The sequence below is a fragment of the Pseudomonas fluorescens genome (assembly GCF_001708445.1).
Taxonomy (GTDB): Bacteria; Pseudomonadota; Gammaproteobacteria; order Pseudomonadales; family Pseudomonadaceae; genus Aquipseudomonas; species Aquipseudomonas gorinensis.
The window spans coordinates 5261357-6184102 of the sequence record NZ_CP015637.1; the positions used below are offsets into that span (position 1 = coordinate 5261357).

The following is a 922746-nucleotide window of genomic DNA, read 5'->3' on the forward strand; positions in this document are numbered from 1 at the left end:
TAGCTTGAGCTGCAACGCTGCCGCCGTACCCAGCAGGATATTCAAGCCCAGCAGCACGCCGAGCCAGCTCAACAGCAGACGAGTCGGCTTCATGGACGGCTCATTGGCGAGGCGCCGGAATCTGGTCCAGCAATTGCTTGAGCACCTGGTCCACCTCCAGTCCGTCGATATCCAGTTCGGGAGCGATACGAACCCGGTGGCGCAGCACCGCCAAGGCGCAGCCCTTGATGTCGTCCGGGGTGACGAACTCGCCCCCGCGCAGCAGGGCCCGGGCACGGGCACCGCGTACCAGGGCAATGGAGGCGCGCGGACCTGCACCGATGGTCAGCCCCGGCCAACTGCGGGTGGCCCGGGCCAGGCGCACGGCGTAGTCCAGCACTTGCTCGTCCAGCGCCAGCTCACTGGCTATCTGCTGCAACTTCAGTACATCCCCGGCTTGCAGCACGACTCGCAGCGGTTGGACATCCAGCATGTCGGCCCGGGACGAACGCGTGACTTCGCGCACCATGTCCAGTTCCTGCCGGGAGTCGGGATAGTCCATGCGTACCTTGAGCATGAAGCGATCCAGTTCGGCCTCGGGCAGCGGGTAGGTGCCTTCCTGCTCGATGGGGTTCTGGGTCGCCAACACCATGAACGGCTGGCCGATCGGCAAGGCCTCGCCCTCAAGGGTGACTTGGCGTTCCTGCATGGCTTCGAGCAGCGCTGCCTGGGTCTTGGCTGGCGCGCGGTTGATTTCATCGGCCAGCAGCAAGTGGGTAAACAGCGGCCCCTTGCGCAGTTTGAATTGTTCGGTGTGCAGGTCGTACACGGCATGGCCGGTGACATCGCTGGGCATCAGGTCCGGCGTGAACTGGATACGTGCGAAATCGCCGCCAAAGCAACGGGCCAGGGCCCGCACCAGCAAGGTCTTGCCCAGTCCGGGTACGCCTTCAAGCAGCACATGGCCACCGGCGATCAGCGCAGTGAGTACGTCATCGATTACCTGATCCTGGCCGATGACCGCCTTGCGCAGTTCAATGCGCAGGGACTGGGCCTGCTGGCTGGCGAGTTGCAGGGTTTCGCTGGTCAGGGCCGTGGCCGTTGGAAAGTCGCTCATAGGGCATTCCTGAGAGTTTGCAGGCATGCCACCTGACGGCTGAAATCGGCGCTGGAAAGCCGTTTTGCCGAAAGTGGGCCGAGGGCCTGATTGATGACGTGGGAGGGTTGGCGTGTCAGGTGTTCAAGGACCCGCCACTGTTCTTCGGTGTCGAGGTGTTCAAAACCGGGGTGGCGGTGCCGGGCGGCGCGCAGGATATCGCGCTGCAAGGCACGGAGCAGCGTGCCTTGGCCGTTGCGCCGCATGAGGAAATCGGCGCTGGCCTTCAAGTGCTCCTGCAATTGTCGGCGAGCCTTGGGGGCGGGCGCCTGGATCGGCCCCTGGCGCATGCCGGCGTGCCAGAGTGCCAGGATGAGCAGCGCGGCGAGTGCGACCAGGGCCTGGGGGAAATGGCGCAGCAGCAGGGTGAACAGATCGTCCACGTCGCTGTTGAACAGCAAGGTCACGTCAGTGCCCTGGTTCAGGTACCACAGCAGCCAGGCGTTATCGTGCTTGCCGATGTTCGCGTTGTTCCACAGGTCGCTGTCAGTGACCACCGTCACATTGCCTTGCCCGAGGTCGAGTTGCATCAGGTGGCTGGACCTGGCGCTGTTGGCGGAAAACTGCGCGACATGCTTGGGGTCGGTGAGATTGAAGTCGGTATCGAAGCTGAAATAGGCCGGAGCGGTTTCATTGTCGACATAGAGCTTGGTCAGGTCCGGCGTTTTCTTCTTGGGGGCCGGGGAGGGGGCTTCAGGGTCATCGCTCAATGTCTGGTGGATGTGCAGGCGATCGAGCAGCCAGTCACCGCTCTTACCGGTCTCTTCATCCCACAGTGCTTCGGCGACCACCAACAGGTGCCCGCCGGACCTGGCCCACGCCAGCAGTTGATCCACCTGGCGTGGGGTCATGTTGCTGCGCTCACCTAGCAACAACAGGCTGTGGCCCTTGGCTGGCAAGTCGTCAAGCCGATCAAGGCCGTTGGCATGCCCCACCGACAGGCCTTGCTGGCGCAGGAAATGCTCGGCTGCCAGGTAGGGATTGGCCAGCGCCTCCGGCGATGGACCGCGATCCACTACTTGCTCATACGGGATAGCCTTCTGCCACGCGTACAAGCCGCCCGCTCCCAACAGGCATGCCAGCAGCAGCCCCACCCACAATAACGGTTGTTTCATCATGCGGCCCCCGCGTTGAACAGGGCGCGCCAATCTCGGCACAGTTGCTGTTGTGCCAAGGCCGGTGGGAGGCGATGACCATAGGCGAGGTTCTGCCAATGACGGGTCAGATCATCGCTGAAGGCCAGCAGTTGCGGTTGTTGCAACTGATGAATGCGAGCCAGGACCTGGCCCTCGGTGTCTGCGCTTTTCAGCGGCAGGTCGAAGTCGTGCAATAACCGACTGAGCAGGCCGCGATACAGCAGGCCAAGGGCTTCCCGTGGTTGGGTGGCCCAGAGTTGTTCGGCGGTAGCGGCGATATCGTCTGGCAAGGTTTCGGTGGCCAGTTCCAGGCCGAATAATTGCGACGGCACCGGCCTGGTGATTTCAGGCTTGGGTGGCACTTGCCGGCTGACAAACGTGCGCAGCCAATCGCGATAGCGCCAGATCAGCAGGGCCACGCTACCTGCCAGCAAGCTCCATAGCAGCACTTCCAGGGCTTGGGCGACGGGCTTGAAGGTATCGCTGTTGAGATTGTCCAGCAGCGCCTGGAGCCAGGCCGGCAGCTTGCCGTCGCCGTGCTCTTTGTTTTTGACGACGGGTTTATCCTCGCCAAAACGGTAGTGGGTGACGGTTTCCGGGTTCTTGAAGGGGGGCACGTCCAGCAGCGCCTTGATCGATTGGCTGGAGGCCTGGGGCGTCAGTGGCTTGGGTGATATGGCGTTGTCTGCCAGGGCCTGTGGGCTGAACGGCAGCAACATCAGCCCGGCCACCAGCAACAGCAATGGCGCGACACTGCTCAAGCGTTGGCGCAGGCGGCGGAATACCAGCTCCAGGTCCCAGGCCTCCAGCACGGTGCGGCGGTTGAGATAGAGGCTGAAGCCGCAAGCGATGTAGATCGGTTCCCAGAACACCAGGATCAGCGCATAGAAGGCGTTGCCCAGGTGCTCCAGCCATAGCCCTTCTGAATCGCCCGTCAGCGCCAGGCGTTGCCAGTCCCAGGCCAGTTCAAGCTGCTGTGGAATCAATAGATAGAACAGTGCCATGCAGCCAAACCAGAGACCAATCTCCAGATGCACGCCTAGGATGGTCAACCAGCGTGCGGCCCCGGCGTTGTGTTGCTGCAATACACCCAGGCGTTTTTGGCGTGCCGGGCCATCCAGGCCTTCGAGTTGGCTAACCGGCATCACAAAGCTGCGGCTCAGGCTGAACCGCCGCCAAGTCAGGCTGGCCAGCAACTGGCCCTTGAGCAGTCGCGGCCATTGGCGCACCGCCTGCTTGAGGCTGGGCGTCTCGCCAAACAAGGTTTTGGACAGGATATGCAATGGCAGGCGGTCGAAGGCGGGCTTTAACCACCAGAACAGGAATATGGCCGTGGACGGGGATTGCCACAGTAGCGCGGTCAACAGGATGAACACCGGGAGGGTGACGATGGCCCAACTGGCCATTAACAACAGGCGGTGTTCCCGGGCCATTAATACGCCAAGGTCCATGGCTTCCCAGGTCGTACGGGGACGAATCACGACGCTGGCATCACTCAGGCGCATGATGAGTCCGTCCGGCAAGGATCAGGTAGGCGGCCACCAGTAGCCAGAGCCCGGCACCAACCAGGTATTTCACCCAGTGAGCGACCGAGGTAATGGATGACCAGTAGGCTTCGATAAAGGCTGCGATCAGCAGGAAGGCCATGACACCGCAGAGCATCTGCACGCTTTTGTGCGCTGCCAGCCGCAGGGCCTCGCCACGGGTCAACCGGCCGGGAGCGATCAGCGCCCAGCCCAACTGCAAGCCCGCCGCGCCGGCCAGGGCAATGGCGCTGAGTTCGAATGCGCCATGGCCGATGACAAATGACCAGAAAGTCTGGCCATAACCGATTTCAGTGAGGTGCCCGGAGACGGCGCCGATGATCAGGCCGTTGAAAATCAGGAAAAACACGCTGCCCAGCCCGAACAGCAAGCCGGCGGCAAAGGTCTGGAAGGCGATGCCGATGTTATGCATCACGTAGTAGCCGAACATCATCCAGTCTTCACTGGAGGCACGGTCGGCGACGCGGCCCAGGCGACTGGCATCGGGGTCGTACATGCTTTGCATCTCGGCCACCTGCTGGGGGCTGACGATGCTGTAGATCAGCTCGGGGAACAGGTACACCAGCAGCGCGATACCCACCAGGCTGCCGAAAAACAGCAGGCTGGCGATCAATACGAAACGCCATTGTTCACGCACCAGCCGAGGGAAGTCGGCCAGGACGAAACTCAACAGGTTAGCCCCCAACTGGCTGCGATGGCGGTACAACTGTTGGTGGCCGCGCAGTGCCAGCTGTTGCAACGGGTCCACCAGGTAGCTGCTGTAGCCACGCTCCTGGGCCAGGGCGAGATGTTGGCACAAGCGTCGATATTGATGAGGGAAGTCGGCCACATCACCGGCCTTGGCGTTGCCTTGCTCCAACTGCTTCAGTTGCTCGGCGAAGGCTTGCCATTGCGCTTGATGACGACTTTCGAACAGGCTCTGCTTCATGTCGGCCCCAGTAAGCCACGCGCCACGCCATTGAGCTGCTCCACGGCGCGAGCCGGGGATACTTGCAGGGGCGTTGCAAGGATTGAGGCCAGTTCGTGTACCCGCTCAGCCGACAGTTGGCCCTGGCGTTCCGCGAAACCCAGGATCGCACGTTGTTCGCTGAGCTCCAGGGCGAAGGGCAGGCGCAGGGCCGCCGCCGGGGGCACCTGTGGACGAGCCAGGGGGTGTTCACGGTAGATCACCAGCGTGCCGCCGGCCAGGTCGCCCAGTCGTTTGAAATGAGGATGTTGCAGGCAACTGATGGCGCCGAGAAAGTAACCGAAAGGCAGCATGTCGACAAAGCGCAGCAGGTTGCGGATAAGCGAAGCGGACCAGCCAACAGGCGTGCCGTCGTCCTGTACCACGCGCAGGCCCATGACTTGCTTGCCGGGGGAGCAGCCCTGGTTGAGAACTTCAAACAGCACCATGTACCACCAACTGACCAGGAACAGCAGCAGCGAACCCAGGCCTATGCCGATATTGCCGAGCAGGGCCAAAGGCACCAGCAGGATGCCCATGAACAGCCCGCGCACGCCCAGGTCGAAGGCAAAGGCCAGCGCGCGTGGCAGCAGGCCGGCCGGGCGCAAGGGCAGGTCGATGCCCTCCGGGGTCTCGATCTGGTAACGGGTATCCAATGGGGCTGATGGCATCGCGATCCTTGGCAGTGCAGGGCAGTTGGAAGACACGGATGCTAGCAGTGTCGGCGGTGGAAGCAACCATTCAAGGTTTTTCTGGGTGTTTGTACCGTTAAGGTAGCGCTGGCCCCGAACGCCTTGCAGCGCCTAGACTTTGTCGATCTTCAGCACAGGAACAGCCCGTGACCTCCATTTTCTGGTACGACTATGAAACCACCGGCATCAACCCGCGCAGCGATCGCCCCCTTCAGGTAGCGGGTATCCGCACTGACCTCGACCTCAATGAGGTTGGCGCACCGGTCAACCTGTATTGCCGACCCAGTGACGATATCCTGCCTCACCCGGCGGCCTGCGCCATTACCGGCATTACCCCGGGCATCCTGGCGCAAAAGGGCTTGGCCGAAGCCGACTTCATGACTCGGGTGCATGCAGAACTGGCGGCTCCCGGCACCTGTGGCGCTGGTTACAACACCCTGCGCTTTGACGATGAGATGACGCGCTACAGCCTCTATCGCAACTTTTTCGACCCCTATGCGCGTGAATGGCAGGGCGGGAACAGTCGCTGGGATTTGATCGATGTGGTGCGAACCGCCTATGCGCTGCGCCCGGAAGGGATCACCTGGCCCCAGCAGGATGGGCGTGTCACGCTCAAGCTTGAGCGTTTGACCGAGGCCAATGGCATCGAGCATGGCCAGGCCCATGATGCCTTGTCCGATGTGCGCGCCACCATTGCCCTGGCCCGGCTGGTGCGCGAGAAACAGCCCAAGTTGTACGACTGGCTGTTCCAGCTGCGCAGCAAGCAGCGGGTGATGGACCAGGTGCGCCTGCTGCAACCGATGGTGCATATCTCCGGGCGTTTTTCTGCCGAACGCCATTATCTGGGGGTTGTATTGCCCCTGGCTTGGCACCCGCGCAATCGCAATGCGCTGATCGTCTGCGACCTCGGGCTCGACCCGCAGGGCCTGTTGGACGTGGACGCCGAGACCTTGCGCCAACGCCTCTATACTCGCCGTGATGAACTGGCCGAAGGCGAGTTGCCGGTGCCGCTCAAGTTGTTGCATATCAACCGCTGTCCAGTGGTCGCACCGTTGAACGTGCTGCGTGCCCAAGACCGTGCGCGGCTGCAATTGGATATGGACGCTTATCAGGCGCGTGCGCTGCGGCTAACTGACGCACAGGAAGTTTGGCGCGACAAGTTGGCGGCGATTTACGCGGATGAAGAGTTTGCACCGGTGACCGACCCGGAGCAGCAGCTCTACGATGGTTTTATCGGTGATCGTGATCGTCGTTTATGCGAGCAAGTGCGAGCGGCAGAGCCTGCGCAATTAGCGAGCCAGCAGTGGCCATTTGATGATCAGCGTTTGCCGGAATTATTATTCCGCTACCGAGCGCGTAACTTTCCTGACACCTTGAACAGTGAGGAGCAGCAACGCTGGCAATTCTTCTGTCAGCAACGTTTGAGCGATCCACAATGGGGCGCCCCCAATACCCTGGAAGCATTTAATCAGGCGCGCCAGGAGTTGGCTGTTAGTGCTACGCCGTTTCAATGCCAGGTGCTCGATCAATGGCAGGAGTTTGCCAATGCATTAGCGGCGCGCTTGAAGCTGTAGTCAGCTAATTGCAGAATCTGCAGGCAATAAAAAACGCCAGCAAGCTGGCGTTTTTAATGTGTCGCGTATCAGGCGCAAGCCTGGCAAGGCTTAGCCCAGCAGGGTAGCCCAACCTTCAACCACGTCAGCGCCCCACTTGGCTTTCCACTCTTTCAGCGTCTTGTGGTTGCCGCCTTTGGTTTCAATCACTTCGCCGTTGTGTGGGTTTTTGTATTGCTTGACCTTACGAGCACGCTTGGTGCCGGTAGTTTTTACGGCGCCACGTGGTGCTTTAACTTTCGATTCTGGATCCAGCAGCGCAATGATGTCACGCAGGGATTTGGAGTATTCGCCCATCAGGGTGCGCAGTTTGCCTTCGAATTCCAGCTCGGTTTGCAGCTTGTCGTCTTGGGACAGGTTCTTCAAACGGGCTTGCAGTTCTTTGATAGCTTCTTCAGTGGCACGGTATTCGTTGATCAGAGACATGTGGACTACCTTATGTAGAGCGCTGATTGACAGGGATAGTGGCCCAATAATAGTCAGGCAATTTCATCAAGTAAACATTTAAGAATGCATTTATGTGAATTACTTTGAATGTTTGTGGCAAAGCGATGCAATTGAGTTAATTAGTAGAGGGCACGGCTATAGATAATCTCGTTAATTTCCCTCGCAACTGCACGTGCTTGCCCATGCATCTTCATATAGCAGTGCTAAAACCTTACGCTATTAAGGGCTGTGGCCAGGCCGGGCTGTCAGAATAAGCCTCAAGGAATACTGCAGTTTTTCTGCGTAATCGCTAGAATAGCGGCCTTTGCGAAGTTCTGGAGTTCCCCCCTAATGCGCACTTTTCGGCTGGTGATAGCTTGCCCGGACCGGGTTGGCATCGTTGCCAAAGTCAGTAACTTTCTGGCTTCCCACAACGGCTGGATCACCGAGGCGAGCCATCACTCGGACAATCTCAGCGGTTGGTTCTTCATGCGTCACGAAATTCGTGCCGATACGCTGCCCTTTGGTCTTGAAGCTTTTCGTGAGGCCTTTGCGCCGATCGCCGAAGAGTTTTCGATGACCTGGCGCATCACCGACACCGAGCAGAAAAAACGCGTGGTGCTGATGGCCAGCCGCGAATCCCACTGCCTGGCTGACTTGCTGCACCGCTGGCACAGCGATGAACTGGACTGTGAGATTGCCTGTGTGATCTCCAACCATGACGACCTGCGCAGCATGGTCGAGTGGCATGGCATCCCGTACTACCACGTACCGGTCAACCCACAGGACAAGGAGCCCGCGTTCGCCGAGGTCTCCCGCCTGGTCAAGCAGCATGACGCTGATGTGGTGGTACTGGCGCGCTATATGCAGATCCTGCCACCGGACCTGTGCCGCGAATACGCCGGCAAGGTCATCAATATCCACCACAGCTTCCTGCCGTCGTTCGTCGGTGCCAAGCCTTATCACCAGGCTTCCCTGCGTGGTGTGAAGTTGATTGGCGCAACCTGCCACTACGTGACCGAGGAACTGGACGCCGGCCCGATCATTGAGCAGGACGTGGTGCGTGTCAGCCATAGCGACAGCATTGAAGACATGGTGCGTTTCGGCCGCGACGTCGAGAAGATGGTGCTGGCCCGTGGCCTGCGTTATCACTTGGAAGACCGCGTGCTGGTGCACGGCAACAAGACGGTCGTGTTCTGATCATCGTGTTTTGATTGAACAAAGAAGGGCCTGGGCGTTAAATCGTCGCAGGCCCTTTTTATTGATCGGCATAAGAGGACAAGCCCATGACCGACCCGCTCGATAAAGCCACATCCAAGGCGCCCGCTACGTTGGGCGAGGGGTGTCTGAGTCGCTATGACCCGGATGCGCTGGATGCCGAGGATGGTACGGACTTCCCAGGGGCTGCCCAGTTATGGGAGCAGTTGCAGGAGCAACCTGCTTACCCTGAAAAAGACGCTTGAGCAGTGGTTTGCCAACCATCAGCACAAACACCGGCCCACCGGCCAACAAATAGAAGTAATAGGTCACCGCCCGCCAGATCAAAATCGCCGCCGCGGCGGTGGATTTGCCCACCATGGGCGCCAGCAAGGCCGCCGACGTCAGTTCCGCCGCGCCGGCACCGCCCGGTAACAGGCTGAATTGCCCCGCCGTCAAAGACAGCATCTGGATCAGGAAGCTCCAGGCCCACTGCACATCGCCGCCCAGCCCGCGTAGCGCCAGGTACAGCACGCTGTAACGCAATAGCCAATGCAGACTGGTCAGCGCGAACACTGCCACCAGTGTGTGCCAAGGCAGTTTCAGCGTGTCACTGAATGCCGCTAGAAAATGCAGCAGCCGGCGTGCCCAGCGCCGCCGTGTCGTGGCCCGAACCTTTAGGACCTTGAGTGCCAGGCCTATCACGCGAATCAGGCGCCGATGAAATCGCACCATGAGCAGGCAACTGACAACGCCCCCGGTCATCGATACGGCGCTGAGCCCCAGCAACCATTCCAGGCGTGGATTGAGGCTGTGGAACAGCGCGTACAACGCGATCCCCACCAGTGCACAAAGAAAAAACAGCAAGTCGCTCAACTGGTCCATGGCGAATACCGCGCTGCCGTGGGCCGGGCGTATACCGTGGCGTGCCAGCAAGGCCATCAAGGTCAGCGGTCCACCGCTGCCACCGGGTGTGGCGCACATGGCGAACTCAGTCGAGATCACCACCCCAAGGCATTTAAGTCGCCCCAACCGGCTACGGTGCATGCCCAGCAATAAGCGGATGCGCAGGCTGTTGATCAGCCAGCACAGGACAATCATGGCGAACATCAGCAACAGCAGCGGCAAGGGGAATTGCCGAAGGCGCGTTATGGTTTCGCTGCCCCCCAATCCCACGGGAATCACCAGCGCGACCAGCAGGGCGAGCAACAGCCAGATCAATCGGCTCACGGCTGCATCGCCAGCCACGCGGCCTTGGTCAGTGGGGTGCGTCCGGCGTTCAACAGGCGTTGCAGGGTGTCCAGCCAATAACGGCGGGAAAACTCATGGCGCATGTCCACCGGGTGTAACCCCAGGCGAATGACCGGGGCTGTTTGCCAGTGTTGCTCACGTCGGTCGCTGAGGACTTTGGACAAGCCACGGCGCCAGGCGCTGCGCCCGCTCCACACCAGCCCCGGCGCATTGAGCGCGGTGAAGTCGGGCAGGCGATACAGGTGCTGCGGGTCGCTGGTGTAGCTCAGGGGTAATTGGCGTAGTGCCTGGCGAGTGCCCTGGCTCATCAGCCAGGCAGGGGCGACGAAGCCCTGCAGCGGCCAGCCATTGCGTTGGAACACCTCGATGCCATCGGTAATACGCTGCAAGGCCTGGACCTGGGGCAGTTGGTAGAACTCGCCTTCATGGGTATAGACCCGGCGCATGAACCACTCTTTTGGCGAGCGCGGTGGCGGTTGATCGTCGCAATGGTAGTAGCCGTGCAACGTCAGTTCATCGCCCTTGGCGACGCGGGTGTCGAGCAACCGTCGGAAATCAGTGTGGGCGGCCAGGGCGTCACGATGATGAAAGTCCGGCACCACCAGCCAGGTCATCGGCACGGCGCCCAAGGCGTCGACAGCTTCGACGAATGGGCGATAGTCGGTCCAGGTGTGCGGCGCGACATCGTGCAGCACCAGTAAAACCGAGCGCTCAACCATGGGCGAGCATCGGTTTGTGGCGGCCCAGCACCGCGTAGTAATGACCCAGCAGGCTATCGACCACCGTGTCCCAGGCGTAATGCTGTTCGACATGGCGTCGTGCCTGCTCCCCCAGGCGCCGACTATCGGTGCCGAACAACTCGCGCACGGCATCGGCCATCGCTTTGGGGTGGTTGGGCGCGCAGAGCAGGCCGCAGCGCTCGTCGACAATCTCAGTGAACGCACCGGCCGCCACGGCAACGACCGGGATACCGCAGGCCATGGCCTCCAGGATCACCAGGCCGAAGGTTTCCTGGTCTCCGGCATGCAGCAGCGCGTCGGCACTGGCCATCAACCGGGCGACATGGAGGGCGGGGCGGAACCCATCGATCACCGTGACGTTGTCCGGTACGCTGGCCGGCATGCCAGAGCCCACTAACAGTAAGTGGTAGCCATCCCCCAGGCGCTTCATGCACTTGAGCAGCACTGGCAGGTTTTTTTCCTTGGAACCTCGCCCGGCGAAGATCAGCAGGCGGGTGTCTTCATCAATCCCCAGTTCGGCGCGCAAGCCGGGGTCACGCACGGCCGGCGTGAAGGTCTGCAGGTCGACACCCAGCGGCTGCACGAACACATTCCTGACCCCAAGCCCGATGAGCTTGTCGGCCATCACTTGGCTCGGCGCCAATACCCGATCGAAATTGCCGTAGAGCTTGCTGACATACGCCTCGACGTTAGGGGTAAACCAAGGCCCCATGCGGTTGCTCACCAGCAGCGGTAAATCGGAATGGTAGAAGCCGATGACCGGCACATCCAGCTGGCGCCGCGCATCCAGTGCCGCCCAGGCGGTCAGGTAGGGATCGCCAACTTCGATCAGATCGGGCTGTAAGTCATGCAGGACATTTCGCCAGGGCGCGAGCCGAAGGGGGAAGCGATAGCCTTTGCCGAAGGGCAGGGCAGGCGCCGGCACCTTGAAGATCCCATCCTGTTCGCTCAAGTGCGCACCGGGGATCAACAGGCTGTGGCGAATGCCGGGCTTGAGCGCCAGACGCCGATGCTTGGCGTCGAGATAAGTGCGTACGCCACCGCTGGCAGGGGCGTAGAACATGGTTATGTCCGCAATGTGCACGATGAACATCCCTCCTATCCGTTGCTCTCCTAACGTGGACCTGAGGTAAGGATAGATGTTCGATCGAGATTGGGGATGCACGGTGCGATCGAGTTTGAACTGCGTCAGTGTGGGAGCGGGTTCACTCGCGATAGCCGTGGTTCAGTCAATACATCACCGGCTGATACTGCGCTATCGCGAGCGAGAGGGCTGCCTGTCAGATGCGGAAACTACCCACCAGTTGCTTCAGCCGTGCCGCCTGCTGTTCCAGGTCCGAGCACGCGCGCAGGGTTGATTGCAGGTTTTCCACGCCTTCCTGGTTAAGCGTATTGATCTCGGTGATGTCCATGTTGATCGACTCCACGACCGACGTCTGCTCCTCGGTGGCGGTGGCGACGGACTGGTTCATCCCGTCGATCTCACCGATGCGCTGGGTCACGCTGTTCAAGCGTTCGCCGGCCAGGTTGGCGATTTCCACACTGTCGAGGCTGTGGCGCTGGCTTTCGCTCATGGTGCTGACCGAGTCTCGGGCGCCGATTTGCAGCTCCTCGATCATGGTCTGCACCTGCTGCGCCGACTCTTGGGTGCGATGCGCGAGGTTGCGCACCTCATCGGCGACCACCGCAAACCCGCGTCCGGCTTCCCCGGCACGCGCCGCTTCGATGGCGGCGTTGAGTGCCAGCAGGTTGGTTTGCTGGGAAATACTGGTGATTACCTCAAGAATCTGGCCGATATTCACCGTCTTGCTGTTAAGTGCTTCGATATTGCTGCTTGAGGTACTGATCATCGCGGAAAGCTGGGTCATCGCCTTGATGTTGCGATCAACCACCTGTTGACCGTCTTCGGCCAACTGCCGCGCATCGCTGGCCTGGTTGGATGCTTGCGCAGCGTTGCGGGCGATTTCCTGGGCTGCGGCCCCTAGCTCGTTGATGGCGGCGGCAACGCTGTTGGTACGGTTGGCCTGCTCGTCGGAGTTGACCATTGACGAGTTGGAGGCGCTGACCACCCGCAGGGCCACTTCGTTGACGTGCTCGGTGGCCGAGGACACTTCGCAAATCGATGTATGAATGCGTTCCACGAAGCGGTTGAACGCATTCCCCAGGATGCCGAACTCGTCGTGGTTCTGGATGGTCAGCCGGCGGGTCAGGTCACCCTCACCGTCGGCGATGTCCTGCATGGCACGGGTCATCACGTGCAGCGGTTGCATCAAGACGCGAATCAGCATGCCCAGCAGGGCGATGATGATCACCACGGCAATGACGGTAGCGATGACGGCCGAGGTACGGAATTCGCTGAGCATGGCGAAGGATTTGTCTTTATCCACCGAAATACCCAGGTACCAGTTCACCGATGGCAGCCCTTTGATTGGCGTGAAGGTCACGATGTTGTCTTTGCCATTGGCTTGGACCTCACTGAAATCACCGCTGATTTTGGGGGTGTGTGTCGGGTAGACGTCCGCCAGGGTCTTCATCACCAGGTTTTTGTCCGGGTGCACCAACACTTTGCCGTCGGCGCTGACCAGGAACGCATAGCCCATGCCGCCGAAGTTCAAGGCTGCGATGTTGTCCACCAGGGTTTGCAGGCTCAGGTCGCCGCCGACCACGCCGATGCTCTGGCTGCCCTTGGCGCTGGGGGTGGCGATGGAGATGATCAATTGCCCGGTTGCGGCATCGATGTAGGGTTCGGTCAGGGTCGAGCCGTTGCTGTTCTGGGCGCCTTTGTACCAGGGGCGAACGCGCGGGTCGAAGCCGTCCGGCATCTTGGTGTCGGGACGGATGGTGAAGGCGCCTTTGCTGTCGCCCACGTAGGTCGCCATGAATGCAGAGGTCAGGGCTTTCTGTTCCAGCAGGCTGGCAACCACGCTTGGTTCGGGATTGATGGCGATGTTTTGCGCAGCGTTTTCCACCAACGCAATGCGCCCGGTGAGCCAGGTTTGAATGTTGCTGGCGGTGACATCGCCCATTTCATGCAGGTAGTTATTCAGGTCGTCGCGAATCGCGTTGCGTTGCAGGTAGTCGTTGTAGAGGGTAAACAGCGCGAAGGCGGCAATGACGATAAGGGAGGCTGCAAGCAGGATTTTATGGCTGAAACGCAGATTTTTATTCATGGCTTGAAGGGTCCGCTAAGGTCTTTATATCCGAAGCGCGTCCTTGTGGGAGGCGCAAAATGGCAGTGTCAAAAAAGGTGTGATACTTCTTGGCGATAGCTCTGTGGGTCCCTGTAGGAACTATCTGACCTATTTTTAGACTTTGTGGGTCTCACATCTGTCTGTATCGACTGGCGGCACGAAAGATTAACCATAGGTGACGAAATGCCTGATTCCTCGCAGCTCCTTATTGGTGCCGGTCCCGACGACCAGCCCATCGCCCAGGCCATGCGCCTGGCCAACCGCCACGGGTTGATTGCTGGCGCCACCGGCACGGGCAAGACCGTCACGCTGCAACGCCTGGCCGAAGCGTTCAGTGATGCGGGCGTGGCGGTATTTGCCGCCGATATAAAGGGTGACCTCTGTGGCCTGGGCGCTGCGGCGAACCCGCAGGGCAAGGTGGCCGAACGCATCGCCGGCATGCCCTTTCTTCATTACACGAGCAAAGCGTATCCGGTCACGCTGTGGGACATTCATGGCCAGTCTGGTCATCCCTTGCGCACCACTATCAGCGAAATGGGCCCGCTGTTGCTCGGCAGCCTGCTGGAGTTGACGGACAGCCAGCAGTCGGCGCTCTACGCGGCATTCAAGGTGGCAGATCGCGAAGGCCTGTTGCTGCTGGACCTCAAGGACCTCAAGGCGCTGCTCAACCACCTACGCTATCACCCGGAACTGCTGGGGGAAGATGCCGCGCTGATGACCACGGGTTCCAGCCAGGCATTGTTGCGGCGCCTGGCGGTGCTGGAGCAGCAGGGTGCCGAAGCCTTGTTTGGCGAGCCGGCCCTGCAGCTTGAGGATATTTTGCAGCCTGCCAGCGACGGACGCGGACGCATCCATTTGCTGGACGCCAGCCGCCTGGTGCATGACGCGCCGAAGGTCTATGCGACCTTTCTGCTGTGGCTGCTCGCTGAGTTGTTTGAGCAGCTGCCGGAACGCGGCGATGCGGACAAACCACTGCTGGCGCTGTTTTTTGACGAGGCCCACTTATTATTCGCCGACACGCCCAAGGCCTTGCAGGACCGCCTGGAACAAGTGGTTCGATTGATTCGCTCCAAGGGGGTCGGGGTGTATTTCGTCACCCAGTCCCCTGGCGATTTGCCTGATGCGGTGCTGGCGCAACTGGGCCTGCGTATCCAGCATGGGTTGCGTGCGTTCACCACTAAGGAGCAGAAATCCCTGCGAGCGGTGGCGGACGGCTTTCGCCCCAACCCGGCGTTCGATGCCTTGGCGGTCCTGACGGAGTTGGGTACGGGCGAGGCATTGGTGGGCACCTTGCAGGAAAAAGGCACACCGGAAGTCGTCCAGCGCGTGTTGGTCGCACCGCCACAATCGCGGATCGGGCCGCTCAGTGACGGTGAACGTGCCGCCTTGGTCGCCAGTTCGCCGTTGCAAGGCCGTTATGACAAGCCGATTGATCGAGAGTCGGCCTATGAAGTACTGATGGCGCGCAAGGAATTGGGGCCTGCCGAGGCGTCCACGCCTGCAGCCCAGGAGCCGAGCTTTACCGATAAGGCCGGTGCGTTCCTGGGGACCGCGGCGGGCAAGGCGCTCAAGTCCGCCATGCAGCAAGCCGCCAATCAGATGGGACGGCAATTGGTGCGGGGCTTGTTGGGGTCTTTACTGGGGGGGAGCAAGCGCAAATAACGGATCAGGGCTTGGGCTTGGCATGCGCGGCCAGGCGCTCCAGTGCCGCGCGCAAGCCCGGATCGCTGATGCCGTCGGCCGTGGCTTGAATGGTCTCGGCCGCGTTCACCGATAAATTGATTGTGTGCCCGACCGCGCCTTGCTGCACGGTCGGCGGCTGCACCTTGAACTGGATCCGCGTCAGGCTGGCGAACTCATCGAAGGCCATCAATTGCCGTTGCAGGCGTTTTTGCTGATAGCGCAGGCGTGTCGCCCAATGGCCATCTGTGACAATTAGCAGCAGGTTGCCTTCGCGCCAGGAGGCCACATGACAGTGTTCCCGCGCGGCAGGTTGCAGTTGGGTTTCAAGCAGGCGTTGCAAATGGCCCAAGCGTTGCGCATGGCCGAAGATGGCTTTCAACGGTTTGGCTTCGCGAAGCAACACGCTGGGCGCGCGGGCTGTAAGAGGGCGAAATGCCATGATCAGACACCTAAAGTAACAGAGCGGCCATCTTAGCAGAATCCGCCCAGGCACCCCCAGGCAATGCATTGGCGAGGCTTTACCCGTGAAATCAATAGATAACTTCTGGGCTCCATGGGTTGAAGTTCCAGCAAAAGCCCTTATTTTAAACAAGCCCTCTCACAGCACCATGCCAGCATCGGGGAACAACGCCACTTTCCTCACCCACGATTCCGGGTAGAATGCGCGTTCGCATGCGGCCGTGAGGGCTGCTCGGGCCACTCACGGTGCGCCCTCCATCCCTATGTGTGGAAGAACCTGCCGATATGTTTGCGCCTTTGTTAAAGAAACTTTTTGGAAGCAAGAATGAGCGCGAAGTCAAACGCATGCTCAAGACGGTGCAGCTGGTCAATGCCTTCGAAGAGCAGATGGTTGCCCTTTCGGACGAGCAATTGCGCGCCAAGACCGAAGAGTTCAAGGCCCGCATAGCCAAAGGTGAAACCCTCGACAAGCTGCTCCCCGAAGCCTTTGCGGTTGCCCGTGAAGCCGGTAAGCGCGTCATGGGCATGCGCCACTTCGACGTCCAGTTGATCGGCGGCATGACCTTGCATGAAGGCATGATTGCCGAAATGCGTACCGGTGAAGGCAAGACCCTGGTGGCGACCCTGGGTGTTTACCTCAACGCACTGTCCGGCAAGGGCGTGCATGTTGTGACGGTGAACGACTACCTGGCCCGCCGGGACGCCAACTGGATGCGCCCGCTGTATGAATTCCTCGGCCTGACCGTCGGTGTCGTGACGCCGTTCCAACCGCCGGAAGAAAAACGCGCGGCCTACGCTGCCGACATCACCTACGGTACCAACAACGAATTCGGCTTCGACTACCTGCGCGACAACATGGCGTTCAGCATGGAAGAAAAATTCCAGCGTGAACTCAACTTTGCCGTCATCGACGAAGTCGACTCCATCCTCATCGACGAAGCCCGTACCCCGCTGATCATCTCCGGCCAGGCCGAAGACAGCTCGCGCCTGTACACCGAGATCAACAAGTTGATCCCGCGCCTGGAGCAGCACATCGAGGAAGTGGAAGGCGTGGTGACCAAAGAAGGTCACTTCACCATCGACGAGAAGACCCGCCAGGTCGAACTCAACGAAGCCGGCCACCAGTTCGTCGAAGACATGCTGACCCAGATCGGCCTGCTGGCCGAGGGCGAAAGCCTGTACTCGGCACACAACCTGGGCCTGTTGACCCACGTGTATGCTGGCCTGCGCGCCCACAAGCTGTTCCATCGCAACGTCGAATACATCGTCCAGGACGGCCAGGTCGTACTGGTTGACGAACACACCGGCCGTACCATGCCGGGTCGTCGTCTGTCCGAAGGCCTGCACCAGGCCATCGAAGCCAAGGAAATGCTCAACATCCAGGCTGAAAGCCAGACGTTGGCGTCCACGACTTTCCAGAACTACTTCCGTCTGTACAACAAGCTGTCCGGCATGACCGGTACCGCCGACACCGAAGCGTTCGAGTTCCACCAGATCTACGGTCTGTCGGTGGTGGTCATTCCGCCGAACAAGCCATTGGCGCGTAAAGACTTCAACGACCTGGTGTTCCTGACCGCCGAAGAGAAATACGCGGCGATCATCAATGACATCAAGGACGGCATGGCCCAGGGTCGTCCTATCCTGGTGGGTACCGCCACCATCGAGACTTCCGAGCATGTGTCCAACCTGCTCAACAAGGAAGGCATCGAGCACAAGGTCCTCAACGCCAAGTTCCACGAAAAAGAAGCCGAGATCATCGCCCAGGCCGGCCGCCCAGGCGCGCTGACCATCGCCACCAACATGGCCGGTCGTGGTACCGACATCCTGTTGGGCGGCAACTGGGAAGTGGAAGTCGCGTCCCTGGACAACCCGACCCCTGAGCAGATCGCCCAGATCAAGGCCGACTGGCAGAAACGCCACCAGGCGGTGCTGGAGTCCGGTGGCCTGCAGGTGATCGCTTCCGAGCGCCACGAGTCGCGCCGTATCGACAACCAGCTGCGTGGTCGTGCCGGTCGTCAGGGTGACGCCGGTTCCAGCCGTTTCTACCTGTCGCTGGAAGACAGCCTGATGCGTATCTTCGCCTCGGATCGGGTGAAGAACTTCATGAAGGCCCTGGGCATGCAGTCCGGTGAAGCGATCGAGCACCGCATGGTGACCAACGCCATCGAGAAGGCCCAGCGCAAGGTAGAAGGTCGTAACTTCGACATTCGTAAGCAACTGCTCGAGTTCGATGACGTCAACAACGAACAGCGTAAAGTGATCTATCACATGCGTAACACGTTGCTGGCCGCCGACAACATTGGCGAGACCATTGCCGATTTCCGCCAGGACGTGCTCAACGCCACCGTCAGCGCGCACATTCCGCCACAGTCCCTGCCTGAGCAGTGGGATGTTGCCGGTCTGGAAGCTGCGTTGAAGAGCGACTTCGGTGTTGACTTGCCGGTCCAGCAATGGCTCGACGAAGACGACCACCTGTACGAGGAAACCCTGCGCGAGAAGCTCATGACCGAGCTGCTGGCCGCGTACAACGAGAAAGAAGAGCAGGCGAGCGCCGAAGCCCTGCGTACTTTCGAAAAACAAATCGTACTGCGCGTGCTGGATGACCTGTGGAAAGACCACCTGTCGACCATGGACCACCTGCGTCATGGCATCCACCTGCGTGGCTATGCCCAGAAGAACCCTAAGCAGGAGTACAAGCGCGAGTCGTTCACGCTGTTCTCCGAGCTGCTGGATTCGATCAAGCGCGATTCGATTCGCGTGTTGTCCCACGTCCAGGTGCGTCGCGAAGATCCGGTCGAGGAAGAAGCTCGCCTGCGCCAGGAAGCGGAGGCCTTGGCTGCGCGCATGCAATTCCAGCATGACGAAGCGCCAGGTCTCGAGGCTCCTGAGGTGTTGGGCGAGGAGGTCGATGTGGCCCTGGCCCAGACCCCCGTGCGCAACGAGCAGAAGCTGGGCCGTAACGAGCTGTGCTGGTGCGGTTCGGGCAAGAAGTACAAACACTGCCACGGCGAAATCAACTAAGATTTTCGCCTGACGCTGCAACACCCCGCGCCGCGACCGGCATCAGCCGTCGCGGCGTTTTGCCATTAATTCCTACCGTCGAACGCGACGGCACAGACATCACCTATTTTTAAGGAGCGCATTCATGGCTGTTGGTCTTGGTCCTTTGCCCACTTTGCACCCGGTTGCCGGTTTTGAACTCGGTATCGCTTCGGCCGGCATCAAACGCCCGGGGCGCAAGGATGTGGTGGTGATGCGCTGTGCCGAAGGCTCGACCGTCGCTGGTGTGTTCACCCTCAACGCCTTCTGCGCCGCGCCGGTGATCCTGGCCAAGCAGCGCGTGGCCGGCCCGATTCGTTACCTGTTGACCAACACCGGCAATGCCAACGCCGGCACCGGTGAACCTGGCCTGGTCGCCGCCGCCCGCACTTGCGCCAAGCTGGCGCAACTGACCGGCGTGGACGCCAGCCAGGTACTGCCGTACTCCACCGGCGTGATCGGCGAGCCGCTGCCCGTGGAAAAAATCGAAGCGGCCCTGCAAGCCGCGTTGGATGACCTGTCTGTGGATAACTGGGCGGCCGCCGCCACTGGCATCATGACCACCGACACCCTGCCCAAAGGTGCGAGCCGCCAATTCGTGCACGAAGGCGTGACGGTCACCGTGACCGGCATCAGCAAAGGTGCGGGCATGATTCGCCCGAACATGGCCACCATGCTCGGCTACATTGCCACCGACGCCAAAGTTTCCCGCGATGTGCTGCAACGCCTGATCCTGGATGGCGCCAACAAGTCGTTCAACCGCATCACCATTGATGGCGATACCTCCACCAACGATTGCTGCATGCTGATCGCCACTGGCCAAGCCAACCTGCCGCAAATCACCGAAGCCAACGGGCCGCTGTTTACTGCATTGAAGCAGGCGGTGTTCGAAGTGTGCATGGACGTGGCCCAGGCCATCGTGCGTGACGGCGAAGGCGCAACCAAGTTCGTCACGGTTGAAGTCAACGGCGGCGGCAACCACCAGGAATGCCTGGATGTCGGTTATACCGTGGCCCATTCGCCACTGATCAAGACCGCACTGTTCGCCTCCGACCCGAACTGGGGGCGTATCCTCGCCGCCGTCGGTCGTGCCGGCGTGCCGGACCTGGATGTGAGCAAGATCGACGTGTTCCTCGGCGACGTATGCATCGCCAGCGGTGGCGCGCGCGCCGAGACCTACACCGAAGCCCAGGGCTCGGCGGTGATGCAGCAGGAAGAAATCACCATCCGCATCGAACTGGGGCGTGGTAACTGCAGCGAAACCATCTGGACCACCGACCTGTCCCACGAATACGTGAAGATCAATGCGGAATACCGCACCTGAAAACGAACGTTACCTTGTAGGCGCGAGCTTGCTCGCGAAGAACGTCAACGATAACGCGGACATTCTGGATGCACGCGGTGCCTGGGCGTTTTTCGCGAGTAGGCTCGCTCCTGCAAAGGGCAGCTCAAGGCTTGTAAGGGAGACAGTGGCGTGAAACGAGTGCATGTAGCAGCAGCGGTGATCCGCGGCGTCGATGGCAGGATCCTGCTGGCGCGCCGCGCCGATACCCAGCATCAGGGCGGTCTCTGGGAGTTTCCTGGCGGCAAGGTGGAGGCCGGCGAGTCGGTCGCCACCGCGCTGTCCCGCGAGTTGCAGGAAGAGCTGGGTATCCAGGTCACCACGGCGCGGCCACTGATCAAGGTGCAGCATGACTACCCGGACAAGCAGGTGTTGCTGGATGTCTGGGAAGTCTCGGCCTTTACCGGCGAGCCCCATGGTGCTGAAGGGCAGCCGCTGGCGTGGGTGGCCCAACGGGATTTGCTCAACTATGAGTTTCCGGCAGCCAATGCGCCGATCGTTGCCGCCGCACGCTTGCCCGCCGAATACCTGATCACCCCGGGCGAGCTGGAAACCCCGACATTGTTGCGTGGTATCCAGAAAGCCATTGCCGGTGGCGTCAAACTGGTTCAGTTGCGTGCCCCCAACGGTTATGACCCCAAGTACCGTGACCTTGCGGTGGACGCAGTGGGGCTGTGCGCCGGTAAGGCGCAGTTGATGCTCAAGGGGCCGTTTGAATGGCTGGGGGATTTTCCGGCGGCCGGCTGGCACATGACCGCCGCGCAACTGCGCAAATACGCGAGCAAGGGCCGCCCGCTGCCCAAGGATCGTTGGCTGGCGGCTTCCTGCCACAACGCCGAAGAACTGGCGCTGGCGGAAATGATGGACGTGGATTTTGTCACGCTGTCGCCCGTGCAGCCGACCCAGACCCATCCTGATGCCCAACCGTTGGGCTGGGAACTGGCGGCAGAGTTGATCCGTGGGTTCAGCAAACCGGTGTTTCTGTTAGGCGGGGTTGGGCCTGCGCAGCGGGAGCAGGCGTGGGAAGCCGGCGCTCAAGGTGTCGCAGGGATTCGGGCGTTCTGGCCTGAGGTTTGATGGTGCTCTGAAGGGCCCTATCGGGGGCAAGCCCCCTCCCACATTCGACCGAGTTCCAACTTTGGAATGTGATCAACATGTGGGAGGGGGCACCCCCGATGAGGCCCAATCAGTCACCGAATCATCATCAGTGCGGCTTCGCCGCCGCCTGCCACAACACTTCTGCAACACCCTGGCGCTTGGCAATCACCCGCGCCGCCACAAACAGCAAATCCGACAGCCGATTGATATACGCCAACCCCACCCCTTCCAACGGCTCTACAGCATTCAGATGCTGACAGCGCCGCTCGGCACTGCGCGCCAGGCTGCGGCATACATGGGCCTGGGCAATCAGCGCTGAACCACCAGGCAAGATAAAGTTTTCCAGCGGTCCGACTTCCTCGTTCCAGCGATCAATCGCTGCTTCCAGCCGATCAACTTCCGCCGCATTCAGTGCCTTGTACTCCGGCATCGCCAACTCGCCGCCCAGATCGAACAATCGATGCTGGCAAGGCGTAAGCACCTCGATCACGTCCTGTAAGCCTGGATGCTGCCCGCCGAGTGCTTCGAGATACGCCAGCAGCAACCCCAACTGACTGTTCAGCGTATCGACTTCGCCAATGGCTTCCACCCGTGGGTGGTCCTTGGGCACGCGGCGACCGTCGCCGAGGCCGGTTTCACCCTGGTCGCCGGTACGGGTGTAAATCTTCGACAGGCGAAAGCCCATGGTCAGTGCTCCAGTTGGGTAAGTTCAGCGGGGGACAATTGGCTGCCCGCCAGGGGCAGGCGCAAGGTGAAGCAGGTACCTTGGCCCAGGGTGGAGTGCACCTCCATCTGGCCCTTATGGTTGTTGGTGATGATGAAGTACGACACCGACAGCCCAAGCCCGGTGCCCTGGCCGATCTCCTTGGTGGTGAAGAATGGCTCGAACGTGCGTTTGCGCACGTTTTCGCTCATGCCGATACCGTTGTCTTCCACCTGGATTTCGGCCCAGGGCGGATTAAGCCGAGTGCGCAGGATGATGCGTCCGGGCTCGCGATCGTCTTCGCGCAGGTGAATGGCCTGGGCGGCGTTTTTCAGCAGGTTGAGCAACACCTGCTCCAGCTCGTTGGCGGTGCCGGGCACCGGGCCCAGTTGCGGGTCGAATTGGCGGATGATCGCCTGGCCCTTGAAGTCGAAGCCGATGGCGAGGTCGAAGTCATTACCGGCAATTTCCACGGCCTGGTCGATCAGGGCTGGTAGGTCGCAAGGCGCCATTTGCCGATTGCTGCGGCGGCTGAAACTGAGCATATGGGTCACGATCTTCGCCGCCCGCGCGCCGGCTTGCTGGATGCCGTCGAGCAGCTGCGGCACTTCGCGGCTTTGCAGGTAGCGGTTGACCGTGTCCAGGTCGATGCCAACCTGCTCGGCCTGTTCCAGGTTCTTGGGCAGGTCGGGCGACAAGCGGCGGCGGATGTTTTGCACGTTATGCAGGATCGCTCCCAGCGGGTTGTTGATCTCATGGGCCATGCCGGCCGCGAGCCCGCCGACGGAAAGCATTTTTTCCGACTGCACCATCATTTCTTCCAGGGACAGGCGCTGGGTGATGTCATCGATACGGATCACCACGCCGCGCCCGGCACCGCCCGTCAGCGGGTAGAAGGTCAGGGCGTAATGCTTGGGCTCATCGTCCTTGATCCAGGTGACCCGCTCGATGCGTTCCACCGTGTGCTGCTCGACGGTAGCCTTGATTTGCGGCAGGTACGGCTTGAGGGGTTGGAAGGCGAGGTAGATCGGCTGGTTCAAGGCTTCGTCGAGGCGCGTACCGGAAAGCGCGCTGGCTTCCTGGTTCCACTGGGTGACATAGAGCTGCTCATCCAGGGCGATCAGCGCCGACGGCATGGAGTCGATGATACTGTTCAGGTAATTCTGGAAACCGGTGAGTTTTTTCTCGATCTTGCTGCGCACCTGGACTTCCAGTTCCAGCTTGCGGTTGGTGTGGCGCGTCTCCTCGGCCAGGCCCTGGGCCTGGGAATAGGCGGCCTGGGAGTCGTCCCGCGCGCGCTTGAGCTGCTGTTCGCGGGCTTCGATACGCGACAGCATGGTATTGAAGGCCTCGGCCAGGCTGCCGATTTCATCGCGGTTGCCGCGGCCGGCGCGCAGGGCGTAGTTCTCTTCGCGGGTGACCTGGCGGGACAGCTCTTCCAGCTCATGGATGGGGCGCGTGATCAAGCGTTTGATCTGCCGGGCGATGACCAGCCACAGCAGTACGCTGAAAATCAGGATACCCAGGCTGGCGGTCAGCGTACCGGTGTAGAACGCCACCGGCAGCTCACTGCTGGCCACCAGCAGCAAATGCCCGGATGGCTGGCCCGCGCGAGGCAGGGTGATCACCTGGTTGCTGCGGAATTCAGTGACCCGCCAGGCCTCGATATGCCGGTAGCTGTCCGGCAAGTGCAGGCGGTCGCCATGTTGCATCTGCGCCAGGCGGTTGCCTTCGCCGTCGTACAGTGCGGCGGCGCGCAGCGGCGAATAGCTGGTCAGTTCATTGAGCAGAGCGTCGGCCTTGGCTGGAGATTCCAGGGCTTCGGCGGCGAGTGCCGGGTTGGACACCAGCCGACCGATGGCCTGCAAGGCCTGGGGCGCCATGCTTTCCTGGGAAATCCAGTAGGCGGCGCTGATAAAGGTCAGGTTGGCCACCAGCAATACAGTGGTCAGCAGCACCAGTAGGGCGGCCAGCAGCTTTTGCCCCACCGGGAGATTTTCGAGACGCTGGCGCAGTGGCATCAGTTTTCCACAGGTAATAGACAAGTGGGCAGGGTAGCGCGTGCCTCAGTCGCTGGGCAATCCGCGTGCAATCAACTGCTCGACCAGGCGCATCTGCACCTGTTGCAAGTGCGGCAGGACCAATTGATGACGGTTGGCCGCCTGGCACGCATAGCCCAGCAGGTAGCTGATTTCGGTGCGCCGCGCGTTGGCCACGTCCTGGTACATCGAGGAGTAATTGGCGGCCGTGGCCTGGATCACTCGCTCTACCTCACTGTGCAGATCTTGCGCGGCGGCAGGCTGGCCGCAGCATTCGAGCAGCTCGCTCAGTTCGGCGCACAGGGTCGCGACTTCACACTGATGTGCCTGCAGGCCGCCATTTCGGCATTGGTACAGCACCGTCAGCGGGTTGATCGCGCAATTGAGCGCGAGTTTGCGCCACAGGCGGGTGAGGATGTCGGTGCTCCATTCGTGGGGGATGCCCGCAGCTTGCAGGTCATCCAGCCATAGCGGTGGAGTGGGGTGCTGAGCGTCGCCCAGCCAGGTGTAGCCATGCCCGGCGAATACCACGCGCCAGTCGCCGTCGCGAAACGCGCCTTCGGTGCTGGAGGCGAAGATGCAACGCGCCTGGGGCAGTTGCGCCGCGACGGCGTCCTGGCTGCCCAGGCCGTTTTGCAAGAGGATCAGTTCGGCGTCCGGTACCAGTCGATGCTGCAACCGGGCGATGGCACCCTGGGCGTCGTAGGCTTTGCACGCCACCAGCAGACGATGAATCGGCCCGGGGCTGTCAGGTGTTTCGCCGATCACAGGGTAGGTGTGTGCTACGCCTTGCTCCACCAGGGTCAGCCCTGGCCCCGCCTGGTAGCTGGCCAGGCGCGCCTCATCGCGCAGGATCAGCCTCACGGGCACGCCGGCGCGCGTCAGTCGGGTGGCCCAGAGTGTGCCGAGGCTGCCGGCGCCGAGAATGTGCCAAGGGGTCGACATCAGTTTGTGCTCCGTAGGGGCGCCCACGGTGAATGGGGCGAAAGAACCGCTATAATGCCCCGGCATTTTAGCTCGGCGCGCTCCATCTTTACTGAGCCCGCCCTTTATATTGGAGAAATGACATGCCTTCGTTCGACGTGGTATCCGAACTGGACAAACACGAAGTCACCAACGCCGTCGAGAACGCCGTCAAGGAACTGGACCGCCGCTATGACTTGAAAGGCAAGGGCAGCTTCGAATTCAAGGAAAAGGAACTGACTGTCAACTTGACCGCTGAAGCCGATTTCCAGCTGGAAGCGATGATCGAGATCCTCAAGCTGGCCCTGGTCAAGCGCAAGATCGACGTGCAGTGCCTTGAAGTCAAGGACGCCTACGCCTCCGGCAAGCTGATGAAGCAGGAAGCCGTGCTCAAGGAAGGCATCGACAAGGAGCTGGCGAAGAAGATCGTCGCCCATATCAAGGATGCCAAGCTGAAAGTCCAGGCTGCCATCCAGGGTGAGCAGGTACGTGTCACCGGCAAGAAGCGTGACGACCTGCAAGAGGCAATCGCGGCCCTGCGCGCCAAGACATTCGACATGCCGCTGCAGTTCAATAACTTCCGCGACTGATGGCACTTCGGGGAACCTGCGGGCGTTTTCGACGTCCCACGCCCCAGAACCCACGCCTGCACTTGAGCCCTACGGGGCTCATTTGTGTTTCTAGGCCGTCAATAAGCCGCACATCCGCCACACAGGAGAAGCTACATGGATTTAAACGCTGAAATGGATCACTTGATCAAGACGTCGCAGTCGTGGATCCCGATGATCATGGAATACGGCAGCCGGGTGTTGCTGGCGGTGATCACCCTGGCCATTGGCTGGTGGCTGATCAACGTATTGACCCACCGAGTGGGCCGCCTGCTGGCCATGCGTAACGCGGACCTGGCGCTGCAGCACTTCATCACCAGCCTTGCGAACATTGCACTGAAAGTCATGCTGATCGTCAGCGTGGCCTCGATGATCGGCGTGGCAACCACCTCGTTCGTCGCGGCTATCGGTGCGGCTACCCTGGCCATCGGCCTGGCATTGCAAGGCAGCCTGGCCAACTTCGCCGGCGGGGTGCTGATTCTGTTGTTCCGTCCGTTCCGTATCGGCGACTGGATCGAAGCCCAGGGCACCGCCGGTACCGTCGACAGCATCCAGATCTTCCACACCGTGCTGCGCACCGGCGACAACAAGACCGTGATCGTGCCGAACGGCATCCTGTCCAACGGCATCATCACCAACACCAACCGTCAGCCGACCCGCAAGGTGGTGTTCGATGTGGGGGTGGACTATGAAGCCGATCTGCAAAAAGCCCGCGAAGTGCTGCTGGAGCTGGCGAAAGATCCGCGCGTGCTGGCTGACCCTGCGCCTGTTGCCGTGGTGTCGACCCTGGGTGACAGCTCGATCACTGTTTCTCTGCGTTGCTGGACCAATACCCCGGATTATTGGGATGTAGTGTTCATGCTTAATGAACTGTCCCGTGACCGTTTAAAGGCAGCCGGGATTGATATTCCATTTCCGCAGCGAGTTATACGAGTCATGCAAGAGGCTGCGCCGAAGTAAGCGAAAGCGTCATGTTTAACTTGGCCGAAAGGTCAGGTTAAACGTGTCAGCTTAATCTCGTTAGTTAGCTTGCTAGTTATTTATTCGCTGAAGTAAAACTGCAATAAAAAAGCCGCCCCCCTGGCTAGCAGAGGGGCGGCTTTTTTTGTTTAAGGCCGAAGCCTTAAGTCATCGTTGTAATCAAACGCTTAATTACAAGATGTTCAGCGGGTATTGCGCGATCAGACGCAGTTCGTCGATCGACGCCGAACCGTAGTACACGCCGTCAGACGAACGATAGGTCGCTTGACGGACGCGCAGGCTCAGGTCTTTGGCTGGGCCGCTCTGGATCACGTATTTGGCTTCGATGTCGCGTTCCCACTCTTTACCGTTCGAAGTGGTGCCAGTGTTGGCGCCGCTGCCGTTGACGTAACGAGTCATGAAGCTCAGGCCTGGCACGCCGAAGGTGGCCATGTTCAGGTCGTAGCGAGCTTGCCAGGATTTCTCGTCTTCAGCGTTGAAGTCGGAACGGGCGATGGAGTTGGCCAGGAAAATCGTGCCGCCGCCGTCTACGCCGTAACCGTAGTCGCCGTCACCGCTAACTTTCTGGTAGGCGAGGGTAAAGGTGTGAGCGCCGAGGGTATAGGCGCCCTGCAAGCTGTAGGCACGGTTATCCAGCTTGGTGGTGCCGTCTTTTTCTGCGCGTTGCAGGCCGGCGCCGTCGCTTTTGGTGCTGTAGATGTTGAAGTCGACAGCCAGGGACTGATCATCGCTAAGCGCGTGGGTCCAGTTCACGTTGGCGTAGAGTTTCTTCCAGTAGTCTTCCACTTTCGAGTAGTAGAGGCTGGTAGTGAACTCTGGGGTCCAGGAGTACACGCCGCCTACGAAGTTGGCGTCGCGCAGGCCAGTACCGGTACCCGGCTCGGAGCTAGCGATACTGTCCTTGTAGGTGTGGTCCTGGGCAACGATCGAGGTGAAGTGACCGGCTTCCAGTTTCAGGCCCTTGATCTCGTTGCTGGTGAGCGAGATACCTTGTGGCAGTTCTGGCAGGAGGCGGCTGTCATCGGATGCGAATACCGGGGCGGTGGTGTACTGGTCGCCGATTTTCAAGACCGTATCGGAAATACGGAACTTGATGGCTGCGCCACCCTTGGAGTAATCATCCTGCGCACGACCGTCGGAGCCGTTAGGGAACAGGCCGGTACCGGCACGGCCCTTGCCGCTGTCGAGTTTGATGCCCAGCAAACCAATGGCATCGACACCGACACCGATGGTGCCTTGTGTGTAGCCCGAGCTGAACAGACCGTGGAAGCCGAGGCCGGTTTCTTCGCGACGGCTTTGAGTGCCTGGCGCGTTGTTACGGAAGTCACGGCTGAAGTACAGGGTACGAGTCAGGATACTGGCTGTGCTGTCCTCGATAAAGCCCTTGGAATCGTCCTGGGCGGATGCCATTGCGAACTGCGAGGTGCCTGCTGAAACAGCCAGGGCGATCATGCTCCACTTCATCACGCGCATCGTGATTTGCTCCTTTGGTTTAGGAAGAGTACTGCCGTCCCACCTGTATTTTTATCTGGGCGGCTCTTTCTTTTTTGTGTCGGCGTAAAGTTATATCACGCAGACCGTATTGACGATACTTGTCCAACTATCCTTTCAGCTTCTTTACGAGGCTGTCGTAAATTGCTAGCTCCATGTCGCAAATTCACAGTCCGAATGTAACTGGACTGACAACTTCAATGCTGTTTTCAAACCCTTCAATAGTTTGGAGTCTTCCTTGATTCGCATTGAAACGCTGTTGTTCTTTTCGCGAAACACCTGCTTCCGAACGGGTGTCGTTGCCGACGATATGGGTGTGAATGCAACAAGCGCGCCCAAATCGGTAACTGAATGTCATTTTTTCGTGAAAATCGTTACTGCCCTGTAAAAACCGCATAAGCACGGGCTTTTTACGCCCTTTGGTTTGGTCTTGACGGCCGCGCATGACATCAGTGCGGTGGTACAAAAAACCTGTGCCTGCGCAAAACGTTACCGGTTCACCCCGATGAGTGGGTACTTGGCGGATCTCTTTGAGGCACAAGTGGGTCATTTTGGTGCGTTCCGGTGAGGCCCGTTCTAGCGTAGCTCATATATTCGCTTGCTTCGAAAAGGTGCAGGTTTTTTTGTCGGACCGTGCCGACGTTTCCTGCATTCGCCGTGAAGCCGCGAACAATCAACGGTATGCTGGGTACCTGAACTTGACCTGCCGAACGGAGTGCCCGCGGTGTTCGCCTTAGACCAACGCTTGCAACAAGACACACTGGCCCTTGGGGACTTCCCGCTGTGCCGCCTGCTGCTGTCCAATGACTCGAACTACCCATGGTTCATTCTGGTACCACGTATCAACGGTATCAGCGAAGTGTTTCAGCTGGATGTCGCAGATCAACGAATCCTATGGGAAGAAACCACGGCCCTGGCGCAGTTGCTCAACGAAGGCTTGATGGCCGACAAGATGAATATTGGTGCATTGGGCAACGTCGTCAGCCAGTTGCACGTGCATGTGATCGTACGCAGGCGCGATGACGCGGCATGGCCGGCTCCGGTTTGGGGCAAGCATCCGGCGCAGCCGTACACTGAACAACAGGTAGCGGCTATTCGCGCGCGCATGCGTGAGTTGTTGCCTGCCGACTTTATTTTTGCGCAGGACTGAACCATGGATCTGCAAGACCGCGTGACGGACCTGGAAAGCCGCTTGGCCTTCCAGGACGACACCATCGAGACGCTCAACGATATCCTGGTGACCCAGCAGCGCGCGGTTGAACGCCTGCAGCTTCAGATGGCGGCGCTGCTCAAGCGCCAGGAAGAAATGGGCGGCCAGTTCGAAACCTCCGAAGAGGAGGCTCCACCGCCTCACTATTAATTGGCCCACCCTTAATAGTCGCGCATAAAAAACCGCGATCCAGCCTAGCTGGATCGCGGTTTTTTTTTGCAGCGCGGGCTGAAATCAGCGACGTGGCAGGGCAGCGATCACGTCTTCGGCTTGCAGGCCTTTGTCGCGGTTCATGACGGAGAATTCCACACGCTGGCCTTCGACCAGAACGCGATGGCCTTCGCCACGGATGGCCCGGAAGTGGACGAAGATATCGTCGCCCGAATCGCGGGAAATAAAGCCGAAGCCTTTGGACGTGTTGAACCACTTGACGGTCCCGGTATCCCGATTGGTCATGTCGTAGTTTTGCGACGCGGCCGCAGGGGACGAACGGTAGAAGCTGATGGCCAGGTGAAGAACGATGGCGACCAGCGCAATGACCAGGCTGAGCAGGATGGCCGGGTGGCCGCCGACTTCAGGCATGGGTGCCAGGAGGGTGAGGGTTTGGACCACAACAGTCAGCACCAACAGCGCACTGACGAGGTTTTGCAGTTGATGACGCATGCCTTTGTTCCAGTACGGAATCACGGGCGCCAGCGTCAGGTTAAGAAGGCCGAACAAGGCCAGGTACAGAGCGTCATGTTGTTGCAGGTAGGGCAGGCTTTCAGGCTGCAGGCTCGGGATAAAGGACAGCAGCAAAGCTGCAACGCCCGTTAGCAGGTGGACGATTTTCAACATTTTGATTAACTCACGTTAAGACGGATCACAAGGAAGAGCTGACTGGCACGGTTCGCTTCTGAACAATGGGAGGCGTTGAGCACGTGCACGGGTATCAGCCTATGCGCTGGCCGAAGAAAATAACGGCAGCGACACGCTGCCTATTTAACAGCAAAGGCTGTGCCTACTCAAATCAAGCATTTCCAGGCATTGCAAGGGGTGTGGCATTTCTGCGTCAAACGCTTGTCCTAGACGTTTGCAGGCTTTTTTATCGCTATCAGGCAAATCGCCTGTCGGGCGCAAAGCCTTGCTTGTCACAGGCCGGCGCACCCGCGCGGGGCGAATTGCCGCACGTCGCCTGGTGCTGCCGGGCTGCACAAGGTGGGGACTCTTGCTAGAGTGGTCCTGCACCTGATCAATGAATGCTTGTCAATTGAAGGGGATAAACATGGCAATCGATATCGGTATCAGTGAAGAAGATCGTAAATCCATCGTCGATGGGCTTTCGCGACTGCTTTCCGATACCTATGTACTGTACCTGAAGACCCACAATTTCCATTGGAACGTCACGGGCCCCATGTTCCGCACGCTGCACCTGATGTTCGAGGAGCAGTACAACGAGCTGGCGCTGGCGGTGGACTCCATTGCCGAACGTATCCGTGCCCTGGGCTTTCCGGCGCCGGGTGCCTATTCGATCTATGCCCGTCTTTCTTCGATCAAGGAAGAAGAAGGCGTACCGAGCGCAGAAGAGATGATCAAGCAATTGGTTGCGGGCCAGGAAGCGGTCACGCGGACCGCCCGTGGCATTTTCCCGCTGCTCGACAAGGTCAGTGACGAGCCAACGGCCGACTTGTTGACCCAACGCATGCAGGTTCACGAGAAAACCGCGTGGATGCTGCGTTCCCTGCTCGAAAACCAGTAACCATCGACCTCGAGTGGCGTCGCCCCGGCGCCGCTCGCGGGTTTCCCCGCGCTTCCTGGCGTTCTCCTACGATGATCGACTCTCCGTCTTCTGGCTGCCCCTGTCTTCCTGCTGTTTTATAGGCCTATCGCCCAATGGGAGAAACCCATGGGCTGTTGTTTGGCAACGGAGTGTCAGGTGTATGTCACGTGGAGCGGTGAGTGGAGTGATGGAAACGGGTGGTTTTCAGAAGATAAAGGTCGATCCCTTCTCCAGGGGGTTCGATATGGGATTGGCCAGGCCGTTGTCCCGATCGGTCAGGCTCAACGGTTTTTCCACCTGTCTGCGGCTCGAGCAGATCTATTGGAATATCCTCACGGAGATTGCCAGGCTCAATGCCTGTTCGGTCAGTGCATTGCTGTCTTACGTCGATCGGGAAGTGCATTTGCGGTATGGAGGCGTGAAGAACTTCAGTGGACTGGTCAGGGTCGTGTGCGTGGTTCACCTGTTAAAAGGCTGCAGCGCACCGTTGAGTCCTGAGTAATCTTGCGGTTCCGTGGCCAGGCCTGCCCCAGGGCGGGCCTGGCTTCGGGCAGAAAGCCGGCTGCGCTGCCTCGATTTACCAGATATAATCCCGCGCTTTGCTGCGAATGCCGGGGCTTGATCCGTTGGGCAGGCGTAGCGCGTAACGATCTGATCGCCGAGACATCTCCATGCCCATGTACGACTATCAATGTGCTTCCTGTGGTCATCAGTTGGAAGCCATTCAAAAGATCAGCGCAGCGCCGTTGGTCGATTGCCCGGCCTGCCAGGCGCCTGAACTCAAGAAGATGTTGTCCATGCCGGGCTTCCGCCTGAGTGGCAGCGGCTGGTACGAGACCGATTTCAAGACCGGCTCTAAGAAGAATCTGGCCGGCGGCGACAAAGCAGACTGAGTTGAACTCTACGCGCAGGCTCCTGCATTATCCGTCCCCTGCTTAACTGTGCGGTGACGAGGCAGGCCTCCACCGAATTTCGAATTACGAGAAGTGAAACCACTACCATGATGCGCAGCCACTATTGCGGCCAACTGAACGAGACCCTGGATGGTCAGGAAATCACCCTTTGCGGATGGGTTCACCGTCGCCGCGACCACGGCGGGGTGATCTTCCTCGATATCCGTGATCGTGATGGTCTGGCCCAGGTGGTGTTCGACCCGGACCGCGCCGAGAGCTTCGCCGCCGCCGACCGCGTGCGCAGCGAATACGTCGTGAAGATCACCGGCAAGGTACGCCTGCGTCCGGCCGGGGCTGTGAACCCGAACATGGCGTCCGGCGCAATCGAAGTGCTGGGCTACGAGCTGGAAGTGCTGAACGAATCGGAAACCCCGCCGTTCCCGCTTAACGAATACTCCGACGTCGGCGAAGAAACCCGCCTGCGCTACCGCTTCCTGGACCTGCGTCGTCCGGAAATGGCCGAGAAGCTGCGCCTGCGTTCGCGCATGACCACCAGCATCCGTCGCTTCCTGGACGAGAACGGCTTTCTCGACGTCGAAACACCGATCCTCACCCGGGCTACCCCGGAAGGCGCGCGTGACTACCTGGTGCCAAGCCGCACCCACGCCGGCAGCTTCTTCGCCCTGCCGCAATCGCCGCAGTTGTTCAAGCAACTGCTGATGGTGGCCGGCTTTGACCGTTACTACCAGATCGCCAAGTGCTTCCGTGACGAAGACCTGCGCGCCGATCGCCAACCCGAATTCACCCAGATCGACATCGAGACCAGCTTCCTCGATGAAAAAGAGATCATGGGCATCACCGAACAAATGATCCGCAACCTGTTCAAGGAAGTGCTGGACCTGGAATTCGGCGAATTCCCGCACATGACTTTCGAAGAAGCCATGCGCCGCTACGGTTCCGACAAGCCAGACCTGCGTAACCCGCTGGAACTGGTGGACGTGGCCGACCAGCTTAAAGATGTCGATTTCAAGGTGTTCAGCGGCCCGGCCAACGACCCGAAATGCCGCATCGCCGCCCTGCGTGTGCCTGGTGGCGCGAGCATGCCGCGCAAGCAGATCGACGACTACACCAAGTTTGTCGGCATCTACGGTGCCAAGGGCCTGGCGTACATCAAGGTCAACGAGCGCGCCAAGGGAGTTGAAGGCCTGCAGTCGCCTATCGTGAAGAACATCCCGGAAGCCAACCTCAATGTGATCCTGGATCGCGTTGGTGCGGTCGACGGCGACATCGTGTTCTTCGGCGCCGACAAGGCCAAGATCGTCAGTGAAGCCCTTGGCGCGCTGCGGATCAAGCTGGGCCACGACCTCGACCTGCTGACCTGCAAGTGGGCACCGATGTGGGTCGTCGACTTCCCGATGTTCGAAGAGAACGACGACGGCAGCTTCAGCGCCTTGCACCACCCGTTCACTGCGCCGAAGTGCTCTCCTGAAGAGCTGGAAGCCAACCCGGCAGGCGCTCTGTCCCGTGCCTACGACATGGTGCTGAACGGCACCGAGCTGGGTGGCGGTTCGATCCGTATCCATCGCAAAGAGATGCAGCAAGCGGTATTCCGCCTGCTGGGCATCAACGAAGCGGAACAGGAAGAGAAGTTCGGCTTCCTGCTCGACGCCCTGAAATACGGCGCGCCGCCGCACGGTGGCCTGGCCTTCGGCCTGGATCGCCTGGTGATGCTGATGACTGGCGCCCAGTCGATCCGTGAAGTGATCGCGTTCCCGAAAACCCAGAGCGCTGCGGACGTCATGACCCAGGCGCCGGGTGTGGTGGATGCCAAGGCACTGCGCGAGTTGCACATTCGCCTGCGCGAGACGCCGAAGGCTGAGTAAGGCTGCTGCGTGAAAGCGCGATAAGGTTTTACGCGGTCAAAAAGGCGCATCTTCGGATGCGCCTTTGCGTTACAAGGGTTGCATCCCGCCTGGGGCGGGGTTGATAAGGTTTCTAGAGAATTTCGGAGTTGTGTTATGGCTGGCCATTCCAAGTGGGCGAACATCAAGCACCGCAAAGAGCGTCAGGATGCCAAGAAAGGCAAGATCTTCACCAAGTGGATTCGCGAACTGACGGTCGCTGCCCGCCAGGGCGGTGGTGACCCAGGCTCCAACCCGCGTCTGCGCCTGGCGCTGGATAAAGCCCTCGGCGCCAACATGAGCCGCGACATCATCGACCGCGCCGTGGCCCGTGGTGCCGGGGCGGCCGATACCGACGACATGGTCGAGCTTACCTACGAAGGCTACGGCCCGGGTGGCGTGGCGGTGATGGTCGAGTGCATGACCGATAACCGCAACCGTACCGCGGCGGCGGTGCGCCATGCGTTCAGCAAGTGCGGGGGTAACCTCGGCACAGACGGTTCGGTAGCCTACCTGTTCGAGCGCAAGGGGCAGATCTCCTTCGCACCGGGTGTGGATGAAGATGCGCTGATGGAAGCGGCAATGGAGGCGGATGCCGACGACGTGGTGACCAATGAAGACGGCTCCATTGACGTGTTCACCTCGTTCGCCGGGTTCTACGCCGTGCGTAACGCGCTGGAAGCGGCCGGTTTCAAAGGTACCGACGCGGAAATCGTGATGCTGCCAACCACCAGCGCCGAGCTGGACCTGGACGGCGCGCAGAAAGTGCTGAAGATGCTGGATATGCTCGAAGACCTGGATGACGTGCAGAACGTGTATTCGAATGCCGACATCCCTGAATCTGTAGCCGAACAGCTAGGCTGAAGGGCGATGTAGTTTTAAATGTGGGAGGGGGCTTGCCCCCGATAGCGGTGGTTCAGTCGATTGAGAGATAACTGACACACTGCCATCGGGGGCAAGTCCCCTCCCACATTGGGCCTCCCTGTATCAAAAATTGTGTTTACCCGACCTGCAGGCCTTATGACTTTAATCCTAGGTATCGACCCCGGTTCGCGCATTACCGGCTTTGGCGTGGTGCAACACACCCCGCGCGGCTGCGTCTATGTCGCCTCGGGCTGTATTCGTACCGGCGCGGGCGAGTTGGCTGAGCGCTTGCAGATCGTCTATCGCGGCGTGCGTGAAGTGATCCAGACCTACGGGCCAGTGACCATGGGCATCGAAAAGGTGTTCATGGCCAAGAATGCCGACTCGGCCCTCAAGCTCGGCCAGGCCCGTGGCGCTGCCATCGTGGCCGGTGCCGAGGAAGGCATGGAAATCGCCGAATACACCGCGACCCAGGTCAAGCAAGCAGTGGTTGGCACGGGGGCGGCGAATAAAGAGCAGGTGCAGATGATGGTGATGCACATGCTCAAGCTCACCTCAAAACCGCAGATCGATGCCTCCGACGCCCTGGCCATTGCCATTTGCCATGCGCACACGCGCTCCAGCCTGCTACCGCACGGCTTGGGGACGGCACGCAGTCGTGGCGGGCGCCTGCGTCTCTGATAGCATCAGCGCAATCGTTATTTCCGGTCAGGCCTCGATCTGACCCCACGCTTTAAGGATCTGAACCGTGATTGGACGCTTGCGCGGCACCCTGGCTGAGAAACAGCCGCCGCACCTGATTCTGGATGTCAACGGGTTGGGGTATGAGCTGGAAGTGCCCATGACTACCCTGTATCGCCTACCGTCGGTCGGTGAACCCATAACGCTGCACACCCACCTGGTGGTGCGCGAAGACGCGCAACTACTCTATGGTTTCATCGGCAAGCGCGACCGCGACTTCTTCCGCGAGCTGATTCGCCTTAATGGCGTGGGGCCGAAGTTGGCCCTGGCGTTGATGTCGAGCCTGGAAGTGGACGAACTGGTGCGTGCCGTTTCGGCCCAGGACACCTCGGCGTTGACCAAGGTGCCGGGCGTAGGCAAGAAAACCGCCGAGCGCCTGCTGGTGGAGCTCAAGGACCGCTTCAAGGCCTGGGAAGTGGTGCCGAGCATGTTCGCCCTGGTGCCGAACCAGCCGGATATGCCGGCAGGCCAGGTGGCCAGCGCTGAAAGCGATGCCGTCAGCGCGCTGATCTCCCTGGGCTACAAGCCGCAGGAGGCGAGCAAGGCGGTGTCGGCCATCAAGGACAAGAACCTGAGCAGCGAAGACATGATCCGCCGAGCCCTGAAGGGAATGATTTAAGTGATTGAAGCTGATCGTCTGATCGCGGCCACGGGCCCCCGTGACCGCGAAGAAATCCAGGACCGTGCCATCCGGCCCCTGAGCCTGGCCGACTACATCGGCCAGCCTACCGTGCGCGAGCAGATGGAGTTGTTCATCCAGGCCGCGCGCGGGCGCAGCGAGTCCCTGGATCACACCCTGATCTTTGGCCCGCCGGGGCTGGGTAAAACCACCCTGGCCAACATCATTGCCCAGGAAATGGGCGTGTCGATCAAGTCGACTTCCGGCCCGGTGCTGGAGCGTCCTGGCGACCTGGCGGCGCTGCTGACCAATCTTGAACCCCATGACGTATTGTTCATCGACGAAATCCATCGGTTGTCGCCGATTGTCGAGGAAGTGCTGTACCCCGCCATGGAAGACTTCCAGCTCGACATCATGATCGGCGAAGGCCCCGCGGCCCGATCGATCAAGCTCGACCTGCCGCCGTTCACCCTGGTGGGGGCGACCACGCGTGCGGGTATGCTGACCAACCCGCTGCGAGACCGTTTCGGTATCGTTCAACGTCTGGAGTTCTATAGCACCGCAGACCTGGCGACCATCGTCAGCCGTTCGGCCGGCATTCTCGGCCTGCCCCTGGACCCGGAAGGCGCGTTTGAAATCGCCCGTCGGGCCCGGGGCACGCCACGTATTGCCAACCGCCTGCTGCGCCGCGTGCGTGATTTTGCCGAGGTGCGGGCCAAGGGGCATATCACCAAGCCGGTGGCCGACCTGGCCTTGAACCTGCTGGATGTGGACGAGCATGGCTTCGATCACCAGGATCGACGTCTACTCTTGACCATGATCGAGAAGTTCGACGGTGGCCCGGTGGGGGTAGACAGCCTGGCCGCGGCCATCAGTGAAGAGCGCCATACCATTGAAGATGTGCTGGAACCGTACCTGATCCAGCAGGGCTACATCATGCGCACGCCAAGGGGGCGGGTGGTCACGCGCCATGCCTATTTGCACTTCGGGTTAAACATTCCGTCACGATTGGGTGAGATGCCCGTGGTAGACGAATTCCTGGATGCAGTGGACGATTAAAAAGACCACGTGGATCGATTTATTCAAGGTTTGTGCTGTCCTAGTGGCTGGTGTCGTCATTCAGTCACTGGAAATATTCTCGAACGCAAAAAGCGAGAATGAAAAAACAGTTGCTAAGCCGGATTGGCAACCTGAGGAGTAAGCACTAGAGTATGCGCGCGCAAAACGGGGATCAGTCGTTCGCACATCGCTGTCGCGTTTATTACGAGGACACCGATGCCGGCGGTATCGTGTATTACGTCAATTACCTCAAGTTCATGGAGCGGGCTCGAACCGAGCGGCTACGGGAGCTGGGCTTTGCCCAATCCCAGCTGGCAGGGGAGGACCTGTTATTCGTCGTGCATTCCAGCGAGGCTCGCTATCACGCGCCGGCGCGACTGGACGACGAACTGCTGGTCAGCGCTGAAGTAATCGAATTGAACCGTGCCAGCCTGCGATTCAAGCAGCAGGTCAGGCGGGCTACGGATGCAACGCTGCTCTGCGAGGGGCAGTTCCTGGTGGCGTGTGTACGCACCAACAGTTTGAAACCTCGGGCCATTCCCGAAACTCTACGTGCGGCCTTTGCCGCCGTGAGCGGCGCGGGTAAACAATCAAAGCAGGAGATTTAGCGTGGAACCTACCGTCGTCGACCATTCCTCCATGTGGAGCCTGGTCAGTAATGCCAGTGTCGTGGTTCAACTGGTGATGCTGATCCTGGTAGCCGCATCGGTTACCTCTTGGGTCATGATTTTTCAGCGCAGCAACCTGCTGCGTGCCGGTCGACGTGCCCTGGAGAGCTTCGAAGAGCGCTTCTGGTCGGGTATCGACCTGTCCAAGCTCTACCGCCAGGCCGGCAGCAACCCAGATCCGGATTCGGGCGTCGAGCAGATCTTCCGCGCCGGCTTCAAGGAATTCTCCCGTCTGCGCCAGCAGCCAGGCGTTGACCCGGAAGCGGTCATGGAAGGCGTGGCCCGTGCCATGCGCGTGGCCATCTCCCGCGAAGAAGAGAAGCTGGAGCAGAGCCTGCCGTTTCTCGCCACCGTCGGTTCCGTCAGCCCGTACATCGGCCTGTTCGGTACCGTGTGGGGGATCATGAACTCGTTCCGTGGCCTGGCCCAGGCCCAGCAAGCGACCCTGGCCACCGTGGCCCCGGGTATCGCCGAAGCCCTGGTCGCCACCGCGATCGGTCTGTTCGCCGCTATCCCCGCAGTAATTGCCTACAACCGTTTTGCCGCGCGCGGCGAGACCTTGATCAGCCGTTACTACACCTTCGCCGATGAATTCCAGGCGATCCTGCACCGTAAAGTGCACACCAGCGAAGAATAAGCAGGTACTCCCCGATGGCTTTAATCACTCGAGCTCGAACCAAGCGCAAGCCGGTCGCCGAGATGAACGTAGTGCCTTACATCGACGTGATGCTGGTGCTGCTGGTGATCTTCATGGTGACCGCGCCGATGCTCAACCAGGGTGTGAAAGTTGATCTGCCCAAGGTTTCCAGCGAAGCCTTGCCCCAGGACAACAACACCCAGGTGCTGACCATTTCGATCAAGGCTGACAAGACCTACTACTGGAACCTTGGCAGCGAAGTCGATACCCAGAAGCAGCAGGACAAGGCCCTGACCTTGCCGGCGATGACCGACGCAGTGACCAAGATCATTCGCTCCGGCAACGAAGGCGGCAAGCACACCCAAGTCTTCATCCGCGGTGACAAATCGGTCGACTACGGCTCCGTCATGGGCGCCATGGGCGGGCTGCAGAAGGCCGGCGTCGGCAACGTTGGCTTGATTACCGAGGCGCCCTGATGCACCAACAGCGAGAGCCGTCCGCCTCGGAAAGCTACTTCTGGCCTAGCGTCTGGGCAATTGCCCTGCATGTCCTGGTGTTTGGCATGTTGTTCGTCAGCTTTGCCATGACCCCGGACCTGCCGCCAGCCAAGCCGATCGTGCAGGCGACCCTGTATCAGCTGAAATCGAAAAGTCAGGCCACTACCCAGACCAATCAGAAGATTGCGGGTGAGGCCCAGAAGTCGGCTGCGCGCCAGACTGAAGTCGAGCAGATGGAACAGAAGAAGGTCGAGCAGGAAGCGGTGAAGGCTGCTGCGGAACAAAAGAAAGAAGAGGCGGCTCAAAAGGCCGAGGAATCGAAAAAGGCTGACGAAGCGAAGAAGGCCGACGAGGCGAAAAAGGCTGATGAAGCCAAGAAAGCCGAGAAAGCTGCCGAAGCTAAAAAAGCTGAAGAGAAACAATTGGCTGATATAGCCAAGAAAAAATCTGAAGAAGAAGCCAAAAAAGCAGCCGAAGAAGAGGCCAAGAAAAAGGCCGCTGAAGACGCCAAGAAAAAGATTGTCGAGGACGCGAAGAAGAAAGCCGCCGAAGACGCCAAGAAAAAAGCTGAAGCAGACGAGGCGAAGAAGAAAATCGCCGACGACGCGAAGAAGAAAGCTGCTGCCGACGCCAGCAAGAAAAAGGCCCAGGAAGCAGCGCGTAAATCCGCCGAAGACAAAAAGGCCCAGGCCTTGGCAGATTTGCTTTCCGATACGCCTCAGCGTCAGCAAGCATTGGCCGATGAACGTGGTGATGAAGTCGCGGGCAGTTTCGACGACCTGATTCGGGCACGAGCAGCAGAAGGCTGGACACGTCCACCTTCGGCACGCAAAGGCATGACAGTAGTGCTGCAGATCGGCATGTTGCCGGACGGTACGGTGACTTCGGTCAGCGTGGCCAAGTCCAGTGGTGACGGTTCGTTCGACAGTTCGGCGGTTGCCGCGGTCAAGAACATTGGCCGGTTGACCGAGATGCAGGGAATGAAACCAAGCGACTTCGCTCCCTATCGTTCATTCAAGATGACATTCACACCTGAGGATCTAGCCTTGTGAGAAACCTTCTTCGAGGAATGCTTGTCGTTATTTGCTGTATGGCAGGGATAGCGGCGGCGGATGAAAAGAACATCCTGGTCACCAGCGGTAGCGATCGGGCCACCCCGATCGCGGTTGTGCCGTTCGGCTGGCAGGGCGGCAGCGTGCTGCCGGATGACATGGCCCAGATCGTCAGCGACGACCTGCGCAACTCCGGTTACTACGCGCCGATTCCGAAAGGCAACATGATCAGCCAGCCTACCCAGGCCAGCGAAGTCATCTTCCGTGACTGGAAGGCCGTGGGTGCCCAGTACCTGATGGTCGGCAACATCCAGCCTGCCGGCGGTCGCCTGCAGATCCAGTACACATTGTTCAACGTGGCCACCGAGCAGCAGGTATTGACCGGCAGCGTGTCGGGCACCGCTGAACAACTGCGGGATATGGCCCACTACATTTCGGACCAGTCGTTTGAAAAGCTCACCGGTATCAAGGGTGCTTTCTCGACGCGCATGCTCTATGTCACTGCTGAACGTTTCTCTGTAGACAACACTCGCTACACGTTGCAGCGTTCGGACTACGACGGTGCGCGCGCCGTGACCTTGCTGCAGTCCCGGGAGCCGATCCTGTCGCCGCGCTTTGCGCCGGACGGCAAGCGTATTGCCTATGTGTCTTTCGAACAGAAGCGTCCGCGTATCTTCGTCCAGCACATCGATACTGGCCGTCGTGAGCAGATCACCAACTTCGAAGGCCTCAACGGTGCACCTGCCTGGTCGCCGGATGGTTCGCGCCTGGCATTCGTACTGTCCAAGGACGGTAACCCGGATATCTACGTGATGAACATGGCTTCGCGCCAGATCACTCGCGTCACCAGCGGCCCAGGTATCAACACCGAACCGTTCTGGGGTAAAGATGGCTCGACCATCTATTTCACCTCCGACCGCGGTGGCAAGCCACAAATCTACAAATCGAGCATTGGCGGTGGGGGCGCGGAACGCGTGACCTTTATCGGTAACTACAATGCCAATCCGAAGCTTTCGGCTGATGAAAAGACGTTGGTGATGATTCACCGTCAGGATGGTTTCACTAATTTCCGGGTTGCGGCCCAGGATTTGCAGCGCGGAACCGTAAAAATCCTTACAGATACCAACCTTGATGAGTCAGCCACTGTTGCGCCCAACGGCACCATGGTAATCTACGCCACCCGCCAGCAGGGCCGGGGAGTCTTGATGCTCGTGTCCATTAATGGACGCGTAAGGCTCCCGCTTCCTACCGCACAAGGCGAAGTCAGAGAACCATCCTGGTCCCCTTACCTGAACTGACGCGGCGCTACAAAAAGATTTGCTTAACACACTGGGGTTCATTAGGAGTTTCACGATGGAAATGCTGAAGTTTGGTAAGTTTGCTGCTCTGGCTCTGGCTCTGTCCGTAGCCGTTGGTTGCTCGTCTAAAGGCGGCGACAATGCCGGTGAAGGCGCAGCTGTTGATCCAAACGCTGGTTACGGTGCTAACACTGGTGCAGTTGACGGCTCCCTGAGCGAAGAAGCTGCTCTGCGCGCAATCACTACTTTCTACTTCGAATACGACAGTTCGGACCTGAAACCAGAAGCCATGCGCGCTCTGGACGTTCACGCGAAAGACCTGAAAGCTAACGGCGCTCGCGTTGTTCTGGAAGGTAACACTGACGAACGTGGTACTCGTGAGTACAACATGGCTCTGGGCGAGCGTCGTGCGAAAGCCGTTCAGCGCTACCTGGTACTGCAAGGTGTTGCTCCAGGCCAACTGGAACTGGTTTCCTACGGTAAAGAGCGTCCAGTTGCTACTGGCCACGACGAGCAGTCCTGGGCTCAAAACCGTCGCGTCGAACTGCGTAAGTAATTCGTCATGCGAACGTGCCGTCGTGCTCTAACTGTACTGACTCTCAGCCTCGCGCCGCTCTCGGTGTGGGCTGCGGCTCCTGTGGTCGATAGCAACTCTGGCTATAACAATAGCGGAAGTGCTTATCCGCCAGCGGGTTATGGCACGAACGGCGCCTATGCTGGGGGGGCGGCTACGTCAGCCCCCTCGGCACAGGGCGAACTGTTCAACCAGCTGCAACGCATGCAGGATCAATTGTCGCAGCAACAAGGCGCCATTGAGGTTTTGCAGAACCAAGTGAACCAGCTGAAGCAAGAAGGCCTGGAGCGATATCAGGATCTTGACCGACGTATTGGAGCCGGCGTTACACCTGCCGCAACTCCTGATAATTCTTCTACCGGTGGCGCACCCAGTGCCGCCGCCGGTGGTGCAGCAGCAGGGGCCGCGGCCGCCAGCCAAGCCCCTGCCGCAAGCAGCGAACCGGGTGATCCGGCGAAGGAAAAGCTGTATTACGATGCCGCCTTCGATCTGATCAAAGCCAAGGATTTCGACAAGGCCAGCAAGGCTTTCACCGCATTCCTCGGTCGTTACCCAAACAGTCAGTACGCAGGCAATGCCCAGTACTGGTTGGGTGAGGTAAACCTGGCAAAGGGTGATTTGCAGGGGGCAGGCCAGGCATTTGCCAAGGTCAGCCAACTCTACCCTAAGCACGCCAAGGTGCCGGACTCGCTGTACAAACTCGCTGACGTAGAACGCCGCCTGGGTCATACCGACAAGGTCAAAGGCATTCTGCAGCAGGTGGTTGCCCAGTATCCGGGTACTTCCGCTGCCCAGTTGGCCCAGCGCGATCTGCAACGCTTGTAAGCGATGCAGCCCGTTTGGAAGAAACCCGCGCCTGGCGCGGGTTTTTTCGTTAGAATCCACGCCCTTTTATGAAACACGCTTCCTGGGGTTTACGCGTTGGCGGAATTCCTTGAAGTGCCTGACGGAGGCGGACAGCCTGTTTAGCTGTTACGCCCGTGGCGACTATGCAAGACACATTACGCATCACCGAAGTTTTTTACTCGTTACAGGGTGAAACGCGCACCGCTGGCCTGCCCACAGTATTTGTGCGTCTGACCGGCTGCCCATTGCGTTGCCAATACTGTGACAGCGCCTACGCCTTCAGTGGCGGCACCGTGCGCACCCTCGATGACATCCTCGAGCAGGTTGCCAGCTATCGACCGCGCTACGTTTGTGTGACGGGTGGCGAGCCGCTGGCGCAGCCAAATGCCATTCCCCTGCTCAAGCAGCTGTGTGACGCCGGTTACGAAGTGTCCCTGGAGACCAGTGGTGCCCTGGACATTTCCGCGGTAGACCCGCGCGTAAGCCGCGTGGTCGACCTGAAGACCCCAGGCTCCAAAGAGGCGCATCGCAACCTCTACGAGAACATCGATCTGCTGACGGCCAACGACCAGGTCAAGTTCGTGATCTGTTCCCGCGACGACTACGATTGGGCGAGCTCCAAGCTGATCCAGTATGGCCTGGACCGTCGCGCGGGCGAGGTGCTGTTCTCGCCGAGCCACCACGACCTGAACGCACGCGACCTCGCCGACTGGGTGGTGGCTGATAACCTGCCAGTACGCCTGCAATTGCAGCTGCATAAATATCTTTGGAACGACGAGCCAGGACGCTGAAATGACTGAACCTACGATTGCTCAAAAACGCGCTGTCATCCTGTTGTCCGGTGGCCTGGACTCCGCCACCGTGGTCGCCATGGCACAGGCTGAAGGTTACACCTGCTACACCATGAGCTTCGACTACGGCCAGCGCCATCGCGCCGAGCTGAACGCTGCTGCCCGTGTTGCCCGTGAGATGGGCGTGGCCGAGCACAAGGTGATTGGCCTGAACCTCAACGGCATTGGTGGCTCAGCCCTGACCGACAGCAGCATCGATGTGCCGGAAGCGCCGAGTGAAGGTATCCCGGTGACTTACGTGCCAGCACGCAACACCGTATTCCTATCCCTGGCCCTTGGCTGGGCAGAGGTACTGAATGCCCGCGACATCTTTATTGGCGTCAACGCGGTGGATTATTCCGGTTACCCGGATTGCCGCCCGGAGTTCGTCGAGTCGTTCGAGCGCATGGCCAACCTGGCCACCAAAGCCGGTGTCGAAGGGCAGGGCTTTCGCATCCTGGCGCCGCTGCAAAACCTGAGCAAGGCCGATATTGTGAAGGCTGGCGTAGGACTAGGCGTCGATTATTCGCTGACTGTTTCCTGCTACCAGGCAGACGATGACGGCCGTGCTTGCGGGAAATGTGACAGCTGCCGACTGCGTGCTGAGGGCTTCCAAGCGGCCGGAATTACGGACCCAACGCGTTATTTCTGATTTATTTCAAATAAGGTGTTGAATAATCCTTAGAAATCAGTATTATACGCGCCACCACACAGCGGGTCGTTAGCTCAGTTGGTAGAGCAGTTGGCTTTTAACCAATTGGTCGTAGGTTCGAATCCCACACGACCCACCATTTTTGGCGGTTTAGAAAATCCGGAAGGCCCACGCAAGTGAGGATTTCCGGGTTTTTTTTTGTCTTGTGAAAAAGTCGATGTGTCATGCGCCGTCCGTGAGATGCCGAGTCATACGCCCCCATGGAGGAGGCGATTCTCGCCCTCCTGCGGTCGGCTTATGCGGCCCTTGACGAGTTTTTGTAACAGCAAGGCCAGTGTCTCGGTCGCGTACCGCTTCTGACGTTTGTCGCCTGGCCTGAATCAACCCTGTCGGCGTTGAGCGAGATAAAAAAACGGGAAACACCAGCGATGGTGTTTCCCGTTTTTTTACCCGCTTATCACGGCCTCGAGCGCCAGATTAGGCTTTTGAAACCATTCGATATTCTGTAGCCTTGCCCAGCTTCACTTTAACCCGTGCTTGATGAACACCCTCACTTCGTCCGGCGGCGCCCGAAGGGCTCCAGAGCCGGTGGTACACTCGACTTTCGCGCAACTGCGCCTGCAGGTCTTGCGAACATGACGCAAATTTCCGAACGCCTACTGGTTCAAGCCCACCTCGACGCCAAGCAGCCCAAGGTCCTCAGTGCCGATGAAGAGGCTAGCCTGCGTACCGCCATCGCCGCCGAGCTGAAAGCTCAGGACGCGGTGCTGGTCGCTCACTTCTACTGCGACCCGGTGATTCAGGCCCTGGCCGAAGAAACCGGCGGCTGTGTCTCCGATTCCCTGGAAATGGCACGCTTCGGCGCCGCCCACCCGGCCAAGACCGTGCTGGTCGCCGGTGTGCGTTTCATGGGCGAGACCGCCAAAATCCTTACCCCTGAAAAACGCATCCTGATGCCGACCCTGGAAGCCACGTGCTCCCTCGACCTGGGTTGCCCAGTGGATGAGTTTTCGGCGTTCTGCGATCAGCACCCCGAGCGCACCGTGGTGGTGTATGCCAACACCTCGGCGGCGGTCAAGGCGCGGGCGGATTGGGTGGTGACCTCCAGTTGTGCGCTGGAAATCGTCGAAAGCCTGATGGATAACGGCGAGACCATCATCTGGGGCCCGGACAAGCACCTGGGTACCTACATCCAGCGCCAGACCGGAGCCGACATGTTGTTGTGGGACGGTGCCTGCATTGTCCATGAAGAGTTCAAGTCCAAGCAGTTGGAAGATATGAAGGCGCTGTACCCGGACGCCGCGATCCTGGTGCACCCGGAGTCGCCGACGTCGGTGATCGAGTTGGCGGATGCGGTGGGTTCCACCAGCCAGTTGATTGCCGCGGCGCAGCGTCTGCCCAACAAGACCTTCATCGTCGCCACCGACCGCGGCATCTTCTACAAGATGCAGCAGTTGTGCCCGGACAAGGTCTTCGTCGAAGCGCCTACCGCCGGTAACGGCGCGGCATGCCGCAGCTGTGCACACTGCCCGTGGATGGCGATGAATACGCTGGAGCGCACCTTGCAGTGCCTGCGTGAGGGCAGTAACGAGATCTTCGTCGAGCCTTCGGTGATCCCGCAGGCGGTGCGGCCGCTCAAGCGCATGCTGGATTTCACTCAGGCTGCGCGCCTGAAGCTGGCCGGTAACGCCTGAAACGAAGCGAGCTCGGTTAAAAATGTGGGAGGGGGCTTGCCCCCGATGACGGTGTGTCGGTCAATAGAAATATTGAATGTAGAGCCGCTATCGGGGGCAAACCCCTCCCACATTTTGATTTCAGCAGGCAGGGAGTTATTTCTTTTGCTTCGGAATTCTCACCAACTGCGTATCCGAGTAGATGTCATGCCAGCTGCGTTTCTGCTTGTCGAACAACGACCAGATAAACCCCAGCCCCACGCACAACCACGACGCAATCGACACCACAAAGCGTAACAGCGCCTGCCACAGGCTGATCCGCGAGCCGTCGGCGTTCTGTACGCGCACGCCCCACACCTGCATGCCCAGGGTCTGCCCGGAATGGGTCCAGAATTTGGCGAAGAAGCCAAACAGCACAAAGAACAGAATGGTCGACAGCAGCGGGTCGCCGTCCAGCGCACCGGACTCGGTGAGAGTGCGCATTTTCGCTTCGCCCACGAATGCGATCCACACCAGTTTGTAAAGGAAGGCGGTGACGATCAGCAGTGCGGTGCACAACAGGAAGTCATAGAACATCGCTGCCAGGCGACGGCCCAGGCCAACGGCGGGGAACTCGCCTTGGGGGCTCAGCAGGGGTTTTGACATGGCAGGGCTCTCTGGAGAAAAAATGCATTTTACGGGGCAATGCCCCTGCGGCGCCCATAAAAAAGCCCCTGATGGTGACATCAGGGGCTTTTTGTCGCAGGGAAGTATCAGCCTTCGGCGATCACTTCATCAGCTTGCATGCCTTTTTGCCCTTGCACAGCAACGAAAGTCACTTTCTGGCCTTCTTTCAGGCTCTTGAAGCCGTTGCCCTGAATAGCGCGGAAGTGTACGAACAGATCCGGACCGCTTTCTGGAGTGATAAAACCAAACCCTTTTTCGTCGTTAAACCACTTGACGGTACCGCTCTTACGTTCAGACATTTTCTTATTTCCTTGACGCTAAAAATTGATGACAGCCCCTTCGCATGAAAGAGTACTGGGCTGGGTTGCAGGAAAGTAAGAGACGTCGAACGGGTTGTAGCAAGCTTTGGCTACTGCCCAGGTCAGGTTCCAAGCGACCCATGCAAACACAGTGGACAAACTCTACGACAACTAATGCAGAAAAAACAAGCCCTGCCAAAAGCCCAGGTTTTGCTTGGCCTCATGACACTTCGTTGAATAATGTGGAAGCGACTTATTCGATAGAATGGGTCACTTGTTATAGGTTAATTCCTTTAACAAAGACTATCGTTGCTGCACTGTTTTATGGCGGTTGCGTTACAGATTAGTGCACATTAACGCAACCGCGTTACTTATAGGAACAGTCAATCAGCCACGATAGTAACGCTGCGGCACAAATGGCATTTTACTTACACGAAGAGGTACCTTTTTCCCACGCACCAGCGCAGAGACTTGGGTATCCAGCGCGATGAATGCACTGTCCAGGTAACCCATGGCCAGTGGGCCGCCCAGGCTCGGGCCAAAGCCACCGCTGCATACGCTGCCGATCACGGTGCCGTGTTCATCGACGATCTCTGCGCCTTCACGTACGGGGGTGCGTTCCTGGGGCAGCAGACCTACGCGCTTGCGGCTGACGCCGGCCTGCTGCTGGGTGAAGATGCGATCGGCGCCCGGGAAGCCGCCGGCACGTGCACCGTCAGCCCGACGGGCCTTGGAGATCGCCCACAGCAGGCTGGCCTCGATCGGCGTGGTGTCGGTGTTCATGTCATGACCGTACAGGCACAGGCCGGCTTCCAGGCGCAGCGAGTCACGCGCACCCAGGCCGATCGCCTGTACTTCGGTTTCGGCGAGCAGGCTGCGTGCGAGGCTTTCGGCGTTGGCCGCCGGCACCGAGATTTCAAAGCCGTCTTCGCCGGTGTAGCCCGAGCGGCTCACGTAGCAGTCCACGCCCAGCAGGCGCAGGGAGGCGAACTGCATGAAGGTCATCTGCGTGACTTCAGGTGCCAGGCGAGCCAGTACCTTCACCGCAGCCGGGCCTTGCAGGGCCAGCAGGGCGCGTTCTTCGAACAGCGGCTCAATGCTGCATTGGTCGCCGATCCGCGCACGCAGGTGCGCCAGGTCCTGGTCCTTGCAGGCGGCGTTGACCACCAGGAACAGCTCGTCGTTACCCAGGTTGGCGACCATCAGGTCATCGAGGATGCCGCCCTGGTCATTGGTGAACATGGCATAGCGCTGCATGCCCACCGGCAGGTCAATGATGTCGACCGGTACCAGGGTTTCCAGGGCCTTGGCGGCATTGGCGCCGGTGAGGCGGATCTGGCCCATGTGGGACACGTCGAACAACCCGGCCTGTTCACGGGTGTGCAGGTGTTCCTTCATCACGCCCAGTGGGTATTGCACCGGCATGTCATAGCCGGCGAAAGGCACCATGCGCGCGCCCAGCTCGATATGCAGGGCGTGCAATGGGGTTTTCAACAGGGTTTCGGTGGACATATTCAGCTCCTGAAAAACGTACTGGCGCGCAGTTGGGCGTCAGCACTCGATAATGTTGACCGCCAAACCGCCACGGGCGGTTTCCTTGTATTTGCTTTTCATGTCGGCGCCGGTCTGGCGCATGGTGCGGATGACCTTGTCGAGGGACACAAAGTGCTGCCCATCGCCGCGCAGGGCCATGCGCACGGCATTGATCGCCTTGACCGAACCCATGGCATTGCGCTCGATACACGGTACCTGTACCAGGCCGCCAATCGGGTCGCAGGTCAGGCCGAGGTTGTGTTCCATGCCGATCTCGGCGGCGTTTTCCACTTGGGAAACGCTGCCGCCCAACACTTCGCACAGTGCGCCGGCCGCCATGGAGCACGCCACGCCGACTTCGCCCTGGCAGCCAACTTCGGCCCCGGAGATCGACGCGTTTTCCTTGTACAAAATGCCGATGGCGGCGGCGGTGAGCAGGAAGCGCACCACGCCGTCTTCATTCGCGCCCGGGATAAAGCGCATGTAGTAATGCAGCACTGCCGGCACGATCCCGGCAGCACCATTGGTGGGCGCCGTGACCACGCGGCCGCCGTTGGCGTTTTCTTCGTTGACCGCCAGGGCGTACAGGTTGACCCAGTCGAGTACCGACAGCGGGTCGCGCAGGGCCGATTCGGGGTTCTTGCACAGTTGGCGATGCAGGGCAGCGGCGCGGCGCTTGACCTTCAAGCCGCCCGGCAAGATGCCTTCGTTGCGACAACCGGCGCTCACACAGTCCTGCATCACTTGCCAGATCTTCAGCAAGCCGGCGCGGGTTTCTGCTTCAGGGCGCCAGGCACTTTCGTTGGTCAGCATCACCTGGCTGATGGACAGTCCGTAGGTGGCGCAATGGCCAAGCAAGTCCTTGGCGTGCTTGAAGGGGAAGGTCAGGGGGGTGGTGTCTTCGACGATCCGGTCGGCGCCGGCGGCGTCTTCATCCACCACGAACCCGCCGCCGACCGAGTAGTACTCGCGGCTGCGAATCTGGATACCCGCGGCGTCAAAGGCCCTAAAGATCATGCCGTTGGGGTGGTAGGCCAGGGGTTTGCGAATCATTGCCAGGTGTTCTTTCTCGTTGAACGCAATGCTGTGTTCGCCGAGCAGGTTCAAGCGACCGTCGCTGCGCATCTGCGCCAGGCGTGCGGCCACGGTTTCGGTGTTCACGGTGTCCGGGTGTTCGCCTTCCAGGCCCAGCAGCACGGCCTTGTCGCTGCCGTGGCCTTTACCGGTGGCGCCGAGGGAGCCGTAGAGTTCCACCTTGATGCCGGCGGTGGCGCTCAGCAGGTTGTCCCGCTTGAGGCCCTCGACGAATCGAGCGGCCGCGCGCATAGGGCCGACGGTGTGGGAGCTGGAGGGGCCGATGCCAATCTTGAACAGGTCGAACACGCTTAACGACATGAGTTGTTCTCCGGTTTCTTGTTATGTATTGGGTGTACTCGGTCAATGTGGGAGGGGGCTTGCCCCCGATAGCGGTGGGTCAGTAGAAAGTTCTGGTGACTGACACTCTGCCATCGGGGGCAAGCCCCCTCCCACATTTGATTACGCGTAGCTCTCGATCGAAGGGCACGCGCATACGAGGTTGCGATCGCCAAACACGTTGTCGACCCGGCCAACCGGTGGCCAGTATTTGCCTTCGATCAACGAAGCTACCGGGTACACCGCCTGTTCACGGCTGTATGGGTGGCTCCATTCGCCCACCAGTTCCGCCGCGGTGTGCGGGGCGTTTTTCAGTGGGTTGTCGTCCTTGTCCAGGGTGCCGTTTTCCACCGCTCGGATTTCTTCGCGGATGGCGATCATCGCGTCGCAGAAGCGGTCCAGTTCTTCCTTGGATTCACTTTCGGTGGGCTCGATCATCAAGGTGCCGGCGACCGGGAACGACATGGTCGGTGCATGGAAACCGAAGTCGATCAGGCGCTTGGCCACGTCATCCACGCTGATGCCGCTGCTGTCTTTGAGCGGGCGCAAGTCCAGGATGCATTCATGCGCTACCAGGCCGTTGCTGCCGGTGTACAGCACGGGGTAGTGCTCTTCCAGGCGACGGGAGATGTAGTTGGCATTCAGGATCGCCAGTTGCGACGCACGCTTGAGGCCCGCACCGCCCATCATGCTGATGTACATCCAGGTAATCGGCAGGATGCTTGCGCTGCCAAAAGGCGCTGCGCACACCGCGCCTTCCTTGCGCGCCATGGCCGCGTGGCCCGGCAGGAATGGCGTGAGGTGCGATTTGACGCCAATCGGGCCGACGCCCGGGCCGCCACCGCCGTGGGGGATGCAGAAGGTCTTGTGCAGGTTCAGGTGGGACACGTCGCCACCAAACTTGCCCGGTGCGCACAGGCCGACCATGGCGTTCATGTTCGCGCCGTCGATGTACACCTGGCCGCCGTTGTCGTGGATGATCCCGCAGATTTCGCGGATGCCTTCCTCGAACACACCGTGGGTGGACGGGTAGGTGATCATCAGCGCGGCGAGGTGTTCGCGGTGCTCGATGGCCTTGGCACGCAGGTCTTCGATATCCACGTTGCCCCGGGCATCGCAGGCGGTGACGACCACGCGCATACCGGCCATGTTGGCGGTGGCCGGGTTGGTGCCGTGTGCCGACGATGGGATCAGGCAGATGTCGCGACGGGCTTCGCCACGGCTCTGGTGATAGGCGCGAATGGCCAACAGACCGGCGTACTCACCCTGGGAACCGGCGTTCGGTTGCAGGGAGATCGCGTCGTAACCGGTGGCCGCGCAGAGCATGGCTTCCAGGTCAGAGGTCAATTGCAGGTAGCCGGCGCTTTGCTCGGCTGGGGCGAAGGGGTGCAGGGCACCGAATTCAGCCCAGGTCACCGGGATCATTTCGCTGGCGGCGTTGAGCTTCATGGTGCATGAACCCAGCGGGATCATGGTGCGGTCCAGTGCCAGGTCCTTGTCGGCCAGCTTGCGCAGGTAGCGCATCAGCTCGGTTTCCGAGTGATAACGGTTGAATACCGGGTGGCTGAGGATCGGCGACTGGCGCAGCAGCGCGGCGGGCAGGGTGCTGTCGACGCTGGCCGCCAGGGCGGCGAAGTCCGGCAGGGCTTTACCGTCGGCCAATACGCTCCACAGGGTCTCGATATCGGCCTGGGTGGTGGTTTCATCCAGCGACAGGCCCAGTCGCGCAGCGTCCACGACCCGCAGGTTGATGCGTTGGGCGCGGGCTTTGTCGTGCAGCGCGGCGGTGTGAGTGCCGGTGGCCAGTGTCAGCGTGTCGAAGAAGGTGGCTTGTTCAACCTGAAGGCCCAAGGTGGTCAAGCCCTTGGCCAGGATCGCGGTCAGGTGGTGAATGCGCTGGGCGATCTGGGTCAGGCCTTTAGGGCCGTGGTACACGGCGTACATGCTGGCGATGTTGGCCAGCAGCACTTGGGCAGTGCAGATGTTGCTGGTGGCTTTCTCGCGGCGGATATGTTGCTCGCGGGTCTGCATGGCCAGGCGCAGGGCCGGCTTGCCGAAGCGGTCGACCGATACACCGACCAGACGCCCCGGCATATCGCGCTTGAACGCATCCCTGGTGGAGAAGTACGCCGCGTGCGGGCCACCGAAGCCCAGCGGCACGCCGAAGCGTTGCGCGCTGCCAATGGCCACGTCGGCGCCGAACTCACCCGGTGGGGTCAGCAGGGTCAGGGCCAGCAGGTCGGCGGCTACCGCCACCAGCGCATGGGCGGCATGGAAGCGTTCAGCCAGTTCACGGTAGTCGAACACGTCACCGTTGCTGGCCGGGTATTGCAGCAGTGCCCCGAAGAACGGGCTGACGTCGGTCAGTTCGCGCTCATCGCCCACCACCACATCGATGCCCAATGGCTCGGCACGGGTGCGCAGCACATCGAGGGTTTGCGGGTGGCTGTGGATCGAGGCAAAGAAGGCATTGCTGCCTTTGTTCTTGCTCAGGCGCTTGCAGAAGGTCATCGCTTCGGCGGCCGCGGTGGCTTCGTCGAGCAAGGAGGCGTTGGCGATCGGCAGGCCGGTGAGGTCGCTGATCAGGGTCTGGAAGTTCAGCAGCGCTTCCAGGCGGCCTTGGGAGATTTCTGGCTGGTACGGGGTGTAGGCGGTGTACCAGGCCGGGTTTTCCAGGAGGTTGCGCAGGATCGGCGACGGCGTATGGCAGTTGTAGTAGCCCTGGCCGATATAGGTCTTGAACAGTTGGTTCTTGCCTGCGATCGCCTTGATCCTGGCCAGTGCCTCGGCTTCGCTCAGGCCGTCTTCCAGGCCAAGCACGCTGGTGCCCTTGATGCTTTCCGGGATCACGCTGGCGCTCAAGGCTTCCAGGGAGTCAAAACCCAGGCTGGCGAGCATCTGCTGCTCATCGTCCTGGCGCGGGCCGATATGGCGGGCGATGAATTCGTTGGCGGTGCTCAGGTTGATACTCATGGCGCGCTCCTCAGGCTTCGGCGTTGGCTTTGATCAGACGGTCGTACGCGTCCTGATCCAACAGTTTAGCGATAGCCTCGGCATCGGCCGGTTTAAAGCGGAAGAACCAGCCTTCGCCCATCGGGTCTTCGTTGACCAGTTCCGGGCTGCCGTCGAGCTTGTCGTTCACTTCCAGCACTTCACCGTCCAATGGCATGTACACGCCGCTGGCGGCCTTGACCGACTCAACGGTGGACGCTTCGGCGCCCTTGGCGTAGGCCTGCAACTCTGGCAGTTGCACGAAAACCACATCACCCAGCGCGTCCTGCGCGAAAGCGGTGATACCCACGGTGACGCTGCCGTCAGCTTCGGCGCGCAGCCATTCGTGATCTTCAGTGAAACGCAACTCGCTCATGGAAACTCCTCGGGGCCAGATTCGTCTGGTGGACGGGATTGGAATAATGGGGAGTTGCTTAGCAATATTGCGGCCAACGTTATTAAATCTTTAAAAATCAATAAGTTAATAAAATGGGTTATGACGTTATGCGTTTTGCCTGTAGCGATTTCGCTACAGTCCGGCCGTCTAAAAAAAGCCTATGTGGATCAAAGCCTTGCATGGCGCGTAAAAAACAGGGTTGTAGCGATATCGTTCCACTGTAGCGCTTTCAGTACAGTGGATGTCGTTCTCAGACCCTTTTTTGAAACGCGGCCCTGTAGGCGCGAGCTTGCTCGCGACGATCGTCAACGATGACGCAAGCAGCCTGGATGAACGCCGCACCCTTGGGGTTTTCGCCAGCAAGCTTGCGCCTGCAGTGGGCAGAGCCCATCTCAGGGCTTGTTCGGGATGCCGTACTTGCGCAGGCGATGGGCGATAGCGGTGTGGGAGGTTTGCAGGCGGCTCGCCAGTTGACGGGTCGAGGGGTAGCTGGTGTAGAGCTTCTCCAGCAGGTTGCGCTCGAAATCGTCCATAGCTTGTTCCAGGCTGTCGACCTCGCCATCGCTTTGGCGGGCGACCGAGGTGCCGGCGATATCCAGGTCACCAATGTCCACCAGGCTGCTTTCGCAGATGGCAGCTGCGCGGAAGATCACGTTCTGCAACTGCCGCACATTGCCCGGCCAGCGGTTGCCGAGCAGCGCCGGATACGTGCCGGGCGCCAGGCGGCACACCGGTCGCTGGATCTGGGCACAGGCCTGCTGCATGAAGTAGCGCGCCAGCAGCAGGATGTCCTGGCCGCGCTCGCGCAGGGGCGGCACTTCGACGTTGAGCACGTTGAGCCGATAGAACAGGTCTTCGCGAAAAGTCCCCTCGCTGACCATCTTTTCCAGGTCGCGGTGGGTCGCGCTGAGGATGCGCACATTGACCTTCACTTCGCGATCACCGCCGACCCGGCGAAAGCTGCCGTCGTTGAGAAAGCGCAGCAACTTGGCCTGCAGGTACGGCGACATCTCACCGATCTCATCCAGGAACACCGTGCCCTGGTTGGCCAGCTCCATCAGCCCCGGCTTGCCACCGCGCTGGGCGCCGGTAAACGCACCGGGGGCATAGCCGAACAGTTCGCTTTCGGCGAGGTTCTCCGGCAGCGCCGCGCAGTTCAGCGCCAGGAACGGTGCGCTGTACCGCGCACTGATGGCATGGCAGGCACGGGCCACCAGTTCCTTGCCGGTACCGGTTTCGCCCTGGATCAACAGCGGTGCATCCAGTGCGGCCACCCGCTGCGCGCGCGCCTTGAGGGTGCGGATCACCGGGGACTCGCCCAGCAGTGCATCGAAGCCTTCGGCATGGTCGTGGTGCAGCGCAGACAATTGCTCGCCGATGCGGTTGGGCTGATAGAGCGTGAGCAGGGCGCCGGCATCGGTGATCGGGGTGGCATCCAGCAACAGGGTCTGGCCGTTGACGTTGATTTCGCGCAACGGCAAACGAAAGCCCTGTTCCAGCAAGGTGTCCAGCAACGCGGGGTCATTGAACAGCTCGGCAATGCTTTCCCCGGCCGGCTCGCGGCCGTACAGGGCGATCAACGCCGGGTTGGCCAGCAGGATCGTGCCGGCGCTGTCCAGGGCCAGTACCGGGTCGGTCATGGCCGCCAGCAGGGCGTCGAGTTGCAGGTGGCGACGTTGGCCGGGGAGGATGTCGACCACGGTGACCGACTGGACGCCGTGCACGCTGAACAGCGCATCGCGCAACTCTTCAAGGACTTCGGCACTCAGGGTCGGCGCGTCGATGTAGACGTTGGGCGGCACCATTTCCACGGCATCCAGGTTGAGATTGCGCCCACCGAGCAAGGCCAGGACTTCCTGGGTGATGCCGACGCGGTCGATGAAGCTGACGTGGATACGCATGGGGCGCTAACAATTCTGGGGAGCGAGAGGCGGCAAGTATGCCTTGGCGCGGATGGAGATCAAAATATGGGAGGGGGCGTGCGACGATTCAACATGCTCCCGATGGCGGTGTGTCAGTCAGCTGATCCACCGCCATCGGGAGCAAGCCCCCTCCCACATTTTGAGCAGTGTTGTGTCAGTGCAACCGGGTTATTCCAAGTGTTCAGGCTTGATCGGGTCGCCGGATTTCACATCCAGTTGATGCCGTACATCCTCGAACATCTGGTCGTACTGTTTGTGCATCGATCCATTCAACACGGCGATCTTCGGCATGCCGTATTTCTGCGCAATGTTCATCGCATGCCGCGCAAAGTCGAAGGCCTGGTCCTTGGGCAGGAAGAACTCTTCCTTGAGGTCCTTGCCCTGCACCGAGCCGTGCAGCTTGAACAGCATGCCCTTGCCTTCCTTTGGGTCCTGGCTGATTTCGTAGTCAATACACAGGTTGTAGCTGTAGTCCTGGGTATTCAGCGCGTGACGTTCAACGTGCAAGTGACCGGGTTCAAAGGTGGCCATAGGCGTATCTCCTCTACTTCACAGATAGGTGATGCCAGGTGTTGCCGTGCTGATGCGTGTGCCGGCACTGCCCTGGACGATGGCTTCGATGTCGGAGAGTGAACCGATCACTGCGGTTTTGCCAGTCTGGCGGGCGAACTCGCAGGCTGCTTGCACCTTGGGCCCCATGGAGCCGGCGGCGAAACCGAGTCTTTCCATTTCATCCGGGTGGGCCTGGCCGATAGCCTTCTGGGTCGGTTTGCCAAAGTCGATATACGCCGCGTTGACGTCGGTGGCGATCACCAGCAAATCGGCTTCCAGTTGCGATGCCAGCAGCGATGAGCACAGGTCTTTGTCGATGACCGCTTCAATACCCTTGAGCTTGCCGTCTTCGCCATACATCGTTGGAATACCGCCGCCGCCGGCGCAGATCACGATGCTGCCCTTTTCCAGCAGCCATTGGATCGGGCGAATTTCAAAGATGCGTTTCGGCCGCGGGCTGGCCACGACGCGGCGGTATTTATCGCCATCCGGGGCGATCGCCCAGCCTTTTTCAGCGGCCAGTTGCTCGGCTTCGGCCTTGGAGTACACCGGGCCTATGGGCTTGCTGGGGTGCTGGAAGGCCGGGTCGTTGGCGTCTACTTCGACCTGGGTGAGCAGGGTGGCGAAGGGCACTTCGAAGTCCAGCAGGTTGCCCAGTTCCTGTTCGATGATGTAGCCGATCATGCCTTCGGTTTCCGCACCGAGCACGTCCAGCGGGTAGGGCGATACGCTGGTGTAGGCCGCAGCCTGCAACGACAGCAGGCCGACCTGCGGGCCATTGCCGTGGGCGATGACCAGCTCGTTGCCGGGGCGGATCTTGGCGATCTGTTCGGTGGCAATGCGGATATTGGCGCGTTGGTTGTCTGCGGTCATGGGTTCACCACGGCGCAGGAGGGCGTTGCCGCCCAGGGCTACGACGATGCGCATAATGCAATCCTTCTAGAGCTCGTAATCCTTTGTAGGAGCGAGCTTGCTCGCGAAGGAGGTCAACGATAACGCGCCCATCCTGAATGAACGCGGTGCCCTTGAATTTTTCGCGAGCAAGCTCGCTCCTACAGTGGGATCGCAGCAGGGTTTAGATATCCGCGAGTGCCGACACCAGGATCGCCTTGATGGTGTGCATGCGGTTTTCCGCCTGCTCAAAGGCAATGTTGGCCGGCGACTCGAACACTTCTTCAGTCACTTCCACACCATTGGCCAGGTTCGGATAACGCGCGGCGATGTCCTTGCCGACCTTGGTCTCGCTGTTATGGAACGCCGGCAGGCAGTGCATGAACTTCACGCGCGGGTTGCCCGAGGCTTTCATCATCTTGGTGTTGACCTGGTACGGCAGCAGTTGCTCGATACGTTCGTCCCACGCTTCCACCGGCTCACCCATGGAGACCCAGATATCGGTGTGGATAAAGTCCACGCCTTTGACCGCTTCTTTTGGGTCTTCGGTGATGGTGATACGCGCGCCGCTTTCTTCGGCAAAGGCCTGGCACTGCTTGATGAAATCTTCATGGGGCCACAGGGCTTTTGGCGCGCCGATGCGCACGTCCATGCCCAGCTTGGCGCCGATCATCAGCAGCGAATTGCCCATGTTGTAGCGTGCGTCACCCAGGTAGGCGTAGCTGATGTCATGCAGCGGCTTGTCGCTGTGTTCGCGCATGGTCAGGGTGTCGGCAATCATCTGGGTCGGGTGGAATTCAGCGGTCAGGCCGTTGAACACCGGCACGCCGGCAAACTTGGCCAGCTCTTCGACGATTTCCTGCTCGAAGCCACGGTATTCAATGGCATCGAACATGCGGCCGAGCACGCGGGCGGTGTCTTTCATGCTTTCTTTGTGGCCGATCTGCGACGACACCGGGTCGATATAGGTGACGTGAGCGCCCTGGTCGTGGGCTGCCACTTCGAACGCGCAGCGGGTACGGGTCGAGGTTTTTTCAAAGATCAGCGCGATGTTCTTGCCTTGCAGGTGTGGACGCTCGGTGCCGGTGTATTTGGCGCGCTTGAGGTCGCGGGACAGGTCCAGCAGGTAATGCAGTTCGCGGGTGGTGTGGTGCATCAGCGACAGCAGGCTGCGGTTGCGCATATTGAAAGCCATGGTGGATCTCCTTCTGTTCAGGTTATCCCCTGGGCCGACGCCTTATGAGCGGCGGCCAAGGTTTGAAAGTTAGTAGTCGATAGGGTCGCGGATGATCGGGCAGGTCATGCAGTGGCCGCCGCCCCGGCCCCGGCCGAGTTCACCGGCGCTGATGGTGATGACTTCCACGCCGGCCTTGCGCAGCAGGGTGTTGGTGTAGGTATTGCGGTCGTAGCCGATGACCACGCCCGGCTCCACGGCGACCACGTTGTTGCCGTCGTCCCACTGCTCGCGTTCGGCAGCGAAGCTGTTGCCGCCGGTTTCGACGACCCGCAGGGCCTTGAGGTTGAGCGCTGCGGCCACGGTTTCGAGGAAGTTGGTTTTCTCCCGTTGAATATCGATGCCGTGTGGCTTGCTCTCGTCAGGGCGCAGGGTGAAGGGCACGATCTGGCTGACCACTTCGGGGAAGATGGTGACCAGGTCGCGGTCGCAGAAACTGAACACGGTGTCCAAGTGCATCGCCGCGCGGGATTTTGGCAGGCCGGCAACGATCACCCGTTCCACGGCTTTGTTCTTGAACAGGTTGCGCGCCAACTGGCCGATGGCCTGGTGGGATGAGCGCTCGCCCATGCCGATCAACACCACGCCATTGCCAATCGGCATGACGTCGCCACCTTCCAGCGTGGCGGCACCGTGTTCCTGGTCGGGGTCGCCATACCAGATTTGGAAGTCGGCGTTGGTGAACTCGGGGTGGAATTTGTAGATGGCGCTGGCCAGCAGGGTTTCCTGACGTCGCGCCGGCCAGTACATCGGGTTGAGCGTCACGCCGCCGTAGATCCAGCAAGTGGTGTCGCGGGTGAACTGGGTGTTGGGCAGCGGCGGCAGAATGAAGCTGGCGTGGCCGAGGAAGTCGCGGAACATCTCGATGGTTTTGCCACCGAAGCTGCTCGGCAGGTCATCGGCCGACACGCCACCAATCAGGAACTCGGCGATCTTGCGTGGCTCCAGGCTACGCAGCCAGGAACCGACTTCATCGACCAGGCCCAGACCGACGGTGTTGGAGGTGATCTTGCGCTCCAGGATCCAGTCCAGGGCTTCGGGGTTGGCAACGATATCGGTCAGCAGGTTGTGCATTTCCAGCACATCAATGTCCCGCTCGCGCATCTTGGTGACGAAATCGAAATGGTCGCGCTTGGCCTGGGCCACCCACAACACGTCATCGAACAGCAATTCATCACAGTTGTTGGGGGTCAGCCGCTGGTGGGCCAAACCTGGGGAGCACACCATGACTTTACGCAGTTTGCCGGCTTCGGAATGTACGCCGTACTTCACTTTTTCCGTGGTCATTACAGATCCTCCAGTGAGCAACAATTACATAGTCAGGAAGCCGGCGTAGAGCCCATAGGCGGCCACCAGGGCGCCAATGACCACTGCGACGAAAATCAGCTTCTCGACGTTGGTGAAAATCGGTTTGCCCAGTTCATGCTTGGCCTTGGCGAACAGGATCGCGCCAGGGGCATAGAGCAGGGCGGAGAGCAGCAGGTATTTGGTGCCGCCGGCATACAGCAGCCAGACCGCATAGATCAGCGCGATCGCGCCGATGACCAGGTCTTTCCTGCGTTCGCCCGCGGCGTTTTCGTAAGTCTCGCCACGTACCGCCAGCAGCAGCGCATAGGCAGCGGACCACAGGTAAGGCACCAGGATCATCGAGGTGGCGAGGTAGATCAGCGACAGGTAGGTGCTGGCGGAAAACAGCGTGATCACCAGGAATAACTGGACCAGCGCGTTGGTCAGCCACAGGGCGTTGGCCGGCACATGGTTGGCGTTTTCGCGGCGCAAAAACTCCGGCATGGTGTGGTCCTTGGCGGCGGCGAACATGATCTCCGCACACAGCAGCACCCACGACAGCAACGCACCGAGCAGCGAGATAACCAGGCCGACACTGATCAACACGGCGCCCCAGTGGCCCACGACATGCTCCAGCACGGCAGCCATCGATGGGTTCTGCAACTTGGCCAGTTCCGGTTGGGTCATGATCCCGAGGGACAGCACGTTCACCAGCATCAGGAACAGCAGCACGGTGATAAAGCCGATCACGGTGGCCTTGCCCACATCCGAACGTTTTTCGGCACGCGCCGAGAAGATGCTCGCGCCTTCGATGCCGATGAACACCCACACGGTGACCAGCATCATGTTGCGCACCTGGTTCATCACGCTGCCCAGGTCCGGGTTTTTCAGGCCCCAGATGTCAGCGGTGAAGATGTCCAGCTTGAACGCGAACACGGCGATCAACACGAACAGCACCAGCGGCACGATCTTGGCGACGGTGGTCACCAGGTTGACGAACGCCGCCTCCTTGATCCCGCGCAGTACCAGGAAATGCACGGCCCAGAGCAGGACCGAGGCGCCGATCACCGCGGCCGGGGTGTTGCCCTCGCCAAAGATCGGGAAGAAGTAACCGAGGGTGCTGAACAGCAGCACGAAATAGCCGACGTTACCCAGCCAGGCGCTGATCCAGTACCCCCAGGCGGACGAGAACCCCATGTAGTCGCCAAACCCGGCCTTGGCGTAGGCATATACCCCGCCGTCGAGGTCGGGTTTGCGGTTGGCCAACGTCTGAAACACGAAGGCGAGGGTCAACATACCCACGGCCGTGATGACCCAACCAATCAGGACAGCGCCAACATCGGCACTGGCCGCCATGTTTTGCGGCAGGGAGAAGATCCCGCCGCCAATCATTGAACCCACGACAAGTGCAACCAGTGCACCGAGTCGAAGTTTTCCGGCAGATTCAGACATTGCATAACTCCAATGCAGGAGAAGAGAGACCACAGAATAATTCCGTGCGCTAATCAAACAGCTGACTCAGATCACATCATTGGCACATTCCATTGTGAATTAATGACTTAGGCTGAAAAGCCGCGGGCAGCACTTTTCTTCGCAAAGGCGCTTTCCAGAGCGATCTGTGCGGTGTGGTCAATCTTTTAGTGCAATGCGTGGACGTTTGAAGCTAGTCCTTTTTTCTGAATGTGCAAACTTTTCCAAAAGGCGACGATAAGTAGCTTGGAGGCGACAAAGTATTCGTCGTATTTAAATTCTAAATAAGCCTAAACTATGAAAACTGTCATGCCCTTGAGTTATGAGCGTGGCAGTTTTATCGCGGTCTTTAATAAACGCTACACTCGCTGAGTTAATTAGTTGAGTGCACGGTTGTCAGCTCAAACGTTATTGATTCAGGAGTCTGCATGTCTCAACCGGTCCAAAAACTTCGGCTGGGTGCCCTGATTGCCCTGGTGGTGGGGTCGATGGTGGGGGGCGGGATCTTCTCCCTGCCACAGAACATGGCCGCCCGCGCCGAAGTGGGCGCGATATTGATCGGCTGGGGCATCACCGCCGTGGGCATGTTGACCCTGGCGTTCGTGTTCCAGACCCTGGCCAATCGCAAACCGGGATTGGATTCCGGGGTGTATGCCTATGCCAAGGCCGGTTTCGGCGACTATATGGGGTTCTCGTCCGCCTGGGGGTACTGGATCAGTGCGTGGATGGGCAACGTCGGCTACTTCGTGTTGCTGTTCAGCACCCTCGGTTACTTTTTTCCGGTGTTCGGAGAGGGCAACACGCCGGTGGCCATCGGTTGCGCGTCGGTGCTGCTATGGGCTGTGCATTTCCTGGTACTGCGTGGGATCAAGGAGGCAGCGTTCATCAACCAGATCACCACCGTGGCGAAGATCGTGCCGCTGCTGCTGTTTATCGTGATCGCTGCCGTGGCATTCAAGGCGGATATTTTCACCCGTGATATCTGGGGCCTGGGCAATCCGCAATTCGGCAGCGTGGTGGACCAGGTGCGCAACATGATGCTGGTGACGGTGTTCGTGTTTATCGGTATCGAAGGCGCCAGCGTGTATTCGGCGCGGGCGGAGAAACGCTCGGACGTGGGCCGCGCGACCGTGATCGGGTTTCTTGGCGTGCTGGCGCTGCTGGTGCTGGTGAACCTGCTGTCCCTGGGCATCATGAGCCAGCCGGAACTGGCGCAATTGCAGAACCCATCCCTGGCCGGCGTGCTGGAGCATATTGTCGGCCCCTGGGGCGCATTGCTGATCAGCATCGGCATGGCGGTATCGCTGGTGGGCGCGTTGCTGTCGTGGGCGTTGCTCTGTGCGGAAATCCTCTACGCCACTGCCCATGACAAGACCATGCCGGCCTTCCTGAAAAAGGAAAACGCCAACCAGGTGCCGGTCAATGCGCTGTGGCTGACCAATGTGATGATCCAGCTGTTCTTGGTGATTACGTTGTTTTCCCACAGCACCTACACCACCCTGATTTACCTGGCCTCGTCGATGATCCTGGTGCCGTACCTGTGGTCGGCGGCCTACGCGGTGCTACTGAGCGGGCGCGGCGAAACCTATGAAGGCGCCCCGCACCATCGCATCAAGGACCTGCTGATTGGCTTGATCGCTTTGGGCTATGCCGTGTGGCTGCTCTACGCCGGAGGCTTGAAATACCTGCTGCTCTCGGCGTTGCTGTATGCCCCTGGGGTGATTCTGTTCGCGCTGGCCAAGCGCGAGCAGGGCCAGCCCTTGTTCAGCCATGTGGAAAAAGGCATTTTCGGCTGCGTGATCGCCGGTGCGGGGTTGGCGGCGTATGGGCTGTATAGCGGGGTGTTGTCGTTGTGAGGCTGGCGTATCAGCCGCCCGATGACAGGGCGGCCATGGTGGGTTTTCTATCGGCGTGGTATTTGCGGACATCGCTGGGTCGGGGGATTGATAGTGGCTGTGCTGGCCTCATCGGGGGCAAGCCCCCTCCCACAGGTTGACTGAGGCTCGAACGTGGGAGGGGGCTTGCCCGATGGCGATCTTCAAGTCACCACCGAGGCCGGTGTGAACCCAGTTCCCCAGCCGGCAAATCCCACTGCAACGGCGTGCCGCTGATGCTCAGTGGCGCCAGCAAACGGTGGGCCTGACCCCAGGCTGTTTGTTCCACCACCTGACCCTGATCGTCCGGTTCTTCGGCTCGCAACGCCGGCTGCTCTGGCACCTGTCCCGCATCGACCAGCAACTTCGCTGTCCGCGCCAACGATAACCGCGCCGAACCGCCATGGCCCGTGCTCAAGCGCTCGCGCAATGCCTGGATCGCACTGGCCGCCATCAAATACCCGGTGGCATGGTCCAGCGCCTGCAACGGCAGCGGCACTGGTTTATCCGCCTGTTTCCAGGCCATGCCCGCCTCGGCAATGCCGCTGCTCATCTGGACCAGGCTGTCGAAACCGCGACGATTGCGCCATGGGCCGCTCCAGCCGTAGGCGTTGAGGCTCACATCGATCAGGCCGGGCGCGATGGTTTGCAGCTCAACAGCGGTGTAACCCAGTTGCTCCAAGGCATCGGCACGGTAGCCGTGGATCAGGATGTCGGCTTGTTTGAGCAGGTTTTCGAACACCTGCCGGCCTTCGAGGCTTTTCAGGTCGAGGCGTGTACAGCGTTTACCCAGGGTCATTTCCGGCACCACGCCGGGTTCGTTCCATGTGGGGGAGTCGATGCGCAGCACATCGGCGCCCAGGCCCGCGAGAAAACGACTGGCCACGGGGCCCGCGAGGACGCGGGTCAGGTCCAGCACCTTGATCCCGCCAAGCGGGCGCGCTACCGAGCCGAGCCAGGGGTTGGCATGGGGGCTTGCGAAGGTCTGGCGCTGCACCAACTGCTCGGCATTCACCGCCATCCCCTGCGGATGGGTTTGCCAGGCTTGACGGGTGCGCATCTGCGCCGCACAACCGCCAGCCTCGACAATCGCCTGTTCCAGTTCGGCGGCGTTCCACGCGGCGACCTTGCTCGCCATTTCGGTGCGGTCAGCGACCTTGCCCAGTATGCGTTCGGCGGCGGCACGGTGATGGGGCGCGTTGGTGTGCAAGCGAATCCAGCCATCGGCGCTGGCATAGTCGCCGGCCACCGGGTCCCACAGTGGCGGCACTTGCCAGCCCACTGGGCGAATCGAGGAAGAGAACCAGAAGGAGGCCAGGCGTCGGTCCACGCTCACACTGGGCAGGCGCCCGGTCTGTTGCTGGATCAGTTGGGCGACGGCCTGGCCGGCGGCACCGATGCTGGCGCTGGCCAGGTCGGTCACGGCGAAGGTCGAGGGCAGGGCGCCGGCCTCGGTCAGGGGCAGCGGGGTTTGCGGCAGATCGAGTGCGGCTTGGATGGGAGTCAGCAGGTCAGTCATCAAAGGCCCTCCGTAAGAGAAGGGCCACTATAGAAGATCCTCACATCGGTGTGACAACTCCCGGTTCCAGCGGCAGGTCAATGCTGGCGATAAAACCACCGTCGGGGTGATTGGCCAGGATCAGGCTGCCGCCGTGGCGTTCAGCGGCGCGACGGGCAATGGCCAGGCCCAGGCCATGGCCCTGCGCAGTCTGGCCGGGCGCGCGGTAGAACGGTTCGCCCAACTGGCTCAGGTGCTCGGCGTCGACGCCAGGGCCATGGTCACGCACGCTGATCAGAATGCGTTCGCCCTGGTGTTGGGCCTGCAACTCGATGGGCAGTCCCTGTGGGTTGAAGCGCTGGGCATTGCGCAGCAGGTTATCCACCGCGCGTTCGATCATGGTCGGCCAGCCTTTGAGATGCAGGTCGGCGTCGGCCGTCAGTTGCACCACCTGGTCCGGTGCGCTGAGCTGGGCGTCTTTTTGCAGGGTCTTGAGCAGCGGGATAAGGTCGACCTCCTCGGCGCTGGCGTTGTCGGCATCGACCCGGGCCAGCACCAGAATCTCACTGATCAGCGCTTCCAGGCGGTCGCATTCACGCGTCAGGCGCGGCCAGAGCTTTTCCCGTTCCTCAGGGCTGGCACGTTCAGCCAGCGCCAGGGCGATCCGCAAGCGGGCCAGGGGCGAGCGCAGTTCGTGAGACACGTCGCGCAGCAATTGGCGCTGGCTGCCGATCAAGCTTTGCAGGCGTGCGCCCATGCGGTTGAAGTCGGTGGCGAGCACGCCGAATTCATCGCGGCGGTTGGCCAGTTGCGCCAGGCTGTTTTGCTGGTAGGTGGCCTGGCCGAGGTCATGCACCGCACCGCGCAGGCGGCTTAAGGGGCGGGTAATGGACAGTGTCACCAACAGGCTGAAGAGCGTGAGCACCACCAGCGCGATCGCCAGTGCGCTCAACGGCCACAACAGGCTGTTACGGTGCCAGGCATCCAACTCCGGGTGGGGGATGCGGTAGATCAGCAGGTAGGTGTCACCGGTTTTTTCGCTGGTGTACTCGGCGGTCAGGCGCCGCCAGGGCAGGTGGCCGTCCTTGCTGTCGTTCTGCCGGGCCTCGAAGGCGGCGGCGCGTCGCGGGAAGGTGCCGCGCACCACGGGCTCGCCGCTTTCGTTGAGCACTTGCACGTCGATGTGGTACTGGCGCTTGCGCTGTTGCAGCAGGTCTTGGGCGGCGTCCTCGCCCTGGGTTTCGTAGAGTTGGGTCCACTCTTCGGCCAGGTTATTGAGGCCGGGATGGCGGCTGAGAATCCAGGCGTCCTGGTTGAGCATATGCCCAAGCAGGATCGACAGCCCGGCAACCAAGGCGATGGCCAGCCAGAAACTGGCCAGGATGCGCCAGAACAATGAACGCACAGGAAACCCTCAAACAGGAAAAGCCCAGTGGCGTGAGCCACTGGGCTGGGGGAGTGACGCTAACGCATTATTGCGCTTTTTGCGGCTGTTGCGCCTTCCAGGCCTGGAATTCCTTCCACTCGGCACGGCGCTGTTCTTGCTTCTTGACGATTTCGTCGAATTTTTTCTGCTGGTCGGGCTTGAGTACGGCACGGATGTCGGCCTGGGTTTTCTGTCTGCCGGCTGCGATTTCATCCTGCATGGCTTTCTGGTCAGCGGCCGGGAGTTTGTCCAGGTACTTTTTGACCAGGTCTTTGCGAGCGTGCCATTGGTCACCCATCAGCCTGCCGATCTGCTCGCGCTGTTCCTTGCTCAAATCCAACTGGCTGAATGGGCCACCCTTGCCACGCGGGCCGTGTTCACCGCCGTGGCCCGGGCCACCCATCATGTGGCCTTCAGGGCCGCCCATCGGGCCTGGACCTTCGGGCATCGCGGCCATGGCAACGGTCGGCAGGGCGGCGGCGAACATCAGAGCGATTAGGGTCTTGCGCATGGTGATTCTCCTGTCTCTATTCCGGTGAGTCCGGATGTGAGTAGATTACGGAGATCAAGGTCAGCGGCGGTCAGGTGTGGGTAAAGCTTGGGTAAAGAGGGGTTTGTCGCGAACTGACAAAACCCTGTAGGAGCGAGCTTGCTCGCGAAAAACGCAAGATAAGCGCGGGCATTCAGGCCGCCCGTATTATCGTTGACGTTTTTCGCGAGCAAGCTCGCTCCTACAGGGGCGGGGGGGGGTTAGAGGCTGTAGTAGTAACCGCGACTGCGCAGCGCCACGATCCGTGGCCGTCCGTCCGGGTGCGGGCCGATCTTTTTGCGCAGGTTGCTTACGTGCATGTCCAGGCTGCGATCGTAAAGGGTCAGCTTGCGGCCGAGGGCGATCTGCGCCAGTTCCTGCTTATCCAGCGGTTCGCCGGGCTGGCGCAGCAAGGCTTCCAGCAGGCGGCTTTCGGAGACGGTGAGGGTGAATTCCTGTTCATCAATGCTGACCACGCCGCGCACTGGGCTGAAGCACAGGTCGCCCAGTTCAAGCTGGGTCGACACGGCGGCCGGGTGGCTGCGGCGCAATACCGCGCGCAGGCGGGCAGTCAATTCGCGGGGGTCACAGGGCTTGGCCAGGTAATCGTCGGCACCCAGTTCCAGGCCGAGGATACGGTCCAGCGGTTCGCCCCGGGCCGAGAGCATCAACACCGGCAGCTCCGGGTGGTCGTTGCGCAATTGCTTGAGCAGCTCCAGGCCGCTGCCGTCGGGCAGCATCACATCGAGCACCACCGCCGCTGGGGCGCTGTCGGCCAATGCTTTACGGGCGCTCAAGCCGTCGTGGCAGGCGCGTACCTGGAAGCCTTCCTGGCCCAACCAACTGGTCAGCAGCTCACAGAGCTCCTGGTCATCATCTATCAGTAGCAGCTCGCTCATGACTCACTCAATTTAGCCATTGTCGACGACGACGGTGTCCACCGCTGGCGAAGATCCCGCACAGCAAGGCGATCAGCGCGACGGCCCCACCGGTGACGAACCATTGCTGTTGCTCGGTCAGCCATCGGGTCAAGCCGCCACCCTCTGTTTCTTTGAGTTGCTGGACCAGGCGTTGGTTCTCTTGGCGCAAGCGACTCAGTTGAGCGCTTTCGCGGGCCGCATCGGCCGTTTGCAGTTGCTTGCTCAGTTCTTCGCGCAGTCGTTCGCTTTCTTTCAAACGTTGCTGCAATTCGGTGATCTGGCTGCCGGCACTCAAGGACAGGGGCGTAGAACTGCCGGTGTTCGAGGTTTCTTCAGCGTGGGCCGTAGCCCCGATCATTAACACTGCCAACAGACACAACTGACGTAAGCGCATCGGAACTCCTGATTCCACACGAATATTCAGAACGTTGTCGGCAGGTTACCGAGAATAATGAGCAAATAGGAGTGCGCCGAACCGATTAGGTTCGGCGCGACCCGAATCAAGGCAGGACTTGCTTGAACGGTTTGACCACGACGTCGGCGTAGACGCCGGCAGCGACATAGGGGTCGGCCTTGGCCCAGGCCTGGGCGTCGGCCAGGGAAGCGAACTCGGCGACGATCAGGCTGCCGGTGAAACCGGCGTCGCCCGGGTCGTTGCTGTCAACGGCCGGGTGCGGGCCGGCCAGCACGATGCGGCCTTCGGCTTGCAGCACTTTCAGGCGCTCGACATGGGCCGGGCGCACGGACAGGCGTTTTTCCAGCGAGTTGGCAACATCGGTAGCAATGATGGCGTAGAGCATGTCAATCCTCGGTTTTCGGCGTGGTGGGGTCGGTGTCATGCAGGTGACGCGACAGGTAGATGCCCTGACCGACCAGGAACAGCACGGTCATGCCCAGGCTGCCGAACACTTTGAAGTCGACCCAGTAGTCCTGGAAGGTAAAGGCCACGAACAGGTTGGCGGCGCCGCAGAACAGGAAAAACACGATCCAGGCCACGTTCAAGCGGGTCCAGACCGGCTCCGGCAGGGTCAATGCATGGCCCATGATCCGCTTGATCAGCAGGCGATCTCCGATGAAGTGGCTGCCGATGAATGCGAGGGCAAACAGCCAGTTCACCACCGGGGCTTTCCATTTAAGGAAGGTTTCGCTGTGGAAGGCCAGGGTCAGGCTACCGAAGACCAGGCACGCCACCAGGGTCAGCCATTGGCTTTTTTCCAGCTTGCGCTGGGAGATGAAGATGGCGCCGTAGACCACAATGGAGCTGATGATCAGCACCGCGGTGGCGCTGTAGATGCCTCCGACGGTCAGCTCATGGCCGGCGAGATCGATGACCCTGGGGTCGAGTTTGTAAACGATGAAAAACAGCAACAGCGGGATGAAGTCGATGAATTGTTTCACAGTAAGAGCCAGAAGCTGGATGTGGCGGCATAATAACAAACATCCTTGGTAGCGAAAGCGCCAGCTGACTTGAGGTTACACTCCCCCGTGAATGTTGATTTGCACTGCCACAGCACGGCCTCCGACGGCGCCCTGGCGCCCGCGGTACTGGTTGCGCGTGCGTTTGAAAAAGGCGTGCGAGTCCTATCGTTGACCGACCACGACACCCTCGAAGGCCTCGATGAAGCCCGCGAGGCGGCGCATGCCCTGGGCATGCAACTGGTCAACGGCGTGGAATTGTCCTGCACCTGGGGGGGCGCCACCATTCATGTGCTGGGCTATGGCTTCGATCAAAAAGCCCCTGCGCTGGTCGAGGCCATCGCCCAATTGCACGATGGCCGTTGGCTGCGGTCCGAAGAAATAAGTCGCAAGCTCGGCCTTAAAGGCATGGCCAACGCCCTCGACGGCGCCCGGGCCATCCAGCAGGAACTGGGTGACAGCGGCAACGCGCCGGCCCGTCCGCATTTTGCCGACTGGATGGTGCGTGAAGGGTTTGTCAGGGATCGCGCCGAAGCTTTTCGCAAATGGCTGGGCGCCGGCAAGTTGGGCGACGTCAAGCAACACTGGCCAACCCTGGAAGACACCGTCGAGACCCTGCGGGCCTCCGGGGCCTGGGTCAGCCTGGCACATCCCTGGCATTACGATTTCACCCGCAGCAAGCGCCGCAAGCTGATTGGCGACTATATTGGTGCGGGCGGCCACGCGATTGAAGTGGTCAACGGGCATCAACCCGCCGAACAGGTTGGCAGCCTGGCGATTCTTGCCCGCGAATTTGGTCTGCTGGTCAGTGCCGGCAGTGACTTTCATGGCCCAGGCGGCTGGTCCGAGATTGGCGAGTATCGCCCCGTCCCGGAAGACTTGCCGCTCTTGTGGGGGCGATTCAAGCATGACCCCATTACTGCCACCGTCTGAACAGGTAGAACACGTGAGTCAATTCTTCCAGATTCATCCGGAAAATCCCCAGGCGCGCCTGATCAAGCAGGCTGTGGAGATCATCCGCGCCGGCGGCGTGGTGATCTATCCAACGGATTCGTCCTACGCCATTGGTTGCCAGATTGGCGACAAGAACGCGGTCGAGCGTGTCCGGCGCCTGCGGGGCCTGGACAAGAACCACAACTTCGCACTGATTTGCAGCGACCTGTCCCAATTGGGCCTGTTCGCCAAGGTCGACACCGGCACCTTCCGCCTGCTCAAGGCCCACACGCCGGGGCCCTACACCTTTATCCTCAACGCCACCCGCGAAGTGCCGCGCCTGCTGCTGCACCCCAAGAAGCGCACCATCGGCCTGCGCGTGCCGGAACATCCCATTGCCCTGGCCCTGCTGGCCGAGCTGGGTGAGCCGTTGATGAGCGTGTCGTTGATCCTGCCCGGCGAAGCCGAGCCGCTATACGACCCCTACGAAATGCGCCGCCTGTTGGAAAAACACGTCGACCTGATCATTGACGGTGGTTATGGCGGCAACAAAGCCTCCACCGTGATCAACCTGGCCGACGGCGAGCCGGAAGTGGTGCGTGTCGGCTGCGGTGACCCGACTCCGTTTATGGTCGAGGCCTGAATGTCGGCCGTGGAAACCGTCGACAGCCAGGCCGGCGCCCAACAGGAACTGCCGTTCGCCATGGTGTACGGCCAGGCGGTCATGGAAATGCCGCTGGACCTGTACATCCCGCCGGACGCCCTGGAAGTCTTCCTTGACGCCTTCGAAGGCCCGCTGGACTTGCTGCTGTACCTGATCCGCAAGCAGAACATCAACATCCTCGACATTCCGGTGGCGGAAATCACCCGCCAGTACATGGGCTATGTCGAGCTGATGCAGTCGGTGCGCCTGGAGTTGGCCGCCGAGTACCTGGTGATGGCTGCCATGCTCGCCGAGATCAAGTCGCGCATGCTGCTGCCGCGTTCGGAAACCGTCGAGGCTGAAGAAGACGACCCGCGTGCCGAACTGATCCGCCGCTTGCAGGAGTACGAACGCTTCAAGGCCGCCGCCGAAGGCATCGACGGCCTCAGCCGCGTGGGCCGCGATGTGCTGGTGCCCAAGCTCGACGCCCCGGAGGCCCGAGCGCGCAAATTGCTGCCGGACGTGAGCCTGGAAGAGTTACTGATGTCCATGGCCGAGGTGCTGCGCCGTGGCGATATGTTTGAACACCACCAGGTCAGCCGCGAGGCCCTGTCGACCCGCGAGCGCATGAGCGACGTGCTCGAACGCCTCAAGGGCGGTGGCTTCGTGCCGTTTGTCGAGCTGTTCACAGCCGAAGAAGGGCGCCTGGGGGTGGTGGTGACCTTTATGGCGATCCTCGAACTGGTCAAGGAGTCCTTGGTCGAGTTGGTCCAGAATGAGCCTTTTGCGGCTATCCACGTGCGGGCGCGAGCCGAATAAAGAGCTGAATCGATGAATCTGACTGAACCCCGCGAACTGGCCCCGTTGCTGGAGGCCTTTCTCCTGGCCTCGGGTAAGCCGCAATCCCTGGAGCGCCTGTTCGAACTTTTTGAAGAAGCCGAGCGCCCTGAACCCCCGGTCTTCAAAAAGGCGCTGGAGATTTTGCGCAAGTCCTGCGATGGCCGCGCCTTTGAACTGCGCGAAGTGGCGTCGGGTTACCGCCTGCAGATCCGTGAGCAGTTTTCCCCGTGGGTCGGCCGCTTGTGGGAAGAACGCCCGCAGCGCTATTCCCGCGCGATGCTCGAGACCATGGCGCTGATTGCCTATCGCCAGCCGATTACCCGGGGCGAAATCGAAGACGTGCGTGGCGTGGCGGTCAACAGCCATATCGTCAAGACGCTGCTGGAGCGCGAGTGGATTCGCATCGTTGGCTACCGCGATGTGCCCGGCAAGCCGGCGATGTTCGCCACTACCAAGGCATTCCTCGACCACTTCAACCTGAAAAACCTCGACGACTTGCCGCCGCTCGCCGAACTGCGCGAGATGGAAGCCGAGCCGGTGCTCGACTTCGACGACGTGCCGGTTCCGGCCAGCCTGCAGGAACTGGCCGATGCCACCGCCGAGCCGGAGGAGCCAAAGGACGAAACCAGCTTCCACACCCTGTTGCTGGAACTGGACGACATGGAGCAGGGCATCAAGACCGACTTCGACGACTTGTTGCGTGACGGCGCATCCGAACCGGACGCCCAGGTAAACGTCGAAACCGAGCCGGTGGTCGAAGTCGAAATTGAACCTGAACCTGAACCTGAACCTGAAGCAGAGGCCGAGGAAGACATCCTCGGCGTCGCCGAAGCCCGGGAAAAACTCCTGGCCGCCGTCGCCGCCCTCGAACAACCGCCGTTGAGCGATGAAGAAGACGAAGCCCGCGCGCTGGCCGAAGCCATCGAGAACGAGCGACGCCAGCTAGAAGACTGACGCGATCCCCCTGTAGGAGCGAGCTTGCTCGCGAAGATCGTCAACGAAAACGCGGGGAATCTGGGGGGGGGGCGGTGTTCTTGCGTTTTTCGCGAGCAAGCTCGCTCCTACAGGATGTGCACCACCGGTCGGCGGAAAGACCACTGACCAGGCGCTTATCGACTAGTCTCTGATGCGCAACGCGCAGCATGCGCGTATGATTCGCGACCCTTTGCCGACGTATTCGGCCAAAGCCCCGCTTTCAACACTCTTCAGGCCACGCCTGAATCGACCCACCGGGAGGTGCTTAAGATGAACGACAAAGACCAGAACGACAGCCAGGAAATCGGCCCAGCAGGCGAAAAACTGCAAAAGGTGCTGGCACGTATCGGCGTGGGCTCGCGCCGCGACGTCGAAGCCTGGATCACCCAGAAGCGCATCAAGGTCAACGGCGTAGAGGCCACCCTTGGCCAGCGCGTCGACCTGCACGATGCAATCACCATTGATGGCAAGGTCATCAAGCGTGAAGAGGCTGCCGAATCGGTACGCCGCGTCATCATGTACAACAAGCCCGATGGCGAAATCTGCACCCGTGACGACCCGGAAGGCCGTCCGACCGTGTTCGACAAGATGCCAAAGCCCAAAGAAGGCCGCTGGATCAATATCGGCCGTCTCGACATCAACACCACCGGCTTGCTGATGTTCACCACCGACGGTGAACTGGCCAACCGCCTGATGCACCCGTCTTACGAGATGGACCGTGAATACGCAGTGCGTGTACGCGGTGAAGTCGACGACGAGATGATCGAACGCCTCAAGGCTGGCGTGGTACTGGAAGACGGCCCGGCCAAGTTCACCGACATCAAGCAGGCTCCAGGCGGCGAAGGCTTTAACCACTGGTACCACTGCGTGGTGATGGAAGGTCGTAACCGTGAAGTCCGTCGCCTGTGGGAATCCCAGGGCCTGGTGGTCAGCCGCCTGAAGCGCGTGCGTTTTGGCCCGGTGTTCCTCAACTCCGACCTGCCAATGGGCCGCTGGCGCGAAATGAGCCAGTACGAAGTCGACATCCTCAGCGCCGAAGTTGGCCTGACGCCGGTCGCCATGCCGCAGATGAACGCCAAGAGCAAAGACAAGCTCGAGCGTATGCAGCGTAAATCGTCGCGCCCTGTGGCCCGTACCGAGCGCGTTGCGCGCACCCTGCGCCCGGCACTGAACGCACCGGCAACCGGCGGGCGTATTTCCCGTGAGCCGCAGATCGAAGGCGAGCGCCGCCCAACGGCTCCGTCGCGCCAGGAAGGCGAGCGTGCACCACGCGCACCGCGCCCGGCAGGCCGTGGTGAAGCACCTGCTGGTGGTCGCAGTAATCGCGGTGAGGCCGGTCGCGGTGCGCCATCGGATCGTCCGGCCGACAGCGCCAACACCAAACGCCCAGCCAAGCCAGCGCCGAAAAAGCGCCCTGGCCTGAAACTGGTCGCAGACGAGCCGTCGGGCAAGCGCCGTGGCGCTCCGGCGGGTTCTGGTCAGCGTCCGGGGTTTGGTCGCAAGAAGCCGCAGTGATGTAAGCGCTGCACACCAACGCCAACCCTAGGGTTGGCGTTTTTTTTTGCCTTGGAATACAGGCAAAAAATGTGGGAGGGGGCTTGCCCCCGATAGTGGTGTATCAGCTTGCCAATCCGGCGACTGATGCACCGCTATCGGGGGCAAGCCCCCTCCCACATTTGGATCTTCATCCTTTTCAAGGTCGGTGCTCAGAACGCGAACGTGCCGTCAAACACCGGTTTGTCATCCAGGGCCAAGACCCCACTGGCAAAGATCAGATCCAGGTGATGGCTGCCTTTCTGCCCGCCGCCCAAGCCCAGGTGCAAGCCGCAATGACGCTCCTCGAACCCGGCATTGCGGGCGTACAGATCCTTGACCCCCTCATTGGTGCCGATCCCCAGCTCTTCCACCCGGCGGTTGGAGGGGTTGGCATTCAGGTATTTGTTGAAATCCTCCGCGAGCCCCGGCACGTCACTGGCCACGCTGCAGATGGTCGAGTTCTCGATCCACAACTCCAAGGGTGATTGCAGTACACCGTATTTGCGCGCAAAGGGGATGGTGCTGAGGAAGGTCCCCATGAACCGCACTTGGCCATTGATCGCCTCGCTGTGGGTAGCGATCTCGCCGGGGGCCAGGTCGTGGTTGCCGATACCGTTGATATTGGTCCACTTCTTGATGCTGCTCAGCGGCGCTTCCAGGCGCGAGCCGTGTTCGTCGGTAAAGCTCAGCACCGTGGCCTGGGACATGCGCCGGATCAGCGTGGCATTGAGGTCGGCGATACGCTGCGGTTCGACGCTGAAGGTGTCGTAGAAATAGTCGCCGTAATCCTTGAACAGCAGGGATTTCTTCCAGTGTTCAGCCATGACCTCATGCAAGGCGCGAATAAAGTCCGGGCCTTCGGCGCGTGGGTTGGGCAAGGTCGAGGAGTCGTACAGAAACAGGTACAGGTCGCAGGCTTCGATGGCCTGGGCCAGGTGGTGGCTGGGCGCCAGGTCCAGGCGTTGTACCTGGAAGTTAAAACGGGCGGCACTGCCGTGGGTGATGGCCTGGGCAATGGCGTCGTAGCGTTCGGTATGGCCCAGTAACACGGTCGGGCGGCTCAGGCCGATAAGGGCCGGGTGATGCGCGAGGTAGTAGAGAAAGTGTTCGACGGCGCGGGCCTTGTCCATGACGTATGTCCTTCTGTGCCTTGGGTAAGGGGGCAGGTGCCGTGCACAGCACCTGCCGGATGCCTGCCGCGTGTTAGAAAGGCCACATCGCGGTGCCAAAGGGCACAACGGCGTCGGCTTGCATCATTTCAACGGCTGCCTCGTGGGTCGGTGCTTCAAACCAATCGTCAAGTTGCAGTTCGGTTTCCAGGTCTTTTTCCAGTGCTTGCATGGTGTATCTCCTAGAGGATGTTGTTTGAGAACGGCTTGCCAGCGGCTTCGCTGGGCAAGTGAAAGAACCTAGGTGAGAGTGTTTGGTAATGCAAAAAATTTATTGACACGGTTTCATTTGCATTTTTTGTTCTGTTTTTTCAGGGCGTCGATTTATTCAGAAAAAACAGTTGGCTAGCTGACACGACAGGTCAGCAATTTCCTGGCGACAATTTTCTGCTGAATGACGGATAAGCGTGCCTGTAACGCTGGGTTTCCGCGGTGTAACAATAAATTTACGATATTGGCCGGGCATTTCTCAGCCTCGCCAAGCTGTAAGGAATACCTGACAGATTGTCGCGCACGCTCTGCGACGGCCTCCCGAAGCTGTCGAGCGGTGTACAATGCGCCGCGTTTTACTGTGACCCCCTTGCGTAACCACGCAAATGGCCAAGACCTCAGGGTGACTCGCCCTGATCATTCCGCCTGGCCACGAGCCAGTCGGGTTCGATTTCGTCACAGATAAAAACAAACAGGTGACGCATGACCGTTAGAACGACGCTGTACTCCTGGTGCCTGCGCTGGGGTTTGAGCGGTGCTGCTTGAGTCGGTAATTCAAGCCAGCAACGTGCATTCAACATCATCAAACCTTGCGTGAGACCCTTTTCATGAGTGGACCCCATTCTTCTTCAGGCGAGCTGAAACGCGGCCTGAAAAATCGGCATATCCAGTTGATCGCCCTCGGTGGTGCCATCGGTACCGGCCTGTTCCTGGGCTCGGCCGGGGTGCTCAAATCCGCCGGCCCGTCGATGATCCTCGGCTATGCCATCTGCGGCTTTATCGCGTTCATGATCATGCGCCAGCTCGGCGAAATGATTGTCGAAGAGCCGGTCGCCGGTTCTTTCAGCCACTTTGCCCACAAGTACTGGGGCGGTTTCGCCGGCTTCCTGTCGGGCTGGAACTGTTGGATCCTGTACATTCTGGTGGGCATGTCGGAGCTGACGGCTGTCGGTAAGTACGTGCATTACTGGTGGCCGGAGATCCCGACCTGGGTGTCGGCGGCAGCGTTTTTCGTGCTGATCAATTTGATCAACCTGGCCAACGTCAAAGTCTTCGGTGAGGCCGAGTTCTGGTTTGCCATCATCAAGGTGGTGGCCATCGTCGGCATGATCGCCCTGGGCAGTTACTTGCTGGTCAGCGGCAGCGGCGGCCCACAAGCCTCGGTGAGCAACCTGTGGGAACATGGCGGCTTCTTCCCCCATGGTGTCGGCGGGTTGGTGATGGCCATGGCGATTATCATGTTCTCCTTCGGCGGCCTGGAAATGCTCGGCTTCACCGCTGCCGAAGCCGACCAGCCACGCACCGTGATCCCCAAGGCAATCAACCAGGTGATCTACCGCATCCTGATCTTCTACATCGGCGCCCTGGTGGTGCTGTTGTCGCTGACGCCGTGGGACAGCCTGCTGGCGACCCTCAACGCGTCCGGCGATGCCTACAGCGGCAGCCCGTTCGTGCAGGTGTTCTCGATGCTGGGCAGCAACACCGCCGCGCATATCCTCAATTTCGTGGTGCTGACGGCGGCGCTGTCGGTGTACAACAGCGGCACCTACTGCAACAGCCGCATGCTGCTGGGCATGGCCGAGCAGGGCGATGCGCCCAAGGTGTTAGCGAAGATCGACAAGCGCGGCGTGCCAGTGCGTTCGATCCTCGCTTCGGCGGCGGTCACGCTGGTGGCAGTGTTGATGAACTACTTGATCCCGCAACACGCGTTGGAGCTGCTGATGTCCCTGGTGGTGGCCACGCTGGTGATCAACTGGGCGATGATCAGCTTCTCGCACTTCAAGTTCCGCCAGCACATGAACCGCACCGGCCAGGTGCCGCTGTTCAAGGCGTTGTGGTACCCGTATGGCAACTACGTCTGCCTGGCGTTCGTGGTGTTTATCCTGGTGATCATGCTGATGATTCCGGGGATCCAGGTGTCGGTGTACGCGATCCCGGTGTGGGTCGCGTTCATGGCGCTGTGTTACGGGATCAAGAACAAGCGCAGTGCTGAAGCCGCGTTGAGCGCAGCGAGTGCGACACTGAAGTAAACAGGCGCACGTCTAAAGAAAACCCCGCACCCTGTATTCCGCTGTCGGGAACTCAGGGCGCGGGGTTTTTGAATGTTGAAGTCGTCAACTTTTTGAAATCACACCGCTCATGTATTCGTTCAAGTCGCGCAAGTCCTTGACGTTCCAGGCATGCGGCGCGACCTTCACCCCATTCTCGCGCAGCGTTTTTGGGATCAGGTCTCCATTCGGGCGGAGTATGACCGAAGACACAATAACGCCCGGATAAGCCGCCAGCCGTTTTTTGAAGGCCGGGGTTGTAAGGTCAGGTGTGGGCGGGTTGCTTTTCTTGGCCAACGGCCCCGTTGCCTTGAGGTCTGGCCCGTGGCACATGGCGCATCGCTGTGAATAGAGGTTTTTGCCATTGGTATTGTCTGCAAGGGACAGTGGCGTTTGAATGAGTGATAAGGTGCCGAGCAAAATGATCAATAGTATTTTCATGTTCATGCGTCCTTGTTGTTGATGTTGTTGTCCGAGTTGGGCGTGTCCGTTGCCTAAGGTTTTTGATCGATGCTGGTGATATCCAATAATGTGCAGCTACCCGATGCCGAGATCGAGCTGACTGCCATCCGCGCCCAGGGCGCCGGTGGTCAGAACGTCAATAAGGTGTCGAGCGCGGTGCACCTGCGGTTTGATATTCCAGCATCGTCGTTGCCGGATTTCTACAAGGAGCGGTTGCTGGCGCTGCGTGACAGTCGGATCACCAGCGAAGGGGTGCTGGTGCTCAAGGCCCAGCAATATCGGACCCAGGAGCAGAACCGCGCCGATGCGCTGGAGCGCCTGGTGGAGTTGATCCTCAGCGCCACCAAGGTCGAGAAGAAGCGCCGCCCCACCAAGCCCACGCTGGGTTCGAAGAAGCGCCGCCTGGAATCCAAGACCAAACGCGGCAGCATCAAGGCCGGGCGCGGCAAGGTCGATTTCTAGGCGCCGCGCGACTCACGGGCCTTGGGCGCTTGCCGGTACAGGTAGACACTCAGCAGCAACCCTCCCAGGGCGGCAAGGGCGGCGAACAGGAAGATCGAGGCGAAGCCGAAGCCTGCCGCCACGGCCCCGGCCAGCGGGCCGGTAATCCCCAGCGACAAGTCGATAAACAACGAGTAAGCCCCTACCGCCGAACCCCGGCTGGACGCGGGCACCAGGTTGACCGCCTCCACCCCGAGCGCCGGGAACACCAGGGAAAAGCCGAAGCCGCTCAACGCCGCCCCAGCCAGGGCCAGGTGGGCATCCGGCGCCAGCCACAGCAACAACAGGCCAAGGATCTCCACTGACAGGCAGGCGATCGCCACGCGAAAGCCGCCAATCCGGTTGATCAAATTGCCGAACAACAGGCGGGCGCCGATAAAGCTGGCACCGAACAGGCTCAAGGCCCACACCGCGTTATCCCAGTGCTGGGTGGTGTAGTACAGGGTGATAAAGGTGGCGATGGTGCCAAAGCCGATGGAGCCCAGGGCCAGCGCGCAACCGTGGGGCAGGACCCGACCCAGCACGTTCATGAACGGCAGGCGCACCCCGGCCACAATCGGCGCCGCTTCCTTGGGCCAGGCCAGGGCGACGCCGATGACCGCCAGCAGAATGATGCTGACCCCCATGCTCCACAACCCGAGATGACTGACCAGCAGCACCCCCAACGGTGCGCCGACCGCCAGCGCGCCGTAGCTGGCGATGCCGTTCCATGAGATCACCTTGGCGGTATTTGTCGCGCCCACACGGCCAATGCCCCAGCCGATGGCGCCCGAACCGACCAGGCTTTCAGCACTGCCCAAGACCAGGCGGCCGATCAGCAGGCTGCCCAGGCTCAAGGCCGGCAGGCTGGAAAACCAGGCTGCGAGCAACATGAACACGCCGCTCAGGCCGCAGCCCACCAGCCCGATCAATACCGCACGCTTGCTGCCCAGGTTGTCGATGATGCGCCCGGCGTAGGGGCGGCTCAGTAAGGTGGCCAGGTATTGCACGCTGATCACCAGCCCGGCGATCACCGCGCCATAGCCCAGTTCACTGTGGACATAGCCGGGCAATACGGCGAGGGGGATGCCGATGTTCAGGTAGCCGATGAAGGTGAACAACACGATGGAAACAACTTGCAGCGTGACCGCCATGGGGCGCTGGGTATCTGGCATGGGAGAGGTCCACTGTCGCAGCAGGTAAAGATAGGCTGCTAATGATACCGGGGCTTTGGTCCGCGCAGGGCGGTAAAACGCAAAAACCTCAGATCAAAAAGACCTCAGGATCGAGCGGGGGCCAGCAATTGGGTGGTGACCAGGGCGGCCAGCGCATTTTCCTGGGTACCGAAGCGCTTGAGCAAAACGGCTTGTTTGTCTGCGCTGAGGCGGTTCCAGACGTCGACCATCTGCAAGGCCGTATCAAGCACGGCGGTATCGCGGCTGTCGGGAGGGGTATCGGTCATGGTGGGGATCTCGGGCAATTCAGGCAGTGTGGAAAGCGCTCAAAGGTGCGCTTTCCACACGGTCTGGTACGGCGTCAGTCCTGGCTTTTGCTGTCGACTGGTTTTGCTTCTTTGGCCTCAGGCTGCTTCGCGCTGGCCTGCTGCGGGGTTGGCTGCTCAGTTTCGTGCAGGCTTGGGAAGGGGAGATTAGGTATCTCGTGCATCGTCGTCGCTCCTCGCAAGGTCTGTGGTTTTCAATCGCAGGTGATTCCGCGCTCTCAAAAAGCCTTGGCAGGATACAGCACTGTAAATGACAAAAAGACTTTTATATCGACGGATGTGCGAGCCTTGATTTTTTTACGCAAGTGACAAGAGGCCGCACGGCTAGAACGGCACCTTGCCGAGGATCATGTCGCGGTACATCACGAAATCCCCCAGCAGGCTGTAGAACGGGTGCTGGAAGGTCGCCGGCCGATTCTTTTCGAAGAAGAAGTGGCCCACCCAGGCGAAGCCATAGCCGGCGATGGGCACCGCCAGCAACAGGCCCAGGGAGCCCTTGCCCACCGCATACGCCAAAAAGCCAATCACCAGCGTGGTCCCGATGAAGTGCAGGCGCCGGCACGTGCTGTTGGCGTGCTCCGCCAGGTAATAGGGGTAGAACTCGGCAAAGCTGTTGAATCGCTTGATGTTTTCCACGACGGGCGGCCCTTTGATTGTTATGCCGCCCAACAGATGTTCGGCGGGGAGCTTATTTGAGTCTAGAGTGATCAGTGGTAACAGCCAGTGACAATAGATGCCACTTTAGTATCCTTGGCTTCCTGGCTGCTGGTTGAGCCTGCTTTTTTAAGAAGACGCCATGAGCGAACGAACAACTTCTGCAAGCTGGGCGATGGGGATAGTCAAGGCATTGGAAATGGACGGCCTGGATTGCCGTGCCTTGTTCCAGCAACTGGGCCTGGACTACGCCGCCCTCAACGATCCCGATGCGCGTTTTCCGCAAGACTCCATGACGCGGCTCTGGCAGCGCGCGGTTGAGTTATCGGGCAACCCCGCGATCGGCCTGAACATGGGCAAGGTGGTGCGCCCGGCGTCGTTCCATGTGGCCGGCTATGCGCTGATGTCCAGTAACACCCTGGCCGAAGGTTTTATGCGCCTGGTGCGTTACCAGCGCATCATTGCCGAAAGTGCCGACCTGAGTTTCCGCCTTTTACCCGAAGGTTATGCGCTGATCCTCACGGTTCATGGCGATCACCTGCCACCGACCCGGCAAAGCGCCGAAGCGTCGCTGGCCTGTGCATTGGCGTTGTGCGGCTGGCTGACCGGTCGCACCCTGCAACCGCGCAAGGTGCTGTTGCAAGGCGAGCAGCCCGCGAACCTGGCGCCCTACAGGCAAGCGTTCCATGCCCCACTGGAGTTCGATGCGCCCTACGACGCGTTGATCTTCGAGCGCGCCGACATGGACGCGCCGCTGCCCACCGCTAACGAGGCCATGGCGCTGTTGCACGATCGGTTTGCCGGTGAATACCTGGCGCGCTTCTCGGAAAGCCGTGTGACCCACAAGGCTCGGCAGGTACTGTGCCGCCTGTTGCCCCAGGGTGAGCCCAAGCGCGAAGTGGTGGCCCAGACCCTGCACCTGTCCCAGCGCACCTTGCAACGGCGTTTGCAGGAGGAGGGCACCAGTTTCCAGACCTTGCTCGACGACACCCGTCGCGAACTGGCCGAGCAATACCTGGCGCAGCCGAGCATGACCCTGCTGGAAATTGCCTACCTGTTGGGGTTTGCTGACCCGAGCAACTTCTTTCGCGCGTTTCGCCGCTGGTTCGATAGCACGCCCGGCGAGTACCGGGCGCGTCTGTTGGAAACCTCGACGGTCAGTGACGCCAGAACGCAGGAATACACAGAACAAAGACTGTAATGATCTCCAGCCGGCCCAGTAGCATGCCCAGCGACAAAATCCACTTGGCCGCATCCGGCAGGCTGGCGAAGTTGCCGGCCGGGCCGATGGTTTCTCCCAGGCCCGGGCCTACGCCGGACACGGTGCTGGCGGCGCCGGTCAGGGCGGTCATCCAATCCAGGCCCAGCAGCGACAAGGCCAGGGCGATCATGCAGATGGTGATCGCGAAGAAGAACGAGAACGTGAGGATCGAGCGTACGATTTCTTCGTCGAGGCGGTGGCCGTTGTACTTCTGCTTGATCACCGCGCGCGGGTGAATCAGTTGGTTCAAGTTGGCCTTGAGCAGGATATAGGCGACCTGGAAACGGAAGATCTTGATTCCGCCCGCCGTGGACCCCGAGCAGCCGCCGATAAAGCCCAGGTAGAAAAACAGCATCAGTGAGAAGTTGCCCCACAGGCTGTAGTCCCCCAGTGCAAAGCCCGTCGTCGTAACCACCGACGTCACGTTCAGCGCCACATGGCGCAGGGCATCCAGCCAATGCAGGTTGGTGGTCCACCAGTACCAGGTGCCGAGCACCAGCCAGGTCACCAACAACAAGGCGAGCAGCCCCTGCACCTGCTGATCCTTGATCAACGCCCGGCGGTTGCCGCGCAACGTGGCGACATACAGGGTGAACGGCAGGCTGCCGAGGATCATCACCACCACCGCCACCCAGTGCACGGCCGGCTGTTTCCAGTGGGCCAGGGACTCATCGGAGGTGGAAAAACCGCCGGTGGAAATCGCCGACATCGCATGGTTGATCGCATCGAACAAGCCCATCCCGGCCCACCAGAACGCCAGGCTGCCGAGGATGGTGATGCCTACGTATGCCGCCACGATCAGCCGCGCCACCATGTGCGAACGCGGCATGACCTTCTCCGAGCGGTCCGAGGATTCGGTCTGGAACAGGCGCATGCCACCGATGCGCAGCAGCGGCAGGATCGCCACCGCCATGCCGATAAAGCCGATACCGCCGAGCCAGTGCAGCAGCGAGCGCCATACCAGGATGCCCGGCGACATGCTGTCCAGCCCGCTCAGGACCGTGGAACCGGTGGCGGTGATACCGGACATGCTTTCGAAGAAGGAGTCGGTGTAGCTGATGTGTTGGGTCAGCAAAAAGGGCAGCGCGGCGAAGATGCACACCACCACCCAACTGCTGACGGTCAGCAGGTACATGTCTCGGGGCCGCAAGTGCACATGCTCCGGGCGCCCGGGGATTACCAGCACCAGGCCGGCGACAAAGGTGATCAGGCTGGCCCACAGGAACGAGGGCAGGTCTTGGGTGCGCTCGAACAGCACCAGGGTGGCCATGGGCACAACCATGGCGATCGCGAGGGTGATCAGGAAGATGCCGATGATGAAACCGATGATGCGTAGGGTCGGCAACGCCATGAAGTGAACTCGGGTGAAAGGAGAGAGGCGCCATTCTACCTGGGGTGCAGGGCATGTAAACCGGGCCGTCGAGACGATGCAGGTCAACTGTGGGAGGGGGCTTGCCCCCGATAGCGGCCTGTCAGTGAAGGAAGTACCTGCTGACCCACCGCCATCGTGGGCAAGCCCCTCACACATGGGGTCTGTGGTAGAAGAGATAGCGCAAAAAAAGGCGACCCGAAGGTCGCCTCATTCAACACGGCACGGATCAGAACTCGTGATCAGCGTTATCCGGGTTCAGGTCGCTGATGCCCAGCTTGCCTGCAGCGGCTTCGATCGAGCCGGTCTGCTTGACCAGCGCGGCGATGGCGTCACGCACGATCTGGTTGCCCGCGTCGTTACCGGCAGCGATCAACTGGTCGTAATGTTCACCCTTGTTGGCATGATCAACCATGACCTGGATCTTCGCTTCGGTCGCGGCCAGGTCGGCCTTCAGGGCGCTATCGGCCGCCGGATCGACCTTGGCCACCAGCGACGACAGGCTGGCGCCCGTCATCTTGGTGCCGTCGACTCGGGTGTATTCGCCCAGGTAGACGTTGCGGATGCCCTTGGCGTCATAGAAGTGCGAGTTGTGGGTGTTGTCGCTGAAGCAGTCCTGCTCGTCTTCCGGCGAGTTGGCCTCCAGGGAAACCTTCATGCGCTCGCCAGCCAGTTCGCCCAAGGACAGGCTGCCCATGCCGAACAGCATTTTGCGCAGGCCGTCGGTGGCAGGTTCTGCCTCCAGGGTGGCGCGGTAGTTGTCTTCGACGTTGGGTTTCCAGTTGCCGACCATTTCTTCCAGGTCGCTGACCAACAGTTGGGTCACGGCGCGCAGGTAAGTGCGGCGACGCTCGTTGTGGCCGCCCGTGGCGCCGTCGCCCGTCATGTAGTCCGATGCAGGGCGGTTGCCGGCACCTGGGCCGGTGCCGTTCAGGTCTTGGCCCCACAGCAGGAATTCGATGGCGTGGTAGCCGGTGGCGACGTTGGCTTCGGAACCGCCGAGCTCATTGAGGCTGGCGAGTTTTTCCGGGGTGATGTCCTTCACGTCGACCTTGTCTTCGCCCACCTGGATCTCGGTATTGGCAATGATGTTGGCGTTGGCGCCTGGGTTACCCAGGGCGTGTTCGTAGGATTTGTCGGTGTAGTCGATCAGGCCTTCGTCCAGGGGCCAGGCGTTCACTTGGCCTTCCCAGTCGTCGATGATGGTATTGCCGAAGCGGAACACTTCGCTCTGCAGGTACGGTACGCGTGCAGCGACCCAGGCGGCACGGGCGGCTTTCAGGGTCTGGTCGTTCGGATTGGCGAGGAAGGTGTCGATCGCGGTCTGCAGGGTTTTCGCGGTGGATTCGGCGTCGCTGTAGACCGCGAATACCATGTCGGCGTAATGCGCGACCACAGCCTTGGCGGCTGCTTCGTCGACCTGGCCGGCAGGGGTGGCAGCCGCTGGAGCGGTAGTGCTGGCAGCCGGGGTCGGCGCCTGGGGCGCAGCGGCTTTGTCTTTACCTTCGCCGCAACCGGCGAGAGAAATGGCAATGGCCAGCAGACTGGCGGTGGCCAGGGGCATACGAATCATGGCGAACATCCTGCTTCGGTTGTTAATAGGGCGCGCGGGGCCGCGCAAAACTGCAACATAATGCGAAAGATTTGCATTTTGTGTAAAGGCTTAAACGAGGGAAATATTCAGTATTGTTTTATCGGCTCAAAGAATGGCTGCGTTATTGCGCTCGGACTGCTTCAAATAAGCTGCCAATTCCCGCGCTGGCAGCGGTTTGCTGTAGTGATAGCCCTGACCCTCATGGCAGCCTTCGGAGATGATATAGGCCTCTTGCTCCGCGGTTTCCACGCCCTCGGCGATCACCTGCATGCCCAGGCTTTTGCCCAACTGGATGATGGCGCGCACGATGGTTGCATCGTCATCGTCGTCCAGCAGGTCCTGAACGAAGCTCTTGTCGATCTTGATCTTGTCCAGGGGCAGGCTTTTCAGGTAGCTCAAGGATGAATAACCGGTCCCGAAGTCATCGATGGCGATCAGCGCACCGGAACGGCGCAGGCTCAGCAGGTGCTGGGCGGCGGTGCTGATGTCTTCCATCAAGCCGGTCTCGGTCACTTCCAGTTCCAGGCTGCGGGGCGGCAAGCGGTAGATCTGCATGAGGTTATTGACCACTCGCGGCAGCTCGGCGTGGTGCAACTGCACGGTGGACAAGTTGACCGCCATGCGCAGGCCGGTGAAGCCCTGGTCATGCCATTCGCGCAGTTGCCGGCAGGCCTGGTCGAGCACCCATTCGCCAATGGGGATGATGGTGCCGTTCTGTTCCGCCAGCGGGATAAACAAGTCTGGCGGTACCAGGCCATGCTCCGGGTGCTGCCAGCGGATCAATGCCTCGACGCCGACCACACGGTGGTCGCGATAGCTGATCTGTGGCTGGTACACCAGGTGGAACTGGTCGCGGCTCAGGGCGTCGCGCAGGTCTTTTTCCAGTTCGCGGCGACGGCGCATTTCGCTGTCGACGCTGGCGATATAGAACTGGTACCGGTTGCGCGAGCGGCTCTTGGCCAGGGTCATGGTTTGTTCGGCTTTTTGCAGCAGCTTTTCGGTGCTGTCGCCGTCTTCCGGGAACAACGTGATGCCAATGGTGGCGCGCAGGCGGATCAGCTCATGGTCGAGGGCGAATTCCGCTTCCAGGTCATCGAGGATGCTTTGCGCCAGTTCAGCGGCTTCGTACGGCTGGTCGATATCGGCCTGCACCAGGGCAAACTGGTCGCCGCCGAGGCGGGCAAGCGCACCGAGGCGGCCACTGTGGGCGCGCAGGCGGTCGGCCAGGGCGAGCAATAATTTGTCGCCGGCCTGGTAGGTGAACTGCTCGTTGACGCTTTTAAAGTCGTCCAGGCCCACGCACAACACGGCCACGCGGCGTTGTCGGCGGCCGGCGTCGATCAGGATCTTGTCCAGTTGCTCCTGCAGTTTCTGGCGGTTCGGCAGGCCGGTGAGAAAGTCGTATTGGGCCATGCGCAGCAGGCTGGATTCAGCTTCGTGGCGCAGGTGGGTATTGCGTTCGATGGATTCGAGCAACTGATTGGCGGTGTTGATCCACAGCCCCAGTTCGTTGCGTTCGTGGCCCTTGAGCTGAGGGATCTTGTGTTCGCTGGGCCGGTCGGGGTTGATCGACGTCAGGTGCTCGATAATCCGCGACAACGGTTTGGTCAGCAGCCAGTGGTACACCAGGTACAGCACCAGGCCCATGGCCAGGGCGCGCAGCACACCGGAAATGAATATGATCACCGAATTGACAATAAACCCCTGGCCATAGGTGGCTGTGTCGAGGGTGATGCTCAGGTCGCCGTAATATTCGCTGTAGGGGCCTTTGCCGACCAGGGCGGTGGTGAATGTGCGTTCCTGGCCGAGGATCAAGTCGGTCAGCCAGCGGCTGGGGGATTGCTGCATGGCGCGGCTTTTTTCCGCGAGCATGGTTTCGTTGGGATGGCCGATGGAGGCCATGCGCACCGCGTCGTCCTGAAACAGCCCCTCGATCACCTGCATGCCCATCTCGCGGTCCAGGCTATAGACGGCCTGGGTCGAGGGGTCGCGAAACATATCGAGGATGCGCTGGGCATCACTGGCCACGGCCTGGCGTGTCTTGTAGGCATCGAAGACGATCTGCGCGACGCTCAGCGCCACACCCACGATCAATGCCGACAGCAGCACAACCCGTAACAACTTCACCGACAAGCTGTTTTTGAGTTCCAGCTTCAAAGGGTCATTCCTTGTTCCATGCGGGTGGCCTTCAATATGCCATGAGTATTGGCAATCTGGTGAGGGCAGTCAAAGGGACATTAAGAGCAAGAGCCCAATCGACGTTTTGGCTGGATAAACGCGAGAGATGGCAGGTTATCTCATGGCTTGTCTGAAGTGGGCGAGGAGAGGGGCGGGCGCTGCAAGCCCCACTGGGAAAAAAGCGGAGGAGCTGCGCCTTTATTATTCGCAGAGTGTCTTAAAAACTAATCGGACCCTGTGGCTGTTGCTCTTCGCCGCCGATCTTCGCGCCGTCGCCGGCTGTGTCCATCGCTTTATTGGCCATGTCCATTGCGTCTTTTGCCAGATCCATCCCCGTCCCCAGAAGGCCCATTATCATTGAGGTTGCACCTGCTCCCGATATCGGATCCATCGTCATTCCTCACACTTGATTAAGAGGTTCATTCCTCCTATCGCTTGTGTGGCGAATTCTGTTGTTGGGTTCCCGTGCTTATGGCCTGTCTATCCTGCGCCCGTAAATAAAAAAGCCCGGCAATTGCCGGGCTCTTTCTACTGCAAGGGTTGCTTAGGCAGTGAAGGTCTTGCCTTCGAACTGCTCAGCCACGAACTTCCAGTTGACCAGGTTCCAGAACGCTTCCACATACTTTGGACGGGCGTTGCGGTAGTCGATGTAGTAAGCGTGTTCCCAGACGTCGCAGGTCAGCAGCGGGGTGTCGCCGCTGGTCAGCGGGTTGCCGGCGCCGATGGTGCTGGCCAGGGCCAGGGAACCGTCAGCCTTTTTCACCAGCCAGCCCCAACCGGAACCGAAGGTGCCGACGGACGTCTTGGTGAACTCTTCCTTGAACTTGTCGAACGAACCGAACGAAGCGTTGATCGCTTCAGCCAGTGCGCCGGTCGGTTGGCCACCGGCGTTTGGCGCCAGGCAGTTCCAGTAGAAGGTGTGGTTCCAGACCTGAGCGGCGTTGTTGAAGATGCCGCCCGAAGAGGATTTGACGATCTCTTCCAGGGTCTTGCCTTCGAACTCGGTGCCAGGCACCAGGTTGTTCAGGTTCACGACATAGGTGTTGTGGTGCTTGTCGTGGTGATATTCCAAGGTTTCCTTGGAGATGTGCGGCTGCAGGGCATCGTGTGCGTAGGGCAGCGGCGGCAATTCGAAAGCCATGATGATTCTCCTAATCAGGTCAGTTGCGGTGAGCGCAAGGCCGATCACGGGCGGCCAAACAAGCGCCGGGGAGTTTGTACTCTTTGCGGCGCAGGGTCCGGATCATAGCACCGGGGGTACGGCAAAACCACGCAACAACTGTGTGGGATAGAGGTTCCAGAGCGTTTTGGAATATTCGTCATGCAGCAATCAATTGATAAGCGACGCTGAACATCATCGCGGCCACCAGCAGGTCCAGCAGGCGCCATGTTGCCGGGCGTGCCAGCCAGGGTGCCAACCAAGCCGCGCCGAGCGCCAGCGTGGCGAACCACAGGAACGAAGCGCTGGCTGCGCCGGCGACGTAGGCGCCGGGTTCGGTCTGCTGCGCGCCGAGCGAGCCAATCAGCAACACCGTGTCCAGGTATACATGGGGATTGAGCAGCGTCACCGCCAGGGCACTGAGCATGACCGCGCGTAATGAACGCACCTTGAGGTTGCCGCCTTGCTCCAGGCTTTGTCTGGAAAACGCCCGGCGCAACGCCAGGGTGCCGTACCACAGCAGGAACGCCGCCCCGCCCCAGCGGGCAATTGCCAGCAACAGCGGGTTCTGCGCCAACACCGTCGCCAGGCCGAAAACCCCGGCGGCGACCAGAATCGCGTCGCACACCACACACAATGCCGCCACTGGCAGGTGATGTTCACGGCGCAGGCTCTGCGCCAATACAAATGCGTTTTGCGTGCCGATCGCCATGATCAGGCCCAGGGCCACCAACAGGCCATTCAGATAGCTTTGCCACATAGGGTTTACTCCGCGTTCGCCGCCAAATGCCGTAGTACGTCCATGGCGCGTTCGGCATCCGCATGGCCGACAAACAGGTGATCGTGGTAATACCCGGCAATCACGTTGCAACTGATGCCGGCCTTGCCCAACGCGCCGGCGAAGGCGGCGGTCAGGCCCACCGCCTCCAGGGCCGAATGCACATTCAAGGTGATCCAGGCCGCCACATAGTCGAAGGGCAGCCCGGCCAGTTCGGCTTGCTGGCGTTCCAGGATCAGCGTCAGGCCTTGCGGTTCGCGAAAGCTGCCGATCACCTCGCAACCCGCAGGGATACGGTGGTCGGGCAGGGTGCAGAACACATACTCACCCGTGTTCAACTGCGGGCTCATGCTGCGCAGCAGGGTCGCCAGGGCGGTTTCGCCAGCCATGTGAGGTTCCTTTTAAAGAGAGAAGCAATGCTGGCTATTCTCATGGGGCGAGCTGTATAAGAAAAACCAATATTGCTGATCGCTCATTAGAGAAACTGATGTTCGACTATAAATTGCTCTCCGCCCTGGCGGCGGTGGTGGAACAGGCCGGGTTCGAACGCGGCGCACAGGTGCTGGGGCTGTCGCAGTCGGCAATCTCTCAGCGCATCAAATTGCTGGAAGCGCGGGTCGGCCAGCCGGTGCTGGTGCGGGTTACGCCGCCGACACCCACCGATATCGGCCGGCGCCTGCTCAACCATGTGCAGCAGGTGCGGTTGCTGGAGCGTGACCTGCAAAGCCAGGTGCCGGCACTGGACGAAGAGGGCATGCCCGAGCGCCTGCGTATCGCCCTGAATGCCGACAGCCTCGCCACTTGGTGGGCCGAGGCCGTCAGCGAGTTTTGCGCCGAGCAGCATTTGTTGTTGGACCTGGTGGTGGAAGACCAGACCGTTGGCCTCAAACGCATGCGCGCCGGCGAAGTGGCGGCTTGCATTTGTGCCAGCGAACGCCCGGTGGCCGGTGCACGCAGCCTGTTGCTGGGGGCCATGCGCTATCGGGCGTTGGCCAGCCCGGCCTTTATTGCCCGGCATTTCCCGGCAGGCGTGCGTGCCGATGAACTGGCGCGCACGCCCGCCTTGGTGTTCGGCCCTGATGATTTCCTGCAACACCGTTACCTGGCCTCCCTTGGGGTAGAAGGCGGTTTTGAACATCATTTATGCCCATCATCCGAAGGCTTCATTCGCTTGACTGAAGCCGGGCTCGGCTGGGGCCTGGTGCCGGAGTTGCAGGTGCGCGACCAGTTGCAAAAGGGCGTGTTGCTCGAGTTATTGCCAGATAAGCCCATCGATGTACCGTTGTACTGGCATCATTGGCGCAGTGGCGGGCAACTGCTGGGCTTATTGACCGACCATCTGGCTCAGGCCTGTGGTCAATGGTTGGTGCCGTTGGAGTGATGGCAGGCGTCAAGGCAGCAGCGATGAAAAACGAAAGAACACGGGGTAATACATGAAAATTCTGGTCACCGGCGCAAGCGGCTTCATCGGCGGGCGCTTTGCGCGTTTCGCCCTGGAGCAGGGCCTGGACGTGCGGGTCAACGGGCGGCGCGCCGAAGGTGTGGAACACCTGGTACGGCGCGGCGCCGAGTTTATCCAGGGTGATTTGAATGACGCCGACCTGGTGCGCGACTTGTGCCGCGATGTCGAAGCCGTGGTGCATTGCGCCGGCGCTGTCGGGTTGTGGGGGCGTTATCAGGATTTCCATCAAGGCAATGTGCTGGTCACCGAAAACGTGGTCGAAGCCTGCCTCAAGCAACGGGTCAGGCGCCTGGTGCATCTGTCGTCGCCGTCGATCTACTTCGACGGGCGCGATCACCTCGGGCTGACCGAAGAGCAGGTGCCCAAGCGTTTCAAGCATCCCTACGCCGCCACCAAGTACCTCGCCGAGCAGAAGGTGTTCGGCGCCCAGGAGTTCGGCCTCGAAGTGCTGGCCCTGCGCCCGCGTTTTGTCACCGGCGCCGGCGACATGAGCATCTTCCCGCGCCTGCTGAGAATGCAGCGCAAGAACCGCCTGGCCATCGTCGGCGACGGCCTGAACAAGGTCGACTTCACCAGCGTGCACAACCTCAACGAAGCGCTGCTCAGCGGCTTGCTCGCCACCGGTTCGGCGCTGGGCAAGGCCTATAACATCAGCAACGGTACGCCGGTGCCGGTGTGGGATGTGGTGAACTACGTGATGCGCCAGATGGGGATGCCTCAGGTTACCCGTTACCGGTCGTATGGCTTGTCCTACAGCGTAGCGGCGTTGAACGAGGCGTTTTGTGCGATGTGGCCCGGGCGCCCCGAGCCGGCGTTGTCGCGCCTGGGCATGCAGGTGATGAACAAAAATTTCACCCTCGACATCAGCCGGGCCAGGCATTATCTGGACTACGAGCCCAAGGTCAGCCTGTGGGCGGCCCTCGACGAGTTCTGCAGTTGGTGGAAAGCCCAGGACCCTGGCTTGAAGTAAGCTCATAACCAGCAACACATCGGGAACCGAATTCCGGGTTCCGGGTCGATCAGTGCAGCGGGACTGCGGTTTATACTCCCGTCGCTCGGCGTTCCAGGTAGCTCCCTCACCGATTCAAGGTTGATTCATGCGTAACGATGCTAATGACGATTTTGACAATGTTCCAAGCCTGCGGGCCGACATCGGGGATGACGATGATTTCGTGCCGACTCCCGCCACGTCCGTGCGCTCGCGCAGTACCCCCGTGGTCAAGGTCAAGAGCGCCAGCACCGGGCCATTGTGGGCGCTGGTCGGTGCGCTGCTGATCGCCTTTGCCGGCCTGGCCTGGTGGAGCTTCCAGCAGATTTCCCTGATGGGCCAGCAATTGGTCGCCACCCAGGAAAGCTTTGCGCGCATCAGTGAAGAAGCGGCGGGGCGCCTGCAGGATATTTCCGGCAAGGTGGTGGCCAGCGAGGCCAGCGTGAACAACGGCAGCGAAGCGCTGAAACTGCAGATCAAGCAGTTGGAAACCCAGTTGCTGGAGCAGAGCAAGCAGCAAGTGGGCGTGGCCGGCCAGGCCACCGAGTTGGACAAGCGCCTGGCGCAAATGACCGCCAGCACCACCGACCTGTCGACTGCCAACGCCAAGCTGCAAGGCCAGGTGCAGGCCCTGACCGATGCCGTGGCGACCCTCAAGGCGGCGCAGGTCGATGCCGGCAAGCGTGATACCGAGATCAGGGAGCTGGCCGCCGACGTGGCGGCCTTGAAGAAGCAGGGCAACCCAAGCGCCGCCGTCGCCCGGCTGGAACAGGACGTCATGGTCCTCAAGAGCGCCCAGGACAACCAGTCAGCCAATAGCGATGCGCCGACCAACAAAGAGTTCGACGTGTTCCGCATCCAGACCACCCGCAATATCACGACCTTACAGAGCCAGGTGCAAAACCTGAATCAGCGCCTCAATGCGCCGGCGGCTGTCACGCCACTCATCCAGTAACACTCGCTCCTGAGTGTGCCTGTGGCGAGGGCTTGCGTGTGGCGAGCGGGCTTGCCCTAATGCCGTTCAGTTAAGGCTTTTTTGTAGGAGCGAGCTTGCTCGCGAAAAGCTCACAGGCGCCGCGTTCATTCAGGAAACACGCGTTATCGTTGACGTTTTTCGCGAGCAAGAACTAGGCGTCCCCCTCGCTCCTAGGTATCTACACAACTTAGGCTCAACGCTGCCCCCCCGGCAGACAGGGCTGTTGTGGCGAGCGGGCTTGCCCCGCGTTGGGCTGCGAAGCAGCCCCACTAAGATCACCGCGCTGTTTCAGATAGACCGCGGACTGAGGTTTTAGGACTGCTTCGCAGCCCAACGCGGGGCAAGCCCGCTCGCCACAGGGAGAGTTCTCAAGGTCTGAAAGTTGCGTAGATACCCATGCTCATCGCAGGCAAGCCAGCTCCCACAGTTTGAATGTATTCGCAGATCAACAATGTGGGAGCCGGGCTTGCCCGCGATAGGGCCTGTTCAGGCAACAAAAAACCCGCTGACCAAACAGGCCCAGCGGGTTTCTTGTTTTTACAGCCAGCGAATCAAAAATCCGCCAACTGCCACACCTCATACGCCGGTGTTTCATACGGATGGCTGAGCTTCAACGCCGCCACAGCAGCCACGATCGACTCATCGGCCACCACCAGCTCAACCTTCCACTCTTCAACCACTTCAACCTGGCCCACCTGCCCGATAAACGGCTGGCTGCCGTCCAACGCACGGAATTGGCCCTGGCCCAGCACTTGCCAGGCGCAGCTGTCGTAGTCGCCGATGCGCCCGCCACCGGCTGCGAAGACGGCGGTCTTCACCGTCTCCACATGGCTGTCGGGCACAAAGAAGCTGAGCTTGTACACCGCCTTAGTTCACCCACACGCGAGCGTTGCGGAACATGCGCATCCAGGCGCCGTCTTCGTTCCACTCTTCCGGGCGCCACGAGTTCTGCACCGCGCGGAATACACGCTCCGGGTGCGGCATCATGATGGTGACGCGGCCGTCGCGGCTGGTGAGGCCGGTGATCCCGCGCGGCGAGCCGTTCGGGTTGGCCGGGTAGTTTTCGGTGACCTTGCCGTGGTTGTCGACGAAACGCATGGCCACGCAACCGGACAGGTCGGCTTCCAGCAGGGCTTCTTCGCTTTCGAACTCGGCATGGCCTTCACCGTGGGCGATGGCGATCGGCATGCGCGAACCAGCCATGCCTTGCAGGAAGATCGAGTTGGACTCCTGTACCTGCACCATGGCAACACGGGCTTCGAACTGCTCGGAACGGTTACGCACAAAGTGCGGCCAGAACTCGCTGCCCGGGATCAGCTCATGCAGGTTGGACATCATCTGGCAACCGTTGCACACACCCAGCGTGAAGCTGTCGTTGCGCTCGAAGAAGCCTTGGAACGCGTCGCGGGCACGGCTGTTGAACAGAGCCGACTTGGCCCAGCCTTCACCGGCACCCAGGACGTCGCCGTAGGAGAAGCCACCGCAGGCCACCAGGCCCTTGAACTCGTTGAGGTCAACGCGACCGGCGAGGATATCGCTCATGTGCACGTCGATCGCGTTGAAGCCGGCGCGGTCGAACGCGGCCGCCATTTCGACCTGGCCGTTGACGCCCTGCTCACGCAGTACGGCGACTTGTGGACGAATGCCTTTCTTGATGTACGGCGCGGCGATGTCCTGGTTGACGTCGAAGCTGAGCTTGGTGCTCAGGCCCGGATTGTCTTCTTCCAGGATCAGGTCGAACTCCTGCTCGGCGCAGTCGGCGTTGTCGCGCAGGCGCTGGATCTGGTAGCTGGTTTCCGCCCACTGGCGTTGCAGCAGACGGCGCTGGCCTTCGAAAACGGTGTCGCCATTGAAGACAATGTCGATCTGGCCGTTGTTGATCGGCTGGCCGATCACTGCCACGCAATCGCCCAGGCCGGCGGCGCTGAACTGTGCAAGTACGTCCGGGGTCGCGTCCTGGCGCACCTGGATCACGGCGCCCAGCTCTTCGTTGAACAGGATGCCGTTGATTTCAGAAGCATCCTCGGCAACGCTGTCGAGCACCAGGTTCAAGCCGCAGTGACCGGCAAACGCCATCTCTACAACGCTGGTCAGCAGGCCACCGTCGGAACGGTCGTGGTAGGCCAGCAGGTGGCCGTCGGCGTTGAGGCCCTGGATCACGGCGAAGAAGGCCTTGAGGTCTTCGGCATCATCGACGTCCGGCGCATGCTTGCCGAGCTTGCCATGGGTTTGCGCGAGGATCGAGGCGCCCATGCGGTTCTGGCCACGGCCCAGGTCGATCAGGATCAGGTCGGTGGTGCCCTTGTCCATGCGCAGTTGCGGGGTCAGGGTCTGGCGGATGTCGGTGACCGGTGCGAAACCGGTGACGATCAGCGACAGCGGCGAAGTGACGCTCTTGTCGGTGCCGTCTTCGTTCCAACGGGTGGCCATGGACATGGAGTCCTTGCCCACCGGAATGGTGATCCCCAGTTCCGGGCACAGCTCCATGCCGACCGCCTTGACGGTGTCGTACAGGCGCGCGTCTTCACCGGGGTGGCCGGCAGCGGACATCCAGTTGGCCGACAACTTGATGTCGGACAGTTTGCCGATGCGCGACGCCGCGATGTTGGTGAGGGTTTCACCAATGGCCATGCGTCCCGACGCCGGAGCATCCAGCAGGGCCAGCGGCGTGCGCTCGCCCATGGCCATGGCTTCACCGGTGTAGACGTCGAAGCTGGTGGCGGTGACGGCAACGTCAGCCACCGGCACTTGCCATGGGCCGACCATCTGGTCACGGGCCACCAGGCCAGTGATGGTGCGGTCGCCAATGGTGATCAGGAAGCTTTTGCTCGCCACGGCCGGGTGGTGCAGCACGCGTTCGATGCTGTCGGCCAGGTCCAGCGTGCTCGGGTCGAAATCATCGCCCAGCTCGGCTTCACGTACGGCCGAACGGTGCATGCGCGGGGCCTTGCCCAGCAGCACTTCGAGCGGCATGTCCACCGGGCTGTTGCCGAAGTGGCTGTCGGTGACCGTCAGTTGCGGCTCGGCAGTGGCTTCGCCAACCACGGCAAACGGGCAGCGCTCGCGTTCGCAGATGGCCTGGAAGCGCGCAAAGTCTTCAGGGCCGACGGCCAGTACGTAGCGTTCCTGGGACTCGTTGCTCCAGATTTCGTGCGGGGCCATGCCCGGCTCGTCGTTTGGAATGTTGCGCAGTTCGAAACGGCCGCCGCGGTCGCCATCGTTGACCAGTTCCGGGAAGGCGTTGGACAAGCCACCGGCGCCGACGTCGTGGATGAAGCTGATCGGGTTCTTGTCACCCAACTGCCAGCAACGGTCGATGACTTCCTGGCAGCGACGCTCCATCTCTGGGTTTTCGCGCTGTACGGAAGCGAAGTCGAGGTCCGCCGAGCTGGTGCCGGTGGCCATGGAGGAGGCAGCACCGCCCCCCAGGCCGATCAGCATCGCCGGGCCGCCGAGGACGATCAGCTTGGAGCCGACCAGGATCTCGCCTTTCTTGACATGTTCTTCACGGATGTTGCCCATGCCGCCGGCCAACATGATCGGCTTGTGGTAGCCGCGCACTTCATCGCCACGCGGGGTGGTGATGGATTGCTCGAAGGTCCGGAAGTAGCCGGTCAGTGCCGGGCGCCCGAACTCGTTGTTGAACGCGGCGCCGCCCAGCGGGCCTTCGATCATGATGTCCAGCGCGGTAACGATGCGCTCCGGCTTGCCGTATGGCACTTCCCACGGCTGTTCGAAGCCCGGGATCTGCAGGTTGGACACGGTAAAACCGGTGAGGCCGGCCTTTGGCTTGGCGCCACGGCCGGTGGCACCTTCGTCGCGGATCTCGCCGCCGGAACCGGTGGCTGCGCCCGGGAACGGGGCAATCGCGGTCGGGTGGTTGTGAGTCTCGACTTTCATCAGGATGTGCACCGGCTCCTGCACCGCGCCGTACTGGCGGGTCTCGGGGTCCGGGAAGAAACGGCCGGCGACGCTGCCGACGATGACCGAGGCGTTGTCCTTATAAGCCGACAGAACGCCTTCGCTGTGCATCACGTAGGTGTTCTTGATCATGCCGAACAGGCTTTTTTCCTGGCTTTCGCCGTCGATGTCCCAACTGGCGTTGAAGATCTTGTGACGGCAGTGCTCGGAGTTGGCCTGGGCGAACATCATCAGTTCGATGTCGTGCGGGTTGCGCTTCAAGCCGTTGAAAGCGTTGACCAGATAGTCGATCTCGTCTTCGGCCAGGGCCAGGCCCAGTTCGGTGTTGGCCTTCTCGAGGGCGGCGCGACCGCCGCCAAGCACGTCAATCGCGGTCAGCGGCTTGGGCTCGGCGTGGCTGAACAGGCCGGCAGCCTGTTCCAGCTGGCTGACGATGATCTGGGTCATGCGGTCGTGCAGGCTGCTGGCGATAAGCTCGGCTTCGGTCTCGCTGAACTGCCCGGCGACATAGAAGGCAATCCCGCGTTCCAGGCGCTGGATGCTCGTAAGGCCGCAGTTGCGGGCGATATCACTGGCCTTGCTCGACCAGGGCGAGATGGTGCCGAACCGTGGCAGAACCAGGAACAAGCGGCCGGTCGGCTCTTGAACGGGAACGCTTGGGCCGTACTTCAGAAGGCGTGCCAGCACCTGCTGTTCGTCGGCGGTCAAGACGCCGGTAACGTCGGCGAAGTGAGCAAATTCAGCATACAGGCCTGTAACAGCTGGAACCTTCTGGCTCAGTTGCTCAAGGAGTTTGCTGTGGCGAAAGGCAGAAAGGGCAGGAGCGCCGCGCAGGATCAACATCTTCGGGACAGCCTCGGGAAGGGGGTGTGCTTTGAGGCCGTGCATTCTAGCGTAAACCGCCGCCAACGGCACCCGAAACGCTACTGGTGGCTGCTGCCGAACGTCAGTTGGCACCGATTGCACGCTATCCGCGCGCTATCCGTGGCATTCCGCGCAGTTATTTTAACCGTCACAATCACTCGCCAAGCCACGTTTCTGCGGGTTGCAGCACAGTTTTGCCGGCGCTAGCAGACAAGTCCCACGCTGTCGAGATATGGCGCCGTGGGCCGTTTGCGTATACTGCGCAGATGTTCTCCCCTACTGCTTTGCGCCCGCGGTGCGCCAAATGGCTCATCGCAACCGGACTCTTCCTGATGCTCAGCGCCTGTGTTGATAAACCCAGCACGCTCGAGCGAATCAAGGAGGATGGCGTATTGCGGGTGATTACCCGAAACAGCCCGGCCACGTATTTCCAGGACCGCAACGGTGAAACCGGTTTCGAATACGAACTGGTCAAGCGTTTTGCCGACGACCTGGGGGTGAAGCTGGAAATCGAAACCGCTGACAACCTCGACGACCTGTTCGGCCAGCTGGGCAAACCCAACGGCCCGGTCCTGGCCGCCGCCGGCCTGGTCAGCAGCGAGCAGCGCCTGAAGCAGGTACGCTTTTCCCACCCGTACCTGGAAGTGACCCCGCAGATCATCTATCGCAACGGCCAATCGCGCCCCACCAACGCGGCGGACCTGGTGGGCAAGAAGATCATGGTGCTCAAGGGCAGCACCCACGCCGAACAACTGGCGGAGCTGAAAAAACAGAATCCTGCCATCGAATACGAAGAGTCCGACGCCGTTGAAGTAGTCGATCTGTTGCGCATGGTCGACGAAGGCCAGATCGACCTGACCCTGGTGGACTCCAACGAAGTGGCGATGAACCAGGTGTACTTCCCCAACGTGCGCGTGGCGTTCGACCTCGGCGATGCCAGCCACCAGAGCTGGGCCGTGGCCGCCGGCGAAGACAACAGCCTGCTCAACGAGGTCAACAGCTACCTCGACAAGGTCGGCAAGAACGGCACCTTGCAGCGCCTGAAAGATCGCTACTACGGGCACGTCGATGTGCTCGGCTACATGGGCGCCTATACGTTTGCCCAGCACTTGCAGCAGCGCTTGCCCAAGTACGAGAAACACTTCAAGGCCTACGCCAAGGAAGAAAAGGTCGACTGGCGCCTGTTGGCGGCCATCGGCTATCAGGAGTCACTCTGGCAACCGGCGGTCACCTCCAAGACCGGCGTGCGCGGGCTGATGATGCTGACCCAGAACACCGCCCAGGCCATGGGCGTGTCCAACCGCCTGGACGCCAAGCAAAGCATCATGGGCGGCGCCAAGTACCTGGCCAAGATCAAGGATGAGCTTGACGATGATATCGCCGAGCCGGACCGTACCTGGTTTGCCCTGGCCGCTTACAACGTGGGCACCGGGCATCTGGACGACGCGCGCAAGCTGGCGCAGAAGGACGGCCTGAACCCGAACAAGTGGCTGGACGTGAAGAAGATGCTGCCGCGCCTGTCGCAGAAGCAGTGGTACAGCAAGACCCGCTACGGCTATGCCCGTGGCGGCGAGCCGGTGCACTTCGTGGCGAACATCCGGCGCTACTACGACATCCTCACCTGGGTGACTCAGCCACAGCTGGAAGGTAATCAGGTGGTCGAAGGCAACCTGCATGTACCTGGGGTGAACAAGACCAAGCCGCCGGAAGAGAACCCGCAGCTGTAAACCCGATCATCCAGCCCCCCAAGCCCATGTGGGAGGGAGCTTGCTCCCGATGAGGCTCGATCAGCCACAGACAAGCTGACCGCCCCCTGCTACCGGCACTCCCACCGCTCGTTCGCTACTGGCCCTGGAGGCCGGTGAGCAGATGTACCGTGCCTCCCGCCAACACCATCACGCCCGGCACTCCAGCCGCCTTTAACGCCGCCACATCCACCCGCGCCGCGTCCTGCAGTTGCACGCGCACCCGCGTCAACGCCACGCGCTGTTGCGTCTTGAGATTATCCGCACCACCGAGCGCATCCAGCACATCGGCCGACAACAGACTCGGTGTCGACGGCGCTACCGTCTCGGCAATCAAATCCGGGGTCAGGGCTTTCCAGAACGCCCGCTGCAATTTCTCGAACATGCTCAGTGCTCCACGACAGGTGAGGTTTCAACGGTGGCCGCGTGATACAGGCGCAAGGCCTCGCGCACTTGGGCGGCCTCTTCCAGGCCCAGTACCTGGCGGGCGATGATCTGGCAGTCCGCCAGGTCCAGCTCGCGTACGGTGGCCTTGATGGTCGGGATCAGCGGCACACTGACAGACAACTCATCCACCCCCAGCCCGATCAATACCGGCACGGCCAAGGCTTCGGACGCCAACGCCCCGCACACGCCCACCCATTTGCCGTGGGCATGGGCGGCCTTGACGGTGGTCGCGATCAGGCGCAGCACCGCCGGGTGAAAGCTGTCGGCCTGGCCGGCCAGCCGCGGGTGGTCGCGGTCCATGGCCAGGGTGTATTGGGTCAGGTCATTGGTGCCGATCGAAAAGAAATCCACATGGGGCGCAAACACATCCGCCATCAACGCCGCAGACGGCACCTCGATCATGATGCCCAGCTTCGGTAGCTCGGTGAGCCCCAGGGCCAGCGCTTCTTCTTCGAGCATCTTGCGCGCCAGGTGCAACTCGGAGAGCAGGCTGACCATCGGCAGCATGATATGCAGGCGTGCAAAACCGGCACTGGCGAGGATCGCACGGAACTGTTCGCGCAGCAGCTCGGGACGCTCCAGGCACAGGCGGATGCCGCGCAGCCCGAGGAACGGGTTGGTTTCGGCATCCATCGGCACATAAGCCAAGGGTTTGTCGCCACCGACGTCCAAGGTGCGCACCACCAGGTTGCGCTCGGCGCCCAGGGCACGGGCGATGGCCGTGTAGGTAGCCGCTTGTTCGTCAGGGCTCGGCACGCGGTTGCGGTCCAGGTAGAGGAATTCCGAACGCAACAGGCCGACGCCTTCGCCGCCAAGGGTCAGGGATTGCTCCACTTCCTCCAACGAGGCCACGTTGGCGGTGACTTCGACGTGATGACCGTCTCGGGTGGTGGCGGGCAAAGACGCCTGCGCCACATCGCGTTGATGGCGAAGCACCTGCTGCTTGCGGGCGGCTTCCAATTGTTCGATTTCGGCCAGGTCCGGGTCCAAGTGCAGTTCGCCTTTGTCGGCGTCGAGCAACACCTGCTTGCCGTTGGCCAACCCCAGTACCTGGGCCGAAACACCGCAAATGGCCGGCAGGCCAAGGGCGCGGGCGAGGATCGCGACGTGGCTGGTCGCGCCTCCGCCGACGGTGACAAAACCCAGCACTTTGCGTGTATCCAGGCTGGCAGTCTGCGAAGGGGTCAATTGCTCAGCGATCAGGATTGCGCGCTCCGGCAAGTCCCAGGCGTTGTCCTGAATGCCCAGGATCAGTTTCAGCACGCGCTGGCCAACATCCGCCAGATCTGCCGCACGCTCGGCGATCAGCGCATTGCCCAGCCCCTGAAATAGCTTGACGGTCGCCAGCGTGGCACTGTTCCAGGCAAAGGCGGCGCTTTTGCCTTCAGCCAGCAGGCTGTGGGCTTGCTCCAGCAAGGTCGGGTCTTCGAGCAGTTCCTGATGGGCGCGGAAAATCTCTGCCTGGGCGCTGCCGGCGGCCTTATCCCGAAAAGCCTGCAATGCCTCGGTGGCAGCCAGCAGGCCACGCGCCAAAGCGGCACGTTCAGTGGCTTCACCCATACCTTGTTCAGGGATGCTCAGCTCAGGCTCAGTCACTTGAACGACCTGACCAAACGCCGAACCCGGCGATGCGCACACGCCTCGCAGCAAGGTCGCCGAGGGTGGCGTAACGACCGCTTCAGCCACGCTCGCCACCCCCTCGCCACAGCCTTCAGACAACAAGGCCACCAGCGCAGTGATCGCCACTTCGGCATCCTCACCCGCCGCACTCACCTGCAAGGTGTCGCCGTGCACGGTTTGCAACGCCATGATCGCCACCAGCGATTTGGCGTTGGCGCTCTGGGTTTGCTTGTGCAGATAGATGCTTGCGTTGAAACCTTTCGCCGCCTGGGCGAACACCGCCGCCGGGCGGGCGTGCAAACCATTGGCATTGGGCAAGGTCAACGGCTTGGAGAACAGCGCATCGCCCTCCTCTTCGTCCACTGCGTCAACGGCTTCACCTGGGGATAACTGCAACAGCGGTCGGCCGACCTCCACAAGATCGGTTGCCAACACGCTAAACGGCTCGCCACTGACCACCAGCATCAAGGTCAGCAGGCTACGGGCGTTGAGCGCCACGTAGTCGGCATCGAATTCGATCAGCGGTTGCCCGGCCTCCACCCGCTGGCCTTCCTCGACCAATCGGGTAAATCCCTTGCCTGCCAGGTTCACGGTGTCCAGGCCGATGTGCATCAGCACCTGCACGCCATTGTCATCGGTGATGCTGACCGCATGCCCACTGTCCTGGATATTGCTGATCACCCCGGCCAGTGGCGCGCAGAGGGTCTGCGAGGTGGGGTCGATACACAGGCCGTCGCCAATCAGGCGGCTGGAGAATACAGGGTCGGGCACCTTATCCAGCGCCAGCAGCACACCCGACACGGGCGCCAGCAATTCCAGGGGTTGAGTTGCGGTCATGACTTCACCTGCTGTTTTGTTCTGTAGATATCCGTGTGGGCGGGGGCTTGCTCCCGATGACGGTGTACCAGCCAATAAATGCCTATCTGAAACACCGCTATCGGGGGCAAGCCCCCTCCCACATTTAGTCCCTGTGCACCCGAAGGCTCATTTCCACCAGTATTCGACTTGCACGCCGACGTTCGAGCCATGCCGCGCAGTGCCGTAGGCGCCGGTGTCGGACAACGCCGAACCCGCCGCCAGCTCATTCGCCGCACGCTTGGCCGCTTCGTTCCAACTGGCATAGGTGTAATACAAACGCACCTCCGGCCGCGCCCAAAAATCCGGGCCTTTGGGCGACCAGGTCGGGGCGAAGGTGAACTTGCTCAGCTTGCGCGTGCCACCACTGGCATCGACCTGATCATGGCCGAGTTCGGTGACCAGCTTGAACTGCTCGCTGATCGCATAGGCCGGGCGCACGCCGACGGACATCCAGGTCTGGTCCTGGCTGCCGGGACGGATATCTTTCTGGTACACCGCCTCGATCTGCCCGCCGAAACGCGGGGTCACCTGCCAGTCGAAAAACTCGACGGCGCGATAGCTTTTGCTGCTGTTGTCCAAGCGGGTATTGCCGGTGTAACCCAGGCCGGTGCCAGGACCTTCGCCGTACTGCAGGGCGAATTTGTTCTTGCCGCCCAGGAAAGCCTTTTGTACGTGCTGCGCCGTGATCGCCCAACCGCTGTTGGTATCGCGCCCGCCGGCCTTTTCGATGTAGCTCAAGCCCAGCTCCAGCTCGCCACCGGGGTTGGTCTTGAAGCCCGCAATGTTGAAATCGTGACGGGTGGCGTATTCCTTCTGGTACAGGTTGTCCTTGCGCGAAAGGGCGTAGCTGTATTTCAAGTCGCCAATCAGCACGTCCTCGATACCGCCGCCCGTGGCGCTCTGGTTCCAGTAGTAGAAGTCGGAGATATGGATGTCATTACGTTTGTAGTAACGCCGCCCGGCCCACAGCGACCCGCCGTTGAGACTGGGCAGGTTCGACCATTGCGCATACATCTGCGGCATGCGCGCCGAGCCGTTGTTTTCACCCTGGAATTTAAGGGCGCGGTCGTATTGGTTGTACAGGGAGGCCATGGCGTCGACGCTGAGCACCGAACCATCGTCGAGGGTCAGCAGGTCCTGGCGCAATTCCAGTTCGGCGTACTGCTCGCATTCGTTGCCCAAGCGGTATTTGGTTTGCGCGCCCGGCAGTTGGAAACACTGCCGCTTGCCACTGCCGGTTGAAGTGCCCACGCCACTGCGCAGGTAACCGGCAAATTCCAGGGCCTGCGCGCCGAATGGCAGGCTCAGGCACGATGCTACTAGGCCCAGCTTTATTGTTGTTTTCATGAAGCGCTCCGATATTTTTATTATGTTTTTAACGCGTCCCCGCGCTCCCACACGGGGTTTACAACGGGTCTCAGTCCTTGAGGTGCAGCACAAAGGATTCGTAGGGGCGCAGCACGACTGTGCGGGTACGCATCGGGCAATCGGGGTAGTTGCTGATCAGCAGGCGTTGCTCGGTGCCCCCACTGATCACGTTGCCGGGCAGTTGGATCTCGCACGGCTGGCCGTAGAAGTTGTTCAGCACCAGCAACCGCTCGCCATGACCTTCGCGCAGGTATGCCCAGACCTGAAGGTGGTCTTGCAGCAACGGGCGGTAAACGCCCTCCTGAATCAGCGATTCATGGCGACGCAAGGCGATCAGCGCGCGGTAGTGATGCAGCACCGAGTCCGGGTCATCCAGTTGCTGCTCGACATTGATCTGCGCCGCATTGGCCGGGATACCGATCCACGGCTCGCCCGTGCTGAAACCGGCATTCGCCTGGTTGTTCCACTGCATGGGCGTGCGCCCGTTATCGCGGGACTTCTGCATGATCGCCGCCATGCTCGACGCCTCGGACTCCCCCGCATCGCGCTTGAGGCGGAAGATGTTCAGGGTCTCGACATCACGGTAGTGCTCGATCTTGTCGAACCCTGGGTTGGTCATGCCCAGCTCTTCGCCCTGGTACACAAAGGGCGTGCCCTGGAGGAAGTGCAACGCCGTGGCGAGCATCTTGGCCGAGACCACCCGGTGTTCGCCGTCATCACCAAATCGCGAGACCACTCGAGGCTGGTCGTGGTTACACCAGAACAGTGCGTTCCAGCCGCCACCCGCCTGCATGCCGAGTTGCCAGTCAGAGAGAATCTGCTTGAGCTGCAGGAAATCAAAGTCGGCGCGCACCCACTTCTGCAAGTTCGGGTAATCGACTTTCAGGTGATGAAAGTTGAAGGTCATCGACAGCTCTTTGGACTCCGGCCGCGAATAGCGGATGCAGTGTTCCAGGCTGGTGGACGACATCTCGCCGACGTTGATCAGGTCATGGCCCTCGAAGACTTCGCGGTGCATTTCCTGCAGGTATGCATGCACGTTCGGGCCGTCGGTGTAGAAGCGACGGCCATCGCTGTTGTCTTCGGGGAAATCGGCGGGCTTGGAGATCAGGTTGATCACGTCCAGGCGGAAACCGCCCACACCCTTGTCGCGCCAGAAGCGCATCAGCTTGAACACCTCGGCGCGCACCTTGGGGTTGTCCCAGTTGAGGTCGGCCTGGGTGTGATCGAACAGGTGCAGGAAGTACTGGCCGGTTTGCGCTTCGTATTCCCAGGCTGAGCCACCGAACTTGGATTCCCAGTTGTTCGGCTGGTCGCGCCAGATATAGAAGTCACGGTACGGGTTGTCGAGGCTGCTGCGTGCCTGCTGGAACCACTCATGCTCGATGGAGGTGTGATTGACCACGATGTCGAGCATCAGCTTGATGCCGCGCTGGGCCGCTTCGCTGATCAGCAGGTCGCAGTCGGCCATGGTCCCGTAGCTGGGATCGATGGCGTAGTAGTCGCTGATGTCGTAGCCGTTGTCGCGCTGCGGTGAACGCAGGAACGGGGTGATCCACAGGCAGTCGACCCCCAGCCACTTGAGGTAATCGAGTTTATCCACGATACCCAGCAGGTCACCGGTGGCGTTACCCGCGTGGCTGTGGAAGCTTTTGGGGTAGATCTGGTAGATCACCGAGTGTTGCCAGTCTTGCATGGTGGGTTCCTTCAGTAGAATTTTTTGCAGGCCTCTCGGGCCTCATCGGGGGGCAAGCCCGCTCCCACATTCAAAATGCGGAGGGGCTTGCCCCCGATAGCGGTAGATCAGGCAACCCTGTATCCAGGCCGCACGATCTTCATGCTCAATGCGCAGGTCAAAACAAACGGCACGACCATCGCGATGACCATCCCGATCACAAACATCGGAATGGCGCTCGGCACGATCGAGATAAACCCAGGCAGGCCGCCGACCCCGATGGCCGAGGCCTGGACCTTGTTCAACGACAGGAAGATGCTGCCCAGCGCCGAACCCAGCAGCGCGGCATAAAACGGGAATTTGAAGCGCAGGTTCACGCCGAACATCGCGGGCTCTGTAATGCCGAAGTAGGCGGAAACCGCTGAGGTCGAGGCCATGCTTTTGTCCCGCGCATTACGGGTCATGTAGAACACCGCGAGCGCGGCGCTGCCCTGGGCCAGGTTGGACATGACGATCATCGGCCAGATAAAGGTGCCGCCCTGGGTGGAGATCAATTGCAGGTCCACGGCGAGGAACATATGGTGCATGCCGGTGATCACCAGCGGGGCATACAGCAGGCCGAAAATCGCCCCGCCCAGCATCGGCGCCAGGTCAAAGAGGGTGACCACGCCTTCGGTAATCAGGATGCCCAGGTGACGGGTGACCGGGCCAATGATCGCCAGGGCCAGCACACCGGTAACGACGATGGTGGTGATCGGTACGACGAGCAGTTGAATCGCATTCGGCACCCGCGCCCGCAGCCATTTCTCGATGACGCTCATCACATAGGCCGCCATCAGGATAGGCAGGATCTGCCCCTGGTAACCCACTTTCTCGATCTTGAACCAACCGAAAATATCGAAGTACGGCAGGCTCTGGCCATCCAGCCCGGCGACCGCCTTGCCATAGTTCCAGGCGTTGAGCAGGTCCGGGTGAACCAGCATCAGGCCGAGCACGATGCCGAGGATTTCACTGCCGCCAAAGCGCTTGGCCGCCGACCAGCCCACCAGCGCCGGCAAGAACACGAACGAGGTGTTGGCCATCAGGTTGATCAGGCTCCACAGGCCATCCAGGTTCGGATAGGCCTCCAGCAGCGTCTTGCCCTCGATGAACATGCCCTTGGCGCCCATCAGGTTGTTCACGCCCATCAACAGGCCGGCAATGATCAGCGCAGGCAGGATCGGCATGAACACATCGGAGAACACCCGCACCAGGCGCTGCATGGCATTGGTCTTGTCGGCGCCCTTTTTCTTGACGTCGGCGATGGTGGCGGCGGCGAGGCCGGTCTGTTCCCGCAGCGCGGCGTAGACTTTTTCCACTTCGCCGGGGCCGATCACCACCTGGAACAGGCCCCCGGTGAAAAACGAGCCCTTGACGAGGTCAACCTGGTTCAAGGCGCTGCTCTTGACCCGGCTCGGGTCCTTGAGCGCCAGGCGCAGGCGAGTCACGCAGTGGGCAGCTTGCTCAAGGTTGTCGCTGCCCCCGAGGTTCTCGAGAATCTCGCGGGCAATGTTCGAATAGTCGTGGCTCATGCTTGGTTTCCACTTTGATTTTTTTATTTGGGGGCAGTCATTGGCAGCACGCCGAGAGCAAACGTACTCGTACAGACGAGTTAAAGCAACAACTCGTCTGTACGAGTTACATTTTGTTTGTTTTTTTATGGGCTCTACACCGTCACGCGCCACAGATATCCAAGGGCCCAATGGACAAACACCCCCCTTGCCACTAAGGTTCCTGCCTTGAACGCAAACCCGGCACAGAGCCATCCCCATGAGCAAATACAACCAGATCTATACCGATCTGCTTGCCAACATCACCACTGAACGCCTGCAACGTGGCACCCGTCTTCCCTCCGAAACCGAATTGATGGATGCCTACCAGGCCAGCCGTGGCACCGTGCGTCGGGCCATCGAGCAGTTGCAGGAGCGTGGGTTCGCGCAAAAAATCCACGGCAAGGGCACTTTCGTGTTGTCGCCCAACCCCATCGAGTTCCAATTGGGTGGCATCGTCAGCTTCCACGAAACCCACGCCGACCTGGGCGACGACGTACGCACCGAAGTGGTCGAGTTCACCCAGTTCCCACTGGAAGGCTCATTGCAACAACACATCGAAGCCGAACCCGGCACCCTGATCACGCGGATCAAGCGCGTCCGGCGCATCGGCGGCAAACGGGTGATCCTCGACATCAACCACTTTGTCGCCGACCTGATTCCCGGCCTGGACCGCGACATCGCCGAGCAGTCGATCTACGCGTTCATCGAGCAGACGCTGCAGCTGCAGATCAGCTATGCGCAACGCACCATCGAAGCCCTGCCCCGCAGCAAAGACGACCAGGCGCACCTCGACCTCGACGGCCAGAGCCATGTGATCGTGGTGAGTAACCAGACGTTTTTGCAGGATGGGCGCCAGTTCGAGTACACCGAATCGCGGCATACGCTGGATAAGTTTTACTTTTCGGATATTGCCCGACGGTAAACAAATACCAGAAACACAAAACCCCGGACATGGCCGGGGTTTTGTTATTCAGCGCTCACCTGCTGCCGCAGCGTCACTTCCACTCCAATTATGAACTATGAAATAAAATATATAAAAATCATATAGTTATATGATCAAGTACGAATGACGCCTTGAAAAGTGCCATTTCTATCAGGAAGGCCGCTGCAAGCCACCCCACCGTTGATATGATCCTTGACAAGTCCTGAGGTGTGCCGTTGCAAATTACCCGTCGACGACAAATCGGTATGGACAGCAGGGCCTCTGGATCGGCCAAGTCGTTTCCCGAGGCTCGTGGCTACGTGCCAATTTGGGATACGGATGCGGACGACCTGCCGCCTATGCTTAAGTCGAACTCATCGCCCCTGAGGACGACCATAGAGCACTCGCCTTGTCTTCAATGGCGACGAGCGCAGTAAGGATGTGAAATGGATAAGTCGCAGGAAGTTGACGAGGTAACCCGGCTCACAGCGCACGCGCACAGAGTCTTACAGAGTGGTGCGCTCGGTAAATCGCAACAGATCATTCGTCTTTTCGAGTTTCTCCTCGAACGATCACTGACGGCGACCGCAACGAAAGAAATCGAGATTGCACTAGTCGTGTTTGGTAGACCCGCCAGCGTGGATCTCGCGGCTGATGCAACGGTTCGAGTGCATATTCATCGGCTGCGAAAAAAACTCGATGCGGCGCCAGCCGATGAGCGTGGCGAGCGGCTTATCCTTCCGCGTGGCGAATATCGTCTGGTCGTCGCTGTTCCCGATGAGCAAGACAAATACTCCGGCCATGTGCACCGACGTTTCCTTGATTGGCGGTATTTTGCCGTCGCGGCGCTTTTCCTCACGCTCAACGCAATATGCTGGCTCTGGTTGGCAGGGAAATCACCCAGTGATTCACGTATCGAGAGCATTCTCTGGAGTGGTATTACGAAGAATCTGGCTCCGCTATTAATCGTTTCCGGTGATTTTTATGTATTCGGTGAACAGGGCGCTGACGGTTCTATTCTTCGTATGGTCGCTGATTCCACCATCGCTTCCAGCGAGGATCTGAATAACTACAAACAACAGATGCCTGTGCCCGGCCAAAGGTATATCGATATGAATGCCCATCACTTGCCGAGTGGGCTCGCATCAGCCCTGGTTTCGGTGATGCCAATCATGGTCGCAACCAGGCCTGGAAATTCAAGCCTGATCAAGGATGTGACCACATCACGTTTCACCAATGAAATGCTGAGCGATCACGATATTGTCTATGTTGGTTTACTCGACACGCTCGGCGATCTGCAGGAGCCGTTTTTTGATCTTTCCGGGTTTTCGCTGTCGGCCAGCGGCGATACCCTTGTGGATCGAGCGAGCGGGGATAAATTTCAATCTGATTGGGCCGAACCGTCCACTGAAAGAATCATGCGTCGTGACTATGCGTACCTTGCTCGCTTTCCGGGACCAGCAGGAAATCACATCGTCGTCGTTGCCGGCATCATGGATCCCGCACTGATTGAAGCAGCGAAAATTGCATCGGACAGTGCCGAGCTGAGTCGCTTGAAGACCGTGCTAGGGAATAGCGACGCCTTCGAAGCGATGTATGAGGTGCGCACATTTGGTCCGTCGAGTGTATCGGCAGAGTTGCTGATCGCACGCCCACTTGACGTCGGTCAGATGTGGCGTACGAGGCAGGCGTCGCCTCCCAGTGGCAAGGCCATGCCAAGCCCTGGCAAGCCAGACGAGGCAGCTCAATAGAAGCTGAGCGCCAGACTCTTTTACGAACCTGTCCCTATCCCGGACAGGGCTGCCAACCGCACGCGGTTAGCTCCTTCTGGAGCGAAGAGCCAGGCTAAAGGAACCTGAGATGGGGCAAGGCAATATCGCCCGTCGTCTCGTAGCGAAGCCATTGCTCGTTCCGAGACGGGCTGGGCACCGTGCCTACGTGCGTGGCCTGACGTGGGCATCCGCTTCGCCTGGTGCCGACGTCTCCCATCAGGGTGTGCGGGAATGCTTTGCGCAAAAAGCACATGGCCTGCATGGGGTCTCGGCAACGGCGCCTGAACCGGCATGCAGGCACATTTAATCTGCCCTGTTGATTACAACCTGTGTCGCTGGAAATTTCTCAGGGGTAGACCTACGCAATCTCCACGAACATATGCGCCTTGTCGCGCCGGACCTTTTCGAGTTTCACCAGCCAATCGCTTTCAGTATCCCGGTAGCCCAGGGCCAAAAGAACGGAACTGTTCAACCCCTGTTCGGGAAGCTTCAGAAGCGCATTCACTGCCTGGTTGTCGAATCCTTCCATGGGCGTGGCATCTACGCCCAGTTCAGCTGCCGCTACCAACGCGAATCCCAAGGCGATGTAGCACTGTTTGGACGCGTGGAAATACTGCTGCTCCTTGCTCATGCTGCCGAAAGAATCGAGCAGCGATAGCCGGTAATCATCGGTGACACTGGCAGGCAGGTTACGTATTTTGTTGCTGTATTCAAAAAACCCATTGATCCGCTCAGGTGTGTATTCATCCCAGGCAGCAAAAATCAACAAGTGGGACGCTGTGGAAATTTGCTGTTGGTTGGCGCAGATCGGCTGCAATTGCGCCTTCAACTCGCGGTTAGTGATGATTAACACCTTGAAAGGCTGCAGGCCCGAACTGCTGGGGGCCAGGCGTATGGCTTCCAGGATCGGATCAATTTTTTCTTGCGCGACCTTGTCGCCGTTGTAGCTTTTGGTTGCATAGCGCCAATGAAGCGTGTCTTTCAATGCCATGATGATTCCCTTGACGGAATTGAGCCAGCGATTGCCTGGCGTGCTTTACGCTCTAGATACTTGCCCAGTGCTCCGTACCCCTCACGGATTCGGGCTCTGCCCGTCCTTCAAGTGACGCCAGAGGGTTTTGAAAGGATCGATATAGAACCCCCTCAGGGTGTTGTGCGGATTGTTGGCACCATATTCTTCGTCGTTGCATCCCCAACGCCAGCTCTCGCCCTTCTTGGGCAAGTAGAGTGTTCCGAACATCCAGTCCCAGAGCGTCAGTACGACTGCGTTGTTCTTGTCCCAGTGATGGGGCTCCATACTGTGGTGAAGGTTGTGCATGACAGGGGCCAAAACGATCCGGTTCATCCACCCGTAGGAGATCGGCAAATGGACGTGAGAAAACACATCGATAACGAAGAAGCAGATGTAGGCCGTTGTGGTGACGGCAACCACCATGCCTGGGTGGATTTGACTCCCCGTTGCATAAAGCACCACCCCCGTAAAGGCCCCGCCGACCACCGCCGGGATAATATTGAGGCCAAAGAACTCGATGGGGTGCTGGCGGAATAGCGTCCAGGGCGTCAGTGTCTCAGCGGTATGGTGAGGCTTGTGCAGATGCCACATCAGTGCATTGGTATGGCACCAACGATGTATCCAATACCCCACGAAGTCGACACTGAGGAAATAAGTCAGGAACTGAACGGAGACGATCAGCCAGGTTGACGTCATCAAGGGGGCCCGGACGCCGAATTCAGCGGTGAAATAAGCGCCTACATTGTCAGCAATGGCGATGCCATTGACGGCGAAGACGCCAACCAGGGGAAAACCGAGCATCAGCAGGATGATACCGTTCCACATATCCACGCGAGATGAGGGGTTGTCATATTGCTCTTTGGGAAAGGCTGCATTGGTTAGAGAACGGAGGGTCAGGGGGCTCTGCCACTTTTGCGAGATGATGAACATCACCGCGAGGACTGAGACAAACAGAGGAAGGCCCCAGGCCCACAGACTTATTATTTCCAGTGTCGGTTCATAGAACGCGACAATTGAGTCCCAGATCTCATACATCGTCATCGTAAGTACCTCGCCATTTATTCTTTTGTTTTTGTTTTGAGGCCATGGATAGCCTCGCGCTGTCTTTCCGTGCAGGCCCGGTCGGGAGTCTTATTTCAACGGGCTATATGGATACTGCCCATGACAGACTGCCCAAGATAAGTTGGGTAACGGTTAATTAACGGTACGTAACAGGTTATTTTCAGAGAGGTTTTCTCTAAAAACATCATTTGAATCAGACAGATAGTCTTAGGGGCATGCTGACGGAGCCGTTCCCTATTCGCCGAGCGTGTCAGCCGCCCGAGGTCCGTCCAGGCACCCTCTGGTTCGAGGGGCAAGGATTGGGGGCGCCGCCTGATGGATAGAGCGGAGGCTTTCCTATTTCAACACCACCAGAACATATGACTGGAAACCACTGAAGCACACCGCGCGAGTGGTTTTTATCAAAGCCTCGGCTGGTAGCCCGTGGAGAATCTACCGGAAGGTGATATTCGCTTTGGAAAGTACCGGAATAATCATTAAAAGAAGTATCGACCGGACACTTACGCTTATTCGGCGTCAGCTTAATCACGCAAGATGCGTTCGGCGGGCAAGAGACTACAGAATCCGGCAAATGCAACAATCAAGTATTGCCACTTGAAGCGGACGCTATAAAAAGAACATTCGGAGATTAACAGTGTGATCGAGCGGATATTGAAATCCCGCGCCAAGGCGCGGGATTTCGGGGAACGGCATCATCAAGAGCGCGTGGGGATCACTCCCACTCTATTATAAATACTAAGAAAATTACCTTTTATATCAGTATGTTAAAATTAGAAAAACTGAAAATACCATGAGATATGCCATACGCTGCTATTTTGGCGAAAATTTAGCCTCTGCGTCGACAAGCTTCCACTCCACGCCTTGTCCGAACGCGACAGCCATCTGTCGCAAAAAAATAGTCAGCTCAGCCGGGTCGCCGTTCCGGCGCACTTCACTCAGCAGTTCGGCCGCATAGACCGGATCTAAGCGAAATAGATCAGCCATGGCTTCGTCGTGTGGTCGGCTTTTCAACTGGTGCTATCCTCTTTGTTGACTGCGCAGTACAAAGCTATGCGATATATGCCCTAGAGCGCCATGACTACAGATGCTTTTTCCTCCCGGTGATCCGCCACGTAAATGCATACATTTATACGATGACATGCAAAAGGATGGATACTTATAGCCCCTACCTTCTCCATAAAAAAATCGTTAATCATTAGTGCATCGTGATAAATCAGCAAAATCTACTGACAAACTCATTCATACCTACTACTTTTACCGGAAGCGAAAAAGCGGAATAAATATACTTTGCTTTTTTTCTACTATTGCCATCCTCACTAACATAATATGTTGCCTTAGCCGCAAAGATTACATTCAACATATCCCTCACCAGATTAGATGGCTTGTTCTTCTTCTTGATTTTTTCTTTAAAAGCAGGATGAAAGTCTAGTAACTGATAGCCAATATGCAGCTTATCTAAATTTTCCAGATCCTCAATTTTCTTACCACTTATCGACAAAAAACCTTGAACAGCAGCAGGAAATTTGTTCGGATGATCCGCAGCAGCTTCATCTGCTAAAAACTCAAGAAAGGGCAAAACACTTTTATAATACTCTGAATTTTGGTCAAGAACGGTATTACTCTCGCTCTCAAAATCCTTCTTAAGCCTAGAAATCTGCTCCCTTATATTTTTATACCAATCAGGATCGTCCATCGATACAGCTGCACTTTCAATAAATCTCTTAACTACAGAACCATCAAGCACTCCGTCATTTTCTTCAATTAATTTCTTATATGCAGAGTCGCTATGCATCTTATCCGTATCAATTTCAAACGACTCACCTGTCACATCAAAATCCATTGAAGCAGCGGGTTCACTTTTTAAGTATTCAAAATGCTCATGCACATCAGATTTATTTATCACAACATCGTGACCAACAGTAAATGCACCAAATCCTTCTGAAACAAACATAAGGTAATCAAGATCTTCTTTTACCTTCGGATTATCATCTTTATCCGAAACTAATAAATCTCGGAGATGACTTTCGGAGTAAGGAAATTTAAACCTTTTTGACAGCTTATTGAACAACTTCTCAAACTCGAAACCATCATACTTATCGGTTACCACTTGACCCTTCATGTACTTTATTACGTTCCAGTCAAGATAAATATACTTCACTCTATACACCCTAGTGATTGAACAAGCAAATTATAGCAATGAAGCGCCCTATGTTTTTTTCTGCGACAGGGTAGACAGTAACTAGCTAGACTCAGTAACTTCTCGAATAAAAGCCTCACCCAGCTACCGTACCTCTACCTATTGTTATAAGGAGAATATTTAAGATTCTGGCAAAAAACGACATGGTAGATAAATTCGGCCGCAACCCCTGTCCACCATTATAGTCCATTGATATGTACTCTCTGCCTTTGATCCTGTGTAAGCTTATCCCCACAAAACCAAGTCAAAGCATCGCGATGTAAGCGAGAGCCTGCTCTAATGTCTGCGTAAAAATTGTCCACTATAAATACCATGAACGCCCTTAAACTAAGTGCCGATTTAACAGGAATCCTGCATTCCTCGTGGCCTATATGGAGATGCACTTCAGGATGCAACTCGTTGGCATCGTCAGGAGAGTAGTCGAACCTTAAAGGACTTCTGGCCTGAAAGAAACCCGTGTCTCCTTTAGCCATTCGCTCCAAGACCTCATCAATGATGCGTCCGGAATCCATTAGATCGTCTGAGAATTTGACAGGTGAGGGATACCAACAAAGCCGATGGCGAACAATCTCACGTCTGCGCAACCCATAAGAAATTTGAAAAAAAGAACCATCCGTGAGCAACATTGAATACTGTCTATTTTCCACTAACGAGCAGTATTCGCTCAGGGTTGAGAAATCGTTTTCTTTCAGAACATATCCATCGTTACCCCAAGTCACCTCTACCAAACCATTCGATTTTTGATAGGCCTGATGGTTCCTTGAATCGATTATTAACCCGGTTTTTTGCCACTCAAAAATCAGCTGATTAATAGCCCCAATTAACTCTTCAGACTGAATAGGCATGGTGAGTCACTCAAAGATATCACGGAGGTCGTCTGGCAAATCCTCCAAAGCTATTTTCCCTTCCTTCAAAAGACGCTTAATTTTCTTTATCTGTCCAAATCCCTGATAAAGCTCCTGCACCTCATCAGGTGACTTATCCTTGTACGCATTCTCCAGTTCATCCAACTGCTCCCGAGTTGGATATTTAAAATTAAGCATGAAATTATTTGCGTAGACTTGATCAATCTCCTTGACCAGAGACTGCATTGTAGTACCAACACCAGTAATTCTCACCCAAGCCTTAGCTCTAGTAATAGCAGTGAATAGCGAGTTTCGTTTCTTCCCTAGATCGAAACCAGAACAGCAGTATTGCGCATTCATGACGTAAACCATGGGAGCTTCGTTACCCTTGGCCCTATGGATATGCGTTATCGCTATAGAGTCTTCAACGAAAACCACATCCTGACTGCTATTTTTCCCTACAACATGACAATTTAAACTTAAATTCCTCAACTCGTGCATCACATAAGCGGACTCGCTATTCAAAGTATATGCATCAGGGAAAACTATCAAGATGTCGCTAAACTCAAGTTCACCGCTAGTGACATCGCGCTGAATCTGCTGTGCCACCCACTTACCTTGTAACTCTTTAGTATCGAAAGCTTGATATCCTATCGCTGAATCAACATTCATCAAGCTATAAAAATAGTCGGGCGTTCTTGAGGATGAGCGCTGTAGCGACACTGTTTTCCCAAGGGACAACTCCCCAGACACGAGCTCGAAGCCGATGTCTTTCCAAAACCTGGGGTCCGGGAACATGCGTATGGGCCCGCTATCACGATAGATACCCAGTCCTAGAGCCAAAGCGAGGGTGAGTGTCCAAGGAGGGTTCCTGTAACAAATCGGCAGCATAATATCTTGCTGAGGACGACCTGGCTCATTTTCAAGATGCACAAGTGCAACACCCTCAGGGGAGCACCCAAAAAGCTCATCCGCCGGAAGCATGGTGAAGTTGCCTAAATTTTGTAACTCATCATAGGCCCAGATTAATTTTTCAGGACTGCGTACAAATCTATAGACCAATTTAAAGAAAGAAACTGGAAAATCTTGAGCTTCATCTATAAGCAAATAATCATACAAGGGCTCAACTTGAACACCATTGATTGCATCAAGTGCTTCTTGGCAAGCTCCCTCAAAAGCAGTTTCACGGGTATATTTCTGTTTGGCATCCATAAAATTCAATGGTGAAATGCCAATCTGACTACATATCTCTGAGTAAATACCGACTTCTCTAGTACTACCCCAAGCATGACGAATCTTAAGAAAGTTTGGATCCGTATCTTCTTGCTTATGTTCAAAATAAAATTTATCTGTAAGCCTTTCCAATTGCTGGTAAAGAGATCGGCTTTGAAAAGTAACGGCAATAACAAGCTCAGGATTATACGCATGCAAATACGCAGCTTTCATAGCAAGAATAATTGTCTTGCCAGATCCAGCAAGCCCTCTTATCCGCTGGGGTTTATCTGGCGACTCAATTGCGGCTTTCTTCTGCCACCGGTCTAAATTCGCAATCTCTTTTTCAATTCTCTTTATAGTTGAACCTAAAGACCCGTCATCTTTAACCTTTGTTCTTTTTTTAGTAGGCTTAAGAACTGATGTCTTTTGAATCGAAGCATTTACGAGTTTGAATTGCTCGTCAGAAATACCAGCAAACTGCTGGACAGTCGAAACAACAGTATCTGGGGTGCATGAGTCTACACCTTCAAGTATATCCTGCCTAAAAGACAAAACGTTTACTTGGAAGGATAGATCGCGTCTGTTTACCAATCCCTTCTCAGCTAAAAAACGCTTAACCAACCCTCTGTATAAATCGTCTTGATATTCCTCAACAACGACTGGATCATCCTCTGCTGTATTACTCAGATCAAATACCACCACGCCGTGATCTTTTGTCACCATCAGCGCATCAGTAAGCACCGCGTTCTCATTAACTTCAAAAATCGGGTAACCGATATATAGGCTACCCTCAATATCAAGGACTCGGAGGGACTGAACTAACTCATCAACCGCCTGAGGATTTTTCTTTTTGCCGAATACAAAGTCCATTAAGCTTCACTCCAAAAGAACAAAATCCCAGTGATGATCGGTTGCCGCATTCAAAGGCTTGTCAAAACATATAACTTATCCTTTGACTAACCGAAGAGAGGATAGACTGCCTTTAACGCTTGCCCCCCCTCCGCCTTTTAACACATTCAACATTAGGCCAAATGTAAGCTCATTTATTTCTGCTTGAGGTATAGCCAACTGTTGTGCTACATGATTCTTGCTTATTCCCTCATCTCTCAACGCCGAAAAGACTTTTTCAAGGATTACTGATTTTTCGTGAGGTACTGATTCAGGTTCGGAAGTCCGGTATCCCTCCTGAGCAATCTGAATACATAAAGTTCGATATGTCCAGTCAGTAATCAAACCTAATGTATGAAGGCGATAATTCAAAGCCGCCACTGAGACAGACCAGTATTTCTTAAATTTTATAAGGCTTTGAATTGTCGCTGAACGCGGCGCCTTGGCAAGCACGCTGGCTCGCGGCATAAGAAAAGCAGATGCAAAGGCGTTAGCCTCTCTCTCCAAGTCTGGCCCTTGTGGGTGCGCGTGTTGGTGCAAAACTAAATGCCCAAGTTCATGAGCAGCATCAAACCGGCAGCGCTCTGCGGACTTATACGTATTCAAAAACATGAAGGGACGGCCACCACTCCACATTGAAAATGCGTCTACTTCTTTAGCATCAATAGCCAACGAGTAGACCCTTACACCCTTCGACTCTAATAGAACTATCAAATTTCTGATAGAGTTTTGCCCTAATCCCCAATGAGCCCGCAGCATTTCTGCTGCAGCCTCCGGCTCTTGAATTGCTCCTGCTGCCGGGTATTCCTCAATCTCGTGGGACTTACAATCACCCTGATTTAATATTGAAAAATTTCTATCGCTCCCGAGATCTGGAATATCAGGCTCCGGCAAATCAAATCGTGACTCAATCCAGTTATTCAAAAGTAAAGCGATAGCCCCTGCCCCAAGTGCAGAGTCACGCAAAGCAGCCGACATTTTTGAAAGAGAACGGAAACTTGCAATATCTGGAGTCGGGATTTCGGGATCGTCACCAAAGAAAAAACTCTCAGGAAACCCAAGGGCCTCTGCAATTCGATGCAACGTTCCAGACTCAGGCTCCTGACTACCGTTCTCGTAGCCCGACACAGAGCGCTCGGTCACCCCAATTGAAATGGCGAGTTCACGTTTCTTCATTCCCCTCCGCTTCCGAGCAAGGGAAAATCGCATGGCATTAAACATGGTAAGTCAAGAGGCTTTTCTAGTAATGTTGATATTAATATTCATACCATCGGGCTCGATAAAATCATCCAATTGGATGTCGTCATCGAAGGAAATGCTGCTCAGAATGATACGTTCAGCCCAGGATGTAATTTTACCATCTTCCCCAATGTCCCAAGGCTTAGAAAATTCCATACGAATTTCCTTCCTATTGATGTCGGTATGATGCAGCAAAATCCACGTATCATGATTCGAAGGGCCCGTTATAGTTTTTTCAGGTAGAAGTTCAATAAACAAGTCTCCTTGTCGGTTTCCCTCAACAGCCTCAACGGTGTTTTTCCCCTTCTTGGACCTATTAGACGGATGTGAGTGAGCAATACCCGTTGCTTCATCACCTGAAGCTATTGCAATAGCCAGATCAAGAGAATTATTTACCGTCGATTCGTAGTTACCTGCCACATGAGCGATCCAGCCGAAAGGGCGGAGCTGATCACGTAAGCCGGCCACACACCACCCCCACATTTCAAGCCCTGGAAAGATACGAGGATGGTTAGGTGTGAGCCTAGCGCGCTGTAGATGCCCTTGGTTGATGGCCTCTCTAAGTGACGCTTCAGACACTCCAAGCTCTTCAAGACGCGCAGCGACTTCAGAAACTACAACATTCATAGGCATTTTCTCTAGCTCCTGCTAGCTCGACTTCCGGTTATCCTCCCTCATTTGAGGAAGAAAAACAAGAAGCCATCGACAAAGCATACGCATCACGCTCTTAAAAATTCCAGGTACTCGGGCCTCAAGTGAGGGAAGTCTCTGCTGAGTCAACCGCATTAGACGACCTCTGCTAACACACATCGCTGCTGAAGGCCTTCATGGGTTGCGGCTGATTCGAGGTTGGCCTAGGGTGCCGACTTTAGGAGCTCTATGTACCGCCTCCGGAGGTTGCAAGGGCTGTCGATGCTGAACAAGCTCACACGACAAAGTGTTGTGGAGGACCAACCTGATCGGCGACAAAAAACGCAAGCCGCTCTACCCCTTGGACGCTAGCTCTTGAAAGCTCCGTTCGTCAGAAGCTCTTCCACAAAAGCTTTACTGGTTTCCCAAGCTATGCGGTGGCGCTTTTCGCTTTCTCGCATTCGCTTATGCTCCTCTTGGAAAGCATCCATTTTTGCATCAATATCATCTGCGAAATCAGGTCCGCCGACAATTTCGCCAGATGTGATGTGGTGGGAAGTCGAACGCCTCAATGCTAGTGCTAGATTTCTATCGATCGTGAGCGCTGCCGACGCCGGAGAGTACCGAGAGTGACTTTGATCGGAAAACTGATTATCAATATTGCAAGTCGTATAAAGATCCAAGTCAGCCAGACCTACTAAGTTTCCTTTGGGAGTAAGCTTTAAAATTCGAGTAAAGAGGAATTCTTTTTTACTATTAAATCTTGCTATAAACTCCTTATCATTTTGATCGCACTCAATTAGATTTCTTTCAATATACTCAACAAAAAAACGACTAGCCCTTCGCTCATCGAAATACTCTAAGCCTAAAGGGGAATGTAATGCTTCCGCAGCAAACGCTGGTGGCACCAATATAAACCTTGGGTCAGATGAAAGCATTCCTGCAAAACCACGGCCTGCTCGCTGCACAAAACTAAACTGCCAATTTTTTTGTTGATACAACCGTAAAGTATTAGCGATTTTATCTGAATCGTGTTGTATCAGGTTGAGGTAATGCTCGGCGCCTTGATACGTTTCAATTCCATCAAAAAATAGTTTAGAGTCTAATTCCTCCTCGACTAGATACTTTAACTCTTTAAATTTCCGCCAGTGCTCATGACTGCTTGTCAGTTTTCTTTGTCTAAGATATTCATAGAAAACCGTTGGCCTTACCACCAGATCGAAGCGATACGGCAATCTCTTAATAAGCATAAAAGCCAGCAGGATAGAGAGCAGCCCCTCTGAGATAATTCCTTGGCGATAAGACTCTAGCCGCATAATAATATTAGAATCCAGAACCAAGCGATACGGCCCCTCTAATATCACGGAGCTTTCAACTTGATCTAGCAAATGGAATAAGTTCTCGCCCATCTTTTGCTGGCTTTTAGCTTTAAGAAGCTTGCTATGTTTAATAATTTCTTGCAGATCCATGTGAGATTTATTCTCGACTATTCATTTATACAAAAATTTCCGTTTACATATACTAGTCTCTAAAGGCACTCTCGCCGAACTACTAGCACCAGATTTATTTTCACCACTTGCCGAAAAATACCATTTGCAAATACTCATCCTGTAGCTGTCTTTGTTTGCCCCACAGAGCAAGAACTGATTCAACTATTGTTAACTCTCCGTCGCTTCGAAATGCGATGAAGAGCCAAGCATATGACCCCACAATCTATTATTTCCGCTCATACACGATTCGGCTCATTAGATCCCGAACCTGTGCTTGAAGAACTCGGAAATTCACCATCATTTCCTCAACATCTATAGGTTTTGCACCTTGGCCGTTCTTTTCCGCGAGCCAAAGCTTTAGCAACCCGGCAACACGTCCAAGGTCTCCATTGGCCTTGGCTAAATCAGCCACTGCGGTTAAGTCAACGACCGACCGTATGGGAGTGTTCAAGCCAAGGGCGCGAAGATAGCCCGACCGGGACATTCCAGCTTCTTCGGCCTTATCAGCGATAACCGCCTTTTCCTCGTCAGTGACCCAAACCTCGATTGGCTTGCCACGTCGGCGAGCTGGTGCTTTTTCTTTGGTGCCGATTGCCATGGACGCTCCTGTGTTTGCCTTGCTTTTTTCTCTTAGACGCGGCAGCGGCTGTGCGCCTCGCAGAGCAAGATACGTTGAGCCGAAGGCGAATAAGGGGAGGTGTTGGTAGGGTGCGGGCTTGCCCGTACCCGTACAACACACATCTTGCCGTCTGATCTTCCGCAATTCTAGGCAACTTGCCCTCCTTAGGTTCGCCTACTGCCATTTCCGGCTATTTCTGACCTATAATTTCCTTAAATTTCTCTGAGTTGCGTTAAATTTCGCTAAGGATATGAAAAATTTCCTTTAATTTTCTAAAATTTCCTTGAGTTACCTATATCAGGTGCCGAGCACTAATTCGATCACATAAACAGGAGACGCCAAATGACTGACGGGCCGAAAAAGGTGTATCGCGGCGCAGGGCGAGTTGCCTTTCTGGCCAGGCTTGATGACTTTCGTAAGCTGATAGATGCAGGGCATCCGCTACGTGCAATCTATGACGATTACGCCGAACAGCTTGGCATTGGCTACCCGCAATTCACCAAATACGTCGGCAGGTATGTACGAAAGGAAAAAGACGATGGGCACCAAAGGAAAGGCTCTGGGCAATTCACATCGCAAAGCCTCTCATCTGTCCCGACAGGAGTAGTAAGAGGACAGCCGGAACACAGCGCCACACCGCCTCCCAAACCCGGCTCAAAGCGTGCGGGATTCGACCACAACCCGAATAGTGGAAACACTCGGGACGACCTGATCTGACGCTCCACGACATAGCGCGGCTATGTAGCCCCTTTAATTTGGGCGAGGAAATGAGGTAGAACTTTTCAGTCTGTCTAAATTTACCTCATTAAAAAACGGTGAACCCATGGCTCGAAAAACTCTCGCAGAACGTCGTTCTGACGCCCTTTCAGAGCTGGAAACAGCTAAAGCAAGATTGGCGAAATTGGATAATGAGGCGGCTGAAAGAATTGGGAGAATTGCAATCAAATCAGGATTGGTTAATCTTGAAATTACAGACGATCAAATTCGGGAAGAATTCGACAATATAGTAGAAAGGATCAGAAAGGGGGATTGATCATGAAAACCGCTCACCGCATCAGCGCATTGGCCAACCAACTCAACGAACTGCAAGCCTACCTCGGTCAAGCCAGCGGGCGACCTAGTAAAGCTGTTAGAGAAGCCTAACGCATCGCGGCGGAGTTGGCTTCCTCGCTCGAAAACTGGCACCTAGAAACACTACACATCCCTGAAACGGAGCGTGGTCACTATCGGACCCAGAACCCCTATTACTCAGCCTACTAATGCGCTACGCCATTTCATTAAAAAAGCCCACTTCGGTGGGCTTTTTTGGACCGTAAAACCACATCACGCCGAAAGACAGACAGGTCCATGCATAAAGAAAATGCCAGCAAAATCAGGTTGCTGCGAGTCAACCCCACACAACCAACGCCCGCAAGTCATTGATTTCTATGCGGATAGACACTTATCCGCATATTCCAAACCACGCCAAACCTGTCAATAATCAAACCTCGAATCATGACAAACCGAGGTGTTCGGCATGAATACGGAATTGCTGAAATCGCCGATTTCATCGGCTCGGAAATCGAGAATACGTACTGCCCTTGTTTTAGCAATGAAAAGCACAAGTCTCAGTATGGGCTTCTACTTGGCCCCCCCCTCTGCATATGCCATCTACTGCTCAAACTGCTCGACGTTCTATCAACAGATGTTTGAGTACGCCGAGGCAGTCAACACGGCGCTGAACACTGCAGAGCAACTACAGACGCAGATTCAGCAGTATCAGAACATGGTCACCCAGGGCACGGGCTTACCAAGCACCATGTTTGGCAGCATCGCGGCCGATCTTAAAAACGTGGCCAACCTTTACACCCGTTCGCAGTCCCTAGGCCGCCAGATCCAAAATATGGACTCTCAGTTCAACACCGCTTTCCCCGGCTTTCAGTCCTACCTAAATCAAGCCGCGAACTCAGCAGAAGTACCAGCTCGTGAGCGCTATCAGAAGTGGTCGGAACAAGGCAGCGATAACGTAAAGACGGCACTCGAGGCGGCAAACCTCAATACCAGCAAGTTCGAGTCTGAAGACATCCAGCTTGATCGCATGGTGGCCCGTTCGCAGTCAGCCGTAGGCCGCATGCAAGCTATACAGGCGGGCAACGAGATCGCCTCCCAGAACGTGCAGCAACTGCAAAAACTGCGCGATCTGATGGCCACCCAAATCAACATGCAGGGCAACTACATGGCCCAGCAAGGCGACCGAAAGGCCGCTAGCGAAGCGACTGAACAGCAGTTTGAAGCGCGGAAAAACACACGCGGCGGCGTGAGGGAGTACTGAGAATGACTAATTCGAAAAGGCTCATCGCGTTGGTGTGCGCCGGGTCCGCACTGGCCGGTTCCATGGTCACCGTGGTGGTTCAAAGTAACAGCGAATGTACTGCCGTGGCTGAGCAACGACGGCAACAGCGTGACGCTGATGCCTCATTTGAGGCGCGCCCGAACACTCGCGGCGGTGTGAAGGGGTACTAGCTATGGATCGTCGTCTATTGTTGTTCTTCGCCTTGGCCGGTGTGTTCGTGGGCGGAGATGCTGTAGCCGCGACCGACCTTTCCCATGCCGATACATCGATTCAGGGCCTGCTCGACCTCGTTTTGCAACAGTCGCACCAGTGGTCAGGGAAGCTGTATGACTATGCCATCAGACTGCTCTGGCTGCTGGCCTCGATCCAGTTCATCTGGACGTTCATGCCTCTGGTCATGAAGCAAGCCGATTTCGGCGAGATTGTCGGCGAGCTGCTGCGCTTCGTGCTGGTGATCGGTTTCTTCCTTGCAGTCATGAAGTATTCGGTGGAATGGTCGACAGCCATTGTCGATAGCTTCCGCGATGCGGCGGCATCGGCGAGCGGCCTCGGGCGTGCATTAGAACCCGGCGATATGCTGGCAGTTGCGCTGGATTTTGGCCGCACCATGGTGGAGGGCATTTCAGTGTTTTCTCCAGCCAAGGGACTTCTGATCGCTGTATGCGCAATCCTTGTTTTGGCATGCTTCGCCTTCATCGCTGCATTCATGTTTGTCACGCTCGTAGAGTCTTACGTCATCATCAATGCTTCCGTACTGTTCTTCGGCTTTGGCGGTTCGCAATGGACGCGGGATTTTGCAATTGCGCCAATGCGCTTCACCGTTGCGATTGGCGCCAAGCTATTTGTACTAACCCTGATTGTCGGCCTGATCGTACAGTCGGCAAAGCAGTGGTTGGCCGCCTACACCAATGACGAAGCGTCATTGATGACGATGGTCGGTTTGGCCTTAGTGTGCTGTTACCTCACGAAGACAATTCCTGACCTGATCGGTGGCATGATTAGCGGGACGTCAATGGGCGGCGGCTCGGCCATTGGTGGGATGGCTGTGGCCGGTGCTGCCGGGGCGGCGGCTGCGGCGGCCACCATCGCCACAGCCGGGGCGGCGGCTCCTGCTGCTGCCCTCGGTGCTGCCGGTACTGGTAGCGCAGCCGGGGCCGGGGCGGCGGGTGTCGGTGGACTCGGCGGCGGCGGTCTGGCGGGGGCGATTAACTCCAGCTTTGCCGGTGCCAGCTCCGCAGGTGGTGCCGCGTCGTCTATGGGCTCAGCCGCGTCCTCCGGCGTGGGTGCCAGCACCGGCGGCGCAGCGGCCAAGGGTGCCAGTTCCGCAGGCGCGAAGGTCGGCGGCAGCTCTGCCAATCCTCCCGGGCAGGCGTCGGCCGCGCCGTCCTCTCCAAGCAGCGGCGTACAGCAGGTCGCCAAGCAGGCCGGAAAGGCCGCACAGGGGAACGACGACAAAGACCAGCAGAGGACACCAGAAGGGGGAGTTGCAATCTCCGGCAGCGCACTTTCCCAAGCGGCCGACGGTGGCGCAAAGATGATCGGCGTGATGGCCTCGATGGCAGTGCCAGGAATGGAGAATGCGCACGCCTTGTCTCTTGGTGCAGGATCTCCGCCACCAGTTTCCGACGATACCAACTCGACCACTCCAGCCAATGGAGCAGAATCGGCCACGGAAGCTTCACAAGCTGCGCCTAACGTCATCCGTCCGGCCTCGAACACTAACTCTGCTACCGGCCGCCTCGCCTCGCTCAAGGTGCCGGGAATGACCTCGAACGATCAACCGGAGAAATAATCATGATGGGCTTTCTGATGTTCGCTGGATTCGTAGTATTCGCCTTTACGTTCGCCATCGGCATGTGGGCACTCGGCCGGTGGCTACGAAGCAAAGGTTACGGGCCGCAGCTAGATGAGCTGGATCGGCAGTACACGGCGTTGCAGCTTCGAGTAAGCCCGCTGGCCTTGTCGGCTTCCTATCGCCTGTTTGCCGGGGCGCATACCCTGAATCGTTTACCTCTGCTGGGTAGCAAGAGTGGCGCCTATCTGAACCAGCAGGTATTGGCGGCCATTCAAGCTGCGAAAGAAACGGTGAAGCATGAGAAACTGTGACCGATAGCCAGTCCCACGCAACCCCGCCTTAGCGCGGGGCTGGCTTGCCAGACAGCAAGCCTCCTATCGTATACCCAGCTTGGGGCCCAAACACGCCTCCGCCCTGTACCGGGGCTGCGCGAGCCGCGGACAACGCTCAGCGTTGACACACCGTCCTTGCGGCTACTCGTGATATTTCATCACGGGGGCTATTCCCGGTTACGCCGGTCAAAAGCACCGGGGCTTCGCCATTAGTAATACGCACGGACTTGTCTCAGCCCATCGATCTCCGGCAAGTCGCCCCAACGATGCCCTTCGTGGAGAGCGGCAATCGGCCAGACGCGGACTAACTGAACACCTAACTAAATTCAGCCAAAAGCGCGATCCAGGGCTGCTGACTCGATGGAAGGTGGAAAGCGTCAGCCACTGATGGTTCTGTCACTATCGATAGATGATGCGCAGAATACAAAATAGTTTACGAAAGGCGGGGTTTATGATTTTATGGAGGAAGGCGTAAGTAGCCTCCCTGCTGCGATGGGAAATACGAAAAATCTAAGTGAACTTACCCACTTATTTAGCCACTGCAAGCAGCATGCTAATCGAGGCACGTCTCCGATTTGGCTAAAGGAGTGAGCAATGTTTCATCAACACGCAGCGCAATGTATCGATGACCTTAAGGGGCTTGCCCGGATATCCGTCATTGGAGAATACAGTTATTGCCAACGGCTGACCCATCTCAGCAAAGAGTTTGGTTTCAACAACTTTCATCACTTCCGCAAGGTCGTTGAGCATCTATCTGAAGACTTGATTGGCAATATATCTACGACGCTAATGCGCCGATATTGTGAGGTTGCTCAACCAAAGCCAGGCATTGCCTATTTCGAATTCCTATCCGTAAACAACGACACTCGCTTAAGGTTTTATAGTCAATGGGCTGGATGGGACGAATTCGGACAAGAGGTCAGAGTTCCTAGAACATTGAATGGTGAATCGGCCCCGCGCCTTCGCAAATCGCTAAATAAAACAGTGTATATAGTTGAAAATGATCGTCAGCTTATTGCATGGCGTCATCGCTGGCATGGACTGTGTTATATATCCGAAGAGCTCTGCAAAAACCATATGAAGGAAGCATTCGAGAGAAATAAGGCCATTGTAGAAGGTAAGCGCAACGAGGAATTCCCCTTGCTAGATGATTTCAGCGATAACTATGCAACTTGGTATCCCGTTATAGAGTAACTTCAGTTTGGAAAGGGCTCTCAGGAGCTCTTTCCATTCAATTGCCCCATTTTTCGTAGTCGTATTCGACTCGTTGGTTTTTGGCCGAATTCTGCCGGTGACCGGGCACCCAGTGCGCTGGTCAAACTTGATGCAAACAACTGGTTAAGTCGAATGCAAATGACTGGTCAGTGGCAATGCGAAGGCGTGGTCAACTTGATTTCCCGGCATCGGCACCCACTGGCCATCACGTAAGCTTCTGAGCAATTCTGCGGGCACGCTCGACGGACAATCGCTCTTCCTTTTGGTGCCAAACGGCCGTAGGCCGACTGGCAAGGCCTGACCGCGCCTAAGCGCGGGCTGCGCCGCGCAGGACTGAATATCCTGAAGATCCTGCTAACCCCGGGCGGGTGTGGCACGTTTCGGGCGGGTGTGACGCGCTACCGGGCGGGTGTGACACGCCATCGGGCGGGTATGGCACGCTTCAGCTGCTGCAAGCACTGCTTTTCTTGATGCGATCACCATCAAGTACAAGCCCAATTCCCCTTAGATCTTCAGCTTCCTCCTTGAGCCTTCGCCGCGCATTGCGCATGTCCTGACTTGAGGCTTGTCCGGCTACCGCCACGATAACGGTGTCTAGATACCAACCGCCTGTAGGCACTACTTTGTGGCTCAAAACGTGCCGAGCTACCGCTTGGCTTATGCCGTGCTGGAGGCGCGCAATGGGAGCTGGGTCGTAGTAGAGACTCAGATCATGCTCAAGGAGCATTACAAGCGCAATTCCGAGCCGCACCCGCCATAGGTTCCGGGCTCCTCCTGTCAGAGGATCGGGACGTGTCATGGGTGAAGGGATGACGTGGTCAATCAATCCGCCGATGATTGGAAAATCAAATTGCGGCGTTTCAATTGCGATCGTTGCGGCTCGCAGTTCGGCGAGCAGCTTTTCGATCTGTGTGAAGCTGTAGCGGCTATCGGAAAGTGTCTTTCTCACACGCGCGGGATCTACCAGAAGTTCTACGCCACCATCTGAGACAGACCGTCGACGTTCTGCGCAGTACAGAACAGCTTCCAGTATGTCCGCGTGCCTCTGTCCTAGTCTGCCCGTCACGCGGCAGCGCCCAAATGATGTTTCTGCCCAATTACCCTCCCGCAGTCGCGGGCGCTGGCTAGGCTGATAAAGCATCACTCTGGCCTGTGCGATAGAACTGGTGGGGACCACGGCGTTACCACCGCTCATCGTCACTTCCGTTTACGACTTGCAGCGGGCTACCTTTCTTCACTTCCGCCAACTCAACCGGCACAAGAACGCCGCCTTCCTGGCGCTGGTACCATTGGTCGAGCGGGGTGGCGTCGTAGTTCTGCTTGCTAACACCGAAACGAACAAAAAACTTGCGCCTATCGTTGCCAATGGCCTGTCGCTCATAGGTGCGATCACTCAGTCGCTTTGCCTCGTCCTCTGTCATCTTGGCCACGAAGCCGCACCAACGGGCGTTATCGATTAGAGCTGATGCGCCCCGCGCTGCCTGCTGCTGATCGACTTGACCCTCGCGAGCGCTGCCTTTACTGACATGATGAAGGTAAAGCACCGATGCTCCGGTGCTGGCCGCAACGTGCTCAAGCGTGGCGACAAGCCGAGACATGTCGCCGTTGCTGTTCTCGTCACGATCGTGAATCCGGCTAAGTGTATCCAGTACGATCAACCGGGCACCGATGCAGAACTCGGTGATACGGGCAAGATGCCGATCATCCATGACGTTTAGTCGTTTGCCCATGATCGACTCAAGGACGAGGTTCTGCGCGATGGCCTCGCGTGCCTGCTGATTTAAGTGCTGGCCTATGGCATGAATGCGGCGCACCAACGCGACTTCTGGATCTTCTCCGGCGAAATAGACCACTCGACCAGCGCATGAGGGGGCAAGCCCTACAAGATCACCGCCGGCAACGCTGCATGCGACAGCCATCGCCGCTTCCAACGCCCAGAAGCTCTTCCCTGTAGCTCCGGGAGCTACCAATGCTCCCACTGTGCCAGCGAGGAAGCCAGGCCATATGAAGTCCAGTGTGGGCGGTTCGTTCTCGAATGCTGCCCGTAAGTCAATCGCCACAACTCAAGCTCCCATTCCGGGACGCGTGGCCGGGCCGGATTGCCTGCACGTATCAATCCATGTCTCGACCTCTTCCAAATCCCAGACGACCTTCCGGCTGCTAACGGCAATGCGACGAGGGAATTTCCCCTGCTTTTCGAAGTTATAAATCGTCCGCTCACACAAGGGAATCATTGCCAGCAATTGCTTTTTGCTGATGAGCACTTTGCTCGACTTCCTCGATTCTTTTTCCACACCGAACTCCTCGTTTTGTCGCATTTGAGGTTCGATTATTGCCCCATATTTCCAGAGCATTCCACAGATATTTATGGATTTATTCCCTTTAAAATCAGTATCTTACTGTCCTGCAAACGTATAGTTTCGGGACAGAAAAACAACGCGATGTCGTTGTTCTTTCAGGAGTTTTTTTCGTCAAAGACGTCAGGAAAAATGTGTCCCACAAACGGGTAGTTTCCGGACAGAAAAAAAACCACGAATGTGGTTTTTTGATAGAGAAAACTAGATCAGCTCCCGATTACCCCATCACGCAAAACGCAATCAACTCTCTGAACGTGTTCTCTTACGCGTCCATTCGTCAATCATATCCGCCCAATCTTGCAACATCGCCCGACGCTGATCACGGTATTCAGCCTTGTTGTAAACGGCCCGAACGCCCTTCTGCTCGTGCGCAAGGCACTTCTCAATCCAGTCTGAGTTGTAACCCGCCTCATGCAGCAGCGTGCTTGCTGTGCGCCTCAAATCATGCGGGCCGAACTTGCTCAGCGGCTGCCCTTCTTTCTGCGCGAGCCGATAAGTCAGCGTCAGCACCTGATTGATCGTCGCGGTGCTCATTGGCAAATCTGAATCGTACCGGGAGGGAAAGACGTAATCTGAACCACCGGCAAACGTCTTCAACGCAATGAAGAAATCCAAAGCCTGCTGAGATAAGAACACTAAATGAGGGTTGCGGCGCTTCATCCGCTCTTTCGGAATGGTCCACAGAGCTTCGCTGAAATTGATCTCGTTCCAGGTAGCGTTGGTCAATTCGCTTTTGCGAACCATGGTCAGCAACAGCAGCTTAGCGGCGACTCTCACGGATGAGGCGGTGCCGATGCGGTCCAGGTACTGATACATCAACGCGATTTCGTCAGGCCCTAAAGCGCGGTCACGTGGCTCGAATTTAGCGATGCTTGCAGGACGTACCAAATCAGCCGGGTTCTCGACCTTCTGGCCACGCTCAATAGCCCATCGGAACACCTGCATCACAATCTCGCGGGAGTGCACGGCCGTCGCTGGAGCTCCACGCTCCACAATTGCATCAGTCAGCGTTCGCAGATCCTCATGATTGATTTCCACCAATTTTTGATTACCGAATTGCGGCTTGAGCTCGCGCTCGTAAACAGATCTGCGCATGTCCCGAGTTGAGTCAGCCATCTGATACCCACGCAGCCATTTCTCAGCCCATGCATCAAACGTCTCTGCCCCTTTGGTGCGCGCCTTGGCACGGGCTTTCTCTTTGGCAGGTGACTTACCCGCGGAAACCATCTTTTTAGCCTCTCCCAGGCGCTCTCTGGCTTCAGCAAGTGTGATGCCACCCACTCCATAGCGACCGAACGTGATGGTCTCCTGACGGCCGTTGATGGAGTAGTTGTAGCGAAATGAGATGGAACCGGCGGCAGTGACGGCCACGTACAGCCCGTCGCGGTCGTTCACCTTGTAGAGTTTTTCTTTCGGTTTGAGGTTACGCAGCTTGGTATCGGTCAACATGGCAGTTATGGATTCCATGGAAAAAATACCATGCTCAGAAAAGCACTCATGCACCACGGCGAAACCCAATGAAACCGGGCTGATGATGAGATTTGATACCATGCCCTTCCCTACGAGGGCGACATGGTATCGAGCACCGAACATGGCATTTAGCTCAGTCAATGCCCCGTACGATGCCACATAAACACGGTGCTTGGCGATGCACAAAGCTGCCAGAATTTGCCAGACCCAAAAAACCAAAAGCCCGCAATTACGCGGGCCTCAGGCTATTTCTTGCTAGCTCGTTCCGGACGATGCCGGACGCGGGATCATTCCCACTCAATCGTCGCCGGCGGCTTGCTCGACACGTCATACGTCACGCGCGAGATGCCTTCGATCTCATTGATGATACGGCCGCTGACAGTTTCCAGCAGTTCATACGGCAGGTGTGCCCAACGGGCGGTCATGAAGTCGATGGTTTCCACGGCACGCAGGGCCACGACCCATGCGTAACGACGGCCGTCGCCGACCACGCCAACCGATTTCACCGGCTGGAACACCACGAATGCCTGGCTGACCTTGTGGTACCAGTCGGCCTTGCGCAGTTCTTCGATGAAGATGTGGTCGGCGCGACGCAGCAGGTCGGCGTATTCCTTCTTCACTTCACCGAGGATCCGCACGCCCAGGCCCGGGCCTGGGAATGGGTGGCGGTAGACCATGTCGTACGGCAGGCCCAGTTCCAGGCCGAGGCGGCGGACTTCGTCCTTGAACAGTTCACGCAGCGGTTCTACCAGCTTGAGGTTCATTTCCTCAGGCAGGCCACCCACGTTGTGGTGGGACTTGATCACGTGGGCCTTGCCGCTCTTGGCGCCGGCCGATTCGATCACGTCGGGGTAGATGGTGCCCTGGGCGAGGTACTTGATGTTGTCCAGTTTGTTGGACTGGGCATCGAATACGTCGATGAAGGTGCGACCGATGATCTTGCGCTTCTTCTCCGGGTCGGACTCGCCGGCCAGGTTGTTCAAGAATTGATCTTCAGCGTTGGCGCGGATCACCTTGACGCCCATGTTCTCCGCGAACATGGCCATCACTTGCTCACCTTCGTGCAGGCGCAGCAGGCCGTTGTCGACAAACACGCAGGTCAGTTGGTCACCGATGGCCTTGTGCAGCAGCGCGGCAACCACGGAAGAGTCAACGCCGCCGGACAAGCCCAGCAGGACGTTGTCGGTGCCGACCTGGGCGCGCACCTGGGCGATGGCGTCTTCAGCGATTTTCGACGGTGTCCACAGGGCTTCACACTCGCAGATGTCGAGGATGAAGCGCGACAGGATGCGGCCGCCTTGCTTGGTGTGGGTCACTTCCGGGTGGAACTGCACGCCGTAGTAACGACGCTCGTCACTGAACATGCCAGCGATCGGGCAACTTGGGGTGCTCGCCAGGATGTGGAAGTCCTGCGGCATCTTGGTGACCTTGTCACCGTGGCTCATCCATACGTCGAGGCCGAACAGGCCGTCGGCGTCGATGTGGTCTTCAATGCCGTCCAGCAGTCGGCTCTTGCCGACCACGTCGACACGGGCGTAACCGAACTCACGCAACTCGGAACCTTCAACCTTGCCACCCAGTTGCTCGGCCATGGTCTGCATGCCATAGCAGATACCGAACACGGGCACGCCCAGGTCGAATACGGCTTGTGGGCAGCGCGGGCTGTTGGCTTCGTGCACGGACTCGGGGCCACCGGCGAGGATGACGCCTTTCGGTGCGAATTCGCGAATCGCTTCGTCATCCATGTCGAACGGATGCAGCTCACAGTACACACCGATTTCACGCACGCGGCGGGCGATCAGTTGGGTGTACTGGGAACCGAAATCGAGGATCAGGATACGGTGGGCGTGAATGTCGAGGGCCATGAGATCAGTCTCGTCTAATGAATCAGAAACAACTCGGGGCTGAATAAGACAGCCCCGGTTACTTAACTATTTGCTGGAAGCATCAACCTACGCGGTAGTTTGGCGCTTCCTTGGTGATCTGCACGTCGTGGACGTGGGATTCGGCCATGCCGGCACCGGTGATCCGCACGAACTCAGGCTTGGTGCGCATTTCTTCGATGTTGGCGCTACCGGTGTAGCCCATCGAGGAGCGCAGGCCGCCCATCAGTTGATGGATGATGGCGCTCAGGGTGCCCTTGTAGGGAACACGGCCTTCGATGCCTTCCGGTACAAGCTTCTCGGCGCCTGCCGAGGAATCCTGGAAGTAACGATCGGAAGAACCTTGCGCCTGGGACATGGCGCCCAGCGAACCCATGCCACGGTAAGCCTTGTACGAACGGCCCTGGAACAGTTCGATCTCACCTGGCGCTTCTTCGGTACCGGCGAACATCGAGCCCATCATCACGCAGGAAGCACCGGCAACGATGGCCTTGGACAGGTCACCGGAGAAACGGATGCCGCCGTCGGCGATCAATGGAACGCCAGTACCTTCAAGGGCTGCAGCGACGTTGGCGATGGCGCTGATTTGCGGCACGCCCACACCGGCGACGATACGCGTGGTGCAGATCGAGCCAGGGCCGATACCGACCTTGACGGCATCCGCGCCCGCTTCGGCCAGGGCCTTGGCGGCAGCGCCGGTGGCGATGTTGCCGCCGATCACCTGCACTTCAGGGAAGTTCTGCTTGACCCAACGAACGCGGTCGATCACGCCTTTGGAGTGACCGTGGGCAGTGTCGACCACCACCACGTCAACACCGGCCGCAACCAGGGCCGCTACACGGTCGCCGGTGTCTTTACCGGTACCGACCGCAGCGCCAACGCGCAGGCGACCTTGGTCGTCCTTGCTGGCCAGCGGGTAAGCCTTGGCTTTTTCGATGTCGTTGACGGTCATCATGCCTTTGAGGGCGAATTTGTCGTCGACAATCAGCACGCGCTCGATGCGGTGCTTGTGCAGCAGTTCGCGCACATCGTTCTTGTCGGCGCCTTCCTTGACCGTGACCAGACGCTCTTTGGGCGTCATCACTTCGCGGACGGTGACTTCAAGACGGTTCTCGAAACGCACGTCACGGGAGGTGACGATGCCGACCAGGTCGCCATCATGCAGCACCGGAACGCCGGAGATGTTGTGCAGGCGGGTCAGGTCGAACAGGTCGCGCACGGTGGCGTCGGCTTCGATGGTGATTGGATCTTTCACCACACCGGCTTCGTAACGCTTGACCTTGCGCACTTCGGCAGCTTGCTGCTCGATGGTCATGTTCTTGTGGATGATGCCGATGCCGCCTTCCTGAGCCATGGCAATGGCCAGACGGGCTTCGGTGACGGTGTCCATGGCAGCGGAAACCAGGGGAATATTCAGCTCGATGCCACGGGTTAGGCGGGTCTTGAGACTGACTTCGTTAGGAAGTACCTCGGAATAACCGGGCACTAGGAGAATGTCGTCGAATGTCAGAGCTTCTTGGCTGATACGCAGCATCGCGGGGGCTCCCGAGCGGGAAAATGGAAGCGCGCCATTATACTCAGACACCCCCCAGGTCTCAATGTAAAACTCTGACATATTTGGGAATAGTGATAGAAGGGCTACAACTCGACTTTGACCCAACTCATCTTCTGATCCAACCAGTCGGCGAACTCATCAATAAAGCTCTGCTTGAACCCCGCCTCCGCCCAGTTGTTGAAGATGAACCCGAGGTTGGAAAACCCACATTCCTGGAGGAATAAAAAGCCATTGATGTCATCTTCATGCCCACACAACGGACAGGTGAAGTTGTCGGTGTGGCCAGGCATCCAGTCTTCCAGGCTTTCGAAGAGCGCCTCGCCGACTTCCTTGAGGCATTCCGGGCAGCCGGCCTCTTCGAGAAACCCCTTGGCGGGGGTATAGATGCAGCGCTTATAGATGATTTCCAACCCATTGACCGGCTCGTTGAACGGCAGCGCCTCGGGATGCAACACCACCGCGCGGGCGCCGTCGGCCAAGGCATAGGCCATGCGGTTGCCGGTGCGCCCGCAAGTGGTCAGCTCTTCCTTGACGATGTTCTTGCGCACCAGCCAGCGCACGATCGCCCGTGCGCGCGGTTCGTGGACCGGCAAGGTGGAGATTTTCGGGACAAGGATGCTTTGGGAGTTCATGAGAGTCCTGCGGTGTGGCTTCTGGCCTCATCGCGGGCAAGCCCGGCTCCCACATTGGAATGCACTCAACTGTGGGAGCCGGGCTTGCCCGCGATGACGCCCGGGAGGACGGCAGCTTAATCCCTGAAGAAATCAGGTCAAGTACTCAAATACCGTCCGATCAAAGCAATCCCACTGGCCAGCACCAGCCAGGTCACCAACCGCACAAACGCCTCGCGCGACATACGCATCGTCAGCCGACGCCCGCACCACAGCCCCAGGACCATCGCCGGCAGCAGGCACAACGCCAACATCAACAGCGGCAAGTCGGCGTACACCCCAGCAATCAGGAACAGGCTCAGGCGCACCACCGTGCTGCAACTGATCAGCGCACTCTGAGTGGCACGGGCCGCGTCCTTGGGTAAACGACTGTTCAGGTAGATCGCATATAAAAAGCCGCCACTGCCGAACAGCGCGCCAAACAGACCGCCGACCGTGCCCATGGGTATCGACCACCCTGCCGCCAGCTGCGCCGGCCGGGCTTTCACCGCCAGGCTGTAGATCGCGTAGGCGCTGATAAACAGCCCCATCAACAGCAACAACAGATCGGAATGCAGGTTGAGCAGAAACACCACGCCCAGGGTGCAGCCAATCGCCATGCACGGCAGCAGTCGCAATAACTCCGGCTTGTTCACCTCACGTCGCGATTGCAGAAGGTTGCCGAACGCCGCGACAAAATCCAGTAGCACCAGCAACGGAATGATCTTCGACAGTGGCATAAACACAATCAGGATCGGCCCCGCCACCAGTGCCGTACCGAAGCCGGCAATGCCAAACACGATATAGGCCACCGCAGTACCCAGGCCAATCACCAGCCAATCAACGCCGCCAAACGACCACTGACTCATCAGCTCAATCGGGCCCATGGGTTATTCCTTGAAAGAGATGGCTATCACTTTAGCCATCCGCGAGGGTTGCGACTAATATCTTCAAAGCCACTCACCCATCTCGAAAAGGCATGACATGTGATTTCCACTCGCCAACTGCGCTACTTCGTCGAGATCGCCGACAGCGGCAGCTTCAGCGCCGCCGCCGAGCGCCTGTTCATCGCGCAATCGGCCCTGAGCAGGCAGATCAAGGCACTGGAAACCCAGCTGCAAACCCCACTGTTCGAACGCACTGCGCGCCAGCCCAAGCTGACGGCCGCAGGCGAAGCCTTTTACCCACGGGCACGCAACCTGCTGGGCGAACTGCACAAGGCCAGTAACCTGGCGACCCAGGTCGGTAACGGCCAGCTCGGCACCCTGCGCCTGAGCCATTCGAGCACCGTGCCGATGAACGGTGCGCTGTTGCAAAGCCTCAGCACCTGGCTGGAACGCTGCCCTGGCGTGTCGATGGATATCGCCAAACTGTCCTCAGAAGCGCAGCTGGAGGACATCGCCGACGGTCGCCTGGACGTCGGCCTGTTGCGCTTGCCGGTGTTGCGCCAACGTGAAGGGGTGCGCGTCGTGCCTTTATATACCGAGCGATTGCTCCTGGCGGTACCGCCGAATCACCCATTGGCGCGCAATGACAAGGCCGTCGACCTGGCCCAGCTCAAGGATGAGGCGTTTATCTCGATCCCCCACCCCCAGCGCGGCGGCCTGAGTTATCTCTCCGCCGAGCTGTGCATGCGCGCCGGATTTTTCCCCAAGGCCGCGCGGGTGATGTCGCGCAAAACCACGCAGTTGCAGTTGATCCAGGCCGGCTTCGGGATTGCCCTGCTACCAGAGTCCATGCAAGACATCGCCCCGGCCAGTCTGCACTTTTTACCCCTGGCCGACCCGGACTGCCTGAGTACCGTGGCGCTGGCCTGCCCCCAGGCGCCGAGCGCGCTGGTGGAGCAATTCTGTCAAACCTTGCACGAATGCCTATAAACTGCCGCCCATGATTAAAGATCCCTTTGCCCGTCTGGGCCTGGACCGCGAAGTCCTGACTGTCAGCCAACTCAACGGCCGCGCGCGGGTGTTGCTGGAAGACGTGTTCACCAATATCTGGGTCGAAGGCGAAATCTCCAACCTCGCCCGTCCGGCCTCCGGCCATGTGTATTTCACCCTCAAGGACAGCGGCGCCCAGGTGCGTTGCGCATTGTTTCGCAACAATGCCGCACGGGTGCGCCAGGCGTTGAAAGACGGCTTGGCGGTCAAGGTGCGCGGCAAGGTCTCGTTGTTCGAGGGCCGTGGCGATTACCAGTTGATCCTCGACACGGTGGAGCCGGCGGGTGACGGCGCGCTGCGCCTGGCCTTCGATGCCTTGAAGGAGAAACTCAGCGCCGAAGGTCTGTTCAGTGCCGAGCGCAAGGTGCCGCTGCCGGCCCATCCACGGCGCATCGGCATTATCAGCTCGCCCACCGGCGCGGTGATCCGCGACATCATCAGCGTGTTCCGCCGCCGTGCACCGCAGGTGCAATTGACGCTGATCCCCACGGCCGTGCAGGGCCGTGAAGCCATCCCGCAAATTGTGCGGGCATTGAAGCTGGCTGACGCGCGCGGTTTCGACGCGTTGATCCTGGCCCGCGGAGGGGGTTCGCTGGAAGACCTCTGGTGCTTCAACGAAGAGGCCGTGGCGCGGGCGGTTGATGCCTGCGTGACGCCGATCGTCAGCGCCGTCGGCCACGAGACCGACGTCTCCATCAGTGATTTCGTGGCTGACGTCCGCGCGCCCACGCCTTCCGCCGCAGCCGAATTGCTCGCGCCTGACGCCAGCAACCTGGTCCGCCAGGTCGAAAGCCTGCATCGTCGGCTGGTGATGCTGATGCGCAACCGGCTGACCCACGATCGCCTGCGCCTGGAAGGCATGGCCCGTCGCCTGCGCCACCCCGGCGAGCGTCTACGCCAGCAGGCACAGCGCCTGGATGACCTGGACATGCGCCTGCGCCGCGCCTTCGAACGCAGCCTCAATACCCGTCGCGAACGTTTGATCCGCCTGGAAACCCGTCTCGCCGGCCAACACCCTGGCCGCCAATTGGCCCTGCTGCGCCAGCGCCTGGACAGCCTCGCCGAACGCCTGCCCCGCGCCATGCGCGAGGGGCTCAAGGCGCGCCGCCTGCAACTGCAAAGCCAGGTGCAGACGCTGCATGTGGTCAGCCCCCTGGCGACCCTGGGCCGTGGCTACAGCATCCTGCTGGACGAGCGCGGCCAGGCCATCCGCAACGCGGCACAAACCCAAACAGGCCAGCGCCTGACCGCACGCCTCGGTGAAGGCCAATTGCAAGTGCGGGTGGAAGACAACCACCTGACGCCCGTTACCCTTTCGCTTCTGGATTGATCGATGCCACGTCTATTTAGCCTGTTGATGCTGCTGTGCCTCACCGTTAACGCCCAAGCCGACAGCTATATCACCCGAACCCTGAACAAACCGGTGCCGGGCGGGGTTGCCGTGGTCGAACTCGGCCCTTCAGCCACCGTGCCGAAAGCCACGTACCAGGGCAAACCGGTACTGGTCGTGAAGGAGCAGGACAACTGGCTGGCGATTGTCGGCATTCCGCTGACGGTCAAGCCGGGCAATGAACGCATCAGCAGTGGCGGGCGCAACCTGCCGTTTATCGTCGGCTACAAGCAATACCCGGAACAGCGCATTACCTTGAAGAACAAAAGCCAGGTCAACCCCGACCCGGTGCAGCTCAAGCGCATCGAAGCCGAACTCGCCGTGCAACTCAAGGCCTACCGCAGTTTCAGCCCGACCCTGCCGAGCAACCTGGTGCTGGACAAACCGGTGAACGGCCCGCTGTCGAGTAAATTCGGGGTGCGCCGTTTCTTCAATGGTGAAGAGCGCAATCCCCATTCCGGCCTGGACTTTGCCGTACCGGCCGGCACGCCAATCAAGACACCGGCGAACGGCAAGGTGATTCTGGTCGGCAACTACTTCTTCAACGGCAATACCGTGTTCGTCGACCACGGCCAGGGCTTTATCAGCATGTTCTGCCATATGTCGAAGATCGACGTGAAGGTGGGCCAGCAACTGGTACGCGGCGCAGTGGTGGGCAAGGTGGGCTCGACGGGCCGTGCGACCGGGCCGCATATGCATTGGAATGTCAGCCTCAACGATGCCAGGGTCGATCCGGCGATCTTTATCGGCGCCTTCCAGCCCTGAATGGCTCAATTGCGCGCCCGATAATCGGCGCGCAATTAAAAATAGGCCAAGGACAGATTCCAACCATAAAATCTCGTTTCACGCGCCAATAGAAGAACTTCTCTCAATTTTTATCGACTGCTTGCCATCTTTCACCCCTGAGGTTAGGGTTGGGCTTATGAAAACCTCTCACACCCTCATTCAGCTCCGCCAGCACCGCAGCCTGTGCCTCGTCAGCGCACGACTGCCAGGCTGAATCGATCTGCCTCGTCTTTAGCTTTATCCCCAAAAACAGTTCTACGGCAGGCCGCCTTTTCTCGGCCCCTACAACAAAGGATTTCCCGATGAGCATGCTCAAAGACCCGTCTTCGAAGTACCGCGCGTTTCCGACCATCGATATTCCGGACCGCACCTGGCCATCGAAAACCATCACCACCGCGCCGATCTGGTGCAGTTCCGACCTGCGCGATGGCAACCAGTCGCTGATCGAACCGATGGACGCGGTGAAGAAGCTGCGCTTCTGGAAGACCCTGGTCGCTGTCGGCGTGAAGGAAATCGAAGCCTCGTTCCCGGCCGCATCGCAAACCGACTTCGACTTCGTGCGCACCCTGATCGAAGACAACCACATCCCCGAGGACACCACCATCCAGGTGCTGACCCAGGGCCGTGAAGACTTGATCGCACGCACCTTCGAATCCCTGCGCGGCGCCAAGAAAGCCATCGTGCACTTGTACAACGCCACGTCGCCGTCGTTCCGCCGCATCGTGTTCAACCAGGACAAGGACGGCATCAAGGCCATCGCCGTCAACGCAGCCAAGCTGTTCGTCAAATACGCCGCCCAGCAGCCGGAAACCCAGTGGACCTTCGAATACTCCCCGGAGACCTTCAGCGCCACTGAGCTGGAGTTCGCCAAGGAAGTCTGCGATGCCGTGATCGAGGTGTGGAACCCAACGCCCGAGCACAAGATGATCCTCAACCTGCCAGCCACTGTGGAATGCGCCACGCCGAACATCTATGCCGACCAGATCGAGTGGTTCGGTCGCCATATCAACCGTCGTGACAGCGTGATCATCAGCCTGCACACCCACAACGACCGTGGTACCGGCGTCGCCGCCACCGAGCTGGGCCTGATGGCCGGCGCCGACCGCGTCGAAGGCTGCCTGTTTGGCAACGGCGAACGTACCGGTAACGTCGACCTGGTTACCGTGGCACTGAACCTGTACACCCAGGGCGTCAATCCTGAGCTGGACTTCTCCGACATCGACGGCGTGCGCAAAGTCGTCGAAGAGTGCAACCAGATCCAGGTACACCCACGTCACCCGTATGTGGGCGACCTGGTGCATACCGCGTTCTCCGGCTCTCACCAGGATGCAATCCGCAAGGGCTTCGCCCAGCAGAAACCCGACGCATTGTGGGAAGTGCCGTACTTGCCGATCGACCCGGCCGACATCGGCCGCAGCTACGAGGCAGTGATCCGGGTGAACAGCCAGTCGGGCAAAGGCGGCATCGCCTACCTGCTGGAGCAGGAATACGACATCAGCCTGCCACGTCGCATGCAGATCGAATTCAGCCAGGTGGTACAGGCCGAAACCGACCGCGTGGGCCTGGAAATGACCGCACCGCAGATCTACGCCTTGCTGCAGCGCGAATACCTGCAAGCCAACACCCCGTATGCGCTGGTCAGCCATCGCCTGCAGGAAGAGAACGGCAACAGCACCGTGGAAGTGGAAGTCTCGGGCAAAGGCCAGGGCGAAACCAACCTGCGTTGGCAGGGCAAGGGCTACGGCACCCTGGAAGCACTGGTCGCCGCCCTGCCGATCAAGGTGGAGATCATGGACTACAACGAACACGCGATCGGTGCAGGCACCAATGCCAAGGCAGCGGCCTACATTGAATTGCGCGTGAACGGTGAGCGTCCAGTGCATGGCGTGGGCATTGATGAAAACATCACCACCGCCAGCTTCAAGGCCGTGTTCAGCGCGCTGAACCGCTCGTTGAGCCAGCTGGAAGCGAAAGCGGCGTAAACCTTAGCGCCGTAATGAAGAAGGCCCCTGGGTGAGAATCCAGGGGCCTTTTTATTGAGTTTCAGATTGGGGTGGCCTGTCAGGGACTCATCGGGGGCAAGCCCCCTCCCACATTTTGAATGTATTCACAAATCAAAGTGTGGGAGTGGGCTTGCCCCGATAGCGGTCTATCAGACCAACTCAAAGGTATCGGCATCCAGGTTCGCCGGAAACCGCGTGCGGTAAGCCGCCAGTTCAGCTGCATCGAGGCGCACCTGGAACACCCCGTCCGCCTCCCCTGCGCTCAGCAAGGTCTCACCCTGGAAGTCCAGCACCTGGCTGTCGCCGGTATAAGCGAAACCCTTTCCATCCGTACCCACCCGATTCACCGCCGCCACGTAACACAGGTTCTCGATCGCCCGCGCCGGCAACAACCGGTTCCAGTGCAGACGCCGCGCTCCCGGCCAGTTGGCGGTGTACAGCAACAGGTCGGTGTCCTGGGCATCGCGGCTCCATACCGGGAAGCGCAGGTCGTAGCAAATCAACGGACGAACCCGCCACCCCTTCAGCTCGAACTGCACCTGGCGCTCGCCGGGCGTGTAGTGATGGTGTTCGCCGGCCATGCGGAACAAGTGGCGCTTGTCGTAGTGCAACACCTCGCCATCCGGCCGCGCCCATAACAGACGGTTGCGGTGGCTGCCATCGGCGGCCTGGATGATCACGCTGCCAGTGATCACCGCACTGTATTTTGCCGCCTGGGCCTGCATCCAGTGATGGGTGGGGCCGTTTTCCGGCTCGGCGAGGGTTTGTGAGTCCATGGAGAAACCGGTGGTGAACATCTCCGGCAGCACTATCAGGTCGGCGCCCCGTGCCTGTTCCAGCAGCAGATCAAAATGCTCAAGGTTCGCCTGGCGGTCGTGCCAGGCCAGGGTGGTCTGGACCAGGGCGATATTCAGGTTCGGTAATACAGTCAGATCACGCATAGTTTTTCGGCTGCTTGCCGCAGCGTCTCCTCGCGTTTGGCAAAGCACAGGCGCACCAGGCGCTGGCCTTGGGGTGGGTTCTGGTAGAACACCGAGACAGGGATGGTTGCCACGCCGTGTTCGCGGGTCATCCACAGGGACATGGCGACGTCATCCAGGTCAGGACGAATACGGGAGTAATCCACCAGCTGGAAGTAGGTACCGGTGACGCGGGTAAAGCTGAATCGGGACGCTGCCAGCAGGTCGCAGAACAGATCGCGCTTGGCCTGGTAGAACGCTGGCAGTTCGTCGACGTGCTCCGGGTGTTCAGCCATGAAGTCGGCCAGCGCGTATTGCAACGGGGTGACGCCACAAAAATTGACGTATTGATGCACCTTGCGCAGTTCGGCTGTCAGGGCCGGGGGAGCGACCACATAGCCGGTTTTCCAGCCGGTGACGTGGTAGGTCTTGCCAAAGGAGCTGACCACGAAAGCACGCGAGTACAGCTCTTCGTGGGCCAGCACACTGATGTGGGGCACGCCATCGAACACCAGGTGCTCGTAGACCTCATCGCTGACCAGGTAGATATCGCGGTCGCGGATCAGTGCCGCCAACAGGTCCAGCTCGGCACGGCTGATCAGCGCGCCAGTGGGGTTGTGCGGTGTGTTAAGGATGATCATGCGCGTGCGGGGCGACAGCGCAGCCTGGATCTTTTCAAAGTCGAGGGTGAAGTCTTTCAGGTTCAGTTGCACATGCACGCAGCGACCACCGGCCAGCTCGACCGAAGGTTCATAGCTGTCGTAGCACGGGTCGAACACGATGACTTCGTCGCCGCTGCGAATCACGGCCTGGATCGCGCAGAAGATGGCCGCCGTGGCGCCAGGGGTGATGGTCACTTCACTGTCGGCGTTGACCGTGGCGCCATAACTGCGGGCGATTTTGGCCGCCACTTGCTGACGCAGGCCCGGCAGGCCGGTCATGGGTGCGTATTGGTTGTGGCCACTGGCAACGTGTTTGCCCACGGCATCGAGCAAAGCCTGGGGGCCATTGAAATCGGGAAAGCCCTGGGACAGGTTGAGCGCGCCAGTTTCGGCAGCGAGTTGCGACATGGTGGTGAAAATGGTCGTGCCGACATTTGGCAGCTTGCTGTTGATCATCGGAGGCCCCTGCAGGTGAGCCTCAAGTTTTAAGCTGCCAGCCTCATGGGGTCAAGGCTCAAACCTGCGCGCACAAAAAAGGGCTCGTCGAGAGCCCTTTTTTTCGACGACGAAATCAGCGCTTGTCGCGGCGCTTCTTGTCGGCCTTCTTGTGGTGAGTCATCAAACGACGCTTCTTGTTCACCTGACGGTCGGTCAGTGTGTTCTTGTTGCCTTCGTATGGGTTCTCGCCACCCTTGAACTCGATGCGGATCGGCGTACCGACCAGCTTCAAGACACGGCGGTAGGTGTTTTCCAGGTAACGCACGTAGGACTTCGGCACCTTCTCGATCTGGTTACCGTGGATCACGATAATCGGCGGGTTGGCACCACCCAAGTGGGCGTAACGCAATTTGATCCGGCGGTTGTTGACCATCGGCGGCGCGTGCTCGCCAACAGCATCTTCCAGGATCTGGGTCAGGCGGTTGGTTGGCCAACGGGTGACCGCGGACTTGAACGAGTTCTGTACCGAGGCGTAGAGGTTACCCACGCCTGTGCCGTGCAGGGCCGAGATAAAGTGGATATCGGCGAACTCCACGAAGAACAGCCGACGTTGCAGCTCGATCTTGACGAAATCGCGCTCGCTCGGCGTCATGCCGTCCCACTTGTTGATCGCGATCACCAGTGCCCGACCGGCTTCCAGGGCGAAGCCCAGCAGGTTGAGATCGTGATCCACCACGCCTTCGCGGGCGTCCATCACGAAGATCACCACGTTGGCGTCTTTGATCGCCTGCAGGGTTTTCACCACCGAGAACTTTTCGACTTCCTCGTGGATCTTGCCGCGCTTGCGCACACCCGCGGTGTCGATCAGGGTGTACTTCTCGTCATTACGCTCGAACGGGATGTAGATACTGTCGCGGGTGGTGCCAGGCTGGTCGTAGACGATAACCCGGTCTTCACCGAGCATGCGGTTGACCAGGGTCGACTTGCCGACGTTCGGGCGGCCGATGATGGCGATCTTGATACCGTCTTTTTCACTCGGGCCAGGAATGCGCTTGGCTTCCTCACCTTCGGCGACGATCTCTTCTTCGCCCTCTTCTTCCTCGGCGTCATCCTTAGGAAAATCGCGCAGGGCGATTTCCAGCATCTGGGTGATACCGCGACCGTGGGCACCCGCGATCGGGATCGCGTCGCCCAGGCCCATTGGGCTGAATTCGGCGCGGGCCATTTCAGGATCGATGTTGTCGATCTTGTTGGCGACCACGTAGGAACGCTTGTTGCGCTTGCGCAGGTGCTCGCCAATCATCTGGTCGGCAGCGGTGTAGCCCGCACGGGCATCCACCAGGAACAGCACCACATCGGCTTCTTCAATGGCCAGCAGCGACTGCTCGGCCATCTTTTCGTCCATGCCATGCTCGTCACCGGAGATACCACCGGTGTCGACAATAATGTAGGAGCGCCCTTGCCACTTTGCCTCACCGTATTGGCGATCACGGGTCAGACCAGACAAGTCGCCGACGATGGCGTCGCGAGTCCTGGTCAGGCGGTTGAACAAGGTGGACTTGCCGACGTTAGGTCGGCCCACCAGGGCGATTACGGGAACCATGCGGCTCTCCACTTCGTTATTTCAGAAAATACAAAAGCCGCTGCAAGGCAGCGGCTGGTGCTCGGGGCGGCATTTGAAATGCCACATACCCTGCCCGACACCGATTCCTGTAGGAGCGAGCTTGCTCGCGAAAAACCTGAGGACGCCGCGTTTATCCGGAAAAACCGCGTCAGCGTTGACGTCCTTCGCGAGCAAGCTCGCTCCTACAGTAAGCAATGAAGCAGGGCCGCCTGGGGGTAACCCCAAGCATAGTCAAACCTTTACTTGATGGTCAGGGCTTCCAGCTTGCCGCTGTTGCCAAACACATAAAGCATGTTACCCACGACCAGCGGACGGGCACGCAGGCCATCGCTGTCGATACGCTCACGACCTACAAAGCGACCGTCCACCTGGCTCAGCAGGTGCAGGTAACCTTCGAAATCGCCTACCGCTACATAGCTGGAGAACACTTCCGGTGCCGACAGTTGACGGCGAGCCAGGGAGTCATTGCTCCACAGCGCAGTGGTGGAACGCTCGTCGACACTTTCAACAGTACCGGACGCCAGGCTTACGTAGACGCTGCCAAACCCTTGGGCGACACCCGCGTAGCTGGAAGCATCACGCTGCCAGTTGATGCGACCGCTCTGAAGGTCCAGCGCGGCAACGCGGCCCTGGTAAGTGGCGACGTAGAGGGTTTCACCCGACAGCAGCAAGCCGCCGTCGATGTCCACGACGCGATCCAGCTCGGAACGACCTTGCGGGATAGCCACGCGGGTTTCCCACGCAGGTACGCCATTCTGGGTGTCCAGGGCGACCACTTTACCGGTCGACAGGCCTGCAACGGCCAGATTGTTGGTCACAACCGGACCACTGGTACCGCGCAGGGTCAACACCGCAGGGGTGCTGTCATACAACCAGCGCTGTGCGCCGGTGCTGGCGTCGAGGCCAATCACACGGTCGTCCTGGGTTTGCACCACGACGATATCGCCGTTGGTAGCAGGCGGTGCGAGGACTTCACTGGTCACGCGAGCGCGCCATTTCTCTTCACCGGTGCTGGAGTCCAGCGCCACGACTTCGCCCTTGAGCGTGCCGAGCATCACCAGGCCGTAACCCACGCCTACGGCGCCGGACACAGGCAGTTCCAGGTCTTTCTTCCATTTCACGTCGCCGTTCAGGCGATCCATGGAGATCACCACGCCGGTCACGTCAGCCGCCACAATGTTGTCACCGTCGATTGCCGGTACCAACATGTTGTAGGTTTCGCCCTGGCCGTCACCGATGGAGCGGCTCCATTGCTTTTGCAGGACGACTTCTTCCTTGAAGCTGGTCAGCTCGGCCGGAGGCAGTTCTTTTTTACTGTTGCTGCTGCAACCCGCGGCCAGAACGGCCAGAGCCAGCAATGCTGCATGTTTCCAACGGATCACGTCACGCATCCCCTTTGGCCAAGTCGTCGAGCTTGATTTGTAAGCCACCGACCGCCGCTTCATCAGACAGCGCCGCCTTGGCTTTTTGGTACGCAGCATTGGCTTCGTCGGTACGACCCAATTGGACCAACAGGTCCCCCTTGAGCTCTTCGCGAGTGGCTACAAATGCCTTGTCAGCATCGCCGTCGAGCAGTTTGAGTGCTTCGTCGGCCTTGTTCTGTGCCGCCAATACCTGGGCCAGGCGCTGACGTGCGATTTCACCCAGGGTCGGGTTGGTCGGCTTGTCGGCGACGGCCTTCAGTTCAGCGGCTGCATCGTCCAGCTTGCCGGTATCGACCGCGACTTTCGCGACGAACAGGCTGCCGTATTGGGCGTAGGTACTGCCGCCAAATTCGTTCTTCAGCTTGCTTGCCAGGTCAGCCACCTGTGCAGGATCGGGCTTGCCGTCCGGCGTAAGGGTGGTTTCCAGCAATTGCTGATAGAGGATCGAGGCGCCTTGGGATTGGTTGGCCTGATACTTGTGCCAGGCTTGCCAGCCGAACACCACCACTAAAGCCAGCAGGCCACCGGTAACCAGGGGCTTGCCGTTACGCTGCCACCAGTCCTTGAACTCGGCCAACTGCTCATCATCAGTACTCGACACCCCAATACTCCTTAATCGCTAAATTCGGCTGTTCGACAGCTTCAACCCTGCACGACGCAGGTGGCCAAGTGCGCGGCGAGCGCATCGAAGGCAATGTTCTGTTGCTCACCCTGGCCACGCAGGGGTTTGAAACCTATCACTTGCTGGGCCAGTTCGTCATCGCCGAGGATCAGTGCATACAGCGCACCGCTCTTGTCAGCCTTCTTGAACTGGCTCTTGAAGCTGCCCGCGCCGGCATTGACCTGCAGGCGCAGGTTCGGCAGCTGGTCGCGCACTTTTTCGCTCAGGGCCAGGGCAGCCAGTTCGGCGGCCTCGCCGAAGGCGCACAGGTACACGTCCACCTGACGGGAGATTTCTTCCGGGACCTGTTCCAGGGTTTCGAGCAACAGGATCAGGCGCTCGATGCCCATGGCAAACCCCACGCCAGTGGTCGGCTTGCCGCCCATCTGCTCGACCAGGCCGTCGTAACGGCCACCGGCGCACACGGTGCCCTGGGCGCCGAGCTTGTCAGTGACCCACTCGAATACGGTCTTGCTGTAGTAATCGAGGCCGCGTACGAGTTTCGGGTTGATCACGTAGGGGATACCCACCGCGTCCAGGCGAGCCTTGAGGCCCTCGAAGTGCGTACGGGACTCGTCGTCCAGGTAGTCGGCCATTTTTGGCGCGTCGACCAGTACGGCTTGCGTGTCGGCATTCTTGGTATCGAGGACGCGCAGCGGATTGGTCTTCAGACGGCGCTGGCTGTCTTCGTCAAGTTTGTCCAGGTGGGCGGACAGGTACTCGACCAAGGCAACCCGGTAGCGCCCGCGAGATTCGCTGGTGCCCAGGCTGTTGAGCTCAAGCTTGACCGCGTCGCGGATACCCAGCAGGCCCCATAGGCGCCAGGTCAGCACGATCAGCTCGGCGTCGATGTCCGGACCGTCGAGGTTGAACACCTCCAGGCCGATCTGGTGGAACTGGCGATAGCGGCCTTTCTGTGGGCGCTCGTGACGGAACATCGGGCCGATGTACCACAGTTTCTGCGGCTGGCCACCACCGGTAAGGCCATGCTCAAGCACGGCGCGCACGCAGGCTGCGGTCCCTTCCGGACGCAGGGTCAGGGAGTCGCCATTGCGGTCTTCGAAGGTGTACATCTCTTTTTCGACGATGTCGGTCACTTCACCGATAGAGCGCTTGAACAGCTCGGTGAATTCGACGATCGGCATGCGGATCTGCTTGTAACCGTAGTTATCCAGCAGGCGCGCGACAGTGCCTTCGAAATAGCGCCACAGCGGCGTCTGCTCCGGCAGGATGTCGTTCATGCCACGTATGGCTTGCAGAGACTTGCTCACATCAAATCCTTAAATTCGTTCAATCAGCCGCGCGCGATCAGCGCTGCGTCAGCCGCGACCTTTTCGGCCGCTTTCTGGCGGATCAGTCTTTCGAGCTCATCCACCAGATTGTCATTCGTCAACTTCTGCGACGGCTTACCGTCGATATAGATCAGGTTCGGCGTGCCGCCGGTCAAGCCGATATGGGCTTCCTTGGCTTCACCCGGGCCGTTGACCACGCAACCGATTACCGCAACATCCAACGGTACCAGCAGGTCCTCGAGGCGCCCTTCCAGTTCGTTCATGGTTTTCACCACGTCGAAGTTCTGCCGTGAGCAGCTCGGGCAGGCAATGAAGTTGATGCCACGGGAACGCAAATGCAGGGATTTGAGAATGTCGTAACCGACCTTCACTTCCTCTACCGGGTCTGCCGCCAGGGAGATGCGGATAGTATCGCCAATCCCTTCGGCGAGCAGCATACCGAGACCCACCGCAGATTTCACTGTGCCTGAGCGTAAACCGCCGGCTTCGGTGATCCCCAGGTGCAGCGGCTGCACGATTTCCTTGGCCAGCAGGCGGTAGGCTTCTACTGCCATGAAGACGTCGGACGCCTTTACGCTGACCTTGAAGTCCTGGAAATTCAGGCGTTCAAGGTGCTCAACGTGGCGCAGTGCCGACTCAACCAACGCAGCAGGAGTGGGTTCGCCGTATTTCTTTTGCAGGTCTTTTTCGAGGGAACCGGCGTTGACGCCGATACGGATCGGAATCCCGCGGTCACGGGCAGCATCCACCACGGCACGCACGCGGTCTTCACGACCGATGTTGCCCGGGTTGATGCGCAGGCAATCGACACCGAGTTCGGCCACGCGTAGCGCGATCCTGTAGTCGAAGTGGATGTCGGCAACCAACGGCACCTTGACCAATTGCTTGATACGGCCAAAGGCTTCGGCAGCGTCCATGTCCGGCACGGAAACCCGCACGATGTCGACGCCAGCCGCTTCCAGACGATTGATCTGGGCGACGGTAGCTGCGACATCATTGGTGTCGCTGTTGGTCATGCTTTGTACTGCGATGGGGGCATCGCCACCCACCGGCACCGAGCCGACCCAGATCTTGCGCGATACGCGACGTTTGATTGGAGATTCGCCGTGCATGACTATTGTCCCAACTTCAGGCGAGCGGTCTCGCCACTGGTGAACGGCGCCACGTCCACAGGCTGGCCGTTGTAGGCCACTTGCGCGCCACGGGCAAAGCCCAGACGCAGCGTCAAAGGTGGTTTGCCGCCCTGGTCGAGCGTGTCGCCCTTACGCTTCAGACCGCTGAACAGCACTTTGCCATTGCCATCGGTGAGCTGCGTCCAGCAATCAGCAACAAAGGTGATTTGTACGTGCCCGTCACCCGCGATCAACGCAGGTGTGGTGGGCGGCGAAATCGCGGGCGCCGCCGGGGCAGCTGGGGCGGTAGTCGCAGGAGCCTGGGCGGGAACAGCCGGTGCATGGGCCTGGGCAGCAGGCGCTACCGGAGTATGAGCAGGTACGGCCGGGGTACTTGGAACGGCCGGTGTAGCCGGAGCAGGTACTACGGCGGTTGCAGTGCCTGCATCCGGTATCGGTTGCTCGGTGGCGGGCGGCACCTGGGGCGCAGCCTGGCCTTCGACAACAGCCTGGTCTTCCGGCTCGTCGAGCGGGTGAATCTGGGTGGTGCCGTCGGCGCTCTCGACTTCGACGTGCTCCATGCTGTTACTGGCCAGGTCCTTGCCGCGCTGGGAAGTCTGGTCCTGCCACCAGAGGAAGCCACCGCCGATGACGGCGATCAACAGTAACAGGCTGACAATACGCAAGATCGTGTGGGAAACCCGCACCGGCTCTTCGATGCGACCCAGGCCATGGACATTGCTGCCCTGGGAGTCGGTACCGGTGAACTGGTCGAACTCCTGGACCAGGACGGCCTGGTCGATGCCCAGCAATTTGGCATAGGCGCGGATATAGCCGCGGGCAAAGGTATGCCCAGGCAGCTTGTCGAACGCGCCGGCTTCCAGGTTGCCCAGGGACGTGGTGGTCAAATTGAGCTTGAGGGCCACTTCTGCCAGCGACCAACCATTGCTTTCGCGGGCCTGACGCAAGGTCTCGCCTGGGTTTACGCGATTAGCTGCTACAACTTCCGGGTGCGCCGCTTTCATCATTGCTCCGACAGGTATTGCTGATATTCCGGGGTACCGGGATAGAGTCGTTCGAGTTGCTGGCCAAAACGTGCGGCCGTGTCGCGTTCTTCATGAACCGTCGCCAGGCGCACGCCGAGCAATAGACTACGTGCATTTTGCCCGCTGAGCAGGCTAAAACGCTCGTAATAGTCACGTGCCGGCACATAATGCCTGTCTTCGTAGGACAACTCAGCCATTTCGAGCAAGGCTCGTGGCTGGCGACTGTTCAGGTGCAGGGCTTTTTCCAACTGCTGGCGCGCGCTGTCGCGCAGACCGAGGCGCTTGGAGGTCACTCCCAGGTTCTCGAAAACGCGCGAGCGCTCAGGATAGAGGGTATCGGCGCTGGCTTGCTGGAAATAACGAGAAGCCTGGTCATAGCGTTTCTGCTCGAACAGAAAGCTGCCGTAGTTGTTCAGCAGCCGTGGGTCGGCAGGACGGGAGGCCAGGGCCTTGTTGAAATACTGGTCGGCCAGTTCAGGCTCGGCCTGGGCCTGGAACACCAAGGCCAGTGCAGCATTGGCGTCGGCATCGTCGCGGTCCAGCTCAATGGCCTTTCTCAACGGCACCTTGGCTTGCTCGCTCATGCCTTGGCGCAGGTAACCCAGGCCCAACTGAACATAGGCCGCTCGCGCCTCTTCACGGCCCTTGCCGGTTTGCAAAGGGCTGTCATGGCCCGATGAAACACAACCGGCCGCAAGACCGGTAACCAGCAGGAGCAGCGCAAGGCGCAAGGGCATAGAGATCCTCTCTCAGGTTCGATTCGCAGCGCTTTGCGGCATATCGTCGGTGGCACTCAGTTCGCGCACCGCGATATAACGTTCGCTGCGACGGGTGCGATCCAGCACCTGTCCTACCAATTGGCCACAAGCGGCGTCGATGTCTTCACCACGGGTGGTACGTACGGTGACATTGAAGCCCGCCTGGTGCAGTTGATCCTGGAAACGGCGGATGGCGTTGTTGCTCGGCCGCTCGTAGCCAGAATGGGGAAACGGGTTGAACGGAATCAGGTTGATCTTGCACGGGATGTTCTTGAGCAACTCGATCATCTCGACCGCGTGTTCGACCTTGTCGTTGATGTCCTTGAGCAAGGTGTACTCGATGGTCAGCACGCGCTTTTCGCCCAGGGACGACATATAGCGCTGGCAAGATTCGAGCAGCATCTTAAGCGGATACTTCTTGTTGATCGGCACCAATTGGTTACGCAATGCGTCATTCGGTGCGTGCAGCGACAACGCCAGGGAGACGTCGATGTGCTTGGACAGCTCATCGATCATCGGCACCACGCCGGAAGTCGACAGGGTCACACGGCGCTTGGAGATGCCGTAGCCCAGGTCGTCCATCATCAGGTGCATGGCCGCAACCACGTTGTCGAAGTTCAGCAGCGGCTCACCCATGCCCATCATCACCACGTTGGTGATGGCACGGTCGACGGTCGCCGGGACGCTGCCAAAGGATTTGTTGGCAATCCACACCTGGCCAATGACTTCGGCGGCGGTGAGGTTGCTATTGAAGCCTTGCTTGCCGGTGGAGCAGAAACTGCAATCCAGGGCACAGCCTGCCTGGGACGAAACGCACAAGGTGCCGCGTTTGCCCTGGGGAATGTATACGGTCTCGACGCAGCTGCCGGACGCCACGCGCACCACCCATTTACGGGTGCCGTCGCTGGAGATGTCCTCGCTGACAACTTCCGGACCACGGACCTCGGCAATGGCCTTGAGCTTGTCACGCAGGGCCTTGCTGACGTTCGTCATGGCATCGAAATCGTCGACGCCAAAGTGGTGAATCCACTTCATTACCTGACCGGCACGGAAACGCTTCTCCCCGATTGAGTCGAAGAATTTTTCCATTTCCTGTTGAGTCAGACCCAGCAGGTTGGTTTTTACAGTCGATGTAGTCATGGATTCACCTTCACTCTTAAGCCAATGCTTAGCGAGTGGTTACTTCAGTAGCTGCGAAGAAGTACGAGATTTCGCGAGCAGCAGCGGCTTCGGAGTCCGAACCGTGTACAGCGTTGGCGTCGATGGAGTCAGCGAAATCAGCACGGATGGTGCCGGCAGCTGCTTCTTTAGGGTTGGTAGCACCCATCAGTTCGCGGTTCAGAGCGATAGCGTTTTCGCCTTCCAGAACCTGAACAACGACAGGACCGGAGATCATGAAGGCAACCAGGTCGCCGAAGAAGCCACGAGCGCTGTGCTCAGCGTAGAAACCTTCAGCTTCAGCCTTGGACAGTTGCTTGAGTTTCGAAGCTACAACCTTCAGGCCGGCTTTTTCGAAACGAGTGGTGATCTCGCCGATGACGTTTTTTGCAACAGCGTCAGGCTTGATGATGGAGAAAGTACGTTGAACAGCCATGGTGTAACTCCAGAAACGGTAATTTACGAAAAATTAAACCCGCGAATTATACGCGGGTTCTTGGGTATTGCCTAACTGCGTAAGGGAGGCGTCAGTCCTGTTCTTCTTTCCAGGCTGTCTGAATAGCTTCCAAAACCTTTTCGCCACCGCGATCACGCTCATCGTCAAAACCTGGCAAGGCCATGACCATGTCACGCAAAGCAACAAAGTTCAGCGAATAGGGATCCATATCCGGGTTGCCGTCGGCCAACAGGATAGCGATTTCTTGCACATCAACCCATTTAAGACTCATGACACTTCCTTGAATCAGTGCGGCGCTTCGGCCGCATGGTTGAGGGAATATTTCGGGATTTCGACGGTGATGTCTTCCGTTCCGACCTTTGCCTGACAGCTTAGGCGAGAAGTCGCTTCCAGGCCCCAGGCCCGGTCAAGAAAGTCCTCTTCCAACTCGTCCGCTTCTTCCAGAGAGTTGAACCCCTCACGAATGATGCAGTGGCAGGTGGTGCAAGCGCACACTCCACCACAGGCACTTTCGATCTCGATGTGGTTGTCATGGGCAACTTCGAGGATGGACTTGCCGGTCTCAGCCTCAACAACCATACCGTCCGGGCAGTGCTCGGCGTGTGGCAGAAAAATGACCTGCGGCATTGATTATTCCTCGATTTCATTCAGGTTGCGCCCGGCCAGTGCGGCTTTCACCGTCTGATCCATGCGGCGGGCGGCAAAGGCGTCAGTCACCTGCGACAAGCGCTTGGTCTGTTGCTCGATGGCGTAACCATCGTTGCCTTTCATCAGTTCGGCCAGTTCCTGCATCTGCAGGTCGATGACCATGCGCTCTTCGGCATCCAGCAGGCGCTCGCCGTCGGCGTCAAGGGCGCCCTGCACCGCTTCGAGCAGGCGCTGGGCATCCACTTGTTGCTCACGCAGTACGCGCGCGACCTTATCGTCACCGGCGTACTGGAACGAGTCCTTGAGCATCTTGGCGATTTCGCCGTCAGTCAGGCCGTAGGACGGCTTGACCTGGATGCTCGCTTCGACGCCTGACGCCAATTCACGCGCAGCCACGCTGAGCAGGCCGTCGGCGTCGACCTGGAAGGTCACGCGAATCTTCGCGGCACCGGCAACCATGGCCGGGATACCGCGCAATTCGAAGCGCGCCAGTGAGCGACAGTCGCTGATCAGCTCGCGCTCACCTTGCAGCACATGAATCATCATGGCCGTCTGGCCATCTTTATAGGTCGTGAAATCCTGGGCGCGGGCAACAGGGATGGTGGTGTTGCGCGGAATCACCTTCTCCATCAAGCCGCCCATGGTTTCCAGCCCCAGGGACAACGGAATCACGTCGAGCAGCAACAGCTCGCCACCATCGCGCTTATTGCCGGCCAGGGTATCGGCCTGGATCGCCGCACCGATGGCGACCACTTGATCCGGATCGATTTCGGTCAGCGGCTGGCGGCCAAAGGCTTCGGCCACGGCTTCGCGAACACGTGGTACGCGGGTCGAACCGCCGACCATGACCACGGCGACTACGTCTTCCAGCTCGACGCCGGAATCACGCACGGCGCGCCGGCAGGCTTTCAGGCTGCGGGCGACCATCGGCTCGATCAAAGCATCGAAGGCTTCACGGGTCAGTTGGGCCGACCAGCTACCATAGGACACTTCAACCGATGCAGCATCAGTCAGCGCTTCTTTAGCAGCGCAGGCGGTTTGCAGCAGGTTGCGCTGCGCGCCCGGGTCCAGATCGGCGGACAAGCCGGCACTGGTGATGATCCAGCCCGCGATGGCGTGATCGAAGTCATCGCCGCCCAGGGCTGTATCGCCACCCGTGGCCAGTACTTCGAAGACACCGCCAGTCAGGCGCAGGATCGAAATATCAAAGGTGCCGCCGCCCAGGTCGTAAATGGCGACCAGGCCTTCGGCATGCTGGTCCAGGCCATACGCCACAGCGGCTGCCGTCGGCTCGTTGAGCAGGCGCAGCACGTTCAGGCCGGCAAGCTTCGCCGCGTCCTTGGTGGCCTGGCGCTGAGCATCATCGAAATAGGCCGGAACCGTGATCACCGCCCCGACCAGCTCGCCGCCCAAGGTGGTTTCTGCACGCTGGCGCAGCACCTTGAGGATATCGGCCGACACTTCCACCGGGCTCTTCGGGCCCTGGACGGTGTCGATGAACGGCATGTGGGACTCGCCACCGACAAAGCGGTAAGGCAGTTGGTCGCCCAGCTGCTTGACGTCGGACAGACCACGACCCATCAAGCGCTTGACCGACAGTACGGTATTCAGGGGGTCGGTAGACGCCGCCAGCTTGGCCGACTCGCCCACTTCGGTGCGATCGGCGTGATAACGCACAGCGGACGGCAGGATCACCTGGCCATCGGCGTCGGGCAGCGGCTCGGACAGGCCGCTGCGCAAGGCAGCGACCAGGGAATTGGTGGTGCCCAGGTCAATCCCCACCGCCAGGCGACGCTGGTGCGGTTGAGGGCTTTGGCCGGGTTCGGCGATTTGCAGTAGAGCCATGGTAATCAGGTCTTATCTGTCTATCAGGCGTGCATCACGGGCAGCACTGGGTTAATCGTCGAGGCGCTCTTCTAGCTGGCGCACTTCGTAGGAGAGCTTGTCGAGGAACTGCATGCGCCGCATCAGGCGTTCGGCCTGTTCACGTTGCGCCGCATCATTCCAACAGGCTGCGAAGCTTTCGTTGAGCTCATCCTGGGCGGTTTTCAGACGACGCTTGAAGACCGCGACACCCGCTAGATCGGCTTCGTCCTGCAAGTCTTCGAGCTCTTCGCGCCACTGCATCTGCTGCATCAGGAAGTCCGGGTCGTGCACCGTGACTTCCAACGGCAACTCGCCACCATTCATCGCGAGCAGGTAACGCGCGCGCTTGGGGGGACTTTTGAGCGTCTGATAGGCTTCGTTGAGGCTGGCCGATTGCTCCAGCGCCAGGCGCTGCTCACGCTCGGAAGCGTCAGCGAAGCGGTCCGGATGCACCCCACGCGCCAATTCACGGTAGCGCGTGGCAAGCTGCTCGAGGTCCAGCCGAAAGCTCGGCTGCAGCTCGAATAAAGCGAAATGACAAGGAGTGCCCACAAATAGCCTCAGATGTTGAAGCTTTCGCCGCAGCCACATTCACCGCGTACGTTGGGGTTGTTGAACTTGAAGCCTTCGTTCAACCCTTCCTTGACGAAATCGAGTTCGGTGCCGTCCAGATAGGTGAGGCTTTTAGGGTCGATAATCACTTTCTCGCCGTGACTTTCGAACACCTGGTCCTCATCAACCACCTCGTCGACAAACTCCAGCACATAGGCAAGGCCGGAACAGCCCGTGGTGCGCACACCCAGACGAATCCCCTCACCTTTACCGCGCCCATCCAGGGAGCGTCGCACGTGCCGTGCAGCCGCTTCTGTCATGCTGATAGCCATCGTTGACTCCTTACTCGTCGCCAAATGCTTAGATCAAGCCTTTCTTCTGCTTGTAGTCGCGAACGGCCGCCTTAATGGCGTCTTCTGCGAGTACGGAGCAGTGGATTTTCACTGGCGGCAGGGCCAGTTCTTCGGCCAGCTGGGTGTTGCTGATCGTCACAGCCTCATCCAGGGTCTTGCCTTTCATCCATTCGGTCGCCAGGGAGCTGGAGGCGATGGCCGAACCGCAGCCGTAGGTCTTGAACTTGGCGTCTTCGATAACGCCCGCCTCGTTGACCTTGATCTGCAGGCGCATCACATCGCCGCACGCCGGAGCGCCGACCATGCCGGTGCCGACATCTGGGTCTTCCGCGTTCATCTTGCCGACGTTACGCGGGTTTTCGTAGTGGTCGATGACCTTTTCGCTGTAAGCCATGGTACTGAATCCTCACTCATCAGGGCCGCTCTGTAACCCTGTAGAAACGCCTGCGTTTTCCGCCACGTTCCTACAGAGCTGGGGTGGCGGCTTCTATAGTTAGTGTGCCGCCCACTCGATCTTGGAAATGTCGACACCGTCTTTGTACATGTCCCACAGCGGCGACAAAGTGCGCAGCTTATTGACGGCTTCGCAGACTTTCTGCGCCGCGTAGTCGACTTGTTCTTCGGTGGTGAAGCGGCCAAACGTAAAGCGGATCGAGCTGTGCGCCAGTTCGTCGTTGCGGCCCAGGGCACGCAGCACGTAGGACGGCTCAAGGGAGGCCGAGGTGCAGGCCGAACCGGACGAAACCGCCAGATCCTTGAGCGCCATGATCAGCGACTCGCCTTCGACGTAGTTGAAGCTCAAGTTCAGGTTGTGCGGTACACGGGCGGTCATGCTGCCGTTGATGTACAGCTCTTCAAGGTTTTCGACCTGCTTGTAGAAGCGCTCGCTCAGGGCCTTGATGCGCAGGTTCTCGGCAGCCATATCTTCCTTGGCCACACGGAAAGCTTCGCCCATACCAACGATCTGGTGGGTCGCCAGGGTGCCCGAACGCATGCCGCGCTCGTGACCGCCGCCGTGCATGGTGGCTTCGATACGTACGCGGGGCTTACGGCTCACGTAGAGCGCGCCGATGCCTTTAGGGCCGTAGGTCTTGTGGGCCGAGAACGACATCAGGTCGACTTTCAGTTTCGACAGGTCGATGTCGACCTTGCCGGTGGACTGAGCAGCGTCGACGTGCAGCAGGACGCCTTTGGAGCGCGTCAGCTCGCCGATGGCCGCGATGTCGTTGATGGTCCCGATTTCGTTGTTCACGTGGATCACGGAAACCAGGATGGTGTCTTCACGCAGCGCGGCTTCGATCATGGCCGGGGTGACGATACCGTCGGTGGTTGGCTCGAGGTAAGTGACCTCGAAACCTTCACGCTCCAGTTGGCGCATGGTGTCGAGGACAGCCTTGTGCTCAATCTTGGTAGTGATCAGGTGCTTGCCTTTGGTCGCGTAGAAATGCGCCGCGCCCTTGATTGCCAGGTTGTCGGATTCGGTGGCGCCGGAAGTCCAGACGATTTCGCGCGGGTCTGCACCGACCAGGTCAGCGACCTGGCGACGAGCGTTCTCCACCGCTTCCTCGGCTTTCCAGCCGAAAACGTGGGAGCGGGAGGCCGGGTTGCCGAAGTTTCCGTCGACCAGCAGGCATTCGCTCATCTTTTGTGCGACACGCGGATCAACCGGCGTGGTCGCTGAGTAATCAAGGTAAATCGGCAATTTCATGGACTTTCTCCTAAATCAGGCTGGCTGGCGTGCCGTTAGCTCTTCGGCTGTCACTCGACGGCGGACGCTTCAATCTTGTCCAGACGCGGCGCCTTGGTGTTGCAACGGCGCTGGTCCTGACGCTGGGCTACTTCTTGCACCTCACGGCGAGTCACAAGATCAGCCAAGCTGATACCACTCAAAAACTCATGGATCTGCAGGCTCAAGTCACACCACAAGTGATGCGTCAGGCAAGTGTCGCCGGCGTGGCAGTCACCCAGGCCCTGGCATTTGGTCGCATCGACGGATTCGTTGACCGCGTCGATGACCTGGGCCACCTGGATGCCCTGCATCTCGCGGGACAGTTGATAGCCGCCACCTGGCCCACGCACACTGGAAACCAGATTGCTGCGGCGCAATTTGGCGAACAGTTGCTCAAGGTAGGACAGGGAAATGCCTTGGCGCTCGGAGATATCGGCCAGGGACACCGGCCCAGTTTGCGCGTGCAAGGCCAAGTCAAGCATGGCGGTTACCGCGTATCGGCCTTTTGTAGTCAGTCTCATGGACAAGTACCAAGGTGTTTCAGAATGGGAGCAAGTATGCGATTCCCGAGTATTTAAGTCAACTATAAGACCTAGTACTTTAGTCAGGATTACCCGTAAAAAGGGCGCGCGAATCATAGCAGGATGGGGTGGGGACGAACAGCGGGAACAGGACCGGATGGGAATTGCTGGATCAACGGAGATCAAATGTGGGAGGGGGCTTGCCCCGATAGCGGTCTGACAGCTGACGAATGCGTCGACTGACCCACCGTCATCGGGGGCAAGCCCCCTCCCACAGGGGTTTTGTGGTGACGATGAGACTTCAGCCGGCCTTGCTTGCAGCTTCGTCCTTGATCTCGGCGAAGTCCTCTTCGCGCAGCTCGGGCAAGTCTTTCGCACAGTAGCTGCTGCCCAGTTCCTTCAGCGCGCCACACATGCCGTCCAACTTGCCGTCCACCGCTTGCAGGTGGTCAAGCAACTGGCCGATGGCGCGCGCCACCGGGTCGGGCATGTCTTCGCTGACACCGTAGGCATCGAAGCCGATCTTCTCGGCCATGGCCTTGCGCTTGGCTTCCTGCTCATCGCCCACTTCCGGCTTGACGATGATCCGCCCGGGAATACCCACCACGGTGGCGCCGGCCGGCACGGCCTTGGTCACCACGGCGTTGGAACCGACCTTGGCACCAGCCCCTACCGTGAACGGGCCAAGCACCTTGGCGCCCGCGCCCACCACCACGCCGTTCCCCAGCGTCGGGTGGCGCTTACCCTTGTTCCAACTGGTGCCGCCCAAGGTCACTCCCTGGTACAGGGTCACGTCATCACCAATCTCGGCAGTCTCGCCAATCACGATGCCCATACCGTGATCGATAAAGAAGCGACGCCCCACCTTGGCCCCCGGATGGATCTCGATCCCGGTCAACCAGCGACCGAAGTTCGACACCAGCCGCGCCAGCCATTTCCAGCCCATATTCCACAACGCACCGGACAGGCGGTGGATCCAGATAGCGTGCATGCCCGGATAGCAGGTCAGCACTTCAAAGGCATTGCGCGCTGCCGGGTCACGATGGAAAACACTCTGGATATCTTCTCGCAAACGCTCGAACATTTTTAATCCTTCCGCTTAAGAAGCTCGCCACGGGCCGCTTTCTGGGTTTCCGTGAGGATGCCACGCAATATATTCATTTCCGCTCGACTGACCGAGCTGCGCCCGTACAACCGACGCAGGCGCGCCATCAAGTGCCGTGGCTTTTCCGGATCGAGAAATTCGATGGCCACCAGGGTTTGCTCCAGGTGTTCATAGAACCGCTCCAGCTCGTCCATGGTGGCCAGTTCGCCACTTTTGGTCGACGCAACTTCATCCTTCTCGACCTTGCTCGGCTGGCCTTCAGCAGCCAGCCAGGCCATGCGCACCTCGTAACTCAGCACCTGCACCGCTGCCCCGAGGTTCAGCGAGCTGAACTCAGGGTCTGATGGGATGTGCACGTGATAATGACATCGCTGCAGCTCTTCATTGGTCAGGCCGGAGTCTTCGCGACCGAAGACCAGGGCGATTTCAGCGCCACCGGCCGCCTCTTCCACCACTTTGGTCCCGCATTCACGCGGATCCAGCAGTGGCCACGGAATGCGCCGGTCGCGAGCGCTGGTGCCAAGCACCAGATTGCAGCCGACCAGGGCGTCTTCCAAGGTGGCGACGATCTGGGCACTTTCAAGGATGTCATTGGCGCCAGATGCACGAGCATCGGCCTCGTGGTGCGGGAACACGCGTGGTTCGACCAGCACCAGGCGCGTCAGCCCCATGTTTTTCATGGCTCGCGCCACCCCGCCGATATTGCCGGGATGACTGGTATTGACCAGGACGACACGAATGTTTTGCAGCAAGGGAGGCGCTCTCGGACACAGGAAAGGGGAGCAAATCTTACAGAACAGCCTAAGGTTATGCCATGAAAGCTCACGTCGTCCTTCACCTGAAGAAAGTTTCTGCTAGAATGCTCGGCTTTCTTTAACAACCTTAGGTGACACATCCATGCAGCCCATGCTGAATATCGCGCTGCGCGCCGCCCGCAGCGCCAGTGAATTGATCTTCCGCTCCATCGAGCGCCTGGATACCATCAAGGTCGACGAAAAAGACGCCAAGGATTATGTATCCGAGGTGGATCGCGCCGCCGAACAGAAAATCATCGACGCCCTGCGCAAGGCCTACCCGACCCACGGCATCCTCGGTGAAGAAACCGGCCTGCACAAAGGTAGCGGCGAAGGCGAAGACTACCTGTGGATCATCGATCCACTGGATGGCACCACCAACTTCCTGCGCGGCATCCCGCACTTTGCCGTAAGCATCGCGTGCAAATACCGCGGCCGCCTGGAACACGCCGTTGTCCTCGACCCGGTTCGCCAGGAAGAATTCACCGCCAGCCGTGGCCGTGGCGCCCAGCTCAATGGCCGCCGCCTGCGCGTCAGCGGTCGCACCAGCCTGGACGGCGCCCTGCTGGGCACCGGCTTCCCGTTCCGCGATGACCAGATGGACAACCTGGAAAACTACCTGGGCATGTTCCGCGCCCTGGTTGGCCAGACCGCCGGCATCCGCCGCGCCGGTGCAGCCAGCCTGGACCTGGCCTACGTGGCTGCCGGCCGTTTCGATGCGTTCTGGGAATCAGGCCTGTCCGAGTGGGACATGGCTGCAGGCGCCCTGCTGATTCAGGAAGCAGGCGGCCTGGTGAGCGACTTCACCGGCGGCCATGACTTCCTTGAAAAAGGCCACGTCGTTGCCGGCAACACCAAATGCTTCAAGGCGGTCCTGACGGCGATCCAGCCGCACCTGCCAGCCTCGCTGAAGCGCTAAGCGAGCGAGCACAAAAAAGCACCCCTCGGGGTGCTTTTTTTATGCCTGGGATTTGAAGACCAGTAGCAACACACAACAAATATGGGAGGGGGCCCCTCCCATACTTTGAACTGAACCAGGCTTTGGGATTACTGCTGGTTCTGGCCCAGGACGAGACGCCCTTCCTTGTCGACCGGAATTTGGCCGCCTGGATCACGGTCCATACGTACCGAGCCTTCCTTGCCATCCAAGGTGTAACGCACGTCGTACCCGACTACCTTGTCACTGATGTCGTTAACGGTGTTACAGCGCGTTTGCGTGGTGGTGTAGGTATCGCGGTTCTGCATGCCTTCCTGAACCTTGTTACCGGCGTAACCACCACCGACAGCACCGGCCACGGTGGCCAGTTTCTTACCATTACCGCCGCCGATCTGGTTACCCAACAAGCCACCAGCCAGCGCACCGACCACCGTACCGACGATCTGGTGTTGATCCTGCACCGGCTTCTGCCGGGTCACTGCGACGTCCTTGCAGACCTCGCGAGGCGTTTTAATCTGGGTTTTCACCGGCTGCACTGCCAGCACTTGCGCATACTCAGGGCCGCTTTTTACCAGGCTGTAGGTGGCAACAGCACCCCCGGCAGTTACACCGACAGCACCCAATACCGCACCAACCAGTAACGACTTGTTCACGTTGAACCTCCTGACCATCACAAACGGACCGAAAGATCCGCGCTATACCCAGCCTTGGAGCAAAAAAAAAGGCACGAGTTCAATACTCGTGCCTTTTTTGTAACAGCTGATCAACAAACGCCCATCAAGGACGGTCGTCGACCTCCTTGCCAGTGCTGGCCGGAGGGATCAGGTCTTCGCTGTTGAGGTTCAGCCAGATCAGTACCACGTTGGCGATGTAGATCGACGAGTAGGTACCCGCCAGGACGCCAATAAACAATGCCAGGGAGAAGCCCCACAGGTTGTCGCCACCAAAGATCATCAGGGCCGCGATCGCCAGCAAGGTGGAGATCGACGTCGCCATGGTCCGCAGCAGGGTCTGGGTGGTGGAGATGTTGATGTTCTCGATCAGCGTCGCCTTGCGCAGCACCCGGAAGTTCTCACGAACCCGGTCGAATACCACGATGGTGTCGTTGAGCGAGTAACCAATGATCGCCAGCACCGCGGCCAGCACGGTCAGGTCGAAGGTGATCTGGAAGTACGCCAGGATACCCACGGTCACGACCACGTCGTGGATCAGCGACACAATGGCGCCGACGCCGAACTTCCACTGAAAGCGAAAGGCCAGGTAGATCATGATGCCGACCAGCGCCATCAGCATGCCGAGACCGCCCTGGTCGCGAAGCTCTTCACCCACTTGAGGGCCGACGAACTCGACACGCTTGACCGACGCCGGGTTATCGCCGCCGACCTTCTGCAAGGCTTCGGCGACCTGATGACCCAATTGTGGGTCTTCGCCAGGCATACGCACCAGCAGGTCAGTGGTTGCACCAAAGCTCTGCACGATGGCTTCGTGATAGCCGGCCTTGACCAGCTCACTGCGCACCAGGGTAACGTCGGCCGGCTTCTCGTAGGTCAGCTCGATGAGCGTACCGCCGGTGAAGTCCAGACCGTAGTTCAGGCCCTTATGGAACCAGCTGAACAACGCCAGAACGGTAAGGAGCACGGTGACGCCGAACGCAATATTGCGAACGCCCATGAAGTTGATTGTACGTAACATGGCAGCCCCTTAAATCCACAACTTCTTGAAGTCACGCCCGCCAAAGATCAGATTGACCATTGCGCGGGTCACCATGATGGCCGTGAACATCGAGGTAAAGATACCGAGGGACATGGTTACCGCAAAACCTTTGACGGGGCCGGTGCCCATGGCAAAGAGAATCCCGCCGACCAGCAATGTGGTCAGGTTGGAGTCGAGAATCGCGGTAAATGCCCGGCCGAAGCCTTCGTTGATTGCACGCTGAACGGTCATGCCGGCGGCGATCTCTTCACGAATCCGCGAGAAGATCAGCACGTTGGCGTCCACCGCCATACCCATGGTGAGTACGATACCGGCGATACCTGGCAGGGTCAGCGTAGCGCCCAGCAGCGACATCAGGGCCAGCAGCATCACCATGTTGCCCGCCAGGGCCACGGTGGCGATGATGCCGAAGAAGCGGTAGATGGCGATGATGAACAGCGAAACGAACAGCATGCCCCACAAGGCTGCGTCGACGCCCTTGGTGATGTTGTCGGCGCCCAGGCTCGGGCCAATGGTGCGTTCTTCAGCGAAGTACATCGGTGCAGCCAAGCCACCGGCACGCAGCAGCAGGGCCAGCTCCGAGGATTCGCCCTGGCCGTTCAGGCCAGTGATGCGGAATTGAGCACCCAGCGGCGACTGGATGGTCGCCAGGCTGATGATCTTCTTCTCTTCCTTGAAGGTCTGTACCGGCACGTCTTTCTCGACGCCGTTGACCATTTGCTTGGTGTAGGTAGTGATCGGACGTTGCTCGATGAAGATCACCGCCATACTGCGACCGACGTTACTGCGCGTGGCGCGGCTCATCAGTTCGCCGCCGTGGCCATCCAGGCGGATGTTCACTTCAGGGGTACCGTGCTCGCCGAAACCGGCCTTCGCGTCGGTGACCTGGTCACCGGTAATGATCAAGCCACGCTCGATCTGCGCCGGAGGGCGGTTGCCTTCACGGAACTCGAAAGTCTCGGAAGTGGCCTTGGAAGCACCCGGCTCGGCGGCCAGGCGGAATTCCAGGTTGGCGGTTTTACCCAGGATACGCTTGGCTTCTGCGGTGTCCTGCACGCCCGGCAGCTCAACCACAATGCGGTTGGCGCCCTGACGCTGAACGATCGGCTCGGCCACACCCAGCTCGTTGACGCGGTTACGTACCGTGGTCAAGTTCTGCTTGATCGAGTATTCGCGGATTTCCGCCAGCTTGGCCGGGGTCATCGCCAGACGCAGCACCGGTTGACCATTGAGGTCGGCCGGTACGATGTCGAAATCGTTGAAGTTCTTGCGGATCAGCGCACGGGCCTGTTCGCGGGACGCTTCGTCAGAGAAGCCCAGCTGGATGGCACCGTTGAGCTGCGGGAGGCTGCGATAACGCAACTTCTCTTTACGCAGCAGGCTCTTCACGTCGCCTTCGTAGACTTTGAGGCGTGCGTCGAGGGCCTTGTCCATGTCCACCTCCAGCAGGAAGTGCACACCACCGGACAAGTCCAGACCCAGCTTCATCGGGTGCGCGCCAATGCTGCGCAGCCATTTTGGCGTGGTCTGTGCCAGGTTGAGCGCGACAACGTAGTCGTCGCCCATGGCCTTGCGCACAACATCCTTGGCCGGCAATTGGTCTTCTTGCTTGGTCAGGCGCAACAAGCCGCCTTTCGCATCAGCTGCCAACGTTGCCGCCTTGACCTGGATGCCCGCATCGGTGAGCGCCTTGCTCGCGCGTTCCAGGTCAGCCTGATTGACCTTCAGCGAAGTGCTGGCGCCAGAGATCTGGATCGCAGGGTCATCAGGATAGAGATTGGGAGCGGAATAAATAAAACCGATCGCCAGCACCGCCAGGATCAGTACGTATTTCCACAGAGGGTATTTGTTCAGCATCACGCCGCCCGCTTATAACGCGGGGCGCCTTGCGCGCCCCGTCGATTGGTAAAGGTTGTTGCTTAGATCGCTTTGAGCGTGCCTTTAGGCAGCGTGGCGGCGATAGCGCCCTTCTGGAACTTCATTTCTACGGTGTCGGAGACTTCCAGGACCACGAAAGCGTCGGAAACCTTGGTGATCTTGCCGGCGATACCGCCAGTGGTCACGACTTCGTCACCTTTCTGCAAGCTGCCCAGCAGGTTTTTCTGCTCTTTGGCGCGCTTGGCCTGTGGACGCCAGATCATCAGGTAGAAGATGACCAGGAAACCGACCAGGAAAATCCACTCGAAACCACCGCCCATAGGGCCGGCAGCAGCAGGCGCAGCGGCGTCAGCCATGGCGTTAGAGATAAAAAAGCTCATTTAGCACTCCAGTTGCAAATAGTGAATCTTAGGGTCGGAAAACTCAGTCCAAGGGCGGCACAGGGAGCCCGCGCTTGGCATAGAAGGCATCGACGAAGGCGGCCAATGTACCCTGTTGAATAGCCTCGCGCAAACCAGCCATCAGGACTTGGTAGTGACGCAAATTGTGGATGGTATTCAACATGCTACCCAGCATTTCCCCGCACTTGTCCAGATGGTGCAGATAAGCACGGGAGAAGTTCTGGCAGGTGTAGCAGTCACAGGTGGGATCCAGCGGCGATTCATCATGGCGATGGAACGCGTTACGGATCTTCAGCACGCCTGTATCGATGAACAGATGCCCATTGCGGGCATTACGGGTTGGCATCACGCAATCGAACATGTCCACACCGCGGCGCACACCCTCTACGAGATCCTCCGGTTTGCCAACGCCCATAAGGTAACGAGGTTTTTCAGCGGGCATCAGGCCCGGCAGATAATCCAGCACCTTGATCATTTCGTGCTTGGGTTCGCCCACCGACAGGCCGCCAATGGCAAGACCATCAAAGCCGATCTTGTCGAGGCCTTCCAGCGAGCGCTTGCGCAGGCTTTCATGCATGCCGCCCTGGACGATACCGAACAGCGCCGCGGTATTGTCACCGTGGGCGTTTTTCGAGCGCTGGGCCCAACGCAGCGACAGCTCCATGGAAATCCGCGCGACGTCTTCGTCAGCCGGGTACGGCGTGCATTCGTCAAAAATCATCACGATGTCGGAGCCCAGGTCGCGCTGGACCTGCATCGACTCTTCCGGCCCCATGAACACTTTGGCACCGTCCACCGGCGAGGCGAAGGTCACGCCCTCCTCCTTGATCTTGCGCATGGCCCCCAGGCTGAACACTTGGAAACCACCGGAGTCGGTGAGGATCGGGCCTTGCCACTTCATGAAGTCATGCAGGTCGCCGTGCTTCTTGATCACTTCCGTGCCCGGACGCAGCCACAAGTGAAAGGTGTTGCCCAGAATAATCTCGGCGCCGGTGGCGACGATGTCGCGCGGCAGCATGCCTTTGACGGTGCCATAGGTGCCCACGGGCATGAAGGCCGGGGTCTCTACCGTACCGCGCGGGAAAGTCAGGCGACCACGACGGGCTTTGCCGTCGGTGGCGAGCAATTCAAACGACATACGACTCATAGTTGTTCCTCTGGGCCGCGCGGCGCCGGATTACGGGTGATAAACATCGCATCACCGTAGCTGAAAAAACGGTACCCATTGTCGATGGCGGCCTGATAAGCGGCCATGGTCTGCGGATAACCGGCAAATGCCGACACCAGCATCAACAGCGTGGATTCCGGCAAATGGAAGTTGGTCACCAGGGCGTCGACCACGTGAAACGGCCGGCCTGGGTAAATAAAGATATCGGTGTCGCCACTGAACGGCTTGAGTACGCCATCGCGCGCCGCGCTCTCCAGGGAACGCACACTGGTAGTGCCCACTGCAACGACGCGCCCGCCACGCGCCTTGCACGCATTCACCGCGTCCACGACGTCCTGGCTGACCTCCAGCCATTCGCTGTGCATATGGTGGTCTTCGATCTTATCCACACGCACCGGCTGAAACGTGCCGGCCCCCACGTGCAGGGTCACATAGGCGCTCTCGACGCCCTTGGCGGCGATTGCATCCAGCAGCGGCTGGTCGAAATGCAGCCCGGCAGTCGGCGCGGCAACCGCCCCCAGGCGTTGCGAGTACACCGTTTGATAGCGCTCGCGGTCCGAGTCTTCGTCGGGGCGATCTATATAAGGAGGCAACGGCATATGACCGACGCGCTCCAGCAGCGGCAACACTTCCTCGGCAAACTTGAGTTCGAACAACGCATCATGGCGCGCAACCATCTCGGCTTCGCCACCGCCATCGATCAAGATCGTCGAACCCGGCTTGGGCGATTTGCTGGAACGCACATGGGCCAGCACGCGATGGTTGTCCAGCACCCGTTCCACCAGAATTTCCAGCTTGCCGCCGGAGGCTTTCTGGCCAAACAGCCGCGCCGGAATCACCCGGGTATTGTTGAACACCATCAGATCTCCTGGGCGCAAATGCTCAAGCAAATCAGTGAATTGACGGTGTGCGAGGGCACCGCTCACCCCGTCCAGGGTCAGCAGTCGACTGGCGCGACGCTCGGCCAAAGGGTGGCGAGCGATCAGCGAATCAGGGAGCTCAAAAGTAAAGTCAGCAACGCGCATGATGGGGTTCGTCTAGCAGGGCCGGGAAGTCTAGCGGAAATAGTCAAAATTGACCATGAAACGTGATTGACCAACGGTAATCTCATCTCTATACTTCGCCGCCATTGAGCCCTGATGGCGGAATTGGTAGACGCGGCGGATTCAAAATCCGTTTTCGAAAGGAGTGGGAGTTCGAGTCTCCCTCGGGGCACCATCTTAAAAAAAGACCTTGAAATTCAAGGTCTTTTTTTTCGCCTGTCGGAAAGTGACCGGCGCACCAGTGGAGGTAGCGAGACCATGGAATTGTTGCTCGAAGCGATTGCGTTGTTCGCCATCAAACTGGCGCACGAGACCGAGGACGGCAGTCCGGTTTTGCGCGATGACCCGGTGATGGTTGGGCATGACCGCGAGGTGTTTGGGTTGTTGGTGCGGCAGGGGGACTTGCCGGGGATTCAGCTGAAGCTAGATGAGTGCCTGACGCCAGCGCTCGAATCCTTGGGTGGCGCAACGACAGTGATGGGTCGCGAGCTGCAACGGCTGACGTTGGATGTGCGCCAAGCATCGACACTGCACGAACTCAATGCCCCACTCAACGCACTCAAGGATTACCTGAAGGCGATCCTGTAACGTCCGGTTCAGCGACGCCCTTCCACCGCCATCCGCACCGCCAGCCCCATCAGCACCGACCCCATCAGCCAGCGCTGCACCACCTGCCAACCCGGTCGGGTGACGAAAAACACCGCGATGGAGCCGGCCATGGTGGCAATCACTGCGTTGACGCTCACGCTGATGAAAATCTGCGTAAACCCCAGCACCAGAGATTGGGTCAGCACACTGCCATGACCGTTCGGGTCGATGAACTGGGGCAGTAACGACAAATACATCACCGCCACCTTGGGGTTCAGCAGGTTCGTCACCAGGCCCATGGTGAACAGTTTGCGTGGGCTGTCCTTGGGCAAATCCCGCACCTGGAACGGCGATCGCCCACCCGGCCGAATTGCCTGCCAGGCCATATAGGCCAGGTACAACGCACCGCCGAAGCGCAGTGCGTCATAGGCAAATGGCACCGCCATGACCAAGGCCGTGATCCCCAAGGCCGCGCACACCATGTAAACCAGAAAACCCAACGCCACGCCGCCCAGGGAAATCAACCCGGCCGTGCGGCCCTGGCAGATCGAGCGGGAGATGAGGTAAATCATGTTCGGGCCGGGCGTGAGCACCATGCCGAGTGAAATAAGCGCATAGGCCAGCCAGCTGGACAGTTCGGGCATTGTTGGGCTCCTGGGGTGTTATTTTGTCGACGTGAAACATTTGGCCAAGGTTATAGGCTTGGACCCAATGGTAGGGCGTTCAAAATGCGCGCGTTAGATACAGATCCGCGAGCAAAACGGCATACACCACCGCACCACTCACCCAAGGCCAGGCCCATGATCGACTTCAACAACAAAGGCTTTTTCAAACTCAAACAGAACAACGAATACGCCGAACGCGTATCGGCCCTGCTGCTGGACGGCGAAGAAGTGATCGACGCCTACAAAGCCATGCGCGACGGCGTGGTCTTCACCACCAAACGCATCATCGCGGTGAATGTGCAGGGGATTACCGGCAGCAAGAAGGACTTCACCTCACTGCCGTATAAAAACATCGTGGCGTATTCGGTGGAGACGTCCGGGACGTTTGACCTGGATTCGGAGTTGGAGATTTACTTCTCGTCGCTGGGGAAAGTGAAATTCGAGTTCACCGGCAAGACCTCGATCGTTGAAATCTCCCGGCTGATTTCCAAACACCTGTTGACTTGATCACCACACAAAAAAAGACCTTGGCCCCCAAGGTCTATCGCTGCCGAGACGCTATGAGTGACGCGGGCGGCGCTCAAACATCACGCCACTTCCCAGACCTTGATGACCACTTCTCCATTACCGCCATCATCCAGGATGAGCGTTTCGCTCTTATCCCCCCAGAAACTAATCCGCTGGTACCAATACAGCCAGTTGCTCTCCAGGTCTTTCTGCTCACTGGAACAAGAGATGACGACCTGGATTTTCAGCGCTTTTTCAGCCTTGGGTACCCACTTCGCCAACTTCAGCCGGTCATTGAGGATCTTGTCTCTCCATTTGCTTTGGGTCCACGCATGCGCTGTCGCAACCTCAAGGAATACCTGCGTCCCCTCGTTTCCGCAGACGCGCAGATCCCCGAGAAACTTTGATGTGTTGTCCGCAAAAGACTGCTTGTAAGCAGGCTTGGGAAAGGCTTCGTAACCCCGGTCAACAAAAGCAGTAAAAATCTCCCAATTGACCCACTCTTCAAATGAGTAGCCGGTATGTGCAAAGCGGGTGACTTGTTTGGCTTTCGGGGCGAAGTGATCAGAGAGAATCTGGCAAAAGTCCTGCAGGGTCATAAGGTCTTCCTTGGGAGTAGTGATAGAGGGTGCCTCAACAACTGATTTACGCGGCTACCCCACGCATTGCTTTATCGTCATGAGGCTGGAAAACATGAAGAGTCGCCTCAAAGGTAGAAAAATACTCGTCAAGACTCGTCGCGTTTCAGCTGACTTTTCTCACGTACTTCATCGAACATTGCGAGTGTCAGGTTTCCGTTATCGTTAATAGGCTCACTCCCTCGCACAAGGAAGTGAGCCCGTCATGTCAGAACGCGCGTATCCCATCACCGAAGAAGAACAACTCAAGCGGCGCATCCTGAGCCGACAGCCGACGCCAGCACCCTATTTTCCGGCAATCGACATATTCGCCCCTCCCCCAGCGCCAACCTCGGCACCCGCCAAGCCAGCCGGTTGCGTTTTCACCAAACCCTGCAAGCTGCCCGACGGCGTCATTCGCTATGCAAACCCCACCGGCTACGTCCCGCTTGAGCTGATCAAGGACTACGGCCATTTCAGCCTGTTGGGCGGATTCCCCAAAAACCGGTAACACCAAGAAAAAGCGGGGCTGGCTTACGTGAGCGTTGGATAGATGCAAAAAGGAGAAAGCTATTTGAATGGGATTCCAAGAAAGGAGAGCTGGAGGTCTATCGAAACAGTGATTTGGAACACCTCGGCGCATTTGATCCTTATACGGCCGAGCGTCGAGGACCGGCGGACCCGAAACGTCGAATTTACAGATAAAGAGGAACTCGGAAATGGTGATGAAAATCAGATTGCGATGGTACGAAAAGCACAGCAATGACTTGAAGGCAGATGAGTATTCAGCGGATATCGCAGATCCAGACAGTGTTTTTGAAGCATTGGGTTTAGGCGAAGAAACCGCGATATATGCCGACGTATTCAATGTGCTGCCGAGCTGGATAACGATCATTCAGCCGTACTTCCAGCACATCATTGAACCCGACCGCCTCGACTACCAAATTTCCTTCCGCTACCAAGGCGCCTGGCCACCACCACCAACACAACCCAAGAAGGAACCTTGATGCAATGAGACCTACACTGCAAAAGCCCCTCCTCTACCGCTCAGTCAACACCCGAACCCATGGCGTGCGCCACGGAAGTTGCCTTGCCTACCGGTATGAGCGGCACACCAAAAGAGAAAAAAACAAACGATCAAACCGCAGTTCGATGCACAGCCATCAACGACACGGTTTTGATTACACCCCGCTATTCCGCTTTCTCCTATCCAAAGTCGGTCACCCATGGGATCAGGTTTTCAGCGAAGCCAACGCCCGCCTGGATCGTCCGGAGCCGGTGTTCTGGATGGTTGCGCTACACGAAAGTGACAAGCAGGAGTACGTGAGAACGGATGAAAACAGCTACTACAGCGGCTTGTGGGTCGACGAAGATGGCCTACTGCAAAAGGTCAATCCTCAGCTGACGCCCGAGCAAATGACACCATTTTGCGACGGCTACACCCACACCTTCAACGGTGTGGTATTCGCCCAGCCTTCACCACGCAAACGGCGGGCAACGCCCACCGTTCAATCAACTCCGCTTACCCCTCTTTCGCCTCACTCCCCTCCCCCCCAATCAACACCCGATTCGCCGGATCCGTAATATCAAACACCTGCTGCGCACACCCAGAACGGTCAAACTTGAACTGGAACTCCACCAGATACACCTTGGCCTTCTCCGGGCTGAACGTGCTCATCACCGGCCCGCAGCTGTAGTAAGCCCCAGTGCCCTGGCTGCGCGCCGAGCTGGACACGGTAAGTTTCTTGCCAGGATCCGCCTGGATCTCCAATTGTGGAAAACGCTTGAACCCGGCGCTGGCGACAGTCTGGTTGAGCTTGGCGATCCAGTTGAAGACCTTGCCTTCGCCGGTGTCCATCACGGTGCCAAGCGTTTCCGGGCGTTGGTCGGGGTCGCCTTCGCGGCGGATGGCGAATTCGACGGGGTTGGTGCCGCCGCTGGCCTTCATGATGACTTTGGCGTGGTCCGCGTCGACGGCCACGGTTTTCTGACGGAACTGGATACCGTCCTTGAGCAGGCTGGGCGATGAGTCACGTTGGTTCGATTGGCAGGCGCACAGGGCCAGGGCGAGGGAGAGCAGCGCGATTCGCTTCACGGGAGGATGTCCTTATCAGGGTGAAAGACGATGATAACTGGACCGGTGATTAAACAGAATGTTCCGCAGTGGAAAGTCCGCGATGCAGGGCTGCGGCCTGACAGGCTTACCGAGGTGATCCCATCGCGGCCTCGCCGGGGCTCGACAGCTCCCACATTTGATCTTCGTCGCGACTGACATTGCGTTCACACATTTCGCGTCAGCTCTCGTCAAACACCAACCGCGCGCACAACCCGCCTCGCTCACGATTATGCAGCGCCAACCGACAGCCGATCTTGCCGACGATCATCTGCACAATCGCCAGTCCCAGCCCTGCGCCATTGGCGTTGCCCTGGCTGTAAAAGCGCTCGAACAAGCGCCCGATTTGCGCCTCATCAATCCCTGGGCCCTGGTCTTCCACGCTCAAGCAATGGACGCCAATCACCACTTTCACCTCGCCCCCCAGCGGGGAGAAGTTGAGGGCGTTGGTCACCAGGTTCTGCAACGCAATGGCCAGCGCCACGGGGTCGGTCTCGACCCAGCACTCCTCGTTCCCTTCCAGCACCAATTCCACGTCTTTTTCCATGGCCAGCGGGGTCAACTCGGCGAGTTCTTCGCGCACCAACTCGGTCAAGTGCACACGGCTGCGCGTAGGGTTGTTCAGTTGCGGTTCGATGCGCGCCATTGTCAGTAACTGGCTGCCAATGCGCGTCGCACGATCGACCCCATTGACCAGAAAATCCAACGCCTCACGCCGTTGTTCTTCAGTGCCGGCGATTTGGGCGTTTTGCGCATGGATCCGCAGGATCGCCAGCGGTGTGCGCAGCTCATGGGCCGCGTCAGCGATAAAACGGCGTTCGCGTTCGAGCAGCTCGTCGACTTGGACCAACAACCGATTGAGCGCGGTTTGCATGGGCTCCAAGTCGCTGGGCAAGGGCTTGAGGTGCAGCGGCTGCAAGGTGTCGGTGTTGCGCCCGCGAATCTTGCGGGCCATGGCACGCAAGGGCTTGAGGCCCCAGCCGATCACCAGCCAGATCAACAGCGCCAGCAGCGGCACGCCGATCAGGGTCGGCCAGAGGGTGTGGCGCACGATGCGCTGGATCAGGTCCTGGCGAATGTCGTCGCGCTCGCCCACCCAGATCAGCAGGCCCTGTTGCGGGTCGGCGAGGAGGAACGCGCACCAGTCGTTGCCGTTGTCCACAATGTCATGGGCGCCGAGGGTAGCCGGTGGGGCCGCCAGCACGGGCGCCTCGGTGGAACGCACCAGCAACTCGCCATCGGTGCGCCACACCTGGAAGGTCAGGCGGGTTTCATAGGGATGGGCAACGCCCTCCTCACCCACGCGGCTCATGGCCTGGTCAAACGCCTCATATAAGCGGTTCCAGTCCGCTTCGCCGGGGTCGCGTTGGCGCAGGACGCCTTGCAACAAGCGTGCGCTCTGGGCGAGTTGCGCGTCGTAGACTTCTTCGATTTCGTGGTGACTGTCGCGCAGCACCAACCAGCTGATCAGGGCGTCGCCGAGCAGGATCAGTACCAGGACGGGAACGAGGATGCGCGCGCGAACGGAAGTCATGGTTTGAGCACCAGCACATAGCCCACGCCGCGCACGGTGCGAATCAGCTCGGTGGATAACTTCTTGCGCAGGTTATGGATCAATACTTCCAGGGTGTTGCTCTCGACACGGTCCTGCCAGCCATACAACGCGCGCGACAGCCGCTCGCGGGTCACGACTTTGCCGGGGCGCACCATCAGTTGGTGCAGCAGTTGGTATTCCATGGGGGTGACGATGATGTCCTCATCCTGATAGCGCACTTGCTGGGTGGCCGGGTCGAGGCTGATGCCAGCGTGTTCCAGCATCGGTTGCGCACGGCCCTGGCTGCGGCGCAACAAGGCGCGCACACGGGCCTTGAGCTCCTCCACGTCGAACGGCTTGACCAGGTAATCATCGGCACCGGCGTCCAAACCGGCGATGCGCTCGGCGGTGCCGTCGCGGGCAGTGAGGATCAGCACCGGCAGGTCGTGCTGCTCGGCGCGCAGTTGCTGCAACAGATCCAGGCCATCGAGGCGCGGCAGGCCGAGGTCGAGCAGCAACAGATCGAAGCTTTCCGTGCGCAAGGCATGCAAGGCCGCGACGCCATCCTGCAGCCAGTCGAGGGTGTAGCCCTCAGCGCCCAAGGCCACCCGGATCCCCTGGCCGAGGGCACGGTCATCTTCGACAAGCAGCAGGCGCATAACGAATTCTCTGTAGGAAACGGCGGCATCATGCCGGGTTCTGGGCGGGGCTATTTCGGGAAAGATGTTACGACTCGTTGCCAACTAAGCTTGCACTAAGGTTGGTTTTGCACTGTGAAATCTCCCACAACTGCTGAGAGCTTTTCCATGCGCAAAATTCTCCTGCTGTCCCTGGTCATCGCCAGCCCCCTGGCCCTCGCCGGCCCGCAGTGCACCACCGCCGAGCGTTCGCAATGGCAAGACGAAAAGGTCTTCCAGGACAAGCTCAAGGCCGAAGGCTACGAGATCAGCAAGTTCAAGGTCACCGACGGCAACTGCTATGAGATCTATGGCTTCGACAAAGACAAGCGCAAGGTCGAGATCTACCACGACCCGGTCACCGGCAAAGCCGTGAAGACTGAGATCAAGGGCTGATGCCAGGCGAATCCCTGCGCCTGTGGGACCCGCTGGTGAGGCTGTTTCATCTGTCCATCGCCGGGGTCTTCGTTGCCAATTACTTCTTTAACGAAGCAGGTGACGACTGGCATGTCTGGCTGGGCTACTACGCCATGGCCTGGCTGCTGGTTCGAACAGTGTGGGGATTCATCGGGCCGCGCAGTGCGCGTTGGGCAGATTTCTGGCCGACGCCAAAGCGGCTCAATGCCCATGTACGCTCGCTGTTCAATGGCCGGCCGCACCACCGCCTGGGCCATTCGCCGCTGGGTGCGCTGGTGATGCTGCTGATGTTGCTGGCCCTGCTGACTATCGGCATCAGCGGCTTCCTGATGCAGGAAGTCGACGCCTTGTGGGGCGCCGACTGGCCGCTGCAGACCCACGAGACCGCAGCCAATCTACTGCTGGGCTTGGTGAGTGTGCATGTGCTGGCGGCGGTATTCGAAAGCATCCAGGTACGGGACAACCTGCCGTTATCCATGCTCACCGGTCGCAGGAAGCGCCTGCCGGATGAGCGTGCGCAGTAATCCTTTTCCCGACAGGTGCTCTATGCGCTCCGCTCTATTGATTTGCAGCCTGCTCGCGGTGTTTTTCGCCGCCTGGCAGAGCCATCCGCCCCATGTACTGGCACCGTTTGCCGAGGCCAGCCCGAACACCGCCAAAGTTGCGGCGCCCGCGCAGTACAGCAGCCGGTTCGTGTCCTCCCAGCTCACCGACTTTGTGCATTCCTCTTCCGTCACTGCCCTGCCTGGCGGCGACCTGATGGCCGTGTGGTTCGCCGGCTCGCGCGAAGGCGCCGCCGATGTGCAGGTGCGCACCGCACGCTTCGATGCACGCACCGGGGAATGGGGCGCCGAGCAGGTGCTGGCCACCCGGGAAAGCACCCGCGACGGCACCCAGCGTTATATCCGCAAACTGGGCAACCCGGTGATCGCCATGGCGCCGGACAAACGCCTGTGGATGTTTTATGTGTCGGTGTCGGTCGGCGGCTGGGCCACCAGTGCGATCAACGTGATGGTGTCGGACGACCTCGGTGCGAACTGGTCGGCGCCGAGGCAACTGGTGACCTCGCCGTTCTTTAACATCAGCACCCTGGTGCGCGCCGCGCCGGTGTTCCACGCTGACGGCTCCATCGGCCTGCCGGTGTACCACGAGTTCATGGGCAAGTTTGCCGAGTACCTGTACTTGAGCGCCGATGGCGCAGTGATCGATAAATTCCGCATCAGCCGCGGCAAGAACTCCCTGCAACCGACCATCGTGCCGCTGGACGGCAAGCGCGCCATCGCAATGCTGCGCTACGCCGGCGACACCCATCACCGCGTCCTGGCCAGCCGCACCGAAGATGCCGGGCAGACCTGGAGCGAGCCCTATCCGCTGGAGCCGGCCAACCCCAACTCGTCGCTGGCGGCAGTCGGCACGGTGGACGATGGTTTGCTAGTGGCCCTCAATGACCTGCAAGACGGCCGCTTCAAGCTCAGCCTCTACGGCACCGACGCCCAGTTCAGCCAATGGCGCACGGTGGCGCAGTTGGACCAGTCCCCGGACCCGCTCGGCCAACCGTTCTCTCCCGAAGCTTACAAAGCGATCATTGGCGAAGGCTTCCGCGCCTCCAGCGGCGCCAAGCGCCTGCCCTTGGAAGAGCGCTTTCTCAGCAGCCTGGATTACCGCGTATGCAAACCCCGTGGGTGCGATTTCGAGTACGAGTACCCCTATTTCAGCCGCAGCCCGGACGGCATGTACCACCTGGTGTACTCATGGAATAACACCTTCATCAAACATGTCAGCTTCAACGAAGCCTGGCTGGAGGAGCGTCTCTGATGGTTTCTCTGTGGCAAGCCCACTTGAGTTTTGTGCTGCTGGGGTTTGTGGCGCTGTGCGCCCTGCGCGTCACCGCACCTTGGCGACCATGGTTGCTGCCGGTGCTGGTGGCGGTGAGTTTTATCCCAGTCAACGAGCTGCCACTGGCAGCGTATGTACGCAGTTTTACCGATGACTTGGCGATCAGCACGTTGGTGTTGCTGGCGTGGGTGGGGCTGTGTCGATTGGGGGTAGTGCAGCCGCTCAGGCGCCCCCATCAGGTGCAGATGTTGCTGCTGTTTGGCCTGCTGAGCCTGGTGCTGTATCCGGCCACGTTGGGCCTGACCTATGTCGACCCGTACCGTTGGGGCTTCAACCCGCGGCCGATGATCGTACTGGTGGCGGCCACCGCCCTGTTGATGCTGTGGCTGCGTAATACGCTGGCGGTGTGGATGTTGGCGATGGGCACGTTGGCTTTTGCGTTACGGCTCAAGGCGTCGGAAAACTATTGGGATTATCTGGTCGACCCGCTCTTGGCGGGCTACTGCGTGGTCGCTGGACTCATGCAACTAAAACTGTGGGAGGGCGCTTGCTGCCGATGGCGGCGTGTCAGTCAGTACATCCGGCACTGAACGCCCCCCATCGGGAGCAAGCCGCTCCCACATTGGACTTGTGTTGTTTTAAACAGTGGGAAAATAGATGAGTGCGTTGCAATCACGCCGCCTGCGCTATGGCGTGGGCGCGATCGGGTTGATGTTTGTGTTGCTGGCGGCATTGCGGCTGGTGTTTGTGCTGGGTTTTTCCGGCCTGGATTTGAACACCCCGGCGCTGTTGGAAACCCTGGGTATCGGCCTGCGTTTCGACCTGCGCCTGGCGGTATTGATCCTGCTGCCGCTGGCCGTGCTGGCGTGGTTGCCGCGCTGGAACCTCACCACCCTGCCGGCCCTGCGCTGGCTGGCGCGCGGTTATCTGGCCGTCGCACTGGCGGTGGTGGGGCTGGTCTACATCATCGATTTCGGCCACTACGCCTACCTCGGCGTGCGTATCAATGCGACGGTGCTGCGTTACCTGCAAGACGCGCAAATTTCCCAGCAGATGGTGTGGGAAACCTACCCGGTGCTGTGGATAACCGCCTGCTGGCTCGCGGCGGTGGCGCTTTGGGTCTGGGCGTTGGTCCGCCTGGAGCGGTTGACCCTGGATCGAGCGCCCACCGCCATCGGCAAGCCGGCACTGGCGGTGGTGAGTGTGATAGGTGTCGTCGCGGTGCTGCTCGCCCTGCTCGGGCGTGTCGCCCATCTCAACCTGGAAAACCCGGTCCCCCTGCGCTGGAGCGATGCATTCTTTTCCGGCAACAGCCAACTGGCCGCCGTGGGCCTGAACCCGGTGCTGTTTTTGTACGACACACTCAAGGTCGGCCAATCGCAGTTCGATGAAGCCCAGGTCCGCGAGTATTACCCGCAAGTCGCCCAGTACCTGGGCGTGGCCCAGCCCGATGCCCAGTCCCAGAGTTTCATCCGCGAACAAGGCGTGCAACCCTATCGGCTGGGCGGCGAGCAACCGCCCAACGTCATCTTCGTGATGCTCGAATCCCTCGGCACCAGCGCCGTGGGCGCCTACGGCAACCCGCTCAACCCCACGCCGAACCTGGACCAGCTGGCCACACAAAGCTGGTTTTTCAAACACTTCTACGTCCCCGTCACCGGCACTGCCAAAACCGTGTGGGCCAGCATCACCGGTGTGCCGGATGTCACCCGTCAGGAGACGGCCACGCGTAACCCGCTGATCACTCGGCAACACACGCTGATCAATGCGTTCGAGGGGTACCAGAAGTTCTACATGATCGGCGGCAATGCCGGCTGGGCGAACATCAATGCACTGATCCGCCAGAGCATCGACGGCGTGCAGCTGTTTGAAGAAAGCCACTGGCGCTCGCCCCGGGTCGACGTATGGGGCATATCCGACCTGGACCTCTTCAAGGAAGGTGACGCGCTGTTACGTGCCGTGCCCAAGGGCCAACCGTTCTTCGCCTACCTGCAAACCTCGGGTAACCATCGGCCCTTTACGATCCCCAAGTTCAACGACGGCTTCGAGGTCAAACACCTGTCGCTGGAGCAAGTCCAGGCCGCCGGCTCGCGCAGTGTCGAGCAGTACAACGCCGTGCGCCTGCTGGACTACAACATCGGGCGGTTGATGGAGATGGCCAAGGCGGGCGGCTATTACGACAACAGCATTTTTGTGTTCTTCGGCGACCACAACACCCGCATCAGCCAGATCCCGCATATGGCGCCGGCTTTCGAGCAGTTAGGCTTGGAAAGCAATAACGTGCCGCTGCTGATCCACGCGCCCGGCCTGTCACCACGGGTCATCGAAGAGGCCGTCGGCCTGGCGGATCTGCTGCCCACGGTGGCCGGCATGGCGGGCATTCCTTTTCGCAACGGCACACTGGGCAGGGATATCCAGCAACCCGCACCGGAGGGCGAGCGCATGGTGCCGTTGGTGTTGCGCGAAGGCACATTCCCGATCATCGGTGGCGTAACCCAGGACTTCCTGTTGCAGATGCAGCACGACGGCAGTTCCCCCACCCTGCATGACCTGGCATCAGCGACGCCCCGCGACGACGTCGCCAACCAGCACCCCGAGGCCTTTCAACGCCTGCAGGCGCTGACCCGGGGGCTGCATGAGAGTGCGCGGTTGATGCTGTTCAGGAATGTGCGGGAATGATCACTGGGGTTGGAATGTCTCGAGGTAGGCCAGGATATTGTCGATCTTTTCCGGGTCACTGATGCCCCAGAAAATCATGCGCGTGCCGCTCACCACCTTCTTCGGCGCCTCGATATAGGCCGCAAGCTTGTCTCGGGTCCAGACCACGCCGGAGTTCTTCATCGCGTCTGAATACTGGTAGTCGGTGGTGGTGCCGGCGGGGCGGCCGATGATGCCGTTGAGTTCGGGGCCAAACCCACCGCGGGCCCCTTCGCCGATGCTGTGGCAACCGCCGCAGGTCTTGGCGAACAGCTTGCCGCCCGCCTCGGCATTACCGGCGGCATACGCCGAGCCCGTACTGAGGACCAGGGCGAGGGAAAGGAGGGCGTACTTCATGAGTGACTCCACATCGGACGGTACCGGTCATTATGCCTGCTTGTCAGGAACGCATGCCCATCCAGATCACCGCTTCGGTCCAGGCGGTGACCACGGGCGTCAACAGCCTGAACCATGGGTCACTCACGTCAATCTGCGCCGCCGATTGGTCATGGTAGTGGTCATGATGGCTTTGCTGCCGCACAGGCCGGTGATCAGCCCCAGGCAAACAAGCGAACCTGGCCTGCCAGGCTTCGATTGACCATCCATCGCATATAAAACTTCCAATCGAACCTATTCGACCAGCGTCCACTCCACCCTACTGAACCCTGATGGTGGAGTAAGGATCATGGCTCAGCCATCGATTTTGGTATTGGAAGACGACGAGATCATTCGATCGTTGATGGTGGATGTACTGGAGGAATTCGGGGCGCTCGTGACCTCGTTTCCTTCGGCGGATGAAGGCATGATTTTCCTGGAGCGGGCCGATGACCGGGTGGACCTGATTGTCAGCGATATCCAGATGCCTGGCCTGTTGAACGGCTATGACTTGAGCCGCGTGGTGGCGCACCGTTGGCCATCCGTTCCGGTGGTATTGACCTCAGGCAACCGGGCCATGGCTTCGCAATTGGGCGCCAGCGTGAGGTTTTTGCCCAAGCCGTGGAGCACGGAGCACCTGCTCGAATGCGTGCAAACGGCCTTGACCCAACAGGAATCTTCCATGCACTAATAGCGTCGCGACATCACTTGTGCCGAACTTCGGCACCGGCATCGGGGTCATTAATGAGGCAGGGAGCGACTTTTCTGATCCGCTGGTCAGCACATTCGCCTTTCTCGTTCAGTTGACGGCCATCGGTTGTGTAGAATCGCCGCCCATTTCCACGCGTCATTCATGGTCGCAAGACCCACAGTCCGAGCTCACCGAATGCACTCACAGGCCCATGACGTAGATGCGCCCTCCTTACTCGAAGCGCTGCGGGCGGGCACTGCCCTGCTGCATGTCGTCCTCGAAAAGCGTCTGCCATTTTTCTCCGAGCGCCTGGATGCCCACTGGTACGAGCGCCTGCTCCGGGCGTACTACGGGTTTTATCGCCCGATGGAAGCCGCGTTGTACGACAGTGACTTGATCCCCGACGGATTCGACCAGGCCATGCGTGTGAAAACGCCCACCCTGGTCAGCGATCTTCACGCCCTGGGCTTGAGTGACGCTACCATTCATACCCTGCCGCCTTGTACAGACCTGCCCCGCCTCGACACTCCCGCTGCCTGCCTCGGTGCCCTGTACGTACTGGAAGGCGCGACCCTGGGCGGCCAGGTGCTGCGCCGGGAAATGGCTCAGCGCCTGGGCCTGGACGCGGATAACGGCGCTGCGTTTCTCAATGTGTACGGCGCCGAGACCGGTCGGCGCTGGACGGATTTTCTCGACTTTCTAGGCCGCCAGCCATTGGACACGCCCGCCAGACAGCGCGCGGTAGACGCGGCCCGTTCGACATTCAGCTGCTTTGAGCAATGGCTCGACAGCCAGGAGGTACTGCTATGAAACCCGAAGATTTTGAAAAGCTGCTTACCAACTGTGCCAACGAGCCGATCCGTTTTCCGGGGGCGATTCAACCTCACGGCGTGCTACTGACGCTGTCAGAACCTGAGCTGAATATCATCCAGGTCAGCGCCAACGTGGGCACCTTGTTCGGCCACGCACCCGAGACACTGCTGGGCCAACCCTTGCATATGCTGATCGGTGCCGAGCACGGCCAAGCCGTACAGGCCATGGCTGAGCACAACAGCTTTTTCGACGCGCCGCCGCTGCACGTCAGCCTGAACGGCGCAGCGTTCGAAGGCCTGCTGCACCGTCACCAGGGTGTGCTGGTACTGGAGTTCGAACCGCACCTCAAGGATTTCCACCCACGGGCGCTGAATGGTCGCACCAGTGACTTGGGCAAGATGCTGCAACGCCTGCAATCAGCGAAAACCCTGCAAGCGCTGTACGAAATCAGCGTGACTGAAATCCAGGCCATGACCGGCTATGACCGCGTGCTGATCTATCGCTTCGAAGAAGAAGGCCATGGCCAGGTGATCGCCGAAGCATCGGCACCGTCCATGGAACGGTTCAACGGGCTGTTCTTCCCCGCGTCCGATATCCCGGAGCAGGCCCGCGAGCTGTACCGCACCAACTGGCTACGCATCATCCCGAACGCCGCCTACGAGCCGGTGCCACTGCTGCCCAAACTGCGCCCGGACAATGGCGAGCCCCTGGACCTGAGCTTTGCCACTCTGCGCAGCGTGTCGCCGATTCACTGCCAGTACATGCAGAACATGGGCGTGCTGTCGTCCATGAGCATCTCGCTGATGAAGGGTGACACACTCTGGGGCCTGATCAGTTGCGGCAATCGCGAACCGCTGCTGGTGCCCAATGAATTGCGCATCGCCTGCCAGACCATCGGCCAGGTGCTGTCGCTGCAGATCAGTGCCATGGAGGCCCTCGACCTGAGCCGTCAACGCGAAGAAAAAGTCGAAACGCTGGCGCTGCTCGATGCCGCCATGAAAGCCTCTGAGAACACCGTGTTCGATGGCCTGGCCCAGCACGGCCAATGGCTCATGGACCTGACCCTGTCCGGCGGCGTGGCGATCATCGAAGACAAACAACTGCACCGCTACGGTAACTGCCCGGAGCCGGCGCAGATCCGTGCGCTGCATCAGTGGTTGAAGGAAAGCGGCGAGCCGGTATTCGCCAGCCATCACCTGGCCTCGGTCTACCCACCGGCGGCGGCGTTTCAAAAGGTCGCCAGCGGGGTATTGGCCATGAGCCTGCCTAAGCCGGTGGACAACGGTGTGCTGTGGTTCCGCCCGGAAGTGAAAGAAAACATCAACTGGAGCGGCGACCCGAGCAAACCGCTGGACCTGGAAAACTCCGACGCCGGCCTGCGCCTGCGCCCACGCACCTCGTTTGAAATCTGGAAAGTGGAAATGGCCGGCATCTCCACCAAGTGGAGCCATGGCGACCGCTTTGCGGCCAACGACCTGCGCCGCTCCGCACTGGAAAATGACCTGGCGCGACAGGTACTGCGCGAGCAACAGGCGGTGCGGGCCCGTGATGAACTGGTGGCGGTGGTCTCCCACGATCTGCGCAACCCGATGACGGTCATCTCGATGCTCTGCGGCATGATGCAAAAGACGTTCAGCTCCGAAGGCCCCCACACCTCGCGACGAATTTCCTCGGCGATCGACACCATGCAGCAAGCCGCCGCGCGCATGAATGTGCTGCTGGAAGACTTGCTCGACACCTCGAAAATCGAGGCGGGACGCTACGTGGTCAAGCCGGTGGCGCTGGACGTTGGCCAGATGTTCGAGGAGGCCTACTCCCTTCTCGCGCCGCTGGCGCTGGAAAAAGGCATCGACCTGTCCTTCAACGCCGAGCCCGGCCTGCAGATCAATGGCGACCCGGAGCGTCTGTTCCAGGTGCTGTCGAACCTGATCGGCAACGCCATCAAGTTCACCCCGCGCCAGGGCAATATCGGCATCAGCGCCATGAGCAACGGTGAAGAAATTGTGGTCTCGGTACGCGACTCCGGTGATGGCATTGCACCGGAGCAGTTGCCCTATGTGTTCGACCGCTACTGGACCCAGACCGAAAACAATCCCACCGGCAGCGGGCTGGGGCTGTATATCACGCAGGGCATTGTCCAGGCCCACGGAGGAAAAATCGTTGCCGAAAGTGAGGTGGGGCGTGGCAGTGAGTTCCGTTTTACCGTGCCCAAGGTGATTGAAGGCACTCACACCTGATGCTTGAAAATCGGGGCACGGACGGATGTTCTAACCTGCATGACCGAGCCATTGCGCTGCATGGCCATGGCTCGATAACGATCACCGGGTCATGTCTTGACGCAAGGCGTTTATAGGCCAGCCCTTTCCCTCTCTGTAGGTTCGATGTGCGTTGATCACGCTGATTCAACGCCCCGACAGAGCAGAGGTTTTCATGATCGATATCTTTTTTGGCTCTACCGCTAACTACTTCAACCCCCACCGGCAAGTCGACGCCGCGCCTGAACCACAAAGCCGACCGACGCAGCAACAAACGCCGGAGCAGGAATCGACCACTGATACCCACAACCAGGGCACGCCCCGGCGAAACACTCGCTCTGGCAACCTGGAGAGCCTGGGTAACGGTAACGTGCTTTAAGCAGTAAAGAGAGGGGCCACTTTTACCGGCCCCTTTCCTTTGCTCGACATCCCGCCTTGACAAAAAAGCGACATCCGCTGGTTTACCCTTGAGGCCCTTTACCACCGAGCCGCTATTCCTATGCTTCAAGCTGGCACCCTGCCCGCCGTCCTCGCCGGCCCTATGCTGCGACGTCTCGAGCCCCAGCGCCTGGTGATGTGGCTGATGGGCAGCCGTGAACTGGCATTGACCCTCAAGCTGCAGGTTGCCGGGCAGACACTGGCGTTCCCACTGGCTCAAGCGCAATGCCAAGTCGTGCCCGTAGGGCGCCATGCGTTTATCCATTTGATCGACCTCCCACTGGCCGATGCCCTGCCCCAGGATGTGATGATCGGCTACGACCTGCTGGTCGATGGCACCGGCATTGCCGAGTGGGCGCCACACTTGCTGTATGGCAACGCCGACACCCCGGGTTTTGTCCTGCATAGCCGCATTCGCCAATTGGTGCACGGCTCCTGCCGCAAACCGCACCACCCTGCCGACGAAGGCTTGCTCTGCGTCGATCGCCTGCTGGCCAGCGCGCCCACGCCGGCGGAGCGCCCCGCGCTGTTGATGATGAGCGGCGACCAGGTGTACGCCGACGATGTGGCCGGGCCGATGCTGCGGGCGATTCACGCCTTGATCACATGCCTGGGCCTGTTCGATGAATACCTGGAAGGCGCGGTGGTGGACGACAGCGCCAGCCTCTATGGGCATCGCGCGAGCTATTACCACCGAGCGGACCTTTTGCCCGCCCTGGACAGCAACGAGACCCTGCGCGAACGCTTTTTTGGCGGCGTGAAGAAACCGATCTTCACCAGCAGCACTGCCGACAACCACCTGGTGACCTTCGCCGAAGTGATGGCGATGTATTTGCTGGCCTGGTCGCCCACGCCCTGGCGCCTGATCACACCGCAGCCACCGCAACTGAGTGCCGATGAACAGCACCGGTATGCCCGAGAGCAGGTGCAACTCGATCGATTTCGCGATGGCCTGCCGGGTGTGGCACGGGTATTTGCCCATCTGTCCACATTGATGATCTTTGACGATCACGACATCACCGACGACTGGAACCTCAGCGCCCAGTGGGAAGAAACTGCCTATGGCCACCCCTTCTCCAAACGCATCATCGGCAATGCGCTGCTCGCTTACCTGCTGTGCCAGGGCTGGGGTAACCAGCCCGAGGTGTTTGGCGAGCTGGTAGCGCAAACCCAGGCGTTGGCCGCCCAGGCGCGCGGCAACCACCTGGACGCCGCCGCCCAGGATGCGCTACTCGAAGCCCTGCTGAAATTCCAGCAATGGCATTACAGGCTGCCCACCACTCCCGCCCTGGTGGTGCTCGACACCCGCACCCGTCGCTGGCGCAGCGAATTCAACCTCAAACAACCCTCCGGCCTGCTGGACTGGGAGGCCTTGAGCGAACTGCAACAGCAACTGCTGGACCACCCCTCGGCCATCATCGTCTCGCCCGCGCCGATTTTTGGCGTCAAGCTGATCGAGACCGTGCAGAAGGTGTTCAGTTGGTGCGGCCACCCGCTGCTGGTGGATGCCGAAAACTGGATGGCCCATCGCGGCGCCGCCCAAGTCATTCTCAATATTTTCCGTCACTCCCGTACGCCGGGTAACTACGTGATCCTCTCGGGCGACGTGCATTACTCGTTCGTGTACGAAGTGCTGATCCGCCACCGCAACGCCGGCCCGAACATCTGGCAGATCACCAGCAGCGGCATCAAGAACGAATTCCCGCCACGCTTGCTGGAATGGTTCGACCGCCTTAACCGCTGGCTCTACTCCCCTCGTTCCCCCCTCAACGGGTTCACCCGCCGTCGCACCATGCAAGTGGAGCCGCATATCCCGGAACATGCCCAGGCCGGCGAACGTTTATGGAACTCAGCAGGCATCGGCCAGGTGTTTTTCAACGAACAAGGCCAGCCTGAAGCGATCTACCAGCACAACGCCGACGGGAAGCCTCGGACGAGGATGGTGGCGCCCAAATAATGGCCCATAGCCACACCCTGGAGCCGTGCATCCGCCCTATTCAAAGCGTGCAAGGCCCGTTGTACAGTAGCGTCAGCCACGGAGTATCGGTGTCAATATCGCTGGTCCCAAGTGCCAGCCAACGCAGGGAGCGCACAGATGGACGATACACCTGGCAGCAATTCGTTGAGGAATGACTTTTCTGACCTCAACGCCGATATGTTGCATGCCGTCATGGAACTGGTCAGCGATGGCATTTGGGACTGGAACGCCAATACGGGGTTCGTCTACCGCAACCCGGGCTGGTATGAAATGCTCGGCTACCCCCCCCACTCCCTGGAGAACAGCGTGTTCACCTGGGAGAACATCATCCACCCGGACGATTACCCTCGCGTCATGGCAGTGTTTGATGACTACCTCCAGCGTCGGTCCCCCCATTACCAAATCGAGTACCGTTGCCGCAAAAAAGACGGCACTTACCTGTGGATCGAAGACCGTGGCTACATCATTGCGCGCAACCTCGATGACTCGGTAGCGCGGATGGTGGGCTCCCACCGCAATATCCAAACGCGCAAAAGCTCCATCGAGCAGCTCGAACGGCGCAATCAATCCCTTGAGGCCCTGGTGGCCGAGCGCACCCGCGAGCTGTCACGGGTCAATCAGCAACTGCAATTGCAATTGGAGGAAAACCGCTCCCTGGCCGAGCGTGACGCCCTGACCTGCGTCGCAAACCGTTATCGCCTGGAGAAAGTGCTGCTGGAGGAATGCGACCGGGCAGAACGCTTTCGTTTGCCGCTGGCCTTGGTCGCCATGGACATCGATGACTTCAAGCTGATCAATGATCGACACGGCCATGGCGTGGGCGACCAGACCCTCGTGCGGGTGGTGGAAGGGTTGGAAACCTGCATGCGCCAGGGCGATTTGCTGGCGCGCTGGGGCGGCGACGAATTTATCGTGGTACTGCCCAAAAGCCCGCTGGAGGCGGCGAAAGCGTTGGCCGAGCGCATCCGCCAAAGGATCGCGCAACTGCCCGCCGTGGGCGATTTCAACGTCACCCTGAGCCTCGGCGTGGTGGAGCGGCGTACGGGGGAACCGCCGACCGCCCTGATGGCTCGCGCCGACCAGGCGCTGTACCGATCCAAGGCGGCAGGCAAGGATATCGTGTCGGAATAACGCCCGAGGGCAACGAACCGGCTGCTCGGTGTTGAGCACATCGCACCGATCTCTATGTTGCCCGGCAGTATCAAGGGCTTTGCGGCGTTGCCACAAACGACCTTTTGGCAACAGCTCCTTCCGATTTGGAATGACCCGGCGACTTTATTTCGTTTGCCCCAGGGCCGGGCTCACGGCTTAGATAAAAACACGCCCAACATTGCCGAGTCCGAGATTCATGAGCCGCGAAACCATCAGCCAATCGATTTCCGTCGTCCACCCCATCAGCCTCAGCCACGGCAGGAACGCCGAGGTCTGGGACACCACGGGCAAGCGCTATATCGACTTCGTCGGCGGCATCGGCGTGCTCAACCTCGGTCATTGCCATCCGGCGGTGGTAGAGGCCATTCGCGACCAGGCAACGCAACTGACCCACTACGCCTTCAACGCCGCGCCCCATAGGCCCTACATTGAATTGATGGATCGACTGACGGCCTTCATTCCGGTGGACTACCCGGTCAGCGGCATGCTGACCAACAGCGGCGCAGAAGCGGCGGAGAATGCCTTGAAGATCGTCAGGGGCGCCACCGGCCGCAGCGCCGTCATCGCTTTTGACGGCGCCTTCCACGGGCGCACCCTGGCCACCTTGAACCTCAACGGCAAGGTCGCGCCTTACAAGCAAAAGGTCGGTGTCTTGCCCGGCCCGGTGTATCACCTGCCCTACCCCAGCGCCGACAACGGTGTGACTTGCGCCGAAGCACTCAAGGCCATGGACCGTCTGTTCAGCGTGGAAATCGACGTCAACGACGTGGCCTGTTTCATTATCGAACCGGTGCAGGGCGAAGGCGGTTTCCTGGCCCTGGATATCGAGTTCGCCCAGGCCCTTCGGCGTTTTTGCGATGAGAAAAATATCCTGCTGATTGCCGATGAGATCCAGTCCGGCTTCGGTCGCACCGGCCAGCGCTTCGCCTTCTCGCGCCTGGGTATCGAACCGGACCTGATCCTGCTCGGCAAAAGCATCGCCGGCGGCGTGCCGCTGGGGGCAGTGGTCGGGCGCCAGGCGCTGATGGACAACCTGCCCAAGGGCGGCCTCGGCGGCACCTACTCCGGCAACCCGATCGCCTGTGCCGCGGCGCTGGCCACCCTTGAAGTCATGACGGACGCACATTTACAGGTGTGGGGTGCACAGCAGGAAGCCGCGATCATCAGCCGCTATGAGCGCTGGCGCGCGCAGCGCCTGTCACCCTACCTGGGCCGTCTGACCGGCGTCGGTGCGATGCGCGGCATCGAACTGGCGCAAGCCGACGGCACGCCTGCGCCCCAGCAACTGACACAGCTGCTGGGCCTGGCACGCGCCGCCGGCTTACTGCTGATGCCCAGCGGCAAATCGCGACACATCATCCGCCTGCTCGCACCGTTGACCATTGAGCCGGCAGTGCTGGAGGAAGGCCTGGATATCCTCCAGGCCTGCCTCAAGCAACTGGACTAGTCGGGGGCATCCGCCGGATTGCCACCGTTGGGCCAGTCCTTGACCTTGTCCGGGAAGCCCAGACGCGGTTGGCCCGAGCAGTATGCGGCCACGTCCACAGCGGCCTGGTCCGACAACCCGCCCTGCCCGAGCGGGAAGTTCTCATGGAGGCCAATCGGCATAACCACTTTTCAGCCCCTGACAAATCTCCCTGTGGCGAGCGGGCTTGTCCCGCGTTGGGCTGCGAAGCAGCCCCAAAACCACTTGCTCGCGAAAAACGTCAACGATAACGCGTGTTTCCTGAATCAACGCGGCGCCTGTGAGTTTTTCGCGAGCAAGCTCGCTCCTCCAGAGGTCGGGTGTGTGTTAAGGCCCGACCAGGTCTTCCAATTCCTGGGCGCGGGTCTGGGTCATGTCCAGCACACAGCCGGAGCCATTGACCTGGTCAATGGTGCCGCCAGTGGCGCTGCCCGCAAAGGCGCAATTGGCGTCGCGGTATTTGATCCACAGGCGCTGCACGTCCTGCAATTGTTGCTTACGCGCGCCTTCCTGGGCGGCGAGGGCGGTCTTGTAGGCGCGGTTCAGGCGCTCATCCTGCACCTTGGCTTCCTTGGCGTTGCAATTGACCATGTCTGCGGTCGTATTGGCGCTGTCCATGCATTTCTTCAGTGCGGCGTTGTCGGCGGCTGAAGCGCTGCCGCACAGGGCGAGAAGCACGGCGCTGGCGGCGAGTGAGGTGCGAATCATGGTCGGTTCCTGGGCATGAGTGAGTGCGCATTCTATGACTCGATGGCGCTCGGTGAGTTTCCGGCGTTGTCTGATCTTCATGTAAGAACACCCCCCGAATTTTCATGCACTGGCGCTGGGCATGTCCCAATGCGACGGCGCTTATCCCTGCGCGAAAATTACTTTCATAAAAATTGAAAGTCAGTCCCGGTAATGATTTATGAGTTTCACAACCTATTCGACGTGACCCTTTCCGAGGAGTACCGCATGGCCGCATCACCGGGCTTCGGGCTATTGGCATACGCTGCCATCGCCATCATTGCTTTGATCGTGCTGATAGCACGCTACCGACTCAACCCGTTTATCGTCATCACCCTGGTGTCCATCGGCTTGGCACTGATGGCCGGGATGCCGGCGGATACCATCATGGGGTCCTACGAAGCGGGCGTCGGCAAGACCCTGGGGCATATCGCCCTGGTGGTGGCGCTGGGCACCATGCTCGGCAAGATGATGGCCGAGTCCGGCGGTGCCGAGCAGGTGGCGCGTACGCTGATCAACCGGTTCGGCGAGCGCAATGCGCACTGGGCGATGGTGTGCATTGCCTTCCTGGTGGGGCTGCCCTTGTTTTTCGAGGTCGGTTTTGTGTTGCTGGTGCCGATCGCCTTTACCGTGGCGCGGCGCGTCGGGGTGTCGATCCTGATGGTCGGCTTGCCCATGGTGGCCGGCTTGTCGGTGGTGCATGCGCTGGTGCCGCCGCACCCGGCGGCGATGATGGCGGTGCTGGCGTATAACGCATCGGTCGGGCAGACCGTGCTCTATGCGATCCTGATCGGTATCCCGACGGCGATCATCGCCGGCCCGCTGTACGCCAGGTTCATCGTGCCGCGCATCCACTTACCGGCGGAAAACCCGTTGGAACGCCAGTTTATCGACCGCGAACCGCGCACTCGCTTGCCGAGCTTCGCCCTGACCATGGGCACCATCCTGTTGCCGGTGGTGCTGATGATGATCGGCGGCTGGGCCAACCTGCTGTCCACGCCGGGCACTGCGTTCAACCAGTTCCTGTTGTTTATCGGCAACTCGGTGATCGCCCTGTTGGTGGCGACCCTGGTGAGTTTCTGGACCCTGGGCCTGGCGCAGGGCTTCAACCGCGAGTCGATTCTCAAGTTCACCAATGAGTGCCTGGCGCCGACCGCCAGCATCACCTTGCTGGTGGGCGCCGGTGGTGGTTTGAACCGCATCCTGGTGGATGCCGGCGTCACCCATGAGATCCTCGGCCTGGCCAATGCCTTTAACTTGTCGCCGCTGGTGATGGGCTGGTTGTTCGCCGCGCTGATGCGGGTTGCCACGGGCTCGGCCACGGTGGCCATGACCACGGCGTCGGGTGTGGTGGCACCGGTCGCCCTGGGCCTGGGTTATCCACACCCGGAATTGCTGGTGCTGGCCACCGGTGCTGGCTCGGTGATCTTTTCCCACGTCAACGACGGCGGCTTCTGGCTGATCAAGGAATACTTCAATATGACGGTAATCCAGACCTTCAAGACCTGGACCGTGCTGGAGACCCTGATTTCAGTGGTCGCCTTCGGTCTGACGTACGGCCTGTCCTGTATTTTGTAACCCGGAGCCCCCATGGACATCCTCTACCAGATCCGCGCCCGCCAGGCCTCCTTCAGCGCCGGCGAAGGCCGTATCGCCAAGCTGATGCTGGATGACGTGGGCTTCGCTGCATCGGCCAGCCTGGAAGCGTTGTCCCAACGGGCCGAGGTCAGCACCGCGACCCTGTCACGGTTTGCCCGCAGTGTCGGCTGTCGGGACTTGCGCGACCTGCGCTTGCAATTGGCCCAGGCCAGCGGTGTCGGCAGCCGCTTCCTGGACCCGGCGGGCTTGCCGGAACAGTCGGCGTTTCACCGCCAGATCCTCGGCGATATCGAGGCGACGTTGCGCCAGCACTTGTCGGGGTTCAATCAAGCCAGCTTTGTCGATGCGGTCAACCTGCTGGGCAAGGTGCGGATGATCCACGCGTTCGGCATGGGCGGCCCCTCAAGCCTGTGCAGCGAGGAGTTGCAGGTACGGTTGGTACGCCTGGGGTATCCGATTGCCACGTGCCATGACCCGGTGATGATGCGCGTCACGGCGGCAACATTGGGGGCCGAACATGCGCTGATCGTCTGTTCGCTCACTGGCCTGACCCCCGAATTGCTCGACGTGGTGACGCTGGCGCGCAGCTACGACGCGCGCATCATCGCCATCACCCTGGCGGATTCACCGTTGGCGCAGTTGGCCGATGTGTTGCTGCCGCTGCAACCGGCCGAAACCAGCTTCATCTACAAACCCACGGCGGCGCGCTACGGCATGCTGCTGGCCATCGACCTGCTCGCCACCGAGCTGGCACTGGCCATGCCGGACGACAACCAGGAGCGCCTGCGCCGCATCAAGCTGGCCCTGGACGATTACCGCGGCGGCCCTGACAGCCTGCCGCTTGGAGACTGATATGAAGTACGACACGCTGATTCGCCAGGCGTTGATCATCGATGGCAGCAACACCCCTGGCTACGTTGCGGATGTGGGGATGCGCGACGGGCGTATTGCGGCGATTGGCGATTTGTCAGCGGCCCATGGCGAGCATGAATTCGATGCCGCCGGCCGCGTATTGGCGCCGGGCTTTATTGACGTACACACTCACGATGACACGGTGGTGATCCGTCATCCGCAGATGTTGCCCAAGCTGAGCCAGGGGGTGACCACGGTGATCGTCGGTAACTGTGGGATCAGTGCTTCTCCGGTCTGTTTGCGCGGTGATCCGCCGGACCCGATGAACCTGCTGGGCTGCGCTGCGGCGTTTGTTTATCCGCGTTTCAGTGACTATCGCAGCGCCGTTGAAAGCGCTCATCCAGCGGTCAATGTCGCGGCATTGATCGGCCACACGGCGCTGCGCAGTAACCACATGGACGACCTGTATCGCACAGCCACACCGGATGAGATCACCGCCATGCGTGTGCAGCTGCACGAGAGTCTTGAGGCCGGCGCCCTCGGTTTATCCACAGGCCTGGCCTACGCCAGCGCGTTCAATGCCGAGACCGATGAGGTGCTGCAACTGAGTGAAGAACTGACGGCCTACGGTGCGGTATACACCACCCATCTGCGCAGCGAATTCGAACCGGTGCTGGAGGCGATGGACGAGGCTTTTCTGATCGGCCGGCATGCACGGATACCGGTGATTGTTTCCCACCTCAAATGTGCAGGAGCCGGGAACTGGGGACGTAGTCCACAGCTGTTGGCAGCGTTGGAGTCGGCGGCGAAAACCCACCCGGTGGCGTGTGATTGTTATCCCTATGCGGCGAGTTCATCGACCCTGGATCTCAAGCAGGTGACCGATGCGTTCCGTATCACGATTACCTGGTCGACGCCGCACCCTGGCATGGGCGGGCGTGACTTGCAGGACATTGCGGGTGAGTGGGGCGTCTCGCTGATGGACGCGGCGCGGCGCCTGCAACCGGCCGGCGCGGTGTATTACGGCATGGATGAGGCGGATGTGCGGCGGATCCTGGCGCACCCATTGTCGATGGTCGGCTCGGATGGTTTGCCTGAAGATCCGTTCCCGCATCCGCGTTTGTGGGGCGCATTCCCACGGGTGTTGGGACATTTCAGCCGCGATGTCGGCTTGTTCCCGCTGCACACGGCGGTACATAAAATGACCGGGTTGTCGGCGGCGCGATTTGGCTTGTCCGAACGGGGTGAAATACGTGAAGGGCATTGGGCCGACCTGGTGTTGTTCGACCCGCTGCGCATACGCGATGTGGCGGACTTCAAGCAACCGCAACGCGCCGCCGAGGGCATTGACGGTGTGTGGGTCAATGGCGTGTTGAGCTACCGCGAGGGGCAGGCGAATGGTCAGCGACCGGGCCGCTTTTTGGCGCGCAGCGGGGATTTGCGGGGTGGGTTTTCGACTCTATAGTGGGCGCTCTTATACACGGAGCGGTTGCCATGCACTTAGGAAAAGTCATTCCCATCCTGCGGATTTTCGATGAGGCCAAGGCGTTGGAATTCTACGTCGATTTCCTCGGGTTCAAGGTCGACTGGCAGCATCGCTTCGAGGCGAATTTTCCGTTGTACCTGCAGGTGTCATTGGGCGAGTGTGTGCTGCATTTGTCCGAGCATCATGGCGATGCTTCGCCGGGCGCGGCGGTGCGGATTCAGGCGCAAGGGGTGGACGCGTACCAGCAGCAGTTGGTGGGCAAGGGCTACCGGTATGCCAAGCCTGGGGTGGAGCAAACGCCTTGGGGCTCGCGGGAGATGAGCATCAAGGATCCGTTTGGGAATCGGCTGGTGTTTGTTGAGGAAGGCGAGGGCTGAGAGGCAAATCGCAGGTAATAAAAAACCGCCTTGGTAGGCGGTTTTTTTTGCAATCCCAGTTAGTGGCTGGGGTTGCATTCTTACAGGAAGCGCTGACCCGCCCAAGGATACTAATGCCGGTTATCGTATCGCGCAAGGCTTGGCGAGGGTCATTACTTTTTATCTGTCGACTTTATTTCTGTTGAGAGTCGATGGCAAAAATTTGCAATATTTCAGTTGATCTTTCCAGCAGGTTTATCGTCACCTGTCACACCTTTGATCCAGATGTTGATTAGTATCACCCCCGTTCCAAGTATGTCGTTTTGTAGGTGGCTGGGTATGCGCGCGGAATTATGGACCGAACGCCACGGGCTAGTAATCCGTGCCGGATTCATGCGGGAGGAACCAAAGCCCGGCCGCCTCACAGGAAGCGTTGACCCGCATCCAAAGGCTCACGTGTTCCGGTAAGTGTGCTGGAGGTAAGGCCCAACTCACGGAGGGCCGAGTATGTCTAGGTTTGCACGACGTACATGGAACCTCGTAGTGAATGCCGTACGTGTTTATCACGTGTGGACATTCCTGCGGGACAGCTTCGATGACCTGTAAGGTCTGAGAAGTGGAGCCGCTTCGGTTAATACCGAAGCGGCTTTTTGGTTTCTTACACCCGGAAGTGGCTGACCATCTGCTGCAACTGGCTACCCAGGCGCGCCAGTTCCACACTCGACTTGGCCGTTTCTTCGCTCGCGGTGGCGGTCTGTTCCGACACATCACGCACATTGACGATACTACGGCTGATCTCTTCGGCCACGGCGCTTTGCTGTTCGGCGGCGGCGGCGATCTGCTGGTTCATCGACTGGATGTTCGACACCGTCCGGGTGATGTTCTCCAGCGACACACCGGCCTTGCGGGTCAGTTCGACGCTGCTGTCGGTGAGGCTGCGGCTGTTGTTCATCACGTTGGCCACTTGCTGGGTGCCGTTCTGCAAACCGGCCACCAGGCCTTCGATTTCCTCGGTGGATTTCTGTGTGCGCTGGGCCAGGCCACGTACTTCGTCGGCGACCACGGCAAACCCGCGACCGGCTTCACCGGCACGCGCCGCTTCAATCGCCGCGTTGAGGGCCAGCAGGTTGGTTTGCTCGGCCACGGCCTTGATCACGTCCATCACGCTGCCGATTTTGTTGCTCTCTTGTTGCAGGTGCGCCATGGCGTCGGTGGAGCGCGCCACTTCGGCTGCCAGGCGTTCGATCTGGGCGATGGCCTCGGCCACCACTTTGTCGCCTGCACGGGCCTGGCCATCGGCATCGGCTGCGGCCAGGGAGGCTTGTTCGGCGTTGCGTGCAACTTCCTGCACGGTGGCGGTCATTTCGTGCATCGCCGTGGCGACCTGATCGGTCTCGATCTTCTGGCTGTTCACACCGGCACTGGTCTGCTCGGTGACGGCCGATAACTCTTCGGCGGCGCTGGCGATCTGGGTTACGCCGTCGCGAATGCCGCTGATCAGTTCACGCAGGGTCGTGCCCATGCGCTGGATGCCTTGTTGCAATACGCCCAGTTCATCGCGGCGGGTGACCTGGATATTGTGGCTCAGGTCGCCGGAAGCAATGCGTTCCACCACGGCCAAGGTTTCCTGGATCGGGCGGGTGATCTGGCGGGTGATAACCAGGGCGGCGATGATGCCCACCAGCAGGGCGAGCAAGGTGCTGATCAATTGCAGGCTGCGGGCCTGGGCGCTTTCAGCGTCACGACGATCCAGCTGGATGTCGTAGAGCTTGTCGCTGATGGTGACGATATCGGCACCTTGGGTGGTCATTTCAGCGCGTGCCGAGACGATATTGGCATTGGCTGCCTTGTAGTTCTGCACGGCGCTGCGATAGGCACCGAGGGCGCTTTCCAGTGCGCTGAGCGCACTCTGTTGGCTGGTACCGAACGCTGCGCCAAGGCCCTTGAGGCCGCTGATGGCTTTTTCGATTTGTGCCGCTGCGCGGGCTTCGGTATCGGCGTTGACATTACCAGTATAGCCGCGCACTTCGTAGCGGGCCAACTGGAACTCTTGCTTGGCATGGGTCACGGCCTGGAACTGAGTGAAACGTTCCGGGCTTTCGGGCATCTGTTGCACGTTGGTGTCCAGTGCGTCGATCTGTGCGTTAGCTATATCGGCCTTATCGCCCATTACCTGGCGTGCGGCGTTGCCGTTGCGGTAGGCCTCGCGCATCTTGTTCAGGGACTGCTGATATGCCGTGATGATAGCCTTTTGCTCGTTGAGCAGCTTGACGTTCTCCGGGCTCTTGAAGCTGTCCAGGAGCTTTTGCTGCTGGGCGGCGAACGCGTCCAGGCTGGTCTGTACGTTTTGTGCAACGGCTTCATCGCCGTTGGCCAGCATGTATTGCAGGCGCACGATGCGCAGCTTGGTCAGGGAGGCGTTGAGCTGGGTGATATCGCTCATCCAGTTGCTACGGTCGATCAGGCTGCCCAGGCTGGTCCAGCCGGTCAGCGCCAGGATCGAGGTGAGGACAAGCACCAGGCCGAAGCCCAGGCCCAGTTTGAGGTTGACGCTGATGTTACCGAACCAGCTGTTCATCTAATGCTCCGCAAAGTTGATGTCTGTCTGCTGGACGGTGTTGTTGTTTGAGCCAGCCAAGGTGTTCAGGCCATATCGGCGGGGGGGCGGGAAACTGAAACGATTAATTTGCAAACCGACGCGTGGAGCCCGGTATAACCGAGCGCCGGCCCCAGGCAGGCATGACGGCGGCTCTCATCCCGCACTCATTTTCTGTGCTAGTCTGCTGGCCCTTTTAGTTCTGGGTAGTACGGGAAACCAGCTGCCCTACAGCGGAGCCTCTTCATGTCCGAAGTTAATCTGTCCACCGACGAAACCCGCGTCAGCTACGGCATCGGCCGTCAGTTGGGCGACCAACTGCGCGACAACCCACCACCCGGTGTAAGCCTTGACGCGATCCTGGCGGGCCTGACCGACGCGTTCGCCGGCAAGCCAAGCCGTGTTGACCAAGAGCAAATGGCCGCCAGCTTCAAGGTCATCCGCGAAATCATGCAAGCCGAAGCCGCTGCCAAGGCTGAAGCCGCTGCTGGCGCTGGCCTGGCTTTCCTGGCTGAAAACGCCAAGCGTGATGGCATCACCACTCTGGCTTCCGGCCTGCAATTTGAAGTACTGACTGCCGGTGATGGCGCCAAGCCGACCCGTGAAGACCAGGTGCGTACGCACTACCACGGCACCCTGATCGACGGCACTGTGTTCGACAGCTCCTACGAGCGTGGTCAGCCAGCAGAATTCCCGGTTGGCGGCGTGATTGCCGGTTGGACCGAAGCGCTGCAACTGATGAATGCTGGCAGCAAATGGCGCCTGTACGTGCCGAGCGAGCTGGCTTACGGCGCTCAAGGCGTTGGCAGCATCCCGCCGCACAGCGTTCTGGTATTCGACGTCGAGCTGCTCGACGTTCTGTAAGACCTGCTTTTGATTACCTGTAGGAGCCAGCGTGCTCGCGAAACACGTCAACGATGACGCGGGCATCCTGGATGAACGCGTTGCTTGTGCGTTCTTCGCGAGCACACTCGCTCCTACAGGATTTTGCAGGGTTGCTCATGGATGAAACTTGCCATTGAGCTCTGTCGTCGGGCGCAATGCCCGGGCATAGCAGAATAGAAACAGGTTACGCACCACTTCCTTCAGTACACCGGGTTCACTGGAACTCAGGCCATTCACGTCCAGGTCGCCTTGGTCCTGCAGTTCGTTCAACGCTTCCTCCTCCAGCACGGCACAGACTTCTCCGGTTTCCCGATGAAGGATTCGCAGGTAAGGGTGGGGACGGTCCAGCCAGGCATCTATCAAATAAGTCATGGTCGTTCTCCTTGATGGGTTTCAATGAGAATAATTCTTATTCGTGGAATAGCAAGTGCCTATTGGCGGTTTGTGGATTTTTCTGTGTGGGTATTGCGTTCGATCAACGCGGAGGGCGAAACGCCATCCCGCGGCGGGCGCGGGATGGCGGCAACAGGATCAGACTTTGCGAACGAACTCGGACTTGAGTTTCATCGGGCCGATACCGTCGATCTTGCAGTCGATATCGTGGTCGCCGTCGCACAGGCGAATATTCTTGACCTTGGTGCCGACCTTGACCACCAGGGAGGTGCCCTTGACCTTGAGGTCCTTGATCACGGTGATGGTGTCGCCGTCCTGCAGGACGTTGCCCACAGAGTCTTTCTTCACGGTTTCATCGCCGGCCGCTTCGGCCTCGCCTGTGGCGGACCACTCATGGGCGCATTCCGGGCAGATCAGTTGTGCGCCGTCTTCGTAGGTGTATTCGGAATTGCATTTCGGGCAGGGTGGCAACGTGCTCACTAAAGCTCCTTAAAGGTCAGGATGGCTAAAAGTCGCACATTATATAGGGAATTGCAGCGAGGCAGGGCGCGCTCTTGGATGGGGAGTACAAACTAAGTGTGGGAGGGAGCAAGCCTCCTCCCACATTGGCCCGCGTCTGCAGGTGTCAGTGCGTGCGCGCGACCGCAAACTCACTCAGCTCCACCAGGGCGTCCCGGTATTCGCTGGCTGGAAGGGCTTCCAGGCACTTGATCGCACGGGCCACGTAGTCGCGTGCCAGTTGTGCGGTGTATTCCAGCGAGCCCGAGGCTTCCACGGCTGCGCGGATGCTTTCCAGGTCTTCGATCCCGCCTTTCTGGATCGCCTTGCGCACCAGGGCCGCCTGTTCCGGCGTACCTTCGCGCATGGTGTAGATCAGCGGCAAGGTCGGTTTGCCCTCGGCCAGGTCGTCACCGACGTTCTTGCCCAGGGTTTCGGCGTCACCACGGTAGTCGAGCAAGTCGTCCACCAGTTGGAACGCCACGCCCAGGTGGTCGCCAAAGGTACGCAGGGCTTCGGCCTGTTCGGCAGTCGCTTCGCACAGGGCTGCGGCGCTGTGGGTCGAGGCTTCGAAGAGCATCGCGGTCTTGCCGCGAATCACTTCCATGTAGGTTTCTTCGGTGGTGCTGGCGTCGCGAACCTTCGACAGCTGCAGCACTTCGCCTTCGGCGATGATGCGCGTGGCCTGTGAAAGAATCTTCATCACCGGCATCGAACCCAGTTCGACCATCATTTCGAATGAGCGCGAGTACAGGAAGTCGCCGACCAGCACGCTGGGCGCATTGCCCCACATGGCATTGGCAGTTTCACGGCCACGGCGCATGCCGGACATGTCGACCACGTCGTCATGCAGCAGGGTGGCGGTGTGCAGGAATTCGATGGTGGCGGCCAGCAGGCGCAGGTCATCGCCTTCGCGGCCCAGGGCCTTGCCACACAGCAACACTAATAAAGGACGCAGGCGTTTGCCGCCCGCCGACGTAATATAGTCGCCAATTTTGGAGACCAGCGGCACTTTAGAAGTCAGCTGCTGCTTGATGATGCCGTCGACGGCGCTAAAATCGTCCGCGACCGCGCGGTAGAAAGCTTGGGGTTGCATCAGCGACAGTCGCTCCAGAAGGGTTGCGCGGCATGCTAGGACCCTGACCCCCGAGTGTCAAGGCGCGATAGACGGCCACTTGCAAGGCGTCAAAGGCTTGCGTACAATCGCGCACCCTGAACTTCCTGGGCAGCACCTGCCTTACGCAATTGCATTCGGGACGTCCATCCCATGCAGCCATGCCAGCCAATACCTCTTCTTATAAAGCGCTGGGTGAGCAGGATTATCGGAGAAATACCATGTCGTACGCAGTAATTGTTACTGGTGGCAAGCAATACAAGGTCGCCCCAGGTGAATACCTGAAGATCGAAAAACTGGAACTCGCTACCGGCGACTCCGTTACCTTTGATCGCGTTCTGTTGGTCGCCAATGGCGATGACGTGAACATCGGCGCTCCAGTTGTTGCTGGCGCTACCGTTGTGGCTGAAGTGATCTCCCAAGGTCGTCACGATAAAGTCCGCATCATCAAGTTCCGTCGTCGTAAGCACCACATGAAGCGTATGGGCCACCGCCAGTGGTACACCGAGATCAAAATCACCGGTATTCAGGCTTAATTTCAGCCTAATTCCTCACTAGGAGAATTGACTCATGGCACACAAAAAAGCTGGTGGTAGTACCCGTAACGGTCGCGACTCAGAAGCCAAACGCCTTGGCGTGAAGATGTATGGCGGCCAGGTAATCATCCCGGGCAACATCATCGTGCGTCAGCGCGGCACCCAATTCCACGCCGGTTACGGTGTTGGCATGGGTAAAGATCACACTCTCTTCGCTAAAGTCGAAGGCGTGATCAAGTTCGAAGTAAAAGGCGCCTTCGGTCGTCGTTACGTGAGCATTGTCCCGAAGACTGACGTCGTCGCGGCATAATTACGTAGTTGCTGGAAAAGCCCTGTCTCGCGACGGGGCTTTTTCGTTTGTGGGGTGAGTCTCTTGCAAAGCTGTTTGTAATGGGCTCAAGCGCTGGATTTGCGGTCGTTGATTGAGGTCGCTGCGCTCATTTTTGCAAGAGTCTTATGTCTTGGTTTCTTAAGCTCGTCCGTGCGGCGAGAGGCGTTTTGTTATGAAGTTCGTTGATGAAGTTTCCATCCGAGTAAAAGCAGGCGACGGCGGTAACGGTTGCATGAGTTTCCGTCGCGAAAAATTCATCGAAAACGGTGGCCCCAACGGCGGTGACGGCGGTGACGGCGGTTCCATCTACATGATGGCCGACGAAAACCTCAACACCCTGGTGGACTACCGTTACACCCGGCACTTCGATGCCGAGCGTGGCTCCAACGGTGGCAGCACCGATTGCACCGGTAAAAAAGGCGAAGACCTGGTACTGCGCGTACCGGTCGGCACCACGATCATCGACTCCGCCACCCAGGAAGTTATTGGGGACCTGACCAAGGCCGGCCAGAAGCTGATGGTTGTGCAGGGCGGCTGGCACGGTCTGGGTAACACCCGATTCAAGTCCAGTACCAACCGTGCGCCACGCCAGACCACGCCGGGCAAGCCGGGCGAACAGCGTGACCTCAAGCTGGAAATGAAAGTCCTCGCCGACGTGGGCCTGCTGGGCCTGCCAAACGCCGGCAAAAGTACCTTCATCCGCTCGGTCTCTGCCGCCAAGCCGAAAGTCGCCGACTACCCGTTCACCACCTTGGTGCCGAACCTGGGTGTGGTCAGTGTCGATCGTTGGAAAAGCTTCGTGATCGCTGACATCCCCGGCCTGATCGAAGGTGCTTCCGATGGTGCTGGTCTGGGTATTCGCTTCCTCAAGCATTTGTCGCGTACCCGTTTGCTGCTGCACCTCGTCGACATGGCGCCGCTGGATGACACCAGTGCACCGGACGCCGCCGAAGTGATTGTCAGCGAGCTGACCAAGTTCAGCCCGTCCCTGGCTGAGCGGGATCGCTGGCTGGTGCTGAACAAATGCGACCAGATCCTCGAAGAAGAGCACGAGGAGCGCGTCAAGGAAATCGTCGATCGCCTGGAATGGACAGGTCCGGTCTACGTGATCTCGGCCATCGCCAAAGAAGGCACCGAGCGCCTGACCCGCGACATCATGCGCTACCTGGAAGACCGCGCCGACCGCCTGGCGGCCGACCCGGTGTTCAAGGCCGAACTCGCCGAGCTCGACCAGCGCATCGAAGACGAAGCCCGTGCCCAGCTGCAGGCTCTGGATGACCAGCGTGCCCTGCGTCGCAGCGGCGTGAAGTCGGTCCATGACATCGGCGACGATGATTGGGACGAGGAAGACGTGGATGATGAAGACGGTCCGGAAATCATTTACGTGCGCGACTGATCCGTTGCGATAAACTTGAACGCCGCTCCCAGGAGCGGCGTTTTGGTATCTGGGTATACCTGTAGTCACTAATAACGTTATGGGCGGCGCTGGGTCGCGTGCAGCCCTCTATCTAAGGTTGAAGATGATGCGGAGCAAAGTGACAGGTGCGCAGCGCTGGGTCGTAAAGATCGGAAGTGCGCTGTTGACGGCGGATGGCAAGGGGCTCGATCGCGCAGCCATGAGCGTCTGGGTCGAGCAGATGGTGGCCTTGCATGAGGCGGGTGTCGAGTTGGTACTGGTCTCGTCCGGGGCGGTTGCCGCCGGAATGAGCCGCCTCGGCTGGACCGCGCGACCCAGCGCGATGCACGAACTGCAAGCCGCCGCCGCTATCGGCCAGATGGGCCTGGTGCAAGCCTGGGAGTCCAGCTTTGCCGAGCACGGTCGCCATACGGCGCAGATCCTGCTGACCCACGACGACCTGTCAGACCGCAAGCGTTACCTCAACGCCCGCAGTACCTTGCGCGCCCTGGTGGAGCTCAAGGTCATCCCGGTGATCAACGAGAACGACACGGTGGTCACCGACGAAATCCGTTTCGGCGACAACGACACCCTGGCTGCCCTGGTGGCCAACCTGGTGGAAGCCGACTTGCTGGTCATCCTTACCGACCGCGACGGCATGTTCGACGCCGACCCCCGCAACAACCCTGATGCCCAACTGATCTACGAAGCCCGCGCCGATGACCCGGCGCTGGACGCCGTGGCTGGCAGCGTTGGCGGCGCCCTGGGGCGTGGTGGCATGCAGACCAAGCTGCGCGCCGCGCGCCTGGCTGCACGTTCCGGCGCCCATACCATCATCGTCGGTGGGCGCCTGGAACGTGTGCTGGATCGCCTCAAGGCCGGTGAACGCATCGGCACGCTGTTGTCGCCCGAGCGTGGCATGCTGGCGGCGCGCAAGCAGTGGCTGGCCGGGCATCTGCAAACCCGTGGCACCCTGGTGCTGGATGATGGCGCCGTATCGGCACTGTCCCAAGGCAACAAGAGCCTGTTGCCTGTGGGCGTCAAATTGGTGCAGGGCAGCTTCCGCCGCGGCGAGATGGTGGTATGCGTGGCGTCGGACGGACGCGAAATCGCCCGTGGCCTGGCCAATTACAGTGCCCTGGAAGCGCAGAAAATCATTGGGCAGTCGTCTGATGCGATTGTCGGTCTATTGGGTTACATGGCGGAACCGGAACTGGTGCACCGCGACAACCTGATCCTGGTTTAAACGAAAGGAATACACGATGCGCGTGATGAAGGGATTGCTCGGCCTGCTGTTGGCCATGCCATTGCTGGCCTCGGCCGAAGAGATTGGCCAGGTTTCGACGGTGTTCAAATTTGTCGGCCCCAACGACCGGATCGTGGTCGAAGCGTTCGATGACCCCAAGGTCGACGGTGTGACCTGCTACCTGTCGCGCGCCAAGACCGGCGGCGTGAAAGGCGGGCTGGGCTTGGCCGAAGACCGTGCCGAGGCATCGATCGCCTGCCGTCAGGTCGGGCCGATCCGCTTCAAGGGTGAACTCAAGGATGGCGACGAAGTATTCAAGGAACGTACCTCGCTGGTGTTCAAGACCATGCAGGTGGTGCGTTTCCTCGACAAGAAGCGCAATACCCTGGTGTACCTGGTCTACAGCGACCGCCTGATCGAAGGCAGCCCACAGAACGCAGTCACCGCGATACCGATTTTGCCGTGGCCGACCGCTCAGTAGTTCGCAGGCGAGTTTTGTAATCGGCGTCTATGATTGCAGACTTGCGGGTTGTAATCTCGAACAGCCGCAATGCTAAGAACATGGGATATCTGGAGTTCGTCATGAGTGCTTTCCACGATCTGAAACTCAAAGCTTTGGACGGACAAGAGCTGGCGCTGGCGCCCTTCAAGGGGCAAGTTGTGCTGGTGGTCAACGTGGCTTCCAAATGTGGCTTGACCCCGCAATATGCGGCGTTGGAAAACCTCTACCAGCAATACAAGAACCAGGGTTTTACCGTGCTTGGCCTGCCGTGCAACCAGTTTGCAAGCCAGGAACCGGGCACCGAAGAGGAAATCCGCGAGTTCTGCGACCTGAACTACGGCGTGACCTTCCCCCTGGGCAGCAAACTCGATGTAAACGGCCCTGAGCGTCATCAGTTGTACCGTTTGCTGGCGGGCGAGGGGGCCGAGTTTCCAGGGGATATCACTTGGAACTTCGAGAAATTCCTATTGGGCAAGGATGGTCGGGTGCTTGCGCGCTTTTCGCCGCGTACCGCGCCGGAAGATCCGACGGTCGTCCAGGCCATCGAAAAAGCCCTGGCTTGAACAGCACGCTCGCCACAGGTTGGTGACAACCGGCGGGCTTCTACTTTTATCCCTTAATCACCCAGATCAATAGTGCTACTCAGCACTTCGCACTCCTCATATTATCCGCATCATAAACCCCGTCTCCCGTGGAGTGCTCCCATGCCTGTCCAAGCCTTGTTCAAACCGTTCCAGCTCGGTGCACTGCAGCTGTCGACCCGTGTGGTCATGGCGCCGATGACCCGTTCTTTTTCCCCAGGTGGCGTGCCTAACGCCAAGGTCATCGAGTACTACCGCCGCCGTGCCGCCGCAGGCGTGGGCTTGATCATCACCGAAGGCACCGTGGTCGGTCACCTGGCCTCCAACGGCTACCCGAATGTTCCGCATTTCTATGGCGAAGCGGCGCTGGCCGGCTGGAAGAAGGTGGTCGACGCCGTGCACGCCGAAGGCGGCAAGATCGTCCCGCAGTTGTGGCATGTGGGCAGCGTGCGCCGTATCGGTACTGAGCCTGATGCCAGCGTGCCAGCGTATGGCCCGATGGAAAAACTCAAGGATGGCAACGTGGTCGTTCACGGCATGACCACCCAAGACATCAAAGACGTGATCAACGCCTTCGCCCAGGCGGCCAAGGATGCCCAACGCATCGGCATGGACGGCGTGGAAATCCACGGTGCCCACGGCTATCTGGTCGACCAGTTCTTTTGGGAAGGCAGCAACCAGCGTACCGACGAATACGGTGGCAGCCTGGCCAACCGCTCGCGCTTTGCCATCGAGCTGATCCAGGCAACCCGCGCCGCAGTTGGCCCGGACTTTCCGATCATCTTCCGTTTCTCCCAGTGGAAACAGCAGGACTACAGCGCACGTCTGGTGCAAACCCCCGAGGCGCTGGGCGAATTTCTCAAGCCGTTGTCTGACGCCGGCGTGGACATATTCCACTGCTCCACGCGTCGTTTCTGGGAACCTGAATTTGAAGGTTCCGACCTCAACCTCGCCGGCTGGACTCGCCAGCTCACCGGTAAACCGACCATCACGGTCGGCAGTGTCGGTCTGGATGGCGAGTTCCTGCAATTTATGGTCAACACCGACAAGGTTGCGCAACCGGCCAGTCTGGAAAAACTGCTGGAGCGTTTGAACAATGATGAGTTCGATCTGGTCGCCGTGGGCCGCGCTTTGCTGGTGGACCCGGATTGGGCAGTGAAGGTGCGCGAAGGCCGCGAGGGTGACATCCTGCCGTTCAGCCGTGAGGCGTTGATGAGCCTGGTGTAAAAGGCTGGGCGCCCGCTGATTGCCAGCGGGCTCTCTATTATTTGTCGATCATGAATGACCTGCCTCTTTTTTGAGCGCGCTCCATGGGGGGAGTCCCCTCATCTGGTAGGTGTCATGTCGTGCAAGCCATTATTCAAGGGCTAGGCTGGCAGGAGGGCGAACCGACTGACGTCATTCGCCGATCGTTCAACGAACGTAAGGCAGGGTGGGAACAGCAAAAGGTTCTCCGCACACACCGCGTAGCTGGTTCTCGAACTGCTCGATAATTGCCGGCCAGCCCTGGTGACTGGCATGCCGACGGGCATTGAGGCGTGCCCTGCGTAAATGCTCACGATCTTCCAGCAGCCAATTGGCCGCATCGCAGAACGCTTCCTCATCGCCGGGCATCGCCAGCACACCGTTGTAACCATGACGGATGTGCTGGGTCGCGGCCGCTTGGTCGTATGCCACCACCGCGAGCCCGGAGGCCATGGCTTCCAGCACCACATTGCCGAAGGTTTCCGTCAGGCTGGGAAACAGGAACAGATCTCCCGAGGCGTAGTGTCGCGCCAGTTCTTCGCCGCGCCGGGTACCGCAGAATATGGCTTGCGGCAGGTCGTGCTCCAGCAGCGCACGTTGCGGCCCGTCACCGACCACGATCAGTTGCAGGCGACGCTGTGGATAAGTATCGCGCAGGGTATCGAAGCAACGCTTGAGCATGCCCAGATTCTTTTCCTGCGCCAGGCGCCCGACATGCAGCACCGCAATATCGTCATTGCCCAGGCCCCAGCTCTCGCGCAATGCGTTATCGCGCTTGGCCGGGTTGAACAGTTGGCTGTCCACCCCGCGCGACAACATCCCCAGGCGCTCGAAGTGCCGGCGTTCCAGTTCCAGGCGTTGGCTGGCGCTGGGTACCAGGGTCAAGGTCGAGCGGTTATGAAACCAGCGCAGGTAGTGCGTGACCACGCGGCTCAACAGGCTCATGCCGTACTGGTTCGAGTACTGTTGGAAATTGGTGTGAAAGCCGCTGACCACGCTGATCCCCAGGCGACGCGCGGCGCGTAGCGCCGATAACCCGAGCGGACCTTCTGTGGCGATGTACAGCACGTCCGGGCGTTGGCGTGTCCAGCGTCGTAGCAGCTTGTGCATTGACGACTGCCCCCACTGCAGGCCTGGATAGCCAGGCAACGGCCAGCCGCGGCACAGCAACAACTGGTCGTCGCTGGTCCGGCTCTGATCGGTGCCTTGGCGTGGGCGCACCAGCTCGACCTGATGGCCGCGTGCGCGCAAACCGTCACACAGGCGGCCAAGGGTATTGGCCACCCCGTTGATCTCTGGCGGGAAGGTTTCGGTGATCAGGGTGATGTGAAGCGAAGCTGTCGTCATGACCCACAGTGTCGCCGTGGGCCATGTCGTCATTGTGTCATTGAGATGATGGATTTATGACTTGATTGCCTTTGGCGTGGCCATCGCCTCGGCGCCCTGCTCGCGTACCCAGAACAATGTGGCCCCGGCCACTGCCGCCGGCATCATCAACAGGTTGACCACCGGCACCAGCAACACCAGGTAGACGATGCCGCCGAAACTCATGCTCTGCCAGCGTTTCTGGCGCAGCCAGGCGAGCATTTCGTTCCAGCCCAGCTTGTGGTTGTCGGCCGGGTAGTCGATGTACTGGATTGCCATCATCCACACGCCGAACAACAGCCACAGCGGCGCGGCGATCAGGTTCACCACCGGAATGAATGACAGGATAAACAGGCCAATGGCCCGTGGCAGGAAGTAGCCCAGCTTGCGCATTTCCCGGGCCAGTGTGCGAGGGACCATGGCCACCAGTTCGCCCCAACTGAACGGCGGGAAGTCATCGGTGCCGCGCACCACGACCTCGACCTTCTCGGCGAGAAAACCGTTGAACGGTGCCGCGATGATATTGGCGAGCATGGTGAAGGTGAAAAACACCATCAGCACCACCAGCACCACGAACAAGGGCCACAGGATATAGCTGAGGAAACTCAACCAGCCGGGCAGGGTCGGCATCAAGGTGTCGACCCACAGGCTGAACTGATGGCCGGCGAAATAGATCAAGCCGACGAACAGCACCAGGTTGATCGCCAGCGGCAGCAGCACAAACAGGCGCAGGCCAGGGCTGAGGACCAGTTTGAGGCCTTCGCGCAAATATTGCGGACCGGAAAGAGCGGGGGCGGGCATGGAGGACTCCGAACAGGATGACGAACGCGCCGACCTTACCGGCTTTGCCGGCAGGGCGAAAGCGCGGCTGGTATGACGACATCAACGGTAACAAAGGCGTCGATTAATCGGGTCGACAGCATAGAGACCACCTATGAGCTGGATTGTTATTCCGTATTTCCTTAATCTTGCCTCCCTCGATACGCTGCACCCATTATTTTTCAGGGTCTGCGAGTGAAAGCCTTCCCCAAGTGCTTCGTGGTCCCTTTTTTATTCCAGCCGTCTTGTGGTCCGGGCGGTCGATAGGAGTGATTCATGTCTGATACCCGTCATTCGCGAGTGATTATTCTCGGTTCCGGCCCTGCCGGTTACAGTGCTGCTGTCTACGCTGCCCGGGCCAACCTCAAGCCGCTGCTGATCACCGGCATGCAGGCGGGCGGTCAGTTGACCACCACCACTGAAGTCGACAACTGGCCGGGCGATGTCCACGGCCTGACCGGTCCGGTGCTGATGGAGCGTATGAAAGAGCACGCCGAGCGCTTTGAAACCGAGATCGTGTTTGATCACATCAACAGCGTCGACTTCTCGAAAAAGCCGTACAGCCTGACCGGCGACAGCGGCGTCTACACCTGTGATGCGCTGATCATCGCCACCGGCGCCAGCGCCCGCTACCTGGGCCTGCCTTCGGAGGAAGCGTTCATGGGCAAGGGCGTGTCTGCCTGCGCGACCTGCGACGGTTTCTTCTACCGCAACAAGCCGGTCGCCGTGGTCGGTGGTGGCAACACCGCGGTGGAAGAAGCGCTGTACCTGGCCAACATCGCCAGCACCGTGACCCTGGTTCACCGCCGCGAAACCTTCCGCGCCGAGAAGATCCTGATCGACAAACTGCATGCCCGTGTCGCTGAAGGCAAGATCATCCTCAAGCTCAATGCCACCCTGGACGAGGTCCTGGGCGACAACATGGGCGTGACCGGTGCCCGCCTGAAAAACAACGACGGCAGCTTCGACGAACTGAAAGTCGACGGCGTGTTCATCGCCATCGGCCACACCCCGAACACCTCGCTGTTCGAAGGCGTGCTGGACGCCAAGGACGGTTACCTGGTGGTACAGGGCGGCCGTGAGGGCAATGCCACCGCGACCAACATCGAAGGTATCTTCGCTGCCGGTGACGTGGCCGACCACGTCTATCGCCAGGCTATCACCTCGGCCGGCGCCGGCTGCATGGCGGCGCTGGATGCCGAGCGTTACCTCGACGGTTTGGGCAACGCTTCGCTCTAAATCCGTTGAGCAAAAAAACCGGCTGCGAGGCCGGTTTTTTTGTGAGTGCGATTTAAATGTGGGGGGGGCTTGCCCCCGCTAGCAGTCTTTCAGCCAAGTATTCGTTAGCTGAGACACCGCTATCGGGGGCAAGCCCCCTCCCACATGTTGATCGACATCTGACTCAGGATTTGCGGGTCAGTGGCTGGGCGGCGAACTTCACGCCTGCCAACCCATGGGCAATCAACGCCCGAATATTGCCATGGTCGCTGCCCTCGGGCGTCGCCACCACCGAGCGGTAATGCTCGCCGAAGGCCAGCAGTGCTTCCTGATCGCTCAAGCCTTCCAGCAGCGCCAGGCCCAGGGTCTTGCATGAACCTTCGTTCTGCCCGGCGGCGTTTTCCACGGTGCCATTGGTAAAGGCCTGCGGCTGGTAGTCATAACCGGCAGTGACGAACGCCAGGGTATCGGCAAAGGCATGTTCGCCGCTGTTGAGGCTGGCGCGCAGGGTATTCAAATCAGTCATGGTTTTTTCCTTGGGCAAACGCCGCCTGTTGCTCGGCGCTGGCTTCTTTCTGGTATTGGGCTTTCCACTCGGCGTACGGCATGCCGTACACCACTTCGCGGGCGTCATCGAGGCTCAGCTCGATCTGGCGCTCGTCGGCCTCGGCCTTGTACCACTTCGACAGGCAGTTACGGCAGAAACCGGCGAGGTTCATCAGGTCGATGTTCTGCACATCCTTGCGGCTGTCCAGGTGCGCCACCAACCGGCGAAAGGCGGCGGCTTCAAGTTCGAGGCGTTGTTGGTCGTTCATAGGGCTCACGCAGATTCAAGAGGTTAGCGGCTGGCCGCCAGGGTAATCGACACCGACTCGGCAAAGCGCAGCGCATGGGGCTTGTCCACTTCGACTTCGGCGTACAGCACCGATTCGTTGCTCATCACCAGGTCCAGCAGTTCCTGGGTCAGGCGTTCGAGCAAGGCAAAGCGGTTGCCTTCGACATGGGCGATGATCGCCTTGGTGATGGTGCGGTAGTTCAGCGCGTGGTCGATATCGTTGTCACGCACGGCTTCCTGGGCGGCATACAGGATGGTCAGGTTGATCAGCACATCCTGCTTGTTGAGGATTTCGTCCTCGTTGATGCCGATAAAGGTGCGCAGGCACAGGTCCTTGACCCGGATGCGCGCCATGCCTGGTTGAAGTTGTGGCATTGCTACTTGCTCCGTCCAATCAGTTGCAGGAACTCCATGCGCGTGGTGTTCGACTCGCGAAAGGCGCCGAGCATCACCGAGGTGTTCATGGTTGAATTCTGTTTCTCCACGCCGCGCATCATCATGCACATGTGCTTGGCTTCGATCACCACGGCCACGCCGGCGGCCTGGGTCACTTCCTGGATGGCGTCGGCGATCTGCCGCGTGAGGTTTTCCTGGATCTGCAGGCGCCGCGCGAACATGTCGACGATGCGCGCCAGCTTTGACAGGCCCAGCACCTTGCCGGTCGGAATATAGGCCACATGGGCCTTGCCAATGAAGGGCAGCAGGTGGTGCTCGCACAGCGAGTACAACTCGATGTCCTTGAGGATCACCATCTCGTCATTGTCGGAGGCGAACAGCGCGCCGTTGACGATTTCTTCGAGGTTCTGCTCGTAGCCATGACACAGGTACTGCATGGCCTTGGCGGCGCGCTTGGGGGTGTCGAGCAAGCCTTCGCGTTCCGGGTCTTCGCCCAGGCCCTTGAGGATCTCGCGGTAATGGTGGGGCAGGGATAAGGTCATACAACATCCTCACAAACGGCTTACTTGATATGCCGCCCGCCGTTGACGGTCAGGGTGGTACCGGTGACATAGGGGTTGTCCAGCAGGTAACGCACGCTCTGGTAGATCACCTCGGGCCCGGGCTCGATGCCCAGCGCCGACTTGGCGAGGACCTTGGCGCGGTAGGCCGCGTCATCGCCCTCGTTGAACATCACCATCGCCGGGGCGATGCCGTTGACCTTGATCCGCGGCGCAAATTGCGCGGCAAACGAAAGCGTGAGGCTATCGAGCCCGGCCTTGGTGGCGCAGTAGGCGATGTGCTGGCGGCTACCTTTGCGCACGACATCATCGCTGATATGCACGATGTCGGCGGGTGAAGAACGTTGCAGCAAGGGTGAACAATGCAGGTTGATCAGGTACGGCGCAAGCATGTGCACACTGAACATGTCGGTCAAGGCACGGCTTTCGTCGCCAGGGGGTTCTGCAACCCAGGCCGAGGCGTTGTGGATGATGGCCCGCAGGCTATCAGTTTGGCTCTTGAGTTCAGCGATAAAGGCCAGGATGCCGGCCTCGCTGGAGAAATCGGCAAACAGGCCGATCGCACCACGCTCGCGCAGGGCGTGTACACCGGGGCGTTCACTGCGGTAACTGAAAATGACCGGTTGCCCTTCATCCAGCAAGCGCTGGGCGCAATGCAGGCCGACGCGCTGGCCGGCACCGGTGATCAGGATGGGGGCGTTTGGTGCGGTCATGGGAGGCTCGAATCGCTGGCAGGTTGGAACTATACCAGCGACCGGCCGCCCCTGTATTCACGCTGCGGCTTCGGTGGCCTTGCGCGGTGGCGGTGTGGGATGCAACCAGTTCGCCAGCAGGTGTGTCGACAGCGGGATGAACCAGTACACCATCAGCGGCGTAAGGGCCAGGGTGCTGACCAGCACGCGCGGAGCCAGCTCCAGCTCGCTGAGCAGCGGGTTCAGGACGAAATTGAACAGCAGCGACACCGGGAAAAACGCCAGCCAGATCGCTACCGCCTGTTTCCAGCGTGGCGGTCGCGCACCTGCGGCGCCAAACCAACCGTCGATGCCACGCACGCGATGCTCGGACGGGTCGGCAAACAGTTCGCTGCCACGGCCCAACCACGCGCTGCGTGAAGCGGAGAACTCCCAGGCATGCAAGGTGGTTTCATCGGCGAAACGGAAAATGATCTGGAATTCATCGTCATCGGGCGGTGGGGCCAGCACGCCGGAGCCCAGGTAACCGGGGAAATCGGTGGCCAATTGCTCGCCTTCGCGCAGCCAGGCCATCAATTCTTCATAGCGCCCTTTGGCCACGCGGCGCGCAACCATCAGGGTGACGGGTGAGGTAGACATTGTGTATCTCCAATATTCGGGTGTGCGGAACCGGGTAGGTGGCACACAGGCGTAGTCGCGGGGTGTTGCGGCTGCGCAAAAAAACAGGCAAGGATTATTCCCGTTTTACCCAAATACACCAGCGACATTGGTCCGAAAATCGGAGAACTTGAAAAAGACAGGTGTAAAGGCGTTAAATGATCGCCCAGTTAACGTTGGTTTTTTGGTCAAAAATGCCCGTGATTACTGCTCCGCATGATAGTGCTTCGCATCTGGATTCAACGGTTTCCGATAAGCTGTTTCCGATCCGTGAAGTCTCGAGACTGACAGGCATCAATCCGGTCACCTTGCGTGCCTGGGAGCGTCGTTACGGCTTAATCCAGCCCACGCGCACTGAAAGTGGGCATCGCCTCTATTCCAAGGGCGATATAGAGACAGTCCATCGTATTCTCGATTGGATCGAGCGCGGCGTAGCCGTGAGCAAAGTGGGCAAGATTCTCGCTCGCGACGATCAGCAGGCCAAGGCCGTTCGTGCGGAGCGCGATGTCGTCGAAGAGGGCGAATGGCCGCAGTGGCAGGCGCGGCTGGTGCAGGCCATCAGCGACTTTGACGACCGTCAACTGGAACGTTTGTATGGGCAGGTTCTGGCTACCTACCCACTCGACGTGGTGTTCCAGGACATTCTGATGCCTCTGTGGAATGAGCTGTTGCGTCATGAGGGGCGTTTCGGTCAGGCGAGCGAATGGTTGTTCTTCGACAACTTCCTGCGCGTACGTGCCTTGGAGCGCCTGCAATTGGCGTGTGCTTCACCCGTGCCGCGGGTATTGCTGGCGGCCATGGCTGGCGAGTGCCGTAAGTTGGAGTTGCTGGTGGCGGCGCTCTTGATGAGTCGAGATGACCTGGCCGTGAAAGTGCTGGGCATGGGGCAGCCGTTTGACGAGTTGACACTGGTCTGCGAGAAGACTCGCCCACAGGCGCTGATCCTCTTCTCCAATTACTCGCATAACCATGACTTTGCCGGGCGCTTGAACCGCTTGGCGTTGACCCTGGATTGCCCGCTGTTTCTTGCCGGTGCGGCTTCGGATCTTGCCCAGGACAACCTGGCCGGCACGTCCGTTGGCTGTCTTGGCAATGAAGGTCGCCTGATGCGGCGCCGCTTGCAACAGTTTCTCAGCGGCGGGCTGGATACCTGATATCAGGCGTGCATTTGTGGGTGGACCAGGCGGTGCTGGTGCAGGATGAATTGGCGCAGGCGCTCAGTTTCATCCACGTCACCTTGGCTCAGGCGATAGGCAAACAGGCCTCGTGCGGTTTCCCGCTCGAAGGTGCCGCGCAGGGCAATGCGTTCATAGCCCGAGGGGCTGAACCACAGGGAAAAGGTTTTCGGCGGCCTGAGCCGGCCACGAATCTCCACCAACACGCCTTTGAAAGACACCTCATGCACCCAGAGTGCGCTGGGTGTTCCCCTGATGTTTTCCAGTGCTACCGGTGTTTCCAGGGCCAGGCGCCATGGGCGGATCATCGGCCCGTCTTCGAAAATGCTGGGTACGCCCAGGCGCAAATGCACCGCATGAAACTCATCTTCCACCAGGTGCAGGGGAAAGGTGAGTTGCTGGTTATCGAATTGCGCCTGGAGAGTGACGTGGTCGTGAGCGGCCAGTCGCGTGAGCAAGTCGCGAAGCTGCGCACCGCCGTTGACAGTCAGGCTCGACGACGGATCCCGCAGGTTGAGCTGCGGGTTGTGCTGCATGTTCTGGATGAAATCCAGTTCGTCCTGAGTCAGAAGCGTGTCGCGTTGCATCGGTCATGCCCACGGGGGGAAGTATTAAAATGCCATTATCCGCTTTAATGACCGTATTTTCTAAATTTTGTTAGATCCGCTCGTCGCCTTGAGCGCCGCCAGCTCGGCCTTGACGCTGGCCAGTTCGGCTTCCAATTGCGCGACGCGCTGCTGGGCCTTGACCTGGAGGGTCACGTCCTTTTGCACACCGACGAAATACGTCTGCTTGTCGGCCTCGTTGTACACCGTCGACAACGACAGTTCGTTCCAGAAGTGGCTGCCGTCCTTGCGGTAGTTGCGCAGGATTTCGCGGCAGGTACCGCCCTGTTCCAGGGCATCGCGGATGGCTATCAGGGCCGGTTGGTCGCGGTCGCCCGATTGCAGGAAGCGGCAGTCCTGATAGAGGATTTCATCCAGGGTGTAGCCGGTCAGGCGTTCGAATGCCGGGTTGACGTAGATAAGTGGCTTGTCCTTGCCTTCACGCTCCGCGACAACGATGCCGTCGTTGGAAGCGTTGATCACCATTTGCATCAGTCGGGCGTTAATCATTGAGCGGTCCATGGCTTGTGGGTGGAACTGGCAGTTTATGACATGCCTTGAATGTTGCACGGCGTGCGCCGAAAATTTTGCGCCAGCTGCTAATATCCCAGGCTTTCGCTCAACCACAGGATCAGATTGATGAAAGTCGCCATCCTTTCCGGCTCGGTGTACGGCACGGCTGAAGAAGTCGCCCGCCACGCCGCCGGCATCCTCAACGCGGCCGGTTTCGACGCCTGGCACAACCCGCGCGCCACCCTGGCGGACGTGCAGGCATTTGCCCCTGAGGCGTTTCTGGCGGTGACCTCCACCACCGGCATGGGCGAGCTGCCTGACAACCTGCAACCGCTGTACTCGACTATTCGCGACCAGTTGCCCGCTGCCTGGCGTGGCTTACCCGGTGCGGTGATCGGCCTGGGTGACGCCAGCTACGGCGACACCTTCTGTGGTGGCGGCGAGCAAATGCGCGAATTGTTCGCCGAACTGGGCCTGCGTGAGGTGCTGCCGATGTTGCGCCTGGACGCCAGCGAAAGCGTCACCCCCGAAACCGACGCCGAGCCGTGGCTGGCCGAGCTGGTCACTGCACTGCGCGGTTGACCGGGAATTCGCGCAGCAATGCCAGCCAGGCCTGCGCGGCTCTCGAAAGATAGGCGCCCTCGCGCCAGATAAAGGCAATGTCCCAGCGTAGGTAGTCCGGCGCTTTGAGCGTCAGGCGTACCACCCCCGGTCGCACCAGCCCACGGGCGACCACGCTGGGCAACAACACCACTCCTTGGCCAGCGGCGACCAGCGCCGCGAGAAAATCTGCCTGGCCGCTGCGGCCGATTTCCTTCGGGGTAAAACCCAGTTGCCGGCACGCCTGCATCAGTCGGTCGTTGAGCACAAAGCTGCGCTGGTACATCAGGAACGGCGTGTCGGCCAGTTCCTCCAGGCGTACCTGGGCGTTTTCCGCCAGGGGATGATCAATCGGCAGCAACGCGTCCAGCGGTTCATCGCAGAAAGCCTGCCAGGCGAATGCCGGGTCATTGGGCTTCAAGCTACCACCGACTTCCAGTTCACCATTGAGGATCGCCTGCTCGATATTGCGACTGCCGCCCTCCAGCAACTGGATCGTCACGTTCGGATAACGCCGCCGGTACTCGGCAAACAGTCCGGCGAACAGCGTATCGCCGCCCAGCAGCGGCAGGCCCAGGCGCAGTTCGCCACGGGTCAGTTGGTGCATGTCGTCCAGCTCGCTGAGCAGCTCGGTTTGCAGGCGCAGCATCGCTTCGGCACGTTGCAGCACCACCTGGCCGGCGGCGGTCAGGCGGATCTGCGAGCCGATGCGGTCCAGCAGCGGCGTGCCGAGGCTTTGCTCCAATTGCGCGACCTGCTTGCTGACGGCCGACTGGCTGATATGCAGGGTTTTCCCGGCCTGGGTAAAACCACCCCGGTGGATCACTTCGACAAAGCTGCGCAGCTGTTTGAATTCCATGGTTCATGATTCCAGTTTGGAATGGCCGGCAGTCTAACAATTCGCTGTGGGGATGGGGGAAGCTTCTCTAAAATGGAGGCCTGCGAGGATCCAAAGCCCATGAAACGTTTCCGCTTCAAACATTTCAGCCGTTTACTCACCGAACTGGTCGTGCTGCTGGCCATTTACCTGCTGGGCACCCAGTTGGCCGTCTGGCTGGCGTGGCCAGTCCCCGGCGGCGTGGTTGGCCTGGGCCTGTTGCTGGCGACCTTCGCCACGGGCCTGGTCAAGCCGGCAGCCTTGCAATTGGGTGCCGGCGTGTTGATGGCCGAGATGCTGCTGTTCTTTATTCCGGCCTTGATGAGCCTGCTGGACTACGGTGGTCTGCTGCGCAACGAAGGCTGGCGCATCTTGTTGGTCATTGGCCTGAGCACCTTGGCGGTGATGCTGGTCACGGCGTTCACCGTGGAATGGGTGTGCCGTTGGAGGCTGCGCCATGAAGCTTGAACTGATGCCGGTGTTCTGGCTGGCCTTGACCCTGGGCACCTATGTTTTCAGTCGCTGGATTTACCGGCGAACCGGTCGCTACCTGTTGTCGCCGCTGATTCTGGTGCCAGTGCTGCTGCTGGCGGTGGCCGTACCGCTGAAAACCGCCTACGCCGAATACGCGACCGACACCCACTGGCTGATGGCGGTGCTGGGCCCGGTTACCGTGGCGTTCGCCGTGCCGATCTGGCAGCAGCGGCGCTTGCTGGCGCGGCATTGGCCGGCGCTGTTGCTGGGTATGGTCGCGGGCAGCGCGGCGTCGATCGGCACCTCGTTCGGCCTGGCCAAAGCGCTGGCGCTGGACAGCGCCGTGACAATGTCCCTGGTGCCGCGCTCCATCACCACACCGTTTGCCATGCCCGTGTCGTCCGACCTGGGCGGCGTACCGGAACTGACGGCGGTGTTCGTGATGCTCACCGGCGTGTTCGGCGCCATGCTCGGCGGCGTGTTGCTCAAGTGGCTGCCGCTGCGTACACCGCTGGCGCGCGGCGCGTTATTTGGCGTGGGCGCCCATGGTGCGGGCGTCAGCCGGGCCCATGAAGTGGGCGGCGAAGAGGGCTCTGTCGCGGGGCTGGTGATGGTGTTGACAGGGTTGCTCAACCTGTTCGCCGCGCCTTTATTGGCGGCGCTTCTCTGACGCGAATTAAACAAAGGTCAACTATTCTCTGTGCTGACTCGTTCGGTCATCAAGCTGGCTGCCAAGGCAACTACGGCAGCCATGAGGTCTGACTAGACTGGCCCTTCACTCAAGAAAAATAATAAAAAACGTGTCAAGGAGGTCATTGCCGTGAGCCTAGCCCCTGCACCATTGCCACAGAACGTCAAAGACCAGGTCAGTGCCGTCGAATGGCAAACCCGTGTCGACCTGGCCGCCTGCTACCGCCTGGTGGCGATGCATGGTTGGGATGACCTGGTCTTCACCCATATCTCGGCCAAGGTGCCGGGTACCGACGATTTCCTGATCAACCCGTACGGGCTGATGTTCCATGAGATCACTGCTTCGAGCCTGGTCAAGGTCGATCAGGCCGGTAACAAACGGATGGACAGTCCCTACGAGATCAACCCGGCGGGCTACACCATCCACAGCGCGATCCACGAAGTGCGCCATGACGTGGTCTGCGTGCTGCATACCCACACGGCCGCCGGTGTCGCGGTGGCCGCGCAAAAGCAGGGCGTATTGCCAATCAGCCAGCAGTCACTGTTCGTGCTGTCGAGCCTGGCCTATCACGCCTACGAAGGCGTGGCGCTGAACCATGAGGAAAAGGCCCGCTTGCAGGCGGACCTCGGTGAAAACAACTTCCTGATGCTGCACAACCACGGTCTGTTGACGTGTGGCGGCACCATCGCCGATACCTTCCTGATGATGTTCATCTTCCAGCGCGCCTGCGATATCCAGGTGCTGGCGCAAAATGGCGGGGCTGAACTGATTACCATCGCGCCGCAGATCCTTGCCGGTGCCAAGGCAATGGCGGCGGCGGTCACAAAGAGTGCCCAAGGCATGGGAGGCGCGCTGGCCTGGCCGGCGCTGCTGCGCAAACTCGAGCTTCAAGACCCCGGGTATAAAAGTTGATGCCACTCGCCGAGATCCCGCTCAGAGCCTGGCGCAAGCGTGGCCAGGATTTCGTCTTTCGCGGCCGTACACTTCGTTACTGGGTGGCCGGGCAGGGCGAGCCGTTGCTATTGATCCATGGCTTCCCAACCGCCAGTTGGGACTGGCATTACCTGTGGCAGCCCCTGGCCCAGCGTAACCTGGTGATCGCCTGCGACATGCTCGGGTTTGGCGATTCAGCCAAGCCGCTGGACCACACCTATTGCCTGTTGGAACAGGCGGATGTGCAACAGGCGCTGCTCGAGCACCTGGGCGTGCAGCAGCCGGTGCACGTGTTGGCCCATGACTACGGTGACAGCGTCGCCCAGGAGTTGCTGGCGCGGCACTACGAAGGCCGGTTTCAGATGGCCAGTTGTGTGTTTCTCAACGGCGGGTTGTTCCCCGAAACCCATCGCGCGGCGTTGGTACAGAAACTGTTGCTCAGCCCCGTGGGCTGGATGATCGGCCGCGCGTTCGGGCGCAGCGCCTTGTCCGACAGCTTCAACCAGATTTTCGGCCCCGACACCCTCCCCAGCGAAAGCGCCCTCGATGATTTCTGGAGCTTGATCAACTGCAACGACGGCCCGCGCATCCTGCACAAGTTGATCGCCTACATTCCCCAGCGTCGGCGCCTGCGCGAGCGGTGGGTGGAGGCGATGCAGCGCGGCGAGGTGCCGTTGCGCGTGATCGATGGGGAAATCGATCCGATCTCCGGTGCCCACATGGTCGAGCGCTACCAGCAATTGGTGCCCCACGCCGACACGGTATTGTTGGCCAATATCGGCCACTACCCGCAGATCGAGGCGCCGGTACAGGTGCTCAAGCATTATCTGGCCTTTCGCGAGCGGATTGGGCAAGCGGCGCCGCGCAGGGCTTATTCCTGAGAGGCGCTCCTACAGGAAAGCGGGTGATCATCCTGCTGCCTTATCGCGCACCATTCAGCCGTGGCTGTATTTATTGTGACTGCAAGCGCGGTGCCTGACACTCGACCCATTCCCATTGTCCCCATTGGAGTTTGGTATGAGTCAGTCAGTGCAGTTCCAGGATAAGGTCGTGATCGTCACCGGCGCCGGCGGCGGGTTGGGCCGTGCCCATGCACTGCTGTTCGCGCGGCACGGAGCCAGGGTGCTGGTCAACGACCTCGGCGGTTCCACCCAGGGCGAGGGGGCGAACGCATCAGCGGCCGACCGCGTGGTGGCCGAGATTCGCGACGCTGGCGGCATTGCCGAAGCCAACCATGATTCCGTCACCGACGGCGAGAAAATCGTCCAGAACGCCTTGGACGTCTTCGGCCGTGTCGACGTGGTGGTCAATAACGCGGGCATCCTGCGCGACAAAACCTTCCACAAGATGGACGACAGCGACTGGGACCTGGTTTACCGCGTGCATGTCGAAGGCGCCTATAAAGTCACTCGCGCCGCCTGGCCTCATCTGCGTGAGCAAAGCTATGGCCGGGTGATCTTTACGGCGTCCACCTCGGGCATCTACGGCAATTTCGGCCAGTCCAACTACGGCATGGCCAAGCTTGGCCTGTATGGCCTGACCCGTACCCTGGCCCTGGAAGGCCGCAAGAACAACATCCTGGTCAATGCCATTGCGCCCACCGGCGGCACGCGCATGACCGAAGGCTTGATCCCGCCGCAGGTATTCGAGCGCCTCAAGCCGGAACTGGTCAGCCCACTGGTGGTGTACCTGGGCAGCGAGGCATGCCAGGAAACCGCCGGGCTGTTCGAAGTCGGCGGCGGCTGGATCGGCAAGACCCGCTGGGAGCGCAGCCTGGGTGTGGGCTTCGACCCGGAGGCCGGGTTCTCGCCGGACGATGTGGCCGCGCACTGGCAGCAGATCTGTGACTTCGAAGGCGCCGCTCACCCCAAGGACAATATCGAGGCGTTGAAGGAGATGATGGCCAATTTGCAGAAATTCAGCCTTTGATCATTACGTGATCGTTGTTAAATACTACGGGGCGCTGAGGGCGCCCCGTTTTATTGCGGGCATAAAAAAGGCCGCTGCAAAGCAGCGGCCGAAGTAAGACGTTGGATCAAGGAGCGATAAATCAACGTCAGTGAACAGCGGTAACAGATTGAAAACAGGCACCAATCTATCGAAGTCTGGCTTGTCTCCCGGTTGCGGGAGTGGGCTGTTTGCCCTGAAAGCCAGGTAAGAATAGTCGCTTGTAACAAAATGAGTAATCCCGCTTCGTGACAAGGACTGTTACTGAATCAGCAACAGTACCTTCGCGGTGCCCGTCCTGCCGCCAAGCCGCCCATCCATTCCCCTGATAACCCGCCATCCACCCAATCCATGGCCCCGCCCAAACCCCGGCCAGAGCGCCCATTCATCCTTTCGAGCGACAACACGAATACCTCCTTGGTGCGCTTATCGCTCCCGTTGGGCGGCAGTAGGGTGGGGCCTTCTGTCACTCACCGGGGAAGACGCATGACAAAAACAACAATGCGCGCCATCTTCACGCCACAGGCGCTGGCTGCAGCGGTTGCACTGGGCTGCTGCGCCCAGGCACAGGCTGTTTCGTTCAATATTGGCGAGATCGAAGGGCAATTCGATTCCTCACTGTCGGTTGGCGCCAGCTGGGGCATGCGCGATGCCGACAAGAAGCTGGTGGGCGTGGCCAACGGCGGTACCGGCCAGGCGTCGACCGGGGATGACGGACGGTTGAACTTCAAGAAGGGCGAGACCTTCTCGAAAATCTTCAAGGGCATTCATGACCTGGAGCTCAAGTACGGCGACAGCGGTGTGTTCGTGCGCGGCAAGTACTGGTACGACTTCGAGCTGCAGGATGAAGACCGTGAGTTCAAACAGATCAGTAACCACCATCGCGACGAAGGCGCACGTTCTTCCGGCTACGAGCTGCTGGACGCGTTCGTCTATCACAACTATTCCATCGGCGACCTGCCGGGCAACGTGCGCGTGGGCAAGCAGGTGGTCAGCTGGGGTGAGAGCACCTTTATCGGCAACTCCATCAACAGCATCAACCCCATCGACGTCTCGGCCTTCCGCCGCCCCGGTGCGGAGATCAAGGAAGGGCTGATCCCGGTGAACATGCTGTTCGCCTCCCAAAGCCTGACCAACCAATTGACGGTGGAAGGTTTCTACCAGTTGAACTGGGAAAACACCGTGGTGGATAACTGCGGCACCTTCTTTGGCAACGATGTGGTGGCCCACGGCTGCAACAACAACTACACCGTCGGCAGCGCGGCGGCGGCGGGCTTCCAGCCGCTGGCCAATGCGTTCGGGCAAGGCTACCAGGTGACGCAGGAAGGCATCGTGGTGCAACGCGGCAAGGACCGCGATGCCCGGGACAGTGGCCAGTGGGGCGCTGCATTGCGTTGGCTGGGGGACGACACCGAGTACGCGGTGTACTTCATGAACTACCACAGCCGTACGCCGACCGTCGGCACCACCAGTGCAGGGCAGAGCACGCTTACTGCTTTGGGCGGCATGCTGCCTCTGGTGCCGGGCGCGCTGCGTCCTTCGCTGGCTTCAAGCGTGATGCTCGGCCGTGGCCAGTACTACCTCGAATACCCGGAAGACATTCGGCTCTACGGCGCCAGCTTCTCGACCACCTTGCCCACCGGCACCGCCTGGAGTGGTGAGATCAGCTACCGGCCGAATGCACCGGTGCAGTTGAACACCACCGACCTGACCCTGGCCCTGGTCAACCCGGCCGCTCCCGGCACCTCGGTGATCAGTTCCTCGGCGGGTGCAGACAACACCGGTTACCGCCGAAAGCAAGTCACCCAGGCGCAAACCACATTGACGCAGTTCTTCGACCAAGTGATGGGCGCCGATCGCCTGACGCTGGTGGGCGAAGCCGGCGTCACCTACGTGGCGGGCCTGGAAGCCAAGAGCAAGCTGCGTTATGGCCGTGACTCGGTCTACGGCGTCTACGGCTACCAGGGCGATCATGATGGCTTTGTCACCGCGACCTCTTGGGGCTACCGCGCCCGCGCGATCCTTGACTACAGCAACGTGTTCGCCGGGGTCAACCTCAAGCCCAACCTGTCGTGGTCCCACGACGTCAAGGGTTATGGCCCCAACGGCTTGTTCAACGAAGGGGCCAAGGCGGTCAGCATTGGGGTCGATGCCGACTACCGCAACACCTACACCGCCAGCCTGAGCTACACCGACTTTTTCGGTGGCCACTACAACACCCTGACCGACCGCGACTTCCTCGCCCTCAGCGTCGGCGCGAACTTCTGATCACGGTTTGATAAGGACGACTTTATGCGCAAGATGATTCTGCAATGTGGCGTATTGGCCCTCAGTCTGCTGGCCGCCAACGTGATGGCCGCGGTATCGCCCGAGGAAGCCGCCAAGCTCGGCACCACGCTTACCCCCGTCGGCGCGGAAAAAGCCGGTAATGCCGACGGCTCGATCCCGGCCTGGACCGGCGGTATCCCGAAAAACGCCGGTGCCGTGGACAGCAAAGGCTTCCTCGCCGACCCGTTCGCCAACGAAAAACCGCTGTTCGTGATCACCGCCGCGACGGTGGACAAGTACAAGGACAAACTCTCCGATGGCCAGGTGGCGATGTTCAAGCGCTACCCCGAGACTTACAAGATCCCGGTGTACCCCAGCCACCGCACGGTGAACCTGCCGCCGGACATCTACGAGTCGATCAAGCGCAGCGCGCTGAACGTGCATGCGATCAACGACGGCAACGGCCTGGAAAACTTCACCGGTAACCGTTACTACGCCTTCCCGATTCCGAAGAATGGCGTGGAGGTGCTGTGGAACCACATCACCCGTTACCACGGCGGCAACCTGCGACGCATCATCACCCAGGCCACCCCGCAGACCAACGGCAGCTACACGCCAATCCGCTTCGAGGAAGAAGTGGCGGTGCCCCAGGCGATCCCGGATATCGACGCGGCCAAGGCGGCCAACGTACTGAGTTTCTTCAAGCAATCGGTGACGGCGCCGGCGCGGTTGGCGGGCAACGTGCTGCTGGTGCACGAGACCCTCGACCAAGTGAAGGAGCCGCGCCTGGCCTGGATCTACAACGCCGGCCAGCGCCGTGTGCGGCGTGCGCCGCAAGTGTCCTATGACGGTCCGGGCACGGCGTCGGACGGCCTGCGCACCACCGACAACTTCGACATGTTCTCCGGCGCCCCCGACCGCTATGACTGGAAACTGGTGGGCAAGAAAGAGATGTATATCCCCTACAACAGCTACAAGCTCGATTCGCCGACCCTCAAGTACGACGACATCATCAAGGCCGGGCATATCAACCAGGACCTGACCCGCTATGAGCTGCACCGTGTGTGGGAAGTGGTCGGCACCGTCAAGCCGAGCGAGCGGCACATCTATGCCAAGCGCCACATGTACATCGACGAAGACAGCTGGCAGGTGGCGCTGGTGGATCACTACGACGGCCGTGGCCAGTTGTGGCGCGTCGCCGAGGGGCATGCGCAGTTCTACTACGACCATCAGGTGCCGGCGTACACCGTGGAAACCCTGTACGACATCATCGCCGGGCGCTACATCGCCCTGGGCATGAAGAACGAGGAGAAGAGCAGCTTCGTGTTCGGCTTCGCGGCGAAGGCGGCGGATTACACACCGGCGGCCTTGAGGTCTGAAGGCGTGCGCTGATGCCTGTTTGAAATGCAATCCCAATGTGGGAGGGGGCTTGCCCCCGATGGCGGTGTATCAGTCAGCTATCTGTAGCTGACACTCCGCTATCGGGGGCAAACCCCCTCCCACATTGGGTTTTGTGCATGGCTATTAATCAGTGTGCTGAATACTTCTTCAACAACCGCCGCCCACAGGACTAGGGTAGGGATCAAGTTGCATAACAATAAAAACGCAGGATGCAGCAATGACCGCCATGACACGCTGCCTGGACCGTCCTGGATTCATGCCACGGCTGTCCGCCCACCATCTGTTGCGTCCACGCCTGGCCGAGCCGTTGCTGGCGGCGCAGGTTCGGGTCAAGTTGTTGTGTGCGCCGGGTGGCAGTGGCAAGAGCGCGCTGTTCGCCGAGTGCGCGTTGCAGGCGCCGGCGGGGTGCCAGGTTTACTGGATGGCGCTCAATGGTGTCGTGCTCAGCCCCATCGAACTCTGCCAGCGCCTGGCGCAAAACCTTGGCCTGGGGTTTACCGACGAAGCCACGCTACTGCTGGACCTCAGCCGCTGGCAGACGCCCGCGTGGCTGTTCCTGGATGATTTCTGCCGCCTGCCCGCCCCCGAACTGGACGCTTTGCTCGACCGCCTGCTCAGTGCCAGTAGCCCGGCGCTGACCTGGTGGCTGGGCGCGCGGCGGCGTCCGGCGTGCAACTGGCCACGTCTGCTACTCGATGATGAACTGTTGGAATGCAACGGCGCCGAGTTGGGGTTCAACGCCGAGGAGATCCAGCAACTGCTCAGCCAGGCGCCCGGCCAGACGCTCGAGAACGTGCTGCACTTCAGCGCCGGCTGGTGCGCCGGGGTGCGTATCGCGCTGCTGGGCGACGGTCATCCCGACAAGACCTTGCTCGATTACCTGCAACACGAACTGTTCAGCACCTTGCCGGCGGAACTGGCCGAAGCCTGGCGCGTGCTGGCCCATCTGCCGCGCTTCAATGTGAGTTTGTGTGAGCACCTGTTCGGCTTTGGTGATGGCGCGCACTACCTGCGCGAATTGCAGGCCCTCGGCGCGTTTATCCAGCCCTGTGAAGATGCCACCGACTGGCTGCAGGTGTTTGCGCCGCTGGCGCGATTGCTGCGTGATGAGCCCTGGCCGGCCAAGCGCTCCTGGCACCGGCGCGCCTGTCAGTGGTTCAGCGCCCAGAGCGACTGGCAAGCAGCCTTCGAACAGGCGCTGTTGGCCGAAGAGTACGAAGTGGCGGTCAGCCTGTTGCAGCACTTCAGTTTCGAAGACCTGTTCCGCCAACAGAACGCCGTGCTGCTGTTGCGCCTGCATGAGCAGCATGGCGATGAACTGATGCTGTGTTCCGCGCAATTGGTGGGGCTGGTCACGGCGGCGTTGCTGTTTGCCGGGCGTTTCGACCAGGCGGCGTTATGCATCGATCAACTGGCGCGTTTCGCCCCGCAACCCACGGCGGCGGCGCAGCGGCACTTGCTGGCGCGCTGGCAGGCGCAATGGGGTTGGTTGTTGCACCTGGGGGGCGATGCCGAACGCTCCCGCGAGCATTTCCTCGAGGCGCTGCAAGCCTTGCCCGACAGTGCATGGACATCGCGCCTGATGTGCCTGTCGGGGTTGACCCAGCAAGCCTTGCTGCGCGGCGAGCTGGACGTGGCCCAGGCCCTGAATCGCGAAGCGTTGTGCCTGGCCCGCGCCCATGGCTCGTTGTTGCTGGAGGCGCTGTTGGAGCTGGATCACGCCCAGTTGCTGGAACAGCGCGGTGCACCGTACCGGGCGCAGAGCCTGTTGGAGAGCGTGCAGGCAATGTTGCTGCAGCAACACCTCAAGGCTGGGCCGTTGGTGGGGCGCATCGCGTTGCGCCGTGGGCACCTGGCGTTGCGCCAGGGGCAGGACGCGTTGGCGGCCGAGTGCTTCGAGACAGGCTTGACGATGTGCCTGCACAGCCAGGACAAGCGCGTGTTGTACGGCTTCCTCGGCCTGGCGCTGCTGGCGGCCAACCGCGGCGATTACGCCCAGGCCTTTATCCAGCTGCGCGATGCTGAGCGCCTGATGCAACAACGCCAGGTACCGGACACGGTGTATCGCGCGGTGTTGCTATTGGTCAGCGGGCATTTCTGGTTGCAGCAGGGCCGCGCCGAGTTGACGGCGCAAGCGGTGCGCCGTGTGCTGCGCCACTTCCGCGGGCCGAATGCCAAGCAGGCACCGCCGGCCACCCTGGAATTGATCCCGCGCCTGGAATACCTGTTGGTGCTGGCGGAAGTGAAACTGGGCGGTGCCGACCAACCGGTCGCGCGGCTCAATGCATTGCTGGAGACCACCCGACAACGCGGCATGCTGTGCCTGGAAACCGAATTGCAGCTGGTGTTGGGGGAGGTGGCCTGGCAACTCGGTGACGGGGCGTTGGCCCGTCGCTCGTTGCAGGCGGGCCTGGAGCTGGCGGCGCGCTGCCAGGTGCAGCAGGCGATCCGTGAACTGCGTTTGCGTTCGCCCGGCCTGCTCAGTGAACTGGGCCTGGAGCCACAGGCATCTGCGACAAGCGCGACGGACAACCCCCTGAGCCAGCGCGAACTGGAAGTACTGCAACTGATCGCCCTGGGCAATTCCAACCTGGAAATTGCCGATCGGCTGTTTATCTCCCTGCATACCGTCAAGACCCACGCGCGGCGTATCCACAGCAAGCTGGGGGTGGAGCGGCGCACCCAGGCGGTGGCCAAGGCCAAGACGTTGGGCTTGATGGCCTAGGCGCAGAACGCCTGGCGATATTCCCCGGGTGTCGCGCCCAGGGCCTGGCGAAAGCGGTGGGTGAAGTGGCTGGCGCTGGAGAACCCGCACGCCAAGGCAATTTCGCCCAGGGGCAGGCTGGCGCCGCGCAACAGGGTTTGCGCACGGGCCAGGCGGCGTGCCAGCAGGTATTGATGGGGCGGCAAGCCGAAGCTTTGGCGAAACATCCGCGCGAAGTGATATTCCGACAGGGCGCACATCCCGGCCAATTGGCCGAGACTGATCGGGTCTTCCAGGTGGTGCTCGATGTATTCCACCAGGCGTCGGCGCAGGTGGGCCGCCAGGCCGCCCTTCAAGTGCAGCCCATCGCGCACGCCGACCTGGCTGAGCAGGGTGTGGCTGAGCATTTCATGGGCCAGGCTGCTGGTCAGCAGGCGCTCGGCAGGCTCTTGCCAGTTGAGGGCAATCAACTGGTGAAAGCGCCGGGCCTGGCTGGGGTCTTCGAGAAAGGTGCTTTCCCGCAATTGCAATGTGCGCGGTTCGCGGTCAAGCAGGGTGACGCAGCCGAGGGCAAATTGCTCCGGGCTGAAATACACATGGGCCAGGCGAATTTCACCATTGATCACCCAGGCCGACTGGTGCTCAGCCGGCAGGATGCACAACTTGTCCGGCCCACCCTTGGTGCCCGGCTGCTCGCGGCGAAAGGTGCCAGTGCCGCCGCCGATGTAGCAGGACAGTGTGTGATGACTGGGCGCCTGGTAGTCCTGGGCGTCGTGATGGTTGCTCCACAGGGCCGCAGACACGCCGTCACCCAGCTCGGCGCAGGCTTCGAGGCGTGCGTTGGGCGAGCGGTTGAGGGCTTGAAAGACGTGCAGGGATTCCAGTGCTGGCATGGTGTGTACTCTCCGACGCCTTGCATCCTACTCCGCCGGGCTGGCGCTGTGATCACTCGGGCCGACAAAAGCGCAAGATTGTGCAAGTGCCCGTGCGTGGTTGAAGGTGACACTGTGGCTCAACCACCGGAGCCCGCCATGAACCTTTTCCTGTATTTACTCACCGTGCTGATCTGGGGTACCACCTGGATCGCCCTCAAGTGGCAATTGGGCGTTGTCGCGATCCCCGTGTCGATCGTCTATCGCTTCGGCCTGGCGGCGCTGGTGCTGTTTGCCCTGTTGCTGCTCAGCCGTAAGTTGCAGGTGATGAACCGGCGCGGGCACGTGATCTGCCTGGCCCAGGGGCTGTGCCTTTTTTGCGTCAACTTCATGTGTTTCCTGACCGCCAGCCAATGGATCCCCAGCGGGTTGGTGGCGGTGGTGTTTTCCACGGCTACGCTGTGGAACGCCCTGAATGCCCGGGTGTTCTTTGGCCAGCGCGTGGCGCGCAATGTCTTGATGGGCGGTGCCCTTGGCTTGCTGGGGCTGGGCCTGTTGTTCTGGCCGGAACTGGTGGGGCATACCGCCAGCCCACAGACATTGCTTGGCCTGGGCCTGGCACTGCTCGGCACGATGTGTTTCTCGGCCGGCAATATGCTGTCGAGCCTGCAACAGAAGGCCGGGCTCAGGCCGTTGACCACCAATGCCTGGGGCATGTTGTATGGTTCTTTGATGCTGGCGACCTACTGCCTGGTGCGCGGCATTCCGTTCGAAATGGACTGGAGTGCGCGGTATATCGGCGCGTTGTGGTACCTGGTGATCCCAGGGTCGGTGATCGGCTTTACCGCCTATCTCACGTTGGTGGGGCGCATGGGGCCGGAGCGTGCGGCGTATTGCACGGTGTTGTTCCCGGTGGTGGCGCTGAATGTGTCGGCCTTTGCCGAGGGGTATCAGTGGACCTTGCCGGCGTTGGCGGGGTTGGTGCTGGTGATGCTGGGGAATGTGCTGGTGTTCCGTAAGCCCAGGCCTGTGAGCCCTGCCCTCAAGGCGAACGCCGTCTAACAATGTAGGCGGTCCCGCTAACGTGGCGAGCGGGCTTGCCCGAATGCCAGTCAGTTAAGCGTGCGTTGCCTTCTGTAGGAGCGAGCTTGCTCGCGAAAAACGTCAACGATAATGCGTGCTTCCTGAATGAACGCGGCGCCTGTGAGTTCTTCGCGAGCAAGCTCGCTCCTACAAAAAAAGCCTTCACTGACTGGCATTGTGGCAAGCCCGCTCGCCACAGCAGCTTGCTTGCTACACAGTTCGGTCGTTTGATAAAGATATTAATCCTTATTAATCAATAAGTTATTTTGCATTTGATAAACGTTGACCTGGCTATTTTATTCCAAGGCGCTTGGCCATTCGCCCGAGGTTGGCGCGGTCCAGCCCCAGTTCACGGGCGGCGCTGGCCCAATTGTGCTGGTGGCGTTCCAGGCAGGCGTTGATGACTTGACGCTGGTAGTGCTCGGTGGCCTGGCGCAGGTCGCCGCTGACGAGGGGGGCGGCATCGGCTGGCGCTTCGACCTGGGGCGCGCTGACGCCTGGCAAGTCCAGGTCCTGGGCGCTCAGGCTCAAAATCTTCGGACGTTCGCGACAGTTACCCAGGGCCTTCAGCGCGCTGCGCCCGATCAAGTGTTCCAGCTCCCGGACATTGCCCGGCCAGTTATAAGCCAGCAACGCCGCCTGGGCGTCGCTGGTCAGGCGCAAGCTGCCCAGGCCCATGCGTGAGCGGTTCTGCTCCAGGAAGAAGCCGGCCAGCAGCAACACATCACGCCCGCGCTCGCGCAGGGCTGGCACTTGCAGTGGGTACACACTCAGGCGGTGGTAGAAGTCGGCGCGGTAGCGGCCGTTGCGGACCTCTTCAGCCAGGTCGCGGTTGGTGGCGGCGATCAGGCGCACATCCACTTGATGTTCCTTGTCCGAGCCCAGCCGCTGCAACTGGCCGCTTTGCAGCACGCGCAGCAACTTGGCCTGCACGCTCAGCGACAACTCGCCGACTTCATCCAGGAACAAGGTGCCGCCGTTGGCCAGTTCGAACTTGCCCCGGCGCTCGTTCAATGCGCCGGTAAAGGCGCCGCGCACATGGCCGAACAGCTCGCTCTCCACCAGGGTTTCCGGCAGTGCTGCACAGTTGAGGCTGATCAGTGGTTTGTCGGCGCGGGACGATGCCGCGTGGATCGCCTGGGCCACCAGCTCCTTGCCGACCCCGGTTTCGCCGGTGATCAGCACCGTCAGGTCACTGCCGCCCACCAGGTTGATCTCTTCCACCAGGCGCTTGTGGGTCTTGCTCTGACCGATCATTTCCTTGTGCTGCTGGCCGCTGGCCTGGCGGTAGATTTCGGCGCGCTGCTGTTCGTCTTCCACGCGCAGGGCCAGGCGTTCGATGCGCTCGGCAACGTTGACCGTGGCGGCGGCGAGGCTGGCAAAGGCTTGCAGGGCGTCGAGCTCGACCCGCTCGAAGCGCTCCGTGTCGAGGGCGTCCAGGGTCAGCAGGCCCCAAGGGCGATCATCGACAAACAGCGGGCAGCCCATGCAGTCGTGAACTTCGAGGTGCCCGTGCAGGCCGTCCACCAGGCCATCGTAGGGGTCGGGCAATTCGCTGTCGCTGTCGAAACGCGTCGGGCCGGGGCTGCCGAGCAGCACGGCGAAACGCGGGTGTTCGCTGACCTTGAAGCGTCGGCCCAGGGTATCGGCGCTCAAGCCGTCTACCGCCAGCGGTACCAGCGACTCACCGTCCAGGCGCAACAGCGCGGCGGCGTCGCAGGGCAGCAAGGCGCGCATGGCTTGCAGCAGGCGTCGGTAACGCTCGCCTTCGGGGAGTTCGCGGGACAGGTCGGCGACGAGGGGGAGCAGGGTGGTGAGCAGCGATTGCGCAGTCATAATGACTCCTTGTAGTCCTTATGACTATAAGGTGTAGGAGGTCATACTGACTACGTGTAATTTAAGCTATTGAATTTAAACGTTTTATTAGTTGGCACGAATACTGAGTACTCCATGGCAATCAGTAAAGAAGCCCAGGAGGCTCCATGCTTAGTGCCCAAGACCGTGCCATCGTCAAATCTACCGTGCCCTTGCTGGAAAGCGGCGGCGAAGCGCTGATCACCCATTTTTACCGCATGATGCTCTCCGAGTACCCGCAGGTTCGCCCGCTGTTCAACCAGGCCCACCAGGCCAGCGGCGACCAGCCTCGCGCTCTGGCCAACGGCGTATTGATGTACGCGCGGCATATCGACCAGTTGGATCAGTTGGGCGACCTGGTTGCCAAGATCATCAACAAGCACGTGGCTTTGCAGATCCTGCCGGAACACTACCCGATTGTTGGCGCGTGCCTGCTGCGTGCCATTTCCGAAGTACTGGGCAGCGAAATTTCCACCCCTGAGGTCATGAGTGCCTGGGGCGCTGCGTACGGCCAGTTGGCGGATATCCTGATTGGCGCCGAAGCGGCCATTTACGAAGAGAAAGCCCAGGCGCCGGGCGGCTGGCGCGGTGCGCGGCCGTTCAAGCTGGTCAAGCGCGTGGACGAGAGCGCCGAGATCACGTCGTTCTATTTTGCGCCGCTGGACAACGCCCCGATTCTCGCGGCCGCGCCAGGCCAATACATCGGCATGACGTTACACCTGGATGGCGAGGAAGTGCGCCGCAATTACTCCCTGTCGGCCTTGAGCGATGCCGGCCAGTACCGTATCAGCGTCAAGCGCGAAGCCGGTGGCCGGGTGTCCAACTACCTGCACGACCAGTTGCAGGTGGGGGCGACCCTTGACCTGTTCCCGCCATCCGGTGAGTTCACCCTGGCCGCCAGTGATAAACCACTGGTGCTTATCAGTGGCGGGGTGGGCATCACGCCAACGCTGCCCATGCTCGAGGCCGCCCTGGCCACCGAGCGCCCGGTGCACTTTATCCACTGCGCGCGTAACGGCGGGGTGCATGCGTTTCGGGAGTGGGTGGACGCCTTGGCGGTCAAGCACCCGCAGCTCAAGCGCTTCTACTGTTATGACGAGGACGATGGCGTGAGCCCGGCGGCGGACAAGGTCGGCCTGCTCAGCCAGGAGCAACTGGCGGCGTGGTTGCCCGAGCAGCGCGACCTGGATGCCTACTTCCTCGGCCCTAAAGGCTTCATGGCGGCGATCAAGCGCCACCTCAAGGCATTGGGTGTGCCTGAGCAACAAAGCCGCTATGAATTCTTCGGCCCGGCGGCGGCCCTGGAATAACATCTCCAGCGCAACACTGCTCAAGATGTGGGAGGGGGCTTGCCCCCTCCCACATTCAGTTCTCCATTCCTCCCGATTAATCCCCCGTTAACCCCTCTCTGTTTAAACCACTCTCTGTGTGTAAACTTGCGGCCATCAGGCCAACCACAATCAGGCAAAGGGATACGGAGATGAGTGACGAAATGCGTTTGGGCAGGGAGCGGCGCTTTCTGGTGTTGCTGGGCATCATCTGCCTGGCGCTGATCGGCGGCGCGTTATACATGCAAGTGGTGTTGGGCGAGGCGCCTTGCCCGCTGTGTATCCTGCAACGCTACGCCTTGCTGTTGATTGCGATTTTTGCGTTTATCGGCGCGGCGATGCGCACCAAGGGCGCGATCACGCTGTTTGAAGGCCTGGTGGTACTCAGCGCCCTCGGTGGGGTGGCGGCGGCTGGCCATCATGTGTACACCCAATTTTTCCCGCAAGTCAGCTGTGGCGTCGATGTGCTGCAACCGATCGTCGACGACCTGCCCCTGGCCAAGGTCTTCCCCCTGGGCTTCCAGGTCGACGGCTTCTGCAGCACGCCTTACCCGCCGATCCTTGGCTTGTCCCTGGCGCAATGGGCGCTGGTGGCGTTCGTGCTGACGGTAATCCTGGTGCCCCTGGGCATATACCGGAACCGCAAGCGCGCAGCCTGAGCCTATCGACCAAAACGCCCCGGTCCTTTTGAAAGAAGGCCGGGGCGTTTTTGTGTGTAGGGATTTGTGAAAGGACAGTGACGCCGGACAATTTTGACGGCGGGCAGCGTGCGACATGTTGTCACACAGAAGCTGTCGCAGGACATTTCTGACGCGTTGAACCGTCGCATAAATTTGCGTCAGGCGGTCAATTTATGCTGTCAGTTCGTCGTCTGGGCGACCCCGCGAATGTCGCGCCGTCCAAGCCTTTGAGGGCTCTGTGAATGCCTTGTTTTATGGGGACTTGGATGCGATTTGCAGGCCTTTGTGGAGGCGGCGGGGTGTGGCGCTTTGCCCAATAACACGGCAATTTTTGTGGTTTTTGTTGAGAATCTAACGCGATAAGATCGCGAACCTTTGCGATATTGGTGAAGGATTGTTGCTGGAATCAATAAAAATTATTTCTTTATAAGACATGGTTTATACATCGCTAGCTAACTACAATCGCCCGCACTGAATGTCCGGTGCTGTTCAAACTTTGAGCATTGGAGCGGTCGAGGGGCAGATGGATGGCTCTGTGCGACCCCAGGTTCCGGCAGCCTTTCAACTATCCGCACCAAATGGAATTGGTCTGTAACAAGGCCTTTAACCACGAAATCGAATAAGAACTCACCGCAGGTCCGTGACACGTCCGATTAGGGCGCGCGGGCAGGCTCTTATTCAATCGAAGAGAAATGCCAACCCTTGGCAGGGTGAAGTGTTGGCGATCAAAACCCAACTGCATTGCGCAAGCTGCTTTAGAGGTCGTGAGATGAGTAAAAACAGGTACCCCCGATTACTAGGCTTTTTGCCGCTGCTTGGCATGATGTTAATGCTGGGAGGCTGCAAGTGGACCTTGCTCGACCCAAAAGGACAGGTCGGTCTGGATGAACGAAACCTGATCATCACCGCCACCCTGCTGATGCTGCTGGTCGTGGTCCCCGTGATCATCATGACCTTCGCCTTCGCCTGGAAATACCGCGCGTCGAACACCAGCGCCACCTACGCGCCGAAGTGGTCGCACTCCACCAAGATCGAAATCGCGGTGTGGTTGGTCCCGATCCTCATCATCATTGCCCTGGGTTATGTGACCTACAAGTCCACCCATGCGCTGGACCCATACCGTCCGCTGGAATCGGACGCCAAGCCGATCAATATCGAAGTGGTCGCGCTGGATTGGAAGTGGCTGTTCATCTACCCAGACCTGGGTATCGCCACCGTCAACCAGATCCGGTTCCCGGAGCACACCCCGCTGAACTTCAAGATCACCTCCGACGCCGTGATGAACTCGTTCTTCATCCCAGCCCTGGGCGGCCAGATCTACGCGATGGCAGGTATGCAGACCAAGCTGCACCTGATCGCCAACCAGAAAGCTGAAATGGAAGGCATCTCCGCCAACTACAGCGGCGCTGGCTTCACCGGCATGAAATTCAAAGCGATCTCGACGAGCCAGGAAGATTTCGACGCCTGGGTAGCCGAAGTCAAGGCCGCACCTAAACAGCTTGATCAAGCTGAATACGAAGCCCTTGCCAAACCAAGCCAGAACAACCCTGTCGCGCTGTACTCCGCTTACACGCCTGACCTGTTTCAGAAGATCGTCGACAAGTACGAAGGCATGAAACCAGGCAAGCCGGTCAAGCACGAGAAGAAAGAAGTGGCTGCGGTTGAAGGTTCTGACACGGGCTCGCATTCAACTGCTGGGGCAGAGGAGTAAACGATGTTTGGTAAATTAAGTTGGGATGCGGTCCCGTTCCACGAGCCGATTGTGATGATTACCATCGCCATGATCGCGCTGGGTGGTCTGGCACTGTTTGCAGCAATCACTTATTTCAAGAAGTGGACCTACCTGTGGACCGAGTGGCTGACGTCGGTCGACCACAAGAAAATCGGCGTGATGTACATCATCGTTGCCATGGTCATGCTGCTGCGTGGTTTTGCCGACGCCATCATGATGCGTACCCAGTTGGCCATGGCCACCGAGGGTTCGCCTGGCTACCTGCCACCTGAACACTATGACCAGATCTTCACCGCTCACGGTGTGATCATGATCATCTTCATGGCGATGCCATTCTTCACCGGCCTGATGAACCTTGCAGTGCCGCTGCAGATCGGCGCGCGTGACGTTGCCTACCCGTTCCTGAACTCCCTGAGCTTCTGGCTGCTGGTTTCCGGCGTGGTGCTGATCAACGTTTCCCTGGGCGTCGGCGAATTCGCCAAGACCGGTTGGGTTGCGTATCCGCCATTGTCGGGCATTCAGTACAGTCCGGGCGTGGGTGTGGACTACTACATCTGGGCGCTACAGTTATCAGGACTGGGGACGACGCTGACGGGGGTCAACTTCCTGGCCACCGTCCTGAAAATGCGCGCCCCTGGCATGAAACTGATGGACATGCCGATCTTCACCTGGACCTGCACCTGGGCAAACGTATTGATCGTGGCTTCGTTCCCGATCCTGGCCGCTACCATGGCGCTGCTGTCGCTTGACCGTTACCTGGATTTCCACATTTTCACCAATGAACTTGGTGGCAATCCAATGATGTACGTGAACCTGTTCTGGGCATGGGGTCACCCTGAGGTGTACATCCTGATCCTGCCAGCGTTCGGTATCTTCTCCGAAGTGATCTCGACCTTTACCGGCAAGCGCCTGTTCGGTCACCACTCGATGGTCTACGCCTCTGGCGCGATCTCGGTACTGGGCTTCATGGTGTGGCTGCACCACTTCTTCACCATGGGTTCGGGGGCCAGCGTCAACGCCTTCTTCGGCCTGGCGACGATGCTGATTTCCATCCCGACGGGGGTGAAGCTATTCAACTGGCTGTTCACCATCTACCACGGCCGTCTGCGTATCACCAGCCAGGTTCTGTGGACCCTGGGCTTCATGGTGACCTTCGCCATCGGCGGCATGACCGGCGTACTGCTGGCCATCCCGGGTGCTGACTTCGTGTTGCACAACAGCCTGTTCGTGATCGCGCACTTCCACAACGTGATCATCGGCGGTGCGGTATTCGGTTACATCGCTGGCTTCAGCTTCTACTTCCCGAAAGCGTTCGGCTTCAAGCTGCACGAAGGCTGGGGCAAGGCTGCATTCTGGTTCTGGATCTCGGGCTTCTTCGTCGCGTTCATGCCGCTCTATGCACTGGGCTTCATGGGCATGACCCGTCGTCTGAACGCCACCACCAACCCTGAGTGGGTGCCGTACCTGTACGTCGCCATGTTCGGTGCGCTGATGATCGCGGTCGGTATCGCCTGCCAGCTGATCCAGCTGTATGTCAGCGTGCGTGATCGCAAGCAGAACATGTGCGAGTCGGGCGATCCATGGAACGGCCACACCCTGGAATGGTCGACCTCGTCGCCACCACCGTTCTACAACTTCGCTGTGATTCCTACTGCGACCACCATCGATGCGTTCACCGAAGCCAAGGAAGACGGTACTGCGTACCAGCAACCTAAGCACTACGAACCGATCCACATGCCAAGCAACACCGCCACTGGCGTGGTGATGGGCGCGCTGTTGACCGTGTTCGGTTTCGCGATGATCTGGCACATCTGGTGGCTGGCAATCGTGAGCCTGGTGGGCACCATCGGCTACTTCATTGTCCACGCTGCACGTGATGATCAAGGCTACATGGTGCCGGTCGAAACGATCGAGCGCATCGAAGCCGAGCAGCACGCTCGTCTGGTCGCCGAGAAGAAAATCCCGGCCAACCGTGTCGAAACCTCGTTGGAACAGGCTTAAACCATGTCGAACTTAGTGACCAATGCTGGACACGCCCATGTCGATGACCATGGGCACGATGACCATCACCACGACTCGGGGCCAATGACCGTCTTCGGTTTCTGGCTCTACCTGATGACCGACTGCATCTTGTTTGCGTCGATCTTCGCGGTGTACGCGGTACTGGTAAACAACGTAGCGGGTGGCCCGTCGGGCCACGACATCTTCGAACTGCCTTACGTGCTCGGCGAAACCGCCTTGCTGTTGTTCAGTTCGATCACCTACGGCTTCGCCATGTTGGCCTTCTACAAGGGCAACAAGAAGGGCGTACTGAGCTGGTTGGCACTGACCTTCCTGTTCGGCCTGGGCTTCATCGGCATGGAGATCAACGAGTTCCACCTGCTGATCTCCGAAGGCTACGGCCCGCACCGCAGTGGTTTCCTGTCGGCGTTCTTCACGCTGGTAGGCACCCACGGCCTGCACGTTTCGGCTGGCCTGCTGTGGATGGCGGTGATGATGTATCAGGTCAATAAGCACGGCCTGACCAACACCAACAAGACTCGCCTGAGCTGCCTGAGCCTGTTCTGGCACTTCCTGGACGTAGTCTGGATCTGCGTATTCACCGTCGTCTACTTGATGGGGACTCTGTAATGGCTAATGCACACTCCCATGACAGCCATGATGCGAGCCACGGCAGCGTAAAGTCTTACGCTATCGGCTTCATCCTGTCGGTCATCCTGACCCTGATCCCGTTCGGCCTGGTGATGTACCCAACCCTGCCGAAGTCGATCACGTTGATGATCGTCCTGGCGTTCGCGGTCATTCAGGTCCTGGTTCACCTGGTGTACTTCCTGCACCTGGACCGCTCCGAGGCCCAGCGTGAGAACGTGATTGCGTTCGTGTTCGCAGGCCTGGTGATCGTTCTGCTGGTTGGTCTGTCGCTGTGGATCATGTTCAGCATCCACACCTACATGATGGCGAAGTGAGGTAAGACCCGATGTCGCTTAAGCACTTTATCCAAATCACCAAACCGGGGATCATTTTCGGTAACGTGCTTTCTGTGGCAGGCGGTTTCTTCCTGGCCTCCAAGGGACATGTCGATCTGGCCATCTTCCTGGCTGCAATGATCGGTACGTCCCTGGTGGTAGCTTCCGGTTGTGTGTTCAACAACTGCATCGACCGCGACATCGATATCAAGATGGAACGCACCAAGAATCGCGTGCTGGTCCAGGGGCTTATCTCCCTGAAACTGGCACTGATCTTCGCGACCGTCCTGGGTGTTGCCGGCGTGGTGTTGTTGTACAAGGTGGCCAACCCGCTGGCGGCGCTGTTTGCCGTGATCGGCTTCGTCATCTACGTCGGCCTCTACAGCCTGTACCTCAAGCGCAAGTCGGTTCACGGCACGCTGGTGGGCAGTCTGTCGGGGGCGATGCCGCCGGTGATTGGTTATGTAGCTGTGACCAATAGCTTCGACATGGCCGCGCTGGTGCTGCTGGTGATGTTCAGCCTGTGGCAGATGCCGCATTCCTATGCCATCGCGATCTTCCGTTTCAACGACTACCTGGCTGCGTCGATTCCGGTTCTTCCGGTCAAGCGCGGCATCCAGGTGGCCAAGAAACACATCCTGCTCTACATCCTGGCCTTCCTCGTGGCGACCTTGATGTTGACCTTCAGTGGCTACGCCGGCATGAGCTACCTCGCTGTCGCCGCCGCCATGGGCATGTACTGGTTGTACATGGCCTGGACCGGCTACAAGGCGGTGGACGACACCGTCTGGGCACGCAAGCTGTTCGTGTTCTCGATCTTCACCATCACCGCGCTCAGCGTGATGATGTCCCTGGATTTCCAGGTGCCGAGAGAGTTGTTGCTGACCTACGCGCCCTGAGTGGTTCCAAGCAGTGAACAAGCCCCGCCTTCGTGAGAAGCGCGGGGCTTTTTCTTGGGCGCGGGTTAAATCGGCTGGCGGCTTTCTCGTCATACCTCACTGTATGAGCCGTGCGAATCCATTACCCGCGTACAAGGAGTTGTCACCATGGTCAGCGTCAGTCGTCGCTCCCTTCTCGCCCTGGGCGCGGCCCTGCCCTTGTTGGGGCGCCTGGATTGGGCGGTTGCCAGCCCGCCGCCGGCCAAGGCGGACAAGGTGCGGCTCAACTACAACGAAAGCCCCTACGGCCCTTCAGGTGCTGCCCGCGAAGCGATGCGAGAGGCGATTGCCACTGCCGGACGCTATCCCTACAGCCACATGTACGGCCTGGCCGCGCTGTTCGCCCAGCAGCAGGGGATTGCCGAAGAACAGGTCGCGGTGTTTTCCGGCTCCATGGCGGCGCTACGCTATGCCGTCCTGGCGTTTACCGGTGAAACCCGCGGCCTGGTGATGGCCACGCCGTCCTACGAGGTGCCGCGCCAGGCGGCCGAGTCGCGCAAGGCACCGGTGCGCGAGGTGGACCTCAATACCGAGCACGCCCACGACATCCCCGCCATGCTCGCCGCCGATCCCCAGGCCGGTATGCTCTACGTGTGTAATCCCAACAACCCGACCGGCACCATGACCCCGACCGACGCCATCCGCCAGGCGCTGGCGGACAAGCCCAAAGGCAGTGTGTTGGTGGTGGATGAGGCCTACATCGATTTCTCCGACGCCCCCAGCTGCGTGAGTTGGGTCAAGGAACACGACGACCTGCTGGTGTTGCGCACCTTCTCGAAAATCTACGGCATGGCCGGCGCCCGCGTTGGCCTGGCAATCGGTGCCCCGGCGCTGCTGGAGCGCCTCGCGGTGTTCGGCGGCGACAACGTACCGGCAGGCACCGGCTTGCTCGGCGCGCGCGCCAGCCTGGAAGACGTCAAGCTGTTGCCGCAACGCAAGGCGCTCAATGCCCAACTGCGTGAGGAGACCATTACCTGGCTCAAGGCCCGTGGGTTCACTTGCACGGCGTCCCAGAGCAACTGCTTTATGATCGATGTGAAGCAACCGGCCGAGCAGGTGATCGAGAAGCTGGCCGGGCAAGGTGTGCTGATTGGACGGGTGTGGAAGAACTGGCCGCAGTGGGTACGCGTCACGGTGGGGAGCAAGCGCGAGATGGCGCGGTTTCGTGAGGTGTTTGCGGCGCAGATGTCGTCTGTTTAAACAGGCGTACCCTCTTGGCTGACATTTGGGCAGTTCGTCAGAAAGCTGAATTTCGATTTGTAAAACTATAGGCAAGTTGCCTATAGTTTTCCCATGCGTTCTATTTTCTTCGAGACTTCATCGTTTACCGCCACCGTAGGTCATTACCTGACGGATGATGAATATCGATTGCTGCAAAACGAGATGCAGTGGAACCCTTTGGCTGGCGATGTGATGCCCCGTACAGGAGGGTTTCGCAAGCTACGGTGGTCAGATGGCAAGCGTGGTAAAGGAAAGCGTAGTGGCTTACGGGTTATTTACTACTGGCTCACCACTGATGGTCACTTTTGGATGTTTGCTATCTACAACAAAGACGAATTGGAAAATTTGACTGCCGATCAAGAGAAGGCACTTAAAAAGGCCATAGAGGCCGAACTGAAAAAACGAGGTACCCCATGAAAAAGCGCGATCTGTTTGCAGAGTTGATGCAGGGCGTTAGCGACATGACTGCTCACCGAGAAGGCAAAATCACTCTTCGGCAAAGCACTGTGGAGGACAAGCCCGTTCCTGAGGTGTCAGCCCAAGAGATCGTGGCACTGCGGGATAAATTGCATATGTCACAGTCGGTGTTTGCCCGGAGCATACGGACGAGCCCCGGCACGCTGAGAAACTGGGAACAGGACAAATCCAAACCCAATGCTCAGGCCGCACTCCTGATCAGGCTGGTTGAAAAGTTTCCGGATATGGTGGATCGATTGGCGACCGTCTGAATCATCGGCAACAAAAAGCCCCGCATTGGCAACACCGTGCGGGGCTTTTTGGCTTCAGGTTACTGCTGCGCGATGCTGTACCCATCAAACGCTGTCTGCTGCTGCAATGCGGTGATCACGCTCTTGCGGCTCAGCGGCTGTTCGGCGCCGGAGTTATCCACAAAGCTCTCAACCTCCAGTTCGGCCTCATCGCCTTCACCCACAAAGCTGAAGCCCAGGAACTCGAACGCGGCCCGGTCGACATTCAGTTTGGAGCGTGGCGTGCGCAGTGGCAGGGTGACGCTGATGCCGTCCTTGCTGATCACAAACACTTCGGCTTCTTTCTTGGGCCGTGCGGCCTTGCCCTTGCCGGCGCTTGGGTTGCTGATGGCCTGGTGGGACTGGTTCAGCACCTTGAGGGCCAGTCCGTAGACCAGCTCCTGGAACTCCGGGTCGTCCTTAAAGCTGGACAGGATGCGGCTGATCGAGAACTGGCTGCTCAGGTTTTCCAGGGCGGCGTTATCGGCGGCCTCGGCGTCCTTGAGTTGCTTGAGCTGACCCATCAGGTCGTAGGCTTTGTCGTCGTCGAAGGCATCGTGAGCCTGGCGGATCGCCACGCGCAGTTCGCGGATCTGGTCGCTTTCCTTGGAGGTGTGGAACGCGTCCAGCACCATCTCGCTGATGATCTTGGCCGCAGGCAGGTGCTGTGAAAGATTGATGGCGTTTTCGTATTCAGCTTTGGATTGCAAGGCGACTACGGATTCTTCGGCGGATTCTGCGGTGTAGGAATCGGACATTGAAATTTCACTACTTCAGTAAGCGGAACAAAAAAGCGTCGCGCATTTTCAGGGGGGCAGGGGATCAGGTCAAGGCAGGTTCCGGCTGATGGGCAGGTATCTACACAACTTTGACTCAACGCTGAACGTCCGGCAGATAGGGCTGTCGTGGCGAGCGGTGTTGTGGCAAGCGGGCTTGTGGCGAGCGGGCTTGTCCCGCGTTGGGCTGCGTAGCAGCCCCAGTAAAGAAGAACGCGGTGTATCAGACACTCTGTAGAGGCTGGTTTTGGGGCTGCTTCGCAGCCCAACGCGGGACAAGCCCGCTCGCCACAGGGAGATTTGTCAGGGGCTGAAAAGTACGTCAACGATAACGCGTGTCTCCTGAATGAACGCGGCGCCTGTGAGTTTTTCGCGAGCAAGCTCGCTCCTACAAAAGGCGATGTACGCTTAACTGAACGGCATTAGGGCAAGCCCGCTCGCCACAGTAAACCGGCTCGCCACAATGCAAAGCAGTTCACGGTAGAAGTGAATCAAGCAAACACAAAATACTTACGCACCGTCTCGACCACTTCCCACGTGCCCTTCATCCCCGGTTCCACCACAAAGATATCCCCAGCGCGCAAGTGGATCGGCTCCATGCCTTCCGGGGTGATCACGCAGTAGCCCTCTTGGAAGTGGCAGTATTCCCACTTCACGTATTCCACATACCACTTGCCCGGTGTGCAGATCCAGGTGCCCATGATCTTGCTGCCGTCTTCGCTGGTGTAGGCGTTGAGGTTGACGGTGTGCGGGTCACCTTCGAGCTTTTCCCATTTGCAGGCATCCAGGACGGGCAGCGGGTGGGTGTCGCGCAGTACGGTGATGGGCTTGGACATGGATGACTCCGAGGCGGGGAATGGAAAGATGCACCCTAAGGCCTTGGGCGTTGCGTCAGTGGTCTGAACTCGACATCGGGATGCCCAGAAGCGCAGGGAGTCCGATGGTTGAGGCATCGCGAAGTCAGTGTGGAAGGCTTTTTTGTAGGAGCGAGCTTGCTCGCGAAGAACTCACAGACGCCGCGTTCGTTCAGGAAACACGCGTTATCGTTGAGGTTGTTCGCGAGCAAGAACTAGGCGTCCCCCTCGCTCCTACAGGAGGCTATGTACGTTTAACTGACCGGCATTAATCCTTGGTGGCCGCTCCTCTGTGGCCAGGCGATACTTCTGAGCGTAAATAAGCCGTTTCTTCGCAGTAAGTGCGAAATATTTCCGGCTTGGCGCAGGAATTCGCAAGAAAATTCACAGCTGGCCCTCGTATCATTCACCTCAGTACCGACCGAGAGCCTTGAAATGAACCCAATAAAAACGTGGTGGGACATCAGCCCACCCTTGAGTGCGGCGACCCCGACCTGGCCGGGGGATACGCCGTTCCAGGAAGAGCGTGTATGGCAGTTCGGCCCGGAGTGTCCGGTGAATGTCGGGCGCATTACCTTGTCGCCGCACACCGGCGCCCACGTGGATGCCCCGCTGCATTACAGCGCGCAGGGTGCACCGATTGGCGAAGTGTCGTTGGACGTGTACATGGGCCCGTGCCGCGTGTTGCATTGCCTGGAGAGCGGCGCGCTGGTGCAGCCGCATCAACTGGACGGGCGTGTGGATAACTTGCCCGAGCGCGTGTTACTGCGCACTTATCCACAAGCGCCGCTGACCGAGTGGGATTCGAATTTCACCGCCATCGCCCCGCAAACCATCGAGCTGCTCGCCGGCCTGGGTGTGCGCCTGATCGGTATCGACACCCCGTCCCTGGACCCGCAACAGTCCAAGACCATGGATGCTCACAACGCCGTGGCCCGCCATGGCATGGCGATTCTCGAAGGCATCGTGCTCGATGACGTAGCGGAGGGCGACTATGAACTCATCGCGCTGCCCTTGCGGTTTGCCCATCTCGACGCCAGCCCGGTCCGTGCCATTCTCCGCCCGCTCAAGGAGCCCACGCGATGAGCCAATGTCCTTTCTCAGCTGATTACCAACCCCCGGAAGAATGGCATAACGCCGAACTGAATTTTTCCGAGTCCATGAGCTATGGCGACTACCTGGACCTGGGCAAAGTCCTCAGTGCCCAGCACCCGCTGTCGCCAGACCACAACGAAATGCTCTTTATCATCCAGCACCAGACCTCCGAGCTGTGGATGAAACTGATGCTCCACGAACTCAAGGCCGCCCGCGAACACGTGCGCCTGGGCGAGTTGCCGCCAGCGTTCAAGATGCTGGCGCGGGTGTCGCGGATCTTCGATCAACTGGTGCACGCCTGGGCGGTGCTGGCGACGATGACGCCATCGGAGTACAAGGCGATTCGCCCGTTCCTGGGGCAGTCATCAGGGTTCCAGTCGTTCCAGTACCGTGAGATCGAATTCATCCTCGGCAACAAGAGCCCGGCGCTGTTGCGGCCCCATGCCCATCGGCCTGAGTTGTTGCAGGAGTTGCAGGTGGCGATTGCCACGCCGTCGCTGTACGACGAGGCGATCAACCTGATGGCCAAGGCGGGCCTGGCGATTGATCCCCACCGTGCCGAGCGCGACCCGACGGCGGCCACGGTGCATGATGACTCCGTGGAGGCGGCATGGCGTGAGGTCTATCGCGACCCAAGCCGGTACTGGGACCTGTATCAGTTGGCGGAAAAGTTTATCGACCTGGAGGACTCGTTCCGCCAATGGCGCTTCCGGCATGTGACCACGGTGGAGCGGATTATCGGCTTCCAGCCCGGCACCGGTGGCACCGAAGGCGTGGGTTACCTGCGCAAGATGCTCGACACGGTGCTGTTCCCCGAGCTGTGGCGGGTACGCTCCACGCTGTAAACGCAATCAAATGTGGGAGGGGGCAAGCCCCCTCCCACATGGATATTACTGCGCAGCGGCGACCGCTTTCGTCTTACTCACTCGCAACCGGTAGGCCACATAGATAACCCCCACCCACACCGGCATCGCATACACCGACTCCCGAATCCCAGGAATCGCCAGCATCACGCTGATGATCATCAGCATGAACGCCAGGCACAGGTAGTTGCTGAACGGGAACCAGAAGGTCTTGAACGACGGCACCACGCCTTGCTCACCCATGGCTTTGCGGAACTTGATGTGCGTGATGCTGATCAGCGCCCAGTTGATCATCAGCGAGGCAACCACCAGCGCAAACAGCAACTCCAGGGCACTTTTCGGTGCCACGTAGTTGACCACCACGCACAGCATCGTCACCAGCGCCGAAATACCCAGGGCCCGCAACGGTACGCCTTGCTTGTTGAGTTTCATCAGCGACTTGGGTGCATCGCCTTGCTCGGCCAGGCCGAACAGCATGCGGCTGTTGCAGTACACGCCGCTGTTGTACACCGACAGCGCCGCGGTCAGTACCACGAAGTTGAGGATATGCGCGGCGGTGTCGTTCCCGATCAGCGAGAAGATCTGCACAAACGGGCTGCCGCTGTAGGCATCGCCCGACGCGCCGAGGGTTTGCAGCAGTTGATCCCACGGGTACAGCGACAGCAGCACGGTCAGGGCGCCGACGTAGAAAATCAGGATGCGGTACACCACCTGGTTGATCGCCTTCGGGATCACCTTGCGCGGTTCGCTGGCCTCGGCGGCGGTGATGCCCACCAGCTCCAGGCCGCCGAACGAGAACATGATGAACGCCATGGACATCAACAGCCCCATGCCGCCGTTGGGGAAGAACCCGCCGTGGCTCCACAGGTTGCTGATCGAGGCTTGCGGGCCGCCGGTGCCGCTGAACAGCAGGTAGCAGCCGAGCACGATCATGCCGACAATCGCCACCACCTTGATGATCGCGAACCAGAACTCAGCCTCACCGAAGAACTTCACGTTCAGGGTGTTGATCAGGTTCACCGCGACAAAGAACACCAGTGCGCTGACCCAGGTTGGGATCTCTGGCCACCAGAACTGGATGTACTTGCCCACGGCCGTCAGTTCGGCCATGCCCACCAGCACGTACAGCACCCAGTAGTTCCAGCCCGCCAGGAAGCCCGCGTAACCGCCCCAGTATTTGTGCGCGAAGTGGCTGAATGAACCCGCCACCGGTTCTTCAACGATCATCTCGCCCAGCTGGCGCATGATCAGGAACGCGATGAAACCGGCAATTGCGTAGCCCAGGATCATCGACGGCCCCGCCGACTTGAGCACCCCGGCCGAACCGAGGAACAGCCCCGTGCCGATGGCCCCTCCCAAGGCAATCAGCTGAATATGCCGGTTCTTCAGGCCACGCTTGAGGCCTACCGGGTTAACCATGTCATCCGCCATTAACATTCCCTTCTACTTGTTTTTCTCGGGGTTGATTACACGCCGAACCCGCCCCTCAGAAGTGCTGAGGGGTCAGATATTACTCTGCGTGAACTTTTCGTAATACAGCTGAACGCCATCAAGTGCCTGATCCACCAGCCATTGCTGGGCGGATTCGACCATTGGCGGGGGGCCGCACACGTACATATCGGCCGATCTGTCGCGTAATTCGGCCAGGTCGAAATGCTCGGTGAGGTAGCCACGCTTGCCGGACCATGCGGGCGAAGGGTTGCTCAGGACTTCGGTGCAGCGAAAGTGGGCGAGCCTGGAGGCGTAGACCTGGATGCGCGCCGCTTCGCACAAGTCTTCGACGCCGCGTACGCCGTAGTAGACGCCCCCTGTAGGAGCGAGCTTGCTCGCGAAGGTATTTCAGGCGCATCGCTGCGCTGGATGTACCTGTTTCGCGAGCAAGCTCGCTCCTACAAAAGGCATCGTCGGCCTACTTACGCACAACCAGATCCAACACCTCATCCCGATCCTTGATCTTCTGCAACACGATCTCCGAGCGAATATCCATCACCCCCGCCGTGCGGTTCAGGTGGTTCACGATAAAGTCCGAAAAGTGCTTGAGGTTGCGCGCCTGCACCCGTAGCACGTAGTTGCTGGCGCCGGTGATCACGTAGGCGCTGGCCACTTCCGGCCAGCCTTGCACCTTCTTGATAAACGTCTCATGCCAATCCTCCACATCCTGGCGCAAGGAGAGGTGGACGATGGCCTCCAACTCGATCCCCAACTGCTCGGCATTCAGCACCGCGCGATAGCCGCTGATGATGCCTTCGCTCTCCAGCAAGCGCAGGCGGCGCAGGCAGGCGGAGGGTGACAGCGCGACTTTTTCCGCCAGTTCCTGGTTGCTGATACGGCCATCCTGTTGCAGGAAATGCAGGAGGCGCAGGTCGGTGGCGTCGAGAATCATGGTTGGCATAAATCCGCGTATTTTCGGTTTAAATTCGAATTTCCTACAGCTTAATTAGCGTGTTACCCACCACTTTGCACGAAAATTCTCTAAAGCTTCGTTCATTATTTGCAGCATCTTCAGCCTAAAAGCCAGGACAGCCCATGACCCCCCGAAGCCATTGCCAAGCCCTCGACGCCCAGGACCCGCTGGCGCCGCTGCGTCGTCAGTTCGCCTTGCCGGAGGGCGTGATCTATCTCGACGGTAACTCTCTCGGCGCGCGCCCGGTGGCGGCCTTGGCGCGGGCGCAGGCGGTGATTGCCGAAGAGTGGGGCAATGGCCTGATTCGCAGCTGGAACAGCGCCGGCTGGGCGGATTTGTCCCAGCGCCTGGGCAATCGCCTGGCACCGCTGATCGGCGCGCGCGACGGTGAGGTGGTGATCACCGATACCACCTCGATCAACCTGTTCAAGGTGCTCAGCGCCGCGTTGACCGTGCAGCGTCAACGCGCGCCTGCGCGCAAGGTGATCGTCAGCGAGGCGAGCAACTTTCCGACCGACCTGTATATCGCCGAGGGCCTGGCCGAGCTGCTGCAACAGGGCTATTCCCTGCGCCTGGTGAACAGCCCGGACGAATTGCCCCAGGCCATCGACCAAGACGTGGCGGTGGTGATGCTCACCCACGTCAACTACAAGACCGGCTACATGTACGACATGCAGGCGCTGACCGCCCTGAGCCACGAGTGCGGCGCGCTGAGCCTCTGGGACCTGGCCCATTCGGCGGGCGCGGTGCCCATCGACCTGCATCAGGCCGGTGCCGATTATGCGATTGGCTGCACCTACAAATACCTCAACGGCGGCCCGGGCTCCCAGGCATTCGTGTGGGTCAACCCGGCGTTGGTGGATGTGGTGCGGCAGCCGTTGTCGGGCTGGTTCGGACATACCCGGCAGTTCGCCATGGAGTCCACCTATGCGCCGAGTGCTGGCATCGCCCGCTACCTGTGCGGCACCCAGCCGATCACCTCGCTGGCGATGGTGGAGTGTGGGCTGGAGGTTTTCGAACAGACCGATATGGCCAGCCTGCGCAGCAAGTCCCTGGCGTTGACTGACCTGTTTATCGCGTTGGTGGAGGCCCGTTGTGCTGCCCATGAGCTGGTACTGATCACCCCGCGTGAGCACGCCCGGCGTGGCAGTCATGTGAGCTTCGAGCACCCTGAAGGCTATGCGGTGATCCAGGCGTTGATCGCCCGTGGTGTGATCGGTGACTACCGCGAGCCGCGCATCATGCGCTTTGGGTTTACGCCGTTGTACACAAGCTTTACCGAGGTGTGGGATGCCGTGGAAATCCTCGGTGAAATCCTCGACAACCGCACCTGGGACCAACCGCAATTCAAAGTCCGCCACAGCGTCACCTGAAGATAACGCAGATCAAAATGTGGGAGGGGGCTTGCCCCCGATGACGGTGTGTCAGTCACTTGGATGTTTGCTGATCCACCGCTATCGGGGGCAAGCCCCCTCCCACAGGGGATCTGTGACAACAGTTAGACCGTGCAACGCCATCGGCTATGCCGGCCCCAGCGTACGGGTGAGCTACGCCATCGGGACGTTGATCACCTTGCTGCTGATGGGCGCGGTGATGATCACCACCTATTTCACCGAGGCGTTCAAGGTGACGTTGGTATTTGGCGTGCCGTTCCTGCTGATCCTGTCGGCGGTGTATTACGGGTTTTTCCGCAAGGGCAGGGTCAAGGCGTCGAACAGGGCCCTGGCGTAACCTGGCAGGTGGTCGAACGAGCGCGCGCATAACAGCAGTGTTCGACAGGCCCAATCTTCTCGCAACGGTTGGGCCTTGAAGCGCTGCTCCAACGGCCAACGGGCCAGCGCCGCCTGGGGCACGATCCCCAGGCCCGCGCCGCGTGCAACCATGCGCATCACCCCGTCAAAACTCTCGGCGCGGATGCGCGTTTGCAGGCGAAACCCCGCGTGCAACGCCTGTTCTTCCAGGTACACCGCCAGCGCGCTATGGGCGGCCAGGCCCACATAGTCGTAATGCAGGCTGTCGATAAAGGTCACCGTACTTGCTGCCGTCAACGGATGCTCCAGCGGCATGATCAGCACCAGTGGATCGTCGCGAAACGCGAGGGTCTGCAAGCCGTGGGCGTCCACGGCGTCGGAGATGATCCCCAGGTCCGCCGTGCCCTGGCGCAAGGCTTGGGTGATGCGCAGGCTTGGCAGTTCCTGCAGGTCGATATCGAGGTTGGGGTGTTCGCGCAGAAAGTCCGCGAGCAGTTCCGGCAGGTATTCGCTGAGCGCGGTGGTGTTGCACAGCAGGCGCACCTGGCCTTTGACGCCGTTGGCGTATTCCGCGAGGTCCTGTTGCAGGTGCTCGGCCTGTTGCAGCAGCAGGCGGGCGTGACGGGCCAAGGCTTTTCCCGCAGGTGTGGGGGTGACGCCTCGACGCCCACGGTCGAGAAACTCGATGCCCAACGAGGCCTCCATCGCCCGGATGCGCGCGCTGGCGGCGGCCAGGGATAAATGACTGCGGGCCGCGCCGGCGGTGATATTGCCGGTGTCGAGGACGTGCAGGTAGAGGCGCAGGTCGATCAGGTCAAAGTGCATGGCTGATTGCTCGGGTGATGGGGCTGGCCTCATCGGGAGCAAGTCGACGCCTCGCACCGCCCCTCCCTCATTTGAAATGCAGCCCAAGTGTGGGAGGGAGCTTGCTCCCGATGAGGCCTCAGCCTCATGCAAAACAAGAGGCTGCCTCAGTATATGGCGAATTTCCGAGCTTATCGAAAAGTCGCACAATCGGCCTATGAATACCCTCCTCGCGTTTTACCAAAACCTCGGCCCCGCCCTTACCTTGCTGGTGATCGGCACCTTCCTGCTGGCTGGCACCGTCAAGGGCGTGATCGGCCTCGGCCTGCCCACCGTGGCCATGGGCATGCTCGGCCTGGCTATGTTGCCGGCGCAGGCTGCGGCGTTGCTGATCATCCCTTCGACCGTCACCAACCTGTGGCAATTGGCATTCGGCGGGCACCTGAGTGCTTTGCTCAAGCGCCTGTGGCCGATGTTGCTGCTGATTTTCCTCGGTACCGGGCTGGGCACGGTGTGGCTGGGAATGGACGGCGGGCAATGGGTGGTGCGCGCGTTGGGCGCGGCGTTGCTGGCGTATGCACTGAGTGGACTGTTCCTGCCCACGTTCAAGGTCAACGCTCCAACCGAGCGCTGGCTGGGCCCGCTGTGTGGGCTGGTCACCGGCGTGATCACCTCGGCGACCGGCGTGTTCGTGATCCCTGCGGTGCCGTACCTGCAAGCGTTGGGGTTGAATCGCGATCAGTTGGTGCAGGCGTTGGGGCTGTCGTTCAGCGTGTCGACCCTAGCGTTGGCCGCGGGATTGGCCTGGCGTGGCACCTTGGGCGGGGGAGAAGTCAGTGCCTCGTTGCTGGCGCTGGTGCCGGCGCTGCTGGGTATGTGGCTGGGCCAGGTGGTGCGCCAGCGCATCAGTGCGCTGTTGTTCAAGCGCGTGTTTTTTATCGGTATGGCCTTGTTGGGCGGGCATCTGCTGATCAGCGGTTAACAATGATTGAGGTATTCATGATTTCTGGTCAAAAGTATTTTGCTCAGTGGTGGCTTATTCCAAGGGGCCGAGGCCGATAGTCTGCGTCCAGACATTTTCAACCTTCTGGACGCTTCCCATGAAAAAAGTACTCCTGCTCAATGGCGGCAAAAAGTTCGCCCACTCCGATGGCCGCTACAACACCACCCTGCATGACACCGCCTTGGCGGTGTTGGACCGAGGCGGTATCGACGTCAAAGTCACCCATATCGATGCCGGCTACGACGTGGCCGAAGAGGTCGCCAAATTCCTCTGGGCCGACGTGATCATTTACCAGATGCCTGGCTGGTGGATGGGCGCGCCGTGGGTCGTCAAGAAGTACATCGACGAAGTCTTCACCGAAGGCCACGGCAGCCTGTACGCCAGCGATGGTCGCACCCGCTCCGACGCCTCGCAGAAATACGGCAGCGGTGGCCTCATCCAGGGCAAGCAGTACATGCTGTCGCTGACCTGGAACGCCCCGCAGCAAGCCTTTGACGACCCGACTGACTTCTTCGAAGCCAAGGGCGTGGACGCGGTGTACTTCCCGTTCCACAAAGCCAACGAGTTCCTCGGCATGACCGGCCTGCCGACCTTCCTCTGCGTGGACGTGATGAAACGCCCGGCCATCGAGGCCGATGTGGCGCGCTACGAGCAGCATCTGGCGCAGGTGTTCAACCTCCCGGTGTAAGCTGCGCTGAACCGATAATGAGGACCGCCTGTGAAAGCCCGATCCGATGAGCTACAGATCTTCGTCAGCGTGATTGAGTGCGGCTCGATTTCCGCGGCGGCGGAACAGGTCGGGCAGACGCCGTCAGCGGTCAGCCGCACGCTGTCGCGCCTGGAAGCCAAGCTTGAGACCACGCTGATCAACCGCACCACGCGGCGCATGGACCTGACCGAGGAGGGCAAGTACTTCTTCGAGCAGGCCAAGCTGATCCTGGCGCAGATGGACGAGCTGGAGGAGCGCCTGTCGTCCCGCCAGAAAAATCCGGCCGGGCGCCTGCGTATCAACGCCGCCGTGCCGTTCATGCTGCATGGGATCGTGCCGTACATCGCTGAGTTTCGCAGCCTGTACCCGGACATCCAGCTGGAGCTGAACAGCGATGATTTGATCATCGACCTGCTGGAGCAAAGCACCGACATCGCCATTCGCATTGGCGCCCTGGCCGACTCCACCCTGCATGCGCGCTCCCTCGGCTGGTCGCCGCTGCATATCCTCGCCAGCCCCGCCTACCTCAAGCAGCATGGTGCGCCGACGACGGTTGCCGAACTGGCCGACCACACCTTGCTCGGCTTCACCCAGACCGAAACCCTCAACCATTGGCCCCTGCGCCATGTGGAAGGTGACCGCTGGCTGATCCAGCCCGGCATTGCTGCGTCCAGCGGTGAAACCTTGCGGCAGCTGGCGCTGGAAGGACAGGGCATTTGCTGCCTGTCCAACTTCATGACCGTCGACGACATCAATGCCGGGCGCCTGGTGCCGGTGCTGGAGGCGTTCAACAGTGGCTATCGCCAGCCGATCCATGCGGTGTTCTACCGCAATTCGCAGTTGGCCTTACGCATCCAGTGCTTCCTGGACTTCATCCAAGCCAAGCTGGCGCGGTATGCCTGCTGATTCGTGACCGTCACGCAAGAGTGAATTGGGCGCTGCGGGCTTATTCGGCAGGGATGAGTCCGTAACAATGGACCCATCACTTACCCCGTCAGGAGCACTCTCCATGAACGTATTCATTACCGGCGCAGCCGGTTTTATCGGCGGTTCCATCGCCACTGGCCTGGTCAAGGCCGGCCACACGGTTACCGGTCTGGTACGCAGCGCCGGGCAAGCGGCTGAAATGACCGCCCTGGGCATCAACCCGGTGATCGGTACCCTCGATGACGCCGCCGTATTGACCGCGCAGGCGCACAAAGCCGATGCGGTGATCAATGCCGCGAGCAGCGACCACCGTGCCGCGGTGGAAACCCTGCTGGCTGCGCTGAAAGGCTCGAACAAGCCATTCCTGCATACCAGCGGTTCGAGCATTGTGGGCGATGCGTCGGGCGGCAAGGCCAGTGATGTCATCTATTTCGAAGACAACCTGCCGGAGCCGACCGTCGACAAGGCTGCACGCGTGGCCATCGACAACCTGGTCCTGGCGGCTGCCCGCGACGGCGTGAATTCGGCCGTGATCTGCAACACCCTGATCTACGGCCACAGCCTGGGCGTGAAGCGTGACAGCGTGCAATTGCCGCGCTTGCTCAAGCAGGCGCGCAAGAGCGGAGTGGTGCGCCATGTGGGGACGGGGCAAAACATTTGGTCCAACGTGCACATTGAAGACGTGGTGGCGCTGTACCTGCTGGCGCTGAAGAAGAATGTGCCGGGGACGTTCTACTTTGTGGAAAGCGGCGAGGCCTCGTTTATCGACATGACCACCGCGATCGCCCAAGCCCTGAACCTGGGTAAGCCGCAGGATTGGCCACTGGCCGAGGCTGAAGCCGAATGGGGCTATGAAATGGCCAACTATGGCCTGGGCTCCAACAGCCGCGTGCGCGGCAAGCATGCCCGCGAGTTGCTGGGCTGGGCACCGAAGCGCACGTCGGTGGTGGAGTGGATTCGCCACGAGATGGTCTAGGTTTTCTGCGATTCACTGATGGCAAGCGGATTTGTTGTGGCAGCAGGCTTACTGTGGCAAGCAGGCTTGTTGTGGCAGCAGGCTTACTGTGGCAGCAGGCTTGTTGTGGCGAGCGGGCTTGCCCCGCGTTGGGCTGCGCAGCAGCCCCTGTAAGCTACCGCATGCATCCAGACAGAAATGCAGTGAATGGTTTTGGGGCTGCTTCGCAGCCCAACGCGGGGCAAGCCCGCTCGCCACAGTGACAGTGTTGCTCCTTAACTGACTGGCATTGCAACAAGCCCACTTGCCGCAGGGGGTTGCCTGCCTTAAAAATCTGGTCCCGTCGCGCTCAATTCCGTACCATTCCCCGCCTTACTCCCGCAATGCCCTGGTACCTCATGAACCTCACCCGACTGCGCGCCGATGCACTGGCCGGCCTCACCACGTCTTTCGCGTTGCTGCCCGAATGCATCGCCTTTGCCTTGGTGGCTCACCTCAACCCGCTGATGGGACTCTACGGCGCTTTCATCATCTGCACCCTCACCGCGTTGTTCGGCGGCCGGCCGGGCATGGTCTCCGGGGCGGCGGGGTCGATGGCGGTGGTGATCGTCGCGCTGGTGGTGCAACACGGCGTGGAGTATTTGCTGGCGACGGTGTTGTTGGGCGGGCTGATCATGGTTGCGTTCGGCCTGCTACGCCTGGGCAAGCTGGTGCGCATGGTGCCCTACCCGGTGATGTTGGGGTTCGTCAACGGCTTGGCGATCATCATTGCCTTGGCGCAACTGGAGCATTTCAAGAGCGGTGAACGCTGGCTCAGCGGCACGCCGCTGTATGTGATGACCGGCCTGGTGCTGGTGACCATGGCCATCGTCTACCTGCTGCCGCGCGTCACCCGTGCCGTGCCGCCTGCGCTGGTGGCGATTCTTGGCGTGGGCCTGGCGGTGTACCTGCTGGGCTTGCCAACACGCACGCTGGGCGACATGGCCCACATCGCCGGTGGCCTGCCCACCTTCGCGCTGCCGCAGATACCCTGGTCGCTGGACACCCTCGGCATCATCGCGCCTTACGCGTTCCTGATGGCCATGGTCGGCCTGCTGGAAACCCTGCTGACCCTCAACCTTACCGACGAAATCACCGAGACCCGTGGCTACCCGGACCGCGAAAGCGTGGCCCTGGGCGCGGCGAATATGGTCTCGGGCCTGTTCGGCGGCATGGGCGGTTGCGCGATGATCGGGCAAACCGTGATCAACCTCAGTTCCGGCGGGCGCGGGCGTTTCTCCGGCGTGTTTGCCGGGGTAATGATCCTGTTGTTCATTCTGTTTCTGTCACCGCTGATTGAACGCATCCCGCTGGCGGCGCTGGTGGGCGTGATGTTCGTGGTGTCGCAGCAGACCTTTGCCTGGGCGTCGCTGCGGGTGATCAACAAGGTGCCGCTCAATGATGTGCTGGTGATTCTCGCGGTGACCGTGATCACCGTGTTCACCGACCTGGCCACGGCGGTGCTCTGCGGCATTCTGATCGCAGCGCTGAACTTCGCCTGGCAACAGGCGCGGGAGTTGTATGCGGATGAACACCTGGAAAACGACGGCAGCAAGCTCTACCGCCTGCATGGCACGTTGTTCTTTGCCTCGACCACGCCGTTCCTGAACCAGTTCGACCCCGCCAACGACCCGGCGCACGTGACCCTGGATTGCCGCCACCTGAGCGTTGTCGACTACTCGGCGATTGCCGCGCTGATGACCCTGCGCGAGCGCTACAGCAAGGCCGGCAAGCATCTGCGGGTGCTGCATTTGTCCGAGCGCTGCAAGAAGCTGCTCAAGCGTGCCAAGGTTCACCACGATTGATCACACACACCTGTAGGAGCGAGCTTGCTCGCGAAAAACGTCAACGATAACGCGTGTTTCCTGAATCAACGCGGCGCCTGTGAGTTTTTCGCGAGCAAGCGACTGAGCCCTGTAGCGTACAGGACCCGGTCCGCTGTAGCCTAACCAACAGCTGTCCAGCTTTTGGGGCGCACTTCAGAGTGACAGAACCCTAGGGACGGGCTGACACATGGCTATAGGGGTCAAGCCCCTCCCACATTTGGTTTTGCGGTGTACTCGAAGCAGCGTTCGTTTAACTGCCCGGCGTTATCGCCTGCGTCAAGTCATCCACCACCGCCTTGCCCATCTCACACAGGTAATGCGCAGCCCACGCGTATTGCTCACCACGCACATCCATGGCAGCTTCCATCGCGAGTTTTTTGGAGTAGAAGAGCAGGGTGGAGGCGTGCTCCAGCGCTTCGCCGATGGGCATGCCGGAGTTGACGCGGAAAAGCGGTTTTTGGTTTTCGCCGTAGTCGCCGAAGGTGACGACGCCGAGAGTGGTGAGGGAGGAAAGGGGGGGATCGGGGACGATCTTGGACATGGTTTTTCCTTAGGTTAATAAGTAGAAACCGCCACGGCACGTCGCTAAACATGGAGAGGTGGCAGCTGTACGCAGGTTAGCGAACCGGTAACCTAGGGAACCCGGTAGACCCAAAGGTCTCCCGCGCACAGCCGCCATAACACGATAAGGCTGGCAAAAACTGCCGGCCAAAAGAGTTGAGGAAGTCGTACCTACGTTTCTCGGGTCGCTAAACCCAGTCGCTGTTATGCAGCGACCCGAGGAGGCTAGACACTCAAATCCTATGGCGCAATAGGGGGGAGATTCTCTAGGAAACGTCCTGCAATTTAAAGGGAATCGTCGTTGCTGGTCCTTTAATCCGCAAACCTTATCTCCCGCGTCTCCCCATCAACAACCCCTGATCCTGCTCCCTTACTTCCCTGATGTAGTCCCACAACAACGTAATTCGTTTCAACTTCCTCAAGTCTTCCCGGCAATATATCCAGAAATACAACGATGTAAGGGGGCATCCAATGAATACGGGACCCTACAGCGATGACCATCGCCTTAAACGCTCCTCCTGTCACAAGTCTTGTAACAAATATCGCCGTGGCGCTGAGGCCGACTACACGACTTGTGAGGCCCCACCATTACAGGCGCAACGGCATTTACTATATGCGCCTTCGCGAAACCAGCAGCGTCACACCGCACGGTGTTCGTCTTGCTAAAGACCGATAGAAAGGCCGCTATGGACGCTTCACGATGCCTTGCAGAAACGCTCAGGGCATTCCATTCGGATAATCCCGAGGTAACTTGGCATCAACTGAGATCTGGTGTCTCGGTAGGATTGTTAAGGCCAACTTGGGGCCCGCAGACCTTTCCGTTGGCAAAGCCATGGATGAGCGCCACGAGGACCAGAAAGTCGACGCGTTCAGCGAGAGAATCGCCAAAATCAAACCATTTGGGGTCTACAAAGATCGTAAGAAGATCGTAGATGACTATGGAGTTCGGACAGAAGCCGATGGGGAAAAATCTCCCCAAGGCCGCTGATGAGCTGGGCCGTGAGCCTCAGGAGCGTCCACGGAGTCATGAGAGTCAAATCATGTGGCCGACGCCACTATGTCTTTTCAAGTTGGACATCTTGAAACGCATCGGTTTCGCCTGATTGGAAGTCAACCCAATATGGGCTGAGCTGGTTTGTGTTTATGCTGGATATTACACCTTCCGAGCCAGCATGCTCTCCTTTCAGGATTAAAACTCTTTCTCCCTCAACAAAGCGGAGTTCAACTCGAACAGCCATGTCGCGTGCGTGGATCCACATTTTTTCGACCTGTTCGCTCTCTGGTGATAGATGAGGGATCCGTGAGGAAAACACCCATGCTCGACGAAGAGGCTCAATTGCTTCTTTGTATTCTCCAGCACCGATTAATATCTCACCACGCTCTTTGGAATCCCGATAAATTTGCTCGAGTTCACTATCATCAAATGGATAGGAAAAGCCAACCCACTCCGAAGAATTTCCGTTAGGATTGCGTACTTGATACTCAATCCCTCTGTGTGAAAGCGGGGCTTCCGGGGCCGATTCTGATGCGGATAGCTCAAGGTAGTTTCCAAAATAAATATTTGGCTGAATCGAATAGTCTCGCTCGTGACTACCAATTTTTCGAGAGTGTATCGTTATGCCAGGGGCAAAATCAGCGCCATGAAATAATATGCCTGCACGATAACCTCGATGATACTTCTCTATGTAGGGAAGCTTTGACCAAGTGACCTTGTGAAGCTTGGGGGTAGAGCTTCGCAAATTAGAAATACTAAACCCACGTATTGCCACTTCAGCATCATTGTGGAACGGGACCCGCCCCGGCTCCTTAGGCATCATTTGCGTTCGGATAATTTCAAGCCACGAAATATCTTTCATTGCAGCGCTGGTAAGAGCTAACCTCGCTGCTGAAAGTGAGGACTTAGCGTTTTGCAAGTCAGATGTAAGGTCTGCTGCCAACCTCTCGAGATCAGCAACCCTCTCACTCGGCTGCTCTCGTGCTGCTTCAAGCTCTTGCTCAAGTTGGGCCTGAGCAGACTTCAGTATCTCGACCCGCTCAGTTAACTCCGGATCAAGGTGCTCTCTCACCCGATCTTGCAGCTCTGGAGACAATTCCTGTAGTTTCTCAAGAATGATATTTAACTGCGTTTCGTCTACGGAGTTATTTTTTAACCGCTCATAAAGCGCAGGAAAAAAATCATGCAGGTTAACTCCAGAGTATAGCTGCACTCTTGATCGAGCCAGTGCGGGCCCAAAACTTACTAACAGCCTCTCATAGGAAGTCTGTATAACTTCGCTATCTGATTCATAGAAGGCCCACAGGACATCGGGATTACTTTCTGGATCTGTAAGCAACTCGCCGAGGCTGGCCATAAATATATCGTCCCAGCCGCCGCAGCCCATAACTACCAAGGTGCGATTCTGGAGCAGGTTTTTTAACGAGCTCTTCAGGTTGGGGCGTGGTTGGCCAATTTGGTTTGGAGTGTGCAACGTGTCCGTCCCCCACCAGTACCCATGAAGATGAACAATCTGTACCCCAGGCCCATTTGACTGGATGAGTGAACCATCGGCATGCAACATCGTCCGAAAGTAATTACCTCCTGCACCTTGAATGGCGACCTGAATTAGAGGGTCGAAATTCGTCGTGATGACTGTGCGTCCAAGTCGGCCGGACGAATCAGTCAGTAGCATTCCAAGAGCTCTTAACGAATGTCGAACATTCCAACCTGAAACATCTTTATCAAGTGCTTCACATATCTTCAGGTCATCAAGATCTGGCACGGTCTGATGCTTTTTTCTGGCTTTGAATACCGCTCGGCGGATAATTCTATTCGCTGCGTCCTGCCCCCTGAATGCATGAAGTTGTGAAAATGCCAAGCGATATGCTTCACCATATTTTCTTTGGGCTACTAATTCTTGTACAGGACCGAAAGCATCCGGAGAGGAAGCCAGTTCCTCCTCAATCAGAGACACAACGCCATTGACACTTGGAACTCCTGGCTTTCCTTCTTCTTCTGGAATTGTTAGCGCCGAGCCGAAAAAGAACACAACCTCGCGCGATGCATGAATAACCCTCTCAAGCAATACATCCGCTCCGTGAAACTTTAACTCATACGACATCTGCACTCTGCCTTATCAAAATCACGAAGAGGGGTCGACTCACTGATCCATACAATGGACGCTTCAGATTGGACAGATTGTAGCCAAAAATTGCGAGACTCGACCAATGTGGGCTTATGCGTCCTTGCCAGCTTCTAACTCGCCCAAGCCTGGGCGCGCTCCCCATGTAATGCCCCTTCAGCCTGGCCATCTCCCGTTTCTATGTGGGGCCTCTTCCATAGGTCTTCTGGAGGCTGTCCTTAGGACAAGCTTGATCGGGATACGAAACCCTTGATGTAACCCTGTGCGTTTCCTTAGAGAAGGCGTTCTTATGATGCCACCCAAGTCCTTTCCTGGTGTCACAAGTGCTGTCCCAACCTCTGTATCAACCTCGTTGCCAAGCTCTCGCAGATGTCGCTAGGATTCGCCTCCCTTACACCTGTAGTTCTTCAATCCATGAAGTTCATGACCCTGTTTTTGCCCAGTAATAACGGACGATTCAGCTCCGTCACCTCACGGATGTAATCCCACAACAAGGTAATCCGCTTCAACTTGCGCAGATCCTCCCGGCAATACATCCAAAACTGCCGCGTAATCGCAATCTGTTCCCCCAGCACCGGCAGTAAGCGCGGGTCCTGTGCCGCCAGGAAACACGGCAATATCGCCATCGATCGCCCTTGCTGCGCCGCCACGTACTGGGCGATCACGCTGGTACTGCGCAAGCTGGCGCTGGCGCCCGGTACGACGTTTGCCAGGTAGAGCAGCTCTGAGCTGAACGCCAGGTCATCCACATAGCTGATAAACGGATGCTCGGCCAAGTCCGCCGGGCGTTGGATGGGCGGGTGTTGGTCGAGGTATTCCTGGGTCGCGTACAGCTGCAGTTTGTAGTCGCACAACTTGCAGCACACGTACGGCCCATGTTCCGGGCGTTCCAGGGCGATGACGATGTCGGCTTCGCGCTTGGACAGGCTGATGAAGTGGGGCAAGGGCAGGATGTCCACCGAAATCGCCGGATACGTGTCGACGAAGTGGCTCAACTGCGGGGTGACGAAAAAACTGCCGAAGCCTTCGGTGCAGCCCATGCGCACATGGCCGGACAACGCCACGCCGGAGCCGGATACCTGCTCGCAGGCCATGTGCAGGGTACTTTCGATGGACTCGGCGTAGCCCAGCAAACGCTGGCCTTCGGGGGTGAGTACGAAACCGCTGGTCCGGGATTTTTCGAACAGCAGGGTGCCGAGCGACACTTCCAATGAGCTGATGCGTCGCGACACGGTGGTGTAGTCCACCGCCAGGCGCTTGGCGGCGACGCTGGCCTTGCGGGTGCGGGCCACCTCGAGAAAAAACTTCAGGTCATCCCAGTTCAGGGAGCCCAGTGATGTGATGTTTTTTTGCATATTGGACCGGCTTTTATGTGCGTTCTTATTAGAGATTTGCACATCTATACTCCAAAAACAGTCCGAACGCCTCATTACCAAGGCGATTCACGCGCCTTGTCTCTGCATAACTACAAGATTGGAGACCACATGAACGCATCTGCCGATATTTCCGTGCAACAGGTCAAGTTGCTGATCAATGGTGAATGGGTCGAGTCCAAGACCACCCACTGGCAAGACATCGTCAACCCGGCCACCCAGCAAGTGCTGGCCAAAGTCCCGTTTGCCACCGCCGATGAAGTCAACGCAGCCATTGACGCCGCCCATCAAGCGTTCCAAACCTGGAAGCTGACGCCCATCGGCGCGCGCATGCGCATCATGCTCAAGCTGCAAGCCTTGATCCGCGAACATTCCAAGCGCATCGCCGGGGTCCTCAGCGCCGAGCAGGGCAAGACCATTGCCGATGCCGAAGGCGATATTTTCCGTGGCCTGGAAGTGGTGGAGCACGCCTGTTCCATCGGCACCCTGCAAATGGGCGAGTTCGCTGAAAACGTCGCCGGGGGGGTGGACACCTACACCCTGCGCCAACCCATCGGCGTGTGCGCCGGCATTACCCCGTTCAACTTCCCAGCGATGATTCCGCTGTGGATGTTCCCCATGGCCATTGCCTGCGGTAACACCTTCGTCCTCAAGCCTTCCGAGCAAGACCCGCTGTCAACGATGCTGCTGGTGGAACTGGCGCTGGAAGCCGGTGTGCCGGCCGGCGTGCTCAACGTCGTGCACGGTGGCAAGGATGTGGTAGATGCGCTGTGCACCCATAAAGACATCAAGGCGGTGTCCTTCGTCGGCTCGACCGCCGTGGGGACGCATGTGTACGACCTGGCCGGCAAGCACGGCAAGCGCGTGCAGTCGATGATGGGCGCGAAGAACCATGCGGTGGTGCTGCCCGATGCCAACCGCGAACACACCCTCAATGCCCTGGTCGGTGCCGGTTTCGGTGCGGCGGGCCAGCGTTGCATGGCCACTTCGGTGGTGGTGCTGGTGGGTGCGTCCAGGCAGTGGCTGCCAGACCTCAAGGCGCTGGCGCAAAAGCTCAAGGTCAATGCCGGCAGCGAAGCTGGAACCGATGTCGGCCCGGTGATCTCCAAGCGCGCCAAGGCGCGCATCCTGGAACTGATCGAAAGCGGCGTGAAAGAAGGCGCCAAGCTGGAGTTGGATGGCCGCGACATCCAGGTGCCAGGCTTCGAGCAAGGCAACTTTGTCGGCCCGACCCTGTTCTCCGGCGTGACCACCGATATGCAGATCTACACCCAGGAAATCTTCGGCCCGGTGCTGGTGGTGCTGGAAGTCGACACCCTCGATGAAGCCATCGCCCTGGTCAACGCCAACCCGTTCGGCAACGGCACCGGCCTGTTCACCCAGAGCGGTGCGGCGGCGCGTAAATTCCAGAGCGAAATCGATGTGGGCCAGGTCGGTATCAACATCCCGATCCCAGTACCGGTGCCGTTCTTCAGCTTCACCGGTTCCCGTGGCTCCAAACTGGGTGACCTGGGCCCTTACGGCAAGCAAGTGGTGCAGTTCTACACCCAGACCAAAACCGTCACCAGCCGCTGGTTCGACGACGACACGGTCAATGATGGCGTCAACACCACCATCAACCTGCGCTGATTCGGGAGACGACCATGAAGATTGCATTTATCGGCTTGGGCAACATGGGCGCGCCCATGGCCCGCAACCTGATCAAGGCCGGCCATGGGCTGAACCTGTTCGACCTGAACCAGGCGGTACTCAAGGAATTGGCCGAGCTGGGTGGCAGCATCAGCGCTTCACCGCGGGATGCCGCCACCGGCGCCGAGTTGGTGATTACCATGCTGCCGGCCGCCGCCCATGTGCGCAGTGTCTGGCTGGGTGAAGACGGTGTTTTAGCCGGTATCGGCCAAGGCGTGCCGGCGGTGGATTGCAGCACCATCGACCCGCAGACCATCCGCGATGTTGCGGCTGCGGCGGCCAAGCAAGGTGTGGCTGTCGCCGATGCACCGGTCTCCGGTGGCACTGGCGGCGCGCAAGCCGGGACCCTGACCTTCATGGTCGGCGCCAGCGCGGAACTGTTTGCCACCCTGCAACCGGTGCTGGCGCAGATGGGCCGCAACATTGTGCGTTGCGGCGACGTCGGCACCGGCCAGATCGCCAAGATCTGCAACAACCTGCTGCTGGGCATCAGCATGGTCGGCGTCAGCGAAGCCATGGCCCTGGGCGATGCGCTGGGCATCGACACCCAAGTGCTGGCGGGGATCATCAACAGCTCCACCGGCCGCTGCTGGAGTTCCGACACCTACAACCCTTGGCCGGGCGTGATCGAAACGGCGCCGTCATCCCGTGGTTATACCGGTGGTTTTGGTGCCGACCTGATGCTCAAGGACCTCGGCCTGGCCACCGAAGCCGCGCGCCAGGCACACCAGCCGGTGATCCTCGGCGCCGTGGCCCAGCAGTTGTATCAATCGATGAGCCAGCGTGGGGAAGGGGGCAAGGACTTCTCGGCGATCATCAACAGCTACCGCAAACCCAAGTAGTGTGGGCAGCGGGCTGACTGTGGTGAGCCGGCTGACTGTGGCCAGCAGATTGACTGTGGTAAGTAGACTGACTGTGGCGTAGTGAAACGATGCATCGCCGATGGTAGTGTGGGGTTTCCCCATGTGAGAGTAGGTCATCGTCAAGATTAAATTCCGAAACCCCATTTGCGAAAGCAGATGGGGTTTTGTTTTGGGCGGTCGAAAAGCGCAGGCGCAAGCGTGCTCATGCAGGACGATAACGCTGACGCGCACCGTCGGGCACACCGAACCCACTCCAAACCCCCCGCTTCTTGCATCCCGATACCGCCAATATTTGCCCACAGTGCTAAAGTCCCTCCCTCGATTTTTGCTTTTCCCAAGGAAGCCGTTATGCCGGACTCGACGTCCCTCAGCGCTGGATTCATGGTGGTTCACGGCAACCGCCTGGACGAACTGCGCAGCCTGGTGGTCAGTTGGATGCGACGATATCCACTGGCACCCTTGGAAAACGAAATCGCCTTGGTGCAAAGCAATGGCATCGCCCAATGGCTCAAATTAGCCCTGGCTGAAGATCCGGAAGATGACGATATGGGGGGCTGCGGCATCGCGGCGGCCATTGATGTGCAACTGCCGGGTAGCTTCATGTGGCAACTTTATCGGATGGTCCTTGGCCGTGACGAAATTCCGCCCAAGTCCCTGCTCGACAAAGCCCCGCTGACCTGGCGCCTGATGCGCCTGCTCCCGGAGCTCATTGATCAACCGCACTTCGAGCCCCTGCAACGCTTCCTGACTCACGACACGGACCTGCGTAAACGCTACCAACTCGCCGAACGTCTGGCCGACCTGTTCGACCAGTATCAGGTCTACCGTGCTGACTGGCTGGAAGATTGGGTCGCGGGCCGTCATCAGTTACGTAATGGTCGCGGTGAAACCAAACCCCTGAACCCGGCCAACTGCTGGCAAGCCGAATTATGGCGCGCGCTGCTGTTGGATGTCGGGGAGGAGGGCATGGCCCAAAGCCGTGCCGGCGTCCACCAGCGATTTATCGAGCGCATCAATAGCCTGAAACAAGCCCCCCCAGGCCTGCCTTCCCGAGTCATTGTTTTCGGCATTTCATCCTTGCCTGCGCAGGCACTGGAAGCCCTTGCCGGCCTGGCCCGCTTCAGCCAGGTCCTGCTGTGCGTGCATAACCCCTGCCGCCATCATTGGTCTGACATCGTCGCTGACAAAGACTTGCTGCGTAACGAATACAAACGCCAGGCGCGCAAGGCCGGTATGCCGGTGACCATCGACCCGCAGTCCCTGCACCAACATGCCCATCCATTACTGGCCGCATGGGGCAAACAAGGCCGCGACTACATCAGCCTGTTGGACAGTTACGATGATCCCAACAGTTACCGAGCCGCCTTCCGCGATGGCCGAATCGACCTGTTCAGCGAGACCGAGCCCACCACATTGCTCAACCAGCTCCAGGACGACATTCTCGAACTGCGCCCGCTCAATGAAACCCGCGATCTCTGGCCCGCCGTCGACCTGCAGCGCGATACGTCAATCCGCTTCCATATCGCCCATAGTGCCCAGCGCGAAGTGGAAATTCTCCACGACCAACTGCTTCAACGCTTCAGCGCCGATCCCACCCTACGTCCTCGGGACATCATCGTCATGGTCCCCGACGTCGACAGCTATGCGCCGCACATTCGCGCCGTATTCGGCCAGTTGGAACGAAGTGATCCACGCTTCATCCCCTTCACCCTCACCGACCAAGGACAACGCGGCCGCGACCCGTTGTTGATCGCCGTCGAGCATCTGCTCAAGTTGCCAGACAGCCGCTTCCCCGTCAGCGAGATTCTCGACCTGCTCGACGTCCCGGCCCTGCGTGAACGTTTCGCTATCAAAGAACGCGACCTGCCCACGTTGCACCGCTGGATCGAAGGGGCCGGTATCCGTTGGGGACTCAACGCCGAGCAACGCGCCGGCCTGGGTCTACCCCATGAGCTGGAGCAAAACAGTTGGCGCTTCGGCTTGCGCCGCATGCTCCTGGGCTACGCCGTCGGCACCGGCACCGCTTGCGACGGTATCGAACCTTATGACGAAATCGGCGGCCTCGACGCTGCCTTGATTGGCCCACTGGTGGCCTTGCTCGATGCCCTGAGCGATGCCCATCAAGCCTTGTCTCAACCTGCTGCTCCTCAAGCATGGGGCGAGCGTCTACAACGCTTGATGCAACTATTCTTCCTGCCTGGCAGCGAGCACGACGACTACCTGCTGGGCCAGCTCGAACAGCTGCGGGAAACCTGGCTGGAAACCTGTGAGTCCGTGGGCCTGCAGGACGAGTTACCGCTCACTGTCGTTCGTGAGGCATGGCTGGCCGGTCTGGATCAGGGCCGCCTCTCACAGCGCTTTCTCGCCGGAGCTGTCAATTTTTGTACCCTGATGCCCATGCGCGCGATCCCATTCAAGCTCGTCTGCCTGCTCGGTATGAACGACGGTGACTACCCGCGCGCGCAACCGCCATTGGATTTCGACTTGATGGGCAGCGATTATCGCCCTGGCGACCGTTCACGCCGCGAAGATGACCGCTACCTGCTGCTTGAAGCCCTGCTGTCCGCGCGCGACCAGCTCTACATCAGTTGGGTCGGGCGCAGCATCCGCGACAATAGCGATCGCCCTGCATCGGTGTTGATTGGCCAACTGCGCGACCACATCGCCAGTGGCTGGCATAACGCCAATATTGCACAGCCACTTATTGAGGCGATGACCCAGGAACATCCGCTCCAGCCCTTTAGCGCCCGGTATTTTCACGAAGGAGACCCGTTGTTCAGCTACGCCCGTGAGTGGCAGCTGCTGCACGAGGCCGCGGAGGCCACCCCTGACACGGCGGCATTGGCGGCCCATCGGCAGGAAGAGCCCCTGAGCCTGGGCCAACTGCAGGACTTCCTTCGCAACCCGGTCAAACATTTCTTCAGCCAACGGCTGAAAGTTTTTTTCGAAGCCGCCGAAGTCCCGCTGGCCGATGAAGAACCCTTCGTCCTCGACGCACTGCAACGCTACAGTCTGAGCGACAGCCTGCTCAATGCCGCATTAAGCCAGCCCGATCACTTCGACCAGGCCCTCAACGCCCAGGCCCTGCGCCTGCAAGGCAGTGGCCTGCTGCCGATGGTCGGGTTCGGCGAGCGTCTGCGTAACGAACTGATCGAACCTTTGCCTGACTTGTTACGCCGCTACCAACAGCTTCTAGCCCTCTGGCCAACCCCGCACACCGGTGCTGAACCGATCAGTTTCGAGCATCAGGGTATTCAGCTGGAAGGCTGGATCAGCGGCCTGCATCGACGCAGTGATGGCGGGTTGTTAAGCGTCACCACCATCCCCAACAGCATCGGTTCGATCAAGACGCGCAAGTGGCACCGCCTGATTCGCCCATGGGTCAATCACGTGGTCGCCTGCGCCTGCGGTCTGCCATTGAGCACCGGGTTGGTGGCCAGTGATGACACCCTGCTGCTGGCTCCGCTGGAAAAATCCAGCGCCCAGGGCATCCTCGGCGACCTGTTGCTCGCCTGGCATATCGGCATGAGCAAACCCTTGCCCATCGCGGTCAAAACCGCCTTCGCCTGGCTTGGCCAAACCGACCCGGCCAAAGCTCACGCTGCCGCCAGCAAAGCCTACGAAGGTGACGGCCTGACCACCGATGGCGAACGTCGCGAAACCCCGGCACTCACCCGTCAATTCCCCGACTACGCCGCCCTGATGGCCAGCGAAGAATTCGAAGGGTGGTGTGAAACCTTGTATCGGCCCTTGCTCAACGCCCCTTGGCGATCCCTGAACAGCGAGGAGGTCGGCGCATGAGCAGCAAACCCTTGGCCTTGGCATTCCCGCTAAAAGGCAGCCAGTTGATCGAAGCCAGTGCCGGTACCGGCAAGACCTTCACCATCTCCGCCCTGTACCTGCGCCTGGTACTCGGCCACGGTGGTGACGAGTCAGGCTTCGGCCGCGAACTGCTGCCCCCGCAAATCCTCGTTGTGACCTTCACCGACGCCGCCACCAAGGAGCTGCGCGAACGCATCCGTATCCGCCTGGCCGAAGCGGCGCGGTTCTTCCGCGATGAAATCAAACAACCGGATGCGCTGATCGCTGAGCTGCGCGAGCACTATCTGCCCGAACAATGGCCCGCGTGTGCCAATCGCCTGGATATCGCCGCGCAATGGATGGACGAAGCGGCGGTCTCGACCATCCACAGTTGGTGCCAGCGCATGCTGCGCGAACATGCGTTCGACAGTGGCAGCCTGTTCACCCAGACCCTGGAAACCGACCATAGCGACCTGCTCGGCGAAGTGCTGCGCGACTATTGGCGGCTGTTCTGCTACCCGATGCACGACGATGCGCTCAACTGGGTGCGCAACAACTGGGGCGGGCCGGCAGCGCTGATGCCGCGAGTACGTGCGTTGTTCGGCAGCGAGCGGCCCACTGATGAGCATCGTGAGCCCGCCGAACTGATCAACGCCTGCCTGCAAGAGCGTCGAGCAGCCCTTGTTGCGCTTAAAGCGCCCTGGCCACAATGGGCCGCCGAGTTGCGCGACATCTGCCTGCAAGCCGTCGCCGCCAAAGCTGTCGATGGTCGCAAGATGCAAGCCCGCTACTTCGAACCCTGGTTCGAAAAAATCAGCGCCTGGGCCGCGGATGAAACCCTCGAACAACTGGATATCGGCACCGGCTTCACGCGTCTGACCCCCGATGGCATGGCCGAAGCCTGGAAGGGGGATCCGCCGCACCACCCGGGTATCGACGCCATGGTCGGCCTCAAAGCCGCCCTCGATGCGTTGCCAACCCCCGATGCCGCCGTGTTGCAACACGCCGCTGGCTGGGTCGGCAAGCGCTTCGAAGACGAAAAACGCCGCCGTGCCGAAATGGGCTTCGACGACATGCTGATCCGCCTCAATGCCGCCTTGCAATCAGACGGTGGCGAGCGTCTTGCCAGTGTGATCCGCGAGCAGTTTCCGGTCGCCCTGATCGATGAGTTCCAGGACACCGACCCGGTGCAATACAGCATCTTCGACAGCATCTACCGCATCGAAGAAAACCACCTCGACAGTGGCCTGTTCCTGATCGGCGACCCCAAGCAGGCGATCTACGCGTTCCGTGGCGCGGATATCTACACGTACCTGCGCGCCCGCCAATCCACCACTGGTCGTCACCACACCCTGGGCACCAACTTCCGCTCCAGCCATGCGATGGTCGAGGCGGTGAACCATGTGTTCCAGCGCGCCGAAAAAGGCCGCGGCGCGTTCCTGTTCCGCGGGCCGGATGGCGAAAACCCGGTGCCGTTCCAGCCGGTGTTGTCCCAGGGGCGCAAGGAGCAATTGCAGGTCGATGGCCAAACGCTGCCGGCGATGACGCTCTGGCATCTGCCCACCGATCAGCCGATTTCCAATGTGGTTTATCGCCAGCAACTTGCCGCTGCCTGCGCCACACAGATTGTTGAACTGCTCAACGCTGGGCAGCAAGGTCACGCGGGTTTCCTGCAAGAAGACGGCAGCGTTAACGGCGTGCTGCCTTCAGCTATCGCCATTCTGGTGCGCGACGGCAAGGAGGCCCAAGCCGTGCGCGGCGAATTAGCCGCCCGTGGTGTGCGCAGTGTCTACCTGTCCGACAAGGACTCCGTGTTCGCCGCCCAGGAAGCCCATGATCTGTTGGCCTGGCTCAAGGCCTGTGCCGAGCCCGACGTCGAGCGTCCGTTGCGCGCCGCGCTGGCCTGCGTCACCTTGAACCTGTCACTGCCTGAACTGGAACGTCTGAACCAGGACGAGCTGGCGTGGGAAAGCCGCGTCATGCAGTTCCGCGGCTACCGTACGATCTGGCGTACCCAGGGCGTGCTGCCGATGCTGCGGCGCCTGCTCCATGACTTCAAATTGCCGCAAACCCTGATGGCCCGCAGCGATGGCGAGCGAGTACTGACCAACCTGTTGCACCTCAGTGAGTTGCTGCAACAAGCGGCGTCTGAATTGGACGGCGAACAGGCCTTGATCCGTCATCTGGCCGAACACCTGGCGCTCTCCGGCCAAGCAGGTGAAGAACAGATCCTGCGCCTGGAAAGCGATGAGCAACTGGTCAAGGTGGTGACCATCCACAAGTCCAAGGGGCTGGAATACGACCTGGTATTCCTGCCATTTATCTGTTCGGCCAAACCGGTGGATGGCAGTCGCTTGCCGCTGCATTACCACGATGAAAACGGCAAGTCCCAGGTCAGCCTGCGCCCGACGGCCGCGTTGATCGCCCAAGCCGATGACGAGCGCCTGGCCGAAGACCTGCGCTTGTTCTACGTGGCCCTGACCCGGGCCAAACACGCCTGCTGGCTGGGCATTGCCGACCTCAAGCGCGGCAATAGCAGCAGCTCTGTGCTGCACCTTTCGGCGCTGGGTTATTTGCTGGGCGCGGGCGCGTCCCTGGGCGAATCTGCTGGCCTGGCGCGCTGGCTGCTGGATCTGCAGGAAGGCTGCCCCGCCATCCACTACACCCACGTACCCGAAGCGCAAGACAGCGTGTTTCATCCGCCGCGCAACGAAGCCACGCTGCTCCCCCCCTTGTTACCCAAACGCAAGGCGGCGGAAAACTGGTGGATCGCGTCCTACAGCGCCTTGCGCATCGGTGACAGCATGAGCGCCGCCAGCCTCGAAGCGCCGGAAAGCCCACAAGCCCAGAAGCTGTTCGACGACGAACGTCTCGACCCTGATGCACCGCGTGAAGTGGCGGCGTCCGGCGGCGACATTCACCGTTTCCCACGTGGTCCGAATCCAGGGACCTTCCTCCATGGCCTGTTGGAGTGGGCGGGCGAGGAGGGCTTCAACGTGACGTCGGAGGCGATCGAAAAAGCCGTGGGCGCGCGTTGCAATCGACGTAACTGGGAAGGCTGGATCGTCACCCTCAGCGGTTGGCTGAGCCACCTGTTGCAAACAGCGCTGCCGTTGCACAACGACCAGGTCACGCTCAGCGGCCTGCAGCAATACCAGGTCGAAATGGAGTTCTGGTTCGCCAGTCATAAAGTCGACGTGCTCGCCCTCGATAAGCTGGTGTGCCAGTACACCCACAATGGCGTCTCGCGGGTTGCCGCCGAGCCGGTCCTGCTCAATGGCATGTTCAAAGGCTTTATCGACCTGACGTTCGAGCATGACGGCCGCTACTACGTGGCGGATTACAAATCCAACTGGCTCGGCCCCGACGACTCCGCCTACACCCACGCGGCCATGGAGCTGTCGATCCTCGAACATCGGTATGACTTGCAGTATGTACTTTACCTGCTGGCCCTGCACCGCCAGCTCAAGGCGCGCCTGCCGGGCTACGACTACGACCGCCATGTCGGTGGCGCGCTCTACCTGTTCTTGCGCGGCAGTCAGGCCGCCAGCCAGGGGGCGTACTTCACCCGTCCTCCACGGGAGCTGATCGAGGGCCTGGATTTGCTCTTCCAAGGTCAATCGATACCGCCCAAGGCCGAACCCGCCTGGGAACAAGGAGTGTTGCTATGAGCCTGTCGTCGTTACCGCTGGAGGCCTTGGCCCCCCTCAACCGCGCCGCTGACCTGGTGCAACTGCTGGAGCGTTGGGTTGACCGCGGCTGGCTGCGCGCGTTGGACAAAGCCTTTGTCGGTTTCCTGTACGAGCTCGACCCGCACGCCGATCCCCTGGTGTTGCTGGCGGCGGCGCTGACCAGCCACCAACTGGGCCATGGTCACGTGTGCCTGGACCTGTTCGAAACCCTCAAGGCACCGGACTTCGCCCTGTCATTGCCGCCCGAAGGCGACCTGCAAGCCGGCGCCATGTTGCTGCCTTCGCAACTGCTCGACGGCCTGGACGGTGCCCATTGGTGCCATACCCTGGCCGCGAGTCCACTGGTCGCCCTCGCGGTGGATGGCAGCGAGGCAGCACAGAGTCGTCCGTTGGTGCTGTCCGGCAAGCGCCTGTACCTGCGGCGCTACTGGGCCTACGAGCGGCGCATCGATACGGCCCTGCGCCTGCGTCTGGCGACCGCAGAAACCGTCGCCGCCGATTTGCCCCAGCGCTTGAATGGCCTGTTCGACCAACCCGTGCCGGAAGGCATGATCGACTGGCAAAAGCTTGCCTGCGCCCTGGCCACCCGTGGTGCATTCAGCATCGTTACCGGTGGCCCCGGCACTGGCAAGACCACCACCGTGGTGCGTCTGCTGGCCTTGTTGCAGGCGCCGGCCGTGGAAAGCGGCACGCCCCTGCGCATTCGCTTGGCTGCGCCTACCGGCAAGGCGGCCGCACGTTTGACCGAATCGATCAGCCAACAAGTGCTGTCACTGAAAGTGCCTGACAGCGTGCGGGAAAAGATCCCGACCCAGGTCACCACGGTTCACCGCTTGCTCGGCAGTCGACCGGGCACGCGGCATTTCCGTCATCACCAGGGCAACCCGCTGCCGCTTGATGTATTGGTGGTGGACGAGGCCTCGATGATCGACCTGGAAATGATGGCCAACCTGCTCGACGCATTGCCGCCCCATGCGCGCCTGGTGTTGTTGGGCGACAAGGACCAGCTCGCCTCGGTGGAGGCCGGCGCCGTCCTCGGTGACCTGTGCCGCGACGCCGAGGCTGGCTGGTACAGCCCAGAAACCCGCCAATGGTTGCAAGCCGTCAGCGGCGAGGACCTCAGCGCCAGTGGCTTGCAGGAAGACCTCGATGGCGACCATCCCCTGGCCCAGCAAGTGGTGATGCTGCGTTACTCGCGACGCTTTGGCGAAGGCAGCGGTATTGGCCAACTGGCGCGCTGGGTCAACCAGCAAAACGCCGAAGAGGCCCGCCAGCTGTTGGCCGCCCGCAGCCACAACGACCTATTCTGCGTCAGCCTCAAAGGTGAGCACGACCACGCTCTGGAGCGGCTGGTGCTGGACGGGCAGGGCGATGGCGCCGAAGGCTATCGCTATTATCTGAACCTGCTGCAATCGGCGCGCCCGTCCTTCGACACCCCGCGGGAAGATCACGCCTGGACCCACTGGGCGCAGCAACTGCTGCAAGCCTTCGACGCCTTCCAGTTGCTATGTGCCGTGCGTAAAGGCCCCTGGGGAGTGGAGGGGCTGAACCTGCGCATCACCGCCGCCTTGCGCAAAGTGCGGCTGATCGAAGGTGACGAGCAATGGTACGAAGGCCGCCCGGTACTTATGACCCGTAATGACTATGGCCTGGGCCTGATGAACGGCGATATTGGCATTGCCCTGAAACTGCCCGAAAGCGACGGTGGCCCTCAGGTACTGCGTGTCGCCTTCCCACGGAACGATGGCCAGGGCGGTGTGCGTTTTGTACTACCCAGCCGCCTGAACGATGTGGAAACCGTGTATGCCATGACCGTGCACAAATCCCAGGGCTCTGAATTCACTCACACCGCCTTGATCCTGCCCGAGGCACTCAACCCGGTGCTCACCAAAGAGCTGATCTACACCGGCATCACCCGCGCCAAGCGTTGGTTCAGCTTGATCGAACCCCGCGGCGGCGTGTTTGAGGAAGCCGTGCGACGCAAGGTCAAGCGCTTGAGTGGGTTGATGCTGGAACTGGGGCACGAGGCTGAAAAAACTGACTGATAGGTCATGCAATATTTCTGATTCAGACGTTTGAGTTTTCTGAAAAAATAGCCACCCCCGCGAAGGCCCCTCTTCGCGGGATTTTCCGCCGCTGTGCTATCGTTGCGGCATCACCCCGAAAACACCTTAGAGAATCGCTGCATGAACGTGGCCGTCTCGCCCACAGAGCGTCGTTTCAACTGGAGACGCCTGTTACTTGTGGCGCTTCTGTGCGTGCTCGCCCCGCAGGCCTTTGCCCAGGCTCCCAGTCCGGCGGATCAACGCGCCGAGGCGGTCACCCAGGTGGTGCTCGGCATCCTCAGTTACGCACGCTGGCCGGTGGAGCCCGCGCAACTGCGCCTGTGCATCGTCGGGCCGACCCAATACACCGACGACCTGGTCAAGGGCACCACCCAGGCCACCGGCCGTCCGGTAGTGGTGCGGCGGCTGTTGGCCGACCATCCCGATATCGTCAATGCCTGCGACGCCGTGTACATCGGCAAACTCAGCGCCGATGAACGCAGCCAATTGTTTGCCTCGCTCAGCGGCCACCCGGTGCTCAGCATCAGCGAGGGGGGCGACCAGTGCACCGTGGGCAGCCTGTTCTGTTTGCGAGTGGAGGACGAGCAGGTGTCGTTCGAGGTCAACCTCGACTCCGTTGCACGCAGCGGCGTGCGCATTCACCCCAGTGTGCTGCAACTGTCCCGCCGCCGAGCAGCCGCGCCATGACAGCCGTCAAAGTACGCCCGACCCTGCGTTCCGTGATTGGCAGGGGGCACTTGATCCTGGCATTGGTGGCGGTGATCCTGGCCAGTGTGTCGCTGACCCTGCTCGGTGTGCTGGCGCTGCGAGTGTACGCTGAACACAACCTGCATTTGATCGCGCGCTCGATCAACTACACCGTAGAAGCCGCAGTGGTGTTCAACGACAGCGCGGCGGCGACCGAAGCCCTTAGCCTGATCGCGTCCACCGAAGAGGTGGCCCAGGCTGAAGTCTTCAACGCCAACGGCAGGCTGTTGGCGCAATGGGTACGCCCGGAAACAGGGATGTTGTCCAAGGTCGAGCTGCAACTGGCCCACGCCCTGCTTGAACAGCCCATCAGCCAACCCATCATCCACCAGGGGCGAACCGTTGGCAGCATTCACCTGACGGGTCATGGCGGTAGCCTGTTGCGTTTCCTGCTCAGCGGTCTGGCCGGGATTTTGATTTGCACCGTACTGAGCGCTTGGGTCGCCCTGCATTTGGCGCGACGCCTGTTACGGGGCATTACCGGTCCATTGCACAGCCTCGCGGCAGTGGCACACGCCGCCCGTATGGAGCGCGACTTCGACCGCCGCGTACCACCGGCACAAATCGCCGAACTTGACAGTTTGGGCAACGACTTCAACGCCCTGCTCGGCGAGATGGAGGCCTGGCAGTCCCACCTGCAAAGCGAAAACGAAACCCTTGCCCACCAGGCCAACCACGACAGCCTGACCGGCTTGCCCAACCGGGCATTCTTTGAGGGCCGCCTGATTCGTGCGCTGCGCAGTGCGGCCAAGAGCAAGGAGCAGGTGGCAGTGCTTTACCTCGACAGTGACCGCTTCAAAGAGATCAATGACAGCTTTGGGCATGCCGCAGGGGATGCCGTGCTTGTCGCCGTCGCCAAGCGTGTGCGTGCGCAATTGCGTGAGGACGACCTGGTGGCGCGCCTGGGCGGCGATGAGTTCGCTATCCTGCTCTCGCCGCTGCACAAGCTGGAAGACGCCGAGCGCATCGCCGATAAAATCATTGCCAGCATGGACATACCGATCCCGGTACCGGGCAATACCCAGGTCTTGACCTCACTCAGTATCGGCATCGCCATTTATCCCGAGCATGGCGCCACCCCAGGTGCCCTGCTCAACGCCGCCGACGCGGCGATGTACCAGGCCAAGCGCTTGTCCCAGGGCGGCCAGCAAACAGCGGAGCCGGAGCGCCCCGCCGTCAATGTTCATCACAGGAGTTAGTCCCTTGTTCTCGACTGTACGCGTTCTGTTTATCACCTTGTTCGTGGCGCTGCTGGCCCTGAGTGGGTGCCAGACCGCCCCACCCAAAGGGCTGACCCCGGCGCAGATCGCCGTGCTCAAGCAACAAGGCTTCGCACTGACCGACGAAGGCTGGGCGTTTGGCCTGTCTGGCAAAGTCCTGTTTGGCAGCGACGTCGAGAGCCTCAACCCCGCCAGCACTGAGATCGTCCAACGCATCGGCAAGGCCCTGCTGGGCGTCGGCATCGAACGTGTGCGCATCGACGGCCATACCGACGCCTCGGGCAAGGAAACCTACAACCAGCAACTGTCCCTGCGCCGTGCCAAAAGCGTGGCGACCGTGCTGACCGGCGTGGGCATGAAAGAACAAAACATCCAATTGCGCGGCCTGGGCAGCAGCGAGCCGGTGGTGTCCAACGACACGGCGGCGGGACGCACTGAAAATCGTCGGGTGTCGATCGTGGTGATCGCGGATTGAATGGCTTCACCCGCGTTAATCTGAAATGCAATCAACCTGTGGGAGGGGGCTTGCCCCCGATAGCGGAGTGAAGTGCGCCCCAGAAGTTGGACACCCATCCAATTTCTGGGGCGTTTTCATGAGCAAGTACACCACGCAGTTCAAGCTATCTGCCATCACCGCTTTCCTTGAGCGAGGCCGAGGGTTTCGCCGGGTCGCCGCTCAATTTCAAATGGACCCCACCTTGCTTCGTCGTTGGGTCGAGGCTTATCGATTACACGGTGAGGCCAGCTTGAGCAGTACCGGCCAGCGTTACAGTGCCTTGTTCAAGTTCTCTGTTCTACGGTGCATGTGGGATGACTCCCTTTCCTTGCGCCGCGCAGCGGCGCTTTTCAACTTGGGGGATTCCACTCAGGTGGGCAGATGGCAACAGCAGTATTACAGTGGCGGTATTGAAGCCCTGGAGTCAGGGAAAAGAGGACTGAGCACCGCTATGCCTAAACCACCTGCTAAACCACGCAAAACCGCTGCCCCACTCACCAGCCCTGAGCCTGAGCACAAGACGTTACTTGATGAGCTCCAATACCTACGGATGGAGAACGCTTATCTAAAAAAGCTTGGGGAGTTAGGCGAGGCGGTGATGAGGCGGGAGAAAGAACAGAAGAAAAAGCCCGATTAGTCAGTGAGCTTAAGCAACACTTTCCCTTGCGTGACTTGCTCAAGCTAGTGAGCCTTGCGCGAAGTACGTACTACTACCAACTCAAGGCGATGGGCGTTGCGGACCGACTTTCCTCGATCAAAGCTTCTATCCAGACCATCCAAAACGAGCATAAGGGCCGCTTTGGTTACCGTCGGATGACGCTAGAACTACGTAAAGAAAGATCGCTGATCAACGGTAAAACGGTACGACGACTGATGGGGGAGCTGGGTCTGAAATGCACGGTGCGGCCTAAGAAATACAGGTCGTATAAAGGGCCGATGGGCGAAGTGTCGCCCAACACCTTGGCTCGTCAGTTCGAGGCTGAGCAACCGAATCAGAAATGGGTGACGGATGTCACCGAGTTCAAAGTGGCCGGCAAAAAGCTGTACTTGTCCCCAGTTTTGGACTTGTACAACGGAGAAATCGTGGCCTATCAGACGGCAATACGTCCCCAATATGCCTTGGTGGGCGAGATGCTGGAAAAAGCTATTGAAGGCTTACCTGAGGGCGGCAAGCCAATGCTGCATTCAGATCAAGGCTGGCACTATCGATATCCAAAGTACCGGGAGAGGCTAGAAAAAGCAGGGCTGGAGCAAAGCATGTCACGCAAAGGAAACTGCCATGACAACGCCACAATGGAGAGTTTCTTCGGCACGCTGAAGTCAGAGTTCTACTATCGGGAAAGCTTTGAAAGCGTGGAGCAGTTGCAAGCGGGGCTGGATGAGTACATCCATTACTACAACCATAAGCGAATCAAAGTGAAGCTTGGCGGACTGAGCCCTGTAGCGTACAGGACCCGGTCCGCTGTAGCCTAACCAACAGCTGTCCAGCTTTTGGGGCGCACTTCAGTCGAATCTTGCGTAACTCTTTGTTTACCAAGGAGTTTTCCGTTTCGACTGCGCCGGAAGTGGGGCGAATTATAGACTTCCAGAATCTGCCGTCAAGCGTTAATTACGCTTTTGTCGCAGAAGGTGCTTTTTTCGCAATAAGGCGGGGAATTCGACGGGCTACTGGCGGTATCCGCAATACGAGAAGCAACGCGCCAATAGCCGCATAGATAGACCACTCTTTCAGATCGGCCCGTACAATCCACAGCATGTGTAGTAAGCCGAGCCCGAGAATCACGTACACAAGGCGATGCAGCTTCTTCCAACGACTACCTAGCCGGCGTTGACTATAGCGATTCGAAGTAACTGCCAGCATCAGCAGAGAGAGGAACCCCAACGCACCTACAATAATGTAAGGCCGCTTGCGCAACTCCACACCCAACTGCGACCAATCAAGGCCCAGGACAAATACGCAATACGCTGCCAGGTGCAGCACTACATAAGCAAAACACCACAACCCCAGCTGGCGGCGTACGACTATCCATCCCGCCCAACCGCTCAACTTCTGCAACGGCGTCATTGCGAGCGTGATCAGCAGCAGGATCAAGGTCCCTAACCCCAACCGATCAACCAGCACTTTCCCTGGATCCGGCCCCAGAGCAAAGCTCCATGCTTCATATAGCCAGAACAGGGGCCACACCATGATGGACAGGAATACGCCGATGCGCCAAATCGGATAACGCATCAGTAGTTCTTCCGTAAATCGAGGCCGGTATATAAAGAGGCGACCTCATCCGAGTAACCATTGAACATCTGCGTCTCGCGCACATTCGGACTGAACAAGCCACTCGGCAGACGACGCTCCCGCGCTTGCGTCCACCGAGGATGGTCGACTGTAGGGTTCACATTCGCATAGAACCCATATTCGTCTGACGCGATGCTCTGCCACGTGGTCTTGGGCTGCTCGCTCACCAGGCTGATTCGCACAATGGACTTCACGCTCTTGAAACCATATTTCCACGGCACCACCAGACGCAAGGGCGCGCCATTCTGATTGGGCAATTCTCGTCCATACATCCCCACCGCAAGGATCGCCAACGGATTCATTGCCTCATCCAGGCGTAGCCCTTCGACATAGGGCCAGTCGATCAAGGCGAAACTTGAACGCTGCCCCGGCATGCTCTTGGGGTCCTGGAGCGTTTCAAAGCGGATGTACTTGGCCCTGGAGGTTGGCTCAACCTGTTTGAGCAAAGCAGATATAGGAAAGCCAATCCATGGAATGACCATCGACCACGCCTCGACACAGCGCAGACGATAGATACGCTCTTCCAACAGGTAAGGCTTCATGAAGTCTTCCAGGGCATAACGCCCAGGCTTCGCGACCTCGCCATCAATCACAACACTCCAGGGCTCAGTCTTGAGTGACCCCGCATTGGATGCTGGATCCCCCTTATCCGTACCGAACTCATAGAAGTTGTTGTAGTGGGTCGCATCCTTGAACGGGGTGATAGCCTCGTCCTTTACCGTCACCGCCTGCCATTTCGTAGCAGTCAGTTTCTCGGCAAACCAACCTGGAGCCTTACCCGGCTCGACATCGGCATAACGCGCGGGTTCGCCAGCACTCGCCCAACGCGGCAGGCTACTGGCAGCAACACCCGCCAGCGCACCACCGAGCAAGCTGCGGCGGGATAGGTAGAAAGACTCAGGCGTGACATCCGATTCGTGGCAATCGGACGCTTTAGGCAATTTGATTAACATGGCAACTCCGCAGCATTGGAGAACTGATGCACCAATAGACTGCGGAGTATGGGGGAAATTACATTAAGGCAACGTTTTGTCCCGACGCAGATGCAGCAGATACTGAATCGGGCCGGAGGCCGCATAGACAAGGAACGCCAGCAGCAGGATACGCGGCGGATCACTGAAGACGACCGCAAACACCAGCACCACCACCAGAATCGCAACGAAAGGCACCCTCCCCTTCAGGTCGAACTCCTTGAAGCTGTTGTACTTGATGTTACTGACCATCAGCATGCCGGCCGCCGCAACCATCAAGGCCACCAGGAACGACATCTTCGACCCCTGGATACCGTAGTCACTGAACGCCCAGACGATACCCGCCACGACACCGGCAGCAGCAGGGCTGGCCAAGCCAATGAAGTAACGCTTGTCAGCCTTACCGACCTGGGTATTGAAACGCGCCAGACGCAACGCAGCCCCAGCAACATAGATGAAAGCAACCATCCAGCCGACCTTGCCCATATCGCCCAGCGCCCAAGCGAACGCCAGCAACGCCGGAGCGACGCCAAAGGCCACCATGTCCGACAGCGAGTCATACTCGGCACCGAAGGCACTTTGGGTATTGGTCATACGGGCCACGCGCCCATCCAGGCCGTCGAGCACCATGGCCACGAAGATTGCGATGGCGGCAAAACCGAAGTATTTGCTCGCACTTGCGGCATCACCAGCAGCCAGGGCGCTTTGGGCACTCATGGAGTTGATGATGGAATAGAAACCGGCAAACAGGTTCGCCGTGGTGAACAGGTTGGGCAGAAGATAGATGCCACGATGCCGGACCTTGCGGCCTTCAGCGTCATGCCCTTCTTCGACATGCTCATCGATCGGTAGCAGGCTTTCGGCGTCAGAAGCCTGGCTTGGCTCTTCGGGACGTTCGCTCATGGACTTTACCTTGCAACGGTGTGAAAAAATTCGACAAATACTTGCGGCGAGTGTTCGCCCGCAAACGATGCAGCTTTATACCAGAACCAGGCTCCCAAACGAAAAAACGCGGCCTAAGCCGCGTTTTCCCTTGATGCGTACGACTTAGTTCTTGGCTTTGTCGACGATCTTGTTGGCACCGATCCACGGCATCATGGAGCGCAGTTGCTCGCCGATGACTTCAATACCGTGAGCGGCATTGTTACGACGCTTGGCGGTCATCGAAGGGTAGCCGGTGGCACCTTCGCTGATGAACATTTTGGCGTATTCGCCGTCCTGAATACGTTTCAGGGCGTTACGCATAGCCTGACGGGACTCGGCGTTAATCACTTCCGGACCAGTCACGTATTCGCCGTACTCAGCGTTGTTGGAGATCGAGTAGTTCATGTTGGCGATACCGCCTTCGTACATGAGGTCAACGATCAGCTTCAGTTCGTGCAGGCATTCGAAGTAGGCCATTTCCGGCGCGTAGCCAGCTTCAACCAGCGTTTCGAAACCAGCCTTGACCAGCTCAACGGTACCGCCGCACAGAACGGCTTGTTCGCCGAACAGGTCGGTTTCAGTCTCGTCCTTGAAAGTGGTTTCGATGATGCCGGTACGACCGCCACCCACACCAGCAGCGTAGGACAGCGCAACGTTTTTGGCATTGCCCGAGGCGTCCTGGTAGATAGCGATCAGGTCAGGGATACCGCCACCTTTGACGAACTCGGAACGCACAGTGTGACCCGGTGCTTTCGGCGCGATCATGATCACGTCCAGGTCGGCGCGTGGCACGACTTGGTTGTAGTGAATCGCGAAGCCGTGGGAGAAGGCCAGGGTGGCGCCCTTCTTGATGTTCGGCTCGATTTCGTTCTTGTACAGCGCGGACTGGAACTCGTCCGGGGTCAGGATCATGACCAGGTCGGCAGCCGCAACAGCGGAAGCAACGTCGGTCACTTTCAGGCCGTGGGCTTCAGCCTTGGCAACAGTGGCCGAGCCTTTACGCAGGCCAACAGTCACGTCAACGCCGGAATCTTTCAGGTTGCACGCCTGGGCGTGACCTTGGGAACCGTAGCCAATGATGGCGACTTTCTTGCCCTGGATGATCGACAGGTCACAATCTTTATCGTAATAAACTTTCATGAGGTTCCTCTATATATCCAGGCCGTGAGGCCATTCACTAATTTGGGTTAGATGCTGAGTACTTTGTCGCCACGGGCAATCCCGGTGACACCACTGCGTACGGTTTCCAGAATCGAGGCCGTCCCGATCGACTGGATGAAGCTATCCAGTTTGTCGCTCGTACCGGTCAGTTGAACGGTATAAACGCTGGCGCTCACATCGACGATCTGCCCGCGATAAATGTCGGTAGTCCGCTTGATCTCGGCACGTTGAGCACCCGTAGCCTTGACTTTAACCAGCATCAGCTCGCGCTCGATGTGGGCACTTTCCGACAGGTCGACCAGCTTGACCACTTCGATCAGCTTGTTGAGGTTCTTGGTGATCTGCTCGATCACCTCATCGTGGCCAACGGTGGTCAACGTCAGGCGCGACAGGGTCGGGTCCTCGGTCGGCGCCACGGTCAGGCTTTCGATGTTGTAGTTGCGTTGCGAAAACAGACCGACAACACGAGACAGAGCGCCGGGTTCGTTCTCCAGAAGCAGGGAGATAATATGCCGCATGATTAAGTACGCTCCGTCTTGTTCAGCCACATGTCGCGCATAGAGCCGTCTTTGATCTGCATCGGGTAGACGTGCTCACTGGTATCCACCTGAATATCGATGAACACCAGACGATCTTTCATGGCGAACGCCTCTTCCATTTTCGGCTTCAGATCTTTCAAGTCAGTGATGCGCATGCCGACGTGGCCATAGGCTTCAACCAATTTGACAAAATCCGGCAGCGATTCCATGTAGGAATGGGAGTGACGGCTGTTGTAACTCATGTCCTGCCACTGACGAACCATGCCCAGCACGCCGTTGTTCAGGCAGACAATCTTCACCGGAAGACCATACTGCAGGCACGTCGACAGTTCCTGAATGTTCATCTGGATACTGCCTTCACCGGTGACGCACGCGACGTCAGTCTCCGGGAAGCTCAATTTCACACCCATGGCCGCAGGAAAACCAAAGCCCATCGTGCCCAGGCCACCGGAGTTGATCCAACGATTGGGCTTGTCGAACTTGTAGTACTGCGCGGCGAACATCTGGTGCTGGCCCACATCGGAGGTCACAAAGGCGTCGCCCTTGGTCACTTCGCACAGGGTCTCGATCACGGTTTGTGGCTTGATGATGCTACCGTCGCCCTTGTCGTAAGGGAACAAGCCACGATCACCGCGCCATTCGTCGATCTGCTTCCACCAGCTGGCAACCGACTCCTTGTTTGGCGTTTCGCCGATGTCCTTGAGCGCGGCGACCATTTCGGTCAACACGCTCTCTACAGGTCCCACGATCGGCACGTCGGCCTTGATGGTCTTGGAGATGGACGCCGGATCGATGTCGATATGGATGATCTTGGCGTTCGGGCAGAATTTGCTCGCGCCATTGATCACACGGTCATCGAACCGCGCGCCCACGGCCAGGATCACGTCGGCGTGGTGCATGGCAAGGTTGGCGGTGTAGCTGCCGTGCATGCCGAGCATACCGACGAACTGACGGTCCGTTCCCGGGAATGCGCCGAGGCCCATCAGGGTGTTGGTGACCGGCAGGTTAAGCAGCTTGGCCAGTTCGGTCAGCGGTGCAGAACCGCCGCCCAGGATCACGCCACCGCCCGAGTAAAGCACAGGGCGCTTGGCCGCCAGGAGCATTTCTGCCGCCTTGCGAATTTGCCCCGAGTGCCCACGAACAGCCGGGCTGTAGGAGCGCAGCTTGGCTTTCTTGGGGAATACGTATTCGAATTTCTCAGCCGGGTTGGTCATGTCTTTCGGGATATCGACCACCACAGGACCCGGGCGACCGGACTGCGCGAGGTAGAAGGCCTTCTTCATGACTTCCGGGATTTCCGAAGCATGCTTGATCATGAAGCTGTGTTTCACGATCGGCCGGGAGATACCGATCATGTCGGTTTCCTGGAATGCATCGGTACCAACCATGGTGCTAGCGACCTGGCCGGAAATGATCACCATCGGGATGGAGTCCATATAAGCAGTCGCAATGCCGGTAATGGCATTGGTTGCGCCTGGGCCGGATGTGACCAGTACCACGCCGGCTTTACCGGTGGCACGGGCATAACCGTCAGCCATATGGGTCGCAGCCTGTTCGTGGCGGACCAGGATGTGGGTAACAGCCGGCTCCTTGAACAGTGCGTCGTAGACATGCAGCAGAGCACCACCTGGGTACCCGTAGATATAGTCGACGCCTTCGTCACGCAAAAAGCGGACGAGCATCTCACCGCCAGATAAAAGCTCCACGTTGTTCACCTCTAAAACGCCAGAATACCGTCCGTTGAAAACCGACGGGTCTTAATAGGTTTACTTCTCAACAGAGCATGAGCGACGGTGGTCGCCGACTACGTCAGCACTGACTGAGCAAGTATTGGGATCGTCCCAAGTGTTGCGGGCTTTTCCCACCCAGCGCGAGGTAACGCGTTGCGGGTGTAACAGGTCGGCGCGGATGTGCGCCTCATGATCTGCTGAGCGGGCCTGCTTCTGGCAGTCCCGATACAGCGGACTTTGGATTCTTCTGTTTCAGGCCCTTCAAGTCAAGCAATAATTGCGCTTTTTTCCAACTAAGCGCATGAGAACGCAGAAGAAAGGCCTTTGAGGAGGGATAAAACTCGCCTGAATGTCGTCAAGCGGTAGAAATGTGCGCAAGACTGCCGGAAAAGCCGGCAGCCATGCAATTAACGAGCGTCGACGATCAATTGGTCGAACTTTTTCAGCGCATTGCGCAAGCCAAGGCTCTCAAGCGGGCGATCGGCGTAAACCATCTCCGCCATCTCCAGGATCCCTGATGCATTGGGCAATGGCAGATCCTGCTCGAGGATCTGCTTCATGCGCACCAGGAAGATCCATTGCAGCCACTGGTGAAAGTCCAGCGTATCCACCGAAAAGGGCTCGACACTGCTCAGAGCCTCAGCACTGGGGGACTTTTCGTCCCACCATCCCTGCGTGCGCAATTCGCGCTCAATCAGCAATAACTGTTCGGCAATTGCTGGAAAACGCGCATCCATCAGAGGCTGACCTTGGCTTTTTGCCGAGCCTGCGCAGCGCCGGCAGCATCACCTTGTGCGGCACGAGCATCACCGATCAAGGCCCACAGGCTGGCTTGCAGGTCAGGACGACCGTTCGCCAGGGTGAGGCCACGACGGGCGAACTGCTCGGCTTGCGGTGCATCGCCCTGGGCCATGCGTACCTGGGCCAGGCGATACAGCACTTGCGGTTCGCGTGGCGCTACGCGCTGGGCACGCTCGAGGCTCGACGATGCGCCATTCAGGTCGCCACCGGCCTGTTGCTGTTGCGCGGTGGTCAGCAACGCCAGCACCGGGCCATCCAGTTGCTCGTCAGCGGACAGGCCGCCAGCGCTCGAGGACGACGGAATACCGCTTGGCGTCGAAGGCATGTTGTAGGTGCCTTGGTTGATCGGTGCCGTTTGGATCGGCGTGGAATCAATCGGCCCCGACGTACTTGGGCCAGGCGTCCAAGGTTCCGCGCTGATCGGTGCCGCCGTTGCCGCGCCGGCACCTGGCACCATCACCACCACGCCCGAATCCTGTGGGACGGCCTGGGTTGCGGCTTGTACCGGGCGCTTGGTCACGGTCTGACGGAACCCGCCATTGGCCGAGATCCGGTCGTTATTGGAAACGGCCGTGCTCGAGTCCACCACGGGAATGGAACCGCGCTGCACGCTGGAGCAGCCGCCGAGCAAAGCCAGAGCTGTAATAGCTGGAATCCACCACTTGTTCACTTGAAACCCTCTTTGCTTAATTCATCCAGCCCTTGACCCAATCCATCACCGATTCCGCGTCAGCAGGGGCACTGCCACCGCACGCAGCACCGGGTGGTGGTTCGCTGCCGCGAATATACGGCATCTGCACCGCGCCCGGACAGTTGGCATCGGAGCCCTGACCGGTATGCGGATCAATCCAGGCCTGCACGATATTGTCCGGCTGCGGCATATTCAGCGGCAGCGGATCAGCCTTGCGCATGAAACTGGTCCAGACTTGCAGCGCACCGGTCGCACCAGTAAACGGCGTCTTGCCATTATCATCACGCCCCAGCCACACCACGGCCAGCACATCCTGGCCAAAACCGGCGAACCAGCTGTCACGGGAGTCGTTACTGGTACCGGTCTTGCCGGCCAGCGTCAGGTTCGACGGCAGCACTTTATAGACAGAGCTGCCGGTACCTTCACGCATCACACGTTGCATACCGTTCTGGATCAGGTAGATGGAGCCCGCATCGAAACGCTGCTGTATCTGGAATGGATAGCGCTTGAGCGGCTCGCCTTCGGCTGTCAGCACACTGCGAATGCCGCGCATCGGCGTATTGAAACCACCGTTGGCGAGGGTCTGGTACATGGTCGCCACTTCCATCGGCGTCATCGCACCGGCCCCCAGCAGCATCGATGGGAAGGCCGGGAATTCACGGGTAATGCCCAGGCGTGCCAGTGTCTTGAGAACATTCGGCACCCCCACTTCAAGACCCAGCCGCGACGTGGAAATGTTGTAGGAATGCGCCAAGCCCTGGTACAGGAAGATCGTGCCATGGGAGCGGCGATCGAAGTTCTGCGGCGTCCACACCTGGCCATCGGCACCTTTGACAGACAGCGGGTCATCCGACAGCCAACTGGTCAGCGTGTATTTGCTCGGTTTTTCCAACGCCGTCAGGTAGACCGCCGGCTTGACCAGCGAGCCGATGGGGCGCACGGCATCGAGGGCGCGGTTGAAACCAGCGAAACTGGCCTGGCGACTGCCGATCATCGCCTGGACTTCGCCGGTTTCCGGGTTAGTCACGACCATGGCCGCTTCGACTTCGTCGGAGCCTTTACGGCCTGTCAGGCGTTTGAAGGTGTCGTTGACCGACGCTTCGGCCTTCATCTGCAGGATCGGATCGAAACTGGTGAAGATCCGCAGGCCCTCTTCGGTCAAGTCTTCGTCGCGGTAGTCTTCACGCAGTTGACGCTTGACCAGGTCGATAAAGCCAGGGAAGGAGCTGTCGGCCAGCTTGCCGCGAGTGGTCACACCCAGTGGCATTTTCTTCGCTGCAGCGACTTGCTCGGCCGTGGCCACGCCCTGCTGCTCCAATACATCGAGCACCAGGTTGCGGCGTTCGAGCGCACGCTCAGGATTACGACGCGGGTTGTAGTAGGAAGGCCCCTTGACCATCCCCACCAACAACGCAACCTGATGCAGCTTCAGCTCGGAGAGTGGCTGGCCGAAAAAGAACTGGCTGGCCAGACCGAAACCGTGCACCGCGCGCTGGCCATCCTGGCCGACGAATACCTCGTTGAGGTAAGCCTCGAGGATTTCCTGCTTGCTGTAGTGCAGCTCCAGCAGCATCGCCATCATGGCTTCGGTCAGTTTGCGGGTAAGGCTGCGCTCGTTGGTCAGGTAGAAGTTCTTCACCAACTGCTGGGTCAGCGTACTGCCGCCCTGGGTCATTTTGCCGCCGGAGGTGTTGACCCAGATGGCACGGGCAATCGACTTCGGCGAGACGCCCCAGTGGCTGTAGAAATCGCGGTCCTCCACAGCGACCAGGGTTTCCAGCAGGTACGGCGGCACCTGATCAAGCTTGATCAGGATACGATCTTCAAGGTTCTTCGGGTAAATCCCGCCGATCATCAGGGGTTCCAGGCGAACCACCGGCAGTTTGGAACCATTGAGTGACGACAGTTCGGCCACATAGTCGCCGGAAAAACGCACCCGCACCGGCTGGGCTTTTTCCAGGCCCTCATAGAACTGGAAGCCACGGGTATTCAAATCGACAGTATTACCGCTGACGGCTGCCGCGCCAGGCCCGTTACTCACGGGTTCGCGGCGGTAGCCCAAGGCGTCGAGTTCGGTAAGGAAGTCATCCTTGCTCAGCTTCTGGCCGGTGAACAGCTCCAAGGGGCGGGCATACACCTTGGCCGGGATAGTCCAACGCTTGCCGGAGAATTTCTCCTGGACCACAGCGTCGAGATATACCGCGAAGCCGGCGAGCACGACGAGGCCCACAAGGCTGAGCTTGAGCGCCCAGCCCAGCCATGGGCGCAGGCCGCGGGAAGGAGGTTTTTTACGGGAACGGGGAGATCGGGATCGAGTCATGGCGGCGGATTATACGCACTTTATTGATGATCAACATGAGCCGGACAGCGGTTTGCACGACCGTGCGTAGCGGCCATAATGCCTGCCATGAATTTCCCAAGACTCTGAAGGATCGCCCGTGAGCCAGTCCCTGATCACCGCCCTGCAAAACCCGGCCCTATACCCCCATCCAGTCGAAGCGTTTCAAGTCATCGAGACCCACATTTCATGGGTGATACTGACCGGCCCCTACGCCTACAAACTGAAGAAGCCAATGAACTTCGGCTTTCTGGACTTCACCGACCTGAAGGATCGCGGTCATTTCTGCCGGGAAGAGCTGCGCCTCAACCAGCGCCTTACCCAAGATTTGTATCTTGAAGTGTTGCCAATTACCGGCACTGCCGAAGCACCGCAATTGGGCGGTGAAGGCCCGGTGATCGAATACGCGCTGAAAATGCGCCAGTTCCCACAGAGCCAGCTGCTCAGCACCCTGCAAGCCAATGGCGAGTTGACCAGCGCGCACATCGATGAAATGGCCAAGCAAATCGCGCACTTTCATCTCACGGCCCCCAAAGTCCCCCAAGATCACCCGGCCGGCACCCCAGACGAAGTGATGGCGCCCGTACGGCAAAACTTTGAACAGATCCGCCCATTCCTCAGCGACAAGGCCGACCTGGTGCAACTTGAAGCCCTTCAAGCCTGGGCCGAAAGCAGCTTCGAGCGCCTCAAGCCCCTACTTGCACAACGCAAGCTCGATGGTTTCACCCGCGAGTGCCACGGTGATATCCACCTCGGCAACGCCACCTTGATCGATGGCCATGTGGTGATCTTCGACTGCATCGAGTTCAACGAGCCGTTCCGCTTCACCGATGTGTATGCCGACACCGCCTTCCTGGCCATGGACTTGGAAGACCGCGGCCTCAAATCCCTGGCGCGCCGTTTTATCAGCCAGTATCTGGAACTGACCGGCGACTATCGCGGCCTTGAAGTGCTGAACTTCTATAAAGCGTACCGTGCACTGGTACGCGCCAAGGTTTCGCTGTTCAGCATGCCAAGCGAAGCAGACCCGGTGCGCCGCGCCACCACCCTGCGCCAGTACCGCAACTATGCCAACCTGGCAGAAAGCTATAGCACCATTCCCTCACGTTTCCTGGCCATTACCCATGGCGTGTCAGCGGTCGGCAAAAGCCATGTAGCAATGCGCCTGGTGGAAGCGCTGGGCGCCATTCGCCTGCGCTCGGACGTGGAACGCAAGCGCTTGTTTGGCGAGCAACAAGTGGAAAACACCCCACAGGCCGGCATCTATGCCGCCGATGCGAGTGCAAAAACCTACGCGCGCCTGAACGAGATGGCCGATACCATCCTGCGGGCCGGCTTCCCGGTGGTGCTGGATGCCACCTTCTTGAAGCGCGACCAGCGCGACGCCGCGGCCAAGGTCGCCGAAGCGACCGGCGCGCCCTTCCTGATCCTGGACTGCAACGCACCACAAGCCGTCATCACCAGTTGGCTGGCTCAACGTCAGGCCGATAAAAACGACCCTTCCGACGCCACCCTGGCTGTTATCGAAGAACAGCAAGCCCATCGCGACCCACTCACGGCCGAGGAGCTACTCCTGAGCAAGCGCGTCGAAACCAATGAAAGTGGGACACTGGACGCATTGGTAGCGCACATCCGTCAGCGCCTGCCGGGCTTGTAAGAAAAAATTCTTGGCTGCGTCGTCGTCTTCGGCGCGCAACCAGGGAATAGTGGCACTATAATGGCGTCATAAATCCAACAGGTATCGACATCATGAGTCAGCCGAAGCTTCTCGATACACCGCTCTACTCGCTCCTGCATAAAGACGATATCCGAGGCTTCAATCAGGAACGTCCCAAAGACGGCGTTATCGACATGCGTGGTGGCGACTTCCGAGGTTTGGACCTGCGTGACCTGAACGCCGCAGGGGTAGATTTCACCGACGCGTACTTCCGCTCTGCCGACTTGCGCGGCCTGGACTTGCGCGACTGCTCACTGGAGGGCGCCAGCCTGGCCCATGCGCAGATTTCGGGGACCTACTTTCCGCCTGAATTGACTGCCGATGAGATCCTCATGTCGGTCAACTTTGGCACGCGCCTGCGCTACCGCACCAAGTAATCCCCTGCCCCAACCCCGGCTGCGCATACAGCGTGCCGGGGCTTCACGCCTGCCCGCCGTCAAAAACCTCGCCCCATTCTTATAAGCTTTTGCGCCGTTCCTGGCCAAAGAACTACGCTTTTCCTACTGAACGCTACACTCCTTTCAGACTTGCCTGGTCACGATACCCACCGCACCATTCGGCCGTCGCAAGGAGGCTTGATGAACGATGAGCTGCAACACCTTAAAAACCTCGGCAAGACGTCGGCGCAGTGGCTGCATGCGGTGGGTATCCACAGCGCATCCGACTTGCGCCGCCTGGGAGCTGTGGATGCTTATCGAGCGGTACGCACCCGAGGGTTCCGCGCATCCAAAGTATTGCTGTATGCAATCGAAGGGGCATTGATGGATGTGCACTGGAACGACCTCCCTGCCGAGCGCAAGGAAGCGTTGAACCGTCAATTGGACGCTATTTCCACACGCCAGAAAAATTAGACCGGCAAGCCCATACAGTGTCTACAGGCTTTTCGAACGCGTGTTTGAGAAAAGCACGAGAGCCAGCAAAAACAAATGTTGACTCTTAAATGAGAATCGTTATGATTATCACAACTGGTCGCGAGATCAGCCGATAACTGAAAGACCATTGGTTCGGACTCTCAGATTATCTCCTCATCAGGCTAATCACGGTTATTTGACCCGGCTTTTGCCGGGTCTTTTTTTGCCTGCGAAAAGGCGCTGACAACCACCCGGACTTCAACGCGCGATAATCAACGGATGCCCACGCTCCGGGTGGAGCTGCACCAATACATCCAAACCGAATACCGCTTTAAGCGGCTCAGGTCGCATCACCCGTGCCGGCGTGTCCAGTGCATGCGGACGCCCTTGGGACAGCAACAAGATCCGGTCACAGTAACGCGCCGCCAGATTCAGATCATGGAGAATCACCAGCACAGCCGCGCCCCGATCGGCGAATGTCCGTATCGCCTGCAAGGTGGTGTGTTGGTGCAAGGGGTCCAGCATCGACGTCGGCTCATCCAACAACAACGTCTGCCCCTCCTCGCCCGGCCATAATTGCGCCATGACTCGCGCCAAATGCACACGCTGGCGTTCGCCGCCCGACAAGGCCAGGTAGCTGCGGCCGCTCAAATGCCCGACATCCGCGGCCAGCAGCGCTGCCTGGATAATCTCCTCATCACGCACCCGTCCGGTCTGATGGGGCAAGCGCCCCATGCCTACCACCTCTTCGACGCGGAAGGCGAAGTCCAAGGTCGAACTTTGCGGCAATACCGCCAGGCGCTGGGCGCGCTGCGATCCGCTCCAGCCCTTCAGCTCCTGCTGATCCAGCCATACCTTGCCCTGGTCCGGCGGCAGTTCACCACACAACGCCCCCAGCAATGTGCTCTTGCCAGCACCATTAGGCCCCAGCACACCGAGCACCTGACCCGGCAACAGGTCCAGGCTGACGTCCGCCAGCACGATTTTGCGACCACGCCGTATCTGCAGCGCCTCCACCCGCAACATCAGGCGCGCCCTCGCAATAACAGATAAAGAAAGAACGGCGCGCCAATAAACGCCGTCACGATGCCGATCGGCAATTCAGCCGGCGCCAACGCCAAGCGGGCGACCAGATCCGCCAACAGCAGCAGGCTCGCACCTGCCAATATCGAGGCTGGCAACAACACCCGATGATCCGGCCCCGCCAGCAATCGCACCAAGTGCGGCACGACCAGCCCGACAAACCCAATCATTCCCGCTGCCGCCACGGCCGCTCCCACGCCGAGGGCCGTGCAAAACACCAATTCGCGCTTGAGGCGCTCTACATCAACGCCCAAGTGACTGGCTTCGGACTCACCAAGCAGCAGCGCATTCAACGCCTTCGCCCGGCGCGGCAACCACAGCGCCACACCGGCGCTCACCAGCAGCAACGGCCACAGGCGCGAGTAGCTGGCGCCATTGAGACTGCCGAGGTTCCAGAAGGTCAGGGTCCGCAGGGTGGCGTCATCCGCCAGGTAGGTGAACAAACCCACCGCCGAGCTGGCGAGGGCTGTCAGCGCGATGCCGGCGAGCAGCATCGTCGCGACGTTAGTCTGGCCGTTGCGCCGCCCCAGCCGGTAGACCAGCGCCGTGACGCCAAGCCCACCGAGAAATGCACACAGCGATAATAGATAGGGGCCGAACGCGTCCGGCAAACCGCCGAAGAACGAACCACCGACAATGGCGATGGCCGCCCCCAGCGCCGCACCGCTGGAGACCCCGACCAAACCCGGATCCGCCAACGGGTTGCGAAACAAGCCCTGCATCGCCACGCCTGACAATGCCAGCACGCCCCCCACTGCCAGGCCCAGCAACGTCCGCGGCAAGCGAATTTGCCCCAGAATCAACTCCGCCTGCTCCAATCCCTGTGCCTCGATCGGCACGCCTACCAAGCGCAACGCCGCCTTGAGCGTATCCAACAGGGGCAAGCTGACCGGCCCCAGGGCCAATGAAAGCCAGATCGCCAGTGCACACAGCAGCGCCAGCCCGATAAACAGGGCTCGCGGCTTGACCAGGGTGGTCATGGGGCCGGTTTAGCCTGGGATGGATAGAAGCCGGCGGACAACGCCGACAGGCTTTGCGGTAAACGCGGCCCGAGCCCGCCCACCAGCAGCGTCGGGTCCAGCTCAATTACCCGCCCATTCCTGGCCGCCGGGGTGGAAGCCAGTATCGGGTTCTCCTTGAACAGCGCAGCCCGTGCCGCATCGCCGCTGAGGGCGCGATCAGCGAACACCAGCACTTGCGGGCTCAGCCCCGCCAGCGACTCCACGGAAAACGGCTTATAGCCAATATGGGTTGCCAGGTTGCGCCCACCGGCCTGCCGCAGCATCCAATCAGCGGCAGTGTCCTTGCCGGCGATCAACGGCTTGCCACCCGCATTACCGAGCAGCAGCAACACACCCGGCGCCTTTTGCGTGGCCTGCGCCTGGGCAACCCAACTTTTCTGCCGACCAAGGGCCTGCTCGTATCCCACAAACAACTCGCGGCCCTTGGCCTCAGTGCCCAGCAACGTGCCCAGGCGCTCAAGGTTAGCCTTCAAGGCAGGCAAATCCGGTTGCGCCGAGAACATCTCCACCTGCACACCCGCACCGCGAATCTGCGCCAGAACCGGCGGCGGCCCCATCTCTTCAGTGCCCACCAGGATCTGCGGACGCAGGCTGAGAATGCCTTCAGCCGACAATTGCCGCTGATAGCCGATGCTTGGCAATGCCTTGAGGGACGCCGGATGCTGGCTGGTCGTATCGACGCCCACCAACTTCGATTCACCGCCCAGGGCCACGACCCACTCAGACAAGGCCCCACCGGCACTCACCCAGCGCTGGGGCAGTTCAACGGCGCATGCCACGTGATTGACCAGCAGTCCGACAACAAGCGCAATAGCGCTGGCACTCAGTCGCATAACAGGGTTTCCTTCCAAGGGCGCGGCCACTGAGCCACTCATCGATGTGACAGGTCATCTCTGCCAGGCATCGTACTGAGCGCCCAGCCAGTCATCGTGCGAAGCTGGCATTTGATAATTGTTTGCATTTGAACGTCAAGGCACTTAAGGATTGAAATGAAGTTTCTCTGCCCTTCCGACACCCTCGCCCCCAACAGCAGCCTCGGTTTTGATATCGACGGCTGCAAGCTGCTGGCCGTGCGTCGGGACGGCGTTGCCTACTTCTACGTCAACCGCTGCCCCCATCGCGGCATTCCACTGGAATGGCAGCCCGACCATTTCCTCGACGCCAGCGCCAGCCTGATCCAGTGCGCTACCCACGGCGCGCTGTTCCTGATCGAGAGCGGCGAGTGCATCGCCGGCCCCTGCGCCGGTCAAAGCCTCAAGGCTCTGGCCGGTCGAGAGGACGCACAAGGTTTGTGGGTAGAACTCTAGTCGCCAAGCAGCACGTCCAGCCGGCGGTCCACGCAAATTTCCTCGGATGTAACACGTACGCCATACGCCAGCACCTCCACGCCCGCCGCCTTGGCTTCTCGCAGGGCGGCAGCATAGGCGGCGTCGATTTCCGCGGCCGGGCGCACGGCCTCAATGCCCGAGAGATTGACGCAATACAACTGCACCGCGCGTACACCGTCCCGGGCCAAGTAGGCCAACTCCCGCAGGTGTTTCGCGCCACGCTGGGTCACTGCATCGGGAAAAGCCGCAATCGCCGAGCCGTCAAAACCCAGCGTCACGCTTTTGACTTCGACATAGGCCGCGCCATCGGGGTAATCCAGGCGAAAGTCGATACGGCTTTTCTCCTGACCGTAAGGCACCTCACGCTTCAACGCAGTAAAGCCGTTCAGTTCAGTAATTACCCCCGCACGCAGCGCCTCCTCGACCAACTGGTTGGCGCGGGCGGTATTGACGCAGGCCAGGCGGCCCTGTGGCGTTTCGGCGATTTCCCAAGTCCCGGGCAGCTTACGCTTCGGATCATTGGAACGACTGAACCAAACCTGCCCGCCTTCCACCATGCAATTAAGCATCGAACCGGTATTGGGGCAGTGAATGGTGAGCAACTCACCGGTAACGGTTTCGATATCGGTTAGGAAACGTTTGTAACGCCGGATCAACCGAGCTTCTTCGAGGGGAGGATGAAAGCGCATCAGCCTTGCCAACTCTGCAAGCCGCGGGCGATCCGTTCGACAGCTTCCTGTAGTCGATCAAGATTTTGCGTGTAGGCAAAGCGCACATGATGGCTGGCTTTATACCGGCCGAAATCCAGACCGGGCGTAAACGCGACATGCTGGGTTTCCAGGAAATGACGGCAGAACGCGAAGGCATCGCCGCCGAACGCGCTGATATCCGCGTACAAATAGAACGCACCTTCCGGCTCTATCGCAATGCCGAACCCCAACTCACGCAGTGCCGGCAGCAGGAAGTCCCGACGCCGACCGAATTCGGCGCGCCGCGCTTCCAGAATGCTCAGGGTTTGCGGGGTGAAACAAGCCAAGGCAGCGTACTGCGCCATGCTCGGTGCACTGATGTAGAGGTTCTGCGCCAGCTTCTCCAACTCGCCCACCGCATCGGGCGGCGCCACCAGCCACCCCAGGCGCCACCCGGTCATGCCGAAGTACTTCGAAAAACTATTGAGGACGAAGGCATCGTCGTCGACCTCCAGCACGCTGGCGGCATCGGTGCCATAGGTGAGGCCATGGTAGATCTCGTCCACTACCAGGTGGCCGTTACGTGCCTTGATCGCATTCGACAACCCGGACAATTCGTCACGCGTGAGGAGAGTGCCTGTCGGGTTGGCCGGAGACGCGACCAGTGCACCCACGCTGTCCTCGCTCCAGTGCCTGGCCACCAACTCGGCGGTCAATTGATAGCGAACATCGGGGCCCACCGGTACCAACTGCGCCGCGCCCTCGACCAGGCGCAGGAAGTGCCGGTTGCATGGATAGCCGGGGTCTGCCAACAGCCAGTGCTTGCCTGGATCCACCAGCAGACTGCTGGCCAGCAACAATGCGCCGGAGCCACCAGGCGTGATCAGGATTCGCTCGGGATCGACGCTCAAGCCATAGCGTTGCTGGTAGAAGCCACTGATGGCCTGGCGCAGTTCCGGCAGGCCACGGGCGGCGGTGTAGCGGGTCTTGCCACTGGCCAGTGCGGCTTGGCCAGCCTGGATGATCGGTTCGGCAGTGGTGAAGTCCGGCTCGCCGATTTCCAGGTGGATCACATCATGGCCAGCCGCCTGCAACTCGTTGGCTCGCGCCAGCAACGCCATGACATGAAAAGGTTCGATGGCGCGACTGCGCGCACTGTAGGGCTGAGCCATTAGCCTTCCTTAACGTTAAGAACAAAATCAGGATTCTACCGAACCCCCACGCTAAAACATGCTCTATTGCCTGCTCGGCCATTCAAGAAGAGCCCGGCAAGCGCTTGCAGAACGACTAAAATCAATATCCGAGGCGATGCACACCCAACCATGGCGGGCTGCTGCAATTTGCAACCCCTGCGCGATGGGCCTCGACAACCGGGAGTGGCGCACCCTGAATCTATCTGGTAAGTTCGCCCGCTTGCAGCCGCAGGGCCGGCAGGTGTCGGTGACGTTGCAATCCTGCGCAATGGATTAGAAGAGTGAGAGGCGGTCTATTCATGTCCACCCAAGCAAAGCAACAGAGCATCAGCGGCTTCGAACCATACGTAGAGAAGAAAGGTGAAGAGTACATGGGCGAGCCCATGCGCGAGCATTTCACCAAGATCCTTAACAAGTGGAAACAGGACTTGATGCAAGAGGTCGACCGCACCGTCGACCATATGAAGGACGAAGCAGCCAACTTCCCTGATCCGGCCGACCGTGCGAGCCAGGAAGAAGAGTTCGCCCTTGAACTGCGCGCCCGGGATCGTGAGCGCAAGCTGATCAAGAAGATCGACAAGACACTGCAGTTGATCAAGGACGAAGAATACGGCTGGTGCGAATCCTGCGGCGTCGAGATCGGAATTCGCCGCCTGGAAGCTCGTCCAACCGCGGACCTGTGCGTAGACTGCAAGACCTTGGCTGAAATCAAGGAGAAACAGGTCGGCAAGTAATCCCTGCCGAACTGGACGAATGGGGCGTACAAACGCCCCATTTTTGTTTCTGGCGTTTACCGGTTTTCCAGTAGTATCCGGCCCATGACAGCCTCTACCTATATTGGGCGTTTCGCCCCTACGCCCAGCGGCCATTTGCACTTCGGCTCGCTGGTCGCCGCCCTCGCTTCCTACCTCGACGCTCGCGCCAATCACGGCCGTTGGCTGATGCGCATGGAAGACCTCGACCCTCCCCGCGAAGAGCCCGGCGCCCAGGCGGCCATTCTCCAGGCCCTTGAAAGCTATGGTTTCGAGTGGGACGGCGAACTGGTCCGACAAAGCGATCGACATGATGCCTACGCCAAAGTGCTGAACGATCTGTTCAATCATGGCCTGGCCTACGCCTGCACCTGCTCGCGCAAACAACTGGAACCTTACAACGGCATTTACCCTGGCCTCTGCCGCAATGCCGGGCACGACCAGCAAGATGCCGCCATTCGGTTGCGCGTCCCCGAGTTGGAATACCACTTTATCGACCGAGTACAGGGCGAATTCCGACAACATCTGGGCCGCGACGTAGGCGATTTCGTCATCCGCCGCCGCGACGGCCTCTACGCCTATCAGCTGGCGGTTGTCCTCGACGATGCCTGGCAGGGTGTTACCGATATCGTGCGCGGCGCCGACCTGCTGGACTCCACGCCGCGCCAGTTGTACCTGCAAGAGTTGCTGGGCCTGCGCCAGCCGCGCTATCTGCATGTACCGCTGGTCGTCCAGCCGGACGGTAACAAGCTGGGCAAGTCCTACCGTTCCCCGCCATTGACGAAAGACCAGGCCACGCCTTTGCTGTTAAGAGCCTTGCGTGCCCTCGGCCAGCAACCCGGCGACGAACTGCTCCACGCCAGCCCACGGGAGCTGCTGGATTGGGGCATTCAACAGTGGGATGCCTCGCTGATTCCACGCACACTCACGCTGGCAGAATCGCAGTTGCGCTGAAGGCGCTTGCAGCTTGCCAGCCATCCGTTACCATCGCCGCAGTTTTTCAATCAGAGGCCAACATGTACATCTATCGATTGGTCCTGCTGCTGGTCGTCGGGATCTACCTGTTTTCCCCCGCCATCATGGATTGGTGGATCGACGCCACGGGCGCCTGGTATCGGCCTTACCTACTGTGGCTGATCCTGATCGTCGTGACCTTTATCCTGCAGAGCCAAAAAGATGCCGATGAGCTTTAGCCTCACCCAGATGCTGCTGATCAGCGCCGCCTACCTGGCTGCCTTGTTCGCAGTGGCCTGGATCAGTGAGCGCGGAATGATTCCGCGGGCGATCATTCGCCATCCATTGACCTACACCTTGTCCTTGGGCGTCTACGCCAGCGCCTGGGCGTTCTATGGCACCGTGGGCCTGGCCTATCAGTACGGCTATGGCTTCCTCTCCAGCTACCTCGGGGTGTCCGGGGCATTTCTGCTGGCGCCGGTGCTGCTGTACCCGATCCTGAAGATCACCCGCACCTACCAGTTGTCATCCCTGGCCGATCTCTTCGCCTTCCGCTTTCGCAGTACCTGGGCCGGCGCACTGACCACCATTTTCATGCTGATCGGCGTGTTGCCCCTATTGGCCCTGCAGATGCAGGCAGTGGCCGACTCCATCAGCATCCTCACTCGCGAGCCGGTGCAACATCGCGTCGCCCTGGCGTTCTGCGCGTTGATCACACTGTTCACGATTTTCTTCGGCTCACGCCATATCGCCACGCGCGAGAAACACGAAGGCCTGGTATTTGCGATCGCCTTCGAGTCGGTGATCAAGCTGATCGCCATCGGCGGCGTTGGCCTCTACGCGCTCTACGGCGTATTCGACGGCCCGCAACAGCTGGAACTGTGGCTGCTGCAAAACCAGACCGCTCTCGCCGCCCTGCACACGCCCTTGCAGGAAGGCCCGTGGCGCACGCTATTGCTGGTGTTCTTCGCCTCCGCGATCGTGATGCCGCACATGTATCACATGACCTTCACCGAGAACCTCAACCCGCGTTCGCTGGTCAGCGCCAGCTGGGGTTTGCCACTGTTCCTGCTGTTGATGAGCCTGGCCGTGCCGCTGATCCTGTGGGCTGGCCTGAAGCTGGGGGCCACTACCAACCCTGAGTATTTCACCCTCGGTATCGGCATCGCCGCCAACAGCCCGGCCCTGGCGCTGCTGGCCTATGTCGGCGGCTTATCGGCAGCCAGCGGGCTGATCATCGTCACGACGCTGGCACTCTCCGGCATGGCGCTGAACCACCTGGTGCTACCGCTGTACCAGCCCCCCGCAGAAGGCAATATCTACCGCTGGCTGAAATGGACACGCCGCGCACTGATCGTCGCGATCATCATGGCCGGTTACGGTTTCTACCTGCTGCTGGGTGCGGGGCAAGACCTGGCCAATCTCGGCATCGTCGCGTTTGTGGCCACCTTGCAGTTCTTGCCGGGCGTGTTGTCGGTGCTGTACTGGCCGACCGCCAATCGCCGTGGGTTTATCGCCGGGCTGCTGGCGGGGATCCTGGTATGGCTCGTCACCATGCTGCTACCGCTGGTCGGCAACTTGCAGGGTTTCTACATCCCGCTGCTGAACATGATCTACGTGCTGGATGACACCAGTTGGCACATGGCGGCGATTGCCTCGCTGGCCGCCAACGTATTGATGTTCACCCTGATCTCGCTGTTCACCAACGCCAGCCCGGAAGAAACCAGCGCCGCCGAGGCCTGCGCGGTGGACAATGTGCGGCGCCCGCAACGCCGAGAGCTGCATGCGGCTTCGCCCCAGGAGTTCGCCACACAACTGGCCAAACCGCTGGGGGCCAAGGCAGCGCAGAAGGAGGTCGAACAGGCGCTGCGCGATCTTTACCTGCCGTTCGACGAACGGCGCCCCTATGCCTTGCGCCGACTGCGTGATCGCATCGAGGCCAACCTGTCCGGGTTGATGGGGCCCAGCGTATCCCAGGACATGGTGGAAACCTTCCTGCCCTACAAGGCGGGTGGCGAAAACTACGTCACCGAAGACATCCATTTCATCGAGAGCCGGCTGGAGGATTACCACTCACGCCTCACCGGCCTTGCCGCCGAACTCGATGCCCTGCGCCGCTACCACCGCCAGACCCTGCAGGAACTGCCCATGGGCGTCTGCTCCCTGGCCAAGGACCAAGAGATCCTGATGTGGAACAAGGCCATGGAAGAACTCACCGGTATCGCCGCACAACGTGTAGTAGGTTCGCGCCTCAATACCCTGGGTGATCCGTGGAAAGAACTGCTGCAGGGGTTTATCAACCTGCCCGACGAACACCTGCACAAACAGCACCTGGCCCTCGACGGCCAGACCCGCTGGCTCAACCTGCACAAAGCCGCCATCGACGAACCCCTGGCCCCCGGAAATAGTGGCCTGGTGCTGCTGGTGGAAGACTTGACCGACACCCAGATGCTCGAAGACAAGCTGGTGCACTCCGAGCGCCTGGCCAGCATTGGCCGCCTGGCTGCGGGCGTTGCCCATGAAATCGGCAATCCGATTACCGGTATCGCATGCCTCGCGCAGAACCTGCGGGAAGAGCGCGAAGAAGACGGTGAAATCATCGAGATCAGCGGGCAAATCCTCGAACAGACCAAGCGCGTATCGCGCATAGTGCAGTCGCTGATGAGCTTTGCCCATGCCGGCGCCCACCAGAACCAGGACGAGGCGGTGTGCCTGGCCGAAGTGGCGCAGGATGCCATTGGGCTGCTGGCGTTGAACCGGCGTAATTTCGAAGTACAGTTCTTCAATTTGTGCGACCCGGACCACTGGGTCGACGGTGACTCCCAGCGCCTGGCGCAGGTGTTGATCAATCTACTGTCCAACGCCCGCGATGCGTCCCCTCCCCACAGTGCGGTACGCGTCAAGAGCGAGGCTTTCGAGCACACGGTCGACCTGATCGTGGAGGACGAAGGCAGCGGCATTCCACAGAACATCATGGACCGATTGTTCGAACCCTTCTTCACCACCAAGGACCCAGGTGAAGGTACCGGTCTGGGCCTTGCACTGGTCTATTCCATCGTTGAAGAGCATTATGGACAAATCACCATCGACAGCCCGGCTGACACCGAAAGCCAACGCGGCACCCGTATTCGGGTGACCTTGCCGCGTCATGTCGAAGCGACGTCCGCTGTGAACTGAGACCGTCGAGAGAATTGAATCAATGCCGCACATTTTGATCGTCGAAGACGAAACCATTATCCGCTCTGCCTTGCGTCGCCTGCTTGAACGTAATCAGTACCAAGTCAGCGAAGCCGGCTCGGTGCAGGAAGCCCAAGAGCGGTTCAGCATTCCCACGTTCGACCTGATTGTCAGCGACCTGCGCCTGCCCGGCGCGCCCGGTACAGAGCTGATCAAGCTTGGCCAGGGCACCCCGGTGCTGATCATGACCAGCTATGCCAGCCTGCGCTCGGCAGTGGATTCCATGAAAATGGGCGCGGTGGACTACATCGCCAAGCCTTTCGACCATGATGAGATGCTCCAGGCCGTGGCGCGCATCCTGCGTGACCGGCAGTCGGCCAGCAGCGCACCGACCGAACAGCGCCCCACCGGCAAGGCCGGCGGCGGTGCCGACAAGCCAGGCATTGATAACAGCAATGGCGAGATCGGCATCATCGGCTCCTGCCCACCGATGCAGGACCTGTACAGCAAGATCCGCAAAGTGGCGCCTACCGACTCCAATGTATTGATCCAGGGAGAGTCAGGTACCGGTAAGGAACTGGTGGCCCGCGCCCTGCACAACCTCTCCAAGCGCGCCAAGGCACCGATGATTTCGGTGAACTGCGCAGCGATCCCCGAATCGCTGATCGAATCCGAACTGTTCGGCCACGAGAAAGGCGCCTTCACGGGCGCCAGCGCCGGGCGTGCGGGCCTGGTGGAAGCGGCGGACGGCGGCACACTGTTCCTCGACGAAATCGGCGAACTGCCCCTGGAAGCCCAGGCGCGTTTACTGCGCGTGCTACAGGAAGGCGAAATCCGCCGCGTCGGCTCGGTACAGTCGCAGAAGGTCGACGTGCGCCTGATCGCGGCAACCCACCGCGACCTGAAGAGCCTGGCCAAGATCGGCCAGTTCCGCGAAGACTTGTATTACCGCCTGCACGTCATCGCTCTCAAGCTGCCGCCGCTGCGTGAGCGTGGTGCCGACGTCAACGAGATCGCCAATGCGTTCCTGCTACGCCAGAGCGCGCGCATCAACCGTACGGACCTGAAGTTTGCCCCGGACGCCGAGCAAGCGATCCGTCATTACTCGTGGCCGGGCAACGTACGTGAGCTGGAAAATGCGGTTGAGCGTGCAGTGATCCTGTCGGAGAGCCCGGAAATTTCCGCCGAGCTGCTGGGCATCGACATCGAACTGAGCGATCTGGACGATGACGACTTCATTGGCCTGGCCCCGCAACAGGGCGGCGGTGGCAATACCAGCCATGAGCCGACTGAAGATTTGTCACTGGAAGATTACTTCCAGCACTTTGTCCTGGAGCATCAGGACCACATGACCGAGACCGAACTGGCCCGCAAATTGGGCGTAAGCCGCAAGTGCCTGTGGGAACGGCGCCAGCGCCTGGGCATTCCACGGCGCAAGACCGGCGTAGCCAGCGAGAGTTGAGGGTGCGCGCCCACAGGTAACACCCTCAGATGTGAAAAAACTGTTACCGCGGATTTTTTGCGTAACAAAAGCCGGGGCTTACGGTAACGAAGCCCCGGCTTTTTTTTGCCCGCAGAAATCAAAAATCAGCTCAACCCCCCGGTTTTGCTGGTCGGCGCAAAAGTTGGCACGCACCCTGCTATATGCTTAGTACAAAAACAATAACAAGCTTTGTACAAGACAATAAAAATAAGACGAATCGACTCACGCACAATAAAAACAACACGGCGGAGGCGCAGCTAACTGATTCTTTTGGAGAGGCGTTGCATTGGGGCTTGCCCCGCAACCAGGCCGAGAACAACAAAAACTGCCCTAAGGCAGAGCCTGAACTGGTTGGATCGTAGATCAGCAACACAGCGACCAAAGCAATCCGTTTGCTCTTGACTCCCGATTGGGAGTGTCATGAAGGTGAAGCTTCATGGCGAGGGCGATCAACAAAAACAAGAAGCCCGAAATCAATAATAAAAATAGAGCACGCAACTACTTCTGGGGGAGCTTCGGCTCCCCTTGTAGTTTCTGGCATTTGGCATTTTCAAGGCTTATGGCGCAAGGCCTGTAGCTTGTTCCTACACCATCCCCTGACTAAATGCTAGAATCCCCGCCCATCATGCGGTCATTCTTCGTTATGGCCGAACATTCCTTCAAACAGTGCATCCCATGCTGAAGAAGTTGTTCCAGTCATTCCGTTCTCCCTTGCGTCGTACGCAACACAAACGCAGCACGCCTGAAGTGCTCAACAGCAGCCAACATTCGCTGCAACGCGCTCAGTTCAGCCGTTATGCAGTGAACATCGTCGAACGTTTGCAGAACGCCGGCTACCAGGCTTATCTGGTGGGCGGGTGCGTACGCGACATGTTGCTCAACATCACGCCCAAGGATTTCGACGTCGCCACCAGTGCGACGCCAGAGCAAGTGCGCGCCGAGTTTCGCAATGCGCGCATCATCGGCCGCCGTTTCAAGTTGGTGCACATCCACTTTGGTCGCGAAATCATCGAGGTCGCGACCTTCCGTGCAGGCCATCCGCAAAACGATGAAGAGGAGGACACCAATCAGTCTTCCCGCAACGAGAGCGGGCGCATCCTGCGCGACAACGTCTATGGCACCTTGGAAGAAGACGCGCAGCGTCGCGACTTCACCATCAACGCCCTCTATTACGACCCGGTCAGTGAGCGCATTCTTGATTACGCCAACGGCGTACACGACATCCGTAACAACCTGGTCCGCCTGATCGGCGACCCGGTGCAGCGCTACCAGGAGGACCCGGTTCGTATGCTGCGGGCCGTGCGCTTTGCGGCCAAGCTGAACTTCGGTATCGAGCGACACACCGCTGCGCCGATTCGTGAACTGGCCCCCATGCTGCAGGAGATTCCCTCGGCGCGCCTGTTCGAAGAAGTGCTCAAGCTGTTCCTCTCGGGCTACGCCGCCGACACCTTCGAAATGCTCGTCGACCTGCAGTTGTTCGACCCCTTGTTCCCGGCCAGCGCCGAGGCCCTGGAATACAACCCGACGTATACCCACACATTGATCAGCGAAGCGTTGATCAATACCGATCTGCGCATCAAACAGAACAAACCGGTAACCCCGGCGTTCCTGTTTGCTGCCCTGCTGTGGCCGGCCCTGCCAAAACGCGTACTGCGCCTGCAAGAACGTGGCATGCCGCCGATTCCAGCCATGCAGGAAGCCGCTCACGAACTGATCACCGAGCAATGCCAGCGCATCGCTATCCCGAAACGTTTCACCATGCCGATCCGCGAAATCTGGGATATGCAGGAGCGCCTGCCCCGCCGCAGCGGCAAGCGTGCCGACCTGTTGCTGGACAACCCGCGCTTCCGCGCTGGCTACGACTTCCTGCTGCTGCGTGAAAGCGCTGGCGAGCAGACCGACGGCCTGGGCGAATGGTGGACCGACTACCAGGACGCCAATGACAGCGAACGCCGCGAGATGATTCGAGAGCTCGGCAGCAAAGGCGAAGGCGCCAGCGAGGGGCCCAAGAAGCGTCGTCGCAGCGGCACCAAGCGTAAACGCAGCGCCGCCGATGCCTCGGGCGCCACGGGCGAATAAACGTGGAACGCATCTACATCGGCATGGGCAGCAACCTGGCCGCCCCGGATCAGCAATTGCGCAGCGCTATCGAGGCGCTGGCACAATTGCCCGGCACCCGCCTCGTCGGTGTGTCCTCCTTCTATCAAAGTGATTCCCTACTCCCGGGCCAACCGCGCTATACCAACGCGGTTGCGGCCCTGGACAGCAGCCTTGCACCGCTGGACCTGCTTGACGCACTGCAAGCCATCGAGAATGACCAGGGCCGCGAGCGCCTCGAGCGTTGGGGGCCGCGCACGCTTGACCTGGATATCCTGCTGTTTGGTGACCGCCTGATCGACGAACCACGCCTCAAGGTGCCGCACTACCAGATGCACGTGCGCGCGTTTGTGTTGTACCCCTTGGCCGAACTGGCCCCTGCCGACCTGCAACTGCCTGACGGCCAGACACTCAGCAAACTGCTGGCGGCCTGCCCGTTTGTCGGCTTGGAACGCTTACCTTTGTAGGCGCGGGCTTGCTCGCGAAAATCGTCAACGATAACGCGCACGCCCTGATTAAACGTGGTGCCTGCGCGTTCTTCACGAGCACCCTCGCACCTGCAATCGCGTCAGTAACAGCGGTAACATCGCGGTCGTAACAATGCGGTAACACATCCAATTGACTTCCCGTGTCCTCCTCACGACTATAGGCGTCCCGCTGCCGCCAACCCGGCGCTAAAGGGCGCAATCCAGGCCATATAAGCACTGCTTTCAAGACAGTGCGCCTGTATAAACAAAGACTCACGCGCGTTACTCGCTGTTTCCAAGCGCCTGAACGAGGACCCTTTTCATGCCAGACATTACCCTGACCACCTTGCAGAGCCTCAAGCTCAAAGGTGAAAAAATCACCATGCTGACCTGCTATGACGCTACCTTCGCCCACGCCAGCTGCCAGGCAGGTGTCGAAGTGTTATTGGTGGGCGACTCCCTGGGCATGGTTCTTCAAGGGAATGACAGCACCCTGCCCGTTACCACCGATGAGCTCGCCTACCACACCGCCAGCGTCAAGCGCGGTAACGACGGCGCCTTCATCATCGCCGACCTGCCGTTCATGGGTTACGCCACCCTCGAACAGACCTTCCAGAACGCCGGCAAACTGATGCAAGCCGGCGCGCACATGATCAAGGTGGAAGGGGCCGTCTGGCTCGCCGAATCGATCCGCCTGCTGGCTGAACGGGGTGTTCCTGTGTGCGCGCACATGGGCCTGACGCCGCAGTCCGTGAATATCCTGGGTGGCTATAAGGTACAAGGCCGCAATGAGGCCCAGGCGCGCCAGATGCGTGCCGATGCCATCGCCCTGGAGCAGGCTGGCGCCGCAATGATCCTGCTCGAATGCGTTCCCAGTGAGTTGGCGGCGGAAATCACCCACGCCGTTAAAGTCCCGGTGATCGGCATTGGTGCCGGTTCCGCCACCGACGGCCAGGTCCTGGTGCTGCACGACATGCTCGGCCTGTCGATGACTGGCCGTGTGCCGAAGTTCGTGAAGAACTTCATGATTGGCCAGGACAGTATCCACGCCGCTTTGAGCGCCTACGTCGCTGAAGTCAAGGGCGTGACCTTCCCAGGTGCCGAACACGGGTTTTCTGCATGAACACGGTAAAAACCATACGTGAACTGCGGGCCGCCGTGGCCCATGCCCGCAACGCCGGCAAACGCATCGGCTTCGTGCCCACCATGGGCAACCTGCACAGCGGCCACGCCACCCTGGTGGCCAAGGCCGCCCAGCAGGCGGACTTCGTGGTCGCCAGCATCTTCGTCAACCCGCTGCAGTTCGGCGCCGGCGAAGACCTCGACAAGTACCCGCGCACCCTCGCCGCAGACCAGGAAAAGCTCCTGCAAGCCGGCTGCAACCTGCTGTTCGCCCCCACTGTCGAGGAAATGTACCCCGACGGCATGGCCGGCCAGACCCGCGTCAGTGTCCCGCAACTGTCTGAAGGCCTGTGCGGTGCCAGCCGTCCCGGTCACTTTGAAGGAGTGGCCACGGTAGTCAGCAAGCTGTTCAACATGGTCCAGCCGGACATGGCTGTGTTCGGGCAGAAGGACTATCAGCAACTGGCCGTGATCCGCGCCATGGTCCATGACCTGAACATGCCGATCCAGATCATCGGCGAGCCTACCGTCCGCGCCGAAGATGGCCTGGCGCTGTCCTCGCGCAACGGCTACCTCACCGAAGCCCAACGCGCGGTCGCGCCGGTGTTGTACCGCAGCCTCAGCCAGATTGCCGCCGCCATCAAAGGCGGTGACCGCGACTTCGCCAAACTGCGTGCCGAACAGGTCCAGCAGATCGAAGCCGCCGGGTTGCGCCTGGATTACCTCGAAGTGCGCCAAGGCGTGAACCTGCGCCCGGCCACGGCCGAAGATCGCGACGTGGTGATCCTGGTAGCGGCTTATCTGGGGGCCACGCGCCTCATCGATAACCTGCACCTGAACCTCGCCTGACCCCCTCTCGACACCCCGCCTGCGACCCTGCCTGATGTGCCGGTATAAAAAAGTACCGGCCACAGCGCAGACAAAGCCAAGACATATCGACACGCTAGGTTTAATGTAATCGCCCTGCGCTATGGTTAGCGCTGTCCGGCACCCAGCCCTTGATAAAAGACTGGACGTTCCGGGCTTTGAAATGTCCTAAAGGCAGTCCCCGTAATAAAAGGAAACCCGCAGCGATGGCGTACTACCGCACTCCTCATGACGTTACCGCTCTGCCCGCCTGGCAAGCGCTCAATCAACACCGCCAAGCCATGCAGGATTTCAGCATGCGCGAAGCGTTCAATGCCGATCCTCAGCGTTTTTCCCAGTTCACCTTGAGCAGCTGCGGACTTTTCCTCGATTACTCGAAAAACCTGATCACCAGCGAAACCCGCGACCTGCTCGTGGCACTGGCCAAGGAAGTCGACCTCAAGGCCGCCATTGACGCGCTGTACGCTGGCGAGCCGGTCAACTCCTCGGAAGGTCGCCCTGCCCTGCACACGGCACTGCGCCGCCCGGTGGGTGACAAGTTGTCGGTCAACGGTGTGAACATCATGCCGGACGTGCACAAGGTGCTGAACCAGATCACTGACCTGGTTGGCCGCATCCATGACGGCCTATGGCGTGGCTACACCGAGAAGCCGATCACCGACGTGGTGAACATCGGCATCGGCGGCTCCTTCCTCGGCCCGGAGCTGGTCTCCGAGGCACTGTTGTCCTACGCCCATAAAGGCGTGCGCTGCCATTACCTGGCGAACATCGACGGCAGCGAGTTCCATGAGCTGACCATGAAGCTGCGCGCCGAGACCACGTTGTTCATCGTCTCGTCGAAATCGTTCAACACCCTGGAAACCCTGAAGAACGCCCAGGCCGCCCGTGCCTGGTACCTGGCCCAGGGTGGCTCGGAAGCGGAGCTGTACCGCCACTTTATCGCCGTATCAAGCAACAACGCGGCAGCCGTGGCCTTCGGTATCCGCGAAGAAAACATCTTCCCGATGTGGGACTGGGTCGGCGGTCGCTACTCGCTGTGGTCGGCCATCGGCTTGCCAATCGCATTGGCCATCGGCATGTCCAACTTCAAGGAGCTGCTGTCCGGTGCCTACACCATGGACCAGCATTTCCAGAACGCGCCGTTCGAGGCCAACATGCCAGTGCTGCTGGGCTTGCTCGGCGTGTGGTATGGCAACTTCTGGGGTGCGCAGAGCCATGCGATCCTGCCGTACGACCATTACCTGCGCAATATCACCAAACACTTGCAACAGTTGGACATGGAATCCAACGGCAAGAGCGTGCGCCAGGACGGCACGCCCGTGTCCACCGATACCGGCCCCGTCATCTGGGGCGGCGTCGGCTGCAACGGTCAGCACGCCTATCACCAGTTGCTGCACCAAGGGACCCAACTGATCCCGGCCGACTTCATCGTGCCGATCGTCAGCTTCAACCCTGTGTCCGACCACCATCAGTGGCTGTATGCCAACTGCCTGTCCCAGAGCCAGGCGCTGATGCTCGGCAAGACCCGCAGCGAAGCCGAAGCCGAGCTGCGCGACAAGGGCATCCCGGAAGACGACGTGCAGAAGCTGGCCCCGCACAAGGTGATCCCCGGGAACCGTCCGAGCAACACCTTGGTGGTCGAGCGCATTAGCCCCCGTCGCTTGGGCGCGCTGGTGGCGATGTATGAACACAAGGTGTTCGTGCAGAGCGTGATCTGGGGCATCAACGCCTTTGACCAATGGGGCGTTGAGCTGGGCAAGGAGCTGGGCAAAGGCGTCTACAACCGCCTGACCGGTGCCGAAGAAACCAGCGCCGAAGATGCTTCGACCCAGGGCCTGATCAACTATTTCCGCGGTCGTCACCGCGGCTGATACCGGTACGACAGGGTCAACGTCCGTTTGGACGTTGGCCTTGAACCCTCCCCCCACAGGGTGCATCTTTATGACTTGTCGCTAAAACAAGAATAAGGAGCGCTCATGTTCGATATCAGCACCTTTCCCAGCGCCGATGCCGTCCGCCGGGCTGCGCAACTCAGTCAAGAGGACTACCAACGCCTCTATCGCCAATCCATCGAACAGCCAGACACCTTCTGGGCCGAGCAGGCCAAGGCGTTTCTCGACTGGATGAAGCCGTGGCACACGGTCCAGCACTGCGATATCAACACCGGCGCCGCCCAATGGTTTGCCGGCGGCCAACTGAACGTGAGCTATAACTGCATCGACCGTCACTTGGCGCAACGCGCCGAGCAGCCCGCCTTTATCTGGGAAGGCGATGACCCGACCAAGTCCGTCAAGATCACCTACCGTCAACTGCATCAAAACGTCTGCCGCCTGGCCAATGTGCTGAAAAGCCGTGGCGTGAAGAAAGGCGACCGCGTGTGCATCTACATGCCCATGATTCCGGAAGCGGCCTACGCAATGCTGGCCTGTACGCGCATCGGGGCGGTGCATTCGGTGGTGTTTGGTGGTTTCTCGCCGGATGCCCTGCGCGACCGTATTCTCGACGCCGATTGCCGCACGGTCATCACCGCCGATGAAGGCGTGCGCGGCGGCAAGCCCGTGGCACTGAAACAGAATGTCGACAAAGCCCTGGCCAATTGCCCGAATGTCAGCACGGTACTGGTGGTGGAGCGTACCGGGGCTGCCGTGAACTGGAGCGAAGGCCGCGACCTCAAGTACCGGCAGGCCCTGGACACCGCGAGCGATGATTGCCCGCCCGAGCCGATGGACGCCGAGGCCCCGCTGTTTATCCTCTACACCTCCGGCAGCACCGGCAAACCCAAGGGCGTGCTGCACACCACCGGCGGCTACCTGCTGCAAGCGGCAATGACCTTCAAGTACGTGCTCGATTATCGCGATGGCGAGGTGTTCTGGTGCACCGCGGATGTGGGCTGGGTCACCGGTCATAGCTATATCGTGTATGGCCCGTTGGCCAATGGCGCCACCTCGCTGATGTTCGAAGGTGTGCCGAGTTACCCGGACAGCTCGCGCTTCTGGCAGGTGATCGACAAACACCAGGTCAATATCTTCTACACCGCGCCAACCGCGCTGCGCGCCTTGATGCGTGAAGGCCATGGCCCGCTTGAGAATACCTCCCGCGCCAGCCTGCGCCTGTTGGGCAGCGTCGGGGAACCGATCAACCCGGAAGCCTGGGACTGGTACTTCAATGCAGTCGGCGAGCAGCGCTGCCCCATTGTGGATACCTGGTGGCAGACCGAAACCGGCGGCATCATGCTCAGCCCGTTGGTCAGCGCCCAGCGGATCAAACCCGGGTGTGCCACCCAGCCGATGTTTGGCGTACAACCCGTGCTGCTCGATGAACAAGGCAAGGCATTCAGCGGTGCCGGCAGCGGCGTGCTCGCGATCAAGGCCAGTTGGCCGGGGCAGATTCGCAGCGTCTACGGTGACCCACAGCGCATGATCGACACTTATTTCAAACCCTACCCCGGTTATTACTTCACCGGTGATGGCGCACGCCGCGATGAAGACGGTGACTACTGGATCACCGGGCGCATCGACGACGTGATCAACGTCTCCGGCCACCGCATCGGCACAGCCGAAGTAGAAAGCGCGCTGGTGCTGCATGACCAGGTCGCCGAAGCGGCCGTGGTGGGCTACCCACATGACGTCAAAGGCCAAGGTATCTATGCCTTTGTGACCCCGATGAATGGTGTCGAACCCAGCGATGCGCTGAAAAAGCACCTGCTGGACCTGGTCAGCAAAGAAATCGGCAGCTTTGCCAAGCCAGAGCTGATCCAATGGGCGCCTGCCCTGCCGAAAACCCGTTCCGGCAAGATCATGCGGCGGATTCTGCGTAAGATCGCCTGCAATGAACTGGACAGCCTGGGCGATACATCGACCCTGGCCGACCCGAGCGTGGTCGACGGTTTGATCGACAAACGCCTGAACCGCTAGGAAATCCGAGTCGCCATGGAATTTATCCGCAGCCGTATAGAAACCCAGTTGATGAGCCTCACCGGCTTGTCGCTGGGCCAACTGGACCTGGAAAACCCCAAGGGCGATCCCGGCCTGTTCGGCCCGGACTCGGTCAGTTGGCAAGTCCATGGCGACTTCAGCAGCATGCTCATCGGCGGCATCAGCGCCTTGATGCTGCAAGCCCTGCACCCCCTGGCCCTGGCCGGCGTGTGGGACCATTCGAATTTTCGCCAGGACATGCTCGGGCGTTTACGCCGTACTTCGCAATTCATCTCCGGCACCACATTCGGCTCGCGCAAAGACGCCGAGTGGCTGATTGAGAAAGTGCGCACCATTCACCTGCAGGTCGTCGGGCACGCCCCGGACGGACGGCCGTACGCGGCCAGCGATCCGGAGCTGCTGACCTGGGTACACGTAGCGGAAGTCAGCAACTTTCTCGCCGCCCACTTGCGGTATCGCAATCCGCAGCTGTCGGGGCGGGACCAGGATCGCTACTACAGCGAAATCGCCCTGGTGGCCGAACGCCTGGGTGCCCGGCAGGTTCCGCGCTCCCGGCAGGAAGTCTCGGATTATCTGGCACGTGTTCGCCCACAACTGCTGTGCGACGAGCGCAGCCGCGAAGTGCTGCGCCTGCTGCTCAATGCGCCCGCACCCAGCCACCTGGCCAAACCCTTTGGCGCGTTGATGATGCAGGCCGGGATCGACCTGTTGCCGGACTGGGCCAGCGCCATGCTCGAACACCACCAAAGTCCGCTGCAGCGCCAGATGATCCGCGCCGGGGTCAAGCGTAGCGCGCCCTTGTTGCGTTGGGCGATGCGCAATGGTTCGGTCCAACGCGCCCATCGGCGGATGGGGCTGATGTAGCCCGCGGCCCATAGCTGTTAGACTCCGCGCCCTCATTGCCCACAATTACCTAAAGCAAGGCGCGCTCCATGTCTCCCCTGAACCAGGCGCTGCGCGCCGCCCTCGATCGACGCCAGGACCTGATCAACGAACTGCATGCCCAGGGCACCGATTGCTATCGGCTGTTCCATGGTAGCCAGGAAGGCGCCGGCGGCCTGACGATCGACCGCTACGGCCCGCAGTTGCTGGTACAAAGCTTCCACCAGGCGCTGGACACCCACGACCTGCTGGACCTGCACCGGCTGATCAACCAGTACGTGGGCCTGGAATTGCTGCTGGTGTACAACGACCGCTCGCGTGGCAACTCGCGCATCGACCGCGAAGACACGGTATACCGCGCCGAACCTGCGGCGCTGGAAGACCTGGTCGGCCACGAATGGGGCCTCAACTACCGCGTGCGCGGGCGCCATGTCGGGCAGGACCCGCTGCTGTTCCTCGACCTGCGCAACACTCGCGGTTGGGTCAAGGCCCACAGCGCCGGCAAAAGTGTACTGAACCTGTTTGCCTATACGTGTGGGGTCGGCCTGAGTGCCGCCGCCGGTGGCGCACGTGAGGTGTGCAACCTGGACTTTGCCGAAGGTAACCTGGCGGTCGGTCGTGAGAACGGCCTGTTGAATCCGCAATTACCCACCATGGAATTTGTGCAGTCCGATTACTTCCCGGCGATTCGCCAACTGGCCGGCCTGCCGATCGCTCAGCGTCGCGGGCAAAAGCTGCCGAGCTATCCGCGCCTGGAGCAACGTCAATACGACCTGGTGTTACTCGACCCGCCCGCCTGGGCCAAGAGCGCCTTCGGCACCGTCGACCTGCTGCGTGACTACCAGAGCCTGCTCAAGCCGGCATTGCTGGCAACCGCCGACAACGGCGTACTGATCTGCTGTAACAACCTGGCAAAAGTGAGCATGGACGATTGGCGTGACCAGGTACTGCGTTGCGCCGAGAAAGCGGGGCGCCCGGTACGCGACTGGCGCATCATGGCGCCCGGCGCCGATTTTCCTTCGCAAGACCAACAGCCACCGCTGAAGACAATGATCCTGCAGTTATAGGACTTATCTCAAAAGGACTGGCTCTTCGGAACCGAAAACCCGTGCCATACTCCAAGGCACTCCTGTTCGACATAGATGGCGCCGCCCCCATGCCCAAAGGATTGATTCGCGCCGCTGGCGCCTTGTTGACTGCCGTAGCCCTGTACAGCTTGCTGGGCTTTCTGATTTTGCCCGGCATCGCCCTCCGCATAGCCAATCAACAACTGGCCAACTACGCCACGGTGCCAGCCCGCATCGAACGCATCGAGCTCAACCCGTTCAGCCTGGAGCTGACCGTGTGGGGCCTGCAAATCGGCGATCCAGGCAAGGAACAGGTCGGTTTCGAGCGGCTGTATGCCAACCTGCAGCTCGACAGCCTGTGGACCCGCGCCGTGCACTTGGCGGATGTGCAACTCGACAAGCCCAAGACCGAGCTGCTGTTCGACAAATCCGGCCAACTGAACCTCGCGCAACTGTTCAAGTTGCCGCCCAGCGAGCCAACCCCGGCCGATCCCAACGCCAAACCGTTCCCGTTGCGTATCGACAACATCAAGCTGGCCGGCGGCTATTTACATTTCGAAGACCTGCGCCCCAGCGAGCCCATCGAGTTCCTCTATGACAAACTCGACTTCGAGCTGAAAAACCTCAGCACGCTGCCGGAAGACAACGCCGACATGACCCTCGTGGCCGCGGGCCCCCAGGGTGGGCAGATCGACTGGAAAGGCAATTTCAGCCTGGTGCCGATCACCTCCAAAGGCACATTGAAGGTCACCGACGGCAAGATGAAAGCCTGGTGGCCGTATGTGCGGGATGCACTGCCACTGGTGCTTGAGGACGGTGTGCTCAACTTCAGTACCGACTACACATTCAGCCTGGCCAATGAGACTGCGCTGAACCTGAACAACACCGCCGCGAGCATCGCGCCCTTTGCCATCAAGGCACCGGATGGCCGCCCACTGGTACGCCTGGAGCGCCTGGACATCAGCGAAACAACAGTGGACCTGGCCAAGCAGCAAGTGGTGGTCGGCAAGATCCGCAGCAACAAGCTGGAAACCTGGGCCGCCCGCGAAGCCGATGGGCAATTGGACTGGCAAAAACTATTCGCCAGCCAGCCAGGCAAACCGGCCAAGGCACCGGAACCGGCCAGCGCACCGGCCACTGCCGACTCGCCAAAACCTGCACCGGCAGCGCCCAGCAAACCCTGGCAAGTGCTGCTCAAGGATGTGCAACTGCGCAACTACCAGGTGCACCTGGCTGACCGGCAGGCTAAACCGGTCGTCGCGCTGGAGCTGGGGCCGTTGAATGTCGATATGCAGAACTTCGATAGCCTCAACCAAAGCCCCTTCACCCTCAAGATCGACAGCGGCCTGGGCAAACAGGGCAAGATCCAGGCAACCGGCGAGGTCAACCTCAACCCCGTCAGTGCCAAGCTGAAAGTGAATACCCAGGACATCGACCTGCGGGTCGCCCAATCCTATATCAGCCCGTTTATTCGTCTGGAACTGCGTAGCGGCATGCTCGGCAGTAACCTGGATGTGAACCTCAAAAGCACAGACCCACTTAAGCTCCAGGTAACCGGCCGGGCCCAGGTGGACCAGTTGCACACCCTGGACACCCTCAAGACCCGTGACTTCCTCAAGTGGCAACGCCTGGTGCTGGAAGGCCTGAACTACCAGCATGGCGACAGCCTGTCGATCGACAAGGTCAACCTGCAGCAGCCGTATGCACGCTTCATGATCAACGATGACCGCACCACCAACGTGGACGACCTGTTGATTCCCCAGCCAGCCGACAGCGGCGCCAAAGCGGCGGCCAAGCCTGCGGCCAGCCAAGATAAGCCCCTGGGTATCCATATCGGGCAGATTGCGATCAACGACGGCTCGGCCAACTTCGCCGACTTCAGCCTCACGCCCAACTTTGCGACCGCAATACAACAGCTCAACGGGCAGATCGGCACCATCGACAGTCGCCAGGCCAAACCGGCCAACGTCGACATCAAGGGCAAGGTGGACCGCTACGCGCCAGTGACCATCAAAGGCAGCGTGAACCCATTCGACCCCATGGCAGCGCTGGATATCGCCACCAGTTTCAAACGTGTCGAGCTGACCACCCTGACCCCCTACTCGGGCAAGTTCGCCGGTTTCCGAATCCGCAAGGGCCGTCTCAACCTCGACCTGCATTACGTGATCACCAAGGGCCAGTTGAAGGCCGAGAACAAAGTGGTGGTCGAGCAATTGCAGCTGGGTGAAAAGGTCGACAGCGCCGATGCCGTGGATTTGCCGATTCGCCTGGCGATTGCCTTGCTTAAAGACAGCGATGGCAAGATCTCCATCGAACTGCCCATCAGTGGCGACTTGAACAACCCGCAATTCAGCGTGATGCCGATCGTGTGGCAGACCCTGCGTAACCTGGTGGTGCGCGCGGCGAGTGCACCGTTCAAATTCATCGGCGGATTGATTACCGGTGGAGGTTCGGAAGACTTGGGTAACGTGTCGTTCGCCGCCGGCTCGAGTGAATTGAGCAAAGAGGCTGAGGGCGCATTGGACAATCTGGCCAAGGCGCTGAAGGAACGCCCCGCCCTGCGCCTGGAAATCGAAGGCACAGCGGCGGCCAGCAGTGACGGCCCCTTACTGGCCCAGGAGCGACTGGAACGTGAATACCAGTACAACTACTACAAGATGCTGCAGCGTCGCGGCGAGAAGGTTCCAGCCCAGGCCTCCCTGCTGGAGGTTCCGGAAAGCGAGAAAGCCCCGCTGCTCGAAGGTATCTATCGCACTCGCTTGAAACAGCAGCCACCTGCGGAATGGAAAGACCTCAGCCGCGATGAGCGCACGGCAAAGCTGAAGGACGGCTTGATCAAGTTCTGGAGCGGCAGTGATGTATTGCTACGTCAGCTGGGCCAGGACCGGGCCAGCACCATCAAGGATTACCTGGTAGACAAAGGGCAACTGGAAGATGACCGGGTGTACTTCATCGACGCCAATCTGGGCCAGGCCGAGAAAGACGGTCGAGTGATCACACCAATGCATCTGGATGCCGAGTAACCCTCCACAATAGAACAGGCCCCGACACGAATGCCGGGGCCTGTAATGACCACTTCCTTGTGGCCGGTCGCATGAACACGTGAGGTGCATTGAGTGGATAACTGGCTCACTCGTTGCCGCCGCGCCTAGTTCAGGCGATGGGTTGAGCGTTACTCGGCTTTCAAGCCATCAGCCGATACTGCTTTAACGCCTTTGATTTTCTTGGTGATCGCAACAGCAGTGGCTTTCTGCGATTCAGTCACAGCAGTCGTCGAAGACAGGGAAACCACGCCTTTGTTGGTTTCGACTTTGATGTCTGTGCCAGGAATGCCTTTCTCAGTAACCAGGTCAGCCTTCACTTTGGTGGTGATCCAAGTGTCGCTGGTTGCGCCTTTGGCATCAGCGGCTGCGCCCTTGGTTTTGTCGATATTGTCTGCTTTGGTAGCGCCGCCGGCCAACAGGCCATCAGCCGAAACAGCAGTTACGCCTTTGATTTTCTTGGTGATCGCTACAGCAGTCGCTTTCTGAGAGTCAGAGATGGCAACGGTCGACGACAGGGAAACCACACCTTTGTTGGTCTCAACCTTGATGTCCGAACCTGGGATGCCTTTTTCGGTCAGCAGGTCAGCTTTAACTTTGGTGGTGATCCAGGTATCCGAGGTGGACTCCTTGGCCTTAGTCACTTCGCCAGCAGCCAGTGTCATCGGCGCTTGAGACGTTTGAGCGAAAGCAACGTTGGTCATAGCCAGTGTCAAAGCGGTAGCAGTAGCGAGAGCGAACTTCTTCATACGAGTAACTCCTGTTTTATTAAAAGTCTGCAGCGTGTGGACCTTGATGCTGCAGCGTTAACAGGGATATTGCAGGCACTGTGCCAAGTCGAAATTCAGATAAAAACCCTTTAAAAACAATGCATTAACAAATACCCATCTTTTCGGAATCGTGCAACTTGCATGAACCGCGTCGTGCCTGCGTGCAAGTTGCGGTTTTTTGGCTTGGATTAAACAACTGATTTTTCGGGCTTTTTCCGCCGCCATAAAAAAAGGACTCCGAAGAGTCCCTTTTTCAGCGTGAAACCTGCGGGTGATTAAACGCCCGAAGCTTTGGCTGCTGCTACATCTTTGATGGACAGCTTGATACGGCCGCGGTTGTCCACGTCCAGTACCAGCACTTCCACTTCCTGGCCTTCTTTCAGAATGTCGGTCACTTTCTCAACACGAGCGTCGCTCAGCATGGAGATGTGAACCAGACCGTCTTTGCCCGGCAGGATGTTGACGAATGCGCCGAAGTCGACGATGCGTTCAACTTTACCGACATAGATCTTGCCGATCTCGGCTTCCGCGGTGATGCCCAGAACGCGCTGACGCGCGGCCTCTGCAGCCTCCTTGGTTTCGCCGAAGATCTTGATCGAGCCGTCGTCTTCGATGTCGATCGAAGCCTTGGTCTCTTCACAGATCGCACGGATGGTCGCGCCGCCTTTACCGATAACATCACGGATTTTGTCGGTGTCGATTTTCATCGCGATCATGGTCGGAGCGTTTTCCGACAGCTCGGTACGGGACTGACCAATGATCTGGTTCATCTGACCGAGGATGTTCAGGCGCGCTTCCAGGGCTTGGCCCAGGGCGATCTCCATGATCTCTTCGGTGATGCCCTTGATCTTGATGTCCATCTGCAGCGCGGTAACACCTTTAGCGGTACCAGCGACTTTGAAGTCCATGTCGCCCAGGTGGTCTTCGTCACCCAGGATGTCGGTCAGGATGGCGAACTTCTCGCCTTCTTTAACCAGGCCCATGGCGATACCGGCAACCGGTGCCTTCATCGGCACACCAGCGTCCATCAGCGCCAGGGAAGCACCGCAAACGGAAGCCATGGAGCTGGAACCGTTGGACTCGGTGATTTCCGACACCACACGGATGGTGTACGGGAACACGTCAGCAGCAGGCAGCATGGCCTGAACCGAACGGCGGGCCAGACGGCCGTGACCGATTTCGCGACGACCAGCACCGCCCATGCGACCACACTCGCCCACCGAGAACGGAGGGAAGTTGTAGTGCAGCATGAACGGGTCTTTTTTCTCGCCTTCCAGGGTGTCCAGCAGCTGTGCGTCACGGGCAGTACCCAGGGTCGCAACAACCAGCGCTTGGGTTTCACCACGAGTGAACAACGCCGAACCGTGAGTCTTCGGCAGAACGCCGACTTCGATGTTCAGCGGACGCACCGTGCGAGTGTCACGGCCGTCGATACGTGGCTTGCCGTTAACGATGTTCTCGCGAACGGTGCGGTATTCGATTTCACCGAATGCAGCCTTGACGTCGCTGGCGGAAGGCTGGCCTTCTTCGCCGGACAGCTTGGCAACAACCTGATCCTTCAGCTCACCCAGGCGAGCGTAACGGTCGGCCTTGATGGTGATGGTGTAGGCCTGGGAGATCGCTTCGCCGAACTCGGCACGGATAGCGCCCAGCAGTTCGGTGGCTTCCGGGGCAGCAGCCCAGGTCCAGGTTGGCTTGGCAGCTTCAGCGGCCAGTTCTTTAACGGCGTTGATCACGACCTGGAACTCGTCGTGAGCAAACAGTACCGCGCCCAGCATCTGGTCTTCGGTCAGCTCTTTGGCTTCCGATTCAACCATCAACACGGCTTCCGAAGTACCGGCAACGACCATGTCCAGGCTCGAAGCTTTCAGTTGCTCGTAAGTCGGGTTCAGCAGGTAGCCGGTGCTTTCGTGGAAGGCAACGCGGGCAGCGCCGATCGGGCCATCGAAAGGAATACCGGAGATGGCCAGGGCAGCCGAAGTACCGATCATCGCAGCGATGTCCGGATCGGTTTTCTTGCTGGTGGAAACGACGGTGCAGACAACCTGCACTTCGTTCATGAAGCCTTCTGGGAACAGCGGACGGATCGGACGGTCGATCAGTCGGGAAGTCAGGGTTTCTTTCTCGGAAGGACGGCCTTCGCGCTTGAAGAAACCGCCAGGGATCTTACCGGCAGCGTAAGTCTTTTCCTGGTAGTGGACAGACAGAGGGAAGAAACCCTTGCCTGGATCGGCTTGCTTGGCACCTACAACGGTCACCAATACGGTGACGTCGTCGTCAACGGTAACCAGCACTGCGCCGGAAGCTTGACGGGCGATACGGCCTGTCTCGAGGGTAACGGTCGACTGACCGAACTGGAATTTTTTGATAACCGGGTTCACGGTGTCCTACCTTCTTTGTGGCTCTTGGGGAACTTGTCTTCTTACGAAATTCTTGGGCAATGTCGGGAGTCGGCCCAACTGTTGTCCAGGGGTAAAACGTGTATCCAGATAAAACTTGAGGCTGGGAGCCTGCCATGAGCCAGCGGGAATCCCACTGACACACGGCAGACAACCAACCTCTAGCGCAATCGCTGATTAGCGACGCAGACCCAGGCGACCGATCAGAGCCTGATAACGACCCAGATCCTTGCCTTTCAGGTAGTCCAGCAGCTTACGGCGCTGGTTTACCATGCGGATCAGACCACGACGGGAGTGGTGATCTTTACCGTTGGCCTTGAAGTGACCTTGCAGCTTGTTGATGTTGTGGGTCAGCAGTGCAACTTGCACTTCTGGCGAACCAGTGTCACCAACAGCTTGCTGATAGTCAGCTACGATTTGTGCTTTTTCTTGAACGTCGAGAGCCATGAGGCAATCCTTTTTTCAGGAAACTGCCTAAAGGGCAGTTTCAACAGGCCAGGGACAAATCCCTGTATCTAAAAATGAGTGTTGACCGTGCCTGTTAACAGCCACACTCGTTCGGTCATTCTGACCGAATCAGTCGACGCGGCGCGATGCGCCCGTCTTCGCTCACTTCACCGATACCGATAAAGCGACCGTTATGATCCTGTACTCGCACCATGCCAAATTTCGGGGCATCCGGGGCACGTACCGGCTGGCCATTGAGCCAATAGAACGCGCTGTGCTCCGAGAAGTGCAGCAATGGCCAATCAAGCAAACCGCTGTCCGATGGCATCAGGAAGCGATCAACCGCCTCGTTGCCGCCTTCGGCATGCACCGCCTCCAACTCTTCCAGCGTGACCGTTTGGGCCAGGCTGAAAGGTCCGGCCTGTGTGCGTCGCAGTTCTGCAACGTACGCGCCGCAACCGAGCTTCTCACCAATATCTTCCACCAGGGTCCGGATATAGGTGCCTTTGCTGCAGTCCACCGCCAAGCGGGCGGTGTCGCCTTCACAGGCGAGCAATTCCAAGCGCGCAATAGTAACAGAACGCGGTTCGCGCTCCACTACTTCGCCCGCACGTGCCAGCTTGTAAAGAGGCTGCCCATCCCGCTTGAGAGCCGAGTACATCGGCGGTATCTGACTGATTTGCCCGCGAAAAGCGGGTAAAACAGCTTCGATATCAGCACGACCAACGGTCACGTCGCGAACCTGCAGAACATCACCTTCGGCATCGGCCGTGGTAGTGGTCTTGCCCAGTTGCATCAGGGTTTCGTAACCCTTGTCGGAGTCGAGCAGGTATTGCGAGAACTTGGTGGCCTCGCCAAAGCACAACGGCAGCACGCCGGTGGCCAGGGGATCGAGGCTGCCCGTGTGCCCGGCCTTTTCGGCATTGAGCAGCCAGCGGACCTTCTGCAACGCGGCATTGGAGGTAAAGCCAATGGGTTTGTCGAGCAGAATGATGCCACTGACATTGCGACGGATACGTTTAACCTGAGCCACCGCTTACTCCTTGGCGTCTTCAGGTGTGGACGGGTGCTGATTATCTTCAGCCACTGCGCGCTCGATCAGTGCCGACAGGTGCGCACCCCGCACGACGCTTTCGTCGTAGTGGAAGTGCAACTGAGGCACGCTGCGCAGCTTCATCTCACGGGCAAGCTGCATACGCAGGAAGCCGGCGGCAGCGTTGAGCACCTTGATGCTTTGCGCGATTTCTTCGCTGCTGTCCTGGCCCATCACGGTGATGAAGATCTTGGCGTGACCCACGTCACGGCTCACTTCAACGGCAGTGATAGTGACCAGGCCAACGCGCGGGTCTTTGACTTCGCGACGGATCAGTTGAGCCAGCTCGCGCTGCATCTGATCGCCGATACGTTGGGTACGGCTGTATTCTTTTGCCATGTCTTGTTACCTGTTACTGCCACACGGTGAAATCCGTGGGGTCTGAAAGCGGCAAACGCCCGGCCTGACAAAAGCCAGACCGGGCGTTGCGTTTAGAGTCCGGACGCGGCGCGGGGCATTTGCATGCCCACACGCGGCGTGGCCCTTGAAGTGCGCGAGTTAGAGGCTGCGAGCAACCTGAACCTTCTCGAAAACTTCGATCTTGTCGCCAACCTTGACGTCGTTATAGCTCTTGACGCCGATACCGCACTCCATGCCGGCACGTACTTCAGAAGCGTCATCCTTGAAGCGGCGCAGGGATTCCAGCTCGCCTTCGAAGATAACGATGTCTTCACGCAGTACACGGATTGGACGGTTACGGTAAACGGTGCCTTCGATAACCATACAGCCGGCGATCGCGCCAAATTTCGGCGAACGGAACACGTCACGTACTTCGGCAACACCCAGGATATTTTCCCGGACGTCGCTGCCAAGCATGCCGGTAAGGGCTTTCTTGACGTCTTCGATGATGTCGTAGATGACGTTGTAGTAACGCATGTCCAGGCCTTCCTGCTCGACGATCTTGCGAGCGCCAGCATCGGCACGCACGTTGAAGCCGAACAGTACAGCGTTGGAAGCCAGTGCCAGGTTAGCGTCGGACTCGGTGATACCACCAACACCGCCACCAACAACACGCACTTGCACTTCGTCGTTACCCAGGCCGTTCAAGGCGCCGTTCAACGCTTCGAGGGAACCACGAACGTCAGATTTGAGGACGATGTTAAGCGTCTTCTTCTCTTCCTGCCCCATGTTCTCGAAGATGTTTTCCAGCTTGCCGGCGTGAGCACGGGCCAACTTGACTTCGCGGAACTTGCCTTGACGGAACAGAGCCACTTCACGGGCTTTCTTCTCGTCGGCAACCACGCTCATCTCGTCGCCAGCGTCCGGGGTACCGTCCAGGCCGAGAATCTCGACAGGGATGGCCGGACCAGCTTCCTTGATGGACTTGCCGTTCTCGTCAAGCATGGCACGTACACGGCCGTAGTTCGAACCGACCAGCACCATGTCGCCTTGGCGCAGGGTACCGTCTTGAACCAGGACGGTCGCAACCGGGCCACGGCCCTTGTCGAGGCGGGACTCAACCACGACACCGCGGCCAGGAGCCGATGGAGTAGCGGTCAGTTCCAGAACTTCGGCTTGCAACAGAACAGCTTCAAGCAATTCGTCAACGCCAGTACCCATCTTCGCGGAGACCGGTACGAATGGAGTGTCACCACCCCACTCTTCAGAAGTCACGCCGTGAACCGACAATTCGCTACGGATGCGATCGAGATCAGCGCCCGGCTTGTCGATTTTGTTCACTGCCACCACCAACGGTACGCCAGCTGCCTTGGCATGCTGAACGGCTTCGATGGTTTGTGGCATCACGCCGTCGTCCGCTGCGACCACCAGGATCACGATGTCGGTCGCCTTGGCACCACGGGCACGCATCGCGGTAAACGCGGCGTGACCTGGGGTGTCGAGGAACGTCACCATGCCGCGATCGGTTTCAACGTGGTAGGCGCCGATGTGCTGGGTAATACCGCCAGCCTCACCTGCTGCAACCTTGGCACGACGAATGTAGTCGAGCAGGGAAGTTTTACCGTGGTCAACGTGGCCCATTACGGTCACGACTGGTGCACGGGAAACGGCTTCACCTTCAAACTTCAGGGACTCGGCCAGGGAATCTTCCAGGGCTGTGTCGCTGACCAGGGTCACTTTGTGGCCCAGCTCTTCCGCAACCAGTTGGGCAGTTTCCTGGTCCAGTACCTGGTTGATGGTGGCCGGGGTGCCCAGCTTGAACATGAACTTGATGATTTCAGCTGCCTTGACCGACATCTGCTGGGCGAGGTCGCCTACAGTGATGGTCTCGCCGATCTTCACTTCACGCACGACAGGGCCGGTTGGGCTCTGGAAACCGTGGGCGTTGCGTTTTTTCAGCTTGGCCTTGCCGCGACCACCACGACGGAAGCCATCGCTTTCTTCGTCGGTAGTCCGTGGCGCAACGCGTGGCGCAGGCGCTTTCTCTTTGACCGAGGCGCGATGCGGAGCGTTTTTGCGCTCGCCATCACCACCACCACCGCGACGATTGTTATCGTCGGCACGTGGCTTGTCCGGACGACGAGGTTCGTCGCGTTTACGAGCGTCAGCAGCAGGTGCTGGTGCAGCGGCAACCGGAGCGGCCTCACGCACAGCTTCTACAGGCGCAGCAGGGGCCGCGACTGCATCAGTGGCAGCAGGTTGCGCAGCAGCAGGCTGGCGACGCGCTTCTTCTTCGGCGCGACGCTTGGCTTCTTCTTCAGCCTTCTGGCGAGCAGCATTTTCTACTGCACGACGTTCTTCCAGTTCGCGTTTACGCTCGGCTTCGATTTCTTCCGGGCTGCGCTGCACGAAGACTTTCTTCTTGCGCACTTCAACGCTAATGCTCTTGCTACCAGCAACACGCAGGGTGCTGGTGGTTTTGCGCTGCAATGTAATCTTGCGCGGTTCTTCCACTTTCGCCTTGTGGCTGCTCTTCAAGTGAGTCAGCAAAGACTGCTTCTCACTATCGCTCACACCTTCATCGGCGGCGGTGTGCGGCAGACCTGCCTCACGCATCTGCTGCAACAGGCGCTCTACCGGTGTTTTGACCTCATCGGCCAGTTGTTTCACCGTGACTTGCGTCATGCACTTCTCTCCTCAGGCCGCGCCTAATTACTCGAACCAATGGGCTCGGGCGGCCATGATCAACTTGCCGGCACGATCATCGTCAATGCCGTCGATGTCGAGCAGATCGTCAATAGACTGCTCGGCCAGGTCTTCGCGGGTAATTACGCCGCGCACCGCCAGTTCCATCGCCAAATCCTTGTCCATACCCTCAAGCGAGAGCAGGTCTTCGGCCGGATGGGCGTCTGCCAGCTTTTCCTCAGTAGCGATGGCTTTAGTCAACAAACGATCCTTGGCCCGAGCGCGAAGCTCGTTGACGGTGTCTTCGTCAAAGCCGTCGATGTTGAGCATTTCTTCCAACGGTACGTAGGCAATCTCTTCCAGGCTGGTGAAGCCTTCATCTACCAGCACCTGCGCCAGATCTTCGTCGACTTCCAACTCGTCGATAAAGTTGCGCAGGATGTCACCGGTTTCAGCTTGCTGCTTAGCCTGGATGTCCGATTCGGTCATCACGTTCAGGGTCCAGCCGGTCAGTTGGCTGGCCAGACGCACGTTCTGACCACCACGACCAATGGCCTGAGCCAGATTGTCTGCGCCAACGGCGATGTCCATTGCATGGGCATCTTCGTCAACGATAATTGCCGCCACTTCAGCCGGCGACATGGCGTTGATCACGAACTGCGCCGGGTTATCGTCCCACAGGACGATGTCCACACGCTCACCGCCCAATTCGCCCGACACTGCCTGGACGCGCGAACCGCGCATACCAATGCAAGCGCCCTGCGGGTCGATGCGTTTGTCCTTGGAGCGGACCGCGATCTTGGCGCGCGAACCCGGGTCCCGGGACGCAGCCATGACTTCGATCAGGCCTTCGGCGATTTCCGGCACTTCGATACGGAACAGTTCGATCAGCATTTCCGGCGCGGTACGCGACAGGATCAGCTGAGGGCCGCGGTTCTCGGTGCGGATTTCCTTGAGCAGCGCACGCAGACGCACGCCGACACGGAAGGTTTCGCGAGAGATGATGTCTTCACGGGCCAGCAACGCTTCGGCGTTGTTGCCCAGGTCGACGATCACGTTGTCGCGGGTAACTTTTTTCACAGTACCCGAGATGATTTCTCCCAGGCGCTCGCGATAGGCGTCAACGACTTGAGCGCGCTCGGCTTCGCGAACCTTCTGCACGATGACCTGCTTGGCGGTCTGTGCAGCAATACGGCCGAACTCGATCGATTCGATCTTTTCTTCGACAACATCACCCACCTTGGCACCAGGATGCGTTTCAGCAACCTTGCTTGGCCAGGTTTCAATGGCCGGATCATCAAGATCGGCTTCTTCGACGACCGTCCAGCGACGGAAAGTCTCATAGGCACCGGTGTGGCGGTTGATTTCCACACGCAGATCAACTTCGTCTTCAAAACGCTTTTTGGTAGCAGTGGCCAGGGCCAACTCCAGCGCTTCAAAAATCACGTTTGCCGGTACGCCCTTTTCATTGGATACCGACTCAACAACCAGCAGTACTTCTTTGCTCATCGTACGCCTCGCCTTTCGCAAGCCATTGGATCCGCGGGATCCGCGTCTCAGTCAAAACTGGGAATAATGTTGGCCTTGTCGATCATATCGATCGGCAACAGGAACTCATGGTCTTCTACCTGCACCACGACGTCCTGCTCTTCTACACCGCGCAGAAGGCCCTGAAAATTGCGTCGCCCTTCAAAGGGAGATCGCAGCTTGATCTTCACTTGTTCACCGGCAAATTTTGCAAACTGATCAATAGTGAACAGTGGGCGTTCCATGCCTGGCGAGGAAACTTCGAGGGTGTATTCAACGGCGATTGGATCTTCAACATCCAGGACACCGCTGATCTGACGACTGACAATGGCACAATCGTCCACCAGCACGCCGCCCTCTTTATCGATATAAACGCGCAACATTGAGTGGCGACCTTGAGCCGAAAACTCAATACCCCAGCATTCATAGCCTAGGGCCACGACCACCGGGGCCAGCAAGGCCTGCAACTCTTCTAGCTTGCTCGACACCTGAACCCCCTCGTGCATGTATGTGCATGCTGTGCAAAATAAAAAAATGGGCGAAACGCCCATCCTTGAAACGCCGTCGAACAGCGGCGTTGAAAGTGTCCAGCTAACAAAAAGCCCCTTAAAAGGGGCTCCGCTAAAACTGGTTGCGGGGGCCGGATTTGAACCGACGACCTTCGGGTTATGAGCCCGACGAGCTACCAGACTGCTCCACCCCGCGACAAAGCTGGGGCGGAAGTATACGACCGATCCCTTACAGGGTCAATGTAACCTTCCACCTACAAGAAAGCCCGCAACAGCGGGCTCTCCTGATAATTGGTACCGAGAAGGGGACTCGAACCCCTACACCCTATGGGCACAACCACCTCAAGGTTGCGTGTCTACCAATTCCACCACCTCGGCAATACAGCGTTTACAACCCTTCTTACTTCTGCTCTTGAGCTGGAGGTACGTCAGTCGCTGGAGTAGCCGACTTTTGCTCTTGAAGCACCGGGACATCATCAGAAGCCGGTTTTGCTTTTGGCACTTCCAACACTGCTGGGTTTGGGAGACCTACTTGAGTCAGCACATGAGCTTTCTCTTTAGCAAAGTAACCTAACCCCAAGCTGGTTATGAAGAAACCGGCGGCAAGTATAGCAGTAAACTTACTAAGAAAGGTAGAGGAACCTTGGCTTCCGAATACAGTATTTGAAGCACCTGCACCGAAAGACGCACCAGCATCCGCACCTTTACCCTGTTGCAACAAAACCAGGGCAACTACGCCCAGGGCAGCCAACAGATGAAAAACGACTACGACTGTTTCCAGCATTTTTTCAGTTTCCCGCGGCGCGACAAATCGCACCGAACTCATCTGCATTCAGGGAGGCTCCACCAATGAGCCCCCCATCGATATCCGGCATGCCGAACAGTTCGACCGCATTGGCCGCCTTCACGCTGCCGCCGTATAGAAGACGCACACCTTGTGCGACTTCAGAATTCTCTGCCGCCAACTGCGCGCGGATGGCTGCGTGCACATCCTGCGCCTGTTGCGGTGTAGCAGTCAGCCCGGTACCAATGGCCCAGACCGGCTCGTAAGCAATTACTGCCTTTGCAAATGCACCAACACCCAACTCTTCAATGATGCTGCCCAGCTGACGCGAGACAACCTCAAGAGTCTTACCCGACTCGCGCTGCTCAAGGGTCTCCCCTATGCACAACACTGGAATCAGGCCACAAGCCTGTGCTGCCGCGAACTTGCGGTTGAGCGTTCCATCACGCTCACCCATCATCTGACGGCGCTCGGAGTGCCCGACAAGCACGTAGGAACAACCCGCATCGACCAACTGACTTGGTGCAGTTTCACCCGTCAGAGCACCTTGCATGGCTTCCACTGCAGAATTCTGCGCGCCGACCTGAATCGACTTACCTTTCAAGCCATCAACCACTTGGGTGATATGCAGGCAAGGCGGGAAAACCGCAACATCAACACCGCTAGGCAAGGCCAAGTGACGAAGGCCATTGATCAGCTCAGCGACACTGGCGCGGGTACCGTGCATCTTCCAGTTACCAGCTACCATAGTGCGACGCATGCTGTACCTCGTCGGTCAAAGTGGGCGCAGATGTTACCCAACCACATCATCACTGGCAAGCCGAATTCAGGCGCAAACTTCAGTTACCAGTTTTGCCAGGTCTTCGGCGTGCCCCCGAACCTGTGTTTCATCCTCGCCTTCGACCATAACGCGCACCAAAGGCTCCGTACCGGACTTGCGTAGCAATACGCGACCACGTCCCGCCATCGCCAGGGTCACGCGCTCGCAGGCCTCTTTGACAGCAGGGTGCTCGATCGGATTATCGCCACCGGCAAATCGCACATTGAGCAACACTTGCGGACATTTGCGCAGGGCTTGACGCGCCTGGGCAAGACTCTCGTCGCGTCGACGCAATGCCAGCAGCACTTGTAGCGCGGCAATAATGGCGTCGCCCGTAGTCGTGTGCTGGAAGCACACCACGTGCCCCGAGTTCTCGCCACCCACCTGCCAATTACGCTCCTGCAGTTCGGCGATCACATAACGGTCACCCACATTCGCACGAACAAACGGAACCCCCAGCTCGGCCAAGGCCAGCTCAAGCCCGAGATTACTCATCAGCGTGCCAACGACGCCGCCTTGCAGCTTGTTACGCTCATGCAGATCGCGAGCGATGATGAACAGCAGGTCATCGCCATCAACCACGGTACCGGTGTGATCAACCATCAGGACACGATCACCGTCGCCATCAAACGCGATACCCAGGTCGGCATGCTCAGCCAGAACGGCTGCCTGCAGTTGCTCCATATGGGTCGAGCCGCAGTTTTCATTGATGTTCAGCCCGTTAGGCTGAGCCGACAGCACGGTAACCTGCGCACCCAATTCCTTGAATACACTTGGCGCCACCTTGTAGGTCGCACCATGGGCGCAGTCGACAACAATCTTCAACCCCGCAAAATTGGTACTACTTGGCACACTGCTCTTGCAGAATTCGATATAACGGCCAGACGCGTCATTGATTCTCGACACCTTGCCCAGCTTACTGGATTCGACCACCGTCATCGGCGCATCCAGAAGCTCTTCGATCATCAACTCGATCTCGTCAGGCAGCTTGGTGCCCTGCCCCGAGAAAAACTTGATGCCATTATCGTCATGGGGATTGTGCGAAGCACTGATCACGATACCGGCTTCAGCGTGGAAAGTACGCGTCAGGTATGCGATCGCCGGGGTCGGCATCGGCCCCAGCAGCATAACGTCAGCACCGGCAGCGGACAGACCCGCCTCCAGTGCCGATTCAAACATATAACCCGAGATACGGGTGTCCTTGCCCACCAGGATGCGGCATGCGCCCATGCTACGGAAAGCCATACCGGCCGCCCAACCCAGCTTGAGCATGAAATCAGGAGTAATCGGATATTCGCCGACCCGACCACGGATACCGTCGGTGCCAAAGTATTTTTTAGTCATAAGTGCTCCATCATTCTTATTCGGCTGATTCTACAGCGGCGATCATTCGCACCACATCGACGGTCTCGGCGACATCATGCACGCGCAAGATACGCGCGCCCTTGGTTACCGCAAGCGCCGCAAGTGCAAGGCCACCGTACAACCGCTCACCCACCGGACGATTCAAGGCGAGCCCTATCATGCTCTTGCGCGAAACCCCAACCAACAGGGGCCGACCAAGGGCATGCAAAGCTTCCATATGCTTGAACAGGCTTAAATTGTGCTGCAAGGTCTTGGCGAACCCGAACCCGGGATCAAGGATGATCTTCTCAAGCGGGATACCAACAGTGGCGCATTGCGCGATCCGCGCAGCAAGGAACCCACTCACTTCACCCACCAGGTCGTCATAGTGAGGGCAGTCCTGCATGTTGCCGGGCTCACCCAACATATGCATCAGGCACACTGGAAGGCCGGACGCCGCCGCCGCATCCAAGGCACCGTCACGCTGCAGCGAACGCACGTCATTGATGAGTCCCGCACCCAGGCGCGCTGCCTCACGCATCACCGCTGGCGTGGATGTATCAACCGATATGATGACATCCAGTTCACGAGCAATGCGCTCGACAACCGGCGCCACGCGCTCCAGTTCCTCCAACGGAGAAACAAAGCGAGCGCCAGGCCGAGTGGACTCACCACCGACATCAATCAGGGTCGCTCCTGCAGCCACCATCGACTCAGCATGACGCAACGCTGCGTCCAGCTGGCTGAAGCGGCCGCCGTCAGAAAAGGAATCAGGGGTGACATTAAGAATGCCCATGACATGTGTCTGGGCCAAATCAAGAACCCGGTTGCCGCAAGGCAACCGGGTAGAGGACAACGCAAAAGTCATTTCAAACCTTAGTGGTCAGCTGCGGGGCCGCCGATCGGGGTTTCAGGGCGTTCATTCTGCACCACTGGCGGAGTACCCGAGGTACCTGAACCACCTTCCCAATCGCGAGGCTCACGCGGTGTACGGCCAGCCATGATGTCGTCGATCTGATCGGCATCGATGGTTTCGTACTTCATCAGCGCATCAGCCATCGCATCCAATTTGTCGCGATTGTCGGTCAGGATCTGCTTGGCCGTACCGTAGCACTGGTCAATGATGCTGCGCACTTCGGAGTCGATCAGCTTGGCTGTCTCACCAGAGAAGCTGGCGCTCTGACCGCCACCACCACGACCCAGGAATACTTCACCCTCTTCCTCGGCATACATCAACGGACCGAGTTTTTCCGACAACCCCCACTTGGTCACCATGTTCCGTGCAATCTGGCTGGCACGCATGATGTCGTTGGAGGCACCGGTGGTCACCCCGTCGAAGCCCAAGGTCATCTCTTCAGCGATACGACCGCCGTACAGCGAACAGATCTGGCTGATCAGCGCACGCTTGGAGAGGCTGTAGCGATCCTCCTCCGGCAGGAACATGGTGACACCCAGCGCCCGACCACGAGGAATGATCGAAACTTTATAGACAGGGTCATGCTCAGGCACCACACGCCCTACAATGGCGTGGCCAGCTTCGTGATAAGCGGTGTTTTGCTTCTCTTTCTCGGACATGACCATGGATTTGCGCTCAGCGCCCATCATGATCTTGTCTTTCGCCAGCTCGAATTCTTTCATTTCAACGATGCGCTTGCCGGTACGGGCCGCAAACAGCGAAGCCTCGTTTACCAAGTTGGCCAGGTCAGCACCCGAGAAACCTGGGGTACCACGGGCGATCACGGCCGGAGCCACGTCGTCACCCATCGGCACTTTACGCATGTGGACTTTCAGGATCTGTTCGCGACCACGGATATCCGGCAAGCCAACCACCACCTGGCGGTCGAAACGACCTGGACGCAGCAGCGCAGGGTCCAGCACGTCCGGACGGTTGGTCGCGGCGATTACGATGATGCCATCGTTCATCTCGAAACCATCCATCTCAACCAGCAACTGGTTGAGGGTCTGCTCACGCTCATCATGACCGCCGCCCATGCCAGCGCCACGATGACGACCTACGGCATCGATTTCGTCGATGAAAATGATGCACGGTGCGTGCTTCTTGGCCTGCTCGAACATATCGCGAACACGGCTGGCACCGACGCCGACAAACATCTCGACGAAGTCAGAACCGGAAATGGTGAAGAATGGCACTTTGGCTTCACCGGCAATCGCCTTGGCGAGCAAGGTTTTACCGGTACCTGGAGGACCAACCATCAGCACCCCGCGAGGGATACGGCCGCCCAGGCGCTGGAACTTGCCTGGGTCGCGCAGGAACTCTACAAGTTCACCGACTTCTTCCTTGGCTTCGTCGCAACCAGCAACGTCAGCCAGGGTGGTTTTCACCTGGTCTTCGGAGAGCAGGCGCGCCTTGCTCTTGCCGAAGCTCATCGGCCCGCCCTTGCCTCCCGCACCACCTTGCATCTGGCGCATGAAAAACATGAACACGGCGATAATCACCAGGATCGGGAAGCTGGCGACCAGCAACTGGGTCCAGATGCTCTGCTGCTCAGGCTGCTTGCCTTCAACAACCACGTGGTTATCCACCAGGTCGCCGATCAAACCGTTGTCCTGAATTGCCGGACGAATGGTCTTGAAGCTGTCGCCATCGTTGCGTTTGCCGGTGATCACGTAGCCATCAACCGCTACGCGCTCGACCTTGCCATCCTTAACTTGCTGGATGAAGTCGGAATAGTTGAGGGTCTGCGGCTCGTTAGGGCTGGAGAAGTTGTTCATCACCGTCACGAGGACAGCCGCGATGATCAACCACAGGATCAGATTCTTTGCCATATCGTTCAATTAACTACCCTCTGAAGCAAGCTCCGCTACTGGCGCGCGCTTCGCATGATATTCACCGGCCTAACTTACTACATTACCTACAACTCTGGCAGGCGCCGTCTGTAACCCTTTGTGAAACTTTGACTACACAATATTCGTAAAGCTTCGTGACGAAAGCGATATAAAAAAACCTATCGCCCTCCTCGAATTCCTCAAAAACGCTCTTCACTCGCCGCGCCTTCGACACCACGGAAGCCGCGGCACAGCAAGTATTGCTCTCTGGACCTGTCCCGGGAAGAGTCAGGCTTACGCGTCTGCACCTTGTCGAACAACTTGCGGATGTTCTTGTGGTACTCGTCAAAACCTTCTCCCTGGAACACCTTCACCAGGAAATCGCCACCAGGACGCAACACCCGACCCGCCAGATCCAGCGCCAATTCGCAAAGGAACATGGCCCGCGGCATATCAACGGCCGGTAATCCACTCATATTGGGGGCCATGTCGGAAATCACAAGGTCTACCTGCGAATTTCCCACAGCCTCGAGGATCTGGGCGAGCACGGTGTCCTGGGTAAAGTCGCCATGAACGAAGGTCACGTCCGGGATGCTGTCCATTTCGAGGATGTCGGAAGCGATCAGGCGACCTTGACCACCAATCAGACGACTGGTCACCTGGGACCACCCACCAGGGGCCGCACCAAGATCGATAACGCTCATGCCTGGACGAATCAACTTGTCCTTGTCCTGGATCTCCAACAGCTTGTAGCTGGCCCGGGAACGATAGCCATCCTTTTGCGCCTTTTTGACGTAAGGATCGTTGAAATGCTCTTGCAGCCACTTAAGGCTAGTTTTGGAACGGGCCACGGGCCACCTCGAAAATAAAACGGGTCGTGATTAACTGGGCGGTCCCGGACTCGCTCGGGTAAACTGGCCGCCGCTTTTTACAAGATCAGACGCAGGGGTCAGATTATGCCGCTCACTCAAGAGCAGAAGAAACAGTACAAATCCATTGGCCACCATCTGAAACCAGTTTTGATTGTGGCAGACAACGGTTTGACTGAAGGTGTGTTAGCCGAACTTGAACGCGCACTGGGCGATCACGAACTGATCAAGATCAAGGTCAACATCCTTGACCGCGAAGCGCGCCTGGCCGCCATTGCAGAACTGTGCAAGGTGGGCAAGGCGGACCTGGTTCAGGTCATCGGCAAGATGGCGCTGCTGTATCGCAAGAACTTCAGCGTCAACAAGCAACTGTCGAACGTTCATCGCTTCAAATGACAACAAGGGTCACGGGCGCGCCTCGCGCGCCCCGCCACTCCACCCGGGCGCCGGCTGCATGACCAGCACCAGGCCGGAAAACCCTAGCACAAGATAGCTGAATAACTGCCAGCGCAACGCTTCCGGCAGCCATACACGCACCACGCAAAACATCGCGCATGCATACAGCGCCATCAACAGCAGTTGCCCGCGAATATCCCGCCACAAACTCCCCAAGCCTTCGGCCTTGATCAGCACCAGCGCCTGAAGCGTCACGCACGCCGCTGCGAAACTCACCAGCAACGCGCTCAATAATCCATCGATTTCATCGATCAGCAACGGCGCCAGACCAATCAGGCCCAGCGCCGGTACCACGCCAATGTGCAACAACCACAGGCCACCCACCCAAAGCATCTGGGCAAGCTGCCAAAGCATAGCGCCCGCACGAAGCGGGCGCCGCCTTTCAGATATGGCGGACTTCAACAATCTCGTACTCGATCACGCCGCCAGGCGTCTTGACCGCCACCACATCACCCTCTTCCTTGGCAATCAAGGCGCGAGCCAGTGGAGAACCAACGGAGATCTTGCCGAGTTTGAAGTCAGCTTCGTCCTCACCCACGATGTGGTAGACCACGCTTTCGTCAGTCTCGACGTTAGCGATTTCCACTGTTGTGCCGAAAATCACTTTGCCGGTATGCGGGATGGTCGTGACGTCAATGATCACCGCATTCTGCATACGGCCTTCGATGTCACGGATCCGCGCCTCGACCATACCCTGCTGCTCGCGAGCAGCGTGGTATTCGGCGTTTTCCTTCAAGTCACCCAGCTCGCGGGCCGTACCGATGTCCTGGCTCAGCTTTGGACGTACGACCTTGGTCAGATGGGCGTGCTCCTCTTCCAAGGCCTTCGCGCCTTGGACGGTCATTGGGTATTTGGTCATGCCTTCAATCCTGCGTGTAGATCCTGCAAGCGACGCACGGTCTTTTCCGGACCGAACTTGAGCGCTTCGCAGATAGCTTCGCCAGCAGCAATAGTAGTGGTGCAGTAGATCTTATGCTGCAAGGCGTTACGACGAATGGAGTAAGAGTCCGCAATCGACTGGCGACCTTCGGTGGTGTTGATGATCAGGGTGACTTCGTCATTCTTGATCATGTCGACCACGTGCGGACGGCCTTCCGTCACCTTGTTCACGCGACGCACTTTCAGGCCGGCAGCTTCGATCAGCTTGGCGGTCCCGGCGGTGGCCACGATTTCGAACCCCAAGTTGATCAGATCACGGGCCACGCCTGCAACCAGTGGCTTGTCATCATCACGCACGCTGATGAAAGCAGTACCGCCGGTTGGCAACACTTCGCTGGCGCCCATTTGAGCCTTGGCGAAAGCTTCGCCGAAGGTATCGCCCACACCCATCACTTCACCGGTGGACTTCATCTCTGGGCCCAGGATCGGGTCCACGCCAGGGAATTTGGCGAATGGGAACACCGCCTCTTTCACGCTGTAGAAGTTCGGAATGATTTCCTTGGTGAACCCGATTTCCTTCAGGGTCTTACCTGCCATCACACGCGCAGCGATCATGGCCAGGGACACGCCGATGCACTTGGACACAAACGGCACGGTACGCGAGGCACGCGGGTTGACTTCGATGACGTAGATGTCTTCGCCCTGCAGCGCCAACTGTACGTTCATCAGGCCGACCACGCCCAACTCCAGGGCCATTTTCTTGACCTGTTCGCGCATCTCGTCCTGGATGTGCGCTGGCAACGAGTAAGGCGGCAGCGAGCATGCGGAGTCACCGGAGTGAACGCCCGCCTGCTCGATGTGCTGCATGATTGCGCCGATGACCACGTCGGTACCGTCGCAAACAGCATCCACGTCCATCTCGATGGCGCAGTTGAGGAAGTGATCCAGCAGCACCGGGCTGTCGTTGGATACTTTCACCGCATCACGCAGGTAACGCTTGAGTTCTTCTTCTTCGTAGACGATTTCCATCGCACGGCCGCCCAGCACGTAGGAAGGACGCACCACCAGCGGGTAGCCGATCTTGCTGGCTGCACGGATGGCTTCGTCTTCGCTGCGCACAGTGGCGTTTGGCGGCTGACGCAGGTTCAGGCGCTCAACCATTTGCTGGAAGCGCTCGCGGTCTTCTGCACGGTCGATAGCGTCCGGGCTGGTGCCGATGATCGGCACGCCGGCAGCTTCAAGGGCACGTGCCAGTTTCAGCGGGGTTTGGCCGCCGTACTGGACGATCACGCCTTTTGGCTTCTCGACGCGCACGATTTCCAACACGTCTTCCAGGGTCACTGGCTCGAAGTACAGACGATCGGAGGTGTCGTAGTCAGTGGAAACAGTTTCCGGGTTGCAGTTGACCATGATGGTCTCGTACCCGTCTTCGCGCAGGGCGAGAGCGGCGTGTACGCAGCAGTAGTCGAACTCGATACCTTGGCCGATACGGTTTGGACCGCCGCCCAAGATCATGATCTTGTCGCGACCCGACGGCGCCGCTTCGCACTCTTCCTCGTAAGTGGAGTACAGGTAGGCAGTGTCGGTGGAGAACTCGGCCGCGCAGGTGTCAACGCGCTTGTAGACCGGGAAGATTTCCAGTTTGTGGCGGTACGTGCGCAGGTTTTTCTCAGTCACACCCAGCAGCTTGGCCAGGCGCTGGTCGGAGAAGCCCTTGCGCTTGAGGCGGAACATCATGTCGCGATCGATGCTGGCCAGGCCCAGGGTCTTGACCTTCTCTTCTTCCTTGATCAGATCTTCGATCTGCACCAGGAACCACGGGTCGATCATGTTCATGCCGAAGATGTCTTCGACGGTCATGCCGGCGCGGAAGGCGTCAGCGACGTACCAGATACGCTCAGCCCCAGGCACAGTCAGCTCGCGCTTGAGCACACTCATGCTTTCCGGGTTGCTCAGGTCAAGTTTTTCGTCCAGGCCGCAAACACCCACTTCCAGGCCACGAAGGGCTTTCTGCAGGGATTCCTGGAAGGTCCGGCCGATGGCCATGACTTCACCCACCGACTTCATCTGGGTGGTCAGGCGCGCGTCAGCCTTGGCGAATTTCTCGAAGGCAAAACGTGGCAGCTTGGTCACGACGTAGTCGATGGACGGCTCGAAGGACGCCGGGGTCTTGCCGCCGGTGATGTCGTTCGACAGTTCGTCCAGGGTGTAACCCACGGCCAGTTTGGCCGCGACCTTGGCGATGGGGAAACCGGTAGCCTTCGAGGCCAGGGCCGACGAACGGGACACACGCGGGTTCATTTCGATAACGACCATGCGACCGGTGGTCGGGCAGATGCCGAACTGCACGTTAGAACCGCCAGTCTCCACACCGATCTCACGCAGCACCGCCAGGGACGCGTTACGCAGGATCTGGTATTCCTTGTCGGTCAGGGTCTGTGCTGGAGCCACGGTGATCGAGTCACCGGTGTGCACGCCCATCGGGTCGAAGTTTTCGATGGAGCAGACGATGATGCAGTTGTCCTTCTTATCGCGGACAACCTCCATCTCATATTCTTTCCAGCCGATCAGGGATTCGTCGATCAGCAGCTCTTTGGTCGGAGACAGGTCCAGGCCACGGGCGCAGATTTCTTCGAACTCTTCACGGTTGTAAGCGATACCGCCGCCGGTGCCGCCCATGGTGAAGGAAGGACGGATGATGCACGGAAAGCCCAGGGTCTCGAGGACCGCGTTAGCTTCTTCCATGCTGTGAGCGATACCGGAACGTGGGCACGCCAGGCCGATGGACTTCATGGCCTTGTCGAAGCGGGAACGGTCTTCAGCCTTGTCGATAGTGTCGGCATTGGCGCCGATCATCTCTACGCCGAATTTCTCCAGGACGCCTTCGCGCTCCAAGTCCAGGGCGCAGTTCAGGGCGGTCTGGCCGCCCATGGTTGGCAACAGTGCGTCCGGACGCTCTTTCTCGATGATCTTGGCAACGGTCTGCCACTTGATCGGCTCGATGTAGGTGGCGTCGGCCATGGCCGGGTCAGTCATGATAGTGGCTGGGTTGGAGTTCACCAGGATGACGCGGTAGCCCTCCTCGCGCAGCGCCTTACAGGCCTGGGCGCCGGAGTAGTCGAATTCGCAGGCCTGGCCGATTACGATCGGGCCAGCGCCGAGAATCAGGATGCTTTTTATGTCAGTACGTTTTGGCATGGGTTTGTCACTCAAATCCGCAGGTCAGTCGGCAAGCCGTCTTGAACAATCCTTGAAGAGCCTGCGGGGGCCACCGACATTCGGGGCCGCCCGCAAGCCACTCAGTCAGCGTCGCTTGGCCATCTCATTGATGAAACGGTCGAACAGCGGCGCTACGTCGTTCGGGCCCGGGCTCGCTTCAGGGTGGCCCTGGAAGCTGAACGCACTCTTGTCGGTGCGCTCGATGCCTTGCAGGGAGCCGTCGAACAGCGACTTGTGAATCGCGCGGACATTACCCGGCAAAGTCGCTTCGTCCACCGCAAAACCGTGGTTCTGGCTGGTGATCATCACAACGCCAGTATCCAGGTCTTGTACGGGGTGGTTGGCGCCGTGATGGCCATGCCCCATTTTCAAGGTCTTGGCGCCAGAGGCCAGGGCCAGCAGTTGATGCCCCAGGCAGATACCGAACACCGGAATGTCGGTCTCCAGAACGTCCTTGATGGCCTTGATGGCATAGTCGCATGGCTCAGGGTCACCGGGGCCGTTGGACAGGAACACACCATCCGGTTGCAGGGCCAGCACGTCACTGGCCGGGGTTTGCGCCGGCACCACGGTCACGCGGCAACCACGCTCGACCAGCATGCGCAGGATGTTGTACTTGATGCCGTAGTCATAGGCGACCACGTGATACGACAGATCAGCCGCGTCGATGGTCGCGTGGCTGTCGGTCTTCAAGTCCCAGACAGTGGAGCGCCACTCGTACTGTTCCTTGGTGCTGACGACTTTCGCCAGGTCCATGCCCTTGAGGCCAGGGAAACCTTGCGCTGCGGCGATCGCTGCTTCTTCGGAAATATTGTCACCGGCCATGATGCAGCCGTTCTGCGAACCTTTTTCACGCAGGATGCGTGTCAGACGGCGCGTATCGATACCGGCGATCGCCACAACATTGTTGGCTTTCAGGTAATCGGATAGCGACATCGTATTACGCCAGTTGCTCGCAACCAGAGGCAGGTCACGAATCACCAGGCCCGCCGACCAGACACGATCAGACTCGACGTCTTCCGGTGTAGTACCGGTGTTGCCAATGTGCGGATAGGTCAGGGTCACGATCTGTTGGGCGTAGGAAGGATCGGTAAGGATTTCCTGATAGCCGGTCATGGCAGTGTTAAACACTACCTCTCCAACGGTTTGACCGTCGGCTCCAATGGCTTCGCCGCGAAAAATGCTGCCATCAGCAAGGGCGAGTATGGCTGGCTTAGTCAAGAAGACCTCCCGTAAATAAAGCTTGAAAGGGCGATCGCAGGTTGTAAAAAAGCGGAGTGACGTATGGACACGTCACCCCGCTTCTTCACTGAATTATTCTGCGCGCTTTTAGTGGACACACTAAAGCTGTAGCTTACAGAAAAAGGCTTTTTTGGTCCACCGCTAATGAGCCTTAAAGGCAGGAGAATGCGACAGGACGTCGCTTAGCGGGTAAAACGGGGCCTCAGGATAATCCTGAAGCCCCGTTTTAGCTATCGATTAGTGCAGATCCAGCACATCGCGCATGTCGTAAAGCCCCGGCTCGCGACCGTCCAACCAGAGCGCAGCACGTACCGCCCCCTTGGCAAACGTCATGCGACTGGACGCCTTATGCGTGATTTCAAGGCGCTCGCCTTCGGATGCGAACAACACAGTGTGATCGCCAACTACATCACCACCGCGAACGGTAGCGAAGCCGATGGTGTCACGCGCACGCTCGCCGGTATGACCTTCACGGCCATATACCGCCACTTTCGACAGGTCGCGACCTAACGCATCGGCAATAGCCTCCCCCATACGCAACGCGGTGCCCGAGGGCGCATCGATCTTGTGCCGGTGATGGGTCTCGATGATTTCGATATCCGCCTCATCCCCCAGCACGCGCGCTGCGAGATCAAGCAGCTTGAGCGAAAGGTTCACACCCACACTGAAGTTAGCGGCAAACACGATCGGAATATCCTTGCCCGCCGCCACCAGCAACTGCTTCTGCTCCGCACTCAAGCCCGTCGTACCGATCACCATGGCCTTGCCTGCCTTGCGACAGAACGCCAGGTTCTTCAGCATCACGTCCGGCAGGGTGAAGTCGATCAGTACGTCGAACTCATCAGCCACCTGCTCCAGATTGCCGGACAACGACACACCAATGCGCCCCAACGAGGCCAATTCACCCGCATCCGCACCAATCAGCGTGCTGCCAGGGCGAACGATCGCCGCCGTCAACCCGGAGGCCGGCGATCGCTGCTGCACCGCCTCGACCAGCGTCTTGCCCATGCGCCCGGCAGCGCCCATTACGGCTATACGTCGCATACTCAACTCCTTACAGGTCGCCGAAGAAGCGCTTCACGCCATCGAAGAAGCCCGTGGTCTTCGGCGAATGGGAGTCATCACCTTCCAACGAACTGCGAAACTCTTCCAGCAACTCTCGCTGACGACGACCCAGGTTGACCGGAGTTTCCACCGCCACACGGCACATCAAGTCACCGGCACCACCACCACGCACCGGCGCAACGCCCTTGCCACGGATACGGAACTGCTTACCGGTCTGCGTCCCCTCAGGAATCTTGAGCTTGACCCGACCATCCAGCGTCGGAATCTCCAACTCACCGCCCAGGGCTGCATCGACAAAGCTGATCGGCACTTCGCAGAACAGGTGCTTGCCGTCGCGCTGGAAGATCGAGTGCTCGCGCACATTGATCACCACATACAGGTCGCCCGTCGGACCACCCTGCGTCCCCGCCTCGCCTTCGCCCGACAGACGAATGCGATCGCCGGTATCCACGCCTGCAGGCACCTTCACCGACAGCGTCTTGTACTCTTCGACGCGGCCTTCGCCGTGACAGGAGTCGCACGGATCGGAAATGATCTTGCCCTGCCCATGGCAACGCGGGCAGGTCTGCTGCACCGAGAAGAAGCCCTGCTGCATGCGCACCTGACCGATACCGCCACAGGTCGGGCAGGTGATCGGCGAGGAGCCTTTCTTAGCCCCCGAACCGTCGCACGGCTTGCAGTTGACCAGCGTCGGCACGCGGATATTGACGCTGGTGCCGCGCACGGCTTCTTCCAGGTTCAGCTCCAGGGTGTAGCGCAGGTCGCTGCCCCGCTGGGCACCACCCCGCTGGCCACCGCGGCCGCCGCCGAAGAAGTCACTGAACACATCGCCGAAAATATCGGAGAAGTTCTGACCGCCGAAGCCGGCTCCGCCGCCACCCATGCTCGGGTCGACGCCGGCGTGACCATACTGGTCGTAGGCCGCACGCTTGTTGGGATCACACAGGCATTCGTAGGCCTCGTTGGCCTCTTTGAACATTTCTTCGGATTCTTTGTTATCCGGATTACGGTCCGGGTGGTGCTTCATCGCCAGGCGACGGTAAGCCTTTTTCAGGTCCGCCTCGCTGGAGCCACGCTCCACACCCAATACTTCGTAATAGTCACGCTTTGCCATAAGTCTTTGCACTCTTAAGGACGTTCGGCCAGACCCTCCTGAGCCCTGCCAAACTCGTTGAGCCCCAATACAGGCCCGGACCCAACTCACGTCAATTCAACGATCCTGGTCATAACTGCTTTCAGCCAGGGACCCGGCCAAAAACGCGGTGACTGTCGCCCAGGAAGCAGGAGCATTCCCGATCACACCGCCAACATCCGAACGTTGTCGCATGCTGTAAAAATTCGCATACCCCAGACACACCAACGCGGGAGCAAGCTCCCGCGCGGCGACATCCTACCAGTCACCGCTTGATAGCGGTCAACCGGCCAAGCAGATTACTTCTGCTCTTTGACTTCTTCGAACTCGGCATCGACAACGTCGTCGTGCTTGGCTTCAGGCTCTGCGTGTTGCGCAGCGCCTTCAGCTGGCTGGCCTTGCTCGGCGTACATTTTCTGGGCAACTGGCGCGGAAACTTTCGACAGTTCCTCAACCTTGGCTTCAATGGCAGCCTTGTCGTCACCTTTAACGGCGGCTTCCAGGGCAACCACGGCAGCTTCGATCGCAGCCTTCTCTTCGGCAGTTACTTTATCGCCAGCATCAGCGACCATTTTGCGTGTCGAGTGAACCAGGGCATCACCCTGGTTACGCGCAGCGGCCAGCTCTTCGAACTTGCGATCTTCTTCGGAGTTGGCTTCAGCATCGCGAATCATCTGCTGAATTTCTTCCTCGGACAGGCCGGAGTTGGCCTTGATCACGATCGATTGAGTCTTGCCGGTGGCCTTGTCCTTGGCGCCTACGTGCAGAATGCCGTTGGCGTCGATGTCGAAGGTCACTTCGATTTGTGGCACGCCACGTGGTGCTGGTGGAATCTCGGCCAGGTCGAACTTGCCCAGGGACTTGTTCTGCGCAGCCTGCTTACGCTCACCTTGCAACACATGGATGGTCACGGCGCCCTGGTTGTCATCGGCAGTCGAGAACACTTGCGATTTCTTGGTAGGAATCGTGGTGTTTTTCTCGATCAGCGCCGTCATCACGCCACCCATGGTTTCAATACCCAGGGTCAGCGGGCTCACGTCCAGCAGCAGCACGTCTTTCACGTCACCGGCCAATACCGCACCTTGGATCGCAGCACCCATGGCAACCGCTTCGTCCGGGTTCACGTCTTTACGTGCTTCCTTGCCGAAGAACTCGGTAACCAGCTTCTGAACCAGTGGCATACGGGTCTGACCGCCAACCAGGATCACGTCGTTGATCGCGCCAACGTCGATACCAGAGTCTTTCAGCGCGATACGGCAAGGCTCGATGGTGCGCTGAACCAGGTCTTCAACCAGCGCTTCCAGCTTGGCGCGCGAGATCTTCACGTTCAAGTGCTTAGGACCGGTAGCATCTGCAGTAATGTACGGCAGGTTAACGTCGGTCGACTGAGCGGAAGACAGCTCGATCTTGGCTTTCTCAGCGGCTTCTTTCAGGCGCTGCATGGCCAGCGGGTCACCCTTAAGGTTCATGCCGCTTTCTTTCTTGAATTCGTCAACGAGGTAGTCGATCAGACGAATGTCAAAGTCTTCACCACCGAGGAAGGTGTCACCATTGGTGGCCAACACTTCGAACTGGTGCTCGCCGTCAACTTCAGCGATCTCGATAACGGAAACGTCGAAGGTACCGCCACCCAGGTCATAAACGATGACGGTGTGATCGCCCTTGGCCTTATCCATGCCGTAAGCCAGTGCAGCGGCAGTGGGTTCGTTGATGATACGTTTAACGTCCAGGCCCGCGATGCGGCCGGCATCCTTGGTCGCCTGGCGCTGGCTGTCGTTGAAGTAGGCCGGAACGGTGATCACCGCTTCGGTCACGGCTTCACCGAGGTAGTCTTCAGCAGTTTTCTTCATCTTTTTCAAGATTTCAGCCGAGATTTGCGGCGGCGACATTTTCTGGCCGTTTACTTCAACCCAGGCGTCACCGTTATCGGCCTTGGCGATTTTGTAAGGGACCATCTTGATGTCTTTCTGTACGACTTCTTCTTCGAACTTACGACCGATCAGACGCTTCACCGCGTACAGGGTGTTATGCGGATTGGTCACAGCCTGACGTTTGGCCGACTGACCAACGAGGATTTCACCGTCGTTGGCGTAAGCAATGATCGACGGCGTGGTACGCGCGCCTTCGGCGTTTTCGATGACTTTTGCAACGCCGTTTTCCAGCACAGAGACGCAGGAGTTGGTGGTCCCCAGGTCGATACCGATAATTTTGCCCATGATTTACTCTCCCGAAACTTGAATTTGGATGCCGCAGCAGTGGTAGCTAACTGCGGTAGCACTTAATAGCTTGACTTATAGATGGGGGCCTTACAGCAAATTTCAAGCCTGCTCATCAATAGAAGGTGCAACAGGTGCTGGCGCCTTGCTCACCACCACCATTGCCGGGCGCAACAGGCGACCATTGAGCTGGTAACCCTTCTGGAACACTTTCAACACGCTGTTAGGCTCCAGGTCATGGCTTTCCTGCATGGCCATGGCTTGGTGATGCTCGGCGCTGAACGGCTCGCCGCCTTGTGGATCGATAGCTTCCAACTGATAACGCTTCAGGGTGTCCTGGAACATTTTCAGGGTCAGCTCAATCCCTTCGCGCATCGGACGGATGTTTTCGTCATCCGGGTTGGACAACTCCAGCCCACGCTCCAGGCTGTCGATGATCGGCAACAGATCACCGGCGAATTTTTCCAGCGCAAATTTATGAGCCTTCTCCACGTCCTGCTCGGCACGACGGCGGACGTTCTGCAGATCGGCGGCAACACGCAAAGACTGATCCTGCGCAGCGGCCAATTGCTCTTCGAGCACTTGTACACGGGTCGCCAGCTCATCACCGGCCGCCGGATTGGCGTCTGGAGTTTGCGTATCCTGCGTCTGTTCGTCAGCCATAGATTTCTCCTTTCAAAATCATGCGCGAACTCAACTCGCGCTTCTGTTCCGGTATATGGGGCCACAATTTCCAGGTTCAAGGGCGCAAGCCTTACCAAAAGTCTTTCAATTGCTCCAGATCAACTCCTGCACGCTCATTCCCCATCGCACTAAAAAAATCCCACATTCAAGCAAATCGAGCTAAGCGTCAGGATTGTCAGCCCAGAACAAAACACTGTATAAATAACCAGACCTAAAGCCTGGGAGCGGCCGTCATGCTCGTGCACCTGTCCGTACATAACTACGCCATCGTTGAACATCTGGATCTCGAACTGGATCGCGGGATGAGCGTAATCACAGGCGAAACCGGCGCCGGCAAGTCGATCATGCTCGACGCCCTGGGCCTGGCCCTCGGCGACCGTGCCGACAGCGGCGTAGTGCGCCCCGGTGCGGACAAGGCCGACATCCTGGCCACCTTCGACCTGGCGGACATCCCCGAGGCGGAAGCCTGGCTCGCCGAACGCGACCTTAATAATGAAGGTCCCTGCATTTTGCGCCGAGTCATCACGGCCGAAGGGCGCTCCCGCGGCTATATCAACGGCACCCCCTGCCCCCTTGGCGACCTGAAGGCCCTGGGTGAGCTGCTGATCGATATCCACAGCCAGCACGAACACCAATCCTTACTGAAAACCGACACCCATCGCCGCCTGCTCGATGAATACGCCGGTGCCACAGACCTCGCCCGCCAGGTTCTCCTGGCCGCCCAACGCTGGCGCCAGACCCGCCTGGAACTGGAGCGACTCTCCAACTCCGGCGACGAACAACGCGCGCGCCATCAACTGCTCAGCTATCAGCTCGAAGAACTCGAAAGCCTGGGCCTTGGCGAAACCGAGCTGGAACAGCTCGAACAGGAACACAAGAACCTCACCAACGCCGAAACGCTACTGGCTATTTGCAGGCAAGTCGTAGAGCAATGCAGTGAAAGTGATTCGGGCAATGTACTCAACGCGCTGACCGCCAGCCTCAATCGACTATCCAGCGTGAACAATGCGTCCGGCTCGCTGAACGAGGCCACCACCCTGCTGACCAGTGCGCAGATCCAGGTCGAGGAGGCCGTGGGCGAACTCAACCGCTTCCTTGATCACTTCGACGCCGACCCAGCACGCTTGCAGGAAATAGAAGAACGCCTGGACACCATCTACACCCTGGCGCGCAAACATAGAATCCAGCCTACCGAATTGGCGGCCATGCAGCAGAAACTGCTGGATGAAATCGAAACCCTGAACGCGAACGACGAATCCATTGAGCGGCTGGGCGACGAACTCGCCTCCTTCGCTCGCCATTACCAGGAGAAGGCTCGCGAATTGAGCGATCTTCGCCAGCAGGCAGCGACCAGCCTGGCCAGTGCTGTAGAGCAGGAAATCCAGCGCCTCGGCATGCCGGGTGGGCGCTTCAGCATTGAGCTGCACACCAATACCAGCGATGAACTGCAACCCCACGGCCTTGAGCAGGTGGAACTGTTGGTCAGCGCCAACCCTGGACAACCACTCAAAGCGTTGGCAAAAGTGGCCTCGGGGGGTGAGCTTTCGCGGATTAGCCTCGCGATCCAGGTGATTACGGCCCAGACTTCACGCGTCCCGACGCTGGTATTCGATGAGGTGGACGTCGGCATTGGCGGGCCGACCGCCGAAATCGTGGGTCAATTGCTCCGTCGCCTGGGGGATCGCGGCCAGGTGCTGACGGTGACCCACTTGCCGCAAGTGGCCGCCCAAGGGCATCAGCACTTGTTTGTGCATAAAGTGCGAGGCAACGATAAGACCCATACCGCTGTGTCCAAGCTGAACAAGTCAGAGCGAGTGGAAGAAGTGGCGCGCATGCTGGGCGGTATCGACTTGACCAAGGAGTCCTTGGCTCACGCGAAAAAAATGGTCGTGGCTGCGAAAGCCTAAGCCGAACATTTCCTTTCTTAAGACAGCACGAAGGCGACCCTAGGGTCGCCTTCATTCGTTTGCAGAACACGTCTGCGTCGAATTTTACTTTTTCTTACGGATGTACAGCACCAGATTGTGGTCCACCAAATCGAAACCATGCTCTTCGGCGATAGCCTTCTGGAGCTTCTCGATTTCCGGACTGGTGAACTCGATAACCTCATTGGTATCCAGGTCAACCATGTGGTCGTGATGACCACCGTCAGCCAATTCGAACACCGCATGACCGCCGTCGAAATTATGACGAACCACCAGCCCTGCGGCTTCAAACTGGGTCAGCACACGGTAAACCGTGGCCAGGCCAACGTCCTCATTAGACTCCATCAGCGCCTTGTAAACATCTTCGGCACTCATGTGGCGCTGCTCAGCAGAATCGAGCATTTGTAGAATCTTGACTCGTGGCAGAGTCACTTTAAGACCGGCTTTGCGTAGTTCGCTATTTTCAACCATGGTTAGCTTTCTCGCGGATGCTGCTTCGCAGCTTCTCTTAATACGGGTATGATCGGCGTTTACGTTGTCCCAGCCAAGATAGTGGAAGTCGCCCACCGATGCAAAACACCAAGCTCTTGCTAACCAGTTTCACCTTTGTGGGACTGCTCGCACTCGCCGGTTGTTCATTCCCCGGGGTTTACAAAATCGACATCCAGCAGGGCAATGTCGTCACGCAGGACATGATAGACCAGTTACGTCCGGGAATGACCCGACGGCAAGTACGGTTTATCATGGGTAATCCCCTGCTGACTGACACTTTCCATGCCGATCGCTGGGATTATCTATACAGCATCCAGCCTGGTGGCGGTGAACGCCAGCAGGAGCGCGTCAGCGTCATCTTCAATGGCAATGACCAGCTCGTCAGCCTGTCCGGTGACTTCATGCCCGGTGTAAGCCGTGATGAAGCCTTGCTGGGCAAAGACAACGGCACCAACGTGACTGCGCCTGCGCAGGAAAGCGAGAAGCCGAAGTCCGAGGTACCGGCCAAGCCTGGCTCCTTGCTCGACAAGATCCAGAAGGACGTCGACGGCGTGCAAACTGTTCCAGTCCCGACGCCACAGCCTCTGGATACCAGCCCGCAGTAAGTTTGCGGCGCTCAACAAAAAGCCCGGCGTGCCGGGCTTTTTGTTGCCTATCGGTAATCGGCAAGCCTACGCCCCCTGCTTCCTGGCCAGCGCTGCCTTGGCCGCACGCAGCCGGCGCACCTCTTTAGGGTCGGCCAGCAAGGGGCGGTAAATCTCGATACGGTCACCCGGCTGAACGGCGCGCACATCGGCGTCCGCCACGACCTTACCGAATATACCCAATGGGCAACCAGCAAGGTCCAACCCAGGAAACTGCAATCCGATCCCCGACGCCTGGACCGCCGCTCGCAGACTAGTCCCCGCCGGCACCTTCACCGTCAGCAACACCTGGCGATCCACGGCGGCATGCACCACCTCAATCTCAACCATGCAGTTGCTTGGCCCGCTCACAGAACGCGTCCACCAGAGTATTGGCCGCCTGATTGAACAGAGGCCCCAGCGTTGCCCGCACAATGGGGCCAGCGTAATCAAACGACAGATCAAGGCTGATCTTGCAGGCTTTCTCGGTCAGGGCCTTGAATACCCATACACCATGTAATTGGGTGAAGGGCCCCTCCTGCAGGTTCATCTCGATGGATTTTCCCGGAACCAACACATTACGCGTAACAAAGTGCTGACTGAGCCCCCCCTTGGCCACGCCAACACTGGCAACCATGTGCTCGTCACTGCTCTCCTTCACCTCAGCGGTCGAGCACCAGGGCAGGAATTCCGGGTAACGCGCCACGTCGTTGACCAGGTCATAAAGCGCCTGAGCCGGATAAGGCAGCAGGGCCGAACGTTGAATATGCGTCGTCATGTGAGCGTTACTTCCACAGCTGAGCGGCAAACATCGCGAAAGAACAGCCCGATCCGCGAGAGAAAAAAACCAAAGAACTGCCGGCATTGTCCGGGATTCGTCCAACACGCTCAAGCACACAGGTTGACCGTAGCCGACACGCTCGCAACTCCCTATAATGCCGCCCCTATGGCTAAACAAAAGAAACACCCCACAGGGACCATCGCGCAAAATAAAAAGGCGCGACACGATTACTTCATCGAACATCGGTTCGAGGCTGGTCTGGTCCTGGCCGGCTGGGAAGTAAAAAGTCTGCGCGCCAGCAAGCTGCAACTGGTCGACAGTTATGTGCTGCTCAAGGATGGCGAGGCATGGCTGCTGGGCAGTCATATCACCCCGCTGACTACCGCGAGCACTCACGTGATTGCCGACCCGGTACGCACACGCAAGCTGCTGCTCAATGCCCGCGAACTCGACAAGCTGGCTGCCGCCGTACAGCAGAAAGGCTATGCCTGCGTCTGCCTGTCCTGGTACTGGAGCAAGCACCTGGTCAAGTGCGAGATCGCCCTGGGCAAGGGTAAGAAGGAATACGACAAGCGTGACACCGAGCGCGAACGCGATTCCAATCGTGAACTGCATCGCGCCGTGCGCAACAAGGGCAAGGAAGAATAATCCTTGTGACGCCGTAGCTTGGGTGCCCACCCAAGCTACATGCCCTTGCGTCGCTCCGCCCGGGCCATACGCTGAACTTCCTGACGCACTTCCTCCAACACCTCCTGCACATACAGCAGGTGACGGGTTGAGACCTCGCGCGCCTGCTCGGCCCGCCCTTCGATAATCGCCAGGTACAGATCCCGGTGCTGACTGATCAGCATGTCGCGGGTTTCCGTGCGCTGTTGGTACATCCCGCCGATATTGGTGACCACGTTACGCTTGAGCAGATCGAATAAACCGCGAATGGTGTGCAACAAGACTGCATTGTGGCTCGCCTCGGCAATGGCCAGATGGAACCTCGCATCAGCAGCCCCCTCCTCGGCCCGGCTCACTTTATCGTCGCGCGCATAACAATCCTGCAGCGCTTCAAAAGCAGCCGTCAGCCGCTCGCGGTCGACCTCGGTAGCACGTAACGCCGCGTAGTAAGCGCAAGAGGCTTCAAGGGTCTGGCGAAACTCCAGCAGATCACGCTGAGCCTCGGGGTTGTTCTCCAGCAGATGCAGCAGCGGATCGCTGAACGTCGAGCCCAAGGACTCAGCCACATAATTGCCACCACCCTGGCGGCTGACCAACAACCCCTTGGCCGCCAGCTTCTGAATCGCCTCGCGCAGCGACGGGCGCGAAACCCCAAACTGCTCAGCCAAAGCGCGCTCGGCCGGCAAGCGCTCGCCCGACTTGAGCGTGCCCTCAAGGATCATGCCCTCAAGCTGCTCGACAATATCGTCAGACAAACGGCGCTGACGCACCTGATCAAACCCCATAACTCACTCTCCACGATCCCGACCACTCGCCGGGGCCTCTATTCTGGCCTATCGCCGCACTTGCGGCACCTATCAGAGCGCTCTCGATTCATCCGATCAGAGCACCGGCACGCGCCCCTACGACCAAAGTTTCGCAGGCGGCAAATTGACACACCGCTATCCAGGCTTTTACTCTAGCCAACAGCGGCTGTAAATTGGTCTTACCAATTACCCACGCCGACTGAAGTGCCTGACCAACAACAATTAGGGGCCACCCCATATGCAAACCTGGCAACAGCTCTACAGCCCGCTCGGCAGCCTCGGCCTGTCCGCACTGGCAGCCGTCATTCCCATCGTATTCTTCTTCCTGGCCCTGGCCGTGTTCCGCCTCAAAGGCCACGTCGCCGGCAGCATTACCCTGGCGCTGTCGATCCTGGTGGCGATCTTTGCCTTCCAGATGCCGGTGGATATGGCCTTGGCCGCAGCTGGCTACGGCTTCGCCTACGGCCTGTGGCCCATCGCATGGATCATCGTCGCCGCGGTATTCCTCTACAAACTGACCGTCAAGAGCGGTCAGTTCGAAATCATCCGCAGCTCAGTGCTGTCGATCACCGACGACCAACGCCTGCAAGTCCTGCTGATAGGCTTCTGCTTCGGCGCGTTCCTCGAAGGTGCCGCCGGTTTCGGTGCGCCCGTGGCAATTACTGCCGCACTGCTGGTCGGCCTGGGCTTCAACCCACTGTACGCTGCGGGCCTGTGCCTGATTGCCAACACCGCACCCGTAGCCTTCGGCGCACTCGGTATTCCGATTATCGTCGCCGGGCAAGTCACCGGCATCGATGCATTCAAGATCGGCGCCATGACCGGCCGCCAACTGCCGTTGCTGTCCCTGTTCGTGCCGTTCTGGCTGGTATTCATGATGGACGGCCTGCGCGGCGTGCGCGAAACCTGGCCCGCAGCGCTGGTTGCAGGCTTGAGCTTCGCCGTCACCCAGTATTTCACCTCCAACTTCATCGGGCCGGAACTGCCGGACATCACCTCGGCGCTCGCCAGCCTGGTGTCCCTGACCCTGTTCCTGAAGGTCTGGCAGCCCAAGCGTACTGCCGGCGCACAGATTGCCGGCGCCACCTCCAGCGCCGCGGTCACCGCCAGTGCCGGCGGCTTCGGCCTGCCGCGCAGCACAGTCGCCTCGCCGTTTAGCCTGGGCCAGATCTTCAAGGCCTGGTCGCCGTTCCTGATCCTGACCGTGCTGGTAACCATCTGGACCCTCAAGCCCTTCAAGGCGATGTTCGCTGCGGGCGGCTCGATGTACAGCTGGGTGTTCAACTTTGCGATCCCGCACCTGGACCAACTGGTCGTCAAGGTTGCGCCCATCGTAACCAACCCGACAGCCATCCCGGCGGTGTTCAAACTGGACCCGATTTCGGCGACCGGCACGGCGATTTTCTTCTCCGCGCTGATCTCGATGCTGGTACTCAAGATTGACATCAAGACTGGTCTTACCACTTTAAAAGAGACCTTCTACGAACTGCGCTGGCCTATCCTGTCCATCGGCATGGTTCTGGCCTTCGCCTTCGTCACCAACTACTCCGGCATGTCCTCGACCATGGCCCTGGTACTGGCGGGCACGGGTGCGGCCTTCCCCTTCTTCTCGCCATTCCTCGGCTGGCTGGGGGTTTTCCTGACGGGCTCCGACACCTCGTCCAACGCCCTGTTCAGCTCGTTGCAAGCCACCACCGCCCACCAGATCGGCGTCAACGACGTCTTGCTGGTAGCGGCAAACACCAGCGGCGGCGTAACCGGCAAGATGATTTCGCCACAATCGATCGCTGTGGCCTGCGCCGCCACTGGCCTGGTCGGCAAGGAATCCGACCTGTTCCGCTTCACCCTCAAGCACAGCCTGTTCTTCGCCACCATCGTCGGGCTGATCACCTTGGCCCAGGCCTACTGGTTCACCGGCATGCTGGTGCATTGAGACCACACGTAATAGGGTAAAAACCGACGCCGAACAACGATTTCGGCGTCAGCTTTCCACAACCTGTCTGCAGGGTCGTAGAGCAAAGCGACCCTGGCGGACAGATAACCGGGACCACCCGGAGAATGCGCCTGATGAGCGAGCTTTTTTACAACGCTGTGCCGAACGCCACCCGTGTCGCAGCGCCTCTGGCCCCGCCACGTGAATACCCCAGCGTAAAACCACCGAAGGTCTACCTGTTCGGCACCTGCGTGGTGGACTTGTTCTACCCCGAAGCCGGCATGGACGCGATTCACCTGCTGGAGCGCGAAGGGATCCGCGTGGACTATCCGCAAGGGCAAAGTTGCTGCGGGCAGCCGGCCTACACCTCAGGCTACACCGAGCAGGCCCGGCAAGTGGCGCGCGCCCAACTGGCACTGTTCACCGACAATTACCCGGTAGTGGTGCCCTCCGGCTCTTGCGCGGGGATGTTGCGCGAGCACTATGCAGACCTGTTCAAGGATGAGCCTGAAACGCTGCAACACGTGCGGGCCCTGGCCGCGCGGACCTATGAGTTGGCCGAGTTCCTGTTGTTCGTATGCAAGGTGCAACTCAACGACAGCGGCGCCCCCATTAAAGTCGCCCTGCACACCTCATGCTCCGCACGGCGGGAAATGAACACCCACCTCCATGGCCGCGAACTGCTGGGCCAACTGCGCAATGTCGAGCGCGTCGACCACAGCCATGAAAGCGAATGCTGTGGCTTTGGTGGGACGTTCAGCGTGCGTATGCCAGACATTTCCGGTGCGATGGTGGCCGACAAGACCCGGGCCTTGCAGGAGTCCGGCGCCCATCAGGTACTGAGTGCCGATTGCGGGTGCCTGATGAACATCAACGGCGCCCTGGAGAAACAGCACGCGGCCTTGCGCGGTCAACACCTGGCCAGCTTCCTGTGGCAACGCACCGGAGGTGGACGATGAACCCTGCCGCGCTGATTCCGACCGTCGAGGTGTCAGAAGACTTCCGCACCCGCGCCCACCAGGCATTGGGCGACGCGCAACTGCGAAACAACTTTCGCAAGGCAATGGATTCCCTGATGACCAAACGGGCAACGTCCTTCAACGATGCCCACGAACGTGAACACCTGCGCGCCCTCGGCAACGCGGTGCGTGCCCGCGCGCTGTCCAAGTTGCCGGACCTGCTGGAGCAATTGGAAGCCAACCTGACCCGTAACGGCGTCACCGTACACTGGGCGCAGACGACAGCAGAAGCCAACGCGATCGTGCTGTCGATCATTCGCAAGCGCGAAGCCACGCAAGTGATCAAAGGCAAGTCCATGGTCAGCGAAGAAATGGACATGAACCACGTGCTCGCCGCCCAAGGCATCGAATGCCTGGAGTCGGACATGGGTGAGTTCATTGTTCAGCTCGACCATGAGAAACCGTCCCACATCATCATGCCGGCGATCCACAAGAACGCCAGCCAGGTCGCGTCGCTGTTCCACGACAAACTCGGCGTGGAATACACCCAGGATGTCGACCAACTGATTCAGATCGGTCGCCGCGTGCTGCGGGAAAAGTTCTTCGAGGCCGATATCGGCGTCTCGGGCGTCAACTTTGCCGTGGCTGAAACCGGCACATTGCTGTTGGTGGAAAACGAAGGCAATGGCCGCATGTCGACCACGGTGCCCCCGGTGCATATCGCCGTGACGGGCATCGAGAAGGTCGTTGAAAACCTGCGCGACGTGGTGCCGTTGCTATCGCTGCTGACCCGCTCGGCGCTGGGCCAGCCGATCACCACCTACGTCAATATGATCTCCGGCCCGCGCAAGGCCAATGAACTCGACGGCCCGCAAGAAGTGCACCTGGTGCTACTGGATAACGGCCGCAGCCAGGCGTTTGCCGACAGCGAATTGCGCCAGACACTCAACTGCATTCGCTGCGGTGCCTGCATGAATCATTGCCCGGTCTATACCCGAATCGGTGGTCACACCTATGGCGAGGTGTACCCCGGCCCTATCGGAAAAATCATCACGCCGCACATGGTCGGCCTGGCGAAAGTGCCGGATCACCCCAGTGCCTCCTCGCTGTGTGGTGCCTGTGGTGAAGTGTGCCCGGTGAAGATCCCGATTCCGGCATTGCTGCGCCGCCTGCGCGAAGAAAATGTAAAAGCACCGAATAGCCCACACCCCGTGATGCGCGGCCAAGGCAGCAAGTATTCACGCAAAGAACGATTTATCTGGAACACCTGGGCCCTGCTCAATCGCTCACCGAGGCTGTACCGGTTGTTCACCCTGGCCGCGACTCGCCTACGCGCCCTGGCACCGAACAATGTCGGGCCCTGGACGCAAAACCATAGCGCGCCGAAACCCGCCGCCCGTTCGCTGCATGACCTGGCACGCGAGCATCTGGCCAAACAGGGAGAACGTTGATGAGCGCCAAGCAGAATATCCTCGACAAATTGCGCCAAAGCCTGACAGGCACTACACCGGTGCCCGACGATTTTGACGAAGCCCTGGTAACCGAGATCTATACCTACCCGCCCGAGCAGCGCATCGCGCAACTGCGCAAGCTGATGGAAGCGGTGCACACGGAGATCCACCTCACCCACAGCGCCGACTGGCCGGCCTTGCTCGCACAACTGCTGCAAGCACGCGACCTGCCCAGCTTGCTGATTGCGCCAACAACGCCCCACGGGCGCCGCATCACCGAACATTGGGCGAACAATCCACAACTGCCGGTGCTCAAAGCCTACGACCGGCCGGTGGAAGAATGGAAAGCCGAACTGTTTAACGAGACACCGGCCAGCCTGACCACTACCCTCGGAGCGATTGCCGCCACGGGCAGCCTGATTCTTTGGCCGACGCGGGAAGAACCGCGCCTGATGAGCCTGGTACCGCCGGTGCACTTTGCGCTGCTCAAGGCCAGTGAGATTTACGACAACTTTTATCAGGTCCAGCGCCAATTCGCCTGGGCCCAAGGCATGCCCACCAATGCCCTGCTGGTGTCCGGCCCGTCGAAGACCGCCGACATCGAACAAGTACTGGCTTATGGCGCCCACGGTCCGAAAGACCTGGTGGTGCTGATCCTGGAGGACCAATGAGTCTGCCTGCTGCTTTTCTCACTGACGTCGCACAGCTGATCCCGAGCAATCGACGCTTCGACGACCCACTTTCCACCCTGGCATTCGGTACCGATGCCAGTTTTTACCGACTGATCCCACAACTGGTGATCCGCGTGGAGTCGGAAGACGAAGTCGTGGCGCTGCTGCAACTGGCTCAGCGTGATCATGTGCCAGTGACGTTCCGCGCGGCAGGCACCAGCCTCTCCGGGCAGGCCATCAGCGATTCGGTGCTGATCGTACTGGGGGACAACTGGAACGGCCGTGAGATTCGTGGGCAAGGCACGCAAATCCGCCTGCAACCCGGCGTGATTGGCGCCCAAGCCAACGCCTGGCTGGCGCCGTTCGGGCGCAAGATCGGGCCGGATCCGGCGTCGATCAACGCGTGCAAAATCGGCGGCATCGTTGCCAACAATGCCAGCGGCATGTGCTGCGGTACGGCGCAAAACACCTACCACACCCTGGCCGGCATCCGCCTGGTATTGGCGGACGGCAGCCGCCTGGACACTGAAGATCCGGCCAGTGTCGCGACCTTTCGCACACAGCATGGCGCGCTGCTGGAACGCCTGGCGAGCCTCGGTCGAGAGACGCGGGCAAACGCCGAATTGGCTGCAAAGATCCGCCACAAATATCGTCTGAAAAACACCACCGGTTTGTCACTCAACGCCCTGGTGGATTTCGATGAACCGCTGGATATCCTCAGCCATCTCCTGGTGGGCTCCGAAGGCACGCTGGGCTTTATCAGCGCGGTCACCTACGACACCGTGATTGATCATCCGCACAAGGCGTCAGCGCTGATCGTATTCCCGGATGTCGAGACCTGCTGCAACGCCGTAACAGTCCTGAAAACCCAGCCAGTCTCAGCCGTTGAGCTGCTGGATCGACGCAGCATGCGCTCAGTGCAGGACAAACCCGGCATGCCCGCGTTCGTACAGCAGTTGTCGGAAAACGCCTGCGCACTGTTGATTGAATCCCGCGCCGCATCATCCTCTTTGCTCCACGAACAACTGGCGCTGATCATGGCGTCCCTGGCCGCTTTCCCGATGGAAAAACAGGTCGACTTCAGCGAAGACCCAGTGGAAAACGCCCGCCTGTGGGCGATTCGCAAAGACACCTTCCCTGCCGTCGGCGCCGTGCGCAAAACCGGCACCACGGTAATCATCGAAGACGTGACCTTCCCGGTCGAGCAACTGGCCATCGGCGTCAACCGCTTGATCGAGCTGTTCGACAAACATCACTACGACGAAGCCATCCTTTTCGGACACGCCCTGGAAGGCAATCTGCACTTTGTGTTCACCCAAGGCTTCAACAGCGCCGAGGAAGTCACACGCTACCAGGCGTTCATGGATGACGTCGCGCAACTGGTCGCGGTGGAGTTTGGCGGCTCGCTGAAAGCCGAGCATGGTACCGGTCGCAACATGGCACCGTTCGTCGAGCTGGAATGGGGCAGCGACGCCTATCAATTGATGTGGCAACTCAAGCGCCTGCTCGACCCCAATGGCATTCTCAACCCCGACGTGGTGCTCAGCAACGACCCGCAAATCCATCTCAAGCACCTCAAGCCGCTGCCCGCCGCCGACGAGCTTGTGGATAAGTGCATCGAGTGCGGTTTCTGCGAGCCCGTGTGCCCGTCGAAAGGGCTGACCCTGAGCCCGCGCCAACGCATCGTAATCTGGCGTGACATCCAGGCGAAAAAACGCGCCGGCGTCGACACCACCGAATTGGAAACGGCCTACCACTATCAGGGCATCGATACCTGCGCGGCCACCGGCTTATGCGCCCAACGCTGCCCCGTAGGAATCAATACCGGCGACCTGGTGAAAAAGCTTCGCGCCCGCGACGCCGACCATACGAAAACCGCCGAATGGCTCGCCAGCCATTTCGCCACGGCATTACAAGGTGCGCGCTTTACCCTGCACGTCGCAAACGGCGCCCGCATGCTGCTGGGCGCCCCGCGCCTGGCGCGGCTGTCGGCCAAGGTGACTCAACTGTCCAAGGGGCAAATCCCGCAATGGACCAACGCCATGCCGCAGCCGGAAAAAGCCATACGCTTCAGCCCTCCGGTCACGGACGAACGACCACGGGTGGTCTATCTCGCCGCGTGCGTCTCGCGCGCCATGGGCCCTGCGGCTGGGGATAAAGAGCAAATGTCGCTGTATGACAAAACCCGTGGCCTGCTCGAAAAAGCCGGTTATCAAGTCGTGCTCCCCGACAACCAGGACAACCTGTGCTGCGGCCAGCCGTTCGCCTCCAAGGGCTACGCCGAACAGGCCGAACACAAGCGCCAGGAACTGATCGGCGCCCTGCTCCACGCCAGCCGTGGCGGCCTTGACCCGATCTACTGCGACACCAGCCCCTGCACCCTGCGCCTGGTGCAAGACCTGGGCGAAAGCCGCCTGGATCTCTACGACCCCGTGCGTTTTATCCGAACCCACCTGATGGACCGCCTCGACTTCACACCGCAGGAAGCGCCGATCGCGGTACACGTCACCTGCAGCACCCAACACCTGGGAGAAAGCCAGGCACTGATCGACCTGGCGCGACGCTGCTCGAAAAACGTGGTGATCCCGGAAGGCATCCATTGCTGTGGTTTCGCTGGCGACAAAGGCTTTACCACACCGGAACTCAACGCCCATTCCCTGCGAACGCTCAAGGAGGCGGTGCAATACTGCAGCGAAGGTATCTCCACCAGCCGCACCTGCGAGATCGGCCTGAGCCAACATGGCGGCATCGATTACCACGGTTTGGTGTACCTCGTGGACCGGGTCACCCAGGCACGGGCGCATTAATCCGGCAAAAAAACAGAACCCCTGCGCACCGGCGTAGTCATCTGCATAGGCCTCGGCGACCGAGGCTCATCAGTGATGTCGCTGGCAGCCCATGACGGCCAGCAGCGTCGAGCCCTATTTCGCAAGGAGATTCCCTATGAAGCGTTCCGCTCTTGCTGGCTTGTTCATTACTGCTGCGATGCTGGCGTCACCTGTTTTCGCAGCCGGCGAGCCCGACCTGTGCAAGATCAACCTGGACAAAATCAACAACGGCAAAGCGCTGCTAGCCACCGACACCAGTGGCAAAAGCGGCGAGATCGATACCGCCGTGTCCCAGGCCAAGGCAGCCCACGCGGCAGGTGATGACAAAAGATGCATCGAAATCACCTCCAAAGCGTTGCAGGACCTGCAAGACAGCGACAAAGGCGGCAAATAGTCCATCGGATGCTCAAGGCCAACCTTCGGGTTGGCCTTCTGTGACCGTTTGACGTACACTGCACAGGCTTGTCACTCACTAAGAAACAACGAGTTACAAGCACGGGGCCGTTTAGGATTCGACGCCGGTCGCGAAACTTTAGGTGCATGCCGAGTTGGTAACAGAACTCGTAAATCCACTGTTGCAACTTTCTATAGTTGCCAATGACGAAACCTACGGGGAATACGCTCTCGCTGCGTAAGCAGCCTTAGCCCTTCCCTCCTGGTACCTTCGGGTCCAGCAATCATCAGGGGATGTCTGTAAACCCAAAGTGATTGTCATATAGAACAGAATCGCCGTGCAGTACGTTGTGGACGAAGCGGCTAAAACTTACACAACTCGCCCAAAGCACCCTGCCCGTCGGGTCGCTGAGGGTTAACTTAATAGACACGGCTACGCATGTAGTACCGACAGCGGAGTACTGGCGGACGGGGGTTCAAATCCCCCCGGCTCCACCACTTCATCATCTAAAGACGTCCACGGACGTCTTTTTTTGTGCCTGAAATCCAGCGAAATCAAGGGTTTAAGCGCTACTGGGCGCTGGAGAGGTTTTTTGAGTTACAGCCGTTTGGGTATTCCAAATGGTATTCCAAGCCATCCGGTGCTATTTTTTGGAATACCAAAACGGTGTCAGAGGTAGCTCTCATGCCCGCTCCAGCCCTTCGCCTTTCCGACCGCCAGCTCAAGGCAGTCAAGGCAAAAGACAAGGATTACGTCCTCAGCGATGGTGACGGCCTTCAGCTCCGAGTCAGGAGCAATGGCTCGATGCTGTGGAACTTCAACTACCGCGAGCCGGTAACCAAAAATCGTATCAATATGGGGCTGGGCACATACCCAGAGCTCTCGCTGGCGAACGCCAGGAAGAAAGTGGTGGAAGCACGCGAGCTGCTTGCACAAGGCATTGATCCCAAGGTGCAACGCAATGCACAAGACGAAGCCAAACGAGCGGAGACGGAACATACGTTCGAGAACGTGGCCACCGCCTGGTTCGAGCTGAAGAAGGACTCCGTCACGCCGGCGTACGCCGAAGACATTTGGCGATCGCTCACGCTGCATGTATTTCCAGACCTGAAAACAACGCCGCTCTCGAAAATTACCGCACCGATGGTCATCGAACTGCTTCGCCCAATCGAGGCCAAAGGCAGCCTCGAGACAGTGAAGCGATTGAGCCAACGGCTCAACGAGATCATGACCTACGGGGTGAACTCCGGGTTGATTTTCGCTAACCCCCTCAGTGGCATTCGGGCGGTATTCAAGAAACCCAAAAAACAGAACATGGCCGCGCTACGACCCGATGAGCTTTCCGAGCTCATGATCGAAATCGCGAACGCCAGCATCAAGCGGACCACCCGCTGCCTGATCGAATGGCAACTGCACACCATGACCCGTCCTGCCGAAGCGGCTACCACCCAATGGGCAGACATCGACTTCGACAAACGCATCTGGACCATCCCGCCGGAGCGCATGAAAAAGCGTCGTCCACACACCATCCCTCTGACCGAACAGGCACTCGCGTTACTGGAGGCGCTCAAGCCCCACAGTGGCCACAGGGAATACGTGTTCCCGGCAGATAGAAACCCGCGCACCCACGCCAATAGCCAGACCGCCAACATGGCGTTGAAGCGCATGGGCTTCCAGGACCGCTTGGTTAGCCACGGCATGCGCTCCATGGCCAGCACCATCCTGAACGAGCATGGGTGGGATCCGGAGCTCATCGAAGTCGCGCTGGCGCATGTCGACAAGGACGAAGTCCGAAGCGCTTACAACCGGGCGGACTACATCGAGCGCCGGCGTCCGATGATGGCTTGGTGGAGTGAGCACATCCAGAAAGCGGCCACTGGCAACCTGTCGGCATCTGCGATCAATCAAACCAGGGACCACAACGTCGTGCGGATACGGTGAGCACTCACCGGACGCCGCCAGTAACCGAGAGTGACTCCCCAGATGGAGTGATGGTTGATTTGGCGACACCGGCGACACCGGCGACAACCCGCGTAATACCTGGCCTGCAGCGTGGCGACAGAGGTGGCGACTGTCGCCGCTGCAAGCCTCGCCCTTGGCGCTTTCTCGGCCAAGCCCACGCGAGCGGGAAGGCTCCGCATTCCCACTCGCATGGGCTCACATTAAAAACCGACGAACGACCACCCAGCCATGGAAAACCACCGGCCTCCAAGGCCTTCCAGCGCTACCGATGGGCGCAAGAGTCACCCCCAAAATACGGTTGACCGCCAGCAGAACGAGCGCTAAACCAGAACCGTACCAGCGCTGTCCTCGACAGCACCCAGGTAGCCAGAACCTTTGAGGCTACGCCACATCGTGGTGGTTCTCCCCAAGTGCGATTAGCGTCCGGCGGCTCGCACGCTCACAGTGATGTGATGGATGCCTACTTCTACCAGAGTGCCATTGCGGCAACTCATACCCCTTTATAGCTGCCCAGCAGCAACCTATCCGCTTGGCCATTTCCTTGCGCCAACCTGTTGCCCGTCTCTTTGCCCCTAAAGAGACGGGCGCTCCTATCACTGCTGCAGCCCTGCTCGCACGGGCCTTTGCGGTTTTCCCCCTAGTGACAATCGGCGTGACAAACACCGAAAAATCACCAGCAACAGCGATGCCAATGATGGTGCCGCAGCCCATGAAATGGACTGCACCTGACTGACAGTCAGGCATGCCCCAGTCATCACCTCGCTGCCTTCACCCGACTCAGGATCTCGCGGCATTGGTCTCGTCAGCCAGTGCAGCCTCCACCCGCCCACTTCTTCGGAGGTGTTCAGGAGGCCAGGTCATGAGATGCCCAAGCTCCCGGTCGTAAGGAGCCGTCAGTCCCGCGTAAGTGGACAAACCTCACACAGGTCGCAGGGGCCTTGATCCCTGATAACACTCAACAACCGTGGCGGGATAAGTGAGGACAAAGTCGATAACCTCAGGAGAATAGCGATGCAACTGTGCGAAGCATTCGAGCCACCACAACCCTTGCTGGAATACCTGCAGTCGCCACTGCCCTACCCGGTCGAAGCACTCGGGAATCTGTTGGGCCCTGCGGTTGAACGACTGGCCGAAGTGATCGGCGTGCCCTGCGCCATGGCTGCACAATCGGTGCTGGCCAGCGCTGCCCTAGTAAGTCAGGGTCATGCCAATGTCCACCTCGACGGACGAACCTATCCGTTGTCGCTATACCTACTGACGGTGGCGTCCTCGGGTGATCGAAAAAGCGCGGTGGATCACCTGGCACTGAAGGCGGCGCGCGACTGGGAACGACAGCAGTGGACCCTGTATACGGAAAAGCTCATAACCTATCGCGCCGCCAGCAACATCATGACCAAACCCAAAACAACAAAGAAACGCGCGGAGGTGGAAGGCGGTGAGCTATCCGAGCCGGTACCGCCGAGACTGATCATTACCGAGCCCACCATCGAAGCGTTGATCAAAAGCCTGTGCCACGGCTTGCCCAGCATGGGATTGTTCAATGATGAAGGTGGCCAATTCTTGGGCAGCAGCACCATGAGCAAAGAGAACCTGCTTAAGGCGATTACCACCTTGTCGACACTGTGGGATGGCAGCCCGATCGACCGGGCGCGCTCCATGGCTGGAGAAAGCCTGCGCGCCTATGACCGCCGCCTCAGCCTGCATTTGATGCTGCAGCCTTACTTGGCCAACCAGCTACTCAAAGACTCGGTGATCAAAGGCCAAGGCATCCTGGGCCGCTGCCTGATCAGCTGGCCCGAACGTCTGGTCGGTCAGCGCTTGTACAAGGCAGTCGACCTGACGCGAGATGCCAAGGTTCAGCGCTACCAAACGCGCATTACCACCCTACTGGATAAGCCACTGTCGCTGCACAAAGACGGTTCACTTAACCCCGCCAGGCTGGAACTGACGCCCAGCGCTCGCACTGCCTGGATTGATATTCACGACACCATCGAATGCCAGTCTGGCGAGTTCGGTGAACTGGCAGGAGTCCAATCCGTCGCAGGAAAAGCAGCGGCCAATGTGCTGCGCATCGCCGGTGTGCTCGCGGTAATTGAAGATGCGAATGTAGTGAGTGAGGCCCATATTCAACGCGCCTCAACACTGATGGATTACTACCTGGCGGAGATCCAGCGCCTGACCGAACAAGAGCCAATCAACACTTTACGTGAGGAGGCGGATCGACTGCTACGCTGGCTGACGCAAAAAGGCTGGACCCAATTCACCATCCGCGATCTCAATCGCAACGGCCCTCGCTTTGCCCGCAAGAGCAGCCATCACACCGCCACACTGCTCGTCGAGCTGATCACGCATAACTGGCTGAACAGTCGCGATGCCAAAACTTTCGAGGTCCGCCATGTTTCGCCTCAATGACGCGGTGCGCTGCTACCAGGCGCAACATCAATCGCAATCAGAAACACGGTGTGTCGCCGCTTCTGTCGCCACCTTGTCGCCACGCGCCAGGCCAGGAATGACGCGGGTTGTCGCCACTGTCGCCGCTGTCGCCACACCACCTCTTGCCCCTGCCGACATCGCCATACTGATCGAGCAACTGCGTGAAGAAGGAGCACTGCTGGAACACCAGGAGAACGCCCTCCTGATCCGCCCGACACACTGGCAGCAGGTGGACAGGCTCAGCCCCCACTGGAAAGCCCTGCTGCTCTTTTTGCAAACAAACGAAAACGGTGATGACGATGGCACTGGTCGGTCGGCGTGATGGTCGCAACTTTGGCTATGGCCGCCAGCTGAGCTACGCCGGCCCACAAGCGCTAAACGATTTGTTTGCCGGCGGCCACTTCGCCACGGTCAAAGCGCATAGCGATCGCTGGCAAGCGTTCGTGCGTTGGTGTCGATCAGTGGACGGCCCCGGTTACAACGATGCACGTCAGATCGATCGACGGACGCTGCAAGACTACGCCGCGTACCTGCGCCTGCAGATCCAGCAAGGTGAACTCTGCATCGCGACCGCGCAGAACCGCCTAAGCAGCGTCAACCGAACCCTCGCTGCGCTCCGCGGTGATCAGGACGTGAGGATCGCCAGCCCGAGCCAGGCGTTGGGACAGCAGCGCTCGAACGTACGCACCCGCGCGCCGGATGGCCAAGACCGCCAACAAGTGCAGCGAGTGATTGAGGCGCTTGGCGAACAGCACCACGAGCGGGTGGCGGCAATTGTTCTGTTGGCCCGAACAACCGGTATGCGCCTGCGCGAAGCGATCCTGGCTGACCTACCACGACTGCAACGCGAAGCCGAACACTTGGGCCGTATCAACATCCAGGACGGCACCAAAGGCGGCCGCTCAGGGGCATCAGCGCCGCGATGGATCAATGCTAATGAAGAGGTGAAGGTGGCGCTACAGCTCGCCCGAAATGCGTCGCCGCCCCGCAGCCGCAACTTGCTGGCCCGAGGCGAAAGCTACGCCGCATTCCTGCAACAGACCGTACTCCCCGCCCGCGAAGTGCTACATGAACAAGGGCTGAAGGGCTTTCATGAACTGCGAGCGGCCTATGCCTGCGAGCGTTACGAACAGCTCACTGGCCACGCGGCCCCAGTCAATGGTGGCCACTGCTATCGAATTGACCGCGACCTTGATCAACGGGCGCGCCAACAAATCAGCCTTGAGCTCGGGCATAACCGGATTGATGTGGTTTCGGCTTACATTGGAGGTAGAGCGTGACCAAGCCCTTCGATATGGCGCTGTTCCTGAGCGGCGTACTGACCGGCTCGAAGATCACGCAGCAACGCCACCTATGCCAAGCCCGAATCATGCAGGCGGCCATACAACAGCGATGGCAACGCGATAATCCCTGGACCTGGCAGCTCAAGCATGTGCGCTGGTTTTTCACTCAGCACCTGAAGGATCATTCCGACGCCACCCGGTATTACTATCGCCTCACCACCCTATTGATCTGGAAACGATTAGGGAATCACCGAGAAATGCTGATCCAACGCTCGAATAGAGCCCCTTGGAAGCAGCGTCGTTTCTAGGCATGATACTGCATGTGGCCAGCATTACGACATCGAGTGCTGTTAGTTTCCGTTTAGGCGATAGGGATATGGAAGTAGCGATAAGGGTGATGTCTCGCGGACAGGAAATCGACCGCATCATGCGCCCCCTCAGAATGGATGGGGGGCGGCCTGCCGTCACCTACAGAAAATTGCTCTGGCCAGTAGAAGACGGCTGTATCCATATCGAAACCGAACACGATGCGGCCCTCTACCATGTGAGTACGAAGCTTGACGACTGGGTGGAGCTTGTCACGCGCGTACTACCAGAGTCACTCCCAACTCACATCGATGAGTGTGCAGAACTACTTCGTGCCTGCTTCCGGGAAAATCTGCCTCATGGCGTTATACGCGCATCTTCCTCGCTGGTATCTGTTGGCCTAGAGAATGAAGCGCGCGACCTGCTAGTAGATTTCCTGCGCGAAAAGCACGACTCAGAACGCCTGAGCAAGCTGATACAGATGCAGCTGCTTTTCAGCGAAAGATCCAGCACCCCGCTCCCCCCTACGAATACAAATCCATCTGCTGAAAATACAGAGTCTGAGATCGATACAGCCATATCCATCGAAGATGTGAAAACACTGGACTGGGATTGGATACCAGCAGATGAGGCGCAAAAACCAGAAGTAGATGACCAAGTCCTGAGAACACAGGCCGAATGCACCCAAGAAACTATAGGTGCCTACCGCACCATAGAACGTGGCGCAGTGATTTCGGGCCTCGCCGAATCTCTGAGCGAATCAGTATGGGTCGAAGAGCTTCTTCTACCGCCACAAGGTCGCACTTCCTCACTTGGGGAGAACACGCTTTTGGAGCGTACGGCAAAACTCGGAACCATCGCATTGGACCTATTGAGATACTTTGCAGACAACCCGGGGGACCGAGCTGCCCACGCTGAATTGGTACTTGGATACCCTGTCGCGGATATCAACAAACTACTTACGGGCTCCCTAAGCCACTACCTGAAGAGAAGCGGGCCAGGTGGATGGGAATGCCACCCGTGGGCTTTAAGCATTCTAACCGCCCTCGACGAAGCCTTGTGAACGCATCAGAGCGCAGGGATGCTCACTGGCAATCTGCCGCACTACTCAAGAGCCCTCAGGCGCTCAAGCAACGCAAGCAGGGCGGTCTCAGGATGTCTGAGCTCGCACTCCCACAAGACCAGAACGTTCCATCCATCACTCTCCAACCTCTGCAATACCGTCAAGTCTCTTTCAACATTGGATTGAAGCTTGGCCGCCCAGAAATCGACTCGTGTCTTGGGCAAGACAGCATATTTACATCCAGCATGGCGATGCCAAAAACACCCATGTACAAAAATACAGACCCTGAGTCTAGACAGTATAATATCCGGTTTTCCCGGCAGGTCTTTGCGATAAAGTCGGAACCGGTAGCCATGGGCGTGCAGAAAGCGCCTGACTGTCATTTCCGGCTTGGTGCCCTTCCCTTTGATGCCAGCCATCATGCGGGATCTTGTGGCGCGGTCGACGACATCCATTTAGTACTTCCTCAAAACAGCGTGGTTTCATGAGTCGTAGCTATCCCATCCAGGTCGTGGATCTCTTTGCTGGCCCAGGCGGTCTCGGAGAGGGCTTTTCCTCTCACTCCAGCAACAATGCTGAGACCTTCGAGATCAAGGTCTCAGCCGAGATGGAGATCTCGGCTCGCTCCACTCTGCGACTCCGGGCTTTCTACCGGCTGCTGAAAAACAAACAACCCGAGGCCCTAGAGGATTATTACAACTTTTGCGAAACAGCAGATGTAGCGGAGCCCTACACAAACAGAAGTCTTGAGGCCTGGAAGCATGCTGACAACGAGGCGCAGCTGCTGGAGCTGGGTACAGAAGAAGGCAACATCCGGCTCGACAGAATGCTGGAACATCGCCTCGACGAAACCAAACCATGGGTTCTGATCGGCGGCCCACCATGCCAGGCCTACTCAATCGTCGGGCGTGCAAGAAATCGCGGAAAACTGGACTATCGAGCAGAGGACGATCATCGACACTTTCTCTATCGTGAATACCTGAGGATCATTCAAAAGAAAAGACCCGCAGTCTTCGTGATGGAGAACGTGAAAGGGATTCTTTCATCGAAAGTAGCTGGCGAGCAGATGTTTCCACAGATCCTGCGAGACCTCGCTGACCCGGACGCAGCATTGGGAGAAAGCGAAAACGGGCCAAAGTACAGGATCTGTTCGCTGGTAGCCGATGACATCTACGAAAGCGGAGCTGACCCGGACAGCATCGAACCAAGCAACTACATCATTCGGGCCGAGAACTACGGCGTTCCTCAGGCCAGGCATCGAGTGATACTTCTCGGTGTTTCCGAGGAGTATCTAAACGCTCTTGGAGATCACAAGCTATCACCAGCCCAAGGACCATCAATAGACAAGGTCATCGGCTGCCTACCGCCCTTGCGAAGCACTCTTACCAAAGTAAAGGACTCTCCTGATGTCTGGGCAGATACCGTGCGTGAGCATCTGAGGGAGCTGAACCAGGAGTGCCTTCTACAGGTACCCGATACGCCTGAAAGACTAGGTCTAGCCACAAAACTCGGCATTCTCGCCAGCAGCTACGATGGTAGAGACCTGAACTCGGGAGGGTTACGTGTTCTCAAAAAGAGTGCATGGAATGGCGTGACAGGCACCCACCTCGATAGCTGGCTGCAGGATCCTCGGCTCAAGTATTGGCTCAATCATGAAGCACGAGGGCACATGAGCTCCGATCTGCGTAGATACGTTTACGCTACCGCCTTTGCCGAGACATACAAGGACTCGCCCAAAGGCCACCATGACTTCAACCTGCCAGGACTCGAACCAGACCATAAAAACTGGAAGACCGGAAAGTTCAGCGACCGCTTCCGGGTACAGAGATCGGGCATTCCCTCCACGACGATAACCAGCCATATCGCCAAGGACGGTCACTACTTTATTCATTATGATCCCAGACAATGCAGAAGCCTGACTGTCCGCGAGGCCGCCCGACTGCAAACTTTCCCTGACAACTATTTCTTTCTCGGAAACAGAACGCAGCAATTCCATCAAGTGGGCAACGCAGTTCCACCACTTCTGGCTCGACAGATTGCAGATGTTGTAGCGCGCATTATCAGAAACGGAAAAGACACGAGATAGAGTCAATCCAGGCACTACATGCTCGACAGGGAGAGTTCACTTGCCACCGTCATTCAAGAGTCGAAATGCCCCTCCAAAGGCCAGCGCAATGGTCGAGGCACTGCGTGGGCTTGGCTACAACACACAGACAGCACTGGCCGACATTATCGACAACAGTGTAGCGGCAGGTGCGTCGGAAGTCAGAGTCGAACTCATCTGGGCAGAGACAGAGAGCCGAATTACCTGCCTAGACAACGGCACTGGAATGTCAGCAGCCGGGCTTGATCTTGCCATGAGACTGGGCGAGCGAAACCCGCTAGAGGAGCGATCAAAGTCTGATCTTGGTCGTTTTGGCCTTGGACTCAAGACCGCTTCCTTCTCACAGTGTCGCAGGCTGACTGTAGCGACAATCGGCACCGACAACATGCAGTCTCTACGCTGGGACCTCGACTACCTAGCCAATAGCCATGATGGCGGCTGGCACCTTCTAGAGGGCCCCCACCCAGGCTCGGAGAAATGTCTGGAGCCTCTTTCTGATGCAGGCAAAGGAACAATGGTGCTGTGGGAGGAACTAGACAGAATTATTACGCCAGGAAGTACGGTTCAGGACTTTCTTAACCTTGCCGACAAGGTGGAGCAGCATCTCGGAATGGTCTTTCACCGATACCTTGAAGGAAGCAGGCCCCGCCTCAGAGTTCTGCTCAATGGTCAGCCCGTAAGGCCTTGGGATCCCTTTATGACGGACCATCCGGGAAAGCCATACAACCCTCCCGTATTCAAACATCCATCCATCAGAGGTATCGAGGCCGAATGTCATGTCCTACCGCACAAGGACATGCTTTCGCCTGAAGACTTCGAGCGCTTGGGCGGCCCTGATGGCTGGACAGCGCAACAGGGATTCTACGTTTATCGCAACGAACGCCTTCTGGTAGCAGGCAGCTGGCTTGGGCTGGGAACCGGTAGATCTTGGACAAAAGACGAAGCCCATCGCCTGGCCAGAATCCGGATTGATATCCCGAACTCTGCAGATGCCGACTGGAAAATCGATATCAGGAAGTCCACAGCACGGCCCCCCATCTATCTTAGAGACTGGTTGACCAGCTTAGCCGAAGCGACCCGTGCCCGCGCCAGACGAGCTTTTGCCCATAGAGGACGACCAACATTGCTTGGCAACAAGCAGGTTGCTGAAGCATGGAAGGTCGAACGGCTCGCCAGTGGAATGCGATACAGAATAGATAGCGACCACCCTGCAGTAAGAGACGTTCTGGATGAAGCAGGAACATTGCTCCCCCAGATCAAGGCAATGCTGCGAGTTATCGAAGAAACCGTTCCTGTCCAGCGGATATGGATTGATACGGCAGAAAACAAGGATACCCCGTGTACGGGGTTCGAGAAGGCACCATCCAGCGAGGTCAGTGAGATTCTGATGGTCATGTACCGCGGCATGGTCGAGAGGAAGGGATACTCAGCCTCCTCCGCCAAGGAACAACTCCGAGCGACAGAACCCTTCCATGCCTTCCCTTACTTGGTAGATGCTCTGCCTGACAATTTATAAGGAGTCGTAGCGAATGTCCGAGGACAACAAATGGAGTGTGGTCAAAATCGTCCAGGAAATGCTTGCAGACGAACAGGACAAGTCAGCAATTACTCCGACCCTGATTTCGCAAAAGATCGACATGGTGCTGAAGATCATGCCGAACAAGGCAGAAGGGCTCGACCGCACCGCTGTCACTGACGAACTCATTAGGCGATTCAGTATCTGGGTTGGTGATGATTCGTCGCTTGTCGATATGGCCGGGCACATACCCTGGCTTACCAGCGAGCGAAAGAAGGAGTGGCGCTACTGGCGGCGATACAGAGAATGGCAGGAGAAGAAACTGCCATGGAGCGCTATAGAAGCACTCGACAAGACAACCGACAACATCCTCTCGATGCTCGAAGATCCGAAACGCGAAGGCTCATGGGATCGTCGCGGTATGGTGGTTGGTCATGTGCAGTCAGGAAAGACAGGGAACTATACGGGCCTGATCTGCAAGGCAGCCGATGCTGGCTACAAGATAATCATCGTACTGGCAGGCCTTCACAACAACCTGCGTTCCCAAACGCAAATGCGACTGGATGAAGGATTTCTTGGCTACGAGACCAGCCCCATTGAGGGTGAAGGCAACGTTGCAATTGGAGTAGGAAAGATTGATCCTTCACCGGCTCTACGCCCGCAGTACGTAACCAATAGGACAGAGACAGGTGACTTCAATACCAAGTTCGTAAAGAACCTTGGCGTATCGCCTGAACAGAAGCCGTGGCTTTTCGTAGTAAAGAAGAACAAGACAGTCCTACAGCGCCTTTTGAAGTGGATTCACAAACATGTGGCTGAAACGACAGACCCGGAGACTGGCCGCCCACTGGTAACGCATCTCCCCCTTCTGATCGTTGACGACGAGGCGGACCATGCATCAGTGGATACAGGAGAGAAAGTTGTCGACGACAACGGCCAGCCGGACCTTGAACACGAGCCAACGGCAATCAACAGCCTCATTCGCCAAATATTGCACTCCTTTTCAAGGAAGGCCTATATCGGCTACACCGCCACGCCGTTTGCGAACATCTATATCCATGAACAAGGCGAAACCACCAAGGAAGGACCAGACCTGTTCCCGGCAGCATTTATCACCAATCTCTCAGCCCCATCCAGTTACGTAGGTCCATCAAGAGTCTTCGGGCTGGCTAGCGAAAATGGGCGACTCGGTGCGCTCGATCTGGTTCGCCCGGTCACGGACCAATGCTCGGAAGATGGCAAGAGTGGCTGGATGCCTGTTAGTCACAAAAGCAGTCATACGCCCCCAGATATCATGCCGCCCTCACTTATCGAGGCAATACAGGCATTCATCCTTGCATGCACAATTCGACAACTTCGTGGTCAGGGAGCAGAGCACAGCTCCATGCTGGTTCACGTTACCCGCTTCAACCTTGTTCAGCAGCATGTACACGGACAAGTCTACGATTACGTGATGCATTTGAAACAGCGTCTCAGACGACGCATTGATCATCAGGGCGCTCTATCCGAACTGCGTAGCCTGTGGAGCCGTGACTTCCTGTCAACTAGCGACAGCGTTGAAAAGCAAACGTCGGAGTCGCCTCACCGCACAATTACAGACTGGATTGAGATAGAACAGGCTCTACCGGATCTGCTGGAGCAGATCGATGTGCGCATGATCAATGGTACGGCAAAGGATGCATTGGACTATGCCGACAGCGCCACGGGACTAAAAGTCATTGCCATCGGCGGTGACAAACTGGCACGTGGGCTTACGCTTGAGGGACTATGCGTCAGCTACTTTCTCCGCGCCTCCAAGATGTACGACACACTGATGCAAATGGGCCGCTGGTTTGGCTATCGACCAGGCTACCTAGATTTGTGTCGCCTTTACACCACGGAAGATCTTGTCGAATGGTTCGAACACATTGCCGATGCTGCCGAAGAGCTTAGAGCCGAATTCGACTTCATGATGGATAGCGGCCTTACGCCACGCGACTATGGTCTCAAGGTAGTGTCCCATCCCGTGTTGATGGTCACATCACCGCTGAAAATGCGGACGGCAAAAACCCTGCATCTGTCTTTCAGCGGTGACATTGTCGAAACGGTCAGTTTCTTCAAAAACCCTGCAAAGCTCGAACAGAACCTGGGTGCTTTCAACTTCCTTGCCGATAGCTTGGGAATGCCGTCCTTAATCCCTTCTCAGAGCCGAAATGGCCGAAAAGACAACTGGAACGGTGTGAATTGGGTTGATGTTCCGGTGCAGCCGGTAGTCGACTTTCTAAGGTCGTATCAAACGCACCCGGATTCCCGGAAGGTTAGAAGCGATCTACTCGCGAACTTCATAGAGGAAATGAGTCGCATCGGCGAGCTTACCTCTTGGACTGTTGCCGTAATCGGTGGTGGTGTTGCGGAGACGGAGAACGTTGCGGGCTTTCAGATCAAACGCATGAAGCGAAAAAACAAATCTCTGGATACTGACGATAAGTATTCCATTGGCCGCCTGCTGTCACCTCAGGACGAGGCGCTGGATATCGATGAGCCGGCATGGAATGCCGCACTTGAGTTGACGCAGAAAAGCTGGAAACCCGACCCGGGTCGCTCAAGAGGCAGAGAATTGCCTGAGGTTCCAAGCGGCCCCTACATCAGACGTATCCGTGGCCTTGGGGCCGACACCGTAGTCCCCGCCCCCGAAAGAGGGCTGCTGCTGATATCTATTCTCGACCCGGAGCAATCTGACGTTTCAGGCGTTAAAACTCCTATCATTGCATTTGCTATCAGCTTTCCTTCGAGCCATGCGGGGAAATCAGTCCCCTATGTCGTCACAAACCTTCTGTGGGAGCAGCAATATGGCGGCGCTGAGTAGCACCGAAATTCTGGGTACCTGGAGGGCGCTTCCCGGTAACGCATCGATCCCCGGATGGAGATCCATAGATCTCTTTCAGTCAGGCACCTGTCGAGTAAAAGCCGCCAGGCATGCTCCCGGAAATGAAGAGGCCATTCTGATTGGGTTTTCGAGTGCCAAGTTAGCTCCGACCTCACAGCTACCCCAAGGACAGGGATTTCGCATGGAAAGAGCGACTCTTGGCGAGACTGCTGGCGAATATCAATGGCTTGCAGTCGTTCGCCAATCTGCGGGCAATCTTGAACTGTTTGCCACTGTTGTGACGGATGTCTGCGGGCTTATTGACTCATCCGATAGCTACCCTGAAGAGCTGCTGTATCAACGGCTGCTTGGAAGGGTACGCGGATGGCAGGAGTTCATGCGCAGGGGCCGTGAAGGACTTAGCGTCGAGGCCGAACTGGGGCTTGTAGGTGAGATCTGCCTGCTGCGCTACCTTTTTGATGAAGGCGTACCGCTTTTCTCTGCAGTTGATGGATGGAAAGGACCGCTCGACGGCCTGCATGACTTCCAACTGGGGACAGGTGCAATAGAGGTCAAATCAACAATGGCCACGGAAGGCTTTCCAGTAAGGATTGCCTCTTTGGACCAGTTGGACGACTCCCAGTGCCCGCCACTCTTCCTTGCAGCGCTCCGCTTTGGATCGAACGAGTCGGGCATAACGCTTCCCGAGTACGTATCGAATACTCGCCATCTTCTGGAGCCCGATCCTGCAGCGACAAGACTTTTCGAGCAGGCACTCCTTCATGTCGGCTATCTGGACATGCAGGCAGAAACCTACACACGTCGTTTTTCGCTAGGCGAGATCAGGATCCATCTCGTGGATTCGGAATTTCCTAAGCTGACACCTTTCAACATCCCTACACCTATTCGCCGAGCGCAGTATGAACTCGATCTGGCATTGCTTCCGGTCGATAACTGCCCTCTTTCGGATGTGCTTGAGAAACTTGGAGTCATTTGATGGAACTTGTGGACTTTCTGCGAGAAACGCAGGCATCAATCAGAGAAGAAATAGAGAAAGATGTTGCTCCAGGTGCAGCGCCGGTTCCTGCCGAGGCCGTTTTCACCGAGCAGGTAATGACACATATGGCAGATGAAGGCATCACCTTTGAGCCAACGGTCTGTCATTACGAGGCAAAAGTCGGAGGCAGCATCGGCGGGAAAAGCGCGGCCTATAAGGTCAGAATCAGTGGCTACTCGGTGTCCGAAACCACAGACGAAAATGGAAGCCCCGACAGGCTCGATCTTTTTGTCAGTCTCTATAAGGCACTGGACGAAATCGAATCCCTTCCCGACCAAGAAGTAGGCAAGGCGGCAAAAGAAGGCCTGCAGTTCCTCAGGTTCTGCGCAACCGGGCAACTAGCCGGAAAGCTCGATGAAACCAATGATGCCTACGCGCTGGTAACGGAAGTCGAACGTATCTTCAAGACACTCGACAGCATAAGGATCTTCATAATTACTGACGCGCTGGTCAAAACAAGGACCTACGCCCCCCATGATGTCGAAGGCAAGCAGGTCCGACTTGAAGTCATGGATATTCAGCGCTTGTTTAACCATTGGCAACAAGGCCGACCGCGCGATGAACTAATAGTCAATTTTCAGGACCTCTGCGGAACAGCGCTACCAAGCGTATGGGTTCCGGGCTCAGGTGACGACGAGTATGACTATGCTCTGACAGCAGTACCTGGTGAGGCACTACGCTTTCTCTACGAAAAATACGGCCCGCGTATTCTTGAAGCCAACGTACGCTCATTCCTTGGGGTAAACAGCAAAGGAGTGAACAAGGGGATTCGCGACAGTCTGCGGAATAATCCTGACCGTTTCATGGCATACAACAATGGCATCGTTGTTGTGGCCGATGCCGCCAAACTGGACCGCGCTAAAGATGGATCAACGGGCATCCTGTGGCTGCAGGGTATGCAAATAGTTAACGGCGGGCAGACGACTGCCTCCATCTACTTCGCCAAGAAGAAAAATCCTGAGATAGATCTGAGTAACGTACGAGTCCCAGCCAAGATCATCGTGCTGCGAAATGGGCAAGGCGATGACGAAGAGCTGATCTCGAATATTTCTCGCTATGCCAACAGCCAGAATGTCGTCAAGCAGTCAGACCTTTCCGCCAACAAGCCATTCCACCGTGAGTTGGAGAAACTGTCCATGCGCACATATTGTCCGGATGGTGTGGGCCGCTGGTTCTACGAACGATCAGCAGGAAGCTACAAGGTGATGCTGGAAAAGGAGGCGACTACACCTGCTCAAAAGAAAAAACTGCAGGTTGCCATCCCGACATTCCGCAAGATCACCAAGCCTGATCTAGCGAAGTTTCTGCTCACTTGGGAGCAAAAACCTCATGTTGTTGGACTGGGTAGCCAGAAGAATTTTCAGGCATTCATGGATGAGCTAGCCGAACGAGAGGGCGCTGGGGGAAATGTGATCCCGGACCAAGAGCAGTTCAAAGAAATGATTGCAAAGGCAATCCTCTTCAAGTCTGCCCAGAAGATTATCAGACCCTTGTTCCCCGCATTCCAAGGCAACATCACGGTCTACACGGTCTCGGTGCTCGCGCTTAAAATGGGTAATAATTTCAACTTTCAACGTGTCTGGCAGGAGCAAGCCATTTCACTACAGCTGCAAAGACAACTAGCAACTTGGGCGCATGAGGTAAATGAAGCACTTCATCGCGGCGCTGGTGGAAAAATGATCTCCGAATGGGCCAAGAAACAAGAGTGCTGGGGACAGGTAAGCGATACTCGCTATTCTGAATTAGAGAAAAACATCCCAGAGCACTTCATCCCTGAAACTTTAAAGTGAGGAAAACAAACCTGCAATTTGGAAGCAGGTGCAACAGATGACTACGTAGTAGATATAACCCCCCAAAAAAATAGTCTAGAATCGCTGAAATTTTACCTTTTCAAAGACAATTTTATGACAAAAAACCTTGAAATATCTGTAGAACAGCTTTATTAAGCACAGCCCAGACAGCCACCCCAAAGACTTCCGTCAACACGAGTTTAATTTTATAGGGATATTAAATATGGACCTTTCAGCGGAGCAAAATTTAAGAAACCTAGCCGACTCAGAGCTAATACGAATACTAGATTCACTCCCTAAAGATCCAATATCAAAAATGACCTTATTCATAGACATGATGAGGTTTCTAGATTATTTTACCGTATATAAAGACTCGCTACCTAAGGAGCAAATAACTTCAACCTCAGAGTCAGAGCTATATAGACTTGGCTGGGGAATGGCCATAAAGCATTTTTTTGTAGACATCGGAAAGCCGGGAATACCAGTTAGGGAAAGTACTACCGAAACAAGAAAAATTGCAGCTCAAGTATTGTATCGACTAGGGGCGATCGCCTTCCTAAAAAACATTTCAGACTTAAACTGTACCGGACTGATAGATATCCACACCTCCACTGACCAAATAACAGTGACCGCACGAGAAGAGATCACATATCAACTTATGGATGCACTACAGTCCACATACGCATCTCAAATCGATCTAGCGGTAAGAAAAAACACAACCGGCTTCTCGAATGGATGGAAAGTTTTTAGCTTTGATGAAGAACCCGATGAAATAAAGGCTGTTGGTGCATTCTATGGCTTCAATAATTCCAGCCTACACAAAGACAAAAAAATTGAAAATGTAAGAATACTGATGGAACCATTGATATTCCCTCATGACTTGGGACATGGAGTCATGATGGGGTACGGTGCTGACCCTCGAGTCGATAATCATTTCTTCTCTTTAGCCCTTGACTGGATAAGAGAGGCACGAGACCAAGCAGGGCTTCATCCTAGTGTAAAAATCAACGGAATAAGCGCCGTACACATCATAGTCGTCACTGCTGTGATCATAGCACTGCATACTAAACACATTACATTTGCAGATATAGCACTCCATAAAATAAAGGAAATATCAATACCGCAAAGCCTGACCATCTGGACCACGCAAAGTGACCTTATAGATGCAGTTATGGCTCATACAGGCTTCGAGAAAGACCTGACATCTGAAATTCTCGACATAATATCTTTTAAAATATCAGACCTTTCCACATTCAAAAGCGGCAGTTATATTTCACCACTACTACTTGACATGGGTAATGGAATGTTTCTTCGGCCCGTCGCCAGCATACTCAGAAACCCCTTTCATTCAATGATTGAACTACTCACGCAAAGAGACATAAATACAACCAACGCTATCGCGCTCCCTAGAGAAGATTGGCTTAGAAGCTACATTTATTACATGTTCATGGGAAATCGATACAAGCGGGTAACAGGAAACATTAAGTTACGAAATGCAGGACGAACAATTACTGATCTAGACGGCGCTATTTATGATACTGTTTCAGGAAACCTTGCGCTCTTTCAATTGAAGTGGCAGGACTATTTTGTTTTTGATGTTAAAAAGCTTCGAAGCAAGGCAAAAAATCTTGCTTCCGAGATAGATTCGTGGGGGGAGGCTGTAGAATCATGGCTGAAAGATAAAAGTTCAGATGAACTCGTAAAAACGCTGCGACTGAAGCTTCCAGAAGGAAGGTCAATTACCAGAATTTATCTTTTTGGAATTTCTTGGTCGGCCTTCCGTGTTCAAGGGTATGGCTACAGCCGCGAGGCCAGCCATGTAGCCTGTTGTAACCTTCCAATGTTTCGTCGAGTTCGCTACAGCATTGGGAAAAGTATTGATGTATTTGGTGACATCTTTGAACAGCTATTAAAAGAACAGACGCACATAGATGAAAATATAAAAAAAGAGTCCTTAGATCTATATCTACCCGGGATAAAAGTGAGACTCAAAGACCTGTTCTTTAGTTACTGAATCCCCCCCGAATCTTGTCTGCGTGATCTGCTCTTGGTCGATTTCTGCTTGTCGTCATCGGCAGCTGTAGGCAGTTTACTGCCAATCATGGTTATGAAGCGTGCTGTCAGATCGACTGCAAAACGGGTGGTCACGTGGAGTGCTGTATTCCAATTGGTATTCCAATAAAAAAATTAAATCTATATAAATATTATAAATCAATATCTTGCCAGCCGGATTCAAATTACCCCGGCCCACCATTTGATCAACTAAAGACGTCCACGGACGTCTTTTTTGTGCCTGAAATCCAGTAAATACGGGGGTTTCAGGGCTACGGGGGGCTTTCGAAGTTTTTTCGAGTTCCAGGCGGTTTGATATTCCCAACGGTATTCCCAACTCCCCAGCGCAAATGCTGGGAATACCAAAAGGTGTCAAGGACTACCTCTCATGTACGCCCCCTCCGACCGCCGCTCAAGGCAGTCAAACCAAAAGACCAGGACTACGCCCTCACCGATGGCAACGGGCTCCAGCTGCGAGCCAGGGTCAATCGCTCGATGGGCAGACATCGACGTCAACAAACGCATCTGGACCATCCCTGCGGAGAGAATGAAAAAGCATCGTCTGCATACCATCCCGTTGACCGAACATGCACTCTCGCTAGTGGAAACGCCTAAGCCCCTGCCCGCCTATGCCCTTCAAACAAAGCCCCTGGCGCAATTCACTCTTGTACGGGGGCTCTGCGCAAAACCAACATCGCAATGAAAACCGCACCGACGCCCCCCACCGTGATCATCAATCCATGCTCGCTGATGTAGGACACTGTGGCCCCCGTGGCAATGGGCCCCAACACGCTGCCCAAGGTATAGAACATCGCAATGGCCGTCATGGCGGTGGACACTTGATGTTCTCCAACCCGGTCTCCCGCCTCGATCACTGCCAGGGTGTTCATGCCGCCAATGGCGCCTCCCCACAGGAACACGATAATCGTCGCCAACCAAGGAAGCGGCTGGCTGAACGGAATGGCCAGGGTGCCCAACAACAGTATCAAGCCGCAGACTAATTGGCCGACTTTGTACGAACTGCGGTCGGCCATCCAGCCGATCGGCAGTTGCAGGACGGTGCCGCCAATGCCGAACACCGATATCAGCAGGGTGGCGGCGGTCAACAGATAACCGGCCGAGAGGCTGTAGCCTGCCAGGAACGATACGGATGAGGTTTCCGAAAAGCCTGCGATAAACGCGCCACACAACGCCGTGGGGATGACGCTGAACAACTTGCCATGGCGTTTTTCCGCCGGAGTTTGCGGTCGCGTATCGTAGCCCCTGAGGGTAAAGGCCAGCGCACCGGATAACAACACGATCACGGCACAGGCGTAGTAAGGCGCGGCACTCCCGACGCCGAACACAACCAACAGCAGCGGGCCAACCGCAATACCCAGGCCCATCAAGGTCTCATGCACGCCGATCGCCCGGCCGCGCTCGTCTTTCGAGGCGACCGCGACGATCCACGTATCGCAGGCAATCCAGCGCAGGATCAAGCCAATACCGAGCACGAAGTTCAGCAAAAAAATCAGTACCAAATGGGTAGTCAAGGTCATGCCGATCAGCGCAGCAATCGTCAGTGCTGCGCTGAGGATATTCGTCTTGATGAGCCCCAGATGGGCCAGCAAACGCGGAACCCATTTGTAGAGCAACAGGATCGCCAACCATGAGGCACTGACAATCACCCCGATCTTTGCCGGCTCGACGTCTTGCTGTTCCAGCGAAAGCGAGAGCAGCGGAGTGACGGTACCAATCTGCACGATCTGCGACAGGGCCGAGAGGGTGTTTATCTTGGTGAGCGCAAACCAGCGTTGTTTGTCGGTGTACTCAATACTGGCATTTTCCATTCGTGACCGACCTTGGCTAGACAGCGGTAAAGTGTTCGAACTGCCACGGGCAGAGCTCACCTTCGGGCTTGTGGAATAGAGCATTGATGGTGTCCAGAGGCGTCCAGTCGGTCTGGATGCCTTCGAGACTTCCGAGGAAGGGTAGAGCAATTTCCAGCACCCGACGATGGTCCATCTGTTCCGGCTCGACGATTCCGCGGTCGGGGTTTTCGATGGCCCAAATGATGCCTGAGTACACACCGGCTGCCACTTGCAGGCTGGTGGCCGTGTTGAACGGGGCAATCTGCCGTGCCTCGTCGATGCTCAGGATCGAACCGTACCAATAGGCGTTCAGGGCATGGCCCATGAGCAGCACGCCAAGCGCGTCGACACCACCAGGGGCAATCTCATCGTTCAAAATCCGTTTACTGTCCTGGAGTTTCCAACCCCTTCCGACATATTCGTGCACCGACAGCAGTGCATCGTCGCAAGGGTGGTAGGCGTAATGCACCGTTGGCCGGTACAGCAGCACGCTGCCATCCTTAACCGTCAAAAAGTCGGGAAGCGAAATGGCTTCGTTGTGGGTGATCAGCAGACCCGTGCAGGGACCACCGTTGGGAGTCCAGGTTTTCACTGGCACCGAGGCACCGGGGCGCTCGAGGTAGATTGCATTATTTGAACCGAACGGGTGATGGCGAGCGAAGGGTGGCCAGGTTTTCTCATGGGACCCCCAGCCCAGTTCGGCGGGCTGTCCGGCTTCGCTGACGAACCCGTCGACTGACCAGGTGTTGACGAACTCGTCATCTGACTTGATGCGTGACGAGCGTTGAGTGTCGCGTTCAGCGATGTGTATCACCTTTACGTTCAGCGCCATCGCCAGTTCGCCCCAAGCCAAGCGCCCCTCGGCCTCAGGCACAGCCACGCCGAGTTTCGCGGCGAGCTCCAGTAATGCCGCTTTGACGAAATGCGAGACCAGGCCCGGGTTCGCACCGTGAGTCACGACCGCAGTAGGACCCGGCCCGAGCTCATCTCCAAGGGCCAGCAACTGGTCGCGCAACGCGTAATTGGAACGCTGCGAGGTGGTCAGAGTGGGTTCGTTGTACGTGCCCTCCCAGGGTTCGATGCAGGTATCGAGATACAGCGCGCCTTGAGCATGGGCAAACCTAATCAAATCAGCACTGCTCACATTGACCGATAGGTTGACGATGAAATCACCACGCTGGACCACATCGCGCAACACGTGCCCAAGATTCTCGGGCGTCAACGCCACGTCGATAAAACTTACCCCCAGTTCGACGAACGGCTGGTGTTGCTCTATCTGCGGAGCGATGACCACAACCGATGAGAGGTCGAATGTGCGCGCGCGGACCAGCAGCCCGATGGTCGCTTTGGTGATCGAGCCGAAGCCGATAAACACCCATTTTTTGCCGGAAAAACTCGCTTCCTTGCTCATTTCAAATGGCCTCTAGAGTGGACTCGGTTGCGTCCAGGTGTTGGCTGCCAGGGGTGGCGGTCTCGCTGAAATCCGGTAGGCGTCCGGTTGCGAAAAACTGCTCCCATTCGCAAAATATCTTGGGCACGTAAATCAACGGCATATCGTGTCGATACAATGCCTTTACCGACTCTGCAAACGCCGGATCCTGATGATTGGCGAACCAGTATCGATTGTTGTCATGCAAGTAGACTGGACACTTTTCAACGTTAGTCATATTGATGTAATTGCCCAGTGTCCTCTCAGCGATACGCTGCCAACCCTGTAACACCCACTCGTAGAGCTGACCGCGCTCTGCCGAGGTCAACTCGTACACCTCGCGCTTGAACTTCTGCACGCTCATGTCGCGACAGAACATTGAAAAGGCATACACATCAGAGTTGAAGTTGACCGCTGGAATCGGCGCTGACATCAAAGGGTCATAAAGTTCGTCATCCAGATCATCTGATTGCGGACAAAACGCCACCGCATCAAAGTCTTCGAACAACACTTTAACATTGGTAACCGGGCACGTTAGATAGAGCTTTTTGTTTAGAGCGTGGCCCGTAGCCAACGCTTCGGCAGAGAACTCACTGAGCGGACTGAAGAGCGTAGACAGCCGTCGAACTTCTTGAGCCACGCTGTACGTGTTCTGCTCTACGCTGGTGGTCGGGCAGATGATTAGACAAGCTACTGCTTCTCTGGCCTCGAGCGCTCGCACATAAGTCTCAAAGCTAGCCCTGGCCTCTTGCGCGGTTCGAGCAATAGCCAGCATATAGCGATTCTTACTGAACTCTCGTCTACCCGCCGCGCATCCCAAGCAACTGATGAACCAATCTTTTATTTCATCCAAAATTTTCTGATCGTCCATGGATCACCGTCCTGATCGCTTTCCAGGTTTTGTGACAAACAGGTATGAGAACGGCCTTAATCGCTCTGGATTCGGCCTGGTTACGAAGCGATTAGTACAATGCAGACATTCTAAAAACCAATACTTTTAAGAAATAAGGTTATAAAAATCTTTAACACGAAATGGACGGTTTCTGAAAGATCATGTTGCACCGGCTTACGCACGCAACTCGCCAATTATGCATCGGATTCATACTTGCTCTTCGCGTGAGGGATCAATCGTGCTGTTAACTCAAAGTAGTAAAGAGTCACTGGTGCGGAGCCGCTCAGGTAATGATTCAGAAACCATCTCACATGTTTTTCTCGCCGGGACCAGGGAGTCACGCAACCCCAGCGCTCAGGAATTGCCTCGCGCAATTGCTGCATCAGTACCCGGCCTTTTCCAAGGTCGCCACCCTGTGTGGTTCTGCGTACCTGCTGTATATCGCCTACAGCATCATCAAAAGCGTGCTGGCAAAAAAAACCGCCACTCATAGCGTTTGATTTGGGCGCCAGAGCGACCACAAGGCGCAAGCGTCGAGTCACCATGTCGTTTCAACGACGCTTCGCCTTCGCCAGTTCAGCGATCAGAAAATCCCTGAACGCAGAAACCGCCGCCGGTAAATTGCGTCCAGCCATGCTTTGCAGTTCGATGCGCCGTGCCTGCATGCCTTCATCAAGGATCGGCAAGCATTGCAACTGCTTGTCCGCTACCTGTTTGTGCAAGGTCATTTCGCTGGCCAGACTGATGCCTCCCTCTTCACGAACGAAACTGTAGAGCGCGGCAACGTAATTAGTGGTCAAGACCGGATCGAACAACAACCCCTGTACACCGCAACAGATGTCGAACAGTTGCCGTATCGTGGTATCGGCCTTAGGCAACGCAATGGGCCAGGGTTGCAACTCGGCGAGGCTGACTGCTTCACGCCCGGCCAAGGGATGAAAATTGGAGACCACGGCAAAAATCGCCCCGCTCAAGACATGTTCGACCTTGATTTCCTTTTGCGGGGTCAGGCTGAAAGTCATCGCCAGATCGGCTTCACCGGAGCGAACCTTCTCGGTCGCTTCAGCGGGTGCACAGACCTCCAACGTGAAATGAATGCCCTGGTACTCACGCCTGAACGCGCTGATGCTCGTGGGCATGTATTCCAGTGCAAATCCTTCCGAGCAGGCAACATGCACATGACCCCGTTGCAAGCCATGCAGCTCGGTAATTTCCAGCACCACCTGCTCGGCCTCAAGCTGCGACTTGCGTGCATAAACCGCGAGTCGCGCCCCCGCCTCGCTGAGCACCATGCCTCGGGCACGACGCTCAAACAGGCTGGCATCCAGGGCCAACTCAAGCTTGGAAATTTGTCGACTCACCGCTGACGCCGCAACATTCAGCCGCAGTGAGGCCTCGCTGATCGATCCGCATCGCGCGACTTCAAGAAAATAGCGCAGTGCCGTGGACTGCACGCCATACAGCTGCATCGGTGCCCCCAAGGATTGCCTTTTCGGCAAAGGAAGTATCGAAATATTGTGCTTGTGGCATTGATAGCCCTTCCCTACATTCGTGTCCAGACCAAAAAAAACAGTGCCTGACCTTTTCATCCTCCTTTACGCATTTGCGATTCGCTGCCCTTTGATTCAACCACTCTCGCCAACGGAGACGACGGCATGGGCATCAAAGGTTTCGCTTGCAGTATTGCGCTGATGGGCCTTATCAGCAGCTTTCCGGCACATGCCGGCAAAGCCAACGACACCCTGGTTTACGCTTCCGACAGCGAGCCTGAAAACATCAGCCCCTATCACAACGATTTACGCGAAGGCGTGATTCTCGGCCGGCTGATCTGGGACAACCTGATCTACCGCGATCCCAACAGCGGCGAATACAAACCCATGCTGGCCACCAGCTGGAAGCAGGTCGACGACACCACCATCGACTTTGAGCTGCGCAAAGGCGTCAAATTTCACAACGGCGACGCCTTCACCGCCGACGACGTGGTGTTCACCCTCAACTACGTGGTGTCGCCCGAAGCGAAAGTCGTTACCGTGCAAAACGTAGACTGGATCAAGAGCGCCGAAAAAACCGGTGACTACAGTGTCCGCCTGTACTTGAAGAAGCCTTTCCCGCCGGCACTGGAATACCTGTCCAACGCCGTTCCGATGTTCCCCAAGCAATACTTCGAGAAGGTCGGCCTGGCCGAATTCAGTCGCAAGCCAATGGGGACCGGGCCGTATAAAGCCGTGTCGGTGGTGGCCGGCGAAGGCGTGACCATGGAGATCAACAAGGACTACTTCCCGGATAGCCCACAAGGCCAACCACATATCAACCACCTCAAGTTCCGCGTGATCCCGGATGCAGAAACCCGCCTGGCCGAGTTGATGACCGATGGTGTCGACTGGACCTGGCGTGTCACCTCGGACCAGGCGGTCGACCTCAAAGGTATGCCGAACCTGACCGTGACCAGTGGGGAAACCATGCGCATCGGTTTCCTGATTCTTGATGCCCGGGGCACCTCCACCGAAAACTCTCCGATGAAGAACCTCAAGGTGCGTCAGGCCATCAACCATGCGATCAACCGCAATGCGCTGGCCACGCAATTGGTGGGTGGCGAAGCCAAACCCTTGCAGGTTGCCTGTTATCCAGGCCAGTTCGGCTGCGATACCACCGCGGCCACGGTCTACAACTATGACCCGGCCAAGGCCAAGGCGCTGCTCGCCGAAGCCGGTTACCCGAATGGCTTCGAGACAGAAATCTTCGCTTACCGCGACCGTGATTACGTCGAAGCCATCATCGGCAACCTGCGCGCCGTGGGTATTAACGCCAAGCTGCGCTTCCTGAAGTACGCCGCCCTGCGCGATCAGCAGCGTGGCGGCAAGGTGCCGATGTCGTTTCAGGCCTGGGGCTCGTTCTCGATCCTCGACACCTCGGCGTCGGCCGGTACCTGGTTCAAGGGCAATCCGGACGACAACATCAAGGACCCACAAGTCCAGGGCTGGTTGCAGACCGCCGACAATGCCCTCGACCCGCAAGTGCGCAAGGACAACTACCGCAAGGCCTTGCAGCGCATCAGCGAACAGGCCTACTGGGCGCCGCTGTTCAACTACTCGATGAACTACGCCTACACCTCCGAACTCGCGTTCACGCCGTACCCGGATGAGCTGCCGCGTTTCGTTCAGTCCAGTTGGAAGTAACCCGCAACCGAGCGGATTGATCGAGAGGTGCCGTGGCTTGCGGACCAACCCGCAGCACGGACACGTCCTCACACCTGTCATCCATTGGATATGAGGAAACTTGCCATGCTTGGATTCCTTTTGCGCCGCCTGGGCATCGCTATTTGCGTTGCGATTACCGTGTCGGTGATCAGCTTTTCTCTTTTGCATCTGTCCGGCGACCTGGCCACGGCCATTGGCGGGCCGGAAGCCACCAGCGAACAGATCGAACAGATCCGCGTGCAGTACGGCTTGAACAAACCACTACCGACCCAGTACTTCAACTGGCTGGGCGATTTGCTACGCCTGGACCTGGGCAACTCGTTTTTCTTTCAGGAATCGGTCTACAACCTCGTCGCCAGCCGCTTGCCCATTACCCTGGGGTTAGGGGCCATGGCGCTGGGTATCGCCTTGCTGGTAGCGATTCCACTCGGCGTGCTGGCCGCGGTCAAACGCGACACCTGGGTTGACCGACTGGCCTTGAGCATCGCGGTGCTGGGCCAGGCAATGCCAAGTTTCTGGTTTGCGCTGATGTTGATCGTGGTGTTCGCGGTGACGCTCAAGTGGCTGCCGGTGTCCGGCAACTCGACCCTGCTGCACTTCGTCATGCCGGCCATTGCCCTGGGCTACTACGCGACGCCGGCAATCATGCGCCTGACCCGCGCCGGCATGCTTGATGTGCTCAGTTCCGATTACATCCGCACCGCCCGCGCCAAGGGCCTGCGCCCTGCCCGCGTGTTGTTCAAGCACGCACTGCGCAACGCCTTGATTCCGGTGGTCGCGCTGGCGGCGGTGGAGTTCGGCTTCATGCTCGGCGGTTCGGTGGTGATCGAAACCGTGTTCTCCCTGCAGGGCATCGGTCAACTTGCCTGGGACGCCATCGCCCGTGACGACTTTCCGGTGGTACAGGCCGTGGTCCTGCTGATTGCGGTGATCTACATCATCCTCACCTTGCTGGCCGATGTGCTCAACGCACTGCTCGACCCGCGCATTCGCGTGCGCTAGGAGGCTTACATGAACACCTCTACTACCCTCGCGATCAATGACTACCTGCCACCGCCAAGCAGCCTGAGCCGAATACTTGGCAAGAGCTTTCGTCATCGTGGTTTCGCCATCGGCGCGGTGTTGTTGCTGATCATCTTCGCCGGTGCCCTGTTTGCGCCATGGCTGGCACCTTACGACCCTTATGCGCAAGACGTAATGCTGCGCATGAAACCGCCGGTATGGATGGCCCACGGCACCTGGGAATACGTGCTCGGCACCGACAAGCTGGGCCGTGACTACCTGTCGAGGCTGCTCTACGGCGCACGTATTTCGCTGTTCATCGGCATTGCGGCGGCGCTGATTTCCGGCTTTATCGGCACCGTCATGGGGCTGTTGGCGGGCTACTACGGCGGCAAGGTCGATGCGTTGATCAGCTATCTGATCACCACCCGGCTGGCCATGCCGGTCGTGATGGTCGCGCTGGCCTCGGCCTCGCTGATGGGCGGCTCACTGAAAGTGGTGATCGTGCTGCTCGGCTGCCTGTTATGGGATCGCTTCGCGGTGGTGGTCAGGGCCTCGGTGCAACAGATTCGCGATGCTGAATATGTGGCGTCGGCCCAGGCGCTTGGCTGCTCTACCCTGCGCATTCTGGTCAGTGAAATCCTGCCCAATCTGGTCGGCGCGCTGATCGTCGTCGCGACGCTGGAAATGGCGCACGCGATCCTGCTGGAGTCGGCACTCTCGTTCCTCGGGGTCGGCGTGCAGCCGCCGACGCCGTCCTGGGGTTTGATGATCGCTGAAGGCAAACCCTACATGTTCTTTTCCCCATGGGTCATCGCCATTCCCGGCGTTGCCCTGATGATTCTGGTGCTGGGCATCAACCTGGTCGGTGATGGCCTGCGCGATCTGATCCTGCCCGACGGCCGTAACTGATGGACCGCCGTAACTGATAGAGGGTACCGAACATGGCACTACTCCATGTGGAAAACCTGCGCGTGGACATCCCCATGGGCAACAGCCCGACGCCGGATGACATGCTGCATGCCGTGCGCGGCCTGGATTTTGAAGTCGAGCGCGGTGAAATGCTGTGCATCGTCGGCGAATCCGGCTGCGGCAAATCCCTGACCTCGCTGGCGCTGATGGACCTGCTGCCACGCAAGGCAAAACGCACCGCGGCCCGGCTGACGCTGGACGGCATCGACATGCTCGGCCAGAGCGAGCGGCGCATGTGCGACCTGCGCGGTAACCGTCTGGCAATGATCTTCCAGGAGCCGATGACGTCGCTGAACCCGGCCTACAGCATTGGCGATCAGCTCAGCGAAGTGCTGACTCAGCATCGCAAGGTGTCACGCAAGGATGCCCTGGCTCGCGCCGCGCAGATGCTGGAGAAAGTCGGTATCAGCAATGCCACCGAGCGCTTGCGTCAGTATCCGCATCAGCTTTCCGGCGGGCTGCGCCAGCGGGTGATCATCGCCATGGCGTTGATGTGCGAACCGGACCTGATCATCGCTGATGAGCCCACCACGGCACTGGACGTGACCATTCAAGCGCAGATCCTGCGCTTGATCCGCGACATTCAGAAAGAACTCGGCCTGGCGGTGATTTTCATCACCCACGACCTTGGACTGGTAGCACGAATCGCCGATCGGGTCGCCGTGATGTATGCCGGGGAAATCGTCGAAACCGCCCCTGCCCTGCAACTGTTCGAGAACCCGCAGCATCCGTACACCCGGGGTCTGCTGGCCAGTATTCCAATCCCTGGCCGGACCAAACCGGGTGAGGCGCTGGGTTCGATTCCAGGCCTGGTGCCGAGCCTGGTCGGCGAACAGCAAGGGTGTGCGTTCCGCAATCGTTGCGGGCAAGCGATACCGGCCTGCGCGCAAAACATCCCCGAAGTCGAACAGGACGGGCACATGGCGCGTTGCCTGTTCGCCGCACCGGCCCCAGCACCGATTCGCCTTCAGGAGCGTGCAAGGTCATGAAAAAAGACATCGCTTTGGAGCTGTGCGACATCCGCCGCGAGTTTCGGATCAACCAGGGCTTTTTCAAACCCGCCGCGACCCTGAAGGCTGTCGATGGCGTTTCCCTGCGCCTGATGCGTGGCGAGACCCTCGGCCTGGTGGGCGAGTCCGGTTGCGGCAAAAGTACCCTGGCCAAGATGCTGCTCGGTCTGTTGCCGCCTACCAGCGGCGATGTGCTGGTCAATGGCAAACACCTGGCGGCGACGGATCGCAAGGAAATGTCCCGGCACATTCAGCCGATATTCCAGGACCCGTACTCCTCGCTGAACCCACGCAAGACCCTGCGCGAAATCGTGACCCTGCCGCTGATCGTGCATGACATCGGCAGCACCGTCGAGCGGCGCAAGAAGACCGAAGAGATGCTTGATGTGGTCGGCCTGCCCAAACGGGTGATCGACAGCTACCCGAGCCAGCTGTCCGGCGGGCAACGCCAGCGGGTGGCGATTGCACGGGCGCTGATCATGCGCCCTGACGTGTTGATCTGCGACGAACCCACCTCGGCGTTGGACGTTTCGGTGCAGGCGCAGATTCTCAATCTGCTGCAAGACCTCAAGCGCGAATTCGGCCTGACCTATCTGCTGATCAGCCATAACCTGGCGGTCATCGAACACCTCGCCGACCGGGTCGCGGTGATGTATCTGGGGCGCATCGTCGAAGAACGCACGCGCGAAGCGTTGTTCGCCAAACCCGGCCACCCTTATACCCGCGCCTTGCTGGATTCGGTGCTCACGCCCGATCCGCGCCTGGGCATTCCCGACATCGGCCTGCACGGCACCTTCCCCAACCCCATGTCACCGCCGTCCGGCTGCGCCTTCCATCCGCGCTGCCCGAGCTGCTTCGCCCCCTGCAAAACGGCCTATCCGGCCAATGGTCCGCTTACCGGCGGCAACGTGCGTTGCCACCTTCACGACACTTCTGCCCAAACACTGGAGCTTGTCCACTCATGAGTCGTTCACTGGCCATCAGCAACACCACAGAGCAATTCGACAACGGCGATTTTTTCAATCTGCTCGAACGTAGCGTCGCCTTGCACACCGAAAGCCAGGCAGCGGACAGCCAGCCCGAGCTGTATCGCTACCTCAATGACTTCATCACCCCACATGTCGAGGCGATGGGCTTCAGCGTCAAGATCTATGACAACCCGGTGGCAGAGCGCGGCCCCTTCATGATCGCCACGCGCATTGAACATCCGGACCTGCCGACCGTGCTCAGCTACGGCCACGGTGATGTGGTGCGCGGCTATGAGGCGCAGTGGCGTGAAGGCCTGTCGCCGTGGCAAGTCACTGTCGAAGGCGATCGCTGGTACGGCCGCGGCACGGCAGATAACAAAGGCCAGCACTTGATCAACCTGACCGCGCTGGAGCAAACGCTCAAGGCTCGCGACGGCAAGCTGGGTTTCAACGTCAAACTGCTGCTGGAAATGGGCGAAGAAGAAGGCTCGCCGGGCTTGAATGCATTCTGTGCCGCGCACAGTAACGAGCTCGCCGCGGATATCTTCATCGCCTCGGACGGCCCGCGCCTGGCGGCATCACGACCGACGATTTTTCTTGGCTCGCGCGGGGTGTTCAACTTCGAACTGGTGGTCAATTTGCGCGAAGGCGCTCATCACTCTGGCAACTGGGGCGGGTTGCTGGCTAACCCTGGCATCATCCTGGCCAATGCCATCGCAAGCATGGTCGATGAACACGGCCGGGTGAAAGTTGCGGGCCTGATGCCCGAGACACTGCCGGAGCCGGTTCGGCAGGCACTGGCCGATATTAACGTCGGTGGCGGGCCGGGCGATCCGGAAATCGACGCCAACTGGGGTAACCCGGAGCTCTCGCTGAGCGAAAAGGTATTCGGCTGGAACACCCTCGACGTTATCGCCTTCAAGACCGGCAACCCTGACGCTCCCGTGCATGCAATCCCCGGCAAGGCCAACGCCCACTGCCATATCCGCTTCGTGGTGAACAGCGACTACACGACCTTTATCCCGGCTGTGCGCGCCCACCTGGATGCGCATGGCTTCAGCAATGTCGAGGTCAAGCAAAGCCGCATTGATGTGATGCATGCCACTCGGCTGGACCCGCAGAGCCCTTGGGTCAATTGGGCGCTCAGTTCCCTGGCACAAACCACCGGCAAAAAGCCTGCGCTGCTGCCAAACCTCGGTGGCTCGCTGCCCAACGACGTGTTCGCGGACGTGCTCGGCCTGCCAACATTGTGGGTGCCGCACTCGTACCCGGCCTGTTCACAACATGCGCCGAACGAGCACTTGCTGGCACCGGTGGTCAAGGAAAGCCTGCAAATCATGGCGGGTCTGTTCTGGGACCTGGGCAACGACGCAGCCCGCCTGACTCAGGAACATCAGTTACGGGAGCAGGCGCAATGAGCGCCACTCCACAACAGGCCCTGGACTGGCTCGCCGACCAGCGCCAAGCCATGGAAGCACTGCTGCAGCGTATCGTCGACACCGACTCCAACAGCTATGACAAGGCGGGCGTCGACGCCGTGGGCGCGCTGCTCGCGGCTGAACTGGAAGCCGACGGCATCCTGCTCAAGCGCATACCGGTCGATGGTTTTGGCGACGTGATACTCGCCGAAGTGCCAGGCGAACCGGGAAAACCGGTGCTGTTGCTCGGCCATCGCGACACGGTGTTCCCCAAAGGCACCACCACGACGCGCGGCTATAGTCGCGACGCCAACCTCGCCTATGGCCCCGGCGTCGCCGACATGAAAGGCGGCTTGGTGCTCAATTGCTTCGCCCTCATGGCACTCAAGCGCGCCGGCCGGTTGCCCTATCCGGTGCAGGTTCTGTACACCGGTGATGAAGAGATCGGTTCCGGCAGCGCCAGACCCCATATCGAAAACGCCGCCCGTGCCGCCCGCGCCGTACTCAATACCGAACCCGGCCGGGCCAGCGGTAACGTGGTCAACGCACGCAAAGGCGGAGCCACGCTGATCATCGAAGTCAGCGGCCGCGCGGCGCATGCCGGGGTCAACCATGCTGACGGAGCCAGCGCCATCGAAGCCCTGGCACGCAAGATCGTCAAGCTGCATGCCTTGACCGATTACCCGGCAGGCATCACCACTAACGTTGGCCTGATATCCGGTGGCACGTCCAGCAACACCGTCGCGCCCAGCGCCTGCGCCCGGCTGGACGTGCGCTTCATCGAACTCAAGCATTGGGATCAAATCTTCAGCGCAATCCAGGCCATCGTCGCCGAAGAAGAACTGATCGGCACCCGCGCCATCCTCAAGGAAGCGACGACTTTTCTACCGATGGAAGCCCATCACAGCGAACGGCTGCTGCACATCTACCAACAAAAAGCGCGTGCGCTGGGTTTCAGCGTCGAAGGCGAATTCACCGGCGGTTGCGCCGACTCCGGATTCACCGCCAGCCTGGGCATTCCAACCCTGTGTGGCCTCGGGCCGGTGGGTGGCAAGGTTCACACCGATCGTGAATATCTGGAGCTGGACACGCTGGTGCCTCGCGCGCAGGCGTTGGTGGCGACCATTCTGGCGGTCGGCGACAGCGTTTGAGGTCATGGGTTTCTACGCGTCACCGAGGCCAGGGTATCCGACAGGTTCACAGGCAGCTCCCGCCGCTGTCGGGTATCACTTCAAGGTGGCGCGAATGGCTTACTCGGGCGAGGCTTTTCACCTGTTCTACTGCGGCAATGACCGAACGTTCGGCCGCCCCGTCTGAAGCAATCGGGTAGACGCAGGGCTGACCAATGGAAAGGCCGTGCAATAAACGCTCATCCAGTTCACCGAGCACGACAAAACAGCAGTCACCCTTGGCCACTCGTACCTCAGCGAGCTGGCCAGGCACCGTGTTCACAGCATCGACATGGATCAGCGCCACATTGTCAAAACAGCTGAAACCCTGATGGATCAAATCAATATGATTGCTATCAAGCCCGCACGCGATGACCACGATACGTGTGCAATTTGAAGGCTCGCGCATCCACTTCAGGGCATGGGTACGACAATCGGCAGCTTGGCTCATAGGCGTTGCCTTTGTTTGGGGGGATTCAACAAGCGAATGGGTGCGGACACTGGCTAAATCACGCCGCGCGCCTGCAGCACGCTTTTCGCCAGACCGCGGGTCGCCGAAAGCACTTGTTCTACCTGTTGATCCATCGCTGCGGTGGATGAGGCTATCGTTCCCAGTTCGACGACGCGCAACGGGTGACCGTGCACGGACCCCAGCCAGGTCAAGCCAGGAACCGTGCCGACTTCGACATCCAGTAAAAAACTTCCGTGGGAGACGCCGCGCAACAGTTGGCTGGCATGGCACGTGTAGGCTCCAGCAGATTGCTCCGCCCGCAACCAGTCGACCATCAACGCCTCGGATTGCTTGACGGCCAGATAAGCCACCTGGTCCCAGTCATCTATCGCCACGTGCAGCTTGTCGATCATGTATTTGGGCAACGTAGCGCTGGTCACGATGACCACTCCGGCATCCGCCGAAGGTTCCTTGATCCAGACTGCGGATTGCGATATCGCATGCATGGCGGTACTCCCGGCAGTTTGGTAGGAGCAGCTTGCTCCGGTCGGCGATCCGACGATGAGGCCGTGACATTCAATATTGATGCCGACTCACCCACCGCTTCATGAGCAAGCGCCCTCCCACAGGTTATTGGTGTTAATCAGCCGTTGCGGAACAGGAAGCTGTAGGCGTTCAGCGCAGGTGCCCCACCCAGGTGCGCGTAAAGCACTTTCGAGCCTTCGGGGAACTCGCCACGGCGGACCATTTCGATCATCCCGTGCATGGATTTGCCTTCATACACTGGGTCGGTCAACACACCTTCAAGGCTGCCGCACAGGCGAATGGCTTCCAGCGTACCTTCGTTGGGCAAACCATATTCCGGGTAGGCGAAGCGTGTATCGAGCACCACGTCGTCTTCGGTGATCTCACGCCCCAGTTCCACCAGCTCGGCGGTGTGCCGGGCGATACGCAGGATCTGTGCCTTGGTCTTCTCGGGCTTGGCCGAGGCATCAATGCCGATAACGTTCTTCGAACGGCCGTCCGCGGCAAAACCGACGACCATGCCGGCCTGGGTACTGCCGGTCACGGAGCAGACCACGATGTAGTCGAACTTGAACCCCAGTTGTTTTTCCTGTTCCCGCACTTCCTCGGCAAAGCCGACGAACCCAAGCCCGCCGTAGGGATGTTCGGAACAACCCGCCGGTATCGGGAACGGCTTGCCACCCCGTTCCACCACGTCGTTCATGGCCTTCTCCCAACTGGGCCGAATACCGATGTCGAACCCTGCAGCGTCCAGTCGTACGTCAGCCCCCATGATGCGGGACATCTCGATATTGCCGACCCGGTCATACACGGCGTCGGAGTAGTTCACCCAGTTTTCCTGGACCAGCACACACTTCATACCGAGGTGGGCAGCGACAGCGGCGACCTGGCGGGTCTGGTTCGACTGGATCCCGCCGATGGACACCAAGGTGTCGCAGCCCTGTTCGAGCGCCTCGGGAATCAGGTATTCGAGCTTGCGCGTCTTGTTGCCGCCAAAGGCCAGGCCACTGTTGCAGTCTTCACGTTTGGCATACAACTCGACCTTACCGCCCAGGTGTTCGCTGAGGCGTTTCAAGGGCGTGATCGGAGAAGGACCGAAGGTCAGCGGATAACGTTTAAAACGATTCAGGTTCATGACTCTGCTCCTTGTTTATTGGACATCCAAGCGCCAGACCCAAAGGCAAAAAAGGCTGCGTTCCAGGTGCTTTCAGAGGGGCTTCGATGAGTTCAATATTAAGAACAAAGCCAAAAATATGTGTTGCAAGTTTCAATCCATTAAAGAAATATAAATCAACCAATACAACTTAAAACCTATTTTTACTGCGTAAAAATCCATATGAACGCAACAAATACCCACAAGAAACTCGGCACATCCGGCTCGGAGCCGCATCCGCTGGACCGGACCGACCGCGCCATTCTCAAGACCCTGCAGCGAGACGCCTCGATCTCCAATGTGGCACTCGCCGAGAAGGTCAAACTGAGCGCGCCGGCCTGCCTGCGACGAGTCGAACGCCTCAAGCAGGCGGGCCTGATCAAGGGCATTGTCGCGTTGCTGGACAATCAAGCGCTCGATGCAGGGATGGTGGTGTTGATCGGCGTGGTGCTGGACCGCTCGACACCGGAATCCTTCGCAGCTTTCGAAGCTGCGGCGCAAAAGGTGTCCGGCTGCATGGAATGCCATGTGGTGACGGGGGAATTCGACTACTTCATGTTGATACGAACCAAGGACAGCAACAGTTTCAACCGGCTCCACGCGGAGCAACTGCTTTACCTCCCCGGGGTTCGCCAGATTCGCTCGTTCATGGGGTTACGCCAGGTCTTGTCGACAACCCACATCCCCCTTTGAGGCTCAAATCAGCCCGATGCCAGGTTGTATCGACCCGCAAGGGCAGGCATTGATTTCGACAAACGCATTTGGACCCTCCCTCCAGAGCGCATGAAAAAGCATCGCCGTAATAACTACGCCATGGATGTTTGCGGGCGTTGACCTCTGTGGCCCGTGGCGACGACTTAGTTACGCCAACTCCCGCTGTTAAATACCGCCAACACCCGTCCTCATTTCAGAGCAGAAACTCTCGCTGCTGCTGTGCGACGCACCCACGCGAATCGTGCACAAGCAGGTGTTTGTGCACTGTCTTTTCCAACCAAACGGTTGTCCTTTCGAACAAAGCGACGCTATTCCGTTCTGCCTAACTTTGACCTTACGGCATATCCAGCAAACTGCGCCGATGAGGTAGCCCATGCATCTTGAACAACAACAAGTGACCGACGACTTCAGGTTGCTGCATATGCGCGACCTGGCACCTGAAGAGTTCGTTTCGTGGCTGCTCGAGTGGGGGGCATGTGCACTTCGGGCTCGGCAGGCGAGTGCCGCAGGTAAACCTGAGCGTGTGCCTGATCCCAAAATAAAGTGTTCGAATACATCAACTTCCATCAGCAGACAGGGATGTTTCGCGACGCACTACCGGCACGAAGCTGAAAGTAACCTGCACCCACTTCATCACATTCAATAAGCCGCAGCCTGTGACCCGAAAAGTTCGCACAGCTGCCCTATGCAAAGGAACTCCATAATGAAAAAGGTACGTCTGCTGACACTCACCACTGTATTACCGGCACTTCAAGCACAAGCTATCGAAGTGGCTCCTGGAGACTACGAGCAATATCCGGTAGGCGCCACCATCGGCGTCATTTACTACCAACACTCCACGACAGACTCGGCGTATGCAAACGGTCACAAAGTCAGTTCGGACTTCAAACTGACCTCCGACGTCGGCATCCTGCGTTTGCTGCATGTGTACGGGTTGACCGACACCGTCACAATCGATCCGCAATTCCTGCTGCCATTCGGGCACGTTTCCAGCGGCGGAGAGGCTTCAACGCTTGGCAATACGAATGGCGTTGGCGACCTAACGCTGGCAGCCCCGGTCAGGTTAAGACTCAACGACGCCCGTGACACTCTTAGCTTCACACCCTACCTGTTCGTACCCACTGGCAACTACGACAAAGACGATCCGCTGAACATCGGTGAGAACCGCTGGAAATTCGAACTACAAGGCGCTTACGTCAAACACTTCACTCAACAATGGGCCATTGACCTGGTTGGCGGAGCTACCTGGTATGGCGATAACAATGACTATGGCGCCAACGCAGACCGGCTCAAGCAGAAGGTTTCTTACGCTACACAGGTGATGGGGCGCTATATGCCCGATGCCACAACGGCGTTCGCCTTAGGCTTCGGGCATCTCTGGGGCGGGGAAACCCGCGTCGATCAAGTCAACCAGAATAACGAAATCGGAACCACAAACTTCCGTGTGACAGCAACTAAGTTCTTCACCGCTAAAGACCAAATCCAACTGCAGCTGGGCAAGGACCTCTCCGTAGATAACGGGACCAAGGAAGACTTTCGAATGAACTTGCGTTACGCGCACGTTTTTTAAGCGTCTGTCCCTCTAGACCAAATGGTTGGCGTTGCTAACCAAGCGTGTGCCCGACGGCAGACCTAACCTCGATACTTCGTAAGCCCTTGCAACCTTATCAACCGCGCCGAATCCGGCATTGAGCCAACAAGAATCGCCCTCACACGAAACGGAGAAATCGCATCATGACCGATCAGCAACCATCTATTGAACAACAACCCTCCCTCTATACACGTCTTGGTGGTTATGACGTTATTTATCAGTTCGCGGGCGCAGTTTTAAGGAAAACAATGGCACATCCTGTCATTGGCCACATTTGGGCGCATATGTCCGAGTCGACTTTCCAAAAGGAACATATCAACTTTGTCGACTTTCTTTCCCAACACTGGGGGGGCAGCGCCAAATATCGCGGGAGAGACATGGTTACCGCCCATCGTGGCATGGGACTTACCGAGGAGCACTGGCAAGCCACGCTCGATTGTCTGGAGGAGTGCTACAACGACTACGACCTGGCGCCGGAGCTACGCAAGGAGGTCAACGACTTTTTGGTCAAGTTCAAACCCGCCGTGATCGGCAGCCCGTCCTATCGAGACGTGGTTCTCGCTCACCCTGAAATGGACCCGGCCAAGGGCATGAAAAGCGTTGGCGTTATCTGGCCCAAACACGGCAAGTCCGCTGAACAGGAAACCGTCCCCAAGTTGGAACAGTAAGCCTGCTCGGCCACATGAGCATCGATACCCCCTGGGGCGAAGCAGTCCTCCACAACCAAGTGCCGCTCGGTCACTGGCGCCAGCTTAGGACCAGGCCCCGCAGCGGCGAGCCTCTCGAACAGTCAAATGATCAGAAAAAGACGTCCACGGGCGTCTTTTTTTGTGCCTGAAATCCAATAAATACGGGGTTCAGGGCTACTGGGGCTTTTCAGATTTTTTGAGTTCCAGGCTGATGGCCGTGTTGAACGGGGCAATCTGCCGCGCCTCGTCGATGCGTAAGCCACTCGCAGCTCACGAAAGCCTTTCAATCCATTGTCTCGGTGCCCGTACGGCCTAAGACCTGCGCGAGATGGCCGCGCCGTGGCGGATGGAGGACCTGTTCAACCTCACGCTTCGGCTGACTCATCGATTCATCCAGGATAAGCAGGCGATTTTCCGCGAGCGGATCGCTTCTAAAGGCTGGCGCTAGCGCGGACTTTGTTGTGCCTCGCTTAACCCGAGAGGCCGTATAAAATTGTTTTTCTAAATCATTCTCAACAATAAAAATAGCAAGTTAGCCAACTAACTACTTTCAAACACTCGTCCAAATAGACAATCATTCCGCCCCCATCGCTTAAACAGCAAACCCACCCACAATTTTATTTTCACATATATTTTACATTCCCCTACATATGCTAATGTCATTACGACATCAACGCTGTTCAGCCAGGTTCAAGGAGTGTGTATGACCGGCGTATTGGCATCCGTTAACAGCCGCACCCAGCTGGTCGGTCAGAACCGACTTGAACTGCTGCTATTCCGTTTCAACAATCACCAGCTGTATGGGATCAACGTATTTAAAGTCCGGGAAGTTATACGCTGCCCGAAGTTATCATCAATACCAAAGTCTAATAGCAACATTTGTGGCGTCGCCAACATCCGAGGTGTCTGCATTCCTATTCTTGACCTGGCCATGGCCACTGGGTTGCCCGGCGTCGAGGATCAGGAAAGCGCTTTTATAATACTTACGGAGTACAACAACCGCGTTCAGGGTTTTCTGGTCTATGCGGTCGAGCACATCGTCAATTTGAACTGGGAAGACATCCATCCGCCCCCCAAGGGCAGCGGTGAGAACAATTACCTGACTGCCGTTACACGCACGGATGATCGCCTGGTCGAGATCATCGATGTGGAAAAGGTGCTGACAGAAATCTCGCCATCCTCCGAGGAAATCTCCAGCGGCGTGGTGGAACACGAGGTCAGCCAGCGGGCTAAGCACCTGCGGGTGCTGACCGTGGATGACTCGATGGTCGCGCGTAAGCAAGTGACCCGCTGCCTGGAGACCGTGGGCGTCGAGGTGGTGGCCTTGAACGATGGGCGCCAGGCGCTTGATTACCTGCGGGCCATGCTCGACGAGGGGCGCAAGCCGGAGGAGGAGTTCCTGATGATGATCTCCGACATCGAAATGCCAGAGATGGACGGTTACACCCTGACCGCTGAAATCCGCCACGACCCGCGCATGGCCAAGCTGCACATCGTGCTGCACACCTCACTCTCGGGCGGGTTCAACCAGGCGATGGTCAAGAAAGTCGGCGCCGATGACTTCCTCGCCAAGTTCCGCCCCGATGACTTGGCCGGCCGCGTGGTCTCACGAATCAAGGCGGCCACCCCGAACTGACGCTTTACGACAACAACACTCAAGCCAAGGAGGCTGTAGGGAAACGAATAAGAACAAAATGACAGAGGGCTAATCATGTTGAAATGCAATGAGCTCTACCACCTGACCACCGGCAGTGAAGAAAGACCGTTCTGGAAGGACCGCGCGAATGACGCTCAGCCTGATATCCAGTGCGCCATGGGCTGTGGCGCGCAACCTTCCGATCCGGGGCCGCAACCAGACTCAGGCCTGCCGCAAGAAACGCTGACCGCAGCGATTTCGACCACCCCCACCAGCATGAAAGACGAGCTGGCCGCCGCCCAGGAAATCTGTTCTCGGGCCAAGACCGCCGTTGTCGAGATGTTCAGCCACGCCCGCATGGGCCGCTCCCTGGAGCTCGAACAGGTCGGCGCGCTGGTCGACGACATTTCTGCTTCGATCGCACGCCACCCCAATGCCTTTATCAGCCTCGCACGCCTTAAAAGCATCGACGATTACACCTATATGCACTCGGTCGCCGTGTGTGCCCTGATGATTGCCCTGGGTAATCAATTGGCCCTGCCGGCGCCATTGATTCGCCGGGCGGGGCTGGCCGGGCTGCTGCACGACATCGGCAAAATGGCCATCCCGGGCGCCATCCTCAACAAGCCGGGGCGCTTGAGCGGCGACGAATTGCAGCTGGTTCGCACCCATCCGCTGGAAGGTGAGAAAACCCTGGTGGCGACAGCGCAGATGTGCGAAATGGTCGTGGACGTGTGCCTGCATCATCACGAAAAAGTCGACGGCACGGGCTACCCCCATCAACTGGCGGGAGAACAAATCAGTCTTTTTTCTCGAATGGCCGCGGTGTGTGACGTCTATGACGCGATCACCTCGGACCGTTCCTATAACCAGGGTTGGGACCCTGCGGTCGCCATCCAGCAAATGTCGACCTGGGACGGGCATTTCGATGATGAGGTATTCCGGGCATTCCTGAAGTCCGTGGGTATCTACCCCGTCGGTTCTATCGTGCAATTGAAAAGCGGTAGTATTGGCGTCGTCATCGAACAACATGCCGACTCATTATTGACGCCAAAAATAAAGTTATTCTTTCTTCCGGTTTTAAATATTTACATAACCCCCCGAATAATCGACTTGAGTGATCCGGCACAAACCGACCGAATCATTGCGCGCGTGCCCCCGCAGCGCTATGGCTTTAAAAATACCGAGCGTTTATGGCTCGACGATACCGCTCACGAACAGCACTGAACCAATAAGCTGTACCGCATATATCTATGCGTAAGCAGCCCATGATTAAGCGTTAAGCCTTGCGTGCAAAACAACACTCGAATACCGACATCCCATTATGTTGGTAACTACTAGCAAGGGCAGGAAATACCATGAAATTCAACTCATTGCAGACGCGCATATGCTTCACCGCCGGACTCTGCCTGTTTATCTCGTGCGCGAGTCTGGTCTTATATGGGCTTTATTCCTCGAATGCCAACCAGGCCTATGTGGGCACTGAAGTTTCCGCATTGATTGAAAGCGCCACCATCCGTGAAGTGCAAAACCTCGCGGAGTCCCGCGCCAACGTCATTAAGGCAAAGTTGCAGAATGCCTTGAATGCCGCGCGCGCACTGGCTGATGTGCTGGGGGCCAGCAAGGCTGCACAAAGCCCGTTGACGCTGGGCCGGGATCAAATCAATACGATGCTACTGAGCGTGCTCAAGGACAACCCCGACTTCAACGGCACCTATTCGTGCTGGGAACCGGATGCGTTGGACGGCCAGGATCAGGCATTTCGTAACAACGAGGGCGGTAACAACCCGTTGACCGGCCGCTTCACTCCTTATTGGACGCGCAGTTCGGATGGCCACATTGCCGTGCAGCCACTGGTCGAGTATGACTCCGATGCCCGTCATCCCAACGGCGTGCCCAAGGGCGGCTGGTACTCGGGCCCTCGGGATACCCAGAGGGAAAGCGTGCTGGACCCGATCCCCTATGTGGTGCAAGGCAAGAATGTATGGCTGACAACCCTCTCGGTGCCGATCACCGCGAACGGCAAGTTTTACGGGGTGGTGGGCGCTGACTTCGATATCTCGTTCATCCAGAAACTCAGCGAGCAGATGTCCGCCGACCTGTATGGCGGCAACGGCTCCGTATCGATCCTGAGCCATCAAGGGTTGGTGGTGGCTGACAGTAAACGGCCGGAACTGATCGGCCAACCGTTGAAGACGCTGCTGCCCGACACCTGGGACAAGGTGCTGGCCAATGTGCAGAAAGGCCAGGGGGACAGCCGACTCAACCAGGACTCCCAGGAAATCGAAGTGCAGATGCCCATCACCCTGGGCCGCAGCGAAAAACCTTGGGCCATCCTGATCCACTTGCCCAAGGCCGTGGTCATGAGCCAGGCCATAGCCCTGGAAAAGGAACTGCAATCACGCGGCGTCAAGAGCAGCATCTGGCAGGTGTCGGTTGGCGTGGCCATTTCCCTGCTGGCGCTGCTTGCACTGTGGTTTGCCACCGCGAAAATCGTCGGGCCGATTCGTGAAGCCGCCGCCTTGGCGGCCAACATCAGCCTGGGGGACTTCTCGCGTCGTCTGGTGCAAAAATCCGAAGATGAAGTCGGCCAATTGTCCTTTGCCTTGAACGATATGTCGGAAAGCCTGCAACGCCAGGTGCGGGTGGCCGAACGCATCTCCGAAGGAGACCTGGACCTGGAAGTGCGCCTGTCCTCGCCCAACGACACCTTGGGCAAATCCCTGGAGAAAATGGTCGGCAACTTGAACGCCTTGATCTCCCAGGTGCAGGCCAGCGCCACGCAAATCACCGGCAGCTCGGCGCAGGTCACCGAATTGAGCCAGTCACTCTCCGACGGGGCCTCCAACTCGGCGTCATCCATCACCGAAATCAGTGCGGTCATGACCCAAATGGCAGCGCAGACCAGCGACAACGCCGCCAACGCCAAAAAGGCCGATGAGCAATCCCAGGCGTCGCGTGCCGACGCGGGGGAAAGTGACAAGCTGATGAGCGAATTGATTGCAGCCATGGCCGAGATCGACAATTCGGGCAAGGACATCACCGCCATCATCACCACCATCGACAACATCGCCGCCCAGACCAACCTGTTGGCCCTGAACGCTGCGATCGAGGCGGCACGCGCCGGGGAACTGGGCCGCGGTTTCGCCGTGGTCGCCGACGAGGTCAGGAGCCTGGCCGCCCGTAGCGCGGAAGCAGCCCAGCAAACAGCCGCGCTGATTGCCGACTCGTCGACCAAGACCCAGCGCGGCATGGTGATTGCCGGTCGTACCGCCGACTCACTGAGGAACATTGTCAGCGGTACCAGTGCTGTCTCAAGCCTGGTGTCGCTGATCTACCAAGCCTCCAGTGAACAGGCGTCCGGTTTGCAACAGGCCAGTATCGGCCTGGAGCAGATCGATGAAGTCACTCAGCAGAACCAGGTCAACTCCCAGCAATGCGCGGTGGCTGCCAGGAACCTGTCAGAACGGGCCAACTCCATGCAGCAAGGGTTGAGCCGCTTTAAAGTCAAAGCCTCGTAGCACCTGCAACGGCGCCAGGGGGGCACTGTTCCCCTGGCCCGATACAAGAAACTCCGTCCCTATTCATGAAATATTAAGATTTGCCTCCCTATACTCACCGATTGCGCGCCGTTCCCCCGAACGGCCACTGCTCCGGTAGCCCGCCCCATGACGCGTCCCGTTCCTCTGCTACTCCTGCTGGCTGGTCTGTTGTTCTTCTTTGCGCTGGGTAACCATGAATTGCAAGGCTCCACCGAAGCCCGCGTCGCCGGGATCGCCATGGCCATGCATTTGGACAATGATTGGGTGGTGCCCCGGCTGTTTCGCGAGCCCTTCCTGGAAAAACCACCCCTGAGCCTTTGGCTGGACGCCGGGGCGATTCGCCTGTTCGGCGGCACGCCTGGGGCGGTGCGCCTGGCGTCCGCGTTTGCCGGATTGTTCAGCGTGATGCTGCTCTACGGGATGCTGCGCAAGTTCGGGCGGCCGAAAACACTGGCGTTCTGCGCGGCGTTGATCCTGGCGACCATGGCCAGTTACTGGAGCAATGTGCGTGGGGTGGGTGAGGATGCCTTGCTCAGCCTGGGCGTGACCACCGCACTGCTGGCGTTCTACCAGGCGATGCGCCCCGAATCCGAGCGGCCAGGCTCCACAGCCTGGGCTTGGGCGTTGTTTACCGTTGGGATGGCAATCGCCACCCTGAGCAAAGGCGTGCTGGGCCTGGCGATGCCCGGCATTGTGATTTTTGTCTACCTGGCCAGCACCAGCCTGATGGACAAACGCCTGCGCATCGGTGATTGGCTCCGCCCGGCGCTGTTCACCTTGCTGGCATTGGTACCGTTGCTGATCTGGCTGGGCTTCCTGTTCCAGCGCGGCGGCATGCAGGCCGTGGGCGAAGTGCTGTGGACCAACAGCGTCGGGCGGTTCAGCGGCTCGTTCGTCGAAGCCGGGCACTACGAACCCTTCTACTACTACCTGGTGAAACTGCCGGAAGCGTTTTTGCCGTGGAATATCCTGGTGTACCTGGGCCTGTGGCACTTTCGTAAAAGCCTGGTGCGCAACCGTTACCGCCTGTTCTTCAGCGTGTGGCTGGTGGCGCAATTCACGCTGCTGACCCTGGCCTCAAGCAAACGCACGGTTTACCTGATGGCGTTGACGCCGGCCGCCGCGGTGCTGGCGGCGGAATATGCGCGAGTGCTGCTCGAATGGCTGAAGGCTAACAAGCCGGCGCTGTACCAACACCATCGGCGCGTGGTTGGCGGTGCCTTCACGTTGCTCATCGCCTGCTACCTGGGCGCTGCATTCTGGTACGCGCCCAAGGCTGACGAGCGCCAGTCATTCGTGCCGGTGATCAGTCAGATCCAGGCACTGCAAGCCGAGGGTAAAGAGGTGGTGTTGTTCCAGCCCAACGAGCGAATCGACGGGGCGAGTGTGTTCTACCTGCAGGCTTACTTGCCGATCCTGCAAACCGAGCCGCAGCTGCGCAGTTATCTGGCCGCCAAACCCGGCAACGTTGCGTTGCTGGATCGCACCGAGCAACTGAGCGGCAAGGTGACGGTGATCAAGGAGATGGCAATCAATCGCCAGCCTTACTACTTCATCGAGCAGTAAGGCCGGCACGGGACATCAGTGCTTGGTGAGTTTGTCCAGGTAACCCATGGCAAACGCCGAGACCACGAAGGTCATGTGGATGATCACGTACCACATCAGGTGCTGCGGATCGACGTTCTTGGCGTCCATGAAGATGCGCAGCAAGTGGATGGAGGAAATCGCCACGATGGAAGCCGCCACTTTCATCTTCAGCGACGAAGAGTCCATGGTGCCCAACCAGTTGAGCTTTTCCTTGTTGTCATCGATATCCAGCTGCGAGACGAAGTTCTCGTAGCCGGAAATCATCACCATCACCAGCAAGCCGCCGACCAGGGCCATGTCGATCAACGACAGCAGCACCAGGATCAGTTCGGACTCGGCCATCGAGAACACGCTCGGCAGCAGGTGAATCACTTCCTGGAAGAATTTCAGCGCCAGCGCCAGCAACCCCAGGGACAAGCCGAAATAGATCGGCGCCAGCAGCCAACGCGAGGCGTACATAGCATTTTCGATAAAGCGTTCCATTGGTTCTCACACAGCTTGGCTAGAAATGGCGGCGAGTATACCAGCCGCCACCAAGCACCTGTAACCGCGAGAAAACTGACCTGGGCGGCATCTGTAAGAGAATTTTTCTGCTAGTGTCGAGCCCATCAACTCGGCTTCGATGATGTCGGACAGGAAAATTCAAATGATGGATGTGCGATCCCCTTTGGCCCGTTTTGGCCTGTGTGCGGCGTTGCTGATGATCGGCGGCTGCTCACCCAGTGATGAGCAGAAGCAGGCCACCCTCGAAGAGAAAACCGCAAAGTTCGAACAGTCGCTCGACAGTATCCAGGACCCCAAGCTGCGCGACGCCATCGCCGACCTCGGCGGCTCGCTGCTGTTGCTCGAACGGGCGCGCGCCAAGCTCGCCAGCAAGCCCATCGAGACCGAATACGGCGAAGACAGCCTCGCCCTGCTCAAGCACTACCCCACGCCCCAGGCCCTGGTCGACACCTATATCAACGGCTTGTTCGTGCTGCGCAAGACCTCCCACTCCGACTACCTGACCGATCTGCAGCCGATCTTCCCGTTCAATTTCAATACACCGGACCAGTTCCCGTTCCCTCACGGCCTGGAGTGGCAGTCCGTCACCTTGAGCAACAACAAAGTCATCCCGTTCCAGCCGGAATGGTCGGAGACCGATCCCGGCATCCAGTTGAGCCCCAGCAGTTCCAACCTGACCAACCCCGATGACCTGACGGTGACCTACCCGTTCATCGATGGCATCGAGACCGAAAACAAGAGCCAGCCGCAGCCCGTCCGCCTCAAGGGCACGGTGGAAGTGATCGCGCCGGGCAAGGTGTTGACGTTCGATTTGTCGAAGCAGGACGTGGGCCACAAGCGCACTGAAGGCAATATCACCGTCAACCTGATGTTGCTTGAGAAGAACTACGCCGAGATCGAACTGACCAACAGCGAACCGCTGGCGCCACAGGTCGGTGAGGATTCCCCCAACCCCTTGCTGGTGCAAGCACGTGACAGCACCGGGCAATTTCTCACCCGTTCCGGCTCGATCAATGAAAGCAACGCGCAGGTGGCCTTCTACGAGAAACAATTGGCGCAGATGCAAAAGCAGAAGGTCTGGTCGGATGCGTTTGAAAAGCAGCTGACCGAGGAGCAGAAAGCCTTCGAACACAAGCAGAGCAGTCATTACGCCAAGGTGTATTTCAATGGCCTGATCGACAACCTGCAAATCAACGTGCTGGATTTCTCCACCGCCACCGTCACCCGCAAGGACCTCGACCTGCCGGTACTGCGCTTCGACAAGAACAGCCTGCAACAAACCGTACAGGCCCTGCCGATGCCGGTCACCGTGTATGACGACGGCGCCGCCGCCTGGCTCAAGGGCGCGACGATGACCGAGGAGCAACTGAAAAACAGCGTCACCATCAGCCAGTCCGTCGACGACGCCAGCGCCGCGCATATCGTGTTCGATCACCCGTTCACCTTTAATGATGAACTGGTGGGCAACGAGCGCAATAGCAGCGAGTCGCCAGTGACGTTCTTCGCCGCCGATGAGAAAGGCGAACGTGGGGAGCCCATCGAGTTGCCGACCGAAGCGTATGAATTGAACCCGGCGCGCGGCACGCTCACCTACGACCTTAACCTGTTCCCGGAAAACCCGGCCTATGTGGTGGGTTCGATCCCGCTGTTCCTGGCAACGATCGAGAAAGGCGAGATCGACGTGACCAAGCTGCCCAAGGGTCTCTCTCTGAAGGACAACGCGCTGGTTGTCGACCAGAAAGAATTCCCCGCCGACAGCTGGCGTTTCTACGCCAAGGACGCCAGCGGCAATTACCTCAAGGAAATTCTCGGCGTGAGCCACCGCGCCGAGGAATACGGCACGGCGTTGTTCGATGTGCATTACTTCTATGGCCAGCCGACCGCACTGGAAAGCTATCAACGCACTGACCTGAGCACCGTGCAATACGGTTTCGAGGTCAAGCTGGACAAGCCCGAGGGCAAATGACCGAGCTTACAGGGCCAGACACTCCTGGCTGCCATTGAGCTGGCGTAAATGAGCCTGCATATGCAGACACCATATTTGCGGATCTGGCACCAGCTCATAGCCATGCAGGGTGAGGCTATCCACAATCGATTGCAGCATGTTTTCTGCCACGAAGGGCCCATGGAACGGGCCCTGGGACTTGATGGTGGAAGGCTGCTCGCCGGTCATTCCGGCGGCAAATAGCAAGGTCCACATCCCGTTATCCCCCGCGAGAGGGCGAATGGAACATTCAATACGGGTAACCAGGCCCAGGCACTGGCGGGTAAGGCAAAGGTTGCGCGGCATGGCGGCGACCCTCGGTAGATCGGTGTTCAGCCCCGATGACACGGCGAGACTGTCTCTATCCTGCGACTCCTGTGGATATCCCTAAGCTCAGAATAGAAGAAAACCACGACAAACCAAGGTTGTAGGGACCAACGGCGTTGCGCTCTCAGGCGGAGTCAATTTAGTGACGAACCTGCTTAACCCGTGGCGAGCGGGCCTGCTGTGGCAAGCAGGCTTGTTGCGGCGGTTTTTTGTGGAGGCTTTTTGTGGCGAGCGGGCTTGCCCTAATGCCGTTCAGTTAAGGCTTTTTTGTAGGAGCGAGCTTGCTCGCGAAGAACTTACAGGCGCCGCGTTCATTCAGGAAACACGCGTTATCGTTGACGTTTTTCGCGAGCAAGCTCGCTCCTACAGAAGGCGATGTACGCTTAACTGCCCCCCATTTTTGCAATACTGATTAACGGGCGATGTGGTTGGCTTGCTTAAATCTATCCGGCGTCTGTTTGGGGCTTGCCCCAGCGCCACGATGAGAGTCGCGCCTGACGATCCTTAAAAGCCCGTCGGCTTCTGAAGCCGATTTTTATGTCAGGATCTTCGCCAGGCCGGTAGGCCGTTCACGTCATCCGTTGTTCAGCTATCGCAAAACCTGAAGGGTGAATTGTGGTACTGCAACAACCGCAGGGTCAGGCGTTCAAGGCGTCTGGCCCTGCTTCATATTGCGCATGGTGAGCCGCTATCGCCCAAGCGATACGCGCCAGTTTGTTGGCCAGGGCACAGGCCACCACATTCGAGTGTCGTCGGCGCAGCAGCGCTCGCACCCAGTCGGCCAAAGCCCCCTTCTGATGATCCAGCCTCTGCATGTAAACCCTGGAGCATTGCACCAGCAGTTGCCGCAGGTGCTTGTCACCCCGCTTGCTGATCCCCAACAAATTGGCTTTGCCGCCCGTGCTGTACTGTCGCGGCACCAAGCCCACTGAAGCCGCAAAATCGCGACTGCATCGGTATTGCTTGCCATCGCCCATTTCTACAGCCAGAAGGCTGGCGGTGATCGGACCGACACACGGCATGCTAAGCAAACGGCTCCCCAGATCATCGTCGGCCAGCTGGCAAGCCAGTTGTTTGTCCAGTTCCTTGATCTGTTCATCCAGGTAAACGAAGTGATCGTGCAGGCGTTGCAACAGCACTGTCAGCCGCACAGGCAGCTCATGCTCGGCCAAAACAGCTGCCAAACGCTTCATGATGGCTGAGCCTTTGGGCAGGCTGATGCCAAATTCCAGCAGGAAACCGTGCATCTGATTGGCTGTCTTGGTGCGGTCATGCACCAACGACTCGCGCATGCGATGCAGGACAGACAGGGTTTGCTGAGACTCGGTTTTAGGCGTAACGAAGCGCATGGACGGACGGGAAGCCGCCTCGCAAATGGCCTCTGCGTCGATAAAGTCATTTTTGTTGCCCTTGACGAAAGGGCGGACAAACTGCGGTGAAATCAACTTGGTCGTATGCCCCATCGCCGCAAGCTGACGGGCGATGAAGTGAGAGCCGGCACAGGCTTCCGTTACCACGACGCAGCTCGGCAAGTTGCCGAAGAACCGCATCATCTGCGCTCGCGAGAGCTTTTTGCGAAACACCTCGCGGCCCGATTTGTCTTGGCCCAGAAGGTGGAAATTATGTTTGCCGAGATCGATCCCGATCAGCGCTGACTCGCTCATGATGATGGCCTCCAAAAACAAAACACCCTGCGAAAGCGTAGCCCTCGCAGGGTGTGGGGGTGACCATCTCATTAGCCCGCTTGTAGGAGCGAGCTTGCTCGCGAAGAACTCATAGGCACCGCGTGTATCCAGGATGCACGCGTTATCGTTGACGTTTTTCGCGAGCAAGCTCGCTCCTACAGCGGGCTTCTCAGTCAAGCAACTGCAATCAAGCGCTGTACACCGGCAGCTTCTTGCAGATGGCCTTGACCTTCTCACGAACCGCGTCGATCACGGCTTCGTTGTTCAGGTCTGCCAGGATGTCGCAGATCCAGCCCGCCAGTTCCTTGCACTCTGCTTCCTTGAAGCCACGAGTGGTCACAGCCGGGGTGCCGAAGCGCAGGCCGGAGGTGACGAACGGCGAACGTGGATCGTTCGGCACGGAGTTCTTGTTCACGGTGATGAAGGCTTTGCCCAGGGCAGCGTCAGCATCTTTACCGGAAATGTCCTGCTTGATCAGCGACAGCAGGAACAGGTGGTTTTCCGTACCGCCGGATACCACGTCAAAACCGCGTGCGATAAACACGTCGGCCATGGCCTTGGCGTTTTTCACCACTTGTTGCTGGTAGACCTTGAACTCAGGCTGCAGCGCTTCCTTGAAGCAGATGGCCTTGGCGGCGATCACGTGCTCCAGCGGGCCACCCTGGGCGCCTGGGAATACGGCGGAGTTCAGCTTCTTCTCGATCTCGGCGTTGGCGCGTGCCAGGATCAGGCCGCCACGTGGACCGCGCAGGGTCTTGTGGGTGGTGGTGGTGACCACGTCAGCAAAGGGTACCGGGTTCGGGTAGACGCCCGCGGCGACCAGACCGGCCACGTGGGCCATGTCGACGAACAGGTACGCGCCGACTTTGTCAGCGATGGCGCGGAAGCGTGGGAAGTCGAGGATCTGCGAGTAAGCAGAGAAACCGGCGACGATCATTTTTGGCTTGTGCTCGATCGCCAGGCGCTCGACTTCGTCGTAGTCGATCAGGCCGTTGGCATCGATACCGTATTGAACGGCGTTGTACAGCTTGCCGGAGGAGGAAACGCTGGCGCCGTGGGTCAGGTGACCGCCGTGGGCCAGGCTCATGCCCAGGATAGTGTCGCCGCCTTGCAGCAGGGCCAGGTACACGGCGCTGTTGGCTTGGGAGCCGGCGTGTGGCTGGACGTTGGCGTAATCGGCGCCGAACAGTTCTTTGGCACGGTCGATGGCCAGTTGCTCAACCACGTCGACGTACTCGCAGCCACCGTAGTAGCGCTTGCCTGGGTAGCCTTCGGCGTACTTGTTGGTCAGAACCGAACCTTGAGCCTCCATCACCGCAGGGCTGGTGTAGTTTTCCGAAGCGATCAGCTCAATGTGCTCTTCCTGGCGCACGGCTTCTTGCTCCATGGCGGCGAAGAGATCGGCGTCGTACTTGGCAATAGTCAAATCACGGCTGAACATGGCGGTCCTCAAGGATCGGGGGGCAGAAAAGGAGGGCATTCTAACCCAATGGGTTTTAGATGGCATATGAAAGGACATCATGTCGCGGACAAGTGGGATTCACTTAGGGATGAGCGGTGTCATTACCGGCCTCATCGGGGGCAAGCCCCGTCCCACATCTGGAGCGCATTCCCCTGTGGGAGGGGGCTTGCCCCCGATGAGGCCAGTGGCTTCACCACAAAATTTCAGTCGAACATGAACAGCGCGTCGTTGCTGAACTGTGCCTCGAACCGATTCGCCGGCATCGGCCGCCCGAACAGATAACCCTGCACCTCGTCGCAACCGTGCTCGCGCAGGAAGTCCAGCTGCTCATGGGTTTCCACACCCTCGGCGATTACCGCCAGGTTGAGGCTGTGGGCCATGGCGATGATTGCCCGGGCGATTTGCGCATCCTGCTCGCCGGACGGCAGGCCGTCGACGAAGGTGCGGTCGATTTTCAGCACATCGATGGGGAATTGCTTGAGGTAGTTGAGTGACGAATAACCGGTGCCGAAGTCGTCCACCGCAATGCTCAGCCCCAGGTTTTTCAGGCTGTCGAGGATGTGCATGGCTTCGTTGACTTCGCGCATCAGGATACTTTCGGTCAGCTCCAGCTCCAGGCACGCCGGCGGCAGGCCGGTGTCTTTGAGGATGGTGGCGATGCGCGTGCCCAGTTGGCCGTCGGAGAACTGCCGCGCGGAGATGTTCACCGAGACTTTCGGCACGCGCACCTTGTTCTGGTGCCAGGTCTTGAGCTGGCGACAGGCTTCGCTGATCACCCAGTCCCCCACGTCCACTACCAGGCCCAACTCTTCGAGCACCGGAATGAAGTCCCCTGGCGGCACCAGGCCACGGCGCGGGTGGCGCCAACGCAGCAAGGCTTCGGCCCCGGTCAGGCGTTTGCCGTCGCCGCTGAACTGCGGCTGGTAATAGAGCACGAATTCGTTTTGGTCCAGGGCGTGGCGCAGGTCGCTTTCCAGCTCCAGGCGTTCCAGGGCGCTGGCGTTCATGTCGGCCTGGTAGAACTGGAAGTTGTTCTTGCCACGTTCCTTGGCGTGATACATCGCGGTGTCGGCGTTTTTCATCAGCTGGCTCAGCTCGTTGCCGTCCTGGGGGCTGAGGGCGATGCCGATGCTGGCGGTCACAAAGAACTCGCGACCCTCCAGCACAAACGGCTTCACCAGGCTGGCGAGAATCTGTTCGGCGACATGGATGGCGCGGTTCAGTGCCATTTCGCGGCTGACCCGCGGTTGCAGGAGCAAGGTGAACTCGTCGCCGCCCATGCGCGCCACGGTGTCGTCTTCGGCGACGCAGCCAAGCAGGCGGGTGGCCATTTCCTTGAGCATGCGGTCGCCAGCGGCATGGCCCAGGGAGTCGTTGATCGGCTTGAAACGGTCGAGGTCGAGGAACATCAGCACCACCCACGACTTTTGCCGTTCCGCCGACTGCAGCGCGGTGTGCAGGCGGTCCTGGAACAGGGTGCGGTTGGGCAGGTGGGTCAGGGCGTCGTAGTACGCCAGGCGGTGGATGCGTTGTTCGCTGGCCTTGCGCTCGCTGATATCGCTGAAGAAGCACACATAGCTGGCCAGGTCGCCTTCATCGTCGAACACGGCGGTAATGCCCACCCAGGCCGGGTAATGCTCGCCATTACGGCGCTTGAGCCACACCTCGCCTTCCCAGGTGCTGTGCTGGTGCAGTTGCTTGAGCACGTAGCGCAGGTGCGCTTCCTGTTGTTCGTCGACGGTGAGCATGTTCGGCAGTTGATCGAGCACATCCGCCACCTCATAACCGCTGACTCGGCTGAATGCCTCGTTGGCTTGCACGATGTAGCCTGCCGGATCGGTGATCAGGATCGCCGACGTGGAGTGCTCGAAGACCGTGGCCGCCATGCGCAGGTCTTTCTCGGCGCGGCGTTGCTGGCTGATATCACGGCCCACGCCGAGGATGCCCTCGAACGCACCGTGGTCGTCCCACACCAGCACCAGGCGCAGTTCGATGGGCACTTTGCGCCCATCGGCGCGCAGGCAGTCGAACAGGAACAGTTGGGTCTGCACGTCGTCACGCAAGCGGGTCAGCGCCTCGGCGTCGCCCAAGGCACGGCTGACCTGTTCGACCAGGCTATAGATGCCGGCCAGTTGCTGCGGGTTGGCGATGATCGACTGCCAGCCGTTCTTGAACACCCAGTCCACGTCATAGCCCAGTACGGCATTGACCGAGGGGCTGATGTAGTTGAGCGCCAATTGGCTGTCGGTGGAGCAGATCACGTCGCTGATGCTTTCAGCCAGCATGCGGTAGCGCTGTTCGCTGTCACGCAGGGATTCGCTGGCTTCGATCTGGTCGGTGATGTCCTTGGCCACGCCGATGATGCGCGTGACTTGTGCGGATTTGTCACGCGCCAAGGCTTGTTCACGTATATCGAAACGCCGCCATTGGTTATTGCGGTGACGGAAGCGCAGTTGGCATTGCAACTGCGTTGAATAGCCGGCCTGGCGCTGCTGTTGGCGCAAGTCATGGTAATGCTCGGCATCTTCGGGGTTCAGCAGGATTTCCCAGAAGTACTCACCCATTTGCTGCAATTCGGCTTTGTTGTAGCCGAGGGTGTGGCCCAAGTGGTGGTTGCTGAAAATCATGCGCTGGCTGATCACGTCCTGCACATACAGGTGATCCGGCACGGTGCGCACCACGTCCGACCAGAAGCTTTCACGCTCCACCAACGACAATTCGATCAGCTTTCGGCTGGTGATATCACTGATGCTGAGGATCACCGCCTTGAAGTCGTCCTGCTGCTCCGGCAAGCGCATCACCAGCCACAGGTATTGCTCATTGCCTGCGACATCACTGAGCTGGATCTCCAGCTCCAGCTGGTTTTGCTGGGTCAGGACCGCTTCGAGCACCTGGTAACCGATGGCCGTGGCGTTACGCGGGCAGTCGTCAATCAGGCGTTCCCAGGCTTGCTCGCACGAGGTCACGTTCAGCAGGCGCACGGCGACCTGGTTGACCTCGGTGATACGCAGCTCCTTGAGCAGTTGCCGGCGCTCCTCGGGATGGTCGCGCAGCCAGGCGTGCAACTGCTCGCGGGTGTGCACGCTGGCCTTGTCGAAAAACGTGTAGAGGCCCGACAAGTCGAGCACGCACAGGGCCACGCCGGTGCCTTCGAAAATATCCTGGTAGCGCCGCCGGCCCTCATGCACCTGGCGCTGACGACGACGCATGTTCAGCAGCACGATCACCGGCACCAGCGAGAAGGCCAGGCCCAGCAGGCACTTGCCGATAAACGCGGGCAGCAGTTGTTCCAGCACCGCGTTGCGGTCGAACAGGCCACGCAATTGCCAGTCGCTTTTGCTCAGGGGCGTGACCAGCACGCTTTTATTCAACTCATCCGGCGTCAGGGCGCTGGCCCATTGTGTCGGCATGCCGCTGTCGCGACCGACCACGCGGTGGTTCAGGCGGTTCTCGATGACCCACATGGGGCGCTGGCCTTGGCCGTCCTGGCGGGTCAGGTTGACCAGGTAGCTGGGGTCCAGGCGCAGGACCCAGTACATCCTCGAGCCGCCGCTGGGCTGATGCAGCAACAGATAGATGAGGGTGCCGTCGTTGTTGTTGCTCAAATAGTAGGACTGGGCGTGGCTGCGTTGCACCAGTTCCTCCAGCCAGGCGCTGTCCTGGCTATCCGTGGCACTGTCGCTGATCAGTGCACCGCTGGGGGCGAGGAGGGCGATGCTGCGCAATTCCGGCAACGAGCGCTGCAAGGTGCGCATCAGCACCTGTTGCTGTTCGCTGTCACGCGGCGGCTCGACCATGGGCAGCAGGTTCAGGGCGATCTTTGCGCTCAGGGCCATGTTCAGGCTGATCTGTTCAGCCAGGTCGGCACTGTAGTCGATGGTGTATTGCTGCTGGTTTTTCTGGTTTTGCTGCAGTTGGTCGAGCAGTTGCCAGAACAATAGCGCAAGCAGCATGAGGACGAGCGTCGCCAAAGCGCCTTTGAGGGTGCCGTGCAGGGGCGCTCCCGGCGCTATATGAGCGGCGCGCAGAGGAGTGGGCGGCGTGACTTTGGACAAGCTGTGATCCTGCGGTTTGGCTGGACTGGCGCGCGACGTGCACTATAAGCCGGACGCCCGGAGGGCGGCTAGCATGCCTTGAGTTGTGGCAAAGTGCCAGCCCTGCCTGGCTGGACTGGCCAGACGCATTCAGGTAGCTTTGCCGGTTACGCGGGGGCGTTCCAGCCCCAGATATTCAGGCTTTTTCCGCTCGCTGGCATTGATGATAGTCAACGGCCCGCGCGGCGCATGGCCTGGCACGGGCTTCGCCCGCTCAATTCATCAGTCACTGACGCTAGGTTCACCATGGCTCAATACGTCTTCACCATGCATCGGCTGGGCAAAGTTGTCCCTCCGAAGCGGGAAATCCTGAAAAATATTTCGCTGTCCTTTTTCCCCGGCGCCAAGATCGGCGTGCTCGGCCTCAACGGTTCGGGTAAGTCCACCCTGTTGAAAATCATGGCTGGCGTCGACACCGAGTTCGAGGGCGAAGCCCGCCCGATGCCCGACCTGAACATCGGCTACCTGCCGCAAGAGCCGATCCTGGACCCGACCAAGACCGTGCGTGAAGTGGTTGAAGAAGCCGTCAGCGTGATCAAGGACGCCCAGGCTCGCCTGGACGAGGTCTACGCCGCCTACGCCGAACCGGATGCCGACTTCGACAAGCTGGCTGCCGAACAGGCCAAGCTCGAAGCCATCCTGCAGGCCGGCGACGGTCACAATTTGGAGCGCCAGCTGGAAGTCGCCGCCGATGCGCTGCGCCTGCCGGCGTGGGACGCCAAGGTCGAGCACCTGTCCGGCGGTGAAAAACGTCGCGTGGCCCTATGCCGCCTGCTGCTGTCGGCCCCCGACATGCTGCTGCTCGACGAACCGACCAACCACTTGGACGCCGATTCTGTCGCCTGGCTGGAACACTTCCTCCATGACTTCCCCGGCACCGTGGTTGCGATCACGCACGACCGGTACTTCCTGGACAACGTGGCCGGCTGGATCCTCGAGCTCGACCGTGGCGCCGGTATCCCTTACGAGGGCAACTATTCCGGTTGGCTGGAAGCCAAGTCCGACCGTCTGGCCGCCGAATCCAAGCAGCAATCGGCCCACGAAAAAGCCATGAAGGAAGAACTGGAGTGGGTGCGCAAAGGCGCCAAGGCCCGCCAGTCCAAATCCAAGGCCCGTCTGCAACGCTTCGAAGAAATGCAGTCGCAGGAATTCCAGAAGCGCAGCGAAACCAACGAGATCTACATCCCGGCCGGCCCGCGCCTGGGTGACAAGGTCATCGAATTCAAGAACGTTTCCAAAGGCTATGGCGACCGCGTGCTGATCGACAATCTGTCGTTCTCCATGCCAAAAGGCGCGATCGTCGGCGTTATTGGTGGTAACGGTGCGGGTAAATCCACGCTGTTCCGCATGCTGATGGGCAAGGAAACTCCGGATTCGGGCACCATCGAAGTCGGCGAAACCGTGCAACTGGCGTGTGTCGACCAGAGCCGTGAAGACCTGGATGGCAGCAAGACGGTGTTCCAGCAAATCTCCGATGGTTCCGACCAGATCCGCATCGGCAACTATGAAATTCCGTCGCGTACCTATGTTGGCCGTTTCAACTTCAAGGGCGGCGACCAGCAGAAGTTCGTCAAGGACCTGTCCGGTGGTGAGCGCGGTCGCTTGCACCTGGCCCTGACCTTGAAAGAGGGCGGCAACGTGCTGCTGCTCGACGAACCGTCCAACGACCTCGACGTTGAAACCCTGCGTTCCCTGGAAGAAGCCCTGCTGGACTTCCCAGGCGCCGCCATTGTGATCTCTCACGATCGGTGGTTCCTTGACCGCGTCGCGACCCACATCCTGGCGTACGAAGACGACTCGCAAGCAGTGTTCTTCGAAGGCAACTACACCGAGTACGAAGCGGACCGTAAAAAGCGTTTGGGTGAAGCTGCTGCCCAGCCGCACCGTGTACGGCACAAAAAACTGGCCTGATCCGGCTGGTTTGAAAAAAGCGGAGCCCCTCGGGCTCCGCTTTTTTTTTGCGCGTTTTTCCTGACCCACACCGATCAAATGTGGCAGGGGCTTGCCCTGGTGCCAGTCAGTTAAGGCTTTTTTGTAGGAGCGAGGGGGGCGCCTAGTTCTTGCTCGCGAAAACGCACAGGCGCCGCGTTGATTCAGGAAGCACGCGTTATCGTTGACGTTTTTCGCGAGCAAGCTCGCTCCTACCGGCGTTGGGGCGCGGGCCCCAGATAGCTATTTTCCTATTGGTGCATGACCGGGCTTTGAAATCCCTTTTTAAGTGCGAAAAATCCCCGTTTTCGCGGTTTATTTATATCTAATGCACCATTTAAATTCACAAAGGCGACATTTTGCCCTGTCGCGGTGCGACATGAATTGATAAAGTCCGGCTCAATCTCATTCAAAAACAATCAATTTGCCGAGACTTTTCATGATCGAATCCGTCGAATCCTTCCTTGCCCGCCTCAAAAAACGCGACCCCGACCAGCCGGAATTCCACCAGGCGGTAGAAGAAGTCCTGCGCAGCCTGTGGCCGTTTCTCGAAGCCAATCCTCACTACCTGGCTTCGGGCATCCTGGAGCGCATCTGCGAGCCGGAGCGTGCGATTACCTTTCGGGTTTCGTGGGTGGATGATCACGGCAAGGTTCAGGTCAACCGCGGATTCCGCATCCAGATGAACAGCGCCATCGGCCCCTACAAGGGCGGTCTGCGCTTCCACCCGTCGGTAAACCTGGGCGTGCTGAAGTTCCTCGCCTTCGAGCAGACCTTCAAGAATTCCCTGACCTCGTTGCCCATGGGCGGCGGTAAAGGTGGCTCGGACTTCGACCCCAAGGGCAAGAGCGACGCTGAAGTCATGCGTTTCTGCCAGGCGTTCATGAGCGAGCTGTACCGCCATATCGGCGCGGACGTGGACGTTCCGGCTGGCGACATCGGTGTGGGCGCTCGCGAGATTGGTTTCCTGTTCGGCCAGTACAAACGCCTGAGCAACCAGTTCACCTCGGTGCTGACCGGCAAGGGCATGACCTACGGCGGCAGCCTGATCCGCCCTGAAGCCACCGGTTTCGGTTGTGTGTACTTTGCTGAAGAAATGCTCAAGCGCGACGGCCTGCGGGTTGAAGGCAAGCGCGTGGCGGTGTCCGGCTCTGGCAACGTGGCGCAATACGCGGCGCGCAAGGTCATGGACCTGGGCGGCAAGGTGATCTCCCTGTCCGACTCCGAAGGCACCCTGTACGCCGAAAGCGGTTTGACCGAGGAACAATGGTTGGCGCTGCTGGAAGTGAAAAACGTCCAGCGCGGTCGTATCAGTGAACTGGCCGAACGCTTTGGCCTGGAATTCCGCAAAGGCAAAACCCCTTGGGAGCTGGCCTGCGATATCGCGTTGCCTTGTGCCACCCAGAACGAACTCGACGCCGAAGCGGCCCGCACCCTGCTGCGCAACGGCTGCATCTGCGTGGCCGAAGGCGCCAATATGCCGGCGACGTTGGAGGCTGTGGATATCTTTATCGAGGCGGGCATCCTGTTCGCCCCTGGCAAGGCGTCCAATGCCGGTGGCGTCGCGGTGAGTGGCCTGGAAATGTCGCAGAATGCCATGCGCCTGCTATGGACCGCTGGCGAAGTGGACAGCAAGCTGCACAACATCATGCAGTCGATCCACCACGCCTGCGTGCATTACGGTGAGGAGAACGGCCGAGTCAACTACGTGAAGGGTGCAAACATCGCGGGCTTCGTGAAAGTTGCCGACGCGATGCTGGCGCAGGGCATCGTCTAGGCTTCGGGCTCGATAAGCACTACTTCGATCAACTGGTCGCCGACGGGGCGCTGCCACAGTACCTCGTCGCCCACCTGGGCGCCGAGCAAGGCGCGGCCCAGGGGCGAACCCCAGTTGATCAAGCCAGCGTGGGCATCGGCCTGGTCTTCGCCCACCAGCTGGATGCGTTGTTGTTGGTCCTGTTCATTGGCGAAGGTGACCCAGCTGCCGATCTGCACCTTGTCGGTGGAAGTGGCCGGCGCAACCACTTGGGCGCTCTGCACCCGCTGGTTGAAATAACGCAAATCCCTCTCAAGGTCAGCCTGGCGCTGCTTGTCGGCCTGTTCGCCCTTGGCGGATTCGATGCTGTATGCCTGCTGCAACTGCGCGACCTTGGTCTGCAACTGCGCCAACCCTTGCGCGGTGAGGCGGTTGGGTTGCGCGCTGACCTGGCGTTCTACCGGCAGATCGGCCTGGGCGGCTGCGTTGTCTTCGTTTACAAAAGCTCGGCTCATGACGTTCTCCCTCTATGGAGCTTGGGCCATGGTCGCCGCGCTTTAGTTTCGATGGATATCTGAAAACGACCTATTGCGAGCGATAAGCCCTGCCCGCGTCGCGGTCTTTCTCCTGCTGCCAGGCGCGCTCGCGGTCATCCCAGTGATTGTCCTTGTAGTCGCGTAACTCTTCGTTTTCGCGCATGGCCTTGCACTGGCGGAAACCATCTTCCCAGCCTTCTGCATACAGACGGTCTTTCAAATAGCGCGGCACGTTCTTGCGAAATTCCCCGGTGATCACCCCGGCAGCCTGGCGACCGCTGCTGCAACCGTCATCAAAACCATCGGCAAAGGCCGGTGGATACCCCTTGGCCAGCAACTCCTGATGGGTTGATTGGCAACCCGACATCACCACCACTGCACACAGCATCACTGCATACCGCCACATCGCTTGCTCCCTGGCCGTTTCACGGCTGATACGGGAAGTCTAGATAGGGATTTGTCGGGGCGGTGTGAAAGGGCGGTGAGAAATGTGTTGGCGGTAGGGGATGACGTCACCCAAGCGATGGCAACGAGAAGCGCTGCCCGTGTGGCAAGCCCTAATGCCTGTCAGTTAAGAGATAGAACGAGCAAACACTAAGTAACCTGTGGCGAGCGGGCTTGCCCCGCGTTGGGCTGCGCAGCAGCCCCAAAACCTGGCGATTTAATATGCCTGGATAAGCGCGGTGGCCTTATTGGGGCTGCTTCGCAGCCCAACGCGGGGCAAGCCCGCTCGCCACAGTTTCAGTGTTCCGCCTTAACTGACTGGATTAGCTGTGCGGCTCTGCCGCTTTTGTCAGGACCGCATGTTCCGCCAATTCCTGCTGTATAAACGCCGCGATCATCGCGCGATAGACCTGTTCGGTCACCTCGGGATTGGCGTCCACGGTCTGCGCCAGGTCCCGCACCTTGGCGATCACCTGTTCCACCCGCTGCGGGGCCTTGACGCCATCGGTGTCTTTTTTGAAGCGTGCGGCCTGGGAGACGTAGCGGCCGCGCTCGGCCAGCAGGGTGACGATTTGCTGGTCGAGGCGGTCGATGTTGTCGCGGACTTGTTCAAGGGTGGTGCAGGTAACGGCCATGTTGAGTGAACTCCTGATTGTGCGGGCCATGCTAACAAAAAAATCTGGGGGCCAATCCCCTGCCACATTTTTGAGCATCGCCAGGCTTTAATCAGTAGTGATACCACTTCACCTCAAGCATCACTTCATTCACCGGCGTCGATAAGTGGCTGTACTCACGCTGGGCACTCAGGCGCAGGCCGAGGTTGCGTGACAGTTCCCACTGTTGGTTCAAGCTGAGGCTGCGGCGCACTTCGCCATTGGTGAAGAAATCACCCTTGGCTTCCAGGCTCAGGTTGCCCAGCGGGTTTTTCCACAGCACGCCAGTATTGAAGCCGGCAGCGGGGGAGATGGCTTCGCTGAAGTCGTTGTTGTGTTCCACGCGCACGGTGCCAAGGGCAAAGCCGAGCATGTCATCGCTCAGTTGCCAGGTGCCACCGGCGCCACCGTTGACGTGGGCCACGAGGGTTTCGTCGTCGTGTTTGCCCGGTACGCGCTCCAGGCCGCCGGTGACTTGCCATGACCACGGTTGCAGCAACGCGTTGCGAGGCGTCAGCGAGCGGATGGTGGCCAGGTCCAGTTGCTGCAGTTGCCAGTGGTTGCCTTCGTACTGGCGCAGTTTCATTTGCAGGATTTCAATCTGCGCGCCGAGAGGGAAACCTTCTGCGTTGTCGTTGAGGTCGTGGTAGGCCATGCGCAGGCCGTATTCGCCGAAGGTCTTGTCACCCCGGGTACCGATGCCGGCCTGCCAGGTGCGCGACTCATGGCCGTTCTCGGGCAGGCCGGGGCGCTCGACCTTCAGGTCGGGCGCGGGGTTCTGGTTGATCGCGCGCAGCAATTCGAAGCTGCGCTGGGAGCGTTCGGTGTCGCGCTCCAGGCCGTTGGCGCGGTAGCGGCCAAGGCGGTAGGCGGCGTCGATGATCAGGGCCTGGCGTTCGCGGGGCAGGGCTTTGAACGCAGGCTCCTGCAATTGCTTCTGGTCATCGCTGACTTTCAGTACCCATTGCTGTTCATCGCTGTCCAGCGGCTTGGCGCGTTCGAGCAGCTCGCGCTCACGGGACGGCCGGTAGTCGATTTTCTCGACCAGCCCGGCCTCTTTCACCGCCTTGACCGTGTCGGTCGGGATCGCGGTGAGCGGGAACTGTTCAGTCAGGCGCAGGCCGGGTCGGGCCACTTGCAGCAGTTCGAGCAGGCGATAAGAGCAGTTTTCGTCGAAGAAGAAGTAGTCGAACTGGATCTGCTTGAGTTCCCACACGTGTTCGACCATGCGCTTGGTCTCGACTTCAGTGAGGTTCAGGCGGTACTCCCACAGGTCACGGTTTTCCAGGCTGCGGTATTCGGAGAGTTTTTCCTGGTAGGGCACCAGTGCGAACAGGCCTGGGTAGCCGCCCATCAGGCCCTTCCAGGCATAGAGGATGCTGTTGTCCGAGCCTTCGATATAGGCGCCGAAGTTGATCGCGTAGCTGAGCAGGGCGGTGTTGTTGCTTTGTACATCCGCCTGGTCGATGCGCAGCAAGGTGTGGCCGAACATGGAGGACGGGCTGTTGAGGTAGGCCGCCGGGAAGATCATCACCGCGCTGTGGGGGGCGACATCCTTGAACCATTGCTTGAATTCGGTGCAGTCCAGCGCTGGCAGGTCGGTCAGTTGCAACTGATCCTTGAGCCAGCGGGTACGTGCGGGGTAAACGCATTGGGCGTGTTTTTCACCCAGGCTGGCCGGAGCGTACAGCGCTTCAACGGTGGCCTTGAGTTCGGCGTCCGGGTGGTGGGCGCCGTCGGATGCGAGGAAGAATTTCTTGTCGCTGACATAGCTGCGCCAGCCGCTGATCTTGCCGGCTTCGTAATGGCCCAGGGACAACCAGAACGGATCATTGGCCAGTTGCTGCAAACGTTGGTCATCAATGTGCGGGGCCGCGTACAGCGGGGCGCAGGCGAAGAGTGCCATCCAGGCAAAGCGTTTGAGCATAGGGGCAACTTAAGTCGGGAAAAGTAAGACCCAAGGGGGGGGCGGGTCCAAAATTAAAACCCGCGCCTTGGAGGGCGCGGGCAGGTCGAGCTTAAGCCTGGGTAGCGTATTTCGCCAGACGGGCATCACTTTTCAGTACAGCCAGGGTGTTGTTGTGCACGTCGTCAGCGGTGACGTCAGCCTTGCTGAAGATTTGCTGGAAGTGCTCGTGGGTCACGGCCGCGAAGTGTTCGCGATCTTCTGGGGCAACGCCCAGTACCACGGCGTAGGTGGTCAGTGCTTCACCATTGCCCTTGGCCATGTCTTCGGACAGCTCGTTCATCATGCCATTCATGGCAATCCAGGACTTGCCGCCGTAGGTCAGGGCGCTGTTGGTGCTGCAACCGTTGGTGCCCGAGGTCATGCCGAAGGTGGCGTTACCCGAAGTACCGTTGGTGGTGGACGCCAGGAAGTGCGCTGGAGTACCGCGCTGGCCTTCAAACAGCATGTTGCCCCAACCGCAGTTCGGGCCGCCTGGTGCTTCAGCCATTGCATTGAGGGAGACGACGGTGAAGAGAGTACCGAGAAGGATCCGTTTCATAGCTTTTTTCTCTTTGTGTGCAAACCAATGGACAAGGGTTCAGGCACTTCATAGCGCCTTAGGGGCCAGTTATTAGTCCGGCCCGCGCAGTTTGGAGTTTAGGCAGGTTCCAGGGGTTCCGTGATTTTTTATAAAACAATCAGAGTTGTCGCGTTTTTTTTGTAGGACGCATGCCGTGTCCAGGCTTTCACAAAAAGCGCGCCTTGCCAGAGCGCGCAACCGGGAGCCAGAATGCCGTCATCTGCCCCGCCTGATGTAAGGAAGCCCGATGCCTGATCCTGTTGCTGCCAGCCTGCGTCTAGCGCCCGAAGCGCTGACTCGCCCTTTCTCCGCTGAACAGTTCAGCTTCTCGACCACCAATGACTTGGAGCCCTTTCGCGGTGTGCTTGGCCAGGAACGTGCGGTTGAAGCCTTGCAGTTTGGCGTGGCCATGCCACGCCCCGGTTACAACGTGTTTGTCATGGGCGAGCCGGGCACCGGCCGCTTTTCGTTCGTCAAACGCTACCTGAAGGCCGAAGGCAAACGCCTGCAGACCCCGGCAGACTGGGTCTACGTGAACAACTTCGATGAGCCCCGCGAACCGCGTGCGCTGGAACTGCCTGCGGGCGGCGCGGCGGCGTTCATCAGCGATATCAACGGCTTGATCGACAACCTGGTGGCGACCTTCCCGGCGGTCTTTGAGCACCCGACGTACCAGCAGCGCAAAAGCGCGATCGACCGTGCCTTCAACCAGCGCTACGACAAGGCCCTGGACGTGATTGAACGCCTGGCCCTGGAAAAAGACGTGGCGCTGTACCGCGACAGCTCCAACATCGCCTTCACCCCTATGCTCGACGGCAAGGCGCTGGACGAGGCCGAGTTCTCGCAGCTGCCGGAAGTCGATCGCGAGCGTTTCCACACCGATATTTCCGAACTGGAAGAACGCCTCAACGAAGAGTTGGCCAGCCTGCCGCAATGGAAGCGCGAGTCCAACAACCAACTGCGTCAGTTCAACGAAGAAACCATCACCCTGGCCCTCCAGCCGTTGCTGTCGCCGTTGTCGGAAAAGTACGCGGAGAACGCCGCTGTGTGCGGCTACCTGCAAGCCATGCAGGTGTACTTGTTGAAGACCGTGGTCGAGCAATTGGTGGACGACGCCAAGACCGACGCCCAGGCCCGCAAGCTGCTCGAAGAGCAGTACTGCCCGAGCCTGGTGGTGGGGCATCCGGTCAATGGCGGCGCGCCGGTGGTGTTCGAACCGCACCCGACCTACGACAACCTGTTCGGCCGTATCGAATACAGCACCGACCAGGGCGCGCTCTACACCACCTATCGCCAGTTGCGCCCGGGTGCCTTGCATCGGGCCAACGGCGGGTTCCTGATCCTGGAAGCCGAGAAAATGCTCAGCGAGCCGTTTGTGTGGGACGCCCTCAAGCGTTCCCTGCAGTCGCGCAAGTTGAAGATGGAGTCGCCCCTGGGTGAGCTGGGCCGCCTGGCGACCGTGACCCTTAACCCGCAGATGATCCCGTTGCAGGTCAAGGTGATTATCATCGGTTCACGCCAGCTGTACTACGCGTTGCAGGACGCCGATCCGGACTTCCAGGAGATGTTCCGCGTCCTGGTGGATTTCGATGAAGACATCCCGATGGTCGACGAAAGCCTTGAGCAGTTCGCCCAGTTGCTCAAAACCCGTACTTCGGAAGAAGGCATGGCGCCTTTGACGTCGGACGCGGTGGCGCGGCTGGCTACCTACAGTGCTCGGCTGGCGGAGCATCAGGGGCGCTTGTCGGCGCGCATTGGTGACTTGTTCCAGTTGGTGAGCGAGGCGGATTTCATTCGTCACCTGGCGGGTGACGAGATGACTGATGCCGGCCATATCGAACGCGCGCTGAAGGCCAAGGCCACGCGCACCGGGCGGGTGTCGGCGCGGATTCTCGACGACATGCTCGCCGGGGTGATCCTGATCGACACCGCCGGCGCGGCCGTCGGCAAGTGCAACGGGTTGACGGTGCTGGAGGTCGGTGATTCGGCGTTTGGCGTGCCGGCGCGGATTTCCGCCACGGTCTACCCAGGCGGCAGCGGCATTGTCGACATCGAGCGTGAAGTTAACCTCGGCCAGCCGATTCACTCCAAGGGCGTGATGATCCTGACCGGGTACCTGGGCAGCCGTTATGCGCAGGAATTCCCGCTGGCGATTTCCGCGAGTATCGCGCTGGAGCAGTCCTACGGTTACGTGGACGGCGACAGTGCGTCCCTGGGCGAGGCGTGCACCTTGATCTCGGCGCTGTCGAAGACGCCGCTCAAACAGTGCTTTGCCATCACCGGCTCGATCAACCAGTTTGGTGAAGTGCAGGCGGTGGGCGGTGTCAACGAGAAGATCGAAGGTTTCTTCCGCCTGTGTGAGGCACGCGGTTTGACCGGCGAGCAAGGGGCGATCATTCCCCAGGCCAACGTCGCCACGCTGATGCTCGATGAGAAGGTGTTGCAGGCCGTGCGTGCCGGGCAATTCCACATCTACGCGGTGCGTCAGGCGGATGAGGCCTTGAGCCTGCTGGTGGGTGAGCCGGCCGGCGAGCCGGACGCTGAAGGGCAATTCCCCGAGGGCTCGGTGAATGCGCGGGTGGTCGAGCGTTTGCGTGCGATTGCCGAGATGATCAGCGAGGAGGACTTGAAGGAGGCTGAGAAAGAGCTGGCGCAGCATGCACTGGCGGAAGCCAAGCCGACTTAATGGGCTGTTGTGGCGAGTGCCTGATACTCCGCATTCCGATTGATTGGGGCTGCTTCGCAGCCCAACGCGGGGCAAGCCCGCTCGCCACAACAAGCCCGCTTGCCACAGGGGTTCCAGTTTGATGTGCGACAGCACTACGTCGAAGAGGTAGGGGGGCCTCCCACATTATTGAGTGCATTCCAACTCCACTGTTTCAGTGAGGCCGGGATACAGGCAAGATAAAGGCCTGCAAGTCAGCACACAGGATGCTTACCGTGACCGAAGCTTTTGTTGTCGTTCAAACCGCCGAAGAAGCCGTGGACCGGCTGGCGGCTCTGCATGAGCGTGCTACCGGCGCGCTCAACCAAGCCCTCAAGCAATACCTCAAGGACCGCGTCGAACCGGACGCCGAGCAACGTGCCCTGTTTCGCTACCCGGAACTGCGCCTGACCTACCACTGCCACGGCGAAGTCCCACAGACCACCCGGGCGTATGCCAAGGTCCAGTTGCCTGGGACCTACAGCGTGACCGTCACCCATCCCGCCGCCTTCCGTAAGTATTTGCTGGAGCAGCTGGTGCCGTTGATGCACGACTTCACCGTGACGGTCGAAGTCGGCGTCAGCCAACAGAACATCCCGTACCCATACGTGGTGGAGCAGGGCGACGAGCTGGCCGGCTCCGGCGTGACCGCCGCGACCCTGGCCCGTGTGTTCCCCAGCACCGACCTGTCGGCCGCCACCGATGGTATCGCCGACGGCCTCTATGATTGGGAAAACACCGACCCGTTGCCCCTGGCCTTGTTCGACGCGGCCCGCGTGGACTTTTCCTTGCGCCGCCTGGTGCACTACACCGGCAGCGACTGGCGTCATGTGCAGCCGTGGATCCTGCTGACCAACTACCACCGCTACGTTGACCAGTTCATCCTGCATGGCCTGGAGCAATTGCGCAGCGACCCGCGCTTTATCCGCATGGTGCTGCCGGGCAACGTGATCATCGACAAGAGCATGGACCACGGCGAAGCGTCGGCAATTGCCGCAGGCGTGGTCTGGCACCGTTACCAGATGCCGGCCTATCACCTGCAGGCCAGCGACGGCCACGGCGTGACCTTGGTCAACATCGGCGTCGGCCCGTCCAACGCCAAGAACATCACCGACCACTTGGCCGTGCTGCGCCCGCATTGCTGGCTGATGATTGGCCACTGTGGCGGCCTGCGCCAATCCCAGACCATCGGCGACTACGTACTGGCCCACGCTTATATGCGTCGCGACGGGATTCTCGACCGCGTAGTGCCGCCAAACATTCCGATTCCAGCCCTGGCCGAAGTGCAGATGGCCTTGCAGCAGGCGGCGGCCAACGTCACCGGCGAAAAGGGCGAAGAGCTGAAAAAACGCCTGCGCACCGGCACCGTGCTGACCTACGACGACCGCAACTGGGAGCTGCGCTGGGCCCAGGAGCGCCCGCTGATCAACCTGTCCCGCGCCGTGGCCGTGGACATGGAGAGCGGCACCATCGCCGCCCAGGGCTACCGCTTGCGTGTGCCGTACGGCACCTTGCTGTGCGTGTCGGACAAACCCCTGCACAGCGAAATCAAGTTGCCGGGTTCGGCCAATGCGTTCTATGAGCGTGCGGTCAGCCAGCACTTGAAGATCGGCATCGAGGCGGTCGACCTGTTGCGCACCGAACTCAACTCGCTGCACTCGCGCAAACTGCGCAGCTTCGACGAGCCGCCGTTCCGCTAAGCGGTTGGGATGGTCATTTGGCGGTCAGGCCACTAGCATTGTCGGTCCTGACCGTTAGATGTTCCTTCGCCATGTCCCGTCCCAACCGTCCCGATTCGCGTCGCCCTGGCGTGAAACCTCCGTATTCTGCCGCGCGCCGTGTTGCCAAGGCGCCACCGGCCGAGCCGAAGTTGATCCTGTTCAATAAACCCTTCGATGTGCTGACCCAGTTCAGCGACGAAGGCGGGCGGGCGACGCTCAAGGATTTTATCGACATTCCCGGCATCTACCCGGCAGGCCGCCTTGATCGCGACAGCGAAGGCTTGTTGCTGCTGACCAACGATGGCCAGTTGCAGGCGCGAATTGCCGACCCCAAGCACAAGCTGGCGAAGACCTATTGGGTACAGGTGGAAGGCGAACCGACTGAAGAGCTGCTGCAACGTCTGCGTGAGGGTGTCGAACTGAACGACGGCAAGACCTTGCCGGCCCAAGCGCGGCAACTGGACGAGCCCGAGCTGTGGCCGCGTAACCCGCCGGTCCGCTTTCGCAAGAGCGTGCCGACTTACTGGCTGGAGCTGGTCATTCGTGAGGGGCGAAACCGCCAGGTGCGGCGCATGACCGCGGCGGTGGGGCTGCCCACCTTACGCCTGGTGCGTGTGCGCATTGGCGAGTGGTCGATCGATGGCCTGGACCAGGGCCAATGGAAGGAAGTGCCGGCGCGCTTATAAGGCGCCGGACTCGATCAGGCCGATCACCACGCTCTTGATGATGAACGCGGCCACGCCCAGGCCGAGCACGAAAAACAGGATGAACGAGCCAAAGCGCCCGGCCTTGGACTTCTTCGCCAGGTCCCAGACGATAAAGCCCATGAAAATAATCAGGAGGGTGACCAGGCCGGTCATCATCCATTCTTCAAAGAGGGCGGGGTCGATGTTGTTCATGGATTCTTCCGACGGGGGCAGGCGGCAAGTATACGGCAGTGCCACAGGCGCAACATTGACCTGCGTCGGTGCGTCGCAGGCAGACTTCGTGGGTGAAACACAGACCCCATGTAGGAAGGGGCTTGCCCCCGATGGCGGTGGGTCAGTCAGCTAATCTGTGGCTGACACACTGCTATCGGGGGCAAGCCCCCTCCCACAGTTGACCTTCATTGATCTTAAGTACGCAGGTGGGTCAGCGGCAATTCGGTGCTGTTGAGCACCTGGTTGAGCACAAAGCTCGACCGCACGCTGGTCACGCCTTCGATACGGGTGAGGTGGCCCAGCAGCAGTTTCTGATAGTGGTCCATGTCCGGCACCACCACTTTCAATTGATAGTCCGCATCCATCCCGGTGACCAGGCTGCATTCCAATACCTGTGGCAGGGTGCGGATCGCCGCTTCGAAGTTCTCGAAACGCTCAGGGGTGTGGCGATCCATGCCGATCAGCACATACGCCGTGAGGCTCAGGCCCAGCATCTTGCGGTCGAGCAAGGCGACCTGGCGGGCGATGTAGCCGTCATCTTCCAATTGCTTGACCCGGCGTGAGCAGGGCGAAGGCGACAGGCCGATACGCTCGGCCAACTCCTGGTTGGAGATCCTCGCGTCGCGCTGCAATTCCGCCAAAATACTCAGGTCGTATCGGTCAAGCTTGCTCATTGGGTTAGCCTTTGTCGTAACTATTGCGGTGAATTATCCATGAAGGGTTAAAAATTGCGCAAGCACTGTTTATTGACGCAATCTTCGCAATCATCTGTCGGGGCAGCGCGCCTATGATTACCAACAGAATCACCGCCTGGACAACAGTCCACTGCAGCGAGCCCAATCAGGCCCGTTGCGGCCGCCACCCCAGCAGGGTTGAGCCGGCCTCCAGGCTGCACACTGTCCACAAGACGGCGTGAGGTGAGCCAACGTCATAAGCGTTGAGCCAGGACGAAATTCTCAAGGGGTGGCCGACGGGTCGCCCCTTTTTCTTTGTCTGCGAAAATTGTTCTCGTGACTGATAACCTGTCTCAGAACCGGGCGAGGCTTTTCCAGTCTTATCTATGAGGCCGCATGTTCCAGGCCCTTATCCGCAGTGAGGAATAGCATGAAGCGCATCTGGCGTATGGCAGGTGTAGGTTTGCTGATGGTGACCGTCGGCACGCAAGTAATGGCAGAAGACCCGCGTCCCGAAGGCGGTGGCCAGCATGAAAGAGGGCCTGAGGGCGGACGGCAAGGTAATGAACAGCCGCGCCCGCAAAATAACCAACCGCGCCCGCAGAACAATCAACCACGGCCGGAAAACAACCAGCCACGACCGGAAAACAATCAACCCCGTCCACAGAACCAGCATTTTGATCGCGCCGAGCAACAGCAGCACGAGGGTGGGCAGTGGCAAGGTCGCCCACAAGGGGCTGAGCAGCCTCGGCCAGCACCGCAGCCGCAGCCGGCGAATAACCTGCCGATCCAGGGCCGTCCGGACACCGTCCGCCAGACCCAGGAGCCGCGCCAAGACTATTATCAGGACATCCCACGCCGTAACGATGGCAATCCGCACTGGCAGGCCGGCAATGGTCCCGGCCCACGTCCGGGCGGTGGCTTCAATGGTCACCCCAATGACATCCGCTGGCCGGGCCGTCCCGATGGGCACGGCAATGGTTGGGGTCCGGGCCCGCAGTACCGCCCCGGCTACACCGTTGACCGTTTCCCCGACCGCAACTACCGCGTGCCTTACCGTGGCCAGGACTACTTCTTTTCGGGTGGCTACTGGTACCGCCCGCAAGGCCCACGCTACGTCGTGGTGGCGCCGCCGTACGGCATCCGCGTGCATTACCTGCCGGATTACGCGCGGGAAGTGTGGGTGGGCGGCGCGCTGTTCTTCCTCGCCGCGGGTGCCTACTACACCTACGAAACCAGCACCCAGCAGTACGTGGTGGTGGAACCGCCGACCGCCGTGCCCACGCCTCCACCGGCACCGCAGGGTAATGGCTATGACGTGGTGGCTTACCCGGCGAACGGGCAGTCGCCAGCCCAAGTGCAACAGGACGGCTACGACTGTTATCGCTGGGCGGTGCAACAAAGCGGTTTCGATCCGCAAGCCGTTACGTACGCCCCCGACCCGGCGGTGGTGCAGACCTACCGCCAGGCCCAGGGCAACTGCCTGAGCAGTCGCGGCTACCAGGTGCAGTACTAGGCCTTGGCGCCGGTCACCACTTCCAGCGGGTCGGCGTGCACCAGCACTTCGGCGCGCGGGTAGGCCTGGTGAATGGCATCGGCGGCCTGGTCGCTGATGCCATGGGCCACGGTCAGGGTCAACTCCCCCGGTAACTCCAGGTGCAATTGCACAAACCAGTGGTTGCCAGAGATACGTGTGCGCAGGTCGTGGGCGCCCAGCACACCGGGCACGCCACGGGCCAGTTCCAGCATGTGCTGGCTGACATCTGGCGGCAGCTCTTCATCCATCAGCACCGCAAAGCTTTCCCGAGCGATCTGGATCGCGCTCCACAGAATGTAGGCCGCAATGCCCAGGCCGAACCAGGCGTCGACCTGATGAAAGCCGAAGCCGGCCAACACCAACGCAATCAAGATGCTGCCATTGAGCAGCAGGTCCGAGCGGTAGTGCAGCGAGTCGGCACGCACGGCACTGGACCCGGTCTCCCGCACCACGCGGTGTTGCAGGATCAGCAGGGCCACGGTCAGCGCCAGGGACAAAATAATCACCCCGATGCTCAGCCACGGCGCGCCCACCGGTTCGGGATGCTTGATCCGTTCAAATGCCTGCAACGCAATCAGCACCGCACTGCCGGCGATAAACAACGCTTGCGCCATGCCCGCCAGGGACTCCGCCTTGCCGTGGCCGTAACGGTGATCGTCATCGGCCGGGCGCAGGGCGTAGTGCACCGCCAGCAAATTGAGCAGCGAGGTCACCCCATCGAGCAACGAGTCGGTCAAGCCGGCGAGCATGCTCACCGAGCCGCTGAGCCACCAGGCAATAGCCTTGGTGATAATCAGCACACTGGCCACGCCGACGGAGGCGCGGGTGGCCAGGCGCAACAGCCGGGCGTGTTCGGGATTGCTGGTCATAGGTGGGTCAAATCCTTAGGCGGACGGTTGCAGGCCGAGGGCGGCCAACTGCTGCACGCTGCCCTTGAACTGGATCATGCGCGGGTCGTCCAGCGGCAGGGTGCGGCCGGTTTCTTTCTGGATGATGGTTTGCAACTTGGCGTTGTCGACCTTGCCGTCCGCGCCGATGGCTTCGCGCAGTTTTTCCGGGGCAACCTGGGCGGTCTTGCCCGGTTCGAAGTAGATCGCGCCGGTGGCAAAGTCGACGCCGAAGGCGATCAGGCCAGGGATGACGTAGAACAGCAGGCCCACGGCATCGAGTACGGCGATGGTCGGGTCGATCTTGCCGTCGATCTGGCCACGGCGGTCGGGGTAGAAAATCGAGCCGCAGGCCGTCAGTTGGCTCAGCAGGGTGACGGCGAGGACACCGCCGATAACACGGGAAGCGATACGCATGGAAAATCTCCTGTCAGTCACTGTAGGCGCGAGCGTGCTCGCGAAAGACGTTAACGATAACGCGTACTGCGTGAATGTGTGTGGTGCGCTGTGGTTTTTCGCGAGCAAGCTCGCGCCTATAGGAGACCACCACCGGCACCCGGCAGTTCGCCGTTATACTCGCCGCTCTGCTTTGGAGCCAGTATGAATTCGTTGCCGATCGATGATGTTTTACCCGCCCTGCGTGACGCCTTGGCGAATCGCCATGAAGCCGTGCTGGAAGCGCCCCCCGGCGCCGGTAAAACCACCCGCGTGCCCTTGGCCTTATTGAATGAGCCGTGGCTTGCCGGGCAAACCATCCTGATGCTCGAACCTCGGCGCCTCGCGGCCCGTGCCGCGGCCGAACGCCTGGCGAGCGAATTGGGGGAAAAAGTCGGCGAAACGGTCGGCTACCGCATCCGTCTCGACAGTAAGGTCGGCCCCAACACCCGCATTGAAGTCGTCACCGAAGGCATCCTCACCCGCCGCCTGCAGGACGACCCGGCGCTGGACGGCGTGGGTTTGCTGATCTTCGATGAATTCCACGAGCGCAGCCTCGACGCCGACTTGGCGCTGGCCTTGAGCCTGAACGGCCGCGATCTGTTTCGCGACGAGCAGCCGCTGAAAATCCTGCTGATGTCCGCGACCCTCGAAGGCGAGCGCCTGGCCGACTTGTTGGACAACGCCCCCATCCTGCGCAGCGAAGGGCGCATGTTCCCGGTGCAGATGCGCTGGGGGCGGCCGTACCAGGCCGGCGAGTTTATCGAGCCGCGTGTGGTGCAAACCATCCTCGACGCCCTGCATGACGAAACCGGCAGCGTGCTGGTGTTTCTGCCGGGGCAGGCGGAGATTCGCCGGGTCAACCAGCAACTGGCCGACGCCCTGGGGGAGCGCAGTGACGTGCTGCTGTGCCCGCTGCATGGCGAACTCGACCTCAACGCCCAACGCGCGGCCATCGACCCGGCGCCCACGGGCAAGCGCAAAGTGGTGCTGGCCACCAACATCGCCGAGACCAGCCTGACCATCAACGGCGTGCGCGTGGTGATCGACGCCGGGTTGGCGCGGGTCCCACGCTTTGACCCCGGCAGCGGCATGACCCGTCTCGATACCCAGCGCATTTCCCGCGCCAGCGCGACCCAGCGCGCGGGCCGGGCCGGGCGCCTGGAACCGGGCGTGTGCTATCGCTTGTGGTCCGAAGACCAGCACGACGGCCTGGCCGCCTATGGCAGTGCGGAAATCCTCGCGGCCGACCTCGCTGGCCTGGCTCTGCAACTGGCGCGCTGGGGCGTCACGCCCGCGCAGTTGGTTTGGCTGGATGTGCCGCCGTCCGCGGCCTATGCCCAGGCCCAGGACCTGCTGCAACGGCTGGGCGCCTTGAATGACGAAAAGCTGAGCGCCCATGGCCAGAAAATGGCCGAGTTGCCCGCCCATCCACGGATCGCCCATCTGCTGTTGCGCGGTCAGGATTTGGGGTTGGCGGCCACTGCGTGTGACGTCGCCGCGCTGTTAGGCGAGCGCGATATCCTGCGCGGTGGCGGCGCCGATTTGCACAGTCGCCTGGCATTAATGTCTGGCGAAGAACGTGCGCGGGGTACCCAAGGCGGGGTGCAGCGCGCCAAGCAACTGGCTCGGCAATACCGCGGCTATTTACGTGGCCAGGCGACCCAACCGGTGGCCGATCCCGACCACCCACGTTGGCTCGGTGCCTTGCTGGCGCTGGCCTACCCCGACCGCGTCGCCCAACAACGTCGCCCCGGTGGCGCTGAATACCGCCTGGCCAACGGCCGTGCGGCCTTGTTCGCCGAGGCTGACAGCCTGATGAAACAACCCTGGCTGGTGATCGCTGACCTGGGCAGCCGCCAGGGCCAGCGCGAAGAACGCATCTACCTGGCGGCCGACTTTGATCCGGCGCTGTTCGAGACAGTGCTCGCCGAGCAAGTGCGCAACGTTGACCAACTGGACTGGGATGAGCGCGAAGGCGTGTTGCGCGCCGAACGCCAGCGCAAAGTCGGCGAGCTGGTGCTCAGCCGCGAACCCCTGACGGGCCTGGATGAAGCCGCGCGCAACCAGGCGCTGGTCAACCTGGTGCGCCGCAAGGGCCTGGAGCTGTTGCCCTGGACCCCGGAATTGCGTCAATGGCAGGCCCGCGTCCTGTTGCTGCGCCAGCTCGACGCCGGCAAAACCAGCGAATGGCCCGACGTCAGCGACAGCGCCCTGCTGGCCAGCCTGGAGCACTGGCTCATGCCCTACCTGGGCAAAGTCTCGCGCCTGAGCCATTTCGCCAACCTGGATATCTCCAGCTACCTGCACAACCTGTTGCCTTGGCCGCTACCCCAACGCCTGGACGAACTGGCGCCGCAGCATGTGAAAGTGCCGTCGGGCTCATCGGTGCGTTTGGACTACAGCGAACAGCCGCCGATCCTGGCGGTGCGTTTGCAGGAACTGTTCGGGCTGGCGGACACGCCGCGCATCGCCGGTGGCCGGCAGGCGGTGAAGTTGCACCTATTGTCCCCAGCGCGCAGGCCGGTGCAGGTGACCCAGGATCTGGCGAACTTCTGGCGCAGTACCTACGCCGACGTGAAGAAGGATCTGAAGGGGCGCTATCCCAAGCATTACTGGCCGGACGACCCGCTGATAGCCGAGCCGACCGCGCGGATCAAACCCCGAAAGTCGTAATGCCAAAGATCAAAATGTGGGAGGGGGCTTGCCCCCGATAGCGGTGGATCGGTTACAGATGAGCTGACTGACACGCCACCATCGGGGGCAAGTGCGAACCGTCGCACCACCCCCCCACATTGACTATTGCGCGGCCGGCAGCAAGAACCGTGCAATCACCGGCAGATGGTTGGAAATACGCAACGTATCCTCCTGCCGTACCTTGGCCTCCACTCGCTTGATCCGCGAGCTGTAGAACAGGTAATCCAGGGTGCGATCCGGGCCATCGATATTCGGGTCATTGGGAAAATGCGTCAGCCATTTCTCACGATCAATCCCGCTGGATTCGCTGTTGCTTGGGATCATCGGGTACTTATCCCACAGCAAATGCAGCTCACTGTCCGGCGAATACTGGCCGCGCTTGCCGGCGTCCAGGCGCAGGAACTGCCCCAGCGGCAGCAGGTTGAAATCCCCACCAATCAACCACGGCGTGCCACGGCTTTCGAACTTATCCAGCAGCTTCACCGTTGCCTGCACTTGCTCCAGCACGGCTGAACGCCCCGGGGCGTCGCCATCCAGGCGGGTATTGAGTACCGCCAGTTGGCCGCCATCACTCAGCGGCAGGTAGGTCAGCAGCAACGCCGGCTTGGGTTGGAACTGCCGGCTGATGATATTGGCGGGCGGTACCGGCAATTGCAGGCGCTCGGCGTGTTCGATCTGGTAGCGGCTCAATGTCACCAGCTTGCGGCCGACGCTGCCGAAGATATGCAGGTTGGGGATAAAGTCGGCTTTCCAGTCGAAGGCCTGGGCACTGCACGGGTAGAGGTCGACGAGTCGCTCTTGCAGCAGCGCCACCTGGTCCTGGTAGTGGGAGGGTTTGGCGCCTTCGTCAAGTTCCTGCAACAACAGGATGTCGGGTTGCTCGTCGCGGATGACCCGCGCCACTTCGTCGAGGCTGAAAGCCATGTCTTCGACGGTGGGGCGCTCGTCCGGTCCGCTGCCGTCAGCGGTGTCGTACCAGAACACGTAGTTCTTGCCGGCCAGGTATTGCACGTTCCAGGTCATGACCTTGAGCGCCTGCCCCGGCAGCAGGGTCGGCGCACGGGGCGCGACACAGCTTACGGGCAGGATTTCCTTGTCGGCGGGGCGCCAGGTCAGGCTGTAGATCAGGGCCGTCAGCAGGCCCGCAAGGATCAGCAGGCTCAGCAGGGTGATGCGCAATAAACGGGTCATCGGCTCGGCTTATAGCGTTTCAGGGGTGACACGGAGCATATCACCGCGCGTCGGCATCGCCACCGATCAGCATGAATAAACGGAACAGCACCACACTGGTAAACAATTGCAGGAAGCTATGGGCACTGTCGATCAGCAGGCCCAGCAACGGCGCGGGCTCGGGATACGCCGCCACGCTGGCGCCCTTGAGCAGCCACAGTGGCGTCATGACGCACAGCAGGCACACCAGGATTCGCCAGAAATGCCCACGGGTCAGGCGGAAACTTTCCTTCATCGCCTCCAGCGCCGACATACCGCGCAGCACCAGCAGGTACTCGGCAAACGCCAGCACCACCATCAGCCACAGGCCCGGCAGGAAATACAGTGACAGCCCGAGCAAGATCAGCAGGGTGCTCATCGCCGTCAGCAAGGCGAAGCGCGGCCACAGGGTCAGGGCCATGGCCCATACATCCTTGGTGCGCGGCGACTCGCCACGGGTGCGGGCGTCGAGGAACAGGATCAGCGCGCCGGTGTAGAGCGGGTACACCAGTAACCCCACCACCACGCTATAGCCGGGGAAGGCATCCGGGCCGAGCGTGTGGTCGAGTACCTGTTGCAACAGGGCTTCGAGGATCACCAACGGCAGGCACAGTTGGACGATGGCACCCAGGTTGCGCTGGGTAAAACGGAAAGAGTCGCGCAGTACGTCTAACGGATTCATCAGAGTCATCACAGGCCGAAAAAAAGCAGGGGCACACTTTAACCGATAGGTGCCGTAGGCAAGCAAACGTAAACCTTGAGTAAAGATCATTGAAACAACTGGTAACACCCCCATAACTGACATACACCGGCCCGATCATAGGCCGGCCCCTGTTTTTTACCGGCAATCTAACGAGGTCGCCATGAATAGCGAAGAGCAAACCCTGATCGATGGACTGTTTTCACGGTTGCAGCAAGCCGAAACGGACTCAGCCCCCCGCGACGCCCAGGCCGAAGCGCGGATCAAGGAGCACATGACTCGCCAACCGGCCGCCGGGTATTACATGACCCAGTCGATCCTGGTACAGGAACACGCACTCAAGAGTCTCGACGAGCAGAACAAGCAGCAGGCACAGCAGATCCAGCAACTGCAGGATGAGTTGCAGCGCGCCAAGTCCCAGGCCGCGCAGCCGGCCCCGAGCAGCGGTGGCTTCCTGTCGAGCATCTTTGGCGGCGGTTCCCGGGATGCCCAACCGGCCCCGAGCGCCCCGGCGTCTTCGGGCGGCGGCTGGCGTGAACCGGCACGGCCTTCGTTTGGCCAGCCTGCGCCACAACAGAACTACGGCGCACCGCAGCAGAACTATCAGCAGCCTCAACAGCCTGCCGCGCCGATTGGCAGTGGTTTTCTCGGTGGCGCGCTGAAAACCGCCGCAGGCGTGGCCGGTGGTGTGATGTTGGCCGAAGGGATCAGCAGCCTGTTCAACCACAACTCGCAACAGCCGCAAGTCGTGGAAGAAATTATCCGTGAAGAGCCGGCACCGGCCAGCGATAACAGCAACTGGGGCAACGATGACCAGAAGTTCGCCGGCAATGACAGCTGGGGCGGCGGCAACTCCGACAGCTTCGCCGACAACGATTATTCCGACGACGACTCCTCCTTCGGCGACGACGATTCCTTTGTCTGACGCAACCAGACCGGGGTGCTTGAACATCCCGGTCTGATTTTTCCCGGAAACTTTCCTGTGGCTGGCATACTGGCAACCTTTCCGGGCCTTTGGGTCCGGGGTCCAAGTGGCAGTCATGGGGAAGTGCGGTGAAGAAAATTGCAGTGTTCGCCGATGTACAAAACCTCTACTACACCGTGCGCCAGGCGTACGGCTGCCACTTCAACTACGCCGCCTTGTGGGCGGACATCAGCTCTCGCGGGCAGATTGTCGAGGCGTACGCCTATGCCATCGACCGTGGCGACAGCAAACAGCAGCAGTTCCAGCAGATCCTGCGCAACCTCGGCTTTACCGTAAAGCTCAAGCCGTATATCCAGCGCAGCGACGGCTCGGCCAAGGGCGACTGGGACGTGGGCATTACCATCGACATCATGGACGCCGCCGACCACGTCGACGAAATCGTACTGGCCTCCGGCGACGGTGATTTCGACATGCTGCTCGACCGCATCATCCACAAGCACGGCGTCGAAGCCGTGGCCTATGGCGTACCGGGGCTGACGGCCAACTCATTGATACGCGCCGCCAGCCGCTACGTGCCGATCGAAGGCGCGCTGCTACTCAAATAAGCGCTGCGGCTCAATAAATGAATAGTTAGACGGAGTTGGAACAGGTTTGGAACGTATAGCGGTCATCGACTTTGAAACCACTGGCATCACCCCGAGCAGCCACTGCCGGGCCACGGAAATCGCGGTGGTTATCCTCGAGCGCGGGCAGATCGTGGACCGCTACCAGAGCCTGATGAACGCCGGCGTCAGAGTGCCGGGCTTTATCGAACAACTGACCGGCATCAGCAACGCCATGCTGCGCAGTGCCCCGCCGGCCGAGCGGGTGATGAACGAAGTCAACGAGTTCGTCGGTACCACGCCGCTGATGGCGCACAACGCTGCGTTCGACCAGAAGTTCTGGGACTTCGAACTCGGCCTGATCCGCCGCACCCGCCTGCAAAAATTCGCCTGCTCCCTGCTGCTGGCCCGCCGCCTGATGCCGTCTGCGCCCAACCACAAGCTCGGCACCCTCAACGCCTACGCCCAACTGCCCCACACCGGCCAGGCTCACCGAGCGCTGGCGGATGCGGAAATGGCCGCCAACCTCACGGCGCACCTGGCCCAGGAACTGCGGCGCACCCATGGCTTGCGCGAACTGTCCCACGACCTGCTGTGCACCCTGCAGAAAGTGCCGGCGGCGAAGATCAATGAGCATTTGAAGAAGCATCGCGGGTTTTGAGCCAGCCACAACTCCAAGAACACCGAAGTTCCAAGTGTGGGAGGGGGCTTGCCCCCGATGCAGCGGGTCAGCCGGTACATCTGGTGACTGACACTCCGCTATCGGGAGCAAGCCCCCTCCCACAGTTGACCGAGTAGCCCGTACTGCATGCGGTCTATTGTGGGAGCTGGCTTGCCTGCGATGGCGTCGGCAGGGCCTGCCTGCAAGTCAGGGAATAAATGCCATTACCGATGCGGGTGATCCCGAACCGCCTTCCAGCCCTAGTACCCCTATCACTAACGTGGCGCCCTTGGCCGGTAGCCGGTCGAGGTGGGTCAGGCATTCCAGCACAATCCCATTTCCGGCCAATACCGCATGGTTTGTCGCGAAGGCGGTGCTTTGCCCTGGATCAACCCCGTGGGTATCAATGCCAACCCCGGCAATCTGGCGCTGTTCGAGTAAGAACCGAATCGCCGCTTCACCAATCCCAGGGAAGTGTGAGCCTTGCGCGTCCTGTCCAAAAAACGCTATCGGATCGTTCCAGAGGTGTTGCCAGCCGGTGTACATCAGCACCACCGAGCCAGGTTCGATAAGACCGTGTTGACGTTCCCACGCTTCAATATCCTGTGGGCTGATTTCGTAATCTGGATTGCTCCGGGTTTTACCGTGCACATCGATCACTACCGCGGGCCGCACCAAGTCTTCGGGTTGATAACCATCAATTCCCATCCCGCCGGCATAAAAACTGTTCGGCGCATTCATATGGGTGGCGCTATGTTCGCCCAGGCTGAAACGCCTCAGGAAATAGCCGTCCTTATCCAGCGACGCGACGTCTTCAAACACCACGGGGGGATCGCCCGGCCACAGCGGAATACGCCGGCTGATCGGGTGGCTGAGGCTGACGACCTGGCTGTGTTTAACCACCGTTTTTGCCCTCCAACTGCGCCAGCGGCACTCGCCGCTCTATCGCGCTCGACAAAATAATCGAGGTCTTGCTGAACCCGAACTTCGCTATCCGGTTGATCAGGTTCTCCAGCTCCGGCATCGACCCCACCGCCGCTTGCATGATCACGCACGGATCGCCCGTGACGCGGTGGCACTCGGTCAGTTCGGGAATTTCCGCCAGGGCGTCGTAAACCTTCTGGCTGCCATGGTTGGTCAGCCGCAGTTCGATCACACACTGAATCGGCAAACCCACTTTGGACAGGTCTACCTTGGCCTGATAACCGGTGATCACGCCGCTGGCCTCAAGCTTGGCCACGCGTTCGGCCACGGCGGGGGCGGAGAGGTTTACTGTGCGGGCCAGTTGCGCGTAAGAGGCACGGCCGTCTTCGAGCAGGGCGCTGAGGAGCATGCGGTCATATTTGTCCATGAAAAGGCTCCAACGCCAGGTGGCTTTCGAAAGCATGGTTTATAGCCCTCATAACCATGCTTTGAAAAGTGCATGGGCGGTTTAAACAGGTTTTGTAACTTATGTTTAAGCACATGCCTTTTTAGAATAAGCATCTCTTATATCTGCCTTCGAGCCGCCCAATGCCTGGCCCACGTCGCTTTTCCTTACCGTTGATCGCCGCCTTTTTTGCGCTGTATGTGATTTGGGGGTCTACCTACCTGGTGATTCGCATCGGCGTGGACTACTGGCCGCCATTGTTGCTGGCGGGGATTCGGTTCTGCACGGCGGGTGCGCTGATGTATGGCTACCTCAGATGGCGCGGGGTGCCAGCGCCGACATGGCCACAATGGAAGGCCGCCGGGATGATCGGCATTTTGCTGCTCACCTTCGGTAATGGCGGCGTCACGTTGGCCGAACACGCGGGCGTGTCGTCCGGGGTGGCCGCCCTGGCGGTGGCGACCGTGCCGCTGTTCACCTTGCTGTGCGGGTATTTCTGGGGCGCGCGCAATACGCGGCTGGAATGGGCCGGGGTGATCCTTGGGATTGTCGGCATCGCCATGCTCAACATGGGCAGCACCCTGCAATCGAGCCCGGTGGGCGCCGCCTTGTTGCTGTTCGCGGCGGCATCGTGGGCATTCGGGTCGGTGTGGAGTCGGCAGTTGTCGCTGCCCCAGGGCGCCATGGCCAGTGCTGCGGAAATGCTGGTGGCGGGCGTGACCCTGTTGATCGGCAGCGCGCTTTCCGGTGAGCACCTGCAGGCCATGCCGCCACTGGAGGGTTGGCTGGCGTTGGCCTACCTGACGGTGTTCGGCTCGATCATCGCCTTCAACGCCTATATGTACCTGCTCAAGCACGTCCGCCCGGCTGCGGCGACCAGCTATGCCTATGTGAACCCTGCGGTGGCGGTGTTGTTGGGGATTGTGTTCGTCGGCGAGACCATCGGCCTGGAAGAAGCCTTGGCGATGTTGGTGATCATCAGTGCCGTGCTATTGATCAGCCTGCCCCAGTGGCGCAAGCCCAAGCCGGAAATAAGGTAAACTGCCGCGCATTACGCCCTTGCGCTGAATTTTTCCTACGGTAACTACATGACTTTCGCCACCCTTGGCCTGATCGAACCCTTGCTGCGCGCCCTTGAGACGCTTGGCTACCAGACCCCGACGCCGGTGCAGGCGCAAGCCATTCCGGCGGTGCTGGCTGGCCGCGACCTGATGGCGGCGGCCCAGACCGGCACCGGCAAGACTGCCGGTTTCGCCGTGCCGCTGTTGCAACTGCTGACCATGGAAGGACCGAAAGTCGCCGCTAACTCGGTGCGCGCGCTGATCCTGTGCCCGACCCGCGAACTGGCCGAGCAGGTTCACGCCAGCGTTGCCGAATACGCCCAGAACCTGCCGCTCACCACCTACGCGGTGTACGGCGGCGTGAGCATCAACCCGCAGATGATGAAGCTGCGCAAGGGGGTCGACGTGCTGGTCGCCACCCCTGGCCGGCTGATCGACCTGTTCCGCCAGAACGCGCTGAAACTCAATCAGCTGCAAACCCTGGTGCTGGATGAGGCCGACCGTATGCTCGACCTGGGCTTCTCCGAAGAACTGGCGAACATCTACCGCATGCTGCCGAAAAAGCGTCAGACCCTGCTGTTCTCCGCGACCTTCTCCGATGACATCCGCCTGCTCGCCGGGCAGATGCTCAACGACCCGCTGAGCATCGAAGTCAGCCCGCGCAACGTGGCCGCCAACACCGTCAAGCAATGGGTGGTGCCGGTGGACAAGAAGCGCAAGGCGGAGTTGTTTGTGCACCTGATGCGCAAGGGCCGCTGGAAGCAGGTGCTGGTATTCGCCAAGACCCGTAACGGCGTGGATGCGCTGGTGGATAAGTTGCAGGGCCTGGGCATCAATGCCGATGGCATCCACGGCGACAAGCCGCAGGCCACGCGCCAACGTGCGCTGGATCGTTTCAAATCGAGCGATGTGCAGATCCTGGTGGCCACTGATGTGGCGGCCCGCGGCCTGGACATTGAAGACCTGCCGCTGGTGGTCAACTTTGACCTGCCGATCGTGGCCGAGGACTACATCCACCGTATCGGCCGTACCGGTCGCGCGGGCAACACCGGCGAGGCGATTTCCCTGGTGTGCGCCGATGAAGTGAACATGCTGTCGGCCATCGAGATGCTGACCCGCCAGACGTTGACCCGCAAGATGGAGCCGGATTTCGAACCGGAACACCGCGTGCCCGACACCGATGCCAGCGGCCAGGTGGTGAAGAAACCGAAAAAACCGAAGAAGCCCAAGGCGTCAGGTGGTGGCGGTGGTAAGCGCAACCTGGGCAAGTGGGTGGACAGTGGCGAAGTGGCGCCGTCGGAGCCTTCGATCAAGCCGGTGCGTAAAGTGCCGGTGTTCAATACTGGGCCGCGTAAGAAAAAGTGATTTTGCGGTGTGGCTGATGGCCTCATCGGGGGCAAGCCCCCTCCCACATTTTGATGTGTGAATACATTCAAACTGTGGGAGGGGGGCTTGCCCCCGATGGCGGCTTTGAATTCACCACAAATATCAGCGGTTAAGCCACTCCAACATCCCCCGCCCAGCCGCCCTGCCACTGGCAAAACACCCCGTCAGCAAATACCCGCCGGTCGGCGCTTCCCAGTCCAGCATCTCCCCCGCACAAAACACCCCTGGCAATTGCTTGAGCATCAACCGCTCATCCAACGCTTCAAACGGCACACCACCGGCCGTGCTGATGGCTTCATCCATCGGCCGTGTCTTCACCAAGGTCAGCGGCAGCGCCTTGATAGCCGCCGCCAACTGCGCCGGATCATTGAAGTGTTCGGCGGGTGCCAACTCGCGCAACAACGCCGCCTTGACCCCATCCAACCCCAACTGACTGTGCAAGTGCTTGCTCATCGAGCGCGAACCACGTGGCTTGGCCAACGCGGCATGGACCTTGTCCAACGGCTTGCTGGGCAGCAAATCGATATGCACCGTGGCCGAACCTTTCCGGTTGATCGCCTCACGAATCGGCGCCGACAGCGCGTAGATCAAGCTGCCCTCGATACCGCTGGCGGTGACCACGCATTCGCCGAGGCGGGGTTTGTCATCGCCCAGGCCGATGGCGACATTTTTCAACGGTGCGCCGGCGAATTTGCTGACCATCAATGGGCTCCAGGCCGACACCTCGAAGCCGCAGTTGCTCGGTTGCAACCTGGCGCAGGGCACGCCTTTATCTTCCAGCAATTTGAGCCAGGCGCCGTCAGAACCCAAGCGCGACCAGCTGCCGCCGCCCAGCGCCAGCAACACGGCAGCACTGTGGATGGTTTTTTCCCCGTCCGGGCTGTGGATAAGTAAATCCCCCTGCGCATTCCAGCCCTGCCAACGATGCCGGGTGTGGATAACCACACCTTGGTCGCGCAGGCGCTTGAGCCAGGCACGCAACAGCGGGGCGGCTTTCATGTCGGTAGGAAATACGCGGCCGGAGGTACCGACAAACGTCTCGATGCCCAGGCCATGAATCCATTCGCACAGTGCTTCAGCGCCAAATGCCCGCAATAACGGCGCCAGGTGGGGGGCCCGTTCGGCATAGCGCGAGAGGAAAGCCGGGTAGGCTTCGGAATGGGTGATGTTCATGCCGCCCACGCCTGCCAGCAGGAATTTGCGCCCCACCGACGGCATGCCGTCGTACAGGTCGACCCGTACCCCCGCCTGGCTCAAGACTTCAGCGGCCATCAGCCCGGCGGGGCCGCCGCCGATGATGGTGACGTGTTGAGGAGAGGTCTGAGGCATGGGCAGGGCTACGGTCGCTTGAATAGGCCGAGCATTCTACCCGACGACAGCGTGGCTGCCTGATCAAAAAACGTACACTTTCCTACAGGCCATGCGGCTACTCGCTTTCAGCCCCTTACGCTCAAGTTATCCACAGCCCGTTCCACAGGCATTGTGGGTAACGCCCAGGGTTCAATGACAACCTGATGACGTCCACACCCGTTGCGCGCTGTGGTGCAGGATGCCATGACGGCGCGCCAGGGCTGGGCGATCCTTGCTGTAGCCGCCGCCGATCACTCCCATCACCGGGATGTCGCGACCCAGGCAGTGGCGCATCACGCTTTCATCGCGGGCGGCGACGCCTTCGTCGGTCAGCTTGAGGTAACCGAGGGCGTCGTCCTTGTGTACATCGACGCCGGCGTCGTATAGCACCAGGTCCGGCTGGTACAACGGCAAAAGGTAGTTCAGCGCATCGTCCACCACCTTGAGGTACTCGGCATCGCCCATGCCCATGGGCAGCGGGATATCCCAGTCGCTCTGGGCCTTGCGGGCCGGGAAGTTCTTCTCGCAGTGCAGCGACACGGTGATTGCGTCCGGCGTGTCGTGGAGGATGCGCGCGGTGCCGTCGCCCTGGTGCACGTCGCAGTCGAAGATCAGCACGCGGTTGACCCGCCCGCTGGCCAGCAGGTAATGGCTGATCACCGCCAGGTCGTTGAAGATGCAAAAGCCGGCCGGATAATCATAATGGGCGTGATGGGTACCCCCCGCCAGGTGGCAGGCCAGGCCGTGTTCCAGCGCCTGTTCTGCCGCGAGTATCGAGCCGCCGACCGCGCGCACGGTACGCCGGGCCAGCGCTTCGCTCCAGGGCAGGCCGAGTCGCCGTTGGTCTTCTCGGGACAACTTGCCGCTCATGTAGCGTTCGATATACCCAGGTTCATGGGCCAGGCCCAGAATCTCTGGCGGGCACAGTTGCGGGCGCAGCAACTGGCGGTCTTCGGTCAGGCCGCTGGCCACCAGGTGGTCGCGTAACAGGCGGAACTTGTCCATGGGAAAGCGGTGATCCGCGGGGAACTCAGGGCTGTAGTCATCGTGGTAGATCAATGGCAAAGGCATGGGATTTTCTGACGGGAACCTGCGAGGGATCTTAACAGCGCTGTACACTCACGCACATGGCAAGGGGAGGGGACCCGTGGAGCCGATACTGGAATTGGAAAGCGCGCGCCTGGTGCTGCGCCAATGGCGTGACAGCGACCTGCCGGCGTTTGCGCAAATGTGCGCCGACCCGCAGGTGATGCGCTATTTTCCCGGCCTGCTGGACCGCCTGGAAAGCGCCGCGCTGATCGGCCGGATTCGTGGGCACTTCGCTGAATACGGCTTTGGCCTGTGGGCCTTGCAGCGCAAGGACAGTGGCGAATTCATCGGCCTGACCGGGTTGCAGAATGTCAGTTTCGAAGCCGGTTTTACCCCCGCCGTGGAAATCGGCTGGCGCCTGGCCCGCGAGCATTGGGGCCTGGGCTACGCCAGCGAAGCGGCCTGGACGGCGCTGCGCTGTGGTTTCGACCGCTTGCAGCTGGATGAAATCGTCGCGTTCACCACCGAAGCCAATCTGCCATCACAAAAAGTCATGCAGGCCATCGGGATGCATTACGATCCCCAGGCGGATTTCGAACACCCCAAGGTCGCAGCCGATAACACGCTGCGCCATCATGTTTTGTACCGCATCACCCGCGCCCAATGGTTGGACACGCTGCACGGATAAGCAGCCCGGAATGCCCAATAGACCCCCTGTAGGCGCGAGCTTGCTCGCGAAGAACCCAAGAGCGCTGCGGTAGACCAGAAGCGCGGCGTTATCGTTAACCACCTTCGCGAGCAAGCTCGCGCCTACAGGTAGATACCGTTTTGCTCTGAGGAGAGTTTGAATGAGCCAAGTATTGGAAGATCTGGTGGACTTGCTGACCCTGGAACCGATCGAGGAAAACCTCTTTCGCGGCCGCAGCCAGGACCTGGGTTTTCGCCAACTGTTCGGTGGCCAGGTGCTCGGCCAGTCGCTGTCGGCCGCCAGCCAGACCGTAGAAGAAGCGCGCCACGTGCATTCCCTGCACGGTTATTTCCTGCGCCCTGGCGACGCGGCCTTGCCGGTGGTGTATTCGGTGGACCGCGTGCGTGATGGCGGCAGTTTCAGCACGCGTCGGGTCACGGCGATCCAGAAGGGCCACCCGATTTTCACCTGCAGCGCTTCGTTCCAGTACGACGAAGAAGGCTTCGAGCACCAGACCACCATGCCGGTGGTGGTCGGCCCGGAGAACTTGCCGTCGGAGCTGGAGCTGACCAAGCAGCGTGCGCACCTGATCCCGGAACACATGCGCGAAAAGTTGTTGTGCCCCAAACCGATCGAAGTGCGCCCGGTGACCGAAAAAGACCCGTTCAACCCGCAGCCGTCGGACCCGGTCAAGTACGTGTGGTTCCGCGCCGACGGGGCACTCGCCGACGCGCCGGCGCTGCATAAATACCTGCTGGCCTACGCGTCGGACTTCGGCCTGCTGACCACCTCGCTGCTGCCCCATGGCAAGACGGTGTGGCAGAAAGACATGCAGGTCGCCAGCCTTGACCATGCGCTGTGGTTCCACGCCGACCTGCGCGCCGATGACTGGTTGCTCTACGCCATGGACAGCCCATGGGCCGGCAACTCCCGTGGTTTCTCCCGGGGCAGTGTGTACAACCGCGCCGGGCAACTGGTGGCGTCGGTGACCCAGGAAGGCCTGATTCGCCACCGCAAGGACTGGGCATGAGCCTGGCCGACGTTAAGCATTGGGTGTTCGACATGGACGGCACCCTCACGGTGGCCGTGCATGACTTTGCGGCTATTCGCGTGGCCCTGGAGATTCCACCCGAGGATGACATCCTCACCCACCTCGCCGCTTTGCCGGCGGACATCGCCGCGGCCAAACATGCCTGGTTGCTGGAACATGAGCGCGAGCTGGCGCTGGGTTCCGTCGCGGCGGACGGTGCGGTGGAGCTGGTGCGCGAGCTGGCCGGGCGGGGTTATCGCCTGGGGATCCTGACCCGCAATGCGCGGGAGTTGGCGCATATCACCCTGGAGGCTATTGGCCTGGCGGACTGCTTTGCGGTCGAGGATGTGCTGGGACGTGACGATGCGCCGCCCAAGCCGGATCCGGGTGGGTTATTGAAATTGGCGGCGGCGTGGGATGTATCGCCGAGCGAGATGGTGATGGTCGGGGATTACCGCTTCGACCTCGACTGCGGCCGAGCGGCGGGGACCCGAACGGTGTTGGTCAACCTGCTGGAGAACCCCTGGCCCGCGTTGGCGGATTGGCATGCGCAGGATTGTGCGGCATTGCGCCGGATGATCTAGCCCAAGCGACGAATATCAAATGTGGGAGGGGCGGTGCGACGATTCGACTTGCCCCCGATAGCGGTGGATCAGTTACAGATGCTGAGACTGACACACTGCTATCGGGGGCAAGCCCCCTCCCACATGTTGGGCCGATTTCTTCAGTAATTACTGGGCAAACAGTACTTTCTGGCCTTCTGGCGAAGTAAACATCCCATCCCCGTCATGCCCAACCCCCGGCACTTCCACCAGCGTCTGGCTCAACTGCGGATGGCGTTGCTTGAGGTAGTCAAAATAGTTGTGCCCACGAATCAGCCGATACGCGCCCTGGGTCTCGGCTTCGCAGCTTTTATCCAGTGCCGGGTGGTTCGGGTCGGTGTCCTGCTGGCCCAACAGGTAGGTAATGTCGCGTGACACGTAGGCCCGCTCAAGCTGCTCGACGCCTTGGCCTTCAGCATAGGCGGGCAGGTGTTGCATGCCGTATTTCCAGTCGTTGAATCCAGGGCAGTCGGCCACGTTGAATTTCACCGGGCGTTGCGGGCTGAAGTAGGCGTAGGACGACGGGTTAGCCACCACATACCGCAGGCGGATGCCTTCGGTGTGCAGGGCCGGGTGGTCGTGGCCGGTGAGGGCGAAGCGCTGTACCACCTGGCCTCCGCCGGAATGGCCGGCTACCACGATCTCTTTGAGCGCCGGGAACAGTGTGCGGTTGCCCAGGTGCTTGATGATCTGGTCCAAGGCGCCGAAGGAGCTGACAGCGCCCGGCCCCACCGAGGGCTTGCCAGCCATCCAGTCGTTGCCCCTCCAGCGCAGGACCTGATTGTCCAGATGGTTGCGTTTTACGTCTGAATCGTTGAGAAACTGCGGCGCGATCACCAGCGTCGTGGCTCCAACCCCGGCGTGTTCAGCAGCGTCTTCGCCACTTTGCAGGTAGGTCTGCGCATTGCGCAGCCGACCATGCACGATGATCAGGGCTCGGGTGACCTGGGGCAGGGGGCTGGCCCAGTCCTGGCTCAGGCCCAGGCTGAGGTCGCCGGCCGGCAGGTGAAAACGATCGGGACTGACCACCTTGACGCCATGCTCTTTCTCGGCCGCCCAAGTGGTGGTGGAGCAGGTCAGCCATACGCCCAGCAGCAATCCCAATCGGTTATTCATCTAAAGACTCTTGGCCGTAAACGTGTCGCATTGAGTGATCTGGCCCTGGGCGAAGCCGGTCTTGAACCAGCGAACCCGCTGTGCCGAGGTGCCGTGGGTAAACGAGTCCGGCACCACGCGCCCTTGACCCTGTTGCTGCAAACGGTCATCGCCGATGGCGTTGGCCGCATTCAATGCTTCTTCAATATCGCCGGGCTCCAACCAGTTCAGGCGCTTTTGCGCACGGTTGGCCCATACCCCGGCAAAGCAGTCGGCTTGCAGTTCCTGGCGGACCAGCAGGCCGCCGTCGCCTTGCATCTGTCGGCCTTGCTGGCGTGCAGCCTGGATCTTCGCCGAGATGCCGAGCAAGGTCTGCACGTGGTGCCCGACTTCATGGGCAATCACATAGGCCTGGGCGAAATCACCCGCGGCCTGGAAGCGTTGCGACATCTCCCGGAAGAAGTCGAGGTCGAGGTACACCTGCTGGTCGGCCGGGCAATAGAACGGGCCGCTGGCCGAGGTCGCCCCACCGCAGGCGGAATTGACCCGGCCACGGAACAGAATCAATTTCGGGTTCTTGTAGGCCAGGCCGTTTTCCTGGAACACCTGGCCCCAGGTGTCTTCGGTATCGCCCAGTACGGCCCTTACAAAATCGGCTTGCTCGTCATTGGCCGGTGGCGCCTGGCGCGACTGTGTACTCACCGAGGGGGCCTGGTCCATTTGGCCGGTCAACTGGCCAAGGATCTGCAGCGGGTCCTGGCCGGTCAGCCAACCGATGCCGACGATCAGCACAATCGCCGTGAGGCTCAGGCCCTTGCCGCCGCCAAAACGCATGCCCCCACCGCCGCCGCCACTGTCGTCGCGGGCGTCCACCACGTTGTCGCTGCGTCGGCCTTTTTTCCATAGCATGGGAGCAATCCTCTTGATAAACCTGCTGTAGGCGCGAGCTTGCTCGCGAAAAACGCACAAACACCGCGTTTAACCAGATTGCCCGCGTTATCGTTAACGAATTTCGCGAGCAAGCTCGCTCCTACACTAATTTAGTGTCTGATTATGGTCGGTATTAACGGCAATAGCCTTCGCCGGTGGCGACGATCACGCAGTCCTTTTTATCCGCCAGCCATTTCAGCCCGGTCGCTTCGCCATTTCCGGCGCGCAGCAGTTGCGGGCCGTCCGGGCGGGTGAAGGCAATACCGCCGTCGGCCGCTTCCCCTTTAAAGGTGCCGGAGTCGCCAGCGTCAAGGCCGTATTGCATGGTTAGAACGTAGTGGCCTCGGCCGATGCTGTCGTCTTTGGCGATGGTCAGGTTCAAGCCTTCCACCCCGATCCACTTGCCGACCCATTGGTCAGTGGGCGGGGTTTGCGGCACCAGGGTGGCTTGCACCGAGGCCGGGGCAGGTTTGGGGGCGTCCTTGGCTTCCTGGTTGCAAGCGGCGAGCAGCGCAACGGCGCAGAGAAGAAAGAGGGTTTTTTTCATGACGGCAGGGCCTTGGTTAAAAAGTGTGCAACGCGGGAGCGAGCGTGCAGCGTTGGACTCGATTCCCGTGATTTAGTGCGCTGTTCGCACGTTGTTTGGTTATGCTCTTGGGGCAGACTCCCGCCCGGCTGCTAGATTACCGGGTTGAGCGCCACTTCGTTCAGTGCTCAGCGTTCCGCTCGCCAAGCCAGAGAATTCAATGACTGTCAGTACCCCGCTTTCCGGCGTCAACCATCCCTTCAAAGGCATCCTGCTGATTGTGCTGGCGACGTTTCTGTTCTCCAGCCATGACGCCCTGTCCAAATACCTGGCCGGGTTCTACCCGATCGTGATGGTGGTGTGGGCGCGCTACCTGGTGCACACCTTGCTGATGGCCGGGATTTTCCTGCCGCAATCGGGGCTACGCGTGCTGCGCAGTAAACGCCCGGGGATGCAGGTCGTCAGGGCCTTGTGCCTGCTGGGCACCAGCCTGTTTTTCACCTCGGCGTTGCATTTCATCCCATTGGCCGAAGCCACGGCCGTGAACTTCCTCGCGCCGATCCTCGTGACCGCGCTCTCGGTGCCGCTGCTGGGTGAACACGTGACACGCGGCCAATGGCTGGCGGTGGTCTGCGGGTTTGTCGGCGTGCTGGTGATCATCCACCCCGGCGGTGAGTTGTTCACGCCTGCGGTGCTGCTGCCGTTGTGCTCGGCGCTGTTCTTCTGTTTCTACCAACTGCTGACGCGCATTCTCAGCCAATACGACACGCCGACCACCAGCAACTTCTTCGCCGGGCTGTGCAATACCTTGGTGATGAGTGCGATGGTGCCGTTCTTCTGGCAGGTGCCGAGCCTGTGGCACGGCGCGTTGATGCTGGCACTGGGTACCTGCGGGATGACCGCACACTTGATGCTGACCCAGGCGTTCCGCTTTGCGGCACCGGCCTTGCTGGCGCCGTTCGGCTATTGCCAGATCGTCTTCGCGGGGTTGTTGGGGTGGCTGGTGTTCAACCATACCCCCGATATGACCACGGTGGTCGGTATCGGGGTGATCTGCATGAGCGGGTTGGCCGCTGCCTGGCAGCAGCGGCGGCGTTGATTACACGGCGACGGTAGGAATCTTGCGCGGTGCCATGAAGTACATCCAGGTCAGCGCGATGAAGTACATCGCCGGGATCAGGGTGAACAACACGGTGTAGTTGTTGTTGGTCACAGTCAGGATGTGGCCGACGATCTGGGTCATGAACATACCGCCGATGGCCGCGCACATGCCGCCGAAACCGAACACCGTGCTCATCATGTGCTTGGGCGTGTAGTCCATCACCAGGCTCCAGATATTCGCGGTCCAGGCCTGGTGTGCGCCGATGGCCAGGGAGATGGCGAACACCGCGACCCACAGCTGGCTGGAACCGGCCGCCATGATCACGCCGACGATGCAGCAGGCAAACAGCAGCATCGACAGCAGCCGCGCCTTGATCGAGTTCATCCCACGGCCGATCAGGAACGACGACAGAATCCCGCCCCCTACGCTGCCGAAGTCGGCGGTCAGGTAGATGATGATCAGCGGAATGCCCATCTGGGTCACGTTGATGCCCAGGTTGTATTGCTGGTTCAAGAACGGCGGCAGCCAATACAAGTAGAACCAGAACACCGGCGCCGTCAGCGCGTAGGCGAGGGCGAAGGCCCAGGTGCCGCGCATGCGCAGGATACGGCTGAAGGGCACGCGGGGTTGTTCCGGTTCGACTTCCTGTTGCACGTAGTCCAATTCGGATTGCTTGACCGTTGGATGGTCTTCCGGGTTGAAGTACTTCAAGCCCCAGAACAGCAGCCAGATGGCGCCCAGTGCCGACATGCACAGGAACGCCGCCTGCCAGCCCCACACGTGCAGGATCAATGGCAGCAACATTGGCGTCATCATCGCGCCGACGTTGGTGCCGGCGTTGAAGATGCCGGTGGCTACTGCGCGTTCGCCGGCCGGGAACCACAGGCGGGTAGTCTTGACGCAGGCCGGGTAGTTGGCGGCTTCGGTCAGCCCGAGGATAAAGCGGCAGACCATAAAGCCCAGCGCCGAGGTGGCCAGGCCGTGGGCACCGGTGGCCAGGCTCCACAACAGTACCGCGCAGAAGAACACGCGCTTGACGCCGACGCGGTCGATCAGACGGCCTTGCAGCACAAAGCCAATCGCATAACCGACCTGGAACCAGAAGTTGATGTTGGCGTAGTCCATCGCCGTCCAGCTCATCTCTTTGGCCAGGATCGGTTGCATCACGCCAAGGGCGGCGCGGTCGATGTAGTTCAGGGTGGTGGCGAAGAACACCAGGGCCAGCATGCCCCAGCGGGTTTTACCGACGGCCAGTGCGCCGCGGATCTTATCGCCGATACCGGCGTGCGGGGTGGCCGGGCGCGCGGCCAGGACGGAGTTTTGCGAAGGCATGAGGGAGTACCCGTTTTTTTTGAAATTTTTATGGTGTGGTCTGGGTCTTGTTGCGTGATCGATGGTGCGCAGTGGCTAAAAAATCGTCAATTCGCCAACCACCATTGTGTTCGATAATCGCCCTAAAAACTAACCGGTTCGTACATTTCAATTGCTGTGAGCAGTTTAGCAGCCAATAATTTGCCCTAAATAAGACGAGCCTCAAATGCCGGGAGTCGCCCCATGCAACGCTCTATTGCCACTGTTTCCTTGAGCGGAACCCTGCCGGAAAAACTCGAAGCCATCGCGGCTGCCGGGTTTGATGGCGTTGAAATCTTCGAAAACGATCTGCTGTATTACGACGGCAGCCCGCGAGAAGTCAGGCAAATGTGTGCCGACCTGGGCATTGCCATCACCTTGTTTCAGCCGTTTCGTGACTTTGAAGGTTGCCGCCGTGACCGCCTGGCCCGCAACCTGGAGCGCGCCGAACGTAAGTTCGACCTCATGCAGGAACTGGGCACCGACCTGGTGCTGGTGTGCAGCAATGCCTCGGCCGACTGCGTAGGCGATGAACGGATTTTGCTGGATGACCTGAGCCTTCTGGCCGAGCACGCCGGCCGCCGTGGCCTGCGTATCGGTTACGAAGCGCTGGCCTGGGGCAAGCACGTGAACACCTGGCAGCAGGTATGGAACCTGGTGCGCCAGGTCGATCATCCGAGCCTCGGCGTGCTGCTCGACAGCTTCCACACCTTGTCGCTCAAGGGCGACCCCAGCGGCATCGCCGAGATTCCCGGCGACAAGATCTTCTTTGTGCAAATGGCCGACGCGCCGATCCTGGCCATGGATGTGCTGGAGTGGAGCCGCCATTTTCGCTGCTTCCCCGGCCAGGGTGAATTCGACCTGGCGGGTTTTCTGGCACCGATCATCCAGAGCGGCTACACCGGGCCGCTGTCCCTGGAGATTTTCAACGACGGGTTCCGCGCGGCACCGACCCGGGCGAATGCTGCCGATGGCCTGCGCTCGTTGCTGTACCTGGAGGAGAAAACCCGCCAGCGCCTGGCGCGGGAACAACCCGCCGCGCCGGTCGATATCTTGTTCGAAACCCCTGCCGCCAGCGAGTACGACGGTATCGAGTTCCTCGAATTTGCGGTGGATGAAAGCCTCGGCGCCAAGCTGACCCAATGGCTGGAGCGCCTCGGCTTCGTCAAGGCCGGCCAGCACCGCTCCAAGAGCGTCAGCCTGTTGCGCCAGGGCGATATCAACCTGATCCTCAATTGCGAACCCTATTCCTTTGCCCACAACTTCTTCGAGGCCCATGGCCCGTCGTTGTGCGCCACCGCGATTCGGGTCAAGGACAGCGCCAAGGCATTGCAGCGCGCGGTGGCCTACAAGGGTCAACCTTATCGCGGCCTGGTGGGCCCCAATGAGCTGGAACTGGCGGCGGTCCGTGCGCCGGACGGCAGCCTGATCTACCTGGTAGACCCCAGCGAAGGCGGGTTGTACGACACCGATTTCAACCTGCAACCGGTCAGCGCCTCCAGCGGTGGCCTGCTGCGTATCGACCACATGGCCATGGCTTTGCCCGCCGACAGCCTCGACAGCTGGGTGCTGTTCTACAAGAGCCTGCTGGATTTCGAAGCCGATGATGAAGTGGTGTTGCCCGACCCTTACGGCCTGGTGAAAAGCCGCGCGTTGCGCAGCCGCTGCAGCTCGATTCGCCTGCCGCTCAATATCTCCGAGAATCGCAACACCGCCATTTCCCACGCACTGTCGAGCTATCGCGGCTCGGGTGTGCATCACATTGCCTTCGACTGCGCGGATATTTTCGCCGAGGTACGCCGCGCCAAGGAGGCGGGCGTGCCGTTGCTGGATATCCCGCTCAACTACTACGACGACCTGGCGGCGCGCTTCGACTTCGACGATGAGTTCCTCAGCGAGTTGGCGTACTACAACGTGCTGTATGACCGCGATGCCCAGGGCGGTGAGCTGTTTCATGTGTACACCGAGCCGTTCGAAGGGCGGTTCTTCTTCGAAATCATCCAGCGTAAGAACGGCTATGCCGGCTACGGTGCGGCCAACGTGGCGGTGCGCCTGGCGGCGATGGCCAAGTCGCGCAGCGGCGCGGTACGCCAGGCTCGGTTGTAACCGGTGGCCAGGTGCTTCCTTCGGGGAGCGCCTCGGCCCATAATCGCGGCCTGCACAATAAAACCGGCCGTGAGCGCACCATGACCCTGACTCCCGATCTCTCCGCTGTGTCAGATGCACCGCGCAAGAGTCGCAAGAACAATCCGGAAAAGACCCGCGAGAACATTCTCCAGGAAGCCGTTGTCGAGTTTGTTCAGCAGGGTCTGTCCGGCGCTCGCGTGGATGCCATCGCCGAGCGCATCCATACCTCCAAACGCATGATCTATTACTACTTCGGCAGCAAGGAGCAGTTGTACGTCGAGGTGCTGGAGAAGCTCTACGGCGATATCCGCAACACCGAAACCCGCATGAACCTCACCGCCCTGGAACCCCGTGAGGCGATCCGGCGGCTGGTGGAGTTCACCTTTGATCACCATGACCAGAACGTGGATTTCGTGCGCATCGTCAGCATCGAAAATATCCACAATGCCGAGTACGTGAAGCGTTCCGACTCGATCAAGGCGATGAACAGCAACATCCTGGAAGCGCTGGGTGCGACGTTGCGCCGTGGGGCTGAGATGGGGGTGTTCCGGGCCGGGTTGGAGCCGCTGGACGTGCACCTGCTGATCAACTCATTCAGCTTTTACCGGGTGTCCAACCGCCATACGTTCAGTGAGATTTTTCAGATCGACCTGTCGGATGAGGCGGTTAAGCAGCGGCATCGGGACATGATTTGTGATTCGGTGCTGCGTTACCTGCAGGCCTGAAGTCAGCGCAGAAATCGTTGTGGCTTGCCCTAAATGCCGTTCAATTAAGGCTTTTTTTGTAGGAGCGAGGGGGACGCCTAGTTCTTGCTCGCGAAGAACTCACAGGCGCCGCGTTGATTCAGGAAGCACGCGTTATCGTTGAAGTTTTTCGCGAGCAAGCTCGCTCCTACAGGGGTTAGTTCAGTCCACTCATTGAGCCATTCATGCTTTGGAAGTGCGCCAGCATCCGCTGCGCATCCGCCACCTCACCACTGAACAGCTCAAACGCTTTCACCGCCTGAAACACCGCCATATTGCCGCCATCCAGGGTGCGGCAGCCCAAGGCGCGGGCATCACGCAGCAGTTCGGTTTCCAGCGGGAAATACACGATTTCAGCCACCCACAGTTCTGCTCTCAGCAAGGCAGCGGGCACCGGCGTGCCGGGCAGCTTGGCCATGCCCATTGGCGTGGTGTTGACCAAGCCGTCGGCCTCGGCCATGGCGTTTTGCAGGTCACTGCCCACCTGGGCGCGACCGCTGCCAAAATGTTGCGCCAGGTTATCCACAAGGTCCCGGGCGCGGGTGGCGTCCACATCGAACACACTCAATTGCTCGACACCCTCGGCCAGCAACGCGTGCGCCACTGCTGCGCCAGCGCCACCGGCTCCCATCTGCACCACGCGCTGACGCGGCACATCGTTGAGGTTACGGCGAAAGCCCTCGGCAAACCCCAGGCAATCCGTGTTGTGGCCAATACGTTTGCCACCCTTGAACACCACGGTATTGACTGCGCCAATGCCCCGCGCTTCGTCAGACAATTCATCAAGCAGCGGCAGGATCGCTTGCTTGCACGGGTAGGTAATGTTCAAACCGGTGAAGTGCATCCGCTCGGCGGCGTCCAGCAGGTCGGGCAGGGCGTCGAGAGTCAGTTGCAGCGGTTCCAGATCGATCAGTCGGTAGAGGTAGCGCAAGCCCTGGGCATCGCCTTCCTGTTCATGCAGGGCTGGCGTGCGGGAAGCCTGGATACCGGCGCCGATCAGGCCAGCGAGGACGCGCGGTTTCATCGAGCCGCCCCCTTGAGCAACTGGCTGAAATGTTCCAGGGCCAGGTGATAGCCATGGCTGCCGAAACCCGCGAGCACCGCCTTGGCGATGGGCGACACAAAGGAATGATGGCGGAAGGCTTCACGGCCATGCACGTTGGAGAGGTGCACTTCGATCACCGGCACTTCACTGGCCACCAGAGCGTCACGAATCGCCACTGAAGTGTGGGTCCAGGCCGCCGGGTTGATCACGATACCGGCGCAACGGGTGCGGGCGCCGTGGATCCAGTCGAGCAATTCACCTTCGTGGTTGGTCTGGCGAAACTCGATTTTCAACCCCAGTTGCTCGGCGCTGCGACCACACAGGGCGGCCACGTCGGCCAGGGTTTCATGGCCGTAGGTCGCGGGCTCGCGGGTGCCGAGCAGGTTGAGGTTGGGGCCGTTGAGCACCAGCACGATGGGCGGCATAAGGGTCTCTCCACAGTTATTGTTGGTTGTGGAGATAAAATGTACTGAATGGTTAATTTGGTCAATTGGCGGCAGAGGATGTGTTCGATTATCGAACAGTTAATCCGACCCTTCACCTGGCTGGATCAGATTAGATATCAATTGAAAATCATTCTCGACAACGCTTAAGATGCTTGCCTGTTTCCTTAACATTCCAGGGAGTCGGTTTGTCGGACGTGGATCTCAAAGGCCTGTTTCTCAAGCATGCCGATACCTTGCGCGGGTATCTGGCGCGCAAGGTACGGGACCCGCAGTTGGCCGCAGATCTGGTGCAGGAGAGCTTCCTGCGCCTGGCGGAAAAGCCGGCCGGCGAGCGCATCGACAACTCCCAGGGCTATCTCTATCGAACGGCGAGCAATCTGCTGATCGACCATATTCGCCAGGAAGCGCGGCGCAAGACAGACTCCGTGCCCCATGAGGCGTTGGCCGAGATTGAAGATGAAGTGGCCGGGTTGGAGGCTCAGGCAATGGCGCAGCAACAGCGACAGGCATTGAAGCAGGCACTGGCGGAGTTGCCGGAGCGCACCCAGCAGATTTTCCGTCTCAACCGCATCGAAGGCATGACCCACGCTCAGGTCGCGAGGCACCTGGACATCTCTGACAGTTCCGTACAAAAGCACCTGGCCAAAGCGTTGGCCTACGTGATGCAACGCTTGCAGGAAGGCGAGAGGGCGCCATCCGACGAATGAGTTACCGAAATGCGCCACGTCAGACGTCACAGCGTTACATAACGAAAAATTCGAGATTCACACGTGAATAGCCAGGGTCCGCAACAGCACAGCATTACCGAGGCGGCCGCCGAGTGGGCGGTGCGCCTGCACGCCGGTGCCCTGACCGATCAGGAGCAGGCCGAACTGCAGCATTGGATTGCCTGCGACAGCCGTCATGAAGCGGCATTGCGCTTTGCCGAACAGACGTGGGCGGCACTGGGCGACGTGTACAAGGAACCGCCGGTGAGCCGCCAGCGCTCATCAGCGACGACGATGCCCGTGCGCCGGGCCAAACGGCGCAGGTCTTGGCAACGTGCGGCGGCCGTCGCGCTGGTCGTGGTGGTGGCCGGTGTCGGCTGGGGGCGCGGGCCAGAGGTGTTGCTGCGCATGCAAGCGGATTACCTCACCGAGAAAGGCGAGGTGCGCACCGTGCAACTGGCCGATGGCAGCAAGGTCGAGCTGGACTCCGGCAGTGCCATTCGCCTGGATTACGACGGTGTGCAACGCCGTATCCGCCTGCTCCAGGGCTCGGCGATCTTCGACGTGGCGCCGATGGTGGGCGAGGAAACCCGGCCTTTTGTGGTGCAGAGCGCCGGGGGGCAAACCCGGGCGCTGGGCACGCGGTTTGTGGTGGCACGCGAGAGCGACAGCCAGGCGTGGGTCGGCGTGCTGGAGCACAGTGTCGAGGTTTCCCTGCAAGCCATCCCGATAAAAGGCCCGGCCGACAGGGTGGTCAAGGAAGGCCTGGCCGCACGCTACAACCTCCAGGAAGGCATCGTGGCCATGGACCCCTTCGATGTGGAACGCGCCACCAGCTGGCGACGCGGCGTACTGATCTTCGATCGCCAGCCCCTGGCCAAAGTCATCGAGCAACTCAACCTCTACCGCCCCGGGCGTGTGGTGTTGACAGACTCGGCACTGGGCGATCGCGAAGTCAGCGGCGTGTTCCGCCTCGACATGCTCGACACCGCCCTCGGCACCCTCACCCAGGAACTTCAAGTGCAACGCTTTGACCTGGCAGGCCTCAGCCTGATCTATTGATTGCCCTGTAGGAGCCGGTTTGCCGAGCGATGTGCGGTGGTCTTTCTGACGTCATCGCCCGCAAGCCGGCTCCTACACATACCTCGCCTTGAAACCCGCCCTTTAGAAACTTTTGAAAAAGTCTTACTGACTTCCTGCGCGTCGCACGTCTTGCTAGGTGAGAAGCATTCGCATAAACAAAAACGCTCAGCGCAGGGAACAACAGAAATGTCAGCACTCAACAAGGGGCGTATCACCGCAAGCCGGTTAGCCCTGGCCATCCACGTGGGCCTGTTCGCCGCAGTGGCTCCAGTATTCGCCGCTCAGTCTCAGGCGAGTGCTGCGCAACCGGCGGTGCTGATGCTGGATATCCCTGCACAATCCCTGGGCAGTGCGGTGCTGGCGTTCGCCGACCAGGCCGGTCTGCAAGTGCTATTCGACAGCCAGCGCCTGGCGGGTTTGCAAAGCACTACGGTGAAGGGGCAGTACGGCGTGCAGGAAGGCCTGGCGTATTTGCTGGGGAATGCGCCCGTGGAGTATCGCTTCAATGGCGAGCGCCAAGTCACCCTGACCCGCGTAGAGCAGAGCGGCGCCGCTTTGGCGCTGGCGACCACCACAATCACCGGCCTGCACCCCAACGACTGGGTGTATTCATCGCCACGTTCGGTGAGTGTGGTGGGGCGTGAGCAATTGGATCGCAACCCGCCACGGCATGCCGCTGAGATGCTCGAGGAGGCGCCGGGCGTCTACTCGGCGGTCAGCCAGCAAGACCCTGGGCTGTCGGTGAATATTCGCGGTATCCAGGACTACGGCCGGGTCAATATGTCGGTGGACGGCATGCGCCAGAACTACCAGCAAAGTGGTCACCAGCAACGCAATGGCACGCTGTATGTCGACCCGGAATTGCTGTCGGAGGTGGTGATCGAGAAGGGCGCCACTTCCACGATGGGCGGCGCCGGGGTGATCGGCGGGGTGGCCAATTTTCGCACCGTGGAAGCGGCCGACCTGCTCAAGGGCGGTAAGGAAATCGGCGGGCGCATCCGCTTGACCACGGGGCTGGGCGGGCGCAGCAACGGCACGCATTTTATTGGCAGTTCGGCGTTTGCCGTGGGGACGGACGTGTGGGACATGCTGGTGGCCGCCAGTGAGCGTCATCTCGGTGATTACAAACCCGGGACTAAAGGCAGCATCGGTGAACTGCGCACCGGCAGTTCCTTCCTGCCGGCCAGCGAGGATCGGATCAAGAACTCCACCGTCGAGTACACCGGCTCGGTGATGCGCTCGCGCCTGCTCAAGCTCGGTATCAACCTGCCGGTGGATCAGCGTCTGCAACTGAGCTACCTGACCACCGAAGTCGACTACGACGACGTCAACATGATGACCGCCGAAAAAGCCCAGCTATGGGAAAAACTCGGCAGCAGCAACGTCACGGCGCAGAACTTCGCACTGGACTACAGCTACACGCCGGACAACCCGCTGATCGATTTCAAGGCCAAGCTTTACTACGTCGATACCCGCAATGACCAAACCACGCTGACCCGTGGCAGCAGCAAGGGCTACGACGTTACCTATCAGACCAACACCTATGGTTTCCAGGCGCAGAACATCTCGACCTTTGCCTTGAGCGAGCTGTCCGTGATCAAGGCCAACTATGGGCTGGAGTTTTTCTACGACAAGGTGCGGCCGGACTCCAACCAGATGGTGGCCGCCGATTCGGCGGTGACGGCCTCGGCGGCGGAAAGCATCACGCCCAGGGGGGATAGGGCGATGGGCAGCCTGTTCGCGCGCCTGGATTACGACTACGACAACTGGCTGAACCTCAATGCCGGGTTGCGCTACGACCGCTATCGGCTACGCGGCGAAACGGGCTTGAACACGCGCACCTTCATCATCGGCACTACGCGGCAAATCGGCTTGCCCATGACCTATGACGTGGATCGGGAAGAAGGGCATTTTTCGCCCACCTTCGGTCTGTCGGTCAAGCCAGGCGTGGATTGGCTGCAACTGTTCGCCACGTACGGCAAGGGCTGGCGACCGCCGGCAGTCACCGAAAGCCTGGTCAGCGGCCGGCCCCATGGAGGCGGTTCGGAGTCGATTCTTCCTAACCCCTACTTGAAACCCGAGACGTCCACGGCGTGGGAGGTGGGCTTCAATGTGCTCAAGGAAGACCTGCTGTTCGCGGAAGACCGGGCGGGCATGAAGGTGTCCTACTTCAATACCCGCGTCGATGATTTTTCCTACATGGCCCTGGGCGTGCAGCCACCCGGTTATGGCATTGCCAATATCGGCAATGCGGCTTACGTCAACAACCTGGAGACCACGCGTTTTCGCGGCCTCGAATACCAGTTGGATTACGACGCGGGTTTCGCCTACGGCCAGGTCAACTACACGCGCATGCTCGGCAGCAACAAGTTCTGCAGCAAGACTGCGTGGTTGGGGGGCGTTACCAAGACCCAGAAGCGGCCGGGCAACCGCACGCCGGTGGACGCGATGGTGCCGGACGACGCGGCCAATGCCGCCGTGGGCTGCAATGCCATCCTCGGCTCCTCCGAGCACATGCCGATGGATCGCGGCACCGCGACCCTGGGGGCGCGTTTCTTCGAGCGCAAGTTGGATGTGGGGGTTCGCGCCCGTTATAGCGCTGGTTATTACGTGAAAGGCGGCGTCGGCGTGACCACTTCACAGACCGGCGTCTACCCCGCCGACTGGAAGCCTTACACCGTCTATGACCTGTACAGCAGCTACCGCGCTACCGACCAATTGACCTTGCGCCTGGCCATGGAGAACGTCACCGACCGCGCCTACCTGGTGCCCCTGGGCGATGTGCTGGCCTTCACCCTGGGCCGTGGGCGCACCTTGCAGGGCACCGTTGAATATCAGTTCTGACCGATTTTGCCCAGTGACGGGCAAAACCACAGCGGGCACCGGCTTGCTGCGGAGTTACCACCCCATGACTTGGAGTTTTGCATGAGCATTTCTATTTCATACAGCACGAGCTACGCCACGAACACCGTTGCCCAGTACTTGAGCGACTGGTCGGCTTACTTTGGTGACCTGAACCACCGTGAAGGGTCGGTCAAAGAGGGTGTGAACACCGGTGGTTTCAATCCTGGGCCGTTCGACGGCACTCAATATGGCGTATCAAGCACCGTCAGCGATGCAGCGGTAGTGGCCGAGGGCAGCTTGCATTACACCTTGTTCAATCCGCCTTCGCATACGCTCTGGGGTTCGCTCGACGCACTGACCTTTGGCGATACCCTCGCCGGTGGCGCAGCCAGCGGTGGCTACACCATTGCCAGCCAGGAAGTCAGCTTCACCAACCTGGGCCTGTCGAGCCTGCAGTCCGAAGGCCGCGACGGCCAGGTGCACAAAATCGTCTACGGCTTGATGAGTGGCGACAGCTCGGCGCTGGCTTCGGCGATCGACTCCTTGCTCAAGGACATTGACCCAAGCCTGTCGATCAACTCGACGTTCGACCAACTGGCCGCTGCCGGTGTGGCGCATGTGGACTCGGCTTCGGTCGCAGCCTCCGATGTGGCGCTGGTTGGCGTGCAAGACGTGCCCCAGGACTTCGCCCTGGCCGCCTAAGCAAAAAAGCGAATGGAAGATCGCTCTCCCATTCGCCGCGTGACACACCGCCGTCGCCCAAGCCTTCTACTTCTTCAGCGACGGCGGTGCCGAATTCTGCGCAGCGTCGTACAGCCTGTCAACGCAACGACGCTGCCCGCTCAACCCTTTGAGAATCCCCAGATGCGCCACGCCGGCAACGAAACCCTGGCCGCCCTCACGGCTTATAAAAGTGGCTTCTTCAACATCGGCCTGTTCTCGGCGGTGATCAACCTGCTGATGCTGGCCCCGGCGCTATACATGCTGCAGGTGTACGACCGGGTTCTGGCCTCGGGCAACCAGATGACCCTGCTCATGCTGACGCTGATGATCCTCGGCCTGTTCGGCCTGATGGGGGCATTGGAGTGGGTGCGCAGCCAGGTGGTGATCCGCCTCGGCACGCAGATGGACATGCGCCTGAACCAGCGGGTGTACGACGCTGCGTTCGAAGCGCAACTCAAGGGCGGCATCCAGGCGGCCGGCCAGGCACTGCATGACCTGACCACCCTGCGCCAGTTCGCCACCGGGCAGGCGTTGTTCGCGTTCTTCGACGCGCCATGGTTTCCGGTGTACCTGTTAGTGATCTTCCTGTTCCACCCTTGGCTCGGGCTGCTGGCCCTGATTGGCGCAGTGCTGCTGATCGTGCTGGCGTGGGTCAACCATCACGTCAGCCAGGTCCCGATGTCCCTGGCCAGCCAACTGTCCATCAGCGCCAGCCAGCAGGCCACGGCCAACCTGCGCAATGCCGACGCCATCGAAGCCATGGGCATGCTCGCCACCTTGCGTGCGCGTTGGTTCGGCCAGCACCAGGCCTTTCTGGCACAGCAGAACCTGGCGAGTGAAAAGACTGCGACCGTCACCGCCTGGTCCAAGGGTGTGCGCCTGGCGTTGCAGTCGCTGGTGCTGGGCCTGGGTGCGTTACTCGCGGTGCAGGGCGATATCACGCCGGGGATGATGATTGCCGGCTCGATCCTCATGGGCCGCGTGCTCAGCCCGATCGACCAGTTGATCGGTGTGTGGAAACAGTGGGGCTCGGCGCGCCTGGCGTTTGATCGCTTGTCACAGATGCTGGAGGCCAACCCGGCGCGGCCCGAAAGGATGAGCCTGCCGGTGCCCAAAGGCCAACTGAGCGTCGAGCAAATCAGTGCCTGTGCTCCCGGCAGCCGTCGGCCGGCGCTGGCCAACCTTGGGTTTACTCTGGCCGCGGGTGAGGTGCTGGGGGTGATCGGGCCGTCGGGCTGCGGCAAATCCACCCTGGCTCGAATACTGGTAGGTGCCTGGGCGCCCTTGGCCGGCAAGGTGCGGCTGGACGGTGCCGACCTGGCCCTGTGGGACAAACAGCAATTGGGCCCACACATCGGCTACCTGCCGCAAGACATTCAACTGTTCGCCGGCAGCATCGCGGATAACATCGCACGGTTTGTCGAGGTCGACGCGGACAAAGTCCTCGCCGCCGCACAAATGGCCGGCGTCCATGAGTTGATCCTGCAACTGCCCCAGGGCTACGACACGCAGTTGGGGGAGGGCGGCGCCGGGTTGTCCGGCGGCCAGAAACAGCGTGTCGCCCTGGCGCGTGCGCTGTACGGCGTGCCCGCGCTGATCGTGCTGGATGAGCCCAACGCCAACCTCGATGAAGTGGGCGAGCAGGCTCTGCTCCAGGCCATCACCCAGCTCAAGCAACAGCGCCGCACGGTGATCCTGATCACCCACAAGCCCAATCTGCTGACCCTGACTGACCAACTGCTGATCCTCAGGGAAGGCCAGTTGCAGGCCTTCGGCCCAACCGCGCGCGTGTTGGAAGCCCGGCAGAAACCGGCTGCGGCCAAGCCGGTATCGACCATGAGCATGAGTTACCGCCTCGGTGAAGGAAAACAGGCATGAGCCAGAGCAAACCCGTGCTGATCAGTGATGCGCCGAACAATGTGCTGGCGCTGGATGACAAAAAGTATTCGCGCCTGGGCTGGCTGTTGGTGCTCGGTGGCTTTGCCGGGTTCCTCGGCTGGGCAGCGTTGGCGCCACTGGACAAGGGCGTGGCGGTGCCGGGCAAGGTCATGGTCTCGGGCCATCGCAAGACCGTGCAGCACCCGGCCGGGGGCATCGTCGAGCGTATCGAGGTGCGCGACGGTGATGTGGTCAACGCCGGCCAGGTGCTGCTGCGCTTGAAGGAAACCCCGTTGCGCGGGCAGATGCAGTCCCTGCGCAGCCAGTACCTGGCGTCCCTGGCCAGCGAGGCGCGCTTGAGCGCCGAAAGCGAAGGTTTAGCGGTGATCAACTTCGGTCCTGAACTGCTCAACGATCCTGAGGCGGCGGGCACCCTGGACCTGCAACGGCAATTGTTCAAGAGTCGCGCCCAGGCACTGGCCACGGAGCAACAAGGCCTGCGCGAAACCATCGCCGGGGCCGAGGCGCAGTTGCGTGGCACACGGGATTCGCAAGCGAGCAAAGTCCAGCAGCGCGCGGCGTTGAATGAGCAACTGCAAGGCCTGCGCGAGTTGGCTCGTGACGGTTACATCCCGCGCAATCGCCTGCTCGACAGCGAGCGCCTGTATTCACAGATCGACGGCGCCATCGCCGAGGACTACGGCCGTATCGGCCAATTGCAGCGCCAGGTTCTCGAACTGCGCCTGCGCATCCGCCAGCTTGGCGAAGATTTCCAGACAGACCTGCGCGGCCAGTTGGCAGAGACCCGCACCCGCAGCGACGACCTGCGCAATCGGCTGGCCTCGGCCGAGTTCGAACTGGCCAATAGCCTGGTGCGAGCGCCGGTGTCGGGCGTGGTGGTGGGGCTGGACGTGTACACCGAAGGCGGCGTCATCAAGCCCGGCCAGGCGTTGATGGATATCGTGCCTCAGGGCGAGCCCTTGCTGGTTGAAGCGCGGGTCCCGGTGCAGATGGTCGACAAAGTGCACCCGGGCTTGCCGGTGGAATTGATGTTCTCGGCGTTCAACCAATCCACCACGCCACGGGTCGCCGGCGAGGTGACGCTGGTCTCGGCGGACCGCCAGGTCGATGAGCGCACCGACGAGCCGTATTACACGCTGCGTGCCCAGGTCAGTGCGGCGGGCGTGCAGCAACTGGACGGCGTGCAGATCCGCCCAGGCATGCCGGTGGAAACCTTCGTCAAGACTGGTGAGCGCTCAATGCTCAACTACCTGTTCAAACCCCTGATGGATCGCACCCACATGGCCCTGGTGGAAGAATGAAGGCGCTGTTGTTTACCCTGTGTTTCGCGTGTTCCTCGGCGGCCCAGGCCTTGGGTTTGCTGGATGCCTACGACTTGGCCCTGCGCAATGATCCGACCTTTCAGGCAGCCATTCAGGCGCGTGAAGGCGGTGAAGAAAACCGCCTGATCGGCCGAGCGGCGTTGTTGCCGAACTTGTCGTGGAGTTACAACAACTCGCGCAATGAGTCCGAAGTGACGGCGGGTGATGTCACCAGCAACCGTGACTACCGCAGTTATGCGTCGACCCTGACCTTGCAACAACCGCTGCTGGATTATGAAGCCTACGCGCGCTTTCGCCAGGGCACTGCCCAGGCCTTGATGGCCGATGAACGCTTTCGCGGCAAGAGCCAGGAACTGGCGGTGCGGGTTCTCAACGCCTACAGCCAGGCCTTGTTGGCCCAAGAGCGCATCGAGCTGAGCCGTGCGCAGAAACGTGCGTACGCCGAGCGCCTGCAACTCAATGATCGCCTGCTCAAAGGTGGCGAAGGCACGCGCACCGATGTGCTGGAAACCCAGGCACGCCTGAGCCTGGCCCAGGCCGAAGAAATCGAATCCCTGGATGCCCAGGACAGCGCCCTGCGTGAGTTGGAAGCCATCGTCGGCCAACCGCTGCAGATCGAAGAACTGGCGCCGTTGACGCGCCAATTCGAGATCCCGCCGCTGGAACCCAACCGTTTCGAAACCTGGCGCGAACTGGCCATGGCCAACAACCCGGAGCTCCAGTCCCAGCACCATGCCTTGGACGTGGCGTCCTATGAAGTGGAGCGCAAGCGCGCCGGGCACATGCCCAAGGTCAGCCTGTACGCCACCAGCCGCCAGACCAACTCCGACTCGGAAAGCAGCTACAACCAGAAGTACGACACCAACACGGTCGGCATCCAGGTCAGCCTGCCGCTGTTCGCTGGCGGCGGAGTATCGGCCTCTACGCGCCAGGCGGCCAATCAACTGTCCCAGGCCCAATACGAACTGGATGCGCAAACCTCGGCCACGCTGGTGGAGTTGCGTAAGCAGTTCAACCTCAATACCAGCGGCGCGGCCAAAGTGCGTGCTTATGAAATGGCGGTCAGCTCTGCCACTGCGCTGGTTACTGCGACGAAAAAAAGTGTTGCCGGCGGTGAGCGGGTCAACCTCGACGTGCTCGACGCCGAGCAACAACTGTTCACCGCTCGCCGCGACCTGGCGAATGCGCGGCATGCGTATCTGCTGGCGAGGATTCAGTTGAAGTATTACGCGGGGGTGCTGAGCGAGCAGGATTTGCGCGCGTTGGCGCGGTATTTCCAGCCGTCGGCATGAGTAGGGTCTTTGCCAATACACAGGCCCCCGTAGGGGGCGGCTTAGCGGCGAGGGTGGTGGTTCAGTTAACACATGGGCTGACTGATGCACCGTCATCGCTGGCAAGCCAGCTCCTACAGGGAATCTGTGGTGTCTGGCAGATTTATCGCCGGGTCAGCAACACCCCGGACTCCATATGATGGGTCCATGGAAACTGATCAAACATCGCGCACTGTGTAATGCGGTGCGTGTCATGCAGTTGCGCAATGTTCGCCGCCAGCGTCTCCGGGTTGCAGGAGATGTACAGGATGTTCTCGAAACGCCGGGTCAGTTCGCAGGTGTCCGGGTCCATGCCGGCGCGGGGCGGGTCGACGAAGACGCTGCCGAATTCGTAGCTTTTCAGGTCGATGCCCTGCAAGCGACGGAACGGGCGCACTTCGTTCAGCGCTTCGGTGAGTTCTTCGGCGGAGAGGCGCACCAGGGTGACGTTATCCACCGCGTTTTCATCGAGGTTGCTCAACGCGGCATTCACCGAGGTCTTGCTGATCTCGGTAGCCAGCACTTTACGCACGCGGGTAGCCAGCGGCAGGGTGAAGTTGCCGTTGCCGCAATACAGCTCCAGCAAATCATCGGCGCGATCGCCCAGGGCTTCGTACGCCCAATTGAGCATCTTCTGGTTCACCGTGCCGTTGGGCTGGGTGAACGCACCTTCGGGTTGGCGGTAGCTGAACGTGCGGCCGCCGACGTCGAGTTTTTCCACCACGTAGTCATGGCCGATCACATCGCGCTTGCCCTTGGAGCGGCCGATGATGCTCACGTTCAGATCCGCAGCCAGTTGGTTCGCGGCCGTGTGCCAATGCTCGTCCAGCGGGCGGTGATAGCACAGGGTGATCATCGCGTCGCCCGCCAGGGTGGTGAGGAATTCCACCTGGAACAGCTTGTGGCTCAGGGCGGCGCTGGCTTGCCAGGCGGCCTTGAGCTGGGGCATCAGCTGGTTGATGCGCTGGCTGGCGATGGGAAATTCTTCGATCAGGATCGGCGTGCGTTTGTCATCCTGGGAGAACATCGCATAGTGGCGCTCGCCACCCTCGCGCCACAGGCGAAACTCCGCGCGCAGGCGAAAGTGCTGCAGCGGCGAGTCGAAGACCTGCGGCTCGGGGGCGTCGAACGGTGCCAGCAGGTCACGCAAGCGCGTGACCTTGTCTTGCAGTTGAACGGTGTAGCGTGCGGCATCAAAAGTCATGCGTTGAACCAGCCCAGCTTGATCACAAACAGAATCGACAGAATCACCAGTGCCGGGTTCAGCTCACGGTAGCGGCCCGAAAGCAGCTTGATGGCGGTCCAGGCGATGAAACCGAAGGCAATGCCGTTGGCGATGGAGTAAGTGAAGGGCATCGCCAGGGCGGTAATCACCACTGGCGCTGCAACAGTAATGTCTTCCCAGTCGATTTCCGCCAGGCCCGATGTCATCAGCACCGCGACGAACAGCAGCGCCGGTGCGGTGGCGAAGGCCGGAACGCTGGCGGCCAGTGGCGAGAAGAACAGCGCCAGCAGGAACAGGATTGCCACCACGATGGCGGTCAAGCCGGTACGGCCACCGGCACTCACGCCGGCGGCGGATTCGATGTAGCTGGTGGTGGTCGAGGTGCCGAGCAGCGAACCGGCCATCGCCGCGGTGCTGTCGGCGATCAGCGCACGGCCCATTTTCGGCATGTGGCCGTCCTTGCCCATCAGGCCGGCGCGCTTGGCCACGCCGATCAGGGTGCCGGAGTTGTCGAACAGGTCGACGAACAGGAAGGCGAAGATCACGCTGACCAGGCCGATATCCAGCGCGCCCTTGATATCCAGCTGCAGGAAGGTCGGGGCCAGGGACGGTGGCATCGACGTTACGCCGCCAAAGGGCGTGACACCCAGCAGGATGGAGACGACGGTCACCGCCAGGATGCCGATCAGCACCGCGCCGCGCACGGCCAGGGCTTCAAGGGCCACGATCAGCACGAAACCGAGGGTGGCGAGAATCGGTGCCGGTTGTTTCAAGTCGCCCAGGCCCACCATGGTGGCCGGGTTGCTGACCACGATCCCGGCGTTGTGCAGGGCGATCAGCGCCAGGAACAGGCCGATACCGGCGGCAATCGCCGAGCGCAGGGGCAGGGGGATGCTGTTGATGATCCATTCACGGATGCGGAAGATCGACAGCAGGAAGAACAACACCGCCGAAATAAACACCGCACCCAGCGCCACTTGCCAGGTATGGCCCATGTGCAGGACCACGGTGTAGGTGAAGAAGGCGTTGAGGCCCATGCCCGGCGCCAGGGCGATCGGGTAGTTGGCGATCAGGCCCATGACGGTCGAACCGATGGCGGCAGCCAGGCAGGTCGCGACGAAGACGGCGCCCTTGTCCATGCCGGTCTCGCCGAGGATGCTCGGGTTCACGAACAAGATGTAGGCCATGGCCAGGAATGTCGTGATGCCCGCGAGAATCTCGGTGCGCACGTTGGTGTTGTGTGCCTTGAGTTGAAACAGCTTTTCCAGCATGCCTGCTCCCTGTGACGCTATGTTGCGTCGTTATTTGTTGACCTCTAAGTCAAAGCACAAACTGCGCCAAGCGCCTGTGGTTCCAGAGAGGATCGGAAAAAGCGGCGCATCATACCAGCAGCCGAGGCTGTGTGGCGCATGGCCTTGAGGCATACTGCGGCGACGTTCAATAGCGGGTCATCGACAGCATGAAAAAAGCCAACGCGTGGAGTCTAGCCCTGATCACTTGTCTCGGCCTGTGGTTGGGCGCGGCACCGGTGTGGGGCGCGACTGCACCGCCCTTGAGCGAGGTGCGCGTGTTCAAGGTTGAGTCGGCGGGTTGCAGCGAAACCATCCCGGAACGCGCGCAAAGTACGCAGATGTGCACGCATCGTGGGCCTACCAAGGTGTCGGTGATGGAAGTCGGCCTGGGCCACAACCCCATGGGCCGCTTCAATGGTGCCGAGCTGAACGGGCAACGTACGCCCGTGTGCCAGGTCGGCAACATCAGCCAAGCCTGCAACGGGGCAGGCACCCTGATGGGCTACATCTATGTATTTGACCTGAATGTCGAAGCCCAAGGCTGGTTCGAATACAGCAACTCCTCGATCAACGGCCCGCAGAACACCTTGAAGACACAGCTCAATATCCGCTGATCAATCAGCTTGAACGCTCAAAACCCCGGGAAGTCGTACCCCTGAGACGGCGACTTTCCTGAACGCCGCGGATGTCCACCAACCCGTGAGGTGTTTATGAGCGCGACCCCCAATGGCGCGGCGACCCAACCGTTCGTCGCCCACTCGATACGCTTGACCCTGAACGGCCAGGCTCGCCAACTGGACGTGTTGCCCTGGACCACGCTGCTGGACCTGCTGCGCGAACAACTGGACCTGGTCGGCAGCAAAAAAGGCTGCGACCACGGCCAATGCGGCGCCTGCACGGTGTTGCGCGACGGCAAGCGCGTCAACGCCTGCCTGACCCTGGCCGTGATGTGCGACGGCGCCGAGCTGACCACCATCGAGGGCCTGGCCGACGGGGAGCAACTGCACCCGATGCAGCAAGCCTTTATCACCCACGATGCCTTCCAGTGCGGTTACTGCACCCCTGGCCAGATTTGTTCCGCAGTTGGCCTGGCCAATGAAGGCCGCGCCCACGACAGCGCGCAGATCCAGGAGCTGATGAGCGGCAACCTGTGCCGTTGCGGTGCCTATACCAACATCCGCGCAGCCATCGAAGACGCACTGCCGGCCTGCCGTGCCCGGGGAGGTCAGCGATGAATCCCTTCCACTACAGCAAGCCGGCCGATGTGCATGAGGCGGTGCACCTGAGCAGCGCGGCGTCGCGCTTTATTGCCGGTGGTACCAACCTGCTCGACCTGATGAAAGAAAACATCAGCCGGCCCGAGCACCTGATCGATATCACCGGGCTGCCGCTGCACGCGGTTGAAGAAACGGCCGAGGGTGGCGTGCGGATCGGTGCGCTGGTCAGCAATGCCGACCTGGCCTGGCACCCCTTGATCGAGCAGCGCTACCCGCTGCTGTCCCAGGCCATCCTCGCCGGCGCTTCGCCGCAATTGCGCAATATGGCCAGCACCGGCGGCAACCTGTTGCAGCGCACCCGTTGCTACTACTTCTATGACGCCGCCGTGCCCTGCAATAAACGACTGCCCGGCAGCGGTTGCCCGGCGCGCACCGGGTTGAACCGCATCCATGCGATCCTCGGTGCCAGCGAGCAATGCGTGGCCACCCATCCGTCGGACATGTGCGTGGCCCTCGCCGCCCTGGCGGCGCGGGTGCATGTGCAAGGGCGTGGCGGCGCGCGCGTCATCGAGTTTGCCGACTTCCATCGCTTGCCCGGCGATACGCCGCAGCGCGACAACCTGCTGGCCGACGATGAACTGATTACCGCTATCGAGTTGCCCGCCGACCACCTGGCACGCCACAGCCACTACCTGAAAATTCGCGACCGCGCGTCGTACGCCTTTGCCCTGGTCTCCGTCGCTGCGGCCTTGGAACTGGACGGCGATCGTATCGTCGACGCCCGCCTGGCCCTGGGCGGCGTGGCCCATAAACCCTGGCGTGATCGCGCGGTGGAAACCGCGCTGATCGGCCAGGCGGTCAGCCGCGAAACCTTCAGCAACGCTGCCGACGCTTTGCTGCAAGACGCCGAGCCGCTGCAACACAACGGCTTCAAGATCAAACTGGCGCGCCGCGCAATCATTCGCGCACTGAGTGATGCCGCTGTCGCAGGAGAACGCCCATGACGGCTATCGGCAAACCCCTGGACCGTGTCGACGGTCTGCTCAAAGTCACCGGCCAGGCACGATATGCCGGTGAGTTTCCCGAGGACGGCCTGCTTCATGGCAGCGTGGTCTCCAGCACCATCGCCAAAGGGCGCGTCATCAAGATCGATGCGACCAAAGCCCTGGCGCTGCCGGGCGTGGTCAGGGTGCTCGATCACCTCAACCGGCCGACAATCGCCAGCTACGATGACGCCTTCGCCGATGCCGACGCGGCGGATGGCTCGCCGTTTCGCCCGCTGTACAACGACCGCGTGCTCTACAACGGCCAGCCCCTGGCCCTGGTGATCGCCGACAACCTGGAACTGGCGCGGCATGCCGGTTCCCTGGTCGAAATCGAGTACGAAACCGAACCCTTCGACACCGACCTGCTGGCCCGGCAGGAACACGCTTATCCTTCGCCGCAGACCCCGCCCGAGCCGCGCGGCAACTTTCAGGCCCAATGGAGCGCCGCCGCCGTCAGCCTCGACCTGCACTACAGCACTCCCATCGAACACCACAACCCCATGGAGCCCCACGCCAGTACCGTGCTGTATCAGCCGGATGGCACCCTGCATATCCATGACAAGACCCAGGGGCCGCAGAACTGCCAAGCCTATGTGCAAAAAGTGTTCGGCTTGGATAAAAGCCAGGTGCGCATCTTTGCCGCCTTCGTCGGCGGCGCTTTCGGCTCGGGCCTGCGCCCGCAATACCAATTGCCGTTGGCGGTGATGGCGTCCCTGGCGCTCAAGCGTTCGGTACGTGTCACCCTGACCCGGCAACAGATGTTCACCTTCGGTTACCGCCCGCGCACCTTGCAGCGTTTGCAGATGGGCGCCGCGGCCAACGGTCGCCTGCTGGCCCTGGGGCACACCGCGATTGGCCAGACCTCGCGCTTCGAGGACTTCAGCGAGCATGTGGTGGAGTGGAGCGGCATGCTCTACCACTGCGACAACGTCCAACTGACCTACCAATTGGTGCCCCTGGACGTGTTCACCCCCTTGGACATGCGCGCACCGGGCGCTGCCCTCGGCGTGATCGGCCTGGAGTGCGCCATGGACGAACTCGCCTGCGCCTTAGGCATGGACCCGGTGCAACTGCGCTTGATCAATTACGCCGAGCGCAACCAGAACGAAGACAAACCCTGGTCGAGCAAAGCCCTGCGCGAGTGCTACCGCGACGGCGCCGAGCGCTTCGGCTGGCGCGAGCGCAACCCGGAACCGCGCAGCATGCGCGACGGCCGTCAATTGATCGGCTGGGGCATGGCCGGCGGGGTATGGGAAGCCATGCAGATGAAGGCCAGCGCCAAAGCGCGGATCGACGCCGATGGCAAGCTGACCGTGAGCAGTGCCACCACCGATATCGGCACCGGGACTTACACGGTGATGACCCAGATCGCGGCGCAGGCCAGCGGTGTGGCGGTGGAGGATGTGCGTTTTCTGCTCGGCGACTCTTCGTTACCCACCGCGCCATTGCAGGGCGGCTCGTTTACCGTCTCGTCCGTCGGCACCGCCGTGCAGCAGGCCTGCGAAGCGTTGACGAGCAAGTTGCTGAGCATTGCCCGGCAGACTTATCCGGTATTCAAGGAGGCCGAATCCGTACGCTTTGAAGACGGCCAGTTGCACACCGGTGACGTGAGTGTGACGTTGGCGCAGTTGGTCAAGGACAGCGGCGAAGACGCATTGGAGGTGCAGGTCGACAGCGAACCGGATAAAAAACGTGAGGGCTACGCTACCGCCACCCATTCAGCGGTGTTCGTTGAAGTGCGTGTGGATGAGGACCTGGGCACGATCAAGGTCAGCCGTGTCGTCAGCGCGATTGCCGCTGGGCGTGTGGTCAATCCGAAGATGGCGCGCAGCCAGATCCTCGGCGGGGTGGTATGGGGCATCGGCATGGCCCTGCATGAAGAGACCCAGGTCGACCATCAACTGGGGCGCGGCATGAACCACAGCCTGGCGGAGTACCACATCCCGGTGAATGCCGATATTGGCGAGATTGACGTGCTGTTTGTCGAAGAGCACGACGAGATCGTCAACGCCCTCGGGTCCAAGGGCGTGGGCGAGATTGGCATTGTCGGAGTGGCGGCGGCAGTGGCCAATGCGATTTATCACGCCACCGGCAAGCGGGTGCGGGAGTTTCCGATCACCCTGGATAAGGTGCTCTAACGCGGTTCTTTCAAACCCATGGCGATCCAGATGTGGCAGGGGGCTTGCCCCCGGCAGCCATGGGTATCTGCACGACTGTTCAGCCCTTGACAAATCACCCACAACTGCCCTGTCTGTCGGGTGCTCAGTATTGAGCCAACGTTGTGTAGATACCCATGCCCCCTCCCACATGGGTTATGCGGTAGTTTTTTGAGCGGGCTCTTCCACCGGCACATGCATACGGTCGCGATTGGCCAGGGTCGGGAACAGTTTGATCCACACCCCCGTCACCACCAACGTGCCGATACCGCCCATCACCACCGCCGGCACAGTGCCGAACCAGTGGGCGGTAATCCCGGATTCGAACTCGCCCAATTGATTCGAGGCGCCAATAAACAGGCCATTGACCGCACTGACCCGCCCGCGCATTTCATCCGGGGTTTCCAGTTGCACAAAGGAGGCGCGGATCACCATGCTGATCATGTCCGCCGCGCCCAGCACCACCAGCACGGCCAGGGAAAACCAGAACGAAGTGGAGAGGCCGAAGGCAATGGTCGCCACGCCAAACACCCCGACGGCGGTAAACATGACCCGGCCGACCTGTCGGTCCACCGCAAACCGTGCCAACCACAGCGACATCAGCAAGGCACCGACAGCGGGTGCCGAGCGTAGCAGGCCCAGGCCCCAGGCGCCGGTCAGCAGGATGTCCTTGGCAAACACCGGCAGCAACGCAGTGGCGCCGCCGAGCAGCACGGCGAACAGGTCGAGGGAAATCGCGCCGAGGATGTCCGGGCGGCTGCGGATAAAGCGGATGCCGGCGAGCAGCGAATCCAACGTTGCCTTGCCTGTATTGAGCGGGGTCTGGCGGGCGGGCAGGTTGAGGGTCAAGACGCAGGCAATCAGGTACAGCACCACGGTCGGGCCATACACCCACACGCTGCCAAAGGCGTAGAGCAACCCACCGAGGGCCGGCGCGACGATAGTCGCCAGTTGCTGGGCCGATTGTGACGAAGCCACGGCGCGCGGGAACAGCGCGCTGGGCACGATGCTCGGCAGCAGCGCCTGGGTGGTGGGCATCTCGAAGGATCGCGCGGCACCCAGCACGAAGGCGAGGATAAAGATCATCTCGCGGGTTACGTTGCCAGTCAGGCCACCGATGGCCAGGGACAAGGCGATCAGCGCCTGCACGGTCTGGCAGATGGCCGCGACTTTACGCCGCTCATAGCGGTCGGCCACATGCCCCGTGTGCAGCATGAACAGCACGCGTGGGACGAATTCCACCAGGCCGACCAGGCCCAGGTCGAGTACGTTGCCGGTCAGTTGGTAGAGGTTCCAGCCGATGGCCACGGTAAGCATCTGGAAGCCGCTGGCGGTGAAGATCCGCGCCAGCCAGAACGCGATGAAAGGGCGGTGGTGACGTAACAGCAACGCGGGTTCACTGGGCATCGGAAATTCTGGTCAAGGCCGGAGGGAAGGGTGAGATTAGCATCAAGCTGTAACAATTAGTTGCGAGAAGAGGGCTGAGGCAAGCTGTCACGCGGCAAAAGACCACACAGGCCAATCGCGAAAATGGGACTACTCTTTTGACTGTGATTGATCCAGATCAAAGTCATTTCAGAATTTGTTCTGGCGGCCGCAAGGCCAGGATCCCTGCGTGGTTGGTTAAAAAAAGAAACGAATTGAAATTCGCCACACTCCATATCCGTGGGGGCAGTGGATGCGGCCTCCAGCCAGCATTCGGTATTACCTGACAGAGGAAGACTTATGTTCGGTTTGGAGGCGCTAGATCTCGCCCGAATTCAATTTGCGTTCACCATCTCGTTTCACATCCTGTTCCCGGCGATCACCATTGGCCTGGCCAGTTACCTTGCGGTGCTGGAAGGTCTGTGGCTCAAGACCCATAACGACACCTACCGTGACCTCTACCACTTCTGGTCGAAGATCTTTGCCGTCAACTTCGGCATGGGCGTGGTCTCCGGCTTGGTCATGGCCTACCAGTTCGGCACCAACTGGAGCCGCTTCTCGGACTTCGCCGGCTCCGTCACCGGGCCGCTGCTCACGTACGAAGTGCTCACGGCCTTCTTCCTCGAGGCCGGTTTCCTCGGCGTGATGCTGTTCGGCTGGAACAAGGTGGGGCGCAAGCTGCACTTCTTCGCCACGGTAATGGTGGCGGTCGGTACGTTGATCTCCACCTTCTGGATCCTGGCGTCCAACAGCTGGATGCAGACGCCCCAGGGCTTTGAAATCATCGACGGCCGCGTGATTCCCACCGACTGGCTGGCGGTGATCTTCAACCCGTCGTTCCCCTACCGCCTGATGCACATGGCCACGGCCGCGTTTGTCGCCACGGCCTTCTTCGTCGGCTCCTCGGCGGCCTGGCATTTGTTGCGTGGCAAGGACACCCCCGCGATCCGCACCATGTTGTCGATGGCGATGTGGATGGCCCTGATCGTGGCGCCTATCCAGGCGGTGATCGGTGACTTCCACGGCCTCAACACGCTCAAGCATCAGCCGGCGAAAATCGCCGCGATTGAAGGCCACTGGGAAAATATCGGCAATGAGCCGACGCCGTTGATCCTGTTTGGCTGGCCGGACATGAAAGCCGAAAAAACCAAATACGCGGTGGAAATTCCCTACCTGGGCAGCCTGATCCTGACCCACTCCCTGGACAAACAGGTGCCGGCGCTCAAGGAGTTTGCGCCTGAAGACCGCCCCAACTCGACCATTGTGTTCTGGTCGTTCCGGGTCATGGTCGGCCTGGGCTTGCTGATGATCTTCACCGGGCTGTTCAGCCTCTGGCTGCGCCGGGGCGGCAAGATGTACACCTCCAGGCCGTTCCTGTACCTGGCCCTGTGGATGGGCCCGTCCGGCCTGATCGCGATCCTCGCGGGCTGGTTCACCACCGAAATCGGTCGCCAGCCGTGGGTCGTCTACGGGTTGATGCGCACGGCGGATGCGTCCTCCGGGCATAGCCTGGCGCAGATGACCATCACCCTGGTGCTGTTCGTGGTGGTGTACTTCGCGCTGTTCGGCGCAGGCCTGGGCTACATGATGCGCCTGGTACGCAAAGGCCCTGTGACCCACGAAAGCACCGAGCCGACCCACGGTGGCCCTGGCCAGAAACGCACACCGGCCCGTCCATTGTCCGCCGCCGATGATGGCGGCGATGACGACCACGCCCACATCCAGCACAAGGGGAATTGAGATGGGTATTGATCTTCCGCTGATCTGGGCCGTGATCATCATCTTCGGCATCATGATGTACGTGGTCATGGACGGCTTCGACCTGGGCATCGGCATCCTCTTCCCGTTTATTCCGGGCAAGACCGACCGTGACGTGATGATGAACACCGTCGCCCCGGTCTGGGACGGTAACGAAACCTGGCTGGTGCTGGGGGGCGCGGCGTTGTTCGGCGCCTTCCCGCTGGCCTACTCGGTGGTGTTGTCGGCCCTGTACCTGCCGTTGATGCTGATGCTGATCGGGCTGATCTTTCGCGGCGTGGCCTTCGAGTTTCGCTTCAAGGCCAAGGACCACAAGCGTCACCTGTGGGACAAGGCGTTTATCGGCGGCTCACTGGCGGCGACCTTCTTCCAGGGCGTGGCGCTGGGGGCGTTTATCGACGGCATCCCGGTGGTCAATCGCCAATTTGCCGGCGGCTCGCTGGATTGGCTCACGCCGTTCACGATGTTCTGCGGGGTGGCGCTGATCGTGGCCTATGCGTTGCTCGGCTGCACCTGGCTGATCATGAAAACCGAAGGCCCGTTGCAGGAGAAGATGCACAACCTGGCGCAGCCATTGGCCTTTGTGGTGCTGGCGGTGATTGGGATCGTCAGCCTGTGGACGCCGCTGGCGCACCCGGAAATCGCCTCGCGCTGGTTCACCCTGCCGAACCTGTTCTGGTTCCTGCCGGTACCGATCCTGGTGCTGGTGACCATGTACGGGTTGATCCGCGCCGTGGCGCGTAATGCGCACTACACGCCGTTCCTGCTGACGCTGGTGCTGATCTTCCTTGGCTACAGCGGCCTGGGGATCAGCCTGTGGCCCAATATCATCCCGCCCTCGGTATCGATCTGGGATGCGGCTGCACCGCCGCAAAGCCAGGGCTTCATGCTGGTGGGTACGCTGTTCATCATTCCGTTCATCCTGGGCTACACCTTCTGGAGCTACTACGTGTTCCGCGGCAAGGTCACCCACGAAGACGGCTATCACTAGGAGGGTCGTTCCATGTCTGGCAAACCTTCGTTGCACGAGATTGAACAGGCCGAGAAACAGCCGTTGTGGCGGCGCCTGGGGTGGTTGGCGATGATCTGGAGCGCCAGCGTGCTGGCCCTGTTCATCGTGGCCAGCCTGATGCGCATGTTCATGAGCGCGGCCGGCCTGACCACTCACTGACATCCCATCCCGTTGCCTTGCGGCACGGTTTTTTGACCCTGTTCCCTCTTTGGAGGGGCGGGGTCTTTTTTTATTTGCGCGCTTTGAGGATTACGAACTTCGGTGTGGCGGCGACTTGCTCGACGCCTCGGAACAGCCGCGCCAACTTGCTGTGATAGCCCAGATGGCGGTTGCCGACGATATAGAGGGCGCCGCCTGCCACCAAGGCCTCGCGCGCCTGTTGGAACATGCGCCAGGCGAGGAAGTCGCCGACCACCTGTTGCTGGTGGAACGGCGGGTTGCACAGCACCACGTCGAGGGACTCCGGCGCCTGGCCTGCCAGGCCGTCGCCGGCATGGACACTCACCGCGCGCGCGCCGAGGGCCGCTTGCCAATTCTCGGCGGCTGATTGCACGGCCATGTAGGACTCGTCCACCAAGGTGTACTGCGCCTGCGGGTTTTGCAGGGCGCTGGCAATCGCCAATACGCCGTTGCCGCATCCAAGGTCCGCGACGCGCGCGGCGCCCAGGCCCTTGGGCAAGTGGGGCAGGAACGCACGGGTGCCGATGTCCAGTCCTTCGCGGCAGAACACGTTGGCGTGGTTGAGCAGCTCGATGGGCGGTGTTTCCAGGGTATAGCGTGTCGGGTAGGGCGACACCGCTGCCGGGCGGTCTGCCAATGTTGCGATCAGCAAACGTGCCTTTTTTACCGCCAATGAAGCGTGCATCGGTCCGATATAGCGTTCCAGCAATTCACCGGCGGCCCGTGGGAGATGCTTGATCATCGCCCCCGCGACCACTTCGGCGCCCGGGGCCAGTTGGCCTTGCAGGCGAATCAGCTGTTCTTCCAGCAAGGCCAGGGTTTTCGGGACGCGTATCAGCACCCGGTCGAATGGCCCGATGGGCACCTGGCTGGCCGGGACAAAACTCACTGCATCGAACGCCTTGCCGTTGCGCACCAGGTTTTTCTCCAGGCCCTGGGCGGCAAGAAACGAATCACCACTGGACGTCACCTGCACCCGGCCTTCGAGGCTGGCCGCCAGGGCGCCAAAACTGTCGTTGAGTACCAGCACGCGGGTCGTTGCGCCCGGCTGTTGCTCAGCCAAGTGACTGAGCAGGTACTCGTCGGCGGCGTCGAAGGCCTGCAGCGGATCATTGTGTTGCTCTGGCTGGCGGATCAGATCGAGCTGGGCGAATGGACTGTCGAGCAGGGGCATGGCAGGGGAGGCTCTGGGTAATCGATGGGTGTTCGGCAGGGGGCGTGAGGCGCGCTGGTCGAACCGTCTGAGTGAACTGCGAGGCGGCGCCTTGGCGGCGGCATCAACACTCAGAGTTGGTCGTAAATGTTACTTATTTTTTGCAAGGATTACATGCAGCGTTTCCGGGGCGGTTAAAACAGCCCGGCTTTTGATGCCCTCAGTACAGCGGCAATCTTGTTATTGACCCCCAGTTTCTTGAACGTACGGCTGATATGAAAACCCACCGTACGCTCCGACAGGCAGAGGATGCCGGCAATGTCGGCGGCGGTCTTGCCCAGGGCTGACCATCTGAGGACTTCCGTTTCCCGCTCGGTCAATTTGCAGGGCGGGGTAATGCTTGGGTTGTCGGCAAATTTTTGTGCGACAACCGCGTGCATCGCATGGCAGAGCCACAAGACATGGCCGGCCTTTTCATACAGTTCTTCCGGGCTGACTGCGCCCTCGCTGCGTCCCAGGGACAGCATGCTGAACACACCCTGGAAGTCGTGGACCGATTGGGTCCACCCCAGATGCACACCCTGTGACCGGGCCAGTTCCCACAGGCTTGGCACGGCGGTGAAGAGTTTTTCCTCCCTGACAATGGGTAATACGCAATGTTTGCAATGGTTGACGACCGGGTCTACTTCGAAGTAGTGGGCCTGGTCATACTGCAGGTTCCATTCATTCGGATAGTTTTTGAGATGAATCGGTTTGGTTGAGTTTGTCGGTAGTTGAGAACTCATGGTGAAGGAACAGAATTGGAAGCCGAGTTCAAGGGTTCTGTTGATAACCATTTCAAATACGCTGGTGATCTTGTCCTCGCCTTCCAGTTTGGGAATCCGTGTATTTCGCCAGTTAACCATTGGTAACTCTCCATAACGTGTCGGCGGCATGGGTACATCCTGAGCCCCAGTGCTGCACGCAAATGAGTGTAGGACATGATCTACATCAATGTCGGAAATTTCTTTCTTGGTAGGGAGAGGGGAAAGATAGTTTCAGCAGTAATATTAATTTGCCATCAAGCGTTCGATGGAGGTTGCCCCTTCCATTTCACGAGGGCAGTGCACTACCTGTAACACCCAACTAACAAATGGGCCGCGCTTCAATGTAATGGCGCGGTGTTGTGTTATAGCGAAATAATTAGACGAGCAATTAAAGTGCCATTAGCTTTGGTCCCCCAAGGGGCATTCAGGATGTCACTACCGACTGCAGGTGTTTCCGCGCGTGACTTTGAGGGACACTAGGGCACCTGTAGAACGGAGTTCCCCATGACGGCCAGTGCTGAGAAATTTACCCGCCAGACCTTGCTCGACGTGCAATCGCTGACCCCCAGCCTCTTCACCTTGCGGACCACCCGCGACCCCGGCTTTCGGTTTGTCGCCGGCCAGTTCGTGCGCCTGGGGGTCACCAAGGCGGATGGCAGCACCGTATGGCGCGCTTACTCTGTGGTGTCTTCACCGTTCGATGAGCACTTGGATTTTTTCTCGATTGTTGTGCCCGGCGGCGAGTTCACCAGCGAACTGAGTCGCCTGCGTGTGGGCGACACGCTGTTGGTCGAGCGCCAGGCTACGGGGTTCCTCACCCTGAACCGTTTCGTCGATGGCCGCGACCTTTGGCTGCTGGGCACTGGCACCGGGGTGGCGCCGTTCCTGTCGATCCTGCAGGACTTCGAGGTGTGGGAAAAATTCGAGCGCATCATCCTGGTGTACAGCGCGCGGGAAGCCAGGGAGCTGGCCTATCAGTCGCTTATCCAGGGCTTGGGCGAGCGCGAGTACCTGGCTGAATATGCGCACAAACTGACCTACCTGCCGCTCGTCACGCGTGAGCAGCATCCGGGCGCGTTGAATGGGCGTATCACCACCTTGATCGAGAATGGCGAGTTGGAGCGCGCGGCCGGCGTCGAGCTGAGCCCGGAGCATTCGCGCGTGATGATTTGCGGCAACCCCCAGATGATCGACGACACCCGCCAATTGCTCAAACAGCGCGACATGCAATTGAGCCTGTCCCGGCGCCCTGGCCAGGTGGCCGTGGAGAATTACTGGTAACAAAAAAGGCGCCCCTCGAGGCGCCTTTCTGCAAGTCGATGGGGTTACAGCGGCTTGTCGTTCTGTGCCTTGAGCAGATCACGGATCTCACCCAGCAACACTTCTTCCTTGGTTGGCGTCGGTGGCAGGCTCGGCGCCACGGCTTCTTCGCGCTTGAGGCGGTTGATGGCCTTCACACCCATGAAGATCGCAAACGCGACGATCACAAAGTCGATCACGCTCTGAATGAACTTGCCGTACGCCAGCACAACCGCGGGCACGTCACCCTGCGCGGCTTTGAGCGTTATCGCCAGGTCGCCGAAGTCTACGCCACCGATCAACAGACCAATGGGCGGCATCACCACGTCGCCTACGAACGAGGAAACAATTTTGCCGAAGGCGGCGCCGATGATGATACCGACGGCCATGTCGACCACATTACCTTTGACCGCGAAGGCCTTGAACTCACTGATCACGCCCATAGGTTATTCCTTGTTACAGATTAGAAGGGTGCTGCTCAGTGTAAGTCAGTCGTGGAGGGCTTGCCTGACACAACTGTTCACACTCTTGGTTTTTATCGACACATTAAAACGCAAATAGTTTGCAAAGTGCCACCAGTCGCGCGCGAAATACGCGCCATTTCAGTGGCTTACCACATTAATTTCTTAATCGCCCTAGTGGTGTTTTTCTATTTATCTTCTGACTCGCGGGTCACTAGCCTCTGGCAAGCACAACTGAATGTGCGCTAAAAAAACCAGAGGAAACCTCGATGAAGAACCCCATTAAGCGCGGCCCAGGCCTGGCGCGACATGCAGTGGTACTGGCGACCGCCAGCCTGCTTTCCCTTTCTGTGCAAGCCGCCAACCTGACCCGCGATAACGGCGCTGCCGTCGGCGACAACCAGAACTCGCAAACCGCGGGCGCCAATGGCCCAGTGCTGCTGCAAGACGTGCAATTGATCCAGAAGCTGCAGCGTTTCGATCGAGAGCGCATCCCCGAGCGCGTGGTGCATGCCCGTGGCACTGGTGCCCACGGCACGTTTACAGTCACCGACACCCTCAGCGACCTGACCAAGGCCAAGGTCTTTGCGGCAGGCGAAGCCACCCCGGTGTTCGTGCGCTTCTCGGCCGTGGTGCACGGCAACCACTCCCCGGAAACCTTGCGTGACCCGCGCGGTTTCGCCACCAAGTTCTACACCGCTGATGGCAACTGGGACCTGGTGGGCAACAACTTCCCGACGTTCTTTATCCGCGACGCCATCAAGTTCCCCGACATGGTCCACGCCTTCAAGCCGGACCCACGCACTAACCTGGACGATGACTCCCGTCGTTTCGACTTCTTCTCCCATGTTCCCGAGGCCACTCGTACACTCACCGAGTTGTATTCCGACTCCGGTACCCCGGCAAGTTATCGGGAAATGGATGGCAATGGCGTACATGCCTACAAGTTGATTAACGCCAAGGGCGAAGTGCACTACGTCAAGTTCCACTGGAAGAGCCTGCAGGGCATTAAGAACCTCGATCCCAAGCAAGTTACCGAGGTGCAGGGGCGTGACTACAGTCATATGACCAATGACTTGGTTACCCACATCAATAAGGGCGATTTCCCCAAGTGGGACCTGTATGTGCAGGTACTCAAGCCGGAAGAGTTGGCCAAGTTTGATTTCGACCCACTGGACGCCACCAAGATCTGGCCGAATGTGCCCGAGCGTAAAGTCGGGCAGATGGTACTGAACCGCAACCCGGCGAATGTCTTCCAGGAAACCGAGCAAGTCGCCATGGCCCCGGCCAACCTGGTACCGGGTATCGAACCGTCGGAAGACCGCCTGCTGCAAGGCCGGGTGTTCTCGTATGCGGACACGCAAATGTATCGCCTGGGCGCTAATGCGCTGCAATTGCCGATCAACGCCCCACGGGTCACCGTCAACAACGGGAACCAGGACGGCGCGCTGAACTTCGGCAAAACCACCAGCGGCGTGAACTACCAGCCAAGCCGCCTGGAAAACCGTGAAGAGCCGCAAACCGCGCGCTACAGCCAGACGGCACTGTCGGGCAGCACCCAGCAGGCGAAGATCCAGCGTGAGCAGAACTTCAAACAAGCGGGTGACCTGTATCGCTCCTACAGCAAGAAAGAGCGTCAGGACTTGATCGACAACTTCGGCGGCTCCCTGGCCACTACCGATGACGAGAGCAAGCACATCATCCTGTCGTTCCTCTACAAAGCCGACCCGGAATATGGTACCGGCGTGGCCAAGGTCGCCAAGGGTGACCTGGCTCGCGTGAAGGCGCTGGCCGAAAAACTCACCGACTGACGTTGGTTTCGGTCGACGTCCTTGTGGGCGTCGACCTCTGGCAGGAGAGAACCCATGCGTGTTTCTATCGGCTTACTGATGGCCATGCTGGCCTTTTTCGCCCATGCCGAGTCCCCCGACCCGGTCGCGCTCAAGGCACAGCTTCAGGATTACTACTTCGACGCCGCTCGCCGTGGCGACCTCGACATGCTCAACACCTTTATCGACGCCGGTTTCCCCCTCAACACCCAGGACGACAAGGGCTACACCGCGCTGATCCTCGCCGCCTACCACGGCGAGAGCGCCTACGTGGAGCGCTTGCTCGCCGCCGGCGCCGACGCCTGTGTGCAGGACAAGCGCGGCAACACCGCGTTGATGGGGGCGATCTTCAAGGGTGAATTGAAAATCGCCCAGCGCCTGCTGGCCACCGACTGCAACCCCGACCAACGTAACGGCGCCGGGCAGACGGCAGCCATGTACGCCGGCCTGTTCAAACGGATCGAGTTGCTCGACGCACTCAAAGCCAAGGGTGCCGATCTCAACGCCGAAGACCCGGTCGGCAACAGTGCTTCACGGTTGGCCAGCGGTGAAATCCGGACCCCGGCGTCGCGCTGAGCTATCATCGCGGTTTTTCGGTTGGAGGTTCTCGAATGGCAAAGGCCAAGCGCATGTACGGCTGCACGGAGTGCGGCGCGACCTTTCCCAAGTGGGCCGGCCAATGCACCGAGTGCGGTGCGTGGAATACCCTCACGGAAACCATGATCGAAAGTGGCGGCGCCTCGGCCCCTACCGGCCGCGCCGGCTGGACCGGGCAACAGGCGCAGATCAAGACCCTGGCTGAAGTCAGTGTCGAAGAGATTCCGCGTTTCTCCACCGCGTCCGGCGAGCTGGACCGTGTGCTCGGCGGCGGCCTGGTGGATGGTTCGGTGGTGCTGATCGGCGGCGACCCGGGCATCGGCAAGTCGACGATCCTGCTGCAAACCCTGTGCAGCATCGCCAGCCGCATGCCGGCGCTGTACGTCACGGGTGAAGAATCCCAGCAGCAAGTGGCCATGCGCGCCCGTCGTTTGGGCCTGCCCCAGGATCAACTGCGGGTCATGACGGAAACCTGCATCGAAAGCATCATCGCCACGGCCCGCATCGAAAAACCCAAGGTCATGGTGATCGACTCGATCCAGACGATTTTCACCGAACAACTGCAATCGGCGCCGGGTGGCGTGTCCCAGGTGCGCGAAAGTGCGGCGCTGCTGGTGCGTTATGCCAAGCAGAGTGGCACGGCGATCTTCCTGGTTGGCCACGTGACCAAGGAAGGTGCATTGGCCGGGCCACGCGTGCTGGAGCATATGGTCGACACCGTGCTGTATTTCGAAGGTGAATCCGATGGCCGCCTGCGTTTGCTGCGCGCGGTGAAGAACCGCTTTGGCGCGGTGAACGAGCTGGGTGTGTTCGCCATGACCGACCGGGGGCTGAAAGAAGTCTCCAATCCATCGGCGATTTTTCTCACCCGTGCCCAGGAAGAAGTCCCCGGCAGTGTGGTGATGGCGACGTGGGAAGGCACTCGGCCGATGCTGGTGGAAGTCCAGGCGCTGGTGGATGACAGCCATTTGGCCAACCCGCGTCGAGTCACCCTGGGCCTGGATCAGAACCGCCTGGCGATGTTGCTGGCGGTATTGCACCGCCATGGTGGCATTCCGACCCATGACCAGGACGTGTTCCTCAACGTGGTGGGCGGGGTCAAGGTGCTGGAAACCGCATCCGACCTGGCGTTGATGGCGGCGGTGATGTCCAGCCTGCGCAACCGGCCGCTGCCCCATGACTTGCTGGTGTTTGGCGAAGTCGGCCTGTCGGGCGAAGTGCGCCCGGTGCCCAGTGGCCAGGAGCGCCTCAAGGAAGCCGCCAAGCACGGCTTCAAACGCGCGATTGTGCCGAAGGGCAATGCGCCAAAGGAAGCGCCGCCAGGGTTGCAGGTGATCGGGGTAACGCGCCTGGAACAGGCATTGGATGCACTTTTCGAATAACTCAGGGATGGACGCCATGCGACGATCGAATCGCTGGGGCGCGCTCGCCCTGTTTATCGCTTTGGCCGGCTCGTCCGCCATGGCGTGGGCTGAGCTGCCAGCCGGTTATCGGCTGGCGCAGAAGCTGGTGACACCCGACGGCAGTGTGCTGCAGGTGCTGGAAGACCAGCGCATCAGCGCCCAACTGCACAGCGACAGTTGGGGCAATGGGTTGGATGAAGACTCGTTCGACGAGCCTGGCGATTTGGTCGACAGCCCGCTGCGCGAAGCCCAGGTGCGGTTGGTATCAGCCTCTGGCGAGGTGATAGCTCACGAAGACCTCGGCTACCCGTTGGCCCAGGTCGAGAAAGCCCCGCTCAAAGGGCTGCCCGAACCTGTGTATTTTTTGACCATCGATCAGACCGCCCCCATGGGCAGTTACAGCGGGCCTGCCACGCAACTGTTGCTGCCTGACAAACAGCAACTCAAACCGCTGAGTTACCAGGGCACCGACGGCAAAGCCCAGGCGTTGACCCTGGCACAGACGGGCAAGGCTGCGTGGATGATAGCGACGCCAGCCAGTGGCGGCGCGGATGAGCTGCTGCAGGTGTCGTCCTTCATGGATGGCGACGGTGAGGATGACTTTGCCACGCGTTATCAGACTTATCGGTTTGTTGACGGACAGTGGCACGGCGCCTCAAGTCAGAAAAAGGGCTACTGGGACATGGAAAGCGCATTTCCCGCACGTACGGCGTTTCCCTGAGCCATCACACTTCCAGCAACGCGCCCAGCTCCCGCTCAAGTTCTTCCTGGTCGCCCAGGTTCAGCTCGATCAGCCTCCGCAAGTGTTTGATCGAGTCCAGGTCGATGTTTGTGCACACAAATCCCAGTTGGCCTTTTGCTTCGTGGGTCAGTTCTACTTGCATCTTTATATGAGCCTCGGGATCCAGGCGTATGTCGACGGTGAACGGCAGCTTTATATTTCCCTTCCAATCTTCAGGCCGTTGCGCCAACAGGCCCTTTAGCGACAAATCCACCAATTGCACCGGCCATTCATGGCCGTTTTGCTGAAGTTTGGTCTTGGCATCAAAGGCGATCCGGCGAAAACGGCGGCGATCAGACGCTTGCTCGGTCATGGTGAAACCCTCTGTGGATAGAAGGATTGTAGCCGTACGCCATCACTGGGCTGTTTTTTCTGCTTTTTTGCCTTGGGAAGGCTCTAGACCAACGTAGGGGGGTGGCCTTTAAGGCCAGTAGCGCTAAACTCCGGGTGGCTGTCCTTTCTGTCCACCCTGGCTGGAATATAAAAATGAAAAATAATAATAGCCTGCTACGCCACTTACCCTGGCTGGTGCTGGCAATCGTAGGAGCGTGCGCCCTGGGCGTAGTGGCCTTGCGCCGCGGCGAGGCGATAAACGCCTTGTGGATCGTGGTCGCCGCTGTGGCCATTTATCTGGTTGCTTACCGTTACTACAGTCTGTTCATCGCTAACAATGTGATGCAGCTCGATCCTCGGCGGGCCACCCCCGCAGTGGTCAACAACGACGGTCTGGACTATGTGCCGACCAACAAACACATCCTTTTCGGTCACCACTTTGCGGCGATTGCCGGTGCAGGCCCGTTGGTCGGTCCGGTATTGGCGGCGCAAATGGGCTACCTGCCTGGCACCTTGTGGCTGATTGCCGGTGTGGTGCTGGCCGGTGCGGTGCAGGACTTCATGGTCCTGTTCCTGTCCACCCGTCGCAACGGCCGTTCCCTGGGAGATATGGTTCGCGAAGAGATGGGCCGCATTCCCGGGACCATCGCGCTGTTCGGCTGCTTCCTGATCATGATCATCATCCTCGCGGTGCTGGCGCTGATCGTGGTCAAGGCCCTGGCCGAGAGCCCGTGGGGTATCTTCACGGTGATGGCGACCATCCCGATCGCGATGTTCATGGGCATCTACATGCGCTACATCCGCCCGGGCCGCATCGGTGAAATTTCGATCCTCGGCGTGTTGCTGCTGCTGGGTTCGATCTGGCTGGGCGGGCAGATTGCCGCTGACCCGGTCTGGGCCAAGGCCTTCACCTTCACCGGGATCCAGATCACCTGGATGCTGATCGGCTACGGTTTCGTCGCCGCGGTACTGCCGGTGTGGCTGATCCTGGCGCCACGTGACTACCTCTCCACCTTCCTGAAAATCGGCACCATCATCGCCCTGGCGATCGGCATCCTGGTGACCATGCCCGACCTGAAAATGCCCGCGCTGACCCAGTTCATCGATGGCACCGGCCCGGTATGGAAGGGCGGCCTGTTCCCGTTCCTGTTCATCACCATTGCCTGCGGTGCGGTTTCCGGCTTCCACGCGCTGATCTCCTCGGGCACTACGCCCAAGCTGCTTGCCAGTGAAAGCCACGCCCGCTACATCGGTTATGGCGGCATGTTGATGGAGTCGTTCGTGGCCATCATGGCGATGGTTGCCGCTTCGGTGATCGAGCCTGGCGTGTATTTCGCCATGAACAGCCCGGCGGCGATTGTCGGCACCGACGTGGTCACCGTGGCGCAAACCGTCAGCAGCTGGGGCTTTGCAATTACCCCCGAGGCGTTGTCGGCCGTCGCCCATGACATCGGTGAAACCACCATCCTGGCCCGTGCCGGTGGTGCGCCGACTCTCGCGGTGGGGATCGCACAGATCCTGCACAGTGTGCTGCCAGGTGAAAACACCATGGCGTTCTGGTACCACTTTGCGATCCTGTTCGAAGCGCTGTTCATCCTGACTGCTGTCGACGCCGGCACCCGTGCCGGGCGCTTCATGCTGCAAGACTTGCTGGGCTCCTTCGTACCGGCGCTCAAACGCACCGAATCGTGGACCGCCAACCTGATCGCGACTGCCGGTTGCGTGGCCATGTGGGGCTACCTGCTGTACCAAGGCGTGATCGACCCACTGGGCGGGATCAACACCTTGTGGCCGCTGTTTGGTATCTCCAACCAGATGCTGGCGGGTATCGCGCTGATGCTGGCGACCGTTGTGCTGATCAAAATGAAACGCCAACGCTACATCTGGGTGACCATGCTGCCGGCTGTCTGGCTGCTGATCTGCACCACCACCGCAGGCTTCATCAAGCTGTTCGACGCCAACCCGGCGATCGGCTTCCTGTCGCTGGCGAAGAAATACAGCGATGCCCTGGCCAACGGCCAGATCCTGGCCCCGGCCAAGAGCATCGACCAGATGCAACACGTGATCTGGAACGCCTACACCAACGCAACGCTGACGGCGCTGTTCCTGTTCGTGGTGTTCAGCATCCTGTTCTATGCGCTCAAGGTCGGTGTCGCCGCCTGGGGCAACAAAGAACGTACGGATAAAGAAGCCCCGTTCCAGGCTGTACCGGACGCTTGATCGAGGATTGCAGCCATGTTCAATGACATCAGTCGCCTCGGTAAATACCTCGGTCAGGCCGCGCGCCTGATGGTCGGCATGCCCGACTACGACACCTACGTCGAGCATATGCAAACCAAACACCCGGACAAACCGATGATGGACTACAAGGCGTTCTTCCGAGAGCGCCAGGAAGCCCGTTACGGTGGCAAGGGTGGGCCCAAGTGCTGTTGATTTAACGTAACTCTCCTGTGGGAGGGGGCTTGCCCCCGATAGTGGTGCGTCAGTGACAGATAAGTGCCTGACACACTGCTATCGGGGGGGAGCCCCCTCCCACATTTGTTTCAGTGTTCCTTCAAGGAGAATTTTTTGTCCTCTCCCATTCCAGTGACCGTCCTCAGCGGCTTCCTCGGCGCCGGCAAGACCACCTTGCTGCGCCACCTGCTCAAGGCCGAGCACGGCTTGAAAATCGCCGTGATCGAAAATGAATTCAGCGATGCCGGTATCGACACCCAGCTGTTGGGCGAAGAACCGGTGCAAGTCATGACCCTGTCCAACGGCTGCGTGTGCTGCACTATCCACACCGACCTGACCAAGGCCCTCTACCTGCTGCTCGAACGCCTGGACAGCGGCGAGATCGCCTTCGACCGCCTGGTGATCGAGTGCACCGGCCTTGCCGACCCTGCGCCGGTGGCCCAAACCTTTTTCATCGATGAGGAACTGCGCGAGCGCTACATCCTTGACGGCATCATCACCCTCGTCGACGCGGCCCACGCCGAGCACCACCTGACCCAGACCATCGCCCAGGCGCAGATCGGTTTCGCCGACCGCCTGCTGGTGAGCAAGCGTGACCTGGTGGACGACGCCACCTTCGAGGCTCTCAGTGAACGCCTCACACGCATCAACCGCCGCGCGCCGATCCGTGTGGTCGAGCACGGCAAGATTGAGTTAGCCGAACTGCTCGATGTGCGCGGCTTCAACCTTAACGCCGGCATGAGCTTGCGCCCGGTGAGCAAGGCGCCGTCCAGCGACCGTATTTCCAGCCTGGTACTGCGCACTGACCAGCCGCTGGATATCGACCGCCTCAGTGAGTTCATGAACGAACTGCTGGAAGACCATGGCAAGCAACTGCTGCGCTACAAGGGCGTGCTCAACATCGCCGGGGAGGATCGGCGCATGGTGTTCCAGGGCGTGCTCAAGCTCTACGGGTTCGATTGGGACACCGAATGGGCCGAGGGTGAGGCGCGGGAGAGTGTGATTGTGTTTATTGCCGATGAGTTGCCGGAAGACAAAATCCGCGAAGGCTTTAAGCGGGTTTACCAGGCGTAAAAAATCTATGGTCCCCCCATTTTTGCAATACTGATTAACGGGCGATGTGGTTGGCTTGCTTAAATCTATCCGGCGTCTGTTTGGGGCTTGGGCTTGCCCCCTCCCACATTTTGCTGTGTGTCCGGCTTTATTTACCGAGCTTGCGCAACTCATCCGACTCCACCACCCGCACGCCGTCCTGCTCTTCCAGCGCCAGGCGCCACATGGCGCGGGCCAGTTCGCACACTTCAATGCCGTGGTACTTGCCTGGAATCAGGCGTGACAACGGCCCGGCCAATTGCTCGGCCAGGCGCGGCTCAACACGTTCCCCCAGTAGCAGCGAAGGCCGCACGATGGTCAGTTGCGGCCAGTCCTGGGCCTTGAGTGCCTGTTCCATTTCCCCTTTGACCCGGTTGTAGAACACCGAGGATTTCGGGTCGGCGCCAATCGCACTGATCACGATCAAGTGCCGCGCGCCCATTTCCCGGGCGCGCTTGGCGAAGGCCACGACCATATCCAGGTCAACGGCACGGAAGGCCTCTTCCGATCCGGCTTTCTTGATGGTGGTGCCCAGGCAGCAGAAGGCAATATCCACCTGGCCGCTCAGTTGCGGCAGGAGCACCGCCGGGTCGCCTACCGGGTTTTCCAGGCGCGGGTGTTCAGCCAGCGGTTTGCGGCTGGGCGCCAGCACGCGGGTTACGGTGGGTTCGTTGAGCAGGCGGTCAAGCAGGTGCTCGCCGGTAAGCCCGGAGGCGCCCGCGAGCAGGATATGCTGAGGTGTCAGGTACATGGTGTTTTCCCCCCTTGTTACACAGTTCAGCTTAGTTGCCTTTGGCTTCCTTGCTATTCATTGAGACGCTTTCGAGCGCCTTTCGTGCCTGCTGTTTGCGTAATAATTGCCAATGGGCGATCACGCCTTTGGGGGCCCACATCTGCGGTTCGGAAGGCTCGAAGTTGTCCGCCTGTTCGCGTTCGCTCACGTGCAGTTGCGCCAGTTTGAAAGCTTGCTGCAAATCGTCGGTCTGGTTGAAGGCCTGGGCGAAGAGGGCGTCGCCGAAGTAGGTGAAATCGGCTTCCTCGGAGCACCCGAACGACACACGGTCGGCGCGGGAGGCGGTCATGATCAGGGTGTGTTCGTCTTTCAGTGCCGGGATGAAACCGCCGGAGTAGCAGGCGGAGATCACGATGATCTTGTCGCGGTTCTTCAGCGGCGCGAGCACGGCGGCCAGCTCATCGGCAGGCAGGTCGGCCAGCTCCATGCGCGGCTGGTCCAGCACCAGTTCATGTTCGTGGGTGCCGTGGCTTGTCAGGTAGATAAACACCAGGTCTTCCGGCCCGCTGCGTTCGGCGAGGGTCTGCACCGCGCGGCGCAGGCTTTCGCGGGTGGCCAGGGGGCGGTCGGCAATATGGTCGCGGTGGTTGACCAGGCGGATCTGCCCCCGGGCACCGAAGCGGGTGGCGAGCATATTGCTGACGTAGTCCGCTTCGCGCAGGAACACGCTTTGTTTACCGTCACCGGCCACGGCCAGGGTGTACAGCTCCACGGCCGGGGTGGAGGCGGGTACGGCGGCGAGGGCGGCTTCGAGCAAGCGGCCCTGGGCGAGCACGCCAATTTCCAGCGGGTCGGGTAGCAACTTGCCGTCGGCATCCCGCACGCGCATGCCATTGACCCAGGTGCCGGCCTGCACGGTGCCGTCGGCGAGCACCAGGGTGCCACGCCCCTGGTAGTTGTCGCTGTCGAAGCCGCCGATATAGAAGCTGCCATCGGTCAGGTTCAGGCGGCCTTCGCCGCTGAAGCGCCAGTCGGCGAACTCGCCGACATAATGGCTACCGTCCACACCAATCAATTCGCCCTTGCCGCTCAGGGCGCCTTCCTTGAACTGGCCGATCCACACGTCGCCGTCGGCGTTTTCATAACGGCCCTTGCCATTGAGCTGGTTCTGCTTGAACTGGCCGACATAAATGTCGCCGTCAGCGCTGTTGAACGTGCCGTTGCCTTCCAGTTGGCCATCGACGAAGTGGCCGCTGAACTGATTGCCGCTGTCGTCGTTGCGCTGGCCTTCGCCATTTGGTTTGCCGTGGGCGAACTGGCCCTGGTATTGGCTGCCGTCGGCCAGCTCCAGGCGACCGAGGCCGGAGTACTGGTCGTCCTTGAATTCGCCGCGATAGGTCATTTGCCCCTCTTTGAGGGTGCCTTCGCCGTTGCGTCGACCGTTCTTGAAGCCGCCCACATAGTGGCTGCCCGCCGTGCTCAAGCTGCCCTGGCCATCGAACAGGCCTTGCTTGAACTGGCCTTTATAGACTTCGCCGTTGCTGCCGTGCCATTCGCCCTGGCCGTGCCACTGGCCTTGGTCGAACTGGCCGGCGTACCAGCTGCCGTTGGGGTAGTCCACGCGGCCCTGGCCTTGCAGCAAGCCATTGACCACATCACCCCGGTAGCGGCCGCCGTCGGGCAGGCGCGCATCGGGCGGCAACAGCGATTCGCCGTCTCCGCAAGCGGTGAGCAACAGGGCAAGGGCAAGGGGAGCAAGTGGGCGCATAGCGGGATCCGGATAATTGAGCGCCGAGTATGCCGTAGCTGCGAGTTTCTTACATAAATTTACATACCCTGTGGCGAGTTTCAGTGCCTCACCACAGGGAAGGGCTTACACGAAGCAGAGCGACAACGACTCGGCGATGTAAGCGGGTTTTTCCTGGCCTTCGATTTCCAGGGTGGCGGTGGCCTTGAACAGCCATTGGCCCGGTTTTTTCTCGGTGACGTCCGTGAGGGTGACGTTCAGGCGCACCTTGGAGTTGACCTTCACTGGCTGGATAAAGCGCACGCTGTCCAGGCCATAGTTGACCGCCATCTTCAGGCCCTCTGGCATGATCAGGATGTCTTCCAACAGCTTGGGCATCAGCGACAGCGACAGGAACCCGTGGGCGATGGTGCTGCCGAACGGCGTTTGCGCGGCCTTGACCGGGTCGATGTGGATGAACTGATGGTCGCCAGTGGCTTCGGCGAACAGGTTGATTCGGGCCTGGTCGATGGTGAGCCATTCGGAACGTCCCAGTTCCTTGCCGACATAATCTTTGAGCTGCGCTACGGGTACATAGGGCATTGCGTCTCTCCTTGGTTCATCGGTTTGTCCCTCCGCTGCAGGCGCGAGCTTGCTCACGAAGGTCGTTAACGATAACGCCGGCTTTTCTGGTTCGGCGCGGCGCACTCGAGTTTTTCGCGAGCAATCTCGCTCCTGAGGGAGGCAGTTGCTGTTTTTTTGGGGTTACAGAGAACCAATGTAGATCATCATGGGCTACCCGCCCGGTCAACCCACCATGCTTATGGCGAATGCCGGAGCATAGAGCGGGCATGCTTATAATGCGGGCGAGCCTTGAGGGGGGGAGAACGGATGCTGTTACGCGGTCTGACATGGCTGGTGCTGTTTCAATTGATCGGCACCGCGATCAATCATTTGCTGGTGCCGGTACTGCCGGGGCCGATCATTGGCCTGTTGCTGATGCTGGGCTACCTGGTATGGCGCGGCGAAGTCGGTGAACCGTTGAGCCTGGCGGCCAGCAGCCTGTTGCGTTACCTGCCGTTGCTGCTGGTGCCGCCGGCGGTGGGGGTGATGGTGTATGCCAAGGACATCGCCGCGGACTTCTGGGCCATTGTCGGCGCACTGGTGCTGTCGCTGGTGATCGCCATGGGGTTTGTCGGCGTGCTGATGCAAAAGCTGGTCAAGCGCCAGGCGCAACAGGAGGAGGAACAATGACCTTCGACTGGCAGGGCGCGTGGGCGGCGGTGATTCATCACCCTCTGTTCGGCATCGGTATCACCCTCGGCGCCTATCAACTGGTGCTGGCGGGCTTTGAGAAAACTCGCTGGATTTTCCTGCAACCGGTGCTGGTCTCCATGCTGCTGGTGATTGGCGTGTTGCTCAGTTGCGGCCTGAGCTACGCCGAATACCGCAAGAGCACCGAGATCATGGGCATCCTGCTCGGCCCTGCGACGGTGGCCCTGGCAGTGCCGCTCTATTTGAACCTGCGGCGGATTCGGCAGTTGTTCTGGCCGATTTTTACTACGCTGGTGATAGGTGGCGTATTGGCCACTGGCCTATGTGTGCTGCTGGGCTGGTGGTTTGGTGCCGAACACATGATGCTGATGACCATGGCGCCCAAATCGGTGACTTCGCCGATCGCCATGCTGGTGGCTGAGCAGATCGGCGGTGTCGCCGCATTGGCCGCAGTGTTTGTGCTGATCACCGGGGTCATCGGTGCGATGATCGGTCCGGCATACCTGTCGCGACTGGGCGTACACAGCCCCGAGGCACGCGGCATGGCCCTGGGCATGACCGCGCATGCGGTCGGCACCTCGGTGGCCTTGCAGGAAAGCGAAGAGTGCGGCGCCTTTGCGGCGCTCGCCATGAGTCTGATGGGCGTGGCCACGGCGGTGTTCCTGCCGTTGGCGGTGTCGGTAATTGTTTAAACCGGGTTTAAGGAAACCTTTATGAGTCTGGCGCTGTTCCCGCTCAATACCGTGCTGTTCCCCGGCTGCACCCTCGACTTGCAACTGTTCGAGGCGCGCTATCTGGACATGATCAGCCGTTGTATGAAAAAGGGCGAAAGCTTCGGCGTGGTGTGCATCCTCGACGGCCAGGAAGTCGGCATGGCCCCGGATGGCTACGCGCTGATCGGCTGTGAAGCGCTGATCCGCGACTTCAAGCAGCAGGATAACGGCCTGCTGGGGATTCGTGTCGAAGGCGGTCGCCGTTTCCGTGTGCGTGACTCCGGGGTGCAGAAGGACCAGTTGCTGGTGGCCGAGGTGCAATGGCTGGAAGAACTGCCGGACCAGGCGCTGGAAGAAGAGGACGCCGACCTGCTGGCCTTGCTCCAGGCCCTGGCCGAACACCCGATGGTCGCCTCGCTGGACATGGGCACCCACGCCGATGGCCAGCAGGCGCTGGGCAATCAGCTGGCGTATCTGCTGCCGTTCACCGAGGCCGACAAGATCGACCTTCTGCAACTCGACGACCCACAGCAGCGGCTGGATGCGATCCAGATGCTGCTCGACGAGTTGCAGGGCGAGCTATTCACTCAATAGGCATAGCGCAGCAGCGCATGGGACATGCCGGCAAGCGCGATAAAACTCAGCACCGCCACCAGCGCCGGCAGCAGCAGCCACCAGGTTTTTTGGGGCATGGCCGGCAATGGGCTGCGGTACTGGCTGGCGTTCAGGCTGAAGGCGCACACCGTCATCGCCAGCAACGTACCGGCCAGGATGTCGGTGGGCCAATGGGCGCCCAAATAGACCCGTGACAGCGCAATGAAGGCGGCGGGGATACACCCCAGCAGCATCCAGGTCAGGCGCATCCGCGTGGGTTGCCCGCGACCGGCCAATACCGCCAGCGCCAGGAAGAACGCGAACGCACCAGAGGCATGGCCGCTGGGCATGCTGAAGCTGGTCAGGGGGTCGGTGAGGATTTCCGGTCGGCCACGGGCAAAAAACAGCTTGGTCGCGGTGTTGATCAACGCCGCCCCTGCCAGCGTGACACCGACAAACACCGCATGCCGCCATTGTCGCGCCAGTAACAGCAGGCCGGTGAACACGGCGCTGGCGACGAACATCTTCTTGAACTCACCCAGTTGGGTGATGCGCACCATCACCTCGTCCAGCCATGGGCTGCGGTGCTCCTGCACCAGTGCGCTCAGGCCCTGGTCGAAATCGTTGAGGTGGGGGTAGCCGATGAACAGCGCGATCAACAACGTCAGGCTGGCACACCCAATCCACAAGGTTGCACGACGATGGCCTCGCAGGCTGCTGTTCAGGCACAGCCCGATCAATACCGCCAGGCAGGCCGTGACCACGCCCGCCTCTGGCCAGAACCCTTCCGGCAAGGGTAGGCGGAACGCGGCACCGGTCGCCCAGCCGGGTATCAGGTAGGCCACCGACCAACCCGCCGCCGCCAGAATGCTCACGGCGGCGAAACGTGGGAACGGCATGTCGCACATGCCGGCGACCATTGGCAGCATCGGCCGCAGCGGGCCGATGAAACGGCCGACTAACAGGCTGGCGATGCCGTACTTGTGGAAGTAGGTCTCGGCACCGTTCATCCATTCCGGATGATGGCGCAGGCCGGGTAGACGGCGAATGTTCTGATGGAAATGCCGCCCCAGGTAGTAGGAAACCCCATCGCCCAATAGTCCGCCGAGGAAGCCCATCAGCAAGGTTTCACTCAACGACAGCGCCCCGCTGCCGGCCAGCACCGCAATGGCAAACAACAACACGGTGCCCGGCACGATCAGCCCGGCAATGGCCAGGCATTCCACGCACGCCACGATAAGCACCGCCGCCGCCAGCCATTGCGGGTTCAGGGTCAGCCAGCCGGTAATGCTATCGAGCCATTGGCCCATAAAACGTCACTCCCTCTATGTCATACATAACGCGAAACGCTGAAGATTTAATGTGGGAGGGGGCTTGCTCCCGATAATGGTGTAACAGGCCGCAGGTGTGTCGCTGACCCACCGCTGTGCTGCGGCGATAGTGTTCAAACCAGAAAGTAGTCGCGGCCTTCGACCTGGCCGCGACGCAGCGGGTTCCGTGTGCAGTAGGGCGCATAGCCGGCATCGACGAAGCGATACATCAGGTGTTCATCGCGGCCGCTGGGAATGCCCAGGCGGGTGGTCTGGATAATCTGCGTCGGCACCTGGCCTATGTCTTCTACATAGAGCTGTTCCTGATCGAAGCGCTTGGCATCCCACATCGGGACTTTCAAACCCAGCGCCTTGCACAACAAGGTCTGGCCCGCGCAAAGCTTCTGCGAGGGGCGGGGGCTGCCGTCGGCATTCGGGTTGTTCAACAGCATCTGCGCCAGGCTGGCGGGACCTGAGAGTTCGTCAATCCAGGGATAGGCCGACTTGATCAGCACGGCATTGCCCGGCCCCTGGGCGCTGAAGTTCAGCGAATCACCGCCACGGGCGTAGTACATGTAGATATGCCCGCCATCCAGAAACAAAGCCTTACGCTTTTCTGTGTAGCCGAGGGAGGCGTGGCTGCCTTTTTCGGCCACGTAATACGCTTCGGTTTCAATAATTCGCGCTGAAAGCCAGATATCGCCGACGCGGTGGCGAATGATTTTTCCGAGCAATTCCCGTGCAAGCAGTTGTGCATCGCGGTCGAAGAAGCCGTCGGGCAGGGCGCTGGCGGGGAGTTGGGGGGTAAAACTGGACATGGCGTTCAGGGTTATTACGGCTAAATGTGACGGAATAATAACAACTCCCACCTTAATTACGGCTGAACCCCAGGTTTTTACAGTTCATTTCGACCATCCGCCCCACACCGCTGTCAGTCGGGCGGCGTCACAGCTATAATCTGCCGCTTTCCTCTTTGCCAAGACTCCCTGACCATGACTGAGTCCGTTCTTGACTACATGACCCGCCTGGGTCGCGCTGCCCGTCAGGCCTCGCGGTTGATCGCCCGTGCGAGCACCGCGCAGAAGAACCGTGCCCTGCTGGCCGCCGCCGATGCTCTGGATGCCTCGCGCTCCGAGCTGACCGTCGCCAACGAACTGGACCTGGCCAACGGCCGCGCCAATGGCCTGGAGCCGGCCCTGCTGGATCGCCTGGCACTGACCCCGGCGCGTATCGACGACATGATCGAAGGCTTGCGTCAGGTGGCCAAGCTGCCTGATCCCATCGGTGAAATCCGTGATATGCGTTACCTGCCGTCCGGCATCCAGGTCGGCAAGATGCGCGTGCCCCTGGGCGTGATCGGCATCATCTATGAGTCGCGCCCGAACGTGACCATCGACGCCGCGAGCCTGTGCCTCAAGTCTGGCAATGCCACCATCCTGCGTGGCGGTTCCGAGGCGATCCATTCCAACCGCGCCATCGCAGCCTGCATCCAGCAGGGCCTGGCCGTGGCCGAACTGCCGGCCGAAGTGGTGCAAGTGGTGGAAACCACCGACCGCGCAGCGGTTGGCGCGCTGATCACCATGCCGGAATTCGTCGACGTGATCGTGCCGCGCGGTGGCAAGAGCCTGATCGAGCGCGTCAGCCGCGATGCCAAGGTGCCGGTCATCAAGCACCTGGATGGCGTGTGCCACGTGTTCATCGACGTTGCCGCCGATATCGACAAGGCAATCCGCATCGCCGATAACGCCAAGACCCACCGCTACGCCCCGTGCAACACCATGGAAACCCTGCTGGTGCACGCCGGCATTGCCGAGCGCGTGCTACCGCCACTGGCTGCCATCTACCGTGACAAGGGCGTGGAACTGCGCGGCTGCGAGCGTACCCGTGCGCTGCTCGGCAGCGACGTGATCGAAGCGACTGAACAAGACTGGTACACCGAGTACACGGCACCGATCCTGTCGATCCGCATCGTTGACGACCTGGACCAGGCCATCGAACACATCAACCAATACGGCTCCAAGCATACCGACGCCATTGTTACCGAGCATTTCAGCGATGCCCGGCGTTTCCTCAACGAAGTGGATTCCGCTTCGGTGATGGTCAACGCCTCGACGCGTTTTGCCGACGGCTTCGAGTATGGCCTGGGGGCTGAGATCGGTATTTCCACCGATAAGCTCCACGCACGCGGCCCGGTTGGCCTGGAAGGCCTGACCAGCGAGAAGTACGTAGTGTTCGGCGACGGTCATGTGCGCACTTGATGGCTAAACGCATCGGGCTGCTCGGCGGTACCTTCGACCCCGTACACATCGGCCATTTGCGCAGCGCCCTGGAAGTCGCGGATGCCCTCGCGCTGGATGAGCTGCGCCTGGCGCCCAATGCCCGGCCGCCGCATCGCGACACGCCGCAGGTGTCTGCGCAGCAACGCCTGGAGATGGTACGCCTGGCCGTTGCCGGTATACCGCCGCTGGTGGTGGACGATCGTGAGCTCAAGCGCGATAAACCGTCCTACACTGTCGACACTCTGGAACTGATGCGCGCTGAACTGGCGGCAGATGACCAGTTGTTTCTGCTTTTGGGCTGGGACGCATTTTGCGGCCTGCCCTCTTGGCATCGTTGGGAGGAACTCCTCCAGCATTGCCACATCCTGGTGCTGCAACGCCCGGATGCCGACAGCGAACCGCCGGATGCCTTGCGCAACCTGCTGGCCGCGCGGTCGGTAAGTGACCCCTTGGCCCTGACCGGGCCGAACGGGAATATTGCATTCGTCTGGCAGACCCCGCTTGCGGTGTCTGCCACCCAGATCCGTCAACTGCTGGCCAGCGGGAAGTCGGTACGTTTCCTGGTGCCTGACGCGGTCCTGGCCTACATCGATGCGCACGGGCTTTACCGTGCGTCGAACTGAAAAGGCGCGCTTGAACGCACGAACAGTCGTGCAGCAAGCGCCCGAACATACGAGCAAAACGAGTTTTTTATGACGAACAAAGACGTAAGCAAAGTAAAACGCAAAGGCACGTTCAAAAGCGCGCCGCTGCCGGTTGAAGCCCATGTTGGCCCGGAGCTGGCTGGCGAAGAACTGGTAAAAGTCGCCGTTGCCGCCCTGGAAGACGTGAAGGCCCAGGACATCCAGGTCCTGGACGTGCGCGACAAGCAGAGCATCACCGACTTCATGATCATCGCCACGGGTACCTCCAACCGCCAGATCGGCGCGATGCTCGACAAGGTTCGCGAAGCCGTGAAGGCCCAAGGCGTCAAGCCGCTGGGTGAAGAAGGCAAGGGCGACAGCGACTGGGTGCTGCTGGACATGGACGACGTGATTGTTCACATGATGACGTCCAACGCCCGTCAGTTCTACGACCTGGAGCGTCTGTGGAAAGGCGCCGAGCAGAGCCGCGCCGCTGATGGCAAGCACCACAGCCCGGAAGTGGGCCACGCGCACTTCGACAAGCTCAACAAAGACCAGGAATAAGGAACGGCTGTGCGCCTGCGTCTGATTGCTGTCGGTTCACGCATGCCCAAGTGGGTGGAGGAAGGCTGGCACGAGTATGCCAAGCGTCTGCCCGCCGAGCTGTCGCTGGAACTGGTGGAAATACCGCTCAATACCCGGGGCAAGAATGCCGACGTGGCGCGCTTTATCCGTCAGGAAGGCGAAGCCATGCTGGCCAAGGTCGGCCCCAACGAGCGCATCGTCACCCTCGAAGTGCACGGCAAACCCTGGAGCACCGAGCAGTTGGCGGTGGAACTGGATCGCTGGCGCCTGGACTCGCGCACCGTCAACTTCATGGTCGGTGGCCCCGAAGGGCTGGCGCCGGAAGTCTGCGCGCGGGCGGACCAGCGCTGGTCGCTGTCGGCGCTGACGCTGCCGCACCCGTTGGTAAGGATTCTGATCGGTGAACAGCTGTACCGCGCCTGGACAGTCCTGTCCGGGCACCCTTATCACAAATAATCTGCGCCCCTCCCGATGACCCAGCCGATCCGCATCAAGGACCACGAGAAAGACGCACGTCTGGTACGCGCGCGCGTGGTGTTTGGCGCGATCATGGTGGTGACGCTGATTGGGGTGCTGATCGCTCGCCTGTATTTCCTGCAGGTGATCCAGTACGACTATCACTCCACATTGTCGGAAAACAACCGGGTGCATGTGCAACCGATTCCACCGACCCGTGGCCTGATCTTCGACCGCAATGGCGTGGTGGTAGCGGATAACCGGCCCAGCTTCAGCCTGAGCATGACCCGCGAGCGTTCCGGCGATTGGCAGCAGGTCCTCGACGTTATCGTCGAAGTACTGCAACTGACCCCGGAAGACCGGGTGATCTTTGAGAAGCGCATGAAGCAGGGGCGTCGGCCGTTCGAGCCGGTGCCGATCCTGTTCGAGCTGACCGAAGAGCAGATTGCACGCATCGCGGTGAACCAGTTCCGCCTGCCGGGTGTGGAGGTGGTGGCGCAGTTGGTGCGGCATTACCCGCAAGGGCCGCACTTTGCCCACTCCGTCGGCTACATGGGGCGGATCAACGAGAAAGAGCTGAAAAGCCTCGATCCGGTCAATTACAGCGGCACCCACCATATCGGCAAGACCGGCATCGAGCGTTTCTACGAGCCCGAGCTGCACGGCCAGGTGGGTTACGAAGAAGTCGAGACCAACGCCCGCGGCCGCGTGCTGCGGGTGCTCAAGCGCACCGATCCGGTACCGGGCAAGGACATCGTGCTGAGCCTGGACATCAAGTTGCAGGAGGCGGCCGAGATGGCGCTTGGCGGCCGTCGCGGTGCGGTGGTGGCACTGGATCCGAGGACGGGCGAAGTGCTGGCCATGGTCAGCCAGCCGAGTTTCGACCCCAACCTGTTTGTGACCGGCATCAGCTTCAAGGCCTACGCCGAACTGCGTGACTCCATTGACCGTCCACTGTTCAACCGTGTGCTGCGTGGCCTGTACCCACCGGGTTCGACCATCAAACCGGCGGTGGCGATTGCCGGCCTGGATGCAGGCGTGGTGACGGCGTCGAGCCGCGTGTTCGACCCCGGCTACTACATGCTGCCCAACTACGATCACAAATACCGTAACTGGAACCGCACCGGTGACGGCTATGTCGATTTGGATACCGCGATCATGCGCTCCAACGACACCTATTTCTACGACCTGGCCCATAAGCTGGGGATCGACCGCTTGTCCGCCTACATGGGCAAGTTCGGCCTGGGTCAGAAAGTCTCCCTGGACATGTTTGAAGAGTCCCCCGGCCTGATGCCGTCGCGGGAATGGAAGCGCGCGACCCGCCGCCAGGCGTGGTTCCCTGGCGAAACCTTGATCCTCGGTATCGGCCAGGGCTATATGCAGGCCACGCCTTTGCAGTTGGCCCAAGCCACCGCGCTGGTGGCCAACAAAGGCATCTGGAACCGTCCGCACCTGGCCAAGACCATCGAAGGCGAGAAGCCGGTGGATGAAAACCCGATCCCGGATATCGTGCTGCGCGACCCGTCCGACTGGACCAAGGTCAACCACGGCATGCAGCAAGTGATGCACGGCGCCCGGGGTACCGCACGCAAGGCGGCCCTCGGTGCGCAATACCGCATCGCCGGCAAGAGCGGTACCGCCCAGGTCGTGGCAATCAAGCAGGGTGAGAAATATGACCGCTCCAAGGTCCAGGAGCGCCACCGCGACCACGCCTTGTTTGTGGGTTTTGCCCCGGCTGACGACCCGAAGATCGTGGTGGCGGTGATGGTCGAGAACGGTGAGTCCGGCTCCGGTGTCGCCGCGCCTGTGGTGCGGCAGATCATGGATGCCTGGTTACTGGCCGACGACGGCAAGCTCAAGCCGGAATATGGCGGCCCCCCTTCAAGCACCGAGGTTACGGCCAGTGAAGAGTAATTTTGATCGCATCCTCTCCAGCGAGGATGTGATGCGTCGTCGCGCGACGTTGCTGCAACGCATGCACATTGATGGCCCGCTGTTGATTCTGCTGCTGACCCTGGCCGCCGGCAGCCTGTTCGTGCTGTATTCGGCCAGTGGCAAGAACTGGGACCTGCTGATCAAGCAGGCATCCTCGTTCGGCCTGGGCCTGTTGTCGATGGTGGTGATCGCCCAGCTTGAGCCGCGTTTCATGGCGCGCTGGGTGCCGCTGGGCTACGTCGCTGGCGTATTGCTGCTGGTGGTGGTGGACGTGATGGGCCACAACGCCATGGGCGCGACCCGCTGGATCAACATTCCGGGGGTGATTCGCTTCCAGCCGTCGGAATTCATGAAGATCCTGATGCCGGCGACTATCGCCTGGTACCTGTCCAAGCGCACCTTGCCGCCGCAGCTCAAGCACGTGGGGATCAGCCTGATCCTGATCGGCGTGCCGTTTGTCCTGATCGTGCGCCAGCCGGACCTCGGCACATCGCTGCTGATCCTGGCCGGCGGTGCGTTCGTGCTGTTTATGGGGGGGTTGCGCTGGCGCTGGATCCTCAGCGTGCTGGCGGCTGCCATCCCGGTGGCTGTGGCCATGTGGTTCTTCTTTATGCACGACTACCAGAAGCAGCGGATCCTGACCTTCCTCGACCCCGAGAGCGACCCGCTGGGCACCGGCTGGAACATTATCCAGTCGAAAGCCGCCATCGGTTCCGGCGGCGTATTTGGCAAGGGTTGGCTGCTGGGCACGCAGTCGCACCTGGACTTTTTGCCTGAGAGCCACACCGACTTCATTATTGCGGTGATGGGCGAGGAGTTCGGCCTGGTCGGCATTTGCGCCCTGTTGCTGATCTACCTGTTGCTGATTGGTCGCGGCCTGGTGATTACCGCCCAGGCGCAGACACTGTTCGGCAAATTGCTTGCCGGCAGCCTGACCATGACTTTTTTTGTTTACGTTTTCGTCAACATCGGTATGGTCAGTGGCCTGCTGCCGGTGGTTGGGGTGCCATTGCCGTTTATTAGCTACGGCGGAACTTCGCTGGTGACATTGCTGTCAGCGTTTGGGGTTTTGATGTCGATTCATACGCATCGCAAGTGGATCGCTCAGGTTTGAATAAGGTGAAGATGTCAATGCAAGTAATGCGCGGCTGGGCGACTCGGCATGCGTCCTGGATGAGCCTGATTGGGCTGCTGGGGGCAACGCAAGAGGCGCAGGCCGGTGACTACGATGGCTCACCCCAGGTCGCCGAATTTGTCGGTGAAATGACCCGCGACTACGGTTTTGCCGGTGAACAGCTGATGGGCGTGTTCCGCGAAGCCCAGCGCAAGCAGGCGATCCTCGACGCCATCTCCCGCCCCGCCGAACGCGTGAAGCAATGGAAGGACTATCGCCCAATGTTCCTCACCGACGCCCGCGTGGCCCGCGGCGTGGACTTCTGGCGCCAGCATGAGGCCGTGCTGGCCCGCGCCGAGCAGGAATATGGCGTGCCGGCCCAGGTCATCGTGGCGATCATCGGCATTGAAACCTTCTACGGGCGCAATACTGGCAGCTACCGGGTGATCGACGCCTTGTCGACCCTGGGCTTCGATTACCCGCCCCGCGCCGAGTTCTTCCGCAAGGAACTGCGCGAATTCCTGCTGCTGGCCCGCGAAGAGCAAGTCGACCCGCTGACCCTCAAGGGGTCCTACGCCGGGGCCATGGGCCTGCCGCAATTCATGCCGAGCAGTTTCCGCGCCTACGCAGTGGATTTTGACGGCGACGGGCATATCAATATCTGGAGCAACCCGGACGACGCCATTGGCAGCGTGGCCAGCTACTTCAAGCGCCATGGCTGGGTCGGGGGCGAACCCGTGGTGGTTCGCGCCGAGGTCAGCGGGGAGCGGGCCGATGAAGGCTTGACCCAGGGGATCGAACCGGTCAAGACCGTCGGGGAGTTGCGGGCGCTGGGCTGGTCGAGTCAGAATGCGCCACGTGATGACATGCCGGTGACGGCCTTCCGCCTGGAAGGCGAAAACGGCCCGGAATACTGGATGGGCCTGAAGAATTTCTACGCAATCACGCGTTATAACCGCAGTGTGATGTACGCCATGGCCGTACATCAGCTGTCAGACATGCTGGTCCAAGCACGGGGCAACAAGTAATGCGGGCATCGCTGTTCAATAAACCGCTCAAGCTGGTGGCGTTCACCGCGTTGTCCTTGCTGGTTGTCAGTTGCTCCACCAGTCGCGGTCCGGCGCAGAAGTCGGGCGGCAGCGCGATTCGTTCCCAGCCGGGCCTGGACATCAACCGCGCGCACAAAGATGGCGCGCCGTGGTGGGATGTCGACGTGTCGAAAATCCCGGATGCCACGCCCACCCTGCATACCGGCGCCTACAAGGCCAACCCGTATACCGTGCTGGGCAAGACCTACTTCCCGCTGCAGGACTCCAAGACCTACGTGCAGTCGGGCACGGCGTCGTGGTACGGCACCAAGTTTCACGGCCAGAACACCGCCAACGGCGAAGTGTATGACCTGTATGGCATGAGCGCGGCCCACAAGACGCTGCCGCTGCCCAGCTATGTACGCGTGACCAACCTGGACAACAACCGTACGGTGATCCTGCGGGTCAACGATCGTGGACCATTCTATTCAGACCGGATCATCGACTTGTCCTACGCTGCCGCGAAGAAACTCGGCTATGCCGAAACCGGCACCGCGCGGGTCAAGGTCGAAGGCATCGACCCGGCGCAGTACTGGGCCCAGCGTGGCAAGCCCGCACCGTTGATGCTCAATGAGCCGCAGACGCCGCAACCGCAGGTGACCGCTTCGGCCGGCAAGATCGAGCAGTGGACGCCACCACCGGCACAGCACGCCCCAGATACTGTCGTCGTGCCGCATGCCGCGCCGGGGGCTTCTACCGCCGGCGGCCAATACCTGCAAGTGGGCGCTTTCGCCAACCCGGACGCGGCAGAACTGTTAAGGTCCAAGTTGAGCAGCATGGTCAACGCGCCGGTGTTCATCAGCTCCATCGTGCGTAACCAGCAAACGCTGCACCGCGTGCGCATGGGCCCGATCGGCTCGCCGAGCGAGGTTGCGCAAGTGCAGAACAGCGTGCGCCTGGCCAACCTGGGGCAACCCAGTGTGGTCACCGCCGAATAAGTACCAAAAGATAGATGGTTCGGGCCCGTGCGCGGGGCCGAACCCTGGTTGTTGGCTCGTTGAACAATAAAACCCAGGGGCAAGGGGTGAGCGGGCAACCGAACACGTGACAGTCTGGCAACGGGCTGTCTGAATGAGTTTTGCCCGCGAGGGCAAGTTTCCATAAGTAATTTCGAGAGACGGATGAACATCACCACCTTAGCCAAACGCACGTGCCTGCTTATCTCGCTGATCATCACCCCGGCCGCCTGGGCGGTTGAAATGGTGCCGGCTTCACCGCAACTGGCCGCCAAGGCCTGGGTCCTCATGGATGCCGCCAGCGGCAACGTGCTGGTCGAGAACAACGGTGACCAGCGCCTGCCGCCGGCCAGCCTGACCAAACTGATGACTGCCTACATCGCGACCCTGGAAATCCGTCGCGGCCAGATCGGCGAGAACGACCCGGTGACCGTCAGCGAAAACGCCTGGCGTACCGGCGGTTCGCGCATGTTCATCAAGGTTGGCTCCCAAGTAACGGTGAGCGACCTGCTGCACGGCATCATCATCCAGTCCGGTAACGACGCCAGCGTCGCCCTGGCCGAGCACATCGCCGGCAGCGAAGACGCGTTCGCCGACATGATGAACAAAACCGTGGCCGACCTGGGCATGACCAATAGCCACTTCATGAACCCGACCGGTCTGCCGAACCCTGAGCACTACTCGTCGGCACATGACATGGCGATCCTGGCGCGCGCGATCATTCGTGTCGACCCGGTGCACTACGCGATCTACTCCCAGAAGGAATTCTTCTGGAACAACATCAAGCAGCCTAACCGCAACCTGCTGCTGTGGCGCGACAAGACTGTCGACGGTCTGAAGACCGGCCACACTGAAGAAGCCGGCTACTGCATGGTGTCGTCCGCCGTGCGTGACGGCCAGCGCCTGATCGCCGTGGTCTTCGGCACCAACAGCGAGCAGGCGCGTGCCGCCGAGACGCAAAAACTGCTGACCTACGGCTTCCGCTTCTTCGAAACCCAGACCTTCTACCAGAAGGGTGCTGAACTGGCGACCGCGCCGGTTTGGAAAGGCGCGACCTCGCAAGTCAAGGCTGGCCTGGCTGAAGACCTGACCCTGACCATGCCTAAAGGCCAGCTGAAAAAGCTCGCTGCCAGCATGACCATGAACCCGCATCTGGTTGCACCAATCGCCAAGGGTGATGTGATCGGTAAAGTCGAAGTGAAGCTGGACGACAAGGTGGTGCACAGCGCCGACCTGATCGCCCTGGACGCCGTCGACGAAGGTGGTATCTTCCGCCGCGTGTGGGATAGCATCCGTCTATTCTTCTACAGCTTGTTCAACTGATAAGTGTGCACCTGCAAAGCCCCGTGTTGATCCGACACGGGGCTTTGCCCGTCGCCACGGCTTACGCTTACGAGGCCGTTACGCCATGACCGATAAAGAAGTAAAGGCGCCAAAGATCGAATTCCCAAACGTGGATTATCCCGTCAAGGTGATCAGCGATACCGGTGTAGGCAACAAAGACACGATTCTTCAGATCGTGCGTAAACACGCGACGATCAATGACAACCGGGTGGACGAGCGTTTGAGCTCCAACGGTAAATACACCACGATCCAGCTGCACATCGTTGCGACCGGTCAAGACCAGCTCTACGACATCAACAGCGAACTGCGGGCCACCGGCTTCGTGCACATGGTGCTGTGATGCCACAGGTCCTGGGCTTTCGCGAGCTCGGCCGGATGGACTACGAGCCCGTCTGGCACGCCATGCAGCGGTTCACGAATGAGCGCGGCACTTCGGCGCCCGATGAAATCTGGCTGGTGGAGCACCCGCCGGTGTTCACCCAGGGCCAGGCCGGCAAGGCCGAACATCTGCTGCTGCCGGGGGATATTCCGGTGGTGCAGGTCGACCGAGGGGGGCAAGTGACTTACCATGGGCCCGGTCAACTGGTGGCTTACCTGCTGCTGGACGTGCGCAAGCTGGGTTTTGGCGTGCGCGACCTGGTGAGCCGCATGGAGGCTTGCCTGATCGAGCTGTTGGCCAGTTATGGCGTGAGCGCCGCGGCCAAGCCCGATGCACCCGGTGTGTATGTGGACGGCGCGAAAATCGCGTCCCTCGGTTTGCGGATTCGCCACGGTTGTTCCTTTCATGGCCTGGCCCTGAACGTGGACATGGACCTGGCACCGTTCCGGCGCATCAACCCGTGCGGTTATGCCGGGCTGGCGATGACCCAACTGAGCGACCACGCCACACCGATTAAATTTGCCGAGGTAAGTGCCCGGCTGCGTGCGCAGCTCGTCAAACACCTCGACTATGCTGAGCAGACGACCCTCACGGGCGGAATCGACTGATTATGACTACTGATGCAGTGCAAACCATGATCCCGACGCTGGACGTTACCGAGCGTCCGGCCCCGGCCCCGCGTGCCAAGGTGGAAGCCGGCGTCAAGCTGCGCGGCGCCGAAAAGGTTGCACGCATCCCGGTCAAGATCATCCCGACGACCGAACTGCCGAAAAAGCCTGACTGGATTCGCGTGCGTATTCCGGTCTCGCCGGAAGTCGACCGGATCAAGGCCCTGCTGCGCAAGCACAAGCTGCACAGCGTGTGCGAAGAAGCATCGTGCCCGAACCTGGGCGAGTGCTTCTCCGGCGGCACCGCTACCTTCATGATCATGGGTGACATCTGCACCCGTCGTTGCCCGTTCTGCGACGTCGGCCACGGCCGGCCGAAGCCACTGGACGTCAACGAACCGGAAAGCCTGGCCATCGCCATCGCCGACCTGAAACTCAAGTACGTGGTGATCACCTCGGTAGACCGTGACGACCTGCGCGACGGCGGCGCCCAGCATTTCGCCGACTGCATCCGCGAAATCCGCAAGCTGTCACCGAACGTGATGCTCGAAACCCTGGTCCCGGACTACCGTGGCCGTATGGACGTGGCGCTGGAAATCACCGCCGCCGAGCCGCCAGATGTGTTCAACCACAACCTGGAAACCGTGCCGCGCCTGTACAAGGCCGCGCGCCCGGGTTCGGACTACCAGTGGTCGCTGACTCTGCTGCAGAAGTTCAAGCAGATGATGCCGCATATTCCGACCAAATCCGGCTTGATGCTGGGCCTGGGCGAAACCGACGAAGAAGTGATCGAAGTCATGAAGCGCATGCGCGAACACGACATCGACATGCTGACCCTGGGCCAGTACCTGCAACCGTCCCGCAGCCACTTGCCGGTACAGCGCTTCGTACACCCGGACACCTTCGCCTGGTTCGCCGAGGAAGGCTACAAGATGGGCTTCAAGAACGTCGCGTCGGGCCCGCTGGTACGTTCCTCGTACCACGCCGATGAGCAAGCCAAGCTGGTCAAGGCTAGCCTGGTTTCCTGATAGGGGTTGAGATCCAGTGTGGGAGGGGGCTTGCCCCCGATTGCGGTATGTCAGTTACTCCATGTGCTGGCTGATCCACCGCTTTCGGGGGCAAGCCCCCTCCCACATTTCGTTCCGCGTTAGTTAGGGAGAGTTGTGTATGACTGCAGCCGTTCCAGCCCTTCGCTCTGAAGGCACCATCGCCCTGATCGCTCCCGCCGGCCCTGCCGTGCTGGACGTTGAAAAGGCTGGCCAATGGATGCGCACGCGCGGCTACGATCTGCGAATTTCCCCCGGTGTCTATGAACGCGACGGCTACCTCGCCGGCAGTGATGCAGTACGTCTGCGTGACCTGCACGCCGCTTTTGCCGATCCGGAAATCGACGCTATCTTCTGTTTGCGTGGTGGTTACGGCACACCGCGACTGCTCGACGCGCTGGACTTCGACCTGCTGCGCGCCAACCCCAAACCCTTTGTGGGCTACAGCGACATCACCGCTTTGCACCTTGCGATCAGCCGCTATGCGGGCTTTGTGACCTTCCACGGCCCGATGCTGAATGCCGACTTGCTTGGCGGCAAGCAACCCCCCACCGAGTCATCACTGTTCAACCTGCTGCGAGGCCAGCTGGGCGCAGGCAGTGTGTTGGTGCACCCGGTGGCCTACCCGTTGACTACGATCGAGCCTGGTATCGCCTGTGGGCGCTTATTGGGGGGCAACCTGTCAATGATCGCGGCGGTGATGGGGACGCCCTACGAAATCGATGCCGAGGGCATCATCCTGTTTATCGAAGACGTCAACGAGCCGATCTACCGCATCGACCGTCTGCTGACGCACCTGCGTCTGGCGGGCAAGTTGGCTCAGGTCGCCGGTGTGCTGGTAGGGGATGTGGCGGGGGTGGATAACGTTGCGCTGGAGCGCCTGCTGAAGCAGACGTTCGAGCCGTTGTGCATACCGGTGCTGGCCGGCTGGCGCAGCGGGCATTGCGATCCGAACCTGACGCTGCCGATGGGCGCGTTGGTGCGGTTGGATGCGGGGGAGCAGCGGGTGGTGTTGGAGCAGGATGTGGTTGTCCGGCCCTGAATCTATTGGCGTTTGCTAAACCGCTATCGAGGGCTTGCCCCCGATAGTGGTCGTCGCCATAAGCAGATCTAACGGTTCTGCAACGACTCCAGCAACTTCACCGTCGGATACCCATCCGCTGGCCAGCCCAACGATTGCTGCGCCGCCCGAATCGCCTTGCGCGTGTTCGCGCCGATAATTCCGTCCGGGTTGCCCGCGTCATAACCATTGGCGCTCAACGCCGTCTGCAGGTCGATGCGCTGTGAACGGCTCAGCGGCAGCTCATCCTTCGGCCAATCCCCACGGATCACACCGCCTCCACCAAATCGTTCCGACAGCAGGCCCACGGCCAACGCGTAGGACGATGAGTTGTTGTACTTGAGGATCGCGCGGAAATTATCCAGCACCAGGAACGCCGGGCCACGGTAGCCGGCTGGCAGCAGCAGCGCGGCGGACAGTTGCCCAACGTTGGCCGGCATGCTGGCCCCCGGTGGCAACTGGATACCCAGTTTCAGCCATTCGGCCACGGTCTTGCGTATACCGCCGTCGGCCAGGGCGTAATCGAAGTTCGCCGGCAGTTGTTGCACCTCGAAGCCCCACGGTTGGCCTTTCTGCCAGCCGGAGCTTTGCAGGTAGTGAGCGGTAGAGGCGAGGGCGTCGGCCGGGCTGTTCCAGATATCGCGGCGACCGTCGCCATCGAAGTCCACGGCGTGGGTATTGTAGGTGGTCGGGATAAATTGGGTCTGGCCCATGGCGCCGGCCCAGGAGCCTTTCATCTGGTCGGCCTGGATATCGCCATGCTGGATGATCTGCAGTGCGGCGAGCAATTGCGCCTGGGCAAAGGCCGGGCGACGGCCTTCGTAGGCCAGGGTCGCCAAGGAGCGGATCACCGAGTTATTGCCTTGGAACTGGCCGAAGTTGCTTTCCATGCCCCAGACCGAGACCAGTGCCTGGCGGTCGACGCCATACCGTTGCTCGATGCTTTGCAGGATATCGGCGTACTTGATCAGCATTGACTGGCCGTTACGCACGCGCACCGGCGACAGGGCGCCATCGAGGTATTCCCACACCGGGCGGGAAAACTCCGGCTGGCTGCGGTCGGCGCGGATCACCGCCATGTCGGGGGTAACACCGGCAAATGCATTATCGAAGACGGCGGGTGTAATCCCGGCCTTCAAGGCTTGCTCGCGGAAACCGGCCTGCCATTCGGCAAAGGTCTGGGTGGGCTGGATGTCGAGATTGTCCACGGCCAGCGGGGCCACGACAGCGGGCGCTGCGACGGGGGCGGTCTGCAATGTCGGCAGGGGTTGAGCGTCCGCGGCGGTGGGCTTTTCCGCGCAGGCGACGAGCAGTATGAGGCTGGAGGCAGCGATCAATTGGCGAAGGTGCCAACGACGGGAAAGACTAGAGGGCATGCACAGGTCCAGGGATTACAAATCAGGTGCAGACCTTATCATGCCGGAGGGGCGCTTGCCTTCAGGCAGCCAGAAAGTAAGAAGCCTCCCAGCTATTAGACTGGAAGGCTTCGCGGCGGTAGCTGCCTTTGCCCTTGCCGGCGCGTTCCTGACGGCTGCGGAATAGTGGCTGGGCGATGATGGATTTGGCCTTGTTGGGGCCATGCTTGGATGGCTTTTTGCTCATGGTTGATGCTCTCTTCAGGTGGGATGCAGCGGTGCAAATCATCTGCCGAAGCCAGGCTGCTGTAAAGCCCATGAATTGTAAACGCAGTCAAAAATGTGGGAAGGGCGGTGCGATGATTCGACTTGCTCCCGATCGTGGTGGATCAGCTAAAGATGCAGTGGCTGACACGCCGCTATCGGGGGCAAGCCCCCTCCCACATTGGTTTTGCGGTGTTTTTAAGAGGGGGGCTATTCGGCGGGGAGTGTCAGGCGCTGTCCGGACATCAACAGCGACAAACGACTCAGGCTCATCCACGGCGAACCGGCTGCCTGGCCCTTGATCTGCGCATCGATGCGCTGCGCTTCCAGCAGCAATTGCGCCCAGCGTTGCGCCGAGTGCCGTTGCAGGGCTTTGCTCATCAGGGGCTTGCGTTTGTCCCACACGGGCGGCCGGGCCTGGCTGAAGCATTTGTCGAGCGGCGTGCCCTGGCTGTATTGCAGGGCGATATTGGCCAGCACCCGCAGTTCCCGGGCCAGGGCCCAGAGGATCACCGGCGGTTCCACGCCTTCACCGCGTAACCCTTCGAGCATGCGCAGGGCGTGGGCCGGTTCGCCATTGAGGATCGCGTCCACCAGCCCGAACACGTCAAACCGCGCACTGTCGGCTACCGCGCCTTGCACGGTCTCGACGGTGATCTGCCCGTCTTCAGCCATCAGCTTGAGCTTTTCGATCTCCTGGGCGGCGGCAAGCAAGTTGCCTTCGACCCGGGCGGCGATCAGCTCGACCGCATCTTGCGTCGCCGATAGCCCCGACTGTGACAGGCGCTGACGAATCCATTGTGGCAACTGGCTGCTATCCACCGGCCAGATCTGGATGAACTGGGTCTGCGCCCCTTCCACCAGCGCCTTGCCCCACTTGGTTTTCTGCGCACTGCCGTCGAGCTTGGGCAGGCTGATCAGCAGCACTGTGTCTTCGGCAGGTCGTGAACAGTACTCGATGAAGGCGGCCGCGCCTTTGTCTCCGGGCTTGCCCGACGGCAAGCGCAGCTCCAGCAGGCGTTTTTCCGCAAACAGCGACATGCTGGCGCCGGCTTGCAGCAGCGTTCCCCAGTCGAAACTGGCGTCGGCGCTGAACACCTGTCGCTCATCGAAGCCGTGCTGGCGTGCGGCAGTGCGGATGGCGTCCGCCGCTTCCTGGCAAAGCAGCGGGTCATCGCCGCTGACGATGTATACAGGCGCGAGGCCACCTTGCAGGTGTTTGGCGAGTTGGGCGGGGGCGAGTTTCATAGGCTGGGCGAACGGGGCGCCTGGGGCGCCCCGTATGGCTTACTCGACAGGGACTTCAACAGGCGATTGTTTCGGCGTGTTGTTTTCGTACTCTTGCGCGGCTTTCAGGGCGTCGGCGTCAGCCTTGGCCTTGTTGTCGGCGTTTTGCTGCAAGGTGTCGAGTTGTTGTGGGGTCAGCATCTGCAGGCGCACGACCATGCGTTGCACCAATTCACGACGCATTTCCTTGCGCACCTGGATGCTTTCCGAGTCCGAACCCACCAGGTTGTTGCCGTCGTGGCTGACGATTTTCTGCACCTGGACCTTGTCACCCATCAATGGCAGGTGTTCGCGGCCCTGGATTTCGAAGTTGAGCTCACTGCTCAGTTCGATGTCCGAGGCGCGGCCGGCACTGGCGTAGCTGAGGTTACGCTGGGTTTCTTTCTCGTTTATCAGGACCAGCTTATAGGGCGCGCCGGTGTAGACGTGCACACCGCTGTTTTCCAGTACCTGGCGCAACTGGGTCACAGTATTGCCGTAGGCGTCGCGGGCGCTGACGTCCAGTTCCTTGATCGCCAGTTCATTGGTGCCAGTACCGCGCAGCTGGAAGCCGCAAGCGCTCAGCAGCACGGCAAGGCCCATCACCAGCAAATTGCGTTTGATCATTTTGTTGCTCCCCTTGAAACCATGTGGGCCTTATCGAGGCCCTGGAGGTTTTGTTCGGCGCAGGGCCCAAGCCCTGCGCCCGATCCGATTTAGCTCGCGACGATATTGACCAGCTTGCCGGGCACCACGATCACTTTGCGGATCGTCAGGCCTTCGGTAAAGCGCAGCACGTTCTCATTGATGCGTGCGGCCGCTTCGACGTCTTCACGGCTGGCGCTGGCAGGCATGTCGATGTGCCCGCGCAGTTTACCGTTGACCTGGATCACCAGTTGCAACGTGTCCTGTACCAGCGCGCTGTCATCCTGCACCGGCCAGCGGGCATCGATGACCGCGTCGCTGTGGCCCAGGCGGCTCCACAGTTCGTGGCTGATGTGCGGCGTGATCGGGGCCAGCAGCAAGGTGACCGTTTCCAGGCCTTCCTGAACCAGCGCACGGTCCTGTTCGGTGGCGTGTGGTGCTTTCTCCAGCACGTTCATCAGGGTCATCACCTGGGCGATGGCGGTGTTGAACTTGTGGTGCTGACCCACATCCTGGCTCGCTTGCTTGATGGCCAGGTGGGTACTGCGGCGAATGGCTTTCTGCTCATCATTCAAGCCCGCTACATCCAGCTTGCCAGGCAGGCCCTGGCTGACATGGGCATGGGCCAGGCGCCAGACGCGCTTGAGGAAACGGTGCGAACCTTCGACGCCGGAGTCGGACCATTCGGCGCTCATGTCAGGCGGCGAGGCGAACATCATGAACAGGCGGCAGGTGTCTGCGCCGAACTGGTCGATCATCGACTGTGGGTCGACGCCGTTGTTCTTCGACTTGGCCATCTTCTCGGTGCCGCCGATTTCCACCGGCAGGCCGTCGGCGATCAGCTTGGCGCTGATGACCTTGGCCTTGCTGTCGCGCTCCAGTTCGACGTCCGCCGGGTTGAACCAGGTGTAGGCGCCATTGGCCTCGCGGCGATAGTAAGTCTCGGCGACGACCATGCCCTGGGTCAGCAGGTTCTTGAACGGTTCATTGGAACTCACCAGGCCTTCGTCGCGCATCAGCTTGTGGAAGAAGCGCGCGTACAGCAGGTGGAGAATGGCGTGTTCGATACCGCCGATGTACTGATCCACCGGCAGCCAGTGGTCGGCCGCGGATTTTTCCACCAGGCCGCCTTCATAGTGCGGCGAGGCGTAGCGGGCGTAGTACCACGAGGACTCGACGAAGGTGTCCATGGTGTCGGTTTCACGCTTGGCAGGCTGGCCGCATTTCGGGCAGTTGCACTCGTAGAACTCGGGCATGCGCGCCAGCGGCGAACCGGCGCCGTCCGGCACCACGTCTTCCGGCAGGATGACCGGCAGTTGGTCTTCCGGCACCGGCACGTCGCCACAGCTTTCGCAATGGATGATCGGGATCGGGCAGCCCCAATAGCGTTGGCGGCTGATGCCCCAGTCGCGCAGGCGGAACTGGGTGCGCGAGGCGCCGAGGTTTTTCTTGATCAGTGCGACTTCGATGGCGTCGAAGGCGCCGGCGAAGTCCAGGCCGTCGAACTCGCCGGAGTTGATCAGCTCACCGTGCTCACCGTAGGCGTCTTGCCACGGGGCCGGGTTGGTGTCGCCCGAGCTGGTGCGCACCACTGACTTGATCGGCAGGCTGTATTTGGTAGCGAATTCGAAATCGCGCTCGTCGTGGGCCGGCACAGCCATTACTGCGCCATCGCCGTAGTGCATCAGCACGTAGTTGGCGACCCAGACCGGCAGCTTTTCGCCGGTCAGCGGGTGCTCGACGAACAACCCGGTCGGCAGGCCCTTTTTCTCCTGGGTGGCGACGTCGGCCTCGGCCACGCTACCGCCTTTGCATTCGGCAATGAACGCCTGCAGTTCAGGGTTGTTGCGGGCAGCCTGGGTGGCCAATGGGTGCTCGGCAGCCACGGCGACGTAGGTCGCGCCCATCAGGGTGTCTGGACGGGTGGTGAAGACTTTGAGTGCGCCGGCTTCGCCGATGGAGTCGACGTTGTACGGGAACTGAACTTCCATACCCTTGGACTTGCCGATCCAGTTGCGTTGCATGGTCTTGACCTGTTCAGGCCAGCCCGGCAAATCGTCGAGGCTCGACAAGAGTTCGTCCGCGTAGGCGGTGATCTTGAAGTAGTACATCGGGATTTCGCGCTTTTCGATCAGCGCGCCGGAGCGCCAGCCGCGACCGTCGATGACCTGCTCGTTGGCCAGTACGGTCTGGTCGATCGGGTCCCAGTTCACGGTGCCGCTTTTTTTGTAGATCACGCCTTTTTCGAACAGGCGAGTGAACAGCCATTGTTCCCAGCGGTAGTAGTCCGGCTTGCAGGTGGTCACTTCGCGAGACCAGTCCACCGCCAGGCCCAGGCTGCGCAGCTGGGACTTCATGTAGGCGATGTTTTCGTAGGTCCACTTGGCGGGGGCCACGTTGTTTTTCATCGCGGCGTTTTCCGCCGGCATGCCGAAGGCGTCCCAACCCATGGGTTGCAGGACGTTCTTGCCTTGCATGCGCTGGTAGCGGGAAATCACGTCGCCGATGGTGTAGTTACGCACATGCCCCATGTGTAGCTTGCCGCTGGGGTAAGGGAACATCGATAGGCAGTAGAAAGTCTCCTTGCCTGGCTGTTCACTGACTTCAAAGGACTTTTGCTCGTCCCAGAAGGTTTGGGCGGCATTTTCTATTTCACGGGGCTGATATTGTTCGTGCATGGCTACTTTTGAACTGGATAGGGGTGGCCTAATCCTCTTCGGTGCACTGTCCGGGTTGATCGACACCAAAAAGCGGCGCGTCCGTGCCCAAACCCTGCGGGAAGTGGAGTTACAGGAAGCGCCGTAGCATACATGACCCCACTCTATCGAGGGAAACCCTGATTGCGCCACCGAGGCCGTCTGTCGCGGCACCGGGCAGGCGCAGCCATGGGGGCTACGCTGTTTATTGGGGAGTGAGTCTTATCTTCAATGAGGTGAGGGGATGGTGGAATCGCAGCGAATGTTATCTAAATCGGATGTATACCAAGGACTGATCGACCGCTTGGGTCGGGCACTGGATGCGGCAAGTACTGCGGACCGATTGCGTGATGAACGGCCTGTGGAGTTGGAACTGCGAGGCTTGAGCCGCGCAGAGTTGGAACTGATCACGGCTTACCTGGAAAGGAATGGACGCGCGGTGTCGAGCGGTGTGGCTTCCCCGCCATACAGTGAACCCCCGCGGTCGGCCAAGGTGGTGTGGCTCAAGGATGTGTTGGCTGGTCGCGGCCCGGAAAAACGTCGGGCCGTACGGTTCAAGTAATGCACCCTCCTGTTGCTGCCTGATCATCGCAACCACAGCTTTGCTCTTAAATAGTGTCGCTCAACCCCCGTTACACCTTAGGCTTCGGGCATCTATGGAGATGCCCGATGCCTATTCGTTACTTCATCAAACAACTGTTACTGCCGCCTGGCATTCTTTTGCTGTTGCTCGCGCTTGCCTGGTGGTTTCGTCGCAGCCGTCCGCGCCTGGCGGGATGCTGTTTTGCCCTTGGGCTGGGGGGCATGTGGCTGATGAGCTTGCCGGTCGTGGTGGAGTGGGGCGCGCGGGCCCTGGAGACGCAACCGCCCTTGGTTCGCGAGGACTGGTCGACCCTGGCCGAGCGCGCTGATGCCATTGTGATATTGGGTTCGGGCCGAGAGCGTGGCGATCCGGCCTGGGGTTCGGACCAGCCCACGGGAATCGGGCTTGAGCGCCAGCGCTATGCCGCGCGTTTGGCCAAGGCATCCGGGTTGCCGGTGTTGACCAGCGGTGGTTTGCACTACGGGACGCCGCCCAGCGAGGCTGAGTTGATGGCGGTGTCGATGCAAGATGACTTTGGCGTCATGGTGCGCTGGAAGGAAGAACGCAGCCGTACCACGTGGGAAAACGCGCAGATGAGCGCCGGGATTCTGCTACCCGAGGGCATCAAGCGCGTGGTGCTGGTGACCCAGGCCTGGCATATGCCGCGTTCGGTCTGGAGCTTTGAAAAGGCCGGCTTTACCGTGGTGCCGGCGCCTGTCGGTTTCCTGGGCGTGGACAACGCCCGGCCACTGGGCGGCTGGATGCCGGAGTTCAAGTCAGTGTGGCAGAGCGGGCAGTTGCTCAACGAGGCGGTGGGGCAGGTGGGGTATCGGTTGTTCTATCGATAGCACCGCAAATCAAAATGTGGGAGGGGGCTTGCCCCGATAGCGGCATTTCAGTCAAAACGTCTGTGTCTGAACAATTGCCATCGGCGCGCGCGCCCTCCCACATTGGTTTGGTGTTGCCTGGTCAGACGGTTTTGGACATCCGGCCCGCCAGCAGTGCCCAGCCAAACAGCCCCAGGCACAGGATGATCAACGGCCATGAGCGCCATTGCAGATACGGTGTCAGGTTGTGCATCGGCACCACGTCGCCGTAGAGAATGCCGCGCTCGAACTGCGGGATTTGCGCGGTGATCTGACCATACGGGTTGATCAGGCCGGTCACGCCATTGTTGGTGGCGCGGATCATCCAGCGGCCGGCTTCCAGCGCACGCATTTGCGCCATTTGCAGATGCTGCAAGGGGCCGATGGAGGTGCCGAACCAGGTGTCGTTGCTGATGGTCAGCAGCAGGTCGCTCTGGGCCGACAGGCCAGCGGCGAATTCCGGGTACACCACTTCATAGCAAATGAACGGTGCAATCTGATAGCCCTTGGCTTGCAGCATTGCCTGGTCGGACGGGCCACGGGCGAAGTCCGACATGGGCAGGTCGAAGAAGGCAATCAAGCCGCGCAACATGTCCTGCAGTGGCACGTACTCGCCGAAGGGCACCAGTTTCTGCTTCAGGTAAGTGCCGTCCCCTTCACCCACTACGGTGATTCCGTTGAAGTAGCGCTTGTGATGATGCACTTCCTGGCGAATCGGCACGCCGGTGATCAGGGCGGTATGCCGCTCGGCGGCGAACTTGCCCATCATCCCCAGGTAACCCTCGACCGACTCCTTGAGCACAGGCACCGCTGTTTCGGGCCATACCAGCAGGTCGACGCGCTTGGAGCTGAAGCTCATGTCGCGGTACAGCGCCAGTTGCGCATTGAGCTGCTCGGGGTCCCACTTCATGCTTTGTTCGACGTTGCCCTGGATCGCCGCCACGCTTAACGGTGCGCCGGAAGGCGAGGTCCAGTCGTGATGCTTGAGGGCCAGGCCGATTGCCCAAGGCGCCACCAGCAACAGCAGGCCAGTGCCGATAAAGGCGTTGCGCCGGGTTGCGAGCAGGCGTGGCAGGTTGCACAGCAAGGCTGCGGTCAGCGCCAGCGCAAAGGAAATCAGCCACATGCCACCCACTGGCGCGAGGCCGGTGAGGGGGCCGTCGAGTTGACTGTAACCGGAATACAACCAGGGGAAACCGGTGAGGAACCAGCCACGAAAGGCTTCCTGGCCGACCCACAGTGCGGCAAAGGTCAGTGCGTCGGCCAGCGGCGCTTCATTGCGGCGCAGCCAGCGTGCCCACAGCCACGCGGGTAAGGCGAAGAACAGGGCAATGGCGGCGGTGAATGCCAGCATCAGCAGCCCGGCCAACAGCACCGAGGCGCCGCCGAAGTGGTGGATGCTGTAGTAGATCCAACTGGTGCCAGCGCCAAACAGACCGAAACCGAAACACCAGCCACGGCCCAGGGCCTGGCGTGGGGACAATTCCCGCAGCCCGACATAAAACAGTCCGACCGCCAGCAGCGCAAACGGCCACAGGTCGAACGGCGCCAGCGCCAGGGTGGTGATGGCGCCGGCCACCACGGCCAGCAGGTTACCGGGCCAGCCGGGAGCGATGAAACGGCGCATATCAGTCCTTAGCGGGCAATAGGTGTCAGACGGATCAGGTGGATGCGACGGCTGTCGGCATTCAGGATGCGGAAGCGATACGCACCGATCTCGGTGGTTTCATTACGCTTGGGCAAATGACCAAATGCACTCATCACCAGGCCGCCGACGGTATCGAACTCATCGTCGGAGAACTCGCTGTCGAAGAACTCGTTGAAGTTCTCGATCGGTGTCAGCGCCTTGATCAGGAAGTCACCGCTGGGCAGTGGCTTGATGTAGCTGTCTTCTTCGACGTCGTGCTCATCTTCGATATCGCCGACGATTTGTTCCAGCACGTCCTCGATGGTTACCAGGCCAGCCACGCCGCCGTATTCGTCGATCACGATGGCCATGTGATTGTGGTTGGCGCGGAATTCACGCAGCAGCACATTCAGGCGCTTGGATTCCGGGACGAACGTGGCGGGACGCAGCAGGTCCTTGATGTTGAAGCTGTCGCCGTTCTCCTTGAGGATCAGCGGCAGCAGGTCCTTGGCCAGCAGGACACCCATGACGTCGTCATGGCTTTCACCGATCACCGGGTAGCGCGAGTGCGCCGAATCGATCACGGCCGGGAGGAATTCCCGTGGGGTCTGGGTCGCCTTGATGCTGATCATCTGCGAGCGCGGGACCATGATGTCGCGAACCTGCAGGTCAGCCACCTGGATGGCGCCTTCGACGATGGCCAGCGCTTCGCTGTCCAGCAACTTGTTCTGGTGGGCTTCGCGCAGCAGCTCCAGCAGCTCCTGGCGGTTTTTCGGCTCGTGGGCAAAAGCCTGGGTCAGTTTACCCAGCCATGACTTTTGCCCGTTGCTCGATCGGTCTTCGCTCATAGCGATTACTCTAAATCCTTTGTTGTTTCAGTTAAGTGTCGATCAGTTTTCGTCGTCTGCATACGGATCGCGATGACCCAATTCTGCAAGCAACGTTCGTTCCAGCGCTTCCATCTCTTCGGCTTCGTCATCGTCTATATGGTCGTAGCCCAGCAGATGCAAGCAGCCGTGGATGACCAGATGGGCCCAATGGGCCTCAAGAACCTTGCCTTGCTCCCGAGCTTCGCGTTCGACCACTTCGACGCAGATCACCAGGTCGCCCAGCAGCGGGATATCCAGCAACTCGTCGGGTACGTCGGCGGGAAAGGACAGCACGTTGGTCGCGTAATCCTTCTGGCGCCAGGTGTGATTCAGTTCGCGGCCCTCGGGCTCGTCCACCAGGCGAATGGTCAGTTCCGAGTCAGCGGTGCGCTGGCGCAGGGCCAGGGTGCACCATTGACGGAACTGCTCTTCGCTGGGAGCGGGCGCGTCGGTGGCCAGCTGCAGGTCAAGCTCAAGCATCGCGGCGCGCATCCTGGGTCGGTGCGTCGTCGCGATGGTCGAAGCGCTCGTAGGCCTCGACAATGCGCTGCACCAGCGGGTGGCGGACCACGTCCTTGGGCATGAAGTGCGTGAAGCTGATACCCGGCACGTCCTTGAGCACCTCGATCACCTGGGCCAGGCCGGATTTGGTGCCTTTGGGCAGGTCGACCTGGGTGACGTCACCGGTGATCACGGCGGTGGAACCGAAACCGATACGGGTGAGGAACATCTTCATCTGCTCGACAGTGGTGTTCTGGCTTTCGTCGAGGATGATGAAGCTGTTGTTCAGCGTACGGCCACGCATGTAGGCCAGCGGGGCGATTTCGATCACTTGGCGTTCGATCAGCTTGGCCACGTATTCAAAGCCGAGCATTTCGTAGAGCGCGTCGTAGAGCGGGCGCAGGTACGGATCGATCTTCTGGGCCAGGTCGCCGGGCAGGAAGCCGAGTTTTTCACCCGCCTCGACCGCTGGGCGCACCAACAGGATGCGGCGCACTTGCTCGCGCTCCAAGGCGTCGACCGCACAGGCCACGGCCAGGTAGGTCTTGCCGGTACCGGCGGGGCCGATGCCGAAGTTGATATCGTTGCCGAGAATTTCTTTGACGTAGCGCTGCTGATTCAAGCCGCGTGGGCGAATCATGCCTTTTTTGGTGCGCAGGGCCACGCTGGCTTCGGCCACCGGGTTGTTGGCCAGGTCTTCCACGGCGGATTCCTGCAGGTACAGGTGCACCGTTTCCGGCGACAGCTCACTACCCTTGGTTTCGCGGTAGAGGCGGCGGAGCAGGTTTTCTGCAGACGTGGTGTGCTGGGGTTCGCCAATAAGCTCGAATTGATTGCCGCGGTTGCGGATCTCGATGCTCAGGCGTTGTTCGATCAGGCGCAGGTGCTCGTCGAACTGTCCGCACAGATTGGCGAAACGGCGAGCCTCAAACGGCTCGAGGAGGAAGCGATGGGGTTCTGCTATGGGTGCGTTCAAGGTTGCTTTTAGCCGCCCTTTGGCTGTGGAGGTGAAAGAGAGAATAGCGCCAGTGGCTCGGGTACGAAAGCATTTATCTAACCCTGATGCCATGCAATTCAAATGTGGGAGGGGGCTTGCCCCCGATAACGCAGGTGAAGATAAAACATCTGTGTCTGACACGCCGTCATCGGGGGCAAGCCCCCTCGCACATTTTGAGCCGTGGTGATTTGAGGGTTATTGCACCAGAGACCCGCGCAACGAATGCGGTTGCGCCGCATCGATGTGCACATCGGCAAACTGGCCGATCAAGGTCGGATTGTCGCAACGGAAGTTGACGATGCGGTTGTTCTCGGTGCGCCCCTGCAATTCGCCCGGGTCTTTTTTCGAGTAGTCGGTGACCAGGATGCGTTGGGTGGACCCGACCATTTGTCGGCTGATCTCGAAACCCTGCTGGTTCAGGCGATGTTGCAGGGCGTTCAAGCGCTCTTTTTTCAGTTCTTCCGGGGTTTCGTCCAGCAGGTCGGCGGCCGGGGTGCCCGGACGCTGGCTGTAGACAAACGAATAGGAGAAGTCAAAACCGACGTCTTCGATCAGCTTCATGGTCTGCTGGAAGTCTTTCTCGGTTTCGCCGGGAAAACCGACGATAAAGTCCGAGCTGATGCAGATACCCGGCACCGCCGCGCGCAATTTGCGCAGTTTGGATTTGTATTCCAGGGCGGTGTGGTTGCGCTTCATGGCCGCCAGGATGCGGTCCGAGCCCGACTGCACTGGCAAATGCAGGTGCTTGACCAGCTCCGGCACTTCGGCGTGGGCCTGGATCAGGCTGTCGGAAAACTCCAACGGGTGCGAGGTGGTGTAGCGAATGCGCTCGATGCCATCGACGGCGGCGACCACGCGGATCAGTTCCGCCAGGTCCGCCAGGCGGCCATCGTGGGTCTGGCCGCGATAGCCGTTGACGTTCTGGCCGAGGAGGGTCACTTCGCGCACGCCGTGTTCGGCCAGGTGGATGATTTCCGACAGCACATCGTCAAACGGCCGGCTGACTTCTTCGCCACGGGTGTAAGGCACCACGCAGAAGGTGCAGTACTTGCTGCAGCCTTCCATCACCGACACATAGGCGCTCGGCCCGTCGATGCGTGGCTCGGGCAAATGGTCGAATTTTTCGATTTCCGGGAACGAGACGTCGACCTGGGGCAGCCTGGTGAGGCGCGCAGCGTCGATCATTTCCGGCAGGCGGTGCAGGGTCTGTGGGCCGAACACCACGTCGACATAGGGCGCGCGGTCGCGGATGGCGGCGCCTTCCTGGCTGGCCACGCAACCGCCGACGGCGATCACCATGTCCGGGTTGGCCAGTTTCAGTTCGCGCCAGCGGCCCAGTTGCGAGTACACGCGGTCCTGGGCCCGTTCGCGGATCGAGCAGGTATTGAGCAGGATCACGTCGGCATCTTCGGCGCGGGCGGTGACTTCCAGGGCCTGGTGTTCACCCAGCAGATCGACCATGCGCGAGCTGTCGTACTCGTTCATCTGGCAACCGTGGGTTTCGATATAAAGCTTCTTGGCCATGGGAATCGTCAACTGGTGGTAAAGAACCGCGCATTATAGGGGGCATGTCCATTGGTTCCTAGCGTTGTGCATCGGGTGCCATGCTATAGTTCGCGCCCTCTTTTATATCCCCGATGTGTTGTTCGCCCACCATGACCAAACGTGAAGCTCCAATCTACAAGGTGATTTTCCTGAACCAGGGCCAGGTGTTCGAAATGTACGCCAAGCAGATCTATCAGAGCGATCTGTGGGGCTTCCTGGAGGTGGAAGAGTTCGTCTTTGGCGAGCGCACCCAGTTGGTCGTCGACCCGGGCGAAGAGAAACTCAAGGCCCAGTTCGAAGGCGTGGTGCGTAGTTTTGTGCCGATGCATTCGATTGTGCGCATCGATGAAGTCGAGCGCCTGGGAACACCGAAGATCAGCGAAGCCCGTGGCACCAGCAATGTCATGCCGTTTCCGATGCCGATGCCTGAAAAGTAAGGCGTTTGGGACGAGGACGCTTACTCCCGCCGGGGCTCGAAGCGGCCCCAATGCAATTTACAGATGCGTCAGATAGAAGTCAGTGAAGGGTTGTGAACCCGCTTCGCAGCCTGGCGAGGAGCACGCGCCCTCGCCGCAGATCGATCAGGGCAGGGGTGAGAACGGCGAACGCCCATCGGCACTCTGCAATTCCTGCAGGTAATTGCGGAAAATCTGCCCCAGCACCTGGGTCGCCACTTCCAGCTCATCGCGCTGCATGTGCTCGGCCACTTCGTCGGCGGTGTCCAGCGCGTCTTCGGCACCATTGACCGCAGCCATTTTCAGCACGATATACGCCTGGACGTTATTGGCCGGCACGCCTTCACCGTGGAAGAACATGGTGCCCAGTTGGAATTGCGCCTGGGCGTGGCCCTGCAACGAGGCTTTCTCGAAGTAGTTCAAGGCCTTGTTGAGGTCGCGGGCGGGGTTTTTGCTGTCGTAGAAGAACTCGCCCAACTCGTATTGCGCCTGCGCATCCCCGCCGTCGGCCTGTTTCTGGCACGCGCTCAGGGCTTCGGCCTGGCTGTCTGGCTGGGTATTGAGGGTGCAACGACCCATCGCTGGGATTAACAACGAGTTGCCGCCTGCTTGTGCATGTGCCAGCAGCGGCTGAAGGAGCAACAGGCAGCCCAGGACCAGGGTGCGGCCGGTGCGTTTCATGGGAATCGACTTACCTCTGACGGGGCACGCGGACCCTCGGGGGTCCAATAAGCGCGCATTATGAAATAAGCAGGCCTCTGCTTACAAAGTCTTTACTCGTTTTTCTGCTGGTTGGGCAAGTTATCTGCCGGATTGCAGGTGAATTCTCGAAAAAATAAGGAAAACGCTGTAGGCAAAGTAGAAAATCTGACGCTGCCGAGGGCAGCATCAGAGTGTGCACCTGTTTATTTCAGGGCGGCGAAGGCGCGCTCGGCGGCGTCAAGGGTCAGTTTCAGCTCGGCGTCGCCGTGGGCGATCGAGGTGAAGCCCGCCTCGAAGGCGCTCGGCGCCAGGTACACGCCGCCTTCCAGCATCAGGTGGAAGAAGCGCTTGAAGAGGTCGGCATCGCTGCCCATCACGTCCTCGAACGTGACGATATCGTCGGCACCGCTGAAATACAGGCCGAACATGCCACCGGCCTGGGTGGTGACAAACGGGATACCGGCGGCATCGGCGCGCTGTTGCAGGCCGTCCAGCAGGCGAGTGGTGTAGTCGGTCAGCTCGGCGTGGAAACCCGGGCGGCTGATCAGGCGCAAGGTGGTCAGGCCGGCCGCCATGGCCAGTGGGTTACCGGACAGGGTGCCCGCCTGGTACACCGGGCCCAGCGGCGCGATCTGCTGCATGATTTCACGCTTGCCGCCAAAGCAGCCCACCGGCATGCCGCCGCCAATGATCTTGCCAAAGGTGCTCAGGTCTGGCGTGACGCCATAGTGCGCTTGGGCGCCGCCGAGGGCGACACGGAAACCGGTCATCACTTCGTCGAAAATCAGTACCACGCCGTGTTTGTCGCACTGCTCGCGCAAGCCTTCGAGGAAGCCCGGGGCCGGCGGTACGCAGTTCATGTTGCCAGCGACCGGCTCGACGATGATGCAAGCCACGTCCTGGCCGACTTCGCTGAGCATCTGCTCGACCGCGGCAATGTCGTTGAACGGCAGGGTCAGCGTGTGTTTGGCGAACGCGGCGGGTACGCCGGCCGAACTCGGAACGCCCTGGGTCAGTGCGCCGGAACCGGCCTTGACCAGCAGGCTGTCGGAGTGGCCGTGGTAGCAGCCTTCGAATTTGATAATGCTGTCGCGGCCGGTGAAACCACGGGCCAGGCGGATTGCGCTCATGGTGGCTTCGGTGCCGGAACTGACCATGCGCACCATCTCCATCGACGGCACGATCGAGCAGACCAGGTCGGCCATCTCGGTTTCCATGGCGGTCGGCGCGCCGTAGGACAGGCCGTGCTGCAATTGCTGGCGGACGGCGTCGAGGACTTCAGGATGGCTGTGGCCGAGGATCATTGGACCCCAGGAACCAACGTAGTCGACGTAGCGCTTGTCATCTTCGTCGGTGACGTAGGCGCCTTCGGCATGCTTGAAGAACAATGGCGTGCCGCCGACGCTCTTGAACGCACGCACGGGGGAGTTCACACCGCCGGGGATGTGTTTCTGGGCATTGGCAAACAGGCTTTCGGAACGGGACATGGTCGGGCTCTCTAAACGGAATATTTAAGAAGATCGTTAAAGGCGCGGGCGCGGCGCGTGACTTCCTGGGTGCTCTCGGCGCCGAACAGGCCATGCACCACGGCCAGCAGGTCAGCACCGTGGGCCACCAGCGGTTCGGCGTTCTCCAGGGTGATGCCGCCGATCACGCAGATCGGCAATTGCAGGCGCTTGCGGGCCTGGGCCAGCATCTCGACAGTGGCGGCGGGCGCGCCAGGCTTGGTGTTGGAATTGAAGAAGCGGCCGAAGGCGACATAGCTGGCGCCTTCCTTCGCGGCCTGCTCGGCCAGTTCGATCTGGCTGTGGCAGGTGGCGCCGATGATCGCCTTGGAACCCAGCAAGGCACGCGCCGGGGTCAGTGGGCCGTCGGTCTGGCCCAGGTGTACGCCGACGCCGAGGCGCGCAGCCAATTCGGCATCGTCGTTGATGATCAATTGGGTCTTGTAGCGAGAGCACAGCTCCCGCAACTTTTCGGCTTCGCGCAGGCGCCGGGCTTCGTCGGTGCTTTTATCGCGGTACTGCAACAAGGTCACGCCACCGTCCAATGCCGCTTCGACATAGGCGAGGAATTTGCCGGCCAACAGTTGGCCGTCGGTAATGGCGTAAAGGCCACGTAATTTCATCGGGCAGGCCTCTTGGTCTTACGAGCAGAAATCCAGCGGCAGTCGGCGAGGCACGAACTGGCCCTGGCCGAGTTGTTCGGCGTCACGCAGGGTACGCCAAGTGTAGTTGAGGGCAGACTGTACGGCGCTCACCAGGCCCTCGCCCTGGGCGATCCGCCCGGCCAGTGCACTGGCCAGGGTGCAACCCGATCCGTGATAGTTGCCGGGCAGGCGCTGGCAGGTGAAGGTCTGGCGCGTGCCGTCGCGGCTGTACAGGCGGTTGTGCACTTCGTGTTCGTCGCCATGGCCGCCCGTGATCAGCAGGTGCTTGATATACGGCAGCAGCTTTTCGGCGCATTCGTCCGCGGTGCCGTCGGGCAGCTCTGCAAGGATGCGGGCTTCGGGCAGGTTGGGTGTGGCGATCAGCGACAGTGGAAACAGCCGCTCGCGCATCGCGTAGCCGACTTCATCCTTGCCCAGGCTGCCACCGCCGCCGGCACGCAGCACCGGGTCGCACACCACCGGCAGGTGCGGATGCGCCTGCAGCAGTTCGACCACGGTGTCGACCATCGCGGTAGAGCCCAGCATGCCCAGCTTGACCGCCGCGACTTCGGAGTCGCTGAGCACGGCATTGGCCTGGGCCATTACCCACTCGCGATCGAGTACGCGAAAGTCGCTGACATTGACGGTGTTCTGCACGGTCAGGGCGGTGACGGTCGGAGCCGCATGGCAGCCCTGGGCGAGCAGGGCTTCGATATCTGCCTGCAAGCCGGCGCCCCCACTGGGATCATGGCCGGAGAGACAGAGGACAACAGGGCGAGAGCTGTAGATATTCATGGAGCGCGAGCTTACCACCAAACGCTTTTGGCGTGGCCGTCTGGCGCTGGCAGAATTTTGCCCGGATACAGGGGTATTTATGGCTGTTTGCTAGTATCCGTTACGGGTTGCAAAACCCCCTGTAAGCCGCGTCCTAGAGCCTTTCAAAAAATTATTTCAATGGTGTCTAATGGCCTCTAGCGGCTATGCTAGAGTGGATCCAAACAACTTACTGTATCGCCGGTATTCGTCTTCTCAAAAGGAATGGGGGGCTTTTTGACATAACCGGACAGGTCACGCTGGGGCTCTATGCGCTATTTGCTGATTTTATTGTTGTGCGGACTGCCTATGTTCGCCAGCGCCATCGAGTTCACTCAGGACACGCGAAGCTTGCCACTGGGCCGCGCCATGCAGGTGCTCGAAGACCCGACCGACGCCCTGACCATCGCCGATGTGAGTTCCCCCGCCTACGCCGCACAGTTCAAGCCCCATGACAAAGCCACCCTCAATGCCGGCTATTCGCGCTCGGTGTTCTGGCTCAAGGTCGACCTGCATTACCTGGCCCAAGACCCGCGTTCCCCACGTACCTGGTTCCTGGAACTGGCCTACCCGCCACTGAACCACCTGGACCTGTACCAGCGCGACCCCACCGGCAACTACCGCCTCACCGCGCGCACCGGCAGCGCGCTGCCTTTTTCCAGCCGGGAGGTGCGCCAGAGCAATTACCTGTTCAAGCTCAACTTTGTGCCCAATCAACAGGAAACCCTCTACCTGCGCCTGCAAAGCCAAGGCTCGATCCAGGCCCCGTTGACGCTGTGGTCCGGCACCGCCTACCTGGAAGAACAACCCTTGCGCCTGTATGTACTGGGGGCGATTTACGGCGTATTGCTGGGGATGTTGATCTACAACCTGTTCATCTACCTGAGCGTGCGTGACACCAGTTACCTGTATTACATCCTCTACATCGCCTCGTTCGGCCTGTACCAATTGTCGGTCAATGGGGTGGCGGCGGAATATTTGTGGCCGGACAACCCGTGGTGGACCAACGCGGCGGTGCCGTTCCTGATTGGCTCGGCGGCGCTGTTTGGCAGCCTGTTCGCCCGCAGCTTCCTGCACACTGCCCAACACAGTCGCTGGATCAATCGTCTGTTGCTGGCACTGGTGGCCTGCGGGGCGGTGGTGATGCTGCTCTCGCTGATGACCAGTTACGCGCTGGCCTTGCGCCTGGCCACCGGCCTGGCGCTGGTGTTCACCGTGACCATCTTCGTCGCCGCCATCAAGGCCTGGTGCTGCGGGCAGCGCATGGCGCGGTATTTCATCATTGCCTGGACCGCGTTCCTGCTGGGCGGGGTGGTCAATACCATGATGGTGCTGGGCTACTTGCCCAACGTATTCCTCACCATGTACGCCAGCCAGATTGGCTCGGCCATTGAGGTGGCGCTGTTGTCCCTGGCCCTGGCGGACCGCATCAACGGCATGCGCGAGCAACAGGCGCAAATCCTGTTCGACGCCAGCCAGAAGCTGGAAGTGCTCAACCAGCAGTTGGCCCGCAGCAACCGGCTCAAGGACGAATTCCTCGCCACCCTGACCCACGAACTGCGCACCCCGATGAATGGGGTGATCGGCTCCCTGGAACTGATGCAAACCGTGCCTCTGGACGGCGACCTGGCGCAGTACCAGCAAACGGCCGCTGGCTCGGCGCGAGACATGATGCGCATGGTCAACGGCATCCTCACCCTCACCGAGTTGCAGGCCGGACGCCTGAGTGCCAAGCCCGAGGTGTTCAGCCTGCGCAGCGTGCTCGACGCCTTGCGCCAGCAGTTCAGCGCCAGTGCGCAGAACAAGGGCCTGGGGTTTTCCATCGACGTGGCCGATGAACTGCCCGACCGCGTGATCGGCGATGCCGACAAACTGCTTCAGTGCCTGGATTGCCTGCTGGACAACGCCTTCAAGTTTACCCACCAAGGCACGGTGCGCCTGCGCGTGGTGGGCGTACCCCGCAGCGACGGTGGCCTGCACCTGAGCTTTATCGTCACTGACACGGGCATTGGTTTCGCCTTCCTTGACGAGGCCACTCTGTACCAGCGCTTCTTCCAACTTGATGGTTCGACCACCCGCGAATACGGCGGCCTGGGTATCGGCCTGGCGATCTGCCGGCAATTGATCGAGCTGCTGGGCGGGCGTCTCACCCACCATTCCGAGCCGCACAAGGGCAGCCGCTTCCAGTTGGAGATGGACGTCGATGCCGTACCGCCCGCGCCCAAAGTCACGAGCCCGGCGCCTGAGCAGCGACGCGCGCCGCAGGATTGTGCGGTGTTGTTGGTGGATGACAACAGCGTCGGCCAGTTGGTGGTACGCGGCATGTTGCTCAAACTGGGCTATCGGGTGAAAACCGTGGACAGCGGCCCGACCGCATTGGCGGCCTTGCAGGCGGGCACCTTCGACGCGGTCTTGCTGGACGTGCCTGAAGGTGGGTTCTCGTTGTGTTGTCAGATAAGGGCGTTGCCGGGCTGTGGTGAGTTGCCGGTGATCGCCTTGAGTTCGTCGCTCAATGCGTCGGAGCGTGAGCGCTGCCATGGCATTGGTATCACTGATCGCCTGGCCAAGCCTGTGCGTTTCGAGGCGTTGCAAGCGGTGCTGGAACGTCGCGTGTTATGCCCGCAAGAGGGCGAAAGCGCCGGACATTCGGCGCGTATGCCACTTTTTTAAGGCGGTTGACGGTGCTTAACTGAAAAAACCGGCCTCAATCGATTCGTACCCTGTAGGAGCGAGCTTGCTCGCGAAAAACCTGAGAGCAACGCGTTTATCCAGGATGCACGCGTTATCGTTGACGTTCTTCGCGAGCAAGCCCACCTACAAACAGCAACAATCGACGTGGCCTTTTTCCTGGAGGCCACCATGAACCTGCATCAGTTCGCCGAAACCCACGACGTCACCAACCAGCCCCCGTCCCTGGACGGTGCCAACCTGTATCGCATCGACCTGCCCCTGCAAGACTGGTCGCGTCGCTTTGACGCGGGCTGGGCAGAGGCGCGCATCGATGCCTACGGCGCGTTGGCCGGTGGGCCGCTGATGGAGGCCGGGTTCCTGGCGAACCAGAACAAGCCGGTGTTCAACAGCCATGACCGTTATGGCCATCGCATCGACCTGGTGGAGTTTCACCCTGCCTACCACGAACTGATGCGCACCGCCGTCGAACACGGCCTGCCCTCGCTGCCTTGGGCTCATCCGCAAGCTGGCGCGCATGTGGCCCGTGCGGCGATGACTTACCTGCACAGCCAGGCCGAAGCGGGCACGGGTTGTCCGCTGACCATGACCTTCGCCTGTGTACCCGCCTTGCGCCTGCAACCGGACCTGGCGCAGGCCTGGCTACCAAAAATCCTCAACACCCAATACGACCCCCGCAACGTCGGCATCGCCCACAAGGCCGGCGCCACCATCGGCATGGCCATGACCGAGAAACAGGGCGGCACTGACGTGCGCGCCAACACCACCCGCGCTTACCCCGTAGGGGCCGGTGGCCCTGGGCAAGCCTATGAGTTGGTCGGGCATAAGTGGTTCTGTTCGGCGCCGATGTGCGACGCCTTCCTCACGCTGGCCCAGACCGACAAGGGCCTCACCTGTTTCCTGCTACCCCGGCATCGCCCGGATGACACGCGCAATGAGTTCTATATCCAGCGCTTGAAAAACAAGCTGGGCAACTGCTCCAACGCGTCCAGCGAAGTCGAGTTTCGTGGCGCCCTGGCCTGGATGGTCGGCGAAGAAGGCCGTGGTGTCCCGACCATCATCGAAATGGTCGCCATGACCCGCTTCGACTGCATGGTCGGTTCCAGCGCCTTGATGCGCCAGGCGCTGACCCAGGCCAGCCATCACTGCGCCCACCGCCTGGTGGGGGGGCGCGTGCTCAGCGAACAGCCGCTGATGCAAAACGTCCTGGCCGACCTGGCCTTGGAAAGCGAAGCCTCGTTGGCGCTGAGCCTGCGTATGGGCCACGCCCTGGATCATCTGGGCGATGAGCACGAAGCCAAGTTCGCACGGCTGGTGACGGCGGTGGGCAAGTATTGGATCTGCAAGCGTGCCCCAGCGATGATCAACGAAGCCGCCGAGTGCATGGGCGGTGCCGGCTACGTGGAGGACAGCATCCTGCCGCGTCTATACCGTGAGGCTCCGGTGAATTCGACGTGGGAAGGTTCCGGCAACGTGCAGTGCCTGGACGTGCTGCGCGCCCTGTCGAAGGAGCCGGGTGTGCTCGAGACGCTGTTTGTCGAATTGGGCGATGGACATGGCGACCGGCAGTTGGCGCGACATATCGAACAGTTGAAGTCGGCGTTTATGGATACCCAGGATATTCAATACCGCGCGCGGCAACTGACCGAGGACATTGCCGTGGCGTTGCAGGCCAAGTTGCTGCTGGAAGCCGGCAATGCGGCGGTCAGCGATGGGTTTATCGCCAGCCGGTTGGGCGAGTCGTCCGGTCGGGTGTATGGCACCTTGCCGCGTGGGGTGGATGTCGGAGTGATCGTCGCTCGCTCAAGCCCTCATTCATCTCTGTAAACGCGGTCCAGGTGTGGGAGGGCTAAGCCCCAAAAAATTAAATAACTTATTGATTTATAGGTATTTAATTTTTATTAAGCGGCCGGATTTTTGTTGGCGAGCGAGCTTGTTGTGGCGAGCGGGCTTGCCCCGCGTTGGGCTGCGCAGCAGCCCCAGAACCAGCCGCAGAGGAGTGCCTGATACTCCGCATTCCGATTGATTGGGGCTGCTTCGCAGCCCAACGCGGGGCAAGCCCGCTCGACGTCTCGGCAGAAGGCAAGGCGTCGGAGTCTGCCGCAGCGAAAAGCGGCTGGATGAACGGTTTTGAAAATCAGAATGGGCTTACGTGGGCAGCGAAAAAATCGCGTCAGTTCACCTTCAAAGGCTACTTCAAATAGCGATGCTGCTCATTGACGAACAGTGTCCATGCGCCTCTTTCAGTTGGCTCTCAAACTCAAGCAAGCCGGCCTGTACGCTCTGTAACTTGTCGATTTGTGCGGCCAACTCGCGTTTCTTGCTGGCGATGGCCCGGTCTGCCCGCTCCCAAGGCAACGCGTCGCCTTGGGAACCGCGCAAAATTTCCTGCAACTCCTTGAGCTTGAAACCCAACTGCTGCGCACACTTGATAAACATCAGCAGCTCAACGCTCTGCTCTGAATAGACCCGGTATTGGCCCCGGCGCTGCGGCGTCGGCAGCAGGCCAATCGCTTCATAGTGCCGAATCGCCTTGATGGTCGTGCCCGACAATTGCGCGGCTTTGCCGATGTACATGAAAACTCCCTTTTCCCGCTAGTACGCTGGCTCGTGTCAGCCACTTGGCTCGCTGCCCCGGCGTAGAACCCAGCACCGCTCCCAGCAGTAACGTTTTGAGCGGCTTGATCCCGCAAAACGCCAATGTAGTGCTGCGCATCTGATGCACGCCCGGCATGCGATAGAACCAGCGGTAATACCACGGCAGCGTATCCAGGGTCACTAGCAAGTGTGCGGTGCGGCCGTGTAGCAGCTTGTCAGGAAACAGCTTGCCCTCACGGTATTTGAAGGCAAAGCCAGGTAGGAAAATGCGGTCGATAAAGCCCTTTAACAGCGCCGGGATGCCGCCCCACCAAATCGGAAAGACGAACGTCAGATGAGTGGCCCAGAGGATGTCGGATTGGGCGCTGAACAGGTCGGGTTCCAAGGGCTGGATTTCGCTGTAGCCGTTGTGAAGGATCGGGTCGAAAACCAGATCACCCAGGCGTAGGACGCGCACCTCATGGCCGGCGATCTTTGCCGAGTGGCTGTAGGTGTCTGCCAGGGCCGAACAGAAGCTGGTGGTTGAAGGATGGCCAAGGATGACCAGGATGCGTTGAGCCATGGGGCGTGACCTGAAAGTTGGGGCTTTCAGGGTAGGGTGTGCTGTATAGGGGAGAGTCAAGGGGGGCAACTGCTGGCACAAAACAGCGAAAGCCTGCTTTTCAGGGCAGGCTTATCGCAACCGTCGGCTTACTTACTTCTGATGGGCCGTCAGCGCCGCATAACCATTCATCAAGTTGCGATAGTTAGGGATACGCTGGGACAACAAATTCCCCAGGCCTTCGATATCGTTGCGCCAGTCGCGATGCAGCTCACACGCCACCGAGAACCAGTTCATCATCTGCGCACCCGCTTGGGTCATCCGGCTCCACGCTGCCTGCTGCACCGTGGTGTTGAAGGTCCCCGACGCATCGGTAACCACAAACACATCAAACCCTTCCGCCAGTGCCGACAAGGTCGGGAACGCTACGCATACATCCGTTACCACGCCGGCAATGATGATCTGCTTACGTCCGGTAGCCTTGATCGCCTTGACGAAGTCTTCGTTGTCCCAGGCATTGATCTGGCCTGGGCGAGCGATGTACGGCGCGTCCGGGAACATCTCTTTCAGCTCGGGGACCAGGGGGCCGTTGGGGCCTTGCTCGAAGCTGGTGGTGAGGATGGTCGGCAGGTTGAAGAACTTGGCCAGGTCCGCCAGGGCCAGCACGTTGTTCTTGAACTCGTTGGGCGAGAAGTCCTGCACCAGGGAGATCAGGCCGGTTTGGTGGTCGACCAGCAGAACTACGGCGTCGTCTTTGTTCAAGCGGTTGTAGGTTGCAGTGCTCATGGTTGAATCCTTTTTTGTTTAGGTTGGTTGGGCGTTGCGTTCAACATGGGCACAGATTAATGGGTGGTTGCTGGGGGATAAATCGGCTGGAATGGGTAATACCGTCAACTCAAAAGCGACAATTCATGAGTTGTCAGTAGGACTGATCCTTTTAGTGGTCGGAAAAGTAAGTCAAAAAATCTCACGCGTGAGCTATTGAGCGTGGCAAAAAATGCCTGTAGATTTTCTCACGCGTGAGTTTTTCACAGCGAGGTCAGTACCATGGAACGCCGCTCTCCAACGAGTCCGCCTAAAGGGCCCGATACCGATTCAACGAGCCTTCAGGGAGAGCGCTTGAAGCCGTCCGCCAAAAAGCCATCGAGCTTTTACATGAAGCAGATGCGTGCAGGCCTGGCGGCCGCCGGCTACGTGAAACACGAGACTTGGGTGCTTCCCGAAAACCGAAGCTTGCTCAAGCAGATGGAGAAACAGCTTCGCCAGCCGATTCTGGCTGGCTCATTCATGTCGGAGAATTACATGAGCGCAGGTACCAACTGGAATATCGATCGCCTCTACACCGCTCTTCAGGCCCTGGACGACGTGGTGTCCAAGGACATTACGCTTTCTCTCGTCCAAGGCTCCGAGTCCAGTATCAAGCTGGAAATGAACGACTTCGGTGGCTTGCCGATTTACATCGCGGTGGTGGGCGAGCAGATCATCGTTGACACCGTTCTAGTCGATGTCGAATCCATCAACGATGTCACGAAATTCAATGACGCGGTGTTGCGCAGCCGGGAAATGTTCCCGCTGTCCTCGATCGGTATCGAGTCCATGCCTAACGGGCAAGTTGTCTACAACATGTTCGGTGCGTTGAGTTCCGACTCCAGCCTGACAAACATCGTCACCGAGGTGAAAACCCTGGTCGACAACGTGCAGCGCGCCAGCGAAGCCTTCGAACGTTTCTTCAATTAAGTATTCGGGAGTATCCAATGACTCAGTCCATCTGGAGCAAATTGTTCACCGCGCTGCGTGGCGGTGCCAATGAAGTCGGCGAATCGATCGTCGACCAACAGGCCCTGCGCATTCTGGATCAGGAAATTCGCGACGCCGACACCGCGCTGGCCAACGCCAAGCGTGAACTGGTCAGCATCATGGCCAAGCACAAATTGGCGACTGATCGCGTCAACGAGTACGACGCCAAGATCAAGGACCTGGAGTCCAAGGCGGTGGCTGCCCTGCAGGCCAATCGTGAAGACCTCGCCCTGGAAGTGGCCGAAGCCATCTCGACCCTGACCAACGAGCGGGATGTGGAGCACAAGCAAGCCACCGAGTTCGGTGGCTATGCCGAAAGCATGCGCAAGGACATCACCAAGGCCGAAAGCCGGATCAAAAGCCTGCGCCAGCAAGTGGATATGGCCAAGGCTCGCGAAAGCGTACAGAAGGCCCAGGTCAGCGCCTCCATCGCCAGCGGCGGTGCCAACGGCAAGCTGGAAACCGCCGTCGGTACGCTGAATCGTTTGCAGGCCAAGCAACAGCAGCGCGCCGCTGAACTGCAAGCCCAGGATGAACTGGCGGATGCATCGACCGGGACCGACCTGGAGCGCAAGCTGCGCGAAGCCGGCATCACGCCGAACGAAGGCAGCGCCAATGCGATTCTGGAGCGTCTGAAGCAAAAGTCGGCGGAGTAAGCAGCATCGCCGCAGGGAGGGCAGTGTCTGCCCTTCTTTTTTACGTCGAGGTCAGGATGGATGCCCTGAAGGGTTTCAAGACAATCGCAGGCTTGGCCTTGTTCATGGTCGCGCTGCAACTGCTCAATGTGGCGACCGGTTACAGCCTCATGGCGTTCGGCCTGATCCCGAGAACGCTGCAGGGGCTGCCCGGCATCCTCACCTCACCGTTTTTGCACGGGTCGTTTGCCCACCTGAGCGCCAACCTGGTTGCCTTTTTGATCCTGGGCACCCTGGTGATCATCGAAGGGCTCAATCGGTTCGTTACCGTCAGCGCGATCATTATCCTGCTGGGCGGTTCACTGCTCTGGTTGTTCGGTTTTGCGGGCATACACGTGGGGGCCAGCGGCTGGGTCTTCGGGTTATGGGCCTACCTGTTATCGCGCGCCTGGTTCCACCGGAGCTGGAGCAACCTGATAACGGCCGGTGTCGTAGCGGTACTGTATGGCGGCCTGATCCTTGGCTTCCTGCCGCGTCAGGGTGTTTCCTTCGAAGGGCATCTGTTTGGTGCATTCGCCGGATTTATTGCAGCCAAGGTACTTCTCTCCAAACCACGCAGCAGGTTTAATGCCGGCTGAACGCACTTGAGCATCCAGACGTCGAGGCGATGGCGTGATCAGGAATCAAGTACCCAGGGAGTCAGGGACGGAATGTCGATTTTTCTTTTGCTGCGCATGTACGCCTCCTCCCTCTTTCACCGTTTCGGCTGGGCAGGCCTGGTCGTTGCCTTGGGCGTTCACCTGAGCACGGCTTATCTGGGCCTGGTGTTCCTGGGCGAGCAGCACCTCACAGCTCTCGCCACGTTTGTTTACTTCTATCTCACCACCACGCTGACCGTCGGCTATGGCGATCTTGCGCCACAGACCTCGGCGGGGCGCGTGTTCGTAGCGACCTGGGTCATGCTCGGCGGCATTGCGCTGCTGACGGCAGCCATCGGCAAAACCACCAGCACTGTCATCGATGCATGGAGAAAAGGCATGAAGGGCAAAGGCGATTTCACCGGCAAGGTCGGCCATACCGTGCTCATCGGCTGGGAGGGCGCGTCCAGTGAGCGGGTCATCGAGTTATTGCTTCAAGACGAAACCTCGAACGACAACCTGATCGTCATCTGCGATTGCACCCTCGAAGAAAACCCGATGCCGGGCAAAGCGGCGTTCATCCGTGGTGAGAGCCTGTCCTCCACAGCGTTGTTGCTGCGTGCCGGTGTGCCCGGCGCCGAGCGTGTGCTGGTGCGAACCCCGTCTGACGATTTGACGCTGGCCACCGTGCTGGCGGTGAATCAACTGAGTCCGGTCGGGCATGTCGTCGCCCACTTCAATGAAAGTGAAATTGCCGCACTGGCCAGTTCCTACGCCCCCAGCCTGGAATGCACGTCAAGCATGGCCATCGAAATGTTGGTGCGCGCCTCCCAGGATCCCGGCTCGTCGGTGGTCATCAATGAGTTGCTGTGCGTGGGGCAGGGCGCCACCCAATACCTGATGAGATTGCCCGAGGCGTTTGAAGCAACGTTCGGCGATCTGTACACCCAAATGAAAGAGCGCCACAACGCCACCCTTATCGGCTATCGCGCCAAAGGTGCCCAGCAACCCTCGATCAACCCGCCCAGCGCTACGCGCGTTGAAGGCGGCGAACTCTTCTACATCGCCTCCACCCGCCTCAAGGAAATTTCCAATGGGATGGTTTAAACAGTTGATGGGGCTTGAGGCCCCACAAGCGACTACACAATCGAAAGGCGCCGCCGCCGAACCGCTGCCGACCAGCGGGCCTCTGGGCCTGGCACCGGGCAAAGGCGTGATATTCGATGCGACCCTGAAGTTGTTGCTCGACGGGAAAACCACAGTGGTTATCCCCGGCTCCCAGGAAATCTGGAGTAACGGCACCGTGGACCTCGGGCAGTCGACCTGGCTGTCGCGCTATTACATGAACGACGAAGACTACTGGTTGCAGGTGCACACCACGGGCGATATCGCCGGGCAGGTCGAGTCGGTGATCCTGTTCAACTACCTGAGTTACGTCACCCTCAGCAGCGAGGCTGAATTGCGTCGGCTGGCGGGGCCGCAGAGTCTGATCGGGTTGCCGACCTACACCCACAATGGCGTCGAGTACACGCGCGTGTGGGGCAGCGAGGACGGCCAGACAGAATTGGTGGCCATGAGCGAGCACGTGATAAACCCCGAGGACTCCTACAGTGTCGAGCACCGCTCGATGCTATATGCCCGTGACACAGGCCTGACCGATCGACGGGAGTTTCTGTTGTTCTCTGTCGAAGAAGACGCTGAAGGCACCGTCAGCCTGAGCACGTCGCTGGGCATTTCGCTGTACACAACCGACTTGAATGCGCTCTAAAAAAGGAAGAAGTCCATGCTAGAAGCTCTCTCCATCTCCCTGAACAAAGCCGCCGTCGTCGGCTTTGTCACCTACATTCTGGGGGCGGCGGTGCTGTTCGCGCTGTTCCAGTTCATCTACACCCGCGTTACCCCGCACAAGGAGTTCGAGCTGATCCGGGCGGGCAACGTTTCCGCGGCAGTCGCCCTGGGCGGCGCCATCGTCGGTTTCGCCATTCCAGCCAGCAACGTGATTGCCTACTCGATCAGCATCCTCGACTTCGTCGTCTGGGCGGTGATCGCCGCCGTCGTCCAACTGTTGGCGTTTCTGCTGACCAGCCTCGTGCTCAAAGGCACTTCCGAGCGCATCAAGAGAGGCGAGCTCGCTGCGGGCATCTACGTGGCCGCCGTGGCCATCAGCGTGGGCATGTTGAATGCCGCGTGCATGACGCCTACCCAGAACTGATTGCGCACGGAGCTCCCGATGAAACGAAGCAAGTACGTCCAGCTTTCGCTGGCAGCGTCGGTCGCCATGGCGATATCCGGTTGTGGGCCGACGGAAAAAACCTACGATTTGCAGAAAAAGTACAACTTCCAGTCGGTTCAGCAGTGTGCCGATGAAAAGCTTCCAGTGGACGTCTGCTCGGACGCCTACATGACCGCCATGGCCGAGCATCGCCGCATTGCCCCGGTATACGCCAGCCAGGCCGATTGCGATGCCGACTTTGTCGCGGGCTGGTGCCAGCTGGACTCCAATGGCCAGTTCATTCCCAAGCTGGGCGGTTTCGAACTGACCGCCGAAGGCCAGGTGACACAATCCCAGGTAGACGCTGCCCAGGCCCAGGTTCCCGGCTCGCAAGCCAGCAGCGGCGGCTCCGGCTTCTCCACCAGCAGCCTGCTGACCGGTCTGCTGATCGGCAACATGCTGAGCAGCAATCGCAACAGCTACCGCTCCGAGCCTGTGTATCGCTATCGCGATGATCGCGGCGACTACGGCTCCTCGACGCTCAATCAGCGGGTCTCGAATGGGGCGACGTTTGGCCGCTCGAATCAGGCCAGGTACGGCAGCAGCAATTACACCAACACGCTGCGCTCTTCCAGCCAGTCGAGCTCCGTGGCGTCGGCCACCTCCCGTGGCGGCTTCGGCAGCAAGGCCAGCGCACGCAGCGGCTGGGGCGGCGGCGGGTCGAGCAGTTAAGGAGCCGGGCCATGAAGAAAATCCATTGCGCAGAACGTGATGACTGGAAACAGACGGCTGAAAACCTTGGCTTTCTGTTCCATACCATCGACGACGAACCCTACTGGGACGAGAGCGCGTATTACCAGTTCACGCTCAAGCAAATCGAGAACGACCTCGAAGACCCGACCACCGAGATCCATGACATGTGCATGGACCTCGTGGCCCGCGTGGTCCAGAGCGAAGAGCTGCTCGAGCGCCTGAGCATTCCCGCGCCCTTCTTCGACATGATCAAAACCTCATGGCTCGAAGGCCACCCGCACCTGTACGGGCGCATGGACTTCTCCTACAACGGCACCGGGCCCGCCAAGCTGCTGGAACTCAACTACGACACACCGACCAGCCTCTACGAGGCCGCGGCATTCCAGTGGGGCTGGCTGGAGCAATGCATCGAACGCGGCTTGCTGCCCAAGCATGCCGACCAGTTCAACAGCATCGACACCAAACTCCACCAGGCTTTCGCTCAACTGCAGGTCAACCAGCCGTTCTACTTCGCCTCCATGAAAGACTCGGTCGAAGACAAAGGCACCACCGACTACCTGCGCCTGGTCGCAGAAAAAGTTGGCATCGAATCGCGCCACATCGACATCGAAGACATCGGCCTGACCGCAGAAGGTCGCTTCGTTGACCTTGAAGATCGCTGGATTCCCCACCTGTTCAAACTGCACGCCTGGGAATTCATCTTCCACGAACCCTTCGGCGCTGCGATCGCCGAGAGTGACACGCAGTTCTTCGAACCCGCCTGGAAGGCCATCCTCTCCAACAAAGGCGTCTTGCCGCTGCTGTGGGAATTCAACAAAGGCCACCCCAATTTGCTCGCGGCCCACCTGGATACCGACCCAGGTAAAGCCGTGCCAAAGGGCTGGGTGCGCAAGCCGTTCTTCTCGCGGGAAGGGGCCAACATCGAGCTGCAAACTGCTGACGGACTGATCGTGAAAGAAGACGGCCCCTACACGGACGCGCCGTTTATCCTTCAGGAATTCGCACCGCTACCGCGGTTTGGGGACAGCTATACGTTGATTGGGTCCTGGGTGATTGGGGACCAGGCGGCGGGGATTGGGGTGCGGGAGGATAATAGTTTGATTACCAAGGATTCGAGCCGGTTTTTGCCGCATTTGATATTGGATTGAGGCTGGAGCTTAAAGGGGCCAAAGATGCTCGGGTGCGCGTGGCTGAGTTGCTGAAGTGGGCGGTGGCGACTTCGCAAGTGCTCGGTGAGTCACTGGCTGCGCCGCAAACGGCGGTGATGCATTGGGTGGAGATCGCGAAGATGGTGGCGGATCGCGCTCTTGGGGGCATACAGCCTAGATAATGCTGCTGAGAGGCATATGAGGCGATAATCTGCCCGCGTTAGCTATTCAATCGTCCAACAGCTGTTGGACAATTTGGGTTTGTGATTCTTGTGGGCATTAAAAAGCCGGCTTGTGGCCGGCTTCTCGGGGACCGCCTCAGCTTGTTTTTGACAAACCTCACCAGCCTTCAAATCGCTCAGCCAACATTGCGTCTGGCTGAATAGTAGGGGCATCCGCGGGAACGTCTCCGCTTCGCCAGGCAAGGTGGATAGCCTAAGACCACCCCCTGCCAAATGTGCGGCGCATGATACCCACATTCACTTCAAATGCCCACCTCCGGATCCGATTTAGAGCCTTCCCAGCCCAGCAGGTGTTCATCCAGTGGCACCGGTGGGCGGCGGTTGTTGAGGGTGGACCACCAGAATACCCAGCCCACGACCTGGAAGTTTTGTTCGAAGCGTTCCTCGTAGGTGAGGTGTTCGTCCGGGTGCTCGTTGGCGTTGTGGCTGCGCATGCGCAGGCCGCCGCCCGGGCGGTTGTAGAGGTATTTGATGCGCAGCATGCCGTCGTGTTCGACGGCGTAGATTTCGCCGTCGATGATTTGGGTGCGGCCGCGGTCGATGGCGAGGGTGGCGCCTTGTTGGATGATGTCGATCATGCTGTTGTCGACCATATAGGCGCCTACCGCGCGGTCGGGGTTGACGGTGAGGGTTTCGAGGGTGTGCAGGGAGACGCGGATGCGCTCGGTGGAGGTGAATGACGGGTGGAGGGGGATCTCCACGTCGATTTTTTCCGGGGGGCAGGCTGGGCCTGTGAGGTATTTGCCGCTCTCTTCGCGGAAGGGGAGTGCTTTCCTTGCAGTGGGGCCGTCCAGCAGGAAGTTGGCCGGCGGATGTTTGGGGCCCAGGCCGGCGTGTAGCCAGCGGCTGGAGACGCACAGCAGCTCTGCGATCTCGTTGAGTCGGCCCATGGGGACGCCGCGTTTGAACCAGTTGTTCACGTGTTGAGGCGTGACGCCGCGGTTCTTGGCGAAGTCGGAGGCGGAAAGATTAACTTCCCGTAATAGCGCTTTTAAGCGATCACCTGATGTATTCATAAACGCAGAGTTTACTGGCCGGAAAAACAGATCAAATAAACCATGCGTTGAATCGCGCGAGTAGGATTTTGCTTAGTTGTGGCTTTATCTTTCGGACTTGCTGGTTAGTTGAACGCTGTGAGTTAAACATTGAACTTGGCGTTTAATTTTCCCCACAAAAAAAGCCCCGAATAATCGGGGCTTTTTTAATTGCCGGGGCAATGAGGAGCGGGCATCAGCCTTTGTAGGCAGCGACCGACTTCATGATCTCGGCACGGGCGGCGTCTGCGTTGCCCCAACCGTCGATCTTCACCCATTTGCCTTTTTCGAGGTCTTTGTAGTTCTCGAAGAAGTGCTTGATCTGTTCCAGCAGCAGTGGGGGCAGGTCGGTGTATTCCTTCACGTCGACGTACAGCTGGGACAGCTTGTCGTGTGGCACTGCGATCACTTTGGCATCGCCGCCGCCGTCGTCAGTCATGTTCAGGATGCCGACTGGGCGTGCGCGGATGACCGAACCTGGGGTAACCGGGTAAGGGGTTACAACCAGCACGTCGAGGGGGTCGCCGTCGTCAGCCAGGGTGTTGGGGATGAAACCGTAGTTGGCCGGGTAGAACATCGGGGTGGCCATGAAACGGTCAACGAACAGGCAGTCGCTGTCTTTGTCGATTTCGTATTTGATCGGCGCGTGGTTGGCCGGAATTTCGATGGCGACGTAGATGTCGTTCGGCAGGTCTTTGCCAGCCGGAATCTTGCTGTAGCTCATTGGGCGTTGCCCCCGTAGTTGGCCATGGAACATGGCCGGATTGGCCTAAAAGTGGCGGCGATTATAGGCATATTCTGACGCCGATGCCATGCGCCAGACGTCGTACGGTCATTCGCCTTGTGGCTGATAACGCGGGTCGCTGGCTTGCAGTTGGTTCAGGCGGGCCAGGGGATCCTGGCGATAAAAGCGGCTCAGTTGCGCATACACCTGTGGATAACTTTCCGTCAGTAAATCCGGCGCGCTGAAAAAATATTCGCTGGTGACGGCAAAGAATTCCGCCGGGTTTTCGGCGGCGTAAGGGTCGATAGCCGTCTCGGCGTCGGGGTTGGCATCGAGTTGGCGGTTGAGGTCGTCAAACGCGCTTTGCATCACGCTGGCCCACTCCTGCACGCGCATGTCGTGGTGCAACGGCGGCAGGCCGTTGGCATCGCCATTGAGCATGTCGAGTTTGTGCGCCAGTTCGTGGATAACCAGGTTGTAGCCTTCCCAGTTGCCGCTGGCCAGCACGCCGGGCCAGGCGAGGATCACCGGACCCTGCTGCCAGGCTTCGCCGCTGTGTTCGCCGTCCCACTCATGCTCGACACCGCTGGCGTCGCGATGGCGTTGCGGGCTGAGGAAGTCGTCTGGGTACAGCACGATTTCGTGGAAGCCCTGGTACCAGTCGAGGTCGCCGAGGTTCATCAATGGCAGTTGCGCCTGGGCAGCGAGCAGCAGACGTTGTTCCTGATGCAGGTCGACGCCGGGCAGGGCGGTGAGGTGTTTTTCGGCGAGGAATACCACGCAGGCTTCGCGCAGCCACTGGTCCTGTTCGGCGCTGAGGCCGTCGAGGAAGGTCAGGTGGTGGCGCACCCGATGCCAGGTGTCATCGGCAATCGGGTGCTTGGCCAGCAGGCGCCGGCGACGCCAGGCGCTGAGGGACCACATGGCCGGTCAGTGCGGCTTGGCTTCGGAGGAGGTGCGACCACCAAAGCGGCTGCGGACTACACCAATGATCATCGGCACCAGCGACAGCAGAATGATGAACACCACCAGCAACGACAGGTTTTTCTTGATGAACGGTACGTTGCCGAAGAAGTAGCCCAGCGTCACCAGGCCGCCGACCCAGAAGACGGTGCCCAGCACGCTGAAACCGAAGAAACGCGGGTAGGGCATTTTCGCGATACCGGCGACGAACGGTGCAAAGGTCCGCAGGATTGGCAGGAAGCGCGCCAGGGTCACGGTTTTGCCGCCGTGCTTGTCGTAGAAGTCGTGGGTTTTTTGCAGGTAGTCGCGACGGAAGATTTTCGAGTTCGGGTTGCTGAACAGGCGTTCCCCGGCCGTTCGCCCGATCACGTAGTTGGTGCTGTCACCGAGGATCGCCGCCAGCATCAACAGGCCGCCGAGCAATACCGGGTCCATGCCACCGCCCGCTGCGACGGCGCCGGCGATAAACAGCAACGAATCACCCGGCAGGAACGGCATGACCACCAGGCCGGTTTCGCAAAAGATGACGAGGAACAGAATGGCGTAGATCCACGGACCGTAATTGGTAACCAGCAGGTCGAGGTAGACGTCGAGATGCAGGATAAGGTCTAGCGGGTTGAAATCCATGGATGGCACCTGTGTGGACGGCCCGGCTCGGCAGGCCTGTGCGGAAGCTCGGGTAATAAGGCTACAAGTGTATGTAGTGTTTCTTACAACCCTGAAAGGTCCGCATTATACGGATTGAGAGGTGAAAAGCGTGTTGGTTTTGTAGCGGGGGATGTCGCGATGCACGGTCCACAGATCGCCAGAAATGCATTGTGGGAGCGAGTTTCCTCGCGAAAGCATTCGGTCAGTTATAAATAGTCTGACTGAAAAGCCGCTATCGGGGCAGGCCCCCTCCCACAAGGTGTCAGGGCGTCAGTCTTCGCTGATCGGCAGGGTGTAGTTCTTGAACTCGGTGTCCTCGCGAAACCCGATCGACTCATAGGTCTTCTGCGCCACTTGATTGTTACTGCTGGTCGACACCCGCAGCCGCACCGCATGAGTCTCCTTGGCCATCTTCTTCGCTGTACGTATCAGGTTATCCGCCACCAGTTGCCGACGCGCGTCTTCGGCCACATAGATGTCGTTGAGTATCCACACGCGTTTGAGCGACAACGACGAAAAGCTTGGGTACAGCTGACAGAACCCCAGCAGCCGCTTGTCGTCATCGTCGGCCAGGGCCAGGTATATCACCGACTCCTTGCGGCGCAGGCGCTTTTCCAGGAAAGCCCGCGACGAATCCGGGAACGGCAGCGCCCCGTAGAACTCGCGGTATTTGACGAACAAGGGGGTCAACAGGTCCAGGTGTTCCAGGGTCGCTTGAGTGATCCGCATGCCAGGCCTCAACTTCCAAAGGGTATGACCACGCGAGCGGCCGTGACTCGATGCTGCCTAAAGACGCAAAAAAGCGCAATCGTGCCGCGATCAGTCCAACGGCGGGCTGAGCAGGAAGTTGCCTTTCATCAGGTCCGGGTCGTCGGACTCAATGGTCTGCACCTGCGCCTCATCCTTGAGGTTGACCCCCGACAACTGCCGGCGACACGCCTCTCGCATCAAGTACAGCAGGCGGTGGGCCGCCATGCCATAACTCAAGCCTTCCAAGCGCACGTTGGAGATGCAGTTGCGGTAGGCATCGGTCAGGCCGACCTTGGGGTTGTAGGTGAAATACAGCCCCAGGCTGTCCGGCGAACTGAGTCCCGGCCGTTCGCCGATCAGGATCACCACCATCTTGGCCCCCAGCAATTGCCCGATCTCATCCGCCACCGCCACGCGGCCCTGTTCCACCAGGATCACTGGTGACAAGGACCACCCCTCGGCGTGAGTCTGTTCCTCCATGCGTGCGAGAAACGGCAAGGTGTGTTTATGCACGGCCAGCGCCGACAGGCCATCGGCCACCACCACCGCCAGGTCCACACCGCCAGGATTGGCTGCCGCATAGTCGCGCAGGCTCTGGGCCGATTCATCACTCAAGCGCCGCCCCAGGTCGGGGCGTTGCAGGTAGCTATGCCGATCGACGGCCGCACTGTGCAGCAACAGGCTGTCACGCCCGCGTTCGGCCAGTTGGCTGCTGAGGCCCCCATGGTCGAAGGGCAGGTGCACTGCGTCCCGCGCCTGGGCATGGGCGAACTGGAAGTCCAACTGTGCGCTGGTCGGGATGCTCGTGCCGGTACGGCCCAGGGCAATGCGCGCCGGGGTCAGGCGGCGTAGCTCCAGCCACGGGTTTTCAGGAAGGTCGAGTTGCACGGGTGGCTCCTTCATCCCAATTGCGCCAAGGCGTGGCGAAATGCCGGGGGCAGGCTGTTGCCGAAGCGCACCTTGCCGTCGGCTTGCGTGAAGATGCCCATCTTCGCCAGCCACTGTTCAAATTCCGGTGCCGGCTTTAAACCCAGGGTTTGGCGAGCGTACAAGGCGTCATGGAATGAGGTGGTCTGGTAGTTGAGCATGATGTCGTCGGAGCCGGGGATGCCCATGATGAAGTTGATGCCGGCCACGCCGAGCAGGGTCAGCAGGGTGTCCATGTCGTCCTGGTCGGCTTCGGCGTGGTTGGTGTAGCAGATGTCGCAACCCATCGGCACCCCCAGCAGCTTGCCGCAGAAGTGGTCTTCAAGGCCCGCGCGAATGATCTGCTTGCCGTTGTACAGGTACTCGGGGCCGATAAAGCCAACCACGGTATTCACCAGGAACGGCTTGAAGTGGCGGGCCACCGCATAGGCGCGGGTTTCGCAGGTTTGCTGGTCGACGCCAAAGTGCGCATTGGCCGACAAGGCGCTGCCCTGGCCGGTTTCGAAATACATCAGGTTCTGGCCCAGGGTGCCACGGTTCAGGCTCAAGCCCGCCTCGTAGCCTTCCTGCAACACACTCAGGCTGATGCCGAAACTGGCGTTGGCCGCCTCGGTACCGGCAATTGATTGGAATACCAGGTCCAGCGGCACGCCACGGTTGATGGCTTCGATGGAGGTGGTGACGTGGGTCAGCACGCAGGCCTGGGTGGGAATGTCGTAGCGCTGGATGATCGCGTCGAGCATTTCCAGCATGGCGCAGATCGAGGCGATGCTGTCGGTGGCCGGGTTGATACCGATCATGGCGTCGCCGTTGCCGTAGAGCAGGCCGTCGAGAATGCTGGCCGCGATACCGGCCGGTTCATCCGTGGGGTGGTTGGGTTGCAGGCGGGTCGATAAGCGCCCGCGCAGGCCCATGGTGCCGCGAAACTGGGTGACCACGCGGATCTTCTGCGCCACCAGCACCAGGTCTTGCACGCGCATGATCTTGGAGACGGCGGCGGCCATTTCGGGTGTCAGCCCTGGCGCCAATGCGCGTAGGGATTGTTCATCGGCCGCATCGCTGAGCAGCCAGTCGCGCAGGCCGCCGACGGTCAGGTGGCTGACCGGGGCAAACGCCTGTTTATCATGGGTGTCGATGATCAGTCGGGTGACTTCATCGCTTTCATAGGGGATCAGCGCCTCTTGCAGAAAGTGCGTCAGCGGGATATTGGCCAAGGCCATTTGCGCCGCCACCCGCTCGCCGTCGTTCTGCGCGGCGACGCCGGCGAGAAAGTCCCCGGAGCGTGCGGGGCTGGCCTTGGCCATCACGTCCTTGAGGCTGTCGAAGCGGTAGGTTTGTGCACCCACCGCGTGGGAAAAGCTTGCCATACAGTGTCTCCTTGACGACGCGGGCAGGAACCCGCGTCGAGGTTTACGGCAGTTAGTGCAGGGCGGCCTCTGCGGCCTGGATCGCCGCGAATTCCTCTTCCGGCGTGCCCGCTACCAAGTGATGCCGGCTGTAGAAAGCAAAGTAAGCAATTAATACTCCATAGATGATCGCGGCGCCAATCACCACCCTTGGATCCACCAGAAAGCCCGCAACGACGGCCACACAGGCCAGTACCAGGGCGACACCGGACGTGAAGATGCCGCCCGGCGTGCGGTACGGGCGGTCCATTTTGGGGCGACGGATGCGCAGCGTGATGTGCGCGGCCATCATTAGCACGTAGGAAATGGTCGCGCCGAACACCGCCACCAGGATCAACAAGTCACCCTGGCCGGTCAGCGACAGGCCAAAACCGATAATGCCGGGGATCACCAGCGCCAGGACCGGCGCCTTGCTCTTGTTGGTCTGGGACAGTTTGCGCGGCAGGTAGCCGGCGCGGGACAAGGCGAAGATCTGCCGCGAATAGGCGTAGATAATCGAGAAAAAGCTGGCGATCAAGCCGGCCAGGCCGACCAGGTTGACGAAGCTGCCCATCCAGGTCGAGCCGCCATAGGACAACGCCAGCGCTTCCACCAACGGGTTGCCGGACTTGACCAGCGCATAGGTGCCGGCGCCACCCGGTGCGATCACCAGGATCAGCAGGGCAAAACTGGTCAGCACCACAATGGCGCCGATCAGGCCGCGGGGCAGGTCGCGTTTGGGGTTCTTGGTTTCTTCAGCGGCCAGGGGCACGCCCTCGACGGCAAGGAAAAACCAGATCGCATAAGGGATCGCCGCCCACACGCCAACATAGCCGAAGGGCAGGAAGGTGCTGGCGCCCTTGGCTTCGGTCACCGGGATATCCAGCAGGTTGGCGACATTGAAGTGCGGCACCATCGACACCAGGAACACGCCCAGGGCAATCGCGGCGATGGCGGTGATCACGAACATCAGCTTCAAGGCTTCACCCACGCCAAAGATGTGGATGCCAATAAAGATGATGTAGAACGCCAGGTAGATCATCCAGCCGCCAATGCCGAACAGCGACTCGCAATAAGCGCCGATAAACACCGCGATGGCGGCGGGCGCGATGGCGTATTCGATCAGGATCGCGGTGCCCGTCAGGAACCCGCCCCAGGGCCCGAAGGCGCTGCGGGCAAAACCGTAGCCACCGCCGGCAGTGGGAATCATGGAAGACAGTTCAGCCAGGGAAAAGCACATGCACAGGTACATGGTGGCCATCAGCAATGTGGCGAGGAACATGCCGCCCCAGCCACCCTGGGCCAGGCCGAAGTTCCAGCCGGCGTAGTCGCCGGAGATCACGTAGGCAACGCCAAGGCCAACTAACAGCACCCAGCCAGCGGCGCCTTTTTTGAGTTCGCGTTGTTGGAAGTATTGGGAGTCGACTTTTTCGAAGTCGACGGAAGATCCAGTCGGTTCGCTAGGCATGAAGAAGTACCTTTCATTGTTATTGTTTTTAACTCGGCCTCTGTGTGCCGAATGCAATTGGCAAGTACTTGTGGAGAGCTAAGTGTGGGAGGGGCGGTACCCCTCCCACACTTGATTGCATTTCAAATGTGGGAGGAGGGGTTAGTTAGAAGAAGCCCAACGGATTAATGTCGTAGCTCACCAGCAAGTTCTTGGTCTGCTGGTAATGATCCAACATCATCTTGTGCGTCTCACGGCCCACACCGGACTTCTTGTAACCGCCAAACGCGGCATGCGCCGGGTACAGGTGGTAGCAGTTGGTCCACACGCGGCCGGCCTTGATCGCGCGGCCCATGCGGTAAGCGCGGTTGATGTCGCGGGTCCACAGGCCGGCACCCAGGCCGAACTCAGTGTCGTTGGCAATCGCCAGGGCTTCGGCTTCGTCCTTGAAGGTGGTGATGCTCACCACCGGGCCAAAGATTTCTTCCTGGAACACGCGCATCTTGTTGGTGCCCTTGAGCAGGGTCGGCTGGATGTAATAGCCGGTGGCCAGATCGCCGGTCAGCTTCTCCACCTTGCCGCCGGTCAGCAGCTCGGCGCCTTCGCCCTTGGCGATTTCCAGGTAGGACAGGATCTTGTCGAACTGCTGCTCGGACGCCTGGGCGCCGACCATGGTGTCGGTGTCGAGTGGGTCGCCACGCTTGATCGACTCAACCTTCTTCATCACCACTTTCATGAAGTCGTCGTAGATCGACTCTTCCACCAGTGCGCGCGATGGGCAGGTGCACACTTCGCCCTGGTTGAAGAAGGCCAGTACCAGGCCTTCGGCGGCCTTTTCGATGAACTGCGGTTCGGCGTTCATGATGTCGGCGAAGAAGATGTTCGGCGACTTGCCGCCCAGTTCCACGGTCGACGGAATGATGTTCTCGGCCGCGCAATGCATGATGTGCGCGCCCACCGGGGTGGAGCCGGTGAAGGCGATCTTGGCGATGCGCTTGCTGGTGGCCAGGGCTTCGCCCGCTTCTTTGCCGAAGCCGTGCACCACGTTGAGCACGCCGGGTGGCAGCAGGTCGCCAATGACTTCCATCAGCACGTTGATGCCCAGTGGGGTTTGCTCGGCGGGCTTGAGCACCACGCAGTTGCCGGCGGCCAGGGCCGGGGCGAGTTTCCAGGCGGCCATCAGCAGCGGGAAGTTCCACGGGATGATCTGGCCAACCACGCCCAGGGGCTCATGGAAGTGGTAGGCGGCGGTGTGCTCGTTGATTTCGGCAGTGCTGCCTTCCTGGGCACGGATGCAGCCGGCGAAGTAGCGGAAGTGGTCGGCGGCCAGCGGAATGTCGGCGTTGAGGGTTTCACGCACGGCCTTGCCGTTGTCCCAGGTTTCGGTGATGGCCAGCAGTTCGAGGTTCTGTTCGATGCGGTCGGCGATTTTCAGCAGTACCAGCGCGCGGTCCTGGGCCGAGGTCTTGCCCCAGGCGTCAGCGGCGGCATGGGCGGCGTCCAGCGCTTTGTCGATGTCTTTGGCAGTGGAGCGGGGGAACTCGGCGATGGGCTTGCCGTTGACCGGCGAGGTGTTGGTGAAATAGTTGCCATCGACCGGCGCAACGAATTCGCCCCCGATGTAGTTGCCGTACTTGGCCTTGAACGAAACGATCGCGCCTTCAGTACCGGGGTGTGCGTAACGCATGATGGGTATCTCTTGGCTTTTATGTTTATTGGAGTGCAGCGCGGCAAGCGCTTGTTAAAGCGTAGAGCAAAGGTTGGGCCACTGCTTTGCGGGCCAGGTAAATCAAGGGCTTGGTCGTTGTTGCAAAGCGTTGCTGTGGCAGCCGTGGTACAGGCGCAGTGACAGTTTGTGCCATAAACGGTACAGCCTATGACCAGTGGGTCGGCTCGGGATTGCAAAGGTCGGATGGCTGGGGGATGCTGGGGGCTCTCACGTAGAGAGAATAATAAGAACATGCAGAACGATCATTTCAGTCGCCATGCCCAGCAAGTCCTCACCGTGGCCCAAGGGCGCGACCCGTCCAGTGACCCGTCGATCGCCCGCTCCTGGCTGAGGTGCCTGGAGGACTACCACCTCGACCCTGCGCAAACCATCGCCCCTACCGTGCTCGAACATGGCCGCCTGCTGGAAAGCCGCGAGCGCCTGCAACAGGTGCTGCACATCGCCGGCAGCGAGATGAACAGCCTGCATCAACAGCTCTCGGGCGCCGGCCATGCAGTGTTGTTGACCGATGCGCGCGGGGTGATCCTCAACTGTGTCACCGCGTCGAGTGAGCGCAAGATTTTCGAGCGCGCCGGGCTGTGGCTGGGCGCGGACTGGAGCGAGGCCTGCGAAGGCACCAACGGCATCGGCACCTGCCTGGTGGAGCGCCAGTCGTTGACGATTCATCGTGATGAACACTTCCGTGGCCGGCATACCGGGCTGACCTGCTCGGCCAGCCCGGTGTTCGACCCTCATGGCGAATTACTGGCGGTGCTGGATGTGTCCTCGGCCAGGGAAGCGGTGTCGCGCCAGAGCCAGTTTCACACCATGGCGCTGGTCAATCTCTCGGCGAAGATGATCGAGAGTTGTTACTTCCTGCGGCATTTCGAGAACCAATGGTTGCTGCGCTTTCATTTACAGGCGGAATCGGTGGGCCTGTTCAGCGAGGGGTTGCTCGCGTTCGACGGCGAAGGGCGTATCTGTGCGGTCAACCAGAGCGCGTTGAACCTGCTGGGGCAGGTTCGCGGCGGCTTGCTCGGGCAGCCGGTGGAGGCGTTGTTCGAGTGTTCGCTGGATCAGCTGCTCGGTCGCGCCAGCGCAAATGCCACCGCCAGTTGGCCGTTGCGTACCCGGGATGGCCGGCATTTGTTCGCGGCCCTGCGCGGTCAGCCTCGCGGCGTAGGGGTACCCGCCCCCATTGCCAAGTTGCCGGAGCCACCACGGCTGCCCGGTATCTGCCTGGGTGACCCGGCCTTGCAAAACGATTTCCGTAAGGCGTTGCGAGTATTCGAGCGCGACGTGCCGTTGCTGATCAATGGCGAGACCGGCTCCGGCAAGGAGGCGTTCGCAAAGGCGGTGCACCATGCCAGCCAGCGCGCCGACAAAGCCTTTGTTGCGCTCAACTGCGCGGCTATCCCGGAAAGCCTGATCGAAAGCGAACTGTTCGGCTACCGCGGCGGCAGCTTTACCGGCGCGCGCAAGGAGGGCATGCAGGGCAAGTTGCAACAGGCTGATGGCGGTACGCTGTTCCTCGATGAAATCGGCGATATGCCCCTGGCGTTGCAGACGCGGCTATTAAGGGTGCTGGAGGACCGCATGGTCGTGCCTCTGGGCGGTGAGCCCCAGGCGATCGATGTCAGGATCATCAGCGCGACCCACAGGGATTTGCTCGGGCGTGTGGCGGACGGCAGTTTCCGCGAAGATCTGTATTACCGGCTCAACGGCCTGGAAGTCGGGTTGCCGCCATTGCGTGAGCGCAGTGATAAATCTCAATTGCTGGATTTCCTGCTGGCAGAAGAGGCGGGCGGGCAGGCCGTGTTGCTTGAGCTGGCGGCGCGTTCGGCGCTGCTTCGCTTTGCCTGGCCCGGCAATGTCCGGCAGATGCGTACCGTGCTGCGTACGCTGGCGGCGCTGTGTGACGACGGGCGAGTCGGCCTTGAGGACCTGCCCGCGCAGATCCGCCAGGCCCAGGCGCAACCGGTGGCCGAGGCCCTGTCCATGGAGTCGCCTCTGGAGGACGCCGAGCGCCTGGCGTTGCTCACGGCGCTGGAGCAACAGCGCTGGCACATGACCCACACGGCGGAACAGCTGGGTGTCAGCCGCAACACCCTCTATAGAAAGCTGCGCCGGCACGGTATTGCCCGCGCCTCCCTATGATCGGGTCCTACAGCTAAAAGGTGCGATTTTTGCCCCCCTGCGCTAACCTGCCTCGATGTTTTACGAGGTCGACTATGCACATTCATATTCTTGGTATCTGCGGCACGTTCATGGGCTCGATGGCGGTTCTGGCCAAAGAGTTGGGCCATCACGTTACCGGCTCCGACGCCAATGTTTACCCGCCCATGAGCACACAGTTGCAGGCCCAGGGCATTGAGCTGACGCAGGGCTACGACCCATCCCAATTCGATCCGGTCCCCGACCTGGTGGTGATCGGCAACGCCATGTCCCGTGGCAACCCAGCGGTCGAGTACGTCCTGAACAAAGGCTTGCCCTATGTCTCCGGCCCGCAATGGCTGGCTGATCACGTGCTGCAAGGCCGCTGGGTATTGGCGGTCGCCGGCACCCATGGCAAGACCACCACCAGCAGCATGCTGGCCTGGGTCCTGGAGCATGCGGGCATGAGCCCGGGATTCCTGATCGGCGGCGTGCCGCAGAATTTCTCGGTGTCGGCGCGCCTGGGCGATACGCCGTTCTTCGTGATTGAGGCCGATGAGTACGACAGCGCCTTCTTCGACAAACGTTCCAAGTTCGTCCACTACCGCCCGCGCACTGCGATCCTCAATAACCTTGAGTTCGATCACGCGGACATCTTCCCCGATTTGCAGGCCATCGAGCGGCAGTTCCACCACTTGGTGCGCACGATTCCAAGCGAAGGTCTGGTGATCCACCCGACTACCGAGCCGGCCTTGCAGCGCGTGATCGACATGGGCTGCTGGACCCCGGTGCAAACCACCGGTGCGGGCGGGCAGTGGCAGGTCAAGTTGCTCAGCGAGGACGGCTCACGCTTTGAAGTGCTGTTCGAAGGCCAGGCCCAGGGCATCGTCGAATGGGATATGACCGGCCAGCACAACGTAGCCAACGCCCTGGTGACCCTGGCAGCCGCGCGCCATGTGGGCGTGGTGCCGTCGATGGGCATTGCCGCGTTGAGCGCATTCAAAAGCGTGAAGCGCCGCATGGAGAAGGTCGCCGACGTGAATGGGATTACCATCTACGACGACTTTGCCCACCACCCGACGGCGATTGCCACCACCCTTGATGGCCTGCGCAAGCGGGTTGGGGATGCGCCGATCATCGCCATTGTCGAGCCGCGCTCCAACTCCATGAAACTCGGCGCGCACCGCGACGGCTTGCCGGAAAGTGTCAACGACGCCGACCAGGTGGTGTGGTATGCACCGGCCAACCTCGGTTGGGACCTGCCCGCGATTGCGGCGCTTTGCAGCGTGCCGTCGAAGGTCTGTGATTCCATTGAAGGCATCATCGAATTCGTCAAGCAACAGGCCAAGCCTGGCACCCACGTGGTGGTCATGAGCAACGGCGGCTTTGGCGGCTTGCATGGCAAGTTGGCCGAGGCGCTGAAATGAGCGGCCCGGAACGCGTTACCCTGGCGATGACCGGCGCGTCCGGCGCGCCCTATGGCCTGCGCCTGCTGGACTGCCTGGTGCGCGAAGAACGTGAGGTCCACTTCCTGATTTCCAAGGCCGCGCAACTGGTGATGGCCACCGAGACGGACGTGGCGCTGCCGCCCAAGGTGCAGATGATGCAAGCCTTCCTCACCGAGTACACCGGTGCGGCGGCAGGGCAGATCAAGGTCTATGGTAAGGAAGATTGGATGTCGCCGGTCGCCTCGGGCTCCGGCGCGCCAGCGGCGATGGTGGTGGTGCCGTGTTCCACCGGGACCTTGTCGGCGATTGCCACGGGCGCCTGCAACAACCTGATCGAACGCGCGGCGGATGTGACGCTCAAAGAGCGCCGCCAGTTGATCCTGGTGCCACGCGAAGCGCCGTATTCGAGCATTCACCTGGAGCACATGCTCAAGTTGTCGAACATGGGCGTGACCATCTTGCCGGCATCGCCTGGTTTCTATCACCAGCCGCAGACCATCGATGACCTGGTGGACTTCGTGGTGGCCCGGATTCTCAACCTGCTGAATATTCCCCAGGACATGTTGCCGCGCTGGGGTGAGCATCATTTGAGCAGCGATGAATAAGGCCCTGCTGGTCATCCTGGCGTTGCAACTGGCCGGCTGCGCCACCGCGCGTACGCTGGATGCGGCCAAGCCCGGCGCGCCGGTGGTGTATGCCGGCACGCGGCTGGATTTGTATGCGATGAATGGCGGCTGCTGCGCCATGGACCGGTTTGGTGCGCAGGCGCCGAGCTATCCCGGTGTCGACCTGCCAGCCAGTGCATTGCTTGATACGCTGCTGTTGCCGCTGTCGGTGTTGACGGTGCTCGGTGTGGGGTTTAACGCCACGGGCGGGCTCTAGCCTGGATTTTAAAGGCACCCCAAAACCAATGTGGGGGGCTAGTTATAGGCATAGAACGAGCAAACACTAACCTGTGGCCAGCGGGCGTGTTGTGGCGAGCGGGCTTACTGTGGCGAGCGGGCTTGCCCTAATGCCGTTCAGTTAAGGCTTTTTTGTAGGAGCGAGCTTGCTCGCGAAGAACTCAGAACGGAACGGCAAGGGTCACCAACTCGTCACCGAATACCGCTACGACTGCCAGCATCGGCTGATCGGCATTACCCAGCCCGACGGCCAAACCGCGAGCTATCGCTACGATCCGTTTGGGCGACGAATCAGCAAAACCGTCGACAACATCACCACCGAGTTTTTCTGGCAAGGCGACAAGCTCATCGCCGAACACCACGCCGAAAAGCATCGCAGCTACCTCTACGAACCGGACAGCTTTCGCCCACTGGCGCTATTGGAAGGCTTCGGCCCAAAAGAAACGAAGCCCTACCACTACCAACTCGACCACCTCGGCACCCCGCAGGAGCTCACCAACCCCGAGGGTGAAATCGTCTGGTCCGCCCACTACCGCGCCTACGGCGAAATCACCCGGCTCGACATCGGAACAGTCGACAACCCACTGCGTTTTCAGGGTCAGTACTTCGATCAGGAAAGCGGGCTGCACTACAACCGCCATCGCTACTACAATCCGGATGTTGGTCGTTACCTGACACCGGATCCGGTGAAGTTGGCGGGTGGGATCAATGGGTACCAGTACGTGCCTAACCCTACGGGGTGGGTTGACCCGTTGGGACTGAATACTTGTCCCGGTGGAGACAGATGCAAGCCATCTGTCGATGCCAAAAATCCGAAGATAAATGCTAACTCCAATCCGGGCGAACCTGCCCTGCCATCCGCATCAGGAGAGATGGTCAGGGTTAGACACTACACCAATAGGAAGGGATTGAATGGAATAGAGCAAGATGGAGAAATTTTAGCGCTTGACAACAATAGAGTTTACGTAGAACGAGCAAGAAGTAAGATTCTAAGCGCTGCTGATGTACAAAAGCGCTATCAGGTCGATATAAGCCGGGGTCGAGACTACGTAGAAACTGACGTTCCGAAACACATGCTGAAAGAGAAGAAAAACCCAAGGTACGGCTCGTTAGAGCTGACAATTTGGGGAAATCTAAAATTAATAAATCCTACTTTCGTCAGGAGAAAGTGAAATGTTGGATGCAAACAAAAAAATAACCATCTCTGGAGAAGACGCTCTGGAAGCACTGGCAGAAATCGAATTCATGTTAGTTTCACTGCGCAAAATGGGCACCTACTATATTGATAAACCCTGCGAAGACTATCAGCGAGCCACTACGGACTTTATTGACAACGCTCGAATTACATCGAGGCTCGCCAAAGTAAGAGGACTAATCACTGCAGGATTCGACACAACTTTGGGCGACGACGACATGGATGACTTAGAGCGCTACATGCAAGGCTTGGAATTCTGGAAGCCCACATAACACCAAAGCCTTGGCAGAAAGGGGACAGAACTATTTATAGACTAAAGATCCGACTCGCTGTTTTCGATCAAATAAATCTGCCCCCAGCCCCCTATCTAGCAATAAAAGTCGTACCACACTCTTACGAAGAAGGGCACGGAACCGGATTTTTACCGGGTGAAAAACATCCAGGAAGCTGATATGAAAAAAATCCCTGTGGCAGATGGAACAATTGAAAAACTGATTTGCAACCGCAATACATTGATAATGGAGTTTACAGACTGGCAGGAAAAACGTTGGAATATAACCTTTAACGACCTAGTTGCCTTTCAAGGCTTAGGCCCTGTCGGCACCGAAATATGCGACATGTACGAAGAGGAAAACACATGGCTTTCGCAAGAAGCCACTAGACTGGAGCCTGGTGAAACTGGAATAACCTACTGCTTTACATCGAGTAATGGCGGAAAAACAATTCTTCTCGTAGTTGCTGGCAGCTATAGCGCACAAGAGATATGACATTGACTGACGCGGAGTAGAAAGGGCGCAATCAAATAATTCCGCCCCCTTTTTCCAAAAACCGTATTACAAATAACTAAAAGGTTCGCAAAAAAAAATGAGCTATTTTGATGACGAGCTAATTGCGGAACTGAGATCCCACAACATTGCCTTTAATATTCTTCCTGCCAATGATCACGCTTCCATTGTTAGAGAGATCAATGAAAACATCCCTTTCTCAGGAAGCAAAATTGCCTGGAGCAAATTAAACAACAGCATGAACTTTGGGGGCGACCTTACGGACTCGCCGACCTCACGACTGGCCAAGGAAATCAAAAAAGTCGCCGACGACACAATAATTATTGTGGGTGATTCGGTTTGTGACGACGCTTACTGCATAAACCTCGAACAACTAGAAGAGGCACTCAGCGTTTTCTCCGAAATACCACAGCACACATATATAGTTCAAAAACAGCTAAACTGGATTGCTTGTATTTCATTTGAGGGCGATATCGACTTTGCACTATTGAAGCCCTCCATACCACAAACTCCCAGACGTTGAGACGTGAACAGTGATAGCCATATAGAGAAACTAGTAGACGCAGAACGAAACTTATCTTCGCAGCACAAACCTTACTCTAGACCGCAGGCGTTCGCGGACAACACCATTGAAAAAACGCTATACAAACAAATGAAACAAAGCTACGCATTAGTGCCACCTTTAGCACTAGAGATATTTGCGCACGAGTGCTTTTAACAAAAACACACCAGCCATAAATTTTATAGATCAGCAAAACAGTTTATGGAGCGGATCAAACTCAACGATCTAGTTGCCTTACAAATGATAGGCGCCGCCGGGCCTAAAATAGGCGACATGTACAATGAATAAGACTCTAGCCCCTCACAAAAAAGTCATAAAGCTTGAAGCTAGTGAAGCGAGAAAGCTACTGCTTTATGGCGAATAATACCGGAGAGGGCATCTTCCAGTGGTTGCTGATAGTTATATCGCCCAGAAGGTAAAATCAAAACCTCACATCGCCATAGCTACAGAAAATAACGACAGCCTGACTAGACCCTGAGCCGAATCCGCAGCACAATCGGTTCACAAAATGAGCCGAATAACCTCTTTATTCGGCTCACGCACCCCAGGCATTCCACCATGGCTCATCCACACTGGATCTGGCAACACGCCGACTGGCCTCATTTCCACTGGCAACCCGGTCGCCTTGCGGCTTTGCTGCGCGAGTGCGGGCACGCCCAAGGCAAGCTTTTGGGCATGCTCGGCTCCGTCAGCCAAGCAGTCAGCGCACAAAATGAACTGGATGCGCTGCTGCAAAATATCCTGACGTCCTCGGCGATTGAGGGCGAGCTGTTGAATGTCGGCTCGGTGCGCTCGTCCCTGGCAAGGCGGATGGGCCTGGAAGCAATGGAAGACGGTCAGGTAAGCCGCCGTAGCGAAGGCCTCGCCGAGTTGATGATGGATGCCACTCAACAATTCACCCAGCCTTTTACCCTCGCCCGCTTATTGAACTGGCATCACTTATTGTTCCCGGCCCCAGAAGCAGGCTATGCCGCCAGAGCGCTCAATATTGGGGCATTGAGGGGGGATGAGCCGATGCAGGTAGTGTCGGGCCGGCTTGATCGGCCGACCGTGCATTTCGAGGCGCCACCACGTCTGGGGCTGGAGCAGGCACTGGCGGATTTTCTGGAGTGGTTCGAAATCAGCCGCGATCAGCCGGAGCTGGACCCTCTGGTACGCGCCGGCGTCGCGCACTTCTGGTTTGTCACACTGCATCCCTTCGATGACGGCAATGGTCGCCTGACGCGCGCCATCACCGATTTGGCACTGGCCCAGGGTGAACACCAGGCCATCCGTTTCTATGCCATGTCAGCCAGCATCCTCGAAGACCGCACCGGCTATTACAACGCGCTGGAATCCAGCCAGAAGGCCTCACTGGATATCACGGACTGGCTGGAGTGGTTCCTTAAAACCCTGTTACGCAGCGTGCAGCAGGCCATGGCGCGGATTGACCGAGTGCTGGAAAAGAGTCGGTTCTGGCAGCAACACCGCGACCTCCCTTTGTCGGCTGAACAGATCAAGGTCCTCAATCGCCTGCTCGACGGTGGTGAGAAGGGCTTCGAACACGGCATCAGCGCTGCGCAGTACCAGGCGGTCGCAAAGGTCTCCAAGGCGACAGCGACGCGACACCTGACCGACCTGCTGGAAAAAAACTGCCTGGTCCGCCTCCCCGGAGGCGGCCGCAGCACGCGATATCAGGTCAATACAGGGGGCGAGTGACACCCCACTCATTTGCCCCCATCCCCCATGTCTGCTAGTGTCGCGCCGGTTTACCGTCTACCGGAATAGCCGCCATGGCCCGCAAAAAAGTTGCACTCGATTTCGAACAATCCCTCGCCGACCTGCAAACATTGGTCGAGCGTCTGGAGAACGGCGAGTTGTCGCTGGAGGACTCGCTGACGGCGTTTGAGCAAGGCATCGGCCTGACCCGTGACTGCCAGAGCGCGTTGGCGCAGGCGGAGCAGAAGGTCCAGGTGTTGCTGGAGCGCGACGGGGAGTTGGCCGAAGAACCTTTCGATGCGGAACAGCCGGAATGATCGACGCGTATCAGGCCAGCAGCCAAGCCCGGGTGAATGCGGCGCTGGAGCCCTTGTTTGTTGCGCCAAGCCCGGAAATGAAGCGTCTCTATGAAGCCATGCGCTACAGCGTGATGAATGGCGGCAAGCGTGTGCGCCCGTTGCTGGCGTATGCGGCCTGTGAAGCCTTGGGCGCACCGGCCGAAGAAGCGAATGGCGCGGCGTGTGCGGTTGAGTTGATTCACGCGTATTCCCTGGTGCATGACGATTTGCCGGCGATGGACGACGACGATCTGCGTCGTGGTCAACCCACCACCCATAAAGCCTTTGATGAAGCCTATGCGATCCTGGCCGGCGACGGTTTGCAGAGCCTGGCGTTCAGCGCCTTGCTGGACCCGGCGCTGAGCAGCGTCAATGCCGAGATCCGCCTGCGTATGGTGACCGCGTTGGCCCTGGCTGCGGGCCCGGCCGGCATGGTCGGCGGGCAGGCGATCGACATGGGGTCGGTCAGCCTCAAGCTGGATCAGCAAGCCCTCGAACATATGCATCGCCACAAGACCGGCGCATTGATAGAAGCTGCCGTGCACCTCGGTGCCCTGGCCAGTGGCCGGGCCGAAGCGCCGCAGTTGGCGGCCTTGCAAACCTATTCCCGGGCCATCGGCCTGGCGTTCCAGGTACAGGACGACATTCTCGACGTGGAAAGTGACACCGCCACCCTGGGCAAACGCCAGGGTGCGGATATCGCACGGGACAAACCGACTTATCCTGCATTGCTCGGGCTTGAAGCTGCCAAGGCGTATGCCATCGAGCTACGCGACCAAGCCCTGGCCGCCCTGCGACCTTTCGACGCGGCAGCCGAGCCGCTGCGGCACCTGGCGCGGTATATCGTCGAACGTCGGCACTGATAACTGCGGCCATTGCAGCCGCATATCAGCCAAGTTCGGCGCTCTGCGTGGGCAGTTTGCGATGCTTGAGGTAAACTGCCGCCTCTTCTATACCTATAACGATTCGCCTGATGCCCACGACGTTTCAAGAGATTCCCCGCAAACGCCCGTCCACGCCCCTGCTCGACCGTGCTGCCACGCCGGACGGCCTGCGTCGTCTGGGTGAAGCCGAGCTGGAAACCCTGGCCGATGAGTTGCGCCTGGAATTGCTCTACACGGTCGGCCAGACCGGTGGGCATTTCGGTGCAGGCCTGGGCGTCATCGAGCTGACCATCGCGCTGCATTACGTGTTCGACACCCCGGACGACCGGCTGGTGTGGGACGTGGGTCACCAGGCGTATCCGCATAAGATCCTCACGGGCCGCCGCGAGCGCATGAGCACCTTGCGCCAGAAGGACGGCATTGCTGCCTTCCCGCGTCGTTCCGAGAGCGAGTACGACACCTTTGGTGTCGGCCACTCGAGCACCTCCATCAGTGCAGCGCTGGGGATGGCGATTGCCGCCCGCCTGCAAGGCAGCGATCGCAAGGCGATTGCCGTGATTGGTGATGGTGCACTGACCGCCGGCATGGCCTTCGAGGCGCTCAACCACGCGCCGGAAGTGGATGCCAATATGTTGGTGATCCTCAACGACAACGACATGTCGATCTCGCGCAATGTCGGTGGCTTGTCCAATTACCTGGCCAAGATCCTCTCCAGCCGTACCTACGCGAGCATGCGCGAAGGCAGCAAGAAAGTGCTGTCACGCCTGCCCGGCGCGTGGGAAATCGCGCGGCGCACCGAGGAATATGCCAAGGGCATGCTGGTGCCCGGCACGCTGTTCGAGGAACTGGGCTGGAACTACATCGGCCCGATCGACGGCCACGACCTGCCGACCCTGATCGCCACGTTGCGCAACATGCGTGACCTTAAGGGCCCGCAATTCCTGCATATCGTTACCAAGAAGGGCAAAGGCTTCGCCCCGGCCGAAGTCGACCCGATTGGCTACCACGCCATCACCAAGCTCGAACCCCTGGACGCCCCCGCCGCCGCACCGAAAAAGGCCAGTGGGCCGAAGTATTCCGGGGTGTTCGGCGAATGGCTGTGCGACATGGCCGCTGCCGACCCGCGCCTGGTGGGGATTACCCCGGCGATGAAGGAAGGCTCCGACCTGGTGGCCTTCAGCGAGCGTTTCCCGCTGCGTTACTTCGACGTCGCGATTGCCGAACAACACGCCGTGACCTTCGCTGCCGGCATGGCCTGTGAAGGCGCCAAGCCGGTGGTGGCGATCTATTCCACCTTCCTGCAACGCGGTTATGACCAGTTGGTGCATGACGTGGCGGTGCAGAACCTCGACGTGCTGTTTGCCATCGACCGCGCTGGCCTGGTCGGCGAAGACGGCCCGACCCATGCCGGCAGTTTCGACCTGTCCTACCTGCGTTGCATCCCCGGCATGCTGGTGATGACGCCGAGCGACGAGAACGAACTGCGCAAGATGCTCAGCACCGGCCACCTGTATAACGGCCCGGCCGCTGTGCGTTACCCGCGAGGCAATGGCCCGAACGCGGTGATCGAGAAAGACCTGGCGCCTATCGAGATCGGCAAAGGGATCCTGCGTCGCCAAGGCAGCAAGGCCGCCTTCCTGGTGTTTGGCGTGCAATTGGCCGAAGCGCTGAAAGTCGCCGAGAAGATCGATGCCACCGTGGTCGACATGCGCTTCGTCAAGCCGCTGGATGAAGCCCTGGTACGCGACATCGCCGCCAGCCATGAATTGCTGGTGACGGTTGAAGAGAACGCCATCATGGGCGGTGCCGGTGCCGCCGTCAGCGAGTTCCTGGCGCGCGAGAATATCCTCAAGTCGGTGTTGCACCTGGGCCTGCCGGATATGTACGTCGAACACGCCAAGCCGGCGCAGATGCTGGCGGAGTGCGGGTTGGACGAAGCAGGAATCGAAGCCTCCGTGCGCGAGCGTATGACCCTGCTGGGGCTGTAGAAACCGGCTCAACATGTGGGAGGGGGCTTGCCCCCGATAGCGGCAGTTCAGTCAACTACGATGCTGACTGACAAGGCGCCATCGGGGGCAAGCCCCCTCCCACATTTGATTTGCGTCACCTTCAAACGCCATGGACAGCCCCATGAGACATCTTCGCCTCGCCCTCTCCCTGCTGCTTCTGCCCTCCCCTGAATTGCTCGCCGACACCCGAGACGATGCGCTGAAACTCCCCGATGTGGTCATCAGCGCCAACCGCCAGGTCCAGGCGCGCAACGACAGCAGCGCCGCCAACACCGTCTTCACCCGCGACGACATCGACCGCCTGCAACCCACCAGCCTGACCGACCTGCTCAGCCGCGTCCCCGGAGTGCAAGTTGCGCCCACCGGCGGCCGTGGCAGCCTTCCAGGCATTTACCTGCGTGGCACCAAGTCCGCACAAAGCCTGGTGCTGGTGGACGGCCAGCGCATCGCCAATACCACCTCCGGCGACAGTGGCCTGCAGTACCTGAACGTCGATCAGATCGAGCGGGTGGAAGTGCTGCGCGGTTCGCGCTCGGTGATCTACGGCAGCGACGCGATCGGCGGGGTGATCCAGGTGTTTACCCGGCGCAATGCCGAACAGGGCCTGCAACCACGCTTGAACCTGGGCTTGGGCAGCCACCAGTCCTGGGAGCGCAGCCTCGGATTATCCGGCGGTGATGAACACACTCGCTTCAACCTGGGCGCGAGCCTGGATGAAACCGCCGGCATCAATTCGACGCACACGTCATTCCCCAGCGATGGCGATCGGGATGCCTACCGCAACCAGTCCGTCAGCCTGAACCTCAGCCATGCCTTCAGTGAGGCGCTGGAGGTGGGTTTCAATCTCCTGGACAGCCGCGGCAAGTCGGAATACGACAACAGCTTCGGGCGCTACGTCGCCGCCACCGGGCAGACCGTCGGCCAGAAACCCTACACCGACTACGCCGTGAGCAGCGCCAGCGGTTATGTCGACGCCGAACTCAATGAGCACTGGCAGTCGCGCCTGGAACTGGGCCATAGCGAGAACCGCGATACCAAGCGCGATACCCTCAGCGAGGATTTCAGCGTGTTCAATACCTACCGCGACTCGGTCAACTGGCAGAACGACCTGACGCTGGATGACCAGAACAGCCTGATCCTCGGCGGCGACTGGTACGAAGACCGCTTCCACGGTTCCACCTCCTTTACCGAAAACAGCCGCTGGAACCGCGCCGCCTTCGTGCAGCACCGCTTCCACGGCCAGGGGTTTTCCACCGAGCTGGGCCTGCGCCGCGACCAGAACCAGCAATTCGGCGCCCAGAACAGTTGGAGCGGCACCCTCACCGTGCCGATCAACCCGGACAATGATGTGCTGCTCAGCTACAGCGAGGGCTTTCGCGCGCCGACCTTTAACGACCTTTATTATCCGGACACCCAGTACAGCAACCCCAACCTGCAGCCAGAGACCTCAAAGAGTTACGAGTTGCAATGGCGCAGCCAGCTCAGCGACCGCACACGCCTGGAAGCCTCGCTGTATCGCACCGACTTGAGCGACGCCATCATTCTCGACCGCACCAGCAAGCCGCAGAACGTCGCCGCAGCGCGTATCAACGGCTTTGAGGGCGCACTCAAACAGGAACTGTTTGGCTGGCAAGGCAACCTGGGCGTCTCGGTCATCGACCCGCGTGACCGCAACACCGGGCACACCCTGGCCCGCCGTGCACGGCGCACCGTGAGCCTGGACCTGGATCGGCAATTCGATCAATTCGGAGTCGGCGCGAGCTGGCAGGCGATCAGCAGCAGCTATGACGATGAAGACAATCGCCATCGCCTGGGCGGCTATGCCTTGTTGGGATTGCGCAGCAGTTGGGCGGTGAGCCGGGAAGTGTCGCTGTCGCTGAAGGTCGATAACCTGCTGGACAAGGCTTACGCGCGGGCGCGCTACAGCTATAACGATCCGGCATTCCTGAACAACCAGGATTATCGGGAAGAAGGTCGGGTGTGGAGGATTGGGGTGAGCTGGACGCCGGCGCTCTGAGCAAACATTCGAGGCCCGACCTCACAGGTTCGGCGCAATCACCTGGCACAACCGCGCCAGCGCCTCCAACATCTGCCCACTCGGCCGCTCCAGGCCTTTATCCGGCACTAACAACAAGCGCCCCTGCGCAACGGCAGCCACCTGCGGCCAGGCCTTCCAAGCCTCCAGCTGCGGCTGGTCACCCGCCAGGATCACCTCAGGATTACGCTGCAACACCGACTCGATGCTGACCTGCGGCGCGGGCAACTTCAGATCGTCGAACACATTGCGCGCGCCGCACACGCTGAGCGCATCGCTGATGATCTGCCCGCCGCCCACGGTGTACAGCGGCCGGTTCCACACTTGGTAAAACACGCGCAACGGTTCGGCACGCTGGTAGCGCTGGCGCAACTGAGCCAAGCGTTGGCGCAACTGGTCGGCCAATTGTCGACCGGTGTCGGCGCGCCCCAACTGCTCGGCGATGGCCTGCACCTGGGTGGTCAACTGTTCAAGGCTATGGGGTTCGGCGACGTACACCGGGATACTCAGGCGTTGCAATTGGTCTCGCTGCGCCGAATTGATGCTGCCGGGCCACAGCAGGATCAGGTCGGGCTTGAGGCTGAGCAGGCGCTCCATATTCAACTGCCCGTACTGCCCCACCGACGGCACTGTCGCCAGCGCGGCTGGCCGATCGCCGCCGTCCAGTACGCCCACCAAAAGGTCGGCAGCGCCCAGTTCAACCACGATTTCAGACAGGGATGGGGCCAGGCTGACCACCCGTTCGACCGCCAGGGCTTGGGCGCCGCACGCCAGCAGCAGGAGCGCCAGCCAGTGACGCATCATCCCAACTGACGCGGGATGCGATAGAGGTAAAACAGCACCAGGGTCGACAACGCCAGCAGAAACAGCGGCACCGCTTCCAGGCCGACGAACACCGCCAGTGCGCCAATCCAGGCCGGCACGGCAGCCACCAGCAACGCCGTGCGGCGCCGGGCCGCGAGGGTGATCCAGGCCGCGGGTTCTTCAGGGGTGTCGAGGGCTTTGGCGGTGGCGATCAGCGCGTGTTTATAGCCATGGAAAAAACGCAGGCTGAGAAACATCGAGGCCACACCGGCAATAAAGAACGGCATGGCCAGCACCGGCAGCAGGGATTCAGCGTGGCCAAAGACCAGGTTGATCACGAACAACGGCAGCAGCGCCAGGGCCAGGTACTGCCACCAGCTGAAGGACAGTCGCCGTTTTACCTGGCCTCGGGTCACGCGCGGTCGACCTCGCCCTGATGCTCGTTGCCCATCATGTGGTCGAGCTTGCTGGCCTTGGTGGCCAGGTAGAGTTTGTTGTGCGGGTTGTGCCCGGTGTGCAGCGGCACGCGCTCGGCCACGGTGATGCCCATCTCGGTCAAGGCTTTGACCTTGCGCGGGTTGTTGGTCATCAGGCGCAGGGATTTGACGCCCAGGTGCTCCAGCATCGGCAAGCAGATGCCGTAGTCCCGCTGGTCAGCAGCAAAGCCCAAGCGTTCGTTGGCTTCGACGGTGTCGGCGCCGCCATCCTGCAACTCGTAGGCGCGGATCTTGTTCAGCAGGCCAATGCCACGGCCTTCCTGGCGCAGGTACAGCAGCACGCCCCGGCCTTCACGGGCGATGGCTTGCATCGCGGCCTCCAACTGCGAGCCACAATCGCAGCGCTGGCTGAACAGCGCATCGCCAGTCAGGCACTCGGAGTGCACGCGGCCAAGTACCGGCGCGCCATCGGCGATATCACCCAGGCTGAGCACAACGTGCTCGCGCCCGGTTTCTTCTTCGAGAAAGCCATGCATGGTGAATGTGGCAAAAGGGGTAGGCAGCTTGGAAGCAGCGACGAAAACGACGGGCACCGTGTGCTCCTGATTTCAGATTTCACAGAGGCGGGCATTGTAACAGCACGTTCCTACAGACGCTTAAGCTGAATTATCGCTGATAAAGATCAATCGGTTCGATTGGCCTTCGTATCGGTTCTATGTGCAGGAACGAGGGGCCGCCTGGATCTTGCTCGCGAACCTCGTCAACGCTGACGCGCGCAGCCTGAATAAACGCGCTGTGCTTACGTTTTTCGCGAGCAAGCTCGCTCCTACAGGGCACCTGGGACGGATGAGACGCCTGTTCAGGGCGTCTCGCGAAAGTGCTGATAGCCACGCACGGCTGGGGTGATGTCCTGCCCGTTCGCGTCGAGCAGCGTCACCCCCTGCCCCGCCTCGACCCGGCCGATCACATGCACCGGCCAGCCGCCCGCCAGCAACGGCGCCAGCTCGGTCGGTGGCAGAGTGAACACCAGCACGTAGTCATCGCCACCACTCAAGGCCGCCACTCGCGCGGCATCATCCCCCACAAACGCGAGCAGGGCCTTGGACAAAGGCAGCGCCTGGCGCTCGATCAGCAGGCTGACGGACGACGCCTTGGCGATATGCCCGCAATCGGCCAGGAGCCCGTCGGAAATATCCATGGCTGATGTGGCCTTGCCCCGCAGCGCCAGGCCCAGGGCCAATTGCGGTTGCGGCGACCAGTAATGCGCCAGCAGTGGATCGGCGATGGCCGCCTCGGCGCTGCGCTGGCCCAGCACCAACGGCAAGGCGCCGGCAGCATTGCCCAGTTCGCCGCCCACACACAGCAGGTCACCCGGACGTGCACCGCTGCGCGTCAACGCCTGCCCGACCGGCACCCGGCCAAACACGGTCAGGGTCAGGCTCAGCGGCCCGCGCGTGGTGTCGCCGCCGACCAGGCCCACACCGCAGCTTTGCGCCATGGCGTTCAGCCCCTGGGCATAGCGTTGCAGCCAATCGGCATCGACCGTCGGCGTTGTCAGGGCAAGGGTAAACGCAAGGGGATGGGCGCCCATGGCGGCCAGGTCACTCACCGCCACGGCCAGCGAGCGCTGGCCAAGCAGGAACGGATCACAGGGGTCGGCAAAGTGCACGCCGGCCACTAAGGTATCGGTAGAGATTGCCAGTTGCTCCCCAAAGGGGAGCGCCAGCAGGGCGCAGTCGTCGCCGATCCCCAGGGCAATGCCTTCGCCGCCCTGCGCACAGGGCGCGGCGGCGAAGTATTTACGGATCAGCTCAAACTCGCCCATCGGGAACTCAAGCGCGGATCAGCGCTTGTGTTCCTTCACTTCGGCTTCACGCAGGCGCGGAGCCAGTTTATCGAGCACACCGTTGACGAACTTGTGGCCGTCGGTCGAACCGTAGACTTTCGCCAGTTCGATGCCTTCGTTGATCACCACGCGGTACGGCACGTCGACGCGCTTGAGCAGTTCCCAGGTGGACAGGCGCAGTACGGCCAGTTCAACCGGGTCCAGTTCTTCGATGGTCAGGTCCAGGCACGGCGTCAGTGCAGTGTCGATCTCGGTCAGGTTGGCCGGGACACCATGCAGGATGTCGTGGAAGTAGCTCTGGTCGGCGAAGGTGAAATCGTTGTCGACACGAAATTGCGCTTCGATTTCATTCAGCGAGGTACCCGCCATGTGACGCTGGTACAGCGCCTGGGTAGCGAGTTGGCGAGCTGCACGACGCTTTTCGCTTTTCGATGGCTTGCCGGCATCCGCAGGACGCTCGTCGCGCGGGTTGAAACGATCGCTCTCGTCGGAAATCACTTGGCCTCCAACTGCGACAGCAGGCTGACCATTTCCAGGGCGGACAGGGCAGCTTCAGCGCCTTTGTTACCGGCCTTGGTGCCGGAACGCTCGATGGCTTGCTCGATGGAATCCACGGTCAGCACGCCGAAGGCAACCGGCACGCCGAACTCCATGGACACCTGGGCCAGGCCCTTGGTGCATTCGCCGGCGACGTATTCGAAGTGCGGAGTACCGCCACGAATGACCGCGCCCAGGGCGATGATCGCCGCGTATTCGCCCTGCTGCGCAACTTTTTGCGCAACCAGTGGAATTTCGAAGGCGCCAGGGGCGCGGATGAGGGTGATGTCGCTTTCGCTCACACCGTGGCGAACCAGGGCGTCCACGGCACCGCTTACCAGGCTTTCAACCACGAAGCTGTTGAAACGGCCAACCACCAGGGCATAGCGGCCTTTGGGGGCGATGAAGGTACCTTCGATGGTCTTCAGGGTCATTCGACAAATCTCTTAAAGAGCCGGGACGCGAAAAGTGCGTCCCTCAGTGATGATTTAACCGCGAACAAGGGGCGAAAATCGCCGGCCTTTATTCGGAGGGCACGTATTCTACAACTTCCAGGTCGAAACCGGATATCGCATTAAATTTCATCGGTGCGCTCATCAGGCGCATTTTGCGTACGCCGAGGTCGCGCAGGATCTGCGAACCGGCCCCGACGATGCTGTAGGTGGTCGGCGTCTTGACCTGGGTGTTCTCGGCGGTTTCGCGAATATGCGCGAGCAATACGTCGCCATCCACCGGGTTGCCCAGCAGCAATACCACACCGCTGCCGGCCTCGGAAACCGCAGCCATGGCGGCGCGCAGGCTCCAACGACCGGGTTGCTTGACCATCAGCAGGTCACGCAGCGGGTCCATGTTGTGCACGCGCACCAAGGTCGGTTCTTCGGCGCAGATGGTGCCCAGGGTCAGCGCCATGTGCACATCGCCCTCAACGGAATCACGGTAGGTCACCAAATTGAATTGGCCCAGTTCGCTGTCCAGCGGCTGCTCGGCAATCCGCTGAACGGTACGTTCGTGGATCATCCGGTAGTGGATCAGGTCGGCGATGGTGCCGATCTTGAGGTTGTGTTCGGCGGCAAACGCCTCGAGCTCGGCGCGGCGGGCCATGGTGCCGTCGTCGTTCATCACTTCGCAGATCACGCCGCTCGGCTCGAACCCGGCCATGCGCGCCAGATCGCACGCGGCTTCGGTGTGGCCGGCGCGCGCGAGGGTGCCGCCCGGTTGAGCCATCAGCGGAAAAATGTGGCCAGGGCTGACGATGTCTTCGGCCTTAGCGTCTTTCGCGGCGGCCGCTTGCACCGTGCGCGCACGGTCGGCGGCGGAAATACCGGTGGTGACGCCGGTGGTCGCTTCAATCGACACGGTGAACTTGGTACCGAAACCCGAACCATTGCGCGGCGCCATCAACGGCAGCTTGAGCAACTCGCAGCGCTCGCGGCTCATGGGCATGCAGATCAGCCCACGGGCGTGCTTGGCCATGAAGTTGATGTGTTCGGCCTGGCACAGTTCGGCGGCCATGATGATATCGCCTTCGTTCTCGCGGTCTTCGTCATCCATCAGGATGACCATCTTGCCTTGGCGGATGTCTTCAACCAGTTCTTCGATGCTATTGAGCGCCACAGGGCACCCCCTTGGTCAGGATTTCAGGTAGCCGTTAGCGGCCAGAAAACTCTCAGTGATGTTCCCGGTTGCAGGCTCTGCGGCCTTATCGCCCAGCAACAGGCGCTCCAGGTAACGGGCAAGCAAGTCAACTTCCAGGTTCACCCGGCGACCCGGCTGGTACGACGCCATGATGGTTTCGCTCAGGGTGTGGGGAATGATGGTCAGTTCAAATTCAGCGCCGTTCACGGCGTTCACGGTCAGGCTGGTGCCGTCGACGGTGATCGAGCCTTTGTGGGCGATGTACTTGGCCAATTCTTTTGGCGCGCGGATGCGAAATTCCACGGCGCGTGCATTTTCGCTGCGCGATACCACTTCGCCGACACCGTCGACGTGGCCGCTGACCAGGTGGCCGCCCAGGCGGGTGGTCGGGGTCAGGGCTTTTTCCAGGTTGACCGGGCTGCCAGCCTTGAGGTCGTTCATCGCGGTGCAGTCCAGGGTTTCCCGGCTGACGTCGGCGGCAAAACCGTTGCCCGTCAGCTCGATGACCGTCAGGCACACGCCGCTGACCGCGATGCTGTCGCCCAATTTGACGTCGCCGAGGTCGAGCTTGCCGGTTTCAACCAGCAGGCGCACATCGCCGCCCTTGGGGGTCATGGCACGGATGCTGCCGATGGATTCGATAATGCCGGTGAACATGGCCTTCTCCTGGAAAACGGTACGGGCACTTGAGCGCCCGGTCAGAATTATACGCGCGCGGGTGGAAGCGGGATGGCAGTGACTCGCCAGTCGTCGCCTACAGCGCGCATTTCAGTGATCTTGAGTTGGGGGGCATCCGCCAGTTTCTCAAGCGGCCAGTCCAGCAAAGGCCGGGCGGCGGAGCCGAGGAACTTGCCGGCGACGAAAATCACGTATTCGTCGACCAGGCCCTGCTGGGCAAATGCACCCGCCAGGCTTGGGCCGGCCTCCACCAGCACTTCATTGACGCCACGGGCCGCCAGCGCCACCAGCGCCGAGCGTAGGTCAACCTGGCCATCGACGCCGGGCACCACCAGGCATTCGGGGCCACGGGGGAACTGGTTTTCCGCAGTGACGCAGGTAATGACCAGCGCCGGGCCGGCCTTGAAGAACGGCGCATTGAGCGGCACCCGCAGGCGGCCGTCGATCAGCACGCGCAACGGCGGGCGTGACATGGCCAGGGCGGTGGTGGCGTCATCCAGGCCCAATTCGGCGGCGCGCACGGTCAGGCGCGCACCGTCGGCCAATACCGTGTCGGCGCCGGTCAGCACCACACTGGCCTGGGCGCGCAGGCGCTGTACCGCGGCGCGGGCGGCGGGCCCGGTGATCCATTGGCTCTCGCCGCTGGCCATCGCAGTGCGGCCATCCAGGCTCATCGCCAGCTTGACCCGCACAAACGGCAGGCCGTGCTCCATGCGCTTGAGGAAGCCTTTATTGAGGGCGCGGGCTTCCCCTTCCAGCACACCGCTGTAGACCTCGATACCGGCCTGGGCCAGGCGCTGCATGCCGCGCCCGGCAACCTCCGGGTTAGGGTCCTGCATCGCCGCGACCACCCGCGCCAGCCCGGCACTCACCAGTGCGTCGGCGCAAGGCGGGGTATGGCCATAGTGGCTGCAAGGCTCGAGGGTCACATAGGCCGTGGCGCCTCGGGCTTTACCCCCCGCAGCGCGCAAGGCATGCACTTCGGCATGGGGCTCGCCGGTGCGCACATGCCAGCCTTCGCCGACGACCTGCCCATCACGCACAATCACGCAGCCCACTCGCGGGTTGGGATGGGTGGTGTACAGGCCATTACGCGCCAATTCGAGGGCGCGGGCCATGTAGTGAGCGTCGAGGACAGCCTGTTCAGCAGAAGGTGGGTTCATTTCTTGACCGGCTCACGGGCCAGGCGGTCGATCTCTTCGCGGAACTCATTGAGGTCCTGGAAGCGTCGATACACCGAGGCGAAACGGATATAGGCGACTTCGTCGAGCTTTTGCAGCTCGCCCATCACCAGCTCTCCAACCACCAGGCTCTTGACCTCGCGCTCGCCGGTCGCACGCAGCTTGTGCTTGATATGCACCAGCGCCGCCTCCAGCCGCTCGACACTCACCGGGCGTTTTTCCAGGGCACGCTGCATACCGGCGCGCAATTTGTCTTCATCGAAAGGCTGGCGACTGCCGTCGGACTTGATCAGACGTGGCAATACCAGTTCGGCGGTTTCGAAGGTGGTGAAACGTTCACCGCAGGCCAGGCATTCGCGCCGGCGACGCACTTGATCGCCCTCGGCGACCAGACGTGAGTCAATGACCTTGGTGTCGTTGGCACCGCAGAAGGGACAGTGCATGGTGGCAGGCAACAAAAAAAGGGAGGGCCATGGTAGCGCATCCCCGTGGCAAGACAAGCCATAGCCTTTACGGTATATAGGCTGACTATTATGTTTCATACTTTTTAAGCCACGGATTTTGTCCTTTCTGGAGCCGTACATGCAGTTACGACCGCTTGTTTTACTCACCCTGTTCAGTGTTCTGGTCGCCTGCAGCAGCGAAGCCCCGAAACCATCGACGCCACAACCGACGCCGCAGCAAGAGAAAAAAGTCCCAGGCATTGAAGACGTCGGCCCGCTGCCGGCCTATCAACGGGAAATCAACGGTACCCTCACCAACGTGCCCAGTGGCGCCGAGGTGGAGATGGCGCTGCTGGTGATCGACGACCGCAGCCGCCCGCAACAACTGCTCGCCAGCAGCGTGCTCAGTGGCAACGGCAAGCCCCTGGCCTTCCGCCTGCGCTTCAACCCCGAAGCGTTCCCGGCCGGTGCACGGGTTGAGTTACGCGGCCGTGCCAGCCAGTCCGGCCAGCTGATCCTGCACCTGCCCGCCGTACGCATCACCCAGGCGATCACCCAGACCACCGGCCCCCTGCAACTCGTCAAGGCACCATGACGCCACCGCTGGACCTGCAACGCGCCCTGAGCGAACTGATCGGCGACGCGCACCTGGTGCCCTGCCCCCTGCCGGGCACCGAGCTGTCGTTGTGGCTGCTCGATGCCGACAATATGGACCGCGCCTTCAGCCCCGAAGAAACCCGGCGCATCCTGCATGAACCGCCCTACTGGAGTTTTTGCTGGGCCAGTGGCCTGGCACTGGCGCGGTACCTGGCAGCGAACCCGGAATGGGTGAAGGGCAAGCGCGTGCTGGATTTCGGCGCCGGCTCCGGTGTGGCCGGGATTGCGGCGGTCAAGGCGGGCGCGTTGGAAGTGGTTGCCTGCGACCTGGATCCGCTGGCGTTAGCGTCCTGCCGCGCGAATGCCGAACTCAATGGTGTGGAACTGAGCTACTCGGCGGACTTTTTCGCCGAAGCCGACCGCTTCGACCTGATCCTGGTGGCTGATGTGCTGTACGACCGCGCCAACCTGCCCTTGCTCGACCACTTCCTCAGCCGTGGCCGCGAAGCGCTGGTGGCGGATTCGCGAGTGCGGGACTTCCAGCACCCGGCCTATCGGCGGCTGGAGATACTCGATGCGCTGACGCTGCCGGACTTGGCCGAGCCTTGGGAGTTTCGCAAGGTGAGCCTGTACCATTCGCGAAGATAACCCCCAATCGTCAGGCCATTTCCGACTTTTTGAGTATGAGGCCTCTTTCGGCGAAGCCCTCCTGTGCAAGGGTATCGACTCACTTTTTGATGAGCACCCCAACTCTGTGGCGAGCGGGCTCGCCCTGATGCCGTTCTGTTAAGGCTTTTTTGTAGGAGCGAGCTTGCTCGCGAAAAACTTCAACGATAACGCGTGTTTCCTGAATGAACGCGGTGCCTGTGAGTTTTTCGCGAGCAAGAACTAGGCGTCCCCCTCGCTCCTACAGAAGGCGATGTACGCTTAACTGAACCGCATTGGGGCTTGCGCTTGATCATCAGCACCCTGCTCCTTCCGGTAGCCTTCACCAGCCCTTATAGTTGCGCCATTCCCGCTTTATTCGAGACGCCCCATGAGTGAGCCCACGCCGTACATCTTCGACGTCACCACCGCCAACTTCGACCAGGCGGTGATCCAGAACTCCTTTGAAAAGCCCGTGCTGGTGGACTTCTGGGCCGAGTGGTGCGCGCCGTGCAAGGCGTTGATGCCGCTGCTGGCGCAGATTGCCGAGAGTTATCAGGGCGAGTTGCTGCTGGCCAAGGTCGATTGCGAGGCCGAGCAGGACATCGTCGCGCGTTTCGGTATTCGCAGCCTGCCGACGGTGGTGCTGTTCAAGGACGGCCAGCCGGTGGACGGGTTTGCCGGGGCACAGCCAGAGTCGGCAGTGCGGGCCATGTTGGAGCCCCATGTGCAGATGCCGCCGCCGGCTGCGGCGGACCCGCTGGAGCAGGCCCAGGCGTTGTTTGCCGAGGGCCGTATCAGCGACGCCGAAGCCGTATTGGTGACATTGCTGGGCGAGGACAATACCAACGCCGCCGCGCTGATTCTGTATGCCCGCTGCCTGGCCGAACGCGGTGAATTGGGCGAAGCCCAGACCGTGCTCGACGCCGTGAAGAGCGACGATCACAAGGCCGCCCTCGCCGGGGCCAAGGCGCAGATCACCTTCCTGCGCCAGGCCGGTGACCTGCCGGATGCCGCCGACCTGAAAAGCCGCCTGGCGCAAAACCCGCAGGACGATGAAGCGGCCTATCAGTTGACCATCCAGCAACTGGCACGCCAGCAGTACGATGCGGCGCTGGAAGGCTTGCTCAAGCTGTTCATCCGTAACCGCAGCTATGGCGAAGGCTTGCCGCACAAGACCTTGCTGCAGGTGTTCGAGTTACTGGGCAATGATCACCCGCTGGTGACCGTGTACCGTCGCAAGTTGTTCGCTGCGTTGTACTAGTCGCTCTGTAGGAGCGAGCTTGCTCGCGAAAAACGCCAGGGCGCCGCGTTCATCCAGAATACCCGCGTTATCGTTAACGACTTTCGCGAGCAAGCTTGCGCCTACAAGGGCTCAATCCAGGTATAGAGCGGCGTATCCCCGCCGCTGCTCACCTTGACCTTGGCGCTATGGCGCAGGCGCACCAGCAGACGCTTGCCCGCCGAGGCATCCCCCGCCAAACCTTCCAACTGGTCGAGCAGCTCCAGGCCATTGAGCTGCCCGGCATGACGCAAGAGGTCCTGGGCGTGTTGCCACAGGTCATCATTGTGCTTGACCGGAGCAACCGGTGCGGCCGCCGCGCTGTTCACTGGCGTCGCCTGTAGCTGCGCGCCGAGTCGCGCCCAATCGCCATCATCCAGCTCCAGGGTCAAATCCACCGGCAGGTCGCCGACGGTTCCACGAATTCGCAACATCGTCCTTACTCCTGCACTTTTCTGACGAGCATGCTCCCATGCGGCTTGCGCAACGCCAAGCGGACGGTCAAACTCTGCCGACTATTGTTATAAGATCACATAACAAAACTTTCATGTTCTGGAGCCTTGCCATGCGCCGTCTGATGCTTGCTTTGCCGTTCGCCTTGTTGCCACTGGCCGTCGCTCACGCCGCGGATGAACACGACCACGATCATGAGCACGGCAGCCTGGGTGCTCATGAACACGGGGTTGGCCGCCTCAACGCAGTCCTCGACGGCCAGGCCCTGGAGCTTGAACTGGACAGCCCGGCGATGAACCTGGTGGGCTTCGAACATGCGGCAACCAGCGCCGCCGACAAAGCCAAGGTCGCCGCCGCGCGCAAACAGCTGGAAAACCCGCTGGCCCTGTTCAACCTGCCCAAGGCCGCTGGCTGCGTGATCAGCACCCAGGAACTGAACAGCCCGCTGTTCGGCGACAAGCCGGAAGCGGACCATGATGATGACGATGATCACGACGCCAAAGACGGCGCCCATGAGCATCATCACGACCACAGCGAAATCCACGCCCACTACCAGTTCACCTGCGCCACGCCGACCGCCCTGAGCAATCTCGACCTGACGCAAGTGTTCAAGACCTTCCCCGCCACCCAAAAAATCCAGGTACAACTGATCGGCCCAAGCGGCCAGCAAGGTGTTGAAGCGACGCCGCAGGCAGCTACCCTGAAGTTCTGATTGGAATGCGCCCCCACAGGCGATCGGCGCCATTTTTCGTAACCTCGTTAGCAGGCGATACTGATTTCCCATGACTCAAGCGCTCATCGAACTGTCCGACCTGGGCTTCAACTGGCCCGGTCACCCCCAGTTGCTGGACATCCCCGCGTTCCGCCTGGAAGCGGGTGAAACCCTGTTCCTCAAGGGCCCAAGCGGCAGTGGCAAGACCACCCTGCTCGGCCTGCTGGGCGGTGTGCAGAAGCCCAGCCGAGGCAGCATCCGCCTGCTCGGGCAGGAGCTGACCGACCTTTCGGCCGGTGCCCGTGATCGCTTTCGCGTCGACCACACTGGCTATATCTTCCAGCAGTTCAACCTGCTGCCGTTCCTGTCGGTGCGCGAGAACGTCGAGCTGCCGTGCCACTTTTCCAAGCTGCGCGCGCAACGTGCGATCCAGCGTCACGGCAGCATCGACCAGGCCGCCGCGACCTTGCTGGCGCACCTGGGCCTGAAAGACCTCGACCTGCTGGAACGCCGCGCCGATTCGTTGTCCATCGGCCAGCAACAACGAGTCGCCGCCGCCCGCGCACTGATCGGCCAACCAGAACTGGTGATCGCCGACGAGCCCACCTCGGCCCTCGACTACGACGCCCGCGAAGCCTTCATCCAGCTGTTGTTCGCCGAATGCCGCGAAGCCGGTTCCAGCCTGTTGTTTGTCAGCCATGACCAGAGCCTGGCGCCGTTGTTCGATCGCAACCTGTCGCTGGCCGAACTCAATCGCGCCGCCACGCCCGCAGAGGTTTGAGATGTATTTGTTTCGTCTAGCCATGGCCAGCCTGGCTAACCGTCGCTTTACCGCGATCCTCACCGCCTTCGCCATCGCCCTGTCGGTGTGCCTGCTGCTGGCGGTGGAGCGCGTGCGCGTTGAGGCGCGCAACAGTTTCGCCAGCACCATCAGCGGCACCGACCTGATCGTCGGCGCGCGCTCCGGTTCGGTCAACCTGCTGCTGTATTCGGTGTTCCGCATCGGTAACGCCACCAATAACATCCGCTGGGACAGCTACGAACACTTCGCCGCCAACCCCCAGGTGAAATGGGCGATCCCGATTTCCCTCGGCGACTCCCACCGCGGCTACCGCGTGATGGGCACCAACGAATCGTACTTCGAGCACTATCAGTACGGGCGCAAGCAAAACCTCGAACTGGCCAGCGGCCGTGCCTTCGCCACCGACCCGTTCGAAGTGGTGCTAGGTGCCGAAGTGGCCGATGCACTGCACTACAAGCTGGGCGACAAACTGGTGCTGGCCCATGGCGTGGCAGCGGTCAGCCTGGTCAAGCACGACGACAAACCGTTCACCGTGGTCGGTATTCTCAAGCGCACCGGCACGCCGGTGGACCGCACGCTGCATATCAGCCTCGGCGGCATGGAGGCGATCCATATCGACTGGCACAACGGTGTGCCGGCCCAGGGCAAAGGCCGCATCAGCGCCGACCAGGCACGCAACATGGACCTGACCCCGCAAGCCATCACCGCCTTTATGCTTGGCCTGAACAACAAGATTTCCACCTTTGCGCTGCAACGGGAGATCAATGAATTCCGTGGCGAGCCGATGCTGGCGATCCTGCCCGGCGTGGCGCTGCAAGAGCTATGGAGCATGATGGGCACCGCTGAAAAGGCGCTGTTCGTGATCTCGCTGTTCGTGGTGCTGACCGGTTTGATCGGCATGCTCACAGCGATCCTCACCAGCCTCAACGAACGTCGGCGCGAAATGGCGATCCTGCGTTCGGTGGGCGCGCGGCCCTGGCACATTGCGACGCTGCTGATCTTCGAAGCCTTCGCCCTGGCGCTGTCCGGTGTGATCGCCGGCGTGGGTTTGCTGTATGTATGCATCGCCGCGTCGCGCGGATATCTACAGGCCAATTACGGCCTGGACCTGCCGATGTCCTGGCCGAGCGAATATGAGTGGACGTTACTGGCCGGTATCCTTGCAGCGGCACTGTTGATGGGCAGCGTGCCCGCCTGGCGTGCCTATCGACAATCTTTGGCCGACGGCCTGTCCATACGTTTATGAGGAAGGCTTCGATGCGTCGTGCTCTGTTTGCGTTGTTGCTGCTGGTGGCTGTGCCCGCCTGGGCGGAGGATCAGCCCAGGGATCTATCCTGGCAGGAGATGATCCCGCCGGACGCGCCGCCGGAAATCCCCAACATGAAACCGCTGCACGACCTGTCGAACATGGCCGATGCCTTGTCCGTCGAAGCGGCGCCTGCGGCCAAGCAGGACTTGCCCAATGCGCCGGTGGTGCAAAGCCTCGACGGCCAGCATATTCGCCTGCCGGGTTACATCGTGCCGTTGGAAGTCAGCGAGGAAGGCCGTACCACCGAGTTCTTGCTGGTGCCGTATTTCGGTGCGTGCATCCACGTGCCGCCGCCGCCGTCGAACCAGATCGTGCACGTGAAAAGTGAGGTTGGGGTGAAGCTCGATGAGCTGTACCAGCCGTACTGGATCGAAGGGGCGATGCAGGTCAAGCCGTCGTCCAGTGAGCTGGCGGACGCCGGCTACCAGATGGATGCCGAGAAGATTTACCTCTACGAACTGCCGGAATAACGCTTATCACCCTTTCATTGAGCTGAGTCAAAAGTCCGAACGGAACGATCTTTACCATTGGACGTACAACTTTTAAACGTCCCTTGGAGCTCCCATGAACAACAAGTCTCTGCTCGGCGCGTCCCTCTTCGCGCTCGCTCTCGCTGCCCCCGTAGCCCACGCTCACGAAGCGGGCGACATTCTGGTTCGCGCTGGTGCAATTACCGTGAACCCGAAGGCCGACAGCGGCAGTGTCAAGGTAGACCAGGGCCCGCTGGCCGGTACCAACCTGGGCGGCAAGGCGACCATGGACAGCGACACGCAACTGGGTCTGAACTTCGCCTATATGTTCACCAGCCACTGGGGTATCGAACTGCTGGCGGCTACCCCGTTCGAGCATGATGTGAAGCTCAAGAACACGGCTCTCAGCGCCGCCAACGGCAAACTCGGCACCCTGAAACACCTGCCGCCAACCCTGAGCGTTGTGTACTACCCGCTGGACAGCAAGTCGGCGTTCCAACCGTATGTGGGTGCCGGTATCAACTACACCTGGATCTATGACGAACACGTCAGCAGCGGCGCCCAACAAGCTGGCTTCAGCAACTTCAAGGCCGATAACTCCTGGGGCTGGGCCGCGCAAATTGGTGCCGACTACATGATCAACGATAAGTGGATGATCAACGGCCAGGTGCGCTACATCGACATCAGCACCACCGCCACCGTTGAAAACAACGGAGTGGCCCCAGGCACTCGCGCCAAGGTTGATGTCGATGTCGACCCATTGGTCTACATGGTCGGTATCGGCTACAAGTTCTAAGCGAAGTCGAACAAACGCCACACAACCAATGTGGGAGGGGGCCTGCTCCCGATAGCGGTGGTGAAGTGCGCCCCAGAAGTTGGACACCCATCCAATTTCTGGGGCGTTTTCATGAGCAAGTACACCACGCAGTTCAAGCTATCTGCCATCACCGCTTTCCTTGAGCGAGGCCGAGGGTTTCGCCGGGTCGCCGCTCAATTTCAAATGGACCCCACCTTGCTTCGTCGTTGGGTCGAGGCTTATCGATTACACGGTGAGGCCAGCTTGAGCAGTACCGGCCAGCGTTACAGTGCCTTGTTCAAGTTCTCTGTTCTACGGTGCATGTGGGATGACTCCCTTTCCTTGCGCCGCGCAGCGGCGCTTTTCAACTTGGGGGATTCCACTCAGGTGGGCAGATGGCAACAGCAGTATTACAGTGGCGGTATTGAAGCCCTGGAGTCAGGGAAAAGAGGACTGAGCACCGCTATGCCTAAACCACCTGCTAAACCACGCAAAACCGCTGCCCCACTCACCAGCCCTGAGCCTGAGCACAAGACGTTACTTGATGAGCTCCAATACCTACGGATGGAGAACGCTTATCTAAAAAAGCTTGGGGAGTTAGGCGAGGCGGTGATGAGGCGGGAGAAAGAACAGAAGAAAAAGCCCGATTAGTCAGTGAGCTTAAGCAACACTTTCCCTTGCGTGACTTGCTCAAGCTAGTGAGCCTTGCGCGAAGTACGTACTACTACCAACTCAAGGCGATGGGCGTTGCGGACCGACTTTCCTCGATCAAAGCTTCTATCCAGACCATCCAAAACGAGCATAAGGGCCGCTTTGGTTACCGTCGGATGACGCTAGAACTACGTAAAGAAAGATCGCTGATCAACGGTAAAACGGTACGACGACTGATGGGGGAGCTGGGTCTGAAATGCACGGTGCGGCCTAAGAAATACAGGTCGTATAAAGGGCCGATGGGCGAAGTGTCGCCCAACACCTTGGCTCGTCAGTTCGAGGCTGAGCAACCGAATCAGAAATGGGTGACGGATGTCACCGAGTTCAAAGTGGCCGGCAAAAAGCTGTACTTGTCCCCAGTTTTGGACTTGTACAACGGAGAAATCGTGGCCTATCAGACGGCAATACGTCCCCAATATGCCTTGGTGGGCGAGATGCTGGAAAAAGCTATTGAAGGCTTACCTGAGGGCGGCAAGCCAATGCTGCATTCAGATCAAGGCTGGCACTATCGATATCCAAAGTACCGGGAGAGGCTAGAAAAAGCAGGGCTGGAGCAAAGCATGTCACGCAAAGGAAACTGCCATGACAACGCCACAATGGAGAGTTTCTTCGGCACGCTGAAGTCAGAGTTCTACTATCGGGAAAGCTTTGAAAGCGTGGAGCAGTTGCAAGCGGGGCTGGATGAGTACATCCATTACTACAACCATAAGCGAATCAAAGTGAAGCTTGGCGGACTGAGCCCTGTAGCGTACAGGACCCGGTCCGCTGTAGCCTAACCAACAGCTGTCCAGCTTTTGGGGCGCACTTCACGTTTTTCGCGAGCAAGAACTAGGCGTCCCCCTCGCTCCTACAGAAGGCGATGTACGCTTAACTGAACGGCATTAGGACTTGCCCCGCGTTGGGCTGCGTAGCAGCCCCAAAACCAGCCGCTGAGGAGTGCCTGATCCTCCGCCTGTCAAGCCGCTGCCTTCTTCACCCGCAACGCCTTGGCCTTGGCTTCCACCGCGAGGTACATCACCAGCGCAATCAGCAACGGCAAGATAAAGTAGATCGCCCGATACGCAATCAACCCGGCGAGCAAGCTGCCCCGCGACGCCTCATGCTGCAACAGCGCAATAAACACCGCCTCCAGCACCCCAAGCCCGGCAGGGATATGGGTCACCACCCCGGCAATCGCACTGATCAGCAACACCCCCAGCACCAACGGGTAGTCCAGCTTCGCCGGCAGCAGGGTGAAAATCACCGCCGCCATCAATGACCAATTCAACGCACCGAGCGCCAGTTGCAAACACGCCATGCGCAGCGACGGCAGGTTGATCTCGATACCGCGAATCGCCCACGCGCGTTTTGTCGAAAACTGGCAGGCCGCCAAGTAGCCCAGGCTCGCCAGCACCAGCAATACTCCGACACCTTGCAGGGCGCCGCTGCTGAGCTTCCAGCCCGGTGGCATTGTCACCAACCCGCTGCTGAACACGACGCCGGCCAGTGCCATATAGCCGAACCAATTGGTCGCCAGGCTCAAGCCGAGGATCTTGGCAATATTGCCGGTGCTTACCCCCAGGCGCGAATACAGGCGGTAACGCATGGCGATACCACCGACCCACGCACTCAGGTTGAGGTTGAACGCATAGCTGATGATCCCCACCGGCAGGATCTGCTTCCAGCGCAGGGGCTGGCGGATGTAGGTGCGGCCGATCAGGTCGAAGCAGGCGTACACGATAAAACTGCACAACGTCAGCGTGCCTGCGATCAGCAAGGTGCGTAGCTTGAAGTCGCCCAAGGTCTGGAACACTTCGCTCCAGTCGATGCGCCGGGCGAGCAGGGTGAACAACACGATCAGCAAGAGGAAGAACGCGACAGTCAGCGGCTTCTTCCAGCGTGTAAAACGCGAGCGGTTGGCTTCAGCGGTCATGGGCCCGACTCTCAAAGGGTTTCAAACGCGGTTTGTGCGCCGGCAGCCAGCCCGTCAACGCCGGGAAATGGCGCATCACATGGAACACCAGGAAACCCACGGTCAAGCGCCAGAGCCACAGGCGCGGCGTGCGGTTTTCCGGCATGGTCTGGCAATGGTGCTTGCTGAGCACTTCGAGGCGTTCGTACAGCTGCTGGTTGAATGCCCGGTCGCGAATCAGCACATTGGCTTCCAGATTCAGCGACAGGCTCAGCGGGTCCAGGTTGCTGGAACCCACGGTGCTCCAGTCGTCATCCACCAGCGCCACCTTGCCGTGCAGCGGGCGCTGGCAATACTCGTGGATCACCACGCCATCCTTGAGCAGGTAGTCGTAGAGCATGCGCGCCGCCAGCTTGGCCAGCAGCACATCGGGCTGGCCCTGCATGATCAATTGCACGTGCACGCCCCGCCGCGCGGCGTTGCGGATCTCGCGCAGCAAGCGGTAGCCGGGGAAGAAGTAGGCATTGGCGATCACCGCGCGGCGCTGGGCTTTACTCAGGGCGTGGATATAAGCCTCTTCGATGTCATCGCGGTGCTGCACGTTATCGCGATAAATCAGGCGCACCAGGCCATCGCCGTCTGCCGAGGTCCACAGTGAGGGGCGCCGGTCGCGGCGTCGCCAGCCGCGGCGGCTGCGTACTTTTCGGCCGCTTTGGGCCAGGGCAAAGTGATGCAGGTCGGCGACCGCCGGGCCGACCACCTGCACCGCGTAATCCTGCTTGGCCTCGGGGCCATAGTCGCCCAAGTGGTCGGCAGAGAAGTTGATCCCGCCGATAAACCCCACTTGCGCATCCACCACCACGATCTTGCGGTGCAAGCGGCGGAACCAATTGGTGCGAATGCCGAGGGTCTTGGACGCCGGGTCGAACATCTGCACTATCACCCCGGCTTCGGCCAACTCGGCGAGGAAGGCCGGGCTCAGCTCGCCGCAGCCAAACCCGTCAAGGCTGGCGACGACTTTGACGCCGCGCCGTGCCGCATCGACCAGGATGTCCCGTAGCTCATGGCCAACCTTGTCTTCGAACAGGATGAAGGTTTCCAGCAGGATTTCCCGCTGGGCCTGGCGCATGGCGTCGAACACCTTCGGGAAGTAGGCCTCGCCGTTTTCCAGCAACTCGATCTGGTTGCCGCTCTGCCAGCCGTAATCCAGGTCCCGCGCCGAGGCTTCGTCCGGTGGCTGGTCGGTAGCGATATGGGCGACGGCGACTTTTTCCAGTGGGGCACTGTTCATAGCTCGATCTCCACTGACAGGGGCGCGTGGTCTGACAAATGCGACCAGGGGCGGCTGTTCAACACCTGGGGCGCATGCGCCTTCACATTGCGCACATAGATTCGATCCAGGCGCAGCAGGGGCAGGCGCGCGGGGAAGGTGCGCGGTGGTTTGCCATGGGCCTCGGTAAACACTTCGCGCAGGCCGCAATGGCGCAGGTCGGCGCGCAGGCGCCAGTCGTTGAAGTCGCCGGCAACGATCAGCGGTGCATCGGCGGGAATCTGCGCCACGCGCTCGGCGATCAGGCGCAGTTGCTGCTGGCGATGTTTTTCCTGCAAGCCCAGGTGCACGCAAATGGCATGCAGTTCCTTCTCCTGCCCGGGCAAGCGCATCACGCAATGCAGCAGCCCGCGACTTTCATGGCCGCTCTGGGAGATGTCGAGATTGTCGTAGCGCACGATCTGGAACTTCGACAGCAGCGCATTACCGTGATCGCCATCGGGGTACACCGCATTGCGCCCATAGGCGTACTGCGGCCAGATGCTGTCGGCGAGGAACTCGTACTGCGGCATCGCCGGCCAGTTGCTATAGCGCTTGGGGTGGCGTTCGTGGGTGCCGTGGATTTCCTGCAGGAACACGATATCGGCCGCCACACTGCGTACCGCCTCGCGTAATTCCGGCAGGATGAAGCGCCGGTTGAGGGCGGTGAAGCCCTTGTGGGTATTGACCGTCAGCACGCGAAAACGGGTGATGGTGGTGGTGGGTGTCGGGGGGATCAGTTCCGAGTGAGTCATGCCAATCCCTCAGGTATCAGTCGTCTCCGGGAGGCGTTGCGTGACGCAATCAACCACGCGCGTTGCCGCCTGTAGTGCCCGCCGGAAATGCCGATATGAATCGCCGCCATGTTTGCTCCCGTGGATGTAGGGTCGAGTGACCTCCGTTTTGGGATGACTGCGATATTTGCGCGAAAGTTTCCGTGGGCCTACAGGCGGTACCCATCCCGGAAAGACGCGCGGGTTGCCAGTGCGAGCAAGGCCATGGGCATGGCTGCAACTCCGGTGGTTTCACTCCGGCGTGCAGCGGCTGGGTGTGACTTGTGCGGAAAAGGTGGAGAACGGCATTTGATCTTTGCCTATAGGGCAAAGATGTCGACACAGGGGAACGATCAGGATTCAAACCCGTCAGTTCCTTACAGACCCTTCTGAAGGAGCTCGGAGTTTTGCTGAATCTCAAGACTGCATTACTGCTCGGCGCGCTGTTGTTTTGCACCAGTGGCGCACTGCAAGCTGCGGCCACTGCGCCTGAAGCCGAAGCGCCGGCCAAGCCGGAGTTGCTGGTCGAAGGCGGATTGCTCGGCGCCATCAGCTCCAGCATGGATGATGTGCAGCAGAAGCTCGATCTCAACCAGAACCTGATAGATGCGTGGCGGTTGCGTGCCGACCGGGCCGCGGATGAAGTCGGGCGCCTGGTGAACCAGACGGCGCAGCGTTCGCCGTGGAGCGTGGCCGGGGATTTCCTGTTGCTGTCCGGGGTGTGGATCGGCGCCTTCGCGTTGTTGACGCTGCTTGGGCGTTTTATCCTGCGGCGCCTTGGGCGGCGCACGTTCTTTGAGCAGCGTGGGCGGCTGCGTGCGGTGCTCGGGTATGTGCTGCCCTATACGATTCCCGCGCTGATCTGCCTGCCGCTGACCCTCTACTTCAGCCACTTCCTACCCACCTCGATAGGCCGCGCGCTGGCGCTGTGTTTTGCCTACGCCACCAGTAGCGGCATCTTCTCCACCTCCATGCTGCTGTGCGTCATCGTCATGTTCAACGTCGGCCACAAGCGCCCGGCGGTGCAGATTATTCGCGACTACTGCCCCAAGCCGCTGTTCCTGATTGGCTTTCTCGCCGCCCTCAGCGACGCCCTGACCAGCCCGCAAATCGCCCGTCAGTTGGGCGGCAATATCACCAGCAGTATTGCGGTGTTGACCGGCTTGTTGGCGGCAGTGATTTTCGCTGTGCTGGTGATACGCCTGCGGCGCCCGGTCGCGCATCTGATCCGCAATCGGCCCCTGGCCCAGCGTCTGAAGCATCCCGCGTTGCAGCAGTCGCTACGGGTGTTTTCCGGGCTGTGGTACTGGCCGATCCTGTTGATGGTGTTGGTCTCAGCGATCAACCTGATCGGTGCCGGCGACGACAATCAAAAAGCCCTGCGTTGCGCGCTGTTTACCACGATCCTGCTGATCGGCACGGTATTCCTCAGCACCGTGCTGCAACACCTGTTCAAATCCCGTAGCCAGGTGGCGATCCAGCGCAGCAGCGCCTACAAGGAGCGCTTCCTCAGCCTGTTGCACGCGATCTTGCGCATCATCATGGCCATCGCGTTTATCGAAATCCTCGGGCGTATCTGGGGTGTGTCGCTGTTCGAATTTGCCCAGCGCAACTCGGTGGGGCGCGCCATCAGTGATTCCCTGAGCAGCATCGGCCTGATCCTGCTGATGACCTGGCTGTTCTGGGTGGTGCTCGACACGGCGATCCAGGAAGCCTTGAAACCGCCGCTAAACAAACGCTCCAGCCGCCAGCCCAGTACGCGGGTGAAAACCATCCTGCCCCTGCTGCGCAATGCGGTGAAAATCATATTGGTGGTGATCTGCGCGATCACCACCATGGCTAACCTCGGTATCAACGTCGCGCCGCTGCTGGCGGGGGCCGGGGTGGTGGGGCTGGCGATTGGTTTTGGCTCGCAGCAACTGGTGCAGGATGTGATCACCGGCCTGTTCATCATCATCGAAGACACCCTGTCGATTGGCGATTGGGTGGTGCTCGACTCCGGTCACGCGGGCACTGTCGAGGGCCTGACCATCCGTACTCTGCGCCTGCGCGACGGCAAGGGTTTCGTGCACTCGGTGCCGTTCGGGCAGATCAAGGCGGTCACCAACCAATCGCGGCAATTTGCCTATGCGTTCTTCTCCGTGCAGTTCACCTACGACACCGATGTGGATAAGGCCGTGGAGCTGATCCGCGAAGCCGGGCAGTCGATCCGGGATGACGTGTTCCTCAAGTACAACCTGCAAGGGCCGCTGGAGGTGTTCGGCGTCGACAAGATGGACCTCAACGGCGTGGTGCTCACGGCGCAGTTCCGTACCGTGTCGGGCGGGCAATATGCGGTGAGCCGTGCGTTCAACCAGCGTTTGAAAAAGCTTGTGGATAACTGTGATGAGGTGCACTTCGCGCAAACTTATCCACAGCAGGTTTTGCTGCCGAAGCGTACATCCCAGGTGGATGAGCCGGATGAAGAGGTGCCGGCGTCGGTGGTGTTGACGGAGCAGCCTAGGTCTCAATGAGGGAGGACTGTTCTGGCCTCATCGGGGGCAAGCCCCCTCCCACATTTGATTGTGTTCACAGATCAAGCTGGGGGAGGGGCCTTCAAAGTCACTATGACTCAATGCCTGATCAACTTCTCCAGCACCGCCTGCTGATCCACCTCCAACAACACCTGCTGCTTGCCGGCGACCATCACCGCCGCTGGCAACCCGTCCCGGTACACAAGCCGATTCCCACTCACCGCCGGCACCTTGCTGCCCGGCAACAGCGTGCCCACCAGGTTCAACGGGTCGGCGCCGCACACTGCGATCAAGCTACCGTCATGGGGCCGCCGCCGCACTTCGCGCAGTAACGGGATCGCCTCCGGCAAGGCAAACTGTTCCCCGGCCAAGCCACTGACAAACCGTCCGCCGCGAATCTCACCCCGCGCCTCGAGCCGATGGAACGTGCGCAGCAATTCGCGCCAGCTCGGCAACCAATCCGCCTCGCGCTCCAGCAATCGCCAGAACACCACGCCATAACGCCGCAGCAGGGTCATCGCCACATGTTCCAGCGTCTCGGCGGAGTGCGGTGCGGCCGCTTCCGGCGGGCGCCGAATCAGCGCCCAACGCCCGGCATCGTCCATCCCGCCAACCAATGCGCCGCGCCCACGTCGGCTGCTGCGCGCCTGGCGTTTACTGGCGGGCGTGGTCAGCGCGCGCAGCCCGGCAAAACTGTCGGCATTGACCAGGCCGGCGCCGACCAATTCCTGTAGGGCGCCTTCCAGTTCGCTGCGCAGCAGATGGGCTTCGTGCACCAGTTCGTCGAAAAACAGCGCGCCGTGTTCGCGCAGGGCCAAGTGGACTTTTTGTGCCTTGGGCGACAACGTCGTGCTGTCCGTCTGTTCGGTCAGCCCGCTCCATAGCGGTACCTGGCTGCGCGGCAACAGCACTACCGGGGTGCTGCGCAACGCCATGGCGCCGGGTTTATTGCTCAGGCGTATCCACACCAGCCTGCCGCTGCGGCAGAGGTCATCGAGCCAGGTGGGAGTGTAATCCTTGATCCGCGCACTGAGCAGGTCACTGTCCCAGGCCGAGGCGGCCGCCGCGTAGCCTTCGAACTGCCCGACAATCTGGGGCAACACTGCGCAGCCCTGGCCGCGGGTGCTGTCGGACAGGTGCTGCCAATCGAACAGAAAGCGCATGAAATCCTGCAACGCCACCGGCTCTATTTCCCGGCGCAGGCGCTTGACCGTGTAGCGATGAATCCGCGCGAGCAAGTGCCGTTCGCACCATTGTTCTTCGCCGATGCCGGGACTGAAGTGCCCGCGCAGCACGTAGCCTTCTTGCTCCAGGCGTGCGAGGGCCTGGGCGATGTCGGCCACCGGCAGGCCGAGGGGCGCGGCAATTTCGATCAGCGTCAGCGGGCCGAAGCCAGCCAGGCGCGCACGCAGCAATTCCACCAGCGCGTCATCGTGAGTCCAGGGCTCATCGAACCCTGGTAGCAGCGGCAGGTGGTTGGGATAAATCGTCTGCACGCAACTCAAGCGCTCCACGGCCACCCAAAGACCGTTCGACAAACAATAAGCGCGGCCACCCTTGGCCAAGGCATGCAGCCACTGCGCCCACTGTGGCGTGACTTCGTGGCTGGCGATGCACGCCAGGCTCATCAACGCCTCATGCATTTCATCCAGGCCCTGGGGCGCCGGCCAGGCTTCTTCGCGCACGCCGGCGATGGCCTGCGCGTCCAGCGCACCGAGGTCGTCGGTGCTTTGCGGGTCGCTCCAGCGCCGGTTGAGTACGGCCTGGGTGCGGCGTTCTTCCAGCGGGGCATCGTCGAGAAAGGTGTAAGGGCGCGCGTTGAGAATTTCGGCGGCCATGGGCGAGGGCGCCGGCAAGTCGCGGCTGATCAACCGCACTTCGCCGCGCTCCATGCGCCGCAACAGGGCCAGCCAGGCGTCGCTGTCCATGGCTTCGTGCAGGCAGTCATCGAGGGTCTGTTCCACCAGCGGATGCTCAGGCACTTCGCGTTCGCCTGCGAGGTTTTCCAGGCAGGCGATCTGGTCGGGAAACACGCAGGCGATCAGGTCTTCGCTTTTCATGCGCTGGATCTGGGGGGCCACCTTGCGCCCCCCGGTATAACGCGGCAACGCCAAGGCCACGCCGGCGTTCCAGCGCCAGCGCACACCGAACAGCGGCGCATCAAGCACGGCCTGGATCAGCAGGTGTTCGGCGCTGTGGCTGTTCAAATAGCGCCAGACGTCGTCCAGCTCGAAACTGTGGCTGGTGGACAGCGACAGCACAATCGCATTCTCGCTGGCCGCCGCCTGCAGTTCGAAGTTGAAGGTGCGGCAAAAACGCTTGCGCAAGGCCAGGCCCCAGGCACGGTTGACGCGGCTGCCGAACGGTGTGTGGATGATCAACTGGGTACCGCCGGACTCGTCGAAAAAGCGCTCCATGATCAACGTGTCCTGGGACGGCAATGCGCTCAGGGCCAGGCGTGCGCGCGCCAGATAATCGAGGATTTGTTCGGCGCTGGCGCGGTTCAGGCCGAGGGTGACGGTCAGCCAGTCGTGTGCACCTTGCAGGTCGCCGGGGGTAGCGCTGAGCAGCGTGTCCAATTGCCCCTGCAAGCGCGCCACCGCGGCGGATAATTCGTTGCTGCGCCCCGGTGCCTCGCCCAGCCAGAACGGAATGCTTGGCGGCTGGCCGTGGGCGTCTTCGACCCGCACCTTGCCGGCCTCGACGCGCAGGATGCGGTAGGACGTATTCCCGAGCTGGAAGATATCCCCAGCGATACTTTCCACCGCGAAGTCTTCGTTGACGCTGCCGATATTCAGGCCCTGGGGTTCGAGCAACACGCTGTAGTCGGCGTTGTCGGGGATGGTGCCGCCGCTGGTCACTGCGGTGAGTCTGGCGCCCCGGCGGCCGCGCAAGGTGCGCGTCAAGGCGTCGCGGTGCAGGTAGGCGCTGCGAATGCCCTGGCGACCGTTGTAGCCCTCGCTGAGCATCTGCAACAGCGCCTGGTAATGGTGCTCATCCAGCGCGGCGTAGGGCGCGGCGCGGTGGATCAGGTCGAGCAGGGCCTGTTCCGACCATTCCTGGGCGCTGACTTCGGCGATGATCTGCTGGGCCAGTACGTCCAGCGGCGCAATCGGGATATGCAAGGTGTCGAGTTCGCCCCGGCGCACGCAGTCGAGCAGCGCGGCGCATTCGATCAGGTCGTCGCGGGTGGTGGCGAACAGGCGCCCCTTGGGCGTGCCGCCAACCTGGTGCCCGGAGCGGCCAACGCGTTGCAGAAACCCGTTGATGGAACCCGGCGAGCCGATCTGGCACACCAGGTCGACATCGCCGATATCAATCCCCAGCTCCAGGGACGCGGTGGCGATCAGTACTTGCAGGGTGCCGGCCTTGAGGCGTTGCTCGGCGTCCAGGCGCAGCTCCTTGGCCAGGCTGCCGTGGTGGGCGGCCACTGCGCTCTTGCCCAGGCGCTCGCTCAAGTGCCGGGCCAGGCGTTCGGCCAGGCGCCGGGTGTTGACGAAAATCAGCGTGGTGCGGTGTTCACGGGCCAGGGCGGCGAGGCGGTCGTAGACCAGCTCCCACACATCGTTGGCCATCACCGCCGACAGTGGCACCGGCGGCACTTCGATATCCAGGTCGCGGGGGCGGGCGTGGCCGATATCGACGATGTCGCACAGGCGCTCGCTGCCCACCAGAAAGCGCGACACGGCCTCGATGGGCTTTTGCGTGGCGGACAGGCCAATGCGGGTCAGCGGCTCGGCGCACAAGCCTTGCAGGCGCTCCAGGCTCAAGGCCAGGTGGCTACCGCGCTTGCCGGCGGCGATGGCGTGGATTTCATCGACAATCACCGTGCGCGTGCTGGCGAGCATCTGCCGGCCGGAGTCCGAGCCCAGCAGCACATACAGCGATTCCGGTGTCGTCACCAGGATATGCGGCGGGCGCTTGCGCATCAGTGCGCGGTCTTTTTGCGGGGTGTCGCCGGTGCGCACGGCGGTGCGGATCGCCAGCGGTGGCAAGCCCAGGCGCTGCAGATGGTCGGTGATCCCGGCCAGCGGATTTTGCAGGTTGATCTGGATATCGTTGGACAGCGCCTTGAGCGGCGACACGTACACCACCAGGGTTTCATCCGGCAATTGCCCGCCGTTGGCCAGGCCTTGGTGCACCAGGTCATCCAGTACGGCCAGGAAGGCGGTCAGCGTCTTGCCGGAACCGGTGGGCGCGGCGATCAGCGTCGAGCGGCGCTGGCGGATTAACGGCCACGCCTCGGCCTGGGCCTGGGTCACCGAGGGAAAAGTACTACGGAACCAGGCGCTGACGGCGGGGTGGAAACCGTTCAATACCGTGTCCGTTGATTCAGGAAGGTTCATAAAACAATCCTACCTCATTGGGGCCGCCGCGCAGCCCAACGCGGGGCAAGCCTGCTCACCGCCGTCCAACAACGTGCAACCCCGCACTTTATAAGTGACGGTTGCGCTACAAACCCGCAAAATGCAACGATTCTGGCAACTACCCACAGCATCGCTCACAAGGCGGCTGACAATAACCATCGTTCCAAACAGACCGGGCCTGCTCAATCTATGCGAATGCGCCTTATGTTACTGGGCGGCGGGAATGCCCTCGGGCAGGCGCTGATTCGCCTCGGTGCAGAGGAAGACATCGGTTTCCTCGCACCCAAACCGCCCCAAGACGGCTGGGATGCCGCAAGCCTCACCCAATTGCTCGACGACACCCGTCCCGATGCGTTGATCAACCTCGCCTACTATTTCGATTGGTTCCAGGCAGAGGCGGTCAGCGAAACCCGCCTGGCGTCCCAGGAGTATGCGATCGAACGTCTGGCCGAACTGTGCCAGCACCACACCATTACCCTGCTGCAACCGTCCAGCTACCGCGTGTTCGATGGCTCCCGCGCCACCGCCTACAGCGAAAAAGACGAACCGGTGCCCCTGGGCCTGCGTGGCCAGGCGTTGTGGCGGATCGAACAAAGTGTGCGCGCCACTTGCCCGCAACACGTACTGCTACGGTTCGGCTGGCTGCTGGACGACAGCGTCGACGGCACCCTCGGGCGTTTTCTGGCCCGTGCGGAGAAAGCGGAGGAATTGCTGATGGCAGACGACCGGCGCGGCAATCCGACCCCGGTGGACGATGCCGCGCGGGTGATCCTTTCGGTGCTCAAGCAACTCGATTGCGCGGCGCCGCTATGGGGCACCTATCACTATGCCGGCCACGAGGCGACGACCCCGTTGGCGCTGGGCCAGGCGATTCTTACCGAAGCGCGTCACTTTCATCCGCTGGCGATCGAATCGCCCACCGCCCAGGCTCATGCGGCACGGCCGGATGCGGGCGACGAACCGCAACATGCGGTGCTGGCCTGCAAGAAAATCCTGCATACCTTTGGCATCAAGCCACGGGCGTGGCGGGCCGGGTTACCGGCGTTGCTGGACCGGTTCTACCGCCGCGGCTGAAACCACACAAAGCAAAAATGTGGGAGGGGGCTTGCCCCCGATAACACGGTGTCAGTCAACCGATTCATTGACTGATCCATGAAGTGCGCCCCAAAAGCTGGACAGCTGTTGGTTAGGCTACAGCGGACCGGGTCCTGTACGCTACAGGGCTCAGTCGTAGTGAAACGATGCATCGCCGATGGTAGTGTGGGGTTTCCCCATGTGAGAGTAGGTCATCGTCAAGATTAAATTCCGAAACCCCATTTGCGAAAGCAGATGGGGTTTTGTTTTGGGCGGTCGAAAAGCGTTGAATGGTTTATCGCTGCTCCCTTCAGTTCAGTCCTGTGTCCGGCCTTTCTATGCAATGACCTTACGCATGGCTATCATGCGTGCCTCATTGTGAGGCGATACTTGCATGCTGACGTTGTTGAAACTACTGAAAGATGGTCGATTCCATTCTGGAGAGGCGCTAGGTGCTGCCCTTGGTATCAGCCGCAGCGCTGTGTGGAAGCAGCTCCAGCATCTCGAGGCCGAGTTAAATCTACCTATTCATAAAGTCCGCGGTCGTGGGTATCAGTTGGCTTCGCCTTTGGTATTTTTGAATGCTGAAGATATCGTTCTGCATGCGGCCTCTTTGCCTTGGCCTGTCCATATTTTCGATTCCATTGACTCTACGAATGCTGAGGCCTTGCGCCTTGTTGAGGCGAACTGCGCGGCACCTTTTATAGTGCTTGCGGAGCAGCAAACAGCAGGTAGGGGAAGGCGAGGTCGTAAGTGGGTTAGTCCGTTTGCGCAAAATATTTATTACAGTGTTGTGTTGCGTATTGAAGGTGGTCTGCGGCAGTTGGAGGGGCTGAGTCTCGTTGTAGGGTTGGCGGTCATGCAGGCTTTGCGTGACGCTGGCGTACAGGGCGCAGCCTTGAAGTGGCCGAATGACGTCTTGGTTGGACAGAAAAAAATTGCCGGCATCTTGCTCGAGTTGGTGGGGGATCCTGCTGATATCTGTCACGTCGTCCTGGGGATAGGCATCAATGTGAATATGCAGAAGGCCGTTGATGTCGATCAGCAATGGACTTCGGTGCAGCTCGAAACGGGTATTCCGATTAATCGTAATTATCTGGTGGCTCAACTGAGTCTGAGGCTGCAAGGCTATTTGCATAAACATATGACTCTTGGTTTTGCTGGGCTCCAGGAGGAGTGGGAGCAGAATCATGCGTGGCAAGGAAGAGCTGTGTCGCTGATCGCCGGTGTCAATCGAATCGAAGGCGTGGTATTAGGCGTCGACCACCAGGGTGCGTTGCGTTTGAGTGTTGATGGCGCTGAGAAAATCTATAGCGGTGGTGAGCTAAGCCTGAGGTTGCGTGATGATTCTTGAACTCGACTGTGGGAATAGCTTTATCAAGTGGCGCGTACTTGATGTGAATAAGGTGGGTGCCTCTGCAGAGGGGGTTGTTGGTTCGGATGTCGCGTTGATTGAGACGCTGGAAGCGCTTCCAGGGTTGTTGCTGACACGCTGTCGAATGGTGAGTGTACGGGCCCCAGAGGAAACCAATAAGCTGATAGCGGCGCTGGAGGAGGCATTCGGCGTTACCGTATGCTGCGCTGTTTCTTCGCGAGAGATGGCTGGAGTGCGCAATGGTTACGAAGATTTCGAGCGTCTCGGGCTTGATCGTTGGTTGGCTATGCTGGGGGGATTCAAATTAGCAGCTGGCCCTTGCCTGGTTCTGGACTTTGGTACTGCGGCTACCGCAGATTTTATCGCTGCGGATGGTGAGCATCTAGGTGGTTTCATTTGCCCGGGCATGCCGCTCATGCGCAACCAGTTGCGTACCCATACCCGCAAGATACGTTACGACGATGCGGCAGCTGAGAGGGCGCTTGAGCGGCTCTCTCCAGGGCGCACGACCGTAGAGGCGGTTGAGCGTGGCTGTACGTTGATGATCAGAGGGTTTGTGCTGACGCAGTTGGAGTTGGCTCGAGCTTATTGGGGTGATGATTTCACTGTGTTTCTCACTGGGGGGGATGCCGACCTGGTCTGGGATGCCGTGCCGCAGGCTCGACTCGTTCCGGACCTGGTGTTTGTCGGCCTTGCAATGGCATGTCCTTTATCCTGAGGTGTTTATGCGTTGGCTGTTTTTGCTATTGCTCGTACTCAATGCTTTCTATTACGTCTGGCATCAGCAGGAGGCTCCTTTGCGCGCAAAGGATGTCACGCCTTTGAGTCTCTACCGAGGCTCGCAGCAAGATATTCGACTACTGAGTGAGTCCGCTGATGCGATGGTCCGGCGTGACCGGGCAAAGACGCCGGATGCACAAAATACCTGTTTATACATAGGCGGTTTTTCTGATCTGCATCAGGCTCAGACTCTCGAGCAGCGTCTGACGAGTCTGGATATAAAGGTCAAGGTTCAATTGTTGAGCGCTTCTGACGCCTCAGGCTATTGGCTTCGGGTGGCCCCTGAGAGTCGTCGCCTGGCTGACGATCTGCCGTTTGAAAACCTTGCTAAGGAATTCAATGAGTTAAAACATAAAATAATGCTGTGCGAAGGCATTGCAACTAGCGAATAGTTTGCATAGAATGGCGCCCGCTTCGCAGTGAAGACCTTTTAGGTCAACAGGGTGAAGCGAACGTCAACGCAGCTAACCTCATATTTTTACTGAGAAAATGCTTGACAGAAGGTCGGCGTAATGTAAAATGCCGGCTCGCTTAGGAGGGGTTCCCGAGCGGCCAAAGGGATCAGACTGTAAATCTGACGTCTACGACTTCGAAGGTTCGAATCCTTCCCCCTCCACCATTTTTAGCGTGAGCTGCAAGCTCCGCGGGTATAGTTTAGTGGTAGAACCTCAGCCTTCCAAGCTGATGATGCGGGTTCGATTCCCGCTACCCGCTCCAAGTTTGCAGGTTGTGCAAGGTGTTTCGCTCTTGTAGCTCAGTTGGTAGAGCACACCCTTGGTAAGGGTGAGGTCAGCGGTTCAAATCCGCTCAAGAGCTCCATATAACAAGGCAGATATGAAAATATCTGCCTTTGTTTTAATGGCTGCCTCGGCTTGATGGCGTCTGGCCTGACCTGGTTTGGTTTTCTTGGTCATTTCAAGTCTCTTGGGGTTGGTTGTTGTAAAGTCTTTTTCAGGCCTGCATAATGGTCGGCCTGATTTTGTTTTAGGTCAGTAGCTCAATTGGCAGAGCGACGGTCTCCAAAACCGTAGGTTGGGGGTTCGATTCCCTCCTGACCTGCCAGATTCACGTGGTGTGTCTGGCTTTCTTTTCACAGGATCTTCATAGATGACTCCTAAGGCTGAAGCTCAAAGCTCTCGTTTCGATCTGGTCAAGTGGCTTGCTGTGGTCGCATTGGTGGTCGTAGGCGTTGTTGGCAATCAGTACTATTCTGCTTCGCCGATCCTGTACCGCGTACTCGCTTTGCTCGCCCTTGCTGCTGTAGCTGCCTTTGTAGGCCTGCAGACTGCCAAAGGCAAGTCTTTCGCGGTCCTGGTAAAGGAAGCTCGCACCGAAATTCGTAAAGTCGTTTGGCCGACTCGCCAAGAAACCACGCAGACCACGTTGATTGTTGTGGCTGTTGTTCTGGTTATGGCGTTGCTGTTGTGGGGGCTTGATTCCCTGCTCGGCTGGCTTGTTTCCTTGATTGTTGGCTAAGGGTGTCCCGTGGCTAAGCGTTGGTACGTTGTGCATGCTTACTCGGGTTACGAGAAGCATGTTATGCGCTCTTTGCTGGAGCGCGTAAAGCTGGCAGGCATGGAAGATGGCTTCGGCGAAATTCTGGTTCCCACTGAAGAAGTGGTTGAAATGCGGAATGGCCAGAAGCGCAAGAGTGAGCGCAAGTTCTTCCCTGGCTACGTGCTGGTTCAGATGGACATGAATGAAGGTACTTGGCACTTGGTCAAGGATACCCCTCGTGTCATGGGCTTTATTGGTGGTACTGCTGATAAGCCTGCTCCGATCACCGACAAAGAGGCAGAAGCGATTCTGCGTCGTGTTGCTGACGGTAGCGACAAGCCCAAGCCGAAGACATTGTTCGAGCCGGGCGAGGTTGTTCGTGTCACCGATGGTCCGTTTGCTGATTTCAACGGTACTGTCGAAGAAGTTAACTACGAAAAGAGCCGGATCCAAGTGGCGGTGCTCATTTTCGGACGCTCTACTCCGGTAGAGTTGGAGTTCAGTCAGGTCGAAAAGGTCTAGCTGAGCAATCATCCCAACCCCGCAGCCTAGGCTGTGGGGTTTTGTCGTCACTGGGATAAACGCGCAAGTAACCGGGGAGCCTTTCGAGGCGTTCGAACCCGTAATTGGAGTGCCTCATGGCCAAGAAGATTACCGCTTACATCAAGCTGCAAGTGAAGGCCGCTCAGGCCAACCCTAGCCCACCCGTCGGTCCTGCTCTGGGTCAGCACGGCGTGAACATCATGGAATTCTGCAAGGCCTTCAACGCCCGTACTCAGGGTCTTGAGCCAGGTCTGCCGACTCCAGTGATCATCACTGTATACAGCGACCGTAGCTTCACCTTCGAAACCAAGTCGACCCCGGCTTCGGTTCTGTTGAAGAAAGCTGCTGGTCTGACTAGCGGTTCCGCTCGTCCGAACACCGTTAAGGTTGGCACCGTGACTCGTGCTCAGCTGGAAGAAATCGCGAAAACCAAAAACGCGGATCTGACAGCAGCTGATATGGATGCAGCCGTGCGTACCATCGCCGGTTCTGCTCGTAGCATGGGCCTTAACGTGGAGGGTGTGTAATGGCTAAGCTGACCAAACGCCAAAAGGCTATCGCCGGCAAAATCGAAGCAGGCAAGGCCTACAACTTTGTAGACGCTGCTGCCCTGCTGACCGAGCTGTCGACTGTAAAGTTCAGCGAGTCTGTTGACGTTGCTGTGAACCTGGGTGTTGACCCACGTAAATCCGACCAGGTCGTTCGTAGCGCAACTGTGCTGCCGCACGGTACTGGCAAGACTGTACGTGTAGCTGTCTTCACCCAAGGTCCGGCAGCTGAAGCTGCTCTGGCCGCTGGTGCCGATCGCGTTGGCATGGATGACCTGGCCGCCGAAATGAAAGGCGGCGACCTGAACTATGACGTCGTTATTGCCTCCCCGGATGCAATGCGCGTTGTAGGTCAGCTGGGTCAGATCCTCGGTCCACGTGGTCTGATGCCTAACCCTAAAGTCGGCACTGTAACGCCAGACGTAGCTACTGCGGTTAAAAACGCCAAGGCTGGTCAGGTTCGTTATCGCACCGACAAAAACGGCATCATTCACACCTCCGTTGGCAAAGTCGGTTTTGATGCCGTCAAGCTGAAGGAAAACGTTGAAGCCCTGATCGCTGATCTGAAGCGTATCAAGCCAGCTTCTTCGAAAGGTATCTACGTCAAGCGCGTTACCCTGAGCACAACTATGGGCCCAGGTCTGGTCATCGACCAAGGCTCGCTGGACGTATAAGACATAAATTGGCACGAGAGATCGTGCCAATTGAAAAATTGGGGTCCCTGCCTGGCGGGGGCTATCCAAGACCGTAGGCGACGCAAGTCTTAAACCTCAAGCCTACGCAGATGGTGCTCCCGGTTCCTTACCGAATCAGACACCAAAACGACATCCGGCTCCGGCCAGATGAAACGGTAACAAGCAGGAGTTAAACCCGTGGCAATTAATCTCGAAGACAAGAAGGCCATCGTCGCTGAAGTCAACGAGGCTGCCAAAGCTGCTCTGTCCGCTGTCGTGGCTGATGCCCGTGGTGTGACAGTAGGCGCTATGACCGGACTCCGTAAAGAGGCTCGTGAAGCTGGCGTATACGTACGTGTTGTACGTAACACCCTGCTCAAGCGCGCAGTTGCTGACACTGAATACAGTGTTCTCAACGACGTGTTCACCGGCCCGACTCTGATTGCGTTCTCCAAAGAGCATCCAGGCGCTGCTGCCCGTTTGTTCAAAGAGTTCGCCAAGAGTCAGGAAAAGTTCGAGATCAAGGCAGCTGCGTTCGAGGGCAAGTTCCTCGCAGCTAACCAAATCGACGTACTGGCAACACTGCCGACCCGCAACGAAGCTATTTCGCAGTTGATGAGCGTGATTCAAGGCGCCACCAGCAAGCTGGCTCGTACTCTGGCTGCAGTTCGCGAGCAAAAAGAAGCTGCCGCAGCCTAAGGCTGAGCATTTTCTCTCGCGTATTTTTGTTTATTTCGATGGCCGCGTAGGCCGTCCCCCAATTCAGGAAATACAGTAATGTCTATCTCCCAAGAAGATATCCTCAACGCCGTAGCTGAAATGTCGGTTCTGCAGGTTGTTGAGCTGATCAAAGCTTTCGAAGAAAAATTCGGCGTTTCCGCAGCTGCTGCTTCCGCTGGTCCAGCTGTTGCTGCTGTCGCTGCTGAAGAGCAAACCGAATTCAACGTCATGCTGCTGGAAGCTGGCGAGAAGAAAGTAAACGTGATCAAGGCAGTTCGTGAACTGACCGGTCTGGGCCTGAAAGAAGCCAAGGCTGTAGTTGACGGCGCTCCTGCAATGGTTCTGGAAGCTGTTGCTAAAGACGCAGCTGACAAAGCCAAAGCAGCACTGGAAGAAGCAGGCGCTAAAGTCGAGCTGAAGTAAGCATCGACCTTGCGTCTCCAGCCCAAGCGTTAAGCTGAAGGCTGATGGCTGGTGGCTCTTGCCACCGGCCTTTTTCCGTTCTTGGCTGTCGACTCGGTCGCCGCCATTAACGCGCTGTAGCCACCCGAAGCGGTGGTGCAAACCATGGGGTTTGCAAGATTTTCTGGCTGCTCCCGTCGGGAGGGGCCAAACAAGCAGGTGACCAAGCTGGGGAACGCTGATGGCTTACTCATATACTGAGAAAAAACGTATCCGCAAGGACTTTAGCAAGTTGCCGGACGTCATGGATGTCCCGTACCTTCTGGCTATCCAGCTGGATTCGTATCGTGAATTCTTGCAGGCGGGAGCGACCAAAGATCAGTTCCGCGACGTGGGCCTGCATGCGGCCTTCAAATCCGTTTTCCCGATCATCAGCTACTCCGGCAATGCTGCGCTGGAGTACGTGGGTTATCGCCTGGGCGAACCGGCATTTGATGTCAAAGAATGCGTGTTGCGCGGTGTTACGTACGCCGTACCTTTGCGGGTAAAAGTCCGTCTGATCATTTTCGACAAAGAATCGTCGAACAAAGCGATCAAGGACATCAAAGAGCAAGAAGTCTACATGGGCGAAATCCCATTGATGACTGAAAACGGTACCTTCGTTATCAACGGTACCGAGCGTGTTATCGTTTCCCAGCTGCACCGTTCTCCGGGCGTGTTCTTCGACCACGACCGCGGCAAGACGCACAGCTCCGGCAAACTCCTGTACTCCGCGCGGATCATTCCGTACCGTGGTTCGTGGTTGGACTTCGAGTTCGACCCGAAAGACTGCGTGTTCGTGCGTATCGACCGTCGTCGCAAGCTGCCAGCCTCGGTATTGCTGCGCGCGCTTGGCTACACCACTGAGCAAGTGCTGGACGCTTTCTACACCACCAACGTATTCAGCCTGAAGGATGAAACCCTCAGCCTGGAGCTGATTGCTTCGCGTCTGCGTGGTGAAATTGCTGTTCTGGACATCCAGGATGAAAAGGGCAAGGTCATTGTTGAGGCTGGCCGTCGTATTACTGCGCGCCACATCAACCAGATCGAAAAAGCCGGTATCAAGTCGCTGGACGTGCCTTTGGACTACGTCCTGGGTCGCACGACCGCCAAGGTCATCGTTCACCCAGCCACAGGCGAGATCCTGGCTGAGTGCAACACTGAGCTGAACACCGAAATCCTGGCAAAAATCGCCAAGGCCCAGGTCGTTCGCATCGAGACTTTGTACACCAACGATATCGACTGCGGTCCGTTCGTTTCCGACACCCTGAAGATCGACTCCACCAGCAACCAATTGGAAGCGCTGGTCGAGATCTATCGCATGATGCGTCCTGGCGAGCCACCAACCAAAGACGCTGCCGAAACCCTGTTCAACAACCTGTTCTTCAGCCCTGAGCGCTATGACCTGTCTGCGGTCGGCCGGATGAAGTTCAACCGTCGTATCGGTCGCACCGAAATCGAAGGTTCGGGCGTGCTGTGCAAGGAAGACATCGTTGCGGTCCTGAAGACTCTGGTCGACATCCGCAACGGTAAGGGCATCGTTGATGACATCGACCACCTGGGTAACCGTCGTGTTCGCTGCGTAGGCGAAATGGCCGAGAACCAGTTCCGCGTTGGCCTGGTGCGTGTTGAGCGTGCGGTCAAAGAGCGTCTGTCGATGGCTGAAAGCGAAGGCCTGATGCCGCAAGACCTGATCAACGCCAAGCCAGTGGCTGCGGCGGTGAAAGAGTTCTTCGGTTCCAGCCAGCTCTCGCAGTTCATGGACCAGAACAACCCGCTCTCCGAGATCACCCACAAGCGCCGTGTTTCCGCACTGGGCCCGGGCGGTCTGACCCGTGAGCGTGCAGGTTTTGAAGTTCGTGACGTACACCCGACTCACTATGGTCGTGTATGCCCGATCGAAACGCCGGAAGGTCCGAACATCGGCCTGATCAACTCCCTGGCAGCCTATGCGCGCACCAACCAGTACGGTTTCCTTGAAAGCCCGTACCGCGTGGTGAAAGACGCCCTGGTCACCGACGAGATCGTATTCCTGTCCGCCATCGAAGAAGCTGATCACGTGATCGCTCAGGCTTCGGCCACGATGAACGACAAGAAAGTACTGATTGACGAGTTGGTAGCCGTTCGTCACTTGAACGAGTTCACCGTCAAGGCGCCGGAAGACGTCACCTTGATGGACGTATCGCCGAAGCAGGTAGTCTCGGTTGCTGCGTCGCTGATCCCGTTCCTGGAGCACGATGACGCCAACCGTGCGTTGATGGGTTCTAACATGCAGCGTCAAGCTGTACCTACACTGCGTGCCGACAAGCCGCTGGTGGGTACCGGCATGGAGCGTAACGTAGCTCGTGACTCCGGCGTTTGCGTCGTGGCTCGTCGTGGCGGCGTGATCGACTCCGTTGATGCCAGCCGTATCGTGGTTCGTGTTGCTGATGACGAAGTTGAAACTGGCGAAGCCGGTGTCGACATCTACAACCTGACCAAATACACCCGCTCGAACCAGAACACCTGCATCAACCAGCGTCCGCTGGTGCGTAAGGGTGATCGCGTTCAGCGTAGCGACATCATGGCCGACGGCCCGTCCACCGACATGGGTGAACTGGCGCTGGGCCAGAACATGCGCATTGCGTTCATGGCATGGAACGGTTTCAACTTCGAAGACTCCATCTGCCTGTCCGAGCGTGTTGTTCAAGAAGACCGCTTCACCACGATCCACATCCAGGAACTGACCTGTGTGGCGCGTGATACCAAGCTTGGGCCAGAGGAAATCACTGCAGACATCCCGAACGTGGGTGAAGCTGCACTGAACAAACTGGACGAAGCCGGTATCGTTTATGTAGGTGCTGAAGTTGGCGCGGGCGACATCCTGGTTGGTAAGGTCACTCCGAAAGGCGAGACCCAACTGACTCCGGAAGAGAAGCTGTTGCGTGCCATCTTCGGTGAAAAAGCCAGCGACGTTAAAGACACTTCCCTGCGCGTACCGACCGGTACCAAGGGTACTGTCATCGACGTACAGGTCTTCACCCGTGACGGCGTTGAGCGTGATGCTCGTGCACTGTCCATCGAGAAGACCCAGCTCGACGAGATCCGCAAGGACCTGAACGAAGAGTTTCGTATCGTTGAAGGCGCAACCTTCGAGCGTCTGCGTTCCGCCCTGGTAGGTCACAAGGCTGAAGGCGGTGCGGGCCTTAAGAAAGGTCAGGACATCACCGACGAAGTGCTCGACGGTCTTGAGCACGGCCAGTGGTTCAAACTGCGCATGGCTGAAGATGCTCTGAACGAGCAGCTCGAGAAGGCCCAGGCCTATATCGTTGATCGCCGCCGTCTGCTGGACGACAAGTTCGAAGACAAGAAGCGCAAACTGCAGCAGGGCGATGACCTGGCTCCAGGTGTGCTGAAAATCGTCAAGGTTTACCTGGCAATCCGTCGTCGCATCCAGCCGGGCGACAAGATGGCCGGTCGTCACGGTAACAAGGGTGTGGTCTCCGTGATCATGCCGGTTGAAGACATGCCGCACGATGCCAATGGCACCCCGGTCGACGTCGTCCTCAACCCGTTGGGCGTACCATCGCGTATGAACGTTGGTCAGATCCTCGAAACCCACCTGGGCCTCGCGGCTAAAGGCCTGGGTGAGAAGATCAACCGTATGATCGAAGAGCAGCGCAAGGTTGCTGACCTGCGTAAGTTCCTGCACGAGATCTACAACGAGATCGGCGGTCGCAAAGAAGAGCTGGACACTTTCTCCGACCAGGAAATCCTGGATCTGGCGAAAAACCTGCGCGGCGGCGTTCCAATGGCTACCCCGGTGTTCGATGGTGCCAAGGAAAGCGAAATCAAGGCCATGCTCAAACTGGCAGACCTGCCAGAAAGCGGCCAGATGCAGCTGTTCGACGGCCGTACCGGCAACAAGTTTGAACGCCCGGTTACTGTTGGCTACATGTACATGCTGAAGCTGAACCACTTGGTAGACGACAAGATGCACGCTCGTTCTACCGGTTCGTACAGCCTGGTTACCCAGCAGCCGCTGGGTGGTAAGGCTCAGTTCGGTGGTCAGCGTTTCGGGGAGATGGAGGTCTGGGCACTGGAGGCATACGGTGCTGCTTACACTCTGCAAGAAATGCTCACAGTGAAGTCGGACGATGTGAACGGTCGGACCAAGATGTACAAAAACATCGTGGACGGCGATCACCGTATGGAGCCGGGCATGCCCGAGTCCTTCAACGTGTTGATCAAAGAAATTCGTTCCCTCGGCATCGATATCGATCTGGAAACCGAATAACACGTGACGCGAATCGAGAGCGGGGTTGTTTAGCCCGCTCTCTGCTCCGCCAGGAGGAAAGGCCTTGAAAGACCTACTGAATTTGCTGAAAAACCAGGGTCAAGTCGAAGAGTTCGACGCCATCCGTATTGGGTTGGCATCGCCTGAGATGATCCGTTCGTGGTCGTTCGGTGAAGTTAAAAAGCCGGAAACCATCAACTACCGTACGTTCAAACCTGAGCGTGACGGCCTGTTCTGCGCCAAGATCTTTGGCCCGGTAAAGGATTACGAGTGCCTGTGCGGTAAGTACAAGCGCTTGAAGCACCGTGGTGTGATCTGCGAGAAGTGCGGCGTTGAAGTTGCATTGGCCAAGGTTCGTCGTGAGCGCATGGCGCACATCGAGCTGGCTTCGCCGGTTGCCCACATCTGGTTCCTGAAATCGCTGCCGTCCCGTATCGGCTTGCTGATGGACATGACCCTGCGTGATATCGAACGCGTTCTCTACTTCGAGAGCTATGTCGTTATCGATCCAGGCATGACCACCCTTGAAAAAGGCCAACTGCTGAACGACGAGCAGTACTTCGAAGCGCTGGAAGAGTTCGGTGACGATTTCGATGCCCGCATGGGTGCCGAAGCGGTCCGTGAATTGCTGCACGCTATCGACCTGGAGCACGAGATTGGTCGCCTGCGTGAAGAAATTCCGCAAACCAACTCCGAAACCAAGATCAAGAAGCTGTCCAAGCGTCTGAAGTTGATGGAGGCCTTCCAAGGTTCCGGCAACTTGCCAGAGTGGATGGTGCTGACCGTTCTGCCGGTTCTGCCGCCAGACCTGCGTCCGCTGGTGCCGTTGGATGGTGGTCGTTTCGCGACGTCCGACCTCAACGATCTGTATCGCCGAGTGATCAACCGTAACAACCGCTTGAAGCGCCTGCTTGATCTGTCCGCTCCGGACATCATTGTGCGCAACGAAAAGCGTATGTTGCAGGAAGCGGTCGATGCCCTGCTGGACAACGGTCGTCGTGGCCGCGCTATCACCGGTTCCAACAAGCGTCCTCTGAAATCCTTGGCTGACATGATCAAGGGTAAGCAAGGTCGTTTCCGTCAGAACTTGCTCGGTAAGCGTGTTGACTACTCCGGTCGTTCGGTAATTACCGTAGGCCCGACCCTGCGTCTGCACCAGTGCGGTCTGCCTAAGAAGATGGCGCTCGAGCTGTTCAAGCCGTTCATTTTCGGCAAGCTGGAAATGCGCGGTCTCGCGACCACCATCAAAGCGGCCAAGAAAATGGTCGAGCGCGAACTGCCAGAGGTCTGGGACGTTCTTGCTGAAGTGATTCGCGAACACCCGGTTCTCCTCAACCGTGCACCGACCCTTCACCGTCTGGGTATCCAGGCGTTTGAACCGGTACTGATCGAAGGTAAGGCTATCCAGCTGCACCCTCTGGTCTGTGCTGCGTACAACGCCGACTTCGACGGTGACCAAATGGCCGTGCACGTACCGCTGACACTGGAAGCCCAGTTGGAAGCGCGTGCGTTGATGATGTCGACCAACAACATCCTGTCGCCAGCCAACGGTGAGCCAATCATCGTTCCGTCGCAGGACGTTGTATTGGGTCTGTACTACATGACGCGTGAAGCGATCAACGCCAAGGGCGAAGGTCGTGTGTTCGCTGACCTGCAGGAAGTTGACCGTGTGTTCCGTGCCGGCGAAGCCGCACTGCACGCCAAGGTCAAGGTGCGGATCAACGAAACCGTCAACGACCGTGACGGCGGCAGCGTGACCAACACCCGTATCGTCGACACCACTGTCGGTCGTGCGCTGTTGTATCAAGTTGTGCCAAAAGGTCTGTCGTACGACGTCGTCAACCTGCCGATGAAGAAAAAGGCGATCTCCAAGCTGATCAACCAGTGCTACCGCGTGGTTGGTTTGAAAGAGACCGTGATCTTCGCTGACCAGTTGATGTACACCGGTTTTGCTTACTCGACTATTTCCGGCGTTTCCATCGGTGTTAACGACTTCGTTATCCCGGATGAAAAAGCTCAGATCATCGGCGCTGCTACCGATGAAGTGAAAGAGATCGAAAGCCAATACGCCTCCGGCCTGGTAACCCAGGGCGAGAAGTACAACAAAGTGATCGACCTTTGGTCCAAAGCCAACGACGAAGTGTCGAAGGCAATGATGGCTAACCTCTCGAAAGAGAAGGTTATTGACCGTCATGGTGTGGAAGTCGACCAAGAGTCGTTCAACTCGATGTACATGATGGCCGACTCGGGTGCGCGGGGTTCTGCTGCGCAGATCCGTCAGCTCGCCGGTATGCGTGGCCTGATGGCCAAGCCGGACGGTTCCATCATTGAGACGCCGATTACCGCGAACTTCCGTGAAGGCTTGAGCGTACTTCAGTACTTCATCTCGACTCACGGTGCTCGTAAAGGTCTGGCGGATACCGCGTTGAAAACCGCTAACTCCGGTTACCTGACTCGTCGTCTGGTAGACGTGGCGCAAGACTTGGTTGTGACTGAAGTCGACTGCGGCACCGAACACGGTCTGCTGATGACTCCGCACATCGAAGGCGGTGACGTTGTTGAGCCGTTGGGTGAGCGCGTACTGGGTCGAGTCATCGCCCGTGACGTATTCAAGCCAGGTACCGAGGAAATTATCGTTCCTGCTGGCACCCTGGTAGATGAGAAGTGGGTCGAGTTCATCGAGCTCAACAGCATCGACGAAGTGATCGTTCGCTCGCCGATCAGCTGCGAAACCCGCTATGGCATTTGCGCCAAGTGCTACGGCCGTGACTTGGCTCGTGGTCATCAGGTGAACATCGGTGAAGCGGTCGGCGTTATCGCTGCCCAGTCCATCGGTGAGCCGGGTACCCAGCTGACCATGCGTACGTTCCACATCGGTGGTGCGGCAAGCCGGACCTCCGCAGCCGATAGCGTTCAGGTGAAGAATGGCGGTACCGTCCGTCTGCACAACCTGAAGCACGTTGAGCGAGTGGATGGTCACCTGGTTGCCGTGTCCCGTTCCGGTGAGCTGGCAATCGCTGATGACTACGGTCGTGAGCGCGAGCGCTACAAGCTGCCGTACGGTGCTGTGATTTCGGTTAAAGAGGGTGACAAGGTCGACGCTGGCGCAATCGTGGCCAAGTGGGATCCGCACACTCACCCAATCGTTACCGAAATGAAAGGTACCGTGACCTACGTGGGCATGGAAGAAGGCATCACGATCAAGCGTCAGACTGACGAATTGACCGGTATGACCAACATTGAAGTACTCGACGCGAAAGATCGTCCAGCTGCCGGTAAAGACATCCGTCCTGCCGTGAAGATGGTTGATGACAACGGTAAGGATCTGTTGCTGCCAGGCACTGACGTAATCGCTCAGTACTTCCTGCCAGCCAACGCCCTGGTCGGTGTAGCGGATGGTGCGAAGATCGCGATCGGTGATGTTATCGCGCGTATCCCGCAAGAAACTTCGAAGACCCGTGACATCACCGGTGGTCTGCCGCGTGTTGCCGACTTGTTCGAAGCTCGTCGTCCGAAAGAAGCGTCGATTCTGGCTGAAGTCAGCGGCACCATCGCGTTCGGTAAAGAGACCAAGGGCAAGCGTCGTCTGGTCATTACCCCGAACGACGGTAGCGATCCGTATGAAGAGCTGATTCCGAAGTGGCGTCACCTGAACGTCTTCGAAGGCGAACAGGTAAACCGCGGCGAAGTTATCTCTGACGGTCCAAGCGATCCACACGACATCCTGCGTCTGCTGGGTGTAAGTGCGCTGGCCAAGTACATCGTTAACGAGATCCAGGACGTTTACCGCCTGCAAGGCGTGAAGATCAACGATAAGCACATCGAGACCATCCTGCGTCAGATGCTGCGTAAAGTTGAAATCGCTGAATCCGGCGATTCCAGTTTCATCAAGGGCGACCAGATGGAACTGACTCACGTGCTGGTAGAGAACGAGCGCTTGAGCGCGGAAGACAAGTTTGTTTCCAAGTTCACTCGCGTGCTGCTGGGTATCACCAAGGCGTCGTTGTCCACTGAGTCGTTCATCTCGGCGGCCTCCTTCCAGGAGACCACTCGCGTACTGACCGAAGCAGCGGTAACCGGCAAGCGCGATTACCTGCGTGGCCTGAAAGAAAACGTGGTTGTGGGTCGACTGATCCCGGCCGGTACCGGTTTGGCTTACCACAGCGAGCGTAAGCGCCGCCGTGAAGCTGACAAGCCGCTGCGCGTAAGCGCCAGTGAAGTGGAAGCTGCACTGACCGAAGCACTGAACTCAAGCGGTAACTGAGTTCAGCGATAAATAAGTCCGGGCCCTGGCAGCCCCCATTCGTCGGATCGAGGCAGTATTGCCCCGGTTCAATGAGAGGGGACGTCGGGGCCTTGCCTTGACTGGGGGCAAGATCCTCTTTAGACTCTTGTACCCCTAAATTTGGCGGGAATTCGTTCCTGCCATTTTGCTTTTCTTGTAAGACAATAGCGTCGCAAGACAACAGTGGAGCTAGTAGATGGCAACTATCAACCAGCTGGTACGTCAGCCGCGTAAGCGTATCGTCGAGAAATCCGACGTGCCTGCGCTGCAGAACTGCCCGCAACGTCGTGGCGTATGCACTCGCGTGTATACCACTACGCCGAAAAAACCTAACTCGGCACTGCGTAAAGTATGCCGTGTGCGTCTGACCAACGGTTTCGAGGTTTCCTCGTACATCGGTGGTGAAGGCCACAACCTGCAAGAGCACAGCGTGGTACTGATCCGCGGCGGTCGTGTAAAAGACTTGCCAGGTGTTCGTTACCACACCGTACGCGGCTCCTTGGATACTTCCGGCGTTAAAGGTCGTAACCAGGGTCGTTCGAAGTACGGTACCAAGAAGCCTAAGTAGTAGCGGCTTTTTGCAAAACTGAATCATCTTATTTTCTGAGTCGATAAGAGTAAGGTCGGAGGCGCCCCTGAAGGGCACCAATTCCGAGCGAACCTGAAGACCGTTTGAGGGCTTATCCATGCCAAGAAGACGCGTAGCAGCCAAGCGCGAAGTGCTTGACGATCCAAAATACGGAAGCCAGATCCTGGCCAAGTTCATGAACCACGTGATGGAAAGCGGCAAGAAAGCCGTTGCCGAACGTATCGTTTATGGCGCGCTGGAAAAGGTTAAAGAACGCAAGAACAGCGACCCCCTGGAAATCTTCGAGAAAGCTCTCGACGCCATCGCTCCGCTGGTCGAAGTGAAGTCGCGCCGTGTAGGCGGTGCTACTTACCAGGTTCCGGTTGAAGTTCGTCCGTCCCGTCGTAATGCTCTGGCAATGCGCTGGTTGGTAGACTTCGCCCGTAAGCGCGGCGAGAAGTCTATGGCTCTGCGTTTGGCTGGCGAACTGTTGGACGCTGCTGAAGGCAAAGGCGCTGCAGTTAAGAAGCGTGAAGACGTGCACCGTATGGCTGAAGCTAACAAAGCTTTCTCGCACTACCGCTTCTAAATCCAGCGTCACTAATTTTGCGAGGGCTTTATGGCTCGTACTACACCGATTAATCGCTACCGTAACATTGGTATCGTTGCTCACGTGGATGCTGGTAAAACCACCACCACCGAGCGCGTCCTTTTTTACACTGGCAAAAGTCACAAGATGGGCGAGGTGCATGACGGCGCCGCGACCACAGACTGGATGGTTCAGGAGCAGGAGCGTGGTATTACCATTACTTCTGCTGCTATTACCGCCTTCTGGAAAGGTTCCGAGAAGCAGTACAAGGACGAGCACCGCTTCAACGTTATCGATACCCCAGGCCACGTAGACTTCACTATTGAAGTTGAGCGTTCCCTGCGCGTACTCGACGGCGCTGTCGTTGTGTTTTGCGGTACCTCGGGTGTTGAGCCTCAGTCGGAAACCGTATGGCGTCAAGCCAACAAGTACGGCGTTCCACGTCTTGTTTATGTAAACAAGATGGACCGTGCTGGTGCCAACTTCCTGCGCGTGATCGGTCAGATCAAGCAGCGTCTGGGTCACACTCCGGTGCCTATCCAATTGGCTATCGGTTCCGAAGATAACTTCCAGGGTCAGATCGATCTGATCGCCATGGAAGCTGTCTACTGGAATGACGCTGACAAAGGTATGGTCCCTGTTCGCAAGCCTATCCCTGCAGAACTGCAGGAGCTGGCTGACGAGTGGCGCAACAACATGGTGGAGGCTGCGGCCGAAGCCAGCGAAGAGCTGATGAACAAGTACCTCGAAGGTGAAGAACTCACCAACGTGGAAATCAAGGCTGCTCTGCGTCAGCGTACTATTGCTGGCGAGATCGTCTTGGCTGTTTGCGGTTCCTCGTTCAAGAACAAGGGTGTTCCCCTGGTTCTCGATGCTGTGATCGACTACCTGCCGGCTCCAACCGACATTCCTGCTATCAAGGGTACTAACCCTGATAACGAGGAAGAAGAGATGGAGCGTCATGCAGACGACAGCGAGCCTTTCTCGGCCCTGGCGTTCAAGATCGCTACCGACCCATTCGTGGGTACCTTGACCTTCGTCCGCGTTTACTCGGGCGTGTTGGCCTCCGGCGACGGCGTGATCAACTCGGTTAAAGGTAAGAAAGAGCGCGTGGGTCGTATGGTGCAAATGCACGCAAACGCCCGTGAAGAGATCAAGGAAGTGCGCGCTGGTGACATCGCGGCCTTGATCGGCATGAAGGACGTCACCACTGGTGAGACTTTGTGCGACGCTGCTAAGCCAATCATCCTGGTTCGCATGGACTTCCCGGAGCCGGTTATTTCGGTTGCCGTAGAGCCTAAGACCAAGGATGACCAGGAAAAAATGGGTATCGCTCTGGGCAAGCTTGCTCAGGAAGATCCATCTTTCCGCGTCAAGACTGATGAAGAGACTGGTCAAACGATCATCTCCGGCATGGGCGAGTTGCACCTGGACATCCTGGTTGACCGGATGCGCCGTGAGTTCAACGTCGAAGCCAACATCGGTAAGCCTCAGGTTTCCTATCGTGAGCGCATCACGAAGAACTGTGAAATCGAAGGCAAGTTCGTTCGTCAATCCGGCGGTCGTGGTCAGTTCGGTCACTGCTGGATCCGTTTTGCTCCTGCTGACGAAGGTCAAGAAGGTCTGCAATTCGTGAACGAAGTAGTTGGTGGTGTTGTTCCTAAGGAATACATCCCGGCTATCCAGAAGGGTATCGAAGAGCAGATGAAGAACGGTGTTGTTGCCGGCTATCCGCTGATCGGCCTGAAAGCAACCGTTTTTGACGGTTCTTACCACGACGTCGACTCCAACGAGATGGCGTTTAAGGTGGCTGCTTCCATGGCAACCAAGCAACTGGCCCAGAAGGGCGGTGGTGAGTTGCTTGAGCCAATCATGGCGGTAGAAGTTGTTACACCTGAAGACTATATGGGTGATGTCATGGGCGACCTTAACCGTCGTCGCGGCATGATCTTGGGTATGGAAGACACGGTTTCCGGCAAAGTGATTCGCGCCGAGGTTCCGTTGGGTGAGATGTTCGGTTATGCGACCGACGTTCGCTCCATGTCCCAGGGTCGCGCAAGCTACTCTATGGAATTCAAAAAATACAACACAGCTCCGGCGCACATCGCTGAAACTGTATCCAAAAAACAAGGCTGATTCAGTCCTTTAGGCAAGGAGTTAATTGTCGTGGCTAAAGAAAAATTTGATCGTTCCCTACCGCACGTCAACGTTGGCACCATCGGTCACGTTGACCACGGTAAAACCACTCTGACTGCTGCTCTGACTCGCGTTTGCTCCGAAGTATTCGGTTCCGCAATCGTTGATTTCGATAAAATCGACAGCGCACCAGAAGAAAAAGCTCGTGGTATCACCATCAACACCGCGCACGTTGAGTACAACTCTTCGATCCGTCACTACGCTCACGTTGACTGCCCAGGTCACGCTGACTATGTGAAGAACATGATCACCGGTGCTGCCCAGATGGACGGCGCTATCCTGGTTTGCTCGGCCGCTGATGGTCCGATGCCACAAACCCGTGAGCACATCCTGCTGTCCCGTCAGGTTGGCGTTCCGTACATCGTGGTTTACCTGAACAAGGCTGACCTGGTAGACGACGCTGAGCTGCTGGAACTGGTTGAGATGGAAGTGCGCGATCTGCTGAGCACTTACGACTTCCCAGGCGACGACACTCCGATCATCATCGGTTCTGCTCGTATGGCTCTGGAAGGCAAAGACGACAACGAAATGGGCACCACGTCCGTTAAGAAGCTGGTTGAGACTCTGGACAGCTACATCCCAGATCCAGTTCGCGTTATCGACAAGCCATTCCTGATGCCGATCGAAGACGTATTCTCGATCTCTGGTCGTGGTACTGTTGTTACCGGTCGTATCGAGCGCGGTATCGTTAAGGTTCAAGATCCACTGGAAATCGTTGGTCTGCGTGACACTACCGTCACCACCTGCACCGGTGTTGAAATGTTCCGTAAACTGCTCGACGAAGGTCGTGCAGGCGAGAACTGCGGCGTTCTGCTGCGTGGTACCAAGCGTGACGACGTTGAGCGTGGCCAGGTTCTGGTTAAGCCAGGTTCGGTTAAGCCGCACACCAAGTTCGAAGCTGAAGTGTACGTGCTGAGCAAAGAAGAAGGCGGTCGTCACACTCCGTTCTTCAAAGGCTACCGTCCACAGTTCTACTTCCGTACTACTGACGTGACTGGTAACTGCGAACTGCCGGAAGGCGTTGAAATGGTAATGCCAGGCGACAACATCAAAATGGTTGTCACCCTGATCAAAACCATCGCAATGGAAGACGGTCTGCGCTTCGCTATTCGTGAAGGCGGCCGTACCGTTGGTGCTGGCGTTGTAGCTAAAATCATCGAGTAAGCTCTTTTTGAGTTAGCTCCGATGCTTTGAGAAAGCCCCCGCTCAGCGGGGGCTTTTTTATTGGGTTGACACCTACTGGGGGCGTCTATAGAATTGCGCCTCCTTTTAACGGGCGTATTGCGCCCGGTGGGAATAGCAGCCGGAGTCTGAAATCCAATGCAAAATCAGCAAATCCGTATCAGGTTGAAGGCTTTTGACCATCGCCTGATCGACCAATCCACCCAGGAAATCGTGGAAACCGCGAAACGTACTGGTGCACAAGTGCGTGGTCCAATTCCACTGCCTACCCGTAAAGAGCGGTTCACCGTTCTGGTCTCCCCGCACGTCAACAAAGACGCGCGTGACCAGTACGAGATCCGTACTCATAAGCGCGTACTGGACATCGTCCAGCCAACGGATAAAACCGTTGATGCACTTATGAAGCTTGATCTGGCGGCCGGTGTGGAAGTACAGATCAGCCTCGGCTAAGACTTGGGTCTTAGTCGTGTAACGCTCTGAAATGGGCGGCCATAGCGGGTGAAAGCCCCGTACACTCATGAGGTTTACAACATGACTATTGGTGTAGTCGGTCGTAAATGCGGTATGACCCGTATTTTCACCGAAGAAGGTGTCTCCATTCCGGTCACGGTCATTGAGATCGAGCCGAATCGCGTCACCCAGTTCAAAACTGAAGAAACCGATGGCTATCGTGCAGTGCAAGTCACTGTCGGCGAGCGTCGTGCTTCGCGCGTGACTGCTGCTCAAGCAGGTCACTTCGCTAAAGCAAACGTTGCAGCTGGTCGTACTGTTATGGAGTTCCGTCTTGAAGAAGGCGACTACCAGGCAGGCGATCTGATCAACGCTGAAATCTTCGCCGCTGGTCAACTGGTTGATGTAACCGGTCAGTCCAAGGGTAAAGGCTTCCAGGGTACGATCAAGCGTTGGAATTTCCGTGGCCAAGACAACACTCACGGTAACTCCGTTTCCCACCGCGTCCCGGGCTCTATTGGCCAGTGCCAGACTCCTGGTCGTGTATTCAAGGGCAAAAAAATGTCCGGTCATATGGGCGCTGAGCGCGTGACCGTGCAGTCCCTCGAAGTAGTGCGCGTCGACGCTGAACGCAATCTGTTGTTGGTCAAGGGTGCTGTTCCTGGCGCTACTGGCGGCAACCTGGTTGTACGTCCAGCGGCCAAGGCTCGCGGTTAAGGGGAAGCTGACATGCAATTAAATGTAAATGACGCTCAAGCGATCGAAGTTTCCGAACTGACATTTGGCGGCGAATTCAACGAGACGCTGGTTCACCAAGCAGTCGTGGCCTACATGGCCGGCGGCCGTCAAGGTAGCAAGCAGCAAAAGACCCGTTCCGACGTTCGTGGTGGCGGTAAGCGCCCTTGGCGTCAGAAAGGTACTGGCCGTGCTCGTGCCGGTACTATCCGTAGCCCAATCTGGCGTGGCGGCGGTACCACTTTCGCAGCTCGTCCGCAGGATCACACTCAGAAGCTCAACAAGAAGATGTATCGCGCAGCACTGCGCTCCATCCTTGCTGAACTCGTGCGTACTGATCGTCTTGTCGTGGTTCAGGACTTCGCTGTTGAAGCGCCGAAAACCAAAGATCTGCTGAACAAGCTGAACGGCATGGGCCTGACTGACGTCTTGATCGTGTCTGAAGCTGTTGATCAGAACCTGTACCTGGCTGCTCGCAACCTGCCACACGTTGATGTACGTGACGTGCAAGGTTCCGATCCAGTTAGTCTGATCGCATACGACAAGGTGTTGATCACCGTGTCGGCCGTGAAGAAATTCGAGGAGCTGCTGGGATGAACCAGGAACGCGTATTTAAAGTTCTGCTTGGCCCGCACGTTTCCGAAAAGGCTACGGTTCTGGCTGACAAGAAAGGCCAGTTCGTTTTCAAGGTTGCGACTGACGCAACCAAGCTGGAAATCAAGAAGGCCGTCGAAAGCCTGTTCAGCGTGAAAGTAGAGCGTGTTACTACCCTGAATGTTCTGGGTAAGAGCAAGCGCACTGCTCGCGGTCTGGGCAAGCGTAATGACTGGAAGAAGGCAGTTATCTCCCTTCAACCAGGCCAAGATCTCGATTTCAGCAGCAGTGCTGAGTAAGGAAGGGGTGCATCATGGCAATCGTTAAATGCAAACCGACTTCCCCTGGCCGCCGTTTTGTGGTCAAGGTGGTCAACCAGGAGCTGCATAAAGGCGCTCCTCACGCACCGCTGCTCGAGAAGAAATCGAAGACTGGTGGTCGTAACAACAATGGTCGTATTACCACTCGTCACATCGGTGGTGGCCATAAGCAGCATTATCGTCTGGTCGACTTCCGTCGCAACGACAAAGATGGCATCGCTGCCACTGTCGAGCGTATCGAATACGATCCAAACCGTACTGCTCACATCGCTCTGCTGCTGTACGCAGATGGCGAGCGTCGCTACATCATCGCCCCTAAAGGCGTGAGCGCTGGCGACCAGCTGATCGCAGGTGCCTTGGCACCGATCAAGCCGGGCAACGCTCTGCAACTGCGCAACATTCCAGTTGGTAGCACCGTACACGGCATCGAATTGAAGCCAGGTAAAGGCGCGCAAATCGCTCGTTCCGCTGGTGCTTCGGCTCAGCTGATCGCTCGTGAAGGTGTCTACGTGACCCTGCGTCTGCGTTCTGGTGAGATGCGTAAAGTGCTGGCTGAATGCCGCGCGACCCTGGGTGAAGTCTCGAACTCCGAGCACAGCCTGCGTTCGCTGGGTAAAGCTGGTGCCAAACGCTGGCGTGGCGTTCGCCCAACCGTTCGTGGTGTTGCCATGAACCCGGTTGACCACCCACACGGTGGTGGTGAAGGTCGTACCTCTGGTGGTCGTCATCCGGTATCGCCATGGGGCTTCCCGACTAAGGGCGCGAAGACTCGTGGTAATAAGCGTACCGACAAAATGATCGTCCGTCGTCGCAAGTAAATAGAGGGATACGACAGTGCCACGTTCTCTGAAAAAAGGTCCTTTTATTGATCTTCACCTACTGAAGAAGATCGAAGTGGCGGCGGAAAAGAACGATCGCAAACCAGTTAAGACCTGGTCGCGTCGTTCGATGATCCTGCCACAAATGGTCGGTTTGACCATCGCAGTACACAACGGTCGTCTGCACGTCCCAGTTCTCGTTAACGAAGACATGGTCGGCCACAAACTAGGCGAGTTTGCCGGTACCCGCACTTATCGTGGGCACGTGGCAGACAAGAAAGCCAAGCGTTAAGGGGTAAGGAAATGGAAGTAGCCGCTAAGTTGTCGGGCGCTCGAATCTCCGCCCAGAAAGCCCGCTTGGTCGCCGACCAGATCCGCGGGAAGAAGGTGGGCGAAGCGCTCAACCTGTTGGCTTTCAGCAGTAAGAAAGCCGCCGAGATCATGAAGAAAGTGCTGGAGTCGGCCGTAGCCAACGCCGAGCATAACGAAGGCGCAGACGTTGATGACCTGAAGGTCAGCACCGTTTTCGTCAACGAAGGGCGTTCGCTGAAGCGTATCATGCCGCGTGCCAAAGGCCGTGCTGATCGCATCGTCAAGCGGTCTTGCCATATCACTGTCAAGGTTGCTGACAAGTAACGGAGTCGAAGAGATGGGTCAGAAAGTACATCCCATTGGCATTCGCCTGGGAATCGTCAAGGAGCACACCTCCGTCTGGTACGCAGACGGTCGGACTTATGCGGACTATTTGTTCGCTGATCTGAAGGTGCGTGAGTATCTCCAAGACAAACTAAAAAGCGCGTCCGTAAGCCGTATCGATATCCATCGTCCGGCGCAAACTGCACGTATCACCATCCACACCGCTCGTCCAGGTATCGTTATCGGGAAGAAAGGTGAAGATGTTGAGAAACTGCGTCAGGACCTGACCAAGCAAATGGGTGTGCCTGTGCACATCAATATCGAAGAGATCCGCAAGCCGGAGCTCGACGGTATGCTGGTTGCGCAGAGCGTAGCTCAGCAGCTGGAGCGTCGCGTAATGTTCCGTCGCGCTATGAAGCGCGCTGTACAGAACGCCATGCGCATTGGTGCCAAAGGCATCAAAATCCAAGTGAGCGGTCGTCTCGGCGGTGCTGAAATCGCACGTACTGAATGGTATCGCGAAGGTCGTGTGCCGTTGCACACCCTGCGTGCCGACATCGACTATGCCAACTACGAAGCTCACACCACTTACGGTGTGATCGGTGTAAAGGTTTGGATCTTCAAAGGCGAAGTAATTGGTGGTCGCCAAGAAGAACTGAAACCACAAGCACCAGCGCCTCGTAAAAAAGCTGCTAAGTAAGGGGTACGCCAAATGTTGCAACCAAAGCGTACGAAGTTCCGCAAGCAGATGACAGGCCACAACCGTGGTCTGGCTCAGCGCGGTAGCAAAGTCAGCTTCGGCGAATTCGCGCTGAAGTCTGTAGCTCGTGGTCGTCTCACCGCTCGTCAGATCGAGTCAGCGCGTCGTGCTCTGACCCGTCACGTAAAACGTGGCGGCAAGATCTGGATCCGTGTATTCCCGGACAAGCCGATTTCCAAAAAGCCCCTCGAAGTTCGGATGGGTAAAGGTAAGGGTAACGTGGAATACTGGGTAGCCCAGATTCAGCCAGGCAAAGTCCTGTATGAAATCGAGGGTGTAACTGAAGAGCTGGCGCGTGAGGCTTTTGCCCTGGCTGCTGCAAAGCTGCCGCTCGCCACCGCCTTTGTTAAACGGACGGTGATGTGATGAAAGCGAATGAACTTCGTGAAAAATCCGCACAGCAGCTGAACGAGCAACTGCTCGGCCTGCTGCGCGACCAGTTCAATCTGCGTATGCAGAAAGCAACTGGCCAGTTGGGGCAGTCTCATCTGCTCTCGCAAGTTAAGCGTGACATTGCTCGCGTGAAGACTGTGCTCAACCAGCAGGCAGGTAAGTGATCATGGCTGAAGCCGAAAAGACTGTCCGTACGCTGACTGGCCGTGTTGTCAGCGACAAGATGGACAAAACCATCACCGTTCTGATCGAGCGTCGCGTTAAGCACCCGATCTACGGTAAATATGTTAAGCGTTCGACTAAGCTGCACGCGCACGACGAAACCAATCAGTGCCACATCGGCGACAAAGTCACTATTCGTGAAACTCGTCCGCTGGCCAAGACTAAGTCTTGGGCACTGGTTGATGTTCTCGAACGCGCTGTGGAAGTCTAAGGACTAGGGGTCGGAGAAATTATATGATTCAGACTCAATCCATGCTCGATGTGGCCGATAACAGCGGCGCTCGCCGTGTTATGTGCATCAAGGTGCTGGGTGGCTCCCATCGTCGTTACGCTGGTATCGGTGACATCATCAAAGTTACCGTTAAGGAAGCAATTCCTCGCGGTAAAGTGAAAAAAGGCCAAGTGATGACTGCTGTTGTAGTCCGCACTCGTCACGGCGTACGTCGTGCAGATGGCTCCATTATCCGCTTTGATGGCAACGCTGCTGTTCTTCTGAACAACAAGCAAGAGCCGATCGGCACCCGTATCTTTGGGCCAGTGACCCGTGAACTTCGTACTGAGAAGTTCATGAAGATCGTCTCGCTCGCCCCAGAAGTGCTGTAAGGAGATCCGACATGCAAAAGATTCGTCGTGACGACGAGATCATCGTGATCGCCGGCAAAGACAAAGGTAAGCGCGGTAAGGTGCTGAAGGTTCTCGCTGACGACCGTCTGGTCGTTGGTGGTCTGAACCTGGTCAAGCGTCATACCAAGCCTAACCCGATGTCGGGCGTACAGGGCGGTATCGTCGAGAAAGAAGCGCCATTGCACGCTTCTAACGTCGCCATCTTCAACGGCGAAACCAACAAGGCTGATCGTGTTGGTTTCAAAGTAGAAGACGGTAAGAAAATTCGTGTCTTCAAGTCGACCCAAAAAGCGGTTGATGCTTGAACACTGCTAGGTAGATAAGACCATGGCACGACTACAAGAGATTTACCGGAAGGAAATCGCCCCCAAGCTTAAGGAAGAACTTAAGCTCGGGAACGTGATGGAAGTTCCGCGCGTTACCAAAATCACCCTGAACATGGGTCTGGGCGAAGCGATCGGCGACAAAAAAGTCATCGAGCACGCTGTTGCTGACCTGGAAAAGATCACCGGTCAAAAAGTCGTTGTGACTTACGCTCGGAAATCCATCGCTGGCTTTAAAGTCCGTGAAGGTTGGCCGATCGGCGTCAAAGTGACTCTGCGCCGTGAGCGTATGTACGAATTCCTGGATCGTTTGCTGTCGATCTCCCTGCCTCGGGTTCGCGACTTCCGCGGCCTGAATGCCAAGTCCTTCGATGGTCGTGGTAACTACAGCATGGGCGTGAAAGAGCAGATCATTTTCCCGGAAATCGACTACGACAAGATCGATGCTCTCCGCGGTCTGGACATCACCCTGACCACCACTGCCAAGAACGATGATGAAGGTCGCGCCCTGTTGCGTGCTTTCAAATTCCCGTTCCGCAACTGATTGGAGTAGGACCATGGCCAAGATGAGCATGAAAAACCGCGAGCTGAAACGTCAGCTCACGGTTGCCAAGTACGCCAAGAAGCGTGCAGCACTGAAAGCAATCATCGTTGATCTGAACGCAAGTCCAGAAGCGCGTTGGGAAGCTACAGTTGCTCTGCAGAAGCAGCCACGTGACGCAAGCGCCTCGCGCATGCGTAACCGCTGCCGCCTGACTGGTCGTCCACACGGCGTTTACCGCAAGTTCGGCCTCGGCCGTAACAAACTGCGTGAAGCGGCAATGCGTGGCGACGTACCTGGTCTGGTTAAAGCCAGCTGGTAAGTACTTTCAAAGTCCGGGTGGTCGGGATCGCAAGATACTGACCGCCGGTACCTTGAATCTGGAACAAGCCCCTTTTGGGGCTTGTTTCATTTCCGGAGTGTGTCTAGAATACCCGGCTCGCCTGAGCCCGTGTTTTCTATGCCCGGAGATACTCAGCGACATATGTAGCCGTAAGGCTAATTTTTTTGTATTAGGAGCGTCTAGCCCATGAGTATGCAGGACCCGTTAGCGGACATGCTAACTCGTATCCGTAATGCCCAGATGGCTGAAAAGTCCGTCGTAAGCATGCCATCTTCCACGTTGAAGGTAGCTGTTGCCAAAGTCCTGAAAGACGAAGGCTACATTGCGGGTTATCAGATCAGCAGCGAAATCAAGCCACTGCTGTCCATCGAGCTGAAGTACTTCGAAGGCCGTCCGGTCATCGAGGAAGTGAAGCGCGTTAGCCGTCCAGGCCTGCGTCAGTACAAGTCCGTTGAGGATCTGCCGAAAGTTCGTGGCGGTCTTGGCGTGTCTATCGTCTCCACCAACAAAGGTGTGATGACGGATCGTGCTGCGCGCGCTGCCGGTGTCGGCGGCGAAGTTCTTTGCACTGTGTTCTAAGGGGGGATAAGCATGTCTCGCGTCGCTAAGAACCCCGTTAAGCTGCCAGCCGGTGTCGAAGTCAAATTCGCAGGCCAACAGCTTTCGGTGAAGGGTGCCAAGGGTACTCTTGAACTGAACATCCATTCGTCCGTTGAGATCGTTGAAGAAGCTGGTGAGCTGCGTTTCGCTGCTCGCAATGGCGATCAACAAACTCGCGCAATGGCCGGTACCACGCGTGCGTTGGTAAACAACATGGTCCAAGGCGTAAGCCAAGGCTTCGAGCGTAAGCTCCAGCTGGTCGGTGTTGGTTACAAAGCGCAAGCAAAAGGCTCGGTTTTGAACCTGGCCCTTGGCTTCTCGCACCCAGTGGATTACGAACTGCCGGAAGGCATCACCGCTGAGACTCCTAGCCAGACCGATATCCTGATCAAGGGCATCGATAAGCAGCTGGTAGGTCAGGTGGCCGCTGAGATCCGCGACTTCCGTCCACCAGAGCCGTACAAAGGCAAAGGTGTGCGCTACGCGGACGAAGTCGTCCGTCGTAAAGAAGCCAAGAAGAAGTAGGGCATAGCAAATGACCGACAAAAAAGTTACTCGACTGCGTCGCGCTCGCAAAGCACGCCTGAAAATGCACGAACTAGAAGTCGTGCGTCTCTGCGTGTTCCGCTCGTCGCAGCACATCTACGCCCAGGTCATCTCGGCCGACGGCAACAAAGTCCTGGCCAGCGCCTCGACTTTGGATAAAGAACTGCGTGATGGTGCCACTGGCAACATCGACGCGGCCACAAAGGTTGGCCAGCTGGTCGCTACGCGTGCTAAGGCCGCTGGCGTCTCGCAAGTGGCTTTCGACCGCTCTGGCTTCAAGTACCACGGCCGCGTTAAAGCGCTGGCTGATGCTGCTCGTGAAGCTGGGCTGGAGTTCTAAGTTATGTCAAATAACGACCAAAAGCGCGACGAAGGCTACATTGAGAAGCTGGTTCAAGTTAACCGCGTAGCCAAAACCGTTAAAGGCGGCCGTATCTTCACTTTCACCGCGTTGACCGTGGTTGGTGATGGTAAAGGGCGTGTTGGCTTCGGCCGTGGCAAGTCACGTGAAGTGCCTGCTGCGATCCAGAAGGCAATGGAAGCTGCTCGTCGCAACATGATTCAAGTTGACCTGAACGGCACCACTCTGCAGTACGCAATGAAGTCTGCTCATGGCGCTTCGAAGGTGTACATGCAGCCTGCTTCTGAAGGTACCGGTATCATCGCTGGCGGCGCTATGCGTGCTGTCCTCGAAGTTGCTGGCGTTCAGAACGTTCTGGCCAAGTGCTACGGCTCGACTAACCCGGTAAACGTGGTTCACGCCACTTTCAAAGGTTTGAAAGCTATGCAATCTCCTGAATCCATTGCCGCCAAGCGTGGCAAAAGCGTCAAGGAGATCTTCTGATCATGGCTACCGTTAAAGTAACGCTGATCAAAAGCATGACCGGCCGCATCCCTAACCACAAATTGTGCGTTAAGGGTTTGGGTCTGCGTCGCATCGGTCACACTGTAGAAGTCCAGGATACTCCCGAGAATCGCGGGATGATCAACAAGGCTTACTACATGCTGCGTGTCGAGGGTTAATCGATGAAACTCAATGATCTGAGTCCAGCGCCGGGTTCCCGTCGCGAAAAGCATCGTCCGGGCCGTGGTATCGGTAGCGGTTTGGGTAAGACTGGTGGCCGTGGCCACAAAGGTCAAACCTCCCGCTCCGGTGGCACCATTGCTCCAGGCTTTGAAGGCGGTCAACAGCCGCTGCATCGTCGCCTGCCTAAGTTCGGTTTCGTTTCCCTGAAGGCCATGGACCGCGCAGAAGTGCGTCTGTCCGAGCTGGCTAAAGTGGAAGGCGACATCGTTACTGTGCAGACCCTGAAAGATGCCAACGTGATCAACGTCAACGTACAGCGTGTGAAAATCATGCTGTCCGGTGAAGTGACTCGCGCTGTCACTATCGGCAAGGGAATCGGCGCCACCAAAGGTGCGCGTTCGGCTATCGAAGCAGCTGGCGGCAAGTTCGAGGAATAAATGGCTAAGCAAGGTGCTCTCTCAGCGCTCGGCAAAGGCGGTATGTCTGAACTTTGGGCTCGTCTGCGTTTTCTGTTCCTGGCGATTATCGTCTACCGAATAGGCGCACACATCCCGGTTCCAGGTATCAATCCGGACCGACTCGCAGACCTGTTTCGACAGAATGAGGGGACCATTCTTAGCTTGTTCAACATGTTTTCTGGCGGCGCGCTGGAACGGATGAGCATTTTTGCACTGGGGATCATGCCGTACATCTCGGCATCGATCATCATGCAACTGATGACAGCCGTCAGCCCGCAGCTGGAGCAGTTGAAGAAGGAAGGTGAAGCTGGCCGTCGCAAGATTAGCCAGTACACCCGCTACGGCACTGTCATCCTCGCCCTGGTTCAAGCTATCGGCATGTCCGTTGGCCTGGCGGGGCAGGGTGTTGCGTTCACTGGTGACTTTGGCTTCCATTTCGTCGCGGTATCCACGTTTGTGGCTGGTGCGATGTTCATGATGTGGCTGGGTGAGCAGATTACTGAGCGTGGTGTTGGCAACGGTATCTCGATGTTGATTTTCGCAGGTATCGTCGCCGGTCTTCCGAGAGCAATCGGGCAGTCTTTCGAGTCTGCACGTCAGGGTGATATCAACATTTTCGCCTTGGTTGCCATCGGTTTGCTGGCAGTAGCGATTATCGGTTTTGTGGTGTTCATTGAGCGTGGCCAGCGTCGTATTGCTGTTCACTACGCCAAGCGTCAGCAGGGCCGCAAGGTTTTTGCTGCGCAGACCAGCCACTTGCCGCTGAAAGTGAATATGGCCGGTGTTATTCCGGCAATCTTCGCGAGCAGCATCTTGCTGTTTCCGGCTTCGTTGGGTACCTGGTTTGGTCAGTCTGAAAATATGGGCTGGCTGCAGGACCTCTCTCAGTCGATCGCTCCTGGTCAGCCGTTGAATATTCTGCTGTTTAGTGCAGGGATTATTTTCTTCTGCTTCTTCTATACGGCGTTGATGTTCAATCCGAAAGACGTAGCGGAAAACCTGAAGAAGTCCGGTGCCTTTATTCCGGGCATCCGTCCAGGTGAGCAGTCTGCACGCTACATTGATGGCGTTCTGACTCGTTTGACCCTGTTCGGTGCTCTATATATGACGGCCGTCTGCTTGTTGCCCCAGTTCCTGGTGGTTGCAGCAAACGTTCCGTTCTACCTTGGCGGGACCTCGTTGCTGATCGTGGTCGTGGTTGTGATGGACTTCATGTCCCAAGTACAATCGCACCTCGTTTCGCACCAGTACGAATCCCTGATGAAGAAAGCCAACCTGAAGGGTTACGGCAGCGGCATGTTGCGCTGAGTACCCATAAGGTTCGAGGAGTTGGTGATGAAAGTTCGTGCATCGGTGAAAAAGCTGTGCCGTAACTGCAAGATTATTCGCCGCGAAGGTGTTGTTCGAGTAATTTGCAGCGCGGAACCGCGTCACAAACAGCGCCAAGGCTGAGTGTGATCCGCTTGAAGCCCGGCAGCTAGTGCGCTGCCGGGTTGATTATTTGTTATTACAGCGATATTATCTCGCGCCCTATTTCTTGGCTTCCGGGGCGTAGGTAGCTGTCAATTGGAGTCCCACTGAATGGCCCGTATTGCAGGCGTTAACATTCCAGATAACAAGCACACTGTTATCTCGCTGACCTACATCTATGGTGTTGGTCGCACTACTGCGCAGAAAATTTGCGCAGTTGCTGGGGTAAACCCAGCCGCTAAGATCAAGGATCTGAGCGACGAGCAGATTGAATTGCTGCGTGGCGAAGTGGCGAAGTTCACCACTGAAGGTGACCTGCGTCGCGAAATCAACATGAAAATCAAGCGTTTGATGGACCTCGGTTGCTATCGCGGTCTGCGTCATCGTCGTGGTCTTCCAGTACGCGGTCAGCGTACCAAGACTAACGCGCGTACCCGTAAAGGTCCGCGTAAGCCGATCCGCAAGTAATCGCCCCAGCGAATCGACAGGAAAATTATCATGGCAAAACCTGCTGCTCGTCCTCGTAAAAAAGTTAAAAAGACAGTGGTTGATGGCATCGCCCACATCCATGCATCTTTTAACAACACCATCGTGACCATCACCGACCGTCAAGGTAACGCGCTTTCTTGGGCTACCTCCGGTGGTTCGGGTTTCCGCGGTTCCCGCAAGTCCACCCCGTTTGCTGCTCAAGTAGCTGCTGAACGTGCTGGTCAAGCTGCGCTGGAATATGGCCTGAAAAACCTCGACGTTAACGTCAAAGGTCCAGGTCCAGGTCGTGAGTCTGCTGTCCGTGCTTTGAACGGCTGTGGCTATAAGATCGCCAGCATCACCGACGTGACGCCAATCCCGCACAACGGGTGCCGTCCGCCGAAGAAGCGCCGCGTGTAATCCAGGAGATTGTAAAGAATGGCTCGTTACATTGGTCCAAAATGCAAACTCGCTCGTCGCGAAGGCACCGATCTCTTCCTGAAGAGCGGCGTGCGCGCGATCGAATCGAAGTGCAACATCGAAGCAGCACCTGGTATCCACGGCCAACGCCGCGGTCGCCAGTCCGATTACGGCACCCAACTGCGTGAAAAGCAGAAGGTCCGTCGTATCTACGGCGTTCTCGAGCGTCAGTTCAGCGGCTACTACAAAGAAGCTGCTGGCAAGAAAGGTGCAACCGGTGAAAACCTGCTGCAACTGCTCGAATGCCGTCTGGACAACGTTGTATACCGTATGGGCTTTGGTTCTACTCGTGCCGAATCCCGTCAGCTGGTATCGCACAAGTCGATCAGCGTTAACGGCCAGACCGTAAACGTTCCGTCCTACCAGGTTCGTGCTGGTGACGTGGTCGCAGTTCGCGAGAAAGCAAAAAACCAACTTCGCATTGTCCAAGCTCTCGATCTGTGTGCCCAACGTGGCCGCGTAGAATGGGTAGAAGTAGACACTGAGAAGAAGTCGGGCGTTTTCAAGAACGTTCCTGCTCGCAGTGATCTGTCCGCCGACATCAACGAAAGCCTGATTGTCGAGCTCTACTCCAAGTAAGGGCTAGAAAATAGGTGCATCCATGCAGATTTCGGTAAATGAGTTCCTGACACCCCGCCATATTGATGTGCAGGTTGTCAGTCCAACCCGCGCCAAGATCACACTCGAGCCTCTCGAGCGTGGTTTTGGCCACACCCTGGGCAACGCGCTGCGCCGCATCCTGTTGTCCTCAATGCCCGGCTGTGCAGTAGTCGAGGCCGAGATTGACGGTGTGCTCCACGAGTACAGCGCCATCGAAGGTGTACAGGAAGACGTAATTGAAATCCTGTTGAACCTTAAAGGTCTGGCTATCAAGCTGCACGGCCGTGACGAAGTTACGCTGACCTTGTCGAAGAAGGGTTCGGGGGTGGTTACCGCTGCCGATATTCAGCTGGATCATGATGTCGAGATCGTTAACCCCGATCACGTAATCGCTAACCTGGCGTCTAACGGCGCCCTGAACATGAAGCTCACTGTAGCTCGTGGTCGTGGTTATGAACCGGCCGACTCGCGTCAGAGCGATGAAGACGAAAGCCGCAGCATTGGTCGCTTGCAGCTTGACTCTTCGTTCAGCCCGGTTCGCCGTATCGCATACGTGGTGGAAAACGCCCGTGTCGAGCAGCGTACTAACCTGGACAAGCTGGTTATTGATCTGGAAACCAACGGTACTCTGGATCCTGAAGAGGCTATCCGCCGCGCTGCAACCATTCTGCAACAGCAGTTGGCTGCGTTCGTCGACCTCAAAGGTGACAGCGAACCAGTGGTAATCGAGCAGGAAGACGAGATCGATCCGATCCTGCTTCGCCCGGTTGACGATCTGGAACTGACTGTACGTTCGGCTAACTGCCTTAAGGCGGAAAACATTTACTACATCGGCGACCTGATTCAGCGTACCGAAGTAGAACTGTTGAAGACTCCGAACCTGGGCAAGAAATCCTTGACTGAAATCAAGGACGTTCTGGCCTCCCGCGGTCTGTCCCTCGGCATGCGCCTCGACAACTGGCCGCCTGCAAGTCTTAAGAAGGACGACAAGGCGACTGCCTGATCGTCGTAATCACCGAACGTGAGTTTGGTAAGGAATGAACCATGCGTCATCGTAAAAGTGGTCGTCACCTGAGCCGTACCAGCTCGCACCGCAAGGCCATGTTCCAAAACATGGCGGTGTCGCTGTTCGAGCACGAGCTGATCAAAACTACACTGCCGAAAGCTAAAGAACTGCGTCGCGTTGCTGAGCCGCTGATCACTTTGGCTAAGACAGACAGCCTGGCTAACCGCCGTCTGGCTTTCGACCGTACTCGTTCGAAAGCTATCGTTGGTAAGCTCTTCAACGACCTGGGCAAGCGTTATGCTACCCGTGAGGGTGGCTACCTGCGCATCCTCAAGTGCGGTTTCCGCACTGGCGACAACGCGCCTATGGCGTACGTCGAGTTGGTTGATCGTGCTACTGCCGGCGAAGCTGTAAGCGCCGAGTAAGACGACAGTCTGTAACGAAGAACCGGGCCTAGTGCCCGGTTTTTTGTGCGCGCGACAAAAGCGCGATATGTACAAGTTTCCTGCTGTGGCGTTGGGCACTATGGGGCTTGGATTGTTGGTAGAAATTTTCTATTGAGGCTCACAATTTAATGAATTTGTAGCCGTCATGTTGATGATTAATACTTCCTCCAAGCCGATTAGCCTGTAGTTCCAAGTCCGACCAGAGGAAAACTGAACATGAGCCAGAACAAAATCCTTACCACCGCCAGCGGTGCACCCGTTGCGGACAACCAGAATTCCCGTTCCGCCGGCCCACGAGGCCCGTTGCTGCTCGACGACTTTCACCTGATCGAGAAGCTCGCCCACTTCAACCGCGAAAATATTCCAGAGCGTCGTGTGCACGCCAAGGGTTCGGGCGCCTACGGTACCTTCACGGTCACCCGAGACATCACTCAATACACCAGTGCCAAGCTGTTCGAAGCCGTGGGCAAGCAAACCCCGACGTTCCTGCGGTTCTCCACAGTAGGTGGTGAGCGTGGTTCGGCTGACACTGAACGTGATCCACGTGGTTTCGCCTTGAAGTTCTACACCGAAGAAGGCAACTGGGACATCGTCGGTAACAACACCCCGGTGTTCTTCATCCGCGATCCGTTGAAATTCCCTGACTTCATTCACACCCAAAAGCGCCTGCCGCAAAGCAACTTGAAGAGCGCGCAGATGATGTGGGACTTCTGGTCGCACTCTCCAGAGGCGCTGCATCAGGTCACTATCCTGTTTTCGGACCGGGGCATTCCTGATGGCTACCGTCACATGCATGGCTTCGGCAGTCACACCTACAGCCTGATTAATGCCAAGGGTGAGCGTCACTGGGTCAAGTGGCACTACAAAACCAAGCAGGGCATCAAGAACCTGGCGCCGGCAGAAGCAGCGCGGCTGGCAGGTACCGATCCTGATTATGCACAGCGTGATCTGTTCGGTGCGATCGAGCGCGGTGACTTCCCGAAATGGCGTGTGTGCATTCAGATCATGACCGAGGCCCAGGCCAACGCTCATTACGAGAACCCTTTTGACGTGACCAAGACCTGGTCGCAGAAGGAATTCCCATTGATCGAAGTCGGTGAATTGGAGCTCAACCGCAACCCGCAGAACTACTTCGCCGAAGTAGAACAAGCAGCGTTCGGTCCAAGCAACATGGTGCCAGGTGTTGGTCTGTCGCCAGACCGTATGCTTCAGGGACGTGTCTTCGCTTATGCAGATGCTCACCGCTACCGCGTCGGTACCAATCATCAGCAACTGCCGGTAAACGCCCCACGTAGCCCGGTGAACAGCTATCAGCGTGATGGTTCGATGGCATTCGGCAGTAATGGTGGCGCGGCTCCTAACTACGAGCCGAACAGCTACGTTGACGCACCGAAGCAAGCACCACAATACGCTGAGCCTGCCTTGGCCCTGAGCGGTGCGGCGGATCGTTACGATCACCGCGAAGACACCGACTATTACAGCCACGCTGGCGCGTTGTTCCGCCTGATGAATGATGAGCAGAAAGCGTTGCTCACCAGCAACATCGCCGGAGCCATGGCCGGTGTTTCCAGCGATGTCGTCCAGCGCCAATTGCAGCACTTTTTCAAGGCTGATCCTGCTTATGGAGAAGCAATCGCAAAGGCGCTCGGTGTATCGCTTAACTGACTCTAAACGATAAGCAGAACCGCCCTCATTTGGGCGGTTTTTGCGTTAATTCGACCACTTTTCTCAGTAAATCTGCACTTTTCTGCTGTTGATCCCGTGACCTGGGAGTCATCATGGTTCAAACTACAGACTTTCAAGCAGGGAGATGTAGGGCGATGCAAGGTCACCCCGACGTAATCGATTACCTCAACACGTTGCTGACGGGCGAACTGGCTGCTCGTGACCAATATTTCATCCATTCGCGCATGTATGAAGACTGGGGCTTTACCGAGCTCTATGAGCGTATCAATCACGAAATGGAAGAAGAGGCACAGCACGCCGACGCACTGATGCGCCGTATCCTGATGCTCGAAGGCACGCCACGTATGCGTCCCGATGACCTTGATGTGGGCACCACGGTGCCTGACATGCTCGCTGCCGACCTGCGCCTCGAGTACAAGGTGCGTGCCGCGCTCTGCAAGGGCATCGAGCTCTGCGAGCAGCACAACGACTATGTCACCCGGGAAATCCTGCGGGTGCAGTTGAATGACACCGAAGAAGATCACACCTATTGGCTGGAAAAGCAGTTGGGCCTGATCAAGTTGGTTGGCTTGGAGAATTACCTGCAATCGCAGTTCTGATTCCCGGCTACAAAAAAGCCCCCGTCACTGCTGAAGTGACGGGGGCTTTTTTATCGGGCTTGATAAATCAGGCCCGGTCGCGCGCCAGCAAGGGCTTGAGATAGTAACCCGTGTGGGACTGTGGCATTTCGGAGACCTGCTCCGGCGTGCCCACCGCAATGATCTGGCCACCCTTGGAACCGCCTTCCGGGCCGAGGTCAACCAGCCAGTCGGCCGTCTTGATCACATCCAGATTGTGCTCGATCACCACCACGGTGTTGCCGTGGTCGCGCAGGCGATGCAAGACATCCAGCAACTGTTGAATATCCGCGAAATGCAGGCCGGTAGTTGGCTCATCCAGAATATACAAGGTCTTGCCGGTATCGCGCTTGGACAGCTCGCGAGACAGCTTCACCCGTTGCGCTTCACCACCGGATAGAGTGGTCGCGGACTGCCCAAGTTTGATATAGGACAAGCCCACATCCATCAGCGTTTGCAGCTTGCGCGCCAGCGCCGGGACCGCATCGAAGAACACCCGCGCTTCCTCGATAGTCATTTCCAGGGTTTCGTGGATGCTCTTGCCCTTGTACTTGATCTCCAGGGTTTCGCGGTTGTAGCGCTTGCTCTTGCACACATCGCACGGCACATAGATGTCTGGCAGGAAGTGCATCTCCACCTTGATCAAGCCATCACCCTGGCATGCTTCGCAGCGCCCGCCTTTGACGTTGAACGAGAACCGGCCGGGCCCGTAGCCCCGCGAGCGAGATTCCGGAACGCCAGCGAACAGTTCGCGAATCGGCGTGAACAGCCCTGTGTAGGTTGCCGGATTGGAGCGTGGTGTGCGGCCAATCGGGCTCTGGTCGATATCGACCACTTTGTCCAGGTGCTCCAGGCCCTTGATGCTGTCGTGTGCCGCCGCTTCCAGGGTGGTCGCGCCGTTCAGGGCGGTGGCACTCAGTGGGAACAGGGTGTTGTTGATCAGTGTGGATTTGCCTGAACCGGAAACACCGGTTACGCACGTCAGCAAGCCCAGGGGAATTTCCAGGTCGACATTGCGCAAGTTGTTGCCCCGCGCGCCCTTGAGGTGCAATGCCATCTTCTTGTTACGTGGCGTACGTTTGGCTGGCACTTCAATCTTCACTCGGCCAGACAGGTACTTGCCGGTCAACGAGTCAGGGTGAGCCATGACTTCGGCGGGCGTGCCCTCGGCGACAATATGACCGCCATGCACGCCAGCCCCAGGGCCGATATCGACTACGTAGTCCGCCAGGCGGATAGCGTCTTCATCATGCTCGACCACAATCACCGTGTTGCCGATATCCCGAAGGTGCTTCAGGGTGCCCAGGAGACGATCATTGTCGCGCTGGTGCAGACCGATCGACGGCTCATCGAGGATGTACAGCACACCCACCAGGCCGGCGCCAATCTGGCTGGCCAGGCGAATCCGCTGGGCTTCGCCGCCTGATAGCGTATCGGCGCTGCGATCCAGCGATAGGTAGTCCAAGCCAACGTTGACCAGGAACTGCAGGCGCTCGCGGATTTCCTTGAGGATCTTGTCGGCAATTTCCCCACGGCGCCCGGTCAGCTTGAGTGCACCGAAGTACTCGCATGCATCGCCGATTGGCAGGTTGGTGACTGCCGGCAGCGTCTTCTCGCCAACCCACACATGCCGCGCCTCACGGCGCAGGCGAGTGCCGCGGCAATCCGGGCAGGGTTGAGTGCTGAGGAACTTCGCCAGTTCTTCGCGCACGCTCGCCGATTCAGTCTCGCGGTAGCGCCGCTCCAGGTTCGGCACGATGCCTTCGAACGGGTGGGAGCGCTTGACGATATCGCCACGGTCGTTCAGGTATTTGAAATCGACGTTCTGCGAGCCACTGCCATTGAGGATGACTTTCTGCTGTTCTGCCGACAGTTGATTGAATGGCACTTCAAGGCTGAACTTGTAGTGGGACGCCAGCGACCCCAGCATCTGGAAGTAGTAGACGTTACGCCTGTCCCAGCCGCGTATCGCGCCCTCCGCCAATGTCAGCTCCCCGTTAACCAGGCGCTTGATGTCGAAGAATTGCTTCACGCCCAGGCCATCGCAGGTCGGGCAGGCGCCGGCCGGGTTGTTGAAGGAGAACAGCTTGGGTTCCAGCTCGCTGATGGCATGGCCACAGATCGGGCAGGCAAAGCGCGCGGAGAAGATGATCTCTTCGCCCGGCTCGTCATCCATCGGCGCCACCAGGGCTATACCGTCTGCCAGCTTCAACGCAGTCTCGAACGATTCTGCCAGACGCTGCTGCAGGTCGGCCCGCACTTTGAAGCGGTCGACCACCACATCGATCGAGTGCTTCTTCTGCTTGTCGAGCTTCGGCGCTTCGTCCAGTTCGTAGAGCTTGCCGTTGATGCGTGCGCGCACAAAGCCTTGCGCACGCAGCTCTTCGAATACGGAAAGGTGTTCACCCTTGCGTTCGCGAATCACCGGCGCCAGCAGCATCAGCTTGGCGCCTTCCGGTTGGGCCAGCACCAGGTCGACCATCTGGCTGACGGTCTGGGCTTCCAGTGGAATGTCGTGGTCCGGGCAACGGGGAATGCCCACTCGCGCGTACAGCAGGCGCAGGTAGTCGTAGATTTCGGTGATGGTGCCCACGGTGGAGCGCGGGTTGTGGGACGTCGACTTCTGTTCGATGGAAATCGCTGGCGACAGGCCTTCAATGGTGTCGACGTCGGGTTTTTCCATCATCGACAGGAACTGGCGGGCATAGGCCGACAGCGATTCCACATAGCGACGCTGACCTTCGGCATACAGCGTGTCGAACGCCAGGGAAGATTTGCCGGAGCCGGACAAGCCGGTGATGACGATCAATTTGTCCCGGGGCAGGGTCAGGTCGATGTTCTTCAGGTTGTGGGTTCTAGCCCCACGAATCAGGATCTTGTCCAAGATGGCCTCGCACGGCGGGCGTAAATAATGCAGGAGTATACGGCTAAAGACTGGATGAATATACACTGTCAAAGTGCCGGGTGCAGCCTTACATGAAAGCTGCGCGGCAAAGCGCCGCATATACCCTCTCAATCGATGGGACTGGTAGAATCGCCGCCGGTTCACACGAGGTTTTTCCATGCACGATCCCCACAGCGAACGCATGAGTAGCGGCGAGACCCGAGCAGCAAGCGGTCTGGCCCTGGTGTTCGCCTTCCGTATGCTTGGCATGTTTATGGTGTTGCCAGTGCTGGCGACCTATGGAATGGATCTCGCAGGAGCGACCCCCGCCTTGATCGGCCTGGCCATTGGCGCCTATGGCCTGACCCAGGCGATTTTCCAGATTCCATTCGGCATCATTTCCGACCGTATTGGCCGCCGCCCTGTGATTTACCTGGGGCTGATCGTGTTCGCTCTCGGCAGCGTGCTCGCGGCCCAGTCGGATTCGATCTGGGGCGTGATCGCCGGACGTATCCTGCAGGGGGCCGGGGCAATTTCCGCAGCGGTCATGGCGTTGCTGTCCGACCTCACCCGCGAGCAACACCGCACCAAGGCCATGGCCATGATCGGCATGACCATCGGTCTGTCGTTCGCCGTGGCGATGGTGGTCGGCCCGTTGCTGACGCGCGCCTTTGGCTTGCACGGCTTGTTCCTGGCCACCGGCGGCATGGCGTTGTTCGGGATCGTGATCGTGGCCTTCATGGTGCCGCGCTCCACCGGCACGTTGCAGCACCGTGAGTCGGGCGTCGCCCGCAAGGCCCTGTTGCCGACACTCAAGCATCCGGATTTGCTGCGCCTGGATTTAGGTATCTTCGTATTACACGCAATGCTGATGTGCAGTTTCGTCGCCTTGCCCCTGGCCCTGGTGCAAAAAGCCGGGTTGCCCAAGGAGCAGCACTGGTGGGTCTACCTGACTGCCCTCCTGATTTCGTTCTTCGCCATGATCCCCTTCATCATCTACGGCGAGAAGAAACGCAAAATGAAACGAGTTTTACTCGGCGCCGTCGCGACGCTGATGCTCACTGAGCTATTCTTCTGGCAGTTCGGCGACAGCCTGCGGGCACTGGTAGTCGGTACGGTGGTGTTCTTCACCGCATTCAACCTGCTGGAGGCCTCGTTGCCTTCGCTGATCAGTAAAGTTTCACCGGCCGGTGGCAAGGGCACGGCAATGGGGGTGTACTCCACCAGCCAGTTCCTTGGTTCTGCACTGGGCGGCATCATGGGTGGCTGGATGTTCCAGCACGGCGGTTTGTCGGTTGTGTTCCTGGGATGTGCCGGGCTGGCTGCACTTTGGCTGGCCTTTGCTGTTACCATGCGCGAACCTCCCTACGTCACAAGTCTGCGTTTGCCGCTATCGCCCGAGGCGATCCGTGAAAGCGGTCTGGTAGAGCGCCTCAAGGCCGTCGTTGGGGTAACCGATGCAGTCGTGGTTGCTGAAGAAGCAGCCATTTACATCAAATTGGACACCGAATTATTGGATCGCGCGACGCTCGAGCAACTGGTCAACCCAGTGCCGACAGCGCGCCCAGCTTAGGAGAACGTTATGGCCCGTGGGGTTAACAAAGTCATATTGGTCGGTACATGCGGCCAGGATCCCGAAGTTCGCTACTTGCCTAACGGTAATGCCGTGACCAACCTGAGTCTGGCGACCAGCGAACAGTGGACCGACAAGCAGACCGGCCAGAAGGTCGAGAAAACCGAATGGCACCGCGTGTCGATGTTCGGCAAGGTGGCAGAGATCGCCGGTGAATACCTGCGCAAAGGCTCGCAGGTCTACATCGAAGGCAAGCTGCAAACCCGCGAGTGGGAAAAAGACGGTATCAAGCGTTACACCACTGAAATCGTGGTCGACATGCAAGGCACCATGCAACTGCTGGGCGGCCGTCCACAGGGTGACCAACAGGGCCAGGGCGGCATGTCCAACTCGGCACCGCGCCCACAGCAGTCCCGTCCGCAGCCAAGCCAGCAGCCACAACGTGAGTCGCGCCCAGCGCCACAACAGGCCGCTCCGCAACCGGCTCCGGATTTCGACAGCTTTGATGACGATATCCCGTTCTGAGGTCGCAGACCCGCAACGAGCGATACTCAAGAACCCCCGCTGGCGCAGGCCGCGGGGGTTTTTTATGGCTACTGATCAGGCGTCTGTTGCCGCCGTGGTCAGCACCATGTCCTTGAACCGCCGCAATACGGCCGAGTCATCACCGGCTCGCGTCGCCAGGTGGAGCGGCGCCACCAGGTTCTGGCAATCCGTCAGTGGCCGATAGACGATGCCGTCTCCACGCAGCCGTTGCATCGACGCCGGCACGATGGATACGCCAAGGCCCGCTGCCACCAGGCTCAAGGTTGCTGTCATGCGCGGCGCTTCCTGCACCACTTGCGGGCTGAACCCCGCTTCACGGCAGGCCACCAGGATCGCGTCATACAAACCCAACCCCACGCGCCGTCGATAGAGTACGAAGGACTCAGTAGCCAGTGCCGCCAAAGGCAGGGGGGAGGCGGCGTCGAGTGCCAGGGGATGATCGGTGGGCAGTGCCAACAACATGGGCTCCACGAGGATCGGTTGGTCCTGCAGCGATTGAATCCCGCTGAGCGGTGAGCGGATAAAGGCTGCGTCGAGTTTTTCATGCACCAGCGCATCCAGCAGTTCGCCGGTACCTGCTTCCTCCAGCACCACCGAGACGCCCACGAAGGTTTCGCGAAACAGCCGCAGCACACTGGGCACGAATGGGTGCAGGGCGGCCGAACTGGTAAACCCGATGGCCAGCCGTCCGCGCTCACCTCGGGCAGCGCGACGCACGAACTCCGCCACGCCGTCGACACGTGCCAACACCTCGCGCGCTTCCTCCAGCAACGCCAGCCCGGCAGGGGTTGGGCGCACGCCACGGGGCAGGCGTTCCATCAGCACAACGCCCAGCTCGGCCTCAAGGCTTTGCAGCAGTCGCGTCAGCGGTGGCTGCTGCATCCCCAAACGTTCCGCCGCGCGGGTGATATAGCCTTCTTCGGCAATGGCGACAAAGGCTCTGAGTTGGCGCAACTCCAACATAGGGATACTTTTCAGGTATGGGAGGTCGTCAATCCTGGCATTTGTTCTCATGGCTCACAAGATTTAGGCTGTCTTCACCCTTTAAAAAGCCGCCTCTAAAAAAGAAGGAAAGCCGCGATGACCTGGTCTGCCAAGCAATACACGATGTTTGAACAACAGCGCACTCGCCCGGTTCGTGACTTGGTCGCGGCCATTCCCAATACCGAGGTGCGCACCGCTGTCGACTTGGGCTGTGGCCCCGGTAACTCCACTGAAGTGCTGGCCGGGCGTTTCCCGCAAGCGCAGGTCACCGGCATGGACAGCTCCGATGACATGCTGGTCGACGCCCGTAAACGCCTGCCGGGGCTGAACTTCGAACGGGCGGATATCGGTGCCTGGAGCCCCGAGCAGGCCTTCGACGTCATCCTGGCCAACGCCTCCCTGCAATGGCTGCCCGATCACGCCACGCTCTACCCGCACCTGGTCAACCAACTGACGCCCGGTGGCACGCTGGCGGTGCAAACCCCGGACAACCTTGATGAGCCTGCCCACCGGCTGGCACGAGAGGTATCGGCAGATGGCCCCTGGTCCGCGAAGATCGGTGCGGTTAAACACAATGAGCGGCACACCGCGAGCTACTACTACGAGCTACTCAGCCAACACTGCAGCGTCGTCGACGTGTGGCGCACCACCTACCTGCATCCGTTGGCGGATCATGCGGCGGTGGTGGAGTGGTTTAAAGGTTCTGCATTGCGGCCATTTCTTGCGCCGTTGAGCGACGGGGAAAAGGCCGCATTCCTACGGGAATACCAGGCACGGATTACGCAGGCTTACCCAGCCCTGGGCGATGGCACCGTGCTGCTGCCGTTTCCGCGCCTGTTCGTCATCGCCACGCGCTGAAGCCAGCAGCATACGGGGGGGCGGTCACGCGGCCGCCGTTTGTGTCTTGAGGTATTCATCCGCCGACACCACGCCTGCATAGCCGAATGCCAGCGATGCCATATAAGCGTCATGCACCTGCGCCGCCGGGATGACTTTGCCATTGAATTCCAGGTCGCGGGTGGCGCAGGCGTCATGGATCAGCGTGACCTTGTAGCCCAGGTCCGCCGCCGCTCGCACCACCGCATCGATGCACATGTGGCTCATGCTGCCGACCACCACCAGTTCGGTAATGCTGCGTTGTTCCAACAGCTCACGCAGGTTGGTTTCACGGAACGCATTCACGAAATGCTTCAGTACCACTGGCTCATTGCCCTCGTTCAACACCTTGGGGTGCAAGTGCGCCCCCTCGGAGTTCGGTGTAAAGAAGGGAGCATCCTGCGAGGTGAACTCATGGCGCACATGTATCACCGCATCGCCCGCCTGGCGAAAGGCCTGGAGCACTTGTGCAGCCTTGTCCGCCGCGGCTTCCACGCCGCTGAGCGGCCACTTGCCCTGGGGGAAGTAGTCGTTCTGGATATCGATTAGGATGAGTGCTTGCTTGGCCATGGGTGTTGCCTCGTGATGGGTTGATGGGGCCAGTATCTTAGCTGGCGCCGCTGCCGAGGATTGGCTGCACCGACAATAACAGGGGGAAAACTGACAATGGCCGTGGAACGCTCGATCGTCGAGCTGGGTGTATTGATCTATCAAGGGGCGCAATTGGCTGCGGTGCATGGCTTGACCGACCTGTTCGGCGTGGCCAACCGGATCGCCGCCGAGCATCAATCCGCGCAACTGCCGCTGCTGCGGGTCAGCCACTGGCAGGTGGATGCCCAGGGTACCCCCGCGCGGGTATTCGACAGCCATCCCGGCCCTGACCTGCCGCTGATGGCCGTGCTGGTGCCGCCCTCGATTGGCGAGTTCACCGACGAGCAAGCGCCGCCTGCGTTGCTGGCGTGGATTCGCCAGCAACACGCGGCGGGCACGGTTCTCGGTGGCGTGTGCATTGGTTCGATCATGCTGGCGCGTAGTGGCCTGCTGGACGGGCGCAGCGCCACCACGCATTGGTCCTCCGCCACATCCTTCGCCGCTCGTTACCCAGCCGTACGCCTGGAGGCGGATAAACCGATTGTCGATGACGGCGACCTGATCACGACCGCCGGGCTGATGGCCTGGTCCGAACTGGGCCTGCGCCTGGTTGACCGCACCATGGGCCCGAGCATTGCGGCCCAGACCGCCCGGTTCCTGGTGATCGCGCACAGTGACAGCGCCAGCCACTGCGGCAGCAACTTTGCGCCGATTCTCGGGCACGGCGACAGCGCGATCCTCAAGGTGCAGCACTGGTTGCAGGCCAGTGGTGCGGTGGATGTCAGCGTGGCGGCAATGGCCCAGGAGGCGGGTCTGGAAGAGCGTACATTCCTGCGGCGCTTTCGCGGCGCAACAGGGTTGAAGCCCACCGAATACTGCCAGCACTTGAGGGTCGGCAAGGCTCGGCAGATGCTGGAGTTCACCAACGGCACCATCGACCATATCGCCTGGACCGTGGGTTATCAGGACCCCAGTGCCTTTCGCGCCACCTTCAAGAAAATCACCGGCCTGGCCCCCAGTGATTACCGCAGCCGGTTTGGGGTGTGAATCGTGCAGAACGCCGCGTCCATCCGCGGCTGTCGTGCAGAATCAAACAGGCCAACTGCCATCGCTTTTCAGCTAACCACTTGATTTCCACGCCATCGCCTTGAGCCAGGCCTTGGCTTGATCCCTGCAACAGTGTCTGCACACACATGGCGGGACAATCAAGGGGGACGCATGACCCCAACGCAGCGCAAAAAGCTGGTCGTTGCCCATTCCACGCGGGAGGGCGCGCCCCAGCATGAAGTCGAAACCAATCGCGCCCTGGCGCGCTGGCTGGCGCAGATCCTCGGCCTCAAGTTTGGCGGCAGCTACGACCCCAACCGGCACGCTGGGCGTGATCTGTATGTGCTGCCCACCCAAACCCTGGTCGGCCCGGACCAGGCTCGCCCATTCGGTATTAGTGGCCCTGACGACCTGTGGGGCGGCTATGTCGATCACGACTTCATCTGTACCAAGGCGATCAGTCACGGCGTGTTGGGCCCCGAAGCCGTCGCCCCGGAGGGCTGGTCGACGTTATTTGGTGAGCGCGTGCGCGATGTGGTGTTGGACGGCCTGAGCGTGTTTGCCCTCAAGGATGCGCGGGAAGCTGCGACACGCCTGCTCTACAGTGGGCCGATCCGGTTGAAACCTGTGCACGCCAGCGCCGGGCGTGGCCAGCAAGTGATCCGTAGCCTGGATGAGTTCGACGCGTTGCTGGCGCGCCCCGAAGCGGCGCAGCTATTCGACGACGGTGTGGTATTGGAACAGGACCTTCAGGATGTGGTCACTCATAGTGTGGGCCAGAGTTTCATCGGCGCGCACCGGTTCAGCTATTGCGGCGAGCAATACTTGACCCAGGACGGGCAGGGTGAAGAGGTCTACGGTGGCTCGAACCTGATCGTGGTCCCGGGTGACTACGACGACCTGCTCCAACTCGACCTGTCCGACGACGTACGCCTGGCCATCCGGCAAGCCCAGGTCTTCGACGCCGCCGCGCTTGAGGCCTACCCTGGTTTTTATGCCTCACGGCGCAACTACGACATCGCCCAGGGCGTGGACAGCAACGGCCAGCGTCGCAGCGGTGTACTTGAACAGTCCTGGCGCATGGGCGGGGCCAGCAGCGCGGAAGTCGCGGCGCTGCAAAGCTTCATCAACCACCCGGGCCTTAAAGCCATTCATGTGTCCTCGGTAGAAACCTACGTGGACCAGCCACTGCCGGCGGATGCCATCGAGGTTTACCGCGGCCCGGCCGAAAACAGCGACTTTCTTCTCAAGTACGTGACGGTTAAACCTTATGACGGCTAGAAGCGAAAGCATTGCGATCGATATCGACGGCGAACAGATGAGCGGCACGTTCTTGAGCCCCAAGTCCAAAGTGCCTGGGGTGTTGTTCGTGCACGGCTGGGGCGGTAGCCAGGAGCGTGATCTGGAACGGGCCAAAGGCATCGCCGGCCTGGGCTGCGTGTGCCTGACCTTCGACCTGCGTGGCCATGCGGGCACTGGCATTCCGTTGTCCCGCGTGACCCGCGAAGACAACCTGCGCGACCTGCTGGCCGCCTACGACCGCCTGCTGTCGCACCCGGCCATCGACACCTCGGCGGTGGCGGTGGTGGGCACCAGTTACGGCGGTTACCTCGCCGCCATTCTGACGTCGTTGCGCCCGGTGCGCTGGCTGGCGCTGCGCGTGCCGGCACTGTACCGCGACCAGGAATGGCTCAAGCCCAAGCGCGATTTGGACAAGGCGGACCTGATGGATTACCGCAGTACGCTGGTGCACGCGCAAACCAACCGCGCCTTGCATGCCTGCGCGCAATTTACCGGCGATGTGCTGATCGTCGAATCGGAAACCGACGACCATGTGCCCCACGCGACCATCATGAGCTACCGTGCGGCGTGCCAGCGGACACACTCCCTGACCCACCGCATCATCGACGGCGCCGACCACGCCCTGAGTGACCCAGTCTCCCAGCAGGCCTACACCTCGATCCTGGTGGACTGGATCACCGAGATGGTGGTGGGCGAACGGTTGAGCATCATCCAGTCCCAATAACCTGGCGCCCACGAATTGGGCACTCTGTAACCAGCGGGCTTGCCCTAATGCCGTTCAGTTAAGGCTTTTTTGTAGGAGCGAGCTTGCTCGCGAAGCACTCACAGGCACCGCGTTCATTCAGGAAACACGCGTTATCGTTGACGTTTTTCGCGAGCAAGAACTAGGCGTCCCCCTCGCTCCTACAGAAGGCGATTGACGTTTTTCGCGAGCAAGCTCGCTCCTACAGAAGGCGATGTACGCTTAACTGAACGGCATTAGGGCAAGCCCGCTCGCCACAGGGAATGGGTTACTGCGCAGTCGGCCCCACTTCACGCAGCGGCTTGCCACGCACCGGCGCCGTGCCTGCCACGTAGTAGTCGGCGGTGCTGCGCGGCAGCGGCTTGCGACCACGGATCTTGTCGGCGATTTTCTCGGCGATCATGATCGTCGGCGCGTTCAGGTTGCCGGTGGTGATGATCGGCATGATCGACGCATCGACCACACGCAGGCCTTGCATGCCATGCACGCGGCCTTCGCCATCGACCACGGCCATCTCATCGGTGCCCATCTTGCACGAGCAGGACGGGTGGAACGCGGTTTCGGCGTGTTCGCGGATGAACTTGTCGAGTTGCTCATCGGTTTGCACCTCGATGCCCGGGCTGATTTCGCGGCCGCGGTACGGGTCCAGCGCCGGCTGTTGCATGATTTCGCGGGTCAGGCGGATGCCGTCGCGAAACTCCTGCCAATCCTGCTCGGTGGCCATGTAGTTGAAGAGGATGCTCGGGTAGTCCCGTGGGTTCTTCGACTTCAGTTGCACGCGGCCACGGCTTGGCGAGCGCATGGACCCCATGTGCGCCTGGAAACCGTGCTCTTTCACGCCGTTGCTGCCGTTGTAGTTAATCGCTACCGGCAGGAAGTGGTACTGGATGTTCGGCCAATCGAATTCTTCACGGGTACGGATAAAACCGCCGGCCTCGAACTGGTTGCTGGCGCCGATGCCGGTGCCGTTGAACAGCCACTCGGCACCGATGGCCGGCTGGTTGTACCAGAGCAGCGATGGGTACAGCGACACCGGTTGGGTGCAGGCGTATTGCAGGTACAGCTCAAGGTGGTCTTGCAGGTTTTCGCCGACACCGGGCAGGTCATGGACCACCGGAATGTCGAGGCTTTCCAGCAGTTTGGCCGGGCCGACACCGGAGCGTTGCAGCAGTTGCGGCGAGGCGATTGCGCCGCTGCACACCAGCACTTCCTTGCGGGCGCGGGCTTCGACGCGCTCTTCGGCAGCACCGATCAGGTAACGCACGCCAACGGCCCGCTTGCCTTCGAACAACACTTTGTCGGTCAGGGCGTGGGTGACGATGGTCAGGGTCGAACGCTTTTTGGCCGTGTCCAGGTAACCGCGCGCGGTGCTGGCGCGTCGGCCGTTTGGCGTGACGGTACGGTCCATCGGGCCGAAGCCTTCCTGCTGGTAGCCGTTCAAGTCTTCGGTACGCGGGTAACCGGCCTGTACGCCGGCTTCGACCATGGCGTGGAACAGCGGGTTGTTGCCGGCTTTGGGCGTCGTCACGCTGACCGGGCCGTCGCCGCCATGGTAGTCGTTGGGGCCGATGTCGCGGGTTTCGGCTTTACGGAAATACGGCAGGCAGTCGAGGTAGGTCCAGTCTTCCAGGCCGGGCAGTTTCGACCAGTTGTCGTAGTCCAGGGCGTTGCCACGGATGTAGCACATGCCGTTGATCAAGGAAGAGCCACCCAGGCCCTTGCCGCGCCCGCATTCCATACGGCGGCCGTTCATGTGCGGCTCTGGATCGGTTTCGTAGGCCCAGTTGTAGCGGCGGCCTTGCAGCGGGAATGCCAGGGCGGCGGGCATCTGGGTACGGAAGTCGAGACGGTAGTCAGGACCGCCGGCTTCCAGCAGCAGGACGGTGACGCCTTCGTCTTCGGTCAGACGGGTCGCCAGGGTGTTACCGGCGGAGCCGGCACCCACAATGATGTAATCGTATTCTTGGGACATAAATGCACCCTCTTTGATGTGTGGTCAGGTCGGGCCTCATCGGGGGCGAGCCCCCTCCCACACTGACTGTGTTCACAGTTTCAGATGTGTAAACACAGTCAAATGTGGGAGGGGGCTTGCCCCCGATGACGGCCTGACAGGCAATACAAAACTCGGGTCTTAGAACACCGAGGCGTAGTCGCCCAGCTCAACCTGTACCGATTTGATGCGAGTGAAGTTGTTCAGCGAGCTGATCCCGTTCTCACGGCCCACACCCGACTGCTTGTAGCCACCGACCGGCATCTTCGCGTCGGACTCGCCCCAGGCGTTGATCCAGCAGATACCCGCTTCCAGCTGGTGAATCACGCGGTGGGCGCGGTTCAGGTCCTTGGTGACCAGGCCGGCGGCCAGGCCGAAGTCAGTGTCGTTGGCGCGGCGGATCACTTCTGCTTCGGTCTCGTAAGTGAGGATGCTCATCACCGGGCCGAAGATTTCTTCACGGACGATGGTCATCTCGTCGGTGCAGTCAGTGAATACGGTCGGGGCCACGTAGGCGCCTTTGGCGAAGGCACCATCGGTCAGGCGATCGCCGCCGCACAGTACGCGGGCGCCTTCTTCCTTACCTTTGGCGATGTAGCCCAGCACGCTTTCCATGTGGGCGAAGCTGACCAGCGGGCCGAAGTTGGTGTTGGCATCTTGTGGGTCGCCCACGCGGATGCGCGCAACACGCTCGGCAATCTTGGCTTCGAACGCGGCTTGCAGGTGCTTTGGCACAAACACGCGCGTACCGTTGGTGCAGACCTGGCCGGAGCTGTAGAAGTTGGCCATCATCGCAATGTCGGCGGCGCGATCCAGGTCGGCGTCGTCGAAAATGATCAGCGGGGACTTGCCGCCCAGTTCCATGGTCACTTCCTTGAGCGAAGAGCTCGAAGCGCTGGCCATGACTTTTTTACCGGTGTCGGTGCCGCCGGTGAACGAGACTTTCTCGATGCGTGGGTGTTCGGTCAGCCAGGTGCCGACTTCACGGCCGCTGCCGGTCAAGACGTTGAATACACCGGCTGGAACGCCGGCCTCGGTGTAGATCTCGGCCAGTTTCAAGGTGGTCAGCGAGGTGACTTCGCTGGGCTTGAAGATCATCGCGTTACCGGCGGCCAGGGCTGGCGCGGATTTCCACAGGGCGATCTGGATCGGGTAGTTCCACGCGCCGATACCGGCGACCACGCCCAGCGGCTCGCGACGGGTGTAGACGAACGAGGTATCGCGCAGTGGGATCTGCTCGCCTTCGATGGCCGGCACCAGGCCTGCGTAGTATTCCAGCACGTCGGCACCGGTGACGATGTCGACGTACTGGGTTTCAGAGAAGGCTTTACCGGTGTCCAGGGTTTCCAGGGCGGCCAGTTCGTCGTTGCGCTCGCGCAGGATGTCGACGGCGCGACGCAGGATGCGCGAACGCTCCATGGCGGTCATGGCGGCCCAGATTTTCTGGCCTTTTTCAGCGCTGACCACGGCACGTTCAACGTCGTCTTTCGTGGCGCGTTGCACTTGGGCGAGAACTTCACCGTTAGCCGGGTTGATGGCTTCGAAGGTGGCATCGCTGCCAGCGTCGCTGTAGCCGCCGTCAATGTAGAGTTTTTGCAGGTCGAAACGGGCCATAAAGTCCTCGCAAGTGCATAAGTGGTTGGCGTTACCCGCCGCAAAGTGGGCCATAAGGGTGTGGCAACACTGAGTGGCGGACGTTCAGGGGTTGAGCGGTTATGTGTGCTCTAACTCACCTGCTTGGCCAATTGGAAATCCATGTATTCGTAAGCGATCCGTTGCGCCTGCGCCGTGTCGAAAGCGTCTCCCGACAGGGCGCCGCGCAACCACAAACCGTCGATCAGGGCCGCCAGGCCTCGGGCTGCTTTGCGTGCGTGCGGCAGCGGCAGCACTCGGCGGAACTGGCAGCACAGGTTGGAATACAGACGTTGATCGTTGATCCGCTGCAACCTGTGCAAAGACGGGTGGTGCATGCTGGCGGCCCAGAAGGCCAGCCAGGTTTTCATTGCCGGTCCATTGACCTGGCTCGCATCGAAGTTCCCCCCGATGATCACCTGAATGTGGGCCCGTGGGCTGTCATCCTTCAGCGCCAGCCTGCGTTCATGGACGTTCTCGATCAGCACGTTCATCAGGTAGCGCATCGTCGCGGCGATCAGGCCGTTCTTGTCCTGAAAGTAGTGACTGATGATGCCGTTCGAAACACCGGCCAGACGGGCAATCAGCGCAATGCTGGCATCTCCCATCCCGACCTGATCGATGGCCGTCAGCGTGGCTTCGATCAACTGTTGGCGGCGTATGGGTTGCATACCGACCTTGGGCATGTAGCACCTCTCCTTAGGCCTGCCGACGCGCGATCAACGTTCGTCGACTTGAAGGCCAGTCTATTTTGTTTTGATTGAACGTTCAATCAACAAAGAATAAGCTCTGCGACAAATGGTCGCTGCCTACAGGTATTTCCTACCCGAGGCCAACGACATCTGACACCTGGAAAACCCTTGAAACACCCGCTGTACCGCTACGGCGGGGGCCATGGATTTTCGGGGTGTCTTTATAACACCCGTCCGTCGACTGCCGAAAAATCGATGGCGCGGGATAACCGCTGCCTTGTGTTTCTCTCTCGCACTGCCTGGAGCATCTGCGCCATGAGTTCTGCCTCTCTTATAAAGACCCCGCCAGAAAAGGTGCGGGTCAACGGTTGGGTGTTCTACACCTCCACCGCATTGATTCTGTTGTTGACCGCCATCCTGATCATCGCCCCGCAAGAGGCCGGGCGCATGCTCGGCATCGCACAGGCGTGGCTGTCGAAAAGCTTCGGCTGGTACTACATGGTGGTCATCGCCGCCTACCTGGTGTTCGTGGTGGGCCTGGCGTTTTCCTCCTACGGCAAGCTGAAACTAGGCAGCAAGGACGACACCCCGGACTTCAGCTACGGCGCCTGGGCCGGCATGTTGTTTTCGTCGGGCATCGGCATTTCGTTGCTGTACTTCGGTGCATCGGAACCGTTGGACCACTACTTCAACCCGCCTGAAGGCGCAGCGGCCAGCAACGGTGCGGCACGCCAGGCGTTGCAGCTGACCTTCCTGCACTGGGGCCTGCATGGCTGGGCGATCTATGCGTTGGTCGGCCTGGCCGTGGCGTACTTCGCGTATCGCCATAACCAGCCGCTGGCGCTGCGTTCGGCGCTGTACCCGCTGGTGGGCGAACGGTGGGTCAAGGGTGCGGCCGGGCATGCCGTGGACGGTTTCGGCATGTTCGTGACCCTGCTGGGCCTGGTGACCAACCTGGGCATCGGCTCGATGCAGGTGTCGTCCGGGCTGGAAAACCTGTTCGGCATGGCGCACAGCAACACGAACCTGTTGATCGTCATCGTCGTGATGAGCACCGTGGCGACCATTGCTGCCGTGTCGGGCGTGGAGAACGGCATTCGTCGCCTGTCCAACCTCAACATCGTGCTGTTCAGCGGCCTGCTGATCTTTGTGCTGTTGTTCGGCCCGACCCTGCACTTGCTCAACGGCCTGGTGCAGAACACCGGTGACTACCTCAACGGCATCATCCTGAAAACCTTCGACCTGTATGTGTACGAAGGCGACGCCGACAAGACCGAGCGCTGGATGGGCCTGTGGACCCTGTTCTATTGGGCCTGGTGGATTTCCTGGGCGCCTTTCGTGGGCATGTTCATCGCGCGTATTTCCCGGGGCCGCACGGTGCGTGAACTGGTCGCCGGCGTGCTGTTGATCCCGCTGGGCTTTACCTTGGCGTGGCTGTCGATCTTCGGCAACTCGGCACTGGACCTGGTGCTCAACCACGGTGCGGTAGAGTTGGGCAAGACGGCGCTGGAACAACCGTCCATGGCCATCTACCAACTGCTGGAGCATTACCCCGCGTCGAAAATCGTGATTGGCGTGTCGATCTTTGTAGGCTTTGTGCTGTTTTTGACCCCGGCGGACTCCGGCGCGGTGATGATGGCGAACCTTTCCTGCAAGGGTGGCAACGTGGATGAGGATGCGCCGCACTGGCTGCGGATCTTCTGGTCGGCGGTGATCACCCTGGTGACGATCGGCCTGCTGTTTGCGGGTAACTTCGAAGCCATGCAAACCATGGTGGTGCTGGCGGGGCTGCCGTTCTCGGTGGTGCTGATCTTCTTTATGTTCGGTTTGCACAAGGCGATGCGCCAGGACGTGGCGACGGAGCTGGAGCAGGCGCAGTTGGCCGAGCGTGGTCGTCGTGGTTTCAGCGAGCGCCTGAGCGCGTTGGACCTGCAACCGAGCCAGGCCACCGTGCAACGCTTTATGGACAAGCATGTAACGCCGGCGTTGGAAGAAGCCGCGACGGTGTTGCGCGAGCAGGGGCTGGAAGTGCAGACCCTGTTGGGCAAATCCAAGCGCTGCATTGGCGTGCGCATCGAGAGGGAAGAGGGGAATCCGTTTGTCTACGAAGTCAGCCTGGATGGCTACTCGACGGCGTCGGACGACCTGCCCGAGGAAGAGCGCACCCGTTACTACCGTGCTGAGGTGTACCTGCATAACGGGCCTCAGGAGTACGACCTGATGGGCTTCGCCCAGGAACAGATCACCCGGGACGTGCTCGATCAGTTTGAAAGCCATCGGCAGCTCCTTGGCCGTGTCTATAGCTGATAGTTGAACGCCTGGCAGTGTCCTCACTGACGCTGCTGGGTCTAAATGTGTAAACAGAGCTAAATGTGGGAGGGGGCTTGCCCCCGATAGCAGTGGATCAGTAATAAATGTACTGACTGACATACTGCAATCGGGGGCAAGCCCCCTCCCACATTGACCCGGCTTCTACATTGGGATTTGCAGTGTTTGTTAGCCCAGGTTCTTGCCTAGCAAGGCGTGGTACAGCTCACTGTCGCCCAAGATCCCCACCACCTGGTTGTTGTCATGCAACACCAGCTTGTTCCCCGTCTGATAACGAATCTGCAGCGCATCGCGCATGCCGATATTCGAATCCACCAGCGTCGGCAACCGCCCCAGGCCTTCCACCGCTTGCCCGGGTGCCCAGTTCTGCAGGTTCATCACTGCGCCATTCTGGCGGGCGCCCTTGATGGTGTTGCCTTCGGCCAGGTCCAGCCACGAGTCGCCGCCCGGATCGAGACACACCGAACCGTTGACGCGCTTGCAGTTGTCCAGGGTGCGCATCAGGCTGCGCCCGCACAGTACGTTCAGCGGGTTGGTGTGGGCGACGAAGGTGCGCACATAGTCATCCGCCGGGTTCAGCACGATCTCTTCCGGCACGCTGTACTGGATGATCTTGCCGTCTTTCATGATCGCGATACGGCTGCCGAGCTTGAGGGCTTCGTCGAGGTCGTGGCTGACGAACACAATGGTCTTGCTCAGCTTGCTTTGCAGTTCCAGCAGTTCGTCCTGCAGGCCCTGGCGGATCAGCGGGTCGAGGGCCGAGAAGGGTTCATCCATCAGCAGGATATCGGCGTCCATCGCCAGCGCGCGGGCCAGGCCGACGCGTTGCTGCATGCCGCCGGACAGTTCGTCGGGCTTCTTGTTGCGCCACTGGGTCAGGCCCACCAGTTCGAGTTTCTCGTCCACCAGCTTGCGCCGGTCTTTCTCCGGGCGGCCCTGCATTTCCAGGCCGAAGCTGATGTTCTCGCGCACCGTCAGCCAGGGCATCAGGGCGAACTTCTGGAACACCATGGCGATGCGCTTGGTGCGCATCATTTTCAGCTCCGCCGGGGTGCAGGAAGCGATGTCGATCTGGCGCCCTTCATGCTCCACGAACAGCTGGCCACGGCTGACCGTATTGAGGCCGTTGATGCAGCGCAGCAGGCTCGATTTGCCGGAACCGGACAGGCCCATCAGCACGCAGATTTCACCTTTCTCGACATCCAGGCTGGCTTTTTCTACGCCGACAATCTGCCCGGTTTTTTTCAGGATCTCGTTACGGCTCATGCCCTGGTCCAGCAGCTTGAGCGCTTCGCGTGGGTCTTTGGAGAAGATCACATCGACATTGTCGAATCGGATAATGCTCATGCATCACCCCCTACTTTGGCGTCGGGTTGTTTGCAGATGCGGTCGAGCATGATGGCCAGCAATACGATCGCCAGGCCGGCTTCAAAGCCCAGGGCGATATCGGCGGTGTTCAGCGCGTTGACCACCGGCTTGCCGAGGCCATCGGCACCCACCAGGGCGGCGATCACCACCATCGACAACGACAGCATGATGCATTGGGTAATGCCGGCAGCGATGCTCGGCATGGCGTGGGGCAGTTCAATGCGCGAGAGCAACTGACGGCGCGAGCAGCCAAAGGCCTTGCCGGCGTCCATCAACTCTTGCGGTACATCGCGGATACCCAGGTAGGTCAGGCGGATCGGCGCGGCAATCGCGAACACCACCGTGGAAATCAGCCCGGGCACCACACCCAGCCCGAAGAGGGTCAGGGTAGGGATGAGGTAGACGAAGGTCGGTACGGTCTGCATCAGATCGAGCACCGGCCGCATCAGGGTGTAGAACATCGGCTTGTGCGCGGCAACAATGCCCAGCGGCACTCCGATGACCACGCAGACCAGGGTGGCGAACAACACCTGCGCGAGGGTTTCCATGGTTTCCTGCCAGTACCCAAGGTTCAGGATCAGCAGGAAGGAGGCGACGACAAAAACCGTCAGGCCCCATTTACGTTGAATAAAGTGAGCCAGCAGCGCAATCAGACCGATCAATGCCAGCGGATTGAACCAGGTCAGCGCGAACGTCACGCCGTGGATCATCGTTTCCAGTGTCGATGCGATTGCGTCGAAATAGTTGGCACCGTGTTTGGTCAACCATTCGACGAAGGCAGCGATGTACTGGCCTAGTGGGATTTTCTGTTCAGTCAGCATGGTAGTGAATGTCCACATGCGAAGGGGAAAACATCCCGGGGCAGCGCACCGCCCCGGGGTCAGCGGTTACTTGTCGAGGTAAGCTTTGACGGCCTCCAGGCCGGGTTTGCCATCAACCGTGGTCACGCCGGCCAGCCAGGTGTCGAGCACCTGAGGGTTCTTCTTCAGCCAGGCCTTGGCCGCGGCGTCGGGCTTCATTTTGTCGTCCAGGACATTCCCCATCAGGGTGCTTTCCATGTTCAGCGTGAACACCAGGTTTTTCAGCAGTTGGCCGACGTTGCTGCATTCCTGGGTGTAGCCCTTGCGGGTGTTGGTATAGATGGTGGCCTGGCCGTAGTTGGGGCCGAACGAGTCGTCACCGCCGGTCAGGTACTTCATCTTGAAGCGGGTGTTCATCGGGTGCGGTTCCCAGCCGAGGAACACGATGGCCTGGTCGCGCTTGGTGGCGCGTTCCACCTGGGAGAGCATGCCGGCTTCGCTGGATTCGACCACTTTGAAGCCCGCGGTTTTCAGGCCGAAGGCGTCTTTGTCGATCAGCGTCTGGATGGTGCGGTTGCCGTCGTTACCTGGTTCGATACCGTAGATCTTGCCGCCCAGCTCATCCTTGAATTTGGCGATATCGGCGAAGTCTTTCAGGCCTTTGTTGTACAACGCCTCGGGGACGGCCAGGGTGTACTTGGCGTTTTCCAGGTTGGCGCGCACGGTTTCCACGGTGCCGGCATCACGGTACGGCTTGATGTCGTTTTCCATGGTCGGCATCCAGTTGCCGAGGAAGATGTCCATGTTCTTGCCGTCTGCCAGTGACTTGTAGGTCACCGGTACCGAAATCATCGTGGTGCGTGGCTTGTAGCCCAGGCCCTTGAGAATTTCGCTGGTGGTCGCAGTCGTGACGGTGATGTCGGTCCAGCCGACATCGGAGAAGTTGACGGTCTTACACTGTTCCGGTTCTGCAGCGTGTGCCATGACTGGCAGACTCAGCATGGCGGCCAACAACAACGAGGGTGAACCTTTCATCGGGGTAGACTCCTGTGTCTTTTCTGGCGGCATTCGCCGCGCTTTATTAGGTGTTGCGGTTGGGGCGTGCGACGACAGCTCTGGCACGGTGCCTTGCAAACGAGTCGAGACTGATCATGTACCAGTGAAAATCTGACGCCTACAGGGGGCGTCGTATCCAGTACAGGGAGGGTCGTATCCAGTGTCGGTGACGTCGCTTACAGGTTTTTCCCAAGTCAAAACTGCTGTTTTTGCCCATCTGCACCGCTAAAAACGGCCAAAACAGGCGATCGCACGGGAGCGACGCTGGTGAGCATGAGTGCGTCGGTGTGAGACGCCGTGAGGGCAGGTAAAAGCTTGATGATGCCGCCATCTGGGCGATCTGAGCGTAGCACCTCGTTCAAGCCTGGCCGTGCTTATCGAGGAGTTCTACCGCAATGGCTATCAGTGTTTTCGACCTGTTCAAGATCGGCATCGGGCCTTCGAGTTCTCACACCGTCGGCCCCATGCGCGCCGCGGCGTTGTTCGTCCAGGCTTTGCGTGAGCGTGAACTGTTGGAACAGGTCCGACGCGTCGAAGTTCAGCTCTACGGCTCCTTGTCGGCTACCGGCATCGGTCACGGCAGTGATACCGCGACCATCATGGGCCTGATGGGCGAGTGGCCAGACGCGATCGATCCGGCGCAAATCGGCCTGCGCATTCACACCCTGCGCGAGACCGATACCTTGCTGCTGGACGGACGTTTGCCCGTGCCGTTCGTATGGGCCCGGGACATGCGCCTGCTCGACGAAAACCTGCCGTTCCATCCCAATGCCATGACCCTGGTGGTGTTCGGCGATGACGGCGAGCTGCACCGCGACACTTACTATTCAGTGGGGGGCGGTTTTGTGGTGGATGAAGCCCAGGCCCGCAGCGGTGTGGCCGATATGGACAGCACCGCCTTGCCCTATGATTTTTCCAGCGCGGTGGAGCTGTTGCAGCTGTGCAAGACCCACAACCTGCGCGTCGCCGAGCTGATGATGGCCAATGAAAAGGTCTGGCGCTCCGAGGACGAAATCCGCAGCGGCCTGATGAAGCTCTGGCGCGCCATGCAAGAGTGTGTCGAGCAGGGCCTCAAGCACGAAGGCATCCTGCCCGGCGGCCTCAACGTGCGTCGCCGTGCCGCCAAGTTGCACCGTAGCTTGCAGGAATTGAACAAGCCCAATGTGATCGGCTCGACCTTGAGCGCGATGGAGTGGGTCAACCTGTTCGCCCTGGCGGTCAACGAAGAAAACGCCGCCGGTGGACGCATGGTCACCGCCCCCACCAACGGCGCGGCGGGGATCATTCCGGCTGTGTTGCATTACTTCATGAAATTCAGCGACGAAGTCACCGAAGCCAACGTGGTCGACTACCTGCTCAGCGCCGCGGCGGTGGGGATCCTGTGCAAGAAGAATGCATCGATCTCCGGTGCTGAAGTCGGCTGCCAGGGCGAGGTGGGCTCAGCCTGCGCCATGGCCGCCGCCGGGCTGGCAGAGGTTCTTGGCGCCACGCCGGAGCAATTGTGCAACGCCGCCGAAATCGGCCTGGAACATAACCTTGGCCTGACCTGCGACCCGGTGGGCGGCCTGGTGCAAGTGCCGTGCATCGAACGCAACGCGATTGCGGCGGTGAAGGCGATCAACGCGGCACAGATGGCCCTGCGCGGCGACGGCCAGCACTTCATCTCCCTGGATCGGGTGATCCGCACCATGCGCGATACCGGGGCGGATATGCATGACAAGTACAAGGAAACATCGCGGGGTGGGTTGGCGGTGAGTGCGGTGGAGTGCTGAGACCGCGTTGCCTGCATCGGGGGCAAGTCGAATCGTCGCACCGTCCCTCCCACATGTTGAATTGTGAATACCTTCAAATGTGGGAGGGGGCTTGCCCCCGATGGCTGTAATCCAGGCAATGCTGCTCAAAAAGTGAACACTCCAACCTAAATCGCCACCTTTTAGCGCGTCGCAAACAGATAAGTAGCTCGCGAACGATTTCCCCTCCGACCACCCGTCACCTGTGCGTGCGGTGACAGACTTTTCCTACGCCCTGAAAGCGCCTTCCCACAAGTGCTACCGAACTGCTCACAGCCCTTGAGTAGGCTCGCTCCTACGACCAATTCGGGTCGTATTCCGCACTTCCTGCGTGGGCTTATATAGACGCGTCATGAGGTCGTTTTCAGGAGTTATTGAATAGCCATTCAATTTTAGGCATGGCATTTGCTCTATCAATTCAAAGCGTCGCTCTGCATCGCAGACGCGCGCAATAACAAGAGCCTCGCCTGAGGCCATCACCCGCTTTGTGTGAGGAGATACCGCCATGACGTCGTTCAACTCCGGGACTCAACCCCAGAACCGTGCGCCTCAATCCATCGGCTTTTTGCTGCTGGACAATTTCACGCTGATTTCCCTGGCTTCGGCAGTGGAACCACTGCGCATGGCCAACCAGTTGTCCGGTCGCGAGTTGTATCGCTGGACGACCCTGAGTGTCGACGGGAACCAGGTGTGGGCCAGCGACGGCCTGCAAATCACCCCCGATGCCTCCATGCACAAAGCCCCGGCCCTGGACACTGTGATTGTGTGCGGCGGCGTGGGCATCCAGCGTACCGTCACTCGTGAACACGTGTCGTGGCTGCAAAGCCAGGCGCGTCAGTCCCGTCGCCTTGGCGCGGTGTGCACCGGCAGTTGGGCCTTGGCCTGCGCCGGCTTGCTCGACGGGTTCGATTGCAGCGTGCACTGGGAGTGCCTGGCGTCGATGCAGGAAGCCTTCCCCCGCGTGTCGATGAGCACCCGCCTGTTCACCCTCGATCGCAACCGTTTCACCAGCTCCGGCGGCACCGCGCCGCTGGACATGATGCTGCACCTGATCAGCCGCGACCATGGCCGTGAACTGTCGGCGGCGATCTCCGAGATGTTCGTGTACGAGCGCATCCGCAACGAGCAGGATCACCAGCGCGTGCCGCTCAAGCACATGCTTGGCACCAACCAGCCGAAGTTGCAGGAAATCGTGGCGCTGATGGAAGCCAACCTCGAAGAGCCGATCGACCTGGATGAGCTGGCGGTGTACGTCGCCGTGTCGCGGCGCCAGTTGGAGCGGCTGTTCCAGAAATACCTGCACTGCTCGCCGTCGCGCTACTACCTCAAGCTGCGCCTGATTCGCGCCCGGCAGTTGCTCAAGCAAACGCCGATGTCGATCATCGAAGTGGCGTCGGTGTGCGGGTTCGTGTCCACGCCGCACTTCTCCAAGTGCTACCGCGAATACTTCGGCATTCCGCCACGGGATGAGCGCGTAGGCTCCAACACCACCCAGCAGGTGGCGATGATGCCGATTCCGCAGGCGTTGGTGTTGTCACCGTTGTCGGGGCCGATGTCGGCGTTGAGCCAGGCGCGCAACGAGTCGACATTCGCCAGCGTACGGCTCTAACTGTAGGAGCGAGCTTGCTCGCGAAAAAAGCAAGAGCGCCGCGGGGCACCTGGTGCCCCGCGTCATTGTTGGCGATCTTCGCGAGCAAGCTCGCTCCTACAGGGAGGGTGGCTGTCAGGCGCCAGCGTTCTGCTTGAACTGCACCAACGCCGGCAACAACTGCTTGTCGATCGCCTGGCGCACCGCCGGCAGAATCGTCGCACTGCCGGTGTACATCTGCTCAACCATACCCTTGAGCGCCTTGGCCCGTGCTTCGCTCAAACCGCGTACCGCGCATTCGCACGCCTGTTCGGCGCTGGCACCGCTGGATACCTCGAAACCCAGCGAGCGCAGTTGGCTCAGCAGGTCATCCTGGTCAATCAAATCCGCATGCATCATGACGTTTATCCTGGTGAAGGGAGCGGGGGATTGATCTGGATTCTGGTAGGCCCCCGGCTGGTCGGCAAGGGCAGAATGCACGAATGGCTCAGATGGCTATGAGCGTGTCGTTTTCGGGTCATTTACCCACCCAAGGAATAGGCACACTGGCTACCAGCAAGCAGCTTGAAGGTTTGGTCACCCTCGGGATGTACGGCTCACACAAAGCGCTCTGCCCCGATCCCGTCACGGCTGGATCGGGGCTTTTTTTTGCCTGGGGTTTTTGCGCTGCCGCGCCGCGATCTACCGCTGCAACACCAGGATCCTCGAGAGCAACTCGTCGCGATCGATGTAGCACCCCTGAAAGTGCCGCGCCCCGGATGTTGGATCAAACGCATTACGCGCATGCAACGTACGGCGGTTATCGAAGCACCACAGCTCGCCCGGGTTCAGGCGCTTGACCAGCCGAAAGCGCGCCTCGCGCGTCATCGCGATAAACCGCCGATAAGCCCGATACAGCAACGGCATCTGCGCCACCGACGTTTCGAACGGCCCGCGCAAAAAGTTGGCCATGCGAATCTCCACCACCTCGCCCAACGCGTCCAGGGCAATGATCGGCGCAAGGCGGCGATAGTCGCTGTGACGGTCTTTGTTGCGAAACTCCACGGGTATTTCACACAAGGCGCGAAACGCTTCGGGATCTTCCTCGCGCAGGGCATTGGCGATGGCAAACCCATCGACAAAAAGACTCTCGCCACCGTCCGCATCGTTCACCAGGCAGTGCAAGAATTGCAGCCCCGGTTGCAGCTCCCGGGTCGGCAGATCGCTGTGCAACGGCAGGTTGAAAGCGGTGTAGGCATTGCTGTCGGCATCGGCCTTGGATTGCACGTTGAACAGCACACCAAAATTGCTCTCGCGGATAAACGAAATGCGCTTGGCGATCAGTGCCAGGGAACCCGGTTCGGTGGGCACGCCACGGACTTGGGTAAGGCCCTGGTCGCGCAGTGCCAGTAGCCATTGCAGCAGGGCCTTGGGGTCTTCCATCACGGCGGTATAGTCAAACACCGGGAGATCGAAGGTGCTGTCCCACAACTGGGGTTGGGGCTTTGCCGCCCTGCGTTCGGCGCGGGATTCATCGTCATAGGCATGGGCGCGCAGCCAGCCGGGATCGTATTGGCTGCGATGGCCGCCACGCCATTCCACGCTGAGAACACCGTGCTCGATCCGCGCACCGATGGCGCTGAGGTCGTCATCCACGTCGACAATTTCCAGCACCTGCTCACGCGTCACGCTGTACACGCATTGTGCGCACGGGCAGTTGTCCCGCAGCCACTGATGATGAAACGGGCTGACCCGGCCATCGGCCCAGCGTACGCGAATCTGATCTTCCAACACCTGCGCCTCGGCGAGGTCGCAGCGCTTCGGGTAAGTACGGAAATCGGCAACAGCGGCGGCGGTTTGCATGATGGCTCCTTATTTTTTTGGTGGCAGTCCAATCACTCGGCCGAGGAGGGCGGGCCTTGGCAGATCGGCGTGCTCAGCGCTGATCGCAACGAGTTTTTCCAGCGTCGCCTCGGCAAACGGCGCCGAATGCGGGCCTGCCAGGTCAACGTGCAGCAGCATCTGTTCGTTGCCGGCCAGTTCTTTCTCGTCGCCCACTAAATGCAGGCTGTGATAAAGGTGCAGGCGCTTGGCGTCGTGGGCGATCAGTTGCGTATGCACCTCCACCGCGGCGCCGAGTTTCACTTCGTGCAGGTAGTTCAGGTGCAGTTCCAGGGTGAACAGCGAATGGCCGGTGGCTTCGCGGTTGTCGCTGGTAAGGCCCAGCGTATCCATCAGCGCGTCGGTGGCGTAGCTGAAGATCAGCAGGTAGAACGCGTCGCGCAGGTGGCCGTTGTAGTCGACCCAGGCGGGTTGGATTTTGGTGGCGTAGGTGGTCAGTGCAGGCATCACATGAATTCCGGCTATGTACGCGGTCAGGAATGTGGGAGGTGGCTTGCCCCCTCCCACAGGGTTATTCGGCGAAGGTCATGCCGTGTTTTTCCTTGGTCGCCTTCACCGCTTCGAGCACCGCCAACAGGCAATCGTCACGATAGCGTTCCAGCGCCGAAATGCTGTGTTTGCCCAATTGGTCGCTGGTGCCCTCGACCACGTCGTCGATCAGCTTGTCGGTCAGCTCCGGTGCTGGCAGGTAGGTCCACGGCAACTGCAACGCCGGACCGAACTGCGCCATGAAGTGCCGCATGCCCGCATCACCGCCTGCCAGGGTATAGGTGAGGAAGGTGCCCATGAACGACCAGCGCAACCCGGCGCCAAAGCGAATGGCGTCGTCGATTTCGCCGGTGGTCGCCACGCCGTCATTGACCAGGTGCAGCGCCTCGCGCCACAGCGCTTCGAGCAAGCGGTCGGCGATAAAACCGGGGACTTCCTTGCGCACATGCAGCGGGCGCATACCGAGGGCTTCATACACCTTGATCGCGGCCTGGATCGCTTCCGGCGCGGTGTGCTTGCCGCCCACCACTTCCACCAGCGGCAACAGATAGACCGGGTTGAAAGGGTGGCCGACGACACAGCGTTCCGGGTGAGTCGAACCCTCGTAGAACTCGCTCGGCAACAGCCCGGAGGTACTCGAGCCGATCAGTGCATTGGGCTTGGCCGCTGCGCTGATCTTGCTGTGCAATTGCAGTTTCAGCTCCAGGCGTTCCGGGGCGCTTTCCTGGATGAAGTCGGCGTCTTTCACGCATTCTTCAATGGTGGCCACAAAGCGCAGGCGGTCTTGCGATGCGCCGGGTGCGAGGCCCTGTTTTTCCAGGGCGCCCCAGGCATTGGCGACGCGTTTGCGCAGCGCCGCTTCGGCACCCGGCGCGGGGTCCCAGGCGACCACATCGAGGCCATGCGCCAGGGCGCGGGACACCCAGCCGCTGCCGATGACACCGCTGCCGAGGGCGGCGAAGGTTTTGATTTCTGTAATAAAGCGCATGGCAAATTCCTAAAGCGTTCAGTGATCCCTTGTGGGAGGGGGCTTGCCCCCGATTACGGTGTGTCAGCCAATAGATCCTTCAACTGACACACCTCTATCGGGGGCAAGCCCCCTCCCACATTTTTTGATTAGCGGCGTTTGGTGAGGCCCATTTTTATGCGGCCTTCGGCCGGGGTCATGACCCGCGCGCCCAGGCGGCTGAGGATTTCACTGGCGCGTTCCACCAGTTGGCCGTTGGTGGCGAGTACGCCCTTGTCCAGCCACAGGTTGTCTTCCAGGCCCACGCGCACGTTGCCACCCAGCAGCACTGCCTGGGCCGCCATCGGCATCTGCATGCGGCCGATCCCGAACCCTGCCCACACCGCGTCGGCAGGCAGGTTGTCGACCATGGCTTTCATGGTGGTGGTGTCGGCCGGCGCGCCCCACGGGATGCCCAGGCACAGCTGGAACAGCGGGTTGTCGAGCAGGCCCTCCTTGATCATCTGCTTGGCGAACCACAGGTGGCCGGTGTCGAAGATTTCCAGCTCGGCTTTTACCCCCAGCTCCTGGATGCGTTTGGCGCCAGCGCGCAGCTGGGCCGGAGTGGACACATAAATGGTGTCGCCATCGCCGAAGTTCAGGGTGCCGCAATCGAGGGTGCAGATTTCCGGCAGCAGTTCTTCCACATGAGCCAGGCGGGTCAGTGGGCCGACCAGGTCGGTATTGGGGCCGAATTCCATCGGGTTCTCGCCGCCGCCGATCTCCAGGTCGCCACCCATGCCAGCGGTGAGGTTGACGATGATGTCGATGTCAGCCTCACGAATGCGCTCCATCACTTCGCGGTACAGGGCGACGTCGCGGCTGAACTTACCGGTTTCGGGGTCGCGGACGTGGCAGTGCACCACGGTAGCGCCGGCTTTGGCGGCTTCCACGGCGGCGGCGGCAATTTGCTTGGGGGTGACCGGCACGTGAGGGCTTTTGGCGGTCGTGTCGCCAGCACCGGTGAGTGCGCAGGTGATGATGACGTCGTGGTTCATGAGGTGGGTTCCTTACAGGCGTGTGATTTCAAGGCGTAGGACGCCGTTCGCGGCCAGGGATGACCGCGACGCGGGGAGTCCAAAAAGGTTATTTGCTGGTCAATTGCAGGTTGGCGGCGGCCGGTTTGCCGTCGAAGGTGGTCACGCCTTCAAGCCAGCGCTGCTGGTCCTGCGGGTGATCCTTGAGCCACTGTTTGGCGGACTCCAGAGCGTCCTTGTGATCCAGCAGCGGCTGCATCATCCGGCTCTCGTCGGCGGCGGTGAAGGTCAGGTTGCTCAGCAGCTTGTGCACGTTGGGGCACTGCTCGGCGTAGGTCGGCGAGGTGACGGTCCAGACGGTGGCCATGCCTTCGTTCGGGCCCAGGGCGTCCTCGCTGCCGGTCAGGTAGGTCATTGCCACGTTGACGTTCATCGGGTGCGGCGCCCAGCCGAAGAACACCACGGCTTCCTTGCGGCGCACGGCGCGGTCCACGGCGGCGAGCATGCCGGCTTCGCTGGACTCCACCAACTGGAACTTGCCCAGGCCGAACTGGTTCTTGGCGATCATCGCCTTGATCTGGGTATTGGCGCCCGAGCCAGGTTCGATGCCGTAGATCTTGCCACCCAGTTCTTTCTCGAACTTGGCGATATCGGCGAAGGTTTTCAGGCCCTTGTCCGCCAGGTAAGTCGGCACGGCGAGGGTGGCGCGGGCATCTTCCAGGCTCGGTTTGTCGAGGACCTTGACCTGCTTGGCGTTGACGAACGGTGTGATGGTCTGGGTCATCAGCGGGTTCCAGTAGCCGAGAAACAGGTCCAGGCGCTGGTCGCGGATGCCGGCGAAGATGATTTGCTGGGAGGCGCTGGTTTGCTTGGTCTTATAGCCGAGGCCGTCGAGCAATACCTGGGTCATGGCGCTGGTGGCGATGACATCGGTCCAGTTCACCACGCCCATGCGCACGTTCTGGCAGGACGCCGCGTCGGCGGCCAGGACATTGGTGCTCAAGAGGGCGCTGGCACTGAGTGCGAGTACGCAACGGCTGATCAGTCGATTCATGGTGGATCCCTCGGCAGGTCGTTATTGTGGGGGCCGGCGTCTTTGTGCGCCGTGGGATCACGTTACGCAGCTTGGAGGGCGGCAAAACGCACGGCGGCGACTCACTCTTGCACTGCAGCGACCTGCCCCCTTGAATCCACCCGAGAACGGGAGTATCACAGTGCCACGCTGCCCGTCCGACGAGAGCGCCACCATGTCCCAGGATTTCTACTTTTTGCTGATGCCGGGCTTTTCGGCCATCGGTTTTATTTCGGCGCTTGAACCGTTGCGCGTGGCCAACCGCTTTCGTGGCGAGTTGTACCGCTGGCACGTATTGAGCGCCGATGGCGGCGCGGTGCTGGCGAGCAATGGCATGTCGGTCAACGCCGACGCCGCGCTGGAACCGTTGAAGAAGGGTGCCACCTTGATGGTGGTCGCCGGCTTCGAACCGCTCCAGTTCGCCACGCCCGCCCTGGAGCACTGGCTGCGCCGCCTCGACCACGACGGCGTCACCCTTGGTGCCATCGACACTGGCGCCTGTGTTCTCGCCGAGGCGGGCCTGCTCGACGGCCATCGCCTGACCCTGCACTGGGAAGCCATTGATGCCTTCAAGGAATCGTATCCGCACCTGAGCGTGACCCAGGAACTGTTCGAGATCGACCGCCGCCGCATCACCTGCGCCGGCGGCACCGCATCCATCGACCTGATGCTCGACCTGATCGCCCAGGCCCACGGCCCGGACCTGGCCATCCAGGTCTCCGAACAATTCGTGCTCGGGCGCATTCGCCCACGCAAAGACCACCAGCGCATGCAGATCGCCACGCGCTACGGCATCAACAACAAGAAGCTGGTGCACGTGATCGGCGAGATGGAGCAGCACACCGAGCCGCCCCTGAGTACCTTGGCCCTGGCTGACACGATCAAGGTCACCCGGCGCCAGTTGGAACGCTTGTTTCGCCTGCATTTGAACGACACGCCGAGCAACTTCTACCTGGGCCTGCGCCTGGAAAAAGCCCGGCAGTTGCTGCGCCAGAGCGACATGAGCGTGCTGGAGGTGAGCATTGCCTGCGGGTTTGAGTCGCCGTCGTATTTCACCAGGAGTTATCGGGCCAGGTTTGCCAAGTGTCCGAGGGAGGATCGGCGACGGGAGGTGGTTTGACGGGCAATTATAGTCAATTATACTCGCTACTATAATTTATAGTCCTTTACATAATTGAGTATAAAACCATGCCCAAGCACAGCGGCTTTGTGTTTCGCCGCCCCACCCTGGCACGCAGTATTGCCGATGGCCTGGTGGGGGCCGGTATTCAGGATTTCACCTCTGGCCTGTTCCTCGCGGCGCCCCGTCGCACCGGCAAAAGCACCTTTCTGCGCGAAGACTTGATTCCGGAATGTCAGCTCCGGGGCTGGCTGACGGTGTATGTGGATCTCTGGGCTGACAAAGAGAAAGATCCTGCAGAGTTGATTGCCAGTGCTATTGCGGCTGCTCTGGTTCCCTATGAAAAGGGCATTCGCAAACTGGCCAAGAACATCGGCATCGAGAAACTGAGCTTTCTGCGTACGCTCTCCTGGGACTTTACCAAGCCACAATTGCCTGTCGGGGCGACGCTGACCCAAGCGTTGGAATTGCTCCACAGCGCTGCTGAAAAACCCGTTGTGCTGGTGATTGACGAAGCGCAGCACGCATTAACCACCGAGTCGGGTATCAATGCGATGTTCGCGTTGAAGGCTGCCCGGGATCAGCTCAACCAAGGCCGTGACGAGGAAGGCAGCGGCTTGCGCCTGGTGTTTACCGGCTCCAACCGCGACAAGCTGGCTCACTTGGTGCTCGGCAAGAGCCAGCCGTTCTTCGGCTCCAGCATCACGCCGTTCCCCTTGCTCGGCAAAGAGTTCACCCAGGCGTACACCGTGCACCTCAACGCTCATTTGGCGCAAACCAATCAGTTCAACCCTGCCGACATTGATGAGGCGTTTGAGCTGGTAGGCCGGCGCCCCGAGATGTTGCGTACGATCATCGGTGAAGTCGCGTTGGAGTTAGGCGAGGCCAGTAACCTCGGCCAACTCCTGCACAGCCGCGCCGAGCTGTTGCGCGCGGGTGTATGGACCGAGTTCGAAAGCGCCTGGAACGCCCTGACCATCCCGCAGCGCGCCGTGCTGGAGGTGATGGTGGAGCGCTCTCAAAACAACGAACCCTTCGCGCCATTTACCGACAGCACCCTCACGGCTGTCAGCAAGGCGCTGGAAGATATGGGCAGCGACGTGGTACCGGGTACCCAGACCATCCAGGCCTGCATCGATGCCCTGCGCGACAAGGAACTGGTGTGGAAGTCGAGCCGGGGCGGGTATGCCCTGGAAGACAAGACATTCGGCGACTGGCTGCGGCACAAGCGCCATGCCCCCCACTAAAGACACCACACATCCCATGTGGGAGGGGGGCTTGCCCCCGATAGCGGTGGGTCAGCCAAAGCTGTATCAACTGACCGTCCGTCATCGGGGGCAAGCCCCCTCCCACATGGGGTGTTTGGTGTGGTTTATTTCTTCAGCAGTGCCGAACACGCCGTCTTGAAGGCCTCATGCTGATACTTGTTCAGTGTCGCCGGCAGGTCAAAGTTGTGCTTCTTGTTCTGCGCGTTGATGGTCTGTGGTGACAGCAGCGTCACCTCAACCCCCTCCAGCAGTTGAAACACCCCTTCAATCTTGAACGTGGTCGGGCCGCCGGCGAATTCGCCTTTCTTGCTGCGCTTCTTGATGGCGATGCGCTGGATAGCGTTTTCCTGCACGAACGCCTTCACCTGGGCGGCGAAGGCTTTGACGTTGGCGGCTTCATCGTCGTCTTCAAGGGCGATTTTCTTGGTGGCCAGGGCGACGTGGGTCAGTGTCTGGTCGTCCAGGGAGGCAACGGCGAAGATCGCTTCGCTGCCTTTGATTTCGATGCCGCAGAGAGTCATGAGTAGCCTTGGTTCAAAGAGAGAGGCAGGGATTGTCGCTTATTCCTGTCCAATCGACTCCAGAAACTCCGACCGCTCATCACTCATCCGCGCCAGGCAATCATTCTGCGCAATTGCATATTCCTTGGTGCCTGTCACCGCCGGGAAGGTATCCACCGCGCAATCGGCGTCACGCAGCTTTTCCCACTTCTGCTGGGCGTCCTTCAGACGAGCGGTAATGTCGGCGAGCTGTGACTTGTTGCGGCCATAGGTCGAACCCATGCGCTCCAGCAGGACCTGGTAGTTATCCTTGAGCAATTGTTCCGCGGTGGTTTTGTTGTAGGTGGCGCATTCCAGGGTTTGCTTGTCGTTTTCGATGCCGTCGCACGGCGTGCTGTCGGTGTCTTCGGCGGCGTGGACGCCGGTTGCGATGAGTGCCAAAGCCAGGAAAATCGATTTCATTGCGCCGTCTCATATCAGTGGATGACCGAATTCTGGCTCAAGCGTAAGACAAAGAACAGCCGCCAGTCAGACACCTCTTAACAGCCTTTGTCGCGGATTGACGCTTTCGGCAATTCCCCTGTCGTTTTTGCACCCGGCTCAGGTTGCCCCTGGGCATATGCTGGCCCCAAAGCGCCGGCAGACGATTCGGCGCATGAATCGCCAATAAGGGGACGCCTGATGAGCCCAGCGCAATTGCACGCCGACAGCATCGTTATCGACGGGCTGATCATTGCCAAGTGGAACCGCGAGCTGTTCGAGGACATGCGCAAAGGTGGCCTGACCGCCGCCAACTGCACCGTGTCGGTGTGGGAAGGGTTCCAGGCCACGATCAACAACATCGTCGCCAGCCAGACCTTGATCCGCGAGAACAGCGACCTGGTGATCCCGGTGAAGACCACCGCCGACATCCGCAAGGCCAAGGAACAGGGCAAGACCGGCATCATCTTCGGCTTCCAGAACGCCCACGCGTTTGAAGACCAGCTCGGCTACGTCGAGATCTTCAAGCAGCTCGGCGTCGGTGTGGTGCAGATGTGCTACAACACCCAGAACCTGGTGGGCACCGGTTGCTACGAGCGCGACGGCGGCCTGTCGGGCTTCGGTCGCGAGATCGTCGCCGAGATGAACCGCGTCGGCATCATGTGCGACCTGTCCCACGTCGGCTCCAAGACCAGCGAAGAAGTCATCCTCGAATCGAAGAAACCGGTGTGCTACTCCCACTGCCTGCCATCGGGCCTTAAGGAGCACCCGCGCAACAAGTCCGATGAAGAGCTGAAGTTCATTGCCGACCACGGCGGTTTTGTCGGTGTGACCATGTTTGCGCCGTTCCTGGCCAAGGGCATCGATTCCACCATCGACGACTACGCCGAAGCGATTGAATACACCATGAACATCGTCGGCGAAGACGCCATCGGCATCGGCACCGACTTCACCCAGGGCCATGGCCAGGATTTCTTCGAAATGCTGACCCATGACAAGGGCTACGCCCGCCGCCTGACCAGCTTCGGCAAGATCATCAACCCGCTGGGCATCCGCACCGTGGGCGAGTTCCCCAACCTCACCGAGACCCTGCTCAAGCGCGGCCACTCTGAGCGTGTGGTGCGCAAGATCATGGGCGAGAACTGGGTCAACGTCTTGAAGGACGTTTGGGGCGAATAAGCCAAACACCCCCAGGCATACCACTACGAATTTTTCTGGAGTTAAGTTTCCATGGCCAAGATCGCCCCGCAATTGCCAATCGAAGTCGACAGCGAAACCGGTGTCTGGACTTCCGACGCCCTGCCGATGCTGTACGTACCGCGCCATTTCTTCGTCAACAACCACATGGGCATCGAAGAAGTGCTGGGCGCCGAAGCCTACGCCGAGATCCTCTACAAGGCCGGCTACAAGTCCGCCTGGCACTGGTGTGAAAAAGAAGCCGAATGCCACGGCCTGGAAGGCGTCGCGGTGTTCGAGCACTACATGAAACGCCTGTCGCAACGCGGCTGGGGCCTGTTCAAGATCCAGGACATCGACCTCGACAAAGGCACCGCCAGCGTCAAGCTGGAACACTCGGCGTTCGTCTACGTGTACGGCAAGGTCGGGCGCAAGGTCGACTACATGTTCACCGGCTGGTTTGCCGGTGCCATGGACCAGATCCTGCAAGCGCGTGGTAGCCAGATTCGCACCGTGGCCGAGCAAGTCTACGGAGGCTCCGAAGAGGGCCACGATGACGGCCTGTTCATCGTCAAGCCGTTGTAAGCCGAGGACCCTGCCATGGCTTTCGAAGCAATGTTCCAGCCGATCCAGATCGGCAAACTGACCATCCGCAACCGCGTGCTCAGTACCGCCCACGCCGAGGTGTATGCCACCGACGGCGGCATGACCACCGACCGCTATGTGAAGTACTACGAAGAGAAAGCCAAGGGCGGTATCGGCCTGGCGATCTGCGGCGGTTCCTCGGTGGTGGCCATCGACAGCCCCCAGGAATGGTGGAGTTCGGTGAACCTGTCCACCGACCGCATCATCCCGCACTTCCAGAACCTGGCCGACGCCATGCACAAGCATGGCGCCAAGATCATGATCCAGATTACCCACATGGGTCGCCGCTCGCGTTGGGACGGCTTTAACTGGCCAACCCTGATGTCGCCGTCCGGCGTGCGCGAGCCGGTGCATCGCGCCACCTGCAAGACCATCGAGCCGGAAGAAATCTGGCGCGTGATCGGCAACTACGCCAGCGCCGCCAAGCGCGCCAAGGCCGGTGGCCTGGACGGGGTGGAACTGTCCGCGGTGCACCAGCACATGATCGACCAGTTCTGGAGCCCACGGGTCAACAAGCGTACCGACGAGTGGGGCGGTACCTTCGAAGGCCGCATGAAATTCGGCCTGGAAGTGCTGAAAGCCGTGCGCGCCGAGGTCGGTGACGACTTCTGCGTGGGCATGCGCCTGTGCGGTGACGAGTTCCACCCGGACGGCCTGTCCCACGAGGACATGAAGCAGATCGCCAAGTATTACGACGACACCGGCATGCTCGATTTCATTGGCGTGGTGGGCTCGGGTTGCGATACCCACAACACCCTGGCCAACGTGATCCCCAACATGAGTTATCCACCGGAGCCGTTCCTGCATTTGGCGGCCGGTATCAAGGAAGTGGTCAAGGTTCCGGTGCTGCACGCGCAGAACATCAAGGACCCGAACCAGGCCACCCGTATCCTCGAAGGCGGCTATGTGGACATGGTCGGCATGACCCGTGCGCACATCGCCGACCCGCACCTGATCGCCAAGATCAAGATGGGCCAGATCGACCAGATCAAACAGTGCGTCGGCGCCAACTATTGCATCGACCGCCAGTACCAGGGCCTGGATGTGCTGTGCATCCAGAACGCCGCGACGTCGCGTGAATACATGGGCGTGCCGCACATCATCGAGAAGTCCACCGGGCCCAAGCGCAAAGTCGTGGTGGTCGGTGCCGGCCCGGCCGGGATGGAGGCCGCGCGCGTGGCTGCCGAACGTGGCCACGACGTGACCCTGCTCGAGAAGAAAGAATTTATCGGCGGGCAAATCACCACCGCCTCCAAGGCTCCGCAGCGCGACCAGATCGCCGGTATCACCCGCTGGTTCCAACTGGAGCTGGCGCGTTTGAAAGTCGACCTGCGCCTGGGGGTTGCCGCTGACGCTGAAACCATTCTGGACCTGCGTCCGGACGTGGTCGTGCTGGCGGTCGGCGGGCATCCGAATGTCGAGCAAAACGAACACTGGGGCGCAGCCGAAGGCCTGGTGGTGAGCAGTTGGGACGTGCTCGACGGCAAGGTGGCGCCGGGCAAGAACGTGCTGGTGTACGACACCATCTGTGAGTTCACCGGCATGTCAGTGGCGGATTTCCTCGCGGACAAAGGCAGCCAGGTCGAGATCGTCACCGACGACATCAAACCCGGCGTGGCCATCGGCGGTACGTCGTTCCCGACCTACTACCGCAGCATGTACCCCAAGGAAGTGATCATGACCGGCGACATGATGCTGGAAAAGGTCTACCGCGAAGGCGACAAGCTGGTGGCGGTGCTGGAGAACGAATACACCGGCGCCAAGGAGGAGCGGGTGGTGGACCAGGTGGTGGTGGAGAACGGTGTCCGTCCGGACGAGGAAATCTACTACGCCCTCAAGCCAGGTTCGCGCAACAAGGGCCAGATCGACGTTGAAGCCCTGTTCGCGATCAAGCCGCAGCCGTGCCTGAGCGAAACGGGCGATGGGTACTTGCTGTTCCGCATCGGTGACTGTGTGGCCCAGCGCAATACCCACGCTGCCATCTATGACGCCCTGCGCCTGTGCAAGGATTTCTAAGCCGGCCTTGAACCAATGTGTACTCGGTCCAAATGTGGGAGGGGGCTTGCCCCCGATGGCGGAGTGTCAGTTGATACAGCTGTTGCTGAACCACCGCCATCGGGAGCAAGCCCCCTCCCACATTCAGGGCCGGTTTCACAGTAGACCTGTGTGGTCTGTGGGAGCTTCACCATGTTGAACACCTTGCTGCCTATTCTTTTGTTTGCCGCCCTGGGCCTCGCCGTCCTCGGCGCCCTGCGCCGGGTGAACATGTGGCGCCGTGGCCGCGCGTCCAAGGTCGACCTGCTGGGCGGCCTGCTGGCCATGCCCAAGCGCTACATGGTCGACCTGCACCACGTGGTTGCCCGCGACAAATACATCGCCAACACCCACGTCGCTACGGCGCTGGGCTTTGTGCTGTCGGCGCTGCTGGCGATCCTGGTGCATGGCTTTGGCCTGCACAATCGCATCCTCGGCTACGCCTTGCTGTTGGCCTCGGTGCTGATGTTTGTCGGCGCCACGTTCGTCTACCTGCGTCGGCGTAACCCACCGTCACGCCTGTCCAAGGGCCCGTGGATGCGCCTGCCGAAAAGCCTGATGGCGTTCTCGGTGAGCTTCTTCCTGGTGACCTTGCCGGTGGCCGGGATCCTGCCTGCCGACTTCGGCGGCTGGCTGCTGGCAGCGTTGCTCAGCGTTGGCGTGCTGTGGGGCGTGTCCGAGATGTTCTTCGGCATGACCTGGGGCGGCCCGATGAAACACGCCTTCGCCGGGGCTCTGCACCTGGCCTGGCACCGCCGCGCCGAGCGTTTTGGCGGTGGCCGATCCACAGGTTTGAAGCCGCTGGACCTGACCGACAAAAGCGCGCCACTGGGCGTGGAAAAACCCAAGGATTTCACCTGGAACCAACTGCTCGGCTTCGACGCCTGTGTGCAGTGCGGCAAGTGCGAAGCCGCGTGCCCGGCATTTGCCGCCGGCCAGCCGCTGAACCCGAAAAAGCTGATCCAGGACATGGTGGTCGGCCTCGCCGGCGGCACCGATGCCGCATTCGCCGGCAGCCCGTATCCCGGTAAGCCGATCGGCGAACACAGCGGTAATCCTCATCAACCGATCGTCAACGGCCTGGTGGACGCCGAGACCCTGTGGTCGTGCACCACCTGCCGCGCCTGCGTGGAAGAGTGCCCGATGATGATCGAGCACGTGGACGCCATCGTCGACATGCGCCGCCACCTCACCCTGGAAAAAGGCGCCACACCGAACAAGGGCGCCGAAGTCCTGGAGAACCTGATCGCCACCGACAACCCGGGCGGCTTTGCCCCGGGCGGGCGCCTGAACTGGGCGGCAGACTTGAACCTGCCGCTGTTCAGTGAAAAAGGCAGCGCCGATGTGCTGTTCTGGGTCGGCGACGGTGCCTTCGACATGCGTAACCAACGGACCTTGCGCGCCTTCGTCAAAGTGCTGAAAGCGGCCAAGGTCGACTTCGCCGTGCTTGGCCTCGAGGAGCGCGACAGTGGCGATGTGGCCCGTCGCCTGGGCGATGAAGCGACCTTCCAGCTGTTGGCCACACGCAATATCCAGACCTTGGCCAAGTACAGCTTCAAGCGCATCGTCACGTGCGACCCGCACAGTTTCCACGTGCTGAAAAACGAATACGGCGCCTTCAACGGTGACTATGTGGTGCAGCATCACAGCACTTACATGGCCGAACTGATCGGTGACGGCGCATTAAGTCTGGGCCAGCACAAGGGCAACAGCGTGACCTATCACGACCCTTGTTACCTCGGCCGCTACAACGGCGAATACGAAGCACCGCGCCAAGTGCTGCGGGCGCTGGGGATCGAGGTCAAGGAAATGCAACGCTCGGGCTTCCGTTCACGCTGCTGCGGTGGCGGCGGCGGTGCGCCGATTACGGACATTCCCGGCAAGCAACGTATCCCGGATATGCGCATGGACGACATCCGTGAAACCGGCGCCGAGCTGGTGGCCGTGGGGTGCCCACAGTGCACCGCGATGCTCGAAGGCGTGGTCGAACCGCGCCCACTGATCAAGGACATCGCCGAGTTGGTGGCTGACGCCTTGCTCGAAGATGCCACGCCGGCCAAGGCTCCCATCCCGCGTGAACCTGCGGAGGTGCACTGATGAGCGACATTATCCGCCGCGACCCACGGGCCGAATGGATTGCCCGTAACCGTCTGCACCCGCTGCATGCGGCGATGCAGCCGCTGCAACACAGCTGGATGGGGCCCAACGGCGTCATTCGCAAGAACGTGCACGGTGTCGGTTTTATCGGCCCCAACGGCATCAAGCGCATCGACCGCAGCGGCGCCCAGCAGGGTGGCGCGACCAAGCGTACAGCCGCGGTAGAAGTGCAGTTGCCGTTGCACCAGGTGCCCAGCCCGGCGTTCTACATCAACGTGGTGCCGGACATGGTCGGCGGCCGCTTGAGCAGCCATGACCGAGACCTGCTCGGCCTGGCCCGGCAACTGGCTGGCAGCGACGGCGCGGTACTGGCGGTGGTGTTTGGCGAGCATAAGGAAAGCGCGTTTGCCACGGCCGGTGTCGATCGTCTGCTGGTGCTGGAAGGCCACGAGTTCGACGGTTACTCACCGGAGCAGCGCGTCCAGGGCCTGCGGGCCGTGGATCAGCAATTCAACCCGCGCCACTGGTTGCTGCCCGACAGCCGCAGTGGTGGTGGCGAACTGGGTCGGCGTTTCGCCGCCAGCCTCAAGGAGCGCCCGGCCACGCGGGTGTGGCAGATCAAGGGGGAGGAATGCATCGGCCGCGCGGGTGCCGGCCAGCAAGACTTGGCTCGACCGCTGCCGCGCCTGATCCTGGCCGCCGCCGAGTGTGCCGATCCGGTCAGCGATACCCGTCACGAAGTGCTGCCGGTAGCGTTATCCACAGCCCTGGCGCGCAGCCTGCCGCGTATCGAGGACCTCGGCGCAGTGGCGGTGGACCCGGCGGCGATTCCCATGGCCGAGGCCGAATTCATCTTCTCCGGCGGCAACGGGGTCAAGGACTGGGCACTCTTCCACCAGACCGCCGCCGCACTGGGCGCGACCGAAGGCGCCTCACGGGTAGCGGTGGATGACGGTTTCATGGCGCGCGACCGCCAGGTGGGCGCCAGCGGCACCTGGGTCACCGCACGGGTCTACGTGGCCGTGGGGATCTCCGGGGCGATCCAGCACCTGCAAGGTATCGGCGCCTGCGACAAAGTGGTGGCGATCAACCTCGACCCGGGCTGCGACATGATCAAGCGCGCCGACCTGTCGGTGATCGGCGAAAGCGCCGCGATACTGCAAGCCTTGATCGACGCGGTCCAGACATACCGCAGCGGCGCCAAGCGCGATGCGGCTTAAGGAAATGGCCATGACGACGAATGTAATCAGCCTGGTGTCCATCGGCGCCCACCCGACCTCCGGCCGGCCGCGCCGCGCCGAACAGGATGCACGCGCTGTGGAACTGGGTTTGCAACTGGCAGGGGATACGTTGCAGGTACTGCATGCCGGCAACATCGCCGAACCCACGTTGCGCAGCTACCTGGGCATGGGGTTGCCGCAACTGCAAGTCCTTGAGCAACCGCTGGGGGCCGACGTGTTGCCGGCGCTCAGCGACTACCTGCGCGACGCGGGGGCACACATCGTGCTGACTGGCAGCCAGGCGGAAACCGGCGAGGGGTCGGGCATGTTGCCGTTCCTGCTGGCCGAGCATCTGGGCTGGCCGTTGATTGTGGGGCTGGCGCAGGTGGAGTCCATCGACGCGGGCGTGGCCCATGTACTGCAAGCCTTGCCCCGTGGCCAACGCCGCCGCTTGAAGGTGCGCCTGCCGTTCCTGGCGACGGTGGATAACGCTGCGCCCAAACCTCGGCAAAGTGCCTACGGCCCTGCGCAACGCGGTGAGCTGGCGGCCCATGAGGTTGAGGTTCAAGAGGATGAGTTATTCGGCAGTGCGCTGTTGCAACCGGCCAAACCTCGGCCCAAGCGGCTCAAGGTGATCAAGGCCAAGAGCGGCGCCGACCGCATGAAGGCCGCCACGGCCAAGGCCAGCGGCGGCGGTGGGCAGGTGCTCAAGGGCGTAAGCGCCGAGGAAGGCGCCCAAGCCATTCTCAAGTTGCTGATCGAAGAAGGCGTGGTGCGTTAACGCCTAAACACTGCAAAACAAATGTGGGAGGGGCTTGCCTCCCCTTTTATCTCAAACGACCGCACTTTTGTGGTAGCGGGCTTGTTGTGGCAAGCCCCAATACCCGTCAGTTAAGCACCTATCGCCTTCTGTAGGAGCGAGCTTGCTCGCGAAAAACGTCAACGATAACGCGTGTTTCCTGAATGAACACGGCGCCTGTGAGTTTTTCGCGAGCAAGCTCGCTCCTACAAAAAGCCTTAACTGACTGGCATTGGGGCAAGCCCGCTCGCCACAGGGGTTCCAGTTTGCTGCGCGACGGCGCTAAGTCGGGTATTCAGCGGGACCTCATCTCCATCAGACCATGAAATCAAGGCGATGCCGGTGCGGGTGCCTGCGCGGGTTTGGGCACCAGGTCTGGCAAGGCTGACGGCAATGGCGGCGGCGGCAATGCCTGCCAGGTGCCATCCGACGGCTGCATCGGCGCGGGCAACGCCGGGGTAGGGTCGCCCCCAGTGGGCTTGAGGATCATTTTCTCGGTGGTATCGCGCAGGATCATGCCCTCGGTCGAACTGCGTGCCTCCGTGCCGCTGTGGAAGGTGCTGATCTGGGAAATCGGCAGGTCCAGGTTGCGTTCGATCCTCGGCGTCAGCAGCAGGATGATCTCGGTTTTCTGCTGGGTGTTCTGGTTGCTGCCGAACAGTTTCTTGCCAATCCACGGGATCTGGCTCAACCACGGCAGCCCTGAGCCTTCGTCGATATCCGCCGTGCGGATCAGCCCCGAGACGATCTGGGTTTCATTGTTGCGCGCGGTCAACAAGGTCTTGGTCGCGCGGGAGCCCAGCTCGAAGGTGGCCGGCACATTGTCCGAGCCGGGAATGCGCTTGGTGATATGGCTCATTTCCACGTTCAATTCCAGGTTCACCTCATCGCTCACGCTGATATTGGGCTTGACGTTGATCTGCAGCCCCACGTCCTGGTATGTCACCGACGACGTGGTGACCTGGTTGGCGGTGGTGGTGGTCACCACCGGGATCTTGTCGCCAATATTCACCTGGGCTTCTTCACGGTTGCGCACGCGGACCCTGGGGTTGGCCAGGGTCACCGTATTGCCGCTGCGTTGCAGCATGTTGATGCGCGCCGAGGTGCTGCCCGCGTCGAGCAGGATGTTGTCGCCGTTCACGCCGCGCAGTGCGCTGATCGGTGTGCCCGCCAGCCCACCGGGCAGGTTGCTGAAGTTGCCCAGCGACAGGCCGATACTTTCTGGGTAGACGATGCCCAGGTTCCGTTCGTCATTCAGGCTGACCTCCAGCACCTGGATATCGATGGTCACTTCCGACTGTGCGATATCAATGGCCTCCACCAGTTTTTCCACGGCGCTGAGGGTGTCGAGGCCATCGCGCACGATCACCGCGTTGAGGCGTTCGTCCACCAGTACTTCCTTGGGCTTGAGGACTTGCTTGATTTCGGCGCCGACGACCTTGGGGTCGCCATGGCTGAGGTAGAACGTGCGCACTGCCAGCTCACGGTATTCACGCTCTTTGTCCGCCCGCCGGGGATAGATGAGGATGGTGTTGGGGTTGAGGATTTTCTTGTCCAGGCCCTGGGTGGTCAGCAGCAGGTTAAGCGCGTCTTCGGCGGTAGTTCTGCTGGCGCTCATGCTTGCCGAGGCGCTGGGATTGACGTCCTTGTCGATGACGAAATTGACCCCGGACAGCCGCGCAATCGTTTCGAAAATCGTGCTCAGGCTCTGCGAGCTGAAGTCCAGGCTGAGCGGTTTGCGCATTGCGTCACTGAGGTCGGGGCTGAGGTAGTCGGCGCTGACCAATTGGCGGGTGAGGGCACTGCGTAAATCGAGGGCGGCGCGGTAATTGGGTTTTTGCGCGATAACCTGGCGCACCAGGTTCAATGCTTCCACGGGTCTCGATTGTTGCAGGGCATAGGCCCGCTCCAGCTGTGGCCGCAGCTGCTTCATCGCCTGGATGCTCTGGATTTCCTGGCGTGCGCCGAGGTTGCTGGGGTCGTACTTGAGGATGGTTTCCAGCGCGCGGATGGCGGCTGCATCATCGCCGCGCAGCAAGGCGGCACTTGCTTCCCGGCTGTATTGGGCGACCAGCAACTCCAATTTGCCGAATTGTGCCGTGCGCAACCGCACATCGTCAGGCGCTTCCTTGGCTTCGGCTTGCAGCACCTCGACCGAGCGCACGATGTCGCCCTGTTGGCGCAACGCGTCGCTCTGCTCGATGGCGCGCTGGGTTTCACAGGCCCCCAGCAGCGTCAGGGCCAGGCTCAGGGGAAATAACGTATGTCTCGCCATGATCCTGTCCTTCCCCGGTCAGTGTTTGTCCAGGCGCAAGGTGCTGGCATGCTTGAGCGGCATGAAGGTCAGCACCACGGCGGTGTCGGTGAGCTTATCCAGCCGGTACTGGGCATCGAGCATCTTGCCCGGCTCAATGTGCCCGGGCACCGCGCAGCGGTGGCACAGGGTGTACTGGCGGCCATTGCCGCGCAGCACCACGATTTTCGGCTGGTTTTCGTAGCGCCACTGCGCGCTCACGCTGAACGGCAACGGCGGTGGTTGGGGCGGCGAAGTGTCGACCGGTGTTGGCGGCGGCGGTGGCGTCCAGGTCTGGGCGGGAAACAGGTCGACCCCTTCAACCTCGTCCGGGGGGCCGGGGGCGACGGGGGCCGAGGGCGCTTCGACGGCCCGCGCGATCGCCGGCGTCGAGGCTGTCTCGGGGCTGTCTGCAGTGTCCTCCCAGAACAGCCAGGCGCAGCCGACCAGGGTCAGCAGCAACAGCACGCGCAAGTACAGCGGCAGTTTCATTCCACCACCCCCAGCACACTCAGCTTGAGGCTGATGTCCAGCAGGCCGTTGCTGATTGCCTTGCGCTCCAGGGTCACGCTTTCAATGCGCACGCCTGGCTCTTTAGCGATGTCGACCAAGGTACTGCGCAGCAGCAGGTAGGGGCCGGAGAGGGGGATCTCCAGGTCCAGGCGCTGCAACCCGGTGTCGCCGGGGGCGGAGTAGGCCAGGGTGGTCTGTTCGATGATGAAGCCGCGTTGAGTGACCAGGCCCAGCAGTTTTTCCAGGCGCGGGGCGAAGTCCTCAGCGCTGGGCAAGCGCTCAACCACGGCCGGCTCGGTGACCTGGACCTGCTCGGGGTGTGCGGCGATGCCAGCTTCCAGTGCCTGGCGACGCAGGCTGTCGGCCACGCCGGCCGGGTGAATCAGCGTGACCTCGATCACCAGCGTCGCGGCCATCACCCCCAGCGCCAACAGGCCCCAAAAGCCCAGGCGCTGTTGCGCTTGCATCAAGTGCCAACGCAGGCGCGGCCAGTGGCGGGTGAGCGCGTCCATGGCGGGCTACCTCGCGCCAACGCTGAGTTTGACCTGCACCGGGTGCTGTGGGTCAGTGGTTTTGCGCGCGCTTTGTTGCAGGTTCACCTGGACACCGGGTTGGGCCTTGAGCCGCTCGACAAAGCGAAACGCGTCACCCAGCCCTTTGGCTTCCAGGTCCAGGTGCAGCAACTGGGCCTGGGTGTTGACCTCTACGCGCGTCAAGGCGACCTCGCCGGACCAGGCCCGCGCCACGGCGTTCATCAGCGCAAAGGGTGTGCTGGACTGTTGGGTAAAGGCCGCCACCTGTTGTTTCTGCCGGGGCGACAGGCGAATAGCCGCCTGGATCAATTGCTCCTGGCGGCGGGTCAACTGGGTAAAGCGCTGCTCCAGGGCATCGGTCTGTTGTTGCTGTTGCGCCATGGCGTCCCATTGCTGCCATGCCTGGATGATCAGCAGGGTCGCCACCAGCCACAATGCCGCCACCAGCGGTCGATGGGTGGCGCTGGCCCGTTGGAAGTCGACGTGGGGGGCGTAGCCCTGTTGCCGGGCGCGAGCGAGGCGGGCAGTCAGCCGGGTAATCATGGTAACGGCGCTCCCAGCCACGGGTGCAGGGGGCCCAGCCAGTGCTCGGTGGGGCTGTTGGCGACGACCCGGGTAGCGGGCGCCTGTCGCTGGGCCAGCAGGTCGGCGGTGAACAGGTTGTCGCTCAAGGTGCTGCCGGGCTGTGTCGATATCACGCACACTTGATCGGCGCGCCCCTGGTGCCGATAAAGGCAACTGAGGCTCTCGGCTTCCGGCACTGCCAGTACGCAATCAGCCGGCAATTGCCGCCAGTACTGCTGCGCCATCGCCGTCAGCAGCGGTGCGCAAGTCACCAGGGGCAACCGCTGCAGCTTGAACAGCTCGCGCAGGTCGTGCAGCAGGTCCCGTGGGGCGGCAACGGCCAGGCGCTCATCGCCGAACGCACCCGCGGCGACCTGCACCTGCCAGCGCTCAGGGTCGATGCCGGCCTGTTGGTTGAAGGTGGCCTCGGCGAAACCTTGCCAGTCGCCTGCGCTGTACAGGCCGGTTTGCCACGGCAGCATCAGGTAGTGCACGTGGGGAAACCCCAGCAGCACCTTGGCCCGATCAAGCAAGCGCACGCGGCCGCGAGGGGCCTGTGCCAACAGTTCGGCGCAGGCGCCCAGGGGGTCGCCGGCCTGCTGGGCACCCCACACCTTCGCATTGCGCCCGCAGGCGCGCGCGGCCCAGGCGACACCGGTGCTGTGCAGCCACACCACGTGCTCAATAAAGGGAAATGACACGGTGCAGCTCCTTGAGCGTGGTGTCGCCCTGGGCCGCGTGGGCCAGGGCGATATCGCGGATGAACACGTGGCCGGCTTCGCGCGCCAGTTCGCGCAGGGTTGACGCCGAGCTGCGATGGAGCAGGCCCTCCTTGATGCTGTCGGTGACGCTCAGCACCTCCGCCAGGGCGAGCCGGCCGCGATAACCGGTATGGCGACAGGCCTCGCAGCCTTTGCCTTCGCGGTAATGGCCTTGCCTGAGCTGGGTTTCGGGCAGCTGGGCCAGGCGCGCGAGGTCCGCGTCGGGCTCCGCGTCCACGCCGCAGTCCGGGCAGATGCGCCGCACCAGGCGCTGGGCAACCACGCCATTGAGGGCTTCGACGAAACTGGCCGGGTCCACGTCCATATAGGTAAAACGCTCCAGCACGCTGAAGGCGCTGTTGGCATGCACCGACGACAGCACCAGGTGCCCGGTCAACGCCGCCTGCACGGCAATGCCCGCTGTTTCACCGTCGCGGATTTCCCCCACCAGGATGGTGTCCGGGTCATGGCGCAGGATCGAGCGCAGGCCACGGGCGAACGTCAGCCCCTTCTTGTCGTTCACCGGGATTTGCAGTACGCCGGGCAGTTCGTATTCCACCGGGTCTTCTATGGTGATGATTTTTTTCTCGCCGGTATTGGTCTCCGACAAGGCGGCGTAGAGCGTGGTGGATTTGCCGCTGCCGGTGGGCCCGGTCACCAGCAGCATCCCATAAGGCTCGCTGGCCAACACACGGATGCGCGTTATGGTATCGGCGTTCAAACCCAGGGTTTCCAGGCTCAGGGACTCGCCGCGCTGGGATTTGTCGAGGATCCGCAGCACCGCATCTTCACCGTGGATGCTGGGCATGATCGACACGCGAAAATCCACTTCGCGCCCCTGGATTTTCATCTTGAAACGCCCGTCCTGGGGCACCCGTCGCTCGCCGATATCCAGCTCCGACAACACCTTGATCCGCGACAGCGCCTGTTCGGCCATGTCCATCCCGCTGGCCTGGCCCATCTGCTGCAACACGCCGTCGATGCGGTACTTGATCACCAGGCCCTGGGGCGTGCTTTCCACATGGATATCGCTGGCGCGGCTTTGCAGTGCATCGAACAGCATGGAGTTGACCAGGCGCACCACCGGGTTGTCGTCGCGGGCGATGCTGCTCAGGGAAATTTCCTGGGCGGCTTGGCTGACCCGGACGTTTTCGTCGTCCTCGCCAAAGGGTTGCATGACCCGCTGGCTCGCTTCGGCCAGGCTCAATTGGGCCTTGACCGCATCGGGCAGGCTCATGGCCAGGGGCAAGGCACGCAGGCTTTGGGTGGATTGAATCCAGTGGCGATCACGCAGGGTGAAAGGCTCTCCGAGTACCAGGCAAGGCCGGCCCTGATAGTCCACAGGCAGCACGTTGTGGATCAGTGCCTGGGGCAGCGCCAGCAGGTCGAAGCGCCAGTGCTCGGCCAGGTGTGCGGGCTCGATGGGGATCAGGCCCAGGGTGGTGGCGATCATGGGCAACTGGTCGGGCACGGTGTGCAGCACTTCGCGCAGGTAATCGGCCAGGGACAGGCCCCGTTGCGCCGCGAGTGCTTGCCATTGCCGTGTCTGTTCGCTCATCGCGCTACCCCTGGATGGAACCCGCCAACTCGAAAATCGGCATGTACAACATGAACACGATCAAGCCGATCAGCCCGCCCACCACCAGCATCAGCAGGGGCTCGAAGACTTTGCTGAACAGCTCGATGGCGCGTTCCAGCGCTTCATCGTGGAACTGCGCGATACGCTCGCACATGGCCGCCAGCTCGCCGCTCTGCTCACCCACGCGCAACAGGCGCTCGGCGACGGCGGTGGTCAGTTGGTGGCGGGCCAGCGAAGTGGACAGGGGCTGGCCGGCCTGGATATCGGTCAGGGCCTGGTGCAGGTCGGCTTGACGCTCGACGGGCAGCAGCGCACCGGACAATTGCACGGCCGTGACCACCGGTATCCCACCCATCAGCAGCATGCCGGCGGTGCGATAAAACCGCGCGAGCACGAACAACGTGCGCTGGGCGCCCAGGCTGGGGATTTTCCAGAACAGGCTGGCGGCGCGACGTTTGAAACCGGCACTGCGAAACAGCAACGCCAGCCCGGCAATCGCCAGCACCACGCCAAGCAGCAGCGCCATGCCGCGCGCCTCCACCAACGCGCCCCACCACACCATGAAGCGCGCCGTCGCTGGCAGGTCGGCGACCGCGTCGAACACCGAGGCAAAACGCGGGATCACGAAAAACAGCAGGAACAACAGGATCAACGCGCCCACGCTGAGCACCACCAAGGGGTACATCAGGGCGCCGCTGACGCGTTTTTTCACGGTTTCCAGGTGCGCCTCGAAATGGTGGTAGCGGCGCAGGGCGACGGCCAACTGGCCGCTGTGTTCCGAGGACGCCACGGTGGCGATCAACAGCGAAGGAAAGGTCTGTGGCTTGAGCTGCATCGCCTTGGACAGCGAGTTGCCTTCGTACATGGACGCGAGCAGATCGCTCATGACCTGCCGGTTGATGCCCTGGGGGGCTTTGTCGCGCAGGGTTTCCACGGCTTCCACCAGCACCAGGCCGGCATCGAGCAGCACCACCAGTTCCTGGATAAACAGGCCCAGGGCGAACCGGGTGCGGCGGCTGGGCAGTTTGAGTGGGCGGCGGGCTTTCAACGAAATGACCTGGGCGCCGTCGGCCTGCAGTTGCTGGCGTGCCTGGGCGATATCGAGGGCTTGCAGGCGCAGGGACTGCAAATGGCCGTCGCGGATGATGCGCGCGTCGATGTCGATCATGGTGATTGCCTGGCCAGTTGCTGGCGTTGCTGCAACAACTCGGAGTAGTAGCGCCATACCGCCAGGGCATAGCGTGAACGCTGCGCTTGTCGATCCGCCTTGGCCCCCGCGTTATAGGCGCCGATTGCCTGCCAGCCGTAACCCTGCTCGCGGATAAAACCGGCAAGGATCCATGCGCCGACCATCACACTGGTGCAGGGCTGGGTGAGCAGGTGCTGTTCGGAGATGCCGAATCGAGCCAGTGCGGGCAAGTGGCGGCTGTTGATTTGCATCAGGCCGATGTCCTGGCTGCCGTCGCTGTTGATATTGCGCGCGCTGGGGTTGAGGCCGGATTCGACCTTGGCGATGGCGTACAGCAAGAGGGGGTCGACGTGGTAGCGGCTGGCTGCCAGCTGCCAGCAGTCGGCCTCGGCGACGCCGGAAAGGCACAGCAACGTCAGGGCGATTCGTAGTGTGTGCATGGTGGGTCACAAGCCGTACACGATGTCGGCGTAGGTGTTCACGCCACCGGCCTTGCCGTCGCGCCCCAAGGAGATGATTTCTGCATCGTTGGGCGGTGTACCGGGATTCTTGTAGAGATAAGGGTTGCCCCAGGGGTCTGGCGGCAACACTTTCAAATAGGGGCCTTGCCAATTGTTCGCGTTGGCGGGGCGTGTAGTGAGCGCATTCAAGCCGAGTGTTTCGTCCGGGTAATTGCCGTTGTCCAGGCGGTACTGGTTCAGGGCATCGGCGAGGGACTTCATTTGGCCTTGGGCGGTCTGGACCTTGGCCAGTTCCAGGCGATCAAACATCTTCGGGCCGACGTAGCCGGCAAGCAGGGCGATGATCAGCAGGACGACCAGCAACTCCAGCAACGTGAAGCCGCGAGCGGGGCTGTGGATAAAGGTGCGAGTGCGCATGGAGAGATACCCTGTTGGGAGTGCCAAGGTACGGCGGTTGTGTGTAACTCTCCCGGCCCGCTGTTTGGCGGGCACCGCCGGTAGGACTTCATATGTTCTATAACGCTGGGTCTTGTGACACTTAGTCTCTTCGCGGTTTTTGCATGGGTTCAATTATAGCGTTGATAAATATAGGGGGACGGGGATTTGGCTATAACCTTTGGCTCTTATATTGGGCCGGTGACTGAATAACGCCTATAAAAACGCCGCATAAGGTATGCGGCGCTGAATGTATCAAGTAGGCGGCTTAATGGTTATAGCTTGTCCCAAGCGTTTACCCAATTGCCATTTGCGTGCCCCGGTTCATACGCTGGAAGTGAGCACCAACCGGTTGCCGGCCAAGGTTTGCATTCATAGTTGCTGCCATTATGGGACACCTTGTCTCCGGCCTTGTAATTGGTCCCCGGCACATACGCAGGGTATTCCCCTCCACCGCTGCCGGGGTTGACCGTAACCGTAGTCGTTGCTCGGTCATTTTTATAGTTGCTGCCGTCATATACCGTCAGGCTGATATTGACGGTGGTGGTTTTATCCACCGTTGGCGCAGTGAACGTGGCTGTCGATTCATGAAAGTTACCGCCGAGGAAGTCGTTGTCCCACTGCCACCGGATTGGACCGTTGTTGTAAAACTTGGAGTTTCTGCCGTTCATGGTGAACGTGTCACCTGATTTAACGGGCGCGTGGGAGTCGATCACGGCTTCAGGTGCGCGTGGATCGATCGGCTTTTCGCCGCCTGGGATAATGGCCATCGCCTTGGAGTAACCCTTGGCCGTTGTGAACACGGAGTTGACGCTCGGATCCGTTGGGTTGAACACAATGTTACTACCCTGTTTTTCCCCAACTTTGGCGATGCTTGGATTGATTTGGTCCGCCAACTGCCGGCCCCATATTTTGGGGTCCAGGTTGCTTGGGGTAATGGGGAGGGTGATGTCTACGACTTCTTTGGCTTGCGGTGTGTTGTCCAGGATACGGAAGTGCACGGAATCACCGGCTTTGAGCTCGTTCATGACAGCATCGATGAATTGACCCAGATCCACCCATGGTGCCGGGACTCCACCCCCTGCAATGTTGATATCGCTGCAGTTATAGAAACCCTCGCCTGCCGGATCGATACGTTGCCACTGAACGAACAGGGTCGCTTTGCCTATTTGCCCCGAGGGGATAGGTACCGGGAACTTGAAATACCCGGAGGAAGGTAGCGCAGGAGGATTGCTGCCCCAGTTGGTTTGGGCCGTGGGCAGTTGTTCGGTGTGAATAAGGACCAAGTCATTCCAGGTCAACGGTGATCGGGTCGGGTCAAAACCAGGTCTTGTCAGGAACACTTTCGCAAAGCTGGGAACGTGCGGCGCCGTACCGATGATGCGAACGTCGATCATGCCATTGGAGGGAACGACGTCGGTCCGATACCAATCATCTGACACAATGTTCAGGCCGTCTTTTTTTATATCTGCCGCCGCGCAAAGCGTGCCGTCTGGCACTTCTCTTTTAACCGTTTCCGGATCGTTATAACCGGGCTCCTTGATCAAATGCGCCACTTCGTTCCACTGCTGGCCTGGATACTGACCACTTTTCTTGGCTAAGGCAGCGCAACCGGCATCGCTGGGGTTGCCCGACCAGAAATCCGGGAGCGTTCTGCAGTAGACCTGGCGTGATATGGGCTGATCCACCGCGCCATGTGCCCAACTCAAGGCCGGCGCCAGACACAGCGCCGCCAATGTCCATGTGCAAAGTCTTTTCGCGTAGTTATTCATGTTCGAATCCACCTTCAATTCAGATAAACAAGTTCCGAACTGCTGGAACGATCAGTTGTGTGAGTGCATTGGCATCATCGGGTCGTCTGATCTCCCATGGGAGTGGTGCGGGTTGCGGGGTTACTCTGTCCAGGACCGTACAGAAACACCCACCCTTGATAACTACCTTGCCCTGTAAAACTCTGATCCTTGACTGAAAAATTGCCTTGTTTGAACGGCGTGCCCTTGGCCTTGCTGAACACCCCCATGATGGTTTCGCCGGGGCCCGCCACCACGCCCCATTCGGTGCTGCCGCTCAGCGGGTCGGCATAGACCCGGCGCAGGTAGCGCTTGACGGTCGGTTGGCGGCGGTCGAGCACCAGGTCATCGAGGGATTTCGGAAAGGTGTGGCCGGCGCTGTAATACAGGCCGATCGCGCGGCGGATTTCATTCCCCCGCGCCAGCAGCTCCAGCTCGCGCTCACGCTGCAACACGCTGGCCGTGAGCGTGCCCACTTCCATCAGCATCACGGCCACCACCGCTACCGTCACCAACATGCCCATGAACACCGAACCGTGTTGACGCTGTTTACCAATCCGCATAGGCGCTCCCGTCATTCGCATTGCCGGGGGCGCCACTGCGCACATCGCCCAGGCCTTGTTCGTCGGAGGGTTGCAATTGCCAGGTATCGCGCTTGCCGGTCAGCGGGTCGAGGGGGATTTCGCGCAGGTAGCGGCGGTCCACCAGGGCTTGCAGGGACTCGGGATTGGCACCGTGGTCTTCGCGGTATTGGTCGAGCGCCTGGCGGATGGAAGACAGGTTATGGCGCAGCACGGTTTCCTGGGCCTTGGCGTGCTGGCGAAAGTACTGGGGGGTCACCAGGGTCATGAGGGTGGCGATAATGGCCATGACCACCAGCAGTTCAATCAGGGTAAAACCCCGATTACCACTGGCTGTATAACGTTCCATTCAAACTCTCCCGTGTGCTGCGGGATGAAACGTCAAAGACATCTTTCCCCTCTTGTGGGTTATCGGCGCTGCTCTGGTAGCTGCGCAGTTGCCAGGTTTGGGCAGGCGACAGTTCGGGACACTCGCAGACGGGGTCGCGGGGAATGCGGCGCAGGAAGAAGAGTTTCTTGCCTTTGAGGTCGGTCTGGTCGGTGACCCCCTCGACCAAGGCTTGCAAGGTGGGTGGATAGCCGCTGTCGCCGATACTTTTTTGGATACGGCCGTCGTCGGCGGCCTCTTTGTAGGAATCAATCGCGCGGCGTATTTCCCGCAACGACCGTTGCAAGTCCAGTTCTCGATCGCGTTTACCCATCAACGCCGTCAGCGGATAAGCCACTGTCGACAGCGTGGCCAGCAAGGCCAGCGTCAGTAGCAATTCAATCAGCGTAAAACCTTTAGCGCAGTGATGGCTGGGAGGCCCCTGCCACATCACTGTTCAACCTCCCTCTAACCCGCCAAGGACTTCAGCACTAACCCAGGCCAATGGACGTAACTGCAAGGGTGAGTGTAGATGAAGTTTTAAACAGAGTGTTTTTTGTACAACTGGCGGATAAACGGTGGTTACCCACAATGGCTGTGCACGTGGCTGTGGATAAGGTGTTCGCGGTTGTCCACAGGCCACGTAAAATCACACCTGTAGCGCGCTGTATGAAAAGTGATCACCCTAAGTGACGGTTTTTACGGGGATTTTAGTGTGGATAAGGCCGCTGCCTGCGGTCGACTTGCCCCCAAAGTCTGTTGGCGGTTCTGTGGATAAGATGTTCGCTATCGGCTACGGGCCAGGTAATACGTGGCTTTGCCAGTCTTGGTTAAATATTGATCGATTGTGTGTTTTTGCGCCTGTAAAAGGCTGAAAGCCCCTATTTATCGCGTCTTGCAGCAGTTTTCCACAGAAGGCGTGAAGTTGCCCCCAAAGTCTGTTGGCGGTTCTGTGGATAAGGTGTTTGCGTTCAGCTACAGGCCATAGGCGACGGGCCTTTCAGGGTGTTGATCGAAAAGTGATCAATGGGCGGCGAAACCCGGTGATCTGAATAAGTCACGGATTTTCTTCGGTTTATTTTGCGGGGTGAGCGCAGTTGCCCACAATTGCTGTGGGTGGCTTTGTGGATAAGTTGTTGGGCAAAGGCTGGAGGGCAGGCTGGCAGTGGTCTGCGAGAGATTTGATCAAATATTAAGCAGTGTGAGGTTCAAGTGTGGGAGGGGGCAATCCCCCTCCCACATTTTTGAGCGGTGGGTATCGGTTATTCGTGTGCAGCCACGCCCTTGAGGTAAGGCGCCGGCGCCGCGCCCAGGTTGCTCAACATGCGCTCGCTGTACCAATCCACAAAGTTCACCACGCCGAACTCATAGGTCTTGGAGTACGGGCCCGGCTGGTAGGCGCTGGAGTTGATGCCGCGCTGGTTCTCCTCGGCCAGGCGACGGTCCTGGTCGTTGGTGGCGTCCCACACCTGGCGCATGCGTTCCACGTCGTAGTCCACGCCTTCCACGGCGTCCTTGTGCACCAGCCACTTGGTGGTGACCATGGTTTCCTGGGCGCTGATCGGCCATACGGTGAACACGATGATGTGATCGCCCATGCAGTGGTTCCACGAGTGCGGCAGGTGCAGGATGCGCATCGAGCCCAGGTCCGGGTTCTTGATACGGCCCATCAGCTTGGCGCAGCCCTGCTTGCCGTCCATGGTCATGGACACGGTGCCCTTGAGCAGCGGCATGCGCACGATACGGTTGCGCAGGCCGAAGCTGGCGTGGGCGTAAGGGATCTTCTCGGCGTCCCAGGCAGCGGCGGAGGCGGCCACGTGGTCCTTGAAGGCCTGGTCGGCGCGCGGGTCGGTGACGTCGTCCCACTCCAGCAGGGTTTTCAGCAGTTCCGGGTGCGACGCGTTGCAGTGGTAGCACTCGCGGTTGTTTTCCAGCACCAGTTTCCAGTTGGCCTTTTCCATCAAGGTGGTTTGCACCGCCACCTTGGTGTTCTCCATGTCGTAGGGTTCCATGTAGTGGTTCAGGGTCGACAGGAAATCATCGATGGCCGGCGGGTTCTCGGCCAGGCTGATAAAGATATAACCGCCGGCGGTCTTCACGTTCACCGGCTTCAAGCCGTACTGCTTCATGTCGAAGTCGGCGCCCATCTCGGTGCCGGCGAACAGCAGGCGCCCGTCCAGTTCGTAGGTCCATTGGTGGTAGTGGCAGACCAGCTTGGCCACCTTGCCCTTGTCGCTGGTGCACAGGCGCGAACCGCGGTGGCGGCAGACGTTGTGGAACGCGTGCACCACGCCTTCGGCGCCACGGATCACGATGATCGGGTTCTTGCCCACTTGCAGGGTCAGGTAGTTGCCCTTGGTGGGGATCTCGCAGGTCATGCCGGCGATCAACCACTCTTTCTGGAAGATCTCCTGCATGTCGATATCAAACAGCCGGTCATCAGAGTAGAACGGCTGTGGCAGCGAAAACGTGCGCTCGCGCTCTTGCAGCATCTGCGCGGTGGCCTTGCGTGCGGGTTCCAGCGGATCGCCCAAGCTTAAGGTTGCGGTGACGTCCATCGTGTGTGTCCTCATGGCCATTCTGTGTGGCCGGCGAATAGTGGCTGATCAGGTGTGCAGCAAGGCGTAAAGAAAGCGTCGTTGTTGGGAGCGAGTGTGGGGCTGCTGATGCGGCGAACCTTATCCATGAGCGACATGGCCCACTCTGATCCCGACGCGCAAGCCCCGTGGTATGGGGGCTGGTCGCGATAAGTATGTGAATGTCGCAGATAGGTAAGTGGGCGGTTCTCGCGTTACGCAGAATCGCCACCATAAGGCCGACCTCGGCGGTGGAGAACAACATGTCCAATAATTTCCTGAATCCGGTAACCACCCAGACCTGGGCCAATGGTCGGCACATTGTCCGTTGCGTCAAAGTCATCCAGGAAACCTGGGACGTGCGCACCTTCTGCTTCATGGCCGACCAGCCGATCCTGTTCTTTTTCAAGCCGGGGCAGTTCGTCACCCTGGAGCTGGAAATCGACGGCCAGCCGATCATGCGCTCCTACACCATTTCCAGTTCGCCGTCGGTGCCCTACAGCTTCTCGGTGACCATCAAGCGCGTGCCGGGCGGCAAGGTCTCCAATTGGCTGCACGACACCCTGCATGAGGGCCAGGAGCTGGCGGTGCACGGGCCGGTCGGGCTGTTCAATGCCATCGACTTCCCCAGCCCGAAAGTGCTGTACCTCAGTGGCGGCGTGGGGATTACCCCGGTGATGTCCATGGCCCGCTGGTTCTACGACACCAACGCCAACGTCGACATGACGTTTATCCACAGCGCCCGCTCGCCCAAAGACATCATCTACCACCGCGAGCTGGAGCATATGGCGTCGCGGATCGATAACTTCAGCCTGCACCTGATCTGCGAGAAACACGGGTTGGGTGAGCCTTGGGCGGGTTATCGCGGTTATCTGAACCACAAGATGCTGGAACTGATGGTGCCGGACTTCCTGGAGCGCGAAGTGTTCTGCTGCGGGCCTACGCCGTATATGAACGCGGTGAAGCGCCTGCTGGAAGTGGCCGGTTTCGACATGGCGCGGTATCACGAGGAGTCCTTTGGCGCTACGCCGCCGGAAGCGCGGGCGGATGCCGTGGAGCAGGCCGAACAAGCCGCCGATGCGCCGGAAATCGATCTGGCAGACCTGCACCAAGTGGAATTCATTGCCTCGGGCAAGAGCATTCGCGTGGCCCCGGGTGAAACCGTGCATGCGGCGGCCGCCAAGCTGGGCCTGTTGATCCCGAAAGCCTGCGGCATGGGGATCTGCGGCACATGCAAGGTGCTGAAGCTGGGTGGCGAGGTCGAGATGGACCACAACGGCGGGATCACCGAGGAGGACGAAGCTGAAGGCTACATCCTGTCGTGCTGCAGTGTGCCGAAGGGCGATGTGCGCATCGAGTTCTGAGGCTCAGTACAGCCCCGGCCGACGATCCCGATGAACATGGTTGTGGTCGCTGATTGACTTGTTCCTGGCCTGTGCCAGTGGCAGGTCGGCCACCCATTGTTGTTCCATCGGCTGGGAGGCTGCTCCGGCCAGCGGGTAGCCATCGGCGTCGACGATGACCGAACCGCCTACCCAATTGACGCCACGTTCTTCGCCATAACGGTCGCACGCAGCGATGAACATGCGGTTGACCGCCGCATTGGCCTGGACCCGCACGATCTCTGCCGGCCGTTCACCCACGGGGCGCGGGCCGTCCGGCCAGTTCACCGGGGCGCAGAGCAGGTCGGCTTCCGCCAGTGCTGCCAGGCGTACCCACTCCGGCAGTTCCAGGTCGTAGCAGATCATCATGCCGATCCGCCCGACGGCGGTGTCGACCACCGGAGGCGGCGCATCACCGGCGGTGAAGATCAGTTTTTCGCGGTCCCACAGGTGCGCCTTGCGATACACCGTCAACCGCCCGCTGGGCTCTACCAGCGCGGCACTGTTGGCTACGCGTCCCGCGCTCAGGCGCTCGCAGAAGCCTGCGACGATGATGATCCCCAGCGCTTGCGCGAGGCTTTTCCACAGGCTCAGGGTCGGACCGTCGCGTGTCTCGGAGGCCTCGTGGGCTTCCTCCAGGTCCGTGAACATGTAGCCGCTCTGAACCAGCTCAGGCAGGACGATCACCTGCGCGTTAAGGCTGGCCGCTGCGCGAATCGAGCGCTCGGTCAGCGTCCGGTTGTAGTGGGTATCGCCGATACGCGGCGCCAGTTGATGACAAACCACGCGTAGCAGGGTCACGACAGGTCTCCTTCCAACGCTCGCTCACTGGCTTGCACGGCCCGCGCTTCGGCGGCGTGGTCGAGGTGGCGGCTCATCATGCAGTAGACCATTGCCGAGACCGCCAGGCCGACGACGAACGCAACATCCGCGCCGCCCAGCATCACGCTGATCGGTCCTTGATAAAAACCCAGCGACATAAACGGAATCATTGCCGCCAGGCCGAGGAAATAGGCAATGAGCCCGGCGCTCGACCAGCGCCCATAGATACCGGCCGGGTTGAAAATGTCGCTGATTGCGTAGTGCCCTTTTCGTATGGCATAGAAATCTGCGAGGTTGACGGCTGTCCAGGGCACCAGGAAATACAGCATCAAGAGGACGAAGGTGTTGAAGCTGTTCAGGTAGCTCTCGGGGATGCTCAAGGCAATCACAAAAATCACCGCGGCCACCAGGCTGATCCCAACGATGCGGCTCCTGATCCGCGGCTTGATCGGTACAAAACCGTCAATGGCACTGATCCCGGTGAGCATCGCGCCGTAGCAGTTGACCGCCATGATGCCGACCAGCGCGGGTACTGCGATCAACACGGTAAAGGTGCCAAACCCCGGAAGCAGTTGGTTGCCCACGGCCTGTACGCTGCCGATGGCGTCGGGCGAGGGCAGCGCCGAGGCGAGGAAGGCCCCCAGCGACATCAGCCACAGCGCCGAGCCGGCGGCCCCCAGGTAGGTCCAGAAGATGACGCTGCGCGACGGCGTGTTATGCGGCAGGTAGCGCGAGTAATCCGAGACGTAGACGGCGTAGCTGATCTGGTAACCCGCGGCGGCTGAAAGCTGGATCAGAAAGGCCGACCAGGAAAAATGTGCGTCGACCACCGCGGTGTCGGCCTGCAGGTACATCACGGCGGCGACCGTGAGGACCGCGAACACGCTGATCATCACGTAGGTCAGCCAGCGTTGCACAGTGTGCAGGAGGTCGTGGCCGATCACGGCGACCACCACTGCCAGGATGATCATCAAGGCGTACCACGGTGCACGGTTGCCGGGCAGCACGGTATTGATGGCGTCGGTCGCCAGGATCACGTTGAACACGTTAAAGCCGATGTACACGAACACCACGGCGATAAAGGGCACGATGGCCCCGCGCAGGCCGAACTGTGCCCGCGACTGGATCATCTGCGGCAACCCCATGCGCGGCCCCTGGTTGGCATGGAACGCCATGGCAAACGTGCCCAGGCCCACGCCGATGACTATCGCCAGGATCGCGTACACCAGGCTCAGCCCCAAGGCGGCGCCGGTAAACCCGGTGACCAGGGTGGTCAGTACGAAGTTACCGGTGAACCAGAACGGCGCCTGATGCCAGACCTTGCCGTGGCGTTCATTGCGCGGCACGTAGTCAATGGAACGGGTTTCGATTTTCAGCGTAGCGGAGGGCGGGGCAGCCGATCGGTTGGAGGGCGCGTTCATAGGCATCACGGTCTGTTTTTATTAAGTGAGGCTACGAAGAGTCTTGTAACTAAAAAGACAATTGAATCGCTATTCGCAAATAATCACTTCACGAATTTCTGAACTGATTGCCTGAAGCCTGCTGACACAAGGCCTGTATGACGCATCAGTTTTTTATTCCCAAGTGATATAGAGACATTTCCTACAACTAACTACGCTGAGCATCTCAGCCGTCGTATTCGCCCTTCGCATTGAAGCAGTAGGTGGACGTCCTCATTTCATGCCAAGGATGATGACCATGTCTGCTATTCCCTCTCGCAGTAAAGGTGCAGCGCGCTTGCTTGCCAACGATGTCACTGCACTGATTCCAGACTTTCCTTTTCATTACGCCCGGTTTCTTGAGACGGCCGCCAGTCAGGGCACGCCGTTGGCGCGGGTATCCCACCTGGCGTATGGCAGCCAGGTATTGATCGTCGGGGGCGGGGTCGCCGGCCTGGTGACGGCCTATGAAGTCATGCGCATGGGGTTGCACCCGGTGGTGGTAGAGGCCAGTGACCGCATCGGTGGGCGACTGTATTCCCATGTGGCAGGTAATCCGCAAGATCCGGATAACAGCGTCATCTGCGAGCTGGGCGCCATGCGCTTTCCTGTTTCAGGCAAGGCGTTGATGCACTATTTCAACAAAGTTGGCATGACGGCCCGTTCGACCGATTTTCCCAATCCGGGGTCGGCGTTTACCCCCAGTACGGTCGTCGACTATCAGCAGCAACAGGTCTATTACGAACGCGATAACCTGCCGCCTGATTACGCTGAGATCGAGGATAAGTTATTCAACGTGTTTCTTGAGCAGAACCCGATCAAGTTCACTGAGATGGAAACGGCAATGTCCGAGGGCAGCCTGGATCAAGCCAAGATCAAAGCCCTGTGGAACGCGATCCTTGATGCGGGTTGGGACAACCTCAGTTTTTTTGCTGCGATGGTCGAGCAGGCGGGTTGGAGCCGCGAAGATATCGATCTGTTCGGCCAGATCGGCTTCGGCACAGGCGGTTGGAACACCGATTACCCGAACTGCTTCCTGGAGGTGTTACGGGTGCTGTATACCGGGCTGGATACCAACCACAAGCTGATGTACGACGGCTCCAGTGAGCTGCCAAACCGACTTTGGACGCGTGCCCCGGAGACTTTTGGCGACGCTATGGTTCATTGGCCTGCGGGTACCACCGTCCGAGGCCTGACCACCCAGGTCATCGCTCAGCCTTTGAAGCAGGAAGTGCGGCAGATCCTGCGGCGGCCGGATGGCAAATTCGACGTGTGGGTGTTTGATCATCATCTGGCAGGCGAGCGCCAATACACCTTTCCTGCCGTGGTCTACACCCCTCAAAAGCGGATCCTCGATAAATTCCGTTATATGGACGGCGCTGCCCGCTTCAATCAGATGAATGACCTGTTATCCCCCAAGGAATGGGAAGCGGTGATGTACACCCATTACATGCAGTCGGCAAAAATCTTCGCGCAAACCAAACGACCGTTCTGGACCGACGTGGGCGTGGATTTGCAGCACAAGATGAGCGTGACGTTGTCGGACCGAATCACCCGTGGCACCTACCTGCTGGACTATGGCCGCAGCGAAGGGCCTCACAGAGGCAGTGGCATGTTTTTGTCTTACACCTGGAATGACGACAGCCTCAAATTCCTGGGTGATCGCAGTGCGCCGCTGCCGTCTCATGTGCAGTTATGCACAAGCTTGCTGGATAGCGTGTACGCCCCTCATCAGTTGAACCTGGCGGCTGAGTTCGGCATGACCAATCCCTTTGTCGAGATCAACTGGGAAGAGCAGCCGTTTTTCCTGTGCGCGTTCAAAATGAACCTGCCGGGACAATACGAGTACCAGCGCTTGCTGTTTTCCCAGTTCATGAACGGTGTGTCGAGTGGGCAACCCGATGGGTTCATTCTCGCCGGGGACGATGTTTCCTGGACGGGGGGCTGGGCGGAAGGGGCGGTAACGACGGCCTTGAACGCCGTAAATAAACTGGCGGTGCACTTCAACGGTGGGACCTTGCTCACCAACCGCGGCCCCATTGATGAATGGCAAGCGCTTCAGCCCAAAGCCTTGTGAGCATAGGTGTGTGAGTGAGGTGCGGGAGCGATAGGCGCGCAAGTGGCTCCAGTTGCGCGTCGCAGGTCATGAGGCTGCGACGCGGGCTTGCGCGGCCGTCGTTTCAGGCACCCATGACTTCGCGAATATCCGCCGCCAGTTCGCGCACGCGTTCTTCTTCGGTATCCCATGCACACATGAATCGCGCGCCGCCTTTGCCGATAAAGGTGTAGAAGCGCCAGCCCTTGGCCGTCAACGCTGCAATCGCCGGTTCCGACAGTTGCAGGAACACGCCGTTGGCCTGCACCGGGAACATCAACTCCACGCCGGGAATATCCGCCACCAGGCTGCTGAGCAACTGCGCGCAGTGGTTGGCGTGGCGTGCGTGTTTGAGCCAGGCGTCGTTTTCCAGCAGGCCCACCCAGGGGGCGGAGAGGAAGCGCATCTTCGAGGCCAGTTGGCCGGCCTGTTTGCAGCGGTAGTCGAAGTCTTCGGCCAGCTTGTGGTTGAAGAACAGGATGGCTTCACCCACGGCCATGCCGTTCTTGGTGCCGCCGAAGCACAACACGTCCACCCCGGCTTTCCAGGTCAGGTCGGCGGGTGAGCAGCCGAGAAACGCGCAGGCGTTGGAAAAGCGCGCGCCGTCCATGTGCAGGTTCAGGCCGAGTTCCTTGCAGGTGGCGCTGATGGCGCGGATTTCTTCCGGGGTGTAGACGCTGCCGACTTCCGTCGCCTGGGTCAGGGTCACTACGCGCGGTTTGGGGTAATGGATGTCCTGGCGCTTGAGGGCGATCTCGCGGATCGATTCCGGGGTCAGCTTGCCGTTTTCAGTGCGGGCAGTGAGCAGTTTCGAGCCGTTGGAGAAAAACTCCGGTGCGCCGCACTCGTCGGTTTCGACGTGGGCGGTTTCCGAGCAAATCACGCTATGGTAGCTCTGGCACAGCGAAGACAGCGCCAGGGAGTTGGCGGCGGTGCCGTTGAAGGCGAAGAACACTTCGCAGTCGGTTTCGAACAGGTTACGGAAACCGTCGGCGGCGCGGTGGGTCCATTCATCGTCGCCATAGGCGCGCTGGTGGCCGTGGTTGGCTTGTTCCATGGCGGCCCAGGCTTCCGGGCAGATGCCGGAATAGTTGTCGCTGGCGAATTGCTGGCTCTTGTCGGTCATGGCCCATTCCTGTGGTCGATGTTGGTGCGCACTTTAACCAAGATTGTCGGGCGTGCGCACGCACTGTAAATGCAAAGTCACTGGGGAATTATGCACGGTACTGAAACGATGGCTGTCGGACGTGTCCGTGATGGCGCTTTGGATTTGCTCAAGTGGCTGGCGCTGCTGTGCATGGTGCTCGATCACCTGCGCTACGTCGGCCTGAGCCTGGATGGCCTGTATGTACCAGGGCGCCTGGCGTTCCCGTGGTTTTGCCTGGCGATTGCGGCGAATCTGCATCGGGTCAGGAACGCACCCGTGACCGGCCAGTGGCGCTACCTGGGTTGGTTGTTGCTGTTCAGTGTGATCAGCGAAGTGCCGTACCGGATGTTTATCGACGATGCCGATACGTTGAATGTGCTGCCGACCCTGGCCTTGGGGTTGCTGGTTGCCCGAGGATGGCAGCAGAAGGCGCTGGTTGATCGAGGATTGGCGCTGATCGCTGTCACGATAGCCGCGGTATTTTCGACGCAGTTAATGTTCGGTTTCTTTGGTGTATTGCTGCCACTGGCGATGCTGCTGGTGTTTCGCAGGCCTTGGTATTTCAGTCTGTTGCCGGGCCTGGTGTGCGTGGCCGCCAACCAATGGCAGATCCTGCTCGATAGCGGCACGCCGGTGGCGCTGATGGGGTTGGCGGCGTGCCTGATTGCGCCGTTGGCGGGATTGGTCCTGTTGCGACATGCCCGCAGCGCCTCGCCGCCAGCCATGCGCCGCTGGGCCTATTCCCTCTATCCCCTGCATTTCCTGCTGCTGCTACTCGTCCGCAAGATCATCGCCTGACCTCCTGTAGGAGCGAGCTTGCTCGCGAAAAACGTCAACGATTATGCGGATTGCCTGAATGAATACCGCGCCCTCAGGTTTTTCGCGAGCAAGCTCGCTCCTACAGGGGCCAGGGTCATTTGCAGGCAATGTCGTAAACGCACCTTTGCGTGGCGTCCGTAGGCATTTGACCTGCCTGCGCCAGCCCTACCATCGCATCAAAGGGCTATGCCACCGTGCACGGGCCTCAACAATACGAAAGGCTGGGAGAGACGCGATGTTCAGCAAGAAAGACCAGATCCAGGGTTATGACGATGCACTGCTGGCGGCGATGAATGCCGAGGAGCAACGTCAGGAAGATCATATCGAGCTGATCGCGTCGGAGAACTACACCAGCAAGCGCGTCATGGAAGCCCAGGGCAGCGGCCTCACCAACAAATACGCCGAAGGCTACCCAGGCAAGCGCTACTACGGTGGTTGCGAGCACGTGGACAAGGTCGAGGCCCTGGCCATCGAGCGCGCCAAGCAGCTGTTCGGCGCCGATTACGCCAACGTACAGCCGCACTCCGGCTCCTCCGCCAACAGTGCGGTTTACCTGGCGCTGCTGAACGCCGGCGACACCATCCTCGGCATGAGCCTGGCCCACGGCGGCCACCTGACCCACGGCGCCAAAGTGTCGTCCTCGGGCAAGCTGTACAACGCCGTGCAGTACGGCATCAACACCGACACCGGCCTGATCGACTACGACGAAGTCGAGCGCCTGGCCGTAGAACACAAACCGAAGATGGTAGTGGCCGGTTTCTCCGCCTACTCCAAGACCCTGGATTTCCCACGTTTTCGCGCGATCGCCGACAAGGTCGGGGCGCTGCTGTTCGTCGACATGGCCCACGTTGCTGGCCTGGTCGCCGCTGGCCTGTACCCGAACCCGCTGCCGTACGCCGATGTGGTCACCACCACCACCCACAAGACCCTGCGCGGTCCCCGTGGCGGTTTGATCCTGGCCAAGGCCAACGAAGAAATCGAGAAGAAACTCAACGCTGCCGTATTCCCCGGCGCCCAGGGCGGCCCGCTGATGCATGTGATCGCCGGCAAGGCGGTGTGCTTCAAGGAAGCCCAGGAGCCAGGCTTCAAGGCCTACCAGCAACAAGTGATCGACAATGCCCAGGCCATGGCCAGCGTGTTTATCAAACGCGGCTACGATGTAGTGTCCGGCGGCACCGATAACCACCTGTTCCTGGTCAGCCTGATCCGTCAGGGCCTCACCGGCAAAGAGGCGGACGCCGCCCTTGGTCGCGCCCACATCACCGTCAACAAGAACGCCGTACCGAACGACCCGCAGTCGCCGTTCGTGACCTCGGGCCTGCGCATCGGCACCCCGGCGGTGACCACGCGCGGTTTCAAAGTGCCGCAGTGCATCGAGCTGGCCGGCTGGATCTGCGACATCCTCGACAACCTCGGCGATGCCGACGTCGAGGCCAACGTGGCCAAGCACGTGTCTGCCCTGTGCGCTGATTTCCCGGTTTATCGCTGAGCGCGGTTTTGGAGTAATGACTATGCAACGCTACTCGGGCTTCGGCCTCTTCAAGCACTCACTCAGCCATCACGAAAACTGGCAGAAGATGTGGCGCACGCCGACCCCTAAAAAGGTCTACGACGTGGTCATCGTCGGCGGCGGCGGGCATGGTCTGGCAACCGCCTACTACCTGGCCAAAGAGCACGGCATCACCAACGTGGCCGTGGTCGAGAAAGGCTGGCTGGGCGGCGGTAACACCGCGCGCAACACCACCATCGTGCGCTCCAACTACCTGTGGGACGAGTCGGCGCACCTGTACGAACACGCGATGAAACTGTGGGAAGGCCTGTCCCAAGACCTGAACTACAACGTGATGTTCTCCCAGCGTGGCGTCTACAACCTGTGCCACACCCTGCAGGACATCCGTGATTCCGAACGTCGCGTCAGCGCCAACCGCCTTAACGGCGTGGATGGCGAGTTGCTGAATGCCAAGCAAGTGGCCGACGAGATTCCGTACCTGGATTGCTCGAAAAACACGCGCTACCCGGTACTCGGCGCCACCGTGCAACGTCGCGGCGGCGTGGCCCGTCACGATGCCGTGGCCTGGGGCTTTGCCCGTGCGGCCGACGCCCTCGGCGTGGACTTGATCCAGCAGACCGAAGTGATCGGCTTCCGCAAGGAAAACGGCGTGTGCATCGGCGTGGAAACCAACAAGGGTTTTATCGGCGCCAAGCGCGTCGGTGTGGTCACCGCGGGTAACTCCGGGCACATGGCGTCCCTCGCCGGCTTCCGTTTGCCGATCGAATCCCACCCGCTGCAAGCGTTGGTGTCGGAGCCGATCAAGCCGATTATCGACAGCGTGATCATGTCCAACGCCGTGCACGGTTACATCAGCCAGTCCGACAAGGGCGACCTGGTGATCGGCGCCGGTATCGACGGTTACAACGGCTATGGCCAGCGCGGCTCGTACCCGGTGATCGAACACACCATCCAGGCCATCGTCGAGATGTTCCCCGTGCTGTCGCGGGTGCGCATGAACCGCCAGTGGGGCGGTATCGTCGACACCACCCCGGATGCCTGCCCGATCATCTCCAAGACCCCGGTGCCGAACATGTTCTTCAACTGCGGTTGGGGTACCGGTGGCTTCAAGGCCACCCCAGGCTCAGGCAACGTGTTTGCCGCCAGCCTGGCCAAAGGTGAGATGCACCCATTGGCTGCACCTTTCTCCATCGACCGTTTCCACAACGGTGCATTGATCGACGAACACGGCGCTGCGGCCGTCGCCCACTAACAGGAGAAATTCCCTATGTTGCATATCTTCTGTCCTCACTGTGGCGAACTGCGCTCCGAAGAGGAATTCCACGCGTCCGGCCAAGCGCACATCCCGCGCCCGCTGGACCCGAACGCCTGCACCGATGAAGAGTGGGGCGACTACATGTTCTTCCGCGATAACCCGCGTGGGTTGCACCACGAACTGTGGATTCACGCCGCCGGTTGCCGCCAGTATTTCAACGCGACCCGCGACACCGTGACCTACGAAATTCTTGAAACCTACAAGATTGGCAGCAAGCCGCAATTCACCGCCAAGGCTTCTGGAGAGAAGGTATGAGCCAGATCAATCGCCTGTCCAACGGTGGCCGGATCGACCGTAACAAAGTCCTGACCTTCAGCTTCAACGGCCAGAGCTACAAAGGCTTCGAAGGTGACACCCTGGCCGCTGCATTGCTGGCCAACGGCGTCGACATCATCGGCCGCAGCTTCAAGTATTCGCGCCCACGCGGCATCTTTGCCGCCGGCGCCGAAGAGCCGAACGCGGTGCTGCAGATCGGTGCCACCGAAGCCACCCAGATTCCCAACGTGCGTGCTACGCAACAGGCGCTGTACCAGGGGTTGGTTGCCACCAGCACCAACGGCTGGCCGAGCGTGAACAACGACATGATGGGCATTCTTGGCAAGGTCGGCGGCAAGCTGATGCCGCCGGGTTTCTACTACAAAACCTTCATGTACCCGCAATCGTTCTGGATGACCTACGAGAAGTACATCCGCAAGGCTGCCGGCCTTGGCCGCTCGCCGACCGAGAACGATCCGGACACCTACGACAACTTCAACCGTCATTGCGACGTGCTGGTGGTCGGCGCCGGCCCTGCTGGCCTGGCGGCTGCACTGGCCGCCGCGCGCAGCGGTGCCCGCGTGATCATCGCCGATGAGCAGGAAGAGTTCGGCGGTTCCTTGCTCGACTCCCGCGAAAGCCTCGACGGCAAGCCCGCCACGGAATGGGTCGCCAGCGTTATCGCCGAACTGAAAGCCCTGCCGGACGTGGTGCTGCTGCCCCGCGCCACCGTCAACGGTTACCACGACCATAACTTCCTGACCATTCACGAGCGCCTGACCGACCATCTCGGTGACCGTGCACCGATTGGCCAGGTGCGCCAGCGCATCCACCGTGTGCGTGCCAAGCGTGTGGTCCTGGCGACCGGTGCGTGTGAGCGTCCGCTGGTGTACGGCAACAACGATGTACCGGGCAATATGCTCGCCGGCGCGGTCTCCACCTACGTGCGCCGCTACGGCGTGGCACCGGGCAAGAAACTGGTGCTGTCGACCAACAACGATCACGCCTACCGCGTTGCCCTGGACTGGTTTGACGCTGGCCTGCAGGTGGTCGCCGTGGCCGATGCCCGTCACAACCCACGTGGCGCGCTGGTGGAAGAAGCGCGCGCCAAAGGCATTCGTATCCTCACTGGCAGCGCCGTGATCGAGGCCCGTGGCAGTAAGCACGTCACCGCCGCTCGCGTGGCTGCCATCGATGTGAAAGCCCACAAAGTCACCAGCCCCGGCGAGTGGCTGGACTGCGACCTGGTGGCCAGCTCCGGCGGCTACAGCCCGGTGGTCCACTTGGCCTCGCACCTGGGCGGCAAACCGACCTGGCGTGAAGACATCCTCGGTTTTGTACCGGGCGAAGCCCCGCAGAAACGCGTGTGCGTCGGTGGCATCAATGGCGTCTACGGCCTTGGCGATTCCCTGGCGGACGGTTTTGAAGGCGGCGTGCGCGCGGCCAGCGAAGCCGGCTTTACCCCGGTGGAAGGCACGTTGCCCAAAGCCTTGAGCCGTCTTGAAGAGCCGACCCTGGCGCTGTTCCAAGTGCCTCACGAGAAAGCTACCGCACGGGCGCCGAAGCAATTTGTCGACCTGCAAAACGACGTCACCGCCGCCGCCATCGAGCTTGCTACCCGCGAGGGTTTCGAGTCGGTCGAGCACGTCAAGCGCTACACCGCGCTGGGTTTCGGCACCGACCAGGGCAAGCTGGGTAACGTCAACGGCCTGGCGATTGCCGCGCGCTCGCTGAACGTGACCATCCCGCAGATGGGCACCACCATGTTCCGTCCCAACTACACGCCGGTGACCTTCGGCGCGGTAGCGGGCCGTCACTGTGGGCATATCTTCGAGCCGGTGCGCTACACCGCGCTGCACGCCTGGCACGTTAAAAACGGCGCCGAATTTGAAGATGTCGGCCAGTGGAAACGCCCATGGTACTTCCCACGCAATGGCGAAGACCTGCACGCCGCCGTGAAACGTGAATGCCTGGCCGTGCGCGACAGCGTCGGCCTGCTGGATGCCTCCACCCTCGGCAAAATCGACATCCAGGGCCCGGATGCGCGTGAGTTCCTCAACCGCATCTACAGCAACGCCTGGACCAAGCTCGACGTGGGCAAGGCGCGCTATGGCCTGATGTGCAAGGAAGACGGCATGGTCTTCGATGACGGCGTCACCGCCTGCCTTGCCGACAACCACTTCCTGATGACCACCACCACCGGCGGCGCGGCTCGCGTACTCCAGTGGCTGGAAATCTACCAGCAGACCGAATGGCCGGACCTGAAGGTGTACTTCACCTCGGTCACCGACCACTGGGCGACCATGACCCTGTCCGGTCCCAACAGCCGCAAGCTGTTGGCGGAAGTCACCGACATCGACCTGGACAAGGACGGCTTCCCGTTCATGACCTGGAAGGAAGGCTTGGTTGGCGGTGTGCCGGCGCGGGTGTTCCGTATCTCGTTTACCGGTGAGTTGTCGTACGAAGTCAACGTGCAGGCCGACTACGCCATGGGCGTGCTGGAGCAAATCGTCGAGGCGGGCAAAAAGTACAACCTGACCCCGTACGGCACCGAAACCATGCACGTACTGCGTGCCGAGAAAGGTTTCATCATCGTTGGCCAGGACACTGACGGCTCGATGACCCCGGACGACCTGAACATGGGCTGGTGCGTAGGCCGCACCAAACCGTTCTCGTGGATCGGCTGGCGCGGCATGAACCGTGAAGACTGCGTGCGCGAAGAGCGTAAGCAACTGGTGGGCTTGAAGCCGGTCGATCCAAAAGTGTGGCTGCCGGAAGGCGCGCAGTTGGTGTTCGATCCGAAGCAGGCGATTCCGATGAAGATGGTTGGCCACGTCACCTCCAGCTATGCGCATAACTCCCTGGGTTATTCGTTTGCGATGGCGGTGGTCAAGGGCGGCTTGAAGCGTATCGGTGAGCGGGTGTTCTCGCCGCAAGCGGATGGCAGTGTGATCGAGGCGGAGATCGTGTCTTCGGTGTTCTTTGACCCGAAAGGCGAGCGGCAGAACATCTGATAGACCGGGTCGCCTGCATCGCAGGCGAGCCCCCTCCCACAGGGAATGCATTCCAAATGTGGGAGGGGGCTTGCCCCCGATGAGGCCAGAACAGTCACCACAGAATTCAAAACAGGTGCTTTATGACAGCAGCCAATGTTTACCAACAACGCCCCACCACCGGCGCCAAGGCCGAGTCGTCGCTGCACCATGCCGACCTCGCCAGCCTGGTCGGCAAGGGCCGCAAGAACGCCGGCGTGACCGTGCGTGAAAAGAAACTGCTCGGCCACCTGACCATCCGTGGCGACGGCCATGACGCCGCCTTCGCCGCTGGCGTACACAAAGCCCTGGGCATCGAGTTGCCTGGCGCCCTGCAGGTCATCGTCAAAGGCGAAACCAGCTTGCAATGGCTCGGCCCGGATGAGTGGCTGCTGGTCGTGCCCAGCGGTGAAGAATTCGCCGCCGAACAAAACCTGCGTGCTGCGCTGGGCGACCTGCATATCCAGGTCGTCAACGTCAGCGGCGGCCAGCAGATCCTCGAACTGAGCGGCCCGAACGTGCGTGATGTGCTGATGAAGTCCACCAGCTACGACGTGCACCCCAATAACTTCCCGGTGGGCAAGGCGGTGGGCACGGTGTTCGCCAAGTCGCAACTGGTGATCCGCCATACCGCTGAAGACACCTGGGAGCTGGTGATCCGTCGCAGCTTCTCGGATTACTGGTGGCTGTGGTTGCAGGACGCCTCGGCTGAATTCGGCCTGAGCGTTCAAGCCTGATATGACCCTGTAGGAGCGAGCTTGCTCGCGAAAAACGTCAACGATAACGCGCGCATCCTGAATGAACGCGGCGCCCTTGGATTTTTCGCCAGCAAGCTCGCTCCTACAGTCAGCAGCATCGCTGTATGAGGAGTTAACTGTAATGAGCCGCGCACCCGATACATGGATTTTGACTGCCGACTGCCCCAGCGTGCTCGGCACGGTGGACGCGGTCACCCGCTACCTGTTCGAGCAGGGCTGTTATGTGACCGAGCACCACTCGTTCGATGACCGCCTCTCGGGCCGATTTTTTATTCGCGTGGAGTTCCGTCAGCCCGACGGTTTCGACGAGCAGGCGTTTCGCGCCGGCCTGGCCACGCGCGGCGAAGCCTTTGGCATGATCTTCGAGCTGACGGCGCCGAACTACCGGCCAAAAGTGGTGATCATGGTCTCCAAGGCCGATCACTGCCTGAACGATCTGCTGTACCGCCAGCGGATCGGCCAACTGTCGATGGACGTGGTCGCGGTGGTGTCCAACCACCCTGATTTGAAACCGTTGGCCGACTGGCACCAGATTCCCTACTACCATTTCCCTCTCGACCCGAACGACAAACCGTCCCAGGAGCGTCAGGTGTGGCAAGTGATCGAAGAGACCGGCGCCGAACTGGTGATCCTTGCGCGCTACATGCAAGTGCTGTCGCCGGAGCTGTGCCGCAAGCTGGATGGCAAGGCGATCAATATCCATCACTCCTTGTTGCCGGGGTTCAAGGGCGCCAAGCCGTATCACCAGGCGTACAACAAGGGGGTGAAATTGGTCGGCGCCACGGCGCATTACATCAACAACGATCTGGACGAAGGGCCGATCATCGCCCAGGGCGTGGAGGTGGTGGATCACAGCCACTATCCCGAGGATTTGATTGCCAAGGGGCGCGATATCGAAGGGCTTACCTTGGCCCGGGCGGTGGGGTATCACATTGAGCGGCGGGTGTTTCTGAACGCCAATAGGACGGTGGTGCTCTGACTGACGCCAATCGGGGGCAAGCCCTCTCCCACATTTGGAATGCGGTCGAATGTGGGAGAGGGCTTGCCCCCGATGAGGCCCTCACAAACAACACAAGAAACAGCATCTGTACCCGAGCACTCAACGCGCTGCCCACCCTACGGGCAACGCAGTTCCATAAAAACAACAGCGAGGTGAAAGCATGTCTGGTAATCGTGGTGTCGTGTATCTCGGCAACGGCAAGGTCGAAGTACAGAAAATCGACTATCCCAAAATGCAGGACCCCCGTGGCAGGAAGATTGAGCACGGCGTCATCCTGCGCGTGGTCTCCACCAACATCTGCGGCTCCGACCAACACATGGTGCGTGGCCGCACGACTGCCCAGACCGGCCTGGTGCTCGGTCACGAGATCACCGGTGAAGTGATCGAGAAGGGCAGTGACGTCGAAAACCTGAAGATCGGCGACCTGGTTTCCGTTCCCTTCAACGTCGCCTGCGGCCGCTGCCGCTCCTGCAAAGAACAACACACCGGTGTGTGCCTCACCGTCAACCCGGCCCGTGCCGGCGGCGCCTATGGCTACGTCGACATGGGCGACTGGACCGGTGGCCAGGCTGAATACGTACTGGTGCCCTACGCCGACTTCAACCTGCTGAAACTGCCGGACCGCGACAAGGCCATGGAGAAAATCCGCGACCTGACCTGCCTCTCCGACATCCTGCCCACCGGCTACCACGGCGCCGTCACCGCCGGCGTGGGGCCAGGCAGCACGGTGTACATCGCCGGTGCCGGTCCTGTCGGCCTGGCTGCCGCCGCCTCCGCGCGCCTGCTGGGCGCGGCGGTGGTGATTATCGGCGACGTCAACTCTATCCGCCTGGCCCACGCCAAGGCGCAAGGGTTTGAAGTGGTCGACCTGTCCACCGACACCCCGCTGCACGAACAGATCGCCGCCCTGCTGGGTGAGCCTGAAGTGGACTGTGCCGTTGACTGCGTGGGCTTCGAAGCCCGCGGCCACGGGCACGACGGCGTCAAGCACGAAGCCCCTGCCACGGTGCTCAACTCACTGATGGGCGTGGTGCGCGTGGCGGGCAAGATCGGCATTCCCGGTCTGTATGTCACCGAAGACCCAGGTGCTGTCGACGCTGCCGCAAAAATGGGCAGCCTGAGCATCCGCTTCGGTTTGGGCTGGGCCAAATCCCACAGCTTCCATACCGGCCAGACCCCGGTGATGAAGTACAACCGCCAGCTGATGCAGGCGATCATGTGGGACCGCATTCACATCGCCGACATCGTGGGGGTTGAAGTCATCAGCCTGGATGACGCCCCGCGTGGGTATGGCGAGTTCGATGCGGGCGTGCCGAAGAAGTTTGTGATTGATCCGCATAAGTTGTTCAGCGCGGCATAAATCCCAGGCATACGAAAACCCAAATGTGGGAGAGGGCTTGCTCCCTCCCACATTTGGGTTGTGGTGTTTGGGATCTCAACGGTTGGCCAAGGCACCTTGGTAGACGGTCGGGCCCGTCGGTTGCTTGCTCACCGAGCCCCCTTTGCTCTCCGCACTCACCATCAATTCCACGGGCTTGCTGATCGAGGCCTGCTGCCTTGGGTTCAAGCCGATGATGCCTTCGCCATCTTCCGGTAACAGCCCAAGTGACACGGGCTTGCCGCCATTGGGAATCGCCCACAGTTCCAGGCTCTGGTCCGGCGCGGGTGTGGTGATGGCGATGGGTTGCACTTCCAGGTAATCCTTGTGCGCCATGATCTGCGCCGCCGGCTGTTGGGTGGTGGTGATCAGGGTGGCGGTGGACTTGACGTTGTCCTGAGTGTAGAACGCGACGCCGAGGCCGGCGATCACGGCCACGCAGACGCCGATAAACAGGCGTGGACGGCTCCAGAAGGGTGGTTTTGGCTCAATCATGGGGGGGCGGGTCGCGCTCATGGAATTGTTCCTGACAGGTTTTGGAGTCATTTCATTGACTCTGCCCCAGCCATTGGGTTCCTGGGACGCCTCGGAACAATGTGCCGGATACCCAGTCAAACGTCTGCTTTTACCCCTACATCCAGAGGTTGTTTCGATGAAGATTTCACGCGGTTTCGCCCTTTCCTGCCTGATGAGCCTGGCCGCCGCCCCGGTGTTTGCCGCAGGGTTCAGCCTTGGCGACGCGGCCAATGCCATCTCCGGCATGCAAGGGGGTAACAACAAGGCCGCAGCCGCCGCACCGTCGTCCGAGACGGCGGACCTGCTGACCACGCTGACCTCGCAACTGAACATCACCCCCGAACAAGCCGTGGGCGGTACGGGCGCCATGCTGGGCCTGGCCAAGAACAAACTGAGCGGCAACGACTATTCGCAACTGGGTAACAGCGTGCCGGGCCTTGACCAACTGTCGGGCAACAATGCATTGGGCAGCCTCGGGGCCTTGAGCGGGATGCTCGGCCAGAACGGTGGCAGCAAGACCAGCGGCCTGGACGGCCTGCTGGGTAACGTGAAGAACACCAACGACCTGAATACCGCGTTCAGTGCCCTGGGCATGGACAGTGGCATGGTCGGCCAGTTTGCCCCGCTGATCCTGCAATACCTGGGCGGGCAGGGTGCCAACAGCTCGCTGCTGGGTAAACTGGCCCAGGCCTGGGGCACCGGTAGCTAAATACGCTCTGCGCGCAGTTGAGCGATGCGCGCATCCTTCTCCTTCCAGAGCTGGTTCACCCAGTTCTGGACGCTCTGGCGAAACGCTGGATCGTTCTCGTAATCCCCTTGCCACAACGCCGGGTCCAGCTCACGGGTGTGGATATCAATGATCACCTTCGGTACCGCGCCGCTGATCAAATCCCAGAACCCCGGAATCTTTTGCTGCGGGTAGACCACGGTTACGTCAAGCACCGCGTCCAATTGTTCACCCATGGCCGCCAGCACAAACGCCACGCCGCCCGCCTTGGGCTTGAGCAAGTGCGTGAATGGCGAATCCTGCTGCTTGCGCTTGGCCTCGCTGAACCGCGTGCCTTCCAGGTAATTGACCACCGTCACCGGCTGGCGCTTGAACAGCTCGCAGGCTTGCTGGGTGATCTTGAGGTCCTGGCCGGCCAGTTCCGGGTGCCTGGCCAGGAACGCCTTGGTGTAGCGCTTCATGAACGGGTAATCCAGCGCCCACCAGGCCAGGCCGAGGAAGGGTACCCAGATCAGCTCTTTTTTCAGGAAGAATTTGAAGAACGGCGTGCGGCGGTTGAGGGCCTGGATCAGCGCCGGGATGTCCACCCAGGATTGGTGGTTGCTGATCACCAGGTAGCTGGTGTCGCCGCGCAGTTCGTCGCCGCCGCGAATGTCCCACCGGGTGGGGATGCACAAGGAGAAAATAAGCTTGTCGATCTCGGCCCAGGTCTCGGCGATCCACATCACCGCCCATGAGGCATAGTCGCGAAACCGCCCTGGGGCCACCAGCTTGAGCAGGGCAAAGACCATCAGTGGGCCAAACAGCACCAAGGTGTTGAGCAATAGCAGCAGTGTGACCAAACAGCCGGTGAGCAGGCGGCGCATAAGTAACTCTTGGAATCTTGTGGGCGGGCCATCATAAGCAAGCTGAGTCTATAGGCCAAATCGCAAATGGCCGTACGAATGTTTCACAATGTGCCGGTTATGGTGGGGGTGACTAACTAAGTGCTGTCTTTGCGGTCTAGAATCCGCCTACTTCTTTCCGAGGAAATCACTTCGTGAAACTGCTTCTTGCCTCCCTCGCCCTGGCTGCCCTGCCTGTCATGGCCGCCGAGCCGACCCTTTACGGTCGCTACGAATACATCCAGTTGCCGGAGATCGGCGAAACCTTCAAGGCCAAGATGGACACCGGCGCGCTGACCGCCTCACTGTCGGCCCGGGATATTGAGACGTTTACCCGTGATGGCGACGACTGGGTGCGCTTCCGCCTCGGTGGTAAAGACGCCGGCAACAAAGTCTACGAGCACAAGGTGTCGCGCATCAGCAAGATCAAGAGCCGCGCCGACGAAGACGACGAAAAAGACGAAGCCACCGTGGCCAAGCGCCCGGTGATCGACCTGGAAATGTGCCTGGGTAACGTCAAGCGTACCGTCGAGGTCAACCTCACCGACCGCAGCAGCTTCAACTACCCGTTGCTGATCGGCGCCAAGGCCCTGCGTGAGTTCGGCGCGGCGGTCAACCCGGCCCGTCGTTACACGGCCGACAAACCGGACTGCTGATTTGAACCCATGCCCCACATCCTGATTGTCGAAGACGAAGCGGCGATAGCCGACACATTGATTTTCGCCCTGCAAGGCGAGGGTTTCACCACCACCTGGCTGAGCCTTGGCCAGGATGCGTTGGCCCATCAACGCCAGACCCCGGCCGACCTGATCATTCTCGACATCGGCCTGCCGGACATCACCGGCTTTGAAACCTGCAAGCAATTGCGCCGTTTCAGTGAGGTGCCGGTGATGTTCCTCAGTGCACGGGATGGCGAGATCGATCGGGTGGTGGGGCTGGAGATCGGTGCCGACGATTATGTGGTCAAGCCGTTCAGCCCGCGGGAAGTGGCGGCGCGCGTACGGGCGATCCTCAAGCGTGTCGGCCCCGGCGTGGCGCCCGCTGTGTTCCAGGTCGACCTGGAGCGCATGCAGATCAGCTTTCGCGGCCATCCCTTGAGCCTGACGCGCCATGAGTTTCGCCTGCTGCAAAGCCTGCTGGAGCAACCTGAGCGCGTGTTCAGCCGCGAGCAACTGCTGGACGCGGTGGGCGTGCCCGCCGATGCCGGCTATGAGCGCAATATCGACAGCCATATCAAGAGCCTGCGCAGCAAATTACGCAGCGTGGCCGCCGATGCCGAGCCGATCCAGACCCATCGCGGCCTCGGCTACAGTTACAGCCCGAGCCACAGCTGATGCGCCTGGGGCTGCGGATTTTCCTGGTGTATGCGCTGTTCATCGGCCTGACCGGCTACTTCGTGCTCAATACGGTGATGAAGGAAATACGCCCCGGCGTGCGCCAGTCAACCGAAGAAACCCTGGTGGATACGGCCAACCTGCTGGCTGAAGTCCTGCGCGATGACGTCAGGAATGGCACCCTCGGCCAAAGCCACTGGCCGGAGCTGCTCAAGGCCTACGGCAACCGCCAGCCCGGCGCGACCATCTGGGGCCTGCCGAAAAACCAAGTCAACCATCGCATCTACGTGACGGACGCCCAGGGCAAGGTGTTGCTTGACTCCAGTGGCGAAGCGGTGGGCCAGGACTACTCCAAATGGAACGATGTGTACCTCACCCTGCGCGGTGAATACGGCGCGCGCTCCACCCGCAGCGAAGCCGACGACCCCACCTCCTCGGTGATGCACGTGGGGGCGCCGATTCGCGACAATGGCCAGATCATCGGCGTGGTCACCGTGGCCAAGCCCAACAGCTCATTGCAGCCGTATATCGACCGCACCGAGCGGCGCCTGCTCTGGTACGGCGCCGGGCTGGTCATCCTCGGCTTGCTGCTGGGCGCAGTGTTGTCGTGGTGGTTGAGCGTTGCCCTGCGGCGCCTGACCGCCTACGCCGAAGCCGTCAGCGAAGGCCGGCGTGCCGAGTTGCCGCATTACCGCGGCGGCGAGCTGAAGCAGTTATCCACCGCCGTGGAGCATATGCGTACGCAGTTGGAGGGCAAGGCGTACGTCGAGCATTACGTGCACACCCTGACCCACGAATTGAAAAGCCCATTGGCCGCAATTCGCGGCGCGGCGGAGCTGTTGCAGGGTGATATGACCCGTGAGCAGCAGCAGCGCTTCGTCGGCAATATCGACAGCGAAAGCGCGCGTTTGCAGCAGTTGATCGAGCGTCTGCTGAGCCTGGCGCAGGTGGAGCAGCGCCAGGGCCTGGAAGAACAGGTGAGCATCCCGCTGGCGGCCTTGGTCGATGCTGTACTCAACGCCCAATGTGCGCGAATTGAAGGCGCTGGGCTGCAAGTCGAACAGACGATTGCCGCCGATGTGCAGGTGTTCGGCGAGCCCTTCCTGCTGCGCCAGGCCCTGGGCAACCTGCTGGACAATGCCCTGGACTTCACCCCGCCTGGTGGCGTCTTGAGATTCAGCGCACACACCCGGCACAACGATGTACAGATCAGCCTGTTTAACCAGGCCGCGGCGATTCCCGACTACGCCTTGCCGCGCCTGAGCGAGCGTTTCTACTCGTTGCCGCGACCGGCCAGCGGGCGCAAGAGCACCGGCCTGGGTCTCAATTTTGTCGAGGAAGTGATGAAGCTGCACGGCTGCGCCTTGCAGATCGGCAATGTACCTGGTGGCGTGCAAGTGGTGCTGCATCTCCACACAGTCTCCACATTGCCCACATAAATCGCCCACATGGGCTGCGCAGACTCTCCCCATCAAAACAGGGAGAGACCCCATGAACCGCAGCCTGCTTTTCAAACTTGGCGCGATTGCGCTGCTGATCCTGCTGTTGCTGATTCCGTTGCTGATGATCAACGGCATCATCAGCGACCGCCAGCAACTGCGCGATGGTGTCCTGATGGACATCGCCCGCAGCTCCAGCTATGCCCAGCGCCTCACCGGCCCGGTGATGGTGGTGCCGTATCGCAAGACCGTGCGCGAGTGGAAGTTCAATGAAAAACTCAACAAGCGCTACGAGGTCACCCGTGAAGAGCGGGGTCGTCTGTATTTCCTGCCGGACCGTTTTGAGCTCGACGGCAAAGTGCAGACCGAACTGCGCGCACGGGGTATTTACCAGGCGCGGCTGTTCCATGCCGACAACCGTATCAGTGGGCGTTTCGAGCTGCCTGCACAGTTGGGTATCACCGAAGACTTCGCCGATTACCGTTTTGAAGCGGCGTTTCTGGCAGTGGGCATCAGCGACATTCGCGGCATCGAAAATGCGCTGAAGTTGGAGCTGGGCGGCCAGCGCCTGGAATTCGAACCAGGCTCCCTAGTGGACTGGCTGGGGGAGGGCGTGCATGTGACGTTGCCGGAGCAGGACAGTAAAAAGCCAGGTGTGATCGACTTTGCTTTCGACCTGCGCCTGCAAGGCACCGAGCAACTGCAAGTGGTGCCGGTGGGCAAGACCAGTCAGGTGTCCCTGGCCTCCAACTGGCCGCACCCCAGCTTTATCGGCAACTTCCTGCCGGCCCAGCGCGAAGTGACTGACAACGGCTTCACGGCCAACTGGCAGACCTCCTTCTTTTCCACCAACCTCGAACAAGCCCTGCAAACCTGCCTGGACGGGCAGGGCTGCAACGACTTCAACAACCGCAGCTTTGGCGTGAACTTCATCGACCCGGTGGACCAGTACCTCAAGAGCGACCGCGCGATCAAATACGCGCTGCTGTTTATCGCCCTGACCTTTGCCGGTTTCTTCCTCTTCGAAGTGCTCAAGAGCCTGGCGGTGCACCCGATTCAATATGCATTGGTGGGTGTTGCCTTGGCATTTTTCTACTTGCTGCTGTTGTCATTGTCCGAGCACCTGGGCTTTGCCCTGGCGTACCTGATATCGGCAAGTGCCTGCGTGCTGTTGATCGGTTTCTACGTGTGCCATGTGCTGCGCAGCGTTGCCCATGGCATGGGGTTTTCGGCGGGGTTGGCGGCGTTGTATGGCTTGCTGTACGGGTTGTTGAGTGCCGAGGATTACGCGCTGCTGATGGGCTCGCTGCTGCTGTTCGGGCTGCTGGGTACGGTGATGGTGCTGACGCGCAAACTGGACTGGTATGGCGTGGGCAAGCGCAAGCCGGCCGAGCCGTTGACGTTCGACCTAGAGGCGGTGCAATGATCGGGTTGCGGGAGGATCAGCAAGTAGGGGCGCAGTTAGCCGCAAGGATCGCCACATTCCTCAAAACCACCACCGTCCAATGTGGGAGTGGGCTTGCCCGCGATAGCGGTGGTTCAGAAACAGATGTGCTGAATGACATACCGCGATCGCGGGCAAGCCCGCTCCCACATTGGGTCGGTGTGAACATCAGGTCGGCGGCTGGGTCTCCAGCATCGAAGGCCGTTGGCTGACTTCGGCGTACCAGGCGGCAAGCTTGGGGTTATCCGAGCGCCATTGCAGGTCCGGGTGGCGGAAGTCGAGGTAGCCCAGGGCGCAGGCCACGCTGATGGACGCAATGTCGAAGTGGCTGGCCAGTTCGGCGATGGCATCCTGCTCCAGTTCGGCGACGGCGCGGCGGATCTTGTTGCGCTGCTCGTCGAGCCACGGTGCCCAGTGTTTTTCCACTGGACGCAGGGCGGTCTCGTAACGCACCAGCACGGCGGCATCCATGATCCCGTCGGCCAGCGACGCCAGGGTCAGGCGGCGCCAGCGGGCCGAGCCGTCACGAGGGATCAGCGGGTTGCCGACATGCTGGTGGTCGAGGTAATCGAGGATCACCCGGCTGTCGTGCAGCACACTGCCGTCGGCCAGGCGCAGGGCCGGGATCTTGCCCACGGGGTTGCCTTGTACCACCTGCGCGTCAGGGGTGACCGGTGTCGGCATGCAGGCCTGCAACGCTACACGGTCCTGCTGGCCGGTCTCGATCAGCAACACGCGCACTTTGCGTACGAACGGGGAAGCGGGGTTATGGAACAAGGTCATGCTGGGAGCGGACATGGGCATTCCTCTGAATGGGCTGTGGCTAGCCTAGAGGGTTGCGCGGTGGCTGGCGAGGGGGAGTGCGGGGGTTTTTGAGGGCCTCATCGGGGGCAAGCCCCCTCTCACAGTTGACCGAGTCGTCATGACGAGCGCAGAACGCATGTGGGAGGGGCGGTGCGACGATTCGACTTGCCCCCGATAGCGCCCTCAGCCACGCCGCTTGAACAACGCCCAACTACCAATGGCAGCCGGTATGCCCAACCCCACCCAACTCAACGAATCCCACCCCCCATCCCCCAGCAACGCTGCAAATAACCCGGCGGCGCTGAGCAGGCCGATCCCCAGCGGAATGCCAAACACCTTCCAGAAACTCGACTGCCTTGGCTTCATGCCTTGCCTGCCTTGCGCCGCACGACCCACAGGTAAATGCCACTGCCCAGCACGATGAGGGTCAGCACATCCAACACCGCCCACAGGACCTTCATCGGCATGCCGCCATAGTCACCAAAGTGCAGGGGCTGGGACATGCCCATGGCGTCCATGTACCACGGCCGTGCGGCGATGGCGGTGACGGCCAGGGTGCTGGCGTCGATCAGTACCGGTGTGAGCAGGTGCGAGGTCAGGTGCGTGCTGCCCTTCATGAACACCGCGTAATGGTGCTCGCTGGAAAAGCGCGTGCCGGGGAAGGCGATAAAGTCCGGCTGCATGCCGGGTGCTGCCTCGGCGGCAATCTTCAGCAGCTCGGTGGCCGGTGCGCGTTGGGTCAGCGGCGGGGCGTTCTTGTAGGGTTCGATCATTGCGCTGAGGCTGTCGGTACGCCAGGCGGCGATGATCAAATCGGCACAGGCGCTGATCACCCCGGTCACGCCGACCACCAGCGCCCAGGTCAGGGTGACCACACCGATCAGGTTGTGCAGGTCAAGCCAGCGCAGGCGCGTGGACTTGTCCTGGCGCACGGTGGCGAACTTCAAGCGGCGCATGAACGGCAGGTACAGCACCGTACCCGAGACGATGGCCACCACAAACAGCAGGCCCATGAACGCCAGCAGCCACTTGCCCGGCAGACCGGCGAACATATCCACATGCAAGCGCAGCAGGAACAGCGTCAGCCCGCCGTTCGCGGACGGCATCTCCACGGCTTCGCCGGTGCGCGCGTCGAGCATGAAGGTGTGGGATGAGTTGGGCTCGGTGCCGGCGGTGGCGGCCATGATCGCGATCACGCCGTTCTTGTCGTCTTCGTCCCAGGCGAGGTATTGCAGGGCTTCACCGGGGCGATGGGCCTGGGCCTTGGCCACCAGTTGTTCCAGGTTCAACTGCGGGGTGTCGACGGGCATCGCTTGCAGTTGCGGCTCATTGCCCAGCAGATGATCGATCTCATGGTGAAAGATCAGCGGCAGGCCGGTGAGGGCGAGCAGCAGCAGGAACACCGTACAGATCAGGCTGCTCCAGGTGTGGACGAAGGACCAGCGGCGGATGGTTTTGCTTTTCATGTGTATAGCCTTCAGACACACCCAGGCCGCCCACAGGGGCGGCCTGGGTGCTGACTCAGCTGATTACCACTGGTAGGTGGCACTGGCGACGACGCTGCGTTGGTCGCCGAAGTAGCAGTAGTTGCCGTCACAGGTCGACAGGTAGTCCTTGTTGAACAGGTTGGTGGCATTCAATTTCACCGACGCGCCCTTCAGGCTGTTGTCGAGGCGGCCGAGGTCGTAATGCACCGCGCCGTCGAACACGGTGTAGGCGTTAGCCTTGCCCAGCCAGGTGTTGGCCTGGTCGCCATAGGTATTGCCGGTGTAGCGGGCGCCCAAGCCGATGCCGAAACCGTCCAGTACGCCGCTGTGCCAGGTGTAGTCAGTCCAGAGCGAGGCTTGTTGATCAGGCATCAATGTCAGGCGGTTGCCTTTGTAGATACCTTTTTGCACCTCCGACTTTGCCAAGGTGTAGGCGGCAATGACCTTGAGGTTTTCGCTTACGTCAGACACCGCTTCCAGCTCCAGGCCCTTGACCTTCACTTCACCGGTCTGGTCGTTGATTTGCTGGCCCCCCGCACCGAGGGTGGTCACCTGCACATTCTTTTGGGTCAGGTCGTAGACCGCCGCACTCAACAGCGTATTGGAGCCGGGCGGCTGGTACTTGACCCCCATTTCCCATTGCTTGCCTTCCGTTGGTTTGAATGTCTTGAGCGCGTTTGTATCTGCGTTGCTCGCCGGTTGGAATGACTCGGCGTACGATACGTAGGGGACGAACCCCGAGTCGAACACATAGCTGAGCGCCGCGTTGCCACTGAAGTGTTTGATGCGGTCGGTGTTGGTCGCATCGCTATCGTTGAAGTAGGTGGTGCCCTGATGCACCCAATCCTCACGCCCGCCCAAGGTCAGGCGCCACTTATCCAGGGCCATCTGGTCTTGCACGTAGAGGCCGGTTTGCACGGTTTTCTGGTTGTAGTCGTAAAACGGCCTGACATCTGTCGGGCGCAGGGTTGGCTGGGTGTTGACCGGGTTGAAAATGTTGATACCCGAGGCTGTGCCGTATATCGCGCGATAGGAGGTATCGGTGCGCTGGTGATCCAGGCCCAGCAGCAGGGTATGGGTGATGTCGCCGGTGGCAAAGTCGGCCTGGAAATTGTTATCCACAGCGAACTGGCCAATGTTTTCGTCAACGTTGGTGGTCGAGCGGCTGATATTGCCCGCGGCATCAGCCGGGGAGAACGCGTAGGAACCGACGGTCAGTTGCTGGAACGACAACTCCGACTTGGTGTAGCGCAGGTTCTGCTTGAACTGCCAGGTATCGTTGAAACGATGCTCGAAGGCATAGCCCAGCGCGTAGTAGGTGCGGTCGTAGAACTCGTAGTCCGGGTCGCCCAGGTTTTTGTGGTGGGAGACCTCGCCCAGCGGCGATTTGATCTTGGTGCCCTGGATCGGCATGAACTGGCTGGTGGTGCCGGTATCGTCGCGAGTGAACTGCGACAACAGGGTCAGCTTGGTATCGGTGTCGATGTTCCAGGTCAGGCTGGGCGCGATGTTGTAGCGCTTGTTGTCGATGTGATCGACCTGGGTGCCGGCATCGCGCACCACGCCGCTGAGGCCATAGAGGAACTGGCCTTCATCATCGATCTTGCCGGTGCTGGCGAAGTTGATCTGGCGGTAGTTGTCACTGCCGTATTGCAGTTGGATGGCATGGCTTGATTCTGCGCTGGGACGGCGGCTGACCATGTCCAGCAGGCCGCCCGGTGGGGTTTGGCCGTATACCGACGAGGCCGGGCCACGCAGCAATGCGAGGCGGTCGAGGTTCCAGGTTTCGGCTTTCGGGTTGGCGTACACGCCGCGCGGCAAGGGCAGCCCGTCGAGGAATTGCGTAGGTTCGAAGCCGCGTACGCGCATCCAGTCGTAGCGGGTGTCGCTGCCGTAGCTGGCGGACACAATACCGGGCATGTACTTGACCGCGTCATCCAGGTTCTGGACGTTGCGGTCCTGCATTTGCTCGCGGGTGGCAATGGAGATCGAGCGCGGTGCTTCGACCAGCGCGGTGTCGGTCTTGGTCCCGGCGGCGGTGCGAGTCGCGACGTAGCCGTCTACGGGCCCCCAGGCACTTTCCGCATCACCCTGGCCGGTGATGTTGGTCATCGGCAATGCCACCACACCCTCAGGAATCGCCACCAGGGTGTACGTGCCGGCACTGCTCTGCTCCAACTGCAACCCGGTCCCACGCAACGCTTCGCGCAACGCGCCCGGTGCATCGAACTGGCCTTTAACCGGCGCCGAGGTCTTGCCCGAGGCCAGCGTCGGGTTGAGGGTCAGCGCCAGGCCGGCCTGGCTGGCGATCTGGTTCAAGGTGCTGGCCAAGGGCGCGGCGGGCAGGTTGTAGGCACGCAGGCTGGAGGTTTGTTCGGCGGCGATCAGCGCAGGGCTGGCCAGCGGTGTGCTGAGGGCAATGGCCACGGCTAACAGGCTGGGGCGCAACAAAGTGTCTAGCATGCGGGACATACGGCGGCTCCTGAATGGAAATATTTCTCAATTGCCTAGGTGCCGAACGAGAATCGAAAAGTGATAGGGCCGGGTGAAACTATTTTTTGCGGTGTGCTTGCGGGCCTCATCGGGAGCAAGCTCCCTCCCACATTTGAAGGTATTCCCACCTCAAAATGTGGGAGGGGGCTTGCCCCCGATAGCGATAGCCCAGCTACACAGAACCTAAGGCTTACCCGTGACCGTCACCCACCACGGCGTGTGTTGCTCGATCTGCACCGGCAAGGTCGGCAACAACGCGTTGAGCGCCAAGGTGGTGTCATGCAACGGGAAGCTGCCGGTGATGCGCAGGTCGGCCACGGATTTATCCACACCCAGGTGGCCGCGGCGATAACGGCTCAGTTCCGCCACCACATCTTCCAGGCGCGCGTTGTCGACCACCAGCATGCCGCGCGTCCAGGCGTCGGTGGCGGGGGGGACGGCCAGCAGCGGGCCGAGGCCGTCGCTGCGCATCAGTACTTGCTGGCCTTGCTTGAAAATCTGTTCCTGAGGCAATGCCTCGGGCTGGGCAGCGACCGCCGATTGCAGCACGCTCAGGCGTGTGGCGTGGTCTTCGCGCTTGACGATAAACCGCGTACCCAGCGCTCGCAGGTTGCCGTCGCGGGTTTGCACATAAAACGGACGCGCATCGTGGTGGCCGGTTTCGACGAGGATCTCGCCTTCCTGCAGCACGATCAGCCGGCGCTGTTCATCGAAACGCACGTCAATGGCGCTGTGGGTATTGAGGTTGATCAGCGTGCCGTCCGCCAGTTTCAGCGTGCGCTGTTCACCGGTGGCGGTGCGTTGGTCGGCCAGCCAATAGTGAATCGGCACGTAGCGTTCACCGGCAAACAAGGCCAGGCCGCACACCAGCGCAATACTCGCCAGGCCGCTGCCAAGCTTGCGGACGCGCTGGCGAATGCCCTCGCGCGATTGCAGCAACGCCGCCCGCGCCGGGCCCGAGGCCATGCTGAAACGCTGGTCAAGCATGCCCAGTTGGCGCCAGGCGCGCGCATGTTCTTCATCACTGGCCAGCCATTTGGCGAACTCTTCCTGCTCCACCGGGCTGCCGTCACCGGAGTCGAGGGACAGTTGCCAGGCAATGGCGGCATCCAGCACACGGGCCGAAACCGGTTTTGAACTGATCGCGCTCACAACGGCTCGCCATACAGGGCGATATAACACTGGCGAATGCCCTGGGCCAGGTACTGGCGCACCCGCGGTACCGACACACCGAGGCGCTGGGCGATTTCGGCGTGGCCGAGGCCGTCGAGGCGGTTATAGAGAAAGGCGGCGCGGGCTTTGCTCGACAGCTTGCCGAGCAGGCGGTCGATGGCCTTGAGGTCTTCGAGGATCAACTGCTGTGCTTCCGGCGAGGGGTGTTCGCTTTCCGGGATCAGCATCAGTTCGGTGAGGTAGGCCTGCTCCAGGGCGGCGCGCCGGAAGTAGTCGAACAGCAGGCCTTTGGCGATCGCCACCAGGAACGCCCGGGGCTCGCGGGGTTCACGCAACTCGGCACGGCACAGCAGGCGCATGAAGGTGTCCTGGCTCAGGTCTTCTGCGCGGCTTGGGCAGGCCACGTTACGGCGCAGCCAGGCCAGCAGCCAGCTGCGATGGTCGCGATACAACGCGCCAACAAGCTCACTGTGTGGGGACTGGACCGACGACAAGGCATCACCGAATAAACAAGTTTAAACTAACGAGAATTATTCGCGATTGTGTCAGAGGCGTGGGGCGGGCGCAATTGGTGTCTGTCGGGCGGTTGCTATTAAAACGATGGCGCTTGTTTACGCCGTTTCCATTGGCTCAAACGCTCTTGCAATGCTTGGGGGGTGTCGATCTGCTGCTGGCGCGCGCGGCTGAACAGGATCAGCATCAGTTCCGCCGTGGCCAGGGCATCGGCACTGGCGTGGTGGCGTTCACCGACTTGCAGGTTGAAGTGCTCGAGCCAGTGGTCCAACCCGGCTTCGCGTATGTTCGCCTCGGGGCACAGCAGTGGCGCGATGTCGGCCACGTCGAGAAACGGATGGGCCAGGCGGTAACCCAGGCTGTCCTTGAGCGCGCGGCCGAGCATGTGTTGGTCGAACGGTGCATGGAAGGCCAGCAGCGGGCTGTCGCCGACGAACTCCATGAAATCCAGCAGCGCCTCCACCGGGTCGCTACCGGCGGCGATAGCGCTGGGGCCAAGGCCGTGGATCAGTACGCTGGGGCTGAGCTTGGTCTCGGTGCGTTGCAGGGTGCGCTCGAACAGCTGGGAAAAATCCACCGCGCCGTCCTCGATCACCACGGCGCCGATCGACAGCACCAGGTCGCGGTTGAGGTTCAGGCCGCTGGTTTCCAGGTCGACCACCACCCAGCGCTGCTGACGCAGCGACACGTCGCCCAGCGGCGCAGGTTTGGGTAACTGTTCCAGGCGCCGCTGTTGCGCCGCGTCCAGTCCGGGTTTTGCCGCACGCAGCCAACCGAACAGGCTCACAGTTGATACCGCAAGGTCAGGCTGCTTTGCAGGCGCTGGGCCTGGCGCAGGGATTCGCGCAGGATACGTCGGTCCAGATGGTTGAGGCTGTCGGGGTCGACACGGTTGGAGTACGCCTGGTTTTCCCGGGTCTGCAACTGGTGCTGCTGCATGCGGGTTTGCTGGATAAAGTGGTACGCCTCTTCATAGGCGGCACCATCCAGTGGTTCAATCACGCCCTTGGCCACCAGCTGGCGCAGACGCTCCAGGGTGTTGATGGCGTGGACATCGTTGGCCAGGGCCAGCAGGCGCGCACCGTCGACAAACGGCGTGAGGCCCTGCACCTTGAGGTCCAGCGTGGCTTTCTCGCCACCTTTGCGCGTCAGCACGAACTCGCGAAAACGTCCCACCGGCGGGCGTTGGCGCAAGGCGTTTTCGGCGAGCATGCGCTGGAACAGCCGGTTGTCCGCGACCTGGTCGAGAATGCCTTGGCGCAGTTGCTCGCAGCCTTGCTCGTCGCCCCACACCACCCGCAGGTCGAAATAGATGCTCGAGCCCAACAGGTTCTCCGGCGTCGCCTCGCGGATAAACGCGGCAAACCGGCGTGCCCATTCGGCTCGCGATAGGCACAGCTCCGGGTTGCCGGCCATGATATTGCCCTTGCACAGGCTGAAGCCACACAGCGCCAGGCTCTGGTTGATCTGCTGCGCCAGCGGCAACAAGCGGCCACGAATCTCGGCGGCTTCGGCGGCGTCCTTGGCGTCGAACAGAATGCCGTTGTCCTGGTCGGTGTACAGCGTCTGCTCGCGACGGCCTTCACTGCCGAAACACAGCCAACTGAACGGCACGCCGGGGTCGCCTTTTTCGGCGAGGGTCAGCTCGATTACCCGGCACACGGTGTGATCGTTAAGCAGGGTAATGATGTGGGTGATCTGGGTGGATGATGCCCCATGGGCCAGCATGCGTTCTACCAACTGGCCGATCTCGCCGCGTATCGCCACCAGGTTCTCCACCCGGGGGGCGTTACGAATGGTGCGGGCCAGGTGGACCAGGTCGACACGTTGCAGGGAAAACAGATCGCGCTCGGACACCACCCCACACAGGCGCTGGTCTTTAACCAGGCACACATGGGCGATATGCCGCTCGGTCATGGCGATGGCGGCGTCGAAGGCGCTATGGTCCGGGGTCAAGAAGAACGGCGCCTGGGTCATAGACCCTTTGATGCCCTGGGTGAAATCGCTGGTGCCGTCGGCCACCACCTGGCGCAGGTCACGCAGGGTGAAAATCCCCAAGGGCGCCTTGTGCTCGTCGACGATCACGATGCTGCCGACCTGTTGCTCATGCATCAGCGTCACCGCTTCGCGTAGCGGTGTGTCGGGGCTGCACGTGACCGGATGGCGCATGGCCAATTCGCCCAGGCGGGTGTTCAGGGAATATTGGGTGCCGAGGGTTTCCACGGCTTTTTGCTGCACTTGCTGGTTGACCTGGTCCAGCAGGCTGCTGACGCCGCGCAGGGCAAAGTCGCGAAACGGGCTGGACAGCGCGAACAGTTTGATAAAAGCCGGTTTGTTCAGTTGCAGGCAGAAGGTGTCTTCGGCCGCCTTGTGCTCGGTGCGGGTCGCTCGTTCGCCAAGCAGTGCGGCGAGGGGGAAGCACTCGCCGGTGGTGATTTCGAAGGTGGTTTCGGCCGAGTCGGGCCTTTCGCCGACCACCCGGCCCTGTTTGACAATATAGAAGTGCTCGACCGGCCCACCCGACGGTTTGAGGATGCTCTCGCCGGGGGCGTAGAAGCGCAATTGGCACTGTTCCACCAGAAATGCCAGGTGGGCGTTTTCCATCTGGTTGAACGGCGGGAAGCGTTGCAGGAACTGCAGGGTGCCGTGGATATTCTGCAATACCGCTGTTTTTCCTGCCTGGGCGAAAGCATCAGCTTTACTCATAACCATGACCGCAATTTTTTTGTCGTTATCGTCCTGCATGGTCGACTCCTGCGCGGCGGGTGCCCATTGGACGTAAGTCTAGGTCGACCAACGAGGTGTAAATCTAGGGAAAAACCTTACATGGCTATCGTCCAAACCCCGTAGAACACCCACTAGGCAAACTTTCCGACGAAGTGCACATTGATCGCCCTTCCGCAGATGTCTGACGAGTGTGCTGGGAGTTGAATAGAACTGCTGAGAAACGTATGTCCGACCACGATATTTTGAGCGATGCCGAGCGCGAGGCGCTGAGCGCCGTGATGCTGGAGCCTGATTTACCGCCACAACGCGTGTTGATTGTTGACGACGACAAGGACGCGCGGGAATTGTTGGCGGAGATCCTGAGGCTGGATGATATTGGCTGCATGACCGCTGACAGCGGTGAGGCGGCGTGGGACTTGTTGAGCTCCAGCAGCTCCATCGGCTTGTTGATCACTGACCTGCGCATGGAGCCCAGCAGTGGCTTGGAACTGATCCGCAAGGTACGTGGATCCACTCGCGCGGCATTGCCGATCATCATCATGTCGGGGGACGCGGACGCCAAGGACGTGATTGATGCTATGCATGATGGTGTATTGGACTTCCTGCTCAAACCGATCGATAGCGTGAAGTTGGCGAAGATGGTCAAGCGTGAGTTGGGGATGACGCAGTAAAGCCCGTGAAACAAAAAAAGCCCTGATCGTGAGATCAGGGCTTTCTTTTACCTGGAGGAGCGAGCTTGCTCGCGAAAACCGTGAACGAAAACGCAGTGTTATCAGATAGCCCGCGTTGCCTGTTGGTTCTTCGCGAGCAAGCTCGCTCCTACAGGGGCCGCGTTGGTTACAGGCCGTTTTTGGCCTTGAACTCCCGACGCTTGCGGTGCAATACCGGCTCGGTGTAACCATTCGGTTGCTTGGTCCCTTCAATCACCAATTCCACCGCCGCCTGGAACGCGATATTGCTATCGAAATCCGGCGCCAGCGGGCGGTACAACGCATCCCCGGCATTCTGACGGTCCACCACCGGTGCCATGCGCTTGAGGCTTTCCATCACCTGGTCCTGAGTCACAACGCCGTGGCGCAGCCAGTTGGCGATGTGCTGGCTGGAGATGCGCAGGGTGGCGCGGTCTTCCATCAGGCCGACGTCGTTGATGTCCGGCACTTTGGAGCAGCCAACGCCTTGGTCGATCCAGCGGACGACGTAGCCGAGGATGCCCTGGGCGTTGTTATCCAGTTCGTTGCGGATCTCTTCCTCGGACCAATCAGTGTTCTTGGCCAGGGGAATGGTCAGGATATCGTCCACCGACGCGCGTTCGCGCTTGGCCAGTTCGGCCTGGCGCGCGAACACGTCGACCTTGTGGTAGTGCAGTGCGTGCAGCGCCGCAGCGGTAGGCGATGGAACCCAGGCGGTATTGGCGCCGGCCAACGGGTGGGCGATTTTCTGTTCGAGCATCGCCGCCATCAGGTCGGGCATTGCCCACATGCCTTTACCGATCTGTGCACGACCTTGCAGGCCGGTGCTCAAGCCGATATCGACGTTCCAGTTTTCATAGGCGCCGATCCACTTTTCGGTTTTCATGGCGGCCTTGCGCACCATCGCACCGGCCTCCATGGAGGTGTGGATTTCGTCGCCGGTACGGTCGAGGAAGCCGGTGTTGATAAACACCACGCGCTCGCTGGCGGCCTTGATACAGGCCTTGAGGTTGACCGTGGTGCGGCGCTCCTCGTCCATGATTCCGACTTTGAGGGTATTGCGCGGCAGGTTCAGCACGTCTTCGATGCGACCGAACAGCTCGTTGGTGAACGCGGCTTCTTCCGGGCCGTGCATCTTCGGCTTCACGATGTATACCGAACCGGTACGGCTGTTCTTGCGGCTGCTGTTGCCGTTGAGGCTATGGATCGCCGCCAGGCTGGTCAGCAGGCCGTCGAGGATACCTTCCGGTACTTCGTTGCCCGCTTTGTCGAGGATCGCGTCGATGGTCATCAGGTGACCCACGTTGCGCACGAACAGCAGCGAACGGCCGTGCAGCGTCACGTCCTGGCCATCCACGCCGGTGTAGACGCGGTCGGGGTTCATGGTGCGGGTGAAGGTCTTGCCACCCTTGGCCACTTCCTCGGCCAGGTCACCCTTCATCAGGCCGAGCCAGTTGCGGTAGATCACCACTTTGTCGTCGGCATCGACGGCGGCGACGGAGTCTTCGCAGTCCATGATGGTGGTCAGCGCGGCTTCCATCAGGACGTCTTTGACGCCGGCAGCGTCGGTCTGGCCGACTGGGGTGCTGGCGTCGATCTGGATTTCGAAGTGCAGGCCGTTGTGTTTCAGCAGGATCGCAATCGGCTGGGCCGCGGGGCCCTGGAAGCCGATCAACTGCGCGTCGTCGCGCAGGCCGCTGTTACTGCCGCCCTTGAGGCTGACAATCAGCTTGCCATCAGCGATTTTATAGCCGGTGGAGTCGACGTGGCTGCCGGCGCTGAGCGGCGCAGCCTCGTCGAGGAAGGCGCGGGCGAAGGCGATGACCTTGTCGCCGCGCACCTTGTTGTAGCCCTTGCCCTTTTCGGCGCCGTCGGCTTCGCTGATGGCATCGGTGCCATACAGCGCGTCATACAGCGAGCCCCAGCGTGCATTCGAGGCGTTGAGGGCGAAACGGGCGTTCATCACCGGCACCACCAGCTGCGGGCCGGCCATGCGGGCGATTTCGTCGTCGACGTTTTGGGTCGAGGCCTGGAAGTCTGCGGCTTCTGGCAGCAGGTATCCGATATCTTGCAGGAAGGCCTTGTAGGCCACCGGGTCATGGGCCTGGCCGGCGTGGGTCTGGTGCCAGGTGTCGATCCGCGCTTGGAAATCGTCGCGTTTGGCGAGTAGGGCTTTGTTCTTCGGTGCCAGGTCGTGGATGACCTTGTCGGCGCCGGCCCAGAACTGGTCGGCAGTGATGCCGGTACCGGGAATGGCTTCGTTGTTCACGAAGTCGAACAGGACTTTGGCGACCTGCAGGCCACCGACTTGAACGTGTTCAGTCATTGCTTGCCTCACTCTGCGGAGCTTATGCGCTTTTCAGCTTTTCAATTTACCAATGAAGCCTCTGGCCATTTAAACCACGAACCCGATCCCCCAGTACATGCCGTCGAGGCGGCTGGGCTGGCGGGTTATCGTGATACGTTGGCGCCTTGGCAGACATCGACCTAACGTTATGTAGTGCGCGACTTGGCATACTACATGATGATTTGCGGTTGTGAAAATTAGACTAAATACGTCGTTTAGCGACCCACTTTGGTCGTACGGTCACAGTGGGGTATGGGATGTTCTCAAAAAACCATGAGATTGTTCCATATAAATATAAAAATGGTACACGATTTGTTTTCATGGGCTGCGGCGTCCACCTTGTAGGAGCGCGCTCGCTCGCGAACAACCTGAGGGTGCCGTTGGGTGTCAGTATTCCCGCGCTATCGTTAACGACCTTCGCGAGCAAGCTCGCTCCTACCGGTATCAGCACCAGAGGGCTTTGCCATGGACCATCTTGTACTCACTATTATCGCCGCCGACAAACCCGGCCTGGTCGAACGCGTCGCGCAGAACATCGCGGTCCACGGCGGCAACTGGCTCGAGAGTCGCATGGCTCACATGGCTGGCCAGTTTGCCGGGATTCTGCGAGTCAGCGTGCCGGCGGAGAACCGTCAGGCGTTGGTCGATGCGCTGGAGGATTTATCCACACACGGCATTCGCGTGCTGGTGGGGGAGGGCAGCACTGGCCAGGCTGTGGCGTCCAAATCGATTCTGATGACGCTGGTGGGCAATGACCGTTCGGGCATCGTGCGCGAGATCACGGCGCTGTTGAGCAAGCAGGGCGTGAACCTGGGGAGCCTGAGCACCGATGTGCGCCCAGCGCCCATGAGTGGCGACCCACTGTTTACCGCCGAGGCGCTGTTGCAGGTGCCGGCGACGTTATCCCTGGATGACTTGCAGCAATCCCTGGAAACCTTGGCAGACGACCTGATGGTGGAACTGCACAACGAGGAATAATCTGCCCACCAGGTTATGCATGGAAATCTTGCATGGGCCTGTGGATAACCTGTAGAGACTCGGCCCCAGGCCACGCCGGCCGGCCGTCTTCCTTATCTGAGCAAAAAACGAGCAGTTTCAACGGCTTGTGCACAAATGACGGGGACCAGGCTGTGGATAACCTTGGGGTGAATGCCTGCAAGCCACTCGGGCCGTGGCTTGCACAGGTTTGTACGTTATTTGATCAGCGTTTGCGCACGGTCAGCCAGGCGTCCACGCTATAGACCACCAGGCCGGCCCAGATAAAGGCGAAAGCGAGCAGGGTGCTGGGCGCCAGGTGTTCACCGAACAGCAGGACGGCTTCCAGCAGCACCAGGGTCGGCGCCACATACTGCAAAAAGCCCAGGGCGGTGTAGGGCAAATGCCGTGCGGCGGCGTTGAAGCACACCAGCGGGATCAGCGTCACCGGGCCCGCCGCTACCAGCCACCAGGCTTCGGACGTACTCCAGAATGCCAGTTGCGCACTGTGGGCCGACGGATTGAACAGCAACCATGCCACGGCGATCGGCACCAGCATCCAGGTTTCCACCACCAGCCCCGGCAGCGCCTTGACCGGCGCCTGCTTGCGGATCAGGCCGTAGAAACCAAAGGTCAGCGCCAGCACTAAAGATACCCACGGCAAGCTCCCCACCTGCCATACCTGTTGCGCCACACCCACCGCGGCCAGCCCCACGGCCACCCATTGCAGGCGACGCAGCCGCTCGCCGAGCAGCAGCATGCCCAGCAGCACATTCACCAGTGGGTTGATGTAGTAGCCCAGGCTGGCTTCGAGCATGCGCCCGCTGTTCACCGACCAGACATAGGTCAGCCAGTTACCGGCGATCAACGAACCGCTGAGGGCCAGGATCGCCAGGCGCTTGGGGTTGTCGCGCAGTTCGCGGAACCAGCCGGGATGTTTCCAGACCATCAACAGCAAGCTGCCAAACAGCGCCGACCACAGCACGCGGTGCACGATGATTTCGGCGGCGGGAACACTGGCGATGGCTTTGAAGTAGAGCGGGAACAGACCCCAGATGACGTAGGCACTCAGGCCCAGGATGTACCCCTTGCGGGGGTTGGCGGCGTGCATTGCAGAATCCTTGCTTAGGCAGCTAACAAAGCGCGATTGTAAGGATATTTGTCAACCAATGGGACTGGATTGGTAATGAGGTCTGCTTTGTGTGGGAGGGGGCAAGCCCCCTGCCACATTAAAAACAATCAGAAGAGTTTCAGCGGCTCTTCGTTGAGGGCTGAGAGCTGCTCACGCAATGCCAGCACCTGGTCACCCCAATACCGCTCGCTGCCAAACCACGGGAAGCTGTGGGGGAACGCCGGGTCGTCCCAGCGTCGTGCCAGCCAGGCGCTGTAGTGCATCAGGCGCAAGGCGCGCAACGGTTCGATCAGGGCCAGTTCGCGCGGGTCGAAGTCGTGGAACTCCTGATAGCCGTCCATCAACTCGGACAACTGGCCGAGGCATTCCTGGCGGTCGCCGGCGAGCATCATCCACAGGTCCTGCACCGCCGGGCCCATGCGGCAGTCATCCAGGTCGACGATGTGGAACATTTCGTCGCGACACATCATGTTGCCGGGGTGGCAATCGCCGTGCATGCGGATGTTCTTGTGCGGCGTGGCCTTGTACACCTCTTCCACACGCTTGAGCAGGTCGCGGGCGACGGACTCGTAGGCCGGCAGCAGGCTTTTGGGAATGAAATTGCCTTCGAGCAGGGTCGTGAGGGAGTCGTGCCCGAAGTTCTTCACCCCGAGGGCTTCGCGGTGTTCGAAGGGGCGGGTGGCGCCGACGGCGTGCAAGCGCCCGAGCAACTGCCCGAGGCGGTACAACTGGTCGAGGTTGCCCGGCTCCGGCGCGCGGCCGCCACGGCGAGGAAACAGGGTGAAGCGGAAACCGGCGTGTTCGAACAGGCTCTTGCCGTTATGGATCATCGGCGCGACCACCGGCACATCGCACTCGGCGAGCTCGAAGGTAAAGCTGTGTTCTTCGAGGATGGCTTCGTTGGTCCAGCGCTGCGGACGATAGAACTTGGCGATCAGCGGCTCGGAGTCTTCGATGCCCACCTGATAGACGCGGTTTTCGTAGCTGTTGAGCGCCAATACGCGGGCGTCGCTGAGAAAACCGATGCTTTCGACGGCGTCGAGCACCAGGTCGGGAGTGAGTGTTTCAAACGGATGGGCCATACGAACTCCTGCGCGCAGCAGGTCGCCGCGTCCGGCCGGGTATGGTAACGCACCGGGCTTGAGATAGGGGGTGACTGTGCGATTGCTATCGGGGGCAAGCCCCCTCCCACAGTTGACCGCGTTTAACCTGTAGGAACGCGGACCAATGTGGGAGGGGGCTTGCCCCCGATAGCGGCCCGTCAGGCGCCGACAATCCCGCCGTCTTCTCGCCGAATCGCCATCACCGACGATCGCGGCTTGCCATTGGGCAGGTGCTCCGGCCAAGTCGAACCGCCGGTTTCACCTGGATGCTGAATCCCCACAAACAGGGTCTTCTGATCCGGCGAAAAGCTGATCCCCGTCACTTCACAGGCCACCGGCCCCACCATGAAGCGGCGAATTTCTCCGGTGCTCGGGTCGGCGCAGAGCATCTGGTTGTTGCCCATGCCGGCGAAGTCGCCGCTGTTGCTGTAGTCGCCGTCGGTGAGAATCCACAGGCGCCCGGCCTTGTCGAAACCCAGGCCATCGGGACTGTTGAACATGTTTTGCGGGTTGATATTGGACGAGCCGCCCTTGGGTGTGCCGGCGTGTACGCCTGGGTTGCCGGCGACCACAAACAGGTCCCAGGTAAAGTCCGGGGCACCGTGGTCATCGGCGTTGGCCTTCCAACGCAGGATCTGGCCGTAGACGTTTTTCTCGCGCGGGTTAGGGCCGCCCACTGGCTGGCCGTCTTCGCCCCGCTTGGCGTTGTTGGTCAGGGTGCAATAAACCTGGCCGTCAGTGGGGCTGACCACGATCCATTCCGGGCGGTCCATGCGCGTGGCTTTCACCACGCTGGCGGCCAGGCGTGCGTGGATCAGTACTTCGGCCTGGCTGGCAAAACCGGTGCTGGCGTCGATGCCGTTTTTGCCATGGGTCAGCTCGACCCATTGCCCTTTGCCCTTGGGATGATCGGCGTTGCCGTCGCCCGCATCGAAGATGGCCACGTACAAGGTGCCGTGGTCGAGCAGGTCTTTGTTGGCCTTGGGGTTCTTGTGGTTGATCTTGTCGCGGCTGACGAACTTGTAGATAAATTCGCCGCGTTCGTCGTCGCCCATGTACACCACGGCGCGGCCGTCGCGGGTTTGCGCCAAGGCGGCGTTCTCGTGCTTGAAACGGCCCAGGGCGGTGCGTTTGGCCGGGGTGGATTGCGGGTCGAACGGATCGATTTCCACGACCCAGCCGTGGCGGTTGAGTTCATTGGGGTTCTTGGCCATGTCGAAGCGCGGGTCGTGCAAGTGCCAGTTGATCTCTTTGCTGGCGGCCACCACGCCATAGCGTTTCTGCCCGGCATCGAACGCTTGCTGGGGGTTGCTGCTACCAAAGCAGTCGGTGAAGTTCTCTTCGCACGTCAGGTAAGTGCCCCATGGGGTCTTGCCGTTGGCGCAGTTCTGGAAGGTACCGAGGACTTTTTTGCCGGACTTGTCGGCGCTGGTTTTCAACCATTCGTGGCCAGCGGCGGGGCCGCTCAGGCGGGTCGGCGAATTGCCGTGGATACGCCGGTTGTAACGCGAGTCCTGGACGAACTGCCAGGTGTCGCCCTGGCGCCGCACTTCGATCACTGACACACCTTCGCTGGCCTGGGCCTTGTGCACGTCTTCGGCCGATTGCGGCGCGCCGCCGTGGGCGAAGAGGTAGCGGTAGTTGGTGTATTCATTGTTGATCGCCAACAGCGCGCGGTTGTCATCGCCGGGGAAGGCGAACAGGCTCATGCCGTCGTTGTTGTCACCGAACTGCTGCTCCTGAGCCTTGGCCGTGCCGTTGCCGGACGGGTCGAAGGCCGGCGCGTTCTTGTGCAGCGGCTGGCCCCAGCTGATCAGCACCGAGGCGGTATAGCCGGGTGGCAGGCTGATGGCGTCGCTGGTGGCGGCGGCGATACTGGCAAAGCCCAACAACGGGCTGGCGGAGGCGGCGTTGACGGCGAGTGCGCTGCGGGTCAGCAGGTTGCCGCCGAGGAACATCGCGGCACCGCACAGGGCTCCGGCGCCGATAAAGCGACGGCGGGTCAGGCCAACCATCTGTTCGAGGTCGGTGGCTTGGTTTTCTTCTAATAGGCTCATGTCAGGCTCCCTGCGGTTTTTGCAGACACCATAAGGAGCGGGCGTGACGAAATTGTTGCAGTTTGAAGGTGGGCGCAGCAGGACGCGCGCCTAGACCGGCGTCCCCAGCAGTACATTGCTCGGTGCGAATTGCACTTGGACGGTTTTGCCTACGGCAGTGCCCAGCGCCTTAAGGGCGTCAGGCTGCGCCAGGGCGCATAAAACCTGGCCACTGGGCAGGGCGATGCGCACTTCGCTGGGGCCGTCCTCGGCGGCGAGAATCGCGTCGACGGTACCGCTCATATAATTGTGTCCGGGTGTTGCTGGCGCCCCGGCGGCGAGCAATTCGAGCCAGCCGGCCTTGATCAGCGCGACCACTTCCACGCCGTTCTCCAGCTCCAGTCGTTGCGTGCTGTCGTGAGTGATCTGCGCATGCAAACTCAGGCCGCCGGCCAGTTGCAGGTGGATCAGGTCATTACGGCCATGGCTGTCGATGCCGATGACCTGGCCGTGCAATTGGTTGCGGGCGCTGGTGCGCAGCATCAAGCGGCCCAGCAGGTTGAAATCGCTGGCGGCTTCGGCCGACCCCAAGACCTCGGCCTGCAACACTTGCAGGCGTTGGTAGAGGCGCAGTACACGCTCACCTTCGGCTGTCAGCTTGGCGCCGCCGCCGCCCTTGCCGCCGACACTGCGTTCCACCAGCGGCTTTTGCGCCAGGTTGTTTAGTTCATCGATCGCGTCCCAGGCGGCCTTGTAACTCAGGCCGGCGCTTTTGGCGGCGCGGGTGATGGAGCCCTGCTCGGCAATGTGGCCCAGCAAGGCGATGCGCTGGGGGCGGCGGATGATGTGTTGGCTGAGGGAAGTGGGCAGGGACATGGGAATACGCTTCGATGAGATGCAGGGACGTTGCCGCCCTGGCGCCCGGGAGTCAAGTCAGGCGCCTGGTTTGGGCGTGCGGGCCAGGCAGTACACATCGACCTGCCGCGCGCCGGCCTCCATCAACAGTTGCGCCAGGCTGTGGGCGGTGGCGCCGGTGGTGAGCACATCGTCCACCAGCGCCAGGTGACGGCCCTGCACCTGGGCGCCGGGTGCCAGGGCAAAGGCGCTGAGCAGGTTGCGCCTGCGAGCCTTGGCGTCGAGGGTTTGTTGCGCCACGGTTTCATGGGGGCGTAGCAACAGGTGCTCATCGTATTCGAGGTCCAGCTCGGCGCTGAGCCAGCGAGCCAGCATCAGTGCCTGGTTATAGCCACGTTCGCGCAGGCGCTTGCGGGCCAGGGGCACGGGCAGCAGGCAGTCCGGGCGGCTGAGGTCGGCCTGCTCGAAGCGATGTTGCAGGTAGCGCGCGAGCAAGCGCCCCAGCAGATGCCCGAGCGGCCAGCGAGCCTGGTGCTTGAAGCGGCTGATGAGGGTGTCGACCGGGAAACTGTAGGACCAGGGGGCGACCACCTGTTTAAAGGCCGGCGGGTATTTTTGGCATTGGCCGCAGACCAGACCCTCCATCGGCAAGGGCAGGGCGCACACTTCGCAATGTTCCATCAGCCACGGCAGCTCGGTTTCGCAGACGTTGCACACGCAATCGGCGGTTTCGGTCGCCTCATCGCAGATTAAACAGGTTTGTGTGTTTTTTAACCAGATGTAAACCTGGCGTTTGTATCTCGGTTGACAGTGCATGATTCTTCCTTAAATATGCCGAGCATCCGTGTCGTGCCTGTGGGTATTGCCCTTCCCACAGCGAAAGCCCAAGCATAATCAAGGAATCGCCCATGAGCGCCAGCACCACTGCAACCCTGCGTCACGATTGGTCCTTAGCCGAAGTCAAAGCCCTGTTCGTGCAGCCGTTCAATGACCTGTTGTTCCAGGCGCAGACCGTGCACCGTGCGCATTTCGATGCCAACCGTGTGCAGGTGTCGACGTTGCTGTCGATCAAGACCGGTGCCTGCCCGGAAGATTGCAAATATTGTCCGCAGTCGGGCCACTACAACACGGGCCTCGAAAAAGAAAAGCTGCTGGAAGTGCAGAAGGTCCTCGAAGAGGCTGCCCGCGCCAAAGCCATCGGCTCGACGCGCTTCTGCATGGGCGCTGCATGGAAACACCCGTCGGCCAAAGACATGCCCTACGTGCTGGAGATGGTCAAGGGCGTGAAGGCCATGGGCCTGGAAACCTGCATGACCCTCGGCCGCCTCGACCAGGACCAGACCCAAGCGCTGGCCCAGGCCGGCCTGGACTACTACAACCACAACCTCGACACCTCGCCGGAGTTCTACGGCTCGATCATCACCACCCGCACCTACGCCGAGCGCCTGCAAACACTGGCCTACGTTCGGGACTCGGGAATGAAGATCTGCTCCGGCGGCATCCTCGGCATGGGCGAGTCCCTCGACGACCGCGCCAACCTGCTGATCCAGCTGGCCAACCTGCCCGAGCACCCGGAGTCGGTGCCGATCAACATGCTGGTAAAAGTCGCCGGCACGCCGCTGGAAAACGCCGAGGACATCGACCCGTTCGATTTCATCCGCATGCTGGCGGTAGCGCGCATCCTGATGCCGCAATCCCATGTGCGTCTTTCGGCCGGCCGTGAAGCGATGAATGAGCAGATGCAGGCCCTGGCCTTCTTTGCCGGCGCCAACTCGATTTTCTACGGCGACAAGCTGCTGACCACCGCCAACCCGCAGGCTGACAAGGACATGCAACTGTTCGCGCGCCTGGGCATCCAGCCTGAAGCCCGCGAAGAGCATGCCGATGAAGTGCATCAGGCGGCGATTGAACAGGCGCTGGTGGAGCACAAGAGCAGCGAGCAGTTCTATAACGCCGTTGTTTGATTGAAATACAGAACAACGGTGGGAGGGGGCTTGCCCCCGATTGCGGCGTGTCAGTCGACCTAGGTTTCAACTGACGAATTGCTATCGGGGGCGAGCCCCCTCCCACCTGTTCTGATCGAGTTGAACCTGCCAGTCCGAGGCCTGCATGTCTTTTGATCTCTCCGCGCGCCTCGCTGCCCGCCGTGCCGAACACCTTTACCGGCAACGCCCGCTGCTCCAGAGCCCTCAAGGCCCGGAAGTGGTGGTCGACGGCCAACCCCTCCTGGCGTTCTGCAATAACGATTACCTGGGCCTTGCCAATCACCCGCAGGTGATCGAGGCCTGGCGCGCCGGGGCGTCCCGTTGGGGCGTGGGCGGCGGCGCTTCGCACTTGGTGGTGGGCCATGCCACGCCGCACCATGAGCTGGAAGAAGCCCTGGCCGACCTCACCGGTCGCCCGCGGGCATTGCTGTTTACCACCGGCTACATGGCCAACCTCGGTGCAGTCACCGCGCTGGTGGGGCAGGGCGATACCGTGCTGGAAGACCGCCTCAACCATGCTTCGTTGCTGGACGCCGGCCTGCTGTCGGGCGCGCGCTTCAATCGCTACCTGCACAACGACGCCGCCAGCCTGGCCAAGCGCCTGGAGAAAGCCAGCGGCAACACCCTGGTGGTCACCGACGGCGTGTTCAGCATGGATGGCGACCTGGCCGACCTGCCAGCGCTGGCCCGTGAAGCGCGAGCCAAGGGCGCCTGGTTGATGGTGGATGACGCCCATGGCTTTGGCCCGTTGGGTGCCAACGGTGGCGGGATCGTCGAGCATTTCGGCTTGAGCCAGGACGACGTGCCGGTGCTGGTCGGTACCCTGGGCAAAGCGTTCGGCACCGCCGGGGCGTTTGTGGCGGGCAGCGAGGAGCTGATCGAAAGCCTGATCCAGTTTGCCCGGCCGTATATCTACACCACCAGCCAGCCACCGGCGCTGGCTTGCGCCACCCTCAAAAGCCTGGAATTGCTGCGCACCGAGCATTGGCGACGCGAGCACCTTAATCGCCTGATCCGCCAGTTCCGCCAGGGCGCCGAGCAGCTCGGGCTGGACTTGATGGACAGCTTTACACCGATCCAGCCGATCCTGATCGGCGACAGTGCCAAGGCCGTGCGCCTGTCGCAGATGCTGCGCGAGCGTGGCCTGATGGTCACCGCGATCCGCCCGCCCACCGTGCCCGCCGGCAGCGCGCGGTTGCGTGTGACATTGACGGCTGCCCACAGCGAGGCGCAGGTGCAGCTATTGTTAAATGCGTTGGAGGCGTGTTTCCGCTTGCTGGGTGCCACGGAGCCCGACCATGCGTGATCGACTGATTCTGTTGCCCGGCTGGGGCCTCGGCGTGTCACCGCTGGAGCCGTTGGCCGCCGCCCTGCGTGGGCTGGACGAACACTTGCAGGTGCAGATCGAGCCGTTGCCGGCGTTGGATTCCAGCGACCTGGAGGAGTGGCTCGACGAACTCGACGCCACGCTGCCGGACAACGCCTGGCTGGGCGGTTGGTCGCTGGGCGGTATGCTCGCTTCCGAGCTGGCTGCAAGGCGTGGCGAGCGCTGTTGCGGCCTGCTGACCCTGGCGAGCAACCCGTGTTTCGTCGCCCACGATGGCTGGCCGAATGCGATGCCCGGCGAGACCTTCGATGCTTTTTTGGCGGGCTGCCACGCCGATTCCCAAGTCACGCTCAAGCGTTTTGGCCTGTTGTGCGCCAAGGGTGCCGAGGACCCACGCGGGCTTTCGCGATTACTGGTCAGCGGTGCGCCGAATTCACCCGCCAGCGTGTTGATGCCAGGCCTTGAGTTGCTGGCCAAACTCGATACTCGCGCCGCCCTGCAAGCGTTTCGCGGCCCCCAGTTGCACCTGTTTGCCGGCCTGGACGGGCTGGTGCCGGCCGAAGCCGCCAGTGATCTGCTGGCGTTGCTCCCCGATGTGGAAATCGGCCTGATTGAACAGGCCGGTCACGCTTTTCTTCTGGAAGACCCCCACGGCGTGGCGGGGGCTATCCAGGCTTTTTTGCATGAGTGTGTTGATGACTGATTTATCCCATCCTCCCCTGCCAGGCGCCTTGCCGGACAAGCGTCAGGTAGCGGCCTCGTTTTCCCGTGCGGCGGCCAGTTACGACAGTGTCGCCGAGTTGCAGCGGGCGGTGGGGCATGAACTGCTGGCCCGCTTACCGTCTGCCGGGGCGCCGCAACGCTGGCTGGATATGGGCTGTGGCACGGGGTATTTCAGCCGGGTGCTGGGCGGCTTGTGGCCCGCCAGCCACGGCGTGGCGCTGGATATTGCCGAAGGCATGCTCAACCATGCACGGCCTCTGGGGGGCGCCGAGCATTTCATCGCCGGCGATGCCGAGCGCCTGCCATTGCGGGATGGCAGTTGCGGGCTGATCTTCTCCAGCCTGGCGGTGCAATGGTGTGCGGACTTCGCGGCGGTGCTCAACGAGGCGTATCGAGTGCTGCAGGCCGGTGGCGTGCTGGCGTTCGCAAGCTTGTGCGTGGGCACCCTGGATGAGTTGCGCGAAAGCTGGCGGGCAGCGGATGGCCTGGTGCACGTCAATCGCTTCCGGACCTTCGAGGCTTACCAGCAGTTGTGCGCGGCCAGTGGCTTGCGTGTGATCAGCCTGGAGCGTCAACCCCATGTGCTGCACTACCCGGATGTGCGCAGCCTGACCCATGAATTGAAGGCGCTGGGGGCGCACAATCTCAACCCTGGGCGACCGGGAGGGTTGACGGGGCGTGCGCGGATTGTTGCACTGGTGAACGCTTATGAGCGGTTCCGTCGGGCCCAGGGCCTGCCGGCGACTTACCAAGTGGTGTACGCCGTACTGGAGAAACCTTTATGAGCGCCGCTTATTTCATCACCGGTACCGACACCGATGTCGGCAAGACCACCGTCGCTGCCGGCCTGCTGCGCGCGGCGCGCCAGGCTGGCAAAAGCACCGCCGCCGGCAAACCGGTTGCCTCCGGTTGCCAGGTCACGCCCAAGGGCCTGCGCAACGCCGACGCCCTGGCGCTGCTCGCTGAGTGTTCATTACCGCTGACGTATGCCGAGGTCAACCCGGTGGCGTTCGAACCGGCCATTGCCCCCCATTTGGCCGCGCGAGAGGCGGGTGTGGCGCTGACGGTGCAGTCGCTGCTCAAACCCATGCAGCAGGTCCTGGCACGGCAAGCAGATTTCACCTTGATCGAAGGCGCGGGCGGCTGGCGCGTGCCATTGGCTGATCAGGACAACCTGTCGGACCTGGCCATGGCGCTCAAGTTACCGGTGATTCTGGTGGTGGGCGTGCGCCTGGGGTGCATCAGCCATGCGTTGCTGACTGCCGAAGCTATCGCAAGGGACGGTTTGCCCCTGGCGGGCTGGGTGGCGAATATCATCGACCCCAAGACCTCTCGTCTGGAAGAAAACCTCGCCACCCTGGCCGAGCGCTTGCCCGCTCCTTGCCTGGGCCGGGTGCCGAAACTCAAGCACGCCAGTGCTGAGGCGGTGGCCGAGCACCTGCAACTGGACCTGCTTGACTGATTTTGGCTATCGATAAGGCATTATGCCATTAGCGTTTTTGACGGGCCTTTTGACAGGATCTCTGCTTCAATTCAACTTCACGATTCTCTTAGCAGGGCCACGCCATGGAAATCTCTGGCAGCAGTGCGTTTTATTCAGGCTTGAGCACCATTCAGGCCGGGCAAAGCCGTGTCGACCAGGCCGCCGGCAAGATTGCCAGCGCCGCGACAACCCAGCCCTCGGATGCGCAGGTAGACCTTCTACGTGCCAACGCCCGTGCCCAGCCGTCCAATTCGGCGAGCAACATGGTGGAAATGGCGCAAGGCAAGTTTCAAGTGGAGCTCGGCGCGAAAGTCGCCAAGGCTTCGGACGAAATGCTCGGCACGTTGATCGATACCTTCGCTTAATCCCCGACCCCCTCTAAGCGCGGGCCCTCGTGGCGAGCGGGCTTGTTGTGGCGAGCGGGCTTGCCCCGCGTTGGGCTGCGAAGCGGCCCCAAAACCAACCACCCAGGTAATACCTGATACACCGCATTCAGATTTATTGGGGCTGCTGCGCAGCCCAACGCGGGGCAAGCCCGCTCGCCACAATAAGCCCCGCATTGCCACATGCCTTCCCTCTGAATTTTCTGCATATCCTTCTGATGTGGCATCCCGCCGCAGGCCTGGCCGTGTCTGCCCATAACCTGCATCAGGACAAACGGTGTCGGGTGGACGCTTGACAACCCCAGGTCGTAAACGTATGTTTCAAACACCTGTTTGACCGCCATAACAAATCCACGCGGTTGTTCATTCCAGATACATCAGCAGAGGTTTATCGCTATGCCTGACTACAAGGCCCCCTTGCGTGATATTCGCTTCGTTCGTGACGAACTGCTTGGTTATGAAGCGCACTATCAGAGCCTGCCGGCTTGCCAGGACGCTACCCCGGACATGGTTGACGCCATTCTCGAAGAAGGCGCCAAGTTCTGTGAGCAAGTGCTGGCACCGTTGAACCGCGTGGGTGACATCGAAGGGTGCACCTGGAGCGAGTCAGGCGTTAAGACCCCTGCTGGTTTCAAAGAAGCCTACAAACAGTTCGTCGAAGGCGGCTGGCCAAGCCTGGCCCACGACGTGGCGCATGGTGGCCAAGGCCTGCCGGAATCCCTGGGCCTGGCTGTCAGCGAAATGGTCGGTGAAGCCAACTGGTCGTGGGGCATGTACCCCGGCCTGTCCCATGGTGCGATGAACACCATTTCCGAGCACGGCACCCCCGAGCAACAGGACGCCTACCTGACCAAACTGGTATCGGGCGAATGGACCGGCACCATGTGCCTGACCGAGCCTCACTGTGGTACCGACCTGGGCATGCTGCGTACCAAGGCCGAACCTCAGGCCGACGGTTCCTACAAAGTCTCCGGCACCAAGATCTTCATCTCGGCCGGTGAGCACGACATGGCCGATAACATCGTCCACATCGTACTGGCCCGCCTGCCGGATGCACCGGCGGGCACCAAAGGCATCTCGCTGTTTATTGTGCCCAAGTTCCTGCCCAACGCCGATGGCTCGATCGGTGCACGCAACGCCGTGACTTGTGGTTCCCTGGAACACAAGATGGGCATCCACGGTAACGCCACCTGCGTGATGAACTTCGACGCGGCCACCGGTTTCCTGATCGGCCCGGCGAACAAAGGCCTGAACTGCATGTTCACCTTTATGAACACCGCTCGCCTGGGCACCGCGCTGCAAGGCCTGGCCCACGCCGAGATCGGTTTCCAGGGCGGCCTGAAATACGCTCGTGATCGCCTGCAAATGCGTTCCCTGACAGGCCCGAAAGCGCCGGACAAGGCGGCCGACCCCATCATCGTGCACCCTGACGTGCGCCGCATGCTGCTGACCATGAAAGCCTTCGCTGAAGGCAACCGTGCGATGGTGTACTTCACCGCCAAGCAAGTGGACATCGTCAAGTACGGCACCGACGACGAAGCCAAGAAACAGGCCGATGGCCTGCTGGCGTTCATGACCCCGATCGCCAAGGCGTTCATGACCGAAGTCGGTTTTGAATCGGCTAACCACGGTGTGCAAATCTACGGCGGCCACGGCTTTATCGCCGAGTGGGGCATGGAGCAGAACGTTCGCGACAGCCGCATTTCGATGCTGTACGAAGGCACCACCGGTATCCAGGCGCTGGACCTGCTCGGCCGTAAAGTGCTGATGACCCAGGGCGAAGCACTGAAAGGCTTCACCAAGATCGTCCACAAGTTCTGCCAGGCCAACGAAGGCAACGAAGCCGTCAAGGAATTCGTAACGCCACTGGCTGCGCTGAACAAAGAGTGGGGCGAGTTGACCATGAAGGTCGGCATGGCGGCGATGAAAGACCGTGAAGAGGTCGGTGCTGCTTCGGTGGACTACCTGATGTACTCCGGTTACGCGTGCCTGGCGTACTTCTGGGCCGACATGGCCCGCCTGGCCGCCGAGAAACTGGCTGCCGGCACCAGCGAGGCAGCGTTCTACACCGCCAAGCTGCAGACCGCGCGCTTCTACTTCCAACGCATCCTGCCGCGTACCCGCACCCACGTAGCCACCATGCTGTCGGGCGCCAACAACCTGATGGACATGAAAGAAGAGGACTTCGGCCTGGCTTACTAAGCCTTACCGGGTTCACTTCAGGGCCGCCGCTTCCTTCGGGAGCGGCGGTTTTTTTTCGACGATAAAAAACGCAGCGTTGCGCTCAGGGATTGCGTCGAGCTGCCGTTACAGTGATGGCAATGTGATACATCTCAGGCAGGTTGTGCTTAACTGTCCGAATGAAGGCACTGTGCCATCTTTTTTGCGGGTCGGAGTTTTACCCTTGTCGCGCGTGTCCGCAGTACGTTTCAGTCATTTCTTTCCTTCGTTGCTGCTATTGCTGGCCGGGCTCTCGGCTGCGTACGTCAAGGACCTCAACGTCTTCTTCACTTCGCTGTTCAACGTGTTGCCGACCCTGGTGCTGTTGCTCGGCGGATCGTATTGCGCGGTCTATCGGCGCCAGCGTGAACTGTTCCTGATGATCACGGTGTACATCGTCTACTTCCTGCTCGACACCCAGACCGATTTCTACCGAGACAATGGCCGGGTTCGCGAAGACGCGGCGGTGGTGTTCCACCTGTGTTGCCTGCTGTTGCCCGTGTTGTTCAGCGTCTATGCCCTGTGGCAAGAAAAGACCCACCTGTTCCGCGACTTTGTCGCACGTGGTGCTGTGTTGCTGGCGGTAGGCAGCGTGGCCCTGGCTCTTGAGCAAAGTTATCCCCAGGCGCTGCTCAACTGGTTGGCCGAAATTCGCTGGCCGGCGTTGCATGGCACCTGGATGAGCCTGATCCAGCTGTCGTACCCGATGTTCCTGATTGGTTTCCTGACCCTGGCGGCGCAGTACTGGTACCAGCCGCGGCCGCTGCATGCGGCGCAGATGGTCGGGCTGCTGGGGATGTTCTGGATGCTGCCGCAGACATTTATCCTGCCGTTTACCCTGAACATCATGTGCAGCCAAGTGATGCTGATGATCGCTGCCGGTGTCGCCCACGAGGCCTATCAAATGGCCTTCCGTGACGAGCTGACCGGCCTGCCGGGGCGTCGTGCCCTCAACGAGCGCATGCAGCGGCTGGGGCGCAACTATGTGCTGGCCATGAGCGACGTCGACCACTTCAAGCGTTTCAACGACACCCATGGCCACGATGTGGGGGACCAAGTGCTGCGCCTGGTGGCGAGCAAACTGTCCAAGGTCAATGGGGGTGGGCGTGCCTACCGTTACGGCGGTGAAGAGTTCGCCGTGGTATTTGCCGGCAAGACCCTGGACGAGTGCATGCCGCACCTGGAGGAAATTCGCGAGATCATCGCCGACTACGACATCAAGTTGCGCCACTCAGACCGGCCCCAGGACGATCAGCAGGGCCGTCAACGCCGGGCGGGGAGTGGCGCCTCAAGTGTCTCGGTGACCGTCAGCATCGGCGTGGCCGAGCGCCAGGCTGAGCAGCGCACGCCCGAAGAGGTGCTCAAGTCCGCCGACCAGGCGCTCTACGCCGCCAAGGGCGCCGGGCGTAATTGCGTGGTCGCGGCCGGGCAAACCCGCCGCGGCGCTGTGCGCATGGAGAGCGCTGCCGGTTGAGTGATGGTGGTGTATTCAGCGGCTCTACAGTGATTGTCCGGGGCGCTGGCCGGCAGTAGGTTGAAATCATCTGCTGCCGGAGACATTGCCATGCCTGAGTACAAAGCTCCCCTGCGCGACATGCGCTTTCTGATCGACCACGTGTTCGACTTCCATGGCCATTACGCCGCGCTGGGCGCGACGGACGCCAGCCCGGACATGGTCAGTGCGATCCTCGAAGAAGGTGCGAAATTTTGCGAGAACGTGCTGGCACCGCTCAATCGCAGTGGCGATGAAGAAGGCTGCCATTTCGATAATGGCGTGGTGACCACGCCCAAAGGTTTCAAGGAAGCCTTCGCCCAGTACGTGGAAGGTGGCTGGCACGGCGTGGCGGCAGACCCCGCCTACGGAGGCCAAGGCTTGCCGCAATCCCTGGGCCTGGTGCTGAGCGAAATGATCGGCTCCAGTAACACCTCCTGGGGTATGTACCCGGGGCTGACCCACGGCGCGATGTCGGCGATCCACGCCCATGGCACCGAGGAACAGAAAGCCACCTACCTGAGCAGACTCACCGCCGGCCAATGGACCGGCACCATGTGCCTGACCGAAGCCCACTGCGGTACCGACCTGGGCCTGATCAAGACCCGTGCCGTGCCCCAGGCGGATGGCAGCTACGCCGTCACCGGCAGCAAGATTTTCATCTCGGCCGGTGAACACGACATGAGCGCCAATATCATCCACCTGGTGCTGGCCAAGCTGCCGGATGCGCCAGCGGGCACCAAGGGCATCTCCCTCTTTATCGTGCCCAAGTTTCATGCCGATTCCGGTGAACGCAACGCCGTGCATTGCGGCTCCATCGAGCACAAGATGGGCATCAAGGGCTCGGCCACCTGCGTGCTGAACTTTGACGGCGCCCGGGGCTTTTTGATTGGCGAGGCGAACAAGGGCCTCAACTGCATGTTCACCATGATGAACCATGCACGCCTGGGGACCGGCATGCAGGGCCTGTGTAACGGCGAGGCGAGCTTCCAGGGCGCGATCAAGTACGCCAACGACCGCCTGCAAATGCGCTCGCTTACCGGCGCCAAGGCGCCGGAAAAAGCCGCCGACCCGATCATCGTGCACCCCGATGTACGCCGTATGTTGCTGACCATGAAAGCGTTCAACGAGGGCAACCGGGCGCTGACCTATTTCACCGCGCAACTGCTCGACACCGCGCACCTGAGCCGCGACGCCGGCCAGCGCCAGGAGGCTGAAGACCTGCTGGCGTTCCTGACGCCGATCTGCAAAGCCTTTATGACCGATACCGGGCTGGAGGTGACCAACCACGGCATGCAGGTATTCGGCGGCCATGGCTACATTCGTGAGTGGGGCATGGAGCAACTGGCACGCGATGCGCGGATTGCGCCGATCTATGAAGGCACCAACGGCATCCAGGCCCTCGACCTGCTGGGGCGCAAGGTGTTGGGCAGCCAGGGCAAGCTGCTGCGCGGCTTTACCAGGATTGTGCATAAGTTTTGCGCGGTGAATGCCGAGCATGCGCAGCTCAAAGGCTATGTGCTGCAGCTCAATCAACTGAACCAGGAATGGGGCGAGCTGACCACCCAGGTCGGGATGGCCGCGATGAAAAACCCTGACGAAGTGGGCGCCGCTGCGGTGGATTACCTGATGTACAGCGGTTACGTCATCCTTGCCTACCTGTGGCTGCGTATGGCGATTGCAGCGCTGGAACAGGGCGACAGCGACTTCGCCACAGCCAAGCTGGCCACCTGCGACTTCTATTTCAAGCGCTTGCTGCCACGTACTGCGACCCATCGGGCGGCCGTGGAAGCCGGCAGTGACTGCCTGATGAGTCTGTCTGCGGAGGCATTTGCGTTGTGATGACTTAAGAATACCAATCAGTCACAAGTGGACCCTATGTGTCTGAAAAGTTGTTCGGGTACACTCGGAGCCTGTAAAACCGATCCTATCGAATCACTTTTCACGTTCTCACGAGGTTTGCCATGGCTGATTACAAAGCGCCGCTGCGTGATATGCGCTTCGTCCTCAACGAAGTTTTTGAGGTCGCCAAAACTTGGGCCCAATTGCCGGCATTGGCAGACACCGTAGATGCCGAAACCGTTGAGGCGATCCTTGAAGAGGCCGGCAAAGTCACCGCCAAATCCATCGCCCCGCTCAGCCGTGGTGGCGATGAACAGGGTTGCCACTGGGCGGACACGGTCGTCACCACGCCGGAGGGTTTCCCCCAGGCGTACAAAACCTACGCGGAAGGTGGCTGGGTCGGTGTCGGCGGTGACCCGATCTTCGGTGGCATGGGCATGCCCAAGGCCGTGTCGGCCCAGGTCGAAGAGATGATCAACTCGTCGAGCCTGGCGTTCGGCCTGTACCCGATGTTGACCTCGGGCGCCTGTGTATCGATCAACACCCATGCCAGCGAGGCGCTCAAGGCGACCTACCTGCCGAATATGTACTCCGGTAAGTGGGCCGGTTCCATGTGCCTGACCGAGGCCCATGCCGGCACCGACCTGGGCATTATCCGGACCAAGGCCGAGCCTCAAGCGGACGGGTCCTACAAAGTCAGCGGCACCAAGATCTTTATCACCGGTGGCGAACACGACCTGACGGAAAACATCATCCACCTGGTGCTGGCCAAGTTGCCGGATGCGCCGGCCGGTCCCAAGGGCATTTCGTTGTTCCTGGTGCCGAAGTTCATGGTGAACGCCGACGGCAGCCTGGGCGCGCGTAACCCGGTGAGCTGCGGTTCCATTGAACACAAGATGGGTATCCAGGCGTCGGCGACCTGCGTGATGAACTTCGACGAAGCGGTCGGCTACCTGGTGGGCGAGCCTAACCGTGGGTTGGCAGCGATGTTCACCATGATGAACTACGAGCGCCTGGGGGTGGGTATCCAGGGCCTGGCGTCCGGCGAGCGCTCGTACCAGAACGCGATCGAATATGCGCGTGACCGCTTGCAGAGCCGTTCGCCCCTGGGGGCGCAGGCCAAGGACAAGGTGGCTGATCCGATCATCGTGCACCCCGACGTGCGCCGTATGCTGCTGACCATGAAAGCCTCGAACGAAGGCGGCCGTGCGTTCTCCACTTACGTGGCGACGCAGTTGGACATCGCCAAGTTCAGTGAAGACGCTGCCACCCGCGAGCGTGCCGACAACCTGGTGGCGCTGTTGACCCCCGTCGCCAAAGCGTTCCTCACCGACCTGGGCCTGGAAACCGCCGTGCTCGGCCAGCAAGTGTTTGGCGGCCACGGCTACATTCGTGAATGGGGCCAGGAGCAACTGGTGCGCGATGTGCGTATCACCCAGATCTACGAAGGCACCAACGGTATTCAGGCGTTGGACTTGATGGGGCGCAAGATCGTCGGCAGCGGCGGTGCGTTCTACACCGTGTTCGCCGATGAGATTCGCCAGTTCACCGCCACCGCAGGCCCTGAGTTGGCCGAGTTCACCAAGCCGCTGAACGCGGCGGTGGATAACCTGGACGACCTGACCGCCTGGGTGCTGGACCGCGCCAAGACCAACCCGAATGAAATCGGCGCGGCCTCGGTGGAATACCTGCATGCATTTGGATACATGGCCTATGCCTATATGTGGGCATTGATGGCCAAGGCCGCGTTGGGCAAAGAGGCGCAGGAAGATTTCTACGCCAGCAAGCTGGGCACTGCACGGTTCTACTTTGCCCGTCTGTTGCCGCGGATTCACTCACTGAGTGCGTCTGTAAAAGCCGGTAGCGAATCGCTGTTTTTGCTGGATGAAGCGCAGTTCTAAGGGGGTGGAGGGCGTGTAAGCATTCTCTTACATGACGTGCCGCTATTCGTCCTCTATCGCCAAATTGGATCCACGGATAATCTACTTCACATGGACGTCGCGCAGGAAGCGCAAAGCAACAACACGGACACGTAGGATTCTGCCAGGATGGCGGAGTGAAATGGATGTCAGGGAAACAGTCTGCAAAGCCCCGCTTCGGCGGGGTTTTCTTTTGCCCGCGAAAAAGTCAGGGGCGCTGAGTTCAGGGCTGGGCCAGCGGGGCATTCATCACGTCTTCAAGCAAGGTGCGCAGCAACGCCATCGTGGCCTGCTGACGCTGCACATCGCGGCACACCAGGCCCACTTTCAGCGGCACCCTGGGTTCACTCAAGGGCTTCCACAGCAGCGACTGGCTGTTGTGTTCATCCTGGGAACGGCCCGGCAAGACGGTCGCCAGTTTGGTATGGGGCAGGCTGTCGAGAATCCCCACCATGGTATTGAGCTCCGCTTGCACTTGCGGGCGCCGCCCGAGGTTAGCCAACTGGCCCTGCCAGATCTGTCGAACCTGAAACTCTTCTCCCAGCAGCAACATCGGCAATTCGGCCGCCTGTTTCAGCGAGACCTTCTTGAACTCGCGCAGGGGGTGATCCTCGGGGATCACCACTTTCAGTTCATCTTCATACAACAGCACACCGTGCAGGCCCGGCTGGCGTGGCGGCAGGTAACTGATGCCGATGTCCAGCGAACCGTTGAGCAGCCGCCGTTCAATCTCAATCCCGGTCAATTCGTAGATCTGCACCACCAGGTGGGGTTGGGCCTTGCGCACCCGCTCCAGCATCTGCGGCACCAGGCTGGTGTGCACGGTTTGCAGTACGCCGATGGCCAAGGTGCGCAGTGCCTGGCCCTTGAAGTTGCGCAAGGCTTCGACGGCTTGCTGCATACCGTCGATCAACGGCAGGGCGTGGTTGTACAAGGTATGGGCGGCGAGTGTCGGTAACAGGCGCTTGCTGCTGCGCTCGAACAGGCTGACATCCAGGTTCTGCTCCAGTTGGCGAATCTGCTGTGACAGCGCCGGTTGGGAGATCGACAGGCGTTCAGCGGCACGGCCCACGTGGCCTTCTTCATATACCGCGACGAAATAACGCAGTTGCTTGAAATCCATAAGTCTTTCTTATCGAAAAAGCTGGAAAATCGAAATGGCCGTTAGCCGCCGAGACGCCTAGTCTAGCGCCTATCCACAAGGCTTACAGGGCCAGATCGGGCAATGAATAGCGTTTATGTTGATGGTATTTGCATAGGCAAGGCAAAAAACCTCTCGTGGGGTTTTGCCGGTGGGACCGACCAAGGCGTGGTTGCCATGGGAGGTAAAGTGTGAACCTGTTCAATTTGCGTCGCCCCGCGGCGAGCCTGGATGACCTGATCCTGGACGCGCCCCATGAAGATCTCCCCGGCGAATGCCTGATGCCAACCGTGGCACGCCCCCCACAAGTCTTTGTACGTGGCCAGGCATCCTGGCTGTGGGACAGCGATGACCGTGCCTACCTGGATTTCAGCCAGGGCAGTGCCGCCAATAGCCTCGGCCACAGCCCACAGGTCCTGATCAAAGCCCTGGCTGATCAGACCCAATCCCTGATCAATCCCGGCAATGCCCTGCACAATCGCGCCCAACTCACTCTGGTCGAGCGCTTGTGTCATCGCACCGGCAGCGACCAGGCGTATCTGCTCAACAGTGGCGCGGAAGCCTGCGAAGCGGCGATCAAGCTGGCGCGCAAATGGGGGCAGTTGTATCGCGGTGGCGCGTATCGAATCATCAGTGCCAGCAACGGTTGTCATGGTCGCAGCTTTGCGGCGATGTCGGCCTCGGCGAGCACCCAGGAAAACCGCTTTGAGCCGCAGTTGCCGGGTTTCAGCCATGTGCCGTTCAACGACCTGCCGGCCTTGCACGCCGCGGTCGATGCACACACCGTCGCCATCATGCTGGAGCCGATCCAGAGTGAAGCCGGGGTCATCCCGGCGACCGATCACTACCTTAAAGGCGTTGAGCGCCTGTGTCGTGAGCTGGGGATTCTGCTGATCCTCGACGAAGTGCAAACCGGCATCGGCCGTTGCGGCACCTTGCTCGCGCAAGAGCAGTACGGCGTGCGGGCCGACATCGTTACCCTCGGCAAAGGCCTGGGCGGCGGCGTACCGTTGGCGGCGCTGTTGGCGCGGGGCAAAGCCTGTTGCTTTGAAGTGGGGGAGCTGGAAGGCACCCATCATGGCAACGCGCTGATGGCGTCGGCCGGTGTCGCGGTCCTCGATACTGTGTTGGAGAACGGCTTCTTTGAACATGTGCGCGAGTCGGGTGCTTACCTGGGTGAAGGCCTGGCCCGCCTGGCTTATCGCTACGATCACGGCGAACTGCGCGGTCACGGCCTGATGTGGGGGCTGACGCTGTCGGATGACTCTGCGGACGCCGTAGTAAAAGCTGCACTTCATGAAGGCTTGATCCTGACCGCCCCGCAGCCCGACTGCCTGCGCTTCACGCCGGCGCTGACGGTGAGCAAGAGCAATATCGACGAAATGCTCCTGCGCCTGGCCCGCGCTTTCTCCCGCGTGCGCACCGCGCAGTTGCAATGCCGCAAGGGCATCGCCGTTTAACCCCTTATTCCTGAACCGTCTCGCGGTCTACGCGTCGCCTCCAGCCTGATTTTTTCGGCTGGGGGCGTTTTTTTGACTGTGCACTTCGGTATGGCCCGGTGCCAGATCCCACTGAACCCTCACGAACCCCCAAGGTCGATTAGCTACACGGCTCACACGAGCCGACTTTTTGGAGCTGACCCATGGATTTCATTCGTATCATCATCGCCATTCTGCTGCCGCCACTGGGTGTGTTCCTGCAAGTGGGGTTTGCCGGCGCGTTCTGGCTGAACATCCTGCTGACCTTATGCGGTTACTTCCCGGGCATCATCCACGCCGTGTACATCATCGCCAAGCGCTGAGGTCGTCAGCCTTTTGCGATGAGCCGTGAGTTGCGCTCATTGCGAAAGGCCAGTTGCTCGATGGTCTGGGTGGCGTGTTCGGCTTCTTCCCGTGCCTGAAGGATGATGCCGTGTTGCTCGGACTTGCTGCACACCGGGTCGGCATTGCTCGCATCACCCGTGAGCATGAACGCCTGGCAGCGGCAGCCGCCGAAGTCCTTTTCCTTTTCATCGCATGAACGGCACGGTTCGGGCATCCAGTCATAGCCGCGAAAGCGGTTGAAGCCGAAGGAGTCGTACCAGATGTGCTGCATGCTGTGGTCGCGCACATTGGGAAATTGCACCGGCATCTGTCGGGCGCCATGACAGGGCAGGGCGGTGCCGTCCGGTGTGACCGTCAGAAAGATACTGCCCCAGCCGTTCATGCAGGCTTTCGGGCGTTCCTCGTAGTAATCCGGGGTGACGAAGATCAGCTTGCACGGGTGGCCTTCGGCTTCGAGCTTGGCGCGGTATTCGTTGGTGATGCGTTCGGCGCGCACCAGTTGCTCCTGGGTCGGCAACAGGCCCACACGATTGAGCTGCGCCCAGCCGTAGAACTGGCAGGTGGCGAGTTCGACAAAGTCCGCCTCCAGCGCGATGCACAGCTCGATGATGCGGTCGATCTTGTCGATATTGTGCCGGTGGGTGACGAAGTTCAGCACCATCGGGTAGCCGTGCGCCTTCACTGCACGGGCCATTTCCAGCTTTTGCGCGAAGGCTTTTTTCGAACCGGCCAGCAGGTTGTTTACCTGTTCGTCGCTGGCCTGGAAGCTGATCTGGATATGGTCCAGGCCGGCTTTCTTGAAGTCGCTGATCTTCTGCTCGGTCAGGCCGATGCCCGAGGTGATCAGGTTGGTGTAGAAGCCCAGCTTGCGTGCCTCAGCGATCAACTCGGCCAGGTCCTGGCGCACCAGCGGCTCACCGCCGGAAAACCCCAGTTGCGCGGCGCCCATCTCACGAGCCTCGCGAAACACCTTGATCCACTGCTCGGTGCTCAGCTCCTTGCCTTGCTCGGCAAAGTCCAGCGGGTTGGAGCAATACGGGCATTGCAACGGGCAGCGGTAGGTCAGCTCGGCGAGCAGCCACAGCGGCAGGCCGATCGCCGGTTTTTCAGGCAAGGGTGATCCAGTGCTCGGCACGGGCGACCTCCATGAATTGCTCGATGTCATCACCCAGCTCAGGCACACCGGGGAATTGTTTATCCAGCTCAGTGATGATCGCCGCCACGTCGCGCTCACCGTCGATCAACCCACCAATCAGCGCGGCGCTGTCGTTGAGCTTGATCATGCCTTCGGGGTAGAGCAACACATGGCCTTTTTGCGCGGGTTCGTACTGGTAGCGGTAGCCCTGGCGCCAGGTCGGTTTTTTGCTGCGATCAAAGCTCATAGGGCGATCCCTTTATGCCAGACCCGCTGCTCGGTCACGCTGTGATACGGCGGGCGATTCAGTTCGTAGGCCATGCTCATGGCATCCAGCATGCTCCACAGGATGTCCAGTTTGAACTGGAGAATTTCCAGCATGCGCTCCTGGCCTTCACGGGTGGTGTAGTGCTGCAGGGTGATCGCCAGCCCGTGTTCCACGTCGCGTCGGGCCTGGCCCAGGCGGGTGCGGAAATACTCGTAGCCGGTGGGGTCGATCCATGGGTAATGCTGTGGCCAGCTGTCGAGGCGTGATTGGTGGATCTGCGGCGCGAACAGCTCGGTCAGCGAGCTGCTGGCGGCTTCCTGCCAGCTGGCGCGGCGCGCAAAGTTGACGTAGGCGTCCACCGCAAAGCGCACGCCGGGCAGCACCAGTTCCTGGGAGCGCAGTTGGTCCGGGTCGAGGCCGACAGCCTGGCCCAAACGCAGCCAGGCTTCGATACCGCCATCTTCACCGGGGGCGCCATCGTGGTCGAGCAGGCGCTGGATCCATTCGCGGCGGATCTCGCGGTCCGGGCAGTTGGCCAGGATCGCGGCGTCTTTCAGCGGGATATTCACCTGGTAGTAGAAACGGTTGGCGACCCAGCCCTGGATCTGCTCGCGGGTGGCGCGGCCTTCATACATCGCCACGTGGTATGGGTGATGGATATGGTAGAAGGCGCCCTTGGCCCGCAGGGCGTGCTCGAATTCGATGGGTGTCAACGGTGTGTCAGTCATGTCGTCAGCTCCTACAATTCAATGCTCATGCCGTCGTAAGCCACTTCGACATTGCGCCGCACCAGTTCCGCTCGTTCGGGGGAGTCTTCATCGAGGATCGGGTTGGTATTGTTGATATGGATAAGTACTTTGCGCTGCTTCGGCAATTGTTCCAGCACTTCGAGCATGCCACCGGGGCCGTTCTGTGCCAGGTGGCCCATCTCGCGACCGGTGCGGGTGCCGACGCCACGGCGCTGCATCTCATCGTCGTCCCACATCGTGCCATCCACCAGCAGGCAATCACTGCCGGCCATGATCTCCAGCAGCGGCGCATCGACTTTACCCAGGCCTGGGGCGTAGAACAGTTTGCCGCCAGTGCGCAGGTCTTCGACGATCAGGCCGATGTTGTCGCCGGGGTGCGGGTCGAAGCGGTGCGGCGAATAGGGTGGCGCGGCGCTGCGCAACGGCAGCGGGGTGAAGCGCAGGTTGGGGCAGGCGGGGATGGTGAAGCTGGCGTCCAGCTCGATACGGTTCCAGGCCAGGCCGCCGTTCCAGTGGGTGAGCATGGTGAACAGGGGGAAGCCGCTGCTCAGGTCTTCATGGACCATGTCGGTGCACCACACCTGGTGCGGGCAGCCTTCGCGCAGGCTCAACAGGCCGGTGGTGTGGTCGATCTGGCTGTCCATCAGGATGATTGCGCTGATGCCGGTATCGCGCAGTGCGCGACCGGGCTGCATGGGCGCGAAGCCCTGGAGTTGCGCGCGAATATCCGGCGAAGCATTGCACAGCACCCAATTGACGCCATCGTCGGAAATCGCGATGGACGACTGGGTGCGTGCCTGCGCCCGCAGGCTGCCGTCACGAAAGCCTGCGCAGTTCACGCAGTTGCAGTTCCACTGCGGGAAGCCGCCGCCGGCGGCGGAACCTAGAATCTGGACAAACATGGCCGCTCCATCAAGCAAAGCTGAAAACAAAAACGCCCCGGACGAGCCGAGGCGTAATCTTACCCAGCCAATCAGCGGCTGGCGAAGTACATGGTCACTTCGAAACCGATGCGCAGATCAGTGTAAGCAGGTTTGGACCAGGTCATATTCTTACTCCTACGAAGGGATGGGACGTTTACTACCAAGTAATACATATAGTCCACCTCCAGTCGGAGATGTTCAGATGTGTGCGTGGGAATGTTACCGAATTCTTTTCAAGTTAGCGCTGTCTTGGTGGAAAAAGCCTATTGCAGGGGCGGCAATGATCACTGCACCGTCTGCCAGGCAGCATTGATGCGCGGACCATTGGCGACGCAGCGCCAGCCGCCTGCGGCGACCTGCAATTGTTGGGCGGCGTACTGCAGGTCTTCGCGGGTGCGGGTCAGGATTGCTTGTTGCAACTGTGAGAGGTAATCCGACGGATGGCCTGCCAGGCGCGCGTGCCACAACAGTTCGGCGGCTTGGGCGATGGGCAGCGCCTGTGCTGTGAATTGTTGCGCCAAGGGTTGCTGGCCCAGGTCGTCGTTGCTGTCGATCAATGCCGGCAGTTGGGCAAGAAACGCCTGGAAGTGATCAACGATCCCTTCAAGGGAAACACTGGGGGACTGCACCCCCAACAACAGGCCGGTTTGCCCGTTGATTTGTCGGACACTGCTGAATACGGCGTAGCCCAGCTGCAATTCAACGCGCAGACGTTGATAGAACGGGCCCTGGAGCAAGTGCCCGAGCAGTCGCCATGACGCTTCATCCGTCAGGGAATATGTGGGTGTCGGGCAAAACAGCAGCAAGGCGGCGTCGTTGGAATCGGTCTTTACCTCATGCCACAGCTGTTGACCGCTGAGGCTTGGGGGGACGTGCTCGCTGTTAACGGGCTGCCCGGGCAAGCGAGCGGCAGCGGTTTTTATCGCCGCTTCATACGCGGCGGGCAAACCGCAGCCCAGCCCGTGCCAACCTGCGTTGGCCCACGACGCCGATGGCTCAGCGGCCTTGGGCGGGCTGCCGGCGCAGCACGCCGGCAGGGCGCTGAGCAATGCTCGAATCGCGATCATAGTGGGCTGGGCGCAGGGCGCCTCCAACGGCTGGTGCAGGCGATGTGCCACCGCTTCCAGCACGGCCGGCATGGGCTCATGCAGGCCGACCATTTTCAGCAGCCAATCGTTGCCGGTCGTTTCGAAAGACAATTCGACCCCGGCCTGGCGGGCATTCGTGCGCAAGGGCTGCAATGTGCTTTCTAGCCCTGCTGGCACGGGAGAGTCAAATTGCCAGTGCAGGTATAAAGCGCCTTCGCCGCTGTCATTCGCCAGGGCCTGGCTGAAGGTCAGAGCCGACACTTCCCTGCGTCCCCGTGAGCGGTCCTGGGCGAAGGTGCGCAAGCCTCGATGGGCGCTGGTCTGGCCACGGATCAAACCGGCGCGTTCGCCCCTGGCAGGCGGGCGCAGGAACGGGTTGTTCGGCGGGAGCTGCCAGGTGTGCCGGGAGGGCGCCAGTTGCAGGGCGTCGAGCATGGCCTTGAGGGCGGTGGCGCTGTGTTCCGACAGTTGTGGCTCCAGGCCGTCGCTGTCATGTCGCGCCAAGGCGAGTGCGCTCAGGGTCTGTTGTTGGCGCGCGTTCAGCAAGGCGAACTCTTCGCGCAAGGGTGTCCAGTCGCTGTGGGCGAAAAAGCTCAGCCAGTCGTGCAGCAGTGTCTCGATCTGTGGTGCCGAGCCGCGTTGGGTGCCCAGGGTAAAGTCGATATCCAGCAGCGCTTGCCCGCTGAAGTGATAAACCACGCTGGCATGCAGCGCGGTGGCCAGTTGTCGCGTTTTCACTTCGGCAAGCAGACCGCCCGGCGCCGACGTATTAAGCCAGAGGCACAGGAAATCCAGCGCTTCGCGGGGTGCTGCGCAGGTGATGACCTGATGCAGGTGATTGCCAGCAGTGTGTTGATAACCGCGCGCCAGGCCAGCCATCAAGGCGGGTGGGGCGTCCTGCGGATGCAGGGGCCCCGATGTCAGTGCGTCACTGAACCGCTGCGCCAAGGCTTCCAGTTGCGCCAATGATTGTGGGCCGGCAAGGCTCAACGTCATCTGCCCGCTTCGATAGAAGTGCGCGTGAAATGCCCGCAACGCTTGCTGGAATGCCTCGCTTTCCAGCGGCAGGCTATCGCGATTGCCGGCATGAAAACCCCGCAGTGGATGATTGGCGGCGACGCCTTGCAGCAGTGCCACTTGTTGCTGTGCGTTGGCATCCTCGGACCAGGCGACGAACTCCGCGTGCAGCACCTCGCGCTCGCGCCGTTGGTCTTCCAGCATCAGGCGCGGGTGAGTCAGCATGTCCGCCAGCCGCTCCAGCCCATCGTCGAAGGTCGATACCGGCAGCTCAAAGAAAAAGTCCGTGGTGCGCTCGCGCGTGCTGGCGTTGACCTGGCCGCCGTGGCGCTGCACGTAGCTCATCAGGCCTTCGTCACCCGTGAACCGCACCGTGCCCAGAAACAGCAAGTGTTCCAGGAAATGCGCCAGGCCTGGCCACGCCAACGGGACGTCATGGCTGCCGGCAGCCACTCTTAAGGCCGCGGCGCAGCGCTTCAGGCGCGGGGCATGACGCAGGGAAACCCGCAAACCATTGGCCAGGGTCAGATGAGAGTGGTGAGGATGGACCGGCGCAGGCATGGGCACTTCCGAAACGTAGGAAGCGCCTATGCTAGCAAACCCATCAGGTCAGGGCTTGTACAGCGTGCCATAGAGCTCGGGGCGACGGTCTTGCAGGTAGTGATTGGCGGCGCGGGCGTCAAGGATCGATTGGTGTTCCAGCGTGCCGACAATCAAGGCTTCATCCAGGCCGGCCTGGGCGATGCGCTGGCCATTGGGCGCGGCGATGCTGCTTTGTCCGCAGTAATGGATCTCGCCTTCGTGCCCGCAATAGTTGGCGTAGGCCACGTAGCACTGGTTCTCAAAGGCCCGTGCCCGCACGGTGACGTCGGCAACAAAGTCGAACGGCACCATATTGGCCGTGGGCACCAGGATCAGTTCGGCACCGGCCAGGGCCAGGCGCCGGGTGTTTTCCGGGAACTCCAGGTCGTAGCAGATGAGAAATCCGAGCGTCCAGCCGTTGAGTTCCACCAGCGGGAAATCATCTTCGCCGGCGCTGAACATCGAATGATCCAGGTCGCCAAACAAGTGCGTCTTGCGGTAGTTGCACAGGCGCTGCCCGTTGGCGTCGATCAATTGCACGGCGTTGTAGATTTGCCCATCCTCGGCTCGCTCCGGGTAGCCGTACAGAATCGCCAGCTTCGCGCTGCGTGCCAGTTCGGCAATCGCATGGGCTGACGGGCCATTCTGCGCTTCGGCCAGTGCGCCCACGGCCTCGGCGCCGATGTTGTAGCCGGTCAGGAACATCTCCGGCAGCACCAGCACATCAGCGCCGGACGCCTCATGCGCCAGTTTGTGCAGGCGCTTGAGGTTGCCCGCCACATCCAGGGGCAAGGGCGGGCATTGGTACAGGGCGACACGCATGGTCAACTCCTTACTCGGGCAGGGCGATCGGCCCGATGTCATCGAACACATCACCCGGCCCTGGGTTTTCTGGATGGGTGCTGCCACCGAAGTGGGTCATGATGCCCCACACCGCGTTCAGCGAGGTTTGCACGGCGCCTTCCACCCAGGCGGGGGTCCAGGATACGTCGTCGCCGGCAATGAAAATCCCACGTTGTTCGGCGGGCATGTCCTTCTGCATGAAGTGCGCGTACATCCGCTGGTTGTAGCGATAGTGGCCGGGCAGTGCGCCCTTGAAGGCCCCGAGGAAATGCGGGTCGGCTTCCCAGGACACGGTGATCGGGTCGCCGATGATGCGCGCCTTGATGTCGACTTTCGGGTAGATCTTGTTCAGCGCGTCGAGGGCCAGCTTCACCCGCTTGTCGATGGGCTGCGGGAGCATTTTCAGGGCGTCGCTCATCCACGAGTACGACAGGCAGATCACGCCCGGCTTGTCGTCGCCGTTGTCGAAGAGGTAAGTGCCACGGGTCAGGCGATCGGTGAGGGTCATGCTCATCAGGTCGCGGCCGGTTTCCGGGTCTTTGTCTTTCCAGAACGGGCGGTCGACCATCACGAAGGTTTTCGACGACTGCATGTAGCGCGTACGGTCGAGGGCCATCCACATCTTTTGCGAGAACAGGGTTTCATCGCATTCGATCTGGGTGGTCAACAACCAGCTCTGGCAGGTGGTCAGTACCGCCGCGTATTCGCGGGTGTCACCGTAGTTGTCGGTGACTGCGAACCGGCCACCGGGCGCGTGGGCAATGCGCTTGACCCCGGCCCGTGGCGCGCCGCTGTGCAATGAACTGAGGCTGGTACCGTCTGGCCAATGGGCGCAGCGTTCCGGCACATGGCGCCAGATGCCCATGGGCACTTGCGCCACGCCGCCGACCACCAGGTGCTGGTGGTCGTCGCAGTTAGTCATCACCACGCGGAAGATTTCCAGCATGGAATTGGGGAAATCCGAGTCCCAGCCGCCCGTGCCGAAACCGACCTGGCCGAACACTTCGCGGTGATGGAACGACAACTTGGCGAACGCCTTGGAGGTGGCGACAAAATCATAGAAGGTGCGGTCGTCCCACAGGGGCACCAGTTTATTCCACAGTTCTTTGAGGCGTGGCACGTCACGGTCGCGGATGGCTTGCTGGATATCGCCGAACTGCGAACCGGCTTCCAGGGCATCGGCCCAGGCGTCAGCCACTTCCTGGAACAGTGCCGGCAAGTCAGAGAGCTTTTGTGCGTAGTGGGTCTGGCCTTCCAGGTCGATCACCGTACTGCCGGAGGCCGGGGTCAGTGGGTTGGGAAAGGGTTTGGTGTCCAGGCCCAGTTTGTCCACGTAGTGATAGAACGCCGTGGACGATACCGGGAAACGCATGCCACCCAGCTCGGCGATGATGCCTTCGGCGCCTTCAAAGGCTTGGGAGCGCAGGCGGCCACCCATCTTCGAGGCTTCGTATACCACGGGCTTCAAACCCAGCTTCATCAGTTCATAAGCGGCCACCAGCCCGGCAATCCCGGCGCCGACGATCGCCACTTCGGCGCCATGGTTGGCTGCGGGAATGCTGCCCAGGCCTGCTGGGTGTTCGATCCAGTCATCAAAGGCAAACGGGAAATCCGGGCCGAAGATGGTGATGGGCTTCTTGCCGTCGACCGGGTGGCGGTTGGTTTTGCTGATGGTGCTGGAAGGAATGCTCATGGCTGACCTTACTGACGACTCGGCGGGAAGCGACCCGCTGAGTATAGGAAAAGATGGCAGCCAGTTTAGGCAGCGTAGCGCTCGTTAATAAGACGCAAACTGTCGTCGGTTTGGATTGTTTTTGGTCAATCTGACGAGGTGGCTGGTCAGATTGGCTGGCCACGGTCTAATTTATTGCTGAGGATGATCGAGGTGGTGGTTTTCTCCACGCCGTCGACGCTGCCGATCTGGTCCAGCAGTTGATCCAACTGCTCCGGCGAATCGGTGCGCAGCCAGGCCACGTAATCGAACTCGCCGCTCACGGCGCATAGCTGCTGGACCTGAGCCATGGCGCTGAGCCTGCGCAGCACGTCCTTGCCCGAGCGTGCCTGCACGGTGATGCCGACATAAGCCTGCAAACCGCCATCCACGACCCGCTGGCCAAGGCGCACGCCGTAACCGGTAATCACCTGGGTTTTTTCCAGGCGCGCCAGGCGCGACGTCACCGTGGTGCGCGCGATACCCAACTGCCGGGCAAGCATGGCGACGCTTTCGCGAGCGTTGATCTGCAAAGCGGCGATCAATTGGCGATCGATTTCATCTAGGGCGTGCAAGGGAGGCTCCGATACGGGCGGCGATGGGGTGGCATGTTACAGGCTTGCGTCGGCGAGCAGGCAGCGGGCGAACAGCTGCGGCACCGGTAGGTGGCGTTGGCTGTAGCGGCTCAACAGGATGATCTCGCGGTAAAAGGTCAGATGACCCAGCGGGATAATCCGCACCTTGGGCGAGCGCTCCAGCCACAGGCCTGCCTGGGGAATCAACGACACGCCCAGGCCGCACTCGACCATCTTCACGATGGCTTCCAGCTCATCCAGCTCGAGCGCTACCTGTATCTCTATCTTTTGTTCACGCAGAAATCGGCTGACCAGTCGACCCCCAAACGAAGCGCGGTCATAACGTACGTGTGGCTGTGTGCCGAGCAATTGCAAAGGGTCATCGCCGTCGACGGTCTGAGGCGCGATCAGTACGAACGGCTCTTTGCGCAGCACGCGTACATGCAACTCCTTGGGCAAGTCAAAGGGCGGGCGAATGATGATCGCCGAGTCCAGCTCGCCGGCGTCGACCTGGCTCAGCAGCTCAAGGGAGACCCCGGGCACCAATTTGCATTCCACTGTCGGCGCGGCTTGGCGTAAGCGCACCAGCGCCTGAGGCAACAGGCCGGTCTGCGCCGTGGTGATCGCGCCGACTTTCAACTCGCCCCGGTATTCGTTGGCATCCACCGGCACCGCCATGCGGTTGAAGGTCTCCAGGATTTCCTTGGCCAGCGGCAAAGCGCGAATGCCGGCGGCATTCAGGGTGGCCTGGCGTCCCGTGCGGTCGAACAATTGCATCCCCAGCACCTGCTCCAGCTGGCGAATCTGTGCACTCACCGCCGACTGCGTCAGCCCGATATGCATGCCCGCCGCCGCAAACGTGCCATGGCGGGTTACCGCAATAAAGGTCTTCAATTCACGCAGCATGGACGTCTCGATTCATCGAAATAATTTGAGCTCGGCGCAAAAATTATCGTCTTTTCATCATCTGGAGCAAGGCTAAACTCGACGCATCTAATACCCACAGAGGTTTGACCTGATGGCATTGGCTCCTTTTCACCTGGCAATCCCAGTATTCGACCTGGCCGCCGCGCGGCACTTCTACGCTGAAGTCTTTGGCCTGGAGGAGGGGCGGTCGAGCGAGCACTGGGTTGACTTCAATTTCTTCGGCCACCAATTGGTCATCCACGAACACCCGAAAACCGCCTCTCAAGCAGCGGCGCATACCAATGCAGTGGACGGCCACCACGTGCCGGTCCCGCATTTTGGCGTGGTGCTGGGCTGGGAAGACTGGCATGCCCTGGCCGAGCGTTTGCAGGCGCGGGAGACGAAGTTTGTGTTGGAACCGCACATTCGGTTCAAGGGGCAGGTGGGGGAGCAGGCGACGTTGTTCCTGTTTGATCCGTGCGGGAATGCGCTGGAGTTCAAGGCGTTTCGGGATATGGGGCAGTTGTTTGCGAAGTGATGACTGTATTTCGCACGGTCTTTCTTCCAGTAGAGACGCAGCGTCGAGCCGACGCTGGCGCATCAATCCAGCAGGTGCTTTAACGCAGCGACGCCAACAGGCGGCTCCGCCGTCCAGGGAACCACAATGACAGCATGGCTGGTTTGGTCGGCTACTCGCGTCATCTGTTTTTGCTCGCTATCCAGGCGCGCGCGCAGCAGCGGGTCGGTGGTGGCTGTAGCCAATAGTGACTTATTGACCACCCATGCATACGGTTCGATGTTGGCCCTGCGCAAGTCATCTTGCAGCGCTGCCGCCTGAGACACAGGTGTGGCTTCGGGCAGTGTCACAAGGAGAATTTTGGTGTAGTTGGCATCTTGCAGGCGCATCAATGGCGTAACGATATGGTCCGAGGCTCGGCCTTTGAATTCCCGAAGCATCTGGCGGTGATAGGCGCCTGTGGCATCCATCAGTAGCAAGGAATGCCCCGTGGGGGCGGTGTCCAGTACCACGAACGAGGTCCTGGCTTGAGAAACCACGCGGGAGAACGCGTGGAAGACGGCGACCTCTTCGGTACAGGGGGAGCGAAGGTCCTCGATGAGCAAGGCTATTTCAGCTTCCGTCAGGGTCGGCGCGCGGGACGCCACGATCTTGTCTACGTATTTTTGGGTCTCGACCTTAGGGTCAATGCGGCCAACGCTAAGCCCTTTCACATCGGCATTGAGGGTCACGGCCAGATGCGCCGCAGGGTCAGTGGTGCTTAGGTGCACGGACTTGCCGTGCTGCACCAGGCCCAGGGCGACGGCGGCGGCAATAGTGGTTTTGCCAACCCCACCTTTGCCCATGACCATGATCAACCCGCGTTCATCATTCGCAAGCTCGGCGATCAGCTCCGAGAGCGTGTGATGTTCCAGGCGTGAGGGCGCTTGAGTTGCAGTACTTGTTGGCCTGGCAGGCTCCGGGGCAAGCAGTCCGCGAAGCGCGGGCAAACCAACGGAATCTACGGCCTTGAGCGAAATATAGTCGGCTGAAAGCTGGCGCAGTGAAGCTGGCATCTGGTCGAGCGCCCGTTGGCCAACAGCCTCGATCGCTGCTGCGATCGGGTCATTCAAATCGCTGCGTTTGAACACCGCGTTTACCACTAAACGCTGGTTGACCAGACCCAAGTCACGGAGCTCGTCGGAGGAGTGCGCAGCCTCGTCGAGCGCGCCTTTGTCAGAGCGAGTGACTAGCACAACGGTGGTCAGGGCTGAATTGTTGAGCGCCGCCAACGCCTGCTTGAAAAGCTGCTCCTGCATTTTCAAACCCGAGTGCGGCCCCAGGCATGACGCGCCACGGTCATTGCCTTCCAAAAAACCGCTCCACGCTTTTGGCAGGCTCAACAGTCTAAGCGTGTGCCCCGTGGGCGCGGTATCGAACACGACATAATCGTAGGCTGCTGCGCCTTCTGACAGGAGGTGGGCAAACTCATCGAAGGTTGCGATTTCGGTCGTGCATGCCCCCGAAAGTTGCTCGCGTACCAAAGCAATATCCTGATCGCTGGCCTGGGAGCCCATTTGCTCGACTACCCGGGCTCGGTAGTCGATGGCGGCGGCCTCGGGGTCGATGTTCAGCACGAACATCCCAGGCACCTCCGGCACTGCTACAGGCTGATTGCTCAGCTCGACACCGAGCATCTCATCAAGGTTCGAGGCGGCGTCTGTACTAACCAATAGCACCTGCTTGCCTGCATCAGCCAAAGCGATTGATACCGCAGTGGAGACCGACGTTTTGCCCACTCCGCCCTTGCCAGTGAAGAACATATATTTGGTGGGTTGATCGAGCAGTTTGATGGTGGGTTGCATGGCGTGCTGGCCTCCCCGCGGAGCAGAACTGAGGCTCAGAGTTTAGACCGATGTTCTGCACCTCCAGTTTATTTTATGAATCAAGCGGACAGGTTTAGCCCAGCGATGCAAACAGTCCAGCCCAGCATAGGGTTGCTATGTCTATTCACGGCGGGGAGCAGAAGGCGTTCTTCCTCCGGCGATAACCTTCGGTCACGATCACTTGGACCGTTGGACTGTATATGAGGTTGATACGCCAGAAACGCAAAAGCCGCGCAATGCGCGGCTTTGGAGTTGGTGGGCCCACACGGACTTGAACCGTGGACCAAAGGATTATGAGTCCTTTTTATTTCTGTATCACTTTCTGTGTCATACACACAGGATTTGTCCATAAGCTGCTGATTTAAAGCGTTATACCGTTATTAAACCGTATAGTTTGTATTCTTGAGTGTCCCGGAGTAGGGTAACATTCCCTATGAGAATGGCACGCAAAATGGCACGCGCATGACGACTAATATTGATAGGAAGGGAGCTAAGGCGAGCTTTCTTAAAGACATCCAGATCAAGAATATGAGCACGGGCACGCTGAGCGAAAAGCTCCAAGGTCTGCCTGGTACGATCTATTTTGAGCGTCGTGAAAACGGCAGCGTTGAGGCATACCTTCGCTACACTCCGAATGGGGGGCTGAGGCGAAAACGTAAGATTGGAGCCTTCCGTTTGACGGAAAGAGGTGGGGGGTTATCGCTTGCGGAAATTCGCGTTAGGGCTCGTGAGCTTGGAGAGATCGCTCGCGATCACGGAGATATTGAGGAGTACTTCGCTATTCGGGCTGAAGATGCTGCCCGTGCGAAGCGTAATGCTGAAAGGTTGCAAGTAGCCGAGTCGTCCCGCAGCTCTTTCTCTGAGCTATTCACCGATTACATTGAGGACCGCACGGGAATTGTCATGCCTGCTCAGATTAGGGATTTTGAAAATTATCTCAAAGGAGACCTTATCAAGCCATTTCCCGAGATCATGGATATGAAAGCTCGTGATATCGAGCCTACCCACATACAAGAGATCTTGAATAGGATTTGGAACAGGGGATCAGAGCGTCAAACCGAAAAGATTCGTTCAGCCCTGCATGCTGCTTTTGCCTTTGGACTGAAATGTGAGTACGCCGTTGGTAAGAAATCCGATAAAACTTATGGGCTGAAATCTAACCCGGTAGCATCGGTACCTGTTTCTAGAACAAAGAGCGCCAAAGATAGGGTTCTGTCAGATGATGAGCTAAGGCTTTTTTGGCAGACTATCGGGAATACTGCGGGTGTGGGGCCGGTAGTTGCTTCGGCCATGAAATTTGTCATCGCGACCGGCGGCCAGAGAATTTCTCAGCTGGTAAGGCAGGATTGGAGTAGTTATGACTCAGCAGAAAAAACCTTTAGTATTCTTGATAGAAAAGGTAGAAATTCCAAGGCCAGAGTCGCCATTATTCCTTTAACGGACAGAGCGATTTCAATTCTTGAAAATGTAAAAGCGCATAATTCTCCTGATTGTAAATTGCCGTTCACTACGAACGGAAAAACGAAAATAGACTCATCAACCTTCGTTAGTGCCGTTAATAAGTGGTTCGATTCTGATAACTCGACGGTCGATGGCAAAAAATTGTCAAAATTCACACCAGGAGATTTGAGGCGAACTCTCACTCAATTTATGCAAAAAGAATGTATTGATGATGAAAGTAGCGACTTACTTCAAAATCATGGTTTGAGTGGAGTGGTGGCAAGGCATTATCGAAACAATCCAGAAGCAGCGATTCCCAGGAATCGTAAGACTATTGCAGCCTTGGAAATCGCACTCTCGCGTGTGCTTGATGGGGCGGATGAGGGAAAACTCAATGAAAAAAGATAAAAATGAAATTCTAAGCTTTGAGTTGAATAATAGATTTGTCTCAACGCCGATTTATGCGGCAGGGATGAATGAGGCTCTAAATCATTTGGCCCCTCACATTAGTTATAGTCAAAGAAAAGACCTGTGTTTCAGAAAGTTGGCGCTTGAATCGGGTGAGATAAGCGAGCAATCATTTATTCAATATGCTGTAGAGTTAACAGTGTGCGCTCATTTCGCAAATTTATTTCCGGCAGATTTTATATATGAGGAAAAGGTAAACCCGCCAAAAGATGTTGATTGTACTGTTCGAGTGGGGTGCTATAAATATAATATAGAAGTTAAGTGTGCAGACTTTACAAAAAAAGAAGCCGTTGATGAAAGTGAAGGCTTCAAAATTGGTGCGCTTGGTCGATTATCTGATTATGCAGAAGTCGTAGCTGATCTTCAGAAGCTATTCTTATTGGATGGCCATCCCCTCTCCGCGCAGCGGCATATGGATAATAATCTCAAAGACTTTCTCATCTCTGCTCACGGTAAGTTTTCCCCAGAAACTTCTGAGGATGAACTAAATGTTCTAGTTGTTGGTTGTGATGATGCTATGGATATGCAGAAATGGCACTCATATCTTTATGGCGTCCAAGGGCTATTTACTGATGAGTCATATGCAGATAAATCGACATATAGCCGAGTAGATTTAGTGCTGCTGACGAACCTCTATCATAGGCATAAGAGTCCTGCTTCGAAAGATAAAGTAACCGGGCATTGGAAATTAAGTGAGGCCTTTTGCTTGCTGTGCGCTAACCCCTATTCTGGTAAGCCTTACAAAACCGCTTATGAGTTTTCGAAAACTGTGCGGCATCACAATAATGAGTGGAATGACTATATGGTTGGGGAAGGAGAACCAGATTTTATTTTGAAAGGCATCGGTATTCCAGCATACGTAGTGAGCCAGCTCCAGGCTAACGGAATCTATTATTTTCAGCCTTCTGAAACACAAGTGGATGATCAAGGCGACAATCAGCGCTGAAGTGTCAGCATTTACAGTCCCGAGTCACGCAACAGATCCGAAGCTTGGCATTCTAGAGCGTTGCCAATTCTGAGTATATTTAGAATTGTCACATTACGTTCTCCTCTCTCTATCTTTCCCATATGAGAGCGATCTATTTCCGCCGCGTCTGATAAAGCCTCCTGAGAGAGGCGTAGCGCTTTTCTTCGAGCACGAATTGCCTCGCCTAAGCGAACCAGCGCTCCGTCCTTATCTGACCCAACTGAGATTCTTGCCATGGGGTAAATCTGACAGGTAAGATGCATTTACGGCCACGGCATTTACGACCCATTTCGGCATTCTGGTGATCGCTTCGCTCGAACGCTACACCGGAGTGAGTGGTGGGTCCTGAGGCGCTAAGCGGGACGTAGCAAATCACTCATAACCTTTTATGACGGCGCCTATATGAGATTCGAAGCAGGGATATTTGAAGTACTGAGCGCAGATCAGAGCAGTGTGATCCACGGGGATGCTGACTCTATCGAGACAACACATTTTAAAGAGGCTTGGTTAAAAAACTTGAGGGACCACTCGACAAAAAAAGTGGTGCTTACTAATTCTAGCACTCCTCTCGTCGCCGGAAGGAAGATAGGCCTAGCGTTTCTGAATAATGAACTAATCGCATTCAAACGAGGAAGTGAAATCCCGGTTGAAGACCCAGTGCAAGGTAAAGCACTGCTAAACACGCCAAAGGCGATCCTGCTGGCTATCATATATGCAGTGTGTTTAAGCGTTCCAGTATTCGGCTACATAGGTGGCATCGTTATAGGTGGAGGGGCTCTAATCTCCGGTAAAAATATCCTCGGTCGCTACAGCAAGAACCCGTTTAATCGGCTATATGCTTTGTTTCTGTTGATTATGAGCATTGCGGTCTGGTTCCCTGTGCAATATATACACGGAGATATGGATAGGCTCATTGATATCCATATGCAATTCGCAACATGGTTGGTAATCGTTACCGTGATTTTCCAGTATATTAAGTTGCGCGTTGAAAAAAATTACTTTACCCGTGCCTGTGTGGAGCTAAATTCGGCTTGGCCTAGTTAATGATTTTTCATTCGTAGTTGTTTAGAGGGCGGTAGCCCGCCCTCTTTGCATCTTCAGTGTGTGGCAGGTAGTAGTGGTGTCCCCTGTAGCTTTGCTTCCTTTAGCGCCTTTTGAATCACGGGACGTTTCTAAAGGGCTATTTCTTTCAGCTGGAGATCGAGGTATGTAATCATAATGGGCAGGGTATGATATACCGAGATCAATACCTAAAGCGTTGATTTTCTCTGCCATGGAGATTTGAGATAGCAAAAGCTGGTAATAAGTAATCGATTTCTGAAGGCGTGCTATTTCTGCGATCAAGATACCCGTCTGATTGTTTGTTTGATTACTTGTAGTCTCTCTCATGTTAAATTTCTCATGTAGTGTAAGAACGAAGTATATAGAATTTTAAAAACCTCTATATAGATAAAGAAGCAACCAATCATTGCTATTGTCACGAGCCATTGAGCAACGGCAGAGACGCGCCTTTCCGAGTTTTCTATTAACATTTGATCAATGTAATCGGGATATTCTGAATCGTTTATTTGAGATTTGATTTGCATAAGATTTAGTCCTAAATTAGTGCTCAAGGTCAAAAGATTTTCGCGACGCGACTGCTTCTCTGTTCGCTCGCGCAACATTTTTTTGATTTATCTCATTCCCTTCCGCGCGTTTCATGCGCAAGACCCTATCAGCTTCTGGATCGCCTGAATCTACCGAGTCTCCGCCAAATCCTAAAGCCGCTATAGGCGCTGAGGGAACAGACGCATATAATGCTTTTGAAACTACGGTCTCAATGGTTGGATTTGCAGATTTAAGAATTGAAGCTCCCTGCTTAACAATTTCAGTTGAATCTCGAAAGCACGAATTTGTTGCGAAAGTCCCGTGTTTTGTAATTCCAATTGTTCGTTCTGCCGCTGTAATAATTTGATCAATGTGTCTTCCAAAAGTGTCATTTAGACCCCCATGTTTATTAGGATTGCGATTTGGGCTATTATCAGTAATGTTGCTCCGGCACCCATAAATTTGGCTAATTTCCAAAATTTCGCCGTGCTTTGCCCTATTGATGTTTCGTAAGCTTTTATAATCTTCGCTATTTCGCGAGATTCTAAGTGCTTTTCCGAAACGTTTTTCGATAAAGCTTTGACGCTCAGTGAGTGCTGCTTTATATCTTCGAGCAACGTTAGGTTTTGCGAGATAGCTTTCTCGTTCTGTAGTTTTTGTTTTTGTATTTGTAAGCTCAGATGCGCTAGTGAATCGCTCATGGTAAATCTCTCCTTTAAGTCTTATTGCCTTGTCCGCTCCTGGGGCTTTTATAGACAAATAGTCTTTGCCTGCACGAGTAATTTCGAACCCTGCCGTTTTTGCCAAATCAATCAGCTCTTGGCGATTATCAATTGCGCCATCGATAACCGCCTGTTTAAAGAAAGCATTTAGTGTTTCTCGTGTGGCTTTATTATCAGCTGGGGCCCATTCAGGCTCTTTGGTTACTCTGGCGCGCATAGGATCGCGCGGATCGTCCAACCCATATTTGACGTTAATAAGGTCTGTGAAAGCATCCATTTGCCTATATTTCCCATCACCTGGTGGTGCTGGGTTCCAGGCACGGTCAACCTCGTAATTATGCCGAGGTAAAACGTAGTGAAGTTCAAGTCGATCTAGGTGGGTATGAGCGACGATCAAGATGTGCTGGTGCTCTTGGGAAATTCCCGCAAATAGCATCTCTTTCAGACGGTGTGTGATATCGGCTATTGAAGACTCTAGGCCAGCTGATTTAATTTTATCGGTGTCGTCTTTGGTGAACGACACAACACCACTGGTATATTTGTGCTTATGATCAAGTGCGTCGATCATCTGTTTCATCAATTCAGGGCTGCCCTCGATCACTTTTGGCAATGGGTTCCTTAGTGCCCACGCGGCTCCCTATTTATCAAAGTAGTTTTCATCGATCATATAATTGACTGGGCCGCTACCGCCGCCCCCGCCACTCCCTGAGTGGCAACTGAAGCCGTGCATTGCCATTACACTTCTCCAAGTAGCTCAGATTTTAGTTCTGTTATGCCGCGTTCGATGTCGATTAAACAAGACAAAATTTGCATTGTGTTGCTGTTCTCTTTGAATGTATTGCAATGCTTGGCGAGCATATTCAACTGACTGCCAAATTTATTATATGCGGCAGTCATTGCAAGCAGTTCTTTGGAACTTTTCGGAGCGTCTGTTCGTTTAATTGTGATTGTTGATGTTCGGGCTGATTGCAAAAGTAGTTGTGATAGCGACATAAAATTTTCAGAGGCTTTCTGCTCAAGCTCAGTTTTAAGTGTTTTTTTTAATTTAATGTGAATACGGGTGGTTGTAAGTGTTGGCTGCTGTTTAACAGTAGGCAATTCGTCTTGTTCGTTCATAATTCTGTGCCATTATTATTGTTATTATTGGGGGGGTGGGGGAACCCCACGCTTTTAGGGTTCAAGGTGAACCCTTGCAAGGATCAAGGTGGCACGCAGTGCACACCTTGAGTAGCCTTGTTCTTATAACTTATTTAATTATATACTAGTTTAAATTACTTTTATTTTATTTTGATATATGAGGTGTGTCGTATGAGTACTCGGTTTGAAGATATTGATGATGATGGAATGAGAGTTGAGTTGCTTTATCTAGAACTACTTGATGTATGTGGTGTCGTTGGGGCAAATAAAAGGTTGGATGAGTGGAAGAAAGTTAAGGGGCATGATAGTCCAGGTTTTCCATATTACGTTGATCCTGCTTTTCTGGAATAGTACGGAAATCCTACGATGTCCAGTATCCACATACTGAACGTCGTTACAGAAAACTGTGAGAGTATTTTTTAGGGTTTATGTTATTGACATAGAGGGTATCTATAGTTTTGCCCCTGTCAAATAAGTTTTTTTGTTTTGTGTGCGCTCTTTTTTTGCTTCAGTCTTTAACAATTCGCGATGAAAGGAAATTGCAATGATTGTTAAAGGACCATGGATAAATGAGCCAACGGATATATTCTACGCAGCCGAAAGTCTTCTGGGCCTTTACGGTCGTGTTTTTGCGTTAGAGATATATCTCCAGCGTTTTTCCTTACCTGTCTTAGATACAGCGTCAAAGCGCTTTGCTGTCACTTGTTTCGGTGAGGTTGCCTGCGCCGAAGAAAAATTCAGTTGCCGCTTAAGGGTTTTATTTGGCGAGGACGAAAAGGTAAGGCCATTGCGAATCATTCCACGCCCACTGCGAGCGCTAAGCATCCGCGATATCCACTTAAATAAATTTGAAGATGCTGAGCATATTCAAGTTTTTTTGGAAGGCCACGAAGTTGTTGCCTCACGATACGACAGCATTGATTCGATGGCATTGGTACGCGCTATGGCTTGCATAGAGGCCATGCGAAGTCGGATTCGGTCAGCTGCTTTAGATTATCTTGATTCGGGCTGTCATGCCCTTCCTGGGCTCTTGCAGCACGCCCTTGCGTATGAGTATGGAACGCGAGCTACTGCTTCTCGCTAGAGGCTGGCGGGAGTGCGAGACGGCGTTATGTCTCGCGCTCTCGGGAGCCGTCGGGGCGTGGGGTGAAGCCCCGCATGCGGACTTGAACACTTTAAATATGCCTAATGTCAATGTGATAAACCTTTTTACACTGCAACCTCCCCCTGGGAGAATTCGGCCAGCGGCCGGTATCGACAATATCATTGACAGTGTTTATGCAGTTGACATTAACATGCATATTTCATCCATGCTTAACGTTTGAGTTGATGTGTTTTCTATATAAGGGTTTATGTAGTTGACATAATAACGAGATGGATTGATTTCTCTGGCTCTTTTTAATAATTCAGAAGCTGTAGGTCTGGAGATGCTCGCTAGTTTGATGGCGGGCTTTTCCCTTGGATAAATAGAAATAAGTGTAACCGCGTGAGCGGTGGAGCTTGTTTCTAAATGCTTGAAGTCAATAGAGCGTTCGTTTTTTGCAACTTTCAATGCGCTGCAAATTTCATACTTGTTGTTTGTATAGTATTCAATTCCGGAGCTGATGAAGCGAATCCCGACAACCTTTTCGGAAAGAAGACCATGTTTGTTAGTTGATTCCTGGCGGATCAGTTCAACATCATGAATATGGATTTGTAAGAAGTTTTTATATGCGCTGAGATTTTTTGTTTTTGTATGCCGATCGTTGATTCTGCAATTTCTTATGATGCTGGCTATCTCTGGTGGGAATTGATCGGTCGACTCAGTTATTTTGTTCAATGTTCTAAACACTGTTAATGAGCTTTTTACACCGTAGTATTGGACTTGACGTATCGACATCGCTCTTATGCCTGCACGGACTCGTGCGCCCTCCGTGATTGTGGATAAGTCTTCACTTTTACGTAAGGCGTCTTTTTCTATATCTTTGTCTGTATAGCTAATTTGCAACTCGTCACTATCTACCGTTTTGATAATGTATTTAAGCGCATATGTCGAAGCAGTTGAACCTACTATCGCCTCTAGCTTGGCTTGAGTATCGCTGTAGCTTTTGTATAAGGTGGCCTTGAATCTATCAACCAGTTTCGGGTCTATGAAAAGCACGATGTGCCAATGTACGCATCCATCTCTATGTAACTCGGCAGTTCTCACTCCGAAGCAGGTAGTTAATGACATGCTTATTCCACAAGAGGGTTTTGCGAGTTGTGCTCTAAGCCTTGCCCATGCATTCTTAAGATAGTCTTGGCTGTCAGTCGTGCTGTATTTGTTAAATGAACACGTCCCTTTTGCAGGGTTTGGGTGGTAATTCGCTGGTGCAGTCAGCGTTAGCATATATGGTGTAAAACCATTATCCTGAGCGACTGCTTCAAGATTCTTTATTATAAAGTATGATTCGTTGAATTTGTTTTTGCTTTTGTTTTTTTGGATGTCTCGCAAGCATATAGCTTCTCCTGTCTCTTTAATTACTACAAATTTCTTTTTTAGGAATTCAGCATTTTTCTCATCTCCTCTGCTTATAAAGCTTAGTGTTTCATCAGAGCAGTAGGAGCTTTTCTGATCTGCACCAATTTTTTTTGTCCGTGCCTCAAGACGCAGCCTTTCTTTATGGGCAATAGCCGTCAGTCTGCGTTTTATGAATGAGAAATCACGTAGATAGTTCAGCTGTGTTTCTACGCTGAGCTTTTCGCACTTTTTAAAATTTGGGTTATCGATTAACTCTCGCGTGACTAAGCTTTGAATCGCGGCTTCTTGGTTAGCTATCTCCTGCGCTGCATCAGCCGATTCGGCTATCAGAGAGTCTGCTATTTTATTAATAGCCTCAAAATCAATTGCTTTTAATGAGGTGTGTTGGTTGTTTAGTAAAATCGCGGCCTTTCGAGCATCGTTCCTGATGCAGGAACATTCTGTTTCGATTTTGGAAATTTTATTGTTCAGATAATGTACGTAGCTATGAGCAACACCGGCGATAGCGTCGTTACTCAGCGTCCCGAGCACTTGGAGTTTTCTCCAAGTGGGGAGATTTTCGCGTATGTGTGAGGATGAAGGCTTGAGTGTTTGCATCTTGCGTTGTTCATTTTTATATTTTTTGTCGAGCGGAGGGGTGTGGCGCCTTCTCAATCACACTGAGGCAGATGTAGGGAGGAGTTGGATCCAGTCGTTAATCTCGCTCTCAATCCAGCGACTAGCTCGGCCAAGTTTTCTGGGTTTTGGAAATTGATTGTTGCGGATTTTGTCGTAAATAGACTTTCGGGACAGTTGGACTTTAGCTGCCACCGTTTCGAATTTCAGTAGATTTTGGTTCATTTTGTCTGCCCTGGTCTGTTGTTGTAGACCGAGCATAGCCAGTGTTTTTGGGTGTTTCAATGGCGGTATTTGCTGGTTTCTTGACAGATCAAAAATCGCTTCTAGGGTTGGAGCGGTTTATCTACTGTTGTTGAATTTGAGATAAAATAAAATATATTCAAACGAGTGTTTGAATTACGATTTAAAAATCTAATTGTCTGCTGTTTCGAGATCATGCCGTCTAATTTGTGAGCGGCATGCGAGGGTGGGGGCGGTGGAATGGCTTTTAGTTGATAGCGCGGCCTACACTTCAGTCGAGCTTGAGTCTGAGTGGTAATCGACCATCGAGTACCTTACGGTGCCCGCTCCGAGCAGTTCGCTTAGGTTGATGTCCGAGATAGACCGGACATCGATGTCTTCTTTTATGATCCTGATGCCGAGTCTTCTAGCAAGGGCGCTACGTGTGATTGTTGCGGCACTACCTGCTTCTGGGTCTTTGATTTCGTCTTTGAAAAGCTGCTTTTCGAGTTGCACTCGAATCGCTATCGGATCGACGTCTTCATAGCAGGCGATCAGAATGCCCAGGTCATAGGGAGGTTTCCACAGTCCCAATTCTGTTGGGCCTTCTGGACTCTCCTCTTTCTGTTCCGCGTTAATCGTAAGAAAAATCCCATAAAGATCACTGTGTTTTTTCTTTGCGAGACGTGATTCTAAAATTTCGCGGATCTGGCTATTCGCCAAAGAAGCATTGAACTCATCTGGCAGTGCGACTCTCGTATATCCCCTTGCAATCCATGAGCTGAATTTTTCTAGCCAAAGGCTCTCATTGCTGAAAGGTATGGTATGTCTGTTTTCTAGGCGATAAGGAGGGGATGGTAAATCTGCAAGCAGAAGACGTGGTATCCACAGCCTTTTTTGGGATTCTGCTCGTATGGGGATGACGACATCACCGTGGCTGGCAATCAGGTCAATTTCGCGGGGGTGTGAGCCGTCAGCATATTTAAATGGTTCTTTGACGGAGTTCGCACCGATCAACTCAATAACAGGGATGCTTTTGAAGTTGCCGCTGTAGATGTTGCAAGCTTGGGTAGCAACGATCCACCACTCACACTCAGGGTGCTGGCCACGCAGATCAGCGATGCTGTCTGCGTGGATTAGTGATCCCTGCCACCATTCGTGTTCATAGAGCTTTGCTAATATGGCACTGACGTCATCGGCTAATGGCTGCGTCACGGATAATCCCGTCAAGGTCGCTATTTATTAGGTCTCTAGAGCGGGTCGCTGACCTGCGGGTCGGCGGTGCCATCCTATGAGCAAGTGTGCCGATCTTATCGGCTAGGGCTGCTTCAAGATGGTGCTGATCTGTGGAGCTGTTGATGGCTTCAATGAGCGATTCGCCATTAACAGGCAAATTCCACACCTGTTTTAATCGTTTCAAATCCACTTGAGCCGCCATCGAGCGGAAAACATGGTACAGGGCGTTTATTTTGTTTGCTACTACGGGACGAGGATCAGCGCCGTCGTACCAATCATATACTGTCTTGCGGGTCACTTTGAATAGCTCGGAGAGCTGGGTAACGGTGAGCCCCAGAAAATCTTTTATGGCGTCCAGCTGGGCTGTCAGTCCAATCGCCTCTGCTTTTTCCGCTGCCGCCTCCTCAAGTTTCAGGGCTGAGGTAGAAATGAGGACGGGATGGCCGTCTATCAAAAAAATAGCGCCCTGTTTTATTGGGGGGGCAGTGGAAATCGTCTTATCAGCCAGCAGTCTTATCAGCTTGCTAACCAAGCCAGGTGCGGAAGCGCTGGTATCAGTTAGCTGCCTTGGTGCTGAGAACTGAATTGAGCTTGAGTTCATGAAAACAGTCATTTTACGTCCTCTCCTCTCCATGATGAGAATGCATAGTCTGTAAATACTTCGGGATGCCTAAAAAAATCATTAGCTACGGTGTGAAGCGCTCGCAGCTGTTCCAGTGCTTTCGCTGAAGAATCTACCTTGAGCGACTGCGCTGGTTGGTAGATTGCGTCCATATCAATGATAGCTTCTCCCGGAGTTAGCATGGGTATCCGAATCCCTATCGTGGGGTCCTGGGCCATAATGAGCAGGCCCATCAGGTCCTCGCTAACGCTGGGGTGTCCGGGATGATTTGTGTACCTGACACGTAACTCTTTGTCTCCTCTCTGATAGCTGGTAATGCCTGAACCGCCAAGCCGCTCAAAGCCATCAAAAGAAGGTGCCAGCAGTTCTGCGGCCAAGTATTTTTTAAGTTCTTCTTGAGATGATGTTTTGATGTGGTCGATGAATCGTACACCCATGTTGTTCACATCGATAAAGCGCATCAATTTAAGCAGCTCGTCGAGAACTCTACGCAGAATTTTCTCGAAGTCATCGTACCGAATGTATTCACGGGTGAAGACTAGCACCTGGTCAGGTGCCAGTTGAATCCCCAGCCTCCGGTCCGCAGAAAGTAGCATCCACATCCGACTGGTGGTGAGTTCTGCCTGCATCGACGCCCCAGCAGTGGGTGTCTGCACTTGGATTTCGTGGATGAGCGGCACCATGTCTCTAAGGGCGTCTTGGATCAGTGGAAATCTTTCTGCGAGTAACGGCCACGGAGCGAAACGTATCGACGCCAGCATGTATGAGAGCGGCGAATTCTTGAGAATACCGGAGCGGTCTGGCATGGCTTGAGGGACTCTGCTGAGGGTGTAGAGAATCCTAACTATACATCAAAGTAAACACTTGCGCTTTTTTTGAACTGCTTTGCGGAAGCTAAACAGAACCCAAGGGCATCGGAGGTGCGCGCGGAAGCGTCTCTCAGGTGGTTGGGCGAAAGGCGGGGAAAATTGCAATGTTTCTTTAGTGGCACGCAAAACGGCACGCAATGCGTGCCGTTTTCGCTCAGGCTGCTATGGCTGTGCGCCTTAACTGCTTGATTTATATGGTGGGCCCACACGGACTTGAACCGTGGACCAAAGGATTATGAGTCCTCTGCTCTGACCAACTGAGCTATAGGCCCTTAGTAGGTCGCGGATTATAGCGATGGTTTCTCCGCTGTGCTATCCGAAAAATCCTCAACACTCATACGAAGGAAGGTCGCGGCGAACAGCTCTGGGGGGAGAGGCAGGCTGACGATGTAGCCTTGCATCTGTTCGCAGCCCTCTGCGGCAAGGAAGGCTTGCTGCGCCGAATTTTCCACGCCCTCGGCGATGATGGTGAATTGCATGCTGTGGCCGAGGGCGATGATGGCGCGCACGATGGCGGCGTCGTGAGGGTCGTCGGGCAGGCCGCGGACGAAGGATTGGTCGATCTTCAGGAAGTCCAGGGGCAGGCGCTTGAGGTAGCTGAGGGACGAATAGCCGGTGCCGAAGTCATCAATCGCCAGTTGTACGCCCAGGCGCTTGAGCTGATGCAGCACATCGAGGGCTTCTTCGGCCTGGCTCATGATGAAGTTCTCGGTGATCTCCAGTTGCAGGCAGCCAGGTTCCAGGTGGTACTCGCGCAGCAATTGCTCGATGCGTGACAGCAGGTTGGGGTGGCGCAGTTGGGCGCCGGCGAGGTTGACCGACAGGGGGCCGAAGCCATCGAAGGCGGTTTGCCAGGCGTGCATTTGTCGACACGCCTGTTCCAGCACCCAGTCGCCAATCTGCAGGATCATGCCGTTTTCTTCGGCCAGGGCGATAAAGTGTTCCGGCGCTACATCGCCGAATGTCGGGTGGTGCCAGCGGATCAGTGCCTCGGCCCCGATCAGTTCCTGCGTGAGCAGGCTCAGTTTTGGTTGGTAATACAGGCTCAATTCATCGCGTTCGATGGCGCGCCGCAGTTCGTGCTCCAGCGCTACGCGTTCATTGGCCTGGGCCGTGAGGTCGCGGGTGTAGCTTTCGACCCGGTTACGGCCCTTGGCCTTGGAGCGGTACATCGCGGCGTCGGCGTTTTTGACCAAGGTGGCCACGTCGGTGCCGTCCTGGGGGTAGAGGCTGGTGCCAATACTGGCGCTGATAAAGAACTCGTGTTCACCGGCCTGGAACGGCGGGGTGAAGCAGTCCAGCAGTTTGTTGGCCAAGTGTTGTGCATCGCTCGCTTGTTGCAGGCCGGGCAGCAGGATGATGAATTCGTCACCCCCCAGGCGTGCGACGGTGTCGATGTCGCGCAACTGCTCCTTGAGACGTACGGCGATGTCCTTGAGCAGCAGGTCGCCGATGGGGTGACCGAGGCTGTCGTTGATATGTTTGAAGCGGTCCAGGTCGAGGAACAGCACCGCGCCCTGGCTGCCGGTTTCCTGCTGGCAGTTGATGGCGGCCTGTAATCGACTTTCAAACAACGTGCGGTTGGGCAGGCCGGTCAGGGGGTCGTGGTGTGCCTGATAGTCGAGGCGGGCCTGGGCGTGCTTGAGGCTGGAGATGTCGGCGAACACGGCGACAAAATGCGTGATCAACTGGTCGCGGTTGCGCACGGCGCTGATGGTCAGCCAACTGGGATACACCTCACCGTTCTTGCGACGGTTGGAAATTTCGCCTTGCCAGTGCCCATGGGCAGTCAACTGGTGCCACATGGCGGCATAAAAGGCGCTGTCGTGCAGGCCCGAGGCGAGCAGGCGCGGCGTGTGGCCGAGGGCCTCGGCTTCGCTGTAGCCGGTGATTTCGCTGAAGGCGCGGTTGACGGCGCTGATGTTCTGCCGGGTGTCGGTGATCAATACGCCTTCGGCGGTGCTCTCGAAAACCGTTGCGGCCTGTTGCAGTTTTTCCTGCATCTGTTGGCGTTCGGTGATGTCCCGAGCGATGGTCAACATGCAGTCATCACCGCCAATGGGCAGCGGGCGGCTGGACACTTCACAAAGCCGAGTCTGCCCGTCGTTGCGGCGGATGTGACAGATGAAGTCGCGGACAAACCCGTCGCGCTGCATCAGCTCGATCATGTGTTTGCGTTCGTTGAGGTCGACCCAGATGCCCAGGTCCAGGGTCGACTGGTCCAGGGACGTCGCGCTGGTAAAGCCGGTAATGCGGCTGAACCCCTCGTTGACCTCGATCAGCAGGCCATCGCTTTGACGGCTCAGCAGTAAACCATCGGGGGAGGCATGGAAGGCCTTGGCGAATTTTTCTTCGGAGGTTTGCAGCTGTTGCTGGGTTTCCTTGAGTTGGGTGATATCACGCACCACGACCACCAGCGCTTCGATAGTGTCGAGTTGGAAGGGTTCGGCCGAAATCAGGCCGGTAAACGCTTGGCCATTGCTGCGCAGAAAAGGCATTTCCAGGTTGCGGATGCTGGTGGTCTGCACCTGTTGCAACAGATCCGGGCCGGTACCGGGGATGCCCCAGATATTCAGCTCGGTGGCGGTTTTACCAATCACGTCCTTGGCCTTCAGGCCAACCTGGTCCTCGAATGCTTTATTGACCTCCAGCAGGCAGCCATCGGACATCCGTGCGATCACCAGAATATCCGGGCACTGCTGGAACACCGAGGCAAACTTTTGCTCTGACAGCTGCAGCGCCTCTTCGGTGCGCTTGGCGTCGCTGATGTCGATCATCAAGCCACGCAGCACCGGTTCATGGCCATGTTCGATCAGGCTGACAATATCGCGGACCCACAAGCAGCGGCCATCGGCCGTGATTACTCGGTAATCAACACTGTGATCACGGTTGGCGCGGGTTTCGCGCAAGCAATACGCTTCGGTACGTGTCAGGTCGGCAGGATGAATGATGTTGCGCCAGAAGCCGGGAATCAGCCAATGGGCGCGAGGATAGCCGAGTAACTCTTCGGCATGCGGCGACACGTAGCTGTAGGTGAAATCGCTGACGCTGGCTTCCCAGGCGATGGCGGACAGGCTTTCGACCAGGCCGCGATAGTGGTATTCGCTGCTGCGCAGCTCCTGCTCGAGGGCGACACGGCGAGAGATCTCTGAGCTGAGGCGGCGGTTGATGCGAATCACGATGGCCAGCACCGTGCTCAATAGCAGTACCGCCGGCAGGCCGTAGGTCAGCAGGTCTGACCAGAAGGTGCGGTGATCGGTGAGGCTGCCGACCCAGTGTTGCTGAATCGCTTGAGTTTCATCTGGGCTGAGGTCGGCGAGAACCTTGTCCAAGATGCTCACCAGCATTTTGTCATCCCGAGGTACGCCCATCGCCAGTTGGTAGCGGTAGGGTGTCTCGCCGCTGACGTACAAACCGTCGAGCTTGAGCTGGCGCAGGCTCCAGACGCTGGAAGCCAGATCGCCGACCACGGCGTCTACTTCATCAGTGGCCAACGCCTGCAGCGTCGAGCTCACATTGGGCAGAGCCACCAGATTGAGGTCAGGGTGGTGGGTGCGCAGTAGCTCATGGGGGGCGTAGTTTTCCACCACGGCGATCTTCAGGCCATAGAGCTCCTTCAGGTTGCGTGGTTGTGCACCGCCTTCATGGGCGAGGATGACAATGGGAAAATCCAGGTAAGGGCGTGTGAACGCCATAAAGCTCTGGCGTTCCGGGGTGGACATGATGCCGGGCAGCAGATCGAGCTTGTTTTGCCTGGCTAGCTCCAGCAGGGCGCTCCAGTTCTCCGGCTCGATCAGTTTGATCCTGACGCCGAGGCGGTCCTGGATCAACCGCACATAGTCTGCCGCCAAGCCTTGGTAGCGGCCGTTTTCATCACGGTACTCAAAGGGCGGCCACGACGCGTCCACCCCCAGGCGCAGCTCCTGATGGTCCGCCAACCAGCCACGCTCATCATCAGTGAGAGTCAACGCGCCAGCCGTTGCGGTCCAGGTCAGCAGCGACAGCAGTATCACGGTCGGCAATCTGGGCATAACGGTCTCGTTATGGCACGGGGAATGTTTCGAGTGTAGACGGGCATTGCGGGGGGAGAGGGGAGGTGCGGGGAATTTTATCGGCACACAGCAAAACCCCCGGCCTGGGCCGGGGGTTCTGGGATCACTCGTCGAGGAAGGAGCGTAGATGCTCGCTTCGCGTCGGGTGGCGCAACTTGCGCAGCGCCTTGGCTTCGATCTGACGGATCCGCTCACGGGTCACGTCAAACTGCTTACCGACTTCCTCAAGGGTGTGGTCGGTATTCATGTCGATGCCGAAACGCATGCGCAGTACCTTGGCTTCACGGGCAGTGAGGCCGGAGAGTACGTCGCGAGTCGCCTCTTTAAGGCTCTCAACGGTGGCGACATCGATTGGCGACTGCATGGTCGAGTCTTCGATGAAGTCACCCAAGTGGGAGTCTTCGTCATCACCGATCGGGGTTTCCATGGAGATCGGCTCTTTAGCGATCTTCAATACCTTGCGGATTTTATCCTCAGGCATTTCCATGCGTTCGCCCAGCTCTTCCGGAGTCGGTTCGCGACCCATTTCCTGCAACATCTGCCGGGAAATACGGTTGAGCTTGTTGATCGTTTCGATCATGTGCACCGGAATACGGATGGTGCGGGCCTGGTCGGCGATCGAGCGAGTGATCGCCTGACGGATCCACCAGGTGGCATAAGTCGAGAACTTGTAGCCGCGACGGTATTCGAACTTGTCCACAGCCTTCATCAAGCCGATGTTGCCTTCCTGGATCAGATCGAGGAATTGCAGGCCACGGTTGGTGTACTTCTTGGCGATGGAGATCACCAGACGCAAGTTCGCTTCGACCATCTCTTTCTTCGCGCGGCGGGCCTTGGCCTCACCGATCGACATGCGACGGTTGATGTCCTTGATCTCGGCAATCGTCAGACCGGTTTCGGTCTCAAGCGCGGTCAGCTTCTGCTGGCAACGGATGATGTCTGGCTGCAGGCGACCAATGGCTTCGGCGTATTTCGCCTTGCCCTTGGCCAGTGCATCGGTCCAGCTTTCGTCAACTTCGTTGCCCGGGAACTGGCGCAGGAAGTCGGCACGCGGCATGCGCGCATCACGAACACAGAGCTGCATGATCGCACGCTCTTGTGCACGCAGACGCTCAAGGGCACTGCGAACACGCTCAACCAAGCCTTCGAATTGCTTCGGTACCAGCTTGATCGGCATGAACAGCTCGGCCAGCGCTACCAGCTCGGCAATCGCCAGCTTGTTGGCGCGACCGTGCTTTTTCAGGGCCTTGCGGGTGATTTCCATTTGATCGGAAACCGCACCGAAACGCTGGGCAGCGATAATCGGGTCTGGACCGCTTTCGACTTCATCTTCGTCATCGCTGCTGGCTTCAGCATCGTCGTCTTCGGCATCGTCGTCCGCTTTCACGGCTTTCGGGTCGACAGGCGGCGGCACTTCGGCAGCAGGCGGCGCAATACCGTCGTCCGGGTCGATATAACCGCTCAGGACGTCGGACAGGCGGCCACCTTCGGTGGTGACGCGAGTGTACTCGGAGAGAATGTGGTCAACCGTGCCAGGGAAGTGCGCGATTGCGCCCATCACTTCACGGATACCCTCTTCAATACGCTTGGCGATTTCGATTTCGCCTTCGCGTGTCAGCAACTCGACGGTACCCATTTCACGCATATACATGCGCACAGGGTCAGTCGTGCGACCGATGTCGGTCTCCACCGCGGCCAACGCGGCAGCGGCTTCTTCAGCGGCTGCCTCGTCGGTATCGGCGTCGGCCAACATAAGGGCGTCCGCATCCGGAGCACTCTCGTGTACGGGGATCCCCATGTCATTAATCATGCGGATGATGTCTTCCACCTGCTCTGGATCTGAAATATCCTCAGGCAGGTGATCGTTGACCTCTGCGTAAGTCAGATACTTCTGCTCACGACCAAGGGTGATCAACTCTTTGATACGAGACTGCTGTTGCGCTTTTCCGGACATAACACCCTATCCACTGAAGGTCTTGGCGGGCAAAAAACAAGCCGAGGATTATACCCGAGCTATGACCTCACACGCCAGCTGAGGTCGGGTTTGATGCGGAAACATTCTGTTTTAAGAGGTCGCGCATCTGTTTTGCTATCTGAATTTGCTCTTCAGCCGACAATCCCGGCTGCCTTGCTCTCTTGATGAGTTCATCGAGGGTCTGCGTGTGCTGGCCCTCGGATAACCTAGTAATGGTGTCTAAAAACTGTTGTTCAAGGTTGTCGCCGTCAATTAGCCACTCCTTTTCCGCGAGTGCCTTGAGCAAGCGACCTTGTTCGGTGCCATGCCAACGAGCCATCAGCTGAATAGAGTTTAGCTTAGGATTTTTCTGCACTGCCTCGATCAGGGCAATCAGCACCTGGGCGTAGGTATTGCTTTCGTTGGCAAAATGCTCGGCGCTTTCGACCTTGCCCGCCAATTGCGGGTGATGAATCAACGTGCGCAATGCAATGAGCGTCGGGGCTTCCACGGCTACCGGTGTACGGGGGGCATAGGGCTCGTCGCGATCACCGCGCTTGCCGTTCTTGCTCCACGGTTTCTTGTCCCATTTCTTGCCGCCGGCGCCGGGTTTCTTCGGCGTCCACTCCTGCTGGGGCGCATACGCCTCCTGCGGTTGGTGGAAGTCGGAATAGTCCGGCATGGCGTCGTAGTCCATGCCTGGGTCGTAGGCGGGCGGTGCGTCCTGTGGTGCGCTGTGCACCAGCTGGCTGACCGCTTCGCCGCTCAAGCCGGTGATTTCCAGCAGGCGTTGACGCATCAGGGTGCGCAGGTTGGCGCCTGGAACCTTGTCGATCAGTGGCGCCGCAAGGGTGGCCATGTGGGCCTTGCCTTCGAGAGAGCGCGGGTCGGCTTCTTCAGTCAGTTGCTGGAAGAAATAATCCGCCAGTGGCTGCGCGTGTTGATTGATGCGTGCGCGAAAGGCGTCGGTGCCTTCGGAGCGGACCAGGGTGTCCGGGTCTTCGCCTTCGGGCAGGAACAGAAAGCGTGCGCGGCGCCCATCCTGCAGGCTCGACAGCGTGGCTTCGAGGGCGCGCCAGGCGGCATTGCGGCCAGCCTGGTCGCCGTCGAAGCAGAACAAAACGCTGGGCACTACGCGAAACAGGCGTTTCATGTGCTCTTCGCTGGTGGCTGTGCCGAGGGTGGCCACGGCGTTGCGCAAACCTTGCTGGGCCAGGGCGATCACATCCATATAGCCTTCAACCACGATGATTTCATCGAGGTTGCGATTGTTCTTGCGCGCCTCGAACAGGCCGTAGAGTTCCTGTCCCTTGTGGAACACCGGGGTTTCCGGGGAGTTCAGGTACTTGGGCTTGTCGTCGCCGAGCACGCGACCACCGAAGGCGATGATCCGGCCGCGGCTATCGCGGATCGGAAACATCACGCGGTCGCGGAAACGGTCGTAGCGCTTGCCGGTCTCGGCGTTTTCCACCAGCAGGCCGGCGTCGATCATGGCTTTTTGCTGCAGGGTGTCGCTGCTCAAATGTTTGTACAGGTTGTCCCAGCCCGGCGGGGCGAAGCCGAGACCGAAGTCGCGGGCGATTTCACCGGTAAGGCCACGGCCCTTGAGGTAATCGACGGCGGCCTTGCGCTGCGGATGGCTCTTGAGCGCCTGGCGATAAAAGTCCGCAGCGGCGGTCAGTAGTGGGTATAGCGGCGAGTCAGTGGGTTGCCGCGGTTTGTGCGGTCGGCCACTTTCTTCGCGAGGGATTTCCATGCCGGCGGCTTTGGCCAGTTCCTCGACGGCCTGGGGGAAGTCCAGGTTGTCGTGGTCCATGATAAAGCCGAGGGCATTGCCGCCCGCGCCGCAACCGAAGCAGTAATAGAACTGCTTGTCGGGGCTGACGCTGAACGAAGGGGTCTTTTCCTTGTGGAACGGGCAGCAGGCGGTGTAGTTCTTGCCTGCCTTCTTCATTTGCAGGCGCGAGCTGACAACATCGACGATGTCGGTGCGGTTCAGAAGGTCGTCAATAAAGCTCTGGGGAATCAGCCCGGCCATGGCGTTCTCGTCATCACTGCGTGTAATTGAGGGCCCGTGAAGTGCTCAGGCGTACGTATCGAGTGGCTCGACCATCAATCGTCTGCTTGGGCTGTATGGAAGTGTATCTGCCGAACGTTCACTGACGTTAATTTCAATCAGTGTCCGGCGTGTAAAGGCTGCCCTGGCATCCGGTCTTGGCCAATAGAGGGCCTCGGAAGCTCATCGTTGGGCACAGTCGACCTGTTGATCGCCTGCCTGAAAATAAGTGTGCTCGTCAGTAGCCTTGTTAGGCTCGTCAGAAGAGACGTGCACCGCTGGCAGAAAAGCCAGTCCTGACGTGTGAAGCGGTGTCTCTGTCGCATGGGCGGCGTCGACGATGAAGCATCAAGCGATATCCGCAAATGCCAACAGCCCGGCTGAGGGCCGGGCTTGGCAGAAGCTTGCTACGAACGTCTGTGTATTAGTACAGACGAACGGCGCGGCGCTGTTCGCGCTGAACTTTCTTGGCGTGACGCTTAACAGCGGCTGCTGCCTTGCGCTTACGCTCAGAAGTTGGCTTCTCATAAAATTCGCGGCTACGAACTTCAGCCAGAACACCGGCTTTTTCGCAGGAGCGCTTGAAACGACGCAGAGCTACGTCGAAGGGTTCGTTCTCTTTTACTTTGACGGCTGGCATCCAGAGCTACCTTCTTTCATTACCGGGAATCAACGTTCTCGTCGCAAAAAATTCGCGGCTGAGGTCGTCGGTTTTTAAGGGTTGCGGATGTTAACCCCTCATTGCCCGGAATGCAAAGCCTCTGATCGAAAACCGCTAGTCGGGAGGGGGAGTGGCGACTATTATGCGCGCCTTCGAATTCAGCCTCTACAAGGCGCAAACCCATGCTAGTACTGGGACTTGAAACCTCCTGCGACGAAACCGGTGTCGCACTTTACGACAGTGAACGCGGGCTTTTGGCCGATGCGCTGTTCAGTCAGATCGACCTGCACCGCGCCTATGGCGGCGTGGTGCCCGAGCTTGCCAGCCGTGATCACGTCAAGCGCATGCTGCCGTTGATTCGCCAGGTGCTGGATGAAGCCGGTTGCGTGCCCACCGAGATCGATGCCATTGCCTATACCGCCGGCCCTGGATTGGTTGGAGCCCTTCTGGTTGGGGCTTCTTGCGCCCAGGCGCTGGCTTTTGCCTGGGGTATTCCTGCCCTGGGTGTGCATCATATGGAAGGCCATTTATTGGCGCCGATGCTGGAAAAAACACCGCCGCAGTTCCCGTTCGTCGCTTTGTTGGTTTCGGGCGGCCATACGCAGCTGGTTCAGGTCGATGGCATCGGTCAATACACGCTGTTGGGCGAGTCCCTGGACGACGCCGCCGGCGAAGCCTTCGACAAGACCGCGAAGATGATGGGGCTCAATTATCCCGGTGGTCCGGAAATCGCCCGTCTTGCAGAAAAAGGCATCCAGGGTCGTTATACCTTCCCGCGCCCAATGTGCGATCGGCCGGGCCTGATGTTCAGTTTCAGCGGCTTGAAAACCTCTGCGCTCAATACCTGGCAGCAAAGCGTCAGCGCCGGGGACGACAGTGAGCAAGCCCGTTGCGACATCGCGCTGGCATTCCAGCAGGCCGTGGTGGAGACTTTGACCATCAAGTGCAAGCGCGCCCTGAAACAGGCCGGCATGAAGCGCCTGGTGATTGCAGGGGGCGTCAGCGCCAACAAGGCCTTGCGCACCTCGCTGGAAAAAATGCTTGGAGACATGAAGGGTGATGTGTTCTACGCGCGCCCTGAGTTCTGCACCGACAATGGCGCGATGATCGCCTATGCCGGTTGCCAGCGCCTGCAGGCCGGGCAGCATGAAAGCCTGGCGATCAGCGTGCAGGCGCGCTGGCCGATGGAGCAGTTGTCGCCGTTGTAATGGCGCGATGTGAGCCGGGCTTATCGGGCGATTTTAAAAATGCCGTTCGCGCCCGGCAAACAGGTCGCGTAAATTGCCGCGGTGACGCCAGACAATCAACAGTGTCAACACACTCATCGGCAGCAATGCAGCCGGTTCCTGCCAGGCCAGCAAGGGCAGGGTGAGCGGGGTGGCGATCAGTGCGGCCAACGAGCTGGTGCGGGTCAAGTAGAACGTCAGCAGCCAGGCGAGCATGGCCAGCAGCGCCGCCGGTGGGTAAATCCCCAGCAGCATGCCGGCCGCCGTGGCGACACCTTTGCCACCGCGAAAGCGGAAGTACAACGGGAACAGGTGGCCGAGGACGGCGCACACGCCGATCCAGGCCTGCTGTTGCAGGGTAAGGCCGGCCAGGCTGGCGATCAGTACGGGTAACAGGCCTTTGCAGGCGTCGCCCAGCAGGGTGAGTACGGCGAGTTTCTTGCCGGCCAGGCGCAACATGTTGGTAGCGCCGGCATTGCCTGAACCACTCATTCGCGGGTCGGGATTTCCCGTCAGGCGGCTGAGCAAAATGGCGAAGGACAGCGAGCCAAGCAGGTAGGCGAAAATCGCCAGTGACCAAAACATGCTAACTATTCCGGGCGAGGACGCCCTGATTCTAACGGGGCATTGCGCCCTTGTCGTGCTGCGGAGAAGAGCTTGGACAGAGTGTTTATCGAAGGCCTGGAAGTCGACACCGTGATTGGGGCCTACGACTGGGAGCGCGGGATCCGTCAATGCTTGCGCCTGGACCTGAGCTTCGCGTGGGACAATCGCCCAGCCGCTGCCGGTGACGACCTGACCCTGGCTTTGGATTACGCCAGCGTATCTGCCCGCATCCAGGCCTTTGCCGAACAGTCTCAGTACCAGTTGGTGGAGACGTTCGCCGAGCGGCTGGCCGAAGTGCTGATGAGTGAATTCCAGATTCCCTGGCTGCACCTCAAGTTGACCAAACCGGGTGCCGTACCGGCCGCAAAGGGCGTGGGCGTGGAGATCGAGCGCGGATGTCGCTAACTCAGGTTTATCTCGGCCTTGGCAGCAATATTGAGCGCGAAGCCCACCTGCGCGCGGGTCTTGACGCGCTGGCGAGCTTCTTGACGGATGTGCGCTGTTCGGCTGTGTTCGAAAGCCAACCCGTGGGCATCAAGAGCGGACCGTTCTTCAATCTCGTGGTGTCGGCCTATACCGACCTGCCGTTGATGGAGCTGGATCGCCGGCTTAAATTCATCGAGGCCGACAACGGTCGTTATGCGCCAGACCGCAAAGGGCTACCGCTGGATATCGACGTGCTGCTGTACGGCGACTTGGTGGGCAACTTTGATGGCTTGATCCTGCCACGGGCAGAAATCCTGAAAAACGCCTTCGTGCTGTGGCCGCTGTCGTTGATGGCGCCCGATCGTGTGCATCCTGAAGCGGGCAAGACGATGGCTGCACTCTGGCGTGATGCTCAGATCGACCAGGTGCTGGCGCCTGTCGGTTTTGAATGGCAGGGCCAGCAACTCACCCCGGACGCGCTCTTATAGGCGCGAGCGTGCTCGCGAAAAAACCGAGAGCGTTGCGTTATCGTTGACGTTCTTCGCGAGCAAGGCTCCTACAAGGGTTTGTGTTGTTCCTTGTAGGCTTTGAGTGTCTTGAGCCGTTCGCGCTTGAGTGCTTCGCCCAACTCCGGGCCTTTGAAACCTTTCTCAAGCAGTGGCGCAACGGCAACTTCGCGCGCTGCCTTCGCCGCACCGCGCAAGTAATCCGCTTGTGGATAACTTCTTTGCTCCAGCCCCTTGCGGCCCCGGGCATCCATTTCGCAGGCGACTACAAACTCTTCAAAACGCTGTGGCCTGCGGTAGACGTCAAAACTCTGCAGTAACTCCAGCAGCGTTGACGCTTTCAGCTCCAGCGCGCGGTGGCCATGGGTGTGATATTGGCCCACCAGCAACGCCAATTCCTGGCAATCCCTCGGTACTTTGAAGCGCTCATTGACGGCCTTGATCAGTTCCAGGCCTCGATGCTCATGAGCGATATGCTGCGGTAACTTATCCACAGGCGTCAGGCCCTTGCCCAGGTCGTGCAGCAAGCAGGCCCAGCGCACGGTCAGCGGCTGCTGATGCAGGGCGGCCTGCTCCAACACGCTCAAGGTGTGCACGCCGGTGTCGATTTCGGGGTGATGGGCTTCGGGCTGTGGTACGCCGAACAGTGCGTCGACTTCCGGCATCAAGGTTTTCAGCGCATCGCAGTCACGCAGTACCTGGATAAACACTTGGGGCTGATCTTCCATCAGTGCCCTGGAGATTTCTTTCCAGCTGCGCTCCGGGGTCAGGGCCTCCAGTTCACCGGATTCGCTGAGCTGGCGCATCAGCTCCAGGGTCTCGGGAGCGACCGTGAAACCCAGGTGGGCGTAACGTGCGGCAAACCGCGCAACGCGAAGTACGCGCAAAGGATCTTCGGCGAACGCCGGGGAAACGTGACGCAAAATGCGCGCTTCAAGATCGCGTTGGCCGTGATATGGATCGGTCAGGGTGCCGTCGTCGTCTTCGGCCATCGCGTTGATGGTCAGGTCGCGACGGATCAGGTCTTCTTCCAGGGTGACTTCAGGGCTGGCGTGAAACACAAACCCGCCATACCCACGACCACTTTTGCGTTCCGTGCGGGCGAGGGCGTATTCGTCGCCGTTTTTTGGGTCCAGGAATACCGGGAAGTCCGCGCCCACCGGTTTGTAGCCTTTGGCAAGCATCTCGTCGGTGGTCGCGCCGACGACGACGCGATCGATATCGGTGACCTTGATGCCCAGCAGGCGGTCGCGCACGGCGCCACCGACTTTGTAGATTTTCATGAAAAAGCCTCCATTAGCGCCACAGGATACCGCCTGTGCCTGGCCAATGGAGGCTTTGCTGTTTCAGAGATGGACGACGGCGAGGTCCAGGCGGCCGTAGTCGTTGTCGTTGTGATCGCTGCGTGGGGGGACATGGTGGGTTTTCATCACCTGATCACCCTGCAAGGTTTCCAGGTGGATATCGAACCCCCATAGCCGGTGCAGATGCTTGAGCACCTCCTCGGTGGATTCCCCCAAGGGTTTGCGGTCGTGCTGCTGATGACGCAGGGTCAGCGAGCGATCGCCGCGTACGTCGATGCTGTAGATCTGGATGTTCGGCTCGCGGTTGCCCAGGTTGTACTGCGCCGCCAGGGTTTCCCGGATGATGCGGTAGCCTGGTTCGTCGTGAATGGCCGGCACCACCAGGTCATCCTTGAGGTCGTCATCCAGAATGCTGAACAGCTTGAGGTCGCGAATGACCTTGGGTGACAGGTACTGCAGGATGAAACTTTCATCCTTGAAGCTGCTCATGGCGAACTTGATGGTCGACAGCCAATCGCTGCCGGCGATTTCCGGGAACCAGCGACGGTCTTCCTCGGTGGGGTGCTCGCACATGCGCCGGATGTCGCGGTACATGGCAAAGCCCAGGGCATAGGGGTTGATGCCGCTGTAATACGGGCTGTCGAAGCCGGGTTGGAATACCACGCTGGTATGGGACGTGAGGAACTCCATCATGAAGCCGTCGGTGACCAGGCCTTCGTCGTACAGGTCGTTCATCAACGTGTAGTGCCAGAATGTCGCCCAGCCTTCGTTCATCACCTGGGTCTGGCGTTGTGGATAAAAGTACTGGGCGATCTTGCGCACGATGCGCACGATTTCCCGTTGCCAAGGCTCCAGTAGCGGTGCGTGTTTTTCCAGGAAGTACAGGATGTTTTCCTGGGGTTCGACGGGGAAGCGTGCATTATCCTTGTCACTGTTCTTGCCCGCGCGTTTGGGAATAGTGCGCCACAGGTCATTGATCTGCTTCTGCAGGTGCTCCTCGCGCTCCTTCTGGCGCAGGCGCTCTTCCTCGGCCGAAATCGGATAGGGTCGTTTGTAGCGGTCGACCCCATAGTTCATCAGGGCATGGCAGGAGTCGAGCAGGTCTTCCACCGCGTCGATGCCATGGCGTTCCTCGCATTGCATGATGTACTGCTTGGCGAACACCAGGTAATCGATGATCGAGCTGGCATCGGTCCAGGTGCGGAACAGGTAGTTACCCTTGAAAAAGCTGTTATGCCCATAGCAGGCGTGAGCCACCACCAGCGCTTGCATGCAGATGGTGTTTTCTTCCATCAGGTAGGCGATGCACGGGTCGGAGTTGATGACGATTTCGTAGGCCAGGCCCATCTGCCCGCGGCTATAGGACTTTTCAGTGCTGAGGAAGTGCTTGCCATAGGACCAGTGGTGATAACCCAGCGGCATGCCCACCGAGGCATAGGCGTCCATCATCTGTTCAGCGGTGATCACTTCGATCTGGTTGGGGTAGGTGTCCAGGGCATAACCGGCCGCGATACGGCTGATTTCCCGGTCATAGGCCTGGATCAGTTCAAAGGTCCACTCAGACCCCGTGGAGATAGGTTGGCGTTTTTGCTCTTTTTTGGCGGTCATGTCACTAACCTGCGCTGGAAGAGTTCACGGAAGACCGGGTAGATATCGCCGGCCGAGACCAGTTGCTGCTGGGCGAATGTGTCGGCAAAGGCTTCGCCGATGCGCTCGTATTCGAACCACAGCGCCTGATGCTCACGGGGGGTGATCTCAACATAAGTGTAGTACTGCACGAACGGCATGATCTGGTTGATCAGGATGTCGCGGCAGATGGGCGAGTCATCGTTCCAGTTGTCACCGTCCGAGGCTTGCGCGGCATAGATGTTCCACTCGTTGGCGGGGTAGCGCTCGGCCATGATCTCCTGCATCAGTTTCAAGGCGCTGGAAACGATAGTGCCGCCGGTTTCCCGCGAGTAGAAGAACTCCTCTTCGTCCACTTCTCGGGCGCTGGTGTGATGGCGGATAAACACCACGTCGATCTTGTCGTAGTTCCGCTTGAGGAACAGGTACAGCAGGATGAAAAAGCGCTTGGCAATGTCCTTGGTGGCCTGGGTCATCGAGCCGGACACGTCCATCAGGCAGAACATCACGGCTTTGGAGCTGGGGTTGGGCTGCTTGACCAGCAGGTTGTATTTCAAATCGAAGGTGTCGAGGAACGGCACCCGGTGGATCCGCGCGCTGAGTTTCTCGATTTCAACTTCAATTTCCTGGATATCGCCGAAGTTATCCGGTTCTTCGCGCTTCAAGCGTGCCAACTCTTCCTTGGCCTCTCTCAGCTTGGCGCGGCTGCTTCCCGACAGGGCGATACGCCGTGCATGGGCTGAGCGAAGGGTGCGGATGATGTTGATACGGGACGGATTGCCTTCGTTGCTGATCCCCGCGCGCACCGTTTTGTAGGTGTCGGTACCGGTCAGGTTGCGCTTGACCAGGTTGGGTAGCTCCAGGTCCTCGAACATGAATTCGAGGAATTCTTCCTGGGTGATCTGGAACACGAACTCGTCCATGCCCTCGCCGGAGTTACCCGCCTTGCCTGGGCCTTTGCCCCCGCCGCCGCCCTGGGGTCGTTGGATATGTTCGCCAGTGGTGAATTCCTTGTTGCCGGGGTGCACCACGGTTTGTTTGCCGCCCCGGCCATGGTGCAGCACCGGTTCGTCGATGTCCCGTCCGGGAATGCTGATTTGCTCGCCGTGCTCCATGTCGGTGATGGAACGGCGGCTGACGGCCTCTTCAACGGCCTTTTTGATGTGGTCACGGTAACGCCGCAGGAAACGTTGGCGGTTTACCGTGCTTTTGTTCTTGCCATTGAGGCGTCGGTCGATCACATAGCTCATGGGGAGCCCTCCGGGCAGCTTCACGTTACAAGCTTCAAGCCGCGAGCTGGAAGCTTAGAGACAAGCGGTCAGCTGCCAGGCCAAATGCCTGGCAGCGCACGCTTGCCGCTGCCTTACTGCGATTTGCGAACTCGCAAATACCACTCGGAGAGTAGCCGTACTTGTTTGTCGGTGTAGCCACGCTCGACCATGCGTGTGACGAAGTCGTTGTGTTTTTGCTGGTCCTCCTTGCTGGCCTTGGCGTTGAAGCTGATGACCGGCAGCAGATCCTCGGTGTTGGAGAACATTTTCTTCTCGATGACCACCCGCAACTTCTCGTAGCTGAGCCAGGTGGGGTTCTTGCCGTTGTTGTTCGCTCGTGCGCGCAATACGAAGTTGACGATTTCGTTGCGGAAATCCTTCGGATTGCTGATGCCCGCCGGTTTCTCGATTTTTTCCAGTTCCTCGTTGAGGGCCACGCGGTTGAGGATTTCGCCGGTTTCCGGGTCGCGGTATTCCTGGTCCTGGATCCAGAAGTCTGCGTACAACACGTAGCGGTCGAAGATGTTCTGGCCGTACTCGCTGTAGGACTCCAGGTAAGCGGTCTGGATTTCCTTGCCGATAAACTCGATGTAGCGTGGTGCAAGGTATTCCTTGAGGAAGCGCAGGTAGCGTTCGCGGGTTTCTGCCTGGAATTGCTCCTGTTCGATCTGCTGCTCCAGCACATAGAGCAGGTGCACCGGGTTGGCGGCGATTTCATGGGGGTCGAAGTTGAAGACTTTGGACAGGATCTTGAACGCAAAGCGCGTCGACAGGCCGTTCATGCCCTCATCCACGCCCGCCGTGTCGCGATATTCCTGGATCGACTTGGCCTTGGGGTCGGTGTCCTTGAGGTTTTCGCCGTCGTACACCCGCATCTTCGAGTAGATATTCGAGTTTTCCGGCTCCTTGAGGCGCGACAGCACGGTGAACTGGGCAAGCATCTTCAAGGTGTCAGGTGCGCAATGCGCCTTGGCCAGGGAGCTGTTGAACAGCAACTTGTCGTAGATCTTGATTTCGTCACTGACGCGCAGGCAGTACGGCACCTTGACGATGTAGATCCGGTCGATGAAGGCTTCGTTGTTCTTGTTGTTGCGGAAGGTGTGCCATTCCGATTCGTTGGAGTGGGCCAGCAGGATCCCGGTAAACGGAATCGCCCCCAGGCCTTCAGTACTGTTGTAGTTGCCTTCCTGGGTCGCGGTGAGCAGTGGGTGCAGCACCTTGATCGGCGCCTTGAACATCTCCACGAATTCCATCAGGCCCTGGTTGGCCCGGCACAGCGCGCCGGAGTAGCTGTAGGCGTCGGCATCGTTCTGCGGGAATTCCTCCAGTTTGCGGATATCGACCTTACCCACCAGTGCCGAAATGTCCTGGTTGTTCTCATCGCCCGGTTCAGTCTTGGCCACGCCGATCTGGTTGAGGATCGACGGGTAGAGTTTCACTACGCGGAACTGGCTGATATCACCGCCAAACTCGGCCAGCCGCTTGGTGGCCCAGGGCGACATGATGGTGTTGAGGTAGCGCCGGGGAATGCCGAAATCCTCTTCGAGGATCGCGCCATCTTCCGTGGCGTTGAACAGGCCCAGGGGCGATTCGAAGACCGGCGAGCCCTTGATCGCATAGAAGGGCACTTTCTCAATCAGTTGTTTGAGCTTTTCAGCCAGGGACGATTTACCGCCGCCAACCGGGCCGAGCAGGTAGAGGATCTGTTTCTTCTCCTCCAGGCCTTGGGCGGCATGGCGGAAGTAGGAGACGATCTGGTCAATGCATTCTTCCATTCCATGGAAGTCCTCAAAGGCCGGGTAGCGACGGATCACCTTGTTGGAGAATATTCGCGACAGGCGCGAATTGTTGGAGGTGTCTACCAGCTCCGGCTCGCCAATCGCCAGCAGCAGGCGTTCGGCGGCAGACGCGTAGGTGCTGCGATCCTGTTTGCACAGCTCGAGATACTCTTGAAGCGTGAGTTCTTCCTGCTGTGTGGATGCGAAGCGTTGTTGGAAGTGGCTAAAAATACTCATGACGTCGTCACCTCGCTCGATACGTGGAGCCGACGCCGGATCAATCAGTCGATGCTGGCAGACATTGACGGACGCCAATGGCTGTTTTCCCCCCAGAACACCCTGAAACGCTACCGATGACCCGCACGCCGGTGTACCGGCTCTCCCCTGATTCGGATGGCCTGCGCTTAAGGATAGTTCGGAATCCGGGAGGTCAAGGTGCGATGCACAATTAGTTTGGCTGCGCCGTTCGTCAGAAACGGCGCTAGCCCAAGCATCACGGGGGGTAGCGGGGTGTGAAAAAAATTATTGCGAATCGGATGAAGAAATTTCTGCAGGATACGTCGTACGCCACAGCTCAAAGCCGCCGTCCAGGCTATAGACGTCGGAGAAACCCTGGCTGATCAGGTAGGCGGCCGCGCTCTGGCTGGAGTTGCCGTGGTAGCAGGCCACGATCACCGGCGCGTCGAGGTCGGCGGCGCGGATGAAATCGGCAATGTTGTGGTTGTCCAGATGACGGGCGTCTTTGATGTGGTTCAGGGCGTAAGTCTGCGGATCACGAATATCCACCACCACCGCGCCTTGTTCGCGCAGGACCTGGGCTTGTTCGGGAGAGATACGTTTGAATTCGCTCATGGCGGGCTCCTTGGGCATGGCTGCTGCGTCTAGCGCTTGGCGGCAGCCGGCAGTGTAGCGGGAAGGGGGGAGGGGCACTGGCAGCTCAGGCGCTCGCCGGTGTCGATGTTCATAATGGTCATGGCGCCACCCCACACACAGCCGGTGTCGAGGGCGAATACACCAGGTTCGTCGCACTTGCCTTCGAGGGCCGCCCAGTGACCAAAGATAATCTTCGTGTCGCGGGTCTTGCGGTCCTTATGGGCGAACCAGGGTTTGTAGCCGGGCAGCGCGGTGTCGGCGCCTTCCTTGCTCTTGAGGTCCAACTTGCCTTCGGCGGTGCAGAAGCGCATGCGCGTGAAGTAGTTGGTGATCACTCGCAGGCGGGCCACGCCGGTGAGGTCGTTGTCCCATTTGACCGGTTCGTTGCCGTACATGCCGTCGAGGTAGGCGGTGTACAGGCTGTCATCGGCCAGGGCGCTTTCGACTTCGGCGGCGCACTTGAGGGCCTTTTTCAGTGTCCACTGGGGCGGGATACCGGCGTGGACCAGGGCCATGTCACGGCTTTCGTCGTAATGCATGATTTTCTGCTGGCGAAGCCAATCCAGCAGTTCGCCCCGGTCCGGCGCTTCGAGGATCTCGCGCAGCGTATCGCCCTTTTTCAGGCGCTCGATATTATTGCCGACCGCCAGCAGGTGCAGGTCGTGATTGCCCAATACGCACACCAGCGAGTCACGCAGGCGATAGAGGTAGCGTAGGGTGTCGAGGGACTGCGGGCCACGGTTGACGAGGTCGCCAACGAGCCACAGGCGATCTTTTGCTGGGTCGAAGGCCACGCGTTCGAGCAGGCATTGGAGGGGCTCCAGGCAGCCTTGCAGATCGCCGACCGCGTACGTCGCCATCAGTGCAAGGCTCCGGGCACCGCCAGGCGAAAAGGCTTGATGATTGCGTCGAACAGTTGGCCATCAGTGGCCTTCATCTGATACGAGCCTTGCATGGTGCCCACCTTGGAGGTCATCACCGTGCCGCTGCTGTAGGTATGACTGGCGCCGATATCGATCAATGGCTGCTGGCCGACGACGCCGGCGCCGCGCACTTCTTCGACTTGGCCGTCACCGTCAGTGATCACCCAATGGCGAGACAGCAGTTTGGCCGGCACCAGCCCATTGTTTTTCACCGTGATGGTGTAGGCAAAGGCGAAGCGGTTCTGTTCAGGTTGCGATTGGTCCGCCAGGAAGCGGGTGACGACGCTGACGTCGATCTGGTAGCGAGGATCGGACATGCAAGAGGCCTTAAAAGCAAAAGCGGAGGACAGCAGATGCGGATCAGTCTAGGCCATGAGGTGGGCACTAGGCCAGACATGCTGTCTGGCCCGGCAGGAGCCGGCTTGCCGGCGATAGCAATGACGAGCACGCCATCGCTGGCAAACTGGCTCCTGGTGTTTATTCCTCCGCGGGGGCGGGCTGGATGGCCAGTTGGTCTGCGAGACGCACGAAGGCAGCCAGGTCCAGTTGCTCGGGGCGCAGGCTGCCGTCGACGCCGGCGGCTTCGATTTCAGCGTTGCTCAGCAGGGCCTTCAGCGTGTTGCGCAAGGTCTTGCGACGCTGGTTGAACGCTTCACGCACCACGCGCTCCAGCAATTTGTGATCCTTTGCCGGGTGCGGCAGTACGGCGTGAGGCACCAGGCGCACGATGGCCGAGTCGACCTTCGGTGGCGGGTTGAATGCGCCAGGGCCGACGTTGAACAGGTGTTCGACGCGGCAGTGGTACTGCACCATGATCGACAGGCGACCCCAATCACCACCGCCAGGGCCGGCAGCCAGGCGTTCCACCACTTCCTTTTGCAGCATGAAGTGCATGTCGCGGATGATCCCGGCGTTGTTGAGCAGGTGAAAAATCAGCGGTGTGGAGATGTTGTACGGCAGGTTACCCACTACCCGCAGGCTGTTGGGCGCCGCGTTCAGGGTGTTGAAGTCGAACTTCAGCGCATCGCCCTGATGCAGGTTGAAGTTGGGTTTGTCGGCAAACTGCTGGTTGAGGATCGGGATCAGGTCCTTGTCCAGTTCGACCACGTCCAGTTGACCTCCGCTGGCCAACAGGCCTTGGGTCAGGGCGCCCTGGCCCGGGCCGATTTCCAGCAGACGGTCTTCAGGCTTGGCATGGATGGAGCGCAGGATACGGTCGATCACGCCAGCGTCGTGCAGGAAGTTTTGCCCGAAGCGCTTGCGCGCCCGGTGTTGGTAATGCTCGGTCATATACGGGTCTCGGCCATCTGATAGGCGGTTTCCAGGGCCACATGCAGGCTGCCGGTGTCGATCTTGCCGCTGCCCGCCAGGTCCAGGGCGGTGCCATGGTCGACGGAGGTACGGATGATCGGCAGGCCCAGTGTCACGTTGACGGCGGCGCCGAAGCCTTTGTATTTGAGCACCGGCAGCCCCTGGTCGTGGTACATCGCCAGCACTGCGTCGCAGTGCTCCAGATATTTGGGGGTAAATAGAGTGTCTGCAGGCAGTGGGCCGCGCAGGTCCATGCCTTCTTGGCGCAGACGCTCCAGGGTGGGTTCGATGATGTCGATTTCTTCATGGCCCAGGTGGCCGCCTTCGCCCGCGTGGGGGTTGAGCCCGCAGACAAGGATGCGCGGTTGGGCAATGCCGAATTTCTGTTGCAGGTCGGCGTGCAGGATGCGCGTCACGCGCTCCAGGCGCTCGACAGTGATGGCGTCGGCAACATCGCGCAGTGGCAGGTGCGTGGTTACCAGGGCGACGCGCAGGCCGCGTGTGGCCAGCATCATCACGACTTGGGCGGTGTGGGTCAGTTCGGCAAGGAATTCGGTATGCCCGGAAAAGGCGATACCCGATTCATTGATCACGCCCTTGTGCACCGGTGCGGTGATCATGCCGGCGAAGTCGCCGTCGATGCAGCCTTGCCCGGCGCGGGTCAGGGTTTCCAGCACAAAGGCCGCGTTGGCCTTGTCCAGTTGCCCGGCAACCACCTTGGCGTGCAGTGGGGTATCCCAAACATAAAGGCTGCCCGCCGGCGCTGGCAGGTCTGGCCAATGATTCGGCGCAACGTCCAGCAGATTGACAGCCACACCCAGCTGCGTGGCTCGCTCAAGGAGCAGGTCACGGCTGGTAATGGCAATCAGGGGGTGTGGCTGGGCTTGTGAGGCGAGCAGCAGGCACAGGTCTGGACCAATGCCGGCCGGCTCGCCGGGTGTCACCGCGAAACGCTGGGGTTTCACTGGGTTGCCTGGTTGGTGCCTGTTTGCTCGGCGCCTGGCAGCTTGTTTTCTACGTAGGCTTCGTCACGGATCTGACGCAACCAGGTTTGCAGCTCTTCGTCGTACTTGCGGTTACGCAGTACGGTCAACGCTTGTTGCTCGCGGGCCTGGCTGGTGTTGTCGGTGGCGCGGCGGCCAAGGACTTCCAGTACATGCCAGCCGTATTGAGTCTTGAATGGCTTGGACAGAACGCCTTGCGGGGTCTTGGCCATGACGTCCTGGAACTCAGGCACCAGTGCCTTCGGGTCGATCCAGTTCAGGTCGCCGCCGTTGAGGGCCGAACCCGGGTCTTCCGAGAAGCTTTTGGCCAGGGTGGCGAAGTCTTCACCGCTTTCGATGCGGTCATAGATCTTCTGGGCCAGCTCCTTGGTTTGTGCTTCGGTGCGGATTTCGCTCGGTTTGACCAGGATATGACGAACATGGACTTCGTCTTTCAGCGAGGTCTCGCCGCCACGACGTTCCAGCAACTTGAGGATGATGAAACCACCAGGGGTACGGGCTGGCTGGGTAATGCCACCCACTTCCATGGCGCTCAGTTCCCGGTCGAATGGTGGTGGCAGTTGAGCGGCTTTACGCCAGCCCATGTCACCGCCTTCGAGGGCGTTGTCGCTGCCGGACTGGGCAATAGCCATTTGAGCGAAGTCAGCACCGGCTTTCAGGCGATCGTAGATCGCCTGGGTTTTTGCCGCTGCTGCATTGAGCTGCTCGGCGTTGGCACTGTCCGGGGTCGGGATCAGGATATTGGCCAGGTGCAGTTCTTCGGAAAGCTGCATCTTGCCCAGGTCCGAAGCCAGGAAGTTTTTCACCTCCTGCTCGGAGACCTGGACCCGCTCGGCCACACGGCGCTGACGCACGCGGCTGATGATCATCTCGCGGCGGATCTGGTCACGGGCGTCCTCGTAGGACAGGCCGTCATGGGCCAGGGCGGCACGGAACTGGTCAATGCTCATGTTGTTGCGCTGAGCGATGGTGCCAACGGCCTGGTTCAGCTCTTCATCCGAAATACGGATGCCGGAACGATCGCCGATCTGCAATTGCAGGTTTTCAACGATCAGGCGTTCCAGCACCTGTTGGTCCAGGACGCTGGTAGGTGGCACACCACCGCCACGCTTGGCGATGGTCTGCTGAACTTCCTTGACCCGTTGGTCCAGTTGGCTCTGCATGATCACGTCGTTATCGACGATGGCCACTACTTTATCCAGCTGTTGAACCGCAGCGTGGGCCGATGCGGTACCGAGGAACAGCGCGCCCAGCACTAGCGGGCGCAGACAATCAGAAAGCTTGGTCTTCACGTTCACGATAACCTTCAATGCCTTTGTCGAGGAAGCTCTCTACCTTGGCGCCGGTCAGGCCGCCGAGTCCTTTGAGGACGATCTGGAGGAAGAGCCCGTGGTCACCCTTTTCGTTAAGCGGGGCGATCTGGCTGTATTCGTCGTTGGAAACCCAGTAACGGTTGATGACGCGCAGTTTCCAGCAGCAGTTGTCGTACTCGAAACCACCGAAGGCTTCCAGGGTACGGTTGCGGGCATAGTCATACTGCCAGCGGGTGATCAGGTTCCACTGCGGAACGATCGGCCACATCATCGAGAAGTCGTGTTGTTGGATTTTGTAGTAATCCTTCACGAAGTTCTCTTGGCCCGGAGTGCCGTAGTCACCACCGAACTGCCATTTGCCGGTCAGCTGGTTGTAGACGACCTGGTCGTTACGATAGCGATAACCAACGTTGATGATCTTGTTCGGGTTGTCTTCCGGCTGGTAGTGAAGCATCGCGCTGCCGGAACGAGGACTGTGTTCCTCGGTGTCCCAGTTGTAGTCGGCAGTGGCGCGCCAGTCGCGGTTGAAGCGGAACTCGTAGTCCAGGGCGATTGGCGAGACATCCGATTGAGCATCGGCGCGGTCGGCCGCCAGGATACCTGGCAACTGGACTTCACGATCCTTGAAGTACACCGCCTGGCCTACGGATACGCGCTGGCGTTCGAAACCGTTATCTTCGATCCAGCGGCTGGTCAGGCCCAGGGACAGCTTGTTCTCGTCACCGATCCGGTCAGAGCCGCTGAAGCGGTTGTCGCGGAACAGCGAGGCGTAGCTGAACGAGTACTCGCTGGTATCAAAGACCGGGATGTCGCTCTGGTCCTTGTTCGGTACGTACAGGTAGAACGCACGCGGCTCCAGGGTCTGGCGGTAATCCTTGCCGAACCAGTTGGTGTTGCGGTCGAAGTACAGGCCGCTGTCGACGCTGGCGATGGGGATTGCGCGATCTTGGGAGCTCTTGAAGCTACCCCCCGCATATTGAGTGCCGGCGGCGGCGGCTGCATTTTGATCGGCAATGATCTGGTTCTTGCCGATGCTGTCTAGGTCCAGGTCGTATTTGGTGTAGACGTACTTGAGCTTCGGCGTCACAAAGCCGTAGGTCCAGTTCATCGGGTATTCGACGGCGGGAGCAACGTTCAGGCGCGTACCGTTTGCACGGGTCAGCCCCCTGACGTAGGTGTCCAGGCGCGGCGATACCAGGCCGTTCTCGTCGGTAAAGGTGCCGTTCTCCAGGTTCCGCTCAAAGCGCACGGCTTCGGTTTCGTAGCTGAAGTTCAGGCCGCCCGGATGGTATGGCAGCTGGCCATTGAAGGTGATCTGCGGCAGCCGGTCATACGGGGTGATCTGGGAAATCGTCGCCAGTTGGTAGGCCTGGAGGTTCAGGCGTGCCTGGTAGGAGTCGCCGCGATAGGTCACGGAGCCCTGCTGGTTGATGTAATCGCGGCTCTCTACACCTTCCTGGTAAGCCTTCAGGTCCTGGAAGTAGTAAGGGTCGCTGATTTGGGTGTAGTCGACCTGGGTCAGTACACGCGAATCCAGCCCGCCCTTATGCTGCCAGTTGAGCATGTAGCGGGTTTTTTCGTAGTCGGTCTGCTTTTTGCGCTCGTCGTTGTCGTCGTTCAGGTACGCGCCGCCGAACTGGCCTTCGCTGGATTTGGTGAGGTAGCGGAATTCGCCTTCCATCAACATGCCGCGCTTGGTCATGTATTGCGGGTACAACGTGGCGTCGTAGTTCGGCGCCAGGTTGAAGTAGTACGGCGTAACCAGGGTGAAGCCGGTTTCACCGCCCGTGCTGAAGCTCGGCGGCAGGAAGCCGGATTGACGACGGTTGTCGATCGGGAAGTAGATATAAGGGGTGTAGAGGATCGGGATGTTCTTGATCCGCAACGTCGCGTTGGTCGCCGTACCGAAACCGGTGGCCGGGTTCAACGTGATGTTGTTGCCCTTGAGCTGCCAGGCATTGCTGTCTGGTTCGCATGTGGTGTACGTACCGTCCTTGAGACGGATGATCGCGTTTTCGGCACGCTTGGCGTACAGCGCGTTACCGCGGATGCGCGACTTGTGCAGTACGTACTCGGCGTTATCGATTTGTGCGGCACCGGTGTCCAGCTGCACTTGCGCGTGGTCACCGACGATCAGCGCGCCATTGTCGCGCAAACGGACGTTACCGTTCAGCTCGCCACGGTTCTCGGCCTGATACAGGCTGGCTTCCTGGGACTCGAGCTGCATGCTGCCCTGGCGCATGACGACGTCACCGGCCAGGGTCGCGACCTGCGACTCCTGCTCGTAACGAGAGGCCTTGGCGCCGATGAAGGTCGGCGCATCGCTCTTGTTCGTCTTGTCGTTCATGCCGGGGCGAGTCGGCTCGATGTACGCGCCGGCGCAATAAGGCCCGGTTTCGGCCAACTGGGCTGCCGTCAGCTTCTCGCGAGGTACCCAGTCCAGATGGCTGTAGTCGGCGCTGCGCGAGCGCAGGCCACGGCCCTTGGATTCGGTAACCAGAGCGGTTTTCGGTTCGGCCTCGGCGTTGCTACCCGCATCGGCTTGCGCCGTGCTGTTGGCCGAGCTGACGGCTGCACCGTCATGCACCGGGCGCGGTGGTAATGGGGTGGCGGCGGTTTTCGGCGCGCAATCCCAGGCACCCGAAGCAGAGACTGAGCAGTCATACTGTTCCGCGGCGACCACGAATGAGGTGGCGAAAGGTTGCATGGCCAGCAGACTGCCGGTTACCAGCAACGGAAATTTTCTACGAAACGCGGGGGATTTCAATGCCATCTTATTAGTCCGGGCTTCCTGCGTGCCATCTGCCCGCGGTTTGGGCCGCACGCCTCTCGATGGTCTGAAAAAGATGCGTGATAATAAAGCATGCCCCGCTTGACGGCTAGCGCCGTCGGAGACCCTTGTAATGCCCGAGCAAGATCTACGTTTACAACAGCTGGAAGTCTGGCTGGATGAGCAGTTGCCGATCCTTTTCAATGCCCAAGACTGGGGCCCGGTACCCCCGGCCACATTGACCGCGGCCAGCAGCGACGCAAGTTTCAGGCGCTACTTCCGCTGGGAAGGCGGTGGCCGGACGTTCGTGGTAATGGACGCGCCACCCCCCCAGGAAAACTGCAAACCTTTCGTCGATATCGCTCATTTACTCGCGAAATCGGGAATTAATGTTCCGAAAATTTACGCAGAAGATTTGCCGCGAGGCTTTCTTTTGCTCAATGACCTGGGCAGAAACACCTACCTGGACGTGATTGACGAGCAAAATGCCGATCAATTGTTCGCCGACGCTATCGACGCCTTGCTGGCTTTCCAGCAATTGCCGATGGACACGCCGCTGCCCAGCTATGACGTCGCCCTGCTGCGTCGCGAGCTGGAATTGTTTCCTGAGTGGTACGTGCGCCGGCACTTGGGTATCGAGTTCGATACCCAGCAACAGGCCCTCTGGCAACGTGTCAGCGAACATCTGATCGACAGCGCCCTGGCCCAGCCCAAGGTGCTGGTGCACCGCGACTACATGCCGCGCAACCTGATGATCAGCCAGCCCAACCCCGGCGTACTGGACTTCCAGGACGCGGTCTACGGCCCGGTGACCTACGACATCACCTGCCTGTTCAAGGACGCGTTCCTCAGTTGGCCCCAGGCCCGCGTGCGTGAATGGCAACGCGGCTACTGGGAACGTGCTGGAAAACTGGGCATCCCGGTACAGGCGGATTTCGACGACTTCCTGCGCGCTAGCGACCTGATGGGTGTGCAGCGCCATCTCAAGGTCATCGGCATTTTTGCGCGTATCTGCCATCGTGATGGCAAGCCACGCTACCTGGCCGATGTGCCACGCTTCTTCGCCTATATAGAAGCGGTGCTGGCGGACCGAGCGGAGCTGAGCGAACTGGGTGACCTGCTCGCCAGCCTGCGTCAACCCGCCGAGGCGCGGGTATGAAAGCAATGATCCTGGCGGCGGGCAAAGGCGAACGGATGCGTCCGCTCACGTTGCACACGCCCAAGCCGTTGGTGCAGGCGGGCGACAAGCGCTTGATCGAATATCACCTGGAAGCGCTGGCCAAGGCCGGCTTCACCGATATCGTGATCAACCACGCGTGGCTCGGCGAGCAGATCGAACGTTACCTGGGCGACGGCGCGCAGTTTGGCGTGCGCATTCGTTATTCCGCTGAAGGCGAGCCGCTGGAAACGGGGGGCGGGATCTTCCAGGCATTGCCGTTGCTAGGCGATGAACCCTTTCTGGTGGTCAATGGCGATATCTGGACCGACTACGACTTTACCCACCTGCGGCAACCGCTGCGGGGCCTGGCCCATTTGGTAATGGTCGACAACCCGGCGCATCACCCATCGGGTGGGGATTTCTATCTGCATCAGGGCGTGCTTCATGATGTGGCGCCCGGTGCCGATAACCTGACCTTCAGTGGCATTTCAGTGCTCGACCCCCAGTTGTTCGCGGGTTGCAGTGCGGGTGCCTTCAAGCTGGCGCCGCTGTTGCGGGAGGCCATGGCGAAAGGTCTGGTAACGGGGGAAAAGATGACGGGACGCTGGATTGATGTCGGTACGCTGGAGCGTCTGGCGCAGGTCGAAACCCTGCTGAAAGCGGGGCAATAGGATGTTGTGGCCAGGGACGCTGATCGGCGCCGGGGCTGGCTTTGCCATTGCCAGTATTCCGGGGGCCTTGTTGGGCGCATTACTGGGGCAGGCGCTGGACCGCCGCCTGCAACTGCAAAGCTGGGCACAATTGCGCGAGCGCCTGGGCGGTCGCCCGGCGTTGCGCAATGACGAACTGCTGTTTGTGCTGTTGGGGCGCCTGGCCAAGAGCAATGGTCGGGTGGTGGATGGGCATATCCAGCAGGCACGGCAGGAAATGCGTTCACTGGACATGAGCGAGCCGGCCCAACGCCGAGCGATCGTGGCCTTCAATCGTGGCAAGTCGGGTTCTGATCGGGTGCGCACCTACTTGCGCCTCCTCAAGGCGCAGCCCCATGCGGCGGAGGGTGTGTTACGGGCTTGCTGGCGCATGGCCTGGGCGGACGGCAAGGCGGATGACGCCGAGCGCGACCTGATCGAGCAGTGGGGCAAATGGCTGGGGTGGACGCCGCAACAGCTCCAGGCGCTGGCGTCTGACTACGCGCCGGAACGTAAACCGCTGGCTAGCCGCAGTGGCGCCTATCAGGAGGCGTTGCGGATTCTGGGGGTGACTTCCACTACCGAGCCATCGGTGATCAAGCGTGCCTACCGTCGCCTGCTCAGTCGTCACCACCCGGACAAGATCGCCGGCAGCGGTGCCAGCCCCGCGCAAGTGCGTGAGGCCACCGAGCGCACCCGTGAATTGCATAACGCGTATGCGTTGATTCGCGAGCGCCGGGATTTTCGTTAGCTGCCGGTATTTGCGGGGGATAACCACAACCCGATGTGGGAGGGGGCTTGCACCCCGATGAGGGAGTGTCAGTAGATGCATCGATGGCTGACCCACCGCAATCGGGGGCAAGCCCCCTCCCACATTGCTGTTGTGCTGATCCTCAGTCAGTGCTGGCCTGAGGGCTCAACCAGCCGCGAATCCGGCGATACAACTGTTCCTGCTCGGCGGCGCTGTTGCCAGGCAGGGTCTTGAGCGACACCTGCTTATAGCTGTCATTCTTCGAGCGCTTGGCCGCCTGGCTACGCTCCTGCGCGTTTTTGCGTTCTTGGGCGCTGTCTTGATAAAAGACATCCGCCGTCGGCACTTTCAAGCCTGGGGCCAGTTGTTGCAGGTCCGGCTGGCGAGCTGCCGGGGTCTTGCCGGCGACCATGACCAGCTTTTGCACTTGAGCCGGTTGTTTTTCGCTCAGGTAGCGCGCTGCCCACCAGGCGCCGGTGCCATGCCCGAGCAGTGCAACGCTGCGCGCGCCTTGGGTCTGGGCGAAGGCGACCGCAGCGTCGATGCGGTCGAAGATGCGCTTGGTGTCAGTCTTCTCCTGTTCATCCGCGCCTGGCACCACTGCCGGATCGGTTCCTTCGGCTTCGGCACTGGCGGCCTGTTCGATGGGTTTGGCGGCCGTGCTGCCTTCTTTGCTGCTGGTGTCGACGGTCGCCTTGGGCGCTTCGATCACTCGGGGCGGCAGGGTATCCATGTTGACGTCCGGCAGCGACAGGCTGAGGGTGCCCCAGTTGGCGTCGGGCAATTTACGTCGCAATGGTGCGATTGCTTGCGGCCAGTCAGCACTTTCCCCGGCGCCCGGTACGATAATCACCACACCTTCGGGTTCGGCGCTGTTGGCCGGTTTCCACAAGGCCAGGAATGAATCGCTGCCGGCCTGTAGCTGTTGCTGTTCGGCGCGTGGTATTTGCCGTTCCAGGGCGCTGGCTTCTTCCTGGCTACGCTCAGGCAAGGGTTGGCGTTCAGCCGGTTTTTCGGCTGGTGGCGCAGGCGCATCGGCGGCCTGGACAGAAAAGGCGCTGGTAAATAGCAGCGACAGGCACAATGCTGGCAGTGCCGAACGGTGGAGATGGGGCATCGTTATTTCCCGGCCAGAAGTGATTCCGGCAGCCTAATGGGTTGGTCAGTATTTGTCAGTGATGTGAGACGTGGATCATGGGTTTTCGCTGTCTGCTGGTTATCGGCTGTTTGTGCTTTGCCTTGATGGCGGGAGCTGCACCTGCCCCTGTCGTACCGCAAGCGCAGCTCGATGCGCAGCAACGTCAATGGTTGGCCGGCCACCCGGAGTTGCGGGTGGGCCTGGTATTACAGGCACCGTATGCGCAATACGATCGGCGCCTGCAGCGTTTGTCCGGCGCCAATGTCGAGTTGATGCAATGGCTGGCCAAGGCGCTGAATATTGAACTGTTGTGGCGTAACTTCCCGACGCAGGAACAACTGGAAGACGCCGTGCGTGACGGGGAGGTCGATATCGCCCCCGGCTTGCAACAGACCCCGGCCGGTTTGCGCCTGTGGTTGTTCACTGACCCGTACATGCGCGTGCCCCAGCACATTGTCGGTATCCGAGAGGGCGGCGGCGCGGTCGACCTGGAAAAGCTCGACGACCGCTCGCGCGTTGCAGTGCGCATGCCCAGCGCGGTGGCCGATTACCTGCGCAGCACTTATCCCAGCCTCAACCTGCAAGGCGTGCCCATGGAGCGCCAGGCCTTGCAGTTGCTGGTGAGCCAGCAGGCGCGTTATGCCGTGGTGGACGAAGCCCAGTTGAGCCGATTGTCCGGTGAAGCGGAATTCGCCGGGCTGGCCGTGGTGGGGGACATCGGCCTGCCGCAGTTGCTGCGGGTGGCGACCCGCCGCGAATGGCCGGAACTGGCGGGCATCATGCAAAGCGCCCTGCGCGCCATCCCCGCCCGCGATCTCGACCAATTACACACCCGTTGGCTGCAACCCAAGTACCCACGGCTGTCAGAGTCGCCGGGCTTGTGGCAGAACCTCAGCCTGCTGCTGGGCCTGTTGCTGCTCGCCTGCCTGGCGGTGGTGTTTTGGCAGCGGCGTCATCAGCGCGTGCTCGAACACAGCCTGCTGGCCGCCCGCGAGGAAAGTGCGGCGCGCGCCGCGGGTGCCGAAGCGCTGCGGTTGACGCAATTCTCCATCGATCAAAGCACCGTCGGCATCCTCTGGGTCAACTGGGACAGCCATGTGCGCTACGCCAACCGCGCGGCCGAAACCATGCTGGGCTATGGTCCCGGCGCCTTGATCGAGCGACCCTTGGTTGATTTTGACCCGAGCCTGGACATGGACCGCTGGCTGAACCTGTGGAAACGCGCACGCGCCAGCGAAGAGGGGCCGCAGAACTTCGCCACCGATTGCTTGCGTGCCGATGGCAGTGTCTTGCCCGCCGATGTGTCCTTGAGCTTCCTGCGTTTTGCCGAGGGCGAATACCTGGTGGTCTACCTCAATGACGTCACCGAACGACGCCGCTATGTGGCCGCGCTGCTGCAAAGTGAAGCGCAATTGCGTGAACTGTCGGCCCACCTGGAAACCGTGCGCGAAGAAGAAAAGGCCCGTATCGCCCGCGAAGTGCATGACGAGCTCGGACAAATGCTCACGGTGCTGAAGCTGGAAACCTCGATGTGCGAGCTGGCCTACGCGCAACTCGACCCAGGGTTGAATGAGCGGCTCAACAGCATGAAGCGCCTGATCGCCCAGTTGTTCCAGCTGGTTCGCGATGTGGCCACGGCGCTGCGCCCGCCGATTCTGGATGCGGGGATTGCCTCTGCCATTGAGTGGCAGGCGCGGCGCTTCGAAGCGCGCACGCAGATCCCGTGCCTGGTGCAGGTTCCGGAAAACCTGCCGCTGCTGAGCGATGCCAAGGCTATTGGCCTGTTTCGCATTCTCCAGGAGGCGCTGACCAATGTGATGCGCCATGCCCAGGCGCATACTGTGGAGCTGACCTTGACGGTGGAAGGCAAACACCTGCGGCTGACTATCAGCGACGATGGTGTCGGCTTCGTCCAGGCCCAGGGGCGGCCGGTGTCGTTTGGCCTGGTTGGCATGCGCGAACGGGTGTTGATCATGGGCGGGCAATTGACCCTGGACAGCGAGTTGGGAGAGGGCACGACCCTGAGTGTCACGGTGCCGTTGGATGCATAACGATAAGAGGAAACCCCTGTGATCCGTGTACTGGTAGCCGAAGACCACACCATCGTGCGTGAAGGCATCAAGCAATTGATCGGCCTGGCCAAAGACCTGCTGGTGGTGGGCGAGGCAAGCAATGGAGAGCAATTGCTGGAGACCTTGCGTCATGTGCCTTGCGAAGTGGTGCTGCTGGACATCTCCATGCCCGGGGTCAATGGGCTGGAGGCCATCGCGCGCATTCGTGCACTGAACAACCCGCCGGCGATCCTGGTGCTATCGATGCACGATGAAGCGCAAATGGCCGCCCGTGCCTTGAAGGTGGGGGCGGCCGGTTATGCCACCAAGGACAGCGACCCGGCACTGCTGTTGATGGCGATTCGCAAGGTCGCGGCCGGTGGTCGTTATATTGACCCGGACCTGGCGGACCGCATGGTATTCGAGGTCGGCCTGACCGATTCGCGGCCCTTGCACTCATTGCTCTCGGAGCGCGAGTTCTCGGTATTCGAGCGCCTGGCCCAGGGCGCCAACGTCAATGATATTGCCCAGCAGTTGGCGCTGAGCAGCAAGACCATCAGCACCCACAAGGCGCGCTTGATGCAAAAGCTCAATATCACCTCCCTGGCCGAACTGGTGAAGTACGCCATGGAGCACAAGCTCCTGTAGCGACATATCTATTTGCGACACCCCGCAAACCGGCACGGCCCCCATTCTCGCCGCTTGCGGCGCTCCACCTGGCGCGGCACTGTCCAGTACACGCCATGGGTGTAGGGCGTTCCCTACCCCCAACCGTCCATCCTGCTGATGTGATTCTCTCCTGGCCCCCGATTTCCGGGGCCTCGCCCCTGGACTACGCTTGTGCCACAGCAGTCCAAAATACAAAGGTGCGGGTATGAGCGAGGTGGATTCAAATGATGTGCTGGTCAGCTTTCGTGGCGTGCAGAAGAGCTACGACGGCGAGAACCTGATCGTCAAAGACCTCAACCTGGAGATTCGCAAGGGCGAGTTCCTCACCTTGCTCGGGCCATCCGGTTCAGGCAAGACCACCAGCCTGATGATGCTGGCGGGTTTCGAAACGCCGACCGCCGGTGAAATCCAGCTGGCCGGGCGCTCGATCAACAACGTGCCGCCGCACAAGCGCGATATCGGCATGGTGTTCCAGAACTACGCGTTGTTCCCGCACATGACGGTGGCCGAGAACCTGGCGTTCCCCCTGTCGGTACGTGGTTTGAGCAAGACCGATATCAGCGAGCGGGTCAAACGCGTGCTGAGCATGGTCCAGCTCGACGCCTTCGCCCAGCGCTATCCGGCGCAACTCTCCGGCGGCCAGCAACAGCGCGTGGCGTTGGCCCGGGCGCTGGTGTTCGAACCGCAACTGGTGCTGATGGACGAACCCCTCGGCGCCCTCGACAAGCAATTGCGCGAACACATGCAGATGGAGATCAAGCACCTGCACCAGCGCCTCGGCGTGACGGTGGTGTACGTGACCCACGACCAGGGCGAAGCCTTGACCATGTCGGACCGGGTGGCGGTGTTCCACCAGGGCGAGATCCAGCAGATCGCCGCGCCGCGCACCTTGTATGAAGAACCGAAGAACACCTTCGTCGCCAACTTTATCGGCGAAAACAACCGCCTCAATGGTCGCTTGCATAGCCACAGCGGCGACCGCTGCGTGGTGGAGCTGGCGCGGGGCGAGAAAGTCGAGGCGCTGGCGGTGAATGTCGGCCAGGTCGGCGGCCCGGTAACGCTGTCGGTACGACCTGAGCGCGTCAGCCTCAATGGCTCCAGTGAAAGCTGCATCAACCGTTTCTCGGGGCGAGTGGCGGAATTCATTTACCTGGGCGACCACGTGCGCGTGCGTCTGGAAGTCTGCGGCATGAGCGATTTTTTTGTGAAACAACCGATCGCCGAGCTGGACCCGGCCCTGGCGGTCGGCGACGTGGTACCGATTGGCTGGCAAGTCGAGCACGTTCGCGCACTCGACCCACTTCTAGAGGCGAAATAATCGCCCCCATGGCTTCACCAACCCTGCACGTGGAGAGAACAACAATGTTGAGATCCCTGAAATATTCCGTCCTGGCTTTGAGCTTGATGGGCGCGACACAGGCCATGGCAGGCCCGGACCTGACGGTCGTGTCCTTCGGTGGCGCGAACAAGGCTGCACAGGTCAAGGCCTTCTATGCACCGTGGGAAAGCGCGGGCAACGGCAAGATCGTCGCCGGTGAATACAACGGTGAAATGGCCAAGGTCAAGGCCATGGTTGACACCAAGAGCGTGTCCTGGGACTTGGTGGAAGTAGAGTCGCCGGAACTGTCCCGTGGTTGCGATGAGGACATGTTCGAGCCGCTGGACCCGAAATTGTTCGGCAACACCGCGGATTACGTGAAGGGCGCGATCCAGCCTTGTGGTGTGGGCTTCTTCGTGTGGTCCACGGTGCTGGCCTACAACGCCGACAAACTCACCAGCGCACCGACCAGTTGGGCGGATTTCTGGGACACCAAGAAATTCCCAGGCAAGCGCGGTCTGCGTAAGGGGGCCAAGTACACCCTCGAATTCGCCTTGATGGCTGACGGCGTCGCGCCGAAGGATGTCTACAAAGTACTGGCCGGCAAAGATGGCCAGGACCGTGCGTTCAAGAAGCTCGATGAACTCAAGCCGTCGATCCAATGGTGGGAAGCCGGCGCACAACCGCCGCAGTACCTCGCCTCGGGTGACGTGGTGATGAGCTCGGCCTACAACGGCCGTATCGCGGCCGTACAGAAAGAGAGCAACCTCAAAGTGGTCTGGAACGGCGGCATCTACGACTTCGATGCCTGGGCCATTCCAAAAGGCCTGGCCAAGGATCGCGCAGACGCGGCGAAGAAATTCATCGCCTTCTCCGTGCAGCCGCAGCAGCAGAAGATCTACTCGGAAAACATCGCCTACGGCCCGGCCAACACCCAAGCCGTACCGTTGCTGGCCAAGGATGTGTTGAAAGACATGCCGACTACGCCAGAGAACATCGCCAACCAGGTGCAGATCGATGTGAGCTTCTGGGCGGATAACGGCGAGCAGTTGGAGCAGCGCTTCAACTCCTGGGCTGCCAAGTAACACCGCATAACCCTGTGGGAGGGGGGCTTGCCCCCGATGACGGCGGCCCAGTCGATACCTGTGTTGACTGAAACTCTGCCATCGGGGGCTAGCCCCCCCTCCCACAAGGGATTTCCCGCGTGTGAAAGATTGCATTCATTTTCAAGTTTCGGAGTCAGCCATGGCCATCGCCGTTCCCTCGAACGAGGTCAACAGCCCCACCCTCAAGCAGCGCCTGGCGCGTGCCGAACGGCTCAATCGCTGGAAGGCCCAGGCCTTGATTGCACCGCTGGTGCTGTTTTTGCTGCTGGTGTTCCTGGTGCCGATCGTTGCGCTGCTCTACAAAAGCGTGGGTAACCCTGAAGTGGTGGGTGGTTTGCCGCGCACCGTGGTGGCGGTGAAGACCTGGGACGGTCGTGGCCTGCCGGGCGAGCCGGTGTACCAGGCGCTGAGCGAAGACCTGGGCGAAGCCCGCAAAAACCAGACCCTGGGCGATCTGTCGAAACGTTTGAACATGGAATTGGCCGGCTACCGCAGCCTGCTGACCAAAACCGCACGGGCGCTGCCGTTTACCGAAGCCCCGGCCTCATATAAAGAAGCGTTGGAAAGCCTCGATGAACGCTGGGGCGACCCGGCGTACTGGCAGGCGATCCGGCGTAATACCAGCAGCCTGACCCCGTACTACCTGCTGGCGGCCGTCGATCATCGCATCGATGACCTCGGCGAAGTGGCCCCGGCCACCCCCGACCAGGCGATCTACCTGGATATTTTCGCCCGTACCTTCTGGATGGGCCTGGTGATCACTTTCGTCTGCCTGCTGCTGGCCTATCCACTGGCGTACTTGCTGGCCAACCTGCCGGCGCGCAAAAGTAACCTGCTGATGATCCTGGTACTGCTGCCGTTCTGGACCTCGATCCTGGTGCGGGTGGCGGCGTGGATTGTGTTGCTGCAGTCCGGCGGCTTGATCAACAGCGCACTGATGGGCATGGGGCTGATCGATAAACCCATGGAACTGGTGTTCAACCGCACCGGGGTCTACATCTCCATGGTGCATATCCTGCTGCCGTTCATGATCTTGCCGATCTACAGCGTGATGAAGGGTATTTCACCGACTTATATGCGTGCGGCCATTTCCCTGGGCTGCCACCCGTTCACCAGCTTCTGGCGCGTCTACTTCCCGCAAACCTATGCCGGCGTGGGGGCGGGTTGCCTGCTGGTGTTCATCCTGGCGATTGGTTACTACATCACCCCGGCGCTGCTGGGCAGCCCGAACGACCAGATGGTCAGCTACTTCGTGGCCTTCTATACCAACACCAGTATCAACTGGGGCATGGCGACGGCGTTGGGTGGCTTACTGCTGCTGGCGACCGTGCTGCTGTACCTGATCTACAACCGGCTGGTGGGCGCCAGTCGCCTGCGCCTGAGCTGAGGAGACCTTGCGATGCTGAGCCCTTATATGTCACCGGTGGAACGGGTGTGGTTCTACAGCTTGCGGATACTCTGCGGCCTGATCCTGCTGTTCCTGATCCTGCCCGTGCTGGTGATCATCCCGCTGTCGTTCAACAGCGGCAGTTTCCTGGTGTACCCGTTGCAAGGCTTCTCGCTGCACTGGTACCAGGACTTTTTCGCCTCGGCGGAATGGATGCGCGCGCTGAAGAACAGCATCATCGTCGCGCCGGCGGCCACCGTGCTGGCCATGGTGTTCGGCACCCTGGCGGCGATAGGCCTGACCCGCGGGCATTTTCCCGGCAAGGCGCTGGTGATGGCCCTGGTGATTTCGCCGATGGTGGTGCCGGTGGTGATCATCGGTGTAGCGAGTTACCTGTTCTTTGCGCCGTTGGGCCTGGGTAACAGCTTCTTTTCGTTGATCGTGGTGCACGCCGTGTTGGGCGTGCCCTTTGTGATCATCACCGTGTCGGCGACGCTGCAGGGGTTCAACCATAACCTGGTGCGGGCGGCTGCCAGCCTGGGGGCTTCGCCGTTGACCGCGTTTCGTCGGGTGACCTTGCCACTGATCGCGCCGGGAGTGATTTCCGGAGCGCTGTTTGCCTTCGCGACGTCGTTCGATGAAGTGGTGGTGACGCTGTTCCTGGCCGGCCCGGAGCAGGCGACCTTGCCTCGGCAGATGTTCAGCGGTATACGTGAGAACCTCAGCCCGACGATTGCCGCCGCGGCGACCTTGCTGATTGCGTTCTCGGTGTTGCTGTTGCTGACCCTGGAATGGCTGCGCGGGCGTAGCGAGAAGTTGCGCACCGCACAGGTCTGAAGCCCACGCAGATCACAGTGTGGGAGGGGGAAAGCCCCTCCCGCATGGGACTGTGACCATTCAGCAGTTGAATGGAAGACAACCTGTTTCGATCAGTTACTCTTGTGCTAGCCCACAATCGACAAGAGGCCGCGCACATGAGTACTTCCTCATTCAAGATCGCCCACAAACTACTGACCGGTGCTGGCGCCATCGAGCAACTGGCTGCCGAGCTCACGCGGCTGGATATCGACAACCCGCTGATCGTCACCGACGCCGCGCTGGTCAAGTCGGGCACCGTGGCCCTGGCGATTGAGCATTTGGGCGATCGCACCTACGAAATCTTCGACCGCGTGCTGCCCGACCCGGAAGTCGCCATCGTCGAGGATTGCATGCGCGTATACCGCGAGGGCGGCCATGACGGCTTGATCGGCCTGGGCGGCGGCAGTGCGATCGATATCGCCAAGAGCGTGGCGGCGTACGCGGGTTACCACGGCGCCCTGGCGGACTTGTTCGGGGTCGACCAGGTGCCGCGCAAGGGGCCGCCGCTGATCGCCATTCCCACCACGGCCGGTACCGGTTCTGAAGTGACCAATGTGGCGATTCTTTCCGACAAGGTCGCGCAATTGAAAAAAGGCATCGTCAGCGACTTCCTGTTGCCGGATGTCGCGCTGATCAGCCCGCAAATGACCCTGACCTGCCCACGCAGCGTCACCGCCGCCAGTGGCGTGGATGCACTGGTGCATGCGATTGAGGCCTACCTGTCGCTGAATGCCTCGCCGATCACCGATGCGCTGGCCATTGGCGCAATCAAGCTGATCGCCAAGGCGCTGCCCAAGGCCTACGCGAACCCGGCCAACCTGCAGGCCCGCGACGATATGGCCACCGCCAGCCTGATGGCCGGGATGGCATTCGGGAATGCCGGTGTGGGCGCGGTGCATGCGCTGGCGTACCCGTTGGGCGGGCGCTTCAACATCGCCCACGGCGTGAGTAATGCGCTGTTGCTGCCGTATGTGATGCATTGGAACAAGCTGGCGTGTGTCGAGCGCATGCAGGACATCGCCGTGGCCATGGGCGTGAACGTCAGCGGCCTGAGTATCAACGATGCCGCCGACCAGGCGGTCGATGCGATGACGCGACTGTGTGCCGCAGTGGAGATCCCGTCGGGCCTGCGCAGTTTTGGGGTTCCCGAGGACGCAATCCCGGCCATGGCCTGCGAAGCGGCGGGCATTGAGCGGCTGATGCGCAATAATCCGCGCAAGCTCAGCCCGGCGGATATCGAGAAAATCTATCGAGCGGCCTATTAGCCGTTGAGTTAGGTCACGGTGCGCAGGGCAAAGCATGAGGTATACAATGCGCGCCATCGTGATTTAGCTCAAAAAAGGTGCGTCATGCAGCCCTTCGTTATCGCTCCATCGATTCTCTCTGCCGATTTCGCCCGCCTGGGTGAAGAAGTGGACAAGGTGTTGGCCGCTGGTGCCGACTTCGTGCACTTCGATGTCATGGACAACCACTACGTGCCCAACCTGACCATCGGGCCGATGGTCTGCGCCGCGTTGCGCAAGTACGGGATCACCGCGCCGATCGATGCGCACCTGATGGTCAGCCCGGTGGACCGTATCATCGGTGACTTCGTTGACGCCGGAGCAACCTACATCACCTTCCACCCGGAAGCTTCGTTGCATGTCGATCGCACCCTGCAACTGATCCGCGAGGGCGGCTGCAAGGCGGGCCTGGTGTTCAACCCGGCCACCCCGCTGGATGTGCTCAAGTACGTGATGGACAAGGTCGACATGGTCTTGCTGATGAGCGTCAACCCAGGCTTTGGCGGGCAGAAGTTCATTCCTGGCACCCTCGACAAGCTGCGCGAAGCCCGTGCGCTGATCGATGCCTCGGGCCGTGACATCCGCCTGGAAATCGACGGCGGGGTCAACGTCAACAATATTCGCGAAATCGCCGCTGCCGGTGCCGATACCTTCGTGGCCGGCTCGGCGATCTTCAATGCCCCGGATTATCAGGAAGTGATCGCCAAGATGCGTGCCGAACTGGCGCTGGCGCGTCCATGAGCGGCTTTGAGCAGTTATTCCCCGGCAAACTGCCACGGCTGGTGATGTTCGATCTGGACGGTACGTTGATCGATTCGGTGCCCGACCTGGCGTCGGCGGTGGACGAGATGCTGCTCAAGCTGGGGCGCAAGCCGGTGGGGATCGACTCGGTACGTGAATGGGTCGGCAACGGTGCGCAGATGCTGGTGCGCCGGGCCCTGGCCAATCATATCGACGCCGAAGGTGTGGATGATGTCGAGGCCGAGCATGCACTGGAGTTGTTCAACACTGCCTATGAGGACGGTCACGAACTCACGGTGGTATACCCCGGCGTGCGCGACACGCTCAAATGGCTGAGCAAGCAGGGCGTGGAAATGGCCCTGATCACCAACAAGCCGGAGCGCTTCGTCGCGCCGTTGCTGGACCAGATGAAAATCGGCCGGTATTTCCGCTGGATCATCGGTGGCGATACCTTGCCGCAGAAGAAACCCGACCCGGCGGCGCTGTTTTTTGTGATGAAAATGGCCAATATCCCGGCCTCGCAGTCGTTGTTTGTCGGCGATTCGCGCAGTGATGTGCTGGCGGCAAAAGCGGCGGGGGTGCAGTGCGTGGCCTTGAGTTACGGCTACAACCATGGTCGGCCGATCGCCGAAGAGTCGCCGTCGTTGGTGATTGATGACCTGCGACTGCTAATCCCCGGTTGCTTGGGAGCTGGCGCTGAGATAACGTTGCCCGATACCGATCCGTCCCCTTCTGGAAATTCCATCGTGGTGGTCACTCGCAAACTCTGGATGAAAGTTATCAAGGCCCTGGCCCGCTGGCGTTGGCGCGCCTGACTGATCCTGGCCGCGCCCTGCGGCACGTTTGCATACCTGACTGTTAGACCCTCATGCCACGAGGCACACCATGATCCGCGAAGAATTCCTGCGTTTGGCCGCTGCCGGCTATAACCGTATTCCCCTGGCCTGCGAAACCCTGGCCGACTTCGACACACCGCTGTCGATCTACCTGAAGCTGGCCGACGAGCCCAACTCCTACCTGCTGGAGTCGGTACAGGGCGGTGAGAAGTGGGGCCGTTACTCGATCATCGGCCTGCCGTGCCGCACCGTACTGCGGGTGCATGACCATCATGTGAGCATTACCCATGATGGCGTCGAGATCGAAAGCCACGATGTCGAAGACCCGCTGGCCTTCGTCGAAACCTTCAAGGCGCGCTACAACGTGCCGACCATCCCTGGCCTGCCACGTTTCAATGGCGGCCTGGTGGGGTATTTCGGCTACGACTGCGTACGTTATGTGGAAAAACGCCTGGGCAAATGCCCGAATCCGGACCCATTGGGCGTGCCGGACATTCTGCTGATGGTCTCCGATGCGGTGGTGGTGTTCGATAACCTCGCCGGCAAGATGCATGCGATCGTGCTCGCCGACCCATCCCAGGCCAACGCTTTCGAGCAGGGCCTGGCCAGCCTCGAAGCCTTGCTGGAAAAACTGCGCCAGCCGATCACCCCGCGTCGCGGCCTGGACCTCAGCCGTCCACCGGCGGCCGACCCGGTGTTCCGCTCCAGCTTTACCCAGGATGATTACGAACGCGCCGTCGATACCATCAAGGAATACATCCTCGCCGGTGACTGCATGCAGGTGGTGCCGTCGCAACGCATGTCCATCGACTTCAAGGCCGCGCCGATCGATCTGTACCGAGCGCTGCGCTGCTTCAACCCGACGCCTTACATGTATTTCTTCAACTTCGGTGACTTCCACGTGGTGGGCAGTTCGCCAGAAGTGCTGGTGCGCATTGAAGACAACCTGATCACCGTGCGCCCGATCGCCGGTACACGCCCGCGTGGCGCGACCGAAGAAGCGGATTTGGCGCTCGAGGAAGACCTGCTCAGCGACGACAAGGAAATCGCCGAACACCTGATGCTGATCGACCTGGGCCGCAACGACACGGGGCGTGTCTCGGAAATCGGTTCGGTGAAGCTCACCGAGAAAATGGTCATCGAGCGTTATTCCAACGTGATGCATATCGTCTCCAACGTCACCGGGGAATTGAAAGCCGGCTTGACCGCGATGGACGCGCTGCGGGCGATTCTGCCGGCCGGTACCTTGTCGGGCGCGCCGAAGATTCGTGCGATGGAAATCATCGATGAGCTGGAACCGGTCAAGCGTGGCGTCTACGGTGGCGCCGTGGGGTATTTCGCCTGGAACGGCAACATGGACACCGCCATCGCGATTCGCACGGCCGTGATCAAGGACGGGGAGCTGCATGTGCAGGCCGGCGGCGGGATTGTCGCCGACTCGGTGCCGGCCCTCGAATGGGAAGAAACCCTGAACAAGCGCCGCGCGATGTTCCGCGCCGTAGCGCTGGCTGAACAGACCCCCAATTCTTGAGGTTTCCCCATGTTACTGATGATTGATAACTACGACTCCTTTACCTACAACGTTGTGCAGTACCTGGGGGAGCTGGGTGCCGAGGTCAAAGTGGTTCGCAATGACGAACTGACCGTGGCCGAAATCGCCGCCCTGAACCCGGAGCGCATTGTGGTTTCGCCGGGCCCCTGCACGCCGACCGAGGCGGGTATTTCCCTCGAAGCCATCAAGTACTTCGCCGGCAAGCTGCCAATCCTGGGCGTATGCCTGGGCCATCAGTCCATCGGCCAGGCCTTTGGTGGTGACGTGGTGCGTGCGCGGCAGGTGATGCATGGCAAGACCAGCCCGGTGTTCCATAAAGACCTGGGCGTATTCCAGGCACTCAACAACCCGGTGACCGTGACCCGCTACCACTCGCTGGTGGTCAAGCGCGAAACCCTGCCGGAATGCCTGGAACTGACCGCCTGGACCCAACTGGAAGACGGCTCCGTCGACGAGATCATGGGCCTGCGCCACAAGACACTGAACATCGAAGGGGTGCAGTTTCACCCTGAGTCGATCCTGACCGAGCAGGGCTACGAGCTGTTCGCCAACTTTCTCAAGCAGAGCGGCGGCACGCGCTAAGGACTTTCCATGGATATCAAGACTGCCCTGAGCCGTATCGTCGGCCATCTGGACCTGAGCACCGCTGAAATGAGCGATGTGATGCGCGAAATCATGACCGGTCAATGCACCGACGCGCAGATCGGCGCCTTCATGATGGCGATGCGCATGAAGAGCGAGAGCATCGACGAAATCGTCGGCGCGGTATCGGTGATGCGCGAGCTGGCGGACAAGGTCGCGCTCAAGACCCTCGACGGTGTTGTCGATGTGGTCGGTACCGGCGGCGACGGTGCGAATATTTTCAACGTGTCGACGGCGGCTTCCTTTGTGGTCGCGGCGGCTGGCTGCACCGTGGCCAAGCACGGTAACCGTGCGGTATCGGGCAAAAGCGGCAGTGCCGACTTGCTGGAAGCGGCCGGCATCTACCTGAACCTGACGCCGGTACAAGTGGCACGCTGCATCGATAACGTCGGCATCGGCTTTATGTTTGCCCAGTCCCACCATGGGGCGATGAAACATGCGGCCGGCCCGCGCAAGGACCTTGGCCTGCGTACCCTGTTCAACATGCTCGGCCCGCTTACGAATCCGGCCGGTGTGAAGCACCAGGTGGTGGGCGTGTTCAGCCAGGCGCTGTGCCGTCCATTGGCTGAAGTATTGCAACGCCTGGGCAGCAAGCATGTGCTGGTGGTGCATTCCAAGGATGGCCTGGACGAATTCAGCCTGGCGGCTCCGACCTTTGTGGCCGAACTGAAGAACGACCAGGTCACCGAATATTGGGTCGAGCCCGAAGATCTGGGCATGAAAAGCCAGAGCCTGCATGGCCTGGCGGTGGAAAGCCCGGCAGCCTCGCTGGAACTGATTCGCGATGCCTTGGGGCGTCGCAAGACCGAGAACGGCCAAAAAGCTGCAGAAATGATTGTTTTGAATGCTGGCGCGGCACTTTACGCGGCGGACCATGCCTATAGTCTTAAGGAGGGTGTGGCCTTGGCCCACGATGCGCTGCACACCGGTCTGGCTCGTGAAAAGCTCGAAGAGCTGGGAGCATTCACCGCAGTATTCAAGATGGAGAATGAAGGATGAGTGTCCCGACCGTTCTGGAAAAAATCCTGGCCCGCAAAGCTGAAGAAGTCGCCGTGCGCCGCGCACGCGTGAGCCTGGCCGAGCTGGAAAGCCAGGCGAAGGTCGCTGACGCACCGCGTGGTTTTGCCAACGCCTTGATCGCCCAGTCCAAGCAGAAGCAACCGGCGGTTATCGCTGAAATCAAGAAAGCCTCGCCGAGCAAAGGCGTCATCCGCGAAAACTTCGTACCGGCCGACATCGCCGTCAGCTACGAGAAGGGCGGGGCGACCTGTCTGTCCGTGCTCACCGATATCGACTTTTTCCAGGGCTCCGACGAGTTCTTGAAGCAAGCCCGTGCTGCGTGCAAGCTGCCGGTGATCCGCAAGGATTTCATGATCGACCCGTACCAGATTGTCGAAGCCCGAGCCCTGGGTGCTGACTGCGTGCTGCTGATCGTCTCCGCGCTGGACGACGTGAAGATGGCCGAGTTGGCGGCCGTGGCCAAAAGCGTTGGCCTGGATGTGCTGGTGGAAGTGCACGACGGCGATGAGTTGGAACGTGCACTCAAGACCCTCGACACACCGTTGGTGGGCGTTAACAACCGTAACCTGCACACTTTTGAAGTCAGCCTTGAAAACACCCTCGACCTGCTGCCGCGTATTCCACGCGACCGCCTGGTGATCACCGAGAGTGGCATCGTTAACCGCGCCGACGTGGAGCTGATGGAAATCAGCGGTGTGTACTCGTTCCTGGTGGGTGAGACCTTTATGCGTGCCGAGAACCCGGGGGCGGAACTGCAGCGTCTGTTCTTCCCGGAGCGTGGCGTGGCGGTCAGCGGTTCCACTCTCGATTGATTTGAAATGCGATCAACGTGTGGGAGGGGGCTTGCCCCCGATGGCGACGGTTCAGTTGGAGCATCCTTGACTGACACACCGCTATCGGGGCAAGCCCCCTCCCACATTTGGGTTTGTGTTTATTCAGATAGGTAGGTGCCCGTTGATCCAGCCAGTGTCGATGCTTGTTGAAGCAGGCCTTGCCGCCGAGCAAGCCTTGTTGACCGCCGTTTGCGCGGGTGAGCAGGAGTTTGGCCTGCTGTTCTGGCAGCCCAGTGATCAAGCCTTGGTGATGCCCCGACGTTTGAGTCGGCTGCCGGCGTTCGAAGCCGCCAGCCAAGTCTCAGCCGACGCCGGTTGGCCAGTGTTGCTGCGCGAAACCGGCGGCGAGCCGGTGCCGCAGTCCAACGCTACGGTCAATATCGCGCTGGTCTACGCACCGCCACGCAGCGAAAGCGATCAGGCACGCATCGAAACCGGTTACCTGCGTTTATGTCAGCCGATCTGCGATTTATTGATCGAGTTGGGCGGCGATGCCTCCGTCGGAGAAATCGACGGTGCGTTCTGCGACGGTCGTTACAACGTCAACCTCAATGGGCGCAAGATGGTCGGTACTGCCCAGCGCTGGCGGCAAAGTGGTGGTCGCCCGGTGGGGTTGGTGCACGGCGCCTTGTTGCTGGAGAACGACCGCGATGAACTGATTGCGGCGGTCAATCGTTTCAATGAAGCCTGCGGTCTTGAACAGCGGGTGCGTGCCGACAGCCATATCGCGCTGCACGAAGCTTTCCCCGCGCCGGATGCGATCAGCCGGTTGGACACCTTGTATCGCCAGATGCTGGCCAGCTTCCTGCCGGGTTAACGGGTGCCGAACACCACCATCGTCTTGCCTTTGACGTGCACCAGGTTGCGTTCTTCCAGGTCCTTGAGCACGCGACCGACCATTTCCCGTGAACACCCGACAATGCGCCCGATCTCTTGGCGCGTGACTTTGATTTGCATGCCGTCGGGGTGGGTCATGGCGTCAGGTTGTTTGCACAGCTCCAGCAGGCAGCGGGCTACCCGACCGGTGACGTCAAAGAACGCCAGGTCGCCGACCTTGCGTGTGGTGTCGCGCAGGCGTTGGGCAATCTGGCCGCTCAAGGCGTAGAGAATATCGGGGTCCTGCTGGGCCAATTCGCGAAATTTCGCGTAACTGATTTCGGCCACTTCGCATTCGATCTTGGTCCGTACCCAGGCGCTGCGTTCCTGCTCTTTGCCGGCTTGTTCAAACAGCCCCAGTTCGCCAAAGAAATCCCCGGTATTGAGGTAGGCGATGATCATTTCGCGGCCGTCTTCATCCTCGATCAGGATGGTGACCGAGCCCTTGATGATGAAGAACAGTGTTTCGGAACGCTCGCCTGCGCAGATGATGTTGTGCTTGGCCGGGTGACGTCGGCGCTGGCAGTGCATCAACAGCTTGTCGAGATTCTTGATCTTGGGTATGGGAGTAAGAGCAACCATGGTTGTATCCCGAAAAGGCGGCGCGAGGTGATTTGGAGTTGTTGTATTCAGCGGTATCGGCATTGATACACGTTGTATGAAGGGTGGCAATACGCCATCGATTTAGCGCCAGCTTAACAGACGCTTTCTGACTCGATTAGCGAATTTACCGAGCGCGGCCGGTTGTTGATCCGCTTTCATGGGAAACGCTGTGGTTGCAAGCCCCTGTGCTAAGCTGGCGACCCTTTTTTAGCAGTGGAGTCTGGGCGATGAAGGCACGCATCCAATGGGCGGGCGAAGCCATGTTCCTCGGTGAGTCGGGCAGTGGCCATGTCGTGGTCATGGACGGCCCACCGGAAGCCGGTGGCCGTAACCTGGGCGTACGCCCCATGGAAATGCTCCTGCTTGGCGTGGGCGGTTGCAGTAATTTCGACGTGGTCAGCATCCTGAAAAAGTCCCGCCAGGCCGTTGAAAGCTGTGAAGCCTTCCTGGAAGCCGAACGCGCCACTGAAGACCCGAAGGTTTTTACCAAGATCCATATGCATTTTGTGGTCAAGGGGCGCGCGTTGAAGGAGGCTCAGGTCAAGCGAGCCATTGAACTGTCGGCCGAGAAGTACTGCTCGGCATCGATCATGCTCGGTGCTGCCGGCGTGGCCATCACTCATGATTACGAAATCATCGAGTTGGGCTGATCGCCGTAACGGCAAAAAGAAGGGCGCTTTGAAAGCGCCCTTTTTTTCGGCCTAGATTCGGTAGGTGCTTTTGGTCATGACCTTGGCCAGCAGGCTCATGCCAAACCTCACCGGCGCGGGGAAGCGGAAGCCACCGGCATCCAGGGCACTTTGCGCATGGTGTTCTTCATCGGTGCGCATTTGCTCAAGAATCGCTCGGGATTTTTCGTCTTCGGCCGGCAGTTGTTCCAGGTGCTCATCAAGGTGCTTGCAAACTTGATGTTCTGTCGCTGCGACAAAACCGAGGCTGACTTTATCGCTGATCAGGCCGGCGGCAGCGCCAATTCCGAACGACAGGCCATAAAACAGTGGGTTCAGTACACTGGGGTGGCTACCGAGTTGGCGAATACGTTGCTCGCACCAGGCCAGGTGGTCGATTTCCTCCTCGGCCGCATGCTCCATGGCTGCGCGCACTTGCGGCAGCTTGGCGGTCAGGGCCTGGCCCTGGTACAGCGCCTGGGCACAGACTTCACCGGTATGGTTGATGCGCATCAGGCCGGCGACGTGGCGGGTGTCGGTCTCGCTCATCTGCGCATCGGGTTGCACGATGGCCGGCGACGGGCGGTACGGTGCGCCGCTGAAGGGCAACAGTGTGCGCATGGCCGTATCGGCTTGCAGCAACAGACGGTCAATCGGCGAGTAGTGACGTTGGGTAGTCATGCTGACCTCCGGGAAGAATCTCGGCGGCCAGTTTACCGCAAGAGAGGGCGAAGCGTTTGCGTTGAGTCAAGGGCATGGGGTCGCACGCGCTGGGCTGCGACCCGTCGATCGCGGGGTATCAGCCCGGCGGCCAGTTCATCTGGCGCTGACCCAGTACGTGCATATGGATGTGGTAAACGGTCTGTCCACCTTCTTCATTGCAGTTCATCACTACCCGGAAACCTTTCTCGCAGCCCAGTTCCAAGGCCAGGCGCTGGGCGGTAAACAGAATATGGCCAGCCAGGGCTTTGTCGTCTTCGCCCAGGTCATTCAGGGTGCGGATGGGTTTCTTCGGGATTACCAGGAAATGTACCGGCGCCTGTGGGGCGATATCGTGGAAGGCGAGGACCTGGTCATCTTCGTAAATGATCTTCGCGGGTATTTCTCTGTTGATGATTTTGGTGAACAGAGTATCCACAGCTGTTTCTCCATATGAATGTGCAGGGTGAGTGTACTCAGGCGGTCAGCGTGGGCAATAGGCCTTGTTGATCGCGCCGGCAATCTTGCGGGTCAGCCAGCGTGGGCTGAAGCGCGGGCTGAAGGCCAGCCAGCGGTTGCGCCGTCCGGGAATGATGATGGCTTTGTTTTTTTCCAGTGCGCGTACGGTGTAGAGGGCCACTTCTTCCGGGCTCATCAGCTGCTGGCTGCGATCGAGCTTGGCAGTGTCCATTTGCGCGGTGCCGAAGAACGCCGTGCGTGTCGGGCCGGGGCATAACACCGAGACCTTGATGCCACAGGTCTTCAATTCTTCGCGCAAACCTTCGGAAAAATGCAGCACATACGCCTTGCTGGCGTAATAGCTGCTCATCCACGGGCCGGGCTGGAACGCCGCAACCGAGGCGACATTGAGAATCTGCCCGCCGCCTTGCAACGCCATGGCATTGCCAAGGGCGTGACACATGCGGGTCAGTGCGAGGATGTTGACTTCGATCAGGTCCTGCTCGGTCATCCAGTCCTGGGCCAGGAACGGTCCGCTGGTGCCGATGCCGGCGCAGTTAACCAGCAAGTCGATCTGCCGTTCGCCTTCTTCAAGTTCCAGCAGGAACCCGGACAAGCGCAGTGGCTCGCCCAGGTCGCAGGCACGAAACAGCACCTCGACGCCAAAGCGTTGAGTCAATTCGATTGCAATGCTTTCCAACTGATCACGCTGGCGGGCCACCAGAATCAAGCTGCGGCCGCGACGGGCCAGTGCTTCGGCCAAGGCCAGGCCGATGCCGCTGGAGGCGCCGGTGATCAGAGCGTAACGGGTCATGCCTTTCTCCATCGCAACGCCGCCGAGCCTGTGACAGAGGCATCACAGGCGGCGGGCGTTTCTTCACTGTTCTGGAGAGTCTACAGGTTCGGCCGCTTCGTCAGCACTTTGCACGTCTTCTTCATCGACGATCACGCTTTGATCGGCGTCGTCATCGGAGGTGAGGGAACTGCTTTCGTAGCTGCTGTCCACGTTGGCTTCGAGCTGGTTCAGGTAGCCATTCATCCCCAGGGTCACCACGACGATGAGCACCAATGGGATAAACGCCAGCCATAGGGAGGCCAGCACTTTCACCGCCGTGGAGTTGCGCGGAGGTGGCGCGCCGTACTGGTTGGCGCCGGCGTTACCGGGCAGTACCAACAGCAGAAGCGGGAAGACGCTGTTCACCAGCGGAACCAGGTTCAGCAGGTACAACCAGCCGGACCAGCCCAGGTCGTGCAGGCGTTGCACGCCGATTTGCACGCTCACGACGACAAGCGCAACAAACAGCGCAAACCCCAGCAGCGAGCCGAGAATAACGGCGATCGTTGGCGAAGCGGTCGCGATCGCGAAGCCCACGGTACTGAGGATGCCTGCTGCTACGAGCATCGCAACCGTCAGCACCAGCGTCCAGGCCAGGTAGCGCAGACGGCCGATGCGCCCATTGATGGTGAAGACCTTGAGGCTGGAATACTCCGGCAAGTCATCACCTACGGCAGCGCGTGGTGGAGCGTAGGGCGAAGCGGCAGGTCGGGAGAAGTCCGTAGCGCCCGAATCCGTCTCGTGAGTTTCAGCCAAGCTGAAGGCTACAGGCTGCTCGGCTTCGATGCGCGCATCGATGCCGGCGTTGTGCAGTGCAGTCAGGTAGGTTTCTGCGTCAGGCCGGGAAAGGTCGCGTTTCAACGCAACCGGGCGGCCGGTAAAAAGCTTCTCGATGGCCTCGACATCGCTTTTGAACAGCTCGGCGAGGTTGAGTTTTGCCGTGGTGCTTTCGACACCTGGGAGCAAGGCTCCGTCAAACACGATCTTGAAACGGTTGTCGCTCATGCAGGCATCCTTGTCACTTAATCAGGGAGGGTGGGGCAAGCCTGCTTCGATTGGCAGGCCTGACAATTGGGTCAGCGTGGCCAGCGCAGTTGTGCCGCCTGCTCGCGCGCCTTGCGGTATTCGGCATCCAGGCGGGCAACGAGTTCATCGACGCTGGGTAAATCATCAATATCTCCGACGCCCTGGCCGGCGGACCACACGGTCTTCCAGGCCTTGGCCTCATCGCTCAATGGCTTGAGCTTGGAACCGAAGTTGACTTCGCCTTTGCCTTGCAGGGCGGCGAGGTCGAAACCGGCATTTTCCAGGCTCTGGCGCATAAAGCTGGCGGGGACGCCCGAGACCGCAGGAGTGTGCACGATGTCGGCGGCGCGCGCTGTGAGCAGCATCTCTTTATAAGCATCCGGGGCGTGGCTTTCGGTCGTGCCGATAAAGCGTGTGCCGAAATAGGCCAGGTCGGCCCCCAGCACCTGGGCGGCAAGAATTTCGTGCCCGTGGTTGAGGCAACCTGCCAGCAACAGGGTTTTATCGAAGAACTGGCGGATTTCGGCGATCAGGGCGAACGGGCTCCAGGTCCCGGCATGGCCCCCGGCGCCCGCAGCGACTGCGATCAAACCATCGACACCGGCCTCCGCGGCTTTCTCCGCATGGCGCCGCGTGGTGACATCGTGAAAGACCAGGCCGCCGTAGCTGTGCACGGCATCCACCAGTTCCTTCACGGCGCCCAGGCTGGTGATCACGATCGGGACCTTGTGTTCCACGCAGATCGCCAAGTCAGCCTGCAACCGTGGGTTGCTGTTGTGCACGATAAGGTTCACGGCGTAGGGCGCGGGGTTGTCCAACGGAGCCAGGCCCGCTTCGATTTCCTCCAGCCAGGCCTTGAAACCACTGCTTTCACGCTGGTTGAGCGCCGGGAAACTCCCGACCACTCCGTTGCGACAGCACGCCAGGACCAGTTGCGGGTTGGAAATCAGGAACATCGGCGCAGCCACCACGGGCAGGCGAAGACGTTGTTCAAGCAGAGCGGGCAGCGACATTGGAGGTACCCCGAGTCATTAGAAGTTAGAACGGTTTGACCACGACCAAAATTACGATAGCCAGCAATATCAGAACCGGGACTTCATTGAACCAGCGATAAAAGACATGGCTGCGGGTGTTTTCGCCACGGGCAAAGCGCTTTACCTGCGCGCCGCACATATGGTGATAGCCGATAAGGAGCACGACCAGGGTCAGCTTGGCATGGATCCAGGCACCCATCTGGAAGATGGCGGGGTTGAGCGCGATCAGCCAGATGCCGAACACAAGGGTGGCGACCATCGCGGGCCCCATGATGCCGCGATACAGCTTGCGCTCCATGACACTGAAGCGTTCCTTGCTGACCGTATCCTCGCTTTGCGCGTGGTAGACGAACAGGCGCGGCAGGTAGAACAGCCCGGCAAACCAGCACACGATGGCGACGATATGGAAGGCTTTGACCCATAGATAAAGCATTTTTAGTTATTCCCAGGTTCACGGTAGCTGAAGATAGTAGTGGCTCATGCGTCCTTACGTCACCTTGGCGGTTGTCGCAGAACGATGCGGCCCCTATTATCGACGGCTTTCCAGTGGGTTCGTTGAGGGCAGGTTTATGGTCAAGGTCGGTATCGTCGGCGGCACGGGTTACACCGGTGTCGAATTGCTGCGTCTGTTGGCTCAGCATCCGCAGGCAGAGGTGGTGGTCATCACTTCCCGATCCGAGGCCGGCCTGGCTGTGGCCGATATGTACCCCAACCTGCGAGGCCACTATGACGGCCTGGCGTTCAGCGTGCCGGACATCAAGACCCTGGGGGCCTGTGACGTAGTGTTCTTTGCTACGCCTCACGGTGTCGCCCATGCCCTGGCCGGTGAATTACTGGCGGCGGGCACCAAGGTCATCGACCTGTCGGCGGATTTCCGTCTGCAGGACGCCGATGAGTGGGCCAAATGGTACGGCCAGCCGCACGGTGCGCCAGAACTGCTGGAAGAGGCGGTGTACGGCCTGCCGGAAGTCAATCGCGAGCAGATCAAGCAGGCGCGCCTGATCGCCGTGCCGGGTTGCTATCCCACTGCGACCCAACTGGGCTTCCTGCCATTGCTGGAAGCAGGCTTGGCCGATGCTTCGCGCCTGATCGCGGACTGCAAGTCAGGTGTCAGCGGTGCAGGCCGGGGTGCGGCCGTAGGTTCGCTGTATTCCGAGACGTCGGAAAGCATGAAGGCCTATGCGGTCAAGGGGCATCGCCACTTGCCGGAGATCCGCCAGGGGTTGCGTCGTGCCGCGGGCAAGGAGGTGGGCTTGACCTTCGTTCCGCATTTGACGCCGATGATCCGTGGTATTCACTCCACGCTGTACGCGACTGTCGTCGATCGCTCGGTGGATCTGCAGGCATTGTTTGAGAAACGTTATACCAACGAGCCGTTCGTCGATGTAATGCCGGCTGGCAGTCACCCGGAAACTCGCAGCGTGCGCGGCGCCAATGTGTGCCGTATCGCGGTGCATCGTCCGCAGGATGGCGACTTGGTGGTAGTACTGTCCGTGATCGATAATCTGGTCAAGGGTGCGTCGGGCCAGGCTGTACAGAACATGAACATCCTGTTCGGCCTGGATGAGAAGCTGGGCCTGTCCCATGCGGGCATGCTGCCGTAAGGTTTCCCCGTTATTGCGCAAAAGGCCCGATCATCGGGCCTTTTGTGTTTTTAATGGCGGCTACGCAGATTGATATACCGTAACAATAGTTGACCGCTTTTCTAGGAGAAGCGGATAATACCGGCCATTACGCATATGGCGGCGCTACGCCGGGAGATTATCAGCATGAGCGTTGAATCCTTCACCCCCACGGCTTTGCAATTCACCCACGGTGCTGCGCACAAGGTGAAGAGCCTGGTCGATGAAGAGGGTAATGATCGCTTGAAGCTGCGCGTATTCGTTACGGGCGGCGGTTGTTCAGGGTTTCAGTACGGTTTTACCTTCGATGAAGATGTGGCCGATGACGATACCATCGTCGAGCGCGAGGGCGTCAGCCTGGTCGTAGACCCTATGAGTTTCCAATACCTGGCAGGTGCCGAGGTGGATTATCAGGAAGGTCTCGAGGGGTCGCGTTTCGTGATAAAGAACCCTAACGCCACCACCACCTGTGGTTGCGGGTCTTCGTTCTCGATCTGATCGATGGCGGATACAAAAACGCCGCTTGGCTTTGATCGGCCAAGCGGCGTTTTGCTGTCTGCAGATCCTGGAGGGCTGTCAGGCGGGGTAGATCGCGCCCAGTACCCGAAGACCGCGTGCGCCGGTGACGCTGGGGCGGTTGGCAGCAATGCCTTCCAGGCAGCAATGGGCCAGCCAGGCAAAGGCCATGGCTTCTACCCAATCAGGATCTACGCCGTAGGTGGCGGTGCTGCTGACTTGGGTCGCCGGCAGTAGCGCGGCCAGGCGGCTCATCAACGTAACGTTATGGGCGCCGCCGCCACAGACCAGTAGGGTTTCGGTCTGGTGTTGTGCGGTTTGCAGGGATTTGACGATGGTCAGGGCGGTCAGCTCCAGCAGCGTGGCTTGGACGTCCTGGGGAGCAAATGCTGGCAAACCCGCCAGATGTCGTTGCAGCCACTCGCGATTGAACACTTCGCGTCCGGTGCTTTTTGGGCCCTGTGTGACAAAGAAGGGGTCGCTGAGCAGGGTGTTGAGTAACTGCGATTCGACTTTACCGCCGGCCGCCCACCGGCCGTCACGATCAAAGTGCTCGCCGCGCTGCTGGTGAATCCAAGTGTCCAGCAGAACGTTGCCCGGGCCGCAGTCGAAGCCGGCTACAGGCTTGCCGGTCTCGATCAGGCTAAGGTTGCTGAAACCGCCGATATTCAGGACGGCGTGATTGCCGCTGCGTTCGCCAAACAACGCTTCATGAAAGGCGGGTACCAATGGCGCGCCCTGGCCACCGGCGGCCACGTCGCGGCTGCGGAAGTCGCTGACCACAGTGATGCCTGTCAGCTCTGTGAGCAGGGCAGGGTTACCGATCTGTACGGTAAAGCCTCGGGTGGGTTCATGGCGGATGGTTTGCCCGTGGCTACCGATCGCGCGAACGTCTTGGGGCTTGAGAGCTTGCTGCTCCAGTAAGGCATTAATGCCTTGGGCAGCCACTGTCACCCAATGCTGCTGGGCAATTGCCGAGCGAGCGATTTCATCTGGGCCGCTGGCGCACAGGCTAAGCAGCTCGGCGCGCAGGCTGCCTGGCATGGGGATGTAGTGAGTGGCGATCAGCTTGATCGCCGAGCTTTGTTCGATCAAGGCTATATCCAGGCCGTCGAGGCTGGTGCCAGACATCACCCCTATATAGAGCGCCATGTCTTAACGCTTCGCCGAAGCCAGCAGGGTGGAGCGCTCCTGATCCATGCGCGCCATCAGCGGCTGGCTCTGTTGCATGAAGCGCGCACGCTCGGCCTTGGCGATGGGGTCGGCCATGGGTAGCTTTTGGCCCAATGGATCGACGTGTACGCCATTGACTTGGAACTCATAATGCAAGTGCGGTCCGGTAGACAGGCCGGTAGTGCCGATATAACCAATCACCTGGCCTTGCTTCACGGTGCCGCCCGTCTGCACGCCCTTGGCGAACCCTTGCATGTGGCCATAAAGGGTACGGTAGGTGTTGCCGTGCTGGATGATCACGGTATTGCCGTAGCCTCCGCGACGACCGGCCAGCAGCACCTTGCCGTCACCGGCGGCCTTGATTGGCGTACCACGAGGGGCGGCATAGTCGACGCCTTTGTGGGCGCGGATTTTGTTCAGAATTGGATGCTTGCGGCCCATGGAGAATCGCGAGCTAATACGAGCGAAGTCGACAGGCGTGCGGATAAACGCCTTACGCATGCTGTTGCCATCGGCGGTGTAGTAGCTGCTGTTGCCTTGCTTGTTGGTGTAGCGAACTGCGGTATAGGTCTTGCCGCGGTTGGTGAAGCGTGCGGAGAGAATATTGCCGGTGCCGACCACTTTACCGTTGGCGACCTTCTGCTCGTAGATCACGTCGAATTCATCGCCTTGGCGGATGTCCTGGGCGAAGTCGATGTCGTATCCAAATACGCTGGCCATGTCCATGGTCATGCTATGGGACAGGCCGGCGCGTGCAGCGGACTGCGACAAGGAGCTGTTGATCACGCCGTGTACATAAGCAGAGCGCATCACCGGCTTGGTGGTGACACGATTGAAGGCAAAGCCCTTGGCGCCCTTGGTCAGGGTGATGCTTTCGAGGTCGCTGATGTTGCTGTGCAGGTTATTCAACTGGCCATCTGGGGTCAGTTCGAACTCAAGCTTCTGCCCGTGCTTGAGTTGGGTGAATTGCTTGGCCTGTTTGTCACTGGCCAGTACTTCATTAACCGTGGCGGCGGGCAGGCCGACCTTTTCGAACAGGGTCGACAACGTATCGCCTTTTGCGACGATGACTTCGCGGTGTTGCGGATTCTTGGCGACATCTGCTGCCGGGGCAGGTGCTGGTTTAGCTGCTTGCTGGGTGTCTTCGGGGCTGCTTTCTATCTGGGCGAACGGTGATTCAGTAGCGGTAGTTGTGGCTTGCTGTGCGTCGGAAGCGTCTTGATCTTGTGTCAGTTGCTCAACCGGGCTTTCCAGGTCAAGGCTCAGGGATGTTCGTTTGGCCTCTACATCACTGGAAGGGAATACCAGGAGCGCCAGGCTGAGAAGGGCGGCGATACCACTTGCTGCGAGCAGGTGGGTCTTCGGGTAAAGCGGCGGCGCTTTAGACGGTTCAGTGGTCATAGGTAATTTTGACTTTGAAGATGAAATGGAAAAGATGAATGACATGATGAAGATGAAATAACTGTATAAAATATAACCAAATCATCTGTGGTGCAAGCTCGCGAACGCTGTGCTTGCTGAACGGTGTCCGTGCGCAGGGCAAAACTTGTAATTAGTCCCTGATCTTGTATGGTTGGTTCCCTTTTGAATCTGAGCCTTGCGGGTCTGTTATGAAGTCGGTTGAAGAGCAGCTAGCGCTGATAAAACGTGGTGCGGAAGAACTGTTGGTCGAGTCTGAGCTGATCGAAAAGCTCAAGCGCGGCCAGCCCCTGCGTATCAAGGCCGGCTTTGATCCGACGGCGCCGGATCTGCACCTTGGGCATACCGTGCTTATAAACAAGCTGCGTCAGTTCCAGGAACTGGGGCATCAGGTCATCTTCCTTATAGGTGACTTCACCGGGATGATCGGCGATCCGAGTGGCAAGAGCGCAACGCGTCCGCCACTGACTCGTGAGCAGGTTCTCGATAATGCCGAGACCTACAAGACCCAGGTGTTCAAGATTCTCGATCCTGCCAAGACCGAGGTGGCCTTTAACTCCACCTGGATGGATCAGATGGGGCCGGCCGACTTTATTCGCCTGACGTCCCAATACACCGTGGCGCGCATGCTTGAGCGAGATGACTTCGACAAGCGCTACTCCACCAACCAGCCTATCGCGATTCATGAGTTCCTCTACCCGTTGGTGCAAGGGTATGACTCGGTGGCTCTGCGTGCCGACGTTGAGTTGGGTGGTACCGATCAGAAGTTCAATCTGTTGATGGGGCGCGAGTTGCAGCGTGCATATGGGCAGGAAGCCCAATGCATTCTGACCATGCCGTTGCTGGAAGGCTTGGATGGCGTCAAGAAGATGTCCAAGTCGCTGGGTAACTATGTGGGTATCCAGGAGGCGCCAGGCGTGATGTATGGCAAGCTGGTTTCTATCCCGGATGCGCTGATGTGGCGTTACTTCGAGTTGTTGAGCTTTCGTTCTATGGATGAAATCAACGCGCTGCGTGCTGAGGTCGAGGCGGGGGCTAATCCGCGCGACGTGAAGATCAAGCTGGCCGAAGAGATCGTTGCGCGTTTCCATGGTGAGGAGGCGGCCGCCAGTGCTCACCGTGCGGCAGGCAATCGCATGAGAGATGGCGAGCTGCCGGATGATTTGCCGGAGATCGAGTTGGTAGCTGCAGAGGCGATGCCGATCGCGGCTGTCCTTAATAAGGCGGGGCTGGTGAAGAACTCGGCGGTTGCACGTGACCTTCTGGGTTCGGGTGGTGTGCGTATAGATGGTGAGGTGGTTGATCGCACCTTTATATATGAGCTGGGTGCTACCCATGTTTGCCAGGCTGGGAAGAAGGCATTTGCGCGTATTACGCTTAAATCCGAATAAGTCTGAAATTAAGTGTTGACGGCGTTTTATATCTGTCTATAATTCGCCCCACTTCCGGCGCAGTCGAAACGGAAAACTCCTTGGTAAACAAAGAGTTACGCAAGATTCGACAACGCGGCGCCTGTGAGTTCTTCGCGAGCAAGCTCGCTCCTACAAAAAAGCCTTAACTGAACGGCATTAGGGCTTGCCCCGCGTTGGAGTGCGTAGCGCTCCCAAGATTTTTGGGGCCGCTACGCACTCCAACGCGGGGCAAGCCCGCTCGCCACAGGGGCACTTGCCACAAAGAATCACCTTTCCTTGATCAGCCCCCAGCCCAGGCCTACTCTGTTTGCCTGCCCGCGCTGAGCCGCCCACAAGGAAGGCCCCATGTTCGAACACCACGCCACACTCAAAAAACATTTCAGTGCCCTGCGCACCACCGCCGACTTCTTCTCCCTGCGCTACGTACGTGAGTCCGGCCACTACCTGTCGGTGCGCAAGAACGTCGCCGAACCGCCACACCTGAACCACGACGCAGGCGCCATGCTCACCGTGCGTGTCAACGGCGTCGAAGCCTATGCCGCGACCCACGATATTTCCCTGGCCGGCCTGCAAGCGGCCCTTGAACGTGCCGAACAGCAAGCGCGCCTGATCAAGCCTCACGCCCTGCTCGACCTGCGCGATCAACAGGTCTCCAGCGACGTGGCCGACTACCTGTCACCGAACCTTGCGCAAGCCTTCCCTTCCTTGAGCGACTGCTACCAACTGCTGGGTGATGAATCCGCCGCCGTGCCCCGCGACGAACGCCTGGTCAACTGGGAAGTCAGCCTCGGCCTGAGCCACGTCGAGCAGATCTACCTCAATAATGCCGGGGCCGAACTGCGCCAGGCCCAACGGTTCGTATTCCCCGGCGTCAACGTCACGGCCTACGACGGCAACGACAGCCAGACCCGTACCCTCGGCGGCAGCAACTTCGGCCAGCAAGGCAGCTTTGACGTGATCGAGCGTTTTGGCCTGGTCGGCGCCGCACCCCGCATCGCCGACGAAGCCCTGCAACTGCTGCTGGCGCCGAATACGCCCCAAGGTCCGCGCGACCTGCTGCTGATGCCCGACCAGATGATCCTGCAAATCCACGAATCCATCGGCCATCCACTGGAGCTCGACCGCATCCTGGGTGATGAGCGCAATTACGCCGGCACCAGCTTCGTCAAGGCCAGCGACTTCGGTCACCTGCAATACGGCTCCAAGCTGTTGAACGTGACGTTCGACCCGGACATTCCCGAACAACTTGCCAGTTATAGCCATGACGACGACGGCAGCGCCGCCAGCAAGCAGTTCCTGATCCGCGAAGGGCTGCTGCTCAAGCCGTTGGGCGGCGCGCTGTCGCAATTCCGTTCGGGCATGAACGGTGTGGCCAACAGCCGTGCCAGCAGTTGGAACCGCCCGCCGATCGACCGCATGGCCAACCTGAATATCGAAGCCGGCGATAAGAGCCTGGCGCAACTGATTGGCGGCATCGAACACGGCATCCTGATGTCGACCAACCGTTCGTGGTCGATCGACGATGCGCGCAATAAATTCCAGTTCGGCTGCGAGTGGGGCCAGTTGATTGAAAACGGTGAGCTCAAGGGCGTGGTAAAAAACCCCAACTACCGGGCTATCTCCGCGCAGTTCTGGCGCAACCTCAGCGCAGTGGGCGACGCCAGCACCTTCAAGGTCCTGGGCACGCCCAACTGCGGCAAAGGCGAACCCAACCAGGTGATCCGCGTCGGCCATGCCTCGCCCGCCTGTGTGTTCAGCAACGTTGATGTATTCGGGGGAGATGCCTGATGAACAACTTCAAGGCATTGGTGCAGTGGCTCAAGCAGGCCCTCACCGACAAGGAACAATTTCACCTGGGCTATGCCGCCGAATCGTCCGAGTTCGTGCGTTTCAACCACGCCAAGGTGCGTCAGGCCGGGCAGGTGCAACAGGCCAGCCTCACCCTCAAGCTGATCAACGACGGCCGCCATGCCGACCTGGGCATCACCCTGGCCGGCGAACCGGAGCTGGACCGCCAGCGCCTCGCCGACGGCCTGCAACAGTTGCGTGAAACCTTGCCACTGCTGCCGCACGACCCGTACTTGCTGCTCAACCACAACGCCTGGCAAAGCCACAACGAACAGGCGCGCCCCCTGCCCGACCTGGCGCGAGTGCTGGAGGAAATCAGCCAGGCGGCGCACGGCGTCGACCTGGTCGGCTTTTATGCCGCAGGCCCGATCAGCCGTGGCTTTGCCAGTTCCAACGGCGCATTTGGCTGGCACCAGGCCAATAGCTTCAACTTCGATTTCAGCCTGTTCCACGCCAATGGCGAAGCGGTGAAAGCCAGTTATGCCGGGCACACCTGGAACAGCGACGAGTTCGCCCGGCGCTTCCAACTGGCCCGCCAACAGCTGGAGTTCCTCGACCGCCCGCTGCACACACTGGCGCCTGGGCAATACCGCGCCTACCTGGCCCCCGCGGCGCTGGAAGAAATCATCAGCATCATCACTTGGGGTGGTTTTTCCGCCCAGGCCATCGCCAGCAAAGGCAGCTCGTTGCAACGGTTGTATGCCGGCGAACAATCGCTGAGCCCGCTGGTGACGGTGGATGAGCAGATCAGCGGCTCCCTGAGCCAGGCGTTTTCCACCGAGGGCTACCCGCGCAGCGATGTCACGCTGATCAACGCCGGCAAAGCCGATGGCCAACTGGTGAACTCGCGCAGCGCCGCTGAATACGGCCTCAGCGCCAACGGCGCCAGCCGCGACGAATCCCCCAGTGCCTTGCAGATGGCGGCGGGCACCTTGGCCCAGGCCGATATCCTCAAGCAACTGGGCACCGGGCTGTATATCAGCAACCTGTGGTACCTGAACTACTCCGACCTGCCGGCCGCCCGCCTGACCGGCATGACGCGCTTCGCCACGTTCTGGGTGGAAGACGGTGAGATCAAGGCGCCGGTCAGCACCATGCGCTTTGATGACAGCGTCTACAGCTTGCTCGGGTCGCAGTTGGAGGCCCTGACCGCCGAGCGCGAACTGCTGCTGTCGGCCAGTACCTACAGCCAACGCAACACCGCGTCCAACCTGTTGCCGGGGGCGTTGGTAAAACGCCTGACCCTGACCCTGTAAATACAGCCCCCTGTGGGAGGGGACTTGCCCCCGATGGCGGTGTGTCAGTCAATGAGTACTTTGCTGATACACCGCCATCGGGAGCAAGCTCCCTCCCACCTTGTCCTGTGCTGATTTCAGACATCGCGGTTTCAGCCCTTCCTACCGTAAATTCTCTTCCTCCCAGTCTGCACGGGCAGCCTGTTGTCGCCTGCGAAAAACCTCGTTATAAGAGTTAGTGGCCCCCCGCCACCTCATCCACGAGAGCATGACCTTGCCCGGGAAGGGCAAGCTGGAGCGTTGACATGAACCATGGAAGTTTTGTCATTGAAAAGCTGTTCAAGCACTACAACGTTCATGTTGAGCAGCTAGGAAACGATTCGGAAAAGAAGACCATCTTGATGGTCAATGGCGCACTGTCCACCACACGCTCATTCGCCCGCACCAGCAAATGCCTGGCCGAGCATTTCAATGTGCTGTTGTTCGACCTGCCGTTCTCCGGCTATTCGCGCGAGTACAACACCGACCTGGACCTGGTGACCAAGGACGACGAAGTCCAAATCCTGCGCGCGCTGGTCGAGCGCTTCCAGGTCAACCACCTGGTGTCGGCCTCGTGGGGCGGTATCTCCACGCTGCTGACCCTGGCGCATAACCCGCCGTCGATCGAAAGTTCGGTAGTCATGGCCCTGGCGCCCAACCTGAACCAGGCCATGCTCGACTATGTGGAGCGGGTACGCGTGCTGATCGAGGCCGATGACAAATCCGCCGTCGGCCACTTGCTCAACGAGACCGTCGGCAAATACCTGTCGCCCCGGCTCAAGCGCAACAACCATCGGCACCTGTCGAACATGGCCACCACCGAGTACCGCCAGGCGCGTTTCCATATCCACCAGGTGTTGGCGCTGGGCGATGGCAACTACCTGCCCCAGCTCAAACAGATCGAAACCCCGGTGCACTTTCTCAACGGCACGCTGGACGAATACACCCCGGCCGCCGATGCCCAGTTGTTCAAGCACTACGTCGGCCACAGCAGCTTTGCCGTGGCGGAACATACCGGGCATTTACTCGACCTGGAGTCCCGCGAATCAGCCCTGGCGGTGCACCGCGCGCTGTTGGATTTCTTGGTGGGAGAGCACGCAAAGCTGTCGGATTTAGACGAACCGCCAGTGGGAAAAGGAGCGACGAATGGCGCATAATCGCCGACACATAGCCGGCTAACAAAAAGGTACCCCATGCCAGATCGTGCCCCTCTCGATGCCAAGACTGCCCGCTGGCTCCCCTGGGTAGTAGCGATTGCCTTCTTCATGCAATCGCTGGATGGGACGATTCTCAACACGGCACTGCCGGCCATGGCCCGGGACCTGGCGGAAAACCCGCTGCGCATGCAAGGGGTGGTGATCGCCTACATGCTCACCGTCGCCTTGCTGATCCCGGCCTCGGGCTGGATCGCCGACCGCTTCGGCACCAAGAAAATCTTCTTCGGCGCGATCATGCTGTTCAGCATCGGCTCCTTGCTGTGTGCCCTGTCCAGCAGCCTGACCATGCTGGTGGGCGCACGGGTCATCCAGGGCCTCGGCGGTGCGTTGATGCTGCCGGTTGGCCGGCTCGTGGTTCTACGTGCTTACCCCCGCTCCGAATTGGTGCGGATCATGGGTTTCATTACCATCCCCGGCCTGCTCGGGCCCTTGCTCGGCCCGACCATGGGCGGTTGGATGGTGCAATACCTGACGTGGCACTGGATCTTCCTGATCAACCTGCCGGTGGGCATGATCGGTTGCTATGCCGTGTGGAAACTCATCCCCGACCTGCGCGGCAGCGAACGTACGCGCTTCGATGGCATCGGCTTCCTGCTGTTCGGCGCAGCGATGGTGCTGATCACCATTGCCATGGAAGGCTTGGGCGAACTGCACCTGCCGCACCTGCGGGTGATGTTGCTGCTGTTCGGCGGGTTGGCGTGCCTGGCGGCGTATTGGCTGCGCGCCGGGCATATCGATAACCCGCTGTTCTCGCCAGCGCTGTTCAAGACCCGCACCTTTGCGGTGGGCATCCTCGGTAACCTGTTCGCGCGCCTGGGCAGCGGTGCCTTGCCGTTCCTGGTGCCGTTGCTGCTGCAAGTGGCCCTGGGGTATTCGCCGTCCCAGGCCGGGATGAGCATGCTGCCCCTGGCGGCCGCGGCGATGTTCGCCAAGTCGGTGGCGCGCCCGCTGATCGAGCGCCTGGGTTATCGCGTGGTGTTGACCGGCAACACCCTGGCCCTGGGCATCATGCTGGCGAGCATGGGCCTGGTCAGCGAGCAAACACCCTACCCGCTGTTGCTGGGCATGCTGGCGGTGCTGGGGGCGATCAACTCCCTGCAATTTACCGCCATGAACACCGTGACCCTGATCGACCTCGACGACGCCCAGGCCAGCAGCGGCAACAGTTTGCTGTCGGTGGTGGCGCAATTGTCCCTGAGCCTGGGGGTGGCCTGCGCCGGTGCGTTGCTCGGGGGCTTCACCGCCGAATCGGGCAACGACGGCGTCAGCACGGTACTCGGCGCGTTCCAACTGACCTTCCTCACGGTGGGCATCATGGCGATGCTGGCGGCGGCGATCTTCCTGCAATTGTCGCCAAAAGACGGCAAACGTGTGGTCAGCCCCGAACACCACATCGAGCACTAGCAGGCGTCTCGTCGAGAACTTGCAGGGAAAATCCCATAGGGCTGGTACACTGCGCGACATTTTGTTTTGCAGAGCCAGTCCCGTGACCACCATCGCCACCGCTTTTAATACTTTGCCGCTCTCCGCCGCCATGCTGGCTAACCTCGACTCGCTGGGTTATGCCGAGATGACGCAGATCCAGGCGCAAAGCTTGCCGGTGATCCTCAAGGGGCTGGACCTGATCGCGCAGGCCAAGACCGGCAGTGGCAAGACCGCCGCCTTCGGCATCGGCCTGCTGAACCCGATCAACCCGCGCTACTTCGGCTGCCAGGCCCTGGTGATGTGCCCGACCCGTGAGCTGGCCGACCAGGTCGCCAAGGAAATCCGTCGCCTGGCCCGTGCCGAAGACAACATCAAGGTGCTGACCCTGTGCGGTGGCGTGTCCCTCGGCCCGCAGATCGCCTCCCTGGAACATGGCGCCCACGTGATCGTCGGCACCCCGGGCCGTATCCAGCAGCACCTGCGCAAGGGTTCGCTGGTGCTCGATGGCTTGAACACGCTGATCCTCGACGAAGCCGACCGCATGCTCGACATGGGCTTCTACGACGCCATCGAAGACATCATCAGCAAGACCCCGGCACGCCGCCAGACCCTGCTGTTCTCGGCCACCTACCCGGTGAGCATCAAGCAGTTGGCCTCCAAGTTCATGCGCGCGCCGCAGCAAGTCAAAGCCGAAGCCTTCCACTCCGACGACCAGATCGAGCAGCGTTTCTTCGAAATCTCGCCGGAAGAGCGCATGGACGCGGTGACGAAAGTCCTCGCGCACTTCCGCCCGGCATCGTGCGTGGCGTTCTGCTTCACCAAGCAGCAAGTGCAGGAAACCGTCGACCACCTGACGTCCAAGGGTATTTCCGCCGTCGGCCTGCATGGCGACCTGGAACAGCGCGACCGCGACCAGGTACTGGCGATGTTCGCCAACCGCAGCACCTCGGTGCTGGTGGCGACCGACGTCGCCGCCCGTGGCCTGGACATCGACTCGCTGGACATGGTGATCAACGTCGAACTGGCCCGCGACTCGGAAATCCACATCCACCGCGTCGGCCGTACCGGTCGTGCCGGTGAGACCGGCATCGCCATCAGCCTGGTGGCGCCGTCCGAAGCGCACCGCGCCCAGGCCATCGAGCAACTGCAAAAGTCGCCGTTGAACTGGGACCAACTGGACAACCTCAAGCCGCAAAGCGGCGGCCCGCTGCTGCCGCAGATGAGCACCCTGTGCATCGCCGCCGGCCGTAAAGACAAAGTGCGCCCGGGCGATATCCTTGGCGCATTGACCGGGGAAGCCGGCATCCCAGGCGCCCAGGTGGGCAAGATCGCGATCTTTGACTTCCAGGCCTTCGTGGCCGTGGAGCGTGGCGTCGCCAAGCAGGCGTTGCAGCGTTTGAATGACGGCAAGATCAAGGGCCGTTCGTTGCGCGTTCGCATCCTGTAAAAAACCCACCCCCCTTGTAGGAGCGAGCTTGCTCGCGAAAAACGTCAACGATCACGCAGCGCTATCAGGTAGCCCGTGTCGTCTATGGGGTTTTCGCGAGCAAGCTCGCTCCTACAGGGATCGTACTGATTCATAGATGAGGACATTGCTGTGCGCTCTACCGAAGTTGTGATCATTGGCGCCGGCGCCGCAGGCTTGATGTGCGCCCTGACCGCTGCGGGGCGTGGGCGCAAGGTGATGTTGATCGACCATGCCAACAAGGCCGGCAAGAAGATCCTGATGTCCGGCGGTGGCCGCTGCAATTTCACTAACCTGTACACCGAGCCGGCCAACTTCCTTTCGCACAACGCGCACTTCTGCAAGTCCGCCCTGGCCCGTTATACCCAGTGGGATTTCATCGGCCTGGTGGCCAAGCACGGCGTGCCGTACCACGAGAAGAAACTCGGCCAACTGTTTTGCGATAACAAGTCCAGCGACATCCTCGGCATGTTGCTCGACGAATGCATCCAGACCGGCGTGAGCCTGCACCTGGATACGTCTATCCAGGAAATCGCCAAGCTCGACAACGGCTACCAGTTGCAGACCACCTTGGGTGAACTGCGCTGCGAATCCCTGGTGATCGCCACCGGCGGCCTGTCGATTCCAACCCTGGGCGCTACCGGATTTGGCTATCAAGTGGCCAGGCAGTTCGGCCACGAACTGCTGCCGACCCGCGCCGGGCTGGTGCCGTTCACCATCACCGACCAGCTCAAGGACTTGTGCGGCGAGCTGTCCGGCACCTCGGTGGATTGCCTGGTCAGCTGCAACGGCCAGAGCTTTCGCGAGAACATTCTGTTTACCCACCGCGGCCTGAGCGGCCCGGCGATCTTGCAGATTTCTTCGTACTGGGAGCCCGGCGACACAGTCGAGATCAACCTGCTACCCGACCACGACGCCCACACCTGGCTGCAACAGCAACAGGTCGAGCGGCCCAACAGCGAGCTGAAAACCTTGCTGGGTGAAATCTTCACCAAGAAAATGGCCAACTTGCTGTCGGAAACCTGGTTCGTGTCCAAGCCGATGAAGCAGTACACCCATGCCGAAGTGGCGGATATCGCCAACAAGCTGGGGAACTGGCAATTGGTGCCGGCAGGCACCGAAGGTTATCGCACCGCCGAAGTAACGCTGGGCGGCGTGGATACGCGGGAAGTGTCGTCCAAGACCATGGAATCACTGAAAAGCCCGGGCTTGTACTTTATTGGGGAAGTGCTGGATGTGACCGGGCACCTGGGCGGGTTTAACTTTCAGTGGGCGTGGGCGTCGGGTTACGCCGCAGCGCAGTACGTCTGAAGGATGTACCCCTCCCACATTTTGATTTGTGGTGTGCCTGGGAATAATTTGCTGTCAGATGTGATCGCCACGCTTGCCGTGGCGTCCTTGATAGCTCAATTTAGCGGCAACGTCCCGGAAGACTCCAGACTTCATGTCATCGACCTCGTTCAAGCAGTCCATGCGGCGCCTGTGGGCGCTGGATAAATTCAGTTATAGCGTGCGGGTCTTCATCGCCCTTACCGGCAGCATGGCGCTGTGCTGGTACCAGGATGAAATGACACTGCTGATCCCACTGTTCCTGGGGATCATCGCCAGTGCCCTGGCCGAGACCGACGACAGTTGGCAGGGCCGCCTCAATGCCCTGGCGGTGACGCTGGTGTGTTTCAGCATCGCCGCGCTGTCCGTGGAGTTGCTGTTCCCCTACCCCTGGATTTTCGCAGTCGCCCTGGCCCTGGCCAGTTTCGGCCTGACCATGCTCGGGGCCCTGGGCGAACGCTATGGCGCGATTGCCTCGGCCACCTTGATCCTATCGGTCTACACCATGATCGGCGTGGACCAGCGCGGCGGCGCCGTCAGCGATTTCTGGCATGAACCCTTGCTGCTGGTGGCCGGTGCTGCCTGGTACGGCGTGTTGTCGGTGCTGTGGCAGGTGCTGTTTTCCAACCAGCCGGTACAGCAGAGCCTGGCGCGCCTGTTTCGAGAGTTGGGGCATTATCTCAAGCTTAAATCGTCGCTGTTCGAGCCGATCCGCCAACTGGATGTGGAGGCGCGGCGCCTGGAACTGGCCCAGCAAAATGGCCGGGTGGTGGCGGCGCTCAATGCGGCCAAGGAAATCATCCTGCACCGCGTCGGCAATGGCCGACCGGGTTCGAAGGTCAGCCGCTACCTCAAGCTGTACTTCCTGGCCCAGGACATCCATGAACGCGCCAGTTCGTCCCACTACCCCTACAACGCCCTGGCCGAGGCGTTCTTCCACAGCGATGTGCTGTTCCGCTGCCAGCGCCTGCTGCGCCAGCAAGGCAAAGCCTGCCAGGCCCTGGCCGAGTCGATCCAACTGCGCCAGCCGTTCATTTATGACGCCCACTTCGCCGAAGCCCTGGGCGACCTGAATGCCTCCCTGGAACACCTGCGCATCCAGAGCAACCCGGCCTGGCGCGGCCTGCTACGCTCGTTGCGTGCCCTGGCGGCCAACCTCTCGACCCTGGATCGCCTGCTGGGCGACGCCAGCAATCCCGACGCCCTGGCCGACGCTACCGACAGCAACCTGCTGGACCGCGCCCCGCGCAACCTCAAGGAGATGTGGACGCGCCTGCGCACCCAGCTCACACCGACGTCGCTGCTGTTCCGTCACGCCTTGCGCCTGGCCCTGGCGCTGACCGTCGGCTATGGCGTCCTGCACGCGATCCACGCGTCCCAAGGCTACTGGATCATCCTCACCACCCTGTTCGTCTGCCAGCCCAACTATGGCGCCACGCGGCGCAAGCTCGGTCAGCGGATCATCGGCACGGCCATCGGCCTCACCGTGGCCTGGGCACTGTTCGACCTGTTCCCCAGCCCGCTGGTGCAATCGATGTTCGCCATCGCCGCAGGCCTGGTGTTCTTTATCAACCGCACCACCCGCTACACCCTGGCCACGGCGGCGATCACCTTGATGGTGCTGTTCTGCTTTAACCAAGTGGGCGATGGCTACGGGTTGTTCCTGCCACGCCTGTTCGATACGTTGCTGGGCAGCGTGATTGCCGGCCTGGCGGTGTTCCTGTTCCTGCCGGACTGGCAAGGCCGCCGCCTGAACAAAGTGCTGGCCAACACCCTGACCTGCAACAGCATCTACCTGCGCCAAATCATGCAGCAGTATGCTGCCGGCAAGCGCGATGACCTGGCCTACCGCCTGGCTCGACGCAATGCGCATAACGCCGACGCGGCCCTGTCCACCACCTTGGCCAATATGCTGATGGAACCGGGGCACTTCCGTAAGGAAGCCGATGTGGGCTTCCGCTTCCTGGTGCTGTCCCACACCCTGCTCAGCTACTTGTCAGGGCTCGGCGCGCATCGGGAAACCCAACTGCCGGCCGAGGTGCGTGAGCATTTGATCGACGGCGCCGGCAAGACACTGGCGGCAAGCATCGATGAGATCGCCGAGGGCTTGGCCAACAAACAGCCGATTGCGATTCAGAGTGATGCCGAGGAAGCGCTGGCAACCGACCTGGAGCAGATGCCGGACGAGATCGATGAAGGGCAACGGTTGGTGCAAACGCAGTTGGCGTTGATTTGCCGGCAGTTGGGGCCGTTGCGCACCTTGGCGGCGCATTTGATCAAGGACACCAGCGCGGCTTAGGTCGCTATCGGGGGCTTGGTCCCGATGAGGCCCGCACAGGCACTACATGCCATGGGCCTTCATCAACCGCGCATAACTGCCATCAGCCTTCATCCTGGCAATCTCGCGGTCAAAGCTGGCGACGATCTGCGCATGCTCAGGGTTCTTCAGGCTGACCAGGATATGCAGGCTATTTTCGCTCAAGGGCTTGGGCAAAAACTCCACCGCATTGCGCACCCGCGCCGATTCGCGTGACAGGTAATAGCGCGCCACATATTCATCCTCCACCGTCAACCGCACGCGCTGCGCCGCAAGCATGCGCACGGCCATGGCAAAGTTATGCACAGGGACTTTCTGCAATTGCGCATCCTGGTCGAACGCCGGCGAATACACGTACCCGCGCACCACGGCGATAGGCTCATCGTGCAATTGCTCAAGGTTCTGGAACTCGATCGGGTCATCACGGCGCTTGATAAAACGCACACGGTTCACCAGGTATTCCGCGGAAAACTGCCCCAACTGCGTGCGAGCATCGTCGTACCAGGCGTTGATCAGTACGTCATAGCGCCCATCGCCCACCCCCATCAGTGCGCGAGCCCAGGGCACCTGTTCGAAATCACTGGCGTACCCGGCGCGGGCCAAGGCCGTGGTGACAATGTCGGTGGCCAGCCCGCCATTGATCAAGGTGGCATCGGTAAAGGGTGGCCAGGCATCCGCTACCAGGCGCAGACGCTCTGCGAACACTGGCTGGGCCAGCAATAAAACTCCAATCAAAGCAACGGCACGAGAGAATCGCGGCATGCTTAAAGTCCTTGGCAGGCAGGCGGTAGCCCTTACTCAGGCGAGGCCTGAGGCTCTAACAGTAGTTCAGATTACACAAGAAGCCGACGGCAGATGCACACAATGATGGCGAATTGACGTCACTCACAAAAATAGCTGATTTCGACACAAAGGCGTGGCGCGCTTACTATCCAGAACAGACATTGATAAAGAGAACGCACCATGACAGTCGAATGGGTCTGCAAACATCACAATGACCTGGGCAAGGAGCAGCTCTACGCCATCCTGCGCCTGCGCAGCGAAGTCTTTGTCGTCGAGCAGAAGTGCATCTACCAGGACATCGACGGGCAGGACCTGGAAGGCGATACCCACCACCTGATGGCCTGGCAGGACGACCAGTTGGTGGCTTACCTGCGCCTGTTGGACCCGGAGTCCCAGGGCGGCGACGTGGTGATCGGGCGGGTAATCGTGGCCCCCATGGCGCGCGGCACCGGGCTGGGGCACCTGATGATGCAGGAAACCCTCAGGCAGATTGACGATATCTGGCCAGAAACGCCGATATTCCTGTCAGCCCAGGCCCATTTGCAAGGGTATTACGGTCGGTATGGTTTTCTGGTGGCGGGCGAGGAATACCTGGAAGACGATATTCCACATATTGGTATGCGGCGCGTTTGAGGCCGCCATCGGGGGCAAGCCCCCTCCCACATTTGAATGTAGTCACAGTTCAAACTGTGGGAGGGGCGGTGCGACGATTCGACTTGCCCCCGATGGCGTCAGCCAAATCCCCGCAGAACCTCAGGGATAACCCAATACCTGTTTGATGGACCCGAGATTCACCTCGATCCACCGCCGATCAATCGCGCCCCAATCCCGAATCCGATAATGCCCGGCATGGTTGCGGCCGCCATCTTGTTGTTCGAACTCACACACGATATCCAGGTCGGCCAGCGCCGCAATCGTGTCCTGCGCCGTGCGCCGGGGCATGCCCGTCAACTCGGTCAGCGCCGGTACGCTGCTGGCTTGCCCGCTGTCGATCAGGTAGGCCACATAGAGCCGGCGGTAAAAGCTGCTCTTGGTCTTGCTCACATCCATGGTCGGTCGCCTTGTACGGTTAGGGCTTGCCCTGCAAGTCGCGATAGGTGAGGTACACCCGCAGGTCGAATTCCACCTGATGGTAGCCCGGCATCATGTACTCACAGAGTTTATAGAACGCCTTGTTGTGGTCCGACTCCTTGAAGTGCGCCAGCTCGTGCACCACGATCATGCGCAGGAACTGCGGCGCGGCCTCCTTGAACAGCGCGGCGATGCGGATCTCTTTCTTGGACTTCAGGTTGCCGCCCTGCACCCGGGAAATCGTGGTGTGCAAGCCGAGGGCGCGATGGGTCAGGTCCAGGCGGTTGTCGAACAGCACTTTGTCGATGGCCGGCGCGTTGCGCAGGTGCTCCTGCTTCAGGGCCAGCGCGTAGGCATACAACGCCTTGTCACTCTGCACGGCGTGGCGCTCGGGGTAACGCTGCTCCAGGTAGGCACCCAACTGGTCCTTGGCGATCAGTTGGCGCACTTGCTCCTGGAGGGCTGCGGGGTAGGCCTGGAGGTATTTCAGGGCGGTCATTGGGGGTCTGCAACAGGGTTCGGATGGGCGCCAGTGTAGCGAATTCAACGCACGCGAGCGCGCGCCCAGACGAGCACTTCCTCGGCCATCAACGGCTGCGCCGCCCATGGCCCCTGGATAAATCGGCAACCATTGGCCTTGAGCCACTCGGATTGCTCCTGCGTCTCTACGCCCTCGGCGATCACCAGCACCTCGAAGTGCTCGCACAATTGGATAATGCTGCGGGCCAGTGCGGCATCCCGCGCCGAACCCGGCAGGCGCGCGACCAGTTGCGGATCAAGCTTGAGGGTGTCGAACTCCAGGTCGCGCAGGTGAGCCAGGGAACAGTGGCCGCAGCCAAAGTCATCCAGGGCGATACGCACCCCGACCTGACGCAACAACTTGAGCTGCTTGGCAGACTCTTCAAGATTGCTCATCAGGCTGTCTTCGCTGATTTCCACCTCCAACTGCCGCCCCTGCAACCCATGCCGCTCCAGCACCTGCTGCAGTTGGCTGGACAGCTGCGGCATATTGAACTGGCTGCTGCTCAGGCTCACGCTCAGCACCAGTTCGTCATCCAAAGCCACCTGCCACATCTGGCGCTGCGCAGCGACCTGCAGGTAAATCCAGGCACTCAACTGGCTGATCAGCCGGGCCTCCTCCAGCAGCGGTAAAAACAGCCCCGGCGGCACATCACCGACGCTGGGGTGCTGCCAGCGCAATAGCGCCTCGACGCCGCGCAAGCGACCGTCCTCCAGGGACACCTGGGGTTGGTACACCAAGGTGAAGTCCTTGTTCTGAATCGCCGTGCGCACGCTGTCTTCAAGCATCAGCCGCGAACGAGCACGCCCGTTCATTTCCTGATCGTAATAGCGGTACTGCTGACGCCCCGCACGCTTGGCTTCGTACATGGCGATGTCTGCCGCACGCAGCAGACCGTTCAAGTCAGAACCGCAATCCGGGAAAGTGGCAATGCCGATGCTGACCCCGAGCATCACATCCAACCCGTCGACCTGCTGGCAAACAGACACACGCTCAATCAGTTTTTCCGAAATTTTCGCGGCCTGTTCCGGGAACTCCAGCTCCAGCAATGCCGTGAATTCGTCGCCGCCCATGCGTCCGAGAATGTCGCTGGCGCGCACGCTGCCCTGCAATTGTTCCGACACCCAGCGCAGCACCCGATCGCCAGCGTCATGCCCCAGTGAATCGTTGACCCGTTTGAACCCATCCAGGTCCAGGTACAGCAACACCAGCGACCGCTCGACGCGTTCGCCGCGCAACAACGCACTCTCTACTGCTTGATAGAAGCCGCGCCGATTCAGCAAACCGGTCAGCGGGTCTGTGACGGCCTGAAACTCCAGTTGCTGGTGCAGGTGACGTATTTCGGACATATCCAGCACCGTCACCACCATGGCCTTCTGCTCAGAGGGCAACGGCGCGCACGACAACGCCACCGGCACCTGTTGGCCGCGGCCTGTGCGCAGGATCGCATCATGCAAGCGCCAGGTTTCGCCCTGGCGGTAACCGGCATACATCTGCGAATCCAGCCAGGCAGGTACATGGGGTTTTTGCAGGAAGCCGAGGAACTCCTGGCCTTGCAGTTCCTGGATCGTGGCATTGAGCAGGCGCGAAATCGCCGGGTTGGCGTACTCGATCACTCCCCCCTCCCCCACCACCAGGATGCCTTCGGCGGCGTTGTCCAACACCGAGGCATTAAAGGCACGCGCCGATTCCAGGTCATGACTCAGGCGCTGCAGCGCCCGGCGATTACGCTGGTGCTCCAGCAACGCCTGGACCTTGGGCTTGAGGATATGCGGGTCGAACGGTTTGAACAGGTAGTCGATCGCGCCGCTGGCATAGCCCTCGAGCACGGCGGCGGGCGATTGGGCATTGGCACTGAGGAAGATGATTGGCGTCATCCGGGTGCGCTGGTTGCCGCGCATCAGGCGGGCGACTTCAAAGCCGTCCATGCCGGGCATCATCACATCCAGCAATACCAGATCAACTTCGAGCTGCAGCAGCAATTCCAGGGCTTCAAGACCTGAAGCAGCGGTCACCACATGCCAATCATCACGCTGCAAAAGTGCGCGCATGCTGATCAGGTTTTCCGGGTAGTCATCGACCACCAGAAGAACCGAACTGCCATCGCCGGGGAGTGGTGCGCATTCCATGCTACGTCTCTTCCTAAAGGAGCTGTCCCAGTCACTTCTGACAGAAAACCCGGACAAACTCTGAGGCATCACTCTAGCCTCGGTTCCCAAAAATCAGAAGTCACCGCGATGCCATCATTGCGCCAAAGCCTGGGAAGCCGACTAACGGTCAGTGCCTGCAGCCCACGGTTCATGGGCAACATGGCTTTTTGGCATTCCTTTGGCGCCAATAAATTGCCGAGCAATAATTAACAAGCGAGTGACGACCGCCTATAAAGAACCTGTCTGGCCCAAGGGCCATAGCCTACACCCCTCTGTAAAAAGGCCTACGCCCATGATTGATCTTTCCACCTGGAACCTGAGTATTCCGGTCGGCTCGCCCCCCGCGACCATCGACACCCCGAAGCTGATGAGCGGCTTCAATGACCAATATTTCCAGGCAGAAGGGAGCAATGTGCAATTCTGGACACCCGTCACCGGCACCCGTACCGAAAACGCTGTCTACCCCCGCAGCGAACTGCGTGAAACCTACGCCGACGGCCGCCTGCGTAACTGGACCTACCCTGACGCCGACAACTTCCTGCGCGCCACGCTGACCGTCAACCAGGTACCGTCCACCGGCAAGGTGGTGATCGGCCAGATTCACGCCTATGACAGCCAGAAGCCGCTGATCAAGCTGGAGTATCAATTCAAGGAAAAAACCCAGACCGGCAACATCGTCGCCAAGGTCCGCATGCGTCCGGATGAGGATGAAAGCCGCGTGATCATCGTGGCTTCCAATGTGCCGCTGGAAAAAAGCTTCACCTACGTGATCAACCTCAACAAGGCCGGGCTGCTCAGTGTGTACGCCGCCGACAGTGAGTGGAACGAACGCATCGGTGCGGCGTGGGGCAGCAAACCCCTGTACTTCAAGGCTGGCGCGTATGTTCAGGACAACAGCGGGGATAGCAAGGAAGGCGCACGGGTGACGTTTGCCAAGCTGGATATCGACCACGAGTGAGCGGCGCCTCATTTCGCGTGGGCGTTGCCTGCCTGCGCGAACGCCTTGACGCCCCCCCTTGAGCGCCTCGGCCTGGCGGACTTCGCCGAGCGCGATCTGAACAATGTGGCCAATACCGCCTTTACTGGCATACACATGCGCGGCCGCTCACCAAGAGCGGCCGCCACTTTTCACGCGACGAGGTTGCCTGTCTACTGGGCAGGTAATTTCATCTGAGCTGGGCCCTTTGAATTCTCCAACTCAAAAGCACAGTCCGCGACCTTACTCGTTGCGCACTCATTATCCTTCCAACCAGAACCTTTAGGCACAGGAGGCAGGACAAACCTCTGGGACAACCTTAGATAGTCATCCTTACCTTTACCACTGTAATTACAGATTACATAGTTATAAGGCAACTTTGTTTCGCTGTCCGTTCCCTGCTTGATTGCCGAGCCCATAAACTTGAACCCTTCGACCATCGATTTATTGTCAATGGACTGCTCACCCTTCCACCCCTCTTCTTCAGCTGAAAACTGAATGCTCACCGCCGTGATGGTTGAAACCTCGGGGCAAGATAACGGCGCCGCATATGCACTCCCCATCAACGCCAACGCGCCAATAGCAGTTAGACACTGAAGCGATTTTATAAGATATGGATGTGACATAGCCGTGTACACCTCTCTTTAATGAGTGACTCCAGCCTAGGCACGATGGCCAACGAGCGATACTGTCAAGGTTGACAGCTTTAAATATAAATTAGAAATAAGCGCCGGTAGTTTAATTGCGTTCAGCACGATCACTGTAACGCCTCATGGATTTAATTACAGTTAAACAAGACGGATCTGAATGACACCCGACACTTAACTGAACCAACGGGCGCACCGAGCATTTTGTCTTATCAACTTGATCAAACTTAAAATGTTCAGCAAAGCATCAAAAAACAACAAAGGGAAAACATTCAGTTCATTTAACTCGGTACCAAAAAAAGCCCGCATCACTGCGGGCTTCTTTTTAACGCCTGAGGCTTAATTCACCTTAGCGTTCAACTCACCTTTCAGGTAACGCTGGTACATCGCTTCCAACGAGATCGGCTTGATCTTCGAAGCGTTGCCGGCAGTACCGAACGCTTCATAGCGAGCGATACACACGTCACGCATCGCCGTCACGGTTGCGCCGAAGAATTTACGTGGGTCGAATTCGCTTGGGTTGGTGGCCATCAGGCGACGCATCGCACCGGTGGACGCCAGGCGCAGGTCGGTGTCGATGTTGACCTTGCGCACGCCGTACTTGATGCCTTCGACGATTTCTTCAACCGGTACGCCGTAGGTTTCTTTGATGTCGCCGCCGTACTGGTTGATGATCGCCAGCCACTCTTGCGGTACCGAGGAAGAACCGTGCATCACCAGGTGGGTGTTAGGGATGCGCTTGTGGATTTCCTTGATGCGGTCGATAGCCAGCACGTCGCCGGTTGGCGGCTTGGTGAACTTGTAGGCGCCGTGGCTGGTGCCGATGGCGATCGCCAGGGCATCCACCTGGGTCTTCTTGACGAAGTCAGCGGCTTCTTCCGGGTCAGTCAGCATCTGGCTGTGATCCAGCACGCCTTCGGCGCCAATACCGTCTTCTTCACCGGCCATGCCGGTTTCCAGGGAACCCAGGCAGCCCAGCTCGCCTTCAACCGACACGCCGCAGGCGTGAGCCATGGCCACGGTTTGTTGGGTCACGCGGACGTTGTACTCGTAGTCGGTCGGGGTCTTGCCGTCTTCGCCAAGGGAACCGTCCATCATCACCGAGCTGAAACCCAGTTGGATGGAGCGCTGGCACACGTCAGGGCTAGTGCCGTGGTCCTGGTGCATGCACACCGGGATGTGCGGGAATTCTTCGATCGCGGCGAGGATCAGGTGGCGCAGGAAAGGCGCGCCGGCGTATTTGCGGGCACCGGCCGAAGCCTGGACGATCACAGGGGAGTCGGTCTTGTCAGCGGCTTCCATGATGGCGCGCATCTGCTCAAGGTTGTTGACGTTAAAAGCTGGGACGCCGTAGCCGAATTCGGCTGCGTGGTCCAGCATTTGACGCATGCTGATAAGTGCCATTGTGTTGTCTCTCCCGGTCGAGGGTCGTTAATCGTGCAAGCCTGCCGTAGCGGCGGCTGCTATTCAAGTTATTGAAGGTCAGGCTTTGCATACCTGGCCTGCTGAATCGTTTTTTGTGAGCCGGACTCAACGCCGACATCACTTTGAAACCGTATCAATGTGGGAGGGGGCTTGCCCGCGATGGCGATTTACCTGTCGACATCGCGGGTGGCTGACCCAACGCTATCGGGGGCAAGCCCCCTCCCACATTGGGATCTCATTAATGTTGAGACCGTGTTCTGTTTACTGGGCCTTGCAGCCCCGCCCGATCAAATCGTCGGTGGCCACCCAGTAAACCAGGCCTTCCTCACCTTTTGTGTGAAACGCCAATTGGTCGTTGCTGTACAGCACGCCCGAGGCGGCAACGTCCTGCTTAAGGCGGTAAACCTGGTCGGAACCGCCGAGGCGTACATCCACCTCGCTGTGGGCCTGGTTAGCAAAGCGCCAGTTGACCTCGGCCTTGCTATCGCAGGTCCAAGTGGTCCATTTGTCGGCAGACTCTGCCTTGTTGAACATGTTCATGCTGCTGCAACCGGCCAGTAACGCCAGTGTTGCCAGGGCGAAAACGCCTTTCATTGCCAATCCTCGAACGGCGCCCCAAAAGGCCGCCACTGCTGTCGGTTAGTTGATCAGACCCGTCAAGGGCAACCCTGTTCCTGACCGTTGGGCGCGGAGTCGTATTTCTCCAGGCGTTCATTGCCGATGCGCTTGTTGATCACCGGCATGGTCTCGGCTTGCCAATCGGCCTGATAGCAGCTTTTTTTCTGCGCTGGCGCGGGCTTGCCAACCTCCGGCGCAGCGTTCGGCGTACTGCCGCAGCCAGCCAACAGGCCCGCTGCGAGCACCAGTGCCAACGACTTGATCATGGGAATGCTCCTTTTCCTGATCGCGCGCCTTAGCCTTTGGCCCGGCTTTCCAGGACTTCAACGGCAGGCAGGACCTTGCCTTCAACGAACTCGAGGAACGCACCGCCACCGGTAGAAATGTAGGAGATCTGGTCGGCAACGCCATATTTATCGATGGCCGCCAGGGTGTCGCCGCCGCCGGCTATGGAGAATGCCGAGCTTTCGGCAATCGCCTTGGCCAGCACTTTGGTGCCATTGCCGAACTGATCGAACTCAAACACACCCACCGGGCCGTTCCACAGGATGGTCTGGGAAGCCTTGAGCAGCTCTGCGAAGTTGGCCGCGGTTTGCGGGCCGATATCCAGGATCATGTCGTCGGCGGCCACATCGTCGATCAGCTTGACGGTCGCTTCGGCGCTTTCCGCAAATTCCTTGGCCACGACCACGTCCACTGGCAGCGGTACGCTGACCTTGGCAGCGATGGCGCGCGCGGTGTCGAGCAGGTCCGGCTCGTACAGGGACTTGCCCACCGGGTGACCCGCGGCCGCCAAGAACGTGTTGGCAATGCCGCCGCCGACGATCAGCTGGTTACAGATCTGGCTGAGGCTATTGAGCACGTCCAGCTTGGTTGAAACTTTCGAGCCGGCCACGATGGCGGCCATTGGCTGTGCGGGCGCACCCAGGGCCTTGCCCAGCGCGTCCAGTTCAGCAGCCAGCAGAGGGCCTGCAGCGGCGACCTTGGCAAACTTGGCCACGCCATGGGTCGAACCTTCGGCGCGGTGGGCGGTACCGAAAGCGTCCATCACGAACACGTCGCACAGGGCCGCGTATTGCTGGGCCAGTTCGTCGCTGTTCTTTTTCTCGCCTTTGTTGAAGCGCACGTTTTCGAACAACACGATGTCGCCAGGCGTGACGTCGACGCCCCCCAGGTAGTCAGCCACCAGTGGCACGTCCCGGCCCAGGGCCTTGCTCAGGTAGTCAGCCACAGGCTTGAGGCTGTTTTCGGCGGAGAACTCACCTTCGGTCGGACGACCCAGGTGGGAGCAGACCATCACGGCCGCACCTTTTTCCAGAGCCAGCTTGATGGTCGGCAGCGAGGCCAGGATTCGCGCATCACTGGTGACAACACCGTCCTTGACTGGGACGTTGAGGTCTTCGCGAATCAGTACGCGCTTACCTTGCAGATCGAGGTCGGTCATCTTCAACACGGTCATGGGAGGCAATTCCTGAGGCTAAAGTTTTGGAGAGGCTGTTTGCAGATAGTGTTCTGCGACGTCCAGCATACGGTTGGCAAACCCCCATTCGTTGTCGAACCAGGCCAGGATGTTCACCAGCCTCGGGCCGGAAACGCGGGTCTGGCTGGCATCGACAATCGCCGAATGCGGGTCATGGTTGAAATCACAACTGGCGTGGGGCAACTCGGTATAGGCCAGAAGGCCCTTGAGCGGGCCGCTGGTGGCGGCGTCACGCAGGATCCGGTTGACCTCCTCGGCATCGGTGTCGCTGACGGTTTGCATGGTGATGTCCAGGCAGGACACGTTCACCGTCGGCACCCGTACGGCTTTGGCCTGAATTCGCCCGGCAAGTTCCGGCAACAGTCGTTCGATGCCGCGCGCCAGGCCGGTGGACACCGGAATCACTGACTGGAACGCCGAGCGCGTGCGGCGCAGGTCTTCGTGGTGATAGGCGTCGATCACCGGCTGGTCGTTCATCGCCGAGTGGATGGTGGTAATCGACACGTAGTCCAGGCCGATCGCCTGATCCAGCAGGCGCAACAGCGGTACGCTGCAGTTGGTGGTGCAGGAGGCATTGGACACCAGCAACTCATGACCGGTGAGGCAATCCTGGTTGATGCCGTAGACGATGGTGGCGTCGACATCCGCCTCGCTGGCCATCGGCTGGGAAAACAACACTCGCGGGGCGCCGGCATCGAGAAAACGCTGGCCATCGGCGCGGGTGTTATAGGCACCGGAGCATTCCAGCACCAGGTCGACGCCCAGCGCCGCCCAGTCGATGCCCTCGGGGGTGGCACTGCGCAACACTTTCACGCAGTCGCCCTTGATATGCAGACAATCGCCTTCGACCCGCACTTCGCCGGGAAAGCGGCCGTGGGTGGAGTCAAAGCGTGTCAGGTATTCGATACTGGCCATGTCGGCCAGGTCATTGATCGCGACAATTTCAAAACCGGCCGCCGCCCCTCGCTCGAACAGAGCACGCAAGACGCAACGACCAATGCGGCCGTAGCCGTTGAGTGCAACTTTGTAGGGACGCGGTTGGGGCATGGGGTTCTCGCAGTGGGGGCGACATAAACCATCTAACCAATGTTGGAGCGAGCTTGCTCGCGAAGATCGTCAACGATAACGCAGCGTTTCTGATGTGACGCGGCGCTCTCTCGTTCTTCGCGAGCAAGCTCGCTCCTACAGAGGGTGCGATGGGCAGTCGCCAACGCACATCTGTGTGCAGCGGCCAAATTGGCCGCCGCGTTCGCGCTTTAGTCTTCCAGCAGCTCTTCAGCCTGACCCAGGATGTTATCCAGGGTGAAACCGAATTCTTCGAACAACGCCGGTGCCGGCGCCGACTCACCGTAGGTGGTCATGCCGATCACGCGGCCTTCCAGGCCCACGTACTTGTACCAGTAGTCGGCGTGGGCCGCTTCGATGGCGATACGCGCGCTGACCTGCAACGGCAGCACCGACTGTTTGTAGTCGGCATCCTGGGCTTCGAACACGCTGGTGCACGGCATGGAAACAACGCGCACGTTGCGGCCCTGGGCAGTCAGCTTGTCGTATGCCTGGACGGTCAGGCCCACTTCGGAACCGGTGGAGATCAGGATCAGTTCCGGCTCGCCGATGCAGTCCTTGAGCACGTAGCCGCCACGGCTGATGTCGGCGATCTGCGCGTCGGTACGCACCTGGTGTTGCAGGTTCTGACGAGAGAAGATCAGCGCCGAAGGGCCGTCCTTGCGCTCGATCGCATGTTTCCAGGCCACGGCGGATTCGACCGCGTCGGCTGGGCGCCAGCAATCCAGGTTCGGCGTGGTACGCAGGCTGGTCAGTTGCTCGACCGGCTGGTGCGTCGGGCCGTCTTCGCCCAGGCCGATGGAGTCGTGGGTGTACACATGGATCACACGCTTCTTCATCAGCGCCGCCATGCGGACTGCGTTACGTGCATATTCCATGAACATCAGGAAGGTCGCACCGTAAGGCACCAGGCCGCCATGCAGGGACACGCCGTTCATGATGGCGCTCATGCCGAACTCGCGCACACCGTAGTACATATAGTTGCCGCTGGCGTCTTCGGCCGAGACACCTTTGCAGCCTTTCCACAGGGTCAGGTTGGAACCGGCCAGATCGGCCGAACCGCCGAGGAACTCGGGCAGCAGCGGGCCAAAGGCGTTCAGGGTGTTCTGGCTGGCTTTACGGCTGGCGATGGTCTCGCCCTTGGCCGCGACTTCGGCGATGTAGGCCGAGGCTTTTTCCGAGAAGTCGGCAGGCAGGTCACCGGCCAGGCGGCGTACCAGCTCGTTGGCCAATTCCGGGAATTCAGCGGAGTAGGCGGCGAAGCGCTGGTCCCACTCGGCTTCGGTGGCCAGGCCTTTTTCCTTGGCATCCCATTCGGCGTAGATGTCGGCCGGGATTTCGAACGGACCGTGGTTCCACTTCAGCGCGGCGCGGGTCAGGGCGATTTCCGCGTCACCCAGGGGGGCACCGTGGCAGTCTTCTTTACCTTGCTTGTTGGGCGAACCGAAACCGATGGTGGTCTTGCAGCAGATCAGCGTCGGCTGCTCGCTCTTGCGGGCGGTGTCGATGGCGGTCTTGATTTCTTCCGGATCGTGGCCGTCGACATTGCGGATCACCTGCCAGTTGTAGGCTTCGAAACGCTTAGGGGTGTCGTCGGTGAACCAGCCTTCGACTTCGCCGTCGATGGAGATGCCGTTGTCATCGTAGAAGGCGATCAGCTTGCCCAGGCCCAGGGTACCGGCCAGGGAAGCGACTTCATGGGAAATGCCTTCCATCATGCAGCCATCACCCAGGAACACGTAGGTGTGGTGGTCAACGATGTGGTGGCCAGGGCGGTTGAATTGCGCGCCCAGGACTTTTTCAGCCAGCGCGAAACCTACGGCGTTGGCCAGGCCTTGGCCCAGGGGACCGGTAGTGGTCTCGACGCCTGGGGTGTAGCCGAATTCCGGGTGGCCCGGGGTGCGGCTGTGCAGCTGGCGGAAACTCTTGAGGTCATCGATGGTGACGTCGTAGCCGGTCAGGTGCAGCAGCGAGTAGATCAGCATCGAGCCGTGGCCGTTGGACAGCACAAAGCGGTCACGGTCGGCGAACGATGGGTTGCTCGGGTTGTGCTTCAGGTAGTCACGCCAAAGTACCTCGGCGATATCCGCCATGCCCATCGGGGCACCGGGATGGCCGCTGTTGGCTTTTTGCACGGCATCCATGCTGAGGGCACGAATGGCGTTGGCACGCTCACGACGGCTGGGCATCGCTGTTCTCCTGAGGATTTTGAATAGTGAGTGATTAAAAGAAACGGAAAAAAGGACCGGCATTTTCCCTCAGCCACCGCCTGCGGGCAATGACAGATAGTCACTTGCAGGTGTTTTTCCTGTGCTTTGCGCGGCAATCGCTTGCAGAAACCTTTAACCGCTTCGTCTAAAGGTTATAGCGACTGTTTATAACCGCCACTTATCGTCCAATATCAAAACTTTTTGATATTGGCCTTGCGAGGAGACCCACCCGTCACTAGACTGCTGGCCTTATGAACCTACCCGTGCCCTCCCTGCGTCCTGACGACGGCGATGACCTGGCAGCCTTGTGCAAGGCCGCTGGTGACCCGTTGCGCCTGAACGTATTGCGCGCACTGGCCAACGACTCTTTCGGTGTACTGGAGTTGGCGCAGATTTTCGCCATTGGCCAGTCCGGCATGAGCCACCACTTGAAGGTATTGGCCCAGGCCGACCTGGTGGCCACCCGCCGCGAAGGCAATGCGATTTTTTACCGCCGCGCCCTGCCCCACTCCGACGTGCTCGGCGGAAAGCTTCATGCCGCCCTGCTCGACGAAGTGGACAGCCTCAACCTGCCCAACGACGTGCAATCACGCATCGGCCAGGTACACGGACAACGCGCTGCGGCCAGCCAGGACTTTTTCTCGCGGGTCGCCGAGAAGTTTCGTGCCCAGCAGGACCTGATCGCCGGTTTGCCCCAATATCGCGAAAGCGTACTGGCGCTATTGGACAAGCTGAGCTTCAGTCATGAGGCCACGGCATTGGAAGTCGGGCCTGGGGATGGCGGCTTTCTGCCAGAACTGGCGCGCCGTTTCGGCCAGGTCACCGCGCTGGACAACAGCCCGGCAATGCTTGAGCTGGCACGCCAGCTCTGCGAGCGCGAGGCGTTGGGCAATATCCGCCTGCAGTTGGCCGACGCGCTGACTCATACGGGCCTGAAGGCCGATTGCGTGGTGCTGAACATGGTCCTGCACCATTTCGCGGCCCCCGCCGACGCCCTCAAGCAGATGGCGAACTTGCTGCAACCCGGCGGTAGCCTGCTGGTTACAGATTTATGCAGCCACAACCAGAATTGGGCCAGGGAGGCCTGCGGTGATCTCTGGTTGGGTTTTGAACAGGACGACCTGGCCCGTTGGGCCACCGCTGCGGGGCTCGTTCCCGGGGAAAGCCTCTATGTAGGTTTACGTAATGGTTTCCAGATTCAGGTCCGCCATTTTCAGCGACCGGCTGGCGACACTCACCATCGGTAAATATCAGGAAAACATCGAGATGAGCGAATACTCCCTTTTCACCTCCGAGTCCGTGTCTGAAGGGCATCCGGACAAAATCGCCGACCAGATTTCTGATGCGGTGCTGGACGCCATCATTGCTGAAGACAAGTTCGCCCGTGTGGCGTGCGAGACTCTGGTGAAAACCGGTGTAGCGATCATCGCTGGCGAAGTGACCACTACCGCCTGGGTTGACCTGGAGCAGATCGTTCGTGACGTGATCACCGACATCGGCTACAACAGCTCCGACGTAGGCTTTGACGGCGCTACCTGCGGCGTGATGAACATCATCGGCAAGCAGTCCCCTGACATCAACCAGGGCGTCGACCGGGCCAAGCCTGAAGATCAGGGTGCCGGCGACCAGGGCCTGATGTTCGGCTACGCCAGCAACGAAACCGACGTGCTGATGCCAGCACCGATCACCTTCTCGCACCAGCTCGTGCAACGTCAGGCCGAAGCGCGCAAATCCGGCCTGCTGCCTTGGCTGCGCCCGGACGCCAAGTCCCAGGTGACCTGCCGTTATGAAGGCGGCAAGGTGGTCGGCATCGACGCGGTCGTCCTGTCGACCCAGCACAACCCGGACGTTTCCTACGCTGACCTGCGCGAAGGCGTGATGGAACTGATCGTCAAGCACGTGCTGCCCGCCGAACTGCTGAGCAAAGACACTCAGTTCCATATCAACCCGACTGGCCAGTTCATCATCGGTGGCCCGGTCGGCGACTGCGGCCTGACCGGTCGCAAGATCATCGTTGACAGCTACGGCGGCATGGCCCGGCATGGCGGTGGCGCGTTCTCCGGTAAAGATCCGTCCAAGGTTGACCGTTCCGCGGCCTACGCCGGTCGCTACGTGGCCAAGAACATCGTCGCCGCCGGCCTGGCCGAGCGCTGCGAGATCCAGGTGTCCTACGCCATCGGCGTGGCCCAGCCTACGTCGATCTCGCTGAACACTTTCGGTACCGGCAAGATCAGCGATGACAAGATCGTCAAACTGGTGCGCGAGATCTTCGACCTGCGCCCTTACGCGATCACCACCATGCTCGACCTGCTGCACCCGATGTACCAGGAAACCGCAGCCTACGGCCACTTCGGTCGTACCCCTGCGCAGAAGACCGTCGGCGACGACACCTTCACCACCTTCACCTGGGAAAAGACCGACCGCGCCAACGACCTGCGCATTGCTGCCGGCCTGTAATCGCTCGCGTTATCCAAAGCCCTGCCGGGTTTTCCCGGCGGGGCTTTTTATTGTCGGGTGAATCGCGGTGACGTTCACAATTTTTGGATCCAAAGCTTGCAGGCCAAATAATGGCCCACTAGAATCCGCGCCCTCTCGGGCCCTCCACCTTAATTGGATATTGCACTGCGCCAGCCCGGGATAGATAAGTGCGCAGGCAATCGAACATTGAGGTTTTTCATGCGCATCTCCACGCTCGTCCCCGCCGCCCTTCTGCTCAGCCTGCTCGCCCTGCCGGCCCACGCCGCCGACCTGAGCGCCCTGAGTGGCGCCCTGACCTCCCAACTGGGTGGCAATGCCGGCGACTGCCAGAAGCAAGCCGCAGACCTGCAAACCAAAATCGATGCGGCCGAAGCCAGCAAAGACACCATGAAAGTGAAGGCATTCAAAGCCGCACAAGACCAGGTCAACAAAGGTTGCAACAAACTCGCTGAAACCCAAGCCAAAGCCGACGCCAAGCAGCAAAATCAGGAAGCCAAGGCGGATAAGCCGGACGCCGTGAAAGCCTTGGGTGGTTTGTTCAAGTAACTGGAAACACCCGGTAAAAAGCCCCGCACTGCCGGGGCTTTTTTGTGGAAGAGAGGATCATTTAGGCTGGGCGCCCTTTTCGAGCAAGGATGCTCATGATGCGTTCAGTGATCACTCTTCTAGTCAGTGCTCTGCCCATTTTGTGTTGGGCAGATGAATGCCCCGATGAAGCCAGGTCGCAGGTCAATACCCTCGCCGAACACATTCGCCTGTGGGATGACAGCTACCATCGACTCGGCCATTCGCCCATCAGCGATGAGCTCTACGACCAGGCCCGCCAGCGCCTGGCCAACTGGCGCCAATGCGTCTCCCCCTCCGCGGCGACCACAGACAAACCGCTGGCCAGTTCACGCGGCACCGTGCCGCACCCGATTGCCCATACGGGCCTGGAAAAACTGCTGGATGAACAGGCCGTTGGCGAATGGTTGCGCGTGCGCCAGGATGTCTGGATTCAACCCAAGGTCGACGGCGTTGCCGTCACGCTGGTGTACCGCCAGGGCCACTTGAGCCAAGTCATCAGCCGCGGTGACGGCCGACTCGGCCAGGATTGGTCAGCCTCTTCCAGCAGGATCCCGGCCATCGTCCAACGCTTGCCTGAACCCATCGACCTGGTGTTGCAGGGCGAGCTCTACTGGCGTCTCGACGACCACGTGCAATCGGCACAGGGTGGGCTCAATGCCCGCAGCAAAGTGGCCGGGCTGATGAACCGTCGCCAGCTGAGCGACGCCGATGCAGCCGGAATCGGCCTGTTCGTCTGGGCCTGGCCCGAGGGTCCGGAGGACTTTACCGAACGCCTGGCTACCCTGGCGCGCTGGGGGTTCACGGACAGCCAAGACTACAGCCACCCCGTCGAGAGCCTCACCGAAGCCGCCCATTGGCGCACCCACTGGTATACCCATCCACTGCCGTTCGCCAGCGACGGCGTGGTGTTGCACCAGGCCGTGCGCGCCCCCGCCGAACGCTGGCAGGTCAGTACGCCTTACTGGGCAGTCGCCTGGAAATACCCCGCAGCCAAGGCCCTGGCGCTGGTGCGCAACGTGCAGTTCAAGATCGGCCGCACCGGGCGCATCACGCCGTTGCTGGAACTCGAACCGGTGCGGCTGGACGACCGGCAGATCAGCCGGGTCAGCGTCGGCTCCCTGAAACGCTGGCAAGCGCTGGACATCCGCCCCGGCGACCAGGTTTCCATCAGCCTCGCCGGCCAAGTGATCCCACGCTTGGACGAAGTCATCCTGCGCAACGAAACCCGAGTCGCCATGGCCGTGCCCCATGCCCGGGATTTTCACGCGCTGAGCTGCTGGCAACTCGACCCCGGCTGCGAAGAACAATTGCTCGCGCGCCTGACCTGGCTGAGCGGCAACCAGGGCCTGGCGTTACCGCATTTGGGCCGCGAGACCTGGAACGTATTGATCCAGGCCGGTCTAATCGCTGGCTTTCTCGATTGGTTAACCCTGGATGCGGCAGAGCTTGCTAACATTGATGGCTTCGGCGATCGCAGCCGTGCGCGACTGCTCGACAGCATTCGCAGCGCGCGGCAACGGCCTTTCGCGCAATGGCTCAAAGCCCTGGGTGTACCGCCCGTGGCACGCAACAACCTGGAAGGCGGCTGGCAGACGCTGGTCGCCCGGGACACCCAAGCCTGGCAGGCCATCGATGGCATTGGCCCGGGTCGCGCAGCGCAATTGAGCGCTTTTTTTCACGACCCACAAGTCCAGGCGTTGGCTGAGACACTCCGCGTGGCCGGGATAGACGGGTTTTGAACCGGCCCGGCCACCTTTGAACCACGGCAGAATTCACCCTGCCATCCGATTGCGACCTTGGAGCTCCACATGAAATTTCTAGCCCCCCTTGCCCTGTTGACCGTCGCAAGCTTCATGGCCACGCCATCGCTGGCGGCCGAAGACACGCAACCCCTGACCGGCTGCGCCGCCAAGCGCCAGGCCATCAGCACCCAGATCGAACAGGCCAAGGCCCATGGCAACAGCGAACAACAGGCCGGCCTGGAAAAAGCCCTGGCTGAAGTCACCGCCAACTGCAATGACGCCGCCTTGAAGAAGGAACGCGAAAACAAGGTGCTCGACGCCAAGCACGAAGTCAGCCGTCGTCAGGCCGACCTCGACAAAGCGATGAAAAAGGGTGACGCGGACAAGATCAACAAGCGCAAGGACAAGCTTGCCCAGTCACGCAAAGACCTGCAGGACGCCGTGGAAGAGCTCGACCAGTAAAATCGGTCAGTGGTCTCGGAACTGTTTATGGCAAGCGCTGCAGGCATCTTCAACTTTCTGCACCGCCGGCCCCAGGTTGGCGGCCTTGTAAGGCTGCACCTGGCTGGCGATCACCAATTCACCGGTGGCCGCTTCAAGGTTGCGCGCCAGCTCCTGGAAACGTGCCTGCTGCTGCCAGACATCGTCCTTTGCGCTGGTGTGATCTTCTTCGCGCACACTCGGAAAATGCTTCCACGGCTCATGGGACAGGGCATCGAGCTTGACCGCCCCTTCGGCGAACTTTGCGCCGTCGAACGGGATGCGCCCACGCAACATGCCGCCCAGGTCTTCGCCGGTTTTGAGCATCTGCTTGAAGATCGCCTTGCGCTGGCCCAGGGGGGAGTTGGGGTCAACGCCGCCACAGGCAGACAAGGCCAGGCAGGCCAGCAATACAACCGTCAATTTTTTAAAAGTCATGGTGGCTCACGGTCACGGAAAACGGCGGCCAGTATCCTCGCCCCGCCCGAAAAGACCAATAGCCCTATTAATAATAAGGGTTGCCCCAACGCGCGATGGCGCAGGCAATCGCTTCAGGAATTACCCCTATGAATGTCACCTTGAAACCCTGGAGCCGCCGCCTGGCGTGGGCTCTACCGATGATCGCGCTGCTGGCCGGCTGCGACGCGGGCAAAGATGCCGGCAAAGATGAAACCGTAAAACCCCATGCTATAGCCACCTACGTGAACGCACCGTGGGAAGCGTTGCCGGCGGTGTCCGACAGCGACCTGCTGGCCGGGTTTGAATCCTGGCGCAGCGCCTGCCAGCGTCTCAAGGCCGACCCTGTGTGGGGCGCCACGTGCACGGCGGCGGCCGCAGTGCCGGGTGATGCCGTGGCAATCCGCGGCTTCCTCAAGGAGCGCCTGGATGTGTTCGGCCTGCGCTCGGCGGACAATAGCCCGAACGGCCTGATCACCGGCTACTACGAACCGGTCTACCCCGGCAGCCTGACCCAGACCGCCAGCGCCCATGTGCCGGTGTACGGCGTGCCGGATGACCTGATCATCGTCAACCTGGAAAGCATTTACCCCGAACTCAAGGGCAAGCGCCTGCGCGGCCGCCTCGAAGGTCGCGTGCTCAAGCCCTATGACGATGCCAGCGCGATCAATGGCCAAGGCTCCAGCGCCAAGCCGATCGCCTGGCTGACCAACCCGATGGACCTGCAATTCCTGCAGATCCAGGGCTCCGGCCGTATCCAGCTGGCCGGCGGTCGTCAACTACGCGTCGGCTACGGCGACCAGAACGGCTACCCCTATCGCCCTATCGGCCGCTGGCTGGTGGAACAAGGCGAACTGAAAAAAGAAGACGTGACCATGGGCGCCATCAGCGCTTGGGCCAAGGCACACCCGCAGCGCATTCCCGAGCTGCTGGCGAGCAACCCCAGCTATGTCTTCTTCAGCGCCCGCCCCGACAGCAACGAAGGCCCACGCGGCTCGCTGAATGTGCCATTGACCGCCGGCTACAGCGTGGCGGTGGATCGCAAGGTGATCCCACTCGGTAGCCTGTTGTGGCTGTCGACCACCAAGCCCGATGGCTCACCGATCACAAGGCCCGTGGCGGCCCAGGACACGGGCGGCGCCATTACGGGCGAGGTGCGGGCAGACTTGTTCTGGGGCACGGGCGATGCCGCGGGCGAGCTGGCCGGCAACATGAAGCAGCAGGGGCAGATCTGGATGCTGTGGCCCAAAGGCGCAGCGTTACCGCAGGTACCGGATGCGCCCGCCGGCAGCTGACAGCCACTGACCGTCAACGATGAAACCGGCCGTTGTGGCCAGGAAGCTTGCTCCCGTTGGGCTGCGTAGCGGCCCCAGCGGTTTTGGGAGCGCTACGCACGCCAGCGGGAACAAGTGTGCTCCCGCGAAGCCAGGTCAGATCGAGACGAAGAAGAAACTCGCAATCAGCACCATGCCCACCGTCCACACCAACGAACGCAATATCGCCCAGTCCGCCAGGTAGCAGATGATGTACAGCAGGCGGCTGGTGATAAACAGCACCGCCAGCACGTTGATGGTCACCAGCGACGCCGTACCGGCGATGTGCGCAATGATCACCGCCGCGGCAAACGCCGGGGTCACTTCAAAGCTGTTGAGTTGCGCACTGTGAGCACGCTTGGCAAAGCCTTCGAGGGTATCGAGGAAAGCGCGCGGGTCGTGGTTCTGCCTGAGGCCGAACTTGCCGCCACTGAACTTGGCGACGCCCGTGCACAGGTACGGCAGAAAGATTGCAATCAACACACACCAGAAAGCCGCTGTCATCACTCATTCCTTTTTTGGTTTTATCTGACGGTTAGAGCTTCATCACGAACATGCCGATCAGCACCAACCCACAGGCTATGAGCCGTGGCCGGCCGAAAGGTTCTTTCAGATAACGCATACCGAACAACACCACCAGGATCACGCTGACTTCCCGCAGCGCGGCAGCCTCGGCAATCGAGCCCAACTGCATGGCCCAGAGCACCAGAGCGTAGCTCAACAATACGCAGAACCCCACGCTCAACCCCAGCCGCCATTGGGTGCGCCAAAACAGGTTGAACGCCGCGCGCTTGCGTACCACCGCCAGCAACGGGAATGGCCAGGCGCTGATCAGCGTCAGCCACACCAGGTAATCCAGCGGGTGTGACCAACGCCGCAATGCCTGGCCGTCAAGGAAGGTATAGCAGCCAATGCACAGGCCGATCAGCGCCACTACCGGCAACATCGACCAGGGCAAACGGTCGCCACCACCGCCCTGCCATAGCAGGCACAGCATGCCGAACGGGATCAGCAGGATGCCGAGGATTTGCTGGGTGCTCAGCACTTCACCGGCGAACACCAGAGTCAACGCCAGTACCACCAGGGGCGACAGGCCACGCATCAGCGGATAGACCAGCCCCAGGTCGCCGACGCGATAAGCTTGAATCAGCAGATAACGGTAGAGCAGCTCAAACAGCGCCGAGGCGATGATCCACGGCCAGATGTCCAGCGGCGGCACCGACACAAACCCCACCGCCAGCACCACAAACAGCAAGGCCACAGTGTCCATGCAAGCGATCACAAGCAGGCGCTCGCCGCTGAACTTGATCAAGGTGTTCCAGGTCGCATGCAACAGCGCCGCTACCAGCACCAGAGCTGTCGCTACCAATGCAATCTCCTTAATTGATTCGTGATGTATCAACGCCTGTTTATACTAAACGCCGCCTCGGCGCACCTGCCGCGCCTGCATCTGCCCAGTTGAATCCCCTCTCCCACCTCCCCAAGGACCCCGGATGCTTGAACTTGTCGCCGCCTTCATTTGCCTCACCACCCTGCTCACCTATGTGAACTTCCGTTTTATCGGCCTGCCGCCCACCATTGGCGTGATGGTCACCGCCCTGCTGTTTTCGCTGATCCTGCAAGGCCTGAGCGTGCTCGGCTACCCGGGCCTGGAGGAACGTATCCAGCAGTTGATTGGCCAGATCGACTTCGGCGACCTGCTGATGAACTGGATGCTGTCGTTCCTGCTGTTCGCCGGCGCCTTGCACGTGAACCTCAACGACCTGCGCAGCTACCGTTGGCCCATCGGCCTGTTGGCGACCTTTGGCGTGCTGATCGCCACCGGGGTGATCGGCAGCCTGGCGTACTACATCTTCGCCCTGTTCGGCTGGCACGTGAGCTTCCTCTACTGCCTGCTGTTCGGCGCGCTGATCTCACCCACCGACCCGATTGCGGTGCTGGGCGTGCTGCGTACCGCCAATGCGTCGAAACCACTGAAAACCACGATCGTCGGCGAGTCGCTGTTCAACGACGGTACAGCCGTAGTGGTGTTTACCGTATTGCTGGGTATCGCACAGTTGGGCGAGACGCCCACCGTGGGCGCCACCGCGATGCTGTTCGCCCATGAGGCAATCGGCGGCGTGGTGTTTGGCGGGCTGATCGGTTACCTGGTCTACCTGATGATCAAGAGCATCGAACAGCACCAGATCGAAGTGATGCTGACCCTGGCATTGGTGATCGGTGGCTCGGCGATGGCCACCGAACTGCACGTCTCGGCACCGATTGCGATGGTGGTGGCAGGCCTGATCATCGGCAACCTGGGCCGCAAGCTGGCGATGAACGATATGACCCGGCGCTACCTGGACGGTTTCTGGGAGTTGCTCGACGACATGCTCAACGCCCTGCTGTTCGCGTTGATCGGCATGGAGTTGTTGCTGTTGCCGTTCAACTGGCTGCATGTGTTCGCGGCCAGCTTGCTGGCGGTGGCGATCCTGCTGTCGCGCCTGCTGACAGTGGCCCCGGCGATCCTGCTGCTACGGCGCTGGCGCACGGTACCTCGCGGGACTATTCGCATCCTGACATGGGGCGGGCTGCGCGGTGGGGTTTCGGTGGCGCTGGCGCTGGCCCTGCCGTTGGGCCCGGAGCGCGACCTGCTGCTGAGCATCACCTACATTGTGGTGCTGTCGTCGATCCTGTTGCAGGGACTGAGCATCGGCAAGCTGGTCAAGCGCGTGACCGAGGGCGAACCCCAGGCCACGCCCGACACTCACTGACCCTTGTCAATCTGCTGCGGATGCCTGGGGTCCGCAGCCTTTTTGCCCGGCAAACTGCTTTCACTGCGAATCTGCGCATGGCTGATCAGCGCAAAGATGAAGCTGCCGCCAATGATATTGCCGGCCAGGGTCGGCCCGGCGAAGACCAGCCAGAAATCCTTCCACGGCAGCTCACCGGCGAACACCAGGTAGGACACCTCGGCCGAGCCCACGACGATGTGAGTGAAATCGCCCAAGGCCATCAGGTAGGTGATCAGGATGATGATCCACATCTTGGCGCTTTCCATGGACGGAATCATCCACACCATGGTCGCGATCATCCAACCGGAAACAATGCCTTTGGCAAACATCTGGCCGGCATCGTTTTCCATGATCTTGCGCCCGATTTCAAGGAAAGCATGGTCGGTCTTGGTATCGAAGATCGGCAGGTGCAGCATCACGTAGGCCACCAGCAGAGTGCCGCACAGGTTGCCCACCAGCACCACGCTCCACAACCTCAACAAGCGTCCGGCGTTGGCCAATGTAGGTTTGCTCATCACCGGCAACACCGCGGTCAGGGTGTTTTCGGTGAACAACTGCTGGCGTGCAAGAATCACCGCCAGAAAGCCCGCACAGTAACCGAAGCTGGCGATCACCTTGAACGCCTCGCCGTCCGGCAGGCGGGAATTGAGTAGCCCCATGGCCATCAACGACAGCCCCATGGTCAACCCGGCGGCCAGCGCCGACCACCACAAGGCAGCGACACTTCGCTCCAGCTCCTGGTCGCCCTGGGTACGGATGATTTCGTGCAGCACCGCTGCGCGGGGCGGTTGGTTTTTGTCGACGTCGTGCTGTTCTTCCTGCGACAGGTTGGGGGTCTTGCCGTCTTCTTGGGTGGCCATGGTGATACCTGAACGGGGGGCGGTGTTCAGGTACGACCTATCGCCTATCAAGAGCGTTCACTGCCACCCGCAGGATTAATTCTTGATGCCGTCTTCCTGGAATTGGTCCTTGACGTACTTGATCTCGGTACGGCCATGGGGCGCGGGTAAACCGTCCTCGCCGAGGTTGACGAAGACCATTTTTTCCACGGTCAGGATGCTTTTGCGGGTGATTTTGTTGCGCACTTCGCAGGTCAGGGTAATGGAGGTGCGGCCGAACTCGGTGGCGGTGATGCCCAGCTCGATGATGTCGCCCTGGCGCGAGGCGCTGACAAAGTTGATTTCGGAGATGTACTTGGTCACCACACGCTGGTTGCCCAGCTGGACAATCGCGTAGATGGCTGCTTCTTCGTCGATCCAGCGCAGCAGGCTGCCGCCGAACAGGGTGCCGTTGGGGTTGAGGTCTTCAGGTTTTACCCATTTGCGGGTGTGAAAGTTCATGGTCACTCCAAAGCGCGTGGCGAAATGATGGGCAACATCATGGCAGAGCCTGCCCCCAAGCTCTATGCGCCATTGCCTATCAAGCCGATGAGCGATCTTCACGTCGTCGACAGAAAGGCTTGGGAAGTGCCGCGTACACGGCTATAATCGCCCCCGCTTCAAAACGGTCATCTTCAGTTGATACCGTTCTCCCGCCACCTGTCCGAGGGGCGCTGCAGCAGGCTAGGCCTGTCAGGCTCGGATGGGGCGTTGTCCGGCCTGGTTGTCCTGGCCTGATACTAAACGCACAACGGCGCCCATTCGCACACTACGAATGGAGGCTCTTCATGAGCGCTGTAATTACGCCTGCAGATTTCACCGACTACAAAGTCGCCGACATGTCCCTCGCCGCCTGGGGCCGTCGCGAAACCTTTATCGCCGAATCCGAAATGCCAGCCCTGATGGGCCTGCGTCGCAAGTACGCCGCTGAGCAGCCGCTCAAGGGCGCGAAGATTCTCGGCTGCATCCACATGACCATCCAGACCGCCGTGCTGATCGAAACCCTGGTTGCCCTGGGTGCCGAAGTGCGTTGGTCGTCCTGCAACATCTTCTCGACCCAGGACCAGGCCGCTGCCGCCATCGCCGCCGCCGGTATCCCGGTATTCGCCTGGAAAGGCGAGACCGAAGAAGAGTACGAGTGGTGCCTGGAACAAACCATCCTGAAAGATGGCGCGCCATGGGATGCCAACATGATCCTCGACGACGGCGGCGACCTGACCGCGCTGCTGCACACGAAGTACCCGCAGATCCTCGACCGCGTCCACGGCGTGACCGAAGAAACCACCACTGGCGTGCACCGCCTGCTGGACATGCTGGCCAAGGGCGAGCTGAAAATCCCGGCCATCAACGTCAACGACTCGGTGACCAAGAGCAAGAACGACAACAAGTACGGCTGCCGTCACAGCCTGAACGATGCCATCAAGCGCGGCACCGACCACCTGCTGTCGGGCAAGCAAGCCCTGGTGATCGGCTACGGTGACGTGGGCAAGGGTTCGTCCCAGTCCCTGCGTCAGGAAGGCATGATCGTCAAGGTTTCCGAAGTCGACCCGATCTGCGCCATGCAAGCCTGCATGGACGGTTTCGAAGTGGTTTCGCCGTTCATCGATGGCGTCAATGACGGCACCGAAGCGAGCATCGACAAGGCCCTGCTGGGCAAGATCGACCTGATCGTGACCACCACCGGCAACGTGAATGTTTGCGATTCGAACATGCTCAAGGCCCTGAAAAAGCGCGCCGTGGTGTGCAACATCGGTCACTTCGACAACGAGATCGACACCGCTTTCATGCGCAAGAACTGGGCATGGGAAGAAGTAAAGCCACAGGTACACAAGGTTCACCGTACCGGCGCTGGCGCTTTCGACCCACAGAACGACGACTACCTGATCCTGCTGGCTGAAGGCCGCCTGGTTAACCTGGGCAACGCCACCGGCCACCCAAGCCGCATCATGGACGGCTCGTTCGCCAACCAGGTACTGGCGCAGATCTTCCTGTTCGGCCAGAAGTACGCCGACCTGTCGCCAGCCCAGAAAGCCGAGCGCCTGACCGTGGAAGTACTGCCGAAGAAACTCGACGAAGAAGTGGCCCTGGAAATGGTCCGCGGCTTCGGCGGCGTGGTGACTCAACTGACCAAGACCCAGGCCGACTACATCGGCGTGACCGTCGAAGGTCCGTTCAAGCCGCACGCTTACCGCTACTAAGTAACCAGCCCGACCTGCTGTACCTGTAGGAGCGAGCTTGCTCGCGAAAAACTCAAAGGCACCGCGTTCATCCTGAATGCACGCGTTATCGTTGACGTTCTTCGCGAGCAAGCTCGCTCCTACAGTGCAGGTGGGTTGCACGCTTCTGAGTTTCAAAGGGTATGACCATGTCCCAAGACCGTCGCTACAGCTTCGAGTTCTTCCCCACCAAGACCGATGCTGGGCATGAAAAACTGATGGCGACTGCCAAGCAGTTGGCCAGCTACAACCCCGACTTCTTTTCCTGCACCTACGGCGCCGGCGGCTCGACCCGTGATCGTACGATCAACACCGTGTTGCAGCTGGAAAGCGAAGTCAAAGTTCCCGCCGCCCCGCACTTGTCGTGCGTGGGCGACAGCAAGGCCGACCTGCGCAGCCTGCTGACCCAATACCAGCAAGCCGGCATCAAGCGTATCGTCGCCCTGCGTGGCGACCTGCCCTCCGGCATGGGCATGGCCAGCGGTGAGCTGCGCCACGCCAATGACCTGGTGAGCTTCATCCGCGAGGAAAGCGGCGATCACTTCCATATCGAAGTGGCGGCTTACCCGGAGATGCACCCTCAGGCGCGCAATTTCGAAGATGATCTGCAGAATTTCGTGCGCAAGGCCAACGCTGGCGCCGACAGTGCGATCACCCAGTACTTCTTCAACGCCGACAGCTACTTCTACTTCGTCGAGCGTGTACGGGCCATGGGTGTGAACATCCCGATCGTGCCCGGCATCATGCCGATCACCAACTACAGCAAGCTCGCGCGTTTTTCCGACGCCTGCGGTGCCGAGATTCCACGCTGGGTACGCAAGCAACTGGAAGCCTATGGCGACGACGTCAAGAGCATCCAGGCGTTCGGCGAACAGGTTATCAGCGAGATGTGTGAACAATTGTTGCAAGGTGGCGCGCCAGGGTTGCACTTCTATACCCTGAACCAGGCTGAACCCAGCCTTGCCATCTGGAACAACCTCAAGCTGCCACGCTAAAGCTTGTCCGGCTGTGCCAAGGCCCTCGTTTCTACGAGGGCCTTTGTCGTTTTACATGCCTACGGAACCCAGCAGTTCATGAATACAGCGCCCACGACTTCCCGCCCGCAACTGGTCTACCTGGTCTTTGGCTCCGAGACCTACCACCAGGAGGCGGTATTCAGTATCGCCAGCGCACTGGCGTTTCTGCAGGAAACCCCGGACGCCGCCGTGGACATCCAGGTATTCAGCGACAACCCACAACCCTATCGCCTGCTGCCGGTGCGGGTGCGCCCGCTGGACGAGGCCACGCGCAAACGCTGGAGCGAGCCCCACGGCTATCATTTCCGCACCAAGCACGTGGCGCTGCGCCAAGTGCTGGAAGAGTCGCCGCTGGCGATCCTGATCGACACCGACACCTTCTTCCACCATTCGCCCATGGACCTGTTCGAGCGCGTGCAACCCGGCACGCTGTTGTGCAACGCGTTCTACACCCGGTATGGCGATAACCACGAAAGCGTCCTCTACACCGCGCTGCACCAGCGCCTGCTGGACATGGGCGTGGCCGACGATGACATGATGACCCTCAACTCCGGGGTCATGGGCCTGACGCAACAGGACGCGCATATCCTCGATCGCTCCATTGCGTTGATGGACGAACTGTTCCCCCACGCCCAGGGCGCCTACACCCTGGAAGAGTTCTGCCTGTCGATCGCCGCCTACCGCACCGTCAACGTGCGCGAGTGCCCGGACCTGATCCACCATTACTGGAGCCGCAAGCAACTGTTTCGCGCCAAGGTCAAGGCGTGGATCGCCAAGCACGCAGCCGCCCCCACCAGCTCGCTGGCCCTGGCCGATACTCGCCAGGTCTCGGCGCACCTGCCGCGCCCGCCTCGCGTGCAGCGCCTGATGTACAAGCTGATCACCCTGCTTTTGCCCAAGCACCAGCAGCAGTTCATCCGCGAAATCCTCTATGGCTGCTACGAGCATGAGAACGAATTCGACCAGGCTTGCGGCCCGGTTTGGTGGGACAAGGCCCGGCAGAACCAGGAAGAGCGGCAGAAACGCCCGATCGATGCCCACCAGCTGGAGCATTGGTTCGCCAACCCGGTGGTACGCCTGATTCTCGGCACTCGACGCGCCGCGATCTACGAACACTTGATGACCTCGCCGGCCAAGTAGCAGCGCCCGCAGAAGCTTGCGCCAGAGCTTCTCTTTAGCGCAGGAGCGTCGTAACCTCCGGGTATGTCCGTCATCCCCAAGCTGTTGACCGTTGCCCTCTTGACTTGCCTGAGCCTGGCCGCTCATGGCGAGAAACTGCGCATTGTCACCGAGCCATGGGCGCCCTATGTGTACGACGATAACGGTGCCATGCGCGGGCTGGACTACGAAACCACGGTGATCGTGTTCCAGCGCCTGGGCGTCGATGTTGAATGGCAATTCCTGCCCTGGAAGCGCTGCCTGGCCATGCTCGAACAGGGCCATGCCGACGGCGCGCTGGATATTTTCCACAGCCACGACCGCGACGCACTGCTGCTGTATCCCAGCGAGCCCCTGTCGGAAGTGGAATTCGTATTGTTCTACGCCAACGAACGCCCTTACCCGGCCCAGACCCTCGATGACCTGCGCGGCCGGACGGTCGGCACCTCGCCGGGCTATCTGTATGGCACCGAATTCACCGACTCCAGCCTGTTCACCCGCGAACCGGCTCCCAGCCATGAAGCCAACTTCGGCAAATTGTTGCTGGGGCGCATCGATCTGCTGATCACCGACAGCCGAGTGGGTCAGCATGTGATCAAGCAACTGGGCCTGGAGGGCAAGGTCAGCCAGGCTCCCCTGGTGGTCAGCCGCCAACAGCAATTCCTCGCCGTGCGCCGTGGCGCGGGCATGGACCTGCTGGTGCAACGCTTTGCCGCCGAGCTCAAACGCTTCAAACAAGAGCCGGCCTACACTGCCTTGAGCGCCAAATACGGCGGCCTCCATGCCAAAAACGCTGCCATTACGGCACCTGAACGCACCGTTGAGCAGCAGGAAAGCAGCGCGCGGTGATTGCTCTGTTATACTCCGGCCTTCCCGCCAGGCTTACGCCCGGCCGCTGAGGTCTTGAAAAAGGCACCCAACCCCGCTACTGCGCAGCTTTCAAGCCCGCGCGAGCCGGTGGAGTGCCCGCCAGACGCAGCAGGACCGGACGGGATTGCGCTCCCCTAAGCGCCATTCACGCCCGGCAAGATTATCCCTTTGGGCCAAGCCCTAACTAAAACAGGATTACTCATGTCCTTTGCTTCCCTCGGTCTCTCCGAGGCTTTAGTCCGCGCCATCGAGGCAGCGGGCTATACCGAGCCTACTCCGGTGCAACAGCGGGCCATTCCCGCCGTGTTGCAAGGTCGCGACCTGATGGTTGCGGCTCAGACAGGTACTGGTAAAACCGGCGGCTTCGCCCTCCCGATTCTGGAGCGGTTGTTCCCCAACGGTCATCCGGACAAATCCCAGCGTCACGGCCCGCGCCAACCGCGCGTCCTGGTCCTGACCCCTACCCGCGAACTCGCCGCCCAGGTGCACGACAGCTTCAAGCTGTATGCCCGCGACCTGAAGTTCGTCAGCGCCTGCATCTTCGGCGGCGTCGGCATGAACCCACAGGTTCAGGCCATGTCCCGCGGTGTCGACGTGCTGGTCGCCTGCCCAGGTCGCTTGCTTGACCTGTGCGGCCAAGGCAGCGTCGATTTGTCCCACGTGGAAATCCTCGTGCTGGACGAAGCCGACCGCATGCTCGACATGGGCTTTGTCCATGACGTGAAGAAGGTCCTCGCCCGCCTGCCGGCCAAACGTCAGAACCTGCTGTTCTCGGCAACGTTCTCCAACGACATCACCGCCCTGGCCGGTAAGCTGCTGCACAACCCGGAACGTATCGAAGTCACGCCGCCGAACACCACGGTCGAGCGTATCGAGCAGCGCGTGTTCCGCCTGGCCGCCAGCCACAAGCGTTCGTTGCTGGCGCACCTGATCACCCACGGCGCGTGGGAACAGGTCCTGGTGTTCACCCGCACCAAGCACGGCGCCAACCGCCTGGCCGAATACCTGGACAAGCACGGCCTGACCGCCGTTGCCATCCACGGCAACAAGAGCCAGAACGCGCGTACCAAGGCCCTGGCCGACTTCAAGGCCGGTGAAGTACGCATCCTGGTAGCCACCGATATCGCCGCGCGCGGCCTGGATATCGACCAGTTGCCCCACGTGGTCAACTTCGAACTGCCAAACGTCGACGAAGACTATGTGCACCGTATCGGCCGTACCGGCCGCGCCGGTCGTTCGGGCGAGGCCATTTCCCTGGTCGCACCGGACGAAGAAAAACTGCTGAAAAGCATCGAGCGCATGACCAAGCAGAAAATCGCCGATGGCGACCTGATGGGCTTCGATGCCAGCGCCGTCGAGGCTGAAAAGCCTGAAGTACGCGAGCGTCCGGACGTGCGTAACCCACGCAACCCACGCGGTCCGAAGGGCGATGGCCCGAACGGCGGCGGTGGTGGCGGCGGCCGTCGTGACAAGGGCAAGGACAAGGGCGGCAAGGAAAAAGCGCCAACCAACGGCCGTGGCGAACGCCCGGCCCGCGAGCAGAAACCCCGTGAAGGCACCCCGGCCCGCGAACAGCGCCAGCCGAGCCAGCCACCACGCGCCGCATCCGATCGTGCCCCGGACGAGTTCCTTGATGACGACGTGGATAACTTCGGTAACCGCGTCGACTACGTGCCCCAGGCCAAACCGGCCCAGGGCCGTGGCCGTCGTCCAGGCGCACCGGCACAAGGTGCTGGCGCTGGTGCTCCACGTGGCGGCCAGCCGCAGGGCGGTCGTCAGAACGGCCCTCGCAACAGCAGCGGCGGCACCACCGGCACACCACCGGCCAAGCGCAGCGGCCCGCGTAATGGCGCACCCCGTGATGGCCAGGCGCGTCGCGAAGATTCGCGCAGCAACAACCGCCGCCCGGCCCGTGACGACCAGCCACGCTTGTCCGAACCCGCCGTGCAGAACCCACGCGGTGGCCCGGCGCCAAAGATCATCCACAAGGAGTCGAAAGCCGACCGCTTCCCGACACCGGAGCAGTTGGATCAACTGCCAGGCCGTCCTCGTGGTGAAAAACCAGCGCTGCTGACCCGCAACCGCTGAGTTTCAACGCACCATAAAAAATGCCCCGCATCCAAAGATGCGGGGCATTTTTGTATGCGAGGCGAAAATTACTTCGCTTTCACACCTTCAAACGTGACGTACAGTTCAACCGTGTTGGACGCTGGGCCCAGGTCCATCTGCTTGCCGAAGTCCTGGCGATTGAAGCTGGTGGTGCCTTCAAAGCCAGCACGGTAGCCGCCCCATGGGTCCTTGCCTTCACCCAGGAAAGTCGCCTTGACGACGATCGGCTTGGTCACACCGTGAAACGTCAGGTCGCCGGTCACGTCAGCAGTGACTTGGCCTGCAGCATTTTTACCGGTGGTTTTAACACTGGTGGAGACGAACTTGGCATCGGCAAACTTGCCCACGTCCAGGAAGTCTTTGCTGGAGATGTGCTTGTCACGTTCGGCGTGGTTGGTGAACACGCTGGCGGTACGGACATTGAACTCAATCTTGCTGTCTTCAGGCTTGGCGGCATCGAAGCTGAACTTGCCGTCCAGATCCTTGAAGGTACCGGTGATGTAGCTGTAGCCCAAGTGGCTGATCTTGAAATCAACGAAGGCGTGCTGGCCTTCTTTGTCGACAACATAATCAGCGGCCATCACCTGGCCTGCCGACAGCAGAGCAGAACCGATTGCCAGCGCGGCGAGTGTCTTTTTCAACATGCTTTCTATTCCTTGTGAGTCGAGGTTGAACATCAGGCTTTGCGCCCCAGCATTCGCTTAAGGGTCGCATCACGATCGATAAAGTGGTGTTTCAAAGCAGCCACGCCGTGCAAGCCGGCAAAGACCACCAACACCCAGGCGAGGTACAGGTGCACCACGCCAGCGGTGTCCGCCTGGTCCGGTAGACCGGAAACCACGGCAGGAATGTCGAACAGGCCAAACACCGGGATACCGACACCGTCTGCGGTGGAAATCAGGTAACCGGCAATCATCACGGCAAACAGGCCGATATACAGGAACGCGTGGCCAAACGCGGCGCCGATACGAGTCAAGCGGCTGTAGCTGGCCAACGGTGGTGGCGGCGGGCTGATCAAACGCCAGACGATACGTACCAGCATGATGGCGAACAGTGTGATGCCAATACTCTTGTGCAGGTCCGGCGCGTCTTTGCGCCAGGCGCTGTAGTAGTCGAGCCCGACCATCCACAAGCCCAGGGCGAACAGGCCAAACACCACCAGGGCCACGCCCCAGTGCAAAATCATACTGACCCAGCCGTATCGGGCCGGAGAGTTACGTAGCTGCATGTACTTAATCCCGTAAGAACTGTGCCCAAGACTAGCGATTTACCTATCGAATTAAAGCGGAAAATTTTGCTTTGAAATATCGAGAAATACGATCTTGAGGGTATGAAGAGTAAATTAACCAAGGATTAAGGACTATCCAGAAGAAACGTGACAGACCGTCCTGCGTTTACTGCCAATTCATACATAACAGGTTGTGACAAACCCGCCCATTGCATAGGCTTGCGCGATTGTTTCACCTGCGCCAGTTGCAGGACCGCTTCGAGGAGATAACCCGATGGGCTTGAACAACCAGTGGATGCAACGCGACCTCGCGGTGCTGTGGCATCCCTGCACCCAGATGAAAGACCACCAGCAACTGCCGCTGATCCCGATCAAGCGCGGTGAAGGCGTGTGGCTGGAAGACTTCGAAGGCAAGCGCTATCTCGACGCCGTCAGCTCCTGGTGGGTCAACGTCTTCGGTCACGCCAACCCGCGCATCAACCAGCGCATCAAGGACCAGGTCGACCAGTTGGAACACGTGATCCTCGCCGGCTTCAGCCACCAGCCGGTGATCGAACTGTCCGAACGCCTGGTCGCGATGACGCCCGAAGGCCTGACCCGCTGCTTCTATGCCGACAACGGTTCGTCGTGTATCGAAGTCGCCCTGAAGATGAGCTTTCACTATTGGCTCAATCGCGGCCTGCCGAATAAAAAGCGCTTCGTGACCCTGACCAACAGCTATCACGGCGAAACCATCGCCGCGATGTCGGTGGGCGACGTGCCGCTGTTTACCGAGACCTACAAGGCGCTGCTGCTGGACACGATCAAGGTGCCCAGCCCGGATTGCTACCTGCGCCCAGCCGGCATGAGCTGGGAAGAACACTCGCGCGCCATGTTCCTGGCCATGGAGCAGACCCTGGCGGACAACCATGACACCGTCGCCGCCGTGATCGTCGAGCCGCTGATCCAGGGCGCGGGTGGCATGCGCATGTACCACCCGGTGTACCTCAAGCTGCTGCGCGAAGCCTGCGACCGCTATGGCGTGCACCTGATCCACGACGAAATCGCCGTGGGCTTCGGTCGCACCGGCAGCATGTTTGCCTGTGAGCAGGCCGGCATCCGCCCGGACTTCCTGTGCCTGTCCAAGGCCCTCACGGGTGGCTACCTGCCGCTGGCGGCGGTGGTGACCACCGAAGACGTCTACGCGGCCTTCTACGACGACTACCCGACCCTGCGCGCCTTCCTGCATTCCCACAGCTACACCGGCAACCCGCTGGCGTGCGCGGCAGCATTGGCGACGTTGGATATTTTCGAAGAAGACAACGTCATCGAGAACAACAAGGCATTGGCCCAGCGCATGGCCACCGCCACCGCGCACCTGGTCGACCACCCGCACGTATCCGAAGTGCGCCAGACCGGTATGGTACTGGCCATCGAGATGGTCCAGGACAAAGCCACCAAGACCGCCTACCCGTGGCAGGAACGCCGTGGCCTCAAGGTGTTCGAACATGCCCTGGAACGTGGCGCGCTGTTACGGCCGCTGGGCAGCGTGGTGTATTTCCTGCCGCCCTATGTGATCACGCCGGAGCAGATCGACTTTCTGGCAGAAGTCGCCAGCGAGGGCATCGATATCGCGACCAACAGCCAGGTCAGTGTGGCGGTGCCGAAGGACTTCCACCCAGGTTTTCGTGATCCGGGCTGATCATCCCGCGCCCCTGCAGGAGCCGGCTTCCTGTGGCGAGGGCGCTTGCCCCCCCTGGGGTGCGAAGCGCCCCAACAGCCGGCGACTGCTGCGCAGTCGAACGGGAGCAAGCCAGCTCGCGCCTACAGAACACTTTTCCAGAGAACAGAAATGAGACTGTCCCGTTTTTTCACCGACACCCCGCTGAGCCTCGGCGACCATGAACTGCCGGAAGCCCAGGCGCACTACATCAGCCGCGTGCTGCGCATGGGCGAAGGTGACGCCGTGCAATTGTTCGACGGCTCCGGCCAGGAGTTTCGTGGCACGCTGCTGGAGGTCGGGAAAAAACGCGTCACCGTGCAACTGACCGAAAGCTTTGCCGGGCAGAGCGAATCGACGCTGCATATCCACCTCGGTCAGGGTTTATCCCGAGGCGAGCGAATGGATTGGGCGATCCAGAAAGCCACCGAATTGGGGGTCAACGCCATCACGCCGATTTTCAGCGAGCGTTGCGAAGTGCGCCTCAAGGACGAACGCGCCGACAAACGCCTGCTGCACTGGCGCCAGGTGGCGATCAGCGCCTGTGAGCAATGCGGGCGTTCGACGGTGCCGGTGATTCATCCACCGTTGTTGCTGGCGGACTGGTTGAAGCAGGTCGAGGCGGACCTGAAGCTGGTGCTGCACCCGGTGGCCGAGCCGATGATCAGCCATGCCAAGCCTGGGAGCCTGGCGTTTTTGATCGGGCCGGAGGGTGGGCTGACCGACAACGAAGTCGACACCGCCCAAGGCGCCGGCTTCCATGCTGCCCGCCTCGGCCCACGCGTGTTGCGCACCGAGACCGCGCCGGTAGTCGCATTGGCGGTTGCCCAGCAGTTGTGGGGCGACTTCTAACCCCCCACTGCAAACCCAATCAAAAATGTGGGAGGGGGCTTGCCCTAATGCCGTTCAGTTAAGGCTTTTTTGTAGGAGCGAGCTTGCTCGCGAAAAACTCACAGGCGCGCGAGCAAGCTCGCTCCTACAGAAGGCGATGTACGCTTAACTGAACGGCATTAGGGCTTGCCCCGCGTTGGGCTGCGAAGCAGCCCCATCAAGAACACCGCATTTATTCAGTCAGAGTGCCGTCGCAGGTTTTAGGGCTGCTTCGCAGCCCGACGCGGGGCAGCCCGCTCGCCACACTTGACGCCAGTCTGAAAGGTCAGACGGCGCTTTCGACCAACCGATGCCACAGCGCGTAATACACCCGCCCGGATTTTTGTTCCCGGTGCAGGCGCCAGGCGCCCGGCAAACCCAAGGTAGACGGTGCCGTCTCGCTTTCAGTGTAGATCCATGAGTCCGGTGCCAGCCATTGGCGCTCTTCAAGCAATGCGCACACCGTCGGCAACAGGTTCTGGTTGAATGGCGGGTCGAGGAACACCACGTCGTATTCGCTCGCCGCCTGGGTTTCCAGGTAGCGCAGCGCGTCAGCGGTCTGCACCTGGCCGTTGGTGCAGCGCAGGGTGCCCAGGTGCTCCTTGAGGCTGGACACCGCCACATTGCTGGCATCCAGCGCCTGTGCCTGGGCCGCGCCACGGGACAGCGCCTCCAGGAACAGGGCGCCGCTGCCGGCAAACGGGTCCAGCACCTTCGCCCCGGCGATGTACGGGGCCAGCCAGTTGAACAGGGTTTCGCGCACGCGATCCGGCGTTGGGCGCAGGCCCACGACGTCGGGGAAGCTCAGCTTGCGGCTGCCCCATTCGCCGCCAATGATGCGCAGTTGGCCCACACCGTTATGCACGTTGTGGACAGGTTTTTTCGGGCGAGATGAACTGGCCATTAATGCTCCGGAACCCCGAGCGGCTGCTCGGCAGGTTTATCAGTGGGGGGCGGTAGTGGCTTTTGCGCAGTGGTCGGGCCGGCGGTCACGATGACCATCTTGTCGGCGCTCAAGTGTTTGTTCAAGGCAGCCTTGACCTGCTCTACGGTCAGGGCCTGGGATTGTTTCATGAAATCTTCCAGGTAGCTCAGCGGCAGGTTGTAGAAACCCATGGCGCCCAGTTGCCCGACGATATCGGCGTTGCTCGCGGTCGACAGCGGGAAGCTGCCGGCCAGCTCGCGCTTGGCGTCATCCAGCTCCTTTTGCGTCGGGCCGGTCTTGATGTAGTCGGCGAGCACATCCTCGACCAGGCGCAGGGTGCCACCGCTCATTTCCGCGCGGGTCTGCAGGTTGATCATGAACGGGCCGCGTGCCTGCATCGGCGAGAAACCGGAGTACACGCCGTAGGTCAGGCCGCGCTTCTCGCGCACTTCACTCATCAACCGGGTGCCGAAACCACCGCCGCCGAGGATCTGGTTGCCCAGGGAGAGGGCCGCGTAGTCCGGGTCGGCTCGGTCGATACCCAGTTGGGCGAACAACAGGTGGGTCTGCTTGGACGGAAACTCGATATGGCTCAGGCCAGCCTTGGGCTCGGTCGGCTGGGCGATCTTCGCCAGGGCCGGGCCCTTGGGCAGCGAGGCCGACACTTTGGCCGTCATCGCTTCGGCTTCGGCGCGAGTCAAATCACCGACCACGGCAATCACGGCATTACCCGCCGCATAAGCCTTGGCGTGGAACGCCTGCAACTGCGCGAGGGTAATCTTCGGAACGCTTTCTGGCGTGCCTTCGCTTGGGTGAGCGTAAGGGTGATCGCCGTACAGGCGCTTGAACAGTTCAAGGCTGGCCAGTTTGCCGGGGTTCTGCTTCTGGTATTCAAAGCCGGCGAGGATCTGGTTCTTGATCCGTGCCAGGGAGTCGGCGGGGAAGGTCGGCTTGCCAATCACCTGGTCAAACAGCGTCAGGGCGGCGTCGCGCTTGGTGCTGTCGCTCAGGCTGCGCAGGGAGACCAGCGCCATGTCGCGGTAAGCGCCATTGCCAAAGTCGGCGCCCAGGCTTTCAAAACCGCTGGCGATCTGGCTGACATCCTTGCCCGGCACGCCTTCGTTGAGCATGGCATTGGTCATCAGCGCGAGGCCCGGGACGTTGCCGTCCTGGCTGCTGCCAGCGGCGAACAGGATACGCATGTCGAACATCGGCAGTTCATGGGCCTCGACGAACAGCACCTTGGCGCCTTCGGCGGTGGTCCAGGTTTGCACATCGAGCTTGCGATTGGTCGGCGCCTTGCCGTTCAGCTCTGCCAAAGATTGCAGCTTGTTGGCCGATTGGGCCTTGTCCAGGGCCTGGCTGGCGACGGACTCGCTGGGGCGCAGGAAATACACGGCGCTTGCTGCGATCAAGGTGACGGCGATCAGGCCGGGCAGGATCAGGCGGCTGCTTTTGCGATCACTCATGAGCGGTCTCCTGAGGCAGAACATGGGCGACGCTGAGACGTTCGCGGGTGAAATAGGTGCGTGCGGCCTTCTGGATGTCTTCCGGGGTCACGCTTTGCAGGTCGGCCAGCTCGGTGTCCATGAGTTTCCAGGACAGGCCGACGGTTTCCAGGGAGCCGATGGCCGTTGCCTGGCTGGTGATGGAATCGCGCTGGTATACCAGGCCGGCGATGACCTGGGCACGGATGCGCTCCAGTTCTTCGGCGGTCGGTGGCTTGGCCTTCAACTCTTCCAGCAGGCGCCACAGGCCGGCTTCGGCTTGGGCAACGGTCTTTTTCTTTTGCTGGTTCGGGGTGGCCGAGAGGGTGAACAGGCTGTCACCCCGGGTGTAGGCGTCGTAGTTGGTGGATGCGGCGGATACCAGCTCTTCACCACGCTCCAGTTGCTCGGAGATCCGTGCACTGTAGCCACCGTCCAGCAGGGCCGAGATCAGGCGCAGGGCTTGGACCGAGCGCTTGTCTTCGGCGGTGGCCAGGCCGGGTACGTTGAAGCCCAGGATCACACTCGGCAATTGGGTCTGCACGTGCATCGTCAACAGGCGCTCGCCGGGCTCGGCCAGTTCCATCGGGATCTTGGCGGGCGGTACGTCACGCTTGGGGATAGGGCCGAAGTAGCGCTGGGCCAGGTTTTTTACCTCATCCGGGGTGACATCGCCCACCACTACCAGCGTGGCGTTGTTCGGCACATACCAAGACTGGTACCAGTGGCGCAGTTCCTCGACCTTCATGCGGTCGAGGTCGGCCATCCAGCCGATGGTCGGCGTGTGGTAGCCACTGGCGGGGTAGGCCATGGCCTTGAAGCGCTCGAAGGCCTTGGACATCGGGTTATCGTCAGTGCGCAGGCGGCGCTCTTCCTTGATGACCTCGATTTCGCGGCTGAACTCGTCGGCCGGCAGGCGCAGGCTGGCCATGCGGTCGGCCTCCAGCTCGAAAGCGACGCCCAGGCGGTCGCGGGCCAGTACCTGGTAATAAGCGGTGTAGTCATCGCTGGTGAAGGCATTTTCTTCGGCGCCCAGGTCGCGCAGGATCAGCGAGGCTTCGCCGGGGCCGACCTTGGCGCTGCCTTTGAACATCATATGTTCCAGAGCGTGGGACAAACCGGTCTGGCCTGGGGTTTCGTAGCTCGAACCGACCTTGTACCAGACCTGCGAAACCACCACCGGCGCGCGATGGTCTTCGCGCACCACGACCTTGAGGCCGTTATCCAAGGTGAATTCATGGGTGGGTTGTGGGTCGGCAGCCAAGGCTGAGAGGGGCAGACAAACTGTGCTGAGCAGCAGGCCTGCAGCGCGGCGGGCTAGAGCATTCATTCGTTTTTAAACCTGTTGGGCTGCCCGCTTGGTCTTAGCGTCGGCGGGCGAGGAGGTGCTAGGATACTGATCCGACTAAGGGACGGCCACTGTGGCTGTCTTGTTGAGGCCCTATTTAGGCCTTACAAAATGTTGCGCATGAACGAGCTGGCTAAAAAACAGTCTGTTACGCATCGAATTTTATTTACCGATGTGCCCCTTGGCGCGTCGCTACCTTGAGATAGCCGTCTCCATGTTTGGTTCCAACGACGACAAGAAGACCCCAGCTGCGGCTGGCGAGAAAAAAGGCCTGTTCGGATGGCTGCGCAAAAAGCCGCAGGAAACCGTCGTCGAACAGCCACAGGTTCAAGCTGAGCCGATCCCCGCTCCTATAGTAGAAGCCGAACCGGTTGCCCAAGCGCCGGCGCCGGTGGTGCTGCCGATGGCTGAACCGGTGTTGCAGCCAGTGGCCGACGTGGTGCCGGAACCTGAGCCCGAGCATAAGCCGTGGCCGGAGCTGCCGGTGGCCGAGGAGCCCGTGGCGTTGGTTGACGATGTGCAGGCCGAGCATGTGACGCCGCCGATTCCGGTGGTTATCGAGCCGGCTCCTGTTGTGTTCGAAGCCCCTGCACCTGTGGCTGTGAGCGAGCCGACACCCGTTGCGGTTGTCGCGCCCGTGGTTGAGCCGGTTCCCGTCGAGCCCGAGCCCGTCGCTGCCGTCGAAACCAGCAAGACCGGTTTCTTCGCCCGCCTCAAGCAAGGCCTGAGCAAGACCAGCGCCAGCATCGGCGAAGGCATGGCCAGCCTGTTCCTGGGCAGGAAGACCATCGATGACGAACTGCTCGAAGACATCGAGACTCGCCTGCTGACGGCGGACGTGGGCGTTGAAGCCACCGCCGTGATCATCCAGAGCCTGACCCAGAAGGTCGCGCGCAAGCAGTTGACCGACGCGGACGCACTGTACAAGTCCCTGCAAGCCGAGCTGGCCGCGATGCTCAAGCCGGTGGAAGCGCCGCTGGTGATTACCCCGAAGAAACCTTTCGTGATCCTGGTCGTGGGCGTCAACGGCGCCGGCAAGACCACTACCATCGGTAAGCTGGCCAAGAAGCTGCAACTGGAAGGCAAGAAAGTCATGCTCGCCGCTGGCGACACCTTCCGCGCCGCTGCTGTGGAGCAATTGCAGGTCTGGGGTGAGCGCAACAAGATCCCGGTGATCGCCCAGCACACCGGTGCCGATTCGGCCTCGGTGATCTTCGATGCCGTGCAAGCCGCCAAGGCGCGCAATATTGACGTGCTGATCGCCGACACCGCCGGTCGCTTGCACACCAAAGACAATTTGATGGAAGAGCTGAAGAAAGTCCGCCGTGTGATCGGCAAGCTCGATGCCGACGCGCCGCATGAGGTGTTGCTGGTGTTGGACGCCGGCACTGGGCAGAACGCCATCAGTCAGGCCAAACAATTCAACCAGACGGTACAACTGACCGGCCTGGCATTGACTAAGCTCGACGGCACGGCCAAGGGGGGGGTGATCTTCGCCCTGGCCAAGCAGTTCGGGTTACCGATTCGTTACATCGGCGTTGGTGAAGGCATCGACGACCTACGCACTTTTGAAGCCGAACCCTTTGTCCAGGCACTGTTTGCCGAGCGGGAGCGTTCATGATTCGATTCGAACAGGTCGGTAAACGCTATGCCAACGGGCATGTCGGCTTGCATGAGCTGAGCTTTCGAGTGCGTCGCGGCGAATTCTTGTTTGTGACCGGCCATTCGGGCGCCGGTAAAAGTACATTGTTGCGCCTGCTGCTGGCCATGGAGCGCCCGACTACCGGCAAGCTGCTGCTGGCCGGCCAGGACCTGGCCACCATCAGCAATGCGCAGATTCCGTTCCTGCGCCGCCAGATCGGCGTGGTATTCCAGAACCACCAGTTACTGTTCGATCGCACGGTGTTCAATAACATTGCCTTGCCATTGCAGATCCTCGGGTTGTCCAAGGCCGAGATCGTCAAGCGCGTGGATTCGGCCCTGGAGCGCGTGGCGCTGTCCGACAAGACCGACCTCTACCCGGGTGACCTGTCCACAGGCCAGCAACAGCGCGTCGGCATCGCCCGCGCCATCGTCCATCGCCCGGCCCTGCTGTTGGCGGACGAACCCACCGGTAACCTCGACCCGCGCCTGGCCGCCGAGATCATGGGGGTGTTTGAAGACATTAATCGCCTGGGCACCAGCGTATTGATTGCCAGTCACGACCTGGCGTTGATCGCGCGCATGCGCCATCGCATGCTCACGCTGCAACGCGGGCGCCTGATCGGCGACGGGGAGGCTGGCGTATGAGTGCGACCCGCAGCCCCAAGGTTTCCGAGCGTGTGGCGCCAAAGGCAGCCGACCCGCAGCCGAAAAAGAAAAAACACGACGAAGACGACGGCCCGGACTTCAGCACCCTGTTGCGCGCCTGGATCGAAAGCCATCGCGCCAGCCTGCTGGACAGCCTGCGTCGCCTGGGCAAGCAGCCCATCGGCAGCTTTTTCACCTGTTTGGTGATGGCCGTGGCCTTGAGCCTGCCGATGGGCTTGTCGCTGTTGCTCAATAATGTGGAGCGCCTGGGCGGTTCCTGGCAGCGTGCGGCGCAGATTTCGCTGTACCTGAACCTGGATGCCAGTGCCAGAGAGGGCGAGGCTCTGCGTGATGACATCAAGAACCTGCCGGGCGTGGCGGATGCCGAGTACATCAGCCGCGATCAGGCCCTTGAAGAGTTCCAGCAGCAGTCCGGATTAGGTGAGGCGCTCAAAGAGCTGCCGCAGAACCCGCTGCCGGGCGTGGTGCTGGTGACGCCGAATGAAGTCGACAAGCCTGCCCTTGAAGCGCTGCGACAAAAACTCGCAGAGATGCCCAAGGTGCAACAGGCGCAACTTGATCTAGTCTGGGTAGAGCGCCTGGCCGCGATTCTCAAGCTGGGCGACCGCTTTGTGTTCGGCCTGACGGTGCTGTTGGTGTCTGCATTACTTTTGGTGATAGGTAATACCATTCGTCTTCATATTGAAAACCGTCGCACCGAGATAGAAGTGATTAAACTGGTCGGCGGCACGGACAGCTATGTGCGTCGTCCCTTTCTGTACATGGGCGCGCTTTATGGCTTTGGTGCGGGGATCTTGTCCTGGGGTGTCCTGGCGTTTGGCCTTGACTGGCTGAATGACGCGGTGGTCGGGCTTGCCGGCTTGTACGGCAGTGATTTCGCCCTGGCGGGCGTGCCGGTTGCCGACGGTCTGTCGCTCTTGCTTGGCGCGGTATTGTTGGGGTATATCGGTGCGTGGATTGCGGTCGCACGGCATTTACGTGAGCTGGCACCGAAGTAGTTAATGTCAGGGTAATGTGGTTTCGTTTGTATTGGCCGTATCAGTAGTTTAGGGAACTTGTCCTACGGTTCCCGGTCAATTTTCGCAGTGCTGAACTGCACGAGTTATGTGAGTCGGAGGTTTTTTCGTATGACCACTTCTTTGCAACCTGCTTATGCTTTGGTCCCAGGTGCGAACCTGGAGGCTTATGTGCACACGGTGAACAGCATTCCATTGCTGACACCGGAGCAGGAGCGTGAACTGGCCGAGAGTCTCTACTATGAGCAGGATTTGGGGGCGGCTCGGCAGATGGTGCTCGCCCACCTGCGTTTTGTCGTACATATCGCCCGTAGCTACAGTGGCTACGGCCTGGCCCAGGCTGACCTGATCCAAGAAGGCAACGTCGGCCTGATGAAGGCTGTAAAGCGCTTCAACCCGGAGATGGGTGTGCGCCTGGTGTCGTTTGCCGTGCACTGGATCAAGGCGGAAATCCACGAATTCATCCTGCGCAACTGGCGCATCGTGAAAGTCGCGACCACCAAGGCCCAGCGCAAGCTGTTCTTCAACCTGCGCAGCCAGAAGAAACGCCTGGCGTGGCTGAACAACGAGGAAGTCCACCGCGTGGCCGAAAGCCTTGGCGTGGAGCCCCGTGAAGTACGTGAGATGGAAAGCCGCCTGACCGGCCATGACATGGCCTTCGACCCGGCCGCCGAAGCGGACGACGACAGCGCCTTCCAATCGCCAGCCAACTACCTGGAAGACCACCGGTACGACCCGGCGCGTCAACTGGAAGACGCTGATTGGAGTGACAACTCCAACCACAACCTGCACGAAGCGCTGGAAGTGCTGGACGACCGCAGCCGTGACATCCTCTACCAGCGCTGGCTGGCGGAAGAAAAAGCCACGCTGCACGACCTGGCGCAGAAGTACAACGTGTCGGCCGAGCGGATTCGTCAGCTTGAGAAAAGCGCGATGAATAAGCTGAAGCTGTCGATCGCGGCTTAAAAATGTGGGAGGGGGCTTGCCCCCTCCCACATTTGTTTTGTGTTGTCTCAGTCGGACCAAGGCGCCTTGCGCGAATTGTTCAACTCCACCAGATAACCATCCCCACCCAACTGGCTCATCTGCTGGCGAATCCATGCGGCCCGTCGCGCCACATAGGCGGTCGGATGGCTTGCGCTCCACACCCGTGGGTTAGGCAGTACCGCCGCCAGATAGCTGGCTTGTTGCCGGGACAGCCCCTTGGCACTTACGCCGAAGTGATGCTGCGCCGCCGCTTCCGCGCCAAACACGCCCTCATCCCACTCCACGCTGTTGAGGTACACCTCAAGAATCCGCTCCTTGGGCCACAGCACCTCGATCAGCCCGGTAAACCAGGCCTCCAGGCCCTTGCGCAAATAACTGCGGCCTGCCCACAGGAACAGGTTTTTCGACACCTGCTGGCTCAGCGTACTGGCGCCGCGAATCGAACCGCCGCGCTCGTTGTGCAGGAGCGCCGCCTGGATCGCGCCGAAATCAAAGCCCCAATGCTGCGGGAAGCGCTGGTCTTCACCGGCCATCACAGCGACCTTGAGGTCATCGGAGATCTGGTCCCAGGGCACCCAGGTGCGCTGCAGGTCAATGGGTTCGCCGTCGAACCAGGATTCAACCTTGCGTTCCACCATCAACGCCGTGAACGGTGGCGGCACGAAACGGAATAGCAGCACCAGCAAAACGCTGCCGATGGCAAACCATTTCACGACTTTGAGAAAACGATTGAAGAGGACACGCAGCATAGAGATGGCTTGGCCGAACCCGTTGAGCGGGCCATTATACAGACCCTGCCCAATGAGTCTGACTGGAGTTCCTCATGCTGCGTGGCTTTCTGATGTTGGCTGCCTTTTTCGGCTTCACCGGCGTCGCCCTCGGTGCATTCGCCGCCCATGGCCTGAAAAACCGCCTGAGCGCCGAGTACCTGGCAATCTTCCACACAGGCGTCACCTACCAGTTGGTGCACGCCCTGGCGCTGTTCGGCGTCGCGCTGCTGGCCGCGCATATGCCTGGCCGGCTGGTCAACTGGGCGGGTCTCTCGTTTACCGTCGGTATTCTGCTGTTCTCCGGCAGCCTGTATGTGCTGACCCTGACTGGCATCAGCAAGCTGGGCATCATCACGCCATTTGGCGGGCTCGCGTTCCTGCTGGGCTGGTTCTTCCTCGGCCTGGCGGCATGGCGCCTGCAGGCTGATTAAAGCTTTCGCTGACCGGAGGACTTGGGCCAGCAACCTCAATCGGGCTAGAATGCTGGCCCCTAAAAACGATGGCGGCCCGTGGCATGCGCATTCAGTTGAACGGCGAATCTTTTGAACTGCCCGACGGTGAATCCGTTGCGGCCCTGCTGACCCGCCTGGACCTGACCGGGCGTCGCGTCGCAGTGGAGCTCAACCAGGATATCGTCCCGCGTAGCCAGCACGCCGAGACCGCGCTCACCGAAGGTGACCAGGTCGAAGTGGTGCACGCCATCGGCGGCGGCTAGTCGTCCGGCGTCCAGGCGCGCCACCCCGGATTCTGCAGAACCTCACCCCATTTCGAGGATTTCCCATGAGCATCGTTCGTAGCGACAAGCCCTTCGTCCTGGCCGGCCGCACCTACCAGTCCCGTCTGCTGGTCGGCACCGGCAAGTACCGCGACATGGAAGAAACCCGCCTGGCCATCGAAGCCTCGGGCGCCGAGATCGTGACCGTGGCCGTGCGACGCACCAACATCGGCCAGAACCCGGGCGAACCGAACCTGCTGGATATCCTGCCGCCAGACCGCTACACCATCCTGCCGAATACCGCCGGTTGCTACGACGCCATCGAAGCCGTGCGCACCTGCCGCCTGGCTCGTGAGCTGCTCGACGGCCACAACCTGGTGAAGCTGGAAGTACTTGCCGACCAGAAAACCCTGTTTCCCAACGTGATCGAAACCCTCAAGGCCGCCGAAACCCTGGTCAAGGAAGGTTTCGACGTGATGGTCTACACCAGCGACGACCCGATCATCGCCCGCCAACTGGCCGAAATCGGCTGCATCGCCGTGATGCCACTGGCTGGCCTGATAGGCACGGGCCTGGGGATCTGCAACCCGTATAACCTGCAGATCATCCTCGAAGAAGCCAAGATTCCGGTGCTGGTGGACGCGGGTGTAGGCACTGCCTCCGACGCCACCATCGCCATGGAACTGGGCTGCGAAGCGGTGCTGATGAACTCTGCCATCGCCAATGCCCAGCAACCGATCATGATGGCAGAAGCCATGAAACACGCGATCGTCGCGGGCCGCCTGGCCTACCTTGCCGGGCGCATGCCGAAAAAACTCTACGCCAGCGCCTCCTCGCCGCTGGATGGTCTGATCAAGTAAGAGCCATTGATGACTGAATCAAACGAAACGCCGAACACCGTGGACGCAGGCGACGAGTCCAAGCACCGCCGTATCAAGAGTTTTGTGATGCGCGCCGGTCGCATGACCGAAGGCCAGCAAAAGGGGCTGGAACAGGGCACGCCGCTGTTCGTCCTGCCCCTGGCCGACGCGCCGGTGGATTACGACCAGGTGTTCGGTCGCTCGGCCCCACGTTCCCTGGAAATCGGTTTCGGCATGGGCCACTCCCTGTTGGAAATGGCCGCGGCCTCGCCCGAACAGGATTTCATTGGTGTGGAAGTGCACCGGCCCGGTGTCGGCGCGCTGCTCAACGGCGTGCTCACCCAGGGCCTGACCAACCTGCGGGTGTATGACTGCGACGCGATCGAGGTGCTCAACCGCTGCATCGCCGACAACAGCCTTGACCGCCTGATGCTGTTTTTCCCTGATCCGTGGCACAAAAGCCGTCACCACAAGCGCCGTATCGTCCAGGCCTCCTTCGCCGAGTTGGTGCGTAGCAAGTTGAAAGTCGGCGGCATCCTGCACATGGCCACCGACTGGGAACCCTACGCGGAATACATGCTGGAAGTGATGAACGTCGCCCCCGGCTACCGCAACCTGGCCGAAGACGGCAAATGCGTACCGCGCCCGGCCGAACGCCCGATCACCAAGTTCGAACGCCGCGGCGAGCGGCTGGGGCATGGGGTTTGGGATTTGAAGTTCGAGAAAGTGGACTGATCAGCCGGTCACTTGGAATGCGGTCAAAATGTGGGAGGGGGCTTGCCCCCGATAGCGGTGGGTCAGTCATAGAGTGGTTGACTGATATTCTGCTATCGGGGGCAAGCCCCCTCCCACATTTGTATCTGTGTTGGGTATGGAATCAGCGGCGATCAGCGACGACGCCAATCAACACCAGCACCACCACCAGCACCGGCGCCAGGCTGTAGTTATTGAACTGGCTCAACCCTCGCACAATCCACGGCGTGGCGTAGATCAGCGCCGCGCCGCTGCCGATCATGCACAGCAGGGCCATCAACGGTACGCGCAACGCGCCGGCGATGCTGCCCAGGCGGGCTTCAACCCAGCCCTTGATGTCCGCGCCGAACAGCACCAACAGGCAGCCGACGAGGGCCAGGGATATTTCCGACAGGTTGCTGCGGCTCCAGCGGGATACGGTGGCGAGCAGGTCGAGTACCAAATCCATTCGATTTCCTTAAGAGCGATCAGCTCAAAAACTTCTGCAACAGGTCATTGAGAAAGAGTTGCCCGCGGTCGGTGGCCACCAGGCGTGACGGTTCGACCTGCATTAAGCCACTTTGTTCTGCCTCGCGCCGGGCCTCATCGAGGCTGGCCAGGTCGAGGCCGGTGCGCTCGGCATAGAGCTTGGCCTCGACGCCTTCGGTGAGGCGCAGGGCGTTCATCAGGAACTCGAACGGCAATTCTTCGTTGGTCAGTTCCTTCGCGCCAGCCTGAAAGCTTTTGGCCGGGTTGAGGTAGTCCTTCGGCGCGCGGGTCTTCCAGGTACGCACGATGCGTCCATTCGGGTGGCTGAGCTTGCCGTGGGCGCCGGCACCGATGCCGATAAAGTCACCAAAGCTCCAGTAGTTGAGGTTATGTCGCGCCGCACGCCCCGGTTGCGCATAGGCTGAGACTTCATATTGCGCGTAACCGTGTTCGGCCAGCAGCGCCTGGCCGGCTTCCTGGATATCCCACAAGGTATCGTCTTCCGGTAGCGTCGGCGGCTGGTTCCAGAAGACGGTGTTGGGCTCCAGGGTCAGCTGGTACCACGACAAATGGGTCGGCTTGAGCGCGATGGCCTGGCGCAGGTCGCCCAAGGCGTCATCCAGGGACTGATCGGGCAAACCGTGCATCAGGTCCAGGTTGAAGTTGTCGAACCCGGCCTGGCGCGCCATGCCGGCGGCGCGCATGGCTTCATCGCCGTTGTGGATGCGGCCCAGGGCTGCGAGTTTTTCCTGCTGGAAGCTCTGGATGCCGATGGACAGGCGATTGATCCCCAGCTTGCGGTAAGCCACGAACTTCTCTTGCTCGAACGTTCCGGGGTTGGCTTCCAGGGTGATCTCGATGTCGTCGGCAAACGGGATGCGTGCTTCAACCCCCTTGAGCAGGCGACCCAGCGCGGCGGCGCTGAACAGGCTCGGGGTGCCACCGCCGAAGAAGATCGAACTCAGTTCACGGCCGTACACCGCGTGCAGGTCCTGATCGAGGTCGGCCAGCAGCGCGTCGACGTACTCTTCTTCCGGCAACACGGGGCTGGCGGTGTGGGAGTTGAAGTCGCAATAAGGGCATTTGCGCACGCACCACGGGATGTGGATATACAGCGCCAGGGGCGGCAGCACCGGCAACGCCGCCCTTGGTGTTTGCGCGCCGCCGTGGATCAGCGGCTGCGCGGAGGTGTTCTGGGTCATTTCAAGCCCAGGCGCTGGCGCAGCAAAGCCATGGCGCGGGCGCGGTGGCTGATCTGGTTTTTGTCGGCCGGGCTCAGTTCGGCGCTGGAGACATTGCGCTCCGGCACCCAGAACAGCGGGTCGTAACCAAACCCATGCTCGCCGCTGGCCGCATGCAGGATGCGCCCGTGCCACAGGCCTTCGCAAAGGATCGGCAGCGGGTCGTCGGCATGTCGCACCAGAGCCAGCACGCAGACGAACTGCGCACCGCGCTCGGCGTCCGGTACTTCCTTGAGGGCGTCCAGCAGCTTGGCGTTGTTGGCCGCGTCACCCTTGCCGTCGGCATAGCGCGCGGAATAGATACCCGGAGCGCCGCCGAGGAAGTCCACCGCCAGGCCCGAATCATCGGCCAACGCCGGCAGGCCCGAGATGCGTGCAGCATTGCGCGCCTTGAGGATGGCGTTCTCGACGAACGACAGGCCAGTTTCTTCCGGTTCCACCTGGCTGAACTCACCGATCGAGCGCAGTTGCACGGATTCGCCGAGCATGGCCTGGAGTTCTTTGAGTTTGCCGGCGTTATGGCTGGCCAGCACGAGTTGAGTCAGGTTCATCAGTCCGCCGGAAACAGTTCCTGGTTGAATTGGAAACCATGGGCCTTGCCGCCGGTTTCAACATTGATGGTGAAAACCCGCATTTCTTGTTGCGGCACGTTGTAGGGCGCGAGGTAATAGATCGCACCTTTCTCGGTAATCTGCTTGAACGTCAGGATTTCGCTCCTGCCGCTCAGGTCTTTGACCGTGCCGGTGACTTGCGCGGCCACGGGCGTCACGCCCTTGATCACGGTCACGTTGATCAGCCCCTTGTTTTTGCTGCGTACCACGCCAACCGCCTGGGCCGTGTCGGGCTGCAGGAAGCTGGAGGTGAAGGTGTTGTAGTGTACGGTGATATCGCCAAATTCTTTCTGGCGTTTACTGTCGATAGGGTCGGCGGCCATGGCGCTGACGCCCAGGCACGCGGTGAGTAGAAAAACAGCCAGGCGACTCATGATCGTCCTCCTTAAAAATAGTTAGACGGCAATCTTATGGTCCGTCAGACCAGGACTGCTGACCCGGTAAATCCCAATCTCACCCAACAAATTAGGCCATAGCTTACTCGCCCAGCCGTGGCGATGCTGTTGATCGACGGCAAGGCGGTTGATCACCTTGGCTTTGCGTTCGCCGCACAGCGCTTCGAAGTCTTCGAACGTGCAGAAGTGGATGTTCGGCGTGTTGTACCAAGTGTAAGGCAGGAAATCCGATACCGGCATGCGGCCCTTGGTGGCCAGGTACCAGCGGCAGCGCCAGTGCCCGAAGTTGGGGAAGGTGATGATGCACTGGCGGCCGACGCGTAGCATCTCGTCGAGGATGCGGTCCGGGTAATGCACCGCTTGCAGGGCCTGTGTCATCACGACGACGTCGAAGCTGTTGCTGGCAAAGTTGCCCAGGCCCTTGTCCAGGTCCTGCTCGATCACGTTGATGCCCTTGGCCACGCACTGGGCGATGTTGTCCGGGTCGTTTTCCAGGCCGTAGCCGGTGACCTGCTTGTTGTCGCGCAGCCAGCTCAGCAGTTCGCCATCGCCGCAGCCAAGGTCGAGCACACGGCTGCCGGCGGGTATCCAGTCTTGGATGATTTCCAGGTCGGCTCTCATGGCGTTCTCACAGAGTAATGCGGTTCATGTAGTTCCTGAACGCCTGCAGATAACGAGGGATCGGGATCAGGAAGGCGTCGTGGCCTTGCGGAGCATCGATTTCCAGGTAGCAGACGTCTTTCTTCGCTGCCATCAAGGCATCCACCAGTTCCCGCGAGCGGGCAGGCGAGAAGCGCCAGTCGGTGGTGAACGACATCACGCAGAATTTGGCCTTGGCACCTTCGAAGGTTTTCGCCAGGTCATCGTTGAAGTTCGCCGCCGGGTCGAAATAGTCCAGGGCCTTGGTCATCAGCAGGTAGGTGTTGGCATCGAAACGCCCGGAGAACTCCTCGCCCTGATAACGCAGGTAGCTCTCCACCTGGAATTCGACGCTGTGGAAGTCGTAGTTGAGCTTCTCGCTCTTGAGGCCACGGCCGAATTTTTCGCCCATGGAATCATCGGACAGATAAGTGATATGCCCGACCATCCGCGCCAGCATCAGCCCACGCTTGGGGATCACGCCCGCTTCCTGGAACGAACCGCCGTGAAAATCGGGGTCGGTCAGGATCGCCTGGCGGGCCACTTCGTTGAAGGCGATGTTCTGCGCCGACAACTTGGGCGCCGAGGCGATCGCCAGGCAATGGCGCACGCGATCCGGGTAGGTGATGGTCCATTGCAGCGCCTGCATGCCGCCCAGGCTGCCGCCGATCACGGCGGCCCATTGCTGGATGCCCAGCAGGTCGGCCAGGCGGGCCTGGCTGTGGACCCAGTCTTCCACGGTCAGCACCGGGAAGTCCGCGCCGAACGGCTTGCCGGTTTCCGGGTTGAGGCTGCTGGGGCCGGTGGAGCCGTTGCAGCCGCCGAGGTTATTCAGGCTGACCACGAAGAACTTGTTGGTATCGATGGGCTTGCCGGGGCCGATGCAGCTGTCCCACCAGCCCGGCTTGCGCTCGTCGGCACTGTGGAAACCGGCGGCGTGATGATGGCCGGACAAGGCGTGACAAATCAGCACGGCGTTGCTCGCCGTGGCGTTCAGTTGGCCGTAGGTTTCATAGATCAGGTCATAGGCAGGCAGCGAACGGCCGCAGGCCAGGGCCAGCGGTTCGCTGAAGTGCGCCACTTGGGGCACGACCAGTCCAACAGAATCGGGGGGGAAGGCAGTTGGCATCGACCCTGCTCTCGTTTAAATGAGGCGTAAGTCTAAAGACCGCTGCACCCAGCGGCAAGCAAAGGCCGGAGGGGAGTGGGAGATCGTTCTCGCGCAGGGCGTGAGAACGATCATCCGAGGGAGGATCAGATCAGGCCAAACAACAGCGGCGGCATGGCGACGAAGTCCGCCAAGTATGGAATCGCCCAGCTTTGCAGGAGCTGGATCGCAATGAACGCGAAAATCGGCGAGATATCCAGGCCACCCAGGTTGGGAATCAAACGACGGAACGGCGCCAGCACCGGCTCAGTGATCTGCGCCACCAGCTCAGCCCCCGGGCTGCGGCTGCCCGGTGCCACCCACGACAGAATCACGCTGATGATCATCGACCAGAACAGGATCTTCAAGAACAGCGAGAACACGCCAATCAGTGCCCACGGCAGCAACAGCAAGGTTTTGGGCAAGTAGCCCTTGAGCATCAGGATGACCGCAAACAGCAGGATCTGCAGCAGCAGCGCCAGCACCAACGAGGACATGTCCAGGCCGAACATGCTCGGGACCACCCGGCGCAGGGGCTTGAGCAGTGGTTGCGTGGCCTTCACCACGAATTGGCACAGCGGGTTGTAGAAGTTCGCCCGCACCAGTTGCAGGATAAAACGCATCAGCACGACCAGCAGGTACAGGCTGCCCAGGGTCTGGATGATGAAGATCACAGCGTCATTGAGTCCAAGCATCATTTATTCCTTTGTAAGGGACGACTATTGGCCCAGTTGTTCGGCCATTTCAGCCGAACGGTGCGCAGCGGCGCCGAGAGCTTTTTCCACCAGGGCTTCAAACCCCCCGGCCTGGAACGATTCGATAGCGGCTTGCGTGGTGCCGCCTGGGGAGGTCACGCGACGACGCAGCTCGGCGGCATCCACTTCGCTGGTCACGGCCATCTGCGCGGCGCCCAGGGCGGTTTGCTCGGCCAGTTGCTCGGCGACTTCCTGGGGCAGGCCCAATTTCACGCCGGCGGCGGTCATGGCTTCGATCAGCAGGAAAAAGTACGCCGGACCGCTGCCGGACACGGCGGTGACCGCATCCAGTTGCTGTTCCTGTTCCAGCCACAAGGCGATGCCCACGGCGGACAGCAGTTCCTGGGCCTGGTCGCGCTGTTGGGCGGTCACTTCGGACGTGGCGTACAAACCGCTCACACCCTTGCGCAGCAGCGCCGGGGTGTTGGGCATGCAGCGTACGATCGGCTGGGCGCCGAGCCAGTTGTTCATGCTGGCGCAAGTGATGCCGGCGGCGATGGACACCACCAGTTGATGGGGTTGCAGGCTTGGGCGCAGGCTTTCGCACACGGCCTTCATGGCCTGCGGCTTGACCGCCAGCACGACCACGTCGACGCCCTGGATGGCCTCGGCGTTGTCGGCGAACGTGTCGATACCGTGCTCGGCGCTGACGCGGGCGCGGGTCTCGGCGCCCGGGTCGCTGGCGCGAATCTGTTGGGCTTGCAGGCCCTTGGCCCGCAGGCCGCCAATCAGGCTGGCCGCCATGTTACCGGCGCCGATAAAGGCAATACGCGTGTTGCTCATGACAGGTCCTTATTCAGTGGGAGATCAGCCATTTCACGGCTGGCCATAATCGCGGGCGCCAAACAGGGCGGTGCCGATCCGCACCCAGGTGGCACCTTGGGCGATGGCCGACTCAAGGTCATGGCTCATGCCCATGGAAAGTGTGTCCAGCGGCAGGTTCAGGCTGGCTTGCAGGTCACGCACGGTGGCGAACGCTGCATCTTGAGCGGTTCGATCTTCCGTCGGCTCGGGGATCGCCATCAGGCCGCGCAGCTTCAAGCGCGGCAGGGCGCTGATGGCGTTGGCCAGGGCCGGCAGGTCGGCGGGAGTACAGCCGGATTTGCTGGCCTCGCCACTGACGTTGACCTGGATGCAGATATTCAGTGGCGGCAGGTCAGCCGGGCGTTGTTCGGAGAGGCGTTGTGCGATTTTCAGGCGGTCCACGGAATGCACCCAAGCGAAATTCTCGGCGATCGCACGAGTCTTGTTCGATTGAATGGGGCCGATGAAGTGCCAACTCAAGGGCAGGTCGGTTAATTCGGCCTGTTTGCCCAATGCTTCCTGCAGGTAGTTCTCACCGAAGTCGCGCATGCCGGCGGCATAGGCTTCGCGCACGGCTTGCGCGGGTTTGGTCTTGCTCACGGCCAGCAGGTGGATGCTGTTTGCGTCACGTTGCACGGCGTTGGCTGCGGCGCGGATCCGCTCGCTAACCAGGCCGATGTTGTCTGCTATCGTCGACATTCAAGATGCGCCCGTGGATATGGAGTCCGCGGCATTCTACTGGAAATGGAAAGCCCTATGGATATCACTGAATTACTGGCGCACAGCGTACGCCAGGGCGCCTCCGACCTGCATCTGTCGGCTGGCCTGGCGCCGATGCTGCGGGTGGACGGTGAGGTATGGCCGTTGGATTGGCCGGTACTGGCACCTGCCCAAGTGGCTAACTTATTGAGCCCTTTGCTCAACCAATACCAACAAAAGGATTTCGAAACATCTCTTGAAACGGATTTTGCCTTCGAACTGCCCGGTGTGGCGCGGTTCCGGGTCAATGTATTTCAGCAGGCGCGCGGTATGGGGGCGGTGTTTCGCACGCTTGCAGCCGAGGTCCAGAGCTTGGAAGCCCTTGGCCTGGGGGAGGTGTTCCAGCGTATTGCCCAGTTGCCGCGCGGCCTGGTACTGGTGACCGGGCCCACCGGCTCCGGCAAGTCCACCACCCTGGCGGCGATGATCGACTACCTCAATCAGCATCGGCGCCAGCACATCCTCACCCTCGAAGACCCTATCGAGTTTATCCATACGCCGAAAATGGCCCTGATCAACCAGCGTCAGGTCCACCGCGACACCCACAGTTTTTCCACCGCCCTGCGTTCGGCCCTGCGGGAAGACCCTGATGTGATCCTTGTGGGCGAATTGCGCGACCTGGAAACCATTCGCCTGGCGCTGACGGCCGCTGAGACCGGCCACCTGGTCTTTGGCACCCTGCACACCACCTCGGCGGCAAAGACCGTGGACAGGCTGGTGGACGTGTTCCCGGCGGGGGAAAAGGCCATGGTCCGCACCATGCTGTCTGAGTCGCTGCAAGCGGTGGTGTCACAGGTGTTGGTCAAGAAGCTCGGCGGTGGGCGGGTGGCCGCCCATGAAATCATGTTGGGCACGCCAGCCATCCGTAACTTGATCCGCGAAGACAAGGTGGCGCAGATGGTCTCGGCGATTCAGACCGGTGCAGCGTTGGGGATGAAAACCTTGGATATGAGTTTGAAGGCGTTGGTCACGGAAGGCGTGATCAGCCGGGAAGAGGCGCGGGAGAAGGCGAGGGTACCTGGGGATATCTGAGGGCTTGTGGACAGTACAAATCAAATGTGGGAGGGGGCTTGCCCCCGATAGCGGTGGATCAGTCACTTTGATGTCGACTGACACTCTGCTATCGGGGGGGCAAGCCCCCTCCCACATTTATTACTGCATTCCAGCTTTGGATCAGCGTTGGACTACCCGCAAGGTGTTCTGCTCTTTTGGCAGAACCCGCTTGGCAATCACGTAGTTCTTGTCCCAGAACGGCTTTTTCAGGGTGTCGATGCTGACCGACTTGCCACGGCGTGGTGCGTGGATAAAGCGGTCGTTGCCCAGGTAGATGGCAACGTGGTTGACCTTGCGGCTCTTGAGTTTGAAGAACAACAGGTCGCCCGGTTTCAAATCCTTGCGCTCAACCTTTTGCCCGTGGCCGGCGGCCATGGCGTTGGAGGTGCGCGGCAAATCCACGGCCGCTACGTCGTTAAACGCATATTTCACCAAACCGCTGCAGTCGAACCCTTTACTTGGGCTGCTGCCGCCCCAACGATAAGGAGTACCGAGCACGTTGACGGCGCGGCTGAGGACGGTGCTGCTTTGTTTGGTGTTGGCTGCCATCAGGCCTGGGGTGGTTTTGCCGTGGGCCTTGCTCAGTTGAGTCGGGCGGCTGACAGTAGGCTTGGCTGATTTGGCCGTGCTTGGTGTGCTGTGAACTTTAGGGGTGAAACCGTTTACGTTAGGAAGTCGTTGCTCACGATTGGTGGCGTGGGCGGCCAGTGGCATTAATAGGCAAATGGTTAGCCATGTCTTGAAAAATGGTCGCATTAGGCGTGGCTCTTATGGGTTTGCGCGCAACTTTATAACAGCTTTTTGTGTCGTTCTCAGGCCGTTTGTCGACTGAACCTTGGGGTCAAATCCAGGAAAAACGCGACGAATCGCCGCAATTGTCCTACACAAGTCAGGTGGCATAAGGCTTTCAGGGGATGGAAGATACCATTGGCCGTACGTCGGGCGCCCGTAAAAAAGTCACAAATAAAGTGAAAAAATTTATCTATCAAGGCAAAAGAGGTACTCCATGAACACCTATCAACAGCTTGGTTCGCAGCAAGACACCCACAGCAAGGTGATCGGTTACCTGCTCTGGATTTTCGGGTTTACCGGCTCGCACCGCTTCTATTACGGCAAGCCGGTGACCGGCACGATCTGGTTTTTCACCTTCGGCTTGCTCGGTATTGGCTGGCTGATCGACCTGTTCCTCATCCCGGCCATGGACCGTGAGGCCGACCTGCGTTTTACCGCCGGGCCGATCGAATACAACGTGGCGTGGATTCTGTTGACGTTTCTCGGGGTATTCGGTGTGCACCGGATGTACCAGGGCAAATGGATCACCGGCCTGATCTACCTGCTGACCGGAGGTTTGTTCCTGGTGGGGGTGCTGTATGACTTCTGGACGTTGAATACGCAGATTTCGATCCGCAATGCCGAGCTGAGAGGCGGGCGCTGATTTCTCAGACCTTATAGCGAACTCAATGTGGGAGGGGGCTTGCCTCCCACATTGACCGTGCCCGCTTCAGGCCTGGTAGCTGATCCGCCCATCCGCCAGGGTGTAGCGCACCGTCGCCGGCAGGCTATGGCCGATGAACGGGCAGTTTTCACCCTTGGACAACCAGTGCTCGCCGGCAATCGTCGAGCTGGCTGGATCAAACAGCACCAGGTCTGCCGCAGCACCTACCGCCAACTTACCCGCCGGCAGGCGCAAGGCCTCGGCCGGACCTGCGCTCAGGCGTGCCAGCAGTGTCGGCAGGTCCAGCAAGCCATCCTCCACCAAGGTCATCGCCAGTGGCAGCAACAACTCTACGCTGCTGATACCCGGCTCTGTTGCGCCAAACGGCGCCAGCTTGGCATCGCGCTCGTGGGGTTGGTGATGGCTGGAAATGGCCGAGACCACGCCAGACTTCACTGCGGCACGTAAACCGTCACGGTCGGCACGGGTACGCAGCGGCGGTTGCACGTGATACAGGCTGGAGAAGTCGATCAGCGCCTCGTCCGTCAGGATCAACTGGTACAGCGCCACATCCGCCGTCACTGGCAGGCCACGGGCCTGGGCCTGGGCGATCAGGGCGACGCCGCGAGCACTGGTCAGCTGGCTGAAGTGCGCGCGTACACCGCTTTGCTCCACCAGCAACAGGTCGCGGGCCAGGGCGACGGTTTCAGCGGTTTCCGGAATGCCCGGCAGGCCGAGGAAGCTGGCGACGGCGCCCTCATGGGCCAGTCCACCTTCGGCCAGGTCGCGGTCCTGGGAGTGGAAAATAACGGTCAGGTCGAAGGTCGCTGCGTATTCCAGGGCGCGGCACAAGGTTCGAGTGCTGCGAAAACTCTCCAGCCCGTTGCCGAAGGCCACGCAACCGGCGTCACGCAGGGCGATCAGCTCGGCGAGTTGTTCACCTTCCAGGCCCTTGCTCAGGGCGCCGATGGGAAACACTTTGCAATTACCGGCCTCACGGGCGCGGTCGAGGATCAGTTCGGTCACGGCCGAGGTGTCCAGTACCGGCTTGGTGTGCGGCGGGCAACACAGGCTGGTCACGCCACCGGCAGCGGCGGCGCGGGTTTCGCTGGTAATGTTGCCCTTGCGGCTGTAACCCGGCTCGCGCAGGGCGACGTTCAGGTCAACCAGGCCAGGCGCGGCCACCAAGCCTTTGGCATCGATGGTCTCGACCGCGGTGAACCCGCTGGGCGCCGCACCGATGGCGATGATCTTGCCGGCTTCCAGATGAAGATCGGTAACTTGATCCAGGCCACTGGCTGGATCGATGACTCGGGCGCCGAGAATGCTGAGCTTCACTGGGCCTTCTCCTGCTCGAATTGACGTTGCGCGGTTTGCCCGCTCATGGCCATGGACAACACCGCCATGCGCACGGCGATGCCATAGGTGACCTGGTTGAGAATCACCGACTGGTTACCGTCGGCCACCGCCGACTCAATCTCCACCCCTCGGTTGATCGGCCCCGGGTGCATCACGATCGCATCGGGCTTGGCGCCGGCCAGGCGTGCGGTGGTCAAGCCGAACAGGCGGTAGAACTCGCCTTCGCTGGGCAGCAGGCCACCGGCCATGCGCTCGCGTTGCAGGCGCAGCATGATCACCACGTCCACATCCTTGAGGCCGGTGGTCATGTCGGTGTAGACCTTCACGCCATATTGCTCGATACCCACGGGCAGCAGGGTTTTCGGCGCGATCACGCGGATATCCGGGCAACCCAGGGTCTTCAGGGCCAGCATGTTCGAGCGCGCCACCCGCGAGTGCAGGATGTCGCCGACGATGGCTACCGAGAGGTTTTCAAAGCTGCCTTTGTGCCGACGGATGGTGAGCATGTCGAGCATGCCCTGGGTCGGGTGGGCGTGACGGCCGTCACCGCCGTTGATGATCGCTACCTGCGGGCACACGTGTTCGGCGATGAAGTGCGCGGCACCGGAGTCGCCGTGGCGCACGACGAACATATCGGCGGCCATGGCTTCCAGGTTGCGCAGGGTGTCGAGCAGGGTCTCGCCCTTGCTCGCCGACGAGGTGGACACGTTCAACGTGATCACGTCGGCCGACAGTCGCTGGGCCGCCAGTTCAAAGGTGGTGCGGGTGCGGGTGGAGTTCTCGAAGAACACATTGCAGATGGTCTTGCCGCGTAGCAGCGGGACCTTCTTCACCGCGCGGCCACCGACCTCGAGGAACGAGTCGGCGGTGTCGAGGATTTCAGTGAGCAGTTCGCGGGGCAAACCGTCGAGGGACAAGAAATGTTGCAACTGGCCCTGAGCATTGAGCTGCAGCGGGCGCTTGGCATCGAGAGGCGTCATCGCGGGGACTCTTTACAAGGCGGTTTAAAGGGCAAGGTCTTGCAGTTCGAGTTCGAGCGGCGTGGGACCGGACAATTTTACCCGCTGGTGGGCTGAAAGCGACAGGGTGGCGCCGACCACATCGGGGCTGATCGGCAATTCGCCGGCGTCCAGGTCGAGCAGGCAGACCAGGGTCACACTGGCCGGGCGGCCATAGTCGAACAGTTCGTTCAGGGCGGCGCGAATGGTACGGCCGCTCATCAGCACGTCATCGATCAGCACCAGATGCTGGCCTTCGATCTCGAACGGCAGCGCCGAGGGACGCACCTGCGGGTGCAGGCCATTCTGGCTGAAGTCGTCGCGGTAGAAGGACACGTCCAGGGTGCCCAGTGGCGAGTCGCTGCCCAGTTCCTTCAACAGTGCCTGGGCGACCCATACGCCGCCGGTGCGAATGCCGATAAAGCGCGGTTCGCTGATGGCACGGTGTTCCAGATGGGCCTTGAGGCGTATCGCCATCTGGCTGATCAGGTCGGCGGGATTGGGCAGGCTCATGGTGGCTCCTTCAAGGCCCTGCGTGGCGGGGGTGCCTGCACGGTCCGGGCTCAAACGTAAAAAGACGCGGCAAGCCGCGTCAGTCAGGATTCAAATAAAGCGGTGTTTTCATCCAGCCAGCCCTGCAACAGCAAGGCGGCGGCGATGGCGTCCACGGGGTTGTCGCGGTAGCTGCCTTTTTGCCCGCCACGGTCACGTCGCTCACCCTTGGCTTCGAAAGTGGTCAGGCGTTCATCGTGGGTATAGAAAGGCAGGTTGTAGCGGCCGTTAAGACGGCGGGCGAACTTCTCGGCGCGCAGGCACATGTCGCTGGGGGTGCCGTCCATGTTCAAAGGCAGGCCAACCACGACGGCGTCGGGTTTCCATTCCTTGATCAGGGCTTCGACCTGGTTCCAGTCCGGCACCCCATTCTGGGCTTTCAAGGTGCACAGCTCGCGGGCCTGGCCGGTGATCACCTGGCCGACCGCAACGCCGATCTGTTTGGTGCCGTAGTCAAAACCGAGGATCAGACGCAAGGCCATCAGGCGTGCCCCGCCTGGCTGGTGAGCAGGCTGAGGTTGACCCGCAGCTTGGCGGCGGCAGCTTCCAGGCGCAGCTCACTGGCGGTGTTGAACAGGATGTCGGCGTCGTACGGGCAGGTCAGCCAGGCGTTACTGGCCAGTTCGGCTTCCAGTTGCCCGGCTTCCCAGCCGGCGTAGCCGAGGGTGATCAGGCTCTGCTCGGGGCCGACGCCATCGGCAATGGCAAACAGCACGTCCTGGGACGTCGACAGCGACAGCCCCTCGAGGTCTACCGTGGCCTGGAACTTCGGCCCGCTCGGGTGCAATACAAAGCCGCGATCGGTCTGCACCGGCCCGCCGGTATAGATCGGCACGCCTTGGCAGCGGGCCGGTGGGTCGACCTCCGGGCGCAGTTGCTCAAGGATATCGGCCAGGTTGAGCTCTTGCGGGCGATTCACCACCAGCCCCATGGCACCATTGGCCGTGTGCTCGACGATGTAGGTCAAGGTCTGCGCAAAGTTCGGGTCGGCCATATGGGGCATGGCGATCAGGAATTGGTGCTTGAGGTAGGTCGGGTCGACATTTTTCATGTCCGCTAGTGTGGCGTTGGAGCGGCGAACTGACAAGCTGGAGTTGCCTGTTGTGGCAAGCCCGCCGCAGGGTGGGTGTTATCAGTTGCTGGAGAGTCGATCGCCCTTGGCAAACTTCCAAGTGCGGATAATTTCCAGGCGGTCGACGTCGTTCAGGTCCCCGGTAAACGGGGCAAAGGGCGCAGCCAGGCGCACGATGCGCTGGGCGGCCTGGTCCAGCAGCGGCTGGCCGGACGACTCCAGCACCTGGACCTCATATAACGTTCCGTCGCGGTTGATCGACACCAATAAGCGCAAATTGCCATAAATCTGCTGGCGCCGGGCTTCATCCGGGTAATTGAGGTTACCGATGCGCTCGACCTTCTTGCGCCATTCGTCCTTATACCAGGCACCTTTGTCGCGCATGGTGGAGGCCGCGTTCAGGCGGTAGATGCGCGGGCGCTTGGCGTACAGCTGTTGTTCGTTGGCCAGTTCGGCTTCGAGGCTGGAAATCTGGTCGGAGAGTTGCGAGCTGTCAAAGGTGGGCGCCGGTTTCACCGGTTCGGGCTGCGGCTCGGTCTTGGTTTTCTCGCGTTGGGTCGGAGCCTTCTGCGGTTTTGGCGCGACGGTGGTCACGGCAGCCTTGGGCGCGGCCTGCTTGACCTCGGGCTTGGGGGCCGGGGGCGGCGTGACTTTGTTGACCTGGTTGTCCTGGAACGGCGCCAACTCGGTGGTCTTCGGCACGGCTTTCTTGTCGAGGGTGCCGCTGCCTTGCTGGTTGTCCTGGGCGAGAAAGTCTGCCTTCTCGGGCTTCTTTTCGCTCTTGAACGTGGCGAGGGTGATTTCCAGGGTTTTACTGATCTGCTTGGGCTCGACCATGGTGAAACCCACGCCCAGGATCAGGGCCAGGTGGATCAACGCCGCGAGAAACAGGGTAAATCCGAGCCGATCAGCCGGGCGCACGCCGCGTTGGGAGAGTTCGGGGGGCAGTTCGGACGGGAGTGTCATGACAAGAAAACCAACATCGCGCGTTTCACAGGTGGCGCATGATAACGCAATGTTGGTTGGTGTCCGGCTGTTCTATGTCACTTGGCTTGTAGCTTGCGTTCAATCGCTGCCATCAACATTTCGCCGATGTTCGTGCCAAATGCGTTATCAATCTCGCGGATACAGGTTGGGCTGGTGACGTTGATTTCGGTGAGGTTTTCACCAATTACGTCTAGGCCTACAAACAGCAGGCCCTTTTCCCGCAGGGTCGGGCCGACCTGGGAAGCGATCCAGCGATCCTTGTCTGACAATGGTCGCGCTTCACCGCGACCACCGGCCGCCAGGTTGCCGCGAGTCTCGCCGGCCGCCGGGATACGCGCCAGGCAGTAATCGACCGGCTCGCCGTCGATCATCAGGATGCGCTTGTCGCCATCCTTGATCGCGGGCAGGTAGGCCTGGCCCATGATCTGCTGGGTGCCCAGGTCGGTCAGGGTTTCCAGAATCACCGACAGGTTCGGGTGGCCGGCGCTGTGGCGGAAGATCGACGTGCCGCCCATGCCATCCAGCGGCTTGAAGATCACATCACCGTGCTTGTCGGCAAATTCACGCAGCACATCGGCGCGGCGGCTGACGACGGTGGGCGGGGTGCACTGCGGGAACAGCGTGGCGAACAGCTTTTCGTTGCAGTCGCGCAGGCTCTGCGGCTTGTTGACGATCAGTACGCCGGCGCGCTCGGCCTGCTCCAGCAGGTAGGTGGAATAGACGAATTCCATATTGAAGGGCGGGTCCTTGCGCATCAGGATCACGTCCAGGTCGCTCAGGGGGCTATCGATTTCGTCATGCAGCTCGAACCACCTATCAGGGTTGGCGAACACTTGCAGCGGACGCATGCGCGCGCGGGCCTCGCCGTCGCCCTGATACAGATCGCCCTGCTCCATATAGAACAGGCTCCAGCCGCGGGCCTGGGCAGCCAGGAGCATGGCCAGCGAACTGTCCTTTTTATAGGAAATGCTGGCGATAGGGTCCATGACAATGCCGACGCGAACGCTCATGGGGGATTTCCTCTAGCAAATTAGGGCATATAAAAGTGGCGTCAGAGTGGCGCTGCGGCTGTTGTGGGTCAAGGAAAAACCACCTGGCAGGCTGCTCGATAGATTGCGCCCGGAGACTGTGCTAAAAAGACTGCCACGGCGCAGCAGCCCTTGAATTCCAAGGCTTGCGGCGCTCATCCTGTGCAACATCAGGCAGTACACACCGAAAACCGATTCGCTGTGGCGATGGTAGAGCAGATATGGAACAGCATTCCAACGCCTTGAGAGTGATGGTGATCGACGATTCGAAAACGATCCGCCGCACCGCCGAAACCTTGTTGAAGAATGTGGGATGCGATGTCATCACGGCCATCGACGGTTTCGATGCCCTGGCTCGGATTGTGGATCATCACCCGCACATTATCTTTGTCGACATCATGATGCCGCGCCTGGATGGCTATCAGACCTGCGCCCTGGTGAAGAACAACCCGGCGTTCAAGTCGATCCCGGTGATCATGCTCTCCTCCAAGGACGGCCTGTTCGACAAGGCCAAGGGGCGCATCGTCGGAGTTGATCAGTTTTTGACCAAGCCTTTCAGCAAGGAAGAACTGCTGGGCGCGATCAAGGCCTACGTGCCTGGGTTCGCCGCGGTAGAACAAGCACACTGACGTCACCTCACAAGGGCTGGCGCCGACCAATGTAGTGGGGAAAACCATGGCACGCGTTCTGATCGTCGACGATTCGCCGACTGAAATGTACAAACTGACCGGTATGCTGGAAAAGCACGGCCACCAGGTCCTCAAGGCCGAAAACGGCGCAGACGGTGTGGCCCTGGCTCGCCAGGAAAAGCCCGACGCGGTCCTGATGGACATCGTGATGCCGGGCCTCAATGGTTTCCAGGCGACCCGCCAGCTGTCCAAGGAGCCGGAAACCAACGGTATTCCGATCATCATCATCACCACCAAGGACCAGGAGACCGACAAGATCTGGGGCGCGCGCCAAGGCGCCAAGGACTACCTGACCAAGCCGGTGGATGAAGAAACCCTGATCGCCACACTGAACAAGGTGTTGGCCGGCTGACGGCACGCCATCATGACCGAGTCGCAAACCGCCTTCGAGTTGCTGCTGGACATCGATCGCCGCTGCCGCCTGTTGGCCGCTGACCTGCCATCCCAGGAAGCCCGCCTGCACAGCTGGAGCGGCATCGGTTTTCGCCTGGGCGAGCATTGGTATGTGGCGCCCATGGGCGAAGTGGCCGAAGTGCTGCATGAGCCTCGCTGCACTTTAATGCCCGGGGTCAAGACCTGGATCAAGGGCGTGGCTAACCTGCGTGGGCGCCTGTTACCGGTGATGGACCTCGGCGGCTTCCTCGGCCATGCGTTGTCCAAGGCGCGCAAGCAGCGGCGGGTGTTGGTGGTGGAGTACCAGGACATATTTGTCGGGCTGCTGGTGGATGAGGTGGTGGGTATGCAGCATTTCGCACAAGACGCGTTGCAGGCACACGCCGCCCCAGGCGCGCCGTTTATCCAAGGCCAGTTTGATGGCGACCCGCTGTGGCAGGTCTTCAGCCCCTTCGCCCTGGCCCAGGCCCCAGGTTTCATGGATGTTGCCGCATGACCACTGTCACCACGCCTAAACCCCAGGCCGGCTCGCGTAGCCGCTCCCAGATCATCGTGCTGTTTATCGCGCTGATCGTGTTCATCATGTTGTTGTTCGCCAACTTCGCCTACCTCAATACCCAATCCACCTACGATAAGCAGTACATCGGCCACGCCGGTGAGTTGCGCGTGCTGTCCCAGCGTATCGCCAAGAACGCCACGGAAGCCGCCGCCGGCAAGGCCGCCGCGTTCAAGCTGCTGGGGGAGGCCCGCAATGATTTTGCCCAGCGCTGGGGGTACCTGAAGAAAGGCGACCCGGAAACCGGCCTGCCGGCGGCGCCCAGCGCGGTGCGCACCGAAATGCGCGCAGTGCAGACCGACTGGGAAGCGTTGTTGAAAAACACCGACGTCATCCTGGCCAGCGAACAAACGGTGCTGTCCCTGCACCAAGTGGCCGCGACCCTGGCCGAAACCGTGCCGCAATTACAGATGGAATCGGAAAAGGTCGTCGACATCCTCCTGCAACGCGGCGCCCCCGCCAGCCAGGTGGCCGTGGCCCAGCGCCAGTCGCTACTGGCCGAACGCATCCTCGGTGCGGTCAACACCGTGCTCGCCGGCGATGAAACCGCCGTGCAGGCCGCCGATGCCTTTGGCCGCGATGCCAACCGCTTCGGCCAAGTCCTTAATGGCATGCTCAATGGCAACCCTGGCCTGCGTATCACCCAGGTTGAAGACCGTGATGCCCGTGCGCGGCTGGCAGAAATTGCCGAGCTGTTCGAGTTTGTTTCCGGCTCCGTGGATGAAATCCTCGAGACCTCGCCGCAGTTGTTCCAAGTGCGCGCCTCGGCGAGCAATATCTTCAACCTCTCGCAAACCCTGCTCGATGAAGCCTCGCACCTGGCCACCGGCTTTGAAAACCTGGCCAGCGGACGCAGCTTCGACACCATTGGTGGTTATGTGCTGGGCCTGCTGGCGCTGGCGTCGATCATCCTGATCGGCCTGGTGATGGTGCGCGAGACCAACCGCCAACTGCATGAAACCGCCGAGAAGAACGAGCGCAACCAGAACGCGATCATGCGCCTGCTGGATGAAATCGAAGACCTCGCTGATGGCGACCTCACCGTCACCGCCTCGGTGACCGAAGATTTCACCGGCACCATCGCCGATTCCATCAATTACTCCGTGGACCAACTGCGTGACCTGGTCGCCACCATCAACCTCACCGCCGGGCAGGTTGCCGGTGCGGTGCAGGAGACCCAGGCCACGGCCATGCATCTGGCGCAAGCCTCTGAGCATCAAGCCCAGCAGATCGCCGAAGCCTCCACCGCAATCGAACAGATGGCCCAGTCCATCGACCAGGTGTCGGCCAACGCCGCTGAGTCCTCGGCGGTGGCGGAACGTTCGGTGGAAATCGCCAACAAGGGCAACGAGGTGGTGCACAACACCATCCACGGCATGGACAACATTCGCGAGCAGATCCAGGACACCGCCAAGCGCATCAAGCGCCTGGGCGAGTCGTCCCAGGAGATTGGCGACATCGTCAGCCTGATCGACGACATCGCCGACCAGACCAACATCCTTGCCCTCAACGCGGCGATCCAGGCGAGCATGGCCGGGGATGCCGGGCGCGGCTTTGCGGTGGTGGCCGACGAAGTGCAGCGCCTGGCCGAGCGCTCGTCGGCGGCCACCCGGCAAATCGAAACCCTGGTGCGAGCGATCCAGACCGACACCAACGAAGCCGTGATCTCCATGGAGCAGACCACCACCGAAGTGGTGCGTGGCGCGCGGCTGGCCCAGGACGCTGGCGTCGCGCTGGAAGAGATCGAAGGCGTGTCGAAAACCCTGGCGGCGCTGATCCAGAGCATCTCCAATGCGGCGCAGCAACAGACGTCGTCGGCGGGGCAGATCTCCCTGACCATGAACGTGATCCAGCAGATCACTACTCAGACGTCCTCGGGGTCCACCGCCACCGCCGAAAGCATCGGCAATTTGGCGAAGATGGCCAGCCAGTTGCGCAGGTCGGTGTCGGGTTTCACCTTGCCTGTGGCCAAGCAGGCAGATGATTGAAATGCGATCCAAGTGTGGGAGGGGCGGTGCGACGATTCGACTTGCCCCCGATAGCGGTGGGTCAGTTAACACACTTGCTGACTGATACACCGCCATCGGAGGCAAGTCGAATCGTCGCACCGCTCCTCCCACATTTGATCTCCATCTGTCTGGAGATCTCGCACTACCAGCAACCCATGAATTCTAAGCGGAGCAGTTATGGTTGATCGGCACGACTACGTGGCCCTCGAATGGGTCAAGGGCGACATTGCCGAAACCCTGAAACAGGCCCGTTTGGCGCTGGACGCGTTTGTCGAAACCCATGACGGCGATGTGATCAGCCAGTGCCTGGCCGGTATCCACCAGGTGCACGGTGCCCTGCAGATGGTCGAGTTCTACGGCGCGGCCCTGCTCGCCGAAGAAATCGAACAACTGGCCCTGGCGCTCCAGACCGGGCATGTCAGCCAGTGGGAAGAAAGTATCCGCCTGCTGCAACAGGCCCTGGGCCAATTGCCGCTGTACCTTGACCGTATCCACAGCGCGCGCCGCGACCTGCCCCTGGTGGTGTTGCCGCTGCTCAACGACCTGCGCAGTGCGCGCGGCGAAAGCCTGTTGTCGGAGACCAGCCTGTTCAGCCCGCAACTGCTGTCGATTGCGCCCTTGCCCGATGAAGTACTGGCCCAACGTGCGCCGCCGGACCTGACCGAACAACTGCGCCAGTGGCACCACCTGCTGCAACAAGCCCTGGCCGGCCTGCTGCGCGAAGACCATGGCCCGAGCAACCTGGAAGACATGGCGCGGGTGTTCGCGCGGCTCGAAGCATTGTGCCAGGGCGCGCCGCTGTTGCCGCTGTGGCAAGTCACCTCGGCGCTGGTCGAGGGCATGCTCACCGGCGTGATCGCCAACAGCCCGGCGCTGCGCAGCCTGCTCAAGGCCAGCGACAAACAACTCAAGCGCCTGCTGGCCCAGGGCATTGGCGGTATCAACCAGGCGGCGCCGGACGAACTGCTCAAGAGCCTGTTGTTCTACGTCGCCAAAGTCACCCGGCCGACACCGCGTATGCAAAGCCTGAAAGAACGCTACGGCCTGGATGAAGCCTTGCCCGACAGCGCCCTGGTCGATGCCGAGCGCGCACGCATGGCGGGGCCGGATCGCAATGCCATGGGCTCGGTGCTCGGTGCCTTGTGTGAGGAGTTGGTGCGGGTCAAGGAGCGTCTCGACCTGTTCGTGCGCAGCGACCGTCAGCACACCCGTGACCTTGAGGCGCTGCTGGCGCCGCTGCGGCAGATCGCCGATACCCTGGCGGTGCTTGGGTTTGGTCAGCCGCGTAAAGTCATCATCGACCAGCTTGCCGTCGTGCTGAGCCTGGCCCAGGGCCAGCGCGAACCTAACGATGCGGTGCTGATGGACGTCGCCGGCGCCTTGCTCTACGTCGAAGCCACGCTGGCGGGGATGGCCGGCACCGTCGAGCCGGACAGCCGCGAAGAAAGCCGCCTGCCCACCACTGACCTGACCCAGATTCACCAACTGGTGATCCGCGAGTGCTGCCAGTGCCTGCAACAAGCCAAGGAGCTGGTGATCGATTGCATCGAAGCCGATTGGCAGCGCCAGCGCCTGGAGTCCTTGCCGGAACTGTTGAGCCAGGTGCGCGGCGCCCTGGCGATGATCCCATTGCCACGGGCGGCGAGCCTGATGCGTGGTTGCAGCGTTTACGTCGATGAACAACTGATGATCAACGACGCCGTGCCCTCCGAGGCGCAGCTGGGGCAGTTTGCCGACGTGATCAGCGGCCTGGAGTACTACCTGGAACGCATGCTCCAAGACCCCGATGCCGCCGGCGAACGCGTGCTGGAGCTGGCCACCCGTAGCCTGGAGGCGCTGGGTTACCTGCCTGCGGAAAAACCCTGGCGCCAGGCATTGGTGGCGCCGGAGGGCGCATTGTCGGCCGAGACCTCACCGAGCCAATCGCAATTCGACGCCCTGGCCAGCCCCACCTCGCGGCTGAACCCGCCGGCCCAGCAACGCCCCGGTAGCCTGCTGCCGCCACCGGCCGGTGAAGAGCCGATTGACGAGGAGCTGCGCGACGTCTTCCTCGAAGAAACCGAAGAAGTCCTTGAGCTGCTGCATCGCAACCTGCCGAGCGGTGCCGATAGAACTGCCCTCGGCGAAATGCGCCGTGCCTTCCACACCTTGAAGGGCAGCGGCCGTATGGTCCGCGCCCTGGTGCTGGCGGAGCTGGCCTGGGCCGTGGAAAACCTGCTTAACCGCGTGCTTGAGCGCAGCGTGGCTCCCGGCCCCGAGGTGCAACAGGTACTGGATGAAGCGGTCGCCCTGCTGCCGGAACTGATCGCCGACTTCGCCGCCGGTGCCCAGCGCCAGCGCAAGGAGGTTGACACCCTGGCCGCGCGTGCCCACGCCTTGGCCAGCGGGGTTGAAGCCTCGGCCGTCGAAGCCCATGACCCGATGTTGCTGGAGATTTTCCGCAACGAGGCCCAGACCCACCTCGACAGCCTCAATCACTTCCTGCAACAAGCCGCCGAGCATGTGCCGCTGCAAGTCAGCGATGAACTGCAACGCGCCCTGCACACGCTCAAGGGCAGCGCCTACATGGCCGGCGTGCTGCCGATCGCCGAACTGGCGCGCCCACTCGATCACCTGACCCGCGAGTACAAGGCTCACCGCCTGCCGTTGGACCTGGATGAAGTGGAGTTGCTGCTGGAAGCCGAGGACCTGTTCCAACGCGGGCTGCGGCAACTGGACAGCGACCCCTTGGTGCCGATCAAAGGCGCGGCGGACCTGATCAGCCGCACACAGAGCCTGCTTGATCGTCAGCTCGAAGCCCTGCTCGACGCCCCCAGCACCGGCCTGCGCATCAAGCGCGATCCACAACTGATCGCTGACTTCCTGGCCCAGGGCATGGATATCCTGCTCGACGCCGAAAGCCTGCTGCGCCGCTGGCAACAACACCCCGGCGAGCGCCAGGAACTCACCGCATTACTGGATGAATTGACCACCCTGGGGGAGGGCGCGCACGTCGCCGACCTGCACCCCATCGACGAACTCTGCGAAGCCTTGCTCGACCTGTATGGCGCTGTGGAAGAGAGCAGCCTGGCGGTCAGCGAGCGGTTTTTCCAGGAAGCCGAACAGGCCCATGAAGCGCTGATCAACATGCTCGACCAACTGGCCGCCGGCCAGGAGATCAGCCCGGTGCCGGCACGGTTACAGGCCCTGCGCGAGCTGCTCGATGATGCCCTCGACCCCTCTGCCACCGGCCTGATCAAAAGTGACGGCAGCCGTGTCCTGAACATCGCCGAACTGGGGGCCGCCACGGCGCGGCTGCACCAGGAAGCGGTACCGGACGATGAGATTGTCGAGATCTTCCTCGAAGAGGCCGTGGATATCCTCGACAGCGCCGGGCAGTCCCTCAAGCGCTGGTTGCTGGAGCCTGATGGCGTGGCACCGTTGTCGTCGTTACATCGAGATTTGCACACCCTCAAGGGTGGGGCGCGCATGGCCGAAATCGGCCCGGTGGGCGACCTGGCCCATGAGCTGGAGTGTCTTTACGAAGGCTTGGCGGACCGCCGCTACAGCTACTCCACCGAGCTGTCCCAGGTGCTGATGGCCAGTCACGAACGGCTGGCGTTGCAACTTGAAGAACTGCAACACCACCAACCCCTGAGCGACTCCGGCGAGCTGATCGCGCGTCTGCGCGAGTTTCGCCAGAGCAGCACGCCTGCCGCGCCGACCGCGGCACCGCAAGGCGCGGCTGCGGATCCTGAACTGCTGGATATCTTCCTCGAAGAGGCCGCCGACATTCTCGACAGTTCAGGCAGCGCATTGCTGCGCTGGCAGGCTGAGCCGAACAATCGCCAGGAAGTGGAAACCCTGCTGCGCGACCTGCACACCCTCAAGGGCGGCGCGCGCATGGTCGAGATCGGCCCGATTGGCGACCTGGCCCATGAGCTGGAGTTTCTCTACGAAGGCCTGTCCGCCGGCTTGCTCGGCCCGTCCCCTGAACTCTTCGCGCTGTTGCAAGGCTGCCATGACCGCCTGGCGCAGATGATCGATGCAGTGGCCGATGGCGTGCCGGTCGGCCCGGTGGACAAGCTGATCGAGCGCATCAAAAGCCTGGTACACCCCGGCGTAGAGCCGGTAGCCCCGGTGGCCTTGCCGGCGAGCAAGGCCGAAGCGGCGGTTGACCCGGCCGCCGACATGGTGAAGGTTTCCGCTGACTTGCTGGATGACCTGGTCAACCTGGCCGGCGAAACGTCGATCTTCCGTGGCCGCATCGAGCAGCAGGTCAGCGACGCACAGATCGCCCTCAACGAAATGGAAACCACCATCGAGCGCATGCGTGACCAACTGCGCCGGCTCGACACTGAAACCCAGGGGCGCATCCTCAGTCGCCAGCAGGCCGAGGCCGAGCGCCTGGGCTATGAAGAATTCGACCCGCTGGAAATGGACCGCCATTCGCAGTTGCAGCAGCTCTCCCGTGCGCTGTTCGAATCGGCTTCGGACCTGGTGGATCTCAAGGAAACCCTCGAGCGCCGTAACCAGGATGCGCAACAGCTGTTGCAGCAACAGGCCCGCATCAACACCGAGTTGCAGGAAGGCTTGATGCGTACGCGCATGGTGCCGTTCGAACGCATGCTGCCGCGCCTCAAGCGCATCGTGCGCCAGGTGGCCGGCGAGTTGGGCAAGGACGTGGAGTTTGTGGTCGGCAATGCCGAGGGCGAGATGGACCGCAATGTGCTGGAACGCATGGTGGCACCGTTGGAACATATGCTGCGCAACGCCGTCGACCATGGCCTGGAATCCCGCGATGCGCGGTTGTTGGCGGGTAAACCGGAGAAGGGGCGCATCACCCTGGACCTGACCCACGAAGGCGGCGATATCGTCTTCGACATGCGCGACGACGGCGCCGGCGTGCCCCTGGAAGCGGTGCGGCGCAAGGCGATCAAGCGCGGTTTGCTCGACCCCAACCAAGAAATGAGTGACCGCGACGTGTTGCAGTTCATCCTGCAACCGGGCTTCTCCACGGCAGAAAAGATCACGCAGATTTCCGGGCGCGGCGTAGGCATGGATGTGGTGCATGAAGAAGTGCGCCAGCTCGGCGGTTCGATGTTCATCGACTCGACACCGGGCGCGGGCGTGCATTTTCGTATTCGCCTGCCGTTCACCGTGTCGGTCAACCGGGCGCTGATGGTGCAGTGCGCGGATGACCAATACGCGATCCCGCTCAACACCATCGAAGGCCTGGTGCGCGTGCTGCCCCACGAGTTGGCCGGGCACTACCAGCAAGACCCGCCGCGTTATGAGTACGCCGGCCAGCGGTATGAACTGTTCTACCTCGGTGATCTGCTGCACACCGTCAGCCGCCCGAAACTGCTGGGCCAGTACCAGCCGGTGCCGGTGCTGTTGGTGCAATGCAATGAGCGGCACGTGGCGGTGCATGTGGATGCCATGGCCGGGACCCGGGAGATCGTGGTCAAGGGCCTGGGGCCGCAATTCGCGGGGGTGAAGGGCGTCTCCGGGGCGACCATTCTCGCTGATGGCCGCGTGGTGCTGATCATTGACTTGCTGGCGCATATTCGCGCCCGGCAACCGGCCTTGCCGGCCCAGGCAGTCGATGCGCCCCTGATCCTCAACGATCCGCTGAAAAAGCGGCCGCTGCTGGTGCTGGTGGTGGACGATTCGGTCACCGTGCGCAAAGTGACCAGCCGCCTGCTGGAGCGTAACGGCATGAACGTCCTCACCGCCAAGGACGGTATCGACGCCCTTGCCGTGCTCGAAGAACACACCCCGGACCTGATGCTGCTCGACATCGAAATGCCGCGCATGGATGGTTTCGAAGTGGCTATCCAGGTGCGCAACGACCCTCGGCTGATGCGCCTGCCGATCATCATGATCACCTCCCGCACCGGCCAAAAACACCGCGACCGCGCCATGGCCATCGGCGTCAACGATTACCTGGGCAAGCCTTACCAGGAGTCGGTGCTGCTGGAAAGCATTGCCTATTGGAGCAAGTCCCATGCTTGACCACCGCACCAGCCAACTCACCGGCCTGCTGTTGCCCCTGGCCGACCGCCACCTGGTGCTGCCTAACGTCGCCATTGCCGAGCTGATCGACTTCCAGCGTGGCGAACCGGCCAGTGATGCACCGCCGTGGTATCTGCGGCAAGTGACCTGGCGGGATCGGCAAATACCGTTGATCAGCTTTGAAGCGGTGTGCGGCGAGGCGAGCGTGACGGGCGAACGCTCGCGGATTGTGGTGTTGAATGCGCTGGGCGGGCGGCCGACGTTGAAGTTTATTGCGCTGGTGATCCAGGGGATTCCGCGGTCGTACAAGCTCGATAGCGAATTGAGCTATGTGGACGTGCCGCTGTGCCCATTGGAACTGGCAGCGGTGCAGGTAGGAGAACATGTGGCGAAGGTGCCGGACTTGATGGGGCTTGAGGCGCTGCTGGTGGAGTCTGGGTTGGCCTGAGCCATGTGAAGAGGGGGCTTGCCCTAATGCCAGTCAGTTAAGGAGGAACACTGTAACGGTGGCGAGCGGGTTTGTTGTGGCGAGCGGGCTTGCCCCGCGTTGGGCTGCGCAGCAGCCCCAAAACCTGGCAACTCGGTTTGCCTGAAGCGGCGCATTTATCTTGCTGGGGCTGCTTCGCCGCCCAACGCGGGGCAAGCCCGCTCGCCACAGCAAGCGCTTTTCGCTTGAAAGGTGTGACCAGCCTTCTGATTCTTCCTGCAAGATTTTGGGCTGTGCATGAATTTGTCGCTTGCCGCCCGCACCAAAACACCCCCTCAGTTCACACCGAAGGTTAGACCGGGTTTGCTCCGTTTAGAGAGGATGCAGCACCAGAAAATCAGCAATCAGCATTCCCGCCAGATACACCATCAAAATCGCCACACCCGCGTCCAATAAACGCCAGACCTTCGCCGAACGAAACAGCCCCGTCAACATTTGACATCCCAACGCCAAAACCACAAACCACACCAGCGACGCGGTCATCGCTCCGCTGGCAAAGGATGCTTGTTGGCTGACGGGCTTTGCCGCGCCAATAGAGCCAATCAGCACTACGGTATCAAGCCAGGCATATGGGTTGGCAAATCCAAGTATCACTGCCGTGCGTATCAAACCCTGTTGTGAGGTGAGGTTGCTTTGAGTATCTGGCATCGACTGGTTACGCACGCAAGCCAGTAACCGCTGCCAACCGAACCACAGCAGATAGGCCGCTCCCGATAGCAGCAGGAGCGCCACTAGACCTGGCTGGCTGCCGAGCAATGAACCCAACCCCATGACCCCAAGACTGATGAGAATGATATCGGCGAGCACACATACCGCCACCACCCCCCAGACACGACCTCGACTGACACCCTGGCGAATGACCAGGGTGTCCTTTGGCCCAGGAGCGGCGAACAGTCCGATGCCCAAGAGCAGACCTTCGAGATAAAGGGCGTTGAGGTCAGGAATCATGAAGTGCTCGGCCGCCTGAGTATCAGGTCAATTGAAGGGGGTGATTACCGAAACCGGTATGGCGGGCATTGGCGGCGGCTTTCAAGTCGATCGGCTGGTGGCGGAAAAAACCTGTCAGCTCCTGCCCCGCATCAGGGTTGACGAAGTAAATAAGAGAGCTGCGTGGCACTGGTCTTCTAGGAGCCAGAACGGCGTGGTATGCAGCGGGAATCGCGTAGTCTGAGAGCTCAGTCAGTAGCGATCCAGCCAAGATTGCAATCTCATTCTCCAAGAGTCGTACCGGCTCCAGCGAGCTGCCTCGAACCAGAACGAGGCCATCACGAGTAGGTTTGATAAACGACAACAAATGACCATCCTCGTGAGGATCCTGAGCAAACTGGCGCTTATCAGGCCCGTAATTAGCTCCATAGACACACAGTTGCAGATAGGACGCCGCACGCAAAGAGGTCAACGAAGTGGCCCCAAACTCCGCGCAAACCCCGTTCATCAGTTCCTGTGCACGCTCGCTGATCTGTCTCTCAAAAGCATCAACGGCAACAAAAAACTCACTTCGCGTGAACTCAAAGGATTTTCGTTTTGATGAATGCGCAGGCCAGTAGCAAAAGCGCTCACACAGATCAGGCTGAGCCTCAATGCTCGAGTACTCTTCGCCAAAGGGGAAAAATCCATCGGTGTCTTTCGCGAAGGAAAACGAGGCCTTGGTGGCTGGTGATATTGCGGAGTATCCATCAACGATTTTTTTGTAATCCAGCAGCATCGCTTCTGATATTTGCAGGGTGCCAAAGCCTGTTCGAGAAATGGATTCACAGCACGCTTTGATGTGGGTCATGGCTATATCCAAAGGTAGATGTAAAGGAATGCAACAAACACTAGGTTCGCAAGCATGCGAGAAACTACGACACTGGATATGACCGGCTAAAAGGGTGCCATCCATGTCCTTCACAACATCGCCAGCAGGTGGCGAGTGTGCATGGTTCAAGACACGTGGCGGCGGACAGGTTGTCTTTTTTGGCGGACAAAGAAATGACGTTCACCTAAAAACGGGAACCGCAAACTTCGTATGAATATAAGAACGCGAGATACCCTCAGGTCACTGGTTGCACGGCGCAGCCGCGAGTTGGGCAAGCCCCTGACTGCGCTGGCCAAGGAAGCAGGAATTTCCAGAACCTACCTGTACGGTCTAGCGGCTGGAGCGTCCAGGGACCCGTCGGTACGCACGCTGATCAAGCTGGCGAAGGCATTGCAGGTTTCTCCCTTGCTGCTGTTTCGCTACTTCGCTGACCTGACAGGCGCGCCCGCTAATGCGTGCTCAATGGCTAACACCAATCGGGCTGCAGGTATTGATGATCCGGAGGACGTTGCGGTGTTCAATGCCGATGTCACGACGCCTGATCAAACCGTCGTGTTGCCAGGGGAAGTTTTTCAGAAAACCTGGGAGATTCAGAACCTGGGCACACGACCCTGGCGCGGGCGACGACTGGTGCGTGTTGATGGGGAATATGTGATTGCCCGCCGCGCAGATCCACAAGGCCAGTTGGAGGTAGTGATGGATATTCATTTGCGTAGCCTGCACAGCGAGCTCCCTATTGCCGATACGCTGCCGGGCCAGCCGGTGCATATCAGTGTGGAGTTTGCAGCACCCAAGGAGACCTGTACGGTGGCTTCAGTCTGGAGAATCGAGGATGAGCAGGGGAAACCTTGTTACGGGCCTGCGTTCATTTTGCATGTGGTGGTTAACGTCATGGCGCGTTGAGCGTCCGGTCGGATTTTTCCTTAGTCAATCCGCGCAAACCGCTCAATCATTGGCTGCTCCCGATGCTCGGCCTGCCACAAGTCGTAGGCGCTTTGCATCGATAGCCATAGCTGCGCAGTACTTACGCCGGCTCTCTCCAACCGGACGGCAAGGTCCGGGCTGACGGGGGCGTGGCCATGCAAGATCCTTGAGAAAGTTTCGCGGGCGAAGCCGAGGCGTCGTGCCATTTCGGTGATAGTAATACCGAGGGCCGGGACTACATCTTCAAGCAGAATTTCGCCCGGGTGAGGTGGGTTGTGCATGGCTATATTGGGCTTAGTGTTCGGACTCATCATGTTTGCCCGTGGTGGGATTTGGACGAAAAAGGCTATAAGAGGCGAGTTCCGAGCAACAACCTGAAAAGCCTGTCGGAGCATTCTGTTCTGCCTGTCGGTAACTTCTAGATCCTACAAACAGTCCTGTCTTGAGCCCCGTATACGTAAGGCTTGGATCGAATGGTTGTCTGAAATTTCTGTAAGTACGGACTCAGCACTTTTGCTGATTGTTGAGTGCTAGCTTTTGACGCTCAACCCCATCAGCAAGGATTCGCAAATGGCCGTCCCTCCCATGCCCCCAGGCGTTTCGCTGCAAGACAATATCGCCCAGGCCAACAACCGCAGGATGCATTTGAAGCCCGGTTCGGCGTTCACCTATTCATGGTTTTATTCACAGGTCAGAGGACGTGGCCCTTGGGATTACAAACAGAAAAGTCGTGAGTACGAGGCGTTCGGTAACTTCAACTATGGCGTTACCGGTACGGTGTTGGGGATTCCGGAAAGCGTGTTATTGAGAGCGGCCGGTGCTGCGCAAAAGGCGGCGGGGACATCTCGAACGGAGTTTGGAGACTGGTGGGGGGATGCGCCTTATGGCGATGACCATAGCGACCAGCACTGGATCAAGGAGGGCATCGAATATGCCAGAGCTCAAGGGTATTAAGTGGTCGGTCCAGGTCTTGCTCAACGGGCTGCTGGTGGTGTGTCTCGGGTACTTGGGCGTTGGTTGGTTGATGAGTCCCGGTACACCAGAGTTGGATGAGGTAGTACTCAAGCATTCCTTGAGTAACGGCAACTCTATTTATGGGGTGCGGAATAGCCAGGGCGGCGCGACAGTGGGCTTTTCCTACAGGTACTACGTCCATAAGGATCTGGGTAATGATCACGAAATACTCACGACATTGGTGTCTACACATCCATTTCTAAAAACCAAGGAGCCTGATGTCCAAGTGAACCAGGTGGATGGAGTCATCCACCTCATTGTTCGTGGGGAGGTTTATGAGTATCGCAGCTACCCGCTTGACGCTTTGGGGGCTGTGAGCATCGACATGAGGCTGTAGGCCTGCTGGCTTCGGATTTTTCCTGCAAGATTTTGGGCCGTGCATGAACTTGTCGCGTGCAGCCCGCGCGCCAGTCTTCGTCCCGTCATCGCAAAAAACGGTGACACGGACGTGCAAGTCCGACGAAACTGTTTAGGCGTACAAACGCCCTGCCAACCAACGGGCGTTTTTTGTGCTCGCTGCTTTATGGCGGCTGCGCGCAGGAGGTCTTCGGACCTGCTGGGTGTCCTAAACAGGCCCGGTCTTGCACACCTGCGCACGGTCGCCACTCTCATTCGCGTGCAAGCGAACAGTGGCGCTCCTTACTGACTGTTTAGGAGTTTCATCATGATCAAACCTACCCCTAATCCGCCTCTCTTCACCGTAAACCCCCACCAAAACACCGAAACCCTGCTGGTCAACGCCAGCGAAACCCTGTCCTCCCTCAACGCACTCACCTGCAACCTGGCCTTCGACCTGGACACTTCCCAGCGCGCCATCATGCTCGGGATCCAGCAAATGGCCGAGTTTGGGCAGTTGTTGGTGGATCGGGCGCTGGAGCAGGTCAGCCCTTCGCTGGAAAAGGTCCCAAACAGGGACTGATCATTCCCTTTTTGGGACCGCTATCTAACAGACACCAATGAGCAAATGTGGGAGGGGCGGTGCGACGATTCGACTTGCCCCCGATGGCTTATTTGACAGTTGGTACATCACTTAGCTGACCCACCCTCATCGGGGGCAAGTCGAATCGTCGTACCGCCCCTCCCACATTTTTGATCTTCACTGGGCTCGGGTCTGCGTTTGCAGATGCTCCATTACTCCAACCGTAACGATCTGCCACTGAGCTTGATTGATACCCCCCTGAATCACTCCTAAGGTACAGCCCACGACAGCAAACCCGTGGAGCGACCATGACAACAATAATCAACCCCGACTCGCGCTGGACGCGGCGGCGCGACGAGAAGCAGCGGCGGCTCGAGCGGGTCAAGCACTACGCAGACGGGGCCGTGTTGCCCAGCGATAAAATCGTCGAAGCCCTCGAAGCCCTGATCCTCCCCGGCGACCGCGTGGTGCTGGAAGGCAACAACCAAAAGCAGGCCGACTTCCTCTCGCGCTCGCTGGCCAAGGCCGACCCGGCCAAGCTCCACGATTTGCACATGATCATGCCCAGCGTCGGGCGTTCCGAGCACCTGGACCTGTTTGAAAAGGGCATCGCACGCAAGCTGGACTTTTCCTTCGCCGGCACCCAATCCCTGCGCATCAGCCAACTGCTCGAAGATGGCCTGCTGGAAATCGGCGCGATCCACACCTACATCGAACTCTATGCCCGGCTGGTGGTGGACCTGATCCCCAACGTGGTGCTCTCGGCGGGTTTCATGGCCGACCGCGCCGGCAATATCTACACTGGCGCCAGCACCGAAGACACCCCCGCGCTGATCGAACCCGCTGCGTTCAGCGATGGCATCGTGATCGTGCAGGTCAACCAGTTGGTGGATGACGTCACCGATTTGCCCCGTGTCGACATCCCCGCCAGTTGGGTGGACTTTGTGGTGGTGGCCGACAAGCCGTTCTACATCGAGCCGCTGTTCACCCGCGATCCGCGCCATATCAAGCCGGTGCATGTGCTGATGGCGATGATGGCGATCCGTGGCATCTACGAAAAACACAATGTGCAGTCGCTCAACCACGGCATTGGCTTCAACACCGCCGCCATTGAATTGATCTTGCCCACCTACGGCGAATCCCTCGGCCTGAAGGGCAAGATCTGCCGCAACTGGACCCTTAACCCACACCCCACGCTGATTCCGGCCATCGAAAGCGGTTGGGTGCAAAGCGTGCATTGTTTCGGCACCGAGCTGGGCATGGAGAACTACATTGCCGCCCGCCCGGATGTGTTTTTCACCGGTCGTGACGGCTCGATGCGTTCCAACCGTATGTTCTGCCAACTGGCTGGCCAATACGCGGTGGACCTGTTTATCGGTGCCACCCTGCAAGTTGATGGCGATGGCCACTCTTCAACGGTGACCCGTGGCCGCCTCGCCGGTTTCGGTGGTGCGCCGAACATGGGGCACGACCCGCGCGGTCGCCGCCATGGCACGCCGGCGTGGTTGGATATGCGTCACGATGATGCGCCCGAAGCCCTGCTGGAACGCGGCAAAAAGCTCGTGGTGCAGATGGTTGAAACCTTCCAGGAAGGCGGCAAACCCACCTTCGTCAACACGCTCGACGCCGTGGAAGTGGCGCGTAAAAGCGGCATGCCCCTGGCGCCGATCATGATCTATGGCGACGACGTGACTCACTTGCTCACCGAAGAAGGCATTGCCTACCTGTACAAGGCGCGCTCCCTCGAAGAGCGCCAGGCGATGATCGCCGCCGTCGCCGGGGTGACCGCCATCGGCATGCGCCACAACCCCAAGGACACCGCGCGCATGCGCCGCGAGGGGCTGATCGCCTTGCCCGAGGACTTGGGGATTCGCCGCACTGACGCCACCCGTGAGCTGTTGGCCGCCAAGAGCGTCGCCGACCTGGTGGAGTGGTCCGGTGGCTTGTACAACCCGCCCGCCAAATTCAGGAGCTGGTAAATGCGCGCCCTCAAACTGCATGAACTGAGCCTCGCCGAACGCCTGGCGGATATGGCCGTGGATGCGCTGATCGATGAAGCCGACCTGTCGCCCAAACCTGCCCTGGTTGACCGTCGTGGTAACGGCGCCCATAGCGATTTGCACCTGGGGCTGATGCACGCCTCGGCGCTGTCGCTGTGGCCGATGTTCAAGGAGATGGCTGATGCCGCGCTCGACATCGGTGAAGTCGGCTTACCCCTGCGCGAAGCCCTCGGCCGATTGGGCCGCGAAGGTGAGCAGGCGATGCTCGCCACCACCAACGGCGTGAACACCCACCGCGGTGCGATCTGGGCCCTCGGCCTGCTGACCGCCGCAGCGGCACTGGAACCGCAGTCCGCCCATGCCAGCGCCGTGACCTTGAAAGCCGCCAAACTGGCCCTGCTCAATGACCGCTACGCGCCCCAGCCAATGAGCCATGGCGCACACGTCGCCCAGCGCTACGGCGCACGCGGCGCCCGTGAAGAAGCGCAACTGGGCTTCCCCTCGGTGCTGCAACGCGGCCTGCCGCAACTGCACAAAAGCCGCCGGCAAAATGCCGGTGAACAGAACGCACGCCTGGATGCCTTGCTCGCGATCATGACCGAGCTGGCCGACACCTGCGTGCTCTACCGTGCCGGCCTGGAAGGCCAACACGCCATGCAACGCGGGGCCCAAGCCGTGCTGGAGGCGGGCGGCAGCGCAACCCTCGCCGGCCGCCGCCAACTGCATGAACTCGACCAACAATTGCTGGCCCTGAATGCCTCCCCCGGCGGTGCCGCCGACCTGTTGGCCGCCTGCCTGTTTATCGACCGCCTCGATGGAGCGTTGTGATGGAAACCTTATCCTTTGAATTCCCCGCCGGGCAGCCACCCAAAGGCCGTGCGCTGGTGGGGTGTGTCGGCTCGGGCGACCTGGAAGTGCTGCTGGAACCGGGCACGGCTGGCACCCTGACCATTCAGGTGCAAACCTCGGTGAATGGCGCCGAACAACGCTGGCAACACCTGTTCGAGCGGATCTTCCAGGAACAAACCCCGCCGGCCCTGAAGATTGATATCCACGATTTCGGCGCGACTCCCGGCGTGGTGCGTTTGCGCCTGGAACAGGGTTTCGAGGAGATCGGCCATGACTGACTTGCTCAGCAAACACAGTTTCGTTGAACTGGGGGCGCGGCAGCGGGCCAAGGCTCTGCTGGACAGCGGCACTTACCGAGAATTGATCGACCCATTCCAGCGCGTCATGTCGCCCTGGCTCAGTCGCCAGGGTGTGGTGCCCCAGGCCGATGACGGCGTGGTGATTGCCAAGGGCAGCATTGAAGGCGTGCCTGTGGTGATTGCCGCGATCGAAGGCAATTTCCAGGGGGGCAGCCTGGGGGAAGTGGGCGGCGCAAAAATCGCTGGCGCCCTCGAATTGGCCGCCGAAGACAACCGCAACGGGGTTCCGACCCGCGCCGTGCTGCTGCTGGAAACCGGTGGCGTGCGCTTGCAGGAGGCCAACCTGGGCTTGGCAGCGATTGCCGACATTCATGCGGCCATTGTCGATCTGCGCCAGTACCAACCAGTGATCGGTGTGGTGGCGGGCAGTGTCGGTTGCTTCGGTGGCATGTCCATCGCGGCCGGGTTGTGCAGTTACCTGGTCGTCACCCGCGAAGCCCGTCTTGGCCTGAATGGCCCGCAAGTGATCGAGCAGGAAGCCGGTCTTGATGAGTACGACTCCCGCGACCGGCCTTTCATCTGGAGCCTCACCGGTGGCGAGCAACGCTTCAACAGCGGGTTGGTCGACCGTTATGTGGCAGATGATGTGGCGCAACTTCAAGAGACGGTCAGCGCGCTGTTGCAACAAGGTTTGCCTGCGCAGCAGCGCAGCCGCCAGGCCGATTATTACCTCGCGCGCCTGGCCGAATTGGACGCTGCACCGCAAATCGACCCGGCGACGGTTCGCGCTCTGTATCAGGGAGAACGCTCATGAGAGGCTTGCAGTGGTTTAACGCATTGAGCGCCGGTGCCACGCCTGTGGCCGATTTGCCCGGCTCGTTGAAAGTTGCCGACGGCGTATTGGGGGAACATGCGGTGCGCTTTATCGCCGTGGTCCCCGACGCGCAAAACCGTTTCCCCCGTGCACGCAACGGCGAAGTCGGTCTGCTGGAAGGCTGGGGGTTGGCCAAGGCCGTGGATGAAGCCATCGCCCGTGGCGACAAGCGTCCCATCATCGCCATCGTCGATGTCCCGAGCCAAGCCTATGGCCGTCGCGAAGAAGCCCTCGGCATCCACCAGGCCCTGGCCGCCGCCGCCGACAGTTACGCCCGTGCCCGCCTGGCCGGGCACCCGGTGATTGCGCTGCTGGTGGGCAAGGCCATGTCCGGTGCCTTCCTCGCCCACGGTTACCAGGCCAACCGCCTGATTGCCCTGCGCGACCCCGGCGTGATGGTGCATGCCATGGGTAAGGCATCGGCGGCGCGGGTGACCCTGCGCAGTGTCGAAGAGCTTGAAGCCCTGGCTGCCAGCGTGCCGCCCATGGCCTATGACATCGACAGTTTTGCCAGCCTCGGCCTGCTGTGGGAAACCTTGTCGGTCAGCCAGATTGAACAGCCGACGCAGGACGATGTGACGCGAGTCAGCGATTGCCTGGTCAGTGCGATCCAGGATATCGATAGCCGTGATTTGAGTGGGCGCCTCGGTGCTACTAATCGCGCGGCCTCCAGCCATGTACGCCAGTTGCTGCGGGAACAATGGTGAACGCTCACGATTTGCTCTGGGGCATGACCCCTGCGCATCTGCCCAGCGACGCGCCGGGCTGGGCGCTGGAGGCCATCGGCGCCGGTCACCCGGTGGTGGTGCGTCGCGCCATGGCCGAGCCGGGCCAGGTGGCGGTCGGTGTGCGCGGGCGTCTGCGTGAGCAGCGTTTTGCGACGGCAATGCCCCTGGCCGCCGTGCAGCGCAGTGTGGCGCCGGAAGCCCTGCGCGACGCGATCTCGCCCCGGGATTTGCCGGCGTTGCGCGCACTCGATCAACTGCGGCCGGTGTTGGCGCAGCAGACCTGGGGCGTCACGGGCAGCGCGGGTTTCGAATTGGCCACGGGCATTGAGGCACTGCATGCAATGAGCGATCTGGATTTGCTCCTGCGTACGCCCGCGCCGCTTGACCGGCGGGATGCGCAAGACCTGCTGGCGATCCTGGACACCGCGGCCTGCGCCGTGGACCTGCAACTGCAAACCCCGTTCGGCGCCGTCGCCTTGCGCGAATGGGCCGGCGGCTCGCGGCGGGTGCTGTTGAAAACCGCGCGTGGCGCACACCTTGTGCTCGATCCCTGGCAGGCCGTGGCATGAGCAGCCTGCTCGTGTTTCCGGGGCAGGGCGCGCAGCGTCCGGGCATGCTCACGCGGTTGCCCGTCTCGGTACTGGACGAAGCCAGCGATGCCCTCGGTGAAGACGTGCGCCAGCTCGATTCGGCGCAAGCCTTGGCCAGTACCCGCGCGGTGCAGCTGTGTCTGTTGATCGCGGGTGTGGCCCATGCGCGCTTGCTGGAGCGCACACCGGATTACGTGGCGGGCTTGTCCATCGGGGCGTATCCGGCGGCGGTCATTGCCGGTGCCCTGGACTTTGCGGACGCTGTCAGGCTGGTCAGCCTGCGGGGTGAACTGATGCAGCACGCTTATCCACAAGGCTACGGCATGACCGCGCTGGTCGGCCCTGAGTTATCCACTGTCGAAGCCCTGCTGGCCGATATCCACAGCCCGCAGACCCCGGTATACCTGGCCAATATCAACGCCGATAACCAGACCGTCATTGCCGGTAGCGACGAGGCGATGAAGCTGGTCGCGGCACGCATCAAAGGCAACGGCATCGCCAAGCGCCTGGCCGTGAGCGTGCCGTCCCATTGCGCGCTGCTGGAACAACCTGCCCGGGCACTGGCCCAGGCGTTTGTCACGCTTAAAGCGCCGCGCATCACTTACCTGAGCAGTACCCGGGCGCGTCCCATTCACAACCCCGAGCATTTGCGCGACGACCTGGCCTTCAACATGTGCCGCGTCGTCGACTGGCGCGGCACCGTGCAAAGCGCCTATGAGCGCGGCGTGCGCCTGCAAATCGAACTGCCCCCAGGCAGCGTACTCACCGGCCTGTCACGCCGAGTATTTGAACAAGGCACGGTGATCGCCTGCGAAGGCGCACGCCTGGACACCTTGCAGGCCCTGTTGGAAGAGGAGGAGCGCCGCCACCGATAAAGCACCACCCAAGGCTTTCGAAGCACAACAACAACAATTTCGATCGAGCACTTTGAGGACAACAACAATGATTATTTACGGTGTGGCATTGCTGGCGATCTGCACGCTGGCGGGCGTGATCATGGGCGACATGCTCGGCGTACTGCTCGGCGTGAAATCCAATGTGGGCGGGGTAGGGATCGCGATGATCCTGTTGATCTGCGCACGCCTGTGGATGCAAAAGCGTGGCGGCATGACCAAGGACTGCGAAATGGGCGTCGGCTTCTGGGGCGCGATGTACATCCCCGTGGTGGTTGCGATGGCGGCGCAGCAAAACGTGGTCACCGCCCTGCACGGTGGCCCGGTCGCGGTGCTTGCGGCCATTGGTTCGGTGGTGGTGTGTGGGTGCACCATCGCCCTGATCAGCCGCACTCATAAGGGTGAACCGTTACCCGATGAAGAGCCGCTGATCGCGCCAGTGGGAGGTCGCTGATATGTGGGATCTCATTGAAAAAGGTTTGGAACATAACGGCCTGATCACCGCGTTCGCCTTCGTCGGCGTGGTCATGTGGATTTCCGTGGTGCTGTCCAAGCGCCTGACGTTCGGGCGCATCCATGGCTCGGCGATTGCGATCGTGATCGGCCTGGTGCTGGCCTGGGTCGGCGGCACCATGACTGGCGGGCAAAAAGGCCTGGCGGATCTGTCGCTGTTCTCCGGCATCGGCCTGATGGGCGGGGCGATGCTGCGCGACTTCGCGATTGTCGCCACGGCGTTTGAAGTGCAAGCCACCGAAGCGCGCAAAGCCGGGATGATCGGCGTGATTGCGCTGCTGCTCGGCACGATCCTGCCGTTTATTGTTGGTGCGAGCATGGCCTGGGCCTTTGGTTATCGGGATGCGATCAGCATGACCACCATCGGCGCGGGCGCCGTGACCTACATCGTTGGCCCGGTGACCGGTGCGGCGATTGGTGCGACCTCGGATGTGATGGCGCTGTCGATCGCCACCGGCCTGATCAAGGCGATCCTGGTGATGGTCGGCACGCCGGTAGCGGCGCGTTGGATGGGGTTGGATAACCCGCGTTCGGCGATGGTGTTTGGTGGCTTGGCCGGGACCGTGAGTGGCGTGACGGCGGGGCTGGCGGCGACGGATCGTCGGTTGGTGCCGTATGGTGCGCTGACGGCGACGTTCCACACCGGGCTTGGGTGTTTGCTTGGGCCTTCGTTGCTGTACTTCATTGTTCGCGGGTTGGTTGGCTAGCTTTGGAAGTTGTGTTGTCTGGTTTGGCCTCATCGGGGCATAGGTATCTACACAACGTTGGCTCAACGCTGAATGCCCGGAAAATAGGGCTGTTGTGGCGAGCGGGCTTGTCCCGCGTTGGGCTGCGTAGCAGCCCTAGTCAAGAAGAACGCGGTGTATCAGACACTCTGCAGAGGCTGGTTTTGGGGCTGCTACGCAGCCCAACGCGGGACAAGCCCGCTCGCCACAGGGAGATTTGTCAGGGGCTGAAAAGTTGTGTAGATACCCATGCTCATCGGGGGCAAGCCCCCTCCCACATTTTGAATTGCGAACACATTCAAGTGTGGGAGGGGGCTTGCCCCCGATGGCTATCTCAAGCCTGCCGATTGGCATACATCCGACACTCCGCCAACAACGCCAGCAAGTTCGGGTCGCGCTCCTTGGCCTTCAGGAACACCACGCCGATATGCTGCTGCAGCCGGTACCGCGTCTGCAGCGGTATCAGCTTCACGCGGTTCTCGTAGACTGCCGCAATCCGCCCCGGCAGCAACGCATAGCCCACCCCTGAACTGACCATGCTCAGCAAGGTGAAGATGTCGTTGACCTGCATCGCCACCTTGGGCTCGAACCCCGCCTGCTTGAACACACGGTTGCCATCCTGGTGGGTGGCGAAGCCTTGGGTGAGGGTGATGAAAGTGGCGTCGCGCACGTCGGCCAGGTCGATTTCCTGGTCGCGATCGAAGGGCGAGTCAGCCGGGGTGGCGAGGAAGATGTCGTCGGAGAACAGCGCGATCTGCTCGCAGTCGGGGTCGTTGGCGTGTTCGTCGAGGGAGATGAGGATCGCGTCCACTTCCATGTTCTTGAGCTTGTAGAGCAGGTCGAAGTTGGAGCCCAGGATCAAGTCGATATTGAGTTCGCTGCGCCTGATTTTCAGGCCCATGATCAGTTGCGGCACGGTCTTGACCGTCAACGAATACAGCGAGCCGAGCTTGAAGCGCTCGGCGGAGAAACCGGCGGCTTCGCGGGTCAGGCGCACGCTGTCGACCACATCGGCGACCAGTTTCTGCGCACGTTCTTCCAGCACGTAGGCGCTTTCCAACGGTGTGAGGTTGCGGCCTTCGTGCTTGAACAGCGGGCAACGCAGGGCATTTTCCAAAGAGTGGATGGCGCGGTGCACGCTGACGTTGCTGGTTTGCAGTTCGGCGGCGGCGCGGGCCAGGTTGCCGGTGCGCATGAACGCCAGGAAGACTTCCAGCTTCTTGAGGGTGAATTCTTCGTCGATCAGCATGGCCATGACTCTTGTTCGAATGCGCTCGATTGTGCCCGCAAAACCGCCCGGCGTCGCCGGAACGTCACAAGGCCCTTGCACTCTTATGTGCAAGGCGGGAGGCTTGCCAGCCTGCGGTTAACGGTTACAGGAGGTCAGTGTCAGATGTACCACGGGGAACGATTCAACGCCTGGAGCCATTTGCTCGGTGCCGTCGCGGCGTGTATTGGCGCTGTGTGGATGTTGGTGGTGGCGAGCCTGGACGGCAGCCCCTGGAAGATTGTCAGCGTCGCGATCTATGGCTTTACGCTGATGGTGCTGTACAGCGCATCCACCGTGTACCACAGCGTGCAGGGGCGGCGAAAAGCGATCATGCAGAAGGTCGATCACTTTTCGATCTACCTGTTGATCGCCGGCAGCTACACGCCGTTTTGCCTGGTGACCTTAAGAGGGCCGTGGGGCTGGACGCTGTTCGGCATCGTGTGGGGGCTGGCGGTGATCGGCATTTTGCAGGAAATCAAGCCACGTTCCGAGGCCCGCATCCTGTCGATCGTGATCTATGCGGTGATGGGCTGGATCGTGCTGGTGGCGGTCAAGCCGCTGCTCGCCGCGCTGGGCACGGCGGGGTTTATCTGGCTGGCGTCGGGCGGGGTGCTGTACACCGTCGGCATTATCTTTTTTGCCCTGGAGGAACGCCTGCGGCATTCCCATGGGATCTGGCATCTGTTTGTGATCGGCGGCAGCCTGCTGCACTTTGTGGCGATCATGCGGTACGTGCTCTAACAGCCAATGAGGTAAAAAATGTGGGAGAGGGCAAGCCCCTCCCACATTGGATCTCCATTGGATTTGGAGTTTTGTATTTACAGCTGTAATGGGGCAACTCATTTCGCTGGGCAAATAACGGGGCTGTGCCATCAACACTAAGGGGGGATAGGGCTGCCTGCTGAAATGCTGTCAGTAAGGTCGATTTTATTGATACGATTCTGGCGTGTATCGATAAAATTTCCATGTTTATTCAAGAGCGAACAGTCCTGAGACGTTGTGTTGTTCTGGGTTCGGAACTGTTGCTTATGTTTGGCGTTGGTTTGCAACGGTAGTCTACTTTTCTTTCGGCTTTTTGTAAGTAGTGGAAAAGCAGTAAGCCCCCATGAGTATTGTTAAGCCGTAGCTTAGCCCATTCATTGTTTTTTCTGGAGAAAAGAGAAGGCTGCTTGCTGTGACGGTGAATATAACTGAAACTGTCGTTATGAGTTCTGTGATTAAAAAGAAAGAGAATATTTCCTCTCTGCATGCATGATCTAGAATTTCATTTGATGTTACTCGGGTCAATATGATTCCGATCCCAGTCCCAAGAAAACAAAAGGCGGAAAGTATATAAAAATATAAACTATCCGTGCTTTCAGTGGCCATTGCCAGAGATATGGCAATAGTCATTAAAAAACAAAAAGATGAAAGTGCTGAGCTGGATTTTTTAAAAGTTAGCTTGGATAGCCCGGCTGCTCCGATAGCCGTAGACGCCAAAAAAACTAAAAAGGCTGTTAGTGAGCTTCCTAGCCAATATAAGCTTTCAGGTATGCCTGTAGAGGAATTGTGGCGATATAATAAGCCGATTGCGTACATGAGGATCAACATTTCAAAAGTGTTGCCTGCTATATATCCAAAAAACTGGCTGGGGTATTTAGATATTATTGTAAAGTGCTGCATGTAGTTAAGGTGGATTCGATGTTCTGAACTGTTTCTTTTAGTGAGGATTGGCCTGAGGTCATGGTGAGAGAAGTAAATCTGAGTAGAGCGGCATAGTAATATTGGCAACATCGTCACTAACATAGCATACAAGTAATATCCGCCACTCATCATGAGTGAGGCTATCAGTAATAAAGTTAATGGAGTGCCTATGCGTATGTGCAGGTGTTTTTTAAAGGCACCCACATAATCTGCGCTATGTCCAGTGAGGTGCAGATGGAGGTCGTTGTAGGCTGGCCTGAAAGATGACCTCAGGCAGCCAGTGCCTAGTGAGTCTAAGGTGAATGAAATGAGTATAAAGCACCAACTAATATACCAGTAGTCGAGTAATACAAAATAGAATCCAGCGGTTAAAAAAACAGCGCTTGCTAGCTTGAATGTGAATCCGTAAATTGTTGTGCTGGCCGTACCAAATCGGTTTACGAACGAATGTCCAGTGTAAAATTCAATAACCAAGGAAATTAACAGTTGTGTGATAAGTGAAAATTCTAAGGAAAAACTTCCGAGTTTAGGGTTGGTTGCTATCAGAGCCAGCTCTAGTATTGTTACACCCATCGCGATGCCACCATATAGTGCGTCTGAGCGGGAGACGATATTGGCGGCGCTTTTCATAGGCTGACTCTGAAAGTTTTGCCGGGTTCAAGAACTAGATTTCTATAAAGGATTGACGGGGCATGAGCTCGACCATAAAACATTAGTGTCGTGTAAATAGAGTCAAGGTCGAAGGGGACTAAAGTGTGAGGGTATCCTAAGGGCAGGACGGAAGTGTATTTGTAGTACTTGTCCCTCCCGTTTCGAAAGTCTTCGTAAAATAGTAGTTCGGAATCGATGGGTGGAAACTGAGTGTTTATCTTCTTGAAAAAAATTTCACACGCGGCGGCGTTTAGGTTTTTGTAGATTTTCGAGGTTTTATCAAAGCGATCAAATACGTCGATTAGAACGTCCTCCCCGTGAATGGATTCTAAGTATCTGATCGTATGTGGCCAGCGTCTACTAATGTGCCTAGAGATGTCTAAATACCTTCTGATGCTTTCAAATGAGAAGTGTTTTTCTTCTGGGGATGTTGGATTTGATAATAAGTTATTAGATTCATATATTTTTGAGAAAAGCATAGTTGTTGAGAGTTTGCAGGTTTCTTTCATTTTTTATTCGCATCCCTAAGCGCATTTTTTATGAGGGATATATTGCTGTTTTCAACTTCTAATGGTGCTCCCTCCATTTCCAATAAGACGTTATGTGTTTTTCGGGTTTTTATTATCGTATTTTTGAAGGTCTCCATGAGTTCATTGTTGAAAGGGTCTGAGTGTTGGTCAAGCCAGACGGGAATACCATTCCATAGCCAAGACTTTACTCCTGAGATGTGTACAGTTTTAATTAGATTCCAGATTTCGTGGGTAGCGCAGGGTAAATCGAACGCTAGGCCTTTAGTTTTGCAGTAGCCCAGATAATGTCCAATATCAAGCGCCATCATGCATTCAGAGCGCCTGCATAGCTCTAGGTAAAATCCCCAAAACTCTATATTTCCAAATTCGCTATAGATTGGCGGGTTTTCTAAGACTATGGGTATTTCGAAGTAGTCATTTATGATTCTGGCATTGTCAGCAGTGGTTTTTAATGTTGTTTTGTTCATGGGTGGATTGGTTTGATGGGCGCCCAAAAAGAGGTTGCCGTTCCTCCATATTCCGATATCTTCCTCTATATAAATGATAGGAAGTGTGGCCAGTGCCTCCTTGAGGCTTTTTAAATCCGCCATGTCAATAACCCCAGAAAAATTGATGTCTACGGGGTGTGCTGACATTGTAAAATCTGCGGATAGGCATGTCTCAACTAACGAATTTTCTATTTTGTCCCATGGGCGTATGCCCAAACTAAAGTGACGAATCGGTGTGTGATGATATATATGGTTGATGTCATTGCGATGCTGAATGAACTGTTTTAGTTTTTCTATGTCGCCGCTAACGCCTATGCGAATTGAACGTTCTTTCATAAAACACCCGTTTGAAGGCTGGTTATAAAGATTTACCTATGAGTTCACCTTTTCTCCCTCCTGAACCAGTTGTCGGTGTTTCTATAATTTTGAGTTTGGGGGAGTTGATTGCATTGTCATTGGCGATAGCTTTATTGATTTTAGTTACATAGTTAATAAAAAAATTCTTACGGTTAATTTCAGTTGTTTTATCTGGGTTGTGACAAAGCCACCATAATACTTGGAATGGCATATGTTTTAAGTGAATATTTAGCAAGGATAAGTAGGCAACTTCGGTAAGTGAAGTGGATGTCCCGACCTTTTCAATGTTTGATGCAATTGCTTGCTCGAGTTGGTTTAGTATGGGTTTTGCAAAGTTGTCTATATAGGCAGTATATATTTTATATACTTCGTGATTTTCAATAAATGCTCTGCTGTTTGGTAGCTGTAACAAGTCAAGCTTTGTACCTATCTTTCTCTCCAAATTTTTTCTTACGGGCGTTTCTGGATACAACATCATAATGTTGAAGTAGTGATCTAAGGATTCGTGTTCGGTCAGTCCGGATTTAACCAAGAATACTAAGTTCTCAATGATTTCTCTTTTTTGTTGGTCGTGATAAAACATTATAAAGTCAAGGCCGACATCTATTCTGTTGTTTTGTAGGGCTCTTACGGCATCAATATTGTTTTGTACAGTGACCTTTTTGTTCATGTAGTCTAGTTGGGACTGTGAGCCGGACTCGACTCCCATCTCGACAAGCCTTAATCCCTGCCTTACTAATTTTGGTAGTTCGGATTGCAATTTTAGAAGATAGCCTACGGTGGAGGAACTGCTCCATGTGACTCGACCTTCGAATAAGTTGTACAGTTTTTCTGAGAACTCCAGCACTCTATCTTTTCGAACAAAAAAATTCGCATCCATCATGTATATGTGTTCGAACGAGTACTGTGTATAGGCTTCTGCCATCCAGTTAACAAGCGTCGTGGCGTCGATGGCCCGCCATTTTGGACCCTCCTTGTCTGCTGCGACAATAGCGCAAAAGGAACATGCTAATGGGCAGCCTCGACTGCTCGTCAATGCTATGGCTTTTCTCTTTTTAGCATCATTTCTATCTGTGAAATAAAGGTTTTGTAAGCGTTCTGAGGAGTATTCAAGGAGTGGGTTCTCCCAGTCTGCTGTGGGAAGCTGTATTTTTTCTATATAGGACTCTTTAAGCTTTCCAGATGCGGTAAGCCACACTGCGTTTGGTACTTTATTGAAGTGATTTTTATATATGTATTTTTTTCTTTGTTTTTTTGATTTTGTTTTAAGTGAGGTCTGCGTATTAACTTTATTAAATAGTACTATAAGTCTGGCAGTTGAATGCTCGCCCTCGCCACGTAACGCTAACTCAAAAGTCCCTTTGGCCGCACGCAGGAAATCTTCCGCTGCTAGACTTATATGAGGGCCTCCACAGAAAATGAATGTTCCGGGCAAGGCATTTTTTATTGTGCTTCCCCACGTGATTGCTGCTTGCACATGACTGCTATATATTGAGATCCCAACAAGGTGTGGAGCCCAGTTGATTAAATCGGATAGCTCGTTAATATCTGATGTGTATAGATCGGAGTAGTCAAAGATTTTACAAGTTGCATGCTTGGCATTTTTTTTTACATACGCTGAGATATTCTGCAGGCCAAGCGGCATTACTTTTTGTGGGCCTTCGCCGTAGGGTAAAGCTACTAATGCGAGCCGACAGAGCTCGACAGGCTCACTCGTGCGAGTCGCTGAAAAGTAGGGAGCTTTTTTCATAAGAACTCCTCGCTTCATTGGCGTTAGCCAGGTTAAAAAAATCTGGATAGCGCTCCGCTATGAGCGCAGATTTTTCGTCAGACTCTAGTGCTTCAATAAACTTTCTTTTCGATATTTTCAGAAGGTGCGTCCCGTTGTGAAAAAAGCAATACCCTAGCTCCGTTAGGCAAATTACTTCGGGCTTCGTTTTTATTCTCATACGATGTTTTTCCATCCACTCCCAATGATTGGGCACCGGCTTTACAGTGCCCAATTAGTTAGTGCTTCATTAGAATTCGGGAGCCGTTTTTCCAGCAACCATGTCGTAACTTCCATCTGATACCGGGGTTAAGGTCTCGACATCAGAGGCCAGTTCATCCAGGTAGTCATCGTCGTTTTCATCTTTCATATATTACCCCTTCTTATTTTTGGTTTCTGTTTACTACACAAAAGAGCAGTGGTGTTTAATTTATGAATGGAGATGGCTGTAAGAATAACCAGTCGGATTAATTAAGTGTCTTGTATGCCAGCAAGAAGCTTGGTGGCTCTTATATAAAAGCCCCTAATATTCTGTGAGTCAAATAAAAAATGAAATTTCAGAAACTTCCTAGGATTTTTGTTTTTTTTGTAAGAATGGTCCCACTTTGAAAGATAACTCCTACGTACATGTAGGAAGGGGAGGTTATGCAAATGTAGTCGATTATTTTTGAGTCCCGGAATTTGTTTTATTTTTTTTGCTTGCAAAAAATGAATTAATTGCTGGGTCGTTATAGCAAAGCTCTATTAGCCAAGTTTTAAGAATTTTTAAACCGTTACGTCATGCGGATATTTTTGTGTTGCTCTCTCATGACTCGCCTGTCGAATGTGAGGTTTATCCAGACTGGCGAGCGGCATGTACTCGACAGTTCGCCAGCCGCACCAGCAAATTCGAGTCCTACTTCTTGGACTGTAAAAAGCCCAATCCGATCGGCTTCTGCAACCGATACCCAGGTTCCAATTCATGTACTAAGTAAGTGCTTTAACAGCCAATGAGACATATAGATGGAGGAGGGCTTGTCCCTCCCACATTGGGTCTTCAGTGCGCTTACAAGCGTTCCAGTAGTTCCCGGGCGCGGTTGCCGAAGATATCCAGCAGGTTGGCCAACATATGCGGCGGCGGTTCATCGGCACGGGTCAGGGCGTACAGAGTGATCGGCAGCGGCGGTGTGAGTGTGCGGATGCAGGTGGTGGCCGTTGAGGCGCCCAACGCCGTGAACGGATCGATCACGGTCAGGCCGGCGCCCGATTCGACCATGGCGCGGGCCAGGGAATAGGTTTGCACCGAGATGGTCACGCGCGGTGGCGGCTCGACGTTTTCCAGGTAGCTGTCGAGTTTGGCCGCCAACGGGTCGGCGCTGGACAGACCAATCAGCGGTGCCCCCGCCAGGTCAGCCAGTGGCAAGGGGGTGTGCATTTGTGCGTCGGGCCAATAGCCCTTTGAGGCCATTGCCACCAACACACCGTTGGCCAGCACCTGTGTGGTCAACCCTGGATGCCCGGAGAAATTGAGGGTCAGCGCCAGGTCGATCTCGCGCATCAACAGTTTCTGCACCAGCTCGCGACTATGGTCGCTGGACAGCTCGCAGGCGATGTCCGGGTATTCGCGTTTCCATTCCAGAATCGCCGGTGGCAGCAGCGACAGCGCCAACGCCGGAATAGCCCCGATCCGCACGCTTTGCTCAGGTGCACGGCGCAAACTCTTGGCCAGGCGTCGCACGCCTTGCAGGCTCTCGGTGACTTTCTCGACTTCGCGTTCCAGCGCCAGGGCTTCAGGTGTTGGCTGCAATTTACCGCGCACCCGCAGAAACAGCGGGAAGCCCAACTGTAATTCGGCGTGTTGCAATACTTTGGTCACCGCCGGTTGCGAGACGTGCAGCAACTGCGCAGCAGCGCTGACGGAGCCGGTCTGGCGGATGGCCTGGAAGATTTCGATATGACGCAAGCGCATGGCAGGTCCATAACCTTTGTTTATAGGTGACCCATCTTTATTCATTGTCGGTGGCCTGTCACCTGCCCCTAGGCTGGGCCTCTCTTAATCAACGGTCGGGGGCTGGCATGGCCAAGCAGGTTTGCATCATCGGCGGCGGGGTCATCGGCTTGGCGAGCGCCTATGCGCTGGTGCGCGCCGGCCATGAGGTGACAGTGATCGACGCACGCGACGCCTTGGGTCGCGAGACGAGTTTCGCCAATGGCGGGCAATTGTCCTACCGCTATGTTGCGCCGCTGGCGGATGCCGGGGTGCCGCTGCAAGCGATTGGCTGGCTGCTGCGGGGGGATTCGCCGTTGAAGCTGCGCCCGCGCCTGGACCCCCAGCAATGGCGCTGGATGGCGGCGTTCCTGCGTGCTTGCCGTGGCTCGGTGAACAAGCGCAATGCGGCCCACCTGCTGCGCCTGGCTTCCCTGAGCCAGGACACCTTGCAGCAATGGCGCGAGGATGATCGCCTGGAGGGCTTCAGCTGGCGTCGCAACGGCAAGCTGGTGACGTTTCGTCATGCCGGCAGTTTCGAGCATGCGCGCGGCAAGGTCGCCGATATCCTGCAACAGCAGGTGCTGTCGGCCGCGGATTGCGCGCGCGTGGAACCGGCGCTGGCCGAGGGCGATTTTGTCGGCGGTATCTACACACCGAATGAGGAAGTGGCCGATTGTCATGCCTTCTGCCAGCGCCTGGCGGCGCGGCTTGATGCGTCGGGGCGGTGCCGCTTTTTGTTGGGCCGCAAGGTCACCGCGATTCGCCATGCCGGCGGCGTGGTGCAGGCCATCGAGGTGGGCGATGAGGTGATGCCGGTGGAGCACCTAGTGCTGGCCGCCGGGCATCGCAGCGCTGAACTGGGCTTGCCAGGGTTGTCGCTGCCCCTTTATCCGCTGAAGGGCTACAGCCTTAGCGTGCCGATTGGCGCGCAGCACCAGGCGCCGAAGGTGAGCATCACTGACTACGACCGCAAGATGGTCTACGCGCGTATTGGCGAGCAACTGCGGGTGGCGGCCATGGTGGATATCGTCGGCTTCGACGCCGGCCTTGAGCCCAAGCGCCTGGCGCTGATGAAGCGCCAGGCGCTCGAGACATTTCCTATGGCCGGCGACTATGCCCAGGCGATTGAATGGGCCGGCATGCGCCCGGCCACGCCAACCGGCGTGCCGCTGATTGGCGCCAGTGCCTACCGCAACCTGTGGCTGAACCTGGGCCACGGCGCCCTCGGCTTTACCCTGGCATGCGGCAGCGGCCAATTGCTGGCCGAGCTGATCGACCAACACCTTCCTTCCATTGATATGCAGGGCCTGGCGCCCCGCGCCGCTTGAGGATGCACCGATGACCATCAACCGAATCAGCAGCAATGAGCGTCTCTCGGGTGCCGTGACCTACAAGGACCTGGTATTCCTCTCCGGCCAGGTGCCGGGAGACGCCCAGGATGTGGCGGGCCAGACCCGCCAGGTGCTGGCCAAGATCGATGCGCTGCTGGCTGAAGCAGGCAGCGACAAGGATCATCTGCTCAACGCGACCATCTACCTGAAGGATATCGCGCAAGGGTTTGCGCCGATGAACACGGAGTGGTCCGCGTGGCTTTCGCCAGGCATGGCGCCTACCCGGACCACCCTGCAAGCGGAACTGGCACGCCCTGACGTGCTGGTGGAAATCAGCGTGATTGCAGTACGTCAGTAACTCAAAGACCAACGGAGCATAACAATGAGAACAATCCTGTTGACCGGTTGCACCCTGGGGCTTTTGTTCGGCGCACAGGTTCAGGCGAACGAACCGGCGCTGGGCGGCACGCTGAGCAAGATCGCCAGCGCCAAGTCCATCACCCTGGGGTACCGTGACGCCTCGGTGCCGTTTTCCTATGTGGGTGACCACAGCGGCAAACCCATGGGCTATTCGGTGGACCTGGCGAGCAAGATCGTCGAGCGCGTGCAGCAGAAAACCGGGGTTGCCGACCTCAATGTGAAGTACAACCTGGTGACCTCCCAGACCCGTATCCCGCTGGTACAGAACGGCACCGTCGACCTGGAATGCGGCTCCACCGGGGTGACCGCCGAGCGGCAGAAGCAGGTGGCGTTTTCCTATGGGTTTATCTATGTGAAGGGCCAATTGCTGACCGCCAAGGACAGCGGCATCAACGGTTTTGACGACCTCAAGGGCAAGAACGTAGTCACCACCGCCGGCACCACCAATGAGCGCTTTCTCAAGAGCTACAACGCCGAGCACAAGAGCAATATGTTCGTGATCAGCGCCAAGGACCATGGCGAGGCGTTCAAGATGCTCGAGACCGGCCGCGCAGTGGCGTTCTATATGGACGACGCATTGCTTTATGGCGAGCGGGCCAAGGCCAAGGACCCGCACAACTGGGTCGTGGTAGGCAAAGAGCAATCGCGGGAAATCTACAGCTGCATGGTGCGCAAGGATGATCCGCAGTTTCTCGCGGTGGTCAACGAAACGCTGGGGGACTTGTACCGCTCGGGGGAGATCAATGGGATTTACCAGCGCTGGTTTGAACAGCCGATTCCGCCCAAGGGCTTGAACCTGGAGTTTCCGATGACCAGTGAACTGAAGGCGATCATTGCCAAGCCGGTCAGCGATCCGGTGGAGTGATCACCGCATCCAAATGTGGGAGGGGGCAAGCCCTAATGCCGTTCAGTTAAGCGTACATCGCCTTTTGTAGGAGCGAGCTTGCTCGCGAAAAACGTCAACGATAACGCGTGTCTCCTGAATGAACGCGGCGCCTGTGAGTTTTTCGCGAGCAAGCTCGCTCCTACAAAACGCGGCGCCTGTGAGTTCTTCGCGAGCAAGCTCGCTCCTACAAAAAAGCCTTAACTGAACGGCATTAGGGCAAGCCCGTTCGCCACAGACAGTGAGTTAGCTCAAAACCGAGAGTTTCATGACACCGTCCTCCGACCTGTTCACCCCCGCCTTCGGCCTCGGCAACCCTCACCTGCAAACCCTGTGGGGGCCGCTGTGGCGCCCTACCACCCACATCGAACGCCAGCGCGAACGGCTATGGCTGGAAGATGGCGACTTTCTCGACCTCGACTGGCACGGCCCGCACGACGCGCAAGCACCGTTGGTACTGGTGCTGCACGGGCTCACCGGCTCATCCAACTCGCCTTACGTGGCCGGCCTGCAAAAAGCCCTCGCCGTACAAGGCTGGGCCAGCGCAGCCCTGAACTGGCGCGGCTGCTCGGGCGAGCCGAACCTGTTGGCGCGCAGCTATCACTCCGGGGCCAGTGAAGACCTGGCAGCCACGATTACCCACCTGCGCACCAAACGACCATTGGCACCGCTGTATGCAGTGGGTTATTCGCTGGGCGGTAATGTGCTGCTCAAGCATTTGGGCGAAACCGGCGACGCTTCGGGGCTGCAAGGCGCAGCAGCGGTGTCGGTGCCGTTTCGCCTGGACCAGTGCGCAGATCGCATCGGGCTGGGCTTTTCGCGGATCTATCAAAAGCACTTCATGCGCGAAATGCTCGCGTATATCCGCGCCAAACAAAGCCGCTTTTTACAGGATGGTCGTGCGGACGGGCTGAAAACCCTGGAAGCCCTCGGTTCACTGGAGAAGATGCGCACGTTCTGGGACTTCGATGGCCGGGTGACCGCGCCGCTGCATGGTTTCTTGAGTGCCGAGGACTATTACCGGCGCGCGTCGAGCCGCTACTACCTGGGCGCTATCCGCACACCGACGTTGATTATCCAAGCTGCCGACGACCCGTTCGTATTCGCCCACAGCTTGCCCGAAGCCAGCGAGCTGTCGGCATGCACCGAGTTTGAGCTGACGACCAAAGGTGGGCACGTGGGCTTCGTCGACGGCTCACTGAAACGCCCCAGCTACTACCTGGAGCGGCGCATCCCCCAATGGCTACTGGCCCAACACGGTTGAAGTAAAACCGTAGACATCGTTTACATCTGAAACCGGGGACATCGTTTACACATTTGAGGCAGGGAACTCAGTCACCCGTAGCGATTGCCCGCGCGGGATCGGTAATCCACTCGCTCCACGACCCCGCATACAACTTGCCCAACGGGTAACCCGCCAGGCTCAGGGCGAACAGGTTGTGGCACGCCGTCACGCCCGAGCCGCAGTAAGCCACCAGATCTTCGGGCGAGCGGCCCTGCAACTGCGCGGCGAAGCGTTGCTTGAGTTGGTCGGCCGGCAGGAAACGCCCATCACTGCCCAGGTTTTCGCTAAACGCTGCACATTGAGCACCGGGGATATGCCCGGCAATCGGGTCAATAGGCTCAACTTCACCGCGAAAACGTGCTTGGGCACGGGCATCGATCAAGGTCAGGCCGGGCTGGCCCAGGCGTTTTTGCAGCTGTTCGGCGTCCAGCAGCAGGTGATTGTCCGGCGCCCCCACAAAGGTGCCAGGCGCAATTACCGGCGCATCCAGGCTCAACGGGAAACCCGCGGAGTGCCAGGCCTTGAGGCCACCGTCCAGGATAAACACGCCGTCACGCTTGCCCAGCCAGGCCAACAGCCACCAGGCGCGAGCGGCATAGGCGCCGGGGCCGTCGTCATAAAGCACCACGTCGGTGTCGGCATTGATGCCCCAGGCCTGGAGCTGTTCGACGAATCTTTTCGCCTCTGGCAAGGGATGACGCCCGGTCACCCCCTTGGTCACCGGCCCGCTCAAATGGCGCTCCAGGTCAGCATATTGCGCGCCTTCGATATGCCCTTCGGCGTAGCTGCAACGCCCGTAATCCGGGTCTTCCAGGGCAAAACGGCAATCCAGGATCACCAGCCCCGCCGACTTTTGGCGCTCGGCTAATTGCTGGGGGCTGATCAATTGGGCAAGTGGCATGACGGACTCCTACAAATACAGGTGGGAAAGGTCTACTTCACTTCTTCCAGTGCCTGGTTCAACGGCACGTAAAACTCTTTGAACAATGCATCCACCGCCTCTTTGGCCTGGGGCGTGACAAACCCCGCCTCCAGCACCAGCACCTGGTACACACCGCGCTTGATTGCCTCGGCGCTCAAATGCGTGGAATTTTCGTTGGTGGTGCACAAGAAACGCACCCAAGAGGTGAGGATGATCCAGGCATTGAGGGTCAGGGCTTCGGTCTGCACCGGGTTCATATTAAGGATGCCGGCGTCGACAAACCCCTGGTAGATGGCGCCGCCCTGGATCAGGCAACGCTGGGAAAACCGCCGGTAGCCGGTGGCCAGTTCCGGGTCGCTTTCCAGCAAGTGTTCAAGGTCGCGATGCAAGAAGCGGTAGCGCCACATCCCGGCCAATACGGCCTGCAGGTAGAAACGCTTATCCTCCACGACCATTGCACGCCCCTGGGGCGGGCGCAGGAAGCTGTCGACCAACGCTTCATATTCGCGAAACAGCACGGCGATGATCGCTTGCTTGTTGGGGAAGTGGTAGTACAGGTTGCCAGGCGAAATTTCCATATGGGCGGCGATATGGTTGGTGCTGACACTACGCTCGCCCTGCTGGTTAAAAAGCTCCAGGCTGGTTTGCACAATGCGCTCGCTGGTCTTTACTCGTGGTGCCATAGGGGATCAGCTTCTGTACACGTGATCGGGCATCTTACGGCCTATCCTGATTGGGATAAATCCGGATGTTACTGCAATGTTATTTGACAATTTAGAGTAATGACTCTAAAAATCCAGGCAGACCTATAACAATCGGGAACTGCGCCATGTCTGCCAACGTTGCCTACCTCCAGGATTCCCAGGCACTGGACCAACTCCAGGGTTTGTTCGATGCCCAGCGTCGCGCCTATGCGGCCAACCCGATGCCGCCGGCCGCGCAACGCCAGCAATGGCTCAAGGCCCTGCGCGAGTTGCTCAGCGACGAACGTCAGGCGCTGATCAACGCGATCAGCCAGGACTTCAGCCACCGCAGCGCAGACGAAACCCTGTTCGCCGAGCTGATGCCCAGCCTGCATGGCATTCACTACGCCAGTAAACACCTCAAGGGCTGGATGAAACCTTCCCGCCGCGCTGTAGGTATAGCCTTCCAACCCGCGTCAGCCAAAGTTATCTACCAACCGCTGGGCGTGGTCGGGGTGATTGTGCCCTGGAACTACCCGCTGTACCTGGCCATCGGCCCGCTGGTCGGCGCCCTGGCGGCCGGTAACCGGGTAATGCTCAAGCTGAGCGAGTCCACCCCCGCTACCGGCGCGCTGCTCAAGACCCTGCTGGCGAAAATCTTCCCTGAAGACCTGGTGTGTGTGGTGCTGGGCGAGGCCGACGTGGGCATGGCGTTTTCCAGGCTGCGCTTCGACCACCTGCTGTTCACGGGTGCCACCAGCATTGGCAAGCATGTGATGCGCGCCGCAGCCGAACACCTCACGCCGGTGACGCTGGAGCTGGGCGGCAAGTCGCCGGCCATCGTCTCGGCGGATGTGCCGCTCAAGGACGCCGCCGAACGTATCGCGTTCGGCAAGGCCCTGAATGCCGGGCAAACCTGTGTGGCACCGGACTACGTGCTGGTTCCGGAAGATCGCGTCGAGGGTTTTGTCGAGGCTTACAGCCAGGCGATTCGCGGGTTTTATCCGACCTTGGCCGACAACCCGGACTACACCGCCATCATCAACGAACGGCAATTGGCCCGGCTGAATGCTTACGTAAAGGACGCCACCGACAAGGGGGCCACCCTGATCCCGCTGTACGAGCAGAACCAGGCACGGCGCATGACCCACAGCCTGCTGTTGAATGTCAGTGACGACATGACCGTGATGCAGGATGAAATCTTCGGCCCTGTGCTACCGATCGTGCCTTATCGCGGCCTCGACCAGGCGTTTGCCTACATCAACCAACGCCCTCGCCCACTTGCCCTGTATTACTTCGGCTACAACAAGCGCGAACAGAACCGCGTGCTCCACGAAACCCACTCCGGTGGCGTGTGCCTGAACGACACCCTGCTGCACGTCGCCCAGGACGACATGCCCTTTGGCGGGATCGGCCCTTCAGGCATGGGCCATTACCATGGCCATGAAGGTTTTCTCACGTTCAGCAAGGCCAAGGGGGTACTGGTGAAACAGCGCCTCAATGCGGCAAAGCTGATCTACCCGCCCTACGGCAAATCGATCCAGAAGTTGATCCAGAAGCTGTTCGTTCGCTGATACCGCCACCCTCGGGATAACAATAACAATGAACCCTAGCCTGACTGATTCACCCGCGCTGTCGCGGCGCGGCGTCTTGAAAATCGGCCTGTGCGCCAGTGCCTTCCTGGCCACCGCCGGGCTGGGCGCCAGCCTCAGCGGCTGCTCCAGCAGCACCCCGGCCAACGGCTTCGCCATGCTGCGCGCCAGTGATTTGCCATTTCTGCGCGCGGTGATCCCGGTCCTGCTGGAAGGCGTGGCCAGCGCCCAGGAAGTAGCCAACGGGATTGAAGACACGCTGAAAAAGCTCGACTACAGCCTGCAACACCTGTCGCCGGAGATGTTCAAGCTGACCGAGCAGTTGTTCGACGTGCTCGGCATGGGCATCACCCGTGGCCCACTGACCGGCATCTGGGGCAGTTGGGAAAACGCCAGCAGCGAGCAAATCCGCAACTTTCTGCACCGCTGGGAAAACAGCTACCTGAACCTGCTGCGCATGGGCCAGGGCTCGCTGCTCAAGCTGGTGATCATGGCCTGGTACTTCCGACCGGCGTCCTGGGCACATTGCGGTTACCCCGGGCCACCGAAGATCTAGCCGTGTTCTCCGGCGCCCACATTGACGGCAACGTCCTAGCCTTTAACGCATAAAAACAAGAGTGCCCCTCTATGCCCGTACCCGATTTGTTTCGCGACGGCCTGGCCCGTGGCTGGAAAACCCACAACGGCGCCGCCCTGGACAACGACCTGACCCTGGACGCCGACGTCGCAATCATCGGCAGCGGTGCCGGCGGCGGCACCACCGCTGAGATCCTCAGCGCCGCCGGCTACAAAGTGCTGCTGATCGAAGAAGGCCCGCTCAAGACCAGCAGCGATTTCAAGCTGCTCGAAGATGAGGCTTACGCCAGCCTGTACCAAGAGGGCATCGGTCGCATGAGTAAGGATGGCGCCATTACCATCCTGCAAGGCCGGGCAGTGGGCGGCACGACGTTGATCAACTGGACCTCGAGTTTTCGCACCCCGGACGCCACCCTCGCCCACTGGGCCAGCGAATACGCGGTCAGGGGCCACAGCAGTGCCGAGATGGCGCCGTGGTTCGAAAAGATGGAGCAGCGCCTGGGCATCGCACCCTGGGCCATGCCGCCCAACGCCAATAACGATGTGATCCGCAAAGGTTGCGAGAAGCTCGGCTACAGCTGGCATGTGATCCCGCGCAACGTGCGCGGCTGTTTCAACCTGGGGTATTGCGGCATGGGCTGCCCGGTCAATGCCAAGCAGTCGATGCTGGTGACCACCATTCCCTCCACCCTGGAGAAAGGTGGTGAACTGCTCTACCTGGCCCGCGCCGAGCGCCTGAGATACAGCGGCGACACGATCAGCAGCCTGGAATGCGTGGCCATGGACGAACGCTGCGTGGCCCCCACCGGGCGCAAGATCACGGTCAAGGCCAAGCATTACGTACTCGCGGGTGGCGGCATCAATAGTCCGGCACTGCTGATGCGCTCGAACGCCCCTGACCCGCATTCACGGCTGGGCAAGCGTACGTTCTTGCACTTGGTGAATTTCTCCGCGGGGCTGTTCGATGAGGTGATCAACCCCTTCTACGGTGCGCCACAGTCGATCTATTCCGACCACTTCCAATGGCAGGACGGCACCACCGGCAAAATGTCCTACAAACTGGAAGCACCGCCGCTGCACCCGGCGCTGGCCAGCACCCTGCTCGGCGGCTACGGCACCCAGAACGCCCTGGACATGAGCCAATTGCCCCACACTCACGCCATGCTCGCCTTGCTGCGCGACGGTTTCCATCCCGATAGCCCCGGTGGCAGCGTGGAATTGCGCGGTGACGGTACGCCGGTGCTCGACTATCAGGTGTCGGACTACGCCTGGGACGGCCTGCGCCGCGCCTTCCACAGCATGGCCGAGATCCAGTTCGCGGCAGGTGCCAAGTCGGTCAAGCCGCTGCATCACGATGCGCAGTACGTGAAGACCCTGGCCGAAGCCCGTAGCCTGATCGACGGCCTTAACCTGGAATTGCACCGCACCTGCCTGGGCAGCGCCCATGTGATGGGCGGTTGCGCCATGGGCGAAGACCCGAAAAATGCCGTGGCCGACAGCCTCGGTCGCCATCACCAGCTGCGCAATCTGTCGATCCACGATGGCTCGCTGTTCCCCACGAGCATTGGCGCCAACCCGCAGTTGTCGGTGTATGGATTGACCGCGCAACTGGCGTCGGCATTGGCCGAACGTCTGAAAACAGCATGAAAAAAGCCGGTATTCGGGGTGTCTATAGTGCTTTCTTCTGCATAAGTTGACTTGGCCGACCGGGATGGCTGCGATACCATCCGGTTCCCCAACGGACTCCGCCAGGACGACGCGATGAACCGAGTGTTGTACCCAGGTACCTTCGACCCGATTACCAAAGGCCATGGCGATCTGGTCGAACGTGCCTCACGCTTGTTCGACCACGTGATCATCGCGGTCGCGGCCAGCCCCAAGAAAAACCCGCTGTTTCCCCTGGAACAGCGCGTGGAGCTGGCGCGTGAGGTCACCAAGCACCTGCCTAACGTTGAAGTGGTGGGCTTCTCGACGTTGCTGGCGCACTTCGCCAAGGAGCAGAACGCCAATGTGTTCCTGCGCGGCTTGCGTGCGGTGTCGGACTTCGAATACGAATTCCAGCTGGCCAACATGAATCGCCAACTGGCGCCGGACGTGGAAAGCCTGTTCCTCACGCCGTCGGAACGTTATTCGTTCATTTCCTCGACGCTGGTCCGTGAAATCGCCGCATTGGGCGGGGATATCACCAAGTTCGTCCACCCGGCCGTGGCGGACGCACTGACGCTGCGCTTCAAGAAGTAATGCTCTTATTGGCAAGCCGGGTTTGACTGTGGCGAGCGGGCTTGCCCCGCGTTGGGCTGCGCAGCGGCCCTAAAACCAGGCGACCAGATTCTGCCTGAAACTACGCAGTGCCTTTATTGGGGCCGCTACGCAGCCCAACGCGGGGCAAGCCCGCTCGCCACAGCAACAAAGTAGTCTTCTACACGACATGCCGGACGGCCACAGGTCATGTGCACTCGCACTGCGGGCGCCAATGCGGCACAATTGCGCGCATTCGTTTTCAGATGCCTTGGCTGACA

Annotated in this window: 859 protein-coding genes, 9 tRNA genes, 1 other RNA gene, 11 pseudogenes and 1 riboswitch (1 of these 881 running past the window's edge); of the genes and pseudogenes, 463 read left to right on the forward strand and 417 right to left on the reverse strand. The window is 59.7% G+C overall.

What is annotated here, in order from left to right; all coding sequences use genetic code 11:
* The 6 genes in view from A7317_RS23375 to A7317_RS23400 are tightly spaced (at most 7 nt apart) and all read right to left on the reverse strand, a layout consistent with a single transcriptional unit that may run on beyond the window.
* Positions 1 to 93, reverse strand: partial view of a DUF58 domain-containing protein gene (locus tag A7317_RS23375; protein ID WP_024077176.1) — the 5' portion only. The gene continues 1239 nt to the left of window position 1, outside the view; 93 of the gene's 1332 nt are visible here — the first part of the coding sequence; its start codon is at positions 91 to 93; its stop codon lies beyond the left edge, outside the window.
* Positions 94 to 100: 7 nt separating this feature from the next.
* A complete protein-coding gene (locus A7317_RS23380) occupies positions 101 to 1096 on the reverse strand; it encodes an AAA family ATPase (protein WP_024077175.1) in 996 nt (331 codons plus the stop codon).
* The gene (locus tag A7317_RS23385; protein WP_041161289.1) at positions 1093 to 2250 is read right to left on the reverse strand and encodes a DUF4350 domain-containing protein; all 1158 of its coding nucleotides are present in this window, start codon (positions 2248 to 2250) and stop codon (positions 1093 to 1095) included. The genes A7317_RS23380 and A7317_RS23385 overlap by 4 nt, the downstream gene beginning before the upstream one ends.
* On the reverse strand, positions 2250 to 3776 hold the full coding sequence (locus tag A7317_RS23390; protein ID WP_069076920.1) for a DUF4129 domain-containing protein: 1527 nt from the start codon (positions 3774 to 3776) through the stop codon (positions 2250 to 2252). Before A7317_RS23390 ends, A7317_RS23385 begins: the two co-directional genes overlap by 1 nt.
* Positions 3763 to 4743 (reverse strand): stage II sporulation protein M, encoded by a 981-nt coding sequence (locus A7317_RS23395; RefSeq protein WP_069076921.1) that lies wholly within the window; start codon positions 4741 to 4743, stop codon positions 3763 to 3765. The genes A7317_RS23390 and A7317_RS23395 overlap by 14 nt, the downstream gene beginning before the upstream one ends.
* On the reverse strand, positions 4740 to 5432 hold the full coding sequence (locus A7317_RS23400; RefSeq protein ID WP_041161009.1) for an RDD family protein: 693 nt from the start codon (positions 5430 to 5432) through the stop codon (positions 4740 to 4742). The genes A7317_RS23395 and A7317_RS23400 overlap by 4 nt, the downstream gene beginning before the upstream one ends.
* A gap of 167 nt (positions 5433 to 5599) precedes the next feature.
* Between A7317_RS23400 and sbcB the strand changes: the two genes are divergently transcribed.
* Positions 5600 to 7027, forward strand: coding sequence for an exodeoxyribonuclease I (gene sbcB / locus A7317_RS23405; protein ID WP_024077170.1), 1428 nt, complete (start codon positions 5600 to 5602; stop codon positions 7025 to 7027).
* Between the two features lie 90 nt (positions 7028 to 7117).
* Here sbcB and mvaT read toward each other — a convergent pair whose 3' ends face one another.
* Entirely contained in the window at positions 7118 to 7492 is a 375-nt protein-coding gene (gene mvaT, locus A7317_RS23410; RefSeq protein WP_024077169.1) for a histone-like nucleoid-structuring protein MvaT, read from the reverse strand.
* A 351-nt stretch (positions 7493 to 7843) separates the two neighbouring features.
* On the opposite strand from mvaT, the gene purU (A7317_RS23415) reads away from it, so the two are divergent.
* A complete protein-coding gene (gene purU, locus A7317_RS23415) occupies positions 7844 to 8692 on the forward strand; it encodes a formyltetrahydrofolate deformylase (protein ID WP_024077168.1) in 849 nt (282 codons plus the stop codon).
* Between the two features lie 126 nt (positions 8693 to 8818).
* Here purU (A7317_RS23415) and A7317_RS23420 read toward each other — a convergent pair whose 3' ends face one another.
* The 5 genes and pseudogenes from A7317_RS23420 to A7317_RS31700 all read right to left on the reverse strand — a co-directional run.
* Positions 8819 to 9919 (reverse strand): lysylphosphatidylglycerol synthase transmembrane domain-containing protein, encoded by a 1101-nt coding sequence (locus tag A7317_RS23420; protein ID WP_069076922.1) that lies wholly within the window; start codon positions 9917 to 9919, stop codon positions 8819 to 8821.
* Complete coding sequence (locus tag A7317_RS23425; protein WP_069076923.1) at positions 9916 to 10659, reverse strand: DUF2334 domain-containing protein; 744 nt, start codon at positions 10657 to 10659, stop codon at positions 9916 to 9918. The genes A7317_RS23420 and A7317_RS23425 overlap by 4 nt, the downstream gene beginning before the upstream one ends.
* Complete coding sequence (locus A7317_RS23430; protein ID WP_024077165.1) at positions 10652 to 11773, reverse strand: glycosyltransferase family 4 protein; 1122 nt, start codon at positions 11771 to 11773, stop codon at positions 10652 to 10654. The genes A7317_RS23425 and A7317_RS23430 overlap by 8 nt, the downstream gene beginning before the upstream one ends.
* A 187-nt stretch (positions 11774 to 11960) precedes the next feature.
* Positions 11961 to 12725, reverse strand: coding sequence for a methyl-accepting chemotaxis protein (locus A7317_RS31695; protein WP_370531131.1), 765 nt, complete (start codon positions 12723 to 12725; stop codon positions 11961 to 11963).
* Between the two features lie 93 nt (positions 12726 to 12818).
* A pseudogene (locus A7317_RS31700) lies at positions 12819 to 13850 on the reverse strand (cache domain-containing protein); the annotation flags it as partial.
* Positions 13851 to 14054: 204 nt separating this feature from the next.
* On the opposite strand from A7317_RS31700, the gene A7317_RS23440 reads away from it, so the two are divergent.
* The gene (locus A7317_RS23440; protein ID WP_024077163.1) at positions 14055 to 15533 is read left to right on the forward strand and encodes a helicase HerA-like domain-containing protein; all 1479 of its coding nucleotides are present in this window, start codon (positions 14055 to 14057) and stop codon (positions 15531 to 15533) included.
* A 4-nt stretch (positions 15534 to 15537) separates the two neighbouring features.
* Here A7317_RS23440 and A7317_RS23445 read toward each other — a convergent pair whose 3' ends face one another.
* Positions 15538 to 15993, reverse strand: a complete 456-nt coding sequence (locus A7317_RS23445; protein WP_024077162.1) for a DUF721 domain-containing protein — start codon at positions 15991 to 15993, stop codon at positions 15538 to 15540.
* A 305-nt stretch (positions 15994 to 16298) separates the two neighbouring features.
* On the opposite strand from A7317_RS23445, the gene secA reads away from it, so the two are divergent.
* From secA to A7317_RS23460, 3 genes are all read left to right on the forward strand, one after another.
* Complete coding sequence (gene secA / locus A7317_RS23450; RefSeq protein WP_024077161.1) at positions 16299 to 19034, forward strand: preprotein translocase subunit SecA; 2736 nt, start codon at positions 16299 to 16301, stop codon at positions 19032 to 19034.
* Between the two features lie 124 nt (positions 19035 to 19158).
* Positions 19159 to 20376, forward strand: a complete 1218-nt coding sequence (gene argJ / locus A7317_RS23455; RefSeq protein ID WP_024077160.1) for a bifunctional glutamate N-acetyltransferase/amino-acid acetyltransferase ArgJ — start codon at positions 19159 to 19161, stop codon at positions 20374 to 20376.
* Between the two features lie 150 nt (positions 20377 to 20526).
* Positions 20527 to 21471 (forward strand): Nudix family hydrolase, encoded by a 945-nt coding sequence (locus tag A7317_RS23460; protein ID WP_069076925.1) that lies wholly within the window; start codon positions 20527 to 20529, stop codon positions 21469 to 21471.
* A 127-nt stretch (positions 21472 to 21598) separates the two neighbouring features.
* Here the strand turns inward: A7317_RS23460 and A7317_RS23465 are convergent, their stop codons facing one another.
* The 3 genes from A7317_RS23465 to A7317_RS23475 are packed head-to-tail and all read right to left on the reverse strand — an operon-like array spanning position 21599 to position 25179.
* Positions 21599 to 22177 carry a cob(I)yrinic acid a,c-diamide adenosyltransferase gene (locus tag A7317_RS23465; RefSeq protein ID WP_024077158.1) on the reverse strand — a complete coding sequence of 193 codons (579 nt, stop codon included), beginning with the start codon at positions 22175 to 22177 and terminating at the stop codon, positions 21599 to 21601.
* A 2-nt stretch (positions 22178 to 22179) separates the two neighbouring features.
* Positions 22180 to 24216: a sensor histidine kinase gene (locus A7317_RS23470; protein WP_069076926.1), complete on the reverse strand. Its 2037-nt coding sequence runs from the start codon at positions 24214 to 24216 to the stop codon at positions 22180 to 22182.
* A gap of 45 nt (positions 24217 to 24261) precedes the next feature.
* Positions 24262 to 25179, reverse strand: a complete 918-nt coding sequence (locus A7317_RS23475; protein WP_069077451.1) for a putative 2-dehydropantoate 2-reductase — start codon at positions 25177 to 25179, stop codon at positions 24262 to 24264.
* 122 nt (positions 25180 to 25301) lie between these two features.
* On the opposite strand from A7317_RS23475, the gene A7317_RS23480 reads away from it, so the two are divergent.
* Together A7317_RS23480 and A7317_RS23485 are read left to right on the forward strand one after the other, a co-directional pair.
* On the forward strand, positions 25302 to 25787 hold the full coding sequence (locus A7317_RS23480; RefSeq protein ID WP_003193880.1) for a YajQ family cyclic di-GMP-binding protein: 486 nt from the start codon (positions 25302 to 25304) through the stop codon (positions 25785 to 25787).
* Between the two features lie 135 nt (positions 25788 to 25922).
* Positions 25923 to 26765 (forward strand): mechanosensitive ion channel family protein, encoded by an 843-nt coding sequence (locus A7317_RS23485; protein ID WP_024077155.1) that lies wholly within the window; start codon positions 25923 to 25925, stop codon positions 26763 to 26765.
* A gap of 192 nt (positions 26766 to 26957) precedes the next feature.
* Here the strand turns inward: A7317_RS23485 and A7317_RS23490 are convergent, their stop codons facing one another.
* Positions 26958 to 28259, reverse strand: coding sequence for an OprD family porin (locus A7317_RS23490; protein WP_069076927.1), 1302 nt, complete (start codon positions 28257 to 28259; stop codon positions 26958 to 26960).
* Positions 28260 to 28443: 184 nt separating this feature from the next.
* Entirely contained in the window at positions 28444 to 28827 is a 384-nt protein-coding gene (locus A7317_RS30730) for a hypothetical protein (RefSeq protein ID WP_143036939.1), read from the reverse strand.
* A gap of 174 nt (positions 28828 to 29001) precedes the next feature.
* On the opposite strand from A7317_RS30730, the gene A7317_RS23495 reads away from it, so the two are divergent.
* A complete protein-coding gene (locus tag A7317_RS23495; RefSeq protein WP_041161288.1) occupies positions 29002 to 29427 on the forward strand; it encodes an HIT domain-containing protein in 426 nt (141 codons plus the stop codon).
* A 3-nt stretch (positions 29428 to 29430) separates the two neighbouring features.
* Complete coding sequence (locus A7317_RS23500) at positions 29431 to 29637, forward strand: SlyX family protein (protein ID WP_024077152.1); 207 nt, start codon at positions 29431 to 29433, stop codon at positions 29635 to 29637.
* Positions 29638 to 29721: 84 nt separating this feature from the next.
* On the opposite strand, the gene A7317_RS31335 is transcribed toward A7317_RS23500, so the two are convergent.
* Entirely contained in the window at positions 29722 to 30324 is a 603-nt protein-coding gene (locus A7317_RS31335) for a cold-shock protein (protein ID WP_024077151.1), read from the reverse strand.
* Between the two features lie 427 nt (positions 30325 to 30751).
* Between A7317_RS31335 and A7317_RS23510 the strand changes: the two genes are divergently transcribed.
* The 19 genes from A7317_RS23510 to nadA all read left to right on the forward strand — a co-directional run bounded on the left by A7317_RS23510 (position 30752) and on the right by nadA (position 46071).
* Positions 30752 to 31225 (forward strand): Dps family protein, encoded by a 474-nt coding sequence (locus A7317_RS23510; RefSeq protein ID WP_003193874.1) that lies wholly within the window; start codon positions 30752 to 30754, stop codon positions 31223 to 31225.
* A gap of 181 nt (positions 31226 to 31406) precedes the next feature.
* On the forward strand, positions 31407 to 31748 hold the full coding sequence (locus tag A7317_RS23515) for a ribbon-helix-helix domain-containing protein (RefSeq protein ID WP_041161008.1): 342 nt from the start codon (positions 31407 to 31409) through the stop codon (positions 31746 to 31748).
* 169 nt (positions 31749 to 31917) lie between these two features.
* A complete protein-coding gene (locus A7317_RS23520) occupies positions 31918 to 32139 on the forward strand; it encodes an FmdB family zinc ribbon protein (RefSeq protein WP_010208103.1) in 222 nt (73 codons plus the stop codon).
* A 107-nt stretch (positions 32140 to 32246) separates the two neighbouring features.
* The gene (gene aspS, locus A7317_RS23525; RefSeq protein WP_024077149.1) at positions 32247 to 34022 is read left to right on the forward strand and encodes an aspartate--tRNA ligase; all 1776 of its coding nucleotides are present in this window, start codon (positions 32247 to 32249) and stop codon (positions 34020 to 34022) included.
* Between the two features lie 135 nt (positions 34023 to 34157).
* On the forward strand, positions 34158 to 34904 hold the full coding sequence (locus A7317_RS23530; protein ID WP_024077148.1) for a YebC/PmpR family DNA-binding transcriptional regulator: 747 nt from the start codon (positions 34158 to 34160) through the stop codon (positions 34902 to 34904).
* A 156-nt stretch (positions 34905 to 35060) separates the two neighbouring features.
* Positions 35061 to 35585, forward strand: coding sequence for a crossover junction endodeoxyribonuclease RuvC (gene ruvC, locus A7317_RS23535; protein ID WP_024077147.1), 525 nt, complete (start codon positions 35061 to 35063; stop codon positions 35583 to 35585).
* Between the two features lie 67 nt (positions 35586 to 35652).
* Positions 35653 to 36264 carry a Holliday junction branch migration protein RuvA gene (gene ruvA / locus A7317_RS23540; protein ID WP_003175802.1) on the forward strand — a complete coding sequence of 204 codons (612 nt, stop codon included), beginning with the start codon at positions 35653 to 35655 and terminating at the stop codon, positions 36262 to 36264.
* On the forward strand, positions 36265 to 37323 hold the full coding sequence (gene ruvB / locus A7317_RS23545; RefSeq protein ID WP_024077146.1) for a Holliday junction branch migration DNA helicase RuvB: 1059 nt from the start codon (positions 36265 to 36267) through the stop codon (positions 37321 to 37323).
* Positions 37324 to 37475: 152 nt separating this feature from the next.
* Positions 37476 to 37931, forward strand: coding sequence for a tol-pal system-associated acyl-CoA thioesterase (gene ybgC, locus A7317_RS23550; protein WP_032890914.1), 456 nt, complete (start codon positions 37476 to 37478; stop codon positions 37929 to 37931).
* Between the two features lies 1 nt (position 37932).
* A complete protein-coding gene (gene tolQ, locus A7317_RS23555) occupies positions 37933 to 38628 on the forward strand; it encodes a protein TolQ (protein ID WP_024077143.1) in 696 nt (231 codons plus the stop codon).
* Positions 38629 to 38651: 23 nt separating this feature from the next.
* Complete coding sequence (gene tolR, locus A7317_RS23560; protein WP_160384999.1) at positions 38652 to 39104, forward strand: protein TolR; 453 nt, start codon at positions 38652 to 38654, stop codon at positions 39102 to 39104.
* Positions 39104 to 40177: a cell envelope integrity protein TolA gene (gene tolA / locus A7317_RS23565; RefSeq protein ID WP_024077142.1), complete on the forward strand. Its 1074-nt coding sequence runs from the start codon at positions 39104 to 39106 to the stop codon at positions 40175 to 40177. Before tolR ends, tolA begins: the two co-directional genes overlap by 1 nt.
* A 17-nt stretch (positions 40178 to 40194) precedes the next feature.
* Positions 40195 to 41475, forward strand: a complete 1281-nt coding sequence (gene tolB / locus A7317_RS23570; protein WP_041161007.1) for a Tol-Pal system beta propeller repeat protein TolB — start codon at positions 40195 to 40197, stop codon at positions 41473 to 41475.
* Positions 41476 to 41530: 55 nt separating this feature from the next.
* A complete protein-coding gene (gene pal, locus A7317_RS30270) occupies positions 41531 to 42031 on the forward strand; it encodes a peptidoglycan-associated lipoprotein Pal (RefSeq protein WP_003209827.1) in 501 nt (166 codons plus the stop codon).
* Between the two features lie 6 nt (positions 42032 to 42037).
* Positions 42038 to 42874 (forward strand): tol-pal system protein YbgF, encoded by an 837-nt coding sequence (gene ybgF, locus A7317_RS23580; RefSeq protein WP_069076929.1) that lies wholly within the window; start codon positions 42038 to 42040, stop codon positions 42872 to 42874.
* A gap of 164 nt (positions 42875 to 43038) precedes the next feature.
* Positions 43039 to 43686 (forward strand): 7-carboxy-7-deazaguanine synthase QueE, encoded by a 648-nt coding sequence (gene queE / locus A7317_RS23585; protein ID WP_024077139.1) that lies wholly within the window; start codon positions 43039 to 43041, stop codon positions 43684 to 43686.
* A gap of 16 nt (positions 43687 to 43702) precedes the next feature.
* Complete coding sequence (gene queC / locus A7317_RS23590; protein ID WP_162163619.1) at positions 43703 to 44377, forward strand: 7-cyano-7-deazaguanine synthase QueC; 675 nt, start codon at positions 43703 to 43705, stop codon at positions 44375 to 44377.
* Positions 44378 to 44440: 63 nt separating this feature from the next.
* A tRNA-Lys gene (locus tag A7317_RS23595) sits at positions 44441 to 44516 on the forward strand.
* A 496-nt stretch (positions 44517 to 45012) separates the two neighbouring features.
* Positions 45013 to 46071, forward strand: coding sequence for a quinolinate synthase NadA (gene nadA / locus A7317_RS23600; RefSeq protein WP_069076930.1), 1059 nt, complete (start codon positions 45013 to 45015; stop codon positions 46069 to 46071).
* Between the two features lie 135 nt (positions 46072 to 46206).
* Here nadA and A7317_RS23605 read toward each other — a convergent pair whose 3' ends face one another.
* The 12 genes from A7317_RS23605 to arcD (A7317_RS23660) form a co-directional block, all read right to left on the reverse strand.
* Positions 46207 to 46695 (reverse strand): RDD family protein, encoded by a 489-nt coding sequence (locus tag A7317_RS23605; protein ID WP_024077136.1) that lies wholly within the window; start codon positions 46693 to 46695, stop codon positions 46207 to 46209.
* A 107-nt stretch (positions 46696 to 46802) separates the two neighbouring features.
* The gene (locus tag A7317_RS23610; RefSeq protein ID WP_024077135.1) at positions 46803 to 47015 is read right to left on the reverse strand and encodes a cold-shock protein; all 213 of its coding nucleotides are present in this window, start codon (positions 47013 to 47015) and stop codon (positions 46803 to 46805) included.
* A gap of 387 nt (positions 47016 to 47402) precedes the next feature.
* Positions 47403 to 48527 carry a glycine cleavage system aminomethyltransferase GcvT gene (gcvT, locus tag A7317_RS23615; protein ID WP_069076931.1) on the reverse strand — a complete coding sequence of 375 codons (1125 nt, stop codon included), beginning with the start codon at positions 48525 to 48527 and terminating at the stop codon, positions 47403 to 47405.
* A 39-nt stretch (positions 48528 to 48566) separates the two neighbouring features.
* Complete coding sequence (locus A7317_RS23620) at positions 48567 to 49943, reverse strand: L-serine ammonia-lyase (RefSeq protein WP_024077133.1); 1377 nt, start codon at positions 49941 to 49943, stop codon at positions 48567 to 48569.
* A 141-nt stretch (positions 49944 to 50084) separates the two neighbouring features.
* Positions 50085 to 52934 carry an aminomethyl-transferring glycine dehydrogenase gene (gcvP, locus tag A7317_RS23625; protein ID WP_069076932.1) on the reverse strand — a complete coding sequence of 950 codons (2850 nt, stop codon included), beginning with the start codon at positions 52932 to 52934 and terminating at the stop codon, positions 50085 to 50087.
* Positions 52935 to 52944: 10 nt separating this feature from the next.
* Positions 52945 to 53328 carry a glycine cleavage system protein GcvH gene (gcvH, locus tag A7317_RS23630; RefSeq protein WP_024077131.1) on the reverse strand — a complete coding sequence of 128 codons (384 nt, stop codon included), beginning with the start codon at positions 53326 to 53328 and terminating at the stop codon, positions 52945 to 52947.
* Positions 53329 to 53741: 413 nt separating this feature from the next.
* The gene (locus A7317_RS23635; protein WP_024077130.1) at positions 53742 to 55250 is read right to left on the reverse strand and encodes a sigma-54-dependent transcriptional regulator; all 1509 of its coding nucleotides are present in this window, start codon (positions 55248 to 55250) and stop codon (positions 53742 to 53744) included.
* A 189-nt stretch (positions 55251 to 55439) separates the two neighbouring features.
* Positions 55440 to 55802 (reverse strand): DUF5064 family protein, encoded by a 363-nt coding sequence (locus tag A7317_RS23640; RefSeq protein WP_024077129.1) that lies wholly within the window; start codon positions 55800 to 55802, stop codon positions 55440 to 55442.
* Positions 55803 to 55820: 18 nt separating this feature from the next.
* Positions 55821 to 56750 carry a carbamate kinase gene (gene arcC / locus A7317_RS23645; RefSeq protein WP_069076933.1) on the reverse strand — a complete coding sequence of 310 codons (930 nt, stop codon included), beginning with the start codon at positions 56748 to 56750 and terminating at the stop codon, positions 55821 to 55823.
* A gap of 148 nt (positions 56751 to 56898) precedes the next feature.
* Positions 56899 to 57909 carry an ornithine carbamoyltransferase gene (locus tag A7317_RS23650; RefSeq protein WP_024077127.1) on the reverse strand — a complete coding sequence of 337 codons (1011 nt, stop codon included), beginning with the start codon at positions 57907 to 57909 and terminating at the stop codon, positions 56899 to 56901.
* A gap of 69 nt (positions 57910 to 57978) precedes the next feature.
* Positions 57979 to 59235: an arginine deiminase gene (gene arcA, locus A7317_RS23655; protein ID WP_024077126.1), complete on the reverse strand. Its 1257-nt coding sequence runs from the start codon at positions 59233 to 59235 to the stop codon at positions 57979 to 57981.
* 24 nt (positions 59236 to 59259) lie between these two features.
* The gene (gene arcD / locus A7317_RS23660) at positions 59260 to 60687 is read right to left on the reverse strand and encodes an arginine-ornithine antiporter (RefSeq protein ID WP_024077125.1); all 1428 of its coding nucleotides are present in this window, start codon (positions 60685 to 60687) and stop codon (positions 59260 to 59262) included.
* A gap of 446 nt (positions 60688 to 61133) precedes the next feature.
* Between arcD (A7317_RS23660) and arcD (A7317_RS23665) the strand changes: the two genes are divergently transcribed.
* The gene (gene arcD / locus A7317_RS23665) at positions 61134 to 62561 is read left to right on the forward strand and encodes an arginine-ornithine antiporter (RefSeq protein WP_069076934.1); all 1428 of its coding nucleotides are present in this window, start codon (positions 61134 to 61136) and stop codon (positions 62559 to 62561) included.
* A gap of 187 nt (positions 62562 to 62748) precedes the next feature.
* Here the strand turns inward: arcD (A7317_RS23665) and A7317_RS23670 are convergent, their stop codons facing one another.
* The 7 genes from A7317_RS23670 to A7317_RS23700 form a co-directional block, all read right to left on the reverse strand.
* Positions 62749 to 64098, reverse strand: a complete 1350-nt coding sequence (locus A7317_RS23670; RefSeq protein ID WP_069076935.1) for a CoA transferase — start codon at positions 64096 to 64098, stop codon at positions 62749 to 62751.
* Between the two features lie 40 nt (positions 64099 to 64138).
* Positions 64139 to 65482 (reverse strand): sensor histidine kinase, encoded by a 1344-nt coding sequence (locus A7317_RS23675; protein ID WP_024077122.1) that lies wholly within the window; start codon positions 65480 to 65482, stop codon positions 64139 to 64141.
* 67 nt (positions 65483 to 65549) lie between these two features.
* On the reverse strand, positions 65550 to 66014 hold the full coding sequence (locus tag A7317_RS23680; protein ID WP_024077121.1) for an LTXXQ domain-containing protein: 465 nt from the start codon (positions 66012 to 66014) through the stop codon (positions 65550 to 65552).
* Between the two features lie 239 nt (positions 66015 to 66253).
* Positions 66254 to 66931 carry a response regulator transcription factor gene (locus A7317_RS23685; protein WP_024077120.1) on the reverse strand — a complete coding sequence of 226 codons (678 nt, stop codon included), beginning with the start codon at positions 66929 to 66931 and terminating at the stop codon, positions 66254 to 66256.
* Between the two features lie 7 nt (positions 66932 to 66938).
* Positions 66939 to 67346, reverse strand: a complete 408-nt coding sequence (locus tag A7317_RS23690; protein ID WP_024077119.1) for a translation initiation factor 2 — start codon at positions 67344 to 67346, stop codon at positions 66939 to 66941.
* Positions 67347 to 67452: 106 nt separating this feature from the next.
* A complete protein-coding gene (locus tag A7317_RS23695) occupies positions 67453 to 67752 on the reverse strand; it encodes a YciI family protein (RefSeq protein WP_024077118.1) in 300 nt (99 codons plus the stop codon).
* A 1-nt stretch (position 67753) separates the two neighbouring features.
* Positions 67754 to 68350 carry a septation protein A gene (locus tag A7317_RS23700; protein WP_069076936.1) on the reverse strand — a complete coding sequence of 199 codons (597 nt, stop codon included), beginning with the start codon at positions 68348 to 68350 and terminating at the stop codon, positions 67754 to 67756.
* Positions 68351 to 68437: 87 nt separating this feature from the next.
* Between A7317_RS23700 and A7317_RS23705 the strand changes: the two genes are divergently transcribed.
* From A7317_RS23705 to rluB, 5 genes are all read left to right on the forward strand, one after another.
* On the forward strand, positions 68438 to 69301 hold the full coding sequence (locus A7317_RS23705) for a PHP domain-containing protein (RefSeq protein WP_024077116.1): 864 nt from the start codon (positions 68438 to 68440) through the stop codon (positions 69299 to 69301).
* A gap of 13 nt (positions 69302 to 69314) precedes the next feature.
* Positions 69315 to 69944, forward strand: a complete 630-nt coding sequence (locus tag A7317_RS23710) for an L-threonylcarbamoyladenylate synthase (RefSeq protein ID WP_024077115.1) — start codon at positions 69315 to 69317, stop codon at positions 69942 to 69944.
* A 120-nt stretch (positions 69945 to 70064) separates the two neighbouring features.
* Positions 70065 to 70763: a segregation and condensation protein A gene (locus A7317_RS23715; RefSeq protein ID WP_172831386.1), complete on the forward strand. Its 699-nt coding sequence runs from the start codon at positions 70065 to 70067 to the stop codon at positions 70761 to 70763.
* 12 nt (positions 70764 to 70775) lie between these two features.
* On the forward strand, positions 70776 to 71738 hold the full coding sequence (scpB, locus tag A7317_RS23720; protein ID WP_069076937.1) for an SMC-Scp complex subunit ScpB: 963 nt from the start codon (positions 70776 to 70778) through the stop codon (positions 71736 to 71738).
* A 291-nt stretch (positions 71739 to 72029) separates the two neighbouring features.
* Positions 72030 to 73274: a 23S rRNA pseudouridine(2605) synthase RluB gene (gene rluB / locus A7317_RS23725; protein WP_024077112.1), complete on the forward strand. Its 1245-nt coding sequence runs from the start codon at positions 72030 to 72032 to the stop codon at positions 73272 to 73274.
* Positions 73275 to 73465: 191 nt separating this feature from the next.
* Here the strand turns inward: rluB and A7317_RS23730 are convergent, their stop codons facing one another.
* A complete protein-coding gene (locus A7317_RS23730; protein WP_069076938.1) occupies positions 73466 to 74425 on the reverse strand; it encodes a leucyl aminopeptidase in 960 nt (319 codons plus the stop codon).
* A gap of 73 nt (positions 74426 to 74498) precedes the next feature.
* Positions 74499 to 74636 carry a hypothetical protein gene (locus tag A7317_RS30915; protein ID WP_003237751.1) on the reverse strand — a complete coding sequence of 46 codons (138 nt, stop codon included), beginning with the start codon at positions 74634 to 74636 and terminating at the stop codon, positions 74499 to 74501.
* Between the two features lie 646 nt (positions 74637 to 75282).
* Here A7317_RS30915 and A7317_RS23740 point away from each other — a divergent pair.
* A complete protein-coding gene (locus A7317_RS23740) occupies positions 75283 to 76704 on the forward strand; it encodes an amino acid permease (RefSeq protein ID WP_024077110.1) in 1422 nt (473 codons plus the stop codon).
* An 84-nt stretch (positions 76705 to 76788) separates the two neighbouring features.
* On the opposite strand, the gene A7317_RS23745 is transcribed toward A7317_RS23740, so the two are convergent.
* Positions 76789 to 77163, reverse strand: coding sequence for a c-type cytochrome (locus A7317_RS23745; RefSeq protein WP_024077109.1), 375 nt, complete (start codon positions 77161 to 77163; stop codon positions 76789 to 76791).
* A 69-nt stretch (positions 77164 to 77232) separates the two neighbouring features.
* On the opposite strand from A7317_RS23745, the gene arfB reads away from it, so the two are divergent.
* Entirely contained in the window at positions 77233 to 77646 is a 414-nt protein-coding gene (arfB, locus tag A7317_RS23750) for an alternative ribosome rescue aminoacyl-tRNA hydrolase ArfB (RefSeq protein WP_024077108.1), read from the forward strand.
* Here arfB and A7317_RS23755 read toward each other — a convergent pair.
* From A7317_RS23755 to A7317_RS23765, 3 genes are all read right to left on the reverse strand, one after another.
* Positions 77643 to 78839 carry an MFS transporter gene (locus tag A7317_RS23755; protein ID WP_024077107.1) on the reverse strand — a complete coding sequence of 399 codons (1197 nt, stop codon included), beginning with the start codon at positions 78837 to 78839 and terminating at the stop codon, positions 77643 to 77645. The genes arfB and A7317_RS23755 overlap by 4 nt on opposite strands.
* Positions 78840 to 78943: 104 nt before the next feature.
* Positions 78944 to 79126 carry a hypothetical protein gene (locus A7317_RS23760; RefSeq protein ID WP_069076940.1) on the reverse strand — a complete coding sequence of 61 codons (183 nt, stop codon included), beginning with the start codon at positions 79124 to 79126 and terminating at the stop codon, positions 78944 to 78946.
* Positions 79127 to 79489: 363 nt separating this feature from the next.
* Complete coding sequence (locus A7317_RS23765; protein ID WP_069076941.1) at positions 79490 to 79801, reverse strand: DUF962 domain-containing protein; 312 nt, start codon at positions 79799 to 79801, stop codon at positions 79490 to 79492.
* A gap of 160 nt (positions 79802 to 79961) precedes the next feature.
* Between A7317_RS23765 and A7317_RS23770 the strand changes: the two genes are divergently transcribed.
* Entirely contained in the window at positions 79962 to 81020 is a 1059-nt protein-coding gene (locus A7317_RS23770) for an AraC family transcriptional regulator (RefSeq protein WP_069076942.1), read from the forward strand.
* Here A7317_RS23770 and A7317_RS23775 read toward each other — a convergent pair.
* The 7 genes from A7317_RS23775 to A7317_RS23800 all read right to left on the reverse strand — a co-directional run bounded on the left by A7317_RS23775 (position 80977) and on the right by A7317_RS23800 (position 88547).
* Entirely contained in the window at positions 80977 to 82431 is a 1455-nt protein-coding gene (locus A7317_RS23775) for a TrkH family potassium uptake protein (protein WP_069076943.1), read from the reverse strand. The genes A7317_RS23770 and A7317_RS23775 overlap by 44 nt on opposite strands.
* A gap of 247 nt (positions 82432 to 82678) precedes the next feature.
* Positions 82679 to 84022 (reverse strand): imelysin family protein, encoded by a 1344-nt coding sequence (locus tag A7317_RS23780; RefSeq protein ID WP_024077101.1) that lies wholly within the window; start codon positions 84020 to 84022, stop codon positions 82679 to 82681.
* Between the two features lie 126 nt (positions 84023 to 84148).
* Positions 84149 to 86200 carry a putative bifunctional diguanylate cyclase/phosphodiesterase gene (locus A7317_RS23785; protein WP_024077100.1) on the reverse strand — a complete coding sequence of 684 codons (2052 nt, stop codon included), beginning with the start codon at positions 86198 to 86200 and terminating at the stop codon, positions 84149 to 84151.
* Positions 86201 to 86438: 238 nt separating this feature from the next.
* Entirely contained in the window at positions 86439 to 86612 is a 174-nt protein-coding gene (locus A7317_RS30735) for a hypothetical protein (protein ID WP_155766415.1), read from the reverse strand.
* Positions 86613 to 86765: 153 nt separating this feature from the next.
* Positions 86766 to 87362, reverse strand: a complete 597-nt coding sequence (sodB, locus tag A7317_RS23790) for a superoxide dismutase [Fe] (RefSeq protein WP_024077098.1) — start codon at positions 87360 to 87362, stop codon at positions 86766 to 86768.
* Between the two features lie 178 nt (positions 87363 to 87540).
* Entirely contained in the window at positions 87541 to 88140 is a 600-nt protein-coding gene (locus A7317_RS23795; protein WP_069076944.1) for a LysE/ArgO family amino acid transporter, read from the reverse strand.
* 5 nt (positions 88141 to 88145) lie between these two features.
* Positions 88146 to 88547, reverse strand: coding sequence for an ACT domain-containing protein (locus tag A7317_RS23800; protein ID WP_024077096.1), 402 nt, complete (start codon positions 88545 to 88547; stop codon positions 88146 to 88148).
* A 98-nt stretch (positions 88548 to 88645) separates the two neighbouring features.
* Here A7317_RS23800 and A7317_RS23805 point away from each other — a divergent pair, with 98 nt between their 5' ends.
* The 3 genes from A7317_RS23805 (at position 88646) to A7317_RS23815 (ending at position 91563) form a co-directional block, all read left to right on the forward strand.
* Positions 88646 to 89539, forward strand: coding sequence for a LysR family transcriptional regulator ArgP (locus tag A7317_RS23805; RefSeq protein ID WP_024077095.1), 894 nt, complete (start codon positions 88646 to 88648; stop codon positions 89537 to 89539).
* A gap of 52 nt (positions 89540 to 89591) precedes the next feature.
* On the forward strand, positions 89592 to 90590 hold the full coding sequence (locus A7317_RS23810; RefSeq protein ID WP_069076945.1) for an NAD-dependent epimerase/dehydratase family protein: 999 nt from the start codon (positions 89592 to 89594) through the stop codon (positions 90588 to 90590).
* 127 nt (positions 90591 to 90717) lie between these two features.
* Positions 90718 to 91563, forward strand: a complete 846-nt coding sequence (locus A7317_RS23815; protein WP_069076946.1) for an ATPase — start codon at positions 90718 to 90720, stop codon at positions 91561 to 91563.
* A gap of 572 nt (positions 91564 to 92135) precedes the next feature.
* Here the strand turns inward: A7317_RS23815 and A7317_RS23820 are convergent.
* Both A7317_RS23820 and purL read right to left on the reverse strand, forming a co-directional pair.
* Positions 92136 to 92447: an NIF3 1 gene (locus A7317_RS23820; RefSeq protein ID WP_024077253.1), complete on the reverse strand. Its 312-nt coding sequence runs from the start codon at positions 92445 to 92447 to the stop codon at positions 92136 to 92138.
* 4 nt (positions 92448 to 92451) lie between these two features.
* A complete protein-coding gene (gene purL, locus A7317_RS23825; RefSeq protein WP_024077254.1) occupies positions 92452 to 96348 on the reverse strand; it encodes a phosphoribosylformylglycinamidine synthase in 3897 nt (1298 codons plus the stop codon).
* A gap of 287 nt (positions 96349 to 96635) precedes the next feature.
* On the opposite strand from purL, the gene mltF reads away from it, so the two are divergent.
* Positions 96636 to 98096, forward strand: a complete 1461-nt coding sequence (gene mltF, locus A7317_RS23830; RefSeq protein ID WP_069076947.1) for a membrane-bound lytic murein transglycosylase MltF — start codon at positions 96636 to 96638, stop codon at positions 98094 to 98096.
* 115 nt (positions 98097 to 98211) lie between these two features.
* Here the strand turns inward: mltF and A7317_RS23835 are convergent, their stop codons facing one another.
* From A7317_RS23835 to treP, 5 genes are all read right to left on the reverse strand, one after another.
* Positions 98212 to 98499 carry a PTS transporter subunit EIIB gene (locus tag A7317_RS23835; RefSeq protein ID WP_024077256.1) on the reverse strand — a complete coding sequence of 96 codons (288 nt, stop codon included), beginning with the start codon at positions 98497 to 98499 and terminating at the stop codon, positions 98212 to 98214.
* Between the two features lie 2 nt (positions 98500 to 98501).
* Positions 98502 to 101018 (reverse strand): phosphoenolpyruvate--protein phosphotransferase, encoded by a 2517-nt coding sequence (gene ptsP, locus A7317_RS23840; protein WP_069076948.1) that lies wholly within the window; start codon positions 101016 to 101018, stop codon positions 98502 to 98504.
* 147 nt (positions 101019 to 101165) lie between these two features.
* Positions 101166 to 102386: a maltoporin gene (locus A7317_RS23845; RefSeq protein WP_069076949.1), complete on the reverse strand. Its 1221-nt coding sequence runs from the start codon at positions 102384 to 102386 to the stop codon at positions 101166 to 101168.
* Positions 102387 to 102456: 70 nt separating this feature from the next.
* Entirely contained in the window at positions 102457 to 104103 is a 1647-nt protein-coding gene (gene treC, locus A7317_RS23850) for an alpha,alpha-phosphotrehalase (protein ID WP_069076950.1), read from the reverse strand.
* 107 nt (positions 104104 to 104210) lie between these two features.
* Complete coding sequence (treP, locus tag A7317_RS23855) at positions 104211 to 105653, reverse strand: PTS system trehalose-specific EIIBC component (protein WP_024077260.1); 1443 nt, start codon at positions 105651 to 105653, stop codon at positions 104211 to 104213.
* A 238-nt stretch (positions 105654 to 105891) separates the two neighbouring features.
* On the opposite strand from treP, the gene treR reads away from it, so the two are divergent.
* Both treR and A7317_RS23865 read left to right on the forward strand, forming a co-directional pair.
* A complete protein-coding gene (gene treR / locus A7317_RS23860) occupies positions 105892 to 106596 on the forward strand; it encodes a trehalose operon repressor (RefSeq protein ID WP_024077261.1) in 705 nt (234 codons plus the stop codon).
* A 446-nt stretch (positions 106597 to 107042) separates the two neighbouring features.
* Entirely contained in the window at positions 107043 to 108347 is a 1305-nt protein-coding gene (locus A7317_RS23865) for a hypothetical protein (RefSeq protein ID WP_024077262.1), read from the forward strand.
* Positions 108348 to 108726: 379 nt separating this feature from the next.
* Here the strand turns inward: A7317_RS23865 and A7317_RS23870 are convergent, their stop codons facing one another.
* From A7317_RS23870 to A7317_RS23910, 10 genes are all read right to left on the reverse strand, one after another.
* Positions 108727 to 109359, reverse strand: a complete 633-nt coding sequence (locus tag A7317_RS23870; protein ID WP_024077263.1) for an NAD(P)H-dependent oxidoreductase — start codon at positions 109357 to 109359, stop codon at positions 108727 to 108729.
* A gap of 81 nt (positions 109360 to 109440) precedes the next feature.
* Positions 109441 to 110421 (reverse strand): sterol desaturase family protein, encoded by a 981-nt coding sequence (locus tag A7317_RS23875; RefSeq protein ID WP_024077264.1) that lies wholly within the window; start codon positions 110419 to 110421, stop codon positions 109441 to 109443.
* Between the two features lie 831 nt (positions 110422 to 111252).
* Positions 111253 to 111453, reverse strand: a complete 201-nt coding sequence (locus A7317_RS23880) for a transcriptional regulator (RefSeq protein WP_069076951.1) — start codon at positions 111451 to 111453, stop codon at positions 111253 to 111255.
* Positions 111454 to 111655: 202 nt separating this feature from the next.
* Complete coding sequence (locus A7317_RS23885) at positions 111656 to 112561, reverse strand: hypothetical protein (protein WP_069076952.1); 906 nt, start codon at positions 112559 to 112561, stop codon at positions 111656 to 111658.
* Positions 112562 to 112818: 257 nt separating this feature from the next.
* Positions 112819 to 113484, reverse strand: a complete 666-nt coding sequence (locus tag A7317_RS23890) for a DUF2290 domain-containing protein (protein WP_069076953.1) — start codon at positions 113482 to 113484, stop codon at positions 112819 to 112821.
* Between the two features lie 6 nt (positions 113485 to 113490).
* Entirely contained in the window at positions 113491 to 115569 is a 2079-nt protein-coding gene (locus tag A7317_RS23895; RefSeq protein ID WP_069076954.1) for a DEAD/DEAH box helicase, read from the reverse strand.
* A gap of 75 nt (positions 115570 to 115644) precedes the next feature.
* Positions 115645 to 116808 (reverse strand): helix-turn-helix domain-containing protein, encoded by a 1164-nt coding sequence (locus tag A7317_RS30280; protein ID WP_081329247.1) that lies wholly within the window; start codon positions 116806 to 116808, stop codon positions 115645 to 115647.
* Positions 116809 to 116814: 6 nt separating this feature from the next.
* A complete protein-coding gene (locus A7317_RS23900) occupies positions 116815 to 117459 on the reverse strand; it encodes a hypothetical protein (RefSeq protein ID WP_069076955.1) in 645 nt (214 codons plus the stop codon).
* Between the two features lie 365 nt (positions 117460 to 117824).
* On the reverse strand, positions 117825 to 118925 hold the full coding sequence (locus A7317_RS23905; RefSeq protein WP_069076956.1) for a hypothetical protein: 1101 nt from the start codon (positions 118923 to 118925) through the stop codon (positions 117825 to 117827).
* Between the two features lie 247 nt (positions 118926 to 119172).
* The gene (locus A7317_RS23910) at positions 119173 to 119544 is read right to left on the reverse strand and encodes a plasmid mobilization protein (RefSeq protein WP_069076957.1); all 372 of its coding nucleotides are present in this window, start codon (positions 119542 to 119544) and stop codon (positions 119173 to 119175) included.
* A 363-nt stretch (positions 119545 to 119907) separates the two neighbouring features.
* Between A7317_RS23910 and A7317_RS23915 the strand changes: the two genes are divergently transcribed.
* From A7317_RS23915 to A7317_RS23940, 7 genes and pseudogenes are all read left to right on the forward strand, one after another.
* Positions 119908 to 120282, forward strand: a complete 375-nt coding sequence (locus A7317_RS23915) for a TraK family protein (protein WP_069076958.1) — start codon at positions 119908 to 119910, stop codon at positions 120280 to 120282.
* 106 nt (positions 120283 to 120388) lie between these two features.
* Entirely contained in the window at positions 120389 to 120598 is a 210-nt protein-coding gene (locus tag A7317_RS30285; RefSeq protein WP_003380647.1) for a TraC family protein, read from the forward strand.
* A 2-nt stretch (positions 120599 to 120600) separates the two neighbouring features.
* Positions 120601 to 120825: pseudogene (locus A7317_RS30290) on the forward strand (hypothetical protein).
* Between the two features lie 256 nt (positions 120826 to 121081).
* The gene (gene trbJ, locus A7317_RS23920; RefSeq protein WP_081329248.1) at positions 121082 to 121876 is read left to right on the forward strand and encodes a P-type conjugative transfer protein TrbJ; all 795 of its coding nucleotides are present in this window, start codon (positions 121082 to 121084) and stop codon (positions 121874 to 121876) included.
* Positions 121877 to 122069: 193 nt separating this feature from the next.
* A complete protein-coding gene (gene trbL, locus A7317_RS23930; protein WP_069076960.1) occupies positions 122070 to 123689 on the forward strand; it encodes a P-type conjugative transfer protein TrbL in 1620 nt (539 codons plus the stop codon).
* A gap of 2 nt (positions 123690 to 123691) precedes the next feature.
* Entirely contained in the window at positions 123692 to 124003 is a 312-nt protein-coding gene (locus A7317_RS23935) for a hypothetical protein (protein WP_069076961.1), read from the forward strand.
* Between the two features lie 615 nt (positions 124004 to 124618).
* Positions 124619 to 125218: a hypothetical protein gene (locus tag A7317_RS23940; protein WP_069076962.1), complete on the forward strand. Its 600-nt coding sequence runs from the start codon at positions 124619 to 124621 to the stop codon at positions 125216 to 125218.
* 463 nt (positions 125219 to 125681) lie between these two features.
* Here A7317_RS23940 and A7317_RS23945 read toward each other — a convergent pair whose 3' ends face one another.
* The 8 genes from A7317_RS23945 to A7317_RS23980 all read right to left on the reverse strand — a co-directional run bounded on the left by A7317_RS23945 (position 125682) and on the right by A7317_RS23980 (position 134041).
* Complete coding sequence (locus A7317_RS23945; RefSeq protein ID WP_237141779.1) at positions 125682 to 126188, reverse strand: hypothetical protein; 507 nt, start codon at positions 126186 to 126188, stop codon at positions 125682 to 125684.
* Positions 126189 to 126420: 232 nt separating this feature from the next.
* Positions 126421 to 127299, reverse strand: a complete 879-nt coding sequence (locus A7317_RS23950) for a helicase RepA family protein (RefSeq protein WP_069076964.1) — start codon at positions 127297 to 127299, stop codon at positions 126421 to 126423.
* Between the two features lie 3 nt (positions 127300 to 127302).
* Positions 127303 to 127533 carry a helix-turn-helix transcriptional regulator gene (locus A7317_RS23955; RefSeq protein ID WP_024777066.1) on the reverse strand — a complete coding sequence of 77 codons (231 nt, stop codon included), beginning with the start codon at positions 127531 to 127533 and terminating at the stop codon, positions 127303 to 127305.
* A gap of 303 nt (positions 127534 to 127836) precedes the next feature.
* Positions 127837 to 129045 (reverse strand): tyrosine-type recombinase/integrase, encoded by a 1209-nt coding sequence (locus tag A7317_RS23960; protein ID WP_069077454.1) that lies wholly within the window; start codon positions 129043 to 129045, stop codon positions 127837 to 127839.
* 308 nt (positions 129046 to 129353) lie between these two features.
* A complete protein-coding gene (gene guaA / locus A7317_RS23965; RefSeq protein ID WP_024077274.1) occupies positions 129354 to 130931 on the reverse strand; it encodes a glutamine-hydrolyzing GMP synthase in 1578 nt (525 codons plus the stop codon).
* 82 nt (positions 130932 to 131013) lie between these two features.
* Positions 131014 to 132483 carry an IMP dehydrogenase gene (gene guaB / locus A7317_RS23970; protein ID WP_017530001.1) on the reverse strand — a complete coding sequence of 490 codons (1470 nt, stop codon included), beginning with the start codon at positions 132481 to 132483 and terminating at the stop codon, positions 131014 to 131016.
* A 104-nt stretch (positions 132484 to 132587) separates the two neighbouring features.
* Positions 132588 to 133136: a hypothetical protein gene (locus A7317_RS23975; protein ID WP_024077275.1), complete on the reverse strand. Its 549-nt coding sequence runs from the start codon at positions 133134 to 133136 to the stop codon at positions 132588 to 132590.
* 137 nt (positions 133137 to 133273) lie between these two features.
* A complete protein-coding gene (locus tag A7317_RS23980) occupies positions 133274 to 134041 on the reverse strand; it encodes a sulfite exporter TauE/SafE family protein (RefSeq protein WP_024077276.1) in 768 nt (255 codons plus the stop codon).
* 99 nt (positions 134042 to 134140) lie between these two features.
* Here A7317_RS23980 and A7317_RS23985 point away from each other — a divergent pair, with 99 nt between their 5' ends.
* The 4 genes from A7317_RS23985 (at position 134141) to leuA (ending at position 139249) form a co-directional block, all read left to right on the forward strand.
* Positions 134141 to 135031 carry a LysR family transcriptional regulator gene (locus A7317_RS23985; RefSeq protein WP_069076965.1) on the forward strand — a complete coding sequence of 297 codons (891 nt, stop codon included), beginning with the start codon at positions 134141 to 134143 and terminating at the stop codon, positions 135029 to 135031.
* A gap of 10 nt (positions 135032 to 135041) precedes the next feature.
* Complete coding sequence (gene xseA, locus A7317_RS23990; RefSeq protein ID WP_069076966.1) at positions 135042 to 136421, forward strand: exodeoxyribonuclease VII large subunit; 1380 nt, start codon at positions 135042 to 135044, stop codon at positions 136419 to 136421.
* A gap of 3 nt (positions 136422 to 136424) precedes the next feature.
* On the forward strand, positions 136425 to 137246 hold the full coding sequence (locus A7317_RS23995) for a M23 family metallopeptidase (RefSeq protein WP_069076967.1): 822 nt from the start codon (positions 136425 to 136427) through the stop codon (positions 137244 to 137246).
* Between the two features lie 323 nt (positions 137247 to 137569).
* Positions 137570 to 139249 (forward strand): 2-isopropylmalate synthase, encoded by a 1680-nt coding sequence (gene leuA, locus A7317_RS24005; protein ID WP_024077281.1) that lies wholly within the window; start codon positions 137570 to 137572, stop codon positions 139247 to 139249.
* Positions 139250 to 139419: 170 nt separating this feature from the next.
* On the opposite strand, the gene A7317_RS24010 is transcribed toward leuA, so the two are convergent.
* The 21 genes from A7317_RS24010 to trmJ all read right to left on the reverse strand — a co-directional run bounded on the left by A7317_RS24010 (position 139420) and on the right by trmJ (position 158387).
* Positions 139420 to 140211: an amidohydrolase gene (locus A7317_RS24010; RefSeq protein WP_069076968.1), complete on the reverse strand. Its 792-nt coding sequence runs from the start codon at positions 140209 to 140211 to the stop codon at positions 139420 to 139422.
* Positions 140199 to 141347 (reverse strand): pyridoxal phosphate-dependent aminotransferase, encoded by a 1149-nt coding sequence (locus A7317_RS24015; RefSeq protein WP_024077283.1) that lies wholly within the window; start codon positions 141345 to 141347, stop codon positions 140199 to 140201. The genes A7317_RS24010 and A7317_RS24015 overlap by 13 nt, the downstream gene beginning before the upstream one ends.
* Before the next feature lie 115 nt (positions 141348 to 141462).
* Positions 141463 to 142932, reverse strand: coding sequence for a ribosome biogenesis GTPase Der (gene der, locus A7317_RS24020; RefSeq protein WP_041161016.1), 1470 nt, complete (start codon positions 142930 to 142932; stop codon positions 141463 to 141465).
* A gap of 260 nt (positions 142933 to 143192) precedes the next feature.
* Complete coding sequence (bamB, locus tag A7317_RS24025; RefSeq protein ID WP_069076969.1) at positions 143193 to 144344, reverse strand: outer membrane protein assembly factor BamB; 1152 nt, start codon at positions 144342 to 144344, stop codon at positions 143193 to 143195.
* Complete coding sequence (locus A7317_RS24030; protein WP_024077287.1) at positions 144337 to 144978, reverse strand: YfgM family protein; 642 nt, start codon at positions 144976 to 144978, stop codon at positions 144337 to 144339. The genes bamB and A7317_RS24030 overlap by 8 nt, the downstream gene beginning before the upstream one ends.
* Before the next feature lie 41 nt (positions 144979 to 145019).
* Entirely contained in the window at positions 145020 to 146309 is a 1290-nt protein-coding gene (hisS, locus tag A7317_RS24035; protein ID WP_024077288.1) for a histidine--tRNA ligase, read from the reverse strand.
* 23 nt (positions 146310 to 146332) lie between these two features.
* The gene (gene ispG / locus A7317_RS24040) at positions 146333 to 147442 is read right to left on the reverse strand and encodes a flavodoxin-dependent (E)-4-hydroxy-3-methylbut-2-enyl-diphosphate synthase (protein ID WP_024077289.1); all 1110 of its coding nucleotides are present in this window, start codon (positions 147440 to 147442) and stop codon (positions 146333 to 146335) included.
* A 2-nt stretch (positions 147443 to 147444) separates the two neighbouring features.
* Positions 147445 to 148467, reverse strand: coding sequence for a RodZ domain-containing protein (locus tag A7317_RS24045; protein WP_024077290.1), 1023 nt, complete (start codon positions 148465 to 148467; stop codon positions 147445 to 147447).
* Positions 148467 to 149225, reverse strand: coding sequence for a type IV pilus biogenesis/stability protein PilW (gene pilW / locus A7317_RS24050; RefSeq protein ID WP_024077291.1), 759 nt, complete (start codon positions 149223 to 149225; stop codon positions 148467 to 148469). The genes A7317_RS24045 and pilW overlap by 1 nt, the downstream gene beginning before the upstream one ends.
* 12 nt (positions 149226 to 149237) lie before the next feature.
* The gene (gene rlmN / locus A7317_RS24055; protein ID WP_024077292.1) at positions 149238 to 150386 is read right to left on the reverse strand and encodes a 23S rRNA (adenine(2503)-C(2))-methyltransferase RlmN; all 1149 of its coding nucleotides are present in this window, start codon (positions 150384 to 150386) and stop codon (positions 149238 to 149240) included.
* A 28-nt stretch (positions 150387 to 150414) separates the two neighbouring features.
* Positions 150415 to 150840, reverse strand: coding sequence for a nucleoside-diphosphate kinase (ndk, locus tag A7317_RS24060; RefSeq protein WP_017846179.1), 426 nt, complete (start codon positions 150838 to 150840; stop codon positions 150415 to 150417).
* Between the two features lie 91 nt (positions 150841 to 150931).
* Positions 150932 to 151132 (reverse strand): Fe-S cluster assembly protein IscX, encoded by a 201-nt coding sequence (iscX, locus tag A7317_RS24065; RefSeq protein ID WP_017846180.1) that lies wholly within the window; start codon positions 151130 to 151132, stop codon positions 150932 to 150934.
* A 14-nt stretch (positions 151133 to 151146) separates the two neighbouring features.
* Entirely contained in the window at positions 151147 to 151488 is a 342-nt protein-coding gene (gene fdx, locus A7317_RS24070) for an ISC system 2Fe-2S type ferredoxin (protein ID WP_003175958.1), read from the reverse strand.
* 3 nt (positions 151489 to 151491) lie between these two features.
* Complete coding sequence (hscA, locus tag A7317_RS24075; RefSeq protein ID WP_024077293.1) at positions 151492 to 153354, reverse strand: Fe-S protein assembly chaperone HscA; 1863 nt, start codon at positions 153352 to 153354, stop codon at positions 151492 to 151494.
* A 51-nt stretch (positions 153355 to 153405) separates the two neighbouring features.
* A complete protein-coding gene (hscB, locus tag A7317_RS24080) occupies positions 153406 to 153927 on the reverse strand; it encodes a co-chaperone HscB (protein ID WP_024077294.1) in 522 nt (173 codons plus the stop codon).
* An 8-nt stretch (positions 153928 to 153935) separates the two neighbouring features.
* The gene (gene iscA / locus A7317_RS24085) at positions 153936 to 154259 is read right to left on the reverse strand and encodes an iron-sulfur cluster assembly protein IscA (RefSeq protein ID WP_024077295.1); all 324 of its coding nucleotides are present in this window, start codon (positions 154257 to 154259) and stop codon (positions 153936 to 153938) included.
* A gap of 28 nt (positions 154260 to 154287) precedes the next feature.
* Positions 154288 to 154674 (reverse strand): Fe-S cluster assembly scaffold IscU, encoded by a 387-nt coding sequence (gene iscU / locus A7317_RS24090; protein WP_003209682.1) that lies wholly within the window; start codon positions 154672 to 154674, stop codon positions 154288 to 154290.
* 99 nt (positions 154675 to 154773) lie between these two features.
* Positions 154774 to 155988: an IscS subfamily cysteine desulfurase gene (locus A7317_RS24095; RefSeq protein ID WP_024077296.1), complete on the reverse strand. Its 1215-nt coding sequence runs from the start codon at positions 155986 to 155988 to the stop codon at positions 154774 to 154776.
* A gap of 50 nt (positions 155989 to 156038) precedes the next feature.
* Positions 156039 to 156530, reverse strand: coding sequence for a Fe-S cluster assembly transcriptional regulator IscR (gene iscR / locus A7317_RS24100; RefSeq protein WP_003238451.1), 492 nt, complete (start codon positions 156528 to 156530; stop codon positions 156039 to 156041).
* A gap of 301 nt (positions 156531 to 156831) precedes the next feature.
* Positions 156832 to 157614 (reverse strand): serine O-acetyltransferase, encoded by a 783-nt coding sequence (cysE, locus tag A7317_RS24105; protein WP_024077298.1) that lies wholly within the window; start codon positions 157612 to 157614, stop codon positions 156832 to 156834.
* A gap of 2 nt (positions 157615 to 157616) precedes the next feature.
* Complete coding sequence (gene trmJ / locus A7317_RS24110; RefSeq protein ID WP_069076970.1) at positions 157617 to 158387, reverse strand: tRNA (cytosine(32)/uridine(32)-2'-O)-methyltransferase TrmJ; 771 nt, start codon at positions 158385 to 158387, stop codon at positions 157617 to 157619.
* A 145-nt stretch (positions 158388 to 158532) separates the two neighbouring features.
* On the opposite strand from trmJ, the gene suhB reads away from it, so the two are divergent.
* Positions 158533 to 159348 (forward strand): inositol-phosphate phosphatase, encoded by an 816-nt coding sequence (suhB, locus tag A7317_RS24115; protein ID WP_003175971.1) that lies wholly within the window; start codon positions 158533 to 158535, stop codon positions 159346 to 159348.
* A 128-nt stretch (positions 159349 to 159476) separates the two neighbouring features.
* Here suhB and A7317_RS24120 read toward each other — a convergent pair whose 3' ends face one another.
* The 6 genes from A7317_RS24120 to queA all read right to left on the reverse strand — a co-directional run bounded on the left by A7317_RS24120 (position 159477) and on the right by queA (position 165551).
* Positions 159477 to 160019, reverse strand: coding sequence for a glycine zipper 2TM domain-containing protein (locus tag A7317_RS24120; RefSeq protein ID WP_024077300.1), 543 nt, complete (start codon positions 160017 to 160019; stop codon positions 159477 to 159479).
* Between the two features lie 124 nt (positions 160020 to 160143).
* Entirely contained in the window at positions 160144 to 161058 is a 915-nt protein-coding gene (gene secF / locus A7317_RS24125) for a protein translocase subunit SecF (RefSeq protein WP_024077301.1), read from the reverse strand.
* 9 nt (positions 161059 to 161067) lie between these two features.
* Positions 161068 to 162936 carry a protein translocase subunit SecD gene (gene secD, locus A7317_RS24130; RefSeq protein ID WP_041161017.1) on the reverse strand — a complete coding sequence of 623 codons (1869 nt, stop codon included), beginning with the start codon at positions 162934 to 162936 and terminating at the stop codon, positions 161068 to 161070.
* 62 nt (positions 162937 to 162998) lie between these two features.
* Positions 162999 to 163337 (reverse strand): preprotein translocase subunit YajC, encoded by a 339-nt coding sequence (gene yajC, locus A7317_RS24135; protein WP_003175975.1) that lies wholly within the window; start codon positions 163335 to 163337, stop codon positions 162999 to 163001.
* 43 nt (positions 163338 to 163380) lie between these two features.
* Positions 163381 to 164496, reverse strand: a complete 1116-nt coding sequence (gene tgt, locus A7317_RS24140) for a tRNA guanosine(34) transglycosylase Tgt (protein WP_003238437.1) — start codon at positions 164494 to 164496, stop codon at positions 163381 to 163383.
* A 5-nt stretch (positions 164497 to 164501) separates the two neighbouring features.
* Positions 164502 to 165551, reverse strand: coding sequence for a tRNA preQ1(34) S-adenosylmethionine ribosyltransferase-isomerase QueA (queA, locus tag A7317_RS24145; RefSeq protein ID WP_024077304.1), 1050 nt, complete (start codon positions 165549 to 165551; stop codon positions 164502 to 164504).
* A 108-nt stretch (positions 165552 to 165659) separates the two neighbouring features.
* Here queA and A7317_RS24150 point away from each other — a divergent pair.
* Together A7317_RS24150 and A7317_RS24155 are read left to right on the forward strand one after the other, a co-directional pair.
* Positions 165660 to 165744: transfer RNA gene (locus tag A7317_RS24150), tRNA-Leu, on the forward strand.
* Between the two features lie 83 nt (positions 165745 to 165827).
* Positions 165828 to 166157, forward strand: coding sequence for a hypothetical protein (locus A7317_RS24155; RefSeq protein ID WP_069076971.1), 330 nt, complete (start codon positions 165828 to 165830; stop codon positions 166155 to 166157).
* Positions 166158 to 166165: 8 nt separating this feature from the next.
* On the opposite strand, the gene A7317_RS24160 is transcribed toward A7317_RS24155, so the two are convergent.
* Positions 166166 to 166801 carry a LysE family translocator gene (locus A7317_RS24160; RefSeq protein WP_024077308.1) on the reverse strand — a complete coding sequence of 212 codons (636 nt, stop codon included), beginning with the start codon at positions 166799 to 166801 and terminating at the stop codon, positions 166166 to 166168.
* A 156-nt stretch (positions 166802 to 166957) separates the two neighbouring features.
* On the opposite strand from A7317_RS24160, the gene A7317_RS24165 reads away from it, so the two are divergent.
* Positions 166958 to 167329, forward strand: coding sequence for a PH domain-containing protein (locus tag A7317_RS24165; protein WP_024077309.1), 372 nt, complete (start codon positions 166958 to 166960; stop codon positions 167327 to 167329).
* Between the two features lie 80 nt (positions 167330 to 167409).
* Here A7317_RS24165 and A7317_RS24170 read toward each other — a convergent pair whose 3' ends face one another.
* Positions 167410 to 167928: a hypothetical protein gene (locus tag A7317_RS24170; RefSeq protein ID WP_069076972.1), complete on the reverse strand. Its 519-nt coding sequence runs from the start codon at positions 167926 to 167928 to the stop codon at positions 167410 to 167412.
* 244 nt (positions 167929 to 168172) lie between these two features.
* Here A7317_RS24170 and A7317_RS31230 point away from each other — a divergent pair.
* The 4 genes and pseudogenes from A7317_RS31230 to A7317_RS30300 all read left to right on the forward strand — a co-directional run.
* Positions 168173 to 168439 (forward strand): annotated as a pseudogene (locus A7317_RS31230) (detoxification); the annotation flags it as partial.
* A 56-nt stretch (positions 168440 to 168495) separates the two neighbouring features.
* Positions 168496 to 168651 carry a colicin E3/pyocin S6 family cytotoxin gene (locus tag A7317_RS31235; RefSeq protein WP_237141799.1) on the forward strand — a complete coding sequence of 52 codons (156 nt, stop codon included), beginning with the start codon at positions 168496 to 168498 and terminating at the stop codon, positions 168649 to 168651.
* 14 nt (positions 168652 to 168665) lie between these two features.
* Positions 168666 to 168953, forward strand: coding sequence for a colicin E3-like toxin immunity protein (locus A7317_RS24180; RefSeq protein WP_069076974.1), 288 nt, complete (start codon positions 168666 to 168668; stop codon positions 168951 to 168953).
* 4 nt (positions 168954 to 168957) lie between these two features.
* Positions 168958 to 169530 carry a hypothetical protein gene (locus tag A7317_RS30300; protein ID WP_319805403.1) on the forward strand — a complete coding sequence of 191 codons (573 nt, stop codon included), beginning with the start codon at positions 168958 to 168960 and terminating at the stop codon, positions 169528 to 169530.
* Here A7317_RS30300 and A7317_RS24185 read toward each other — a convergent pair.
* The 3 genes from A7317_RS24185 to A7317_RS24195 all read right to left on the reverse strand — a co-directional run bounded on the left by A7317_RS24185 (position 169469) and on the right by A7317_RS24195 (position 172252).
* Entirely contained in the window at positions 169469 to 170041 is a 573-nt protein-coding gene (locus A7317_RS24185; RefSeq protein WP_024077314.1) for a hypothetical protein, read from the reverse strand. The genes A7317_RS30300 and A7317_RS24185 overlap by 62 nt on opposite strands.
* 199 nt (positions 170042 to 170240) lie before the next feature.
* Positions 170241 to 171593 (reverse strand): sensor histidine kinase, encoded by a 1353-nt coding sequence (locus A7317_RS24190; RefSeq protein ID WP_024077315.1) that lies wholly within the window; start codon positions 171591 to 171593, stop codon positions 170241 to 170243.
* Positions 171590 to 172252, reverse strand: a complete 663-nt coding sequence (locus tag A7317_RS24195) for a response regulator (RefSeq protein ID WP_024077316.1) — start codon at positions 172250 to 172252, stop codon at positions 171590 to 171592. Before A7317_RS24195 ends, A7317_RS24190 begins: the two co-directional genes overlap by 4 nt.
* A 147-nt stretch (positions 172253 to 172399) precedes the next feature.
* Between A7317_RS24195 and A7317_RS24200 the strand changes: the two genes are divergently transcribed.
* From A7317_RS24200 to A7317_RS24220, 5 genes are all read left to right on the forward strand, one after another.
* Positions 172400 to 172666, forward strand: a complete 267-nt coding sequence (locus A7317_RS24200) for a PepSY domain-containing protein (RefSeq protein WP_041161018.1) — start codon at positions 172400 to 172402, stop codon at positions 172664 to 172666.
* Complete coding sequence (locus A7317_RS24205; protein WP_024077318.1) at positions 172666 to 173211, forward strand: cytochrome b/b6 domain-containing protein; 546 nt, start codon at positions 172666 to 172668, stop codon at positions 173209 to 173211. The genes A7317_RS24200 and A7317_RS24205 overlap by 1 nt, the downstream gene beginning before the upstream one ends.
* Positions 173212 to 173233: 22 nt before the next feature.
* Positions 173234 to 174502, forward strand: coding sequence for a sialidase family protein (locus A7317_RS24210; RefSeq protein WP_069076975.1), 1269 nt, complete (start codon positions 173234 to 173236; stop codon positions 174500 to 174502).
* Positions 174502 to 175113: a hypothetical protein gene (locus A7317_RS24215; protein WP_069076976.1), complete on the forward strand. Its 612-nt coding sequence runs from the start codon at positions 174502 to 174504 to the stop codon at positions 175111 to 175113. Before A7317_RS24210 ends, A7317_RS24215 begins: the two co-directional genes overlap by 1 nt.
* 67 nt (positions 175114 to 175180) lie before the next feature.
* Positions 175181 to 177202: an LTA synthase family protein gene (locus A7317_RS24220; RefSeq protein WP_069076977.1), complete on the forward strand. Its 2022-nt coding sequence runs from the start codon at positions 175181 to 175183 to the stop codon at positions 177200 to 177202.
* On the opposite strand, the gene A7317_RS24225 is transcribed toward A7317_RS24220, so the two are convergent.
* Together A7317_RS24225 and A7317_RS30305 are read right to left on the reverse strand one after the other, a co-directional pair.
* The gene (locus A7317_RS24225; protein ID WP_069076978.1) at positions 177203 to 177577 is read right to left on the reverse strand and encodes a c-type cytochrome; all 375 of its coding nucleotides are present in this window, start codon (positions 177575 to 177577) and stop codon (positions 177203 to 177205) included.
* A gap of 43 nt (positions 177578 to 177620) precedes the next feature.
* Positions 177621 to 177761 (reverse strand): hypothetical protein, encoded by a 141-nt coding sequence (locus tag A7317_RS30305; protein ID WP_227496819.1) that lies wholly within the window; start codon positions 177759 to 177761, stop codon positions 177621 to 177623.
* 144 nt (positions 177762 to 177905) lie between these two features.
* Here A7317_RS30305 and A7317_RS24230 point away from each other — a divergent pair, with 144 nt between their 5' ends.
* The 7 genes from A7317_RS24230 (at position 177906) to A7317_RS24255 (ending at position 186369) form a co-directional block, all read left to right on the forward strand.
* On the forward strand, positions 177906 to 178286 hold the full coding sequence (locus A7317_RS24230) for a response regulator (protein WP_024077325.1): 381 nt from the start codon (positions 177906 to 177908) through the stop codon (positions 178284 to 178286).
* Between the two features lie 195 nt (positions 178287 to 178481).
* Entirely contained in the window at positions 178482 to 179096 is a 615-nt protein-coding gene (locus A7317_RS24235; RefSeq protein ID WP_069076979.1) for a biliverdin-producing heme oxygenase, read from the forward strand.
* Positions 179093 to 181336, forward strand: coding sequence for an ATP-binding protein (locus tag A7317_RS24240; protein WP_069076980.1), 2244 nt, complete (start codon positions 179093 to 179095; stop codon positions 181334 to 181336). Before A7317_RS24235 ends, A7317_RS24240 begins: the two co-directional genes overlap by 4 nt.
* A 193-nt stretch (positions 181337 to 181529) precedes the next feature.
* The gene (locus tag A7317_RS30750; RefSeq protein ID WP_155766416.1) at positions 181530 to 181733 is read left to right on the forward strand and encodes a hypothetical protein; all 204 of its coding nucleotides are present in this window, start codon (positions 181530 to 181532) and stop codon (positions 181731 to 181733) included.
* 120 nt (positions 181734 to 181853) lie between these two features.
* The gene (locus A7317_RS24245) at positions 181854 to 183749 is read left to right on the forward strand and encodes an alkaline phosphatase D family protein (RefSeq protein ID WP_069076981.1); all 1896 of its coding nucleotides are present in this window, start codon (positions 181854 to 181856) and stop codon (positions 183747 to 183749) included.
* A 138-nt stretch (positions 183750 to 183887) separates the two neighbouring features.
* Positions 183888 to 184901: a diguanylate cyclase domain-containing protein gene (locus tag A7317_RS24250; RefSeq protein ID WP_069076982.1), complete on the forward strand. Its 1014-nt coding sequence runs from the start codon at positions 183888 to 183890 to the stop codon at positions 184899 to 184901.
* 217 nt (positions 184902 to 185118) lie between these two features.
* Complete coding sequence (locus tag A7317_RS24255; RefSeq protein WP_024077330.1) at positions 185119 to 186369, forward strand: aspartate aminotransferase family protein; 1251 nt, start codon at positions 185119 to 185121, stop codon at positions 186367 to 186369.
* Here A7317_RS24255 and A7317_RS30925 read toward each other — a convergent pair.
* A pseudogene (locus A7317_RS30925) lies at positions 186366 to 186530 on the reverse strand (hypothetical protein); the annotation flags it as partial. The gene A7317_RS24255 and the pseudogene A7317_RS30925 sit on opposite strands and share 4 nt — an antisense overlap.
* A 184-nt stretch (positions 186531 to 186714) precedes the next feature.
* Entirely contained in the window at positions 186715 to 187095 is a 381-nt protein-coding gene (locus tag A7317_RS24260) for a lysozyme inhibitor LprI family protein (RefSeq protein ID WP_024077380.1), read from the reverse strand.
* 192 nt (positions 187096 to 187287) lie between these two features.
* Here A7317_RS24260 and A7317_RS24265 point away from each other — a divergent pair, with 192 nt between their 5' ends.
* From A7317_RS24265 to A7317_RS24280, 4 genes are read left to right on the forward strand one after another with little or no spacing between them, the layout of a single operon-like run.
* Complete coding sequence (locus tag A7317_RS24265; RefSeq protein ID WP_069076983.1) at positions 187288 to 188691, forward strand: gluconate:H+ symporter; 1404 nt, start codon at positions 187288 to 187290, stop codon at positions 188689 to 188691.
* A 12-nt stretch (positions 188692 to 188703) separates the two neighbouring features.
* A complete protein-coding gene (locus A7317_RS24270) occupies positions 188704 to 189564 on the forward strand; it encodes a MurR/RpiR family transcriptional regulator (RefSeq protein WP_024077378.1) in 861 nt (286 codons plus the stop codon).
* A 1-nt stretch (position 189565) separates the two neighbouring features.
* Positions 189566 to 191029, forward strand: coding sequence for an N-acyl-D-amino-acid deacylase family protein (locus A7317_RS24275; RefSeq protein ID WP_069076984.1), 1464 nt, complete (start codon positions 189566 to 189568; stop codon positions 191027 to 191029).
* 29 nt (positions 191030 to 191058) lie between these two features.
* Positions 191059 to 191427 (forward strand): glyoxalase superfamily protein, encoded by a 369-nt coding sequence (locus tag A7317_RS24280; protein ID WP_069076985.1) that lies wholly within the window; start codon positions 191059 to 191061, stop codon positions 191425 to 191427.
* A gap of 637 nt (positions 191428 to 192064) precedes the next feature.
* On the opposite strand, the gene A7317_RS31705 is transcribed toward A7317_RS24280, so the two are convergent.
* Together A7317_RS31705 and A7317_RS31710 are read right to left on the reverse strand one after the other, a co-directional pair.
* Positions 192065 to 192928 carry a methyl-accepting chemotaxis protein gene (locus A7317_RS31705; RefSeq protein ID WP_371128911.1) on the reverse strand — a complete coding sequence of 288 codons (864 nt, stop codon included), beginning with the start codon at positions 192926 to 192928 and terminating at the stop codon, positions 192065 to 192067.
* Positions 192920 to 193984, reverse strand: a pseudogene (locus A7317_RS31710) (methyl-accepting chemotaxis protein); the annotation flags it as partial. The pseudogene A7317_RS31710 and the gene A7317_RS31705, both read right to left, overlap by 9 nt.
* Positions 193985 to 194248: 264 nt before the next feature.
* Between A7317_RS31710 and A7317_RS24290 the strand changes: the two are divergent.
* Positions 194249 to 194866: an FKBP-type peptidyl-prolyl cis-trans isomerase gene (locus A7317_RS24290; RefSeq protein WP_003176055.1), complete on the forward strand. Its 618-nt coding sequence runs from the start codon at positions 194249 to 194251 to the stop codon at positions 194864 to 194866.
* 135 nt (positions 194867 to 195001) lie between these two features.
* Here the strand turns inward: A7317_RS24290 and A7317_RS24295 are convergent, their stop codons facing one another.
* From A7317_RS24295 to A7317_RS24305, 3 genes are all read right to left on the reverse strand, one after another.
* Positions 195002 to 195259 carry a hypothetical protein gene (locus tag A7317_RS24295; protein ID WP_024077374.1) on the reverse strand — a complete coding sequence of 86 codons (258 nt, stop codon included), beginning with the start codon at positions 195257 to 195259 and terminating at the stop codon, positions 195002 to 195004.
* Between the two features lie 159 nt (positions 195260 to 195418).
* On the reverse strand, positions 195419 to 195760 hold the full coding sequence (locus tag A7317_RS24300) for a zinc ribbon domain-containing protein YjdM (RefSeq protein WP_024077373.1): 342 nt from the start codon (positions 195758 to 195760) through the stop codon (positions 195419 to 195421).
* Between the two features lie 145 nt (positions 195761 to 195905).
* A complete protein-coding gene (locus A7317_RS24305; RefSeq protein ID WP_024077372.1) occupies positions 195906 to 196874 on the reverse strand; it encodes a polyprenyl synthetase family protein in 969 nt (322 codons plus the stop codon).
* Positions 196875 to 197113: 239 nt separating this feature from the next.
* Between A7317_RS24305 and rplU the strand changes: the two genes are divergently transcribed.
* The 7 genes from rplU to A7317_RS24340 all read left to right on the forward strand — a co-directional run bounded on the left by rplU (position 197114) and on the right by A7317_RS24340 (position 202711).
* Entirely contained in the window at positions 197114 to 197428 is a 315-nt protein-coding gene (rplU, locus tag A7317_RS24310; RefSeq protein ID WP_017847748.1) for a 50S ribosomal protein L21, read from the forward strand.
* 34 nt (positions 197429 to 197462) lie between these two features.
* Positions 197463 to 197738, forward strand: a complete 276-nt coding sequence (rpmA, locus tag A7317_RS24315; RefSeq protein ID WP_024077370.1) for a 50S ribosomal protein L27 — start codon at positions 197463 to 197465, stop codon at positions 197736 to 197738.
* Between the two features lie 193 nt (positions 197739 to 197931).
* Positions 197932 to 199155, forward strand: coding sequence for an Obg family GTPase CgtA (gene cgtA, locus A7317_RS24320; protein WP_024077369.1), 1224 nt, complete (start codon positions 197932 to 197934; stop codon positions 199153 to 199155).
* A gap of 127 nt (positions 199156 to 199282) precedes the next feature.
* Positions 199283 to 200401, forward strand: coding sequence for a glutamate 5-kinase (gene proB, locus A7317_RS24325; RefSeq protein ID WP_041161022.1), 1119 nt, complete (start codon positions 199283 to 199285; stop codon positions 200399 to 200401).
* A 16-nt stretch (positions 200402 to 200417) separates the two neighbouring features.
* On the forward strand, positions 200418 to 200882 hold the full coding sequence (locus A7317_RS24330) for a CreA family protein (RefSeq protein WP_015885841.1): 465 nt from the start codon (positions 200418 to 200420) through the stop codon (positions 200880 to 200882).
* 101 nt (positions 200883 to 200983) lie between these two features.
* Positions 200984 to 201466, forward strand: a complete 483-nt coding sequence (locus A7317_RS24335) for a glutathione peroxidase (RefSeq protein WP_024077367.1) — start codon at positions 200984 to 200986, stop codon at positions 201464 to 201466.
* A gap of 141 nt (positions 201467 to 201607) precedes the next feature.
* A complete protein-coding gene (locus A7317_RS24340; protein WP_024077366.1) occupies positions 201608 to 202711 on the forward strand; it encodes an NADH:flavin oxidoreductase in 1104 nt (367 codons plus the stop codon).
* Positions 202712 to 202897: 186 nt separating this feature from the next.
* Here A7317_RS24340 and A7317_RS24345 read toward each other — a convergent pair whose 3' ends face one another.
* A complete protein-coding gene (locus A7317_RS24345; protein ID WP_041161021.1) occupies positions 202898 to 204076 on the reverse strand; it encodes a glycosyltransferase family 4 protein in 1179 nt (392 codons plus the stop codon).
* A gap of 54 nt (positions 204077 to 204130) precedes the next feature.
* Positions 204131 to 204895 carry a sulfate transporter CysZ gene (cysZ, locus tag A7317_RS24350; RefSeq protein ID WP_024077364.1) on the reverse strand — a complete coding sequence of 255 codons (765 nt, stop codon included), beginning with the start codon at positions 204893 to 204895 and terminating at the stop codon, positions 204131 to 204133.
* Positions 204896 to 205189: 294 nt separating this feature from the next.
* Here cysZ and trxB point away from each other — a divergent pair, with 294 nt between their 5' ends.
* Positions 205190 to 206152, forward strand: coding sequence for a thioredoxin-disulfide reductase (trxB, locus tag A7317_RS24355; protein WP_024077363.1), 963 nt, complete (start codon positions 205190 to 205192; stop codon positions 206150 to 206152).
* A 163-nt stretch (positions 206153 to 206315) separates the two neighbouring features.
* Here trxB and A7317_RS24360 read toward each other — a convergent pair whose 3' ends face one another.
* The 6 genes from A7317_RS24360 to A7317_RS24385 are packed head-to-tail and all read right to left on the reverse strand — an operon-like array spanning position 206316 to position 209253.
* Entirely contained in the window at positions 206316 to 206657 is a 342-nt protein-coding gene (locus tag A7317_RS24360; protein ID WP_024077362.1) for a HopJ type III effector protein, read from the reverse strand.
* Positions 206650 to 206946 carry a DUF1244 domain-containing protein gene (locus A7317_RS24365; protein WP_069076987.1) on the reverse strand — a complete coding sequence of 99 codons (297 nt, stop codon included), beginning with the start codon at positions 206944 to 206946 and terminating at the stop codon, positions 206650 to 206652. Before A7317_RS24365 ends, A7317_RS24360 begins: the two co-directional genes overlap by 8 nt.
* 23 nt (positions 206947 to 206969) lie before the next feature.
* Positions 206970 to 207341, reverse strand: a complete 372-nt coding sequence (folX, locus tag A7317_RS24370; RefSeq protein ID WP_003194073.1) for a dihydroneopterin triphosphate 2'-epimerase — start codon at positions 207339 to 207341, stop codon at positions 206970 to 206972.
* A gap of 2 nt (positions 207342 to 207343) precedes the next feature.
* The gene (gene folE, locus A7317_RS24375; protein ID WP_024077360.1) at positions 207344 to 207904 is read right to left on the reverse strand and encodes a GTP cyclohydrolase I FolE; all 561 of its coding nucleotides are present in this window, start codon (positions 207902 to 207904) and stop codon (positions 207344 to 207346) included.
* Between the two features lie 20 nt (positions 207905 to 207924).
* On the reverse strand, positions 207925 to 208635 hold the full coding sequence (folM, locus tag A7317_RS24380) for a dihydromonapterin reductase (RefSeq protein ID WP_069076988.1): 711 nt from the start codon (positions 208633 to 208635) through the stop codon (positions 207925 to 207927).
* 57 nt (positions 208636 to 208692) lie between these two features.
* The gene (locus A7317_RS24385; RefSeq protein WP_024077358.1) at positions 208693 to 209253 is read right to left on the reverse strand and encodes an antibiotic biosynthesis monooxygenase; all 561 of its coding nucleotides are present in this window, start codon (positions 209251 to 209253) and stop codon (positions 208693 to 208695) included.
* 212 nt (positions 209254 to 209465) lie between these two features.
* Here A7317_RS24385 and A7317_RS24390 point away from each other — a divergent pair, with 212 nt between their 5' ends.
* Entirely contained in the window at positions 209466 to 210425 is a 960-nt protein-coding gene (locus tag A7317_RS24390; RefSeq protein ID WP_069076989.1) for a MerR family transcriptional regulator, read from the forward strand.
* A 2-nt stretch (positions 210426 to 210427) separates the two neighbouring features.
* On the opposite strand, the gene A7317_RS24395 is transcribed toward A7317_RS24390, so the two are convergent.
* Together A7317_RS24395 and A7317_RS24400 are read right to left on the reverse strand one after the other, a co-directional pair.
* Positions 210428 to 211033, reverse strand: coding sequence for a hypothetical protein (locus tag A7317_RS24395; RefSeq protein ID WP_024077356.1), 606 nt, complete (start codon positions 211031 to 211033; stop codon positions 210428 to 210430).
* A 60-nt stretch (positions 211034 to 211093) separates the two neighbouring features.
* Positions 211094 to 211561, reverse strand: a complete 468-nt coding sequence (locus A7317_RS24400; RefSeq protein WP_024077355.1) for a PAS domain-containing protein — start codon at positions 211559 to 211561, stop codon at positions 211094 to 211096.
* 129 nt (positions 211562 to 211690) lie between these two features.
* On the opposite strand from A7317_RS24400, the gene A7317_RS24405 reads away from it, so the two are divergent.
* Entirely contained in the window at positions 211691 to 212146 is a 456-nt protein-coding gene (locus A7317_RS24405; RefSeq protein WP_069076990.1) for a flavodoxin, read from the forward strand.
* Here A7317_RS24405 and A7317_RS24410 read toward each other — a convergent pair.
* Complete coding sequence (locus tag A7317_RS24410; protein WP_024077353.1) at positions 212127 to 213023, reverse strand: LysR family transcriptional regulator; 897 nt, start codon at positions 213021 to 213023, stop codon at positions 212127 to 212129. The genes A7317_RS24405 and A7317_RS24410 overlap by 20 nt on opposite strands.
* Before the next feature lie 99 nt (positions 213024 to 213122).
* Between A7317_RS24410 and A7317_RS24415 the strand changes: the two genes are divergently transcribed.
* The 8 genes from A7317_RS24415 (at position 213123) to A7317_RS24450 (ending at position 223480) form a co-directional block, all read left to right on the forward strand.
* Positions 213123 to 213509, forward strand: a complete 387-nt coding sequence (locus tag A7317_RS24415; protein WP_024077352.1) for a CidA/LrgA family protein — start codon at positions 213123 to 213125, stop codon at positions 213507 to 213509.
* Positions 213499 to 214185, forward strand: a complete 687-nt coding sequence (locus tag A7317_RS24420) for an LrgB family protein (protein ID WP_024077351.1) — start codon at positions 213499 to 213501, stop codon at positions 214183 to 214185. The genes A7317_RS24415 and A7317_RS24420 overlap by 11 nt, the downstream gene beginning before the upstream one ends.
* Before the next feature lie 150 nt (positions 214186 to 214335).
* Positions 214336 to 215118: a class II aldolase/adducin family protein gene (locus tag A7317_RS24425; RefSeq protein WP_024077350.1), complete on the forward strand. Its 783-nt coding sequence runs from the start codon at positions 214336 to 214338 to the stop codon at positions 215116 to 215118.
* Positions 215118 to 216020 carry an alpha/beta fold hydrolase gene (locus tag A7317_RS24430; protein ID WP_069076991.1) on the forward strand — a complete coding sequence of 301 codons (903 nt, stop codon included), beginning with the start codon at positions 215118 to 215120 and terminating at the stop codon, positions 216018 to 216020. Before A7317_RS24425 ends, A7317_RS24430 begins: the two co-directional genes overlap by 1 nt.
* Positions 216021 to 216156: 136 nt before the next feature.
* Entirely contained in the window at positions 216157 to 217068 is a 912-nt protein-coding gene (locus tag A7317_RS24435; protein ID WP_024077348.1) for an SDR family oxidoreductase, read from the forward strand.
* A 519-nt stretch (positions 217069 to 217587) separates the two neighbouring features.
* A complete protein-coding gene (locus tag A7317_RS24440) occupies positions 217588 to 219354 on the forward strand; it encodes a DUF1302 domain-containing protein (protein ID WP_024077347.1) in 1767 nt (588 codons plus the stop codon).
* A gap of 24 nt (positions 219355 to 219378) precedes the next feature.
* On the forward strand, positions 219379 to 220746 hold the full coding sequence (locus A7317_RS24445; RefSeq protein WP_024077346.1) for a DUF1329 domain-containing protein: 1368 nt from the start codon (positions 219379 to 219381) through the stop codon (positions 220744 to 220746).
* A 226-nt stretch (positions 220747 to 220972) separates the two neighbouring features.
* On the forward strand, positions 220973 to 223480 hold the full coding sequence (locus tag A7317_RS24450; protein WP_069076992.1) for a LuxR C-terminal-related transcriptional regulator: 2508 nt from the start codon (positions 220973 to 220975) through the stop codon (positions 223478 to 223480).
* Here the strand turns inward: A7317_RS24450 and A7317_RS24455 are convergent.
* Entirely contained in the window at positions 223477 to 224352 is an 876-nt protein-coding gene (locus A7317_RS24455) for a helix-turn-helix domain-containing protein (protein ID WP_024077344.1), read from the reverse strand. The two genes, A7317_RS24450 and A7317_RS24455, sit on opposite strands and share 4 nt — an antisense overlap.
* Positions 224353 to 224490: 138 nt before the next feature.
* On the opposite strand from A7317_RS24455, the gene A7317_RS24460 reads away from it, so the two are divergent.
* Complete coding sequence (locus A7317_RS24460) at positions 224491 to 225393, forward strand: DMT family transporter (RefSeq protein WP_069076993.1); 903 nt, start codon at positions 224491 to 224493, stop codon at positions 225391 to 225393.
* Positions 225394 to 225705: 312 nt separating this feature from the next.
* Here A7317_RS24460 and norR read toward each other — a convergent pair whose 3' ends face one another.
* Positions 225706 to 227250 carry a nitric oxide reductase transcriptional regulator NorR gene (gene norR, locus A7317_RS24470; protein ID WP_024077342.1) on the reverse strand — a complete coding sequence of 515 codons (1545 nt, stop codon included), beginning with the start codon at positions 227248 to 227250 and terminating at the stop codon, positions 225706 to 225708.
* A 146-nt stretch (positions 227251 to 227396) separates the two neighbouring features.
* On the opposite strand from norR, the gene hmpA reads away from it, so the two are divergent.
* The 10 genes from hmpA (at position 227397) to A7317_RS24520 (ending at position 236861) form a co-directional block, all read left to right on the forward strand.
* A complete protein-coding gene (hmpA, locus tag A7317_RS24475; protein ID WP_069076995.1) occupies positions 227397 to 228578 on the forward strand; it encodes an NO-inducible flavohemoprotein in 1182 nt (393 codons plus the stop codon).
* A gap of 170 nt (positions 228579 to 228748) precedes the next feature.
* Complete coding sequence (locus A7317_RS24480; protein WP_024077340.1) at positions 228749 to 229255, forward strand: disulfide bond formation protein B; 507 nt, start codon at positions 228749 to 228751, stop codon at positions 229253 to 229255.
* Between the two features lie 790 nt (positions 229256 to 230045).
* Positions 230046 to 230987: a ubiquinol oxidase subunit II gene (gene cyoA / locus A7317_RS24485; protein WP_041161019.1), complete on the forward strand. Its 942-nt coding sequence runs from the start codon at positions 230046 to 230048 to the stop codon at positions 230985 to 230987.
* Between the two features lie 3 nt (positions 230988 to 230990).
* Positions 230991 to 233009, forward strand: a complete 2019-nt coding sequence (cyoB, locus tag A7317_RS24490) for a cytochrome o ubiquinol oxidase subunit I (protein WP_024077338.1) — start codon at positions 230991 to 230993, stop codon at positions 233007 to 233009.
* Between the two features lie 3 nt (positions 233010 to 233012).
* On the forward strand, positions 233013 to 233639 hold the full coding sequence (locus tag A7317_RS24495) for a cytochrome o ubiquinol oxidase subunit III (protein WP_024077337.1): 627 nt from the start codon (positions 233013 to 233015) through the stop codon (positions 233637 to 233639).
* Positions 233639 to 233974, forward strand: coding sequence for a cytochrome o ubiquinol oxidase subunit IV (gene cyoD, locus A7317_RS24500; RefSeq protein WP_003176003.1), 336 nt, complete (start codon positions 233639 to 233641; stop codon positions 233972 to 233974). Before A7317_RS24495 ends, cyoD begins: the two co-directional genes overlap by 1 nt.
* Positions 233975 to 233985: 11 nt before the next feature.
* Positions 233986 to 234873: a heme o synthase gene (gene cyoE, locus A7317_RS24505; RefSeq protein ID WP_024077336.1), complete on the forward strand. Its 888-nt coding sequence runs from the start codon at positions 233986 to 233988 to the stop codon at positions 234871 to 234873.
* A gap of 147 nt (positions 234874 to 235020) precedes the next feature.
* The gene (locus tag A7317_RS24510; RefSeq protein WP_069076996.1) at positions 235021 to 236112 is read left to right on the forward strand and encodes a pyridoxal phosphate-dependent aminotransferase; all 1092 of its coding nucleotides are present in this window, start codon (positions 235021 to 235023) and stop codon (positions 236110 to 236112) included.
* Between the two features lie 93 nt (positions 236113 to 236205).
* Positions 236206 to 236550: a toxin HigB-2 gene (locus A7317_RS24515; RefSeq protein ID WP_024077334.1), complete on the forward strand. Its 345-nt coding sequence runs from the start codon at positions 236206 to 236208 to the stop codon at positions 236548 to 236550.
* The gene (locus A7317_RS24520) at positions 236547 to 236861 is read left to right on the forward strand and encodes a helix-turn-helix domain-containing protein (RefSeq protein ID WP_024077333.1); all 315 of its coding nucleotides are present in this window, start codon (positions 236547 to 236549) and stop codon (positions 236859 to 236861) included. The genes A7317_RS24515 and A7317_RS24520 overlap by 4 nt, the downstream gene beginning before the upstream one ends.
* A gap of 59 nt (positions 236862 to 236920) precedes the next feature.
* Here the strand turns inward: A7317_RS24520 and A7317_RS24525 are convergent, their stop codons facing one another.
* Entirely contained in the window at positions 236921 to 237637 is a 717-nt protein-coding gene (locus A7317_RS24525) for a hypothetical protein (RefSeq protein WP_024077332.1), read from the reverse strand.
* Positions 237638 to 238146: 509 nt separating this feature from the next.
* Complete coding sequence (locus tag A7317_RS24530; RefSeq protein WP_003230905.1) at positions 238147 to 238491, reverse strand: cupin domain-containing protein; 345 nt, start codon at positions 238489 to 238491, stop codon at positions 238147 to 238149.
* A 453-nt stretch (positions 238492 to 238944) separates the two neighbouring features.
* On the opposite strand from A7317_RS24530, the gene kynB reads away from it, so the two are divergent.
* The gene (gene kynB / locus A7317_RS24535) at positions 238945 to 239595 is read left to right on the forward strand and encodes an arylformamidase (RefSeq protein ID WP_069076997.1); all 651 of its coding nucleotides are present in this window, start codon (positions 238945 to 238947) and stop codon (positions 239593 to 239595) included.
* A complete protein-coding gene (gene kynA / locus A7317_RS24540) occupies positions 239592 to 240449 on the forward strand; it encodes a tryptophan 2,3-dioxygenase (protein WP_069076998.1) in 858 nt (285 codons plus the stop codon). The genes kynB and kynA overlap by 4 nt, the downstream gene beginning before the upstream one ends.
* 45 nt (positions 240450 to 240494) lie before the next feature.
* Here the strand turns inward: kynA and A7317_RS24545 are convergent, their stop codons facing one another.
* The 3 genes and pseudogenes from A7317_RS24545 to A7317_RS24555 all read right to left on the reverse strand — a co-directional run bounded on the left by A7317_RS24545 (position 240495) and on the right by A7317_RS24555 (position 242850).
* Positions 240495 to 241898, reverse strand: coding sequence for an amino acid permease (locus tag A7317_RS24545; protein ID WP_024077391.1), 1404 nt, complete (start codon positions 241896 to 241898; stop codon positions 240495 to 240497).
* Positions 241899 to 241970: 72 nt separating this feature from the next.
* A pseudogene (antC, locus tag A7317_RS24550) lies at positions 241971 to 242270 on the reverse strand (anthranilate 1,2-dioxygenase electron transfer component AntC); the annotation flags it as partial.
* A gap of 106 nt (positions 242271 to 242376) precedes the next feature.
* Complete coding sequence (locus A7317_RS24555; RefSeq protein WP_003176072.1) at positions 242377 to 242850, reverse strand: Lrp/AsnC family transcriptional regulator; 474 nt, start codon at positions 242848 to 242850, stop codon at positions 242377 to 242379.
* Between the two features lie 143 nt (positions 242851 to 242993).
* Between A7317_RS24555 and kynU the strand changes: the two genes are divergently transcribed.
* Entirely contained in the window at positions 242994 to 244244 is a 1251-nt protein-coding gene (gene kynU, locus A7317_RS24560; protein ID WP_069077000.1) for a kynureninase, read from the forward strand.
* Positions 244245 to 244383: 139 nt separating this feature from the next.
* Positions 244384 to 244464 (forward strand): annotated as a pseudogene (locus A7317_RS31715) (hypothetical protein); the annotation flags it as partial.
* A gap of 83 nt (positions 244465 to 244547) precedes the next feature.
* Here the strand turns inward: A7317_RS31715 and A7317_RS24570 are convergent.
* Positions 244548 to 245447 (reverse strand): LysR substrate-binding domain-containing protein, encoded by a 900-nt coding sequence (locus A7317_RS24570; RefSeq protein ID WP_069077002.1) that lies wholly within the window; start codon positions 245445 to 245447, stop codon positions 244548 to 244550.
* Between the two features lie 196 nt (positions 245448 to 245643).
* Between A7317_RS24570 and A7317_RS24575 the strand changes: the two genes are divergently transcribed.
* The 5 genes from A7317_RS24575 to A7317_RS24595 all read left to right on the forward strand — a co-directional run bounded on the left by A7317_RS24575 (position 245644) and on the right by A7317_RS24595 (position 250864).
* Entirely contained in the window at positions 245644 to 246408 is a 765-nt protein-coding gene (locus A7317_RS24575) for a sulfite exporter TauE/SafE family protein (protein WP_069077003.1), read from the forward strand.
* A gap of 118 nt (positions 246409 to 246526) precedes the next feature.
* Positions 246527 to 247117, forward strand: a complete 591-nt coding sequence (locus tag A7317_RS24580) for an NAD(P)H-dependent oxidoreductase (RefSeq protein WP_069077004.1) — start codon at positions 246527 to 246529, stop codon at positions 247115 to 247117.
* Positions 247118 to 247147: 30 nt separating this feature from the next.
* Positions 247148 to 248044: a LysR family transcriptional regulator gene (locus tag A7317_RS24585; RefSeq protein ID WP_069077005.1), complete on the forward strand. Its 897-nt coding sequence runs from the start codon at positions 247148 to 247150 to the stop codon at positions 248042 to 248044.
* A 103-nt stretch (positions 248045 to 248147) separates the two neighbouring features.
* Complete coding sequence (locus tag A7317_RS24590) at positions 248148 to 249041, forward strand: NAD-dependent epimerase/dehydratase family protein (protein ID WP_069077006.1); 894 nt, start codon at positions 248148 to 248150, stop codon at positions 249039 to 249041.
* Positions 249042 to 249418: 377 nt separating this feature from the next.
* Complete coding sequence (locus tag A7317_RS24595) at positions 249419 to 250864, forward strand: SulP family inorganic anion transporter (protein WP_069077007.1); 1446 nt, start codon at positions 249419 to 249421, stop codon at positions 250862 to 250864.
* Positions 250865 to 251135: 271 nt separating this feature from the next.
* Here A7317_RS24595 and A7317_RS24600 read toward each other — a convergent pair whose 3' ends face one another.
* The 4 genes and pseudogenes from A7317_RS24600 to A7317_RS24610 form a co-directional block, all read right to left on the reverse strand.
* On the reverse strand, positions 251136 to 251426 hold the full coding sequence (locus tag A7317_RS24600) for a DUF3077 domain-containing protein (RefSeq protein ID WP_069077008.1): 291 nt from the start codon (positions 251424 to 251426) through the stop codon (positions 251136 to 251138).
* Between the two features lie 332 nt (positions 251427 to 251758).
* Positions 251759 to 251892: pseudogene (locus tag A7317_RS30755) on the reverse strand (LysR family transcriptional regulator); the annotation flags it as partial.
* Between the two features lie 609 nt (positions 251893 to 252501).
* Positions 252502 to 254544 carry an SIR2 family protein gene (locus A7317_RS24605; protein ID WP_081329250.1) on the reverse strand — a complete coding sequence of 681 codons (2043 nt, stop codon included), beginning with the start codon at positions 254542 to 254544 and terminating at the stop codon, positions 252502 to 252504.
* Positions 254545 to 254972: 428 nt separating this feature from the next.
* Positions 254973 to 255920 (reverse strand): LysR family transcriptional regulator, encoded by a 948-nt coding sequence (locus A7317_RS24610; protein ID WP_069077010.1) that lies wholly within the window; start codon positions 255918 to 255920, stop codon positions 254973 to 254975.
* 129 nt (positions 255921 to 256049) lie between these two features.
* Here A7317_RS24610 and A7317_RS24615 point away from each other — a divergent pair, with 129 nt between their 5' ends.
* The 9 genes from A7317_RS24615 (at position 256050) to A7317_RS30320 (ending at position 271985) form a co-directional block, all read left to right on the forward strand.
* Positions 256050 to 257567, forward strand: a complete 1518-nt coding sequence (locus A7317_RS24615; protein WP_069077011.1) for a CoA-acylating methylmalonate-semialdehyde dehydrogenase — start codon at positions 256050 to 256052, stop codon at positions 257565 to 257567.
* A gap of 14 nt (positions 257568 to 257581) precedes the next feature.
* Positions 257582 to 258469: a 3-hydroxyisobutyrate dehydrogenase gene (gene mmsB / locus A7317_RS24620; protein WP_069077012.1), complete on the forward strand. Its 888-nt coding sequence runs from the start codon at positions 257582 to 257584 to the stop codon at positions 258467 to 258469.
* Positions 258470 to 258838: 369 nt separating this feature from the next.
* A complete protein-coding gene (gene recC / locus A7317_RS24625) occupies positions 258839 to 262291 on the forward strand; it encodes an exodeoxyribonuclease V subunit gamma (protein WP_069077013.1) in 3453 nt (1150 codons plus the stop codon).
* Positions 262288 to 265962 (forward strand): exodeoxyribonuclease V subunit beta, encoded by a 3675-nt coding sequence (gene recB / locus A7317_RS24630; RefSeq protein ID WP_069077014.1) that lies wholly within the window; start codon positions 262288 to 262290, stop codon positions 265960 to 265962. The genes recC and recB overlap by 4 nt, the downstream gene beginning before the upstream one ends.
* Positions 265959 to 268028, forward strand: coding sequence for an exodeoxyribonuclease V subunit alpha (gene recD, locus A7317_RS24635; RefSeq protein ID WP_069077015.1), 2070 nt, complete (start codon positions 265959 to 265961; stop codon positions 268026 to 268028). The genes recB and recD overlap by 4 nt, the downstream gene beginning before the upstream one ends.
* 141 nt (positions 268029 to 268169) lie before the next feature.
* Positions 268170 to 268736 carry a YfiR family protein gene (locus tag A7317_RS24640; RefSeq protein ID WP_024077399.1) on the forward strand — a complete coding sequence of 189 codons (567 nt, stop codon included), beginning with the start codon at positions 268170 to 268172 and terminating at the stop codon, positions 268734 to 268736.
* A complete protein-coding gene (locus tag A7317_RS24645; RefSeq protein ID WP_024077398.1) occupies positions 268733 to 269995 on the forward strand; it encodes a diguanylate cyclase domain-containing protein in 1263 nt (420 codons plus the stop codon). Before A7317_RS24640 ends, A7317_RS24645 begins: the two co-directional genes overlap by 4 nt.
* A gap of 4 nt (positions 269996 to 269999) precedes the next feature.
* A complete protein-coding gene (locus tag A7317_RS24650; RefSeq protein ID WP_069077016.1) occupies positions 270000 to 270491 on the forward strand; it encodes an OmpA family protein in 492 nt (163 codons plus the stop codon).
* Positions 270492 to 270609: 118 nt separating this feature from the next.
* Positions 270610 to 271985 (forward strand): IS3 family transposase gene (locus tag A7317_RS30320; protein WP_420492573.1). Its coding sequence is split into 2 segments (ribosomal slippage): positions 270610 to 271101 and positions 271104 to 271985, totalling 1374 coding nucleotides; the frame shifts between segments, so codons are not numbered across the junction.
* 136 nt (positions 271986 to 272121) lie between these two features.
* Here A7317_RS30320 and msrQ read toward each other — a convergent pair.
* The 9 genes from msrQ to mrcB all read right to left on the reverse strand — a co-directional run bounded on the left by msrQ (position 272122) and on the right by mrcB (position 281939).
* Positions 272122 to 272742 (reverse strand): protein-methionine-sulfoxide reductase heme-binding subunit MsrQ, encoded by a 621-nt coding sequence (gene msrQ, locus A7317_RS24665; RefSeq protein ID WP_024077403.1) that lies wholly within the window; start codon positions 272740 to 272742, stop codon positions 272122 to 272124.
* Positions 272742 to 273755, reverse strand: a complete 1014-nt coding sequence (gene msrP, locus A7317_RS24670; RefSeq protein ID WP_069077017.1) for a protein-methionine-sulfoxide reductase catalytic subunit MsrP — start codon at positions 273753 to 273755, stop codon at positions 272742 to 272744. Before msrP ends, msrQ begins: the two co-directional genes overlap by 1 nt.
* A gap of 63 nt (positions 273756 to 273818) precedes the next feature.
* A complete protein-coding gene (gene pssA / locus A7317_RS24675) occupies positions 273819 to 274676 on the reverse strand; it encodes a CDP-diacylglycerol--serine O-phosphatidyltransferase (protein WP_024077405.1) in 858 nt (285 codons plus the stop codon).
* Between the two features lie 144 nt (positions 274677 to 274820).
* The gene (gene ilvC, locus A7317_RS24680) at positions 274821 to 275837 is read right to left on the reverse strand and encodes a ketol-acid reductoisomerase (protein WP_003176099.1); all 1017 of its coding nucleotides are present in this window, start codon (positions 275835 to 275837) and stop codon (positions 274821 to 274823) included.
* Between the two features lie 47 nt (positions 275838 to 275884).
* Positions 275885 to 276376: an acetolactate synthase small subunit gene (ilvN, locus tag A7317_RS24685; RefSeq protein WP_003176102.1), complete on the reverse strand. Its 492-nt coding sequence runs from the start codon at positions 276374 to 276376 to the stop codon at positions 275885 to 275887.
* A 2-nt stretch (positions 276377 to 276378) separates the two neighbouring features.
* The gene (locus tag A7317_RS24690; RefSeq protein ID WP_041161297.1) at positions 276379 to 278103 is read right to left on the reverse strand and encodes an acetolactate synthase 3 large subunit; all 1725 of its coding nucleotides are present in this window, start codon (positions 278101 to 278103) and stop codon (positions 276379 to 276381) included.
* Positions 278104 to 278534: 431 nt separating this feature from the next.
* Positions 278535 to 278864 carry a YqcC family protein gene (locus A7317_RS24695; RefSeq protein ID WP_024077407.1) on the reverse strand — a complete coding sequence of 110 codons (330 nt, stop codon included), beginning with the start codon at positions 278862 to 278864 and terminating at the stop codon, positions 278535 to 278537.
* Positions 278864 to 279598, reverse strand: coding sequence for a tetratricopeptide repeat protein (locus A7317_RS24700; protein ID WP_024077408.1), 735 nt, complete (start codon positions 279596 to 279598; stop codon positions 278864 to 278866). Before A7317_RS24700 ends, A7317_RS24695 begins: the two co-directional genes overlap by 1 nt.
* 16 nt (positions 279599 to 279614) lie before the next feature.
* Entirely contained in the window at positions 279615 to 281939 is a 2325-nt protein-coding gene (mrcB, locus tag A7317_RS24705; protein ID WP_024077409.1) for a penicillin-binding protein 1B, read from the reverse strand.
* Positions 281940 to 282057: 118 nt separating this feature from the next.
* Here mrcB and A7317_RS24710 point away from each other — a divergent pair, with 118 nt between their 5' ends.
* The 3 genes from A7317_RS24710 to A7317_RS24720 all read left to right on the forward strand — a co-directional run bounded on the left by A7317_RS24710 (position 282058) and on the right by A7317_RS24720 (position 284525).
* Positions 282058 to 283614 (forward strand): AAA family ATPase, encoded by a 1557-nt coding sequence (locus tag A7317_RS24710; RefSeq protein WP_069077018.1) that lies wholly within the window; start codon positions 282058 to 282060, stop codon positions 283612 to 283614.
* 92 nt (positions 283615 to 283706) lie between these two features.
* Positions 283707 to 284051 carry a pentapeptide repeat-containing protein gene (locus tag A7317_RS24715; RefSeq protein ID WP_024077411.1) on the forward strand — a complete coding sequence of 115 codons (345 nt, stop codon included), beginning with the start codon at positions 283707 to 283709 and terminating at the stop codon, positions 284049 to 284051.
* 201 nt (positions 284052 to 284252) lie between these two features.
* Positions 284253 to 284525 (forward strand): TfoX/Sxy family protein, encoded by a 273-nt coding sequence (locus A7317_RS24720; protein ID WP_024077412.1) that lies wholly within the window; start codon positions 284253 to 284255, stop codon positions 284523 to 284525.
* Between the two features lie 258 nt (positions 284526 to 284783).
* Here the strand turns inward: A7317_RS24720 and A7317_RS24725 are convergent, their stop codons facing one another.
* Genes A7317_RS24725 through A7317_RS24735 form a run of 3 tightly spaced genes read right to left on the reverse strand, consistent with a single transcriptional unit; the run spans position 284784 to position 287463 of the window.
* Positions 284784 to 285551, reverse strand: coding sequence for a heme ABC transporter ATP-binding protein (locus A7317_RS24725; protein WP_024077413.1), 768 nt, complete (start codon positions 285549 to 285551; stop codon positions 284784 to 284786).
* A complete protein-coding gene (locus tag A7317_RS24730; RefSeq protein WP_024077414.1) occupies positions 285551 to 286588 on the reverse strand; it encodes a FecCD family ABC transporter permease in 1038 nt (345 codons plus the stop codon). Before A7317_RS24730 ends, A7317_RS24725 begins: the two co-directional genes overlap by 1 nt.
* A complete protein-coding gene (locus A7317_RS24735) occupies positions 286585 to 287463 on the reverse strand; it encodes a heme/hemin ABC transporter substrate-binding protein (RefSeq protein WP_069077019.1) in 879 nt (292 codons plus the stop codon). The genes A7317_RS24730 and A7317_RS24735 overlap by 4 nt, the downstream gene beginning before the upstream one ends.
* A gap of 156 nt (positions 287464 to 287619) precedes the next feature.
* On the opposite strand from A7317_RS24735, the gene A7317_RS24740 reads away from it, so the two are divergent.
* Positions 287620 to 287937: a Rieske (2Fe-2S) protein gene (locus A7317_RS24740; protein WP_024077416.1), complete on the forward strand. Its 318-nt coding sequence runs from the start codon at positions 287620 to 287622 to the stop codon at positions 287935 to 287937.
* On the opposite strand, the gene sfsA is transcribed toward A7317_RS24740, so the two are convergent.
* Positions 287934 to 288647 (reverse strand): DNA/RNA nuclease SfsA, encoded by a 714-nt coding sequence (gene sfsA / locus A7317_RS24745; RefSeq protein WP_069077020.1) that lies wholly within the window; start codon positions 288645 to 288647, stop codon positions 287934 to 287936. The genes A7317_RS24740 and sfsA overlap by 4 nt on opposite strands.
* Complete coding sequence (locus tag A7317_RS24750; protein WP_024077418.1) at positions 288647 to 289819, reverse strand: pyridoxal phosphate-dependent aminotransferase; 1173 nt, start codon at positions 289817 to 289819, stop codon at positions 288647 to 288649. Before A7317_RS24750 ends, sfsA begins: the two co-directional genes overlap by 1 nt.
* Positions 289820 to 290139: 320 nt before the next feature.
* Here A7317_RS24750 and dksA point away from each other — a divergent pair, with 320 nt between their 5' ends.
* From dksA to A7317_RS24815, 14 genes are all read left to right on the forward strand, one after another.
* On the forward strand, positions 290140 to 290574 hold the full coding sequence (gene dksA, locus A7317_RS24755; RefSeq protein WP_041161025.1) for an RNA polymerase-binding protein DksA: 435 nt from the start codon (positions 290140 to 290142) through the stop codon (positions 290572 to 290574).
* Between the two features lie 84 nt (positions 290575 to 290658).
* On the forward strand, positions 290659 to 291546 hold the full coding sequence (gene gluQRS / locus A7317_RS24760) for a tRNA glutamyl-Q(34) synthetase GluQRS (protein ID WP_024077420.1): 888 nt from the start codon (positions 290659 to 290661) through the stop codon (positions 291544 to 291546).
* Positions 291547 to 291608: 62 nt separating this feature from the next.
* Positions 291609 to 291785, forward strand: a complete 177-nt coding sequence (locus A7317_RS30760; protein ID WP_003176118.1) for a hypothetical protein — start codon at positions 291609 to 291611, stop codon at positions 291783 to 291785.
* Positions 291769 to 294723: a sensor histidine kinase gene (locus A7317_RS24765; protein WP_024077421.1), complete on the forward strand. Its 2955-nt coding sequence runs from the start codon at positions 291769 to 291771 to the stop codon at positions 294721 to 294723. Before A7317_RS30760 ends, A7317_RS24765 begins: the two co-directional genes overlap by 17 nt.
* Before the next feature lie 22 nt (positions 294724 to 294745).
* Positions 294746 to 296185, forward strand: a complete 1440-nt coding sequence (locus A7317_RS24770) for a sigma-54-dependent transcriptional regulator (RefSeq protein ID WP_024077422.1) — start codon at positions 294746 to 294748, stop codon at positions 296183 to 296185.
* A 696-nt stretch (positions 296186 to 296881) separates the two neighbouring features.
* The gene (locus A7317_RS24775; RefSeq protein WP_069077021.1) at positions 296882 to 298285 is read left to right on the forward strand and encodes a polynucleotide adenylyltransferase PcnB; all 1404 of its coding nucleotides are present in this window, start codon (positions 296882 to 296884) and stop codon (positions 298283 to 298285) included.
* A gap of 2 nt (positions 298286 to 298287) precedes the next feature.
* Positions 298288 to 298770 carry a 2-amino-4-hydroxy-6-hydroxymethyldihydropteridine diphosphokinase gene (folK, locus tag A7317_RS24780; RefSeq protein WP_024077424.1) on the forward strand — a complete coding sequence of 161 codons (483 nt, stop codon included), beginning with the start codon at positions 298288 to 298290 and terminating at the stop codon, positions 298768 to 298770.
* Between the two features lie 322 nt (positions 298771 to 299092).
* Positions 299093 to 299893, forward strand: a complete 801-nt coding sequence (gene panB, locus A7317_RS24785) for a 3-methyl-2-oxobutanoate hydroxymethyltransferase (RefSeq protein ID WP_024077425.1) — start codon at positions 299093 to 299095, stop codon at positions 299891 to 299893.
* On the forward strand, positions 299890 to 300741 hold the full coding sequence (gene panC / locus A7317_RS24790) for a pantoate--beta-alanine ligase (protein ID WP_024077426.1): 852 nt from the start codon (positions 299890 to 299892) through the stop codon (positions 300739 to 300741). The genes panB and panC overlap by 4 nt, the downstream gene beginning before the upstream one ends.
* A gap of 224 nt (positions 300742 to 300965) precedes the next feature.
* Positions 300966 to 302630 (forward strand): glucose-6-phosphate isomerase, encoded by a 1665-nt coding sequence (gene pgi / locus A7317_RS24795; protein WP_024077427.1) that lies wholly within the window; start codon positions 300966 to 300968, stop codon positions 302628 to 302630.
* A 105-nt stretch (positions 302631 to 302735) separates the two neighbouring features.
* Positions 302736 to 304673: an acetate--CoA ligase gene (gene acs / locus A7317_RS24800; RefSeq protein ID WP_069077022.1), complete on the forward strand. Its 1938-nt coding sequence runs from the start codon at positions 302736 to 302738 to the stop codon at positions 304671 to 304673.
* 15 nt (positions 304674 to 304688) lie between these two features.
* On the forward strand, positions 304689 to 305558 hold the full coding sequence (locus tag A7317_RS24805; protein WP_024077429.1) for an oxygenase MpaB family protein: 870 nt from the start codon (positions 304689 to 304691) through the stop codon (positions 305556 to 305558).
* Between the two features lie 68 nt (positions 305559 to 305626).
* Positions 305627 to 306643 carry a class I SAM-dependent rRNA methyltransferase gene (locus tag A7317_RS24810; RefSeq protein WP_069077023.1) on the forward strand — a complete coding sequence of 339 codons (1017 nt, stop codon included), beginning with the start codon at positions 305627 to 305629 and terminating at the stop codon, positions 306641 to 306643.
* Between the two features lie 89 nt (positions 306644 to 306732).
* Positions 306733 to 309666 carry a DUF748 domain-containing protein gene (locus tag A7317_RS24815; RefSeq protein ID WP_069077024.1) on the forward strand — a complete coding sequence of 978 codons (2934 nt, stop codon included), beginning with the start codon at positions 306733 to 306735 and terminating at the stop codon, positions 309664 to 309666.
* Positions 309667 to 309815: 149 nt separating this feature from the next.
* On the opposite strand, the gene A7317_RS24820 is transcribed toward A7317_RS24815, so the two are convergent.
* From A7317_RS24820 to rlmE, 16 genes are all read right to left on the reverse strand, one after another.
* On the reverse strand, positions 309816 to 310433 hold the full coding sequence (locus tag A7317_RS24820) for a BON domain-containing protein (protein ID WP_024077432.1): 618 nt from the start codon (positions 310431 to 310433) through the stop codon (positions 309816 to 309818).
* A 296-nt stretch (positions 310434 to 310729) separates the two neighbouring features.
* Positions 310730 to 312835 carry a polyribonucleotide nucleotidyltransferase gene (pnp, locus tag A7317_RS24825; protein WP_024077433.1) on the reverse strand — a complete coding sequence of 702 codons (2106 nt, stop codon included), beginning with the start codon at positions 312833 to 312835 and terminating at the stop codon, positions 310730 to 310732.
* A 195-nt stretch (positions 312836 to 313030) separates the two neighbouring features.
* Positions 313031 to 313300, reverse strand: a complete 270-nt coding sequence (gene rpsO / locus A7317_RS24830) for a 30S ribosomal protein S15 (protein ID WP_003176135.1) — start codon at positions 313298 to 313300, stop codon at positions 313031 to 313033.
* 115 nt (positions 313301 to 313415) lie between these two features.
* Positions 313416 to 314333, reverse strand: coding sequence for a tRNA pseudouridine(55) synthase TruB (truB, locus tag A7317_RS24835; RefSeq protein ID WP_010562682.1), 918 nt, complete (start codon positions 314331 to 314333; stop codon positions 313416 to 313418).
* A gap of 3 nt (positions 314334 to 314336) precedes the next feature.
* Positions 314337 to 314732, reverse strand: coding sequence for a 30S ribosome-binding factor RbfA (gene rbfA / locus A7317_RS24840; protein WP_024077434.1), 396 nt, complete (start codon positions 314730 to 314732; stop codon positions 314337 to 314339).
* A gap of 159 nt (positions 314733 to 314891) precedes the next feature.
* Positions 314892 to 317417, reverse strand: coding sequence for a translation initiation factor IF-2 (gene infB, locus A7317_RS24845; RefSeq protein WP_024077435.1), 2526 nt, complete (start codon positions 317415 to 317417; stop codon positions 314892 to 314894).
* A 27-nt stretch (positions 317418 to 317444) separates the two neighbouring features.
* The gene (gene nusA / locus A7317_RS24850) at positions 317445 to 318926 is read right to left on the reverse strand and encodes a transcription termination factor NusA (protein WP_008057419.1); all 1482 of its coding nucleotides are present in this window, start codon (positions 318924 to 318926) and stop codon (positions 317445 to 317447) included.
* Positions 318927 to 318973: 47 nt separating this feature from the next.
* Positions 318974 to 319432 carry a ribosome maturation factor RimP gene (gene rimP, locus A7317_RS24855; protein ID WP_032865935.1) on the reverse strand — a complete coding sequence of 153 codons (459 nt, stop codon included), beginning with the start codon at positions 319430 to 319432 and terminating at the stop codon, positions 318974 to 318976.
* 140 nt (positions 319433 to 319572) lie between these two features.
* Positions 319573 to 319649 (reverse strand) — tRNA-Met (locus A7317_RS24860).
* Positions 319650 to 319745: 96 nt separating this feature from the next.
* A tRNA-Leu gene (locus tag A7317_RS24865) sits at positions 319746 to 319831 on the reverse strand.
* A 22-nt stretch (positions 319832 to 319853) separates the two neighbouring features.
* Positions 319854 to 320237, reverse strand: coding sequence for a preprotein translocase subunit SecG (gene secG / locus A7317_RS30325; protein WP_010206600.1), 384 nt, complete (start codon positions 320235 to 320237; stop codon positions 319854 to 319856).
* 4 nt (positions 320238 to 320241) lie between these two features.
* Positions 320242 to 320997, reverse strand: coding sequence for a triose-phosphate isomerase (tpiA, locus tag A7317_RS24870; RefSeq protein ID WP_069077025.1), 756 nt, complete (start codon positions 320995 to 320997; stop codon positions 320242 to 320244).
* Positions 320998 to 321063: 66 nt separating this feature from the next.
* On the reverse strand, positions 321064 to 322401 hold the full coding sequence (gene glmM / locus A7317_RS24875; RefSeq protein WP_024077437.1) for a phosphoglucosamine mutase: 1338 nt from the start codon (positions 322399 to 322401) through the stop codon (positions 321064 to 321066).
* A gap of 16 nt (positions 322402 to 322417) precedes the next feature.
* Positions 322418 to 323269 carry a dihydropteroate synthase gene (gene folP / locus A7317_RS24880; protein WP_069077026.1) on the reverse strand — a complete coding sequence of 284 codons (852 nt, stop codon included), beginning with the start codon at positions 323267 to 323269 and terminating at the stop codon, positions 322418 to 322420.
* Between the two features lie 8 nt (positions 323270 to 323277).
* Positions 323278 to 325188: an ATP-dependent zinc metalloprotease FtsH gene (gene ftsH / locus A7317_RS24885; RefSeq protein WP_032803717.1), complete on the reverse strand. Its 1911-nt coding sequence runs from the start codon at positions 325186 to 325188 to the stop codon at positions 323278 to 323280.
* A 200-nt stretch (positions 325189 to 325388) separates the two neighbouring features.
* Positions 325389 to 326039, reverse strand: coding sequence for a 23S rRNA (uridine(2552)-2'-O)-methyltransferase RlmE (gene rlmE / locus A7317_RS24890; RefSeq protein ID WP_015885924.1), 651 nt, complete (start codon positions 326037 to 326039; stop codon positions 325389 to 325391).
* A gap of 105 nt (positions 326040 to 326144) precedes the next feature.
* Between rlmE and A7317_RS24895 the strand changes: the two genes are divergently transcribed.
* Complete coding sequence (locus A7317_RS24895; protein WP_017139256.1) at positions 326145 to 326453, forward strand: YhbY family RNA-binding protein; 309 nt, start codon at positions 326145 to 326147, stop codon at positions 326451 to 326453.
* A 9-nt stretch (positions 326454 to 326462) separates the two neighbouring features.
* Here A7317_RS24895 and A7317_RS24900 read toward each other — a convergent pair whose 3' ends face one another.
* The 8 genes from A7317_RS24900 to grpE all read right to left on the reverse strand — a co-directional run bounded on the left by A7317_RS24900 (position 326463) and on the right by grpE (position 336929).
* Positions 326463 to 326867, reverse strand: coding sequence for an MFS transporter (locus tag A7317_RS24900; protein ID WP_069077027.1), 405 nt, complete (start codon positions 326865 to 326867; stop codon positions 326463 to 326465).
* Positions 326868 to 326895: 28 nt separating this feature from the next.
* Positions 326896 to 327372 carry a transcription elongation factor GreA gene (greA, locus tag A7317_RS24905; RefSeq protein WP_024077441.1) on the reverse strand — a complete coding sequence of 159 codons (477 nt, stop codon included), beginning with the start codon at positions 327370 to 327372 and terminating at the stop codon, positions 326896 to 326898.
* The gene (gene carB / locus A7317_RS24910; RefSeq protein ID WP_024077442.1) at positions 327369 to 330590 is read right to left on the reverse strand and encodes a carbamoyl-phosphate synthase large subunit; all 3222 of its coding nucleotides are present in this window, start codon (positions 330588 to 330590) and stop codon (positions 327369 to 327371) included. The genes greA and carB overlap by 4 nt, the downstream gene beginning before the upstream one ends.
* Before the next feature lie 105 nt (positions 330591 to 330695).
* The gene (gene carA / locus A7317_RS24915) at positions 330696 to 331832 is read right to left on the reverse strand and encodes a glutamine-hydrolyzing carbamoyl-phosphate synthase small subunit (protein WP_024077443.1); all 1137 of its coding nucleotides are present in this window, start codon (positions 331830 to 331832) and stop codon (positions 330696 to 330698) included.
* Positions 331833 to 332090: 258 nt separating this feature from the next.
* On the reverse strand, positions 332091 to 332897 hold the full coding sequence (gene dapB / locus A7317_RS24920; RefSeq protein WP_024077444.1) for a 4-hydroxy-tetrahydrodipicolinate reductase: 807 nt from the start codon (positions 332895 to 332897) through the stop codon (positions 332091 to 332093).
* Between the two features lie 10 nt (positions 332898 to 332907).
* On the reverse strand, positions 332908 to 334032 hold the full coding sequence (gene dnaJ / locus A7317_RS24925; RefSeq protein WP_024077445.1) for a molecular chaperone DnaJ: 1125 nt from the start codon (positions 334030 to 334032) through the stop codon (positions 332908 to 332910).
* A gap of 317 nt (positions 334033 to 334349) precedes the next feature.
* On the reverse strand, positions 334350 to 336266 hold the full coding sequence (dnaK, locus tag A7317_RS24930) for a molecular chaperone DnaK (RefSeq protein ID WP_024077446.1): 1917 nt from the start codon (positions 336264 to 336266) through the stop codon (positions 334350 to 334352).
* A gap of 102 nt (positions 336267 to 336368) precedes the next feature.
* Positions 336369 to 336929, reverse strand: a complete 561-nt coding sequence (grpE, locus tag A7317_RS24935; RefSeq protein WP_024077447.1) for a nucleotide exchange factor GrpE — start codon at positions 336927 to 336929, stop codon at positions 336369 to 336371.
* A 254-nt stretch (positions 336930 to 337183) separates the two neighbouring features.
* Here grpE and recN point away from each other — a divergent pair, with 254 nt between their 5' ends.
* On the forward strand, positions 337184 to 338857 hold the full coding sequence (gene recN / locus A7317_RS24940) for a DNA repair protein RecN (RefSeq protein ID WP_024077448.1): 1674 nt from the start codon (positions 337184 to 337186) through the stop codon (positions 338855 to 338857).
* An 84-nt stretch (positions 338858 to 338941) separates the two neighbouring features.
* Here the strand turns inward: recN and fur are convergent, their stop codons facing one another.
* Positions 338942 to 339346, reverse strand: a complete 405-nt coding sequence (gene fur, locus A7317_RS24945) for a ferric iron uptake transcriptional regulator (protein WP_024077449.1) — start codon at positions 339344 to 339346, stop codon at positions 338942 to 338944.
* A gap of 98 nt (positions 339347 to 339444) precedes the next feature.
* On the opposite strand from fur, the gene A7317_RS24950 reads away from it, so the two are divergent.
* Positions 339445 to 339972: an outer membrane protein assembly factor BamE gene (locus tag A7317_RS24950; protein ID WP_024077450.1), complete on the forward strand. Its 528-nt coding sequence runs from the start codon at positions 339445 to 339447 to the stop codon at positions 339970 to 339972.
* 66 nt (positions 339973 to 340038) lie between these two features.
* On the opposite strand, the gene A7317_RS24955 is transcribed toward A7317_RS24950, so the two are convergent.
* Positions 340039 to 340341: an RnfH family protein gene (locus A7317_RS24955; RefSeq protein WP_069077028.1), complete on the reverse strand. Its 303-nt coding sequence runs from the start codon at positions 340339 to 340341 to the stop codon at positions 340039 to 340041.
* On the reverse strand, positions 340334 to 340768 hold the full coding sequence (locus tag A7317_RS24960; protein ID WP_024077452.1) for a type II toxin-antitoxin system RatA family toxin: 435 nt from the start codon (positions 340766 to 340768) through the stop codon (positions 340334 to 340336). Before A7317_RS24960 ends, A7317_RS24955 begins: the two co-directional genes overlap by 8 nt.
* A 168-nt stretch (positions 340769 to 340936) precedes the next feature.
* Between A7317_RS24960 and smpB the strand changes: the two genes are divergently transcribed.
* Positions 340937 to 341419 carry an SsrA-binding protein SmpB gene (gene smpB / locus A7317_RS24965; protein WP_024077453.1) on the forward strand — a complete coding sequence of 161 codons (483 nt, stop codon included), beginning with the start codon at positions 340937 to 340939 and terminating at the stop codon, positions 341417 to 341419.
* A 35-nt stretch (positions 341420 to 341454) separates the two neighbouring features.
* Here the strand turns inward: smpB and A7317_RS24970 are convergent, their stop codons facing one another.
* Complete coding sequence (locus tag A7317_RS24970; RefSeq protein WP_024077454.1) at positions 341455 to 342222, reverse strand: FCD domain-containing protein; 768 nt, start codon at positions 342220 to 342222, stop codon at positions 341455 to 341457.
* 259 nt (positions 342223 to 342481) lie between these two features.
* Here A7317_RS24970 and A7317_RS24975 point away from each other — a divergent pair, with 259 nt between their 5' ends.
* The 13 genes from A7317_RS24975 to A7317_RS25035 all read left to right on the forward strand — a co-directional run bounded on the left by A7317_RS24975 (position 342482) and on the right by A7317_RS25035 (position 357526).
* Positions 342482 to 344176 carry a lactate permease LctP family transporter gene (locus A7317_RS24975; RefSeq protein ID WP_024077455.1) on the forward strand — a complete coding sequence of 565 codons (1695 nt, stop codon included), beginning with the start codon at positions 342482 to 342484 and terminating at the stop codon, positions 344174 to 344176.
* A gap of 134 nt (positions 344177 to 344310) precedes the next feature.
* Positions 344311 to 345135: a (Fe-S)-binding protein gene (locus A7317_RS24980; RefSeq protein WP_041161298.1), complete on the forward strand. Its 825-nt coding sequence runs from the start codon at positions 344311 to 344313 to the stop codon at positions 345133 to 345135.
* Positions 345132 to 346586: a LutB/LldF family L-lactate oxidation iron-sulfur protein gene (locus A7317_RS24985; protein ID WP_069077029.1), complete on the forward strand. Its 1455-nt coding sequence runs from the start codon at positions 345132 to 345134 to the stop codon at positions 346584 to 346586. Before A7317_RS24980 ends, A7317_RS24985 begins: the two co-directional genes overlap by 4 nt.
* Positions 346586 to 347257 (forward strand): LutC/YkgG family protein, encoded by a 672-nt coding sequence (locus tag A7317_RS24990; protein ID WP_024077458.1) that lies wholly within the window; start codon positions 346586 to 346588, stop codon positions 347255 to 347257. The genes A7317_RS24985 and A7317_RS24990 overlap by 1 nt, the downstream gene beginning before the upstream one ends.
* Entirely contained in the window at positions 347254 to 350064 is a 2811-nt protein-coding gene (locus tag A7317_RS24995; RefSeq protein WP_069077030.1) for an FAD-binding and (Fe-S)-binding domain-containing protein, read from the forward strand. Before A7317_RS24990 ends, A7317_RS24995 begins: the two co-directional genes overlap by 4 nt.
* 136 nt (positions 350065 to 350200) lie before the next feature.
* Positions 350201 to 350479: a hypothetical protein gene (locus A7317_RS25000; protein WP_024077460.1), complete on the forward strand. Its 279-nt coding sequence runs from the start codon at positions 350201 to 350203 to the stop codon at positions 350477 to 350479.
* A gap of 103 nt (positions 350480 to 350582) precedes the next feature.
* Positions 350583 to 350976: a transfer-messenger RNA gene (ssrA, locus tag A7317_RS25005) on the forward strand.
* Positions 350977 to 351163: 187 nt separating this feature from the next.
* Entirely contained in the window at positions 351164 to 352420 is a 1257-nt protein-coding gene (locus tag A7317_RS25010) for an integrase domain-containing protein (RefSeq protein WP_069077455.1), read from the forward strand.
* Positions 352421 to 353452: 1032 nt separating this feature from the next.
* Positions 353453 to 354853, forward strand: a complete 1401-nt coding sequence (locus A7317_RS25015) for a YfjI family protein (RefSeq protein WP_069077031.1) — start codon at positions 353453 to 353455, stop codon at positions 354851 to 354853.
* A complete protein-coding gene (locus tag A7317_RS25020) occupies positions 354837 to 355196 on the forward strand; it encodes a hypothetical protein (RefSeq protein WP_069077032.1) in 360 nt (119 codons plus the stop codon). Before A7317_RS25015 ends, A7317_RS25020 begins: the two co-directional genes overlap by 17 nt.
* Positions 355174 to 356154 carry an integrase domain-containing protein gene (locus A7317_RS25025; protein WP_069077456.1) on the forward strand — a complete coding sequence of 327 codons (981 nt, stop codon included), beginning with the start codon at positions 355174 to 355176 and terminating at the stop codon, positions 356152 to 356154. Before A7317_RS25020 ends, A7317_RS25025 begins: the two co-directional genes overlap by 23 nt.
* A complete protein-coding gene (locus A7317_RS25030; RefSeq protein ID WP_069077033.1) occupies positions 356151 to 356465 on the forward strand; it encodes a hypothetical protein in 315 nt (104 codons plus the stop codon). Before A7317_RS25025 ends, A7317_RS25030 begins: the two co-directional genes overlap by 4 nt.
* 68 nt (positions 356466 to 356533) lie before the next feature.
* The gene (locus A7317_RS25035) at positions 356534 to 357526 is read left to right on the forward strand and encodes a hypothetical protein (protein ID WP_069077457.1); all 993 of its coding nucleotides are present in this window, start codon (positions 356534 to 356536) and stop codon (positions 357524 to 357526) included.
* A gap of 41 nt (positions 357527 to 357567) precedes the next feature.
* Here A7317_RS25035 and A7317_RS25040 read toward each other — a convergent pair whose 3' ends face one another.
* Entirely contained in the window at positions 357568 to 357981 is a 414-nt protein-coding gene (locus tag A7317_RS25040) for a very short patch repair endonuclease (protein ID WP_069077034.1), read from the reverse strand.
* 29 nt (positions 357982 to 358010) lie between these two features.
* Here A7317_RS25040 and A7317_RS25045 point away from each other — a divergent pair, with 29 nt between their 5' ends.
* The 7 genes and pseudogenes from A7317_RS25045 to A7317_RS31240 form a co-directional block, all read left to right on the forward strand.
* A complete protein-coding gene (locus tag A7317_RS25045) occupies positions 358011 to 359612 on the forward strand; it encodes a DNA cytosine methyltransferase (protein WP_069077035.1) in 1602 nt (533 codons plus the stop codon).
* Positions 359613 to 359700: 88 nt separating this feature from the next.
* Complete coding sequence (locus A7317_RS25050) at positions 359701 to 361146, forward strand: ATP-binding protein (protein WP_069077036.1); 1446 nt, start codon at positions 359701 to 359703, stop codon at positions 361144 to 361146.
* A gap of 13 nt (positions 361147 to 361159) precedes the next feature.
* A complete protein-coding gene (locus tag A7317_RS25055; protein ID WP_069077037.1) occupies positions 361160 to 363991 on the forward strand; it encodes a Z1 domain-containing protein in 2832 nt (943 codons plus the stop codon).
* On the forward strand, positions 363975 to 364988 hold the full coding sequence (locus A7317_RS25060; protein ID WP_069077038.1) for a PD-(D/E)XK motif protein: 1014 nt from the start codon (positions 363975 to 363977) through the stop codon (positions 364986 to 364988). Before A7317_RS25055 ends, A7317_RS25060 begins: the two co-directional genes overlap by 17 nt.
* Complete coding sequence (locus A7317_RS25065; RefSeq protein WP_069077039.1) at positions 364988 to 366838, forward strand: AIPR family protein; 1851 nt, start codon at positions 364988 to 364990, stop codon at positions 366836 to 366838. The genes A7317_RS25060 and A7317_RS25065 overlap by 1 nt, the downstream gene beginning before the upstream one ends.
* 223 nt (positions 366839 to 367061) lie before the next feature.
* On the forward strand, positions 367062 to 368852 hold the full coding sequence (locus tag A7317_RS25070; protein ID WP_155766417.1) for a hypothetical protein: 1791 nt from the start codon (positions 367062 to 367064) through the stop codon (positions 368850 to 368852).
* Positions 368853 to 369323: 471 nt separating this feature from the next.
* Positions 369324 to 369509, forward strand: a pseudogene (locus A7317_RS31240) (hypothetical protein); the annotation flags it as partial.
* 40 nt (positions 369510 to 369549) lie between these two features.
* On the opposite strand, the gene A7317_RS25075 reads toward A7317_RS31240, so the two are convergent.
* The 4 genes from A7317_RS25075 to A7317_RS25090 all read right to left on the reverse strand — a co-directional run bounded on the left by A7317_RS25075 (position 369550) and on the right by A7317_RS25090 (position 374530).
* Positions 369550 to 370719 carry an MFS transporter gene (locus tag A7317_RS25075; RefSeq protein ID WP_069077041.1) on the reverse strand — a complete coding sequence of 390 codons (1170 nt, stop codon included), beginning with the start codon at positions 370717 to 370719 and terminating at the stop codon, positions 369550 to 369552.
* 16 nt (positions 370720 to 370735) lie between these two features.
* The gene (locus tag A7317_RS25080) at positions 370736 to 372151 is read right to left on the reverse strand and encodes a saccharopine dehydrogenase C-terminal domain-containing protein (RefSeq protein WP_069077042.1); all 1416 of its coding nucleotides are present in this window, start codon (positions 372149 to 372151) and stop codon (positions 370736 to 370738) included.
* 1 nt (position 372152) lies between these two features.
* Positions 372153 to 373040: a hypothetical protein gene (locus A7317_RS25085; RefSeq protein WP_069077043.1), complete on the reverse strand. Its 888-nt coding sequence runs from the start codon at positions 373038 to 373040 to the stop codon at positions 372153 to 372155.
* Positions 373041 to 373612: 572 nt separating this feature from the next.
* Positions 373613 to 374530 carry a LysR substrate-binding domain-containing protein gene (locus A7317_RS25090; RefSeq protein ID WP_069077044.1) on the reverse strand — a complete coding sequence of 306 codons (918 nt, stop codon included), beginning with the start codon at positions 374528 to 374530 and terminating at the stop codon, positions 373613 to 373615.
* Between the two features lie 186 nt (positions 374531 to 374716).
* Between A7317_RS25090 and A7317_RS25095 the strand changes: the two genes are divergently transcribed.
* The 7 genes from A7317_RS25095 to A7317_RS25125 all read left to right on the forward strand — a co-directional run bounded on the left by A7317_RS25095 (position 374717) and on the right by A7317_RS25125 (position 382779).
* Positions 374717 to 376237, forward strand: coding sequence for an ABC transporter substrate-binding protein (locus tag A7317_RS25095; protein ID WP_069077045.1), 1521 nt, complete (start codon positions 374717 to 374719; stop codon positions 376235 to 376237).
* Between the two features lie 105 nt (positions 376238 to 376342).
* Entirely contained in the window at positions 376343 to 377260 is a 918-nt protein-coding gene (locus A7317_RS25100) for an ABC transporter permease (protein WP_024077467.1), read from the forward strand.
* Between the two features lie 9 nt (positions 377261 to 377269).
* Positions 377270 to 378172, forward strand: coding sequence for an ABC transporter permease (locus tag A7317_RS25105; protein ID WP_024077468.1), 903 nt, complete (start codon positions 377270 to 377272; stop codon positions 378170 to 378172).
* A 32-nt stretch (positions 378173 to 378204) separates the two neighbouring features.
* The gene (locus A7317_RS25110; RefSeq protein WP_024077469.1) at positions 378205 to 379221 is read left to right on the forward strand and encodes an ABC transporter ATP-binding protein; all 1017 of its coding nucleotides are present in this window, start codon (positions 378205 to 378207) and stop codon (positions 379219 to 379221) included.
* Positions 379218 to 380207, forward strand: a complete 990-nt coding sequence (locus A7317_RS25115) for an ABC transporter ATP-binding protein (RefSeq protein ID WP_069077046.1) — start codon at positions 379218 to 379220, stop codon at positions 380205 to 380207. Before A7317_RS25110 ends, A7317_RS25115 begins: the two co-directional genes overlap by 4 nt.
* Entirely contained in the window at positions 380204 to 381628 is a 1425-nt protein-coding gene (locus A7317_RS25120) for a M20 family metallopeptidase (RefSeq protein ID WP_024077471.1), read from the forward strand. Before A7317_RS25115 ends, A7317_RS25120 begins: the two co-directional genes overlap by 4 nt.
* Positions 381625 to 382779 carry a M20 family metallopeptidase gene (locus A7317_RS25125; RefSeq protein ID WP_069077047.1) on the forward strand — a complete coding sequence of 385 codons (1155 nt, stop codon included), beginning with the start codon at positions 381625 to 381627 and terminating at the stop codon, positions 382777 to 382779. The genes A7317_RS25120 and A7317_RS25125 overlap by 4 nt, the downstream gene beginning before the upstream one ends.
* 46 nt (positions 382780 to 382825) lie before the next feature.
* On the opposite strand, the gene A7317_RS25130 is transcribed toward A7317_RS25125, so the two are convergent.
* From A7317_RS25130 to A7317_RS25140, 3 genes are all read right to left on the reverse strand, one after another.
* Positions 382826 to 383248: a hypothetical protein gene (locus tag A7317_RS25130; protein ID WP_024077473.1), complete on the reverse strand. Its 423-nt coding sequence runs from the start codon at positions 383246 to 383248 to the stop codon at positions 382826 to 382828.
* A gap of 53 nt (positions 383249 to 383301) precedes the next feature.
* Positions 383302 to 383754 carry a hypothetical protein gene (locus tag A7317_RS25135; RefSeq protein WP_024077474.1) on the reverse strand — a complete coding sequence of 151 codons (453 nt, stop codon included), beginning with the start codon at positions 383752 to 383754 and terminating at the stop codon, positions 383302 to 383304.
* A gap of 137 nt (positions 383755 to 383891) precedes the next feature.
* Positions 383892 to 384908 carry a 1-aminocyclopropane-1-carboxylate deaminase gene (locus A7317_RS25140; RefSeq protein ID WP_024077475.1) on the reverse strand — a complete coding sequence of 339 codons (1017 nt, stop codon included), beginning with the start codon at positions 384906 to 384908 and terminating at the stop codon, positions 383892 to 383894.
* A gap of 201 nt (positions 384909 to 385109) precedes the next feature.
* Between A7317_RS25140 and A7317_RS25145 the strand changes: the two genes are divergently transcribed.
* The 7 genes from A7317_RS25145 (at position 385110) to A7317_RS25175 (ending at position 394664) form a co-directional block, all read left to right on the forward strand.
* Positions 385110 to 385619 carry an Lrp/AsnC family transcriptional regulator gene (locus A7317_RS25145; RefSeq protein ID WP_024077477.1) on the forward strand — a complete coding sequence of 170 codons (510 nt, stop codon included), beginning with the start codon at positions 385110 to 385112 and terminating at the stop codon, positions 385617 to 385619.
* A 724-nt stretch (positions 385620 to 386343) separates the two neighbouring features.
* Entirely contained in the window at positions 386344 to 387210 is an 867-nt protein-coding gene (locus A7317_RS25150) for a transporter (protein ID WP_069077048.1), read from the forward strand.
* Positions 387211 to 387374: 164 nt separating this feature from the next.
* Entirely contained in the window at positions 387375 to 387899 is a 525-nt protein-coding gene (locus A7317_RS25155; protein ID WP_024077479.1) for a group I truncated hemoglobin, read from the forward strand.
* 724 nt (positions 387900 to 388623) lie between these two features.
* On the forward strand, positions 388624 to 389556 hold the full coding sequence (locus tag A7317_RS25160; protein ID WP_024077482.1) for a chemotaxis protein CheV: 933 nt from the start codon (positions 388624 to 388626) through the stop codon (positions 389554 to 389556).
* 75 nt (positions 389557 to 389631) lie between these two features.
* A complete protein-coding gene (locus tag A7317_RS25165; protein WP_024077483.1) occupies positions 389632 to 390783 on the forward strand; it encodes an HD-GYP domain-containing protein in 1152 nt (383 codons plus the stop codon).
* Between the two features lie 131 nt (positions 390784 to 390914).
* Entirely contained in the window at positions 390915 to 393077 is a 2163-nt protein-coding gene (locus A7317_RS25170; protein WP_024077484.1) for a methyl-accepting chemotaxis protein, read from the forward strand.
* A gap of 147 nt (positions 393078 to 393224) precedes the next feature.
* Positions 393225 to 394664 carry an ArnT family glycosyltransferase gene (locus A7317_RS25175; RefSeq protein ID WP_024077485.1) on the forward strand — a complete coding sequence of 480 codons (1440 nt, stop codon included), beginning with the start codon at positions 393225 to 393227 and terminating at the stop codon, positions 394662 to 394664.
* A gap of 15 nt (positions 394665 to 394679) precedes the next feature.
* On the opposite strand, the gene A7317_RS25180 is transcribed toward A7317_RS25175, so the two are convergent.
* Positions 394680 to 395168, reverse strand: coding sequence for a TIGR00645 family protein (locus tag A7317_RS25180; RefSeq protein WP_024077486.1), 489 nt, complete (start codon positions 395166 to 395168; stop codon positions 394680 to 394682).
* Positions 395169 to 395331: 163 nt separating this feature from the next.
* Between A7317_RS25180 and A7317_RS25185 the strand changes: the two genes are divergently transcribed.
* Positions 395332 to 397155 (forward strand): hypothetical protein, encoded by a 1824-nt coding sequence (locus A7317_RS25185; protein ID WP_024077487.1) that lies wholly within the window; start codon positions 395332 to 395334, stop codon positions 397153 to 397155.
* Between the two features lie 6 nt (positions 397156 to 397161).
* Here A7317_RS25185 and A7317_RS25190 read toward each other — a convergent pair whose 3' ends face one another.
* The 4 genes from A7317_RS25190 to A7317_RS25205 all read right to left on the reverse strand — a co-directional run bounded on the left by A7317_RS25190 (position 397162) and on the right by A7317_RS25205 (position 404702).
* Entirely contained in the window at positions 397162 to 397479 is a 318-nt protein-coding gene (locus A7317_RS25190; RefSeq protein ID WP_041161302.1) for a hypothetical protein, read from the reverse strand.
* A gap of 659 nt (positions 397480 to 398138) precedes the next feature.
* Positions 398139 to 399164: an IS110 family transposase gene (locus A7317_RS25195; protein WP_024074122.1), complete on the reverse strand. Its 1026-nt coding sequence runs from the start codon at positions 399162 to 399164 to the stop codon at positions 398139 to 398141.
* A 208-nt stretch (positions 399165 to 399372) separates the two neighbouring features.
* A complete protein-coding gene (glyA, locus tag A7317_RS25200) occupies positions 399373 to 400626 on the reverse strand; it encodes a serine hydroxymethyltransferase (RefSeq protein WP_069077049.1) in 1254 nt (417 codons plus the stop codon).
* Positions 400627 to 400850: 224 nt separating this feature from the next.
* On the reverse strand, positions 400851 to 404702 hold the full coding sequence (locus tag A7317_RS25205) for an EAL and GGDEF domain-containing protein (RefSeq protein WP_069077050.1): 3852 nt from the start codon (positions 404700 to 404702) through the stop codon (positions 400851 to 400853).
* 285 nt (positions 404703 to 404987) lie between these two features.
* On the opposite strand from A7317_RS25205, the gene ettA reads away from it, so the two are divergent.
* Positions 404988 to 406652, forward strand: a complete 1665-nt coding sequence (gene ettA / locus A7317_RS25210; protein ID WP_024077495.1) for an energy-dependent translational throttle protein EttA — start codon at positions 404988 to 404990, stop codon at positions 406650 to 406652.
* A gap of 457 nt (positions 406653 to 407109) precedes the next feature.
* Positions 407110 to 408447 carry an NADP-specific glutamate dehydrogenase gene (gene gdhA, locus A7317_RS25215; protein WP_024077494.1) on the forward strand — a complete coding sequence of 446 codons (1338 nt, stop codon included), beginning with the start codon at positions 407110 to 407112 and terminating at the stop codon, positions 408445 to 408447.
* On the opposite strand, the gene A7317_RS25220 is transcribed toward gdhA, so the two are convergent.
* From A7317_RS25220 to A7317_RS25240, 5 genes are all read right to left on the reverse strand, one after another.
* Positions 408444 to 408941, reverse strand: coding sequence for a GreA/GreB family elongation factor (locus tag A7317_RS25220; protein WP_024077493.1), 498 nt, complete (start codon positions 408939 to 408941; stop codon positions 408444 to 408446). The genes gdhA and A7317_RS25220 overlap by 4 nt on opposite strands.
* A gap of 70 nt (positions 408942 to 409011) precedes the next feature.
* Complete coding sequence (locus tag A7317_RS25225) at positions 409012 to 409368, reverse strand: hypothetical protein (RefSeq protein ID WP_024077492.1); 357 nt, start codon at positions 409366 to 409368, stop codon at positions 409012 to 409014.
* A 361-nt stretch (positions 409369 to 409729) separates the two neighbouring features.
* The gene (locus tag A7317_RS25230; protein ID WP_024077491.1) at positions 409730 to 410041 is read right to left on the reverse strand and encodes a chorismate mutase; all 312 of its coding nucleotides are present in this window, start codon (positions 410039 to 410041) and stop codon (positions 409730 to 409732) included.
* A gap of 91 nt (positions 410042 to 410132) precedes the next feature.
* Positions 410133 to 411986: a DUF4105 domain-containing protein gene (locus A7317_RS25235; RefSeq protein ID WP_069077051.1), complete on the reverse strand. Its 1854-nt coding sequence runs from the start codon at positions 411984 to 411986 to the stop codon at positions 410133 to 410135.
* Between the two features lie 91 nt (positions 411987 to 412077).
* The gene (locus tag A7317_RS25240) at positions 412078 to 412566 is read right to left on the reverse strand and encodes a DUF3015 domain-containing protein (protein ID WP_016973832.1); all 489 of its coding nucleotides are present in this window, start codon (positions 412564 to 412566) and stop codon (positions 412078 to 412080) included.
* Positions 412567 to 412834: 268 nt separating this feature from the next.
* Here A7317_RS25240 and A7317_RS25245 point away from each other — a divergent pair, with 268 nt between their 5' ends.
* The 3 genes from A7317_RS25245 to A7317_RS25255 all read left to right on the forward strand — a co-directional run bounded on the left by A7317_RS25245 (position 412835) and on the right by A7317_RS25255 (position 417698).
* Positions 412835 to 415273 (forward strand): Lon protease family protein, encoded by a 2439-nt coding sequence (locus A7317_RS25245; RefSeq protein WP_024077489.1) that lies wholly within the window; start codon positions 412835 to 412837, stop codon positions 415271 to 415273.
* Between the two features lie 245 nt (positions 415274 to 415518).
* The gene (gene amn, locus A7317_RS25250; protein WP_024077553.1) at positions 415519 to 416991 is read left to right on the forward strand and encodes an AMP nucleosidase; all 1473 of its coding nucleotides are present in this window, start codon (positions 415519 to 415521) and stop codon (positions 416989 to 416991) included.
* Between the two features lie 71 nt (positions 416992 to 417062).
* Positions 417063 to 417698 carry a pseudouridine synthase gene (locus A7317_RS25255; protein WP_069077052.1) on the forward strand — a complete coding sequence of 212 codons (636 nt, stop codon included), beginning with the start codon at positions 417063 to 417065 and terminating at the stop codon, positions 417696 to 417698.
* Here the strand turns inward: A7317_RS25255 and A7317_RS25260 are convergent.
* Complete coding sequence (locus A7317_RS25260) at positions 417693 to 417902, reverse strand: DUF2788 domain-containing protein (protein ID WP_025858220.1); 210 nt, start codon at positions 417900 to 417902, stop codon at positions 417693 to 417695. The two genes, A7317_RS25255 and A7317_RS25260, sit on opposite strands and share 6 nt — an antisense overlap.
* Positions 417903 to 418126: 224 nt before the next feature.
* A complete protein-coding gene (locus A7317_RS25265; protein WP_003194418.1) occupies positions 418127 to 418606 on the reverse strand; it encodes an Lrp/AsnC family transcriptional regulator in 480 nt (159 codons plus the stop codon).
* 430 nt (positions 418607 to 419036) lie between these two features.
* Between A7317_RS25265 and A7317_RS25270 the strand changes: the two genes are divergently transcribed.
* Positions 419037 to 420122, forward strand: coding sequence for a DUF6515 family protein (locus A7317_RS25270; RefSeq protein WP_069077053.1), 1086 nt, complete (start codon positions 419037 to 419039; stop codon positions 420120 to 420122).
* Here the strand turns inward: A7317_RS25270 and A7317_RS25275 are convergent.
* Positions 420119 to 421012 (reverse strand): cation diffusion facilitator family transporter, encoded by an 894-nt coding sequence (locus A7317_RS25275; protein WP_024077550.1) that lies wholly within the window; start codon positions 421010 to 421012, stop codon positions 420119 to 420121. The two genes, A7317_RS25270 and A7317_RS25275, sit on opposite strands and share 4 nt — an antisense overlap.
* Before the next feature lie 15 nt (positions 421013 to 421027).
* Entirely contained in the window at positions 421028 to 421447 is a 420-nt protein-coding gene (locus A7317_RS25280) for a hypothetical protein (protein ID WP_024077549.1), read from the reverse strand.
* Between the two features lie 183 nt (positions 421448 to 421630).
* Between A7317_RS25280 and hrpB the strand changes: the two genes are divergently transcribed.
* Positions 421631 to 424141: an ATP-dependent helicase HrpB gene (gene hrpB, locus A7317_RS25285; protein WP_069077054.1), complete on the forward strand. Its 2511-nt coding sequence runs from the start codon at positions 421631 to 421633 to the stop codon at positions 424139 to 424141.
* A gap of 123 nt (positions 424142 to 424264) precedes the next feature.
* Here the strand turns inward: hrpB and A7317_RS25290 are convergent, their stop codons facing one another.
* Positions 424265 to 425353 (reverse strand): endonuclease/exonuclease/phosphatase family protein, encoded by a 1089-nt coding sequence (locus A7317_RS25290; protein WP_024077547.1) that lies wholly within the window; start codon positions 425351 to 425353, stop codon positions 424265 to 424267.
* Between the two features lie 40 nt (positions 425354 to 425393).
* On the reverse strand, positions 425394 to 426053 hold the full coding sequence (locus A7317_RS25295) for a YciC family protein (protein WP_024077546.1): 660 nt from the start codon (positions 426051 to 426053) through the stop codon (positions 425394 to 425396).
* 181 nt (positions 426054 to 426234) lie between these two features.
* Between A7317_RS25295 and A7317_RS25300 the strand changes: the two genes are divergently transcribed.
* From A7317_RS25300 to A7317_RS25310, 3 genes are all read left to right on the forward strand, one after another.
* Positions 426235 to 426996, forward strand: coding sequence for a DUF2076 domain-containing protein (locus A7317_RS25300; RefSeq protein WP_024077545.1), 762 nt, complete (start codon positions 426235 to 426237; stop codon positions 426994 to 426996).
* A 128-nt stretch (positions 426997 to 427124) separates the two neighbouring features.
* The gene (locus A7317_RS25305) at positions 427125 to 427601 is read left to right on the forward strand and encodes an NYN domain-containing protein (RefSeq protein ID WP_024077544.1); all 477 of its coding nucleotides are present in this window, start codon (positions 427125 to 427127) and stop codon (positions 427599 to 427601) included.
* A gap of 46 nt (positions 427602 to 427647) precedes the next feature.
* A complete protein-coding gene (locus tag A7317_RS25310; RefSeq protein ID WP_024077543.1) occupies positions 427648 to 428259 on the forward strand; it encodes a PolC-type DNA polymerase III in 612 nt (203 codons plus the stop codon).
* A gap of 207 nt (positions 428260 to 428466) precedes the next feature.
* Here A7317_RS25310 and A7317_RS25315 read toward each other — a convergent pair whose 3' ends face one another.
* Complete coding sequence (locus tag A7317_RS25315) at positions 428467 to 429162, reverse strand: cyclase family protein (protein WP_024077542.1); 696 nt, start codon at positions 429160 to 429162, stop codon at positions 428467 to 428469.
* The gene (locus A7317_RS25320) at positions 429155 to 429610 is read right to left on the reverse strand and encodes an Lrp/AsnC family transcriptional regulator (RefSeq protein WP_024077541.1); all 456 of its coding nucleotides are present in this window, start codon (positions 429608 to 429610) and stop codon (positions 429155 to 429157) included. Before A7317_RS25320 ends, A7317_RS25315 begins: the two co-directional genes overlap by 8 nt.
* A gap of 161 nt (positions 429611 to 429771) precedes the next feature.
* Between A7317_RS25320 and yedA the strand changes: the two genes are divergently transcribed.
* The gene (gene yedA / locus A7317_RS25325; protein ID WP_024077540.1) at positions 429772 to 430668 is read left to right on the forward strand and encodes a drug/metabolite exporter YedA; all 897 of its coding nucleotides are present in this window, start codon (positions 429772 to 429774) and stop codon (positions 430666 to 430668) included.
* 48 nt (positions 430669 to 430716) lie between these two features.
* Entirely contained in the window at positions 430717 to 432054 is a 1338-nt protein-coding gene (locus tag A7317_RS25330) for a DEAD/DEAH box helicase (RefSeq protein ID WP_024077539.1), read from the forward strand.
* Between the two features lie 123 nt (positions 432055 to 432177).
* On the opposite strand, the gene A7317_RS25335 is transcribed toward A7317_RS25330, so the two are convergent.
* A complete protein-coding gene (locus A7317_RS25335; RefSeq protein WP_069077055.1) occupies positions 432178 to 433404 on the reverse strand; it encodes a TIGR03862 family flavoprotein in 1227 nt (408 codons plus the stop codon).
* A gap of 171 nt (positions 433405 to 433575) precedes the next feature.
* Positions 433576 to 434496, reverse strand: a complete 921-nt coding sequence (locus A7317_RS25340; RefSeq protein WP_024077537.1) for a histone deacetylase — start codon at positions 434494 to 434496, stop codon at positions 433576 to 433578.
* Between the two features lie 76 nt (positions 434497 to 434572).
* Between A7317_RS25340 and A7317_RS25345 the strand changes: the two genes are divergently transcribed.
* From A7317_RS25345 to A7317_RS25355, 3 genes are all read left to right on the forward strand, one after another.
* Positions 434573 to 435142, forward strand: coding sequence for a GNAT family N-acetyltransferase (locus A7317_RS25345; RefSeq protein ID WP_024077536.1), 570 nt, complete (start codon positions 434573 to 434575; stop codon positions 435140 to 435142).
* Between the two features lie 160 nt (positions 435143 to 435302).
* A complete protein-coding gene (gene tesB, locus A7317_RS25350) occupies positions 435303 to 436172 on the forward strand; it encodes an acyl-CoA thioesterase II (RefSeq protein ID WP_069077056.1) in 870 nt (289 codons plus the stop codon).
* Positions 436169 to 436756, forward strand: a complete 588-nt coding sequence (locus A7317_RS25355) for an HAD family hydrolase (protein ID WP_069077057.1) — start codon at positions 436169 to 436171, stop codon at positions 436754 to 436756. The genes tesB and A7317_RS25355 overlap by 4 nt, the downstream gene beginning before the upstream one ends.
* 147 nt (positions 436757 to 436903) lie before the next feature.
* On the opposite strand, the gene A7317_RS25360 is transcribed toward A7317_RS25355, so the two are convergent.
* The 3 genes from A7317_RS25360 to A7317_RS25370 form a co-directional block, all read right to left on the reverse strand.
* Positions 436904 to 437890, reverse strand: a complete 987-nt coding sequence (locus tag A7317_RS25360) for a hypothetical protein (RefSeq protein WP_069077058.1) — start codon at positions 437888 to 437890, stop codon at positions 436904 to 436906.
* Positions 437891 to 438778, reverse strand: a complete 888-nt coding sequence (locus A7317_RS25365) for a neutral zinc metallopeptidase (protein ID WP_024077532.1) — start codon at positions 438776 to 438778, stop codon at positions 437891 to 437893.
* 154 nt (positions 438779 to 438932) lie between these two features.
* Entirely contained in the window at positions 438933 to 439346 is a 414-nt protein-coding gene (locus tag A7317_RS25370; RefSeq protein WP_069077059.1) for a lipoprotein, read from the reverse strand.
* Between the two features lie 199 nt (positions 439347 to 439545).
* On the opposite strand from A7317_RS25370, the gene A7317_RS25375 reads away from it, so the two are divergent.
* Positions 439546 to 440424, forward strand: a complete 879-nt coding sequence (locus A7317_RS25375; RefSeq protein WP_024077530.1) for a DMT family transporter — start codon at positions 439546 to 439548, stop codon at positions 440422 to 440424.
* On the opposite strand, the gene A7317_RS25380 is transcribed toward A7317_RS25375, so the two are convergent.
* Positions 440425 to 441759, reverse strand: coding sequence for an MFS transporter (locus A7317_RS25380; RefSeq protein WP_024077529.1), 1335 nt, complete (start codon positions 441757 to 441759; stop codon positions 440425 to 440427).
* 222 nt (positions 441760 to 441981) lie between these two features.
* On the opposite strand from A7317_RS25380, the gene quiC reads away from it, so the two are divergent.
* Positions 441982 to 443883, forward strand: a complete 1902-nt coding sequence (quiC, locus tag A7317_RS25385; RefSeq protein ID WP_069077060.1) for a 3-dehydroshikimate dehydratase QuiC — start codon at positions 441982 to 441984, stop codon at positions 443881 to 443883.
* Positions 443884 to 443963: 80 nt separating this feature from the next.
* Positions 443964 to 444629: a TetR/AcrR family transcriptional regulator gene (locus A7317_RS25390; protein ID WP_041161028.1), complete on the forward strand. Its 666-nt coding sequence runs from the start codon at positions 443964 to 443966 to the stop codon at positions 444627 to 444629.
* 175 nt (positions 444630 to 444804) lie between these two features.
* Here the strand turns inward: A7317_RS25390 and A7317_RS25395 are convergent, their stop codons facing one another.
* Both A7317_RS25395 and aroQ read right to left on the reverse strand, forming a co-directional pair.
* The gene (locus A7317_RS25395; RefSeq protein ID WP_069077061.1) at positions 444805 to 445671 is read right to left on the reverse strand and encodes a shikimate dehydrogenase; all 867 of its coding nucleotides are present in this window, start codon (positions 445669 to 445671) and stop codon (positions 444805 to 444807) included.
* The gene (aroQ, locus tag A7317_RS25400) at positions 445668 to 446117 is read right to left on the reverse strand and encodes a type II 3-dehydroquinate dehydratase (protein ID WP_024077525.1); all 450 of its coding nucleotides are present in this window, start codon (positions 446115 to 446117) and stop codon (positions 445668 to 445670) included. Before aroQ ends, A7317_RS25395 begins: the two co-directional genes overlap by 4 nt.
* A gap of 206 nt (positions 446118 to 446323) precedes the next feature.
* Between aroQ and A7317_RS25405 the strand changes: the two genes are divergently transcribed.
* The 7 genes from A7317_RS25405 to A7317_RS25435 all read left to right on the forward strand — a co-directional run bounded on the left by A7317_RS25405 (position 446324) and on the right by A7317_RS25435 (position 456008).
* The gene (locus tag A7317_RS25405) at positions 446324 to 446845 is read left to right on the forward strand and encodes an RNA polymerase sigma factor (protein ID WP_024077524.1); all 522 of its coding nucleotides are present in this window, start codon (positions 446324 to 446326) and stop codon (positions 446843 to 446845) included.
* 63 nt (positions 446846 to 446908) lie between these two features.
* Complete coding sequence (locus tag A7317_RS25410) at positions 446909 to 447907, forward strand: FecR family protein (protein ID WP_024077523.1); 999 nt, start codon at positions 446909 to 446911, stop codon at positions 447905 to 447907.
* 207 nt (positions 447908 to 448114) lie between these two features.
* On the forward strand, positions 448115 to 450772 hold the full coding sequence (locus A7317_RS25415) for a TonB-dependent receptor (RefSeq protein ID WP_069077062.1): 2658 nt from the start codon (positions 448115 to 448117) through the stop codon (positions 450770 to 450772).
* Positions 450773 to 450853: 81 nt separating this feature from the next.
* Positions 450854 to 451474 (forward strand): heme acquisition protein HasA, encoded by a 621-nt coding sequence (locus A7317_RS25420; RefSeq protein ID WP_024077521.1) that lies wholly within the window; start codon positions 450854 to 450856, stop codon positions 451472 to 451474.
* Between the two features lie 162 nt (positions 451475 to 451636).
* Positions 451637 to 453373, forward strand: coding sequence for a type I secretion system permease/ATPase (locus A7317_RS25425; protein WP_069077063.1), 1737 nt, complete (start codon positions 451637 to 451639; stop codon positions 453371 to 453373).
* A complete protein-coding gene (locus A7317_RS25430; protein WP_069077064.1) occupies positions 453370 to 454695 on the forward strand; it encodes an HlyD family type I secretion periplasmic adaptor subunit in 1326 nt (441 codons plus the stop codon). The genes A7317_RS25425 and A7317_RS25430 overlap by 4 nt, the downstream gene beginning before the upstream one ends.
* Positions 454692 to 456008: a TolC family outer membrane protein gene (locus A7317_RS25435; protein WP_069077065.1), complete on the forward strand. Its 1317-nt coding sequence runs from the start codon at positions 454692 to 454694 to the stop codon at positions 456006 to 456008. The genes A7317_RS25430 and A7317_RS25435 overlap by 4 nt, the downstream gene beginning before the upstream one ends.
* Before the next feature lie 142 nt (positions 456009 to 456150).
* Here A7317_RS25435 and trmA read toward each other — a convergent pair whose 3' ends face one another.
* On the reverse strand, positions 456151 to 457230 hold the full coding sequence (gene trmA / locus A7317_RS25440) for a tRNA (uridine(54)-C5)-methyltransferase TrmA (protein ID WP_024077517.1): 1080 nt from the start codon (positions 457228 to 457230) through the stop codon (positions 456151 to 456153).
* Positions 457227 to 458522, reverse strand: coding sequence for an NCS2 family permease (locus A7317_RS25445; RefSeq protein WP_024077516.1), 1296 nt, complete (start codon positions 458520 to 458522; stop codon positions 457227 to 457229). The genes trmA and A7317_RS25445 overlap by 4 nt, the downstream gene beginning before the upstream one ends.
* 188 nt (positions 458523 to 458710) lie before the next feature.
* On the opposite strand from A7317_RS25445, the gene A7317_RS25450 reads away from it, so the two are divergent.
* From A7317_RS25450 to A7317_RS25465, 4 genes are all read left to right on the forward strand, one after another.
* Positions 458711 to 459157 (forward strand): DUF4879 domain-containing protein, encoded by a 447-nt coding sequence (locus tag A7317_RS25450; protein ID WP_069077066.1) that lies wholly within the window; start codon positions 458711 to 458713, stop codon positions 459155 to 459157.
* A gap of 96 nt (positions 459158 to 459253) precedes the next feature.
* A complete protein-coding gene (locus tag A7317_RS25455; protein ID WP_024077514.1) occupies positions 459254 to 459778 on the forward strand; it encodes a (2Fe-2S)-binding protein in 525 nt (174 codons plus the stop codon).
* Positions 459775 to 460764: an FAD binding domain-containing protein gene (locus A7317_RS25460; protein ID WP_069077067.1), complete on the forward strand. Its 990-nt coding sequence runs from the start codon at positions 459775 to 459777 to the stop codon at positions 460762 to 460764. Before A7317_RS25455 ends, A7317_RS25460 begins: the two co-directional genes overlap by 4 nt.
* Positions 460761 to 462944 carry a xanthine dehydrogenase family protein molybdopterin-binding subunit gene (locus A7317_RS25465; protein WP_069077068.1) on the forward strand — a complete coding sequence of 728 codons (2184 nt, stop codon included), beginning with the start codon at positions 460761 to 460763 and terminating at the stop codon, positions 462942 to 462944. Before A7317_RS25460 ends, A7317_RS25465 begins: the two co-directional genes overlap by 4 nt.
* Positions 462945 to 463118: 174 nt before the next feature.
* Here A7317_RS25465 and A7317_RS25470 read toward each other — a convergent pair whose 3' ends face one another.
* A complete protein-coding gene (locus A7317_RS25470) occupies positions 463119 to 464369 on the reverse strand; it encodes an MFS transporter (protein ID WP_024077511.1) in 1251 nt (416 codons plus the stop codon).
* A 318-nt stretch (positions 464370 to 464687) separates the two neighbouring features.
* Here A7317_RS25470 and A7317_RS25475 point away from each other — a divergent pair, with 318 nt between their 5' ends.
* From A7317_RS25475 to A7317_RS25485, 3 genes are read left to right on the forward strand one after another with little or no spacing between them, the layout of a single operon-like run.
* Positions 464688 to 466127 carry a cytochrome ubiquinol oxidase subunit I gene (locus tag A7317_RS25475; protein WP_024077510.1) on the forward strand — a complete coding sequence of 480 codons (1440 nt, stop codon included), beginning with the start codon at positions 464688 to 464690 and terminating at the stop codon, positions 466125 to 466127.
* 1 nt (position 466128) lies between these two features.
* On the forward strand, positions 466129 to 467136 hold the full coding sequence (gene cydB, locus A7317_RS25480; protein WP_024077509.1) for a cytochrome d ubiquinol oxidase subunit II: 1008 nt from the start codon (positions 466129 to 466131) through the stop codon (positions 467134 to 467136).
* A gap of 12 nt (positions 467137 to 467148) precedes the next feature.
* Positions 467149 to 467316, forward strand: a complete 168-nt coding sequence (locus A7317_RS25485) for a DUF2474 domain-containing protein (protein ID WP_069077069.1) — start codon at positions 467149 to 467151, stop codon at positions 467314 to 467316.
* A 70-nt stretch (positions 467317 to 467386) separates the two neighbouring features.
* Here the strand turns inward: A7317_RS25485 and A7317_RS25490 are convergent, their stop codons facing one another.
* Positions 467387 to 468511: a methyltransferase gene (locus A7317_RS25490; RefSeq protein WP_069077070.1), complete on the reverse strand. Its 1125-nt coding sequence runs from the start codon at positions 468509 to 468511 to the stop codon at positions 467387 to 467389.
* A gap of 173 nt (positions 468512 to 468684) precedes the next feature.
* Entirely contained in the window at positions 468685 to 469395 is a 711-nt protein-coding gene (locus A7317_RS25495) for a helix-turn-helix transcriptional regulator (protein ID WP_069077071.1), read from the reverse strand.
* Between the two features lie 405 nt (positions 469396 to 469800).
* Between A7317_RS25495 and A7317_RS25500 the strand changes: the two genes are divergently transcribed.
* Entirely contained in the window at positions 469801 to 470577 is a 777-nt protein-coding gene (locus tag A7317_RS25500) for a ferredoxin--NADP reductase (RefSeq protein ID WP_024077505.1), read from the forward strand.
* 44 nt (positions 470578 to 470621) lie between these two features.
* On the opposite strand, the gene mscL is transcribed toward A7317_RS25500, so the two are convergent.
* The gene (gene mscL, locus A7317_RS25505; RefSeq protein WP_017737414.1) at positions 470622 to 471038 is read right to left on the reverse strand and encodes a large-conductance mechanosensitive channel protein MscL; all 417 of its coding nucleotides are present in this window, start codon (positions 471036 to 471038) and stop codon (positions 470622 to 470624) included.
* 287 nt (positions 471039 to 471325) lie between these two features.
* On the opposite strand from mscL, the gene katB reads away from it, so the two are divergent.
* Genes katB through A7317_RS25525 form a run of 4 tightly spaced genes read left to right on the forward strand, consistent with a single transcriptional unit; the run spans position 471326 to position 475606 of the window.
* On the forward strand, positions 471326 to 472867 hold the full coding sequence (katB, locus tag A7317_RS25510; RefSeq protein WP_024077504.1) for a catalase KatB: 1542 nt from the start codon (positions 471326 to 471328) through the stop codon (positions 472865 to 472867).
* Positions 472868 to 472921: 54 nt separating this feature from the next.
* Positions 472922 to 473461: an ankyrin repeat domain-containing protein gene (locus tag A7317_RS25515; protein WP_024077503.1), complete on the forward strand. Its 540-nt coding sequence runs from the start codon at positions 472922 to 472924 to the stop codon at positions 473459 to 473461.
* Between the two features lie 35 nt (positions 473462 to 473496).
* Complete coding sequence (radA, locus tag A7317_RS25520) at positions 473497 to 474864, forward strand: DNA repair protein RadA (RefSeq protein ID WP_069077072.1); 1368 nt, start codon at positions 473497 to 473499, stop codon at positions 474862 to 474864.
* Between the two features lie 16 nt (positions 474865 to 474880).
* Positions 474881 to 475606 carry a hypothetical protein gene (locus A7317_RS25525; RefSeq protein WP_069077458.1) on the forward strand — a complete coding sequence of 242 codons (726 nt, stop codon included), beginning with the start codon at positions 474881 to 474883 and terminating at the stop codon, positions 475604 to 475606.
* Positions 475607 to 475610: 4 nt separating this feature from the next.
* Here A7317_RS25525 and A7317_RS25530 read toward each other — a convergent pair whose 3' ends face one another.
* Positions 475611 to 475979 (reverse strand): PilZ domain-containing protein, encoded by a 369-nt coding sequence (locus A7317_RS25530; protein ID WP_024077500.1) that lies wholly within the window; start codon positions 475977 to 475979, stop codon positions 475611 to 475613.
* Between the two features lie 173 nt (positions 475980 to 476152).
* On the opposite strand from A7317_RS25530, the gene A7317_RS25535 reads away from it, so the two are divergent.
* From A7317_RS25535 to yjiA, 3 genes are all read left to right on the forward strand, one after another.
* On the forward strand, positions 476153 to 478219 hold the full coding sequence (locus A7317_RS25535; protein WP_024077499.1) for a carbon starvation CstA family protein: 2067 nt from the start codon (positions 476153 to 476155) through the stop codon (positions 478217 to 478219).
* 15 nt (positions 478220 to 478234) lie between these two features.
* A complete protein-coding gene (locus tag A7317_RS25540) occupies positions 478235 to 478432 on the forward strand; it encodes a YbdD/YjiX family protein (RefSeq protein ID WP_003176208.1) in 198 nt (65 codons plus the stop codon).
* 135 nt (positions 478433 to 478567) lie between these two features.
* Positions 478568 to 479527: a GTPase gene (gene yjiA / locus A7317_RS25545; RefSeq protein WP_024077498.1), complete on the forward strand. Its 960-nt coding sequence runs from the start codon at positions 478568 to 478570 to the stop codon at positions 479525 to 479527.
* 127 nt (positions 479528 to 479654) lie between these two features.
* Here the strand turns inward: yjiA and A7317_RS25550 are convergent, their stop codons facing one another.
* The 3 genes from A7317_RS25550 to A7317_RS25560 all read right to left on the reverse strand — a co-directional run bounded on the left by A7317_RS25550 (position 479655) and on the right by A7317_RS25560 (position 482607).
* On the reverse strand, positions 479655 to 480296 hold the full coding sequence (locus tag A7317_RS25550; protein ID WP_024077589.1) for an oxidoreductase: 642 nt from the start codon (positions 480294 to 480296) through the stop codon (positions 479655 to 479657).
* A 31-nt stretch (positions 480297 to 480327) separates the two neighbouring features.
* On the reverse strand, positions 480328 to 482046 hold the full coding sequence (locus tag A7317_RS25555) for a C13 family peptidase (RefSeq protein WP_069077073.1): 1719 nt from the start codon (positions 482044 to 482046) through the stop codon (positions 480328 to 480330).
* 105 nt (positions 482047 to 482151) lie between these two features.
* Positions 482152 to 482607, reverse strand: a complete 456-nt coding sequence (locus tag A7317_RS25560; protein ID WP_069077074.1) for a MaoC family dehydratase — start codon at positions 482605 to 482607, stop codon at positions 482152 to 482154.
* 288 nt (positions 482608 to 482895) lie between these two features.
* Here A7317_RS25560 and A7317_RS25565 point away from each other — a divergent pair, with 288 nt between their 5' ends.
* From A7317_RS25565 to A7317_RS25575, 3 genes are read left to right on the forward strand one after another with little or no spacing between them, the layout of a single operon-like run.
* On the forward strand, positions 482896 to 483258 hold the full coding sequence (locus A7317_RS25565; protein WP_069077075.1) for a CidA/LrgA family protein: 363 nt from the start codon (positions 482896 to 482898) through the stop codon (positions 483256 to 483258).
* Positions 483255 to 483971, forward strand: a complete 717-nt coding sequence (locus A7317_RS25570) for an LrgB family protein (RefSeq protein ID WP_024077585.1) — start codon at positions 483255 to 483257, stop codon at positions 483969 to 483971. The genes A7317_RS25565 and A7317_RS25570 overlap by 4 nt, the downstream gene beginning before the upstream one ends.
* Positions 483972 to 483992: 21 nt before the next feature.
* Positions 483993 to 484586: an LON peptidase substrate-binding domain-containing protein gene (locus A7317_RS25575; RefSeq protein WP_069077076.1), complete on the forward strand. Its 594-nt coding sequence runs from the start codon at positions 483993 to 483995 to the stop codon at positions 484584 to 484586.
* Here the strand turns inward: A7317_RS25575 and A7317_RS25580 are convergent.
* Positions 484580 to 485896 carry a bifunctional DedA family/phosphatase PAP2 family protein gene (locus A7317_RS25580; protein ID WP_024077583.1) on the reverse strand — a complete coding sequence of 439 codons (1317 nt, stop codon included), beginning with the start codon at positions 485894 to 485896 and terminating at the stop codon, positions 484580 to 484582. The genes A7317_RS25575 and A7317_RS25580 overlap by 7 nt on opposite strands.
* 134 nt (positions 485897 to 486030) lie before the next feature.
* Positions 486031 to 486714 (reverse strand): DNA-3-methyladenine glycosylase, encoded by a 684-nt coding sequence (locus tag A7317_RS25585; protein ID WP_024077582.1) that lies wholly within the window; start codon positions 486712 to 486714, stop codon positions 486031 to 486033.
* Positions 486715 to 486888: 174 nt separating this feature from the next.
* Here A7317_RS25585 and A7317_RS25590 point away from each other — a divergent pair, with 174 nt between their 5' ends.
* The 13 genes from A7317_RS25590 to A7317_RS25650 all read left to right on the forward strand — a co-directional run bounded on the left by A7317_RS25590 (position 486889) and on the right by A7317_RS25650 (position 499351).
* Complete coding sequence (locus tag A7317_RS25590; RefSeq protein ID WP_069077077.1) at positions 486889 to 488154, forward strand: glutamate-5-semialdehyde dehydrogenase; 1266 nt, start codon at positions 486889 to 486891, stop codon at positions 488152 to 488154.
* Entirely contained in the window at positions 488154 to 488798 is a 645-nt protein-coding gene (gene nadD, locus A7317_RS25595; protein ID WP_041161029.1) for a nicotinate-nucleotide adenylyltransferase, read from the forward strand. Before A7317_RS25590 ends, nadD begins: the two co-directional genes overlap by 1 nt.
* A gap of 69 nt (positions 488799 to 488867) precedes the next feature.
* The gene (gene rsfS, locus A7317_RS25600; protein ID WP_003176298.1) at positions 488868 to 489362 is read left to right on the forward strand and encodes a ribosome silencing factor; all 495 of its coding nucleotides are present in this window, start codon (positions 488868 to 488870) and stop codon (positions 489360 to 489362) included.
* Positions 489363 to 489371: 9 nt separating this feature from the next.
* On the forward strand, positions 489372 to 489839 hold the full coding sequence (rlmH, locus tag A7317_RS25605; protein WP_003176297.1) for a 23S rRNA (pseudouridine(1915)-N(3))-methyltransferase RlmH: 468 nt from the start codon (positions 489372 to 489374) through the stop codon (positions 489837 to 489839).
* A gap of 15 nt (positions 489840 to 489854) precedes the next feature.
* Positions 489855 to 491753, forward strand: a complete 1899-nt coding sequence (mrdA, locus tag A7317_RS25610; RefSeq protein ID WP_024077579.1) for a penicillin-binding protein 2 — start codon at positions 489855 to 489857, stop codon at positions 491751 to 491753.
* A gap of 31 nt (positions 491754 to 491784) precedes the next feature.
* Positions 491785 to 492888, forward strand: a complete 1104-nt coding sequence (gene rodA, locus A7317_RS25615; protein ID WP_051448934.1) for a rod shape-determining protein RodA — start codon at positions 491785 to 491787, stop codon at positions 492886 to 492888.
* A gap of 17 nt (positions 492889 to 492905) precedes the next feature.
* Entirely contained in the window at positions 492906 to 493916 is a 1011-nt protein-coding gene (gene mltB / locus A7317_RS25620; RefSeq protein ID WP_024077577.1) for a lytic murein transglycosylase B, read from the forward strand.
* Positions 493916 to 494914, forward strand: a complete 999-nt coding sequence (locus tag A7317_RS25625; RefSeq protein WP_024077576.1) for a septal ring lytic transglycosylase RlpA family protein — start codon at positions 493916 to 493918, stop codon at positions 494912 to 494914. The genes mltB and A7317_RS25625 overlap by 1 nt, the downstream gene beginning before the upstream one ends.
* Before the next feature lie 183 nt (positions 494915 to 495097).
* A complete protein-coding gene (locus tag A7317_RS25630) occupies positions 495098 to 496255 on the forward strand; it encodes a D-alanyl-D-alanine carboxypeptidase family protein (protein ID WP_010562459.1) in 1158 nt (385 codons plus the stop codon).
* A gap of 85 nt (positions 496256 to 496340) precedes the next feature.
* Positions 496341 to 496616: a DUF493 domain-containing protein gene (locus A7317_RS25635; RefSeq protein WP_024077575.1), complete on the forward strand. Its 276-nt coding sequence runs from the start codon at positions 496341 to 496343 to the stop codon at positions 496614 to 496616.
* The gene (gene lipB, locus A7317_RS25640) at positions 496616 to 497263 is read left to right on the forward strand and encodes a lipoyl(octanoyl) transferase LipB (protein WP_024077574.1); all 648 of its coding nucleotides are present in this window, start codon (positions 496616 to 496618) and stop codon (positions 497261 to 497263) included. Before A7317_RS25635 ends, lipB begins: the two co-directional genes overlap by 1 nt.
* A 26-nt stretch (positions 497264 to 497289) precedes the next feature.
* Entirely contained in the window at positions 497290 to 498291 is a 1002-nt protein-coding gene (gene lipA, locus A7317_RS25645) for a lipoyl synthase (protein WP_162163623.1), read from the forward strand.
* A 139-nt stretch (positions 498292 to 498430) separates the two neighbouring features.
* The gene (locus tag A7317_RS25650) at positions 498431 to 499351 is read left to right on the forward strand and encodes a S66 peptidase family protein (RefSeq protein WP_069077078.1); all 921 of its coding nucleotides are present in this window, start codon (positions 498431 to 498433) and stop codon (positions 499349 to 499351) included.
* Positions 499352 to 499419: 68 nt separating this feature from the next.
* On the opposite strand, the gene A7317_RS25655 is transcribed toward A7317_RS25650, so the two are convergent.
* The 5 genes from A7317_RS25655 to leuS all read right to left on the reverse strand — a co-directional run bounded on the left by A7317_RS25655 (position 499420) and on the right by leuS (position 505577).
* Positions 499420 to 500745: a lytic murein transglycosylase gene (locus tag A7317_RS25655; RefSeq protein WP_024077571.1), complete on the reverse strand. Its 1326-nt coding sequence runs from the start codon at positions 500743 to 500745 to the stop codon at positions 499420 to 499422.
* Between the two features lie 61 nt (positions 500746 to 500806).
* Positions 500807 to 500971 carry an alternative ribosome rescue factor ArfA gene (gene arfA, locus A7317_RS25660; protein ID WP_003176285.1) on the reverse strand — a complete coding sequence of 55 codons (165 nt, stop codon included), beginning with the start codon at positions 500969 to 500971 and terminating at the stop codon, positions 500807 to 500809.
* Positions 500972 to 501198: 227 nt separating this feature from the next.
* Entirely contained in the window at positions 501199 to 502236 is a 1038-nt protein-coding gene (holA, locus tag A7317_RS25665) for a DNA polymerase III subunit delta (RefSeq protein WP_024077570.1), read from the reverse strand.
* Between the two features lie 39 nt (positions 502237 to 502275).
* A complete protein-coding gene (gene lptE, locus A7317_RS25670; RefSeq protein WP_024077569.1) occupies positions 502276 to 502881 on the reverse strand; it encodes an LPS assembly lipoprotein LptE in 606 nt (201 codons plus the stop codon).
* 89 nt (positions 502882 to 502970) lie between these two features.
* Complete coding sequence (gene leuS, locus A7317_RS25675) at positions 502971 to 505577, reverse strand: leucine--tRNA ligase (protein WP_024077568.1); 2607 nt, start codon at positions 505575 to 505577, stop codon at positions 502971 to 502973.
* Between the two features lie 262 nt (positions 505578 to 505839).
* Here leuS and A7317_RS25680 point away from each other — a divergent pair, with 262 nt between their 5' ends.
* Together A7317_RS25680 and A7317_RS25685 are read left to right on the forward strand one after the other, a co-directional pair.
* The gene (locus A7317_RS25680) at positions 505840 to 506157 is read left to right on the forward strand and encodes a hypothetical protein (protein ID WP_024077566.1); all 318 of its coding nucleotides are present in this window, start codon (positions 505840 to 505842) and stop codon (positions 506155 to 506157) included.
* 107 nt (positions 506158 to 506264) lie between these two features.
* Positions 506265 to 507026 carry a YdcF family protein gene (locus A7317_RS25685; protein WP_069077079.1) on the forward strand — a complete coding sequence of 254 codons (762 nt, stop codon included), beginning with the start codon at positions 506265 to 506267 and terminating at the stop codon, positions 507024 to 507026.
* Between the two features lie 121 nt (positions 507027 to 507147).
* Here the strand turns inward: A7317_RS25685 and lnt are convergent, their stop codons facing one another.
* The 5 genes from lnt to miaB all read right to left on the reverse strand — a co-directional run bounded on the left by lnt (position 507148) and on the right by miaB (position 512562).
* Positions 507148 to 508671 carry an apolipoprotein N-acyltransferase gene (lnt, locus tag A7317_RS25690; protein ID WP_069077080.1) on the reverse strand — a complete coding sequence of 508 codons (1524 nt, stop codon included), beginning with the start codon at positions 508669 to 508671 and terminating at the stop codon, positions 507148 to 507150.
* Positions 508672 to 508679: 8 nt separating this feature from the next.
* Entirely contained in the window at positions 508680 to 509519 is an 840-nt protein-coding gene (locus tag A7317_RS25695) for an HlyC/CorC family transporter (protein ID WP_010206772.1), read from the reverse strand.
* Positions 509520 to 509561: 42 nt separating this feature from the next.
* Positions 509562 to 510020, reverse strand: coding sequence for an rRNA maturation RNase YbeY (ybeY, locus tag A7317_RS25700; RefSeq protein ID WP_024077563.1), 459 nt, complete (start codon positions 510018 to 510020; stop codon positions 509562 to 509564).
* Positions 510013 to 511017, reverse strand: a complete 1005-nt coding sequence (locus tag A7317_RS25705; RefSeq protein ID WP_024077562.1) for a PhoH family protein — start codon at positions 511015 to 511017, stop codon at positions 510013 to 510015. Before A7317_RS25705 ends, ybeY begins: the two co-directional genes overlap by 8 nt.
* Before the next feature lie 216 nt (positions 511018 to 511233).
* Positions 511234 to 512562 carry a tRNA (N6-isopentenyl adenosine(37)-C2)-methylthiotransferase MiaB gene (gene miaB, locus A7317_RS25710; RefSeq protein ID WP_024077561.1) on the reverse strand — a complete coding sequence of 443 codons (1329 nt, stop codon included), beginning with the start codon at positions 512560 to 512562 and terminating at the stop codon, positions 511234 to 511236.
* A 131-nt stretch (positions 512563 to 512693) separates the two neighbouring features.
* On the opposite strand from miaB, the gene A7317_RS25715 reads away from it, so the two are divergent.
* Complete coding sequence (locus A7317_RS25715; protein WP_003194436.1) at positions 512694 to 513020, forward strand: DUF1820 family protein; 327 nt, start codon at positions 512694 to 512696, stop codon at positions 513018 to 513020.
* Positions 513021 to 513164: 144 nt separating this feature from the next.
* Here A7317_RS25715 and A7317_RS25720 read toward each other — a convergent pair whose 3' ends face one another.
* From A7317_RS25720 to A7317_RS25735, 4 genes are all read right to left on the reverse strand, one after another.
* Positions 513165 to 513719, reverse strand: a complete 555-nt coding sequence (locus A7317_RS25720; protein WP_024077560.1) for a tetratricopeptide repeat protein — start codon at positions 513717 to 513719, stop codon at positions 513165 to 513167.
* Positions 513720 to 513943: 224 nt separating this feature from the next.
* The gene (gene hemL, locus A7317_RS25725) at positions 513944 to 515227 is read right to left on the reverse strand and encodes a glutamate-1-semialdehyde 2,1-aminomutase (RefSeq protein WP_024077559.1); all 1284 of its coding nucleotides are present in this window, start codon (positions 515225 to 515227) and stop codon (positions 513944 to 513946) included.
* 11 nt (positions 515228 to 515238) lie between these two features.
* Positions 515239 to 515868, reverse strand: coding sequence for a thiamine phosphate synthase (gene thiE, locus A7317_RS25730; protein ID WP_024077558.1), 630 nt, complete (start codon positions 515866 to 515868; stop codon positions 515239 to 515241).
* Between the two features lie 18 nt (positions 515869 to 515886).
* Positions 515887 to 516684 carry a hydroxymethylpyrimidine/phosphomethylpyrimidine kinase gene (locus A7317_RS25735; protein ID WP_024077557.1) on the reverse strand — a complete coding sequence of 266 codons (798 nt, stop codon included), beginning with the start codon at positions 516682 to 516684 and terminating at the stop codon, positions 515887 to 515889.
* A gap of 288 nt (positions 516685 to 516972) precedes the next feature.
* On the opposite strand from A7317_RS25735, the gene A7317_RS25740 reads away from it, so the two are divergent.
* Positions 516973 to 519372: a hybrid sensor histidine kinase/response regulator gene (locus A7317_RS25740; protein ID WP_024077556.1), complete on the forward strand. Its 2400-nt coding sequence runs from the start codon at positions 516973 to 516975 to the stop codon at positions 519370 to 519372.
* Between the two features lie 189 nt (positions 519373 to 519561).
* The gene (locus A7317_RS25745) at positions 519562 to 521217 is read left to right on the forward strand and encodes an acyl-CoA dehydrogenase family protein (protein ID WP_069077081.1); all 1656 of its coding nucleotides are present in this window, start codon (positions 519562 to 519564) and stop codon (positions 521215 to 521217) included.
* A gap of 369 nt (positions 521218 to 521586) precedes the next feature.
* On the opposite strand, the gene A7317_RS25750 is transcribed toward A7317_RS25745, so the two are convergent.
* The 3 genes from A7317_RS25750 to ycaC all read right to left on the reverse strand — a co-directional run bounded on the left by A7317_RS25750 (position 521587) and on the right by ycaC (position 523315).
* A complete protein-coding gene (locus A7317_RS25750) occupies positions 521587 to 521967 on the reverse strand; it encodes a MerR family transcriptional regulator (protein WP_069077082.1) in 381 nt (126 codons plus the stop codon).
* A complete protein-coding gene (locus tag A7317_RS25755) occupies positions 521906 to 522550 on the reverse strand; it encodes an NAD(P)H-dependent oxidoreductase (RefSeq protein WP_069077083.1) in 645 nt (214 codons plus the stop codon). Before A7317_RS25755 ends, A7317_RS25750 begins: the two co-directional genes overlap by 62 nt.
* A gap of 132 nt (positions 522551 to 522682) precedes the next feature.
* Positions 522683 to 523315, reverse strand: a complete 633-nt coding sequence (gene ycaC / locus A7317_RS25760) for an isochorismate family cysteine hydrolase YcaC (protein WP_024077632.1) — start codon at positions 523313 to 523315, stop codon at positions 522683 to 522685.
* 369 nt (positions 523316 to 523684) lie between these two features.
* On the opposite strand from ycaC, the gene A7317_RS25765 reads away from it, so the two are divergent.
* From A7317_RS25765 to A7317_RS25800, 8 genes are all read left to right on the forward strand, one after another.
* On the forward strand, positions 523685 to 524266 hold the full coding sequence (locus tag A7317_RS25765) for a YjfI family protein (RefSeq protein ID WP_081730367.1): 582 nt from the start codon (positions 523685 to 523687) through the stop codon (positions 524264 to 524266).
* Positions 524267 to 524283: 17 nt separating this feature from the next.
* Positions 524284 to 524982, forward strand: coding sequence for a PspA/IM30 family protein (locus A7317_RS25770; RefSeq protein WP_024077630.1), 699 nt, complete (start codon positions 524284 to 524286; stop codon positions 524980 to 524982).
* Between the two features lie 56 nt (positions 524983 to 525038).
* Positions 525039 to 525599, forward strand: coding sequence for a rhomboid family intramembrane serine protease (locus A7317_RS25775; RefSeq protein ID WP_069077085.1), 561 nt, complete (start codon positions 525039 to 525041; stop codon positions 525597 to 525599).
* A gap of 72 nt (positions 525600 to 525671) precedes the next feature.
* On the forward strand, positions 525672 to 526706 hold the full coding sequence (locus A7317_RS25780; RefSeq protein WP_024077628.1) for an ion channel: 1035 nt from the start codon (positions 525672 to 525674) through the stop codon (positions 526704 to 526706).
* Positions 526693 to 527367, forward strand: coding sequence for a DUF2491 family protein (locus A7317_RS25785; protein ID WP_024077627.1), 675 nt, complete (start codon positions 526693 to 526695; stop codon positions 527365 to 527367). The genes A7317_RS25780 and A7317_RS25785 overlap by 14 nt, the downstream gene beginning before the upstream one ends.
* Before the next feature lie 15 nt (positions 527368 to 527382).
* Positions 527383 to 527811 (forward strand): DUF350 domain-containing protein, encoded by a 429-nt coding sequence (locus tag A7317_RS25790; protein WP_024077626.1) that lies wholly within the window; start codon positions 527383 to 527385, stop codon positions 527809 to 527811.
* An 18-nt stretch (positions 527812 to 527829) separates the two neighbouring features.
* Entirely contained in the window at positions 527830 to 528543 is a 714-nt protein-coding gene (locus tag A7317_RS25795; RefSeq protein WP_024077625.1) for a DUF1190 domain-containing protein, read from the forward strand.
* An 11-nt stretch (positions 528544 to 528554) separates the two neighbouring features.
* Positions 528555 to 529712, forward strand: coding sequence for a glutathionylspermidine synthase family protein (locus A7317_RS25800; RefSeq protein ID WP_024077624.1), 1158 nt, complete (start codon positions 528555 to 528557; stop codon positions 529710 to 529712).
* Positions 529713 to 530196: 484 nt separating this feature from the next.
* On the opposite strand, the gene A7317_RS25810 is transcribed toward A7317_RS25800, so the two are convergent.
* The 9 genes from A7317_RS25810 to A7317_RS25850 all read right to left on the reverse strand — a co-directional run bounded on the left by A7317_RS25810 (position 530197) and on the right by A7317_RS25850 (position 539519).
* The gene (locus A7317_RS25810) at positions 530197 to 530970 is read right to left on the reverse strand and encodes a LexA family transcriptional regulator (protein WP_081329255.1); all 774 of its coding nucleotides are present in this window, start codon (positions 530968 to 530970) and stop codon (positions 530197 to 530199) included.
* Positions 530971 to 531184: 214 nt separating this feature from the next.
* Positions 531185 to 531712, reverse strand: a complete 528-nt coding sequence (gene ppa / locus A7317_RS25815; RefSeq protein WP_003176323.1) for an inorganic diphosphatase — start codon at positions 531710 to 531712, stop codon at positions 531185 to 531187.
* A gap of 108 nt (positions 531713 to 531820) precedes the next feature.
* A complete protein-coding gene (locus tag A7317_RS25820; protein ID WP_069077087.1) occupies positions 531821 to 532636 on the reverse strand; it encodes a zinc-dependent peptidase in 816 nt (271 codons plus the stop codon).
* Between the two features lie 6 nt (positions 532637 to 532642).
* On the reverse strand, positions 532643 to 533302 hold the full coding sequence (locus tag A7317_RS25825; RefSeq protein ID WP_069077088.1) for a DedA family protein: 660 nt from the start codon (positions 533300 to 533302) through the stop codon (positions 532643 to 532645).
* Between the two features lie 291 nt (positions 533303 to 533593).
* Complete coding sequence (locus A7317_RS25830) at positions 533594 to 534052, reverse strand: GNAT family N-acetyltransferase (RefSeq protein ID WP_069077089.1); 459 nt, start codon at positions 534050 to 534052, stop codon at positions 533594 to 533596.
* 90 nt (positions 534053 to 534142) lie between these two features.
* A complete protein-coding gene (gene eutC, locus A7317_RS25835; protein ID WP_069077090.1) occupies positions 534143 to 534976 on the reverse strand; it encodes an ethanolamine ammonia-lyase subunit EutC in 834 nt (277 codons plus the stop codon).
* Positions 534973 to 536367, reverse strand: a complete 1395-nt coding sequence (locus tag A7317_RS25840; protein ID WP_024077595.1) for an ethanolamine ammonia-lyase subunit EutB — start codon at positions 536365 to 536367, stop codon at positions 534973 to 534975. The genes eutC and A7317_RS25840 overlap by 4 nt, the downstream gene beginning before the upstream one ends.
* A 52-nt stretch (positions 536368 to 536419) precedes the next feature.
* On the reverse strand, positions 536420 to 537853 hold the full coding sequence (gene eat, locus A7317_RS25845) for an ethanolamine permease (RefSeq protein ID WP_024077594.1): 1434 nt from the start codon (positions 537851 to 537853) through the stop codon (positions 536420 to 536422).
* 145 nt (positions 537854 to 537998) lie between these two features.
* Positions 537999 to 539519 (reverse strand): aldehyde dehydrogenase family protein, encoded by a 1521-nt coding sequence (locus A7317_RS25850; protein WP_069077091.1) that lies wholly within the window; start codon positions 539517 to 539519, stop codon positions 537999 to 538001.
* Positions 539520 to 539792: 273 nt separating this feature from the next.
* On the opposite strand from A7317_RS25850, the gene A7317_RS25855 reads away from it, so the two are divergent.
* The 13 genes and pseudogenes from A7317_RS25855 to A7317_RS25915 all read left to right on the forward strand — a co-directional run bounded on the left by A7317_RS25855 (position 539793) and on the right by A7317_RS25915 (position 553532).
* The gene (locus A7317_RS25855; RefSeq protein WP_069077092.1) at positions 539793 to 541697 is read left to right on the forward strand and encodes a sigma-54-dependent Fis family transcriptional regulator; all 1905 of its coding nucleotides are present in this window, start codon (positions 539793 to 539795) and stop codon (positions 541695 to 541697) included.
* A gap of 74 nt (positions 541698 to 541771) precedes the next feature.
* The gene (mpl, locus tag A7317_RS25860; RefSeq protein WP_069077093.1) at positions 541772 to 543121 is read left to right on the forward strand and encodes a UDP-N-acetylmuramate:L-alanyl-gamma-D-glutamyl-meso-diaminopimelate ligase; all 1350 of its coding nucleotides are present in this window, start codon (positions 541772 to 541774) and stop codon (positions 543119 to 543121) included.
* Entirely contained in the window at positions 543118 to 543747 is a 630-nt protein-coding gene (ubiX, locus tag A7317_RS25865) for a flavin prenyltransferase UbiX (RefSeq protein ID WP_010206807.1), read from the forward strand. The genes mpl and ubiX overlap by 4 nt, the downstream gene beginning before the upstream one ends.
* On the forward strand, positions 543740 to 544024 hold the full coding sequence (locus tag A7317_RS25870) for a YceK/YidQ family lipoprotein (RefSeq protein ID WP_024077590.1): 285 nt from the start codon (positions 543740 to 543742) through the stop codon (positions 544022 to 544024). The genes ubiX and A7317_RS25870 overlap by 8 nt, the downstream gene beginning before the upstream one ends.
* Before the next feature lie 184 nt (positions 544025 to 544208).
* Positions 544209 to 545216: pseudogene (locus tag A7317_RS25875) on the forward strand (RHS repeat-associated core domain-containing protein); the annotation flags it as partial.
* Position 545217: 1 nt separating this feature from the next.
* Positions 545218 to 545511 carry a hypothetical protein gene (locus A7317_RS25880; protein ID WP_024077636.1) on the forward strand — a complete coding sequence of 98 codons (294 nt, stop codon included), beginning with the start codon at positions 545218 to 545220 and terminating at the stop codon, positions 545509 to 545511.
* 180 nt (positions 545512 to 545691) lie between these two features.
* A complete protein-coding gene (locus A7317_RS25885) occupies positions 545692 to 546006 on the forward strand; it encodes a hypothetical protein (protein ID WP_024077637.1) in 315 nt (104 codons plus the stop codon).
* 97 nt (positions 546007 to 546103) lie between these two features.
* A complete protein-coding gene (locus tag A7317_RS25890; protein ID WP_024077638.1) occupies positions 546104 to 546547 on the forward strand; it encodes a hypothetical protein in 444 nt (147 codons plus the stop codon).
* Between the two features lie 597 nt (positions 546548 to 547144).
* Entirely contained in the window at positions 547145 to 548284 is a 1140-nt protein-coding gene (locus tag A7317_RS25895; RefSeq protein WP_024077639.1) for a Fic family protein, read from the forward strand.
* A 74-nt stretch (positions 548285 to 548358) separates the two neighbouring features.
* Complete coding sequence (locus A7317_RS25900) at positions 548359 to 548601, forward strand: exodeoxyribonuclease VII small subunit (protein ID WP_003176346.1); 243 nt, start codon at positions 548359 to 548361, stop codon at positions 548599 to 548601.
* Positions 548598 to 549485: a (2E,6E)-farnesyl diphosphate synthase gene (gene ispA, locus A7317_RS25905; RefSeq protein ID WP_069077095.1), complete on the forward strand. Its 888-nt coding sequence runs from the start codon at positions 548598 to 548600 to the stop codon at positions 549483 to 549485. Before A7317_RS25900 ends, ispA begins: the two co-directional genes overlap by 4 nt.
* 110 nt (positions 549486 to 549595) lie before the next feature.
* Entirely contained in the window at positions 549596 to 551494 is a 1899-nt protein-coding gene (dxs, locus tag A7317_RS25910) for a 1-deoxy-D-xylulose-5-phosphate synthase (RefSeq protein ID WP_024077641.1), read from the forward strand.
* A gap of 142 nt (positions 551495 to 551636) precedes the next feature.
* The gene (locus tag A7317_RS25915; protein WP_069077096.1) at positions 551637 to 553532 is read left to right on the forward strand and encodes a TonB-dependent receptor domain-containing protein; all 1896 of its coding nucleotides are present in this window, start codon (positions 551637 to 551639) and stop codon (positions 553530 to 553532) included.
* 21 nt (positions 553533 to 553553) lie between these two features.
* Here A7317_RS25915 and A7317_RS25920 read toward each other — a convergent pair whose 3' ends face one another.
* The 10 genes from A7317_RS25920 to nrdR all read right to left on the reverse strand — a co-directional run bounded on the left by A7317_RS25920 (position 553554) and on the right by nrdR (position 561111).
* Complete coding sequence (locus tag A7317_RS25920; RefSeq protein ID WP_069077097.1) at positions 553554 to 554354, reverse strand: cobalamin-binding protein; 801 nt, start codon at positions 554352 to 554354, stop codon at positions 553554 to 553556.
* Positions 554351 to 554770, reverse strand: a complete 420-nt coding sequence (locus A7317_RS25925; protein WP_069077098.1) for a nuclear FMR1 interacting 1 family protein — start codon at positions 554768 to 554770, stop codon at positions 554351 to 554353. The genes A7317_RS25920 and A7317_RS25925 overlap by 4 nt, the downstream gene beginning before the upstream one ends.
* Positions 554767 to 555384, reverse strand: coding sequence for a GTP cyclohydrolase II (gene ribA, locus A7317_RS25930; protein ID WP_024077645.1), 618 nt, complete (start codon positions 555382 to 555384; stop codon positions 554767 to 554769). The genes A7317_RS25925 and ribA overlap by 4 nt, the downstream gene beginning before the upstream one ends.
* A 266-nt stretch (positions 555385 to 555650) precedes the next feature.
* Complete coding sequence (gene thiL, locus A7317_RS25935) at positions 555651 to 556616, reverse strand: thiamine-phosphate kinase (RefSeq protein WP_069077099.1); 966 nt, start codon at positions 556614 to 556616, stop codon at positions 555651 to 555653.
* 18 nt (positions 556617 to 556634) lie between these two features.
* Positions 556635 to 557135 carry a transcription antitermination factor NusB gene (gene nusB / locus A7317_RS25940; protein WP_024077647.1) on the reverse strand — a complete coding sequence of 167 codons (501 nt, stop codon included), beginning with the start codon at positions 557133 to 557135 and terminating at the stop codon, positions 556635 to 556637.
* Positions 557132 to 557608, reverse strand: a complete 477-nt coding sequence (gene ribE, locus A7317_RS25945) for a 6,7-dimethyl-8-ribityllumazine synthase (protein WP_003194576.1) — start codon at positions 557606 to 557608, stop codon at positions 557132 to 557134. The genes nusB and ribE overlap by 4 nt, the downstream gene beginning before the upstream one ends.
* Before the next feature lie 88 nt (positions 557609 to 557696).
* On the reverse strand, positions 557697 to 558788 hold the full coding sequence (gene ribBA / locus A7317_RS25950) for a bifunctional 3,4-dihydroxy-2-butanone-4-phosphate synthase/GTP cyclohydrolase II (RefSeq protein ID WP_024077648.1): 1092 nt from the start codon (positions 558786 to 558788) through the stop codon (positions 557697 to 557699).
* A 15-nt stretch (positions 558789 to 558803) separates the two neighbouring features.
* Positions 558804 to 559466 carry a riboflavin synthase gene (locus tag A7317_RS25955; protein WP_024077649.1) on the reverse strand — a complete coding sequence of 221 codons (663 nt, stop codon included), beginning with the start codon at positions 559464 to 559466 and terminating at the stop codon, positions 558804 to 558806.
* A 47-nt stretch (positions 559467 to 559513) separates the two neighbouring features.
* On the reverse strand, positions 559514 to 560650 hold the full coding sequence (gene ribD / locus A7317_RS25960) for a bifunctional diaminohydroxyphosphoribosylaminopyrimidine deaminase/5-amino-6-(5-phosphoribosylamino)uracil reductase RibD (RefSeq protein WP_024077650.1): 1137 nt from the start codon (positions 560648 to 560650) through the stop codon (positions 559514 to 559516).
* The gene (nrdR, locus tag A7317_RS25965) at positions 560647 to 561111 is read right to left on the reverse strand and encodes a transcriptional regulator NrdR (protein ID WP_041161032.1); all 465 of its coding nucleotides are present in this window, start codon (positions 561109 to 561111) and stop codon (positions 560647 to 560649) included. Before nrdR ends, ribD begins: the two co-directional genes overlap by 4 nt.
* A gap of 139 nt (positions 561112 to 561250) precedes the next feature.
* Here nrdR and A7317_RS25970 point away from each other — a divergent pair, with 139 nt between their 5' ends.
* The 3 genes from A7317_RS25970 to trxA all read left to right on the forward strand — a co-directional run bounded on the left by A7317_RS25970 (position 561251) and on the right by trxA (position 563617).
* A complete protein-coding gene (locus A7317_RS25970; protein WP_069077100.1) occupies positions 561251 to 561706 on the forward strand; it encodes a YbaY family lipoprotein in 456 nt (151 codons plus the stop codon).
* Positions 561703 to 562356, forward strand: coding sequence for a class I SAM-dependent methyltransferase (locus tag A7317_RS25975; RefSeq protein ID WP_024077653.1), 654 nt, complete (start codon positions 561703 to 561705; stop codon positions 562354 to 562356). The genes A7317_RS25970 and A7317_RS25975 overlap by 4 nt, the downstream gene beginning before the upstream one ends.
* Before the next feature lie 388 nt (positions 562357 to 562744).
* Positions 562745 to 563617 carry a thioredoxin gene (gene trxA, locus A7317_RS25980; protein ID WP_024077654.1) on the forward strand — a complete coding sequence of 291 codons (873 nt, stop codon included), beginning with the start codon at positions 562745 to 562747 and terminating at the stop codon, positions 563615 to 563617.
* A gap of 101 nt (positions 563618 to 563718) precedes the next feature.
* Here trxA and A7317_RS25985 read toward each other — a convergent pair whose 3' ends face one another.
* Positions 563719 to 564069, reverse strand: coding sequence for a hypothetical protein (locus A7317_RS25985; RefSeq protein ID WP_024077655.1), 351 nt, complete (start codon positions 564067 to 564069; stop codon positions 563719 to 563721).
* Between the two features lie 131 nt (positions 564070 to 564200).
* Here A7317_RS25985 and A7317_RS25990 point away from each other — a divergent pair, with 131 nt between their 5' ends.
* From A7317_RS25990 to A7317_RS30360, 6 genes are all read left to right on the forward strand, one after another.
* A complete protein-coding gene (locus tag A7317_RS25990; protein ID WP_024077656.1) occupies positions 564201 to 564800 on the forward strand; it encodes a DUF2796 domain-containing protein in 600 nt (199 codons plus the stop codon).
* Positions 564801 to 564870: 70 nt separating this feature from the next.
* Entirely contained in the window at positions 564871 to 565581 is a 711-nt protein-coding gene (locus tag A7317_RS25995; RefSeq protein WP_024077657.1) for an ABC transporter ATP-binding protein, read from the forward strand.
* A gap of 1 nt (position 565582) precedes the next feature.
* Positions 565583 to 566848, forward strand: a complete 1266-nt coding sequence (locus A7317_RS26000) for an ABC transporter permease (protein ID WP_024077658.1) — start codon at positions 565583 to 565585, stop codon at positions 566846 to 566848.
* Positions 566849 to 566859: 11 nt separating this feature from the next.
* Entirely contained in the window at positions 566860 to 567381 is a 522-nt protein-coding gene (locus tag A7317_RS26005) for a DUF3299 domain-containing protein (RefSeq protein ID WP_041161033.1), read from the forward strand.
* Positions 567382 to 567475: 94 nt separating this feature from the next.
* Positions 567476 to 568177, forward strand: coding sequence for an OmpW/AlkL family protein (locus A7317_RS26010; protein ID WP_024077660.1), 702 nt, complete (start codon positions 567476 to 567478; stop codon positions 568175 to 568177).
* A 111-nt stretch (positions 568178 to 568288) separates the two neighbouring features.
* Positions 568289 to 569664, forward strand: a protein-coding gene (locus A7317_RS30360; protein WP_420492573.1) for an IS3 family transposase whose coding sequence is annotated in 2 segments (ribosomal slippage) — positions 568289 to 568780 and positions 568783 to 569664 — 1374 coding nt in all. Because the reading frame shifts where the segments join, the coding sequence is not laid out codon by codon here.
* Positions 569665 to 569843: 179 nt separating this feature from the next.
* On the opposite strand, the gene A7317_RS26025 is transcribed toward A7317_RS30360, so the two are convergent.
* Genes A7317_RS26025 through A7317_RS26035 form a run of 3 tightly spaced genes read right to left on the reverse strand, consistent with a single transcriptional unit; the run spans position 569844 to position 572843 of the window.
* Positions 569844 to 570800 (reverse strand): lysylphosphatidylglycerol synthase domain-containing protein, encoded by a 957-nt coding sequence (locus A7317_RS26025; RefSeq protein ID WP_069077101.1) that lies wholly within the window; start codon positions 570798 to 570800, stop codon positions 569844 to 569846.
* A complete protein-coding gene (clsB, locus tag A7317_RS26030; protein ID WP_069077102.1) occupies positions 570790 to 572070 on the reverse strand; it encodes a cardiolipin synthase ClsB in 1281 nt (426 codons plus the stop codon). Before clsB ends, A7317_RS26025 begins: the two co-directional genes overlap by 11 nt.
* Positions 572067 to 572843 carry an endonuclease/exonuclease/phosphatase family protein gene (locus tag A7317_RS26035; protein ID WP_024077664.1) on the reverse strand — a complete coding sequence of 259 codons (777 nt, stop codon included), beginning with the start codon at positions 572841 to 572843 and terminating at the stop codon, positions 572067 to 572069. Before A7317_RS26035 ends, clsB begins: the two co-directional genes overlap by 4 nt.
* A 425-nt stretch (positions 572844 to 573268) precedes the next feature.
* On the opposite strand from A7317_RS26035, the gene A7317_RS26040 reads away from it, so the two are divergent.
* Positions 573269 to 575374, forward strand: coding sequence for a mechanosensitive ion channel family protein (locus A7317_RS26040; protein WP_069077103.1), 2106 nt, complete (start codon positions 573269 to 573271; stop codon positions 575372 to 575374).
* A gap of 98 nt (positions 575375 to 575472) precedes the next feature.
* Here A7317_RS26040 and A7317_RS26045 read toward each other — a convergent pair whose 3' ends face one another.
* The gene (locus A7317_RS26045; RefSeq protein ID WP_069077104.1) at positions 575473 to 579720 is read right to left on the reverse strand and encodes a DEAD/DEAH box helicase; all 4248 of its coding nucleotides are present in this window, start codon (positions 579718 to 579720) and stop codon (positions 575473 to 575475) included.
* Between the two features lie 210 nt (positions 579721 to 579930).
* On the opposite strand from A7317_RS26045, the gene A7317_RS26050 reads away from it, so the two are divergent.
* The 50 genes from A7317_RS26050 to bfr all read left to right on the forward strand — a co-directional run bounded on the left by A7317_RS26050 (position 579931) and on the right by bfr (position 616634).
* Positions 579931 to 580815 (forward strand): sugar nucleotide-binding protein, encoded by an 885-nt coding sequence (locus tag A7317_RS26050; protein ID WP_024077661.1) that lies wholly within the window; start codon positions 579931 to 579933, stop codon positions 580813 to 580815.
* A 394-nt stretch (positions 580816 to 581209) separates the two neighbouring features.
* A complete protein-coding gene (gene birA / locus A7317_RS26055) occupies positions 581210 to 582169 on the forward strand; it encodes a bifunctional biotin--[acetyl-CoA-carboxylase] ligase/biotin operon repressor BirA (protein ID WP_069077105.1) in 960 nt (319 codons plus the stop codon).
* The gene (locus tag A7317_RS26060; RefSeq protein ID WP_024077684.1) at positions 582159 to 582908 is read left to right on the forward strand and encodes a pantothenate kinase; all 750 of its coding nucleotides are present in this window, start codon (positions 582159 to 582161) and stop codon (positions 582906 to 582908) included. The genes birA and A7317_RS26060 overlap by 11 nt, the downstream gene beginning before the upstream one ends.
* Positions 582909 to 582915: 7 nt before the next feature.
* Positions 582916 to 583362 carry a hypothetical protein gene (locus A7317_RS26065; protein ID WP_024077683.1) on the forward strand — a complete coding sequence of 149 codons (447 nt, stop codon included), beginning with the start codon at positions 582916 to 582918 and terminating at the stop codon, positions 583360 to 583362.
* 142 nt (positions 583363 to 583504) lie between these two features.
* Positions 583505 to 583589 (forward strand) — tRNA-Tyr (locus tag A7317_RS26070).
* Between the two features lie 24 nt (positions 583590 to 583613).
* Positions 583614 to 583687 (forward strand) — tRNA-Gly (locus A7317_RS26075).
* 26 nt (positions 583688 to 583713) lie between these two features.
* Positions 583714 to 583789: transfer RNA gene (locus A7317_RS26080), tRNA-Thr, on the forward strand.
* Between the two features lie 167 nt (positions 583790 to 583956).
* Positions 583957 to 584032, forward strand: a tRNA-Trp gene (locus A7317_RS26085).
* A 45-nt stretch (positions 584033 to 584077) separates the two neighbouring features.
* Positions 584078 to 584446 carry a preprotein translocase subunit SecE gene (gene secE / locus A7317_RS26090; protein ID WP_003194658.1) on the forward strand — a complete coding sequence of 123 codons (369 nt, stop codon included), beginning with the start codon at positions 584078 to 584080 and terminating at the stop codon, positions 584444 to 584446.
* A 9-nt stretch (positions 584447 to 584455) separates the two neighbouring features.
* Positions 584456 to 584989: a transcription termination/antitermination protein NusG gene (nusG, locus tag A7317_RS26095; protein WP_003176436.1), complete on the forward strand. Its 534-nt coding sequence runs from the start codon at positions 584456 to 584458 to the stop codon at positions 584987 to 584989.
* A gap of 116 nt (positions 584990 to 585105) precedes the next feature.
* A complete protein-coding gene (rplK, locus tag A7317_RS26100; RefSeq protein ID WP_003176435.1) occupies positions 585106 to 585537 on the forward strand; it encodes a 50S ribosomal protein L11 in 432 nt (143 codons plus the stop codon).
* Positions 585537 to 586232, forward strand: coding sequence for a 50S ribosomal protein L1 (gene rplA / locus A7317_RS26105; protein ID WP_003232403.1), 696 nt, complete (start codon positions 585537 to 585539; stop codon positions 586230 to 586232). The genes rplK and rplA overlap by 1 nt, the downstream gene beginning before the upstream one ends.
* A gap of 198 nt (positions 586233 to 586430) precedes the next feature.
* Entirely contained in the window at positions 586431 to 586931 is a 501-nt protein-coding gene (rplJ, locus tag A7317_RS26110) for a 50S ribosomal protein L10 (protein ID WP_024077682.1), read from the forward strand.
* Between the two features lie 78 nt (positions 586932 to 587009).
* A complete protein-coding gene (rplL, locus tag A7317_RS26115; protein WP_024077681.1) occupies positions 587010 to 587375 on the forward strand; it encodes a 50S ribosomal protein L7/L12 in 366 nt (121 codons plus the stop codon).
* Positions 587376 to 587595: 220 nt separating this feature from the next.
* Complete coding sequence (gene rpoB, locus A7317_RS26120) at positions 587596 to 591669, forward strand: DNA-directed RNA polymerase subunit beta (RefSeq protein WP_024077680.1); 4074 nt, start codon at positions 587596 to 587598, stop codon at positions 591667 to 591669.
* A 64-nt stretch (positions 591670 to 591733) separates the two neighbouring features.
* On the forward strand, positions 591734 to 595933 hold the full coding sequence (gene rpoC, locus A7317_RS26125) for a DNA-directed RNA polymerase subunit beta' (RefSeq protein WP_024077679.1): 4200 nt from the start codon (positions 591734 to 591736) through the stop codon (positions 595931 to 595933).
* A gap of 217 nt (positions 595934 to 596150) precedes the next feature.
* Positions 596151 to 596522, forward strand: a complete 372-nt coding sequence (rpsL, locus tag A7317_RS26130; RefSeq protein ID WP_002555494.1) for a 30S ribosomal protein S12 — start codon at positions 596151 to 596153, stop codon at positions 596520 to 596522.
* Between the two features lie 118 nt (positions 596523 to 596640).
* A complete protein-coding gene (gene rpsG / locus A7317_RS26135; protein WP_002555493.1) occupies positions 596641 to 597111 on the forward strand; it encodes a 30S ribosomal protein S7 in 471 nt (156 codons plus the stop codon).
* A 30-nt stretch (positions 597112 to 597141) separates the two neighbouring features.
* Positions 597142 to 599247: an elongation factor G gene (gene fusA / locus A7317_RS26140; RefSeq protein WP_024077678.1), complete on the forward strand. Its 2106-nt coding sequence runs from the start codon at positions 597142 to 597144 to the stop codon at positions 599245 to 599247.
* Between the two features lie 30 nt (positions 599248 to 599277).
* Complete coding sequence (gene tuf, locus A7317_RS26145) at positions 599278 to 600471, forward strand: elongation factor Tu (protein ID WP_010566854.1); 1194 nt, start codon at positions 599278 to 599280, stop codon at positions 600469 to 600471.
* Between the two features lie 156 nt (positions 600472 to 600627).
* Positions 600628 to 600939, forward strand: a complete 312-nt coding sequence (rpsJ, locus tag A7317_RS26150; protein WP_003186070.1) for a 30S ribosomal protein S10 — start codon at positions 600628 to 600630, stop codon at positions 600937 to 600939.
* An 81-nt stretch (positions 600940 to 601020) separates the two neighbouring features.
* Positions 601021 to 601656: a 50S ribosomal protein L3 gene (gene rplC, locus A7317_RS26155; RefSeq protein ID WP_007253310.1), complete on the forward strand. Its 636-nt coding sequence runs from the start codon at positions 601021 to 601023 to the stop codon at positions 601654 to 601656.
* A 12-nt stretch (positions 601657 to 601668) separates the two neighbouring features.
* Positions 601669 to 602271: a 50S ribosomal protein L4 gene (rplD, locus tag A7317_RS26160; protein WP_003210082.1), complete on the forward strand. Its 603-nt coding sequence runs from the start codon at positions 601669 to 601671 to the stop codon at positions 602269 to 602271.
* Entirely contained in the window at positions 602268 to 602567 is a 300-nt protein-coding gene (rplW, locus tag A7317_RS26165) for a 50S ribosomal protein L23 (RefSeq protein WP_002555488.1), read from the forward strand. The genes rplD and rplW overlap by 4 nt, the downstream gene beginning before the upstream one ends.
* 14 nt (positions 602568 to 602581) lie before the next feature.
* Complete coding sequence (rplB, locus tag A7317_RS26170) at positions 602582 to 603406, forward strand: 50S ribosomal protein L2 (protein WP_003210080.1); 825 nt, start codon at positions 602582 to 602584, stop codon at positions 603404 to 603406.
* 16 nt (positions 603407 to 603422) lie between these two features.
* Positions 603423 to 603698 (forward strand): 30S ribosomal protein S19, encoded by a 276-nt coding sequence (gene rpsS, locus A7317_RS26175; RefSeq protein WP_003232420.1) that lies wholly within the window; start codon positions 603423 to 603425, stop codon positions 603696 to 603698.
* Positions 603699 to 603709: 11 nt separating this feature from the next.
* Positions 603710 to 604042, forward strand: a complete 333-nt coding sequence (gene rplV, locus A7317_RS26180) for a 50S ribosomal protein L22 (RefSeq protein ID WP_003103908.1) — start codon at positions 603710 to 603712, stop codon at positions 604040 to 604042.
* Between the two features lie 13 nt (positions 604043 to 604055).
* On the forward strand, positions 604056 to 604742 hold the full coding sequence (gene rpsC / locus A7317_RS26185) for a 30S ribosomal protein S3 (RefSeq protein ID WP_003176422.1): 687 nt from the start codon (positions 604056 to 604058) through the stop codon (positions 604740 to 604742).
* A 12-nt stretch (positions 604743 to 604754) separates the two neighbouring features.
* Positions 604755 to 605168, forward strand: coding sequence for a 50S ribosomal protein L16 (rplP, locus tag A7317_RS26190; protein WP_003232424.1), 414 nt, complete (start codon positions 604755 to 604757; stop codon positions 605166 to 605168).
* Positions 605168 to 605359, forward strand: coding sequence for a 50S ribosomal protein L29 (gene rpmC / locus A7317_RS26195; RefSeq protein ID WP_002555481.1), 192 nt, complete (start codon positions 605168 to 605170; stop codon positions 605357 to 605359). Before rplP ends, rpmC begins: the two co-directional genes overlap by 1 nt.
* Before the next feature lie 2 nt (positions 605360 to 605361).
* Positions 605362 to 605628, forward strand: a complete 267-nt coding sequence (gene rpsQ, locus A7317_RS26200; RefSeq protein ID WP_003176419.1) for a 30S ribosomal protein S17 — start codon at positions 605362 to 605364, stop codon at positions 605626 to 605628.
* 23 nt (positions 605629 to 605651) lie between these two features.
* Positions 605652 to 606020 (forward strand): 50S ribosomal protein L14, encoded by a 369-nt coding sequence (gene rplN, locus A7317_RS26205; protein ID WP_002555479.1) that lies wholly within the window; start codon positions 605652 to 605654, stop codon positions 606018 to 606020.
* 11 nt (positions 606021 to 606031) lie between these two features.
* On the forward strand, positions 606032 to 606346 hold the full coding sequence (gene rplX, locus A7317_RS26210) for a 50S ribosomal protein L24 (protein ID WP_007896770.1): 315 nt from the start codon (positions 606032 to 606034) through the stop codon (positions 606344 to 606346).
* Between the two features lie 22 nt (positions 606347 to 606368).
* A complete protein-coding gene (rplE, locus tag A7317_RS26215; RefSeq protein ID WP_003194642.1) occupies positions 606369 to 606908 on the forward strand; it encodes a 50S ribosomal protein L5 in 540 nt (179 codons plus the stop codon).
* 13 nt (positions 606909 to 606921) lie between these two features.
* Positions 606922 to 607227 (forward strand): 30S ribosomal protein S14, encoded by a 306-nt coding sequence (rpsN, locus tag A7317_RS26220; protein ID WP_003176414.1) that lies wholly within the window; start codon positions 606922 to 606924, stop codon positions 607225 to 607227.
* A 207-nt stretch (positions 607228 to 607434) separates the two neighbouring features.
* Positions 607435 to 607827 (forward strand): 30S ribosomal protein S8, encoded by a 393-nt coding sequence (gene rpsH / locus A7317_RS26225; RefSeq protein ID WP_017848802.1) that lies wholly within the window; start codon positions 607435 to 607437, stop codon positions 607825 to 607827.
* A 12-nt stretch (positions 607828 to 607839) separates the two neighbouring features.
* A complete protein-coding gene (gene rplF, locus A7317_RS26230) occupies positions 607840 to 608373 on the forward strand; it encodes a 50S ribosomal protein L6 (protein ID WP_024077677.1) in 534 nt (177 codons plus the stop codon).
* A 10-nt stretch (positions 608374 to 608383) separates the two neighbouring features.
* Complete coding sequence (gene rplR / locus A7317_RS26235) at positions 608384 to 608734, forward strand: 50S ribosomal protein L18 (RefSeq protein WP_003186037.1); 351 nt, start codon at positions 608384 to 608386, stop codon at positions 608732 to 608734.
* Between the two features lie 3 nt (positions 608735 to 608737).
* Entirely contained in the window at positions 608738 to 609238 is a 501-nt protein-coding gene (rpsE, locus tag A7317_RS26240) for a 30S ribosomal protein S5 (RefSeq protein WP_003186035.1), read from the forward strand.
* A 2-nt stretch (positions 609239 to 609240) separates the two neighbouring features.
* Entirely contained in the window at positions 609241 to 609417 is a 177-nt protein-coding gene (rpmD, locus tag A7317_RS26245) for a 50S ribosomal protein L30 (RefSeq protein WP_003176408.1), read from the forward strand.
* A 3-nt stretch (positions 609418 to 609420) separates the two neighbouring features.
* Positions 609421 to 609858: a 50S ribosomal protein L15 gene (gene rplO / locus A7317_RS26250; RefSeq protein WP_003176407.1), complete on the forward strand. Its 438-nt coding sequence runs from the start codon at positions 609421 to 609423 to the stop codon at positions 609856 to 609858.
* Complete coding sequence (gene secY / locus A7317_RS26255; RefSeq protein WP_003176406.1) at positions 609859 to 611187, forward strand: preprotein translocase subunit SecY; 1329 nt, start codon at positions 609859 to 609861, stop codon at positions 611185 to 611187. It begins immediately after the preceding gene.
* Between the two features lie 27 nt (positions 611188 to 611214).
* Positions 611215 to 611331 (forward strand): 50S ribosomal protein L36, encoded by a 117-nt coding sequence (rpmJ, locus tag A7317_RS30365; protein ID WP_002555468.1) that lies wholly within the window; start codon positions 611215 to 611217, stop codon positions 611329 to 611331.
* Positions 611332 to 611460: 129 nt separating this feature from the next.
* Positions 611461 to 611817, forward strand: coding sequence for a 30S ribosomal protein S13 (gene rpsM, locus A7317_RS26260; RefSeq protein WP_024077676.1), 357 nt, complete (start codon positions 611461 to 611463; stop codon positions 611815 to 611817).
* 30 nt (positions 611818 to 611847) lie between these two features.
* Positions 611848 to 612237, forward strand: a complete 390-nt coding sequence (rpsK, locus tag A7317_RS26265; RefSeq protein ID WP_002555466.1) for a 30S ribosomal protein S11 — start codon at positions 611848 to 611850, stop codon at positions 612235 to 612237.
* A gap of 18 nt (positions 612238 to 612255) precedes the next feature.
* Positions 612256 to 612876 (forward strand): 30S ribosomal protein S4, encoded by a 621-nt coding sequence (rpsD, locus tag A7317_RS26270; protein ID WP_003176404.1) that lies wholly within the window; start codon positions 612256 to 612258, stop codon positions 612874 to 612876.
* A 22-nt stretch (positions 612877 to 612898) separates the two neighbouring features.
* Entirely contained in the window at positions 612899 to 613900 is a 1002-nt protein-coding gene (locus A7317_RS26275; RefSeq protein WP_003176403.1) for a DNA-directed RNA polymerase subunit alpha, read from the forward strand.
* A gap of 41 nt (positions 613901 to 613941) precedes the next feature.
* Positions 613942 to 614328 (forward strand): 50S ribosomal protein L17, encoded by a 387-nt coding sequence (gene rplQ, locus A7317_RS26280; protein WP_007918448.1) that lies wholly within the window; start codon positions 613942 to 613944, stop codon positions 614326 to 614328.
* Positions 614329 to 614565: 237 nt separating this feature from the next.
* The gene (locus A7317_RS26285; RefSeq protein WP_024077675.1) at positions 614566 to 616014 is read left to right on the forward strand and encodes a catalase; all 1449 of its coding nucleotides are present in this window, start codon (positions 614566 to 614568) and stop codon (positions 616012 to 616014) included.
* Positions 616015 to 616169: 155 nt separating this feature from the next.
* Entirely contained in the window at positions 616170 to 616634 is a 465-nt protein-coding gene (gene bfr / locus A7317_RS26290; RefSeq protein WP_015886133.1) for a bacterioferritin, read from the forward strand.
* A gap of 67 nt (positions 616635 to 616701) precedes the next feature.
* Here the strand turns inward: bfr and uvrA are convergent, their stop codons facing one another.
* A complete protein-coding gene (gene uvrA / locus A7317_RS26295; protein WP_069077106.1) occupies positions 616702 to 619536 on the reverse strand; it encodes an excinuclease ABC subunit UvrA in 2835 nt (944 codons plus the stop codon).
* Between the two features lie 178 nt (positions 619537 to 619714).
* Between uvrA and A7317_RS26300 the strand changes: the two genes are divergently transcribed.
* Both A7317_RS26300 and A7317_RS26305 read left to right on the forward strand, forming a co-directional pair.
* Positions 619715 to 621109 carry an MFS transporter gene (locus A7317_RS26300; protein ID WP_069077107.1) on the forward strand — a complete coding sequence of 465 codons (1395 nt, stop codon included), beginning with the start codon at positions 619715 to 619717 and terminating at the stop codon, positions 621107 to 621109.
* A gap of 9 nt (positions 621110 to 621118) precedes the next feature.
* Positions 621119 to 621634, forward strand: a complete 516-nt coding sequence (locus A7317_RS26305; protein WP_003232445.1) for a single-stranded DNA-binding protein — start codon at positions 621119 to 621121, stop codon at positions 621632 to 621634.
* A 75-nt stretch (positions 621635 to 621709) separates the two neighbouring features.
* Here the strand turns inward: A7317_RS26305 and A7317_RS26310 are convergent, their stop codons facing one another.
* Entirely contained in the window at positions 621710 to 622618 is a 909-nt protein-coding gene (locus A7317_RS26310) for a LysR family transcriptional regulator (protein WP_069077108.1), read from the reverse strand.
* A 117-nt stretch (positions 622619 to 622735) separates the two neighbouring features.
* Here A7317_RS26310 and tam point away from each other — a divergent pair, with 117 nt between their 5' ends.
* Positions 622736 to 623497 (forward strand): trans-aconitate 2-methyltransferase, encoded by a 762-nt coding sequence (tam, locus tag A7317_RS26315; protein WP_069077109.1) that lies wholly within the window; start codon positions 622736 to 622738, stop codon positions 623495 to 623497.
* A 24-nt stretch (positions 623498 to 623521) separates the two neighbouring features.
* On the opposite strand, the gene A7317_RS26320 is transcribed toward tam, so the two are convergent.
* Positions 623522 to 624085, reverse strand: a complete 564-nt coding sequence (locus A7317_RS26320) for a cysteine hydrolase family protein (protein WP_024077670.1) — start codon at positions 624083 to 624085, stop codon at positions 623522 to 623524.
* 96 nt (positions 624086 to 624181) lie between these two features.
* Between A7317_RS26320 and A7317_RS26325 the strand changes: the two genes are divergently transcribed.
* The 3 genes from A7317_RS26325 (at position 624182) to A7317_RS26335 (ending at position 627179) form a co-directional block, all read left to right on the forward strand.
* Entirely contained in the window at positions 624182 to 625153 is a 972-nt protein-coding gene (locus A7317_RS26325) for a GlxA family transcriptional regulator (RefSeq protein ID WP_041161034.1), read from the forward strand.
* 171 nt (positions 625154 to 625324) lie between these two features.
* The gene (locus tag A7317_RS26330; protein ID WP_024077668.1) at positions 625325 to 626434 is read left to right on the forward strand and encodes a DUF3182 family protein; all 1110 of its coding nucleotides are present in this window, start codon (positions 625325 to 625327) and stop codon (positions 626432 to 626434) included.
* A complete protein-coding gene (locus tag A7317_RS26335) occupies positions 626424 to 627179 on the forward strand; it encodes an alpha/beta hydrolase family protein (protein ID WP_024077667.1) in 756 nt (251 codons plus the stop codon). The genes A7317_RS26330 and A7317_RS26335 overlap by 11 nt, the downstream gene beginning before the upstream one ends.
* A 286-nt stretch (positions 627180 to 627465) precedes the next feature.
* On the opposite strand, the gene betA is transcribed toward A7317_RS26335, so the two are convergent.
* From betA to betI, 3 genes are all read right to left on the reverse strand, one after another.
* Positions 627466 to 629169 carry a choline dehydrogenase gene (betA, locus tag A7317_RS26340; protein ID WP_024077829.1) on the reverse strand — a complete coding sequence of 568 codons (1704 nt, stop codon included), beginning with the start codon at positions 629167 to 629169 and terminating at the stop codon, positions 627466 to 627468.
* Positions 629170 to 629328: 159 nt separating this feature from the next.
* Positions 629329 to 630801, reverse strand: coding sequence for a betaine-aldehyde dehydrogenase (gene betB / locus A7317_RS26345; protein ID WP_024077828.1), 1473 nt, complete (start codon positions 630799 to 630801; stop codon positions 629329 to 629331).
* A gap of 110 nt (positions 630802 to 630911) precedes the next feature.
* Positions 630912 to 631505: a transcriptional regulator BetI gene (gene betI / locus A7317_RS26350; RefSeq protein ID WP_024077827.1), complete on the reverse strand. Its 594-nt coding sequence runs from the start codon at positions 631503 to 631505 to the stop codon at positions 630912 to 630914.
* A 378-nt stretch (positions 631506 to 631883) separates the two neighbouring features.
* Here betI and A7317_RS26355 point away from each other — a divergent pair, with 378 nt between their 5' ends.
* The gene (locus tag A7317_RS26355) at positions 631884 to 633818 is read left to right on the forward strand and encodes a BCCT family transporter (RefSeq protein ID WP_237141800.1); all 1935 of its coding nucleotides are present in this window, start codon (positions 631884 to 631886) and stop codon (positions 633816 to 633818) included.
* Between the two features lie 189 nt (positions 633819 to 634007).
* Here the strand turns inward: A7317_RS26355 and choV are convergent, their stop codons facing one another.
* The 3 genes from choV to A7317_RS26370 all read right to left on the reverse strand — a co-directional run bounded on the left by choV (position 634008) and on the right by A7317_RS26370 (position 637042).
* Positions 634008 to 635186: a choline ABC transporter ATP-binding protein gene (gene choV / locus A7317_RS26360; protein ID WP_024077825.1), complete on the reverse strand. Its 1179-nt coding sequence runs from the start codon at positions 635184 to 635186 to the stop codon at positions 634008 to 634010.
* Positions 635183 to 636028: a choline ABC transporter permease subunit gene (gene choW / locus A7317_RS26365; RefSeq protein WP_041161040.1), complete on the reverse strand. Its 846-nt coding sequence runs from the start codon at positions 636026 to 636028 to the stop codon at positions 635183 to 635185. The genes choV and choW overlap by 4 nt, the downstream gene beginning before the upstream one ends.
* A 66-nt stretch (positions 636029 to 636094) precedes the next feature.
* Positions 636095 to 637042 carry a choline ABC transporter substrate-binding protein gene (locus A7317_RS26370; protein WP_024077823.1) on the reverse strand — a complete coding sequence of 316 codons (948 nt, stop codon included), beginning with the start codon at positions 637040 to 637042 and terminating at the stop codon, positions 636095 to 636097.
* A 416-nt stretch (positions 637043 to 637458) separates the two neighbouring features.
* Here A7317_RS26370 and A7317_RS26375 point away from each other — a divergent pair, with 416 nt between their 5' ends.
* Together A7317_RS26375 and A7317_RS26380 are read left to right on the forward strand one after the other, a co-directional pair.
* Positions 637459 to 638835 (forward strand): L-serine ammonia-lyase, encoded by a 1377-nt coding sequence (locus A7317_RS26375; RefSeq protein WP_024077822.1) that lies wholly within the window; start codon positions 637459 to 637461, stop codon positions 638833 to 638835.
* A 523-nt stretch (positions 638836 to 639358) separates the two neighbouring features.
* Positions 639359 to 640462 (forward strand): GlxA family transcriptional regulator, encoded by a 1104-nt coding sequence (locus A7317_RS26380; RefSeq protein WP_024077821.1) that lies wholly within the window; start codon positions 639359 to 639361, stop codon positions 640460 to 640462.
* Here A7317_RS26380 and A7317_RS31260 read toward each other — a convergent pair.
* From A7317_RS31260 to A7317_RS26410, 7 genes and pseudogenes are all read right to left on the reverse strand, one after another.
* Positions 640452 to 640580, reverse strand: a pseudogene (locus tag A7317_RS31260) (outer membrane lipoprotein carrier protein LolA); the annotation flags it as partial. The gene A7317_RS26380 and the pseudogene A7317_RS31260 sit on opposite strands and share 11 nt — an antisense overlap.
* Complete coding sequence (locus A7317_RS26385) at positions 640577 to 640840, reverse strand: hypothetical protein (protein ID WP_024077820.1); 264 nt, start codon at positions 640838 to 640840, stop codon at positions 640577 to 640579. The gene A7317_RS26385 and the pseudogene A7317_RS31260, both read right to left, overlap by 4 nt.
* A 282-nt stretch (positions 640841 to 641122) precedes the next feature.
* On the reverse strand, positions 641123 to 642283 hold the full coding sequence (locus A7317_RS26390; RefSeq protein WP_024077819.1) for a gamma-butyrobetaine dioxygenase: 1161 nt from the start codon (positions 642281 to 642283) through the stop codon (positions 641123 to 641125).
* A gap of 9 nt (positions 642284 to 642292) precedes the next feature.
* Entirely contained in the window at positions 642293 to 642769 is a 477-nt protein-coding gene (locus A7317_RS26395) for a thioesterase family protein (RefSeq protein WP_024077818.1), read from the reverse strand.
* Positions 642770 to 642833: 64 nt separating this feature from the next.
* Positions 642834 to 643799: an L-carnitine dehydrogenase gene (locus tag A7317_RS26400; protein WP_069077111.1), complete on the reverse strand. Its 966-nt coding sequence runs from the start codon at positions 643797 to 643799 to the stop codon at positions 642834 to 642836.
* Positions 643800 to 643927: 128 nt separating this feature from the next.
* Positions 643928 to 644815: a 3-keto-5-aminohexanoate cleavage protein gene (locus A7317_RS26405; protein ID WP_024077816.1), complete on the reverse strand. Its 888-nt coding sequence runs from the start codon at positions 644813 to 644815 to the stop codon at positions 643928 to 643930.
* Positions 644816 to 644903: 88 nt separating this feature from the next.
* Positions 644904 to 645848: a choline ABC transporter substrate-binding protein gene (locus A7317_RS26410; RefSeq protein WP_024077815.1), complete on the reverse strand. Its 945-nt coding sequence runs from the start codon at positions 645846 to 645848 to the stop codon at positions 644904 to 644906.
* Positions 645849 to 646041: 193 nt separating this feature from the next.
* Here A7317_RS26410 and A7317_RS26415 point away from each other — a divergent pair, with 193 nt between their 5' ends.
* The gene (locus A7317_RS26415) at positions 646042 to 646986 is read left to right on the forward strand and encodes a GlxA family transcriptional regulator (RefSeq protein WP_024077814.1); all 945 of its coding nucleotides are present in this window, start codon (positions 646042 to 646044) and stop codon (positions 646984 to 646986) included.
* A 68-nt stretch (positions 646987 to 647054) separates the two neighbouring features.
* Positions 647055 to 648233, forward strand: coding sequence for an AAA family ATPase (locus A7317_RS26420; protein WP_024077813.1), 1179 nt, complete (start codon positions 647055 to 647057; stop codon positions 648231 to 648233).
* A gap of 125 nt (positions 648234 to 648358) precedes the next feature.
* On the opposite strand, the gene A7317_RS26425 is transcribed toward A7317_RS26420, so the two are convergent.
* On the reverse strand, positions 648359 to 648775 hold the full coding sequence (locus A7317_RS26425; protein WP_069077112.1) for a DUF3010 family protein: 417 nt from the start codon (positions 648773 to 648775) through the stop codon (positions 648359 to 648361).
* Positions 648776 to 648814: 39 nt separating this feature from the next.
* Positions 648815 to 649216, reverse strand: a complete 402-nt coding sequence (locus A7317_RS26430; RefSeq protein WP_069077113.1) for a lysozyme inhibitor LprI family protein — start codon at positions 649214 to 649216, stop codon at positions 648815 to 648817.
* A 219-nt stretch (positions 649217 to 649435) separates the two neighbouring features.
* Between A7317_RS26430 and A7317_RS26435 the strand changes: the two genes are divergently transcribed.
* From A7317_RS26435 to A7317_RS26460, 6 genes are all read left to right on the forward strand, one after another.
* Positions 649436 to 650413 (forward strand): dipeptidase, encoded by a 978-nt coding sequence (locus A7317_RS26435; protein ID WP_024077810.1) that lies wholly within the window; start codon positions 649436 to 649438, stop codon positions 650411 to 650413.
* Between the two features lie 51 nt (positions 650414 to 650464).
* Positions 650465 to 650995, forward strand: a complete 531-nt coding sequence (locus tag A7317_RS26440) for a 4-vinyl reductase (RefSeq protein ID WP_024077809.1) — start codon at positions 650465 to 650467, stop codon at positions 650993 to 650995.
* Positions 650996 to 651010: 15 nt separating this feature from the next.
* Positions 651011 to 653071 carry a dimethylglycine demethylation protein DgcA gene (gene dgcA / locus A7317_RS26445; RefSeq protein WP_024077808.1) on the forward strand — a complete coding sequence of 687 codons (2061 nt, stop codon included), beginning with the start codon at positions 651011 to 651013 and terminating at the stop codon, positions 653069 to 653071.
* A 171-nt stretch (positions 653072 to 653242) separates the two neighbouring features.
* Complete coding sequence (gene dgcB / locus A7317_RS26450; protein ID WP_024077807.1) at positions 653243 to 655186, forward strand: dimethylglycine demethylation protein DgcB; 1944 nt, start codon at positions 653243 to 653245, stop codon at positions 655184 to 655186.
* Positions 655186 to 656406, forward strand: coding sequence for an electron transfer flavoprotein subunit alpha/FixB family protein (locus A7317_RS26455; RefSeq protein ID WP_024077806.1), 1221 nt, complete (start codon positions 655186 to 655188; stop codon positions 656404 to 656406). The genes dgcB and A7317_RS26455 overlap by 1 nt, the downstream gene beginning before the upstream one ends.
* Positions 656407 to 656416: 10 nt before the next feature.
* The gene (locus A7317_RS26460) at positions 656417 to 657187 is read left to right on the forward strand and encodes an electron transfer flavoprotein subunit beta (RefSeq protein ID WP_024077805.1); all 771 of its coding nucleotides are present in this window, start codon (positions 656417 to 656419) and stop codon (positions 657185 to 657187) included.
* Positions 657188 to 657533: 346 nt separating this feature from the next.
* Here A7317_RS26460 and A7317_RS26465 read toward each other — a convergent pair whose 3' ends face one another.
* The 14 genes from A7317_RS26465 to gbcA all read right to left on the reverse strand — a co-directional run bounded on the left by A7317_RS26465 (position 657534) and on the right by gbcA (position 670829).
* Complete coding sequence (locus tag A7317_RS26465) at positions 657534 to 659480, reverse strand: secretin and TonB N-terminal domain-containing protein (RefSeq protein ID WP_069077114.1); 1947 nt, start codon at positions 659478 to 659480, stop codon at positions 657534 to 657536.
* Positions 659481 to 659498: 18 nt separating this feature from the next.
* Positions 659499 to 659990, reverse strand: coding sequence for a hypothetical protein (locus tag A7317_RS26470; RefSeq protein ID WP_069077115.1), 492 nt, complete (start codon positions 659988 to 659990; stop codon positions 659499 to 659501).
* Entirely contained in the window at positions 659987 to 660523 is a 537-nt protein-coding gene (locus A7317_RS26475) for a hypothetical protein (protein WP_069077116.1), read from the reverse strand. The genes A7317_RS26470 and A7317_RS26475 overlap by 4 nt, the downstream gene beginning before the upstream one ends.
* Before the next feature lie 6 nt (positions 660524 to 660529).
* Positions 660530 to 661087, reverse strand: a complete 558-nt coding sequence (locus tag A7317_RS26480; protein ID WP_069077117.1) for a hypothetical protein — start codon at positions 661085 to 661087, stop codon at positions 660530 to 660532.
* Positions 661084 to 661809, reverse strand: coding sequence for a hypothetical protein (locus A7317_RS26485; RefSeq protein WP_237141780.1), 726 nt, complete (start codon positions 661807 to 661809; stop codon positions 661084 to 661086). Before A7317_RS26485 ends, A7317_RS26480 begins: the two co-directional genes overlap by 4 nt.
* Entirely contained in the window at positions 661790 to 663427 is a 1638-nt protein-coding gene (locus tag A7317_RS26490; RefSeq protein WP_024077798.1) for a GspE/PulE family protein, read from the reverse strand. Before A7317_RS26490 ends, A7317_RS26485 begins: the two co-directional genes overlap by 20 nt.
* 4 nt (positions 663428 to 663431) lie before the next feature.
* Entirely contained in the window at positions 663432 to 664616 is a 1185-nt protein-coding gene (locus tag A7317_RS26495; RefSeq protein ID WP_069077119.1) for a type II secretion system F family protein, read from the reverse strand.
* Positions 664613 to 665077, reverse strand: coding sequence for a transglycosylase SLT domain-containing protein (locus A7317_RS26500; RefSeq protein ID WP_024077796.1), 465 nt, complete (start codon positions 665075 to 665077; stop codon positions 664613 to 664615). Before A7317_RS26500 ends, A7317_RS26495 begins: the two co-directional genes overlap by 4 nt.
* Positions 665078 to 665083: 6 nt before the next feature.
* Positions 665084 to 665515, reverse strand: coding sequence for a type II secretion system major pseudopilin GspG (gene gspG, locus A7317_RS26505; protein WP_069077120.1), 432 nt, complete (start codon positions 665513 to 665515; stop codon positions 665084 to 665086).
* Between the two features lie 293 nt (positions 665516 to 665808).
* On the reverse strand, positions 665809 to 667305 hold the full coding sequence (locus tag A7317_RS26510) for a lytic polysaccharide monooxygenase (RefSeq protein WP_024077794.1): 1497 nt from the start codon (positions 667303 to 667305) through the stop codon (positions 665809 to 665811).
* Positions 667306 to 667379: 74 nt separating this feature from the next.
* Complete coding sequence (locus A7317_RS26515; protein WP_172831361.1) at positions 667380 to 667886, reverse strand: type II secretion system protein; 507 nt, start codon at positions 667884 to 667886, stop codon at positions 667380 to 667382.
* Positions 667873 to 668253, reverse strand: a complete 381-nt coding sequence (locus A7317_RS26520; RefSeq protein ID WP_024077792.1) for a type II secretion system protein — start codon at positions 668251 to 668253, stop codon at positions 667873 to 667875. Before A7317_RS26520 ends, A7317_RS26515 begins: the two co-directional genes overlap by 14 nt.
* Positions 668228 to 668722: a type II secretion system protein gene (locus A7317_RS26525; RefSeq protein WP_069077121.1), complete on the reverse strand. Its 495-nt coding sequence runs from the start codon at positions 668720 to 668722 to the stop codon at positions 668228 to 668230. Before A7317_RS26525 ends, A7317_RS26520 begins: the two co-directional genes overlap by 26 nt.
* A gap of 811 nt (positions 668723 to 669533) precedes the next feature.
* Positions 669534 to 670829 (reverse strand): glycine-betaine demethylase subunit GbcA, encoded by a 1296-nt coding sequence (gbcA, locus tag A7317_RS26530; RefSeq protein WP_024077790.1) that lies wholly within the window; start codon positions 670827 to 670829, stop codon positions 669534 to 669536.
* Between the two features lie 281 nt (positions 670830 to 671110).
* On the opposite strand from gbcA, the gene gbcB reads away from it, so the two are divergent.
* A complete protein-coding gene (gene gbcB, locus A7317_RS26535; RefSeq protein WP_024077789.1) occupies positions 671111 to 672211 on the forward strand; it encodes a glycine-betaine demethylase subunit GbcB in 1101 nt (366 codons plus the stop codon).
* 3 nt (positions 672212 to 672214) lie between these two features.
* Here the strand turns inward: gbcB and A7317_RS26540 are convergent, their stop codons facing one another.
* On the reverse strand, positions 672215 to 673030 hold the full coding sequence (locus A7317_RS26540) for a nitrilase-related carbon-nitrogen hydrolase (RefSeq protein WP_024077788.1): 816 nt from the start codon (positions 673028 to 673030) through the stop codon (positions 672215 to 672217).
* Complete coding sequence (locus A7317_RS26545; protein WP_069077122.1) at positions 673027 to 674472, reverse strand: purine-cytosine permease family protein; 1446 nt, start codon at positions 674470 to 674472, stop codon at positions 673027 to 673029. The genes A7317_RS26540 and A7317_RS26545 overlap by 4 nt, the downstream gene beginning before the upstream one ends.
* Positions 674473 to 674749: 277 nt before the next feature.
* Between A7317_RS26545 and A7317_RS26550 the strand changes: the two genes are divergently transcribed.
* Entirely contained in the window at positions 674750 to 676567 is a 1818-nt protein-coding gene (locus A7317_RS26550) for a flavin monoamine oxidase family protein (protein ID WP_024077786.1), read from the forward strand.
* A 103-nt stretch (positions 676568 to 676670) separates the two neighbouring features.
* Here A7317_RS26550 and A7317_RS26555 read toward each other — a convergent pair whose 3' ends face one another.
* On the reverse strand, positions 676671 to 677711 hold the full coding sequence (locus A7317_RS26555; RefSeq protein WP_003176549.1) for a threonine aldolase family protein: 1041 nt from the start codon (positions 677709 to 677711) through the stop codon (positions 676671 to 676673).
* Between the two features lie 90 nt (positions 677712 to 677801).
* Here A7317_RS26555 and A7317_RS26560 point away from each other — a divergent pair, with 90 nt between their 5' ends.
* The 8 genes from A7317_RS26560 (at position 677802) to fdhA (ending at position 687781) form a co-directional block, all read left to right on the forward strand.
* A complete protein-coding gene (locus A7317_RS26560; protein WP_069077123.1) occupies positions 677802 to 678530 on the forward strand; it encodes a TraX family protein in 729 nt (242 codons plus the stop codon).
* Between the two features lie 256 nt (positions 678531 to 678786).
* Complete coding sequence (gene glyA, locus A7317_RS26565) at positions 678787 to 680040, forward strand: serine hydroxymethyltransferase (protein WP_024077784.1); 1254 nt, start codon at positions 678787 to 678789, stop codon at positions 680038 to 680040.
* 22 nt (positions 680041 to 680062) lie between these two features.
* Positions 680063 to 681313 carry a sarcosine oxidase subunit beta gene (locus A7317_RS26570; RefSeq protein ID WP_010207084.1) on the forward strand — a complete coding sequence of 417 codons (1251 nt, stop codon included), beginning with the start codon at positions 680063 to 680065 and terminating at the stop codon, positions 681311 to 681313.
* A 15-nt stretch (positions 681314 to 681328) separates the two neighbouring features.
* Positions 681329 to 681631 carry a sarcosine oxidase subunit delta gene (locus A7317_RS26575; RefSeq protein WP_024077783.1) on the forward strand — a complete coding sequence of 101 codons (303 nt, stop codon included), beginning with the start codon at positions 681329 to 681331 and terminating at the stop codon, positions 681629 to 681631.
* The gene (locus tag A7317_RS26580) at positions 681628 to 684645 is read left to right on the forward strand and encodes a sarcosine oxidase subunit alpha (RefSeq protein WP_024077782.1); all 3018 of its coding nucleotides are present in this window, start codon (positions 681628 to 681630) and stop codon (positions 684643 to 684645) included. The genes A7317_RS26575 and A7317_RS26580 overlap by 4 nt, the downstream gene beginning before the upstream one ends.
* Positions 684646 to 684767: 122 nt before the next feature.
* On the forward strand, positions 684768 to 685400 hold the full coding sequence (locus A7317_RS26585) for a sarcosine oxidase subunit gamma (protein ID WP_024077781.1): 633 nt from the start codon (positions 684768 to 684770) through the stop codon (positions 685398 to 685400).
* 142 nt (positions 685401 to 685542) lie between these two features.
* Complete coding sequence (purU, locus tag A7317_RS26590; RefSeq protein ID WP_024077780.1) at positions 685543 to 686400, forward strand: formyltetrahydrofolate deformylase; 858 nt, start codon at positions 685543 to 685545, stop codon at positions 686398 to 686400.
* 181 nt (positions 686401 to 686581) lie between these two features.
* A complete protein-coding gene (fdhA, locus tag A7317_RS26595) occupies positions 686582 to 687781 on the forward strand; it encodes a formaldehyde dehydrogenase, glutathione-independent (RefSeq protein WP_017847873.1) in 1200 nt (399 codons plus the stop codon).
* Positions 687782 to 687856: 75 nt separating this feature from the next.
* Here the strand turns inward: fdhA and A7317_RS26600 are convergent, their stop codons facing one another.
* Positions 687857 to 688315, reverse strand: coding sequence for an anti-sigma factor (locus tag A7317_RS26600; RefSeq protein WP_024077779.1), 459 nt, complete (start codon positions 688313 to 688315; stop codon positions 687857 to 687859).
* A gap of 136 nt (positions 688316 to 688451) precedes the next feature.
* Between A7317_RS26600 and A7317_RS26605 the strand changes: the two genes are divergently transcribed.
* Positions 688452 to 689024 (forward strand): DUF2780 domain-containing protein, encoded by a 573-nt coding sequence (locus A7317_RS26605; RefSeq protein ID WP_024077778.1) that lies wholly within the window; start codon positions 688452 to 688454, stop codon positions 689022 to 689024.
* Here the strand turns inward: A7317_RS26605 and A7317_RS26610 are convergent.
* On the reverse strand, positions 689021 to 689908 hold the full coding sequence (locus tag A7317_RS26610; RefSeq protein WP_069077124.1) for an acyltransferase: 888 nt from the start codon (positions 689906 to 689908) through the stop codon (positions 689021 to 689023). The genes A7317_RS26605 and A7317_RS26610 overlap by 4 nt on opposite strands.
* Positions 689909 to 690081: 173 nt before the next feature.
* On the opposite strand from A7317_RS26610, the gene A7317_RS26615 reads away from it, so the two are divergent.
* The 4 genes from A7317_RS26615 to creD are packed head-to-tail and all read left to right on the forward strand — an operon-like array spanning position 690082 to position 694125.
* Positions 690082 to 690582: an ATP-dependent zinc protease gene (locus A7317_RS26615; protein WP_024077776.1), complete on the forward strand. Its 501-nt coding sequence runs from the start codon at positions 690082 to 690084 to the stop codon at positions 690580 to 690582.
* Between the two features lie 9 nt (positions 690583 to 690591).
* A complete protein-coding gene (gene creB / locus A7317_RS26620; protein ID WP_069077125.1) occupies positions 690592 to 691260 on the forward strand; it encodes a two-component system response regulator CreB in 669 nt (222 codons plus the stop codon).
* Complete coding sequence (creC, locus tag A7317_RS26625; RefSeq protein ID WP_069077126.1) at positions 691260 to 692699, forward strand: two-component system sensor histidine kinase CreC; 1440 nt, start codon at positions 691260 to 691262, stop codon at positions 692697 to 692699. Before creB ends, creC begins: the two co-directional genes overlap by 1 nt.
* A 52-nt stretch (positions 692700 to 692751) precedes the next feature.
* Positions 692752 to 694125, forward strand: a complete 1374-nt coding sequence (gene creD / locus A7317_RS26630) for a cell envelope integrity protein CreD (protein WP_024077773.1) — start codon at positions 692752 to 692754, stop codon at positions 694123 to 694125.
* Positions 694126 to 694311: 186 nt separating this feature from the next.
* On the opposite strand, the gene A7317_RS26635 is transcribed toward creD, so the two are convergent.
* The 8 genes from A7317_RS26635 to A7317_RS26670 all read right to left on the reverse strand — a co-directional run bounded on the left by A7317_RS26635 (position 694312) and on the right by A7317_RS26670 (position 703319).
* Positions 694312 to 694941, reverse strand: a complete 630-nt coding sequence (locus A7317_RS26635) for a glutathione S-transferase (RefSeq protein WP_069077127.1) — start codon at positions 694939 to 694941, stop codon at positions 694312 to 694314.
* A gap of 189 nt (positions 694942 to 695130) precedes the next feature.
* A complete protein-coding gene (locus tag A7317_RS26640) occupies positions 695131 to 695313 on the reverse strand; it encodes a hypothetical protein (protein WP_069077128.1) in 183 nt (60 codons plus the stop codon).
* Positions 695310 to 696413: a PepSY-associated TM helix domain-containing protein gene (locus A7317_RS26645; protein ID WP_069077129.1), complete on the reverse strand. Its 1104-nt coding sequence runs from the start codon at positions 696411 to 696413 to the stop codon at positions 695310 to 695312. The genes A7317_RS26640 and A7317_RS26645 overlap by 4 nt, the downstream gene beginning before the upstream one ends.
* A 63-nt stretch (positions 696414 to 696476) precedes the next feature.
* Positions 696477 to 698906 (reverse strand): TonB-dependent siderophore receptor, encoded by a 2430-nt coding sequence (locus A7317_RS26650; protein ID WP_069077130.1) that lies wholly within the window; start codon positions 698904 to 698906, stop codon positions 696477 to 696479.
* A 204-nt stretch (positions 698907 to 699110) separates the two neighbouring features.
* A complete protein-coding gene (locus A7317_RS26655; protein WP_024077767.1) occupies positions 699111 to 700079 on the reverse strand; it encodes a FecR domain-containing protein in 969 nt (322 codons plus the stop codon).
* Entirely contained in the window at positions 700076 to 700594 is a 519-nt protein-coding gene (locus tag A7317_RS26660) for an RNA polymerase sigma factor (RefSeq protein ID WP_041161036.1), read from the reverse strand. The genes A7317_RS26655 and A7317_RS26660 overlap by 4 nt, the downstream gene beginning before the upstream one ends.
* A gap of 98 nt (positions 700595 to 700692) precedes the next feature.
* Positions 700693 to 701400: a PolC-type DNA polymerase III gene (locus A7317_RS26665; protein WP_069077131.1), complete on the reverse strand. Its 708-nt coding sequence runs from the start codon at positions 701398 to 701400 to the stop codon at positions 700693 to 700695.
* Positions 701397 to 703319, reverse strand: a complete 1923-nt coding sequence (locus tag A7317_RS26670) for a putative nucleotidyltransferase substrate binding domain-containing protein (RefSeq protein WP_172831362.1) — start codon at positions 703317 to 703319, stop codon at positions 701397 to 701399. The genes A7317_RS26665 and A7317_RS26670 overlap by 4 nt, the downstream gene beginning before the upstream one ends.
* Before the next feature lie 245 nt (positions 703320 to 703564).
* On the opposite strand from A7317_RS26670, the gene A7317_RS26675 reads away from it, so the two are divergent.
* The gene (locus A7317_RS26675) at positions 703565 to 704011 is read left to right on the forward strand and encodes a response regulator (RefSeq protein ID WP_024077763.1); all 447 of its coding nucleotides are present in this window, start codon (positions 703565 to 703567) and stop codon (positions 704009 to 704011) included.
* Positions 704012 to 704177: 166 nt separating this feature from the next.
* Here the strand turns inward: A7317_RS26675 and A7317_RS26680 are convergent, their stop codons facing one another.
* Positions 704178 to 706355 carry a malate synthase G gene (locus A7317_RS26680; RefSeq protein WP_069077133.1) on the reverse strand — a complete coding sequence of 726 codons (2178 nt, stop codon included), beginning with the start codon at positions 706353 to 706355 and terminating at the stop codon, positions 704178 to 704180.
* Between the two features lie 486 nt (positions 706356 to 706841).
* Here A7317_RS26680 and A7317_RS26685 point away from each other — a divergent pair, with 486 nt between their 5' ends.
* Entirely contained in the window at positions 706842 to 707354 is a 513-nt protein-coding gene (locus A7317_RS26685; RefSeq protein WP_024077761.1) for a glycine cleavage system protein R, read from the forward strand.
* A 223-nt stretch (positions 707355 to 707577) separates the two neighbouring features.
* Here the strand turns inward: A7317_RS26685 and rarD are convergent, their stop codons facing one another.
* The 5 genes from rarD to A7317_RS26710 form a co-directional block, all read right to left on the reverse strand.
* A complete protein-coding gene (gene rarD, locus A7317_RS26690) occupies positions 707578 to 708462 on the reverse strand; it encodes an EamA family transporter RarD (RefSeq protein WP_069077134.1) in 885 nt (294 codons plus the stop codon).
* Between the two features lie 128 nt (positions 708463 to 708590).
* Positions 708591 to 709565, reverse strand: coding sequence for a serine/threonine protein kinase (locus tag A7317_RS26695; RefSeq protein WP_024077759.1), 975 nt, complete (start codon positions 709563 to 709565; stop codon positions 708591 to 708593).
* A 179-nt stretch (positions 709566 to 709744) separates the two neighbouring features.
* On the reverse strand, positions 709745 to 711643 hold the full coding sequence (locus tag A7317_RS26700; protein WP_069077135.1) for a PhoX family protein: 1899 nt from the start codon (positions 711641 to 711643) through the stop codon (positions 709745 to 709747).
* 90 nt (positions 711644 to 711733) lie between these two features.
* Positions 711734 to 712498, reverse strand: coding sequence for a TOBE domain-containing protein (locus tag A7317_RS26705; RefSeq protein WP_069077136.1), 765 nt, complete (start codon positions 712496 to 712498; stop codon positions 711734 to 711736).
* Positions 712499 to 712555: 57 nt separating this feature from the next.
* Positions 712556 to 713293 carry a ComF family protein gene (locus A7317_RS26710; RefSeq protein WP_069077137.1) on the reverse strand — a complete coding sequence of 246 codons (738 nt, stop codon included), beginning with the start codon at positions 713291 to 713293 and terminating at the stop codon, positions 712556 to 712558.
* Between the two features lie 92 nt (positions 713294 to 713385).
* On the opposite strand from A7317_RS26710, the gene bioB reads away from it, so the two are divergent.
* The 10 genes from bioB to A7317_RS26765 all read left to right on the forward strand — a co-directional run bounded on the left by bioB (position 713386) and on the right by A7317_RS26765 (position 725833).
* On the forward strand, positions 713386 to 714441 hold the full coding sequence (gene bioB, locus A7317_RS26715) for a biotin synthase BioB (RefSeq protein WP_069077138.1): 1056 nt from the start codon (positions 713386 to 713388) through the stop codon (positions 714439 to 714441).
* Between the two features lie 145 nt (positions 714442 to 714586).
* Positions 714587 to 715768: an 8-amino-7-oxononanoate synthase gene (gene bioF, locus A7317_RS26720; RefSeq protein ID WP_024077754.1), complete on the forward strand. Its 1182-nt coding sequence runs from the start codon at positions 714587 to 714589 to the stop codon at positions 715766 to 715768.
* The gene (locus A7317_RS26725; RefSeq protein ID WP_069077139.1) at positions 715761 to 716492 is read left to right on the forward strand and encodes an alpha/beta fold hydrolase; all 732 of its coding nucleotides are present in this window, start codon (positions 715761 to 715763) and stop codon (positions 716490 to 716492) included. Before bioF ends, A7317_RS26725 begins: the two co-directional genes overlap by 8 nt.
* Entirely contained in the window at positions 716485 to 717297 is an 813-nt protein-coding gene (gene bioC / locus A7317_RS26730; protein ID WP_069077140.1) for a malonyl-ACP O-methyltransferase BioC, read from the forward strand. Before A7317_RS26725 ends, bioC begins: the two co-directional genes overlap by 8 nt.
* Complete coding sequence (bioD, locus tag A7317_RS26735) at positions 717294 to 717974, forward strand: dethiobiotin synthase (protein WP_024077751.1); 681 nt, start codon at positions 717294 to 717296, stop codon at positions 717972 to 717974. The genes bioC and bioD overlap by 4 nt, the downstream gene beginning before the upstream one ends.
* A gap of 104 nt (positions 717975 to 718078) precedes the next feature.
* A complete protein-coding gene (locus tag A7317_RS26740; RefSeq protein ID WP_024077750.1) occupies positions 718079 to 718360 on the forward strand; it encodes a hypothetical protein in 282 nt (93 codons plus the stop codon).
* A 414-nt stretch (positions 718361 to 718774) separates the two neighbouring features.
* Positions 718775 to 720580 (forward strand): phenylacyl-CoA dehydrogenase, encoded by a 1806-nt coding sequence (locus tag A7317_RS26750; protein ID WP_024077749.1) that lies wholly within the window; start codon positions 718775 to 718777, stop codon positions 720578 to 720580.
* A 202-nt stretch (positions 720581 to 720782) separates the two neighbouring features.
* Entirely contained in the window at positions 720783 to 722072 is a 1290-nt protein-coding gene (locus A7317_RS26755) for a sensor domain-containing diguanylate cyclase (RefSeq protein ID WP_041161035.1), read from the forward strand.
* A 90-nt stretch (positions 722073 to 722162) separates the two neighbouring features.
* Positions 722163 to 723932, forward strand: a complete 1770-nt coding sequence (locus tag A7317_RS26760) for an acyl-CoA dehydrogenase C-terminal domain-containing protein (RefSeq protein WP_069077142.1) — start codon at positions 722163 to 722165, stop codon at positions 723930 to 723932.
* Between the two features lie 122 nt (positions 723933 to 724054).
* Complete coding sequence (locus A7317_RS26765; protein ID WP_069077143.1) at positions 724055 to 725833, forward strand: acyl-CoA dehydrogenase C-terminal domain-containing protein; 1779 nt, start codon at positions 724055 to 724057, stop codon at positions 725831 to 725833.
* Positions 725834 to 726074: 241 nt separating this feature from the next.
* Here the strand turns inward: A7317_RS26765 and A7317_RS26770 are convergent, their stop codons facing one another.
* Positions 726075 to 726974, reverse strand: a complete 900-nt coding sequence (locus A7317_RS26770; RefSeq protein ID WP_024077745.1) for a LysR family transcriptional regulator — start codon at positions 726972 to 726974, stop codon at positions 726075 to 726077.
* A 209-nt stretch (positions 726975 to 727183) separates the two neighbouring features.
* Between A7317_RS26770 and A7317_RS26775 the strand changes: the two genes are divergently transcribed.
* Together A7317_RS26775 and A7317_RS26780 are read left to right on the forward strand one after the other, a co-directional pair.
* Positions 727184 to 728452 carry an aspartate aminotransferase family protein gene (locus A7317_RS26775; RefSeq protein ID WP_069077144.1) on the forward strand — a complete coding sequence of 423 codons (1269 nt, stop codon included), beginning with the start codon at positions 727184 to 727186 and terminating at the stop codon, positions 728450 to 728452.
* 182 nt (positions 728453 to 728634) lie between these two features.
* Complete coding sequence (locus tag A7317_RS26780) at positions 728635 to 728793, forward strand: YqaE/Pmp3 family membrane protein (RefSeq protein WP_024077743.1); 159 nt, start codon at positions 728635 to 728637, stop codon at positions 728791 to 728793.
* A 5-nt stretch (positions 728794 to 728798) separates the two neighbouring features.
* Here the strand turns inward: A7317_RS26780 and pqqE are convergent, their stop codons facing one another.
* The 10 genes from pqqE to A7317_RS26825 all read right to left on the reverse strand — a co-directional run bounded on the left by pqqE (position 728799) and on the right by A7317_RS26825 (position 738612).
* Positions 728799 to 729929 carry a pyrroloquinoline quinone biosynthesis protein PqqE gene (gene pqqE / locus A7317_RS26785; protein WP_258538722.1) on the reverse strand — a complete coding sequence of 377 codons (1131 nt, stop codon included), beginning with the start codon at positions 729927 to 729929 and terminating at the stop codon, positions 728799 to 728801.
* Positions 729922 to 730197, reverse strand: a complete 276-nt coding sequence (gene pqqD, locus A7317_RS26790; RefSeq protein WP_024077741.1) for a pyrroloquinoline quinone biosynthesis peptide chaperone PqqD — start codon at positions 730195 to 730197, stop codon at positions 729922 to 729924. Before pqqD ends, pqqE begins: the two co-directional genes overlap by 8 nt.
* Complete coding sequence (gene pqqC, locus A7317_RS26795) at positions 730194 to 730946, reverse strand: pyrroloquinoline-quinone synthase PqqC (protein WP_069077145.1); 753 nt, start codon at positions 730944 to 730946, stop codon at positions 730194 to 730196. The genes pqqD and pqqC overlap by 4 nt, the downstream gene beginning before the upstream one ends.
* A gap of 11 nt (positions 730947 to 730957) precedes the next feature.
* Positions 730958 to 731869: a pyrroloquinoline quinone biosynthesis protein PqqB gene (gene pqqB / locus A7317_RS26800; protein ID WP_024077739.1), complete on the reverse strand. Its 912-nt coding sequence runs from the start codon at positions 731867 to 731869 to the stop codon at positions 730958 to 730960.
* A gap of 71 nt (positions 731870 to 731940) precedes the next feature.
* On the reverse strand, positions 731941 to 732015 hold the full coding sequence (gene pqqA, locus A7317_RS30375) for a pyrroloquinoline quinone precursor peptide PqqA (protein WP_003194766.1): 75 nt from the start codon (positions 732013 to 732015) through the stop codon (positions 731941 to 731943).
* 159 nt (positions 732016 to 732174) lie between these two features.
* Positions 732175 to 734556 (reverse strand): pyrroloquinoline quinone biosynthesis protein PqqF, encoded by a 2382-nt coding sequence (pqqF, locus tag A7317_RS26805; protein WP_069077146.1) that lies wholly within the window; start codon positions 734554 to 734556, stop codon positions 732175 to 732177.
* A 48-nt stretch (positions 734557 to 734604) separates the two neighbouring features.
* Entirely contained in the window at positions 734605 to 735399 is a 795-nt protein-coding gene (locus tag A7317_RS26810; protein WP_024077737.1) for a carbon-nitrogen hydrolase family protein, read from the reverse strand.
* 10 nt (positions 735400 to 735409) lie between these two features.
* Positions 735410 to 737092 carry a flavin monoamine oxidase family protein gene (locus A7317_RS26815; RefSeq protein WP_069077460.1) on the reverse strand — a complete coding sequence of 561 codons (1683 nt, stop codon included), beginning with the start codon at positions 737090 to 737092 and terminating at the stop codon, positions 735410 to 735412.
* A 167-nt stretch (positions 737093 to 737259) separates the two neighbouring features.
* Entirely contained in the window at positions 737260 to 737706 is a 447-nt protein-coding gene (locus tag A7317_RS26820) for an Lrp/AsnC family transcriptional regulator (protein ID WP_024077735.1), read from the reverse strand.
* Positions 737707 to 737742: 36 nt separating this feature from the next.
* Positions 737743 to 738612, reverse strand: coding sequence for a LysR family transcriptional regulator (locus tag A7317_RS26825; RefSeq protein WP_069077147.1), 870 nt, complete (start codon positions 738610 to 738612; stop codon positions 737743 to 737745).
* A gap of 112 nt (positions 738613 to 738724) precedes the next feature.
* On the opposite strand from A7317_RS26825, the gene A7317_RS26830 reads away from it, so the two are divergent.
* Positions 738725 to 739150, forward strand: a complete 426-nt coding sequence (locus A7317_RS26830) for a VOC family protein (protein ID WP_069077148.1) — start codon at positions 738725 to 738727, stop codon at positions 739148 to 739150.
* A gap of 62 nt (positions 739151 to 739212) precedes the next feature.
* On the opposite strand, the gene arsA is transcribed toward A7317_RS26830, so the two are convergent.
* On the reverse strand, positions 739213 to 740973 hold the full coding sequence (arsA, locus tag A7317_RS26835) for an arsenical pump-driving ATPase (RefSeq protein WP_069077149.1): 1761 nt from the start codon (positions 740971 to 740973) through the stop codon (positions 739213 to 739215).
* A 483-nt stretch (positions 740974 to 741456) separates the two neighbouring features.
* On the opposite strand from arsA, the gene A7317_RS26840 reads away from it, so the two are divergent.
* Positions 741457 to 742842 (forward strand): tyrosine-type recombinase/integrase, encoded by a 1386-nt coding sequence (locus A7317_RS26840; protein WP_069077150.1) that lies wholly within the window; start codon positions 741457 to 741459, stop codon positions 742840 to 742842.
* Entirely contained in the window at positions 742829 to 743848 is a 1020-nt protein-coding gene (locus A7317_RS30385) for a hypothetical protein (RefSeq protein WP_081329259.1), read from the forward strand. Before A7317_RS26840 ends, A7317_RS30385 begins: the two co-directional genes overlap by 14 nt.
* Positions 743849 to 743859: 11 nt before the next feature.
* Here the strand turns inward: A7317_RS30385 and A7317_RS30390 are convergent, their stop codons facing one another.
* Positions 743860 to 744132 carry a helix-turn-helix domain-containing protein gene (locus A7317_RS30390; RefSeq protein WP_375803697.1) on the reverse strand — a complete coding sequence of 91 codons (273 nt, stop codon included), beginning with the start codon at positions 744130 to 744132 and terminating at the stop codon, positions 743860 to 743862.
* A gap of 139 nt (positions 744133 to 744271) precedes the next feature.
* Between A7317_RS30390 and A7317_RS26845 the strand changes: the two genes are divergently transcribed.
* Entirely contained in the window at positions 744272 to 744913 is a 642-nt protein-coding gene (locus A7317_RS26845; RefSeq protein ID WP_069077151.1) for a hypothetical protein, read from the forward strand.
* Positions 744914 to 744934: 21 nt separating this feature from the next.
* Here A7317_RS26845 and A7317_RS30770 read toward each other — a convergent pair whose 3' ends face one another.
* The 3 genes from A7317_RS30770 to A7317_RS30780 form a co-directional block, all read right to left on the reverse strand.
* The gene (locus A7317_RS30770; protein WP_155766474.1) at positions 744935 to 745258 is read right to left on the reverse strand and encodes a hypothetical protein; all 324 of its coding nucleotides are present in this window, start codon (positions 745256 to 745258) and stop codon (positions 744935 to 744937) included.
* Between the two features lie 213 nt (positions 745259 to 745471).
* Entirely contained in the window at positions 745472 to 746788 is a 1317-nt protein-coding gene (locus A7317_RS30775) for a relaxase/mobilization nuclease domain-containing protein (RefSeq protein ID WP_155766418.1), read from the reverse strand.
* Between the two features lie 125 nt (positions 746789 to 746913).
* Complete coding sequence (locus A7317_RS30780; RefSeq protein ID WP_155766419.1) at positions 746914 to 747294, reverse strand: hypothetical protein; 381 nt, start codon at positions 747292 to 747294, stop codon at positions 746914 to 746916.
* Positions 747295 to 747486: 192 nt separating this feature from the next.
* Between A7317_RS30780 and A7317_RS30785 the strand changes: the two genes are divergently transcribed.
* The gene (locus tag A7317_RS30785) at positions 747487 to 747666 is read left to right on the forward strand and encodes a hypothetical protein (RefSeq protein ID WP_155766420.1); all 180 of its coding nucleotides are present in this window, start codon (positions 747487 to 747489) and stop codon (positions 747664 to 747666) included.
* 193 nt (positions 747667 to 747859) lie between these two features.
* Positions 747860 to 748399, forward strand: a complete 540-nt coding sequence (locus A7317_RS30790; protein WP_155766421.1) for a hypothetical protein — start codon at positions 747860 to 747862, stop codon at positions 748397 to 748399.
* Between the two features lie 192 nt (positions 748400 to 748591).
* Here the strand turns inward: A7317_RS30790 and A7317_RS30395 are convergent, their stop codons facing one another.
* The 10 genes from A7317_RS30395 to rpsU form a co-directional block, all read right to left on the reverse strand.
* Positions 748592 to 750412: a replication endonuclease gene (locus A7317_RS30395; protein WP_081329261.1), complete on the reverse strand. Its 1821-nt coding sequence runs from the start codon at positions 750410 to 750412 to the stop codon at positions 748592 to 748594.
* 57 nt (positions 750413 to 750469) lie between these two features.
* Positions 750470 to 750691: a helix-turn-helix transcriptional regulator gene (locus A7317_RS31720; RefSeq protein ID WP_420492575.1), complete on the reverse strand. Its 222-nt coding sequence runs from the start codon at positions 750689 to 750691 to the stop codon at positions 750470 to 750472.
* Between the two features lie 246 nt (positions 750692 to 750937).
* Positions 750938 to 751867 carry a hypothetical protein gene (locus tag A7317_RS26865; RefSeq protein WP_069077155.1) on the reverse strand — a complete coding sequence of 310 codons (930 nt, stop codon included), beginning with the start codon at positions 751865 to 751867 and terminating at the stop codon, positions 750938 to 750940.
* Positions 751845 to 752501: a hypothetical protein gene (locus A7317_RS26870; protein WP_069077156.1), complete on the reverse strand. Its 657-nt coding sequence runs from the start codon at positions 752499 to 752501 to the stop codon at positions 751845 to 751847. The genes A7317_RS26865 and A7317_RS26870 overlap by 23 nt, the downstream gene beginning before the upstream one ends.
* Positions 752498 to 753316, reverse strand: a complete 819-nt coding sequence (locus tag A7317_RS26875; protein ID WP_069077157.1) for a TIGR04255 family protein — start codon at positions 753314 to 753316, stop codon at positions 752498 to 752500. Before A7317_RS26875 ends, A7317_RS26870 begins: the two co-directional genes overlap by 4 nt.
* Before the next feature lie 258 nt (positions 753317 to 753574).
* A tRNA-Ile gene (locus tag A7317_RS26880) sits at positions 753575 to 753651 on the reverse strand.
* Between the two features lie 15 nt (positions 753652 to 753666).
* On the reverse strand, positions 753667 to 757410 hold the full coding sequence (locus A7317_RS26885) for an EAL domain-containing protein (RefSeq protein ID WP_069077158.1): 3744 nt from the start codon (positions 757408 to 757410) through the stop codon (positions 753667 to 753669).
* A 124-nt stretch (positions 757411 to 757534) separates the two neighbouring features.
* Positions 757535 to 759385, reverse strand: a complete 1851-nt coding sequence (rpoD, locus tag A7317_RS26890; RefSeq protein WP_024077730.1) for an RNA polymerase sigma factor RpoD — start codon at positions 759383 to 759385, stop codon at positions 757535 to 757537.
* A gap of 67 nt (positions 759386 to 759452) precedes the next feature.
* On the reverse strand, positions 759453 to 761423 hold the full coding sequence (gene dnaG, locus A7317_RS26895; protein ID WP_069077159.1) for a DNA primase: 1971 nt from the start codon (positions 761421 to 761423) through the stop codon (positions 759453 to 759455).
* A 442-nt stretch (positions 761424 to 761865) separates the two neighbouring features.
* Positions 761866 to 762081, reverse strand: a complete 216-nt coding sequence (gene rpsU, locus A7317_RS30405; protein WP_002551877.1) for a 30S ribosomal protein S21 — start codon at positions 762079 to 762081, stop codon at positions 761866 to 761868.
* Between the two features lie 203 nt (positions 762082 to 762284).
* On the opposite strand from rpsU, the gene tsaD reads away from it, so the two are divergent.
* The gene (gene tsaD / locus A7317_RS26905) at positions 762285 to 763310 is read left to right on the forward strand and encodes a tRNA (adenosine(37)-N6)-threonylcarbamoyltransferase complex transferase subunit TsaD (protein WP_024077728.1); all 1026 of its coding nucleotides are present in this window, start codon (positions 762285 to 762287) and stop codon (positions 763308 to 763310) included.
* A 33-nt stretch (positions 763311 to 763343) separates the two neighbouring features.
* Here the strand turns inward: tsaD and plsY are convergent, their stop codons facing one another.
* Positions 763344 to 763913 (reverse strand): glycerol-3-phosphate 1-O-acyltransferase PlsY, encoded by a 570-nt coding sequence (gene plsY, locus A7317_RS26910; RefSeq protein ID WP_069077160.1) that lies wholly within the window; start codon positions 763911 to 763913, stop codon positions 763344 to 763346.
* Positions 763914 to 763985: 72 nt separating this feature from the next.
* Here plsY and folB point away from each other — a divergent pair, with 72 nt between their 5' ends.
* Entirely contained in the window at positions 763986 to 764339 is a 354-nt protein-coding gene (gene folB / locus A7317_RS26915; protein ID WP_015886183.1) for a dihydroneopterin aldolase, read from the forward strand.
* Positions 764330 to 764848 (forward strand): 2-amino-4-hydroxy-6-hydroxymethyldihydropteridine diphosphokinase, encoded by a 519-nt coding sequence (gene folK, locus A7317_RS26920; protein ID WP_069077161.1) that lies wholly within the window; start codon positions 764330 to 764332, stop codon positions 764846 to 764848. The genes folB and folK (A7317_RS26920) overlap by 10 nt, the downstream gene beginning before the upstream one ends.
* Before the next feature lie 68 nt (positions 764849 to 764916).
* Here folK (A7317_RS26920) and A7317_RS26925 read toward each other — a convergent pair whose 3' ends face one another.
* The 11 genes from A7317_RS26925 to A7317_RS26975 form a co-directional block, all read right to left on the reverse strand.
* Entirely contained in the window at positions 764917 to 766149 is a 1233-nt protein-coding gene (locus A7317_RS26925; protein ID WP_069077162.1) for a multifunctional CCA addition/repair protein, read from the reverse strand.
* Between the two features lie 63 nt (positions 766150 to 766212).
* Complete coding sequence (locus A7317_RS26930) at positions 766213 to 767778, reverse strand: SpoVR family protein (protein ID WP_024077724.1); 1566 nt, start codon at positions 767776 to 767778, stop codon at positions 766213 to 766215.
* Positions 767775 to 769046, reverse strand: coding sequence for a YeaH/YhbH family protein (locus A7317_RS26935; RefSeq protein ID WP_024077723.1), 1272 nt, complete (start codon positions 769044 to 769046; stop codon positions 767775 to 767777). The genes A7317_RS26930 and A7317_RS26935 overlap by 4 nt, the downstream gene beginning before the upstream one ends.
* 113 nt (positions 769047 to 769159) lie before the next feature.
* Positions 769160 to 771082, reverse strand: coding sequence for a PrkA family serine protein kinase (locus tag A7317_RS26940; protein ID WP_024077722.1), 1923 nt, complete (start codon positions 771080 to 771082; stop codon positions 769160 to 769162).
* A gap of 285 nt (positions 771083 to 771367) precedes the next feature.
* Positions 771368 to 771697 (reverse strand): thiosulfate sulfurtransferase GlpE, encoded by a 330-nt coding sequence (gene glpE / locus A7317_RS26945; RefSeq protein ID WP_024077721.1) that lies wholly within the window; start codon positions 771695 to 771697, stop codon positions 771368 to 771370.
* Positions 771698 to 771726: 29 nt separating this feature from the next.
* Complete coding sequence (locus A7317_RS26950) at positions 771727 to 772578, reverse strand: symmetrical bis(5'-nucleosyl)-tetraphosphatase (protein WP_069077163.1); 852 nt, start codon at positions 772576 to 772578, stop codon at positions 771727 to 771729.
* Positions 772578 to 772958, reverse strand: a complete 381-nt coding sequence (gene apaG, locus A7317_RS26955) for a Co2+/Mg2+ efflux protein ApaG (RefSeq protein WP_024077719.1) — start codon at positions 772956 to 772958, stop codon at positions 772578 to 772580. Before apaG ends, A7317_RS26950 begins: the two co-directional genes overlap by 1 nt.
* 160 nt (positions 772959 to 773118) lie before the next feature.
* Positions 773119 to 773931: a 16S rRNA (adenine(1518)-N(6)/adenine(1519)-N(6))-dimethyltransferase RsmA gene (gene rsmA / locus A7317_RS26960; RefSeq protein ID WP_069077164.1), complete on the reverse strand. Its 813-nt coding sequence runs from the start codon at positions 773929 to 773931 to the stop codon at positions 773119 to 773121.
* A complete protein-coding gene (pdxA, locus tag A7317_RS26965) occupies positions 773928 to 774917 on the reverse strand; it encodes a 4-hydroxythreonine-4-phosphate dehydrogenase PdxA (protein ID WP_069077165.1) in 990 nt (329 codons plus the stop codon). The genes rsmA and pdxA overlap by 4 nt, the downstream gene beginning before the upstream one ends.
* Positions 774914 to 776254: a peptidylprolyl isomerase gene (locus A7317_RS26970; RefSeq protein ID WP_024077716.1), complete on the reverse strand. Its 1341-nt coding sequence runs from the start codon at positions 776252 to 776254 to the stop codon at positions 774914 to 774916. The genes pdxA and A7317_RS26970 overlap by 4 nt, the downstream gene beginning before the upstream one ends.
* Positions 776229 to 779042: an LPS-assembly protein LptD gene (locus A7317_RS26975; RefSeq protein ID WP_069077166.1), complete on the reverse strand. Its 2814-nt coding sequence runs from the start codon at positions 779040 to 779042 to the stop codon at positions 776229 to 776231. The genes A7317_RS26970 and A7317_RS26975 overlap by 26 nt, the downstream gene beginning before the upstream one ends.
* 130 nt (positions 779043 to 779172) lie before the next feature.
* Between A7317_RS26975 and A7317_RS26980 the strand changes: the two genes are divergently transcribed.
* Genes A7317_RS26980 through A7317_RS26990 form a run of 3 tightly spaced genes read left to right on the forward strand, consistent with a single transcriptional unit; the run spans position 779173 to position 781638 of the window.
* Positions 779173 to 780198, forward strand: coding sequence for an aminoglycoside phosphotransferase family protein (locus tag A7317_RS26980; RefSeq protein WP_069077167.1), 1026 nt, complete (start codon positions 779173 to 779175; stop codon positions 780196 to 780198).
* A complete protein-coding gene (murU, locus tag A7317_RS26985) occupies positions 780195 to 780869 on the forward strand; it encodes an N-acetylmuramate alpha-1-phosphate uridylyltransferase MurU (RefSeq protein ID WP_069077168.1) in 675 nt (224 codons plus the stop codon). The genes A7317_RS26980 and murU overlap by 4 nt, the downstream gene beginning before the upstream one ends.
* A 1-nt stretch (position 780870) precedes the next feature.
* On the forward strand, positions 780871 to 781638 hold the full coding sequence (locus A7317_RS26990) for a TerB family tellurite resistance protein (RefSeq protein WP_069077169.1): 768 nt from the start codon (positions 780871 to 780873) through the stop codon (positions 781636 to 781638).
* 142 nt (positions 781639 to 781780) lie between these two features.
* Here the strand turns inward: A7317_RS26990 and A7317_RS26995 are convergent, their stop codons facing one another.
* Positions 781781 to 782755 (reverse strand): alpha/beta hydrolase family protein, encoded by a 975-nt coding sequence (locus tag A7317_RS26995; protein ID WP_069077170.1) that lies wholly within the window; start codon positions 782753 to 782755, stop codon positions 781781 to 781783.
* Between the two features lie 77 nt (positions 782756 to 782832).
* On the opposite strand from A7317_RS26995, the gene A7317_RS27000 reads away from it, so the two are divergent.
* The 14 genes from A7317_RS27000 to A7317_RS27065 all read left to right on the forward strand — a co-directional run bounded on the left by A7317_RS27000 (position 782833) and on the right by A7317_RS27065 (position 797889).
* The gene (locus A7317_RS27000) at positions 782833 to 784827 is read left to right on the forward strand and encodes a sensor histidine kinase (RefSeq protein ID WP_069077171.1); all 1995 of its coding nucleotides are present in this window, start codon (positions 782833 to 782835) and stop codon (positions 784825 to 784827) included.
* An 18-nt stretch (positions 784828 to 784845) separates the two neighbouring features.
* Positions 784846 to 785475 (forward strand): response regulator transcription factor, encoded by a 630-nt coding sequence (locus tag A7317_RS27005; RefSeq protein WP_024077709.1) that lies wholly within the window; start codon positions 784846 to 784848, stop codon positions 785473 to 785475.
* Between the two features lie 226 nt (positions 785476 to 785701).
* Positions 785702 to 786814: an ABC transporter ATP-binding protein gene (locus A7317_RS27010; RefSeq protein ID WP_024077708.1), complete on the forward strand. Its 1113-nt coding sequence runs from the start codon at positions 785702 to 785704 to the stop codon at positions 786812 to 786814.
* A gap of 44 nt (positions 786815 to 786858) precedes the next feature.
* Complete coding sequence (locus A7317_RS27015; protein ID WP_024077707.1) at positions 786859 to 787899, forward strand: ABC transporter substrate-binding protein; 1041 nt, start codon at positions 786859 to 786861, stop codon at positions 787897 to 787899.
* Positions 787900 to 788059: 160 nt separating this feature from the next.
* Complete coding sequence (locus tag A7317_RS27020) at positions 788060 to 789307, forward strand: ABC transporter permease (protein WP_024077706.1); 1248 nt, start codon at positions 788060 to 788062, stop codon at positions 789305 to 789307.
* Between the two features lie 12 nt (positions 789308 to 789319).
* On the forward strand, positions 789320 to 790144 hold the full coding sequence (locus tag A7317_RS27025; RefSeq protein WP_024077705.1) for an ABC transporter permease: 825 nt from the start codon (positions 789320 to 789322) through the stop codon (positions 790142 to 790144).
* Positions 790145 to 790281: 137 nt separating this feature from the next.
* The gene (locus tag A7317_RS27030) at positions 790282 to 791430 is read left to right on the forward strand and encodes an iron-containing alcohol dehydrogenase (protein ID WP_069077172.1); all 1149 of its coding nucleotides are present in this window, start codon (positions 790282 to 790284) and stop codon (positions 791428 to 791430) included.
* Positions 791431 to 791514: 84 nt separating this feature from the next.
* Positions 791515 to 792189, forward strand: a complete 675-nt coding sequence (rpe, locus tag A7317_RS27035) for a ribulose-phosphate 3-epimerase (protein WP_024077703.1) — start codon at positions 791515 to 791517, stop codon at positions 792187 to 792189.
* A complete protein-coding gene (locus A7317_RS27040) occupies positions 792186 to 793004 on the forward strand; it encodes a phosphoglycolate phosphatase (protein WP_069077173.1) in 819 nt (272 codons plus the stop codon). The genes rpe and A7317_RS27040 overlap by 4 nt, the downstream gene beginning before the upstream one ends.
* Before the next feature lie 70 nt (positions 793005 to 793074).
* Positions 793075 to 794556 carry an anthranilate synthase component I gene (gene trpE / locus A7317_RS27045; RefSeq protein ID WP_069077174.1) on the forward strand — a complete coding sequence of 494 codons (1482 nt, stop codon included), beginning with the start codon at positions 793075 to 793077 and terminating at the stop codon, positions 794554 to 794556.
* 9 nt (positions 794557 to 794565) lie between these two features.
* On the forward strand, positions 794566 to 795159 hold the full coding sequence (locus A7317_RS27050; RefSeq protein ID WP_024077700.1) for an aminodeoxychorismate/anthranilate synthase component II: 594 nt from the start codon (positions 794566 to 794568) through the stop codon (positions 795157 to 795159).
* Positions 795160 to 795168: 9 nt separating this feature from the next.
* Positions 795169 to 796218: an anthranilate phosphoribosyltransferase gene (trpD, locus tag A7317_RS27055; protein ID WP_069077175.1), complete on the forward strand. Its 1050-nt coding sequence runs from the start codon at positions 795169 to 795171 to the stop codon at positions 796216 to 796218.
* On the forward strand, positions 796215 to 797051 hold the full coding sequence (gene trpC / locus A7317_RS27060; protein ID WP_024077698.1) for an indole-3-glycerol phosphate synthase TrpC: 837 nt from the start codon (positions 796215 to 796217) through the stop codon (positions 797049 to 797051). Before trpD ends, trpC begins: the two co-directional genes overlap by 4 nt.
* A 142-nt stretch (positions 797052 to 797193) precedes the next feature.
* Positions 797194 to 797889, forward strand: coding sequence for a lipoate--protein ligase family protein (locus A7317_RS27065; RefSeq protein ID WP_069077176.1), 696 nt, complete (start codon positions 797194 to 797196; stop codon positions 797887 to 797889).
* On the opposite strand, the gene crp is transcribed toward A7317_RS27065, so the two are convergent.
* On the reverse strand, positions 797886 to 798530 hold the full coding sequence (gene crp / locus A7317_RS27070) for a cAMP-activated global transcriptional regulator CRP (protein ID WP_024077696.1): 645 nt from the start codon (positions 798528 to 798530) through the stop codon (positions 797886 to 797888). The genes A7317_RS27065 and crp overlap by 4 nt on opposite strands.
* A gap of 248 nt (positions 798531 to 798778) precedes the next feature.
* Here crp and A7317_RS27075 point away from each other — a divergent pair, with 248 nt between their 5' ends.
* Entirely contained in the window at positions 798779 to 799201 is a 423-nt protein-coding gene (locus tag A7317_RS27075) for an OsmC family protein (protein WP_005792019.1), read from the forward strand.
* Between the two features lie 51 nt (positions 799202 to 799252).
* Here A7317_RS27075 and coq7 read toward each other — a convergent pair whose 3' ends face one another.
* The 6 genes from coq7 to hemJ form a co-directional block, all read right to left on the reverse strand.
* Entirely contained in the window at positions 799253 to 799900 is a 648-nt protein-coding gene (coq7, locus tag A7317_RS27080; RefSeq protein WP_024077695.1) for a 2-polyprenyl-3-methyl-6-methoxy-1,4-benzoquinone monooxygenase, read from the reverse strand.
* A 118-nt stretch (positions 799901 to 800018) separates the two neighbouring features.
* A complete protein-coding gene (locus A7317_RS27085; protein WP_024077694.1) occupies positions 800019 to 800357 on the reverse strand; it encodes a histidine triad nucleotide-binding protein in 339 nt (112 codons plus the stop codon).
* Positions 800358 to 800402: 45 nt separating this feature from the next.
* Entirely contained in the window at positions 800403 to 801191 is a 789-nt protein-coding gene (locus tag A7317_RS27090) for an SDR family NAD(P)-dependent oxidoreductase (protein ID WP_024077693.1), read from the reverse strand.
* A 63-nt stretch (positions 801192 to 801254) separates the two neighbouring features.
* The gene (locus A7317_RS27095; RefSeq protein WP_024077692.1) at positions 801255 to 802217 is read right to left on the reverse strand and encodes a DUF805 domain-containing protein; all 963 of its coding nucleotides are present in this window, start codon (positions 802215 to 802217) and stop codon (positions 801255 to 801257) included.
* 71 nt (positions 802218 to 802288) lie between these two features.
* Positions 802289 to 803251 (reverse strand): NAD(P)H-dependent flavin oxidoreductase, encoded by a 963-nt coding sequence (locus tag A7317_RS27100; RefSeq protein WP_024077691.1) that lies wholly within the window; start codon positions 803249 to 803251, stop codon positions 802289 to 802291.
* Positions 803252 to 803276: 25 nt separating this feature from the next.
* Positions 803277 to 803705: a protoporphyrinogen oxidase HemJ gene (hemJ, locus tag A7317_RS27105; RefSeq protein WP_024077690.1), complete on the reverse strand. Its 429-nt coding sequence runs from the start codon at positions 803703 to 803705 to the stop codon at positions 803277 to 803279.
* A gap of 136 nt (positions 803706 to 803841) precedes the next feature.
* Between hemJ and argC the strand changes: the two genes are divergently transcribed.
* Entirely contained in the window at positions 803842 to 804876 is a 1035-nt protein-coding gene (gene argC / locus A7317_RS27110; RefSeq protein WP_069077177.1) for an N-acetyl-gamma-glutamyl-phosphate reductase, read from the forward strand.
* Between the two features lie 165 nt (positions 804877 to 805041).
* Positions 805042 to 805392, forward strand: coding sequence for an iron-sulfur cluster insertion protein ErpA (gene erpA, locus A7317_RS27115; RefSeq protein WP_003176443.1), 351 nt, complete (start codon positions 805042 to 805044; stop codon positions 805390 to 805392).
* A 78-nt stretch (positions 805393 to 805470) separates the two neighbouring features.
* Here erpA and A7317_RS27120 read toward each other — a convergent pair whose 3' ends face one another.
* Positions 805471 to 806562 carry an anhydro-N-acetylmuramic acid kinase gene (locus A7317_RS27120; protein ID WP_069077178.1) on the reverse strand — a complete coding sequence of 364 codons (1092 nt, stop codon included), beginning with the start codon at positions 806560 to 806562 and terminating at the stop codon, positions 805471 to 805473.
* Between the two features lie 3 nt (positions 806563 to 806565).
* Positions 806566 to 807984 carry a peptidoglycan DD-metalloendopeptidase family protein gene (locus A7317_RS27125; protein WP_024077687.1) on the reverse strand — a complete coding sequence of 473 codons (1419 nt, stop codon included), beginning with the start codon at positions 807982 to 807984 and terminating at the stop codon, positions 806566 to 806568.
* A gap of 209 nt (positions 807985 to 808193) precedes the next feature.
* Between A7317_RS27125 and tyrS the strand changes: the two genes are divergently transcribed.
* The 8 genes from tyrS to yccS all read left to right on the forward strand — a co-directional run bounded on the left by tyrS (position 808194) and on the right by yccS (position 820271).
* Positions 808194 to 809393, forward strand: coding sequence for a tyrosine--tRNA ligase (tyrS, locus tag A7317_RS27130; protein WP_024077686.1), 1200 nt, complete (start codon positions 808194 to 808196; stop codon positions 809391 to 809393).
* A gap of 366 nt (positions 809394 to 809759) precedes the next feature.
* Complete coding sequence (locus tag A7317_RS27135; protein WP_024077830.1) at positions 809760 to 811202, forward strand: TldD/PmbA family protein; 1443 nt, start codon at positions 809760 to 809762, stop codon at positions 811200 to 811202.
* On the forward strand, positions 811202 to 812518 hold the full coding sequence (locus A7317_RS27140) for a TldD/PmbA family protein (protein WP_069077179.1): 1317 nt from the start codon (positions 811202 to 811204) through the stop codon (positions 812516 to 812518). Before A7317_RS27135 ends, A7317_RS27140 begins: the two co-directional genes overlap by 1 nt.
* A gap of 284 nt (positions 812519 to 812802) precedes the next feature.
* On the forward strand, positions 812803 to 813693 hold the full coding sequence (locus tag A7317_RS27145) for an alpha/beta fold hydrolase (RefSeq protein ID WP_024077832.1): 891 nt from the start codon (positions 812803 to 812805) through the stop codon (positions 813691 to 813693).
* Positions 813694 to 813729: 36 nt separating this feature from the next.
* Positions 813730 to 815157, forward strand: coding sequence for a multidrug transporter subunit MdtD (gene mdtD / locus A7317_RS27150; RefSeq protein WP_069077180.1), 1428 nt, complete (start codon positions 813730 to 813732; stop codon positions 815155 to 815157).
* A gap of 130 nt (positions 815158 to 815287) precedes the next feature.
* Positions 815288 to 816625 carry an ATP-dependent RNA helicase DbpA gene (gene dbpA, locus A7317_RS27155; protein WP_236646017.1) on the forward strand — a complete coding sequence of 446 codons (1338 nt, stop codon included), beginning with the start codon at positions 815288 to 815290 and terminating at the stop codon, positions 816623 to 816625.
* A gap of 150 nt (positions 816626 to 816775) precedes the next feature.
* A complete protein-coding gene (locus A7317_RS27160; protein WP_069077181.1) occupies positions 816776 to 817954 on the forward strand; it encodes an NAD(P)/FAD-dependent oxidoreductase in 1179 nt (392 codons plus the stop codon).
* A 133-nt stretch (positions 817955 to 818087) separates the two neighbouring features.
* Entirely contained in the window at positions 818088 to 820271 is a 2184-nt protein-coding gene (gene yccS, locus A7317_RS27165) for a YccS family putative transporter (RefSeq protein WP_024077836.1), read from the forward strand.
* Between the two features lie 42 nt (positions 820272 to 820313).
* Here yccS and A7317_RS27170 read toward each other — a convergent pair whose 3' ends face one another.
* A complete protein-coding gene (locus A7317_RS27170) occupies positions 820314 to 821051 on the reverse strand; it encodes a substrate-binding periplasmic protein (RefSeq protein WP_024077837.1) in 738 nt (245 codons plus the stop codon).
* 201 nt (positions 821052 to 821252) lie between these two features.
* Between A7317_RS27170 and A7317_RS27175 the strand changes: the two genes are divergently transcribed.
* Positions 821253 to 821705: a GNAT family N-acetyltransferase gene (locus A7317_RS27175; protein WP_069077182.1), complete on the forward strand. Its 453-nt coding sequence runs from the start codon at positions 821253 to 821255 to the stop codon at positions 821703 to 821705.
* Between the two features lie 120 nt (positions 821706 to 821825).
* Here the strand turns inward: A7317_RS27175 and A7317_RS27180 are convergent, their stop codons facing one another.
* Genes A7317_RS27180 through A7317_RS27190 form a run of 3 tightly spaced genes read right to left on the reverse strand, consistent with a single transcriptional unit; the run spans position 821826 to position 824792 of the window.
* On the reverse strand, positions 821826 to 822122 hold the full coding sequence (locus A7317_RS27180; RefSeq protein WP_024077839.1) for a winged helix-turn-helix domain-containing protein: 297 nt from the start codon (positions 822120 to 822122) through the stop codon (positions 821826 to 821828).
* A gap of 19 nt (positions 822123 to 822141) precedes the next feature.
* Positions 822142 to 822642 carry a M48 family metallopeptidase gene (locus A7317_RS27185; RefSeq protein ID WP_069077183.1) on the reverse strand — a complete coding sequence of 167 codons (501 nt, stop codon included), beginning with the start codon at positions 822640 to 822642 and terminating at the stop codon, positions 822142 to 822144.
* A 44-nt stretch (positions 822643 to 822686) separates the two neighbouring features.
* The gene (locus A7317_RS27190; protein WP_024077841.1) at positions 822687 to 824792 is read right to left on the reverse strand and encodes a putative bifunctional diguanylate cyclase/phosphodiesterase; all 2106 of its coding nucleotides are present in this window, start codon (positions 824790 to 824792) and stop codon (positions 822687 to 822689) included.
* 313 nt (positions 824793 to 825105) lie between these two features.
* On the opposite strand from A7317_RS27190, the gene A7317_RS27195 reads away from it, so the two are divergent.
* Positions 825106 to 825771, forward strand: coding sequence for a polysaccharide lyase family 7 protein (locus A7317_RS27195; RefSeq protein ID WP_069077184.1), 666 nt, complete (start codon positions 825106 to 825108; stop codon positions 825769 to 825771).
* Between the two features lie 191 nt (positions 825772 to 825962).
* Here A7317_RS27195 and A7317_RS27200 read toward each other — a convergent pair whose 3' ends face one another.
* The 7 genes from A7317_RS27200 to tkt all read right to left on the reverse strand — a co-directional run bounded on the left by A7317_RS27200 (position 825963) and on the right by tkt (position 833213).
* Positions 825963 to 826415 carry a hypothetical protein gene (locus tag A7317_RS27200; protein WP_069077185.1) on the reverse strand — a complete coding sequence of 151 codons (453 nt, stop codon included), beginning with the start codon at positions 826413 to 826415 and terminating at the stop codon, positions 825963 to 825965.
* A gap of 360 nt (positions 826416 to 826775) precedes the next feature.
* Positions 826776 to 827840 carry a class II fructose-bisphosphate aldolase gene (fba, locus tag A7317_RS27205; protein WP_003177554.1) on the reverse strand — a complete coding sequence of 355 codons (1065 nt, stop codon included), beginning with the start codon at positions 827838 to 827840 and terminating at the stop codon, positions 826776 to 826778.
* 282 nt (positions 827841 to 828122) lie between these two features.
* On the reverse strand, positions 828123 to 828455 hold the full coding sequence (locus A7317_RS27210; protein WP_024077844.1) for an MliC family protein: 333 nt from the start codon (positions 828453 to 828455) through the stop codon (positions 828123 to 828125).
* A gap of 62 nt (positions 828456 to 828517) precedes the next feature.
* The gene (locus tag A7317_RS27215; protein ID WP_024077845.1) at positions 828518 to 828745 is read right to left on the reverse strand and encodes a hypothetical protein; all 228 of its coding nucleotides are present in this window, start codon (positions 828743 to 828745) and stop codon (positions 828518 to 828520) included.
* A gap of 29 nt (positions 828746 to 828774) precedes the next feature.
* Positions 828775 to 829938 (reverse strand): phosphoglycerate kinase, encoded by a 1164-nt coding sequence (locus A7317_RS27220; protein ID WP_024077846.1) that lies wholly within the window; start codon positions 829936 to 829938, stop codon positions 828775 to 828777.
* 18 nt (positions 829939 to 829956) lie between these two features.
* Complete coding sequence (gene epd, locus A7317_RS27225) at positions 829957 to 831006, reverse strand: erythrose-4-phosphate dehydrogenase (protein ID WP_024077847.1); 1050 nt, start codon at positions 831004 to 831006, stop codon at positions 829957 to 829959.
* A gap of 209 nt (positions 831007 to 831215) precedes the next feature.
* Positions 831216 to 833213, reverse strand: a complete 1998-nt coding sequence (gene tkt, locus A7317_RS27230) for a transketolase (protein WP_024077848.1) — start codon at positions 833211 to 833213, stop codon at positions 831216 to 831218.
* Between the two features lie 272 nt (positions 833214 to 833485).
* Between tkt and A7317_RS27235 the strand changes: the two genes are divergently transcribed.
* The 5 genes from A7317_RS27235 to A7317_RS27255 all read left to right on the forward strand — a co-directional run bounded on the left by A7317_RS27235 (position 833486) and on the right by A7317_RS27255 (position 838483).
* A complete protein-coding gene (locus A7317_RS27235; RefSeq protein WP_024077849.1) occupies positions 833486 to 834481 on the forward strand; it encodes an ArsR/SmtB family transcription factor in 996 nt (331 codons plus the stop codon).
* 19 nt (positions 834482 to 834500) lie between these two features.
* Entirely contained in the window at positions 834501 to 835691 is a 1191-nt protein-coding gene (gene metK / locus A7317_RS27240; protein WP_024077850.1) for a methionine adenosyltransferase, read from the forward strand.
* A gap of 219 nt (positions 835692 to 835910) precedes the next feature.
* Entirely contained in the window at positions 835911 to 836258 is a 348-nt protein-coding gene (locus tag A7317_RS27245; protein WP_024077851.1) for a hypothetical protein, read from the forward strand.
* Between the two features lie 98 nt (positions 836259 to 836356).
* On the forward strand, positions 836357 to 838018 hold the full coding sequence (ligB, locus tag A7317_RS27250) for an NAD-dependent DNA ligase LigB (RefSeq protein ID WP_371858335.1): 1662 nt from the start codon (positions 836357 to 836359) through the stop codon (positions 838016 to 838018).
* A gap of 69 nt (positions 838019 to 838087) precedes the next feature.
* Positions 838088 to 838483: a DUF1090 domain-containing protein gene (locus tag A7317_RS27255; protein ID WP_024077853.1), complete on the forward strand. Its 396-nt coding sequence runs from the start codon at positions 838088 to 838090 to the stop codon at positions 838481 to 838483.
* A 6-nt stretch (positions 838484 to 838489) separates the two neighbouring features.
* Here A7317_RS27255 and A7317_RS27260 read toward each other — a convergent pair whose 3' ends face one another.
* The gene (locus tag A7317_RS27260; protein ID WP_024077854.1) at positions 838490 to 838939 is read right to left on the reverse strand and encodes a c-type cytochrome; all 450 of its coding nucleotides are present in this window, start codon (positions 838937 to 838939) and stop codon (positions 838490 to 838492) included.
* Between the two features lie 128 nt (positions 838940 to 839067).
* Between A7317_RS27260 and A7317_RS27265 the strand changes: the two genes are divergently transcribed.
* A complete protein-coding gene (locus tag A7317_RS27265) occupies positions 839068 to 840252 on the forward strand; it encodes a murein transglycosylase A (protein WP_024077855.1) in 1185 nt (394 codons plus the stop codon).
* A 135-nt stretch (positions 840253 to 840387) separates the two neighbouring features.
* On the opposite strand, the gene A7317_RS27270 is transcribed toward A7317_RS27265, so the two are convergent.
* Positions 840388 to 840774: an MAPEG family protein gene (locus A7317_RS27270; protein ID WP_024077856.1), complete on the reverse strand. Its 387-nt coding sequence runs from the start codon at positions 840772 to 840774 to the stop codon at positions 840388 to 840390.
* Positions 840775 to 840805: 31 nt separating this feature from the next.
* Positions 840806 to 841639 (reverse strand): EamA family transporter, encoded by an 834-nt coding sequence (locus A7317_RS27275; protein WP_024077857.1) that lies wholly within the window; start codon positions 841637 to 841639, stop codon positions 840806 to 840808.
* Positions 841640 to 841763: 124 nt separating this feature from the next.
* Here A7317_RS27275 and A7317_RS27280 point away from each other — a divergent pair, with 124 nt between their 5' ends.
* Positions 841764 to 843023: a cation:proton antiporter gene (locus A7317_RS27280; RefSeq protein ID WP_024077858.1), complete on the forward strand. Its 1260-nt coding sequence runs from the start codon at positions 841764 to 841766 to the stop codon at positions 843021 to 843023.
* On the opposite strand, the gene A7317_RS27285 is transcribed toward A7317_RS27280, so the two are convergent.
* Together A7317_RS27285 and A7317_RS27290 are read right to left on the reverse strand one after the other, a co-directional pair.
* Positions 843017 to 843904: a formate/nitrite transporter family protein gene (locus A7317_RS27285; RefSeq protein ID WP_024077859.1), complete on the reverse strand. Its 888-nt coding sequence runs from the start codon at positions 843902 to 843904 to the stop codon at positions 843017 to 843019. The two genes, A7317_RS27280 and A7317_RS27285, sit on opposite strands and share 7 nt — an antisense overlap.
* 75 nt (positions 843905 to 843979) lie before the next feature.
* Entirely contained in the window at positions 843980 to 844384 is a 405-nt protein-coding gene (locus A7317_RS27290; protein ID WP_041161043.1) for an acyl-CoA thioesterase, read from the reverse strand.
* Positions 844385 to 844582: 198 nt separating this feature from the next.
* A riboswitch (S-adenosyl-L-homocysteine riboswitch) is annotated at positions 844583 to 844689 on the forward strand.
* Positions 844690 to 844710: 21 nt separating this feature from the next.
* Between A7317_RS27290 and ahcY the strand changes: the two genes are divergently transcribed.
* The 5 genes from ahcY to A7317_RS27315 all read left to right on the forward strand — a co-directional run bounded on the left by ahcY (position 844711) and on the right by A7317_RS27315 (position 851270).
* Positions 844711 to 846120, forward strand: coding sequence for an adenosylhomocysteinase (ahcY, locus tag A7317_RS27295; protein WP_069077187.1), 1410 nt, complete (start codon positions 844711 to 844713; stop codon positions 846118 to 846120).
* 167 nt (positions 846121 to 846287) lie between these two features.
* Positions 846288 to 847133, forward strand: a complete 846-nt coding sequence (gene metF, locus A7317_RS27300) for a methylenetetrahydrofolate reductase [NAD(P)H] (protein WP_069077461.1) — start codon at positions 846288 to 846290, stop codon at positions 847131 to 847133.
* Between the two features lie 78 nt (positions 847134 to 847211).
* Positions 847212 to 848294, forward strand: coding sequence for a hypothetical protein (locus A7317_RS27305; RefSeq protein WP_069077188.1), 1083 nt, complete (start codon positions 847212 to 847214; stop codon positions 848292 to 848294).
* A gap of 63 nt (positions 848295 to 848357) precedes the next feature.
* Positions 848358 to 849161 carry a substrate-binding periplasmic protein gene (locus A7317_RS27310; protein WP_069077189.1) on the forward strand — a complete coding sequence of 268 codons (804 nt, stop codon included), beginning with the start codon at positions 848358 to 848360 and terminating at the stop codon, positions 849159 to 849161.
* 222 nt (positions 849162 to 849383) lie between these two features.
* Positions 849384 to 851270 carry a DEAD/DEAH box helicase gene (locus A7317_RS27315; RefSeq protein ID WP_069077190.1) on the forward strand — a complete coding sequence of 629 codons (1887 nt, stop codon included), beginning with the start codon at positions 849384 to 849386 and terminating at the stop codon, positions 851268 to 851270.
* Between the two features lie 68 nt (positions 851271 to 851338).
* Here the strand turns inward: A7317_RS27315 and A7317_RS27320 are convergent, their stop codons facing one another.
* The gene (locus tag A7317_RS27320; RefSeq protein WP_041161044.1) at positions 851339 to 851935 is read right to left on the reverse strand and encodes a YceI family protein; all 597 of its coding nucleotides are present in this window, start codon (positions 851933 to 851935) and stop codon (positions 851339 to 851341) included.
* Positions 851936 to 851967: 32 nt separating this feature from the next.
* Complete coding sequence (locus A7317_RS27325) at positions 851968 to 852519, reverse strand: cytochrome b (RefSeq protein WP_024077867.1); 552 nt, start codon at positions 852517 to 852519, stop codon at positions 851968 to 851970.
* Positions 852520 to 852793: 274 nt separating this feature from the next.
* On the opposite strand from A7317_RS27325, the gene A7317_RS27330 reads away from it, so the two are divergent.
* Both A7317_RS27330 and A7317_RS27335 read left to right on the forward strand, forming a co-directional pair.
* Positions 852794 to 854200 carry an adenosylmethionine--8-amino-7-oxononanoate transaminase gene (locus A7317_RS27330; protein ID WP_069077191.1) on the forward strand — a complete coding sequence of 469 codons (1407 nt, stop codon included), beginning with the start codon at positions 852794 to 852796 and terminating at the stop codon, positions 854198 to 854200.
* 150 nt (positions 854201 to 854350) lie between these two features.
* Positions 854351 to 855070, forward strand: coding sequence for a 16S rRNA (uracil(1498)-N(3))-methyltransferase (locus A7317_RS27335; protein ID WP_024077869.1), 720 nt, complete (start codon positions 854351 to 854353; stop codon positions 855068 to 855070).
* A gap of 304 nt (positions 855071 to 855374) precedes the next feature.
* Here the strand turns inward: A7317_RS27335 and rsmD are convergent, their stop codons facing one another.
* From rsmD to A7317_RS27350, 3 genes are read right to left on the reverse strand one after another with little or no spacing between them, the layout of a single operon-like run.
* Positions 855375 to 855992, reverse strand: coding sequence for a 16S rRNA (guanine(966)-N(2))-methyltransferase RsmD (gene rsmD / locus A7317_RS27340; RefSeq protein WP_024077922.1), 618 nt, complete (start codon positions 855990 to 855992; stop codon positions 855375 to 855377).
* The gene (locus tag A7317_RS27345; RefSeq protein WP_069077192.1) at positions 855992 to 857482 is read right to left on the reverse strand and encodes a M16 family metallopeptidase; all 1491 of its coding nucleotides are present in this window, start codon (positions 857480 to 857482) and stop codon (positions 855992 to 855994) included. The genes rsmD and A7317_RS27345 overlap by 1 nt, the downstream gene beginning before the upstream one ends.
* Positions 857475 to 858830: a M16 family metallopeptidase gene (locus A7317_RS27350; RefSeq protein WP_069077193.1), complete on the reverse strand. Its 1356-nt coding sequence runs from the start codon at positions 858828 to 858830 to the stop codon at positions 857475 to 857477. Before A7317_RS27350 ends, A7317_RS27345 begins: the two co-directional genes overlap by 8 nt.
* A gap of 232 nt (positions 858831 to 859062) precedes the next feature.
* On the opposite strand from A7317_RS27350, the gene ftsY reads away from it, so the two are divergent.
* The 4 genes from ftsY to rpoH all read left to right on the forward strand — a co-directional run bounded on the left by ftsY (position 859063) and on the right by rpoH (position 863140).
* Entirely contained in the window at positions 859063 to 860469 is a 1407-nt protein-coding gene (ftsY, locus tag A7317_RS27355; protein ID WP_069077194.1) for a signal recognition particle-docking protein FtsY, read from the forward strand.
* Positions 860466 to 861137 (forward strand): cell division ATP-binding protein FtsE, encoded by a 672-nt coding sequence (gene ftsE, locus A7317_RS27360; protein WP_003213784.1) that lies wholly within the window; start codon positions 860466 to 860468, stop codon positions 861135 to 861137. Before ftsY ends, ftsE begins: the two co-directional genes overlap by 4 nt.
* Positions 861134 to 862156, forward strand: coding sequence for a permease-like cell division protein FtsX (gene ftsX / locus A7317_RS27365; protein ID WP_069077195.1), 1023 nt, complete (start codon positions 861134 to 861136; stop codon positions 862154 to 862156). Before ftsE ends, ftsX begins: the two co-directional genes overlap by 4 nt.
* A 129-nt stretch (positions 862157 to 862285) precedes the next feature.
* The gene (rpoH, locus tag A7317_RS27370; RefSeq protein ID WP_003176698.1) at positions 862286 to 863140 is read left to right on the forward strand and encodes an RNA polymerase sigma factor RpoH; all 855 of its coding nucleotides are present in this window, start codon (positions 862286 to 862288) and stop codon (positions 863138 to 863140) included.
* Between the two features lie 47 nt (positions 863141 to 863187).
* Here the strand turns inward: rpoH and mtgA are convergent, their stop codons facing one another.
* Positions 863188 to 863910 carry a monofunctional biosynthetic peptidoglycan transglycosylase gene (gene mtgA, locus A7317_RS27375; protein ID WP_024077917.1) on the reverse strand — a complete coding sequence of 241 codons (723 nt, stop codon included), beginning with the start codon at positions 863908 to 863910 and terminating at the stop codon, positions 863188 to 863190.
* Between the two features lie 74 nt (positions 863911 to 863984).
* On the opposite strand from mtgA, the gene A7317_RS27380 reads away from it, so the two are divergent.
* The 4 genes from A7317_RS27380 to trmB all read left to right on the forward strand — a co-directional run bounded on the left by A7317_RS27380 (position 863985) and on the right by trmB (position 866241).
* Entirely contained in the window at positions 863985 to 864362 is a 378-nt protein-coding gene (locus A7317_RS27380; protein WP_024077916.1) for a DUF423 domain-containing protein, read from the forward strand.
* A gap of 83 nt (positions 864363 to 864445) precedes the next feature.
* Positions 864446 to 864646, forward strand: coding sequence for a sulfur carrier protein ThiS (thiS, locus tag A7317_RS27385; RefSeq protein WP_069077196.1), 201 nt, complete (start codon positions 864446 to 864448; stop codon positions 864644 to 864646).
* Positions 864647 to 864711: 65 nt separating this feature from the next.
* Positions 864712 to 865506 carry a thiazole synthase gene (locus A7317_RS27390; protein ID WP_017845016.1) on the forward strand — a complete coding sequence of 265 codons (795 nt, stop codon included), beginning with the start codon at positions 864712 to 864714 and terminating at the stop codon, positions 865504 to 865506.
* 9 nt (positions 865507 to 865515) lie between these two features.
* Positions 865516 to 866241 carry a tRNA (guanosine(46)-N7)-methyltransferase TrmB gene (trmB, locus tag A7317_RS27395; RefSeq protein WP_024077914.1) on the forward strand — a complete coding sequence of 242 codons (726 nt, stop codon included), beginning with the start codon at positions 865516 to 865518 and terminating at the stop codon, positions 866239 to 866241.
* A 142-nt stretch (positions 866242 to 866383) separates the two neighbouring features.
* Here the strand turns inward: trmB and A7317_RS27400 are convergent, their stop codons facing one another.
* The 9 genes from A7317_RS27400 to A7317_RS27440 all read right to left on the reverse strand — a co-directional run bounded on the left by A7317_RS27400 (position 866384) and on the right by A7317_RS27440 (position 873018).
* The gene (locus tag A7317_RS27400; RefSeq protein WP_003176691.1) at positions 866384 to 866707 is read right to left on the reverse strand and encodes a DUF3392 domain-containing protein; all 324 of its coding nucleotides are present in this window, start codon (positions 866705 to 866707) and stop codon (positions 866384 to 866386) included.
* Between the two features lie 19 nt (positions 866708 to 866726).
* Complete coding sequence (gene hemW, locus A7317_RS27405) at positions 866727 to 867929, reverse strand: radical SAM family heme chaperone HemW (protein ID WP_069077197.1); 1203 nt, start codon at positions 867927 to 867929, stop codon at positions 866727 to 866729.
* Positions 867926 to 868522, reverse strand: a complete 597-nt coding sequence (gene rdgB / locus A7317_RS27410; RefSeq protein WP_162163625.1) for an RdgB/HAM1 family non-canonical purine NTP pyrophosphatase — start codon at positions 868520 to 868522, stop codon at positions 867926 to 867928. Before rdgB ends, hemW begins: the two co-directional genes overlap by 4 nt.
* The gene (locus A7317_RS27415) at positions 868519 to 868953 is read right to left on the reverse strand and encodes a DUF4426 domain-containing protein (RefSeq protein WP_024077911.1); all 435 of its coding nucleotides are present in this window, start codon (positions 868951 to 868953) and stop codon (positions 868519 to 868521) included. Before A7317_RS27415 ends, rdgB begins: the two co-directional genes overlap by 4 nt.
* A gap of 21 nt (positions 868954 to 868974) precedes the next feature.
* A complete protein-coding gene (gene metW / locus A7317_RS27420; protein ID WP_024077910.1) occupies positions 868975 to 869595 on the reverse strand; it encodes a methionine biosynthesis protein MetW in 621 nt (206 codons plus the stop codon).
* Positions 869596 to 869602: 7 nt separating this feature from the next.
* Complete coding sequence (gene metX / locus A7317_RS27425; protein WP_024077909.1) at positions 869603 to 870742, reverse strand: homoserine O-succinyltransferase MetX; 1140 nt, start codon at positions 870740 to 870742, stop codon at positions 869603 to 869605.
* A 125-nt stretch (positions 870743 to 870867) separates the two neighbouring features.
* Positions 870868 to 871455 (reverse strand): YggT family protein, encoded by a 588-nt coding sequence (locus A7317_RS27430; RefSeq protein WP_024077908.1) that lies wholly within the window; start codon positions 871453 to 871455, stop codon positions 870868 to 870870.
* A gap of 24 nt (positions 871456 to 871479) precedes the next feature.
* Positions 871480 to 872298 carry a pyrroline-5-carboxylate reductase gene (proC, locus tag A7317_RS27435; protein WP_024077907.1) on the reverse strand — a complete coding sequence of 273 codons (819 nt, stop codon included), beginning with the start codon at positions 872296 to 872298 and terminating at the stop codon, positions 871480 to 871482.
* Between the two features lie 33 nt (positions 872299 to 872331).
* Positions 872332 to 873018, reverse strand: coding sequence for a YggS family pyridoxal phosphate-dependent enzyme (locus A7317_RS27440; protein WP_024077906.1), 687 nt, complete (start codon positions 873016 to 873018; stop codon positions 872332 to 872334).
* A 57-nt stretch (positions 873019 to 873075) separates the two neighbouring features.
* On the opposite strand from A7317_RS27440, the gene A7317_RS27445 reads away from it, so the two are divergent.
* A complete protein-coding gene (locus A7317_RS27445) occupies positions 873076 to 874110 on the forward strand; it encodes a type IV pilus twitching motility protein PilT (RefSeq protein ID WP_069077198.1) in 1035 nt (344 codons plus the stop codon).
* A 141-nt stretch (positions 874111 to 874251) separates the two neighbouring features.
* Here A7317_RS27445 and A7317_RS27450 read toward each other — a convergent pair whose 3' ends face one another.
* A complete protein-coding gene (locus tag A7317_RS27450) occupies positions 874252 to 874887 on the reverse strand; it encodes a C40 family peptidase (RefSeq protein ID WP_024077904.1) in 636 nt (211 codons plus the stop codon).
* 250 nt (positions 874888 to 875137) lie between these two features.
* Between A7317_RS27450 and A7317_RS27455 the strand changes: the two genes are divergently transcribed.
* Positions 875138 to 875566, forward strand: a complete 429-nt coding sequence (locus A7317_RS27455; protein WP_024077903.1) for an NINE protein — start codon at positions 875138 to 875140, stop codon at positions 875564 to 875566.
* A 66-nt stretch (positions 875567 to 875632) separates the two neighbouring features.
* Here the strand turns inward: A7317_RS27455 and A7317_RS27460 are convergent, their stop codons facing one another.
* From A7317_RS27460 to gshB, 7 genes are all read right to left on the reverse strand, one after another.
* On the reverse strand, positions 875633 to 876904 hold the full coding sequence (locus tag A7317_RS27460; protein ID WP_069077199.1) for a dihydroorotase: 1272 nt from the start codon (positions 876902 to 876904) through the stop codon (positions 875633 to 875635).
* Positions 876901 to 877905, reverse strand: coding sequence for an aspartate carbamoyltransferase catalytic subunit (locus tag A7317_RS27465; protein ID WP_024077901.1), 1005 nt, complete (start codon positions 877903 to 877905; stop codon positions 876901 to 876903). Before A7317_RS27465 ends, A7317_RS27460 begins: the two co-directional genes overlap by 4 nt.
* Positions 877906 to 877929: 24 nt before the next feature.
* On the reverse strand, positions 877930 to 878436 hold the full coding sequence (gene pyrR, locus A7317_RS27470; protein ID WP_024077900.1) for a bifunctional pyr operon transcriptional regulator/uracil phosphoribosyltransferase PyrR: 507 nt from the start codon (positions 878434 to 878436) through the stop codon (positions 877930 to 877932).
* 83 nt (positions 878437 to 878519) lie between these two features.
* Positions 878520 to 878957, reverse strand: coding sequence for a Holliday junction resolvase RuvX (gene ruvX, locus A7317_RS27475; protein ID WP_003195067.1), 438 nt, complete (start codon positions 878955 to 878957; stop codon positions 878520 to 878522).
* Positions 878957 to 879526, reverse strand: coding sequence for a YqgE/AlgH family protein (locus A7317_RS27480; protein WP_069077200.1), 570 nt, complete (start codon positions 879524 to 879526; stop codon positions 878957 to 878959). The genes ruvX and A7317_RS27480 overlap by 1 nt, the downstream gene beginning before the upstream one ends.
* 81 nt (positions 879527 to 879607) lie before the next feature.
* Entirely contained in the window at positions 879608 to 880513 is a 906-nt protein-coding gene (locus A7317_RS27485; protein WP_024077898.1) for a TonB family protein, read from the reverse strand.
* A gap of 77 nt (positions 880514 to 880590) precedes the next feature.
* The gene (gene gshB / locus A7317_RS27490) at positions 880591 to 881544 is read right to left on the reverse strand and encodes a glutathione synthase (protein WP_069077201.1); all 954 of its coding nucleotides are present in this window, start codon (positions 881542 to 881544) and stop codon (positions 880591 to 880593) included.
* Between the two features lie 239 nt (positions 881545 to 881783).
* Between gshB and pilG the strand changes: the two genes are divergently transcribed.
* From pilG to A7317_RS27520, 6 genes are all read left to right on the forward strand, one after another.
* The gene (pilG, locus tag A7317_RS27495) at positions 881784 to 882191 is read left to right on the forward strand and encodes a twitching motility response regulator PilG (protein ID WP_010564379.1); all 408 of its coding nucleotides are present in this window, start codon (positions 881784 to 881786) and stop codon (positions 882189 to 882191) included.
* A 46-nt stretch (positions 882192 to 882237) separates the two neighbouring features.
* Positions 882238 to 882603 (forward strand): twitching motility response regulator PilH, encoded by a 366-nt coding sequence (gene pilH / locus A7317_RS27500; RefSeq protein ID WP_014720320.1) that lies wholly within the window; start codon positions 882238 to 882240, stop codon positions 882601 to 882603.
* Between the two features lie 12 nt (positions 882604 to 882615).
* Complete coding sequence (locus A7317_RS27505; protein WP_024077896.1) at positions 882616 to 883140, forward strand: chemotaxis protein CheW; 525 nt, start codon at positions 882616 to 882618, stop codon at positions 883138 to 883140.
* Entirely contained in the window at positions 883137 to 885188 is a 2052-nt protein-coding gene (locus A7317_RS27510) for a methyl-accepting chemotaxis protein (protein WP_024077895.1), read from the forward strand. The genes A7317_RS27505 and A7317_RS27510 overlap by 4 nt, the downstream gene beginning before the upstream one ends.
* Positions 885189 to 885386: 198 nt before the next feature.
* Entirely contained in the window at positions 885387 to 891206 is a 5820-nt protein-coding gene (locus A7317_RS27515) for an Hpt domain-containing protein (RefSeq protein ID WP_069077202.1), read from the forward strand.
* On the forward strand, positions 891199 to 891654 hold the full coding sequence (locus tag A7317_RS27520) for a chemotaxis protein CheW (protein ID WP_010207210.1): 456 nt from the start codon (positions 891199 to 891201) through the stop codon (positions 891652 to 891654). Before A7317_RS27515 ends, A7317_RS27520 begins: the two co-directional genes overlap by 8 nt.
* A 351-nt stretch (positions 891655 to 892005) precedes the next feature.
* On the opposite strand, the gene A7317_RS27525 is transcribed toward A7317_RS27520, so the two are convergent.
* Both A7317_RS27525 and A7317_RS27530 read right to left on the reverse strand, forming a co-directional pair.
* Entirely contained in the window at positions 892006 to 892641 is a 636-nt protein-coding gene (locus tag A7317_RS27525) for a LysE/ArgO family amino acid transporter (RefSeq protein ID WP_024077893.1), read from the reverse strand.
* Positions 892642 to 892663: 22 nt separating this feature from the next.
* Positions 892664 to 893470 carry a 2OG-Fe(II) oxygenase family protein gene (locus A7317_RS27530; RefSeq protein WP_069077203.1) on the reverse strand — a complete coding sequence of 269 codons (807 nt, stop codon included), beginning with the start codon at positions 893468 to 893470 and terminating at the stop codon, positions 892664 to 892666.
* A 288-nt stretch (positions 893471 to 893758) separates the two neighbouring features.
* On the opposite strand from A7317_RS27530, the gene A7317_RS27535 reads away from it, so the two are divergent.
* The gene (locus A7317_RS27535) at positions 893759 to 894394 is read left to right on the forward strand and encodes an NBR1-Ig-like domain-containing protein (protein ID WP_236645997.1); all 636 of its coding nucleotides are present in this window, start codon (positions 893759 to 893761) and stop codon (positions 894392 to 894394) included.
* Positions 894395 to 894414: 20 nt separating this feature from the next.
* Here A7317_RS27535 and A7317_RS27540 read toward each other — a convergent pair whose 3' ends face one another.
* Positions 894415 to 894702: a HigA family addiction module antitoxin gene (locus tag A7317_RS27540; protein ID WP_041161314.1), complete on the reverse strand. Its 288-nt coding sequence runs from the start codon at positions 894700 to 894702 to the stop codon at positions 894415 to 894417.
* 283 nt (positions 894703 to 894985) lie between these two features.
* Here A7317_RS27540 and A7317_RS27545 point away from each other — a divergent pair, with 283 nt between their 5' ends.
* The 12 genes from A7317_RS27545 (at position 894986) to madM (ending at position 903801) form a co-directional block, all read left to right on the forward strand.
* Positions 894986 to 895369 carry a polymorphic toxin type 44 domain-containing protein gene (locus tag A7317_RS27545; protein WP_069077204.1) on the forward strand — a complete coding sequence of 128 codons (384 nt, stop codon included), beginning with the start codon at positions 894986 to 894988 and terminating at the stop codon, positions 895367 to 895369.
* Entirely contained in the window at positions 895347 to 895766 is a 420-nt protein-coding gene (locus A7317_RS27550) for a hypothetical protein (protein WP_069077205.1), read from the forward strand. The genes A7317_RS27545 and A7317_RS27550 overlap by 23 nt, the downstream gene beginning before the upstream one ends.
* A gap of 327 nt (positions 895767 to 896093) precedes the next feature.
* Positions 896094 to 896348, forward strand: a complete 255-nt coding sequence (locus A7317_RS27555; protein ID WP_069077206.1) for a DUF6124 family protein — start codon at positions 896094 to 896096, stop codon at positions 896346 to 896348.
* Between the two features lie 308 nt (positions 896349 to 896656).
* Entirely contained in the window at positions 896657 to 898327 is a 1671-nt protein-coding gene (gene mdcA, locus A7317_RS27560; protein ID WP_024077888.1) for a malonate decarboxylase subunit alpha, read from the forward strand.
* Positions 898328 to 899176, forward strand: coding sequence for a triphosphoribosyl-dephospho-CoA synthase (locus tag A7317_RS27565; protein WP_024077887.1), 849 nt, complete (start codon positions 898328 to 898330; stop codon positions 899174 to 899176). It begins immediately after the preceding gene.
* Positions 899176 to 899475: a malonate decarboxylase subunit delta gene (locus A7317_RS27570; protein WP_024077886.1), complete on the forward strand. Its 300-nt coding sequence runs from the start codon at positions 899176 to 899178 to the stop codon at positions 899473 to 899475. The genes A7317_RS27565 and A7317_RS27570 overlap by 1 nt, the downstream gene beginning before the upstream one ends.
* Entirely contained in the window at positions 899468 to 900310 is an 843-nt protein-coding gene (locus A7317_RS27575) for a biotin-independent malonate decarboxylase subunit beta (RefSeq protein ID WP_069077207.1), read from the forward strand. Before A7317_RS27570 ends, A7317_RS27575 begins: the two co-directional genes overlap by 8 nt.
* Complete coding sequence (gene mdcE, locus A7317_RS27580; RefSeq protein WP_069077208.1) at positions 900307 to 901077, forward strand: biotin-independent malonate decarboxylase subunit gamma; 771 nt, start codon at positions 900307 to 900309, stop codon at positions 901075 to 901077. The genes A7317_RS27575 and mdcE overlap by 4 nt, the downstream gene beginning before the upstream one ends.
* The gene (locus tag A7317_RS27585) at positions 901071 to 901667 is read left to right on the forward strand and encodes a malonate decarboxylase holo-ACP synthase (protein WP_024077883.1); all 597 of its coding nucleotides are present in this window, start codon (positions 901071 to 901073) and stop codon (positions 901665 to 901667) included. The genes mdcE and A7317_RS27585 overlap by 7 nt, the downstream gene beginning before the upstream one ends.
* On the forward strand, positions 901664 to 902563 hold the full coding sequence (mdcH, locus tag A7317_RS27590) for a malonate decarboxylase subunit epsilon (protein WP_069077209.1): 900 nt from the start codon (positions 901664 to 901666) through the stop codon (positions 902561 to 902563). The genes A7317_RS27585 and mdcH overlap by 4 nt, the downstream gene beginning before the upstream one ends.
* A gap of 67 nt (positions 902564 to 902630) precedes the next feature.
* Positions 902631 to 903035 (forward strand): malonate transporter subunit MadL, encoded by a 405-nt coding sequence (gene madL, locus A7317_RS27595; protein ID WP_015886323.1) that lies wholly within the window; start codon positions 902631 to 902633, stop codon positions 903033 to 903035.
* Position 903036: 1 nt separating this feature from the next.
* A complete protein-coding gene (gene madM, locus A7317_RS27600; protein WP_024077880.1) occupies positions 903037 to 903801 on the forward strand; it encodes a malonate transporter subunit MadM in 765 nt (254 codons plus the stop codon).
* A gap of 352 nt (positions 903802 to 904153) precedes the next feature.
* Here the strand turns inward: madM and A7317_RS27605 are convergent, their stop codons facing one another.
* Positions 904154 to 905068 carry a LysR substrate-binding domain-containing protein gene (locus A7317_RS27605; protein WP_069077210.1) on the reverse strand — a complete coding sequence of 305 codons (915 nt, stop codon included), beginning with the start codon at positions 905066 to 905068 and terminating at the stop codon, positions 904154 to 904156.
* Positions 905069 to 905212: 144 nt separating this feature from the next.
* Here A7317_RS27605 and trhA point away from each other — a divergent pair, with 144 nt between their 5' ends.
* Positions 905213 to 905830, forward strand: coding sequence for a PAQR family membrane homeostasis protein TrhA (trhA, locus tag A7317_RS27610; RefSeq protein ID WP_024077878.1), 618 nt, complete (start codon positions 905213 to 905215; stop codon positions 905828 to 905830).
* Between the two features lie 315 nt (positions 905831 to 906145).
* Here the strand turns inward: trhA and A7317_RS30795 are convergent, their stop codons facing one another.
* The 4 genes from A7317_RS30795 to A7317_RS27630 form a co-directional block, all read right to left on the reverse strand.
* Entirely contained in the window at positions 906146 to 907402 is a 1257-nt protein-coding gene (locus A7317_RS30795) for a hypothetical protein (protein ID WP_155766422.1), read from the reverse strand.
* 526 nt (positions 907403 to 907928) lie between these two features.
* Complete coding sequence (locus A7317_RS27615) at positions 907929 to 908777, reverse strand: DUF692 family multinuclear iron-containing protein (RefSeq protein WP_024077877.1); 849 nt, start codon at positions 908775 to 908777, stop codon at positions 907929 to 907931.
* A 22-nt stretch (positions 908778 to 908799) separates the two neighbouring features.
* Positions 908800 to 910548 carry a B12-binding domain-containing radical SAM protein gene (locus A7317_RS30410; protein ID WP_172831363.1) on the reverse strand — a complete coding sequence of 583 codons (1749 nt, stop codon included), beginning with the start codon at positions 910546 to 910548 and terminating at the stop codon, positions 908800 to 908802.
* 1063 nt (positions 910549 to 911611) lie between these two features.
* On the reverse strand, positions 911612 to 912514 hold the full coding sequence (locus A7317_RS27630; protein WP_069077213.1) for a LysR family transcriptional regulator: 903 nt from the start codon (positions 912512 to 912514) through the stop codon (positions 911612 to 911614).
* 107 nt (positions 912515 to 912621) lie between these two features.
* Here A7317_RS27630 and A7317_RS27635 point away from each other — a divergent pair, with 107 nt between their 5' ends.
* The 4 genes from A7317_RS27635 (at position 912622) to A7317_RS27650 (ending at position 916433) form a co-directional block, all read left to right on the forward strand.
* Positions 912622 to 913863, forward strand: coding sequence for a D-amino acid dehydrogenase (locus A7317_RS27635; protein WP_069077214.1), 1242 nt, complete (start codon positions 912622 to 912624; stop codon positions 913861 to 913863).
* 10 nt (positions 913864 to 913873) lie between these two features.
* A complete protein-coding gene (locus A7317_RS27640) occupies positions 913874 to 914224 on the forward strand; it encodes a RidA family protein (RefSeq protein WP_069077215.1) in 351 nt (116 codons plus the stop codon).
* A 24-nt stretch (positions 914225 to 914248) separates the two neighbouring features.
* A complete protein-coding gene (locus tag A7317_RS27645) occupies positions 914249 to 915151 on the forward strand; it encodes a transporter substrate-binding domain-containing protein (protein ID WP_024077870.1) in 903 nt (300 codons plus the stop codon).
* Positions 915152 to 915437: 286 nt separating this feature from the next.
* Positions 915438 to 916433 carry a hydrolase gene (locus A7317_RS27650; RefSeq protein ID WP_069077216.1) on the forward strand — a complete coding sequence of 332 codons (996 nt, stop codon included), beginning with the start codon at positions 915438 to 915440 and terminating at the stop codon, positions 916431 to 916433.
* A 67-nt stretch (positions 916434 to 916500) separates the two neighbouring features.
* On the opposite strand, the gene A7317_RS27655 is transcribed toward A7317_RS27650, so the two are convergent.
* Both A7317_RS27655 and A7317_RS27660 read right to left on the reverse strand, forming a co-directional pair.
* Positions 916501 to 917355, reverse strand: coding sequence for a sulfurtransferase (locus A7317_RS27655; protein ID WP_024077924.1), 855 nt, complete (start codon positions 917353 to 917355; stop codon positions 916501 to 916503).
* Positions 917356 to 917387: 32 nt separating this feature from the next.
* On the reverse strand, positions 917388 to 918059 hold the full coding sequence (locus A7317_RS27660) for a TetR/AcrR family transcriptional regulator (protein ID WP_069077217.1): 672 nt from the start codon (positions 918057 to 918059) through the stop codon (positions 917388 to 917390).
* A gap of 146 nt (positions 918060 to 918205) precedes the next feature.
* On the opposite strand from A7317_RS27660, the gene A7317_RS27665 reads away from it, so the two are divergent.
* From A7317_RS27665 to coaD, 4 genes are all read left to right on the forward strand, one after another.
* Positions 918206 to 919633: a coniferyl aldehyde dehydrogenase gene (locus tag A7317_RS27665; RefSeq protein WP_069077218.1), complete on the forward strand. Its 1428-nt coding sequence runs from the start codon at positions 918206 to 918208 to the stop codon at positions 919631 to 919633.
* Positions 919634 to 919661: 28 nt separating this feature from the next.
* Positions 919662 to 920207, forward strand: a complete 546-nt coding sequence (locus A7317_RS27670; RefSeq protein ID WP_069077219.1) for a twin-arginine translocation pathway signal protein — start codon at positions 919662 to 919664, stop codon at positions 920205 to 920207.
* A 71-nt stretch (positions 920208 to 920278) separates the two neighbouring features.
* The gene (locus A7317_RS27675) at positions 920279 to 921874 is read left to right on the forward strand and encodes a GMC family oxidoreductase (protein ID WP_069077220.1); all 1596 of its coding nucleotides are present in this window, start codon (positions 920279 to 920281) and stop codon (positions 921872 to 921874) included.
* A 114-nt stretch (positions 921875 to 921988) separates the two neighbouring features.
* A complete protein-coding gene (coaD, locus tag A7317_RS27680) occupies positions 921989 to 922468 on the forward strand; it encodes a pantetheine-phosphate adenylyltransferase (protein WP_003176711.1) in 480 nt (159 codons plus the stop codon).
* The last annotated feature ends 278 nt before the right edge of the window (positions 922469 to 922746 follow it).

Bases quoted from the DNA above. Each gene is read 5' to 3' on its own strand.
- A7317_RS23380 (WP_024077175.1), bottom strand. From the start codon at position 1,096: ATGAGCGACTTTCCAACGGCCACGGCCCTGACCAGCGAAACCCTGCAA.
- A7317_RS23385 (WP_041161289.1), bottom strand. From the start codon at position 2,250: ATGAAACAACCGTTATTGTGGGTGGGGCTGCTGCTGGCATGCCTGTTG.
- A7317_RS23390 (WP_069076920.1), bottom strand. From the start codon at position 3,776: ATGCGCCTGAGTGATGCCAGCGTCGTGATTCGTCCCCGTACGACCTGG.
- A7317_RS23395 (WP_069076921.1), bottom strand. From the start codon at position 4,743: ATGAAGCAGAGCCTGTTCGAAAGTCGTCATCAAGCGCAATGGCAAGCC.
- A7317_RS23400 (WP_041161009.1), bottom strand. From the start codon at position 5,432: ATGCCATCAGCCCCATTGGATACCCGTTACCAGATCGAGACCCCGGAG.
- mvaT (WP_024077169.1), bottom strand. From the start codon at position 7,492: ATGTCTCTGATCAACGAATACCGTGCCACTGAAGAAGCTATCAAAGAA.
- purU (WP_024077168.1), top strand. From the start codon at position 7,844: ATGCGCACTTTTCGGCTGGTGATAGCTTGCCCGGACCGGGTTGGCATC.
- A7317_RS23425 (WP_069076923.1), bottom strand. From the start codon at position 10,659: ATGGTTGAGCGCTCGGTTTTACTGGTGCTGCACGATGTCGCGCCGCAC.
- A7317_RS23430 (WP_024077165.1), bottom strand. From the start codon at position 11,773: ATGTTCATCGTGCACATTGCGGACATAACCATGTTCTACGCCCCTGCC.
- A7317_RS31695 (WP_370531131.1), bottom strand. From the start codon at position 12,725: ATGGTCAACTCCGACGAGCAGGCCAACCGTACCAACAGCGTTGCCGCC.
- A7317_RS23440 (WP_024077163.1), top strand. From the start codon at position 14,055: ATGCCTGATTCCTCGCAGCTCCTTATTGGTGCCGGTCCCGACGACCAG.
- A7317_RS23445 (WP_024077162.1), bottom strand. From the start codon at position 15,993: ATGGCATTTCGCCCTCTTACAGCCCGCGCGCCCAGCGTGTTGCTTCGC.
- secA (WP_024077161.1), top strand. From the start codon at position 16,299: ATGTTTGCGCCTTTGTTAAAGAAACTTTTTGGAAGCAAGAATGAGCGC.
- argJ (WP_024077160.1), top strand. From the start codon at position 19,159: ATGGCTGTTGGTCTTGGTCCTTTGCCCACTTTGCACCCGGTTGCCGGT.
- A7317_RS23465 (WP_024077158.1), bottom strand. From the start codon at position 22,177: ATGGGCTTTCGCCTGTCGAAGATTTACACCCGTACCGGCGACCAGGGT.
- A7317_RS23470 (WP_069076926.1), bottom strand. From the start codon at position 24,216: ATGCCACTGCGCCAGCGTCTCGAAAATCTCCCGGTGGGGCAAAAGCTG.
- A7317_RS23475 (WP_069077451.1), bottom strand. From the start codon at position 25,179: ATGTCGACCCCTTGGCACATTCTCGGCGCCGGCAGCCTCGGCACACTC.
- A7317_RS23480 (WP_003193880.1), top strand. From the start codon at position 25,302: ATGCCTTCGTTCGACGTGGTATCCGAACTGGACAAACACGAAGTCACC.
- A7317_RS23485 (WP_024077155.1), top strand. From the start codon at position 25,923: ATGGATTTAAACGCTGAAATGGATCACTTGATCAAGACGTCGCAGTCG.
- A7317_RS23490 (WP_069076927.1), bottom strand. From the start codon at position 28,259: ATGCGCGTGATGAAGTGGAGCATGATCGCCCTGGCTGTTTCAGCAGGC.
- A7317_RS30730 (WP_143036939.1), bottom strand. From the start codon at position 28,827: ATGACCCACTTGTGCCTCAAAGAGATCCGCCAAGTACCCACTCATCGG.
- A7317_RS23500 (WP_024077152.1), top strand. From the start codon at position 29,431: ATGGATCTGCAAGACCGCGTGACGGACCTGGAAAGCCGCTTGGCCTTC.
- A7317_RS31335 (WP_024077151.1), bottom strand. From the start codon at position 30,324: ATGTTGAAAATCGTCCACCTGCTAACGGGCGTTGCAGCTTTGCTGCTG.
- A7317_RS23510 (WP_003193874.1), top strand. From the start codon at position 30,752: ATGGCAATCGATATCGGTATCAGTGAAGAAGATCGTAAATCCATCGTC.
- A7317_RS23515 (WP_041161008.1), top strand. From the start codon at position 31,407: ATGTCACGTGGAGCGGTGAGTGGAGTGATGGAAACGGGTGGTTTTCAG.
- A7317_RS23520 (WP_010208103.1), top strand. From the start codon at position 31,918: ATGCCCATGTACGACTATCAATGTGCTTCCTGTGGTCATCAGTTGGAA.
- aspS (WP_024077149.1), top strand. From the start codon at position 32,247: ATGATGCGCAGCCACTATTGCGGCCAACTGAACGAGACCCTGGATGGT.
- A7317_RS23530 (WP_024077148.1), top strand. From the start codon at position 34,158: ATGGCTGGCCATTCCAAGTGGGCGAACATCAAGCACCGCAAAGAGCGT.
- ruvC (WP_024077147.1), top strand. From the start codon at position 35,061: ATGACTTTAATCCTAGGTATCGACCCCGGTTCGCGCATTACCGGCTTT.
- ybgC (WP_032890914.1), top strand. From the start codon at position 37,476: ATGCGCGCGCAAAACGGGGATCAGTCGTTCGCACATCGCTGTCGCGTT.
- tolA (WP_024077142.1), top strand. From the start codon at position 39,104: ATGCACCAACAGCGAGAGCCGTCCGCCTCGGAAAGCTACTTCTGGCCT.
- tolB (WP_041161007.1), top strand. From the start codon at position 40,195: ATGCTTGTCGTTATTTGCTGTATGGCAGGGATAGCGGCGGCGGATGAA.
- pal (WP_003209827.1), top strand. From the start codon at position 41,531: ATGGAAATGCTGAAGTTTGGTAAGTTTGCTGCTCTGGCTCTGGCTCTG.
- ybgF (WP_069076929.1), top strand. From the start codon at position 42,038: ATGCGAACGTGCCGTCGTGCTCTAACTGTACTGACTCTCAGCCTCGCG.
- queE (WP_024077139.1), top strand. From the start codon at position 43,039: ATGCAAGACACATTACGCATCACCGAAGTTTTTTACTCGTTACAGGGT.
- nadA (WP_069076930.1), top strand. From the start codon at position 45,013: ATGACGCAAATTTCCGAACGCCTACTGGTTCAAGCCCACCTCGACGCC.
- A7317_RS23605 (WP_024077136.1), bottom strand. From the start codon at position 46,695: ATGTCAAAACCCCTGCTGAGCCCCCAAGGCGAGTTCCCCGCCGTTGGC.
- A7317_RS23610 (WP_024077135.1), bottom strand. From the start codon at position 47,015: ATGTCTGAACGTAAGAGCGGTACCGTCAAGTGGTTTAACGACGAAAAA.
- gcvT (WP_069076931.1), bottom strand. From the start codon at position 48,527: ATGTCCACCGAAACCCTGTTGAAAACCCCATTGCACGCCCTGCATATC.
- A7317_RS23620 (WP_024077133.1), bottom strand. From the start codon at position 49,943: ATGTCGTTAAGCGTGTTCGACCTGTTCAAGATTGGCATCGGCCCCTCC.
- gcvP (WP_069076932.1), bottom strand. From the start codon at position 52,934: ATGAGTATCAACCTGAGCACCGCCAACGAATTCATCGCCCGCCATATC.
- gcvH (WP_024077131.1), bottom strand. From the start codon at position 53,328: ATGAGCGAGTTGCGTTTCACTGAAGATCACGAATGGCTGCGCGCCGAA.
- A7317_RS23635 (WP_024077130.1), bottom strand. From the start codon at position 55,250: ATGCGTATCCACGTCAGCTTCATCGACCGCGTCGGCATCACCCAGGAA.
- A7317_RS23640 (WP_024077129.1), bottom strand. From the start codon at position 55,802: ATGGCCACCTTTGAACCCGGTCACTTGCACGTTGAACGTCACGCGCTG.
- arcC (WP_069076933.1), bottom strand. From the start codon at position 56,750: ATGCGCATCGTCGTAGCCCTGGGCGGCAACGCCCTCCTGCGCCGTGGT.
- A7317_RS23650 (WP_024077127.1), bottom strand. From the start codon at position 57,909: ATGGCTTTCAATATGCGCAACCGCAGCCTGCTGTCGCTGATGCACCAC.
- arcA (WP_024077126.1), bottom strand. From the start codon at position 59,235: ATGACCACGGAAAAAGTGAAGTACGGCGTACATTCCGAAGCCGGCAAA.
- arcD (WP_024077125.1), bottom strand. From the start codon at position 60,687: ATGTCTGAATCTGCCGGAAAACTTCGACTCGGTGCACTGGTTGCACTT.
- arcD (WP_069076934.1), top strand. From the start codon at position 61,134: ATGTCTCAACCGGTCCAAAAACTTCGGCTGGGTGCCCTGATTGCCCTG.
- A7317_RS23670 (WP_069076935.1), bottom strand. From the start codon at position 64,098: ATGACTGACCTGCTGACTCCCATCCAAGCCGCACTCGATCTGCCGCAA.
- A7317_RS23680 (WP_024077121.1), bottom strand. From the start codon at position 66,014: ATGCGCAAGACCCTAATCGCTCTGATGTTCGCCGCCGCCCTGCCGACC.
- A7317_RS23685 (WP_024077120.1), bottom strand. From the start codon at position 66,931: ATGAGCGAGCTGCTACTGATAGATGATGACCAGGAGCTCTGTGAGCTG.
- A7317_RS23690 (WP_024077119.1), bottom strand. From the start codon at position 67,346: ATGCGCTTACGTCAGTTGTGTCTGTTGGCAGTGTTAATGATCGGGGCT.
- A7317_RS23695 (WP_024077118.1), bottom strand. From the start codon at position 67,752: ATGCTCTACGCCATCATTGCTACCGATGTTGCCAACTCGCTGGAAAAA.
- scpB (WP_069076937.1), top strand. From the start codon at position 70,776: ATGAATCTGACTGAACCCCGCGAACTGGCCCCGTTGCTGGAGGCCTTT.
- rluB (WP_024077112.1), top strand. From the start codon at position 72,030: ATGAACGACAAAGACCAGAACGACAGCCAGGAAATCGGCCCAGCAGGC.
- A7317_RS23730 (WP_069076938.1), bottom strand. From the start codon at position 74,425: ATGGACAAGGCCCGCGCCGTCGAACACTTTCTCTACTACCTCGCGCAT.
- A7317_RS30915 (WP_003237751.1), bottom strand. From the start codon at position 74,636: ATGCAAGCACTGGAAAAAGACCTGGAAACCGAACTGCAACTTGACGAT.
- A7317_RS23740 (WP_024077110.1), top strand. From the start codon at position 75,283: ATGAGTGGACCCCATTCTTCTTCAGGCGAGCTGAAACGCGGCCTGAAA.
- A7317_RS23745 (WP_024077109.1), bottom strand. From the start codon at position 77,163: ATGAAAATACTATTGATCATTTTGCTCGGCACCTTATCACTCATTCAA.
- arfB (WP_024077108.1), top strand. From the start codon at position 77,233: ATGCTGGTGATATCCAATAATGTGCAGCTACCCGATGCCGAGATCGAG.
- A7317_RS23755 (WP_024077107.1), bottom strand. From the start codon at position 78,839: ATGCCAGATACCCAGCGCCCCATGGCGGTCACGCTGCAAGTTGTTTCC.
- A7317_RS23760 (WP_069076940.1), bottom strand. From the start codon at position 79,126: ATGACCGATACCCCTCCCGACAGCCGCGATACCGCCGTGCTTGATACG.
- A7317_RS23770 (WP_069076942.1), top strand. From the start codon at position 79,962: ATGAGCGAACGAACAACTTCTGCAAGCTGGGCGATGGGGATAGTCAAG.
- A7317_RS23775 (WP_069076943.1), bottom strand. From the start codon at position 82,431: ATGGCGTTGCCGACCCTACGCATCATCGGTTTCATCATCGGCATCTTC.
- A7317_RS23780 (WP_024077101.1), bottom strand. From the start codon at position 84,022: ATGATTCGTATGCCCCTGGCCACCGCCAGTCTGCTGGCCATTGCCATT.
- A7317_RS30735 (WP_155766415.1), bottom strand. From the start codon at position 86,612: ATGGATCCGATATCGGGAGCAGGTGCAACCTCAATGATAATGGGCCTT.
- sodB (WP_024077098.1), bottom strand. From the start codon at position 87,362: ATGGCTTTCGAATTGCCGCCGCTGCCCTACGCACACGATGCCCTGCAG.
- A7317_RS23795 (WP_069076944.1), bottom strand. From the start codon at position 88,140: ATGTGGCAAAGCTATCTGAATGGCCTGTTGGTGGCCCTGGGCCTGATC.
- A7317_RS23800 (WP_024077096.1), bottom strand. From the start codon at position 88,547: ATGGCTGGCGAAACCGCCCTGGCGACCCTGCTGCGCAGCATGAGCCCG.
- A7317_RS23805 (WP_024077095.1), top strand. From the start codon at position 88,646: ATGTTCGACTATAAATTGCTCTCCGCCCTGGCGGCGGTGGTGGAACAG.
- A7317_RS23810 (WP_069076945.1), top strand. From the start codon at position 89,592: ATGAAAATTCTGGTCACCGGCGCAAGCGGCTTCATCGGCGGGCGCTTT.
- A7317_RS23815 (WP_069076946.1), top strand. From the start codon at position 90,718: ATGCGTAACGATGCTAATGACGATTTTGACAATGTTCCAAGCCTGCGG.
- purL (WP_024077254.1), bottom strand. From the start codon at position 96,348: ATGTTGATCCTGCGCGGCGCTCCTGCCCTTTCTGCCTTTCGCCACAGC.
- mltF (WP_069076947.1), top strand. From the start codon at position 96,636: ATGTTCTCCCCTACTGCTTTGCGCCCGCGGTGCGCCAAATGGCTCATC.
- A7317_RS23835 (WP_024077256.1), bottom strand. From the start codon at position 98,499: ATGTTCGAGAAATTGCAGCGGGCGTTCTGGAAAGCCCTGACCCCGGAT.
- ptsP (WP_069076948.1), bottom strand. From the start codon at position 101,018: ATGACCGCAACTCAACCCCTGGAATTGCTGGCGCCCGTGTCGGGTGTG.
- A7317_RS23845 (WP_069076949.1), bottom strand. From the start codon at position 102,386: ATGAAAACAACAATAAAGCTGGGCCTAGTAGCATCGTGCCTGAGCCTG.
- treC (WP_069076950.1), bottom strand. From the start codon at position 104,103: ATGCAAGACTGGCAACACTCGGTGATCTACCAGATCTACCCCAAAAGC.
- treP (WP_024077260.1), bottom strand. From the start codon at position 105,653: ATGAGCCACGACTATTCGAACATTGCCCGCGAGATTCTCGAGAACCTC.
- treR (WP_024077261.1), top strand. From the start codon at position 105,892: ATGAGCAAATACAACCAGATCTATACCGATCTGCTTGCCAACATCACC.
- A7317_RS23865 (WP_024077262.1), top strand. From the start codon at position 107,043: ATGGATAAGTCGCAGGAAGTTGACGAGGTAACCCGGCTCACAGCGCAC.
- A7317_RS23870 (WP_024077263.1), bottom strand. From the start codon at position 109,359: ATGGCATTGAAAGACACGCTTCATTGGCGCTATGCAACCAAAAGCTAC.
- A7317_RS23875 (WP_024077264.1), bottom strand. From the start codon at position 110,421: ATGACGATGTATGAGATCTGGGACTCAATTGTCGCGTTCTATGAACCG.
- A7317_RS23885 (WP_069076952.1), bottom strand. From the start codon at position 112,561: ATGAAGGGTCAAGTGGTAACCGATAAGTATGATGGTTTCGAGTTTGAG.
- A7317_RS23890 (WP_069076953.1), bottom strand. From the start codon at position 113,484: ATGCCTATTCAGTCTGAAGAGTTAATTGGGGCTATTAATCAGCTGATT.
- A7317_RS23895 (WP_069076954.1), bottom strand. From the start codon at position 115,569: ATGGACTTTGTATTCGGCAAAAAGAAAAATCCTCAGGCGGTTGATGAG.
- A7317_RS30280 (WP_081329247.1), bottom strand. From the start codon at position 116,808: ATGTTTAATGCCATGCGATTTTCCCTTGCTCGGAAGCGGAGGGGAATG.
- A7317_RS23900 (WP_069076955.1), bottom strand. From the start codon at position 117,459: ATGCCTATGAATGTTGTAGTTTCTGAAGTCGCTGCGCGTCTTGAAGAG.
- A7317_RS23905 (WP_069076956.1), bottom strand. From the start codon at position 118,925: ATGGATCTGCAAGAAATTATTAAACATAGCAAGCTTCTTAAAGCTAAA.
- A7317_RS23910 (WP_069076957.1), bottom strand. From the start codon at position 119,544: ATGGCAATCGGCACCAAAGAAAAAGCACCAGCTCGCCGACGTGGCAAG.
- A7317_RS23915 (WP_069076958.1), top strand. From the start codon at position 119,908: ATGACTGACGGGCCGAAAAAGGTGTATCGCGGCGCAGGGCGAGTTGCC.
- A7317_RS30285 (WP_003380647.1), top strand. From the start codon at position 120,389: ATGGCTCGAAAAACTCTCGCAGAACGTCGTTCTGACGCCCTTTCAGAG.
- trbJ (WP_081329248.1), top strand. From the start codon at position 121,082: ATGAATACGGAATTGCTGAAATCGCCGATTTCATCGGCTCGGAAATCG.
- trbL (WP_069076960.1), top strand. From the start codon at position 122,070: ATGGATCGTCGTCTATTGTTGTTCTTCGCCTTGGCCGGTGTGTTCGTG.
- A7317_RS23935 (WP_069076961.1), top strand. From the start codon at position 123,692: ATGATGGGCTTTCTGATGTTCGCTGGATTCGTAGTATTCGCCTTTACG.
- A7317_RS23940 (WP_069076962.1), top strand. From the start codon at position 124,619: ATGTTTCATCAACACGCAGCGCAATGTATCGATGACCTTAAGGGGCTT.
- A7317_RS23960 (WP_069077454.1), bottom strand. From the start codon at position 129,045: ATGTTGACCGATACCAAGCTGCGTAACCTCAAACCGAAAGAAAAACTC.
- guaA (WP_024077274.1), bottom strand. From the start codon at position 130,931: ATGGCCCTCGACATTCACGCCCACCGTATCCTGATCCTCGATTTCGGT.
- guaB (WP_017530001.1), bottom strand. From the start codon at position 132,483: ATGCTGCGTATCAGCCAAGAAGCTCTGACATTCGACGACATTCTCCTA.
- A7317_RS23975 (WP_024077275.1), bottom strand. From the start codon at position 133,136: ATGAACTCCCAAAGCATCCTTGTCCCGAAAATCTCCACCTTGCCGGTC.
- A7317_RS23980 (WP_024077276.1), bottom strand. From the start codon at position 134,041: ATGGGCCCGATTGAGCTGATGAGTCAGTGGTCGTTTGGCGGCGTTGAT.
- xseA (WP_069076966.1), top strand. From the start codon at position 135,042: ATGATTAAAGATCCCTTTGCCCGTCTGGGCCTGGACCGCGAAGTCCTG.
- A7317_RS23995 (WP_069076967.1), top strand. From the start codon at position 136,425: ATGCCACGTCTATTTAGCCTGTTGATGCTGCTGTGCCTCACCGTTAAC.
- leuA (WP_024077281.1), top strand. From the start codon at position 137,570: ATGAGCATGCTCAAAGACCCGTCTTCGAAGTACCGCGCGTTTCCGACC.
- A7317_RS24010 (WP_069076968.1), bottom strand. From the start codon at position 140,211: ATGCGTGATCTGACTGTATTACCGAACCTGAATATCGCCCTGGTCCAG.
- A7317_RS24015 (WP_024077283.1), bottom strand. From the start codon at position 141,347: ATGATCAACAGCAAGCTGCCAAATGTCGGCACGACCATTTTCACCACC.
- der (WP_041161016.1), bottom strand. From the start codon at position 142,932: ATGGTTCCCGTAATCGCCCTGGTGGGCCGACCTAACGTCGGCAAGTCC.
- bamB (WP_069076969.1), bottom strand. From the start codon at position 144,344: ATGCGTGACGTGATCCGTTGGAAACATGCAGCATTGCTGGCTCTGGCC.
- ispG (WP_024077289.1), bottom strand. From the start codon at position 147,442: ATGCACGGCGAATCTCCAATCAAACGTCGCGTATCGCGCAAGATCTGG.
- A7317_RS24045 (WP_024077290.1), bottom strand. From the start codon at position 148,467: ATGAAAGCGGCGCACCCGGAAGTTGTAGCAGCTAATCGCGTAAACCCA.
- pilW (WP_024077291.1), bottom strand. From the start codon at position 149,225: ATGCCCTTGCGCCTTGCGCTGCTCCTGCTGGTTACCGGTCTTGCGGCC.
- rlmN (WP_024077292.1), bottom strand. From the start codon at position 150,386: ATGACTACATCGACTGTAAAAACCAACCTGCTGGGTCTGACTCAACAG.
- ndk (WP_017846179.1), bottom strand. From the start codon at position 150,840: ATGGCTGTTCAACGTACTTTCTCCATCATCAAGCCTGACGCTGTTGCA.
- iscX (WP_017846180.1), bottom strand. From the start codon at position 151,132: ATGAGTCTTAAATGGGTTGATGTGCAAGAAATCGCTATCCTGTTGGCC.
- fdx (WP_003175958.1), bottom strand. From the start codon at position 151,488: ATGCCGCAGGTCATTTTTCTGCCACACGCCGAGCACTGCCCGGACGGT.
- hscA (WP_024077293.1), bottom strand. From the start codon at position 153,354: ATGGCTCTACTGCAAATCGCCGAACCCGGCCAAAGCCCTCAACCGCAC.
- iscA (WP_024077295.1), bottom strand. From the start codon at position 154,259: ATGGCTATCAGCATGACAGAAGCGGCTGCACGGCACGTGCGACGCTCC.
- iscU (WP_003209682.1), bottom strand. From the start codon at position 154,674: ATGGCTTACAGCGAAAAGGTCATCGACCACTACGAAAACCCGCGTAAC.
- A7317_RS24095 (WP_024077296.1), bottom strand. From the start codon at position 155,988: ATGAAATTGCCGATTTACCTTGATTACTCAGCGACCACGCCGGTTGAT.
- iscR (WP_003238451.1), bottom strand. From the start codon at position 156,530: ATGAGACTGACTACAAAAGGCCGATACGCGGTAACCGCCATGCTTGAC.
- cysE (WP_024077298.1), bottom strand. From the start codon at position 157,614: ATGTTCGAGCGTTTGCGAGAAGATATCCAGAGTGTTTTCCATCGTGAC.
- suhB (WP_003175971.1), top strand. From the start codon at position 158,533: ATGCAGCCCATGCTGAATATCGCGCTGCGCGCCGCCCGCAGCGCCAGT.
- secF (WP_024077301.1), bottom strand. From the start codon at position 161,058: ATGTTACGTACAATCAACTTCATGGGCGTTCGCAATATTGCGTTCGGC.
- secD (WP_041161017.1), bottom strand. From the start codon at position 162,936: ATGCTGAACAAATACCCTCTGTGGAAATACGTACTGATCCTGGCGGTG.
- yajC (WP_003175975.1), bottom strand. From the start codon at position 163,337: ATGAGCTTTTTTATCTCTAACGCCATGGCTGACGCCGCTGCGCCTGCT.
- tgt (WP_003238437.1), bottom strand. From the start codon at position 164,496: ATGTCGTTTGAATTGCTCGCCACCGACGGCAAAGCCCGTCGTGGTCGC.
- queA (WP_024077304.1), bottom strand. From the start codon at position 165,551: ATGCGCGTTGCTGACTTTACTTTTGAGCTCCCTGATTCGCTGATCGCT.
- A7317_RS24155 (WP_069076971.1), top strand. From the start codon at position 165,828: ATGGAATTGTTGCTCGAAGCGATTGCGTTGTTCGCCATCAAACTGGCG.
- A7317_RS24160 (WP_024077308.1), bottom strand. From the start codon at position 166,801: ATGCCCGAACTGTCCAGCTGGCTGGCCTATGCGCTTATTTCACTCGGC.
- A7317_RS24165 (WP_024077309.1), top strand. From the start codon at position 166,958: ATGATCGACTTCAACAACAAAGGCTTTTTCAAACTCAAACAGAACAAC.
- A7317_RS24170 (WP_069076972.1), bottom strand. From the start codon at position 167,928: ATGACCCTGCAGGACTTTTGCCAGATTCTCTCTGATCACTTCGCCCCG.
- A7317_RS24180 (WP_069076974.1), top strand. From the start codon at position 168,666: ATGGTGATGAAAATCAGATTGCGATGGTACGAAAAGCACAGCAATGAC.
- A7317_RS30300 (WP_319805403.1), top strand. From the start codon at position 168,958: ATGAGACCTACACTGCAAAAGCCCCTCCTCTACCGCTCAGTCAACACC.
- A7317_RS24190 (WP_024077315.1), bottom strand. From the start codon at position 171,593: ATGACTTCCGTTCGCGCGCGCATCCTCGTTCCCGTCCTGGTACTGATC.
- A7317_RS24195 (WP_024077316.1), bottom strand. From the start codon at position 172,252: ATGCGCCTGCTGCTTGTCGAAGATGACCGTGCCCTCGGCCAGGGGATC.
- A7317_RS24200 (WP_041161018.1), top strand. From the start codon at position 172,400: ATGCGCAAAATTCTCCTGCTGTCCCTGGTCATCGCCAGCCCCCTGGCC.
- A7317_RS24205 (WP_024077318.1), top strand. From the start codon at position 172,666: ATGCCAGGCGAATCCCTGCGCCTGTGGGACCCGCTGGTGAGGCTGTTT.
- A7317_RS24210 (WP_069076975.1), top strand. From the start codon at position 173,234: ATGCGCTCCGCTCTATTGATTTGCAGCCTGCTCGCGGTGTTTTTCGCC.
- A7317_RS24215 (WP_069076976.1), top strand. From the start codon at position 174,502: ATGGTTTCTCTGTGGCAAGCCCACTTGAGTTTTGTGCTGCTGGGGTTT.
- A7317_RS24220 (WP_069076977.1), top strand. From the start codon at position 175,181: ATGAGTGCGTTGCAATCACGCCGCCTGCGCTATGGCGTGGGCGCGATC.
- A7317_RS24225 (WP_069076978.1), bottom strand. From the start codon at position 177,577: ATGAAGTACGCCCTCCTTTCCCTCGCCCTGGTCCTCAGTACGGGCTCG.
- A7317_RS24230 (WP_024077325.1), top strand. From the start codon at position 177,906: ATGGCTCAGCCATCGATTTTGGTATTGGAAGACGACGAGATCATTCGA.
- A7317_RS24235 (WP_069076979.1), top strand. From the start codon at position 178,482: ATGCACTCACAGGCCCATGACGTAGATGCGCCCTCCTTACTCGAAGCG.
- A7317_RS24240 (WP_069076980.1), top strand. From the start codon at position 179,093: ATGAAACCCGAAGATTTTGAAAAGCTGCTTACCAACTGTGCCAACGAG.
- A7317_RS30750 (WP_155766416.1), top strand. From the start codon at position 181,530: ATGATCGATATCTTTTTTGGCTCTACCGCTAACTACTTCAACCCCCAC.
- A7317_RS24245 (WP_069076981.1), top strand. From the start codon at position 181,854: ATGCTTCAAGCTGGCACCCTGCCCGCCGTCCTCGCCGGCCCTATGCTG.
- A7317_RS24250 (WP_069076982.1), top strand. From the start codon at position 183,888: ATGGACGATACACCTGGCAGCAATTCGTTGAGGAATGACTTTTCTGAC.
- A7317_RS24255 (WP_024077330.1), top strand. From the start codon at position 185,119: ATGAGCCGCGAAACCATCAGCCAATCGATTTCCGTCGTCCACCCCATC.
- A7317_RS24260 (WP_024077380.1), bottom strand. From the start codon at position 187,095: ATGATTCGCACCTCACTCGCCGCCAGCGCCGTGCTTCTCGCCCTGTGC.
- A7317_RS24265 (WP_069076983.1), top strand. From the start codon at position 187,288: ATGATTTATGAGTTTCACAACCTATTCGACGTGACCCTTTCCGAGGAG.
- A7317_RS24270 (WP_024077378.1), top strand. From the start codon at position 188,704: ATGGACATCCTCTACCAGATCCGCGCCCGCCAGGCCTCCTTCAGCGCC.
- A7317_RS24275 (WP_069076984.1), top strand. From the start codon at position 189,566: ATGAAGTACGACACGCTGATTCGCCAGGCGTTGATCATCGATGGCAGC.
- A7317_RS24280 (WP_069076985.1), top strand. From the start codon at position 191,059: ATGCACTTAGGAAAAGTCATTCCCATCCTGCGGATTTTCGATGAGGCC.
- A7317_RS31705 (WP_371128911.1), bottom strand. From the start codon at position 192,928: ATGGGCACGACCCTGCGTGAACTGATCAGCGGCATTCGCGACGGCGTA.
- A7317_RS24290 (WP_003176055.1), top strand. From the start codon at position 194,249: ATGTCCGAAGTTAATCTGTCCACCGACGAAACCCGCGTCAGCTACGGC.
- A7317_RS24295 (WP_024077374.1), bottom strand. From the start codon at position 195,259: ATGACTTATTTGATAGATGCCTGGCTGGACCGTCCCCACCCTTACCTG.
- A7317_RS24305 (WP_024077372.1), bottom strand. From the start codon at position 196,874: ATGCAACCCCAAGCTTTCTACCGCGCGGTCGCGGACGATTTTAGCGCC.
- rplU (WP_017847748.1), top strand. From the start codon at position 197,114: ATGTCGTACGCAGTAATTGTTACTGGTGGCAAGCAATACAAGGTCGCC.
- rpmA (WP_024077370.1), top strand. From the start codon at position 197,463: ATGGCACACAAAAAAGCTGGTGGTAGTACCCGTAACGGTCGCGACTCA.
- cgtA (WP_024077369.1), top strand. From the start codon at position 197,932: ATGAAGTTCGTTGATGAAGTTTCCATCCGAGTAAAAGCAGGCGACGGC.
- proB (WP_041161022.1), top strand. From the start codon at position 199,283: ATGCGGAGCAAAGTGACAGGTGCGCAGCGCTGGGTCGTAAAGATCGGA.
- A7317_RS24330 (WP_015885841.1), top strand. From the start codon at position 200,418: ATGCGCGTGATGAAGGGATTGCTCGGCCTGCTGTTGGCCATGCCATTG.
- A7317_RS24335 (WP_024077367.1), top strand. From the start codon at position 200,984: ATGAGTGCTTTCCACGATCTGAAACTCAAAGCTTTGGACGGACAAGAG.
- A7317_RS24340 (WP_024077366.1), top strand. From the start codon at position 201,608: ATGCCTGTCCAAGCCTTGTTCAAACCGTTCCAGCTCGGTGCACTGCAG.
- A7317_RS24345 (WP_041161021.1), bottom strand. From the start codon at position 204,076: ATGACGACAGCTTCGCTTCACATCACCCTGATCACCGAAACCTTCCCG.
- cysZ (WP_024077364.1), bottom strand. From the start codon at position 204,895: ATGCCCGCCCCCGCTCTTTCCGGTCCGCAATATTTGCGCGAAGGCCTC.
- trxB (WP_024077363.1), top strand. From the start codon at position 205,190: ATGTCTGATACCCGTCATTCGCGAGTGATTATTCTCGGTTCCGGCCCT.
- A7317_RS24360 (WP_024077362.1), bottom strand. From the start codon at position 206,657: ATGACTGATTTGAATACCCTGCGCGCCAGCCTCAACAGCGGCGAACAT.
- A7317_RS24365 (WP_069076987.1), bottom strand. From the start codon at position 206,946: ATGAACGACCAACAACGCCTCGAACTTGAAGCCGCCGCCTTTCGCCGG.
- folX (WP_003194073.1), bottom strand. From the start codon at position 207,341: ATGCCACAACTTCAACCAGGCATGGCGCGCATCCGGGTCAAGGACCTG.
- folE (WP_024077360.1), bottom strand. From the start codon at position 207,904: ATGACCTTATCCCTGCCCCACCATTACCGCGAGATCCTCAAGGGCCTG.
- folM (WP_069076988.1), bottom strand. From the start codon at position 208,635: ATGACCGCACCAAACGCCCCCATCCTGATCACCGGTGCCGGCCAGCGC.
- A7317_RS24385 (WP_024077358.1), bottom strand. From the start codon at position 209,253: ATGTCTACCTCACCCGTCACCCTGATGGTTGCGCGCCGCGTGGCCAAA.
- A7317_RS24390 (WP_069076989.1), top strand. From the start codon at position 209,466: ATGCCCGTGATTACTGCTCCGCATGATAGTGCTTCGCATCTGGATTCA.
- A7317_RS24395 (WP_024077356.1), bottom strand. From the start codon at position 211,033: ATGCAACGCGACACGCTTCTGACTCAGGACGAACTGGATTTCATCCAG.
- A7317_RS24400 (WP_024077355.1), bottom strand. From the start codon at position 211,561: ATGATTAACGCCCGACTGATGCAAATGGTGATCAACGCTTCCAACGAC.
- A7317_RS24405 (WP_069076990.1), top strand. From the start codon at position 211,691: ATGAAAGTCGCCATCCTTTCCGGCTCGGTGTACGGCACGGCTGAAGAA.
- A7317_RS24410 (WP_024077353.1), bottom strand. From the start codon at position 213,023: ATGGAATTCAAACAGCTGCGCAGCTTTGTCGAAGTGATCCACCGGGGT.
- A7317_RS24415 (WP_024077352.1), top strand. From the start codon at position 213,123: ATGAAACGTTTCCGCTTCAAACATTTCAGCCGTTTACTCACCGAACTG.
- A7317_RS24420 (WP_024077351.1), top strand. From the start codon at position 213,499: ATGAAGCTTGAACTGATGCCGGTGTTCTGGCTGGCCTTGACCCTGGGC.
- A7317_RS24430 (WP_069076991.1), top strand. From the start codon at position 215,118: ATGCCACTCGCCGAGATCCCGCTCAGAGCCTGGCGCAAGCGTGGCCAG.
- A7317_RS24435 (WP_024077348.1), top strand. From the start codon at position 216,157: ATGAGTCAGTCAGTGCAGTTCCAGGATAAGGTCGTGATCGTCACCGGC.
- A7317_RS24440 (WP_024077347.1), top strand. From the start codon at position 217,588: ATGCGCGCCATCTTCACGCCACAGGCGCTGGCTGCAGCGGTTGCACTG.
- A7317_RS24445 (WP_024077346.1), top strand. From the start codon at position 219,379: ATGCGCAAGATGATTCTGCAATGTGGCGTATTGGCCCTCAGTCTGCTG.
- A7317_RS24450 (WP_069076992.1), top strand. From the start codon at position 220,973: ATGACCGCCATGACACGCTGCCTGGACCGTCCTGGATTCATGCCACGG.
- A7317_RS24455 (WP_024077344.1), bottom strand. From the start codon at position 224,352: ATGCCAGCACTGGAATCCCTGCACGTCTTTCAAGCCCTCAACCGCTCG.
- A7317_RS24460 (WP_069076993.1), top strand. From the start codon at position 224,491: ATGAACCTTTTCCTGTATTTACTCACCGTGCTGATCTGGGGTACCACC.
- norR (WP_024077342.1), bottom strand. From the start codon at position 227,250: ATGACTGCGCAATCGCTGCTCACCACCCTGCTCCCCCTCGTCGCCGAC.
- hmpA (WP_069076995.1), top strand. From the start codon at position 227,397: ATGCTTAGTGCCCAAGACCGTGCCATCGTCAAATCTACCGTGCCCTTG.
- A7317_RS24480 (WP_024077340.1), top strand. From the start codon at position 228,749: ATGAGTGACGAAATGCGTTTGGGCAGGGAGCGGCGCTTTCTGGTGTTG.
- cyoA (WP_041161019.1), top strand. From the start codon at position 230,046: ATGAGTAAAAACAGGTACCCCCGATTACTAGGCTTTTTGCCGCTGCTT.
- cyoB (WP_024077338.1), top strand. From the start codon at position 230,991: ATGTTTGGTAAATTAAGTTGGGATGCGGTCCCGTTCCACGAGCCGATT.
- A7317_RS24495 (WP_024077337.1), top strand. From the start codon at position 233,013: ATGTCGAACTTAGTGACCAATGCTGGACACGCCCATGTCGATGACCAT.
- cyoD (WP_003176003.1), top strand. From the start codon at position 233,639: ATGGCTAATGCACACTCCCATGACAGCCATGATGCGAGCCACGGCAGC.
- cyoE (WP_024077336.1), top strand. From the start codon at position 233,986: ATGTCGCTTAAGCACTTTATCCAAATCACCAAACCGGGGATCATTTTC.
- A7317_RS24510 (WP_069076996.1), top strand. From the start codon at position 235,021: ATGGTCAGCGTCAGTCGTCGCTCCCTTCTCGCCCTGGGCGCGGCCCTG.
- A7317_RS24515 (WP_024077334.1), top strand. From the start codon at position 236,206: ATGCGTTCTATTTTCTTCGAGACTTCATCGTTTACCGCCACCGTAGGT.
- A7317_RS24520 (WP_024077333.1), top strand. From the start codon at position 236,547: ATGAAAAAGCGCGATCTGTTTGCAGAGTTGATGCAGGGCGTTAGCGAC.
- A7317_RS24525 (WP_024077332.1), bottom strand. From the start codon at position 237,637: ATGTCCGATTCCTACACCGCAGAATCCGCCGAAGAATCCGTAGTCGCC.
- A7317_RS24530 (WP_003230905.1), bottom strand. From the start codon at position 238,491: ATGTCCAAGCCCATCACCGTACTGCGCGACACCCACCCGCTGCCCGTC.
- kynB (WP_069076997.1), top strand. From the start codon at position 238,945: ATGAACCCAATAAAAACGTGGTGGGACATCAGCCCACCCTTGAGTGCG.
- kynA (WP_069076998.1), top strand. From the start codon at position 239,592: ATGAGCCAATGTCCTTTCTCAGCTGATTACCAACCCCCGGAAGAATGG.
- A7317_RS24545 (WP_024077391.1), bottom strand. From the start codon at position 241,898: ATGGCGGATGACATGGTTAACCCGGTAGGCCTCAAGCGTGGCCTGAAG.
- A7317_RS24555 (WP_003176072.1), bottom strand. From the start codon at position 242,850: ATGATTCTCGACGCCACCGACCTGCGCCTCCTGCATTTCCTGCAACAG.
- kynU (WP_069077000.1), top strand. From the start codon at position 242,994: ATGACCCCCCGAAGCCATTGCCAAGCCCTCGACGCCCAGGACCCGCTG.
- A7317_RS24570 (WP_069077002.1), bottom strand. From the start codon at position 245,447: ATGCACTTTGACCTGATCGACCTGCGCCTCTACCTGCACGTCCTCGAC.
- A7317_RS24575 (WP_069077003.1), top strand. From the start codon at position 245,644: ATGAATACCCTCCTCGCGTTTTACCAAAACCTCGGCCCCGCCCTTACC.
- A7317_RS24580 (WP_069077004.1), top strand. From the start codon at position 246,527: ATGAAAAAAGTACTCCTGCTCAATGGCGGCAAAAAGTTCGCCCACTCC.
- A7317_RS24590 (WP_069077006.1), top strand. From the start codon at position 248,148: ATGAACGTATTCATTACCGGCGCAGCCGGTTTTATCGGCGGTTCCATC.
- A7317_RS24595 (WP_069077007.1), top strand. From the start codon at position 249,419: ATGAACCTCACCCGACTGCGCGCCGATGCACTGGCCGGCCTCACCACG.
- A7317_RS24600 (WP_069077008.1), bottom strand. From the start codon at position 251,426: ATGTCCAAGATCGTCCCCGATCCCCCCCTTTCCTCCCTCACCACTCTC.
- A7317_RS24605 (WP_081329250.1), bottom strand. From the start codon at position 254,544: ATGTCGTATGAGTTAAAGTTTCACGGAGCGGATGTATTGCTTGAGAGG.
- A7317_RS24610 (WP_069077010.1), bottom strand. From the start codon at position 255,920: ATGCAAAAAAACATCACATCACTGGGCTCCCTGAACTGGGATGACCTG.
- A7317_RS24615 (WP_069077011.1), top strand. From the start codon at position 256,050: ATGAACGCATCTGCCGATATTTCCGTGCAACAGGTCAAGTTGCTGATC.
- mmsB (WP_069077012.1), top strand. From the start codon at position 257,582: ATGAAGATTGCATTTATCGGCTTGGGCAACATGGGCGCGCCCATGGCC.
- recC (WP_069077013.1), top strand. From the start codon at position 258,839: ATGCCGGACTCGACGTCCCTCAGCGCTGGATTCATGGTGGTTCACGGC.
- recB (WP_069077014.1), top strand. From the start codon at position 262,288: ATGAGCAGCAAACCCTTGGCCTTGGCATTCCCGCTAAAAGGCAGCCAG.
- recD (WP_069077015.1), top strand. From the start codon at position 265,959: ATGAGCCTGTCGTCGTTACCGCTGGAGGCCTTGGCCCCCCTCAACCGC.
- A7317_RS24640 (WP_024077399.1), top strand. From the start codon at position 268,170: ATGAACGTGGCCGTCTCGCCCACAGAGCGTCGTTTCAACTGGAGACGC.
- A7317_RS24645 (WP_024077398.1), top strand. From the start codon at position 268,733: ATGACAGCCGTCAAAGTACGCCCGACCCTGCGTTCCGTGATTGGCAGG.
- msrQ (WP_024077403.1), bottom strand. From the start codon at position 272,742: ATGCGTTATCCGATTTGGCGCATCGGCGTATTCCTGTCCATCATGGTG.
- msrP (WP_069077017.1), bottom strand. From the start codon at position 273,755: ATGTTAATCAAATTGCCTAAAGCGTCCGATTGCCACGAATCGGATGTC.
- pssA (WP_024077405.1), bottom strand. From the start codon at position 274,676: ATGAGCGAACGTCCCGAAGAGCCAAGCCAGGCTTCTGACGCCGAAAGC.
- ilvC (WP_003176099.1), bottom strand. From the start codon at position 275,837: ATGAAAGTTTATTACGATAAAGATTGTGACCTGTCGATCATCCAGGGC.
- ilvN (WP_003176102.1), bottom strand. From the start codon at position 276,376: ATGCGGCATATTATCTCCCTGCTTCTGGAGAACGAACCCGGCGCTCTG.
- A7317_RS24695 (WP_024077407.1), bottom strand. From the start codon at position 278,864: ATGGATGCGCGTTTTCCAGCAATTGCCGAACAGTTATTGCTGATTGAG.
- mrcB (WP_024077409.1), bottom strand. From the start codon at position 281,939: ATGACTCGATCCCGATCTCCCCGTTCCCGTAAAAAACCTCCTTCCCGC.
- A7317_RS24715 (WP_024077411.1), top strand. From the start codon at position 283,707: ATGAGTCAGCCGAAGCTTCTCGATACACCGCTCTACTCGCTCCTGCAT.
- A7317_RS24720 (WP_024077412.1), top strand. From the start codon at position 284,253: ATGAACGATGAGCTGCAACACCTTAAAAACCTCGGCAAGACGTCGGCG.
- A7317_RS24725 (WP_024077413.1), bottom strand. From the start codon at position 285,551: ATGTTGCGGGTGGAGGCGCTGCAGATACGGCGTGGTCGCAAAATCGTG.
- A7317_RS24730 (WP_024077414.1), bottom strand. From the start codon at position 286,588: ATGACCACCCTGGTCAAGCCGCGAGCCCTGTTTATCGGGCTGGCGCTG.
- A7317_RS24735 (WP_069077019.1), bottom strand. From the start codon at position 287,463: ATGCGACTGAGTGCCAGCGCTATTGCGCTTGTTGTCGGACTGCTGGTC.
- A7317_RS24740 (WP_024077416.1), top strand. From the start codon at position 287,620: ATGAAGTTTCTCTGCCCTTCCGACACCCTCGCCCCCAACAGCAGCCTC.
- sfsA (WP_069077020.1), bottom strand. From the start codon at position 288,647: ATGCGCTTTCATCCTCCCCTCGAAGAAGCTCGGTTGATCCGGCGTTAC.
- A7317_RS24750 (WP_024077418.1), bottom strand. From the start codon at position 289,819: ATGGCTCAGCCCTACAGTGCGCGCAGTCGCGCCATCGAACCTTTTCAT.
- dksA (WP_041161025.1), top strand. From the start codon at position 290,140: ATGTCCACCCAAGCAAAGCAACAGAGCATCAGCGGCTTCGAACCATAC.
- gluQRS (WP_024077420.1), top strand. From the start codon at position 290,659: ATGACAGCCTCTACCTATATTGGGCGTTTCGCCCCTACGCCCAGCGGC.
- A7317_RS30760 (WP_003176118.1), top strand. From the start codon at position 291,609: ATGTACATCTATCGATTGGTCCTGCTGCTGGTCGTCGGGATCTACCTG.
- A7317_RS24765 (WP_024077421.1), top strand. From the start codon at position 291,769: ATGCCGATGAGCTTTAGCCTCACCCAGATGCTGCTGATCAGCGCCGCC.
- A7317_RS24770 (WP_024077422.1), top strand. From the start codon at position 294,746: ATGCCGCACATTTTGATCGTCGAAGACGAAACCATTATCCGCTCTGCC.
- A7317_RS24775 (WP_069077021.1), top strand. From the start codon at position 296,882: ATGCTGAAGAAGTTGTTCCAGTCATTCCGTTCTCCCTTGCGTCGTACG.
- panB (WP_024077425.1), top strand. From the start codon at position 299,093: ATGCCAGACATTACCCTGACCACCTTGCAGAGCCTCAAGCTCAAAGGT.
- panC (WP_024077426.1), top strand. From the start codon at position 299,890: ATGAACACGGTAAAAACCATACGTGAACTGCGGGCCGCCGTGGCCCAT.
- pgi (WP_024077427.1), top strand. From the start codon at position 300,966: ATGGCGTACTACCGCACTCCTCATGACGTTACCGCTCTGCCCGCCTGG.
- acs (WP_069077022.1), top strand. From the start codon at position 302,736: ATGTTCGATATCAGCACCTTTCCCAGCGCCGATGCCGTCCGCCGGGCT.
- A7317_RS24805 (WP_024077429.1), top strand. From the start codon at position 304,689: ATGGAATTTATCCGCAGCCGTATAGAAACCCAGTTGATGAGCCTCACC.
- A7317_RS24810 (WP_069077023.1), top strand. From the start codon at position 305,627: ATGTCTCCCCTGAACCAGGCGCTGCGCGCCGCCCTCGATCGACGCCAG.
- A7317_RS24815 (WP_069077024.1), top strand. From the start codon at position 306,733: ATGCCCAAAGGATTGATTCGCGCCGCTGGCGCCTTGTTGACTGCCGTA.
- A7317_RS24820 (WP_024077432.1), bottom strand. From the start codon at position 310,433: ATGAAGAAGTTCGCTCTCGCTACTGCTACCGCTTTGACACTGGCTATG.
- rpsO (WP_003176135.1), bottom strand. From the start codon at position 313,300: ATGGCTCTCGACGTTCAAGAAAAAGCACAAATCGTAGCTGACTATCAG.
- rbfA (WP_024077434.1), bottom strand. From the start codon at position 314,732: ATGGCAAAAGAATACAGCCGTACCCAACGTATCGGCGATCAGATGCAG.
- infB (WP_024077435.1), bottom strand. From the start codon at position 317,417: ATGACGCAAGTCACGGTGAAACAACTGGCCGATGAGGTCAAAACACCG.
- nusA (WP_008057419.1), bottom strand. From the start codon at position 318,926: ATGAGCAAAGAAGTACTGCTGGTTGTTGAGTCGGTATCCAATGAAAAG.
- secG (WP_010206600.1), bottom strand. From the start codon at position 320,237: ATGCTGGAAACAGTCGTAGTCGTTTTTCATCTGTTGGCTGCCCTGGGC.
- tpiA (WP_069077025.1), bottom strand. From the start codon at position 320,997: ATGCGTCGCACTATGGTAGCTGGTAACTGGAAGATGCACGGTACCCGC.
- glmM (WP_024077437.1), bottom strand. From the start codon at position 322,401: ATGACTAAAAAATACTTTGGCACCGACGGTATCCGTGGTCGGGTCGGC.
- folP (WP_069077026.1), bottom strand. From the start codon at position 323,269: ATGACTTTTGCGTTGTCCTCTACCCGGTTGCCTTGCGGCAACCGGGTT.
- ftsH (WP_032803717.1), bottom strand. From the start codon at position 325,188: ATGGCAAAGAATCTGATCCTGTGGTTGATCATCGCGGCTGTCCTCGTG.
- A7317_RS24895 (WP_017139256.1), top strand. From the start codon at position 326,145: ATGCCGCTCACTCAAGAGCAGAAGAAACAGTACAAATCCATTGGCCAC.
- A7317_RS24900 (WP_069077027.1), bottom strand. From the start codon at position 326,867: ATGCTTTGGCAGCTTGCCCAGATGCTTTGGGTGGGTGGCCTGTGGTTG.
- greA (WP_024077441.1), bottom strand. From the start codon at position 327,372: ATGACCAAATACCCAATGACCGTCCAAGGCGCGAAGGCCTTGGAAGAG.
- carB (WP_024077442.1), bottom strand. From the start codon at position 330,590: ATGCCAAAACGTACTGACATAAAAAGCATCCTGATTCTCGGCGCTGGC.
- dapB (WP_024077444.1), bottom strand. From the start codon at position 332,897: ATGCGACGTATAGCCGTAATGGGCGCTGCCGGGCGCATGGGCAAGACG.
- dnaJ (WP_024077445.1), bottom strand. From the start codon at position 334,032: ATGGCAAAGCGTGACTATTACGAAGTATTGGGTGTGGAGCGTGGCTCC.
- dnaK (WP_024077446.1), bottom strand. From the start codon at position 336,266: ATGGGCAAAATTATCGGTATCGACCTGGGGACCACCAACTCCTGCGTC.
- grpE (WP_024077447.1), bottom strand. From the start codon at position 336,929: ATGGCTGACGAACAGACGCAGGATACGCAAACTCCAGACGCCAATCCG.
- recN (WP_024077448.1), top strand. From the start codon at position 337,184: ATGCTCGTGCACCTGTCCGTACATAACTACGCCATCGTTGAACATCTG.
- fur (WP_024077449.1), bottom strand. From the start codon at position 339,346: ATGGTTGAAAATAGCGAACTACGCAAAGCCGGTCTTAAAGTGACTCTG.
- A7317_RS24950 (WP_024077450.1), top strand. From the start codon at position 339,445: ATGCAAAACACCAAGCTCTTGCTAACCAGTTTCACCTTTGTGGGACTG.
- A7317_RS24955 (WP_069077028.1), bottom strand. From the start codon at position 340,341: ATGGTTGAGATTGAGGTGGTGCATGCCGCCGTGGATCGCCAGGTGTTG.
- A7317_RS24960 (WP_024077452.1), bottom strand. From the start codon at position 340,768: ATGACGACGCATATTCAACGTTCGGCCCTGCTGCCTTATCCGGCTCAG.
- smpB (WP_024077453.1), top strand. From the start codon at position 340,937: ATGGCTAAACAAAAGAAACACCCCACAGGGACCATCGCGCAAAATAAA.
- A7317_RS24970 (WP_024077454.1), bottom strand. From the start codon at position 342,222: ATGGGGTTTGATCAGGTGCGTCAGCGCCGTTTGTCTGACGATATTGTC.
- A7317_RS24975 (WP_024077455.1), top strand. From the start codon at position 342,482: ATGCAAACCTGGCAACAGCTCTACAGCCCGCTCGGCAGCCTCGGCCTG.
- A7317_RS24980 (WP_041161298.1), top strand. From the start codon at position 344,311: ATGAGCGAGCTTTTTTACAACGCTGTGCCGAACGCCACCCGTGTCGCA.
- A7317_RS24985 (WP_069077029.1), top strand. From the start codon at position 345,132: ATGAACCCTGCCGCGCTGATTCCGACCGTCGAGGTGTCAGAAGACTTC.
- A7317_RS24990 (WP_024077458.1), top strand. From the start codon at position 346,586: ATGAGCGCCAAGCAGAATATCCTCGACAAATTGCGCCAAAGCCTGACA.
- A7317_RS24995 (WP_069077030.1), top strand. From the start codon at position 347,254: ATGAGTCTGCCTGCTGCTTTTCTCACTGACGTCGCACAGCTGATCCCG.
- A7317_RS25000 (WP_024077460.1), top strand. From the start codon at position 350,201: ATGAAGCGTTCCGCTCTTGCTGGCTTGTTCATTACTGCTGCGATGCTG.
- A7317_RS25010 (WP_069077455.1), top strand. From the start codon at position 351,164: ATGCCCGCTCCAGCCCTTCGCCTTTCCGACCGCCAGCTCAAGGCAGTC.
- A7317_RS25015 (WP_069077031.1), top strand. From the start codon at position 353,453: ATGCAACTGTGCGAAGCATTCGAGCCACCACAACCCTTGCTGGAATAC.
- A7317_RS25020 (WP_069077032.1), top strand. From the start codon at position 354,837: ATGTTTCGCCTCAATGACGCGGTGCGCTGCTACCAGGCGCAACATCAA.
- A7317_RS25025 (WP_069077456.1), top strand. From the start codon at position 355,174: ATGGCACTGGTCGGTCGGCGTGATGGTCGCAACTTTGGCTATGGCCGC.
- A7317_RS25035 (WP_069077457.1), top strand. From the start codon at position 356,534: ATGGAAGTAGCGATAAGGGTGATGTCTCGCGGACAGGAAATCGACCGC.
- A7317_RS25040 (WP_069077034.1), bottom strand. From the start codon at position 357,981: ATGGATGTCGTCGACCGCGCCACAAGATCCCGCATGATGGCTGGCATC.
- A7317_RS25045 (WP_069077035.1), top strand. From the start codon at position 358,011: ATGAGTCGTAGCTATCCCATCCAGGTCGTGGATCTCTTTGCTGGCCCA.
- A7317_RS25050 (WP_069077036.1), top strand. From the start codon at position 359,701: ATGGTCGAGGCACTGCGTGGGCTTGGCTACAACACACAGACAGCACTG.
- A7317_RS25055 (WP_069077037.1), top strand. From the start codon at position 361,160: ATGTCCGAGGACAACAAATGGAGTGTGGTCAAAATCGTCCAGGAAATG.
- A7317_RS25060 (WP_069077038.1), top strand. From the start codon at position 363,975: ATGGCGGCGCTGAGTAGCACCGAAATTCTGGGTACCTGGAGGGCGCTT.
- A7317_RS25065 (WP_069077039.1), top strand. From the start codon at position 364,988: ATGGAACTTGTGGACTTTCTGCGAGAAACGCAGGCATCAATCAGAGAA.
- A7317_RS25070 (WP_155766417.1), top strand. From the start codon at position 367,062: ATGGACCTTTCAGCGGAGCAAAATTTAAGAAACCTAGCCGACTCAGAG.
- A7317_RS25075 (WP_069077041.1), bottom strand. From the start codon at position 370,719: ATGGAAAATGCCAGTATTGAGTACACCGACAAACAACGCTGGTTTGCG.
- A7317_RS25080 (WP_069077042.1), bottom strand. From the start codon at position 372,151: ATGAGCAAGGAAGCGAGTTTTTCCGGCAAAAAATGGGTGTTTATCGGC.
- A7317_RS25085 (WP_069077043.1), bottom strand. From the start codon at position 373,040: ATGGACGATCAGAAAATTTTGGATGAAATAAAAGATTGGTTCATCAGT.
- A7317_RS25090 (WP_069077044.1), bottom strand. From the start codon at position 374,530: ATGCAGCTGTATGGCGTGCAGTCCACGGCACTGCGCTATTTTCTTGAA.
- A7317_RS25095 (WP_069077045.1), top strand. From the start codon at position 374,717: ATGGGCATCAAAGGTTTCGCTTGCAGTATTGCGCTGATGGGCCTTATC.
- A7317_RS25100 (WP_024077467.1), top strand. From the start codon at position 376,343: ATGCTTGGATTCCTTTTGCGCCGCCTGGGCATCGCTATTTGCGTTGCG.
- A7317_RS25105 (WP_024077468.1), top strand. From the start codon at position 377,270: ATGAACACCTCTACTACCCTCGCGATCAATGACTACCTGCCACCGCCA.
- A7317_RS25110 (WP_024077469.1), top strand. From the start codon at position 378,205: ATGGCACTACTCCATGTGGAAAACCTGCGCGTGGACATCCCCATGGGC.
- A7317_RS25115 (WP_069077046.1), top strand. From the start codon at position 379,218: ATGAAAAAAGACATCGCTTTGGAGCTGTGCGACATCCGCCGCGAGTTT.
- A7317_RS25120 (WP_024077471.1), top strand. From the start codon at position 380,204: ATGAGTCGTTCACTGGCCATCAGCAACACCACAGAGCAATTCGACAAC.
- A7317_RS25125 (WP_069077047.1), top strand. From the start codon at position 381,625: ATGAGCGCCACTCCACAACAGGCCCTGGACTGGCTCGCCGACCAGCGC.
- A7317_RS25130 (WP_024077473.1), bottom strand. From the start codon at position 383,248: ATGAGCCAAGCTGCCGATTGTCGTACCCATGCCCTGAAGTGGATGCGC.
- A7317_RS25135 (WP_024077474.1), bottom strand. From the start codon at position 383,754: ATGCATGCGATATCGCAATCCGCAGTCTGGATCAAGGAACCTTCGGCG.
- A7317_RS25140 (WP_024077475.1), bottom strand. From the start codon at position 384,908: ATGAACCTGAATCGTTTTAAACGTTATCCGCTGACCTTCGGTCCTTCT.
- A7317_RS25145 (WP_024077477.1), top strand. From the start codon at position 385,110: ATGAACGCAACAAATACCCACAAGAAACTCGGCACATCCGGCTCGGAG.
- A7317_RS25150 (WP_069077048.1), top strand. From the start codon at position 386,344: ATGAAAAAGGTACGTCTGCTGACACTCACCACTGTATTACCGGCACTT.
- A7317_RS25155 (WP_024077479.1), top strand. From the start codon at position 387,375: ATGACCGATCAGCAACCATCTATTGAACAACAACCCTCCCTCTATACA.
- A7317_RS25160 (WP_024077482.1), top strand. From the start codon at position 388,624: ATGACCGGCGTATTGGCATCCGTTAACAGCCGCACCCAGCTGGTCGGT.
- A7317_RS25165 (WP_024077483.1), top strand. From the start codon at position 389,632: ATGTTGAAATGCAATGAGCTCTACCACCTGACCACCGGCAGTGAAGAA.
- A7317_RS25170 (WP_024077484.1), top strand. From the start codon at position 390,915: ATGAAATTCAACTCATTGCAGACGCGCATATGCTTCACCGCCGGACTC.
- A7317_RS25175 (WP_024077485.1), top strand. From the start codon at position 393,225: ATGACGCGTCCCGTTCCTCTGCTACTCCTGCTGGCTGGTCTGTTGTTC.
- A7317_RS25180 (WP_024077486.1), bottom strand. From the start codon at position 395,168: ATGGAACGCTTTATCGAAAATGCTATGTACGCCTCGCGTTGGCTGCTG.
- A7317_RS25185 (WP_024077487.1), top strand. From the start codon at position 395,332: ATGATGGATGTGCGATCCCCTTTGGCCCGTTTTGGCCTGTGTGCGGCG.
- A7317_RS25190 (WP_041161302.1), bottom strand. From the start codon at position 397,479: ATGCCGCGCAACCTTTGCCTTACCCGCCAGTGCCTGGGCCTGGTTACC.
- A7317_RS25195 (WP_024074122.1), bottom strand. From the start codon at position 399,164: ATGAGCGAGTCAGCGCTGATCGGGATCGATCTCGGCAAACATAATTTC.
- glyA (WP_069077049.1), bottom strand. From the start codon at position 400,626: ATGTTCAGCCGTGATTTGACTATTGCCAAGTACGACGCCGATCTCTTC.
- ettA (WP_024077495.1), top strand. From the start codon at position 404,988: ATGGCTCAATACGTCTTCACCATGCATCGGCTGGGCAAAGTTGTCCCT.
- gdhA (WP_024077494.1), top strand. From the start codon at position 407,110: ATGATCGAATCCGTCGAATCCTTCCTTGCCCGCCTCAAAAAACGCGAC.
- A7317_RS25220 (WP_024077493.1), bottom strand. From the start codon at position 408,941: ATGAGCCGAGCTTTTGTAAACGAAGACAACGCAGCCGCCCAGGCCGAT.
- A7317_RS25225 (WP_024077492.1), bottom strand. From the start codon at position 409,368: ATGTGGCGGTATGCAGTGATGCTGTGTGCAGTGGTGGTGATGTCGGGT.
- A7317_RS25230 (WP_024077491.1), bottom strand. From the start codon at position 410,041: ATGGCCGTTACCTGCACCACCCTTGAACAAGTCCGCGACAACATCGAC.
- A7317_RS25235 (WP_069077051.1), bottom strand. From the start codon at position 411,986: ATGCTCAAACGCTTTGCCTGGATGGCACTCTTCGCCTGCGCCCCGCTG.
- A7317_RS25240 (WP_016973832.1), bottom strand. From the start codon at position 412,566: ATGAAACGGATCCTTCTCGGTACTCTCTTCACCGTCGTCTCCCTCAAT.
- A7317_RS25245 (WP_024077489.1), top strand. From the start codon at position 412,835: ATGCCTGATCCTGTTGCTGCCAGCCTGCGTCTAGCGCCCGAAGCGCTG.
- amn (WP_024077553.1), top strand. From the start codon at position 415,519: ATGCTTACCGTGACCGAAGCTTTTGTTGTCGTTCAAACCGCCGAAGAA.
- A7317_RS25255 (WP_069077052.1), top strand. From the start codon at position 417,063: ATGTCCCGTCCCAACCGTCCCGATTCGCGTCGCCCTGGCGTGAAACCT.
- A7317_RS25265 (WP_003194418.1), bottom strand. From the start codon at position 418,606: ATGAGCAAGCTTGACCGATACGACCTGAGTATTTTGGCGGAATTGCAG.
- A7317_RS25270 (WP_069077053.1), top strand. From the start codon at position 419,037: ATGAAGCGCATCTGGCGTATGGCAGGTGTAGGTTTGCTGATGGTGACC.
- A7317_RS25275 (WP_024077550.1), bottom strand. From the start codon at position 421,012: ATGACCAGCAATCCCGAACACGCCCGGCTGTTGCGCCTGGCCACCCGC.
- A7317_RS25280 (WP_024077549.1), bottom strand. From the start codon at position 421,447: ATGCGTATCGCTTCCCGTGTTATCGGCGGTGTCCTCGCCGTCACCCTG.
- hrpB (WP_069077054.1), top strand. From the start codon at position 421,631: ATGAATTCGTTGCCGATCGATGATGTTTTACCCGCCCTGCGTGACGCC.
- A7317_RS25290 (WP_024077547.1), bottom strand. From the start codon at position 425,353: ATGACCCGTTTATTGCGCATCACCCTGCTGAGCCTGCTGATCCTTGCG.
- A7317_RS25295 (WP_024077546.1), bottom strand. From the start codon at position 426,053: ATGAATCCGTTAGACGTACTGCGCGACTCTTTCCGTTTTACCCAGCGC.
- A7317_RS25300 (WP_024077545.1), top strand. From the start codon at position 426,235: ATGAATAGCGAAGAGCAAACCCTGATCGATGGACTGTTTTCACGGTTG.
- A7317_RS25320 (WP_024077541.1), bottom strand. From the start codon at position 429,610: ATGGACAAATATGACCGCATGCTCCTCAGCGCCCTGCTCGAAGACGGC.
- yedA (WP_024077540.1), top strand. From the start codon at position 429,772: ATGCCTGGCCCACGTCGCTTTTCCTTACCGTTGATCGCCGCCTTTTTT.
- A7317_RS25330 (WP_024077539.1), top strand. From the start codon at position 430,717: ATGACTTTCGCCACCCTTGGCCTGATCGAACCCTTGCTGCGCGCCCTT.
- A7317_RS25335 (WP_069077055.1), bottom strand. From the start codon at position 433,404: ATGCCTCAGACCTCTCCTCAACACGTCACCATCATCGGCGGCGGCCCC.
- A7317_RS25340 (WP_024077537.1), bottom strand. From the start codon at position 434,496: ATGCCTTTGCCATTGATCTACCACGATGACTACAGCCCTGAGTTCCCC.
- tesB (WP_069077056.1), top strand. From the start codon at position 435,303: ATGAGCCAAGTATTGGAAGATCTGGTGGACTTGCTGACCCTGGAACCG.
- A7317_RS25355 (WP_069077057.1), top strand. From the start codon at position 436,169: ATGAGCCTGGCCGACGTTAAGCATTGGGTGTTCGACATGGACGGCACC.
- A7317_RS25360 (WP_069077058.1), bottom strand. From the start codon at position 437,890: ATGAATAACCGATTGGGATTGCTGCTGGGCGTATGGCTGACCTGCTCC.
- A7317_RS25365 (WP_024077532.1), bottom strand. From the start codon at position 438,778: ATGCTATGGAAAAAAGGCCGACGCAGCGACAACGTGGTGGACGCCCGC.
- A7317_RS25370 (WP_069077059.1), bottom strand. From the start codon at position 439,346: ATGAAAAAAACCCTCTTTCTTCTCTGCGCCGTTGCGCTGCTCGCCGCT.
- A7317_RS25375 (WP_024077530.1), top strand. From the start codon at position 439,546: ATGACTGTCAGTACCCCGCTTTCCGGCGTCAACCATCCCTTCAAAGGC.
- A7317_RS25380 (WP_024077529.1), bottom strand. From the start codon at position 441,759: ATGCCTTCGCAAAACTCCGTCCTGGCCGCGCGCCCGGCCACCCCGCAC.
- quiC (WP_069077060.1), top strand. From the start codon at position 441,982: ATGCAACGCTCTATTGCCACTGTTTCCTTGAGCGGAACCCTGCCGGAA.
- A7317_RS25390 (WP_041161028.1), top strand. From the start codon at position 443,964: ATGACCCTGACTCCCGATCTCTCCGCTGTGTCAGATGCACCGCGCAAG.
- A7317_RS25395 (WP_069077061.1), bottom strand. From the start codon at position 445,671: ATGAAACCGCGCGTCCTCGCTGGCCTGATCGGCGCCGGTATCCAGGCT.
- aroQ (WP_024077525.1), bottom strand. From the start codon at position 446,117: ATGCCGCCCATCGTGCTGGTGCTCAACGGCCCCAACCTCAACCTGCTC.
- A7317_RS25415 (WP_069077062.1), top strand. From the start codon at position 448,115: ATGTCAGCACTCAACAAGGGGCGTATCACCGCAAGCCGGTTAGCCCTG.
- A7317_RS25420 (WP_024077521.1), top strand. From the start codon at position 450,854: ATGAGCATTTCTATTTCATACAGCACGAGCTACGCCACGAACACCGTT.
- A7317_RS25425 (WP_069077063.1), top strand. From the start codon at position 451,637: ATGCGCCACGCCGGCAACGAAACCCTGGCCGCCCTCACGGCTTATAAA.
- A7317_RS25430 (WP_069077064.1), top strand. From the start codon at position 453,370: ATGAGCCAGAGCAAACCCGTGCTGATCAGTGATGCGCCGAACAATGTG.
- A7317_RS25435 (WP_069077065.1), top strand. From the start codon at position 454,692: ATGAAGGCGCTGTTGTTTACCCTGTGTTTCGCGTGTTCCTCGGCGGCC.
- trmA (WP_024077517.1), bottom strand. From the start codon at position 457,230: ATGACTTTTGATGCCGCACGCTACACCGTTCAACTGCAAGACAAGGTC.
- A7317_RS25445 (WP_024077516.1), bottom strand. From the start codon at position 458,522: ATGCTGGAAAAGCTGTTTCAACTCAAGGCACACAACACCAACGTGCGC.
- A7317_RS25450 (WP_069077066.1), top strand. From the start codon at position 458,711: ATGAAAAAAGCCAACGCGTGGAGTCTAGCCCTGATCACTTGTCTCGGC.
- A7317_RS25455 (WP_024077514.1), top strand. From the start codon at position 459,254: ATGAGCGCGACCCCCAATGGCGCGGCGACCCAACCGTTCGTCGCCCAC.
- A7317_RS25460 (WP_069077067.1), top strand. From the start codon at position 459,775: ATGAATCCCTTCCACTACAGCAAGCCGGCCGATGTGCATGAGGCGGTG.
- A7317_RS25465 (WP_069077068.1), top strand. From the start codon at position 460,761: ATGACGGCTATCGGCAAACCCCTGGACCGTGTCGACGGTCTGCTCAAA.
- A7317_RS25470 (WP_024077511.1), bottom strand. From the start codon at position 464,369: ATGCCCAGTGAACCCGCGTTGCTGTTACGTCACCACCGCCCTTTCATC.
- A7317_RS25475 (WP_024077510.1), top strand. From the start codon at position 464,688: ATGTTCGGTTTGGAGGCGCTAGATCTCGCCCGAATTCAATTTGCGTTC.
- cydB (WP_024077509.1), top strand. From the start codon at position 466,129: ATGGGTATTGATCTTCCGCTGATCTGGGCCGTGATCATCATCTTCGGC.
- A7317_RS25485 (WP_069077069.1), top strand. From the start codon at position 467,149: ATGTCTGGCAAACCTTCGTTGCACGAGATTGAACAGGCCGAGAAACAG.
- A7317_RS25490 (WP_069077070.1), bottom strand. From the start codon at position 468,511: ATGCCCCTGCTCGACAGTCCATTCGCCCAGCTCGATCTGATCCGCCAG.
- A7317_RS25495 (WP_069077071.1), bottom strand. From the start codon at position 469,395: ATGGTTAACTGGCGAAATACACGGATTCCCAAACTGGAAGGCGAGGAC.
- A7317_RS25500 (WP_024077505.1), top strand. From the start codon at position 469,801: ATGACGGCCAGTGCTGAGAAATTTACCCGCCAGACCTTGCTCGACGTG.
- mscL (WP_017737414.1), bottom strand. From the start codon at position 471,038: ATGGGCGTGATCAGTGAGTTCAAGGCCTTCGCGGTCAAAGGTAATGTG.
- katB (WP_024077504.1), top strand. From the start codon at position 471,326: ATGAAGAACCCCATTAAGCGCGGCCCAGGCCTGGCGCGACATGCAGTG.
- A7317_RS25515 (WP_024077503.1), top strand. From the start codon at position 472,922: ATGCGTGTTTCTATCGGCTTACTGATGGCCATGCTGGCCTTTTTCGCC.
- radA (WP_069077072.1), top strand. From the start codon at position 473,497: ATGGCAAAGGCCAAGCGCATGTACGGCTGCACGGAGTGCGGCGCGACC.
- A7317_RS25525 (WP_069077458.1), top strand. From the start codon at position 474,881: ATGCGACGATCGAATCGCTGGGGCGCGCTCGCCCTGTTTATCGCTTTG.
- A7317_RS25530 (WP_024077500.1), bottom strand. From the start codon at position 475,979: ATGACCGAGCAAGCGTCTGATCGCCGCCGTTTTCGCCGGATCGCCTTT.
- A7317_RS25535 (WP_024077499.1), top strand. From the start codon at position 476,153: ATGAAAAATAATAATAGCCTGCTACGCCACTTACCCTGGCTGGTGCTG.
- A7317_RS25540 (WP_003176208.1), top strand. From the start codon at position 478,235: ATGTTCAATGACATCAGTCGCCTCGGTAAATACCTCGGTCAGGCCGCG.
- A7317_RS25550 (WP_024077589.1), bottom strand. From the start codon at position 480,296: ATGTACCTGACACCTCAGCATATCCTGCTCGCGGGCGCCTCCGGGCTT.
- A7317_RS25555 (WP_069077073.1), bottom strand. From the start codon at position 482,046: ATGCGCCCACTTGCTCCCCTTGCCCTTGCCCTGTTGCTCACCGCTTGC.
- A7317_RS25560 (WP_069077074.1), bottom strand. From the start codon at position 482,607: ATGCCCTATGTACCCGTAGCGCAGCTCAAAGATTATGTCGGCAAGGAA.
- A7317_RS25565 (WP_069077075.1), top strand. From the start codon at position 482,896: ATGCTGTTACGCGGTCTGACATGGCTGGTGCTGTTTCAATTGATCGGC.
- A7317_RS25570 (WP_024077585.1), top strand. From the start codon at position 483,255: ATGACCTTCGACTGGCAGGGCGCGTGGGCGGCGGTGATTCATCACCCT.
- A7317_RS25575 (WP_069077076.1), top strand. From the start codon at position 483,993: ATGAGTCTGGCGCTGTTCCCGCTCAATACCGTGCTGTTCCCCGGCTGC.
- A7317_RS25580 (WP_024077583.1), bottom strand. From the start codon at position 485,896: ATGGGCCAATGGCTCGATAGCATTACCGGCTGGCTGACCCTGAACCCG.
- A7317_RS25585 (WP_024077582.1), bottom strand. From the start codon at position 486,714: ATGTCCAGTTTTACCCCCCAACTCCCCGCCAGCGCCCTGCCCGACGGC.
- A7317_RS25590 (WP_069077077.1), top strand. From the start codon at position 486,889: ATGACTGAGTCCGTTCTTGACTACATGACCCGCCTGGGTCGCGCTGCC.
- nadD (WP_041161029.1), top strand. From the start codon at position 488,154: ATGGCTAAACGCATCGGGCTGCTCGGCGGTACCTTCGACCCCGTACAC.
- rsfS (WP_003176298.1), top strand. From the start codon at position 488,868: ATGACGAACAAAGACGTAAGCAAAGTAAAACGCAAAGGCACGTTCAAA.
- mrdA (WP_024077579.1), top strand. From the start codon at position 489,855: ATGACCCAGCCGATCCGCATCAAGGACCACGAGAAAGACGCACGTCTG.
- rodA (WP_051448934.1), top strand. From the start codon at position 491,785: ATGCGTCGTCGCGCGACGTTGCTGCAACGCATGCACATTGATGGCCCG.
- mltB (WP_024077577.1), top strand. From the start codon at position 492,906: ATGCAAGTAATGCGCGGCTGGGCGACTCGGCATGCGTCCTGGATGAGC.
- A7317_RS25625 (WP_024077576.1), top strand. From the start codon at position 493,916: ATGCGGGCATCGCTGTTCAATAAACCGCTCAAGCTGGTGGCGTTCACC.
- A7317_RS25630 (WP_010562459.1), top strand. From the start codon at position 495,098: ATGAACATCACCACCTTAGCCAAACGCACGTGCCTGCTTATCTCGCTG.
- A7317_RS25635 (WP_024077575.1), top strand. From the start codon at position 496,341: ATGACCGATAAAGAAGTAAAGGCGCCAAAGATCGAATTCCCAAACGTG.
- lipB (WP_024077574.1), top strand. From the start codon at position 496,616: ATGCCACAGGTCCTGGGCTTTCGCGAGCTCGGCCGGATGGACTACGAG.
- lipA (WP_162163623.1), top strand. From the start codon at position 497,290: ATGATCCCGACGCTGGACGTTACCGAGCGTCCGGCCCCGGCCCCGCGT.
- A7317_RS25650 (WP_069077078.1), top strand. From the start codon at position 498,431: ATGACTGCAGCCGTTCCAGCCCTTCGCTCTGAAGGCACCATCGCCCTG.
- A7317_RS25655 (WP_024077571.1), bottom strand. From the start codon at position 500,745: ATGCCCTCTAGTCTTTCCCGTCGTTGGCACCTTCGCCAATTGATCGCT.
- arfA (WP_003176285.1), bottom strand. From the start codon at position 500,971: ATGAGCAAAAAGCCATCCAAGCATGGCCCCAACAAGGCCAAATCCATC.
- holA (WP_024077570.1), bottom strand. From the start codon at position 502,236: ATGAAACTCGCCCCCGCCCAACTCGCCAAACACCTGCAAGGTGGCCTC.
- lptE (WP_024077569.1), bottom strand. From the start codon at position 502,881: ATGATCAAACGCAATTTGCTGGTGATGGGCCTTGCCGTGCTGCTGAGC.
- leuS (WP_024077568.1), bottom strand. From the start codon at position 505,577: ATGCACGAACAATATCAGCCCCGTGAAATAGAAAATGCCGCCCAAACC.
- A7317_RS25680 (WP_024077566.1), top strand. From the start codon at position 505,840: ATGGTGGAATCGCAGCGAATGTTATCTAAATCGGATGTATACCAAGGA.
- A7317_RS25685 (WP_069077079.1), top strand. From the start codon at position 506,265: ATGCCTATTCGTTACTTCATCAAACAACTGTTACTGCCGCCTGGCATT.
- lnt (WP_069077080.1), bottom strand. From the start codon at position 508,671: ATGCGCCGTTTCATCGCTCCCGGCTGGCCCGGTAACCTGCTGGCCGTG.
- A7317_RS25695 (WP_010206772.1), bottom strand. From the start codon at position 509,519: ATGAGCGAAGACCGATCGAGCAACGGGCAAAAGTCATGGCTGGGTAAA.
- ybeY (WP_024077563.1), bottom strand. From the start codon at position 510,020: ATGCTTGAGCTTGACCTGCAGCTGGCCACCGACGCGCCCGCTCCCAGC.
- miaB (WP_024077561.1), bottom strand. From the start codon at position 512,562: ATGGCCAAGAAGCTTTATATCGAAACCCACGGTTGCCAGATGAACGAG.
- A7317_RS25715 (WP_003194436.1), top strand. From the start codon at position 512,694: ATGACCAAACGTGAAGCTCCAATCTACAAGGTGATTTTCCTGAACCAG.
- A7317_RS25720 (WP_024077560.1), bottom strand. From the start codon at position 513,719: ATGAAACGCACCGGCCGCACCCTGGTCCTGGGCTGCCTGTTGCTCCTT.
- hemL (WP_024077559.1), bottom strand. From the start codon at position 515,227: ATGTCCCGTTCCGAAAGCCTGTTTGCCAATGCCCAGAAACACATCCCC.
- thiE (WP_024077558.1), bottom strand. From the start codon at position 515,868: ATGAAATTACGTGGCCTTTACGCCATTACCGACGGCCAACTGTTGGCC.
- A7317_RS25735 (WP_024077557.1), bottom strand. From the start codon at position 516,684: ATGAATATCTACAGCTCTCGCCCTGTTGTCCTCTGTCTCTCCGGCCAT.
- A7317_RS25740 (WP_024077556.1), top strand. From the start codon at position 516,973: ATGCGCTATTTGCTGATTTTATTGTTGTGCGGACTGCCTATGTTCGCC.
- A7317_RS25745 (WP_069077081.1), top strand. From the start codon at position 519,562: ATGAACCTGCATCAGTTCGCCGAAACCCACGACGTCACCAACCAGCCC.
- A7317_RS25750 (WP_069077082.1), bottom strand. From the start codon at position 521,967: ATGTACATCGGCAAAGCCGCGCAATTGTCGGGCACGACCATCAAGGCG.
- A7317_RS25755 (WP_069077083.1), bottom strand. From the start codon at position 522,550: ATGGCTCAACGCATCCTGGTCATCCTTGGCCATCCTTCAACCACCAGC.
- ycaC (WP_024077632.1), bottom strand. From the start codon at position 523,315: ATGAGCACTGCAACCTACAACCGCTTGAACAAAGACGACGCCGTAGTT.
- A7317_RS25765 (WP_081730367.1), top strand. From the start codon at position 523,685: ATGAAGCAGATGCGTGCAGGCCTGGCGGCCGCCGGCTACGTGAAACAC.
- A7317_RS25770 (WP_024077630.1), top strand. From the start codon at position 524,284: ATGACTCAGTCCATCTGGAGCAAATTGTTCACCGCGCTGCGTGGCGGT.
- A7317_RS25775 (WP_069077085.1), top strand. From the start codon at position 525,039: ATGGATGCCCTGAAGGGTTTCAAGACAATCGCAGGCTTGGCCTTGTTC.
- A7317_RS25780 (WP_024077628.1), top strand. From the start codon at position 525,672: ATGTCGATTTTTCTTTTGCTGCGCATGTACGCCTCCTCCCTCTTTCAC.
- A7317_RS25785 (WP_024077627.1), top strand. From the start codon at position 526,693: ATGGGATGGTTTAAACAGTTGATGGGGCTTGAGGCCCCACAAGCGACT.
- A7317_RS25790 (WP_024077626.1), top strand. From the start codon at position 527,383: ATGCTAGAAGCTCTCTCCATCTCCCTGAACAAAGCCGCCGTCGTCGGC.
- A7317_RS25795 (WP_024077625.1), top strand. From the start codon at position 527,830: ATGAAACGAAGCAAGTACGTCCAGCTTTCGCTGGCAGCGTCGGTCGCC.
- A7317_RS25800 (WP_024077624.1), top strand. From the start codon at position 528,555: ATGAAGAAAATCCATTGCGCAGAACGTGATGACTGGAAACAGACGGCT.
- A7317_RS25810 (WP_081329255.1), bottom strand. From the start codon at position 530,970: ATGAATACATCAGGTGATCGCTTAAAAGCGCTATTACGGGAAGTTAAT.
- ppa (WP_003176323.1), bottom strand. From the start codon at position 531,712: ATGAGCTACAGCAAGATTCCGGCTGGCAAAGACCTGCCGAACGACATC.
- A7317_RS25820 (WP_069077087.1), bottom strand. From the start codon at position 532,636: ATGTGGTCCCTCAGCGCCTGGCGTCGCCGGCGCCTGCTGGCCAAGCAC.
- A7317_RS25825 (WP_069077088.1), bottom strand. From the start codon at position 533,302: ATGGATTTCAACCCGCTAGACCTTATCCTGCATCTCGACGTCTACCTC.
- A7317_RS25830 (WP_069077089.1), bottom strand. From the start codon at position 534,052: ATGCGGATCACTCAAGCGACCCTGGAACACCTGGACCTGTTGACCCCC.
- eutC (WP_069077090.1), bottom strand. From the start codon at position 534,976: ATGAAGGAGCCACCCGTGCAACTCGACCTTCCTGAAAACCCGTGGCTG.
- A7317_RS25840 (WP_024077595.1), bottom strand. From the start codon at position 536,367: ATGGCAAGCTTTTCCCACGCGGTGGGTGCACAAACCTACCGCTTCGAC.
- eat (WP_024077594.1), bottom strand. From the start codon at position 537,853: ATGCCTAGCGAACCGACTGGATCTTCCGTCGACTTCGAAAAAGTCGAC.
- A7317_RS25850 (WP_069077091.1), bottom strand. From the start codon at position 539,519: ATGCGTTACGCACACCCCGGTACTGAAGGCGCGATCGTTTCGTTCAAG.
- A7317_RS25855 (WP_069077092.1), top strand. From the start codon at position 539,793: ATGCAGAACGATCATTTCAGTCGCCATGCCCAGCAAGTCCTCACCGTG.
- mpl (WP_069077093.1), top strand. From the start codon at position 541,772: ATGCACATTCATATTCTTGGTATCTGCGGCACGTTCATGGGCTCGATG.
- ubiX (WP_010206807.1), top strand. From the start codon at position 543,118: ATGAGCGGCCCGGAACGCGTTACCCTGGCGATGACCGGCGCGTCCGGC.
- A7317_RS25870 (WP_024077590.1), top strand. From the start codon at position 543,740: ATGAATAAGGCCCTGCTGGTCATCCTGGCGTTGCAACTGGCCGGCTGC.
- A7317_RS25880 (WP_024077636.1), top strand. From the start codon at position 545,218: ATGTTGGATGCAAACAAAAAAATAACCATCTCTGGAGAAGACGCTCTG.
- A7317_RS25885 (WP_024077637.1), top strand. From the start codon at position 545,692: ATGAAAAAAATCCCTGTGGCAGATGGAACAATTGAAAAACTGATTTGC.
- A7317_RS25890 (WP_024077638.1), top strand. From the start codon at position 546,104: ATGAGCTATTTTGATGACGAGCTAATTGCGGAACTGAGATCCCACAAC.
- A7317_RS25895 (WP_024077639.1), top strand. From the start codon at position 547,145: ATGGCTCATCCACACTGGATCTGGCAACACGCCGACTGGCCTCATTTC.
- A7317_RS25900 (WP_003176346.1), top strand. From the start codon at position 548,359: ATGGCCCGCAAAAAAGTTGCACTCGATTTCGAACAATCCCTCGCCGAC.
- ispA (WP_069077095.1), top strand. From the start codon at position 548,598: ATGATCGACGCGTATCAGGCCAGCAGCCAAGCCCGGGTGAATGCGGCG.
- dxs (WP_024077641.1), top strand. From the start codon at position 549,596: ATGCCCACGACGTTTCAAGAGATTCCCCGCAAACGCCCGTCCACGCCC.
- A7317_RS25915 (WP_069077096.1), top strand. From the start codon at position 551,637: ATGAGACATCTTCGCCTCGCCCTCTCCCTGCTGCTTCTGCCCTCCCCT.
- A7317_RS25920 (WP_069077097.1), bottom strand. From the start codon at position 554,354: ATGATGCGTCACTGGCTGGCGCTCCTGCTGCTGGCGTGCGGCGCCCAA.
- thiL (WP_069077099.1), bottom strand. From the start codon at position 556,616: ATGGGCGAGTTTGAGCTGATCCGTAAATACTTCGCCGCCGCGCCCTGT.
- ribE (WP_003194576.1), bottom strand. From the start codon at position 557,608: ATGACCCTGAAGACCATCGAAGGTACCTTCATCGCCCCCAAAGGCCGC.
- A7317_RS25955 (WP_024077649.1), bottom strand. From the start codon at position 559,466: ATGTTCACCGGCATTATCGAATCCATCGGCAGCATCCGTGCCATGACC.
- ribD (WP_024077650.1), bottom strand. From the start codon at position 560,650: ATGAACCCACCTTCTGCTGAACAGGCTGTCCTCGACGCTCACTACATG.
- nrdR (WP_041161032.1), bottom strand. From the start codon at position 561,111: ATGCACTGTCCCTTCTGCGGTGCCAACGACACCAAGGTCATTGACTCA.
- A7317_RS25970 (WP_069077100.1), top strand. From the start codon at position 561,251: ATGCAGTTACGACCGCTTGTTTTACTCACCCTGTTCAGTGTTCTGGTC.
- A7317_RS25975 (WP_024077653.1), top strand. From the start codon at position 561,703: ATGACGCCACCGCTGGACCTGCAACGCGCCCTGAGCGAACTGATCGGC.
- trxA (WP_024077654.1), top strand. From the start codon at position 562,745: ATGAGTGAGCCCACGCCGTACATCTTCGACGTCACCACCGCCAACTTC.
- A7317_RS25985 (WP_024077655.1), bottom strand. From the start codon at position 564,069: ATGTTGCGAATTCGTGGAACCGTCGGCGACCTGCCGGTGGATTTGACC.
- A7317_RS25990 (WP_024077656.1), top strand. From the start codon at position 564,201: ATGCGCCGTCTGATGCTTGCTTTGCCGTTCGCCTTGTTGCCACTGGCC.
- A7317_RS25995 (WP_024077657.1), top strand. From the start codon at position 564,871: ATGACTCAAGCGCTCATCGAACTGTCCGACCTGGGCTTCAACTGGCCC.
- A7317_RS26000 (WP_024077658.1), top strand. From the start codon at position 565,583: ATGTATTTGTTTCGTCTAGCCATGGCCAGCCTGGCTAACCGTCGCTTT.
- A7317_RS26005 (WP_041161033.1), top strand. From the start codon at position 566,860: ATGCGTCGTGCTCTGTTTGCGTTGTTGCTGCTGGTGGCTGTGCCCGCC.
- A7317_RS26010 (WP_024077660.1), top strand. From the start codon at position 567,476: ATGAACAACAAGTCTCTGCTCGGCGCGTCCCTCTTCGCGCTCGCTCTC.
- A7317_RS26025 (WP_069077101.1), bottom strand. From the start codon at position 570,800: ATGACCGCTGAAGCCAACCGCTCGCGTTTTACACGCTGGAAGAAGCCG.
- clsB (WP_069077102.1), bottom strand. From the start codon at position 572,070: ATGAACAGTGCCCCACTGGAAAAAGTCGCCGTCGCCCATATCGCTACC.
- A7317_RS26035 (WP_024077664.1), bottom strand. From the start codon at position 572,843: ATGACTCACTCGGAACTGATCCCCCCGACACCCACCACCACCATCACC.
- A7317_RS26045 (WP_069077104.1), bottom strand. From the start codon at position 579,720: ATGAACCTTCCTGAATCAACGGACACGGTATTGAACGGTTTCCACCCC.
- A7317_RS26050 (WP_024077661.1), top strand. From the start codon at position 579,931: ATGCGAATGCGCCTTATGTTACTGGGCGGCGGGAATGCCCTCGGGCAG.
- birA (WP_069077105.1), top strand. From the start codon at position 581,210: ATGCTGACGTTGTTGAAACTACTGAAAGATGGTCGATTCCATTCTGGA.
- A7317_RS26060 (WP_024077684.1), top strand. From the start codon at position 582,159: ATGATTCTTGAACTCGACTGTGGGAATAGCTTTATCAAGTGGCGCGTA.
- A7317_RS26065 (WP_024077683.1), top strand. From the start codon at position 582,916: ATGCGTTGGCTGTTTTTGCTATTGCTCGTACTCAATGCTTTCTATTAC.
- secE (WP_003194658.1), top strand. From the start codon at position 584,078: ATGACTCCTAAGGCTGAAGCTCAAAGCTCTCGTTTCGATCTGGTCAAG.
- rplK (WP_003176435.1), top strand. From the start codon at position 585,106: ATGGCCAAGAAGATTACCGCTTACATCAAGCTGCAAGTGAAGGCCGCT.
- rplA (WP_003232403.1), top strand. From the start codon at position 585,537: ATGGCTAAGCTGACCAAACGCCAAAAGGCTATCGCCGGCAAAATCGAA.
- rplL (WP_024077681.1), top strand. From the start codon at position 587,010: ATGTCTATCTCCCAAGAAGATATCCTCAACGCCGTAGCTGAAATGTCG.
- rpoB (WP_024077680.1), top strand. From the start codon at position 587,596: ATGGCTTACTCATATACTGAGAAAAAACGTATCCGCAAGGACTTTAGC.
- rpsL (WP_002555494.1), top strand. From the start codon at position 596,151: ATGGCAACTATCAACCAGCTGGTACGTCAGCCGCGTAAGCGTATCGTC.
- rpsG (WP_002555493.1), top strand. From the start codon at position 596,641: ATGCCAAGAAGACGCGTAGCAGCCAAGCGCGAAGTGCTTGACGATCCA.
- fusA (WP_024077678.1), top strand. From the start codon at position 597,142: ATGGCTCGTACTACACCGATTAATCGCTACCGTAACATTGGTATCGTT.
- rpsJ (WP_003186070.1), top strand. From the start codon at position 600,628: ATGCAAAATCAGCAAATCCGTATCAGGTTGAAGGCTTTTGACCATCGC.
- rplC (WP_007253310.1), top strand. From the start codon at position 601,021: ATGACTATTGGTGTAGTCGGTCGTAAATGCGGTATGACCCGTATTTTC.
- rplD (WP_003210082.1), top strand. From the start codon at position 601,669: ATGCAATTAAATGTAAATGACGCTCAAGCGATCGAAGTTTCCGAACTG.
- rplW (WP_002555488.1), top strand. From the start codon at position 602,268: ATGAACCAGGAACGCGTATTTAAAGTTCTGCTTGGCCCGCACGTTTCC.
- rplB (WP_003210080.1), top strand. From the start codon at position 602,582: ATGGCAATCGTTAAATGCAAACCGACTTCCCCTGGCCGCCGTTTTGTG.
- rplV (WP_003103908.1), top strand. From the start codon at position 603,710: ATGGAAGTAGCCGCTAAGTTGTCGGGCGCTCGAATCTCCGCCCAGAAA.
- rpsC (WP_003176422.1), top strand. From the start codon at position 604,056: ATGGGTCAGAAAGTACATCCCATTGGCATTCGCCTGGGAATCGTCAAG.
- rplP (WP_003232424.1), top strand. From the start codon at position 604,755: ATGTTGCAACCAAAGCGTACGAAGTTCCGCAAGCAGATGACAGGCCAC.
- rpmC (WP_002555481.1), top strand. From the start codon at position 605,168: ATGAAAGCGAATGAACTTCGTGAAAAATCCGCACAGCAGCTGAACGAG.
- rpsQ (WP_003176419.1), top strand. From the start codon at position 605,362: ATGGCTGAAGCCGAAAAGACTGTCCGTACGCTGACTGGCCGTGTTGTC.
- rplN (WP_002555479.1), top strand. From the start codon at position 605,652: ATGATTCAGACTCAATCCATGCTCGATGTGGCCGATAACAGCGGCGCT.
- rplX (WP_007896770.1), top strand. From the start codon at position 606,032: ATGCAAAAGATTCGTCGTGACGACGAGATCATCGTGATCGCCGGCAAA.
- rplE (WP_003194642.1), top strand. From the start codon at position 606,369: ATGGCACGACTACAAGAGATTTACCGGAAGGAAATCGCCCCCAAGCTT.
- rpsN (WP_003176414.1), top strand. From the start codon at position 606,922: ATGGCCAAGATGAGCATGAAAAACCGCGAGCTGAAACGTCAGCTCACG.
- rpsH (WP_017848802.1), top strand. From the start codon at position 607,435: ATGAGTATGCAGGACCCGTTAGCGGACATGCTAACTCGTATCCGTAAT.
- rplF (WP_024077677.1), top strand. From the start codon at position 607,840: ATGTCTCGCGTCGCTAAGAACCCCGTTAAGCTGCCAGCCGGTGTCGAA.
- rplR (WP_003186037.1), top strand. From the start codon at position 608,384: ATGACCGACAAAAAAGTTACTCGACTGCGTCGCGCTCGCAAAGCACGC.
- rpsE (WP_003186035.1), top strand. From the start codon at position 608,738: ATGTCAAATAACGACCAAAAGCGCGACGAAGGCTACATTGAGAAGCTG.
- rpmD (WP_003176408.1), top strand. From the start codon at position 609,241: ATGGCTACCGTTAAAGTAACGCTGATCAAAAGCATGACCGGCCGCATC.
- rplO (WP_003176407.1), top strand. From the start codon at position 609,421: ATGAAACTCAATGATCTGAGTCCAGCGCCGGGTTCCCGTCGCGAAAAG.
- secY (WP_003176406.1), top strand. From the start codon at position 609,859: ATGGCTAAGCAAGGTGCTCTCTCAGCGCTCGGCAAAGGCGGTATGTCT.
- rpmJ (WP_002555468.1), top strand. From the start codon at position 611,215: ATGAAAGTTCGTGCATCGGTGAAAAAGCTGTGCCGTAACTGCAAGATT.
- rpsM (WP_024077676.1), top strand. From the start codon at position 611,461: ATGGCCCGTATTGCAGGCGTTAACATTCCAGATAACAAGCACACTGTT.
- rpsK (WP_002555466.1), top strand. From the start codon at position 611,848: ATGGCAAAACCTGCTGCTCGTCCTCGTAAAAAAGTTAAAAAGACAGTG.
- rpsD (WP_003176404.1), top strand. From the start codon at position 612,256: ATGGCTCGTTACATTGGTCCAAAATGCAAACTCGCTCGTCGCGAAGGC.
- A7317_RS26275 (WP_003176403.1), top strand. From the start codon at position 612,899: ATGCAGATTTCGGTAAATGAGTTCCTGACACCCCGCCATATTGATGTG.
- rplQ (WP_007918448.1), top strand. From the start codon at position 613,942: ATGCGTCATCGTAAAAGTGGTCGTCACCTGAGCCGTACCAGCTCGCAC.
- A7317_RS26285 (WP_024077675.1), top strand. From the start codon at position 614,566: ATGAGCCAGAACAAAATCCTTACCACCGCCAGCGGTGCACCCGTTGCG.
- bfr (WP_015886133.1), top strand. From the start codon at position 616,170: ATGCAAGGTCACCCCGACGTAATCGATTACCTCAACACGTTGCTGACG.
- A7317_RS26300 (WP_069077107.1), top strand. From the start codon at position 619,715: ATGCACGATCCCCACAGCGAACGCATGAGTAGCGGCGAGACCCGAGCA.
- A7317_RS26305 (WP_003232445.1), top strand. From the start codon at position 621,119: ATGGCCCGTGGGGTTAACAAAGTCATATTGGTCGGTACATGCGGCCAG.
- A7317_RS26310 (WP_069077108.1), bottom strand. From the start codon at position 622,618: ATGTTGGAGTTGCGCCAACTCAGAGCCTTTGTCGCCATTGCCGAAGAA.
- tam (WP_069077109.1), top strand. From the start codon at position 622,736: ATGACCTGGTCTGCCAAGCAATACACGATGTTTGAACAACAGCGCACT.
- A7317_RS26320 (WP_024077670.1), bottom strand. From the start codon at position 624,085: ATGGCCAAGCAAGCACTCATCCTAATCGATATCCAGAACGACTACTTC.
- A7317_RS26325 (WP_041161034.1), top strand. From the start codon at position 624,182: ATGGCCGTGGAACGCTCGATCGTCGAGCTGGGTGTATTGATCTATCAA.
- A7317_RS26330 (WP_024077668.1), top strand. From the start codon at position 625,325: ATGACCCCAACGCAGCGCAAAAAGCTGGTCGTTGCCCATTCCACGCGG.
- A7317_RS26335 (WP_024077667.1), top strand. From the start codon at position 626,424: ATGACGGCTAGAAGCGAAAGCATTGCGATCGATATCGACGGCGAACAG.
- betA (WP_024077829.1), bottom strand. From the start codon at position 629,169: ATGTCCCAAGAATACGATTACATCATTGTGGGTGCCGGCTCCGCCGGT.
- betB (WP_024077828.1), bottom strand. From the start codon at position 630,801: ATGGCCCGTTTCGACCTGCAAAAACTCTACATTGACGGCGGCTACAGC.
- betI (WP_024077827.1), bottom strand. From the start codon at position 631,505: ATGCCCAAGGTCGGTATGCAACCCATACGCCGCCAACAGTTGATCGAA.
- choV (WP_024077825.1), bottom strand. From the start codon at position 635,186: ATGAGCATTATCCGATTCGACAATGTCGATGTGATCTTCTCCAAAGAC.
- choW (WP_041161040.1), bottom strand. From the start codon at position 636,028: ATGCTGACTGAACAGAAAATCCCACTAGGCCAGTACATCGCTGCCTTC.
- A7317_RS26370 (WP_024077823.1), bottom strand. From the start codon at position 637,042: ATGAAAGGTTCACCCTCGTTGTTGTTGGCCGCCATGCTGAGTCTGCCA.
- A7317_RS26375 (WP_024077822.1), top strand. From the start codon at position 637,459: ATGGCTATCAGTGTTTTCGACCTGTTCAAGATCGGCATCGGGCCTTCG.
- A7317_RS26380 (WP_024077821.1), top strand. From the start codon at position 639,359: ATGACGTCGTTCAACTCCGGGACTCAACCCCAGAACCGTGCGCCTCAA.
- A7317_RS26385 (WP_024077820.1), bottom strand. From the start codon at position 640,840: ATGATGCATGCGGATTTGATTGACCAGGATGACCTGCTGAGCCAACTG.
- A7317_RS26390 (WP_024077819.1), bottom strand. From the start codon at position 642,283: ATGCAAACCGCCGCCGCTGTTGCCGATTTCCGTACTTACCCGAAGCGC.
- A7317_RS26395 (WP_024077818.1), bottom strand. From the start codon at position 642,769: ATGCCTGCACTGACCACCTACGCCACCAAAATCCAACCCGCCTGGGTC.
- A7317_RS26400 (WP_069077111.1), bottom strand. From the start codon at position 643,799: ATGCGCTTTATTACAGAAATCAAAACCTTCGCCGCCCTCGGCAGCGGT.
- A7317_RS26405 (WP_024077816.1), bottom strand. From the start codon at position 644,815: ATGAACCACGACGTCATCATCACCTGCGCACTCACCGGTGCTGGCGAC.
- A7317_RS26410 (WP_024077815.1), bottom strand. From the start codon at position 645,848: ATGAATCGACTGATCAGCCGTTGCGTACTCGCACTCAGTGCCAGCGCC.
- A7317_RS26415 (WP_024077814.1), top strand. From the start codon at position 646,042: ATGTCCCAGGATTTCTACTTTTTGCTGATGCCGGGCTTTTCGGCCATC.
- A7317_RS26420 (WP_024077813.1), top strand. From the start codon at position 647,055: ATGCCCAAGCACAGCGGCTTTGTGTTTCGCCGCCCCACCCTGGCACGC.
- A7317_RS26425 (WP_069077112.1), bottom strand. From the start codon at position 648,775: ATGACTCTCTGCGGCATCGAAATCAAAGGCAGCGAAGCGATCTTCGCC.
- A7317_RS26430 (WP_069077113.1), bottom strand. From the start codon at position 649,216: ATGAAATCGATTTTCCTGGCTTTGGCACTCATCGCAACCGGCGTCCAC.
- A7317_RS26435 (WP_024077810.1), top strand. From the start codon at position 649,436: ATGAGCCCAGCGCAATTGCACGCCGACAGCATCGTTATCGACGGGCTG.
- A7317_RS26440 (WP_024077809.1), top strand. From the start codon at position 650,465: ATGGCCAAGATCGCCCCGCAATTGCCAATCGAAGTCGACAGCGAAACC.
- dgcA (WP_024077808.1), top strand. From the start codon at position 651,011: ATGGCTTTCGAAGCAATGTTCCAGCCGATCCAGATCGGCAAACTGACC.
- dgcB (WP_024077807.1), top strand. From the start codon at position 653,243: ATGTTGAACACCTTGCTGCCTATTCTTTTGTTTGCCGCCCTGGGCCTC.
- A7317_RS26455 (WP_024077806.1), top strand. From the start codon at position 655,186: ATGAGCGACATTATCCGCCGCGACCCACGGGCCGAATGGATTGCCCGT.
- A7317_RS26460 (WP_024077805.1), top strand. From the start codon at position 656,417: ATGACGACGAATGTAATCAGCCTGGTGTCCATCGGCGCCCACCCGACC.
- A7317_RS26465 (WP_069077114.1), bottom strand. From the start codon at position 659,480: ATGGCGAGACATACGTTATTTCCCCTGAGCCTGGCCCTGACGCTGCTG.
- A7317_RS26470 (WP_069077115.1), bottom strand. From the start codon at position 659,990: ATGAAACTGCCGCTGTACTTGCGCGTGCTGTTGCTGCTGACCCTGGTC.
- A7317_RS26475 (WP_069077116.1), bottom strand. From the start codon at position 660,523: ATGGACGCGCTCACCCGCCACTGGCCGCGCCTGCGTTGGCACTTGATG.
- A7317_RS26480 (WP_069077117.1), bottom strand. From the start codon at position 661,087: ATGATTACCCGGCTGACTGCCCGCCTCGCTCGCGCCCGGCAACAGGGC.
- A7317_RS26490 (WP_024077798.1), bottom strand. From the start codon at position 663,427: ATGAGCGAACAGACACGGCAATGGCAAGCACTCGCGGCGCAACGGGGC.
- A7317_RS26495 (WP_069077119.1), bottom strand. From the start codon at position 664,616: ATGATCGACATCGACGCGCGCATCATCCGCGACGGCCATTTGCAGTCC.
- A7317_RS26500 (WP_024077796.1), bottom strand. From the start codon at position 665,077: ATGCACACACTACGAATCGCCCTGACGTTGCTGTGCCTTTCCGGCGTC.
- gspG (WP_069077120.1), bottom strand. From the start codon at position 665,515: ATGCGCACTCGCACCTTTATCCACAGCCCCGCTCGCGGCTTCACGTTG.
- A7317_RS26510 (WP_024077794.1), bottom strand. From the start codon at position 667,305: ATGAATAACTACGCGAAAAGACTTTGCACATGGACATTGGCGGCGCTG.
- A7317_RS26515 (WP_172831361.1), bottom strand. From the start codon at position 667,886: ATGCGGATTGGTAAACAGCGTCAACACGGTTCGGTGTTCATGGGCATG.
- A7317_RS26520 (WP_024077792.1), bottom strand. From the start codon at position 668,253: ATGGAACGTTATACAGCCAGTGGTAATCGGGGTTTTACCCTGATTGAA.
- A7317_RS26525 (WP_069077121.1), bottom strand. From the start codon at position 668,722: ATGTGGCAGGGGCCTCCCAGCCATCACTGCGCTAAAGGTTTTACGCTG.
- gbcA (WP_024077790.1), bottom strand. From the start codon at position 670,829: ATGGACGTCACCGCAACCTTAAGCTTGGGCGATCCGCTGGAACCCGCA.
- gbcB (WP_024077789.1), top strand. From the start codon at position 671,111: ATGTCCAATAATTTCCTGAATCCGGTAACCACCCAGACCTGGGCCAAT.
- A7317_RS26545 (WP_069077122.1), bottom strand. From the start codon at position 674,472: ATGAACGCGCCCTCCAACCGATCGGCTGCCCCGCCCTCCGCTACGCTG.
- A7317_RS26550 (WP_024077786.1), top strand. From the start codon at position 674,750: ATGTCTGCTATTCCCTCTCGCAGTAAAGGTGCAGCGCGCTTGCTTGCC.
- A7317_RS26555 (WP_003176549.1), bottom strand. From the start codon at position 677,711: ATGACCGACAAGAGCCAGCAATTCGCCAGCGACAACTATTCCGGCATC.
- A7317_RS26560 (WP_069077123.1), top strand. From the start codon at position 677,802: ATGCACGGTACTGAAACGATGGCTGTCGGACGTGTCCGTGATGGCGCT.
- glyA (WP_024077784.1), top strand. From the start codon at position 678,787: ATGTTCAGCAAGAAAGACCAGATCCAGGGTTATGACGATGCACTGCTG.
- A7317_RS26570 (WP_010207084.1), top strand. From the start codon at position 680,063: ATGCAACGCTACTCGGGCTTCGGCCTCTTCAAGCACTCACTCAGCCAT.
- A7317_RS26575 (WP_024077783.1), top strand. From the start codon at position 681,329: ATGTTGCATATCTTCTGTCCTCACTGTGGCGAACTGCGCTCCGAAGAG.
- A7317_RS26580 (WP_024077782.1), top strand. From the start codon at position 681,628: ATGAGCCAGATCAATCGCCTGTCCAACGGTGGCCGGATCGACCGTAAC.
- A7317_RS26585 (WP_024077781.1), top strand. From the start codon at position 684,768: ATGACAGCAGCCAATGTTTACCAACAACGCCCCACCACCGGCGCCAAG.
- purU (WP_024077780.1), top strand. From the start codon at position 685,543: ATGAGCCGCGCACCCGATACATGGATTTTGACTGCCGACTGCCCCAGC.
- fdhA (WP_017847873.1), top strand. From the start codon at position 686,582: ATGTCTGGTAATCGTGGTGTCGTGTATCTCGGCAACGGCAAGGTCGAA.
- A7317_RS26600 (WP_024077779.1), bottom strand. From the start codon at position 688,315: ATGAGCGCGACCCGCCCCCCCATGATTGAGCCAAAACCACCCTTCTGG.
- A7317_RS26605 (WP_024077778.1), top strand. From the start codon at position 688,452: ATGAAGATTTCACGCGGTTTCGCCCTTTCCTGCCTGATGAGCCTGGCC.
- A7317_RS26610 (WP_069077124.1), bottom strand. From the start codon at position 689,908: ATGCGCCGCCTGCTCACCGGCTGTTTGGTCACACTGCTGCTATTGCTC.
- creB (WP_069077125.1), top strand. From the start codon at position 690,592: ATGCCCCACATCCTGATTGTCGAAGACGAAGCGGCGATAGCCGACACA.
- creC (WP_069077126.1), top strand. From the start codon at position 691,260: ATGCGCCTGGGGCTGCGGATTTTCCTGGTGTATGCGCTGTTCATCGGC.
- creD (WP_024077773.1), top strand. From the start codon at position 692,752: ATGAACCGCAGCCTGCTTTTCAAACTTGGCGCGATTGCGCTGCTGATC.
- A7317_RS26635 (WP_069077127.1), bottom strand. From the start codon at position 694,941: ATGTCCGCTCCCAGCATGACCTTGTTCCATAACCCCGCTTCCCCGTTC.
- A7317_RS26640 (WP_069077128.1), bottom strand. From the start codon at position 695,313: ATGAAGCCAAGGCAGTCGAGTTTCTGGAAGGTGTTTGGCATTCCGCTG.
- A7317_RS26645 (WP_069077129.1), bottom strand. From the start codon at position 696,413: ATGAAAAGCAAAACCATCCGCCGCTGGTCCTTCGTCCACACCTGGAGC.
- A7317_RS26650 (WP_069077130.1), bottom strand. From the start codon at position 698,906: ATGTCCCGCATGCTAGACACTTTGTTGCGCCCCAGCCTGTTAGCCGTG.
- A7317_RS26670 (WP_172831362.1), bottom strand. From the start codon at position 703,319: ATGAGTAAAGCTGATGCTTTCGCCCAGGCAGGAAAAACAGCGGTATTG.
- A7317_RS26675 (WP_024077763.1), top strand. From the start codon at position 703,565: ATGTCCGACCACGATATTTTGAGCGATGCCGAGCGCGAGGCGCTGAGC.
- A7317_RS26680 (WP_069077133.1), bottom strand. From the start codon at position 706,355: ATGACTGAACACGTTCAAGTCGGTGGCCTGCAGGTCGCCAAAGTCCTG.
- A7317_RS26685 (WP_024077761.1), top strand. From the start codon at position 706,842: ATGGACCATCTTGTACTCACTATTATCGCCGCCGACAAACCCGGCCTG.
- rarD (WP_069077134.1), bottom strand. From the start codon at position 708,462: ATGCACGCCGCCAACCCCCGCAAGGGGTACATCCTGGGCCTGAGTGCC.
- A7317_RS26695 (WP_024077759.1), bottom strand. From the start codon at position 709,565: ATGGCCCATCCGTTTGAAACACTCACTCCCGACCTGGTGCTCGACGCC.
- A7317_RS26700 (WP_069077135.1), bottom strand. From the start codon at position 711,643: ATGAGCCTATTAGAAGAAAACCAAGCCACCGACCTCGAACAGATGGTT.
- A7317_RS26705 (WP_069077136.1), bottom strand. From the start codon at position 712,498: ATGTCCCTGCCCACTTCCCTCAGCCAACACATCATCCGCCGCCCCCAG.
- A7317_RS26710 (WP_069077137.1), bottom strand. From the start codon at position 713,293: ATGCACTGTCAACCGAGATACAAACGCCAGGTTTACATCTGGTTAAAA.
- bioB (WP_069077138.1), top strand. From the start codon at position 713,386: ATGAGCGCCAGCACCACTGCAACCCTGCGTCACGATTGGTCCTTAGCC.
- bioF (WP_024077754.1), top strand. From the start codon at position 714,587: ATGTCTTTTGATCTCTCCGCGCGCCTCGCTGCCCGCCGTGCCGAACAC.
- A7317_RS26725 (WP_069077139.1), top strand. From the start codon at position 715,761: ATGCGTGATCGACTGATTCTGTTGCCCGGCTGGGGCCTCGGCGTGTCA.
- bioC (WP_069077140.1), top strand. From the start codon at position 716,485: ATGACTGATTTATCCCATCCTCCCCTGCCAGGCGCCTTGCCGGACAAG.
- bioD (WP_024077751.1), top strand. From the start codon at position 717,294: ATGAGCGCCGCTTATTTCATCACCGGTACCGACACCGATGTCGGCAAG.
- A7317_RS26740 (WP_024077750.1), top strand. From the start codon at position 718,079: ATGGAAATCTCTGGCAGCAGTGCGTTTTATTCAGGCTTGAGCACCATT.
- A7317_RS26750 (WP_024077749.1), top strand. From the start codon at position 718,775: ATGCCTGACTACAAGGCCCCCTTGCGTGATATTCGCTTCGTTCGTGAC.
- A7317_RS26760 (WP_069077142.1), top strand. From the start codon at position 722,163: ATGCCTGAGTACAAAGCTCCCCTGCGCGACATGCGCTTTCTGATCGAC.
- A7317_RS26765 (WP_069077143.1), top strand. From the start codon at position 724,055: ATGGCTGATTACAAAGCGCCGCTGCGTGATATGCGCTTCGTCCTCAAC.
- A7317_RS26770 (WP_024077745.1), bottom strand. From the start codon at position 726,974: ATGGATTTCAAGCAACTGCGTTATTTCGTCGCGGTATATGAAGAAGGC.
- A7317_RS26780 (WP_024077743.1), top strand. From the start codon at position 728,635: ATGGATTTCATTCGTATCATCATCGCCATTCTGCTGCCGCCACTGGGT.
- pqqD (WP_024077741.1), bottom strand. From the start codon at position 730,197: ATGAGCTTTGATCGCAGCAAAAAACCGACCTGGCGCCAGGGCTACCGC.
- pqqC (WP_069077145.1), bottom strand. From the start codon at position 730,946: ATGACTGACACACCGTTGACACCCATCGAATTCGAGCACGCCCTGCGG.
- pqqB (WP_024077739.1), bottom strand. From the start codon at position 731,869: ATGTTTGTCCAGATTCTAGGTTCCGCCGCCGGCGGCGGCTTCCCGCAG.
- pqqF (WP_069077146.1), bottom strand. From the start codon at position 734,556: ATGCCTGCGCCGGTCCATCCTCACCACTCTCATCTGACCCTGGCCAAT.
- A7317_RS26810 (WP_024077737.1), bottom strand. From the start codon at position 735,399: ATGCGTGTCGCCCTGTACCAATGCCCGCCCTTGCCCCTGGATGTGGCG.
- A7317_RS26825 (WP_069077147.1), bottom strand. From the start codon at position 738,612: ATGCTGCGTGAATTGAAGACCTTTATTGCGGTAACCCGCCATGGCACG.
- A7317_RS26830 (WP_069077148.1), top strand. From the start codon at position 738,725: ATGGCATTGGCTCCTTTTCACCTGGCAATCCCAGTATTCGACCTGGCC.
- arsA (WP_069077149.1), bottom strand. From the start codon at position 740,973: ATGCAACCCACCATCAAACTGCTCGATCAACCCACCAAATATATGTTC.
- A7317_RS26840 (WP_069077150.1), top strand. From the start codon at position 741,457: ATGACGACTAATATTGATAGGAAGGGAGCTAAGGCGAGCTTTCTTAAA.
- A7317_RS30385 (WP_081329259.1), top strand. From the start codon at position 742,829: ATGAAAAAAGATAAAAATGAAATTCTAAGCTTTGAGTTGAATAATAGA.
- A7317_RS30390 (WP_375803697.1), bottom strand. From the start codon at position 744,132: ATGCATCTTACCTGTCAGATTTACCCCATGGCAAGAATCTCAGTTGGG.
- A7317_RS26845 (WP_069077151.1), top strand. From the start codon at position 744,272: ATGAGATTCGAAGCAGGGATATTTGAAGTACTGAGCGCAGATCAGAGC.
- A7317_RS30770 (WP_155766474.1), bottom strand. From the start codon at position 745,258: ATGAGAGAGACTACAAGTAATCAAACAAACAATCAGACGGGTATCTTG.
- A7317_RS30780 (WP_155766419.1), bottom strand. From the start codon at position 747,294: ATGAACGAACAAGACGAATTGCCTACTGTTAAACAGCAGCCAACACTT.
- A7317_RS30785 (WP_155766420.1), top strand. From the start codon at position 747,487: ATGAGTACTCGGTTTGAAGATATTGATGATGATGGAATGAGAGTTGAG.
- A7317_RS30790 (WP_155766421.1), top strand. From the start codon at position 747,860: ATGATTGTTAAAGGACCATGGATAAATGAGCCAACGGATATATTCTAC.
- A7317_RS30395 (WP_081329261.1), bottom strand. From the start codon at position 750,412: ATGCAAACACTCAAGCCTTCATCCTCACACATACGCGAAAATCTCCCC.
- A7317_RS31720 (WP_420492575.1), bottom strand. From the start codon at position 750,691: ATGCTCGGTCTACAACAACAGACCAGGGCAGACAAAATGAACCAAAAT.
- A7317_RS26870 (WP_069077156.1), bottom strand. From the start codon at position 752,501: ATGACTGTTTTCATGAACTCAAGCTCAATTCAGTTCTCAGCACCAAGG.
- A7317_RS26875 (WP_069077157.1), bottom strand. From the start codon at position 753,316: ATGCCAGACCGCTCCGGTATTCTCAAGAATTCGCCGCTCTCATACATG.
- A7317_RS26885 (WP_069077158.1), bottom strand. From the start codon at position 757,410: ATGCCCAGATTGCCGACCGTGATACTGCTGTCGCTGCTGACCTGGACC.
- rpoD (WP_024077730.1), bottom strand. From the start codon at position 759,385: ATGTCCGGAAAAGCGCAACAGCAGTCTCGTATCAAAGAGTTGATCACC.
- dnaG (WP_069077159.1), bottom strand. From the start codon at position 761,423: ATGGCCGGGCTGATTCCCCAGAGCTTTATTGACGACCTTCTGAACCGC.
- rpsU (WP_002551877.1), bottom strand. From the start codon at position 762,081: ATGCCAGCCGTCAAAGTAAAAGAGAACGAACCCTTCGACGTAGCTCTG.
- tsaD (WP_024077728.1), top strand. From the start codon at position 762,285: ATGCTAGTACTGGGACTTGAAACCTCCTGCGACGAAACCGGTGTCGCA.
- plsY (WP_069077160.1), bottom strand. From the start codon at position 763,913: ATGTTTTGGTCACTGGCGATTTTCGCCTACCTGCTTGGCTCGCTGTCC.
- folK (WP_069077161.1), top strand. From the start codon at position 764,330: ATGTCGCTAACTCAGGTTTATCTCGGCCTTGGCAGCAATATTGAGCGC.
- A7317_RS26925 (WP_069077162.1), bottom strand. From the start codon at position 766,149: ATGAAAATCTACAAAGTCGGTGGCGCCGTGCGCGACCGCCTGCTGGGC.
- A7317_RS26930 (WP_024077724.1), bottom strand. From the start codon at position 767,778: ATGACCGCCAAAAAAGAGCAAAAACGCCAACCTATCTCCACGGGGTCT.
- A7317_RS26935 (WP_024077723.1), bottom strand. From the start codon at position 769,046: ATGAGCTATGTGATCGACCGACGCCTCAATGGCAAGAACAAAAGCACG.
- A7317_RS26940 (WP_024077722.1), bottom strand. From the start codon at position 771,082: ATGAGTATTTTTAGCCACTTCCAACAACGCTTCGCATCCACACAGCAG.
- glpE (WP_024077721.1), bottom strand. From the start codon at position 771,697: ATGAGCGAATTCAAACGTATCTCTCCCGAACAAGCCCAGGTCCTGCGC.
- A7317_RS26950 (WP_069077163.1), bottom strand. From the start codon at position 772,578: ATGGCGACGTACGCGGTCGGCGATCTGCAAGGCTGCCTGGAGCCCCTC.
- apaG (WP_024077719.1), bottom strand. From the start codon at position 772,958: ATGTCCGATCCTCGCTACCAGATCGACGTCAGCGTCGTCACCCGCTTC.
- rsmA (WP_069077164.1), bottom strand. From the start codon at position 773,931: ATGACCGAGCATTACCAACACCGGGCGCGCAAGCGCTTCGGGCAAAAC.
- A7317_RS26975 (WP_069077166.1), bottom strand. From the start codon at position 779,042: ATGGCATTGAAATCCCCCGCGTTTCGTAGAAAATTTCCGTTGCTGGTA.
- A7317_RS26980 (WP_069077167.1), top strand. From the start codon at position 779,173: ATGCCCGAGCAAGATCTACGTTTACAACAGCTGGAAGTCTGGCTGGAT.
- murU (WP_069077168.1), top strand. From the start codon at position 780,195: ATGAAAGCAATGATCCTGGCGGCGGGCAAAGGCGAACGGATGCGTCCG.
- A7317_RS26990 (WP_069077169.1), top strand. From the start codon at position 780,871: ATGTTGTGGCCAGGGACGCTGATCGGCGCCGGGGCTGGCTTTGCCATT.
- A7317_RS26995 (WP_069077170.1), bottom strand. From the start codon at position 782,755: ATGCCCCATCTCCACCGTTCGGCACTGCCAGCATTGTGCCTGTCGCTG.
- A7317_RS27000 (WP_069077171.1), top strand. From the start codon at position 782,833: ATGGGTTTTCGCTGTCTGCTGGTTATCGGCTGTTTGTGCTTTGCCTTG.
- A7317_RS27010 (WP_024077708.1), top strand. From the start codon at position 785,702: ATGAGCGAGGTGGATTCAAATGATGTGCTGGTCAGCTTTCGTGGCGTG.
- A7317_RS27015 (WP_024077707.1), top strand. From the start codon at position 786,859: ATGTTGAGATCCCTGAAATATTCCGTCCTGGCTTTGAGCTTGATGGGC.
- A7317_RS27020 (WP_024077706.1), top strand. From the start codon at position 788,060: ATGGCCATCGCCGTTCCCTCGAACGAGGTCAACAGCCCCACCCTCAAG.
- A7317_RS27025 (WP_024077705.1), top strand. From the start codon at position 789,320: ATGCTGAGCCCTTATATGTCACCGGTGGAACGGGTGTGGTTCTACAGC.
- A7317_RS27030 (WP_069077172.1), top strand. From the start codon at position 790,282: ATGAGTACTTCCTCATTCAAGATCGCCCACAAACTACTGACCGGTGCT.
- rpe (WP_024077703.1), top strand. From the start codon at position 791,515: ATGCAGCCCTTCGTTATCGCTCCATCGATTCTCTCTGCCGATTTCGCC.
- A7317_RS27040 (WP_069077173.1), top strand. From the start codon at position 792,186: ATGAGCGGCTTTGAGCAGTTATTCCCCGGCAAACTGCCACGGCTGGTG.
- trpE (WP_069077174.1), top strand. From the start codon at position 793,075: ATGATCCGCGAAGAATTCCTGCGTTTGGCCGCTGCCGGCTATAACCGT.
- A7317_RS27050 (WP_024077700.1), top strand. From the start codon at position 794,566: ATGTTACTGATGATTGATAACTACGACTCCTTTACCTACAACGTTGTG.
- trpD (WP_069077175.1), top strand. From the start codon at position 795,169: ATGGATATCAAGACTGCCCTGAGCCGTATCGTCGGCCATCTGGACCTG.
- trpC (WP_024077698.1), top strand. From the start codon at position 796,215: ATGAGTGTCCCGACCGTTCTGGAAAAAATCCTGGCCCGCAAAGCTGAA.
- crp (WP_024077696.1), bottom strand. From the start codon at position 798,530: ATGGTTGCTCTTACTCCCATACCCAAGATCAAGAATCTCGACAAGCTG.
- A7317_RS27075 (WP_005792019.1), top strand. From the start codon at position 798,779: ATGAAGGCACGCATCCAATGGGCGGGCGAAGCCATGTTCCTCGGTGAG.
- coq7 (WP_024077695.1), bottom strand. From the start codon at position 799,900: ATGACTACCCAACGTCACTACTCGCCGATTGACCGTCTGTTGCTGCAA.
- A7317_RS27090 (WP_024077693.1), bottom strand. From the start codon at position 801,191: ATGACCCGTTACGCTCTGATCACCGGCGCCTCCAGCGGCATCGGCCTG.
- A7317_RS27095 (WP_024077692.1), bottom strand. From the start codon at position 802,217: ATGAGCGACAACCGTTTCAAGATCGTGTTTGACGGAGCCTTGCTCCCA.
- A7317_RS27100 (WP_024077691.1), bottom strand. From the start codon at position 803,251: ATGTCGCTGCCCGCTCTGCTTGAACAACGTCTTCGCCTGCCCGTGGTG.
- hemJ (WP_024077690.1), bottom strand. From the start codon at position 803,705: ATGCTTTATCTATGGGTCAAAGCCTTCCATATCGTCGCCATCGTGTGC.
- argC (WP_069077177.1), top strand. From the start codon at position 803,842: ATGGTCAAGGTCGGTATCGTCGGCGGCACGGGTTACACCGGTGTCGAA.
- erpA (WP_003176443.1), top strand. From the start codon at position 805,042: ATGAGCGTTGAATCCTTCACCCCCACGGCTTTGCAATTCACCCACGGT.
- A7317_RS27120 (WP_069077178.1), bottom strand. From the start codon at position 806,562: ATGGCGCTCTATATAGGGGTGATGTCTGGCACCAGCCTCGACGGCCTG.
- A7317_RS27125 (WP_024077687.1), bottom strand. From the start codon at position 807,984: ATGACCACTGAACCGTCTAAAGCGCCGCCGCTTTACCCGAAGACCCAC.
- tyrS (WP_024077686.1), top strand. From the start codon at position 808,194: ATGAAGTCGGTTGAAGAGCAGCTAGCGCTGATAAAACGTGGTGCGGAA.
- A7317_RS27135 (WP_024077830.1), top strand. From the start codon at position 809,760: ATGTTCGAACACCACGCCACACTCAAAAAACATTTCAGTGCCCTGCGC.
- A7317_RS27140 (WP_069077179.1), top strand. From the start codon at position 811,202: ATGAACAACTTCAAGGCATTGGTGCAGTGGCTCAAGCAGGCCCTCACC.
- A7317_RS27145 (WP_024077832.1), top strand. From the start codon at position 812,803: ATGAACCATGGAAGTTTTGTCATTGAAAAGCTGTTCAAGCACTACAAC.
- mdtD (WP_069077180.1), top strand. From the start codon at position 813,730: ATGCCAGATCGTGCCCCTCTCGATGCCAAGACTGCCCGCTGGCTCCCC.
- dbpA (WP_236646017.1), top strand. From the start codon at position 815,288: ATGCTGGCTAACCTCGACTCGCTGGGTTATGCCGAGATGACGCAGATC.
- yccS (WP_024077836.1), top strand. From the start codon at position 818,088: ATGTCATCGACCTCGTTCAAGCAGTCCATGCGGCGCCTGTGGGCGCTG.
- A7317_RS27170 (WP_024077837.1), bottom strand. From the start codon at position 821,051: ATGCCGCGATTCTCTCGTGCCGTTGCTTTGATTGGAGTTTTATTGCTG.
- A7317_RS27175 (WP_069077182.1), top strand. From the start codon at position 821,253: ATGACAGTCGAATGGGTCTGCAAACATCACAATGACCTGGGCAAGGAG.
- A7317_RS27180 (WP_024077839.1), bottom strand. From the start codon at position 822,122: ATGGATGTGAGCAAGACCAAGAGCAGCTTTTACCGCCGGCTCTATGTG.
- A7317_RS27185 (WP_069077183.1), bottom strand. From the start codon at position 822,642: ATGACCGCCCTGAAATACCTCCAGGCCTACCCCGCAGCCCTCCAGGAG.
- A7317_RS27190 (WP_024077841.1), bottom strand. From the start codon at position 824,792: ATGGAATGCGCACCACTCCCCGGCGATGGCAGTTCGGTTCTTCTGGTG.
- A7317_RS27195 (WP_069077184.1), top strand. From the start codon at position 825,106: ATGATTGATCTTTCCACCTGGAACCTGAGTATTCCGGTCGGCTCGCCC.
- A7317_RS27200 (WP_069077185.1), bottom strand. From the start codon at position 826,415: ATGTCACATCCATATCTTATAAAATCGCTTCAGTGTCTAACTGCTATT.
- fba (WP_003177554.1), bottom strand. From the start codon at position 827,840: ATGGCACTTATCAGCATGCGTCAAATGCTGGACCACGCAGCCGAATTC.
- A7317_RS27210 (WP_024077844.1), bottom strand. From the start codon at position 828,455: ATGAAAGGCGTTTTCGCCCTGGCAACACTGGCGTTACTGGCCGGTTGC.
- A7317_RS27215 (WP_024077845.1), bottom strand. From the start codon at position 828,745: ATGATCAAGTCGTTGGCACTGGTGCTCGCAGCGGGCCTGTTGGCTGGC.
- A7317_RS27220 (WP_024077846.1), bottom strand. From the start codon at position 829,938: ATGACCGTGTTGAAGATGACCGACCTCGATCTGCAAGGTAAGCGCGTA.
- epd (WP_024077847.1), bottom strand. From the start codon at position 831,006: ATGCCCCAACCGCGTCCCTACAAAGTTGCACTCAACGGCTACGGCCGC.
- tkt (WP_024077848.1), bottom strand. From the start codon at position 833,213: ATGCCCAGCCGTCGTGAGCGTGCCAACGCCATTCGTGCCCTCAGCATG.
- A7317_RS27235 (WP_024077849.1), top strand. From the start codon at position 833,486: ATGAACCTACCCGTGCCCTCCCTGCGTCCTGACGACGGCGATGACCTG.
- metK (WP_024077850.1), top strand. From the start codon at position 834,501: ATGAGCGAATACTCCCTTTTCACCTCCGAGTCCGTGTCTGAAGGGCAT.
- A7317_RS27245 (WP_024077851.1), top strand. From the start codon at position 835,911: ATGCGCATCTCCACGCTCGTCCCCGCCGCCCTTCTGCTCAGCCTGCTC.
- ligB (WP_371858335.1), top strand. From the start codon at position 836,357: ATGCGTTCAGTGATCACTCTTCTAGTCAGTGCTCTGCCCATTTTGTGT.
- A7317_RS27255 (WP_024077853.1), top strand. From the start codon at position 838,088: ATGAAATTTCTAGCCCCCCTTGCCCTGTTGACCGTCGCAAGCTTCATG.
- A7317_RS27260 (WP_024077854.1), bottom strand. From the start codon at position 838,939: ATGACTTTTAAAAAATTGACGGTTGTATTGCTGGCCTGCCTGGCCTTG.
- A7317_RS27265 (WP_024077855.1), top strand. From the start codon at position 839,068: ATGAATGTCACCTTGAAACCCTGGAGCCGCCGCCTGGCGTGGGCTCTA.
- A7317_RS27270 (WP_024077856.1), bottom strand. From the start codon at position 840,774: ATGACAGCGGCTTTCTGGTGTGTGTTGATTGCAATCTTTCTGCCGTAC.
- A7317_RS27280 (WP_024077858.1), top strand. From the start codon at position 841,764: ATGCTTGAACTTGTCGCCGCCTTCATTTGCCTCACCACCCTGCTCACC.
- A7317_RS27285 (WP_024077859.1), bottom strand. From the start codon at position 843,904: ATGGCCACCCAAGAAGACGGCAAGACCCCCAACCTGTCGCAGGAAGAA.
- A7317_RS27290 (WP_041161043.1), bottom strand. From the start codon at position 844,384: ATGAACTTTCACACCCGCAAATGGGTAAAACCTGAAGACCTCAACCCC.
- ahcY (WP_069077187.1), top strand. From the start codon at position 844,711: ATGAGCGCTGTAATTACGCCTGCAGATTTCACCGACTACAAAGTCGCC.
- metF (WP_069077461.1), top strand. From the start codon at position 846,288: ATGTCCCAAGACCGTCGCTACAGCTTCGAGTTCTTCCCCACCAAGACC.
- A7317_RS27305 (WP_069077188.1), top strand. From the start codon at position 847,212: ATGAATACAGCGCCCACGACTTCCCGCCCGCAACTGGTCTACCTGGTC.
- A7317_RS27310 (WP_069077189.1), top strand. From the start codon at position 848,358: ATGTCCGTCATCCCCAAGCTGTTGACCGTTGCCCTCTTGACTTGCCTG.
- A7317_RS27315 (WP_069077190.1), top strand. From the start codon at position 849,384: ATGTCCTTTGCTTCCCTCGGTCTCTCCGAGGCTTTAGTCCGCGCCATC.
- A7317_RS27320 (WP_041161044.1), bottom strand. From the start codon at position 851,935: ATGTTGAAAAAGACACTCGCCGCGCTGGCAATCGGTTCTGCTCTGCTG.
- A7317_RS27325 (WP_024077867.1), bottom strand. From the start codon at position 852,519: ATGCAGCTACGTAACTCTCCGGCCCGATACGGCTGGGTCAGTATGATT.
- A7317_RS27330 (WP_069077191.1), top strand. From the start codon at position 852,794: ATGGGCTTGAACAACCAGTGGATGCAACGCGACCTCGCGGTGCTGTGG.
- A7317_RS27335 (WP_024077869.1), top strand. From the start codon at position 854,351: ATGAGACTGTCCCGTTTTTTCACCGACACCCCGCTGAGCCTCGGCGAC.
- rsmD (WP_024077922.1), bottom strand. From the start codon at position 855,992: ATGGCCAGTTCATCTCGCCCGAAAAAACCTGTCCACAACGTGCATAAC.
- A7317_RS27345 (WP_069077192.1), bottom strand. From the start codon at position 857,482: ATGAGTGATCGCAAAAGCAGCCGCCTGATCCTGCCCGGCCTGATCGCC.
- A7317_RS27350 (WP_069077193.1), bottom strand. From the start codon at position 858,830: ATGAATGCTCTAGCCCGCCGCGCTGCAGGCCTGCTGCTCAGCACAGTT.
- ftsY (WP_069077194.1), top strand. From the start codon at position 859,063: ATGTTTGGTTCCAACGACGACAAGAAGACCCCAGCTGCGGCTGGCGAG.
- ftsE (WP_003213784.1), top strand. From the start codon at position 860,466: ATGATTCGATTCGAACAGGTCGGTAAACGCTATGCCAACGGGCATGTC.
- ftsX (WP_069077195.1), top strand. From the start codon at position 861,134: ATGAGTGCGACCCGCAGCCCCAAGGTTTCCGAGCGTGTGGCGCCAAAG.
- rpoH (WP_003176698.1), top strand. From the start codon at position 862,286: ATGACCACTTCTTTGCAACCTGCTTATGCTTTGGTCCCAGGTGCGAAC.
- mtgA (WP_024077917.1), bottom strand. From the start codon at position 863,910: ATGCTGCGTGTCCTCTTCAATCGTTTTCTCAAAGTCGTGAAATGGTTT.
- A7317_RS27380 (WP_024077916.1), top strand. From the start codon at position 863,985: ATGCTGCGTGGCTTTCTGATGTTGGCTGCCTTTTTCGGCTTCACCGGC.
- thiS (WP_069077196.1), top strand. From the start codon at position 864,446: ATGCGCATTCAGTTGAACGGCGAATCTTTTGAACTGCCCGACGGTGAA.
- A7317_RS27390 (WP_017845016.1), top strand. From the start codon at position 864,712: ATGAGCATCGTTCGTAGCGACAAGCCCTTCGTCCTGGCCGGCCGCACC.
- trmB (WP_024077914.1), top strand. From the start codon at position 865,516: ATGACTGAATCAAACGAAACGCCGAACACCGTGGACGCAGGCGACGAG.
- A7317_RS27400 (WP_003176691.1), bottom strand. From the start codon at position 866,707: ATGGATTTGGTACTCGACCTGCTCGCCACCGTATCCCGCTGGAGCCGC.
- hemW (WP_069077197.1), bottom strand. From the start codon at position 867,929: ATGACCCAGAACACCTCCGCGCAGCCGCTGATCCACGGCGGCGCGCAA.
- A7317_RS27415 (WP_024077911.1), bottom strand. From the start codon at position 868,953: ATGAGTCGCCTGGCTGTTTTTCTACTCACCGCGTGCCTGGGCGTCAGC.
- metW (WP_024077910.1), bottom strand. From the start codon at position 869,595: ATGAGAGCCGACCTGGAAATCATCCAAGACTGGATACCCGCCGGCAGC.
- metX (WP_024077909.1), bottom strand. From the start codon at position 870,742: ATGCCAACTGCCTTCCCCCCCGATTCTGTTGGACTGGTCGTGCCCCAA.
- A7317_RS27430 (WP_024077908.1), bottom strand. From the start codon at position 871,455: ATGCTTGGACTCAATGACGCTGTGATCTTCATCATCCAGACCCTGGGC.
- proC (WP_024077907.1), bottom strand. From the start codon at position 872,298: ATGAGCAACACGCGTATTGCCTTTATCGGCGCCGGTAACATGGCGGCC.
- A7317_RS27440 (WP_024077906.1), bottom strand. From the start codon at position 873,018: ATGTCGACGATAGCAGACAACATCGGCCTGGTTAGCGAGCGGATCCGC.
- A7317_RS27445 (WP_069077198.1), top strand. From the start codon at position 873,076: ATGGATATCACTGAATTACTGGCGCACAGCGTACGCCAGGGCGCCTCC.
- A7317_RS27450 (WP_024077904.1), bottom strand. From the start codon at position 874,887: ATGCGACCATTTTTCAAGACATGGCTAACCATTTGCCTATTAATGCCA.
- A7317_RS27455 (WP_024077903.1), top strand. From the start codon at position 875,138: ATGAACACCTATCAACAGCTTGGTTCGCAGCAAGACACCCACAGCAAG.
- A7317_RS27465 (WP_024077901.1), bottom strand. From the start codon at position 877,905: ATGACGCCTCTCGATGCCAAGCGCCCGCTGCAGCTCAATGCTCAGGGC.
- pyrR (WP_024077900.1), bottom strand. From the start codon at position 878,436: ATGAGCCTGCCCAATCCCGCCGACCTGATCAGCCAGATGGCGATACGC.
- ruvX (WP_003195067.1), bottom strand. From the start codon at position 878,957: ATGGCCTTGCGTCTGATCCTCGGTTTTGACTACGGCACCAAACAGATC.
- A7317_RS27480 (WP_069077200.1), bottom strand. From the start codon at position 879,526: ATGAAAAATGTCGACCCGACCTACCTCAAGCACCAATTCCTGATCGCC.
- A7317_RS27485 (WP_024077898.1), bottom strand. From the start codon at position 880,513: ATGACACTCCCGTCCGAACTGCCCCCCGAACTCTCCCAACGCGGCGTG.
- gshB (WP_069077201.1), bottom strand. From the start codon at position 881,544: ATGAGCGTTCGCGTCGGCATTGTCATGGACCCTATCGCCAGCATTTCC.
- pilG (WP_010564379.1), top strand. From the start codon at position 881,784: ATGGAACAGCATTCCAACGCCTTGAGAGTGATGGTGATCGACGATTCG.
- pilH (WP_014720320.1), top strand. From the start codon at position 882,238: ATGGCACGCGTTCTGATCGTCGACGATTCGCCGACTGAAATGTACAAA.
- A7317_RS27505 (WP_024077896.1), top strand. From the start codon at position 882,616: ATGACCGAGTCGCAAACCGCCTTCGAGTTGCTGCTGGACATCGATCGC.
- A7317_RS27510 (WP_024077895.1), top strand. From the start codon at position 883,137: ATGACCACTGTCACCACGCCTAAACCCCAGGCCGGCTCGCGTAGCCGC.
- A7317_RS27515 (WP_069077202.1), top strand. From the start codon at position 885,387: ATGGTTGATCGGCACGACTACGTGGCCCTCGAATGGGTCAAGGGCGAC.
- A7317_RS27520 (WP_010207210.1), top strand. From the start codon at position 891,199: ATGCTTGACCACCGCACCAGCCAACTCACCGGCCTGCTGTTGCCCCTG.
- A7317_RS27525 (WP_024077893.1), bottom strand. From the start codon at position 892,641: ATGATTCCTGACCTCAACGCCCTTTATCTCGAAGGTCTGCTCTTGGGC.
- A7317_RS27530 (WP_069077203.1), bottom strand. From the start codon at position 893,470: ATGACCCACATCAAAGCGTGCTGTGAATCCATTTCTCGAACAGGCTTT.
- A7317_RS27545 (WP_069077204.1), top strand. From the start codon at position 894,986: ATGGCCGTCCCTCCCATGCCCCCAGGCGTTTCGCTGCAAGACAATATC.
- A7317_RS27550 (WP_069077205.1), top strand. From the start codon at position 895,347: ATGCCAGAGCTCAAGGGTATTAAGTGGTCGGTCCAGGTCTTGCTCAAC.
- A7317_RS27555 (WP_069077206.1), top strand. From the start codon at position 896,094: ATGATCAAACCTACCCCTAATCCGCCTCTCTTCACCGTAAACCCCCAC.
- mdcA (WP_024077888.1), top strand. From the start codon at position 896,657: ATGACAACAATAATCAACCCCGACTCGCGCTGGACGCGGCGGCGCGAC.
- A7317_RS27565 (WP_024077887.1), top strand. From the start codon at position 898,328: ATGCGCGCCCTCAAACTGCATGAACTGAGCCTCGCCGAACGCCTGGCG.
- A7317_RS27570 (WP_024077886.1), top strand. From the start codon at position 899,176: ATGGAAACCTTATCCTTTGAATTCCCCGCCGGGCAGCCACCCAAAGGC.
- A7317_RS27575 (WP_069077207.1), top strand. From the start codon at position 899,468: ATGACTGACTTGCTCAGCAAACACAGTTTCGTTGAACTGGGGGCGCGG.
- mdcE (WP_069077208.1), top strand. From the start codon at position 900,307: ATGAGAGGCTTGCAGTGGTTTAACGCATTGAGCGCCGGTGCCACGCCT.
- A7317_RS27585 (WP_024077883.1), top strand. From the start codon at position 901,071: ATGGTGAACGCTCACGATTTGCTCTGGGGCATGACCCCTGCGCATCTG.
- mdcH (WP_069077209.1), top strand. From the start codon at position 901,664: ATGAGCAGCCTGCTCGTGTTTCCGGGGCAGGGCGCGCAGCGTCCGGGC.
- madL (WP_015886323.1), top strand. From the start codon at position 902,631: ATGATTATTTACGGTGTGGCATTGCTGGCGATCTGCACGCTGGCGGGC.
- madM (WP_024077880.1), top strand. From the start codon at position 903,037: ATGTGGGATCTCATTGAAAAAGGTTTGGAACATAACGGCCTGATCACC.
- A7317_RS27605 (WP_069077210.1), bottom strand. From the start codon at position 905,068: ATGCTGATCGACGAAGAATTCACCCTCAAGAAGCTGGAAGTCTTCCTG.
- trhA (WP_024077878.1), top strand. From the start codon at position 905,213: ATGTACCACGGGGAACGATTCAACGCCTGGAGCCATTTGCTCGGTGCC.
- A7317_RS30795 (WP_155766422.1), bottom strand. From the start codon at position 907,402: ATGAAAAGCGCCGCCAATATCGTCTCCCGCTCAGACGCACTATATGGT.
- A7317_RS27615 (WP_024077877.1), bottom strand. From the start codon at position 908,777: ATGAAAGAACGTTCAATTCGCATAGGCGTTAGCGGCGACATAGAAAAA.
- A7317_RS30410 (WP_172831363.1), bottom strand. From the start codon at position 910,548: ATGAAAAAAGCTCCCTACTTTTCAGCGACTCGCACGAGTGAGCCTGTC.
- A7317_RS27630 (WP_069077213.1), bottom strand. From the start codon at position 912,514: ATGCGCTTGCGTCATATCGAAATCTTCCAGGCCATCCGCCAGACCGGC.
- A7317_RS27635 (WP_069077214.1), top strand. From the start codon at position 912,622: ATGGCCAAGCAGGTTTGCATCATCGGCGGCGGGGTCATCGGCTTGGCG.
- A7317_RS27640 (WP_069077215.1), top strand. From the start codon at position 913,874: ATGACCATCAACCGAATCAGCAGCAATGAGCGTCTCTCGGGTGCCGTG.
- A7317_RS27645 (WP_024077870.1), top strand. From the start codon at position 914,249: ATGAGAACAATCCTGTTGACCGGTTGCACCCTGGGGCTTTTGTTCGGC.
- A7317_RS27650 (WP_069077216.1), top strand. From the start codon at position 915,438: ATGACACCGTCCTCCGACCTGTTCACCCCCGCCTTCGGCCTCGGCAAC.
- A7317_RS27655 (WP_024077924.1), bottom strand. From the start codon at position 917,355: ATGCCACTTGCCCAATTGATCAGCCCCCAGCAATTAGCCGAGCGCCAA.
- A7317_RS27660 (WP_069077217.1), bottom strand. From the start codon at position 918,059: ATGGCACCACGAGTAAAGACCAGCGAGCGCATTGTGCAAACCAGCCTG.
- A7317_RS27665 (WP_069077218.1), top strand. From the start codon at position 918,206: ATGTCTGCCAACGTTGCCTACCTCCAGGATTCCCAGGCACTGGACCAA.
- A7317_RS27670 (WP_069077219.1), top strand. From the start codon at position 919,662: ATGAACCCTAGCCTGACTGATTCACCCGCGCTGTCGCGGCGCGGCGTC.
- A7317_RS27675 (WP_069077220.1), top strand. From the start codon at position 920,279: ATGCCCGTACCCGATTTGTTTCGCGACGGCCTGGCCCGTGGCTGGAAA.
- coaD (WP_003176711.1), top strand. From the start codon at position 921,989: ATGAACCGAGTGTTGTACCCAGGTACCTTCGACCCGATTACCAAAGGC.